867 protein-coding genes, 11 tRNA genes, 22 pseudogenes and 2 riboswitches (2 of these 902 only partly in view) are annotated in these 919,555 nt (G+C 66.4%); of the genes and pseudogenes, 491 read left to right on the forward strand and 409 right to left on the reverse strand.

Going from position 1 to position 919,555, the window contains the following annotated elements:
• Positions 1-23,606, reverse strand: partial view of a non-ribosomal peptide synthetase gene (locus tag G6N55_RS19215; RefSeq protein ID WP_085224946.1) — the 5' portion only. 7,552 nt of this gene lie to the left of the window's left edge; only the first 23,606 of its 31,158 coding nucleotides appear in the window; it begins with the start codon at positions 23,604-23,606; its stop codon lies beyond the left edge, outside the window.
• Positions 23,607-24,111: 505 nt separating this feature from the next.
• On the reverse strand, positions 24,112-24,885 hold the full coding sequence (locus G6N55_RS19220) for an Rv3717 family N-acetylmuramoyl-L-alanine amidase (RefSeq protein ID WP_197747365.1): 774 nt from the start codon (positions 24,883-24,885) through the stop codon (positions 24,112-24,114).
• Between the two features lie 98 nt (positions 24,886-24,983).
• Between G6N55_RS19220 and G6N55_RS19225 the strand changes: the two genes are divergently transcribed.
• Together G6N55_RS19225 and recR are read left to right on the forward strand one after the other, a co-directional pair.
• Positions 24,984-25,334, forward strand: coding sequence for a YbaB/EbfC family nucleoid-associated protein (locus G6N55_RS19225; RefSeq protein ID WP_085224950.1), 351 nt, complete (start codon positions 24,984-24,986; stop codon positions 25,332-25,334).
• Positions 25,335-25,347: 13 nt separating this feature from the next.
• Positions 25,348-25,959, forward strand: coding sequence for a recombination mediator RecR (gene recR, locus G6N55_RS19230; RefSeq protein WP_085224952.1), 612 nt, complete (start codon positions 25,348-25,350; stop codon positions 25,957-25,959).
• A gap of 6 nt (positions 25,960-25,965) precedes the next feature.
• Here recR and G6N55_RS19235 read toward each other — a convergent pair whose 3' ends face one another.
• From G6N55_RS19235 to G6N55_RS19250, 4 genes are all read right to left on the reverse strand, one after another.
• Positions 25,966-26,640, reverse strand: coding sequence for a C39 family peptidase (locus G6N55_RS19235; protein WP_232078788.1), 675 nt, complete (start codon positions 26,638-26,640; stop codon positions 25,966-25,968).
• A 129-nt stretch (positions 26,641-26,769) separates the two neighbouring features.
• Positions 26,770-27,207: a hypothetical protein gene (locus G6N55_RS19240; RefSeq protein ID WP_085224954.1), complete on the reverse strand. Its 438-nt coding sequence runs from the start codon at positions 27,205-27,207 to the stop codon at positions 26,770-26,772.
• 2 nt (positions 27,208-27,209) lie between these two features.
• A complete protein-coding gene (locus tag G6N55_RS19245) occupies positions 27,210-27,917 on the reverse strand; it encodes a type 1 glutamine amidotransferase (RefSeq protein ID WP_085224956.1) in 708 nt (235 codons plus the stop codon).
• Positions 27,910-29,139 carry a Mur ligase family protein gene (locus G6N55_RS19250; RefSeq protein ID WP_085224958.1) on the reverse strand — a complete coding sequence of 410 codons (1,230 nt, stop codon included), beginning with the start codon at positions 29,137-29,139 and terminating at the stop codon, positions 27,910-27,912. Before G6N55_RS19250 ends, G6N55_RS19245 begins: the two co-directional genes overlap by 8 nt.
• A 113-nt stretch (positions 29,140-29,252) precedes the next feature.
• On the opposite strand from G6N55_RS19250, the gene G6N55_RS19255 reads away from it, so the two are divergent.
• On the forward strand, positions 29,253-30,254 hold the full coding sequence (locus G6N55_RS19255) for a DEDDh family exonuclease (RefSeq protein WP_085225027.1): 1,002 nt from the start codon (positions 29,253-29,255) through the stop codon (positions 30,252-30,254).
• 1 nt (position 30,255) lies between these two features.
• Here G6N55_RS19255 and leuA read toward each other — a convergent pair whose 3' ends face one another.
• Both leuA and G6N55_RS19265 read right to left on the reverse strand, forming a co-directional pair.
• A complete protein-coding gene (gene leuA / locus G6N55_RS19260) occupies positions 30,256-32,115 on the reverse strand; it encodes a 2-isopropylmalate synthase (protein ID WP_232078789.1) in 1,860 nt (619 codons plus the stop codon).
• Between the two features lie 152 nt (positions 32,116-32,267).
• The gene (locus G6N55_RS19265; protein ID WP_232078790.1) at positions 32,268-33,719 is read right to left on the reverse strand and encodes an HNH endonuclease signature motif containing protein; all 1,452 of its coding nucleotides are present in this window, start codon (positions 33,717-33,719) and stop codon (positions 32,268-32,270) included.
• Between the two features lie 243 nt (positions 33,720-33,962).
• On the opposite strand from G6N55_RS19265, the gene G6N55_RS19270 reads away from it, so the two are divergent.
• From G6N55_RS19270 to G6N55_RS19280, 3 genes are read left to right on the forward strand one after another with little or no spacing between them, the layout of a single operon-like run.
• A complete protein-coding gene (locus tag G6N55_RS19270; RefSeq protein ID WP_085224964.1) occupies positions 33,963-35,228 on the forward strand; it encodes an aspartate kinase in 1,266 nt (421 codons plus the stop codon).
• Positions 35,229-36,263 carry an aspartate-semialdehyde dehydrogenase gene (locus G6N55_RS19275; protein WP_085224966.1) on the forward strand — a complete coding sequence of 345 codons (1,035 nt, stop codon included), beginning with the start codon at positions 35,229-35,231 and terminating at the stop codon, positions 36,261-36,263.
• A gap of 28 nt (positions 36,264-36,291) precedes the next feature.
• Positions 36,292-37,401: a DUF4185 domain-containing protein gene (locus G6N55_RS19280; protein WP_232079080.1), complete on the forward strand. Its 1,110-nt coding sequence runs from the start codon at positions 36,292-36,294 to the stop codon at positions 37,399-37,401.
• A 4-nt stretch (positions 37,402-37,405) separates the two neighbouring features.
• Here the strand turns inward: G6N55_RS19280 and G6N55_RS30185 are convergent, their stop codons facing one another.
• Positions 37,406-38,674: a PPE family protein gene (locus G6N55_RS30185; RefSeq protein ID WP_085224970.1), complete on the reverse strand. Its 1,269-nt coding sequence runs from the start codon at positions 38,672-38,674 to the stop codon at positions 37,406-37,408.
• Between the two features lie 368 nt (positions 38,675-39,042).
• Here G6N55_RS30185 and G6N55_RS29905 point away from each other — a divergent pair.
• The 12 genes and pseudogenes from G6N55_RS29905 to G6N55_RS19340 form a co-directional block, all read left to right on the forward strand.
• Positions 39,043-39,604 (forward strand): annotated as a pseudogene (locus tag G6N55_RS29905) (PPE family protein); the annotation flags it as partial.
• A gap of 165 nt (positions 39,605-39,769) precedes the next feature.
• On the forward strand, positions 39,770-39,883 hold the full coding sequence (locus tag G6N55_RS30475; protein WP_232079081.1) for an SHOCT domain-containing protein: 114 nt from the start codon (positions 39,770-39,772) through the stop codon (positions 39,881-39,883).
• 120 nt (positions 39,884-40,003) lie between these two features.
• Positions 40,004-40,378 (forward strand): hypothetical protein, encoded by a 375-nt coding sequence (locus tag G6N55_RS19295; protein ID WP_085224972.1) that lies wholly within the window; start codon positions 40,004-40,006, stop codon positions 40,376-40,378.
• Between the two features lie 212 nt (positions 40,379-40,590).
• Positions 40,591-40,980: a hypothetical protein gene (locus tag G6N55_RS19300; protein ID WP_085224973.1), complete on the forward strand. Its 390-nt coding sequence runs from the start codon at positions 40,591-40,593 to the stop codon at positions 40,978-40,980.
• A gap of 117 nt (positions 40,981-41,097) precedes the next feature.
• Positions 41,098-42,537, forward strand: a complete 1,440-nt coding sequence (locus G6N55_RS19305) for a catalase (RefSeq protein WP_085224975.1) — start codon at positions 41,098-41,100, stop codon at positions 42,535-42,537.
• 101 nt (positions 42,538-42,638) lie between these two features.
• Entirely contained in the window at positions 42,639-43,286 is a 648-nt protein-coding gene (locus G6N55_RS19310; RefSeq protein ID WP_085225029.1) for a sensor domain-containing protein, read from the forward strand.
• 159 nt (positions 43,287-43,445) lie between these two features.
• Complete coding sequence (gene egtA / locus G6N55_RS19315) at positions 43,446-44,744, forward strand: ergothioneine biosynthesis glutamate--cysteine ligase EgtA (RefSeq protein WP_085224977.1); 1,299 nt, start codon at positions 43,446-43,448, stop codon at positions 44,742-44,744.
• A gap of 68 nt (positions 44,745-44,812) precedes the next feature.
• Positions 44,813-46,105, forward strand: a complete 1,293-nt coding sequence (gene egtB, locus G6N55_RS19320; protein WP_372517621.1) for an ergothioneine biosynthesis protein EgtB — start codon at positions 44,813-44,815, stop codon at positions 46,103-46,105.
• Complete coding sequence (egtC, locus tag G6N55_RS19325; RefSeq protein WP_085224979.1) at positions 46,105-46,803, forward strand: ergothioneine biosynthesis protein EgtC; 699 nt, start codon at positions 46,105-46,107, stop codon at positions 46,801-46,803. Before egtB ends, egtC begins: the two co-directional genes overlap by 1 nt.
• The gene (gene egtD, locus G6N55_RS19330; RefSeq protein ID WP_085224981.1) at positions 46,803-47,768 is read left to right on the forward strand and encodes an L-histidine N(alpha)-methyltransferase; all 966 of its coding nucleotides are present in this window, start codon (positions 46,803-46,805) and stop codon (positions 47,766-47,768) included. The genes egtC and egtD overlap by 1 nt, the downstream gene beginning before the upstream one ends.
• Positions 47,765-48,910, forward strand: a complete 1,146-nt coding sequence (egtE, locus tag G6N55_RS19335) for an ergothioneine biosynthesis PLP-dependent enzyme EgtE (RefSeq protein WP_085224983.1) — start codon at positions 47,765-47,767, stop codon at positions 48,908-48,910. Before egtD ends, egtE begins: the two co-directional genes overlap by 4 nt.
• Positions 48,911-48,915: 5 nt before the next feature.
• A complete protein-coding gene (locus tag G6N55_RS19340) occupies positions 48,916-49,488 on the forward strand; it encodes a VOC family protein (RefSeq protein WP_085224985.1) in 573 nt (190 codons plus the stop codon).
• A 1-nt stretch (position 49,489) separates the two neighbouring features.
• Here the strand turns inward: G6N55_RS19340 and G6N55_RS19345 are convergent, their stop codons facing one another.
• Together G6N55_RS19345 and G6N55_RS19350 are read right to left on the reverse strand one after the other, a co-directional pair.
• Entirely contained in the window at positions 49,490-50,170 is a 681-nt protein-coding gene (locus tag G6N55_RS19345) for a class I SAM-dependent methyltransferase (RefSeq protein WP_085224987.1), read from the reverse strand.
• A 19-nt stretch (positions 50,171-50,189) separates the two neighbouring features.
• A complete protein-coding gene (locus G6N55_RS19350) occupies positions 50,190-51,665 on the reverse strand; it encodes a glutamate--cysteine ligase (RefSeq protein WP_085224988.1) in 1,476 nt (491 codons plus the stop codon).
• 134 nt (positions 51,666-51,799) lie between these two features.
• Between G6N55_RS19350 and glpK the strand changes: the two genes are divergently transcribed.
• On the forward strand, positions 51,800-53,356 hold the full coding sequence (gene glpK, locus G6N55_RS19355; RefSeq protein WP_085224990.1) for a glycerol kinase GlpK: 1,557 nt from the start codon (positions 51,800-51,802) through the stop codon (positions 53,354-53,356).
• A 48-nt stretch (positions 53,357-53,404) separates the two neighbouring features.
• Here the strand turns inward: glpK and G6N55_RS19360 are convergent, their stop codons facing one another.
• Positions 53,405-54,115, reverse strand: coding sequence for a PadR family transcriptional regulator (locus G6N55_RS19360; protein ID WP_085224992.1), 711 nt, complete (start codon positions 54,113-54,115; stop codon positions 53,405-53,407).
• A gap of 198 nt (positions 54,116-54,313) precedes the next feature.
• Between G6N55_RS19360 and G6N55_RS19365 the strand changes: the two genes are divergently transcribed.
• Positions 54,314-54,703: a hypothetical protein gene (locus G6N55_RS19365; protein ID WP_085224994.1), complete on the forward strand. Its 390-nt coding sequence runs from the start codon at positions 54,314-54,316 to the stop codon at positions 54,701-54,703.
• Between the two features lie 6 nt (positions 54,704-54,709).
• On the opposite strand, the gene G6N55_RS19370 is transcribed toward G6N55_RS19365, so the two are convergent.
• Positions 54,710-55,636: an RDD family protein gene (locus tag G6N55_RS19370; RefSeq protein WP_085224995.1), complete on the reverse strand. Its 927-nt coding sequence runs from the start codon at positions 55,634-55,636 to the stop codon at positions 54,710-54,712.
• Positions 55,637-55,713: 77 nt separating this feature from the next.
• Between G6N55_RS19370 and G6N55_RS19375 the strand changes: the two genes are divergently transcribed.
• Entirely contained in the window at positions 55,714-56,706 is a 993-nt protein-coding gene (locus tag G6N55_RS19375) for a stage II sporulation protein M (protein ID WP_085224997.1), read from the forward strand.
• 8 nt (positions 56,707-56,714) lie between these two features.
• Here the strand turns inward: G6N55_RS19375 and G6N55_RS19380 are convergent, their stop codons facing one another.
• The 5 genes and pseudogenes from G6N55_RS19380 to G6N55_RS19400 all read right to left on the reverse strand — a co-directional run bounded on the left by G6N55_RS19380 (position 56,715) and on the right by G6N55_RS19400 (position 62,112).
• Positions 56,715-58,037, reverse strand: coding sequence for a DUF58 domain-containing protein (locus tag G6N55_RS19380; RefSeq protein ID WP_085224999.1), 1,323 nt, complete (start codon positions 58,035-58,037; stop codon positions 56,715-56,717).
• Entirely contained in the window at positions 58,037-59,032 is a 996-nt protein-coding gene (locus tag G6N55_RS19385) for an AAA family ATPase (protein ID WP_085225001.1), read from the reverse strand. Before G6N55_RS19385 ends, G6N55_RS19380 begins: the two co-directional genes overlap by 1 nt.
• Positions 59,029-60,168 carry a DUF4350 domain-containing protein gene (locus G6N55_RS19390; protein WP_085225035.1) on the reverse strand — a complete coding sequence of 380 codons (1,140 nt, stop codon included), beginning with the start codon at positions 60,166-60,168 and terminating at the stop codon, positions 59,029-59,031. Before G6N55_RS19390 ends, G6N55_RS19385 begins: the two co-directional genes overlap by 4 nt.
• Positions 60,168-60,821, reverse strand: a complete 654-nt coding sequence (locus G6N55_RS19395; RefSeq protein ID WP_085225033.1) for a DUF4129 domain-containing protein — start codon at positions 60,819-60,821, stop codon at positions 60,168-60,170. Before G6N55_RS19395 ends, G6N55_RS19390 begins: the two co-directional genes overlap by 1 nt.
• Positions 60,822-60,823: 2 nt before the next feature.
• A pseudogene (locus G6N55_RS19400) lies at positions 60,824-62,112 on the reverse strand (DUF7847 domain-containing protein).
• 141 nt (positions 62,113-62,253) lie between these two features.
• On the opposite strand from G6N55_RS19400, the gene G6N55_RS19405 reads away from it, so the two are divergent.
• The 5 genes and pseudogenes from G6N55_RS19405 to G6N55_RS19425 all read left to right on the forward strand — a co-directional run bounded on the left by G6N55_RS19405 (position 62,254) and on the right by G6N55_RS19425 (position 65,265).
• Positions 62,254-62,718, forward strand: a complete 465-nt coding sequence (locus G6N55_RS19405; RefSeq protein ID WP_085223097.1) for a GatB/YqeY domain-containing protein — start codon at positions 62,254-62,256, stop codon at positions 62,716-62,718.
• Between the two features lie 50 nt (positions 62,719-62,768).
• Positions 62,769-63,755 carry an LLM class F420-dependent oxidoreductase gene (locus G6N55_RS19410; protein ID WP_085223217.1) on the forward strand — a complete coding sequence of 329 codons (987 nt, stop codon included), beginning with the start codon at positions 62,769-62,771 and terminating at the stop codon, positions 63,753-63,755.
• A gap of 33 nt (positions 63,756-63,788) precedes the next feature.
• Positions 63,789-64,270: pseudogene (locus tag G6N55_RS19415) on the forward strand (type 1 glutamine amidotransferase domain-containing protein).
• A 96-nt stretch (positions 64,271-64,366) separates the two neighbouring features.
• Positions 64,367-65,059, forward strand: coding sequence for a HemK2/MTQ2 family protein methyltransferase (locus G6N55_RS19420; RefSeq protein WP_085223099.1), 693 nt, complete (start codon positions 64,367-64,369; stop codon positions 65,057-65,059).
• Complete coding sequence (locus tag G6N55_RS19425; RefSeq protein WP_085223101.1) at positions 65,056-65,265, forward strand: CDGSH iron-sulfur domain-containing protein; 210 nt, start codon at positions 65,056-65,058, stop codon at positions 65,263-65,265. The genes G6N55_RS19420 and G6N55_RS19425 overlap by 4 nt, the downstream gene beginning before the upstream one ends.
• On the opposite strand, the gene G6N55_RS19430 is transcribed toward G6N55_RS19425, so the two are convergent.
• Genes G6N55_RS19430 through G6N55_RS19455 form a run of 6 tightly spaced genes read right to left on the reverse strand, consistent with a single transcriptional unit; the run spans position 65,258 to position 70,883 of the window.
• A complete protein-coding gene (locus G6N55_RS19430; protein WP_085223219.1) occupies positions 65,258-66,280 on the reverse strand; it encodes an iron-containing redox enzyme family protein in 1,023 nt (340 codons plus the stop codon). The two genes, G6N55_RS19425 and G6N55_RS19430, sit on opposite strands and share 8 nt — an antisense overlap.
• Positions 66,281-66,333: 53 nt before the next feature.
• On the reverse strand, positions 66,334-68,571 hold the full coding sequence (locus G6N55_RS19435) for a SpoIIE family protein phosphatase (RefSeq protein WP_085223103.1): 2,238 nt from the start codon (positions 68,569-68,571) through the stop codon (positions 66,334-66,336).
• Positions 68,568-69,194 (reverse strand): SpoIIE family protein phosphatase, encoded by a 627-nt coding sequence (locus G6N55_RS19440; protein WP_085223105.1) that lies wholly within the window; start codon positions 69,192-69,194, stop codon positions 68,568-68,570. The genes G6N55_RS19435 and G6N55_RS19440 overlap by 4 nt, the downstream gene beginning before the upstream one ends.
• Positions 69,187-69,597, reverse strand: a complete 411-nt coding sequence (locus G6N55_RS19445; RefSeq protein ID WP_085223107.1) for an anti-sigma regulatory factor — start codon at positions 69,595-69,597, stop codon at positions 69,187-69,189. Before G6N55_RS19445 ends, G6N55_RS19440 begins: the two co-directional genes overlap by 8 nt.
• Complete coding sequence (locus G6N55_RS19450) at positions 69,587-69,976, reverse strand: STAS domain-containing protein (protein ID WP_085223109.1); 390 nt, start codon at positions 69,974-69,976, stop codon at positions 69,587-69,589. Before G6N55_RS19450 ends, G6N55_RS19445 begins: the two co-directional genes overlap by 11 nt.
• 22 nt (positions 69,977-69,998) lie before the next feature.
• Positions 69,999-70,883 carry an STAS domain-containing protein gene (locus G6N55_RS19455; RefSeq protein WP_085223111.1) on the reverse strand — a complete coding sequence of 295 codons (885 nt, stop codon included), beginning with the start codon at positions 70,881-70,883 and terminating at the stop codon, positions 69,999-70,001.
• 159 nt (positions 70,884-71,042) lie between these two features.
• Here G6N55_RS19455 and G6N55_RS19460 point away from each other — a divergent pair, with 159 nt between their 5' ends.
• From G6N55_RS19460 to G6N55_RS19480, 5 genes and pseudogenes are all read left to right on the forward strand, one after another.
• Positions 71,043-71,411 carry an STAS domain-containing protein gene (locus G6N55_RS19460; protein ID WP_139826909.1) on the forward strand — a complete coding sequence of 123 codons (369 nt, stop codon included), beginning with the start codon at positions 71,043-71,045 and terminating at the stop codon, positions 71,409-71,411.
• 127 nt (positions 71,412-71,538) lie between these two features.
• A pseudogene (locus G6N55_RS19465) lies at positions 71,539-71,688 on the forward strand (DUF6328 family protein); the annotation flags it as partial.
• A gap of 89 nt (positions 71,689-71,777) precedes the next feature.
• Positions 71,778-72,071, forward strand: a complete 294-nt coding sequence (locus G6N55_RS19470; protein WP_085223117.1) for a hypothetical protein — start codon at positions 71,778-71,780, stop codon at positions 72,069-72,071.
• 155 nt (positions 72,072-72,226) lie between these two features.
• Positions 72,227-72,520, forward strand: coding sequence for a DUF4193 domain-containing protein (locus G6N55_RS19475; protein ID WP_085223119.1), 294 nt, complete (start codon positions 72,227-72,229; stop codon positions 72,518-72,520).
• Between the two features lie 24 nt (positions 72,521-72,544).
• Positions 72,545-72,925: a thiol-disulfide oxidoreductase DCC family protein gene (locus G6N55_RS19480; protein WP_085223121.1), complete on the forward strand. Its 381-nt coding sequence runs from the start codon at positions 72,545-72,547 to the stop codon at positions 72,923-72,925.
• Between the two features lie 72 nt (positions 72,926-72,997).
• On the opposite strand, the gene G6N55_RS19485 is transcribed toward G6N55_RS19480, so the two are convergent.
• Complete coding sequence (locus tag G6N55_RS19485; protein ID WP_085223122.1) at positions 72,998-73,564, reverse strand: hypothetical protein; 567 nt, start codon at positions 73,562-73,564, stop codon at positions 72,998-73,000.
• A 550-nt stretch (positions 73,565-74,114) separates the two neighbouring features.
• Here G6N55_RS19485 and G6N55_RS19490 point away from each other — a divergent pair.
• Genes G6N55_RS19490 through G6N55_RS19500 form a run of 3 tightly spaced genes read left to right on the forward strand, consistent with a single transcriptional unit; the run spans position 74,115 to position 76,852 of the window.
• On the forward strand, positions 74,115-75,311 hold the full coding sequence (locus G6N55_RS19490; RefSeq protein ID WP_085223124.1) for a PPE family protein: 1,197 nt from the start codon (positions 74,115-74,117) through the stop codon (positions 75,309-75,311).
• A gap of 16 nt (positions 75,312-75,327) precedes the next feature.
• Positions 75,328-76,530 carry a PPE family protein gene (locus G6N55_RS19495; protein ID WP_085223126.1) on the forward strand — a complete coding sequence of 401 codons (1,203 nt, stop codon included), beginning with the start codon at positions 75,328-75,330 and terminating at the stop codon, positions 76,528-76,530.
• Between the two features lie 7 nt (positions 76,531-76,537).
• The gene (locus G6N55_RS19500; RefSeq protein ID WP_085223128.1) at positions 76,538-76,852 is read left to right on the forward strand and encodes a DUF732 domain-containing protein; all 315 of its coding nucleotides are present in this window, start codon (positions 76,538-76,540) and stop codon (positions 76,850-76,852) included.
• A 6-nt stretch (positions 76,853-76,858) separates the two neighbouring features.
• Here G6N55_RS19500 and G6N55_RS19505 read toward each other — a convergent pair whose 3' ends face one another.
• Positions 76,859-77,692, reverse strand: coding sequence for a COG4705 family protein (locus G6N55_RS19505; RefSeq protein WP_085223130.1), 834 nt, complete (start codon positions 77,690-77,692; stop codon positions 76,859-76,861).
• A gap of 281 nt (positions 77,693-77,973) precedes the next feature.
• On the opposite strand from G6N55_RS19505, the gene G6N55_RS19510 reads away from it, so the two are divergent.
• On the forward strand, positions 77,974-78,678 hold the full coding sequence (locus G6N55_RS19510; protein ID WP_085223132.1) for a response regulator transcription factor: 705 nt from the start codon (positions 77,974-77,976) through the stop codon (positions 78,676-78,678).
• On the opposite strand, the gene G6N55_RS19515 is transcribed toward G6N55_RS19510, so the two are convergent.
• The 6 genes from G6N55_RS19515 to ponA2 form a co-directional block, all read right to left on the reverse strand.
• Positions 78,624-80,042 carry a sensor histidine kinase gene (locus G6N55_RS19515; RefSeq protein WP_085223221.1) on the reverse strand — a complete coding sequence of 473 codons (1,419 nt, stop codon included), beginning with the start codon at positions 80,040-80,042 and terminating at the stop codon, positions 78,624-78,626. The genes G6N55_RS19510 and G6N55_RS19515 overlap by 55 nt on opposite strands.
• Before the next feature lie 14 nt (positions 80,043-80,056).
• Positions 80,057-81,322 (reverse strand): COG4705 family protein, encoded by a 1,266-nt coding sequence (locus G6N55_RS19520; RefSeq protein WP_085223133.1) that lies wholly within the window; start codon positions 81,320-81,322, stop codon positions 80,057-80,059.
• 60 nt (positions 81,323-81,382) lie between these two features.
• A tRNA-Pro gene (locus G6N55_RS19525) sits at positions 81,383-81,459 on the reverse strand.
• A gap of 60 nt (positions 81,460-81,519) precedes the next feature.
• Positions 81,520-82,626 (reverse strand): L-cysteine desulfhydrase Cds1, encoded by a 1,107-nt coding sequence (cds1, locus tag G6N55_RS19530; RefSeq protein ID WP_085223135.1) that lies wholly within the window; start codon positions 82,624-82,626, stop codon positions 81,520-81,522.
• Positions 82,623-83,582 carry a metallophosphoesterase gene (locus G6N55_RS19535; RefSeq protein WP_085223137.1) on the reverse strand — a complete coding sequence of 320 codons (960 nt, stop codon included), beginning with the start codon at positions 83,580-83,582 and terminating at the stop codon, positions 82,623-82,625. The genes cds1 and G6N55_RS19535 overlap by 4 nt, the downstream gene beginning before the upstream one ends.
• Positions 83,583-83,638: 56 nt before the next feature.
• Positions 83,639-86,065 (reverse strand): transglycosylase/D,D-transpeptidase PonA2, encoded by a 2,427-nt coding sequence (gene ponA2 / locus G6N55_RS19540; RefSeq protein WP_085223139.1) that lies wholly within the window; start codon positions 86,063-86,065, stop codon positions 83,639-83,641.
• A gap of 361 nt (positions 86,066-86,426) precedes the next feature.
• Between ponA2 and G6N55_RS19545 the strand changes: the two genes are divergently transcribed.
• The gene (locus G6N55_RS19545; RefSeq protein WP_025736346.1) at positions 86,427-86,777 is read left to right on the forward strand and encodes a WhiB family transcriptional regulator; all 351 of its coding nucleotides are present in this window, start codon (positions 86,427-86,429) and stop codon (positions 86,775-86,777) included.
• Positions 86,778-87,061: 284 nt separating this feature from the next.
• Here the strand turns inward: G6N55_RS19545 and G6N55_RS19550 are convergent, their stop codons facing one another.
• Entirely contained in the window at positions 87,062-88,213 is a 1,152-nt protein-coding gene (locus G6N55_RS19550) for an ArsA family ATPase (RefSeq protein ID WP_085223141.1), read from the reverse strand.
• Positions 88,210-89,232 carry an ArsA-related P-loop ATPase gene (locus tag G6N55_RS19555; RefSeq protein WP_085223143.1) on the reverse strand — a complete coding sequence of 341 codons (1,023 nt, stop codon included), beginning with the start codon at positions 89,230-89,232 and terminating at the stop codon, positions 88,210-88,212. The genes G6N55_RS19550 and G6N55_RS19555 overlap by 4 nt, the downstream gene beginning before the upstream one ends.
• 109 nt (positions 89,233-89,341) lie before the next feature.
• On the opposite strand from G6N55_RS19555, the gene G6N55_RS19560 reads away from it, so the two are divergent.
• From G6N55_RS19560 to G6N55_RS19570, 3 genes are read left to right on the forward strand one after another with little or no spacing between them, the layout of a single operon-like run.
• On the forward strand, positions 89,342-89,503 hold the full coding sequence (locus G6N55_RS19560; protein ID WP_090607515.1) for a DUF4177 domain-containing protein: 162 nt from the start codon (positions 89,342-89,344) through the stop codon (positions 89,501-89,503).
• Positions 89,504-89,518: 15 nt separating this feature from the next.
• Positions 89,519-89,974 (forward strand): RidA family protein, encoded by a 456-nt coding sequence (locus G6N55_RS19565; RefSeq protein WP_085223144.1) that lies wholly within the window; start codon positions 89,519-89,521, stop codon positions 89,972-89,974.
• A gap of 5 nt (positions 89,975-89,979) precedes the next feature.
• Positions 89,980-90,774 (forward strand): MBL fold metallo-hydrolase, encoded by a 795-nt coding sequence (locus G6N55_RS19570; RefSeq protein WP_085223146.1) that lies wholly within the window; start codon positions 89,980-89,982, stop codon positions 90,772-90,774.
• A gap of 137 nt (positions 90,775-90,911) precedes the next feature.
• Here the strand turns inward: G6N55_RS19570 and crp are convergent, their stop codons facing one another.
• Positions 90,912-91,586 (reverse strand): cAMP-activated global transcriptional regulator CRP, encoded by a 675-nt coding sequence (crp, locus tag G6N55_RS19575; RefSeq protein WP_036465140.1) that lies wholly within the window; start codon positions 91,584-91,586, stop codon positions 90,912-90,914.
• An 85-nt stretch (positions 91,587-91,671) separates the two neighbouring features.
• Positions 91,672-92,058, reverse strand: a complete 387-nt coding sequence (locus tag G6N55_RS19580) for a hypothetical protein (protein WP_085223148.1) — start codon at positions 92,056-92,058, stop codon at positions 91,672-91,674.
• A gap of 173 nt (positions 92,059-92,231) precedes the next feature.
• Here G6N55_RS19580 and nth point away from each other — a divergent pair, with 173 nt between their 5' ends.
• Genes nth through marP form a run of 4 tightly spaced genes read left to right on the forward strand, consistent with a single transcriptional unit; the run spans position 92,232 to position 95,599 of the window.
• A complete protein-coding gene (gene nth, locus G6N55_RS19585; protein WP_085223150.1) occupies positions 92,232-92,912 on the forward strand; it encodes an endonuclease III in 681 nt (226 codons plus the stop codon).
• A 13-nt stretch (positions 92,913-92,925) separates the two neighbouring features.
• Positions 92,926-93,561, forward strand: coding sequence for a TlpA family protein disulfide reductase (locus tag G6N55_RS19590; RefSeq protein WP_085223152.1), 636 nt, complete (start codon positions 92,926-92,928; stop codon positions 93,559-93,561).
• The gene (locus tag G6N55_RS19595; protein WP_085223153.1) at positions 93,558-94,400 is read left to right on the forward strand and encodes an NUDIX hydrolase; all 843 of its coding nucleotides are present in this window, start codon (positions 93,558-93,560) and stop codon (positions 94,398-94,400) included. The genes G6N55_RS19590 and G6N55_RS19595 overlap by 4 nt, the downstream gene beginning before the upstream one ends.
• Before the next feature lie 5 nt (positions 94,401-94,405).
• On the forward strand, positions 94,406-95,599 hold the full coding sequence (gene marP, locus G6N55_RS19600; protein ID WP_139826920.1) for an acid resistance serine protease MarP: 1,194 nt from the start codon (positions 94,406-94,408) through the stop codon (positions 95,597-95,599).
• Here the strand turns inward: marP and G6N55_RS19605 are convergent, their stop codons facing one another.
• Positions 95,600-96,550: an alpha/beta fold hydrolase gene (locus G6N55_RS19605; RefSeq protein ID WP_085223157.1), complete on the reverse strand. Its 951-nt coding sequence runs from the start codon at positions 96,548-96,550 to the stop codon at positions 95,600-95,602.
• The gene (locus G6N55_RS19610; protein ID WP_085223159.1) at positions 96,551-97,087 is read right to left on the reverse strand and encodes a phage holin family protein; all 537 of its coding nucleotides are present in this window, start codon (positions 97,085-97,087) and stop codon (positions 96,551-96,553) included. It lies immediately after the preceding gene.
• 227 nt (positions 97,088-97,314) lie between these two features.
• Between G6N55_RS19610 and G6N55_RS19615 the strand changes: the two genes are divergently transcribed.
• Positions 97,315-98,013, forward strand: coding sequence for a S1 family peptidase (locus G6N55_RS19615; RefSeq protein ID WP_085223160.1), 699 nt, complete (start codon positions 97,315-97,317; stop codon positions 98,011-98,013).
• 9 nt (positions 98,014-98,022) lie between these two features.
• On the opposite strand, the gene acs is transcribed toward G6N55_RS19615, so the two are convergent.
• Positions 98,023-99,972 carry an acetate--CoA ligase gene (gene acs / locus G6N55_RS19620; RefSeq protein ID WP_085223162.1) on the reverse strand — a complete coding sequence of 650 codons (1,950 nt, stop codon included), beginning with the start codon at positions 99,970-99,972 and terminating at the stop codon, positions 98,023-98,025.
• Positions 99,973-100,181: 209 nt separating this feature from the next.
• Between acs and G6N55_RS19625 the strand changes: the two genes are divergently transcribed.
• From G6N55_RS19625 to G6N55_RS19650, 6 genes are all read left to right on the forward strand, one after another.
• Complete coding sequence (locus tag G6N55_RS19625; protein ID WP_085223164.1) at positions 100,182-100,646, forward strand: DUF4232 domain-containing protein; 465 nt, start codon at positions 100,182-100,184, stop codon at positions 100,644-100,646.
• A 190-nt stretch (positions 100,647-100,836) separates the two neighbouring features.
• Positions 100,837-102,459: a peptide ABC transporter substrate-binding protein gene (locus G6N55_RS19630; RefSeq protein WP_139826911.1), complete on the forward strand. Its 1,623-nt coding sequence runs from the start codon at positions 100,837-100,839 to the stop codon at positions 102,457-102,459.
• Positions 102,460-102,462: 3 nt separating this feature from the next.
• Complete coding sequence (locus G6N55_RS19635) at positions 102,463-103,389, forward strand: ABC transporter permease (protein WP_085223166.1); 927 nt, start codon at positions 102,463-102,465, stop codon at positions 103,387-103,389.
• The gene (locus G6N55_RS19640) at positions 103,382-104,245 is read left to right on the forward strand and encodes an ABC transporter permease (protein WP_085223168.1); all 864 of its coding nucleotides are present in this window, start codon (positions 103,382-103,384) and stop codon (positions 104,243-104,245) included. Before G6N55_RS19635 ends, G6N55_RS19640 begins: the two co-directional genes overlap by 8 nt.
• Positions 104,242-105,879, forward strand: a complete 1,638-nt coding sequence (locus tag G6N55_RS19645) for a dipeptide ABC transporter ATP-binding protein (protein WP_085223170.1) — start codon at positions 104,242-104,244, stop codon at positions 105,877-105,879. Before G6N55_RS19640 ends, G6N55_RS19645 begins: the two co-directional genes overlap by 4 nt.
• A gap of 11 nt (positions 105,880-105,890) precedes the next feature.
• Entirely contained in the window at positions 105,891-106,652 is a 762-nt protein-coding gene (locus G6N55_RS19650; RefSeq protein ID WP_085223172.1) for an oxidoreductase, read from the forward strand.
• 431 nt (positions 106,653-107,083) lie between these two features.
• Here G6N55_RS19650 and G6N55_RS19655 read toward each other — a convergent pair whose 3' ends face one another.
• Complete coding sequence (locus G6N55_RS19655) at positions 107,084-107,941, reverse strand: HAD-IB family hydrolase (protein ID WP_085223225.1); 858 nt, start codon at positions 107,939-107,941, stop codon at positions 107,084-107,086.
• A gap of 492 nt (positions 107,942-108,433) precedes the next feature.
• Between G6N55_RS19655 and ssd the strand changes: the two genes are divergently transcribed.
• From ssd to G6N55_RS19690, 7 genes and pseudogenes are all read left to right on the forward strand, one after another.
• The gene (gene ssd, locus G6N55_RS19660; protein ID WP_085223226.1) at positions 108,434-109,483 is read left to right on the forward strand and encodes a septum site-determining protein Ssd; all 1,050 of its coding nucleotides are present in this window, start codon (positions 108,434-108,436) and stop codon (positions 109,481-109,483) included.
• Positions 109,480-110,643, forward strand: coding sequence for a TadA family conjugal transfer-associated ATPase (locus tag G6N55_RS19665; RefSeq protein ID WP_085223173.1), 1,164 nt, complete (start codon positions 109,480-109,482; stop codon positions 110,641-110,643). The genes ssd and G6N55_RS19665 overlap by 4 nt, the downstream gene beginning before the upstream one ends.
• The gene (locus G6N55_RS19670) at positions 110,640-111,440 is read left to right on the forward strand and encodes a type II secretion system F family protein (protein WP_085223175.1); all 801 of its coding nucleotides are present in this window, start codon (positions 110,640-110,642) and stop codon (positions 111,438-111,440) included. Before G6N55_RS19665 ends, G6N55_RS19670 begins: the two co-directional genes overlap by 4 nt.
• Positions 111,437-112,027: a type II secretion system F family protein gene (locus tag G6N55_RS19675; protein ID WP_085223176.1), complete on the forward strand. Its 591-nt coding sequence runs from the start codon at positions 111,437-111,439 to the stop codon at positions 112,025-112,027. Before G6N55_RS19670 ends, G6N55_RS19675 begins: the two co-directional genes overlap by 4 nt.
• Before the next feature lie 45 nt (positions 112,028-112,072).
• Positions 112,073-112,264, forward strand: a complete 192-nt coding sequence (locus G6N55_RS19680; protein ID WP_139826912.1) for a DUF4244 domain-containing protein — start codon at positions 112,073-112,075, stop codon at positions 112,262-112,264.
• A 23-nt stretch (positions 112,265-112,287) separates the two neighbouring features.
• Positions 112,288-112,649, forward strand: a pseudogene (locus G6N55_RS19685) (TadE family type IV pilus minor pilin); the annotation flags it as partial.
• Positions 112,607-112,918 carry an Rv3654c family TadE-like protein gene (locus G6N55_RS19690; RefSeq protein ID WP_232078793.1) on the forward strand — a complete coding sequence of 104 codons (312 nt, stop codon included), beginning with the start codon at positions 112,607-112,609 and terminating at the stop codon, positions 112,916-112,918. The pseudogene G6N55_RS19685 and the gene G6N55_RS19690, both read left to right, overlap by 43 nt.
• Here G6N55_RS19690 and G6N55_RS19695 read toward each other — a convergent pair whose 3' ends face one another.
• Together G6N55_RS19695 and G6N55_RS19700 are read right to left on the reverse strand one after the other, a co-directional pair.
• The gene (locus G6N55_RS19695; protein ID WP_085223178.1) at positions 112,919-113,956 is read right to left on the reverse strand and encodes a PAS domain-containing protein; all 1,038 of its coding nucleotides are present in this window, start codon (positions 113,954-113,956) and stop codon (positions 112,919-112,921) included.
• 311 nt (positions 113,957-114,267) lie between these two features.
• Positions 114,268-116,571: a DEAD/DEAH box helicase gene (locus G6N55_RS19700; protein WP_085223179.1), complete on the reverse strand. Its 2,304-nt coding sequence runs from the start codon at positions 116,569-116,571 to the stop codon at positions 114,268-114,270.
• Between the two features lie 248 nt (positions 116,572-116,819).
• On the opposite strand from G6N55_RS19700, the gene cspA reads away from it, so the two are divergent.
• From cspA to topA, 3 genes are all read left to right on the forward strand, one after another.
• Positions 116,820-117,023 (forward strand): cold shock protein CspA, encoded by a 204-nt coding sequence (cspA, locus tag G6N55_RS19705; protein WP_007166602.1) that lies wholly within the window; start codon positions 116,820-116,822, stop codon positions 117,021-117,023.
• A gap of 180 nt (positions 117,024-117,203) precedes the next feature.
• Positions 117,204-117,794 carry a hypothetical protein gene (locus tag G6N55_RS19710; RefSeq protein WP_085223232.1) on the forward strand — a complete coding sequence of 197 codons (591 nt, stop codon included), beginning with the start codon at positions 117,204-117,206 and terminating at the stop codon, positions 117,792-117,794.
• Positions 117,795-118,066: 272 nt separating this feature from the next.
• Positions 118,067-120,868 (forward strand): type I DNA topoisomerase, encoded by a 2,802-nt coding sequence (gene topA / locus G6N55_RS19715; protein ID WP_085223181.1) that lies wholly within the window; start codon positions 118,067-118,069, stop codon positions 120,866-120,868.
• 10 nt (positions 120,869-120,878) lie between these two features.
• Here topA and G6N55_RS19720 read toward each other — a convergent pair whose 3' ends face one another.
• Positions 120,879-122,561 carry an adenylate/guanylate cyclase domain-containing protein gene (locus G6N55_RS19720; RefSeq protein ID WP_139826922.1) on the reverse strand — a complete coding sequence of 561 codons (1,683 nt, stop codon included), beginning with the start codon at positions 122,559-122,561 and terminating at the stop codon, positions 120,879-120,881.
• A gap of 89 nt (positions 122,562-122,650) precedes the next feature.
• Here G6N55_RS19720 and G6N55_RS19725 point away from each other — a divergent pair, with 89 nt between their 5' ends.
• From G6N55_RS19725 to G6N55_RS19745, 5 genes are all read left to right on the forward strand, one after another.
• Positions 122,651-123,868 (forward strand): DNA polymerase III subunit delta', encoded by a 1,218-nt coding sequence (locus G6N55_RS19725; RefSeq protein ID WP_085223234.1) that lies wholly within the window; start codon positions 122,651-122,653, stop codon positions 123,866-123,868.
• A gap of 59 nt (positions 123,869-123,927) precedes the next feature.
• A tRNA-Thr gene (locus tag G6N55_RS19730) sits at positions 123,928-124,003 on the forward strand.
• Positions 124,004-124,075: 72 nt separating this feature from the next.
• Entirely contained in the window at positions 124,076-124,873 is a 798-nt protein-coding gene (locus tag G6N55_RS19735) for a glycosyltransferase family 2 protein (protein ID WP_085223184.1), read from the forward strand.
• 144 nt (positions 124,874-125,017) lie between these two features.
• Entirely contained in the window at positions 125,018-125,290 is a 273-nt protein-coding gene (locus G6N55_RS19740) for a hypothetical protein (protein ID WP_085223185.1), read from the forward strand.
• A gap of 57 nt (positions 125,291-125,347) precedes the next feature.
• Entirely contained in the window at positions 125,348-125,767 is a 420-nt protein-coding gene (locus G6N55_RS19745; RefSeq protein WP_139826915.1) for a DUF3060 domain-containing protein, read from the forward strand.
• Positions 125,768-125,810: 43 nt separating this feature from the next.
• On the opposite strand, the gene G6N55_RS19750 is transcribed toward G6N55_RS19745, so the two are convergent.
• Positions 125,811-127,601: a hypothetical protein gene (locus G6N55_RS19750; RefSeq protein ID WP_085223188.1), complete on the reverse strand. Its 1,791-nt coding sequence runs from the start codon at positions 127,599-127,601 to the stop codon at positions 125,811-125,813.
• A gap of 32 nt (positions 127,602-127,633) precedes the next feature.
• Here G6N55_RS19750 and G6N55_RS19755 point away from each other — a divergent pair, with 32 nt between their 5' ends.
• Positions 127,634-128,578, forward strand: coding sequence for a GDP-mannose 4,6-dehydratase (locus G6N55_RS19755; protein WP_085223190.1), 945 nt, complete (start codon positions 127,634-127,636; stop codon positions 128,576-128,578).
• Here G6N55_RS19755 and G6N55_RS19760 read toward each other — a convergent pair.
• Genes G6N55_RS19760 through G6N55_RS19770 form a run of 3 tightly spaced genes read right to left on the reverse strand, consistent with a single transcriptional unit; the run spans position 128,575 to position 130,931 of the window.
• Complete coding sequence (locus G6N55_RS19760) at positions 128,575-128,916, reverse strand: DUF2304 domain-containing protein (protein WP_085223191.1); 342 nt, start codon at positions 128,914-128,916, stop codon at positions 128,575-128,577. The two genes, G6N55_RS19755 and G6N55_RS19760, sit on opposite strands and share 4 nt — an antisense overlap.
• Before the next feature lie 13 nt (positions 128,917-128,929).
• Positions 128,930-129,625: a glycosyltransferase family 2 protein gene (locus G6N55_RS19765; protein WP_085223193.1), complete on the reverse strand. Its 696-nt coding sequence runs from the start codon at positions 129,623-129,625 to the stop codon at positions 128,930-128,932.
• Positions 129,626-129,644: 19 nt separating this feature from the next.
• Positions 129,645-130,931, reverse strand: coding sequence for a hypothetical protein (locus G6N55_RS19770; RefSeq protein ID WP_085223195.1), 1,287 nt, complete (start codon positions 130,929-130,931; stop codon positions 129,645-129,647).
• A gap of 104 nt (positions 130,932-131,035) precedes the next feature.
• Between G6N55_RS19770 and G6N55_RS19775 the strand changes: the two genes are divergently transcribed.
• Positions 131,036-132,115: a DUF475 domain-containing protein gene (locus tag G6N55_RS19775; protein ID WP_085223196.1), complete on the forward strand. Its 1,080-nt coding sequence runs from the start codon at positions 131,036-131,038 to the stop codon at positions 132,113-132,115.
• Between the two features lie 125 nt (positions 132,116-132,240).
• Here G6N55_RS19775 and G6N55_RS19780 read toward each other — a convergent pair whose 3' ends face one another.
• Complete coding sequence (locus G6N55_RS19780) at positions 132,241-132,933, reverse strand: hypothetical protein (protein ID WP_085223198.1); 693 nt, start codon at positions 132,931-132,933, stop codon at positions 132,241-132,243.
• A gap of 58 nt (positions 132,934-132,991) precedes the next feature.
• The gene (locus tag G6N55_RS19785) at positions 132,992-133,480 is read right to left on the reverse strand and encodes an inorganic diphosphatase (RefSeq protein WP_085223199.1); all 489 of its coding nucleotides are present in this window, start codon (positions 133,478-133,480) and stop codon (positions 132,992-132,994) included.
• Between the two features lie 123 nt (positions 133,481-133,603).
• On the opposite strand from G6N55_RS19785, the gene dacB reads away from it, so the two are divergent.
• From dacB to hpt, 4 genes are read left to right on the forward strand one after another with little or no spacing between them, the layout of a single operon-like run.
• Positions 133,604-134,989 (forward strand): D-alanyl-D-alanine carboxypeptidase/D-alanyl-D-alanine endopeptidase, encoded by a 1,386-nt coding sequence (gene dacB, locus G6N55_RS19790; protein WP_139826916.1) that lies wholly within the window; start codon positions 133,604-133,606, stop codon positions 134,987-134,989.
• Positions 134,986-136,032 (forward strand): zinc-dependent metalloprotease, encoded by a 1,047-nt coding sequence (locus G6N55_RS19795; protein WP_085223236.1) that lies wholly within the window; start codon positions 134,986-134,988, stop codon positions 136,030-136,032. The genes dacB and G6N55_RS19795 overlap by 4 nt, the downstream gene beginning before the upstream one ends.
• A complete protein-coding gene (tilS, locus tag G6N55_RS19800) occupies positions 136,011-136,970 on the forward strand; it encodes a tRNA lysidine(34) synthetase TilS (RefSeq protein WP_085223201.1) in 960 nt (319 codons plus the stop codon). The genes G6N55_RS19795 and tilS overlap by 22 nt, the downstream gene beginning before the upstream one ends.
• A gap of 11 nt (positions 136,971-136,981) precedes the next feature.
• A complete protein-coding gene (gene hpt, locus G6N55_RS19805) occupies positions 136,982-137,635 on the forward strand; it encodes a hypoxanthine phosphoribosyltransferase (protein ID WP_139826917.1) in 654 nt (217 codons plus the stop codon).
• Between the two features lie 28 nt (positions 137,636-137,663).
• On the opposite strand, the gene G6N55_RS19810 is transcribed toward hpt, so the two are convergent.
• The 4 genes from G6N55_RS19810 to G6N55_RS19825 all read right to left on the reverse strand — a co-directional run bounded on the left by G6N55_RS19810 (position 137,664) and on the right by G6N55_RS19825 (position 140,854).
• A complete protein-coding gene (locus G6N55_RS19810) occupies positions 137,664-138,401 on the reverse strand; it encodes an SIMPL domain-containing protein (RefSeq protein WP_085223204.1) in 738 nt (245 codons plus the stop codon).
• 11 nt (positions 138,402-138,412) lie between these two features.
• The gene (locus G6N55_RS19815) at positions 138,413-138,682 is read right to left on the reverse strand and encodes a hypothetical protein (RefSeq protein ID WP_085223206.1); all 270 of its coding nucleotides are present in this window, start codon (positions 138,680-138,682) and stop codon (positions 138,413-138,415) included.
• A complete protein-coding gene (locus G6N55_RS19820; RefSeq protein WP_232078795.1) occupies positions 138,679-139,926 on the reverse strand; it encodes a cytochrome P450 family protein in 1,248 nt (415 codons plus the stop codon). The genes G6N55_RS19815 and G6N55_RS19820 overlap by 4 nt, the downstream gene beginning before the upstream one ends.
• Positions 139,927-139,996: 70 nt before the next feature.
• Positions 139,997-140,854, reverse strand: a complete 858-nt coding sequence (locus tag G6N55_RS19825) for a helix-turn-helix transcriptional regulator (protein WP_085223210.1) — start codon at positions 140,852-140,854, stop codon at positions 139,997-139,999.
• A gap of 432 nt (positions 140,855-141,286) precedes the next feature.
• Between G6N55_RS19825 and G6N55_RS19830 the strand changes: the two genes are divergently transcribed.
• Both G6N55_RS19830 and G6N55_RS19835 read left to right on the forward strand, forming a co-directional pair.
• Complete coding sequence (locus G6N55_RS19830) at positions 141,287-141,586, forward strand: PE family protein (RefSeq protein WP_085223212.1); 300 nt, start codon at positions 141,287-141,289, stop codon at positions 141,584-141,586.
• Positions 141,587-141,598: 12 nt separating this feature from the next.
• Positions 141,599-142,834: a PPE family protein gene (locus G6N55_RS19835; RefSeq protein WP_085223215.1), complete on the forward strand. Its 1,236-nt coding sequence runs from the start codon at positions 141,599-141,601 to the stop codon at positions 142,832-142,834.
• Between the two features lie 19 nt (positions 142,835-142,853).
• Here the strand turns inward: G6N55_RS19835 and G6N55_RS19840 are convergent.
• From G6N55_RS19840 to G6N55_RS19855, 4 genes and pseudogenes are all read right to left on the reverse strand, one after another.
• A pseudogene (locus tag G6N55_RS19840) lies at positions 142,854-144,403 on the reverse strand (HNH endonuclease signature motif containing protein).
• Positions 144,404-144,980: 577 nt separating this feature from the next.
• On the reverse strand, positions 144,981-145,994 hold the full coding sequence (locus G6N55_RS19845; RefSeq protein ID WP_085223240.1) for a zinc-binding dehydrogenase: 1,014 nt from the start codon (positions 145,992-145,994) through the stop codon (positions 144,981-144,983).
• On the reverse strand, positions 145,994-147,181 hold the full coding sequence (locus G6N55_RS19850; protein ID WP_085223242.1) for an LLM class flavin-dependent oxidoreductase: 1,188 nt from the start codon (positions 147,179-147,181) through the stop codon (positions 145,994-145,996). The genes G6N55_RS19845 and G6N55_RS19850 overlap by 1 nt, the downstream gene beginning before the upstream one ends.
• Complete coding sequence (locus tag G6N55_RS19855; RefSeq protein WP_139826924.1) at positions 147,178-148,146, reverse strand: alpha/beta fold hydrolase; 969 nt, start codon at positions 148,144-148,146, stop codon at positions 147,178-147,180. Before G6N55_RS19855 ends, G6N55_RS19850 begins: the two co-directional genes overlap by 4 nt.
• A gap of 91 nt (positions 148,147-148,237) precedes the next feature.
• Between G6N55_RS19855 and G6N55_RS19860 the strand changes: the two genes are divergently transcribed.
• From G6N55_RS19860 to G6N55_RS19950, 19 genes are all read left to right on the forward strand, one after another.
• Positions 148,238-148,657, forward strand: coding sequence for a VOC family protein (locus G6N55_RS19860; protein WP_085223244.1), 420 nt, complete (start codon positions 148,238-148,240; stop codon positions 148,655-148,657).
• A gap of 240 nt (positions 148,658-148,897) precedes the next feature.
• The gene (gene ftsH / locus G6N55_RS19865) at positions 148,898-151,276 is read left to right on the forward strand and encodes an ATP-dependent zinc metalloprotease FtsH (protein WP_085223248.1); all 2,379 of its coding nucleotides are present in this window, start codon (positions 148,898-148,900) and stop codon (positions 151,274-151,276) included.
• 15 nt (positions 151,277-151,291) lie between these two features.
• The gene (gene folE, locus G6N55_RS19870; RefSeq protein ID WP_085223249.1) at positions 151,292-151,900 is read left to right on the forward strand and encodes a GTP cyclohydrolase I FolE; all 609 of its coding nucleotides are present in this window, start codon (positions 151,292-151,294) and stop codon (positions 151,898-151,900) included.
• The gene (gene folP, locus G6N55_RS19875) at positions 151,897-152,739 is read left to right on the forward strand and encodes a dihydropteroate synthase (RefSeq protein ID WP_085223251.1); all 843 of its coding nucleotides are present in this window, start codon (positions 151,897-151,899) and stop codon (positions 152,737-152,739) included. The genes folE and folP overlap by 4 nt, the downstream gene beginning before the upstream one ends.
• The gene (folB, locus tag G6N55_RS19880; protein ID WP_085223253.1) at positions 152,732-153,130 is read left to right on the forward strand and encodes a dihydroneopterin aldolase; all 399 of its coding nucleotides are present in this window, start codon (positions 152,732-152,734) and stop codon (positions 153,128-153,130) included. The genes folP and folB overlap by 8 nt, the downstream gene beginning before the upstream one ends.
• Positions 153,130-153,657, forward strand: a complete 528-nt coding sequence (gene folK, locus G6N55_RS19885) for a 2-amino-4-hydroxy-6-hydroxymethyldihydropteridine diphosphokinase (protein ID WP_085223255.1) — start codon at positions 153,130-153,132, stop codon at positions 153,655-153,657. The genes folB and folK overlap by 1 nt, the downstream gene beginning before the upstream one ends.
• On the forward strand, positions 153,657-154,142 hold the full coding sequence (locus G6N55_RS19890) for a DUF3180 domain-containing protein (protein WP_085223256.1): 486 nt from the start codon (positions 153,657-153,659) through the stop codon (positions 154,140-154,142). The genes folK and G6N55_RS19890 overlap by 1 nt, the downstream gene beginning before the upstream one ends.
• Before the next feature lie 145 nt (positions 154,143-154,287).
• On the forward strand, positions 154,288-155,622 hold the full coding sequence (locus G6N55_RS19895; RefSeq protein WP_085223258.1) for a DUF6779 domain-containing protein: 1,335 nt from the start codon (positions 154,288-154,290) through the stop codon (positions 155,620-155,622).
• A 116-nt stretch (positions 155,623-155,738) separates the two neighbouring features.
• Positions 155,739-156,650, forward strand: coding sequence for a Rossmann-like and DUF2520 domain-containing protein (locus G6N55_RS19900; protein WP_085223259.1), 912 nt, complete (start codon positions 155,739-155,741; stop codon positions 156,648-156,650).
• On the forward strand, positions 156,647-157,573 hold the full coding sequence (panC, locus tag G6N55_RS19905) for a pantoate--beta-alanine ligase (protein ID WP_085223261.1): 927 nt from the start codon (positions 156,647-156,649) through the stop codon (positions 157,571-157,573). The genes G6N55_RS19900 and panC overlap by 4 nt, the downstream gene beginning before the upstream one ends.
• Positions 157,573-157,992 carry an aspartate 1-decarboxylase gene (panD, locus tag G6N55_RS19910; RefSeq protein ID WP_085223263.1) on the forward strand — a complete coding sequence of 140 codons (420 nt, stop codon included), beginning with the start codon at positions 157,573-157,575 and terminating at the stop codon, positions 157,990-157,992. The genes panC and panD overlap by 1 nt, the downstream gene beginning before the upstream one ends.
• A gap of 2 nt (positions 157,993-157,994) precedes the next feature.
• Entirely contained in the window at positions 157,995-158,810 is an 816-nt protein-coding gene (locus tag G6N55_RS19915) for a type III pantothenate kinase (RefSeq protein WP_085223265.1), read from the forward strand.
• A gap of 183 nt (positions 158,811-158,993) precedes the next feature.
• Positions 158,994-160,493, forward strand: coding sequence for a lysine--tRNA ligase (gene lysS / locus G6N55_RS19920; protein WP_085223267.1), 1,500 nt, complete (start codon positions 158,994-158,996; stop codon positions 160,491-160,493).
• Between the two features lie 118 nt (positions 160,494-160,611).
• Positions 160,612-160,950 (forward strand): histone-like nucleoid-structuring protein Lsr2, encoded by a 339-nt coding sequence (lsr2, locus tag G6N55_RS19925; RefSeq protein WP_085223269.1) that lies wholly within the window; start codon positions 160,612-160,614, stop codon positions 160,948-160,950.
• A 293-nt stretch (positions 160,951-161,243) separates the two neighbouring features.
• Positions 161,244-163,778: an ATP-dependent protease ATP-binding subunit ClpC gene (gene clpC1, locus G6N55_RS19930; protein WP_085223271.1), complete on the forward strand. Its 2,535-nt coding sequence runs from the start codon at positions 161,244-161,246 to the stop codon at positions 163,776-163,778.
• 78 nt (positions 163,779-163,856) lie between these two features.
• Positions 163,857-164,234: a YbjQ family protein gene (locus G6N55_RS19935; protein WP_085223273.1), complete on the forward strand. Its 378-nt coding sequence runs from the start codon at positions 163,857-163,859 to the stop codon at positions 164,232-164,234.
• Position 164,235: 1 nt separating this feature from the next.
• A riboswitch (cobalamin riboswitch) is annotated at positions 164,236-164,430 on the forward strand.
• On the forward strand, positions 164,392-164,601 hold the full coding sequence (locus tag G6N55_RS19940; RefSeq protein ID WP_085223275.1) for a CbtB domain-containing protein: 210 nt from the start codon (positions 164,392-164,394) through the stop codon (positions 164,599-164,601). Its footprint overlaps the riboswitch before it by 39 nt.
• A gap of 6 nt (positions 164,602-164,607) precedes the next feature.
• Positions 164,608-165,411 carry a CbtA family protein gene (locus tag G6N55_RS19945; RefSeq protein ID WP_085223277.1) on the forward strand — a complete coding sequence of 268 codons (804 nt, stop codon included), beginning with the start codon at positions 164,608-164,610 and terminating at the stop codon, positions 165,409-165,411.
• Entirely contained in the window at positions 165,408-165,959 is a 552-nt protein-coding gene (locus G6N55_RS19950; protein WP_085223279.1) for a histidine phosphatase family protein, read from the forward strand. Before G6N55_RS19945 ends, G6N55_RS19950 begins: the two co-directional genes overlap by 4 nt.
• Here G6N55_RS19950 and G6N55_RS19955 read toward each other — a convergent pair whose 3' ends face one another.
• Entirely contained in the window at positions 165,960-167,315 is a 1,356-nt protein-coding gene (locus tag G6N55_RS19955) for a class A beta-lactamase-related serine hydrolase (RefSeq protein WP_232079082.1), read from the reverse strand.
• Positions 167,308-167,628: a mycobilin-forming heme oxygenase MhuD gene (mhuD, locus tag G6N55_RS19960; RefSeq protein ID WP_085223283.1), complete on the reverse strand. Its 321-nt coding sequence runs from the start codon at positions 167,626-167,628 to the stop codon at positions 167,308-167,310. The genes G6N55_RS19955 and mhuD overlap by 8 nt, the downstream gene beginning before the upstream one ends.
• Positions 167,629-167,693: 65 nt before the next feature.
• Here mhuD and G6N55_RS19965 point away from each other — a divergent pair, with 65 nt between their 5' ends.
• Positions 167,694-168,449, forward strand: coding sequence for an alpha/beta fold hydrolase (locus G6N55_RS19965; RefSeq protein ID WP_085223285.1), 756 nt, complete (start codon positions 167,694-167,696; stop codon positions 168,447-168,449).
• Here the strand turns inward: G6N55_RS19965 and G6N55_RS19970 are convergent.
• Positions 168,432-169,343 (reverse strand): HhH-GPD family protein, encoded by a 912-nt coding sequence (locus G6N55_RS19970; protein ID WP_085223287.1) that lies wholly within the window; start codon positions 169,341-169,343, stop codon positions 168,432-168,434. The two genes, G6N55_RS19965 and G6N55_RS19970, sit on opposite strands and share 18 nt — an antisense overlap.
• Here G6N55_RS19970 and G6N55_RS19975 point away from each other — a divergent pair.
• Together G6N55_RS19975 and G6N55_RS19980 are read left to right on the forward strand one after the other, a co-directional pair.
• The gene (locus G6N55_RS19975) at positions 169,342-169,959 is read left to right on the forward strand and encodes a carbonic anhydrase (RefSeq protein ID WP_085223289.1); all 618 of its coding nucleotides are present in this window, start codon (positions 169,342-169,344) and stop codon (positions 169,957-169,959) included. The two genes, G6N55_RS19970 and G6N55_RS19975, sit on opposite strands and share 2 nt — an antisense overlap.
• A gap of 113 nt (positions 169,960-170,072) precedes the next feature.
• Entirely contained in the window at positions 170,073-170,876 is an 804-nt protein-coding gene (locus tag G6N55_RS19980) for a hypothetical protein (RefSeq protein ID WP_139826925.1), read from the forward strand.
• 8 nt (positions 170,877-170,884) lie between these two features.
• Here the strand turns inward: G6N55_RS19980 and disA are convergent, their stop codons facing one another.
• Genes disA through G6N55_RS19995 form a run of 3 tightly spaced genes read right to left on the reverse strand, consistent with a single transcriptional unit; the run spans position 170,885 to position 173,999 of the window.
• Positions 170,885-171,958 (reverse strand): DNA integrity scanning diadenylate cyclase DisA, encoded by a 1,074-nt coding sequence (gene disA / locus G6N55_RS19985; protein ID WP_085223293.1) that lies wholly within the window; start codon positions 171,956-171,958, stop codon positions 170,885-170,887.
• 14 nt (positions 171,959-171,972) lie between these two features.
• Positions 171,973-173,394, reverse strand: coding sequence for a DNA repair protein RadA (radA, locus tag G6N55_RS19990; RefSeq protein ID WP_085223295.1), 1,422 nt, complete (start codon positions 173,392-173,394; stop codon positions 171,973-171,975).
• 50 nt (positions 173,395-173,444) lie between these two features.
• Positions 173,445-173,999 carry a hypothetical protein gene (locus tag G6N55_RS19995; protein WP_085223297.1) on the reverse strand — a complete coding sequence of 185 codons (555 nt, stop codon included), beginning with the start codon at positions 173,997-173,999 and terminating at the stop codon, positions 173,445-173,447.
• Between the two features lie 302 nt (positions 174,000-174,301).
• Between G6N55_RS19995 and carD the strand changes: the two genes are divergently transcribed.
• The 6 genes from carD to G6N55_RS20025 are packed head-to-tail and all read left to right on the forward strand — an operon-like array spanning position 174,302 to position 179,342.
• Positions 174,302-174,790, forward strand: coding sequence for an RNA polymerase-binding transcription factor CarD (gene carD / locus G6N55_RS20000; RefSeq protein ID WP_007166539.1), 489 nt, complete (start codon positions 174,302-174,304; stop codon positions 174,788-174,790).
• 15 nt (positions 174,791-174,805) lie between these two features.
• Positions 174,806-175,477 (forward strand): 2-C-methyl-D-erythritol 4-phosphate cytidylyltransferase, encoded by a 672-nt coding sequence (gene ispD, locus G6N55_RS20005; RefSeq protein ID WP_085223299.1) that lies wholly within the window; start codon positions 174,806-174,808, stop codon positions 175,475-175,477.
• A 14-nt stretch (positions 175,478-175,491) separates the two neighbouring features.
• Positions 175,492-175,962: a 2-C-methyl-D-erythritol 2,4-cyclodiphosphate synthase gene (gene ispF, locus G6N55_RS20010; protein ID WP_169718505.1), complete on the forward strand. Its 471-nt coding sequence runs from the start codon at positions 175,492-175,494 to the stop codon at positions 175,960-175,962.
• Between the two features lie 51 nt (positions 175,963-176,013).
• Complete coding sequence (gene cysS / locus G6N55_RS20015) at positions 176,014-177,423, forward strand: cysteine--tRNA ligase (RefSeq protein WP_085223303.1); 1,410 nt, start codon at positions 176,014-176,016, stop codon at positions 177,421-177,423.
• Complete coding sequence (gene rlmB / locus G6N55_RS20020) at positions 177,424-178,356, forward strand: 23S rRNA (guanosine(2251)-2'-O)-methyltransferase RlmB (protein ID WP_085223305.1); 933 nt, start codon at positions 177,424-177,426, stop codon at positions 178,354-178,356.
• A 35-nt stretch (positions 178,357-178,391) separates the two neighbouring features.
• Positions 178,392-179,342, forward strand: coding sequence for a glycerophosphodiester phosphodiesterase (locus tag G6N55_RS20025; RefSeq protein WP_085223917.1), 951 nt, complete (start codon positions 178,392-178,394; stop codon positions 179,340-179,342).
• Here the strand turns inward: G6N55_RS20025 and G6N55_RS20030 are convergent.
• On the reverse strand, positions 179,339-180,724 hold the full coding sequence (locus tag G6N55_RS20030) for an FAD-dependent oxidoreductase (protein WP_139826926.1): 1,386 nt from the start codon (positions 180,722-180,724) through the stop codon (positions 179,339-179,341). The genes G6N55_RS20025 and G6N55_RS20030 overlap by 4 nt on opposite strands.
• A 170-nt stretch (positions 180,725-180,894) precedes the next feature.
• Here G6N55_RS20030 and G6N55_RS20035 point away from each other — a divergent pair, with 170 nt between their 5' ends.
• Complete coding sequence (locus G6N55_RS20035; RefSeq protein WP_232078797.1) at positions 180,895-183,519, forward strand: LuxR C-terminal-related transcriptional regulator; 2,625 nt, start codon at positions 180,895-180,897, stop codon at positions 183,517-183,519.
• Positions 183,520-183,610: 91 nt separating this feature from the next.
• On the opposite strand, the gene G6N55_RS20040 is transcribed toward G6N55_RS20035, so the two are convergent.
• The 7 genes from G6N55_RS20040 to G6N55_RS20070 are packed head-to-tail and all read right to left on the reverse strand — an operon-like array spanning position 183,611 to position 189,354.
• A complete protein-coding gene (locus G6N55_RS20040) occupies positions 183,611-184,855 on the reverse strand; it encodes an SLC13 family permease (protein ID WP_085223307.1) in 1,245 nt (414 codons plus the stop codon).
• A gap of 3 nt (positions 184,856-184,858) precedes the next feature.
• Entirely contained in the window at positions 184,859-185,779 is a 921-nt protein-coding gene (locus G6N55_RS20045) for an MBL fold metallo-hydrolase (RefSeq protein ID WP_085223309.1), read from the reverse strand.
• Positions 185,779-186,537 carry a LamB/YcsF family protein gene (locus G6N55_RS20050; protein ID WP_085223311.1) on the reverse strand — a complete coding sequence of 253 codons (759 nt, stop codon included), beginning with the start codon at positions 186,535-186,537 and terminating at the stop codon, positions 185,779-185,781. The genes G6N55_RS20045 and G6N55_RS20050 overlap by 1 nt, the downstream gene beginning before the upstream one ends.
• Before the next feature lie 9 nt (positions 186,538-186,546).
• On the reverse strand, positions 186,547-186,735 hold the full coding sequence (locus G6N55_RS20055; RefSeq protein WP_308206490.1) for a sensor domain-containing protein: 189 nt from the start codon (positions 186,733-186,735) through the stop codon (positions 186,547-186,549).
• Between the two features lie 6 nt (positions 186,736-186,741).
• Positions 186,742-187,602: a metal ABC transporter permease gene (locus G6N55_RS20060; RefSeq protein ID WP_085223315.1), complete on the reverse strand. Its 861-nt coding sequence runs from the start codon at positions 187,600-187,602 to the stop codon at positions 186,742-186,744.
• Positions 187,599-188,426, reverse strand: a complete 828-nt coding sequence (locus G6N55_RS20065; RefSeq protein WP_085223317.1) for a metal ABC transporter ATP-binding protein — start codon at positions 188,424-188,426, stop codon at positions 187,599-187,601. Before G6N55_RS20065 ends, G6N55_RS20060 begins: the two co-directional genes overlap by 4 nt.
• Positions 188,413-189,354, reverse strand: coding sequence for a metal ABC transporter solute-binding protein, Zn/Mn family (locus G6N55_RS20070; RefSeq protein ID WP_085223319.1), 942 nt, complete (start codon positions 189,352-189,354; stop codon positions 188,413-188,415). Before G6N55_RS20070 ends, G6N55_RS20065 begins: the two co-directional genes overlap by 14 nt.
• 149 nt (positions 189,355-189,503) lie before the next feature.
• On the opposite strand from G6N55_RS20070, the gene G6N55_RS20075 reads away from it, so the two are divergent.
• Positions 189,504-190,583 (forward strand): LacI family DNA-binding transcriptional regulator, encoded by a 1,080-nt coding sequence (locus G6N55_RS20075; protein ID WP_085223921.1) that lies wholly within the window; start codon positions 189,504-189,506, stop codon positions 190,581-190,583.
• Positions 190,584-190,590: 7 nt separating this feature from the next.
• Here the strand turns inward: G6N55_RS20075 and kstR are convergent, their stop codons facing one another.
• Positions 190,591-191,190 (reverse strand): cholesterol catabolism transcriptional regulator KstR, encoded by a 600-nt coding sequence (gene kstR / locus G6N55_RS20080; protein ID WP_163667428.1) that lies wholly within the window; start codon positions 191,188-191,190, stop codon positions 190,591-190,593.
• Between the two features lie 272 nt (positions 191,191-191,462).
• Between kstR and G6N55_RS20085 the strand changes: the two genes are divergently transcribed.
• Positions 191,463-193,607 (forward strand): acyl-CoA dehydrogenase, encoded by a 2,145-nt coding sequence (locus G6N55_RS20085; RefSeq protein WP_085223323.1) that lies wholly within the window; start codon positions 191,463-191,465, stop codon positions 193,605-193,607.
• A 168-nt stretch (positions 193,608-193,775) separates the two neighbouring features.
• Entirely contained in the window at positions 193,776-194,102 is a 327-nt protein-coding gene (locus G6N55_RS20090) for a hypothetical protein (RefSeq protein ID WP_085223325.1), read from the forward strand.
• Between the two features lie 61 nt (positions 194,103-194,163).
• Here the strand turns inward: G6N55_RS20090 and G6N55_RS20095 are convergent, their stop codons facing one another.
• Positions 194,164-194,697, reverse strand: a complete 534-nt coding sequence (locus G6N55_RS20095) for a hypothetical protein (RefSeq protein WP_085223327.1) — start codon at positions 194,695-194,697, stop codon at positions 194,164-194,166.
• Positions 194,698-194,743: 46 nt separating this feature from the next.
• A complete protein-coding gene (locus G6N55_RS20100) occupies positions 194,744-195,826 on the reverse strand; it encodes a ferredoxin--NADP reductase (RefSeq protein ID WP_085223329.1) in 1,083 nt (360 codons plus the stop codon).
• 155 nt (positions 195,827-195,981) lie between these two features.
• Between G6N55_RS20100 and hsaA the strand changes: the two genes are divergently transcribed.
• From hsaA to hsaB, 4 genes are read left to right on the forward strand one after another with little or no spacing between them, the layout of a single operon-like run.
• On the forward strand, positions 195,982-197,166 hold the full coding sequence (gene hsaA, locus G6N55_RS20105; RefSeq protein WP_085223331.1) for a 3-hydroxy-9,10-secoandrosta-1,3,5(10)-triene-9,17-dione monooxygenase oxygenase subunit: 1,185 nt from the start codon (positions 195,982-195,984) through the stop codon (positions 197,164-197,166).
• A gap of 3 nt (positions 197,167-197,169) precedes the next feature.
• Entirely contained in the window at positions 197,170-198,054 is an 885-nt protein-coding gene (gene hsaD / locus G6N55_RS20110; protein WP_085223333.1) for a 4,5:9,10-diseco-3-hydroxy-5,9,17-trioxoandrosta-1(10),2-diene-4-oate hydrolase, read from the forward strand.
• On the forward strand, positions 198,051-198,953 hold the full coding sequence (gene hsaC / locus G6N55_RS20115) for an iron-dependent extradiol dioxygenase HsaC (RefSeq protein WP_085223335.1): 903 nt from the start codon (positions 198,051-198,053) through the stop codon (positions 198,951-198,953). Before hsaD ends, hsaC begins: the two co-directional genes overlap by 4 nt.
• Positions 198,954-198,966: 13 nt before the next feature.
• Positions 198,967-199,533 (forward strand): 3-hydroxy-9,10-secoandrosta-1,3,5(10)-triene-9,17-dione monooxygenase reductase subunit, encoded by a 567-nt coding sequence (hsaB, locus tag G6N55_RS20120; protein WP_085223337.1) that lies wholly within the window; start codon positions 198,967-198,969, stop codon positions 199,531-199,533.
• 297 nt (positions 199,534-199,830) lie between these two features.
• Here hsaB and G6N55_RS20125 read toward each other — a convergent pair whose 3' ends face one another.
• From G6N55_RS20125 to G6N55_RS20135, 3 genes are all read right to left on the reverse strand, one after another.
• Positions 199,831-200,274: a YybH family protein gene (locus G6N55_RS20125; RefSeq protein WP_085223339.1), complete on the reverse strand. Its 444-nt coding sequence runs from the start codon at positions 200,272-200,274 to the stop codon at positions 199,831-199,833.
• A complete protein-coding gene (locus G6N55_RS20130; protein WP_085223341.1) occupies positions 200,274-203,480 on the reverse strand; it encodes a Kelch repeat-containing protein in 3,207 nt (1,068 codons plus the stop codon). Before G6N55_RS20130 ends, G6N55_RS20125 begins: the two co-directional genes overlap by 1 nt.
• 175 nt (positions 203,481-203,655) lie before the next feature.
• Positions 203,656-206,784, reverse strand: coding sequence for a serine/threonine-protein kinase (locus G6N55_RS20135; RefSeq protein WP_232078799.1), 3,129 nt, complete (start codon positions 206,782-206,784; stop codon positions 203,656-203,658).
• Between the two features lie 164 nt (positions 206,785-206,948).
• Here G6N55_RS20135 and G6N55_RS20140 point away from each other — a divergent pair, with 164 nt between their 5' ends.
• On the forward strand, positions 206,949-207,779 hold the full coding sequence (locus G6N55_RS20140) for an arylamine N-acetyltransferase family protein (RefSeq protein ID WP_085223343.1): 831 nt from the start codon (positions 206,949-206,951) through the stop codon (positions 207,777-207,779).
• A 260-nt stretch (positions 207,780-208,039) separates the two neighbouring features.
• The gene (locus G6N55_RS20145; RefSeq protein ID WP_232078800.1) at positions 208,040-209,863 is read left to right on the forward strand and encodes a fatty acyl-AMP ligase; all 1,824 of its coding nucleotides are present in this window, start codon (positions 208,040-208,042) and stop codon (positions 209,861-209,863) included.
• Here G6N55_RS20145 and G6N55_RS20150 read toward each other — a convergent pair.
• From G6N55_RS20150 to fadD3, 5 genes are read right to left on the reverse strand one after another with little or no spacing between them, the layout of a single operon-like run.
• Positions 209,853-210,974 (reverse strand): pyridoxal phosphate-dependent aminotransferase, encoded by a 1,122-nt coding sequence (locus G6N55_RS20150; RefSeq protein ID WP_085223925.1) that lies wholly within the window; start codon positions 210,972-210,974, stop codon positions 209,853-209,855. The two genes, G6N55_RS20145 and G6N55_RS20150, sit on opposite strands and share 11 nt — an antisense overlap.
• 44 nt (positions 210,975-211,018) lie before the next feature.
• Complete coding sequence (ipdE2, locus tag G6N55_RS20155) at positions 211,019-211,969, reverse strand: acyl-CoA dehydrogenase IpdE2 (protein WP_085223347.1); 951 nt, start codon at positions 211,967-211,969, stop codon at positions 211,019-211,021.
• Positions 211,966-212,916 carry an acyl-CoA dehydrogenase family protein gene (locus G6N55_RS20160; protein WP_085223349.1) on the reverse strand — a complete coding sequence of 317 codons (951 nt, stop codon included), beginning with the start codon at positions 212,914-212,916 and terminating at the stop codon, positions 211,966-211,968. Before G6N55_RS20160 ends, ipdE2 begins: the two co-directional genes overlap by 4 nt.
• Positions 212,913-214,058, reverse strand: a complete 1,146-nt coding sequence (locus G6N55_RS20165; protein ID WP_085223351.1) for an acyl-CoA dehydrogenase family protein — start codon at positions 214,056-214,058, stop codon at positions 212,913-212,915. The genes G6N55_RS20160 and G6N55_RS20165 overlap by 4 nt, the downstream gene beginning before the upstream one ends.
• Position 214,059: 1 nt before the next feature.
• On the reverse strand, positions 214,060-215,592 hold the full coding sequence (fadD3, locus tag G6N55_RS20170) for a 3-((3aS,4S,7aS)-7a-methyl-1,5-dioxo-octahydro-1H-inden-4-yl)propanoate--CoA ligase FadD3 (protein ID WP_085223353.1): 1,533 nt from the start codon (positions 215,590-215,592) through the stop codon (positions 214,060-214,062).
• Positions 215,593-215,766: 174 nt separating this feature from the next.
• On the opposite strand from fadD3, the gene ipdE1 reads away from it, so the two are divergent.
• The 4 genes from ipdE1 to fadA6 are packed head-to-tail and all read left to right on the forward strand — an operon-like array spanning position 215,767 to position 219,507.
• The gene (ipdE1, locus tag G6N55_RS20175) at positions 215,767-216,915 is read left to right on the forward strand and encodes an acyl-CoA dehydrogenase IpdE1 (protein WP_085223355.1); all 1,149 of its coding nucleotides are present in this window, start codon (positions 215,767-215,769) and stop codon (positions 216,913-216,915) included.
• The gene (gene ipdF, locus G6N55_RS20180; RefSeq protein ID WP_085223357.1) at positions 216,912-217,700 is read left to right on the forward strand and encodes a (5R,7aS)-5-hydroxy-7a-methyl-1-oxo-2,3,5,6,7,7a-hexahydro-1H-indene-carboxyl-CoA reductase; all 789 of its coding nucleotides are present in this window, start codon (positions 216,912-216,914) and stop codon (positions 217,698-217,700) included. Before ipdE1 ends, ipdF begins: the two co-directional genes overlap by 4 nt.
• 42 nt (positions 217,701-217,742) lie before the next feature.
• Complete coding sequence (gene kstR2, locus G6N55_RS20185) at positions 217,743-218,345, forward strand: TetR family transcriptional regulator KstR2 (RefSeq protein WP_085223359.1); 603 nt, start codon at positions 217,743-217,745, stop codon at positions 218,343-218,345.
• Between the two features lies 1 nt (position 218,346).
• On the forward strand, positions 218,347-219,507 hold the full coding sequence (fadA6, locus tag G6N55_RS20190; RefSeq protein ID WP_085223361.1) for a steroid 3-ketoacyl-CoA thiolase FadA6: 1,161 nt from the start codon (positions 218,347-218,349) through the stop codon (positions 219,505-219,507).
• A 142-nt stretch (positions 219,508-219,649) separates the two neighbouring features.
• Here fadA6 and ipdC read toward each other — a convergent pair whose 3' ends face one another.
• From ipdC to echA20, 4 genes are all read right to left on the reverse strand, one after another.
• A complete protein-coding gene (gene ipdC / locus G6N55_RS20195; RefSeq protein WP_085223363.1) occupies positions 219,650-220,720 on the reverse strand; it encodes a (3aS,4S,5R,7aS)-5-hydroxy-7a-methyl-1-oxo-octahydro-1H-indene-4-carboxyl-CoA dehydrogenase in 1,071 nt (356 codons plus the stop codon).
• A gap of 106 nt (positions 220,721-220,826) precedes the next feature.
• Complete coding sequence (ipdB, locus tag G6N55_RS20200) at positions 220,827-221,570, reverse strand: cholesterol ring-cleaving hydrolase subunit IpdB (RefSeq protein WP_085223364.1); 744 nt, start codon at positions 221,568-221,570, stop codon at positions 220,827-220,829.
• Positions 221,567-222,451, reverse strand: a complete 885-nt coding sequence (ipdA, locus tag G6N55_RS20205; protein ID WP_085223366.1) for a cholesterol ring-cleaving hydrolase subunit IpdA — start codon at positions 222,449-222,451, stop codon at positions 221,567-221,569. The genes ipdB and ipdA overlap by 4 nt, the downstream gene beginning before the upstream one ends.
• Positions 222,448-223,206, reverse strand: coding sequence for a (7aS)-7a-methyl-1,5-dioxo-2,3,5,6,7,7a-hexahydro-1H-indene-carboxyl-CoA hydrolase (gene echA20, locus G6N55_RS20210; protein ID WP_085223368.1), 759 nt, complete (start codon positions 223,204-223,206; stop codon positions 222,448-222,450). Before echA20 ends, ipdA begins: the two co-directional genes overlap by 4 nt.
• Before the next feature lie 65 nt (positions 223,207-223,271).
• On the opposite strand from echA20, the gene G6N55_RS20215 reads away from it, so the two are divergent.
• Both G6N55_RS20215 and G6N55_RS20220 read left to right on the forward strand, forming a co-directional pair.
• Complete coding sequence (locus G6N55_RS20215) at positions 223,272-224,069, forward strand: SDR family oxidoreductase (protein ID WP_139826928.1); 798 nt, start codon at positions 223,272-223,274, stop codon at positions 224,067-224,069.
• A gap of 14 nt (positions 224,070-224,083) precedes the next feature.
• Positions 224,084-224,989, forward strand: coding sequence for an SDR family oxidoreductase (locus tag G6N55_RS20220; RefSeq protein WP_085223370.1), 906 nt, complete (start codon positions 224,084-224,086; stop codon positions 224,987-224,989).
• Between the two features lie 98 nt (positions 224,990-225,087).
• On the opposite strand, the gene G6N55_RS20225 is transcribed toward G6N55_RS20220, so the two are convergent.
• From G6N55_RS20225 to G6N55_RS20235, 3 genes are read right to left on the reverse strand one after another with little or no spacing between them, the layout of a single operon-like run.
• Positions 225,088-225,534, reverse strand: coding sequence for a nitroreductase family deazaflavin-dependent oxidoreductase (locus G6N55_RS20225; RefSeq protein ID WP_085223372.1), 447 nt, complete (start codon positions 225,532-225,534; stop codon positions 225,088-225,090).
• A 6-nt stretch (positions 225,535-225,540) separates the two neighbouring features.
• The gene (locus G6N55_RS20230) at positions 225,541-225,927 is read right to left on the reverse strand and encodes a hypothetical protein (RefSeq protein ID WP_036471762.1); all 387 of its coding nucleotides are present in this window, start codon (positions 225,925-225,927) and stop codon (positions 225,541-225,543) included.
• A gap of 4 nt (positions 225,928-225,931) precedes the next feature.
• Positions 225,932-227,095 (reverse strand): steroid 3-ketoacyl-CoA thiolase, encoded by a 1,164-nt coding sequence (locus G6N55_RS20235; protein ID WP_085223373.1) that lies wholly within the window; start codon positions 227,093-227,095, stop codon positions 225,932-225,934.
• A gap of 121 nt (positions 227,096-227,216) precedes the next feature.
• On the opposite strand from G6N55_RS20235, the gene G6N55_RS20240 reads away from it, so the two are divergent.
• The 7 genes from G6N55_RS20240 to G6N55_RS20270 all read left to right on the forward strand — a co-directional run bounded on the left by G6N55_RS20240 (position 227,217) and on the right by G6N55_RS20270 (position 234,124).
• A complete protein-coding gene (locus G6N55_RS20240; RefSeq protein WP_085223375.1) occupies positions 227,217-228,467 on the forward strand; it encodes a cytochrome P450 in 1,251 nt (416 codons plus the stop codon).
• On the forward strand, positions 228,467-229,489 hold the full coding sequence (locus tag G6N55_RS20245; RefSeq protein WP_085223377.1) for an acyl-CoA dehydrogenase family protein: 1,023 nt from the start codon (positions 228,467-228,469) through the stop codon (positions 229,487-229,489). The genes G6N55_RS20240 and G6N55_RS20245 overlap by 1 nt, the downstream gene beginning before the upstream one ends.
• The gene (fadE29, locus tag G6N55_RS20250; RefSeq protein WP_085223379.1) at positions 229,480-230,643 is read left to right on the forward strand and encodes an acyl-CoA dehydrogenase FadE29; all 1,164 of its coding nucleotides are present in this window, start codon (positions 229,480-229,482) and stop codon (positions 230,641-230,643) included. The genes G6N55_RS20245 and fadE29 overlap by 10 nt, the downstream gene beginning before the upstream one ends.
• Complete coding sequence (locus G6N55_RS20255; protein WP_085223381.1) at positions 230,640-231,590, forward strand: bifunctional MaoC family dehydratase N-terminal/OB-fold nucleic acid binding domain-containing protein; 951 nt, start codon at positions 230,640-230,642, stop codon at positions 231,588-231,590. Before fadE29 ends, G6N55_RS20255 begins: the two co-directional genes overlap by 4 nt.
• Complete coding sequence (locus G6N55_RS20260) at positions 231,587-231,988, forward strand: MaoC family dehydratase (RefSeq protein WP_085223383.1); 402 nt, start codon at positions 231,587-231,589, stop codon at positions 231,986-231,988. The genes G6N55_RS20255 and G6N55_RS20260 overlap by 4 nt, the downstream gene beginning before the upstream one ends.
• Positions 231,988-233,157, forward strand: a complete 1,170-nt coding sequence (locus G6N55_RS20265) for a lipid-transfer protein (protein ID WP_085223385.1) — start codon at positions 231,988-231,990, stop codon at positions 233,155-233,157. The genes G6N55_RS20260 and G6N55_RS20265 overlap by 1 nt, the downstream gene beginning before the upstream one ends.
• A 121-nt stretch (positions 233,158-233,278) precedes the next feature.
• Complete coding sequence (locus tag G6N55_RS20270; protein WP_085223929.1) at positions 233,279-234,124, forward strand: endonuclease domain-containing protein; 846 nt, start codon at positions 233,279-233,281, stop codon at positions 234,122-234,124.
• A 61-nt stretch (positions 234,125-234,185) separates the two neighbouring features.
• On the opposite strand, the gene G6N55_RS20275 is transcribed toward G6N55_RS20270, so the two are convergent.
• The gene (locus G6N55_RS20275; RefSeq protein WP_085223387.1) at positions 234,186-235,046 is read right to left on the reverse strand and encodes a MaoC family dehydratase; all 861 of its coding nucleotides are present in this window, start codon (positions 235,044-235,046) and stop codon (positions 234,186-234,188) included.
• 1 nt (position 235,047) lies between these two features.
• Positions 235,048-236,730: a 3-oxosteroid 1-dehydrogenase gene (gene kstD, locus G6N55_RS20280; protein ID WP_085223931.1), complete on the reverse strand. Its 1,683-nt coding sequence runs from the start codon at positions 236,728-236,730 to the stop codon at positions 235,048-235,050.
• 72 nt (positions 236,731-236,802) lie between these two features.
• Here kstD and G6N55_RS20285 point away from each other — a divergent pair, with 72 nt between their 5' ends.
• The 7 genes from G6N55_RS20285 (at position 236,803) to G6N55_RS20315 (ending at position 243,123) form a co-directional block, all read left to right on the forward strand.
• Positions 236,803-237,588: a 2-keto-4-pentenoate hydratase gene (locus G6N55_RS20285; protein ID WP_085223389.1), complete on the forward strand. Its 786-nt coding sequence runs from the start codon at positions 236,803-236,805 to the stop codon at positions 237,586-237,588.
• 51 nt (positions 237,589-237,639) lie between these two features.
• A complete protein-coding gene (locus tag G6N55_RS20290) occupies positions 237,640-238,554 on the forward strand; it encodes an acetaldehyde dehydrogenase (acetylating) (RefSeq protein ID WP_085223391.1) in 915 nt (304 codons plus the stop codon).
• Positions 238,551-239,603: a 4-hydroxy-2-oxovalerate aldolase gene (gene dmpG / locus G6N55_RS20295; protein WP_085223393.1), complete on the forward strand. Its 1,053-nt coding sequence runs from the start codon at positions 238,551-238,553 to the stop codon at positions 239,601-239,603. The genes G6N55_RS20290 and dmpG overlap by 4 nt, the downstream gene beginning before the upstream one ends.
• A 77-nt stretch (positions 239,604-239,680) precedes the next feature.
• The gene (locus tag G6N55_RS20300) at positions 239,681-239,977 is read left to right on the forward strand and encodes a hypothetical protein (protein ID WP_085223395.1); all 297 of its coding nucleotides are present in this window, start codon (positions 239,681-239,683) and stop codon (positions 239,975-239,977) included.
• An 88-nt stretch (positions 239,978-240,065) separates the two neighbouring features.
• Positions 240,066-241,193, forward strand: a complete 1,128-nt coding sequence (locus G6N55_RS20305) for a hypothetical protein (RefSeq protein WP_085223397.1) — start codon at positions 240,066-240,068, stop codon at positions 241,191-241,193.
• Between the two features lie 2 nt (positions 241,194-241,195).
• Positions 241,196-241,978, forward strand: coding sequence for an SDR family oxidoreductase (locus tag G6N55_RS20310; RefSeq protein ID WP_085223399.1), 783 nt, complete (start codon positions 241,196-241,198; stop codon positions 241,976-241,978).
• A complete protein-coding gene (locus G6N55_RS20315) occupies positions 241,978-243,123 on the forward strand; it encodes a sulfotransferase family protein (protein WP_085223401.1) in 1,146 nt (381 codons plus the stop codon). Before G6N55_RS20310 ends, G6N55_RS20315 begins: the two co-directional genes overlap by 1 nt.
• Before the next feature lie 6 nt (positions 243,124-243,129).
• Here the strand turns inward: G6N55_RS20315 and G6N55_RS20320 are convergent, their stop codons facing one another.
• Together G6N55_RS20320 and G6N55_RS20325 are read right to left on the reverse strand one after the other, a co-directional pair.
• Positions 243,130-243,576, reverse strand: coding sequence for a hypothetical protein (locus G6N55_RS20320; protein WP_085223403.1), 447 nt, complete (start codon positions 243,574-243,576; stop codon positions 243,130-243,132).
• A 4-nt stretch (positions 243,577-243,580) separates the two neighbouring features.
• Positions 243,581-244,753: a Rieske 2Fe-2S domain-containing protein gene (locus tag G6N55_RS20325; protein ID WP_085223405.1), complete on the reverse strand. Its 1,173-nt coding sequence runs from the start codon at positions 244,751-244,753 to the stop codon at positions 243,581-243,583.
• A 116-nt stretch (positions 244,754-244,869) separates the two neighbouring features.
• Between G6N55_RS20325 and G6N55_RS20330 the strand changes: the two genes are divergently transcribed.
• Positions 244,870-245,394 carry a gamma carbonic anhydrase family protein gene (locus G6N55_RS20330; protein WP_085223407.1) on the forward strand — a complete coding sequence of 175 codons (525 nt, stop codon included), beginning with the start codon at positions 244,870-244,872 and terminating at the stop codon, positions 245,392-245,394.
• 10 nt (positions 245,395-245,404) lie between these two features.
• Here the strand turns inward: G6N55_RS20330 and G6N55_RS20335 are convergent, their stop codons facing one another.
• From G6N55_RS20335 to G6N55_RS20360, 6 genes are all read right to left on the reverse strand, one after another.
• Entirely contained in the window at positions 245,405-246,385 is a 981-nt protein-coding gene (locus G6N55_RS20335; protein WP_139826929.1) for an NHL repeat-containing protein, read from the reverse strand.
• A gap of 58 nt (positions 246,386-246,443) precedes the next feature.
• Complete coding sequence (locus tag G6N55_RS20340; RefSeq protein ID WP_085223409.1) at positions 246,444-247,412, reverse strand: NHL repeat-containing protein; 969 nt, start codon at positions 247,410-247,412, stop codon at positions 246,444-246,446.
• 113 nt (positions 247,413-247,525) lie between these two features.
• On the reverse strand, positions 247,526-247,933 hold the full coding sequence (locus tag G6N55_RS20345) for a nuclear transport factor 2 family protein (RefSeq protein WP_085223411.1): 408 nt from the start codon (positions 247,931-247,933) through the stop codon (positions 247,526-247,528).
• Positions 247,930-249,123, reverse strand: a complete 1,194-nt coding sequence (locus G6N55_RS20350; protein ID WP_085223413.1) for a thiolase domain-containing protein — start codon at positions 249,121-249,123, stop codon at positions 247,930-247,932. Before G6N55_RS20350 ends, G6N55_RS20345 begins: the two co-directional genes overlap by 4 nt.
• Positions 249,123-250,187, reverse strand: coding sequence for a thiolase domain-containing protein (locus G6N55_RS20355; protein WP_085223415.1), 1,065 nt, complete (start codon positions 250,185-250,187; stop codon positions 249,123-249,125). Before G6N55_RS20355 ends, G6N55_RS20350 begins: the two co-directional genes overlap by 1 nt.
• Positions 250,188-250,202: 15 nt before the next feature.
• Positions 250,203-251,201 carry a Zn-ribbon domain-containing OB-fold protein gene (locus G6N55_RS20360; RefSeq protein WP_085223416.1) on the reverse strand — a complete coding sequence of 333 codons (999 nt, stop codon included), beginning with the start codon at positions 251,199-251,201 and terminating at the stop codon, positions 250,203-250,205.
• A gap of 71 nt (positions 251,202-251,272) precedes the next feature.
• Between G6N55_RS20360 and G6N55_RS20365 the strand changes: the two genes are divergently transcribed.
• From G6N55_RS20365 to G6N55_RS20375, 3 genes are read left to right on the forward strand one after another with little or no spacing between them, the layout of a single operon-like run.
• On the forward strand, positions 251,273-252,304 hold the full coding sequence (locus G6N55_RS20365) for an LLM class F420-dependent oxidoreductase (RefSeq protein WP_085223418.1): 1,032 nt from the start codon (positions 251,273-251,275) through the stop codon (positions 252,302-252,304).
• A 44-nt stretch (positions 252,305-252,348) separates the two neighbouring features.
• Complete coding sequence (locus G6N55_RS20370; protein ID WP_139826930.1) at positions 252,349-253,065, forward strand: acetoacetate decarboxylase family protein; 717 nt, start codon at positions 252,349-252,351, stop codon at positions 253,063-253,065.
• Positions 253,062-254,255, forward strand: a complete 1,194-nt coding sequence (locus G6N55_RS20375) for a cytochrome P450 (RefSeq protein WP_085223420.1) — start codon at positions 253,062-253,064, stop codon at positions 254,253-254,255. Before G6N55_RS20370 ends, G6N55_RS20375 begins: the two co-directional genes overlap by 4 nt.
• Before the next feature lie 69 nt (positions 254,256-254,324).
• Here G6N55_RS20375 and G6N55_RS20380 read toward each other — a convergent pair whose 3' ends face one another.
• Both G6N55_RS20380 and G6N55_RS20385 read right to left on the reverse strand, forming a co-directional pair.
• On the reverse strand, positions 254,325-255,188 hold the full coding sequence (locus tag G6N55_RS20380) for a hypothetical protein (RefSeq protein WP_085223422.1): 864 nt from the start codon (positions 255,186-255,188) through the stop codon (positions 254,325-254,327).
• Positions 255,189-255,347: 159 nt separating this feature from the next.
• Positions 255,348-256,190, reverse strand: a complete 843-nt coding sequence (locus G6N55_RS20385; RefSeq protein WP_139826931.1) for a crotonase/enoyl-CoA hydratase family protein — start codon at positions 256,188-256,190, stop codon at positions 255,348-255,350.
• 34 nt (positions 256,191-256,224) lie between these two features.
• Here G6N55_RS20385 and G6N55_RS20390 point away from each other — a divergent pair, with 34 nt between their 5' ends.
• Genes G6N55_RS20390 through G6N55_RS20405 form a run of 4 tightly spaced genes read left to right on the forward strand, consistent with a single transcriptional unit; the run spans position 256,225 to position 261,055 of the window.
• Positions 256,225-257,880, forward strand: coding sequence for an acyl-CoA synthetase (locus G6N55_RS20390; RefSeq protein WP_085223939.1), 1,656 nt, complete (start codon positions 256,225-256,227; stop codon positions 257,878-257,880).
• 4 nt (positions 257,881-257,884) lie between these two features.
• Positions 257,885-258,658 (forward strand): fructosamine kinase family protein, encoded by a 774-nt coding sequence (locus G6N55_RS20395; RefSeq protein ID WP_085223424.1) that lies wholly within the window; start codon positions 257,885-257,887, stop codon positions 258,656-258,658.
• Between the two features lie 25 nt (positions 258,659-258,683).
• Positions 258,684-259,508, forward strand: a complete 825-nt coding sequence (locus G6N55_RS20400) for an amidohydrolase family protein (RefSeq protein WP_085223941.1) — start codon at positions 258,684-258,686, stop codon at positions 259,506-259,508.
• Positions 259,505-261,055: an acetolactate synthase large subunit gene (locus tag G6N55_RS20405; RefSeq protein WP_085223426.1), complete on the forward strand. Its 1,551-nt coding sequence runs from the start codon at positions 259,505-259,507 to the stop codon at positions 261,053-261,055. The genes G6N55_RS20400 and G6N55_RS20405 overlap by 4 nt, the downstream gene beginning before the upstream one ends.
• Positions 261,056-261,090: 35 nt before the next feature.
• Here G6N55_RS20405 and G6N55_RS20410 read toward each other — a convergent pair whose 3' ends face one another.
• From G6N55_RS20410 to G6N55_RS20425, 4 genes are read right to left on the reverse strand one after another with little or no spacing between them, the layout of a single operon-like run.
• On the reverse strand, positions 261,091-261,804 hold the full coding sequence (locus tag G6N55_RS20410) for a serine hydrolase (RefSeq protein WP_085223428.1): 714 nt from the start codon (positions 261,802-261,804) through the stop codon (positions 261,091-261,093).
• Positions 261,805-261,808: 4 nt separating this feature from the next.
• Complete coding sequence (gene fadD17, locus G6N55_RS20415; RefSeq protein WP_085223430.1) at positions 261,809-263,317, reverse strand: long-chain-fatty-acid--CoA ligase FadD17; 1,509 nt, start codon at positions 263,315-263,317, stop codon at positions 261,809-261,811.
• Between the two features lie 4 nt (positions 263,318-263,321).
• On the reverse strand, positions 263,322-264,419 hold the full coding sequence (locus G6N55_RS20420; RefSeq protein ID WP_085223432.1) for an acyl-CoA dehydrogenase family protein: 1,098 nt from the start codon (positions 264,417-264,419) through the stop codon (positions 263,322-263,324).
• Between the two features lie 28 nt (positions 264,420-264,447).
• On the reverse strand, positions 264,448-265,626 hold the full coding sequence (locus tag G6N55_RS20425) for an acyl-CoA dehydrogenase (RefSeq protein WP_085223434.1): 1,179 nt from the start codon (positions 265,624-265,626) through the stop codon (positions 264,448-264,450).
• A 191-nt stretch (positions 265,627-265,817) separates the two neighbouring features.
• On the opposite strand from G6N55_RS20425, the gene G6N55_RS20430 reads away from it, so the two are divergent.
• From G6N55_RS20430 to G6N55_RS20485, 12 genes are all read left to right on the forward strand, one after another.
• Positions 265,818-266,009: a ferredoxin gene (locus tag G6N55_RS20430; protein WP_085223436.1), complete on the forward strand. Its 192-nt coding sequence runs from the start codon at positions 265,818-265,820 to the stop codon at positions 266,007-266,009.
• Between the two features lie 34 nt (positions 266,010-266,043).
• On the forward strand, positions 266,044-266,958 hold the full coding sequence (locus G6N55_RS20435; protein WP_085223438.1) for a 3-oxoacyl-ACP reductase: 915 nt from the start codon (positions 266,044-266,046) through the stop codon (positions 266,956-266,958).
• A 235-nt stretch (positions 266,959-267,193) separates the two neighbouring features.
• Complete coding sequence (locus G6N55_RS20440; protein ID WP_085223944.1) at positions 267,194-267,958, forward strand: MlaE family ABC transporter permease; 765 nt, start codon at positions 267,194-267,196, stop codon at positions 267,956-267,958.
• A 7-nt stretch (positions 267,959-267,965) separates the two neighbouring features.
• On the forward strand, positions 267,966-268,808 hold the full coding sequence (locus G6N55_RS20445) for an MlaE family ABC transporter permease (RefSeq protein ID WP_085223440.1): 843 nt from the start codon (positions 267,966-267,968) through the stop codon (positions 268,806-268,808).
• 19 nt (positions 268,809-268,827) lie between these two features.
• Positions 268,828-270,030, forward strand: a complete 1,203-nt coding sequence (locus G6N55_RS20450; RefSeq protein WP_085223441.1) for an MCE family protein — start codon at positions 268,828-268,830, stop codon at positions 270,028-270,030.
• Complete coding sequence (locus G6N55_RS20455) at positions 270,030-271,082, forward strand: MCE family protein (RefSeq protein WP_085223443.1); 1,053 nt, start codon at positions 270,030-270,032, stop codon at positions 271,080-271,082. Before G6N55_RS20450 ends, G6N55_RS20455 begins: the two co-directional genes overlap by 1 nt.
• Positions 271,072-272,136: a virulence factor Mce family protein gene (locus tag G6N55_RS20460; protein ID WP_085223445.1), complete on the forward strand. Its 1,065-nt coding sequence runs from the start codon at positions 271,072-271,074 to the stop codon at positions 272,134-272,136. The genes G6N55_RS20455 and G6N55_RS20460 overlap by 11 nt, the downstream gene beginning before the upstream one ends.
• Positions 272,133-273,557 carry a virulence factor Mce family protein gene (locus G6N55_RS20465; protein WP_085223447.1) on the forward strand — a complete coding sequence of 475 codons (1,425 nt, stop codon included), beginning with the start codon at positions 272,133-272,135 and terminating at the stop codon, positions 273,555-273,557. Before G6N55_RS20460 ends, G6N55_RS20465 begins: the two co-directional genes overlap by 4 nt.
• On the forward strand, positions 273,554-274,708 hold the full coding sequence (locus G6N55_RS20470) for a virulence factor Mce family protein (RefSeq protein ID WP_085223449.1): 1,155 nt from the start codon (positions 273,554-273,556) through the stop codon (positions 274,706-274,708). Before G6N55_RS20465 ends, G6N55_RS20470 begins: the two co-directional genes overlap by 4 nt.
• 9 nt (positions 274,709-274,717) lie before the next feature.
• Positions 274,718-276,394 (forward strand): virulence factor Mce family protein, encoded by a 1,677-nt coding sequence (locus tag G6N55_RS20475; RefSeq protein WP_085223451.1) that lies wholly within the window; start codon positions 274,718-274,720, stop codon positions 276,392-276,394.
• Complete coding sequence (locus tag G6N55_RS20480; protein ID WP_085223454.1) at positions 276,394-277,104, forward strand: mammalian cell entry protein; 711 nt, start codon at positions 276,394-276,396, stop codon at positions 277,102-277,104. The genes G6N55_RS20475 and G6N55_RS20480 overlap by 1 nt, the downstream gene beginning before the upstream one ends.
• Positions 277,104-277,589 carry a mammalian cell entry protein gene (locus tag G6N55_RS20485; protein WP_085223456.1) on the forward strand — a complete coding sequence of 162 codons (486 nt, stop codon included), beginning with the start codon at positions 277,104-277,106 and terminating at the stop codon, positions 277,587-277,589. The genes G6N55_RS20480 and G6N55_RS20485 overlap by 1 nt, the downstream gene beginning before the upstream one ends.
• 3 nt (positions 277,590-277,592) lie before the next feature.
• Here the strand turns inward: G6N55_RS20485 and G6N55_RS20490 are convergent, their stop codons facing one another.
• The 3 genes from G6N55_RS20490 to G6N55_RS20500 form a co-directional block, all read right to left on the reverse strand.
• Positions 277,593-278,165 carry a hypothetical protein gene (locus G6N55_RS20490; protein WP_276072710.1) on the reverse strand — a complete coding sequence of 191 codons (573 nt, stop codon included), beginning with the start codon at positions 278,163-278,165 and terminating at the stop codon, positions 277,593-277,595.
• Between the two features lie 87 nt (positions 278,166-278,252).
• Positions 278,253-279,734 carry an alpha,alpha-trehalose-phosphate synthase (UDP-forming) gene (locus tag G6N55_RS20495; RefSeq protein WP_085223460.1) on the reverse strand — a complete coding sequence of 494 codons (1,482 nt, stop codon included), beginning with the start codon at positions 279,732-279,734 and terminating at the stop codon, positions 278,253-278,255.
• Positions 279,735-279,899, reverse strand: coding sequence for a hypothetical protein (locus G6N55_RS20500; RefSeq protein WP_090607062.1), 165 nt, complete (start codon positions 279,897-279,899; stop codon positions 279,735-279,737). It abuts the gene before it with no gap.
• 581 nt (positions 279,900-280,480) lie between these two features.
• Here G6N55_RS20500 and G6N55_RS30190 point away from each other — a divergent pair.
• The 4 genes from G6N55_RS30190 (at position 280,481) to G6N55_RS20520 (ending at position 284,245) form a co-directional block, all read left to right on the forward strand.
• On the forward strand, positions 280,481-281,434 hold the full coding sequence (locus G6N55_RS30190) for a DivIVA domain-containing protein (protein WP_085223462.1): 954 nt from the start codon (positions 280,481-280,483) through the stop codon (positions 281,432-281,434).
• A gap of 109 nt (positions 281,435-281,543) precedes the next feature.
• Positions 281,544-282,482 (forward strand): enoyl-CoA hydratase, encoded by a 939-nt coding sequence (locus G6N55_RS20510; protein WP_085223464.1) that lies wholly within the window; start codon positions 281,544-281,546, stop codon positions 282,480-282,482.
• A 129-nt stretch (positions 282,483-282,611) separates the two neighbouring features.
• The gene (locus G6N55_RS20515) at positions 282,612-283,457 is read left to right on the forward strand and encodes an SDR family oxidoreductase (protein WP_085223466.1); all 846 of its coding nucleotides are present in this window, start codon (positions 282,612-282,614) and stop codon (positions 283,455-283,457) included.
• Complete coding sequence (locus G6N55_RS20520) at positions 283,454-284,245, forward strand: SDR family NAD(P)-dependent oxidoreductase (protein WP_085223468.1); 792 nt, start codon at positions 283,454-283,456, stop codon at positions 284,243-284,245. The genes G6N55_RS20515 and G6N55_RS20520 overlap by 4 nt, the downstream gene beginning before the upstream one ends.
• A gap of 6 nt (positions 284,246-284,251) precedes the next feature.
• Here G6N55_RS20520 and G6N55_RS20525 read toward each other — a convergent pair whose 3' ends face one another.
• Positions 284,252-285,826, reverse strand: coding sequence for an LCP family protein (locus tag G6N55_RS20525; RefSeq protein ID WP_085223470.1), 1,575 nt, complete (start codon positions 285,824-285,826; stop codon positions 284,252-284,254).
• 266 nt (positions 285,827-286,092) lie between these two features.
• Between G6N55_RS20525 and G6N55_RS20530 the strand changes: the two genes are divergently transcribed.
• Positions 286,093-286,731, forward strand: coding sequence for a hypothetical protein (locus G6N55_RS20530; RefSeq protein ID WP_085223472.1), 639 nt, complete (start codon positions 286,093-286,095; stop codon positions 286,729-286,731).
• Between the two features lie 24 nt (positions 286,732-286,755).
• Here the strand turns inward: G6N55_RS20530 and G6N55_RS20535 are convergent, their stop codons facing one another.
• The gene (locus G6N55_RS20535) at positions 286,756-286,962 is read right to left on the reverse strand and encodes a hypothetical protein (RefSeq protein WP_276072712.1); all 207 of its coding nucleotides are present in this window, start codon (positions 286,960-286,962) and stop codon (positions 286,756-286,758) included.
• Between the two features lie 121 nt (positions 286,963-287,083).
• On the opposite strand from G6N55_RS20535, the gene G6N55_RS20540 reads away from it, so the two are divergent.
• Together G6N55_RS20540 and G6N55_RS20545 are read left to right on the forward strand one after the other, a co-directional pair.
• Positions 287,084-288,235 carry a TDT family transporter gene (locus G6N55_RS20540; protein ID WP_085223475.1) on the forward strand — a complete coding sequence of 384 codons (1,152 nt, stop codon included), beginning with the start codon at positions 287,084-287,086 and terminating at the stop codon, positions 288,233-288,235.
• Between the two features lie 35 nt (positions 288,236-288,270).
• Positions 288,271-288,894, forward strand: a complete 624-nt coding sequence (locus G6N55_RS20545; protein ID WP_232078801.1) for a TetR/AcrR family transcriptional regulator — start codon at positions 288,271-288,273, stop codon at positions 288,892-288,894.
• Here the strand turns inward: G6N55_RS20545 and G6N55_RS20550 are convergent.
• The 3 genes and pseudogenes from G6N55_RS20550 to G6N55_RS29925 form a co-directional block, all read right to left on the reverse strand.
• Positions 288,881-289,864, reverse strand: a complete 984-nt coding sequence (locus G6N55_RS20550; RefSeq protein WP_085223477.1) for a zinc-dependent alcohol dehydrogenase — start codon at positions 289,862-289,864, stop codon at positions 288,881-288,883. The genes G6N55_RS20545 and G6N55_RS20550 overlap by 14 nt on opposite strands.
• Positions 289,865-289,937: 73 nt before the next feature.
• Positions 289,938-290,090 (reverse strand): hypothetical protein, encoded by a 153-nt coding sequence (locus tag G6N55_RS29920; protein ID WP_232079117.1) that lies wholly within the window; start codon positions 290,088-290,090, stop codon positions 289,938-289,940.
• Between the two features lie 12 nt (positions 290,091-290,102).
• Positions 290,103-290,255: pseudogene (locus G6N55_RS29925) on the reverse strand (sulfotransferase family protein); the annotation flags it as partial.
• Between the two features lie 494 nt (positions 290,256-290,749).
• On the opposite strand from G6N55_RS29925, the gene G6N55_RS20560 reads away from it, so the two are divergent.
• Together G6N55_RS20560 and G6N55_RS20565 are read left to right on the forward strand one after the other, a co-directional pair.
• Complete coding sequence (locus G6N55_RS20560; RefSeq protein WP_085223479.1) at positions 290,750-291,982, forward strand: alkyl sulfatase dimerization domain-containing protein; 1,233 nt, start codon at positions 290,750-290,752, stop codon at positions 291,980-291,982.
• A complete protein-coding gene (locus G6N55_RS20565; protein WP_085223481.1) occupies positions 291,972-292,427 on the forward strand; it encodes a VOC family protein in 456 nt (151 codons plus the stop codon). The genes G6N55_RS20560 and G6N55_RS20565 overlap by 11 nt, the downstream gene beginning before the upstream one ends.
• Here G6N55_RS20565 and G6N55_RS20570 read toward each other — a convergent pair.
• Positions 292,424-293,914, reverse strand: coding sequence for a flavin monoamine oxidase family protein (locus G6N55_RS20570; RefSeq protein ID WP_085223483.1), 1,491 nt, complete (start codon positions 293,912-293,914; stop codon positions 292,424-292,426). The genes G6N55_RS20565 and G6N55_RS20570 overlap by 4 nt on opposite strands.
• 243 nt (positions 293,915-294,157) lie before the next feature.
• Between G6N55_RS20570 and G6N55_RS20575 the strand changes: the two genes are divergently transcribed.
• The 7 genes from G6N55_RS20575 to G6N55_RS20605 all read left to right on the forward strand — a co-directional run bounded on the left by G6N55_RS20575 (position 294,158) and on the right by G6N55_RS20605 (position 300,588).
• Positions 294,158-295,033: an alpha/beta fold hydrolase gene (locus tag G6N55_RS20575; RefSeq protein ID WP_179968088.1), complete on the forward strand. Its 876-nt coding sequence runs from the start codon at positions 294,158-294,160 to the stop codon at positions 295,031-295,033.
• A 122-nt stretch (positions 295,034-295,155) separates the two neighbouring features.
• Positions 295,156-295,707, forward strand: a complete 552-nt coding sequence (locus G6N55_RS20580) for a nuclear transport factor 2 family protein (RefSeq protein ID WP_085223948.1) — start codon at positions 295,156-295,158, stop codon at positions 295,705-295,707.
• 115 nt (positions 295,708-295,822) lie between these two features.
• Entirely contained in the window at positions 295,823-296,425 is a 603-nt protein-coding gene (locus G6N55_RS20585; RefSeq protein ID WP_085223487.1) for a S1 family peptidase, read from the forward strand.
• Positions 296,426-296,592: 167 nt separating this feature from the next.
• Entirely contained in the window at positions 296,593-297,057 is a 465-nt protein-coding gene (locus G6N55_RS20590; RefSeq protein WP_085223489.1) for a lipoprotein LpqH, read from the forward strand.
• A gap of 52 nt (positions 297,058-297,109) precedes the next feature.
• Positions 297,110-298,033 carry an MAP_0585 family protein gene (locus G6N55_RS29495; protein WP_179968068.1) on the forward strand — a complete coding sequence of 308 codons (924 nt, stop codon included), beginning with the start codon at positions 297,110-297,112 and terminating at the stop codon, positions 298,031-298,033.
• A 22-nt stretch (positions 298,034-298,055) separates the two neighbouring features.
• Positions 298,056-298,826, forward strand: coding sequence for an enoyl-CoA hydratase (locus tag G6N55_RS20600; protein WP_085223491.1), 771 nt, complete (start codon positions 298,056-298,058; stop codon positions 298,824-298,826).
• A gap of 127 nt (positions 298,827-298,953) precedes the next feature.
• Positions 298,954-300,588 carry a diflavin oxidoreductase gene (locus G6N55_RS20605; protein ID WP_085223952.1) on the forward strand — a complete coding sequence of 545 codons (1,635 nt, stop codon included), beginning with the start codon at positions 298,954-298,956 and terminating at the stop codon, positions 300,586-300,588.
• Positions 300,589-300,630: 42 nt separating this feature from the next.
• Here the strand turns inward: G6N55_RS20605 and G6N55_RS20610 are convergent, their stop codons facing one another.
• Complete coding sequence (locus G6N55_RS20610; RefSeq protein ID WP_085223493.1) at positions 300,631-300,945, reverse strand: hypothetical protein; 315 nt, start codon at positions 300,943-300,945, stop codon at positions 300,631-300,633.
• A gap of 330 nt (positions 300,946-301,275) precedes the next feature.
• Between G6N55_RS20610 and G6N55_RS20615 the strand changes: the two genes are divergently transcribed.
• Positions 301,276-302,046 (forward strand): DUF732 domain-containing protein, encoded by a 771-nt coding sequence (locus tag G6N55_RS20615; RefSeq protein WP_085223495.1) that lies wholly within the window; start codon positions 301,276-301,278, stop codon positions 302,044-302,046.
• Positions 302,047-302,266: 220 nt separating this feature from the next.
• Here G6N55_RS20615 and G6N55_RS20620 read toward each other — a convergent pair.
• Together G6N55_RS20620 and G6N55_RS20625 are read right to left on the reverse strand one after the other, a co-directional pair.
• Positions 302,267-302,338, reverse strand: a tRNA-Thr gene (locus tag G6N55_RS20620).
• A gap of 28 nt (positions 302,339-302,366) precedes the next feature.
• The gene (locus tag G6N55_RS20625; protein WP_085223497.1) at positions 302,367-303,092 is read right to left on the reverse strand and encodes a hypothetical protein; all 726 of its coding nucleotides are present in this window, start codon (positions 303,090-303,092) and stop codon (positions 302,367-302,369) included.
• A gap of 158 nt (positions 303,093-303,250) precedes the next feature.
• On the opposite strand from G6N55_RS20625, the gene G6N55_RS20630 reads away from it, so the two are divergent.
• On the forward strand, positions 303,251-303,970 hold the full coding sequence (locus tag G6N55_RS20630; protein ID WP_085223499.1) for a response regulator transcription factor: 720 nt from the start codon (positions 303,251-303,253) through the stop codon (positions 303,968-303,970).
• A 35-nt stretch (positions 303,971-304,005) separates the two neighbouring features.
• Positions 304,006-305,457 carry a sensor histidine kinase gene (locus G6N55_RS20635; protein ID WP_179968089.1) on the forward strand — a complete coding sequence of 484 codons (1,452 nt, stop codon included), beginning with the start codon at positions 304,006-304,008 and terminating at the stop codon, positions 305,455-305,457.
• On the opposite strand, the gene G6N55_RS20640 is transcribed toward G6N55_RS20635, so the two are convergent.
• The 10 genes from G6N55_RS20640 to G6N55_RS20685 all read right to left on the reverse strand — a co-directional run bounded on the left by G6N55_RS20640 (position 305,454) and on the right by G6N55_RS20685 (position 314,481).
• On the reverse strand, positions 305,454-305,858 hold the full coding sequence (locus G6N55_RS20640) for an HIT family protein (protein ID WP_085223954.1): 405 nt from the start codon (positions 305,856-305,858) through the stop codon (positions 305,454-305,456). The two genes, G6N55_RS20635 and G6N55_RS20640, sit on opposite strands and share 4 nt — an antisense overlap.
• A gap of 32 nt (positions 305,859-305,890) precedes the next feature.
• Entirely contained in the window at positions 305,891-306,307 is a 417-nt protein-coding gene (locus G6N55_RS20645; RefSeq protein ID WP_085223501.1) for a ketosteroid isomerase family protein, read from the reverse strand.
• A 17-nt stretch (positions 306,308-306,324) separates the two neighbouring features.
• Entirely contained in the window at positions 306,325-308,379 is a 2,055-nt protein-coding gene (locus G6N55_RS20650) for an FAD-dependent oxidoreductase (protein WP_085223503.1), read from the reverse strand.
• A gap of 15 nt (positions 308,380-308,394) precedes the next feature.
• Positions 308,395-309,522: an NDMA-dependent alcohol dehydrogenase gene (locus G6N55_RS20655; protein ID WP_085223505.1), complete on the reverse strand. Its 1,128-nt coding sequence runs from the start codon at positions 309,520-309,522 to the stop codon at positions 308,395-308,397.
• Positions 309,523-309,674: 152 nt separating this feature from the next.
• Entirely contained in the window at positions 309,675-310,217 is a 543-nt protein-coding gene (locus tag G6N55_RS20660) for a nuclear transport factor 2-like protein (RefSeq protein WP_085223507.1), read from the reverse strand.
• Positions 310,218-310,222: 5 nt separating this feature from the next.
• The gene (locus tag G6N55_RS20665) at positions 310,223-310,438 is read right to left on the reverse strand and encodes a ferredoxin (protein WP_085223508.1); all 216 of its coding nucleotides are present in this window, start codon (positions 310,436-310,438) and stop codon (positions 310,223-310,225) included.
• Positions 310,439-310,451: 13 nt separating this feature from the next.
• Entirely contained in the window at positions 310,452-311,804 is a 1,353-nt protein-coding gene (locus G6N55_RS20670; protein ID WP_085223510.1) for a cytochrome P450, read from the reverse strand.
• The gene (locus tag G6N55_RS20675) at positions 311,801-312,625 is read right to left on the reverse strand and encodes an SDR family oxidoreductase (RefSeq protein ID WP_085223512.1); all 825 of its coding nucleotides are present in this window, start codon (positions 312,623-312,625) and stop codon (positions 311,801-311,803) included. The genes G6N55_RS20670 and G6N55_RS20675 overlap by 4 nt, the downstream gene beginning before the upstream one ends.
• Positions 312,625-313,845: a cytochrome P450 gene (locus G6N55_RS20680; protein ID WP_085223514.1), complete on the reverse strand. Its 1,221-nt coding sequence runs from the start codon at positions 313,843-313,845 to the stop codon at positions 312,625-312,627. The genes G6N55_RS20675 and G6N55_RS20680 overlap by 1 nt, the downstream gene beginning before the upstream one ends.
• Positions 313,846-314,481 (reverse strand): TetR/AcrR family transcriptional regulator, encoded by a 636-nt coding sequence (locus tag G6N55_RS20685; protein ID WP_085223516.1) that lies wholly within the window; start codon positions 314,479-314,481, stop codon positions 313,846-313,848.
• 224 nt (positions 314,482-314,705) lie between these two features.
• On the opposite strand from G6N55_RS20685, the gene G6N55_RS20690 reads away from it, so the two are divergent.
• From G6N55_RS20690 to G6N55_RS20705, 4 genes are read left to right on the forward strand one after another with little or no spacing between them, the layout of a single operon-like run.
• Positions 314,706-316,172: an aldehyde dehydrogenase gene (locus G6N55_RS20690; RefSeq protein ID WP_085223518.1), complete on the forward strand. Its 1,467-nt coding sequence runs from the start codon at positions 314,706-314,708 to the stop codon at positions 316,170-316,172.
• Between the two features lie 19 nt (positions 316,173-316,191).
• On the forward strand, positions 316,192-316,941 hold the full coding sequence (locus G6N55_RS20695; RefSeq protein WP_085223520.1) for an SDR family oxidoreductase: 750 nt from the start codon (positions 316,192-316,194) through the stop codon (positions 316,939-316,941).
• Positions 316,938-317,792, forward strand: coding sequence for an NAD(P)-dependent oxidoreductase (locus G6N55_RS20700; RefSeq protein WP_085223522.1), 855 nt, complete (start codon positions 316,938-316,940; stop codon positions 317,790-317,792). The genes G6N55_RS20695 and G6N55_RS20700 overlap by 4 nt, the downstream gene beginning before the upstream one ends.
• Positions 317,792-318,229 carry a carboxymuconolactone decarboxylase family protein gene (locus G6N55_RS20705; RefSeq protein ID WP_085223523.1) on the forward strand — a complete coding sequence of 146 codons (438 nt, stop codon included), beginning with the start codon at positions 317,792-317,794 and terminating at the stop codon, positions 318,227-318,229. Before G6N55_RS20700 ends, G6N55_RS20705 begins: the two co-directional genes overlap by 1 nt.
• Positions 318,230-318,237: 8 nt before the next feature.
• Here the strand turns inward: G6N55_RS20705 and G6N55_RS20710 are convergent, their stop codons facing one another.
• The gene (locus G6N55_RS20710) at positions 318,238-319,323 is read right to left on the reverse strand and encodes an aldo/keto reductase (RefSeq protein ID WP_085223525.1); all 1,086 of its coding nucleotides are present in this window, start codon (positions 319,321-319,323) and stop codon (positions 318,238-318,240) included.
• A gap of 82 nt (positions 319,324-319,405) precedes the next feature.
• Here G6N55_RS20710 and G6N55_RS20715 point away from each other — a divergent pair, with 82 nt between their 5' ends.
• Both G6N55_RS20715 and purD read left to right on the forward strand, forming a co-directional pair.
• A complete protein-coding gene (locus G6N55_RS20715) occupies positions 319,406-319,813 on the forward strand; it encodes a MarR family winged helix-turn-helix transcriptional regulator (RefSeq protein WP_085223527.1) in 408 nt (135 codons plus the stop codon).
• 25 nt (positions 319,814-319,838) lie between these two features.
• Complete coding sequence (gene purD, locus G6N55_RS20720; protein ID WP_085223529.1) at positions 319,839-321,107, forward strand: phosphoribosylamine--glycine ligase; 1,269 nt, start codon at positions 319,839-319,841, stop codon at positions 321,105-321,107.
• Here purD and G6N55_RS20725 read toward each other — a convergent pair.
• Together G6N55_RS20725 and G6N55_RS20730 are read right to left on the reverse strand one after the other, a co-directional pair.
• The gene (locus tag G6N55_RS20725; protein ID WP_085223530.1) at positions 321,104-322,687 is read right to left on the reverse strand and encodes a gamma-glutamyltransferase family protein; all 1,584 of its coding nucleotides are present in this window, start codon (positions 322,685-322,687) and stop codon (positions 321,104-321,106) included. The genes purD and G6N55_RS20725 overlap by 4 nt on opposite strands.
• Positions 322,688-322,759: 72 nt before the next feature.
• On the reverse strand, positions 322,760-323,677 hold the full coding sequence (locus G6N55_RS20730; RefSeq protein WP_085223532.1) for an alpha/beta hydrolase-fold protein: 918 nt from the start codon (positions 323,675-323,677) through the stop codon (positions 322,760-322,762).
• A 61-nt stretch (positions 323,678-323,738) separates the two neighbouring features.
• On the opposite strand from G6N55_RS20730, the gene G6N55_RS20735 reads away from it, so the two are divergent.
• The gene (locus G6N55_RS20735; protein WP_036471656.1) at positions 323,739-324,356 is read left to right on the forward strand and encodes a TetR/AcrR family transcriptional regulator; all 618 of its coding nucleotides are present in this window, start codon (positions 323,739-323,741) and stop codon (positions 324,354-324,356) included.
• 3 nt (positions 324,357-324,359) lie between these two features.
• Here the strand turns inward: G6N55_RS20735 and G6N55_RS20740 are convergent, their stop codons facing one another.
• Entirely contained in the window at positions 324,360-325,106 is a 747-nt protein-coding gene (locus G6N55_RS20740; RefSeq protein ID WP_085223534.1) for a DUF429 domain-containing protein, read from the reverse strand.
• An 85-nt stretch (positions 325,107-325,191) separates the two neighbouring features.
• On the opposite strand from G6N55_RS20740, the gene purB reads away from it, so the two are divergent.
• Positions 325,192-326,610 carry an adenylosuccinate lyase gene (gene purB, locus G6N55_RS20745; protein ID WP_085223536.1) on the forward strand — a complete coding sequence of 473 codons (1,419 nt, stop codon included), beginning with the start codon at positions 325,192-325,194 and terminating at the stop codon, positions 326,608-326,610.
• A complete protein-coding gene (locus G6N55_RS20750; protein ID WP_085223538.1) occupies positions 326,607-327,851 on the forward strand; it encodes a cytochrome P450 in 1,245 nt (414 codons plus the stop codon). Before purB ends, G6N55_RS20750 begins: the two co-directional genes overlap by 4 nt.
• Positions 327,852-327,859: 8 nt before the next feature.
• On the opposite strand, the gene G6N55_RS20755 is transcribed toward G6N55_RS20750, so the two are convergent.
• Positions 327,860-328,480: a hypothetical protein gene (locus G6N55_RS20755; protein ID WP_085223539.1), complete on the reverse strand. Its 621-nt coding sequence runs from the start codon at positions 328,478-328,480 to the stop codon at positions 327,860-327,862.
• 57 nt (positions 328,481-328,537) lie between these two features.
• Between G6N55_RS20755 and G6N55_RS20760 the strand changes: the two genes are divergently transcribed.
• Both G6N55_RS20760 and G6N55_RS20765 read left to right on the forward strand, forming a co-directional pair.
• The gene (locus G6N55_RS20760; protein WP_085223541.1) at positions 328,538-329,431 is read left to right on the forward strand and encodes a phosphoribosylaminoimidazolesuccinocarboxamide synthase; all 894 of its coding nucleotides are present in this window, start codon (positions 328,538-328,540) and stop codon (positions 329,429-329,431) included.
• A complete protein-coding gene (locus G6N55_RS20765; RefSeq protein ID WP_085223543.1) occupies positions 329,428-331,578 on the forward strand; it encodes a S9 family peptidase in 2,151 nt (716 codons plus the stop codon). The genes G6N55_RS20760 and G6N55_RS20765 overlap by 4 nt, the downstream gene beginning before the upstream one ends.
• Here G6N55_RS20765 and G6N55_RS20770 read toward each other — a convergent pair.
• Entirely contained in the window at positions 331,507-331,953 is a 447-nt protein-coding gene (locus G6N55_RS20770) for a DoxX family protein (protein ID WP_085223545.1), read from the reverse strand. The two genes, G6N55_RS20765 and G6N55_RS20770, sit on opposite strands and share 72 nt — an antisense overlap.
• Before the next feature lie 93 nt (positions 331,954-332,046).
• Between G6N55_RS20770 and G6N55_RS20775 the strand changes: the two genes are divergently transcribed.
• Positions 332,047-332,610 carry a TetR/AcrR family transcriptional regulator gene (locus G6N55_RS20775; protein WP_085223960.1) on the forward strand — a complete coding sequence of 188 codons (564 nt, stop codon included), beginning with the start codon at positions 332,047-332,049 and terminating at the stop codon, positions 332,608-332,610.
• 6 nt (positions 332,611-332,616) lie between these two features.
• On the opposite strand, the gene G6N55_RS20780 is transcribed toward G6N55_RS20775, so the two are convergent.
• Together G6N55_RS20780 and G6N55_RS20785 are read right to left on the reverse strand one after the other, a co-directional pair.
• Positions 332,617-334,257, reverse strand: a complete 1,641-nt coding sequence (locus G6N55_RS20780; RefSeq protein ID WP_085223958.1) for a DHA2 family efflux MFS transporter permease subunit — start codon at positions 334,255-334,257, stop codon at positions 332,617-332,619.
• A 224-nt stretch (positions 334,258-334,481) separates the two neighbouring features.
• The gene (locus tag G6N55_RS20785) at positions 334,482-336,101 is read right to left on the reverse strand and encodes a DHA2 family efflux MFS transporter permease subunit (protein WP_232078803.1); all 1,620 of its coding nucleotides are present in this window, start codon (positions 336,099-336,101) and stop codon (positions 334,482-334,484) included.
• 234 nt (positions 336,102-336,335) lie between these two features.
• Here G6N55_RS20785 and G6N55_RS20790 point away from each other — a divergent pair, with 234 nt between their 5' ends.
• Both G6N55_RS20790 and G6N55_RS20795 read left to right on the forward strand, forming a co-directional pair.
• Positions 336,336-337,040, forward strand: coding sequence for a DUF2334 domain-containing protein (locus tag G6N55_RS20790; protein ID WP_085223549.1), 705 nt, complete (start codon positions 336,336-336,338; stop codon positions 337,038-337,040).
• A gap of 49 nt (positions 337,041-337,089) precedes the next feature.
• Positions 337,090-338,757 (forward strand): FAD-binding dehydrogenase, encoded by a 1,668-nt coding sequence (locus G6N55_RS20795; protein ID WP_085223551.1) that lies wholly within the window; start codon positions 337,090-337,092, stop codon positions 338,755-338,757.
• 112 nt (positions 338,758-338,869) lie between these two features.
• Here G6N55_RS20795 and G6N55_RS20800 read toward each other — a convergent pair whose 3' ends face one another.
• A complete protein-coding gene (locus G6N55_RS20800) occupies positions 338,870-339,508 on the reverse strand; it encodes an MBL fold metallo-hydrolase (protein WP_085223553.1) in 639 nt (212 codons plus the stop codon).
• A 32-nt stretch (positions 339,509-339,540) separates the two neighbouring features.
• On the opposite strand from G6N55_RS20800, the gene G6N55_RS20805 reads away from it, so the two are divergent.
• From G6N55_RS20805 to purQ, 3 genes are all read left to right on the forward strand, one after another.
• Complete coding sequence (locus G6N55_RS20805) at positions 339,541-340,218, forward strand: ATPase (protein ID WP_085223555.1); 678 nt, start codon at positions 339,541-339,543, stop codon at positions 340,216-340,218.
• A 64-nt stretch (positions 340,219-340,282) separates the two neighbouring features.
• The gene (purS, locus tag G6N55_RS20810; RefSeq protein ID WP_085223557.1) at positions 340,283-340,522 is read left to right on the forward strand and encodes a phosphoribosylformylglycinamidine synthase subunit PurS; all 240 of its coding nucleotides are present in this window, start codon (positions 340,283-340,285) and stop codon (positions 340,520-340,522) included.
• On the forward strand, positions 340,519-341,193 hold the full coding sequence (gene purQ / locus G6N55_RS20815; RefSeq protein WP_085223559.1) for a phosphoribosylformylglycinamidine synthase subunit PurQ: 675 nt from the start codon (positions 340,519-340,521) through the stop codon (positions 341,191-341,193). Before purS ends, purQ begins: the two co-directional genes overlap by 4 nt.
• Here the strand turns inward: purQ and G6N55_RS20820 are convergent.
• On the reverse strand, positions 341,164-342,585 hold the full coding sequence (locus G6N55_RS20820; RefSeq protein ID WP_085223560.1) for a WS/DGAT/MGAT family O-acyltransferase: 1,422 nt from the start codon (positions 342,583-342,585) through the stop codon (positions 341,164-341,166). The genes purQ and G6N55_RS20820 overlap by 30 nt on opposite strands.
• A 196-nt stretch (positions 342,586-342,781) precedes the next feature.
• Here G6N55_RS20820 and G6N55_RS20825 point away from each other — a divergent pair, with 196 nt between their 5' ends.
• Positions 342,782-343,621 carry a mycofactocin-coupled SDR family oxidoreductase gene (locus G6N55_RS20825; protein WP_232078804.1) on the forward strand — a complete coding sequence of 280 codons (840 nt, stop codon included), beginning with the start codon at positions 342,782-342,784 and terminating at the stop codon, positions 343,619-343,621.
• Here G6N55_RS20825 and G6N55_RS20830 read toward each other — a convergent pair whose 3' ends face one another.
• Positions 343,622-344,428, reverse strand: a complete 807-nt coding sequence (locus tag G6N55_RS20830) for a lysophospholipid acyltransferase family protein (protein WP_085223564.1) — start codon at positions 344,426-344,428, stop codon at positions 343,622-343,624.
• A gap of 136 nt (positions 344,429-344,564) precedes the next feature.
• Between G6N55_RS20830 and G6N55_RS20835 the strand changes: the two are divergent.
• Positions 344,565-345,287 (forward strand): annotated as a pseudogene (locus tag G6N55_RS20835) (NAD-dependent epimerase/dehydratase family protein).
• A 26-nt stretch (positions 345,288-345,313) separates the two neighbouring features.
• Here the strand turns inward: G6N55_RS20835 and G6N55_RS20840 are convergent.
• The 3 genes and pseudogenes from G6N55_RS20840 to G6N55_RS20850 form a co-directional block, all read right to left on the reverse strand.
• A complete protein-coding gene (locus G6N55_RS20840; protein WP_085223566.1) occupies positions 345,314-345,778 on the reverse strand; it encodes a hypothetical protein in 465 nt (154 codons plus the stop codon).
• Positions 345,779-345,927: 149 nt separating this feature from the next.
• Positions 345,928-346,164, reverse strand: a pseudogene (locus G6N55_RS29935) (cytochrome P450); the annotation flags it as partial.
• 39 nt (positions 346,165-346,203) lie between these two features.
• Positions 346,204-347,232 (reverse strand): TIGR03560 family F420-dependent LLM class oxidoreductase, encoded by a 1,029-nt coding sequence (locus G6N55_RS20850; protein ID WP_085223568.1) that lies wholly within the window; start codon positions 347,230-347,232, stop codon positions 346,204-346,206.
• Between the two features lie 235 nt (positions 347,233-347,467).
• Here G6N55_RS20850 and G6N55_RS20855 point away from each other — a divergent pair, with 235 nt between their 5' ends.
• Positions 347,468-347,728: a hypothetical protein gene (locus G6N55_RS20855; RefSeq protein ID WP_163667435.1), complete on the forward strand. Its 261-nt coding sequence runs from the start codon at positions 347,468-347,470 to the stop codon at positions 347,726-347,728.
• A 9-nt stretch (positions 347,729-347,737) separates the two neighbouring features.
• Complete coding sequence (locus tag G6N55_RS20860) at positions 347,738-348,136, forward strand: VOC family protein (protein ID WP_085223572.1); 399 nt, start codon at positions 347,738-347,740, stop codon at positions 348,134-348,136.
• On the opposite strand, the gene G6N55_RS20865 is transcribed toward G6N55_RS20860, so the two are convergent.
• From G6N55_RS20865 to G6N55_RS20915, 11 genes and pseudogenes are all read right to left on the reverse strand, one after another.
• Positions 348,130-348,597, reverse strand: a complete 468-nt coding sequence (locus tag G6N55_RS20865) for a cupin domain-containing protein (RefSeq protein ID WP_085223574.1) — start codon at positions 348,595-348,597, stop codon at positions 348,130-348,132. The genes G6N55_RS20860 and G6N55_RS20865 overlap by 7 nt on opposite strands.
• A 41-nt stretch (positions 348,598-348,638) precedes the next feature.
• The gene (locus G6N55_RS20870) at positions 348,639-349,784 is read right to left on the reverse strand and encodes a hypothetical protein (RefSeq protein ID WP_139826934.1); all 1,146 of its coding nucleotides are present in this window, start codon (positions 349,782-349,784) and stop codon (positions 348,639-348,641) included.
• A gap of 62 nt (positions 349,785-349,846) precedes the next feature.
• A pseudogene (locus G6N55_RS20875) lies at positions 349,847-351,067 on the reverse strand (FAD-dependent oxidoreductase).
• Positions 351,068-351,107: 40 nt separating this feature from the next.
• Positions 351,108-351,797: a haloacid dehalogenase type II gene (locus G6N55_RS20880; protein ID WP_085223577.1), complete on the reverse strand. Its 690-nt coding sequence runs from the start codon at positions 351,795-351,797 to the stop codon at positions 351,108-351,110.
• Positions 351,798-351,799: 2 nt separating this feature from the next.
• The gene (locus G6N55_RS20885; RefSeq protein WP_232078806.1) at positions 351,800-352,312 is read right to left on the reverse strand and encodes a TMEM175 family protein; all 513 of its coding nucleotides are present in this window, start codon (positions 352,310-352,312) and stop codon (positions 351,800-351,802) included.
• Complete coding sequence (locus G6N55_RS20890) at positions 352,278-352,706, reverse strand: VOC family protein (RefSeq protein WP_232078807.1); 429 nt, start codon at positions 352,704-352,706, stop codon at positions 352,278-352,280. The genes G6N55_RS20885 and G6N55_RS20890 overlap by 35 nt, the downstream gene beginning before the upstream one ends.
• Before the next feature lie 12 nt (positions 352,707-352,718).
• Complete coding sequence (locus G6N55_RS20895) at positions 352,719-353,600, reverse strand: DUF427 domain-containing protein (RefSeq protein ID WP_085223581.1); 882 nt, start codon at positions 353,598-353,600, stop codon at positions 352,719-352,721.
• A gap of 58 nt (positions 353,601-353,658) precedes the next feature.
• Complete coding sequence (locus tag G6N55_RS20900; RefSeq protein WP_179968090.1) at positions 353,659-354,702, reverse strand: zinc-binding dehydrogenase; 1,044 nt, start codon at positions 354,700-354,702, stop codon at positions 353,659-353,661.
• 141 nt (positions 354,703-354,843) lie between these two features.
• Complete coding sequence (locus G6N55_RS20905) at positions 354,844-355,500, reverse strand: TetR/AcrR family transcriptional regulator (protein ID WP_179968091.1); 657 nt, start codon at positions 355,498-355,500, stop codon at positions 354,844-354,846.
• Positions 355,497-356,198: a TetR/AcrR family transcriptional regulator gene (locus G6N55_RS20910; protein WP_085223583.1), complete on the reverse strand. Its 702-nt coding sequence runs from the start codon at positions 356,196-356,198 to the stop codon at positions 355,497-355,499. Before G6N55_RS20910 ends, G6N55_RS20905 begins: the two co-directional genes overlap by 4 nt.
• A gap of 78 nt (positions 356,199-356,276) precedes the next feature.
• On the reverse strand, positions 356,277-357,146 hold the full coding sequence (locus G6N55_RS20915; RefSeq protein ID WP_085223585.1) for an alpha/beta fold hydrolase: 870 nt from the start codon (positions 357,144-357,146) through the stop codon (positions 356,277-356,279).
• Positions 357,147-357,309: 163 nt separating this feature from the next.
• Here G6N55_RS20915 and G6N55_RS20920 point away from each other — a divergent pair, with 163 nt between their 5' ends.
• Positions 357,310-358,026, forward strand: coding sequence for an SDR family oxidoreductase (locus G6N55_RS20920; protein WP_085223587.1), 717 nt, complete (start codon positions 357,310-357,312; stop codon positions 358,024-358,026).
• Positions 358,027-358,055: 29 nt separating this feature from the next.
• Positions 358,056-359,756: an MOSC and FAD-binding oxidoreductase domain-containing protein gene (locus G6N55_RS20925; protein ID WP_085223589.1), complete on the forward strand. Its 1,701-nt coding sequence runs from the start codon at positions 358,056-358,058 to the stop codon at positions 359,754-359,756.
• A gap of 32 nt (positions 359,757-359,788) precedes the next feature.
• On the opposite strand, the gene G6N55_RS20930 is transcribed toward G6N55_RS20925, so the two are convergent.
• Positions 359,789-360,589: a family 1 encapsulin nanocompartment shell protein gene (locus G6N55_RS20930; RefSeq protein ID WP_085223591.1), complete on the reverse strand. Its 801-nt coding sequence runs from the start codon at positions 360,587-360,589 to the stop codon at positions 359,789-359,791.
• Positions 360,586-361,605 carry a Dyp-type peroxidase gene (locus tag G6N55_RS20935; RefSeq protein ID WP_085223593.1) on the reverse strand — a complete coding sequence of 340 codons (1,020 nt, stop codon included), beginning with the start codon at positions 361,603-361,605 and terminating at the stop codon, positions 360,586-360,588. The genes G6N55_RS20930 and G6N55_RS20935 overlap by 4 nt, the downstream gene beginning before the upstream one ends.
• Positions 361,606-361,657: 52 nt before the next feature.
• Here G6N55_RS20935 and G6N55_RS20940 point away from each other — a divergent pair, with 52 nt between their 5' ends.
• Both G6N55_RS20940 and G6N55_RS20945 read left to right on the forward strand, forming a co-directional pair.
• Positions 361,658-362,926, forward strand: coding sequence for a M18 family aminopeptidase (locus G6N55_RS20940; protein WP_085223966.1), 1,269 nt, complete (start codon positions 361,658-361,660; stop codon positions 362,924-362,926).
• A gap of 11 nt (positions 362,927-362,937) precedes the next feature.
• A complete protein-coding gene (locus tag G6N55_RS20945; RefSeq protein ID WP_085223595.1) occupies positions 362,938-363,285 on the forward strand; it encodes a VOC family protein in 348 nt (115 codons plus the stop codon).
• On the opposite strand, the gene G6N55_RS20950 is transcribed toward G6N55_RS20945, so the two are convergent.
• A complete protein-coding gene (locus G6N55_RS20950) occupies positions 363,279-363,863 on the reverse strand; it encodes a TetR/AcrR family transcriptional regulator (RefSeq protein ID WP_085223968.1) in 585 nt (194 codons plus the stop codon). The genes G6N55_RS20945 and G6N55_RS20950 overlap by 7 nt on opposite strands.
• An 84-nt stretch (positions 363,864-363,947) precedes the next feature.
• On the opposite strand from G6N55_RS20950, the gene G6N55_RS20955 reads away from it, so the two are divergent.
• On the forward strand, positions 363,948-365,018 hold the full coding sequence (locus tag G6N55_RS20955; RefSeq protein ID WP_085223597.1) for a phosphotransferase: 1,071 nt from the start codon (positions 363,948-363,950) through the stop codon (positions 365,016-365,018).
• 2 nt (positions 365,019-365,020) lie between these two features.
• Here the strand turns inward: G6N55_RS20955 and G6N55_RS20960 are convergent, their stop codons facing one another.
• Complete coding sequence (locus tag G6N55_RS20960) at positions 365,021-365,419, reverse strand: nuclear transport factor 2 family protein (protein WP_085223599.1); 399 nt, start codon at positions 365,417-365,419, stop codon at positions 365,021-365,023.
• Between the two features lie 127 nt (positions 365,420-365,546).
• Between G6N55_RS20960 and G6N55_RS20965 the strand changes: the two genes are divergently transcribed.
• Both G6N55_RS20965 and purL read left to right on the forward strand, forming a co-directional pair.
• A complete protein-coding gene (locus G6N55_RS20965; protein WP_085223601.1) occupies positions 365,547-366,335 on the forward strand; it encodes a helix-turn-helix domain-containing protein in 789 nt (262 codons plus the stop codon).
• A gap of 50 nt (positions 366,336-366,385) precedes the next feature.
• Positions 366,386-368,662, forward strand: coding sequence for a phosphoribosylformylglycinamidine synthase subunit PurL (purL, locus tag G6N55_RS20970; protein ID WP_163667785.1), 2,277 nt, complete (start codon positions 366,386-366,388; stop codon positions 368,660-368,662).
• Positions 368,663-368,692: 30 nt separating this feature from the next.
• On the opposite strand, the gene G6N55_RS20975 is transcribed toward purL, so the two are convergent.
• Together G6N55_RS20975 and G6N55_RS20980 are read right to left on the reverse strand one after the other, a co-directional pair.
• Positions 368,693-369,940 (reverse strand): HAD family hydrolase, encoded by a 1,248-nt coding sequence (locus tag G6N55_RS20975; protein ID WP_232078809.1) that lies wholly within the window; start codon positions 369,938-369,940, stop codon positions 368,693-368,695.
• 47 nt (positions 369,941-369,987) lie between these two features.
• Complete coding sequence (locus tag G6N55_RS20980; RefSeq protein WP_085223607.1) at positions 369,988-371,193, reverse strand: MCE family protein; 1,206 nt, start codon at positions 371,191-371,193, stop codon at positions 369,988-369,990.
• A 19-nt stretch (positions 371,194-371,212) separates the two neighbouring features.
• On the opposite strand from G6N55_RS20980, the gene G6N55_RS20985 reads away from it, so the two are divergent.
• From G6N55_RS20985 to purM, 3 genes are all read left to right on the forward strand, one after another.
• Positions 371,213-371,602 (forward strand): sterol carrier family protein, encoded by a 390-nt coding sequence (locus G6N55_RS20985; protein WP_085223609.1) that lies wholly within the window; start codon positions 371,213-371,215, stop codon positions 371,600-371,602.
• Between the two features lie 133 nt (positions 371,603-371,735).
• Positions 371,736-373,262: an amidophosphoribosyltransferase gene (purF, locus tag G6N55_RS20990; RefSeq protein ID WP_085223611.1), complete on the forward strand. Its 1,527-nt coding sequence runs from the start codon at positions 371,736-371,738 to the stop codon at positions 373,260-373,262.
• A gap of 71 nt (positions 373,263-373,333) precedes the next feature.
• Positions 373,334-374,428, forward strand: coding sequence for a phosphoribosylformylglycinamidine cyclo-ligase (purM, locus tag G6N55_RS20995; protein WP_085223613.1), 1,095 nt, complete (start codon positions 373,334-373,336; stop codon positions 374,426-374,428).
• A 63-nt stretch (positions 374,429-374,491) separates the two neighbouring features.
• Here purM and G6N55_RS21000 read toward each other — a convergent pair whose 3' ends face one another.
• Entirely contained in the window at positions 374,492-374,671 is a 180-nt protein-coding gene (locus G6N55_RS21000; protein WP_085223615.1) for a DUF3073 domain-containing protein, read from the reverse strand.
• 146 nt (positions 374,672-374,817) lie between these two features.
• Complete coding sequence (gene ygfZ, locus G6N55_RS21005; RefSeq protein WP_085223617.1) at positions 374,818-375,912, reverse strand: CAF17-like 4Fe-4S cluster assembly/insertion protein YgfZ; 1,095 nt, start codon at positions 375,910-375,912, stop codon at positions 374,818-374,820.
• 138 nt (positions 375,913-376,050) lie between these two features.
• On the opposite strand from ygfZ, the gene G6N55_RS21010 reads away from it, so the two are divergent.
• Positions 376,051-376,923 carry an aminodeoxychorismate lyase gene (locus tag G6N55_RS21010; protein ID WP_139826949.1) on the forward strand — a complete coding sequence of 291 codons (873 nt, stop codon included), beginning with the start codon at positions 376,051-376,053 and terminating at the stop codon, positions 376,921-376,923.
• A gap of 243 nt (positions 376,924-377,166) precedes the next feature.
• Here the strand turns inward: G6N55_RS21010 and G6N55_RS21015 are convergent, their stop codons facing one another.
• From G6N55_RS21015 to lmeA, 9 genes are all read right to left on the reverse strand, one after another.
• A complete protein-coding gene (locus G6N55_RS21015) occupies positions 377,167-378,675 on the reverse strand; it encodes a sensor domain-containing protein (protein ID WP_085223621.1) in 1,509 nt (502 codons plus the stop codon).
• A gap of 151 nt (positions 378,676-378,826) precedes the next feature.
• A complete protein-coding gene (locus G6N55_RS21020) occupies positions 378,827-381,172 on the reverse strand; it encodes a RyR domain-containing protein (protein ID WP_232078810.1) in 2,346 nt (781 codons plus the stop codon).
• A gap of 153 nt (positions 381,173-381,325) precedes the next feature.
• A complete protein-coding gene (locus G6N55_RS21025; protein ID WP_085223625.1) occupies positions 381,326-381,991 on the reverse strand; it encodes a nitrobindin family protein in 666 nt (221 codons plus the stop codon).
• A gap of 163 nt (positions 381,992-382,154) precedes the next feature.
• Positions 382,155-382,457, reverse strand: a complete 303-nt coding sequence (locus tag G6N55_RS21030; RefSeq protein WP_036471607.1) for a DUF1416 domain-containing protein — start codon at positions 382,455-382,457, stop codon at positions 382,155-382,157.
• Between the two features lies 1 nt (position 382,458).
• Positions 382,459-383,292 carry a sulfurtransferase gene (locus tag G6N55_RS21035; protein ID WP_085223627.1) on the reverse strand — a complete coding sequence of 278 codons (834 nt, stop codon included), beginning with the start codon at positions 383,290-383,292 and terminating at the stop codon, positions 382,459-382,461.
• A 38-nt stretch (positions 383,293-383,330) separates the two neighbouring features.
• Entirely contained in the window at positions 383,331-383,801 is a 471-nt protein-coding gene (locus tag G6N55_RS21040; RefSeq protein WP_085223629.1) for a DUF4395 domain-containing protein, read from the reverse strand.
• A gap of 93 nt (positions 383,802-383,894) precedes the next feature.
• Complete coding sequence (locus G6N55_RS30380) at positions 383,895-384,014, reverse strand: Ms5788A family Cys-rich leader peptide (protein WP_370494849.1); 120 nt, start codon at positions 384,012-384,014, stop codon at positions 383,895-383,897.
• A 5-nt stretch (positions 384,015-384,019) separates the two neighbouring features.
• Complete coding sequence (locus G6N55_RS21045; protein ID WP_085223631.1) at positions 384,020-384,442, reverse strand: thioredoxin family protein; 423 nt, start codon at positions 384,440-384,442, stop codon at positions 384,020-384,022.
• Positions 384,439-385,251, reverse strand: coding sequence for a mannan chain length control protein LmeA (lmeA, locus tag G6N55_RS21050; protein WP_085223633.1), 813 nt, complete (start codon positions 385,249-385,251; stop codon positions 384,439-384,441). Before lmeA ends, G6N55_RS21045 begins: the two co-directional genes overlap by 4 nt.
• Positions 385,252-385,438: 187 nt before the next feature.
• On the opposite strand from lmeA, the gene G6N55_RS21055 reads away from it, so the two are divergent.
• The 6 genes from G6N55_RS21055 (at position 385,439) to pstB (ending at position 391,194) form a co-directional block, all read left to right on the forward strand.
• A complete protein-coding gene (locus G6N55_RS21055; protein WP_139826936.1) occupies positions 385,439-386,209 on the forward strand; it encodes a winged helix-turn-helix transcriptional regulator in 771 nt (256 codons plus the stop codon).
• Positions 386,206-387,153: a mycothiol synthase gene (gene mshD / locus G6N55_RS21060; protein ID WP_085223635.1), complete on the forward strand. Its 948-nt coding sequence runs from the start codon at positions 386,206-386,208 to the stop codon at positions 387,151-387,153. The genes G6N55_RS21055 and mshD overlap by 4 nt, the downstream gene beginning before the upstream one ends.
• A gap of 141 nt (positions 387,154-387,294) precedes the next feature.
• Positions 387,295-388,419 (forward strand): phosphate ABC transporter substrate-binding protein PstS, encoded by a 1,125-nt coding sequence (pstS, locus tag G6N55_RS21065; RefSeq protein ID WP_372517592.1) that lies wholly within the window; start codon positions 387,295-387,297, stop codon positions 388,417-388,419.
• A gap of 48 nt (positions 388,420-388,467) precedes the next feature.
• Complete coding sequence (pstC, locus tag G6N55_RS21070; RefSeq protein WP_085223637.1) at positions 388,468-389,493, forward strand: phosphate ABC transporter permease subunit PstC; 1,026 nt, start codon at positions 388,468-388,470, stop codon at positions 389,491-389,493.
• Positions 389,490-390,404 (forward strand): phosphate ABC transporter permease PstA, encoded by a 915-nt coding sequence (gene pstA / locus G6N55_RS21075; RefSeq protein ID WP_085223639.1) that lies wholly within the window; start codon positions 389,490-389,492, stop codon positions 390,402-390,404. The genes pstC (G6N55_RS21070) and pstA (G6N55_RS21075) overlap by 4 nt, the downstream gene beginning before the upstream one ends.
• 13 nt (positions 390,405-390,417) lie before the next feature.
• The gene (pstB, locus tag G6N55_RS21080) at positions 390,418-391,194 is read left to right on the forward strand and encodes a phosphate ABC transporter ATP-binding protein PstB (RefSeq protein ID WP_085223641.1); all 777 of its coding nucleotides are present in this window, start codon (positions 390,418-390,420) and stop codon (positions 391,192-391,194) included.
• 5 nt (positions 391,195-391,199) lie between these two features.
• Here pstB and phoU read toward each other — a convergent pair whose 3' ends face one another.
• The 5 genes from phoU to G6N55_RS21105 all read right to left on the reverse strand — a co-directional run bounded on the left by phoU (position 391,200) and on the right by G6N55_RS21105 (position 397,200).
• Complete coding sequence (phoU, locus tag G6N55_RS21085) at positions 391,200-391,868, reverse strand: phosphate signaling complex protein PhoU (RefSeq protein WP_085223643.1); 669 nt, start codon at positions 391,866-391,868, stop codon at positions 391,200-391,202.
• A gap of 57 nt (positions 391,869-391,925) precedes the next feature.
• Entirely contained in the window at positions 391,926-394,073 is a 2,148-nt protein-coding gene (locus tag G6N55_RS21090) for an LCP family protein (RefSeq protein WP_085223645.1), read from the reverse strand.
• Positions 394,074-394,298: 225 nt separating this feature from the next.
• Entirely contained in the window at positions 394,299-395,432 is a 1,134-nt protein-coding gene (dusB, locus tag G6N55_RS21095) for a tRNA dihydrouridine synthase DusB (RefSeq protein WP_085223647.1), read from the reverse strand.
• A 7-nt stretch (positions 395,433-395,439) separates the two neighbouring features.
• Positions 395,440-396,462: an acyl-ACP desaturase gene (locus tag G6N55_RS21100; RefSeq protein ID WP_085223649.1), complete on the reverse strand. Its 1,023-nt coding sequence runs from the start codon at positions 396,460-396,462 to the stop codon at positions 395,440-395,442.
• A 126-nt stretch (positions 396,463-396,588) separates the two neighbouring features.
• The gene (locus G6N55_RS21105) at positions 396,589-397,200 is read right to left on the reverse strand and encodes a TetR/AcrR family transcriptional regulator (RefSeq protein WP_139826937.1); all 612 of its coding nucleotides are present in this window, start codon (positions 397,198-397,200) and stop codon (positions 396,589-396,591) included.
• Between the two features lie 68 nt (positions 397,201-397,268).
• On the opposite strand from G6N55_RS21105, the gene G6N55_RS21110 reads away from it, so the two are divergent.
• From G6N55_RS21110 to G6N55_RS21115, 3 genes and pseudogenes are all read left to right on the forward strand, one after another.
• Positions 397,269-398,333 (forward strand): oxygenase MpaB family protein, encoded by a 1,065-nt coding sequence (locus G6N55_RS21110; RefSeq protein ID WP_085223651.1) that lies wholly within the window; start codon positions 397,269-397,271, stop codon positions 398,331-398,333.
• A 114-nt stretch (positions 398,334-398,447) separates the two neighbouring features.
• Positions 398,448-398,528, forward strand: a pseudogene (locus G6N55_RS30385) (hypothetical protein); the annotation flags it as partial.
• Positions 398,529-398,714 (forward strand): annotated as a pseudogene (locus G6N55_RS21115) (SAM-dependent methyltransferase); the annotation flags it as partial. It lies immediately after the preceding pseudogene.
• A 3-nt stretch (positions 398,715-398,717) separates the two neighbouring features.
• Here G6N55_RS21115 and G6N55_RS21120 read toward each other — a convergent pair.
• Entirely contained in the window at positions 398,718-399,512 is a 795-nt protein-coding gene (locus tag G6N55_RS21120) for a TIGR04255 family protein (protein WP_264001797.1), read from the reverse strand.
• Between the two features lie 117 nt (positions 399,513-399,629).
• A tRNA-Lys gene (locus G6N55_RS21125) sits at positions 399,630-399,705 on the reverse strand.
• Between the two features lie 112 nt (positions 399,706-399,817).
• Between G6N55_RS21125 and G6N55_RS21130 the strand changes: the two genes are divergently transcribed.
• From G6N55_RS21130 to G6N55_RS21145, 4 genes are all read left to right on the forward strand, one after another.
• Positions 399,818-399,890 (forward strand) — tRNA-Glu (locus tag G6N55_RS21130).
• 47 nt (positions 399,891-399,937) lie between these two features.
• Positions 399,938-400,011 (forward strand) — tRNA-Asp (locus G6N55_RS21135).
• Positions 400,012-400,047: 36 nt separating this feature from the next.
• Positions 400,048-400,121, forward strand: a tRNA-Phe gene (locus G6N55_RS21140).
• 358 nt (positions 400,122-400,479) lie between these two features.
• Entirely contained in the window at positions 400,480-401,181 is a 702-nt protein-coding gene (locus tag G6N55_RS21145) for a C1 family peptidase (RefSeq protein ID WP_139826939.1), read from the forward strand.
• 4 nt (positions 401,182-401,185) lie between these two features.
• On the opposite strand, the gene G6N55_RS21150 is transcribed toward G6N55_RS21145, so the two are convergent.
• The 5 genes from G6N55_RS21150 to G6N55_RS21170 form a co-directional block, all read right to left on the reverse strand.
• On the reverse strand, positions 401,186-401,641 hold the full coding sequence (locus G6N55_RS21150) for a PPOX class F420-dependent oxidoreductase (RefSeq protein WP_085223657.1): 456 nt from the start codon (positions 401,639-401,641) through the stop codon (positions 401,186-401,188).
• Between the two features lie 53 nt (positions 401,642-401,694).
• Positions 401,695-402,192, reverse strand: coding sequence for a hypothetical protein (locus G6N55_RS21155; RefSeq protein ID WP_085223659.1), 498 nt, complete (start codon positions 402,190-402,192; stop codon positions 401,695-401,697).
• A gap of 128 nt (positions 402,193-402,320) precedes the next feature.
• Positions 402,321-402,749: a tautomerase family protein gene (locus tag G6N55_RS21160; protein ID WP_085223661.1), complete on the reverse strand. Its 429-nt coding sequence runs from the start codon at positions 402,747-402,749 to the stop codon at positions 402,321-402,323.
• 17 nt (positions 402,750-402,766) lie between these two features.
• Positions 402,767-403,906: an LLM class flavin-dependent oxidoreductase gene (locus G6N55_RS21165; RefSeq protein WP_085223663.1), complete on the reverse strand. Its 1,140-nt coding sequence runs from the start codon at positions 403,904-403,906 to the stop codon at positions 402,767-402,769.
• Positions 403,907-403,984: 78 nt separating this feature from the next.
• The gene (locus G6N55_RS21170) at positions 403,985-404,137 is read right to left on the reverse strand and encodes a hypothetical protein (RefSeq protein WP_163667439.1); all 153 of its coding nucleotides are present in this window, start codon (positions 404,135-404,137) and stop codon (positions 403,985-403,987) included.
• 95 nt (positions 404,138-404,232) lie between these two features.
• Here G6N55_RS21170 and G6N55_RS21175 point away from each other — a divergent pair, with 95 nt between their 5' ends.
• The gene (locus G6N55_RS21175; protein ID WP_085223665.1) at positions 404,233-404,922 is read left to right on the forward strand and encodes a M15 family metallopeptidase; all 690 of its coding nucleotides are present in this window, start codon (positions 404,233-404,235) and stop codon (positions 404,920-404,922) included.
• A gap of 60 nt (positions 404,923-404,982) precedes the next feature.
• Positions 404,983-405,789: a class I SAM-dependent methyltransferase gene (locus tag G6N55_RS21180; protein ID WP_085223667.1), complete on the forward strand. Its 807-nt coding sequence runs from the start codon at positions 404,983-404,985 to the stop codon at positions 405,787-405,789.
• 4 nt (positions 405,790-405,793) lie between these two features.
• Here the strand turns inward: G6N55_RS21180 and G6N55_RS21185 are convergent, their stop codons facing one another.
• Positions 405,794-406,630 (reverse strand): SDR family oxidoreductase, encoded by an 837-nt coding sequence (locus tag G6N55_RS21185; RefSeq protein WP_085223669.1) that lies wholly within the window; start codon positions 406,628-406,630, stop codon positions 405,794-405,796.
• 91 nt (positions 406,631-406,721) lie between these two features.
• Between G6N55_RS21185 and G6N55_RS21190 the strand changes: the two genes are divergently transcribed.
• The 4 genes from G6N55_RS21190 to G6N55_RS21205 are packed head-to-tail and all read left to right on the forward strand — an operon-like array spanning position 406,722 to position 410,718.
• Entirely contained in the window at positions 406,722-408,299 is a 1,578-nt protein-coding gene (locus G6N55_RS21190; protein ID WP_085223671.1) for a methylmalonyl-CoA mutase family protein, read from the forward strand.
• Positions 408,300-408,740 (forward strand): cobalamin-dependent protein, encoded by a 441-nt coding sequence (locus G6N55_RS21195; protein WP_085223673.1) that lies wholly within the window; start codon positions 408,300-408,302, stop codon positions 408,738-408,740. It begins immediately after the preceding gene.
• Complete coding sequence (locus tag G6N55_RS21200) at positions 408,725-409,681, forward strand: LLM class F420-dependent oxidoreductase (protein ID WP_085223674.1); 957 nt, start codon at positions 408,725-408,727, stop codon at positions 409,679-409,681. The genes G6N55_RS21195 and G6N55_RS21200 overlap by 16 nt, the downstream gene beginning before the upstream one ends.
• Positions 409,678-410,718: a CaiB/BaiF CoA transferase family protein gene (locus tag G6N55_RS21205; protein WP_085223676.1), complete on the forward strand. Its 1,041-nt coding sequence runs from the start codon at positions 409,678-409,680 to the stop codon at positions 410,716-410,718. Before G6N55_RS21200 ends, G6N55_RS21205 begins: the two co-directional genes overlap by 4 nt.
• A gap of 66 nt (positions 410,719-410,784) precedes the next feature.
• Here the strand turns inward: G6N55_RS21205 and G6N55_RS21210 are convergent, their stop codons facing one another.
• From G6N55_RS21210 to G6N55_RS21220, 3 genes are read right to left on the reverse strand one after another with little or no spacing between them, the layout of a single operon-like run.
• Complete coding sequence (locus tag G6N55_RS21210) at positions 410,785-412,047, reverse strand: amidohydrolase family protein (RefSeq protein ID WP_085223678.1); 1,263 nt, start codon at positions 412,045-412,047, stop codon at positions 410,785-410,787.
• 40 nt (positions 412,048-412,087) lie between these two features.
• Positions 412,088-412,402 (reverse strand): DUF4286 family protein, encoded by a 315-nt coding sequence (locus G6N55_RS21215; RefSeq protein ID WP_085223976.1) that lies wholly within the window; start codon positions 412,400-412,402, stop codon positions 412,088-412,090.
• 20 nt (positions 412,403-412,422) lie between these two features.
• Positions 412,423-412,725 (reverse strand): 2Fe-2S iron-sulfur cluster-binding protein, encoded by a 303-nt coding sequence (locus G6N55_RS21220; RefSeq protein WP_232078811.1) that lies wholly within the window; start codon positions 412,723-412,725, stop codon positions 412,423-412,425.
• Between the two features lie 164 nt (positions 412,726-412,889).
• Here G6N55_RS21220 and G6N55_RS21225 point away from each other — a divergent pair, with 164 nt between their 5' ends.
• From G6N55_RS21225 to G6N55_RS21240, 4 genes are read left to right on the forward strand one after another with little or no spacing between them, the layout of a single operon-like run.
• A complete protein-coding gene (locus tag G6N55_RS21225) occupies positions 412,890-414,293 on the forward strand; it encodes a class I adenylate-forming enzyme family protein (protein ID WP_085223682.1) in 1,404 nt (467 codons plus the stop codon).
• A complete protein-coding gene (locus G6N55_RS21230) occupies positions 414,271-415,176 on the forward strand; it encodes an acyl-CoA dehydrogenase family protein (protein ID WP_085223684.1) in 906 nt (301 codons plus the stop codon). The genes G6N55_RS21225 and G6N55_RS21230 overlap by 23 nt, the downstream gene beginning before the upstream one ends.
• Positions 415,163-416,260, forward strand: coding sequence for an acyl-CoA dehydrogenase family protein (locus G6N55_RS21235; RefSeq protein WP_085223686.1), 1,098 nt, complete (start codon positions 415,163-415,165; stop codon positions 416,258-416,260). The genes G6N55_RS21230 and G6N55_RS21235 overlap by 14 nt, the downstream gene beginning before the upstream one ends.
• Before the next feature lies 1 nt (position 416,261).
• A complete protein-coding gene (locus tag G6N55_RS21240; RefSeq protein WP_085223688.1) occupies positions 416,262-417,029 on the forward strand; it encodes an enoyl-CoA hydratase/isomerase family protein in 768 nt (255 codons plus the stop codon).
• Positions 417,030-417,065: 36 nt separating this feature from the next.
• Here G6N55_RS21240 and mbp1 read toward each other — a convergent pair whose 3' ends face one another.
• Both mbp1 and G6N55_RS21250 read right to left on the reverse strand, forming a co-directional pair.
• Positions 417,066-417,308, reverse strand: coding sequence for a microaggregate-binding protein 1 (gene mbp1 / locus G6N55_RS21245; protein ID WP_085223690.1), 243 nt, complete (start codon positions 417,306-417,308; stop codon positions 417,066-417,068).
• 141 nt (positions 417,309-417,449) lie between these two features.
• A complete protein-coding gene (locus tag G6N55_RS21250; RefSeq protein ID WP_085223692.1) occupies positions 417,450-418,319 on the reverse strand; it encodes a proline iminopeptidase-family hydrolase in 870 nt (289 codons plus the stop codon).
• 239 nt (positions 418,320-418,558) lie between these two features.
• Here G6N55_RS21250 and meaB point away from each other — a divergent pair, with 239 nt between their 5' ends.
• Together meaB and G6N55_RS21260 are read left to right on the forward strand one after the other, a co-directional pair.
• Complete coding sequence (gene meaB / locus G6N55_RS21255; RefSeq protein WP_085223978.1) at positions 418,559-419,446, forward strand: methylmalonyl Co-A mutase-associated GTPase MeaB; 888 nt, start codon at positions 418,559-418,561, stop codon at positions 419,444-419,446.
• Positions 419,447-419,574: 128 nt separating this feature from the next.
• On the forward strand, positions 419,575-420,474 hold the full coding sequence (locus tag G6N55_RS21260; RefSeq protein ID WP_085223694.1) for a thiamine pyrophosphate-dependent enzyme: 900 nt from the start codon (positions 419,575-419,577) through the stop codon (positions 420,472-420,474).
• On the opposite strand, the gene G6N55_RS21265 is transcribed toward G6N55_RS21260, so the two are convergent.
• A complete protein-coding gene (locus tag G6N55_RS21265; protein ID WP_085223696.1) occupies positions 420,467-421,120 on the reverse strand; it encodes a response regulator in 654 nt (217 codons plus the stop codon). The two genes, G6N55_RS21260 and G6N55_RS21265, sit on opposite strands and share 8 nt — an antisense overlap.
• Positions 421,121-421,233: 113 nt before the next feature.
• Between G6N55_RS21265 and G6N55_RS21270 the strand changes: the two genes are divergently transcribed.
• Positions 421,234-422,451 carry a sensor histidine kinase gene (locus G6N55_RS21270; protein WP_139826940.1) on the forward strand — a complete coding sequence of 406 codons (1,218 nt, stop codon included), beginning with the start codon at positions 421,234-421,236 and terminating at the stop codon, positions 422,449-422,451.
• Positions 422,452-422,558: 107 nt separating this feature from the next.
• Here the strand turns inward: G6N55_RS21270 and G6N55_RS21275 are convergent, their stop codons facing one another.
• Positions 422,559-424,172 (reverse strand): FAD-dependent oxidoreductase, encoded by a 1,614-nt coding sequence (locus G6N55_RS21275; RefSeq protein ID WP_085223698.1) that lies wholly within the window; start codon positions 424,170-424,172, stop codon positions 422,559-422,561.
• A gap of 14 nt (positions 424,173-424,186) precedes the next feature.
• Complete coding sequence (locus G6N55_RS21280; protein WP_036471559.1) at positions 424,187-424,864, reverse strand: IclR family transcriptional regulator; 678 nt, start codon at positions 424,862-424,864, stop codon at positions 424,187-424,189.
• A gap of 127 nt (positions 424,865-424,991) precedes the next feature.
• On the opposite strand from G6N55_RS21280, the gene G6N55_RS21285 reads away from it, so the two are divergent.
• Genes G6N55_RS21285 through G6N55_RS21320 form a run of 8 tightly spaced genes read left to right on the forward strand, consistent with a single transcriptional unit; the run spans position 424,992 to position 434,110 of the window.
• The gene (locus tag G6N55_RS21285; RefSeq protein WP_036471557.1) at positions 424,992-425,855 is read left to right on the forward strand and encodes an alpha/beta fold hydrolase; all 864 of its coding nucleotides are present in this window, start codon (positions 424,992-424,994) and stop codon (positions 425,853-425,855) included.
• Positions 425,855-427,561, forward strand: a complete 1,707-nt coding sequence (locus tag G6N55_RS21290) for a bifunctional 3-(3-hydroxy-phenyl)propionate/3-hydroxycinnamic acid hydroxylase (protein WP_085223700.1) — start codon at positions 425,855-425,857, stop codon at positions 427,559-427,561. The genes G6N55_RS21285 and G6N55_RS21290 overlap by 1 nt, the downstream gene beginning before the upstream one ends.
• Positions 427,509-428,426, forward strand: a complete 918-nt coding sequence (locus tag G6N55_RS21295) for a 3-carboxyethylcatechol 2,3-dioxygenase (protein WP_232078812.1) — start codon at positions 427,509-427,511, stop codon at positions 428,424-428,426. The genes G6N55_RS21290 and G6N55_RS21295 overlap by 53 nt, the downstream gene beginning before the upstream one ends.
• Positions 428,423-430,129, forward strand: a complete 1,707-nt coding sequence (locus tag G6N55_RS21300) for an FAD-binding protein (protein WP_085223705.1) — start codon at positions 428,423-428,425, stop codon at positions 430,127-430,129. Before G6N55_RS21295 ends, G6N55_RS21300 begins: the two co-directional genes overlap by 4 nt.
• 18 nt (positions 430,130-430,147) lie before the next feature.
• Positions 430,148-431,452 (forward strand): LLM class flavin-dependent oxidoreductase, encoded by a 1,305-nt coding sequence (locus tag G6N55_RS21305; protein ID WP_085223707.1) that lies wholly within the window; start codon positions 430,148-430,150, stop codon positions 431,450-431,452.
• Between the two features lie 30 nt (positions 431,453-431,482).
• Positions 431,483-432,313, forward strand: a complete 831-nt coding sequence (locus G6N55_RS21310; RefSeq protein ID WP_085223709.1) for a coniferyl-alcohol dehydrogenase — start codon at positions 431,483-431,485, stop codon at positions 432,311-432,313.
• A complete protein-coding gene (locus G6N55_RS21315; RefSeq protein WP_085223711.1) occupies positions 432,297-433,289 on the forward strand; it encodes a cyclase family protein in 993 nt (330 codons plus the stop codon). The genes G6N55_RS21310 and G6N55_RS21315 overlap by 17 nt, the downstream gene beginning before the upstream one ends.
• A complete protein-coding gene (locus tag G6N55_RS21320; protein ID WP_085223713.1) occupies positions 433,289-434,110 on the forward strand; it encodes an alpha/beta fold hydrolase in 822 nt (273 codons plus the stop codon). Before G6N55_RS21315 ends, G6N55_RS21320 begins: the two co-directional genes overlap by 1 nt.
• Here the strand turns inward: G6N55_RS21320 and G6N55_RS21325 are convergent.
• The 5 genes from G6N55_RS21325 to G6N55_RS21345 all read right to left on the reverse strand — a co-directional run bounded on the left by G6N55_RS21325 (position 434,107) and on the right by G6N55_RS21345 (position 441,193).
• Entirely contained in the window at positions 434,107-435,741 is a 1,635-nt protein-coding gene (locus tag G6N55_RS21325; protein ID WP_085223715.1) for a multicopper oxidase family protein, read from the reverse strand. The genes G6N55_RS21320 and G6N55_RS21325 overlap by 4 nt on opposite strands.
• A gap of 110 nt (positions 435,742-435,851) precedes the next feature.
• On the reverse strand, positions 435,852-436,574 hold the full coding sequence (locus G6N55_RS21330; RefSeq protein ID WP_036471544.1) for an SDR family NAD(P)-dependent oxidoreductase: 723 nt from the start codon (positions 436,572-436,574) through the stop codon (positions 435,852-435,854).
• Between the two features lie 22 nt (positions 436,575-436,596).
• Positions 436,597-437,361, reverse strand: a complete 765-nt coding sequence (locus G6N55_RS21335) for an SDR family oxidoreductase (protein WP_036473080.1) — start codon at positions 437,359-437,361, stop codon at positions 436,597-436,599.
• Between the two features lie 96 nt (positions 437,362-437,457).
• Positions 437,458-440,220 (reverse strand): helix-turn-helix transcriptional regulator, encoded by a 2,763-nt coding sequence (locus G6N55_RS21340; RefSeq protein WP_139826951.1) that lies wholly within the window; start codon positions 440,218-440,220, stop codon positions 437,458-437,460.
• Positions 440,221-440,317: 97 nt separating this feature from the next.
• Complete coding sequence (locus G6N55_RS21345; protein ID WP_036471543.1) at positions 440,318-441,193, reverse strand: hypothetical protein; 876 nt, start codon at positions 441,191-441,193, stop codon at positions 440,318-440,320.
• Between the two features lie 138 nt (positions 441,194-441,331).
• On the opposite strand from G6N55_RS21345, the gene G6N55_RS21350 reads away from it, so the two are divergent.
• From G6N55_RS21350 to G6N55_RS21390, 9 genes are all read left to right on the forward strand, one after another.
• Positions 441,332-442,141, forward strand: coding sequence for an SDR family NAD(P)-dependent oxidoreductase (locus G6N55_RS21350; protein WP_085223719.1), 810 nt, complete (start codon positions 441,332-441,334; stop codon positions 442,139-442,141).
• 95 nt (positions 442,142-442,236) lie between these two features.
• Positions 442,237-442,902 carry a TetR/AcrR family transcriptional regulator gene (locus G6N55_RS21355; RefSeq protein WP_085223720.1) on the forward strand — a complete coding sequence of 222 codons (666 nt, stop codon included), beginning with the start codon at positions 442,237-442,239 and terminating at the stop codon, positions 442,900-442,902.
• 11 nt (positions 442,903-442,913) lie between these two features.
• Positions 442,914-443,108, forward strand: coding sequence for a ferredoxin (locus G6N55_RS21360; RefSeq protein WP_085223982.1), 195 nt, complete (start codon positions 442,914-442,916; stop codon positions 443,106-443,108).
• Between the two features lies 1 nt (position 443,109).
• A complete protein-coding gene (locus G6N55_RS21365) occupies positions 443,110-444,363 on the forward strand; it encodes a cytochrome P450 (protein WP_085223722.1) in 1,254 nt (417 codons plus the stop codon).
• Between the two features lie 176 nt (positions 444,364-444,539).
• Positions 444,540-445,601 carry an amidohydrolase family protein gene (locus tag G6N55_RS21370; protein WP_179968189.1) on the forward strand — a complete coding sequence of 354 codons (1,062 nt, stop codon included), beginning with the start codon at positions 444,540-444,542 and terminating at the stop codon, positions 445,599-445,601.
• The gene (locus G6N55_RS21375; RefSeq protein ID WP_085223725.1) at positions 445,601-446,845 is read left to right on the forward strand and encodes a M24 family metallopeptidase; all 1,245 of its coding nucleotides are present in this window, start codon (positions 445,601-445,603) and stop codon (positions 446,843-446,845) included. Before G6N55_RS21370 ends, G6N55_RS21375 begins: the two co-directional genes overlap by 1 nt.
• Positions 446,835-447,962, forward strand: a complete 1,128-nt coding sequence (locus G6N55_RS21380; protein ID WP_085223726.1) for a M24 family metallopeptidase — start codon at positions 446,835-446,837, stop codon at positions 447,960-447,962. The genes G6N55_RS21375 and G6N55_RS21380 overlap by 11 nt, the downstream gene beginning before the upstream one ends.
• 2 nt (positions 447,963-447,964) lie before the next feature.
• Positions 447,965-448,951, forward strand: a complete 987-nt coding sequence (locus G6N55_RS21385) for an enoyl-CoA hydratase/isomerase family protein (RefSeq protein ID WP_085223728.1) — start codon at positions 447,965-447,967, stop codon at positions 448,949-448,951.
• The gene (locus G6N55_RS21390; protein WP_139826941.1) at positions 448,948-451,365 is read left to right on the forward strand and encodes a CaiB/BaiF CoA transferase family protein; all 2,418 of its coding nucleotides are present in this window, start codon (positions 448,948-448,950) and stop codon (positions 451,363-451,365) included. Before G6N55_RS21385 ends, G6N55_RS21390 begins: the two co-directional genes overlap by 4 nt.
• Here the strand turns inward: G6N55_RS21390 and G6N55_RS21395 are convergent.
• Complete coding sequence (locus G6N55_RS21395) at positions 451,362-452,201, reverse strand: SDR family NAD(P)-dependent oxidoreductase (protein WP_085223731.1); 840 nt, start codon at positions 452,199-452,201, stop codon at positions 451,362-451,364. The genes G6N55_RS21390 and G6N55_RS21395 overlap by 4 nt on opposite strands.
• 106 nt (positions 452,202-452,307) lie before the next feature.
• On the opposite strand from G6N55_RS21395, the gene G6N55_RS21400 reads away from it, so the two are divergent.
• A complete protein-coding gene (locus G6N55_RS21400; RefSeq protein ID WP_085223732.1) occupies positions 452,308-452,799 on the forward strand; it encodes a MarR family winged helix-turn-helix transcriptional regulator in 492 nt (163 codons plus the stop codon).
• A 21-nt stretch (positions 452,800-452,820) separates the two neighbouring features.
• Entirely contained in the window at positions 452,821-453,237 is a 417-nt protein-coding gene (locus tag G6N55_RS21405; RefSeq protein ID WP_085223734.1) for a DUF5313 domain-containing protein, read from the forward strand.
• A gap of 3 nt (positions 453,238-453,240) precedes the next feature.
• Here the strand turns inward: G6N55_RS21405 and G6N55_RS21410 are convergent, their stop codons facing one another.
• Together G6N55_RS21410 and G6N55_RS21415 are read right to left on the reverse strand one after the other, a co-directional pair.
• Entirely contained in the window at positions 453,241-454,080 is an 840-nt protein-coding gene (locus tag G6N55_RS21410) for a mycofactocin-coupled SDR family oxidoreductase (protein ID WP_085223736.1), read from the reverse strand.
• Positions 454,081-454,249: 169 nt separating this feature from the next.
• A complete protein-coding gene (locus G6N55_RS21415; RefSeq protein WP_085223738.1) occupies positions 454,250-454,900 on the reverse strand; it encodes a TetR/AcrR family transcriptional regulator in 651 nt (216 codons plus the stop codon).
• Between the two features lie 240 nt (positions 454,901-455,140).
• On the opposite strand from G6N55_RS21415, the gene G6N55_RS21420 reads away from it, so the two are divergent.
• Positions 455,141-456,316 (forward strand): acyl-CoA dehydrogenase family protein, encoded by a 1,176-nt coding sequence (locus G6N55_RS21420; protein ID WP_085223740.1) that lies wholly within the window; start codon positions 455,141-455,143, stop codon positions 456,314-456,316.
• On the opposite strand, the gene G6N55_RS21425 is transcribed toward G6N55_RS21420, so the two are convergent.
• From G6N55_RS21425 to G6N55_RS21460, 8 genes are all read right to left on the reverse strand, one after another.
• Positions 456,313-456,627: a DUF4190 domain-containing protein gene (locus G6N55_RS21425; RefSeq protein WP_085223742.1), complete on the reverse strand. Its 315-nt coding sequence runs from the start codon at positions 456,625-456,627 to the stop codon at positions 456,313-456,315. The two genes, G6N55_RS21420 and G6N55_RS21425, sit on opposite strands and share 4 nt — an antisense overlap.
• Before the next feature lie 46 nt (positions 456,628-456,673).
• A complete protein-coding gene (locus tag G6N55_RS21430) occupies positions 456,674-457,444 on the reverse strand; it encodes an acyl-CoA dehydrogenase family protein (RefSeq protein WP_085223984.1) in 771 nt (256 codons plus the stop codon).
• Between the two features lie 62 nt (positions 457,445-457,506).
• Positions 457,507-458,613: an acyl-CoA dehydrogenase family protein gene (locus G6N55_RS21435; RefSeq protein ID WP_085223744.1), complete on the reverse strand. Its 1,107-nt coding sequence runs from the start codon at positions 458,611-458,613 to the stop codon at positions 457,507-457,509.
• The gene (locus G6N55_RS21440; protein ID WP_085223746.1) at positions 458,610-459,032 is read right to left on the reverse strand and encodes a nuclear transport factor 2 family protein; all 423 of its coding nucleotides are present in this window, start codon (positions 459,030-459,032) and stop codon (positions 458,610-458,612) included. The genes G6N55_RS21435 and G6N55_RS21440 overlap by 4 nt, the downstream gene beginning before the upstream one ends.
• A complete protein-coding gene (locus G6N55_RS21445) occupies positions 459,016-460,242 on the reverse strand; it encodes a metal-dependent hydrolase family protein (RefSeq protein WP_085223748.1) in 1,227 nt (408 codons plus the stop codon). Before G6N55_RS21445 ends, G6N55_RS21440 begins: the two co-directional genes overlap by 17 nt.
• A 3-nt stretch (positions 460,243-460,245) precedes the next feature.
• Positions 460,246-460,569 (reverse strand): hypothetical protein, encoded by a 324-nt coding sequence (locus G6N55_RS21450; protein WP_085223750.1) that lies wholly within the window; start codon positions 460,567-460,569, stop codon positions 460,246-460,248.
• Positions 460,553-461,830 (reverse strand): aromatic ring-hydroxylating oxygenase subunit alpha, encoded by a 1,278-nt coding sequence (locus G6N55_RS21455; RefSeq protein ID WP_085223752.1) that lies wholly within the window; start codon positions 461,828-461,830, stop codon positions 460,553-460,555. Before G6N55_RS21455 ends, G6N55_RS21450 begins: the two co-directional genes overlap by 17 nt.
• A 21-nt stretch (positions 461,831-461,851) precedes the next feature.
• Positions 461,852-462,361 (reverse strand): carboxymuconolactone decarboxylase family protein, encoded by a 510-nt coding sequence (locus G6N55_RS21460; protein ID WP_085223754.1) that lies wholly within the window; start codon positions 462,359-462,361, stop codon positions 461,852-461,854.
• Positions 462,362-462,779: 418 nt separating this feature from the next.
• Between G6N55_RS21460 and G6N55_RS21465 the strand changes: the two genes are divergently transcribed.
• The 9 genes from G6N55_RS21465 to G6N55_RS21505 all read left to right on the forward strand — a co-directional run bounded on the left by G6N55_RS21465 (position 462,780) and on the right by G6N55_RS21505 (position 470,507).
• Positions 462,780-464,078, forward strand: a complete 1,299-nt coding sequence (locus G6N55_RS21465) for an amidohydrolase family protein (protein WP_085223755.1) — start codon at positions 462,780-462,782, stop codon at positions 464,076-464,078.
• 98 nt (positions 464,079-464,176) lie between these two features.
• A complete protein-coding gene (locus G6N55_RS21470; protein ID WP_085223986.1) occupies positions 464,177-465,343 on the forward strand; it encodes an acyl-CoA dehydrogenase family protein in 1,167 nt (388 codons plus the stop codon).
• Entirely contained in the window at positions 465,340-466,152 is an 813-nt protein-coding gene (locus tag G6N55_RS21475) for an enoyl-CoA hydratase/isomerase family protein (protein ID WP_085223988.1), read from the forward strand. Before G6N55_RS21470 ends, G6N55_RS21475 begins: the two co-directional genes overlap by 4 nt.
• 4 nt (positions 466,153-466,156) lie before the next feature.
• The gene (locus tag G6N55_RS21480; RefSeq protein ID WP_085223757.1) at positions 466,157-467,305 is read left to right on the forward strand and encodes a thiolase family protein; all 1,149 of its coding nucleotides are present in this window, start codon (positions 466,157-466,159) and stop codon (positions 467,303-467,305) included.
• A gap of 114 nt (positions 467,306-467,419) precedes the next feature.
• Entirely contained in the window at positions 467,420-468,049 is a 630-nt protein-coding gene (locus G6N55_RS21485) for a TetR/AcrR family transcriptional regulator (RefSeq protein ID WP_085223759.1), read from the forward strand.
• Positions 468,046-468,561, forward strand: coding sequence for a hypothetical protein (locus G6N55_RS21490; RefSeq protein ID WP_085223761.1), 516 nt, complete (start codon positions 468,046-468,048; stop codon positions 468,559-468,561). The genes G6N55_RS21485 and G6N55_RS21490 overlap by 4 nt, the downstream gene beginning before the upstream one ends.
• Positions 468,562-468,724: 163 nt before the next feature.
• Positions 468,725-470,008, forward strand: a complete 1,284-nt coding sequence (locus G6N55_RS21495) for a cytochrome P450 (RefSeq protein WP_085223763.1) — start codon at positions 468,725-468,727, stop codon at positions 470,006-470,008.
• Complete coding sequence (locus G6N55_RS21500; protein ID WP_085223765.1) at positions 470,005-470,193, forward strand: ferredoxin; 189 nt, start codon at positions 470,005-470,007, stop codon at positions 470,191-470,193. Before G6N55_RS21495 ends, G6N55_RS21500 begins: the two co-directional genes overlap by 4 nt.
• 29 nt (positions 470,194-470,222) lie before the next feature.
• Positions 470,223-470,507 carry a DUF1330 domain-containing protein gene (locus tag G6N55_RS21505; protein ID WP_085223767.1) on the forward strand — a complete coding sequence of 95 codons (285 nt, stop codon included), beginning with the start codon at positions 470,223-470,225 and terminating at the stop codon, positions 470,505-470,507.
• 3 nt (positions 470,508-470,510) lie between these two features.
• Here the strand turns inward: G6N55_RS21505 and G6N55_RS21510 are convergent, their stop codons facing one another.
• From G6N55_RS21510 to G6N55_RS21540, 7 genes are all read right to left on the reverse strand, one after another.
• Positions 470,511-470,711, reverse strand: a complete 201-nt coding sequence (locus G6N55_RS21510; protein ID WP_085223769.1) for a ferredoxin — start codon at positions 470,709-470,711, stop codon at positions 470,511-470,513.
• 12 nt (positions 470,712-470,723) lie between these two features.
• Positions 470,724-471,929 carry a cytochrome P450 gene (locus G6N55_RS21515; protein WP_085223771.1) on the reverse strand — a complete coding sequence of 402 codons (1,206 nt, stop codon included), beginning with the start codon at positions 471,927-471,929 and terminating at the stop codon, positions 470,724-470,726.
• Positions 471,930-472,049: 120 nt separating this feature from the next.
• On the reverse strand, positions 472,050-472,850 hold the full coding sequence (locus G6N55_RS21520; protein ID WP_085223773.1) for an NAD(P)-dependent oxidoreductase: 801 nt from the start codon (positions 472,848-472,850) through the stop codon (positions 472,050-472,052).
• Positions 472,847-473,662, reverse strand: a complete 816-nt coding sequence (locus tag G6N55_RS21525; protein WP_085223775.1) for an NAD(P)-dependent oxidoreductase — start codon at positions 473,660-473,662, stop codon at positions 472,847-472,849. Before G6N55_RS21525 ends, G6N55_RS21520 begins: the two co-directional genes overlap by 4 nt.
• The gene (locus G6N55_RS21530) at positions 473,659-474,492 is read right to left on the reverse strand and encodes an alpha/beta hydrolase (protein ID WP_085223990.1); all 834 of its coding nucleotides are present in this window, start codon (positions 474,490-474,492) and stop codon (positions 473,659-473,661) included. The genes G6N55_RS21525 and G6N55_RS21530 overlap by 4 nt, the downstream gene beginning before the upstream one ends.
• A 50-nt stretch (positions 474,493-474,542) precedes the next feature.
• On the reverse strand, positions 474,543-476,198 hold the full coding sequence (locus G6N55_RS21535; RefSeq protein WP_085223777.1) for a thiolase C-terminal domain-containing protein: 1,656 nt from the start codon (positions 476,196-476,198) through the stop codon (positions 474,543-474,545).
• A gap of 128 nt (positions 476,199-476,326) precedes the next feature.
• Positions 476,327-476,653, reverse strand: coding sequence for a hypothetical protein (locus tag G6N55_RS21540; RefSeq protein WP_085223779.1), 327 nt, complete (start codon positions 476,651-476,653; stop codon positions 476,327-476,329).
• A gap of 149 nt (positions 476,654-476,802) precedes the next feature.
• On the opposite strand from G6N55_RS21540, the gene G6N55_RS21545 reads away from it, so the two are divergent.
• The 3 genes from G6N55_RS21545 to G6N55_RS21555 are packed head-to-tail and all read left to right on the forward strand — an operon-like array spanning position 476,803 to position 479,443.
• The gene (locus G6N55_RS21545) at positions 476,803-477,726 is read left to right on the forward strand and encodes an NAD-dependent epimerase/dehydratase family protein (protein WP_085223992.1); all 924 of its coding nucleotides are present in this window, start codon (positions 476,803-476,805) and stop codon (positions 477,724-477,726) included.
• A gap of 4 nt (positions 477,727-477,730) precedes the next feature.
• Positions 477,731-478,474, forward strand: a complete 744-nt coding sequence (locus G6N55_RS21550) for a hypothetical protein (protein ID WP_085223781.1) — start codon at positions 477,731-477,733, stop codon at positions 478,472-478,474.
• A gap of 12 nt (positions 478,475-478,486) precedes the next feature.
• A complete protein-coding gene (locus G6N55_RS21555; RefSeq protein ID WP_085223783.1) occupies positions 478,487-479,443 on the forward strand; it encodes an LLM class F420-dependent oxidoreductase in 957 nt (318 codons plus the stop codon).
• On the opposite strand, the pseudogene G6N55_RS21560 reads toward G6N55_RS21555, so the two are convergent.
• Positions 479,444-480,244: pseudogene (locus G6N55_RS21560) on the reverse strand (acyl-CoA dehydrogenase family protein).
• Positions 480,245-480,418: 174 nt separating this feature from the next.
• Here G6N55_RS21560 and G6N55_RS21565 point away from each other — a divergent pair.
• The 3 genes from G6N55_RS21565 (at position 480,419) to G6N55_RS29940 (ending at position 485,042) form a co-directional block, all read left to right on the forward strand.
• Positions 480,419-481,291 (forward strand): alpha/beta fold hydrolase, encoded by an 873-nt coding sequence (locus G6N55_RS21565; protein ID WP_179968093.1) that lies wholly within the window; start codon positions 480,419-480,421, stop codon positions 481,289-481,291.
• A 113-nt stretch (positions 481,292-481,404) separates the two neighbouring features.
• Complete coding sequence (locus G6N55_RS21570) at positions 481,405-482,016, forward strand: MerR family transcriptional regulator (protein ID WP_085223785.1); 612 nt, start codon at positions 481,405-481,407, stop codon at positions 482,014-482,016.
• A complete protein-coding gene (locus G6N55_RS29940; protein ID WP_232078813.1) occupies positions 482,016-485,042 on the forward strand; it encodes a DUF4349 domain-containing protein in 3,027 nt (1,008 codons plus the stop codon). Before G6N55_RS21570 ends, G6N55_RS29940 begins: the two co-directional genes overlap by 1 nt.
• Before the next feature lie 23 nt (positions 485,043-485,065).
• Here G6N55_RS29940 and G6N55_RS21580 read toward each other — a convergent pair whose 3' ends face one another.
• Positions 485,066-485,362, reverse strand: coding sequence for a ferredoxin (locus G6N55_RS21580; protein WP_085223787.1), 297 nt, complete (start codon positions 485,360-485,362; stop codon positions 485,066-485,068).
• Positions 485,359-486,656: pseudogene (locus G6N55_RS21585) on the reverse strand (NADH-ubiquinone oxidoreductase-F iron-sulfur binding region domain-containing protein). The gene G6N55_RS21580 and the pseudogene G6N55_RS21585 overlap by 4 nt, the downstream one beginning before the upstream one ends.
• Positions 486,657-486,692: 36 nt before the next feature.
• On the opposite strand from G6N55_RS21585, the gene G6N55_RS21590 reads away from it, so the two are divergent.
• Positions 486,693-487,166, forward strand: a complete 474-nt coding sequence (locus tag G6N55_RS21590) for a hypothetical protein (protein WP_085223791.1) — start codon at positions 486,693-486,695, stop codon at positions 487,164-487,166.
• A gap of 5 nt (positions 487,167-487,171) precedes the next feature.
• On the opposite strand, the gene G6N55_RS21595 is transcribed toward G6N55_RS21590, so the two are convergent.
• The 7 genes from G6N55_RS21595 to G6N55_RS21625 form a co-directional block, all read right to left on the reverse strand.
• A complete protein-coding gene (locus G6N55_RS21595; protein WP_085223793.1) occupies positions 487,172-488,038 on the reverse strand; it encodes an alpha/beta fold hydrolase in 867 nt (288 codons plus the stop codon).
• A 15-nt stretch (positions 488,039-488,053) separates the two neighbouring features.
• Complete coding sequence (locus G6N55_RS21600) at positions 488,054-488,452, reverse strand: Rieske (2Fe-2S) protein (RefSeq protein WP_085223795.1); 399 nt, start codon at positions 488,450-488,452, stop codon at positions 488,054-488,056.
• 1 nt (position 488,453) lies between these two features.
• Positions 488,454-489,599, reverse strand: coding sequence for an amidohydrolase family protein (locus G6N55_RS21605; protein WP_085223797.1), 1,146 nt, complete (start codon positions 489,597-489,599; stop codon positions 488,454-488,456).
• A gap of 29 nt (positions 489,600-489,628) precedes the next feature.
• Positions 489,629-490,720: an amidohydrolase family protein gene (locus tag G6N55_RS21610; protein ID WP_085223996.1), complete on the reverse strand. Its 1,092-nt coding sequence runs from the start codon at positions 490,718-490,720 to the stop codon at positions 489,629-489,631.
• Positions 490,721-491,001: 281 nt separating this feature from the next.
• The gene (locus tag G6N55_RS21615) at positions 491,002-491,913 is read right to left on the reverse strand and encodes an NAD(P)-dependent oxidoreductase (protein ID WP_197747408.1); all 912 of its coding nucleotides are present in this window, start codon (positions 491,911-491,913) and stop codon (positions 491,002-491,004) included.
• 2 nt (positions 491,914-491,915) lie between these two features.
• The gene (locus G6N55_RS21620; RefSeq protein WP_085223801.1) at positions 491,916-492,296 is read right to left on the reverse strand and encodes a carboxymuconolactone decarboxylase family protein; all 381 of its coding nucleotides are present in this window, start codon (positions 492,294-492,296) and stop codon (positions 491,916-491,918) included.
• 22 nt (positions 492,297-492,318) lie between these two features.
• A complete protein-coding gene (locus G6N55_RS21625; RefSeq protein ID WP_085223803.1) occupies positions 492,319-493,743 on the reverse strand; it encodes an aldehyde dehydrogenase family protein in 1,425 nt (474 codons plus the stop codon).
• Between the two features lie 48 nt (positions 493,744-493,791).
• On the opposite strand from G6N55_RS21625, the gene G6N55_RS21630 reads away from it, so the two are divergent.
• The 7 genes from G6N55_RS21630 (at position 493,792) to G6N55_RS21660 (ending at position 501,027) form a co-directional block, all read left to right on the forward strand.
• Positions 493,792-494,436, forward strand: a complete 645-nt coding sequence (locus G6N55_RS21630) for a TetR/AcrR family transcriptional regulator (protein ID WP_085223805.1) — start codon at positions 493,792-493,794, stop codon at positions 494,434-494,436.
• Positions 494,437-494,443: 7 nt separating this feature from the next.
• Positions 494,444-495,211 (forward strand): alpha/beta fold hydrolase, encoded by a 768-nt coding sequence (locus G6N55_RS21635; RefSeq protein ID WP_085223807.1) that lies wholly within the window; start codon positions 494,444-494,446, stop codon positions 495,209-495,211.
• A gap of 39 nt (positions 495,212-495,250) precedes the next feature.
• On the forward strand, positions 495,251-496,591 hold the full coding sequence (locus G6N55_RS21640; RefSeq protein ID WP_085223809.1) for a hypothetical protein: 1,341 nt from the start codon (positions 495,251-495,253) through the stop codon (positions 496,589-496,591).
• Positions 496,588-497,973 carry an acyl-CoA reductase gene (locus G6N55_RS21645; RefSeq protein ID WP_085223811.1) on the forward strand — a complete coding sequence of 462 codons (1,386 nt, stop codon included), beginning with the start codon at positions 496,588-496,590 and terminating at the stop codon, positions 497,971-497,973. The genes G6N55_RS21640 and G6N55_RS21645 overlap by 4 nt, the downstream gene beginning before the upstream one ends.
• A gap of 60 nt (positions 497,974-498,033) precedes the next feature.
• Positions 498,034-498,702, forward strand: a complete 669-nt coding sequence (locus tag G6N55_RS21650; RefSeq protein WP_085223998.1) for a nitroreductase family protein — start codon at positions 498,034-498,036, stop codon at positions 498,700-498,702.
• Positions 498,703-498,872: 170 nt separating this feature from the next.
• Complete coding sequence (locus tag G6N55_RS21655) at positions 498,873-499,871, forward strand: acyl-CoA dehydrogenase family protein (protein WP_085224000.1); 999 nt, start codon at positions 498,873-498,875, stop codon at positions 499,869-499,871.
• A complete protein-coding gene (locus G6N55_RS21660; protein ID WP_085223813.1) occupies positions 499,855-501,027 on the forward strand; it encodes an acyl-CoA dehydrogenase family protein in 1,173 nt (390 codons plus the stop codon). The genes G6N55_RS21655 and G6N55_RS21660 overlap by 17 nt, the downstream gene beginning before the upstream one ends.
• Positions 501,028-501,082: 55 nt before the next feature.
• Here G6N55_RS21660 and G6N55_RS21665 read toward each other — a convergent pair whose 3' ends face one another.
• The 6 genes from G6N55_RS21665 to G6N55_RS21690 all read right to left on the reverse strand — a co-directional run bounded on the left by G6N55_RS21665 (position 501,083) and on the right by G6N55_RS21690 (position 505,537).
• On the reverse strand, positions 501,083-501,655 hold the full coding sequence (locus G6N55_RS21665; protein WP_085223815.1) for a hypothetical protein: 573 nt from the start codon (positions 501,653-501,655) through the stop codon (positions 501,083-501,085).
• Positions 501,652-502,581 (reverse strand): hypothetical protein, encoded by a 930-nt coding sequence (locus G6N55_RS21670; RefSeq protein WP_085223817.1) that lies wholly within the window; start codon positions 502,579-502,581, stop codon positions 501,652-501,654. The genes G6N55_RS21665 and G6N55_RS21670 overlap by 4 nt, the downstream gene beginning before the upstream one ends.
• Before the next feature lie 55 nt (positions 502,582-502,636).
• Positions 502,637-502,993: a hypothetical protein gene (locus tag G6N55_RS21675; protein ID WP_085223819.1), complete on the reverse strand. Its 357-nt coding sequence runs from the start codon at positions 502,991-502,993 to the stop codon at positions 502,637-502,639.
• Between the two features lie 208 nt (positions 502,994-503,201).
• Positions 503,202-504,566 (reverse strand): cytochrome P450, encoded by a 1,365-nt coding sequence (locus G6N55_RS21680; protein WP_085223821.1) that lies wholly within the window; start codon positions 504,564-504,566, stop codon positions 503,202-503,204.
• Positions 504,567-504,580: 14 nt separating this feature from the next.
• Positions 504,581-504,781 (reverse strand): ferredoxin, encoded by a 201-nt coding sequence (locus G6N55_RS21685; RefSeq protein WP_077079253.1) that lies wholly within the window; start codon positions 504,779-504,781, stop codon positions 504,581-504,583.
• Positions 504,782-504,835: 54 nt separating this feature from the next.
• On the reverse strand, positions 504,836-505,537 hold the full coding sequence (locus tag G6N55_RS21690; RefSeq protein WP_085223823.1) for an SDR family NAD(P)-dependent oxidoreductase: 702 nt from the start codon (positions 505,535-505,537) through the stop codon (positions 504,836-504,838).
• A gap of 278 nt (positions 505,538-505,815) precedes the next feature.
• Between G6N55_RS21690 and G6N55_RS29945 the strand changes: the two are divergent.
• The 11 genes and pseudogenes from G6N55_RS29945 to G6N55_RS21745 all read left to right on the forward strand — a co-directional run.
• Positions 505,816-506,031 (forward strand): annotated as a pseudogene (locus tag G6N55_RS29945) (aldehyde dehydrogenase family protein); the annotation flags it as partial.
• An 80-nt stretch (positions 506,032-506,111) separates the two neighbouring features.
• On the forward strand, positions 506,112-507,317 hold the full coding sequence (locus G6N55_RS21700; RefSeq protein WP_085223827.1) for a CaiB/BaiF CoA transferase family protein: 1,206 nt from the start codon (positions 506,112-506,114) through the stop codon (positions 507,315-507,317).
• 192 nt (positions 507,318-507,509) lie between these two features.
• Positions 507,510-507,671 (forward strand): hypothetical protein, encoded by a 162-nt coding sequence (locus tag G6N55_RS21705; protein ID WP_163667442.1) that lies wholly within the window; start codon positions 507,510-507,512, stop codon positions 507,669-507,671.
• Positions 507,661-508,479, forward strand: a complete 819-nt coding sequence (locus G6N55_RS21710; protein WP_085223831.1) for an MlaE family ABC transporter permease — start codon at positions 507,661-507,663, stop codon at positions 508,477-508,479. Before G6N55_RS21705 ends, G6N55_RS21710 begins: the two co-directional genes overlap by 11 nt.
• A 9-nt stretch (positions 508,480-508,488) precedes the next feature.
• Positions 508,489-509,334 carry an ABC transporter permease gene (locus G6N55_RS21715; RefSeq protein WP_085223833.1) on the forward strand — a complete coding sequence of 282 codons (846 nt, stop codon included), beginning with the start codon at positions 508,489-508,491 and terminating at the stop codon, positions 509,332-509,334.
• A gap of 11 nt (positions 509,335-509,345) precedes the next feature.
• Positions 509,346-510,623: an MCE family protein gene (locus G6N55_RS21720; protein ID WP_179968095.1), complete on the forward strand. Its 1,278-nt coding sequence runs from the start codon at positions 509,346-509,348 to the stop codon at positions 510,621-510,623.
• Entirely contained in the window at positions 510,620-511,642 is a 1,023-nt protein-coding gene (locus G6N55_RS21725) for an MCE family protein (RefSeq protein ID WP_085223835.1), read from the forward strand. The genes G6N55_RS21720 and G6N55_RS21725 overlap by 4 nt, the downstream gene beginning before the upstream one ends.
• Positions 511,642-512,760 carry an MCE family protein gene (locus G6N55_RS21730; RefSeq protein WP_085223837.1) on the forward strand — a complete coding sequence of 373 codons (1,119 nt, stop codon included), beginning with the start codon at positions 511,642-511,644 and terminating at the stop codon, positions 512,758-512,760. The genes G6N55_RS21725 and G6N55_RS21730 overlap by 1 nt, the downstream gene beginning before the upstream one ends.
• Complete coding sequence (locus G6N55_RS21735; protein ID WP_139826942.1) at positions 512,757-514,175, forward strand: MCE family protein; 1,419 nt, start codon at positions 512,757-512,759, stop codon at positions 514,173-514,175. The genes G6N55_RS21730 and G6N55_RS21735 overlap by 4 nt, the downstream gene beginning before the upstream one ends.
• Positions 514,172-515,443 carry an MCE family protein gene (locus G6N55_RS21740; protein WP_085223839.1) on the forward strand — a complete coding sequence of 424 codons (1,272 nt, stop codon included), beginning with the start codon at positions 514,172-514,174 and terminating at the stop codon, positions 515,441-515,443. Before G6N55_RS21735 ends, G6N55_RS21740 begins: the two co-directional genes overlap by 4 nt.
• Complete coding sequence (locus G6N55_RS21745) at positions 515,444-517,177, forward strand: MCE family protein (RefSeq protein WP_085223841.1); 1,734 nt, start codon at positions 515,444-515,446, stop codon at positions 517,175-517,177.
• 83 nt (positions 517,178-517,260) lie between these two features.
• On the opposite strand, the gene G6N55_RS21750 is transcribed toward G6N55_RS21745, so the two are convergent.
• The 3 genes from G6N55_RS21750 to G6N55_RS21760 form a co-directional block, all read right to left on the reverse strand.
• The gene (locus G6N55_RS21750) at positions 517,261-517,782 is read right to left on the reverse strand and encodes an Rv2253/PknI dimerization domain-containing protein (RefSeq protein ID WP_085224006.1); all 522 of its coding nucleotides are present in this window, start codon (positions 517,780-517,782) and stop codon (positions 517,261-517,263) included.
• 123 nt (positions 517,783-517,905) lie between these two features.
• A complete protein-coding gene (locus G6N55_RS21755) occupies positions 517,906-518,520 on the reverse strand; it encodes a hypothetical protein (RefSeq protein WP_085223843.1) in 615 nt (204 codons plus the stop codon).
• On the reverse strand, positions 518,517-519,302 hold the full coding sequence (locus tag G6N55_RS21760; protein ID WP_085223844.1) for a hypothetical protein: 786 nt from the start codon (positions 519,300-519,302) through the stop codon (positions 518,517-518,519). Before G6N55_RS21760 ends, G6N55_RS21755 begins: the two co-directional genes overlap by 4 nt.
• A gap of 214 nt (positions 519,303-519,516) precedes the next feature.
• Between G6N55_RS21760 and G6N55_RS21765 the strand changes: the two genes are divergently transcribed.
• Complete coding sequence (locus tag G6N55_RS21765; protein ID WP_085223846.1) at positions 519,517-519,906, forward strand: hypothetical protein; 390 nt, start codon at positions 519,517-519,519, stop codon at positions 519,904-519,906.
• Between the two features lie 3 nt (positions 519,907-519,909).
• Here G6N55_RS21765 and G6N55_RS21770 read toward each other — a convergent pair whose 3' ends face one another.
• Entirely contained in the window at positions 519,910-520,512 is a 603-nt protein-coding gene (locus tag G6N55_RS21770; protein WP_085223848.1) for a TetR/AcrR family transcriptional regulator, read from the reverse strand.
• A gap of 105 nt (positions 520,513-520,617) precedes the next feature.
• Between G6N55_RS21770 and G6N55_RS21775 the strand changes: the two genes are divergently transcribed.
• The 4 genes from G6N55_RS21775 to G6N55_RS21790 all read left to right on the forward strand — a co-directional run bounded on the left by G6N55_RS21775 (position 520,618) and on the right by G6N55_RS21790 (position 523,096).
• On the forward strand, positions 520,618-521,403 hold the full coding sequence (locus G6N55_RS21775) for a hypothetical protein (RefSeq protein WP_085223850.1): 786 nt from the start codon (positions 520,618-520,620) through the stop codon (positions 521,401-521,403).
• Positions 521,400-522,215, forward strand: a complete 816-nt coding sequence (locus G6N55_RS21780) for a hypothetical protein (protein WP_085223852.1) — start codon at positions 521,400-521,402, stop codon at positions 522,213-522,215. Before G6N55_RS21775 ends, G6N55_RS21780 begins: the two co-directional genes overlap by 4 nt.
• 65 nt (positions 522,216-522,280) lie before the next feature.
• Positions 522,281-522,811: a cytochrome c oxidase subunit 3 gene (locus G6N55_RS21785; protein ID WP_085224008.1), complete on the forward strand. Its 531-nt coding sequence runs from the start codon at positions 522,281-522,283 to the stop codon at positions 522,809-522,811.
• A gap of 3 nt (positions 522,812-522,814) precedes the next feature.
• Positions 522,815-523,096 (forward strand): cytochrome C oxidase subunit IV family protein, encoded by a 282-nt coding sequence (locus G6N55_RS21790; protein ID WP_085223854.1) that lies wholly within the window; start codon positions 522,815-522,817, stop codon positions 523,094-523,096.
• Between the two features lie 18 nt (positions 523,097-523,114).
• Here G6N55_RS21790 and G6N55_RS21795 read toward each other — a convergent pair whose 3' ends face one another.
• Positions 523,115-524,410, reverse strand: coding sequence for a cytochrome P450 (locus G6N55_RS21795; protein ID WP_085223856.1), 1,296 nt, complete (start codon positions 524,408-524,410; stop codon positions 523,115-523,117).
• 188 nt (positions 524,411-524,598) lie between these two features.
• Between G6N55_RS21795 and G6N55_RS21800 the strand changes: the two genes are divergently transcribed.
• Positions 524,599-525,300, forward strand: coding sequence for a TetR/AcrR family transcriptional regulator (locus G6N55_RS21800; protein ID WP_085223858.1), 702 nt, complete (start codon positions 524,599-524,601; stop codon positions 525,298-525,300).
• Here G6N55_RS21800 and G6N55_RS21805 read toward each other — a convergent pair.
• The gene (locus G6N55_RS21805) at positions 525,216-525,662 is read right to left on the reverse strand and encodes a hypothetical protein (protein WP_372517593.1); all 447 of its coding nucleotides are present in this window, start codon (positions 525,660-525,662) and stop codon (positions 525,216-525,218) included. The two genes, G6N55_RS21800 and G6N55_RS21805, sit on opposite strands and share 85 nt — an antisense overlap.
• Positions 525,659-526,405: an enoyl-CoA hydratase/isomerase family protein gene (locus G6N55_RS21810; protein ID WP_085223860.1), complete on the reverse strand. Its 747-nt coding sequence runs from the start codon at positions 526,403-526,405 to the stop codon at positions 525,659-525,661. The genes G6N55_RS21805 and G6N55_RS21810 overlap by 4 nt, the downstream gene beginning before the upstream one ends.
• A 109-nt stretch (positions 526,406-526,514) precedes the next feature.
• Between G6N55_RS21810 and G6N55_RS21815 the strand changes: the two genes are divergently transcribed.
• The 4 genes from G6N55_RS21815 (at position 526,515) to G6N55_RS21830 (ending at position 530,350) form a co-directional block, all read left to right on the forward strand.
• A complete protein-coding gene (locus tag G6N55_RS21815) occupies positions 526,515-526,937 on the forward strand; it encodes a lipoprotein LpqH (RefSeq protein WP_085223862.1) in 423 nt (140 codons plus the stop codon).
• Positions 526,938-527,025: 88 nt separating this feature from the next.
• Positions 527,026-528,216 (forward strand): amidohydrolase family protein, encoded by a 1,191-nt coding sequence (locus G6N55_RS21820; RefSeq protein ID WP_085223864.1) that lies wholly within the window; start codon positions 527,026-527,028, stop codon positions 528,214-528,216.
• A 32-nt stretch (positions 528,217-528,248) separates the two neighbouring features.
• Positions 528,249-529,730: a fatty acid--CoA ligase family protein gene (locus G6N55_RS21825; protein WP_085224012.1), complete on the forward strand. Its 1,482-nt coding sequence runs from the start codon at positions 528,249-528,251 to the stop codon at positions 529,728-529,730.
• Positions 529,727-530,350: a fatty-acid--CoA ligase gene (locus G6N55_RS21830; RefSeq protein ID WP_085223866.1), complete on the forward strand. Its 624-nt coding sequence runs from the start codon at positions 529,727-529,729 to the stop codon at positions 530,348-530,350. The genes G6N55_RS21825 and G6N55_RS21830 overlap by 4 nt, the downstream gene beginning before the upstream one ends.
• 48 nt (positions 530,351-530,398) lie before the next feature.
• On the opposite strand, the gene G6N55_RS21835 is transcribed toward G6N55_RS21830, so the two are convergent.
• Positions 530,399-532,114 (reverse strand): alpha-keto acid decarboxylase family protein, encoded by a 1,716-nt coding sequence (locus G6N55_RS21835; protein WP_085223868.1) that lies wholly within the window; start codon positions 532,112-532,114, stop codon positions 530,399-530,401.
• A gap of 65 nt (positions 532,115-532,179) precedes the next feature.
• On the opposite strand from G6N55_RS21835, the gene G6N55_RS21840 reads away from it, so the two are divergent.
• From G6N55_RS21840 to G6N55_RS21855, 4 genes are read left to right on the forward strand one after another with little or no spacing between them, the layout of a single operon-like run.
• Positions 532,180-532,623: an SRPBCC family protein gene (locus G6N55_RS21840; RefSeq protein ID WP_085223870.1), complete on the forward strand. Its 444-nt coding sequence runs from the start codon at positions 532,180-532,182 to the stop codon at positions 532,621-532,623.
• Positions 532,624-532,628: 5 nt separating this feature from the next.
• A complete protein-coding gene (locus tag G6N55_RS21845) occupies positions 532,629-533,708 on the forward strand; it encodes a CaiB/BaiF CoA transferase family protein (protein WP_085223872.1) in 1,080 nt (359 codons plus the stop codon).
• Between the two features lie 58 nt (positions 533,709-533,766).
• Positions 533,767-534,219 (forward strand): SRPBCC family protein, encoded by a 453-nt coding sequence (locus G6N55_RS21850; RefSeq protein ID WP_085223874.1) that lies wholly within the window; start codon positions 533,767-533,769, stop codon positions 534,217-534,219.
• Positions 534,220-534,248: 29 nt separating this feature from the next.
• The gene (locus G6N55_RS21855; RefSeq protein WP_085223876.1) at positions 534,249-534,701 is read left to right on the forward strand and encodes an SRPBCC family protein; all 453 of its coding nucleotides are present in this window, start codon (positions 534,249-534,251) and stop codon (positions 534,699-534,701) included.
• Here the strand turns inward: G6N55_RS21855 and G6N55_RS21860 are convergent.
• On the reverse strand, positions 534,688-535,860 hold the full coding sequence (locus G6N55_RS21860; protein WP_085223877.1) for a pyridoxal phosphate-dependent aminotransferase: 1,173 nt from the start codon (positions 535,858-535,860) through the stop codon (positions 534,688-534,690). The genes G6N55_RS21855 and G6N55_RS21860 overlap by 14 nt on opposite strands.
• Before the next feature lie 236 nt (positions 535,861-536,096).
• Between G6N55_RS21860 and G6N55_RS21865 the strand changes: the two genes are divergently transcribed.
• The 3 genes from G6N55_RS21865 to G6N55_RS21875 all read left to right on the forward strand — a co-directional run bounded on the left by G6N55_RS21865 (position 536,097) and on the right by G6N55_RS21875 (position 540,178).
• Positions 536,097-537,308 carry an acetyl-CoA C-acetyltransferase gene (locus G6N55_RS21865; RefSeq protein ID WP_085223879.1) on the forward strand — a complete coding sequence of 404 codons (1,212 nt, stop codon included), beginning with the start codon at positions 536,097-536,099 and terminating at the stop codon, positions 537,306-537,308.
• Between the two features lie 9 nt (positions 537,309-537,317).
• Positions 537,318-539,462 (forward strand): 3-hydroxyacyl-CoA dehydrogenase NAD-binding domain-containing protein, encoded by a 2,145-nt coding sequence (locus G6N55_RS21870; RefSeq protein ID WP_085223881.1) that lies wholly within the window; start codon positions 537,318-537,320, stop codon positions 539,460-539,462.
• Between the two features lie 80 nt (positions 539,463-539,542).
• On the forward strand, positions 539,543-540,178 hold the full coding sequence (locus tag G6N55_RS21875) for a DUF3159 domain-containing protein (protein WP_085224014.1): 636 nt from the start codon (positions 539,543-539,545) through the stop codon (positions 540,176-540,178).
• Positions 540,179-540,303: 125 nt separating this feature from the next.
• On the opposite strand, the gene G6N55_RS21880 is transcribed toward G6N55_RS21875, so the two are convergent.
• On the reverse strand, positions 540,304-541,161 hold the full coding sequence (locus G6N55_RS21880) for an LLM class F420-dependent oxidoreductase (RefSeq protein ID WP_085223883.1): 858 nt from the start codon (positions 541,159-541,161) through the stop codon (positions 540,304-540,306).
• A gap of 53 nt (positions 541,162-541,214) precedes the next feature.
• The gene (locus G6N55_RS21885) at positions 541,215-542,417 is read right to left on the reverse strand and encodes an FAD-dependent monooxygenase (protein WP_085223885.1); all 1,203 of its coding nucleotides are present in this window, start codon (positions 542,415-542,417) and stop codon (positions 541,215-541,217) included.
• Positions 542,418-542,487: 70 nt separating this feature from the next.
• Between G6N55_RS21885 and G6N55_RS21890 the strand changes: the two genes are divergently transcribed.
• Positions 542,488-543,024 (forward strand): TetR/AcrR family transcriptional regulator, encoded by a 537-nt coding sequence (locus G6N55_RS21890; protein ID WP_085223887.1) that lies wholly within the window; start codon positions 542,488-542,490, stop codon positions 543,022-543,024.
• A gap of 7 nt (positions 543,025-543,031) precedes the next feature.
• Here G6N55_RS21890 and G6N55_RS21895 read toward each other — a convergent pair whose 3' ends face one another.
• Positions 543,032-543,262, reverse strand: coding sequence for a hypothetical protein (locus tag G6N55_RS21895; protein ID WP_085223889.1), 231 nt, complete (start codon positions 543,260-543,262; stop codon positions 543,032-543,034).
• 120 nt (positions 543,263-543,382) lie between these two features.
• Between G6N55_RS21895 and G6N55_RS21900 the strand changes: the two genes are divergently transcribed.
• Entirely contained in the window at positions 543,383-544,366 is a 984-nt protein-coding gene (locus tag G6N55_RS21900) for an LLM class F420-dependent oxidoreductase (RefSeq protein ID WP_085223891.1), read from the forward strand.
• On the opposite strand, the gene G6N55_RS21905 is transcribed toward G6N55_RS21900, so the two are convergent.
• Genes G6N55_RS21905 through G6N55_RS21920 form a run of 4 tightly spaced genes read right to left on the reverse strand, consistent with a single transcriptional unit; the run spans position 544,363 to position 547,237 of the window.
• The gene (locus G6N55_RS21905; protein WP_085223893.1) at positions 544,363-544,656 is read right to left on the reverse strand and encodes a putative quinol monooxygenase; all 294 of its coding nucleotides are present in this window, start codon (positions 544,654-544,656) and stop codon (positions 544,363-544,365) included. The genes G6N55_RS21900 and G6N55_RS21905 overlap by 4 nt on opposite strands.
• An 18-nt stretch (positions 544,657-544,674) precedes the next feature.
• The gene (locus tag G6N55_RS21910) at positions 544,675-545,691 is read right to left on the reverse strand and encodes an ABC transporter substrate-binding protein (RefSeq protein ID WP_085223895.1); all 1,017 of its coding nucleotides are present in this window, start codon (positions 545,689-545,691) and stop codon (positions 544,675-544,677) included.
• Positions 545,688-546,425 carry an ABC transporter ATP-binding protein gene (locus G6N55_RS21915; RefSeq protein ID WP_085223897.1) on the reverse strand — a complete coding sequence of 246 codons (738 nt, stop codon included), beginning with the start codon at positions 546,423-546,425 and terminating at the stop codon, positions 545,688-545,690. Before G6N55_RS21915 ends, G6N55_RS21910 begins: the two co-directional genes overlap by 4 nt.
• Positions 546,422-547,237 (reverse strand): ABC transporter permease, encoded by an 816-nt coding sequence (locus G6N55_RS21920; protein ID WP_085223898.1) that lies wholly within the window; start codon positions 547,235-547,237, stop codon positions 546,422-546,424. Before G6N55_RS21920 ends, G6N55_RS21915 begins: the two co-directional genes overlap by 4 nt.
• A 225-nt stretch (positions 547,238-547,462) precedes the next feature.
• Between G6N55_RS21920 and G6N55_RS21925 the strand changes: the two genes are divergently transcribed.
• Positions 547,463-547,876: a Zn-ribbon domain-containing OB-fold protein gene (locus G6N55_RS21925; protein ID WP_085223900.1), complete on the forward strand. Its 414-nt coding sequence runs from the start codon at positions 547,463-547,465 to the stop codon at positions 547,874-547,876.
• 15 nt (positions 547,877-547,891) lie between these two features.
• Positions 547,892-549,037 carry a thiolase family protein gene (locus tag G6N55_RS21930; RefSeq protein WP_085223902.1) on the forward strand — a complete coding sequence of 382 codons (1,146 nt, stop codon included), beginning with the start codon at positions 547,892-547,894 and terminating at the stop codon, positions 549,035-549,037.
• A gap of 43 nt (positions 549,038-549,080) precedes the next feature.
• On the opposite strand, the gene G6N55_RS21935 is transcribed toward G6N55_RS21930, so the two are convergent.
• From G6N55_RS21935 to G6N55_RS21945, 3 genes are all read right to left on the reverse strand, one after another.
• Positions 549,081-550,265, reverse strand: a complete 1,185-nt coding sequence (locus tag G6N55_RS21935; protein WP_085223904.1) for an FAD-binding domain — start codon at positions 550,263-550,265, stop codon at positions 549,081-549,083.
• A 219-nt stretch (positions 550,266-550,484) separates the two neighbouring features.
• A complete protein-coding gene (locus G6N55_RS21940; protein WP_085223906.1) occupies positions 550,485-552,134 on the reverse strand; it encodes a DNA repair helicase XPB in 1,650 nt (549 codons plus the stop codon).
• 7 nt (positions 552,135-552,141) lie between these two features.
• On the reverse strand, positions 552,142-554,394 hold the full coding sequence (locus tag G6N55_RS21945) for a helicase-associated domain-containing protein (RefSeq protein ID WP_085223908.1): 2,253 nt from the start codon (positions 554,392-554,394) through the stop codon (positions 552,142-552,144).
• A gap of 137 nt (positions 554,395-554,531) precedes the next feature.
• Between G6N55_RS21945 and G6N55_RS21950 the strand changes: the two genes are divergently transcribed.
• Genes G6N55_RS21950 through G6N55_RS21965 form a run of 4 tightly spaced genes read left to right on the forward strand, consistent with a single transcriptional unit; the run spans position 554,532 to position 556,176 of the window.
• Positions 554,532-554,732 carry a hypothetical protein gene (locus tag G6N55_RS21950; protein ID WP_096291359.1) on the forward strand — a complete coding sequence of 67 codons (201 nt, stop codon included), beginning with the start codon at positions 554,532-554,534 and terminating at the stop codon, positions 554,730-554,732.
• 12 nt (positions 554,733-554,744) lie between these two features.
• Positions 554,745-555,272: a cyclic pyranopterin monophosphate synthase MoaC gene (gene moaC, locus G6N55_RS21955; RefSeq protein WP_264001811.1), complete on the forward strand. Its 528-nt coding sequence runs from the start codon at positions 554,745-554,747 to the stop codon at positions 555,270-555,272.
• On the forward strand, positions 555,272-555,754 hold the full coding sequence (locus G6N55_RS21960) for a MogA/MoaB family molybdenum cofactor biosynthesis protein (RefSeq protein WP_085223911.1): 483 nt from the start codon (positions 555,272-555,274) through the stop codon (positions 555,752-555,754). The genes moaC and G6N55_RS21960 overlap by 1 nt, the downstream gene beginning before the upstream one ends.
• Positions 555,751-556,176: a molybdenum cofactor biosynthesis protein MoaE gene (locus G6N55_RS21965; protein ID WP_085223913.1), complete on the forward strand. Its 426-nt coding sequence runs from the start codon at positions 555,751-555,753 to the stop codon at positions 556,174-556,176. The genes G6N55_RS21960 and G6N55_RS21965 overlap by 4 nt, the downstream gene beginning before the upstream one ends.
• A gap of 30 nt (positions 556,177-556,206) precedes the next feature.
• Here G6N55_RS21965 and G6N55_RS21970 read toward each other — a convergent pair whose 3' ends face one another.
• The 4 genes from G6N55_RS21970 to G6N55_RS21985 form a co-directional block, all read right to left on the reverse strand.
• The gene (locus G6N55_RS21970) at positions 556,207-556,998 is read right to left on the reverse strand and encodes a transglycosylase family protein (protein ID WP_163667449.1); all 792 of its coding nucleotides are present in this window, start codon (positions 556,996-556,998) and stop codon (positions 556,207-556,209) included.
• Between the two features lie 11 nt (positions 556,999-557,009).
• A riboswitch (cyclic di-AMP (ydaO/yuaA leader) is annotated at positions 557,010-557,229 on the reverse strand.
• A gap of 208 nt (positions 557,230-557,437) precedes the next feature.
• Complete coding sequence (locus G6N55_RS21975) at positions 557,438-557,716, reverse strand: MoaD/ThiS family protein (RefSeq protein ID WP_085221885.1); 279 nt, start codon at positions 557,714-557,716, stop codon at positions 557,438-557,440.
• On the reverse strand, positions 557,709-558,791 hold the full coding sequence (gene moaA, locus G6N55_RS21980) for a GTP 3',8-cyclase MoaA (RefSeq protein ID WP_085221886.1): 1,083 nt from the start codon (positions 558,789-558,791) through the stop codon (positions 557,709-557,711). The genes G6N55_RS21975 and moaA overlap by 8 nt, the downstream gene beginning before the upstream one ends.
• Complete coding sequence (locus G6N55_RS21985) at positions 558,788-559,192, reverse strand: YccF domain-containing protein (protein WP_085221887.1); 405 nt, start codon at positions 559,190-559,192, stop codon at positions 558,788-558,790. Before G6N55_RS21985 ends, moaA begins: the two co-directional genes overlap by 4 nt.
• Positions 559,193-559,357: 165 nt before the next feature.
• Here G6N55_RS21985 and G6N55_RS21990 point away from each other — a divergent pair, with 165 nt between their 5' ends.
• From G6N55_RS21990 to G6N55_RS22000, 3 genes are all read left to right on the forward strand, one after another.
• Positions 559,358-559,768: a cold-shock protein gene (locus G6N55_RS21990; RefSeq protein ID WP_085221888.1), complete on the forward strand. Its 411-nt coding sequence runs from the start codon at positions 559,358-559,360 to the stop codon at positions 559,766-559,768.
• A 75-nt stretch (positions 559,769-559,843) separates the two neighbouring features.
• Positions 559,844-561,799, forward strand: coding sequence for an acyl-CoA dehydrogenase family protein (locus G6N55_RS21995; RefSeq protein ID WP_085221889.1), 1,956 nt, complete (start codon positions 559,844-559,846; stop codon positions 561,797-561,799).
• A gap of 13 nt (positions 561,800-561,812) precedes the next feature.
• Positions 561,813-562,811 (forward strand): glutathione S-transferase family protein, encoded by a 999-nt coding sequence (locus G6N55_RS22000; RefSeq protein WP_085221890.1) that lies wholly within the window; start codon positions 561,813-561,815, stop codon positions 562,809-562,811.
• Between the two features lie 86 nt (positions 562,812-562,897).
• Here G6N55_RS22000 and G6N55_RS22005 read toward each other — a convergent pair.
• The 3 genes and pseudogenes from G6N55_RS22005 to G6N55_RS22015 form a co-directional block, all read right to left on the reverse strand.
• Positions 562,898-563,743, reverse strand: a pseudogene (locus G6N55_RS22005) (endonuclease domain-containing protein); the annotation flags it as partial.
• A gap of 102 nt (positions 563,744-563,845) precedes the next feature.
• Positions 563,846-564,334 (reverse strand): DUF2771 domain-containing protein, encoded by a 489-nt coding sequence (locus G6N55_RS22010; protein WP_085221891.1) that lies wholly within the window; start codon positions 564,332-564,334, stop codon positions 563,846-563,848.
• Entirely contained in the window at positions 564,331-565,986 is a 1,656-nt protein-coding gene (locus tag G6N55_RS22015) for an MFS transporter (RefSeq protein ID WP_139826814.1), read from the reverse strand. The genes G6N55_RS22010 and G6N55_RS22015 overlap by 4 nt, the downstream gene beginning before the upstream one ends.
• A gap of 117 nt (positions 565,987-566,103) precedes the next feature.
• Between G6N55_RS22015 and G6N55_RS22020 the strand changes: the two are divergent.
• Positions 566,104-566,880 (forward strand): annotated as a pseudogene (locus G6N55_RS22020) (DUF3027 domain-containing protein); the annotation flags it as partial.
• Between the two features lie 278 nt (positions 566,881-567,158).
• On the opposite strand, the gene G6N55_RS22025 reads toward G6N55_RS22020, so the two are convergent.
• Both G6N55_RS22025 and G6N55_RS22030 read right to left on the reverse strand, forming a co-directional pair.
• Complete coding sequence (locus G6N55_RS22025; RefSeq protein ID WP_085221894.1) at positions 567,159-567,614, reverse strand: SRPBCC family protein; 456 nt, start codon at positions 567,612-567,614, stop codon at positions 567,159-567,161.
• Positions 567,615-567,633: 19 nt separating this feature from the next.
• Complete coding sequence (locus G6N55_RS22030) at positions 567,634-567,909, reverse strand: DUF2530 domain-containing protein (protein ID WP_085221895.1); 276 nt, start codon at positions 567,907-567,909, stop codon at positions 567,634-567,636.
• A gap of 122 nt (positions 567,910-568,031) precedes the next feature.
• Here G6N55_RS22030 and G6N55_RS22035 point away from each other — a divergent pair, with 122 nt between their 5' ends.
• Genes G6N55_RS22035 through G6N55_RS22045 form a run of 3 tightly spaced genes read left to right on the forward strand, consistent with a single transcriptional unit; the run spans position 568,032 to position 569,568 of the window.
• A complete protein-coding gene (locus tag G6N55_RS22035) occupies positions 568,032-568,463 on the forward strand; it encodes an Rv0880 family HTH-type transcriptional regulator (protein ID WP_085221896.1) in 432 nt (143 codons plus the stop codon).
• Positions 568,460-569,284, forward strand: coding sequence for a TrmH family RNA methyltransferase (locus tag G6N55_RS22040; RefSeq protein WP_085221897.1), 825 nt, complete (start codon positions 568,460-568,462; stop codon positions 569,282-569,284). The genes G6N55_RS22035 and G6N55_RS22040 overlap by 4 nt, the downstream gene beginning before the upstream one ends.
• Entirely contained in the window at positions 569,281-569,568 is a 288-nt protein-coding gene (locus tag G6N55_RS22045; RefSeq protein WP_085221898.1) for a DUF2537 domain-containing protein, read from the forward strand. The genes G6N55_RS22040 and G6N55_RS22045 overlap by 4 nt, the downstream gene beginning before the upstream one ends.
• Here G6N55_RS22045 and sepH read toward each other — a convergent pair whose 3' ends face one another.
• Together sepH and serC are read right to left on the reverse strand one after the other, a co-directional pair.
• A complete protein-coding gene (gene sepH, locus G6N55_RS22050) occupies positions 569,569-570,354 on the reverse strand; it encodes a septation protein SepH (protein ID WP_085221899.1) in 786 nt (261 codons plus the stop codon).
• Positions 570,355-570,477: 123 nt separating this feature from the next.
• Positions 570,478-571,596, reverse strand: coding sequence for a phosphoserine transaminase (gene serC, locus G6N55_RS22055; protein WP_085221900.1), 1,119 nt, complete (start codon positions 571,594-571,596; stop codon positions 570,478-570,480).
• 234 nt (positions 571,597-571,830) lie between these two features.
• On the opposite strand from serC, the gene G6N55_RS22060 reads away from it, so the two are divergent.
• Both G6N55_RS22060 and G6N55_RS22065 read left to right on the forward strand, forming a co-directional pair.
• Positions 571,831-572,856, forward strand: a complete 1,026-nt coding sequence (locus G6N55_RS22060) for an AurF N-oxygenase family protein (protein ID WP_085221901.1) — start codon at positions 571,831-571,833, stop codon at positions 572,854-572,856.
• Between the two features lie 17 nt (positions 572,857-572,873).
• On the forward strand, positions 572,874-574,556 hold the full coding sequence (locus G6N55_RS22065; RefSeq protein ID WP_085221902.1) for an FAD-dependent oxidoreductase: 1,683 nt from the start codon (positions 572,874-572,876) through the stop codon (positions 574,554-574,556).
• Here the strand turns inward: G6N55_RS22065 and G6N55_RS22070 are convergent, their stop codons facing one another.
• Complete coding sequence (locus tag G6N55_RS22070; RefSeq protein ID WP_085221903.1) at positions 574,557-575,012, reverse strand: VOC family protein; 456 nt, start codon at positions 575,010-575,012, stop codon at positions 574,557-574,559. It lies immediately after the preceding gene.
• Positions 575,013-575,139: 127 nt separating this feature from the next.
• A complete protein-coding gene (locus G6N55_RS22075) occupies positions 575,140-576,261 on the reverse strand; it encodes a citrate synthase 2 (protein WP_085221904.1) in 1,122 nt (373 codons plus the stop codon).
• A gap of 131 nt (positions 576,262-576,392) precedes the next feature.
• Here G6N55_RS22075 and pdxH point away from each other — a divergent pair, with 131 nt between their 5' ends.
• Both pdxH and G6N55_RS22085 read left to right on the forward strand, forming a co-directional pair.
• Complete coding sequence (gene pdxH, locus G6N55_RS22080) at positions 576,393-577,019, forward strand: pyridoxamine 5'-phosphate oxidase (RefSeq protein WP_085221934.1); 627 nt, start codon at positions 576,393-576,395, stop codon at positions 577,017-577,019.
• A gap of 182 nt (positions 577,020-577,201) precedes the next feature.
• Positions 577,202-578,494 (forward strand): citrate synthase, encoded by a 1,293-nt coding sequence (locus G6N55_RS22085; RefSeq protein WP_085221905.1) that lies wholly within the window; start codon positions 577,202-577,204, stop codon positions 578,492-578,494.
• 9 nt (positions 578,495-578,503) lie between these two features.
• Here the strand turns inward: G6N55_RS22085 and G6N55_RS22090 are convergent, their stop codons facing one another.
• Both G6N55_RS22090 and G6N55_RS22095 read right to left on the reverse strand, forming a co-directional pair.
• Complete coding sequence (locus G6N55_RS22090) at positions 578,504-580,066, reverse strand: phytoene desaturase family protein (protein WP_085221906.1); 1,563 nt, start codon at positions 580,064-580,066, stop codon at positions 578,504-578,506.
• A gap of 2 nt (positions 580,067-580,068) precedes the next feature.
• Complete coding sequence (locus tag G6N55_RS22095) at positions 580,069-580,326, reverse strand: DUF2630 family protein (RefSeq protein WP_085221907.1); 258 nt, start codon at positions 580,324-580,326, stop codon at positions 580,069-580,071.
• A gap of 108 nt (positions 580,327-580,434) precedes the next feature.
• Between G6N55_RS22095 and arfA the strand changes: the two genes are divergently transcribed.
• From arfA to arfC, 3 genes and pseudogenes are all read left to right on the forward strand, one after another.
• On the forward strand, positions 580,435-581,412 hold the full coding sequence (arfA, locus tag G6N55_RS22100) for a channel-forming protein ArfA/OmpATb (RefSeq protein ID WP_232078816.1): 978 nt from the start codon (positions 580,435-580,437) through the stop codon (positions 581,410-581,412).
• 12 nt (positions 581,413-581,424) lie between these two features.
• Positions 581,425-581,508: pseudogene (arfB, locus tag G6N55_RS30250) on the forward strand (channel accessory protein ArfB); the annotation flags it as partial.
• 11 nt (positions 581,509-581,519) lie between these two features.
• Positions 581,520-581,981 (forward strand): channel accessory protein ArfC, sunset domain variant, encoded by a 462-nt coding sequence (gene arfC / locus G6N55_RS22105; protein ID WP_085221908.1) that lies wholly within the window; start codon positions 581,520-581,522, stop codon positions 581,979-581,981.
• A gap of 16 nt (positions 581,982-581,997) precedes the next feature.
• On the opposite strand, the gene G6N55_RS22110 is transcribed toward arfC, so the two are convergent.
• On the reverse strand, positions 581,998-583,338 hold the full coding sequence (locus G6N55_RS22110; RefSeq protein ID WP_085221909.1) for a sensor histidine kinase: 1,341 nt from the start codon (positions 583,336-583,338) through the stop codon (positions 581,998-582,000).
• 23 nt (positions 583,339-583,361) lie between these two features.
• The gene (gene prrA, locus G6N55_RS22115; RefSeq protein ID WP_139826817.1) at positions 583,362-584,072 is read right to left on the reverse strand and encodes a two-component system response regulator PrrA; all 711 of its coding nucleotides are present in this window, start codon (positions 584,070-584,072) and stop codon (positions 583,362-583,364) included.
• Between the two features lie 306 nt (positions 584,073-584,378).
• On the opposite strand from prrA, the pseudogene G6N55_RS22120 reads away from it, so the two are divergent.
• A pseudogene (locus G6N55_RS22120) lies at positions 584,379-585,557 on the forward strand (ATP-binding cassette domain-containing protein); the annotation flags it as partial.
• On the opposite strand, the gene G6N55_RS22125 reads toward G6N55_RS22120, so the two are convergent.
• Entirely contained in the window at positions 585,533-587,005 is a 1,473-nt protein-coding gene (locus G6N55_RS22125) for an acetyl-coenzyme A carboxylase carboxyl transferase subunits beta/alpha (RefSeq protein WP_085221911.1), read from the reverse strand. The pseudogene G6N55_RS22120 and the gene G6N55_RS22125 sit on opposite strands and share 25 nt — an antisense overlap.
• Positions 587,006-587,032: 27 nt before the next feature.
• Between G6N55_RS22125 and G6N55_RS22130 the strand changes: the two genes are divergently transcribed.
• Positions 587,033-587,764: an enoyl-CoA hydratase gene (locus G6N55_RS22130; protein ID WP_085221912.1), complete on the forward strand. Its 732-nt coding sequence runs from the start codon at positions 587,033-587,035 to the stop codon at positions 587,762-587,764.
• Positions 587,765-587,768: 4 nt separating this feature from the next.
• A complete protein-coding gene (locus tag G6N55_RS22135; RefSeq protein WP_085221913.1) occupies positions 587,769-588,887 on the forward strand; it encodes an MBL fold metallo-hydrolase in 1,119 nt (372 codons plus the stop codon).
• Here G6N55_RS22135 and mug read toward each other — a convergent pair.
• On the reverse strand, positions 588,865-589,401 hold the full coding sequence (mug, locus tag G6N55_RS22140; protein ID WP_085221914.1) for a G/U mismatch-specific DNA glycosylase: 537 nt from the start codon (positions 589,399-589,401) through the stop codon (positions 588,865-588,867). The genes G6N55_RS22135 and mug overlap by 23 nt on opposite strands.
• Before the next feature lie 42 nt (positions 589,402-589,443).
• Here mug and G6N55_RS22145 point away from each other — a divergent pair, with 42 nt between their 5' ends.
• From G6N55_RS22145 to G6N55_RS22170, 6 genes are all read left to right on the forward strand, one after another.
• Positions 589,444-591,024: a serine hydrolase gene (locus tag G6N55_RS22145; RefSeq protein WP_085221915.1), complete on the forward strand. Its 1,581-nt coding sequence runs from the start codon at positions 589,444-589,446 to the stop codon at positions 591,022-591,024.
• Entirely contained in the window at positions 591,021-593,414 is a 2,394-nt protein-coding gene (locus tag G6N55_RS22150; RefSeq protein ID WP_085221916.1) for a cation-translocating P-type ATPase, read from the forward strand. The genes G6N55_RS22145 and G6N55_RS22150 overlap by 4 nt, the downstream gene beginning before the upstream one ends.
• A 182-nt stretch (positions 593,415-593,596) precedes the next feature.
• Positions 593,597-593,785 (forward strand): antitoxin, encoded by a 189-nt coding sequence (locus G6N55_RS22155; protein ID WP_085221917.1) that lies wholly within the window; start codon positions 593,597-593,599, stop codon positions 593,783-593,785.
• 4 nt (positions 593,786-593,789) lie between these two features.
• Complete coding sequence (locus tag G6N55_RS22160; RefSeq protein WP_085221918.1) at positions 593,790-594,263, forward strand: type II toxin-antitoxin system Rv0910 family toxin; 474 nt, start codon at positions 593,790-593,792, stop codon at positions 594,261-594,263.
• A gap of 155 nt (positions 594,264-594,418) precedes the next feature.
• Complete coding sequence (locus G6N55_RS22165) at positions 594,419-595,216, forward strand: VOC family protein (RefSeq protein ID WP_085221919.1); 798 nt, start codon at positions 594,419-594,421, stop codon at positions 595,214-595,216.
• Between the two features lie 76 nt (positions 595,217-595,292).
• Positions 595,293-595,727, forward strand: coding sequence for a hypothetical protein (locus tag G6N55_RS22170; protein WP_085221920.1), 435 nt, complete (start codon positions 595,293-595,295; stop codon positions 595,725-595,727).
• A 4-nt stretch (positions 595,728-595,731) separates the two neighbouring features.
• Here the strand turns inward: G6N55_RS22170 and G6N55_RS22175 are convergent, their stop codons facing one another.
• The 4 genes from G6N55_RS22175 to G6N55_RS22190 all read right to left on the reverse strand — a co-directional run bounded on the left by G6N55_RS22175 (position 595,732) and on the right by G6N55_RS22190 (position 600,637).
• A complete protein-coding gene (locus G6N55_RS22175; protein ID WP_139826815.1) occupies positions 595,732-596,217 on the reverse strand; it encodes a VOC family protein in 486 nt (161 codons plus the stop codon).
• 37 nt (positions 596,218-596,254) lie between these two features.
• Positions 596,255-597,769 (reverse strand): carotenoid oxygenase family protein, encoded by a 1,515-nt coding sequence (locus G6N55_RS22180; RefSeq protein WP_085221922.1) that lies wholly within the window; start codon positions 597,767-597,769, stop codon positions 596,255-596,257.
• A gap of 1 nt (position 597,770) precedes the next feature.
• Positions 597,771-598,997: an acetyl-CoA acetyltransferase gene (locus tag G6N55_RS22185; protein ID WP_085221923.1), complete on the reverse strand. Its 1,227-nt coding sequence runs from the start codon at positions 598,995-598,997 to the stop codon at positions 597,771-597,773.
• A gap of 227 nt (positions 598,998-599,224) precedes the next feature.
• Positions 599,225-600,637: an MFS transporter gene (locus G6N55_RS22190; RefSeq protein WP_232079092.1), complete on the reverse strand. Its 1,413-nt coding sequence runs from the start codon at positions 600,635-600,637 to the stop codon at positions 599,225-599,227.
• 755 nt (positions 600,638-601,392) lie between these two features.
• Here G6N55_RS22190 and G6N55_RS22195 point away from each other — a divergent pair.
• Positions 601,393-602,907, forward strand: coding sequence for a DUF4185 domain-containing protein (locus G6N55_RS22195; RefSeq protein ID WP_085221924.1), 1,515 nt, complete (start codon positions 601,393-601,395; stop codon positions 602,905-602,907).
• A 19-nt stretch (positions 602,908-602,926) separates the two neighbouring features.
• Here the strand turns inward: G6N55_RS22195 and G6N55_RS22200 are convergent, their stop codons facing one another.
• The gene (locus G6N55_RS22200) at positions 602,927-603,625 is read right to left on the reverse strand and encodes a potassium channel family protein (RefSeq protein ID WP_085221938.1); all 699 of its coding nucleotides are present in this window, start codon (positions 603,623-603,625) and stop codon (positions 602,927-602,929) included.
• A gap of 184 nt (positions 603,626-603,809) precedes the next feature.
• Here G6N55_RS22200 and G6N55_RS22205 point away from each other — a divergent pair, with 184 nt between their 5' ends.
• A complete protein-coding gene (locus G6N55_RS22205) occupies positions 603,810-605,306 on the forward strand; it encodes a potassium/proton antiporter (protein WP_085221925.1) in 1,497 nt (498 codons plus the stop codon).
• A gap of 8 nt (positions 605,307-605,314) precedes the next feature.
• Here the strand turns inward: G6N55_RS22205 and G6N55_RS22210 are convergent, their stop codons facing one another.
• Together G6N55_RS22210 and G6N55_RS22215 are read right to left on the reverse strand one after the other, a co-directional pair.
• On the reverse strand, positions 605,315-605,983 hold the full coding sequence (locus G6N55_RS22210) for a response regulator (protein ID WP_085221926.1): 669 nt from the start codon (positions 605,981-605,983) through the stop codon (positions 605,315-605,317).
• Positions 605,980-607,203, reverse strand: a complete 1,224-nt coding sequence (locus tag G6N55_RS22215) for a sensor histidine kinase (protein ID WP_085221939.1) — start codon at positions 607,201-607,203, stop codon at positions 605,980-605,982. The genes G6N55_RS22210 and G6N55_RS22215 overlap by 4 nt, the downstream gene beginning before the upstream one ends.
• 598 nt (positions 607,204-607,801) lie before the next feature.
• Between G6N55_RS22215 and G6N55_RS22220 the strand changes: the two genes are divergently transcribed.
• The 3 genes from G6N55_RS22220 (at position 607,802) to G6N55_RS22230 (ending at position 609,906) form a co-directional block, all read left to right on the forward strand.
• Positions 607,802-608,173: a hypothetical protein gene (locus tag G6N55_RS22220; RefSeq protein ID WP_085221927.1), complete on the forward strand. Its 372-nt coding sequence runs from the start codon at positions 607,802-607,804 to the stop codon at positions 608,171-608,173.
• Positions 608,174-608,552: 379 nt separating this feature from the next.
• A complete protein-coding gene (locus G6N55_RS22225; protein WP_232078817.1) occupies positions 608,553-609,329 on the forward strand; it encodes a GGDEF domain-containing protein in 777 nt (258 codons plus the stop codon).
• A 193-nt stretch (positions 609,330-609,522) separates the two neighbouring features.
• Positions 609,523-609,906: a group I truncated hemoglobin gene (locus tag G6N55_RS22230; RefSeq protein WP_085221929.1), complete on the forward strand. Its 384-nt coding sequence runs from the start codon at positions 609,523-609,525 to the stop codon at positions 609,904-609,906.
• Between the two features lie 5 nt (positions 609,907-609,911).
• Here G6N55_RS22230 and G6N55_RS22235 read toward each other — a convergent pair whose 3' ends face one another.
• Both G6N55_RS22235 and G6N55_RS22240 read right to left on the reverse strand, forming a co-directional pair.
• The gene (locus G6N55_RS22235; RefSeq protein WP_085221930.1) at positions 609,912-610,958 is read right to left on the reverse strand and encodes an AraC family transcriptional regulator; all 1,047 of its coding nucleotides are present in this window, start codon (positions 610,956-610,958) and stop codon (positions 609,912-609,914) included.
• A gap of 186 nt (positions 610,959-611,144) precedes the next feature.
• The gene (locus tag G6N55_RS22240; RefSeq protein WP_085221931.1) at positions 611,145-611,540 is read right to left on the reverse strand and encodes a MarR family winged helix-turn-helix transcriptional regulator; all 396 of its coding nucleotides are present in this window, start codon (positions 611,538-611,540) and stop codon (positions 611,145-611,147) included.
• Between the two features lie 93 nt (positions 611,541-611,633).
• Between G6N55_RS22240 and G6N55_RS22245 the strand changes: the two genes are divergently transcribed.
• The 5 genes and pseudogenes from G6N55_RS22245 to G6N55_RS29955 all read left to right on the forward strand — a co-directional run.
• Positions 611,634-612,272, forward strand: coding sequence for a TIGR03086 family metal-binding protein (locus G6N55_RS22245; protein WP_085221932.1), 639 nt, complete (start codon positions 611,634-611,636; stop codon positions 612,270-612,272).
• A 258-nt stretch (positions 612,273-612,530) separates the two neighbouring features.
• Positions 612,531-613,559 carry a fused (3R)-hydroxyacyl-ACP dehydratase subunits HadA/HadB gene (locus G6N55_RS22250; protein WP_085221933.1) on the forward strand — a complete coding sequence of 343 codons (1,029 nt, stop codon included), beginning with the start codon at positions 612,531-612,533 and terminating at the stop codon, positions 613,557-613,559.
• 133 nt (positions 613,560-613,692) lie between these two features.
• Positions 613,693-614,235, forward strand: a complete 543-nt coding sequence (locus G6N55_RS22255) for a helix-turn-helix domain-containing protein (protein ID WP_197747366.1) — start codon at positions 613,693-613,695, stop codon at positions 614,233-614,235.
• A 45-nt stretch (positions 614,236-614,280) separates the two neighbouring features.
• Positions 614,281-614,937: pseudogene (locus G6N55_RS29950) on the forward strand (DDE-type integrase/transposase/recombinase); the annotation flags it as partial.
• Positions 614,937-615,089: pseudogene (locus G6N55_RS29955) on the forward strand (hypothetical protein); the annotation flags it as partial. The pseudogenes G6N55_RS29950 and G6N55_RS29955, both read left to right, overlap by 1 nt.
• Positions 615,090-615,140: 51 nt before the next feature.
• Here G6N55_RS29955 and G6N55_RS29960 read toward each other — a convergent pair.
• The 4 genes from G6N55_RS29960 to G6N55_RS22275 all read right to left on the reverse strand — a co-directional run bounded on the left by G6N55_RS29960 (position 615,141) and on the right by G6N55_RS22275 (position 617,556).
• The gene (locus tag G6N55_RS29960) at positions 615,141-615,341 is read right to left on the reverse strand and encodes a hypothetical protein (protein ID WP_232078818.1); all 201 of its coding nucleotides are present in this window, start codon (positions 615,339-615,341) and stop codon (positions 615,141-615,143) included.
• 171 nt (positions 615,342-615,512) lie between these two features.
• Positions 615,513-615,585: transfer RNA gene (locus G6N55_RS22265), tRNA-Arg, on the reverse strand.
• A gap of 56 nt (positions 615,586-615,641) precedes the next feature.
• On the reverse strand, positions 615,642-616,466 hold the full coding sequence (locus G6N55_RS22270) for an LLM class F420-dependent oxidoreductase (RefSeq protein ID WP_085219885.1): 825 nt from the start codon (positions 616,464-616,466) through the stop codon (positions 615,642-615,644).
• Between the two features lie 25 nt (positions 616,467-616,491).
• Positions 616,492-617,556 (reverse strand): poly-gamma-glutamate hydrolase family protein, encoded by a 1,065-nt coding sequence (locus G6N55_RS22275; protein ID WP_085219884.1) that lies wholly within the window; start codon positions 617,554-617,556, stop codon positions 616,492-616,494.
• Between the two features lie 125 nt (positions 617,557-617,681).
• Here G6N55_RS22275 and G6N55_RS22280 point away from each other — a divergent pair, with 125 nt between their 5' ends.
• Positions 617,682-618,062 carry a hypothetical protein gene (locus G6N55_RS22280; RefSeq protein ID WP_085219883.1) on the forward strand — a complete coding sequence of 127 codons (381 nt, stop codon included), beginning with the start codon at positions 617,682-617,684 and terminating at the stop codon, positions 618,060-618,062.
• 7 nt (positions 618,063-618,069) lie between these two features.
• Here G6N55_RS22280 and G6N55_RS22285 read toward each other — a convergent pair whose 3' ends face one another.
• The 6 genes from G6N55_RS22285 to G6N55_RS22310 form a co-directional block, all read right to left on the reverse strand.
• Positions 618,070-618,390, reverse strand: coding sequence for a DUF732 domain-containing protein (locus G6N55_RS22285; RefSeq protein WP_085219882.1), 321 nt, complete (start codon positions 618,388-618,390; stop codon positions 618,070-618,072).
• Positions 618,391-618,868: 478 nt separating this feature from the next.
• Complete coding sequence (locus G6N55_RS22290; protein WP_163667455.1) at positions 618,869-619,213, reverse strand: MmpS family transport accessory protein; 345 nt, start codon at positions 619,211-619,213, stop codon at positions 618,869-618,871.
• 60 nt (positions 619,214-619,273) lie between these two features.
• Entirely contained in the window at positions 619,274-620,503 is a 1,230-nt protein-coding gene (locus G6N55_RS22295; RefSeq protein ID WP_085219879.1) for an Nramp family divalent metal transporter, read from the reverse strand.
• An 87-nt stretch (positions 620,504-620,590) separates the two neighbouring features.
• Positions 620,591-621,304, reverse strand: a complete 714-nt coding sequence (locus tag G6N55_RS22300) for an SDR family oxidoreductase (RefSeq protein WP_085219878.1) — start codon at positions 621,302-621,304, stop codon at positions 620,591-620,593.
• Positions 621,305-621,382: 78 nt separating this feature from the next.
• A complete protein-coding gene (locus G6N55_RS22305) occupies positions 621,383-622,459 on the reverse strand; it encodes an NAD(P)H-dependent amine dehydrogenase family protein (protein ID WP_085219877.1) in 1,077 nt (358 codons plus the stop codon).
• Between the two features lie 26 nt (positions 622,460-622,485).
• Positions 622,486-623,277: an SDR family oxidoreductase gene (locus G6N55_RS22310; RefSeq protein WP_085219876.1), complete on the reverse strand. Its 792-nt coding sequence runs from the start codon at positions 623,275-623,277 to the stop codon at positions 622,486-622,488.
• 239 nt (positions 623,278-623,516) lie between these two features.
• Here G6N55_RS22310 and pstS (G6N55_RS22315) point away from each other — a divergent pair, with 239 nt between their 5' ends.
• From pstS (G6N55_RS22315) to pstA (G6N55_RS22330), 4 genes are all read left to right on the forward strand, one after another.
• A complete protein-coding gene (gene pstS, locus G6N55_RS22315) occupies positions 623,517-624,629 on the forward strand; it encodes a phosphate ABC transporter substrate-binding protein PstS (RefSeq protein ID WP_085219875.1) in 1,113 nt (370 codons plus the stop codon).
• Positions 624,630-624,815: 186 nt separating this feature from the next.
• Positions 624,816-625,931 carry a phosphate ABC transporter substrate-binding protein PstS gene (pstS, locus tag G6N55_RS22320; protein ID WP_085219874.1) on the forward strand — a complete coding sequence of 372 codons (1,116 nt, stop codon included), beginning with the start codon at positions 624,816-624,818 and terminating at the stop codon, positions 625,929-625,931.
• A gap of 36 nt (positions 625,932-625,967) precedes the next feature.
• A complete protein-coding gene (pstC, locus tag G6N55_RS22325) occupies positions 625,968-626,954 on the forward strand; it encodes a phosphate ABC transporter permease subunit PstC (protein ID WP_085219909.1) in 987 nt (328 codons plus the stop codon).
• Complete coding sequence (gene pstA, locus G6N55_RS22330) at positions 626,951-627,874, forward strand: phosphate ABC transporter permease PstA (protein WP_085219873.1); 924 nt, start codon at positions 626,951-626,953, stop codon at positions 627,872-627,874. Before pstC (G6N55_RS22325) ends, pstA (G6N55_RS22330) begins: the two co-directional genes overlap by 4 nt.
• Before the next feature lie 13 nt (positions 627,875-627,887).
• Here the strand turns inward: pstA (G6N55_RS22330) and ku are convergent, their stop codons facing one another.
• The 5 genes from ku to G6N55_RS22355 form a co-directional block, all read right to left on the reverse strand.
• A complete protein-coding gene (gene ku / locus G6N55_RS22335) occupies positions 627,888-628,763 on the reverse strand; it encodes a non-homologous end joining protein Ku (RefSeq protein WP_085219872.1) in 876 nt (291 codons plus the stop codon).
• 154 nt (positions 628,764-628,917) lie between these two features.
• Positions 628,918-629,994, reverse strand: coding sequence for a GGDEF domain-containing protein (locus G6N55_RS22340; protein ID WP_085219871.1), 1,077 nt, complete (start codon positions 629,992-629,994; stop codon positions 628,918-628,920).
• A 110-nt stretch (positions 629,995-630,104) separates the two neighbouring features.
• Entirely contained in the window at positions 630,105-631,010 is a 906-nt protein-coding gene (locus G6N55_RS22345) for a carbohydrate kinase family protein (protein WP_085219870.1), read from the reverse strand.
• Between the two features lie 120 nt (positions 631,011-631,130).
• Complete coding sequence (locus G6N55_RS22350) at positions 631,131-632,339, reverse strand: acyl-CoA dehydrogenase family protein (RefSeq protein WP_163667458.1); 1,209 nt, start codon at positions 632,337-632,339, stop codon at positions 631,131-631,133.
• Positions 632,336-633,499, reverse strand: coding sequence for an acyl-CoA dehydrogenase family protein (locus tag G6N55_RS22355; protein ID WP_085219868.1), 1,164 nt, complete (start codon positions 633,497-633,499; stop codon positions 632,336-632,338). Before G6N55_RS22355 ends, G6N55_RS22350 begins: the two co-directional genes overlap by 4 nt.
• Before the next feature lie 238 nt (positions 633,500-633,737).
• Between G6N55_RS22355 and G6N55_RS22360 the strand changes: the two genes are divergently transcribed.
• Genes G6N55_RS22360 through G6N55_RS22395 form a run of 8 tightly spaced genes read left to right on the forward strand, consistent with a single transcriptional unit; the run spans position 633,738 to position 642,932 of the window.
• Entirely contained in the window at positions 633,738-634,502 is a 765-nt protein-coding gene (locus G6N55_RS22360) for an MlaE family ABC transporter permease (RefSeq protein ID WP_139826645.1), read from the forward strand.
• Positions 634,499-635,353 carry an ABC transporter permease gene (locus G6N55_RS22365; RefSeq protein WP_085219867.1) on the forward strand — a complete coding sequence of 285 codons (855 nt, stop codon included), beginning with the start codon at positions 634,499-634,501 and terminating at the stop codon, positions 635,351-635,353. The genes G6N55_RS22360 and G6N55_RS22365 overlap by 4 nt, the downstream gene beginning before the upstream one ends.
• Positions 635,354-635,356: 3 nt before the next feature.
• Positions 635,357-636,706: an MCE family protein gene (locus G6N55_RS22370; RefSeq protein ID WP_372517594.1), complete on the forward strand. Its 1,350-nt coding sequence runs from the start codon at positions 635,357-635,359 to the stop codon at positions 636,704-636,706.
• Complete coding sequence (locus G6N55_RS22375) at positions 636,703-637,731, forward strand: MCE family protein (RefSeq protein WP_085219865.1); 1,029 nt, start codon at positions 636,703-636,705, stop codon at positions 637,729-637,731. The genes G6N55_RS22370 and G6N55_RS22375 overlap by 4 nt, the downstream gene beginning before the upstream one ends.
• Positions 637,728-639,032 (forward strand): MCE family protein, encoded by a 1,305-nt coding sequence (locus G6N55_RS22380; protein WP_085219907.1) that lies wholly within the window; start codon positions 637,728-637,730, stop codon positions 639,030-639,032. Before G6N55_RS22375 ends, G6N55_RS22380 begins: the two co-directional genes overlap by 4 nt.
• A complete protein-coding gene (locus G6N55_RS22385; RefSeq protein ID WP_085219864.1) occupies positions 639,029-640,336 on the forward strand; it encodes a virulence factor Mce family protein in 1,308 nt (435 codons plus the stop codon). The genes G6N55_RS22380 and G6N55_RS22385 overlap by 4 nt, the downstream gene beginning before the upstream one ends.
• Positions 640,333-641,472, forward strand: coding sequence for an MCE family protein (locus G6N55_RS22390; protein WP_085219863.1), 1,140 nt, complete (start codon positions 640,333-640,335; stop codon positions 641,470-641,472). The genes G6N55_RS22385 and G6N55_RS22390 overlap by 4 nt, the downstream gene beginning before the upstream one ends.
• A complete protein-coding gene (locus tag G6N55_RS22395) occupies positions 641,472-642,932 on the forward strand; it encodes an MCE family protein (protein ID WP_085219862.1) in 1,461 nt (486 codons plus the stop codon). The genes G6N55_RS22390 and G6N55_RS22395 overlap by 1 nt, the downstream gene beginning before the upstream one ends.
• 29 nt (positions 642,933-642,961) lie before the next feature.
• Here G6N55_RS22395 and G6N55_RS22400 read toward each other — a convergent pair whose 3' ends face one another.
• Positions 642,962-644,098, reverse strand: coding sequence for an acyl-CoA dehydrogenase family protein (locus G6N55_RS22400; RefSeq protein WP_085219861.1), 1,137 nt, complete (start codon positions 644,096-644,098; stop codon positions 642,962-642,964).
• Between the two features lie 70 nt (positions 644,099-644,168).
• Here G6N55_RS22400 and G6N55_RS22405 point away from each other — a divergent pair, with 70 nt between their 5' ends.
• Positions 644,169-645,086 carry an enoyl-CoA hydratase-related protein gene (locus G6N55_RS22405; protein WP_085219860.1) on the forward strand — a complete coding sequence of 306 codons (918 nt, stop codon included), beginning with the start codon at positions 644,169-644,171 and terminating at the stop codon, positions 645,084-645,086.
• 10 nt (positions 645,087-645,096) lie between these two features.
• Here G6N55_RS22405 and G6N55_RS22410 read toward each other — a convergent pair whose 3' ends face one another.
• A complete protein-coding gene (locus G6N55_RS22410; RefSeq protein WP_085219859.1) occupies positions 645,097-647,835 on the reverse strand; it encodes a helix-turn-helix transcriptional regulator in 2,739 nt (912 codons plus the stop codon).
• A 90-nt stretch (positions 647,836-647,925) separates the two neighbouring features.
• Between G6N55_RS22410 and G6N55_RS22415 the strand changes: the two genes are divergently transcribed.
• Positions 647,926-648,864 (forward strand): alpha/beta hydrolase, encoded by a 939-nt coding sequence (locus G6N55_RS22415; RefSeq protein WP_085219858.1) that lies wholly within the window; start codon positions 647,926-647,928, stop codon positions 648,862-648,864.
• On the opposite strand, the gene G6N55_RS22420 is transcribed toward G6N55_RS22415, so the two are convergent.
• Complete coding sequence (locus tag G6N55_RS22420) at positions 648,829-649,809, reverse strand: NAD(P)H-dependent flavin oxidoreductase (RefSeq protein ID WP_085219857.1); 981 nt, start codon at positions 649,807-649,809, stop codon at positions 648,829-648,831. The genes G6N55_RS22415 and G6N55_RS22420 overlap by 36 nt on opposite strands.
• Positions 649,810-649,921: 112 nt before the next feature.
• Here G6N55_RS22420 and G6N55_RS22425 point away from each other — a divergent pair, with 112 nt between their 5' ends.
• Both G6N55_RS22425 and G6N55_RS22430 read left to right on the forward strand, forming a co-directional pair.
• Positions 649,922-650,683: an SDR family oxidoreductase gene (locus G6N55_RS22425; RefSeq protein ID WP_085219856.1), complete on the forward strand. Its 762-nt coding sequence runs from the start codon at positions 649,922-649,924 to the stop codon at positions 650,681-650,683.
• Positions 650,683-651,861, forward strand: a complete 1,179-nt coding sequence (locus G6N55_RS22430) for a thiolase family protein (protein ID WP_085219906.1) — start codon at positions 650,683-650,685, stop codon at positions 651,859-651,861. Before G6N55_RS22425 ends, G6N55_RS22430 begins: the two co-directional genes overlap by 1 nt.
• A gap of 11 nt (positions 651,862-651,872) precedes the next feature.
• On the opposite strand, the gene G6N55_RS22435 is transcribed toward G6N55_RS22430, so the two are convergent.
• Complete coding sequence (locus G6N55_RS22435; protein ID WP_085219855.1) at positions 651,873-653,168, reverse strand: TetR/AcrR family transcriptional regulator; 1,296 nt, start codon at positions 653,166-653,168, stop codon at positions 651,873-651,875.
• 412 nt (positions 653,169-653,580) lie between these two features.
• Here G6N55_RS22435 and G6N55_RS22440 point away from each other — a divergent pair, with 412 nt between their 5' ends.
• Genes G6N55_RS22440 through G6N55_RS22470 form a run of 7 tightly spaced genes read left to right on the forward strand, consistent with a single transcriptional unit; the run spans position 653,581 to position 660,914 of the window.
• Positions 653,581-654,726, forward strand: a complete 1,146-nt coding sequence (locus tag G6N55_RS22440) for an FAS1-like dehydratase domain-containing protein (protein WP_197747367.1) — start codon at positions 653,581-653,583, stop codon at positions 654,724-654,726.
• Complete coding sequence (locus tag G6N55_RS22445) at positions 654,723-656,351, forward strand: class I adenylate-forming enzyme family protein (RefSeq protein ID WP_085219854.1); 1,629 nt, start codon at positions 654,723-654,725, stop codon at positions 656,349-656,351. The genes G6N55_RS22440 and G6N55_RS22445 overlap by 4 nt, the downstream gene beginning before the upstream one ends.
• Positions 656,338-657,279, forward strand: coding sequence for an SDR family NAD(P)-dependent oxidoreductase (locus G6N55_RS22450; protein ID WP_085219853.1), 942 nt, complete (start codon positions 656,338-656,340; stop codon positions 657,277-657,279). Before G6N55_RS22445 ends, G6N55_RS22450 begins: the two co-directional genes overlap by 14 nt.
• A gap of 11 nt (positions 657,280-657,290) precedes the next feature.
• On the forward strand, positions 657,291-658,166 hold the full coding sequence (locus G6N55_RS22455) for a MaoC/PaaZ C-terminal domain-containing protein (RefSeq protein WP_085219904.1): 876 nt from the start codon (positions 657,291-657,293) through the stop codon (positions 658,164-658,166).
• A complete protein-coding gene (locus G6N55_RS22460; protein WP_085219852.1) occupies positions 658,163-658,567 on the forward strand; it encodes a Zn-ribbon domain-containing OB-fold protein in 405 nt (134 codons plus the stop codon). The genes G6N55_RS22455 and G6N55_RS22460 overlap by 4 nt, the downstream gene beginning before the upstream one ends.
• Positions 658,564-659,766 (forward strand): thiolase family protein, encoded by a 1,203-nt coding sequence (locus tag G6N55_RS22465; protein WP_085219851.1) that lies wholly within the window; start codon positions 658,564-658,566, stop codon positions 659,764-659,766. Before G6N55_RS22460 ends, G6N55_RS22465 begins: the two co-directional genes overlap by 4 nt.
• 2 nt (positions 659,767-659,768) lie before the next feature.
• Positions 659,769-660,914, forward strand: a complete 1,146-nt coding sequence (locus G6N55_RS22470; RefSeq protein ID WP_085219850.1) for an acyl-CoA dehydrogenase family protein — start codon at positions 659,769-659,771, stop codon at positions 660,912-660,914.
• Between the two features lie 11 nt (positions 660,915-660,925).
• On the opposite strand, the gene G6N55_RS22475 is transcribed toward G6N55_RS22470, so the two are convergent.
• Both G6N55_RS22475 and G6N55_RS22480 read right to left on the reverse strand, forming a co-directional pair.
• On the reverse strand, positions 660,926-662,182 hold the full coding sequence (locus G6N55_RS22475; protein WP_085219849.1) for a bifunctional 3,4-dihydroxy-2-butanone-4-phosphate synthase/GTP cyclohydrolase II: 1,257 nt from the start codon (positions 662,180-662,182) through the stop codon (positions 660,926-660,928).
• Positions 662,183-662,201: 19 nt separating this feature from the next.
• Positions 662,202-663,758 (reverse strand): class I adenylate-forming enzyme family protein, encoded by a 1,557-nt coding sequence (locus tag G6N55_RS22480; protein WP_085219848.1) that lies wholly within the window; start codon positions 663,756-663,758, stop codon positions 662,202-662,204.
• A gap of 227 nt (positions 663,759-663,985) precedes the next feature.
• Between G6N55_RS22480 and G6N55_RS22485 the strand changes: the two genes are divergently transcribed.
• From G6N55_RS22485 to G6N55_RS22510, 6 genes are all read left to right on the forward strand, one after another.
• Positions 663,986-665,101: an LLM class flavin-dependent oxidoreductase gene (locus G6N55_RS22485; RefSeq protein ID WP_163667461.1), complete on the forward strand. Its 1,116-nt coding sequence runs from the start codon at positions 663,986-663,988 to the stop codon at positions 665,099-665,101.
• Positions 665,102-665,499: 398 nt separating this feature from the next.
• The gene (locus G6N55_RS22490) at positions 665,500-665,832 is read left to right on the forward strand and encodes a mammalian cell entry protein (protein WP_232078819.1); all 333 of its coding nucleotides are present in this window, start codon (positions 665,500-665,502) and stop codon (positions 665,830-665,832) included.
• Positions 665,829-666,479, forward strand: coding sequence for a hypothetical protein (locus G6N55_RS22495; RefSeq protein ID WP_232078820.1), 651 nt, complete (start codon positions 665,829-665,831; stop codon positions 666,477-666,479). Before G6N55_RS22490 ends, G6N55_RS22495 begins: the two co-directional genes overlap by 4 nt.
• A 65-nt stretch (positions 666,480-666,544) precedes the next feature.
• The gene (locus G6N55_RS22500) at positions 666,545-667,162 is read left to right on the forward strand and encodes a CAP domain-containing protein (RefSeq protein WP_139826644.1); all 618 of its coding nucleotides are present in this window, start codon (positions 666,545-666,547) and stop codon (positions 667,160-667,162) included.
• Positions 667,163-667,335: 173 nt separating this feature from the next.
• Complete coding sequence (locus G6N55_RS22505; protein ID WP_085219845.1) at positions 667,336-669,615, forward strand: ATP-dependent DNA ligase; 2,280 nt, start codon at positions 667,336-667,338, stop codon at positions 669,613-669,615.
• Positions 669,612-671,543, forward strand: a complete 1,932-nt coding sequence (locus G6N55_RS22510; protein WP_085219844.1) for a fumarylacetoacetate hydrolase family protein — start codon at positions 669,612-669,614, stop codon at positions 671,541-671,543. Before G6N55_RS22505 ends, G6N55_RS22510 begins: the two co-directional genes overlap by 4 nt.
• A gap of 7 nt (positions 671,544-671,550) precedes the next feature.
• Here G6N55_RS22510 and G6N55_RS22515 read toward each other — a convergent pair whose 3' ends face one another.
• Complete coding sequence (locus G6N55_RS22515) at positions 671,551-672,462, reverse strand: SAM-dependent methyltransferase (RefSeq protein WP_085219843.1); 912 nt, start codon at positions 672,460-672,462, stop codon at positions 671,551-671,553.
• A 70-nt stretch (positions 672,463-672,532) separates the two neighbouring features.
• On the opposite strand from G6N55_RS22515, the gene G6N55_RS22520 reads away from it, so the two are divergent.
• Complete coding sequence (locus G6N55_RS22520) at positions 672,533-673,342, forward strand: enoyl-CoA hydratase/isomerase family protein (protein ID WP_085219842.1); 810 nt, start codon at positions 672,533-672,535, stop codon at positions 673,340-673,342.
• A 75-nt stretch (positions 673,343-673,417) separates the two neighbouring features.
• Here G6N55_RS22520 and G6N55_RS22525 read toward each other — a convergent pair whose 3' ends face one another.
• The 4 genes from G6N55_RS22525 to G6N55_RS22540 form a co-directional block, all read right to left on the reverse strand.
• Positions 673,418-674,284, reverse strand: coding sequence for an LLM class flavin-dependent oxidoreductase (locus G6N55_RS22525; RefSeq protein ID WP_085219841.1), 867 nt, complete (start codon positions 674,282-674,284; stop codon positions 673,418-673,420).
• Positions 674,285-674,381: 97 nt separating this feature from the next.
• Entirely contained in the window at positions 674,382-675,146 is a 765-nt protein-coding gene (locus G6N55_RS22530) for an STAS domain-containing protein (RefSeq protein WP_085219840.1), read from the reverse strand.
• A 267-nt stretch (positions 675,147-675,413) separates the two neighbouring features.
• Positions 675,414-676,637: a DUF4873 domain-containing protein gene (locus tag G6N55_RS22535; protein ID WP_085219839.1), complete on the reverse strand. Its 1,224-nt coding sequence runs from the start codon at positions 676,635-676,637 to the stop codon at positions 675,414-675,416.
• Complete coding sequence (locus tag G6N55_RS22540) at positions 676,634-677,539, reverse strand: AurF N-oxygenase family protein (protein ID WP_085219838.1); 906 nt, start codon at positions 677,537-677,539, stop codon at positions 676,634-676,636. The genes G6N55_RS22535 and G6N55_RS22540 overlap by 4 nt, the downstream gene beginning before the upstream one ends.
• A gap of 126 nt (positions 677,540-677,665) precedes the next feature.
• Here G6N55_RS22540 and cobF point away from each other — a divergent pair, with 126 nt between their 5' ends.
• The 4 genes and pseudogenes from cobF (at position 677,666) to G6N55_RS22555 (ending at position 680,169) form a co-directional block, all read left to right on the forward strand.
• Positions 677,666-678,415, forward strand: coding sequence for a precorrin-6A synthase (deacetylating) (cobF, locus tag G6N55_RS22545; protein ID WP_085219837.1), 750 nt, complete (start codon positions 677,666-677,668; stop codon positions 678,413-678,415).
• 21 nt (positions 678,416-678,436) lie between these two features.
• Positions 678,437-678,673 (forward strand): annotated as a pseudogene (locus G6N55_RS29965) (DNA-formamidopyrimidine glycosylase family protein); the annotation flags it as partial.
• Between the two features lie 156 nt (positions 678,674-678,829).
• Positions 678,830-679,300 (forward strand): zinc finger domain-containing protein, encoded by a 471-nt coding sequence (locus G6N55_RS29970; RefSeq protein WP_232079094.1) that lies wholly within the window; start codon positions 678,830-678,832, stop codon positions 679,298-679,300.
• Between the two features lie 119 nt (positions 679,301-679,419).
• Positions 679,420-680,169 (forward strand): SDR family oxidoreductase, encoded by a 750-nt coding sequence (locus G6N55_RS22555; protein ID WP_085219835.1) that lies wholly within the window; start codon positions 679,420-679,422, stop codon positions 680,167-680,169.
• Between the two features lie 73 nt (positions 680,170-680,242).
• On the opposite strand, the gene G6N55_RS22560 is transcribed toward G6N55_RS22555, so the two are convergent.
• Positions 680,243-681,562: an oxygenase MpaB family protein gene (locus tag G6N55_RS22560; protein ID WP_085219834.1), complete on the reverse strand. Its 1,320-nt coding sequence runs from the start codon at positions 681,560-681,562 to the stop codon at positions 680,243-680,245.
• A 92-nt stretch (positions 681,563-681,654) separates the two neighbouring features.
• On the opposite strand from G6N55_RS22560, the gene G6N55_RS22565 reads away from it, so the two are divergent.
• On the forward strand, positions 681,655-682,230 hold the full coding sequence (locus G6N55_RS22565) for a TetR/AcrR family transcriptional regulator (RefSeq protein ID WP_169718471.1): 576 nt from the start codon (positions 681,655-681,657) through the stop codon (positions 682,228-682,230).
• Here G6N55_RS22565 and pgi read toward each other — a convergent pair.
• Positions 682,227-683,891 (reverse strand): glucose-6-phosphate isomerase, encoded by a 1,665-nt coding sequence (gene pgi, locus G6N55_RS22570; RefSeq protein WP_085219832.1) that lies wholly within the window; start codon positions 683,889-683,891, stop codon positions 682,227-682,229. The genes G6N55_RS22565 and pgi overlap by 4 nt on opposite strands.
• A 109-nt stretch (positions 683,892-684,000) precedes the next feature.
• On the reverse strand, positions 684,001-684,324 hold the full coding sequence (locus G6N55_RS22575) for a chorismate mutase (protein WP_264002041.1): 324 nt from the start codon (positions 684,322-684,324) through the stop codon (positions 684,001-684,003).
• A gap of 298 nt (positions 684,325-684,622) precedes the next feature.
• On the opposite strand from G6N55_RS22575, the gene pcrA reads away from it, so the two are divergent.
• Complete coding sequence (gene pcrA / locus G6N55_RS22580) at positions 684,623-686,959, forward strand: DNA helicase PcrA (RefSeq protein WP_085219830.1); 2,337 nt, start codon at positions 684,623-684,625, stop codon at positions 686,957-686,959.
• A gap of 121 nt (positions 686,960-687,080) precedes the next feature.
• Here the strand turns inward: pcrA and G6N55_RS22585 are convergent, their stop codons facing one another.
• Positions 687,081-687,644 (reverse strand): hypothetical protein, encoded by a 564-nt coding sequence (locus tag G6N55_RS22585; protein WP_372517595.1) that lies wholly within the window; start codon positions 687,642-687,644, stop codon positions 687,081-687,083.
• 1 nt (position 687,645) lies between these two features.
• Positions 687,646-688,695, reverse strand: a complete 1,050-nt coding sequence (locus tag G6N55_RS22590) for a M23 family metallopeptidase (RefSeq protein ID WP_139826652.1) — start codon at positions 688,693-688,695, stop codon at positions 687,646-687,648.
• A 296-nt stretch (positions 688,696-688,991) separates the two neighbouring features.
• Here G6N55_RS22590 and sucC point away from each other — a divergent pair, with 296 nt between their 5' ends.
• The 3 genes from sucC (at position 688,992) to G6N55_RS22605 (ending at position 692,709) form a co-directional block, all read left to right on the forward strand.
• The gene (sucC, locus tag G6N55_RS22595) at positions 688,992-690,155 is read left to right on the forward strand and encodes an ADP-forming succinate--CoA ligase subunit beta (RefSeq protein ID WP_085219828.1); all 1,164 of its coding nucleotides are present in this window, start codon (positions 688,992-688,994) and stop codon (positions 690,153-690,155) included.
• A gap of 12 nt (positions 690,156-690,167) precedes the next feature.
• Positions 690,168-691,070, forward strand: coding sequence for a succinate--CoA ligase subunit alpha (gene sucD, locus G6N55_RS22600; RefSeq protein WP_085219827.1), 903 nt, complete (start codon positions 690,168-690,170; stop codon positions 691,068-691,070).
• Between the two features lie 115 nt (positions 691,071-691,185).
• Positions 691,186-692,709 (forward strand): acetyl-CoA acetyltransferase, encoded by a 1,524-nt coding sequence (locus G6N55_RS22605; protein ID WP_085219826.1) that lies wholly within the window; start codon positions 691,186-691,188, stop codon positions 692,707-692,709.
• 106 nt (positions 692,710-692,815) lie between these two features.
• On the opposite strand, the gene G6N55_RS22610 is transcribed toward G6N55_RS22605, so the two are convergent.
• Positions 692,816-693,664: an LLM class F420-dependent oxidoreductase gene (locus tag G6N55_RS22610; RefSeq protein WP_085219825.1), complete on the reverse strand. Its 849-nt coding sequence runs from the start codon at positions 693,662-693,664 to the stop codon at positions 692,816-692,818.
• A 283-nt stretch (positions 693,665-693,947) separates the two neighbouring features.
• On the opposite strand from G6N55_RS22610, the gene G6N55_RS22615 reads away from it, so the two are divergent.
• From G6N55_RS22615 to G6N55_RS22640, 6 genes are all read left to right on the forward strand, one after another.
• On the forward strand, positions 693,948-694,802 hold the full coding sequence (locus G6N55_RS22615; RefSeq protein WP_085219824.1) for a DUF5336 domain-containing protein: 855 nt from the start codon (positions 693,948-693,950) through the stop codon (positions 694,800-694,802).
• A 48-nt stretch (positions 694,803-694,850) separates the two neighbouring features.
• The gene (locus G6N55_RS22620) at positions 694,851-696,242 is read left to right on the forward strand and encodes a cell division protein PerM (RefSeq protein ID WP_085219823.1); all 1,392 of its coding nucleotides are present in this window, start codon (positions 694,851-694,853) and stop codon (positions 696,240-696,242) included.
• A gap of 50 nt (positions 696,243-696,292) precedes the next feature.
• Positions 696,293-696,922: a phosphoribosylglycinamide formyltransferase gene (gene purN, locus G6N55_RS22625; RefSeq protein WP_085219822.1), complete on the forward strand. Its 630-nt coding sequence runs from the start codon at positions 696,293-696,295 to the stop codon at positions 696,920-696,922.
• A gap of 7 nt (positions 696,923-696,929) precedes the next feature.
• Complete coding sequence (gene purH, locus G6N55_RS22630) at positions 696,930-698,501, forward strand: bifunctional phosphoribosylaminoimidazolecarboxamide formyltransferase/IMP cyclohydrolase (RefSeq protein WP_085219821.1); 1,572 nt, start codon at positions 696,930-696,932, stop codon at positions 698,499-698,501.
• Between the two features lie 86 nt (positions 698,502-698,587).
• Positions 698,588-699,973: a sigma 54-interacting transcriptional regulator gene (locus tag G6N55_RS22635; protein ID WP_085219820.1), complete on the forward strand. Its 1,386-nt coding sequence runs from the start codon at positions 698,588-698,590 to the stop codon at positions 699,971-699,973.
• On the forward strand, positions 699,966-701,960 hold the full coding sequence (locus G6N55_RS22640; protein ID WP_085219819.1) for a vWA domain-containing protein: 1,995 nt from the start codon (positions 699,966-699,968) through the stop codon (positions 701,958-701,960). Before G6N55_RS22635 ends, G6N55_RS22640 begins: the two co-directional genes overlap by 8 nt.
• On the opposite strand, the gene G6N55_RS22645 is transcribed toward G6N55_RS22640, so the two are convergent.
• The 9 genes from G6N55_RS22645 to G6N55_RS22685 all read right to left on the reverse strand — a co-directional run bounded on the left by G6N55_RS22645 (position 701,957) and on the right by G6N55_RS22685 (position 714,228).
• Positions 701,957-703,306, reverse strand: coding sequence for a WS/DGAT/MGAT family O-acyltransferase (locus G6N55_RS22645; RefSeq protein ID WP_085219818.1), 1,350 nt, complete (start codon positions 703,304-703,306; stop codon positions 701,957-701,959). The two genes, G6N55_RS22640 and G6N55_RS22645, sit on opposite strands and share 4 nt — an antisense overlap.
• 3 nt (positions 703,307-703,309) lie before the next feature.
• Complete coding sequence (locus tag G6N55_RS22650) at positions 703,310-704,791, reverse strand: condensation domain-containing protein (protein WP_085219900.1); 1,482 nt, start codon at positions 704,789-704,791, stop codon at positions 703,310-703,312.
• Between the two features lie 365 nt (positions 704,792-705,156).
• Positions 705,157-705,756 carry a DUF1707 SHOCT-like domain-containing protein gene (locus G6N55_RS22655; protein ID WP_085219817.1) on the reverse strand — a complete coding sequence of 200 codons (600 nt, stop codon included), beginning with the start codon at positions 705,754-705,756 and terminating at the stop codon, positions 705,157-705,159.
• Between the two features lie 74 nt (positions 705,757-705,830).
• Positions 705,831-706,628 carry an enoyl-CoA hydratase family protein gene (locus G6N55_RS22660; protein ID WP_085219816.1) on the reverse strand — a complete coding sequence of 266 codons (798 nt, stop codon included), beginning with the start codon at positions 706,626-706,628 and terminating at the stop codon, positions 705,831-705,833.
• A complete protein-coding gene (locus G6N55_RS22665; RefSeq protein WP_085219815.1) occupies positions 706,628-707,794 on the reverse strand; it encodes an acyl-CoA dehydrogenase family protein in 1,167 nt (388 codons plus the stop codon). Before G6N55_RS22665 ends, G6N55_RS22660 begins: the two co-directional genes overlap by 1 nt.
• Positions 707,791-709,773 carry an acetyl/propionyl/methylcrotonyl-CoA carboxylase subunit alpha gene (locus G6N55_RS22670; RefSeq protein WP_085219814.1) on the reverse strand — a complete coding sequence of 661 codons (1,983 nt, stop codon included), beginning with the start codon at positions 709,771-709,773 and terminating at the stop codon, positions 707,791-707,793. Before G6N55_RS22670 ends, G6N55_RS22665 begins: the two co-directional genes overlap by 4 nt.
• Positions 709,774-709,778: 5 nt before the next feature.
• Positions 709,779-711,311, reverse strand: coding sequence for an acyl-CoA carboxylase subunit beta (locus G6N55_RS22675; protein ID WP_179968195.1), 1,533 nt, complete (start codon positions 711,309-711,311; stop codon positions 709,779-709,781).
• A gap of 59 nt (positions 711,312-711,370) precedes the next feature.
• Positions 711,371-712,519, reverse strand: a complete 1,149-nt coding sequence (locus tag G6N55_RS22680; RefSeq protein WP_085219812.1) for an acyl-CoA dehydrogenase family protein — start codon at positions 712,517-712,519, stop codon at positions 711,371-711,373.
• A complete protein-coding gene (locus tag G6N55_RS22685) occupies positions 712,516-714,228 on the reverse strand; it encodes an acyclic terpene utilization AtuA family protein (protein ID WP_085219811.1) in 1,713 nt (570 codons plus the stop codon). Before G6N55_RS22685 ends, G6N55_RS22680 begins: the two co-directional genes overlap by 4 nt.
• Positions 714,229-714,477: 249 nt before the next feature.
• Between G6N55_RS22685 and rpmF the strand changes: the two genes are divergently transcribed.
• From rpmF to G6N55_RS22710, 5 genes are all read left to right on the forward strand, one after another.
• Positions 714,478-714,651 carry a 50S ribosomal protein L32 gene (rpmF, locus tag G6N55_RS22690; RefSeq protein WP_036471323.1) on the forward strand — a complete coding sequence of 58 codons (174 nt, stop codon included), beginning with the start codon at positions 714,478-714,480 and terminating at the stop codon, positions 714,649-714,651.
• 63 nt (positions 714,652-714,714) lie between these two features.
• Complete coding sequence (gene mprA / locus G6N55_RS22695; protein WP_085219899.1) at positions 714,715-715,398, forward strand: two-component system response regulator MprA; 684 nt, start codon at positions 714,715-714,717, stop codon at positions 715,396-715,398.
• Positions 715,398-716,957 (forward strand): HAMP domain-containing sensor histidine kinase, encoded by a 1,560-nt coding sequence (locus tag G6N55_RS22700; RefSeq protein ID WP_085219810.1) that lies wholly within the window; start codon positions 715,398-715,400, stop codon positions 716,955-716,957. The genes mprA and G6N55_RS22700 overlap by 1 nt, the downstream gene beginning before the upstream one ends.
• A gap of 75 nt (positions 716,958-717,032) precedes the next feature.
• On the forward strand, positions 717,033-718,577 hold the full coding sequence (locus G6N55_RS22705) for a S1C family serine protease (protein ID WP_085219809.1): 1,545 nt from the start codon (positions 717,033-717,035) through the stop codon (positions 718,575-718,577).
• Positions 718,577-719,125, forward strand: a complete 549-nt coding sequence (locus G6N55_RS22710) for a MogA/MoaB family molybdenum cofactor biosynthesis protein (protein WP_085219808.1) — start codon at positions 718,577-718,579, stop codon at positions 719,123-719,125. Before G6N55_RS22705 ends, G6N55_RS22710 begins: the two co-directional genes overlap by 1 nt.
• A gap of 42 nt (positions 719,126-719,167) precedes the next feature.
• Here G6N55_RS22710 and mscL read toward each other — a convergent pair whose 3' ends face one another.
• From mscL to G6N55_RS22730, 4 genes are all read right to left on the reverse strand, one after another.
• Positions 719,168-719,629, reverse strand: a complete 462-nt coding sequence (gene mscL / locus G6N55_RS22715; protein WP_085219807.1) for a large-conductance mechanosensitive channel protein MscL — start codon at positions 719,627-719,629, stop codon at positions 719,168-719,170.
• Positions 719,630-719,694: 65 nt separating this feature from the next.
• Positions 719,695-720,363: an SAF domain-containing protein gene (locus tag G6N55_RS22720; RefSeq protein WP_085219806.1), complete on the reverse strand. Its 669-nt coding sequence runs from the start codon at positions 720,361-720,363 to the stop codon at positions 719,695-719,697.
• Between the two features lie 66 nt (positions 720,364-720,429).
• Positions 720,430-720,777 (reverse strand): FmdB family zinc ribbon protein, encoded by a 348-nt coding sequence (locus G6N55_RS22725; RefSeq protein ID WP_085219805.1) that lies wholly within the window; start codon positions 720,775-720,777, stop codon positions 720,430-720,432.
• Positions 720,778-720,850: 73 nt separating this feature from the next.
• Positions 720,851-721,456: a 5-formyltetrahydrofolate cyclo-ligase gene (locus tag G6N55_RS22730; protein WP_085219804.1), complete on the reverse strand. Its 606-nt coding sequence runs from the start codon at positions 721,454-721,456 to the stop codon at positions 720,851-720,853.
• 78 nt (positions 721,457-721,534) lie between these two features.
• Here G6N55_RS22730 and G6N55_RS22735 point away from each other — a divergent pair, with 78 nt between their 5' ends.
• The 5 genes from G6N55_RS22735 to G6N55_RS22755 all read left to right on the forward strand — a co-directional run bounded on the left by G6N55_RS22735 (position 721,535) and on the right by G6N55_RS22755 (position 725,887).
• A complete protein-coding gene (locus G6N55_RS22735; protein WP_085219803.1) occupies positions 721,535-722,449 on the forward strand; it encodes a UTP--glucose-1-phosphate uridylyltransferase in 915 nt (304 codons plus the stop codon).
• 104 nt (positions 722,450-722,553) lie between these two features.
• Positions 722,554-723,843, forward strand: a complete 1,290-nt coding sequence (gene glp, locus G6N55_RS22740; protein WP_085219802.1) for a molybdotransferase-like divisome protein Glp — start codon at positions 722,554-722,556, stop codon at positions 723,841-723,843.
• A gap of 17 nt (positions 723,844-723,860) precedes the next feature.
• On the forward strand, positions 723,861-724,514 hold the full coding sequence (locus tag G6N55_RS22745) for a GNAT family N-acetyltransferase (RefSeq protein WP_085219801.1): 654 nt from the start codon (positions 723,861-723,863) through the stop codon (positions 724,512-724,514).
• A gap of 246 nt (positions 724,515-724,760) precedes the next feature.
• On the forward strand, positions 724,761-725,765 hold the full coding sequence (sepX, locus tag G6N55_RS22750; RefSeq protein WP_085219898.1) for a divisome protein SepX/GlpR: 1,005 nt from the start codon (positions 724,761-724,763) through the stop codon (positions 725,763-725,765).
• 49 nt (positions 725,766-725,814) lie between these two features.
• Positions 725,815-725,887 (forward strand) — tRNA-Ala (locus G6N55_RS22755).
• A 33-nt stretch (positions 725,888-725,920) separates the two neighbouring features.
• Here the strand turns inward: G6N55_RS22755 and G6N55_RS22760 are convergent.
• The 6 genes from G6N55_RS22760 to G6N55_RS22785 form a co-directional block, all read right to left on the reverse strand.
• Positions 725,921-726,946 (reverse strand): NAD(P)H-dependent amine dehydrogenase family protein, encoded by a 1,026-nt coding sequence (locus G6N55_RS22760; RefSeq protein ID WP_085219897.1) that lies wholly within the window; start codon positions 726,944-726,946, stop codon positions 725,921-725,923.
• 136 nt (positions 726,947-727,082) lie between these two features.
• A complete protein-coding gene (locus G6N55_RS22765) occupies positions 727,083-728,315 on the reverse strand; it encodes a cytochrome P450 (RefSeq protein WP_085219800.1) in 1,233 nt (410 codons plus the stop codon).
• A gap of 125 nt (positions 728,316-728,440) precedes the next feature.
• Positions 728,441-730,066 carry a benzoate-CoA ligase family protein gene (locus G6N55_RS22770; RefSeq protein ID WP_085219799.1) on the reverse strand — a complete coding sequence of 542 codons (1,626 nt, stop codon included), beginning with the start codon at positions 730,064-730,066 and terminating at the stop codon, positions 728,441-728,443.
• Entirely contained in the window at positions 730,050-731,471 is a 1,422-nt protein-coding gene (gene boxB / locus G6N55_RS22775) for a benzoyl-CoA 2,3-epoxidase subunit BoxB (protein WP_085219798.1), read from the reverse strand. The genes G6N55_RS22770 and boxB overlap by 17 nt, the downstream gene beginning before the upstream one ends.
• A 4-nt stretch (positions 731,472-731,475) precedes the next feature.
• The gene (boxC, locus tag G6N55_RS22780; protein ID WP_085219797.1) at positions 731,476-733,200 is read right to left on the reverse strand and encodes a 2,3-epoxybenzoyl-CoA dihydrolase; all 1,725 of its coding nucleotides are present in this window, start codon (positions 733,198-733,200) and stop codon (positions 731,476-731,478) included.
• Positions 733,201-733,292: 92 nt separating this feature from the next.
• Positions 733,293-734,117, reverse strand: a complete 825-nt coding sequence (locus G6N55_RS22785) for a PaaX family transcriptional regulator (protein ID WP_197747368.1) — start codon at positions 734,115-734,117, stop codon at positions 733,293-733,295.
• Between the two features lie 165 nt (positions 734,118-734,282).
• Between G6N55_RS22785 and G6N55_RS22790 the strand changes: the two genes are divergently transcribed.
• Positions 734,283-734,483: a hypothetical protein gene (locus tag G6N55_RS22790; RefSeq protein ID WP_085219896.1), complete on the forward strand. Its 201-nt coding sequence runs from the start codon at positions 734,283-734,285 to the stop codon at positions 734,481-734,483.
• A gap of 10 nt (positions 734,484-734,493) precedes the next feature.
• On the opposite strand, the gene G6N55_RS22795 is transcribed toward G6N55_RS22790, so the two are convergent.
• Positions 734,494-736,026: a molybdopterin-dependent oxidoreductase gene (locus tag G6N55_RS22795; RefSeq protein ID WP_085219795.1), complete on the reverse strand. Its 1,533-nt coding sequence runs from the start codon at positions 736,024-736,026 to the stop codon at positions 734,494-734,496.
• A gap of 128 nt (positions 736,027-736,154) precedes the next feature.
• Between G6N55_RS22795 and G6N55_RS22800 the strand changes: the two genes are divergently transcribed.
• Positions 736,155-737,963, forward strand: coding sequence for a molybdopterin-dependent oxidoreductase (locus G6N55_RS22800; RefSeq protein WP_085219794.1), 1,809 nt, complete (start codon positions 736,155-736,157; stop codon positions 737,961-737,963).
• A 7-nt stretch (positions 737,964-737,970) separates the two neighbouring features.
• Here the strand turns inward: G6N55_RS22800 and G6N55_RS22805 are convergent, their stop codons facing one another.
• The 8 genes from G6N55_RS22805 to G6N55_RS22840 form a co-directional block, all read right to left on the reverse strand.
• Complete coding sequence (locus G6N55_RS22805; protein WP_085219793.1) at positions 737,971-739,209, reverse strand: thiolase family protein; 1,239 nt, start codon at positions 739,207-739,209, stop codon at positions 737,971-737,973.
• A gap of 21 nt (positions 739,210-739,230) precedes the next feature.
• Positions 739,231-739,851 carry an alpha-ketoglutarate-dependent dioxygenase AlkB gene (locus G6N55_RS22810; RefSeq protein ID WP_085219792.1) on the reverse strand — a complete coding sequence of 207 codons (621 nt, stop codon included), beginning with the start codon at positions 739,849-739,851 and terminating at the stop codon, positions 739,231-739,233.
• 101 nt (positions 739,852-739,952) lie between these two features.
• Positions 739,953-740,597, reverse strand: coding sequence for a TetR/AcrR family transcriptional regulator (locus tag G6N55_RS22815; protein ID WP_163667464.1), 645 nt, complete (start codon positions 740,595-740,597; stop codon positions 739,953-739,955).
• Entirely contained in the window at positions 740,581-741,687 is a 1,107-nt protein-coding gene (locus tag G6N55_RS22820; protein ID WP_085219790.1) for a TIGR03857 family LLM class F420-dependent oxidoreductase, read from the reverse strand. The genes G6N55_RS22815 and G6N55_RS22820 overlap by 17 nt, the downstream gene beginning before the upstream one ends.
• A gap of 87 nt (positions 741,688-741,774) precedes the next feature.
• The gene (locus G6N55_RS22825; RefSeq protein ID WP_085219789.1) at positions 741,775-742,812 is read right to left on the reverse strand and encodes a cation diffusion facilitator family transporter; all 1,038 of its coding nucleotides are present in this window, start codon (positions 742,810-742,812) and stop codon (positions 741,775-741,777) included.
• Entirely contained in the window at positions 742,809-743,207 is a 399-nt protein-coding gene (locus G6N55_RS22830; protein WP_085219788.1) for an ArsR/SmtB family transcription factor, read from the reverse strand. The genes G6N55_RS22825 and G6N55_RS22830 overlap by 4 nt, the downstream gene beginning before the upstream one ends.
• Before the next feature lie 130 nt (positions 743,208-743,337).
• Positions 743,338-744,183, reverse strand: coding sequence for a mycofactocin-coupled SDR family oxidoreductase (locus tag G6N55_RS22835; RefSeq protein WP_085219787.1), 846 nt, complete (start codon positions 744,181-744,183; stop codon positions 743,338-743,340).
• On the reverse strand, positions 744,180-746,120 hold the full coding sequence (locus G6N55_RS22840) for a heavy metal translocating P-type ATPase (protein ID WP_085219786.1): 1,941 nt from the start codon (positions 746,118-746,120) through the stop codon (positions 744,180-744,182). The genes G6N55_RS22835 and G6N55_RS22840 overlap by 4 nt, the downstream gene beginning before the upstream one ends.
• A 94-nt stretch (positions 746,121-746,214) precedes the next feature.
• Here G6N55_RS22840 and G6N55_RS22845 point away from each other — a divergent pair, with 94 nt between their 5' ends.
• Positions 746,215-746,568: an ArsR/SmtB family transcription factor gene (locus G6N55_RS22845; protein WP_085219785.1), complete on the forward strand. Its 354-nt coding sequence runs from the start codon at positions 746,215-746,217 to the stop codon at positions 746,566-746,568.
• A 4-nt stretch (positions 746,569-746,572) separates the two neighbouring features.
• Here G6N55_RS22845 and G6N55_RS22850 read toward each other — a convergent pair whose 3' ends face one another.
• Positions 746,573-746,737, reverse strand: a complete 165-nt coding sequence (locus G6N55_RS22850; protein ID WP_372517596.1) for a hypothetical protein — start codon at positions 746,735-746,737, stop codon at positions 746,573-746,575.
• 199 nt (positions 746,738-746,936) lie between these two features.
• On the opposite strand from G6N55_RS22850, the gene G6N55_RS22855 reads away from it, so the two are divergent.
• Together G6N55_RS22855 and G6N55_RS22860 are read left to right on the forward strand one after the other, a co-directional pair.
• Positions 746,937-747,278 (forward strand): metal-sensitive transcriptional regulator, encoded by a 342-nt coding sequence (locus G6N55_RS22855; RefSeq protein WP_085219784.1) that lies wholly within the window; start codon positions 746,937-746,939, stop codon positions 747,276-747,278.
• A gap of 121 nt (positions 747,279-747,399) precedes the next feature.
• Positions 747,400-747,651 (forward strand): hypothetical protein, encoded by a 252-nt coding sequence (locus G6N55_RS22860; protein ID WP_085219783.1) that lies wholly within the window; start codon positions 747,400-747,402, stop codon positions 747,649-747,651.
• Here G6N55_RS22860 and G6N55_RS22865 read toward each other — a convergent pair.
• Positions 747,648-748,406, reverse strand: a complete 759-nt coding sequence (locus G6N55_RS22865) for a class I SAM-dependent methyltransferase (protein ID WP_085219782.1) — start codon at positions 748,404-748,406, stop codon at positions 747,648-747,650. The two genes, G6N55_RS22860 and G6N55_RS22865, sit on opposite strands and share 4 nt — an antisense overlap.
• Before the next feature lie 118 nt (positions 748,407-748,524).
• Here G6N55_RS22865 and G6N55_RS22870 point away from each other — a divergent pair, with 118 nt between their 5' ends.
• From G6N55_RS22870 to G6N55_RS22905, 8 genes are all read left to right on the forward strand, one after another.
• Positions 748,525-749,520: a permease gene (locus tag G6N55_RS22870; protein WP_085219781.1), complete on the forward strand. Its 996-nt coding sequence runs from the start codon at positions 748,525-748,527 to the stop codon at positions 749,518-749,520.
• Entirely contained in the window at positions 749,517-750,224 is a 708-nt protein-coding gene (locus G6N55_RS22875; protein ID WP_085219780.1) for a TIGR03943 family putative permease subunit, read from the forward strand. Before G6N55_RS22870 ends, G6N55_RS22875 begins: the two co-directional genes overlap by 4 nt.
• An 83-nt stretch (positions 750,225-750,307) precedes the next feature.
• Entirely contained in the window at positions 750,308-751,324 is a 1,017-nt protein-coding gene (locus G6N55_RS22880; protein ID WP_085219779.1) for a GHMP family kinase ATP-binding protein, read from the forward strand.
• The gene (locus tag G6N55_RS22885; protein ID WP_179968096.1) at positions 751,312-751,929 is read left to right on the forward strand and encodes a D-sedoheptulose-7-phosphate isomerase; all 618 of its coding nucleotides are present in this window, start codon (positions 751,312-751,314) and stop codon (positions 751,927-751,929) included. Before G6N55_RS22880 ends, G6N55_RS22885 begins: the two co-directional genes overlap by 13 nt.
• Before the next feature lie 2 nt (positions 751,930-751,931).
• Positions 751,932-752,456, forward strand: a complete 525-nt coding sequence (locus G6N55_RS22890; RefSeq protein ID WP_085219777.1) for a D-glycero-alpha-D-manno-heptose-1,7-bisphosphate 7-phosphatase — start codon at positions 751,932-751,934, stop codon at positions 752,454-752,456.
• A gap of 127 nt (positions 752,457-752,583) precedes the next feature.
• Positions 752,584-753,564, forward strand: a complete 981-nt coding sequence (locus tag G6N55_RS22895; protein ID WP_139826650.1) for a GNAT family N-acetyltransferase — start codon at positions 752,584-752,586, stop codon at positions 753,562-753,564.
• Positions 753,565-753,590: 26 nt separating this feature from the next.
• Positions 753,591-754,259: a DUF5642 family protein gene (locus tag G6N55_RS22900; protein ID WP_085219775.1), complete on the forward strand. Its 669-nt coding sequence runs from the start codon at positions 753,591-753,593 to the stop codon at positions 754,257-754,259.
• 28 nt (positions 754,260-754,287) lie between these two features.
• Positions 754,288-754,947: a DUF5642 family protein gene (locus G6N55_RS22905; RefSeq protein ID WP_085219774.1), complete on the forward strand. Its 660-nt coding sequence runs from the start codon at positions 754,288-754,290 to the stop codon at positions 754,945-754,947.
• Here the strand turns inward: G6N55_RS22905 and G6N55_RS22910 are convergent.
• Positions 754,944-755,552 (reverse strand): alpha-ketoglutarate-dependent dioxygenase AlkB, encoded by a 609-nt coding sequence (locus G6N55_RS22910; protein WP_179968097.1) that lies wholly within the window; start codon positions 755,550-755,552, stop codon positions 754,944-754,946. The two genes, G6N55_RS22905 and G6N55_RS22910, sit on opposite strands and share 4 nt — an antisense overlap.
• Positions 755,553-755,660: 108 nt before the next feature.
• On the opposite strand from G6N55_RS22910, the gene arcA reads away from it, so the two are divergent.
• Positions 755,661-756,872 carry an arginine deiminase gene (gene arcA / locus G6N55_RS22915; protein ID WP_085219772.1) on the forward strand — a complete coding sequence of 404 codons (1,212 nt, stop codon included), beginning with the start codon at positions 755,661-755,663 and terminating at the stop codon, positions 756,870-756,872.
• Between the two features lie 199 nt (positions 756,873-757,071).
• Here arcA and G6N55_RS22920 read toward each other — a convergent pair whose 3' ends face one another.
• A complete protein-coding gene (locus G6N55_RS22920; protein ID WP_085219771.1) occupies positions 757,072-758,628 on the reverse strand; it encodes a dolichyl-phosphate-mannose--protein mannosyltransferase in 1,557 nt (518 codons plus the stop codon).
• A 25-nt stretch (positions 758,629-758,653) separates the two neighbouring features.
• On the opposite strand from G6N55_RS22920, the gene rsmI reads away from it, so the two are divergent.
• On the forward strand, positions 758,654-759,493 hold the full coding sequence (rsmI, locus tag G6N55_RS22925; protein WP_085219895.1) for a 16S rRNA (cytidine(1402)-2'-O)-methyltransferase: 840 nt from the start codon (positions 758,654-758,656) through the stop codon (positions 759,491-759,493).
• Here the strand turns inward: rsmI and G6N55_RS22930 are convergent.
• From G6N55_RS22930 to G6N55_RS22945, 4 genes are all read right to left on the reverse strand, one after another.
• The gene (locus G6N55_RS22930; RefSeq protein ID WP_085219770.1) at positions 759,490-760,737 is read right to left on the reverse strand and encodes an aminodeoxychorismate synthase component I; all 1,248 of its coding nucleotides are present in this window, start codon (positions 760,735-760,737) and stop codon (positions 759,490-759,492) included. The genes rsmI and G6N55_RS22930 overlap by 4 nt on opposite strands.
• A gap of 50 nt (positions 760,738-760,787) precedes the next feature.
• Positions 760,788-761,681, reverse strand: a complete 894-nt coding sequence (locus G6N55_RS22935; RefSeq protein ID WP_085219769.1) for an RNA polymerase sigma-70 factor — start codon at positions 761,679-761,681, stop codon at positions 760,788-760,790.
• On the reverse strand, positions 761,678-762,856 hold the full coding sequence (locus G6N55_RS22940; RefSeq protein WP_085219894.1) for an NAD(P)/FAD-dependent oxidoreductase: 1,179 nt from the start codon (positions 762,854-762,856) through the stop codon (positions 761,678-761,680). The genes G6N55_RS22935 and G6N55_RS22940 overlap by 4 nt, the downstream gene beginning before the upstream one ends.
• Positions 762,857-762,982: 126 nt before the next feature.
• Positions 762,983-763,777: an FkbM family methyltransferase gene (locus tag G6N55_RS22945; protein WP_085219768.1), complete on the reverse strand. Its 795-nt coding sequence runs from the start codon at positions 763,775-763,777 to the stop codon at positions 762,983-762,985.
• Between the two features lie 267 nt (positions 763,778-764,044).
• On the opposite strand from G6N55_RS22945, the gene G6N55_RS22950 reads away from it, so the two are divergent.
• The 8 genes from G6N55_RS22950 to G6N55_RS22985 all read left to right on the forward strand — a co-directional run bounded on the left by G6N55_RS22950 (position 764,045) and on the right by G6N55_RS22985 (position 776,138).
• Complete coding sequence (locus G6N55_RS22950; RefSeq protein WP_085219767.1) at positions 764,045-765,601, forward strand: hypothetical protein; 1,557 nt, start codon at positions 764,045-764,047, stop codon at positions 765,599-765,601.
• Between the two features lie 132 nt (positions 765,602-765,733).
• A complete protein-coding gene (locus G6N55_RS22955; protein WP_085219766.1) occupies positions 765,734-767,596 on the forward strand; it encodes a putative bifunctional diguanylate cyclase/phosphodiesterase in 1,863 nt (620 codons plus the stop codon).
• A 33-nt stretch (positions 767,597-767,629) separates the two neighbouring features.
• Positions 767,630-769,279 carry a hypothetical protein gene (locus tag G6N55_RS22960; RefSeq protein WP_085219765.1) on the forward strand — a complete coding sequence of 550 codons (1,650 nt, stop codon included), beginning with the start codon at positions 767,630-767,632 and terminating at the stop codon, positions 769,277-769,279.
• 170 nt (positions 769,280-769,449) lie between these two features.
• Positions 769,450-770,898 carry a chain-length determining protein gene (locus tag G6N55_RS22965; RefSeq protein ID WP_085219764.1) on the forward strand — a complete coding sequence of 483 codons (1,449 nt, stop codon included), beginning with the start codon at positions 769,450-769,452 and terminating at the stop codon, positions 770,896-770,898.
• Positions 770,895-772,364, forward strand: a complete 1,470-nt coding sequence (locus tag G6N55_RS22970) for an O-antigen ligase family protein (protein WP_085219763.1) — start codon at positions 770,895-770,897, stop codon at positions 772,362-772,364. Before G6N55_RS22965 ends, G6N55_RS22970 begins: the two co-directional genes overlap by 4 nt.
• Positions 772,365-772,487: 123 nt before the next feature.
• On the forward strand, positions 772,488-773,501 hold the full coding sequence (locus G6N55_RS22975) for a glycosyltransferase family 4 protein (RefSeq protein WP_085219762.1): 1,014 nt from the start codon (positions 772,488-772,490) through the stop codon (positions 773,499-773,501).
• Between the two features lie 16 nt (positions 773,502-773,517).
• A complete protein-coding gene (locus tag G6N55_RS22980; RefSeq protein ID WP_085219893.1) occupies positions 773,518-774,444 on the forward strand; it encodes an aldo/keto reductase in 927 nt (308 codons plus the stop codon).
• Positions 774,441-776,138 (forward strand): FAD-dependent oxidoreductase, encoded by a 1,698-nt coding sequence (locus G6N55_RS22985; RefSeq protein WP_085219761.1) that lies wholly within the window; start codon positions 774,441-774,443, stop codon positions 776,136-776,138. Before G6N55_RS22980 ends, G6N55_RS22985 begins: the two co-directional genes overlap by 4 nt.
• Positions 776,139-776,163: 25 nt before the next feature.
• On the opposite strand, the gene G6N55_RS22990 is transcribed toward G6N55_RS22985, so the two are convergent.
• Entirely contained in the window at positions 776,164-777,039 is an 876-nt protein-coding gene (locus G6N55_RS22990) for a hypothetical protein (RefSeq protein ID WP_085219760.1), read from the reverse strand.
• Positions 777,036-778,151, reverse strand: a complete 1,116-nt coding sequence (locus tag G6N55_RS22995; protein ID WP_085219759.1) for a Gfo/Idh/MocA family protein — start codon at positions 778,149-778,151, stop codon at positions 777,036-777,038. The genes G6N55_RS22990 and G6N55_RS22995 overlap by 4 nt, the downstream gene beginning before the upstream one ends.
• Positions 778,152-778,402: 251 nt before the next feature.
• On the opposite strand from G6N55_RS22995, the gene G6N55_RS23000 reads away from it, so the two are divergent.
• On the forward strand, positions 778,403-778,858 hold the full coding sequence (locus G6N55_RS23000) for a glycosyltransferase family protein (RefSeq protein WP_085219758.1): 456 nt from the start codon (positions 778,403-778,405) through the stop codon (positions 778,856-778,858).
• Positions 778,855-779,394 carry a glycosyltransferase gene (locus tag G6N55_RS23005; RefSeq protein WP_085219757.1) on the forward strand — a complete coding sequence of 180 codons (540 nt, stop codon included), beginning with the start codon at positions 778,855-778,857 and terminating at the stop codon, positions 779,392-779,394. The genes G6N55_RS23000 and G6N55_RS23005 overlap by 4 nt, the downstream gene beginning before the upstream one ends.
• Before the next feature lie 6 nt (positions 779,395-779,400).
• Here the strand turns inward: G6N55_RS23005 and G6N55_RS23010 are convergent, their stop codons facing one another.
• From G6N55_RS23010 to G6N55_RS23035, 6 genes are all read right to left on the reverse strand, one after another.
• Positions 779,401-780,444, reverse strand: a complete 1,044-nt coding sequence (locus G6N55_RS23010) for a glycosyltransferase family 4 protein (protein WP_085219892.1) — start codon at positions 780,442-780,444, stop codon at positions 779,401-779,403.
• An 11-nt stretch (positions 780,445-780,455) separates the two neighbouring features.
• Positions 780,456-782,396, reverse strand: a complete 1,941-nt coding sequence (locus G6N55_RS23015; RefSeq protein ID WP_085219756.1) for a glycosyltransferase — start codon at positions 782,394-782,396, stop codon at positions 780,456-780,458.
• Positions 782,393-783,856: a flippase gene (locus G6N55_RS23020; RefSeq protein WP_085219755.1), complete on the reverse strand. Its 1,464-nt coding sequence runs from the start codon at positions 783,854-783,856 to the stop codon at positions 782,393-782,395. Before G6N55_RS23020 ends, G6N55_RS23015 begins: the two co-directional genes overlap by 4 nt.
• 6 nt (positions 783,857-783,862) lie before the next feature.
• A complete protein-coding gene (locus G6N55_RS23025) occupies positions 783,863-785,371 on the reverse strand; it encodes a sugar transferase (protein WP_085219754.1) in 1,509 nt (502 codons plus the stop codon).
• A 149-nt stretch (positions 785,372-785,520) separates the two neighbouring features.
• Positions 785,521-786,084 carry a dTDP-4-dehydrorhamnose 3,5-epimerase family protein gene (locus G6N55_RS23030; RefSeq protein ID WP_085219753.1) on the reverse strand — a complete coding sequence of 188 codons (564 nt, stop codon included), beginning with the start codon at positions 786,082-786,084 and terminating at the stop codon, positions 785,521-785,523.
• Between the two features lie 44 nt (positions 786,085-786,128).
• Positions 786,129-787,286, reverse strand: coding sequence for a PPE family protein (locus G6N55_RS23035; RefSeq protein ID WP_085219752.1), 1,158 nt, complete (start codon positions 787,284-787,286; stop codon positions 786,129-786,131).
• Between the two features lie 461 nt (positions 787,287-787,747).
• Here G6N55_RS23035 and G6N55_RS23040 point away from each other — a divergent pair, with 461 nt between their 5' ends.
• From G6N55_RS23040 to G6N55_RS23050, 3 genes are all read left to right on the forward strand, one after another.
• Entirely contained in the window at positions 787,748-788,425 is a 678-nt protein-coding gene (locus G6N55_RS23040; protein ID WP_085219751.1) for a TetR/AcrR family transcriptional regulator, read from the forward strand.
• 119 nt (positions 788,426-788,544) lie between these two features.
• Positions 788,545-789,252 carry a TetR/AcrR family transcriptional regulator gene (locus tag G6N55_RS23045; RefSeq protein ID WP_085219750.1) on the forward strand — a complete coding sequence of 236 codons (708 nt, stop codon included), beginning with the start codon at positions 788,545-788,547 and terminating at the stop codon, positions 789,250-789,252.
• A gap of 74 nt (positions 789,253-789,326) precedes the next feature.
• Positions 789,327-791,306, forward strand: coding sequence for a hypothetical protein (locus G6N55_RS23050; protein ID WP_085219749.1), 1,980 nt, complete (start codon positions 789,327-789,329; stop codon positions 791,304-791,306).
• Between the two features lie 20 nt (positions 791,307-791,326).
• On the opposite strand, the gene G6N55_RS23055 is transcribed toward G6N55_RS23050, so the two are convergent.
• Together G6N55_RS23055 and metG are read right to left on the reverse strand one after the other, a co-directional pair.
• On the reverse strand, positions 791,327-791,692 hold the full coding sequence (locus G6N55_RS23055) for a PAS domain S-box protein (RefSeq protein WP_085219891.1): 366 nt from the start codon (positions 791,690-791,692) through the stop codon (positions 791,327-791,329).
• A 136-nt stretch (positions 791,693-791,828) separates the two neighbouring features.
• Positions 791,829-793,385, reverse strand: a complete 1,557-nt coding sequence (metG, locus tag G6N55_RS23060) for a methionine--tRNA ligase (RefSeq protein WP_085219748.1) — start codon at positions 793,383-793,385, stop codon at positions 791,829-791,831.
• 18 nt (positions 793,386-793,403) lie between these two features.
• Here metG and G6N55_RS23065 point away from each other — a divergent pair, with 18 nt between their 5' ends.
• The 5 genes from G6N55_RS23065 (at position 793,404) to G6N55_RS23085 (ending at position 799,451) form a co-directional block, all read left to right on the forward strand.
• Positions 793,404-794,264, forward strand: a complete 861-nt coding sequence (locus G6N55_RS23065) for a TatD family hydrolase (protein WP_085219747.1) — start codon at positions 793,404-793,406, stop codon at positions 794,262-794,264.
• 143 nt (positions 794,265-794,407) lie between these two features.
• A complete protein-coding gene (locus tag G6N55_RS23070) occupies positions 794,408-795,535 on the forward strand; it encodes a resuscitation-promoting factor (protein WP_197747369.1) in 1,128 nt (375 codons plus the stop codon).
• A complete protein-coding gene (rsmA, locus tag G6N55_RS23075) occupies positions 795,499-796,431 on the forward strand; it encodes a 16S rRNA (adenine(1518)-N(6)/adenine(1519)-N(6))-dimethyltransferase RsmA (protein ID WP_085219745.1) in 933 nt (310 codons plus the stop codon). Before G6N55_RS23070 ends, rsmA begins: the two co-directional genes overlap by 37 nt.
• 89 nt (positions 796,432-796,520) lie before the next feature.
• Positions 796,521-797,474 (forward strand): 4-(cytidine 5'-diphospho)-2-C-methyl-D-erythritol kinase, encoded by a 954-nt coding sequence (locus G6N55_RS23080; protein ID WP_085219744.1) that lies wholly within the window; start codon positions 796,521-796,523, stop codon positions 797,472-797,474.
• 339 nt (positions 797,475-797,813) lie between these two features.
• Positions 797,814-799,451 (forward strand): fatty acyl-AMP ligase, encoded by a 1,638-nt coding sequence (locus G6N55_RS23085; RefSeq protein ID WP_085219743.1) that lies wholly within the window; start codon positions 797,814-797,816, stop codon positions 799,449-799,451.
• 75 nt (positions 799,452-799,526) lie between these two features.
• On the opposite strand, the gene pth is transcribed toward G6N55_RS23085, so the two are convergent.
• From pth to G6N55_RS23105, 4 genes are all read right to left on the reverse strand, one after another.
• Positions 799,527-800,102: an aminoacyl-tRNA hydrolase gene (gene pth, locus G6N55_RS23090; RefSeq protein ID WP_085219742.1), complete on the reverse strand. Its 576-nt coding sequence runs from the start codon at positions 800,100-800,102 to the stop codon at positions 799,527-799,529.
• Between the two features lie 12 nt (positions 800,103-800,114).
• Positions 800,115-800,774: a 50S ribosomal protein L25/general stress protein Ctc gene (locus tag G6N55_RS23095; RefSeq protein WP_085219741.1), complete on the reverse strand. Its 660-nt coding sequence runs from the start codon at positions 800,772-800,774 to the stop codon at positions 800,115-800,117.
• A gap of 142 nt (positions 800,775-800,916) precedes the next feature.
• Complete coding sequence (locus tag G6N55_RS23100) at positions 800,917-801,786, reverse strand: oxidoreductase (protein WP_085219739.1); 870 nt, start codon at positions 801,784-801,786, stop codon at positions 800,917-800,919.
• 14 nt (positions 801,787-801,800) lie between these two features.
• The gene (locus G6N55_RS23105) at positions 801,801-803,033 is read right to left on the reverse strand and encodes a cytochrome P450 (protein ID WP_085219737.1); all 1,233 of its coding nucleotides are present in this window, start codon (positions 803,031-803,033) and stop codon (positions 801,801-801,803) included.
• Between the two features lie 199 nt (positions 803,034-803,232).
• On the opposite strand from G6N55_RS23105, the gene G6N55_RS23110 reads away from it, so the two are divergent.
• Entirely contained in the window at positions 803,233-806,481 is a 3,249-nt protein-coding gene (locus G6N55_RS23110) for a LuxR C-terminal-related transcriptional regulator (RefSeq protein WP_456299227.1), read from the forward strand.
• 1 nt (position 806,482) lies between these two features.
• Here the strand turns inward: G6N55_RS23110 and G6N55_RS23115 are convergent, their stop codons facing one another.
• From G6N55_RS23115 to G6N55_RS23135, 5 genes are all read right to left on the reverse strand, one after another.
• Positions 806,483-807,133, reverse strand: coding sequence for an LpqN/LpqT family lipoprotein (locus G6N55_RS23115; protein ID WP_085219735.1), 651 nt, complete (start codon positions 807,131-807,133; stop codon positions 806,483-806,485).
• Complete coding sequence (gene arsC, locus G6N55_RS23120; protein ID WP_085219733.1) at positions 807,130-807,474, reverse strand: arsenate reductase (glutaredoxin); 345 nt, start codon at positions 807,472-807,474, stop codon at positions 807,130-807,132. Before arsC ends, G6N55_RS23115 begins: the two co-directional genes overlap by 4 nt.
• Positions 807,475-808,455: a ribose-phosphate diphosphokinase gene (locus G6N55_RS23125; protein ID WP_085219731.1), complete on the reverse strand. Its 981-nt coding sequence runs from the start codon at positions 808,453-808,455 to the stop codon at positions 807,475-807,477.
• 102 nt (positions 808,456-808,557) lie between these two features.
• Complete coding sequence (gene glmU / locus G6N55_RS23130; protein ID WP_085219729.1) at positions 808,558-810,033, reverse strand: bifunctional UDP-N-acetylglucosamine diphosphorylase/glucosamine-1-phosphate N-acetyltransferase GlmU; 1,476 nt, start codon at positions 810,031-810,033, stop codon at positions 808,558-808,560.
• Between the two features lie 132 nt (positions 810,034-810,165).
• Positions 810,166-810,237: transfer RNA gene (locus tag G6N55_RS23135), tRNA-Gln, on the reverse strand.
• A 246-nt stretch (positions 810,238-810,483) separates the two neighbouring features.
• Here G6N55_RS23135 and G6N55_RS23140 point away from each other — a divergent pair.
• A complete protein-coding gene (locus tag G6N55_RS23140) occupies positions 810,484-811,077 on the forward strand; it encodes a TetR/AcrR family transcriptional regulator (RefSeq protein WP_139826646.1) in 594 nt (197 codons plus the stop codon).
• A gap of 97 nt (positions 811,078-811,174) precedes the next feature.
• Here G6N55_RS23140 and lysA read toward each other — a convergent pair whose 3' ends face one another.
• A complete protein-coding gene (lysA, locus tag G6N55_RS23145) occupies positions 811,175-812,515 on the reverse strand; it encodes a diaminopimelate decarboxylase (protein WP_085219725.1) in 1,341 nt (446 codons plus the stop codon).
• 107 nt (positions 812,516-812,622) lie between these two features.
• Between lysA and mfd the strand changes: the two genes are divergently transcribed.
• From mfd to G6N55_RS23180, 7 genes are all read left to right on the forward strand, one after another.
• A complete protein-coding gene (mfd, locus tag G6N55_RS23150) occupies positions 812,623-816,282 on the forward strand; it encodes a transcription-repair coupling factor (protein WP_085219723.1) in 3,660 nt (1,219 codons plus the stop codon).
• Positions 816,283-816,331: 49 nt separating this feature from the next.
• Positions 816,332-817,477: a nucleoside triphosphate pyrophosphohydrolase gene (locus G6N55_RS23155; RefSeq protein WP_085219888.1), complete on the forward strand. Its 1,146-nt coding sequence runs from the start codon at positions 816,332-816,334 to the stop codon at positions 817,475-817,477.
• Positions 817,478-817,747: 270 nt separating this feature from the next.
• A complete protein-coding gene (locus G6N55_RS23160) occupies positions 817,748-818,479 on the forward strand; it encodes a lytic transglycosylase domain-containing protein (protein ID WP_085219887.1) in 732 nt (243 codons plus the stop codon).
• An 88-nt stretch (positions 818,480-818,567) separates the two neighbouring features.
• The gene (gene eno, locus G6N55_RS23165) at positions 818,568-819,857 is read left to right on the forward strand and encodes a phosphopyruvate hydratase (RefSeq protein ID WP_085219721.1); all 1,290 of its coding nucleotides are present in this window, start codon (positions 818,568-818,570) and stop codon (positions 819,855-819,857) included.
• A 31-nt stretch (positions 819,858-819,888) separates the two neighbouring features.
• The gene (locus G6N55_RS23170) at positions 819,889-820,578 is read left to right on the forward strand and encodes an FtsB family cell division protein (protein ID WP_085219719.1); all 690 of its coding nucleotides are present in this window, start codon (positions 819,889-819,891) and stop codon (positions 820,576-820,578) included.
• On the forward strand, positions 820,571-821,062 hold the full coding sequence (locus tag G6N55_RS23175) for a DUF501 domain-containing protein (protein ID WP_085219717.1): 492 nt from the start codon (positions 820,571-820,573) through the stop codon (positions 821,060-821,062). The genes G6N55_RS23170 and G6N55_RS23175 overlap by 8 nt, the downstream gene beginning before the upstream one ends.
• Positions 821,053-821,997, forward strand: a complete 945-nt coding sequence (locus G6N55_RS23180; protein WP_085219715.1) for a Ppx/GppA phosphatase family protein — start codon at positions 821,053-821,055, stop codon at positions 821,995-821,997. Before G6N55_RS23175 ends, G6N55_RS23180 begins: the two co-directional genes overlap by 10 nt.
• A gap of 130 nt (positions 821,998-822,127) precedes the next feature.
• Here the strand turns inward: G6N55_RS23180 and G6N55_RS23185 are convergent, their stop codons facing one another.
• The 12 genes from G6N55_RS23185 to G6N55_RS23240 all read right to left on the reverse strand — a co-directional run bounded on the left by G6N55_RS23185 (position 822,128) and on the right by G6N55_RS23240 (position 836,249).
• Positions 822,128-822,808, reverse strand: coding sequence for a response regulator (locus tag G6N55_RS23185; protein WP_085219713.1), 681 nt, complete (start codon positions 822,806-822,808; stop codon positions 822,128-822,130).
• A gap of 49 nt (positions 822,809-822,857) precedes the next feature.
• Positions 822,858-825,428, reverse strand: coding sequence for a sensor histidine kinase (locus G6N55_RS23190; protein WP_085219711.1), 2,571 nt, complete (start codon positions 825,426-825,428; stop codon positions 822,858-822,860).
• A gap of 12 nt (positions 825,429-825,440) precedes the next feature.
• Positions 825,441-826,367 (reverse strand): potassium-transporting ATPase subunit C, encoded by a 927-nt coding sequence (locus G6N55_RS23195; RefSeq protein ID WP_085219709.1) that lies wholly within the window; start codon positions 826,365-826,367, stop codon positions 825,441-825,443.
• A gap of 1 nt (position 826,368) precedes the next feature.
• Complete coding sequence (gene kdpB, locus G6N55_RS23200; protein WP_085219707.1) at positions 826,369-828,513, reverse strand: potassium-transporting ATPase subunit KdpB; 2,145 nt, start codon at positions 828,511-828,513, stop codon at positions 826,369-826,371.
• A 2-nt stretch (positions 828,514-828,515) separates the two neighbouring features.
• Positions 828,516-830,186: a potassium-transporting ATPase subunit KdpA gene (kdpA, locus tag G6N55_RS23205; RefSeq protein ID WP_085219706.1), complete on the reverse strand. Its 1,671-nt coding sequence runs from the start codon at positions 830,184-830,186 to the stop codon at positions 828,516-828,518.
• Entirely contained in the window at positions 830,186-830,275 is a 90-nt protein-coding gene (locus G6N55_RS29975) for a potassium-transporting ATPase subunit F (protein ID WP_139826642.1), read from the reverse strand. The genes kdpA and G6N55_RS29975 overlap by 1 nt, the downstream gene beginning before the upstream one ends.
• Before the next feature lie 294 nt (positions 830,276-830,569).
• Entirely contained in the window at positions 830,570-832,078 is a 1,509-nt protein-coding gene (locus G6N55_RS23215) for a sensor histidine kinase (protein WP_085219704.1), read from the reverse strand.
• The gene (locus tag G6N55_RS23220; protein WP_085219701.1) at positions 832,075-832,851 is read right to left on the reverse strand and encodes a response regulator transcription factor; all 777 of its coding nucleotides are present in this window, start codon (positions 832,849-832,851) and stop codon (positions 832,075-832,077) included. Before G6N55_RS23220 ends, G6N55_RS23215 begins: the two co-directional genes overlap by 4 nt.
• Before the next feature lie 452 nt (positions 832,852-833,303).
• Positions 833,304-833,588, reverse strand: coding sequence for a WXG100 family type VII secretion target (locus G6N55_RS23225; RefSeq protein ID WP_066824871.1), 285 nt, complete (start codon positions 833,586-833,588; stop codon positions 833,304-833,306).
• Between the two features lie 48 nt (positions 833,589-833,636).
• Positions 833,637-833,933: a WXG100 family type VII secretion target gene (locus tag G6N55_RS23230; protein ID WP_163667469.1), complete on the reverse strand. Its 297-nt coding sequence runs from the start codon at positions 833,931-833,933 to the stop codon at positions 833,637-833,639.
• Positions 833,934-834,088: 155 nt separating this feature from the next.
• A complete protein-coding gene (locus G6N55_RS23235) occupies positions 834,089-835,255 on the reverse strand; it encodes a PPE family protein (RefSeq protein ID WP_232078822.1) in 1,167 nt (388 codons plus the stop codon).
• 61 nt (positions 835,256-835,316) lie between these two features.
• Positions 835,317-836,249 carry a PE/PPE C-terminal domain-containing protein gene (locus G6N55_RS23240; protein WP_085221202.1) on the reverse strand — a complete coding sequence of 311 codons (933 nt, stop codon included), beginning with the start codon at positions 836,247-836,249 and terminating at the stop codon, positions 835,317-835,319.
• Between the two features lie 359 nt (positions 836,250-836,608).
• Between G6N55_RS23240 and G6N55_RS23245 the strand changes: the two genes are divergently transcribed.
• Positions 836,609-836,685 (forward strand) — tRNA-Leu (locus G6N55_RS23245).
• Positions 836,686-836,780: 95 nt separating this feature from the next.
• Here the strand turns inward: G6N55_RS23245 and G6N55_RS23250 are convergent.
• Complete coding sequence (locus G6N55_RS23250; protein WP_163667474.1) at positions 836,781-837,110, reverse strand: DUF732 domain-containing protein; 330 nt, start codon at positions 837,108-837,110, stop codon at positions 836,781-836,783.
• 143 nt (positions 837,111-837,253) lie between these two features.
• The gene (locus G6N55_RS23255; RefSeq protein WP_085221200.1) at positions 837,254-838,459 is read right to left on the reverse strand and encodes a class I SAM-dependent methyltransferase; all 1,206 of its coding nucleotides are present in this window, start codon (positions 838,457-838,459) and stop codon (positions 837,254-837,256) included.
• A 106-nt stretch (positions 838,460-838,565) separates the two neighbouring features.
• Here G6N55_RS23255 and G6N55_RS23260 point away from each other — a divergent pair, with 106 nt between their 5' ends.
• The 10 genes from G6N55_RS23260 (at position 838,566) to G6N55_RS23305 (ending at position 848,567) form a co-directional block, all read left to right on the forward strand.
• Entirely contained in the window at positions 838,566-839,360 is a 795-nt protein-coding gene (locus G6N55_RS23260; RefSeq protein ID WP_085221199.1) for a hypothetical protein, read from the forward strand.
• A 61-nt stretch (positions 839,361-839,421) separates the two neighbouring features.
• Positions 839,422-841,005, forward strand: coding sequence for an esterase-like activity of phytase family protein (locus G6N55_RS23265; protein ID WP_085221198.1), 1,584 nt, complete (start codon positions 839,422-839,424; stop codon positions 841,003-841,005).
• Positions 841,006-841,115: 110 nt separating this feature from the next.
• On the forward strand, positions 841,116-841,871 hold the full coding sequence (locus G6N55_RS23270; protein WP_085221197.1) for a dienelactone hydrolase family protein: 756 nt from the start codon (positions 841,116-841,118) through the stop codon (positions 841,869-841,871).
• A gap of 12 nt (positions 841,872-841,883) precedes the next feature.
• Positions 841,884-842,156, forward strand: a complete 273-nt coding sequence (locus tag G6N55_RS23275) for a DUF6295 family protein (protein ID WP_085221280.1) — start codon at positions 841,884-841,886, stop codon at positions 842,154-842,156.
• A gap of 7 nt (positions 842,157-842,163) precedes the next feature.
• The gene (locus tag G6N55_RS23280) at positions 842,164-842,934 is read left to right on the forward strand and encodes a DUF427 domain-containing protein (RefSeq protein ID WP_085221196.1); all 771 of its coding nucleotides are present in this window, start codon (positions 842,164-842,166) and stop codon (positions 842,932-842,934) included.
• 366 nt (positions 842,935-843,300) lie between these two features.
• A complete protein-coding gene (locus tag G6N55_RS23285; RefSeq protein WP_085221195.1) occupies positions 843,301-844,464 on the forward strand; it encodes a YncE family protein in 1,164 nt (387 codons plus the stop codon).
• A 132-nt stretch (positions 844,465-844,596) separates the two neighbouring features.
• Positions 844,597-846,228 (forward strand): fatty acid--CoA ligase, encoded by a 1,632-nt coding sequence (locus G6N55_RS23290; RefSeq protein ID WP_085221194.1) that lies wholly within the window; start codon positions 844,597-844,599, stop codon positions 846,226-846,228.
• Between the two features lie 75 nt (positions 846,229-846,303).
• Positions 846,304-846,777 (forward strand): SRPBCC family protein, encoded by a 474-nt coding sequence (locus G6N55_RS23295; RefSeq protein WP_085221193.1) that lies wholly within the window; start codon positions 846,304-846,306, stop codon positions 846,775-846,777.
• 31 nt (positions 846,778-846,808) lie between these two features.
• Positions 846,809-847,699 (forward strand): class II glutamine amidotransferase, encoded by an 891-nt coding sequence (locus G6N55_RS23300; RefSeq protein WP_085221192.1) that lies wholly within the window; start codon positions 846,809-846,811, stop codon positions 847,697-847,699.
• Position 847,700: 1 nt separating this feature from the next.
• Entirely contained in the window at positions 847,701-848,567 is an 867-nt protein-coding gene (locus G6N55_RS23305; protein WP_085221191.1) for a patatin-like phospholipase family protein, read from the forward strand.
• Positions 848,568-848,605: 38 nt separating this feature from the next.
• Here the strand turns inward: G6N55_RS23305 and G6N55_RS23310 are convergent, their stop codons facing one another.
• Together G6N55_RS23310 and lpqV are read right to left on the reverse strand one after the other, a co-directional pair.
• Positions 848,606-849,634, reverse strand: a complete 1,029-nt coding sequence (locus G6N55_RS23310) for a patatin-like phospholipase family protein (protein ID WP_085221190.1) — start codon at positions 849,632-849,634, stop codon at positions 848,606-848,608.
• A gap of 92 nt (positions 849,635-849,726) precedes the next feature.
• Complete coding sequence (gene lpqV / locus G6N55_RS23315; protein WP_372517597.1) at positions 849,727-850,182, reverse strand: lipoprotein LpqV; 456 nt, start codon at positions 850,180-850,182, stop codon at positions 849,727-849,729.
• A 113-nt stretch (positions 850,183-850,295) separates the two neighbouring features.
• Here lpqV and G6N55_RS23320 point away from each other — a divergent pair, with 113 nt between their 5' ends.
• Together G6N55_RS23320 and G6N55_RS23325 are read left to right on the forward strand one after the other, a co-directional pair.
• On the forward strand, positions 850,296-850,892 hold the full coding sequence (locus G6N55_RS23320; protein WP_085221189.1) for a cysteine dioxygenase: 597 nt from the start codon (positions 850,296-850,298) through the stop codon (positions 850,890-850,892).
• Complete coding sequence (locus G6N55_RS23325; RefSeq protein WP_085221188.1) at positions 850,892-851,332, forward strand: rhodanese-like domain-containing protein; 441 nt, start codon at positions 850,892-850,894, stop codon at positions 851,330-851,332. The genes G6N55_RS23320 and G6N55_RS23325 overlap by 1 nt, the downstream gene beginning before the upstream one ends.
• Here G6N55_RS23325 and G6N55_RS23330 read toward each other — a convergent pair whose 3' ends face one another.
• The 3 genes from G6N55_RS23330 to G6N55_RS23340 are packed head-to-tail and all read right to left on the reverse strand — an operon-like array spanning position 851,333 to position 854,991.
• Complete coding sequence (locus G6N55_RS23330; RefSeq protein WP_085221187.1) at positions 851,333-853,123, reverse strand: alpha/beta hydrolase; 1,791 nt, start codon at positions 853,121-853,123, stop codon at positions 851,333-851,335.
• Between the two features lie 10 nt (positions 853,124-853,133).
• Positions 853,134-853,928, reverse strand: a complete 795-nt coding sequence (locus tag G6N55_RS23335; RefSeq protein WP_085221186.1) for an enoyl-CoA hydratase — start codon at positions 853,926-853,928, stop codon at positions 853,134-853,136.
• A 13-nt stretch (positions 853,929-853,941) separates the two neighbouring features.
• On the reverse strand, positions 853,942-854,991 hold the full coding sequence (locus tag G6N55_RS23340; RefSeq protein ID WP_085221278.1) for an enoyl-CoA hydratase/isomerase family protein: 1,050 nt from the start codon (positions 854,989-854,991) through the stop codon (positions 853,942-853,944).
• 259 nt (positions 854,992-855,250) lie between these two features.
• Here G6N55_RS23340 and G6N55_RS23345 point away from each other — a divergent pair, with 259 nt between their 5' ends.
• The gene (locus G6N55_RS23345) at positions 855,251-856,090 is read left to right on the forward strand and encodes a Bax inhibitor-1/YccA family protein (protein WP_085221277.1); all 840 of its coding nucleotides are present in this window, start codon (positions 855,251-855,253) and stop codon (positions 856,088-856,090) included.
• 240 nt (positions 856,091-856,330) lie between these two features.
• Here G6N55_RS23345 and G6N55_RS23350 read toward each other — a convergent pair whose 3' ends face one another.
• Together G6N55_RS23350 and G6N55_RS23355 are read right to left on the reverse strand one after the other, a co-directional pair.
• Complete coding sequence (locus G6N55_RS23350) at positions 856,331-857,548, reverse strand: acetyl-CoA C-acetyltransferase (protein ID WP_085221185.1); 1,218 nt, start codon at positions 857,546-857,548, stop codon at positions 856,331-856,333.
• Positions 857,549-857,638: 90 nt separating this feature from the next.
• The gene (locus G6N55_RS23355) at positions 857,639-858,598 is read right to left on the reverse strand and encodes an SGNH/GDSL hydrolase family protein (protein WP_085221184.1); all 960 of its coding nucleotides are present in this window, start codon (positions 858,596-858,598) and stop codon (positions 857,639-857,641) included.
• A gap of 230 nt (positions 858,599-858,828) precedes the next feature.
• Between G6N55_RS23355 and G6N55_RS23360 the strand changes: the two genes are divergently transcribed.
• From G6N55_RS23360 to G6N55_RS23375, 4 genes are all read left to right on the forward strand, one after another.
• Positions 858,829-859,896 (forward strand): alpha/beta hydrolase, encoded by a 1,068-nt coding sequence (locus G6N55_RS23360; protein ID WP_085221183.1) that lies wholly within the window; start codon positions 858,829-858,831, stop codon positions 859,894-859,896.
• Between the two features lie 86 nt (positions 859,897-859,982).
• On the forward strand, positions 859,983-861,389 hold the full coding sequence (locus tag G6N55_RS23365) for a cystathionine beta-synthase (RefSeq protein ID WP_085221182.1): 1,407 nt from the start codon (positions 859,983-859,985) through the stop codon (positions 861,387-861,389).
• 96 nt (positions 861,390-861,485) lie between these two features.
• Positions 861,486-862,163, forward strand: coding sequence for an RDD family protein (locus tag G6N55_RS23370; protein WP_085221181.1), 678 nt, complete (start codon positions 861,486-861,488; stop codon positions 862,161-862,163).
• A 70-nt stretch (positions 862,164-862,233) separates the two neighbouring features.
• Positions 862,234-863,400 (forward strand): cystathionine gamma-synthase, encoded by a 1,167-nt coding sequence (locus tag G6N55_RS23375; RefSeq protein WP_085221180.1) that lies wholly within the window; start codon positions 862,234-862,236, stop codon positions 863,398-863,400.
• Here the strand turns inward: G6N55_RS23375 and greA are convergent.
• Positions 863,397-863,891 carry a transcription elongation factor GreA gene (gene greA / locus G6N55_RS23380; protein WP_085221276.1) on the reverse strand — a complete coding sequence of 165 codons (495 nt, stop codon included), beginning with the start codon at positions 863,889-863,891 and terminating at the stop codon, positions 863,397-863,399. The two genes, G6N55_RS23375 and greA, sit on opposite strands and share 4 nt — an antisense overlap.
• 214 nt (positions 863,892-864,105) lie before the next feature.
• Positions 864,106-864,540 carry a DUF4307 domain-containing protein gene (locus G6N55_RS23385; RefSeq protein WP_085221179.1) on the reverse strand — a complete coding sequence of 145 codons (435 nt, stop codon included), beginning with the start codon at positions 864,538-864,540 and terminating at the stop codon, positions 864,106-864,108.
• Between the two features lie 124 nt (positions 864,541-864,664).
• Between G6N55_RS23385 and mca the strand changes: the two genes are divergently transcribed.
• From mca to G6N55_RS23400, 3 genes are read left to right on the forward strand one after another with little or no spacing between them, the layout of a single operon-like run.
• Positions 864,665-865,537: a mycothiol conjugate amidase Mca gene (mca, locus tag G6N55_RS23390; RefSeq protein ID WP_085221178.1), complete on the forward strand. Its 873-nt coding sequence runs from the start codon at positions 864,665-864,667 to the stop codon at positions 865,535-865,537.
• Positions 865,534-865,836 (forward strand): hypothetical protein, encoded by a 303-nt coding sequence (locus G6N55_RS23395; protein WP_085221177.1) that lies wholly within the window; start codon positions 865,534-865,536, stop codon positions 865,834-865,836. Before mca ends, G6N55_RS23395 begins: the two co-directional genes overlap by 4 nt.
• Positions 865,823-867,838 carry a thioredoxin domain-containing protein gene (locus G6N55_RS23400; protein WP_085221176.1) on the forward strand — a complete coding sequence of 672 codons (2,016 nt, stop codon included), beginning with the start codon at positions 865,823-865,825 and terminating at the stop codon, positions 867,836-867,838. The genes G6N55_RS23395 and G6N55_RS23400 overlap by 14 nt, the downstream gene beginning before the upstream one ends.
• A 7-nt stretch (positions 867,839-867,845) precedes the next feature.
• On the opposite strand, the gene trhA is transcribed toward G6N55_RS23400, so the two are convergent.
• The gene (trhA, locus tag G6N55_RS23405; RefSeq protein WP_085221175.1) at positions 867,846-868,583 is read right to left on the reverse strand and encodes a PAQR family membrane homeostasis protein TrhA; all 738 of its coding nucleotides are present in this window, start codon (positions 868,581-868,583) and stop codon (positions 867,846-867,848) included.
• Positions 868,584-868,738: 155 nt separating this feature from the next.
• Between trhA and G6N55_RS23410 the strand changes: the two genes are divergently transcribed.
• The 5 genes from G6N55_RS23410 (at position 868,739) to G6N55_RS23430 (ending at position 873,867) form a co-directional block, all read left to right on the forward strand.
• A complete protein-coding gene (locus G6N55_RS23410; protein WP_085221275.1) occupies positions 868,739-869,527 on the forward strand; it encodes a (2Z,6E)-farnesyl diphosphate synthase in 789 nt (262 codons plus the stop codon).
• A 39-nt stretch (positions 869,528-869,566) separates the two neighbouring features.
• Positions 869,567-870,937 carry a hypothetical protein gene (locus tag G6N55_RS23415; RefSeq protein WP_085221174.1) on the forward strand — a complete coding sequence of 457 codons (1,371 nt, stop codon included), beginning with the start codon at positions 869,567-869,569 and terminating at the stop codon, positions 870,935-870,937.
• 165 nt (positions 870,938-871,102) lie between these two features.
• Positions 871,103-872,191: a methyltransferase gene (locus G6N55_RS23420; protein WP_085221173.1), complete on the forward strand. Its 1,089-nt coding sequence runs from the start codon at positions 871,103-871,105 to the stop codon at positions 872,189-872,191.
• 39 nt (positions 872,192-872,230) lie between these two features.
• The gene (locus G6N55_RS23425; protein WP_085221172.1) at positions 872,231-873,319 is read left to right on the forward strand and encodes a methyltransferase; all 1,089 of its coding nucleotides are present in this window, start codon (positions 872,231-872,233) and stop codon (positions 873,317-873,319) included.
• 155 nt (positions 873,320-873,474) lie between these two features.
• A complete protein-coding gene (locus G6N55_RS23430; protein WP_085221171.1) occupies positions 873,475-873,867 on the forward strand; it encodes a hypothetical protein in 393 nt (130 codons plus the stop codon).
• A gap of 91 nt (positions 873,868-873,958) precedes the next feature.
• Here the strand turns inward: G6N55_RS23430 and coaA are convergent, their stop codons facing one another.
• Positions 873,959-874,897: a type I pantothenate kinase gene (gene coaA / locus G6N55_RS23435; RefSeq protein WP_085221170.1), complete on the reverse strand. Its 939-nt coding sequence runs from the start codon at positions 874,895-874,897 to the stop codon at positions 873,959-873,961.
• 115 nt (positions 874,898-875,012) lie between these two features.
• Here coaA and glyA point away from each other — a divergent pair, with 115 nt between their 5' ends.
• The 5 genes from glyA (at position 875,013) to G6N55_RS23460 (ending at position 881,249) form a co-directional block, all read left to right on the forward strand.
• Positions 875,013-876,293 carry a serine hydroxymethyltransferase gene (gene glyA / locus G6N55_RS23440; RefSeq protein WP_085221169.1) on the forward strand — a complete coding sequence of 427 codons (1,281 nt, stop codon included), beginning with the start codon at positions 875,013-875,015 and terminating at the stop codon, positions 876,291-876,293.
• Positions 876,294-876,362: 69 nt separating this feature from the next.
• A complete protein-coding gene (locus G6N55_RS23445) occupies positions 876,363-877,190 on the forward strand; it encodes an acyl-ACP desaturase (RefSeq protein WP_085221168.1) in 828 nt (275 codons plus the stop codon).
• 240 nt (positions 877,191-877,430) lie between these two features.
• The gene (locus G6N55_RS23450) at positions 877,431-878,732 is read left to right on the forward strand and encodes a PhoH family protein (RefSeq protein ID WP_085221167.1); all 1,302 of its coding nucleotides are present in this window, start codon (positions 877,431-877,433) and stop codon (positions 878,730-878,732) included.
• A 96-nt stretch (positions 878,733-878,828) separates the two neighbouring features.
• Positions 878,829-879,704 carry a polysaccharide deacetylase family protein gene (locus G6N55_RS23455; RefSeq protein WP_085221166.1) on the forward strand — a complete coding sequence of 292 codons (876 nt, stop codon included), beginning with the start codon at positions 878,829-878,831 and terminating at the stop codon, positions 879,702-879,704.
• An 81-nt stretch (positions 879,705-879,785) separates the two neighbouring features.
• Positions 879,786-881,249, forward strand: a complete 1,464-nt coding sequence (locus tag G6N55_RS23460) for an adenylate/guanylate cyclase domain-containing protein (RefSeq protein ID WP_085221165.1) — start codon at positions 879,786-879,788, stop codon at positions 881,247-881,249.
• A gap of 5 nt (positions 881,250-881,254) precedes the next feature.
• Here the strand turns inward: G6N55_RS23460 and G6N55_RS23465 are convergent, their stop codons facing one another.
• From G6N55_RS23465 to glpX, 3 genes are read right to left on the reverse strand one after another with little or no spacing between them, the layout of a single operon-like run.
• The gene (locus G6N55_RS23465) at positions 881,255-882,274 is read right to left on the reverse strand and encodes a hypothetical protein (RefSeq protein ID WP_085221164.1); all 1,020 of its coding nucleotides are present in this window, start codon (positions 882,272-882,274) and stop codon (positions 881,255-881,257) included.
• 17 nt (positions 882,275-882,291) lie between these two features.
• Positions 882,292-883,695, reverse strand: coding sequence for a class II fumarate hydratase (locus G6N55_RS23470; protein WP_085221163.1), 1,404 nt, complete (start codon positions 883,693-883,695; stop codon positions 882,292-882,294).
• Positions 883,696-883,731: 36 nt separating this feature from the next.
• Entirely contained in the window at positions 883,732-884,817 is a 1,086-nt protein-coding gene (gene glpX / locus G6N55_RS23475; protein WP_139826728.1) for a class II fructose-bisphosphatase, read from the reverse strand.
• Positions 884,818-884,897: 80 nt separating this feature from the next.
• On the opposite strand from glpX, the gene G6N55_RS23480 reads away from it, so the two are divergent.
• Both G6N55_RS23480 and G6N55_RS23485 read left to right on the forward strand, forming a co-directional pair.
• Positions 884,898-885,569 carry a DUF4245 domain-containing protein gene (locus G6N55_RS23480; RefSeq protein ID WP_085221162.1) on the forward strand — a complete coding sequence of 224 codons (672 nt, stop codon included), beginning with the start codon at positions 884,898-884,900 and terminating at the stop codon, positions 885,567-885,569.
• Between the two features lie 11 nt (positions 885,570-885,580).
• On the forward strand, positions 885,581-886,378 hold the full coding sequence (locus G6N55_RS23485) for a dienelactone hydrolase family protein (protein ID WP_085221161.1): 798 nt from the start codon (positions 885,581-885,583) through the stop codon (positions 886,376-886,378).
• Here the strand turns inward: G6N55_RS23485 and G6N55_RS23490 are convergent.
• The 5 genes from G6N55_RS23490 to G6N55_RS23510 form a co-directional block, all read right to left on the reverse strand.
• Positions 886,359-887,507 carry an AI-2E family transporter gene (locus G6N55_RS23490; protein ID WP_085221160.1) on the reverse strand — a complete coding sequence of 383 codons (1,149 nt, stop codon included), beginning with the start codon at positions 887,505-887,507 and terminating at the stop codon, positions 886,359-886,361. The two genes, G6N55_RS23485 and G6N55_RS23490, sit on opposite strands and share 20 nt — an antisense overlap.
• 47 nt (positions 887,508-887,554) lie before the next feature.
• Complete coding sequence (locus G6N55_RS23495) at positions 887,555-888,679, reverse strand: 3-beta-hydroxysteroid dehydrogenase (protein WP_085221159.1); 1,125 nt, start codon at positions 888,677-888,679, stop codon at positions 887,555-887,557.
• 61 nt (positions 888,680-888,740) lie between these two features.
• On the reverse strand, positions 888,741-888,989 hold the full coding sequence (locus G6N55_RS23500; RefSeq protein ID WP_085221158.1) for an exodeoxyribonuclease VII small subunit: 249 nt from the start codon (positions 888,987-888,989) through the stop codon (positions 888,741-888,743).
• Positions 888,979-890,238, reverse strand: coding sequence for an exodeoxyribonuclease VII large subunit (gene xseA, locus G6N55_RS23505; RefSeq protein ID WP_085221157.1), 1,260 nt, complete (start codon positions 890,236-890,238; stop codon positions 888,979-888,981). The genes G6N55_RS23500 and xseA overlap by 11 nt, the downstream gene beginning before the upstream one ends.
• Positions 890,235-890,813, reverse strand: coding sequence for a lipid droplet-associated protein (locus G6N55_RS23510; protein WP_085221156.1), 579 nt, complete (start codon positions 890,811-890,813; stop codon positions 890,235-890,237). The genes xseA and G6N55_RS23510 overlap by 4 nt, the downstream gene beginning before the upstream one ends.
• Positions 890,814-890,902: 89 nt before the next feature.
• On the opposite strand from G6N55_RS23510, the gene G6N55_RS23515 reads away from it, so the two are divergent.
• Complete coding sequence (locus tag G6N55_RS23515; protein WP_085221155.1) at positions 890,903-891,901, forward strand: 4-hydroxy-3-methylbut-2-enyl diphosphate reductase; 999 nt, start codon at positions 890,903-890,905, stop codon at positions 891,899-891,901.
• 28 nt (positions 891,902-891,929) lie between these two features.
• Here G6N55_RS23515 and G6N55_RS23520 read toward each other — a convergent pair whose 3' ends face one another.
• Complete coding sequence (locus tag G6N55_RS23520) at positions 891,930-893,144, reverse strand: DUF6542 domain-containing protein (RefSeq protein ID WP_085221154.1); 1,215 nt, start codon at positions 893,142-893,144, stop codon at positions 891,930-891,932.
• Between the two features lie 134 nt (positions 893,145-893,278).
• Here G6N55_RS23520 and ychF point away from each other — a divergent pair, with 134 nt between their 5' ends.
• Both ychF and G6N55_RS23530 read left to right on the forward strand, forming a co-directional pair.
• On the forward strand, positions 893,279-894,352 hold the full coding sequence (ychF, locus tag G6N55_RS23525; protein ID WP_085221153.1) for a redox-regulated ATPase YchF: 1,074 nt from the start codon (positions 893,279-893,281) through the stop codon (positions 894,350-894,352).
• An 87-nt stretch (positions 894,353-894,439) separates the two neighbouring features.
• A complete protein-coding gene (locus tag G6N55_RS23530; protein WP_085221152.1) occupies positions 894,440-894,838 on the forward strand; it encodes a VOC family protein in 399 nt (132 codons plus the stop codon).
• A gap of 15 nt (positions 894,839-894,853) precedes the next feature.
• Here G6N55_RS23530 and G6N55_RS23535 read toward each other — a convergent pair whose 3' ends face one another.
• Positions 894,854-895,354, reverse strand: a complete 501-nt coding sequence (locus G6N55_RS23535; RefSeq protein WP_085221151.1) for a nitroreductase/quinone reductase family protein — start codon at positions 895,352-895,354, stop codon at positions 894,854-894,856.
• A 174-nt stretch (positions 895,355-895,528) separates the two neighbouring features.
• On the opposite strand from G6N55_RS23535, the gene G6N55_RS23540 reads away from it, so the two are divergent.
• The 6 genes from G6N55_RS23540 (at position 895,529) to G6N55_RS23560 (ending at position 898,747) form a co-directional block, all read left to right on the forward strand.
• The gene (locus G6N55_RS23540; RefSeq protein WP_085221150.1) at positions 895,529-895,903 is read left to right on the forward strand and encodes a nuclear transport factor 2 family protein; all 375 of its coding nucleotides are present in this window, start codon (positions 895,529-895,531) and stop codon (positions 895,901-895,903) included.
• A gap of 32 nt (positions 895,904-895,935) precedes the next feature.
• The gene (locus G6N55_RS23545) at positions 895,936-896,298 is read left to right on the forward strand and encodes a hypothetical protein (protein WP_179968099.1); all 363 of its coding nucleotides are present in this window, start codon (positions 895,936-895,938) and stop codon (positions 896,296-896,298) included.
• 324 nt (positions 896,299-896,622) lie between these two features.
• Positions 896,623-896,754, forward strand: a complete 132-nt coding sequence (locus G6N55_RS30195; RefSeq protein ID WP_264001866.1) for a hypothetical protein — start codon at positions 896,623-896,625, stop codon at positions 896,752-896,754.
• A gap of 21 nt (positions 896,755-896,775) precedes the next feature.
• Positions 896,776-897,285 carry a nitroreductase/quinone reductase family protein gene (locus G6N55_RS23550; RefSeq protein ID WP_085221149.1) on the forward strand — a complete coding sequence of 170 codons (510 nt, stop codon included), beginning with the start codon at positions 896,776-896,778 and terminating at the stop codon, positions 897,283-897,285.
• A gap of 98 nt (positions 897,286-897,383) precedes the next feature.
• Positions 897,384-898,052, forward strand: a complete 669-nt coding sequence (locus G6N55_RS23555) for a peptidoglycan endopeptidase (RefSeq protein WP_372517598.1) — start codon at positions 897,384-897,386, stop codon at positions 898,050-898,052.
• 371 nt (positions 898,053-898,423) lie between these two features.
• Positions 898,424-898,747: a putative quinol monooxygenase gene (locus G6N55_RS23560; RefSeq protein WP_085221147.1), complete on the forward strand. Its 324-nt coding sequence runs from the start codon at positions 898,424-898,426 to the stop codon at positions 898,745-898,747.
• Here the strand turns inward: G6N55_RS23560 and G6N55_RS23565 are convergent.
• From G6N55_RS23565 to G6N55_RS23575, 3 genes are read right to left on the reverse strand one after another with little or no spacing between them, the layout of a single operon-like run.
• Positions 898,744-899,424: a guanylate cyclase gene (locus G6N55_RS23565; RefSeq protein ID WP_085221146.1), complete on the reverse strand. Its 681-nt coding sequence runs from the start codon at positions 899,422-899,424 to the stop codon at positions 898,744-898,746. The two genes, G6N55_RS23560 and G6N55_RS23565, sit on opposite strands and share 4 nt — an antisense overlap.
• Positions 899,425-899,429: 5 nt before the next feature.
• Positions 899,430-899,801: a carboxymuconolactone decarboxylase family protein gene (locus tag G6N55_RS23570; RefSeq protein ID WP_085221272.1), complete on the reverse strand. Its 372-nt coding sequence runs from the start codon at positions 899,799-899,801 to the stop codon at positions 899,430-899,432.
• 14 nt (positions 899,802-899,815) lie between these two features.
• Entirely contained in the window at positions 899,816-900,607 is a 792-nt protein-coding gene (locus G6N55_RS23575) for an SDR family oxidoreductase (protein ID WP_085221145.1), read from the reverse strand.
• 21 nt (positions 900,608-900,628) lie between these two features.
• On the opposite strand from G6N55_RS23575, the gene G6N55_RS29430 reads away from it, so the two are divergent.
• A complete protein-coding gene (locus tag G6N55_RS29430; protein ID WP_169718482.1) occupies positions 900,629-900,787 on the forward strand; it encodes a hypothetical protein in 159 nt (52 codons plus the stop codon).
• Positions 900,788-900,902: 115 nt separating this feature from the next.
• Here G6N55_RS29430 and G6N55_RS23580 read toward each other — a convergent pair whose 3' ends face one another.
• A complete protein-coding gene (locus G6N55_RS23580) occupies positions 900,903-901,724 on the reverse strand; it encodes an adenylate/guanylate cyclase domain-containing protein (RefSeq protein ID WP_085221144.1) in 822 nt (273 codons plus the stop codon).
• Between the two features lie 124 nt (positions 901,725-901,848).
• Between G6N55_RS23580 and G6N55_RS23585 the strand changes: the two genes are divergently transcribed.
• Both G6N55_RS23585 and gnd read left to right on the forward strand, forming a co-directional pair.
• Positions 901,849-903,258: a glucose-6-phosphate dehydrogenase gene (locus G6N55_RS23585; protein ID WP_085221143.1), complete on the forward strand. Its 1,410-nt coding sequence runs from the start codon at positions 901,849-901,851 to the stop codon at positions 903,256-903,258.
• An 11-nt stretch (positions 903,259-903,269) separates the two neighbouring features.
• Positions 903,270-904,298 carry a phosphogluconate dehydrogenase (NAD(+)-dependent, decarboxylating) gene (gene gnd, locus G6N55_RS23590; protein WP_085221142.1) on the forward strand — a complete coding sequence of 343 codons (1,029 nt, stop codon included), beginning with the start codon at positions 903,270-903,272 and terminating at the stop codon, positions 904,296-904,298.
• Between the two features lies 1 nt (position 904,299).
• On the opposite strand, the gene G6N55_RS23595 is transcribed toward gnd, so the two are convergent.
• Positions 904,300-905,169, reverse strand: coding sequence for an alpha/beta fold hydrolase (locus G6N55_RS23595; protein ID WP_085221141.1), 870 nt, complete (start codon positions 905,167-905,169; stop codon positions 904,300-904,302).
• Between the two features lie 83 nt (positions 905,170-905,252).
• On the opposite strand from G6N55_RS23595, the gene G6N55_RS23600 reads away from it, so the two are divergent.
• The 4 genes from G6N55_RS23600 (at position 905,253) to G6N55_RS23615 (ending at position 908,628) form a co-directional block, all read left to right on the forward strand.
• Complete coding sequence (locus G6N55_RS23600) at positions 905,253-905,741, forward strand: VOC family protein (protein ID WP_169718481.1); 489 nt, start codon at positions 905,253-905,255, stop codon at positions 905,739-905,741.
• 91 nt (positions 905,742-905,832) lie between these two features.
• The gene (locus G6N55_RS23605) at positions 905,833-906,735 is read left to right on the forward strand and encodes an alpha/beta fold hydrolase (protein ID WP_085221139.1); all 903 of its coding nucleotides are present in this window, start codon (positions 905,833-905,835) and stop codon (positions 906,733-906,735) included.
• Positions 906,736-906,739: 4 nt separating this feature from the next.
• Positions 906,740-907,981, forward strand: a complete 1,242-nt coding sequence (locus G6N55_RS23610; protein WP_085221138.1) for a WS/DGAT/MGAT family O-acyltransferase — start codon at positions 906,740-906,742, stop codon at positions 907,979-907,981.
• 134 nt (positions 907,982-908,115) lie between these two features.
• Positions 908,116-908,628, forward strand: coding sequence for a DoxX family protein (locus G6N55_RS23615; RefSeq protein ID WP_085221137.1), 513 nt, complete (start codon positions 908,116-908,118; stop codon positions 908,626-908,628).
• Here G6N55_RS23615 and G6N55_RS23620 read toward each other — a convergent pair.
• The 3 genes from G6N55_RS23620 to G6N55_RS23630 form a co-directional block, all read right to left on the reverse strand.
• Positions 908,625-909,665, reverse strand: a complete 1,041-nt coding sequence (locus G6N55_RS23620) for a GGDEF domain-containing protein (RefSeq protein WP_085221136.1) — start codon at positions 909,663-909,665, stop codon at positions 908,625-908,627. The two genes, G6N55_RS23615 and G6N55_RS23620, sit on opposite strands and share 4 nt — an antisense overlap.
• Positions 909,666-909,771: 106 nt before the next feature.
• Complete coding sequence (locus G6N55_RS23625) at positions 909,772-911,136, reverse strand: flavin monoamine oxidase family protein (protein ID WP_085221135.1); 1,365 nt, start codon at positions 911,134-911,136, stop codon at positions 909,772-909,774.
• Positions 911,137-911,251: 115 nt separating this feature from the next.
• Positions 911,252-912,676 carry a short-chain fatty acyl-CoA regulator family protein gene (locus G6N55_RS23630; RefSeq protein WP_085221271.1) on the reverse strand — a complete coding sequence of 475 codons (1,425 nt, stop codon included), beginning with the start codon at positions 912,674-912,676 and terminating at the stop codon, positions 911,252-911,254.
• 131 nt (positions 912,677-912,807) lie between these two features.
• On the opposite strand from G6N55_RS23630, the gene prpD reads away from it, so the two are divergent.
• Genes prpD through G6N55_RS23645 form a run of 3 tightly spaced genes read left to right on the forward strand, consistent with a single transcriptional unit; the run spans position 912,808 to position 916,345 of the window.
• The gene (gene prpD, locus G6N55_RS23635; RefSeq protein ID WP_163667480.1) at positions 912,808-914,313 is read left to right on the forward strand and encodes a 2-methylcitrate dehydratase PrpD; all 1,506 of its coding nucleotides are present in this window, start codon (positions 912,808-912,810) and stop codon (positions 914,311-914,313) included.
• Positions 914,310-915,230: a methylisocitrate lyase gene (prpB, locus tag G6N55_RS23640; RefSeq protein WP_085221133.1), complete on the forward strand. Its 921-nt coding sequence runs from the start codon at positions 914,310-914,312 to the stop codon at positions 915,228-915,230. Before prpD ends, prpB begins: the two co-directional genes overlap by 4 nt.
• Positions 915,227-916,345: a bifunctional 2-methylcitrate synthase/citrate synthase gene (locus G6N55_RS23645; RefSeq protein ID WP_085221132.1), complete on the forward strand. Its 1,119-nt coding sequence runs from the start codon at positions 915,227-915,229 to the stop codon at positions 916,343-916,345. Before prpB ends, G6N55_RS23645 begins: the two co-directional genes overlap by 4 nt.
• 4 nt (positions 916,346-916,349) lie before the next feature.
• Here G6N55_RS23645 and G6N55_RS23650 read toward each other — a convergent pair whose 3' ends face one another.
• On the reverse strand, positions 916,350-916,571 hold the full coding sequence (locus G6N55_RS23650) for a hypothetical protein (RefSeq protein WP_085221270.1): 222 nt from the start codon (positions 916,569-916,571) through the stop codon (positions 916,350-916,352).
• A gap of 121 nt (positions 916,572-916,692) precedes the next feature.
• Between G6N55_RS23650 and G6N55_RS23655 the strand changes: the two genes are divergently transcribed.
• Positions 916,693-918,465, forward strand: coding sequence for a DUF3556 domain-containing protein (locus tag G6N55_RS23655; RefSeq protein ID WP_085221131.1), 1,773 nt, complete (start codon positions 916,693-916,695; stop codon positions 918,463-918,465).
• A gap of 54 nt (positions 918,466-918,519) precedes the next feature.
• Here G6N55_RS23655 and metE read toward each other — a convergent pair whose 3' ends face one another.
• Positions 918,520-919,555, reverse strand: the end of a protein-coding gene (metE, locus tag G6N55_RS23660; protein WP_085221130.1) for a 5-methyltetrahydropteroyltriglutamate--homocysteine S-methyltransferase. 1,235 nt of this gene lie beyond the right edge of the window; the window shows 1,036 of its 2,271 coding nt (coding positions 1,236-2,271); the start codon falls outside the window, past its right edge; the stop codon is at positions 918,520-918,522.

Below are 919,555 nucleotides of genomic sequence, written 5' to 3' on the forward strand. Positions count from 1 at the left end.
TGCAAGCCGGTCAGCCACATCAGCAGTTGCGCCCAGCCGGCCTGCAAGACGGTGTTGAGGGTGGTGTGATGTGCGCGAGCCAGCTCGCCCAGCGACGTGGTCATCTTTTCGCTGACGCGAGACGTTTGTACCCCTCGTCGCCCCAACCCGATTCGCGCCGGTGGGCCCACCAGGGTGGGAATCTCGAAGTCCGCGAACACTTCTCGCCAGGCCGCCCGCGCCGCATCGATGTCCCGTTCGGCCAGCCAGGTCACGAAGCGGCGGTAGGGCGGGGCTGCGGGGAGTCGGTGCCCGAAGTAGCTGGCGAAGATCTCCTGCGCCAGGATCGGCAGCGACCAGCCGTCGAGCACGATGTGGTGGTTGGTGAGCACCAGGCGATGACGGTCGTTCGCGGTGCGGATCAAGGCGACCCGGAATGCCGGTGGCTGCGTCAGATCGCAGACCGCGGCGCGTTCGGCGGCGGCCATCCGCTCGAGCGACTGCACATCATCGCCGAGCTCGAGGTATTGCCACGCCGGCACCGGATCGCCCGGGATGATCTGAATCGGTTCGTCGAACTGACGGCAGAATCGGGCGGCCAGGTTGGGGTGGCGGCCGACCAGGGTGTGCACGGCCTGGTGCAGCCGGTCGGGGTCCAGCGGGCCGGTGATGGTGATGCCCAGCTGCATCGCGTAGACATCGTCGGTGTTGCCCTGGATTGTGTTGGCGTGGAACAGCAGTCCCTGCTGCAGCGGAGTGAGCGGCAAGATATCGGCGGCGCGGTCCTGTTGGCACAGCTCGTCGATCTGCTGCTGGCTCAGCCGGGCCGGGACGATATCGGAAGGGGTCAGTCCGCCGCCGCCGCGCTGGACATGAGCGCAGATTCCCGCCAGCGCGTCGAACCAGAGCTCACTGAGCCGGCCGATCTGCGGTCCGTCGATCGTCGAAGGTGCCCAGGTCCAGGTGGCGTTCAGGCGTGGGCCGGTGTCGGTGTCGAGGGTGCTGGCATTGAGCTCGACGGTGTGTCCCAACGGCATTGGGATCGCCGAGGACGCCGCGGCCATCGAGAGACCGTCCCGGCTGATCTGCCACAAGTCGTCGGAGAGTTCGGCCGCGCCGCCGAGTCGTCCGAGATAGTTGAACCCGATCGCCGGGTCGGTCCCGGTCAGGTCCACCTCGGGGTTGAGGTAGCGCAGCAGACCGTAGGTGAGTCCGTCGGGCAGGGCGCGCAGTTGTTCCTTGGCCCTCTTGACCAGCGCACCCAGCGCCGACTCGCCGGCGAGCACCTGCGCCCAGGTCAGGTCGCCAACGTTCAGTGCCACCGGGTATTTCGTCGTGAACCAGCCCACGGTGCGCGACAGGTCCACATCGCCGGCCAGTTCTTCGTAGCGGCCGTGGCCTTCGACGTCGATGCAGATCGGCTCGCCGCCGGTGTCCAGAAATTCCGCCCAGGCCAACCCGAACGCGATCAACAGAATGTCCTGCACGCCGGCGCGGAACGCCGCGGGTACCTCGCCCAGCAGCATTCGGGTGGTCTCGGCGTCCAGCTGTACCGACATCTGACCGGCACTGGCGTAGGTGTCGAGCTCGGGGCGGGGCGCGGGCAGTGCGGCCGGAACCGCCTGCACGTGGGTCCAGGTCGCGGCATGCTCGACGACGTCGGCGGCGCGGGCGTGTTCGGCCAGCAGTGACGACCACCGGGAGAACGATGTTCCGCCCGCAGGCAGCGCGATTGGCTGCCCATTGTGCAGCTGACCCCAGGCGATGTTGATGTCCTCCAACAGGATTCGCCACGACACCGCATCGACGGCCAGGTGGTGGATGATCAGCATCAGCTGGCCGGTGCAGCTGGCCCACACCGCGCTCAGCATGGTTCCGGTGGCCGGGTTCAACTGCGCTCGTGCCTGCGCCAGGTCCGCTTCGGACAGTTCGTCCACGGAGTCCAGGCAGGCGCGGACATCCACCGAGCCGACCTCGGGCACCTGCAGCGAACCGTCGTCGTCGACGCGCAGCCGCAACATGGCGTGCCGATCCACCAACGCCTGCAGAACCACCACCACGGCGTCCTCGGTCACCGCGGCGGGTGCCTGCACCACCATTGCCTGGTTGAAATCCTCGACCGGACCATCGATGTCCAGCAGCCAGCGCATGATCGGGGTGGCCACCACGGGCCCGATTCCCGCGTCGGCCACCGCGCTTTCGTTTGCTACCCTGGCAACCTGGGCCAGCCGGGCCACGGTCTGCTCGACGAAAATGTCACGCGGCCGGCACAACACACCGGCCGCCCGGGCCCGGGCGACCACCTGCATCGACAAAATGCTGTCCCCGCCCAAGTCGAAGAAGGAGTCGTCGACTCCGACCCGCTCGACGCCGAGGACTTGTGCGTAGATCGTGGCCAGGATTTCCTCGGTCGCGGTCCCCGGGGCGCGGTACCGATCGCCATCGCGGTATTCCGGTGCCGGCAAGGCGCGGGTGTCGAGTTTGCCGTTCACCGTCAGGGGCAGCGCGTCGATCAGCACGACGGCCGACGGGACCATGTACGGCGGGAGCAGATCGGCCAGCGACGCGCGTACCGCGGCGGGCTCGGCGGTGCCGGTGATGTAGCCGACCAAGCGGGCAGTGCCGGGCCGATCCTCGCGGGTCACCACCACCGCCTGATCCACGCCGTCCAAACCGGCTAGGGCTGAACGTATTTCGCCGAGCTCGATACGGTACCCGCGAATCTTGACCTGCTCGTCGGCGCGCCCGATGTAGTCGAGTTGTCCATCGGCTCGCCAGCGCGCCAAGTCTCCGGTGCGATACATCCGCGATCCGGGTCCGCCGAACGGGCACGCGACGAATCGTGACGCGGTGAGCTCGCCTCGTCCGAGGTATCCGCACGCCACGCCGTCACCGGCGATGTACAGCTCGCCGACCACACCGATGGGCACGGGGCGCAACCACCCATCGAGGACGAACAGAGCTGCCGTCGATACCGGCGCACCGATCGGGACTACGGCGGTGCGCGGCGTCAATGGCGCGCTCATCGACGCGTACACGGTGGCCTCGCTGGGGCCGTAGGCGTTGATCACGACGCGGCCGTTCGCCCATTGCTCCACCACCTCGGCCGGGCAGGGCTCCCCGCCGAGCAGCAACGCCGTCGACTCCAACTGCTGCGGAGCCAATGCCACGACCGCGGAAGGGGTTTGGGTCAGCACGTTGACGTGCTCGCGCACCAGCAAGGCGTGGAAGTCTTCCGGTGAGGTCGTCACCGACTCGGGTACCACGACGAGTCGCCCACCACCGAGCACGGCGGCCCAGATCTCCCACACCGAGAAGTCGAACGCATACGAGTGGCACTGCGTCCACACCTGCGCGTCCGGCAACTCTCGGGGCGTCGACTCCGCCAGGTGCGCCAGGTTGCGGTGCGTGACCACCACCCCCTTGGGAGTGCCGGTGGTGCCCGAGGTGTACACGAGGTACGCGATCTCGTCGGCGGCAGGTACCGGTAGTGCGGTGACGGGCTGGACGTCCACGGCGGGGTCGTCGCAATCGATCACCGCAAGGTCGTACCCCTCCAGCCGTTGGTGCAGCTGCCGGGTGGTGATCGCGGCGGTCGGCGCGGCGTCGGTGAGCATGAAACCGACTCGTACGTCGGGCAGTGCGGGATCGATCGCCAGGTAAGCCGCGCCCGTCTTGAGCACGGCCAGCATCGCCACGATCGCCTCGGCCGATCGCTCCATCACGAGCGCCACACACTGTCCGGTCCGCACGCCGTTCGCAGCCAGCAAGTGCGCCAACCGGTTCGAGGCCTCGTCAAGGCCGCGGTACGTCAACGAGCGGCCCTCGAACGTGATGGCCAGCGCCTCGGGCGCCCGGGCGGCGCGCTCGGCGAACAGCGCCGGGACCGACTTCGCGGCCGCTGCGGGCCGGGTCAACACCGCCCGGTTGCCGATCTCGTCGAGGCGGGCCCGTTCGCCGGAATCCAACAGCCGGATCGAGGAGAACCGCCGGGTGGGGTCGTCGGTCAGCGCGTCGAGTACCCGCTCGAAGCGCTGGACCAGGGTGCGGATGCTGTCGGCGTCGAACACGTCGGTGCGGTATTCCACCGTCCCGGAGATCCCGGCGGGCTCGCCGGCGCGGGTCCAACGTTCGACGAGAGAAAACGCCAAATCCATTCGTGCGGTGCGGGTGTCGATCGGCAGCGGGGTGACTTGCACCTCGCCCAACGCCAGCGCCGAGGCGGGGTCGTCACCGTATAGGTTCTGCCAACCCAGCATCACCTGGATAAGCGGGTGATGGGTAAGGCTGCGGGTGGGGTTGAGGCGTTCGACGAGGACTTCGAAGGGCACGTCCTGGTGTTCGTAGGCGGCCAGGCTGCGCTGTCGGACCTGGGCCAGCAGCTCGGCGACAGTGGGATCGCCGTCGACCTCGACGCGCAGCACCAGGGTGTTGACGAAGAAGCCCACCAGCTCGTCGAGTGCCGCGTCGCGGCGCCCGGCGATCGGGAAGCCCACGGCCACATCGGAACTCGCGCTGACGGCCGAGAGCAGCACGGCCAGCGCGGCCTGGACCACCATGAAGCTGGTCGCGTTGTGCTCGCGGGCCAGCCCGCGCACCCGCTGCTGCAATTCGGCCGGCCACTCGATGTCCACGGTGGCGCCGTGCTGGTCGGCCACCGGCGGGTAGGGCCGATCGGTGGGCAGTGTCATGCGCTCGGGTATGCCGGCCAGGGCGTCTTCCCAGTAGACCAGCTGGGCGGCGATCGGGCTGCCGACGTCGTCGAGGCGACCGAACTGCTTGTGTTGCCACAGCGTGTAATCGGGGTATTGCACCGGCAATTGCGTCCAGCGCGGCGCTTCTCCTGCACACCGCGCGGCATAGGCCGCGCCCAGATCGCGTACCAGCGGAGCGACCGACGATCCGTCGGCGGCGATGTGATGCACCACGCCCACCAGGACATGTTCGTCCCTGGCGAGGCGGAAAAGCGTTGCCCGTAAGGGAATCTCGCTGGTCAAATCGAATGTGTAGCGCGTTGCGGCCTCGATCGCCGCGTCTTGCTTCGACGCGGCCCAGTGTCTGGAATCAACTACTTGCCAATCGAACTCGGCTTGCTGGGCGTCCACCACCACTTGTTGAGGGACGCCGTCCGGTGCCACAAACAGGGTTCGCAGGCTCTCGTGGCGGGCGACGACGTCGGCGATCGCGGCACCCAGCGCGGCGACATCAAGTCTTCCGGTCAGCCGCAGCGCGACCGCCATGTTGTAGACCGGCGACGGGCCCTGCAATTGATCGAGGAACCACAACCGGGATTGGGCAAAGGACAATGGCACCACGGCGGGTCGCTCGCCGGCTGTCAGCGGTTCCAGCCAGCCTCGGCCGGTGCCGATGCGTGGTGCCAACCGGGCGATCGTGGGAGCGTCGAACAGGGTGTGTACTTGCAGGCCAGCGTCGAGGCCGGAGTTGATCGTGGCGATCAGGCGCATCGCCAAGAGGGAGTCGCCGCCGAGGTCGAAGAAAGAGTCGTCGACGCCGACCTGCTCGACACCGAGGACTTGCGCGTAGATGCCGGCAAGAATCTCCTCGATCGCGGTGGCCGGGGCGCGGTAATCACCGCCGATGCCTTGGTATTCGGGTGCCGGGAGGGCGCGGATGTCGAGTTTGCCGTTGGGTGTCAACGGCAGTGCGTCGAGAGCGACCAATGCGGCCGGCACCATATAGGACGGCAGCCGCTCGACCAACGCGCTGCGCAGTGCGGCTGTGTCCGCGGATCCGGTGATGTAGCCGACGAGCCGTTTGGCGCCGGGCCGGTCCTCGCGGGTGATGACGACGGCTTGCTCGACGCCATCGAGGTTGGTGAGGGCCGTTTGGATTTCGCCGAGTTCGATGCGGTAGCCGCGGATCTTGACCTGCTCGTCGCCCCGGCCGAGGTAGTCGAGTTGGCCGTCGGCGCGCCAGCGCACCAGATCACCGGTGCGATACATCCTGGCGCCGGGCTCCCCGTACGGGCAGGCGACAAATCGGGACGCGGTCAGCGCGCCGCGGCCGAGATATCCGCACGCCACCCCGGCACCGGCGACATACAACTCGCCGACCACACCGGGCGATACCCGGCGCATCCAGCCGTCCAGCACGAACAGGGCCGCGGTCGAGACCGGCCCGCCGATGGGCGCCGCCCCCGTCCCCGCGGTGAGCGGCGCGCTCATCGAGGCGTATACGGTGGCTTCGGTGGGGCCGTAGGCGTTGATCACCACCCGGTTGGGAGCCCACTGATCGACCACCTCGCCAGTGCAAGCTTCCCCGCCCAGCAGCACCGCGACCGACTCCAAACCCTGCGTGGTCAATGCGGCTGCGGCCGAGGGTGTTTGGGTGAGCACATTGACGCTTTCACGCACCAGCAGGTCGTGGAAGTCCTGCGGCGAGCTGGTCACCGCCTCGGGTACCACGAGGAGTCGCCCGCCACCGAGCAGGGCGGCCCAGATTTCCCAGACCGAGAAGTCGAAGCCGTAGGAATGGCACTGCGTCCACACCTGTGTCGCGGGGAGCGCGGCGGGTGTCGATTCGGCCAGGTGGGCCAGGTTGCGATGAGTGACCGCAACACCTTTAGGGATACCGGTGGTGCCGGAGGTGTAGATCAGGTACGCGATTTCGTCCGGCGAAGGGGCCGGTTGCGGTGCGGCGGCGGGCTGGACATCGACGGCGGGGTCGTCGATGTCGATGATCCGTAGGTCGTGACCGCGCAGCCGTGGCCGCAGTTCCGCGGTGGTCAGCGCGGCGACCGGTGCGGCATCGGCGAGCATGAACGCGATGCGGGCGCCGGGATGGGCCGGGTCGATCGCCAGATACGCCGCACCCGTCTTGAGCACCGCCAGCATTGCGACGATCGCCTCGGCCGAACGCGAAAACAGCAGCGCCACGACCTGTCCCGGCCCGGCTCCCGCACTGGCCAGCAGCTGCGCCACCCGGTTGGCGGCCTGCTCGAGCTCGCGGTAGCTGATCGAGCGGCCGTCGCAGGTGATCGCGGTCGCGTCGGGGGTGCCCGCGGCTTGCGCGGCGAATAGCTCCGGGATTGACGCGGCTGCCCCGTTGTGTCGCGTCAGCACCTCCCGGTTGCCGATCGCGTCGAGGTGGGCGTGCTCGTCGTCGTCGAGCAGCCGGATCGAGGAGAGCCGTTGGGCGGCATCGACAGTCATGGCCATCAGCACCCGTCGTAGCCGCCCGATCAGTGTCTCAATGGTTTCCGCGGCGAAGATTTCGGTGTCGTATTCGACACGTAGGCCGAGTTCGTCGCCCGGCATCGCCTGCAGGGTCAGCGGATAGTGGTTGAACTCGCGGGCGGTCAACGCGGTGATGGCCAACCCCTCGGCGAGCACCGTGGACGTGACGATCGGGTAGTTCTCGTAGACGAACAGCGTGTCGAAGAGTTGGTCGTGGCCGGCGGCACGGTGAATCTCGGTGAGCGCCAGGTGCTGGTGTTCGAAGGTGTGGTTGTTGGATCGGTGCAACTGGTCGAGCAGGTCGGCTGTCGTGGTGGCCGCGGTGCTGGTGGCCCGCACCGGCACGGTGTTGATCAGCAGGCCCACCATCGAATCGGACCCGGCCAGCTCGGCGGGGCGCCCCGAGACGGCGGTGCCGAAGGCGACATCGTGCTGGCCGGTCAGCCACATCAGCACCTGCGCCCAGCCCGCCTGCAGCACCGTGTTCACGGTGGTGTGGTGCGCACGGGCCAGCTCGCCCAGGGCGCGGGTCGCCTGCTCCGACATTGCCGAGCCGGCGACGCCGCGGGGTCCGAGCCGGACGCGGCCCGGCGGGCCCACCAGAGTGGGCGCGTCGAAGCCGGCCAACGCCTCGCGCCAAGCCGCCGCCGCGGCGCCGACGTCGCGGTCGGCCAGCCAGGCGACGAACCTGCGATACGACGCGGCCGCGGCGAGTCGCTGCCCGTAGTAGCTGGCGAAGATCTCTTGCGCCAGGATCGGCAGCGACCAGCCATCCAGCACGATGTGGTGATTCGTCAGCACACACCGGTGCAGGTCGTCGGTGGTGCGGATCAACGCTACCCGGAAGGCCGGCGGTTCGGTGAGATCGCAGACCGCGGCGCGTTCGGCGGCACAGACCTGCTGAATTCGGTCCTCGGAGTCGAGGTCGTAATACCGCCATGGCACAGCGGAATTGGCGAGCATGATCTGGACCGGCTCGTCGAACTGCCGGCTGAAGCGGGCGGTCAGGTTGGGATGACGGCCGACCACCGTGCCCACGGCCGCGCGCAGCCGGTTCGGGTCCAGCGGGCCGCTGATGGTGAGGTCCAGCTGCATCGCATACAGGTCGTCGGCATTGCCGGTGGCGGTGCTGGCGTGGAAGAGCAGCCCCTGCTGCAGCGGCGTGAGCGGCAGGATGTCGGCCACGCGGTCGTCTCGGCTCAGCTCGTCGATCTGTTGCTGGTTCAGGTGGGCCGGGACGATGTCCGACGGTGTCAGCCCGCCTCCGCCGCGGCGCACGTGGGCGCAAATCCCGTTCAGGGCCTCGAACCACAAACCGCTCAGGCGGCTGACCTGTTCGCCATCGAGCACCGATGACGCCCACGTCCAGGTCGCGTGCAAGTGTGGGCCGCTGTCGGTGTCAATGGTGCCCGCGTTGAGTTCCACGGTGTGCCCCAACGGCATTGGGATTGCCGAGGCGGTGACTGCCACCGATACGCCGTCTTGGCTGGCCCGCCACAAATCGTCGGACAGCTCGACGGCCGCGGCGCCGAGTCGACCGAGGTAGTTGAAGCCGATCGCCGGGTCGGGTCCGGTCAAGTCCGCTTCGGGGTTGAGGTAGCGCAGCAGTCCGTAGGTCAATCCGTCGGGTAACGCGCGCAACTGTTCCTTGGCGTCCTTGACCGCCGCGCCCAACGCCGACTCACCGGCGAGCACCTGCGCCCAGCTCAGGTCGCCGATGCTCAGCGCCACCGGGTATTTCGTGGTGAACCAGCCCACCGTGCGCGACAGGTCCACGTTGGCGGCCAATTCGTCATCGCGGCCATGACCCTCGACATCGATACCGACGACCGAGTCGGTGTCCAAGAACTCCGTCCAGGCCAACCCGAACGCGATCAGCAGAATGTCTTGTACGCCGGCGTGAAACGCCGCGGGCACCTCGCCCAGCAGCATGCGGGTGGTCTCGGCGTCGAGCTCGGCCGACAATTGTCCCGCACTGGCGTAGGTATCCAGCTCGGGCTGGGGTGCGGGCAGTGCGCTCGGTACCGCGGCCGCTCGCCGCCAGGCATCGGCGTGCCGCAGCACCGCCGCCGAGCGGGCGTGCTCATCGAGCAGCGACGCCCAGCGGACGAATGAGGTCCCGGTCGCCGGCAGTGCTATCGGTTGGCCACTCTGATGCTGGGCCCACGCGATGTTCAGGTCCTCCAACAGGATTCGCCATGACACCCCGTCGACCGCCAGGTGGTGAACGATCAGTACCAACTGGGACGTCGAGGTAACCCACAGCGCGCGAACCATCGAGCCGGTGCCCGGGTTCAACCGCCGCCGCGCGTCGATCAGCACCTCGTCGGAGAATGCCGCGACGGATTGCAGACAGCTTCGTGCGTCAACCGACCCGGCCTCGGGCACCTGGGGCAACCCCGCATCGTCGACGTACAGTCGCAGCATTGCGTGTCGATCCAGCAAGGCCTGCAACATGATTGCCAGGTCGACCTCGGTCACGCCGGCGGGCGCCTGCACGACGACGGTTTGGTTGAACTGCTCGACCGGGCCGTCGACGTTCTGCAGCCAGCGCATGATCGGGGTGGCCGGCACCGGTCCGATACCTTCGTCGACGACGACTGTATCTGCGCCGACCACGCCGGCCACTCGGGCCAGCCGGGCCACGGTCTGCTCGACGAAAATGTCACGCGGACGGCACAACACACCGGCCGCCCGCGCCCGGGCAACTACTTGCATGGACAAGATGCTGTCGCCACCGAGGTCGAAGAAGGAGTCGTCGATGCCGACGTGTTCGAGACCAAGGACTTGGGCGTAGATGCCGGCCAGAATCTCTTCGATCGCGTCGGTGGGGGCGCGGTAGTGATCGGCGTCGTGGTAGTCGGGCGCCGGTAGCGCGCGAGTGTCGAGTTTTCCGTTGACGGTCAGCGGCAGCGCATCGAGGACGACGATCGCCGACGGGACCATGTAGGCCGGAAGCTGTTCGGCCAGCGCGGCGCTCAGCTGGGCCGGATCGGCGGCGCCGGTGACGTAGGCGATGAGCCGGGTGGTGGCGCGGTCGTCGCGGGTGATGACGACGGCTTGCTCGACGCCGCCGAGGCCGGCGAGGGCGGTCTGGATTTCGCCGAGTTCGATGCGGTAGCCGCGGATCTTGACCTGATCGTCGGCCCGGCCGAGGTAGTCGAGTTGACCGTCGGCGCGCCAGCGCACCAGGTCGCCGGTGCGATACATGCGCGCACCGGATTCGCCGTAGGGGCAGGCAATGAATCGCGACGCGGTCAACCCGGCCCGGCCGAGGTATCCGCACGCCACACCCGTGCCGGCGACGTACAACTCGCCGACCACCCCGGCCGGTACCGGGCGCAGCCAGGGATCCAGGACGAACAGGGCCGAGGTGGCCACGGGGGCGCCGATCGGCGCGGCGCCCGAACCCGCCGCGAGCGGGCTGCTCATCGAGGCGTACACGGTGGCCTCGGTGGGGCCGTAGGCGTTGATCATGGTCCGGCCGGGCGCCCACTGATCGACCACCTCGGCGGGGCAAGCTTCCCCGCCGAGCAGCAGCGACACGGACTCCAAACCGTCCGGTGGTAATGCCGCTGCAGCCGAGGGGGTTTGAGTGAGCACGTTGACGCGTTCGGCAACCAGCAAGGCGTGGAAGTCTTGCGGTGAGGTGGTCACCTCCTCGGGGACGATGACCAGACGTCCGCCGCCAAGCAGGGCCGCCCAGATCTCCCACACCGAGAAGTCGAAGCCGTAGGAGTGGCACTGCGTCCACACCTGCGTCACCGGTAGCTGGCCGGGAGTCGACACTGCCAGGTGGGCCAGGTTGCGGTGGCTGACCGCAACGCCTTTGGGGACGCCGGTGGTGCCCGAGGTGTAGATCAGGTAGGCGATGTCGTCGGGCGAGGGCGCCGGAGGCGGGCTCGCGGGTTGAAGATCGACGGCGGGGTCGCCGATATCGATCACCGCAAGGTCGTACTCGCCTAGCCGCGCCCGCAGTTCCGCGGTGGTGATCGCCGCGATCGGGGCGGCGTCGATGAGCATGAACCCAATCCGCGCGTCGGGATGGGCCGGGTCGATCGGCAGATACGCCGCTCCGGTCTTCAGCACCGCCAGCATCGCGACAATCGCGTCGGCCGAGCGTGAAAACAGCAGCGCCACCGACTGTCCCGGACCAGCACCCTGGCCGGCCAACAAGTGGGCCAGCCGGTTGGCGGATTCATCGAGTTGGCGATAGGTCAGCGAACGCGAACCGAAGGTGACGGCTACCGCGTCCGGTGTGCGCCGCGCGTGCTCGCCGAAGAACTCCGGCACCGACACCGCAACCGGCGCGGGCAGCGCCAACATCGCACGGTTGCCCAAGATGTCGAGCCTCGCGTGCTCGTCGGGGTCCAACAACTGAATCGACGAAAGCTGCTGCCTCGCATCGGATGTCATCGCCGTCAGCACCCGCTCCAGCCGACCGATCAGGGCCGAGATGCTGCTTTCGTCGAAAACGTCGGTGCGGTATTCCACCCTCCCCGAGATCCCTGCGGCCTCACCGGACGCGGTGAAGCATTCGGTCAGGGAGAAGGACAAATCCATTCGCGCGGTATGGGTGTCGATCGGCAGCGCGGTGGCCTGCACATCGCCCAGCGCCAATTCGGCGGGCTGCGAGTTTTGCCAGCCCAACATCACCTGGACCAACGGGTGATGGGCCAAGCTTCGCGTGGGGTTGAGGCGTTCGACGAGAAATTCGAAGGGCACATCTTGGTTTTCGTAGGCGGCCAGGCTGCGCTGGCGCACCTGGGTCAGCAGCTCGGCGACGGTGGGGTCGCCCGTCAAATCGACGCGCAGCACCAGGGTGTTGACGAAGAAGCCCACCAGCTCGTCCAGAGCGGGGTCGCGACGTCCGGCGATCGGGAAGCCAACGGCTACATCGGAACTGGAGCTGACCGCCGACAGCAGCACCGCGAGGGCAGCCTGGGCCACCATAAAGCTGGTCGCATTGTGCTCGCGGGCCACCTCGCGCACCCGTTGCTGCAACTCGGCCGGCCATTGCACCGCAACCGTGGCCCCGCGCTGATCGGCGACCGGCGGGTGAGGCCGATCGGTCGGGAGCGCGATGCGCTCGGGCATCCCGGCCAGGGCATCACGCCAGAACGCCAGCTGGGACGCGATCGGGCTGTCGGGATCGGCCAGATCGCCGAACTGCGTGTGCTGCCAGATGGCGTAATCGACGTACTGGACCGGCAATTCGGCCCAGCCTGGCGCTTGCCCTCGGCACCGGGCGGCATACGCTTCGCCCAGGTCACGCACCAGTGGGGCGATCGACCAGCCGTCGGCGGCGATATGGTGCACCACACCCACCAGCACGTGTTCGTCGTCGTCGCGCTGGAAAAGTGTGGCCCGAAGCGGGAGTTCCGCGGACAAATCGAACGGATGAGCCACGGTGGCATCGATGGCGTCGGAGAAAAGGGCAGCCGACCATCCGGTGGAATCAACGACGCGCCAGCCGAACTCGGCCCGGTCGGCACCCACCACCACCTGCCGGGGTATGCCGTCGGGTGCCGAGAACAGGGTGCGCAGACTTTCGTGGCGCACCACCACGTCGCGCAGCGCGGCGGCCAGTGCGTCGACCTCGAGACGGCCGGCTAGCCGCAACGCCACCGCCATGTTGTAGACCGGCGACGGCCCCTGCAACTGATCCAAGAACCACAACCGCGACTGGGCAAACGACAACGGCACCAGCTCGGGCCGCTCCCGCGCGACGAGCGGCTCGCGGCGGCTCGCCCCGGTACCGAGATGGATCGCCAGCCGGGCGACGGTCGGCGCGTCGAAGAGCGTGCCCACCTTCAGGTCTGCGTCGACAAGCGTGTTGATCGCGGCGACTACTCGCATCGCGGACAGCGAATCTCCGCCCAAGTCGAAGAAGGAGTCGTCCACTCCGACCCGTTCCAGATTCAGCACTTGGGCAAAGATCCCGGCCAGGATCTCCTCGACGACCGTGGCCGGTGCCCGGTAGTGATCGGCATCGCGGTTGTCCGGTGCCGGCAAGGCACGGGTGTCGAGTTTGCCGTTGACCGTCATCGGCAACGTGTCGAGCATCAATACCGCGGACGGCACCATGTACTGCGGAAGCAGCTCGGCGAGCTGGGCACGGAGCAGCGCCGGATCGGCGGTCCCGGTGACGTATCCGACGAGGCGTTTGGCGCCCGGGCGGTCCTCGCGGGCGATCACGGCGGCCTGTTCCACGCCTTCCAAACCGGCTAGGGCCGCGCGGATTTCGCCGAGTTCGATCCGGTAGCCGCGGATTTTCACCTGCTCATCGGCGCGCCCGACATACTGCAACTGCCCGTCGGGGCCCCACCGCACCAGGTCGCCGGTGCGGTACATCCGGGCGCCGGCCCCCGCGAACGGACACGCCATGAATCGTGACGCGGTCAACCCGGCCCGTCGCCAATACCCGCACCCCACACCGCGGCCGGCCAGATACAACTCGCCGACCACCCCGACCGGCACCGGGCGCAACCAACCGTCGAGCACGAAGAACGCTGCCCCCGCAGTGGGCGAACCAATCGGCACCACATCGGTTTTCGCGGTCAGGGGTGCACTCTTGGATAACCACATCGTCGTCTCGGTGGGACCGTAGACGTTGACCATCGTCCGGCCGGGCGCCCATCGATCCACCACCTCGGGCGGGCAGGGCTCGGCGCCGATCACCAACGCCGCCGATCCCAAACCGTCGATGGAAAGCGCGGCCACCGCGGACGGGGTTTGGGTGAGAACCGTGACGCGTTCGTTGACGAGTAGCTCGTGGAAGTCTTCGGGTGAGCGGGTCATCGGCTCGGGCACCACCACGAGCCGCCCACCGTGCAGCAGCGCGCCCCAAATCTCCCACACGGAGAAGTCGAACGCATACGAGTGGAACTGCGTCCACACTTGCCCCGCGGTGAGTTCGATCCCGGTTTCCAGCGAGTCGAAGAGTTGGGTGACGTTAGAGTGAGTAACCGCGACACCTTTGGGGACACCGGTGGTGCCCGAGGTGTAGATGATGTGGGCGACGTCTTCGGGTGCGGGCGCCGGTAGCGCGGTGGCGGGTTGGGTGTCGACCGCGGGATCGCGGATATCGATCGTCGTCAGGTCATACCCGTCGAGTCGCGCGCGTAGCTCGGTGGTGGTGAGGGCGGCGATCGGCGCCGCGTCGGTCAGCATGAATTCGATCCGTGCGTCGGGGTGCGCCGGGTCGATCGGCAGATAGGCCGCCCCGGACTTCAGCACCGCGAGAATGGCGACGATGGCCTCGGCCGAACGCGAAAAGAGCAGCGCGACAGATTGTCCCGGACCCGCTCCTCGGTTGGTCAACAGGTGTGCCACCCGGTTGGCCGCCTCGTCGAGCTCGCGGTAGGTCATCGAGCGGCCGTCGAACGTGATCGCCACCGCATCGGGGGTACGCGCGGCCTGCGTGGCGAACAATGCGGGTACCGATGCCCCGGTGACGGGCCGGGTCAGCACGGCTCGGTTCCCGATCTCGTCCAGGCGGGTGTGTTCGTCGACGTCGAGCAGGTCCATCAACGACAACCTGCGGGTGGGGTCGGTGGTGGTGGACAACAGCACTCGCTGGAACTGCCGGATCAGCGTGTGGACGCTATCGGCGGTGAAGATTTCGGTGTCGTATTCGATGCGCAGGCCGAGTTCGTCGCCGGGGATGGCCTGCAGGGTCAGCGGATAGTGGTTGTTCTCGCGCGCGGTGTACCCGGTGACCGCCAATCCGTCGACGCCGAACAAGGCGGGATCGACGGGGTAGTTCTCGTAGACGAACAGGGTGTCGAAGAGTTGGTCATGGCCGGCGGCGCGGTGAATATCGGGCAGGGCGAGGTGCTGGTGCTCCAGGGTCTGGTTGTTGGCGCGGTGCAGTTGGTCGAGCAAGTCGGTTGTCGAGGTGGCCGTGGTGATGGTGGCCCGTACCGGCACGGTGTTGATCAGTAGGCCCACCATCGAATCGGACCCGTGCAACTCGGCCGGGCGGCCCGAGACCGCGGTGCCGAAGGCGACGTCGCGTTGACCGGTCAGCCACATCAACAGCTGCGCCCAGCCGGCCTGCAGCACCGTGTTGACCGTGGTGTGACGCGCGCGGGCCAGCCCAATGATGGCCCGGGCCGTGTCGGCGGGTACTCGCGACGTCACCACGTCGCGGCGCCCGAGCCCGACCCGGCCGGGTGGGGCTACCAGGGTGGGCACCTCGAAGCCGGCGAACATTTCCTGCCAGGCCGCCTCGGCGCTGTCGCGGTCTTGTTCGGTCAGCCAGGAGACGAATCGGCGATACGGCGCGGGTGCGGGGAGGCGCTGGCCGTAGTAGGTGGTGAAGATCTCTTGCAACAAGATTGGCAGCGACCAGCCGTCCAGCACGATGTGGTGATTCGTCAGCACCAACCGGTGCGTGTCGTTGCCGGTGCGGGTCAGCGCGACCCGGAACGCGGGCGGGTTGCTCAGGTCGACGACCGCGGCGCGTTCGGCGACGCTCAGCCGTTCTATCTGCTCCTCGGCATCGACTCCGTCGGCGAGTTCGAGGTATTGCCAAGCCAATACGGGATCGGCCGGGATGACCTGGATGGGCTCGTCGAACTCCGGGCAGAAGCGGGCGGCCAGGTTCGGATGGCGTTCGACCACCGTGGCGACCGCCGCGCGCAGCCGGGCGGGCTCCAGCGGGCCGCTGATGCTGATGTCCAGCTGGACCGCGTACAGCTCGCCCAAATCGCTGTTGCCATGGGTGTTCGCGTGGAACAGCAATCCCTGCTGCAGCGGGGTGAGCGGCAAGATATCGGCGATGCGGTCGCGCCGGGACAGCTCGTCGATCTGCTGCTGGCTGAGCCGGGCGGGAGCGATGTCCGACGGCGTCAAACCGCCTCCGCCGTCACGGACATGCGCGCATATCCCGGCCAGGGCGGCAAACCACAGTTGGCTCAGCCGGCCGACCTGTTGGTCGTCGAGCACCGAGGTGGCCCAGGTCCAGGTCGCGTGCAGGTGGGGTCCGATGTCTGTGTCGATGGTGCCGGCGTTGAGTTCCACGCTGTGCCCCAACGGCATTGGGATCGCGGAGGCTACGGCGGCCACCGACACACCGTCCTCGCCGATCAGCCACAGATCGTCGGAGAACTCGACGGCGCCGGCACCCAGGCGGCCGAAGTAGTTGAACCCGATCGCCGGGTCGGCTCCGGCCAGATCCACGTCCGGATTGAGGTAGCGCAGCAGCCCGTAGGTCAGACCGTCGGGCAGGGCGCGCAGCTGCTCTTTGGCGTCCTTGATCACCGCGCCTAGCGCGGGCGCACCGGCGAGCACCTGCGCCCACGACAACACACCGGCGTTCAGGGCCACCGGATACTTGGTGGTGAACCAGCCCACGGTGCGTGACAAATCCATATCGCCGGCCAGCTCGTCTTGGCGCCCATGGCCTTCCACGTCGATGCCGACCGGCGCGCCGCCGGCACCCAGAAATTCCGCACCGGCCAACGCGAATGCGATCAGCAGAATGTCTTGCACGCCAGCGTGAAACGCCGCGGGTACCTCACCCAAGAGCATCCTGGTGGTCTCGACGTCCAGATCCACCGACAGCCGTCCCGCATTGGCGTAGTTATCCAGCTCGGGCCGGGGCGCGGGCAGGATGGCCGGGGTGGCGGCCACCTGCCGCCACACCTGCGCCTGCGCCACCACCTCGGGAGCACGCGCGTGCTGATCGAGCCACGTCGCCCACCGGGCGAACGACGTCCCCGGTGCCGGCAAGGTCACCTCTTGCTCGCCACAATGCTGGACCCAGGCAAGATTGATGTCTTCCAACAGGATTCGCCAGGACACCCCGTCGACGGCCAGATGATGAATGATCAACACCAGCTCACCGATCGGCGCCACCCACAACGCGCGCAGCATCGTTCCGGTGGCCGGATCCAACCGGGCCCGCGCCTGGAGCAGCACCTCCTCGGAGAGCTGTTCCACGACGTCCAGGCAGCCGTGCGCGTCCACGGAACCGGGCTCGCGCACCCACAACGACCAACCCCCGCCGAAGTCGTCGTCGACGCGCAGCCGCAGCATCGCGTGCCGGTCGAGTAACGCCTGCAGCACCACCACGACGTCGGCTTCGGTCACCGTGACGGGGGCCTGAATGGCCACCGTCTGGTTGAACTGCTCGACGCGACCCGCCACGCCCTCCAGCCAGCGGATGATCGGGGTGGCCGGCACCTCGCCCACACCCTCATCGACGACGCCGGCGTCATCCGTTGCGACACTGGCTACTCGGGCCAGCCGGGCCACGGTCTGCTCGACGAAAATGTCACGCGGGCGGCACACCACGCCGGCCGCCCGCGCCCGCGACACCACCTGCATAGACAGGATGCTGTCGCCACCGAGGTCGAAGAAGGACTCGTCGACCCCGACTCGCTTGAGGCCCAGCACTTGTGCGTAGATCCCGGCCAGGATCTCTTCGACGGTATCGGTGGGGGCGCGATAGTGATCGGCATCGTGGTACTCGGGCGCCGGCAGGGCGCGGGTGTCGAGTTTGCCGTTGATCGTCATCGGCAACGCGTCGATCGACACCACCGCCGACGGCACCATGTACGGCGGGAGGCCGTCGCTCAGCGCGGCGCGTGCGTGGTTGGGGTCGGCGGTTCCGGTGATATAGCCGACCAGGCGTTTGACGCCGGGCCGGTCCTCGCGGGCGATCACCGCGGCCTGTTCCACGCCTTCCAAACCGGCCAGGGCGGCGCGGATTTCGCCGAGTTCGATGCGATAACCGCGTATCTTGACCTGTTCATCCGCTCGGCCCAGGTAGTCGAGTTGCCCGTCTGGGCGCCATCGCACCAGGTCGCCGGTGCGGTACATCCGGGCGCCGGGGCCACCTCGCGGACACGCCATAAAGCGTGACGCGGTCAACCCGGCCCGGCGCCAGTATCCGCATCCCACCCCGCGGCCGGCCAGGTACAACTCGCCGACCACACCGACGGGCACCGGGCGCAACCACTCGTCGAGCACGAAGAACGCCGCCCCCGATACCGGCGAACCGATCGGTGGAACTCCCGAACCCGGTTGCAGTGGTGCGCTTTTCGCTGCCCACATCGTCGTCTCGGTCGGGCCGTAGACGTTGATCATCACCCGTCCGCCCGCCCACCGATCCACCAGCTCGGCCGGACATGGTTCGGCGCCGATCACCAGTGCCGTCGATTCCAGTCCCTGCGGGGAGAGCATCCCGACCGCCGACGGGGTCTGGGTGAGCACGGTGACCCGCTCGGCGGCCAGCAGGGCGTGGAAGTCTTCCGGTGAACCGGCCACGGCCTCGTGCACCACCACCAGCCGGCCGCCGTGCAGCAGCGCGCCCCAGATCTCCCACACCGAGAAGTCGAACGCATACGAGTGGCACTGCGTCCACACTTGCTCCGCTGACAGTTCCAGGCCCGCATCGAGCGAGTCGAAGAGCTGGATGACGTTGTGGTGATTGACTGCAACACCTTTGGGCATACCCGTGGTGCCCGAGGTGTAGATGATGTGGGCGATGTCGTCGGGCGACGGCCCGGGCGGCGAGGTCGCGGGCTGAGCGTCGATGCGCGGGTCGTCCACGTCGATGACTCGCAGGTCACATCCCCGCAGCCGCGGTCGCAGCTCCACGGTGGTGATCGCGGCGATCGGGGCGGCATCGGTCACCATGAAGTCGATCCGCGCCGACGGGTGCGCGGGATCGATCGGCAGATATGCCGCCCCGGATTTGAGTACCGCCAGGATTGCGATGATCGCCTCGGCGGATCGCGAAAACAGCAGCGCCACCGACTGCCCCGGGCCCGCGCCTTCGGAAACGAGTAGGTGTGCCAACCGGTTGGCGGCCGTGTCGACCTCGCGGTAGGTCATCGAGCGGCCCTCGAAGGTGATGGCCACCGCGTCGGGCGCGCGGGCCACCTGCGTGGCCCACAATGCCGGGACCGAGGTGCGGGCGGCCGGCCGGGCCAGCACGGCGCGGTTGCCGAATTCGTCCAGCCGGGTTTGCTCGTCGGAATCCAACAGCTGGATCGACGAGAGCCGTTGCGCCACGTCGGTGGTCATCGCGACCAGCACCCGCTCGAACCGCCCGACCAACGCCTCGATGCTGCCCGGGTCGAACACGTCGGTGCGGTACTCCACCGTCCCGGAGATTCCGGCCGGCTCACCCGCCTCGGTAAAGCGTTCGGTCAGGGAGAACGCCAAATCTGTTCGTGCGGTGTGGGTGTCGATCGGCAGCGGGGTGGCATGCACATCGCCCAACATCAATTCGGCCGGCTCCGCGTCCTGCCATCCCAACATCACCTGCACCAGCGGATGATGCGTCAGACTGCGGGTCGGGTTCAGCCGCTCGACGAGAACCTCGAAAGGCACGTCCTGGTGCTCGTAGGCGGCCAGGCTGCGTTGCCGGACCTGGGCCAGCAGCTCCGCGACGGTGGGATCGCCCGCCACGTCGACACGCAACACCAGGGTGTTGACGAAGAAGCCGACCAAATCGTCGAGCGCGGGGTCGCGGCGCCCGGCAATCGGGAAGCCCACGGCCACATCCGAACTCGCGCTGACCGTCGACAGCAGTGCTGCCAACGCGGCTTGGACCACCATGAAGCTGGTCGCGTTGTGCTCGCGGGCCACCTCGCGCACCCGCTGCTGCAACTCGGCCGGCCACCCGACGGCCACACTGGCTCCGCGCTGATCGGCCACCGGCGGGTAAGGCCGATCGGTGGGAAGCGGCAACACTTCGGGCATTCCGGCCAGCGCGTCTTCCCAATAGGCCAATTGGGAGGCGATCGAGCTGTCGGGATCGTCCAGATCGCCGAACTGCGTGTGCTGCCAGATGGCGTAATCGGCGTACTGGACCGGCAATTCGGCCCAGTCCGGCCCGCGCCCGAGACACCTGGCGGCATACGCCCGGCCGAGATCTGCCATCAGCGGGGCGATCGACCAGCCGTCGGCGGCAATGTGGTGCAGCACGCCCACCAGCAGATGGTCGTCCGCATTCAGACGGAAAAGCGTTGCCCGTAAAGGGATTTCGTTGGTCAGGTCGAAGGTGTAGTGCGCAGCCGTGTCGACGGCTTCGTCCAGGCGGTGCTGCGGCCAGCCCATGGAATCAATGACCTGCCAACCGAACTCGACGCGATCGCCAGCCATCACGAGTTGCCGCGGGGTGTCCCCGGCCGCGGGGAACACCGTGCGCAGGCTCTCATGGCGGGCGATCACATCGGCCATCGCTGCCGCCAGCGCGCCGGCATCGAGGCGGCCCGAAAGCCGCAACGCCACCGCGATGTTGTACACCGGGGACGGTCCCTGCAACTGGTCGAGGAACCACAACCGCGATTGGGCGAACGACAGCGGAATCACCACCGGCCGTTCCCCGGCCACCAACGGTTCCAGCCGCGCTTGCCCGGTGCCGATCAGCGGTGCCAGCTGTGCGATCGTCGGAGCCTCGAACAATGCCCGGACCGAAAGCCCGGCATCGAGGGCGGTGTTGACCGCGGCGATCACCCGCATTGCCGAGAGCGAGTCGCCGCCCAGATCGAAGAAGGACTCCTCGATTCCGATCCGGTCCACACCGAGAACCTGGGCGTAGATCCCGGCCAGAATTTCCTCGAGCGCGGTGACCGGCGCGAGAGAGTGCTCGACATCGCGGTAGTCCGGTGCCGGCAGCGCGCGGGTGTCGAGTTTGCCGTTGACCGTCAGTGGTAGCGCATCGATCGCCAGCACCGCGACCGGCACCATGTACGCGGGCAGCCGTTCGGCCAGCGCGCCGCGCAGCGCGGCCGGGTCGGCGGTCCCGGTGACGTAGCCCACCAGGCGCTTATCGCCGGGACGGTCTTCGCGCGCGATCACCGCGGCCTGCTCCACCCCGTCCAAACCCGCCAGGGCAGTGCGGATTTCGCCGAGCTCGATGCGGTAGCCGCGGATCTTGACCTGTTCGTCGGCGCGCCCGACATACGCCAGCTGTCCGTCGGCGCGCCAGCGCACCAGGTCCCCGGTGCGGTACATGCGCGCACCGGTCTCGCCGAAGGGGCAGGCCACGAACCGCGATGCCGTCAATGGGGCCCGGCGCACATATCCGTGTCCGACGTTGCGGCCGGACACGTACAGCTCGCCGACCACGCCTATCGGCACCGGGCGCAACCAGTCGTCGAGCACAAACAGCGCCGACGCCGATACCGGCATGCCGATCGGCACCGCGTTGCCCGCGGACAGGCGCGCGCTCATCGCCGCATAGATCGTGGTTTCGGTGGGGCCGTAGGCGTTGATCATCACGCGTCCGGGTGCCCACCGATCGACCACCTCGCCCGGACACACCTCGCCGCCGATCAGCAACGCCACCGATCCCAAGCCTTCGGGAGACAACGCCGCGACCGAGGAAGGGGTCTGCGTCAGCACGGTGACGTGCTCGTCGACCAGCAGCGCGTGGAAGTCTTCCGGGGAGCCGATCACCGACTCGGGGACCACTACCAGCCGGCCGCCGTGCAGCAGTGCACCCCAGATCTCCCACACCGAGAAGTCGAACGCGTAGGAGTGGCACTGGGTCCACACCCGTCCGGGCGGCAGGCCGGCGTTCAGCGAGTCGAGCTGCGCGGTGACGTTCTGGTGGGTGATGGCCACCCCCTTGGGCGCACCGGTGGTGCCGGAGGTGTAGATGATGTGGGCGACGTCATCCGGCGACGGCCCGGGCGGCGCGGTGGCGGGTTGGGCACCGACCGCCGGGTCGTGGATATCGATGACCGGCAGGCCGTAGCCGTCCAGCCGGTCGGCGAGCGTCTGGTCGGTCAGCGCGGCCGTCGGCGCCGCATCGGCGAGCATGAACTCGATTCGCGCCGCGGGGTGGGCCGGGTCGATCGGCAGGTAGGCGGCTCCGGTCTTCAGCACCGCCAAAATCGCGACGACGGCGTCGACCGAACGCGAAAAGAGCAGCGCCACACTCTGTCCTGGGCCCGCACCCCGGCCGGCGAGCAGGTGCGCCACCCGGTTGGCGGTCTCGTCGAGTTCGCGGTAGCTCAACGAGCGGCCTGCGCAGGTCACCGCCACCGCATCGGGCGTGCGCACGACATGCTCGACGAACAACGACGGAATCGACACCCCGGTCGCAGGCCGCGTCAACGTGGCCCGGTTGCCCAACCGATCCACGCTGACGTGTTCGTCCTCGTCCAGCAGATCCATCGAGGAAAGCTCGCGTTCGGGCGCTGCGGTCATTGCTGCCAGCACCCGCTGCAACCGCTGCGTCAGTTCCGAGACGTCGAAATTCGAATACGGTTGCCCGGCACCGGCAGTGGTGAGGAACTGTTCATCACCGGCACCGACGAAGAACAGCCCGAAGTGACCTATCGGTCCGAAACTGGTGTACGTCGCGGTCCCCGTAACACCGGCAAAGTTCAGCGTGAGTCTGGACGGGATGAAATTGACGACTACCCGATTCGCCCCCTGCCCGGCGCCGCGAAGGCCGCTTTCGTCCCCAAGGGTCTGCACCGGGAATCGCTGATGCCGCAAAGCATCTCGTGTTTGCTTGTCGACGTGCTTGCAGAAGTCGGCAACCGCCGACTCCGGCGACGTCTGCAGGACGAGGGGTACCACCCCGGCGACCATCCCGGGTAGCGTCTTCGACTCCGGATGCACCCGCCGGCTGACCGGGAAGTCGAGCACCACCTCCGAACCGCTGGTGCACCCCCGCACCAACAGTGCGCACGCCGCCGTGATGATCGAGGTCCGCCGGACACCCAGCGCCTTGGACAGCTGTTTGATGCGGCCGACGACGGACGGGTCCAATTGAACCGGCGCGGTCGGCTGATTCGGATCCCGCCGCGAGGTGGCTTGCGGCAATCGATAATCCGGTCCGCTTTCCGATGGCAGGTTCGCGTTCCAGTAGGACTGATCGTCGAGGTAATCCGTCGACGCCTCGTACTCCAGCTCGCTGCGAACGAGGTCCTGCAGCGAGCCGAAGAACGGGGTAGAGAGCGTGGTGCCGGAAACCATTGCGGTGTAGATGGCCGCAATTCGGCGGCCAACCAGCCCCATGCCCAATCCGTCGAGGATGATGTGGTGGCAGCAGGCAAACCAGTAGTATTCGTCGGGTTTCGTTCGGAACAAAGCGAATTTGAGTAGCCGGCCGGTGAGCGGCATCGGTGTCCGCTGGATCGACGACGCGATCTCACGAGCCTCGCCGACGGGATCGGGCGAACCGGTGAGATCGTGAAAGTCCAGCTCGAAATCCGGGTAGTCGATTGCCTTTTGGAAAACCTGACCATCCACCTCGAAGAACGCGGCGCGGCATGGTTCGGCCTCGTGCAGTGCTTTGCTGATGGCCTGCTTAAGCAAATCAGGTTCGACAGTGCCCTCGATCCTGACGAAGAGGCCGAGCTGCCAGTCGGTGCCGGAGCGTCCCGTTTCCTGCGCGAGCCAGATGTCCAGTTGCCGGCGCGTCAGTGGAAGGGCACGGGCGTCAAGTTCCATCCGATCGCCCCTACCCAAAAGGCTTACGCAATAAAGGCCTTATCCGGTTCCGGCTTCCGCATATTCCATGGCCGTATGTCGTTGCGAGAGCGTGCGACGCAAGTGAAAACCACCGCGCCGGACGCCTCGTGGTGAACCGCTTACCCCCAGGCAGCGACGTCCGCGAGAGCCCTCCCCGGGCGGTGCTGCTGGTCGTCGTTGACCTGGACGAAGTCGTCGCTGACGGTTTGTTGCTCACCGATTCTCCCCGCACGTCTAATCGACATGAGTGGAACAAACCCTAGTGGACCAAAAGGGGCTCCAACAGGGGTTTCGGCAAAGTTCTTGATGTTAGCCATGCGTTAGCCGACATTTTTCGCGCAGCCCGACCAGCTTTGCGAAACGGCCAGGGCCGCAATCGATCTCGTCTCCTGACAGCCCAAGCCAGGGGTCCCGCAGAACTGGTGCTCACGCTACCGGTTGTGCGGCATCGCCGCTACCCGAAATCCGGGTAGCGGCGGCGTTCTCAGCGCGCCTGGCCCTGGGTGGCCAGGAAGCCCGCCACGCCACGGACGAGTGCGTCGGCGTACTTCTGCCGGCCATCCGGGGATTCCATCAGCGCCGAATCGACGGGGTTCTTCATGTTGCCGCACTCGACCAGGATGGCGGGGTATTGCGCCAGGTTGAGGCCGGTCAGATCCGAACGTCCGTACAGTCCGCCCTGGCCGATGTACGTCGATGGCGGGATGCCGGCGGCCTGCATCTGGTCGCGCATGATCCGCGCGTACTGCACCGACGGCCCGGCCTGCACCTGGTTGAGGGGCGGGGCCGAGTAGTTGACGTGGAATCCGCGCCCGGACGGTGGTCCACCGTCGGCGTGGATGCTCAGGATCGCGTTGGGCCGCAACGAATTGGCCACGTTGGCGCGCTCGTCGATGCACGGTCCCAGTCCGGTGTCGTTGCCGCGGGACAGGGCGGTCCTGACACCCAGTGCTGTCAGTGCGGCGCGAACCCGCAGCGCGGTGTCCCAGGTGAAGGTGTGCTCCATATAGCCGCTGTTGGTCGCGGTTCCGCTGGTCTGGCAGTCCTTGGTGCCGCCCCGGCCGGTGGTGACCTGCCGGCCGATGGACGCGTCGTTGGCGCCGTTGTGGCCGGGGTCGATGAAAACCACCATGCCGGCGATGCTGGACGGGACCCCCCATGCGTTCTGGGCCGCGGTCGAGACGATCAGTGTCCCCGCGGCAACCAGCATGCTGGCCGCCATTCTGATTCCGACACGCCTGCTCACTCGTTGGTCCACGGCGCAAAGGTAACGTCGTGCGGTCTACGCTGGGTGTTTCGAATCGCCAGACACCCACAGGCGAAACCAACTCGAGACCAAGATGCGAGGGGATTGTCATGCAACCCGGAGGCGACATGTCCGCGCTGCTCGCTCAGGCGCAGCAGATGCAGCAGAAGCTCATGGAGGCTCAGCAACAGCTCGCGAACGCCGAGATCCGCGGTCAGGCCGGTGGTGGCTTGGTCGAGGCGGTCGTCAAAGGCAGCGGTGAGGTCATCGCGGTGAAGATCGATCCATCGGTCGTCGACCCTTCGGACATCGAGACGTTGCAGGACTTGATCGTCGGCGCCATGGTGGACGCCTCCAAACAGGTCACCAAAATGGCGCAGGAGCAGTTGGGGTCGCTGACCGCCGGGTTGACCGCGCCACCGGCGCCACCCGCGCCACCCACCCAAATAACGGGGCTCTGACCTACCTACCGACATGTTTGAGGGACCGGTCCAGGATCTGATCGACGAGCTCGGCAAGCTGCCGGGCATCGGGCCAAAGAGTGCGCAGCGCATCGCCTTTCACTTGTTGTCGGTCGAGCCGCCGGACATCGACCGACTCACCGCCGTGCTGTCGAAGGTCCGCGACGGCGTCCGCTTCTGCGCGGTGTGCGGCAACGTGTCCGACGACGAGCGTTGCCGGATCTGCGGGGATCCGCGCCGGGACGGCTCGCAGGTGTGTGTCGTCGAGGAACCCAAGGACGTCCAGGCCGTCGAGCGGACTCGCGAATTCCGGGGCCGCTACCACGTCCTGGGCGGCGCGCTGGATCCGCTGTCCGGTGTGGGCCCCGATCAGCTGCGGATCCGCGAGCTGCTCACCCGCATCGGCGAGCGGGTCGACGGTGTGGACATCACCGAGGTGATCATCGCGACCGACCCCAACACCGAGGGCGAGGCGACGGCCACCTACCTGGTCCGGGTGCTGCGTGACATTCCCGGCCTGACCGTCACGCGAATCGCGTCCGGGCTGCCGATGGGCGGCGACTTGGAGTTCGCCGACGAGCTGACCCTGGGCCGCGCGCTCACCGGCCGCCGGTCCATGGTCTGACCCGCGTTACTTGGTGACGACGGCGAAGTTCTCGCTGGCGGCCCACGCCTCTTCGAATGTCGCGATCCAAACCTGCTCGTCGCGGCCCGCACGGATACCGCTGTCGTTGAGGTGCACCACGCCGGCGTCGGTGTCGATACCGATGACGACGACGAAGTGGTTTTCCTTGGTGCGATCGCCGGGCTTGTTCCAGATGACGTTGTCGTTGAGTCCGATGATCACCTTGCGCCCGTGATCCAGGTCGAGCGCGAGCGCATCGGTGTCGGGGTGGACGGCGTCGGCGCGGATGCCGTAGTGCGCCAGTAGCGGGACCAGGTCTTTGTTGCTCGTCCGGCCGCCCGGGCGGTAGATCGGCCCGGGGTGGGCCGCGCTCGGGATGTTTCCCGCCGCCGCGTTGATCTCGTCCTCACCGGGCTCGTGGCCGCTGATCTGGCCGATCACATCGGCCACCGCCATCTCCCCGCAGTCGAGTTGTTGTTGCTGGTAGCGCCAGTAGGGTGCGGCGGCGGCCGGGTCGCCGTGCATGCCCGCGGCGATGCGTGGGGCGGGGACGTCCGGGGTGGCGTGGGCGTCGGCGATTCCGACGGCCCAGCCCGCGGCGGCCGCGGTCGACAACGCCGCGAGCGCGCCAACGCATGCCTTGGTGGTCAGCGTGGCCATCGTCGGTGGGGTGTGGGCCATGGGGGCTCCCTTCTCGAGCCGCCGCAATGCGCGTCGGTGTCGGGAAAAGAGTTGGGCACCGCCCTCAAAGAAATCTTGCTGCGCAGGTGGGACGCCCGCGTCAGCGAGCGGGTGTAGGGTGCGACGTCCTCATGCCTTGCTCAATTGGAATTGCCTGGTAAAGGTCTTGGGCGGCTCTCCGCTGCACGCGTCTGACGTCGTCGTCTGGCCTTCTCCGGCAAGCGATACGGCATCGAAGCTGTAGTTGACGGTCACGGGCGCCGATGCGCCGTTCGGACACGGTGCCTGGGCCGTCCCGCTGTGCGTCCATCGTCCATTGGCGAGGTGGAATTCCCAGCTGATGACGAACGTCCCGCCGTCTTGCGAGGTCGCCAGGGTGCAGTCCGATCCGCACGGGACGAAGAGCCAGGCGGTCGGTTTGTCGCTGTTCGCGTACTGCACGTTGTACCGGCCGTTCAGGACTTCCGGGGCGGCGTGCGCCGGTGTCGACGACGCGATGAACGCGGCCGCGGTGAGCAGCGCGGCCCCGGCCGGCCGCGGGCTGATCTTCGCTCTCTCGGCCCGCACGGTCAGCGCGCCCCCAGTCGTTCGCGGCGCAGCAGGTCGACCTCGGGCAGCTGCAGCGGCGCCAGCTCACCCACCACCTTGCTCAGCAACAGGTCGGCCAGCTCCGGGTTGCGGGCCAGGCACGGCCCATGCATGTAGGTCGCGACGACGCTGCCCTGGATCACGCCGTCAAAACCGTCACCGAGCCGGTTGCCCGCGCCCTTGACCACCGCGCCCAACGGCGCAGCGTCGGGGCCCAGCACGGTGCCGCCGCGGTGGTTTTCAAACCCGGTGAGCCGCTGGGTCAACCCCGCCAGCAGCGGCTTGCTCACCAGCTCGCCGATCGTGCGGGCATCCTGCGGGGAGGTCGTCACGTCCAGCATGCCCACGCCGTCGACCCGTTCCCCCGACGACGTCTCGTACCAGTGCCCGAGCACCTGGACGGCGGCGCAGATCGACAGCACGGGTGCGCCGCGCTCCGCCGCGCGTTGCAGGCCCGGATAGCGCAGCAGGTGCCGGGTGGCCAGCCGCTGCGCATAGTCCTCGGCGCCGCCCAGGGTGTACAGGTCCAAGGACTCCGGCACCGGGTCGTCCAGGGTGATCTCGACGATCTCGGCCGCGATACCCCGCAGCAGCAGTCGTTGCCGCAGCACGACCGCGTTGCCGCCGTCGCCGTAGGTGCCCATCACGTCGGGCAACACCAGCCCGATCCGCAACGTCGACTCAGCCATGCCGTGCCAATGCCCGGTGCAGCTGCAGGAAGGCGGTGTAGTTGGCGACGACCTCCACGCGCCCCGGCGGGCAGGAGGCGATGGCTGCCAGGGTGTCGTGCACCAGGGTGTGTTCGACGCCCGCGTATCCCAGGCGTACCGCCAGGTCGGTGCCGCGTTCACCGGCGGCCACCACCGCCGTCTCTTCGAAGTGTTCGAAGCGCACATCCCACAGCCACGACAGGTCCTCGCCGTCGGGCACCTGCCCGTTGACCGAGATGACCACCCCGGCCGCGTGCTTGTCGACCATCGACAGCGCTTCCTGCCAGCCGGCCGGGTTCTTTGCCAGCAGAATCCGCGCATCGCGCCCGCCGATGCGCACGGTCCGGTAGCGGCCCGCGACCTCGTCGACTCCCGAGACCGCCGCGACGGCCTGCGACGGATCGGCGCCGAGCGCGACGGCGGCCGCGACGGCCTGGGCGGCGTTGCCCCGATTCACCGCGCCGGGCAGCGCCAGCCGCATCGGCAGGGCCAGCCCCTCGGGCCCGTGCAACGTGTCGTCGTCGAACCACCACTGCGGGCTGGGCCGCTTGAAGTCGGCGCCGGTGCTGTACCAGTGGCCCTGGTCGCGGACGATCACCTCGCCGCTGCGTGGACAGCTGACCGAGTCGTTCGCCCACGCGCCGCCGGCGGCCACCCACACCACGTTCGGGCTGTCGTAGGCGGCCGAGGTCATCAGGACGTCGTCGCAGTTGGCGACGATGACGGCGTTGGGGTGGCGGGCCAGGCCGGCCCGCAGCGTGCGTTCGATCACGTTGATCTCGCCGACCCGGTCGAGCTGGTCGCGGGACAGGTTGAGCAGCACCAGGACGCTGGGCTGCACGGCATCGGATACGTGCGGCACGTGCATCTCGTCGACTTCCAGGGCGGCGAGCCCAGCCCCGCGGTCGGCGGCCAGCGCGGCCACCAGGCCGGCGTCCATGTTGGCGCCTTCGGCGTTGGTGGCGACCGGGCCCAGCGTGCCCAAAGCCGCCGCCGTCATTCGGGTGGTGGTGGACTTGCCGTTGGTGCCGGTGACGATGACCGTGCGCCGTCCCGCGCCGAGCTGGCCCAGGACCGAGCGGTCCAGCGTCATCGCGACCAGTCCGCCGATCATCGCCCCGGCGCCGCGTCCGGTTATCCGCGATGCCCACCGCGCGCTCGCTCCCGCGGCGAGGGCCAGACGTGCCCGAGTGGTGACCACCCGCGCAGTTTAAAGGCGGTGGCGAGGGTGGCGCTTTTGCCGTCTGGAGTTAACTGCCGACACGGCCGCGCAGCGACGCGGTGATGTCGGTCCGACGTGCGATTCTGTCGTTTATGAGCCCCATAACTCCGACGCCCTGGGGCCGGCCGGCGAGCGATCCGGACGCGGGTTGGGCCGTCATCGACGTCGAGACCTCGGGTTTCCGGCCCGGTCAGGCCCGGATCATCAGCCTTGCGGTGCTCGGCCTGGACGCCGAGGGCCGCGTCGAGCAATCCGTCGTCAGCCTGCTCAACCCCGGAGTGGACCCCGGCCCCACCCATGTGCACGGGCTGACCACCGCCATGCTCGAGGATCAGCCGCAGTTCGGCGACATCATCGGTGACGTGATCCAGGTGCTGCGCGGCCGCACCCTGGTCGCGCACAACGTCGCGTTCGACTACGCCTTCCTGGCCGCGGAGGCCGAGCTCACCCGCACCGAGCTTCCCGTCGACAGCGTCATGTGCACGGTCGAGCTGGCCCGGCGACTCGATCTCGGCGTCGAGAACCTGCGGTTGGAGACCCTCGCCGCGCACTGGGGCGTGACCCAGGAGCGCCCGCACGACGCCTTCGACGACGCGATGGTGTTGACCGGCGTTCTCGCGTCCGCGCTCGATCGCGCTCGCGAACACGACATCTGGCTGCCGGTGCGTCCGGTCACCCGGCGCCGCTGGCCCAACGGCCGGGTCACCCACGACGAGCTGCGCCCGCTGAAGGCGCTGGCCTCCCGGATGGCCTGCCCGTATCTCAACCCCGGGCCGTACGTCCGCGGCCGGCCGCTGGTCCAGGGCATGCGGGTGGCGCTGGCCGCCGAGGTGCGGCGCACCCACGAGGAGCTCGTCGAGCGGATCCTGCACGCTGGGCTGGCCTACACCGATGTCGTCGACCGCGAGACGTCACTGGTGGTCTGCAACGCCGACGCCCCCGAACAGGGCAAGGGCTACCAGGCCCAGCAGCTCGGCGTGCCGGTGGTGTCCGACGCGCAGTTCATGGACGGCGTGGGCACCGTGATCGGCGGCACCAGCATGGAGGAGTTCGTCGACGCGACGAACGCCGACGACCAGCTCGCGCTGTTCTGAGCTACCCGCGCGCGGCCCGGTTGACCGCCGACACCACCGCCCGCAACGACGCGGTGGTGATCGACGGGGCGATGCCCACACCCCACACCGTGCGGCCCCCCACCGAGGCCTCCACGTACGCCGCGGCCTGAGCCTCTTCACCGGAACTCATCGCGTGCTCGGAGTAATCCAGTACCGAGACGTCGAACCCCACGGTTCCCAGTGCGTCGACGAACGCGGCGAGCGGGCCGTTGCCGGCACCGGTGATCTCGGTCTCGACGCCGTTGATCTTGACGGTCGCAACGATGCGGGTCGTCCCGCTGTCTTCCTCGTCGGCATCGACGCGCTGTTTCATGCGTTCGAGCGGCAGGATCGGGGCGATGTACTCCTCAGAGAACGCGTCCCACATCTCCTTCGGCGACACCTCGCCGCCCTCGCCGTCGGCGATCTTCTGGATCACCTGGGAGAACTCGATCTGCAGCCGTCGCGGCAGGGCCAGGCCGTGGTCGGCCTTCATGATGTAGGCCACCCCGCCCTTGCCGGACTGGGAGTTGACCCGGATCACGGCCTCGTAGGTGCGCCCGACATCGCGCGGGTCAATGGGCAGGTACGGCACCTGCCAGAGCATGTCCTCGACATCGGTGTCCGCGGCGTCGGCGTCGGCCTTCATCTGGTCCAGGCCCTTGTTGATGGCGTCCTGGTGGCTGCCCGAGAACGCGGTGTAGACCAGGTCGCCGCCGTACGGGTGACGCTCATGCACCGGCAGCTGGTTGCAGTACTCCACCGTCCGGCGGATCTCGTCGATGTTGGAGAAGTCGATCTGCGGGTCCACGCCGCGGGAGAACAGGTTCAGCCCCAGCGTCACCAGGCACACGTTTCCGGTGCGCTCCCCGTTGCCGAACAGGCAGCCCTCGATCCGGTCGGCTCCGGCCTGATAGCCCAATTCGGCTGCGGCAACGGCGGTTCCACGGTCGTTGTGCGGATGCAGGCTCAGGATCACCGAATCTCGGTTGGCCAGGTTGCGGCTCATCCACTCGATCGAGTCGGCATAGACGTTGGGGGTTGCCATCTCGACGGTGGCGGGCAGATTGAAGATGATCGGGTTGTCCGGCGTCGGCGCGATGATCTCGCCGACGGCGTCGCACACCTGCTTGGCGTACTCCAATTCCGTTCCCGTGTAAGACTCCGGCGAATACTCGAAGCGCCATTGCGTGTCCGGGTATTTGGCCGCCTCTTCGACGCACTTGCGGGCGCCGTCGGTCGCGATGGCCTGCACCGCGGCCGGGTCGGCGCGAAATACCACGCGGCGCTGCAGGATTGACGTCGAGTTGTAGAAGTGCACGATCGCCCGGTGCACACCTTGGCACGCTTCGAAGGTGCGCTCGATCAGTTCCGGGCGGCATTGCGTCAGCACCTGAATGGTGACGTCGTCGGGAATGGCGCCGTCGGTGATGATTTCGCGTACGAAGTCGAAGTCGGTCTGGCTGGCCGACGGGAACCCGACCTCAATCTCCTTGTAGCCCATGCCAACCAGCAGGTCGAACATGCGGCGCTTGCGGGCCGGGCTCATCGGGTCGATCAGTGCCTGGTTGCCGTCGCGCAGGTCCACCGCACACCATAACGGGGCGGTGCTGGTGACGCGGTCCGGCCAGGTGCGGTCGCCGAGCCGGATGGGCTCGACTTCGTCGGCGAAGGGCCGGTATCGGTTGACCGGCATCGACGAGCCGCGCTGCGGATTCCACGCGGGCTGGTCGGGTCGGGGCGGGCCCGCGGGCTTTTGGACGGTGCGGGCCGAGATGTATGCGGCCGGGTTGGCGGGCTGAGAAAAGTTGGTCACGGTAATTGCTCCGGGGATGTCAGAAGGGAATTCAGACCGGCGCATCGCGAACACCCGCGACGGGAAGCCGGTCTGGTTCAGACCCCGTCGCGGCGGCCGAGAAGGAGCACCCGCTGCACGGTGTGAACTCTACCGCGATCAGCCTGTTGTCCAAAACGAGACCAGAACCGCAGGCTGCGGCGCCCGTTGACCGTTGATCAAAACGGCGGCGGTTCGTCCTCGGGCTCGGGTGGGGCGGGACCGGCGTAGCTCATACGCTCGGCCCGCCGGGTGGTGCGGGCGTGGTGATTCTGTCGGCGTTCGGTGGCGACTCGGGTGGCCCGGTCTTGGGCGCGGGTGCGCCGGCGTTTGGGCATCATCGCCGTGCGCTCGGCGCAGTAGTCGAGTGGGGGTTCTGCTTCGGCTGCTGGCAGGCCGCCGGTTGACCGGCACAGACTCGGAAACAGCAGCGCGCTGCCCGGGGTGGTGACGTGTGTGCGTCCGGAGGGTGAGGTCAGGATCAGGGTGCCGTCGGGTAGCTGTTGCTCGCGCCAGCCCCAGAACGTTTTCACCAAATGGTGAGTGCGGCAGTAGCACTTCAGGTTGGACGCATGCGTGGGCCCGCCGTCGGCGTAGGGGATGGTGTGGTCAAGGTCGCACTCGACGGCGGGCCGGTCGCAACCGGGCCAGCGGCAGGTCAAATCCCGGCAGCGGACAAAATCCGCCAGCGCCGTCGAGGGCAGATAACCCGGCTCGGGTGGGGCATCAGCAGGGTGCACCAGCGGCACTAGCTTGGCCGACTTGGCCAATTCGGCAACGAGCTCGGGTGTGATGAGCCCATCGGCGCCGACCTCGGATCCCGGTGCGCAGTCGTGGCCGTCGATGCTGGCGTGCTCGGCGATCACATGAATCACCACCGGCGTTGCCGCGGGACGCTTTCCGGCCGCGCAATCGGGGCGAGCGCAGCGACAGGCCAGCCGGTCGGCGCCGGCCGCCAGCGCTCCCAGGGCATCGGCGCGTCGCTGCTCACGGCTGCGCGGATCGTGCTCGCACACCGTGGCCGCCAGCGCGGTGAGTCGCTTCTCAAGGGCGTGGGCATCCGGCGTGAACAGGCTGCCGTGGATCTCCGAGGTGCCGTCTCCGACATCGCCGATCCAGATCTCCCGACCGGCATGGCGCTCCTTGCGCCGGCGCACCGCATCCACGTCGGCCCCGGCCACGATGCGATCGACCGCGGTGCCCAGCCGGCCGCGCGTCATCGAGGGCCAAAGCGGCACTTTGACGGCCAGCTGGGCGTCGACCGCGGCCATCACTTCGGGGTCGGTGATCAGGTCGGTGCGATACACGATCGTCTGGAACGTCGCGTAGCTGATGTCGCCGGCGATCAACGCGGCGCCGATGCGCGGCAACCGCATGCGCATGGCGCGCGAATAGTTCAGATAACTCGACGCCAGCGCCTGACTGATCTGCAAGGCCGCGGCGACCTCCGCGCAGATGGCGTCCCAGGTGTCACCGACCCACGTCTCGCGTTCCCCGCACTCGCGCAGCCGCAGCACGTCGAGTTCGCCGATCGCCGCCAGCCGGGCACCGGCCGCCCGGTTCTCCGCACGCGCAGCCGCGCAGACCCGATCAACGATGGAAGAGGCTGCATCGGCGGCGCGATCGAACATACGTTCGAGTATACCAGGGTTCTGCCGACCGCGTTGACTCATCTGAAATGCGCGCGAACGTCCAGCGGAAGGGGTTGACCTTGGCCGAACACGACAAGGCGGCCACCCAACGCCAGATCCAAGCCCTGACCACCCGGCCGCACACCATCACTCTTGAACGAGGCAACAGGCTGACGTGAAAATCACGATGCGCCGCCCCGTATTCTGTTGTGGACTTGTACCCGAGTTGGGGAAGAGAAAACAGTGGCGCTCGTCGTACAAAAGTACGGCGGATCCTCGGTGGCCGACGCCGACCGGATCCGTCGGGTCGCGGAACGCATCGTCGAGACCAAAAAGCAGGGCAATGACGTCGTCGTCGTGGTCTCGGCGATGGGTGACACCACCGATGACCTGCTGGATCTGGCCCAACAGGTGTGCCCCGTGCCGCCTGCCCGCGAACTGGACATGCTGCTGACGGCCGGTGAACGCATCTCCAACGCGCTGGTGGCCATGGCCGTCGAATCGCTGGGCGCCCGCGCCCGCTCGTTCACCGGCTCGCAGGCCGGCGTGATCACCACCGGTACGCACGGCAACGCGAAGATCATCGACGTCACGCCGACCCGGTTGCAGTCCGCGCTCGCCGAAGGCGACGTGGTGTTGGTCGCGGGCTTCCAGGGCGTCAGCCAGGACAGCCGCGATGTCACCACGCTGGGCCGCGGCGGCTCCGACACCACCGCCGTCGCGCTGGCCGCGGCGCTGGGCGCCGACGTCTGCGAGATCTACACCGACGTGGACGGCATCTTCAGCGCGGACCCGCGAATCGTGCCCAATGCCCGCAAGCTCGACGCCGTGACCTTCGAGGAAATGCTTGAAATGGCCGCGTGCGGCGCCAAGGTGCTAATGCTGCGCTGCGTGGAATACGCCCGTCGCTACAACCTTCCGGTGCACGTCCGGTCCTCTTATTCGGACAAGCTCGGCACCGTCGTTGTCGGATCGATCAAGGACATAGAAATGGAAAGCCCCCTTCTGACCGGAGTCGCGCACGACCGTAGCGAGGCAAAGGTGACCGTCGTCGGGATCCCGGACATCCCGGGGTATGCGGCCCGGGTCTTCCGCGCGGTCGCCGAGGCCGACGTGAACATCGACATGGTGTTGCAGAACGTGTCCAAGGTCGAGGACGGCAAGACCGACATCACGTTCACCTGCTCGCGTGACAGCGGGCCCACCGCGGTGGCCAAGCTGGACTCCCTCAAGGACGAGATCGGCTTCACCCAGCTGCTCTACGACGACCACATTGGCAAGGTGTCGCTGATCGGCGCGGGTATGCGCAGCCATCCCGGGGTTACCGCGACCTTCTGTGAAGCACTGGCCGAGGTGGGCGTCAACATCGAACTGATCTCCACCTCCGAGATCCGGATCTCGGTGCTGTGCCGCGACACCGAACTAGATAAGGCCGTCGTGGCGTTGCACGAGGCGTTCGGCCTCGGCGGCGAGGAAGAGGCCACGGTGTATGCGGGGACGGGTCGATAGATGGTTGCCATAGGCGTAGTGGGCGCCACCGGCCAGGTGGGCCAGGTGATGCGCAATTTGCTCGACGAGCGGGACTTCCCCGCGACGACGGTGCGATTCTTCGCGTCGGCCCGCTCGCAGGGCCGCAAGCTGCCCTTCCGCGGCCAGGAGATCGAGGTCGAGGACGCAGCGACGGCGGACCCGTCCGGTCTGGACATCGCGCTGTTCTCGGCCGGCAAGACGATGTCGCTGGTCCAGGCCCCGCGCTTCGCCGCGGCCGGGGTGACCGTAATCGACAACTCGTCGGCCTGGCGCAAGGACCCGGACGTGCCGCTGGTGGTGTCCGAGGTGAACTTCGTGCGTGACGCCGCCAACCGACCCAAGGGCATCATCGCCAACCCGAACTGCACCACGATGGCCGCGATGCCGGTGCTGATGCCGCTGCACCAGGAAGCTGGCTTGCAGCGCCTGGTGGTGTCGAGTTATCAGGCGGTGTCCGGCAGCGGGTTGGCCGGTGTCGAGGAGCTGGCGACGCAGGCGCGCGCGGTGATCGACGACGCCGAACAGTTGGTGCACGACGGGAGCGCGCTGGCGTTCCCCGCGCCCAAGACCTACGTCGCGCCCATCGCCTTCAACGTGCTGCCGCTGGCCGGATCGCTGGTGAACGACGGCTCCGGGGAGACCGACGAGGACCAGAAGCTGCGCCACGAGAGCCGCAAGATTCTCGGCATCCCCGATCTGCTGGTCAGCGGGACCTGCGTGCGGGTTCCGGTGTTCACCGGGCACTCGCTGTCGATCAATGCCGAATTCGCCCGGCCGCTTTCGCCGCAGCGGGCCCGCGAGCTGCTCGGTGCGGCCCCCGGTGTGAAGGTGGTCGACGTGCCGACCGCCTTGGCTGCCGCCGGGGTCGACGACTCGTTGGTCGGCCGGATTCGCCACGACCCGGGCGTGCCTGACGGGCGTGGCCTGGCGTTGTTCGTCTCGGGGGACAATCTTCGTAAAGGCGCGGCGCTCAACACTATTCAGATCGCTGAGCTGCTGGCCGCTGAATTGTGATCCGCGCGTGAGCGGCGCGCGGGCCCCGTTGTTCATCTTGCTTTGTCTGTTTGTGCCGCAATGCCTTTCGCCAGCCCGTGCCGATCCGCCGGCGCCCGTCCCGCAGCCGATTGTGCAGCCATTGGCGCCGGGTCAGGTGCTGCGGATCGGCCCAACGGCCGGAACCGGCACTCCCACAGGGGATTACGGCATCGGTGCCACCGACCTGTGTGAGTTTCTGGAATTCCCCACCGAACTGTTGCAAGTCTGCGGCGACAGCTTCGCCGGCCAAGGCGTGGGTTTCGGCGGTTGGTATTCGCCGGTCGCGCTGCATGTCGACACCGCGTCGGTGGACGATCCGGCCGGGGTGCGCTACACCGGCGTGACCGGGATCGGCAAGCCGCTGCTGGCCGATCCGACGCCCGCGGGGGATTCGCAGCTGCCCGCCGGCGTGGTGCAGATCAATCGGCGCGCCTACCTGATGGTGGCCACGACCAAGGACCTGAAGCCGCAGAGCACGCGGCTGGTGGCGGCCGAACCGGCGCGCGCGGGTTGGCAGACCGTGCCCGGGTCGAAGCGGGACGCCGCGTATCAGGGCGGCTCGCAGACGCAGATCAGCGGGTACTACGACCCGATCCCCGCCCCCGATTCGCCGACCGGCTGGGTGTACATCGTGGCCAACAGCTTCACCCGCAGCCAGCCGGTGGTGCTGTATCGTGTTGCGCCGCAAAATTTTACGGATCGTTCGCGGTGGCAGGGCTGGGCGGCCGGACCCGGGGGTGGCTGGAACAAGCCGCCGACGCCGTTGTGGCCCGACCAGGTCGGGGAGATGTGCGTGCGGCAGATCGACGGCAAGACCGTGCTGTCCTATTTCAATGCCAGCACCGGCAACATGGAGGTCCGGGTGGCCAACGACCCGACGTCGCTGGGCGCGGCGCCGGTGACGACCGTGGTGCAGCACGACGAATGGCCCGAGCCGGCGGAAAGCCTGCCGCCCCCGTATGACAACCGGCTCGCCCAACCGTACGGCGGCTACATCTCACCCGGTTCGACGCTCGACGAATTGCGAATCTTCGTGAGCCAGTGGGACACTCGCGCGCGGGTGTCCGCGCCGTACCGGGTGATTCAGTTCGCCGTCAACCCCTTCAAGCCGGACTAGCCGCTCAGCCCGCTTCCGCCAGGCCTGCGGCGAGGTCGGCACCGTCGATGCCCGGGCCCCATTCCATCAGCGCGCCGACGTCGAACTGGGGTTGGATGCCCGCGGTGCCGGCCAGGCCGGGCGACGCCGCCGTCGGTGCTGCCGCGGACGCCGCCACCAAACCTCCAGAGGGCGTTGCGATGGGCGTGACCGGGGTAACGATAGTAACGGTGCCGATCACATTGGTGATGGAGGCCTCGCCGGGGCCGACGGTACCGGTGACGGCGTTGGCAAGGGTGCTGACCCAACCAAACCCCACTGCCGGGTCGCCCGTGGCGGAGACCGAGCCGCTAGCGATACTGCCCTGGATGAATTCCCCGGCGGCCGGGGTGAGTTCGATCGGGTTGGCGCCAGCCGTGATGGTCTGGCCGGGTAGGTAGACGACGGAGCCCGCATACGCATTACCACTACTGAATTGGTCGAGAGTAAAGCTGCTGCCGGCATGGACGACGATGGACGAATAGGTCCCCACCATCGCGCCGGAAGACTGGGGTACTTCAATGCTTCCACTGTTGACCCAGGCCACTGAGCCGGGTCCGACGGTGACGTTGGTCCCGGCCGGCACCGTGACGGTGTCGCCCGGCGGGAGATTGGTCGAGGTGAGCTGCGCGGCGTTGTTCGTGGCGAGCTGGACCGCGGATTGGGTGCGGGCGCTGGTGGCGTCGGCGGCCGAGCGCGCGACGGCCGTGGCTTGGTCTGCTTGGCCGTCGGGGTTGGTGGTCTGTGGGGGTTCGTCGAAAGGTTCCAGGGCGCTTACGGTTTCGGTGGTGGCGGCGTAGCCGTACATGGCGGCGGCGTCTTGGACCCACATCTCCATGTACTGGGCTTCGGTGGCCGCGATCGCCGGGGTGTTCTGCCCGAAGAAGTTCGTAGCCACCAGCACCATCAACTGTGCCCGGTTGGCGGCGATGACCGGCGGGGGCACGGTCATCGCATACGCCGCCTCGTAGGCGGCCGCGGCCGAATAGGCTTGCGCGGCAGTCCGTGCGGCTTGGGCGGCGCTGGCCTGCAGCCAGGCCACCTGCCGGGTGCCCGCGGCAGCCATCCGCGCCGCCGACGGTCCCAACCACCGGCCGGTCAACCCCGCGATCTCCGCGGAGCAGCCGGCCGCGGCGGCCTCCAGTTGGGCGGCCACCGCGTCCCAGCTGGCCGCGGCCGCCAGCATGGGCCCCGACCCCGGCCCGGTGTACATCAATCCCGAGTTGACTTCCGGCGGCAGCAAGGCGAAGTCCATGTCCAACCCATTTCCTGAGTCAAGCGCGGCGATTTGCTCGGCGCATTTACTTTTGTGCCCAATAGGGTCTGGCATTGTCAAGTGGTCAGTGCAACATCGTTAGGCGGCTTGGTCGAGGAGGGTGGCTAGGCGTGGGGCCGTGGATTCCGCCAAAGTGTGCTGCGCAGGACCCTTCTGGATAGCCCCCAAGCGCGCCAAACAAGTGTTTCTTTGAGCCGCGGTCCAGTTACCGCACCCGACGCCGCCCGCGGCGCTGGCTGGAAAATTCTCGTGAGATCTGCGGGCTTCTATCTCCTATGCAGTAATACAGCGGTGGGGCCATGGTGGCCGCCAACGTGATTTGCCGTCCGCTAGGAGGTTGTGCAGCAATGGATTTCGTAACATTTCCACCGGAATTCAACTCCGGACGGTTGTACTCCGGCCCCGGGCCAAGCTCGCTGCTGGCTGCCGCGGCGGCCTGGCAGGGTCTGGCCGTTGAGTTGCACATGGCGGCAGCGGGCTACCGATCGGTGATCGCTGGGCTAATCTCCGGCCCCTGGCAGGGCCTCGCATCGGCATCGACGGCGGCTGCTCCCTACGTGGCGTGGATGAGCTCCACCGCCGCGCAGACCAAGGCGGCGGCCGCCGCGTATGAGGTGGCGTTCGCGGCGGTGGTGCCCCCGCCGGTGATCGCCGCCGACCGAAACCCACTATGCCGAGACGTGGGCTCAGGACGCCGCGGCGATGTACGGCTACGCCGCGCTGTCGGCATCCGCGACAACGCTGACCCCGTTCACTTCGTCCCCGGAGAGCACCCGCCCCGACGGGTCGAATGACCAAGCTGCCGCGCTCGCGCAGGCCACCGGCACATCGGCCGCGACCGATACCCAGACGGCGACGCTGGTGCTGCCGACCACCAGCCTGGGTGCCGTCCCGGAAGTCTTCGCCGGCGGTCCGGCAGGCGTGTTCGGCGAGATGACCCTGGCAAGCATGGCCGGCCAGGCGATCAACGGCACCGTGAGCCCGGCTCGCCGGGAACGCATCGGGGCGACCGCCCGCGCCCACCCCGCGCCCTCACCGACCGCGGGAGGCCATCTGACCGGTATCGCCGCGGAGATGCGTGAATTCGCCGAACTGCTAGGCAAACTAGGAGAGCTGCGCGACGCGGGCCTGCTGACCGACGAGGAGTTCAACGAGCAGAAGCAACGCCTTCTCGGCGGACTCTGCTGACCTGGGTGGCCTGCTCAGCAGGCGCGCTGTTTCACCAGGTGACCAGGGGTTTTGCGCTCACAGCTGCTACATAAGTAGCGCATAGCCATAACTTGTGTTTACCCCCGCATCATTTGTCTCATGAGTGAAACATCTGAAACCCCAACTGTGCGGTCCTCGACCGCGACTGCGCCGGCAGAGCCGGTGGCCTACCGGACCCCCAAGGTCTTCCAAGCGGCGGCCTATGTCGCCATCGCCGCCGGGACCGTGTTCATCATCGCGGTCATCTTCTTCACCGGCTTCATGCTCGGCAAGTCGACCGGGCACCACGGCCACCACGGCCACCACCACAAGCACCACGCGATGGTGCATCCCCACCGATTCGGTGGCCCGGGCGGACCGGGTGGTCCGGGTTGGCCCGGGGGGAACCAGCCGGGTGCGCCCGCGTCGGTGGCGCCCGCCGCGCCGGGGCCCGGCCAGGTTCCGTCGTCGGTCGCTCCGTCTCGCACGCCGTAGCCGACAGACCTCAACCGTTCAGATGCTCACGGAGTAATAGGAGGACTCCGGGGGGCCGTTAATTTCACACGCGATAGCCCGGCGCTCACCAGAGCGCCGGGCTACCAGTGGTTTCGGCGATGCCGGCGCCCGGATCGCGTTTGGATGAATTCACAGCAACTTTGTCGCCGGAATCTGTTGCGGCAGTTGCATCCGGGGGCAGTATTCAAGGCATGAGTGAAACACCTGAACCCGCAGCGCAGCCGACGCCCGTGGCGACGGCCCCACCACCGCCGCAGCTGGTGAAACCGCCCAAGGTCTACACGGCCGCCGCGTGGGTGGTGATCGTCGCCGGGATCGTCTTCATCCTGTCGGTGGTTTTCTTCTCCGGCGCGATGATCTTCGGATATCACTATCACCAATGCCACCGTCATCACGGCCAGATGTGGAAGCCCGGTGGTCCGGGCGGCCCTGGCGGCCCGGGACCGTGGCAGTACGGCGGTGGTCCCGGAATGATGCCGCCCTACCAGTACGGTTTGCCGCCGGGGTACGGTCCGGCCGCACCCGCTCCGGCGACCCCTGCCCCCGCTCCGGCGACCAGCGTCCCCGCTCCGCGTCCCTAGGGCCGAACGCCACCCGATTTGCCCAATGAAAGCGCTTGGCGCCGATTCGGGTTCACACTGGGTGGGTACCCGTCGCACTGCCTGCGGGTACGGCCCAGTCAGCGAGGAGATGGCGAGATGACGGAGCGCTTCACCACGACCGACGCCGGCATTCCCGCGCCCAGCGACGACCAGTCGCTGACGATCGGTCCCGATGGTCCGATTCTGCTGCAGGACCACTACCTGATCGAGCAGATGGCGCAGTTCAACCGGGAACGCATCCCGGAACGCCAACCGCACGCCAAGGGCGGCGGCGCGTTCGGTCATTTCGAGGTGACCAACGACGTCAGCAAGTTCACCAGGGCCGCGGTGTTCCAGCCGGGCACGAAAACCGAAATGCTGGCCAGGTTTTCGACCGTCGCGGGCGAACGCGGCAGCCCGGACACCTGGCGGGATCCACGCGGATTCGCGCTGAAGTTCTACACGACCGAGGGCAATTTCGACATGGTCGGCAACAACACGCCCGTGTTCTTCATGCGTGACCCGTTGAAGTTCCAGCACTTCATCCGGTCCCAAAAGCGGATGCAGGCAACCAATTTGCGCGACCACAACATGCAGTGGGACTTCTGGAGCCTGTCGCCGGAGTCCGCGCATCAGGTGACCTGGCTGATGGGTGATCGCGGCATCCCCAAGAACTGGCGCCAGATGAACGGCTACAGCAGCCACACCTACAGCTGGATCAACGCCGCCGACGAGATCTTCTGGGTGAAGTATCACTTCATCACCAATCAGGGCGTGGACTTCCTGACGCAAGAGGATGCCGACCAATTGGCGGGCGAGGACGGCGACTACCACCAGCGCGACCTCTACCATGCGATCGAGCGCGGCGATCACCCGAGCTGGACGCTCAAGATGCAGATCATGCCGTTCGAGGAGGCCAAGACCTACCGGTTCAACCCGTTCGACCTGACCAAGGTCTGGCCGCACGGCGACTATCCGTTGATCGATGTGGGCACGATGACGTTGGACCGCAATGTCACCGACTACCACACCGAGATCGAGCAGGCCGCCTTCGAGCCGAACAACACCGTGCCGGGCACCGGGCTGAGCCCGGACAAGATGTTGCTCGCGCGCGGCTTCTCCTACTCCGACGCGCACCGCGCCCGGCTGGGCACCAACTACCGCCAGATCCCGGTCAACACACCGAAGGTCGAGGTCAACAGCTACTCCAAGGACGGCGCGATGCGGATGACGAACGTGTCGGACCCGGTCTACGCGCCCAACTCCTACGGTGGCCCGCAGGCCGACCCGGCGCGGGCGGCCGAGGTGCGGTGGATGGCCGACGGCCAAATGGTCCGCGCCGCATACACATTGCGCCCCGACGACGACTGGGGCCAGGCGGGCACCATGGTCCGCGAGGTTCTCGACGATGCCGCGCGAGATCGATTGGCCCACAACATCATCGGGCACGTCTCCAAGGGCGTCACGGAGCCGGTGCTGTCCAGGGTGTTCGAGTACTGGCGCAACGTCGACCCGGATCTCGGCAAGAAGGTCGAGGAGGGCGTTCGGGGTCAATAGCTCGGCGCCGAACGTCGGGTTGTCGGGCGGATTTGGTCATGTTCGCCCCGACAACTCCACCTTCGCTGTCAGACGGCCACCTGGCATGATCAAGATTCATGATGCGGATCTCCGCTGTGGCGGTAAGCGTCGGACTGGGCTTGGGCGTGGCTGCAGGCGTCCCCGTCGCGGCCGCCCACCCATCCGAACCCGGGGTGGTCTCCTATGCGGTCCTCGGCAAGGGGTCGGTCGGCAACATCGTCGGCGGACCGATGGGGTGGGAGGCGGTATTCACCGCACCGGTGCAAAGTTTCTTCGTCGACCTGGCCGACTGCAACAACTGGGCGGACATCGGGCTACCCGATGTGTACAACGACCCGGACTTGGCGTCCTTCAATGCGGCCACGTCGCAGACGTCGGCCAACGATCAGACACATCTGGTCAAGCAGGCGGTCGGCGTCTTCGCGACGAACGACGCCGCGGACCGGGCCTACCACCGACTGGTGGATCGCACGGTGGGGTGCTCGGGTCAGACCACCGCGATGCACCTGGACAACGGGCAGACGCAGGTCTGGTCGTTTGCTGGGGCGCCGGCGACCGGGACCGACGCGAACTGGACCAAGCAGGAAGCGAGCACCGATCGCCGCTGCTTCGATCAAACCCGGCTGCGTGAAAACGTGTTGCTTCAGGCGAAGGTTTGCCAGTCTGGCAACGCGGGACCCGCGGTCAATGTGCTGGCCGGGGCGATGCAAAACGCGTTGGGGCAATAATTCGGTGAATTTGGGTATTTATAAAAGCCGTGCGGCGTGCAACTGCGGGAACGGGAATATGTCGGAGCGATCTGGAAGATGAAGGGACGGCGGCTATCGTTCGGATAGCTGCCCAAGAAGGCGCTCGGCGCGTGCGGTCGGGCCCGGAGGGATCGTGATATGACGCTCGCCGCTATCACCGCCGCGGCCTCCCAGCTCGATGCCGCCCGCCCGGTCGATTCCGTGTTGACCAGTTCCGAGGAAGCCGCCCAATACATCGCCGATGGTTGTTTGATCGACGGCCCACCGGGACGCGTCGGGCTGGAGATGGAGGCGCACTGCGTCGACCCGGCCGATCCCTGCCGGCGGCCGAGCTGGGACGAAATCACCGGGGTCATCGACCAGCTGCCGCCAATGCCCGGCCGCAGTGTCGTCACCGTCGAACCCGGTGGCGCGGTCGAACTCTCCGGCCGGCCCGAGGACGGCGGCGCCGCCGCCATCGAAGCCATGAGCAATGACCAGGGCGTGCTGCGCAAGGCCTTCGCCGGCGCCGGTCTGGGTTTGGTTTACCTGGGCGCCGACCCCCTGCGCGAGCCGAAGCGGGTGAACCCGGGCGCGCGCTACCGCGCGATGGAAGAGTTCTTCGCCGCCAGCGACTCCGCCGAGGCGGGTGCCGCGATGATGACGTCGACGGCCGCGGTCCAGGTCAACCTGGACGCCGGGCCGCAGGCCGGATGGGCGGACCGGGTCCGGCTCGCGCACGCGCTCGGCCCCACGATGATCGCGATCGCGGCCAACTCCCCGATGCTGGGCGGCGAATTCTCGGGCTGGGTGTCCACCCGGCAGTGGGTGTGGGGCCAGATGGACTCGGCGCGCTGCGGGCCCATCCTGGGTGCCAGCGGCGACGATCCCGGCACCGACTGGGCGCGCTACGCGCTCAAGGCGCCGGTGATGATGGTGCACAACCCGCAGGGCCCGGACCTTCAAGCGCTCACCCACTATGTGTCCTTCGCCGACTGGGCCGATGGCTCGGCGCAGCTCTGCGACCGCAGGCCCACCCTCGCGGATCTCGACTATCACCTGACCACGCTGTTCCCGCCGGTGCGCCCCAGACAATGGCTGGAAATCCGCTACCTGGACAGCGCGCCGGATGCCTACTGGCCCGCGATCGCATTCACCCTGGTTGCCCTGCTCGACGACCCGGTCGCGGCCGAGGCCGCGGCGGCGGCCGTCGAACCGGTGGCCACCGCCTGGGACAACGCCGCCCGGCTCGGCTTGAGCGACCGGCGTTTGCACGAGGCCGCCACTTCCTGTGTGGCGATCGCCGCCGCGAAGGCGCCGCCCGAGCTCACCGGCGCGATGGAGCGGCTGATCGGCAGCGTCGAACGGGGCCGATGTCCGGGCGATGACTTCTCCGACCAGGTAATCGACCAGGGCATCGCGGCCACGGTGTCGCAGTTGGCGCAAGGGGGCCTGTGACTTTCCCCGATGATTCCGACCCGCTGCGCCCGGCTGCGCCGCGCTTGCGATCGTCATGCAGGGAACGGATCGCCGACGATCTGGAGCGGGCGCGCACGCGCACGCTGCGGCTGGTCGATTTCGACGACGCCGAACTGCGTCGTCAGTACGACCCGTTGATGAGCCCGCTGGTGTGGGACCTCGCGCACATCGGTCAACAGGAGGAGCTGTGGCTGCTGCGCGGTGGTGACCCGAATCGCCCGGGGATGCTGGATCCGTCGGTCGAAGGCCTCTACGACGCGTTCGAACACTCCCGTGCCAGTCGCGTCGATCTGCCGCTGCTCTCCCCGGAGCAGGCCCGATCCTATTGCCGCACAGTGCGTTCCGCCGCACTGGATGCCCTTGACGCACTGCCCGACGACGCCGCCGGAGACCGTGGCGCCTTCGTCTATGCGATGGTGGTCAGCCACGAAAACCAGCACGACGAAACCATGCTGCAGGCGCTGAACCTGCGCACCGGCGCCGCGCTGCTGCGCGACCCCGCCAACCTGCCCGCGGGCCGGGCGGGCCTGGCCGGAACGTCGGTGCTGGTGCCCGGCGGGCCGTTCGTGCTCGGTGTCGACGCCACCGGCGAACCGTTCTCGCTGGACAACGAGCGCCCCGCCCACGTCGTCGACCTGCCGCCGTTCCGCATCGGCCGGGTCCCGGTCACCAACGGCGAATGGCAACAGTTCATCGGCGACGGCGGCTACCGCGAGCGGCGCTGGTGGTCCGATCGCGGCTGGGAGCACCGCTGCAGCGCGGGGCTTAGCGCGCCGCAATTCTGGGGCGCCGACGGGCGCACCCGCACCCGCTTCGGCTACATCGAAGACATTCCGGCCGACGAGCCGGTGCAGCATGTCACCTACTTCGAGGCGCAGGCGTACGCGGCCTGGGCCGGTGCGCGGCTGCCCACCGAAATGGAATGGGAAAAGGCCTGCGCCTGGGACCCCGTCACCGAGACCCGGCGCCGCTATCCGTGGGGAGCGCAGGAGCCGTCGGGTGAGTTCGCCAACCTGGGTGGCACCGCACTTCGGCCGGCCCCCGTCGGCGCGTACCCGGCCGGCGCGTCTGCCTACGGCGCCGAGCAGATGCTGGGCGATGTCTGGGAGTGGACCAGTTCGCCGCTGCGGCCGTGGCCCGGTTTCGTCCCGATGATCTACGACCGTTACTCGCAGCCGTTCTTCGACGGCGACTACCGAATCCTGCGCGGCGGGTCGTGGGCCGTCGAATCCGCCATCCTGCGGCCCAGCTTCCGCAACTGGGACCACCCGATCCGTCGTCAGATCTTCTCCGGTGTCCGGCTGGCGTGGGACGTTCCCGACGCGGGGGACTGCGCCTGATGTGCCGTCACCTCGGCTGGCTTGGCGCCGACGTCAGCGTCTCCTCGCTGATACTGGATCCGCCCTTCGGCCTTCGCGTGCAGTCCTATTCCCCGCGACGCCAGAAGCACGGCCTGTTGAACGCCGACGGTTGGGGCGTCGGCTTTTTCGACGACGGCGTCCCCCGGCGCTGGCGCAGCACCGCGCCGCTGTGGGGCGATACGTCGTTGGAATCGGTGGCGCCCGCGCTACGCAGCCGCTGCGTGGTGGCCGCGGTGCGCTCGGCGACCGTGGGCATGCCGCTCGACGTCAGCGCTACCGCGCCCTTCACCGACGGTCAGTGGCTGCTCTCGCATAACGGTGTCGTCGATCGGGGGGTGCTGCCCTTGACGTCGACGGCCGAATCCGTTTGCGATAGTGCGATGTTGGCGGCCACCATCTTCTCGCTGGGGCTCGAAGTCCTGGGTGAGACCATCGCGCAGATCGGGTCGCTTGACCCGAATGCTCGGCTTAATATTTTGGCCGCCAACGGTTCTCGCCTGCTGGCCACCGTTTGGGGCGACACCTTGTCCGTCCTGCGCCGCGACGACGGCGTGGTACTGGCCAGTGAGCCCTACGACGACGACTCCGAATGGGAGGGCGTTCCCGATCGCCACCTCGTCGAAGTGACCGCCAAAGGCGTAACCATGACTCCGCTGGACGAGCCGAAAGGATCTTGATGACACTGACGTTGTCGAACCATCTCGCCGCCGACTCGGCGTACCACGCATTGCGCCGCGATGCATTCGACGGTCTGCAGCGCACGCCGAAGAGCTTGCCGCCCAAATGGTTTTACGATTCAGTGGGTAGCGAGCTCTTCGACCAGATCACCCGGTTGCCGGAGTACTACCCGACACGGGCCGAGGCGGAGATCCTGCGCGCCCGGGCCACGGAAATCGCGGCGGCGAGTCAGGCCGACACCCTGGTCGAATTGGGCAGCGGCACCTCGGAGAAGACCCGTCTGCTGCTCGACGCGCTGCACGGTCGCGGATCGCTGCGCCGTTTCGTACCGTTCGACGTCGACGCGAGCATCCTGTCGACCGCGGCGGCCGCCATCCAAGAGGAATACGCCGGCGTCGAAATCAAGGCTGTCTGTGGCGATTTCGAGGAGCATCTCGGCGAGATCCCCGGCGGCGGCCGGCGCCTGTTCGTGTTCCTCGGTTCGACGATCGGCAACCTCACTCCGGGGCCTCGCGCCGAATTCCTCAAGTCCCTCGCCGACGTGATGCGGCCCGACGACACCCTGCTGCTGGGCACCGACCTGGTCAAGGACACCGGTCGGCTGCTGCGCGCCTACGATGACGCCGCCGGTGTGACGGCCCGGTTCAACCGCAATGTGCTCGCGGTGGTCAACCGGGAACTCGACGCCGATTTCGACGTCGACGCCTTCGAACATGTGGCTCGCTGGAACGCCGACGAGGAACGCATCGAAATGTGGCTGCGGACCGACCGGTCGCAGCGGGTCCGGGTTGGTGCCCTCGACCTGACCGTCGAGTTCGCCGCCGGCGAGGAAATGCTGACCGAGGTGTCGAGCAAGTTCCACCCGGGTGGGGTGAGCGCCGAACTGGCCGGCGCCGGACTGCGCCGCGTTCAGTGGTGGACCGACGCCGCAGGCGATTTCGGATTGTCGTTGGCGGTCAAGTGACCGATGGCGGGTCGCTGGCCGAGCGATGGCGGGAGGCCCGCCCACCCGTAGCGGGTTTGCATTTGGACAGTGCGGCCTGTTCGCGCCAGAGCTTCGCGGCCATCGACGCTGCCGCGCAGTATGCCCGCCACGAGGCCGAGGTCGGCGGGTATGTGGCGGCACTGGCCGCGGCGCCCACGCTCGATGCCGGCCGTGCGGCGTTCGCCGCGCTGACCGGGATGACCGATGCCGACGTGGTGTACACGACGGGATCGCTGCACGCGCTGGATCTGCTGCTCGGCAGCTGGCCCGCCGAGCGCCGGACACTGGCCTGCCTGCCGGGCGAATACGGCCCCAACCTCACCGTGATGGCCGCCCACGGATTCGACCGCCAGCTGCTGCCGGCCCTCGAGGACGGCCGGCTGGCGCTCGACGACGCGGCATTCGCCCTGCGGGCCGACCCGCCCGATTTCGTCCACCTGACCCCGGTTGCCAGCCATAGCGGTGTCGTGCAACCGATTTCGATGATCGCGAAGCTGTGCCGCGAGCTGGGTCTGCCCCTGGTAGTCGACGCCGCGCAAGCGCTGGGCCAGGTTGACTGCGCGGTCGGGGCCGACGTCATCTACTCCTCATCGCGCAAGTGGATCGCCGGCCCGCGCGGTGTCGGCTTCCTGGCGATTCGACCCCACCTGACCCAGCGGCTCCATCCCCGGCTGGCCGCACCGGAGTGGTCCGGGTCATTCTCGGTGGCCCAGCAGCTCGAATTCGGCGAAGCCAATATTGCTGCGCGAGTGGGATTTTCGGTGGCACTCGGCGAGTATCTGGCGTTCGGGCCCGAGGCGATGCGCGCGCGACTGGCCGAGCTCGGCAGCATCAGCCGGACGGCATTGGCCGATGTGCCGGGGTGGGCGGTGCTCGAAGAGGCCGAAGAGCCAAGCGCCATCACCACTTTGGCGCCGGTCGACGGTGCCGACCCGCAGGCGGTGCGGGAATGGCTGCTCGCCGAACGGCGGATCCTGACCACCTACGCCGGGGTGCAGCGCGCGCCGCTGGAGATGACCGCGCCGCGGCTGCGGATCTCGCCGCACGCCGACACCACCGCCGAGGACCTACAGACCTTTGCCGAAGCCCTGATCGCCGCCACCGCGGCGACCGCGGCGTAACCGGCATGGCCGCCCTGACCTGGCTCGGCGTACCCGGTGACGAACGTGCCTGGACCGCACTGGGATTCGTGGTGGAAGACCGCACCGTCCGCATCGGGCGGGTGAGCTGCGCACTGACCGGCGAGCACGGCTGGGGATTCGACGAGATCCACACGGAGCCCGATGTTCTCGGGGTACCGACCACCGTCCACCCGCCGGTCACCGCCGCCGTACACCCCTGCGGTGTCACACATGTCGACCACGTGGTCTACGTGGTGCGCGAATTGGACGCTGCCGTCGCCGCTCTCACCGCGGTGCTGGGCGCCCCGCCGCGCCGGCGCTTTCATCCGCGCGGTCCGGGCGGACCCGAGATGGCGTTCTACCGCGCCGGGGAAGGCTTCATCGAGGTGGTCGCCGCCGGCGCCGAGCCGGCGTTGATCGGGCTGGCGTTGTGGTCGCCCGACCTGGACTCGACCGTTGCATCGATCCGTGCCGCGGGCGGTCCGATCGGCGATCCCAAACCCGCCGTGCAGGGCGGGCGCATCGCGAGCGTCTGGCAGGGCCACCTGAACTGGGGCCTGGCCATCATGGGGCCGTAACTCAGCCGGCCTTGTGCGCCGTCAAAAGGTAAGCGGGCATCTTCATCCGGCCCTTTTCGTCGCGGCCGTGCTGCGGGAAATCGAACGGGGCGTCGGACATCTCCACGATGTTCGCGTGGATGTAGGCGGGCCGAATCTCGTCGATCTCCCAGTATTTGCTCACCGCGGCGCGCAATTCGTCCTCGTCCACCTCGTTGGGCTTTGGCTCCATCTCGGCGGGGAAAGCACCCTTGGCGAACACCAGCACGAAGTAGTTGGCGCCCGGCGCCGCCGCGCGATGCACCGAACGCAGATAGTCGTCGCGTCCCTCGACCGGCAGCGAATGAAACAGCGTGCTGTCGACCACGGTGGCGAACCGGCCGTCGTGGCCGGAGAACGTAGTGATGTCGGCCTCCTCGAAGGTAGCGGTAGTCAAGCCACGTTCCTGCGCCGCCTTGGTCGCCGCCGCGATGGCGGTGGGCGTGAGATCGGCGCCGTGCACCGTGTAGCCCTGCGCGGCCAGTGCCAGCGACAGTTCGGCGAACCCGCACCCGGCGTCCAGCACGTCGCTGCGGAATTTCCCGGCCGCTACCAATGCGGCCAATTCCGGCTGTGGCTCACCGATATTCCACGGCGGCGGCCCTTCGAACTCGCCCTCCCCGCGGTAGGCGCTGTCCCAGTCAATTACCTCATTGGGTGTCATGGTTCCAACGTACCCGCGGCTAGCAGGGCCAGGTGTGGACCGGCTCGTTGGCGTGCATATGGTCGCAATACCGGCGCAGCATTTCGGCCAGCGCCGCGCGCCGCGTCAGGCCGGAGTCCTGCAGCGCGTGCACCGTTGCCACCTGCCAGGTGGCGCCGTTGCGGCCGGCCTTGGCGCGGCCCTCGATGACGCCGAGGAAACGATCGCGCACGTCGGAGTCCATACCCCAGCGGCGCAATCCTTCATGGGCGATCGGCAGCAGTGTGTCGAGCACCAGCTTTGTCGCGGTCACCTCACCCAGCTCGGGCCAGTGCAGCACGGTGTCGATGCCGTGGCGGGCGGATTCGAGGAAATTATGATGCGCCGCAGCGAAACTCATCTTCGTCCACAGCGGATTCTCTTCGTCGGACAGCGTGCGCAGCGTGCCGTAGTAGAACGCGGAGTTGGCCAGCATGTCGATGACGGTAGGGCCGGCCGGCAACACCCGATTCTCCAGCCGCAGGTGCGGGCGCCCGTCGACGACGTCGTACACCGGCCGGTTCCAGCGGTACACCGTGCCGTTGTGCAGGCGCAGTTCGGGGAGCGCCGGGATGCGTCCGGCGGTCAGCTCGGCGACCGGATCCTCGTCGGACAACTCGTTCAGCAGCGACGGAAAGTAGCGGATGTTCTCTTTGAACAGATCCAGGATCGACGTGATCCAGCGTTCGCCGAACCACACCCGGGGCCGCACCCCTTGGGTTTTGAGCTCCTCGGGCCGGGTGTCGGTGGACTGCGAGAACACCTCGATGCGGGTCTCCGACCACAGCTGATGGCCGAAGAAGTAGGGCGAGTTGGCGCCCAGCGCCAGCTGCGGGCCGGCCATCACCTGCACCGCATTCCAGTTGGGGGCGAAGTCGGCCGGGGCTACCTGTAAATGCAATTGCATGCTGGTACAAGCGGATTCGGGCGCGATCGTCACCGACTCCCAGCTCAGCGGTTCGGGGCCGGAGATATTGATCGGGATGTCCTCGCCGCGCGCGTTGAAGATGGACTCGTTGAGCGCGGCATACCGGGACGATTCGCTCATCCAGCCGTCGCGTGACAGATGCTCGGGCATCAGCGTGGGCAGGATGCCGATCATCACGATCCGGGTGCCGTCCGAGCCGGCTTTGGCCTGCGCGTCGTTGAGGCTGTTTCGTACCTCTGCCTCCAGGTCCAGGCCGGTATGTCCGGACAACGCCCGGGGAGGCACGTTGAATTCGATGTTGTAGGCGCCTAATTCCTTCTGGTACGCCGGATCTGCGATGGCATCGAGCACGTGCCGGTTCGCCATGGCGGGCTGATAGTCGTCATCGACCAGATTGCATTCGATCTCCATGCCGGTCAGCGGCCGATCGGAGTCGAAGCGTGACTGGGCGAGCATCGTCTCGAAGACGTCGAGACATAGTTGCACTTTGCGCCGGTACTCCCGCCGGTGTGCACGGTCATACGTGGTGCGCTTGACCTCTTCGCCCACATCGCCGATGCAACAGGGTTGCCGCCGGTAACGCAAGGGCGACGCGACGGATTGCGGCGCCGGGTGCCCGCCCGGTCGCGGCGCAGCGGCTGGGTTAGCTGCAGATCTGGTGGGTCGGTGCACCATCATGGACGATGGCAGGAACGTGTCGCAGTTCACGACGAAGGAGACAGGTGGCCGAGTTCGTCGCAGCTATCGATCAGGGCACCACCAGCACCCGCTGCATGATTTTCGATCACGACGGCGCCGAGGTCGCACGTCACCAGCTTGAACACGAGCAGATCCTGCCCCAGGCCGGTTGGGTCGAACACAATCCGATCGAAATTTGGGAACGCACCTCCGCGGTGCTGCTGTCGGTATTGAATACTTCCAAATTCTCGACGAAAGACATTGCCGCGCTGGGAATTACAAACCAGCGCGAGACGACGCTGGTGTGGAATCGGCACACCGGCCGGCCGTATTACAACGCGATCGTCTGGCAGGACACCCGCACCGACCGGATCGCGTCGGCGCTGGACCGCGACGGACGTGGCGACGTGATCCGGCGCAAGGCCGGCCTGCCGCCGGCGACCTATTTTTCCGGCGGGAAACTGCAATGGATCCTGGAGAACGTCGACGGGGTACGCGCGGCCGCCGAAAACGGTGATGCCCTGTTCGGCACGCCGGACACCTGGGTGTTGTGGAACCTGACCGGCGGTCCGCGCGGCGGAGTGCACGTCACCGACGTGACCAATGCCAGCCGAACCATGCTGATGGATCTGGAAACGCTGGACTGGGATGACGAGCTGTTGTCGTTCTTTTCGATTCCGCGCGCGATGCTGCCGGCGATCGCGTCGTCGTCGCCGACGCAGCCCTACGGCGTCACCTCCAACGACGGACCCTTCGGCGACGAGGTGCCGATCACCGGAGTCCTGGGTGACCAGCACGCCGCGATGGTCGGACAGGTCTGCCTCAATGCGGGCGAGGCGAAAAACACCTACGGCACCGGCAATTTCCTGCTGCTCAATACCGGTGAGACCATCGTGCGGTCCGACAACGGTCTGCTGACCACCGTCTGTTATCAGTTCGGGGACGCCAAACCCGTCTACGCGCTGGAGGGCTCGATCGCGGTCACCGGTTCGGCGGTGCAGTGGCTGCGTGATCAGCTGGGCATCATCAGCGGTGCCGCGCAAAGCGAATGGCTGGCCCGCGAGGTTCCCGACAACGGCGGCGTGTATTTCGTCCCCGCGTTTTCCGGGTTGTTCGCCCCATACTGGCGGTCCGATGCGCGCGGCGCGATCGTCGGGCTGTCGCGATACAACACCAACGCGCATCTGGCCCGCGCGACGCTGGAGGCGATCTGCTACCAGAGCCGCGATGTGATGGATGCCATGGAAGCGGATTCCGGCGTGCGGCTTGAGGTGCTGAAGGTCGACGGGGGTATCACCCAAAACGAACTGTGCATGCAGATCCAGGCCGACGTGCTGGGCGTGGACGTGGTGCGGCCGGTGGTCGCCGAGACCACCGCGCTGGGTGCCGCCTACGCCGCCGGTCTGGCGGTGGGGTTCTGGGCCGATCCGTCCGACCTGCGGGCCAACTGGCAAGAAGACAAACGGTGGACGCCGAAATGGGACGCCGCCCTGCGCGCCGAGGGATATGCCGGGTGGCGTAAGGCGGTGCAGCGCACGCTGGATTGGGTCGACGTGTCATAGCGAAATGCCCGCCGGCGCAGGGCCGACGGGCATTTCTCGGTAGATCGGTCAGTCCTCGCCGAGGATGCCGTAGACCTCGCGGCGCGCATTGTTCAGAATCTCGATGATGCGCTGCTGCTGGTCGGCGCTGGCGGCGTGCGCGGATTGCGCGACCGCCCCGAACAGCTGGCCGATGGCCGACCGCAGGTTCATCTGACCGGGGTCGGCGCCTTCGGTGATCTCGTCCCACGGCGGGGTCTCGACCTTCTCGGCCGCCACGCGCCCTTCCTCGGTCAGTTCGAAAAGCTTCTTGCTGCCATCGGATTGGCTCGCGGTGATCAGCCCTTCGTCGGTGAGCAGCTGCAGCGTCGGGTAGACCGAACCGGGGCTCGGCTTCCACAGCCCGTTGCTGCGCTCGGCGATCTGCTGGATCATCTCGTAGCCGTGCATCGGCTGCTCGGCGAGCAGCGTAAGGATGGCCGCCCGCACGTCACCGCGGCGTCCGCGGCTTGCGTGGCCGCGACGGCGTCCGCCGCGCCGGCCGCCGGGGCCGAAACCGAAGCCCGGGCCGAAGCCGGGTCCAAAACCGGGCCCGAAGCCTGGGCCGAAACCGGGACCGAAGCCCTGTTCGCCGCCGTGCTCACGGAGCTGTTCGCGGAATTCGCGCCGTGCCTGGCGCCGGGCGTCGTGCATGGCCCGCCGTTGCGCGGGGCCGAAGCCGAATCCGAGACCCGGGTGACCGGCGAGCGGCCCCTCCGGGGGAGTGAATTGGTTGCTCATTGTTGTAGTCCTCATGTTTTCGGGGTTGCGCACCGTCCGTGCGCTTCGGTATATCACGATATATCGGAAGCGATCGCGATGCAACTATGAATATCGGCTGGCGGCGGTCAATTCCGCGTTCGCGCGGCCCTGAGCTGCGGGAACGGTAGGCGCCCAGGACTCGTTTGTCCCGGGCGGGCGACGGGTACGGACTCCGTGATGAACGCAAAGAACTCCAACATGACGTTCGACAGCGACACGCACGGCACCGGGTCGGCGCGGCGCGACCGCGGTCAGGATCGGCCCGCGCGGCCGTGGGTGAACTGGGGTTTGGCGCTGTCGACGGTGCCGGCCGCGGCGATCGTCATGCTCTTCGCGCTCGGCGCGGTGATGAGTACCGACGGGTGTACCGATCGCACGTGCTCCGATGGCGGCGGGGGCGCGATCGACTTCGGCGTCGCCTTTTACGGGGCGCCGCTGGTGGCGTTCGTCGTCATCCTCGTCACATTTTTCACGGCCAAGCGCCGCGGCGGCATCGCGGTGCCGTTGTTCGGCTGGGCGCTGCTTGTCGCCGACGTCGCCGCAATGGCCGCCAGCGTCGCGCGGTAGCCGGTCCTAGCCTGGCGGCGAGAAGCCGCCGGTTTGCTGTCCCTGCGGCGGTGTCGCCTCCGGGGCTGCCTGCCGCGGCCAGGCGACCGGTTGTTGCGGCGTGGCCACCGGCGGTGGGGCGGGCCACGCCGGCGGCGCGTAGTACTGCGGCGGTCCGGCCGCCCAGGGGCCGGGCGGTGGGCCCGGCGGCATGGCGGGGCGCAGCCGCGCCAGCTCGCGGCGGTGGCGTTCGGCCAGCACGGCGGCCAGTACCAGCTCGGGCGGGGCGCCGGGCGGGGGCGGCGGCGCGATCCTGGACACCACGTCACCGGTGATTCGGTATGCCATCTGCGCGCGCAGCTGGGGCTCGAGTTGGTGTGCCCGCGAAAGGAATTGGCGTGCGACCTCGGCCTGGCCGGCATCGAGGTTCGACAATTGCAGCGACGAAGCCCACCACGCCAGCGATGGCGGCATCATCGGCGGCGGCCCCAATCGCGGCCCGCGTTCACTGACGACGACGGTGCCCGCGAAGATGTCGCCGACGCGTTTGGCCTTTGCCGAGAAGATGCTGCAGATGACGGCCGGGCTGCCCGCGAGCATCCAGATCTCCACCACCGATGCCAACGCGCGAAAAAGGGCCTGCCGGAAGCGTTCTGGGCCGCCGTCGTCGGACACCACGCGCAGGCCCATGATGATCTTGCCGACCGACCGGCCCCGGGTGGCCGTCTCGAACGCCATCGGATAGCCGACCATCACCAGCACCGTGAAGATGATCAGGATGGCACCGCTGAGCGCTCCGTCGAATTGGGTCAGTGTGGCCGCCCACAGCATCAGCCCGACGATGTACAAGAGGAAGATCACCGTGATGTCGATCAGCGCGCTCAGGGCTCGCACCGGCAGCTGGGCGATTTGCACGTCCAGCACCACGGCGTCCCCGGTCACCACCTCCGACATAACAACGAACGGTACAGGTTCGCCGGGTGTGGCCGGCTGCGGTCGGTGACCCCGAAATAGCTATTAGACTGCCCAAGGTGGACGTCGACGCATTCGTGCTGACCCATCGCCCGACCTGGGACCGGCTTGACCAGTTGATCAAGAGGCGCAGGTCGCTGACGGGTGCCGAAGTCGACGAACTGGTCGAGCTGTACCAGCGGGTGTCCACCCATCTGTCGATGCTGCGGTCGGCGTCGTCGGATTCGCTGATGATCGGTCGGCTGTCGAGCCTGATCGCGCGGGCGCGCTCGGCCGTCACCGGTGCCCATGCGCCGCTGAGCAGCACCTTCATCAGGTTCTGGACGGTGTCCTTCCCGGTGACCGCCTACCGAGCCGGGCGGTGGTGGTTGGGCACCGCGGCGGCCTTCCTCGGTGTCGCGGTGATCATCGCGTTCTGGGTGGCCGGCAACCCCGACGTACAGGCCGCGATCGGAACACCCAGCGACATCGACCAATTGGTCAACCACGACATCGCCGACTACTACAGCGAACACCCCGCGCTGGCGTTCGCCCTGCAGGTCTGGGTGAACAACTCCTGGGTCTCTGCCCAGTGCATCGCGTTTTCGGTGCTGCTCGGATTGCCGATTCCGATCGTGCTGTTCGAAAACGCGGCCAACCTGGGTTTGATCGCGGGCCTGATGTTCCAGGCCGGCAAGGGCGACATCCTGCTGGGTTTGCTGCTTCCGCACGGTCTGCTCGAGCTGACCGCGGTGTTCCTGTCCGGGGCGGCGGGGATGCGGCTGGGCTGGTCGGTGATATCGCCCGGAGACCGGCCCCGCGGCCAGGCGCTCGCCGAACAGGGCCGCGCCGTCGTGTCGGTGGCGGTGGGACTCGTCGCCGTGCTGCTGGTGTCCGGGCTGATCGAAGCAATGGTGACGCCATCGCATTTGCCGACGTTTGTCCGCATCGGTATCGGGATCGCCGCCGAGGCGGCGTTCCTGGCGTACGTCATCTATTTCGGGCGTCGAGCGGTGAAGGCCGGGGAGACCGGCGACATCGACGATGCGCCCGACGTGATTCCCACCCGCTGACCCGGGATCTACAGCCGCCCAGTCGCTTTCATCGCCAGGTACCGGTCGGCCAGGGCGGGCGCCAGGTCGTCGGGTGGCGCGTCGACCACTTCGACCCCGCTATGACGCAGCCGCGTCGCGATCGCGCGGCGGTCGTTGCGGGACCGTTCGGCGGCGGCCGCGTCGTAGACGGCCGCCGCATCCGAACGCCCGGCGGCCATCTGGTCTACCCGCGGGTCGGAGACCGCGGCGACGATCAGATGGTGCTTGGACGACAGCTGCGGCAACACCGGCAGCAGGCCCTCGTCCAGGGCGGTGGCGTTGAGGTCGGTCAGCAGCACCACCAGGGATCGCCGCCGGATGCGCCGCTTGATGGCGGCAACCATTGCGCGCCAATCGGATTCGACAAGCGTCGGTTGCAGCGGGGCCATCGCCTCCACCAGCTGGGCGAGCAGCTCGGTGCGCGACGCGCCGAACACGCCGGCCCGGCTCACCCGGTCGTGGGCGAGGAAGTCGACATGATCGCCGGCCCGCGACGCGAGCGCGGCCAGCAGCAGTGCGGCGTCCATCGACCAGTCCAGCCGGGGCCAGCCCGCGGGGTCGGCCGCGGTCGGGTCGACTCCGACACGCCCCGCCGCCATGCGCCCGGTGTCGAGCACGATCACCACCCGACGATCGCGTTCGGGCCGCCAGGTGCGGACCATGACGTCGGCCCGACGCGCCGAAGCGCGCCAGTCGATGGAGCGTACGTCGTCGCCGACGACATACTCGCGCAGCGAGTCGAATTCGGTTCCCTGTCCACGGATCAGCGTCGGCAGCAGGCCGTCGATCTCGCGCAGTTTGGCCAGCCGCGACGGCAGGTGCTTGCGCGACAGGAAGGGTGGCAGCACCCGGACCTGACCGGGCACCGGCTGCGAACCCTGCCGCCCCGCCAGGCCCAGCGGCCCGATCGATCGGGCGGTGACCACCGCCGCGCGCTGGTCGCCGCGGCGGACCGGTCGCAGGTGCGTCTGGACGTGGTGATGTTGCCCGGCGCCGATTTTGACCGCGTGTATGCGCGGTTCGGCGCGCGCGCTCGGTGGCCAGGCATCGCGGATGTGGCCGCGGAAGCGGCGGGGGCCGTCGTTGTGGATCTCCAGATTCACGTCCACCGGTTGGCCAAGACGCGCCGAGCTGTCCGGCGAACGGACATAGCGCAGTTTGCGGGTGCTGGCCGCCAGCGCGATGTCGGCGACAACCACCGCCGCCAGCGCCGCCAGAAGCACCTCGAAAACCTTTGCCGGCCAAGGAGAGAGCGCGATCGGCACGATGCAGATCAGCGCCACCAGGCCGGTGCGCCCGGTCAGAATCACTAGCGCGGCACCGGAACCGACGCCAAGATGCCGTCGAGCACGCCGTCGGGCGTCGCGCCCTCGAGTTCGGCTTCGGGGCGAAGCATCACCCGGTGCCGCAGCGTGGGGCGGGCCATCGCCTTCACGTCGTCGGGAGTGACGTAGTTGCGCCCGGACAGCCACGCCCACGAGCGCGCGGTGCCCAGCAGCGCCGTGGCGCCGCGCGGTGACACGCCGAGTTGCAGGGCGGGCGACGAGCGGGTCGCTCCGACGATGTCGACGATGTAGCCCAGCACCTCGTCGGCGATCAGAACCTGTTGCACCGCTTCGCGACCGGCCGCCAGCTCGGCGGGCCCGGCGACCGGTTTGATCGCGGACAGGTCGCGGGGGTCGAAGCCGTGGGTGTGCCGGCCGAGGATGGCGATTTCGGAATCACGAGATGGCAGCGTCACATTCAGTTTGAGCAGGAAGCGGTCGAGTTGGGCTTCCGGCAACTGGTAGGTGCCCTCGTATTCGATGGGGTTCTGGGTGGCGGCGACGATGAATGGGTCTGGCAGCGGCCGGGATTCGCCGTCCACGCTGACCTGACGCTCCTCCATGGCCTCGAGCAGGGCGGCCTGTGTTTTGGGTGGAGTGCGGTTGATCTCGTCTGCCAGTAGGAGATTGGTGAATACCGGGCCAGGCCGGAACGCGAACGCTGCGGTGCGGGCGTCGTATACCAGTGATCCGGTGACGTCGCCGGGCATCAGGTCGGGGGTGAACTGCACGCGCTTGAACTCCAGTTGCAATGCCGCGGACAATGCCCGGACCAGCAGTGTCTTCGCCACTCCCGGAACACCTTCCAGCAGTACGTGCCCGCGACACAGCAGCGCGATCACCAGCCCGCTGATCACGCCTTCCTGTCCGACGACGGCCTTGGCGAGTTCGCCGCGTAACGCAAGCAGTGCGTCTCGGGCGGAGACCGCGAGCGGGGATCCGGTGGTGGCGGCTTGCGGGGTGGAAGGGGACTGTGTCACGAGTTGGTGACCTGCCTTTCGATTTCGTCGAGCGCACGGGCGAGTTGGAGCAAGTCGTTGTCGGTGCCCGGCGGTGGGCCGAACAGGTGGTAGGAAACAAATCCCGCGTCAATCCCGGTGCGTTGGGCGACGGTCATCACCACCGCCTGCGCCTGGGCGCCGGTGCCCAGGCCGAGCCGGGGTAGCAGCCGCTGCAGCGTCGCGGTGCGCAGGGCTGCCGCGGCGCGATCGCGCGCCCGGCGGGAGCGATACAACCGGCCGCGGCCCTCCACGGTCTCCGAGGCGCGCACCACGACGGGTAGGTCCTCGGCCACCAGCGGGCCGGGGCGGCGACCCTTCCACAGCGCAACCAGCAACACGACCACCCACAGTTGCCAGACGATCCAGTTCACGTTGTCCGGAATCAGGTCGAAAATTGATGTGGCAGACGTAGTTTCACCTTCGATGTGGTGTGGTGCGTACCAGATCAGGCGGGGGCGGTCGCCCGCGAGATTCATCGCCAGCGCGGCGTTGCCCGCCTGCGCCAGGGCTTGATTGGTCATGAAGTCGCTGCTGCCGACCGCCGTGATGGTTCGCCCGCCATCGCGGAAGCGGATCAGCACCCCGTCGTAACAGCGAGTGATCACCCGGGTGTCGTTGACGTCGAAGGTGTCGCTGGGACCGAATCGAACCGACCCGGCCCGAGTGGCCTCGCGCAGCGTGCAATTCGGCTCGCTGTCGAAGGCGCTGGCACCCGAGATGCGCACGCCGGGCAGCAGTGCCTCGCGGGTTCGCGCGGTCGGCTCGACCAGGAGCAAATCGCCGGGCGCCTTGGCCAGCCGCTCCAGCATGTCCTCGGACAGATACTGGCTCTGCGCCACCAGGATCAGCGTGTCGGGGCGTGCCGCCTGTTCGACGTCGGCCAGCTTATCGGCGACGACAACGTCGACACCGCCGTCGCGCAGCAGCGTCACCAACGCGTGGGCGCCGTCGGGTCCGGTGGACTCCGCGTCCATGCGGGCACCCGGTCGCGGCGCCGTCAGGTAGGCACCTATCCAGGCGACCAGCGCGAGCGCGATCAACGTGAGCGCGATTCCGCGCCACGATCGCCATCGGCCGGTGGTTGCGGCCGCGGGGGCCGGCGCCGTCGTGGCCATCACCGCACCTGTGCCCATGATTCGACCGGCGTGTAATGCCCGGCCGCGGGTGCGGTGGCCGGTGCCCGCATTCGCAAGTGGTCGTCGAGGTCGGCGATCATCTGGTAGGCGGACTGGGTCCCGGGCACCTCGCCGTACGTGACATCATTGAATGCCGTTGCCGCCTGGGATAATTCGTCCGTGAGATGCGGCAACACCTCGCCGGCGTCTCGCGCCAGCTCGTTGGCGGTGCGCCCCGGCGCCGGGTTCAGCACCCCGGTCTCTTCGAGCTGGCGGGCAATGGCGCGCAACCGATGGCGAATTGCCGCGGTCCAATTTCCTTCCGCCGCGTAGCGTTCCGCGGTCTCACGATGTTGAGCCGCGGTGAGCAGTGCGGTTTCGAACAACTGGTAGTCGCCGCGGCGCCTGGTGCGCATGGTGCGCCGAGCGATCTGGATGGCAACCACGACTGCGATGGCCAGCAGGGTGAGCAGCACCGCGGTGGTCAACCAGCCACCCGGTAGCGAGGAGGTCTTCTGCAGCAGCCGGTACAGCAGCTCGTTGATCCAATCGACGAGCTGCTGCATGGCCGACGCCTTGGTGTAGATCGGCTTGCTGAGCTCGTCGGCCGCGGCCTGATGTGCGGCATCGCGGTCGATGTCGATGGAAGGCACGCTCAGCCCGCCAACGGCCGGGTCAGCCACAGGTTGTCGGTCGACGCGGCGGCGTACGGTCCGCTTGCCGCACCCGATTGCAGGACCAGATCGAATGCCTCGGCGCGGATCCGGCGGTCGGTGTAGAGCAGCACGATGACACCGGCGTTGAACGGCGCGGTCAGGATCTGGCCGATCGCCGATCCGATGGACGTGATCACGGTGCCCAGCAGCAGGATTCCGGTGGACGGCATTCCGGCCAGCATCACCTGGCCGACGATGCTGAACGGTGCGCTGATCGCGCCGGATACCACCCCCGCCACGATGAAGGTCAGCACCCGGATGCCGAGCACTCGCCAGAAGCCATTGCGAAGCAGCGCAAAGGATCTGGTGATCGCATCGAAGACCGGCAACCGCTCCAGCACGATCAGCACGGGTGCGAACAGCACGACCATGTACAGGTACACCATCAACGCGATCAGGGCGAAGAAGAGCGGGATACCAATCAGCACCGCCGCGGCCCCGTTGCCGATCGCCGCAATCAGCGCGATGACCACCGCGGCGAGCCCGAACAGCACGGCCACCACGGCGGCTTCCAGCAGTGCCAGGCCGAGCAACGGGAGTAGCCGCCCCCGGATCTTGGCCCACGTTTCGCCGATCGTGATCGGCGAGCCGAAAACCGCTCGCCCGACGATAACGGTGAGCATTCCGGACAGCAGCATGCTGCCCAGCCAGGTGACCAGCGCGCCGACCCCGATCGAGCCGAACCACGCGCCGACCACGCCCCAGTTCATTGCTCCCGGTCGATCGCTGTTGAGACCGCCTAACGCGGCGATCGGTCCCACGGTGGCGACCAACGAAATGATCTGCATGACCACAACGACGATTGCCGTCAACCCCAGCGTGGCCTTCGGGTTGGCCCGGATGTAGCCGACCGCGCCGTTGAAGATGTCGCTGAGGCTCAACGGCCGCAGGGGGATGATTCCGGGCTTGATCGCGCCCGGGGCCAGCTGGGGCGAGCCGTACTGCGGTCCGTAACCGGGTGGCGGGCCATAACCAGGTGGCGGCCCGTAACCGGGCGGGGGGCCATAGCCGGGCGGGGGGCCGTAGCCGGGGGGTGGGCCGTAGCCAGGGGGTGGGCCATAGCCGGGCGGGGGCCGTAACCCGGTGGGGGTCCGTAGCCGGGCTGCGCCCCGTAGCCAGGTGGTGGACCGGCGTAGGCGGGCGGCATGCCATACGCCGGCGGAAAGCCGTCGGGTGTCGATCCTCCCGGTGGGGGGTCAACCGGATAGCCAGGCGGTAGCGCGCTCACCGGGTCCAGCAGCCGTCGTCGTTCTTCATGGGCTCCATCCTGTCGACGGTCGGGGCTTTTCTCAATCTTGCCCAGTCTCGCGTTGCGCCCCCGCTGGCCTGCACAGTCTCCGCGGCCGCCGGGCGCGTAGCGTCTCTGAGCATGGCGGAACTCAAAGCCCGGCTCCGGGCGGACCTCACCGGGGCAATGAAGACCCAGGATAAGTTGCGGACCGCGACCCTGCGCATGTTGCTGGCCGCTATCCAGACCGAGGAGGTTTCCGGCAAGGCGGCCAGGGAACTATCCGACGACGAAATCCTCAAGGTATTCGCCCGCGAATCACGCAAGCGCGGTGAGGCCGCCGAGATTTACACCCAAAACGGCCGCGGCGAGCTCGCCGCCAACGAGCACGCCGAGGCGCGGATCATCGACGAGTACCTGCCCACGCCGCTCAACGAGGCCGAGTTAGCCGACGTCGTCGACACCGCCATCGCCCAGGTTGCTGAGGCGATCGGCGAGCGCCCCAGCATGAAGCAGATGGGACAGGTCATGAAGGCGGCGACCGCGATCGCGGCCGGAAAGGCCGACGGCTCGCGGCTGTCGGCGGCGGTGAAGGATCGGCTGTAGCAGGTGGCGCCGTCCGTTTGTTCCGGGCCGGCCGGGGTACCCGCGTGACCATGACCAGGTTCGGCTACACCCTGATGACCGAGCAGAGCGGGCCCAAAGAACTTGTACGATACGCAGTTTCAGCCGAGGAGTGCGGGTTCGACTTCGAAGTCTGCAGCGACCATTTCTCCCCTTGGCTGACATCGCAGGGCCATGCGCCCAACGCCTGGGCGGTGCTGGGCGCGGTGGCGCACGCGACCGAGCGGGTGGGCCTGTACACCTATGTCACCTGCCCGACGATGCGCTACCACCCGGCGATCGTCGCCCAGCAGGCCGCCACCGTGCAGATTCTGGCCGACGGGCGATTCACGCTCGGGCTGGGTAGCGGTGAGAACCTCAACGAACATGTCGTCGGCAAGGGCTGGCCGACCATCGAGCAGCGCCACGACATGCTGCGCGAGGCCATCAAAATCATCCGCGAGCTGTTCGGCGGCCGGCTGGTCGACTGGCGTGGCGAGTACTTCCAGGTCAATTCGGCCCGCCTATGGGATGTGCCCGACGTCCCGGTCGGTCTCGGCGTGGCGATGAGCGGCGCCAAGAGCGTGGAGAAACTCAGCAAGCTCGCCGACCACCTGATCGCGGTCGAGCCCGACAAAGACCTGGTGGACGCCTGGCATGCGGCGCGTCAGGCCGCCAACGGCACCGAAGGCGGGCGGGTGATCGGGCAGGTGCCGGTGTGCTGGGACCCCGACCGCGACGCCGCGATCGAACGCGCGCACGACCAGTTCCGCTGGTGCTTCGGTGGGTGGGCGGTCAATGCCGACCTGCCGACGCCCGCCGGATTCGCCGGCGCCACCCGGTTCGTGCGCCCCGAGGACGTCGCCCGCGGCATCCCCTGCGGGCCCGACCTCGACGCCATCGTGGACGCCGTGCGGCCGTACTGGGAAGCCGGCTTCACCGATATCGCGCTGATCCAGATCGGCGGTCAAACACAAGATCTGTTCCTCAACGAAGCGGCAGAACCGTTGCTAGCGGCGCTGCGGGCGGCATCGCCCTAGCGCCCAGGGGCAACATCAGTCAAGGAGGGCATCATGTCAAATGAGCTGCAAGGCAAGACAATCGCCATTCTGGCAGCCGACGGTGCGGAAAAGGTAGAACTGGAGCGGCCGGGTGCGGCGATGAAACAAGCCGGCGCCCTGGTCGAAGTCCTGCGGTGTCGGATGCCTCGGTGGAGGAGTTCGACGGGCTGGTACTGCCGGGCGGCACGGTGAACCCCGACAAGCTGCGGATGGACGCGACCGCCGTCTCGTTCGTCCGCGACTTCGTGGAATCCGGAAAGCCGGTCGCGGCAATCTGTCACGGACCGTTGACGCTGGTCGAGGCCGGGATGGTGGCCGGGCGGACGCTCACTTCCTATCCGAGCATTCGCACCGACCTGCGCAATGCGGGCGCCCACGTCGTCGATGAGGAGGTCGTTGTCGACGGCAACTTGATCACCAGTCGCTCTCCACGAGACCTGCCGGCATTTTGCGCGACGCTTATAAAGCAATTCGCCCACGCCCCAACGGGCTAGGTCCTCGGCACCCGGAGGCGGCGTTTCAATGCATTGTTTGTGGGCATTAACTCAAAATGCCGTGATCGGCACGGTGATCACCCGAAAGGCCCACTGTTGACCAGCACGTACCCCGTCACCGCCGATGTTTCGGCCGTACCCGCGGTGTATCGGCCACAAGACGACTCGCGATTGCTTGTTCGCGCAATGCACGACAGCGGACTGATCCCCGGACGTCGAGTCCTGGATCTGTGCACCGGAAGTGGGTTCGTCGCGATAGCAGCTGCTGAAATGGGTTGTGCGAGCGTGACAGCGTTCGATATCTGCCCGCACGCAGTGCGCTGCACGCTGGGCAACGCGACCGTAGCGGGCGTGCAGATCGATGTCCGGCAAGGCTCGTGGATTGCCGCGCTGCGGAGTGCGCCGTTCGAGGTGGTGGTGGCCAACCCGCCTTACGTGCCGACTCCGCCGGAGGGCGAAAACAGCTTGCTTTCGGCAGGCTTGGGTCCATGGTGGGCTTGGAACGCTGGTCCCGACGGGCGCCTGGTGCTGGAACCGCTCTGCGCGTCGGCCGCAAACCTGCTGTGCGGCGGCGGATCTCTGCTGCTCGTTCAGTCGGGGCTGGCCGGAGTCCAGCAATCGCTGGACTCTTTGCGGTCGACCAGTCTGGAAGCTGAAGTGGTTGCTTCCGAAAGGATTCCATTCGGTCCCGTGCTCTCGGAACGGGCGGGCTGGCTGGAGCAAATCGGCCTGGTGCGGCGCGGCTGCCGGGAGGAGGAGCTGGTGGTGATCCGGGCGGACAAGCCATGACCGGGACGCGGGTGCGCGTGGTGCCAAAAGGCCCGATTTTGGTGCCGGGCCCGGTGCGCATCGAAGTCGACGACGGCGTTGTTGTGGAATCCGATCGGTTCATGGTGGCCATCTGCACCTGCGGGCGGAGCAGGGAATACCCGTTATGCGACACCAGCCACCGGCGCTGTCGGCACGTCGAAGGCGTTGGCCCAGAGCCTAATTGAGCGGTTGCCGCAACGACGATTCACCCTGCTTCCATGACGTCATCATCTTGTCCGCCAGGCGATCCTCGACCACCGTCAACGCGCGCATCCCGAAAATGACGTCGCTGTCCAGCGCAGGCTCGTGTGCGACGAGGTCGCCCACCACATCGAGGCGTACCACCTGTTCGTGCACGGCGTCGGCCTCGACATGTTCGCGGTAGAACGCGACGCACGCAGTCGGTGCGCCCATCCGTTCCAGGGCTTCGGCAATTCGTCGGGAGCCGGGCGACGACGTGATCTCCGTCGCGGCGAAATGCCCGATCGCCGCACCACGCAGCCGGCGATGCAAACCGAACAGCGACATCAAGTTCACCACGGCGAGCGCTTGGGCGGGGACGGCGTCGAGGTAGGCCAGATAGGTCTCGTCCAGATCGGCCGCCACCAATAGATCCGCGAAGAGTTGTTGATGGGCCCGATGACGCTGCCCGGCGCCGTACTCGTCGAATTCGATGGCCACGAATGCCGCCTTGGCGCCGCCCGTCAGCCGGGGAATCGCCCAGGCATGCGGGTCGCCCTCTTTCAGGTGATACATCGATCGATGCACGAAGTATTCGCGCATCTGCTCCCAGGTCCCGGTGTTGCGCAGGTGGTAGGACGGGCCGGTACCGTCCACGGGTTCGACGGAAATCGCTTCCATCTCCGCTGCCGAGGTGCGGTCGGGCTCGATGGGACCGACGTCGCGGCGCACACGGGCGAGAAAGGCACGCTCGAGTTCGGCGCGCAGGTGCAGCAGGTCGGGGTCCCACTCCCAGGACGGGTCGACGCCCGCAAAACCCTGGTAGTGCAGCTCATAACACATACACAAGGCCAGTTGCAGATCGAGGCCGTAGGGATCCGAATCGCGCACGGATGCGCCGATCCGCGCCAGGTGATGATCCACGGACGGAGGCCCCGCCAAAGCGCACGACACGGCCGTCGACAACGGTCCGTGTGCCGCCGGTAAGGCGGGTTCAACGCTGATCGACGCTCGGGACACGTCGCTGGAGATACCACGAACGGAGTCGCCGCAAACGGTGTACTCGATCACGGCTAGCGGCCGCCGGACCAGTGATCGTCGCTTGGGGGTGCCGCCGGTAGCCGGAAGGTGATGTTGACGATGGTTCCGGTTGGGCTGCTGTCGATCTCCATCGTGTTGCTGATAGCCCTCATCAGGATGAGGCCGCGGCCGCTGTTGCCCCGGTTGATCGCCGGGGGTTTCCAGGAGCCGCGGTCGGTGATGCGCGCGCGAACTTCGCCGTCGACGGTCTCGACCTCGAGCTGCGTTGTCCCGAGGCTGTGCCCGCGGTACGCGTGTTCGACGCAGTTGGTGCATCCTTCGTTGACGACCAGCACGATGTCGTCGACGAGTTCGTCCGGGACGTCAGCGGCTCTGAGCCAGTCGGCCAACCGATGCCGGATGCTGGCCAATTCGTCTGCGATGGCATGCGTTTCGATCCGCAGCGGTGCCTGCTGATGCCGGTAGATCACCATCGCCACGTCGTCGTCGTATCCCGTCGCCGGAGACAGTTCACGAAGCACCGCGTCCGCGACGTCGTCCAGCGGCAGGGTCCGGGTATTCACCAAAACCTCTGCGGCGCGGGTTATTCCGTCGTCGAGCGACTCGTGCTTGCGTTCCACCAGCCCGTCGGTGAACACCATCAGCGTCGAGCCGGACGGCAGCCGTCGTGAGATTTGCGGGCGAGGTTCGTCGCGCAAGACCGCCAGTGGCACCGAGCGGGCGTCGGTCAGCACCGTGATGCCATCGGGTCCGGCGAGCACCGCGGGCATGTGACCGGCGTTGCTGTACTCCAACACACCGGATTCGGTATCCAGAATCGCGAGAAAAACGGTGGTGCAGTAGGCATTCGGAATTAGCGACGCCGCCAGGTCGAGCTGCTCGAGCACCGCTGCCGGACCCGCGCCGTTGATCAACAGCGCGCGCGCCGAGCTGCGCAACTGGCCCATGATGGCCGCGGCCGGCAGACCCCGGCCCACGCAGTCGCCGACGACGATGCCGATGCGGTGATCCCCGATCGACAGCACGTCGTACCAGTCGCCGCCGATCTCCAACGGCGGGACGGCCGGCTCGTAGCGCATCGCGAACCCTTGCGGCGGCTCCACGGGCGGCAGCATCGCGCGCTGCAGCGTCAACGACGTCTCGCGGGCACTTTCGAATTGGCGCACGTGCTGCATGGCCAGACTGAGGTGACCGATCAGCACCGTGACCAGCAGCCGATCCTCCGCGCTGACCCAGCGCGGTGCGCCGAGCTCCAGCCACAAGGCGAGGTCTCCGGTGCCCGAGAGCACCGCGACCAATCCCTGTGCCTTGCCGGGTTTGTTCGGCCGCTCAATGGTTTTGGCCGTCAGCGGCAGCTGCTGGCGGGCGTCCTGAAAGGTGTCGCGCAACCAGGGATCCAGCCCGCGCCAGGTCGTCTCGGTCGGCTCGCCCGCCACCTGAAGGGTCGGCTCGCCGTCGCCGCCGGGCCAGGTCACGGCGATCACCCGCTGCACGCCGATCGCCGTCCGGCATTCGTCGAGGGTGATCGCCAGCAGCTCGGCGACACTTTTGGCTACCGCCACGGCGGTGGCCAGGCGCAGCACAGCGCTCTCCCGCGCGGCGAATGCCCGTTCCGCAGTGACGTCGCGAATCGTCCCGACGAAGGCCGCTTGGCCGGTATCGGTGTCTTTGACGGCGTTGATGCTCACCATCACCCACGCCAGATGCCCGTCTCGATGCCGGATCGGTGTCTCGTACTCGGTGCCGCCCTCGCTACGGACCCGGGATTGGTTTTCCCGCGCGGCCTTCTTGTCGACCAGCCACGGGTGCGGCCATCGGTAGGGCAAGCCCTCGGCCGGGTAGCCGAGAATGTCGATGAAGGCCTTGTTCATCTCGATGATCGAGCCCTCGTGATCGGCGACGAAGAAGCCTTCCTGCAACGAATTCACCAGGGCCGTACGGAATTTGTCGCGGTCGGCGAGTCCGTCGGCGCGGGCACGTTGCTCGGCGTAGCGCTTGGTGCCGTCGAGAAATCCGCGTGTCGCGACATCGAGCGGGGCAAGCGTTTGCAGCAGGAATTCCAGCGCGATCGGTGCGTCGATTCGGATGTCTCTGGACAGTTCGAGGATCAGCCGGACGTGGTTCTCGACGATGTCGAGCATGCTGATTTGTTCTTGCAGTGCCCGGCGTCCGAGCTCGTGGGCGACGTCGAGGATGTGATCGTCGCGCCCGTCCAGATAGGTTCGCAGCGCGGCCGCGTACTCGGCGTGGAATTCGTCGGCGTTGGTCATGTCAGGGCCCCCCGGTGACGTGCGGCGAGCACCATGGCGTCGTCGGTTTCTTTCGCGTGTTTAGCCAGAATGTGGTCGGCGATCGCCACGGCCGAAGCGGCGAAGTCGATATGTTCCAGGTGATCCTCGGTGATGCCGTCGCTGGACAGCACGATCATGTCGCCGACCCGCAGTGAAACCACCTGAGCGGGCCTGATTTCCGGGATGCGATAGCCGACGATGCCGGCGGCAAGGCGCGCGCTGGACCGGATGTGCACACCCGTCACATCCTTGGAGACGAGGTGGGCGCTGACATTTCCCACCCCGGTCCAGGTGAGCGTTTTGGCCGCGTAATCCACTCTCGCCAAGGTCATCGCGACTCCTCGCGTCCCACTCAACACACGATGACAGAGCTGGATCAAGACTTCGAGCCGCTCGCCGGAGGCCCGCTGGACCGCGTCGACGGCGCGCATCGCGGCGCTCGCGGCGGCGGGACCGTGACCGAGGCCGTCGATCACTCCGAACAAAGCGGCATCGTCGTCGACGGCGACGGCGATCTTTCGATCGCCACTGGTGTTCTCGCCGGGTAGCGGGCGCCCCGCGTTCGCCCACTCGATCGGTCCTAGTCGTCCGCTTTCACGCACGGCCGGGAACCCATTTCCACATTTCGATGACCGTTCCCTTGCCGAGTGCGGACTCCACGATCAGCCGGTCCATCAAACGGCGTGCCCCGGGCAGGCCCATGCCCAGCCCGCGACCGGTCGAGTACCCGTCCTCCATCGCCCGCTCGATATCGGCGATGCCCGGACCGTCGTCCTCGGCGCGCACCACCAGCGCCTGGCGGGCCTCGCGCTCTTCCACCATGACCCGTACCGCGCCGCGTCCCGCGTAGCTGGTGATGTTTCGTGCGATCTCGGAGATCGCCGTGGAGATCATCGTGACGTCGGTCAGCGAGAACCCCAGGTCTAGTGCGAGCTGATGGCCGGCCTTGCGGGCTTCGACGATGTCGTCGGGATTGTTGATGGCGACGACGATGTCACACGCCACCGTCGCGCCCGATCGTTGATTTGCCCAGCCCCCGTGATCGATTCAGCAGCGCGATGCCTTCTTCGAGGTCCAGGGCGGTGTTCATGTCGTCGAAGGTCAGTCCCAGTTGGACCATCGCGAACGCGACCTCGGGGGACAGGCCCACGATCACGGTGTCGGCGCCGCGCAGCCTGGTCATGTGCGCGATCGTGCGCAGTGAGCGTGCGGCAAAGGAATCCATCACGTCGATCGCGGTGACGTCGACGATGATGCCCTGCGCTCTGAACCGGCTGACCCGCTCCATCAGGTCGTACCGCAGTCGTTCGGTGTCGGAGTCGGACAGGGCGGCCTGGACCGTGGCTATGAGGATCGAGCCCTGCTTCAGGATTGGTACTGGCATACGGTGCCCGTGTCAGTTGCGCTCACCCCGGTTGCTCGCCGGTGCGTGTGACTTCGTAGCCGAGCAGGCGCTCGGCTTCTTCGATACCACCCTGCAGGTCACCGACGGCGTTCATCTTCGACAGATCCAGGCCGATCGTCACCAGCGTGAGGGCGATCTCCGAGGACAGGCCGGTGATGATCACGCTCGCACCCATCAGGCCGGACGCGTCGACGGTCTGCACCAGGTGGTTCGCCACGGTGGAGTCGATGGTCGGCACACCGGTGATGTCGATGACGACGACTTTCGCGCGGTTGGCGCGGATGGCTCTGAGCAACTGCTCGGTGACCTGACGGGCGCGCTGACTGTCCAGCACACCGATGATCGGCAGGATCAGCAGCTGCTCGCGCACCTGCAGCACCGGCGTGGACAGCTCGCGGATCGCCTCCTGCTGCTGGCGGATGATGCGCTCGCGTTCTTGCACGAACGACACGCCCACGGTGTTGGCGATGCGGTTGGCGGCCGGTTCGTACGCATCCAGCACCCGGTTCAGCATCTCGAACTCGGTTTGGTATTTCTCGAACAGTGAGCGCGCCAGCACGTCACGCAGCAGCAACACGATGCCGAGCACCTCGTCGGTTTCCACCCCTCGCGGGATGATGCGCTCGGACAGGTCGCGCGCGTAGGCCTGCAGCGCCTCGACGCTACCGGTCTCGAGCACCTCGACATAGTTGTCGTAGACGGCGGTCGCCTCGGAGAAGAGTTCCTCCGGCGTCATCGCGGTCAGCAGTTCGGCCTCGGTGATTCTTCGGGCCCACTCTTCGCGCAGGACGGTGCGATTCTGCCGCAGGTGCTGCACTAGCTGTGGAAGCAGACCTTCGCTGGAAACACTGGCAGTGGTGGTGCTGGTGCTGCTGGAATCTGACATCTGGCCTCCCGTGTGCCGCGTCGCGCTCCGCAGTGCGCAGGTTCTATGGGGAGACTAGCCTGATTGGACGCGGGGCAGGTGTTGAGGTCTTCTTCTTCTCGCAGTTCGCAACGCAGGTTAGGCTTGCACCACAATTGAGGCCCGGACGAAGGATCGCCATTGTCAGCTCCTGATTCGATTACCACGTTGGTTGCGGACCACGATGGGGTGTCCGTGGTCAGTGTCAGCGGTGAAATCGATTTGGTCACCGCTCCGGCCCTGGAGCAAGCCATCGGTGCGGTCGTAGCTGAAGGGCCGACGGCGCTGGTTATCGACCTGTCCGCGGTGGAGTTCCTCGGTTCGGTCGGGCTGAAGATCCTGGCGGCGACCTACGAGAAGCTCGGCAAGTCGGCGGAGTTCGGCGTGGTCGCGCGGGGTCCGGCGACCAGACGCCCGATCCACCTGACCGGTCTGGACAAGACGTTCCCGCTGTACCCGACGCTGGACGATGCGCTGACCGGCGTGCGCGACGGCAAACTCAACCGCTGACGTCACCTCATCAGCGATAAGTCGCGTCAGGCTGTCGGTGCCGGCGCGCGGGTGCCGCGCTTGAGCCGTGTTCGGTGCGATGATCGCGCACATGGATGTCGACCGCCCGGAAGACGACCCGCGATGGCTCGGATTGGCGCTGACCGGGGTGACTGTCATCGTCTTCGTCGCGGTCGCCGGTACCACCGCGGGATTGATCGCGGGAGCGTGTGCGCTCGCGCTCTTCACCTGCTTTTGGTGGTTGCTCCCGCTGTCGCTGCGCACCCACGGCGGGTAGTCGGCGGCCGTGTGCGTCAGACGTTGAACCAAGCGTACCCACTCAACGTGAATGGTGTTAATCCGCAACACGATTCGTGAGGAGTTGGGATGGCCTACCTCGTTGACCAGGCACGCACCGCGCGTGCTGGCGAAACCCCAAAAAACAACGTCGTCATCATCGGTTTGGTCGCGGTCGCGCTCGCGACGGTCGCCCTGAGTGCCGAACTGTATGAGTTGGTGTTGGGCGACGTACGCATCGGATTGGTGGCGGCGATTCTCGCTGTCGTCTCCAGCGTTGCGGGGCTGGGCTGGCTGAACTATGGCCAGCGGCGTGCCCGCGGGGCGCAACCGCAGGTCGTAGCCCCGGGCTGGAGAACCCCGCGCCCTCGGCCGGGTCGCTGATCGTGTTCGCTCGGCTGCGCGACGCGGAATTTTCGTTCGTGCAATTTTCTTATGTTTGACACGGTGTGGGGCGCAGCGGAACGGGGTACCGCCACTGCCACGGGCGAGTACATCGGACCTGCGTCATCCCGCCACCCTGCGAGGAAGGTAAGCCCATGAAGACCGCAAGCGATTACGATGCACGTCGCGTGACCGACGCCGAGAACCAGGAGCCGGCCGAACTTCGCCAGCTGGAGTCGGGGCCGTCCACGGCGGTCGTCGACGAGGACCCCAATGATGTGCACTTCTTCGAGCTGCCCGGCGCGGACTTGTCCGGCGAGGAATTGGCCGTGACGGTGATTCCGCAGCGCTCTGACGAGTTCACCTGCTCGAGTTGCTTCCTGGTTCAGCACCGCCACCGGATGCTGCTGTCCAGCTCGGGGCGTCCCATTTGCACCGATTGTGCGTAGTGCGTTGGGAAATACAATCGAAGGATGCACGGCGTTTTAGTTTTTGACGGCCGGTGCGGAGTGTGCACCCGGGCGGTCAACGCGTTGGTTCGGTGGGATCGCACGGGCATGCTGCGCATCGAACCGATGCAGACACCCGGGATGGCGGACCGGCTCGGCGTTACCGACGAACGAATGCTCGAATCCGCATGGTGGGTGGATTCTTCCGGCGCGATCTTGGCCGGGGCGCACGCGATGAACGCGGCCCTGTCCGCGGCGCTGGGCACGCGCGTTCCGCTGTGGATCTACCGGATCCCCGGCGTCGGCGCGGCGCAGAACGCCATCTACCACTGGGTTTCGGCGCACCGCTACCGTTTCCGCGGTGCGACGCCGCTGTGCGAGGCCGAACCGGAGCGTTGTGCGTAGTCGGCGTCCGGGTTGCCGTCGGCGTGAAATGCGTTCTGCACGTGAATTTTTCGACTCGACGCCGCGCGTGATCTAGCTCTGCGCCCATTCCCGCCCGCAGGCGCGGCACTGACGGGTGACGGTCGACCATTCCGGCTCGCCCTCGACGGGCTGGCGAACCAGATGGGTGGACTCGTCGCCGCAGCCGGGGCAGGTGCACCTTGCGAGGTACGGCTCGACGGGTTGCGCGTTCATCAGGTACAGGTTTTCCGCCCGCGCGAACGGCACGAGCGCCAGCTGTTCCGGGCGGGGGCCGGCTTGGGGAGTGTCGAACCACAAGAGGCCACAGACCACCATGGCCACCGCCCCGAAGATGGCCACGATGACCAGCGGGATGTTCCATGGCCAATTCGGCGGGATGGGCGTGAGCGCGAGAAACAGCATCACGGCGGAGACCAGGCAGCTGATGATTGTGCCGGGTTTGGCGAATCGGTAGCCGCCAACCTGCAGCGCCTCCCAGACGTCGAGCTCCTGTTGTCGTTGGGCGACCTCTAAAAGGGTTGGGTGGTAAGGGAATTCGTTGTTCGACCCGGGCCGGGGCATGTTGGTCCCGCGCAGACTCGTCTCGCGGCGCTCCCAGATAGGCCTGACCACCGCCATGCGCGCCTAGTTTAGTGCGGGGTGGCCACCTCGGCGAGGCGACGAGGCGACGATTGCTGACCCGGCCGGCGGCCACGTGTGAGCGAGCCGATCGTGGCTCACCAGGTGTTAGCCGGACCGCTGGACGCCGCGACCGGCGCGGAACGGGCAGAGCAAATGCCGGCAAAATTTCAGCACGGGCGATCCGAAACGCTTCGGCGAGAACTAATAGCTGATACAGGCCGTATTCCAATGATTCCTCAGCGATGACTCAGCGACGAATCTGTAGCGTCGGGCGCTGTGAGCAACACCGGGGAGTGCTGCTCATTGATGACGATTTTCGCTCGCCGCGGGACCGGATCGATTTGCGACGGTCCGCTCGGCGGCCGGCACGAAGACCCGTGTGAAGCACCCGCCGACGCGCCACGACATCTAGTACGGAGACTGCCAATGAAACCCGATATCCACTCCGACCATCGCGCCGCGGCCTTTCAAGGTGTTGCTACCAGTGCGCGGTCTTTCCCGGACCCGTCTGCCGCCACCGCAATCCGTTAGGCGCCGAGGGGGAACCATGCTGGATTTTGCGGCGTTACCGCCGGAAGTGAATTCGGCCAGAATCTATTCTGGACCAGGATCGGGGCCATTGCTGTCAGCTGCCGCCACGTGGTACGTGCTGGCCGCCGAAATGCGGTTAGCGGCAACAGCTTACAGTTCGGTGATCGGGGACCTGATCAGCGCAGGCTGGTATGGTCCGTCGTCGACCTCGATGTTCGCGGCGGCCGCGCCCTATATCGCGTGGCTCAACACCACTGCCGCGCAGGCCGAGCAGACCGGCATGCACGCCAACGCGGCCGCGAGCGCTTTCGAGGCTGCGTTCGCGATGACCGTCCCGCCGCCGGTCGTGGCGGCCAACCGCACGCTGCTGGCGAACCTGGTGGCTACCAACATCTTCGGGCAGAACACCCCGACGATCGCGGCCACCGAAGCCGACTACGCCGAAATGTGGGCCCAGGATGCCGGAGCGATGAATGGCTACGCCATGGCGTCGAACTCCGCGGTACAGCTGACGCCGTTCACCTCGCCGCGGGCGAACATCACCCCCGACGCGCTGGCGGGACAAAATGAGGCCGTCTCCCAAGCGGTCAGCACGGCAGCCGGGAATGCGCGGTCGTTGGTGTCGGCCAATGGCGTCGCAGCAGATGACGCGAATGCTCTCGCTGCGGCACCCCAAGGATCCTTGACTGATTACCTGACGGGTCTGTTGGACGGGTCGGACAACAGCGCGCTCGGAAGCTTTCTGGGAAGCACCTTTTTCAGCAACTCGGTCGTCACCGGTGGGCTTGGCGGCGGTCCGTTCAACCCCCAAACCATCCTGGCATCGGCTGTGGGTGTGGGTGCTATGGGATCGAGCGCCACCATAATGTCGGGTCTGGAGGAGTTCGGCTTCGGCGCGGAAGGCGCCGGGACTGCCGCGCTGGCATCCAACACCGTCTCGTTGGGCGGCTTGTCCGGCGCATCGGCCGGGGTGGCCAACGCGCATCTGGTGGGGTCGATTTCGGTGCCACAGAGCTGGGTCGGTGCGGCCAACATCACTGCAGCTCAAGCGGCGGCGCCGGTCACCGGGCTCAGTGACATCGGGTCATCCGCGGCGGGCGGGCCCGGCGGTGTCGCAGGGCCGCTGGGCGGTAGCGGCCGCAGGTTACGCCGCTCCATCCCCAGGTACGGGATTCGCCCCGTCGTCATCCCGCGTCCGCCGGCCGCCGGTTAATTTCAGGAGAAATGTCATGTTGAATTTTGGGGCGTTACCGCCGGAAGTCAACTCGGCGAAGATGTACGCCGGCCCCGGGGCGGGATCAATGCTGGCGGCCGCGGCCGCATGGAATGCCATGGCCGCTGAATTACGGTCCGCAGCAACCAGTTACGATGCAGTCATCAGCTCACTGGTTAGCCAGGGGTGGCTGGGCCCGGCTTCGGCGAAGATGGCGGCTGCGGTACAGCCATACCTCGAGTGGCTGGGGACTACCGCAGTGGCGGCCGAGCGGGCCGGCGCACAGGCCAACGCGGCCGCCGCCGCATATGAGGCGGCGTTTGCCGCGACGGTGCCCCCGGCGGTCGTCGCGGCCAACCGCACGTTGCAAGCAAACCTGTTGGCAAGCAACATCTTCGGCCAGAACACCGGGGCGATCGCGGCCACCGATGCTCAGTACGGCGAGATGTGGGCACAGGATGCCTCGGCGATGACCAGCTACACCAGCGCGTCGTGCGCAGCCAGTGAGCTGGCGCCGTTCAGCCAACCGCAGTGCGACACCACCGCGGGCGCGACGGCCCTGCAGGCCGAGGCGGTCGACAACGCCATGGCGGCCCCGGCTGCGACTCAGGCGACCAATATCTGGGATTGGCTTGGCCTTTCGCCCAATTCGAATACGTCCACCGAGGGTCTTGCCGGCATCATGAACTTTTTCAGCAACTCCAACCAGAACCTGATCGGGGCTTTCCTCAACAACGCCTCCGTCTCGGGCCTGTCTAACGCCTTCACCACCAACGGGATCCTGAACCCGACGTCGTTTGTCGATTCGATGGTGACGATCAACGGCCTGGGCGCAATAGGCGCAACCACGTCGGGGCTGGAGGATTTGGCCGCCGGCCTTGCCAGCGCGCCCGCGCTGGCGACGGCGGCGACGAACCTGCCCGGCGCGGCCGCGTCGGCGGCGTTAGGCGAGGCCAGCCTGGTGGGATCCCTATCGGTCCCGTCGAGTTGGGCCGGCGCCGGGGCGACCGTCAGCACAGTTGCCACGACGACTCGGATCGGGGCCGGGGCCTACCACGGCTTTGGCGCCGCCACCCCAATGGTGATGGAGGAGGTTGGGGCAGTGGGCATGCCCGGGGTGCCGCTGGCCGGCATTCCCGGTCCACACGAAGACGAATTCGCCGACCCTATCTACGGGTTCCGCCCCCGGGTCATCGGGCGCCCACCGGCCGCAGGTTAGGGGCCAGATGAAAGCGCTTCTGGCAAGCGTCGTCGCCATGGTCGGCCTGGCCGCACCCGCTCACGCCGATCCCACCGACGATGCGTTTCTGGCCGCGCTCAGCAACGCGGGCATCACCTATCAGAGCCCGGACCGCGCGATCAAGGCGGGCCAAAAGGTTTGCGACTTGGCTAACGCAGGGACCTCGCAGCTTGACATCGTCCGGGACATCAAAGATCTCAACCCGGCCTTCACCATGGCCAAAGCCGCTCGGTTCGCCCACGCTGCCGCTGGTGCTTACTGCCCCGAACTCCTCGACACCGGCGGCAGCAGGAACCGATAACGTCGGTCAGCCAGCACCGGGACCGGCATCGCGTGCTGCTCCCTCGGCCGCATCGGATTCCGACGACTCGGCGTCTTGCTCCGCGCCGGGATGCCGGCCCGGCCGCTGCGGCAGCACGATGATCAGGACGATGATCACGGCGGCGAGAGCCGCGGAAGCCAGCGGGCGGCTCAGGTTCAGTCCGCCGTGATCGACGGGCTTGTCGAGGAAATCCCCGACGGTCGCGCCGAGGGGCCGGGTCAGGATGAAGGCAATCCAGAACAAGGTGACGCGCGACATGTTGGTCCAGAAATACAGGCCTGCGACCACGAGCAACGCGACGCCGAACACCAGCGCACCGCCCTCGTACCCGAGCCCACCGTCGTCGGCGAGCCAATCGCCGAGCGCCGTGCCCAACGTCTGCGAAAAGGTGATGGTGGCCCAGTAGAACGCTTCGACTTTCGGCGTCGAGACGGTATTCACCGAGACAGTTCCCTCCGACCAGTGCCAGAGCCCGAGGGTGGCCAGCAGCAGGAACAGCAGCAGGAGCGAGCCGCCCGCGTAGCCGATCCCGAGCGAACGGTCGGCGAAGTCGGCCAACACGGTGCCGAAGGTCGTCGAGGCCACGATCGTGAGCCAGTACAGGACGGCATGGAAACGTTTGGCCCAAATCTGGGCGAAGACCAGTGCGATCAGCGTGCCGCCGAACAGGGCCACGCCCGCCAGATATCCCCAATCCAGCGTCATCGTGACGGTGTCGCCGCCCGTCTCGCCCAGCGTCGTCGCCAGCACCTTGATGACCCAAAAACCAAGGGTGACCGCCGGTACCTTGCTCAACGCGTGCTTCGTCATCTCGCTCATGGGTGATCACCTGTCGATGTGCGGACCGTGTCGCGCCGCCGGCGCCTGCCGGTGCGATCTTCATACTTGCCGAGCCGAGTTGAGAAGACGCTGAGACTCCGTATGGGGAAGCTGTGCACATGACGCTTAGACCGTCCTAAGCGCTTTCTCAGCGTGCTCGTGCCACCGTGGTGCGATCGGGCCCGACCGTCGTGACATCGGGGAGTCGGCCTTGACGCACAGGCGCAAGATGATTGCCAGGGGTCTACCGGACTCGCGCCGATCAAGAAGGAGTCGAGCGGGTGAAGGTGCTGGTCGTCGAGGACGAGCCGCGGCTTGCGGCGACGCTGACGATGGGCTTGCGCGCCGAGGGTTGCGTGGTGACGACTGCCGACAACGGTAACGACGGGTTGTGGGAGGCCACCGAGAACCGTTTCGACGCCATCATTTTGGACATCATGCTGCCCGGGATCAGCGGCTATGAGGTGGTGCGCCGCATGCGCGCGGCGCAGGTGTGGACACCGGTGCTGATGCTGTCGGCCAAAGACGGCGACTACGAGCAGGCGGACGCGTTCGACTTGGGCGCCGATGACTATCTGACCAAACCGTTTTCATTCATCGTGCTGGTGGCGCGGCTGCGGGCGCTGGTTCGCCGCGGCGCCCCGCACCGCCCGGTCGTGCTGACCGCGGGCACGTTGTCGTTGGATCCGACGCGGCGCATCGTGCGCCGCAACGACGACTTGATCGCGTTGACGCCGCGCGAGTACGGGCTGCTGCACTATCTGATGCGCAACAAGGGCACGGTGGTGAGTAAGACCGATATCTTGCACAACGTCTGGGATCCGCACTTCTCCGGCGACGACAACCTCGTCGAGGTCTACGTCTTCTATGTGCGGCGCAAGATCGATTTCCCGTTCGGCACCAACACAATTGCGACGGTGCGGGGGGTCGGCTACCGGCTGGAGGCCGGGGAGGACGCCGGCGTCGAGGCGACCAGCGGAAGCTGAACGACGACCGCCGTGCCGCCGCCGGGGCGGTCGTCGATGCGCACGCTACCGCCATGCGCCGCCACGATTTCGAACACGATGGCCAGTCCCAGGCCGGTGCCGCCGCCGCTGCGGGAGCGGTCGGTGTCCAGGCGCACGAACCGCTCGAACACTCGTAGCCGGTCGGCGGGCGCGATCCCGGGGCCGTCGTCGCCCACGGTCAGGCGGGCGTGACCGTCTTCGGGCCGCACCGTCACCTCCACCCGCGAGGTCGCATGCCGCGCCGCGTTGTCGAGAAGGTTACGCAGCACGCGCGCCAGCGCACTCGAGTCACCGACCAGCCGTGTCGGAACGAGTTCGGTATGCACGTCCAACGCCGTCTCGCGCCGCAGTCGGGTGGCCTCGGTGACGGCCAGATCGTCGATGTCGGTGTCCGTGCGGCGCAGTGCCAATCCACGTTCGTCGGCGCGGGCCAGCAGCAGCAGGTCTTCCACCAGCGCCTGCATCCGGTGCGCTTCCGGCAGCAACGTCTCGCCGGCGAGCCGATCGTCGAGCAGCTCGGGGTGGGCGACGCCGACCTCGAGTGCCGAGATCACCGTCGAAAGTGGGCTGCGCAGTTCATGGGAGGCGTCGGCGATGAACCGGCGCTGGACGGCTTGGCTGGACTCGAGGCGGGACAGCATCTGGTTCATCGTCGTTGCCAGCGTGAAGATCTCGTCGCGTTGCGACGGCACCGGCACCCGCTCGGCCAGATCGGAGGCGCTGATAGCGGCGACCCGGGAGCGAATCGCCTCCACCGAACGCAGTGACCGTCGCACCAGAACGTAGGTGGCTACGCTGGCCGCCGCGATCACCAACGGCGCGGCCGCGGCCAGGCCGATCGCCACCGTCGAGACGGTGGTCTCCACGTCCTCGGTGCCGGCCCCGACGAGTACGACGTAACGTCCCGTCGGCGTCTCGAGCGATTGCCCGGCCACCCGGACGTCGCGCATCCGCACCGCGGCGCCGGTGATTCCGACCCGCGGCGTACTGCCGACCGCGTTGAGCGCCAGCATCGGCGGCTCGGGTGTGGAACTCGACGTGGCCACCGGATGCCCGGCTCCGTCGAGAATTTGGACGGCGACGATGCGTTGGTCGGTGGCCAGCAGCGGCGGGTCGATGTCGGGGGTGGTCTCCGCTTGCAGTGTCTTGGCGATGTCGCGCAGCCGGCTCGCCGCCGCGTCGTCGGCGGCCGAAATCAGTGCGAAGTACAACACCAACAACAGGATCGCGCCGGCCATGCTGAGCGCCACCAGGATGACCGTCGCCGACACCAATGCCGAGCGCGCCGAGATGCTCCACGCCCGTGGGTGCAGCAGCATCGGCGTCCGGCTTGAAAGTGGCATCAGCACGGACGGTACTACTGCAGCGCGGTCAACAATGCGGTCAGCTGCTGCTTCTCGGTGGCCGGGTTGGGCACCGGGGCCCGCACAGCTGTCAGTACGCCGTCGATCTGCTTGTCGAGGGTGTGCCACGCGATTTGGTTCATCGGTTTCAGCTTCGACTCGTCGTCATCCCATGCGGTTTCCAGGTCCTTGATCCGGGCCTTGGCGCCGGGCTGATCGCCGGCGTGCACCTTGGAGAGCGTGTCCTGCGTGATGGTTCGGAAGGTGGCGACCTCGACAGGTGGGAAGGCCGACGCGGGTTGGCCGGCTTGCGCGGGCGCGGTGATCGTCGAAGTGGTGGCAGAGTCCAATTCTTCATCGGTTTCCGTGGCGCCCGAATGACCGTGCCCGCTCCAGAGCAGCAGTGCACCAGTAGCAACCGCCGCCGCCGTGTAGTAGCCCAGCATCAGCCGCTCGCGTACGGGTGTCGTGGTGACAGTCGTTGCGCGGGTTGGGTTTTCGTCGTCGATGAGGTCACCGCGGCTGACCATCAGATACCCGACCGTGGCGAGGATCGCGGCCAAAAAGATGGCGCTGGTGATCGCGGTTCCCCAGCCCAGACCGTGGTTGGCCGGGGAGGAGGCCAGCCAGTCGCCGAGGTTGGCGCCCAGCGGGCGGGTCAGGATGTAGGCGAGCCAGAAGGACAGCACCGGGTTGGCGCCGGCCCGCCAGCCGATCGCAATCGAGGCGATCAGGGCGGCCGGCAGCAGCACCGAGGTGCCCGGCCCCCAGCCGGTGAGCTGCAACGTCCAGTCGCCCGCGGCAGTACCCAGGGCGAACGTAACCAGCACCGCCAGCCAGTAGAACAACTCCCGGGGTGTCGTGACGATGCTGTGGATCGACAGGGTGTGCTCCCGCATGTACCAGACCCCGAAGACGACGGCCAATGTCGTCGCGAACACGGCCGTGCTGACCGCCAGCGGTACATGCAGCTTGTCGGTCAGCAGGTCGGTGTACAGCGTGCCCGTGATGCTCAGCACGACAACCGCCAGCCAGTAGACGATCGGCATATAGCGGTCCAGGACCAACTGGAAGCCGAGGACGACCCCGAGGGCGACGGTGAAGATCAGCGCGGTGACGTTAAGGCCAAGTCCCACAGTGGTACTGATCCAGTCAGCGAAGCTCTCGCCGACGGTCGTGCAGAGGATCTTGATGATCCAGAACCACACCGTGACCTCAGGAACCTTGCTGAGCATCACGCGGGGATTGCCGAGGGCTATGGAACGGATTGTCTTGCTCATGGCGCCCGAAGGTACAGATGAGTCGCTGAGTCAGCGCTTAGGAACTGCCAGCCACAAAACTGGTCGGGGTGGCGGGATTTGAACCCACGGCCTCTTCGTCCCGAACGAAGCGCGCTACCAAGCTGCGCCACACCCCGCTTGAAGCCTCGACAGCCTATCGCACCGGCCCGCCGACTGCCCAAACCGCTGGCTGGGGGCTAGGTCCAGCGGCAGTTGCGCTCGAATTCGGCCAGCGCGGCGGCCGGACCGGCCAGATCGAGCCCTTGGTCGGCGACCCACTCGTCGCTGAAATAGGTGTCGGCGTAGCGGTCGCCGCTGTCGGCGATCAGCGTGACCACCGAGCCGCTGCGTCCCGCCGCGACCATCTCGGCCAGCAGACCGAAGGCACCCCACAGATTGGTTCCCGTCGACGGCCCCACCCGCCGCCCCAGCACGGAACTGACGTGGCGGGCGGCGGCAACGGACGCGGCGTCGGGCACCGCGACCATGCGGTCGACCACGTCGGGCAGAAACGACGGTTCGACCCGCGGCCGCCCGATCCCCTCGATCCGCGACGACGTCGGCATCACGAGGTCGTAGCGCTGTTCGGCGTAGGCGGGGAAGAACGCGGAGTTCTCCGGGTCGACGACGCACAGCCGCGTGGCGTGGCGCCGGTAGCGGATGTAGCGGCCGATCGTCGCGCTGGTTCCGCCGGTGCCCGCGCCGACGACAATCCACTCCGGGATCGGGTGCTTCTCGTCGCGCAGCTGCGCGAAGATCGACTCGGCGATGTTGTTGTTGCCGCGCCAGTCGGTGGCCCGCTCGGCGTTGGTGAACTGGTCCATGTAGTGGCCGCCGGCCTCCCGGGCGACGCGCTGCGCCTCGGCGTACACCTCGCTGGAGTTTTGCACGAAATGGCAACGGCCGCCTTGTGATTCGATCAGCGCGATCTTCGACGGGCTGGTGCCCTCGGTCATCACGGCGACGAACGGAAGACCCAGCAGGGACGCGAAGTACGCCTCGGAGATCGCCGTCGAACCCGAAGACGCCTCGACGACCGTGGTGCCCTCGCCGATCCAGCCGTTGCACAGCGCATACAGAAACAGCGAGCGGGCCAGCCGGTGCTTGAGGCTGCCGGTGATGTGCGTCGACTCGTCCTTGAGGTACAGCGCGACGTCAACGTCGGTGGACCAGGCCGACGGCAGCGGGTAGCGCAACAGGTGCGTGTCGGCACTGCGACGGGCGTCCGCCTCGATCAGTCGGATCGCATTGTCCGTCCAGCTGCGGGACAGACTGCGGACCGCGAGCCGAGTCCGATCGCTCAACGCAGGGATGCCGCCGGCTGCGAGCGGCCCAAGTTGCTGCTGGAGTCCCGCCCGCCCATCGGGGCGGCGATCAACGTCAGCAGGGTCGCTTCAGGCCGGCAGCAGAACCGCACCGGCGCGAACGGGGAGGTGCCCAGTCCCGCGGAGACATGCAGCTGCATGTTCGCGCCCCAGCGCGACGGCCCCTTGGCGCGGGTGCGGTCCAGGCCGCAGTTGGTCACCATCGCGCCGTAGAACGGCAGGCACAGTTGCCCGCCGTGCGTGTGTCCGGCCATCACCAGCTGGTAGCCGTCGGCAGCGAAGCGATCCAGCACGCGCGGCTCGGGGGAGTGCACCAGTCCCAGCCGCAGATTCGCCGCCGGGCTGGCCGGGCCCGCGATCGTGTCGTAGCGGTCGCGGTCGATGTGCGGGTCGTCGACGCCGGTCGCGGCCAGGTGCAGGCCCGCGACCTCGAACTCGCGGCGCGTGTGGGTGAGGTCGAGCCAGCCACGCTCGGTGAACGCCGCCCGCAGATCCTGCCAGGGCAGCGGTTCTCCCGTGGCCCGGTGTGACGGGTTGGTCAGGTAGTTCAGCGGATTCTTCAGGCGCGGCGCGAAGTAGTCGTTGCTGCCGAAGACGAAGACACCCGGGCGCGACAGCAGATCCCCCAGGGCCTGGATGACCGCGGGCACCGCTTTCGGGTGCGCCAGGTTATCGCCGGTGTTGACGACCAGGTCGGGTTCCCAGCCGGACAGCTCACGCAGCCAGGCCTGCTTGCGGCGCTGGTTGGGCAACATGTGCAGATCGCTGATATGCAGCACGCGCAGCGGCGTGGAACCCGGCGACAGGACGGGCATCGTTATCTCGCGCAGGACGAAGGCGTTGCGCTCGACGACCGCGGCGTAACCGACGCCGGCGACTGTCGAACCGATCGCCACAGCGCCGGTGCGGATCAGAGCGGGCAAGACATCAGCCATGCGCGCAGTTTACTGCGGTGCGCTGAATCAGGAGCGGCTGTCGTGCCCGTGCGCGCCTACGGCGGCGGCTGTCCCGGCGGTGGTGGCGGTGCTAGCAGCGGAATGGTGATCGGCGGCAGGCCGGGGATTTCCACGACCTGCGAACCGATCGGCAGCGGCACGCCATCCGGCGGCATGGGCGGTGGCGGCGGGATACCGTTACTGACCTGAATGGTGACGACGGAGCCGGGAATCGTGTTGCCGGACGGCGACGTTCCCACGACCTCGCCCAACTTCGCGGTGCTGTTGACCGAGTTGGTCTGGTCGGCGACCTGGAAGCCGGCCTCCTTGAGGCGCGACCGCGCGGCGTCCACGTCCATGCCGGCGACGCTGGGCACCCGCGAGCCGGGCGAACCCTCGACATAGCGGGGATCCGTCGGCGGCAGCTTGATGTCGCCGAAGCTCAGGGCGATCGGTTTCATTGCGGTGAACCAAGTTCGGGCGGGCTCGTTACCGCCGTACAAGTCGCCGTCGCTGCAATGGCGCAGCGGAGACGAGCACAGGTCCGTCGGCGAGGTGGAGTCGTCGTAGATGTAGTTCGCCGCCGCGTAGCGGCTGGTGAAGCCGACGAACCCGGAGGAGCGGTGAGCCTCGGTGGTGCCGGTCTTACCGGACACCGGCAGGTCCCATCCCGCGGCGCCGGCCGAACCGGACGCGGTCCCGCCGCCCGTCGCGTCCTTGCTCATCGCGTTGGCCAGGGTGTTGGCCAACCCTTGGGGCACCACCTGGTCGCAGGTCTGGGTGGTCACGGCGACTTCATTGCCGTTCCGGTCGATCAGCTTGTCGATCGGGTTGGGCGGGCACCACACGCCGCCGGAGGCCAGCGTGGCCGCGACGTTGGACAGCTCCAGCGCGTTCACCTCGATCGGGCCGAGGGTGAACGACCCGATGTTCTGGCGCTTGACGAAGTCGGCCAGGCTCTCGTTGCTGTCGGGGTTGTAGTCGCGGGCGGTGCCGGGATCGGCGTAGGACCGCAGTCCGAGTTTGACCGCCATGTCCACCGTGCGCGTCACCCCGACCTGTGAGATCAGCTTGGCGAACGCGGTATTGGGCGAGGTGGCCAACGCCTCGGTCACGTTCATCGACCCGCGGTAGTTACCGGCGTTGACCACACACCAGGTGTCCTTGGGGCAGCCCTTGGCGCCACCGCTACCGAGGCCCTTGGACTGGAACCGCGGCGGCACCTCGAGAGTGGCGTTGATGCCCATCCCCATGTCCAGGGCGGCGGCGGTGGTGAAGATCTTGAACACCGAGCCCGCGCCGTCGCCGACGAGTGAGAACGGCTGCGGCCTCATGGTTTGGCCGGCGTCGACGTCGAGTCCGTAGGTGCGGTTGCTGGCCATCGCCATCACCTTGTGCGAGTCCTTGCCCGGCCGGATCACGCTCATCACGCTCGAGATGCCCGGCAGGGTCGGACTGGCGAACCTGTCGATGGCGGCCTTGACCGGGATCTGCACGTCCGGGTCCAGCGTGGTGCGGATCAGGTAACCGCCCCTGGCTACCTGTTCCTTACTGATGCCGGCGCGGGAGAGGTACTCCTGGACGTAGTCACAGAAGAAGGCGCGGTCGCCGGCCGCGATGCAGCCGCGCGGCAGTTCGTTGGGCTGCGGCAGGATCCCCAGCGGCGTCGCCTTGGCGGCCCGCAGCGCGTCGGTCTCCTGCGGCAGGTTGTCGATCATCGTGTCGAGGACCAGGTTCCGCCGGGCCAGCGCGCCGTCGGGGTTGGTGTAGGGGTTCAGCGTGCTGGTCGACTGCACCATGCCCGCCAGTAGTGCTGCCTGCTGCCAGTTCAGATCCGACGCGTTGATACCGAAGTAGGTCTGCGCCGCGTCCTGCACTCCGAAGGAGCCGTTACCGAAGGAGACGAGGTTCAGGTAGCGGGTCAGGATCTCCGGCTTGGTGAAGGTCTTGTCGAGCGTGAGCGCCATCCGGATCTCGCGCAGCTTGCGTGCCGGGGTGGTTTCGACGGCCGCACGTTTTTCGGCGTCGGTCTTCGCGGTCACCAAGAGTTGGTAGTTCTTGATGTATTGCTGCTCGATCGTCGAACCGCCTCGGGTGTCCACGTCGCCGGATGCGTAGCCCGCCAGGCCGGTCAGCGTGCCCTTCCAGTCGACCCCGTTGTGCTCGGCGAAGCGCTTGTCCTCGATCGAGACGATCGCCAGCTTCATCGTGTTGGCGATCTTGTCGGTGGGCACCTCGAACCGGCGCTGCTCGTAGAGCCACGCGATGGTGTTGCCCTTCGCGTCGACCATCGTCGAGACGGCCGGCACCTGTCCTTCGAGGAGCTGGGCCGAGCCGTTGGCGACCACTTCGGAGGCCCGATTGGACATCAGCCCCAACCCGCCGGCCATGGGGAACAGCAGCGCTGTGGCGACCACACCCGCCAGCAGACAGCAGCCAGCAAGCTTAAGAATCGTGAGAGCTGCCGGGGGGCGGTCAGACATGCGTACTACATTAACCGCCCGTTGTCGCGCGACGCGCCGTCGATCCGCACAGCGGACCCGGAAGGCGTGACCTGCGCCTTTGCTAGGGATCGGGATGGGATGTTTTCGCTCGCGTTACATATCAGCTACCCAAAAGGGGTACCCAATCCCATGATCCCGCCTACGCTCAACGACAAGACGGCACGCCCGTCCCAAAAAAAGCGTTATCAGACTGTTGCGCAATTGGCCCCTGACCACCTAACTTATACAGACGGTGAGATTCAGGTAACACCGATCAGCACAGTGTGGTGTAGATCGCAAGGATGATCTGCTACCCCAGGAGGGCGGTCGTTAATAGCGACCGGGAGGAAGGGAACAGCTCGTGTCAGGAACACGACCGGCGGCACGCCGTACCAACATTGCAGCGGCACAGGGGGTGCTTCGCAGTGTGGATGCTGAAGAACGAATTGCCTGGGTGTCCCAAGCGCTATGCCGGACCACTGACCCCGACGAACTCTTCGTTCGGGGCGCTGCCCAGCGTAAGGCGGCGGTGATTTGCCGCCACTGCCCGGTGATGCAGGAATGCGGAGCCGACGCGCTGGACAACAAGGTCGAGTTCGGCGTCTGGGGCGGCATGACCGAGCGCCAGCGTCGGGCACTGCTCAAGCAGCACCCCGAGGTTGTGTCGTGGTCCGACTTCTTCGACAAGCGCCGCAATCGGGGTGTCAGCTGACGCTTTGACAGCGGGTGCGCGGCCGTGTCGCGGCGCACTGTTAGCCCGGAACTTACTATTACAAAACTGTTACAGCGCCCATCGGATTAGGCGCACGTTCAATAGCAATTCGAACACGAACTCCCTTGTGCGAGATGGCAATTCGCCACATTAGCTGCGCATGTGTCTAATTGAGACAGACCGGCCCAAATTTTGGCGGCCGCTCAGCGGCGTGTTGAACAAGCGATATCGCCCCCTCTGAGCAGGGCACATAGCCCTCGGCGGGCGTTTCGTTTGGCGGGTGCTCAGCGATCCGCGGCGCGGCTGTCCCCGACCGCGGTGATCTGATCTGCCAGCGCACGCAAGGCTTCCAGGTCGGATACGTCGAACGGCAACGACGGCACGCCCACCACCGGCACGTGCGGGTTGGCCCCGGTGAATCGCGATAGCAGCCGGATCTCGCGCTTGGCGGTCTGGCCCCGGTCGGCGTGAATCTCGAGCACGGCCGTGGCCAGCGACGCCGCATCGGTGTCCGCTTCGGACTTCAGCGACTCGATGCCGTCGATTGCCCGTTCCACCGGCAGCGAGCACAACAGCGGATGAGTGCGGTTCAAGATGAGCCCGGCCAGCGGCATGCTCTCCTGCGACAGCCGGTCGACGAAGAAGGATGCCTCGCGCAGCGCGTCGGGTTCGGCCGCTGACACCACTACGAACTGGGTGCCGCGCCTTTTCAGCAGCGCGTACGTGCGGTCCGCCTTCTCGCGGAAGCCGCCGAAGGTGGCGTCCAGCGATTGCACGAAGGCCGCGGCGTCGCCCAGCATTTGCGATCCCAGCACCGTCGAGAGCGCTTTCATCGCCAAACCCATTGCGCCGGTGAGCAATTTGCCGATGCCTCGGCCTGGCGCGAGCAGCAGCCGCCACAGTCGGCTATCCATAAAGCTGCCCAGGCGCCTCGGCGCATCCAGGAAGTCCAGCGCGTTGCGTGACGGGGGAGTGTCGACCACCACCAGGTCCCAACGGTCCTCGCTCAGCAGCTGGCCGAGCTTCTCCATCGCCATGTACTCCTGCGTGCCGGCGAGGGAAGTGGCGACCGTCTGGTAGAACTGATTGTCCAAAATCGATTGCGCCCGAACGTCTCCGGAGTATTGGATCACCATTTCATCGAAAGTGCGGCGCATGTCCAACATCATCGCGTGCAGTTCGCCGGAGACCTCGGGCGCCAGTGGCACCCGCTGCGGCGTATTGCCGAGGTCGTTGACGCCAAGCGCCTGTGCCAGCCGCTTGGCCGGGTCGATCGTCAAAACGCATACGGTGCGGCCATATTCGGCCGCCCGCAATGCCATCGCCGCGGCGGTGGTCGTCTTGCCCACGCCGCCGGCGCCGCAGCACACCACGACGCGGTTAGCCCGGTCTTCCAGGATCGCGGCCATATCAAGGGCTTTCGGAGTAGTACTCATCGAACTCCCTGCTGTGCAAGCGATTCCGACAGCTCGTACAAGCTGCCGAGGTCGACGCCGTCGGAGATCGCCGGCAACTCCAGCCGCGGCACCTTCAGGGCGTCGAGCTGTTGCGCGGTCTCGGCGCGTGCCGTGATCCGGGTCGCGTGCTGAATGGTTTCGGTCAACAAGCCGGCAAAGTCGTTGTCGCTCAGCTCGATTCCAGCCGACTTCAAACCGGCGCGCACCGAGTCGGCGTCGACGTCGCCCTCCGCGGCCTTGGCCAGGTCGCGGGGCTCCAGGTATGTCGGAATGTTGCGGTTCACGATCACACTGCCGATCGGGAGGTCCATCTCGGCAAGCTCCTCGATGGCTTCCATCGTCTCCTGCACCGGCAGCGCTTCGAGCAGCGTGACCAGGTGGATAGCCGTCTGATCGGAGTGCAGCAGCTTGACCACGCCCTCGCTCTGCGAGTGCACCGGCCCGCCCTTGGCCAGATCGGACACCGCCTTGGTGACGTCCAGGAAGCGCGCGATGCGGCCGGTCGGTGGTGCGTCGACGACTATCGCGTCGTATACGGGCAACCGGTTCTTGTCCTTGCGGACCACCGTCTCCTTGATCTTGCCGGTGAGCAGCACGTCGCGCAGACCGGGTGCGATCGTCGTCGCGAACTCGACGGCGCCGATGCGGCGCATGGCCCGTCCCGCGATCCCGAGGTTGTAGAACATGTCGAGGTATTCCAGAAACGCGGCCTCGATGTCGATCGCCAGGGCGTTGACCTGACCGCCGCGCTCGGCCGTGGCGATCTTGACCTCTTGGTAGGGCAACGGCGGAACGTCGAAGAGTTGCGCAATCCCTTGGCGACCCTCCACTTCCACGAGCAGGACTTTGCGCCCGCCGGCCGCCAGGGTCAGCGCCAGCGCGGCCGCGATCGTCGATTTACCCGTCCCGCCTTTGCCGGTGACGAAATGCAAGCGGGCTTTCGACAGTCGTGTCGGCCAGCCGACGGCAGCGTTGCCGCTAGGAGTGGTTGCCACCATCGCATGCTAGCCCGCGCCTCGCGGGGCCCAAGCAAATCGGGTAGCTCCACCGGATCGCGGTCTACCGGGCTGACCCGTGTGGTTCACACCCGACCGATAAGCTCGCGTCATGAGCCAACCGACCCCGTGGGAATACGCCACGGTTCCGCTGCTGACGCACGCCACCAAACAAATCCTCGACCAGTGGGGCGCCGATGGCTGGGAGCTGGTGGCCGTGCTGCCCGGGCCCACCGGTGAGCAACACGTCGCCTATCTGAAGCGCCCTAAGTAAGAGGACTCACCGCAGATGAATGCTTCGGCCCGGCTTGAGCAGCTCGGTGTCGCGCTGCCGGACTTGGTTGCGCCGCTGGCCTCTTACGTTCCTGCGGTGCGGACCGGCAACCTGGTCTATACCTCGGGCCAGCTGCCGATAACGGACGGAAAGTTGGCGGGCACCGGCAAGGTCGGCGCCGAGGTGAGTCCCGACGAAGCCAAGGCGATGGCACGGCTCTGCGCGCTCAACGCGCTTGCGGCGGTGAACTCGCTGACGGGTATCGACGCGGTGACCCGGGTGGTCAAGGTCGTCGGGTTCGTCGCGTCGGCTCCCGGCTTCAACGGCCAGCCCGGCGTCGTCAACGGAGCCTCCGACCTGCTCGCCGAGGTGTTCGGCGACCAAGGTGCGCATGCGCGTTCGGCGGTGGGCGTAGCCGAGCTGCCGCTGGATGCGCCGGTCGAAGTCGAATTGATCGTGGAGGTCGGCTGACGGCCGTGACCGAGACCGCTGAGCCGCTGGCGCATCCCGCATACGGCAGTTTGCGGGCGGTCACCGACACTGCCTCGGTCCTGCTGGCCGACAACCCCGGCCTGCTGACGCTGGAGGGCACCAACACCTGGGTGTTGCGCGGCCCCCGCAGCGACGAGCTGGTCATCGTGGATCCGGGGCCCGACGACAACGAGCACATCGCCCGGATCGCGTCGCTGGGCCGCATCGCATTGGTCCTGATCAGTCACCGGCACGGCGACCACACCGACGGCATTGACAAGCTGGTCGAGCTCACCGGCGCGACCGTGCGCTCGGCGGGCAGCGGATTCCTGCGCGGCCTCGGCGGTGAGCTGGTCGACGGCGAGGTCATCGATGCCGCCGGACTTAAGATCAAGGTGATGGCGACGCCGGGGCACACCGCCGATTCGCTGTCGTTCCTGCTCGAGGACGCGGTGTTGACCGCCGACAGCGTGCTCGGCCGCGGCACCACCCTCATCGACAACGAAGACGGCAGCCTAGCCGATTACCTGGAGTCGCTACGGCGGCTGCGCGGTCTGGGCCGTCGCACGGTGTTGCCCGGGCACGGGCCGGACCTGGCCGACCTGGAATCCGTCACCACGGGCTACCTGACGCACCGCCACGAGCGACTGGAGCAGGTCCGCGCCGCGCTGTGGGACCTCGGCGGCGACGCCACCGCCCGTCAGATCGTCGAATACGTCTATGTCGACGTCGACGAGAAGCTGTGGGACGCGGCCGAATGGTCCGTGCAGGCGCAGCTGGACTACCTACAGCGAGAGTAAGACTCGGCGCTCAGCGAACCCTTTGCGCCGAGTCAGCAGTGATGGCGCCGAAACTGCGCACAGAGTGTGCACGCCAGCCAACCCGTCGCCCTGGACGCAGTCTCGATGAGTTGCGACGAGTCTCGGCGTCGGTGCGCTTACCTCGCTCGGCGGGCCAGTCTCTCGGAGTCCGAGATCAACACGCTCTTGCCCTCCAGCCGGATCCAGCCGCGGTGGGCGAAATCAGCGAGCGCCTTGTTGACCGTCTCCCGGGAAGCGCCCACCAGCTGGGCGATCTCCTCTTGGGTCAGGTCGTGGGTGACCCGCATCGCGCCCCCCTCCTGGGTGCCGAAACGCTGGGCGAGCTGCAGCAGCTGCTTGGCCACCCGGCCGGGGACGTCGGTGAAGATGAGGTCGGCCAGGTTGTTGTTGGTGCGACGCAGCCGTCGGGCGAGAACCCGGAGCAACTGTTCGGCGATTTCGGGTCGATCGGCGATCCACGCCCGCAACGCGTCGCGGTCCATCGATACCGCGCGCACCTCGGTGATCGTGGTGGCGCTCGACGTCCGGGGTCCCGGGTCGAAGATCGACAATTCGCCGAACATGTCCGACGGCCCCATGATCGTCAGCAGATTCTCCCGGCCATCAGGTGATCGGCGCCCGATCTTGACCTTCCCCGAGACGATGATGTACAGCCGATCGCCTGGTTCCCCTTCCGCGAAAACGGTGTGTCCACGCGGGAAGTCGACGGGTTGTAATTGCTTGGTCAGTGCGGTGACTGCGCCGGGTTCAACCCCTTGGAAGATTCCTGCCCTTGCCAGGATCTCGTCCACTTTGCCTCTTCAGCTTTCCAACGAAGTGATATGGATACCTACCTAGCCCGGATTACGAGTCTAGAGGTAGGTCAACGTGCCAACGCTACACACGATCGACGTGTCTGGTTGCCGCATATTGCGTATTTGCGCCTGAATGCGCGTGTATTCGCATCGGTAACGCACGCGCGGGGGGATCGGTGAAGGCGGTCGCGAGCAGCGATTCGGCGCGATGGCGACCGCTGGGCGGCGCAGACAGCGCAAGTTGCTGGGCCTGGCGACGATGCAGGTATTCCAGCGCCTCCGGCATCCCTTCCCGGGCCAGCGTGTGCATATCCATGGCCTGCGCCTGTTCGAGGAATTCGTCGACGTCGGTCGACGTAATCGACTCACGGGCAAGCTCGCTTTCGAGCCTTCCCAGGCCGAGCGCAGCGAGCATCAGCAGCCCCGGCACGCACGCCACCAGCAACCATGACACAAGGAGAGTAAACATGGCCAAGGTCTCAGTGAGATTACGAAATCAGTACTCTGTCGTAGGTGACAGTGGCAAGGCCGTCCGGGCGTTCGAAAACCACCGCGGCTACGCCTGATTCCAAGCCCGATTCCGCCGCTGCCCGGCGCTGGGCGTCCGAAACTCGAGTCGGTTTGGTGCGCCGCGCCCGCCGGATGAATCGCACACTGGCACAAGCGTTTCCGGACGCCCACTGCGAGCTGGATTTCAGATCGCCGCTGGAACTGACGGTGGCCACCATTCTTTCGGCGCAAAGTACCGACAAACGGGTCAACCTGACGACACCGGCTTTGTTCGCGCGATATAAGTCGGCACTGGATTATGCGAAAGCCGATCGCGACGAGCTGGAAAGCCTCATCCGCCCCACTGGTTTCTTCCGCAACAAGGCAAGCTCGCTGATCGGTCTGGGGCAGGCGCTGGTCGAGGGGTTCGACGGCGAGGTGCCGTCGACCATGGACGAGTTGGTGACGCTGCCCGGGGTGGGGCGCAAAACCGCCAACGTCGTCTTGGGCAACGCCTTCGACATCCCCGGGATCACCGTCGACACCCATTTCCAGCGGCTGGTGGCCAGATGGCACTGGACCGCCGAAAAAGACCCGGTCAAGATCGAGCACGCCGTCGGCGAACTGGTGGAACGCAAGGAATGGACCCTGCTGAGCCACCGCGTGATCTTCCACGGCCGCCGGGTGTGCCACGCGCGCAAACCGGCATGCGGGGTCTGCGTGCTGGCCAAGGACTGCCCGTCGTTCGGCCTCGGCCCCACTGAACCCGAGCTGGCCGCGCCCCTGGTGCAGGGCCCCGAAGCCGAACACCTGCTCTCCCTGGTCGGGCTGTAACACGGCCAAGACGTTGACCCCGAGAACTCGCTGGACCATCGCGATCTTGGCGGTGGTGGTGGCGCTCGTTGCGGCGCTCGTCGCGCAGCTGCGCGACGACTACCCGCCGAGCCCGACGAACGCGCCGACGCCCGATCGCGAGCACCGCGACGCCGATACGCCGGCCGCGCTGGCCGGGCCCCGGGCACGCGCAAACCTGCCGCCCTGCCCCGCATCGGCCAACGGTCCCGGCCCCGCGGCCCTGCGCGGTGTGGTGGTCGAATGCGCGGCCGATGGATCCACCGTCGACGTCGCCCGCGCGCTGGCCGGGCGCCGGGTGGTCATCAATTTGTGGGAGTACTGGTGCGCGCCGTGCGCGGCCGAACTGCCCGCGATGGCCGAGTATCAGCGACGGGTCGGGTCCGACGTCTTGGTGGTGACCGTGCACCAAGACGAGAACGAGACCGCCGCGCTGCTGCGGTTGGCGGAGCTGGGTGTTCGGCTCCCGACCTTGCAGGATGGGCGGCGGCTGATCGCGGCGGCGCTCAAGGTGGCAAATGTGGTGCCCGCGACCGTAGTGCTGCGACCGGACGGTAGCGTTGCGCAGACGCTGCTGCGCGATTTCGCGAGTGCCGACGAGATCGCGGCGGCAGTCGGTAACGACGGATGACCGAGTTCGGCGGTCCGAAACTCAGCTGGGCAGGTGGACCCGACAAGGAGGCGCCGGTGAGTGCTGGGGGTACCGCCCGCGCACAGGGGACGGTTCCCCTCACGCCCGACGTCTGCCCGTCCTGGTTGCGTCCGTTGGTCGACAACATCGGTGAGATCCCGGAGGCCTACCGGCGCCGGTTGCCGCCCGATGTGCTGGCGATGGTGACGGCGGCCAGGGCGGCATCCGAGCACGACGACCGCGAGGCCGCTGTGCTGGTTCTGTTTTCGGGCCCCGAGTCCGGACCGGCCGACGGCAGTGTGCCCGACGACGCCGATTTGTTGCTCACCGTGCGGGCATCGTCGCTGCGGCATCACGCTGGCCAGGCGGCCTTTCCCGGCGGCGCGTCCGACCCGGACGATCGCGGGCCGGTCGCCACCGCGTTGCGAGAGGCGAACGAAGAGACCGGGATCGACGTCACCCGGCTGCACCCCCTGATCACGATGGAAAAGGCGTTCATCGCGCCGTCGCAGTTCCACGTCGTCCCGGTGCTGGCCTACTCGCCAGACCCCGGACCGGTCGCCGTGGTCAACGAAGCCGAAACGGCGATCGTGTCGCGGGTTCCGGTGCGCGCGTTCATCAATCCGGACAATCGGCTGATGGTCTACCGCGGCGACCTCGGCAATCGTTGGGCCGGTCCGGCGTTTCTGCTGAACCAGATGCTGGTTTGGGGATTCACTGGCCAGGTGATTTCTGCCGTCCTCGACGTCGCCGGCTGGGCAAAGCCGTGGGACACCAACGACGTCCGTGAACTCGACGCCGCGATGGTGCAGGTCGGCAAGCGGGGCGGCGCGCTATGAACTCGATGTCGCCGTCGCAGTGGCTGGATATCGCTGTTCTCGCCGTCGCTTTCATCGCGGCCATCTCGGGCTGGCGGTCGGGCGCGGTGGGTTCGCTGTTCTCGTTCGTCGGCGTGCTGCTGGGCGCGATCGCCGGTGTGCTGCTGGCGCCGCACATCGTCAGCCACATCGCGGCGCCGCGCGCCAAGCTGTTCGGCGCGCTGTTCCTGATTCTCGCGCTGGTAGTCGTCGGCGAGGTCGCCGGTGTGGTGCTGGGCCGCGCGGTGCGCGGCGCGATCCACAGCCGCACCATCCGAACCGTCGATTCGGTGATCGGGGTGGGGGTGCAGCTCGTCGTGGTGCTCACCGCCGCGTGGCTGCTGGCGACACCGCTGACCCAGTCGAAAGATCAGCCCGAGCTGGCGGCCGCGGTCCGCGGTTCGCGGGTGCTGGCCGAGGTCAACAACATCGCGCCCCCGTGGTTGAAGACTGTCCCCAAACGCCTTTCGGCGCTGTTGAACACCTCGGGGCTGCCCGCGGTGTTGGAGCCGTTCAGCCGCACGCCGGTGATTCCGGTCGAATCTCCGGATCCCGCGCTGGCCACCAATCCGGTGGTGACGGCGGCCGCGCCCAGCGTCGTCAAGGTGCGCAGCCTGGCGCCGAGCTGCCAGAAAGTGTTGGAGGGCACCGGATTTGTGATCGCGCCGGATCGGGTGATGACCAACGCGCACGTGGTGGCCGGGTCCAGCAGTGTCCAGATCTACGCCAGCGGTAATCCGTTGGACGCCACCGTCGTTTCCTACGACCCGTCGGTCGACATTGCGATTCTCGCCATTCCGAACTTGCCGCCGCCGCCGCTGGCCTTCAGTGATACCGAGGCGAAAACCGGAACCAGCGTGGTGGTGCTGGGCTACCCCGGCGGCGGCAATTTCACTGCGACCCCGGCCCGGATTCGCGAGGCCATCAAACTCAGCGGCCCCGATATCTACCGGGACCCGCAGCCGGTCACCCGCGACGTCTACACCATCAGAGCCAATGTGGAGCAAGGCAATTCGGGCGGACCGTTGATCGACCTCAGCGGTCACGTGCTCGGCGTGGTGTTCGGTGCGGCCGTCGACGATCCCGATACCGGGTTCGTGTTGACCGCCGGCGAGGTGGCGGGCCAGATGGCCAAGATCGGTGACACCCAGCAGGTGGGCACCGGCACCTGCGTCAGCTGATCAGTGCACCTGTTCGAAGAACCTCGTCAGGTGTTTGTTGATTTCCTCGGGCATCTCCTCGTGGCTGTAATGCCCTGCGCCGGTGACGGATACATAGCGGCCCTGCGTCGCATAACGCTGGCTGTGGTCGACCGGGTCGGCCAGCACATAGGGATCGGCGTCGCCGCGCAGATGTAGCAGCGGCACCCCGAGCTGGCGCGACATCGATTTCATGAATCGGCGGCCTTCACCGCGCAGCTGGCTGCGCACCGCCCAGCGCTGGTATTCCAATGCGCAGTGCGCCGCCCCGGGAATCTGTATCGCGGTGCGAAGATAGCCGATCGTCTGTGAGAAGTCTTCGGAGGCAACCCATTTCGCGGAGCTGCGGTTCTTGACGAGACGCTCGATCTCGGCGCCGTTGTCGCGGGTCAGCAGGCGCTCGGGCCACACCGGCAGCTGATAGCGCAGCAGGGTCGGTAGTAGTGCGGAACTCTGATCGCGGCGCGTCAGCGCCGATCGGCGCAACGCGGCCGGGTGTGGCGAGCTGATCAGCGCGATGGCCCGTACCAGCCGGGAGTGCAGCAGCGCCGTGGTCCAGCAGCACAGCCCGCCGTCGGCGTGGCCGACCAGCGTCGCCGACGAATGCCCAAGCGCGCGAATGAGTCCGGCCGTATCGCCGGCCAGCGTCCAGCCGTCGTAGCCGCGTGGCGGCTTGTCGCTGCCGCCATAGCCGCGCAGGTCGACCGCGACGACTCGGGCACCGGTCAGCCCCCGCAGCTGATGACGCCAGGACCACCAGAACGAACCGAAACCGTGCAGCAGCATCACCAGCGGTCGTGCGGTCGCCGCCGCGGGAGCACCCGCGCCGGACGGTAGCGCCTCGACGACGTGAAATCGAATGCCGTTGGCGTGCACGTCCAAATGGCGCCACGGCCCGTCGATGCGGACTACCGACGGATCAGGTACTGCCATCTACCAACCTGAGGGGTCGCTGGGGTTGGCGTTCTCCGGCTTGGCGTGCTTACCGGGTGCCTCGGTGAGTTGCTTGGTCGCGGCCTTGTCGTGGCCAGGGGTGAGCGCGGTGCGCGTTTCCTTGACCGATTCGATGGTTTCTCGCGGTCCACGGATCCGGCGCACCTTCAAATAGCCCAGCAGTGCGAGCACGGCTCCGACCACGACCATGATCGCGAACACGATCAGGAAGGCCACCCAGCGCCACAGCCAGTTGTCGAGCAACTCGGCGAGGAAGAAGAAGAAAAAGAACGTGGAGTAGAAAAGAACCACCAGCGCGGCGATGAAGAAGACGCTGCCGGTGAGGCCCTTCTTGATGTCGCGGACGATTTCGGCGCGGGCCAGCTCGACCTCGGCCCGCACCAGGGTGGACGCCTGTGTCGTCGCGTCTTTGATCAGGTCACCGATCGACGGCTCGCCGTGGCTGGCGTGCGGGTCGGCCAACGGAATCGTGGTCAGCGTGCTCGGCACACCATTCTTGCGATCGACTTTGCTCACAGACGGTCCTCTCCGTTCAATTGCCCGGCTCGTCATCGAGCCGCTGCACGGCTCGCATCGTCACCGAGCCCGTTCGCGTCGTCGCGGTTTATGTTGCCATGTGCCGCGATGCCAGACGAGGCCAGCCGATGCCCCGGCCGCCGTCATTCGCACAGCAAGAGGGGCGCGGGGGTGATCATCTAGACTGGCGCAGCTGTTCTCCGACATCGGCTGATGGGAGTTACGCATTGCAGACGGCACATCGGTGCTTTGTGGCGGTGCTGGTGACCGTGCTCCTCGTTCAGCCGGGATTGCCCGCAAACGTCGCGGCGGCTGACGACCGGGTCCCGATGGGTGGCGGTGCGGGCATCGTCATCAACGGCGACACCATGTGCACCCTGACGACCATCGGCGGCGATGCCGCCGGTGAGCTGATCGGTTTCACCTCCGCGCACTGCGGGGGCCCGGGCGCGCAGGTCGCCGCCGAGGCCGCCGAAGGCAGGGGCGTGCTGGGAACGATGGTTGCCGGCAACGACGCTCTCGACTACGCCGTGATCAAATTCGATCCGGCCAAGGTGGCGCCGGTGGCCAACTATGGCGGCTTCATCATCAACGGCATCGGTCCGGAACCGGTGTTCGGTCAGATCGCCTGCAAGCAGGGCCGAACGACCGGCAACTCGTGCGGCGTCACCTGGGGGCCGGGCCAGGATCCGGGAACCATCGTGATGCAGGTCTGTGGCCGGCCGGGCGACTCGGGAGGCCCGGTGACCGTCGACAACCTGTTGGTCGGGATGATCCACGGCGCGTTCAGCGACAACCTGCCGACGTGCATCATCAAGTACATCCCGCTGCACACCCCGGCGGTGGTGATGTCGTTCAACGCGGTGCTGGCCGACATCAACGCCAAACACCGGCCCGGTGCGGGCTTCGTCCCGATACCGGCCTGAGTCCGCGCGCTACTTGGCCGCCCGGATCGCGTCGAAAACACCCGGGTCGAGCAATGTCGACGTATCGCCGAGGTCGCGGTTTTCGGCGATGTCACGCAGCAGCCGGCGCATGATCTTGCCGCTGCGGGTCTTCGGCAGCTCCGGCACCACGTGGACCTCTCGCGGCTTCGCGATCGGTGAGATCTCGCGGGCCACCTCGACGCGTAGCTCGTCGACGATCCCGTCGTGAATCTGGAAGTCGGCGCACAACACCACGAACGCGCAAATGGCCTGGCCGGTGGTTTCGTCGGTCATGCCGACCACGGCCGCCTCGGCCACCCCGACGTGCCCGACGAGTGCCGACTCGACCTCGGCGGTCGAGAGTCGATGCCCGGACACGTTCATCACGTCGTCGATGCGGCCCACCACCCAGATCGCGCCGTCGCGGTCGTAGTAGGCGCTGTCGCCGGCGAAGTACCAGCCCTGCTGGGCGAACCTGGACCAGTAGGTCTCGACGTAGCGGTCCTGGTCTCCCCAAATGCCGCGCAGCATGGACGGCCACGGTTGATCCAAGACCAGGTACCCGGTGACGTGTTCGCCCTTATGGACGGCCGGCACCAGCTCTTCGCCGTGGTCATCGACGATCTTCGCGGAGATACCCGGCAGCGGCCTCATCGCCGAACCCGGTTTGGCCGCAGCGACTCCGGGCAGCGGCGAGATCATCGCCGAACCCGTCTCGGTCTGCCACCAGGTGTCCACGATCGGGAGGCGCTCGGCACCGATCACCTTGCGGTACCAGCGCCAGGCCTCGGGGTTGATCGGCTCGCCGACCGATCCCAGCAGCCGCAGGCTGGACAGGTCGTGCGCGTCCGGGATCTCGCGGCCCCACTTCATAAACGTCCGGATCAGCGTGGGCGCGGTGTAATAGATTGTCACACCGTACTTTTCGATGATTTCGAAATGCCGGTGCTGGCTGGGTGAGTCGGGAGTGCCCTCGTAGAGCACCTCGGTGACGCCGTTGGACAGCGGCCCGTAGACACCGTAGGTGTGTCCGGTGACCCAGCCGATATCGGCGGTGCACCAGAACACGTCGCGTTCGGGCTTGATGTCGAAGATGTAGTAGTGCGTGTAGGAGGCCTGCGTCAGGTAGCCGCCGCTGGTGTGCACGATGCCCTTCGGCTTGCCGGTGGTGCCCGATGTGTACAGCAGGAACAGCGGATGCTCGGCGTCGAACGGCTGCGCGGTGTGTTCGGGCGACGCGGAATCCACCACGTCGTGCCACCACACGTCGCGGTCGTCGTTCCAGGACACGTCAATTCCGGTGCGCCGCACCACCAGAACCTTTTCGACGGGGCTATCGTGGTCGGCGACCGCCTCGTCGGCCGCGTCCTTGAGCGGCGCGGGCTTGCCGCGCCGGAACTGGCCGTCGCTGGTGATCACCACCTTGGCCTGGGCGTCGGCGATGCGGGCGCGCAGCGCGTTGGCGGTGAAGCCGGCGAACACCACGCTGTGCATGATGCCCAGGCGCGCGCAGGCGAGCATCGCGACGACGGCCTCGGGGATCAACGGCAGGTAGATCGCGACCCGGTCGCCGGCGACCAGACCGAGGTCGGTCAGTGCGTTGGCCGCCTTGCACACCTCCGTCTGCAGGTCGGCGTAGGTCAGGTCGCGGCTGTCGCCGACGGGCTCGCCCTCCCAGTGAATCGCCACCCGATCGCCCAGCCCCGCCTCGACGTGACGGTCCACGCAGTTGTAGGCGACGTTGAGCTTGCCGTCGGCAAACCAGTTGGCGTAAGGCGGCTGCCAGTCCAGCACCTCGGTGAACGGCGTCGCCCATGTCAGCCGGTTGGCCTGCTCGGCCCAGAACGCCAGCCGGTCTTTATCGGCTTCGCGGTACAGGTCCTCGCCGGCGTTGGCCTGCTCGGCGAACTGCGCCGGCGGCGGGTACGACGCCGGGCCTTCGGTGTATGTGGCGGTCACTGGCTTCGCTCCTATGTCGAGGGGGCGGGGTTCGAGCTCGTCAACCGTTTGTGAGCCTAGACCCGGCAGTTGAACCTGTGCGATTCAATCCGGGGTAATCCGGGTTGTCATATCGCATAATCAGCGTTGTGGCGGAATCTCGCGGGCAGCGTGCCCGTTGCCTACTTCGCAGCATTGTCGCGGCCACAACGAGTTACGCGGTGGCTGGTGTGCTGGCACCGCACGCGTCGGCGGTGCCGGTCGGCGATGAGGCGGAGCCATGCCGCTCCGAACAGGTCGCCGTGACGGCCTCCCCGACGCAGGGCGCCGTGGGCCATCGCTCGGTGACCCTGATGTTCAGCCTCGCCGGTGGGGCGGAGCCGTGCACGCTCACCGGCTACCCCGCGATCGAAACGGGCGGCGGCGGGCCCGACATTCATGCCAAGCCCACGCTGCGCGGTTACATGGGCGGCTTGCCCAGCGACGCCGACGTTCCGCCGACCGTCACCCTGGCACTGGCGGCGCAGGGACAGGCTATCGTCGAGGGCATGGCCGTGGACGGTATGGGCAACCCGTGCCCCAGCTACACTGCGCTGCGGGTCAACCCGCCCAATACGGTCATCGTGGTCACCGTGCCGGCCACCATCGACGCCTGCGAACTGCAGGTGCATCCCGTCACCGCCTTGCAGCAGTAGGGCCTAATAAGGGACGGCCCTCTGCAGGCAGTAGACGAGCGGGGGAGTGGGATAGCCGACTCCCTTGACGCCGTCAGGACAGCCCGACGTGTCCGTGCTGCCGTCAATGCGCTGGACGACTCGCATCACGGACTCATGGTCGTTGCAGCCTTCCGCGGCCGTCGCCCGCGCAGGCCCTAGGGTCGCTGTCATGCGTTGGATGCGGGGCAGGGCGGTTTTCGCGGCCGTCGTCGTGCTGTCGGCCGCGTCGCTGGCCGGCTGCGGTGGCGGCGCGCTGAGCCCCGAGCTGGTAGTGGTGAACGGCGGCGAACCGCCGAACCCGCTGATTCCGACCGGCACCAACGACAGCCTCGGCGGCCGGATCCTGGATCGGCTGTTCGCCGGCCTGGTGTCCTACGACGCCGACGGCAAACCGGCGCCGGAGGTGGCGCAGTCGATCGAGACCACCGACAACGTCAACTACCGGATCGTCCTCAAACCGGGCTGGAAGTTCACCGACGGCTCGGCGGTGACGGCGCATTCGTTCGTCGATGCATGGAACTACGGTGCCCTGAGCGCCAATGCCCAACTGCAGCAGGACTTTTTCAGCCCGATCGCGGGATTCGACGACGTAGCCGGTGCGCCGCGTGACGGCAAGCCGACCACGATGTCCGGGTTGCGGGTGGTCAACGATCTCGAGTTCACCGTGCGGCTCAAGGCGCCGACCGTCGATTTCAAACTGCGGCTGGGCCATAACGCGTTCTATCCCTTGCCGGACATGGCATTTCGCGACATGGCGGCGTTCGGGCGCAACCCGGTGGGCGACGGGCCTTATCGGTTGGCCGACAGTCCCGACGGGCCGGCCTGGGAGCACAACGTGAAGATCGACTTGAAACCCAATCCCGAGTACCACGGCAACCGCAAGCCGCACAACAAGGGCCTGAGATTCGAGTTCTACGGCAACCTGGATACCGCTTACGCCGACCTGTTGTCCGGCAATCTCGATGTCCTGGACACCATTCCGTCCAGCGCGTTGACGATCTACAAGCGCGACCTGGGCGGCAACGCCGCCAGCGGACCGGTCGCGGTCAGCCAATCGCTCGATACACCGTTGCGGCTACCGCATTTCGGCGGTGAGGAGGGCCGGCTGCGGCGGTTGGCCCTGTCGGCGGCCATCAACCGCCCGCAGATCTGTCAGCAGATCTTCAACGGCACCCGCAGCCCGGCCCGCGATTTCACCGCCCGCTCCCTACCGGGGTTCGACCCGAACATTCCGGGCAACGACGCCCTGGACTTCAATCCCGAACGGGCACGTCAACTCTGGGCGCAGGCCAACGCGATCTCGCCGTGGAGCGGGCGGTACGCCATCGCTTACAACGCCGACAGCGGCCACCAGGAGTGGGTGGATGCGGTGGCCAACAGCATCAAGAACGTGCTCGGCATCGATGCCGTCGGCGCGCCGCAGCCCACCTTCGCGGGGTTCCGTACCCAGATCACCAACCGCACCATCGACACCGCCTTCCGGGCCGGCTGGATCGGTGACTATCCGTCGATGATCGAGTTCCTCGCCCCGCTGTACGCCACCGGTGCGGGATCCAACGATGTCGGATACTCCAGCCGGGAGTTCGACGCGGGCCTGGCGGCCGCCGAGGCCGCGCCCAGCCTGCAGCAGGCCGACGTTCTGGTCAACGTCGCGCAGCGAATCCTGTTGCACGACATGCCCGCCGTGCCGCTCTGGTACTACATCGCCGTGGTCGGGTGGTCGCCACAGGTCAGCAGCGTCAAGGTGACGTGGAACGGGCTGCCCGACTACGAGAGCATCGTCAAGGCCTAAAACATGAGTTGGTACATCGCGCGCAGAATCGCCGTCATGGTGCCCGTCTTCCTGGGCGCCACCTTGCTGATCTACGGCATGGTCTTCCTGTTGCCCGGCGACCCGCTGGCCGCGATCGCCGGTGACCGGCCGCTGACTCCGGCGGTGGCAGCGCAGCTGCGTGCGCGCTACCACCTCGACGATCCGTTCCTGCTGCAGTACCTGCGCTACATCGGCGGCGTTCTGCACGGCGACCTGGGCCGTGCCTATTCCGGCTTGCCGGTCAGTGCCGTTCTGGCACACGCGTTTCCGGTCACGATCCGGCTGGCGCTGATCGCGTTGGTGGTGGAGGCGGTGCTGGGAATCGGGTTCGGCGTGATCTCCGGGCTGCGCCAGGGCGGGCTATTCGATGCGACCGTACTGATCACCGGACTGATCATCATCGCGATCCCGATCTTCGTGCTGGGCTTTCTGGCCCAATTCGTGTTCGGCGTCCGGCTGGGCATCGCGCCGGTCACCGTCGGTGAACGGGCGACGTTCGCGCGTCTGCTGCTGCCCGGAATAGTCTTGGGTTCAGTGTCATTCGCTTATATCGTGCGGCTGACCCGATCGGCGGTGGCCGCCAATGCGCACGCCGACTATGTCCGCACCGCCACGGCCAAGGGGTTGTCGCGGCCGCGGGTGGTGACCGTGCACATCCTGCGCAACTCGCTGATCCCGGTGGTGACGTTCCTGGGAGCGGACGTGGGTGCGCTGATGGGCGGAGCCATCGTGACCGAGGGCATATTCAATATTCACGGCGTCGGCGGGGTGCTGTATCAGGCCGTCACCCGGCAGGAGGCGCCGACCGTGGTGTCGATCGTGACCGTGCTGGTGCTGATCTACTTGATAACCAACCTGCTGGTCGATCTGCTCTACGCGGCCCTGGACCCGAGGATCCGATATGCCTGAGCACTCAGGGTTTTGGGGTGAGATCTGGCGCAAGTTGCACCGTCGCCCGAAGTTCGTCGTCGCCGCGGCGCTGATCCTGCTCATCCTTCTGGTGGCGCTGTTTCCGGTGCTGTTCACCGACGCCGACCCCAGCTACGCCGATCCCAGCCAAAGCCTGCTCGATCCGTCGGCCGCGCACTGGTTCGGCACGGATCTGCAGGGCCACGACATTTACGCGCGCACCATCTATGGGGCGCGGGCCTCGGTGACCGTCGGGTTGGGCGCGACGCTGCTGGTGTTCGTCGTCGGCGGGGCGGTGGGCGCGCTGGCCGGCTTCTATGGCGGCTGGATCGACGCGGTGGTTTCGCGCATCTCCGACGTGTTCTTCGGGCTGCCGCTGTTGCTGGCCGCGATCGTGCTCATGCAGGTCTTGCACCATCGCACGGTGTGGACGGTGATCGCCATCCTGGCGTTGTTCGGCTGGCCGCAGGTGGCCAGGATCGCCCGCGGTGCCGTGCTGGAGGTGCGGGCCAGCGACTATGTGCTCGCGGCTAAAGCATTGGGGTTGAGCAGGTTGCAAACCTTGCTGCGGCACGCGCTGCCCAACGCCGCGGGCCCGGTGATCGCGATGTCCACGATTGCGCTGGGCGCCTTCATCGTCACCGAGGCCACGCTGTCCTACCTCGGCGTCGGATTGCCGACGTCGGTGGTGTCGTGGGGCGGCGACATCAACCTGGCCCAGACGCGGCTGCGGGCCGGCTCGCCGATCCTGTTCTATCCCGCCGGCGCACTGGCGATGACGGTGCTGGCCTTCATGATGATGGGCGACGCCCTGCGCGACGCCCTGGATCCGGCCTCGCGGGCGGAGCGGGCATGAACACCACGGAATCGCCGCTGCTGAACGTCGAGGGCCTGGAGGTCAGGTTCGGCGACCACGCCCCCGCGGTGAGCGGAGTCGATCTGAGCGTCATGCGCGGCCAGACCGTCGCCGTGGTCGGCGAATCGGGATCGGGGAAATCCACCACGGCCGCCGCCGTCCTGGGGCTGCTGCCGCCAGGTGGGCGAATCACGGCCGGTCGCATCACTTTTGATGGTCAGGAAATCGCTTCGGCCGATCGCAGGGCCGACACCCGGCTGCTCCGGTCGATCAGGGGCCGACGCATCGGCTACGTACCGCAAGACCCGATGACCAACCTCAATCCCGTCTGGAAGGTCGGCTTCCAGATCTCAGAGGCGTTGCGGGCCAACACCGATGGCCGCCACGCGCGGCGACGGGCGGTACAGCTGCTCGCCCAGGCCGGCATGCCGGATCCGGAAAAGCAGGCGGGCAAGTACCCGCACCAGTTGTCCGGCGGCATGTGCCAGCGCGCGCTGATCGCGATCGGGCTGGCGGGCCATCCCCAGCTGCTGATCGCCGACGAGCCGACGTCCGCGCTGGACGTCACGGTGCAACGGCAAGTCCTCGACCATTTGCAGCGCCTCACCGACGAACTGGGCACCGCGCTGTTGCTGATCACCCACGATCTGGCGCTGGCGGCCGAACGGGCCGAGCAAGTGGTCGTCGTCCATCGCGGCGTGGTGGTGGAATCCGGTGCCGCGCAGTCGATCCTGCGGGACCCGCAACACGAGTACACCCGCCGGCTGGTGGTCGCGGCCCCATCGCTGACGGTTCGGCGCCCGGCACCCGCGCGGCCGCCGGCGGATACCCGATCCGACGACATCCTCGTCGCTTCGGAGCTGACCAAGGTCTACCGGGAATCGCACGGCGCACCGTGGCGCCGGACCCAGTTCTGCGCCGTCGACGCGGTGTCTTTCCGGCTGCGGCGGGCCAGCACCCTGGCCATCGTCGGCGAATCGGGCTCGGGCAAATCGACGGTGGCCCGCATGGCGCTGGGCCTACTCCAACCCACCTCGGGCACAGTCGTTTTCGACGGTACCGAGATCTCCGACGCGTTGGGCCGCGACGCGATGATGGCCTTTCGCCGGCGCGTACAGCCGGTCTTTCAGAACCCGTTCAGCAGCCTCGACCCCATGTACTCGGTGTTTCGCGCCATCGAGGAGCCGTTGCGGATCCACCACGTCGGCGACCGCCGTCAGCGCGCGAAAGCGGTGCGCGAACTCGCCGACCACGTGGCCCTGCCGTCGTCGGTGCTGGGCAGGTTGCCGCGCGAGCTCTCGGGCGGCCAGCGCCAACGCGTCGCGATCGCGCGGGCATTGGCACTGCGGCCCGAGGTGCTGGTGTGCGACGAGGCGGTCTCGGCGCTCGACGTGCTGGTGCAGGCGCAGATATTGGACCTGCTGGCCACGCTGCAGGCCGAACTGGGGCTGGCCTACCTGTTCATCAGCCACGACCTGGCGGTGATCCGGCAAATCGCCGACGACGTGCTGGTGATGCGTGCCGGGCGGATCGTCGAACGCGCGGGCACCGAAGAGCTGTTCACCAGGCCCGGCCACGAGTACACCCGCCAATTGCTGGAGGCCATTCCCGGGGCGTCCATGCCGCCCCGATAGGTTGGCAACCTGTGACGGCAGACCCGCTGGCCCCGCTGATGGAGCTCCCCGGCGTCGCCGAGGCCAGTGACCGGGCCCGCGACGCGTTGGGCCGTGCGCACCGGCATCGGGCCAATCTGCGCGGCTGGCCGGTGACCGGCGCCGAGGCCGCGTTGCGGGCGGCGCGCGCTTCCTCGGTGCTCGATGGCGGCCCGGTGCGGTTCGAGGACCTAGCCGACAGCTCGGGGGTGAGCGATCCGGTGTTCGGCGGAGCGCTGCGGGTGGCCCAGTCGCTGGAGGGCGGCGGGGGCGCGCTGGTCGGCGTGTGGCGGCGATCTCCGTTGCAGGCGTTGGCCCGGCTGCACATGCTGGCGGCGGCCGACCTGGTCGACGACGAACAATTGGGCCGCCCGCGATCTGATCCCGAGATCTCCCCGCGTCTCGAACTGCTCGGCGAGTTGGTGACCGGTCGCACGCAGGTGCCGGCGCCGGTGGTCGCTGCGGTCGCGCACGGAGAACTGTTGACGCTCATGCCATTTGGCAGTGCCGACGGGGTGGTCGCGCGGGCGGTGTCTCGCCTGGTGACGATCGCCAGCGGGCTGGATCCGCACGGGCTTGGGGTTCCCGAGGTGAGCTGGATGCGCAAACCCGGCGACTATCGTGCTGCCGCAAGCGGATTCGCGCAAGGCACACCGGGCGGCGTCGGGGCTTGGTTGGTGCTGTGTTGCCGGGCAATGCAGGCCGGCGCGCAGGAGGCATTGTCGATCGCAGAGTCGTTGCCGGGCAAGGGTTGAGCCGGGCGGAGCGAAAAGGGTTCGGACATGCAGAGCGGGCGGCGTTCCGAAATATTCGGTCCGCCGCCCGCTAGCACGGAACTCGGTTACCAAGCGTGCATCTTTGGGGTGCGTGGGTGGCCTCGGCGATCTTGCGACGCTTCAAGCTACAACCCCACCCAAAGGGCTGTTCATACTTTCTGCTTTTTCGCAATTACGCAGGCCCGCAACACCTCTGCCATTATCGCGGCTATGACTCCGCGTGGGTGCCGAGTACCGTGCTGGGCGCCCGGGTTTGGGAGAACGAACCTTCTCTTCCGGCTCGACCTAGGCCTTACCGGGCTTCCGTGGTTCCTTTGTACTACTGGAGCCTTAGCACAGCAAGGCCCAATTGTGTGAACGTTGCGAATTCACAGGAAGTTGCGGGCTCGCCGGGTTTGCTGGGGCCGCGGCTAGAACGCGAAGCGCCGCAGCAGCGAGTAGGTGACGGCGCCGGCGGCCAGCGCGGTGACACTCACCGCGGCCGTGGTGGCGATCGCGGCTCCCGACGGCGCCGGGATCCGGTCTCGCAGCGAGATCGGTCGCGAGAAGCTCAGCACCGGCCAACCGCGTTCGCTCGCTTCTTTGCGCAAACCGCGGTCGGGGTTGACCACGCTCGGATGCCCGACCGACTCGAGCATCGGCAGGTCGGTGATCGAGTCCGAGTAGGCGTAGCAGTGTTCCAGCGGATAGCCCTCGCGGGCGGCCAACTCGCGGATCGCTTGGACCTTGCCCTCGCCGAAGCAGTAGAAGGCGACGTCGCCGGTGTACTTGCCGTCCTCGACGACCATCCGTGTCGCCATCGCGTGTGTGGCACCCAGCGCGCGGGCGATCGGCGCGACGATTTCCTCGCCGGAGGCGGACACCACGACGACGTCGCGGCCGCACAATTTGTGCGCGGCGATCAGGTCCGCCGCCTCGGCGAACACCAGCGGGGTCACGATGTCATGCAGGGTTTCGTTGACGATCGACTTGACCTGAGCGACGTCCCAACCGGTGCACATGTTGGTCATGTGAGTACGCATTCGGTCCATCTGGTCATGATCGGCACCAGAGAGCAGAAAGATGAATTGGGCGTAGCTGGACTTGAGCACGGCGCGGCGATTGAGCAGTCCCTGGTTGAAGAACGGTTTGCTGAACGCCAGGGTGCTGGACTTGGCGATGATCGTCTTATCCAGGTCGAAGAAGGCCGCGGTACGGGCGTGGGGAGAGCCGGTTGCGGCTGTCTGCGCCGAGGTTTGCTGATGCGCGTCCGGGTCGGAGACGGTCACCGACACAGCATAGGTCGGTGGGCCGGCGTGTCCGGGGGTTGCCGGCAAAATCACGACTGAGCAGGGTGTAACGGACGAGGCCAACGATGTTTTTGCGCCCCAAACCGTTTCTCTGAACAAAACAGCTACTTGCGGCACCGCCCACTGTCGTGTGTATAGTAAGCATTACTCGGCCTGAGCCGAGGGTGTATCAGCCCGACCCCCCGGGGCTGATGCACGACGACCTCCGCCTCCTCCCCCCCTGGCGGGGGTCGTCCCTTTTCTGGGGTAATTTTCCCGGGATTCCGACCATCTGGCGCAGCCTCCGGCGCGTTGCGGGCACAGTGTTATCCCTCGGGTGGCTAAGCGGCCAACCCGGAACTTTGTGCACACTCTCGTATCTCTCCACAAATCCCGGTTTGGCACTGGTGTCCCATCCTGAGCTGCCCGCACGGTGGTGAGGTGACTATCGCGACCGGCACCGAAGCCAGGGGTTCCTCGGGCGTACTCGCGGTGCTGACCGACCCGATCTTGCGCGACGAGCTGGACCGGGTGGCGGCCGCGGTCGGTGTTCGCGTGGTGCACGCCGGTGGTTCGGCGGTGGGTCGCAAGACGTGGTCGGCGGCCGCGGCGGTGGTGCTCGATGCGGCGGGTGCGGACCGTTGTGGGCGCGCCGCCCTGCCGCGCCGCGCTCATGTCAGCGTGTTGACCACCGCCGAACCCGCGACGGCGACCTGGGTGGCCGCCATTGCGGTCGGCGCCCAGCACGTGCTGAGCCTGCCCGGGCAGGAACAAGAATTGATCCGCGAGCTCGCCGAATCCGCTGACTCGATCCGGGACGACGGGTTGCGCGGCGAGGCCGTCGCGGTGATCGGGGGTTGTGGCGGGGCCGGCGCGTCGCTGTTCGCGGCGGCGGTGGCGCGCGCCTCGACCGGTGCGCTGCTGGTGGACCTCGATCCCTGGGGCGGCGGCGTCGACTTGCTGCTCGGCGGTGAGGCCACACCGGGTTTGCGCTGGCCCGACGTGGCATTGCAGGGCGGCCGTCTCAACTGGGCGGCGGTGCGCGACGCGCTGCCGCGCCTGCACGGCGTCAGCCTGTTGTCTGGCACGCGGCGCGGCTACGAGCTGGACGCGGGTCCGGTGGGCGCGGTCATCGACGCGGGCCGCCGCGGGGGAGTCACGGTGGTCTGCGATCTGCCTCGCCGCCTGACCGACGCCACCCAGGCTGCGCTGGATGCCGCCGATCTAGTCGTTGTCGTCTGCCCGTGTGATGTGCGGTCCTGCGCTGCGACGGCGGCGATGACGCCGGTGCTGGCCGCCATCAATCCCAACCTCGGGCTGGTGGTCCGGGGTCCGTCGCCGGGTGGGTTACGCGCCGCGGAAGTCGCTGATATCGCCGGGCTGCCGCTGCTGGCGTCGATGAAAGCCCAGCCGCAACTGGCCGAGCAGCTCGAACACGGTGGCCTGCGCCTGGGACGGCGATCGGCGCTGGCGTCGGCGGCTCGCCGGGTGCTGGCCGTACTGCATCGCGCGGGATCGGGACCGAAAGCCAGGGCGGCGTGAGCGGATCGCTTATTGAACGGGTGCGCGAGCGGCTGGCGACGGAGTCGGCCCCGCTGCGGCCCAATGTGGTGGCCGCCGCGATCCGGGCCGAATCCGGCGGGATGCTCGGCGACACCGAGGTCCTGGCCAACCTTCGGGTGCTGCAGACCGAACTGACCGGCGCCGGGATCCTCGAGCCTTTGCTGTGCGCGGACGGCACCACCGATGTCCTGGTCACCGCGCCGGACGGGGTGTGGGTCGACGATGGAAACGGTCTGCGACGCAGCCACATCCGTTTTGCCGATGAGGCGGCGGTGCGGCGGCTCGCGCAGCGGCTGGCGTTGGCCGCCGGGCGTCGCCTCGATGACGCGCAGCCCTGGGTCGACGGCCAGCTGACCGGTATCGGCGCCGGCGGATTCGCGGTCCGGTTGCACGCGGTGTTGCCGCCCGTGGCCGCGGACGGTACGTGCTTGTCGTTACGGGTCTTGCGCCCGGCCACCCAGGACCTGGCGGCGCTGACCGCGGCGGGCGCGATCGACCCGGCAGGTGCCGCACTGGTTGCCGACATCATCGCGGCCCGGTTGGCCTTCCTGGTGTGCGGCGGCACCGGTGCGGGCAAGACAACGTTGCTGGCGGCCATGCTGGGCGCGGTATCGCCGAGCGAGCGGATCGTGTGCGTCGAGGATGCCGCCGAATTGGCGCCCCGGCATCCGCATCTGGTCAAGCTGGTCGCGAGGTGCGCCAATGTCGAAGGCGTGGGCGAGGTTCCGCTGCGCCAGCTGGTACGGCAGGCACTGCGAATGCGGCCCGACCGCATCGTGGTGGGCGAGGTCAGGGGCGCCGAAGTGGTCGACCTGCTCGCGGCGCTGAACACCGGGCACGACGGCGGGGCGGGCACGGTGCATGCGAACAATCCGGGTGAGGTCCCAGCCCGATTGGAGGCGTTGGGCGCGCTCGGCGGCTTGGACCGGGGCGCGTTGCACAGCCAGCTCGCCGCCGCGGTGCAGGTGCTGCTGCACGTCGCCCGGGACCGCGGCGGTCGGCGCCGGCTCGCGGAGATCGCGCTGCTGCGCCCTGTCGACGGGCGCGTCCGGGCGGTGACGGTGTGGCACGCCGAGCAGGGGATGACCGGCCAGGCCGGCGAACTGCACCGGTTGTTGCGAAGCCGGCTGCCCTCATGACCCACATTCCGATCGCTGTGTTGCTGATGTTGTTGGCGCTCTTGGTCTTTCCGTCGTCACCGCGGCGGCGACTGACCGCTTTCATGCCAGCACGGCGCCGTGTCGTTTCCGGCACGCGCGGCGTGGTCTGCCTCGCGGCGTGCGTTGCTGTCGCGGCCGGGGTGATGCTGCCGCTGACGACCATCCTGGCCGCCGCTGTGGTGGCCGCCACGGCGGGCTTACGCTACCGCCGGCGTCGTCATCTCCGGCGTGCGACCGAGGAGGGTCGGACGCTGGAAGCTGCGCTCGATGTTTTGGTCGGCGAGCTGCGCGTGGGCGCGCATCCGCTGCGGGCGTTTGGCGTGGCCGCCGACGAAACCGTTGGTGCGGTTGCGATATCGCTGCGCGGGGTCGCGGCGCGGGCGCGATTGGGCGCCGACGTCACGGTGGGTTTGCGCGCGGCGGCAGCCTCGTCGGCCCGGCCCTCGCATTGGCATCGACTGGCCGTGTGCTGGCAGCTGGCCGGCGATCACGGCCTTGCGATCGCGGCACTGATGCGCACCGCGCAACGCGATATCGTTGAATATCAACGATTCTCGTCGCGGGTTGATTCGAGCATGGCCGGGGCGCGTGCCACCGCCGCGATATTGGCGGGGCTGCCGGTGCTGGGAGTCCTACTGGGCCAACTGATCGGGGCCCGCCCGCTGAGTTTTCTGTTGAGTGGGCACCTGGGCGGCTGGCTGTTGGTGGTCGGGTCGGTGCTGACGTGCGGCGGGCTGCTGTGGTCGGACCGAATCATCGATAGAGCCGGGTCATGAGCATCGCGGCGGTATTGCTGGCCGCGGCATTGCTGATCGGGCCCGGCCCGTCGAGGGTGCGATCGCGTGCCGGCGCAACGCCTCTCGCGCAACGGCCGCGGCCCGGGTGGGCCGAAGCGTCGGCGCCCGGGGCGGACCCGGTGGCCGTCGCGTCGAGCCTCGACGTGCTGGCCGTGTGCCTGCAGGCCGGTATGGCGGTATCGACCGCGGCCGCCGCGACCGCGGGGTCGGCGCCGCCGAAGCTGGCGCGGGTATTGCGGCGGGCGGCCGATCTGCTGGCGCTGGGCGCCGATCCCGCTGTGGCGTGGTCGAACTCGCGCGAAAAGCTCGACGTGCAGACCGAAGCGCTGCTGCGGCTGGCGCGGCGTTCGGCCTCCTCGGGCGCGGCGCTGGCCGACGGCGTTACCGAACTGGCCGACCAGGCTCGGCACGACGCAGCGCACGCCGCCACGGCTGCCGCCGAGCGGGCGGGCGTGTTGATCGCCGGACCACTCGGGCTGTGTTTCCTACCGGCGTTCGTCTGCCTCGGCATTGTCCCGGTGGTGGCGGGGCTGGCCGGAGATGTCCTGCAGTCGGGCTTGCTGTGAAGGGCGAGCAAAGACCACAACAGAGGGGATGTATTGGTGATCAACATGTTTCGCGTAGTCATGGCACGGATGTCCGTCCTGGCCACCGACGAGTCGGGGATGTCCACCGTCGAATACGCCATCGGCACCATCGCCGCGGCCGCCTTCGGCGCGATTCTCTACACAGTTGTGACCGGCGATTCAATCGTGTCGGCGTTGACCAACATCATCGGTCGTGCCCTCAACACCAAGGTCTAGCCGGCTGCGCAGGTGCGAGCACGGTGGAGGCGGCCTTGGCGATCGCCGCGCTGGTGGTGGTGCTGGTGGGATGCCTGGCCGGTATCACGGCCGTGTCGATGCAGGTCCGCTGTGTCGATGCCGCTCGCGAGGCCGCTCGACTGGCCGCGCGCGGTGACGAGCGTTCGGCGGTCGCTGTGGCTCGCCACATCGCTCCGGGCGGATCGCGGGTCCGGGTGCACCGCGACGGCGACTTCGTCGTGGTCACGGTCATCGCACACTCAAAGTTATTGCCCACGTTGGATATTGGGGCCAAGGCGGTCTCTGCGGCGGAGCCGTCGGGATGACCACGGCGCGGCGACCGTGCTGGCGGCGGCGATGGTCGCCGTGCTGCTGTGCGTCACCGGCGCCGGCGTCTACCTCGGCTCCGTGGTGGTGGCACGTCATCGTGCGCAGGCGGCTGCCGATCTGGCCGCGCTGGCCGCCGCGGCGCGGCTACCTTCTGGAGCCGAGGCGGCGTGCGCCCGGGCGACTGCGGTGGCCCGCGGGATGCGGGTCGGCGATATCGGCTGCCGGGTGGACGATCTCGACGTCGTCGTCACGGTGCGGGTGGCGGTGCCGTTTGGCGGCATGGCCCAGGCTGCCGCGCGGGCCGGGCCGCTGGACGTGGCGTGATCAGCCGTTGTCGTCCGCGGCTTTTGGCAATCCGGCGCTGGCGAGCTCCTCGTCGCTTGGCAAGCGCAGCGACACCAGCCCGACGAAGGTGTCCGGTTCGAGTTCGACTCGGTTGGCCGTCACGTGCACCGGCACCCACTTGCCGTCGAAGCCACGCATCCGCAGCACGCGGTTGGTCGAGCCCTTGCCGAATTCCTCGGTCATGGCCGACATCTGGGGCACGTCCTCCGGATGGACCTTCGGCCTGTCCTTGTCGGAGCCGCGCCAGTCGTAGAAGGTGCAGGGCTCGTCGAGCCACTTCAACAAGGTCCAGTTGTTGAGGTCGACGAGCGCCCGGTGCACGCCGGCCTGCCGCAGCCCGTCGAGGATCCGCAGGGCCAGATCATCGGTCGAGACCAGCGGGCCCTTGAGTTCGGCACGCCAGTTCATCGCCCGCGCGACGAGGTTGTGCTTGCCGTCCGCTCCGGGCTCCAGCCCGCTGCGGCCGACGAAACCGATCCGGATGGGATTTCCCTGCCAATCGGTGAGATCCCAAGTACTGCAGATTGTTTGGCCCGGCTCCGCCTTCACGGCCATTGCGAGTATTTTGGTTTCGTTCGGATTGAGCTCGCGCGACGGGAGGTCTTCGGCAAACGCTCTGCCGAAGGTGACTTCGACTTCGGGATTCTTGCCGCTGATGGCCAGGGACTCCCGGGTGTCGGTGGCCACTCCAAGGGTCAGGTCCCACTTCAGCGGGCCCGCGGTGGGCCGCTCGGGCGGATCCATGTCGGCGGGGCCGGTCCACACGTGCACACCGTGGATAAAGCCGTCGGACATCACCACCGGTTCCGTGCGGATCACGCGGTCGTGCTTAGGAGTGATGCTGGTCAGGCTCTGGCCGGTGCGCATCGACTCGGCGATTGCGGTCCGGACCGCGGCGAGATGGGGACTGCGGCGGAGGAAGGTCGTGATGGGGACAAGGTTCTTGAGCTGCCGCCCCTGTGCAACCACGGCAGGCTCGTCCCCCAGTGTCTCCACGAGCAACCAGTCGTGGGCCATGCGGTCGAGTTTAGGGCGCTCGGAGGCAAGGGGGGATGCCCGGGCACGCCGTCATCGCTCCAGCAAATCCCGTCGCGACATCAGTTCGGCGATACCGCGAATCGACTTCGCGGCCGCAAAGCTACTGGTAAGTTTGCAAACCACAACACAGCCTTGATAGTTTTCTGCTCCGGCCGTTGGTCGCGCTTTGAGACATCACGCTGGCGTTTCTTTAGGCAAAGGAAACGCATTCGGCGGTTGTTATATGCGAATCCTTGGAGGTCGACCGTCGAGGGGTCGGTCGCCGTCCGCAGGGTTGCTCAGCGCGATCTTCACGGTAACTCCGCAAGCACCAGCCTGAGCACTTGCACAGCACCCGCCTTATCCAGCGGGTCATTGCCGTTGCCGCACTTGGGGGATTGCACGCAGGACGGACAACCCATCGGACATTCGCACGCCTCGATGGCCGCCGCGGTGGCACTCAGCCAGGTCCGTGCCTGCCGAAAACCGCGTTCGGCGAATCCCGCCCCGCCCGGATAGCCGTCGTAGACGAACACACTGGGCTCTCCCAGAGGACCGACCGCGGTGGACATTCCGCCGATGTCCCCTCGGTCGCAGCTGGCGACCAAAGGCAGCAGCCCGATCGCGGCGTGTTCGGCCGCGTGCAGCGAGCCGGGAATCCGCGTCGCGTCAATCCCATTGCGTGCCAATGCCTCCGGCGTGATAGTGTACATGACCGCGGTCGTGTCGAGGACGTGTTCGGGCATGTCTAGCTCGACGAAATCGATGACCTCCCCGGACAATCGCCGGCGTAGGTAGCCCACCACCTGATGAGTCACCCTGACCGGCACCACGCCCAGGGTCACCGGACCGAACGCCGATTGCTCGCCGCTGCCCGTGACCTTGATGTCGGTGATTTCGCGCGCGAAGGTCGCATAACCGGGATCCTCGGCGTGCACGAAGGCCATTGCGCCCTCGAGATCCAGCGAATCGACGACGTAGGTGTCGCCCTGATGAAGGTAAACCGCCCCCGGGTGCACCGAGGCGGGGGCCTGACCGAGCCCGGTGCTGCCCAGCAGTCGTCCGGTGTCGGTCTCCACGATGACGATTTGACCGCCCACCGAGCCCCGGATGTCCACCGCGCCATGTGGTTCTAGGCCGGGCGCGGGAAAGTACTTGCCGCCGCGGCGGCGCAGCAGCCCGTCGTCGACCAGCCCCTCGGCCACCTGCGCGGCACCCAATTCACGAACCTCTGCCTCGTCAAGCGGTAATTCTGTTGCGGCGCAGAGTAGTTGGGGCCCCAAAATGTATGGGTTGGACGGGTCGATCACCACCCGCTCGACCGGTTTGTCCAGCAGCGCCGCGGGATTGTGCACCAGATATGTGTCCAGCGGATCGTCGCGGGCGACCAGCACCACCAGCGCACCCTGCCCCCGGCGCCCCGAACGGCCGGCCTGCTGCCAGAACGAGGCCACCGTCCCGGGAAAACCGGCGAGCACCACCGCGTCGAGCCCCGCGATGTCGACACCCAGTTCCAGCGCATTGGTGGTGGCCAGGCCCCGCAATCGGCCCTCGGCCAGCGCGCGCTCCAGCGCGTTGCGGTCCTCGGCGAGATAACCGGCCCGATAGGACGCCACCGTCTGAGCCAGGTCCGGCGCGACGTCGTCCAGCCGTGCCCTGGCGCCGAGCGCGGTCAATTCGGCCGCCCGCCGGGAACGGACGAACGTCAGGGTCTGTGCTCCCTCGGCGATCAGGTCGGCCATCACCCGCGCCGCCTCGACGCCGGCCGAACGTCGCACCGGGGCGCCGTGCTCGCCGGTGACGTCGGTGCGCAGGGCGGGTTCCCACAACGCCACGGTGCGCTCACCTTGCGGTGAGCCGTCTTCGGTGACCTCTTCGACCGGCAGGCCGATGAGTTCGGCAGCCGTCGTGCCGGGCGAATCCGTGGTTGCGCTGGCGAAAATCACCGTCGGTGCTGCCGAGTAGCGCGCGCACAGTCGCAGCAGGCGGCGCAGCACCATCGCCACGTTGGAGCCGAAAACGCCCCGAAAGTAATGGCATTCGTCGACGATCACGAAGCGCAGCCCACGCAACAAAACTGCCCAGCGCGGATGGTTTCGCAAAATCGACAAATGGATCATGTCCGGGTTGGAGAACAGCCAGCGAGAGCGCTCCCGCGCGAAACGGCGCACTTCGGCGGGACTGTCGCCGTCATAGGCGGTGGGCGCCACGTCGGAAAGCCTCGGCACGGCGGCCGTCAGCGCATGCGCGGCGCGCAGCTGGTCGTGACCAAGGGCTTTCGTCGGCGACAGGTACAGCACCCGGGCCAACGGATCCGTCGCGAGCGCATTGAGCACCGGCAATTGATAGGCCAGCGATTTGCCCGACGCGGTGCCGGTGCTGAGCACGACATGGCGGCCGGCGTGCGCCAATTCGGCGGCCCGCGCCTGGTGTGACCACGGTGCGCTGATGCCCCGCTCGGCAAAGGCCGCAATGACGTCGGATTCGGCCCATTCCGGCCAAATATGGGGCCGGCCGCTGCGGGCCGGCAGCTCCGCGACGTGGCGCAGCGGATGCTCGTCCGGCGCGGTACCGGCGAGCGCGACGGCCAGCAGGTCGCTGCCGAAACTCGCCACGTCACACCCTCCAAGAATCAGTCGGGGCCGCAAGTCTGTCGCCGAGACCATGAACATGGTTGACTGTTTGCGGTCGTAGCTTCTGTGTTCGTGTCAAAACTTCGCAGGATCGACGTTGCGACCCGCGGTTCCTGCGAGGTTAACGGTCGGGTGAAGTTCCGACGACTCCGCGAGGTATGGCGGTGACAACGGGCCCGGGGCACCGAAAAGCGGTGCTCCGAACCTTGAAGAAAAGGAAAGATCGAGAAATGCCACAGGGAACTGTGAAGTGGTTCAACGCGGAGAAGGGGTTCGGTTTCATCGCCCCCGAGGACGGTTCCGCGGATGTTTTTGTCCACTACACGGAGATCCAGGGTTCGGGCTTCCGCACCCTCGAAGAAAATCAGAAGGTCGAGTTTGAAATCGGCCACAGCCCTAAGGGCCCCCAGGCCACCGGAGTCCGCTCCGTCTAAATCGAGCAGATTCTGACGAGGACCCCCCGTGCAACCCGCTTTGCGGGTGTCCGCCGGGGGGTTTTCATTATCTATTCACTCGTCCGCTACCTTGGGCCGGCAGCGGTCGACACGCCGCGTAGTGGCGCCGCGCCGAATGCCTCGAAGCGGTGACGGGCGGCCTGGCTTACTGTCGGTGTGGTGAGTCAGCTTTCCTTCTTCACAGCGGAGGCGGTGCCGCCCGCGGTCGCCGATCTGTGCGGAGTGCTGGCGGCCTCTGGCCAAATCGTGACGGTGGGCGCTACCGAGTCCCGTGGCGCCCGGCTCTCGGTTGTCGTGGATCAGCTCTGGCGCGCGTCGGCTCTGGCCGAGATGATCGCCGAGGCCGGCTTGGTCCCCGAGATCGGCCGCACCGACGAGGACACACCCCTGGTGCGCACCGCTGTCGACCCGTCGTTGACTGCGATCGCGGCCGAATGGACCCGCGGCGCGGTCAAGACGGTGCCACCGCGCTGGCTGCCCGGTCCGCGCGAGCTGCGGGCGTGGACCATCGCCGCCGGCACGCCCGAGGGCGATCACTATCAGCTGGGCCTGGATCCACACGCCCCCGACACCCATTCGCCGCTGGCGTCGGCGCTGATGCGGGTCGGGATCGCGCCCACCCTGATCGGCACCCGCGGCGGACGCCCGGCACTGCGGATCAGCGGCCGCCGGAGGCTATCGCGGCTGGTAGAGAATGTGGGGGAACACCCTGACGGCGACGAGGCATTGGTGCTGTGGCCCCGGATTTAGCCGCGCGACCCGGGAAATGCCGGCGGCCCGGATCCGGGATTCGCGGTTGCGGGTGACAGCACCCGGCACACAGGTTTGGCCCTCACTAGGACGTGCGCTTTCGGGGAGTCGGTTTGCGTCGGCCCGCCTTCGGGTGCGAAATTGTCAGGTGCCCGAGGGGAAGGAACGCCGACGTATCTGAATTTCAGCGGAATTTCGGACGTCTGCCTGTCATTCTTCCTGCAGGGCGGTCCCGAACCGGGGCCGGGAGAAGAGATGGAGCGTAAGCGCAGGTGGCTGACCCAACACTAGGCCGCGACAGCAGCGGCAATGGCAGCCGGAGGCGACTTGTCATCGTTGAGTCGCCGACTAAAGCGCGCAAACTCGCGAGCTATTTGGGCTCCAGCTACGTCGTCGAATCGTCGCGCGGACACATCCGCGACCTGCCGAGAGCCGCCGCGGACGTGCCCGCGAAGTTCAAGTCCGAGCCCTGGGCCCGGCTCGGGGTCAACGTCGACGCCGACTTCGAACCGCTCTACATCATCAGCCCGGAGAAAAAGAGCACGGTCACCGAGCTCAAGGGCCTCTTGAAGGACGTCGACGAGCTCTACCTGGCCACGGATGGTGACCGCGAGGGTGAGGCCATCGCCTGGCACCTGATGGAAACGCTGAAGCCGCGCATCCCGGTCAAGCGGATGGTATTCCACGAGATCACCGAGCCGGCCATCCTCGAGGCCGCGCAAAACCCCCGCGACCTCGACATCGACCTGGTCGACGCGCAGGAAACCCGGCGCATCCTGGACCGGCTGTACGGTTACGAGGTCAGTCCGGTGCTGTGGAAGAAGGTCGCGCCCCGGCTGTCGGCGGGCCGGGTGCAGTCCGTGGCCACCCGCATCATCGTGCAGCGCGAACGCGACCGCATGGCGTTCCGCAGCGCGTCGTACTGGGACATCATCGCCCAGCTGGACGCCAGCGTCTCCGACGCGAACGCGCAGCCACCCACGTTCACCGCACGCCTGACCTCCGTCGACGGATTGCGGGTCGCCAGCGGCCGCGATTTCGACTCGCTGGGCACGCTGCGCAAGGCCGACGAGGTCGTGGTGCTCAACGAGGCCCGGGCCACCGAGCTGGCCACCGGTCTGCGGGGTGCACAGCTGTCGGTGGCCTCGGTCGAGGAGAAGCCCTACACCCGGCGGCCCTACGCGCCGTTCATGACGTCCACGCTGCAGCAGGAGGCCGGCCGCAAGCTGCGCTTCTCGTCGGAGCGGACGATGAGCATCGCCCAGCGGCTCTACGAAAACGGCTACATCACCTATATGCGTACCGACTCGACGACGCTGTCGCAGTCGGCCATCAGCGCGGCGCGCTCGCAGGCCAGTCAGCTCTATGGCGACGAGTACGTGTCCCCGTCACCGCGTCAGTACACCCGCAAGGTCAAAAACGCCCAGGAGGCACACGAGGCGATCCGCCCGGCGGGCGAGACGTTCGCGACCCCGGACGCGGTGCGCCGCGAGCTCGACGGCGACGAGTTCCGCCTCTACGAGCTGATCTGGCAGCGCACGGTGGCCTCGCAGATGGCCGACGCTCGCGGGACCACGCTGAGTTTGCGGATCGCTGGTACCGCGGCGGGCTCGCAGGGCGATCAGCCGGTGGTGTTCTCGGCCAGCGGCCGTACCATCACGTTCGCCGGGTTCTTGAAGGCCTACGTGGAAACCGTGGACGAACTGGCGGGCGGTGAGGCCGACGACGCCGAGCGCCGGCTGCCCCACCTCACCGAGGGGCAGCGGTTGGCGGCCCTCGAGCTCACTCCCGACGGCCACGCCACCAGCCCCCCGGCGCGCTACACCGAGGCCTCACTGGTCAAGGCGCTCGAGGAGCTGGGCATCGGCCGCCCGTCGACCTACGCGTCGATCATCAAGACCATCCAGGACCGCGGCTACGTGCACAAGAAGGGCAGCGCGCTGGTGCCGTCGTGGGTGGCGTTCGCCGTCACCGGTCTGCTGGAACAGCATTTCGGCCGGCTCGTCGATTACGACTTCACGGCGGCGATGGAAGACGAGCTCGACGCGATCGCGTCCGGCAACGAGCAACGCACCAACTGGCTCAACAACTTCTACTTCGGCGGCGACCACGGTGTGCAGGACTCGGTGGCACGCGCCGGTGGGCTCAAGAAGCTCGTCGGCGTCAACCTCGAAGGCATCGACGCCCGAGAAGTCAACTCCATCAAGCTGTTCGACGACGCAGAGGGCCGCCCGGTCTACGTGCGGGTGGGCAAGAACGGACCTTACCTGGAGCGCACGATCACCGGCGACGACGGTGAGACAAAGCCGCAGCGGGCCAACCTCAAAGACGAACTGACCCCCGACGAGCTGACCATCGAGGTGGCTGAGGAGCTCTTCGCCACCCCGCAGGAGGGCCGCTCGCTGGGCGTGGACCCGCAGACGGGCCACGAAATCGTCGCCAAGGACGGCCGCTACGGCCCGTATGTGACCGAGGTGCTCCCCGAGTCGCCGCCCGACGACGGTGACGCGGCCCCGGCGAAGAAGGGTAAGAAGCCCACCGGCCCCAAGCCCCGCACCGGCTCGCTGCTGCGCACGATGGATTTGCAGACGGTCACGCTCGAGGACGCGCTGAAACTGCTGTCGCTGCCGCGGGTGGTCGGAGTCGATCCTGCCAACAACGAGGAGATCACCGCACAGAATGGCCGCTACGGCCCATATCTGAAGCGCGGCACGGATTCTCGCTCGCTGGCGACCGAAGAGCAGATGTTCACGATCACGCTCGACGAGGCGCTGAAGATCTATGCCGAGCCGAAACGCCGTGGCAGACAAGCTGCTTCGGCCCCGCCGTTGCGCGAGCTGGGCAATGACCCGGTCTCGGGTAAGCCAATGGTGGTGAAGGACGGCCGATTTGGGCCGTATGTGACCGACGGCGAGACCAACGCCAGCCTGCGCAAGGGTGACGACGTGCTGTCGATCACCGACGAGCGCGCGTCCGAGTTGCTGGCCGACCGGCGGGCCCGGGGTCCGGCCAAGCGGCCCGCGAAGAAGACCGCGCGCAAAGCCCCGGCGAAAAAGGCCGTCAAGCGCAGTTAGCGCCCGGGCATCACATAATTTTGCTGGCTACATCTTCGGTGGCAGCCTGCGGTGGCGAAACCGTCGGCGGGACAGCAAGATTCAACGGCCGGGCCAGCTGAGTGGGTGCAGCGCGACCGCGTAGCTCGACGACCTCGCCGACGTCCCAGCACAAGGCCTCGGCGTCCAGCGCGCCGCTGACCGCGATCGCCGACGCGAGCACGTGGCCCGGCTCCAGCTTGGCCAGCTCGGTCAGCCGCGCCGCCTCGTTGACCGGGTCGCCGATCACGGTGTACTCGAAGCGCGCCTGGGCGCCGATGTGGCCGGCGATGGCCCGGCCCGAGGACACCCCGATGCCGAAGTCGGCGCCGCCGATCACCGGCAGGAGTTCGTCGTGCAATTCGCGGGCCGCGGCCAGCGCACCCCCGGAGGCGTCCGGGTGCTCGATCGGCGCGCCGAAGATCGCCAGCGCGGCGTCGCCCTGGAACTTGTTGACGAAGCCGCCGTGGCGGCCGACGGTGTCGACGACCACCCGGAAGAACTCGTTGAGCAGGTGGACCACCTCGGCGGGCGGCCGGGTCGCGGCCAGCTGAGTGGAGCCGACCAGGTCGACGAACAGCACCGCGACGTCGCGCTCCTGCCCGCCCAGCTCGGTGCCGCGCTCTAGCGCCCGGCGCGCCACGTCCTCGCCGACGTAGCGGCCGAACAGGTCGCGCAGCCGCTGCCGCTCGGACAGGTCGCGGACCATGTCGTTGAAGCCGGCCTGCAGCAGGCCCAGCTCGCTGGCGTCGTAGATCTGCATGTGCGCGTTGTAGTTTCCGCGCTGCACCTCCGAGAGCGCCCAGCGCAGCTGGCGCAGCGGGTCGGCGATCGACATGGCCACCAGCAGGGTGCTGATCAGGCCGACGCCCAGCGCGGTCAGGGCCAGCAACAGGATCGGATTGAACAGGCTCTCCGGCTCGGCATGCAGCAGCGAAACCTTGTCGGCCACGACGGCCAGCACGATCGCCAGCAGCGGCACCGCGGTGGAAAGCATCCAGGTCAGGATCTGGCGCAGGATGACGCCCGGCGCCTTGACGTTCTCCGGCACCCCGCTGCGCAGGGCGGCCACGGCCACCGGCCGCAATACTCGTTCGGACTGCAGGTAGCCGATGATCGCGGTCGCCGCGGCGCCCAGCGCGGTCGCGACCGTGACGACGGGCGCGGCGAACCGGGCCACCGACCAGCTGGCGACGACGAACACCACGCCGCCGATGCACCAGTACACGACCGTGCTCAGGGTGCGGTAGTACGGCATGCGCAGGGCGCGGCTACGGGCCAGCTCGGTGGCGGCCGGATCGGCGTCGGCGAGCATGTTGTCGCGGCGCTGCCAGCGGAACACCGGCATCAGCAGCCGGAGGTTGACCACCACGCCGACGAGAAACAAGATCACCAGCGTGCTGGCGAAGATCGCCAGGTTGAGCGTCGGCAGATCCTGCAGTTGAATACGGTCCTGCGGAGGAAGGCCGTAGCGCAGGAATCCGAGCACGAACAGCGCGCCGATGATGTCGGCCTGCAGCATGCTCAGCGAGAACAGCGGCCACGGAGTGCGCACCACCCACCGGACGAACGCGCTGATTCGCCCGGGCAGAGCACCCGGTGTTGCCACCAACCCACCGTATCGGTCGGCAGGGACACTTCGGTAACCCTTAATTGCTTCGGCAAGTCGCCGGATCCTGGCGAAACGTCGGAAAAGATCACGGAATTGTCGCGATACGGTAGCCGTCGGGTAGACGTCGGTCCGTCTCACTAGTGTTGCCGGTGATGTCCGGAGTGTTTACGCGGCTGGTAGGCCAAGACGCCGTCGAGACCACGCTGCTCGCCGCCGCGAGGGCGGCCCGAAGTGATCCCGATCACAGCGATGGGGACCACGGGACTATGACACATGCGTGGCTGATCACCGGCCCGCCGGGTTCGGGACGATCGGTTGCCGCGCTGTGCTTCGCGGCCGCCCTGCAATGCACGTCCGCCGGTGCCGACGGCGGCCCCGGTTGCGGCCAGTGCCGCGCCTGCACGACGACGATCGCGGGCACCCACGGCGACGTCCGCCGGGTGATCCCCGAGGGCCTGTCCATCGGCGTGGACGAGATGCGCGCGATTGTGCAGACCGCGTCGCGGCGCCCCACCACCGGGAACTGGCAGATCGTAGTGGTCGAGGACGCCGATCGGTTGACCGAAGGTGCCGCGAACGCGCTGCTGAAGGTGGTCGAGGAACCCCCGCCGTCGACGGTGTTCCTGCTGTGCGCGCCGTCGGTGGATCCCGAGGACATCGCGGTCACGCTGCGGTCGAGATGCCGGCACGTCGCGTTGGTGACCCCGTCGACCGAGTCGATCGCGCAGGTGCTGGTCGACAGTGACGGGCTGAGTGCCGAGACGGCGAGCTGGGCGGCGTCGGTCAGCGGCGGACACGTGGGGCGGGCGCGCCGGCTGGCGACCGACCCGGAGGCCCGGGAGCGCCGCGAGCGCGCGCTGGGCCTGGTGCGCGACGCCGCGACCCCGGCGCGCGCCTACGCCGCCGCCGAGGAGTTGGTGGCCGCGGCCGAAACCGAGGCCGTCGTATTGACCGCTGACCGTGCGGAGGCCGAGATTGAGGAGCTGCGCACGGCGCTGGGGGCCGGCGGCACCGGTAAGGGCACCGCCGGGGCCATGCGCGGTGCCACGGGTGCGATCAAGGACCTCGAGCGGCGGCAGAAGTCCCGCGAGACCAGGGCGTCGCGCGATGCGCTGGACCGGGCGTTGATCGACCTGGCCACCTACTTCCGCGATGCGCTCGTAGTTTCCGCCCAGGCGGGCGGGGTGCGGGCCAACCACCCGGATATGGCCGAGCGGGTGGCGGCGCTGGCCGCGCACGCCGCGCCCGAGCGGCTGCTGCGCTGCATCGAGGCGGTGCTGGAGTGCCGCGAAGCGCTGGCGGTCAACGTCAAGCCCAAGTTCGCCGTCGACGCGATGGTGGCCGCCATTGGGCAGCAACTGCGGGACTGAACGCGTTTGGGCGCGTGCGCCCGGCTGCCGTAGACTCGTGCCGCCCAGCTTGAGGGTGCGCCGCCTTAGCTCAGTCGGTAGAGCGATTCACTCGTAATGAATAGGTCGGGGGTTCGATTCCCCCAGGCGGCTCCATCAATCACGGTGACTTGTGCTCGAATCCGTTTGCCAGGTCTGCCTACTTGAACTCCGGTATCCTCACCCGCGATGACGAGCGTCAGCGTGATTTGCCCGACCTATCAGCGCAGCGCGCAGCTGCGGCAGATGATCGGTTACTACCGGGCGCAGACATTCGACGGCGCGTTGCAATTGCTGATCCTCGACGACAGCCCGGAATCCGATGAATCCCTTGCCGGCGATGAATATCGAAGCGACGGAATTCATTACCTCCACCGGCCCGGCGACCGCATGTCGATCGGGGCGAAGCTCAATACGCTGATGGAACAGGCGTGCGGGGATGTGTTGATGCGCTTCGACGACGACGACTATTATTCGCCGGCCTATGTGGAGCGGATGCTGGCGCTGCTCGGCGACGACGATTACGTCACCTTGAGCGGTTGGTTCGCCCACAGCCCGATCCACGACAGGTTCTGCTATTGGGAATCGGATGTGTTGTGGCCCGTGCACTACGTCCTGTCACCGCATGATCCGTTCGTGCCGGTGTCGACGCACGGTGTGCTTCCAGAGTCGTCGCATATGCAGGCCACCGGTTACGGGTTCGCCTCCGCCTGGCGCCGGACGGTGGCCGACGCGGTGCGTTTCCCGGATCAAGACCACGGCGAGGACGCGCAATTTTTCGAAGAGGCCGTCAATGCCGGCTTCCGGGCGCGTTATCTGCCCGACACCGAGGGCTTGGCACTGCATATCGTCCATCGCAACAACATCTCTCGAGCGTTCCCGCAGTACGTGCTGCCGGACTTCATGCTCGGTCACTATTTTCCCGGCTACACCCCATCCGCCGGCGAAGGCGGATTTGCCGGAGTTTCATTCGCTGAATCCCATTGAGTGACGCCGGCGTCGGGCGGCGACATCGACTCACCGTGAGTTGAGTCACCATCACCCGCATTGGGGCAGCCTTTCCGCCGCGCCCGCGTTGAGAGACTTAGTCGCCGCACCAGGAGGTGGCGCCGGATTTCGAGCGAGGCCGAGATGCTGCACAACAACGAATCCCACTACCCGATCGGTGAGGCGGTGTGGGCCGTCGCGGGAATCCTCCTGCTATTCGCCTTCGGCGACGTTTTGGTCTTGCTGGCTCTCGCGCTTGTGATCGCGGGCATCGGCGCCGCCTGGTTGTCCTATCGCCAGGTGCAGCGTGACGAGCGGGGCGATGACGACCTGGCTCCCGTCACCCGGATTCACCCTGCGGCGGTGGCCCACCGCGACCTGAACGCGGCGCCATGGCAGGGGCCCAGCGCCGCATAGGTGTAGCGCGCAGTTAAAACCCCAGCGTTCTAAGTCCTCGTCACACACTGGTGCCAGGTGACAGGGTGGACCATGTTCCGCGTGCTGGTCATCGGCGTGATATTCGTCGGAATGGCTTCTGCGCCAGGCGATATCGCGTGGGCGAGTGGGCCCGCGGGGCGCTGGCAGGTACCCGAGGACCTATCGCCGGCCAAGATCGACGCCAGCTTCAAGTTCGTCACCTATGACTGTGGGACTCAATCGCCCATCCGGATCGTGGGTGAGGATTCGACCATCACCTTGAACGGGTCGTGCGGCGAGGTCGACGTCAGCGGCGCTGCCAACACCGTGAACCTGCAAACCGTTGCCGTCATCAACGCCACCGGGATGGGCAACCACATCACCTGGGAGAACGGTCCGGGCGGCACCGTCCCGCGAATCAGCAACCCGGGGCACAACAACGACATCCGGGGACCCGGCGGCTTCCAGGCCGGCTAACGCGGCGCCGAGTGTGACGCCACAGTCACGTTCGGTCCCCGACTCAGGCCGGCGCCAGAAAACCGATCGGCCCCGACGCGATGCACAGCGCCAGCGCGGTGGTGTCGGCCCGCACCATGATCGCGTCGCCCGCGCCCGGCAGCCGGGCGTATACCCGGTTGAGGCCGGGGTGCACCGGAACCTTGACGTAGGGCCCCTCCGGCAGCGAGACCGTCATCGAACCGTCGCTGTTGGCCAGGTAATTGAGTTCGACGGTCCAGTCGGCGGGCAGCAGCGGACCGTCGAGCACCATGCGCGCCGGCGAATCGGGCTGCGCGAAATAGCCACACTTGGGCATCGGTCCGGGTTTGATGGTCCTAATCCAGGTGACCCGCGCCGGGATCAGCCGACCCGCACTGTCGAACATCCGCAATTGCGTTGTCGCCGTGGCGAATTCCGGACGATCGCGCAGCAGGGCGAACATGTGGCTGGCCAGATTCTCCGGGTACACCACGCGTTGCAGGATCAGCGGATCGACCTCCTGATCCAGCAGCGGTGCGGTTGAATTCGCGTGGGCTGCAGCCAGACTGGCTTGTGCATTGCGCAGATATGTCTGGGTGGGGTTGTCGCGCCAACTGGTCAGGAACGTCGCCGTCGAATACAGGCTGCTGGCCACGAACAACACGGCCAAACCCGTTGCCGCAATGGCGCGTCGCGGTGACGCGTCCAGCCAGCGAGCCCCCAGCGACCGGTTCGGTGCGCACAGCCCGACGGCACCCAGCAGCGCCAGCACGACAACGAGATCCGGTAGATAGCGCAGGGTTTGGGCGAGCTCCAGCGCGGTCAACTTCGACGAGCGCATCAGATAGATCGGCACCTGACACGCCACGGCGTAACCGGCCGCCGTCAGCCACACCGGGCCGAGGCGTTGCTTGCGGATCAGCGACAGCGCCAGCACCGCGATCAGCACCAGCCAGCCCAGCGCCATCGCCAGCGGCGGGGGAGTGGCCCACGGGGAGGCCGGTGCCCAGCGGTCCCAATGCCAAGGCCCACCGGCCAGCCCCGGCACGATGCCGTGGGTGATGGACCGCGACAGCAGATCTCCGGTCATCGCGAGGTCGGAACTCCATCGCTGCTGATTGACCACCGCGAGGTAGAGCGCCACCCAGGCCACCGTCAGGATCAGCGCCGCGACCCACAGCCGCAAGGCCCCGCGCCAGGCGGTCAGCAGCGCGGAGCCCTCGCCGCGCACATGGCCGAGCAGCGCGGTCACGGCGAAGGCGACGAACGGAATCACCGCCGCCTTCTCGAAGAACAGCAACCCGCCCAGGTAGACCAGCACGCCGGTCAGCGCGTAGCGCTGGTTGCCGGTGCGCACCAGCAGCACCGCGTCGGCACACACCCAGGCCAGCGCCGCCAGCATCGGCAGCGAGTTCAGCGCCGCGGCCCACCACGCGAACCCCGGCACCCCCAGCGGGGTGAAGAGCGCGAACGTCAGCGGGATCAGCAGCACGCGACGCCAGCCGAGGATCACGTACAGGGCGCGCAGCAGCGCCAGCGAGGCCAGCAGCTGCAGCACCACCAGGCTGATCGCGGGCCCGGTCCAATCCAGCGGGGCCAGCCGGATCAGCACGCCGGCGATCAGGAAAGCCGCCGGCATCACGTGGCCGTCGTGGTCGTCGAACAGGTACGACGGCGACAGCAAGCCCTGCGTTCCGGCCTTCCCGATCAGAATCAGATCGTCCCAGTAGAAGTAGCCGCCGAAGGCCAGCACCGCCCGTATCGCCAGCGCAACCACGATCAGCGCGGCCGCCGCGAGGGCGACCTTCGGCATCCGGGTCACGGCGGCGGGCATGGTTATTTCTTACCGGTCGGTATGGTGGGCCGGTGCGCGCACTGGTTACGGGGGCAGCCGGGTTCATCGGGTCGACGCTGGTCGACCGCTTGCTAGCGGACGAACATTCGGTGGTGAGCCTGGACAATTTCGCGTCGGGCAAGGCCCGCAACCTCGAGCATCTCGCCGACAATCCCGACCACGTCTTCGTCGAGGCGGACATCGTGACCGCGGACCTCGAAGCGATTCTCGACGAGCACCGGCCCGAGGTGGTGTTTCACCTGGCCGCCCAGATCGACGTGCGGCACTCGGTGGCCGAACCGCAGTTCGACGCCTCGGTCAACGTGATCGGCACGGTGCGACTGGCCGAGGCCGCGCGTCGCGCCGGCGTCCGCAAAATCGTGCACACCTCGTCCGGGGGATCCATCTACGGCACCCCGGCGCAAATCCCGACGCCCGAGACCGAGCCCACCGATCCCTGGTCGCCGTACGCCGCCGGAAAGGTGGCGGGCGAGATCTACCTGAACACGTTTCGGCACCTGTACGGCGTGGACTGCTCGCACATCGCGCCGGCCAACGTCTACGGCCCGCGCCAGGACCCGCACGGTGAGGCGGGCGTGGTGGCGATCTTCGCCCAGGCGCTGCTGTCCGGTAAGCCCACCAAGGTTTTCGGGGACGGCGGCAAGACCCGCGACTACGTGTTCGTTGACGACGTCGTGGACGCCTTCGTCAAAGCCTCCGGCGAGGCCGGCAGTGCGCAGCGCTTCAACATCGGCACCGGAATAGAGACCTCCGACCGTCAACTGCACACGGCGGTGGCCAAAGCCGTTGGCGGACCGGACGATCCGGAATTTCACCCGGATCGCCTCGGCGACCTTCAGCGGTCCTGCCTCGATATCAGTTCAGCGGCAGCGGTTTTGGGCTGGCGACCGCGGGTGGAACTCGAAGAGGGCGTGCGCCGCACGGTCGAGTTCTTCCGGCACACCCAGACGGGCTAGCTCGGCTCCGGCGCCTGCGCGCCCTCCAGCGCGACGGCCCGGGCGAGGCGCGCGTAGCGCAACTCCAAGTCCTTGAACCGCATATAGGTGCTCAGCGTGGTGAAGCTGAACGCCATGATCAGCGCGTAGAGCATCAGGTCGGTGCCGCGGCGCACCCCGAACCAGTGCGCGACCACGGTCGTGTCGTCGGGCCGCAGCACGGCGTAGATACCGCCCAGCACAAAGAAGACGTAGCCGACCTTGACCCAGGCCTTCGACCGCGAGCTACGGCGCGACCACAGCAGATAGATCAACAGCGCGATGATCGATCCGATCAGCAGCACCTGGATCCAGTTCATCTTTCGGTCCTTCTCATCTCGGAATCCTTCCTCGCAGGAACCCGTCGAAAATGATGTTGACGCCGTTGAGCAAGGGCTGACCCTTCGACATCGAGTAGTCGGTGTACAGCACCTCAACCGGCTGTTCGACTACGCGCCAATGGTTTTCGGCGACCAGCATGATGAATTCGTTGGCGTGGCTCATCCCACTCATCGTGATGTCCAGCCCGTCGGCCACCGTCTTGTTGAACACCCGCAGCCCGTTGTTGGTGTCGGTCAGGCCGAGTCGGCGACCGCGTGGGCTCAACCGCGCGGCCGTCTGCAGCACGATCCGTTTCAATAGTGGCGGCCGGCTGCTCTCCAGCCCGCCGAACCGCGTTCCGATCACGATGTCGACGTCCTCGGCGACGAGCCGGTCGACCATCGCGGACACGTCTTTGACGCGATGCTGCCCGTCGGCGTCGAACGTCGCGAAGATCCGCGCGCCGGGCTGCTTGCGCGCGTACTCGACGCCGGTCTGAATGGCCGCACCCTGCCCCAGGTTGACCGGATGGCGTACCAGATGAGCCCCGGCCCGCCGGGCGATTTCGCCGGTGTCGTCGGCGCTGCCGTCGTCGACGCAGACGACGTGGTCGAAGACCGACCGGACATCGGCGACCACCTCACCGATGACGGTGGCTTCGTTGAAGGCGGGAATGACGATCCAGACGCCTTGGTAATCCGTTTCGATGTGAACAGGGTAGCCAGGATCAGCCGGTTAAGCGCCCGGCGCGCGCCAGCGCCACCAGGTGAACGCCGATTCCCACCAGCGGGCCGCACAGCAGCGCGACCACGGTGCGGGTCTCCAGCGGGAGCGGCAGCAGCAGCAACAGCCCCGACGCCGCGGTGGCCCCGACCCAGCCCAGCGCATACGCCCGATGCAGCGCGGCGGCCACGGCCGCGGCACCGGTGAGCGTCAGGATGGCGATCGACAACGCCGCGCCCGTCAGCCACGCCAACAGGGCGCTGCCGGCGTCGTACTGGGCACCGAAGGCGACCCGCAGCAGCCACGGGCCCACCAGGCCGGCCGCCAGCACCCCGATCGCGCCGATGCCGCCGATGATCGCCGCCGGGGCGAGCAGTGCCCGCAGCCGGTCGCGGCGTTCGTCCACGAAATGTGCGATCAGGTTGCCCTGCATGGCGGTCAACGGCACCAGCAGCGGCGCGCGGGTCAACGTCACGGCCAGGATGATCACACCGCCTTGTGCCCCAAGCTGATTCGAGGTCAGCTTGAGCAGCACCGGGAATCCCATCACCAGGATCGCGCTGGCGCCCGCAGCGGTGACCGAGTGCGCGGCGCCCCGCAAGAACGTTGCGGTGTTGCCGGGTGTCAGCAGCCGGGCCGCCGCGCGGGCCGTGGGCGAGGCGACCAGGATGGCCAGCCAGGCCACCGCGCCGGCCACCGTCGCCCACAGGAAGCCGGTCAAACCCCAGCCGAGCACGAACGTGGCCGCGGCGATCGTCACCCGCATCACCGCGTCGGTCACCATCAGCGCCCCGTACTGGGTCCACTGGTCGGTGCCGGCCAGCATGCCGAGCAGGGTGGCGTGCAGACAGAACCCGGCCAGGCCGACGGAGAGCAGCGCCACCGACAACCAGCGTTCCTCCACGAACACCCGCCCACTCCACAGTGGCGAGCTGCCCGCGATCACGACGGCCGCGGCGACACCGACCATCGCGGCGACGCGCAGCGGGTGGTTGCGGAATTCGGGGTCCGGCAGCACATCGACGTAGCGGGTGGCGCGGACCTCGCGAGTGGTTTCCTGCAGCAGGCCGAACGCGGCCCCGGTGACCAGGCCGAATGCGCCCCAAAACACCCCGAACACCGAGAATCCGCTCGGCGCCAGGTCACGAGCCGCCAGATAGATCACCGCGTAACCGCACACCGCGGTCAGTGCGGTCGCGGCGCCGACTCGAGCCACGCTGCCGCGCGCCACCGGTCCCTGGGACGCCCCGGCAGCCCCCAATGGGGACGCCGCACCGCCGACTTCGGTCATCGGGGCGGCGCTATCGGCATTTGAAAATAGTAAGTGCGCTGTCGTCTTGGCTGGCGGTGGCAACCGCCTTCGCTCTAGTGTGAGCGGCTGTCTAGGAAGGACCCATGGCCGCAGCTCGCATCTTCGGGATTTCGCTGTTAGTCACGTTGACGGCTCTCGCACTCGGATTTGCCCACGGCGGGCTCAATGCCCTGTTTCTTCTGATAGCCCTGGGCATCCTCGAGGTGTCGTTGTCCTTCGACAACGCGATCATCAATGCCGCCGTGCTGAAGCGGATGAGTCGGTTCTGGCGGCAGATGTTCCTGACGATCGGGATTCTGATCGCCGTGTTCGGCATGCGGCTGCTCTTCCCACTGCTCATTGTCTGGGCGAGCGCGGGCATCGACCCGGTTCAGGCGCTGCACCTGGCGCTCAACCCGCCGCCGCACGGCGCACTGGAATTCGCTGACGGCTCACCCAGCTACGAAAAGCTGGTGACTTCGGCCCATCCGCAGATCGCGGCGTTCGGCGGAATATTTCTGCTGATGCTGTTCCTGGATTTCATCGTCTACGACCGAGACATCAAGTGGCTCAAGTGGATTGAGGCCCCTTTCGCCCGGATTGGTCGTCTCGCCGAGGTCTCGGTGGTGGCCACCGCCGTGGTGCTGGTCCTGGTCGGCACGCAGTTGACCCACTCCGGCAAGGACTGCGCGACGGTGCTGACGGCCGGGCTGCTGGGCCTGGTGACCTATCTGGTCGTCAACGGATTGAGCCAGGCGTTCCGGCCGCCGGGTGTCGACGACGCCGAGGCCGCCGCGCCGGTCCTGGCGGTGGGCAAGGCCGGCCTGACGCTGTTCCTGTATCTCGAGGTGCTGGACGCGGCCTTCTCGTTCGACGGGGTCACCGGTGCCTTCGCGATCACCTCGGACCCCATCGTCATCGCCCTGGGTCTGGGGTTGATCGGCTCGATGTTCGTCCGGTCGATCACCATCTACCTGGTCCAGCAGCAGACGCTGGACCGCTACGTGTACCTGGAACACGGCGCGCACTGGGCGATCGGCGCGCTGGCGGTGATCATGCTGCTGTCCATCGAGCACCGCTACCAGATCCCCGAGGTCGCCACCGCCTCGGTCGGAGTGGTCTTCATCGGGGCGGCGTTCGGGTGGAGCGTGCTGCGCAACAAGCGCGAGGCGCAGACCACCTGAGGCGGCTATGCCTCGATTTGCCCGACTCCTCAGCGGGCCGTTGCACGGCCCGCATCGTCGCCGGGCTACGCCTCGATTTGCCCGACTCCTCAGCGGGCCGTTGCACGGCCCGCATCGTCGCCGGGCTACGCCTCGATTTGCCCGACGATGCGCCGTTCGATGTCGGCCCGCGCGCGAGCGGGCAGCACGATGAGGCCGTCGAGCTCCCTGCCGGCCCGCGCGTAGGCAATCTGGCGCTCCTCGCGGGTGGCTCCCTCGTCCTGCGCCAGGTCCAGCAGGTGCCGGGCCCGGGCCAGCCGCTGCTGATCATCTTGCGCGAAGTCGCTGCGGCGCCGGCGAATTGCCTCGGCCTCGGCGATCTCGAACGCGCTGATGTACTCGTGGACCGCATCGCGGTAGTCCAGGTACGCCGATCGATCGCCGGTGAAATCCTGGGGCCCTTCCGGGCGCAACAGGTCTGCGCGCCGCTTCGCCTTGTGGAAGGCGATGGTCAGCGGATCGCGCATATTCGTCATCAGCGGGAAATCCAGCAATTTGGCGACGTCAACCTCGTACTCCAGCCACTGCGCGTCGGTACGAGCATGTGCCGCAATGAGTTTCGTGAGATCCCGCCGCGAGCTTTCCTCGTCGTCGCGCACCCGGCCGGACGCTTGCGCCACGGCGATCTTGGTCTGCTGTTTGAGCCGGTAGCGTTCCATGCGTCGCTCGGCCCGACGCTCGTTGGCGGCGACCACCGCCCTGACGCCGGTGCCGACCGCACCCGCGAACGGGAAGATCAGCCACCAGAAGTTCGCGGCGAAATGGAGCACCGGGGTCACCCCGCCAGGATGCCACCGAGGATCGGCGCGTGGGGTTGACGCGATTACGCCGGCAGCGTTAGTGCCCTTCGGCCTTGAACCGCTCGATCGAGCGCTGCACCTCGGCCTCGGCTTCGGCGCGGCCGACCCAGTCCGCCGCCTTGACGTACTTGCCCGGTTCCAAAGCCTTGTACTGCGTGAAGAAGTGCTTGATGACGTCGAGCTCGTAGGCCGGCACGTCGCCGATGTCCTGGATGTGGTCCCAGCGGTGGTCGCCGGCCGGAACACACAACACCTTGGCGTCGCCGCCGGCCTCGTCGGTCATCTCGAACATGGCCACCGGCCGCGCCTCCACCAGCACGCCGGGGAACAGCGGCTGCGGCAACAGCACCAGTGCGTCCAGCGGGTCGCCGTCCTCGCCCAAGGTGTCCTCGATGAACCCGTAGTCGGTCGGGTAGACCATCGAGGTGTACAGGTAGCGATCGAGTTTCACCCGCCCCGTCTCGTGATCGACCTCGTACTTGTTTCGCTGGCCTTTCGGGATCTCAATGACCACGTCGAATTGCACTGTCTCGGCTCCTTTGAAGAGAGAAGTCTGGGTGGACCCGGGTAGATCGGTTCGTCGCGGATCACCCTAGTCGAGCGAGTTTCGGCAGATTCGGCAGAATAGGACCAAACAGTCAGGAGAGTGATGGGTCGTACTCGCTGGCGGAAATCCACCCAGGTGTTCATCGGATTGGCCGTGCTGGCGTTCGTCGCCGCCGTAGTGGCCGCGGCAACGTTTTTCACCTCGGGCGGACACGGCAGCAGCGGTGCGCACGTCGCGGTGCCGCCGCCACGGGCACCGATCGTGAAGCCGGGAATGGTGCCCGTCGCCGACACCGCCGAGACGCCCTCGGCCGCTGCGATGGCGGCCGTGCTGGCCCCGGTGGCCGCCGATCCCAATCTCGGCCGGCTGGGGGGCCGGATCACCGATGCCCTCACCGGCAAGGAGCTCTGGCAGGTGGCCGACGACGTGCCGTTGGTGCCGGCGTCGACCAACAAGGTGCTGACGGCGGCCGCGGCGTTGCTGACGCTGGATCGTCAGGCCCGCATCAGCACCCGCGTCGTGGCCGGCAGTCAGAACGCCCAGGGGCCGATCGTGCTGGTGGGTGCGGGTGATCCGACGCTGTCGGCGGCGCCGCCCGACGTGCCGACCTGGTACCGCGGTGCGCCACGCATCAGCGACCTGGTCGAGCAGATCCATCGCAGCGGCATGACGCCGACGACCGTGCAGGTGGACACCTCGGCGTTCAGCGGCCCAACGATGGCGCAGGGCTGGGATCCCACCGACATCGACAACGGCGACATCGCGCCGATCGAGTCGGTGATGATCGACTGCGGCCGCATCCAGCCCAGCACCGTCAACTCGCGGCGGTCGAAGACTCCGGCGCTGGACGCCGGGCGGGAGCTGGCCAAGGCTCTCGGTCTGGATCCGGCCGCGGTGACCATCGCCTCGGCGCCGTCCGGCGCCCGGCAGCTGGCGGTGGTGCAATCGGCACCGCTGGTCCAGCGGCTCGGCGAGATGATGGATCACTCCGACAACGTCCTGGCCGAATCCATCGCCCGTGAGGTGGCCGCGGCGATCAACCGGCCGCGCAGCTTCGCGGGCGCGGTCGACGCGGTGACCAACCGATTGAGCACCGCGCACGTCGACACCACCGGCGCCACGCTGGTGGATTCCAGCGGGCTCTCGGTCGACGACCGCTTGACGGCCAAGACCCTCGACGGCACCGTGCAGGCCGCCGCGGGGCCGGACCAGCCGTCGCTGCGGGCGCTGCTGGATCTGCTGCCGATCGCCGGCGGCAGCGGGACGCTGGCCGACCGCTTCCTCGACCAGGCGACCAATCAGGGACCGGCCGGCTGGTTGCGTGCCAAGACCGGCTCGCTGACCGCTATCAACTCACTGGTCGGCGTCGTCACCGACCGCACCGGGCGCGTGCTCACGTTCGCCTTCATCTCGAACGCCGCCGGCCCGAACGGACGCAACGCGATGGACGCCCTGGCCACGCGGCTGTGGACCTGCGGGTGCACATGAGCGCCCCGCCCGACCTGACCCTTGGCACCGCCGTCGACTGGCAGTTCGCGGCGACGGTCGGCGTTCGGCTGGCCCGGCCCGGACCGCCCGCCAGCGCGTACACCCGCCGTCAGGCGATCGACGAGCTCGCGAGTTCGGCGACCAAAGCCGAACCACTGGTGCGTGATGTGACGGGCCTCGCCACCAACGGCGAAGTGCCGGCCGCCCGCATCGTCGACCGTGGGGAGTGGGTCCGCGCCGCCGCGGACTCGATGCGGGTGATGACGAACGGAACCGAAAAGCCGCGCGGATTTCTCACCGGGCGGCTGACCGGTGCGCAGACCGGCGCCGTGCTGGCGTTTGTGGCGTCCGGGATCCTCGGCCAGTACGACCCGTTCTTCGCCGACAAAGAGGGCTGCCTGCTACTGGTGTACCCGAACGTCATCGCCGTCGAGCGCCAGCTGCGGGTCGATCCGGCCGATTTCCGGCTGTGGGTTTGTCTGCACGAGGTGACGCACCGGGTGCAGTTCACCGCCAACCGCTGGCTGCCCGACTACATGTCGGATTCGCTGGCGCTGTTGACCCGCGACGCGGGCGACGACATCGGCGAAGTGGCCGGCAGGCTGGCCGAGTACGTGCGCAACCGCGGCCTGGGCACGCCCGACGCTTCCGCGTCAGGCATCGTCGGGCTGGTGCGCGCCGTTCAGTCCGAGCCGCAGCGCCAGGCGCTCGATCGGCTGCTGGTGCTGGGCACCCTGCTCGAGGGCCACGCCGACCACGTGATGGATGCCGTCGGACCCAAGGCGGTGCCGTCGGTGGCCGCCATCCGCGGCAAATTCGACGACCGCCGTCATCGCAAGCCGCCGCCGCTGCAGCGCCTGATGCGTGCGCTGCTCGGCCTGGACGCCAAGCTCAGCCAGTACACCCGCGGCAAGGCGTTCGTCGACCACGTGGTGGGCCGGGTCGGGATGGAGCGGTTCAACACCGTCTGGTCCGGCCCCGAAACACTGCCGCTGCCCGCCGAGATCGAAGACCCCCAGCGATGGATCGACAGGATCCTGTAGGACAGCTGCGCGCGGCTGTCGAGGCGTTCGCGACGACCTATCTGGTCACCGGGGACCAGTGGGGTGTGGCGCTGTCGGGCGGCCCGGACTCGCTGGCGCTCACCGCGGTCGCGGCGCGGCTGCGGCCCACCACCGCGCTGATCGTCGACCACGGCCTGCAGCCCGAGTCGGCCGCCGTCGCCGAAACCGCGCGTACCCAGGCCATCGCGTTGGGATGTGTTGACGCCCAAGTCATTTGCGTGCAAGTGGGCAATGACGGCGGTCCCGAGGCCGCGGCGCGCGCGGCTCGCTACGCCGCGTTGAGTGCCTACCAGCCCGGCCCGGTGCTGCTTGCCCACACCCTCGACGATCAAGCCGAGACGGTGCTGCTCGGCCTGGGTCGAGGCTCTGGAGCGCGCTCGATCGCCGGTATGCGCCCCTACGATCCGCCGTGGTGCCGGCCATTGCTGGGGGTCCGGCGGGCCACCACGCATGCCGCCTGCCTCGAGCTGGGCCTGACCGCGTGGCAGGACCCGCACAACAGCGACCGTCGCTTCACCAGGGCCCGGCTGCGGCACGAGGTGCTGCCGCTGCTCGAGGACACCCTCGGCGGCGGGGTGGCTGAGGCGCTGGCCCGGACCGCGACGGCGCTGCGGGAGGACACCGAGTTCATCGACACCCTGGCGGCCCAGGCGCTGCCCGGTGTGCGGGCGGACCCCGGGCTGCAGGCTCAGGGGTTGGCCACGTTGCCCGACCCGGTGCGGCGCCGGGTGATCCGCGGCTGGCTGCTGGCCGGCGGGGCGACCGGCCTGACCGACAAGCAGATCCGCGGGGTGGACGCGCTGGTCACCGCCTGGCGCGGGCAGGGCGGGGTGGCGGTCGGCTCGGATCTGCGGGGCGAGCGGCTGATCGCGGGGCGGCGCGACGGCGTGCTCACCTTGCGGCGAGAGCCTGTGTAAAAGTCCGCAAAATGTCGCCGCCGTTGGTTGTTCGGCCGCTGGCATGGCACGCTGTGGGCGTGGCCCAGATCTCCTCGGCGATAACCCCCGAGCAGCCCGTGGACCTGTACCCGGGGGACATCAAGTCTGTGCTGCTCACGACCGAGCAGATCCAGGCCCGCATCGTCGAGCTTGGCGATCAGATCGCCAACGACTACCGGGAGCCCGTCACCGAGGCCGGACAGGATCTGCTGCTGATCACCGTGCTCAAGGGCGCCGTGATCTTTGTCACCGACCTGGCTCGCGCGATTGCGGTGCCGACGCAGTTCGAATTCATGGCCGTCAGCTCGTACGGGTCCTCGACCTCATCGTCAGGCGTGGTGCGCATCCTCAAGGACCTGGACCGCGATATCAACGGTCGCGACGTCCTGATCGTCGAAGATGTCGTCGACTCCGGCCTGACGCTGTCCTGGCTGCTGCGCAACCTGAAGACCCGCCATCCCCGCTCGCTGCGGGTGTGCACGCTGCTGCGCAAGCCCGACGCCGTGCGCACCAACGCCGAGATCGCCTATGTGGGCTTCGACATTCCCAACGACTTCGTCGTGGGCTACGGCCTGGACTACGACGAGCGCTACCGCGACCTGTCGTACATCGGCACCCTGGACCCCAGGGTCTACGAGCAGTAGCTAGCGAGTCGCCGCCATCGGCCGCGGACTAATCCAGCTCCCACGCCGCGGTGACCGAGAAGCTCACCGTCTGCTGACCCGGCTCCAGCGGTACCGCGGTCGCCATGGCCTTGGGTGGCACCGGTGGTGCCCCGGCCACCGGTGCGCTCCCGGTGGACTCCGAGATGGACAGCACCTTGCCCAGCCGCAGCCCGGACAGCTGGGCGTACTGGTCGGCGCGGTTCTTGGCGTCGTTGAAGGCCCGCGCCCGCGCATCCTTGAGCAGCTGCGAGTCGTCGGAGATGGAGTAGCTGACCGAACTGATCCGGGTGGCGTCGCCGCCGGTGCTGACGATCAGCGCGAGCATGCGCGATGCGGCATCGGTGGGGTGGATCTTGACCTGGATGGCGTTGGTGGCGCGGTAGCCGGTGATCGTGGTCTCGGGAGTGCCGTATTGCGGCTGCAGCGTCACCTGGGTGGTGCTGATGTCCTTGCGGTCGAGGCCGGCACCCACGAGCGCATTGATGACGGCTTGCTGGCGGTCATTGGTCTGGTTCATCGCCGAGGTGACGTCGGGTGCACTGAATTCGATGCCGACTTCGGCCGTCAACGTGTCCGGGACGCCTTGCACCTGGCCGGATCCCACCACGGTGACCTGACGAGGATTCGCTCCCGGTGGCGCCGCGTTGTGGGAATCACATGCCGACACCGTGGTGATGGCCAAGGCGGCCGTGGCCGCCGCAATCGACCGTCCGACGATACGGGAAGAGTGCTTTTCGATCGCCATGCCTGGCAACCCTAGCCGTTTGGCGGCTCACCGCTGCAGGGGTTGCTCGTGGCCTGGTCATCGCGGTCGCCGTCGTTCAACTCGTGAAATCGAAACAGCTTGTGCAAAAGAAGGTTTGAGATCAATGCCATGGCAACTAGCTGCACGATCACCAGGGCGAGAGGAAGATTCGTCGCGATCGTGGTCCATGTCAACGCGGGCGTGATGGCCGGGGCGACCAGCGCTCCCGCCACCATGCTCAGCAGTTGAATTGTGCCGTACTGGGTACTGTTTTCGTTCATGGGTACTCACGCAGACGGACGGGAAGTGCGGTCAGGCCGCGCATCAGGGTGCTATGTCGGTATTGCAGAATGATGTTGCTGTCCAATGCGATTCGTTCAAAACGGGCAAGAAGCCGGCCGATGGCGATCTCACCTTCGAGGCGGGCCAGCGGTGCGCCGAGACAGTGGTGAATGCCGTGCCCGAACGCCAGGTGCGGGTTGGGCGTCCGGGACACGTCCAGGCCGTCCGGATCGTCGAACTGGCGGCCGTCGTGATTGGCGCCGAGCAGGGCGACCAAGACGAGTTGACCCGCGGGTATCTCGAACTCACCGACCCGGATCGCCTCGGTGGTGAACCGCATGGTGGCCGTGTTGAGCGGACTCTCGAACCGCAGGAACTCTTCGACCGCCGACGGCATCAACAACGGGTCGGCACGTAACGCGGCGAGTTGAGATGGGTTGTGCAGCAACGCAAGAACCCCGTTGCCTATCAAGTTCACCGTCGTTTCGTAGCCGGCCACAATGAGCAGGTACGCCGTCGAGAGCAGCTCGTCGGAGGACAGTTTGTCGTCGACGTCGGACGCATGCACCAATGCGCTGAGCAGATCGTCGGCCGGCAGTGCGCGCTTGTGGGCGATCAGCGCGGTCAGCAGGTCGATCAGCGCATTCTCGGCGGCATTCAATATGGCGGGGTCGCTACTGGTGAGCAATGGTTCAACGTGGGTGCGAAAGCGGTCGCGATCGTCGGATGACACGCCGAGCAGCCGGCCGATGACCCCCAGCGGCAGCTGAACCGCGTATGAGGACATCAGATCCACCACGGCACCGCCGCTCGCGGCAACCGCTACGCGATCGAGCAACTCGTCGGCGATCCCGACGACGTCGCGTCGCATCTTTCGCACGCTGGCGGCGGTGAACTCTTTGGTGAGCAGTTTGCGCAGCCGGGTGTGGTCGGGCGGGTCCTGCAGCAGCATATGGCTGTTGAGCGGCGACCGGTACGGATCATGGTTGTCCGCTGGAAAAAACCCGGTGAGCCCCTGCCAGTTCTTGCTCAGCCGCGGGTCGGCCAACAGCGCGCGCGCCTCGTCGTAACGCGTGACCAGCCAGGCGTACGCCCCACCCCAGATCTCGACGCTATGCGCCGGGGCTTCGGTATTCAGCCGGCGATACAGGGCGTGCGGGTCCTGGATGAAGGCCCGGCCGAGCCGTGGTGGGTTTTCGGCGGGCGCCGATTCCGCGGCGATCTGGAATGCGTTCTGGCTCACCTCACGAATACTGCTGCAGCAAACGGGGGCTATCCAGGACGCGTGACTCCTGGTTGCCCGACTCCCAGCTTCAGCCGACCTCGAGGCGGCCCAGCGCGGCTTCCGAGGAGGAACCCGGGTCGGCCCAGTAGGCCACCAGCACATGTCCGGTTGCCGGCAGCACCATTTGCTGGAAGTTGAGATCCAGCGTTCCGACCCGCGGGTGGTTGATGCTCAGCCCACCGGCGGGTTTGTGCTTGACGTCGTGGCGCTCCCACAGCTGGCGGAACCGGGGGCTGTGCTCGATCAACTCGTCGACCAGTCGAATCAGCGCGGGGTCGGGGCGTTGACCGTATAACGCGCGAATCAAACGGACCGACCACGCGGTCAGCAACTTCCAATTGCGGTAGAAGTCTGGCGAATGCGGATCGAGAAACAGTTCCCGCATGGTGTTGGAGCCCGCCTGTAAGTGCGGCGAGAACGCCGCGGCAAGCCTGTTGGCGAGGACCACGGTCATCCCGGGATCTATCACGCACGCGACGGCCAGCGGCCATCCGTCGAGCAGGGCGCCGAGCGCGGGATGTAGCTCCTGCAGCGGTTCGATGCGGCCATCGGTGGACTGATGGCGCATGAGGTTTCGCATGTACGCGACCGCGTCGTCATCCAGCAGCAGGGCCCGGCCCAGGGAATTGAGCACCTGATCAGACGGATGCTCTTCGCGGCCCTGCTCGAGTCGCAGGTAGTAGTCGGTGCTGATGCCGGCGAGCATCGCTACTTCCTCGCGACGCAGTCCGGCGACTCTGCGGCGTGGACCGGCCGCCAAACCCACGTCGGCGGGCTGCACCAGACTTCGGCGGGCGCGCAGAAACTGCGCAAGGGCGGATTCCTCGGCCACGGTGGTCAACCCGCACAAGATTTGCGCGTCGGCATCGGCTTCGTCCCGTCGCATTTGCGGATTAGCTGCTTTTACCCAGCATAACCGGCAGTTAGCCGTCATCAACTCGGCGGCGCGGGCCTACGACGGGAGCTCGGTCGGGGTGGGCGATTCCCCGTTGAGGTCCTGCAGCCGACCGGCTTTCGTGCGCGAAGCATAACTCCCACTAGGGGCGTCATGAACAAACTCATATAAATCTCCAATCATATTTGTTTGCAGGCTTTTTCATGCGAAAAACAAAAGTCGCAGCAGCTACGACCAGAAATGTGAACAGTTTTCGACTCGGCAATGAATTGGCCAGCCCGGGGCTGTCATTTCTGGGCTCAGCGTGCCTAACGTGTCCAGTCGTCTGATTCGGGAGTCCGCGAGTGGGTACTGGAAGCCTCGGATACCGAGACCCACCGGGCACTGAAACCCGTTGCATCGAAGCCATTTTGAGGAGGAGTTATGTCTTTCGTAAGGGCACAGCCTGAAGTGCTGAATGCGGTTGCCGCCGAGCTGCGCAGCGTGAATGAGGCAGTGCGGGAGGGGAGTTCGGCTGTGGCAATGCCGACGACGGGAGTGGCTCCTGCCGCTTCCGATGTCGTGTCGATATTGACTGCGGCGCAATTTGTTTCGCACGCGCAGCTGTTTCAGGGGATCAGCGCCGAGGCGGCGGCAGTCCGAGAGCAGTTGGCGGCAACGCTCGGCGTCAGCGCCGGTTCGTATGCCGCCACCGAAATCGCCAACGCCACCACGGTCGGTTAGGCGGATACACCGATGCTGGATTTCGCGCAGTTGCCGCCGGAGATCAACTCCACACTGATGTATTCGGGCGCGGGCTCGGGGCCGCTGCTGGCCGCCGCGGCGGCCTGGGACGGGTTGGCCGCCGAGCTGTATGCCGCGGCGGCTGCCTATGGGGCGCTGATCGGAGGCCTCACCGATGGGCCCTGGGAGGGGCCGTCTGCCGCGATCATGCTCGCCGCGGCCATGCCGCAGGTGGCGTGGTTGCGGAGCACGGCCGGGCAGGCGGAACTGGCCGGTACGCAAGCCGCGGCGGCGGCGGGTGCTTTCGAGGCGGCCTTCACCGAAACGGTGCCGCCGCAGGTGGTCGCGGCGAACCGGGTGTTGCTGATGGAGTTGTTGGCGACGAACTTCCTCGGACAGAACACCGCGGCAATCGCGGCCACCGAGACGGAGTACGGCGAGATGTGGGCGCAAGACGCGGTCGCGATGTACGGCTATGCGGGTGCGTCTTCCGCGGCGGCGACGTTGCCGCCGCCCCAACCGGCAGCCCCGGCTGCCAACGCTGACGGGACCGCAGGCCAGGCTGCGGCGGTCGCGCAGGCGGCCGGAGCCAACGCGGGCACCAATGCGCAGACGCTCAACGCGGTGCCCCAAACCTTGTCGGCGCTGGCCGGCAATCCGCAGCAGAATGCCGGGTTCAACTTCGGTGGGATCGGCATGAACTCCGACGGGGATGGGATTCAGCTCAACGGGTTGCTGGGCGATATTTTCGAGGGTCTGACGGGTTCGCAGGTTCTGGATGGCAGCTCGCCATTTGACGCATTCATCAAATTGGTCTCGCCGACAAGGCTTTTCACCACCTCGTTCAGAGACGTTCAGCAGCTGGCGCAGGGCTTCGCACCTCAGGCAGCCAAGGCCGCCACCGAGGGCGCCGCCCACGCGGCCGAGGGTGCAGCGCGGGCCGCCGAGGCGGTGCCACATGCGCTTTCGGGTGCCCTCGGCAATGCCATGGGATCCGTGGGCAAAGCGGGATCCGTTGGCGGCTTGTCGGTTCCGTCGTCTTGGGGGGCTGTCACTCCGGTGTCGAACCCCAGCGCCGTGACGCTCAACGGCCTCGGTGCCGCCGCGGCGGCACAACCCGCGACCAATGCGGTGGGAGGGATGCCACTGATGGGCACCGGGGCGGGGCGCGCGGCCGCGGCCCACTTCGCGCCTCCCCGATACGGTTTCAAACCCATGGTCATCGCTCACCCCCCGGCGGGAGGGTGATGCGATGGCCGGCGCGTTCTCAGAAGGGCGGGTCGTGGGCGGGGGTGTTGGTGCTGGCGGGTCGGGGGCCCAGTCTGCGGGTAGTTCTTCGGGTTCGCGGGGTTCGTTGACCCAGGTGCAGAACGGGCTGGTGGCGGGTGTGCCCTTGAATGCGAACAGTGTGTCGCGCATGTGGTTTCGGAACTTACGCGCAGCGATTTCCTCTTTGCGGGCCTGTTGGCGGCGGTTATGTATGCGCGCCTGACTGATTCGGGCATGTCGTTGCGTGGCCCGGTCACGTCGCACCGCGGTGGGTGCGGCGCACGCCGGGCCGCGCGGCTGCGGGAAAAGATCCGCGCCCGCCGGGTGGGTGCGGTAGGTGCGCCCGGTGGGCGAGGTCCAGATGACGGTGCCGTCGGCCAGGTGAGCATCGCGCCATGCACCGAAGGTTTTGAGTCGGTGATGTTGGCGGCACAGGCATTTGAGATTCTCCGCCACTGTCAGCCCGCCCGCCGCCGGATCCTGGTGGTTGAACGCGACGGTGTGGTCGAGATCGCACACGACCGCCGGGCGGCTACATCCCGGGAAGCGACAGGTCAGATCCCGGCAACGAACGAAGCGTTCCAGCGCCGCGGAGGGTTGATAGCGCAGCGCCTCGGCCGCGCTGGTGACCGGATCAGCGACGAGAAGTGAGGCGGTAGAAGCCAGTTCGCGGACCTGTTCGGCGTCGATGACCCCGTACCCCTCGAGGTAGCCCGGCGCATCGCTATCGGCATAAACCGTCTGTTGGCCGGCGACCACGTTGATCACCACCCGCCCCCCACGCGACTCCGGTTCGCCGGCACCGGCGGTGGCGGGGCAGTCCGACTGTCCGCACCGGCATGCCAGGCCGCGTGCCTGGGTCAGCGCGGCCACGGCATCGGCGCGGCGCTGCTCGGTCGTGCGCGGGTCGGCGGCACACACCTGCCCGGCAAGCTGGGAGAGCCGGCGATCAAAGGCCGTCGCGGCCGCGGCCCCGACGGTGCCATCGATGTCGGCCATCCCGTTGTCCAGCGTGCTGATCGCGATGTAGCGATCATTCTCGGCGGACTCGCGTCGCTGCCGGGCGGCATCGGGATCAACGCCGCGCACCGCGGCATCGACGGCATTGACGATCCGTTGTCGCGACCAGCTGTGCCAGTTGCCGATGCGCGCGGCCAGTGATCGGTCGACCTCGGCCATCAACTCGTCATCGGTGATCAAGTCGGTACGGCGGATGATCAACCGGACGGTGCGCCAATCGGTACGGCCCGCGGCCGGTAGCGCCGCAACCTCAGGCAGCCGGGTATCGAGCGCCTCGGCATCCGACACCAGATAGCCGGCCGCCATCGGGGACAGGTTCATCGCGGCGGCCACCTCGGCCGCGGTCCGCTCGAACCCGTCGATCACCGCATAACCCCGCTGGTCCTCGGCGACCTGCCCGGCCGCGGCCACTCGATGCCGCAGCAACGCCGCCACCGCCGCCAGCCGTCGCGCCACCAGCGCCGACTCCCGCCGATGCGCAGACTCGATCCCCATCACCAGGTCGCTGGGGTTAACGCATTCGAACATAGGTGAGCGGTCCGACAATTCTCCAGCAAAACGAACTTGGCCGATATCCCCAGCCAAGGCAGTGACTGTGCAAATCTTCATCCATGGATTGAGACCCGCCAGGAAGGAGACGAGATCATGACAAAAACGCGAGCTATCGCTGCGGCCGCTGTGCTCGCCGGCTCAGCGGTCGGCGCAGCTGGCACGGCGTGGGCCGACCAAACGATGAGCGGCAGCTATAAAGCGGCTTGGAAGAGTTACTCACACACCTGGACAGTCACTTCGTGCGGTGACGGATGCGCGAATGTCGCTTGGGATACCGGGGGGAACAGCCGGGCGACGCTGTCCAACGGAACGTGGACCATCGATGATCCGGCCAGCCCCGGCGCAGTCCAATGCGCGGACGGTAGTTCGGGTGTCGCGGCTCCGCACTATTCATGGGATGCGGTTACGTTGCGCGGCGAAATGTGGAACAGCGTGCCCGCGGGTACCTGCGGGCTTTCGTCGAGCTCGGATACGAATTCTGATCCGTTCACCCTGACGAAGCTCAGTTGACCCTTTCGGGTGCGGCCCGCCCCCCTACGGCGTAACGAGTCGCCTACGGCGTAACGAGAATCTTGCAGTGCCGCTCGGGGTCGGCGAGGTCGTCGAAGGCCGTGCCGACCCCGTCCAGTCCCACCTCCGCCGTGATCATCGGGCTGACATCGATCTCGCCCTCGGCCAGCGAGCGCAGCGATTCGGCGAATTCCTCGGGAGTTTGCGCGAGCACGAATTGCACGTTGATCTCTTTGGCAATACCGAAGAACGGGTGCATGGCATCCGGTTGCATGCACACCCCGGCCACCACCAGCCGGGTCCCGTGCCGCGCCCGCCGAAAGATGTCGTCGATGATCCCGGGCACCCCGACCGCTTCGAACACCACCTTGGCCTTGACGGAGTCGAACGGTGAACCCTGCGCCGGATCCAGCACCTGATGCGCTCCCATCGCGGCGGCGAGCTCGCGCCGCTTCGGTGAAAAATCGGCAGCCACAATGCTTTCCACGCCGCGAACCCGCAGCGCCGCGATGATCGCGATGCCGATCGGGCCACAGCCGATCACCAGCGCCGTTTCGCCGCGCTCGATATTCGATTTGTTGACGGCATGCAGCCCCACCGACATGGGTTCGGTCAGGGCGGCATGCCGGGGATCCAGCCCGTTGGGAATGGGCATCAACATCAGGGCGGAAAGTAGCATCCGCTCGGCGTAGCCGCCGAGTGTGCTGTTGCTGTAGACGATCGGATCGAATCCCTTGGCGGACAGCAGGATCGGCAGTGAGGTCACCATGGTTCCGGCCGGGTGGGTTTCGGTATCGGGCCCGGCCTCGAGGATCTCGGCGCTGAATTCGTGACCCATGAAAATGTCGCGGCTCAGGTCGACCGCGAGGCCACCGGCCCCCGCGCCGGCCTGCTCGGTCATCGCCAGCACCTGTGACCCGTGCGCGGCGAAATGCAGGTCCGACCCACAGATTCCACACGACCGCACGGCGACCAGCACCTGACCGGGGCCGGGCACCGGCTCGGGCAGATCGTCCCGCAACACCATCCGGCCGTCGCGCAGCACCGAGGCGCGCATCAGTTCGTCGCGCCTTCGTGCTCGCCGACGTGCTCGGTGATGGCTTTGACGACGGCCTCGCCGGCGCGGCCGATCAATTGGTCGCGATGGTCTTTGGCCCAGTCGTGCGAGGCCCGCGATGCCGCGAGCTGTCCCTTGAAGTGTGGAATCACCTTGCGGGCCATCAGGTCATAGGAGTGGTAGGTCGCTTCGGGAGAGGCCCAGTCATGACCGAGCATCAGCAGTGTCCCGAAGCCGCCCGACCGATCCAGCAGGTCCTTGATGTGTGCAATCGCATCGTCGGGCGTGCCGATGCAGCAATTCCCTTTGGCCGCATAGTCTTCGACGAACTCGTAGGGCGTCTGCGTGCCCTCGACGGTGTTGGCCAGCGGGACGAATCCGGCCGCGCCGAAGTAGTTGGCGAAATCCTGCAGCCCATAGGTACAGTCGTTGATCGCCTGCTCGCGGCTGTCGGCGATGTGCATGATGGACAGCACCCGCCAGTCGGCCCGATTCGGCTCGTCCCGCCCGACTTTGGCGGCCTGCTCGCGCACCACGTCCCAGGTCGTCTCCAGCGCGGCGAAGCCGCCGGGCACCGACATCGACAGTGACAGCAGTGACGTGCCCAGCGCGCCCGCCAACCGCGGCCCGGACGGCGAAATCATTGCCGCCGTGGAGATTTCCGGATAGGGCCAGGTGTACGGCCGGATGTGCAGCTGCGCATCGCGCAACGTGAACCAGTCGGTGTGACGGTCGATGCGCTCGGTGGGCCCGGCGCGGAACAGCGCCAGGATCGCTTCGAGCGACTCCTGCATCATGTGCCGCTGATCGACCGGGTCGATGCCCATCATGTAGGCGTCCGACGGCAGCGCACCGGGGCCGGTGCCGAACATCACCCGGCCGCGGGTCAGGTGGTCGAGCAGCACCCATCGGTCGGCCACCATCAACGGATGGTGGTAGGGCAGCGAGACCACGCCGGTGCCCAGCCGGATGTGTTTGGTTCGTTCCGCCGCGGCCGCGATGAATACCTCCGGGCAGGCGATCAACTCATAGCCACCGGAGTGGTGTTCACCGAACCAGGCTTCGTCGAACCCCAGCCGATCCAGCGCGACGACGCGCTCCATGTCGTATTCCAGTGCGACCGTGGGGGATTGGCCGATCGGGTGAAATGGTGTGATGAAGACGCCGAAACGAAGCGGTGCGTTCACCGCAGCTCCAATCCGTTGAGAAATTCCAGCAATGCGGTGTTGACCTCGTCGGGCCGTTCTTGTTGCAGCCAGTGTCCGGCGCCCTCGAGCATCACCTGACGGTACGGCCCGGAGACGACCTCGCCGGCGCGGTCGGCGCGGGTGAAGGCGAGAACGGGATCGGCCGTGCCACCGATGAACAAGCACGGCACCGAGATCTTCGCGTCGGCGAGTTCGGGGGTGATCTCCCAGTTGCGGTCGAAATTGCGATACCAGTTCAGGCCGCCGGTGAATCCGGTGCGGGAGAATTCGGTGATGTAGTGGTCGAGCTCGTCCTGGCTTATCCAGTCCGGCAGCGCGTCGGGTTCGGGGAGGCGATCGATGAAACCTTCGGGGCCGGGTGCCGCCATCCGCATCCCCGCGGCCTGGTCACCGTCGGTTCGCAGACCGCCCAGCAAGCGGCGGATCGCGCGGGCGGGATCGCTGTTGAGTTCGGCGTCGGCGACGCCGGGCTCCTGGAAATACAGGATGTAGAAGAAGTTTTCACCAAATATGTTGCGCCAGGCCTGCGTCGGCGCGGTCTGCGATCGGGGCGTCGGCGGCACGCTGAGGGCGGCGACGGCCGCGACTCGGTCCGGATGCAGCAGCGGCGCGTGCCATACCACCGGGGCGCCCCAGTCGTGGCCGATCCAGACGGCTCGCTCGGCGCCGACGTCGTCGAGCAAGCCGACGATGTCGGCGGTCAGCTGACGGATGTTGTAGGCGTCGATCGCCTCGGGACGCGAGGATCCGCCGTACCCGCGCTGGTCGGGAGCCAGTACGTGATAGCCGGCCGCGGCGAGCACTGGAATTTGGTGGCGCCACGAGTAGGCCAATTCGGGAAAGCCGTGGGCCAAGACCACCACCGGCGCGCCGCGGTCGCCGGCTTCGACGACGCGCAGGCGCACCCCGTTGGTCTCTACTAACCGTTCGGTTGAGCTGGGCACCATCTCACCAAATCACAACACCTCTAGCCTGAGAAGGGTGTCTGGTAGATATCGCGCGGACACCAGAAGCGAAAGAAATGGAGGGTCAGGGATGAGGCGCCTAGACCATGTCGTGCTGTGGACGAAGGATCCTCGAGTCGCGATGGACTTCTACTCGCGAGTGGTGGGGCTTACTCCGCTTCGCTATGGCGAGTTTGAGGCGGGCGAAGCGCCGTTTCCGAGTGTGCGTGTATCTGAGGACTCGATTATCGACCTGATGCCCGTGACGCTGGCCGCCGGTGGCGCGGCATCGGCCACAGTGGCCGAAAACAGTGCCGGCCATCCCGTCAATCACGTGTGCTTTGCCCTCGAGAAGTCCGAGTACGAGGAACTGGATCAGCGTTTGCAGGCCGAAGGTATCGACACCAGCGTGCGGTTGCACAACAGCTACGGAGCCCAGGGATCAGCACCGCAAACGTATTACTTCTCCGATCCGGACGGCAATGTCCTCGAGGCCCGCTACTACGACTAGCGCGCGCGATCACGGCTGCGCGGTGTCATGCCAGTGTGGGTTCTCCCAACCCGAGGCGTCCCCGAACTCAATTTGCGGTGCTCTAGGTCCTATCGGGAACCGCCGCTCGTTGTCTGTGCAGGATGCTGGCGACCCGCTGCGCCCCGGCTCTGCCGGAGCTGGCGATCGCCAGTAGCGGTAGCCTGAACTTTTCCAGCTGCGTGTATCGGGGAAGGACCTGGCCGAAATGGCCGATGCTTGATGAACCGGAAAAACGTGATTCGCATAGTCACGGCGATCGCTGTAGTGGTGCTGCTCGGCTGGTCGTTCTTCTATTTCAGCGATGACACCCGCGGATACAAGCCCGTCGACACCTCGGTGGCGATGTCCCAGATCAGCGGCGACAACGTCAAGAGCGCGCAGATCGACGATCGTGAGCAGCAACTGCGGTTGACCCTGAAGAAGGGCAACAACGACACCGACAACTCCGACAAGGTCATCACCAAATACCCCAACGGCTATCAGGTCGACCTGTTCAACGCGCTGAACGCGAAGAACGCCAAGGTCGCCACCGTCGTCAACGAAGGCAGCATCCTGGGCGAGCTGCTGGTTTACGTGCTGCCCCTGCTGTTGCTGGTCGGGCTGTTCGTGATGTTCTCGCGCATGCAGGGCGGCGCCCGGATGGGCTTCGGCTTCGGCAAATCGCGCGCCAAGCAGCTCTCCAAGGACATGCCGAAGACCACGTTCGCCGACGTCGCCGGCGTCGACGAGGCGGTCGAGGAGCTCTACGAGATCAAGGACTTCCTGCAGAACCCGGCGCGGTATCAAGCGCTGGGCGCCAAGATCCCCAAGGGCGTGCTGCTCTATGGGCCGCCGGGAACCGGCAAGACGTTGCTGGCCCGCGCCGTGGCCGGTGAGGCCGGGGTGCCGTTCTTCACCATCTCGGGCTCCGATTTCGTCGAGATGTTCGTCGGTGTCGGTGCCTCCCGGGTGCGCGACCTTTTTGAGCAGGCAAAACAAAACAGCCCGTGCATCATTTTCGTCGACGAGATCGACGCGGTGGGCCGCCAGCGCGGCGCCGGCCTGGGTGGTGGCCACGACGAGCGCGAGCAGACGCTGAACCAGCTGCTGGTCGAGATGGACGGCTTCGGCGACCGCGCGGGCGTCATTCTCATCGCCGCGACCAACCGGCCCGACATTCTGGACCCGGCGCTGCTGCGCCCGGGGCGCTTCGACCGGCAGATCCCGGTGTCCAACCCCGACCTGGCGGGCCGGCGGGCGGTGCTGGCCGTGCACTCCAAGGGCAAGCCGATCGCCCCGGACGCCGACCTCGACGGCTTGGCCAAGCGCACCGTCGGCATGACCGGCGCCGACCTGGCCAACGTCATCAACGAGGCCGCGCTGCTGACCGCGCGGGAAAACGGCACCGTCATCACCGGGCCCGCCCTCGAAGAGGCGGTGGACCGCGTGATCGGCGGACCGCGCCGCAAGGGCCGGATCATCAGCGAGCACGAGAAGAAGATCACCGCCTATCACGAAGGCGGGCACACCCTGGCCGCCTGGGCGATGCCCGACATCGACCCCGTCTACAAGGTGACGATCCTGGCCCGCGGCCGCACCGGCGGGCATGCCGTCGCGGTGCCCGAGGAGGACAAGGGCCTGCGCACCCGCTCGGAGATGGTCGCGCAGCTGGTGTTCGCGATGGGTGGGCGGGCCGCTGAGGAACTGGTCTTTCGCGAGCCGACGACCGGCGCGGTGTCCGACATCGAGCAGGCCACCAAGACCGCACGCGCGATGGTCACCGAATTCGGCATGAGCTCGAAGCTGGGCGCCGTCAAATACGGCTCCGAGCACGGCGACCCGTTCCTGGGCCGGACGATGGGCAACCAGGCGGATTATTCCCACGAGGTCGCCCGCGACATCGACGACGAAATCCGCAAGCTCATCGAGGCCGCGCACACCGAGGCCTGGGAAATCCTGACCGAATACCGCGATGTGCTCGACACGTTGGCCGGCGAGCTGCTGGAGAAAGAAACCCTGCACCGGCCCGAGCTGGAGAAGATCTTCGCCGACGTCGAAAAGCGCCCCCGGCTCACGGTGTTCGACGATTTCGGCGGCCGCATCCCGTCGGACAAGCCGCCGATCAAGACGCCCGGCGAGCTGGCGATCGAGCGCGGCGAGCCGTGGCCGCAGCCGGTCCCCGAGCCGGCTTTCAAAGCCGCGATCGCGGCGGCCAGCCAGGCCGCCGAGGCCGCGCGCGCGGAGGCCGACAGAAGAGCCCACGGCCCCAACGGTTCTCACGGCGGTCAGGCGGCCGGCGATCGCGAGGGTTCGCCGAACCGTCCCACCCAGCCGGACTACGGCGCTCCGGCGGGCTGGTATGCGCCCGGATGGCCGCCGCCACCGCAGCAGCAACCCCAAGGGCACTGGTATCCGCCTCCGCCACAGCCGTATTGGCCCCAGCCGGCCCCGAGTTATCCGGGCCAGCCGAGTCGGGGCCCGGGGCAGGGCCAGGCTCAGCCGTCCTACCCGCCGTATCCGCCGTACCCCCCGCCTGCGCAGCCCAGTTCGGATCCGGGAAAATCGCCTGACCAACCGGATGAAGACGTAAGCCGGCCCAACCCGCCGGCCCGGGGCTGACGAACGGAGAATTCGATGGTGCTGCCGGATACCCGCACCGCGTCCAACGGCGCACGGGCGTTCGATCAGGCACGCGCGGAGGCGGCCGTTCGCGAGCTGCTGTACGCGATCGGCGAAGACCCGGAGCGAGAGGGTTTGCGGGACACTCCCGCCCGCGTCGCTCGCGCATACCGGGAAATATTCTCCGGCCTCTACACCGACCCCTCCGATGTGCTCAACACCATGTTCGACGAAGAGCACGACGAGTTGGTGATCGTCAAGGAAATTCCCTTGTACTCCACGTGTGAGCATCACCTGGTGTCGTTCCACGGCGTGGCCCACGTCGGCTACATCCCCGGTAAGGACGGCCGGGTGACCGGGTTGTCGAAAATCGCGCGGCTGGTTGACCTCTACGCCAAGCGGCCGCAGGTTCAAGAGCGGCTCACCAGTCAGATCGCCGACGCGCTGGTGAACCGGCTCGACCCCCGCGGGGTGATCGTCGTGGTCGAGGCCGAGCATTTGTGCATGGCGATGCGCGGTGTGCGTAAGCCCGGCGCGATCACCACGACCTCGGCGGTGCGCGGGCAATTCAAAACCGATGCTGCATCACGAGCCGAAGCGCTCGACCTCATTCTGCGTAAGTGAGTTCGCCGCCTGTGCAGGTTGTCGGGGTTGTGAACGTCACTGACGACTCATTCTCGGACGGTGGGCGCTACCTCAGTGTTGACAACGCCGTCGCGCACGGCCTGGCCCTGGCCGCCGATGGCGCGGCAATCGTCGACGTCGGCGGGGAGTCGACCCGGCCCGGTGCCACCCGGATCGACCCCCGGGTCGAGAGCTCCCGAGTCGTCCCCGTTGTCAAAGAACTTGCGGCGCAAGGTGTTACCGTCAGCATCGACACCATGCACGCGGACGTCGCGCGCGCGGCGCTGCAGAGCGGCGCGCGGATCGTCAACGACGTGTCCGGTGGACGGGCCGATCCCGCGATGGCGCCGCTGGTGGCCGAAGCCGGAGTGCGGTGGGTGTTGATGCATTGGCGGTCGGTGTCGTCCGACCGTCCGCACGAGGCCCCGCACTACCGCGACGTAGTGGCCGAGGTGCGTTCGGAATTGCTGGCCAGCGTCGACGACGCGGTGCATGCCGGTGTCGATCCGGCGAAGCTGGTCATCGACCCCGGGTTGGGATTCGCCAAGACGGGACAACACAATTGGGCGTTGCTGCATTCCTTGCCCGAGTTGGTGGCCACCGGGGTGCCGGTGCTCCTGGGTGCCTCGCGTAAACGGTTCCTCGGTACGCTGTTGGCCGGATCGGATGGGTCGCCGCGACCGCCCGACGGGCGCGAGACAGCGACCGCGGTGATTTCCGCGCTGGCCGCCCTCTACGGGGCCTGGGGCGTGCGAGTGCACGATGTGCGGGCCTCGGTCGACGCCCTCAAGGTCGTGGGCGCGTGGACCCAGACGGAGCGGACTGAAAACGATGGCTGATCGAATCGAGTTGCGCGGCTTGACAGTTCAAGGCCGACACGGAGTCTACGAATTCGAGCGGATCAATGGGCAGGAGTTCGTCGTCGACATCGTGGCGTGGATCGATCTGGTCGACGCCGCCGCCAGCGACGATTTGGCCGACACCCACGACTACGTTGCCCTGGCCGAGCGGGCCGCCGCCATCGTCGCGGGCCCCGCACGGAATCTGATCGAGACGGTGGGGGCCGAGATCGCCGATTTCGTGATGGACGACGAACGCGTGCATGCCGTCGAGGTCACGGTGCACAAGCCGCATGCCCCGATCGAGCAGCAGTTCGCCGACGTGGCGGTGGTGATCCGGCGGTCGCGGCGCGGCGGTCGCGGTTCGGTGATTCCCGCGGGCGGAGTGTGATGACGCGCGTCGTGCTGTCCATCGGCTCCAACATCGGGGACCGGCTGGCCCGGTTGCAGTCGGTCGTCGACGGGCTCGGTGACGCGCTGCTCGCGGTCTCACCCGTGTACGAGACGGCCCCGTGGGGCGGCCTGGAGCAGGGGCCGTTCCTCAATGCGGTGCTGATTGCCGACGACCCGGCCCTCGACGGGCAGGGCTGGCTGCGCCGGGCACAGGAGTTCGAGCAGGCCGCGGGCCGGATTCGTGGCGAGCGCTGGGGCCCGCGCACCCTGGACGTGGACCTGATCGCCTGTCACTCGGCTGACGGAGAAGTGCTCAGCCTCGAAAACAACCTGACCCTGCCGCACCCGCTGGCCCATCTGCGGGCCTTCGTCATGATCCCGTGGCTGGACATCGACCCGGATGCCCAGCTGACGGTGGCCGGGGGGCCGCGGCCCGTCGCCCGCCTGGTGACCGAGCTGGAGCCGGCCGACCGGGCAAGTGTGCGGCGGTCCGGTCTGATGCTCGAGCGGGAATCGAAGAGCTGATGGGGCCGACCCGGAAACGTGACCTCACGGCCGCGGTGGTGGGTGCCGCGTTTCTGGGATATCTGCTGATCAAGGTGCTGTTCCGGTGGTTTCCGCCGATCACGGTGTGGACCGGTATGTCGCTGCTCGCGGTCGCCATCGCCGAGGCGCTGTGGGCGCGCTACGTCCGGGCCAAGATCAATGACGGGGAAATCGGTGACGGACCTGGCTGGCTGCATCCGCTCGCGGTGGCCCGCAGCGTGATGGTCGCCAAGGCCTCGGCCTGGGTGGGCGCCCTGGTCCTGGGTTGGTGGATCGGGATCCTGGTGTTTTTCCTGCCGCGCCGATCCTGGCTGCGGGTCGCCGCGGAGGACACCACCGGAACGGTGGTGGCCGCCGTCAGCGCGCTGGCGCTGTTGGTCGCGGCGCTGTGGTTGCAGGCTTGTTGCAAGTCCCCGCCGGACCAGACCGATCACGCCGACGGAGCCGAGGGGGCGGAAAGCTAGCGCGCCCGGCGAGGTTGCGGACCACAACTGCGGGCCCGCCAGAACCACGGGCCGATTAACGGCGATCAATCGCCGAATTAACCCAGGTGAGAATCGCCGGAGGCGCGCGACACGCTCAGTGACGTCGCACAGGTATTGTCAGGCCATGACCGTTCTGTCCCGCGGCGCCCGGGTACGGCGCGGCGGCCGCAGGCCGGGGTGGGTGCTCTTGACGGCGTTGCTGGTCCTCGCAATAGGGGCCAGTTCCGCACTGGTTTTCACCAATCGCGTGGAACTTCTCAAGCTCGCTGTGATCCTGGCGCTGTGGGCCGCAGTCGCCGGTGCCTTCGTGTCGGTGCTGTATCGCCGGCAAAGCGACGCCGACCAGTCGCGGGTGCGCGACCTGAAATTGGTCTACGACTTGCAGCTGGATCGGGAGATTTCGGCGCGTCGTGAGTATGAACTGACCGTCGAATCCCAGTTGCGCCGCGAGCTGGCCTCCGAGATCCGCGCCCAGGCAGCCGACGATCTGGCCGCGCTGCGTGCGGAGGTGGTCGCGCTGCGGACCAGCCTGGAAATCTTGTTCGACACCGATCTCGAGCAGCGGCCCGCGCTGGAGACCCTGGAGACCGACACGCCGCACGCCCGCGCCTACAGCGACTGGGACCGCAACGGCGAAGGCTCCGGGGCCGACTGGGTGACCAGCGACCGCGTCACGTCGGTGCGCGAGGGTGCCTCGGTCAGCTCGTCCGAACCCCGCACCGACGAGTCCGCGATCATCGATGTGCCCGAAGAACCGCTGCTCCCGCCACGCCCGCGACGGTTCCAATACGAGGGCCAGCAGGAGGCCGCCTACCCGCCGCCCCAGCAGGTCCAATATCCCGAGGCCCCGCCATATGTGCCCCCGCCGATGCCGGCTCCGGCCGAGGCCGACCAGCGATTCGAGCCCCAGCACTGGCAGCCGGTGCCACCGCCGCGGCCGGACTGGCAGCCGGTCAACGCCGACGGGCTGTGGCTGCCCCCGGGCGCGCAAGGCAGCAGCTGGACCGGCGGCGATGCGCCTGCGGCCCAGGTTGCCCCGTCGTCGGGCGGGCGCCGGCGCCGGCACGCCGATCCCGAGGAGCAGTTCGACGGCCCGCCCGCGGAGAACGAACCGCCGCAACCCGGCGAATCCGGCCGGCGGGCGCGCTCGCGGCACTCCGCGGAGTACCGGGACTACAGCGTCCGCAACTTCATCTCGCCGAACGAGCCCGGCGCGCCGCCTGCCGCCGCGACCGCGCCGCCCCCCCACCCCGGGCAGGCACCGCAAGACGCGGAGCCACCGCCACCACGACTGTCTCCCGCCCCACACCTGGAGCCGGCTCCCCGCCACCTCGGTCCGGATGAGGGCTTGGACGGCGGCGAAGGCCCGCAAACCGGCGGTCAGTCGGTTGCCGACCTGCTGGCACGGCTGCAGGTGCAGCCGTCCGGCGGTGGCCGGCGTCGCCGCCGGGAAGGCTGAGCTGGGAGCTTCCTCACATTGGGACTGAGTCGCCGATCGATTACAGTCTTAGTGACCGTCCGGTACCCACGAGGTGGGACTGGAACGAACGAATCAACGATGCGAGGTCGTCTGCGATGGAGCAGTTCGACGGTTTGCGCCCGGCCAGGCTCAAGGTAGGGATCATTTCGGCTGGCCGGGTGGGTACCGCCCTGGGTGTCGCGCTGGAGCGCGCTGAGCACGTCGTGGTGGCGTGCAGCGCCATCTCTCATGCGTCGCGCCAGCGGGCCGCCCATCGGCTACCCGACACCACGGTGGCCTCGCCGCCCGACGTCGCCGCGGCCGCCGAGCTGCTGCTGTTGGCGGTCCCCGACAGCGAACTCACCGGCCTGGTCTCCGGGCTGGCCGCGACCTCGGCGGTGCGGCCCGGCACGATCGTCGTGCACACATCGGGCGCCAACGGCGTCGGCATTCTGGGGCCGCTGACGCAGCACGGCTGCATCCCGCTGGCGATTCACCCGGCGATGACGTTCACCGGCTCCGACGAGGACATCAGCCGGCTGCCGGACACCTGCTTCGGCATCACCGCGGCCGACGACGTCGGCCACGCGATCGGGCAGTCGCTGGTCCTGGAGATGGGCGGTGAGCCGTTCTGCGTGCGCGAGGACGACCGCGTCCTCTACCACGCCGCCCTGGCCCACGCGGGCAACCACATCGTCGCGGTGCTCGCCGACGCGCTCGACGCGTTACGGGCCGCGCTGCGGGGCAGCGAACTGCTCGGGCAACAGACCATCGACGAGCAGCCCGGCGGGCTTGCCGAGCGCATCATCGGGCCGCTGGCCCGGGCGGCGCTGGAGAACACACTGCAGCGCGGGCAGGCCGCGCTGACCGGTCCGGTTGCCCGCGGCGATGCCGCCGCGGTCGCCGCGCATCTGGACGCGCTGACGCGGGTCGACCCGGAACTGGCCCAGGCCTACCGGGTCAATGCGCTGCGGACCGCGCAGCGCGCGCATGCCCCGGACGATGTCGTCGAGGTGCTTGCGCGATGAACGCGAAGACGGCTCGCAAGTTCAACGCGGGCGAACTCAACGTGTATTCGGCGCCGCGTGAAGTCAGCGAGGTCACCCGGGCGCTGCGGCACACCGGCCGCCGGGTGATGTTGGTGCCGACGATGGGCGCGCTGCATCAGGGCCACCTCTCCCTGGTGCGTGCGGCCAAGCGGGTACCCGGCTCGGTGGTCGCGGTTTCGATCTTCGTGAATCCCTTGCAATTCGGCGCCGGAGAAGACCTCGACGCCTACCCGCGCACCCTCGACGACGACCTGGCGCTGCTGCGCGGTGAAGGTGTGGACATCGTGTTCGCCCCGACCGCCTCGGCGATGTATCCCGACGGCATGCGCACCACCGTGCAGCCCGGTCCACTGGCGGCCGAACTCGAAGGGGCCGCGCGCCCAACGCATTTCGGTGGAATGTTGACCGTCGTGTGCAAGCTGCTGCAGATAGTGCGGCCCGACCGCGTCTACTTCGGCGAAAAGGACTACCAGCAACTGGTGCTGGTCCGCCAGATGGCTGCCGACTTGAATCTCGAGGTGCAGGTGGTCGGTGTGCCGACGGTGCGGGAAGGCGACGGGCTGGCGATGTCGTCGCGCAACCGCTACCTGGATCCGGTCCAGCGCGAATTGGCGGCCACGCTGTCGGCGGCGCTGCTGGCCGGCGCACATGCGGCCGGGGCGGGCGAACGCGCCGCGCTGGCTGCGGCGCGCGCGGTGCTCGCGGCGGCGCCGGACATCGACGTCGACTACCTGGAGCTGCGCGACGCAAACCTCGGCCCACCGCAGGTCGGCCGGCCCGGCCGGCTGCTCATCGCCGCCCGGCTGGGCAGCACCAGACTGCTGGACAACATTGCCATCGACGTCGAAGCTACGCCGGCACCTGTCGGGCCGGACAATCATGAATCACCTTGGAGGAAATGATGTTTCGGACGATGCTCAAATCGAAGATCCACCGCGCCACCGTCATGCAGGCTGATTTGCACTACGTCGGCTCGGTGACGATCGACGCCGACCTGATGGATGCGGCCGACCTGCTGGAGGGCGAGCAGGTGACCATCGTGGACATCGATAACGGCGCCCGGCTGGTCACCTACGCGATCACCGGCGAACGTGGCACCGGTATCATCGGAATCAACGGTGCCGCAGCACATCTCGTGCACCCTGGCGACCTGGTGATCCTGATCGCCTACGGGACGATGGAGGACGCCGAGGCGCGCGCCTATCAGCCGCGCATCGTCTTCGTCGACGCCGACAACAAGCAGATCGACCTGGGCAGCGATCCGGCATTCGTGCCCGACGATGCGGCCGAGTTGCTGAACCCCCGGATGGGCGCGCGATAGCCGTGCTGCTGGCGATCGACGTCCGCAACACGCACACCGTCGTCGGGCTGCTGTCCGGCGCCAAAGACCAAGCAAAAGTGGTGCAGCAGTGGCGGATCCGCACCGAGTCCGAGGTCACCGCGGACGAACTGGCGCTGACCATCGACGGCCTGATCGGCGACGACTCCGAGCGACTGACCGGGGCCGCGGCGCTGTCCACCGTCCCGTCGGTGCTGCACGAGGTGCGGGTCATGCTCGACCAGTACTGGCCGTCGGTGCCGCACGTGCTGATCGAGCCCGGCGTGCGGACCGGGATCCCGCTGCTGGTCGACAATCCGAAGGAAGTCGGCGCCGACCGGATCGTCAACTGCCTGGCCGCCTTCAACAAATTCGGTAAGGCCTGCATCGTCGTCGACTTCGGATCGTCGATTTGCGTGGACGTGGTGTCGGCCAAGGGTGAGTTCCTCGGCGGCGCCATCGCGCCCGGGATACAGGTCTCCTCGGATGCCGCCGCGGCCCGCTCGGCCGCGCTGCGTCGAGTCGAGCTGTCCCGGCCCCGGTCGGTGGTCGGCAAGAACACCGTCGAATGCATGCAGGCGGGCGCGGTGTTCGGCTTCGCCGGATTGGTCGACGGCCTGGTGGGCCGCATCCGCGAGGACGTCGACGGCTTCTCCGGCGACGACGTGATGGTCGTTGCGACCGGCTACACCGCCCCGTTGCTGCTGTCCGAGCTGCACACCGTCGCCCATTACGACCAGCACCTGACGCTGCAGGGGCTGCGGCTGGTCTTCGAACGCAACCGCGACGCGCAGCGCGGCCGGCTCAAGACCGCGCGCTGACTTTCCTGCCGGCGCTTCTCGCCGGCCTTTCTTGCCGGCGTTGAGCGTGAATCCTCGGCGTCGAGTGTGAGACCACCGCGCCCGCCCACGGCGTGTCGCCGTCCCTGGCGCACACTCGAAGCCAGCAGCGCACACTCGACGCCTGCGGCGGACCCGCCGCGAAGTCCTTTAAGCTGGCACGTCGTGAGTGCCCCCGATCAAGACCTCCCCGAGCAGTTCCGGATTCGCCGGGACAAGCGTGCTCGGCTGTTGGACGAGGGGCATGACCCCTACCCGGTGGCCATTGAACGCACCCACACGCTGGCGCAGGTCCGCGACGCCCACCCCGACCTGGAGGTCGACACCGCGACCGACGACATCGTCGGGGTGGCGGGACGGGTCATATTCGCGCGCAATTCCGGCAAATTGTGTTTTGCCACGCTGCAAGACGGTGACGGCACCACGCTGCAGGTAATGATCAGCCTCGACAAGGTCGGCCAGGATTCGCTGGACGCGTGGAAAGCCGACGTCGACCTCGGCGACATCGTCTATGTGCACGGCAACGTGATCAGCTCACGACGCGGCGAATTGTCCGTCCTTGCCGGCTCCTGGCGCATCGCATCCAAATCGCTGCGGCCGCTGCCCGTCGCGCACAAGGAGATGAGCGAAGAATCACGGGTGCGGCAGCGTTATGTCGACCTGATCGTCCGCCCCCAAGCGCGCGAGGTGGCGAGGCAGCGAATCGCCGTTGTCCGCGCCATACGCAACGCGCTGGAACGGCGCGGGTTTCTCGAAGTCGAAACGCCAATCTTGCAGACGTTGGCCGGCGGCGCGGCGGCTCGGCCGTTCATCACACATTCCAATGCACTTGACATCGATCTCTACCTGAGGATCGCACCGGAACTGTTCCTCAAGCGATGCATCGTCGGTGGATTCGACAAGGTCTTCGAGCTAAATCGGGTGTTCAGAAACGAAGGTTCTGATTCGACACATTCTCCGGAATTCTCGATGTTGGAGACCTACCAGACCTACGGAACCTATGACGATTCGGCAGTCGTCACACGAGAGCTTATTCAAGAGGTGGCCGACGAGGCGATCGGTACCAGACAACTGTCGTTGCCAGATGGCAGTGTCTACGACATAGACGGAGAATGGGCGTCGATACAAATGTATCCGTCGTTGTCCGCTGCGCTCGGTGAAGAGATCACGCCGCAGACCACGGTCGAACGGCTGCGCGCCATCGCGGACACCCTCGGCGTCGAGATACCCGACGACCGCGGCTACGGGCATGGAAAGCTGGTCGAGGAACTGTGGGAGCACGCGGTGGGTAACACTTTGACCGCGCCCACGTTTGTCAAGGATTTCCCTGTCGAGACAACACCTTTGACACGCCAGCATCGCAGCATCCCGGGTGTGACCGAGAAGTGGGATCTCTATGTGCGCGGAGTTGAGCTGGCCACCGGGTACTCGGAATTAAACGATCCGGTCGTCCAGCGCGAACGATTTGCCGAACAAGCGCGCGCCGCGGCGGCCGGCGACGACGAGGCCATGCTGCTTGATGAAGACTTTCTCACCGCACTCGAGTATGGGATGCCGCCAACCACCGGAACGGGAATGGGTATCGACCGGTTGTTGATGACTTTGACCGGCCTGTCAATTAGAGAGACAGTTTTGTTCCCGATTGTTCGACCGCACTCCAGCTGAAAGCCGAACACTCCGCGTTGCTCAGATTGAGTATGCTGCGCACATATGGCAGATTAGTGACCGGGGAGTGGGTCCAAACTGCCCAGCAACTGCTCAGGAAGAACGCGAGGGTAAGCTAATGGCGAAAAAAGTCACCGTCACCTTGGTTGATGATTTCGACGGTGCAGGCGCCGCCGACGAAACCGTCGAATTCGGGCTTGACGGGGTGACCTATGAGATTGATCTTTCAACGAAGAATGCCGCAAAACTCCGCGGCGATCTGAAGCAGTGGGTGGCGGCCGGCCGCCGCGTCGGGGGCCGTCGTCGGGGGCGTTCCGGAACGGGGCGCGGCCGTGGGGCAATCGACCGCGAGCAGAGCGCAGCGATCCGCGAATGGGCCCGTCGTAACGGGCACAATGTGTCGACGCGCGGCCGTATCCCGGCAGACGTGATCGACGCATTCCACGCAGCCACCTAACAAAGTGTTACCGGCGCCCGGTCGCAAGGCCTGGGCGCCGGTTCTGTTTTCGCTGGCGGCGAAACGATCATCGGCGCTCGGGGGAAACGATTTGATCGTTTGTCTCGTTTCCTCAGCTATAGCTCCGTCTTCACGGGGGATTCCTCAGACGGAGCCGGCCAGGCCCGAACGGCAAGGCACCGCAAGGTTAGAACCCTGAGGGGCCGACCATTACAGTGGACAGCAGGTACGCACTGTCGGCTGCTGTGCCGACAACGATGACGTACCGATGTTGAGGGAGAGCAGGTAACCCGATGTTCGAAAGATTTACCGACCGTGCCCGCAGGGTGGTCGTCCTGGCCCAAGAAGAGGCCCGGATGCTCAACCACAACTACATCGGCACCGAGCACATCCTGCTGGGTCTGATTCACGAAGGTGAAGGCGTCGCGGCGAAGTCGCTGGAGTCGCTTGGGATCTCCCTCGAAGGCGTCCGCAGCCAGGTCGAGGAGATCATCGGCCAGGGCCAGCAGGCCCCGTCCGGGCATATCCCGTTCACCCCGCGTGCCAAGAAGGTTCTCGAGCTGAGCCTGCGCGAGGCGCTGCAGCTGGGCCACAACTACATCGGCACCGAACACATTTTGCTGGGCCTGATCCGTGAGGGTGAGGGTGTGGCCGCGCAGGTGCTGGTCAAGCTGGGCGCCGAGTTGACCCGGGTGCGCCAGCAGGTGATTCAGCTGCTGAGCGGCTACCAGGGCAAGGAGGCCGCGGAGGCCGGCACCGGTGGCCGCGGCGGCGAGTCGGGCAGCCCGTCCACGTCGTTGGTGCTCGACCAGTTCGGGCGCAACCTGACGGCCGCCGCGATGGAAGGCAAGCTGGACCCGGTCATCGGCCGCGAGAAGGAAATCGAGCGGGTGATGCAGGTGTTGAGCCGGCGCACCAAGAACAACCCGGTGCTGATCGGTGAGCCCGGCGTCGGCAAGACCGCCGTGGTCGAGGGTCTGGCGCAGGCCATCGTGCACGGCGAGGTGCCCGAGACGCTGAAGGACAAGCAGCTCTACACGCTGGACCTGGGATCGCTGGTGGCGGGCAGCCGCTACCGCGGTGACTTCGAGGAACGCCTGAAGAAGGTGCTCAAGGAGATCAACACCCGCGGCGACATCATCCTGTTCATCGACGAGCTGCACACCCTGGTGGGTGCCGGTGCCGCCGAGGGCGCGATCGACGCCGCCTCGATCCTGAAGCCGAAGCTGGCCCGCGGTGAGCTGCAGACCATCGGCGCCACCACGCTCGACGAGTACCGCAAGTACATCGAGAAGGACGCCGCCCTGGAGCGCCGCTTCCAGCCGGTGCAGGTGGGGGAGCCGACGGTGGAGCACACCATCGAGATCCTCAAGGGCCTGCGCGACCGTTACGAGGCACACCACCGGGTTTCGATCACCGATTCCGCGATGGTCGCCGCCGCCACCCTGGCCGACCGCTACATCAACGACCGGTTCTTGCCGGACAAGGCGATCGACCTGATCGACGAGGCGGGTGCCCGGATGCGCATCCGCCGGATGACCGCTCCGCCAGACCTGCGTGAGTTCGATGAGAAGATCGCCGACGCGCGCCGGGAGAAGGAATCGGCGATCGACGCCCAGGACTTCGAGAAGGCCGCCAGCCTTCGCGACCGGGAGAAGACTCTGGTCGCCCAGCGGACTGAGCGTGAAAAGCAGTGGCGCTCAGGCGATCTCGACGTGGTCGCCGAGGTCGACGACGAGCAGATCGCCGAAGTGCTGGGCAACTGGACCGGCATCCCGGTGTTCAAGCTCACCGAAGCGGAGACGACCCGGCTGCTGCGCATGGAGGACGAGCTGCACAAGCGGATCATCGGCCAGGTGGATGCGGTCAAGGCCGTGTCCAAGGCGATCCGCCGCACCCGCGCCGGGCTGAAAGACCCCAAGCGGCCGTCCGGCTCGTTCATCTTCGCCGGCCCGTCCGGTGTCGGTAAGACCGAGCTGTCCAAGGCGCTGGCCAACTTCTTGTTCGGCGACGACGACGCGCTCATCCAGATCGACATGGGCGAGTTCCACGACCGCTTCACCGCGTCGCGGCTGTTCGGTGCCCCGCCGGGATACGTCGGCTACGAAGAGGGCGGCCAGCTCACCGAGAAGGTGCGCCGCAAGCCGTTCTCCGTGGTGCTGTTCGACGAGATCGAGAAGGCACACCAGGAGATCTACAACAGCCTGTTGCAGGTCCTCGAGGATGGCCGGCTCACCGACGGGCAGGGCCGCACGGTCGACTTCAAGAACACCGTGCTGATCTTCACGTCCAACCTCGGTACGTCGGACATCAGCAAGCCGGTCGGCCTGGGCTTCACCCAGGGTGGCGGCGAGAACGACTACGAGCGGATGAAGCAGAAGGTCAACGACGAGCTGAAGAAGCACTTCCGCCCTGAGTTCCTCAACCGCATCGATGACATCATCGTCTTCCACCAGCTGACTCGCGACGAGATCATCCAGATGGTCGACCTGATGATCGGCCGGGTCGCCAACCAGCTCAAGGGCAAGGACATGGCCCTGGACCTGACCGACAAGGCCAAGTCGTTGCTGGCCAAGCGCGGTTTCGACCCGGTGCTGGGTGCTCGCCCGCTGCGGCGCACCATCCAGCGCGAGATCGAGGACCAGCTCTCGGAGAAGATCCTCTTCGACGAGGTCGGACCCGGCCAGGTCGTCACCGTCGACGTGGACAACTGGGACGGCGAGGGCACCGGCGAGGACGCGGTGTTCACGTTCACCGGAGCGCGCAAGCCGCCGGCCGAGTCGGAGCTGCAGAAAGCCGGAGCGCACGCCGCCCCCGAGAACCCGTAGCACTACAGCAAACGGGTGGTTAGTCTCTGACCGGACTAACCACCCGTTTTGCTGTGCTGAGGACTAAGGGGCTTACCTGTGCTGATCGTGACCACCAATGACCTTCCGGGCTGGGAGATTCGGCGTGTCTGCGGCGAAGTGTTCGGGCTGACCGTTCGATCGCGAAATGCGTTCTCCCAGATGGGCGCCGGCTTCAAGGCGATGTTCGGCGGGGAGCTACAGGGGATGACCAAAAATCTGGCCGAGAGCCGCAACGAGGCGATGGGCCGGCTGATCTCCGAGGCGCGCAACCGCGGCGGCAACGCGATCGTCGCGATGCGATTCGACACCACCGAAATCGGCGACGTCTGGACCGAGATCTGTGCCTACGGCACTGCCGTGGAGGCGGTCCCGGTCACGGACGGGGCGAAGTACACGGCCAGCCAGCTCGGCTACGGTGGCGGGCCTGCGCAGTGATTGTTGTTTGTTCGGCCGCCGCGTCAGATTAGACTGACGACTGTTAACGACGGGCAACGGAATCTGGTGAAATTCCAGAACGGTCGCGCCACTGTGAAAAGTCAGACCCGCAACCCGTCACCCAAGTGGGACGCGTCATTCCCAGAAGGAGTCAACAGTGTCCAGTACCGAGACGACCGGCAGTCGCTCGATTGATTTGTCGGCGGCAAGTGCCGCGCTCTGGTTGGCGGCAACCGCTTTCCTGGCGTTGATGGCGATTTACTTCGTCGGCGTCGATCAGGGTGCCGTGTCGGTGTTCGGCAGCGACACGCATGTGCACGAATTCGTGCACGATGCGCGCCACCTCCTCGGCTTCCCCTGCCACTGACCCGGCGTGGAAAAGCGTCTGATCGGACGCGGGCTGCTGGCGGGCGCAATCGGCGCCGTGCTGGCATTCGTATTCGCCCGTCTGTGTGCCGAACCGGTAATTGCCCGCGCGATCGAATTTGAGGACGGTCGCACCGACGCCGAGAATGCGCACGGTGTGCACGAGCACGGCGCCGAGCTGTTCACCCGCGGTGTGCAGGCCAACCCCGGACTCGGCTTTGGTGTGCTGATTTTCGGCATTGCGATGGGCGCACTGTTCGCCGTGGTGTTCTGCGTTGTCTATGCTCGCACGGCGGGCCGCACGGAAAGCCCTGCGCCACACCAGCTTTCGCTGCTTCTGGCGGCGGGGGCCTTCGTGGCGGTGTACCTGGTTCCGTTCCTGAAATATCCGCCGAATCCTCCCGCCGTCGGCCAGTCCGACACGATCGCCGCCCGCACCGGCTGGTATCTGCTGATGGTGCTGGTGTCGGTGCTGCTGGCGATCGCGGCGGTATGGCTGGCCGGCCGGCTGGCTGACCGATTCGGCGTATGGAACGGACGGCTGCTCGCGGCCGGGGCCTATTTGGTGGCCCTCGTGGTAGTGACGGAGTTGCTGCCGACGGTGGACGAGACGCCCGGACCGTTGCGCGACGCTTCGGGCGCGATCATCTACCCCGGCTTTCCCGCCGATGTCCTCTACGAATTCCGGGTGCTGTCGTTGGGTACGCAGCTGCTGCTCTGGGTGAGCATCGGCCTGGTCTTCGCGACGCTCGCCGGGCGGTTGCTGGGCGAGCGCGCCGAGCGCGGACGGGTATCGAGCATCGCGGTGTGACGGAGGTCGCCCGGCTGACCCTGGTGTCGCACGCGATGACCGATGCGATGGCAGGCGTGCGATTTCCGGCCGACGAGCCGCTGAACGACGCCGGCCGTCGACAGGCTGAAGCCGTTGCGGGCCTTGATGTCCCGGGCTCGCGCCACCTTGTAGGCCCCGAGCAGCGCGCCCGTCAAACCGCGCGGCTGCTGGGCCTGGATGCCACGATCGAGCCGCGGCTGGCCGACTTGGACTGCGGGCGCTGGCGTGGGCAGGCGCTTGCGGCCGTGCCCGCGGCCGACCTCGAGGTGTGGCTGACCGAGCCGGCCGCGGCGCCGCACGGCGGCGAGTCCATCGTCGAGCTCACCGAACGGGTGGCCGGATGGCTGGCGTCGTTGATCGAGGGGCCGTCGCGAACCGTTGCCGTGACGCACCCGGCGGTGATCCGGGCGGCGATCGTGGCCGCGCTCGACATCCCGCCGAAGTCGTTCTGGCGCATCGACATTGCACCGGGCGGCCGCACGACGATGCATTACCGCAACGGCTGCTGGACGCTGCGGCTGCCGTGATTACTGCGGCGCCACCAGTGCGAACGCCCGCTTGGCGACCTGCAGCATCCAGCCGGTCACCTTGGGTCCGTGATCGCGTGGCCAGTTCAGCTGAAAGCTGACCACCCACGGTTGCTGCGTCTTGTCGACGGCGTACCAGCTGAAGGTCAGATCGCCCGGCAAGCCACCGGCTTTCGCGCCGATGTACGGCCACACGTTTCGGTCCAACTGGATGCCCGACACCGCCGACAGGATCTGCTTGACGGGCGCGGCCTCGCCGACCGCGTCGGCCTGCAACGCCGCATGAACCCGGCAGATGTCCTCGGCGCTGCCGTACCACTCCGCCCCGAAAGCCGAGGCCGGGGTGTGGGCGCGTTGCGGATCAGGTTGGTAGGGAGCGGAATTCGCCTGCGCCAGCAACTGGGCGCGGACCTGCGGAGTCGCCTGCTGCCACTGGCTGCGCAGATCCGGTTCACCCCAGCCGATGGAGAACAGCTCGTACATCGTGGGGAAGGGCGTCATGCTGGCCGGATCGTGATGGCCGGCCGTGGCCAGCGCCTCTTCGATGGCGTGCGTGCCCATTCTTTCGATCAGCAGGTCGGTGGCCATGTTGTCGCTGTTGGCGATCATCTTGGTGGCCGCGTTCCGCACCGAAACATGGTCGCCGACAGCAAGTCCCAGGCCCGAAGAGCCCACCGCCTTGCTCTTGTCGGTGACCGTCAGCTGATCGTCCCAGGACACCATGTGGTTGCGCACCGCGCCCGCCAGGGCGTGCAACACGTATAACTTGAAAATCGATGCCAGCGGCAGGGATTCGACTGTATTGGTGCCCATCACGGGATCGCACTGGCCATCGTCGACCTTGGCGACCTGGTAGGAGTACCGCGCACCGGTCTTGCTCAGCGTCGCATCGATGTCGTGCCACGAGGTGATCGTCGGCGCCAGCGTATCGAGCTCGAATCGATCAACCCGGCCCATGTCGTCGGTGTGTATCCGGATGTCTTGTCGCGCGCCGTAGGACGAGGTGAGGTGCAGCGTGGCGACACTGGCGCTGATGTCCACGCCGTCGAGGGTGAAGGGGCGATCCCACCAGAGTTCTTCCATGGTCTTTTCGACCGAGTCCACCTCGTCGGGCGCGGCCAGTGTGCGAACTCCGATCGGGCCGATCGGCCAGTCGGAGTTGAGCATGTCCACGGTCTGCTGGGCCCGCAGCCCGGGAGGCGTCCGGGTGTCGATCGCCCGTCCCGGGTTGGCCGCATTCGCCTGCGGTGCCGGCGACGACGAGCAACCCGGTGCGAGGGTGGCCACCAGTGCGGCGACCGCGGTCACGGCCAGCACGCGTTGTCGCGCGGGGCCCAGCCTGTTCGGCCTATTCAGTCGGCTTGCTCCCCGCAACGTCCATGACGACCTCGAATTCCAGCAGCGACGCGCCGGTCGCCACCGGGTTGGCTCGCTGACCGGCATGAGCTTCGACGGCGGGCCCACTCGCCCACGCCTGGAACGCTTCATCGGACTCCCAGTGTGTCACGACGAAGTAGCGGTTCTCACCCTTCACCGGACGCAGCAGCTGAAAGCCCAGGAAGCCGGGCTGGTTGTCCACCGCGTGGGCACGGTGGGCGAACCGCTTTTCCAGCTCAGGGCCAGCGTCGGCGGGTACTTCAATAGCGTTGATCTTCACCACTGGCGGCATGTTCGCTAGGCTACCCCGCCCCCCTGCCCTGTTCTGCTGCTGGGCGGGGCACGCAAGATGGTGCTATGCCCACCGATCTGCTGACCTGCCAGGGCGGGCAAGGAGAGCCGCTGATATTGGTGCACGGGCTGATGGGCCGCGGCACCACCTGGTCGCGTCAGCTGCCGTGGCTGAGGAGGCTGGGCACCGTCTACACCTACGACGCGCCGTGGCACCGCGGCCGCGATGTCGCGGACCCACACCCGGTCAGCACCGAACGCTTCGTGGCCGATCTCACCGACGCGATAACCACATTGGGGACACCGGTCCGGCTGGTGGGGCATTCGATGGGGGCTCTGCACTCGTGGTGCCTGGCCGCCGTGCACCCCGAATTGGTGTCGGCGCTGGTGCTCGAGGACATGGCGCCGGACTTCCGCGGGCGCACCACCGGTCCGTGGGAGCCGTGGTTGCACGCTCTGCCGGTCGAATTCGCCACTGAGCAACAGGTTTTCAACGAATTCGGACCGGTCGCCGGGCAGTATTTCCTGGATGCCTTCGACCGCACCGACACCGGTTGGCGGCTACACGGTCACACCGCGCGGTGGATCGAGATCGCCGCGGAGTGGGGAACCCGGGACTACTGGGAGCAATGGCTGGCGGTAAGGGCGCCGGCGTTGTTGCTGGAAGCCGGCAACTCCGTCACCCCGCCGGGCCAGATGCGCGACATGGCCGATAAATGCTCGACCGCAACATATTTGGCAGTTCCCGAAGCCGGCCACCTGATACACGACGAGGCACCACAGGTCTACCGTCGAGCTGTCGAGCTATTCCTCGCCGGCTAGGCCGAACCGGCCGTCACGCGTCTGTGTCACCAGGCCGTCGGCAAGCAGCGAATACAACGCCCGGTCCCGCTGCGCGGTGTCGGTCAGCCACGCCACATCCAGCTCGGCCCGAGTGACTGGAGAATCGTTGGCACGCAAGACATCCAATAGCCGCCCGCGGACCTGGCGGTCCGTTCCGGCGTTGGTCTGAATGCGGCGGGCCGGCCCTTGGGCGGGGGGAAAGCCGGCCTGCCGCCATGCGCAACCCTCAAGCGGGCACAACCCGCAGCGGGGTGTGCGCGCAACGCACACCGTGGCACCCAATTCCATCAAAGCCACCGAAAACTCAGGGGCCGTATCGTCTTTCGGCAACAGTGCCGCGACGTCGGCAAGGTCGCGGGTGGTGGACGGCGGACCCGCGTCGGCGAGGCCGTGCACCGCGCGGGCCACCACCCGTCGCACATTGGTGTCCACCACCGGTACCCGCTTGCGGTAGGCGAAACACGCGACGGCCCGGGCGGTGTAGGTGCCGATACCCGGTAATTCCAACAGGGTTTCGACGTCGTCGGGCACGACGTCGCCGTGGTCGCGCGCAATCACGATCGCGCACTCGTGCAGACGCTTCGCGCGTCTGGGGTAGCCCAGCTTGCCCCACGCCCGCAGCACGTCGGCCGCGCTGGCCGCGGCGGTCGCCGACGGGGTGGGCCAGCGCCGCACCCATTCGGTCCAGATCGGCAGCACCCGGGCCACCGGAGTCTGCTGCAGCATGATCTCGCTGACCAGGATCTGCCACGCGTCCACACCCGGTTCCCGCCAGGGCAGATCGCGACGCGAGCGCGCGTACCAATCAAGAAGATTGGTATCTGATATGTGTGGCCTGCCAATCATCGGCGGCTGCGGCATGATGAGTGCCATGCCCAACTCCAATCCGGTATCCGCCTGGAAAGCACTCAAAGAGGGTAACGAGCGTTTCGTCGCCGGCCAGCCTGCGCACCCGAGCCAGAGTGTCGACCATCGGGCCAGTCTGGCCGCCGGCCAGAAGCCGACCGCGATCATCTTCGGCTGTTCGGACAGCCGAGTGGCCGCCGAGCTGATCTTCGATCAGGGCCTGGGTGACGTGTTCGTGGTTCGCACCGCGGGGCAGGCCATCGATACGGCGGTGCTGGGCTCGATCGAATACGCGGTCGTGGTCCTCGACGTCCCGTTGATCGTCGTCCTCGGCCATAACAACTGTGGTGCCGTCACGGCCGCGGTGGGCGCCATCGACGACGGTGCAATACCCTCCGGCTTCGTACGGGACCTGGTCGAACGGGTCTCGTCGTCGATCCTGCTGGGTAGGCGTGACGGCCTGACCCGCGTCGACGAGTTCGAGGACCGCCACGTACAAGAAACGTTGGCACAGCTGGTGTCGCGTTCTTCGGCTATCTCGGAGCGCGTGTCGGCGGGCACGCTGGGGCTGGCCGGGGTCACCTATCACCTGGCCGACGGCCGGGCGGCGTTGGTCGACCACATCGGCGACATCGGCGAATAAGGGGCGAGTAGGGCAGTTTCCCCGCGCTTCTAACACGGCCCTTCGCCAGCTAACATCGCGACACGCCGAGCCGGGTCGGACAAATCGGTGTGACCTGGACTTATGGTGTGAACGTGCTGGATCTGGAACCGCGTGGCCCGCTACCCACGGAGATCTATTGGCGGCGCAGGGGGCTGGCCCTGGGGATCGCGGTCGTCGTGATCGGCATCGTTGTCGCCGTTGTCATCGCCTTTATGGGCAACAGCGCGGGTGCCAAACCCGCCAACGTCAACAAGGCCGGACCGGGCCAAAGCGCGCCGGCAGCGCAGCCGCCGCAAGCGCCGCCCGTGCCGGGGCCGGAAGGCGTCACTCCGGTACCGGCGCCGCTGGGGCAAAACCCCGAGGCCCCGACTCCGACCGCGGCGGTGCAGCCGCCTCCGGTGCTCAAGGAGGGCGACGACTGCCCCGACTCGACGCTGGCAGTCAAGGGGCTGACCAACGCTCCCCAGTACTTCATCGGTGACCAGCCGAAATTCACGATGGTCGTCACCAACATCGGCCTGGTGGCCTGCAAGCGCGACGTCGGCGCCGCCGTGCTGGCCGCCTACGTCTACTCGCTGGACAACAAGCGGCTGTGGTCCAACCTGGACTGCGCGCCGTCCAACGAGACTCTGGTCAAGACCTTCACGCCGGGCGAGCAGGTGACGACGGCGGTGACGTGGACCGGGATGGGTTCCTCGCCGCACTGCCCGCTGCCCAGGCCGGCGATCGGGCCGGGCACCTACAACCTCGTTGTCCAGCTGGGCAATCTGCGCTCACTCGCGGTGCCGTTCATCTTGAACCAGCCGCCGCCCCCGCCGGGGCCGGTGCCGGGTCAGCCGGCGGTGCCGCAGCCCGAGGCCCCGCCCGGGGCTCCCGGTCCTTCGCCCGCGGGGTAGTTCGTCGCTTAGTTGAGCGGGTCGGCGATCGTCGACTCCGCCAGCTGCGAAAGCCCTTCCCGCACATGGCGGGCCCACATCGAGCCGATGCCGTCGACCGATTGGAGGTCGTTGGCGCTCGCGGCGAGCAGACCCTGCAGCGTCCCGAAGTTGCGGACCAACAGATCCACGTGGGCGAACTGTAGCCGGGGGATACCGGCCATCGCCCGGTAGCCGCGGGAGCTCAGCGCCGAGTCTTGCGCCTCTGCCGTCGTCGGATACCCGAAAACCTTTGCCAGCGAAGTGATTTCGAGTAGCTCGGTGTCCGACAACGCGTCCAGCTCGTCGAGGGTCGCGATCATCTGCACATCGGAGAGCGGCTCGGGGCTGGCGTGGTAGTCGCGCACGATCAATTCCCGATCGACGTCGTTGCCGCCCAGCAGTTCCTCGAGTTGCAGGCGCAGCTGGCGCCCGTCGGTGCCCAGCTCGACGACGTCGTAGTCGATCACCAGCCCGATTCGCCGGACCAGCTCGAGTCGCTGCACCACGGTCATCACGTCACGCAGCGTGACGAAGTCTTCGATCTCGGCCCGTGACAGCAGCCTGCTGACCTCGTCGAGGCGGGTCTTGTAGCGCTCCAGGGTCGCGATGGCCTGGTTGGCCCGCGACAGGATGGTCGCCGAATCGGCCAGCACGTGGCGCTCCCCGCCGACGTAGACGGTGACGATGTTCATCGAGTGGCTGACCGAGATCACCGGATGGCCCGTCTGGATCGCTGCTCGTTCCGCCGAGCGGTGCCGGGTGCCCGACTCGTCGGTGGGTATCGACGGGTCGGGCACCAACTGCACGTTGGCCCGCACGATGCGGCTGGCGTCGGTGGACAGCACGACGGCGCCGTCCATCTTGGCCAGTTCGCGCAGCCGTGTCGGGGCGTATCGGACATCCAGGGCGAAGCCGCCGTCGCAGATGGCCTCGACGTTCTCGTCGTTGCCGAGCACGATCAGCGCACCCGTACGGCCGCGCAGAATGCGCTCTAGGCCGTCCCGGAGCCCGGTGCCCGGTGCCAGGCGGGCGATGGTTTCACGCAGCGTCGGACGCGTCACAGCCTGTCATTCTGCTACGCCATTGCCTGCGGTGTAGCAATGTCCAGCCGTTCGAGCCGCACGGGCCCGCTGCTGCGGTGGTCGGCGATGTCGATCATGTGCTCGAGAGCCGCACCGATATTGGGTGCGACCAGTGGCCGCATGCCCCGCGGAACGCTGTTGCAGCCGGTCGGAATCAGGGCGATGGTGAATCCTTGCCGGGCGGCTTCGGCCAGGCGCCGGTCCATGCCGCTCACCCGGCGCAGGTCGCCCGCCAGCCCGACCTCGCCGATCATCACGGCGGTGGTGGGCAGCGGCAGATCGGCCTGGGCCGACGCCAGCGCGATCGCGACGGCGAGGTCCGAGGACGGATCGGTCAACCGCATGCCGCCCACGGTGGACAGGTAGATGTCGTTGGCGGCAAGCGGCAGCTTGGCGTGCTTTTCCAGCACGGCGGTGATCATCGCGGCGCGGGAGTGATCGATCCCGCTGACCGCGCGGCGCGGCGAGCCGGCGTTCGGCGTGGCCAGCAGCGCCTGCACTTCGCCGATCAGCGGCCGCTTGCCGTCCAGCGCGACCGTGATCGCGGTACCGGGCACCGGGGCGGGCCGCTGATCCAAAAACAGGTTGGACGGGTCGGCGACGCCTTCAATTCCGTTGTCGTGCAACATGAAACACCCGACTTCGTCGGCGCCGCCGAATCGGTTTTTGACGCCGCGGACCATCCGCAACGAACCGTTGCGGTCGCCCTCGAAATGCAGCACGACGTCGACAAGGTGTTCCAGTGAGCGTGGTCCGGCGATCGCGCCGTCCTTGGTGACGTGGCCGACCAGGATCAGGGCCACGCCGTTGGCCTTGGCCGCGGCGGTCAGCGCGGCCGTCACCGCGCGCACCTGCGTCACACCGCCGGCGACCCCGTCGGACTCGGTGGTGGACATGGTTTGCACCGAGTCGACGATCACCAGCGCGGGATTGACCGTCGCGATGTGTTCGAGCACCGTGTGCACGTCGGATTCGGCGGCCAGGTAGAGCTCGTCGGAGCCGCAGTCGATGCGGTCGGCCCGCAGCCGGATCTGGCCCGCGGATTCCTCGCCCGAGATGTACAGCGCGCGCCGCCCGGACTGCGCCCACAGGTGAGCGACCTTGAGTAGCAACGTCGACTTGCCGACCCCCGGGTCACCCGCCAGCAGCGTCACCGAGCCGGGCACCACGCCGCCGCCGAGCACGCGGTCGAGTTCGTCGATGCCGGTGGCGCGGTGCTGGCTGGCGTTGGGCTCTATCGAGCTGATCGGAACGGCGCGTGACGCCCCGCCTACCGAACGACGACCGCCCACCGTCCGGAGCACGGCCACCTCGTCGACGGTGCCCCAGGTGCCGCATTCTCCGCAGCGGCCAACCCATTTGGCGGTGACGTGCTGGCACTCCGAGCAACGGTATTGCGAGCGCGCATTTGCCACGCCATGACGGTATCCGGCGGGGCCGACAAGACCCGCTGTGACACGGCCGTTTAGCCCTCCGACGGCGCCATCCCGGCCGAAATCGGCACCTGCACGCTGGCTTGGCCGGCCTTCTCGAAGGTGAAGGTGAAGTTGTAGGCCAGGCCGTTGGAGATCGGCTTGGCCAAGTTGACGGATGCCTTGGCCGCACTGTTCGGGTTGAGCGGGCCCGGTGCCACCTTCTGGCCTTCCGGCGTACCGATGAACAGCATGCCGCTGGCGGGCAGGCGGGAGTCGCCGGTCACCGTCACGGTGCCGATGTCACTGGTGATGCCCAGCAACCGGTCCTCGACGTCCGGGGACTGGTTAACGGCCACCAACACCAGGTCGACGTTCTTGCCCGGGCGCAGATAGTCGCCGGTCTGCACGGCCTGGATGCGGATGTCGCGCAGCGCCACGTTGTTGAACGTGACCTTGTTGCCGTTGACGGCGGGCTCCTGGGTGGCCATCTGCGAGATCTGTCCGGCTCCACAACCGGTGAGCACGGCGGCGACCAGGGCGGCCAGGCCGGCGAGGACAACTCGGGCCCGAAGGCCGACCGCGAGGCTGGTCTTGAAGCGGTTCACTCGATGCCTCCTGGGATCGGTCTGGCTGTTCAGAGCAAGTCGCGGCACGCTGACGCGTGCAACTATGCACAGTAGTAGGAACGGCGTTTGAGCGGTAGCGCAGGTAGCAAGACCAGCACCGCAGCGTCGGCAGCAGGGGCACCGCCGTGGGCACAACCGGGCGTTGCTAGTGTGTTCCATTGCACGTCTTCGTCCGTCTGTCAACCCCTATTCAGCGCGCGATGTGCCCCTGACCTGCACTGTTGCTTCGCGTGTGTTGGACCGCCGTGTTAGACTGAAGTAACGAAAGGGGCTCGAATCTGATGATCTTCAAGGTCGGCGACACCGTTGTATATCCGCACCACGGTGCTGCGTTAGTCGAGGCGATCGAAACCCGCACCATCAAAGGGGAACAAAAAGAGTATCTCGTCTTGAAAGTTGCGCAGGGTGACCTGACCGTTCGAGTTCCCGCCGACAATGCCGAGTACGTCGGCGTCCGCGACGTTGTCGGACAGGAAGGCCTCGACAAGGTCTTCCAGGTGTTGCGCGCTCCCCACACGGAAGAGCCCACCAACTGGTCACGCCGCTACAAGGCCAATCTCGAAAAGCTTGCTTCCGGCGACGTCAACAAGGTTGCCGAAGTTGTTCGCGACCTGTGGCGTCGCGACCAGGAACGCGGCCTGTCCGCGGGCGAAAAGCGCATGCTGGCAAAGGCGCGGCAGATCCTGGTCGGTGAGTTGGCTCTCGCTGAGAGCACCGACGACGCCAAGGCGGAGACCATCCTCGACGAGGTTTTGGCCGCCGCTTCCTGAAGGACCTGAGCTCAGGTGGCCGGGGGCACAGTTGTCGCAGTGGTCCCGGCTGCGGGGTTGGGAGAGCGGCTGCGTGCCGGTATCCCGAAAGCATTCTGCGAACTCGATGGGCGCACTCTGCTGGAATGGGCCGTCGCGGGTCTGCTGAATTCGAGGGTCGTTGATCATGTCGTGGCGGCGGTACCCCCCGATCGCATCGATCAAGCCAAGCAAGTCCTAGACAGCCGGGCCACGGTGGTGGGCGGCGGCGCCGGCCGCACCGAATCGGTCAATCTGGCGTTGTCCGCGCTGCCCGGCGAACCCGATTTCGTGCTGGTTCACGATGCCGCCCGCGCGTTGACGCCGCCGGAGCTGATCGTCCGGGTGGTCGACGCGTTGCGCGACGGGCACGGCGCCGTGGTGCCCGCGTTACCGCTGCATGACACCATCAAGGCCGTGGATGCCAACGGCGTGGTGCTGGGCACGCCGGAACGGGCCGGGTTGCGGGCGGTGCAGACCCCGCAGGGGTTCGCCACCGACCTGTTGTTGCGTGCGTATCAGCGCGCGGCCGGGGCCGTCGTTACCGACGACGCGTCCCTGGTCGAGCACGTCGGCGGCCAGGTTCAGGTGGTCGACGGCGATCCGTTGGCCTTCAAGATCACCACCCAGCTGGATCTGCTGCTGGCCCAAGCGATTGTGCGCCGGTGACTGAGTCGTTTCCAATTCCAAGGGTCGGTCTGGGTACCGACGTACACCCGATCGAGCCCGGTCGGCCGTGCTGGTTGCTGGGTTTGCTGTTTCCCGACGTCGACGGCTGCGCCGGCCATTCCGACGGCGACGTGGCCGCGCACGCGTTGTGCGACGCGCTGCTCTCGGCGACCGGGCTGGGCGACATCGGCGCCGTGTTCGGAGTCGACGATCCGCGGTTCAAGGACGTCAGCGGCGCCGATATGCTGCGCCACGTCCTCGAGTTGATATCGCAGCATGGTTTTCGGGTCGGAAACGCTGCCGTGCAAGTGATCGGAAACCGGCCAAAGATCGGCCCCCGCCGCGCCGAGGCACAGCAGTTGCTGTCGGATCTGGTGGGCGCCCCGGTATCGGTCTCGGCGACCACCACCGACGGGCTCGGCCTGACCGGGCGGGGTGAGGGTTTGGCCGCGATCGCGACAGCCCTCGTTATCGCGCACGGATAGCCCCGCGAGCTGCGGTCGGCCGATCTGGAGTAGCAGGTAAGCTGGCACGTCGTGACCGATCGCCCCCCGATGCGGCTGCATGACACGGCGGCCGGCGCAGTGCGCGACTTCGTTCCGCTGCGCGAGGGGCATGTCTCCATCTACCTGTGTGGCGCCACCGTTCAGGGCCTGCCGCACATCGGGCACGTCCGCAGCGGCGTGGCGTTCGACATCCTGCGCCGCTGGCTGATGGCGCGCGGTTACGACGTCGCGTTCATCCGCAACGTGACCGATATCGAGGACAAGATCCTTGCCAAGGCCGCCGCGGCCTGCCGACCGTGGTGGGAGTGGGCGGCCACTTACGAGCGCGCGTTCACCGCGGCCTACGACGCACTGGACGTCTTGCCGCCGTCGGCGGAGCCACGCGCGACCGGGCACATCACCCAGATGGTCGAGTTAATGGACCGCCTGATCGAAACTGGTCACGCTTATGCCGCCGACGGGGACGTTTACTTCGATGTGCTCAGCTACCCCGAGTACGGCCAGCTGTCCGGGCACAAGATCGACGACGTCCACCAGGGCGAGGGTGCAGGGACCGGCAAGCGCGACCAGCGCGACTTCACGCTCTGGAAGGGCGAAAAGCCCGGTGAGCCGTCGTGGCCCTCGCCGTGGGGCCGCGGGCGTCCGGGCTGGCACCTGGAATGCTCGGCAATGGCACGCACATATCTGGGTCCGGAATTCGATATCCATTGCGGTGGAATGGATTTGGTATTTCCGCATCATGAGAACGAGATCGCCCAGAGCCGCGCGGCCGGCGACGGGTTCGCCCGGTACTGGCTGCACAACGGCTGGGTGACGTTGGGCGGCGAGAAGATGAGCAAGTCGCTGGGCAACGTGTTGTCCATCCCGGCGATGCTGCAGCGGGTGCGGCCGCCGGAACTGCGTTACTACCTGGGCAGCGCCCACTATCGCTCGATGCTCGAATTCTCCGATACCGCGCTGGAAGACGCGGTGAAAGCCTATGTGGGAGTTGAGGAATTCCTGCATCGCGTGCGGGTCAGGGTCGGCGGTGTGGTCCCGGGTGAGTGGACGCCGCGATTCGCCGACGCGCTCGACGACGACCTCGCCGTCCCGATCGCGCTGGCTGAGATCCACCACGCCCGCGCGGAGGGCAACCGGGCGCTCGACGCCGGCGATCATGAAGGCGCACTGCGGAACGCCAGCGCGATCCGCGCGATGATGGGCATCCTGGGCTGCGACCCGCTCGATGAACGCTGGGAATCGCGCGACGAGACGTCGGCGGCGCTCGCGGCCGTCGACGTGCTGGTCCAGTCCGAGCTGGAAAGCCGCAAGCGGGCGCGCGAGGAGCGCAATTGGGCTCTCGCAGACCAGATTCGGGACCGGCTCAAGCAGGCCGGCATCGAGGTCACCGACACCGCCGACGGGCCGCAGTGGGAACTGCTGGCCAGTGACGACAAGTAGATGGCCGGCAACTCGCGGCGCCAGGGAGCGATCCGCAAGTCCGGCAGCAAGAAAGCACCGACGGTAGGTTCGGGCGGCCAGCGGCGTCGTGGGCTGGAGGGCCGCGGTCCCACGCCGCCCGCGCATCTGCGCCCCAATCATCCCGCCGCCAAGCGTGCCGCCCAGACGCAGCCACGCCGGCCCGCCAAACGCACCGACGAAACCGAAACGGTGCTCGGTCGCAACCCGGTAGTGGAATGCCTGCGCGCCGGGGTCCCCGCCACCGCACTCTACGTCGCGCTCGGCACCGAGGCCGACGAGCGGGTAACCGAATCCGTCGCCCGGGCAGCCGATTTGGGCATCGCAATCCTGGAAGTGCCGCGGACCGACCTGGACAAGATGACCGCCAACCATCTGCACCAGGGCATCGCGCTGCAGGTGCCGCCGTACAACTACGCCCACCCAGACGATCTGCTCACGACCGCCCTGCAGTCGCCGCCGGCGTTGCTGGTCGCGTTGGACAACATCTCCGATCCTCGCAACCTCGGCGCGATCGTTCGCTCGGTCGCGGCGTTCGGTGGCCACGGCGTGCTGATACCGCAGCGTCGTTCGGCCTCGGTGACGGCGGTGGCCTGGCGCACCAGCGCGGGCGCGGCGGCGCGCATTCCGGTGGCACGTGCCACCAATCTTACCAGGACACTGAAGAATTGGGCCGACCGCCGGGTCCGGGTGATCGGCTTAGACGCCGGTGGCGACACCGTCGTCGACGACTTGGACGGCACCGACCCGATCGTGGTGGTCGTCGGATCCGAAGGCAAGGGGCTTTCCCGATTGGTGCGACAGAACTGCGAACAGGTGGTGTCGATCCCGATGGCCGGTCATGCCGAATCGCTGAATGCCTCGGTGGCCGCCGGGGTCGTGCTCGCCGAAATCGCGCGTCAGCGCAGGAGTTAACCGCCTTGCCCGACCGGCTCGCCCGCCTGGGCGCCATGCTGATCGCCGTCGCGTTGCTGATGCCGCTGCCGGTGTCCGGTGCGCAAGCGCCCGCCTTCGATCTTCAGGCCCATCGCGGTGGGCGCGGTGAAACCACCGAGGAATCGCTGCGCGCCTTCGCCAAATCGCTCGAACTCGGAGTCAGCACACTCGAACTCGACATCGTCATCACCGCGGACGGACAACCCCTGGTATGGCACGACCCGACGATCGACGCGCAGAAATGTGCCGACACGGGGCCGGCATTCGCGGGCGACCCGCAATACCCCTATGTCGGCAAGCTGGTGCACGAGCTCACCCTGGCGCAGATCCACACCCTGGATTGCGGGCGCTTACTAGACGAGTTTCCGCGCGCGGAAGTGCTGCGGGGCAACAAGATAGCGACCCTGCCGCAGGTCTTCGCACTCGCCGACTCGTATCAAGCCGCGGTGCGCTACAACATCGAGGCCAAGGTGGAGGCCGACCAGCCGGGCAGATCGGCCGAACCGCAACAGTTCGTGGACGTCATACTCGCGGCCGTTAGGTCGGCGGGCAAGGTCTCTTCCGTTGAGATTCAGAGCTTCGACTGGCGCACCCTGCCGATGGTGCACCAGGCCGAACCGTCGATTCCGTTGGTGGCCTTGTACAACGAGGAGACCTGGGTGCCGGGTTCGCCGTGGCTGGCCGGCATCAACGCCGCGGTCGTCGGCGACGCGATGGTCGGCGCTTTGATGACGGGGGCAAACATCGTCTCTCCCCGATACCAGCTCGTCGCCGGCAAGCCGTACGTCGACCACGCACATGCTTTGGGGCTCAAGGTTATTCCCTGGACCGTCAACGACACCGGCGCGATGCGCGACCAAATCGGCTACGGCGTCGACGGCATCATCACCGACTATCCCGCGCTGCTGCGCGGTGTGATGGCCGACCTCGGCATGCCGTTGCCGCCGGCCTGTCACCGCGGTTAGACGGCCACGCTGCGGACCAGTCCGGCTTCGTACTGCACGCTGGGGCGCGGGCGTCTGCGGTTGGCGAGGGCAGCCCGCCACAGCATGCCCGGGCGAAGCAGCCGAGCGGCGGGTTCGACGAGCGAGGTCACCCTGAAGAATTGATTGAGCGCGGCGGGGTCGTATTCGGCCGCGGTGAGCACCCGATCGACGTACGCGTTGAGCAGCCGGGTGAGCACCGGCGGGGTGCCCTCGATTTCGGGCAGGCAGAGGTCAGGATTGGCCGACAGTTCCCAGGCCGTGCGGATCGGGATTGCCGCGGCCTGGAAGAACCGCCGCGCCAAATTGACTGTGCCGCGGGATAAGCAGTCGCGCAGCGCCAACGCCTCGAGCGCGGCCACCGTCATGCCCTGGCCGTAGATCGGGTTGAAACTGCAGATCGCGTCGCCGATGACCAGCAGGCCCTGGGGGAATCGCCGCAACTTGTCGTAGCGGCGCCACCGGCTGGACGGCTGACGATGCCGCGTGGGCTCTCCGATGGGTTTGGCTGCCTTTACCGCGGCCAGCAGCTGGGGCGGGGCAATGTCCTCGACGAATTCGCACATCGACCTCAGGTCGGGGTGTGGCCCGTGACTGGCTATCCCGAACACGGTGAACACCCAGGTGTCGTTCTCCGTATGCAGAATCGCCAGCCCGCGCGGCCGGCCCGGCACCGGTCCGACGAGGAAACCGAGTTCGTGCAGCGCATCCGGTGCCATGCTCAGCAACTGGCTCACGTAGGTCAGCTCCACCATGACCTGGTCCTCGCGTGTGCGGTCGTAGCCCAGTGCGTCCAGCCAGGTCGGCGTGCGGGCGGCTCGTCCGGTCGCGTCGACCACCAAATCGGCCCGCAGCGTGAGTTCTTCGCCGCTGCGACGGCCGACGACCCGCGCCCCGGTGACGCGATGGTGGTCCGGTGTCGCGGTCAATTCCACGATGTCGTGCTCGTCGAGCAGCGTCACGTTACCGATGGTGCGCAGCCGCGCGCGGACGTGGTCCTCCAGGAAAGGCCGGGTGGCGAGGTAGGCGGTACATCCGGTGGCGCTGCCGCTGCGGGCCAGCAGATGCCCGCCCACGTTGTAGTGCAGCTGTGACAAGTCCCGGCCGTCCATGTAATGCGCGCCGTCGACGACGAGCTCGTCGAGGATGCCGGGGAAGAATTCCTCGATTACCTGCGCACCGCGCGGCAGCAGGGCGTGCAAGTGCCTGCCCTGGGGCACACCCCGGCGCGGGACGCCGGTGTCGGGCAGCGGGTCGCGTTCCACCACCGTCACCGCGTCGAAGAACTCGCTGAGCGACCGCGCGGCCAGCAGACCGGCCATGCTCGCTCCCAATACCACCGCGTGATTGCCGATCCCCGCCATAGCCCACCGCCTCTGCTGAGCGTTTGTCTGACGAAAGCAATGCTGGCGGCGGCCGACTCGCGGCGGCAGCGTAGTCGACTACGCCACCCGTACATGTCCACTACACATCGGCCCACCGAAACGTCGGCAAAGCGCCCCGCCCGATGCGTATGCATGGATATAGTCGCCGAGTGATCGGCGCTGAGCCGCTGACCGGGCGTGACAGTGAATTGGGAAGCATTCGCCGCGCCCTCAGTGCGGTGGGCAATCACTCGGGCGTGGTAATCGCCGGAGCCGCCGGCGTGGGCAAGACTTGGCTGGCCCACGAGGCGCTGCGGCGCGCCGCGGCGGCGGGGGAGCGGACGAAGTGGATCGTCGGCACCGATTCGGCGCACGCGCTACCGCTGGGCGCGTTCATCGGCTCGCTGGGCGAAGCGATGTCGAATCCGTTGACCGATGTCCAGCGGGTGATCAATTCGTTTGTCGCGCAACAGCGTCGGGGCCGGGTGGTGGTCGGGGTCGACGACGCGCACCTGCTGGACGGATTGTCTGCCCTCGTCGTCCATCAGCTGGCCCAGTCGGGTGGGGTCCGACTGGTGGTCACAATCCGCACCGGGAGCGACGAACCCGACGCGGTGACGGCGCTGTGGAAGGACGGCCCGCTGCAACGGCTCGATCTGGAACCGCTCTCGGCCGCGGCGACGCGTGAGGTCATCGAGAGCAAGCTGGACGGTCCGGTCGACGCGCGCAGTGCGGCCCGGTTCCAAAAGCTCACCGGTGGGAACGCCCTGTTCCTGCGGCAGCTGCTGGCCGATCAGGTGGCCGCGGGACGGATGCGTAAGACGGCCGGGGTATGGATGTGGGACGGCGATGTCGCGGTCTCGGCGAGCCTGTCCGACACGCTGGGTCGCCAAATGGGTCGCCTGAGCCCGGGGATGGCGATGGTGGTCGACACGCTGTCGCAATGTGAGCCGCTGGCCGTCGGCGTGCTGTGCGATCTGGTGGACCGCAGCGACCTGGCCGCCGCCGAGCGGCTGGGCCTGGTGAGCGTCGAACGCACCGCCGCCGGCCTGACGGCCCGGCTCGCGCACCCGCTCTTCGGCGAGCTGCGCCGCGCGAGCGCCGGCGAGCTGTATCTCTCGGAAATCCGGGGCAGGCTCGCGACGCGGTTGGGCAACGACGGCGACGCCGACATGCAAGCCACCGTTCGCCGAGCACTGCTGCGTCTCGAGTCGGATCTCGATCCCGATCCCGGGCTCTACCTGGAATCGGCGCGCCACGCCATGACGCTGCTCGATCTGGATCTGGCCGACCGGTTCGCCACTGCGGCCACGCAAGCCGGCGCGCCCGGGGCGGCCGGTTTGCGCGCCATGAACCTGGCGTTGCTCGGACGCGGCGAGGCGGCAGAGGCGGCGTTACGCGAGTTGGCGGACGGCGACGTGCCGGACAGCCACCACTGGGCGACGCTGCGAGCGGCCAACCTCATTTGGATGCTGAGCAATCCGCGGGATGCGGCCGCGATCCTCGACGGCCTCGCCTCGGCAGCCGAGAGTCCCGCGCAGCTGGCGGAGCGGCTGGCGGTGCAAGCGTGCGTGGACGCGGTGTCGGCGCGGTGTGAGCTTGCGGCCGAAAATGCCCGTGCCGCACTGGCTTTCCCCGAGTTGCCGGGATTTCACGCGATGATGGCCTCGGTCGCGTTGATCATGTCGATGGGAGCGCTGGGACAGGTCGACGAGCTGACCGATGTGGCTCACCATGCGCTGCATCGCGCGACGACATCTTTTCAGGCGTCTCCCATGCGGTTTTGGTTCGGCGCGGTGTACGGCCGCGCCTGCCGGCTGACCGGACGAATCGGCGAATTTGTACATGCGGCAAGGCAACTGGCCGACGGGGCCCGTGACATCCCCGGGCTGGCCTACGCGAATCTCGCCTCGCTGTCCGCCGGCGCCGAACTGGCCCGAGGCTCGGTCGCCGAGGCGGCTCGGCTGATACACGAAGCCGTTGCCGGGGTGCAAATACACGCCGTCACAACGGGTTTACGGCCCGCGAGCTATTTCGCGCTCACCGAGGCGCACGCCAAGCTCGGCCAAGCCGACGAAGCCAATGACGCTCTCGCCGCGGCACGATCGTGCGTTTCCCCGGATTATCTGTTCATGCAAACCGCCCTGTCCCTGGCCGAGGGCTGGGCGATGGCGGCAAACGGCCACTTGACCGAGGCCGTAGCGTGCGTACTGGACGCGGCCCGGCTGGCTCGCGAGCGCCGCCAGCCCACGCACGAACTGGCCTGCATCCAGGCCGCGGCGCAATGGGGCGATGCCTCGCAGGCGCCACGGGCGCGGGAGCTGGCCGACCTGTTGCCGCTGCCGCTGAGCGACGCCGTCGTGTCGCATGTGGCGGCGCTGCTGGCTTGCGACGGCGAGGGTCTGCTCGCGGCCTCGGCGGCCTACCGGGCGATCGGTGATCGGGTCGCGGCCGCCGACGCGGCGGCGCAGGCCTCCGTTGCGTTCGACGAATGCCAGCACCATCGCCGCGGCATGTATGCCGCGGCGCTGGCCCGGGAATTGGCCGATGAATGTGGCGGGTTGCACACGCCGGCGCTGCGGACTCCGACGGGGATCAAGCTCTCGGGTCGCCAGCGCGACGTCGTCGAACTCGTCGTGGCCGGTCTGTCCAACCGCGACATCGCCGAGCAGCTGGTGATGTCGGTGCGCACCGTCGAGGGCCACGTGTACCGGGCCTGCCAGCGGGTTGGGGCGCAGTCGCGCGAGGAGCTGGCGTCGATCATTCGATCGGGACCCTGCGCCGGACCGAGCTGACCCATCGCCGTTCACGGTCGTCGCTGCCGAGCCCGTCCCCGCCCACATTTATCTTCGGGCGAAGACGGCAGTGCATGTCTGATCGCGGCGTTTAGGTGATGCCCAGCAGCCGCGCGGACCCCCACAGCGCAACGACCGCCACCACCAGGGCCGGCGGCACCGTGCACACCCCCAAGCGGGTGTACTCGCCGACGCCGGCCTCGACGTTGTTCTGGCGAAGCACCCGCCGCCACAAAAGGTTTGACAGCGAACCGACATAGGTCAGGTTGGGCCCGATGTTGACCCCGATCAGCACCGCCAGGACCGCAACCGGCCCGGCGGGGGCGACCAGCGGCAACAGCACCAGCGTTGCGGGCAGATTGTTGACGATGTTGGCCAGCACGGCGGCCACCGTGGCGATGGCAAGCAACGCGGGCAGCCCCGACCCGTGCGGAAGCACCGCGGACATCACCCGGTCCATCCCGTTGCGCGTCACCGCTTGCACCACGACGCCCAGCGCCAGCACGAACACCAGAAACGAAACCTGGGCCGAGCGCAGGATTTCCACCACCGTCGTGTGGCGGCGGCGCAGGCTGCGCACCGCCAGCACCGACGCGCCGGCCAGCGCCACCCACGCGGGGGCCACCCCCAGCGGCTCGGAGAACGCGAACCCGGCCAGCGTCAGCGCCACGACCACCAACACGAATACCGGGGGCCGCGGCGCCGGGCCGAGTTGCTCCGGGTTGGGGGCGACGCGCAGATCGCGGGCGAAAAAGCCACGGAAGACCAGGTACAGCGTGGCGACCGTGGCCAGCCAGGGCAGCGCCATCATCAGGGTGAACTGGGTGAAGGAGACCTTCGCGACGTGGAATGCCAGCAGGTTGGTCAGGTTGGACACCGGGAGCAGCAGCGAGGCGCCGTTGGCGAGGTGTGCCGTCGCATAGGCATAGGGGCGCAAGGGAGTTCGTAGCCGGCGCACCGCGGCCAGCACCACCGGGGTCAGCAACACCACGGTCGCGTCCAGGCTCAGGACGGCGGTGATGGTGGCGGCGATGACGAACACGTGCCGCAGCAGACCGTGCGAGCCGCGGGGTGTGCGCGCGATCGCCGCGCCCGCCGCCTCGAACAACCCTTCCTCGTCGCACAGTTTGGCCAGCACCAGCACCGCGCCCAGAAACGCGACCACACCCGACAACCCGGCGACCTGCTGGGCCGCCTGGTGGACCGAGATCGCGCCGATCGCAATCACGATGAGCGCGGCCGGCACCGCGGCCAGCGCCTCTGGCCAGCCCCGCGGGCGCGCGACGGCGAACCCCAGGACCACGGCAAGCAGCAGCAGCGAGACGGTTAACGCCAAGGTCTAGACCATCCAAGGGTTTTCGCGCCGCCACACCGTCGGCATGTGCAGCGCGACACCGTCGCGCGCGGCCAGCTCGTCGAGCACCCGGATGGACACGTCCAGGTCGTCACCCGCATACGGCAAGGCCCGCAACGGCTTTGACAGCGGACGAAAGAAGTCGTCCCAGTGGATGAGGATCACCCGGCGCGCCCCCACCGCTTGCACGGTCTGCGCCCAGTAGTCGAGCAGGTAGGACCGCGGCCGCAGACCCAGCTGACCGACGGACAGGTAGACGGCATCGGCGCGCTGTCCGGCCAGCGCGCCCTCGACGAAGCCGGCGCTGCCCTGAATCAGCAGCCGCCGATCCGACGGCAGGTGATGGATCAGGGTCGACCACGACTCGCCGCAGCGATACGCCGACACCTTCACCGGCGGCACCAGTGGCGTGTCGATCACGCCGGGGAACCGGTCGGGCGGACAGTGGTGAGATTCAACCAGCGTTACGTCGAAGGCGCCCAACCGAATTGGTTCGCCCGGGACCGCGACGATCAGGCGGTCCTCCGGCAGGCCGTATCCGCGACCGACGTTGGCCGCCGACTCACCCCCGACCAGCTGCGCGCCGGTGCGGTCGGCGACCAGTGCGGAATCCATGACGTGGTCGACGTGGGTGTGCACCGGGATGACGGCTGCCAGCCGCGACACCTTGGCCCGGGCCAGGCAGCCGTCCACGCGCACCGCCGACGGCGACAGCTTGCCGGCGGCGACCTGCGCCAGGCTGGGCCGCGAGAAGTAGCCGTCGGTCATCAGTGCCGACGAGCCGTCGTCGATCAGCAGTGTCGCCACACCCATCCAGGTCGCCGAGAGCCCGTCGGCTTCCGCGGCCGGCATGTCGAAGCGATCCGAATAGTGGGCGATGTCGGGGCGACCGAGTTTCAGCCGCATCAGCAGAACGGCCTGACGTCGATGCCCGCGGCTTCGAGCTGATCGCGGACCGCGGTGGCGATCTGCACCGCTCCGGGTGAATCACCGTGCACGCAGATCGATTCCACGCTCACCGAAATCTGGGTGCCGTCGATGGCGGTGACCTGTCCGGACGACGCCATGGTCACCACGCGCTGCGCGATCGCTGCCGGATCATCCAGCACGGCGCCCGGTTCGCGACGGGAGACCAGCTGGCCGTCGGGCCGGTAGGCACGATCGGCGAATGCCTCTGCGACGGTGTGCAATCCGGCGCGCGCGGCCTCGTCGAAGAACGCCGACCCGGGCATGCCCAGCACCGGCAGCCCAGCATCCACCAGATACACCGCCGATGCGACCGCGGCGGCCTGGTCACGATTGGTCACGATCGTGTTGTACAGCGCGCCATGGGGTTTGACGTAAGACACCGTCGAGCCGGCCGCGTGCGCGATCGCCTGCAACGCACCGATCTGGTACACGATGTCGGCGACGAGATCCTCGACGGCGACGTCGATGAAGCGCCGGCCGAACCCGGCCAGGTCGCGATAGCTGACTTGAGCTCCGATGCGCACGCCACGCTCGGCGGCCAGCCGGCAGACCCGCAACAGGCTGGCGGGATCTCCCGCGTGGAAACCGCACGCGACGTTGGCGCTCGTGACGATTCCGAGCATGGCATCGTCGTCGCCCAGGCGCCACACGCCAAAGCCCTCACCCAGGTCGGCGTTCAGGTCGATAGCGGCCACCTGCCTAGCTTATTGCGGAATCTTGGCGACGATTTGGTCGAGGAGGTTGTTGGCCGCCGAATCGGTGTCCTTGTTGAGCAGGCAGACCCGGGCCTCGACGACAACGGAATCCTGCACGGCCATCGCGTGCGAGCAGCCCCACCGGGGGTCCTCCTCCTGGCGCATCGACAATTCCATGCGCGAGCCGCTGACCCGCAAGTCGTTTTAAGTGCTGGCCTCCCGCCGTCGTCCCGCCAGCCAGCAAAATAGATAGATCAGAAACGAGATCGTTGCGACGAAAACCGACACCGGGACGCCGGGCGCCAGCGACAGCACGATGCCGCCCACCGCGGCGACCTCGGCGAAGATCACCGAGGCGACGATGGCCGCCGCCGGCGAGGCGACCACCCGGGCGGCCGAGGCCGCCGGCGTGATCAGCAACGACATCACCAGCAGCGCACCGACGATCTGTACGGCCTGCGCGGCCACCACACCGACCAGCGCGGCGAACACAATGCCCAGCGCCCGCACCGGAACCCCGCGGGCCACCGCGACGTCGGGGTCGACGGTGGCGAACAGCAGCGGCCGATAGCACGTCGCCAGCACGCCGATGACCAGCAGGCAAACCAGCGCCAGCGTCGCCAGTCCGGTGTAGCCCACCCCGACGATCTGACCGGTGAGCAACGCGAAGCTCGTCGTCGTGCGTCCCGGGTAGAGGTAGATGAACAGCACCGCCAGGCCCAGCCCGAACGCCAGCACCACCCCGGTCACCGAATCGCGCTCCCGGGCCCGCTGGCCGAGCACGCCGAACAGTGCGGCCGCCACGGCGCTGCCGATCAGCGCGCCCAGGCCCACTTGGAACCCGACCAGTAACGCGAATGCCGCTCCGGTCAACGACAATTCGCTCGATCCGTGCACGGCGAACGACATCTGGCGCATCACGATGAACGGGCCGATCAGCCCGGCCACCAGTCCCAGCAGGGCCGCCGCCAGCAGTGCCTGCTGGACGAAGTCGTGGTTCAGCAGACGGGCGGTGATGTCGAACGAGAGCAGGTGATCCAGCACGTCGGAGAGCTGGTTGTTCATAAGGCGTATCCGCTGTCCTCGCCGATCACCACATAGCGGTCATTGACCTTCACCACCTGAATGTCGGCGCGGTACAACGTGGACAGCGTTTCGGTGTTCATTACCTGGTCTACGGTGCCGATCCGGAAGCGGCCGTCGACCAGGTACAGCACCCGGTCGACGTACGGCAGGATCGTGTTGATCTCGTGGGTCACCACCATGACCGTGGTGTTGGCCTCCCGGCGGCGGCGGTCGATCAGTGCGGCGACCAGCTTGGCGTTGGCCGGGTCCAGAGTCAGCAGCGGCTCGTCGCACAGCAGCAGCATCGGGTCGCTGGCCAGGGCCTGCGCGATGCGCATCCGCTGCAACTCCCCGCCCGACATCAGCCCGACGCGGACGTCGGCCAGCGGCTCGCCGTTGACCTGTGCCAGCGCCTGCTGCACGGCCAGCCGGCGGCGGCCGCGCTCGGCGGAGCGCAACGGCATGACGCCCCAGCGGTTCCCGTCGATACCCAGCCGGACCAGGTCGCGCCCGACCAGCATCACGTCCCGGTCGATCGGACGGTGTTGCGGCACATAGCCGATGTCGCCGCTGCCCGAGGTGACTTCCTTGCCGCCCACCAGTGCGGCGCCGGCGCTCAGCAGCAGTTGTCCGAGCAGCACCTTGAGCAGTGAGGTCTTGCCGGTGCCGTTCGGGCCGAGCACCGCGATGAACTCACCCGGCGACACCGACAGGTCGAGGTCGTCCCACAGGACACGATCGCCGAACGCCAGCCGGGCGCCGGTCAGCGACACCGCGGGTGGCTGCCGCTCGGTCGCCTCGACCGCTTGGTCAATTACGGGCATTGTCCCGGCTCGATCGCAGCGCGGTCTGCAGCGCCTCGACGGTGTTGCGCTGCCAGGTCAGGTAGTCGGCGCCGTCGGGCAGCGTCTCGGTCACCAGCGTGACGGGGACGCCCGCACGTCGTGCCGCATCCTGCAGGCCGCTGATCGCGGGCGTGGCCGTCTGCGGGTTGACGAGCACCGCCGCGACTTGGTGACGGTTGACCAGGTCGAGGACGAACGCCATGTCGGCCGGCGAGGGATCGGTGCCGTTTTCGTTGGCCGACATGAAACTCTCGGGAGTGCGATCCACCAATCCGGTGGCCTTCAGCAGGTAGAAGGCGACGGGTTCGGTCGCGACGACGGAGGTGTTGGGGAACGTGTTGCCGATGCCGCGTTCGGAACCGGCGATCACGTCGGCGTCGCGGCCGAATGCGGCGGCGTTGGCCCGGTAGTCGTTCGCGTTGTCCGCGTCGATGGCCGAGAGCCGTTCGGCGATGGCGTTAGCGACGGTCTTGGCGACACCGAGGTCGTAGAAGACGTGTTCGTTGGCGGGATTTCCGTTGTCCGCCTTGGGGGCGAACGAGTAGGCGTCCAGCGACTTGATGTTCGAGTGCCCGTTCAGCACCTGCGTGGCCCAGGGGTCGTAGCCGCCGCCGTTGTAGACCACCAATCCGGCGTCCAGGATCGCGGCGGCGTCCGAGGCACTGGCCTGATAGGTGTGTGGATCGATGGTCGCGCCGGACAGGATCCACTTGACGTTGATATGCCGTCCGGCGACAACCTGGGCGACGCTGCCCCACACATCGGTGGAGGCCACCACGCCCGCCCCGTGCTGGTGCGCGGAACCGGCGACCCCGCAGCCCGCGATGGCCGTCGCGCCGATCACGCACGCGACGGCCAGGGCCGGCAGGAAGCGGGATCGCCGACATTTCCCGACAAGTTGTCCCATTCATGTCCCATCAGCGTCGCCTGCGGGTGTGAAATTCCGGTGGCTGCCCGGGCCGCAGGCTCGTAATACTAATGAAAATCGTTTCCATTAGAAACTAGCAGATCGCGGCGACGTACGCGCGGGCAGGGATGGCGGTAGCGTCGGCGAACGTGAGTCCCACCCCGCGCCGGCGTGCGACTCTGGCGTCGTTGGCGGCCGAACTCAAGGTTTCGCGGACCACCATCTCGAACGCCTTCAACCGGCCGGATCAGCTCTCGCCCGATCTTCGCGAGCGGGTGCTCGCCACGGCCAAGCGGCTGGGCTACGCCGGCCCCGACCCGGTGGCGCGCTCGTTGCGAACCCGCAAGGCCGGTGCGGTCGGGCTGTTGATGGCCGAACCGCTGACCTATTTCTTCAGCGACCCGGCGGCGCGCGATTTCGTGACGGGTGTGGCGCAATCGTGCGAAGAGCAGGGGCAGGGCCTGCTGCTGGTCGCCGTCGGACCCAGCCGCAGCGCCCAGGACGGCGAGGCCGCGGTGCTAGCGGCCGGGGTGGACGGCTTCGTGGTGTATTCGGTCCGCGACGAGGATCCCTACCTGCAGGTGGTGCTGCAGCGGCGGGTGCCGGTGGTGGTGGTCGACCAGCCCAAGGGCCTGTCCGGGGTGTCGCGGGTCGGCATCGACGACCGGGCGGCGATGCGCGAAATCGCCGAATACATGCTGGGCCTGGGGCATCGCGAGATCGGGCTGCTGACGATGCGGCTGGGACGAGAGCGCCGCCAAGCCCTGGCGGACGCCGAGCGGCTGCGCTCGCAGACTTTCGACGTGCAGCGCGAGCGCATCGCCGGCGTGTGGGACGCCATGCGGGCCGCCGGCGTGGACCCCGACTCGCTGACCGTGGTGGAGAGCTATGAGCACCTGCCGACGTCGGGAGGCGAGGCGGCCAAGGTGGCCCTGGAGGCCAATCCGCGGATCACCGCATTGATGTGCACAGCGGACATTTTGGCGCTGTCGGCGATGGATTACCTTCGGGCACATGGCATTTACGTGCCTGGCCAGATGAGCGTCACCGGATTCGACGGGGTGCCCGAGGCGATCAGCCGCGGTTTGACGACGGTGTCGCAGCCCAGCCTGCGCAAAGGGCACCGGGCCGGGGAGCTACTGCTCAACCCGCCGCGGTCCGGCCTGCCGGTCGTCGAGCTGCTGGACACCGAGCTGATCCGGGGCCGCACCTCCGGTCCGCCGGTCTAGGCGCCTGCTAGGTCGATTCCTGGTCGCCGATCAGCAACCGCACGGCCAGGTCGAGTCGCTTGCTGACGTCGGTCGCCGAGGCGCGCCGGGTCAGCCAGGCCAACAGGTTCGACAGCCACACGTCGGAGATCACCCGGGCGATGTGGTACTGGTCCTCGGTCGGTTCGCCGTCACTCATTGCGCGGGCGAACATGCTGTCGATCAGCTTTTCCACCTGGTCGACCTCGCTGGCCGCCGACGCGTCGGCGAAGACGTAGGCGCGCGTCATCGCCTCGGTGAGCAGCGGGTTGCGCTGCATCGCGCGGTTGAGCTTGCCGACCATGAAATTCAGCCGCTGGAACGGCGTGCCGCCCGCCATCGCGGAGCGGTCGGTTTTCGCGTCGATGCGACCGAACTCCCGGCCCAGGGCCGATACCAGCAAGTGCACCTTCGAGGGGAAGTACCGGTACAGCGTCCCGACCGCCACGTCCGCCCGATCTGCCACCGCGCGCATCTGAACTGCCTCGTAGCCGCCCTTGGACGCGATTGCCATGGTGGCGTCCAGGATGCGCTTGCGACGCTCGCGTTGTGCCTCCGAGCCCAGCTCGGATTCGGCCAGTACTGCCACGTTCATGACCTCGCGTGGTTGCGAGTCAGAAACGTTGCCCGAGTTGGGGTTCGCTGATGACATCTGACGGGTTGCTCCTCTTTCGGGTGGTTCGTTCGCAAACGATAACCAAGTCTTTTGTGAATTTCCCACCTCCATCCCGCCGGGGCAGCGAGTTGTCCTGCTGTAATGGCGTTCGACTTGACGGTCGATCGCTGGCACTATTAGAACACGTTCTAGTGGGCTGTAGCGCCCCTAATGGTCACGTTCAATCAAGCACACGGAGGGCCCCGGTGGTAGCGACCGTCACTGACGAACAGTTCGCGGCGCGTGAGTTGGTCCGCGACTGGGCCCGCAATACGACGTCCGGCCCGGGTGGGACCGTCGCGATCCGCGAGGTCGAGCAGGGCAAAGCCGACGCCTGGCGGCCGGTGTTCGCCCGGCTGGCCGGCCTCGGCCTGTTCGGGGTCACCATCTCCGAGGATGACGGTGGGGCCGGCGGCAGCATCGAGGACCTGTGCGCGATGGTCGAGGAGGCGGCCAAGGCGCTGGTGCCCGGGCCGATCGCCCCCACCGCGCTGGCCACCCTGGTTGTCACCGAGCCCGAAGTGCTCGCCGCGCTCGCCTCGGGTGAGCGTTTCGCCGGTTTGGCGCTCGAGGGTGACGTGCAGTTCGACGGCCAGCGGGCATCGGGCACCGTCGACTTCGTGCTGGGCGGCGCCGACGGTGCGCTGTTGCTGCTGCCCGCCGGCGACAAGTGGGTCCTCGTCGACACCGGCAGCGACGGCGTGCAGGTCGAGCCGTTGCAGGCCGCCGACTTTTCCCGGCCGCTGGCGCGCGTGGTGCTGACGTCGGCCCCGGCGACCCCGATCGCCGAATCGCGGCAGCGGGTCGCCGACCTGGCCGCGACCCTGCTGGCCGCCGAAGCGGCCGGCATCACCCGCTGGTGCCTGGACACCGCCGTCGACTACGCCAAGGTTCGCGAGCAGTTCGGCAAGCCGATCGGAAGCTTCCAGGCCATCAAGCACCTGTGCGCCGAGATGCTGTGCCGCGCCGAGCAGGCCGAGGTGGCCGCCGCCGATGCGGCCCGGGCCGCATCGGGCGCCGTGGATTCCGAAGAGGCACAACAGTTCTCGATCGCCGCCGCGCTGGCCGCGGGTGTCGCCATCACCGCGGTGAAGGCCAACGTCAAGGACTGCATTCAGGTGCTCGGTGGCATCGGCTGCACCTGGGAACACGACGCGCACCTGTACCTGCGCCGGGCCCACGGCATCGGGCGATTCCTCGGGGGCGCCGAGCGCTGGTTGCGCCGCATCACCGAGCTGACGCAGGACGGGGTGCGCCGCCGCCTGTCCATCGACCTCACCGAGGTCGAGGGGCAGCGCGCCGAGCTCGCCGCGACCGTTGCCGACATCGCGGCGCTGCCTGCCGAGAAGCGGCAGGTCGCCCTGGCCGATTCCGGGCTGCAGGCGCCGCACTGGCCGAAGCCGTACGGGCGCGCCGCGTCGCCGGCCGAGCAACTGCTGATCGACCAGGAGCTGGCCAAGGCCGGCGTTGAGCGACCCGACCTGGTGATCGGCTGGTGGGCGGCGCCGACGATCCTCGAACACGGCACGCCGGAGCAGATCGAGCAGTTCGTGCCGGCCACCACACGCGGCGAATTCCTTTGGTGCCAGCTGTTTTCCGAGCCGGGAGCGGGCTCGGATCTCGCCTCGCTGCGCACCAAGGCGGTGCGCGGGGACGGCGGCTGGTTGCTGACCGGGCAGAAGGTGTGGACCTCGGCGGCGCACAAGGCGCGTTGGGGGGTGTGCCTGGCGCGCACCGATCCCGATGCCCCCAAGCACAAGGGCATCACCTACTTCCTGGTCGACATGAAATCGCCCGGCATCGACATCCGGCCGCTGCGCGAGATCACCGGCGACTCGCTGTTCAACGAGGTGTTCCTGGACAACGTCTTCGTGCCCGACGAGATGGTCGTCGGCGCGGTGAACGACGGCTGGCGGCTGGCCCGCACCACGCTGGCCAACGAGCGGATCGCGATGGCCAGCGGGACGGCGCTGGGCAACCCGATGGAAGAGCTGCTCAAGCTGCTGGCGGCCAGGGACCTCGACGTCGCCGAGCAGGACCGGCTGGGCCGGCTGATCATCTTGGCGCAGACGGGTGCGCTGCTGGACCAGCGCATCGCCCAGCTCGCGGTGGGCGGCCAGGACCCCGGCGCGCAATCCAGCGTGCGCAAGCTCATCGGTGTGCGCTACCGGCAGGCGCTGGCCGAATTCACGATGGACGTCGCCGAGGGCGGGGGACTCGTCGACCGCCGGGCGGACAACGATCGCGCGGTGTTCGACTTCCTCAACACGCGCTGCCTGACTATCGCCGGAGGCACCGAGCAGATCCTGCTGACCGTGGCGGCCGAGCGGCTGCTGGGCCTACCGCGCTGAGCCCTATGAGGTTCGTCCGCAGGACCCCTCCTACTTGCGACTCGAGTGTTAGAGGAATCTGCCAAGTCTGAAGAAGGCAAGCCTGCACGCGTGGTGTCTCGCAAAGCTGACGCGATAATTCTCACCTAGTCTTGCGATATCGATAAGCCTGCACAGAACAGGTTGCTAGTGGCTGAGATCCAGAGCTATCGGCGGCTCGCTGAGGAAGGCGGAAAACAGGTCAGGGAAACGGGATACCGGAAGGAATTGATCGCCGGGCGCACTATCGCTGAGTTCCTGTTGCCGCCGGCCCAGGACGTGCTTGACGATTGGTCGGTAGTGAATTTTCGCGAGCGATATACCGTCGACCGTGCACTTGTTGCATCGAGCGCCGATTCCTTTGTGGGACTGGCTAGTCCGTATCGAGAGCATCTAGGGCAGGCATTCGCGCGGTTCATGATGCGAGTCACTCTTCCCAAAAATCTGAACGAGTTCGAGCAGTATTCGCTCGGATAGGACGTTGTCTGCCTGGGTCGACAAAGTTAGCCGAACGTTGTGGAGGCTGGCCTACGGCGCGCTACGAGAACGTCGTCACCGCGCAGGTGCTCGGCGAGGTGATGTTGACCCCGCTGTAGACCACCTGGATGTGCGTGCAGGTGATGACGTTGACGTCGGTCTTGGGCTGGCCCGTGCCCCAATCAGTGGAGTCGATGCGCCCGGTGGTCTGGTACTTGTCCGGCGGCCCGTCGCCGAAGTAGACCGTGGTGATCTCGTCGGTGCCCATGGATTTCATGACCCGCTCATATTGCCCGTTGGCGTGCGCGTCAAGGTAGGCCATCCGGTTGTTCGACCGGATCTCGGTGGTCTGGCGCGCCCACAGCCCGGGCGGGAAGCCGATCACTCCGTCGGGCGTGCGGGTGTCGGCGCCCGCGACGAAGTCGCAGTGGCCGTCGGATTTGAAGCAGTTGAGGAACATGTGCGTTTCCAGCTGGTTGGGGCCGTCCAGCGGGAACAGCGTCGTGGCGGTGTTGCTCGCCGCCCCGGCCAATGGCGCGGGCAGGAACGTCAGCATTAGTCCGACGGCCGCCAAGCCCGTTACCGATCGCATCATCGGCGCTTCCTTCCATCGAACCCCCGAGCAGAACTCAACTCCGCGACTATTCGTCGTAAGTGACTTCTACCGAATCAGATTCCGGGTGAGATTGACAGGCCAGAATTAGCCCCTCGTCGAGATCCTGCTGCTCGAGCACGTCGTTGATCTCCATGCTGACTTTGCCGCTGCGCAGCGTGCAGGCGCATGCCCCGCAGTGACCTTCCCGGCAGGAGAACGGCGCATCGAGGCCTTTGGCGAGCAACACGTCGAGCAGTTTGGCGCTGCGCGGCCACGACACGGTGTGGGTTTCGCCGTCGAGCTCGACGACGGCGGTGGCCGGCGGCTGGTCGCCCTCCTTGGCGTCCTCGATCGTCACAGCGGCGAACGGATCGGAATCCAGCGACTTGAACACCTCGATATGCACCTGCGGCGCAGGCACTTTCAGCGTCTCCAGCGCCTGGCGAGCGGCGTCCATGAACGGGCCGGGCCCACAGATGAAGGCGTGCCGGTCGGTGAACGGCGCGGCCAGCTTCGCCAGCGCGGCCGCGCTCGGCAGCCCCTGCACCGATTCCAGCCAGTGCAGCACGGTGAGCCGGTCGGAATACTTGGCGGCCAGCTCGCGCAGCGCGTCGGCGAAGATCACCGAGCTTTCGTCGCGGTTGGCGTAGACCAGCGTCACCTGCCCGCTGCCTTCGGAGAGCGCCGACTTGCAGATCGACATGATCGGGGTGATGCCGCTCCCCGCGGCCAGCAGCAGGAAGTCCTGGTCGAGCGTCTTGGGGACGAAGTTGCCCGACGGGGCCAGCACGTGGATCCGCATGCCCTGCTTTGCGTTGTCGCAGAGCCAGTTGGACGCGTAGCCGTCGGCGGTTCGCTTGATCGTGACGGACAGGGCGTCGTCGGTGAACGGCGAGCTGCACAGCGAGTAGCAGCGTGCCACCGAACCGGTACGGTCGCTGGGCACCCGCAGCGTCAGGAACTGGCCCGGCGCGTAGCGCAGCCGCTCCGCCGGGATCTCGGGATCGCCCGACTCGTCGGGCACGGCGAACACCAGCGAGCGCGCGTCGTCGGTCTCCGCGACGACCTCGGCGATCTGCAGTTCCAGGACGTGGTCGCCGAGTGGCTCGTCCAGATCTGCTTCCGTCAAGACCCGCCCTCCCTTCCTGACAACTAGAACATGTTACAGAAAACCCGATTTATATCGCTACCAGGCGCAGGAATACCCTGCTCGACACAAATCAGAACATGTTCTAGTCTGCTGTGTAAGTCCACTGAGTAGTCCAGCCCAGGAGGCAAACCTAAGTGACGTCCATTCAACAGCGTGACGCGCAGTCGGTCTTAGCGGGGATCGACGATCTGCTCCCGAAGTTCCGGGAGCGCGCTCAGGCGACAGAGGACCTGCGCCGGCTGCCCGATGAGACCGTTGCCGAACTCGACGAGGTCGGCTTCTTCACCCTGCTGCAGCCCGAGCAATGGGGCGGTCTGCAATGCGACCCCTCGCTGTTCTATGAGGCGGTGCGGCGGATCGCCAGCGCGTGTGGTTCCACCGGCTGGGTGAGCTCGATCATCGGCGTGCACAACTGGCACCTGGCGCTGTTCGACCAGCTGGCCCAGGAGGAGGTCTGGGGCGAGGACCCCAAGACCCGGGTCTCGTCGTCGTATGCCCCGATGGGCGCGGGCGTGGTGACCGACGGCGGCTATCTGGTCAACGGATCGTGGAACTGGTCCTCGGGCTGCGATCACGCCACCTGGGCATTCCTCGGCGGACCCGTCATCAAGGACGGTCGCCCCGTCGACTTCGGCAGCTTCCTGATCCCGCGCAGCGAGTACCGCATCGACGACGTGTGGCATGTCGTCGGCCTGCGCGGCACGGGCAGCAACACCGTCGTGGTCAAGGACGTCTTCGTGCCGCGGCACCGGTTCCTGTCCTACAAGGCGATGAACGACGGCACCGCGGGCGGGTATGAGACCAACACCGCCGCCGTCTACAAAATGCCTTGGGGCACAATGCATCCCACCACCATCTCGGCTCCGATCGTCGGGATGGCCTACGGCGCGTACGACGCACACGTCGAGCACCAGGGCAAGCGGGTGCGCGCGGCGTTCGCCGGCGAGAAGGCCAAGGACGACCCGTTCGCCAAGGTTCGCATCGCCGAGGCGGCCAGCGACATCGACGCCGCATGGCGGCAGCTGAGCGGCAACGTCGCCGACGAGTACGCGCTGCTGTCGGCCGGCAAGGAGATCCCGTTCGACCTGCGCACCCGCGCCCGTCGCGACCAGGTGCGCGCCACCGGGCGTGCGATCGCTTCGATCGACCGGCTGTTCGAGGCCTCCGGTGCCACGGCGCTGGCCAATGACCAACCGGTGCAACGGTTCTGGCGGGACGCGCACGCAGGCCGGGTGCACGCGGCCAACGATCCCGAGCGGGCCTACCAGATCTTCGGGAACAACGAGTTCGGGTTGCCGCCCGGCGACACCATGGTCTAAGCCGTGACGGCTATCGAGGAGCTGACGTTCGAGTCCACCTCGCGCTTCGCGGAGGTGGACGTGGATGGGCCGCTGAAGCTGCACTACCACGAGGCCGGCTTGGCCTTTAAAGGCAACGGCCAGACCATCGTGCTGCTGCACGGCGGCGGTCCCGGTGCGGCGAGTTGGACGAACTTCTCGCGCAACATCCCGGTGCTGGCTGAGCAATTTCATGTGCTGGCGGTGGATCAGCCAGGCTACGGTCTGTCCGACAAGCGGGCCGAGCACGGGCAGTTCAACCATTACGCGGCGCGGGCGCTCAAAGGCCTCTTCGACCAGCTGGGCCTGGGACGTGTTCCGCTGGTGGGCAATTCGCTGGGCGGCGGCACCGCGGTCCGGTTCGCGCTCGACTATCCCGATCAGGCCGGGCGCCTGGTGCTGATGGGCCCCGGCGGGGTGAGCGTGAACCTGTTCGCGCCGGACCCGACCGAGGGCGTCAAACGGTTGGGCAAGTTCTCCGCAGAACCGACGCGGGAGAATCTCGAGGCGTTTCTGCGGGTGATGGTCTACGACCAGAAGTTGATCACCCCCGAATTGATCGAGCAGCGCTTCGAGTTGGCCAGCACGCCGGAATCGCTGACGGCGACGCGGGCGATGGGAATGTCGTTCGCCGGGGCCGATTTCGAGCTCGGCATGATGTGGCGCGAGGTGCACCGGCTGCGCCAGCCGGTGCTGCTGATCTGGGGTCGCGAGGACCGGGTCAACCCGCTCGACGGCGCACTGGTCGCGCTGAAGACCATCCCGCGTGCGCAGCTACACGTTTTCGGGCAGTGTGGGCACTGGGCACAGGTGGAGAAGTTCGACGAGTTCAACAAGCTCACCATCGATTTCCTGGGAGGCGCGCGATGAGCATTCGCTCTCTGGGCTATCTGCGCATTGAGGCCACCGACATCGCGGCCTGGCGCGAGTACGGGCTGAAAGTCCTCGGCATGATCGAGGGCAAGGGTGCGACGGAAGGTGCGCTGTATCTGCGGATGGATGATTTCCCCGCTCGGCTGGTGATCGTGCCCGGCGAGGCGGACCGGCTGATCGAGGCCGGCTGGGAATGCGCGAACGCCGCTGGCCTGCAAGAGATCCGGAATCGGCTCGACGTCGAGGGCACGCCCTACAAGGAGGCGACCGCCGCTGAACTCGCCGATCGCCGGGTGGACGAGATGATCCGGTTCTCCGACCCGTCGGGCAACTGCCTGGAGGTCTTCCACGGCGCCGCTCTGGAGCACCGCCGGGTGGTCAGCCCGTACGGGCACAAATTCGTCACCGAGGAACAGGGCCTGGGACACGTTGTCCTGACCACCCGTGACGACGAAGAGACCCTGCACTTCTACCGGGATGTGCTGGGCTTCAAGCTGCGTGACTCGATGCGGCTGCCACCGCAGGTGGTTGGCCGGCCCGCGGACGGTCCGCCGGCCTGGCTGCGGTTCCTGGGCTGCAACCCGCGTCACCACAGCCTCGCCTTCATGCCCGGCCAGACCCCCAGCGGCATCGTGCACCTGATGGTCGAGGTCGGAGAGGCCGACGACGTCGGACTCTGCCTGGACCGGGCGCTGCGTAAGAAGGTGCCCATGTCGGCGACGCTGGGCCGCCACGTCAACGACCTGATGCTGTCCTTCTACATGAAGACCCCCAGCGGATTCGATATCGAATTCGGTTGTGAGGGAAGACAAGTCGAGGACGACGATTGGATCGCCCGGGAGAGCACCGCGATCAGCTTGTGGGGCCACGACTTCAGCGTCGGCTTCAAGGGCTGATTCAGGGCCGACCATGACTGCCGCGCCGATTGACCCGCGCACGTTCCGCAGCGTGCTCGGTCAGTTCTGCACCGGGATCACGATCATCACCACCGTGCACGACGACGTTCCGATCGGGTTCGCCTGCCAGTCCTTCGCGGCACTGTCGCTGGACCCGCCGCTGGTGCTGTTCTGCCCGACGAAGGTGTCGCGGTCGTGGCAGGCCATCGAGGCCAGCGGCCGGTTCTGCGTCAACATGCTGACCGAGAGCCAAAAACACGTCTCGGCCCGATTCGGATCCAAAGAACCCGACAAGTTCGCCGGGATCGACTGGCACGCATCAGAACTCGGCTCGCCCATTATCGACGGCTCGCTGGCCCACATCGACTGCACGGTGGCATCCGTGCACGACGCCGGCGACCACTTCGTCGTGTTCGGTGCGGTGCAGTCGCTTTCGGAGGCGCCGAAGATCAAGCCGCGTCCGCTGCTGTTCTACCGCGGCGAGTACACCGGGATCGAACCGGACAAGACGACGCCGGCTCAATGGCGCGACGACCTGGAAGCGTTCCTGACCACGACGACGCAGGACACCTGGCTCTAGCGGTTCAGCCGCGCGTGCCGGGATGTTTGGCAGCGCGGCATTCGGGCAATGTCATTCGCCATGCACGCACCGGCACGGGTATTCCGTGAGCCCGGTGATGGGTTCCCGGTGGCCCGTTGAGGGGGCGGGCCACCGGGCCGATCCTTCACGGATCCCCATATTAGACATATATCAAACAAGCGCCGCAAGCGCCGCTCCCGACGCCGAAATAGCGCCCAACGTGCTCTGGTGGCGGGTTTTCGGCCGGAATCCCGCCACCAGAGCACGTTCGACGAGTGAGAGCGGCGGCATCCGGGCTTAGTGCTGGTAGGTGGTCTCGGTATTGGCGTCCTGGAACATCTCCGAGACGATCAGCCACGATCCATCCTGGTGGCGCTGCAGGGCGCGCAACGAGAAGTTGTCGCGATCCAGCGTGCCACCGTCGACCAGCCCCTGGCCCTTGACCTGTAGGTGCGCGGAGACCAGCACCACCTCGGGCGTCAGCACCCGGAAGCTGGTCTGCGGCGGGCCGGCGAGCTCGCCCCGATTGAAGTTCTCATCCCGGAACAGGCCGCGCAGGTACTCGACGATATCCTCGCGGCCCCGCTTGACCGTCCCGAACGCGTTGACCCAGTCGGCGTCGTCGGAGTAGACACCCAGCAGCGGCTCGGCGTCGCGCTTGTCGAACGCCTTGAGCAACGTCAGCAGTGTCTTGCCGATTGCTTCCTGGTCCGCCGGTGGGAGCTTGGAAAAGTCGGTCACTACATGAAGTCCAGTGCCTCGACGGTCGCGATCGGGCCCTCGTGCGTCGGGCGGTTCGCGCCGCCGATGACATAGACCGTGTTGCCCACCGTGGCCACCACCTCGGCGTGCCGCGGCGTCGGCATCGGCGGCAACGTAGTCCACTTCCCCTGGGCGATGTCGTACATCTCGACGACATTGAGCACCCGGGTCGGCTCTTCGCCACCGACCGCCAGAATCCGGCCGTCGATGTACGTCGCGCCATAGCTTCCCCGTGGCGTCGGCATGCCTGCCAACTTGGTCCATTGACCGGATTGCGGGTCGAACCGCTCCAGCGCCGCGGAGTTCTTATCCGAGGACAGGAACCGTCCGCCGATCGTGTACACGTAGGTGCCATCGGAGACCGCGGCGAGGTGTTCGCGGGGAGTGGGCATGTCGGCGGCATCCTTCCACGAGCTGCCGTCGAAGATCTCGGTCTGCGGGACGAGCTGCTTGGCGTTCTGCCCGCCGACCGCGACGAGTTTGTCACCGGCCACTGCGGCGGCCGGTGCCGCGCGAGCATGCGTCAGCGGCGGTAGCTCCACCCAGTTGCCGCCGCGCAGCGCGAAGACCTTGTTGGACCCCTGGGCGATGTTGTCGCTCGCGCCGCCGAGAATGACCACCTCGCCGCGGAAGGTCGTGGCCGCGGCATGGTGCAGCGGGATGGGCAGTGGCGGCCCGGTTTCCCAGGCACCGGTCTTCGGGTCGAAGCTCTCGACCGTCTGCAGCGCGACTCCGTTTTGCAGGCCGCCCATGATCCAGATCTTGCCGTTGAGCACCGCCCAGGCCATCATCAGCCGGGCGGTCGGCGCGTCCGGCAGGGAACGCCATTGCGCGGCCGGCTGAATCTTGCGGGCCGGCAGCTTGAGCACCTCCGCGGTCGACGTCGGGTCTTTATCGCCGACGGCGCTCGACCCGCCGATCGCGTAGACAGACTTCTCGACCGCCGCGACCGCCATGCCGTGCCGCGGGGTCGACATGTCGGGCAAACCGGACCACGTCTTGCTCATCAGATCGAACACCGAAACGCTCTCGAGGACCTGCCCGCCGGAAATGCCTCCGACGGCGACCAGCCGCCCGTCGGTGATGGCGACGCCAAGATCGCTGCGCGCCTGGGGAAGTGGGGGCAACGTCGTCCAGGTCTTGGCGACCGGGTCATACGCCTCGACGTTCACCTGGTCGGAGTCCCCGGTGGTACCGCCCACGGTGTAGACGAGCTTGCCGTCCGACGCCGCCGCCAGCTGCTGGCGCGGAGTCGGTATCGGAGCGCCGAGGCTCCAGGACGTGCCGTCGAAGACCTCGGTGGTGTTCAGCAGTGCGCCGTTGGTGTCGACACCGCCCGTGACGACGAGTCGGTCGCCTGCGACCGCGGCCGCCGCTCCCGCGCGGGGCTGCAGCAGGTGAGGCATTTCCACCCAGTGGCTGTTGACGACTCGCCAAACCTGATCGGTCGCAACGTTTTTACCACCTACCGACTTCCAGCCGCCCAGCACCACCGGGTTGCCCTGCCAGTTGACCGCCATCGCGTCCTGCACGGGGACGGGTAGATCGTCGCCGCCCTTCCAGCTGTCGATGACGGGGTCATAGCCCTCTTGCAGTGCCGTGACAGCGCCGTCGTTGCGAACCCCGCCGAAAACCCAGATGGTTCCGTCGACCTGCGTCGTCGCCGCCTCAACGCGGGACACTCGATCGTTGGTGATCGGCTTCCACACCACGGGTGCCTGCGTCGTCGGTTGACCCGCGACGGGCTTGGAGTTGTCCTTGTCGGGTGCCAGGCCGAAGTAGAGGCCGCCGACGACCAACAGCACGACGACGACAGCCCCGGCGGCGAGCGCAACGCGATTGCGCTTCTTGCCGGGCTCGGCGAACCACTCCCGCACCTTGACCAGGAGCGGCTTGCGCCAGGAAGGTGGCACCGAACCCGACGCCGCCGGTTGACCAGGACCGCTCGGCGGGCTCATTCCGGAGCCACCGCTCGCCGGTGCCGAAGAACCAACCTGCGCTCGGGTTTCCGCGTTGAATCCGCTGCGCAAAATGTCAGCCGCTGCGGCGAATTCGGTTGGATCGGGGGGGCCGGGCTGCAGAGGCGGTGAAGCGCCACCGATGACGTCGGTCACCTGCCGGGTGGGGCCCAGGTCCGCGGCCGGGGGTGCCGAGCTGGGAACCGGGTCCGCGGCCGCGGGTGCCGAGGGGGGAACGGTCGACGTCGTGCCGTCCGGTGCGGGCGCGACCGCGGTGCCCGCGATCGAAGTCTCCGCGGCGACATTCGGCTGCTTGGTCCCGGTGGTCCCGGTTTCGGTGATCGCCATCGAATCGGGTCGTAAACCGTTGAGCTTCTGGGCGGACTGCAGCTCGCGGCCGAATTCCGCGGCGGACACGGGCCGTTCCGCCGGATCGATTGCCATCGCATGCTCGATCGCCACGCAGACCGCGTCCGGGATTCCCTCCGGACGCATGTCCGGGATCCGTGTCGTGCTGATGCGCAGATATTGCGCGACGAGGTCCTCGTCGTTCTTGCGCTCGTGTGCGGCGCCGCCCGCGATCAGCGCGTAGATCGTGGCGCCCAGCGAGTAGATGTCGGAAGCGACCGTGGCCGGCTTACCGGTCATCACCTCGGGCGCGGTGTAGTCGATTGTGCCGGAGAAGAATCCGGTCGCCGTTTCGTAGCCACCCTCGATGTGGGCGATCCCGAAGTCACTCAGCAGCGGTTCTCCGTAATCGCTGACAAGCACGTTGGCGGGTTTGATGTCACGGTGCAAGGTACCGCTGCGGTGTGCGGTTTCCAGTGCACCGCATAGCTTTACGGCGATTCGCAATGCCTCGGGCCAGGCGGTCGGCCCTTCGCGACGCAATCGGACAGCCAGGGAATCCGAGGCCATGTACGGCATCACGATGTACGGCCGGCCGCTGTCGGTCACGCCGACCCGCAGGATGTTGACGATGTTCGGATGCCCCGAGAGCCCGCCCATCGCATAGCCTTCACGCAGAAAACGCTCCCGGCTCTCTTGATCGATATGCGACGGCAGTACCTTGATCGCGACGTTGCGCCCCAGCGCGGTCTCGTAGGCGCAATAGATCACTCCGGCGCCGCCCCTGGCGACCTGGCGGGCGTCCTCGAATCCAGCGTCGGACAATTCAGCGATGATGCCGCTGGGTGGCGGTGCGTCTGTGGGGGATCCCTCACCCATATTCGTGGCGCTCAACTTCCCCGCGATTGCCGAATTCGCGAGCTCAAGAGTATCGCTAAGTAGCTGCTCGGGGACATGATTCAGCCATGATCAATCGGCGTGAGCCCACCGGGACCGGGTGGGTGCCCGAGGTGAAGGCGCGAAATGACCAGCAAAGGCGTCCTGAACAGCCGCACTAGCTGAATTCGAGGGCCTCGACCGTCGCGACGGGACCCTCATGCGTGGGTCGGTTGGCGCCGCCGATGACGTAGACGGTGTTGCCGACCGTGGCCACCACCTCGGCATGACGCGGGGTCGGCATCGGCGGCAGCGTGGTCCACTTCCCGGCGGTGATGTCGTACATCTCGCCCACATTCAGCACCGTCGACGGCTCTTCGCCACCGAGCGCGACGATCCGGCCGTCGATGTAGGTGGCACCGAAGCTGCCGCGCGGCGTGGGCATGCCCACCAACTTGGCCCATGTTCCCGACCCGACGTCGAACCGTTCGACCGCCGCGGAGTTCTGGTCGCAGGAGAGCAACCTGCCGCCGAGCGCGTAGACATAGGTGCCATCCGACACCGCGGCCAGGTGTTCGCGCGGGGTCGGCAGGTCGGCGGCGTCCTTCCACGAAGTGCCGTCGAAGACCTCGGTTTGCGCGACGAGCTGCTTGTCGTTCTGCCCGCCGACAACCACCAGTTTGTCTCCGACGACCGCCGCGGCCGGCGCCGCCCGGGCGTGCCGCAGCGGCGGTAGTTCCACCCAGTTGCCGCTGCGCAGCGCGAAGACTTTGTTGGACCCGTTGACAATGTTGTCGGTTGTGCCGCCGAGTACGACGACCTCGCCGCGGTAGGCCGCCGCGGCCGCGTGGTGCAGTGGGATCGGCAGTGCCGGTCCTGGTTCCCAGCTGCCGATGCGCGGCTCGAAGCTCTCAACCGTTTGCAGTGCAACCCCGTTGCGCAAGCCCCCCAAGACCCAGACCTTGTTGTTGAGTACCGCCGACGCCATCATCAGCCGCGCGGTTGGCGCGTCCGGTAGCGAACGCCACGCCGATGCCGGCTGGGTCTTGCGGGCCGGCAGTTTGAGCGTCTCCGCCGAGGTGATGGCCTGCTGATCCCCGATCGTCGTCGACCCGCCGACCGTATAGACCGACCGCTCCACCGCGGCGACGGCCATGCCGTGTCGCGCGGTGGCCATATCCGGTAGGCCGGACCAGGTTCTGGTCGTCAGATCGAAGGTGGAGACGCTCTTGAGGACCTGGCCCGACGACACCCCGCCAAGGGCCACCAGACGTCCGTCCGCGACCGTCGCGCCGAGCTCGCTACGAGCTTTTGGTAACGCGGGCAACGCAGTCCACGCTTTCGCGGCGGGGTCATACGCCTCGGCCGTCGCCAGGTCGGCCCCGTTCGTTCCGCCAACCGCGTACACCAGCCGTCCATCCGAGGCCGCGGCCAGCAGCTGCCGAGGGGTCGGCAGTGGCGCGCCGAGCGTCCACGCGTTGCCGTCGAATACTTCGGTGGTATTGAGCAGGGCGCCGTTCGCGTCGACACCGCCGGTGACCACGATCCGATCGCCCACCACCGCTGCCGCGGCCGCGGCCCGGGGTTGCAGCAGGTGCGGCAACTCCACCCAGTGACCGTTCACCAACCGCCAAACCTGATCTGCTGCAACGCTTTTACTGTCCGCAGTCATCCAGCCGCCGAGTACCACCGGGCTTCCCTGCCAGGTGACCGCCATGGCGTGCGAAACCGCTACCGGCAGATCATCGCCGCGCTTCCACTCGTCGATGGCCGGGTCATAGCCCTCGTTTCGCGCGGTGACGGTGCCATCGCTTCGAATGCCGCCGAAAACCCAAACGGTGCTGTCGACTTGGGTCGTCGCCACCGCATAGCGCGCCACCCGCGCTTCCGAGATCGGCTTCCACTGGACCGCCGGCTGCGCGGGGTGAGCGGAGGTCTGCTGGGTACTCGCGGTGGTCGTGCCGTTGTCGCCGCCGGACGGCAGCGCGGCGTAGACGACGCCGCCGACCAGCAGGGCGACCACGGTAGCCGCGCCGGCGGCCAACCCGATCCGACCGCGTTTTTTCCCCGGCTCGGAGAACCACCCGGCCGCCCGCGCCCACAGCGGTGGTTTTCCGCCGGGCGGTCCGGCGGTGCCGGACGAGGTCTCCTCCGCGGCAGCGACACCGTCTGCCGGGTGTGAAATCTCCGGCTGGACTTCGGCATCGTAGACGGCGCGCAGTACGGGCGCCGCATCCGAAAACTCGCTCTGGATAACGGATTCCGACGCGCCGGTGAGCTCCTTCACGGATTCCCGCACCAGGGTGGCCGGAGCAGTCGACGTTGCCTGCGCGCCGTGGTCGCCGGATGCGGCGGTCGCCAGTTGGGAGATCTCCGCGGCCGCGGTCCGTATCGACTGACGACCGGAGTCGGTGATCGCCATCGAATCAGCGGGCAACCCGTTACTGCGCTGCGCGGCCTGGAACTCGCGGCCCAATTCCGCCGCGGACCCGGGCCGCTCCGCGGGGTCCACCGCCATCGCACTTTCGATTGCCGCGCACACGGCGTCCGGGATCCCGGTGGCACGTAAATCGGGGATCGGCGTGGTGCTGATGCGCAGGTACTGCGCGACGAGATCTTCACTCGTCATGCGTTCGTACGGGGCGGCTCCGGCGATCAGGGTGTAGATCGTGGCGCCGAGTGAATAAACGTCGGAGACCACCGTCGCCGGATTGCCGGCCAACGACTCCGGCGGTGTGTAGTCGATTGTGCCGGAGAAGAATCCGCTCGTCGTTTCATAACCGCCCTGGATATGTGCGATCCCGAAGTCGGCCAATTGTGGTTCGCCGTAATCGTTGACGAGCACGTTCGCGGGCTTGATGTCGCGGTGCAAGATGCCGTTCTTGTGCGCGGTTTCCAGTGCCCCACTCAGTTTCACGCCGATGCGCATGGCTTCCGGCCAGGGGATTCGACCCTCGCGGCGCAGCCGCACCGCCAGGGAATCCTCGGCGCAGTAAGGCATCACGATGTAGGGCCGGCCGGTCGACGTGATGCCGACCCGCAAGATGTTGAGGATGTTCGGATGCCCCGAGAGTCCGCCCATCGCGTAACCCTCACGCAGAAAACGTTCCCGGCTCTCGTCATCGAAATTCGCCGGCATCACCTTGATGGCGACCTTTCGGCCCAACGCGCTCTCGTGACAGCGGTAGACCACCCCGGCACCGCCCCTGCCGACCTGGCGAGCGTTGTCGAATCCGGCGGCGGCCAGCTCCTCGGTAATTCCCCCCACTGCCGATGCCGGGCCATCGGTGTTGGGTGCATCAGCCACGGCGGCCAACCTCCTGCGTGAGTGCGACTCGCGGGCTCAAGCGTAACTAAACGGCACCCTGCGCGCGCTGTCAGAGGAACGGTCTCGGCCGGGTATGAATTCGATCCAAACACCTTCTGTCGCCTTGGGTTTCCTGTTGGTTAACCCTCAGTCAGAATGGACCCATGACACTGGATCTGACTGCGTACTTCGACCGCATCAACTATCGCGGTGCCGTCGAACCGACCCTCGATGTGCTGCAGGCGCTGATGACGGCTCACACCCAGACCATCCCGTTCGAGAACCTCGATCCGGTGATGGGCGTGCCGGTCGATGACCTGGGTCCAGACGCTCTCACCGACAAGCTGGTGCACCGGCGCCGGGGTGGCTATTGCTACGAGCACAACGGGCTGCTGGGTTACGCGCTGGCCGAAATCGGCTTTCGGGTGCGACGGCTGGCCGGGCGGGTGATCTGGATGATGGCGCCCGACGCACCAGTACCGGCGCAGACCCACACCGTGCTGGCGGTGACGTTCCCCGGTTCGCAGGGGTGCTATCTCGTCGATGTCGGCTTCGGCGGCCAGACCCTGACGTCACCCATTCGCTTCGAGGTCGGCAACGTCCAGCAGACCACGCATGAGCCGTACCGGCTCGAGGACCGCGGCGACGGCCTGGTGCTGCAGGCGCAGCTGCGCGGCGAGTGGCAATCGCTCTACGAATTCACCACCCAGACCCGGCCGCAGATCGATCTGAAAATGGGTAGCTGGTACGTCTCGACCAACCCCGCCTCGCACTTCGTGACCGGCCTGATGGTTGCCCTGGTCAGCGACGACGCGAGGATCAACCTGTCCGGCCGCAACCTGGCCATCCACCGCGCGAGCGGGACCGAAAAGATCGTCCTCGATGATGCGGCCGCGGTGGTCGATGCCCTGAGCGAACGCTTCGGTATCAACATCGACGACGTCGGCGAGCGCGGCGGGCTCGAAGCGCGTATCGCCACGATTTGCACCAATTGAGCGGCGAGAATCGGCGCCGTGCCCCGGTTTGCAAGGAAACGTTTCCAAGCGGTGTCGACGCCGGAAAAGGGGGTGCGCAAAATGGTCGTTTGGCAAATGATGCCGTATCGTCCAGGCGGTGCTACCAGGAGGCGAGTAGTGACAAATGCGCCGATAGTGGCCCGATCGTGATCTCCGCCATAGCGAACCGGTGCGGCGAATAGCACATACGCCTATTAATCTGTCCTACCGTGAGTCGGGATCTTTGTTTGGAGGATGTTGTGCCCACCTTGGGCGATGCGGAGGCTTTCGCGTCCCATGAGGGCGCAATCGTCGTACCCGAGGGCCTGACGCTGACGTCGTATTTCGACAAGAACCGCGCCAACCATGGGGACAGTCCGGCATACCGCTTCCTCGACTACTCGCACGACCCCGATGGGCGGCCCGTGGTGCTCAGCTGGAACGAGCTGTGGACCCGCGTATGCTCCATCGGCGCGCGCCTGCAGCAGGTCACCAAGCCGGGGGATCGGGTGGCGATCCTCGCGCCGCAGGGCCTCGACTATGTAGCCGCGTTCTTCGGCAGTGTCTACGCGGGCAATATCGCGGTGCCGCTGTTCGCGCCCACGATGTCGGGGCATGCCGAGCGGCTGGCCGCGGTGCTGGAGGATGCCCGGCCCGCCGCGGTCTTGACCACGACCGCCGTTGCCGAGTCTGTTCGCACGTTCATCCGGACGCTGGCGCCCAACGAGCGGCCGCGGATGATCGCGGTGGACGCGCTGCCGGAGACGCTCGGTTCGATGTTCACCGGCGCGGACCTGCACACCGACGACATCGCCTACCTGCAGTACACCTCGGGCTCGACGCGGTCACCGGCCGGGGTGGAGATCACCCATCGGTCCGTCTACACCAACGCCATGCAGATGGTCATGACCGGTGGATTGGACGTGGACGTCAGAACCGTGAGCTGGTTACCCCTGTTTCACGACATGGGGCTGATGATGATCATGTTCACGGCGTTCTTCGGAGCGCACGTCACGATCATGGATCCGATGGCGTTTCTTCGGCGGCCTTACCGCTGGATCAAGCAACTGGGCATCGAGTCGACCTACGGCCGCACCTTCGCGGCGGCGCCGAACTTCGCCTTCGAACTGACGTCCGAGCGTGGCCTGCCGCCGGCTGGCGAGACGCTCGACCTCAGCAACGTCGTCTGCATCCTCAACGGGTCCGAGCCCGTCACGATGTCGGCGATCGTGAAGTTCACCAACGCGTTTGCTCCCTACGGTCTGCCCGCGAATGCGGTCAAGCCGTCCTACGGGATGGCCGAAGCGACGCTTTCGGTGGCCAGCATCTCCCAGGAGGCCTCGGCCAGCGTCGTCTACCTCGACCGTGAGCAGCTCGGCGCCGGCCGCGCGGTGATCGTGTCGCCCGAAGACCCCAACGCGGTCGCGCAGGTGTCGTGTGGGCAGCCGATCCCCGATCAGTGGGCGGTGATCGCCGACCCCGACGGCGCCGAGGTGTCCGACGGCACCGTGGGCGAAATCTGGTTACAAGGCGCCAACATCGGCCGCGGCTATTTCGGGCGCGAGGACGAAACACGACGCGTCTTCGGCAACAAGCTGCAGTCCCGGCTCCACCGCGGCAGCCACGCCGAGGGCGCCGCCGACAACGGCTGCTGGTTGGCGACCGGTGATCTCGGCGTCTACCTCGACGGCGAGTTGTATCTGACCGGCCGGATCAAGGACTTGGTCATCATCGACGGTCGCAACCACTATCCGTTCGACATCGAGACCACGGTCAGCGACTCTTCGCCCGCCATCCGCACCGGCTACGTCGCCGCCTTCTCCGTGCCCGCCGACATCCTCGGATCTACCGATGGAGGCTCCGGCGAGCAGCTGGTGATCGTGGCCGAGCGGGCCGCGGGCGCGGGCCGTACCGATCTGAGCTCGATCGCCGACATCGTGCGGGCGGCGATTTCGCGAAACCACCAGGTCCGCGTCGCCGATGTGCGGCTGGTGGCCGCGGGCACCATCCCGCGCACGACGAGCGGCAAACTCGCCCGCAGTGCCGCCCGGGCCGAGTACCTCGCGGGCAAGTTCAACCGCTGACCGAGAGCCACGGCCCCATTCGGTGCAGGGCTTCTTCGATGTCGCTCGTCGGTCCGGCGAACGACAGCCGGACGAACCTGTTGCCTCGGGTGGTGTCGAAGTCGATGCCCGGGGCGATCGCAACACCGGTGTCGGCCAACAGCTTTGAACAGAACGCGAGCGAATCGTCGGTGAAGTCTGAGACGTCGGCGTAGACGTAGAACGCCCCGTCGGTCGGCGCCAGCCGGTCGACGCCGATTCGGCGCAGCCCGTCCAGCAGCAGCGAGCGGTTGACCGTGTAGTGCTTCAGGTTGCCTTCGGCTTCCGCGATGGCCTCCGGGGTGAACGCGGCCACCGCGGCGATCTGTGGCAGTACGGGCGGGCAGATGGTGAAGTTGCCGGTCAGGCAGTCCACCGCGCGACGCAGCTCGGGCGGCACCAGCAACCAACCGAGCCGCCAGCCGGTCATCGCATAGTACTTGGAAAAGCTGTTGACCACCACGGCATTTCGCGACGTCTGCCAGGCGCTGCTGGTTTGCGGAGCGCCCTCGTAGACCAGCCCGTGGTAGACCTCGTCGCTGATCAGCCGTACGCCGGAGGCGTCACACCACGCCGCGATCGCAGCCAACTCTTCGGGAGGTATGACGGTGCCGGTCGGATTGGCCGGGCTGGCGACGATGACGCCGCGCACCGGCGGGTCGAGTTCGGCGAGCATCCGCGTGGTGGGCTGAAATCGGGTTTCGGGACCACACTCGATCTCCACCACCTCGCATCCCAACGCCGACAGGATGTTCCGGTAGCACGGGTAGCCGGGGCTGGCCAGCGCCACCCGATCCCCGATGTCGAAACACGCCAGAAAAGCCAGCAGAAACCCGCCCGAGGAACCCGTGGTGACTACCACCGCGTCGGATTCGACGGAGATACCGTGTAGCCGTTGGTAATTCGCCGCGATCGCCGCGCGCAGCTCGGGAATGCCCAAGGCCACGGTGTAACCCAGCTGATTGGCTTGCACAGCCGCCGCTGCGGCCGCCCGGATCGGTTCCGGAGCACCCACGCTGGGCTGCCCTGCCGACAGGTTGACCAGATCGCCGTGGCTGCGCTGGCGCTCCGCGGCCGCCAGCCAGACATCCATCACGTGGAATGGCGGGATGCCGGCGCGCAGCGCGACGGAGGCGTTCACGACGTTTCGAGCACCTCGGATTCCAGTTGGCGCAACACTTCTCGCGGCGAGCCAAGCAGCTGGGCGCTGCCGTGCGCGCGTTTGAAGTATAAGTGCATGTCGTGTTCCCAGGTGATCGCGATGCCCCCGTGCAGCTGGATGCCCTCGCTCGCCACGGTACACAGCGCCTCGCTGGCGGCCAGCCGAGCCGTCGCGGCGTTGGTGGGCGTGGGGTCGTTGCATGCGTCGTTCACCACGGCCTTGGCCGCGGCGATCGCGACATACAGATCGGCCATCCGATGTTTGAGCGCCTGGAAGCTACCGATCGGCCTGCCGAACTGCACACGGCTCTTGGTGTATTCGACCGTCAGTTCCAGGCATCGTTCGGCGGCCCCGATCTGCTCGGCTGCCAGCAGAATGGCAGCGGTGTCCGCCAGGCCGGGGTCGGGGCCCAACGCGACCGCCTCCTCGGGCCGGACTCGCGCCAGCCGCCGGGTGGGGTCCATCGGGGTCACGGACTGCGCCCCGAATCGGGTCCACCTGCTCAGTTCGCCGTCGGCCGCGGCGACGACGACGTCGGCGATGTCGCCGTTGACGACGTAGTCCGCGTCGAGCACCAGCGCCCCGATCGAGCTGCCCGCGGCCAGGGCCTCCAGCGTTTCGGCGTCCGGCTCGGACGCGGCCAGCAGTGCGAGCTCCGCCAATGTGGTGCCCAGCAGCGGGGAGGGCACCAGCGCACGGCCGAGTTCTTGCAGAACGGTTGCGGCATCGGCTAATTCACCGCCGGCTCCGCCCAGCTCCTCGGGGATCACCAGCGCTGCGGCGCCGACCTGTTCGCACAGCAGCTGCCACAGTGATTCGTCGTAGCCGCGCTCGGATTCGATCGCGGTGCGTACGGCCGCCGGGTTGGCGTGTTTGGTGACCAGCGCGGCGACGGTTTCGCGCAGCAGCTCGCGTTCTTCGGTCATAGTGCCTCCAACACTCGGCGCCGGTGCGCCTCCGGCGTGCCCCAGGCCGACCGCAGCGCCTGCACCCGCAGCAGCCATAGTGACAGGTCGTGTTCCTGGGTGAAGCCGATTGCGCCGTGGGTCTGCAATGCCGAGCGGGCGGCCAGCAGGCCGGCGTCGGACGCCGCGGCTTTGGCCGCGCTGACGTCGCGCTCGGCGTTGGTGTCGTCGGCAAGCGCCAGGGCTGCGCCGTACACCAGCGGGCGCGCCAGTTCGATCGCGATGTGCACGTCGGCCAGCTTGTGTTTGATCGCCTGATAGGAGCCGATCACCCGGCCGAACTGCGTGCGCTGCTTGGCGTATTCGACGGTATAGTTCAGCAGCGCCTCGGCGGCGCCGACCAGCTGGGCCGCGGTGGCCAGCGCGCCGAACTCATAGGCGCGCTTGACATCCGCTTGCCAGGTTGCACCGCTTGCCGTCACGTCGTACAAGCGCCGGCTCGGGTCGACGGACCGGTGGCACTCACCCGCGGCCGCCTCGCTGACGCCGTCGCCGGTGGCCAGCAACACCAGTCCGGCGGCTTCGGCGTCGACCGCGCGGGGCGTGTGCGGCGGCAGCGCGACGGTGGCGATCAGATCGCCGGAGGACAATTCGGCGCTGCGCTCGTCGGCGGCGAGCAGAATCGGTGCCACGGCAATGGATTCGGCGACGGGGCCGGGCACGCACCATCGCCCGAGGCGTTCGAGCGCGACCACCAGGTCGACCGGGTGGGCGTCGAGGCCGTCGTATTTCTCCGACACGGCCAATGCGGTGACGCCGAGGTTGGCCAGCTGCTCCCACACCAAGCGGGCGGGCGCGATGTCGCCGTCGGCCCACGCGCGTATCGCGCCCGGCAGGTCCGCCGCACCGAGCGCCGCGTCAATGCTGGCCGCGAAGTCGCGTTGCTGTTCGTCGAGCGCAAATTTCACTTCTTGCCTCCCGACTTTTCGCGCGGCAGACCCAGCAGCCGCTCGGAGATGATGTTGCGCTGAATCTCGTTGGTACCGGCATAGATTGGGCCACCCAGCGCGAACAGCAAGCCATCGGTCCACGGCCCGGCAAGCTCCCCGTCGGCGCCCCGGATGTCGAGCGCGGTCTGGTGGATCGCCACGTCCAGGTCGGACCAGAACACCTTGGTCACCGACGATTCGGCACCCAGCTCGCCGCCGGCGGCCAGCCGGGTCACCGTGCCGAACGTCTGCAGCCGGTAGGCCTGCGCCTTGATCCAGGCGTCGGCGACCCGATCGGCGAATTCGGTGGCCGACCCGTTGTCTTTCCACAGCTGCACCAGTCGCTCGGTGGCCGCGAGGAAGCGGGCCGGGCTGCGCAGCGACATCCCGCGCTCGTTGCTCGACGTGCTCATGGCGGCGCGCCAGCCGTCGTTGGGGTTGCCGATGACGTCCTCGTCGGGCACGAAGACGTCGTCGAGGAAGATCTCGCCGAAGCCGGTGTCCCCGCCCAACTGGACGATGGGCCGCACGGTGACGCCCTTGGCCTTCAGGTCGAACATCAAGTACGTCAACCCGTTGTGCCGTTCCGCTGCGGGGTCGGAGCGGAACAGCCCGAAGCCCATCTCGGCGAACGGAGCCCGCGAGCTCCAGATCTTCTGTCCGTTCAGCAGCCAGCCGCCGTCGGTCCTGGCCGCGGTGGACCGCAACGACGCCAGGTCGCTGCCGGACTCGGGCTCCGACCATGCCTGCGCCCAGATCTGTTCGCCGCTAGCCATTTTCGGCAAGATCCGGTCCAGCTGCTCGTCGGTGCCATGCGCGAACAGGGTCGGCGCCAGCATCGAGATGCCGTTGGCGCTGGCCCGGCCCGGGGCTCCGGCGCGGAAATACTCCTCTTCGTAGACCACCCAGTGCAGCAGCGAGGCGTCGCGGCCGCCGTACTTCTTCGGCCAGTTGATCACCGACAGGCCGGCGTCGAACAGCACCTTGTCCCAATGGCGGTGCTGGGCAAAGCCTTCCGCGTTGTCGTAGGATTCGGTCGGGATCGACTCGGCATTGGCCGAGAGGAATTCCCGCACCTCGTCCCGGAAGGCCAATGTCTCTTCATCTAGTTCCAGATCCAATTCAGGCCAACTCTCGCAGTTGTGGTTTGAGCACCTTGCCGCCCGCGTTGCGCGGCAACTCGTCGACGAACCGCACCGAGCGCGGTGCCTTGAAGTTCGCCAAATGGTCACGGGTGTAAGCGATTACCGACTCCTCGTCGAGGTTCGCGCCGGGGCGGGCCACCACGAACGCGCGGCCGACCTCGCCGAGGCGCTCGTCGGGAACCCCGATCACCGCGGCGTCGGCCACTCCGTCGAGCCGGGCGAGCACCTGTTCGATCTCGGCGGGGTAGACGTTGAATCCGCCGCAGATGTACATGTCCTTGAGCCGGTCGGTGATGCGCAGGTTGCCGTTGTTGTCGAGGACGCCGATGTCGCCGGTGTGCAGCCAGCCGTCGGTGTCGATCGCCGCGGCGGTGGCCGCCGCGTCGTCGAGGTAGCCCAGCATCACGTTCGGCCCGCGCAGCAGCACCTCGCCCGATTCGCCGGGAGCCGCCGCCCCGTCGATGCGCAATTCGAAGTCGGCGAACGGGCGCCCGCAGGTGGTCGCGACGGTCACCGCGTCGTCGTCGGCGCGGCAACTGGTGCCCATCCCGTTGGCCTCGGTGAGGCCGTAGGCGGTCAGCACGATGTCGATGTCGAGCTCGGATTGCATGCGCTCCACCAGCACAACCGGGACGGTTGCCGCACCGGTGACGGCGAACCGCAGCGAGCTCAGGTCGTAGTCGCCGCGCGCCGGGTGGTCGAGCAGGGTCTGGTAAATCGTTGGCGGCCCGGGCAATACGGTGATGCGATGCTGCTCGATCGCCTGTAGGGCGCGCAGCGGATCGAATGTCAGGTGCGGGATCAGGGTGGCGCCGGTCTGCAGGCAGGCCAGGATCCCGGCCTTGTAGCCGAAGTTGTGGAACATCGGGTTGATGCACAGGTAGCGGTCGTCGCTGGTCATCTTGCCGTTGGCGGCCCAGGACGCCGAGGCCGACAGCGATTGCCGGTGCGCGCACAGCACGCCCTTGCTGCGGCCGGTGGTGCCGGACGTGAACAGGACGTCGCTGACGTCGTCGGGTGCGACGCCCGACGCGCGGGCGATCACCGCGTCGGTGTCTGTGCCGCGTTCGATGAATTCGTCCCAGGTTCCGTCGTCCGCGTCGATCGGTATCCGGACGATGTGCCGCAGCGCGGGCAAGGCGGCGCGGTCCAGATCGGCGAGACGATCGTTGCCGAGGAATTGGCCCATTCCGAACAGCACCGGCGCCTCGGTGCGCGCCAGGATGTCGCTGGCCTCCGAAGCGGTGTAGCGGGTGTTCAGCGGCACCATCGCGGCGCCGGCATGGTGGATCGCCAGGCAGGCGACCACCCAATGCCAGGAGTTCGGCGACCAGATGGCCACCCGGTCCCCCGCCCTGACATCCAGCGCGATCAGCGCGGCGGCCGCGCGATGCACCTCGTCGCGCAACTGGGTGGCGGTGAACGACCGGTCGTCGGTGATCAGGGCGTCATGATCGGGAAACTGGTCCACGAAACGATCCAGCGCCGCGGGAATGGTGCGCGGAGTCATCTGCGACGCTCGCCGCCGCCGAAACTTAAACCATTGCGACCCTGCGCGGCGTGTCGTCGCAGACGTTTCAGTGTCGCGGCGTGGCGCATGGAGCCATTCCTCCTCCCCGGTTGCACGGCGGCCTTTGGCGACGCTCCTAACAAAGCAAGTGCTTGGTAGGTTAGCCTACAGGGCATGCAGGACGTCGAGGAGTTCCGGGCGGAGGTCCGCCAGTGGCTCGCCGACAATCTGGTCGGCGAATTCGCAGCGCTCAAGGGTCTCGGCGGTCCCGGGCGCGAACACGAGGCATTCGAAGAGCGCCGGGCATGGAATCAGCATCTCGCCGCGGCGGGACTGACCTGCCTGGGGTGGCCGGTCGAGCACGGCGGCCGGGGGCTGTCGACCGCGCACCGGGTGGCGTTCTACGAGGAGTACGCCAAGGCCGACGCACCGGACAAGGTCAACCACTTCGGCGAGGAACTGCTCGGCCCGACGCTGATCGCGTTCGGCACGCCCGAGCAGCAGCAGCGCTTCTTACCCCGCATCCTCGACGTCACCGAGCTGTGGTGTCAGGGCTATTCGGAACCGGGCGCCGGCAGCGACCTGGCCAACGTCGCAACCACCGCCGAACTCGATGGCGACGAGTGGGTGATCAACGGCCAGAAGGTGTGGACGTCGCTGGCGCACTGGGCGCAGTGGTGCTTTGTGGTTGCCCGCACCGAGAAGGGCTCCAAGCGACATTCCGGGCTGTCGTATCTGCTGGTGCCGCTGGAGCAGCCCGGGGTGGTGATCCGCCCGATCGTCCAGCTGACCGGCGACTCGGAATTCAACGAGGTCTTCTTCGACGACGCCCGCACCGAGGCTCACCTGGTAGTAGGCGAGCCGGGTGACGGCTGGCGCGTCGCGATGGGAACGCTGACCTTCGAGCGTGGTGTCTCGACATTGGGGCAGCAGATCCGTTACGCCCGTGAGCTTTCCAATCTGGTCGAGGTCGCACAGCGCAACGGCGCCGCCGACGACCCGTTCATCCGGGAACGGCTGACCCGGGCCTGGACCGGCCTGCGGGCCATGCGCAGCTACGCGCTGGCCACGATGGACGTCGAGCAGCCGGGTCAGGACAATGTGTCGAAGTTGTTGTGGGCCAACTGGCATCGCGATCTGGGCGAGCTGGCGATGGACATCGTCGGCAAGCCCGGCCTGACCCTGGCCGACGGAGAATTCGACGAGTGGCAGCGGCTGTTTCTGTTCACCCGCGCCGACACCATCTACGGCGGATCCAACGAGATCCAGCGCAATATCATCGCCGAGCGGGTGCTCGGCCTACCCCGGGAGGTCAAGGGATGAGTTTGGCCGAAGCGCCGAAAGAGATTGCCGGACACGGACTCCTGACCGGCAAGGTGGTTGTCGTGACCGCGGCCGCGGGCACCGGCATCGGCTCGGCGACCGCGCGCCGGGCCCTGGCCGAGGGTGCCGATGTGGTGATCTCCGACCACCACGAGCGACGGCTGGGAGAAACCGCCGAGGAGCTGTCCGCGCTGGGCCAGGGGCGCGTCGAGCACGTGGTGTGCGATGTGACGTCCACGGCTGCGGTCGACGCGCTGATCGACTCGGCCACCGCCCGGCTGGGGCGCATCGACGTGCTGGTCAACAACGCCGGGCTGGGCGGTCAGACGCCGGTGGTCGACATGACCGACGAGGAGTGGGACCGCGTCCTGAACGTGACGCTGACGTCGGTGCTGCGCGCCACCCGTGCGGCACTGCGGTACTTCCGCGACGCGCCGCATGGCGGGGTGATCGTCAACAACGCCAGCGTGCTGGGCTGGCGGGCGCAACATTCGCAGTCGCACTATGCGGCCGCCAAGGCCGGGGTGATGGCCCTGACTCGTTGCAGCGCAATCGAAGCCGCGGAATACGGGGTGCGGATCAACGCGGTCTCGCCGAGCATCGCGCGGCACAAGTTTCTGGAGAAGACGTCGTCGTCGGAGCTGCTGGACCGGCTGTCGGAAGGCGAGGCGTTCGGCCGGGCCGCCGAGCCGTGGGAAGTAGCGGCCACCATTGCCTTCTTGGCCAGCGATTACTCGAGCTACCTCACCGGCGAGGTCATCTCGGTGTCCAGCCAGCATCCGTGATCCCGGGTGGCCAAGCAAGCGCTTGGTTGATACTCTGATCGGATGGACCGAGTGCCCGGTCAGGCCAACAGCCGACGAGACGAGCTGCTAGAGCTCGCCGCGTCGATGTTCGCGGAGCGGGGCCTGCGCGCCACCACGGTGCGCGACATCGCCGACGGCGCCGGCATTCTGTCCGGCAGCCTGTATCACCATTTCTCCTCCAAAGAGGAGATGGTCGATGAGTTGCTGCGCGAGTTCCTCGACTGGCTGTTCGCCCGCTACCGCGAGATCGTCGACAGCGAAACCGACCCGCTGGAGCGGCTCAAGGGGCTGTTCATGGCCTCGTTCGAGGCGATCGAGCACCGGCACGCGCAGGTCGTCATCTACCAGGACGAGGCGCAACGGCTGCTGTCGCAGCCGCGCTTCGCCTACATCGAGGACATGAACCGCCAACAACGCAAGATGTGGGTCGAGTTGCTGCATCAGGGCGTCGACGAGGGCTGCTTCCGGCCCGATCTGGACGTCGATCTCGTCTACCGATTTATCCGTGACACCACCTGGGTGTCGGTGCGCTGGTATCGACCCGGCGGACCGCTCACCGCAGAGCAGGTGGGCCAGCAATATCTCGCCATCGTGCTTGGCGGGATCACCAAAGAAGGAGTCTGAAATGGCTGAGGCGTACGTCATCGATGCTGTGCGTACCGCGGTGGGCAAGCGCAATGGCGCACTGGCCGGGATCCATCCCGTCGACCTGGGCGCTCACGCGTGGCGCGGATTGCTCGACCGCGTGGATGTCGACCCCGCAGCCGTGGAAGATGTGATCGCCGGCTGCGTGGACGCGATCGGCGGGCAGGCGGGCAACATCGCCCGGCTTTCGTGGCTGGCGGCCGGCTACCCCGAAGAGGTCCCCGGTGTCACGGTGGACCGGCAGTGTGGTTCCAGCCAGCAGGCGGTTTCCTTTGGCGCGCAGGCGATCATGGCGGGCACGGCCGATCTGATCGTGGCCGGCGGCATGCAGAACATGAGCTGGATCCCGATCTCGTCGGCGATGACGGTCGGCGAGCAGTTCGGCTTCACCTCGCCGACCAACGAGTCCAAGCAATGGCTGCACCGCTACGGCGATCAAGAGATCTCCCAGTTCCGCGGCGCCGAGCTGATCGCCGAGAAGTGGAACATCTCGCGTGAAGAGATGGAGCAGTACTCGCTGACCAGCCACGAGCGTGCGTTCGCGGCGATTCGCGGCGGCCACTTCGACAACGAAATCATCACCCTGGAAACAGAATCCGGGCCGTTCCGGGTCGACGAGGGCCCACGCGAGTCGTCGCTGGAGAAGATGGCCGGCCTCAAGACCCTGGTCGAGGGCGGGCGGCTGACGGCCGCGATGGCCAGCCAGATCTCCGACGGTGCCAGTGCGGTGCTGCTGGCTTCCGAGCAGGCGGTCAAGGACCACAAGCTGACGCCCCGCGCCCGCATCCACCACATCAGCGCCCGCGCGGCCGACCCGGTGTTCATGCTTACCGGGCCCATTCCGGCGACCCGTTACGCGCTGGAGAAGACCGGGCTCTCGATCGGCGACATCGACACCGTCGAGATCAACGAGGCGTTCGCCCCGGTGGTGATGGCGTGGCTCAAGGAGGTCAAGGCCGACCCGGAGAAGGTCAACCCCAACGGCGGCGCGATCGCGCTCGGCCACCCACTGGGTGCCACCGGCGCAAAGCTGTTCACCACCATGCTCAACGAGCTCGAGCGCATCGGCGGCCGCTACGGGCTGCAGACGATGTGCGAGGGCGGCGGCACGGCCAACGTCACGATCATCGAGCGGCTCTAGCCCGTTGTGCCGCAGTGCGACACTCGCCATCGTGTTTGAGTGTTGCACTGCGGCTTTGAGTGTGGCCTCAGGGCGGGCTTTTTGCTGATTCCCCGCCGTGGCGCAACACTCCGCGCTTTGGCGGGCCTAGCCCTCAGCGGGCCTAGCCCTCGATTAGTCCGGACGCGGCCTGTAGGTGCTCGATCGCGTCCCGCACGACCGACTCGATCAGCTCGGCGCACGACGGCAGGTCCTCGAGAATGCCGGCAACCTGTCCAGAAGCCAGCACTCCGGCCTCGGTGTTGCCATCAACGAGCCCGGCTTTCAACAGCATTGGTGTATTGGCCGCCATCACCACCTGGGCTATGGTCATTTCCTTGCCGTGCCGCATCGCCAGGCCGTCGGAGATCATCGACTTCCACGTCATTCCCGACATGTGCTTGAACTTGGCGGCATTGCGCACGGCAGCGGTCAAACCCCTTATCGGCGTGCCATTTTCCAGCTTCTCGACCAGCCCGGTGCGCAGCACTCGGTGCGGCATACCGTCGACGCGTGTGGTGACCACGGTGCCGTCTAGCGCCGATTCCAGATAGCGGCGCTTCACCGCGTCGGGCACGGTGGAATCCGACGTCAGCAGAAACCTGGTGCCCATCGCGACCCCGGCCGCGCCGTAGGACAACGCCGCGGCCAGCCCGCGCCCGTCGAAGAAGCCACCCGCCGCGATCACCGGAATGCCGGTGCCCTTAACGGCGTCGAGCACCGACGGCAACAGCAGCGTGGTGGCGACGGGCCCGGTGTGCCCACCGCCCTCGCCGCCCTGCACGATCATCGCGTCGGCGCCCCAGCTCGCGACCTTGCGCGCGTGTTTGGCCGCGCCGATCGACGGGATGACCACCGCCCCAGCCTCTTTGAGGCGGGCGATCAGCTCCTGCTTGGGCGCCAGCGCGAACGACGCCACCTTCACGCCTTCGCGGATCATCAGCTCGACCCGATCGCCGGCATCCGCGGCGTCCGCGCGCATGTTCACGCCGAACGGCTTGTCGGTGGCGGCCTTGACCTTGCCGATGGCCGTGGCCAACTCGTCGAGTGTCATCGTGGCCGACGCCAAGATGCCGAGCCCGCCCGCGTTGGCGGTGGCCGCCACCAGCCGCGCTCCGGCCACCCAGCCCATCCCGGTTTGCACCACCGGGTGCTCGACGCCGACCAGCTCGGTCAGCGGCGTGCGCAGCTTCATAGCCACCGCCGACGATGCAGTGGGGGCACCCCCAGCCGCGCAGCGGCGAGGGGGACGGAGCGATGAGGTGGGGGTACCGCCCGCTCGCGGGGGAGAGGCGGAATAATCATGAGCGTATCTCTCGGTCGCGCAATGCTTTCGGATCGATCGTCTCGCGAATCAAACTCAGTTCGTCGTCGGTCGGCAGCCGGGTCTCCTCGGCGCCGTCCAGCCCGTGGATCTCAAACGACGTGTTCTCCCGCACCTCGTCGGCCGAAACCCCCGGGTGCAGCGACACGGCCCGCATGGTGCGGTCCGGCCCGCCGAAATCGAACACGCCGAGGTTCGACACCACGCGGTAGGTGTTGGCGAACCGAAACGCCGGATTGTCGGCATCCACGTTGTCCCAGCCGATTCCGCAGACGATGTCGACCTTCTCGCAGAACACCCGCTTGGAGTGGTTGCCGACCCAGTAACTGGTCGCATGGTTGATGGCGTTGCCGGGCGCGCCGCGGACTCCGAACATCTGCCGCTTGGGCTGCTGCAGCGGTCCGAACGCCGAGATGTTCTGATTGCCAAAGCGGTCAACCTGATTGGCGCCCATCACAACGTGGCGTCGGCCCCAGGCCAGCGTCTCGAAGACACGACCGAACGGCATCCATCCCTCGACGGCGCCCGAGGCGCCCAGCGCCGGCGTATCGGCCAGCAGCTGTGCCTCGCCGTCTGTCAGCAGGATGTCGGGGGAGAAGGTCAGCCGGGCCAGCCGAGCGCCGACCGAGGCCATATTCGTCATCGGGCTGACCATGATCTCGCCGGCGTCCCGGAACAGTTCGGCGCAGGCGACCGCGCACACTTCGGCTCGGGTGCTCACTTGGCTGCCTCCTCTGCGAAAGTGCGCACGGCTGATTGATATTCGGCCTCGCCGCCGGAAAGGTAGGTGGCGACGAACTGCTGCCAGCCCTCTTCGGTCGAAGCGGCCTCGGCGTAGTGTCGCTGGAATTTCTCGTCGCGGCCGTAATCGGGTGCGGCGGTGGTGAAGTGGGCGCCGTTCGGTGCTTCCACGACGCCGTCGACCATCATCCGGTTCACCAGCAGTGCCTGGGGCGGCACCGCCTTGATCAGCTCTTGGGTGGACACCACGCGTTCCACCGACAGGTAGCGCTTCTCGGCGGCCATCAAGAACAGGTCGTCGAAGTAGGGGTCGATGCCGGTGTAGGCCGCATTGCCTTGACTGTCACCGAGATTGAGGTGCGCGAACGCCGCGTCCAGGCGCAGCGCCGGCATCGCGATCAGCGTCTCGTGCCCGCCGCCGGGTGCGTCATACGGACTGGTCACCGTCTTGAGCTCGCCCTCCCAGAAGTCCAGCACCGAGCTGCCCAGCCCGGCGCGAATCGGCAGGAACGGCAAGCGTTGTGCGGCCGCCTGCAGGCCGCATCGCAGCATGCCCTCGTCCATCTCCCGGGCCTCGATCTCACCGGCGCTGCGCGCCTTGGCGAACCACGGGTCGTAGAAGGGCGGTGAGTCCAGCGAGACGAACCCGTAGTAGACGCGCTTGACCTTGCCCGCCGAGCAGAGCAGCCCGAGGTCGGGTCCGCCGTAGGTGACGACGGTCAGGTCCTTGATGTCGGTGCGGAGCATGGCGCGCACGAACGCCATCGGCTTGCGCCGTGACCCCCAGCCGCCGATGCCGATGGTCATGCCGCTGCGCAGCCCGGCGACGGCCTCGTCGAGCGTGGTTCTCTTGTCGCTCAAGACTTCTCACCCTTCGTCGTACCGGCAAACGCGTCGCGGTGCTCGTCAGACACCCCGGCGAGGTTGAGCTCGAACGTAAAGCCTTGTTCCATGCGGTAACTCGAGTTGACTCGCTGCACGTCGATCAGGTTCAGCGCCTCCTTGGCCGCGCGGATCACACGGGTGTCTTTGGCGGCGATATCGCGGGCGACCCGCAGGGCGGCCTCGTCGAGCTCGTCGCGCGGGACCACCTCGTGCACCGAACCGAAGTGGTGCAGGGTCGCGGCGTCCACGGTGGCCGCGGTGAAGAACAGCCGCCGCATCATGTGCTGGGGGACCAGTCGCGACAGGTGCGTGGCCGCGCCCAGTGCGCCGCGTTCCACCTCGGGCAGCCCGAAGGTGGCGTCGTCGGAGGCGACGATCACGTCGGCGTTGCCGACCAGGCCGATGCCGCCGCCCACGCAGAATCCGTTCACCGCCGCGATCACCGGCACCGCGCATTCGTAGACCGCCCGGAATGCGTGGAAGCACCCGCGGTTGGCGTCGATGAGGGCGGTGAAGCCCTCGGTGCGCTGCATCTCCTTGATGTCGACGCCCGCGTTGAATCCGCGGCCTTCGGCGCGCAGGATCACGGCGTGGGTCTCGGGGTTGGCCCCGGCGGCGGTGATCGCGTCGCCGAGCTCGAACCAGCCTTGCGACGGGATGGCATTGACGGGCGGGTAGTCAACGGTGACCGCGACTATGCCCGGTTCTGTGCTGGTGGATGTGATGGTCAATTGGCACTTCCTCGTGAAATTGAGGCCGACTACCTAAGCAAGCACTTGCTTGGTACGCTAGCACAGTGACTCGCGCCGAAGCAGGCCCCCTTTCTGCGGGAGCCATCAATTTGGGATTGGCCGGGCGGGTGGTTCTGGTGACGGGTGGCGTCCGCGGGGTGGGCGCCGGAATCAGTGCGGTATTCGCCGAGCAGGGCGCGACGGTGATCACCTGCGCGCGCCGTGCGGTCGACGGGCTGCCGTACGAATTTCACTCGTGCGACATCCGCGACGAGGAAGCGGTCCAGGCGTTGATCGACACGATCGTCGAGCGCCATGGTCGGCTCGACGTCGTCGTCAACAACGCCGGCGGGTCGCCCTACGTGCTGACCGCGCAGTCCAGCCCCAAGTTCAACCGCAAGATCATCGAGCTCAATCTCATTGGTGCGCTGCTCGTTTCGCAGTTCGCCAACGAGAAGATGCAGGCCCAGCCCGGCGGCGGGTCGATCGTCAACATCTGCAGCCTGAGCGGCCGGCGGCCCTCCCCGGGCACCGGCGCGTACGGGGCGGCGAAGGCTGGGCTGGAAAGTCTGACCCAGACGCTGGCGGTGGAATGGGGACCCAAGGTCCGGGTGAACGCGTGCGTGGTCGGCATGGTCGAGACCGAACAGGCCGACCTTTTCTACGGCGACGCCGAGTCGATCGCCGCGATCTCCAAGAATGTGCCACTGGGCCGGATGGCCAAGCCCGAAGATGTCGGTTGGGCCGCAGCATTTTTGGCGTCCGACGCGGCGTCCTACATCAGCGGTGCCTCGTTAGAGGTGCACGGCGGTGGCGAGCCGCCACATTATCTGGCCACAACGAACGCCAGCGCGATCAAGTAGAGGAGACAACAAATATGGGCGTGGTCGACGGCCGTGTCGTCATCGTCACCGGAGCGGGCGGCGGGATCGGTCGCGCGCATGCACTGGCCTTCGCGGCCGAGGGCGCGCGCGTGGTCGTCAACGACATCGGTGTGGGTCTCGATGGCTCTCCGGCGGGCGGCGGCAGCGCCGCGCAGGGCGTGGTGGATGAAATCACCGCTGCCGGTGGGGAAGCCGTGGCCAACGGATCCAATGTCGCCGATTGGGATCAAGCCGCCGCGCTGATCCAGACCGCGGTCGATACGTTCGGCGGTCTGGACGTGTTGGTGAACAATGCCGGCATCGTGCGCGACCGGATGATCGCGAACACCAGCGAAGAGGAGTTCGACGCCGTCACCGCCGTGCACCTCAAGGGCCACTTCGCCACGATTCGGCACGCCGCGTCGTACTGGCGCGGGTTGTCCAAAGAGGGCAAAACCGTTGACGCACGGATCATTAACACCAGTTCGGGCGCCGGCCTGCAGGGCAGCGTCGGGCAGGGCAACTACAGCGCGGCCAAGGCGGGCATCGCGGGATTGACGCTGGTCGCCGCCGCCGAGATGGGCCGCTACGGCGTCACGGTCAACGCGATCGCGCCGTCCGCGCGCACCCGGATGACCGAGACCGTCTTCGCCGAGATGATGGCCACCCAGGACCAGGCGTTCGATGCGATGGCTCCGGAAAACGTGTCGCCACTTGTTGTTTGGCTGGGCAGCGTCGAATCCCGGGACGTCACCGGGAAGATCTTCGAAGTCGAGGGCGGCAAGATCCGCATCGCCGAGGGCTGGGCGCATGGGCCGCAGATCGACAAGGGCGACCGCTGGGATCCCGCCGAGCTGGGGCCCGTCGTCGCCGACCTGCTGGCCAAGTCGCGGCCGCCCGTCCCCGTCTACGGGGCGTAGCGCCTAACTAGGGGTACCTCCACTAGCGCCGAACGTGCTCTGGTGGCTGGATTTTCGCCGACTTCCCACCACCAGTGCACGCTCGGCGAAAACGCGGCTTAAGGGTCGCAGATGACGACCGGGATCACCCGGTCGGTCCAGGATTGGTAGTCGTCGAAGTTCGGATACATCGCCACCAGCTTGGGCCAATACTTGTTTTTCTCCTCGGCGGTTGCGTCACGCGCCTGCAGCGCCAGCACCTCGTCCTTGATCTGCACGGTCACTTTGGGATTGGCCTTGAGGTTCAGGTACCACATCGGGTGCTTGTCGCGGCCGCCCTGGGAGGCGACCAGTATGACGCGGTCGCCGTCGCGCAGGTAGAGCAGCGGACTCACCCGCGGCTCACCGGTTTTGCGGCCCGTCGTCGTCAGCAGCGCGACCGGGCTCTTCTGGAACACGCCGCCGAGCTTTCCGTTGCTGCGCTTGTAGATCCACGCGTTGCCTTTCGACATCCACTTGATAAAGAAGCCGACCACCGGCGAATTGAGAGATTTTGGCTTTTCCATGTTTTCCTAGCGCTGAATGAAGGGGTGGAACCGAACCTTGATGTGGTGGATTTCGGCTTGCCCGCTTGGACTTTCGGCGGGGATGACGAACGTCTCGTCCACCCGTGCGCCCACCCGGCGGCCGCCGAACGCCGCCTTGGTCAGCACCTCGTAGCGGGCACGCACCTCGTCGCCGGTGATGGAAAAGTCCGGCGGCGTCGTCTCGGCGAGGAGCCGGTACTGCGGTCCGCGATTGAGGCTGCGCCGCAGGTGGTTTCCGGAGAAGCCGTTCTTGAACCCCTGCTCGATGCGGGTGCATCCGGGCGCGAACGGAACCGCATCGCCGGTATGGCTGACAAGCGCATCGATGTATGCCCGCGCCGCGGCGATGCGGTTCTGCTCGGAGACGATCAATGCGTTAGATGCGCTCGATGATGGTGCCGGTGGACAGCGCGCCGCCGGCGCACATCGTGATCAGCGCGGTGGTCTGATCGGTGCGCTCCAGTTCGTGCAGCGCGGTGGTGATCAGCCGGCTGCCGGTGCTGCCCACCGGGTGGCCCAACGCGATCGCCCCGCCGTTGACGTTGACCTTGTCCATGTCGGGGTTGTGCACCCGCGCCCAGGACAGCACGACCGACGCAAAGGCCTCGTTGATCTCGGTGATGTCGATGTCGCCCATCTTCATGCCGGCCTTCTCCAGCACCTTGGCGGTCGACTGCACGGGGCCGTCCAGGTGGTAGTACGGCTCGGCGCCGACCAGCGCTTGGCTGACGATGCGGGCCCGGGGCTTTAGGCCCAGCGCCTTGGCCTTGTCCTCGTCCATCCACAACACCGCGGCCGCACCGTCGGAGATCTGCGACGACGTACCCGCCGTGTGGATCCCGCCCTCGAGCACCGGCTTCAGCGAGGCCAGGCCCTCCAGCGTCGTCTCGCGCAGGCCCTGGTCCTTGGTCACGACGTGGCGGTCGCTGGTCGGCTGCTTGTTCTCGTCGAGCACGGGCGCCTCGATGCCGCTGATCTCGCGGTCGAACCGGCCCTCGGCCCACGCCTGCTGGGCCTTGCGCTGCGAGTCGAAGCCGAACTGGTCGATGTCCTCGCGCGTGATGCCGCGACGTTTGGCGATGCGCTCGGCGGCGGTGAACTGATCGGGCAGATCGATGTCCCACGACGCCGGCCGCAGGATCCCCCGATCGGGGCCGGCGTTGGCGCCCAGCCCGACGCGGCTCATCGCCTCGATGCCACACGCGATGCCGATGTCGATGGCACCGGCCGCGATCAGGCCCGCCACCAGACCGTTGGCCTGCTGGCTGCTGCCGCACTGGCAGTCGACAGTCGCCGCGCCGACGTGGTCGGGCAGGCCCGCGACGAGCCAGCTGACGCGGGTGATGTTGTTGGACTGCTCGCCGAACTGCGTGACGCAGCCGCCGATGATCTGCTCGACGTCGCCGGCGTCGATGCCGGCCTTCTCCACAAGAGCCTTCTGCGTGGCCCCCAACAACTCGGTGGCGTGCAGACCAGATAGCCAGCCGTTCCGCTTACCGATGGGGCTGCGAGTGGCTTCAACGATGACAGGGTTACCCATTCCGTCAGGCTAGAACACGTTTCATTAGTCTGACAAGCGAGGATGGTGACCTGCCTTTTATCTGCGCAGAGGTCGTGTTTTACTGGCACTAGAACACGTTGCAATTGAGGAGCGCACGCACATGGCACCCCCCAACATTCCCGCAGACTTCGATTTCCTTGACCCCGACGTCAACCTCGCCGGGCTGCCCGTCAAGGAGCTCGCCGAGCTACGCAAGGCCGAGCCGATCCACTGGGTCGACATCCCGGGCGGTTCGGGCGGCTTCGAGGACCACGGCTACTGGATCGTCACCAAGCACGCCGACGTCAAAGAGGTGTCGCGCCGCAGCGACGTCTTCTCGAGCTGGTTGAACGGCGCGATTCCGACCTGGCCGCCCGAGATGAAGCGCGAGCAGGTCGAACTGCAGCGCAGCGTGATGCTCAACATGGACGCCCCCCACCACACCCGGTTGCGCAAGATCATCTCCCGCGGGTTCACCCCACGGGCCATCGGTCGCCTGGAGGCCGAACTGGCCCAGCGCGCCGAGAACATCGCCAAGAGCGCCGCGGCGGAGGGTGGCGGCGACTTCGTCGAACAGGTCTCGTGCGAGCTGCCGCTGCAGGCCATCGCGGGCCTGCTCGGTGTCCCGCAGGAGGACCGCGACAAGCTGTTCCGCTGGTCCAACGAGATGACCGGTGGCACCGACCCCGAGTACGCCACCGTTGACCCCGCGCAGTCGTCGATGGAACTGATCGCCTACGCCATGGCCATGGCCGAGGAGCGCGGCAAAAACCCCACCGACGACATCGTCACCACGCTCATCCAGGCCGACATCGAGGGCGAAAAGCTCTCCGACGACGAGTTCGGGTTTTTCGTGGTGATGCTCGCGGTGGCCGGCAACGAGACCACCCGCAACTCGATCACCCACGGCATGATCGCATTCGCCAACAACCCCGATCAGTGGGAGCTGTTCAAAAAGGAACGGCCCGCCACCGCGGCCGACGAGATCATCCGGTGGGCCACCCCGGTGTCGGCGTTCCAGCGCACCGCCAACGAGGACGTCGAGTTGGGTGGCGTGCTGATCAAGAAGGGGCAGCGGGTGGTGATGTCCTACCGGTCGGCCAACTTCGACGAAGACGTCTTCGAGGACCCGCACTCGTTCAACATCTTGCGCGATCCGAATCCGCACGTCGGCTTTGGCGGCACCGGCGCGCACTACTGCATCGGCGCGAACTTGGCCCGCATGACGATCAACCTGATCTTCAACGCGGTTGCCGATCAGATGCCGGACATCACGTCGGTCGGCGAACCCGAGCGGCTACGGTCAGGGTGGCTCAACGGCATCAAGCACTGGCAGGTCGACTACACGGGAAAGAGTGCGGTGACGTCTTAATGGACTTCGATCTCACTGCGACGCAACAAGCCGTCGCGGATGTGGCTACGTCGGTACTCGAAAGGGATTTGGGCTGGGACGCTTTGGTCAGTGGGGGTGTGACGGCGCTTCCGGTGCCCGAGCGCCTCGGCGGCGACGGCGTCGGGCTGCCCGAGGTCGCCACGGTGCTGACCGAGGTGGGCCGCCACGGCGCCGTCACGCCGGCGCTGGCCACACTGGGCTTCGGTGTGCTGCCGCTGCTGGATCTGGCATCCGATGAACAGCAGGACCGGTTCCTGGCCGGCTTGACTAAAGGGGCCAAGGGTGGGGTGCTGACCGCGTCACTCAACGAGCCCGGCTCGGCGCTGCCCGACCGGCCCGCCATCACCTTCGCCGACGGGCGGTTGTCGGGCACCAAAGTCGCTGTGGCCTATGCCGAACAAGCAGATTGGATCATCGTGACGGCCGACAGCGCGGTCGTCGTGGTGTCGCCGAAGGCCGAGGGTGTGGAGTTGGTTCGCACCCCGACGTCGAATGGCTCCGAGGAGTACACGGTGACGTTCGCCGCGGTAGCGGTTCCCGACACCGACGTGCTGGCCGGCGCCACCGCGCGCCGCGTCAATGAGCTGGCGCTGGCGGCGATCGGCGCCTTCACCGACGGGCTGGTTGCCGGGGCGCTGCGGCTGACCGCGGACTACGTGGCCGGGCGCAAGCAGTTCGGCAAGCCACTGTCGACCTTCCAAACCGTCGCGGCGCAGCTGGCCGAGGTGTACATCGCTTCGCGCACCATCGATTTGGCGGCGAAGTCGGTGGTCTGGCGCCTGTCCGAGGGCCGGGACGCCGACGACGACTTGGACGTGCTCGGTTACTGGATCACGTCGCAGGCCCCGCCGGTGATGCAGATCTGCCATCACCTGCACGGCGGCATGGGCATGGACATCACCTACCCCATGCACCGGTACTACTCGACGATCAAAGACCTGGCCCGGCTGCTGGGCGGGTCGTCTCATCGTCTCGACCTGGTGGGAGCGCAATGTTCATAGACCTGACTCCCGAGCAGCGGGCGCTGCAAGCGGAGCTTCGCGAATACTTCTCGAATCTCATTTCGCCCGAAGAGGCGAAGGCGATGGAGTCCGACCGTCACAACGAGGCCTATCGTGCGGTGATCCGGCGCATGGGCCAAGATCGCAAGCTCGGCGTCGGATGGCCAAAGGAGTTCGGCGGCCACGGCTTTGGGCCGATCGAGCAGTCGATCTTCGTCAACGAGGCACACCGTGCCGACGTGCCACTGCCCGCGGTGACGCTGCAGACGGTCGGCCCAACCCTGCAGCAGTACGGCAGCGAGCTGCAGAAGAAGAAGTTCCTGCCCGCCATTCTGGCCGGCGAGGTGCACTTCGCGATCGGCTACACCGAGCCGGAGGCCGGCACCGACTTGGCGTCGCTGCGTACCACCGCCATACGGCAGGGTGACGAATACATCGTCAACGGCCAGAAGGTCTTCACCACCGGCGCGCACGACGCCGACTACATCTGGCTGGCCTGCCGAACCGACCCGGAAGCCGTTAAGCACAAAGGTATTTCGATCCTGATCGTCGACACCAAGGATCCCGGCTACTCCTGGACGCCGATCATCTTGTCCGACGGTGCCCACCACACCAACGCCACGTACTACAACGATGTGCGGGTGCCGGCCGACATGCTGGTCGGTGAGGAGAACGGCGGATGGCGGCTGATCACCACTCAGCTCAACAACGAGCGCGTGATGCTCGGCCCGGCGGGTCGCACCGCCGGCATCTACGACCGGTTGCACGCCTGGGCCTCCAAGCCCGGTGGCGACGGCGTCACGCCGATCGATCACTCCGACGTCAAGCGGGCGCTCGGTGAGATCTACTCGATGTGGCGGATCAACGAGCTGCTCAATTGGCAGGTTGCCGCGGCCGGTGAGGACATCAACGTGGCCGATGCCGCGTCGACGAAAGTCTTTGGCACCGAGAGCATTCAGTACATCGGGCGTCTCGCCGAGGAAATCGTCGGCAAATACGGCAACCCGGCCGAGTCGGACACCGCGGAGCTGCTCGAGTGGCTCGACTCGCAAACCAAGCGCAATCTGGTGATCACCTTCGGTGGAGGCGTGAACGAGGTGATGCGTGAAATGATCGCGGCATCCGGCCTTAAAGTGCCGAGGGTGCCTCGATGACCGATATCAAGGAAGCGGTTGCGGAGATCACCGCCACCGTCGTCGCGAAGCCGCGCGACGCCCGGGATCCGGTGAACCAGCCGATCATCAACAACTGGGTGGAAGCGCTCGGCGATCGCAACCCGATCTATGTGGACGAGGCCGCCGCCAAGGCCGCCGGTCATCCGGGAATTGTCGCGCCGCCGGCCATGATTCAGGTGTGGACGATGTTCGGTCTGGGTGGGGAACGCCCGACCGACGACCCGATGGGTCCGATCATGCAGCTGTTCGACGACGCCGGCTACATCGGGGTGGTCGCCACCAACTGCGAGCAGACCTATCATCGGTACCTGCGTCCGGGCGAGCAGGTCACCATCCATTCCGAGATGCGCGACGTCGTCGGACCCAAGCAGACCGGTCTCGGTGAGGGCTGGTTCATCAACCAGCACATCACCTGGCGGGTCGGCGACGAGGACGTCGCCGAGATGGCTTGGCGCATTCTGAAATTCAAGCCGCGCGAGGATGCTTCGGCGTCGTCGGTGCCGGACGACCTGGACGCCGACGCCATGATGCGTCCGGCGATGTCGCGTGACACCGCCTTCTTCTGGGAGGGTGTCAAGGCCCACGAGCTGCGCATCCAGCGGCGGCCCGACGGCAGCCTGCAGCACCCGCCGGTGCCGGCGGTCTGGCAGGACAAAGTCGAGCCCATCGACTACGTGGTGGCCAGCGGTCGTGGCACGGTGTACAGCTACGTCGTGCACCACGCCCCGAAGGTGCCCGGGCGCACGTTGCCCTTCGTGATCGCGCTGGTCGAACTCGAAGAGGGCGTTCGTCTGCTCGGCGAACTGCGCGGCGTCGACCATGCCGAAATCAAAATCGGAATGCCGGTTCGCGCAACCTATATCGACTTCCCGGCCGGTGAATCCGGCCCGGAGTGGAGCCTTTACGCCTGGGAGCCGGACGCATGAGCGCACCTGTCGTGGAAGTGGGCACTATCCTGCCCGAACTCCAGCTGGAGGGTTCGCCGACTTTCATCATCTCAACGGCCCTGGCTACCAGGGACTTTCAGGACGTGCACCATGACCGGGACCTGGCGCAGGCCAAGGGTTCCAAGGATATCTTCGTCAACATCCTCACTGATACCGGGCTGGTGCAGCGCTATGTCACCGACTGGGCGGGGCCTACGGCGTTGATCAAATCGATCGGGCTGCGGCTCGGCGTGCCGTGGTATGCCTACGACACCGTGACCTTCTCAGGTGAGGTGACCGCAATCGATGATGGGTTGATCACGTTGAAGGTATTCGGCCGCAACAGCCTTGGCGACCACGTCATCGCGAATGTGACGCTGACGATCGGGGGTGCCTGATGTTGTCGGGTAAGGCCGCGATCGTCGGCATCGGCGCCACCGACTTCTCCAAGGACTCCGGCCGCAGTGAGCTGCGGCTGGCGGCCGAGGCGGTTCTGGATGCGTTGGACGACGCGGGGCTGAGCCCTGCCGACGTCGACGGGCTGACCACTTTCACGATGGATACCAACAAGGAGATCGCCGTCGCACGGGCGGCCGGAATCGGTGAGCTGAAGTTCTTCGCCCAGACGCATTACGGCGGCGGTGCCGCGTGCGGAACGGTCCAGCATGCCGCGATGGCCGTCGCGACGGGTGTGGCCGATGTCGTGGTGGCGTACCGCGCATTCAACGAGCGGTCCGGCATGCGGTTCGGTCAGGTGCAGACCCGGCTGGTGGGAGACGCTGGCGTACAGGCTGATTCGACATCAGCTGACAACTCCTTCTCGTACCCCCACGGGCTGTCGACGCCGGCGGCACAGGTCGCGATGATCGCTCAGCGTTACATGCACTGGTCGGGCGCGACGAGCCGCGACTTCGGCGCCATCTCGGTGGCCGATCGCAAGCATGCCGCCAAGAATCCCAAGGCTTACTTCTACGAGAAGCCGATCACCATTGAGGATCACCAGAATTCGCGGTGGATCGCCGAGCCGCTGCGGCTGCTGGACTGCTGCCAGGAGACCGACGGGGCGGTCGCGATCGTGGTGACGTCGGCGGAGCGAGCGAAGGATCTCAAGCATCGGCCGGCGGTCATCGAGGCGGCCTCACAGGGCTCCAGCCCCGACCAGTACACAATGGTCAGCTACTACCGCCCCGAACTGGGCCTGCCCGAGATGGGTGTGGTGGGCCGGCAGCTGTGGTCGCAATCGGGGCTTTCGCCGGCCGACATTCAGACCGCGATCCTCTACGACCACTTCACACCGTTCACGCTGATTCAGTTGGAGGAGTTGGGTTTCTGTGGTCGTGGCGAGGCCAAGGACTTCATCGCCAACGGTGCGGTCGAGGTGGGCGGACGACTGCCCATCAACACGCACGGCGGCCAACTTGGCGAGGCCTACATCCACGGCATGAACGGCATCGCGGAAGGCGTGCGACAACTGCGGGGCACTTCGGTGAACCCGGTGCCCGACGTCGAGCACGTGCTCGTCACCGCCGGAACCGGTGTGCCTACCTCCGGCCTCATCCTCGGCTAGTTTCCGGTTCGGCTTGGGTGCCGAGCGCCCGGCTGGCCGGGTGCTCGGATGCTTGGGCCCGGCTCGCCGGGCACTCGGCGACTGAAGTGACGCCGGTTGTATGGCATGCGACGCTGCGTCGATGGGCGAGCCATTTCTCGGAAGGGAAGCCGTTGCGTGTGGCCTGCTGACCAAGAGTCAGCTGGAAACGCGTCACGTCCGCCTGTTTCCAGGCGTCTACATCGATCGCGACGCTGAGCTCACCGCCGTGGTGCGAGCCAAGGCCGGGTGGTTGTGGACCGGGCGCAGGGGAATTGTGGCGGGTTTCTCGGCGGCCGCGCTACATGGCAGCGAATGGGTCGACGACAGAAGAGCTGTGGAGCTTATCCACGACAACCACCATTGCGCCGCGGGCATACAGCTGCATAGAAACGTCGTCGAACCGGACGAAATCGAAGTGATCGGCGGCGTAGTGGTTACATCGCCGACGAGGACGGCGCTAGATCTCGGTTGCTGGTATCCGACAACGACTGCAGTGGCGGGCATCGACGCGTTGGCCCGCGCGACAGAAGTCAAAGTAGTTGACGTCGAGTCTCTGGCTCTCAGGCATGTGGGACGTCGAGGCATCGCACGAGCGCGCCCTGCGATCAGTTTGTTCGACCCCGGAGCGCAGTCGCCGAAGGAATCCTGGTTACGCGTTGTCCTGATCCAGGCGGGCTTGCCGAGACCGCAGACGCAGATTCCGGTGCGCAACGAATTCGGCAGTGCGATCGCGTATTTGGACATGGGCTGGGAGGACGTCAAGGTCGCTGTGGAATATGACGGCGATCACCACCGCAGCGACCGGCGGCAGTACACCTGGGACATACGACGACAAGAACAACTAGAGCGTCGTGGGTGGGTTCTCGTCCGGGTGGTCGCCGGCGATCGGCCCGGAGACATCGTTCGCAGGGTTCGCTCCGCACGTGCGAGCCGAGCCCCCGGCTAGCGGGGCGCTCGAACGCTTTGACCCGGCTAGGCGGGCGCTCGGCGCAAGAAGGCGACCCTGGCTAGGCCGGCACCAGTTCAACGCCGGACAGCACCACCGCGTTGTCGCGCGACGGCGCGACGACGGCGGCCACGAAGCGGCCGTCTTCCTTCCACACGTTGACCCGCAACGTCTCGCCTGGGAACGCGACACCGGAAAAGCGGGCACCGTAGGCGGCCACGGCCGTCGCGTCGCCGTCGAGCAGCGCGTCGGTGATGGCCTTGCAGGTCATGCCGTAGGTGCACAGGCCATGCAGAATCGGCTGGGAAAAGCCTGCAGCAGCGGCGAATTCGGGGTCGGAGTGCAGCGGATTACGGTCGCCGCACAACCGGTACAGCAGCGCCTGCTGCGGCAACAACGGCACATCGAGCTCCAGGTCGGGCGCCCGCTCCGGCGCTACGTCCGACGACGACGGCCCGCGCTCGCCACCGAATCCGCCTTCCCCGCGGGCGAAGATCGAGCGTCGCTGCGTCCACAACACGGTGCCGTCCGGCGCGGACGCCGTCGTCTCGCTCCAGATCACCGCAGCCTTGCCCTTGTCCCAGATATCGGTGAATCGGGTGACGGCCGTGGCGGATCCGGACGGCGGCAGCGGCCCGGGCACCTCGATCCGCTCGCTGGCGTGCAGCACCTTGCCCAGCTCGATGTCGATGCCCGGGAACTGCACCGTCGGCGGCTTGGTCATGTGGAACGACGCCGCGACATTGCCGAACGTCGGCAGCACCTGCGGGGTGTCGTCGATCAGGTAGCGCAGCTCGCGCGGATCCATCGGGTTGCCGCCCGCGCCCAGCCCAAGGTGGTAGAGCTGGATATCGCTGCTGGACCAAGAGAATTCAAGCGGCTCCAGCTCGACAGCCAGCGCGACGTCTACATCGATCGGCATATCAGTTCTCTCCTGCGATGTGCAGCGCGGCGAGATACCCGAAGGTCATCGCCGGCCCAATGGTGCCGCCCGGACCCGGGTAGGTGTGCCCCATCACCGGCGCGCTGACGTTGCCCGCGGCGTACAGGCCGTCGATGATGCTGCCGTCGTCGCGCAGCGCCCGGCCGTGGACGTCGGTGCGGATACCGCCCTTGGTCCCCAGGTCGCCGGGCACCATCTTGGCGGCGTAATACGGTGCGTGGGTGAGCTCGCCGAGGTTCGGGTTGGGCTTGTTGGTGGGGTCGCCGTAGTACCTGTCGTAGGCGCTCTCGCCGCGGCGGAAGTCCTCGTCGACGCCGGTGCGGGCGAAGCCGTTGAATCGTGCCACGGTCGCGGTGAACTCGGCGACGGGCAGACCGGCCTGCGCGGCCAGCTCCTCGAGCGTGTCGGCCTTGATGATGACGCCGGATTCCATCCACTTGGTCGGAATGCGTTGTCCCGGCTGCAGTCCGGCGAAGATGTAGCGGTCGCGGTACTGCTGGTCGAACACCAGCCATGCCGGAATGTTCTCGCCCGGCCCGGGTCCCTGGCCGAATTCTCCGCCATACATGTGATGGCAGGCCTCGACGTAGGGCATCGACTCGTTCATGAACCGCTTGCCGGACATGTTGACGATGATCGACCCCGGCGAATTGCGCTCCGACAGTGCGAACCACGGCGCGCCGACCAGCGGCACCGTCGGGCCCCACCAGGCGTCCTCCATGATATCCAGTGCGGCGCCCAGCTTTTCGCCGGCGATGATGCCGTCGCCGGTGTTGGCCTTGGCGCCGACGGTCCACTCGGTGGTGATCGGTGCGCGCTGGTACTTCACCCGCATCTGCTCGTTGTGCTCGAAGCCACCGCTGGCCAGGATCACTCCGCGCCTGGCCCGGATCAGCTGCGGCTCAGCGGATTCCGCCGCGCCGGTGTCCCGTACGTACACACCCCGAACCACGCCGTCCTCGACGTACAGGTCGGTCAGCGCGGTGTTCAGCTGGACCGGAACACCGGCCTGCTGCAACCCGATCCGCAACGGCGCGATCAACGCTCGCCCCATGCCGACCAGGTTTTTACCGGTGCTCTTCGCCCACATCGTGCGGGCGCCGACCTTCAAGCTGCGCAGCACTCCCCGCGGGTGCCGCTTCAGCATGTTCAGACGCACGTAGTCCTGCTGCATCACAACCACATTGAGCGGGACCTTGCCGTAAGCCGGCTCCAGCCCGTCCTCGTCGGGACCCAGCTTGCGCGCGTCGAACGGCTTGGGCTCGATCGAACGCCCCTCCGCGCGCCCGCCGGGCGCCTCGGGGTAGTAGTCCGAGTAACGCGGCACCCAGCACATCTTCAGGGGCGTGTTCTTCAGCACGAACGACAGCATCTCGGGACCGCGCTGCAGGTAGGTGTCGATGCGCTCCGGCTCGACCACGTTGCCGACGATTCCGTGCAGGTAGGTGCGGGCAGCCTCGGGGGTGTCCTTCACGCCGTCGCGCTTGAGGACCTCATTGTTCGGGATCCAGACGCCGCCCCCTGAGCGTGCGGTGGAGCCGCCGAAATGCGGGGCCTTCTCGATGACTAGTGTCGAAAGGCCTCGGTGCGCGGCGGCGAGGGCAGCCACCATGCCGGCTCCGCCGCTTCCGACCACGACGACGTCGTACTCCTGCGCTGTCATGTAGAACACGTTATAGAATTGCCCGGGCTGGCCGCTACTGGCCCGGTCAAACGAACGAGGGGACTTCGGTAAATGCTCAGTGTTGCGATCCGCGACGAGCTGGCAGCCGACCTGGCGCAAGCCGAACGAAGCCGCGAGCCGATCGCCCCGCTCACGTCCGCCCACCCCGACATCGACGTCGTCGACGCCTACGAGATCCAGCTGATCAACATCCGGCAGCGAGTCGCTGAGGGCGCGCGGGTGCTGGGCCACAAAGTCGGCCTGTCCAGCAAGGCGATGCAGCAGATGATGGGCGTCGACGAGCCGGACTATGGCCACCTGCTCGACGAGATGCAGGTGTTCGAGGACACCCCGGTCAAGGCGGGCAACTACCTGTACCCGCGGGTGGAGGTAGAGGTCGGTTTCATTCTCTCCGGCGACCTGCCGGGCGCCGGCTGCACCGAAGAGGACGTGCTGGCGGCCACCGAGGCGCTGGTGCCCTCGATCGAGCTGATCGACACCCGGATCACCGACTGGAAGATCGCGTTGTGCGACACCATCGCCGACAACGCCTCGTCGGCCGGTTTCGTGCTGGGTAAGGCCCGGGTCGCGCCGGCCGACATCGACGTCAAGACGATCGACGCGGTGCTGACGCGCAACGGCGAGGTGATCGCCGAGGGCCGCAGCGACGCCGTGTTGGGCAATCCGGTGACGGCGGTGGCCTGGCTGGCCCGCAAGGTCGAGAGCTTCGGGGTCAGGCTGCGCAAGGGTGACGTGGTGCTTCCCGGTTCGTGCACCAAGGCGATCGACGCCCGTCCCGGCGACGACTTCGTCGCCGATTTCGCGGGGCTGGGATCAGTCCATTTGTCGTTTGAATAGGCTCGGATTAGTTTTGAATCAGTTGATTTAACGCTTCGAAAAAGGAGCATCATGCCGTCGAAGGCAAGCGTCGCGATCGTCGGATCGGGAAACATCAGCACCGACCTGCTCTACAAACTGCTGCGCTCGGACTGGCTGGAACCGCGCTGGATGGTGGGCATCGACCCGGAGAGCGAAGGCCTGGCACGGGCCCGCAAGCTGGGCTTGGAGACCACCCACGAGGGCGTCGACTGGCTGCTGGCCCAGTCCGAGAAACCCGACCTGGTGTTCGAGGCCACCAGCGCCTACGTACACCGGGATGCGGCGCCGAAATACGAGGCCGCCGGCATCCGGGCCATCGACCTGACGCCGGCCGCGGTGGGTCCGGCGGTTATCCCGCCCGCGAACCTGCGCGCACACCTGGACGCCCCGAACGTCAACATGATCACCTGCGGGGGGCAGGCGACGATCCCGATCGTCTACGCCGTCAGCCGTGTCGTCGAGGTGCCGTATGCCGAGATTGTCGCCTCGGTGTCGTCCGTCTCGGCGGGGCCGGGCACCCGCGCCAATATCGACGAGTTCACCAAGACAACCAGCAAGGGTGTCCAGACCATCGGCGGTGCCGCGCGCGGCAAGGCGATCATCATCCTGAACCCGGCCGATCCACCGATGATCATGCGCGACACCATCTTCTGCGCCATTCCCGAAGACGCGGACCACGACGCGATCGCCAAGTCCATCCACGACGTGGTGGCCGAGGTGCAGACCTACGTGCCCGGTTACCGGTTGCTCAACGAGCCGCAGTTCGACGAGCCGTCGGTGGTCAATGGCGGCAACCACCTGGTCACGACGTTCGTCGAGGTCGAGGGTGCCGGCGATTACCTGCCGCCGTACGCCGGAAATCTCGACATCATGACCGCCGCCGCCACCAAGGTCGGCGAGGAGATCGCCAAGGAGACGCTAGCCGTCACAGGAGCGCAAGCATGACCACCGACATCTTCTTCAACCCGGTTTGGGACGTCCGCATTACGGACACGTCGCTGCGCGACGGCTCACACCACAAGCGCCATCAGTTCACCAAGGAAGAGGTCGCTGCGATCGTCTCGGCCCTCGACGCGGCCGGCGTGCCGGTGATCGAGGTGACGCACGGCGACGGACTGGGCGGCTCGTCGTTCAACTACGGCTTCTCCAAGACCCCCGAGCAGGAGCTGATCAAGCTCGCCGCCCAGACGGCCAAGGAAGCCAAGATCGCGTTCTTGATGCTGCCCGGCGTGGGCACCAAAGAGGACATCAAGGAGGCCCAGGACAACGGCGGGTCGATTTGCCGGATCGCCACGCATTGCACCGAGGCCGACGTCTCGATCCAGCATTTCGGACTGGCGCGCGAGCTGGGCCTCGAGACCGTCGGGTTCTTGATGATGGCGCACACCATTGCGCCGGAGAAGCTGGCCGCCCAAGCCCGCATCATGGCCGACGCCGGCTGCCAGTGCGTCTATGTGGTCGACTCCGCGGGCGCCCTGGTGCTCGATGGCGTGGCCGACCGGGTCTCGGCCCTGATCGCCGAGCTCGGCGACGACGCGCAGGTCGGTTTCCATGGGCACGAGAACCTCGGGCTCGGCGTGGCCAACTCGGTCGAGGCCGTGCGTGCGGGCGCCAAGCAGATCGACGGCAGCGTGCGCAGGTTCGGTGCCGGTGCGGGTAACGCGCCGGTCGAGGCGTTGATCGGCGTGTTCGACAAGATCGGGGTCAAGACGGGCATCGATTTCTTCGACATCGCCGACGCCGCCGAGGATGTGGTGCGTCCGGCCATGCCGGCCGAGTGCCTGCTGGACCGCAACGCGCTGATCATGGGCTACTCCGGGGTCTACTCGAGCTTCCTCAAGCATGCGGTTCGTCAGGGCGAGCGTTATGGCGTCCCGGCTCACGAGCTGTTGCACCGGGCCGGCCAGCGCAAACTGATCGGCGGCCAGGAAGACCAGCTGATCGACATCGCACTCGAGATCAAGCGCGAGCAAGAAGGCGCGGTAACGCGCTGACCCCGCTGGTGTAACGCACCGGCTTCGCTTTGCTGGGACACAGCCCGGACACAGCTGCCGTCGGTAACCTGGCCCGCATGAGCACATCCAACACACGCGGCCTTCGTCGCGGACTGTACGGCCTGCTCGCCGGGGGGCTACTCACCGCAACCGCCGCGACGGTGATCGCGCTACCGGTGGCGAACGCGGATCCCTGTAATCAGACCGTCGGTGAGTCCATCAACGCGTACCTGACGCGGCATCCCGACGTGAAGGCCACGCTGTCCGCCAAGTCTGCGGCGGAGGGCGGCGGCCCGAACGTGATGGACTACCTGAACCGGCATCCGGATGTCCGCCAGCACCTGATCGACCTGTCTCAGCAGTGCACCTCGTAGCGAGCGGGCCTCGTCGGCAAACCCCGGCGGCGACGCGCGGGAATGTTCGCCATTGACGAAAAAGTAGAACACGTTCTAGCGTCTAGGCGTGTTCTCTAATCCCCTCACCGATGCGATCGCCGAAGCCGAGAAATTGGTGGCCGCCGCACCGCATATCGAGACCGAAGCCGATCTGCTCGAAGGATTGCAGTATCTAGCCGGCTGCATATCGGGCTGTACGCACCTGGCCTTCGACTACGACCGCGACCATCCGTTCCTGCAATCGGGCACCGGGCCGTTCACCAAGATGGGGTTGGACAACCCCGACACCCTGTACTTCGGTACCCGGGTGCACGCCAACCACGATTACGTGGTCACCGGCGTGCGTGGTACCACCACCGACCTGAGCTTCCAGCTGCTCGGCGGCGAGTACACCGACGACAACGTGCCGGCCAGCCAGGCCGCGTTCGACGACCGTGAACTCGAGATCGGTCCCGACCGCCGTTTCGAGTGGCGGGTGCGCCCGACGAGCAACGGCCAGTTGGTGATGCGCGAGGTCTACGGCGACTGGTCGGCCCAGCGCGGCACGCTGGCGATTTCCCGGCTGGACACCGCCGGCACCGCGCCGCCGCCGCTGACCCGCGACCTCATCGAAAAGCGTTATGCGACAGCGGGAAAGCAGCTGGTGCAGCGGGTGAAGACCTGGCTGCAATTCCCGCAGTGGTTCTACCTGAATCTCCCGGTCAACACCATGGTGGCGCCGCGGCTGACCCCGGGTGGGTTGGCGACCCAGTACTCATCGGTGGGTCACTACGACCTCAATCCCGACCAGGCGCTGATCATCACCATTCCGGTCAGCGATGCGCCCTACCTCGGCTTCCAGCTCGGCAGCCTGTGGTACATCTCGCTGGACTACATCAACCACCAGACCTCGCTGAATAACACACAGGCGCAGGCGGATCCGGACGGCAAGGTCCGCATCGTCGTCGCGGATGGAAATCCGGGCGTGACGAACTGGGTCGAGACCCTGGCGCACCGACGCGGATACCTGCAGTTCCGCTGGCAGCGGGTGTCGCGCGAACTGACCGAAAGCGACGGGCCCACCGTCGAGCTGGTCGACCTCGATGCGGTGCCGAGCAAGCTGCCGTACTTCGACCACAACAAGATTTCCGAGGACGACTGGCGGGCACGAATTGCGCTGCGCCATCAACAAATTCAAGCAAGGATGCTGGGGTGACGATGTCAGGGATGCTCAAGAAAAAGGTAGTCGTCATCAGTGGCGTCGGACCAGGCCTCGGTACCACGCTGGCACACCGATGTGCACGCGACGGGGCCGACCTGGTGCTTGCGGCACGCACCGCCGAGCGGCTCGAAGAGGTCGCTCAGCAGCTCAAGGCCGCCGGCCACCAGGCGCTGGCGGTGTCTACCGACATCACCGACGACGATCAGGTGAACAACCTCGTCGAGCAGACGATGGCGACCTACGGCAAGGTCGACGTGCTGATCAACAACGCGTTCCGGGTGCCATCGCTGAAGCCGTTCTCGGGCACGACCTTTCAGCACATTCGTGACGCGATCGAACTCAGCGCGCTCGGTGCGCTGCGCCTGATCCAGGGCTTCACCCCGGCGCTGGCCGAGGCGAAGGGCTCGATCGTCAACGTGAACTCGATGGTGCTTCGGCACTCGCAGGCGAAGTACGGTGCCTACAAGATGGCGAAGTCCGCCTTGCTGTCGATGTCGCAGTCGCTGGCCACCGAGCTTGGAGAGCAGGGGATCCGCGTCAATTCCGTTGCACCCGGCTATATCTGGGGCGAGACGCTACAGGCCTACTTCAATCACCAGGCCGGCAAGTACGGCACCACCGCCGAGCAGATCTACCAGGCGACCGCGGCCGGTTCCGACCTCAAACGGCTGCCCACCGAGGACGAGGTGGCCGCGGCGATTCTGTTCATGGCCAGCGACCTGTCCAGCGGTATCACCGGCCAGACACTGGACGTCAACTGCGGGGAGTACCACACCTGATGGCGGATCGCACTGATGTCGGCACCGTCGACGAGCTGAAAGCGTCGGCCACCAAGCTCATCGGACTCGACGATTTCGGCGCCGACGACGACAACTACCTCGAGGCGCTCGAGGTGTTGCTGGACTCCTTCCGGCGCGACGCGAACCTGACCGTGTTCGGCAGCAAGATGAATCGGTTCTTCCTGCGCGGCGCGCTGGTAGCCAGGCTGTGCTCCGAGTCCGCGTGGAAGCGATATCCGGAGCACGCCGATGTCAAGATCGAACGGCCGATCTTCGTCACCGGCCTGGTGCGCACCGGCAGCACGGCACTGCACCGGCTGCTGGGCGCGGACCCCGCACACCAGGGTCTGCACCTGTGGCTGGCCGAGTTTCCGCAGCCGCGTCCACCCCGCGACACCTGGGACTCCAACCCGTTGTACCGCCAGCTCGATGAGCAGTTCACCAAGGCGCACAAGGAGAATCCCGACTACACCGGCCTGCATTTCATGGCCGCCTATGAGCTGGAGGAGTGCTGGCAGCTGCTGCGGCAGTCGGTGCATTCGGTGTCCTACGAGACCCTGGCGCACCTGCCCACCTACTCGAAGTGGCTGTCGCGTCAGGACTGGACGCCGTCGTATCGCAGGCACCGCAAGAACCTCCAGCTGATCGGCCTCAACGACGCCGACAAACGTTGGGTGCTGAAGAACCCCAGTCATCTGTTCGCGCTGGACGCACTGATGGAGACTTACCCCGATGCGCTGGTGATCCAGACCCATCGACCGGTCGAGACGATCATGGCTTCCATGTGCTCGCTTGCACAGCACACCTCGCAGGGGTGGTCGGACACCTTCTCGGGTGCGCAGCTCGGAGCGGATTCCATGGAGACCTGGTCACGTGGGCTGGAGCTGTTCAATACCGCGCGCGCCAAATACGATCCGGCCCAGTTCTGCGACGTCGACTACCAGGACTTGATCGCCGATCCGCTCGGCACGGTCGCCAGCGTGTACGCCCACTTCGGTCTGACGCTCACCGACGAGGCGCGAAAGGCCATGGAGGACAGCCACGCCGAGAGCCAGACAGGTGCCCGTGCGCCGAAGCACAAGTACTCGCTGGCCGATTACGGGCTCACCGCGGACGAGGTCAAGGAACGCTTCGCCGGGCTGTAGGCCGGCCTAGTCTTCGTCCGGACGTTCCAGGTAGCCCTCGGCGACCGCGTGTTCGATGCTGTCGCTGAGCCGGGGGCAAGACCTGGTTCGTGCGGGGTCACCGCCGGACTCCCGCACCTCGGCGAAGTGGGCACAGCGCTGCGATGCCTCGGCATTCCATTGCACCGCAGTATGTCCCGGGCCCAGTCGTCGCACGGTCACCGTGGCGTGGCAGAAGCGGCAGTCAACCGGTTGCAGACCCGACGTGAGGTAGCGCTCCCGGTCGGCCAGGCTGGCCTCGCGCACCGCGGCCGCTCGCGCCGGGTCGTTGGCGAAATCCCTTGACTTCGACCAAGATCGAGACCCGCCGTTGCGGGCGGGTTTGTCCTCGTGGTCGTGGCCGTCGCCATGCAGCAGCAGCATCGATCGGGCGAGCCGATCGACGTCGGGAACCGCCGGCTGGTCGTCAGGCATGTCGTCAGTGTTGTTCGACTGGAACTTCTTCGGCCGCGGCGGTTTCGGTATCCCGCGCCTTCAGGTTCTCTTCGACCTCGACGTTCCAGTGTTCAATTGCCCGGCTGGTGTCCACCTCGATCTCGAAGCGCTCCACCATTTCCGGCTCGACGTCGGCGGCATCGACATAGAACTGTTGATACCAGCGACGCAGCTGGTACACGGCGCCGTCTTCCTCGACCAGCAGCGGGTTGTCGATCCTGGTCTTGTGTTTCCAGATTTCGACGTCCTGCAGGAATCCCTTGCTGACACCTTCGGTGAAGACACGGGACAGCTTCTCGGTCATCTTCTCGTCCATGCCCGTGGGCTTTTCGACGATGACACCCCATTGCAGCATGAACGAGTTCTGGGTCACCGGGTAGTGGCAGTTGATCAGGATCGACTCGGCCTTGTAGCCGCCGTAGCTGTTGTGCAGCCAGTTGATCATGAACGACGGGCCGAAATAGGACGCCTCGGAATCCAGGTGCGCCTCACCGTATGAGGTGCCCAGGTCGTTGACGTCGGGCCGCCCCACATTGTGCAGGTACTGCGAGGCGATGTGACCCTCGAAGACGTTCTTGAAGTACGTCGGCAACCCGAAGTGGATGTAGAAGAAGTGCGCCATATCGGTGACGTTGTCGATGATGTCGCGGCAGTTGGAACCCTCGATGAGGATGCTGTTCCAGCGCCACTCGGTCCACTCGTCGCTGTGGGATTCCGGGATGTCCGGGATGCGGACGGCGGGGTCCGGCGGGTTGTTCTCGTGGTCGTGCCAGACGAACAGCAGCCCACCGCGCACGTCGGTCGTCCACGACCGGGTGCGCGCCGTCTTCGGCGTGCGCTTGGCGTACGGCACCAGCTTGCAGCGGCCGTCGCCGCCCCAGCGCCAGTCGTGGAACGGGCAGGCGACCTCGTCGCCCTTGATGGTGCCTTCGGACAGGTCGCCGCCCATGTGGCGGCAGTAACCGTCGAGCACCTTGATGTCGCCCTGCGAGTCCGCGAAGACCACCAGCTTGGTGCCGAACGCCTGGATCGAGTGCGGCTTACCGTCCTGGAAGTCCTTTGCGACGCCCAGGCAGTGCCAGCCACGGGCGTATCTGGTCGGCAACGCGCCGGGATCGATTTCCCGGATGCCGACCGCTTTGGTGTCGGTAGTCACCTGTCACCTCCAACTCGCTTTGCCCTCTAACTAGAACACGTTACAGTTTTTGGACGCCGACGCGCAACGACAGCGGGTCTAACCACGGGATATTCATACTGGGGTATATCTAGACGATGCCACTGTTTGCTTTCGAGGGCCGGGCGCCACGGATCGATCCGACAGCTTTCGTGGCGCCGACCGCGACGCTGATCGGCGACGTCACGGTCGAGGCCGGGGCGTCGGTCTGGTTCAACGCCGTGCTGCGCGGCGACTATGGGCCGATCGTCGTGCGGGAAGGCGCCAACGTGCAGGACGGGTCGGTGCTGCACGCGCCGCCGGGCATCCCCGTCGATATCGGACCGGGTGCGACGGTGGCCCACATGTGCGTCATCCACGGCGTACACGTCGGGTCGGAGGCACTGATCGCCAACCACGCCACCGTTCTGGACGGCGCGGTGATCGGTGCGCGCAGCCTGGTCGCAGCGCATTCCCTGGTGACCGCCGGCACGCAGATCCCGGCCGGGGTGCTCGTCGTCGGATCCCCGGCACAGATCAAGGGCCCGATCGCCGGGACCGGCGCGGAGATGTGGATCAACCTGAATCCGCAGGCCTACCGCGACCTGGCGCAGCGGCATCTCGCCGGGCTGGAGCCGATCTAGACCGTTCGGGTCAAGGCGTGAGTACGGTCGGCTGGTATCCGGCCGCCAACTTCAGCACCCGGTTGTGGAAATCGACCACGTACACGTCATCCTGGGGTCCCACCGCTATCCCGTAGGGCGCGAACAGATCGCCGAAAGGCAACAGGGACACCGTGTTTGAGCCCGCTGTCAGTCGCAGCACCCGGTTGTTGTTCAAGTCGGTGATGTAGACGCTGTTGCTGCGATCGACGGCCACACTGTTCGGAAAGTTCAGGCCGGTGAACGGGAGGATCTCGGGGTTGGTCGTGCCCGCGGCCAGCTTCTGCACCCGGTTGTTGCCGGCGTCGGCGACGTACACGCCGTCGGAGCTGTCCACGGCCAGATCGTAAGGCTGGTTGAGGTCGGCGAACGGAACCGGAATCTGAACGGTCGAGCCGACCGGCAGTTCGAGCACCTGGTTGTTCTTGAAGTCGGCGACGTAGACATCGCCGGCGCTGTCCGCCGTCACGCCGTGCGGCTCGGTCAGGCCGGTGAACGGGAGCTCGACCTGAGTCTTGGTGCCGGCGGGCAGTTCCAGCACTCGCTTGTTCTTCTGGTCGACGACATACAGGTTGCCCTTGGTGTCCGCGGCCAGACCCGCCGGTCGGTTCAGGCCGGTGAACGGCAACTCGATCGGGGTCGTGGAGCCGGCCGCCAGCTCCAGCACGCGATTGCCGCCCGAGTCGGCGACGTAGACGTTGCCCGCGCGATCCACCTCCACGCCTTCGGGATCCGCGAGGGTGAACGGCAGCACGACCGGGCCGGGAGCCGACGGTGCCGAACCTGACGGCGCGGTCTGGGTGGACGCCGCGGTGCGCGACGATGTTCGACCGAACGCGAAGTATCCGACGAGGCCGAGGGTCGCGATGACGACGACGGCTGCCGCGCCGGCGATCGCCAGGGTGGGACGGGATCGTGACGCCTTCGGCGGATTGGCCTTGGCAGGCGTTTCGAATTCCCAATCGTCGTCCATGGGCCGCCTCTCTCAACCACCACTGTGATCGCGACACCAGGACACTACCGCGCGGGACCTAATTCCCAACGGCGATCGGTTGGTATCCCGCAGGCAATTTGAGCACCCGGTTGTGGAAGTCGATCACGTAGACATCGCCTCGACCGCCCACCGCCAGCTCGAAGGGGGCGACCAGATTGGTAAACGGTAGCCTTGACACGGCATTCGAACCGGCCGCGAGCTTGAGCACCCGGTTGTTGTTCAGGTCGGTCACATACACGTTCTTGCCCTGGTCGATTGCCACGCTGTTGGGAAAGTTCAAGCCGGTGAACGGCAGTGCTTCCGGGGTGCTCGGCCCCGCGGCCAGTTTCATCACGCGGTTGTTGCCGGCGTCCGCCACATAGACCGTGTCGGCGTCGTCCACCGCAAGATCGTAGGGCTGCTTGAGATCGCCAAATGGCAACTCGGACTGGGTATTCGAGCCGGCGGACAGCTCCACCACCCGGTTGGCGTTGAGGTCGGCGACGAAGACGGTCCCGCGGCTGTCCACCGCGATCCCGTGCGGATCGTCGAGTCCGGTGATCGGCAGCTCGATCTGCGTGGTGGATCCGGCCGGCAGCTTCAGGACGCGTCGGTTGGTTTGGTCGACCACATAGAGGGCACTGCTGCCGTCCATCGCGATGCCGCCCGGCTCCTTAAGTCCGGTGAACGGGACCACAATCGGATGGTCCGAGCCGGACTTGAGCTCGAACACCTGGTTGGTCGCCGAGTCGGAGACGTACACATCGCCGGCACCGTCCACCTCCAGGCCGTCGGCGTCGGTGAGCTGAAACGGCAGTACGAGCGGGCCGGGCGGTGCGGCGCGGCTGGGCGACGGAGTCGGCTTGGACGCGGCGTGGGTGGCAGTCGTTCGCCCGAATACCAGGTAGACCCCGACAGAGACGACCGCGACGATGACCAAGGTGACCGCGGCCATGATCTTGGGAGACGCCCCGCGCCGTGCTGGCGTGGCCTTGCCGGGCGCTTCGACTTCCCAATCGTCATCCACGGGTCGACTCCCTCAACCCCCCACGGTCAACACGACACCAGGACAGTACCGCGCGACGGTGCCCCGGTACAGGAAGTTTCAGGTAAATTCCGCGAACCGGATTTGCCGACTACCTAGACCTTGCGGGTGTTCGCCGCCGCGCGGTCCATCTCCCAATACGCGCGCAGGGCAACTAGTTTGCCTTCGTCGTTGGCCTTGTAGGTGAACACGCCTTCGGCCGTTGTCTGGTAGTCGCCGGTCGTGATCAGGATGTGGCCGACGTTCGCTTCCTCGTTGCCGCACTGGTAGGTGTCGCGGAAGAAGAACTCGATCTTGGTGGTCGGGGCGATGGCCTGATCCCAGAATGCCGAGATCGCATCGCGACCGCGATGTCCCTTGCCTTCGGGGTCGAAGGCAGACGGCCCAATGGGATCCTCGACGATGGCGTCGTCGGTGAACACCGCGAGCCAGGCTTCCTTGTCCCGGGCCCCGACGGCCTCGCGCGAGCGACGGCCGGCCTCGTGGGCCGGATGTTCAGTCACGCGCTTACCTTTTCGGGCTTGTCGGCACCGACCACCCACATGGAGTAGTACTGCGAGCCACCACCGTAGGCGTGCCCCAGTGCTTTTCGAGCGCCGGGCACCTGGTGATCGCCGCCCTTGCCCATCACCTGGATGGCCGATTCGGCAAAGCGAATCAGGCCCGAGGCGCCGATCGGATTCGACGAGAGCACGCCGCCGGACGGGTTGACCGGTAGCTTACCGCCGATGGCGGTCTCGCCGGATTCGGTGAGCTTCCAGCCCTCGCCCTCGGGCGCAAAGCCGAGGCTTTCCAACCACATTGGCTCGAACCACGAGAACGGCACGTAGATCTCGGCGGCGTCGATCTCGTCGATCGGGCTCTTGATGCCGGCCGCCTCCCACAGTGCCGCGGCCGCGTCGCGGCTGGCCTGCGGGCTGACCTGGTCACGGCCGGAGAACTGCAGCGGCTCGGTGCGCAACGCGGTGGCATGGATCCACGCCACCGGTTGTCCTTGCGCCAGACGGGCTTCGGCGATCTCCTCGTTGCCGATCACGACGGCGGCGGCACCGTCGGAGGACGGGCAGGTCTCGTCGTAGCGGATCGGGTCCCACAGCATGGGGGACTCCATCACCTTGTCCACGGTGATGTCGGGCTGGTGCAGGTGCGCCAGCGGGTTGCGGGCTCCGTTGAGCCGGTCCTTGACCGCGACGATGGCGCCGATGTTCAACGGTGCGCCCGAGCGGCGGATGTAGGAGCGCACGTGCGGCGCGAAGTAGCCGCCGGCGCCGGCGCCGACCGGCTTGATGAAGGGGATGGGAATCGACAACGCCCACATGGCATTTGATTCCGACTGCTTCTCCCAGGCCATCGCCAGCACCCGCCGGTACTTGCCGGACTGCACCAGGCTGGCCGCCACGATTGCGGTGGAGCCGCCGACCGATCCGGCAGTGTGCACCCGGATGAGCGGCTTGCCGGTGGCGCCCATAGCGTCGGCCATGAACAGCTCCGGCATCATGACGCCCTCGAAGAAGTCCGGCGCCTTGCCGACCACGACCGCGTCGATGTCGTCGAAGGTGGAACCGGAGTCTTCCAGCGCGCGGTCGATCGCCTCGCGCACCAGGCCGTTCATCGAGACGTCTTTGCGCTTGGCTACGTACTTGGTCTGCCCGGTACCCAGTACCGCGGCGAGGTGCGCTCCTGCACCGGCCATCAGTTCTTCCCTTCCATGACCGCGATCAGGTTCTGCTGCAGCGCGGGCCCGCTGGTGGCGTGTGCCAGCACCCGATTCGCGGAACCATCCCAAATGTGTTGTGCGGCAAATCCGATGCGTTCGAGACCGGCAACGAACATGGGGTTGGCCGACAGCGCTCCGCCGGACGGATTGACTTTCGTCTTCCCCGGGACCCGGATGGCATCCGTGAGGATCAGGTGCTGGTGGGTGAACGGCGCGTGGATCTCGGCGACGTCGAGATTGGCGGTGTTGTCGCCGGTGGCAGCCTTGGCCGCTGCCCGGGTGGACGGGGAGGTGGTGAGGTCGCGGGCGCCGAGCACCGGGGTTTCGATGCGATGCTCGATTCCGGTTATCCAGGCCGGGTTTTCGCGTAACTCACGGGCGCGGTCGTCGGCGGCGAGCACGATCGCGGCCGCGCCGTCGGTAATCGGTGCGATGTCGTGGCGTCGCAGCGGGTCGGCGAAGAACGGGCGCTCCAGCAGGTCCTCGACGTTGACCGCCGACTCCACCTTGTCGACCCGGCGGGCGTTGGCGAACGAATCGAATGCGACGCGGGCCATCTGAATTTCGGTCCACTTTCCGGAGTCGAGCCCGATACGGGCCTGCAGTCCGGCCAGCGACACCGAGTCCGGCCACAGCGGCGCAACGGTGTAAGGGTCGGTCTGTCGAGACAGGATCTGGCGCAGGTTGCCGGCGGAGGACTTGCCGAAGCCGTACACCAGCGCGGTCTCCACCTCGCCGGTCAGGATCTTGATGTAGGCCTCGTAAAGGGCCCAGGCCGCGTCCATCTCGACGTGCGACTCGTTGATCGGCGGAACAGCGCCGATCGAGTCGATGGCCGAGATAAACGAAAAGGCTCGTCCGGCAAGGTAATCGGACGACCCGGAGCACCAGAAGCCGATGTCCGTGCGGGCGATGCCCAGCTCCTCGTAGAGCTGGGCGAAGCACGGAATCAACATCTCGACGCCGTTGGTGGTGCCGTCGGTGCGGCGTACATGCGGGGCGTGGGCAAAGCCGACGACCGCAACATTGCGTTCGCTCATGTGCAGGTGGGCCCTTTACAGGTGGTGCTTGTAGGTGTCGTACTCGGCGTCCGGTTCACCGGTGGGCCGGAAGTACTCGATGTTGTCGATGCCAAAACTCCACTCCTCGCGGGGCTTCCACACCGCTTCCACTCGCATGCCCATCCGCACCTCGTGTGCATCGATGTCGGCGACCAGATGCAGGAATGGAATGTCGGCGCCGTCCAGCAGCACATAGGCGGCCACGTAGGGCGGCTTGATGCGCTGACCCTGGAACGGGATGTTGATGATCGCGAACGTCGTCACGGTGCCCTTGTCCGGCAGCTCGACGAAGTCGGTGGTGGGCTGGCCGGTGGCCGGGTCCGCGCCGTGCGGCGGGAAGTAGACCTTGCCGTTCTTCCCGGTGCGCGCGCCCAGCAGCTTGCCTTCCGCGATGGCGCGCAGGTAGGCGCTTTCCTCGTGTGAGGCGGTGTGCTGAATGGTCAGCGAGACGGGCGTGACGATCATCGTGACCGGGTCTTTGTCGCTCGCTGAGTCCGCGGGTCCCTCGGGCTCGGCGTCCTCGCCGAGCGCGAAGTAGGCGATGTCGGTGATGGCGCCCACCGTCTCGTCGGCCCAGTGCACGTGCACCCGCGCGCCGGTCTTGATCTTGTCCGGTTCGCCCGCGTCGACCGCGTGCAGCAGCGGGGTGTCGGCGCCGTCGAGCTTGATCAGGGCCCAGGCGAACGGCCGGTCCAGCGGTTCGCCGCCCAGCGGTTCGGGCTGCCAGGTCCAGGACACCACGGTGCCGACGGACGAGACCGGTACCATCTCGCCAAGCGGTTCATAGGTAACCGGGTCGTATTCCGCCGGTGGCACATGCACCCGGCCATCCGATCCGCGCACCCCGAGGACATGGTGCTCACGCAGTGCGGTGAAGAACTTGCTGAGCGTGGTCCCCACTGAACGGGTGTAGTCGAAGGACAGAGTTAACGGCGCTGAGAGGGGCGGCTCGGAGTGATCGATCGTGGTCGGGCCGCTCGAAGTGGCTGTCACGCCTTCGAGTAGAACAGGTTCTAAGAACCGATTCAATATCGGGTCCGGTTCGGCCGGGAAAGGTGCGAGAAATGAAGCTGGGTTTGCAGCTGGGATATTGGGGCGCTCAGCCGCCGGAGAACCACGGCGAGCTCGTCGCCGAGGCGGAGGCCGCCGGATTCGACGCGGTGTTCACCGCCGAGGCGTGGGGTTCCGATGCCTACACGCCGCTGGCCTGGTGGGGCTCGTCGACGCGGCGGGTGCGGCTGGGCACATCGGTTGTGCAGCTCTCCGCGCGGACCCCGACCGCGTGCGCCATGGCCGCGCTCACCCTCGACCACCTGTCCGGTGGGCGGCACATTCTCGGGCTGGGGGTGTCCGGGCCGCAGGTCGTGGAGGGCTGGTACGGCCAGTCATTCCCGAAGCCGCTGGCCCGCACCCGTGAGTACATCGACATCATCCGGCAGGTGTGGGCGCGCAAAGAGCCGGTGACCAGCGACGGCCCCCACTACCCGCTGCCACGGACCGGCGAGGGCACGAGCGGGCTGGGTAAGCCGCTCAAGCCCATCACCCACCCGCTGCGCGCGGACATCCCGATCATGCTGGGCGCCGAGGGGCCGAAGAACGTCGCGCTGGCCGCCGAGGTCTGCGACGGCTGGCTGCCGATCTTCTACACCCCGCGGATGGCCGACACCTACAACGAGTGGCTGGAGGAGGGCTTCGCCCGGCCGGGCGCGCGCCGCAGCCGCAAGGACTTCGAGATCTGCGCGACGGCCAACATCGTCATCACCGAGGACCGCGGCGCCGCGTTCGCGGCCATGAAGCCCTACATCGCGCTCTACATGGGCGGCATGGGCGCCGAGGACACCAACTTCCACGCCGACGTCTATCGCCGGATGGGTTACTCCGAGGTGGTCGACGACGTCACCAAGCTGTTCCGCAGCAACCAGAAGGACAAGGCCGCCGAGATCATCCCCGACGAGGTCATCGACGACGCCGCGATCGTCGGCGACGCTGACTACGTCCGTAAGCAGATCAAGGCATGGGAGGCCGCCGGCGTCACGATGATGGTCGTCTCCGGCCGCTCTCCCGAGCAGGTCCGCGACCTCGCCGCGCTGATCTAGGCCCGGGCTTGCCCCGTCAATAGAACGGGTTCTAGATTGACCGGATGACTGTGTCGCAGCACACCATCGCGGGCACCGTCCTCACCATGCCGGTGAGGATCCGCCAGGCAAATCAGCACATGGCGATGTTCTCGGTGGACGCCGACGCCGCTCAGCATCTGATCGACTACAGCGGCCTGCGGGTCTGCCGCTACCTGCCCGGGCGCGCGATCGTGGTCCTGATGCTGATGCACTACATCGACGGCGACCTGGGCCAGTACTACGAATTCGGCACCAGCGTGATGGTCAACCCGCCCGGGTCGACCGCGAGCGGGCCGCGCGCCCTGGGCTCGGCCGGCGCCTTCATTCACCACCTGCCCGTCGACCAGCCGTTCACGCTCGAGGCGGGGACGAAGATCTGGGGCTATCCGAAAGTCATGGCGGACTTCACGATTCGCGAGGGCCGCCAGTTCGGCTTCGACTGCGTGATAGACGGGCAATTGGTGATCGGCATGGACTTCCGTCCCGGCCTGCCGATTCGGCTGACCCCACGCCAGCAGGCGCAGCGCAGCTACTCCCACCGCGACGGGATCACCCGCGAGACCGCCTTCGAGCACACCCTGGACGGTGTGCGGACGCGCCTTGGTGGCGTGAGCGTTCGGCTGGGCGAGCACCCCTATGCGAAAGAACTTGCGTCGCTTGGACTTCCGAAGCGCGCGATGTTATCCAGCTCTGCTGACCACGTTCAAATGACATTCGGTGACGCCCAGGAGATCTCATGACCATGATCAAACCCGACGTCGACTTGACCGACGGGGCTTTCTACGCCGGTGACTCCCGACCTGTCTACAAGTGGATGCGCGAGCACGAGCCGGTCTTCCGGGATCGCAACGGGCTGGCCGCGGCGGCGACGTATCAGTCCGTCATCGACGCCGAGCGCAACCCCGAGCTGTTCTCGAATGCCGGCGGCATCCGCCCCGACCAGCCGGGCGTCGAGATGATGATCGAGATGGACGATCCGCAACATCTGTTGCGCCGCAAGCTCGTCAACTATGGGTTCACCCGCAAGCGGGTGAAGAACCTCGAGGCCTCGATCACCTCGCTGTGCGACACGCTGATCGACGCGGTGTGCGAACGCGGCGAGTGTGATTTCGTCTGGGACCTGGCCGCGCCCCTGCCGATGGCGGTCATCGGCGACATGCTCGGTGTGCGTCCCGAGGAACGCGCGATGTTCCTCAAGTGGTCCGACGATCTGGTCAGTTCCTTGAGCAGCACCGCGGCCGAGGCGGATATCCAGGTCACGATGGAGGCGTTCGCCACCTACAGCCAATACATGATGGGCATGATCGAGGCCCGCAAGAAGGAAGCGACCGACGACCTGGTCAGCGTCCTGGTGCATGCGGAGGTCGAAGGGTCCAAATTGGAGGACCACCAGATCGTCACCGAGGTGCTGCTGCTGCTGATCGGCGGCGACGAGACCACGCGGCACACGCTGTCGGGCGGAACGCGGCAGCTGCTGCTGCACCCCGATCAGCACAAGCGTCTGGTGGGTGATTTGAGCCTGCTGCCCAACGCAATTGAAGAGATGCTGCGCTGGACCGCGCCGGTGAAGAACATGGCCCGCACGATCACCGCCGATACCGAGTTCCATGGGACCCAGTTGCACGAGGGCGAGAAGATGATCCTGCTGTTCGAGTCGGCGAACTTCGACGAGAAGGTCTTCGAGGAGCCGGAGAGCTTCAACATCGAGCGCTACCCGAACAACCACCTCGCGTTCGGCTTCGGCACCCACTTCTGTCTCGGCAACCAGCTTGCCCGTCTCGAGCTGTCGATCATGCAGACCCGCCTGTTGCAGCGCCTGCCGGACCTGCGGCTGGCCTCGGATGCCGCGCTGCCGTTGCGTCCGGCGAACTTCGTGTCCGGCCTGGAGAAGATGCCGGTCGCATTCACCCCGAGCGCGCCACTCGGCTAAGCCTTTGCGCCGTGCCCCACCTTTACGCCTTGCCCCACCTTTACGCCGAACGTGCTCTGGTGGCGGGATTTAGGCGATTTTCTCGCCCTGAGAGCACGTTCGGCGGGACCAGGCCGCTGAAAGCCGGAACAGAATGCCGCCCGGGAGGTCTTCGGCCGTGACGCGCACGATGACCCAGCCGAGTTCGGTCAAAGCCTCGTAGCGTGCGATATCCCGATTGAATTGTCTGCGGTCCGTCCGATGGTGATCCCCCTCGTACTCGACGCCGACTTTGATGTCTTCCCAACCCATGTCGAGCACAGCTACGAGCTCGCTGTACTGGCCGTAGACCGGGATCTGCGTCCGCGGCCGCGGATAACCCGCCTCGATGAGCAGTAGCCGCAACCATGTTTCGCGGGGTGAATCGGCTCCGCCGTCGACCAGTTTCAGTGCTCGCCTGGCACGTCTGACATTTCGGTGTCCTTTGTAGCGTTCGGCGATTAACTCCACGTCGGCGATATCTAGTCTGGTCGCCCGAACCAGTGCGTCGATGGCAACGACGGCATTGCTGACGGGATTGCGACACGCCAGGTCAAAGGCGGTCCGTGCCGGGGTAGTTGTCGACATTCCGTTGATCAGCTGCATCTCGTTGTCGGCGACGCGACCTATCCAGGTGCGGATTCCCGGTGGCGGCCGACGGTGTGGGTAAAGCAGCTGCGCAGGCGCTTGATGGCTGACCCACTTGGCGCCGTGCAGTGCAGATGCGGACTGCCCCGCGACAACGCCGCGCCGTCGTGACCACAGCCAGGCCGCGTGAGCCCGTGTGATAGGAGTGAGGTTCGCGCCGGCCGGCACGTAAACGTCGGGATAGACGGCGACGAATCGGCCACGTAACTCGTGGCGCGTCACGGCGCCCGATGCGCGCGCCTCGCTGCCGAGGAATGCTTCTGTCACGCGGCAAGTGTGCCGCCGAGCACCGACAGTCGCGTCGAACGTGCTCTCAGGGCGGAAAATTCGTCGAAAACCCTCCCTCAGAGCACGCTCGGCGAAAAGGGCGAGGCGAACGGGGCTCGGCGGAAAAGGGGGCTCGGCGAAAAGGGCGAGGCGAACGGCTTACTTGTTCTGGAAGTTGGGCTTGCGCTTCTCGGCGAAGGCTCGCGGGCCTTCCTTGGCGTCGTCGGACAAGAACACCTTGATGCCGATCTGGGTGTCGATCTTGAACGCGTCGTTCTCGTGCATGCCCTCGGTCTCGCGGATCGCCCGCAGAATCGCCTGCACGGCCAGCGGGCCGTTGTTCTCGATCAGCTCGGCGATCTCGAGCGCCTTGGTCAGCGCCTGCCCGTCGGGCACCAGGTGCCCGATCAGGCCCATCTCCTTGGCCTCGGCGGCGGTGATGTGCCGGCCGGTCAGCAGCAGGTCGCAGGCCACGGTGTAGGGGATCTGGCGCACCAGCCGGACGGCCGAACCGCCCATCGGGTAGAGGCTCCACTTGGCCTCGGAGATGCCGAACTTGGCGCTCTCGCCGGCGACGCGGATGTCGGTGCCCTGCAGAATCTCGGTGCCGCCGGCGATCGCCGGGCCCTCGACGGCCGCAATCAGCGGTTTGGTCAACCGCCGGCCTTTGAGCAGGGCGTCGATGCGTGACGGGTCGTAGCTGCCGTCCTTGAACGACTCGCCCGGCGGCTTTTTGGTTGCTGCCTTGAGGTCCATGCCGGCGCAGAAGTAGCCGCCGGCCCCGGTCAGGATGCAGCAGCGGATGTCGTCGTCGTTGTCGACGCGGTCCCAGGCCTGCACCATGATTTCCATCATTTCGGTGCTCAGCGCATTGCGGGCGTGCGGTCGGTTCAGGGTGACGATCAGGGTGTGACCGCGCTGCTCAACCAGCGCGTCGGGTCCCGTTGGTTCGTTTGCTGGTGCGTCGGCCACGGCTACCGCCCTTCCCTCGTCATCGAGCATGAACTTGTCAAGAAATGTAACACGTTCTAATTTGGTGGCCGTGGCCCTGAATATTGCCGATCTTGCCGAGCACGCCATCGACGCCGTGCCTGACCGTGTAGCCCTCATCTGCGGCGATCAACAGCTGACCTACGCCGAGCTGGAAGAGAAGGCCAACCGCCTCGCGCACTACCTGACCGAACAGGGCGTGAAGAAGGACGACAAGGTCGGCCTCTACTGCCGCAACCGCATCGAAATCGTCATCGCGATGCTCGGCATCATCAAGGCCGGCGCCATCCTGGTGAACGTCAACTACCGCTACGTCGAGGGCGAGCTTCGCTACCTGTTCGACAACTCCGACATGGTCGCGCTCGTCCACGAGCGTCAGTACTCCGACCGCGTCGCCAACGTGCTGCCCGAGACTCCGAACGTCAAGACGATCCTGGTCGTCGAGGACGGCAGCGACAACGATTTCCAGCGCTACGGCGGAGTCGAGTTCTACGCCGCGATCGCGGGAAGCTCACCCGAGCGCGACTTCGGCGAGCGCAGCGCCGACGACATCTACCTGCTCTACACCGGCGGCACGACGGGCTTCCCCAAGGGCGTGATGTGGCGCCACGAGGACATCTACCGCGTGCTGTTCGGTGGAACCGACTTCGCCACAGGCGAATTCATTGAGGACGAGTACGACCTGGCCAAGGCCGCCGCGGCCAACCCACCGATGGTGCGCCACCCGATTCCGCCGATGATCCACGGTGCGACCCAATCGGCCACCTGGATGTCGATCTTCTCGGGCCAAACCACCGTTCTGGCACCGGAATTCAACGCCGACGAAGTCTGGCGCACGATTCACGACCACAAGGTGAACCTGCTGTTCTTCACCGGCGACGCGATGGCACGGCCGCTGCTGGACGCGCTGCTGGCGCACCAGGACAAGGGCAACGAGTACGACCTGTCCTCGCTGTTCCTGCTCGCCTCCACCGCGGCGCTGTTCTCCCCGAGTATCAAGGAGAAGTTCCTCGAGCTGCTGCCCAACCGGGTCATCACCGACTCGATCGGCTCCTCGGAGACCGGCTTCGGCGGCACCAGCATCGTCGCCAAGGACGCCCCGCACAGCGGCGGCCCGCGCGTGACGATCGACCACCGCACCGTCGTCCTCGACGACGACGGCAACGAGGTCCAGCCGGGCTCCGGGGTCCGCGGCTTCATCGCCAAGAAGGGCAACATTCCCGTCGGCTACTACAAGGACGAGAAGAAGACCGCCGAGACGTTCAAGACCATCAACGGTGTCCGCTATGCCATCCCCGGCGACTACGCAACGGTCGAGGCGGACGGCACCGTCACGATGCTGGGTCGCGGCTCTGTCTCGATCAACAGCGGCGGCGAAAAGATCTACCCCGAGGAGGTCGAGGCCGCGCTCAAGGGGCACCCCGACGTCTTCGATGCGCTGGTGGTCGGTGTGCCCGATCCCCGCTACGGCCAGCACGTGGCCGCCGTCGTGCAAGCGCGGCCCGGGACGCGGCCGGCGTTGTCGGAGCTGGACAGCTTCGTGCGCTCCGAGATCGCGGGATACAAAGTGCCGCGCAGTCTTTGGCTCGTCGACGAGGTGAAGCGATCACCGGCCGGCAAGCCCGACTACCGCTGGGCCAAGGAGCAGACGGAGGCGCGTCCGGCCGACGACGTGCACGCCGCTCACGCGACGACTGCCTGACACCCTGACCGATTTCGTCAAACAGCACGCGGGCGCGCCCACCGGCTACTTCGCCTGGGAAGCAGCGGGGCTGCGATGGCTTTCGAGCGCCGAGGTCGACGGCGGGGTGCCCGGCGCGCCGATTGTTTCGGTTGACACAACGAGCCTGACCCTGCGACGACTCGAATCGGTGAGCCCGGATCCGGAGGCGGCGCGTGTGTTCGGCAGCCGACTGGCCGCCACGCATGACGCGGGCGCTCCGGCGTTCGGCGCGGGGCCCGACGGCTGGGACGGGCCGGGCTTCTTCGGGCCGTTGTCGCAACCCTTGCCGATGTCGCTGCGATCCCATCAACACTGGGGCGACTTCTACGCCGACGAGCGGTTGGCCCCGATGTTCGAGCTCGCGGCGGCGTGCCTGGATGCGTCCGCCCGGGCCGCGATCGTTGCCGTGCTGGCGCGTTGCCGGGCGGGCGATTTCGACGACGACGATCGGCCGGCCCGGCTGCACGGCGACTTGTGGGGCGGCAACGTGATGTGGACACCCGACGGTGTGGTGCTGATCGACCCGGCCGCGCACGGCGGGCATCGCGAGACCGACCTGGCGATGCTCGCGCTGTTCGGCTGCCCGCATTACGACGCCGTCGTCGCGGGCTACCAGCAGGTCCGCCCGCTGCATCCCGGTTGGCGCGATCGCATCGGGCTGCATCAACTCTTTCCGCTGCTGGCGCACGTCGTGCTGTTCGGAAGCGGGTACGCCGAGCGGACGCATGCTTGTGCCCGTGCCGCGCTGGCCCTCTGACGCGCGCGGCTACTGTGGAATGGCGATGACGATCGATGTGTGGATGCAGCACCCGACTGCGCGGTTCCTGCGCAGCGATTTCCTGGCCTCCCTGCGGCGCTGGACCGCCGGGTCGATACCGGATGCCGACATCCCGATCGAGGTCACCGTCGCCGCGATGGACGCGGCCGACGTAGGTTTCGGGCTGCTCAGTGCGTGGCACGGCCCCAATGGCCAGGATCTGGTCTCCAACGACGAGGTCGCGGAGTGGATTCGGTTGCATCCGAACCGGTTTGCCGGTCTTGCGACCGTCGACCTCGATCGCCCGATGGAGGCGGTCCGTGAGTTGCGGCGCCGGGTGGCCGAAGGATTCGTCGGCCTGCGGGTAGTGCCGTGGCTGTGGAACGCGCCGCCCACCGATCGCCGCTATTACCCGCTGTTCGCCGAGTGCGTCGAGGCCGGCGTTCCGTTCTGCACCCAGGTCGGCCACACCGGCCCGCTGCGACCCTCGGAGACCGGGCGCCCGATTCCCCACATCGACCAGGTTGCGCTGGACTTTCCCGAGCTGGTGATCGTGTGCGGACACGTCGGCTATCCATGGACCGAGGAGATGGTGGCCGTCGCGCGCAAGCATGAGAATGTCTACATCGATACGTCGGCGTACACGATCCGGCGGCTGCCCGACGAACTGATCCGGTTCATGAAAACCGGTACCGGACAACGCAAAGTCCTGTTCGGCACCAACTACCCGATGATCACTCACGCGCATGCTTTGGCCGGGCTCGACGAACTCGGTCTCGACGACGCGGCTCGCCACGACTTTCTCCACGGCAATGCCGAACGCGTATTCAGACTGGAGGCAAACAGGTGAACGGTGCGCAGGCTCTGATCAACACCCTGATCGACGGCGGCGTTGACGTGTGCTTCGCCAACCCCGGCACCTCGGAGATGCACTTCGTGGCCGCGTTGGACACCGTTCCCCAAATGCGCGGCGTGCTCGCTCTTTTCGAGGGCGTCGCCACGGGCGCGGCCGACGGATATGCGCGCATCGCCGATCGGCCGGCGGCAGTGTTGTTACACCTGGGCCCCGGATTGGGCAACGGCCTGGCCAACCTGCACAATGCGCGGCGCGCCCACGTGCCGATGGTGGTCGTCGTCGGCGATCACGCCACGTATCACAAAAAGTACGATGCCCCACTGGAATCCGACATCGGTGCGCTCGCGGGCAGTGTCTCGGGATGGGTGCGGCGCACGGGTGCCACGGCCGACGTCGCCCTCGACACCGCCGAGGCGGTCGCTACCAGCCGGGTCCGCTCGCAGATCTCCACCCTGATCTTGCCCGCCGACGTGTCGTGGTCGGACGGTGCCGAGCCCGCCGCTGTGACGCCGCCGCGGAGGGCCCAAGCCGACCCGCTGCTGGGGCCCGAGGTCGCCGAGGTGCTGCGGTCGGGAGAACCCGCGGTGATCATGGTGGGCGGCGACGCCACCCGTGGCCCGGGGCTGGCCGCGGCGGCGCGGATCGCGCGGGCGACCGGCGCGCGCTGGCTGTGCGAGACCTTCCCGACCCGCCTGGAACGCGGTGCCGGCGTTCCCGCCGTCGAGCGCCTGGCGTACTTCGCCGAGGCCGCCACCGCGCAACTGGACGGCGCCAAGCATCTGATCCTGGCCGGTGCGAAATCTCCGGTGTCCTTCTTCGCGTACCCGAACATGCCCAGCGACCTGGTGCCGGCGGGTTGCGAGGTGCACGTGCTCGCCGAGTACGTCGGTGCGGCCGACGCGCTGATCGCATTGGCCGACGAGATCGCACCCGGCACGGTTGCCCCGTTGGCCGCCGCGTCGCGCCCGCAGTTGCCGACCGGCGCGCTGACTTCCGCCTCGGCGGCCGACGTGATCGGAGCGCTGCTGCCGGAGCGGGCGATCGTCGTCGACGAGTCGAACACCTCGGGCCTGCTGCTGGCGCAGGCGACCGCCGGGGCGCCGGCCCATGACTGGCTGACGTTGACCGGCGGGGCGATCGGCTACGGCATCCCCGCCGCGGTGGGTGCGGCGGTGGCCGCCCCGGACCGCCCGGTGCTGTGCCTGGAATCCGACGGGTCCGCGATGTACACGATTTCGGGACTGTGGACCCAGGCGCGCGAGAGCCTCAACGTGACCACCGTGCTGTACGACAACAGCGCCTACGACATCTTGCGCATCGAGCTGCAACGCGTCGGCGCCGGGTCCGCTCCCGGACCGAAGGCGCTCGATCTGCTCGACTTATCGCGCCCCGCAATGGATTTCGTCAACATTTCCGAAGGTATGGGGGTACCTGCCCGGCGCGTGCACACCGCCGAAGAGCTCGCCGATGCGCTGCGCGAAGCCTTCGCCGAGCCCGGGCCGCATCTGATCGACGCGGTGGTGCCGTCGATCACGGGTTAGGCGGCTTTCAGGCCCGCTGTGGAATTCGATGTCCGTCAATAGCGGGCCAGCACGGGAAGCCGGCTGACGAGCCAATCCGTCACCGTATTGACGACCTCGACCCCGGTTTCAAAGCCGCCGTCGCGGACTTCGGCCGCCAATGCCACGCCCCATTCCCCCGAAGGCGTGGGCAGGATCCCGAACTGTCGCACCAGGTACTCGCCGTCGGTGCCCGGGCCCCAACCGCCCTTCGCCGCAGAGCCATTGGCGGCCAGGCCCCAGCGGTGATCGGGCGTGAGGTCGGTCATCAGCTCGATCACGTCCGCGGCGTCGGGGATCAGCGGCAACTCGGCGGCGAACCGAGCTTGCCGTTGCAGAGTCCACTGCGTCTGGCCGAATGCGGTGAAACCACGCCGAAGCCGCCGCGATTCGACCACCGTCGCGGTGTCTCCGCCCTCGGCGACGACGCCCTGTACCTTGCGTGCCGCGTCGACCGGGTCGCCCAGCAGCGACCACAACTGCTCGGATGCGCGATTGTCGGATTCGGTGATGGCCTTGATGGCCAGCTCTTTGGCGCTGAGCCAGTCGCTGCGCAACGCCGCGATCGCCAGGGGCACCTTGATCGTCGACCAGGCGACGCCCGACCACCACCTGCCCAGTGAATAGGTCCGGTCCGGGCGGGCGATCGCGACGCCAATGTTGGCCGGTACCACGTCGGAAAGCTGCTCAAAGCTGGCTTCCAGCGCCAACTCCAGGGGCCGCGACGTCATCGGGTTATCGGGGTATCGGCCATACCCGATCATGACAGTCGATACCTTCGGCCGCCAACTGGCGTTTGAGCACCTTGAATGTCACCGTCCGCGGGAGCTCCGCGCTGACCCTGATGTACGACGGCCATTGCCTGGGGCCCAGGTCGGGCTGCTCGGCCAGAAACACCCGAAATTTCTCGGCGTCGAACTCGCTGCCCTGCGTCATCACCAGCGCGGCCATCACCTGGTCGCCGACCACCGGATCGGGGATCGCGTACACGGCGACCTCGGCCGCATCGGGGTAGCGCAGCAGTACTCGTTCGATCGGCGCCGCGCCGAGATTTTCGCCGTCGACCCGCATCCAATCGCCAAGGCGCCCAGCGAAGTATGCGTACCCGGCCTCGTCGCGATAGGCGAGGTCGCCACTGTGGTAGACCCCGCCCGCCATTCGCTCGGCCTCGGCGGCCGCGTCGTTGTAGTAACCCTCGAAACGGCCTGGGCCGCTGGTGTTTACCAGCTCGCCGACGACGCCCACTTCGCAGGGCTTGCCGGTGTCGGGATCGACGATGTCCAGCCCTTCGGTCAGCGGTCCCAGGGCGCCCGGCGGCGTATCGGGGGTGCGGGCGATCGCGACTCCGCCTTCGGTCGAGCCGAATCCGTCCTGGACTGCGCAGCCGAATCGGCGGCCGAACCGTTCGATGTCGGCGGGCACCCCCTCGTTGCCGTACACCGCCCGCAACGGGTTGTCCGCGTCGTCGGGTTGCTCCGGCGTCGCCAGCACATAGGACAGCGGCTTACCCACGTAGTTGGCGTAGGTGGCGCCGTAGCGACGCACATCCGGCAAGAATCCAGACGCGGAGAACTTGCGCCGCAACGCCATTGATCCCTGACACGCCGCTGCTACCGCCCAGCCGACCAGCACCGCGTTGGAATGGAACAACGGCATCGACACGTAACAGACGTCGTCGCGGCCGAGGTTGAATCGCTGTGACATCGTAATTCCGGCGATCGCGACCTTGCCGTGGCTGCACTTCACCGCCTTCGGCTCGCCGCTGGTGCCCGACGTGAAGATCAGCATGAAGAGGTCTTCGGCCGACGCGGACTGGAAACTCAATTCGGCGTCGCGATGCGCGTCGACTTCGGCGGCCCACTGCGCCGAGTCGACGTTCAGGTGGCCGATATCATCCAGTGTCGCAGCCGATTTCGAATCCGCCAGCACCAGCTGGCAGTCGGCTCGGCTGATGTCGCGGGACAGCGCCTCGCCGCGGCGTACCGGGTTGAGGCCAACGGGCACAATCCCCGACATCCCGGCCGCCACCAACATCGCCGAGAAGAACGGCGTGTTTTCCAGCAGCACGCCGATATGAGGTGGCCGGTTCGGGTCCAGGCGTTCGCGCAGCGTCGCGGCTATCGCGGCCCCGTGCTGCAGGTGATCGCGCCAGCTGGTGAACGACTCCTCGAAGTAGACACCCCGGTCGTCGACCTCGGCCAGCGGCGCCAGCAGTTTGGTGACCGTGGGATCGGTCGGAATCACGAAGTCAGGCAGGGGTTTCCGCCAGCTCGCGACCGATCTTGCGCAGCTGGGCGGTCGCGCCGCCCAGCGCGAACTCGGCCTCCTTGGCCGCCAGGAAGTAGCGGTGCGCCGGGTGGTCGGTGTCGACGCCGACGCCGCCGTGCACGTGCACGATGGTGTGGGCGACCCGGTGTCCGGCGTCGGCGGCCCAGAACGCGGCGCTGGCCACATCGATCTCGGCCGGGATGTCTTCGGAGACCTTCCACGCCGCTTGGGTGAGCGTCAACCGCAGCCCCTTGACGTCGATGTAGCCGTCGGCCAGTCGCTGCGACACCGCTTGGAAGCTGCCGATCGGGCGGTCGAATTGCTCACGCTCGCGGGCATATTCGGCGGTCATCTGCAGCCCGCGATCGAGCACCCCGAGTTGATACGCGGTGCGTCCCAGGGTTCCGAGCGTGCCGAGCCACCCGGCGACTTCGCTTCCGCCGACCTTGCGCGCATCGCCGGTCGCGACGCCGTCCAGCGCCAGGTGCCCGACGCTGTTCTTGCCGGTGGTCGCCAGCGTGGTCACGCTGACGCCCGGGTCTTCGGCGCTTACCAGGAAAACAGCTGTGCCGGACTCGGTTTCGGCGGGAACCAGGAACGCGTCCGCGACGGGGCCGAAGAAGACCTGGGTGCGGGTCCCGGTCAGCTTGTAGCCGTCGCCGGCGCGGGTGGCCTGCACGGGACCCTCACCCATCTCGCCGTCCAGCGCGATCGTCAGTATCTTCTCGCCCTTGACGGCCGGCACTCCCCAGCTCTGCTGTAGTTCCTCGGAGCCGAACCGCGCCAGCACTCCGGCGCCCAACATCACCGATTCCAGGTAGGGCACGGCGGCCAGCTGGCGGCCCAGCGCGACCAGGATCGCGACCTGCTCGAGCACACCGAAACCGTCACCGCCCAGCGAGGACGCCGATGCACTGGTCAGGATGTCGGCGTCGACCAGCTTCTGCCACAGGCCGCGGTCGAATCGCTGCTCGAGCCCGTCGAGTTCGCGCTGGTGCTCCGGCGTGCACACCGAGTCCACGATCGTGTCGACCAGGCCGCCGAGGTCATTCGCCGCTTCGGTTGTCGTGAAATCCATGTTCGTCCTTCTCGATGCTCAGCGGTACTTAGCGGTTTCGAGGCAGGCCGAGGGCGACCATGCCGATGATGTCGCGCTGCACCTCGTTGGTGCCGCCGCCGAAGGTCAGGATCAGGCACGCCCGGTGCATCCGCTCGACCCGGCCACGCAGCAAAGCGCCCGGCGAATCCTGGCGCACCGTCGCCGCGGTACCCAGGACCTCCATCAGCAGCCGGTAGGCCTCGGTGGCCAGCTCGGTGCCGTACACCTTCGCCGCCGACGCATCCGCCGGCCCGAGGTCGTGGCCTTCCGCCGATGCGAGTTCCCAGTTGATCAGCTTGAGAACTTCGGCCTTGGCGTGCACCCGGGCCAGGTTCAACTGCACCCACTCGGAGTCGATCAGCCGGGCCCCGCCGTCGTCCTTGGTGTTCTGCGCCCATTCGCGAACCTCGCGCAGCGCCAGGAAGATCGGTTGCGGCGACACCAGGGCGACCCGCTCGTGGTTGAGCTGGTTGGTGACCAGCTTCCAGCCGCCGTTCTCCTCGCCGATCAGGTTCGTCACCGGAACCCGCACGTCGGAGTAATAGGTGGCGCTGGTGTCCACACCGGCCATGGTGTGCACGGGCGTCCAGGAGAAGCCCTCGGCCGTCGTCGGTACCGCGATCATCGAAATGCCGCGGTGCTTCTTGGCCTCGGGGTTGGTGCGCACCGCCAGCCAGACCCAGTCGGCGTAGGCGATCAGGCTGGTCCACATCTTCTGGCCGTTGATGACGTAGTCGTCGCCGTCGCGGACCGCCGTCGTGCGCAGGTTCGCCAGGTCGGTGCCGGCGCCGGGCTCGGAGTAGCCGATCGAGAAGTGCAGGTCTCCGGCGGCGATCTTGGGCAGGAAGAACTTCTTCTGCGCTTCGGTGCCGAACGCCATGATCGTCGGCGCCACGCTGTTGATCGTCAGGAACGGCACCGGCACGCCGGCGATCGCGGCCTCGTCGGTGAAGATCAGCGAGTCCATCGGGGAGCGGTCCTGGCCGCCGTATTCCTTGGGCCAGTTCAGGGTGAGCCACCCGTCCTTGCCCATCTGCGCGACGGTGTCGCGATACGCGTTGCCGGTGCCCACCTCGCCCTGCGTCGAGTGCAGCGCCTCGCGGCGTTCCGGCGTCATGAGCGCGGTGAAGTACGACCGCAGCTCGCGACGCAGCTCCTCCTGTTCAGGGGTGTAACTGATGCGCATTCCGGCCGTCCTTTTGGTTGAACGTGACAAGCGGCTATTCGACCAACGGCTACCCGTTCGCCTTCCCGGTTGTAACACGTTCTAGTCTGGGAATCCAGCGACCGTTTCCTCAGACGCACGTGAGCCCTATGGTGGAGCTACATTCTGTTGGGACCTAGGGCGAGATCCGGGCCAGCTTCAAGGAGGATGCCGTGCGGGTGATCGTGGATCGTGACCGGTGCGAAGGCAACGCGGTGTGCTTGGGAATCGCACCGGATATCTTCGACCTCGACGATGAGGACTACGCCGTCGTGAAGCTCGATCCGATTCCGTCCGACCAAGAAGATCTCGCCGAGCAGGCGATCGCCGAGTGCCCGCGCGCGGCGTTGCTGCGCGAAGACTAGCGGTGAGCGACCCGAAACTAGAGGTATTCATAAATTGACTAGCAGCACGAACGCGACCGATCTATCCGGAAAGGTCGCGGTGGTGACCGGTGCGGCCGCGGGGCTTGGGCGCGCCGAGGCGCTCGGCCTCGCCCGCCTGGGCGCCACCGTCGTCGTCAACGACATCGCCGCCGCGCTGGACGCCTCGGATGTGATCGACGAGATCAGCGCCGCGGGCGCCAAGGCCGTCGCGGTGACGGGTGACATCAGCCAGCGCTCCACGGCCGACGAGCTGGTGTCCTGCGCCGACGGGCTGGGCGGACTCGACATCGTGGTCAACAACGCCGGCATCACCCGCGACCGGATGCTGTTCAACATGTCCGACGAGGAATGGGATCAGGTCATCGCCGTGCATCTGCGCGGGCATTTCCTGCTCACCCGCAACGCCGCGACCTACTGGCGCAGCCGGGCCAAGGACGCCGGGGGCTCGATCTTCGGCCGGATCGTCAACACCGCCTCCGAGGCGGGACTGGTGGGTCCGGTGGGGCAGGCCAACTACGGCGCCGCCAAGGCGGGCATCATTTCGCTCACCCTGACGGCCGCGCGGGCGCTGGGTCGCTACGGGGTGTGTGCCAACGCGATCTGCCCACGTGCGCGCACCGCGATGACGGCGGACGTGTTCGGCAGTGCACCGGATATAGAGGAAGGCGGCGTCGACCCGCTGTCACCTGAACACGTGGTGAACTTGGTGCAGTTCCTGTCGTCTCCGGCGGCCGCGGAGGTTAACGGCCAGGTGTTCATCGTTTACGGACCTCAGGTGACATTGGTCTCAGCTCCGACGGTCGAGCACCGGTTCACCGCGGACGGCGCCGCCTGGGAGTCGGCTCAGCTGAGCAGCACATTGCGTGACTACTTTGCTGGTCGGGATCCGGAACGTAACTTTTCCGCGACCGCCTTAATGGAACAATAGCGGCGCAACGCGTTTTCTCCGGGCGGAATCAGCTAGTAGAACGTGTGTCAGATTAGCAATACCGTAAGGCCGCTGACCAGGACAAATTGACGATTTAGCCAGAGATAACCTGTTCATTGACATGGTGAACTTCTTCTGAGTTAATATGATCCGGCTCACACGGAGCCGGCTGCGATTAAACACAACGCAAAGGCGACGCATAGGCTTCGCCGTGAGCAGCGAAGGGGGCGCCGCGTTGATCGAACAGCTTGCGGTTCCGGCCCGCGCTGTCGGCGGGTTTTTCGAGATGATGATCGATACGGCCCGTGCCGCCTTCCGTCGACCGTTTCAAGGCCGCGAGTTCCTGGATCAGACGTGGATGATCGCGCGCGTGTCGCTGGTCCCGACGCTGTTGGTGTCGATCCCCTTCACCGTCCTGGTCGCCTTCACTCTCAATATTCTGCTCCGTGAAATCGGCGCGGCCGATTTGTCCGGCGCTGGAACGGCGTTCGGCACCATCACCCAGCTGGGCCCGGTGGTGACCGTGCTCGTCGTCGCCGGGGCGGGAGCCACCGCAATCTGTGCCGACCTGGGCGCCCGCACCATCCGTGAAGAAATCGACGCGATGCGGGTGCTCGGCATCGACCCGATCCACCGGCTCGTCGTTCCGCGCGTTCTGGCGTCGACCGTTGTCGCCCTGCTGCTGAACGGTTTGGTGTGCGCCATCGGTTTATCCGGTGGCTATGTTTTCTCTGTCTTCCTCCAGGGCGTCAACCCGGGCGCATTCATCAACGGGTTGACCGTGTTGACCGGACTGCGCGAATTGGTGCTCGCCGAAGTGAAGGCGCTGTTGTTCGGCGTGATGGCCGGCCTCGTCGGGTGCTACCGCGGCCTGACCGTCAAGGGTGGGCCGAAGGGCGTCGGCAACGCGGTCAACGAAACCGTCGTCTATGCGTTCATCTGTCTGTTCGTCATCAACGTGGTGATGACGGCCATCGGCGTGCGGTTCTCGACGAAGTGATCACTCGATGAGCTACGACTTCACTTTCCGGCTTCGTAACGTCGCTTCGCGGCTGCAGGGGCCGGTCGACGACTTCGGCGAGCAGGCGCTGTTCTACGGCCAAACCGTGCGCTACGTCCCCAACGCGCTCACCCGGTACCGCAAGGAGACGATCCGGCTCGTCGCGGAGATGACGCTGGGTGCGGGCGCGCTCGTGATGATCGGCGGCACGGTCGGCGTTGCGGCATTCCTGACGCTGGCCTCCGGTGGGGTCATCGCCGTGCAGGGTTACTCGTCGCTGGGCAACATCGGCATCGAGGCATTGACCGGCTTCCTGTCGGCGTTCCTGAACGTGCGTGTGGTTGCCCCGGTCATCGCCGGCATCGCGCTGGCGGCGACCATCGGCGCCGGTGCCACCGCCCAATTGGGTGCCATGCGTGTCTCCGAGGAAATCGACGCCGTCGAATGCATGGCGGTGCACTCGGTGTCCTATCTGGTGTCGACGCGGCTGATCGCCGGCCTGGTCGCGATCATCCCGCTGTATTCGCTGTCGGTGCTGGCCGCGTTCTTCGCTGCCCGCTTCACCACGGTCTTCATCAACGGGCAGTCGGCCGGTCTCTACGACCACTACTTCAATACGTTCCTCATCCCGTCGGACCTCCTTTGGTCGTTCCTGCAGGCCATCGTGATGTCCATCGCGGTGATGCTGGTCCATACCTACTACGGCTACAACGCCAGCGGTGGGCCGGTAGGCGTGGGCATCGCGGTCGGTCAGGCGGTGCGGACCTCGCTGATCGTCGTCGTCGTCATTACTTTGTTCATCTCGCTGGCCGTTTACGGCGCTTCCGGTAACTTCAACCTCTCGGGGTAAGGGGGACCGCTTAATTCATATGGCAGACACCGGATCGCGACGCACAACTGTTCGGCTGGCAGCGGCGCTGCTGGCCAGTTTGTTGGTGGCGTTTTCGGTGCTGACTTACCTCTCCTACACGGCGGCTTTCGCCTCCGTTGACACGGTCACCGTCGCGGCCCCACGGGCCGGGCTGGTGATGGACAAGGGTGCCAAGGTCAAGTACCGCGGTATCCAGATCGGCAAGGTCACCGACATCAACTACGGCGGCGACCAGGCACGCCTGACGCTGGCCATCAACAGCGACGACATGCATTACATCCCGTCCAACGCGGCGGTACATATCGCGGGCAACACGATTTTCGGCGCCAAGTCGGTGGAATTCATTCCGCCCCAGGCACCTTCGCCGACGTCGCTGCGCCCCAACGCGCACGTCGAGGCCTCCGCGGTGCAGCTGGAAGTCAACACGTTGTTTCAGTCGCTGATGGATCTGTTGCACAAGGTCGACCCGGTCGAGCTGAACGGAACGCTGAGCGCCTTCGCCGAAGGCCTGCGTGGTCATGGCGACGACCTGGGCGCGTTGCTCTCGGGGCTGAATACCCTGACGCAACAAACGAATCCGAAGCTGCCCCCGCTGCAGGAAGACTTCCGTAAGGCCGCGGTCGTCACCAACATCTATGCCGACGCCGCCCCGGACCTGAACACGATCTTCGACAACCTGCCGACTATCAACAAGACCGTCGTCGACCAGCAGAAAAACCTCAACGACACGCTGCTGGCCACGATCGGCCTGTCCAACAACGCCTATGAGACCTTGGCGCCGGCCGAGCAGGACCTCATCGACGCCATCAACCGGCTGCGGGCACCCCTCAAGGTGGCTTCCGACTACTCGCCCGAATTCGGTTGCCTCTTCGCCGGTATCGAGCGCGGCATCAAGGAGTTCGCTCCGTTGCTCGGTGTCCGCAAGGCCGGCCTGTTCACGTCGTCGAGCTTTGTGCTGGGCGCGCCGGCGTACACCTTCCCGGAATCACTGCCGATCGTCAACGCCTCCGGCGGCCCGAACTGCCGTGGCTTGCCGGACATTCCGACCAAGCAGACCGGCGGGTCGTTCTACCGGGCGCCGTTCCTGGTCACCGACAACGCCAACATCCCGTACGAGCCGTTCACCGAACTACAGGTCGACGCACCCTCGACGCTGCAGTTCCTGTTCCACGGCTCCTTCGCGGAACGGGACGACTTCTGATGGCGAGCTCGGAAATGCCGTCGCACCGGTCGATGGTGATCAAGGTCAGCATCTTCACGGTCGCGATGTTGCTGGTGGCCGCGGGCCTGGTGGTGGTCTTCGGCGACTTCCGGTTTGGCGACGAAAACACTTATCACGCAACGTTTATCGATGCATCTAAGTTGAAAGCTGGCCAAAAGGTCCGCATTTCGGGTGTGCCGGTCGGTTCGGTGAACGGCCTCAAACTCAACCCGGACAACACCATCGACGTGGCATTCGGAATCGACAGCCGCTACACGCTGTACTCATCGACACGCGCGGTGATCCGCTACGAAAACCTGGTTGGCGACCGGTTCCTCGAGATCACATCGGGCCCGGGGGAGTTGCGCAAGCTGGCACCGGGCGGGACGATCAACGCCCAACACACCCAGCCCGCACTGGATTTGGATGCGCTGCTGGGTGGACTCAAGCCGGTGCTCAAGGGGTTGGACGCCGACAAGGTCAACACGATCAGCGGCGCCGTCATCGAGTTGTTGCAGGGCCAGGGTGGAGCGTTGTCGAACGTGCTGGCCGACACCAGCGCTTTTTCGACGGCGCTGGGCCAGCGCGACCAGCTCATCGGTGACACGATCACCAACCTGAACACGGTGCTGGGCACCATCGATCAAAAGAGCGCACAATTCTCGGCCAGCGTGGACCAGCTGCAGCAATTGATCAGCGGGCTGGCCAAGAACAAGGACTCGATCGCGGGAGCCATTCCGCCGTTGGCGTCGACAACGACGGATCTCACTGAACTGCTGAAGAATTCGCGTCGGCCGCTGCAAGGCATCCTGGAAAACACCCGGCCGTTGGCCACCGAGATCGACAACCGCAAGGCCGAGGTGGACAACGACGTCGAGCAACTGGGCGAGGACTACCTGCGCCTGGCCGCACTCGGCGCCTACGGGTCGTTCTTCAACATCTACTTCTGCTCCGTGACCATCAAGATCAACGGCCCGGCCGGCAGCGACATCCTGCTGCCCCTCGGTGGTCAGGTGGATCCCAGCCAGGGGAGGTGCGCTTTTGTCAAGTAACCCAAAGCGCGAACGTGATCCGTTGCGCACCGGGATCTTCGGCGTGGTGCTGGTCGTCTGCGTCGTCCTGCTCGCGTTCGGCTACGCCAATTTGCCGTTCTACCCGCAGGGCCGGGTGTACGACGCGTACTTCAGCGACGCCGGCGGGATCTCGCCCGGCAACTCCGTTTACGTGTCGGGATTCAAGGTCGGCAAGGTGCAGGACGTCAGTCTGGCCGGCGACAGCGCGAAGGTGACGTTCTCGGTGGATCGGCACGTCGCGGTTGGTGACCAGTCGCTGGCCGCGATCCGCACCGACACCATCCTTGGTGAGCGCTCGATCGCGGTGACACCCGCCGGTCATGGCAAGGCAACCACTATTCCGCGGAGCCGCACGACCACGCCGTACACGCTGGCCGGCGCGCTGGAGGATTTGGGGCAGAACGCGAACAACCTGGACAAGCCGCAGTTCGAACAGGCGTTGAACGTGCTCACCGACACGCTGCGCGGCGCCACGCCGGAACTGCGCGGCGCGCTGGACGGGGTGACAACACTGTCGCGCACCCTGAATCGGCGTGACGAGGCGCTGCAAAGCCTGCTGGCCCATGCGAAGTCGGTGACCGGTGTGTTGTCGCAACGCGCCGATCAGGTCAACAAGTTGGTCAATGACGGTAACGAGCTGTTCGCCGCGCTCGACGAGCGCCGTGCCGCGCTGGGCCAATTGATCTCGGGCATCAGCGGTTTGTCGGCACAGCTCTCCGGCTTCGTCGCCGATAACCGCAAGGAATTCGGCCCGGCACTGAGCAAGCTCAACGATGTGCTGAGCAATCTGAACGAGCGCCGCGACTACATCACCGAGGCCCTGAAACGACTGCCCACCTATGCGACAGAGCTCGGCGAGGTGGTTGGTTCCGGACCGGGGTTCAACGTCAACGTGTACGGCGTGATTCCGGCACCGCTGCTCGCGGCGATGTTCGACTTCTTCTATCAGCCGGGCAAGCTGCCCGCCAGCCTCTCCGACTACCTGCGCGGGTTGATCCAGGAACGCTGGATTATCCGGCCGAAGTCGCCATGATCCAGCGAATCGCCGGCAGCCGCGGGCTGCGCTACACCACCATCATCGCGCTGGTCGCGGTGCTGGTGGGTGGCGTGTATGTGCTTTCTACGAAAGCAAATAACCGCACCATCGTCGGCTACTTCACGTCCGCGGTCGGGTTGTATCCCGGCGATCAGGTTCGCGTCCTCGGCGTCCCGATCGGCACGATCGACTCGATCGAACCACGGCCGTCCGACGTCAAGATCACCATGACGATCCCCAAGGACGTGAAGATCCCGAAGGACGCCAGGGCGGTCGTCATGTCACCGAACCTGGTGGCGGCGCGGTTCATTCAGCTCGCCCCGGCGTACACCGGCGGGGCGGTGCTGCCCGATGGCGGCAGCATTGACCTCAACCGCACCGCGGTCCCGGTGGAATGGGACGAGGTAAAGGAAGCGCTGACCCAACTGGCCGTCTCGCTGGGGCCGACGGGCGGGTCGGTGCAGGGGCCGTTGGGCGCGGCGATCAACCAGGCCGCGGACACGTTCGACGGCAAAGGCCAATCGTTCCACAGCGCGCTGCAAGAGCTTTCACAAGTTGCTGGGCGACTGGGGGATTCGCGCGGCGACATCTTCGGCACGGTGAAGAACCTGCAGGTTCTTGTCAACGCGTTGTCGGCGAGTAACGAGCAGATCGTGCAGTTCGCCGGCAGCGTCGCCTCGGTGTCGCAGGTCCTCGCCGACAGCTCGCGCCACCTGGACAACACCTTGGGCACGCTCAATCAGGCGCTGTCCGACGTCCGCGGTTTCCTGCACGAGAACAACTCGACGCTGATCGATACGGTCAACCAGCTCAACGACTTCAGCAAGACATTGAGCGACCAGAGCGAGAACATCGAACAGGTGCTGCACGTCGCGGGCCCCGGTATCGCCAACTTCTACAACATCTATGACCCGGCGCAAGGGACACTGAACGGTCTGCTGTCCATCCCCGAGTTCGCCAACCCGGTGCAGTTCATCTGCGGCGGTTCCTTCGAAACCGCCGGCGGGCCACGGGCACCCGACTACTACCGGCGCGCGGAGCTGTGTCGCGAGCGGCTGGGTCCGGTGCTGCGCCGGCTGGCGGTGAACTACCCGCCGGTCATGTTCCACCCGCTCAACACGATCACGGCGTACAAGGGCCAGATCATTTACGACACCCCGGAGACCAAAGCCAAGGCACAGACCCCGATCCCGGAGCTGACCTGGATACCGGCCCAGGGTGTCCCGCCGCCGGCCGTCCAGAACCCGGCCGATCTGCAGGCACTGCTGGTACCGACGGCACCGCAGGCCGGACCGCCGCCGGGGGCTAGCCCAGCGCCTGCCCCGGGACCCGCTCCCGGATCCGCGTTCGGCCCCCTTCCGGGTCCTGCGCAGGGACCTTCCGCGGGACTGCAAAACGGCCAGGGGGCCGGCGGATGAGACGAATCTTGTTGCGCAGCGGCGCATTAGCCTCGGGCACCGTGTTACTGGCCGGTTGCCAATTCGGTGGCCTGAATTCCCTGTCAATGCCGGGCACCGCCGGTCACGGCAGTGGCGCGTACTCGATCACAGTCGAAATGCCCGACGTCGCTACGTTGCCGCAGAACTCGCCGGTGATGGTCGACGATGTCACCGTCGGCAGTGTGGCCGGTATCGCTGCCGAGCAGCGTGCCGACGGATCCTTCTATGCTGCAGTCAAATTGGCGCTAGACAAGAATGTCGTGCTGCCGGCTAACGCGACCGCAACGGTCGCCCAGACGTCCTTGCTGGGTTCGCTGCACATCGACCTGGCCGCGCCGAAGGGCAAGCCGGCCACGGGCAGGCTCGTTGATGGTTCCAAGATCTCGGAGGCCAACACCGGCCGCTTCCCCACCACCGAAGAAGTGTTCTCGGCGCTCGGCGTCGTGGTCAACAAGGGCAATCTCGGTGCGCTGGAAGAGATCACCGACGAGACCTACCAGGCCGTGGCGGGCCGGCAGGACCAGTTCTCGGGCTTGATCCCCAGGCTGGCGGAATTGACGTCGGGACTCAACCGCCAGGTCGGCGACATCATCGATGCGATCGACGGCCTGAACCGCTTCTCCGCCAACCTGGCGCATGACAAGGACAATCTGAGCCGGGCGCTGGATACCCTGCCCGAAGCGCTCAAGGTGCTCAACAAGAACCGGGAACACATTGTCGAGGCGTTCTCCGCGCTGAAAAAGCTGGCGACGGTCACTTCGCATGTGCTGTCGAAGACGAAGGCGGACTTCGCCGAAGACCTCAAAGGGCTGTATTCGGTGGTGAAGGCGCTCAACGACAACCGGAAGAATTTCGTCACGTCGCTGCAGTTGTTGCTGACGTTCCCGTTCCCCAACTTCGGTATCAAGCAGGCGGTGCGCGGCGACTACCTCAACGTGTTCACGACCTTCGACCTCACCTTGCGCCGGCTCGGTGAAACGTTCTTCACCACGTCATATGCACTTGATCCGAACATGATGCACATGTCCGAGGTCCTCAACCCGCCCGACTTCTTGACCGGCGAAATGGCAAACCTGTCCGGACAGGCGGCCGACCCGTTCAAGATTCCGCCCGGCACGGCAGCGCAGTAGGGGCGGGAAATGATAGACAAACTCACCAGAATTCAGCTCTGGATATTCGCCGTGATCACCGCGATCACGCTGACCATCATGGCGATCTTCTACCTGCGGCTGCCCGCGACGTTCGGCATCGGAACCTACCTGACCAGTGCCGACTTCGTGGCGGGCGGTGGCCTGTACAAGAATGCCAACGTCACCTACCGAGGCGTCGCGGTCGGCCGGGTGGAGTCGGTGGGGTTGAATCCCAATGGAGTCACCGCCGAGATGCGGCTGAACAGCGGCACCTCCATTCCGTCCAACGTCACCGCCACCGTGAAGAGTGTGTCGGCCGTCGGCGAGCAATACATCGACCTGGTTCCGCCGAAGGATCCGGCATCGACCATGCTGCACAACGGATCTCGCATCGAGCGGGCCAACACCCGGATCGGTCAAGACGTCTCGGATCTGTTGAAGCGGGCCGAGACACTGGTCAACAGCCTTGGCGACACCAAGTTGCGCGAGCTGCTGCACGAGACGTTCCAGGCGGCCAACGGTTCGGGCCCGGAGCTGGCCAGGCTGTTTGAATCGGCCCGGTTGCTGGTGGACGAGGCCAACGCCAACTACCCGCAGGTCTCGCAGCTGATCGATCAGGCAGGCCCGTTCCTGCAATCCCAGATTCGGGCCGGCGCTGACATCAAGTCTCTCGCTGATGGATTGGCGCGGTTCACCTCCGAGGTGCAACACGCCGACCCCCAGCTTCGTTCGACGCTGGCGACTGCACCGGACGCCATCGACGAGGCCAACACCGCATTCAGTGGTATCCGCCCGAGTTTCCCGGCGCTGGCGGCCAGCCTGGCCAACCTGGGCCGGGTGGGCGTCATCTATCACAAGTCGATCGAGCAACTGCTGGTTGTCTTGCCCGCGCTGTTCGCCGCGATCACTACGGCAGCCGGCGGTACCCCTCAGGACGAAGGCGCCAAGCTGGACTTCAAGCTCGACCTCAACGACCCGCCGCCGTGCGCCGTCGGCTTCCTGCCGCCGCCGTTGATGCGAACGCCCGCAGACGAGACGGTGCGCGAGCTCCCCAGAGACATGTACTGCAAGGTCGCTCAGAACGATCCCAGTACCGTGCGCGGCGCACGCAACTATCCCTGCCAGGAGTTCCCCGGTAAACGGGCACCGACGATTCAGCTGTGCCGCGACCCGAAGGGCTACGTGCCGGTGGGGCGTAACCCGTGGCGCGGTCCGCCGGTCCCGTACAACACGCCCCAGACCAATGGGCTGAACACGTTGCCGCCCAACAAGTTCCCCTACATTCCGCCGGAAGCGGAACCGGATCCCGGTGTTCCGATCGTCGGACCACCCCCGCCCGGTGTGGTGCCGGGGCCGGGGCCGCTGCCCAACCACCAGCCCGCTTACGCCCCGCCGCCACCTAACGACAGCGGGCCACCGCCGGGCAACCCGTCGTGGATGCCGCCGGGCGTGCCGCCGGTGCCGCCGCAGATCCCGTATCCGAAGTGGCTGCCGCCACCGCCGGCGGGCGGTGCGCCGGCGCCGGGCCCGCCGCCGCAATCCAGTGGTCCCGCCTACACCACCTACGATGAAAGCACCGGCGCATTCCGGGACCCGGCAGGAGGCACTGGTATCTTCGCGGCCGGCGCGAATACGTCCAGCGCCGAGAATTGGGTGGACCTGATGCTTGATCCAAGGCCGATGTAGTGGCCTCTGCAGTCAATGGCGAACAATCCAGGGCACCGCGTGTCCGTCGCCGGGCATCGCGGGCCGCCGGCCCGCCGAAGAGTGAGTCGAGCGCGGTCGGCGAGATTGCGCTCGAGGCACCGGCAGAGCCCAAGAAGCAACCGGCCAAACGCGTCAAGACCCTCAAGTCGATCAAGCCGCCACCACGGCGCCGGCCGAATGGGCGCATGGTTGGCTGGATTTCGTTCGCCGCCGCGCTGGTAGCGATCGCCGCGCTGGCCGGCTGCCTGACCGCCTTGATCGTTTCCCAGCGGCACGCCGAGGCGGAGCAGGCTCGCAACCAGCTCTTCGTCGACACCGCGACTCAGACGGTGCAAAACATGTTCAGTTACAAGCAGGACAACATCGACGACAGCGTGAACCGGTTTTACAACGGCACCAGCGGACCGCTGCGCGGCATGCTCGGCGCCAACAACAACATCGAAAACCTCAAGGCCCTGTTCCGCTCCACCAACGCGACATCCGAGGCAGTGATCAACGGCGCGGCTCTGGAAGGCATTGACAAGGTTACGGATAACGCCTCGGTGCTGGTGTCGGTACGCGTTACGGTGGCCGACATCGATGGTGTCCACAAGCCGTCTCAGCCGTACCGGCTGCGGGTCATCGTGCACGAGGACGAGCAGGGACACATGACGGGTTACGACCTGAAATACCCCGACGGAGGCAACTGATGCGGCGGTGGCTGGTCGTCGTCGCGGGATACCTTGCGGTGGTAGCCGTTGTCGGGTTGTCCGCGGCGGCCGGCTGGTTCTACTGGGAGCGGGTCGAGATCCGCGGCGAGCAGACGGCACGGGCGGTGCTACCGCAGCTGGCCGCCAAAGAGGTACCCGCGGTTTTCGCCTACGACTACCAGACCGTCGAACGTAGCCTCGCCGACGCGTATCCGATGCTGACGCCCGACTATCGCCAGGAATTTCAGAAGAGCGCGAATGCGCAGATCATTCCCGAGGCGAAGAAGCGCGAGGTGGTCGTCCAGGCCAATGTCGTTGGCGTTGGCGTTATGTCGGCCAAGCGCGACTCGGCGTCGGTGATGGTGTACATGAACCGGACGGTGACCGACAAGTCGCGGCAGCCGCTTTACGACGGCAGCCGATTGCGGGTGGACTTCAAAAGGATCGGCAACAAATGGCTGATCAACTACATCACGCCGATCTAGGCGTCAGTAGCAGATCGCAATGTTGTTGCACTGCAAGGGATAACGCTGGACCGGACTGGGTGGCGGCCCGACCATCTGCAGCGAGAACGGCGCCTTTTTCATCGCCGGTTCCATCCCGCAGACGGCGCCGTGCATCGTGGTGTGGGTGCCGCTCATCGATTCGTCACTGAACGCGAAGGTCTCGGTGGATGGCGCGGTACCGCCGCCCGGACATGAGACCCCGTCCGCCTTCTGAACCTTCAAAGTCCACAGCATGCTGGACATCCGGGCCCGTCCACTGAAGTTCTGCAGCTTGTCGGCGGCCGAGATCTGTTCGGGCGTCGAGCTCACGATGTTCAGCGCACACTGCATCGCGAACACGATCGGGTCGGAATAGTCGTTCATGTTCCGGGTTCCCGACGGCTGATCGCACAGTGCCGAGATCGTCCAGGTTGCTCCGGAAACACCCGCCTCGTTGTAGGCGTAGGTGCCGTCGGCCGGTGGACCGAGTGCGCGCGCCGGGTTGTCCGACTCCATCGCGATTCCGATTGCGACAGCTGAGAAGACGCCGGCTCCTGCGGCCAGCGCGCGGCGCATGTTCACAGTGCCCTCCGTTGCGGTCTTCCCTTTACGCTGCCTCGAGTATCACAGCGTTTCGGCGCCAACACCATGGGTCGGCCGCCGCTATTTCGCGCCCGGCGGATGCGCCTCGGCGAGCGCATCGAGGAATGACCGCGCCCAACGGTCCACGTCATGAGCAAGCACTTGGCGCCGCAGCGCCCGCATCCGGCGACGACCCTCCTCGGCCGGTTGGTTGAGCGCGGCCCCGATCTTGTCCTTGACGCCCTCCAGGTCGTGCGGGTTGACCAGGTATGCCTGCCGTAATTCGGTTGCGGCGCCGGTGAACTCGGACAGCACCAGCGCGCCGCCCAGATCGCTGCGGCACGCGACGTACTCCTTGGCCACCAGATTCATGCCGTCGCGCAGCGGGGTGACCAGCATGACATCGCTGGCCACGAAGAACGCGATGAGTTCGTCGCGGGGAACCGAGCGATGGATGTAATGCACCACCGGGTGGCCGACTTCGGCGTATTCGCCGTTGATGTGGCCGACCTGGCGCTCGATATCGTTGCGCAGCAGCTGATAGCTCTCGACCCGTTCCCGGCTGGGGGTGGCCAGCTGGACGAACACCGTGTCGTCGCGTTTGATGCGTCCCTCGGCGAGCAGCTCCGAAAAGGCCTTCAAACGAACGTCGATGCCCTTGGTGTAGTCGAGCCGGTCGACGCCGAGCAGGATCTTGCGTGGGTTGCCCAGCTCGGCGCGGATCTCTTTGGCGTGGCGCCGGATGTCTCGGTGCTTGGCCACCCGGTCGAGCGCGCCGGAGTCGATCGAGATGGGAAAGGCGCCCACTCGCACGGTGCGGGATTCCAGTTGCACCTCGCCGAACCGCGAGCGCACGCCGACGGCTCCGCGGGAGGTGTTGGCGCCCACCAGTTGCCGGGAGAGGAACAGAAAATTCTGTGCGCCACCGACCAGATGGAATCCGACCAGGTCGGCGCCGAGCAAGCCTTCGATGATCTCGGTGCGCCACGGCATCTGCATGAACAGCTCGACGGGCGGGAACGGGATGTGCAGGAAGAAGCCGATGGTGAGGTCCGGTCGCAGCGTGCGCAGCATCTTGGGGACCAGCTGCAATTGGTAGTCCTGTACCCACACCGTCGCGCCCTCGGCGGCGGCGCGGGAGGTGGCTTCGGCGAAGCGTTGGTTGACCTCGACGTAGCGATCCCACCACTCGCGGTGGTAGATCGGCTTGACGATGACGTCGTGGTACAGCGGCCACAGCGTCGCGTTCGAGAACCCCTCGTAGTACTGGGCGACGTCATCGGCGCTCAGGCGTACCGGGTAGAGCTGCAGTTCGTCTTCGGCGACGGGCTCGTCGTCGACGTCGACTTCCTCGTCGACAACCCCGGGCCAGCCGACCCACGCCCCGCTGCGCTTGCGCAGCAGCGGCTCCAGGGCCGTCACCAACCCCCCGGGGCTGCGCTTCCAGATCGTGGCGCCGCCGGGAAGCCGTTCCAAATCGACCGGTAGCCGATTGGCGACCACCACAAAGTCGGAATTCCCGAAGTGTGCGGTCTTCGAGCTCCGGCCTCCCCGGGAAGCCATTTATGCGTCGAGTTTCGCCGGTCCAATACCGAGCATGGACAGGAAGACGCGGCACTCGTCAGCGTCGTTCGCGTATGCGGCGACGACCCGCCTGGCCTGGTTAGCGGTGCTGTCGGCCAGCGGCTCGACATCGCCAATTTCGCCAGGATCAGATTTCGTAGGCATGGCATAACTCTATGCGACGCCGAAATTCGCCCGCAGCCGGCGATGTCCGGCGCGCGTTCGGGTCGGCCGCAGGCCCGGCTTGCGGGCCCCACGCACCTGGCCGAAACCCGTGTGCAGTCATTCGTTCATGTAAAAAGCCGGAATTGTTAACAAATGCAGACTCTCCCCCGGGTGATGCGGTCGCCGGCATCGCGCTCGGCAGCCGGGCAAAGTGCTGGATTTAAATCTGAAGAACGCATTCAGTGGTGAATGCGCGGGACGTCCTGGCGAACGTTTGTGGTGGCCCCGGCGGCGGGGGCCCGGCGGGGTCCCGGCCCGTCCCAATTGACGCCCGGGTAACTCCCTCTGGGCGGGTCAACGCCACGGTGATCATGGTTGTGACGTGGAAAGACGCCGTCACGCCATGGTGGCGAGGGGTCGCTTCGCGGTAGCCTGCCGAGGGCCGCACCTGTCTGTCTACTGACTGATGTCCAGTTGTTCAAAGGCAAACCAGGATGTCATCGCGACAAAGGCATTATCCTAAGCCGCAGTGCGCCGTGTTTTGGCGTTGCGCGTACGTCTAGGACTTCGGGAGAAGAACAATGGCTCTCACGCCGGCCGATGTTCACAATGTCGCGTTCTCCAGGGCGCGCATTGGTAAACGTGGCTACAGCGAGCAAGAAGTCGACCTGTTCATCGACCTGGTTGAGCAAGAGCTGATTCGCCACATCGAAGAGGACGCCGAGCTCCGTCACCGCAACGCCGAGCTACGCAACCGGGATGGTGGGCTCAAGAAGCGGGAAGCCGAGCTCGCCCAGCGCGAAGCCGCCCTGCACGAGCACGAAAGCGAAATACGCAGACACGAAGTGGAAATTCGCAAGCACGAAGACCAGATTCGCCACCAGGAGGCCCAGCTCGCCCACCGCGGAACGCCGCTTCCGCAACAGGTCGCCCAGCTTCGCCATCGGGAAGCCCAGGTCGCCCAGCGCGAGGCCCAGTTCGCCCAGCACGAAGCCCAGCTCGCCCGGCGGGAGTCCGAGCTGCGCCGCCGGGAAGCCGAGCTCAACCAGTGGGAGTCCGAACTTCGCCAGCAGGAAGCCGAGCTCGAGCAGCACGAAGCCCAGCTGGCGGGGCGGGAATCGGAGATCGAACACCACGAAGCCGAACTGCACCACCTGTTGGAGCAGCCACATGCGGTGGCCTCCGGCGCGGAGGCCGCGACCGGCCAGATGGCGCGACAGCAATTGCGGGCGGTGCCGCCGCCGGTCGCGGTCAATGGGACAGCGCGCCTCGAGGAAACCCGGGCGGTCGCCGCGGTGCACGGACGCCATGACATGGAACGGATGGCGATCCGGGCGGTCACCGACACGCTCGGCAATACGCTGACCGAGACGGTGCACGAGCGGACCCGACGCAGCGAGGGCACCCCGGCCGTGGCCTCCGAGCAGTCCACCGAACTCGATCGATTGAAGGAAGAGAACGCGGAACTGGCCCGCTCGCTGGGCTTGCTCAAATCCGCCGCCGCCCTCCTCGCGGCCGCACTCGACCGGCCATAGCGCGGCCGGCCGCGGCTCGGCTGCCGGCGACCAACCCAACTCCGAGCTGCTTACACACTCGCCGTAATGTGTAAACAAGGCGTATTCAACGACGAACGAGGTGGGCCGAATGACAGTCTCCGAGCAAGCCGACGCCGCGGCGGCCAACAACGCCGGCGCTAACGAGCTGGTGGCCTACGAGACCCTCGACGAGGGTCGTATCGCGCGGATTTGGCTGAACCGGCCCGAGGCCCACAATGCGCAGAGCCGCGGGCTGCTGGTTCAGCTCGACGAGGCATTCGGCCGCGCAGAGGCCGACGACACCGTGCGCGTGGTGATCCTGGCGGCGCGCGGCAGGAACTTCTCCGCCGGCCACGACCTTGGCTCCGAGCAGGCACTGGCCGAGCGCGCACCCGGGCCGGGGCAGCACCCGACCTTCCGTTCGCACGGCGCGACCTACGAGCCGATCATGGAGAAGCTTTACCACCAGGAATGGCACTTCTTCTTCGAAAACACTTGCCGCTGGCGCGATCTGCGAAAGATCACGATCGCCCAGGTACAGGGCAACGCGATCTCGGCGGGCCTGATGCTGATCTGGGCATGCGATCTGATCGTCGCCGCCGACAACGCGAAGTTCAGCGACGTGGTCGCGGTCCGGCTCGGAATGCCAGGCGTCGAATACTACGCTCACCCTTGGGAATTCGGGCCACGTAAGGCCAAAGAGCTGCTTCTCACCGGTGATTCGATCGACGCTGACGAGGCACATCGGCTGGGTATGGTTTCCAAAGTCTTTCCCGTCGACGAATTAGAGGAAAAGACGCTGGAATTCGCGCGGCGCGTGGCTGAGCGGCCCACGATGGCGTCACTGTTGATCAAGGATTCGGTGAACGCCGCATCCGACGCGATGGGTTACACCGAGGCGCTGCGGCACGCATTCCACGTCCACCTGCTGGGGCACGCACACTGGGCGGCGTTCAACGAGAACAGGTGGCCGGTTGGCCAGCCGCCGCACGTCGAGGACTGGCGTGACGCGAAGCCGACGAAGGTCGCCCGCCGCGATACGCCGTAGCACTATCTGCGGAGCGACGGTCGATCGCGCACATCGGTGTCCCGCCTAACGAGACCCGGGGTAGCGATATTCGGGGCGGGTGCTGCATGCTTCTATAGCTAGAACCTGTTCCAGTTTGAAAGGGCCCTCGTGCAGCTATCTTTCGAAGACCGGACTTATTTGATCACCGGCGGCGGCAGTGGCATCGGTAAAGGCGTGGCCGCCGGGTTGGTCGCGGCCGGCGCCTCGGTCATGATCGTCGGCCGCAATGCCGATCGCTTGGCGGGCGCCGTCGAGGAGATCCAGCCCCTGGCCGCGAACGGCGGCGCGATCCGCTACGAGCCCACCGACGTCACCAACGAGGACGAGGTGTCGCGCGCGGTCGACGCCGTAACGGCGTGGCACGGCAAGCTCGATGGCGCGGTGCACTGCGCGGGCGGCTCGCTGACCGTCGGGCCGATCACCCACACCGACTCGGAGGCATGGCGAAACACCGTCGACCTCAACGTCAACGGCACCATGTACGTGCTCAAGCACGTCGGACGTGAATTGGTGCGCGGCGGCGGCGGATCGTTCATCGGGATCTCGTCGATCGCGGCCAGCAACACCCACCGGTGGTTCGGTCCCTACGGCGTCACCAAGTCGGCGATCGATCACATGATGATGTTGGCCGCCGATGAACTCGGGCCGTCGTGGGTGCGGGTCAACAGCATCCGTCCGGGTCTGATTCGCACCGATCTGGTGGACGCCGCGGTGATTCAGTCGCCGGAGATCAGTGGCGATTACGCGCTGTGCACGCCGCTGCCCCGAGCGGGGGAGGTGGAGGACGTCGCCAACCTGGCCATGTTCCTGCTGAGCGACGCGGCCGCCTGGATCACCGGACAGTGCATCAACGTCGACGGCGGTCACATCTTGCGCCGCGGCCCGGACTACTCCTCGATGATGGTGCAGATGTTCGGCGAGGACGCGCTGCGCGGAGTGGTCGCGAAATCATGAATCGCCTTGACGGACAGCGGATCCTGGTAACCGGCGCCGCCTCGGGGATCGGCCAGGCCACCGCGTTGCGGTTGCTGAGCGAGGGCGCCAACGTCGTGGCCGCCGACATCTCGGCCGACGGTCTGACCAACACCAAGGCCGGCGCCGACCAGGCCGGGACGGCCGATCGCCTGACCACCACGCCGATCGACGTCGGCAACGAGGATTCGGTGATCGACGGCGTGTGCTTGGCGGTCGAGAAGCTGGGTGGCCTGGATTCCGTGGTCAATGCGGCCGGCATCCTGCGCTCCTGGCACACCCACCAGACCACGCTCGACCAGTGGAATCAGATCATCAACGTCAACCTGACCGGCACCTTCCTGGTGGTCCGCGAAGCGCTGCCCTCGCTACTGGCGAATTCGCGCAGCGCGATCGTGAACTTCAGCTCCACCTCGGCGTCGTTCGCCCACCCGTATATGGCGGCCTACGCCGCGAGCAAGGGCGGAATCCAGGCCTTCACGCATTCCCTGGCGCTGGAATATGCGAAGGACGGTCTGCGCGCGGCGTGCGTCGCGCCGGGCAGCATCAAGTCCGGGATCACCGATGCCACCGGCGGATACATCCCGAAGGACGCGGATTGGTCGCTGTTTCCCCGGCTGATGCCGATCCTGCCGACCACGACGGAATCCAGCGGCGCGGGGATGGCCGGACCCGAAGCGGTCGCCGGCGTGATCGCCATGCTGGTGTCCGACGACGGGGCCTGGATCACCGGCACCGAGATCCGGATGGACGGCGGCACGCACGCCTGAGAGTGGTTAGTTGACGCAGGGCACGCCGCCACCGTCGATCGGTTTGCCCTGATCGGGTGTCGGGTAAGTGCTGGTCCCGTAGCCGTAATTCCAGCTGCTCTTGCTCGACGTCGTGGTGGTTGACGACGAAGACGTCGAGTAATCGTCCATGGATGCGTCGATCGTCGGCATCGAGAAGTTGGTGTCGACGGTCACCCGGATGTGCCCGGGCTGCAAAGTGGAATCGGGTTGTTTGGGTGTGTCCAGGCCGAGCAGGCCGGCGATGTTCTGGGCGTCGGACTCTGCGCCCGCGCCGTACTGGATGGTAGAGGAGTTCGGATCAAACCAGGTGCGGTCGCGCGCTTGCACCGAGGTGTAGCCGTACTTTTTCAGCGCGTGCGACACCTGGCTGGCCAGGCCGCTGATGCTGCCGACGTTGACCACGTCGACGGCGGTGGACGGATTGGGTTTGGCGGCCGTCGTCGGCGACGAGCTCGTCGAGGTGTCAGCGCCGATCGCCGACGCGACCTCGGCCTTGATGGCTGCCGGGTCGACGATGTTGACGTCCTGGCCGCCGATGTTGTCGTAGCGGACCACCGGCAGCGTCCGGAATTCGACCTGATTCGCGGCGGCGCTGCCGGCGATCTCACCCATGCGGCGGAACATGTTCTCGTCCCAACCCGACGACAGCACAACGTCTTTGCGTGCCACGGCCATCAGGCTCTTCATCTTGTCCAGGTCGGTGAAGGTGCCCGAATCCTGCAGCTCTCGCATGACGGACGAGATGAAGGCTTGCTGGCGGTGGGTACGGTCGAGGTCGCCGTTGTCCAGGCCATGACGTTGGCGGACGAAGGCCAGTGCCTCGGAGGCATCCAAGCGCTGCGGCCCGGCGGGGAAATCGGCGCCGGAGTAGGAGTCGGAGACGGCGTGGTTGAGGCAGACGTTCACCCCGCCCAGGCTTTGGGCCAGATCGTAGAAACCGGCCAGGTTGACCTCGGCGAAATAGTCGATCGGAACACCGGTCAGGCTGCGCACCGCGCGCAAGGTCGCTGCCCGGGCGGCTTCCCGGCCCTTCGTCTCCAGCTCTTTCTGGCTGCTCACACCCTGGTTGGCCAGCTTCTGGGCGACGTACTGCTTGGTGAGGCCGTACGCCTCTTTGATCTTGATGTGGTTGTACCCCGGTACGCCGTTGAACGGCACCCAGTCGTCGCGGGGGATCGAGAACGCGACCACTTTGTTGTCGGAGCTGACGTGCACGAGTATCAGCGTGTTCGTGTTGTAGCCGCCGTCATCGGAGTCGCCGGCGTGCAGCTGTTTCAGGATCGAATTGGGAAGGTCGTTCCCGTCCTGGTCCTTTCGCGAGTCCAGCCCGATCAGCAGGATGTTCATGTTGTCGCCGCTGGATCGCGGATCGTCGGGGCTCAGGGCTTGCGAGACGGTGATGCCGCCCAGCGCCCCGTGCGCGACGTAGTAGCCCGCGCCGGTCATCAACACCGCCGCGGTGGATACCAGCGTCATGAACGCCCGCGTCACGCCCCTGCGCAGAGGCGACGGTTGGCGAACCGCTCGATGGCGGCGATGGGCGCCGCCGGAGCGTGCCATCAGAAACCTTGACCCTTCATCCGCGCACCACTGCACGCCGCGTCAGCGGTTTGCGGTGATCGGGCGAAAAGCATGAGGTCAAGTATGCGGTAGCTTGCTGTGAAGCCTCCAATCAAGGCCGCCGCGAACGGCTTACTGTGGCCCTTCTCACGCCGGGGAATCGCCCGAATCGCGGCCCACAATCTTCCCGCTACCTGCATGTTTTGGCTAAAATGCCTCGGGTTTGGGGTCCGCGAGCGTCGCGGGCCGGTCTCAGGAGGAAAAGCATGGCCGACGAGATCGATGCCGACTCGTCACCGGACGTTGACACTGCCGGTCCGCAGCCTTCTGAGCACGGCTTACGGCGGGTTTGGCAGCAGATCCCACCGGGTTTACGCACGGTCATACCCCTGGTTTTGCTGGTGGCCGTCGTGATCGTCGGTTTCTACAACTGGGTGCGGCCTTCGCAAAACGATTGGTCGCGTCTGCCGGACCGACTTATTTGCCAGATGCAGTCGCTGACCAGACCGCCGCCCGCGTTCGTCGTGGACTCGGTCGGTGTCACCCACCCCCGGGCCAATGTGCTGCAGCTGGTGGTGCACTTCGCCCAACCGTTGCCGGCGGCGCCGGGCTACCAAGTGACCTACCGTCTCGTCAACAACGGCACCGCGTTCGCCGTGCTGACCCAGCGGCCGGGCAGCGACGACTTGGCGATCCGCGACACCCGACCCAACGGTGCCGATATCCGGACGGATGCCGGCACGCACGCCAGGCGGACGGCGCCCGACACCGTCGAGATGGCATTGAATCTACCGAATTTCGGTATCGAGAAGGAGTTCGTGAACCCGGCGCTCACGGTTTCATCTCAGCTCGACGCGCCGCCCGAAGAACGGGTGGCTTACGCGTTTCAGGTTTGCCACGGATAAACGAAAGCTGTTGTGGCACAACGGCTAGTGCACGGCTTCGCGGTCCTCGCCCGAATGGTAGAAGATCCGGATATTCGATCCGGTGACGATTTCCGCGAGATAGACGCCGAGCGGTTCAACCTCGTAGTAATAGTGAACGTAGCCATGCTTATCCAACGTCGTCGCACACGTGAGGCCCGGTGCGCCGCATCGCTGTTTGGTCGGAAGCGCCAGCACACCGATTGCCAGCATGATGATGATCGCGACCAAGACTGGGGCTTTGTTCACGGTGTGCCTCGTTTGCCCGGAGTACGTCACCGATGGAGTGTAAACGCACCATTGCGCAATCCCAGGGAAGTAGGGTCTGTCAGCTATGACGCGTGCAACCTCCGACAACCCTTCGCCGTCACATACGCGGGTCGAGGTGCTGGGCAATATCGGGCCCAATTGGTTTGCCTCGGTAATGGGAACGGGAATCGTTGCTATCGGCGGTGCGACGCTGCCGTTCCATATCGTGGGGCTGCGCGCGTTCGCGGAAGTCGTGTGGGTGATCGCCGCCGCGTTGCTTGCCCTGCTGATCGTCTTGGTCGGCGGTCACTGGTTGCTGCACCCGACGGTGGCGCGCGGGCATGCCCGCAATCCGCAGATGGCCCATTTCTACGGCGCCGCGCCGATGGCGCTGATGACGGTCGGCGGGGGAGCGATCGTGGTCGGCAGGGACTTGATCGGCGCCCGCATCGCCGTCGACCTGGACTGGGTGCTGTGGACCGCGGGAACCCTCGGCGGGCTGTTCACCGCTGTCAGCATTCCGTTTCTGATGTTCACCCAGCACGACGTCGAACCCGACGCGGCCTTCGGCGGCTGGTTGATGCCCGTGGTTCCGCCGATGGTGACCGCGGCGATGGGCGCGATGCTGTTGCCGCACATCGCCGCGGGGACCGGTCGTCAGACCATGCTCTATTTCTGTTACGCGATGTTCGGGCTGTCGTTGCTCGCCTCGTTGAACATCATCGCGATGATCTGGAGCCGGCTGGTGCTGTACGGCACCTCGGGCACCGCGCGGGTGCCGACGCTGTGGATTGTGTTGGGTCCGCTTGGCCAATCCATTACGGCCGCAGGTCTTCTCGGAACGGCCGCGTTGCACGGTTCCATCGATCACGACCTGGCCGAGAACCTGAATGCGTTCGCGATTCTGTATGGAGTTCCGGTGTGGGGCTTCGCGGTGTTGTGGATCGCGCTGGCCACCTCGCTCACCGTGCGTACGTTGCGGCGCGGGATGCCGTTCGCGCTGACGTGGTGGAGCCTGACGTTCCCGGTCGGCACCTTCGTGACCGGGACTTCGCAGCTTGCCGCGCACACACATCTGCCCGCCTTCAAGGTGGCCGCCGCCATCGCCTACGCCGGTCTGCTGTTCACCTGGTTGTTGGTGACCATCCGCACCACGCGGGGCAGCCTGCGCGGCAACCTGCTCAAGCTGCCGCCGAGTACCGCACCGATCAAGGCCCACAAGGAGCAGGTGTCCTGAGGAGAAAGCCGAATGCCGATCAGCGGCGGCGCGATTTGTGCGATGCCGCGATCGAGCTGTTGGCCGAAGACGGGGCACGTGGCCTGACTCACCTGCGGGTGGATCGCCGCGCGGGTGTGGCCGACGGGACGACGTCGTTTTACTACCAGACCAGATCGGCGTTGCTGCGTGGCGCGACCGATCGGGTGGTGCAACTCGACGTCGCCGATTTCACGGCGGCGATGAATGAGGCCAAGACCGCCACCGACAACAAGACCGAATCGCTGCTGTCCCGGTTGGCGGAGCAAGCCATGCGCACCGGGGTCGAGCCGGAACGCTCCCGGGCCCGCGCTCGATTCGAGCTCCTGATGGTGGCCGCCCGCGATCCCGAACTCGGCGCCGTGTTCGGCGACCTGATGGACCGATTCGTCGCGATCAGCGAAGAAGCCGTCGCCCAGTTGCAGCCCGCGGATCGACCGCCCGATCGGGAGTTGATCGAAAAGCAGGCCTTCGCCGTCGTCACATTCCTGGGTGGCTTTCTGTTCCGGTTGGCCAACGGCTTGGCGGGGTTGGACAGCGCCGAACAACTGGAGGGCTACCTGCACGGCGTGATCGCCGGGGTGGCAGCGGAGCACGCCCGAATTCCGGGCAAGGGCGGGCGACGCGCTACTCGGGCTTGACGAGAACCCGTCCGTGCGTGCGCGAACCGCGGACGAGATCGAATGCCTCGGTGATGCGGTCCAGCCCCAACGTGGGTCCCACCATGGGCGCCGGGTCAACGGCGCCGCTCGCGAATGCGCTGATGACCGTGCGGAATTCGTCGGGGGTGTAGGCCACCGAGTACCGGATAGTGAGCTCCTTGAGCAAGGCGGTGATCGGCTCGACGGGCATCGGTTCGGCGCACGCGCCGGAGATCACGATGCGCCCCTGCGGGCGCACGGCTGCCTGGCAGGCCCGCAGAAGTTCCGGACGCCCAACGCATTCCACCGCGGCGTCATAGCCGTTTGTGTCGGCATCGGCGACGGAGGCCACCACATCGGTCGCGTCCATGGCGCGCGCGGTTTCCCGTCGCTGCGCGTCGGGGTCGACGGCGGTGACGCGTCGCGCCCCCAGCGCTCGTGCCCACGCGATGGTCGTCAGACCGACGCCGCCGGCGCCGACGACGAGCACGTCCTCGCCGGGAGTCACGTTGGCATTGTGCACACCGTGCAGCCCCACCGCGAACGGCTCGACCAAAGCCGAATAACTGCAGTTTATTTCGCCGGGTAGCACGAACGCGTGTTTGGCGGGCACCGCGGCGAACTCGGCGAATCCGCCCCCATCGGGGCCCATTCCGATATAGCGCGTCGCGGGGCAGTGCGACACCGCGCCCGCCGCGCAGTACCGGCAGTCGCCACACGAGACAACCGGCAGCACAGCAACATTGGTGCCCTGTTGCCAACCGCCGGCGTCCGACCCGACGGCGACGATCTCACCGCCGAGCTCGTGACCCATGATTATCCCGGCCGGCATGAAGGGCTGCGCCTTGATGTCTGATCCGCAGATACCGCATGCCGCTACCCTGATCACCAATTCGCCGGGACCCGGTGTCGGGCAGGGTATTTCGATGATGTCGAAGCCATGATCTTCGGTGGTGACCGCTGCCCGCACCCTCAGACCTCCTCGAGTTCGATGTCGAAGGCCGACAAGTAGTCGGCGAAGACTGCTTCCAGGTCGGAGCGGGTCACGCCGGTTCCGTCCAGCGAGTATGGCGCAACCCCGAAGCGGTCTGCGGGTTTCGTTCCAGCCAGTCGAGCATCCGCCGTTCCGTCGGGGCCGTCAGGGCATCGCCGGCCCACTCGTACAGGGAGCGCATCACGCCGATCGGGTCACGCATCAGGGCGGCATAGTGTAGGTCGAAGAACCGGTCCTCGCCGAGGCGCTCGCGGGCCTGCAGTGGCCGCGCGATGTGTGCATCTAACTGGCGCAACACATTTGACACAACGTCCGACGTATCGACGGGACACCCGAGCACCGCGCGAGACAGGTAATTCAGGCGCAGGAATGAGGCGGTGGTGCAAGGTGCCGGGGGTCGACGGGGGCACCGAGTCCTCGGCCTCCCAGGTCAGCAGCGACCGGCGTTGTGGATCTTGGTCGAGCAGGTAACTCGCCAATGAGGTGCCGGTGCGGGGCAATCCCGGCACGACCAGCGGCCGCTCCACGCGCTCCTCGCTCACCTCGGGGTGTTGCCGCAGGTAATCGACGATGCGCAGGCGGTTCCACAGCGCGGCGACGAACTGGCCGTAGACGAAGTCGCGCCCACCCGCATTGACCCCGGGAGTGGACTCGACCCTGTCGACGAGCAGGCGCAACCCTTCACGCCAGGAGTCGTCGCCGAAGTCGTCGAGCCCGGCGCGTTCGCAGGCGCGGGTGACGAGTTGGTAGGCCGCCGCGGCCGAGTTGACGGGGAGCGTCGTCGCCATAGCGGGTAAGGCTATACGGCCGTAGAGAACAAATGTTAGGTTATCGCCGGAACGATTCCACAGGAGGTCCACGATGGCGCAATCGCTGGATGCGCTCGTCAAGCAGGGCGACGCCGAACAGGATGCGGTGGACCTCGGTGACGGGATCTTCATGTCCCGCAACATCGCCAACAGCTATCTGGTGACGACGGCCGACGGGGACGTGCTGATCAACACCGGCACCGATTTCGAGGCGAACACGATCAAGGCGCGGTTCGCCAGGGTCAGCGCTACCCCGCTGCGCGCCATCACCTTCACCCAGGGTCATCCCGACCACGTCGGCGGCTGGGACCTGTTCAACACGGCCGGGGTGGAGACGATCGCGCAGGCCAATCACCCGGACGTGCGCGAGTACTGGCGAGGTCTGCATCCGTTCTATGCGCGGCGCATCATGGCGCTCTGGGGCGCGTTCATGGATGTCGACGCGCTCGCGATGCAGCTTCCCCCGGACCCCGTCCTCACCACCTCCTTCATCGACAGCCACGCGTTCGAGCTCGGCGGACGGAAATTCGAGCTGTACTCGACCCCGGGCGGCGAGACCACCGACGCCCTCGTGGTGTGGATGCCCGAGCATCGCACCGTATTCATCGGCAACCTGATGGGACCGTTCTTCGGTCACGTCCCGAATCTGTACACCCTGCGGGGCGACAAGATTCGTAGCGCGATGAGCTTCCTCCACTCGCTGGACCGGGTCCTCGCGCTGGCCCCCGAGACTCTGATCAACGGACACGACGTCGTCCGTGGGGCCGACGAGATACGGCAGACCATGACCAGGGTGCGTGACGCCACGGCGTACCTGCGCGACGCGACGATCGACGGAATGAACGCGGGCCGCGACCTGTGGACGCTGATGCGCGAAATCACGCTTCCGCCCGAGCTGGCGCTGCCCCAGGTACACGGGAAGGTCCCCTGGATCGTGCGCGCGATCTGGGAGGAGCACGTCGGGTGGTTCCGCTACGAGTCCACCACCGAGCTCTACGCCACCCCACCGTCGGCGGTGTGGCAAGACATCGTCGAATTGGCCGGTGGCACCGGCCCACTCATTGACCGCGCGCACGGCCATCTCGAGCAGGGGCGGGCGCTGGAGGCGCTGCATCTCACCGATATCGTGCTGGCTCATTCACCCGAAGAGCCCGCGGCATTGCGGGTGAGACAGCGGGCGCTCGGGCGGGTGTTGGAGGACAGCGGCCGCGAGAACTTCAGCGAGGTGCAGTGGCTCGAACAAGCGATCAAGGCTGCCGCGACGGAGGATTCGAATGAAGCCTGAAAACCTCTACCACACCGGCATTGTCGTCGACGACCTCGACGCAACCCTGGACTGGCTCACCAAGATCGCAGGCTACCGGTGGACGGATGTCGTCGAGGTGGACCAGGTGGCCCAGACGCCCGACGGCGAGATCACCATTGCGATGCGGATGGTGTATTCGGGCAACACGCCGAGATTGGAGATCCTGCAGGCGGTTGCGGGCACGGTCTGGGTTCCGGCGGAGTCGGGTGTGCACCATGTCGGCTACTGGTCCGACGACGTCGAGGCGGATCTCGCGGCACTGGAAGCCAACGGCGCAAGCTTCGAGGTGAAGTCGTATAACCCGGACGGATCCGGGACGTTGCTGTGGGCCTACTGCAAGGCCGCTACCGGGCCCCGCATCGAGCTGGTCGGCCGCGCGATGGAACCGTTCATCGAATACTGGTGGAACACCGCCGGAACCTAGTCCGCGGCAAGGATTTCGGCGGCTGCCCGCTCGCCGGATTGGGCCGCGCCGCTGACGCAGTGATACGAGTACGTGGACGTATCGACACCCGCCCAGTGCACGCGTCCAACCGGCTCGCGTACCGCCGGGCCGAATCCGGACCCCGTCCAGACTCCAGGCCCCATGCAACCGGCGAAATCCCCGCGCGTCCATTCGTCCTTCGACCAGTTGAACTCGAAGTAAGAATCGGGCTCCGGGTTCTGCGGCAGGACCGCGGGGAACGTGATCCGTTCGCAGAGCTGCGCGCCATCCGCTCCGAAGCGATGCGACATTTCCTTCAGCACTTGCGCTTTGCGCTGCGCCCGGGTCAGGCGGTTGAAGTCGCGCGCCTTGTCGCCGGCGATGAAAACGCTCATCAGCCCGGGCTTGTCGCTGGTCTCGTCGAATGCGCTTTCCCGCGCATTGGGGCTGTAATCGCCGGCGTAGATGGAGATCGATTCACCGACCAGCCCGCGCTTGCGCCAGAACGCCTCGTCGTAAACGAGCCAGATCTTCCAGAACGAACCCGTGGGCACCCGGTGCTGCAATTGCGCGCGGTCCGGCGGCAATATCGGATTGAAACCGATGAAGTTCGTCATCGAGATATTCGTCGCGACGATGACGCGGCTAGCCCGTACGCTGACGTTCTCCGCGCTGACGGTGACTCCGCTTGTGTCCTGGGCGATCTGGCGGACCGGTGACCCCGTGTGGACGCTATCCTGACCCAACTTGGCGACGACCCGATCGGCTATCTGTCGCATTCCGCCGCGGACGCGATATTGCTGCGCTTGTCCCGGGGCCTGGCCGCTCAAGTTGAACAGCTTGCTGCGGTAGGTCTTGAGCACGAAAAGCCAATGCAGCAACGAACATGCACCGAGCTCGACACCCGTGTATCCGACGATCGCGGCGCCCAGGAGCGCTTTTGCGTCCTTGCTGATGATGTTCAGGTCGAACCACGACTGTACGGTCATCTGGTCGGCCTCGCGCGTGGTGCCGGGACCCAGACTGGCGGTGAACGGAAACTTGATGTCGTCCCACGGCGCCTCGGGATTGACGGCCTCCGACATCTTTTCCATGCTCAGGATGGCTTTGCCCAAATCCAATTTCGCGGGCATGGAAATCGGGGGCAATGCTTTGAGCGGGTTGGAATCGTGGGCGTCGTACTCGTGGACCTTGTTCGAGGAGTCCACGAATATCGTCTTGCCTTGGTCGTATTGCGCATAGACCTCGACGTCGAGTTCGTCCATCAGCCGCCGGACGTCGGGCTGCGCGTCGGCGTCGGCCACCCACTGCCCGCCGATCTCGAACAAGGTGCCGTCCGAGAGCTGTGCGCTCCAGGTCCGACCGCCGATACGAGGCGAGGCCTCAAGCACCGTCACGGAGTGGCCTGCTTGATGAAGGCGGTAGGCAGCGGTGAGCCCCGCGTATCCGGCGCCGACGACGCAGAAATCGGATTCAAGTGCAGACATCGCTGACCTCCTGGCCACTGAAGGCTCGACCGGAAAACTGTACGCCGACCAGTTGGTTAGCGGGTGAAGTTCGCGAGTGCTCCCGGCAAACGCTGACGTGGGCGTAAACGCGCCGATCCGACGCGTCGCGAATTTGCCGGAAGCCCCGTGGGAAGAGGCGTTGCGCGGCCGGTCAAGTGCTTTCGCGGCGAACACGATTCCCCAAGTGGCAACGAGTTAGCGAGGTCGTCTTACGATCTCTTGATGACGACGGCTCCTGAACAGTTCTCCACCTCGGGGAGGGGTGGCATTCGTATTGCCGCTGACCGCCAGGGCGATCCGCATTCGCGGGCCGTGGTGTTCCTGCACGGCGGCGGGCAGACCCGGCGCTCCTGGGGCCGCGCGGCTGCCGCGGTTGCCAAGCGTGGCTGGCAAGCCGTCACGATCGATTTGCGGGGTCACGGCGAGTCGGACTGGTCCAGCGAAGGCGACTATCGCGTCGTCAGCTTTGCCGCCGATGTCCAAGAGGTGCTGCGGGGCCTGCCGCCGAAGCCCGTGCTGGTGGGCGCCTCGCTGGGTGGGTTCACCTCGATGCTGCTGGCCGGGGAGATCTCGCCCGGCATCGCCAGTGCCGTCGTCCTCGTCGACATCGTGCCCAACATGGAGCAATCGGGGGCGAATCGCATCCACACCTTCATGGCCGACCGGGTGGAGTCCGGATTCGCGTCGCTGGAAGAAGTCGCCGACGCGATCGCCGAATACAACCCCCACCGGCCCCGGCCAACCGATCTCGAAGGCCTGACCACCAACCTGCGCCGTCGCGGGGACCGTTGGTATTGGCATTGGGATCCCCAATTCATCAGTGGCACTGCGGCTTTCCCGCCATTCGAGGTCACCGACGCCGATCGCATGCACACCGCCGTCGAGGCGATCCTGCACAGTGGTGTGCCCATGCTGCTGATTCGTGGCCAAGTGAGCGATCTGGTCAGCCAGGAGCGCGCTGACGAATTTCTCGCGCGGTTTCCCGAGGTCGAGTTCACCGACGTGCATGGCGCCGGGCACATGGTCGCCGGTGATCGCAACGACGTTTTCGCCGGTGCCGTCCTGGATTTCCTGTCCCGCCACGTCGACGCGGGATAACGTCGCCGCCGCTTGAGAAGTGCGGCCATTGCGGACGGCCCGTCGTGATCCCTAATATTTGTTCCGACCCGACACCGCCGCCGGCGCAACGAGATCGTCGGCACAACCGAATGGGATGGCCGATGACGACCGACTCCGAACTGCGTGACCGGGTGGCCCGCCTAGAAGCCCGGGCCGAGATCTTCGACTGCGTACAGCGCTACGCGAGGGGCATCGATCGACGCGATCGGGAGCTACTGCGCTCGGCCTATCACGACGACGCGGTCGACGACCACGTCGGATTCGTCGGCCCCGTCGAGGATTTCATCGATTGGGCGTTGGCTTACCACTCCACGCAGCCGCGGCATCAGCACTACCTGCTCAACCACACCGCGGAGGTCGACGGCGACGAGGCGCACGCCGAGACCTACTACCTGTTCGTCGGGACCGATCGCGAGCCGGCCAACCACATGACCATCTCCGGCGGCCGCTACCTGGATCGGATGGAGCGACGCGACGGACGCTGGGCGATCGTCGACCGAGTGTGCGTCGCCGAGTGGATCGCCGACTCGACGAACCTGATCAGCGACGAAGTCCTGGCGCTGCTCACCGGCATCAAGGGCGCGGCGCACGACCGCAGCGACCCGTCCTATGACCGCCCACTGTCGGCGACCCGGGCCGCCGCAAACTCGTAACGGCGGCCCCCCTCTGACCAGCGACGAGCCGCTTTCGGCTGGTAGCATCCTGGCCCGACAAGAGGAGAGCGGCGTGGGTAAAGCGCGGTTGCGGGGGTTGGTTCTGTTCGTTGCCATGCCGATGGCGGCGACGATGTTCGCGAATACGGCTGCGGCAGAGGCGCCGCCGACGCCGGGCGTACAGCTCGAAGATGAAAGCGGAAGGTGTACAGCGGGTTTCGCGGCCCAGGGCGATGACGGCGGCTACTACTTGCTGACCAGTGGGCACTGCGACGCACACGACGGTTCGATATGGACCTACGGCCCGAGCATCCCGCTCGGGCCGATCACCGCCAGTGAGAAAGAAGGCGACAAGCGCGACGCCGCCATCATCCGCCTCAACCCCGCTGTCGGTGTGCCATCCGGTGGCGTCGGCGGTCTGACGGTGCGAGATGTGTTGGGCAGCAACCAGCTTAAGGTGGGTACGCCCTTCTGCAAGCTGGGGGCGGTTACCGGGGAGACCTGCGGCACGATCACCAAGATCGAAGGCGACGTGGTCGAAGCCAGCGTGTTCAGTCTGGGCGGCGACAGTGGCAGTCCCGGTTACGTCGAGAACGACGACGGCAGCGTGAGTGCGGTCGGCATCTTGATGTCCTCACCGGAGGGTGACGACAACACCACCTACTTCACCCTCGTGCAGCCGCTGCTGGGTAAGTGGGGAATCCACATCCTGCCCTGACGGGTGCCAAGTCATCGGTCGTCGAGAATTACGGTTTCGCCGCGCTTGGTAGTGGGTACAAGCCGGTCCGGTGTCTTGCGTACGGACCCGCCCTGCCCGGTAGGGTCCGTAGGGGTTGACAGCGCGAACGTGAAGGTAGCGGCACCAGCAACACGAAGGAGTGGGCGGTGAAACGTGGGATCGTGATCGGCGCGGCCGGCGTGGCCATGGTGGTCGCAAGCTGTGTCGGCTGTTCGAGCAACAAGTCCAACACCGGGGCATCGAGTACCGCGGCGGCACCGGCCGGCCCACAGGTCATCGTGGACGGCCAGAAGCAGAACGTGACCGGAGGGGTCACGTGCACGCCGGCCGGCGACAACATCAACATCGGCATCGGCGATGCCTCCGCCGGCGTCGGCGCGGTGATCAGCAACGCCAACCCGCCGATCGTCCATGCGGTCGGGCTGGGCAACGTCAACGGCATCGCGTTCGGTTATTCCGATGCCGCGCCGAACCAGGCCAGCAATGCCGGGGCCGCGGTGGACGGCAAGACGTACGCGATCAAGGGCACCGCGACCGGGACCGACATGACGAACCCGGATCAGCCGCAGACGATAACCAAGCCTTTCGAGATGGACCTGACCTGCCCGTAGCGCGGGCCAACGATGACGTCGTCGGGGCCGAAACCCCAGAGGGGACGCAGCTATGTCTAAGAAGCGTGTCAGCGCGATAGCGCTCGCGGCGGGGCTCAGTATCTCGGCGTTGAACCCGGGATTCGCGAGCGCCTTCCCACTCGACCCGCCGCCGCCGTGCCCGGGCGGCAACTGCCACGGTGGCCCCGGCGGCGGACCGCACAGCCCGGAGGCGCCGGCAACCTCTGCCGCGCCGGCATCCACGGCCGCTCCGCAGACCACCGCCGCACCGCAGACGACGGCCGCCCCACAGACCACGGCCGCACCGCAGACCACCGAGCAGCCGAGTCCGCAAACCACCGCGCCCCAAACAACCGCGAGTGCGCCGACCACGACCGCGCCGGCCACGCAAACCACGACGCCGCCGGCGACCCAAACGACGACTCCGGCCGAACAGACCACGACTCCGCCGAGCGCCCTCACGACGACGCCGGCTGAACGAACCACCACGGCCCCGAGTGCGCAAACCACGACGCCGGCGGGCGGCCAAACCACCTCGCCGTCCGGACAGCGGCCCACTCGCACCGTGGTGGCGCCGAGCACTCAACCACCGCACGAGCCCTACCAGCCGCGTGGCACCTACCTGACGGCCACCGCCGAGATCGGCGGTCCGATGGACTCGTCCGTCGGGTTCAGCATTGTCGGCCACGGGGCACCGCCTCCGCCGCCGCCGCGGGGCTGGGGCTGGAATGACGGCCCGCCTCCGGGCCACCCGCCGCCACATTGGCAAGGCCCGCCGCCTCCGGGTGGCTGGGACGGGCCACCGCCTCCCGGGGGCTGGAACCGCCCGTGGGCCGGGCCGCCGCGTGACGTGGTGTACGCCCGCTCCAACTTCTCGCCGTTCGCCTACGACACCTTCACCGTCGTTCCGGTCTTCAACTGGCAGTTCGGCGGTTGGGGTTACTGGTTCTTCGGTGTGTGGATCCCGCTGTACTGACGACCACAGCGAAATCCCTTAGTTGCAAGGACGATTCGTCAAGCTGGGCCGCGATGGCGGCCTGGTCACCGTCGAGCTGATCAATTCCAAGACGCTCAACATCTTGGGTAGCGGGGCAATCGAGGAACTGACCCAAGCGTTCCGCGCGATCGGTCGCGACAACGACGTCCGGGTCGTGGTGTTGCGCGGAGCGGGTGAGAAGGCATTCATCGGTGGCGCCGACATCAACGAGATGGTGGACCTGGACCGGTCCACCGGCGAGGTTTTCATCCGCCGCCTCGCGGGCTTGTGTGAGGCGATTCGCGAATGCCCGGTGCCGGTCGTCGCCCGGCTCGCGGGTTGGTGTCTCGGCGGCGGCCTGGAGGTCGCGATCTCCTGTGACCTGCGGATCGCGGAGTCGGGGGCCAAATTCGGCATGCCGGAAGTGGCCGTCGGAATTCCATCGGTCATCCATTCGGCCCTCTTGCCCGCGCTGATCGGGGCCTCGCACGCCGGCTGGCTGTTGCTGACCGGCGAGACGATCGACGCCGAAACCGCGGCGGGCTGGGGACTTGTCCACGAGGTCGTCGCCCCCGAAGAACTCGACCGCCGCATCGCCGAACTCACCGCGAAACTTGCCGGATTCGGCACGTCCGCGGTCCGTCAACAAAAGCGCCTACTCAACAATTGGTTCGACATGACCGTTCACGGGGCGATCGAAGACAGCGTCGAGCAGTTCGGTCTGGCCTTCCTGACGGGGGAGCCGCAGCAGCACATGCGGGCGTTCCTCTCGCGTAAACGCGACAAGAGTTAGTCCGGCGTTCGCCGGCCGCGGTTGTGTGCCGCGGCCAGGGTCCTTGCAGCTCTCGTTTCAAAAAACTAAGGTAAGCCTAAGCTTATGGGGACGATGAGTCTCGCGCGCGATGACAACGGGAGCGATCATGACTTCTCAACCAGACTTCTCGCTGGTTGTCGGTTACGGCAGTGACATGGGTAATGCCGAGGATGCCGCCATGACGTTCGCCGAAGCCGTCGAAGAGTCCCTCAGCATCAGCGTCACCGCCATCGAACTCAACCAGGTCGAGCCTGCCGATCTGCAATCGGTGACGCACTTCGTCGTCGTGTGTTCGACGTGGGGCGAGGGCGAGTTCCCGGATAACGCCTCCCTGTTCTGGGAGGCGATCAGCGCCGAGGGGGCCGACCGGCTCGAGCATTTGAAATTCGCGGTGCTTGCCCTCGGCGATACCGGATACGAGCAGTTCTGCAACGCCGGGCGGCTTCTCGACGCGCAACTGGAAGCCCTGGGCGGCGTCCGTCTGATGGACCGCGTCGATGTCGACGGCGTCTATGTGGCCGAGGCCGAGGCGTGGACGAACGATCTCGTCAAGCTGCTGGTGGCCGGCCGCACCGATGCTGCCCCCGCGGTGGTCGTCAGCGCCCCGGAGGTGCTCCCGTCCGACAACGCCGAACAGGCACGCCGCGATCGCAGTCAACCGCTCTTCGATGCGCGCATCGTGGTCAACCGAGTGCTCACCACCACCGAGTCCGACAAGGAGGTCCGCCATTACGAGGTGGACCTCGCCGGTTCCGGGATCGCTTACCACGCAGGCGATTCCATCGCGGTGCATGCCAGCAACGATCCGATCCTCGTCGACGCCATCCTGAGCGAGCTCGGCGTGGGCGCCGACCACGCCGTCATCGGCTATGACGAGCGACTCGGCGCGTTGCTCACCGACCACCTCGAGATCCGGACGCCGTCGCGAGTGCTACAGACCTTGGTCGCCTCCCGAACTCCGGACGCGGCCGGCGCGCTGGGCCCCGAAGCCGTTGCCGGGCCGGGCTCTTGGTGGTACGGCAAGGACGTGCTCGACCTGATCAGGCTGGGCGAGCTGACCGTCGATGAAGTCGTCGACACCCTGCGCCCACTTCAGTCGCGCGACTATTCGATCGCGTCGAGCCCGCTGGTGCATCCCGACCAGGTGCACCTGACGGTGGCGTCGGTGCGCTACACGGTCGGGGATCGCCGGCATGGCGGCGTGGCTTCGACGTTCTTGGCGGACCGCGGTGACACAGTACGGGTTCACTTGCGGCCCAACCATTCCTTCCGCCTGCCCGCGGCCGATGTGCCCATCATCATGATCGGTCCGGGGACCGGCATTGCACCGTTTCGCGGCTTCCTGCAGGAACGGCAGGCCATCGGCGCGCCGGGCCGCTCGTGGCTGTTCTTCGGGGACCGAAGGCGCGGCTGCGATTACCTCTACGGCGACGAACTCGACGCCTTCGTCAAGTCCGGCGCGCTCACCCGGCTCGACTGCGCGTTCTCCCGCGACGGAGCGGCCGGAGACCCGAAACAGTATGTCCAGCACCGCATGTGGGAGAAATCAGCGGAGATCTTCAGCTGGCTACAGGACGGCGCATACGTGTACGTGTGCGGCGACGCCGAGCGAATGGCCAAGGACGTCGACGCGGCGCTGCGCGGCATTGTTGCCCGCGGCGGCGGAATGGACGACGCCGCCGCGCATGCGTATGTCAACGAGCTGATGAAGAACCATCGCTATCTGCGCGACGTTTACTGATCAGTCGCCGCCGACCGCCTGAATGCGTGCCCCCGAAGGTGATCAGCTCGCGTTGAGCGTCGGACAGTCCTGGTAGCGCGCCGCATCGATGAATGCATCGGCACGTTCGGCGGCCTCGTCGTCATCCACCCCGGTCAGGTCCGTGTTGTTGGCCTTTTCGGCCGTACTGACGATCTGCTGGCGTGTCCAGCCCTGCGCCAGAGCGACGCATATGGTCTTTTCCGTCTGATTTCTGTGGTTCGGCCAGTCGGGCAGGAAGTTAATCTGATCGGCGTGGGCGCTGGCGAGTGCGTCAGGCATTGCGGCCAGGCCAATTAGCGGAATCATTAGCGCCATTCCTGAGAGCAATTTCTTCATGGCCGCCGACCGTACGCGTGTTAACCGAGAGTTTGCTGTGTTGTCACTGAGTGGCCACCTGCTTTGTTTCCTTGAAAAGCGTCGGCACGGGAAAATGACAGCGTTCGCCGTTTACTATGGTGAATGTCGCTGCCCGCGAAGGCCGTTCGGCGAAATAGAAATCCAGTTGTTGAGTTCGCGGAGTCGGGCAAATTTTCGTGTGGACCCAACCGGGGTCGTAGTGCTGGATCGCTGTGACGATCATCGCGCGGCCGGCCGAAACGCAACCGTGGTGTACGACGCAATCCGCCGGTGTTGACCGGGACTTGTGACGCTCGCAAACTGGATGATGTGCGCGACCGCGAGACGATCGAATCAGAATTGCGGCGGATCGCTGCGCAGGGCCGTCAGCCGTCGTCGCGAGAGGCCGACGAGCTGCTCGACGAGCTCTTGGCGCACAGCTCGGGGGGCCCTCACACCGTCCCGGTGACGCCGGGCGAAAACGAGCTGTTTGTCCCCGACACGTGGTTGCACGACACCACCACCCGCACGAAGCCGCGCCCGCGCACTGGTGTGCTGCGCCGCTTCGGCCTCGTCGCGGCGTTGCCGCTGTCGCTGATCGCGATCGTTGCCGCGGTGGTGGTGATGTTGGCTGTCCGCCACCAGGATTCTTCGGCGCAGTCGGCGCAGGAGCAACCGACGGAAGCCTCGCCGCCACCCAAGCCATTGGCACCGCACGCACCCGTTCCGCGGGCCAACATTGCTGACGCGGCGCTCGTCGATGCGTTGAAGCACGAAGGTGTGCCGGTTCCGAGCCAGGAATACGTGACGACCCAAGGGCACGCGGTCTGCGACTTCCTGGCGCAGCCACGCACTTTCGCGGATGCGGTCGGATTCGTCCAGCGATCGTCGATATGGGACGCCACTCAAAGCGCCGACGTCACCGCGGGCGCCATCGTCGCGTACTGCCCGCAGTCGCGACCTTCCATGGCCGACCAGATGCAGCCGGCCTATCAGAACACGCTGTCTGATCTGCAGGCCATCGAAGGGAAACTGCAAGGCATCCAAGACGATCTGCACGGTATCCAGGGAGGTCTGGACGGCCTGCCGGGCCATCCGTAAACCGGGGGACGGGCCCGACTATCGCGATCTGCATCCCACCATCGATACCGGCATCGCGAAAATGCCCAATCTGTCCGATCGCCGCACACACTCGCCGAACATCGCTGTGTCAAGGTAAACAGGGCCCCAGCAGGATAAAGAAATTTCGCCTCGGCTAGAGCCAAGCCCCACTGCTCGGCAAATAGGCCCTCTACCAGCACCGACGGGGACCGAAAGTCGGAGCCCCCTGTCAGGATTGAACTGACGACCGCTCGCTTACAAGGCGAGTGCTCTACCACTGAGCTAAGGAGGCCGGGTAAATCGGCTGCAAGCTTAGCCGTTCAGGAGTCGCCCTCGATGATGCGTTGCGAGGGCACCGGACGTGACGACACTGGGCGACGGGGTCGCCGGCCGGGCAGCGGGATCCGCTCGGCGATGTTGCTCAGCGGGTTGACGACCATGGTCAGCGCATTGACGGCGTCCTGCAGCGTGGCGATGGCCGGCTCGAGCGCTTCCATCCCCGGCGTCAACCGGGCGAGAGTGTCGGCGACGTCGGCAAGCTGCTCCAGCGGACCATGTTTGGCGGTCAGCTTGTCGATCAGGCCGCCCTCGGACAGCAGCCGGTCGGCCAGCCCGTCCTCGGACAGCACCCGTTCGATCAAGCCGTCCTCCGAGAGCAGCTGATCGGCGAGCCCGCCCCGCTGCAGCGCCCGGTGCAGGCCACCGCCCTCCGCGGTCAGGCGATCGACGAGGCCGTCCTCCGACATCAACAGGTCGACCACCCCGCCCGGTCGCAGCAGCCGGTCCAGCGGCCCGTCGGGCGCCATCGCGCGTCCCAGCGGCGCGTCCTCGTCCATCAGTCGCGCCAGCCGATTAGCGCGGGTGATCGCGTCGTCGAGTCCGAGCATGGATGTCATGGCGTTTGTCCCGCGAGTTCCACCTTCGCCGAGCCCTCGCTTCGCCACTCCGACGGCCGCGCTGGCGAGGGTCAAGCTCGCTTCAGCAGCCGCCAGGCCGACCCGTGCGGGCGCGGTCGCGGCGGAGACGATGCTCTTGGCGAGATCCATGGTCCGAGTCTAGGCACGACGCGCGCCTAAAAACCGGGTACCGGTCCAAGCCGATGCGATGATTTCTGGCAGACTGCTGGCAGAAGCTTGGTACCGAGCTCACAGGAATCGCACAATCATTGCGTAGGCAACGTTCAAGCAAGGACGGAACGGACCAGATGACAGCGGCAACCCAAGGCGACACCAAACCGGAAGCGCGCGTCCTCGTCGTTGACGACGAGGTCAACATCGTCGAACTGCTTTCGGTGAGTCTCAAGTTCCAGGGCTTCGAGGTTTCCACCGCGACCAATGGAGCCCAAGCGCTGGACCGCGCGCGGGAAAAGCGGCCCGACGCGGTGATTCTCGACGTGATGATGCCCGGGATGGACGGCTTCGGCGTGCTGCGTCGGCTGCGGGCCGACGGCATCGATGCCCCGGCGTTGTTCCTGACGGCGCGCGACTCCCTGCAGGACAAGATCGCGGGTCTGACCCTGGGCGGCGACGACTATGTGACCAAGCCGTTCAGTTTGGAAGAGGTCGTGGCCCGGCTGCGGGTCATCTTGCGGCGCGCGGGCAAGGGAAGTGCCGAAAGGCATAACGCCCGACTGACTTTCGCCGATATCGAGCTCGACGAAGAAACCCACGAAGTGTGGAAGGCCGGCGAACCGGTGTCGTTGTCACCGACCGAATTCACGCTGCTGCGCTACTTCGTGATCAATGCGGGCACCGTGCTGAGCAAGCCGAAAATCCTTGACCACGTTTGGCGTTACGATTTCGGCGGCGACGTCAATGTGGTCGAGTCCTATGTGTCGTATCTGCGTCGCAAGATCGATACCGGCGAGAAGCGGCTGCTGCATACCCTGCGCGGGGTGGGCTATGTTCTTCGGGAGCCGCGCTGAGCGCGCGCTCGGCCATTCGGCGAAAGTAGCGATTGGTGGCGAAAAAGACGAAAACGGCCACACACGTTCGGCGTGGATTGCCGCTACGGGTGGGTCTGGTCGCGGCAACCCTGGTTTTGGTGGCGTGCGGTCTGGCGGCCTCGGGCGTCATGGTCACGTCGATCCTGCGGCACAGCCTGGTCAGCCGGATCGACCAGACGCTGCTCGAGGCGTCGCGTGGCTGGGCGCTGGCGCCGCGACGGCAGTTGACGGCGTCCTCCTATGAAGGCCCGGACCCGGGCCGGCCCCCGTCGAAGTACTACGTGCGCGGCGTGGGCATCGATGGCAAACCGTTCACGGCCATCAATGACCGCAACGCCGAACCGGCCCTGCCGCCCGACTCCGACGTCGGCCCCAATCCGACCACTTTGCCCTCGGTCAATGGCTCGGACATCCAATGGCGCGCGGTGTCGGTGCACGGGCCGCACGGCCTGACCACCGTCGCGATCGATCTGTCCGACGTCCAGCACACGGTGCGGTCTCTGGTCTGGTTGCAGTTCGGCATCGGGGTGGCGGTGCTGGTGGTGGTCGGCATCGCCGGCTTCGCGGTGGTGCACCGCAGCCTGCGGCCCCTGGTCGAGGTCGAACGAACCGCCGCCGCGATCGCCGCGGGGCAACTGGATCGTCGTGTGCCAGAACGTGATCCCCGCACCGAAGTAGGCCGACTTTCGTTGGCGCTCAACGGAATGCTCACGCAGATTCAGCAAGCGGTGGCTTCCTCGGAGGCCTCGGCCGAGACGGCCCGCGGCTCGGAGGACCGGATGCGACGGTTCATCACCGACGCCAGTCACGAACTGCGCACTCCGCTCACCACCATTCGCGGATTCGCTGAGCTGTATCGGCAGGGCGCGGCGCGCGACGTGGCGATGTTGTTGTCGCGCATCGAAAGCGAAGCCAGCCGGATGGGCTTGCTGGTCGACGACTTGCTGCTGCTGGCACGCCTGGACGTGCAGCGACCGCTGGAACACCATCGCGTCGACCTGCTGGCGCTGGCCAGTGACGCCGTGCACGACGGGCGGGCGATCGACCCCAAGCGCACCATCAGCATGCAAGTCCTCGACGGCCCCGGCACGCCCGAGGTGCTCGGCGACGAGCCCCGGATCCGCCAGGTGCTGAGCAACCTCGTCGCGAATGCCCTACAGCACACCCCGACGGGTGCCGACGTCATTGTTCGGGTCGGCACCCACGGCGACGACGCGGTGATCGAAGTGGCCGATCGGGGACCCGGCATGAGTCAGCAGGATGCGTCGCGGGTATTCGAGCGGTTCTATCGCACCGACTCGTCCCGGGCCCGGGCCAGCGGCGGTACCGGCCTGGGGCTGTCCATCGTCGACTCACTGGTGCAAGCACACGGTGGCAGGGTCACGGTGCATACCGCGCCGGGCGAGGGGTGTTGCTTCCGCGTCACCCTGCCGCGCGTCAGCGACGTACCCGCCCACGTGGGCTAGGCCAGTTGCTCCAGGGCGGCCTTGATCCTGGCTTGCGCCTGATCGAGAGATTCCGCCGACGGGTTGCGGTCGACGTTGGCGAAGCCGAAGTCGCTGAGGCTGCGGGTGGGGAATACGTGCACGTGTAGATGCGGCACTTCCAGCCCGGCGATGATCAGCCCGGCACGTTCGGCCCGGAACGCTTTGCACACGGCCTTACCGATCAGCTGGCTCACCGACATCACGCGAGCGAACGCGCCCTCCTCGACGGCCTGCCACTGATCGATCTCGGCGCGCGGCACCACCAGCGTGTGCCCCTGTGTCATCGGCTCAATCGTCAGGAATGCGACGACGTCGTCGTCCTCATACACGAATCGGCCGGGTAGTTCACGGTTGATGATCTTGGTGAAGATCGACGCCATGGCCCCCAGCATAGGTGGGCCGATTCGCCGGGTTACTCCTGGCCGAACTCCATCACGTCGAGGTTCCAGTAGCCGCGCATGTTGGTGATCAGCCCGGCCTCGTTGACCTTGTAGGTGAACACGCCGCGCACCTTGCTGGTCATGCCGCCCTCAAACTTGCTCTGCAGCACCAGAATATGAGCGATCTCGTCGGGGGAGCTGGACGGGAACGTCTCCTCGCACGTGATGGTCAGCTGGTTTTGGGCGATGTTGTTGTCGAAGAACTCGCCGACGGCCGCCTTGCCGCGCACACCGGTGCCGTCGGGGTTGGTGACCGATTTGCCGATCGGGTCCTCGATGACGACATCGTCGGTCATCAGCGCGAGCCAGCCGTCCCGGTCTTTGCCTTGGGCGCAGCGCCACGACGACTGCGACGCGGTCAGTGCCGGGGATTGGGTGGTTTGGGTCATCGTTATCTCTCCTGTCGTTAGATAGCGCACGCGGCGCGCGCGCCCTCTTCGGTTGCCTTACGAATAAGCCCCAGGCCGCTGCAATCGCCGGCGGCATGAACGTCGGTGCCGGGCAGGGCGGCTCGCACGCTGTCGAACAGTGCGGTGTCGGGTTCGACCGATCCGGCGATCACTACGCTGTCGGCGGGCAGTTCCCGAGGGGTGCCACCGGCGGGCATGAACGCCACGCCCCCGGTCGTGATGCGGTCGACGGCCGCGCGGACGTGCACGGTGACGCCGAGGCGGTCGAGTCGATCCATGTGTTCAGTTTTGCGTTTGTTGCCCACCTCCGGGGCGATGTCCTTGCCCGGCTCGAGGATCGACACCAGCCGGCCCCGGCCCGCCAGAAACTCGGCCAGTTCCAGCGCGACGAGGTCACCGCCGATGATGACGACTCGCCGGCCGACGGGCATCCAGGCGCGAGTGGCAAGGCGAACGGCGGCCGGGCGCACCAGCCGCTGTCGCCAGCCGGCCAGCACCGACGCGCCAAGGCGTTGCCAGGCCGGGTCGGTGGATTCGGCGTGGCCGCCGAGCAATTCACGCAAACCAGGGCCGGTGCGCACGTGCGGCAGCTCGGCACCCGGAATCGCCGGCACCGCGACGTGGCCTCCGGTGGCCACCACCACGGCGTCGGGCGCATACGCGACGACGTCAGCGGCCGAAACAGCATGGTCCAGATGCACTTTGGTGGAGCTGAGCCTGATCTCGTCGCGCAGATAGCGCAGGAACGGCTGGTTCTCGGGATGCAACACGGATGCCCAGCGCAACGCGCCGCCGAGTTCGCCGGCCCGTTCGAACAGCGTGACGCGGTGGCCGCGTTCCGCGGCCACCCGGGCGGCCTCCAAACCCGCGGGCCCGCCGCCGATCACCACGACGCGCTTGGCGCGACCGGTGCGGGGTGCGGCCAGCTCGCGCTCCTTGCCGGTGCGGGGGTTGACGGCGCAGTCGACCGAAAAGCGCTGTTCCATTGCGTCGATACAGTTTTCGCAGGAGATGCATTTGCGGACGCGATGTGATTGGCCGGTTTGCAGTTTGCGCGGCAGCTCGGGGTCGGCCAATAGCGGGCGCCCCATCGCGACGAAGTCCGCGCGCCCGTCGGCGAGGATCCGTTCGGCCCGGGCGGGGTCGTGGATACGGCCGACGGCGATCACCGGCACGCCGACCACCTGCTTGACGGCCGCGGCGGAGCCGACGTTGAGTTCGTCGCCGTCGTCGGCGGCGTTGACCATGCCGGTGACGAGCCGATCGATCACGCCGCCGCTGACGTGGAAGGCGTTCACGCCGGCGGCTACGAGTTCCGGTGCCATGCGGGCGGTTTCGTAGATCGGCCGCCCTCCGGCGACTCGCTCGTAGCCGGAGATGCGCAGTGTGATCGGCAGCGCGTCGCCGACCTCGGACCGAATGGCCGCCAACACCTCCAGCACCACCCGCAGCCGGCCGTGCGGACTATCGCCCCGGTAATCGTCGGTGCGCCTATTACGTTGTGGGGCAAGGAAAGAGCCCAGGAGCATGTAGCCGTGTGCGGCGTGCAGCTCGATGCCGTCGTAGCCCGCCTCGGCGGCGCGGCGCACCGCCGCCTTGAACAGGTCGAAGATCGCGCAGAGTTGTGACTTGGTGATCTCGCTGGACGGACGGCCGGTGAGATACGACGGGATCACCGAGGGGCCCAGCGACTCGACGCCGAAGATCTCCGGCCCCAGGCCGTCCGGACCGGCGTGCACGATCTGCGGCTGGATCTTGGCGCCGTGCGCGTGCACGACCTCCACCAGAGCCCGATGGGCGTCGACCGCCTCGTCGGTGCCCAGATGCAGACCACCCGGAGTCTCCGGGTGGTGATGGTCAATCCCGGTGGCGCCCAGCGTGATCAGCCCGACCCCGCCACGTGCACGAGCGGCGAAGTAGTCGCGGGTGCGCGCCGACGGCAGCCCGTCGCGGGTGCCGTACATCGTCTCCATCGGAGACATGACGACCCGGTTGCGCACCGTCATGGCGCCGATTCGCCCCGGCGCCAAGAGGTGCGGAAAGCTGGTCACCCAGGACCGGTCGGGTTACCGGTCGGCGTCGGTGTACCGGATGACGCCGCGAATGTTCTTGCCGTCCAGCATGTCCTGGTAGCCCTCGTTGATCTGCTCGAGGCGGTACTGGGTGGTGACCATGTCGTCCAGGTTCAGCTTGCCGGCCTTGTACATCGACAGCAGCTGCGGGATGTCGTACTGCGGGTTGCCGCCGCCGAAGATGGTGCCCTGCAGGTTCTTCTGCATCAGGGTCAGCATCGCCAGGTTCAGGTTCACGTTGGTGTCGAGCAGGCTGCCGATGGCGGTCAGCACGCAGGTGCCACCCTTCTGGGTGATGTTGAGGTAGTTGTCGATGTCGGCGCCGTGCAGCTCACCGACGGTGACCACCACCTTGTGGGCCATCAGGCCGTAGGTGACCTCGGCCATGCCCATCAGCGCGGCGTTGATGTCGGGGTAGACGTGGGTGGCGCCGAACTTCAGCGCCTGGTCGCGCTTCCACTCCACCGGGTCGATCGCGAAGATGAAGCGCGCGCCCGCGTTGACCGCGCCCTGCAGCGCGGCCATGCCGACACCGCCGACGCCGACGATCGCGACGTCCTGGCCCGGCCGGATGTCGGCGGTGCGGACCGCCGAGCCGTAGCCGGTGGTGACACCGCAACCGACCAGGGCGGCCACCTCGAACGGCACCGACGGGTCGATCTTCACCACCGAGGCGCGGTGCACGACCATGTAGGGCGAGAACGTGCCCAGCAGCGTCATGGGGAAGACGTTCTGGCCACGCGCCTGGATGCGAAACGTGCCGTCGGAGACCGCGGTACCGCCGAGCAGGCCGGCGCCCAGGTCACACAGGTTGCGCATGCCGGCCTGGCAGGTCGGACACTGTCCACAGGACGGGATGAAGGACAGCACCACGTGGTCGCCCGGGGCGATGTCTTCCACGCCGGGGCCCACCTCGGTGACGATGCCCGCGCCCTCGTGCCCGCCGAGCACCGGGAAGCCCGCCATCGGGATGCCACCGGTAACTAGATGGTGATCCGAATGGCACATCCCGGCCGCTTCCATCTGGATCTTGACCTCGTGCGCTTGCGGGTCGCCGATCTCGATGTCCTCGATGCTCCACGGCTGGTTGAATTCCCAGATCAGCGCGCCTTTTGTCTTCATGAAGGTCCTCCACTAACGTGCCCTGACCCGATTGCCGGTGAAAGGGGCCGGCCGGGGCCGGATGGCAATTTAGAACGTGTTCTCATTCGCAGCCTATTATGACGTGCATCACCGGGCTGTAAACAGCGGGGGACCACCAACCGGTCGGGAGATCACCAAATGGGAACCGGCGCCTGGCCGAGCGGATAGTAGCCGGGCAGCTTCTCACCGGCGATGCTGCGTTCGATGCGCTTCTGCATACCGGCGGACAGATCGCCCGACTCGATGAGCTTGCCGAACATGTACGCGACGTGACCGAAGTCGAAGAAGTCACGTTGCCACTCGATGAGCCCATCGCCGTTGAGGCGGAACCAGCTGCCACCGATGCCGTAGATCTCGTCCTGGGTGCCGTCGGTCTTGTTGACGATCTGCTTCCAGAAGCCGACGATTTCGCCCTGCTTCTCGTCGATGAGCACCTTCTGGTACTCGTAGACCCAGTTCTCCAGGCCCTCCATCTCCAGGCCGAGTGCGACCTCGCGGATCTCGTCGACGCCCACGCACATCACGTCTTCCTTGGGGCCGATATTCCAGCCATACGTCGCGTCTTTGGTGTAGAAGTCGGCCAGCGGCTTCCAGTCGCCGGCCTTCTCGCAGTCCTTGTTGGCCTGCAACCAGCGGTCTACCCATGCCTCGAGATCTGCGCGTGAGTGTGACATCGTTGTCAATCTTCTTTCTCTTTGATGAATAAGGCTTGCGTGGGGCACATATCGACCGCGCGCTGAACTTCATCGCGGGCGTCTTCGGGCGGCTCGGGGTCGACGATCTCGACCTTGCCCCGCTTGGGCACCCGGAAGTAGTCGGGCGCCTCCAGTTCGCACATGGCGTGGCCCTGACACAAATCCAGATCGACTTCGATTCTGAATCCCTCTGAGCCCATAGGACTTAACTCCTTACGCGCTTCGCTTGCGATAGCGGGCCTTGGCCGGCCGGGCGAGCTGCACGACCATTTTGGAGTGGTCGTTGTGGTAACTGTCTGCCGGCTGTGCCATCTCAAACTCGTACTCGCGCAACAGAACCGAGAAGATCGCTTTGATCTGCATCTGGGCGAACGCGGCGCCGACGCAACGGTGCCGCCCCGCGCCGAACGGAATCCAGGTCCACCGGTTGACGATGTCGGCCTGCTCGGGCTTGTTGTAGCGGTCCGGGTTGAAGGCGTCCGGGTCGGGAAAGTCCTCGGGGATCCGGTTCGAGATCGCCGGGGACGCGGCGACGAAGTCACCCTCGTGAATAGGAAAGCCCTGCACTTCGAATTCGCCCTTGGCGACCCGCATCAGGATGATCAGCGGGGGGTGCAGGCGCAGGGTCTCCTTGACCACGTTGTCCAGCTTCGGGATCGACCGCAGCGCATGGAAACTCACCTCCTGACCGTCGGCGTACAGCTCGTCGAGCTCGGTCAGCACCTCCGCATACGCCTCGGGATGGCGGATCAGCTCGATCAAGGTCCACGCCGAGGTCCCCGAGCTGGTGTGGTGCCCGGCGAACATCAGCGAGATGAACATGCCGGTGACCTCGTCGGCCGAGAAGCGCGGGTTGCCCTCTTCGTCTTTGATCGACACCAGGACGTCGAGCATGTCACGGTCGCTCTTGTCCTTCGGCGGGCTGGCGAGCCGCTGATTCATGATCTCCTGCACCAGCGCAACGAGTTTCACACGCGCCTCATCGCGCAGCTTGAAACTCTCGATCGGCAGGTACGGGTCGACGTAGCACAGCGGATCGGTGCCGCGCTCCAGCTGGTGGTAGTACTCCGCGAACCGGTGGTCGAGCTGGTTGCGGAACTTCTCGCCGATCAGGCACGCCGTCGAGGTGTAGATGGTCAGCTCGGCGAAAAAGTCGAGCAAGTCGATCTCGCCCTGGGGTCCCCAGTCGGCGATCATCCCCTTGACCTGCCGCTCGATGGTGGCGGCGTGGCCCTTCATCTGCTCGCCGCGCAGCGCCGAGTTGTGCAACATCTCCTTGCGCCGCTCGGGGCTCGCGTCGAACACGACGCCCTTGCCGAAGATCGGCGTCATGAACGGGTAGGCCTCGGCCTGGTCGAGATCTTCGTCGGCGGACCGGAAGAAGAACTCGTTGGCTTCGGCGCCGGACAGGAAGATGACGTGTTTGTCGACCAGCTGGAACCAGCCGACGTCGCCGCATTCGTCGCGGATGCGCTGCATCAAACCGATTGGGTCGGTGCGGAATTCCTCGAGGTGGCCGTGCTTTTCTTCACCGCCGGAAACCCGGGGCACGATAGCGGTTGTCATGACGGCATCCCCTCTTCGCCGAGTGCGAGCTTCTGGCGGTCTTTGTTGTCGGCCAACGGCGCTTCGGGCTGAAGCTCCATGCTGGCGATGAATCCACCGCGCGGCGTCTCGGCGACGAACGTGATGGCTCGCCCGAGGTCTGACGCGCGCAGGAAGTAGTCGTGGCGGGCCTGGCCCCACTTGGCCCAGTCCTCGAGCGCCGGGCCGATCTTGTCGGCCGGCAGGCTCCAGCCCATCGCCGTCTTGGTGGGGCCGGGGTGCACGATCGAGGCCCGCACGCCGGTGCCCTCCAGCTCCATCTGGAAGTTGCTGACCATCGCGACGAGCGCGGCCTTGGCCGCGCCGTAGGCGCCCATGTGCGGCCGCTGGCGCAGTGCGACATCGGAACCCACAAAAATCAGGTCGCCGCGCTGACGCTCGAGCATGCCCGGCAGTACCGCGGCGGCCAGCCGGTTGGCGCCGACCAGGTGGATCTGCAGCTGCGACTCGAACTCGTCGGTGGTGATCTCGGCGAGCTTGCCGAAGTAGGTGTCGCCCGCACCGGCCACCAGCACCTCGATCTCGCCGAGTGCGTCGACCGACTGTGCGACAAAGGATTTCACCGAGTTCGGGTCGGTGACATCCAGGTGGAATCCGACCGCCTCGCCGCCGTCGGCGTTGATCTTGCCGACGATGTCGTCGAGCTTTTCGACCCGGCGGGCACCCAGGGCCACCGGGAAGCCGTGCGCCGCGAGTTCGATCGCGGTGGCCTCTCCGATACCGGAGGAGGCGCCGGCCACGATCGCCGGCCGACGTTCGGGTAGGGGGGCAAAGCGAGGCATCAGCGGATCTCCACGGTGATGGGTAGGTGAGCGAATCCGCGGACATTGCTGGAGTGGACGCGGACGGCGTTGGCCTCGTCGACTTGATACCCGCGGATTCGCTTGAACAACTCGGTGAGCGCTACGCGGGCTTCCATCCGGGCCAGGTGGGCTCCCAGGCAGAAGTGCGCCCCGCTACCGAAACTCATGAGCTTGGAACCGATTTCACGCCCGATGACGTAGTCGTCCGGGGTGTCGAACACCCGCTCGTCGCGATGGGCGGAACCGGGAAGCAGCAGCAGTACGTCCCCGTCGGGGATCGTGGTGTCATAGAGGGTGAGCTCGCCGGCCACGGTGCGGGCGAGGATCTGGCTCGACGTGTCGTAGCGCAGCGTCTCCTCGACCCACGGCGTCACCAGTTCGGTGTCGTCATAGACAGGTGCTAGCTGGTCAGGGTTCTTGTATCCCCAAAAAGCTGCGTTGGCAAGTAATTTGGTGGTCGTCTCATTCCCGGCGATCACCATCAGAAACATGAAGCCCAGCACTTCGTCGTCGCTGAGGCGGTCGCCGTCGATCTCGGCTTCCAGCAGTGCCGTCGTCAGATCGTCGGCGGGCTCGGTGCGCCGTTCGGCGACCATCTGCTGGTAGTAGACGATCAGGTTGATGGACGCCTCGACGGCCTCGGGCGGCACGTCGGTGACGCCCTCGTCGCGGTGCATCACGCCGTCGGCCCAGGCCCGCACCCGAACGCGGTCCGCCTCGGGTACGCCCATGAGTTCGGAGATCACGTCCATCGGCAGCTTGCCGGCGAACTCGTCGACATAGTCGACGGGTGCGCCCGCCGACGCTTTTTCGAGCATCGTGTCGAGGTGCTTGACCGCGATCTCGGTGACCCGCGGTTCGAGCTCACGGATGCGGCGCGGCGTGAAACCCTTCGACACCAGCGTGCGCAGTCGCAGGTGGGCGGGGTCGTCCATCGCGAGGAAGCTCATCGTCTTGCTGGCGTGCGGGCCACGTGAGGCCGGGTCCAACGAGACGCCGTACTTGTTGGAAAGCGTTGTGCTGTTGCGGAATCCCTGCAGCACGTCCTGATGCCGGGACAGCGCCCAGAAGTTCAGTTCCTCATTGCGATACAGCGGAGCCTCGTCGCGCAGCCGCTTGTAGTACGGATACGGATCCTCGTGGAAGTCGTAGTTGTACGGATCGAGGACCAATTCGTGGTCTCCAACGTGGACGGTCATTTACGTTCTTGTCTCCTGGCTCGTCTGCCCGGTGCCGGCCAGCAGGAGGCTGACGACATACGTGAGCCGGTCGGCGATTTCGTGGTAGGTGAATTGGCCGCTGGCGGCTTGAACCAGCGCGCCGAAGAACGTCATCTCGAGCGCGGACACCGTGCCGGCGTCGGCGCCGGGCCCGATCGCCGTCGCGATGCGGCGGTGAATCTCCGCGCCGATCCGGTCGCGCGCGGCACCCACCGCGGGATCGGCGCCCCCGCCCAGCAGCGCCGTCGTGCAGGCGGCGCCGACCTCGGGCTCGTCGGCGACCACCAGCGCCAGATGGCGCAGCACCTTGTCCACCCGCGTCAGCATCGGCTCGTTGACGTCGGTGAAGAACGGGACCTGCCGCACCAGGTCCAGATACACCTCGGCGATCAAATGGTTCTTCGACGAGAAGTAGGTGTACGCGGTGGCCGGGGCGACTTTGGCCCGGGCCGCGACGGCGCGCACCGTCAGGTCGGCATACGACTTCTCGCGCAGGGTCTCGATGCCGGCGGCAAGCACCTTGCGGAAGGTCTCCTCTTGGCGGCGATTGCGCGGCGCCTGACCGGTTGGTTGCCCGGTCTGGGCTGCGACCGTAACCAGGGCATCGCTGGACACATGTCCAAGCTATCGGACGAAGGGGATACGAAGCAAGCCCGTCAGCTGAATATGCTAATTAATGAGCAGTTATGTGAGAGTATGCCGCCGGTTTCGAGATCGGCTCTTGCACCGCTGATAGCCCGAAGGCTATGGTGCCATGGGGCATTATCGGACAACTGTCCATTCGAATGGGCGGATTGATTTCGCCCCGTGGATTTGCCACGCACAGACGGGAGCGAGAGATGGCCTTGTTGGCCGACGGCGTGAGTGAACTCTTCATCGACGGCAAGATGTCGCCCGGCGGTGCCGGTACCTTCCCGACCATCAACCCGGCGACGGAAGAAGTGCTGGGAGTTGCGGCCGACGCCGACGCGGAAGACATGAGCCGCGCGATCGATGCCGCGCGCCGTGCCTTCGACGAGACCGACTGGTCGCGCAACACCGAACTGCGGGTGCGGTGTGTACGCCAGCTGCGCGAGGCGATGCGGCAACACCTCGAGGAACTGCGGGACATGACCATCGCCGAAGTCGGCGCGCCGCGGATGCTCACCGGGATCGCGCAGCTTGAAGTCCCGGTCAACGACTTGGCGTTCGCGGCGGATACCGCCGAATCGTACGAATACACACAGGATCTCGGTGAGGCCAAGCCGATGGGCATCCCCACCCGGCGCACCATCGCCCGCGAGGCCGTCGGTGTCGTCGGTGCCATCACGCCGTGGAACTTTCCGCACCAGATCAACCTGGCCAAAATCGGGCCGGCCCTGGCCGCCGGCAACACCGTCGTCCTGAAGCCCGCCCCCGACACCCCGTGGTGTGCCGCCGTGCTCGGCGAACTGATCGCCGAGCACACCGACTTTCCGCCGGGCGTGATCAACATCGTCACCTCGAGCGACCACAGTGTCGGCGCGATGTTGTCCAAAGACCCTCGGGTGGATATGGTTTCGTTCACCGGGTCGACTGCCACCGGCCGCGCCGTGATGGCCGACGGCGCCGCGACCATCAAGAAGGTCTTCCTCGAGCTGGGCGGCAAGTCGGCGTTCATCGTCCTCGACGACGCCGACTTGGCCGGCGCGGTGGGCGTCGCGGGCTTCTCGGTGTGCATGCACGCCGGACAGGGCTGCGCGATCACCACGCGGCTGGTGGTGCCGCGGGCCAAGTATGACGAGGCCGTCTCCATCGCCGCCGCGACGATGGGCGGCATCAAGGCCGGTGACCCGACCGACCCCGGAACCATTTGCGGTCCAGTCATTTCCGCGCGCCAGCGCGATCGGATCCAGGGCTACCTCGACTCGGCGATCGCCGAGGGCGGGACGTTCGCCACCGGCGGCGGCCGGCCGGCGGATCGTCAAGTCGGCTTCTTCATCGAGCCCACCGTGATCGCGGGGCTGGGCAACGACGCCCGCGTCGCGCAGGAGGAGATCTTCGGCCCGGTCCTGACCGTGATCCCGCACGACGGCGACGACGACGCGATTCGCATCGCCAACGACTCGGTATACGGCTTGTCCGGCACGGTGTTCGGCGCCGACCCGGAGCGGGCGGCGCGGGCCGCCGCGCGGGTGCGCGCCGGCACGATCAATGTCAATGGCGGCGTGTGGTATTCGGCCGACGCGCCGTTCGGCGGGTACAAGCAATCCGGCAACGGCCGCGAGATGGGTCTGGCCGGGTTCGAGGAGTACTTGGAGACCAAGACCATCGCGACAGCGGTTTAACCAAGGGAGCCAGAAGAGCATGAGGTTTGAGAACAAGGTCGCGATCGTCACCGGATCGGGTGGCGGTATCGGGCAGGCCTATGTGGAGGCGCTGGCCCGGGAGGGTGCGGCGGTGGTCGTCGCCGATATCAATCTGCAGGGCGCCGAGAAAGTGGCCGACGCGATCTTGGGCGAGGGCGGTACCGCGCTGGCTCTGCCCGTCGACGTGTCGGATCCGGCGTCGGCCAAGGAGATGGCCGACCGCACGCTGGCCGAGTTCGGTGGCATCGATTACCTGGTGAACAACGCCGCCATCTTCGGCGGCATGAAGCTGGACTTCTTGATCACCGTCGACCCCGAGTACTACAAGAAGTTCATGAGCGTGAATCTCGATGGCGCGCTGTGGTGTACCCGCGCGGTGTACAAGAAGATGGCCAAGCGGGGCGGCGGAGCGATCATCAACCAGTCGTCCACCGCCGCCTGGCTGTACTCGAACTTCTACGGGTTGGCCAAGGTCGGGATCAACGGCCTCACCCAGCAGCTGGCCACCGAACTCGGGGGCCAGAACATCCGGATCAACGCGATCGCGCCGGGTCCCATCGATACCGAGGCCAACCGGTCCACGACCCCGCAGGAGATGGTTGCCGATATCGTCAAGGGAATTCCGTTGTCGCGCATGGGACAGCCCGAGGATCTCGTCGGCATGTGCCTGTTTCTGCTGTCCGACGAGGCGTCCTGGATCACCGGGCAGATCTTCAACGTCGACGGCGGACAGATCTTCCGGTCATGAGCGATCTCAAGCTGGGGTACATCGGGCTGGGCAACATGGGCGCGCCGATGGCCACCAAGATGACCGAATGGCCGGGTGGAGTAACGGTTTACGATATCCGCGCCGAGGCGATGACGCCTCTGGTGGACGAGGGTGCCGCCCGCGCCGACAGCGTGGCCGACATCGCCGCCGCCGACATCATCCACATCACCGTGCTCAACGACGCCCAGGTGCGTGAGGTCGTCGGCGAATTGGCCGCGACTGCGAAGCCCGGCACCGTCATTGCGATCCACTCGACGATCAGCGACACCACCGCCGTCGAGCTGGCGGCCGAACTGAAACCGCAAGGCATCCATGTTGTCGATGCGCCGGTCAGTGGTGGGGCCGCTGCGGCGGCCAAGGGCGAGCTCGCCACGATGGTGGGCGCCGAGCGTGAGGTCTACGAGCGGATCAAGCCGGCATTCAAGCACTGGGCCTCGATGGTCATTCATGCCGGCGAGCCGGGTGCGGGCACCCGAATGAAGCTGGCGCGCAACATGTTGACGTTCACCTCGTATGCCGCGGCGTGTGAGGCCATGAAACTCGCCGCGGCGGCAGGCCTGGATCTGCAGGCGCTGGGTCGGGTGGTGCGCCACACCGACGCGCTTACCAGCGGGCCCGGTGCGATCATGGTGCGTGAGGACATGAAAGACCTTGAGCCGGGCAACTTCCTGTACGAACCCTTCCTGCATACCCGCGGGCTTGGCGAGAAGGACCTGAGCCTGGCGCTCGCCCTGGGCGAGGCGGTATCGGTGGACCTGCCCCTTGCCCAACTGGCCTACGAACGCCTAGCCGCCGGCCTTGGGGTACCGCACACAGAGAAAGAGTCGTAATGGACGAGCTGCGCCGCAAGGGCCTCGAAAAGATGAACGAGGTCTACGGCTGGGAGATGCCGAACATCGAGGGTGACGCCTACTTCGACCTGACGGTGGATCACCTGTTCGGCGACATCTGGAACCGGCCGGGGTTGTCGATGCGCGACAAACGCATCATGACGCTGACGGCGGTGACCGCCGTCGGAAGCCGCGACCTGGCCGAGATCCAGATCAACGCCGCACTGCTCAACGGCGAACTCACCGAGGACGAACTCAAGGAGATGGCCGTCTTCCTGACCCACTATCTCGGCTTCCCACTGGGCTCGGCGCTCAATGGGGCGGTCGGGGCCGTGGTGGCAAAGCGCAAGAAGGCCGCGGCCAAGGGCGCCGGAGAAGACAAGAAGGCCAACGTCGAAGCCGCGATCAAGATGAACTCGGGTAAGGCCGACAACTAGGGGCCGACTCAGTAAGGCTGGCCGCCTTCGGGCATCACATATTCCGAGGGTGGCGCAGTTACACCATTGATCGTTGTGCCGCCATTGATCATGCCGGGAGCCATGTCCAGCATGTTCTGCGGGAAGCCAAGACTCGGTTTGGTCAGCTTGTCGAGCCGGGCCAGTTCCTCGACGGCCAGGTTCACGTCGACGGCGCGAAGGTTGTCGTCGAGCTGCGTGAGCCTGCGTGCCCCAACGATGATCGACGAGACGGCGGGTTGGGCGCGCAGCCATGCCAGCGCCACCGCGGCAACGTTCGTCTCGTGCGTCTTGGCGATGATCTCGAGTTCGTCGATGAGGGCGTAGGTCTTCTCGGTGAGCGAGCTCTCCACGAGTGGGCCGCGACCGGCATCGTGCTGACCGGCATTTTGGCGGGTGTACTTGCCGCTGAGCACGCCGTTTTTCAGCGGCGACCACGGCGTGATGCCGAGGCCGAATTCGCTGGCCATCGGAACCAGCTCCCGCTCGACGGTGCGTTCGAGCAGCGAGTACTCGATCTGCAGGCCGATGAAGGTCGACCAGCCGCGGAAACGGGCGATCAGGTTGGCCTCGACGATCTTCCAGGCCGGGGTGTCCGAAACGCCGATGTAGCGAACCTTGCCGGCCGCCACCAGGTCGTCGAGTGCGGCCATCGTCTCCTCGATCGGGGTGTTCTTGTCCCACATGTGCAGCCAGTACAGGTCGATGTAGTCGGTTTGCAGGCGGCGCAGCGAGTTTTCGCAGGCGCTGATCAGCGATTTGCGGCCCGCGCCACCACCATTGGGATCGCCGGGGTACAGGTTGCCGCTGAACTTGGTCGCGATCACCAGGCGATCGCGCCGCGCGGCGTGGCGCCCGATGTGGTCGCCGAGGATCTTCTCGGAGTGGCTGCGGGTGTAGAAGTTGGCGGTGTCGATGAAGTTGCCGCCGAGTTCGGTGTAGCGATCGATGATCTGCTGAGATTCCTCCACGCTGGTGCCCCAGCCGAGGTCCTCCCCGAACGTCATCGCGCCCAGGCACAGGGGGCTGACGCGCAAGCCGGACCGTCCGAGTGTCACGTATTGATCCAGAGGCATGATGGCGACTTCCTGGTAGATTGTTCGGATATGAGGTTGTTCATTACTAAACTAGTTCACGGCTGAACGATCTGGCAAGTCAATGTCTGCAGTTGACGGGGCCAAGATCTGGTCGCTGAACTATCGGGTGCTGCTCTCGGTCATATCGTGCGCCGAGGCCGACATCTGCGCGCTCGGGCTCGAGTCCAAGGAGCTGTTCCTGCTCGCCGAGATCAACGAGCATCCCTATCCGGCAGAGTTGGCCGCGGCGTTGAGCATGCCGAAGGCGACGGTGACGCTTTATCTGAAGCGGCTCGAGGCCGCCGGGTTCGTGCGCCGGGAGATCGACCCGTCCGATTTGCGGCGGCATCGCCTGCTGCTGACCGCCCCCGGGCGCCAAGCCGCTGCGAAAGGCCTGGCGCTGCTGTCCGCCGAGTTCAACAAGCGTCTTGGACGTCTCACCGCGGCGCAGCAAACGGAGCTGAAAAACCTGCTCGAGAAAATTCTGTAACGCGGTGCCGCTAGTCTGACCTGTCGTGCGCGTTCTGGTGATCGGCTCCGGTGCCCGTGAACATGCCCTGCTGCTGGCTCTGAGTAGAGATCCGCAGGTCACGGGGCTAGCGATTGCTCCCGGCAATGCCGGCACCGCCCGGCTGGCCGAGCAACACGACGTCGACATCACCTCCGGCGCGGACGTCGTCGCGCTGGCCCGCGAGGTCCGGGCCGACCTGGTTGTCATCGGCCCCGAAGTCCCCTTGGTGCTCGGCGTGGCCGACGCGGTGCGCGCCGCCGGAATCGCCTGCTTCGGGCCTGGCAAGGACGCGGCCCGCATCGAGGGATCGAAGGCATTCGCCAAGGAGGTCATGGCGGCCGCCGGGGTGCGGACCGCTTCCAGCGAAATCGTGGACAATCCGGCGCATTTGGATGCGGCCCTGGATCGCTTCGGGCCGCCCGCCGGCGACCCGGCCTGGGTGGTCAAGGACGACTCCTTGGCCGCGGGCAAGGGCGTGGTGGTGACAGCGGATCGCGACGCCGCCCGCGCCCATGGCGCCGGCCTGCTCGAGGCCGGTCACCCCGTGCTGCTGGAGTCCTTCCTCGACGGCCCAGAGGTTTCGCTGTTCTGCGTGGTCGACGGCGAGACGGTGGTGCCGCTGCTGCCGGCACAGGATTTCAAACGAGTGGGTGACGGCGACGCCGGCCCGAACACCGGTGGCATGGGCGCCTATGCGCCGTTGCCGTGGCTGCCCGGCGACGTGTACCGCGAAATCGTCAGCGGCATCGTCGAACCCGTTGCGGCCGAGATGGTTCGGCGCGGCTGCCCGTTCTCTGGACTGCTCTATGTCGGGCTTGCGATTACCGCGAAGGGACCCGCGGTGGTCGAATTCAATTGCCGTTTCGGCGATCCGGAGACCCAGGCGGTGCTGGCACTGCTGGATTCACCGCTCGGGCAACTGCTCTACGCGGCCGGGACCGGCGCGCTGGCCGGCTTCGGCGAGTTGAGCTGGCGCGATGGCGCCGCCGTGACCGTGGTGCTGGCCGCCGAAAACTATCCCGGACGTCCTCGGGTCGGCGATGTCATCGGTGGATCCGAAGCAGACGGGGTGCTGCATGCGGGAACGGCGCGGCGCGACGACGGTGCCATCGTCTCATCGGGTGGGCGGGTGCTGTCGGTGGTGGGCACCGGCGCCGACCTGACCGGTGCGCGTGCCGAAGCGTATCGGATTCTCGACTCAATTCGGTTGCCGGGCAGCCACTTCCGCAGCGACATCGGCCTGTTGGCGCAAGAAGGCAAAATCAATGTCTAGAAAGCCACGGCCTGACCGTCGCGGCGCGGGTCACTCGCCGCGAGATACCCGTCGTCGAGGCGCCAAATCGCTTGGCAGCTGCCGAATGCGTTGTAGTCGTCCACCGCGAGCAGGTCGTGCCCGCGCCGGCGCAATTCGTCGAGCGTCGACGGCGCGAAACCCGGCTCGCAGCTGACCTGCATGCCCTGTACCCAGCGAAACCGCGGGCCGTCGCAGGCCGCTTGCGGATTCTGGCCGTAGTCGGCGATGCGGACCAATACCTGCACGTGGCCCTGGGGTTGCATCGGACCGCCCATCACCCCGAAGCTCATCACGGGCGCGCCGTCCTTGGTCACGAAGCCCGGGATGATCGTCTGGTAGGGCCGTTTGTTGGGCCCGACCTGATTCGGATGTCCTTGATTAGCAACGAAACCCGCTCCGCGGTTTTGCAGTGAGATGCCGGTGCCCGGAACCACGACGCCGGACCCGAACCCGGTGTAGTTCGACTGGATCATCGACACCATCACGCCCGCGGCATCGGCCGCGGTGAGATAGACGGTGCCCCCGGGCGGGGTACCCGCTGTTGCGGGTTTGGCCCGATTGTGGTCGATCAGCGCGGCCCGCCGCTTCAGGTACCCCGCATCCAGCAGCTCCTCGGGGCGCACCGCCATGTGGTCGATGTCGGAGACGTAGGCCTGCGCGTCCGCGAACGCCAGCTTGAGCGCCTCGATCTGCAGATGCACGCTGCCGGCGGAATCGACGGACAGCGAGGACATGTCGAAATTCGCGAGGATCCCGAGCGCGATCAGAGCCACGATGCCCTGGCCGTTGGGTGGTAATTCGTGGACGGTGTAGCCGCGGTAGGTTCCGCTGATCGTGTTCACCCAATCGGCGCGGTGCGCGGCGAGGTCGCCGGCCCGCAGTGCGCCGCCGTTCGCCGTTGCGTGCGCTTCGAGTTGGGCCGCCAGTTCGCCGCGGTAGAACGCCTCGCCGTTGGTCGCGGCGATCTTTTCCAGGGTGGCCGCATGCGCGGGAAGCCGAAAGCGCTCACCGGGTTTCGGTGCCCGACCGTCGGGCAGAAAAGCCTCGGCGAAGCCCGGCTGCGATTCGAACAGCGGCACCTGTGCCGCCCATTGCTGCGCGATCGTCGGTGAAACCGGAAAGCCGTTGCGGCCGTAGGAGATCGCCGGCTCGAAGAGGCGCTCGAACGGAAGCTTGCCGAACTTGGCGTGCAACTCGACCCAGGCCGACACCGCTCCGGGCACCGTCACCGAATTCCAGCCCAGCCCGGGAACATCGTTGCCGCCGAAGTACTCCGGCGTCCAGGCCGCCGGCGAACGACCCGATGCGTTCAGTCCGTGTAACTGCTTGCCGTCCCAGACGATCGCGAAGGCATCCGAGCCGATGCCGTTGGACACCGGCTCCACCACCGTGAGCGCGATGGCGGTCGCGACGGCCGCGTCGGCGGCACTGCCGCCCTCGGCGAGCATCCGAAGGCCCGCTTGCGCGGCGAGCGGTTGCGAAGTGCAGACGACGTTTGATCCCAGAACGGGCTTTCGTGGCCAGGCGTACGGGAAGTTCCAGTCGAACGGTGCGCTCACCCACGCGAGCGTAGCGCTGCGGCTAATCTCGACGTGATTTTTCGGCGTGGCGTTACGCTCGGGGCGGAAAACTTACGCCGTCAGCAGCGGTGCCATCCAGGTCAGTTCGGCCGGCAGCTGCGAGCTCCAGAACGCGGGGTTGTGACCGCCGGGCGAGAAACCACCCGCGGGCGGGTTGGGTAGCGAAGCGATGAATTGCTTGGTCGCGTCGTAGAACGGATCGCTGTCGCCGCAGTCGATCCGGATCGGAATGGACGCCAGCGCCGGCATTCCGAACACCGAATTCGCCGCGAAGTCGTCGGGGCCGTCGAAGGCCCCGGGTGCGGCCGCCCCGGAAGACATCCACAACGCCGGGCTCACCGCACAGATCGCCGCGGTGCGCGCCGGTCCCAGCCGGCCGCCGAGCAGTAATGCGCCGTAGCCGCCCATCGACCAGCCCAGGAATGCCACCCGCGAGGTGTCCAGCCGCTGGCTGTCCAGCATCGGAATCAGCTCGTTCAGCACCATCGCGCCGGCGTCCTCGCCCGAAGAGCGCTTGTGCCAATAGCCGCCGCCGCCGTCGACGGCGACGACCGCGAATGGCGGCAACCCCGCGTCGACGGCCTGGGCCAGACCCTGTTCGACACCACCGGCCATCACGCCGGCCGCGTCATTGCCCTTGCCGTGCAGCGCGATCACCGGGCGCAGCGCCTTGGTCTGCCCCGGCGGCCGGGCGATCGCCCAGTTGGTCGATATCCCGCCACGTGCCGCCGAGACGAAGGAACCGGTCGTCATCGTCGGTGCAGGGTCTTCCGGGGGAGCGGGCGCCAGCGGCGTGGTGGGCGGCGGCGCCAACGGAGCCTGAGTGCCGGCCCTCGACACCGGAATGCTGCGAGATGGTCTGGCGTGTAACAGGTTGTCGAGCGCAAACACACCGGTCGCACCTATTGCCGCGCTGGCACCAAGACCGAGCACGGCGCGGCGGCTCAAGTCGGGCATGCGGGCCATCATGCCATGGCCGTTTAGCGGAAATGGCAATGCAGTACCACTTTGACTGGCACGATGGCTACTCGTGACTGCAGCGGTTACTCCGAAAGGAGAACGTCGACGGTATGCGCTAGTGAGCGCTGCCGCCGAGCTGCTTGCCGAAGGCGGGTTCGAAGCGGTGCGCCACCGGGCCGTCGCGCAGCGGGCCGGTCTGCCGTTGGCGTCGACTACCTATTACTTCTCGTCTCTTGACGACTTGATCGCCCGCGCGGTCGAACACATCGCGATGATCGAGGTGGCGCAGCTGCGAGCCCGGGTCAACGCGCTGTCCCGGCGGCGCCGCGGCCCCGAGACCACCGCCGAGGTACTGGTCGACCTGCTGGTCGGGGACCTCTCGGATCAGACCCTCGTCGAGCAGCTGATATCGCGATACGAGCGCAACATCGCCTGCACCCGACTGACCGCGTTGCGCGAAACGATGCGCCGCAGCCTGCGCCAGCGTGCCGACGCCGTGGCCGAGGCGATCGAGCGATCCGGCCGCGCCGTGCGTATCGAGCTGATCTGCACCTTGATCTGCGCGGTCGACGGTTCGGTGGTGTCCGCGCTGGTCGAGGGCCGCGACCCCCGCACCGCGGCGATGGGAACGGTGATCGACATCATCGACGTGCTGGCACCCATCGACGAGCGACCGGTACGGATCTGACCGTCACTGCCTGGTCAGGTCGTCGGGCAGCGACGGCGTCACGATGTACCCGTTGGCCGGATCCCCGTAAATCGTGATGAGATCCGGGCACCGGTGGGAGTAGAGCGCCACATAGGCGCAGACCACCGCATCGACCGGGTCTTCGGCGCGACGCAGTTCGCTCTTGCGCTGCGCCGTCGTCACCTGTGTGCGCAGAGTGACCCAGTCGGGGTGATCGGCGACGCGCACCGGAACGTCGGTGTCGGCAAGCCGCTCGACGCCCTCCATCAGCGCCACCAGCTCCGATTTGAGGTGCTCGAGGGTGCGGCCGGGTTTGGCCTTGTACTTCAGGGTCCGCTCCAGCCGGAACAACGCGACGGTCGCCGCGTGCGGGTAGACCTCGATCGCGCGCCTCCCGGTGGCCGAGCGCGGATCCAGGTCGAGGCCCAGCACTTCGGCCAACCGCGCGCCGCGCGGACCGTTGGCGAACTCGGGTTTGCCGGTGTTGGCCGGATGTGCGCCGGCTTCGAACCTGCGAAAGTCGCGGTTGAGCGCGGTCTCGGCCGGGCGTTGGCCAGTGGGGTTGTTCACCACCAGCGGTGCGTCGAACCCGACCACGCACTCCCGGCGCACGTAAGGGCGCAACATTGCCAGGATTTCGTCGTCGTCGCGGACCGCGCCGGCGCTCACCAGGCAACCGTCGGAGTCGACGACGGCGACACCGGTCGGGTTGCGGATGCCCCACGCGAGGTCGACGCCGGCGTAGTACACCGGGACAGGGTATGACGCGGAGTTTTGTCAGCGTGACGATGCAGCGGTGTCTGTGGGAAAGGCCCCGACCGTAAGCTGTGTGCTTGTGAGCATTCCGAATGTGCTGGCCGCCCGGTATGCCAGCGCCGAAATGGTCGGGATCTGGTCGCCGGAGGCCAAGGTCGTCGCCGAGCGGCGGCTGTGGCTGGCCGTGTTGCGGGCGCAGACCGAACTCGGAGTTCCGGTACCCGCGGAAGCGGTCGCCGATTACGAGCGAGTACTCGAGGACGTCGACCCGGCCTCGATCGCGGCGCGTGAGCGGGTGCTGCGGCATGACGTCAAGGCCCGCATCGAGGAATTCAACGCCCTGGCCGGTCACGAGCACGTGCACAAGGGGATGACCAGTCGCGACCTGACCGAGAACGTCGAGCAGCTGCAGATCCGGCGATCGCTGGAACTGGTGTTCTCCCACGGGGTGGCGGTCGTCGCGCGGCTTGCCGAAAGGGCCGTGACGTATCGCGATCTGGTGATGGCCGGGCGCAGCCACAACGTTGCCGCACAAGCCACCACGCTGGGCAAGCGGTTCGCGTCCGCGGCCCAAGAGACGCTGATCGCGTTGACCAGGCTGCGCGAGCTGATCGACCGCTACCCGCTGCGCGGCATCAAGGGCCCGATGGGCACCGCGCAGGACATGCTCGACCTGCTGGACGGCGACGCGGTCAATCTGGCCGAACTCGAGCGGCGTGTCGCTGAATTCCTGGGCTTTGCAACAGTTTTGACCAGTGTCGGGCAGGTCTATCCGCGCTCGCTGGACCACGACGTGCTCTCGGCGCTGGTGCAGCTGGGTGCCGGGCCGTCGTCGATGGCCCACACCATCCGGCTGATGGCGGGGCACGAACTCGTGACGGAAGGGTTCGCGGAGGGACAGGTCGGCTCCTCGGCGATGCCGCACAAGATGAACACCCGCAGCTGCGAACGGGTCAACGGGCTGCAGGTGGTGTTGCGCGGTTACGCCTCGATGGCCGCCGAGCTGGCCGGCGCTCAGTGGAACGAGGGCGACGTGTTCTGCTCGGTGGTACGCCGAGTTGCATTGCCGGACAGCTTCTTTGCGATCGACGGCCAGATCGAGACGTTTTTGACCGTGCTCGACGAGTTCGGTGCCTACCCGGCTGTGATCGAGCGCGAGCTGGATCGCTACCTGCCGTTCCTGGCCACCACGAAGGTGTTGATCGCGGCCGTGCGGGCCGGCATGGGTCGCGAGGCCGCGCACCACGTGATCCGCGAACACGCGGTGGCAACGGCGTTGGCGATGCGGGAGCGCGGCGCCGAGCCCGATCTGCTGGACCGGTTGGCGGCCGACGAGCGACTGCCGCTGGACCGCGCGGCGCTGGATGCCGCGCTGGCCGACAAGAAGGCGTTCACAGGCGCCGCGGGCGATCAGGTCGATGAGGTTGCCGCGCAGGTCGATTCGTTGGTGGGCCGCTACCCGGATGCGGCCAAGTACGCTCCGGGTGCAATCCTGTGACCCTCGCCGGCGCCCTCTCGGGGATCGACTTCACCGATCTGGACAACTTCGCCAACGGTTTTCCGCACGAGTTGTTCGCCGTGCATCGCCGCGAGGCGCCGGTCTACTGGCACGAGCCGACCGACAACACGCCGGACGGCGAGGGCTTCTGGTCCGTTGCAACCTACGCGGAAAGCCTTGCGGTGCTGAAGGACCCGGTGACATACTCGTCGGTGACCGGCGGTGCCCGGCCCTTCGGTGGGACCCTGTTGCAGGACCTGTCCATCGCGGGTCAGGTGCTCAACATGATGGACGACCCGCGGCACTCGCAGATTCGGCGGCTGGTCAGCTCCGGGTTGACGCCGCGGATGATCTCCTCCGTCGAAGACGATCTGCGGGACCGGGCCCGGCGGCTGCTGGATGACGTGGTGCCCGGCGAACCGTTCGACTTCCTCGTCGACATCGCCGCCGAACTGCCGATGCAGATGATCTGCATCCTGCTGGGAGTGCCTGAATCCGAACGGCATTGGCTATTCGAGGCCATCGAGCCACAATTCGACTTTGGCGGCTCGCGCAAGGCCGCGCTATCGCAGCTGTCCGCCGAAGAGGCCGGGTCGCGGATGTACAACTACGGCCAGGAGCTGATCGCGTCGAAACGCGCCAATCCGACCGACGACATGTTGTCGGTGGTGGCCAATGCGACGGTCGACGAGGTGGACGGACCGGTCCCGTCCGATCTCGAGGTGTATCTGTTCTTCAGCCTGCTGTTCAGCGCCGGCGCGGAGACGACTCGCAACGCGGTTGCGGGCGGGTTGCTGTCGCTGGCCGAGAATCCGGAGCAATTGCGCTCGCTGCGTGCTGATTTCGGCCTGCTGCCGACGGCGGTCGAGGAGATGGTGCGGTGGACGTCGCCGTCGCCGTCCAAGCGGCGCACCGCCACCCGCGACGTCGTCCTCGGCGGACGGTCGATCGAGGCCGGACAGAAGGTGCAGATCTGGGAGGGCTCGGCCAACCGCGATGCCGGCGTCTTCGACCGCGCGGACGAGTTCGACATCGGACGAAAGCCCAATCCGCACTTGGGCTTCGGCCAGGGTGTGCATTACTGCCTGGGTGCCAATCTGGCGCGCCTGGAGCTGCGCGTGCTGTACGAGGAGCTGCTGTCGCGCTTCGGCGCCGTGCGGGTGGTGCGGCCCGTCGAATGGACGCGAAGCAACCGCCACACCGGCATCCGGCATTTGGTCGTCGAACTCCACGACGCGTAGCGGGGGAGTCAGCGCGCGCGAAGCGTGATCCCCGCCGAGCGCAGTTCGAGGGCCGCCAGCGCGTGGATCGTGAAGGGATCCTCGCGTCGCCAGCCACCGACCGGATCGGCGCTGACGGCGGCCAGTTTTGCCGGCGAACGATTCGTCAGTGCCCGCAGCGCCAGCAGCTGTTCGCCGGCCGGAGTGGCGGCCAGGGCGGTCACGGTCAATTTGCGCCGGAAGAACCGCAGCCGCAGGTAAAGCCACGGTATGGTGGCGATCAGGATCGGGGGAGCGACGACTGCCAGTGCCAGCAGCACCGCGAGCCAGCCGGCCGTGGTGTCCAGCTCGTGCAGGGCGCCCGCGATCTCGACGGCGGCGTCGCCGGCCGAGGTGAGCGGCTTGCTGACCGTATCGCCGACGACCGGAATGTGTTGTGCGCCATGACCTGCCGAGGCCAAGCTCCCCGCGATGCTGTGGGTGCCGTTCTCGACCTGCCGGCCGGCGTCGGCGATTGTCACGATGGCGTCGTAGACGGCGGTGCCGACGAGCAACCAGATCGCCGTCCACACGACGATGACGGCGTCGCTGAACAGCTGGGCCAGCAATCGGCCGGGCGTGGTGGCGTAGGGCAAGAAGCGCGATCTCATAACCTCGATCCCAGCACAGCTACCGGCTCCGGGTGGGCTTCCCGATAGGCTGACGCGATGCGCCCCGCACTGTCGGACTACGAGCATCTGGCCAGCGGCAAGGTCCGCGAGCTGTACCGCGTCGACGAAGGCCACCTGTTGCTGGTCGCCAGCGACCGCATCTCGGCGTACGACTTCGTCCTGGACAGCACGATCCCGGACAAGGGCCGCATCCTCACCGCGATGAGCGTGTTCTTCTTCGGCCTGGTCGAGGCTCCCAATCACCTGGCCGGACCGCCGGACGACCCACGCATCCCCGACGAGGTGCTGGGCCGCGCGCTGGTCGTGCGTCAGCTGGAGATGATGCCGGTGGAGTGTGTGGCGCGCGGCTACCTGACCGGCTCGGGACTGCTGGACTATCAGGCGACCGGCCAGGTCTGCGGCATCACGCTGCCGCCCGGGCTGGTCGAGGCCAGCAAGTTCGCCCAGCCGCTGTTCACCCCGGCGACCAAGGCCGCGCTGGGCGATCACGACGAGAACATCGCCTTTAACCGGGTGATCGAGATGGTGGGTGCGGTACGCGCCAACCAGCTGCGCGACCGCACGTTGCAGATCTACGTGCAGGCCGCCGATCACGCCCTGACACGGGGAATCATCATTGCCGACACCAAGTTCGAATTCGGCACCGACCGCGACGGCAACCTGCTGCTGGCCGACGAGATCTTCACCCCGGACTCCTCGCGGTACTGGCCCGCCGAGGACTATCGCGTCGGGGTGGTCCAGACCAGTTTCGACAAGCAGTTCGTCCGCAACTGGCTCACCAGCCCCGAATCCGGCTGGGACCGCCACGGCACCCAACCCCCACCTCCGTTGCCGGCAGACATCATCGACGCTACCCGTGCCCGTTATATCAATGCCTACGAACGGATTTCCGGTTTGAGCTTCGGTGACTGGATCGGCCCCGCCGCATGACGGAGTCTGTCACCCCACCTGTCGCGAAGCGGGTGGAGACCACACGCGAGCACCACGGCGATGTGTTCGTCGATCCGTACGAGTGGCTGCGCGAAAAGTCGAACCCCGAAGTCATCGACTACCTCGAGGCGGAGAACTCCTACGTCGACCAGGCTCTTGCCCACTTGGAACCGTTGCGGCAAAAGATCTTCGACGAGATCAAGGCGCGTACCAAGGAAACAGACTTGTCGGTGCCGACCAGGCAAGGCGACTGGTGGTATTACTCACGCACCTTCGAGGGCAAGCAGTATCGCGTCCAGTGTCGTTGTCCGGTCCCAGATCCCGATGACTGGGCTCCGCCTGTTCTGGACGAGAACACCGAGATACCGGGCGAGCAGGTGCTGCTCGATTCGAACGAAGAAGCCGAGGGGCACGACTTCTTTTCCCTCGGCGCCGCCCTGGTCAGCCTGGATGCGAATCTGCTCGCGTACTCCGTCGATATCATCGGCGACGAACGGTATACGCTGCGGTTCAAGGACTTACGCACCGGCGAAAAGTACCCCGACGAAATAGCCGATATCGCAGGCGGGGTGACGTGGGCGGCCGACAACCGGACCGTGTACTACCTGACCCTGGACGACGCTCACCGCCCGGACAAGGTATGGCGGTATCGACTGGGCTCGTCAGAGCCGTCGGAATTGGTGTATCACGAAGCCGACGAACGGTTTTGGGTTGGTGCGGGCCTGAGCCGAAGCGAGGCCTACGTCTTCATCGCCTCGGGATCGTCGATCACCTCCGAGATCCGCTACGCCGACGCCGCCGACCCGCAGGCCGAGTTCACCGTCGTGCTGCCACGCCGCGAGGGTGTCGAGTACTCGGTGGAGCACGCGGTGGTCGGCGGACAGGATCGCTTTCTGATCCTGCACAACGACCAAGCGGTGAACTTCATGCTCGCCGAGGCCCCGGTCAGCGATCCCACCCAGCAACGCACCCTGATCGAGCATCGCGACGATGTTCGCCTGGAAGCCGCGGACGCCTTTGCCGGTCACCTGGTGATCAGTTACCGGCGCGCGGCGTTGCCACGAATCCAGTTGTGGCCCATCGGTTCCGACGGTGAGTACGGTGATCCCGAGGAGATCGCGTTCGATTCGGAGCTGATGTCGTCGGGCCTGGGCGCCAATCCGAACTGGGTTTCGCCCAAGCTGCGGATCAGGGCGGGATCGTTCGTGACGCCGTTGCGGGTCTACGACGTCGACCTGGGCACCGGCGAGCGCACCCTGTTGCGTGAGCAGCCCGTGCTCGGCGACTACCGCCCCAGCGACTACGTCGAGCGACGCGACTGGGCGCTCGCGGCCGACGGCACCCGTATCCCGGTGTCGATCGTGCATCGTGCCGGCCTCGAATTCCCGGCACCCACGCTCATCTACGGCTACGGCGCCTACGAAATATGCACGGATCCAACCTTTTCCATCGCGCGGTTGTCGCTGCTGGACCGCGGCATGGTGTTCGTCATCGCTCACGTGCGCGGCGGGGGAGAGATGGGCCGGCTGTGGTACGAGCACGGAAAGCTGCTGGAGAAGAAGAACACCTTTACCGACTTCATTGCGGCGGCACAGCATTTGGTGGACGCGGGAGTGACGCGTCCGCACGAGCTGGTGGCGTTGGGTGGCAGTGCGGGCGGGCTGCTGATGGGTGCGGTGGCCAACCTGGCGCCCGAGCTGTTCGCCGGGATCCTGGCTCAGGTCCCGTTCGTCGACCCGCTGACCACGATCCTCGATCCCTCGCTCCCGCTGACCGTCACCGAATGGGACGAGTGGGGAAATCCCTTGAACGACAGTGAAGTCTACGCGTACATGAAGTCGTATTCGCCCTATGAGAACGTCGAGACCAAGAAGTATCCAGCGATCCTGGCGATGACGTCGCTGAACGACACCCGGGTGTACTACGTGGAGCCGGCCAAGTGGGTAGCCGCGTTGCGGCATGCCAACACCGACGGAAGCCCGGTGCTGCTCAAGACGCAGATGGCCGCGGGCCATGGTGGCGTCAGTGGTCGCTACCGGGGCTGGCGGGAAACCGCGTTCCAGTACGCGTGGCTGCTAGCCGCTGCCGACGGCGACCGCTACGGCAGCGGCGAGGAAAACGATCTCGGTGGCGGTGCGCAGGGGTAGCCGGGTCGTCATCGACGTGGGCGGATTGGGCATCCGGGACGCGTAGACGTTGGCCGGGAACATGGCCAGCAGCAACAGCAACAGGCACCCGGCCGCCGCCATCCGGGTGGCGGGAAGCAGCAGCCCCGCCGCGCCCACGAGTTCCAGCACGCCGGTGACGGTGACCAGCAATCCGGGTGCGGGCAGCCGCGGCGGCACGATCGCGATCAGGTCGCGACGCATCGGCGGCGCGAAGTGTGCGATTCCGGTCAGGACGAACATGGCGGCCAGGCCGACCGCGATCGCCGCGGTCCAGCCGGCGACATAACCAACGCCGAGCAAGCCGGCGACTCGGGCGACGATGCTGCCCAACAGCAGTGCGATCAGCGGAGCCATCTCAGTTCCAATCTAGACAATGACAAGATCCGTTTTGGCTAAGGTAGGTCCATATCTAGTCAGTGTCAAGATGTCGCCGGTATGCTGGCCGCCATGGACCGTCCGAATTACCACCATGGTGACCTGCGCGCGGCGATCCTGAGCGAGGCCGCGCTTCTGGTGGCCGAACGCGGCGCGGACGGGCTGTCGTTGCGCGAGCTGGCCCGCAGCGCGGGCGTCTCACATGCCGCGCCGGCCCACCACTTTGTTGATCGCCGCGGATTGTTCACCGCACTGGCCGCGCAGGGGTTTCGGCTGCTGGCCGAGGCGCTCACCAACGCGCGGGGACACTTCGCCGATGCCGCCCTGGCCTACGTGCGGTTTGCCATCGAACATCCCGGCCACTATCAGGTGATGTTCAACAAGTCACTGCTGGACGTCGCGGACGCCGAACTGGCCGCCGCGGAGGCCGCCGCCGGTGCCGAGCTCTCGCGTGGCGTGGCGACGTTGCGTGATGCCCATGCGCAGTCCGACCCCGCGGGCGCGCAGTTGGCGGCATGGTCACTGGTGCACGGGTTTTCGACGCTGTGGCTCAATGACGCGGTCAATGCCCAGGTCAAGGAGACCGATCCAATGCAGACCGTGCTGCGGATCGCGACGATGCTGTTCGAGGGATAAGCCGGATCAGTTGGCCGGCGCTTCGGCGGGCTCGGGCTCTTCCTCTGGTTCCGGCCGTCTCGTCGGCAGGAATGCCGCCGGGACGATCGTTACTACCAGCATGGCGATGGCCACCACAAACACCGCCGTGTACGCGTGCGAGAGGGCGATCGACACGTTGTTCGCGAACTCGGGGCCCAGGGTGTCCCACGCGGAAGCCGAGGCCTCGACCGGCGTGTTCTGCCCGCTGGCTTGCTGCTGCGTTGAGACCATCTTGTTCGCGGTGATCAGGGCGTCGCTGTGGTTGAACAGCTGAGTCAGCATCACGCCCAGGATCGCGGCCCCAATCGAGCCACTCATCTGCTGGTTGACGGTCACCAGCGTGGTCCCGCGCGCGACCTGGTGCGGGGCCAGCGACTGCAGCACCGCCGCCGACAGCGGCGTCGTGGTGCAGCCGATACCCAGGCCCATGACCGCAAGCCCGATCAGCAGTGTCGGGGTATACGGGGTCTGCGTGGCGACGCCAAAGGTGAAGATGCCCAGGCCGATCGCCATCACCGGGAGGCCGATCAACACGATCTTGCCCGGTCCGTGTTTGTCCATGAATACCCCGGCGAGCGGCATCGTCAACAGGGCGCCGAGGCCGACCGGCACCAAATGCATTCCGGATTGCATCGGGGTTTGGTGCATCGCCAACTGGAAGTAACTCGGGACCAGCAGCCCGATCCCGATGAACGGAGCCCCGAAGACCAGTAGGGCGAGATTCGCGTGTGTGACCACCCGGTTCTGGAAAAGCCTCAGGTCAATGAGCGGGTGGTCGGTGCGAAAGGAGTGGAAGACGAATGCTGCGATCAACACCAGACCGGTGATCGTCGGTGCCCAGACGCGGTAGTCGGTTACCGTGTCGGCCGCCGGGATGAACGACACCCCGGAGAGGAAAAGCGTGACGCCGGGCGGTAGCAGCAGCACGCTGACGACGTCGAGTGCTTCCGACGGGGCCGGGCGATCTTTGGGAAACGTGATCGCCGCCAGGACGATTGCGACCAGCCCGATCGGCAGGTTGATCAGGAAGATCCACTGCCAGCCGTAGGAGCCGACCAGCCAGCCGCCCAGGATCGGCCCGCCGATCGGGCCGAGCAGGATCGGAATCCCGCCGATCGCCATCAGGCGACCCACCCGATGCGGGCCTGCCTCGTGCGTCAGGATCACGAAGCTCAGCGGCATCAGCATGCCGCCTCCGATACCTTGAATTACTCGAAATATAATGAGCGCCAATATATTTGGCGATATCGCGCACAGCAGCGAGCCCAGCATGAACACCAAGACCGAACCCATGAAGAGCCGTTTGGTGCCGAACCTGTCGGCGGCCCACCCGGTCACCGGGATCACGGTGGCAAAGGCCAGCATGTAAGCGGCCACCGTCCAGGAGACGACCGCCTGGCTGGTGTTGAACTCTTTGACGAAGGTGCCTTGTGCGACCGCGACGACGGTGGTGTCCAGAATCGCCATCACGGCGGCCAGCCCGCACACGAAGACGACGCGGAACAGTTTGGCATCGAGTTTGTCGGGATAGTCACGTGCGCCCGCAGCTGCGTGCCCGCTCGAAGCCATGGGCACCGCGAGGTTGGGAGCTGCAGAGCGCGCTCGTTCCACGGCGTCGCTGAGCATGCGACCGAGCATATCGAGACGGTTGCGTGATTTTGTCGCTTTGGCCGTATTCGGGTTCAGTAAGCGGAGGCAAACGGACTGCTATGAGCGCGCCGTCTGTATAGCCGTCATCTTCTAGACGCCTGCGGCCGTGAATTCAATGCGCGGGCAAATCAATGCTCAAGATCATTTCCGCGCCACCGCGCCGCAGATGATAACGGTGCAGTTCAGAGTGGTAATCGAGATTATTCGATTGCTGTTTGGACGGCCGGCTTTTTCGGCAGAAATGACGCCGGGATGATGGTAAATGCCACCAATACCAACGCGACTACGAATACAGATGTATAGGCGTGCGAAAGATCGTGCAGCAGATTTGCAGAAAAGTTCGGGGCAAGTGACTGGTGTGGTATTTGGGACGGATCCACCGGAACGCCGCTGATTGCGGCCTGCTGCTGTAGCGCAGCAAGTTTGTTCGCGGCGGTGATGTCGTCGCTGCGGTTGAACTGGTTGGTCAGGATCATCGCCATCAGCGCGGTTCCCATCGAGCCGCCCACCTGATGGCTGACGCTCATCAGCGTGGTGCCGCGGGCGATCTGATGCGGCGCCAACGCCTGTACCGATGCCACCGAGAGCGGCATCATCGTGCACCCCATTCCCAGGCCCATGATCGTCAGCGCGATCAACAGCGTGGGCGCATACCCGGCGTGCCTGGCCACACCGTAAGCGAACGTGCCCAAGCCGGCGATGATCATCGCGATACCGACCAGCACGTATTTGCCGGGTCCATGTCGATCCACGAGGGGACCGGCTAATCGCATGGTGAGCATGGCACCGAGTCCCTGCGGGATCAGGTGCACTCCCGCTTGCATCGGCGTCTGGTGCAGCACCTGCTGGAAATAACTCGGGAGCAGCAGGCCGGCGCCGAAGAACGCGCCGGCGAACAGCAGCATCGTCACATTGGCCCGGGTGAGAACCGGGTTCTGGAACAGATGCAGATCGATGAGTGGGTGATCCGCGCGGCGCAACGCGTGCACGACGAACGCGGCGATCAAGGCCAGGCCGATGGCCGCGGGTATCAGGACGCGACGATCGGCAACCGTCCCGCAGCGCGGGATCGACGACACCGAGAACAAAAACGTCGCCAGTCCGGGTGAAAGCAGCAGTCCGCCAATGACGTCGAACGTTTCCGACCGAGCGGGGTGATCTCGCGGGAACACGATCCACGCCAGGACGAACGTGGCCAGACCGATCGGCAGGTTGATCAGGAAGATCCACTTCCAACTGGAGGTGTCGATCAGCCAGCCGCCCAGGATCGGGCCGGCGATCGGGGCGAGCAACATGGGAATGCTCAGGATCGACATCAACCGGCCGAGGCGCCCGGGGCCCGCCTCGCGCGTCATGATCATGAATCCCAACGGCATCAGCATGCCGCCGCTGACGCCCTGCACTATCCGAAATATGATGAGCTGCAATATCGTTGACGCCACCGCGCACAGCAGTGAGCCCAGCACGAACGCCACCACCGAGCCCATGAAGAGCCGTTTGGTGCCGAACCGGTCGGCCGCCCAGCCGGTCAGTGGGATGACGGTCGCCAATCCGAGCGTGTAGCCGGTCATCGTCCACGCGACGACGGCCTGGCTCGATTCGAATTCAGCGATGAAGGTGCGTTGCGCGACGGTGACGACGGTGACGTCGAGGATCGCCATGATGGTGGCCAACAGACAAACGCCGGAAATCCGCAGCAGCGGGGGGTCCAGTTTGTCCGGATAAACGCGTTCCTCGGCGCCCTGCAGCCCGGCGGGGGCAAGGGGCAGCGCGGCGTCGCCCGCTGCGGAACGGGCCTTTTCCATGGCGTTGCTTAGCATATCGAACCGTTTTCCGATCCCGCCGCTGGTTCGCGTTTGCTCAATGGCGCGCCGGTATGGCCGTCGCCCCGCAGCGGGCCGGATGCGCGTGAAGGCGATCGGACGAAAAGGCCCAACTCTGTTGCGCGAAAGCCGTATCGGAGCAGAAAGTGACATCTGGCATACGCGTCGATATACGCCTGCAGTCTGCGTGTCCTTCACCATCCCGAAACCTGCGCTCGTCAAACTGCGGTTGTGTCTGGAAAACTGATCGTCTCGGTCTCAGGGATTGGCGAGCGCACCCTGGACGACGTCGAGGCGTTCTGTGCGCAAATGGATTCCCGCAGGGTGCCCGTTTCCTTGCTGGTCGCTCCGCGCCTGTCCGGCGACTACCGGCTTGACCACGACCCGCGCACCGTCGACTGGCTGACCGCCCGCCGCACCGGCGGTGACGCCATCGTGCTGCACGGCTACGACGATGCCGCCACCAAGAAGCGGCGTGGCGAGTTCGCCATCCTGCGGGCACACGAGGCCAACCTGCGGCTGATGGCCGCCGACCGGGTGCTCGAGCACCTCGGACTACGCACCCGGCTCTTTGCCGCACCGGGCTGGACAGTCTCACCGGGCGTCGTTAAGGCGTTGCCGGGCAATGGATTCCGGCTGCTGGCTGACTTGCACGGTATTACCGACCTGGTCCGTCACACCACCGTGCGCACCCGCGTGCTCGGCATCGGCGAGGGATTCCTCACCGAACCGTGGTGGTGCCGCATGGTGGTGCTGTCCTCCGAGCGCATCGCGCGTCGCGGCGGGATCGTGCGGGTGGCCGTCGCCGCCCGTCAGTTGCGCAAGCCGGGCCCGCTGCAGGCGATGCTGGACGCCGTCGATCTCGCTTCGATGCACGGGTGCGAGCCGACGGTGTACCGCTGGCGGCCCGACAAAGCGATCTCCGACGCGGCCTGAATAAGCCGTCTGATTAATCGCTTGGCTTGGGGCACTACCCTGGTCCGACATGAGCGATTCTTCGGCGGCCGGCTTCGCCGCTGACGCGATTGTTGTCGGGGCGGGACTATCAGGTCTGGTGGCCGCTTGCGAGCTGGTGGACCGCGGCTTGCGGGTGCTGATCCTCGACCAGGAGAACAGCGCCAACCTCGGTGGTCAGGCCTTCTGGTCGTTCGGCGGCCTGTTCTTCGTCGACAGCCCCGAGCAGCGCCGGCTGGGCATCCGGGACAGTCACGAGCTCGCGCTGCAGGACTGGTTGGGCACAGCGGCTTTCGATCGCGAAGAAGACTACTGGCCACGGCAATGGGCGCACGCCTACGTGGATTTCGCGGCCGGGGAGAAGCGCAGCTGGCTGCGCGAGCGCGGTCTGAAAATCTTTCCGCTGGTGGGCTGGGCCGAGCGCGGTGGGTACAACGCGCAGGGACACGGCAACTCGGTTCCCCGGTTCCACATCACCTGGGGCACCGGGCCCGCGCTGGTCGACATCTTCGCCCGTCAGCTGCGGGATCGTTCGGCGGTCCGCTTCGCGCACCGGCACCAGGTCGACGAATTGATCGTCGAGGGCGACGCGGTGACCGGCGTTCGGGGCACGGTACTGGAACCGTCGACCGACGCGCGCGGCCTGCCGTCATCGCGAAAAGCGGTGGGGCAATTTGAATTTCGTGCATCTGCGGTGCTCGTCACCAGCGGTGGGATCGGTGGCAACCACGATCTGGTGCGCAAGAACTGGCCGAAGCGGATGGGCCGCGTGCCCGAGCAGATGCTGAGCGGGGTGCCGGCGCATGTGGACGGCAGGATGATCGACATTTCCCGGCGGGCCGGTGCCCGCGTGATCAACCCCGACCGGATGTGGCACTACACCGAGGGCATCACCAACTACGACCCGATTTGGCCGCTGCACGGGATCCGGATCATCCCCGGCCCCTCGTCGCTGTGGCTGGACGCGGCGGGTAACCGGTTGCCGGTTCCGCTGTATCCCGGGTTCGACACACTGGGCACGCTGGAATACATCACCAAATCCGGGTATGACTACACCTGGTTTATCTTGAACGCCAAGATCATTGAGAAGGAATTCGCTCTGTCTGGGCAGGAGCAGAACCCGGATCTGACCGGGCAGAGCGTGCGCCAATTGGTCCGTAACCGGGCCAGCTCCGGGCCGCCCGGGCCGGTCCAGGCGTTCATCGATCGGGGTGTCGACTTCGTCAGCGCAGATTCGTTGGGCGAGTTGGTAACCGCGATGAACAAGCTGCCCAATGTGGCGCCGTTGGACTACGCGACGGTGCAGGCCGAGGTGACGGCCCGCGATCGCGAGGTCGTCAATAAGTTCACCAAAGACGGTCAGATCACCGCGATCCGCGCTGCCCGCGGATATCTGGGCGACCGGCTGGGCCGGGTGGTGGCGCCGCACCGGTTGACCGATCCGAAGGCCGGCCCGATGATCGCGGTCAAGCTCCACATCGTGACGCGAAAGACGTTGGGCGGCATCGAGACCGACTTGGGCGGGCGAGTTCTCACCGACGGCGGCATCCCGCTGACCGGACTGTATGCGGCCGGCGAGGTGGCCGGATTCGGGGGTGGCGGCGTGCACGGTTACCGCGCCCTGGAGGGCACGTTCCTGGGCGGCTGCATCTTCAGCGGGCGAGCCGCCGGCCGCGGCGCCGCCGACGACATCAGCTGACGGCTGACAAGCCGAGCAGTCCCCCGCAAGCGGGAGGTACCCCCAGCGGAATTGCGCGATTTCGGCTCAAACCGCACGACTCTGCGTCTGCTCGCGCAGGGGAAGCCGACCGCTAGAAGGTGACTGAGCTTTCTTCGGGCAGCACCTGAAAGTCGGTGTCGGTCATCTCGGTGAACCGGCCGTAGTAGATACCCCTGGCATCGGGGGCGACGATGCCCTGGTGGATGGGCACCGCGCGCGTCGGGGACACCGCCCGCAGGTAATCGATGGCCTCGGAGATCTTCATCCACGGGGCGGCCGCCGGAGCGGCCAACACGTCTACCGGCTCGTCGGGCACGAACAACGCGTCACCGGGATGCATCAACCGGGCGCGGTGGTCGCCGTCGCCCACCAGATACGAAAGGTTCTCTATCACAGGGATTTCCGGGTGAATAACCGCGTGCTTGCCGCCGAGCGCCCGAATCGTCAGTTCACCGACCGTCAGCTCGTCGCCGGCGTGCACCGCCTGGAAGGGCGCGTCGAGCTGCGCCGCGGTTTGCGAATCGGTGTAGAGCGCCGCATTGGGGTTGGCCTCGATCAGCGCCGGCAGCCGCGCCGGGTCGACATGATCCGGGTGCTGGTGGGTGATCAGGATCGCGTCCAGTCCGGTGATTCCCTCGAACCCATGCGCGAAGGTCCCGGGATCAAAGAGCACGCTAGTGTGGTCGAACTCGGCAAGTAGGCAGGAATGCCCGAAATGCGTCAGTTGCATGTTTACGATTGTGCCCTGACGGGGGTGGTCGTGTGCGGGTAGTTTTCGCGACGATACTGGTCGCGGGTGGCTTGGTGGCCGCCCTCATCTTGGTGATCCCAGTGTCCGCCGAACCGGAGACCTGCCCGCCCGTTTGCGACCAGATCCCGGCCACCGCGTGGATGCAGCAGCGCTCCGTGCCGATGAATTCGACCTACAACTGGCCCGCGCTGGCGGGTCTGGCCGCGCAAACGACCGGGGCCGGGGTGGGGCCGCGGTTCCGGTTCGAGGAGCTGTGCGCCGCGCGGCCGCCGGCGCAGGACCCACGCGCCTGGGCGGTCGCGGCCCGCGCGACAGTGGCCCACCCGCCCGACCAATGGCAGCTGAAGGCTCAGATCGTGCACTGGCGCGGCGACACGGCCCACGGCGGAGCGATCGCCTCGTCGGTGTTCGGCAACGCCGTCGCGGTGCTGCGGGCCTGTCAGATGGGGGCGCCATTGCAGTCGCCGTCGATCACCACCGACGAACCGAACCGGATGGCCGCGGTCATCAGCGGCCCGGTGATCATGCACACCTACCTGGTCGCACACGCCGCGAGCAGCACGATCAGCGAGCTGACGCTGTGGTCCACGTCGCCGCCGGACGTGCCTTGGCCCTCGCTTGCCGACAATCAGGTGCTGGACTCGATGACGGCGCCGCTGTGCGACGCCTATATCGCCTCGTGCCCGTGAGCCGCGCCCAGCAACGGCCGCCGGTAGAGTTGGCGCCGACAGCGACTCGTCAGGAGGAACGCCGGTGGCGCGGGTGATCGTTCATGTGATGCCCAAAGCGGAGATTCTCGACCCGCAGGGTCAGGCGATTGTCGGCGCGCTCGGCCGACTCGGACATCCCGGGATCTCAGATGTCCGTCAGGGCAAAAGGTTTGAGCTCGAAGTCGACGATACCGTCGACGATTCCGCGCTCGCCGAGATTGCCGAATCACTATTGGCCAACACCGTGATCGAGGACTGGACGATCAGCCGGGAAGTGCTGTGACGGCACGGATCGGCGTCATCACCTTTCCCGGGACGCTGGACGACGTGGACGCCGCCCGCGCGGTGCGCCGCGTCGGTGCGGAGGCGGTCAGCCTGTGGCACGGCGATGCCGACCTCAAGGCGGTCGACGCGGTCGTGGTACCCGGCGGGTTCTCCTACGGCGACTATCTGCGGTGCGGTGCGATCGCCCGCTTCGCCCCGGTGATGTCCGAAGTGGTCCACGCGGCGGGCCGCGGCATGCCGGTGTTGGGGATTTGCAACGGTTTTCAGGTGCTGTGCGAGACCAGGCTGCTGCCCGGGGTGCTGACCCGCAACGCCGGTCTGCATTTCATCTGCCGCGACGTGTGGCTTCGGGTGGCATCGAACTCGACGGCGTGGACGTCGCGCTTCGAGCCCGACGCCGACCTGCTGGTGCCGCTGAAATCGGGCGAGGGTCGCTACGTGGCGCCGGAGAACGTGCTCGACGAACTCGAGGGTGAGGGCCGCGTGGTGTTTCGCTACCACGACAACATCAACGGCTCGATGCGTGGCATCGCCGGCATCAGCTCGGCCAACGGCCGCGTCGTCGGGCTGATGCCACACCCAGAACATGCCATCGAAGCGTTGACGGGCCCGTCCGACGACGGGCTGGGTCTGTTTTATTCAGCACTCGACGCCGTGCTCGCCGCCTGAGGCTGGCTGCGCGGGAATACGTGCGGCACTGCGTAATTCGGCGAAGGACTTGATCATCGCGTCGGTCGCCTCGTGCGGGTCTTTGAACGTCTGGTCGTCGGTGAGCACCGCGATCCCGAGCCCGTCGACGTAGCTCCACACGGTGATATTGACCGGTGCGCCCGGCGAGAGCACGCCGGTGGAGTAGATCTCGGTGACGGCGGCGCCGCCGAAATGCCCACGCTCACGGGGCCCCACCACGCTGGAGACCGCCACGTTCATCAGCTTGTTGGGCACGTCGCGGCGGCCGAGCCACCCGAACGCGGCCGGGGCGAACGCCGTCGGCAGGTAGGCCATCAGCCGCCCGTAGAGCTCCGGGCCCATGATCTCGTGGTCTTCCTTGGCGATCCGGGTCGCCAGCGAGACGAGCCGCGCCCGTTCGCCGGGGTCGGCGACGTGGACCGGCAGCGAAATCATCAGACCGCTGATTTCGTTTCCGCAGATGCGGTCCGACTTGTCGGTGGCGGTGGGCACCGAAGCGATGATCGGTTGTTGGGCTTGGCCGTCGTAGTTCAACAGCAGCGTGCGCAACCCGCCGGTGGCGATGGCCAGCACCATGTCGTTGACGGTGATGCCCAACGCCTTGGCAGTCGCCTTGACCTCGGCCAGGGGCAGCGTCGCGCTGGAAAACCGCCGCTGCGGGGACACCACGTGGTTCAGGAAGGTCGATGGTGCGGCGAAGGCGTTGGCCAGATCCGGGTGATCCCCACGCTCTTTGGACCGGCGTCGTACCCGGCTCAAACCCAGCGCGGCGTCTTTGATCAGCCCGGGCAGCTCGGCGATTTGCCGGACATGGTCCCTAGCGGCCGCGCGCAGCAGTTCGCCCTTCGTCGCGGTGCTGCCCGCCTCGTCGTTGTCGCGCTCGTCGGCCACCGCACCCTTGAGGTCCATCGCGCGTGCGAGCAGGTTGACCGAGGCAACGCCGTCGGCCAGTGCGTGGTGCACCTTGCCGATCAACGCGAATCGACCGTCGGCAAGCCCCTCGGCGAAATGAAACTCCCATAGCGGGCGGCTGCGATCCAGCGGGGTGGACGCCACCCTTCCGATGACCTCGTCCAGTTCGCACCGGCCGCCCGGGGCGGGCACCTGCACACGTCGCAGGTGGTAATCCAGGTCGACCTCGCAGTTCTCCTGCCACATCGGGTGATGGAGTTGCCCGGGAATGTCGACGAGCTGGTAGCGCAACGGTCCCAGCAGGTGCAGCCGGCGGCGCACGTGCAGCCGGAAGGCCTCGAAGTCGAACTCGCCGTCGAAGTCGGACGGGTCGAGGATCGCAACTTTCAGGGTGTGCGTGTGCAGGTTCGGCGTCTCGCTGTAGAGCAGCATGGCGTCCGTACCGTTGAGTCTTTTCACACGCCACCTCGCCGTGTTGCCGCGACCCGAAAGCGACTATGCCGTAGTGCTTCCGGGTTTGCTATGGGCCGTCGCCTGCCGATTCCTGTCGGTGGGAGACGGCGCCTCTGTTGTGCGAGGAGACACGTCATTGTCGGGACCCGGCCGCAGGCGGACCATCGGGCTGGAGGTTCTCGGCGATGTGGGGGGGAAGGCAGTGATCCAAGGAGGTACCAGTCTTGAGGGCCGAGTCGCGCTCGTGACCGGCGCTGCTCGCGGGCAGGGACGTGCGCACGCCATCCGGCTTGCCGACGAGGGCGCCGACATTGTCGCGGTCGACGTGTGCGCCCCCATTTCCGACACCATCCGGTACCCGGCCGCTACCTCCGACGAGTTGGTGGAAACGGCACGGGCAGTGGAGGATTCGGGACGCAAAGCGCTGTTTCGGGAAATCGATATCCGCAATCTGGCGGATCTGCAGCAGTTGGTGGCCGCCGCCGTCGATCAGTTCGGCAGGCTTGATGTCGTCGTCGCCAATGCGGGGGTGTTGAGTTTCGGCCGGTTGTGGGAGATGTCCGAAGAACACTGGGACACGGTCATCGACGTCAATCTGAGTGGCACGTGGCGCACCCTGCGTGCCACGGTGCCGGCGATGATCAACCTCGGTAACGGTGGATCGATCATCGTCGTCAGCTCGACTACCGGGCTGAAGGCCACACCTGGCAACGGCCACTATTCAGCCTCCAAACATGGTTTGGTCGGGCTCACGAACGCCTTGGCGGTGGAATTGGGTGAGTACGGCATCCGGGTCAATTCCGTCCACCCGTACGCGGTGAGCACGCCGATGGGAAGCTCGGTGGACATGCTGACGTTTCTCAGCGAGCACCCTGCTTACCTGCATAGCCTGTCCCCCATGCCGTTTCGCGCGATTGGCGCTCCCGAAGAATTCATGACGCCCGAGGACATCGCAGATGTCGTCGCCTGGCTTGCCGGAGACGGCTCCGCGAACATGTCGGGCAGCCAGGTCGTGGTGGATCGCGGGCATCTGAAGCATTAGCTAGCCCAGGATGGGGAACCGGCGCTGGGCGGCCAGCCGCTTGAGTGCGGCCTCCATCACCGAACGCACGTGCGCGTCGACCTCGTCGATGTCGGGGTCCTTGCCGAACTGGGCAATGATGTCGATCGGCTCCAGCACCTCGGTGACGATCTTGGACGGCAGCGGCAGGTTCGGCGGGAAGATGACGCTGAGCCCGAATGGGAAGCCGAAACTGATCGGCAGAATGTCCATGCGGGCCTTGGTGAGTCCCAGCTTGCGGGCCAGCCAGTTGCCGCGGGTCAGGAACAGCTGGGTCTCTTGGGCGCCGATCGAGACGGTGGGCACGATCGGCACTCCGGCTTCGATGGCGGTCCGCACGTAGCCGGTGCGTCCGTTGAAGTCGATGGTGTTCGCGCTCGACGTGGGTCGGTAGGAGTCGTAGTCACCGCCCGGGAAGACCAGCACGACTGCGCCCGAATGCAGTGCGGTGGCGGCGTTTTCGCGACTGGCTTCGATTACCCCGGCCCGACGCAGCCAGCCGTCCAGCGGTCCCAGGAATACGCCGTAGTGCGCCAGGGTGTACACCGGCCGGTCGTAGCCGAATTTGTCGTAGAAGGCCGACGAGAAGATCAGCACGTCGGGCGTGGAGATGCCGCCGGAGTGGTTGGACACCACCAGCGCCCCACCCGCTGGCGGAACGTTGTCCAGGTTTCGCACCTCGGACCGAAACCAGCGATTGATCACCGGGCCGACCGTGTTCTTCACCTGTTCGGTGAACGCCGGATCCCATTTGGCGGTTTCGTGCTTCTCGACCTGAGCGTCGCTCATCGCGATTCCCCCGCGGTTGTGTTGGTTGCCAGCGCGAGGCCGTTCCCCCAGGGCGCACCGCGTGTGACATAGGGTACTCTCTGTTTGGGAGAATGTCATATCCGTTTGCTGTGGGCTACCACGCATCGGGGGGGAAATAACCGAAATTGTTCTGGTCACTGGTGGTTTCGGGTTGGTCGGCTCGCAGACCGTGCGCCAGTTGGTTGCCGATGGCCACCGTGTCGTCGCGACCGATCTCGGCACATCCGCCCAGTGCAAGGCGGCCCGGTCGTTGCCCGACGGGGCCACGGCGCGTTGGGCGGATCTGACCGACCCGGCCGAGGTGGTGAGCGTCGATCTGGGCGCCATGCCGCTGAGCCTGGACGCGCCGTTCCTGGAAAGCGCCTTGCCGACCGACGGGCGCATCCACACCGTCGACGTCCGCGATGTCGCGTTGCGTTCTCGGCCGCGACGACCGCGGACGTGATCGGCGAGACCCTGCTGATCGGGGGCGACGAGTCGCATCTGTTGCGGCGGTCGGACGTCGGCAAAACGCTGGCGGCGACCAGGGGTCTGGTCAACATTCTGCCCGCGGGCCGTCCGGGTGACCCCGACGGCGACGACGACTGGTACGTGGCGGACTGGATGGATACCGCCCGCGCACAACAGGCCTTGCGCTTCCAGCGCCATCCCTGGCCGGACATGCTGGCGGAGATGCGCGGCGGCAGGCTGGCAACGCTATCCGATGCGGCTGGTCTCCCCGATCGCGCGCCAATTCCTCAAACGCCGTGGCGCCTATCGGAAATCACCGTCGGGCTATGCGGACCCATGGGGCGCGATCCGCGCCGAGTTCGGCGAACCGCGCCCCGACACCGTCTGACGCGCGAGGATCCCGTGAGGCGCGGCTCAGCCGGCGTCCAGCACCAACGGCTCGGCGGGGCACTCGGCAACCGAGTCCAGATCGGCGAAGAACTCGATCGCGGCCGCGATGCTGTGGTCGATGTAGGTGGCAAAGTCGTCGAAGGCGACGGGCTCGCGGATCTTTCGCGAGCTGCGCGCGACGACACCGACCCGCTGCGGGTCGGAGGATCCGCGGACGGTGACCAGGACGTCGCGGCTGCGGCTGTTCCACGAGTCGGCCAGCTCCGCCAGTTCGGCACCGTCGGCTGCCGGGAAGAAGCAGCCGGGGGTGACTTGAATCGTGAATTCGTCGCGGTGCCAACGGGAGATCCCGAGGTGGACATGGAGCCGCCGCGGGCGGGTGTTGGCGACGTAGAAGAATTCACCGTCGTGCTGGCCGCGGAAGTAGCGGCTGCCGCGGGTGCACAGGTAGCGTTCGATCAGGTCTGCGGACAACGCGTAAGTCGTCATGAATACATGGTGCGGCCTGCGGCTTTACGGATCCTTTGAGTCGGGCGATGTGTCGGCAAAGAATCTGTTGAGAATTTGCTGAGTTTGTAACGATACAGTCACGTTAAGTCACTGTACCGCAACGGAATACGGCTAAATAGGTTGCGAGATCAGGGTAATACGCGCACCGGAACGTTCGACCAGCCGGCGACGTTGCGCGTGCTCACTCGTTTGCAGTCGTCCCAGAGGACTTCGTAACGGGGCATCAGGTCCAGCAGTTTGTTCAGCGCGATGGCGCTTTCCAGGCGGGCCAGCGCCGCCCCCAGGCGGCTGTGTACGCCGTACCCGAAGCCGAGGTTCTGCGCCTCGCTGCGATCGCGGTCGATATCGAATTTGTCGGCGTCGGTGCCCGGTCAAGGCCCTGAGGCGGGCGCGTTTGGAAGGCGTTATGCCGCGGCGCGTTTGAGCGACGGAATAACGTCGGAACCAATGACGTGGAGATATTCGGATTCGGCGACGTGCGGAATCGTGAAGAGGAAATGATCGATGCCGCAGTCCTGGTATTCCCGGATGCGTTCCACGCACTTTTCGGGGGGCCCGATGATCAGCCCGGCCTCCGGAATGGACACGAATTCCGCCCGGACTCGCGCCTCCTCCTCGCTGGAATGGGTGGGTGCGAGCAGGGCCGTCACCGACAATCGCAGGGCCTCCGGATCGCGCCCGGCGGATTCACACGCCCGGGCAAGAAATGCTCGACGCTCGCTCACTTGCCGCGGCGCCCACCACCGTACGTTGAGGCCCTGAGCGGATCTGGCGGCGATGCGGTGCACTCGGTCGCCCTCTCCGCCGATCCACAACGGTGGATGCGGCTGCTGGACAGGCGGCGGATCGCAGATGGCGCCGTCCAACGTATAGAACTCGCCGGCATAGGTCGGGTTCGGTTCCGTCCACACCGCTCTGATCACCTGGAGGGACTCGTCCAGCGCGGACACGCGGTCGCGCACCGGCGGAAACGGGATCCCATACGCCTGGAACTCGCGCTGAAACCACCCGGCGCCCAAACCCAAGTCGAGGCGCCCCTCGGAAATGACGTCCAGCGTGGCGGCCATCTTCGCCAGCACCGACGGATGACGGTAGGAATTGCACAGCACGCTCGTGCCCAGGCGCAGCCGGGTGGTGTCGCGGGCCAGCGCGCTCAGCGCCGTCCAGCACTCCAGCAGCGGCATCGACCTGGCGCGCGCGCCCGCGCTCGCCTCGCCGGTGTCGGCCGCTATGCCCGCGTCCTTGACGTAGTCATCGGGGCTCACGGTGAGGAAGTGGTCGCACAACCACACCGAATCAAATCCGTATTCCTCCGCGGTCCGGGCGACCGCGGCCATATCGGGATATCGGCTCACCGCCAGACCCTCGACCGTCAACGCCAATATGAGCCCCACGTGGGGGTCGCTGGGTGCGGGGGCAGTGTTCACGTGGATCTCGCCTTCTCGATTTTGACGCCGCCCGGACCAGGTCGATCCGCACAGTCAGTAAATCAGTGCCAATGCACGCTCGGGTCGTCGTCTGGCGGCAGCGACGCCGGTCCGTGTGCCAGCGGCCCCGCACGCGAACGCGAACCCTGTTGTCGGCCTTGATGTTGCGAACGTAGGTGGGAAAAGCCGGCCCGGCGGCGCTTGCGGTCCTGGGTGGGGCTGTTTTGTCATCATGAATACCGTGCGCTCGATTAGGGATCTGCCTGAGCACATCCACTGGTGGGGGTGCTGCGCGAAGCCCTGGGCGTCGGCGCCACAATGGAACGGCTCCTGCGGGCAGATCACTTCCCGCGATGGGCACGACATCGTTGTCGACCAAGCATTCGGGTTGGTCTGGTATCGCATGATCTTCGCGCACCAGACGTTCGACGAGTGCGCTGCCGACGAGGTCGCGGCCGCGTTCGAGACACAACTTGTGTCGCTACTCGACGCACCAAGCTAGGAGGAGAAGATGGGGTTCGCCGTGCAGCGATTCGACCATATTGTGGTCAATTGCAACGATATTGAGGCCACCGCGGCGTGGTACGAGCGTGTCCTCGGCATGAAGCGCGAGACGTTCGGACCGTCCAACCGAACGGCGCTGTGCTTCGGGAATCAGAAGATCAACCTGCGGCCCGTCGGCGCGCTCGCCGACGATCCCGAGTGGGTCACCGGGATCGCCGAAGCGGCGGGCTCTGAAGACCTGTGCTTCATCACCGAATCCAGTCCTGACGAGGTGTGTGCCCACCTGCAGGCGTGCGGCGTCGAGATCACCGCGGGGCCGGTGACCAAGACCGGCGCGCTGGGGCCGATGACCTCGCACTACTGTCGCGACGTCGACGGCAATCTCGTCGAAATCGCGGTCTACTGACCGCTTTCGAGCGGATGCAGCGCGGGCAGGTTGACCACGATGGCCTCCTGGCTGCTGCGCGCGATCACGACCTCCGCGATGGTGTTCGGGTCGGGGTTCTCTTCCCGGTGCGGCAGAAACGGCGGGATGAACACGTAGTCGCCGGGTGCGGCCGTGATGCGCACCTCGTCGACGCCGTCGTGAAAGACGAACTCCGGGTTGCCGCTTCGCACATAGATCGCGGTCTCCGACTCACCGTGGTGATGGTTGGACGAGACGGTCGCGGGTAATGCGTGCGTCTCACCCATCCACAGCTTTTCGGCGCCGACCGACTTGCCGCTCAGTGCGGCAAATCGCCGCAATCCTTCCGATTGCGCGGTATCGGAACTGATGTCCGACGCCTTGACGTGGTGCACCCGGCCCCGCGACACCTGCTGCTTGGTGTCCTCGAAGTCTGGGTGAAATCCATCTGTGGTTGCCATGGCCCCGATTGTCCCGGTTTTCGGCTCGGCGTGCCGCCAGGTCAGTTATGTAAGAGCATCGCCGCGTATTTGCGCAGGTCGTCGTCCGGTACCTCGGTGAAGCCCCCGTAGTCCTGGTAGAGCTCGATGCTGGTCGCGCCCATCTCGACGCCGTAGCCGATGACGGCACCCAGATCCGGCGGCGCGGCCCCGCCCGTCTGAAACTCCACCTCGGCGCCGCTGCGTTTCATCGCCGTGTAGATCGTCTGCAGGTCCTTGTTGACCTTCGTCGGCACATCGAGATCGTGGTTGTCGAACACGCAACGGTCACCCGCGCGCTTTCGGCAGTCCGCCATCCACGCCAGCGTGAAATCGACATCGTGCACCGGCTTGCCGCTGTCGGTGGCCTTGAACGGATTGAGCGGCGTCTCGAAACGCGTCGTCTTCCAGGGCGCGTAATCGTCGACGATCCTGTTGAGGCAGGCCTTGTAGTTCGCGTCGGTCATTCCGGCCTTCCGCAGTGGATCCACCGCGGCTGGGCGGGTGTCGATGGAGAACGGCTCCGCGGTGAACATCATGCACGAGGTCACCGCGACCTCGTGGACCAGCGGATCGCCGTCGTACTTGGCGGCGAGGAGTTCCTGCAGATGTGCCCAGCGCAGGTGATACCTGTCGTCCCAGACGTGACCCAGGGTGCGGTTCTTCTGAACTCCCCGGAAATTGGTGTGCACCACGGGGACCTTGCCGCCGCTGTCCTCCATCACCCAGTCGGGCGCCCAGAATCCGCCCCACACCCGGATCTTCACGGCCAGCGGCGCATTCGGGTTGTCCTGGTTGTACTTTCGCACGTTGGCCAGACCCTGGTCGATCTCGTTGTTGTCGGCGAGGCCGGACGTAGCGGTCGGCTCGAGCGAGCGCCACGACGCCAGGATGACGATGCCCTGCAGCAGGCCGCTCTTTTGCCGCACGGTCTCGAGCGAGTTGTCGGGCTCGCCCAGCGCGGGCGCGAACCTATAAGCGCCCATCGAGATCAGGCCGCGCAACGGTTCTTTGACCGTATCGGCGGCTAACCGCACCGAATTCCACTGGGAGAGCGGGTGATCGGATGGCCAGACGATCAGGATGAGCGCGCACAGAGCCACGACCGAGCGCGCCCACATGCACCCGGCGCAGGCCCGTTCAAGCGGGAGGGGAGTGCGGCCCCGCACGCGTCGAAGAGTAGCCGAGTCGCCGGCTGCTACGCCTCACGTGTTCTGCCGTGTCGCCGAAATCAGGATGAAATCCGTCCGAGGTCGCCGTGTGTGCTCGTTTTCGATTGAACGGGTGAGTCTCGGTAAGCCTCAAGAAGTTTCAGCCAAAGCTCGCTGATGGTCGGGAAGCACGGGACGGCATGCCACAACCGCTCGATCCGAACCTGGCCGGCGACGGCGATGGTAGCGGCGTGCAGCAGTTCGGTGGCGCCCGGTCCGACCAGGGTCAGTCCCAGAAGACAACGCTGGTTGCGCCCTTGGTACTTGCCCTGGTGAGTCAACAGAGCACGGTGATTCACATCTCCGGCCGCATACAGCCACCCGTCCTCGACGGCTTTCACCCGGCACGTGTCGTCGACGTCGAGCCAGCCCCCGGGGTCAGTCCCACCGTGTCCAGGCCGATGTCGTCAGTGAGTGGTGCGCGGCCCGTTGCGAAAAGTATTTCGTCGGTCTGGAATTCGCCGCCGTCGTCCAGTTGGACGGTCACCGGCCCGTTCGGGTCCGGTCGGCGAAGCGCCTGCGCCGAGACGCCCATGCGCACGTCGATTCCCGCGTCGCTGAGCCCGCGGCCGATGAGTTCGCCCACAAAGGGCTCCACCCGCGGCAGCAACCCGGAACCCCGGGCCAGCAGAGTCACCGCCGAACCCAGGCCCTGCCAGGCGGTGGCCATTTCGACGCCGACACCGCCGGCGCCCACGACTGCAAGCCGGCCCGGAACATAGCTGCTATCGGTCGCCTGGCGGTTGGTCCATGGCCGGGCTTCGACCAGACCGGGCACATCCGGCAGCGCGGGCCGGCTCCCGGTGCAGATGACAACCGCATGCCGGGCGCGCAACACCACCTCCTCGCCGGTTGGCGTGGCGACCACGACGCGCCGGGGGCCATCCAACCTGCCGTGCCCGCGTACCAGCGTCGCGCCGGTTCCGGCCACCCAGTCGGCTTGACCGGCGTCGTCCCAGTCGGTCACGTAGCGGTTGCGGCGGCCGAACACGCCTTGCGGGGTCGATCGACCCACTGACCGCCTCACGCGCGCCGTCCACGCGGCGGGCATCGGCCAGGGCAAGTACTGGGCGCAGCAGTGCCTTGCTGGGCACACAGGCCCAATACGAGCACTCGCCCCCGACCAACTCCCGCTCGACCACTGCGACGCGCAGACCCGCCGCCCGGGCGCGCTCCGCGGCATTCTGTCCCACCGAGGCTGCGCCGAGCACCACCACGTCGAAGTCGTTGTTGTATGCCATGGGTCTTGTGCGAATCCTCTCGTGAATTGGCTCGGTGCGCTCAGCTGGGCCCGGCGCCCAGTCGTTCGGCGAGTTGGCGCAGATCGCTCACCACGAGGGTCGGTTGCGGCAGGCCTTCAACCGGCAGAGGTGGATTACCCGGCCGGGTGATGAGAGCGCTACTGAAGCCGACGTTTTGCGCGCCGAGGGTGTCCCACACGTGGGCGGCCACCATCATGCAATCGCCAGGCTGTACGCCGAGCATCTGGCATGCATATCGGTAGACCGATGGTGACGGCTTGAAGGCGCGGCATGCTTCCACACTCAACTGTTGCTCGAAAAAGCCCGCGAGCCCCGCGTGCTCCAGCGGTGTCATCGCTAGGGGGCGGTGTGGTGAGTTCGTGAGCGTGGCCAGCCGAAACCCATTGTCGCGCAGTGTGGTAAGCCCTTCTTCGACATCCGGGTGGGCCGGCATCGTACGCATATGCGACTCCAGGCGATGCAGGTCGCCGTCGGTGATGTCGAGCCCATGGATATCGGCCAGCATGCGTAGGACGCCCTGTCCGAGCGCGAAGAAGTCCACATAGTGGTCGGCCAGAGTGGCCGTCATCGAATACAGGACCAGCTGGCCGAACCATTCTCGGAGCACCCGCTCATCGCCGAACAGCTCGCCGAAAAGTGGTGCGATGGACTCGATGTCGATCAGTGTCTCGTTGACGTCGAAAACAAGGACAGACGGCGTCGCGGCCATGGTCAGTGCTCAGCTTTCTGGGGATCCGGAATGTCGGGCCGTAGATATCCGACCAGGCACAAGCAAATCAACACCATCGCGATGACCGGCCATCTGACCGCGATCACCGCGGCTGCCGCGAAGACAAAGATCGTGATGAATGATCTCATCCGCAACAGCCCGCGGAGACGGTGCGAAACATCTTCGTGGGCAGAGCGATCGACGACTTCTGTACAGAGCGCGATATAGGTGATGTTGACCAGGACGAATATGGACGCATACAAGACCACCGGCGCGTCAGCCAGCCTGCTGTCGGCGATCCATTCGGTGGTGAAAGGAATCAGCGAAACCGAAAAGAGATGCGCGAAATTCGACCACACCAACCGAGGCGTCGCGGTTTCGGCGTAGCCGAACAAGTGATGATGGTTGACCCAGACGATCGCGATGAACAGATAGCTGACCACATAGCTCAGCCCGGTGGGCCACAGCGGTAGCAGAGCGCTAAAGGTATGAGCGCTGGGCGGTCTGAGCTCCAAAACCAAGATCGTGATGAGCACCGCGAATACCGCGTCTGAAAACGCCTGCAATCGCTCCGCACTGACTTTTCGCCCAGCCACCACAACCTCCCGCCCCACCTGGTTGGCGTACCGTGTCGCCGGTGTCTTTGTGGCGAATCTCGCTGACGGCAACACCCCGATCGGCAAGTTCCTGACGGATCTCCGTGATATCCGTGACCACCAAATACAGGCCCCGCAGTGAACCAGGAGGCGCATCGGTCAAGCCCGCGCCGAACTGGATGGACGCGCCGGATCCCTGAGGCGTCAGCTGGATAACCCGGAAATCGGGTGCGGGCGCGTAGTCGACGTCGAGGTCGAAGCCGACCTGGTCGCGGTAGAACTGCAGCGACCGATCCGGATCCGAAACCGGCACAATGACAACCTCTCATCGCGTGCTCCCCGGCGGAGTTCTTCCGAGCACCTCATCGGTGTCCAGCCCGCGGTCCACGCCGTGCGGAACGACGGTCTGGCCGGGCTCGAGGTGCAACTGCCTGCCATCCAGGTAGACATCGATCTTGTCGGGCTCAAACGACACCAGGTTGCTGACCCGCCCAACTTCCGTCCAGGCGTCGACGTATGACCACGCCGCGCGTTTGCGGTCGCCGACGTCATAATAGGAGGCGATCCCCTTGTATGGGCAAAAGGTTTGTCCTTCAACGATTTTGAGTGCTGATTCGTCGATATCCTCGCGGGGCACGTACCAGCGTGCGGCAAACCCGGACTCGTACAGCGCCAATGGGTGCTGCGTTTCCGCTATCACCCGGCCACCGTCGCGGACGACGAGATGTCGTGACGTAGAACGAATGTCGATGCGATGGTAGGCGTCGGCGGCATGCCCGACTATGCGCTCGTCCTCTTCGTAGAAGGCGTCCATCGCGCGCCAGGCGAACGCCAGTCGTCCGTCGAGCACCTCCGCATGCTGCGGCAGCGCGGTGTGCTGCCATGCGCCGTGGTTGGCCTGTCGTTCTCCAACGGCGACGGTGAACCACTGGGTGTCGCCCAGGTCCTGGTGCGGCGTCACCCGGTCCTCGGCGGTCAGAACCCCCTCTTCGATGTCCCCTGTTGGAAAATACGCCACCGGATAGCGTCCCGGCTCGTGCAGCAACACCACGTCTTCGCTGTCCGCGATCCACCGGTCGGCGAAGCGCACCCGCATCCGGCGGCGCAACGGTTCGGCGAACAGCAGCCGCGCCGGCAGCGTCTGCTCGGTGAGGAAGTGGCCGACCGACCCGGTCGCCAGCGGACCTTGTTGCCATGCCAAACCCATCGCTATGCCCCCTCCTGCGTCGAAAACGATTGACAGGCCGTGCTTTTACCGGCGGACGTCAGTCCACCACCACGACGATCTTGCCGCCTGCTTCTCCGGATTCCGCCACTCGGTGAGCCTCGCGAATCTCGTCGAACGAGAAGACACGCGCGGGCTTGGCGTCGAGCTTGCCGTCGGCCACCTCCTGTGCGATGTCGCTCAGCGGTATGTCGGACACCTCGAAGCCCGGGTTCCCGAAGACCGGACTGGCGAAGAAGCTAAAGTTCACGCCGCTGGGCATACGCGCCAACGGGTTGAAATCCCCGATGGGGGCAAGGCCGCCCAGCCAGCCCGCGAGGCAGGCCGTGCCGTCACGGCGCAGCATGTCCAGGGAGTCGAGGATGGTGCTGTTGCCGACGAGGTCGAGCACCGCGTCGATCCGCTTGGCTTCGGCGATGTGCGCCGCAAGGTCTGGCCGTTCCACCTCGACACGAGCGGCGCCGAGCTGCGCTAGCAAAGGAAAACGCTTCTCGCTGCGCGCGGTGGCGATGACGTTGGCTCCCGTGATGACCGCCATCTTCAGCGCGGCCTGGCCCAACGCCGACGTCGCACCGCGGATCACCAGCGTCTGTCCCGCGGTCAGCTTGAGATTGCGGAACAGGCAAGTCCACGACGTCGCATACGATTCCGGCAACGCCGCCAGTTGGGACCACGGTAGATCGGATTCCATGAGGGCGACGTTGGCCGCGCGTACCCGCGTGTATTCCGCGTAGCTGCCGTTGATCGTTCGGCCCAGACCGCCCATCAGGGCGGCGACCTTGGCGCCGACCGGGAACTCGCCGCCCGGGCACGAGTCGACGATGCCGACGCATTCGATGCCGCTGACCTCCGCGGCTTCGGCCCACTCGCCGCGGCGCATGTGTATCTCGGCGTGGTTGATGCCGAAGCCCTTGACCTCGATGACCACTTCCCCGGCTTTGGGCAGCGGCTTGGGGATCTCGGTGTGCACCAGCCGGTCGAGGCCCCCGAACCCCGTCAGGATGATCGCCCGCATCGTGTCGCCGCCGGGTTGCTCGCGTACCACGGCCGGGGCGGTTGGCAGTGCGCTGACGCTACTAGTCATGGCGATGACCTGCCTCTTTCCCAATCGTCAGCCAGACTTTGAATATCGACGCACCCGATAATATTGGGCCGTTCGACCCATTATTATGGGCTGATCAGCCCAAAATTGTCCAGCCTGAGCGACACGCTGATCGATCCGCGCTCACGATTTGCGCTTGCGCGATGCGGCCTTTCGCCGCTGCGCATCGACCGCGAAGGAGCGCACGTAGTCGACCGCGGCATTGACGGCGACTTGCAGGGGTGCGGCTTCACCGGTGGCGTGCGTGATCATCGCACCGCCCTGATGCGCGATGACCAGCGAGACGGCCAGGTGGCGGGGGTCGGCGTCGGCGCGCAGGTCGCCGCGCCGGCGCATCGCCTCGAGGCCGGTCTGGAACAGCTCGATCCATTGGTCGTAACCGCGCGCAAGGTCGTCGCGCACTTCGTCGTCGGCCTCGATCAGTTCACCGGCCAGCGAGCCGTAGACGCATCCGCCCAGCCGGTACACGGTGTCGATGTCGGCGATGCAGGCGTCGGCCCAGGCTTGTAGCGCCTCCATGCTGTCGAGGGTGCCGAGTCGCGGTTGGGTGTGAAACTCGATGACGTCGTCACGGCGTGCGGCGATGACCTCTCGGGTCAGATCGCGCTTGTCGCGGAAGTAGTGCGAGATCTGCGATCCGCCCACCCCGGCGGTGCTGCGCACCTCGTCGATGCTGGTGTTGGCCACGCCGCGCTCGAACATCAGCCGGGCCGCGACTTCGATGATGCGGGCCCGCGTCGCCTGCCCTTTGCGGGTGAACCGCGGCTTATCGTCAGTCACGTTGTCGCCCTGGGCTTCACGCGCCGTCCGCGAGGACGTCGTGCGGGCCTCGGCGTGCGTTCGTCGGGATCGGTGGCAAACATCCGCAGGTAGTTGACCGCGAACCGGGTGCCATCGGCGTGCGGCCACTGCGCCCGATAGGTGAAAGTCAGCGTGGCACCGCCCTGGTGGGCGCTGATGATCGCGAGCGCCAATTGTCGTGGATCGGCGCTCGCGACCAGGACTCGCTTGTCCTTCATCCGCTGGATCGCGGGCTCGAGCAACTCCACCCAGTGCCAGTAGCCCGCAGCCAATGTGGCGCGAGTCGCTTCGTCGGACTTGGCCAGCTGCGCGGTCAGCGCGTGGTACGTCGGTATGCCACCAGAGGTTCCGATGCGCCGGAGATAGCGCAGGTTCAGATCGATCCAACGCTCGAAGTCGTCGAACGTGTCCAGGTCGCCAAGTGTGGGCTGGCGGTGGAAGTCAAGTACCACGCCGACCTGTCGCCTGATCACGGCGCGGATCAGGGTGCCCTTGTCCGCGAAATAGTGGGCGAGCTGAGAGCCGCTGACCGAGGCGGCCTTGCGCACGTTCTCCATGTTGGAGGCCGACAGACCTTCGGTCACGATCAGCTGGGCGGCGGACTGCACGATCCTGTCGCGGGTGGCACGCCCCTTGGCGGTCAACCGTTGTTCGTCCTGAACATCGGGATGGGCCATCGCGTCAGGCTAACCCGCGAGCGGCGCCGATTATGGGATATGCAGCCCATTGCGGTCCGCGCCGCGCGCGGGCCCCGGTCAGGCGGGCACGCGTTCCTCGAGGAAGGTGCGGATCAGCCCGGCGACATCGTCGAGTGCGGACTCCAGCAGGAAATGCCCACCGTCGAGCAGATGAATCTGAGCGTCGGGAAGGTCGTCGGCGAAGGCCTCGGCGCCGGCGGGTCCGAAGATCTCGTCGCCGCGGCCCCACACCGCGAGCAGTGGCACCCGGTTGGCACGAAAGTACTCGTGCACGGCCGGGTACATCGGAGCGTTGGTGGCGTAGTCGTGGAACAGCTTCAGTTGCACCAGGTCATTGCCGGGCCGCGACAGCAACGTGTAGTCGTGATGCCAGCACTCGGGATCGACCAGCGTCTCGTCGACCACCCCGGTGACGTATTGCCACCGGGTGGCGTCCAGGGTGAGGAATTGACGCAGCGGAGCCTCGGTCTCGGCGTTCGGGTCAGACTGGTAGGCCCACACGGCTTTCCAGAAGCTCTCCACGAAGCCGGCGTCGTAGGCGTTGCCGTTCTGGCTGACGATTGCCGTGATGGCGGACGGGTCGCGCAGCGCCAGCCGCCAACCGATCGGCGCGCCGTAGTCCTGCACGTACATCGCGTACCGATCGACCCCAAGGCCGCCGAGCAGGCCGGCGGTCAGGTCGGTCAGCGCATCGAAGGTGTAGTCGAACTCGGTGACGGCCGGGGCGTCGGAGAGGCCAAAGCCCAGGTGGTCGGGCGCGATCACGTGGTAACGGTCGGCGAGCGCGGGAATCAGATGCCGGAACATGTGGGAGCTGGTCGGAAATCCGTGCAGGAGAATCAACGCCGGCTTGCTTGCGTCTCCGGCCTCCCGATAGAACAGCCGATGGCCGTCGACGGTCGCGTAACGATGATGAACAGCCGGCATGGAATTCCTCCTGCGCCACATGGCCTGGAGCCGCATTTTTGGGATGTGTATCCCAGTATGCCTCAAATTCATCGACTCGCAATAGTCCCGGCGGAGTTGACCGCTCTGTCGCCCCGGAATATTCTGGGTCGGCTATCCCAATCTGGCCGCGTGAGGAGCATCCGTGGGTAACACGTTGCGGGACAAGACCGTCGTGGTGGTCGGCCGCGGCAGCGGCATCGCGCGTGCCGTGGCGCTGCTGGCACACGACGAGGGCGCGCGCGTCATCGTGGCCGGACGCGATCAGGGCAAACTCGCCACCGCATACCGCGACAGTGACATCAGCGCCGAGGTCGTCGATCTCACCGACGACGCGTCGATCGCGGCGCTTGCCGATCGGGTGGGCGCCGTGGATCACGTGGTGTCGACGGCTTCCGCGAGAGCGCGGGGTGAGCTGGCGTCGCTGGAACGCCGCAACCTTGCGCTGTCGTTTGACACCAAAGTCATCGGGCCCACGATGCTGGCCAAATATTTTGCACCGCAGATCAACCCGGGTGGGTCGTTCGTATTGTTCTCGGGCGTTCACGCCTTCAAGCTGAACGTCGGGTACCTCGGGGTGGGCATCACCAATGGGGCAGTCGATTTCCTGGCCCGCTGGCTGGCCGTCGAGCTCGCACCGACGCGGGTCAACGCGATTTCGCCGGGAGTCATCGATACGGGGGCATGGGACGCCCTCGGCGACGAGGGGAAGCGCGAGTACTTCGCGCGCATCGCGGCGGGCAACCCGGTGGGACGAATCGGCACCACGGAGGACGTCGCCAACGCGGTTCTCTTCGCCATGAGCAACACCTTCATGACCGGAATGACGCTGAAAGTCGACGGCGGCGAGCCTCTGATTTAGGCTCTCTCGCAAAGCCAAAGGAGACGGCAGTGGGCAGGCTTGTGTCGGTGAATGTGGGCATGCCCAAGAATGTGCAGTGGCGGGACAAGACGGTCTATACCGGGATATGGAAGAGTCCGGTCGGCGGGCCGGTCATGGTGCGACGCCTCAACATCGACGGCGACGGCCAGGGCGATCTGGGTGGCCACGGTGGCGAACAACGCGCCGTCATGGTCTACCAGGCCGAGTCGTACGACTTCTGGATGCACTACCTGAATCGCGGCGATCTGGTACCGGGCCACTTCGGCGAAAATTTCACCGTCACCGGGCTATCCGACCAGGATGTGTGCATCGGCGATCGCTACCGAATCGGCGACGCCGAGTTCGAGGTCACCCAGCCGCGCGTCACCTGCTTCCGGGTCGGGATGCGTCTCGACGAACCGGAGATGCCCAATCTTCTTGTCGCCCAGCACCGTCCAGGATTCTACTTGCGCGTCATCACCGAGGGCCAGGTCCAAGCCGGTGACGACATCGTGCTGACCCGTCGCGGCCGACACGAGCTCAGTGTCGCCGAGGTCGACGCGCTGTTGTATCTGCCGAACCGCAACCCCGAAACGCTGCGTAAGGTCGTCGACGTTCCGGCGCTGAGCCCAGGGTGGCAGCAATCGTTCAACGACATGCTCGCCTCGGGCGAGGAGACGGCGCCGGCCATCGGGGTTGAACCGGGGTGGAACGGATTTCGGCCGTTGCGGGTGACCGCACTACGCCGGGAGAGTCCGTCGGTGCTGTCGATCCGTCTCGAGGCCGACGACGGTGCCGCATTGCCGCCGCCGCTGCCGGGGCAATACCTGACCGTCCGACTTCCCGGGGCCGGCGATCCGGCGCCGTTGCGCAGCTATTCGCTCTCCGGTGATCCCGCCGCGGGCGATTACCGCATCAGCGTGAAACGCGAAGAATGCGGCGTGGCCAGTCGATGGTTGCATGCGCACATCGAACCGGGATCGGTCATCGAAGCCGCCGCCCCGCGCGGCGATTTCTACCTCGCCGACGACGACCGGCCGGTGGTGCTGATGTCGGCGGGAATCGGCATCACTCCCGTGCTGGCGATGCTGCATGCCCTGGCGGCGGCGCGCAGTACCCGCGGCATCTGGTGGCTGCATACCAGCCGCAATCGCGAGACCCAGCCCTTTGCAGAGGAAGTCACGACCCTGGTCGAGTCGTTGCCGCATGCGCGGCAGCAGGTGTGCTACACGCAGGTGCAGGGGCGTCTGGACCAACAGGCCATCGCGGCGCTCGGACTGCCGGCCGATGCGGCGGCGTATCTGTGCGGCCCAACCCAATTCATGGCCGACATGCGCGACGTCCTGACCGCCGCCGGACTCGACGGCACGCGCATCCACAGTGAATTGTTCGGTGCGCTGCCGGCGATCAATCCCGGCATCGTCGACGGCGCCCCGCGGGTGCCGCCGCATGCGCCGGACGGGCCGCCGGGGACCGGGCCGTCAATTACCTTCGCCCGCAGCGGACTTAGTGTGAATTGGTCCTCGGACTACGGCAGTATCCTGGACTTCGCGGAGGCCTGCGATGTGCCGACGCGCTACTCGTGCCGAAGCGGCGTCTGCCACTTGTGCGAGACGGGCGTCGTCGCCGGTACCACCAAGTATGTCCAGGCCCCGCTGGACCCGCCCGGACCGGGGACCGTGCTCATCTGCTCGGCGGCTCCGGACAGCGACCTGGTGCTCGATCTGTGATCGCACGAAAGATGGTGCGGTAAGCCGACTTCCTAAGAGCCCAGTGCTACCGACGCTTCGGCGGTGTAGCACAGGAACGTCAGGGTCTCCTGCAGATACAACTGCACGGTGTCGGCGTCGTGGCTGCTGTAGCCGATGGAGACGTCGGTGCCCAGCTGCAGATCGAAGTCACCGCCCCGGGTGGTCAGCACGAAGGCACCGTCGATGGCGGGCGCCCAGATGATGTCGCCGTTCACCAGGCGGTTGATGTGCTCGAGGATCGGATACCCGTGTTCGGTGGTTTCGCTCACCTTGGTGTAAGTATCTGCACACAGCAGAACCGAATACGGGCCGTCGACGCCGGCCAGCCGCAGCTCGGACAGCGCCTGCGAGATGACGTCGGGGATCGCGCGAGGGTCGTCGGGCAACATCAGCGCGGGGTTCGAGCTGCAGTGGCGGATGCCGTCGATCGACGCGGCGGGGTAGCCCTCGAAAATGGCGCGGTCCTCGACGAAGGCCAGCTTCTTGGCCGCGGCCTTGACCGGATCCCAGTCGGCGTCCTGCGCGCCGCGCTCGACGTCGTCGATCTCGTCACGCGACAGGCTGAACGGAACCCGCAGGCGGACAAGCGGTTTGCTGGCCCGCAGCTGCGCGACCACACCGTCGGTGGGAGCCTGCACGTCGACCAGCCGTCCCGTGCTGACCGCCGCGGTGATCGGACCGCCGGGCTCGCTCACGTCGACCACCCGGCGTCCCGCGATGTGCCGTTTGAACGTCCGCGACGCCTCCAATTCGATCTCGGCCCAGGCGGCGTCGGTGATCGGCGCTAGATCGCGGTACAGGTTGTTCTTCATTGAGCGGTTCCTTTCAGGCTGCCGATCGATAGCGTGCCGTCATCAGTGGGGGACGTTTCCGGCCGCCCTGTCTGAAGCGGTGCGGGAAGGGGCGGTGGATCGTCGAGGAAGTCGATGGTGGGGGAGAAGAACAGCGCACCGGTCAGCGCGGTCGAGAAGTCCAGCACGCGATCGGTGTTGCCCGGCGGATCGCCGAGAAACATGTTACGCAGCATGCGTTCGGTGACCGCGGGCGTGCGGGAGTAACCGATGAAATAGGTGCCGTACTCGCCCTTGCCGACTTCACCGAACGGCATGTTGGCGCGCACGATCTTCAATTCGTTGCCGTCGTCATCTTCGATGACGTTGAGCGCGATGTGGGCGTTGGACGGCTTGACGTCGTCGTCCATCTCGATGTCTTCGAGCTTGGTGCGGCCGAACACCATTTCCTGTTCCGTGACCGACAGCGAATCCCACGCCGACATGTCGTGCACGTACTTCTGCACGTGCACGTAGCACCCGCCGGTGAAGTCGGGATCCTCGTCGCCGATCGCGGTGGCGTTGAGAGCGATTGGGCCGTCTGGATTTTCGGTGCCGTCGACAAAGCCGAGCAGATCGCGGTTGTCGAAGAACCGGAAGCCGTGCACTTCGTCGACGACACTGACCGCGCCGGCCATCGCCTTGAGGATGCGGCCCGCCAGCTCGAAACAGACGTCCATCGTCTCGGCCCGAATATGGAACAGCAGGTCGCCGGGGGTGGCCGGCGCGCTATGCCGCGGTCCGCTCAGCTCGACGAAGGGATGCAGTTCGGCGGGGCGTGGTCCGCCGAACAACCGATCCCACGCGTCCGACCCGATCGACGTGATCACCGACAGGTGCTTGCTCGGGTCGCGAAAGCCGATGGCGCGCACCAGGCCCGAGATGTCGGGCAGCGCGCCGTTCACGGTTGCCTCGCCGCCGTCGTCGATCGTGACGACCAAAAAGATCGCGGCAGGTGTCAGCGGCGTGAGGATGGGTTGGGGCTGAACCGGAGGCACCCTGCTGACCCTAGCGTCAACTGCGTGGTGGCGGACAGCCATGATGTTGGACATGTCGGCCAGCGCCGCAGGCCTCTGCGAATTCATCGACGCCTCCCCGTCCCCGTTCCATGTCTGCGCCACGGTGGCGGGGCGGCTCCGGGCCGCCGGCTACACCGAACTGCGCGAAGCCGAGCCCTGGCCCGGGGAACCGGGACGCTTCTTCACCGTCCGCGCCGGGTCACTGGTCGCCTGGAACACGACCGGCCCCGACGGCCCGTTCCGGATCGTCGGCGGGCACACCGACAGCCCTAACCTGCGGGTCAAGCAGCATCCGGACCGCGTGGTGGCGGGCTGGCAGGTGGTGGCGCTGGAGCCCTACGGCGGGGCGTGGCTCAACTCCTGGCTCGACCGCGATTTGGGCATCAGCGGGCGGCTGTCGGTGCGGGACGGCTCCGGGCTGGACCATCGGCTGGTCCGGATCGACGATCCGATCCTGCGGGTGCCGCAGCTGGCCATTCACCTCGCCGAGGACCGCAAGTCGGTGACGCTGGACCCGCAGCGGCACGTCAACGCGGTCTGGGGCTCGAATGCACAAGGCGACCCTGCGCGTGCATTCGTGGACTACGTGGCCGGCCGCGCCGGGGTGGCGCCGGCCGACGTGCTGGCCGCCGACCTGATGACGCACGACCTGACCCCGTCGACGGTGCTCGGCGCCGACGGCAGTCTGCTCAGCGCGCCCCGGCTGGACAACCAGGCCAGTTGCTATGCGGGGCTGGAGGCATTGCTTGCGGCCGAACCGCGCGCCAAGGTGCCGGTGTTGGTGCTGTTCGACCACGAGGAGGTCGGCTCGTCGTCGGACCACGGGGCGCAGTCCAACCTGCTGAGCACCGTCCTGGAGCGCATCGTGCTGGCGGCCGGCGGCAACCGGGAAGACTTCCTGCGGCGGCTGCCGGCATCGCTACTGGCCTCGGCCGACATGGCGCACGCCACCCATCCGAACTACCCGGAGCGCCACGAGCCCGGCCACCTGATCGCGATCAACGCCGGGCCGGTACTCAAGGTGCACCCCAATTTGCGGTACGCCACCGACGGGCGTACGGCGGCGGCGTTCGCGCTGGCGTGCGAGCAGGCCGGGGTGGGACTGCAGCGCTACGAGCATCGCGCCGACCTGCCCTGCGGTTCCACAATCGGGCCGATGGCCTCGGCGCAAACCGGCATCCCCACCGTCGACGTCGGCGCCGCCCAGCTCGCGATGCACTCCGCGCGCGAAATGATGGGTGCGCACGATGTGGCCGCCTATTCCGCTGCGCTGCAAGCGTTTTTGTCGCCCGAGGCATAGGGTTTGGCGGTATGGCGCTCCACGTGGAAATGGTCACGATCGATTGCAGCGATCCGGCGACGTTGGCCGGGTGGTGGGCGCGGCAATTCGGTGGCACGACGCATGATCTGCTCGCCGACGAATTCACGGTGGTGACCTTGCCCGACGGGCTACAGCTCGGATTCCAGAAGGTGCCGGATCCCACTCCCGGGAAAAACCGCGTGCACCTGGATTTCGGTGCCCAGGACGTGGACGAAGAAGTGTCGCGGCTGACGGCCGCGGGAGCCACCGAAGTGGGTAGGCACAGCTTCGGGGACGATTTTCGCTGGGTGGTACTGGCCGATCCCGAGGGCAATGTGTTCTGCGTGACCCGTCAGTAACTCGCTACCCCGTCGAGCAGCGCGTCGACGAGCCCGTCGAATCCGGGGCCGGCGCTGCCGCTGGTGAGCGCGTGGAACAGCAGGGCGCCGACCAACGCGTGCGCGACGGCGTCGACGTCCGCCCCGGCCCGCAGCTCGCCGTCGTCGACGGCCCGGCGGAGTCTGGTCGTCAACCCGGCCAGCTGCGGGGCGCTCAACTGCCGATAGAGATCCTCGCCGTCACCCGCGCGCGCGGCGGCCGCCGCCACCAGAGCCCGCACCAACGCGGCGTTGGGCGGCTCGGCCAGAAAATCGGCGTGTTCGTTCAGCCAGCTGCGCAGGTCCGCGCGGATGTCGCCGGTCTGGGCGACCGGGAACGACCCCGATCGTCCGTAGGCCTCCAGCACCGCTTCGGCGACCAACGGGGCCTTCGACGACCACCGCCGGTACAGGGTTTTCTTCCCCACCCCCGCGCGGGCGGCGACGCTTTCCATCGACAATTCGGCGTAACTGCCCGCCGTCAGCAGCTCGCGGGTGGCGTCCAGAATCGCGTGATCCAGCCGGGCGTCACGCGGTCGGCCGATCCGTTCGTCGGGCACTGGCGGTTGACTGCCGGGTTGGGTTACCTTCATCGTGCACAGTTTAGGAAACGATACGTGTCGTTTCTAGGAAAGGACTCGCCGGTGAGTGCTCCCTCGTTGTCGGTGCCGAAGACCTGGGACGAGATGACGCCGGAGTGGATGTCGGCGGCGCTGGCCGCGGACTTTCCCGGCGCCGAAGTCGATACGGTCACCGTGGAGCTGCGCGATGACGGCACCAACCGACGCGCCCGGTTGGGCGTGACCTATCGGGCCGGCCAGGGTCCCGCGACGGTCTTCGTCAAGGCCGCCGATCCCGCGCACAAGGCGTTGATCCGGTTGACCAGCGGGATGTTCCACGAGCCTCGGCTCTTCACCTGCGGGGTGGAGTTGCCGCTCGAACATCCCGCCGTCCACACCGCGCTGATCGACGAGCCCGACTACGACTTCGTCCTGGTGATGGAGGATCTCCGGGCCCGCGGGGCCGATCCGCGCGACGGCACCCGGCCTTACACCGTCGAGCAGGCCGCCACCGGCGTGCGTGGTCTGGCTCGGATGCACGGCCGTTTTTGGGGGGAACGCGTGCTGCGCGAGCCGGCCCTGGGTTGGCTGGAACCCTTCCTGACCTGGGAAGGCATGCAGGCGGCGCCGCTGCCCGTCGCCCTCGAACGCCTCGGTGCCGATGCGCCCACCGAGGTGACGTCGCTGAGCATCGACCAACTGATCGAATCGATCTGGAAGCCCTACATCAGGACGCTGACCACCTCGCCGCAGACCCTGCTGCACGGCGATCCGCACATCGGGAACACCTACCTGCTGCCCAGCGGCGAGGTCGGGTTCCTCGACTGGCAGGTGGCCCGCCGGGGCAACTGGTCGCTGGATCTCGGCTATTTCCTGCAGGGCGCGCTGACCGTCGAAGATCGCCGCCGCAGCGAACGTGATCTGCTTGCCGAGTACCGGGACTCGCTGGGGCTACCGGCCGACGAGGTGCCCAGCGCCGAGGAGATCTGGCAGCGCTACCGGGCTTCGGTCGCACACGGACTGACCCTGTGGCTGGTGACGGCCAGCGCCGGCGAGTGGCAACGGACGGACGTCTCTGTCGCTCTGGCGCAACGATATTCGTTCGCCTACGCCGACCTCGACGCGGCGGCGGCACTGGCCGAGATCGCGGGCTGAGTTCAGCCCCGCTCCAGGATGGGTGGGTCGTAGCGGATGACGTTCTCCACGACCATCCCGTCGCGCGTGCGGACCCGGTCCAGGCCCCGGATCTGGAACGGGCCGTCCGGCCCGGTGCCCCGCCCGATGTAGTGCACGAACACCAGCTGCTCATCGGCGGCGGCACCGGATACCGTCGCGCTGTCGACGACCTCGAGCTGCAAATCCGGTGCGGCATCCAGTATTTCGGCCAGCTTCGCCGTGTACGCGTCGATCCCGCGAACCGGCTCCGGGTCGCCCGGCCAGTAGCCGACGATGTCGTCGGCCAGGATGTCCAGCCCGCGCGACAGGTCGGGAGCCGCCCAGAACGCCGCGAACAGTTCGGCGCTGAACTTCGGTCCAGCAGAAGCGATGTCGGTCATGATTCCCTCCAGGGGCAGACGCTCGGATTGAGCGCGTTCGTCAGCAAGCGTGTCCCGGCGCGCTGCGGCAGCACAATTACCTCCAAGGTCATCGCCGTGACTACGCAAACGTGGTTACCGTGAGTGGGTGAGCCACGCGCCGGTCGGTGTCCTGTTGCGCGAATGGCGCACGCGCCGACGGGTCAGCCAGCTCGACCTGTCGCTGAGTGTCGGTGTGTCGGCACGGCATCTGAGCTTCATCGAGACCGGGCGCTCGCGACCGAGTCCGGAGATGGTGCTCACCCTGGCCGAGGGCCTCGACATTCCGTTGCGGGAGCGCAATGCGCTGCTGCTCGCCGCCGGGTTTGCCCCGCGCTACCAGGCGCGTCCGCTCGACGACGCGGCCCTGTCCCCGGCCCGGGACGCGGTGCAGCGCCTGCTCGACGCGCACGACCCTTACCCCGGCGTGGTCATCGACCGGTGCTGGAACATCGTGGGGGCCAACGCCGCCGCGTCCGCGCTCACCGCCGGCCTGTCCGAGGAACTGCTCGGCCCGCCGACCAACATCTACCGGCTGTGCCTGAATCCCGACGGCCTGGCGGCGCGGACCCTGAACTTCGGAGAATGGGCGGGCTACCTGCTGCACCAGTTGCAGCGCACGATCGCACTGACCGGCGACCCGGCACTGCGGGCCCTGGGCGAAGAGGTGCGCTCCTACCCCGGTGTCGCGACGGCCGCGAAACCCTGGGGCACCCCGTCAGACGGCGCGTCGTTGCTGGTTCCGTTCGTGCTCGATGCCGGCGGCGGCCGGCGGCTGTCGATGTTCACCACCCTGACGACGTTCGGCACTCCGCTCGACGTCACACTCGCCGAATTGGCCGTCGAATTGTTCTATCCGGCCGACGCCGAAAGCGCCCGCCTGCTGCGCGGCGAGTAGCTCTTTAGACTGGGTGCGTGACTGTCTCCGGAGCGGGCGCCCGCACTCATGTGGCCGACACCGTCGAACACGCAGCCGCCACCCCCGACCAGCCGCAGCCCTTCGGCGAATTGGGCCTTAAAGACGACGAGTACCAGCGGATTCGCGAGATTTTGGGCCGCCGGCCCACCGACACCGAGCTGGCGATGTACTCGGTGATGTGGAGCGAGCACTGCTCCTACAAGTCGTCCAAGGTCCATCTGCGGTACTTCGGCGAGACCACGACCGACGAGATGCGCGCGGGCATGCTGGCCGGCATCGGGGAGAACGCGGGCGTGGTCGACATCGGCGACGGGTGGGCCGTCACGTTCAAGGTCGAGTCGCACAACCACCCGTCCTACGTCGAGCCCTACCAGGGCGCGGCGACCGGTGTCGGCGGCATCGTGCGCGACATCATGGCCATGGGCGCGCGGCCCGTCGCGGTGATGGACCAGCTGCGGTTCGGCGCCGCCGACGCGCCCGACACCCGCCGCGTGCTCGACGGCGTGGTCCGCGGTATCGGCGGCTACGGCAACTCGCTGGGCCTGCCCAACATCGGCGGCGAGACCGTGTTCGACGCGTCGTATGCGGGCAACCCGTTGGTGAACGCGCTGTGCGTGGGGGTGTTGCGCAGGCAGGACCTGCACCTGGCGTTCGCGTCGGGAACCGGTAACAAGATCATCCTGTTCGGTGCGCGCACCGGTCTCGACGGCATCGGTGGCGTGTCCGTGCTGGCGTCGGAGACCTTCGGCGGCGACGAGGGCGGCGGGCCCGGCCGCAAGAAGCTGCCCTCGGTTCAGGTCGGTGACCCGTTCACCGAGAAGGTGCTGATCGAGTGCTGCCTGGAGTTGTACGCGGCGGGCCTTGTGATCGGCATCCAGGACCTTGGTGGTGCCGGATTGTCTTGTGCGACTTCCGAACTCGCATCGGCCGGCGACGGTGGCATGCGCGTCGAGCTGGAGAGCGTTCCGTTGCGGGCGGCCAACATGACCCCCGCCGAGATCCTCTCCAGCGAGTCGCAGGAGCGGATGTGCGCGGTGGTCGCCCCGGAGAACGTCGAGGCCTTCCTGGCGGTGTGCCGCAAGTGGGAGGTGCTGGCGACGGTGATCGGTGAGGTCACCGATGGGGACCGGCTGCGCATCACCTGGCACGGCGAGACCGTTGTCGACGTGCCGCCGCGCACCGTGGCGCATCAGGGGCCGGTGTACGAGCGACCGGTCGCGCGCCCGGAATCGCAGGATGCCTTGAACGCCGACCGGTCGAGCAATCTGCCCCGGCCGGTCACCGGTGACGAGTTGCGCGCGACTTTGCTTGCGCTGCTGGGCAGTCCGCACCTGTGCAGCCGGGCGTTCATCACCGAGCAGTACGACCGCTATGTGCGTGGCAACACGGTGCTGGCCGAGCACGCCGACGGCGGGGTGCTGCGCATCGACGAGTCCACCGGCCGCGGCATCGCGCTGTCGACCGACGCCTCGGGCCGCTACACCAAGCTGGATCCCTACACCGGAGCCCAGCTCGCGCTGGCCGAGGCCTACCGCAACGTCGCGGCCACCGGGGCCGTCCCGGTCGCGGTGACCAACTGCCTCAACTTCGGCTCGCCCGAAGACCCCGGGGTGATGTGGCAGTTCTCCCAAGCGGTCCGAGGACTCGCCGATGGCTGTGTCGCCCTGGGGATTCCGGTGACCGGCGGCAACGTGAGCTTCTACAACCAGACCGGAACGGCCGCGATCCTGCCCACTCCGGTGGTGGGCGTGTTGGGTGTGATCGATGACGTCGACCGGCGCATCCCGACCGCCCTGGGCACCGACCCGGGAGAATCCCTGCTGCTGCTGGGCGACACCCGCGACGAGTTCGACGGGTCCATCTGGGCGCAGGTGACCGGCGATCATCTCGGCGGGTTGCCGCCCGCGGTGGACCTGCAGCGCGAGAAGCTGCTGGCCGAGGTGCTCAGCGCGGCATCACGCGACGGGTTGGTGACCGCGGCCCACGACCTGTCCGAGGGCGGCCTCGCCCAAGCCATCGTGGAATCGGCGCTGGCGGGTGAAACAGGTTGCCGCATAGTGCTTCCCGAAGGCAGCGATCCGTTCGTGACGCTGTTCTCCGAGTCGTCGGGCCGGGTGCTGGTCGCGGTGCCGCGCACCGAGGAGAGCCGGTTTCGATCCATGTGCGAGGCGCGCGGACTTCCCGCTGTGCGTATCGGCGTCGTCGACCAGGACTCGGACGCGGTGGAATTTCAAGGCCTGTTCACGGTGCCGCTGGCCGAGTTGCGCGCGACGTCCGAAGCGGTGCTGCCGCGATTCTTTGGCTGAGCGCCCCGGTTGGCGTGCGCGGCAACCGATTTACCCGGTGTGCACCCGGTCCTGTTGGTCGGGGACGACGCTGCCGTCGGGACGGAGCAGCGGTGCCCGGCCGCCGTCAGGCGCGTCGAAACCCTGTGTCGCGCAGGGGTAGGGCGGGCTCACGCCCACGGGGCCGATGAACATCGGGTTGACCAGCCATCGTCCGTCCAGATCGGCGTAGGCCCGGCACATCAACTCGATCTGGTTGCGATTGATCACCAGGTGCAGCGCGGTGGCGTCGGTGACGAAGGTGACGTCTCCATCGGAGTCGCCGGACCCGAGGACCTGGCGCCGCTGCTCGGGTAGCTGGTCGAAGGCGCCCGCCCCCTGGACGCCGAAGACTTGCTCGTTGATCCGACAGCGCTTGCCCTCGTTATACGGAACCGACGGTTCCCCACCGCACAGCGCCAACCGCGTAGTCAGGACGTCGCCGTCGTGTTCGGTGCGGGTGCCCATCGCATGGTCGGCGGAGATTCCGAGATCGGCGGCCCAGACTCGCACCACCGGCTCGGGCGAGGCGGAGATGATTCGGACGTCAAATCCGTTGGCCTGCAGCGTGGCAACGAGATCTCGCATCTGAGCGTAGTAGCGCACCCACCCGGTTTGGCGGGTGCTGCCCACCGGTTGTTCGGTGCCCTCGGGCGCGTCCAGGCTTTCCCGCCGGGCCGCTTCGGCGAAGCCGGTGATATCGGTCTCGGTCCAGCCGGCCAGCAGTTGCGAGCCCCAGGCGGCGGCGGGGTTGATGCGTCGATGGTTGTAACCGGTGAATGCCGGTGCGCCCGTGCGGGTCTGGCGATCGCCGGCTATCGAGACCAGTTCGTCGGCACACCCGGGGTTGGCTCCCGTCGGCAGCGGCTGGCCCGGGGGCGCCAGCGCGCCACAGGCAGCGGCCAATTCCGCGGCCGCCGCCGTGGTGAGGTATTGGCTTGTCGTGCTCCAATTTCCGCCGGCGGGCTGACGCAGCTTCGAGTTGCGCACCATCCACCAGAAGGTCGCGGAGCCGATGTCGTTCTTCACCATGGTGCCGTCCCAGTCGAAGAGCGCCACCGGCGCGTCGTTCGTCTCGGGCTCCAGCTTGCCGCAGCTGCCCAGCTTGGCGATCATCGCGTTGAGCCGGTCCCGGTTGTCGCCAAACCAGCCGGGATCGGCGGCCAGGGTGCGGCAGCCGTTGTCGCTGGCGTCGCCTTCGCGATGGTCGCCCGAATCGCCGCAGCCCGACAGTGACGCCACGGTGATTGCCAACGCCATGAGTCGACGAGCGACGGCCGCGCTCCGGTAAGAAGTCATCGTCTCTTTCAGGGGTTGATGGTGTTGTCGCCCAGCTGGCGGCCCCACACGTATTCCACGGCGAGTGGTGAACCGACCTCAAAGTGGTTGTACGGGGCTACGCTCGCGCCGGTGTCCATGACGAGATAGGGGGCCGGCCACAGTTCGCGGGTGATCGATTTCCAGCAGCCTGGCCGCCCGCCGGGGCCACCCCTGGCGTTGGTCCGCGGCAGGTTCTCGGGGTAGGTGTACGGATTCGGCGCTCCCGCGATCGAGCCCGAGGAGTGCGCCCCCAGCGCATAGCCGTTGTCGCCGAGCGCGACGTGCAGCTTGGGCGCGACTTCGTTGAAATTGCGGATGGTGCAAAAGATTTCGGGGCTGTATTCGTCCAGCAGCTGGGCGGTGGGAACGAGATCGGTGGCCCCTCGCGAAAAGTACGGCCCACTGCGCCCGAACACGTCGGCGCCGCTGTTGCCCAATCCCGCCGCCGCGAGCAACGCCGCATCCAGATCGCCCTGCTGCCGGTTGAGCGTCCGCGCGGTCGTCACCGCGTGCTCGAGCGCATCCCACAGGTCCGGGGTGGCATCGGCGTACGTGTCGCCCAGCGCCGCCAGCTGCGCAATATCGAAGCGGAGCCGCGGCAGCTGCGGATTCACGTCGTCGAGGATCGCGTTGCCGTTGAGCAGTGAGGCGCCGAATTTCTCCCCCAGCCCGGCCAGCGCCTGCGCCGTCGCGGACAACGTCAGGTTCACCTTCACCGGATCGATCTTCTCGGTGATCGATGTCAGTGTCTCGAACAACGTGTTGAACTCGGTCGTCACCGTCGTCGCATCGATTACCATCGACGGTGTAATCGATTGTGGTGCAGGGTTTTTCGGTGAACTCAAGGCGACGTATTTGTTGCCGAACACCGTGCTCGCCTTCACTTCGGCCGCCACATTGGCCGGAATCATGTTGACGTACCTCGGAGTCACGTCCAGCACCACTTCGGCGGCCGGCTGGCCGGCCCGGGTGATCTCGGAAATGCCGGCCACCCGGCCGATCTCGACACCGTTGTAGGTGACCTTGGAACCGGGATCCATCACCAGACCCGCGCGGGCGACCACCATCGTCAACTTCGTTTTCGGTGTGAAGTCTCCGCGGAACTGCGCGTACAAGACAAACCCAACGAGCCCCATGACCACGATCGTCACGAGGCCGACGGTTTTATACGGTGGCCCGCGGCGCGGATCCATGATTCTGAGACCCTAAGGTATGGCCGCCCGCGATAGTGCCGATCCGGCCAAGACACGTCAGGTCCTAATGACCGTGGCGGACTGGCTGCGCGACGAAACGCGTCCGGCGCCGGATCGCGCCACACTGGCGACGGCGGTTCGGCTCACCGCACGCACGCTGGCCGCGCTGGCACCCGGCGCCAGCGTCGAGGTCCGGGTCCCGCCGTTCGTCGCGGTGCAGTGCCTGGCCGGGCCGAAACACACCCGCGGCACGCCACCCAATGTGGTGGAAGCCGACCCGCGGACATGGTTGCTCCTGGCCACCGGAATCGTGACGCTCGCCGACGCGAAGGCCGCCGGATCGCTGACGTTATCGGGGGCTCGAGCGGGTGAAATTGACCACTGGTTGCCCCTGTTCGATATGGGATGAATATAACTCTGAACTGCAGGTTTAGGGTGACACGCCGAGAACATTTGGGTTCAACACGCCCAACAGATTCGCCCCGTGGGCTTACGTGCCCGTAAACTTCGTGACGTCACCACTCTCTAGGGAGCCGCCCACCGTGACCGTCCAGGAATCCGAGCAGGACCTGAACTCGCCCCGCGAAGAGTGCGGTGTATTCGGGGTTTGGGCCCCAGGCGAGGAAGTCGCCAAACTCACCTACTACGGCCTTTACGCGCTGCAGCATCGCGGCCAGGAAGCCGCCGGTATCGCCGTCGCCGATGGATCTCAGGTACTGGTCTTCAAAGACCTCGGGCTGGTCAGCCAGGTGTTCGACGAGCAAACGCTGGCGGCCATGCAGGGCCACGTCGCGATCGGGCACTGCCGGTACTCCACCACGGGCGACACCACCTGGGAAAACGCCCAGCCGGTGTTCCGCAACACCGCGGCCGGCACCGGGGTTGCCTTGGGACACAACGGGAATCTGGTCAACACCGCTGAACTTGCCACCCGCGCTCGCGACGCGGGTTTGATCTCGAAGCGCTACCCGGCCCCGGCGACGACGGACTCCGACATCCTGGGCGCGCTGCTGGCCCACGGCGCGGCCGACTCCACCCTGGAGCAGGCGGCGCTCGACCTGCTGCCGACCGTGCGCGGCGCCTTCTGCCTGACCTTCATGGACGAGAACACGCTGTATGCCTGCCGCGATCCCCACGGGGTCCGGCCGCTTTCGCTCGGACGCCTGGATCGCGGTTGGGTGGTGGCCTCCGAAACGGCGGCGCTCGACATCGTCGGTGCCTCGTTCGTCCGCGACATCGAGCCGGGTGAATTGCTGGCGATCGACGCGGACGGGGTGCGGTCCACCCGCTTCGCCAACCCGACTCCCAAGGGTTGCGTCTTCGAATATGTCTACCTGGCCCGGCCGGACAGCACGATCGGCGGCCGGTCGGTGCACGGTGCCCGGTTGGAGATCGGCCGCCGGCTGGCCCGCGAGCGGCCGGTGGACGCCGACCTGGTGATTGGTGTGCCGGAATCGGGCACACCCGCGGCGGTGGGATACGCGCAGGAGGCCGGCATTCCGTACGGGCAGGGCCTGATGAAGAACGCCTACGTCGGGCGGACCTTCATCCAGCCGTCCCAGACGATCCGGCAGCTGGGCATCCGGCTGAAGCTCAACCCGCTCAAAGAGGTGATCCGCGGCAAGCGGCTCATCGTCGTTGACGACTCGATCGTGCGCGGCAACACCCAGCGTGCGTTGTTGCGCATGCTGCGCGAGGCCGGCGCCGTCGAGGTACACGTGCGGATTGCCTCGCCGCCGGTGAAGTGGCCGTGCTTCTACGGCATCGACTTCCCGTCTCCGGCCGAATTGATCGCCAACGCCGTCGAAGACGAGGAAGAGATGCTCGAGGCGGTGCGGCATGCCATCGGCGCCGACACCCTGGGCTACATCTCGCTGCGCGGCATGATCGCGGCGACCGAACAGCCGGCCTCCCGGCTATGTACCGCCTGCTTCGACGGCAAGTATCCGATCGAGCTGCCCAGCGAGACCGCGCTGGGCAAGAACGTCATCGAGCACATGCTCTCCACTGCGGCGCGCGGCGCGGAGCTCGGTGATCTTGCGGCCGACGAGGTTCCCGTCAACCACTGACGGAATTCACACCAGATCCTTCAAAGACGTTTGATTCCGGCGAGAAGCGCCTACCGGTAGCCTTTATCGCGATGACGGATCCCGCAAAAAGCCCCGGCGAAGAACCGGGCAGCCAGGGCATTACTTACGCGTCGGCCGGGGTGGATATTGAAGCCGGTGACCGCGCGGTCGATCTGTTCAAGCCGCTGGCGGCAAAAGCCACCAGACCCGAGGTGCTCGGCGGGCTGGGCGGATTCGCCGGCTTGTTCGCGCTGCGTGGCGACTACCGCGAGCCGGTGCTGGCGGCCTCCAGCGACGGCGTCGGCACCAAGCTGGCGGTAGCGCAGGCGATGGACAAGCACGACACCGTCGGCCTCGACCTGGTGGCGATGGTGGTCGACGACCTCGTCGTGTGCGGCGCCGAACCACTGTTCCTGCAGGACTACATCGCCGTCGGCCGCACCGTGCCCGAACGGGTGGCAGCGATCGTCGGCGGCATCGCCGAGGGATGCATGCGGGCCGGTTGTGCGCTGTTGGGCGGCGAGACGGCCGAGCACCCCGGTTTGATGGAACCGGACCACTACGACATCTCCGCGACGGGGATCGGCGTGGTCGAGGCCGACGACATCCTGGGGCCCGACCGGGTCAAACCCGGCGACGTCATCATCGCCATGGGGTCCTCGGGCCTGCATTCCAACGGATACTCACTGGCACGCAGCGTTCTGCTCGAGATCGACCGGATGGACCTGGCCGGCTACGTGGAGGAATTCGGCCGCACGCTGGGCGAAGAGTTGCTGGAGCCCACCCGGATCTACGCCAAGGACTGCCTGGCGCTGGCCGCCGAAACCCATGTCCGCACGTTCTGCCACGTCACCGGTGGTGGACTGGCGGGCAACCTGCAGCGCGTCATCCCGCACGGGTTGACCGCCGAGGTCGACCGGGGCACCTGGACGCCCGCGCCGGTGTTCGCGATGATCGCCCAGCGCGGCCGGGTCAGCCGCGGGGAGATGGAGAAGACCTTCAATATGGGCGTCGGCATGATCGCCGTCGTCGCACCCGAAGACACCGACCGTGCCCTGGCGATTTTGACCGCACGCCATCTGGACTGCTGGGTGTTGGGGACGATCTGCAAGGGCGGCAAAGACGGCCCGCGCGCCAAACTGGTGGGGCAGCACCCGAGGTTTTAAGGGCCTGCGCCTAACTGGGACCAACACTGTGCCGATGCACGCGGCATCGGCACGGAGCAAGTTCTAGCGACGCCAGTCGTCTTCGCGATCCCAAGATTCGTCGGCGCCATCCAGCTCGCCGGATGGGTCCGACTCGGACCCCGCCAGCTCGCGCTGAAGCCGATCGAAGTCGGTCTGCGGGGAGCTGTATTTAAGTTCTCGAGCAACCTTGGTCTGCTTTGCCTTAGCCCGGCCGCGGCCCATGGGGGAACCCCCTCGCGCAATAACGGAGCGGCCTAACAAGTAGGCGGCTCCGATCTCTGGTGTCGTTATTGTCCTGCCGACAGCTTACCGTGCCTCGCGGATGAGCGTCGGTGCCCCCTGCTCGCCGTGTTGGACTTCACCGGACATTATCTCGCACCGCCTCGCAACCGCTCTACGGCCAGCCGTCCTGCGCCGATCTGCTCGCTGGGCGGCAGCGAATCGGCGTCGATGACGGCCGCGACCGAGGCCTCCGGGCCGGTCGTGAGTTCGGTGTCGGCGGGCAGCCCACGCTTGAGCAGGGCGAGCGCGATCGGCCCCAGATCCACGTGGTCGACGACCGTGCCCAGCCGTCCCAGCGCACGCCCGCCCGCGAGCACCGCATCGCCGGTCGACGGCCGGTCCACCGAGCCGTCGAGGTGCAACAGCACCAGCATCCGCGGCGGTTTGCCCAGGTTATGGACCCGGGCGACGGTTTCTTGCCCGCGGTAGCAGCCCTTGTCCAGGTGGACGGCCCCGGTGCCGGGACCGCCGATCCAGCGCACCTCATGCGGAATCGTGCGTTCGTCGGTGTCGACGCCGAGGCGCGGGCGCACCGCCGCGACCCGGTGGGCCTCGTAGGCCCACACCCCGGCCGGTCGCACGCCGGCCTGCGCGAAGCGGCCTTGCCACTCGGCCGAATCGGCGCGCGGCACCAGCAGGTCGAGCTCGATCTGGCCGGCGGAGGCGGCGGGCATCCGCCGCACGAAGCCGCCTCCGGCTAGTGGAATTGCGACCAGCTCGTCGGGCAGGGCGTCGAGGCCAAGCACGTCGAGAACCGCCCGGTCGGCCAGCCGGGGGCCGATCAGCGACAACACCGCCAGGTCGGCGGCCGCCGGCGTGACGTCCGACCAGAACACCATCTTCGTCAGGTAGCCCAGCAACGGCTCGCCGCGCCAGGGTTCGGTGTCGAGGTAGGTGACGCTGCCGAGTTCGGTCTGCAGCCAGTGGTCCTCGACCCGGCCCTGTCCGTCCAGGCTGAGATTCTGGGTGCTGGCCCCGTCGGGAAGCTCGCTGACGTGCTGGGTCGAGATGTTGTGCAGCCAGCTCTGCCGGTCCGCGCCGGTCAGCGTCAGAACCGCGCGGTGCGAGCGGTCCACCAGCACCGCGTCGGTCTCGGCCGCGCGCTGCTCGCCGAGCGGATCGCCGAAGTGCCAGACCGCGCCGGCGTCGGGTCCGGAATCGGGTGCGGGGACTGCAGTCATGTGCGCCGCTCCTCCTCATCGTTTCGCCCTGCATCGTCGACGGCGCGGGTCACACGTCAACTCTACGGACCGGCGTCCGCCCGGCTGCGCTTGTCGCCGCGGCGGCTAGGCTCTGTCGGCATGGCAGCCCAGACGGGTGTGATCGTCACCCTCGACGGCGAAATACATCCGCCCGGCACCCCGCTCCTGCACGCCGACGACCTCGCGGCCGTCCGCGGTGACGGTGCCTTCGAGACCCTGCTGGTCCGCGACGGCGGGGCCTGTCTGGTCGGGCCCCATTTGCAGCGCCTGACCCAGTCGGCCAAATTCCTGGATCTGCCCGAGCCGGACCTGCCGAATTGGCGGCGCGCGATCGACATCGCCACCCGGGAGTGGGTGGCCGGCTCGTCGGGCGAGGGCGCGTTGCGGTTGATCTACAGCCGGGGTCGCGAGAGCGGTTCGGAGCCCACCGCGTACGTGATGGTCACCGCCGTCCCGGAACGGGTGGAGGTCGTTCGCCGCAATGGGGTAGCGGCGATCACGCTGGACCGGGGACTACCCGCGATCGGTGCCGGCGAGATGCCGTGGTTGTTGGCCGGCGCGAAAACCCTGTCGTACGCGGTGAATATGGCCGCGTTGCGGCACGCCTCCCGACACGGGGCCGGCGACGTGATTTTCGTCAGCTCGGACGGCTACATCCTGGAAGGGCCGCGTTCGACGGTCGTGATCGTCACGGATTCCCATGCGGGCCCGGACAGTAACCTCTGCCTGCTGACGCCGCCGCCCTGGTATCCGATCTTGCGCGGCACCACGCAGCAGGCGCTGTTCGAGGTGGCGCGCAGCAAGGGCTACGACTGCGATTATCGCGCGCTGCGTATCGCGGATTTGCATGCCGCCCAAGGGATCTGGCTGGTATCCAGCATGACCCTGGCCGCGCGCGTGCATACCCTGGATGGTCGTTCGTTGGGTCGCTCACCGATGACCGAGGACTTCGCCCAACTGGTAGACGCGGCGATCGTCAGCGATCGCTGAGCGCTGAATTGTGTTGTCGGCTCGCGCAGCGGCGGGTACGGTCGGCCGTACACAGGAAGGGAGGTGGTCCGCGAAATTGATAGCTTCATGGACATGTGAGGTGGCTACGCGCTAGCTGCATTGGCTTCCGAAGAGCTAGCGATCTACGCGCGCTGGCGAATTCCCCGTAGCCACCCGGCCCCCGAGCTTCCCGGTCTGTCCAACCAGGAACACGGCTCGGGGGCCGTTCCATGTCTTGGGCTGCTATTGATTGGATTTCGCGGCGATCTGCTCGGCGATCTTGCCCGCCTGGCCGGGTGCGGCATTCGGGCCGCACACCGTCACGTCGATGACCCTGGCGCCGTCGGCGTGCAGCACGTGGTGGCAGATTTTGCCGTTGTCTCCCCGGGTGCGCTGCTGGGCGATCTTCGGGACGGTGCCGGTCACGTCCGCGAAGGCCCAGTCAAAGCTGTTGCCGTTGAGCGTCTCGGTCACCGTCTTACCGGCACACGACTTCCACTTGTCCGCGGACTCCTGAACGAAAGCGCTGGCCTTGTCGGGCGACGAGAATTCCGCGACCGTCTCGATGATCCGGTTCGGCGGGTCCTGCCCGGCGGTGTGCACGATGAGTCCGCCCACCGCACCGACGCCGGCGCCCTCATACGCCGCCGCCACGGCGGGTTCGTAGGTTCCCGCGCACGCCGGGTCGGTCAGGGTCCACTTGGGGTTTCGCAGCTGGCTGATCTTTTCGCCGGCCACCACGGTCGGGTCACCCACGATGGCGCCGACTTCGGGTGCACCGACCAAATAGGATTCCAGCTTGCTCGCGTTCGCCGACGGACCCGAATTCGGCGCCGTCGGAGCCGAATTCGAGTTCGACGCCCGGGGAGCCGGCTTGGTCTTGCCGCTCTGCGTGGTCATCACCACCACGATCGCGATCGCGGCGATGACCGCGACTGCGGCACCGCCGATGATGAGCAGCCGCTTGTTCGATCCGCCGGTTGTCGTACCGCCGCTCGCCGCGGCCGGGGCGGTGGCCGCGGTCGCGGCGCTCGCTGCCGGCGCGGGGGCCGACGCGGCGGCCGGGGCCTTCGCGGCGCCGCCCGGCGAACCGTCCTTGGCCTCGATTTCGGCCAGCACATTGTCGATTTCGCTGCGGGTGCGGTATGTGACGTCGTGCCGCAGGCGCAACATGCGCAGCAGTTGCGCGATGTCGCCGCGGGCGCTGGGGTCATCGCCGTCCTCGTCGAGCCCGGACCGCAGCTCGACCAACAGCTGGAGCTGCTGCTGCGGGCTGAGCTCCTTTTCGGCCATCTGGTTGCCCAGCCGGGTGATGTATCCGAACGGCACCGGAGGCTCTTCGGGCAGCGGGTCGGGCAACGGCACGGGCTTGCTGCGCAGCGCGTGCACGGCGGTGACCAACTGGATGCCGGCATCGACCGTCGGCTCCCGGTAGTCGATGATCTGCAATGCGGCAAGGGGATTCACGCGCATGCTGTCGACTTCACCGATGCGCACGGGCAGGATCGGGCGGCCCAGGGCCTGGGCGTAGCGCAGCTCGGCCTGACTCGGCTTGGATTGCAGCCAGTTGCTGGACAGCGCGACGATGAACACCTCGCAGTCGCGGATCTGCTCGAGAATTTTGGCCCACCACGAGTCGCCGCCGCCGAGCTCCTGGTCGAACCACACCTGGTTCTGACCGCGCCGCAGCGCGGTGGTCAGCGCGTCGACCGTCGACCGATCTTGGCTCGAGTAGCTGATGAACAAAGCCATCGCAGTCTCCTAGGGTGAAGCGAAGCGAACGAACTGGGGCGAACGCCTGCCTGCGCGACCCATACGCACATGCGCCGATACCGTATCAGTGTTGGGCCGCTTCAGGATGCGCAAATTTTGCGCGTATTTCCGCGTCGACAATGCCGACCGGTTACCCGTGTCCGCCGTCCTGGGCATGGGCCTCTTCGGGCGGCCGGTATTCGACGTAGCGGCGCGCGAACTCGTCGCCGGGAACCGGCCACTGCTCACCGCCGGATCCCCGCACCACCCAGTCGCCCTCGGCGGCGTTCGTCGGCCCCTCCAGGGTATTGATGGTCTCGCCCGGATAGGCCGGGCGAGCTTGTACCCGCCCCTTGCGTTGCCAGCGCCCATCGCCCGCGGGCTCGTAGGTGTCCCGGAAGATGTCGTCGCGCACCGACCAGACCTTTCCGTCCTCGGAGATCGCCCAGTCGCCGGCATCGGCGCGCATCGTGTGTCCCGAGTCCGACACCCATGTCCATGGCGTGCTGCGTTGTTCGGCGGTCACCGTCCCCACCCGGGTGAAGGACTGCCACAGCGGACGCGACCGGAAGCCCAGCTGGCGCAGGCTCCACAGCGTGCCCGCCAGACTGCGCACCGCCGCGTTGAGCAGATCCGGGTCGCTTTCGACCACCGACCAGTCGACGAGCTTGTTGTGGATCTTGCGCGAGTCGTCGCGCACAGAGCCGTATTTCCAGCCGTTGCGCCGGTAGTAGCGGCACCAGTCCTCGTGCTCTGCCTGGGCCATCTGCAGCGCGGAGTCGTGGTCGAAGCCCATCAGCGCAAGCTGTTCCAGCGGCGCCAACTCTCCCATCTCGCTGCCCGACAGCTGCTGTGGCGGGCTGCCCCAGGTGTTCCAGGTGTGGCCCGCGATCTGCTCGACCATCCACAACGCGTTGCGGACCTGGCGCCGGTTGGAGCCCCGGTAGAACTCGTCGAGCTCGGTCCACGGCACCGATGCGGGCCCCCGCGTCCAAGTTGGGTCGATCGTGGCGACGTAGCGCTCGTGGATCAGCCGCGCCGCGCGCTCCCACGCGTCCTGAACCTGACCCTCCTGGGTGTCGAGCACCAGCGAGTAGGACTGCAGTCGGCCGACGACCTGGATGGAGTCGTCGGTGAGGCTGGTGTTGAGGTCCGAGGCGTAGATCGGCATGTCGGGGAAGCGGGCGGCCAGCCTCGCCGCCGTTGTTCCGGCATGTGCATCGACGAAGATGACCGCGGCGGTGGCGGGGTCGACGTCGCCGATCAGCTTCAGCATGGTCGGTATCGTCGGGGCCTCGGCGACCGCGTCGATCGTCGGCCCCTCGGAGGCGAATCCGGCTTGCTGACGGTGGAACTCGTGGTCGCGCAAGTACTCCTCGGCGTCTCGTTCGACCAGGGTCAGCGCGGGCAGCTCGACCGCGCCGGGCGGAGTGTAGAAGTCGCGTTCCAGCGCGCGTTGGGTCAGGTCCGCACACAGTGCCAGCGTCAATTGTGAAGTGCCACAGACGAACACATGTTTGGTCCGCCCGGTCGCCATGATGCTGTTGAGCAGCCGGCCCGCGGTCACCTCGTATTTGCCGACTACGTCGGCCGCCCATCGGGTGTCGGATCCGCCGAACTGCTGGGCGCGCCACGCCTGGGCCAGCCAGGGATCGTCCATCCGCACGATGAGCGGTAGCCGCCGTTTGTGCGCGATTTCGGCGAGCCGGCGACTGATCAGGTCCAGCCACATCAGGTTGAGCGCCGGGTCGGGTGCCATCAGGTAGAGCCGAGAAAGGCGGCGCCACAGCCGAAGTGACACCCAGGTCGATGGGGTGTTGAAGTCCACCAGCACCACCCGGGCGCCCTGCCGGCGGGCCCGCTGCACGCGATCGTCGCTGGCGCCGGTGAGGACGACCAGGGTGCTGCGCCGGTCCAAGGTGCGCGACACGGCGCTCAGCATCGACTGGGTGTCGCCGTCGATACCGACGACGGCCGTGACGGATTCGGCCCAGTTGGCCCGCATCCGGTCCACCTGGGACCGGAAGACCCCGACCACGGCACCGCCCAATCCGGTGAAGATCGCCGACAGCGCGGCGATCCGGGCCAGTTCCAGGCCCACCGGTGTCGGGTTCGGGCAGGTCTTTCCGCCGACGGAGAAGTCGCCGGTGCCGCCCTTGACCAGGCTGGCCGTCGCCATCAGAGGAGTGAAGAACGCCGGATGGTTGGCGTCGTGACATCCCCAATAGGAGGTCAGCCCGAGAATCGCCGTCATCGGGACCAGGGCTGCGATCAGGGTGAACGAAATACCCACCACCCGGTGGCTGCTGCCCGAGCGGAAGTTCAGCACGGACGCCCAGATGAGCACGGAGACAACGACCAACAGCGTCGGCATCGATCCCGGCCGGCCGAACCAACTCAGCCAGGGTGGGTACGAGTCGTCGATGGAGGGACGCAGATCCAGCACGGCCAGGTAGCCGATCAACAGCACACCGACCGCGGTTACGGCCCAACGCAATATGGGCGAGGGTGTCCTCGGGGGACGCATCCGCCGATCTCCCTTCGCGCGGCGGCACGGACGTCGAACAGTACACGCAAAAGATCGGCCGAAGGCAATGGTTTGGTGCGAGCGCCCAAACACCTACGCGGGCAACAGCACCGGTCAGTACCGCTAGCCGACGAATCGTGACAGCCGCGCCGACAGGTGCGGGACCAGTCCGCCGTCGGCGTCCACCCGCTCCTCGACGTAGGCGAGATCGCCGCCCTCGACGATGCCGTAGAGGCGCTTGGCACCGCCCACCAGAACGCCCGACCGGCTACGCGCCAGGGCATCGGTCACCAGCTCCCACGACGACTGGTTGCGCGGGCGCCCGTAGAAGAGTTCGACGTAGCCGGACGAGTGCGCGAGCAACAGCTCAATGGCCTGGGATTCGCTCGGGTCGTCGGGATCGAGGACAAAACGCCAGAAGCCGGTCTCGCGCAGCCCGGGCTCCTGGTAGTTGCCGTCGGTGTCGAGCCGCCAGGATCTGGCTTCCCAGTTCAGATAATCGCCGCCGTCGTGGGAGACGACGATCTGCTGGCCGAATCGGTAGTCGCCGTCGGGCCCGCGACCCTCGCCCTCGCCGCGCCACACGCCGACCAGCGGCAGCAAGGCCAGCAGCGCGTCGTTGAGGTTGGCGCCTTCGCGCAGGTTCGCGGTGTCGGCCGGGACCGGCAGGTCGTCGAAGGCGGGGATGTTGCGGGCCGCGGTCACCTTGGCGCGCTCGGCGGCGGCAGCAACTGCGCGGTCGCCAGAAGCCGCAGAGCCGGCCGGCCCCTCAGGTTCCTCGTAAGTCACGACTCGTCGGTGATGAGCCGGTAGAGGGTGTACAACGCAAACCAGGAAATGACCACGACTGCCGCGACCAGCATGATCTCGAAGAAGAGCACCACGCTAGCGAGTCTATTCGTCTCGCGCCGTCAACCGCGCCTCCGGGGGATCCCGGCCACGGCATCAGCGGTCAGGCGATCTTGACGTCCACTTCGTGGATACCGGCGCCCGACGGCGCGACGACGGCGTCACCGTTGCCGGCCTTGGACAGGGCACGCAGCGTCCACGCGCCCGGTGCAGCGAAGAACCGGAAGTCACCGGTGGCCGACGCGACGACCTCCGCCGTGAACTCGTCGGACGAGTCCAGCAAGCGGACGAACGCGCCACCGACGGCCTGGCCGTCGCGGTCCACGACGCGGCCGGTGATCACGGTTTCCTTCTCCAGGTCGACGCTGGCCGGCAACGTCTGTCCTTGCCTAGGTGCAGAGCACATATCAGCTTCCCAACTCGATCGGGGCGCCCACCAGGGAGCCGTATTCCGTCCAACTGCCGTCGTAGTTCTTGACGTTCTTGTGCCCGAGTAATTCCTGCAGAACGAACCAGGTGTGCGACGAACGCTCCCCGATTCGGCAGTACGCAATCGTTTCCTTCGTGCCGTCCAGACCGGCGTCGGCGTACAGCTTGGCCAACTCCTCGTCCGACTTGAAGGTGCCGTCCTCATTTGCGGTCCGGCTCCAGGGCACGTTGATCGCTCCCGGAATGTGTCCGGGTCGCTGGCTCTGCTCCTGCGGCAGGTGCGCAGGCGCCAGGATCTTGCCGGAGAACTCGTCGGGGGAGCGCACGTCGACGAGGTTCTTGACGTTGATGGCCGCGATCACCTCGTCCCGGAACGCCCGGATCGTGTTGTCCGGTGGCGCCGCGGTGTACGAGGTGGCCGGCCTGCTGACGGTGTCGGCGGTCAGCGGGCGCCCGTCGAGCTCCCACTTCTTGCGGCCGCCGTCGAGCAGCTTGACGTTGTCGTGGCCGTAGAGCTTGAAGTACCAGTAGGCGTAGGCGGCGAACCAGTTGTTGTTGCCGCCGTAGAGGATCACGGTGTCGTCGTTGGAGATGCCGCGGTCGGACAGCAGTTTGGAGAACTGCTGGGCGTCGACGAAATCGCGCTTGACCTGGTCCTGCAGGTCGGTGCGCCAGTCGAGCCTGACCGCGCCGGCGATGTGGCCTCCGTCGTACGCACTGGTGTCCTCGTCGACCTCGACGAACACGACGTTCGCGGTGTCGAGATTTTTTTCAGCCCACTCGGCGGAGACCAGGACGTCGGAGCGTGCCATGGTTGGGGATCCTTTCGATTACTTGCGATGAACTGCGGTTACGCCGGACCGGCGGTCGGTCGTAAGCGAACCACGAGCGGATAAAGCTGGCAGCCTAGGCAGATGCCGAAGGCCGCATTCAGGAACGCCGCCACCAGAGCGAACGCCGTCGCGACGACGCCCACCAGGGGCGCGCCGACGGCGAATCCGGCAGTACCGACGATCGCGAAGATCAGCCCGACCAGTTGGGCGAATTTCAGGGAAGCCACCGGCTCGCGCTCTTTGACCGGGCCCAGCCGGGGGGCCACCAGGGTGGCGAACAGCCGGCCGTAGGGGTGCCGGCGCGGGCCGCCGAGAGCACCGATCGCGAAAACCACGGCCTGCAGCCCCAGGATGATCGCGGCCGCCAGTGGGCTCGGCGCCGAGACGATCAGCGTCGCGACCAGCACCGCAGTGGTGACCCACGCGGCGAACCGGGGTCCACGAACGTCGACACGGTCCAGCTGGGCGGTGGGATTACTGCTTGACACGAAGGACTCCTAATTGCCTGTTGCACGGAAAAGTGGAGACATGCCACGGTGGGTTCCGGGCTGTCCGAGTGCTGCGCGGGCGGGCGCGGCTACTCAGCAGCTACAGCAACAGCGACAACAACAACCCGCGATGCGGCACAGATCGACTGCGCGACGCCTGGTGAGCATGGGCTCCATGCGGGATGACACGTCGGTCAGCTTACCCAATGACATCGCGATCAAGCCAACAGCGGTTCGAGCGCGGAGCGCAGATCGGCGGCCTTGGGGACGCCCGATGCCCGGTAACGCTGGCGTCCGTCGACGTCGAAAATCAAGGTCGTCGGCAACGACAGCACCGAAAAGCGGCGTGCGGCTGCGGGGTTGGCGTCGATGTCGACCTCAACATGTGCCACATCGCCCATGTTGTCGCACACCTGATCGACGACCCGGCGCACCCGATCGCAGGGTCCGCACCACGGTGCGCTGAAATGCACCACGGTCGGCCCGGTGCTGGACAGACCCAGGTCCGCGGTGTCGGCGCCGGCGCCTTGGGCGGGCTCGGAGTCAACTTGTTTGATGCTTCCGGAGCGCCGGGTCATCAACCAGCCGACGACTGCCGCCAGCGCTAAAGCCGCAACGATCGCGACGACCACGGTTGTCATAGTTGGTTAAACCCTTCGAGGGTCACGGTTACTCCCGTGGTGATGCCTTCGATGATCACGTCCGAGCCGCGTGCCCCCACGGTGCGCGGCGCCACGCCGAACGGAAGCCGCTGATTGGGCATTCTGGCCGTGAAGACGCGCAGCACGGCGTCGCGCTTGTCGTCCGGAACCGTTTGGTTGGCGGTGTCGGGTCCGGTGAGGACGCCGGTCGGGGTGAACACGAGTGTCGCCGGGTCATCGGGCGCAATCGAAAGATCCACCGAGACGCTCACCCGGTGGTCGAAGTTGGCCGATTTCGGGGTGCCGCTGAACACCAGCCCGCGGTTCCCGGAGATGCCCGATTCGGTGGTGCCCCCGGTGGCGTCGTTGGTCTCGGCGGGTGGCGCCTCCACCATCAGGTCGTCCATGCCGAGGTATCGGCCCAAGTGCGTCGAGTCGAGGATGATGCGGCTCTCCAGCTTGCCCACCGGCAGCTTCGCATCGGGTCTGATCAGCCACGACGCGTAGGTCAGGTCGATCGAGTGCATGGTGGCTTCGAGGGTGGCCTTGCCCGTCGGTGCGTGATCGATGCCGTTTGCCTTGATTTCCAGCTCGTTGTAATGGCGGCGCAGTGCCTCCGGGACAAAGGGAAAGGCCAGGATGGCCACGAACGGATCCGACCCCAGATTTGCCGCCTGGCGCACGCTGCGGGAGAGGTGGTATTCGGCGTAGATGCTGGCCCCGTAGTCCACACCGACGGCGCCGACGGCGATCACCGCCACGGCCGACACCGTGGCGATCACACTGATCAGCACCCTGCGCATCCGCATATTGTGGCGCAGTTCGGCGTGGCGCGCGGCAGGGGATTCGGGTCCGGATAACCTCGTGGCGGGGCTCACAGTAGCTACCAAGGACACGCACAAAGGCCAGGTAGCACGTTATCGTTAGGTGGCCTGGCCACTAACGCGACGTGGCTTTGTGAATTTGGGAGATGCCTTTCCCACGAGCTGAAGGGGCTTGTTGGAGCTACTACTACTCACCTCTGAGCTGCACCCGGACCCGGTCCTGCCGTCGCTGTCGTTGCTTCCCCACACCGTGCGGACAGCGCCGCCCGAGCCCTCCTCACTCCTGGAGGCGGGGACCGCGGACGCGGTGCTGGTTGACGCGCGCACCGATCTGTCGGCCGCGCGCGGGCTTTGCCGTCTGTTGAGCACCGCGGGCCGGTCGGTCCCGGTGGTGGCGGTCGTCGCCGAGGGTGGACTGGTAGCGGTCAGCGCTGACTGGGGGCTGGACGAGATCCTGCTGCCCGGCACCGGGCCCGCGGAGGTCGACGCGCGGATTCGGCTGGTGGTGGGCCGCCGCGGTGGGCTGGCCGACCAGGAAAGCGCGGGCAAGGTCAGCCTCGGCGAGCTGGTGATCGACGAAGGCACCTACACCGCGCGGCTGCGCGGCCGCCCGCTCGATTTGACCTACAAAGAGTTCGAGCTGCTGAAGTACCTGGCTCAACATGCGGGCCGGGTGTTCACCCGCGCCCAGCTGCTGCACGAAGTGTGGGGATACGACTTCTTCGGTGGCACCCGGACCGTCGATGTGCACGTGCGCCGGTTGCGGGCCAAACTCGGTCCCGAGTACGAGGCGCTGATCGGCACGGTCCGCAACGTGGGCTACAAGGCCGTTCGCCCGGCGCGCGGCCGCGCACCGATCCCGCAGCCCGACGACGCCGAAAGCGACGAGACCGACTCCGAGAGTCTGCAAGACCCGCTAGCCGACCCGCTCCGCAGTCAGTGACATGGTCGGACCGGGGGCCTGACTGGCGCTCCGCGCTGACCGCCGAAGAGCAGCAAGGTGTGCGTGAATTGGTCGCGGCGGCAACAGAATTCGATGAGGTAGCACCCGTCGGCGAGCAGGTTCTTCGGGAACTCGGGCACGACCGCACGGATCACCTGCTGGTCACCACCGGCACGGACAACACGATCGACGGCTACCTCAATCTCACCGCGCCCCGCGACGGCGGCGACGGGATGGCCGAACTCGTGGTCCATCCGCGGGCCCGCCGGCGTGGAATCGGCACGGCGATGGCACGCGCGGCGATCGTCAAAACCGCTGGAAACAACCGCTTTTGGGCGCACGGAACGCTGGAGTCGGCCGCCGCGACGGCGTCCACGCTGGGCCTGGTCGCGGTGCGCGAGCTCGTCCAGATGCGACTCGTACTCCACCAGACCCCCGACCCGGTTGCCCCGACTCAGGGTGTGCGGGTCCGCACCTACGCGGGCACCGACGACGACGCCGAGCTGCTGCGGGTCAACAACGCCGCCTTCGCCGCACACCCCGAACAGGGTGGCTGGACCGCGGCCGACCTGGCCGAGCGGCGCAGCGAGCCGTGGTTTGACCCGGCGGGTTTGTTCTTGGCGTTCGGCGATACCGAAAGTGACTCGGCCCGGCTGCTGGGCTTCCACTGGACCAAGGTGCACCTCGATCAACCGCGCCTGGGCGAGGTGTACGTCCTCGGCGTCGACCCGTTGGCGCAGGGCCGCGGGCTGGGGCAGATGTTGACGGCCGTCGGCATCGAGTCGCTGGCTCGACGCCTCCAGCAGCCCGAAGATCCGGGTGACGTCACCGTGTTGCTCTACGTCGAATCGGACAATGTCGCCGCGGTCCGGACCTATCAGCGCCAGGGCTTCACCACCTACAGCATCGACACCGCGTACGCGCCGGCACCAACGGCCGGTTGAGGAGAAAGCGCAGGCAGAAGCGGCGTGCCAGCTGACAATTCACCGCACGTTCACCACTTAGGCACTCTTGTGAACGGGGCGTCAGCGCATAGTTTCGAGCGGCGGCCGCATGCGTCGAAACTGCGTCAGAAAGCGAGATCGGTGAGGTTCGACAACGTGGGCAAGTCGCTGGCGGCGGCGGTGTTCGCGATCACGATGACCGGTGCGGGACTGACGGCCTGCGGCAGCGATGACAACCACCACGGCCCGGCCTCGGGAGCGTCGTCGGGACCCGCCGGGACGCCGGCCTGTGGCGGGAAAAACGAACTGACGGCGGAAGGGTCGACCGCCCAACAGAATGCGATGGCGGTGTTGGGCCACGTCTGGGGTCAGTACTGCCCGCGCAAGTCGGTGTCGTACAGCCCGACGGGGTCGGGAGCGGGCCGCGAGCAATTCATCGCCGGCCATGTCGACTTCGCCGGGTCGGACTCGCCGCTGATCGCCGACCAGATCCTGCCGGCCACCAAGCGCTGCAACGGGAACTCCGCCTGGGACTTGCCATTGGTGTTCGGCCCGGTGGCCCTCGTCTTCAACCTGCCCGAGATCAAGACATTGACGCTCAACAGCGATGCGCTGGCGCGGATTCTGACCGGACGGATCGCGGTCTGGAACGACCCGATCCTGACGGCGCTGAATCCCGGCATCGCGATGCCCGACACCAGGATCACGCCGATTTACCGGGTGGACTCGTCGGGTACCACCGACAGCGTGCAGAAGTTTCTGACGGCATCCGCGCCGGAGAGCTGGTCCAAGGGAGTCGGCACCGAATTTCAGGGCGGCGTCGGCGAGGGAGCGACGAAATCGTCCGGTGTCATCCAGGCGGTGCGGGCCACCCACGGCGGCATCGGCTATGTCGAAAAGGGCTTCGCCGACCAGGCGGGCCTTCCTTACGCACAACTCGCCACGGCCAGCGGCGTGGTCGCGCTGACCACCGAGACGGCCAGCAACGCCATCAATACGGCAACCTTCTTGTCGAGCGGCAACGACCTGGTACTGAACCTGAATCCGATGTACGGCGCCCAGCAGGCGGGTGCCTATCCGTTGGTGCTGGCCACCTACGAGATCGTCTGCTCGAAGGGCTACGATACGGAGACCGCGAGGGCGATCAAGTCCTTCCTGACCGTGGCGGCGGAGACCGGTCAGGCCAACCTTTCATCGGCCGGCTACATCCCGTTGACCGATAAGGTCAAGGAACGACTGGTCACCGCGATCAATGCGATGCAGTAGCCCTCGGGTCCAAGGAGCGACACCAAAACCGGCAGTGACGGATTCACAATGACTACGCCAGATCCAGCCCAGGCGGGTTCGGGTGCGGTCGCGTCCTTTCCGGAGGCGCCAGTCGTACCCATCCGCCCATGGAAGGACGTCCAATCCCGCTTCGGCGACCGGATCTTTCGCAAGTTCGCGGAGGCTTCGGCGGTCCTGATCGCCGTCGTTGTGACGGCGATCGGCGGGTTCCTACTGGTGCGCGCGATACCGGCGTTCAAGCGCAACCAAGAGGACTTCTTCACCTACCGCGGCAACTGGATCACCACCAACACCTCGGCGATGCACTTCGGCATCCTCGATCTGCTACAGGTGACGGTGTTCATCTCGGTGTTCGCGCTGATCCTGGCCATGCCGGTCGCACTGGGTGTCGCCATCTTCCTCACCCAGTACGCACCGCGGCGGCTTGCCGGGCCGCTGGCCTACATGGTTGATCTGCTGGCTGCGGTGCCCTCGATCATCTACGGCGTGTGGGGTCTTTATGTGCTGGCTCCGCAACTGAGCCCGGTCGCGGCCTGGCTGAATAAATCGCTGGGCTGGTGCTTCCTGTTCGCCGATGGCACCGCGTCGGCGTCCGGCGGCGGCACCATCTTCACCGGCGGGATCGTGCTGGCGGTGATGATCCTGCCGCTGATCACCGCGGTCACCCGCGAGGTGTTCGTGCAGACGCCGCACGAGCAGATTGAGGCCGCGTTGGCGCTCGGTGCCACCCGCTGGGAGGTGGTCGCGACGACGGTGTTGCCGTTCGGGAGGTCCGGGTACATCAGCGGCGCGATGCTGGGTCTTGGTCGCGCCCTGGGGGAGACGGTCGCGCTGCTGATCATCCTGCGCGGCACGCAAAAGGCGTTCGGCTGGTCGCTATTCGATGGTGGTTCGACCTTTGCAACCAAGATCGCCGCCACGGCATGGGAATTCAATGACCGGTACAAGGCCGGCGCCTATATCGCAGCGGGACTGGTGCTTTTCGTGCTGACCTTTGTGATCGATGCCGTGGCGCGTGGCGCCCTTGCCGGGACCAGGAAGCGGGGCCGATGACCTCGATCTTCGACCGGCCCCTCAAGGCGCGCACGCTATCCCGACTCAGTCGGCGCCGCCGTGCCTCGAACATCGTTGCGACGGTGTTGGTTTCGCTGTCGATGCTGATTGCGCTGGCGCCGCTGCTGTGGGTGCTGTGCGCGGTGATCGTCAAGGGCTTCAAGGCGGTCGCGTCCGCGTCGTGGTGGACACATTCGCAAGCGGGTACCACGCCGTTTCTGGCCGGGGGTGGCGCCTATCACGCGATCGTCGGCACCCTGCTACAGGGATTGGTGTCCGCCGCGATTTCGGTCCCGATCGGTGTGATGCTCGCCATCTATTTGGTCGAGTACGGGGGTGGGACCAGACTCGGCAGGCTCGCGACATTCATGGTCGACATCCTGTCCGGTGTGCCATCAATTATTGCCGCATTGTTCATCTACGCGTCGTGTGTGGCCACGCTCGGCCTTGGCCGTTCGGGGTTCGCGGTGTCGTTGTCGCTGGTCCTGTTGATGCTGCCGGTGATTGAGCGGTCGACGGAGGAGATGCTGCGGATCGTTCCGGTTGATCTCCGCGAGGCCAGCTATGCGTTGGGCGTGCAGAAGTGGAAAACCATTGTCAGGGTGGTGATTCCGACCGGATTGTCGGGCATCGTCACCGGTATCATGCTGGCGCTGGCCAGAGTGATGGGCGAAACGGCTCCGCTGCTGATCCTGGTCGGCTATTCGCAGGCGATGAACTTCGACATCTTCAAGGGGTTCATGGGGACGCTGCCTGGCATGATGTTCAACGAGACAGCGTCAGGCGCCGGCGTGAACCCTATTCCCACGGATCGACTCTGGGGAGCGGGGCTGACGCTGATCGTGATGATCGCCGTGATCAACGTCGGTGCAAGGGTGGTCTCGATGATGTTTGCGCCCAAGAAGTCCTAGGGAGGAGTGCTGGGTGGCAAAGCGTTTGGACTTGAAAGACGTCAACATCTACTACGGATCGTTTCAGGCGGTCACCGAGGTGACGCTGTCGATTCTGCCGCGCAGCGTGACGGCTTTCATCGGCGCGTCCGGCTGCGGCAAGACAACCGTGCTGCGGACCTTGAACCGGATGCACGAGGTCATCCCCGGTGCTCGCGTCGAGGGCACCGTGTTGCTCGACGACGAGAACATCTATGGCCCGGGTATCGACCCGGTGGGTGTTCGCCGGGCCATCGGCATGGTGTTCCAGCGGCCAAACCCGTTCCCCGCCATGTCTATTCGAGACAACGTGGTGGCGGGCCTGAAGCTGCAAGGGGTGCGTAATCGCAAGTTGCTGGACGAGATCGCCGAACACTCGCTGCGTGGCGCCAACCTGTGGGATGAGGTCAAGAACCGGCTGAACAGGCCCGGTGGAGGTCTATCCGGCGGACAGCAGCAGCGCTTGTGCATCGCCCGTGCGATCGCCGTGCAACCCGATGTGCTGCTGATGGACGAGCCGTGCTCCTCGCTGGACCCGATCTCGACGATGGCGATCGAGGAATTGATCAGCGAGTTGAAGCAGGACTACACGATCGTCATCGTCACGCACAACATGCAGCAGGCCGCGCGCGTCAGCGATCACACGGCGTTCTTCAACCTGGAAGCCGCGGGAAAGCCCGGCCGGCTCATCGAGATCGACGACACCGAAAAGATCTTCTCCAATCCCTCGCAGAAGGCCACCGAGGACTACATTTCCGGTCGCTTCGGCTAAGGCATTTACGGCGTCGTGGTCGCCGTCTCGTCCTCGGGCAACTTGCCGGTCGCCTGGAAGATGACGCGCCTGGCCACCTCGACCGCGTGGTCGGCGAAGCGTTCGTAGAAACGGCCCAGCAGCGTCACGTCGACGGCCGCCGCGACGCCGTGCTTCCACTCGCGGTCCATCAGCACCGAGAACAAGTGCCGGTGCAGGTCGTCCATCGCGTCGTCTTCTTCGCGGATCCGGGCGGCCTTGTCCGGGTCGCGGGACAGCACTACCTCTTGCGCGCTGTTACCCAATTCGACTGCGACTCTGCCCATTTCAGCGAAATAGCCGTTGACCTCTTCTGGCAGCGCGTGCTGCGGATGGCGGCGGCGGGCAATCTTGGCGACGTGCAGCGCCAGCGCGCCCATCCGGTCGATGTCGGCCACCATCTGGATGGCGCTCACGATGGACCGGAGGTCACCGGCCACCGGCGCCTGCAGCGCCAGTAGCACGAAGGCGCTCTCCTCGGCGCGAGCGCTCAGATCCGCGATCTCTTCGTGGCCAGAAATCACCTGTTCGGCGAGGACGAGGTCGGCCTGCAGGAGTGCCTGGGTTGCCTTCTCCATGGCTACCCCTGCCAACCCGCACATCTCGCCCAGGCGCTCGGACAAATCCGAGAGTTGCTCATGGTAGGCGGTCCGCATGTCGCCAAGCCTACTGACTCGGCGTCGGAATCGGCGATCTACTGAAGCGAAATACGGTTATTCACAGGTGGTATCGGCGGCGTTTGTCACCGTGAGGTCGTCCGGCAGTTTGGTGGGGGTACTGCCCGGGCTGCGGTCGATCTGGACGGACAGCGACGAGCCGCTGGGCGCCGGAGCGCCAACCGACTTGAAATCGGGGCCGAGCACCACCTGAACCACCTGCCCGTAGCCGGAGACCCGGGCGACCTTCGAATTGGCGAACGCCGACGCGACCGTCGCCGCCGCTTGCTCGTTGCCGGGAGAGAACAACACCGTCGTGGCGTTCACCGAACTCGGATAGTCGTCGGGTGACATGACGTTGAACCCGTTGTGCTTGAGCTGGCTGGTGGCGGTGGCGGCCAGCCCGCTCTGTGCCGTCGCATTGGAGACCCGCACGGTGACCTCGTCGGGCGAGGTCGTCGTCACCTGTTCGCGCCGTGCCTCGGGTGCGGCGCTCGGCGGTGGTGCTGGTTTCTTGGTGGTGGGTGCGGTCGTCGGCCCCGACGTCGGCGTGGTCCCCAGGTTCTGCGCGTTCTGGTCGTTTTCCTCGGGCAGCGGATCGTCGTTGATGATCGCGTTGAAGAGCGCCTTCATGTCGGCCGTCCGCGGCGGCTCGTCGCCGTTCTGGTCGGTGACACCGGTGGGCACCGTGACGAACGTGAAGTGCCCGGCGGCCATCTTCTGCAGCGACTGGCCCAGCTGAACAAGGTCTTTGGTCTGGACGTTGTCCACGCGGCTGTTGCTGATGAACATGTTGACGACGTTGTTGAGCTTGTTGAGGTCGGTCAGCGTGTCCTCGGAGATCAGCGAACGCAGCAGCGACGACAAGAACAATTGCTGGCGCTTGATGCGGCCGTAGTCGCCGTTGAACTCCGTCGTAACCTGGCGGGCCCGCACGTAGTTCAGCGCTGTTGGGCCATCGATGACCTGGCGGCCCGAATGCTCGAGGACGGTGCCGAGTTCGTAGTCGTGCAGCGGTGTCTTGCTGCACACCTCGACACCGCCGAGCGCCTCGACCATCTTGGCGAATCCGGCGAAGTCGACGGCGATGAACCGGTTGATGCTCAAACCGGACAGCTTCTGGATTTCCTTCACCAGACATTTCGGGCCGCCGAAGGCGAACGCCGAGTTCAGTTTGGTCTCGGTGTAGACCATCTTAGAACCCCACGTCTTGGTCTTCTCGTCGTAGAGGGGTCCGTACTTTCCGGTATCGGGGTTCCAGGCTTCGCATTGCATGGGCGTGATCGCCAGATCGCGCGGGAACGAGACCGCCACCACGCGTTTGCGGTTCGCCGGAATGTTGACCAGCATCACGGTGTCCGACCGGGCGCCGCCGGCGTCCTCGGTGTCGCCGGCGCCCATGTCGGCGTTCTCGCCGGAGCGCGAGTCCATGCCTACGATCAGGAAGTCTTCATCGCCGTACTGCGCGCTGGGGTCGACGATGTCGCCGGAGTCCGGGTCGAGCGCGTTGACGACGTTGAGCCGGTGGTTTTTCGACGCGCTCCACTGCCACGCGCCACCGGTCAGGACCAGCGTCACCCCGGCACACAGCGCGGCCATCGAACGAACGGCCAGCAGGATCGGCCTACGCCGGGACGTGCGTTTCGGCGGCGAGTCCGCGGATTTCGGCCGGCGGGTGCGCTTCGGCTTGACCGGGCGCGACTCGGTCGGTTGCTCGACCGTCAGCTCGAGCTCGGGCTCGTCGCCGTTCGGGTAGTTCGTGAGCCCGAGATCGGGGACCTCGGAGACCACGTCAAGCGAGTAGGCCGGGGTATCGATGACCTGGGTGTCCTGCAGGTCGGCGAACATCTCCGGATCGGGTTCGGAGGGCTCGTCGTCGAGGGCCGCGCGGCGGTGACGGGTGCCGGTGCTGCTGGCGCCGACTTTGGCGATCAGATCGGCGACGCTGAGCGCGCCGGAGGCGTGGCTCCCGGCCCGCTCCGTGCCGCGGGCCGGCCGCTCGACAGGTTCGACGGGCCCGGCCCAGGCATCCTCGGGTGTCGGGGCGGGAGGCTCAATCTGCCATCGGTGCACGCGGTCATCGCCGGGCGGTTCGGAGAATCGCTCCCACGGCGCGGCGCTGAGTGCGGCGGGCGAGGTCGTGGTGGCCGGATGGCGGTCGCGCTGGCCACGGCGAAGAGTGGCGTCTACCTCCCCGTCACCCATGTTCCATCCGCCTCCGAAGCTTCGATGCCGCCGTCAGTGATGTCCGTGCGCCACTTCAACGCAACGCCGCGCTAACCGCGCTGCCACTTCGCTACCCGGTTGGGTCGCGCCGTAATCCATAGCCCCTGTGCAGCGGGTTAAACCAGCCGCCACCCAAGCGCAATCCAGCAAGTTCCACATGGTACTGACTTATCGCCGCCGACGCGATTTCGAGCGGGGTTCGGCTCAGCCGCCGGAGTGCATTACGTCGGCTCCGGCCGGAACCGTGCAGTCATCGGGGTCGTTGAGCCAACCTTCGGGCAGACAGACCCGGGCCGGTGAACCCTGCCGGCCTCGCGGCCCGGTCGCCGCCTCCGGGAACTCGACGGTCCCGTCCAGCCGCTCCAGCAGGGCGTCGAGTTCGTCGAGCGTCTTGACCAGGGCCAGCTCGCGCCGCAAATCGGATCCGGCCGGGAAGCCGTGCAGATACCAGGCGACGTGTTTGCGGATGTCGCGCATGCCCTTGTCCTCGCCGAAATGCGCGGTGAGCAGCTCGCCGTGCCGGCGCACGATGTCGGTGACCTCGCCGAGCGTCGGCGGGGTAGGGGCGGGGCCGCCGGTGAACGCGGCCGACAGTTCGGCGAACAGCCAGGGCCGGCCCAGGCAGCCGCGGCCGATGACGACGCCGTCGCAGCCGGTGCTGGCCATCATGGTCAGCGCGTCGCTGGCGTCGTAGATGTCGCCGTTGCCGAGCACGGGGATCGTTTTCACGTGCTGCTTGAGCAGGGCGATCTGCTCCCAGTCGGCGGTGCCGGAGTAGCGCTGGGCGGCGGTGCGGGCGTGCAACGCGATCGCGGCCGCGCCTTCGGCTTCGGCGATGCGGCCGGCGTCCAGGTGCGTGTGGTGCTCGTCGTCGATGCCGATGCGGAATTTCACCGTCACCGGGATGTCGGTGCCTTCGGTCGCGCGCACCGCCGCGGCCACGATCTGGCCGAACAGCCTGCGCTTGAACGGCAGCGCCGCTCCACCGCCGCGCTTGGTGACCTTGGGCACCGGGCAGCCGAAGTTCATGTCGATGTGGTCGGCCAGGCCCTCGTCGGCGATCATCCTGGCCGCCGCGTAGGTGGTGGCCGGGTCGACGGTGTAGAGCTGCAGCGAGCGCGGCGATTCGTCCGGTGCGAACGTCGTCATGTGCATCGTGACCGGATGCCGCTCGACGAGGGCGCGCGCGGTCACCATCTCGCAGACGTAGAGCCCGCTGACCGTGCCGACCTTCGACCGCTCGAGTTCACGGCACAGCGTCCGGAACGCAACGTTGGTCACGCCCGCCATAGGGGCCAGCACCACCGGGCTGGCGAGCGTGATGGGGCCGATGCGCAAGGCCGGGCTACCGGCGGCTCATCACGAGCTTGCCCGCGGTTTGGTGCAGCTCGTTCGCGGTGATCTTTTTGCCCGTACGCTCTTCTCGTTCGAGCTGGCGCCGCTTGGACACCTCGAACTTGTCGCAGGCCATCTCGAGTTCCTCGATCAGCAGCGCGAGGTCGTCGCGCAGCGCGGCGGCCTCGCCGGTGATGTCTTCACGTTCGAAGAAGCGCCACTTCTTCAGCACCGGCAAGACGACCTCGTCGAGGTGGATGCGCGGGTCGTAGACGCCACCGACGGCGATGTACACGGCCTTGCGGCGGAACTCGGGTACCTGGAAACCGGGCATCTGGAAGTTGCGCAGGATCTTGTGCAGCGACCTCGTCGCCTGGTTGGGCGCGATCTCGAACCCGGCCTCGCTGACGTCGCGGTAGAAGATCATGTGCAGGTTCTCGTCGGCCGAGATCTTGCCCAGCAGCTGGTCAGCGATCGCCTCGTTGCAGGCCCGACCGGTATTGCGGTGCGAAATCCGGGTGGCCAGCTCCTGGAACGTGACGTAGATGACCGAATCGAACAGGCTCTCGGCGAACAGGTCATCGCGAACCTGGTGGTTCTGGCCCGGGCTGAAGCCCCGGTTGACCACCTCGATGCGCAGCTTCTCCAGCTCGACCGGGTCGACCGCGCGGGTCACCACCAGGTAGTCGCGCAGCGCGATGCCGTGCCGGTTCTCTTCGGCGGTCCAGCGGTTGACCCACGTGCCCCAGGGGCCGTCCAGGCCGAAGTTCATCGCGATCTCGCGGTGGTAGGAGGGCAGATTGTCTTCCGTCATCAGGTTCTGCACCATCGCCACCTGCGCGAGGTCGGAGAGCTGGCTCTGCTCGGGGTGCCAGTCCTGCCCACCGAGCGCGTAGAAGTTCTTGCCGTCCGACCACGGGATGTAGTCGTGCGGGTTCCAAGGCTTGTGCATGCTCAGGTGCCGGTTGAGGTACTTCTCAACGACCGGCTCGAGTTCGTGCAGCAGCTGCAGCTGGGTCAGCTCGCCTGACATCGCACCCCCAGTTATCTGTGCCTAATGGTTGCAGTCAATATATCTGTGTCGGCCAGTAGCATCAAGTTCCGCCCTGGGCGCGCCAAGTCACAACTTGGCGAATTTGTGCAGGTACGGCAAAGGCCGTTACTCGGATACCCCGTCGAGCGGCGGTACATACGGGGCTGCCGTGTTGAAAAGCATGTTCACGCAGTAATCGATGAACTGCTTGCGGGTGGCGCCGAGCTGCCTGTTCAGGTAAGCGGTGAACAGGCTGGTCAGACCGCCGACCAGGCTGGTGGCGATCATCTTCTGCAGCACGGGATCGCCGATGTTGGACAGCTTTTTCTGCAGCAGGTCGATGAAGCTGGGCATCCACTCGGCGCCGGACTGGGTCAGGATCGGCTCGACGGCCGGCGCCAGGAGCAGCACCCGCCCGCGCACCGGGTCGTCGACCATCAGCTCGACGAACTGCTCGACCGCTTCCCGCGGGGTGTCCGCCGAGGTGAGGGTCGTCATGGCCCGCGCGCACACATCGTCGTACACCGCCCGCACGAATTCGTCGCGGTCGGAAAAGCTCTCGTAGAAATACCGTTCGGTGAGCGCGGCCTTGCGGCAAACGGCCCGGACGGTCAGCGCGGGCCCGCGCTCGCTGCCCAGCAATTGCACGCCGGCGGCGATGAGATTGTCGCGTCGGAGGGCGTGGCGACTCTCCAGGGGGACCCCTGACCAACGGCCCCGTCGTTGACCGGACTGCACATCGCTCCTAAGCTTTGAAATGACAACGCACGTAGTCAAAATTTCGGCTAGCTACAGGAAACCCAACAGTGACCAAACATACGTCCGCAGCCTGCCCCCTGACCAGCGCCGAAGCTGGTAGCGACGCGACCACTTTCGGCGAGTTGGCAATTTCTGATCATGCTACCGATGGGGTCGCCGGCGGGTGTCCCGCCTCTCCGTTGGGGTATCAGGCACCGCCGATGCCGCTCGGTCCGGATTCGCTGACGTGGCGCTACTTCGGGGATTGGCGTGGCATGTTGCAGGGGCCCTGGGCGGGTTCCATGCAGAACATGCATCCGCAGCTGGGCGCGGCGGTGATGGACCACTCGACGTTCTTCCGGGAGCGCTGGCCGCGGCTGCTGCGGTCGTTGTATCCGATCGGTGGGGTTGTTTTCGACGGGGACCGGGCTCCGGTCACCGGCGCCGAGGTGCGCGACTATCACGTCGAAATCAAGGGTGTTGACGAGCAGGGCCGCCGCTACCACGCGCTGAATCCCGATGTCTTCTACTGGGCGCACGCCACCTTCTTCGTCGGGACTATCCATGTGGCAGAACGGTTTTGCGGCGGGCTGACCGAGGCGCAGAAGCGCCAGCTGTTCGACGAACACATCGACTGGTACCGGATGTACGGCATGAGCATGCGGCCAGTGCCGGCGTCCTGGGAGGAATTCCAAGTTTATTGGGATCACATGTGCCGCAACGTGTTAGAGAACAACGAGGCGGCGCGTGCGGTGCTGGATCTGACCGAGCTGCCCAAACCGCCGTTTGCCCGAAAGGCTCCGGACTGGCTGTGGGCGGCACAACGCAAACTGCTGGCCCCGTTCTTCGTCTGGTTCACCGTCGGCCTCTACGATCCGCCGGTACGCCGGCTGATGGGTTACCAGTGGTCGCGCCGCGACGAATGGCTGCATCGGCGCCTCGGAGACCTGGTACGCCTCGTATTCGCCTGTGTGCCAGCGCGATTCCGCAAACATCCGCGGGCCAGGGCCGGTTTGGATCGTGCGTCTGGACGGATTCCCGCCGACGCGCCACTCGTGCACACGCCGGCGCGTAACCTGCCGCCGATGGACGAGCGCGAGAACCCAATGCATTACTGCCCCAAGGTTTCCTAGCTCGCAATCTCGGCGCGGTCGATCGCCTGGGGTAGTCCCGACAGGCCCGGGTGCCGGGGCTGTGGTAATAACTAGCTAGTCTATGTTTGTTTGTGATTGGGACTAGGGAGCAATATGGCGCGCGCCGATAGTGATCGCTGGGATCTCGCGACGAGCGTCGGGGCGACGGCAACGATGGTTGCCGCTCAGCGGGCTTTCAACGATCTCGTGTACCACGGCCAACGCAGCCACCTCATCGACCACATCAAGGCCCGCGGCTGGAGCGTTTCGTCGCACACCGTCAAGGAGCTGAACGCGGCCAACGGATTTCAGTATCCCGACGACGAGGTCGCGCAGGCCTTCGCGGATGTGACCTACAGCAGCGCGGTGCTCACCCGATAGGGCTCAGCCGAGCAGGTCGTCCCGCAGGCGGCTGGTGAGCATCTCCTGAAACAGCGCATGAGCCGGCTCGTAAAGGTTGTGAAAGGTCGCACGGACGGCGTCCCGGTTGTATTCGGGGATCGAGGCGGCCGGGGTCCAGAAGCTGTCGATGTCCAGCTGGAAAAACGGTCCGGGCTGGGCCGGCAGGGTCCGGCGCAGGTAGTAGTTCGGGTCGAGGGCCTGGCCCATGCCCGGCCCGTAGCGCACGATCATCGATTTGCCCGGCTGCTGCTCGCGGTAGACGGCGGCGCCCTGCCATTCGGTCAGGGTCAGCCCGCCGGGAGCGATGCGTTGCGGCCCGAGGAGGGGCTCGGCGATCCACTCGGCCCAGTCGATGCGACCGTCGGAGCCCAGCGGGACGCGGATCTCCAGCAGGTAGCGCAGACCGATGCGTTCCACCCCGACGATCGACGACACCTGTGCGCAAGCCTCCACGACGCGCATCGCGACGTCCGACAACGCCTCGAAGGTGGAGTAGGCGGTGGTTTCGATGACGATCGCCTGCGCCTTGATCGAGGCGGCCAGCGTGCCGTCGCGGTTGACGTAGCGGACGAATTGCTCAGCCGCCGGTGCCGGACTTCCCCCCGGGCCCATCGCCCACGCCACGTCCTGAGCCTGACGTTCGATGGGCAGGTCGTCGGCGAGGAGGCTCTTGAGCTCTCGGCTCGACGATTCGGTGAGGGAATCCGTTGCGGGGTGACGGATTTCCATCGTTACCAGGGCTGCGGGCGCGTTTTGCCAGGCCGGATCGACACTCACGTGGCGAAGCATAACCAAGTCGCGCGGCGGTCAAACGGGGGCCGTGCTGCGGGAATCGCCCGGTTGTTAGCTGCCCCACAACGGGGGTGGGTTCAGCGACAAACTCCGGCCGGGTCTTGGTGCCCCCACTAGGACTCGAACCTAGGACCTGCGGATTAAAAGTCCGTAGCTCTACCAACTGAGCTATAGGGGCGGGCGAACGTTCAGGATACTTGGGCGCCAAAAGCGGCTCGAACGGCGCTCGTTTGAGGATTGGGCCTGCGGTGACCTAAGCTGGTGCGGCTCCCAACGGTAGTTGGACTTTGGCCCCCATCGTCTAGTGGCCTAGGACGCCGCCCTTTCACGGCGGTAGCACGGGTTCGAATCCCGTTGGGGGTACCCGCAACGGCGGTAACGTCGGAGCGAGCAGTACAGCAGGAAAGCAAGGCCCTGTGGCGCAGTTGGTTAGCGCGCCGCCCTGTCACGGCGGAGGTCGCGGGTTCGAGTCCCGTCAGGGTCGCCCATAGAAGGCGAGGCACGTTATCGGTGCCTTCCGGGCCAGGTAGCTCAGTTGGTACGAGCGTCCGCCTGAAAAGCGGAAGGTCGGCGGTTCGATCCCGCCCCTGGCCACCCAGAATGTTGTAATCGCGGTCCTCCAACGTCAGGCGCGCATGGTTGGACGCAATTAGGTTATGAGGCGTCGTTGGCAACTCCGCCGCTTGACCTAGGAGAACCCGTGGATCCACGGATCAGCAGGCGTTCGCTGCTGAGCTTGTCGGTGGCGGGCGCCCTGGCGGCGGCATTGCCCTCGTGCAGCAGCGGGCACGATCAAGCCGCAAATCAAAGCCAAAATCAGAGCGAAGAGCCGGCCGACCTCTCGTTCTATGGGTACGACCCCGACACCGCGGAGCCCGGGGAAACCGAACGACCCAGGCACTCGGGCGAAGTGCCGCGGGCCGCGTCGGTCCCGGAAGAGTGGTTACCCCCGGTGGGGCGGCAGACCATGCCGAATTGCTTCGTGTGGGCCTCTGTATACGGCCTCGCGACGTTCTACGCGGCCCGCAAAAGCCGTATCCCACCAACCAGTCCCGACCGGCTGGCTGGACCCGATTACGCCTACATTCGGTACGAAATCGCGCACGAAACCCCCGAAAACACCTGTCACGGCGGCCAAATCACCAAATGCCTGGATTGGCTTCGATCTAACGGCGGCACGCCGTCCTTGGCTGCCGCGCCCAACCGCAAGCCGGGATCCAAGGCGACGTGCGGAGTGGAGTGGTCGCAGTATGGCTCGCAGCCGATCCCGCCGGATCCCGGCTTTCGCATCCCCGAGTACAAGTTGACACATATCACCGGGGCGGACGGTTTGAACAACCTTCGTACCATCATCGCATCCGGGATGCCAATCGCTTTCGGCACCTCGCTCTACACCGACTTTCCTCGCTATCGTGGCCAGCCGTCGCCCTACGTCGGGAATGGGAAGCTGAGCCGCGACAAAAACGGCAAGAAATCCGGCCACGTGATGCTAATCGTCGGCTACGACGACGCATACACGAAGTCGACCGGCGCGGTCCGGATCCAGAACAGCTGGGGAAGACGCTGGGGCGAAAAGGGATTCGTCTGGATGGCGTACGACACGCTGGAAAAATTAGCCCAGGGACAAGGCGTCTACGTACCCGAGTCGGCTTGAGGGCCTACTTCGGCGGGAAGCCGCCGGTGGCCACCGGGCCCCAGCGGCGTGGCGTGACGCGAATCAAACACTTGCCTTGATCGACCATGGCGCGGCGGTACTCGTCCCAGTCCGGGTGCTCACCGGCGATCACCCGGAAGTAGTCGACGAGCAGTTCCACCGCCTCGGGTAGGTCGATTACTTCCGCGTCCCCATCGACTTGCACGTAGGGCCCGTTGAAATCATCGGAGAGAACGACCACGCTCGCCGACGGGGTGCGGCGGATGTTCGCACTCTTGGCGCGCTGCGGATAGGTCGCAATCACGATGCGGCCCTGCTCGTCGACGCCACCGCTAACCGGTGAGCTGTGCAGCGACCCGTCCGACCGGAACGTCGTCAGCAGCATCTTGTGCCTGGGCCGGATGAACTCGAGAAGTTCGGGAAGACTGACCGCGTCCGCGGTCGCCACTTTGGGAGCCATGAAGTCCAGGGTAGCGACCGTGGATCCGATCGCTTAGATGCGTTGTAGCGCAACTAGATCGGGGTGATGATTTCCGACGTGTAGAAGTCGATCGGTGTCTGCGAGTGCGGCGATGGGCGGTCGACGAAAACCCAGACTCCGGTGGAATTCGCGGCGATCGGGCCGTCCAGCGTCACCGTGCCCGCGCCGCTGCCGTCGGTGTCGATTCCGCCGGCGGTGACGCCGGCATCTCCGGCTCCGCACCCTGCCGAAGTTCTGGGCGACTGAATCAGCCTGACGTTGTAGTGCGCTGCCGGTTCGGCGGCGATCAATTGCACCTGCGCGACGACCTTGTTGGATGTCGCCCTGCTGATGACGGCCTGGCCGCTGCCCTTACCCATTGTCGGCACATTCACCGCCCAGGTGAAGTCGCACGCCCGGAATTTCGGCGTCAACGGCACCAGCGAGCCACTAGAACTTGCATCCGCGGCCGCGACGCCCGTCGCACCGCAAAACGCGGCCGTTCCGAGAATATTGGCGCCAATGAACAACAGCGCGGGGATTTTTCGCATTTGTTTCCTAGCGATAGATTTCGCTGAAACGTACCAAAGTAGTGAACGAAGATGGCTATAAAAGAGCCGACAGTTAGACAAATCACACGGCACGGTATTGTGCTATCCAGCTCACACAACCGCCAGTACTACTCGGCGACAAGGCCTTTCACTTGCTGGTAGTAAATGATGTTGCCGCCGCCGCCCCAATTTCCTTCGGGGATTTCGTGAATTAGCGTCCACACCTGAAACGCTCGCGGGCCTAGCGGCTCGATACCGGCCGCGGCACAAACCGCCGCGTGCACGTCGGCAGCGAGCTGTTCTTTACGAGCCTTGTCGAGTGCGCCCGCGAACACCGTCAGGTCCACCCGGAAACGGGGTTCGCCCGGACCGCGACCACCGACCGAGAGCTCGGCCGGCGCTATCGCGTGCAGATACACCAAGGTGTTATCGCGCAGAAATGGGGTGTCGGGCACGCGTTCGGCGCGCAGCAGCGCGGTGACCAATTCGTCGGTGAGCCGGCTCAACGCCGCATCGTCTATGGAGCCCCGCACAAATATCAGGTCGATCATCGGCATTGCATTCGCCTCCTTGCCTACAGCTTTCGCAGACCGCGCACGACCTTGACGTAGGGCGTGGTCGCGGACGCGCTTTTGCGCAAACTCGGTTGAATCGCACCGGCATTGCCCACGACGAGGTAGCGCAGGCCATGGTCGCGGAACTCCGCGATTTGTTCGATGACCTCATCGGGTGTCCCCACCGCAAATAGTTCCTGGACGAGGGATCGTGGCACCTTCGCCGCGTAAGACAGGGCCGTCTCTTCGTCGATCAATTGCGGAATCAGATCCTGGACTCCGGTGAAGTCCGCGCCGAGCGGATGCTGCGCGCCGTGGCGTTCCCAGTCTTTGGCGGGGGAGTTGAGGGTGAACACCTTGGCGATATCGGAATCGACGACCTCGTCGATTTCGTCGCGGGACCGTCCGGTCACAATGAACCGGATCAGCGCGGGGGTAATGGCCTGCGGATCGCGGCCCGCATTCGACGCCGCGGTACGCACGATCTCGAGCTGCTCGCCGTATTCGCCCGCCCGCGTCGTTCCGGGGAACCAGCCATCGGCGTATTTGCCGGTAGCGCGCATCATGCGCGGCCCGTGGGCGGCGATCCAGATCTCCGGCCACTTACCCCGGTACGGCGGAAGCGCGAACGTCGCGTTGTGGAGCGGGAAGAACTCCGAGTCGCGGGTGACTAACTCGCCGTTGGAATTCCACAGCGCGCGGATGGTGGCCACGGCTTCCTCGAAGCGTCCCACCGGCTTCGACCAGTCAACCCCATAGGGCGCATTGCTTTCCCGCTCGCCGGTTCCGATGCCCAGTACCGCGCGACCCTTGGTCAACAGGTGCAGCGAGGCCACGGCCTGCGCCGTGACGGCGGGATTGCGGCGGCCGGTGTCGGTGACCGCCACGCCCAGCCGCATCCGGGCCTTGTTGCGCCCGGCGAGGTAGCCAAGCATCGTCCACGGCTCCAGATGCGCGTCCATCTTCGGGATGATGCGGGCGGCGCCCACGTGCTTGGTGTTCCACATCGACGGCGGCAGAACCGAATTCAGATGGTCGGCGACCCAGAACGAGTCGGCTCCGCACGCCAGTCCGGTCATGTAGTCGGCGTGGATCAACGGCTTGGGGCCGAAGCGCGAATTGATCGTGTTGTGCATGACACCCACGCCGAACTTCGCCATCGCCAGTGCTCCTTTGGGCCGCCGGCCATAGACTAGCCGATCGGCTACCCTGGACCATAAGTGATCGGCCGCGGTTCATCAATGGGGGTTCAACAGCCGAGGCTTCAGCAGCGCCTGGCCAACCGCGTTGCGGAGCCACTCTTCGGCTTTGGCGCGGCTCCATCCGTTGTCGTCGACGAGGGTGAAAAGGCCGGCCGGGCGGAGCGCGTCGACGCCGATTTCGCGCCGCACGCCTGCGTGCCGCAAAGGAGCGGATCGACCCCGAGGGCGTATTTTCCGCCGTCGGCCTACCGGGTTAATCGACGAACACCCGCCACAATGGCGGGATGCGTTGTGTGCGCCTGGTTCTCTCGCTGGTACTGGTCGCGGTGTCGCAAGCGGCAACCGCGCAGGCCGGCCCGGACGTGCCGCCCGTCAGCGAGGCGGCGCACGCGGCCGGTTTCGTCGACGTTCGCACCGTCGTCCCCGACGCGATCATCGACCTGCGCTACGCCACGACGAACAACTTCACCGGCACGCAGTTGTATCCCTCCGACGCCCGTTGCCTGGTGCACCAATCCATGTCTGGCGGCCTCGCCACCGCCGCGTCGGCGCTGCGTCCCCGGGGGCACCTGCTGGTGTTCTGGGATTGTTATCGGCCGCACGATGTTCAGGTCAGGATGTACAACGTGGTCCCCAACCCGGCCTGGGTGGCGCGGCCGGGCCCGTATGCGAACAGCCACGAGTCGGGGCGTTCGGTGGACGTGACCTTCACCGGTGTGGAACCGCAGTGTCCGCCCGAACGTCATGCGGGCGGTCTGTGCCTGGCTGACATGGGCACCGACTTCGACGATTTCACCCCGCGCGCAACGGCATTCGCGACTCAGGGGGTCAGCGCGACTGCTCAGGCGAATCGTGCCACCTTGCGCGATGCGATGAAGTACGGCGGGCTGTCCCCGTACTCCGGTGAATGGTGGCACTTCGACGGTCCCGGGGCCGGCGTCAACCGCCCGATTCTCAATGTCCCCGTAAACTAGCGTCTCATATAATGAGACGCTAGTTTCATATTGTGGCCAATGGCCGGTAAGCTTTGCGTCATGAAGGACCAGGCCAGCTATACGCACGGACATCACGAATCGGTGCTGCGCAGTCACCAGCGGCGCACCGCGGCGGACTCCGCGGGCTACCTGCTGCCGTACCTGAGGCCGGGGCTGTCGCTGCTCGACGTGGGCTGCGGCCCCGGGACGATCACCGCGGACTTCGCGGAGATCGTGGCGCCCGGATCGGTCACTGCCGTCGATCAATTCGCCGATGTCCTCGACGTGGCCCGCGCCGAGGCTCAGCAGCGCAACCTGTCCAATGTCTCGTTCGCCACCGCCGACGTGGATCGGCTCGACGTTGCCGACGGCACGTTCGACGTCGTGCACGCACACCAGGTGTTGCAGCACGTCGGGGATCCGGTGCGGGCGCTGCGCGAGATGCGCAGGGTCTGTGCGCCCGGCGGCATCGTGGCGGCTCGCGATGCCGACTACGCGGGGTTCGTCTGGTTCCCACGCCTTGCGGCACTGGACTTTTGGCGCGACATCTACCAACAGGCCGCGCGTGCCAACGGCGGCGAGCCGGACGCCGGTCGGCAGCTGCTGTCGTGGGCGCTAGAAGCCGGCTTTGACGACGTGACACCGACCGGAAGCCTCTGGTGCTATGCCTCGGCCGAGACCCGGGAATGGTGGGGCAAAATGTGGGCCGACCGAATTCTGCACTCCGGCATAGCCCGCGATATTCTGCGGTTCGGTCTGGCCACCACCGCGCAGCTCGAGGAGATCTCGCAGGCATGGCGGGAGTGGGCCGCGGCGAAAGACGGTTGGCTCGCGATCCCGCACGGCGAAATCATTTGCCGCGCCTAGGTATTCAGTCCAGGAATAGGTCGGGAATGGGATGGGATCCGCCCCCGTAGCGGGACAGGTCCGCGACCCCGGCCGATTGCAGAACCTCGGAATCGATGTAGCAGTTGCCGGTGGCGTCGCGCGCGGGCCGGGAGATGATTTCGACGGCGGCATCGGCCATGATCTCCGGGCTGCGCGACGACTGGGCCAGCTTCTCGCCGTCGGCCATGTTCGTCACGGCAGCGGTGGCGATATATGTTTCGGGCCAAAGGCAATTCACGCCGATCCCGGCTTTGCCGTCTTGGAAGGCGAATTCCGCGGCCCAGCCCAGCGACAGCAGCGTCATGCCGTACTTGGACAGCGTGTAGGCCGGGTGGGCGCCCAGCCAGCGCGGGTTCAGGTTGATCGGTGGCGAGATGGTGAGCACGTGCGGGTTGGCCGATTTTTCCAGATGCGGCACGCAGGCCTTGGTGAGCAGGAAGGTTCCGCGCAGGTTGATCTCCTGCATCAGGTCGTATTTCTTGGCCGAGAGCACGGCGGTCGGGTCCGTCGCGATGGCACTGGCGTTGTTCACGCAGACGTCGATGCCGCCGAACCGCTGCACCGCGGCGTCGATCACGCGCTGCACGTCCTCTTCGCGGCGCACATCGCCGACGACCGCGAGCGCCTTGCCGCCGGCCGCTTCGACCTCGGCGGCCGCGGTGTGCACCGTTCCGGGCAGCCGGGGGTGCGGGGTGTCGGTCTTGGCCAGCAGCACCACGTTGGCGCCGTGGCGGGCGGCGCCGATTCCGATCGCGAGTCCGATGCCCCGGCTGCCGCCGGAGATCACGACGGTGCGGTCGGCGAGCTTGTTCTCAGCCATTGGAGTCTCCTTTTGCCAGGTCTTCCACACGTTTGACCAGGTCAACGCGTGGTATTGGCATTCTCTTTTTTTGCAAGTACGTTATTCATCGATGGATAATACGGCCCACACTCCCTCCGGCATCCCGCTGCAGCCCGTATACGGGCCGGCGGATAGGCGCGCGGAGCCTCCGGCGCCCGGAGAGTTCCCCTTCACGCGGGGCAACTTCGCGTCCGGCTATCGCGGCAAGCTGTGGACTTTCCGGCAGTATTCCGGCTTCGGCACCGCCGAGGAGTCCAACCGCCGCTACCGGTACCTGCTCGATCAGGGTGGAACCGGGCTGTCGGTGGCGCTCGACCTGCCCACCCAATGCGGATACGACTCCGACGACCCCGAGTTCGGCGAGGAAGTCGGCCGCGTCGGCGTCGCGGTGGATACCCTGGCCGACTTCGAGATCCTGTTCGACGGCATTCCGCTGGACAAGCTCAGCACGAGCATGACGATCAACGGGACCGCGGCGATCCTGCTCGCCTTCTATGTCGCGGCCGCCGAGAAGAAGGGGATTCCGAGGGCCAAGCTCACCGGGACCATCCAGAACGACATCCTCAAGGAGTACGCCTCGCGCGGAACCTGGATCTGGCCGCCGGAACCGTCACTGCGGTTGATCGCCGACACCATCGAGTTCTGCGCGGCCGAGGTTCCGAGGTTCAACGCCATTTCGGTGGCCGGTGCGCATTTCCGCGACGCCGGCGCCAACGCGGTGCAGGAGATGGCGTTCACCTTGGCCGACGGGGTCACCTATTGCGACACCGTGGTGGAGCGCGGCCGCATGACGATCGACCAATTCGCACCGCAGATCTCGTTCTTCTTCTATACCCACGGAGACTTCTTCGAGGAGATCGCCAAATACCGTGCGGGGCGTCGGCGTTGGGCGACGATCGTGCAGGAGCGCTACGGGGCGACGACGGCCAAGGCGGCGATGTTCCGCTTCGGCTGCGTCTGCGGGGGCGCATCGCTGTACGCGCCGCAGGCGCACAACAACATCGTCCGGGTGGCCTACGAGGCGATGGCCGCGGTCCTGGGTGGCGTGCAGTCGATGTTCACCGCGGCCTGGGACGAGCCCTTCGCACTGCCCACCGAGGAAACCACGACGCTGGCGCTGCGCACCCAGCAGATCCTGGCGCACGAAACCGGTGTGGGCAGCGTCGCCGATCCGCTGGGCGGCTCGTATTTCGTGGAGGCGCTGACCGATGCCACCGAGGCCCGCATCATCGAGATCATGTCCGACCTCGAGCGGCACGGCGGCATGGTCCATGCCATCGAGGACGGTTACCTGCAGGGCCTGATCGCCGACGAAGCCTTCAAGATGCATCAGGACGTCGAGGCCGGTACTCGCCCGGTGGTCGGGGTCAACCGGTTCGTGACGGAGGAGCCCGAACACGACGTCGTCACCTACGAGCTCGACGCCGAAGGACGTGATCTGCAGCTCAAGCGGCTGTCCAAGGTGAAGGCCGAAAGAGATTCGGCCGCAGTAGAATCCACCCTTGCGGCCCTGTCGCGTGCCGCGGAGGGGGATGACAACCTGATGCACAAGTTGATCGACTGCGCCAACGCCTACTGCACGGTCGGGGAAATGGTCTCCGCGCTCAAGGCAGTATGGGGCGAGTTCCAGCAACCGGTGGTGTTCTAAATGGCGGTGCGAGTTCTGGTCGCGAAACCCGGCCTCGACGGGCACGATCGGGGTGCCAAGATCGTCGCCCGCACCTTGCGTGACGCCGGATTCGAGGTTATCTACACCGGCATCCGTCAGCGAATCGAAGACATCGCATCGATCGCGGTGCAGGAAGACGTCGCCGTCGTGGGCCTGAGCATCCTTTCCGGGGCGCATCTGGCGCTCACCGCCCGGACCGTCGAGGCGTTGCGCGCCGCCGACGCCGCGGACATCGCCGTCGTCGTCGGGGGAACCATTCCGCATGCCGACGTCCCCAAACTCGTCGCGGCCGGTGCCGCCGCGGTGTTTCCCACCGGCACCCCGCTCGACACATTGGTGCGCGAAATCCGCGCGCTGACCGGCACTGCGGAAATTGAACCGAAGCAACCCGCCACGGAGGAACCATGCGCGTCGGAGTGATGATCGGCGCCGAGCGTGGCGACATGGCCCGCAAGGTGGACAAGCTGGCCTCCGACATCGAATGGGCCGAATCCGCGGGGCTGGACACCGCGTGGATGCCGCAGGTGCCCAACGACTTCGACTGCCTCACCATGGTGTCGCTGATGGCCGCGCACAGCACGCGCATCGAGCTGGGTACCGCGGTGGTGCCGTTGCAGGCTCAGCATCCGATTGCCCTTGCCCGCCAAGCGCTCTCGACGCATGCGGTCGCCGGTGGCCGGTTGGCGCTGGGTGTCGGACCGTCGCACCACTGGATCGTGCGGGACATGCTCGGCCTGCCGTATGAGAAGCCGGCCGCCTACACCCGCGACTACCTACAGGTGCTCAACGCCGCCATCGCCGGTCCGGGATCGGTCGACGTCGAGAACGACTCGTTCACGGTGCACAACCCGATGGCGATCGGGGCCGATACCCCGATGCCGGTCCTGGTCGCCGCGCTGGGGCCGGTGATGCTGCAGATCGCCGGTGAACTCGCCGACGGCACCGTGTTGTGGATGGCCGACGAGCGCGCGATCGCTGATCACATTGCGCCGAAGATCACCAAGGCCGCCGCGGACGCCGGTCGTCCCGCGCCACGGATCATCGCGGGCATCCCCGTATGCCTCTGTACCCCTGCACAAGTCGACGAGGCTAAGGAGCGGGCCAACCGCATCCTGGGTGAGGCCGAGGTGTCGCCCAACTATCAGCGCCTGCTCGACCGCGGCGATGCCCGCGATGTCGGCGATCTGTGTGCGGCGGGCGACGAGGAGCAAATTCTGCGGCGATTCCGCGCTTTCGCCGACGCCGGTGTGACCGACTTGTCGGTGCGGCTGTTGCCGATCGGCGCCAACCGCGATGAGCTGGTCGCTTCCAAGCGCCGCACCCGCGAAGTGATCGCCTCGCTCGCAGCGGAATTGCGTTGACTGGCAGCAATTCCGGGCCGCTGGCCGGGATACGAATCCTGGAAGTCGGCACCATGCTGGCGGGTCCGTACGCCACCATGCTGCTCGCCGATCTCGGTGCCGAGGTCATCAAGATCGAACCACGCGGCGGCGAAATCTCGCGCAGCGTCGGCGCCACCTACTTCGCCAGCATCAACCGCAACAAGTCCAGCATCACGCTGGACCTGAATTCCGATGCGGGACAGCAACGGTTGGGTGAACTGGTCGCCGACTCACACGCCTTGCTGGTGAACCTGAAACCGTCGGCCATTCGGCGGCTCGGCCTCACCTATGACGAGCTGCGACGGCACAACGAGCGGATCGTCTGCGTCGCGATCACCGGGTTCGGGCTGTACGGCGGCGACGATCCGGCCTTCGATTACGTGGTGCAAGCCGGCGTCGGCACCGCGGCGTTGACCGGCGATCCGGACGGCCCGCCGACGCTGCCCGGTTACTCCTCGGCCGACAACTCCACCGGAATGACCGCGGCACTAGGGCTTTTGGCCAAGATCATCTCCGGAACCGGTGGGCAGGTCGATGTGTCGCTGCGCGACGTGATGCTGTCGCAGCTGAACTATCACGCGTCGGCCTACCTCAACAGCGGAGTCGAGCCGCAGCGCCGGCCGTATGGGGCGCACTCGTATTACGTTCCGGCCCAGCTATTTCCGACTGCCGACGGGTATCTGGCGCTGTTCATCACCCACGACGGCTTCTGGAAGTCGTTTGCCGCTGAGGCGGGCATCGGGGGCTTTGAGACGATGGCCGAGCGAGTCGCTCGCCGCGACGAAGTGCTGTCGGTCGTCACCGCGATGCTGGCCACCGACACCGCCGCTGGATGGGAAGGACGACTCCGCCCGCTGGGTGTTCCGGCGGCGGCCGTCAGGACCCTGCCCGAAGCGCTCGCGGCGACGCCGGAAGTCGTTGTCACGGCGGGGGATTTCCGCCTCGTCGGCAGTCCGATCCACATTTCGGGGTATCAGCCCGACTACCGCCCACCCCCGGAGCTTCCGGAAGCCTGATCTCGCCGAGCGTCGAGTTGTCGGGCCCAAACGAGCGAAATCACCCTAACAAGTCGACGTTCGGCATCAAAAGACGGCGGCTTGCTTTTCCTCGTAGAGTCGCGCCCACTCGGCGCGCGGCCGGATGGACACGTCCACGTCAGTCGCCTTGGCGCGCAGCGCTTTAACGGTCGCCTGATCGCGGGCGGTGCGGGCGAACGGGTCCCAGCTGAAGAACCGGCAGGCGTTGCCCCAGGTGATCTTGTTGATGTCGGAGTCGTCGGCGCCGGCGGCATTCAGCTCGGCCAGCACCTGCTCGGGCGCATCGGGCCAGAAGCAGTCCGAGTGCGGGTAGTCGCACTCCCAGGCGATGATGTCGATGCCGATCTCGTGCCGCAGCTTCAACGACGTCTTGTCGGTGACGTAGCAGGCCAGCGAATGCTCACGGAACACGTCGCTGGGCAGTTGAGAGCCGAAGTCGCGGCGCAGCCACTTCTGGTTGGTGTAGTGGCGGTCGCTGCGGTCCAGGTAGAACGGAATCCAGCCGATGCCACCCTCGGAGAACGCGAACTTCAGGTCGGGATAGTTGCGCATCGCGGGGCCCCACAACAGATCCTGCGCGCACATCGCCGAGACCTGCGTGGCCAGAATGATCATGTTGTCGATCGGCGCGTTGGGGGCCATGCTGATCGCCCCGAATCCGGTGCCGATGTGCAGACACATCACCACGTTCTCTTCGGACAGCGTGCGGAACACCGGGCCCCAGTAGTCGTCGTCGTGGTAGCTCGGAAGGCCTTCCAGATGCGGCAATTCCGGCATCGTCACCGCCCGGCAGCCCTTGGCCGCGACCCGGCGGATCTCGGCGCACATGGCCTCCGGATTCCAGGTCGGCAGAATCGCGATCGGGATGAACCGGTCCGGGTACGAGCCGGCCCACTCGTCGATGTGCCAGTCGTTGTAGGCCGCCACCATCACCAGCGTCGCCTCCTCGCGGTGCATGTTGAGGTGCCGCGCGGAGAAGCCGGTGAACGTCGGGAAGCACATCGACGCGAGGATGCCGTTGCGGTTCATGTCCCGAACGCGCTCGTGGACGTCGTAGACGCCCGGGCGCATTTCGGCGAAACCGGCCGGATCGCGGCCCCATTCCTCGGCCGGCCATGACACCACGGCGTTCAGTCCGCTCACGCCCTGCGGCCTGCCCTGGTACATCCACTGGTCGACGCCGTTGTCGTCGACCACGACGATCGGGGCCTCGGGCTTGTACTTGGCCGGCACGTGGCGCAGGAACATGTCCGGCGGCTCGACCACGTGGTCGTCAATGCTCACCAGGATCAGGTCGTCGACATCCATCAGGGTTTCCTCTCCCGTGCGGCGGCGCAGCCGACTGCGGCTAGCCGTCGCGTTCGGTCGTCGTCTCCAGCAGTCGTGGGATCGGCGCGGGATCCAGCAGCAGTGCGTCGGACATCGTCAGCTTGCCGGCATTGGCGATCATGTTGTCCAGCACGGCCTGCAGATCGTCACCCTCGATCTCGTAGATGGCGACATAGGGGCCCTCGCCGTTGACCGGACGCAGCCGTCGCGCCGAGACGATTCCGTCCAGAGCCACTAGTTCGGGCAGATGGACTTCGTCGTACCAGGTGTTGTACTCCTGCTCGCGTTCGGGCGAACTTGGTCGACTCTCCACGAGCATGATGCCCTTGGCCATCGTCGCCACCTCTTTCGTGACTATTCGTAGCGCACCGTGACGGAATCCGTGTCGGGTACACCCTGGCACGTCAAAATGTAGCCGTCTTCCACTTCGTCGTCGTCGAGAGCGTCATTAATCCGCATGGTCGCGTGACCGTCCTCCAGAAGCGCCATGCAGGTGCCGCAGTTGCCGGCCTCGCAGTTGAACGGCGGATCCAGGCCGGCCCGTCGTGCGCTTTCCAGCAGCGTCTCGCCGGGAACGAGCGGCACCGTCGCCTTCTTGCGTTCCAGGTAGATCGTCACCGTGCCGGGCTCGGCACCGTTTGTCGTGGGATCTGCCACCCTTGGAGTCTCCTCGGTCGTCGCGGCGAGCGCCGCACGCTGGAACGGCCGCCCCCACCCGTACTTGCGTTCTTCAGTATAGAGAATACTATTCTCACTAACCGATAGCATCTTCTCTACTGCGCCGATGTCGGGTCAGCCTGGCCTGCGGGGAAGGACAGGACGTGACCGAGCCGGCCGCGCTCGTGTTTGAGGAACGGCATTTCAGCCTGCCCCAGCTCGACACGATGGCCAACGGTCTGGCCGCGGCGCTGGGCAAGAACGGTGTCGCCGCGGGCCAGCGCGTTGCCGTCATGTCGTCGAACCGGCCGGAGTTCGTCGCCGTCCTGCTGGGGATCTGGCGGCTCGATGCGACTGCGGTGCTGATCAGTCCCGCATGGAAGCGCGACGAGGTCGACCACGCGCTGGCGTTGACCGACCCGGGGCATGCCGTCGGGGACCATCCGGTGCTGGCCGGGCTGATGCCGATGCTGCACCTCGATGAACCCGTCGCCCCCGCCGAGCCGATACCGATGTCGGCACCGCCGCGCGCCGATGCGGTGCTGGTGTTCAGTTCGGGCACCACGGGTCTACCGAAGGCGGTCCGGCACACCCACGCCGCGTTGACCGACGCGGCGCGGCACTGGCGCGACGCGTTGCAACTCACCCGGCAGGACCGAATCCAGGTAGCCACCCCGCCCTCGCACATCCTGGGTCTGCTCAACATCATCACCGCGCTGCGGACCGGTGCCTGGCTGCGACTGCACCGTCGCTTCGATATCGACCGGATGCTCGACCACATCGAAAAAGACCGCATCACCATCGAAATGGCGGTCGCGCCCATCGCCCTGGCCATCGCCGCGCATCCGACACTCGAGTCATACGATTTGTCGTCACTGCGCTACATCATGTGGGGCGCAACGCCGGTCAGCGCCAGCGTCGCCGAGACCGTCACGCGGCGCACCGGCGTCGGATGGCTTCCCGCCTACGGCACCACGGAACTGCCTGTCATCGCCTGCAATCCGCTCGACGGTGCCCGGCTAGACACCGTCGGGCGCCCGGTACCGGGAGTCGAGCTACGGGTCGTCTCCCTCGAGACCGGTCAGCCGGTCGGCCCGGGCGAGGTCGGTGAGATCCAGGCGCGGTCCAGCTCGCTGATGGCGGGCTACCTGCCGGCCGACGCGACGGCCGAGGCGATGTGCGACGGCTGGTATCGCACCGGGGACGTCGGCTGGCTCGACGCCGATCGTTGGCTGCGCATCACCGACCGCCTCAAAGAGATGATCAAGGTGCGCGGCTTTCAGGTCGCACCGGCCGAAATCGAGACGGTGTTGCACGGGCATCCCGCCGTCAAAGACTGTGCGGTGTTTGGAATTCCGGACGGGATCAACGGGGAAGCCGTCGTTGCCGCGGTCGCCACGCACGCGCCGGTCGACGCTGCCGCCCTCACCGCCCGGGTGGATGAGAAGCTGGCGTCCTACAAGCATCTGAGCCGGGTCGTGTTCGTGCCTGATATCCCCCGCCTGCCTTCGGGCAAGGTGCTGCGCCGAGTGCTGAAGGAGCGCTATGGATGTACGTCTGACAGCTGAACAGCAACAGTTGCGTGATGCCGCCGCGAAGCTGGCCGATGATCTCGGGCCGGCCACCGTGGCGGACCTCGCCGACGACAGCCGAATTGCCAGGCTGGACAAGCAGATTGCGGCGACGGGCTGGAGATCGCTGCGCTCCGACGGAGCCTCCGGCGTCGAGGTCGCCATTGTCGCTGAGGAATTCGGGCGCCGGTTGGTCGACACACCGTTCCTGGGTCCGGTGCTGGCCGACGACCTCGCACATCGCGTCGGTGCCGACGCCGCCGACGCGACGGTGGCCTTCGACGATCGCGCGATCGACGCGCGCGGCGCCCGTCGCGCCTTGTCGCTCGGCGGCAACACGGTGCTGGCTGCGGACCTCGGCGCCGTGCGCGCCGGCGCCGACTTGACCAGAGCCGAAGCCGAATTGGCGGACTCCCCCGAGACACTGGGCGAGCTGGCCGACGACGCGGTGGCCCGCTGGTATGCGCTCGCGTTGGTCACCACTTCGGCGGACCTGGTCGGAATCGCCCGGGGCGCGCAGGCCGTCGCGTGCGACTACGCGAAAATCCGCGAGCAGTACGGCAAGCAGATCGGCTCGTATCAGGCCGTCGCCCACCTGCTGGCCGAAAGCCTTGCCCTGATTGAAGGTTCGGTCAGCGTGCTGCGGCACGCCGCCTGGGGTGTCGACGAACTCGAGCCGGCGCAGGCCATCCGGGCCGCCCAGATCGCGAAGGTCTACTGCGCGCGTGCCACCAGAACGGTCTGCGAGACCGCGGTTCAGGTGCACGGCGGCATCGGCAATACCTGGGAATGCATCGCGCACGTCTACCTGCGCCGCGCCCTGACCTCGACAGAGCTGTGGCCCGTCACGTTGAAGGAGATCGATCTTGGACTTTCGTGACTCACCCGAAGAGGCGGCCTTCCGCGATCGACTGCGCACCTGGCTTTCGGCGCACGCCAAGGAATACTCCGGCTCCGGCGACGAGTACTGGGAGCGCATGGCCGACTGGCATCGCGCCCTGTACGAGAACGGCTTTTTCGGCCTGTCCTGGCCACGCGATTGGGGCGGGCAGGACCTGGCGCCGGTGTACGACGTCATCGTCGACGAGGAGCTGGTGCGCGCCGGTGCCCCGCCGCGCCCGAGTGTTGGCTACCTGGTGTACGGCATCGGCGAACACGCCAGCGATGAGGTCCGGAAACGCTTCCTGCCCGGCATCATCAACGGCACCGAGCGCTGGTGCCAAGGCTTTAGCGAACCGGGCGCCGGCTCGGACCTGGCATCGCTGACCACGACCGCCACCCGGGTCGGCGACAACTACGTCATCCACGGTCACAAGATCTGGACGAGCTACTCCGACGTGGCCGACTGGTGTCTGCTGCTGGCCCGTACCGATCCCGAGGCGAAGCGACACCGGGGACTGTCTGCGTTCGTGATCGCGATGAAACAGCCTGGTGTGCAACAACGTCCGCTGCAGATGATGAACGGGGTCACCAACGAATTCGGTCAGGTGTTCTTCGACGGCGCCACGGTGCCGGCCGACCGGATGGTCGGTGCCCCCGGTGACGGCTGGGCGGTCGCGATGACCGTCGTCGGGCACGAGCGCGAACCGTCCACCCTCGGTTACGCCGCCCGATACGGCAAGCTCGTCCGACAACTGTTGGCGCACTGGATTGATCGCGAAAGCCCGGTTCCTGAGGAGCTCGCCTGGGCGGCGGTTCAGTCGGACATGCTGACGCATCACGTGCGGCGGCGGTTGTCCGAACAGCTGGATGGGGTGTCGCACGGGTCGGAAGGCTCGCTGGACAAGTTACTGATGACCTGGGTCGAGCAATCCGTTGGGCATGCCGCACTGGCGGTCGCCGGGACCCGCGATCCGGATCTGCTCAGTGCCTACCTGTACAGCCGCGCGCAGAGTGTCATGGGCGGGACATCGCAGATACAGAAAAATATCATCGCTTCACGCATCTTGGGATTGGGAGTCTGACGTGTACGACATGCCTGCTGAAATCGACGTCCGCGCCGACGGTGCGCTGCGGATCATCACGCTGAACCGGCCGGATTCGCTGAACTCGGTCAACGATGATCTGCACTCCGGGCTCGCGCGGATATGGCAGCGGTTGACTGATGACCCAGGCGCTCGCGCGGCGGTGATTACCGGCGCGGGCCGGGCATTTTCGGCCGGTGGCGATTTCGGTTATCTCGAGGAACTGTCCAACGACGCCGACCTGCGGGCCAAAACCATCCGCGACGGACGCGAGATCGTATTGGGCATGGCACGATGCCGAATTCCTTTGGTGGCGGCGGTAAATGGGCCCGCCGTCGGGCTGGGCTGCAGCCTGGTGGCGCTGAGCGACATCGTCTACATCGCCGAAGACGCCTACCTCGCCGACCCGCACGTGCAGGTGGGTTTGGTCGCCGCCGACGGTGGGCCGCTGACCTGGCCGCTGCATATCAGCCTGTTGCTGGCCAAGGAGTACGCGCTGACCGGCACTCGCATCAAAGCGCAGCGCGCCGTCGAACTCGGGCTGGCCAACCATGTGGCGGACGACCCGGTCGCGGAGGCAATCGCTTGTGCCAAAAAGATTTTGGAGTTGCCGCAGCAAGCCGTTGAGAGCACCAAACGGGTGCTCAACATTCACCTGGAGCGGGCGGTGCTGGCCAGCCTGGACTATGCCCTGGCGGCCGAAAGTCAGTCGTTCGTGACCGAGGACTTCCGGGCCAACGTCGCCAAGTTCAACGCCGCCAAGAACTGAGCCGCACCTCGCGGCTCAGTCCGTTGGCGGGCGTGACTAGCTCTTAGCCGCGGCCTTCTCGCGGGCTTCGGCCGTCTTCTCGGCACCGCGCGCTGCCTCGGCCTGGGCCTCCTTCTTGGCCACGTCGCGCTGCGCTTTGGCCTTGTCCTGCTGGGCGCGACCTTCCTTGCGGAGACTTTCGTTGTCGATCAGGATGCCGACGATCTCCTTGGTCTTTCCGATGGCATCCTCGATGATGCCCTTGATGCCTTCCACGATTCCATTGTCGCGGTCACTCATGATGGAGCCCCCTTGGTGAGACGTTGATGGTCTAATGCCCGTACCCGAAGAGGTCGGCCCAGCAACGTTTTAATCGGCGCGTCTGGTGTGGTGTCGGTCACCCCGTCCGCTCACCAGCGGCGATGGTCTTCGGGCCCGGGCTCAGAGGTCGTGATGCCGCAAGAAGTCCCGCATCACCTCATCGAACCGGTCCGGTTCTTCGATGAACGGCATGTGCGAACTCGACTCGAACAACTCGAACCGCGAGTCCTTGATCCGTTGGTGCATTGCCCACATATGCTCGTGGTCGCATTCGTCGTACCTGCCCGCGACGACGAGGGTCGGCAGGGTGATCTCGGTCAACCGGTCGAATACGTCCCAGTTGCTGACGTTCCCGACGATGCGAAAGTCGCTGGGGCCGAACATCGTTTCGAAGACTTCGGCTCCCATCCGGATGAACGCTTCCTGAAGCTCCGGCGGCCACGGGTGAACGCGGCACAGATACGTCTCGTTCCAGGTGCGGATTGCGTCCTGGTATTCGGGCGAGTGTGTGGTGCCGGCGGCTTCGTGGCGGTCGATGGCGGATTGGGTGTCCGGGTCCAAGTCGCGCTTGAGCCGGGTGACCATGTCCGAAAACGCCGGGATGGACGCGATGCTGTTCGAGATCGTCAGGCTGACCGCGGTCGACGGGACGTCGAGCAGGTACTGCTGTGCCAGCATTCCGCCCCACGAGTTGCCGAACATGTGGAAGCGTTCCAGGCCGAGCGCACCGATGACGGCGTCCACTTCGGCGACCGAGCGTTGAATCGTCCAAAGTTGGGTGTCCGACGGGCATTCGGAGTTTCCGCAGCCGAGCTGATCCCAGAAGATGACCTCGCGTTCATCCGCCAGGCGTTGCAGCGAAAGCAGATAGTTGTGCGGTACGCCGGGCCCGCCGTGAATGACCAGCAGCGGAAGACCCGGCCCACCGCCGACGCGTTTGAACCAAACCTTTCCGCCCGGGACCGCGATGGTCCCCTCTGAGTGAGTCATGGCTGCGCGCCGCCTCCCTACGTCCGAAAGAGCAGTGTCCGCGGATCGCACGAAATCGTAGTCCGCGTGCCGATCGCCCACGAGGTACATCCTTGCAACTAAGACTCTCATTCTGAGAGAATGTTGTTCTCATGAATCTGCGGCCCGCTCTCATATCCCGCGCTGCGCCGTCTGAACTGGAGAAGAGCCGTGCCTGAAGCTGTGATCGTGTCCGCCCCGCGCGTCTCCATAATGTGTTCATGACCATCGCCGACCTAATCGCCGGAGCGCGCAACGGATCTCAGCGCGCGGCGGGTCGGCTGCTCAGCCTCGTCGAGGGCGACCAGCGCGACGAGGTGCTGGCCGGCATCGGCCCGGCAAGCGCGCTCTCGGTGCGCGTCGTCGGTATCACCGGGCCGCCCGGCGCGGGTAAGTCGACCACGGTCGCGGCCCTCGTCGGCGCCTATCGCGAGCGTGGCTGCCGGGTGGCCGTGCTGGCCGTGGACCCCTCATCGCCGTTCAGCGGCGGCGCGATACTGGGAGATCGCATCCGAATGGCCGCGCATATCAACGACTCTGACGTGCTGATTCGCTCGGTGGCAAGCCGCGGACACCTCGGCGGTCTGGCCGCCGCGGTCCCGGCGGCCATTCGCCTGCTGGGCGCGATCGGTTACGACACGGTGCTGCTGGAAACCGTGGGGGTGGGGCAGTCGGAGATCGAGATTGCCGCCGTGGCCGACCCCACCATCGTCATTCTCAACCCGGGGGCGGGAGACGCCGTGCAGGCCGCGAAGGCCGGCGTGCTGGAAGTCGCCGACATCGTGGCGGTCAACAAGGCCGACCGCGAAGGTGCCGAACAGACGGTGCGCGACCTGCGGGCCGAGACCAAGGCTCCCATCGTCAGCCTGATCGCCGCCCGGGGTGAGGGGGTCGACGACCTGCTCGCCGCCATCGACGATCATCACCGCACCGACAGCCGGGAGCGTCGGGTGGCGCGCGCCCGCGCCCAAATCCTGTCGCTGGCTCAAAGCCAGTTGCGGTCCCAGCCGGATCTCGAAGGGCTCGCCCAGTCGGTGGTCGACGGCCGGGACGACCCCTACTCGGCCGCCGCGCGACTGCTGTTGCGCGCAGGTCAGGACCAGGACTGATCTTCGCTTGTCCCCCGATCGGGGGACAAGGCGTTCATCTGGATTCTGGCCCGATCGGCGGAGGTTTGCCCAGCTAAACCGGCCTAACTTAACTCTGGTATCCACGACGAGTTAAGGAGACCCCGAAGATGACTCGCACACCCGAAATGTCAGCGGCACGGTTACGCGACCAGCTGGAGCTGTACCGCCAAATGTGGGTCTTGCGCCTGCTCGACATGGCGGTGGAGGAGTTGCGCATCGACGGTCGTCTCAACCAGCCGGTGCAGACCGCATGCGGCCAGGAGGCCGTCGCCATCGGCACCGCCGCGGCACTTCGTCCGGGCGACCTCATGACCACCGGCATCATCCATCTGCAGCACGCCCAGCAGATCGGTTGCTCGCTGCCGCTGGGTCCGGCCATCGCCGCACTGATCGGCCCCGACTTCGGCCCGGACAGCGACGAGGCCGCTCCGTTCGTGGCGTCGATTCGTGGATTGTCCGCCTCCTCAAGCGCTTTGCAGCAGTCACCGCTGCTGGCCGTGGGCCACGCCTACGGCAAGCAGCTGATCGACGACGGCAGAGTCACGGTGTGCGCCATGCAAACTCGCGATGTGAAGTCCGCGGACTTCGCCGAGGCCGCGCAGATCGCCATGTCCTGGCAGCTTCCGGTGGTGTTCGTCGTCGAGAACGCACGTCAGGCCACCGACACGGCCGACTACCACGGCATGCCGGTGCTTGCCGTCGACGGCAACGACGTTGAGGCGGTTCGTAACTCGGTTGCCGAAGCCGTGCAACGCGCAAGCGCGGGCGAAGGTCCCGTTCTGGTTCAGGCAGTGACCCGACGCGCGATTGGTGTCTCCTCGGTCGACCCCCTGGTCTTCGAAAGGCAGCGTCTGATCAGCGGCGGCATCAGTGCCGGCCACCTCTACGAGGTGGAGCGCCGGGCGCGCCACCTGGTCGCCGAGGCCGAGGCCCACGCGAGGGCGATGTTGGCCGAAGAGCAGCCGGCGCCGATTCGGGAGCCGGAAAGCTGGCCGGCAGCTAGTTGAGCAGACCTTGCCGCATTGCCTCGGCGACAGCGGCCGCACGATCGCTGACCCCGAGCTTCTCGTATAGCCGTTGCACGTGCGTTTTGACCGTGGACGGTGCCACGAACAGCTCGCCCGCGATCGCGGGGATGCTTTGACCGCGAGCAATCCGATTGAGTACCTCGCGCTCCCGGGCGGACAGGACCGGAGCCGACGGTTCGGCTCGCTGCCGAATCTGCGCGGCAAGGCCTCCGGCCAGCGAGGGTGCGACCACGTCGTTTCCGTTCGCGCAATCGAGTACGGCTTTGACGATCTCGGTGCGCGTCGAGTCCTTGAGCAGAAAACCGGCGGCACCCTGTTGCAGCGCCTGATACACGATCGCCGCCTCGTCGTGGGCCGACAGCAGCAACACGCGGGTGGGCAATTCGTTGCTGCGCACCGCCGCGGCCACCTGCGCGCCATCCATGCCGGGCATCCGGAAGTCGAGCAACGCGACGTCGGGCCGGTGCTCCTTGATCAGTTCCAGCGCTTGCGTGCCGTCGTCCGCCTCGCCGACGACGTTCACCTCACCGCTGAGCGCAAGTGCGCGCACAACGCCTTCACGGAAGAGCGGGTGATCGTCGCCGACAACGACGCGGACCTTCTCGGGCGTTGCTCCGCCAGTCATGGCGGACAGCTTAGCCGGTTAGGGCAAAGGTGAAGTGGGAAGTTCGGGGCTTGCTGCTTGGTATTTCCTCTAGTTGCTTCGGGGGAACCGACATCCATGGTTACGGTGATCGGGTGACGGAGATCGGCGACGCAGAACTGCAGCGAGCACGCAGGGTTCATCAGCTGCGTTCGTACCGAATCGCGTCGGTGATACGGATCGGCGTGGTGGCGCTGATGGTCGCCGCCATGATCATCGGTACTCCTCGTCATGAATGGCGCCAGCAAAGCGTATTGATCATCCTGTACGTGGTAATCGCGCTCTGTGCTCTGGCGCGCGCGTTTTCTCCGTTTCAATGGCTCCAGCGGGGGCGGTTGATCGGGATCGGCCGCCTCGAGCCATTCGGATTCACTGTCATTGACGTCGTGACGGTGACGGTCTTTCAGGTGTTGTCTACCGACGGCATAGATCCACTGCTGATCATGATGGTGCTCCCCATCTTCATCGGCCTCGATGTCTCGTCGCGGCGGGCGGCAGTGGTGCTGGCCTGCTCGATGGTGGGGTTTCTCGTTGCGGTGCTTGAAGATCCATCGATGCGAGACGAATTCGGACTCTCCGAGTGCCTGTTTCGGTTCGCGCTTTACGCCGTTCTCTGCGGCACGGCCTACCTGGCGGTACGCACGGAGGAGCGGCACACGCGCGCTATCGCGGGGCTGAGCGCGCTGCGGGAAGAATTGCTCGCCCAGACGATGACCGCCTCCGACGTGCTGCAGCGCCGCATTTCGGAATCTATTCACGACGGACCGCTGCAAGATGTTCTGGCGGTGCGCCAGGAGGTCGTCGAGATCAGGGCCGCGCACCCCGGTGACGACCGTGTCGAGCGCGCGCTCGCCGGTCTTCAGACCGCCTCGCAGAGCTTGCGGCAGGCCACTTTTGAATTGCATCCGGCGGTGCTCGAGCAGGCCGGCCTGGGAGCCGCGGTGCAGGAGTTGGCCTCCTACACCCAGCGACGTTCGGGCATCGAGGTCAGCACCGATATCGATTACCCGATCCGCGATGAGATCGACCGGATCATCTTCGGCGTGGTCCGCGAACTGCTGTCCAATGTTGTGCACCACTCGAACGCTCAGCACGCATCGGTCACGCTCGGGATCACCGACCGCAGATGTGTGTTGAACGTGACCGATGATGGGGTCGGATTCGACGGTGAGACCATGGCGCGCCGTCTGGGGGAGGGCCACATCGGATTGGAATCGCATCGGACGCGGGTGGATGCGGCCGGCGGCATCTTCCTCTTCCTCGATGCCCCGGTGGGCACTCACATCTGCGTGGAAATGCCGCTGAAGTCGTGACCCGCGCGGGTGCCGTTCCGATAGCAACCGCGCGCGAGACTTAAACCATTGCGGCCCCGCACGGCGTGTCGCCGCCAAGGTTTAAGTGTCGCGGTGACAGGCCACGGCTACCGCAGGTCGACGGACTTCCCGGTGGCCGCGGCGTAGCCCGCGCGGTAACCGAAAACCATTGCCGGACCGATGGTTCCGCCGGCGCCGCCGTAGGCCCGTCCGGTCGCACCGGCCATCGCATTGCCCGCGGCGAACAGGCCCGGGATGGGCTCCCCGCTGACGTGCAGCACCCGACCGTCGTGGTCGGTGCGCGGCCCGCCCTTGGTGCCCATCGCACCGATGCACACCGGCACCGCGTAATACGGCGCGGTGTCGATCGGGCCGAGCGTCTTTCCGGCGGCCGTGGTGGCGCTGTCGTCGCCCCAATAGCCGTCGTACGCACTGGAACCGCGGCCGAAGTCGGGATCGGCATCCGCGGCGACGTGACGGTTCCACTGCTCGATCGTGCGGATCAGACCCTCGGCGTCGATACCGGTCTTGGCGCCCAGTTCATTGAGGTCCGCGGATTCGCAGAACCAGTCGGGTACCGGCTCGCCAGGAGCGATACCCAGAAATCCATAGCGCTGCAAGTGAACTGAATCGAACACCATCCAGCCGCGATCGTTGACGTACCCGCCCCGGGGGTCCAGGTAGTGGAACGCCCCGGCCATCGAGTTGTAATCGCATGCCTCGTTGACGAATCGGTGCCCGGCCTGGTTGACGATGATGCTTCTCGGCCGCGTCCGCTCCAGTCGCACGCTGCGGCTGCGCTGCTTGCCCTCGATGGTGTCGCCGGGGATCTGCACGATCGGGACCCACCACGCCTCGCCCATGTTGGCCAGATCCGCGCCGTGGGCCATTGCCATCCGCAGCCCGTCGCCGGTGTTGTTCGGCGGCGAGACCGCACCGTGCATCGGGCCGCGCAGGAAGGCTTGTACCAGACTCGGATCCCATTCGAAGCCACCGACACCCAGGACCACCCCTCGGCGCGCGCGCACGTTGATGCGCTTGCCGGCCAGGGCAATTCGAACACCGGTGATTTCGCCGTCCTCGGCAATGAGTTCCTCGGCGCGGGCGTTGGTCCGCGGTGTTACCCCGGCGTCGAGTAATCCCTTGAGCAGCCCCGCGATCAGCGCGGTGCCGGCGACACACAGATCGCTGCCCTCCTCGACCGTGACGTGCAGGCGCGCCCGGGTTTCGGCATCGATACCGACGTTGGACCAGTCGGCGGGAAACGACGTGATCCGATTGCCCCACTCGCCGATCTGGTTCAGGTCGAAGGGGCCCGCACTCAGCGACCGGCCCCCCTTCGGCTGCCCGCCCGGCAGCTCCGGGCGGTAATCGGGGAAACCGGCGGCGATTTCGAAGCGCAGGGCGCTGTGGCCCTCGACGAATTCCAACATCCTCGGGCCGGTCCGCACGAACGTCTCGACCAGCGCGTCGTCCATCGTGCCGAAGGACTGTGCGCGCAGGTAGCGCAGCGCGTCGGTTTCCGTCAATTCGCCTTCGGGAGAACGGTTATGGGCGGGGATCCACACGACGCCACCCGAGACCGCGGTGGTCCCGCCGACGGTCGGGGCCTTCTCGAACACCGCGACGGAGGCGCCGGCGGCCACCGCCGACAGTGCGGCGGTCAGCCCGGCCCCGCCGGTGCCGAGCACGACGACATCGACTTCGGAGTCCCAAGACATCAACTGCAATCCCTTCAGCTCAGCAGCTCGGACAACTGCTTGGCGGCTTTGACGACCGCCTCCCGGCCGCGCATCACGACGTCTTCCCGGTGGGAGATGAGGTTGATGCAAGTCGGGGGGGACGGTGCCGGGCGGTCGACGGCCACGGCCAGGCCGTAGGTGTTCGGTTCGATCTCGCCGTAGGTCGTCACCCAGCCACGCTCGCGCGCTCGGGACACCAGATCCCGTTCGCCCGGGCGCGGGGGCAGGCTTGCGAGCAAGGCGATTCCGGCGGCCCCGCGATCGAGCGGATACCGGCTGCCCTCGTGGAAGGACAGTTGGTAGGCGACGTGGCTCGGCACGATCACCGCGACCGCCACCTGCTGATCGCCCTCGGCGACGAGCAACGACACCGTGGTGCCCAGCTCGTCGGCCAGGGCACGCAGCGTCGGCAGGCTCAGCTGGCGCACATTGCGGTCGAACGAGGCGCCGAGCACCGCGAGGCCGGCGGCCGGCCGGTAGCGCCCGTCTTCTCCCTTGGCCACCAACCGAAATTGGGCCAGTGTCGACAGCAGGCGGTAGGCGATGGTCCGGTGCACCCCGATCTGGTCGGCGAGCTGCTGGACGGTCAGTCCGGCCGGGGAATCCGCCACCAATTGCAGCGCGGTGATCCCCCTGGCCAGCGTCTGCGAGCCGGTACCCGAACCCGTCACAGCCTTGACATACCTCCACGCGAGAGCGAAGCTCTATTATATAACGCACGCTAGTGTGCGATATTCGCACACATGGTAAGTCTAAAACGAGAACCAGATTTCCACCAGTAGTAGGCAGAGAGGAACCGTGGCCGAGTTCGAGAGCATCTGGAGTGACCTGCAGGGGGTCGCGTTTGAGCAGGGCTATCTCAACGCCGGCGGAGTCCGGACCCGCTACTTGCGCGCCGGCGATCCCGGCAAGCCGGTGTTGATGCTGCTGCACGGATCCGGCGGCCACGCCGAGGCTTACGTGCGCAATCTGGGTGCGCACGCCGAACATTTCTGGACCTGGTCGATCGACATGCTGGGGCACGGGTACACCGACAAGCCGGGCCACCCGCTGGAGGTCAGCCATTACGTCGAGCACCTGATGGCCGTGTTGCGCACCATCGGTGTGAACCGCGCCTGCATCAGCGGCGAATCGCTCGGCGGCTGGGTGGCCGCCCGCACCGCGGTCGACCATCCGGATGTGGTTGAGCGACTTGTCCTCAACACCGCCGGCGGCTCCCAGGCCGATCCGGTGGTGATGAAACGGATCATCACGCTGTCCATGGCGGCCGCGGAGAATCCGACCTGGGAGACGGTGCAAGCCCGCATCAAATGGCTGATGGCCGACAAGTCCAAGGATTACGACGACCTGGTCGCCAGCCGCCAACGGGTGTACCGGCAACCGGGATTCGTCTCGGCCATGAGCGACATCATGGCGTTGCAGGACCCCGAGATTCGCGCGCGCAACATTCTCGGCCCGGCCGAATACGGGTCGATCGTCGCGCCGACACTGGTGCTGTGGACCAGTGACGACCCCACCGCCGACGTCACCGAGGGACGGCGGATGGCATCGATGATCCCGGGCGCGCGCTTCGAGGTGATGCCCGGTTGTGGTCACTGGCCGCAGTACGAGGACGCCAAGACCTTCAACCAGTTGCATCTCGACTTCCTGCTGGGACGCTGATGGCAACAGATGGGCACCAGAAACCAGATGTCGACGTCGTCATCGTCGGCGCGGGTCCGGTCGGCTTGACGCTGGCCAATATCCTTGGCGCCCAAGGTGTCCGCACGCTGCTGGTCGACGAGCGGGACACGCTCATCGACTACCCCCGCGGAGTCGGCCTGGACGACGAGTCGTTGCGCACCTTCCAGTCGATCGGGCTGGTCGATCGCGTCCTGCCGCACACGGTGCCGAACCAGATCCTGCGTTTCTTCGACGGCAAGCGCCGGGTGCTCGCCGAAATGGCGCCGCCCGACGCGCGTTTCGGTTGGCCGAAGCGCAACGGATTCGTCCAGCCGCTCGTCGACGCCGAACTGCTGGCCGGCCTGGACAGATTCGACTGTGTCGAGGTGCGCTGGAGCCGGCCGATGACGGCCTGCGCGGAAACCGCCGACGGGGTCACGGTCGAACTCGGCGGCGACGGCGAGAGCTCGACGGTGCGCGCCCGCTACGTCGTGGGCTGCGACGGCGGTCGCAGTATGACCCGCCGGGTGATGGGGGTGTCGTTCGACGGGACGACGTCGTCGACGCGGTGGCTGGTGGTCGACATCGCCAACGACCCGCTGGGTCACCCCAACAGTGAGGTGGGTGCCGACCCCGAACGTCCGTATGCGTCGATTTCGATCGCGCACGGAATTCGCCGCTTCGAGTTCATGATTCACGCCGACGAGACCGACGAGCAGGCCGAGGACCCGGCGTTCCTGCAGCAGATGCTGGCCCGCATGGTGCCGCAACCCGACCGGGTCGACGTGATCCGGCGCCGCGTGTACACCCACCATTCGCGAATCGCCGGGGCGTTCCGCAGCGGCCGGCTGTTGCTGGCCGGCGACGCCGCGCACCTGATGCCGGTGTGGCAGGGGCAGGGCTACAACAGCGGAATCCGGGACGCGGCGAACCTGGGCTGGAAACTGGCCGCGGTGGTCAACGGCCTGGCCGACGACAAATTGCTGGACACCTACGACATGGAACGACGCAAGCACGCGCGAGCCATGATCGACCTGTCCACGATGGTGGGCCGGGTCATCTCGCCGACCAACCGTCGCGTCGCCACCGCGCGCGACCTGCTGGTGCGGTCGGCGTCAATCGTGCCCACGCTCAAGCGTTATGTGCTCGAGATGCGCTTCAAGCCGATGCCGCGCTACGAGCATGGGGCCGTTGTGCATTCGGCGTCGCACCGCGGTGAATCGCCGGCCGGCACGCTGTTCATCCAGCCCCGGGTCGACACCCGGACTCGGCAAGACGTCCTGCTGGACGACGTGTTGGGCCCGTGGTTCGCGGTGCTGTGCTGGAACAACAACCCGCGCATGATTCTCGGAGACGAGGCGTTTGCGAAGTGGAAGGCATTGGGCGCCCGCTTTGTTGCGCTGCGGCCGCAGACTCAGCTGCACTGGACCGGGCACGACGACCCGGATGTCGTCGTCGTGGGCGATCGCACCGGAGGCCTCAAGGCCTGGTTCGACGTGCACCCCGAATCGGTGGTGTTCCTGCGTCCCGATCGGTGCATCGCGGGTGCCTGCATCGCCCAGCTCTCTCCCGAACTCAGCGCGTCGCTGCTCGATGCCCTCACGCTCATCCCGAAAGGGGGTGATGTCGACAGTGGCAATGGCTCTGTGCTGTATGTCCCACAGCCCGCTCCTGAATCTTCCGGGGCCGTCGCGGGACCTGCTTGAGGACGTCGAAGGCGCCATCGCGCAGGCTGCCGAATTCGTCCGCGATTACGATCCCGAGCTTGTCGTCATCTTTTCGCCGGACCACTACAACGGTTTCTTCTACAAGACGATGCCGTCGTTCTGTATCGGCTTGAACGCCACCGGGGTTGGCGATTACGGAACGCATGCCGGTCCGCTCGACGTCCCGACCGAGCTGGCCTCGCAGTGCGCCGAGGCCGTTCTCGACGCGGGCGTCGACGTGGCGGTATCGGCCAGCATGGACGTCGATCACGGCACCGTCCAGCCGCTGGAGAAGCTGTTCGGGGACGCGTTGTCGCGTTCGGTCATACCGATTTTCGTCAATGCGGTCGCGGTGCCGCTGGGACCGCTGCACCGGTGCCGCGCACTGGGCGCTGCCGTCGGCAACTATCTGGCCACCGTGGACAAGCGAGTCTTGGTGATCGGGTCCGGTGGACTCTCGCACAGTCCGCCGGTGCCGACGCTGGCGACCGCGCCCGAAGCGGTCCGGGAGCGCATCGTGCAGGGCCGGCCGATGACACCAGAGCAACGGCAAGCCAGGCAGGCCGCCGTCATCGAGGCGGCCAAGGCCTTCGCCGGCGGCGAGAGTGATCTGCAACCGCTGAATCCGGCGTGGGACCACCGCTTCCTGGAGATCATCGACGCCGGCCGGCTCGACGAGTTCAACCTCTGGTCGAACGCGTTCGTGCTTTACGAGGGTGGCAGCTCCGCGCACGAAGTCCGCACCTGGATAGCGGCTTTCGCCGCACTGGAGACCGCGGGCCGCTACGAGACGGCGCTGCGCTACTACAAGCCGGCCGAAGAGCTGATCGCCGGGTTCGCGATCAGGACGGCGATGCCGGCATGACGGATACGAACGGCTTCGATCACGTCGTCGACGTATTGATCGTCGGCTCCGGCGGTGGCGGCATGGCCGCCGCTCTGACCGCGCATGCCTGCGGCCTCGATGCGCTGGTGGTCGAAAAAGCTTCCTATTTCGGCGGTTCCACCGCGTTGTCCGGCGGCGGCATCTGGGTTCCCGGTGCGCCCGCACAACGGCGCGAGGGCTACTCCCCGGATCCCGAAGGCGTGGTCGAATACCTACTCAGGATCACCGAGGGCCTGGTCAGCGAGGCGCGCATCCGCCAGTACGTCGAGTCGGCGCCGAAAATGCTGGAGTTCCTCGAAGGGCTCTCCAGCTGGTTCGAATTCGTCTGGAAGCCCGGCTATGCCGACTACTACCCGGAGTTGCCCGGCGGCTCCGAACTCGGTAGCACCATCAACGTGCCGGCCATCGATCTGCGGAAGCTGGGTGCCGACGAGCAGCTGATGCTCAAGCCGCTGGCGCTTGCTCCCCGGGGAATCTGGCTGGGCCCCAAAGACCTTCGCACCTTCTACCGAATCAGGCAGTCGTGGGCCGGCAAGGGCGTGCTGCTCAAGCTGGTCTGGCGGATGTTCAAGGCGCGAGCCTTCAACGAGCGGATGGCCGCGATCGGCCAGTCGCTGGTGGCCCGGCTGCGGCTGGCCATGCGGGAGAACGGTATTCCGCTGTGGCTGGACGCGCCGATGATCGAGTTGCTCACCGACGCCGACGGATCGGTGAGCGGAGCGGTGCTCGAACGGGACGGCGCCAAGCAACGCATCGGTGCCCGCCGGGGCGTCATCCTGGCTTCCGGGGGCTTCGATCACGACCTCGCCTGGCGCAAGGAGCAGCTGCCCGTTGTAGACCAGGACTGGAGCTTCGGCAACCCCGTCGCGATGGGCGACGGCATCCGCGCCGGTGAAAAGGTGGGCGCGGCGACCGATCTGCTGGACGAGGCCTGGTGGTTCCCGGCCATCCAATGGCCGGACGGCCGAATGCAATTCATGCTCAACGAACGGATGATGCCGTCGCAGTTCATCGTCAACGGCGAGGGCAAGCGGTTCATCAACGAAGCGGCGCCGTACATGGACTTCGGCCACGCCATGATCGACGGCCAGAAATCCGGGGTACCCCACATCCCGTGCTGGTTGATCACCGACCATCGCTCGTGGAAGCGCTACGTCGTCGGCGGCCACCTGCCGCTACCGAAGATCCCCGGCGCTCCGGTACCCACCGGGCGCAAGATCCCGAAGGCCTGGCTGGAGTCCGGCGTCGTCAAGGCGGCGACCAGCTGGGACGAGATGGCGACCAAAATCGGTGTCCCGGCAGCCGAACTTCGCGCCACCGCAGCGCGTTTCAACGAACTCGCGTGCAGGGGTCACGACGACGATTTCAACCGAGGGGACAGCGTCTACGACAACTACTACGGCGATCCGACCCTGCCCAACCCCAATCTGTATCCGTTGGGCGACCCGCCCTACTACGCGTTCCGCATCGTGCTCGGCGACCTCGGGACCTCGGGTGGTCTGCTGACCGACGAATACGCCCGAGTGCTGCGGCCCGACGGCACCATCGTGTCCGGGCTGTACGCGGTGGGTAACACCTCCGCGCCGGTGATGGGCCGCAGCTATGCGGGCGCCGGGGCGACCATCGGCCCCGCCATGACCTTCGGCTTCGTCGCCGCGAAACACCTTGCCAGCCAGGCCTAGTCTCTTAAGGAGGTAACAATGAAAATTTCACTGTTCTACGAGTTCGCTCTACCCCGTCCGTGGGCGCCCGATGACGAACACATCATGATGCAGGACTGCCTGGACGAGGTGGAGGCCGCCGACAAGGCGGGGTTCTCGACCGTCTGGCTGACCGAGCACCACTTCCTCGAGGAGTACTGTCACTCCACCGCGCCGGAGATCTTCCTGGCCGCGGCGAGCCAGCGGACCAAGAACATCCGGCTCGGGTTCGGCATCATGCACATGCCGCCCGTGGTGAATCACCCCGCGCGGGTGGCCGAACGCATTGCCACCCTGGACCTGTTGTCCAACGGGCGCGTCGAGTTCGGCACCGGCGAATCCTCCTCCGTCGGTGAGCTGGGCGGATTCAACATCGATCCCGCCGACAAGCGCGCGCAGTGGGAAGAGGCGCTCGAGGTCTCGATCCGCTGCATGATCGAGGAACCGTTCTCCGGGTTCCAGGGCGAGCACGTCCAGATGCCGGCGCGCAACGTGGTGCCCAAGCCACTGCAGAAGCCACATCCCCCCGTCTGGGTCGCGTGCACCCGGCCGGCCAGCGTGCAGATGGCCGCCCAAAAGGCCATCGGGGCTTTGAGTTTCGCCTACACCGGACCCGGGCCGCTGACCGAGCGGGTCAACGGCTACTACAAGGAGTTCGAGGAGAACGGCGTGCCGGTCACGCCGCGGATCAACCCGAACATCCTGGCCATCGGCGGTGACCTGTCGATGATGGTCGCCAAGACCGACGAGCAGGCCTTGGAGCGACTCGGGCAGGGCGGCGGATTCTTCTCGTTCGGCATCATGCACTACTACATGACCGGCGTGCACACTCCCGGCCGGACCGGGGTTTGGAACCGCTACCTCGAAGAGGTCGAAAAGGATCCGACGCTGGCCTACGGGCCCGGCCGCGGCGCGATCGGGTCGCCGGCCACCGTACGCGAGTTCCTGCGCGGCTACGAAGAAAGCGGCGTCGACGAGATCATCCTGCTGCTCAATCCGCGCAGCCACGAGGGCACCATGGAGTCCATCGAGCTGATGGGCAAAGAGGTGCTGCCCGAGTTCATCGAGCGCGACAAGAAGGCGGTGGCCGAGAAGGCCAAACGGCTAGAACCGGTCATCGAGAAGGTCGAGGCGCGCCGGCCCAAGTCGACCGCACCGACATTCGACGAGAACTACTCCTTCGGCGGCCTGCCCACCGGCCGGGGCGGTAAGTTCACCGCCAGCGAGATCCCCGAGGCCATGGCGGAGATCAACGAGGGCCGTGTCCAAGCGGCACAGCGCGCAAAGGAGGAGCGCGGCAAGTGAATTCGGAAGGCCTTTGGTCTTAGGAAAAGCGTGGGAGCAATCGACGGGTTGTGGCGATACGACGGCCGCCGTGCGGTGGTCACCGGATGTGCGTCGGGCATCGGCGAACATGTGGTGCGCCAGCTCACCGAGCTCAGGGCGCAGGTCGTCGGGCTGGACAAACGCCGACCGCCGTTCGAGGTCAACGAGTTTCATGAGGTCGACCTCGCCGACCCCGCGTCCATCGATGCCGCGGTAGCGTCCATCAGCGGACCGGTCGATGTGCTCTTCAACGTCGCCGGCGTCTCCTCCGGGATCGGTAACCCGTCGCTGGTTGCCACGATCAACTTCCTGGGCCTGCGGCAGGTCACCGAGGCGCTGGTCCCCAAGATGGCGGCGGGGTCCTCGATCGTGAGCGTGTCCTCGCTCGCGGCGGCCGCCTATCGGGAACATGCGGCCGCGGTGGCGCCACTGCTGAACACCGCGACGATGCAACAGGGCATCGACTGGTGCCGCGCGAATCCCGATGTGTTGGGCAACGGCTACCAACTGTCCAAGGAAGCGATCATCTTCTACACCATGCGCAGCGCTACGCCGCTGGGCGCCAAGGGTATTCGGATCAACTGCACCGGGCCCGGGGTCACCGAGACGCCGATCCTGGATCAGTTGCGGACGGCGTACGGGCAGGGCTTTCTCGACGACATCCCCAAGCCGCTGGGCCGGGTTTCCGACCCCGCCGAGCAGGCCGCGGTGCTGCTCTTCTTGAATAGTGGTGCAGCCAGCTACATCACGGGACAGATCATCTGGGTCGACGGCGGAAACGTGGGCGCGACGATTGCTCGTGAACTCGAGGAAGGAGCCCCCCGTGGCCGACTTGACTGATTTTCGGCGGGTCGCGCGTGACGTCTCCAACTGGGGGCGGTGGGGGAACAGCGACGAACTCGGCACTCTGAACTTCATCACCGCCGACAAGGTGGCCGAGGCCGCCAGTCTGGCCAAGCACGGCAAGGTCTTTCCGCTGGGCGTTGATTTCGGTGCGTCGGGGCCGCAGGGCGCGTTCGAATATCGGCACAATCCCGTCCACGTCATGACCATCGATGGGGGGGACGCGAAGACGCTGGCCCAGTACGGGCCCGGCTGGGCGAGCAACCCGATAGCCAAACAGCTCAGCAGTTACATGAACGACGACAATCCGTTCCGCTTCAACGACGACTTGATCATCATGCCGTTGCAAGCGGCAAGCCAGTGGGATGCACTGTCGCACGTCTACTACGACGACCAGCTCTACAACGGCTTTCCGGCGAATTCGGTGACCAGCATGGGCGCCGTCCATTGCGGCATCGACAAGGTCGACGGCAAGGGCATCACGTCGCGCGGCGTGCTGCTGGACCTGGTTCGCCACCGCGGCGCGAAAGTCTTTCTCGAGCAGGGGAATCCGATCTCGCCGGAAGAACTGGACGATGTCGCGCGCGCGCAGGGCGTGACAATCGGCCGAGGCGACATCGTGCTGATCCGGACCGGCTGGTGGACCAGGTTCGCGCAGACCGGCAACAAGACCGAAGCCTTTTCCGGGCTGGACTGGAGCTGCGCTTCGTGGCTGCACGACCATGAGGTCGCCGCGGTCGCGGCCGACAACCTCCAGGTCGAGGACCTGGTGTCGGGAGTGGAGGGCGTATTCCTGCCCCTGCATCTGCTCTGCTTGCGCGATATGGGCATGATGTTCGGCGAATACTGGGACCTCACCGCACTGGCCGAGGACTGCGCCGCCGATGGTGTCTACGAATTCCAGCTCGTCGCCCCGCCGCTGAGAGTTGTTGGCGCCGTGGGCTCTCCCGTCAACCCGATCGCGATCAAGTGATGGGCTTTGAGCGCAAGACCATGCTGGTCGACGGCCTGACCACGGGCTATCTCGAGGCCGGCGACGGCGATCCGGTGGTGCTGCTGCACGGCGGTGAATTCGGAGCCAGCGCCGAACTCGGTTGGGAACGCAACATTTCCGCGCTTGCCGCGGGTGGCTACCGGGTGCTGGCGCCGGACATGCTGGGGTACGGCAAATCGGCGAAGGTGATCGACTTCGTCGACGGCCGGGGGATGCGGATACGGCATGTGGCCCGCTTTTGCGAGGTACTCGGTATCGACTCGGCGCATTTCGCCGGCAACTCCATGGGTGCCATCAACCTGCTCAACGACACCACGTCACAGGCACCACTATTGCCGATCCGTAGCTTGGCGATCATCTGCGGGGGCGGAGAGATCCAGCAGAACAAGCACTTTGAGGCACTACAGGAGTACGACGCGAGCCTGCCGGCCATGCGCCGCATCGTCGAAGCCCTGTTCTGTGACCCCGGCTATCCGGCCGACGAGGAATACGTGGGCCGCCGTTACGAGTCGAGCACCGCGCCCGGGGCGTGGGAGGCGGTGGCCGCGGCCCGCTTCCGCCGGCCCGGCGCGTCGCGGCCCCCGACCCCGCCGGCCACCCGGGCCTACGAACGCATCCGGGTGCCGACGCTGGTCGTCGAAGGAGGAGAGGACAAACTCCTGCCGCCGGGCTGGGCGGCCGAGATCGCCAAGCAAATCGACGGTGCCCGGTCGGTGGTGGTCGCCGGCGCGGGCCACTGCCCGCAGATCGAGCAGCCGTCGGCGGTCAACGACTTGCTGCTGGAATTTCTGGCTTCTTAGAAGACGTATTCCAACCGGGTCATCATCCCGGCGACCTGGTGGTAGGTGTTGTGGCAATGCATCTGCCACACCCCGGGGTTGTCGGCCACCAGGACGGCCAGGATCTTCTGTTTGGGCAGCACCATCACGGTGTCCTTGCGGGCACCGAGCGAGCCGTCGGCGTTGATCAGCTGGAATGTGTGCCCGTGCAGGTGGATTGGGTGATACATCATGGTGGTGTTGTCGAAGGTGAGGGTGGGTCGCTGTCCCTGCGCAACGTGTAGCGGGTTGGTCTTGCTGTAGGGCTCGCCGTTGATCGTCCAGTCGTATTGGACCATGTTGCCACCCAGGACAACCGCAAGGTTGAGTCCCGGTTCGGGCCGACTCAACATGGCCGACGTTGCGGCGGCGAACATCTCGACGGTGCCCACGCGCCTGGTGAGTTCGGCCGGCTGGAATTGCGGATCGGGCGGGCTGCCCTTTCCGGTGGACAGCAGGGCACGCGCCAGCGCCCCTTTGCCCTCGGCCATGGCGACCAACGGGAAGACTCCGTCGGCGGCGGTCACGATGACGTCGTACCGTTCGGCCATCCCGATCAGCAGGGCGTCGACCTGGCGGGGCACGACGGCGTAACCGTCAGTGTGGGTGACCGTCATGGGATGGCCGGCTAGCGCGACGCGGAAGGTGGTGTCGGAGCCGGTGTTGATGAAACGGATCCGGATCCGCTGGCCCGGCTTCGCATTGAAGGTGGTGGGAGCCGCGGGAATTCGGCCGTTGATCAAGTAGTACGGATAGGCGATGTCTCCGGCGTCGCCGCCCAGCAGGTCGCTGTTTCCGACGCGCCCTGTCGGCGGCGCGGCCGCAGAGGTCGTCGGGCTGGTCGAGCTCGTCGGGCTCGCCGAAGTGGTCTCGCCGGTCGAAGTGGTGGGCGTCGTCGACGTGGTCGGGGTCGTCGGGGGTGTCGAGGTTGCGGCGGGCATGTTGGACATGCTCGGCTTGTTCGGATTGGTCAATTCCTCGTAGAGCTGTTGTGGGCTCTTCCCCACACCGTCGGTCCAGTCGTCAAGGACCACAACCCATTCGGCGTCGTAGTTGCCCTCGGTGGGGTCGTCGATGATGACCGGCAGGTACAGGCCGGTGTCTTCGTCGAGGCCGGTGTGGGGATGGGCCCAGTAGGTGCCGGAGTTCGGCGCCGAGAACTGGTAGGTGAACTCCTGGCCGGCTTCGATGTTCGGAGTGGCCGGCTCCGCGCCATCCATGTTGTTGCGCAACGCGATGCCGTGCCAATGCACCGACGTCATATGGTCGAGCTTGTTCGTGACCTTGACCACGAGCTCGTCGCCGACCCTGGCCCGGATCAGCGGTCCCGGAATCGTGTCACCGAAGGCCAGCGTCTTCACGACCGGTCCGCCCAGATCGATCTGCGCCAGTTGCGGCGTCAAACTGACGTTTACCGTGCGACCGCTGTGGGGCCGCGCCGCTTCCGCGGCAGCGATCGCGGCCGCCATCTTGTCGGCACTGCTCAGTTCCTGGGGCTTGGAGTTGCCGCAGGCTGCCAGCGTCAGCCCGCCCGCGATGCCGGCCGCCATGAAGCCGCGCCGGGTAAGCCGCGCCCCTTCGATCCCAACCCCACTGGTGGGTAGCATCGGCATTGATCGCTCCTTGTCGTCGGTCGATACGTACCCGGCGAGTTATACCGTGCTAGGGAGTTAGCCAGAACGCAACCACTGACCGAGAATTGACAAAGAATTGTCGGCCCGTGTCAGACCGCCGCGCCACCTCCGTCGACATGCAGGGTCGAGCCGGTGATGAAGCTGGCTCGAGGGGAGCTGAGGAATAGCACGGCCTCGGCGATCTCGGACGCGAACGCGGTACGGCCGAGTGGCAACGATCGCCCGAGCTCTTCGTTGACCTCGCCCCATGCGGCGGCGACTCCGAGCGTGCGGGTGGGACCGGGTGCCACGCTGTTCACCCGCACCCCGGCCGCCCCGAACTCGGCGGCCCAGGTGCGGGTGAGCGATTCCAGCGCGGCCTTGGAGGCGCTGTAGCCCGACGCGCCGGGGATTCCCTTGAACGCGGCCATGGTGGTGACGTTGACGATGCTGCCGCGACCGCGCTGCAACATTTGCGGGATCAGGCCGGCAACCAGGAAATAGGCGCCCCGGACATTGGTGTTGAACGTCGTCTCGAACACCGTGATGTCCTGATCGACGGTCAACGAGGACGGGAAGCTCCCGGCATTGTTGACGATGATGTCGACTTCGCCGCACTGCCGCACAAGCGAATTCACCGACTCGGCGTCTGCCATGTCGGTCTGGACGAACCGCGCATTCTGACCTATGGCGTCGACCGCTTCATCGCCCTTGACCCGGTCGCGCCCGGCGATGATGACCCTGGCACCTTCGCTTGCCAGCAGTCGCGCGGATTCCAGTCCGATGCCCGCCGTCCCACCGGTGATCACCGCGGTCTGGTCCAACAGCTCCATCAGGCTCAGCTCCCCTGGACGCTTACTTGGCGTTGCTGGGCACCTGGGAGGCCAGCCAGTCGCCGAACCTGGTGGGGTACAGGGTCACTTCTTCGCCCTCGACGGGAACGATCATGCGGTCGTCGAGCACGGCGCCGTAGTACTGGGCACCGGTGTCGGTGATCACCTGGCGGGAATCGCCGGTTGCGGCGAAACGGGTCCGGATGAAGTCGTCCATGCCCCGCTTCTCCGGGCCGGCGATATTGATCAGCCCGGCCGGGTCACCAATCGCCGCGCGGGTGACGGCCGTAGCCACATCGGCCGCCGCGATGGGTTGGAACGCCCCATGCGGTGCCCGAACCGTGTCACCATCGGCCATCGAATCGGCAATGCCCGCAACGAATTCGAAGAACTGAGTGGCGCGCACGATCGTGTGCGGAGCTCCCGATTCCGCGATGAGCTTCTCCTGAGCGATCTTGGCGCGCATGTAGCCACTGGCGGCCGCGCGGTCCGCTCCCACGATCGACAGGGCGACGTGGTGCTGCACGCCGGCGGCGCGCTCGGCATCGAGCAGGTTCCGGGTCGAGGTGGTGAAGAATTCCAGCACCTCGTCGTCGCCCCAGGAAGGCGCGTTGGTCACGTCCACCACCGTGTGGACACCCGCGACAGCCGCTGCGAGGCCTTCGCCGGTGATGGTGTTGACCCCCGACCTGGGCGAGGCCGCGACGGCCTCGTGCCCGAGCTCGGTGAGCTGCGCGACAACCTGCGATCCGATGAGTCCACTGCCGCCGACGACCAGAACCTTCATGATCATGCCTTTCGAGTTTCCCGAAACAACTGGTCTGTCCAGCATGGCCCTGATGCGGGTGCGTCGGAACCCTGGAAAGTCCGTAGTCGTATCGGCTCAGGGGAGAAGGTCGCAACCCCGGAGTTGTCTGCGTGAGCTGATCCCGAGCTTGGCGAACACCTTCCTGAGGTGCCATTCGACGGTGTGAGTGCTGATGAACAACTGCGCTGCGATCTCGGGGTTGGTCAGGCCGTCACCGGCCAACCGCGCGATCTGCGCCTCTTGGGGCGTCAACTCATGACCCGGCGCCGCCGAGCGCTTGCTCACCTTCTGGCCGGTGACCAAGAGCTCACGACGAGCGCGCGCGGCGAAGGCCTGCGCACCCATCCGCCCGAACATCTCGTAGGCGGTCTGCAGTTGCGCGCGGGCATCGATGCGGCGGTTACACCGGCGCAGCCACTCCCCGTAGACCAGATGAGCCCGCGCGAGTTGCACGGCAATACGGGTCCGCTGCAATCTGTCGATCGCCTCTTGGTAATGCGCTTCGGCGCTCTGGTCGTCGGCCAGCAGTGCCCGTGACCACGCTAAAACTCCTGCAGCCCAATCTGTTTCGGTGACCAGGGCACGCTCTTCGAGCTGGCGCAGCGCCGCCCGCCCGGCGTCGGGTGCGCCGCCTCTGGCGGCGGCTTCGACGAGTTCGATCAGGCAGAAGCCGAACACGCCGAGATCCTCATGTTCGCAACATCGCCGGGCCGCGGCCAACGCTTCGTTGTAGCGGCCCAGGCCGTTGTAGAGCAAGGCTTTGGTGTAGTTGGCCAGACCGACGATGCGCCCTTCGCCTCTGGACACGGCGCCTTCCGTCGCGGCATCGATGAATTTCAGTGCGTCCGCTTCGGCGCCACGCCAGGCGGCGAGCAGCAGCGTTTGGTACTTCAACGGGGCATAGCCGGTGGCGGCGGCGATCGCGCCGGCCTCCTCGACCAGTGCCGTGGCCGACGCGAGTTCACCGGCCTGCACATGCACGCCGGCACGGTAGACCAGGGCATGCGGCAGCACCGCCAGGGCGCCGGCGTCGCGGGCCAATCGCACCGCGTCGGTAGCCAGGTGATGCCAGAGGTCGTCGTCCCATACCTCGTGGGCCGCCGATTCCTGCACGAGCGGGAAGGCCAACCAGAACCACCGCATCACGTCGTCGTCGCCGCGCGCGGCCGCCGCGCGGACCAGGTGCAGCGCTTCGCGCAGCGCCGGCACGCTCGCGGCGTGGCCCGCGGTGACCCAGATGGCGATGCCGTCCAGCAACAGATCGACCGGGCGGGTGGGTTGCGGTCCCGTCGGCGCCGCGCGGGCAGCCCGCGCCGTTGTCTGGATGCCGCCGTTCGGGCACAGCCGGCCGCCGAAAAGCGCTGCTCCCAACGCTTCCAGGTAGGTCTCGCGGGCCACCGCGTCGTCCAGTGTTTCCAGCCCGCGTGCGGCATCGAGCAGGCCGGCGGCGGCGTCGGAGACGGTGGGTGCGTCCGAGGCGCCCGTGCGGCTGCGAGCGAAGGTGATCTGGGCGCGCAACCGCACGGCGCGGGCCCGCTGCAGCTGATCCAGCGACGCCGACTCGGCGATGGCGAGCAGCTCGTCGGCGGCGTCGAACGCGGCGACGTCGCGTTTGGCCTGCGCGGCGGCCAGCGCACGGGTGCCGCGGCGCGCCGGGTCGGCGGTCAACTGCGTCGCCCGCTCCAGGAATGCCGCCGCGGCGGCCACGCCCCCTCTGGCCTGCGCGCGGTCGGCCGAGCGTTCGAGTGCGGCGGCGACCTCCTCGTCGGGACCGGGCGCGGCGATCGCCAGGTGCCAAGCGCGCCGGTCCGGGTCGGTGCCGGAATCGGTGGCCTCGGCCAGCGCCCGATGCACCCGGCGTCGTTCCATCAGATCCGCTGAGCGGTATGCCGCCGACCGCACCAGTGGGTGGCGAAATCGCACCCGTGTCCCGACGTCGATCAGACCCACCGCCTCGGCTCGCGCCACCGCGTCCGGCGGCAGCCCCAACCGGTTGGCCGCGCGGGTAAGCAATGCGGCGTCGCCGACCGGCTCTGCCGCGGCGGTGAGCAACAGCTGCTGGGTCTGATCCGGCAGCGACCTGATGCGGCGCAGAAATGTCTGTTCGATCTGCCCGGCCAGCGGTCGCACGTCGGGCCGTTCGAAGCCGCCCGCCAGTTCCGCGGCCGTCAAACCCCGGGGGAGTTCGAGCAGGGCCAGCGGGTTCCCCCGCGTCTCCGCGACGATGCGGTCGCGCACCTGGTCGTCCAGCCGGCCCAGAATGACCGAATCCAACAGTGCGCGCGCGTCGCCCGGATTGAGCCCGCGGACCGTCAGCTCCGGCAGCCCGTCGAACTCGTCCTCGAACCCGTCGCGCATCGCGAAAATCAGCGCGACGGGTTCGGCGATCAGGCGGCGCGCGACGAAGGCCAACGTCTGCGCCGAGATGCGGTCGACCCACTGGGTGTCGTCGACGAGCAAGATCAACGGCTGGCTCTCGGCGACCGCGGCGATCAGGTTCAGAACTGCCAACCCGACCAGGAATCGATCCGGTGCCGGTCCGTGCCTGCGGCCGAAGGCGATGTCCAGTGCCTCCCGTTGCGGCTCGGGTAAGCCATCGATGCGGTCGAGAAAGGGGGCGCAAAGTTGTTGCAAGCCAGCGAATGCGAGCTCCATCTCCGACTCGACACCCGCCACGCGCGCGGCGCGGAAGCCCGCTGCGCGCTCGGCCGCGAAATCAAGCAGCGCGGTCTTGCCGATGCCGGCTTCGCCGCGCAGCACCAGCACCTGGCTTCGGCCCGAGCGGGCCGTGGACGTCAACTGTTCGAGGGCGCTGCATTCACCGCGCCGCCCGCGCAGGGACAGCGCCCGATGAGTAGTCACGCACACCGCCGCATCAGTAAGGATTCACGTCCGACCTTACTGGGGCGCTTCTCAATACAACGTTCGCGGTCGGCTAGGCGGAGCGTCGCCCGGGGCCCTCGTCGGTGCTGGCGACCGAATAGCAGGCCGCGGTGGAGATTATCGTCGGCACCAGCAGCGACAGCGCCAAGACGAACATCACGAACGCGCCGTTGGGGGTGGTCAGCCAACCAATCGGAAAGCGCGCCAGGCTGACAGCGAGCCAGGACGCGGCGACGGCGAGAAACAGCGTGCCCACCGTGGCGACCTTGATCGACCGCAGCGCCAACTGCGTCGGCTCGGCGGTGTTGGCCAGCGAGCGGTTGAGATTTTTCGTGCGGATGTAGACGACCACGAAGTCGAGCACGATGACCAGCGCGCTGAACGTCACGATCGCCCCCGTCTGCCACAGCGGGGGAGTATGGCCGAGCACGAAATGCAGGTAGTCGATGTTCGTCTCGCTCATGATCAAGGTCGTCGCCATCGCGGCCCCGAAGGTCAGCCACCCGCCGAGATCGGCCAGGAAGCAATAGGCGCGGATGTCGGCGGGATCGTCCTTGGGCACCTTGTTCACCACGTGGCTGGCCAGCATCCAGCCCAGCCCGGCGAACAGTCCGGTGGTGCCCGCCGCCAGCATGCCGGTCGCCAGATTGCCCTGGGTCCAGGCGATCGCGCAGATGCCCTGGCGGTCACCGCTGTCGGGCGGATGCGTGCCGCTGATGAGGCTGAACAGAAAGCTGTCCAGCATCAGGATCAGCACCGCCGACGCGAACAGCGCCAGGGTGTGCACGCCTTCGCGGCTGCTGCGGTCGAACAGCAAAGCGATTGCGGTGATCAGGAATCCGCCGAGCACACCGGCGAGCTGTGAGGTCGACGGCGCCGACGCGATCATGCTCCATTGATCGGATGTGCAGAAGGTATCGGGATTCATCCACGCCGCCCGCTCATGCGTCAAACCTTAGCCAGCGCAGGCGCCGGCGACGTCAAAAGTTTGCTGCTTGCCCGGAGGGGGCCCTGCCCTTAAATCAACTGCTTGACTTAAAGTGTCGCGCGCCGATTAACTCTCCGTGTGGTTAACGAATTGGACGGCAAGGTCGCCATCGTCACCGGCGGAGCGTCGGGTATCGGCCGCGGCATCGTGGAACGGTTTTTGGCCGAGGGTGCCCGGGTCGTGATCGCCGACATCGAGACCGAGACGGGCGAGCAGCTGGCCGCCACGCTGGGCGCCGACGCGCTGTTTCACCAGACCGACGTCTCCGATCCCGAACAGGTGGGGGCACTGGTCGCGACCACCGTCGAGAAATTCGGTGGCCTGCACGTCATGGTCAACAACGCCGCGGTTTCCAGCCCGTTGCGCCGATTGCTCGACGATGACCTGGCGGATTTCCACCGGATCATGGGGGTCAACGTGCTGGGCGTGATGGCCGGAACCCGGGATGCCGCCCGGCAGATGGCCGAAAGCGGCGGCGGTTCGATCATCAACCTCACCTCCATCGGCGGGATCCAGGCCGGCGGCGGGGTGATGATCTACCGGGCGTCGAAAGCCGCCGTCATCCAATTCACCAAATCCGCGGCAATCGAGTTGGCGCGCTATGAGATTCGGGTCAACGCCATCGCCCCGGGGAGCATCCCCACCCCGATCCTGGGCAAGTCGGCGGCCGGGATGGACCCGGAGCAGCTGGCGCAATTCGAGGCGCGGATTCGTCAGGGGATGCGCGACGACCGGCCGCTCAAGCGCGAGGGTACAACCGACGACGTTGCCCAGGCGGCGCTGTACTTCGCGGGCGACCGCTCGCTCTATGTCACCGGAACCGTGCTGCCGGTCGACGGGGGAACTTCGGCCGGCAAGGTCATCCCGCCCAAGAAGCGCGAGGGATGACCACCCGGCTCGAGCGTGACCGCAGGGCCACGCTGGAGGCCGCGCATTTAAATCAAGCGCTTGACTTAAACAAGGCCACGAGGTTGACTAAGCCAATGACCGCGGCAGGCCGGGCCGTTCGCACCGAACGAGCCAGCTCCACCCAGGAGGCGATCCTGGTGGCCGCCGAGCGGCTGTATGCCGAGCACGGCATGTTCGCGGTGTCGAACAGGCAGGTCAGCGAGGCCGCGGGGCAGGGCAACAACGCCGCGGTGGGCTACCACTTCGGCACCAAGGCCGACCTGGTGCGCGCCATCGAGGAGAAGCACCGCGGACCCGTCGAGGAACTGCGCGAGCGGATGGTCGCCGACCTCCTGGCGTCCGGCGGCTCGGGCGAATTGCGCGGCTGGGTGGCGTGCCTGGTGCGCCCCCTCACCGACCACCTCGAGGACCTCGGCAACCCGACCTGGTACGCGCGCTTCGCGGCGCAGGCCATGACCGATCCGGCCTACTACAACATCATCGTCAAAGGCGCGCTCAGCTCACCGTCGCTCGTCGAAGTGGTCGACGGCTTCAACCGCTGCCTGCCCAACCTGCCGGCCGATGTGCACTTCGAACGCAACATCATGGCCCGAAACCTCTTGATGCACACCTGCGCCGACCGCGAACGTGCGCTCGCGGCGGGCGCTGCGATGGCCCAGCCCTCCTGGCGCGCAGCCGCATTCGGCCTCATCGACGCGATCGTGGGCCTGTGGCTGGCGCCGGTCACTCCGTACGAATGAAGAGCACGCTTATGAAAGTGACTGTCGACCAGAACATTTGCGCATCCTCGGGCAACTGCGTGATGAATGCACCCGAGGTGTTCGACCAGCGAGACGAAGACGGTGTCGTCGTCCTGCTCAACGAGCACCCGACCGCCGAGCAGACCGACGGGGCCCGCCAGGCGGCCGCGGCGTGCCCGGCCCAGGCAATCCACATCGAGGACTGACATGTCAGACGCACTGACGACCACCGGGATTTCTGGGGCGGAGCCGCCCCCCGAGATCCCGGACTACCCGATGGCCCGCAACCAGGGCTGCCCGTTCGCCCCGCCACCGGACGTCATGGCCCTGGCCGAAGAGCGGCCGCTGTCGCGGGTCCGAATCTGGGACGGCAGCACCCCGTGGCTCATCACGGGTTACGAGCAAGTGCGCGAACTGTTCGCCGATTCCCGGGTCAGCGTCGATGACCGGGTGCCCGGCTTCCCGCACTGGAACGAAGGCATGCTGTCGACCGTGCACAAGCGACCCCGGTCGGTGTTCACCGCCGACGGCGACGAGCACACCCGCTATCGGCGGATGCTGTCGAAGCCGTTCACGTTCCGGCGTGTGGAAGGCCTGCGGCCGACGATCCAGCAGATCACCGACGACCACATCGACACCATGCTGGCCGGCCCGCAGCCCGCGGATATCGTTGCCGCCATTGCGCTTCCGGTGCCATCCCTGGTGATCAGCCAGATGCTCGGCGTGCCCTACGAGGATGCCGAGATGTTCCAGGAGCACGCCTCGATGGGGCTGGCCCGCTATGCCACCGGCGCCGACACCGCCAAAGGCGCGATGAGCCTGCACAAGTACCTGGCTCAGCTGGTCGAAACGAAGATGGAGAACCCCGCCGAGGACGCGATCTCCGATCTCGCCGAACGCGTCAAGGCCGGTGAGCTCAGCGTCAAAGAAGCCGCGCAGCTGGGCACCGGATTGCTGATCGCCGGGCACGAGACGACCGCGAACATGATCGGACTCGGAGTGCTTGCGCTGCTTGAGAATCCCGATCAGCTGGCCGTGATCCGCGATGCCGAAGACCCGAAGGTCCTCGCCAGCGCGGTGGAGGAGCTGCTGCGCTACCTGAGCATCATCCAGAACGGCCAGCGACGCGTCGCCGTCGACGACATCCACATCGCCGGAGAGACCATCCGCGCCGGCGAAGGCATCATCATCGATCTGGCTCCCGCGAACTGGGACGCCGACGCCTTCCCCGAACCCGACCGGCTGTACGTGCACCGCGCCGGGGCCGACCGCAACGTCGCCTTCGGCTACGGCCGCCATCAGTGTGTCGGTCAGCAACTCGCACGGGCCGAACTGCAGATCGTGTTCCAGACGCTGTTCCGCCGCATCCCGACGATGAAACTGGCCGTGCCGTTCGACGAGGTCCCGTTCAAACACGACCGGCTCGCCTACGGCGTCTACGAACTCCCGGTTACCTGGTAAACGAAATTCATTGAGCAGCAGCCCGAGATGATCACTCTTGCAATGCAGATCCGAATGGAGGGTCCATAATGTCAACGCCGACAACCACTTCGCTCTACCCACCCGGAGGGTTCGGGGCCCCCAAGGATCGCCGCGGTCATGCGGAGGGCGCCGACGTCGGCCTGCCCGACGGGACCGTGGTCTTCTCGGCCGACAACCACATCTCCCTGGCCGACGACATCTTCTACGAGCGCTTCCCGGACGACCTCAAGGACAAGGCGCCGCGGATCTGGTACGAGGACGGCGCCTACCAAGTCGGCCGCAAGGGACAGTCGTTCCTGCCGGGCGACTTCAGCGCCGTGCTGATGCAGTACGACGACCTGCCCGGCGCCGCGAGCACCAACATCGAGGCCCGCATCCAGGAGCTGCGCGAGGACGGTGTGGAAAAAGAACTCGCCTTCCCCAACGCCATCCTGGCGCTGTTCCACTACCCGGACAAGGAGCTTCGCGAGCGGGCGTTCCGGATCTACAACGAGTACATCGCCGATCTGCAGGAGCGTTCCAACGGCCACTTCTACGGCGCGGGTCTGATCAACTGGTGGGAACCGGAAGGTGCCAAACGAACGCTGGCCGAGCTGAAGTCATTGGGGCTCAAGACCTTTCTGCTGCCGCTGAACCCGGGCAAGGATGACGACGGCAACATCATCGACTACGGCAGCACCTCGATGAAGCCGGTGTGGGACGAGATCGAAGCCGCCGGCCTCCCGATCACCCACCACATCGGTGAGACGCCGCCGAAAACGCCGTGCCAGTTCAACAGCGTGGTGGTCGGCATGATGATCAACATCGACGGCTTCCGCGAGCAGTTCGCCAAGTACCTCTTCACCGGGATTCTCGACGACCACCCCTCGCTGCGAATCGGCTGGTTCGAAGGCGGAATCGCGTGGGTGCCTTGGGCTTTACAAGACGCCGAGCACCTGGTCGGCTCCTACCAGCACATGTTCAACCGGCCACTCGAACACGACGTGCGCTACTACTGGGACACCCACATGAGCGCCTCGTTCATGGTCGACCCGCTGGGCCTGCAGCTGATCGACCAGATCGGGGTGGACAAGGTGATGTGGTCCAGCGACTATCCGCACAACGAAAGCACCTACGGCTACTCGGAAAAGTCGCTGAAGGCCGTCGTCGACGCCGTCGGACCGGCGAACGCGAAGAAGATCGTCAGCGACAACATCACGAAGTTCTTGGGTCTGTAGTGACCACGTTCGCGCAACTGGACACCAGCACCGGCAGCGGACTGGTGATTCCCGAAACACCCGACCTCGGCCGGCTGCGTCGCGAGACCGGGGCCCGGCTGCGCTCGGCCATGGCCGAGCGTGGCGTCGACGCGATGATCCTGCTGGGCAACAACGCCGTGGTCTACGCCACCGGTGCCAGCTGGCCACTCGGGGACGCCGGCCTGTCCTACGTCGAGCGGCCGGTGGCGGTGGTGGTCGCCGCCGACGAGTGGCCGCACCTGTTCCTGCCGTTCCGCGAGGGAGCCTCGCACGAGACCGGCCTGCCCGCCGATCACCTGCACGGGCCGGTCTACCTCGAATTCGAGGAGGGCGTAGCCAATTTTGCGCGCACGATCGCCGGGTTGATTCCCCCCGGAGCGGTGATCGCTGTCGACGAGTGCACCGGCGCGATGTCTCGTGCCGCGAACCTGTTGTTCCGGGGCGGCGCCCCGGTCGACGCGTCGGCCATCGTGAGCGCGGCCAAGGCGGTGAAGACCCCGGACGAATTGTCGTGCATGCGCACCGCGATCCGGATCACCGACGAGGCCATGGTCGAAGTTCAGAAGCGGCTGGCTCCCGGAATCCGCCAGATCGATTTGTCGGCAAGCTTTTTGCGCCGTGCCTTCGAGCTTGGGGCCACGGCCAGCATGCTCGAACCGATCTGGCAGGTGATGCCGCCGAGCAAGGCCGAAGGCGTGTGGACCACGCACGGCGATCTGGCACTGCCACTGCTGAGCACCGAGCGCGAGCTGGTCGAGGGTGACGTGCTGTGGACCGACGTCAGCATCACCTACCAGGGTTACTGCTCCGATTTCGGGCGCACCTGGCTGGTGGGCCGGGATCCGTCGCCGCGCCAGCAGGCGCAGTTCGACAAATGGTTCGAGATCATGAGCGCGGTGCTGGGTGTCGCCAAGGCCGGCGCTACCGCCGGGGATCTGGGGCGCGCCGCGATCAAGGCCAATGGTGGTACCAAGCCCTGGCTGCCGCATTTCTACCTGGGGCACGGCATCGGCGTCAACGCCGCCGAAATGCCAATGATCGGAACGGATCTCGGCCAGGACTTCGACGATAACTTTGTCCTCAAGGCGGGGATGGTGCTGGTGCTGGAGCCCGTGGTGTGGGAAGACGGCACCGGCGGCTATCGCAGCGAAGAGGTGCTGGTGATTACCGAGGAAGGCTGGATTCGCTTGACCAACTACCCCTATGACCCTTATGGCAACTGAAGTCCTGCCCGACGAGCGCACGCTGCGCTCGGGGCGCCGCCAGCGGGCGCTGCAGCAGATGGCGGCACACGATCTCGATGTCCTGGTCCTCGGGCGGCAAGCCAACGTCCGTTACGTAACCGGAGCGCCGCAACTGTGGGTCGCGGGAACCCGGCCGTTCGGCCCGAGCTGCGTGCTCGTCCGCGAGACCGGCGCGGTGCACCTGCTGAGCACGTGGGACGAGGGTATCCCCGACGACATCCCGCACGAGAACCTCTACGGCATCTCGTGGAATCCGATGAACACGATGTCGGCACTGCAGCGCATCCCGGGCGCGGCAACCGCCCGGCGCGTCGGAACCGACGCGCTCTCACCGGTTTTCGCTCAGCTCCTGCCGACCGCCTTCCCCGACGCCCAGCTGGTCGACGGGGAGCTGGCGATGCGGGCCGCCCGCCGGATCAAGACGGCCGAGGAGATCGCCGCGCTGCGGGAGTCCATCAAGGTCGCTGAATCTTCCTTGGCTGCAGCGGTCTCGGAATTGCGGCCGGGGGTGAGCGAACAAGCACTGGCCGGCGCGCTGTTGGAGTCCGCGGCTGCGGGCGGGGTGAGCACTCCGTCGAATCAGGATGTCGCATGGGTGACTTCGCGCAAGCACCCGTGGCGCCGGGCCGACGGTGACGGTCGTGTCCAGGACGGCGATCTGGTGGCATTCTCCGCCGGCGTTCTGGCGGGCGGCTATGTCGGCGAGGTCGGACGGACCTGGCCGGCCGACAGAAGGCATGCGCCCAACGGCGCCGCGGCTCTGTACGGACGCTGGGAGGGCCTGTGGGGCAGGCTGATCGCGGCCTGCCGGCCCGGCGCGGGAGCGGGCGAACTGCTGGCTGCCTACCAGGCGGCCGGGGAACCAGAGCCGCCGATGCCGGTGGTCCGCGGCCTGGGCATGGGGTTCGACCCGCCCGTCGTCTCCAAGCACTTGCCCTCGACCGCGGCCGACGAACGGCTGGAGGCGGGGATGGTGCTGGCTGTGACGGGCTACGTGTGGGAAGAAGGAGTCGGCGCGGTATTCGGGCGCGAAGCGGTCTTGATCACCGCCGACGGCCCCGAGGTGCTCACCGCGAGCCCGTCCTGGCAGCCGTAGCCATGCCTGAGCGCTCGGAGCCGGCCGCCGAAGAAATCATTCGGTACGACAAAGACGTCAAGACGCGGATCGCGACGATCACATTCGACCGGCCGGACTATCTCAACGCGCCGACGATCGCCGCGCGGCTGCGCTACGCGGAGTTGTTGCACCAGGCCGGCATTGACGACGACGTCAAGGTGCTGGTGATTCGCGGCGCCGGCGAGGATCTCGGCTCGGGCGCGGATCTGACCGAGGTGATGCGGGTGCGCGATGCGGCAGACCCTGGCCCGCGGCTCGCCGAATACCGGATCAGCCCCGACGACGTCAGGTATCCGCCACCGGGTTCGTTTCGCAACGGCGGGACCCTCGGGCAGTGGTATGCCAACCCGAACTCCGGCATTCGTGGCCTGCAGGACTTCAAGAAGATCAGCATCCTCGAGGCGAAGGGCTACTGCTACGGCTGGCACTTCTATCAGGCGGCCGATGCCGACTTGGTCATCTCCAGCGACGACGCACTGTTTGGGCATCCGTCGTTCCGGTATTACGGCTGGGGACCGCGTATGTGGTGGTGGGCGCAGACGATGGGCATCCGCAAGTTCCAGGAAATGGTCTTCACCGGAAGGGCTTTCACCGCGGCTGAGATGTACGACTGCAACTTCCTCAACAGCGTGGTGCCCCGGGATGAGCTCGAGGCAGAAGTTGAGAAGTACGCGCTGGCGTGCGCCCGCAATCGCCCCACCGATACGGTCTTCATGCAGAAGGTCTTCTTCGAAATCATGAAGCAGTTCCAGGGCGAGTATCTGGGCAGCATGCTCAGCGGGGTCTTCGAATCGATGGGTGGCAGTGTGCGCCCGGACGGCGGCGACGAGCTGATGCTCGATAGCGCCATGAAGCAGGGCCTGGGTGACGCGGTCAAGGACAACGACAGCAAGTTCCCCGCCGATTGGGCGCTTAGCAAGAGGGCCCGCAAGAAAGCGCGTGACACCAAAACGAAGCGAAAGAAATAGTGGCGCCCGTCGAACCCCCACTGGCCGGGTATACGGTAATCGATCTGTCCACCGGCATCGCGGGCGCCTACTGCAGCAAGCTGCTGGCCGACGGCGGCGCCGATGTGATCAAAGTCGAAGCACCAGAAGGTGATCCGCTGCGCGCATGGTCGGCCTCCGGTGCTGCCATCCCGGCCGACGCCGATGGTGCCTTATTCACCTTCCTGGCCGGCGCGAAACACAGCGTGGTCGCCGACCCAGGCGAGGACGCAGAACTGGTGAACCGGCTGCTGGCGTCGGCGGACGCGGTGGTCTGGTCGGCGGGTTCGAAAGTCGCTGAGCACCCGGACTTTACGGCCCATGCCATCCACCGTCGCCACCCGCATCTCACTGTCACGGCGATTACGCCGTTCGGACTGGAAGGCCCCTGGCGAGACCGCGCCGCGACGGAGTTCACGCTGCAGGCGTGGTCGGGCGGAATCGTCGGGCTCGGGCGCGGCGAGCAGGAGCGGGCGCCCGTCTTCGTCGGCGGGCAGGTCGGCGAGTACTTGGCCGGAGCCTATGCCAGCGCGGCCACGCTGACGTCGCGCTACCGCCGGATCGGCGGCGGGCCAGGCGAACTGCTGGATCTGTCGATGCTGGAAACTCAGATCCTGTGCCTGACCTATTACCCGGTCACCTACTTCGAATTGCTCGGCCGACCGTGGCGCGATGCCCGACGGCCCACCATTCCGGGAGTGGCCCAGGCGAAGGACGGCCTGGTTGATCTCGGCTGTGGCACGGCGCAGCAGTGGTTCGACCTGTGCGCAATGGTGGGGCATCCGGAGTGGATCGACGAGGAGTCGCCGCTGTCGATCACCGAGCTCGCCAATGTCTACGCCGACGAGATCTTCGCCTGGATGGCCGCCACCGGAGTCGACGAAATCCGGGAACTGGCAACCGCATTCCGCATCCCCAACGCGCCCGTCGCCAACGGCGCGAACGTCACGTCGTTCGACCAGTTCGTCGAGCGCGGCGCGTTCGTGCGCAATCCGCGCGACGGCTTCCGGCAGCCGAGTCACCCCTATCGGATGAGCCCCGCACAACTGCGTCCGCCGCAGCCGGCACCGCGGCTGGGGGAGCACACCGAGCATTACCGCACCGCGCATCTGCCGCCACGGCCCGAACCGTCCGGTGCGGTTAAACCATTGCCATTCAACGGCCTTCGGGTGTTGGACATGACAACGTTCTGGGCGGGTCCCTGCGGCACCCACTTCCTGGCCATGCTCGGCGCCGAGGTCATCCACGTCGAATCGACCCGCCGCCCGGACGGCACCCGGCTGATCGCCGGCATACCGACCACCGAGGATCAGTGGTGGGAGAAGTCCCCGATCTTCGAGGCCCTGAACACCAACAAGAAGGGCCTCACGCTGGACCTGCAGAGCGCGCGCGGGCGCGAGTTGTTGCGTGAACTCATCGCAACGTGCGATGTGGTGGTGGAAAACTTCACACCCCGGGTTCTCGACCAAATCGGCCTGGATTTCGCTGCCATTCAATCGATTCGGCCCGACGTGGTGATGGTGCGGATGCCCGGCTTCGGGCTCGACGGTCCGTGGCGTGACAACCCGGCGTTCGCCTACGTTATCGAAGCCGCGTCCGGCGTCAGTTGGCTCACCGGCTACCCGGACCGCACGCCGTATGACCCCTATTCGATCGGTGACCCCAACGCCGGTGTGCATGCGCTCAACGCGATACTGCTGGCGCTGGAACATCGCCGCCGCACCGGCGAGGGGGTGTTCGTCGAAGCGGCGATGGTCGACGCGGCGTTGAGCATCTCCGCCGAGCAGGTCATCGAGTACTCGGCCTACGGGGCACTGCTCGAGCGCGAGGGCAACCGGGGACCGACGGCGGCACCCCAGAACCTCTACCGCAGCAACGATATCGACGAATTCGGCCGGCTCGACAGCTGGGTGGCCATCGCCGTGGCGACCGACGAGCAGTGGGAAACGCTTTGCCAGGCAATCGGATCACCCTCCTGGGCAACCGATCCCGCACTATCCAGCGAAGCCGGCCGGCGTGCGCACCAGGATTCCATCGACAAGCACCTGACTGCCTGGTGTGAGACCCGCACCCGCGACGACATCATCGCAACCCTCTGGGATGCCGGCGTCCCGGTGGCCAAGGTGCTGCAACCACATCGGCAGACCGAGCTGGAGCAACTGACGTTTCGCGGTTTCTTCGAGGAAGTCGAGCATCCGGTGAACGAGCGGGCGCGGCTCAGCACCGTGCCAATGAGGTTCTCCAGCGGGCCAAAGCTGTTTCACGCCAACCCCGCACCCACACTCGGGCAGCACAACCATGAGCTGCTGACCGAGTTGGGCCTGACCCCCGCGGAGATCGCGGATCTGGAAGCCGGCGGGGTCATCGGCGTCGCACCCGCGATGCGATCGGGCTAGTGCTTCCACCCTTGCGCGGCCTGGTCGTCGAAGGTGCGGTCGATGCGTTCGAACCTGCGCTGGATCGAGGCACGGGCCGCCTCGTGCGGCAGGATGTACAACCGGTTCGCCAGAATCGCATCTGCGGTCAGCCGCGCCACCTCGTCGACCGTCACGCCTTGATCCTGCGTCGGCGGCAGCGGCCCGAACCCCTCCGTCAGATCGGGCGTTGAGGCAAGGCCGTAGTCGGCGCCGCGGATGCGTTCGGAGTTGGAGACCAGCTTGGTTTCGATGACCATCGGGCACAGCACCGAAACGCCGATGCCGTTGTCCTTGACCTCGCGGGCCAGCGTTTCGGCCAAGCCGACAACGCCATATTTGGCAACGCCGTACGCCCCGAGGCCGGCGTTGGGTACCAGCCCCGCGAACGAGGCGGTGAACGCGATGTGTCCGCCCTTGCCCTGCTCGATCAGCTTGGGCACGAAGGCCTCGACGGCGTGGATCGAGCCCCATAAATCGATGTCGATCACCCATCGCCAGTCCTCGTGCGTCATCGTCACGAGCGGGCCCGCGACCACGATTCCGGCGTTGCTGAAAACGACGTCGACCTGACCGAGCAGCCGGAATGCCTCATCGGCGAGGTGAACCATCTCCTCGACGTGCCGGACGTCGCACTCCACGCCGTGCGCCTCGACGCCCTCGCTCTTCAGCCGTGCCACGGCGTGTTCCAGCGCGGCCTTGTCGACGTCGGCCAGCACGATGCGGGCGCCGCGGCGGGCGAACTCGGTCGCGGTGGCCGAGCCGATTCCGCTTGCCCCGCCGGTGATGACTGCCCCGCGTCCCTCGAATCCGTCCATGGAATCCGAGCGTATTCCTCCGGTTCCGAAGGACCGATTCGCGGTCCCATCGAGTGTGAGAGGACTCATATAGATAGGGCACTAACTATTCGAATACTATCGAAAGATGGCCAGCCTGACCGCACGCGAGATCGATCCGCTCGCCCTCGAGCACCAGGTGTGTTTCGCGCTGGCGACCACCAACCGTGCGGTGCTGGCGGTGTATCGGCCGCTGTTGGAGCCGCTGGGCCTGACTCATCCGCAGTATCTGGTGATGCTGGCGCTGTGGGATCACCACAAGACTTCCGCGGCGAACGAGACTCCGTTGTCGGTCAAGCAGATTGCCGCCGCCTTGCAGCTCGACTCCGCCACCCTGTCGCCGATGCTCAAACGGTTGGAGGGCTTGGGCCTGATCAGCCGCGCCAAGAATGCCGCAGACGAACGGGCCACCGATGTCACGTTGACCGAACGCGGAATCGCGTTGCGCGAGCGCGCACTCGAGATTCCGCCCGCCGTTGTCGCGCGGCTGGGCGTCGAACTGGCCGAACTCGAGAACCTGCATCAGGTCCTGACCCGAATCAACGCCGCCGCCGTGGCGGCGGGCGCACTAAAATCCTGACGTCCACCCTGAGGAGCCACCATGACCGCCGCGAAACCCAATCTCTGGCAGCGCATCGGCTATGCCTACGGTCGGCGTCTGCCCGACTCGATGCGCAGCTGGGTCGCGAACGACCTGGCCGGCCCGGGCGCCATCCGCCGCCATATGATCAGGTGGGCGATCCCGCCCTTGTTCGTGCTCGCCCCGTTCTGGCTACTGCCCGCCTCGCTCTACGTGCACACGGAGATGACCGTGCCGCTCTACGCCTGGGCGTTGGTCATTAACTTTGCGCTGAACAAGGTTTGGCGTCGGCACCGATTGGCAGTCCACGGTCTGGACCCGAACCTGGTCGACGTGATCAATCGCCAGAAAAATGCCCGGATGCACGAGGACTACGCCCGCCGGTACGGGCCGCGACCCGAAGAGGCGGAGTGGCAGAACAACAGCAGCCCGTTCTAGCCGCTACTTCAGGCAGCTGCCGCCGTCAACGGGCAGTGTCACGCCGGTGATGTAGCGCGCCTCGTCGGACGCCAGAAAAAGCACCGCGTTGGCGATGTCCTCGGGCTCGACCCAGCCGATCGGCAGGGTATGCATCAGCTGGCCGACGACCTTCATGTCCTCGGGGCCCGGATTCTCCAGATCGGGACGGAACAGCTTCATCGTGCCCTCGTTCATGAACAGCGGGGTGTTGACGTTGGTCGGGTGCACGGAGTTGACGCGGATGTTCTGGGCGCCGAGCTCGACGGCGAAGGTGCGCATCAAGCCCACCACACCGTGCTTGGCGGCAACGTAGTGGCCGGTATGCGGGTAGGCCTTCAGCCCGCCGACCGAGCTGGTCAGGATGATCGACCCGCCGTTGCCACCCGAAATAATGTGCGGCACACCGGCTTTCACGGTCTTCCAGACGCCGCCGAGGTTGATGTCGATCATGGCGGTCCAGTCGGTTTCGCTGGTCTTGTCCAGCGTCTGACCGCCATTGCCGATGCCCGCGTTGGCGACGATGATGTCGAGCTTGCCGAGCTGCTCGACGCCGGTGTCCACAGCGGCCTTGAGCGCGTCGTAGTCACGCACGTCGACCTCGGCGGTGTAGATCCGACGGTTTTGTGCTTTCACCAGGTCCGCGGTCTCGGCCAGGTCCTCCGGCGTGGAGGCGGCGATCAGATCCACGGTGTCGATCTTCTTGCAGATGTCGACCGCGATGATGTCGGCGCCCTCCTGGGCCAACCGCACCGCATGTGCGCGACCCTGGCCACGCGCCGCCCCGGTGACGAAAGCGACTTTGCCTTCAACACGTCCAGTCATCACTACCTCAATCTGTTGATCGAACCGGCACCCGGCAACGAGTGTCAACGACGAATCCGTTTTGGCTATCTGCAGTTCTAGATATTAGAGAATCTGATTCTCACCGGGCAAATCACGTGCGCTATTTGCTCAGGTCAGGATGGCGGGCGGACGGGGGAGGGGGCGAGTGCTAGCCGACGAATCCGGCCGAGCAGAAGTCCCACACCTCATCAGCGGTGATCGGATGAATCGTCGCGTCGTCGTTGCCCCCGCTGGACTGCGCGATGAACATGACCGTCTGCATCGTCATGGCAGCAATGCGGCGGGGATTGAGCCCGTCACGCAACTTGCCTGCGTCGCAGGCCGCTTCCATGAGCTCGGTCAGCAATGCCAGCAGCGGCGCATGGGCGATCTTGACCTCGGCCGGGTGTGTGACCAGCAACCGTGGGGCAAAGTCGGTGAACAGCGGGCGCTTGGCCGTGGGGTCCGGTCGCGAGGCCTCGTACAACAGCTCGATGGCAACCTGCAGCCGTTCGAGCGGATCGGAATGGCTTTCGGTGGCGGCCCGGATCTGATCGGCCGAGCGGCTCAGCGCATCCTCGAACAACGCGAGCAGTAGCTCGTGCTTACCGTCAAACTGCAGGTAGAAGCTCCGCAGCGACTGGCGGGAGCGGTCGACGACCTCCTGGACGGTAAAGTCCGTGCTGCCCTTTTCGATGATGATGGCCTGGGCCGCGTCGAGGAAGCGCTGGACGCGCTGCGCCGCACGCAGTTTGGCGGTCTTGATTGATCGCTCGACGGCGCGCTGTTTCCAGGCCGGCTCTTCGCTTGGATTGGTCACGGAAGGCTCGGACGATTGCCGCGAGGGGAGAACATGGTTGGACTCTACCGGAGAACGCCGTGACATCGCTGCGCTCGACCCCCTCACGGAGCATGTGTCGGAGATTGTAACTTTCTTGCCACGAGAATACTATTCTCGTACACGTGTGTATAGGAGCGGAATCGCAAGAGTGAACCGCACCGTCGGTGGAAACCCGGATCTACCGACGATCTACGCGCTAGCGAATCTCAGGGGAGTGCTGTGCAGCTGACGTTCGACACCGACGTCGAGGAGTTCCGTGCGGAATTCGCGGCCTTCCTCGACGCGAATCCTCTCGACGCGGCGGAGACGGGCGAACGGCCGCAATCGAGTTCGGACATTCCGGACTGGGCCCGCCGCTGGCAGCGGCTGCTGTTCGACAACGGCTGGTTGCTGCCCGGGAACCCGCCGGAGTTCGGCGGGCGTAACGCCACCCTGCTGCAGCAGTACGTGTACCTGGAGGAGTTGTCGCGGCGGCGGATCTATCAAAGTTTCAATCCGCAGGGTGTGGGCATCATCGCGGCATCGTTGCTGTCGTTCGGAACGCCGGAGCAAAAGCAGCGATGGGCGGTGCCGATCCTGCGCGCGGAGATGACCGCGTCGCTGGGGATGAGCGAGCCTGGTGCGGGCTCCGATCTCGCCTCGCTGAAGACGCGCGCCGTGCTCGACGGCGACCACTTCGTCGTCAACGGCCAGAAGGTGTGGACATCGGGTGCCCATCACGCCGACGTTCTGCTGACGTTCGTGCGCACCGATCCCGATGCGCCGAAACACAAGGGCATCAGCGCTTTACTGATTCCGACCGACACCCCCGGCGTGGTCCGCCGTCCGTTCGCCTCGGTGGGAGACATCGAAGACGTCGACTTCAACGAGGTCTTCTTCACCGACGCGCGAGTGCCGGCCGAGAACCTGGTGGGGGAGCTCAACGCGGGCTGGCGAGTCGCGACGGGTTCTCTCGGCCACGAACGCGCGATGCTGTGGCTGGATTACGCCGACATGCTGCACGCGCTGACCGTCGAGTCCACTCCTTCGGGCGCGGTGCAGCGCGATCGCTACGCCACCCTGGTGATGGATTTCTTCGCGATGCGGCTGCTGGGGTCGGCGACCTTGGCCAAGGCCGCGCGCGGTGAAGAGGATGTGCCGGCCCAGTCGGTGCTCAAGCTGCTCGGTTCGGAAGCGATGCAGCGCGCATGCGAGGACGCGCTGCACGCCAAGGGGGGCGAGGGATTGGTGTTGCGTGGGGTTACCGCGCCATTCGCCCCGCTGAACCTGGACAGCCACTACGGCAGCTGGTTCGACCGGTACGCCCGCACCTTCGCCGCGACCATCGCCGGCGGCACGTCCGAGGTTCAGCGCAACATCATCGGCGAACGAGTCCTCGGCCTGCCCCGCGGTTAGCAGTTGTTGGTGGCGGGATTGTCCAGGCACCGCTGCAAACGGTCCGGATCCTGGGAGTCCAGCCAGGAGTAGTAGCCGATGGCAATGAGCCCGGCCATGATCGCCACCACTCCCAACACCATGCCCGCCATCGCGGCCCGGGGATTCGTCGCCTCACCGCGACTGGCTCGCCGCCGGGCGATGTCACCCGTGATCAGCGCCGCGATACCCAGGGGCACCCCGATCAGCAGCCAGCAGGTGGCCAGCGCGACACCGCCCAGGATCACCGCGGCGACGCCGGCCTGATTTCGATGTTCTACGGGGTAGCGCATGTACGCCAATACTAGGCAGTATGGCTGCGTGCGCGACCCGCAGGCGCTACAGCTGCACCAGTCGTGGTGCAGATCCTTTGGCCCGCAACGCGATTCCGGCCTGTAAGGTCAGTTCGCGGGCGCTGCCGAGCAGGCTGTCGAGGATCAGCGAGCGTTTGATGTGGCAGTGCAGCTGGTGTTCGGCGGTGAATCCGATACCACCGAGCACCTGCTGGCAGTGGCATGCCGCGGTCAGCGCCGCCTGACCTGCCGCGGCCTTGGCCAGCAGGCTGGCCAGGTCGTCCGCGTCGTCGGTTGCCGTGGTGGCGGCCTGCAGGGTCGCCTCGGCGCCCTCGATCGCAACCAGCGTCTCGGCCAGTCGGTGCCGGATCGCCTGAAACGAGCTGATGTGGCGGCCGAACTGGACACGATCCAGGGCGTGCTGGCGCGCAAGTGCGAGCATCGCGCGACTGGAGCCGACCAGCCACCAGCCCAGCGCCCGCCGCCCCGCGGCGAGCCCGGCTTGCGCTGCCGAATCACCCTCTGCGACAGGATGTATGGGTAACACGTCGTCGATCGCCGAACTTGGAATGTCTTCGCGCTTCCACACCACCCAGGCGTCTCCCGCGAACGGAAGCGGGGTGACACCGCCCGGTTCCTTTCCGGCCGCGCGCAGCACCACGTCGTTGAGCACCGGCGCATGCGCACCGGTCTCGCCGAGCAGTCGAAATACCAGAGGTATTGCGAAATCCGGGATTTCGTCGAGCATGTCGTGCCAGCCGAGGTCGGTCAACGCCGCATCGAGCTTAGGCCCGGAGGCCAGGGAAGGATCGGTCATTGCGGTGCGTACCGACTCGGTCAGCAGCTGCAGTTCCTCGGAGTCTGAGGTCAGGTCCACGATCACTCCTTCCCGAGGTCGAGCAGCCGGCGGGCGATGATGTTGCGCTGAATCTCGGCGGTGCCGCCGTAAATGGTCGACGCGCGCGAGTACAGGTACTCCGAGCGCCACGGCGTCTCGTCGAGCTCCAGGGTGCCGGGCAGCAGGTTGCGCACGGTGTCGTAAAGCTGTTGTTCGGCGGAGGCCAGCAGTACCTTGTCGATGGACGTGTCGGGACCCAGGCGTGCGCCGTCGCCTAGCCGGTGCTGGGTGGCGCGGGAGCGGCAACGCAGCGTGTGCAGCGCGAGATATGATGCGCCCAGCTCATATTCGTCGTGGCCGCCGTGTTTGCTGCCGCCGGACACTTCGGCGATGAGCGCGTCGAATCGGGAGTAGAGATAGGCGATGCGCTGCCAGAAACAGCTGGAGCGCTCGTAGGGCAGCAGGTCCATCGCCAGGCGCCACCCGTCGCCCGGCTGGCCGAGCATCCGGCTGGCCGGGATCGCCACGTCGTCGTAGTAGACCTCGCAGAACTCGTCGACGCCGTGCATCGTGCGCAGCGGACGCACGGTGATGCCGGGGGTGTCCAGGTCGACGAAGAACGCGGTGATGCCGTCATGGCCGGGCCCGGTGCGGGTGAGCAGGATGCAGCGGGTGGAGAACTGCGCGAAGCTGGTCCAGACCTTCTGTCCGTTGACGATCCAGTTGTCGCCGTCCTGGACCGCCCGGGTCGTCAGCGATGCCAGGTCGCTGCCGGAGCCCGGCTCGGAAAAGCCTTGGCACCATTGCTCTTCACCGCGCAGCAGCCGCGGCACCATTTCGGCGGCGAGTTCCGTGGGGGCATAGTCGATCATCGTGGGTGCGAGCACCTCGAGCATCGAATACGGGCCGGGCTCGGCAAGGCGGCGGCCCACCACCTCTTCGCCGACGATCGCGCGCAGCACCGCGGGGCCGCCCAATCCGCCGACCTCGACAGGCCAGCCGTAGCGCATCCAATCGGCGTCGAAGAGCGCCCGGCTGACCCGACGGAACTGCACCATATGGCCCTGCAGCGAGTGGTCGGGCCCCGGCGTTAAGTCGTTCTCGTCGAGCCACTTACGCAGACCCGACCGGAACTCCTCGACATTCACGGCGTGGGGCGGCCGATGGCGTGCGGGCGCCCGGAGTCGTGCACGCCGCTGCGCCGAATGAACGTCATGGCGCGGGTTTTCAGCCGCCACCCGTCCGCGGTCCGCGAGTAGGTGTCGCGGTAGTAGCCGATGCGCATGTCGTGCGTGGAGCCATCGATGAAGCACAACGGTTGCGTACCGCTCGCCGAGTCGCCGTCGAGGTTTTCCACCAAGGCGGTTCCGGTGAGGAACAAGCCCTTTGGAGCCGCGGCCACCAGCTCGGGAAACCTGTCCAGCTGGTAGGTGGAACCGAAGGCGCTGTAGGTCCCGTCGGGCGTGAACACGCCGATCAGACCTTCGATGTCTTCTTGAGTGATGGTGACCGCGTAGCGAGCGAGCAGCTGCTGAATCTCGACCAGATCCTCAGTTCTGGTTGACATAGACCTTGCCGCCTTTCATGACAAACCTGACGTTGCGGGTAACCGTGATGTCTTCCAACGGGTTTCCCGGTACCGCGATGATATCTGCCAGGTGACCCGGCGCCAGCCGGCCCCGGTCGGTCGAGTTGATCAGCTCGGCCGCGACGACCGTGGCCGCCCGCAGCACCGCGAGCGGCGGCATGCCCCAGTCGACCAGGGTGACCAGCTCATCGGCGTTGCGGCCGTGCGGGATCGCCGGCGCATCCGTGCCGACCGCGATCTTCACCCCGGCTTCGTAGGCGGCCTTGATCGACGTCTTTGCCTTGGGAAACATCTCGGCGGCCTTGTCCTGCAACTCTTTCGGAGCGCGGGACACGTCCATCGCCTCGGCGAGCCTGCGGGTGGTCACCAGGAACCGGTCGTTGTCGACCAGCATCTGGATGGCCTCGTCGTCCATCAGGAAGCCGTGTTCGATGCAGTCGATACCGCACGCGACCGCGTGTTTGACCGCTTCCGCTCCATGCGTGTGCGCCGCGACGCGCAGCCCGCGCCGGTGCGCCTCGTCGACGATCGCGCGCAGTTCTTCATCTGAATAGTGTTGTGCGCCAGCCTCACCGGTCAACGACATGACGCCGCCGGAGACACACACCTTGATCAACTGGGCGCCATGTTTGATCTGGTAGCGCACGGCCTTGCGTATTTCGTCGACTCCGTTGGCGATGCCCTCTTCGACGGTGAGCTCGAGTGCGCCCGGCATGAATGCGGCGAACATCGTCGGGTCCAGGTGCCCGCCGGTCGGCGTGATGGCGTGCCCGGCCGGCACCACCCGCGGCCCCTCGATCCAGCCCGCGTCGATCGCCTTGCCCAGCGCGACGTCGAGCAGGTAGCCGCCGGTCTTCACGAACAGGCCCAGGTTGCGCACGGTGGTGAAGCCGGCGCGCAGCGTGCGCCGGGCATTACCGACCGCGCGCAACACTCGCGTCGGGGGGTCGTCCTGCACCTGGGACAGCCCGGGCGTCTCGCCGCGCCCGCCCATCAGCAGGTTGACCTCCATGTCCATCAGGCCCGGCAACAGGATCTGATCGCCGAGATCGACGACAGTGTCTTCTGGGCCCGTCGGGCCCGAACTCCCGACGCCGACGATCCGGTCGTCCTCGATCGTGACGATGCCCGGCCGAACGATCTCGCCGGCGTCGACGTCGAGCAGTCCGGCGGCCTTGAGCGTCAGCACCGCTCAGATCACCGGTTCCCGGAGCACTTCAACCCACGCGGCGCCGCTGTCGGGGACGCGCGGTTGTTTCCATGCCTCGATCGGGAAGGACACCATGACCAACGATTGCATCATGTGCATCAATGTCTTCGCGTCGTCGGGCAGGTCGTCCAGCGGGAACTGGTCGCAGTACGCGATGACGTCGTTCAGTTTGGGGAACGCAACGTCGTAGAACGCCTGCATCTGGGGCATCGTCGAGGCCAGTCGCTTGGCGTAGCGCTCGGGCTCGGTGGCCAGATCCCACTCCAAAAACGGCTCTAGGGCGGCGAATTCAGACGGTAGCGACATTGCGCTGGTGCTCCTTGACGAAGTTGGCGGTCGTGTGGTGCAGATGGCGGATCAGGACTTCCTGGTCGCACAGCAGGAACTCCTTGACGGCCCGGGTGCCGATCATGGTCTGCGTCGCTTCCAGGGTGTTGGCGTCCTGCAGCGCGTACTCCTTGAACGTCACGGCGGCCAACTCCTGAGCCAGGCGTTCCCGGGCGTTCTTCGGCGGCACGAAGTACAGCGACGACTCGAAGATGTGCTTGTCCACCGCGGTCGGCCAGTAGTGGTAGGTCAGGTACCAGCCCGGCTCCCAGATCAGCAGCATGAAGTTCGGGTAGAACAGCCACGAGTCGATGCCCCACTGCGGCACCCGCTTGACGTTGACGCCTGGCGGCAGTTCCAGGTTCTGGATGATCTCCGGCTTGTCCCACGGTCCGAACAGCCCGCTGCGCAGCACCTGGTCCAGGGGCTTGACCATGGACATGTCCGCGGGCGGCGCCTGTCCACCCCAGGTCGACTGAAGGTTGTGCGGCCCCGAGAGCTCGTAGTGCAGCGCCTCGTAGCCGTACTTCTGGATCTTGGCGGCTTCTTCCTTGGTGTACTGCCCCTGGTGCAGGATCGGCGCGTGGTAGAACTCGACGAACGCGTCGATGAACAGCTTCCAGTTGCTGCCGACCTCGGCCCGGTAGGAGTAGGTCTCGGTCATCTCGCCGAAGGGGTAGCCCTCGATGCTCTTGGCCAGCGGCCCGAGGTAGTCGATGAGCGGCGCCGCGTTGTCGTCGAAGTTGATGAAAATGAAGCCTTCCCACACCTCACAACGAACGGCTGCCAGGCCGTAGTTGCCCTTGTCCAGGTTGAAGAACTCGTCTTCCTGCTGGACGAAGGTCAGGTCGCCGTCGAGGCTGTAGCGCCAGGCGTGGTACTTGCAGGTGAACTGTCGGCAGGTGCCTGAGGTCTCCTCGTTGGGAAAGTCGTTCCACACCAACTTGTTTCCGCGGTGGCGGCAGACGTTGTGGTAGGCCTTGACGGTCCCGTCCTTGGTCTTGGTGATGATCACCGACGTGCCCTTGCCGGCCGACGGCAGTTCCCGGGTGAAGTAGCTGCCGGTCTTGGGGAGTCGCTCGACCCGGCCGACGTTGAGCCAGGTCTTCTTGAAGACGGCCTCGCGTTCGGCCTCGAAGAACGCCGGGTCGATCGAGTCGGTGTAGTCGACCGGCGCGGTGCCCAGGTCGGGGTAGTTTTCTGTCCAGCTGCCGGCGGCCGGCTTGGGGAAGTGAGCCACGGTTCTACCTCTCTGATCCGTCTAGTCGTGCTCGAGCTGTATGCCGAAAGTGTTGAAAGCCATGGCCAGCAGGGCGTAACAGCCGACCGTGAAAACGAAATCCATGCGTTGCTGGTCATTGAGGCGCTCGCCGAGTGCCGCCCACGTTTCGTCGGACAGCTGCGATTTCTCGTCCAGCTCGTCGACGGCGGTCAGCACTGTGCGGTCGAACTCGTCGGACGCCTCGCCCCGGCGGACGGCGGCGATCTGCTCGTCGGTGATGCCTTCGTCCTTGGCCATGCTGACGTGGTGAGACCACTCGTAGGCGCACTCGCGACGGTGCGCGACTCGCAGGATGGCCAGTTCGCGGATGCGGGTGGGCAGCGTGGATGTCATCAACAGATGGACGTTGAACCGGAGAAACGCCTTGGCCAGTGCCGGGTGGTGCGCCAGGGTGGACAGCGCGTTGTTGGTGTCCGCGCCACGCATCGCCGAGAGCGCCTGCTGGGTAGCCTCGTCCCACTGATCCGCGGGCAGCGGCGGCAAGCGCATCGACGGCTTCCTCTCGGTGAAAGAGAATCATATTCTCATTTGCAACTAACAGACTTGCACGATTCGCTCGGTTGGTCAATGCCAGCGGGTAGTGACCCGCAGCTGGCCGACTCGCTCGCCGCTTCGAGCCGGGTAATCGCCGGCTCGGGCGACATTGTCCGGCCGATCCCGAACAAATTTTTGGTTTTTTCTCCAGTTCCAACCCAGATGCTGGCCTTTCCGTGATCGCCTAGTCGCACGTGAGGGGGCGATCCACGCCGATATGGCGTATACCGGAACAGTGTCCGCATTTGCCCGGCCGGCCCGGTGGATGTTGATTCTCACTTGGCGAGAAGCTAGTTTTCAAAGGTAACGGGGCGAGCCGGCAGCCAATGTCCCCGAAGCAGACTGCACGTGGATCCGATGGAGAGGCAAGCTCATGAACAAAGAAGACATGATGCTGATCAGCGTCGACGACCACACCGTCGAGCCACCCGACATGTTCAAGAACAACCTGCCGAAGAAGTACCAGGACGACGCACCGCGGCTGGTGCACAACTCCGATGGCTCGGACATGTGGAAGTTCCGCGACACCGTCATCCCGAACGTGGCCCTCAACGCGGTCGCCGGCCGGCCGAAGGAGGAATACGGCATCGAGCCGACCGGGCTCGACGAGATCCGGCCGGGTTGTTACAACGTCGATGAGCGGGTCAAGGACATGAACGCCGGGGGCATTCTGGCGTCCATCTGCTTCCCGTCCTTCCCCGGATTCGCGGGCCGCCTGTTCGCGACCGAGGACCACGACTTCTCGATCGCACTGGTGCAGGCCTACAACGACTGGCACATCGACGAGTGGTGTGGCGCGTACCCGGCGCGGTTCATCCCGATGGCAATCCCGGTGATCTGGGATGCCGAGGCGTGCGCCGCGGAGGTGCGGCGGGTGTCCAAGAAGGGCGTGCACGCGCTGACTTTCACCGAGAACCCGGCCGCGATGGGCTACCCCAGCTTCCACGACGAGTACTGGAACCCGCTGTGGAAGGCCCTGGTCGACACCGACACCGTGATGAACGTGCACATCGGGTCGTCGGGCCGGCTGGCGATCACCGCCCCGGACGCGCCGATGGACGTGATGATCACGCTGCAGCCGATGAACATCGTGCAGGCCGCCGCCGACCTGTTGTGGTCGCGGCCGATCAAGGAGTACCCCGACCTCAAGGTCGCGCTCTCCGAGGGCGGTACCGGCTGGATTCCCTACTTCCTGGAGCGCGCGGACCGGACCTACGAGATGCACTCCGCCTGGACGCACCAGGACTTCAAGGGCAAGCTGCCCAGCGAGGTCTTCCGCGACCACTTCCTGACCTGCTTCATCAGTGACAAGGTCGGCGTGGCGCTGCGCAACATGATCGGCATCGACAACATCTGCTGGGAAGCCGACTACCCGCACAGCGACTCGATGTGGCCGGGCGCGCCCGAGGAGCTGTGGGATGTGTTGTCCCTCAACGACGTTCCCGACGACGAGATCAACAAGATGACCTACGAGAACGCCATGCGCTGGTACTCGTTCGACCCGTTCACCCACATCACCCGCGAGCAGGCCACGGTGGGCGCACTGCGCAAGGCGGCCGAGGGACACGACGTGTCCATCAAGGCCGCGGGCCACGAGAAGGACAGCAGGGGTGGTTCGTCGTTCGCCGACTTCGCGGCCAACGCGAAAGCCCTTACCGGCAACAAGGACTAACCGGCCGGTGTCGCTGAGCAGACGCAAAAGCGCGTGAAAATGCCAATTTTCGGCGCTTTTGCGTCTGCTCGCGCAAACAGGAGGTGCCCGTGGGCGGAATGAATTTCGAGCTGACCGACGACCAGGAGCTGATTCGCAAGTCGGTCGCGGAACTCGCGCGCAAGTTCGACGACCAGTACTGGATGGAAAAAGACCAGGCGCACGAGTTCCCGACCGACTTCTACCAGGCGATCGCCGACGGCGGCTGGCTGGGCATGACGATCCCGACCGAGTACGGCGGCCATGGCCTGGGAATCACCGAGGCCACCCTGCTGCTCGAAGAGGTCGCCAAATCCGGCGGCGCGATGAACGCGGCCAGCGCGATCCACCTCTCGATCTTCGGCATGCAGCCCGTCGTGGTGCACGGCTCCGACGAACTCAAGGCACGCACGTTGCCCACGGTCGCCAATGGCGACGTGCATGTCTGCTTCGGGGTCACCGAACCCGGTGCCGGGCTTGACACTTCGCGCATCACCACGTTCGCCAAGCGCAACGGCGACAAGTACATCGTCAACGGTCGCAAGGTGTGGATCTCCAAGGCGATGGAGTCCGACAAGATCCTGCTGCTCACCCGGACCAAGAGCTACGACGAGGTCACCAAGAAAACCGACGGGATGACGCTGTTCCTCACCGACCTCGATCGCAGCCGTGTCGACATCCGCCCGATCCGCAAGATGGGCCGCAACGCCGTCAGCTCCAACGAGTTGTTCATCGACAATCTCGAGGTGCCGGTCGAGGACCGAGTTGGCGAGGAGGGCAAGGGATTTCAGTACATCCTCGATGGCCTGAATCCCGAGCGGATGCTGATCGCGGCCGAGGCGCTCGGCATTGGCCGGGTGGCGCTCGAAAAAGCGGTGAAGTACGGCAACGAGCGTGAGGTCTTCGGCCGGCCGATCGGCATGAACCAGGGCCTGCAGTTCCCGCTCGCGGATTCGCTGGCCCGTCTCGACGCCGCCGAGCTGATGTTGCGCAAAGCCACCTGGCTCTACGACAACGGCAAACCCTGTGGGCGCGAAGCGAATACCGCAAAGTACCTGTGTGCCGATGCGGGTTTCACCGCCGCGGACCGGGCGTTGCAGACCCACGGTGGTATGGGTTACGCGGAGGAGTACCACATCGCGCGCTACTTCCGCGAGGCGCGATTGATGAAGATCGCACCGGTCAGCCAGGAGATGATCCTGAACTTCCTGGGATCCAATGTCCTGAAACTGCCGAGGAGTTACTGACGTCCACCGAAGAGCCCGTCCTGCTGTCCGAAGACCGCGACGGGGTGCGCACGCTGACGCTCAACCGTCCGCGCCGCAAGAACGCCATCAGCCCCGAGTTGTGGATCGCGTTGCGCGACGCACTGCACGCCGCCGGCCGTGACCGCGGCGTGCGCGCGCTGGTGATCACCGGAGCCGGCGGGGCGTTTTGCTCCGGCGCCGACATCGGGATCCCGGACGACGTCCACCCGAAATACAAGCTGGCGCGCCTGACCGACGTGGCCTTGGCGTTGCACGAGCTGCCGATACCGACGGTCGCCAAGGTGGCGGGCGTCGCGGTCGGAGCCGGCTGGAACCTGGCGCTGGGCTGTGATCTGGTGGTGGCGACGCCGGAATCGACGTTCTCCCAGATCTTTTCCAAGCGGGGACTGTCGATCGACCTGGGCGGCTCCTGGCTGTTGCCGAAACTCGTTGGCCTGCAACAGGCTAAGCGGTTGGCGCTGTTGGCGGAGACCATCGACGCCGCGCAAGCGCTGGCGCTGAACCTGGTTACCTGGGTGGTGCCCGCCGACCAGGTCGACGCCTTCGTCGACGAGCTTGCCGGCCGACTGGCGGCTGGGCCGCCGTTCGCGCTCGCGCAGACCAAGGCGCTGCTGAACGAGGGCGCCGACAGCACCCTGCGCGACGCGCTGGCCAACGAGGCGCGCGCGCAGATCGGCAATTTTGCGACAGTGGATGCGGCCGCGGCGTACGCCGCCTTCAGCGAGCGACGGGAACCGACGTTTACTGGTGGGTGGGCGCTATCGAAATCTGAGCAGGAATCGGAGTAGAGACATGCGAGAGACAGTCATCGTCGAGGCCGTGCGCACACCGGTCGGAAAGCGCAATGGCGGGCTGTCGGGCATGCACGCCGCGGACCTGTCCGCCATCGTCCTCAACGAGGTGATGGACCGAGCGGGAGTCAGCCCGGACATCGTCGACGACGTGATCTGGGGATGCGTGTCTCAGGTCGGCGACCAATCCAGCAACATCGGGCGCTACGCGGTGCTGGCCGCCGGCTGGCCCGAGAGCATCCCCGGGACGACGGTCAACCGGGCCTGTGGGTCCAGCCAGCAGGCCCTCGACTTCGCCGTGCAGGCGGTGATGTCGGGCCAGCAGGACGTCGTCGTCGCCGGGGGCGTCGAGGTGATGAGCCGGGTTCCGCTGGGTTCGGCCAGGGCGACCGGCATGCCCTACGGGCCGAAAGTCCTGGCCCGCTACGACGACTTCTCCTTCAACCAGGGTCTGTCGGCGGAGATGATCGCCAAGAAATGGGGCTTCTCCCGTACCCAGCTCGACGAATTCTCCGTCCAGTCTCACGAACGGGCCGCCGCGGCCCAGGACGCCAAAGCCTTCATCGAGCAGATCGTCCCGGTGTTCCTCGAGGACGGATCGATCGTCAACGCCGACGAGGGCGTGCGGCGGGGGAGCACCGTGGAGAAGCTGGGCACGCTCACGCCCGCGTTCGCCGAGGACGGGGTCATCCACGCGGGCAATTCCTCGCAGATTTCGGACGGTGCGGCCGCGCTGCTGGTGATGACGTCGGAGATGGCGCTGAATCTTGGGTTGACGCCCATCGTGCGCTACCGGGCCGGCGCCGTCACCGGCGCGGATCCGATACTCATGCTGACCGGCCCCATTCCGGCCACCGAAAAGGTGCTGAAGAAGGCCGGCGTCTCGCTGGCGGAGGTGGGCGCATTCGAGGTCAACGAGGCCTTTGCGCCGGTCCCGCTGGCATGGATTGCCGAGACCGGCGCCGACCCGAGTCGGGTCAATCCGCTGGGCGGTGCCATCGCGCTGGGGCACCCGCTGGGCGCGTCGGGAGCGGTGCTGATGACGCGGTTGGCGCACCATATGCGGGACAGGGGCATTCGCTACGGGCTGCAGACCATGTGTGAAGGCGGCGGCACGGCCAACGCCACCCTGGTCGAGCTGGTCGCCTAACCCTGACCGAAGAACTTTTTAAGAGTCCGTCCGAGACCCTTGTCACAGCGGCCAAACCTACCTACTGTGTGTTCACTAGGTTGGTTCAGCCCGCCGATCGGCCAAAGGAGTCCGGTGCCCGACGCACGCCCTTACGACACGCTTCTCGCCAAAGGTGAGGACCGCAAGGAGCGGATCCTCGCGGTCGCGCAGCGCCTCCTCACCCGTAACGGCTGGCGCAACACCACCCTGGCCCAGATCGCCGGCGAGGCCGGCGTCACCCCCGCGGGGCTACTGCATCACTTCGCGTCCAAGGAGCAGCTGCTGCACGCGGTCCTGGACGCCCGCGATCTAGACGACGATTCGCACGCCGACCGGGCCGGCGACTTGTTGGCCCAGATCTCCGCGGTGGCCGACCGATTCAGCCGTGCGCCCGAATCGGTCGGTGCGTTCACGGTGCTGCTGGTCGAAAACATCCTTCCCGACGCCCCGCTGCACGACCGCATGCTCGACCGGCACCGGCAAGCCGTCGACATCGTCGCCGAGCTGATTCGCAATGGTCAGGCCGACGGCCGGTACCGCGCAGACATAGATCCCACCATCAAGGCAGTGGAGATACTCGCCTTCGTCCACGGAATGGAAACCACATGGTTGCTCGATCCATCGATCCCTCTGACCGAGGTGTTCAAGCAGTACGCCGAGACGCTGGCGCGCGACTTCGCGCCCTCGGAAAAGGCACTGAGCAAGCCACTGAGCGCGACATGAGGTACCGCCTCGATGTCGTCGCCTCCAGCGTGGTCGACGTGGTGCGGTTCGCCGGGGGATGGCTGTTCGACCGGTCGATGGCCGGATGGGATGTCACCGTCCTGCTCACCGACCTGGCCGACCACCCGGATGTGCGGCCACTGCAGATCATCGGGGCCCGCACCCTCGACCTCGAGTGCGCTCTGGAATCGGTCGACGACCGTCCCCGCCCGCAGGCCCTGGCCGCCGCGGCGGACCTGGTCGGGTGCGATTCTCGAGTTCGGCAAGGCGTCTTGCAGGCTCTCGATCACGGCGTCACCGAGGTCACGCTGTGGGGGGACACCTGGCCCGCCGAGCTGGATGGCAGCGTCGGCCGGGTGCAACACCGGCTGAGCATGGCCGCCCAGATGTTCAAGGGCAAGGCGCTGGCCGCGGCGGCCATGCCCGAGCACGCGATCGGTCACACCGAGGGCTTCCGCAGCGGGCTGCTGGCCTGCCCATCGGTGGCTGCCGATCTGGTCCCTGCCAGCTGATTCCCGGCGGCCGATCGGTCCCGAACCCCGGGCTCTTCGGCAGTTCACTACCCAGTCCCAGTCCCATCGCGGCACCCGTCGTTGACGACGATCACACCGTGTGGAAATCTAATACTCATCTCTGAGAGGCTCATTCTCACTGCTGAGATTCGAACGGAGCAAGATGGCGAACGACTTCTCCAAGCTGGATTTCTTCCGCGGCAAAGAGCTCATCGCGGACCCGTACCCCTACTACGAGTCGCTGCGGGAGCAGTGCCCGGTGGCCCGGGAAAACCACCACGGGGTCACGATGGTGACCGGCTGGGAAGAAGCCTGCGCCGTGCTGAACGACGCCGAGACCTGGTCCTCCTGCATCTCGGTGACCGGCCCGTTCCCCGGCTTCCCGGTGAGCCTCGAGGGCCTGGAAAGCAGCGACATCACCGACCTGATCGAAGAGCATCGCGACGAGTTGCCGTTCAGCGACCAGTTGCCCACGCTCGACCCGCCGACTCACACCAACCACCGCTCCCTGCTGATGCGGCTGATCACCCCCAAGCGCCTCAAGGAGAACGAGGACGCCATGTGGGCGCTGGCCGACCAGGCGCTCGACGACTTCCTGGCGCCCGGGCACGGCGAATGGATCAAGGGCTTCGCCGGCCCGTTCACCTTGTTGGTCATCGCCGATCTGCTGGGCGTGCCGATGGAAGATCGCGACAAGTTCGTCAAGGGCATCGCCGAGCACGCGGGTGGCGGCATCGGGGGCACCGGCAAGGAGTCGCTGTCGCACAGTCCGCTGGAATTCCTGTACGGCCTTTTCTCCGACTATGTCTGCGACCGCCGCCGCGAGCCCCGCGACGACGTGCTGACCGGCCTGGCCACCGCCACCTTCCCGGACGGTTCGACGCCGGAGGTCGCAGACGTCGCGCGTGTTGCCGCCAACGTCTTCTCCGCGGGCCAGGAGACCACGGTGCGGCTGCTCGGTGCCGCGCTGCAGACGCTCGGGGAGCGCCCCGACATCCAGGCGCAGCTGCGCAAGGACCGCAGCCTGCTGCCCAATTTCATCGAGGAGTCGCTGCGTCACGAGAGCCCGGTCAAGGGCGACTTCCGGATGAACCGGCGCCCCGTCAATGTCGGCGGCGTCGACCTGCCGACCGGCACCACCGTGATGATCGTGCAGGCGGCCGCCAACCGCGACCCGCGCCGGTTCGAAGACCCCACCACCTTCGATCCGGCCCGCAAGAACGCCCGCCAGCACATCTCGTTCGGGCGCGGCATCCACAGCTGCCCCGGCGCGCCGCTGGCCCGGGCCGAAACCCGCGTGGCGATCGAGCGGTTGCTGGATCGCACGACGGACATCAGGATCAATGAGGACGTGCACGGGCCGGCGAATGATCGCCGCTACCAATATGTTCCGACCTACATTCTGCGTGGCCTCACCGAATTGCACCTGGAGTTCACGCTGGCATGAAGGTTTGGGTAGACGACCAACGCTGTCGCGGTCACGGGATGTGCCTGACGCTTTGCCCGGACGTGTTCAGCCTCACCGACGACGGATACGCCGAAGCGATAGATTCCGATGTCCCAACGGAATTGGAAGCGGCCACCCAGGAGGCCATCGAGTGCTGTCCCGAGCAGGCCATCAGCGAGAAGTAACGAAATGCACCGGCAAATAAGGAGACTCAATGCCGAAGGGATACGTCATCCTCACCGAGGCCATCAAGGACCCGGAGGGCATGAAGGCCTACGCCCAAGCCGCCGGAGGCACGATGAGCGGCGCCACCGTTCTCGCGGTGGACACCGCGCCCAAAGTCGTTGAGGGCGACTGGCACGGCGACCAGACCATCGTGCTGGAGTTCGAGTCCGTCGACGCGGCCCGCGCGTGGTACGAATCCGAGGGCTACCAGAAGGCGGCGAAACTGCGCCAGGCGGCCGCCGACTGCAATGCGGTCATCCTCTCCGGATTCTGACCGCTACTCTCCGACGATCGCGATTGCCTGCCGAGGGCATTGACGGACGGCTTCGCGGACGTCCGCCTCGTTCTCCGGGGTGACCTCTTCTTGGTGGACGGTGAGCATGTCGTCGTCACCGAGCTCGAAGATTTCCGGATTGATGCCCATGCAGACGCCGTTGCTCTCGCAGAGTCCCCAATCGACTTCGATTTTCCTCGTCATCGTGGCCTCCTTTTATCGAAGGACTTTGACGGGCACGCTCTTCCAGCCCGCGACGTTTTGCATGTTCACCCGTTTGCACCCGGACCAGTCCACCTCGTAGCGCGGCATGAATTCGACCAGCCGCTCCAGCGCGATCCGGCTTTCCAGCCGGGCCAGCGCCGCGCCCAGGCAGCTGTGAATTCCATACCCGAGGCCGAGATGCTGCGCCTCGGTCTGGTCGCGCTCGATGTCGAATGTGTCGGCGTCCGTGAAGGCCTCCGGATCGCGGTTGGCCGCGGCGCCGCACAGGAACACCGGCTTGAACGGCGGAATCACGCCACCGCTGACGTGCGCCTCCTTGAGCGTGTAGCGGACGTTGTACTGCACCGGACCCTCATAGCGCAGCAGCTCCTCCACCGCGCCGGGGATCTTCTCGGGGTCGTCCTGCAGCTTCTGCCACTGGTCGGGGTGGCGGGCGAAGATGACCGCCGCGTTGCCGATCAGCTTCGTCACGGTCTCGGCGCCCGCCCCGCCCAAAAGGGTCGCGAAGCCGGTGATTTCGATGTCGTCGAGCTTGCGGGACTGTCCGTCCTCGCCGGGGATCTCGGCCGCGATCAGCCTGCTGATCATGTCGTCCTGCGGGTCCGCGCGCCGCTCCTGGATCAGGCCGAAGTAGTACATCGCGGTGTCGATGTTGGCCTGCATGCCCTCTTCGCTGACCTCGATCTGCCCGGGCTCGTGATGCAGGCTGGTGTCGATCCAGTGCCGCACCTGCTGCCGGTATTCCTCTGGCACCCCGGCCATCCGGGTGATGACCTCCACCGGAAACGGCCCGGAGAAGTCCTGCACGACGTCGAATCGCTCCGGATCGCAAGCGCCCAGGTACTTGTCGATCACCTCGATGATCGTCTCGCGCTGCGACTGAATGGCCCGTGGCGTGAACGCCTTGTTGAGCAGGCTGCGCATGTGGCGGTGCTCCGGCGGGTCCATGAAGATGATCGACTTCTGCTCGGGGGAGATGCCTCTGCGCACCATCGCCAGGTCGCAGCCGCGTGCCGAGGAATACGTCTCGAAGTCTTTGAACGCCGCCGCGACGTCCTCGTGACGGGTCAGCGCGTAGAAGTCTTCCTTCTCGTCGTAATACAACGGCGCGTCCTCGCGCATCCGCCGATATATGTCGAACGGGTTGTTGTAGTAGTCCTCGGAGTACGGGTCGAAGATGAGCTTCGGCTTTGTCACTGACATGCTCCTCAGCGGCGAAGGTTGTGGCGGGCTGGAACCGTTACGATCGAATGCCTGACTGTAACGCTAACGGTAGCGCTTTCGTCGCGAACCCGGAAGAACCGAAGTGCCGTCATGTCAGACCTTTCCGCCGACATCGAGGGCTTCGAGGATGTCATCGAGGGCGCCGAGGTCGCTGCCGAGGTCTTCGGCGATGCTGCGCACGACTGCCACGTCTTTTTCGACGAATTCCCCGGCGACCTCGATGAACCCCGCGACGGAGCCGCGGGCTGCGACGATGTCCAGCACCCGGCTGGTGGCGCTGCCGTGCGTCAGCGCGTCCAGCACGGTCGATTCCGGGATGCCCAGGCGCTCGCCCAGCCGAATTGACTCCGCGAGCAGCCCGATGTGCCCGGCGAACAGCGCATTGTTGACCAGTTTCACCCGCTGGCCGGCGCCGCGGGGGCCGACGTGCAGCACCGGATCGCCATAGCAGGCCACTACCGGTCGCAGGCGCGCCACGGCGTCATCCGTGCCGCCGACGAACAGCGTGAGTCTTCCCGCCGCGATGTCGTGCGGGCCACCGCTGACCGGCGCATCGACGACTTCGACATGGTCGGCTCGCGCGGCGATGGCCTCGATCGTTTTCGGGCTGGTCGTGGTGTGCACCACCAGCGTCGAGCCCGGCGGCATCGCGGACAGCAGCGCGCCGTCCAGGCAGACCTGGCCTACTTGCTCGTCGGTGAATACGCACAGCACCACCGCATCGGCCTGCGCGGCGGCGTCGGTCACCTCGTTCACCACGGTTGCGCCCAGCTGCTCGAGGTCGTGCCGCTTATCCGCGTCGCGGACCAACACCCGGACGTCGTGGCCGGCCGCGGCCAGACGTGCGACCATCGGGCGGCCCATCCGCCCGGCGCCGACGAACCCGATCTTCAACGCGGGTGATCCATCATGGTCAGCGCGGCGTCGGCCGCATCGAGGACGGCGCCCGCGCGAGCCGCGGCCGCCTCGGCGAGATCGACGATCAGCCGGACGTCCTTCTGCAGCAGGGTGCCCGCCAGGCCGGCCAGCCGGTCCAGAGTGCCTTCGCCGCCAATAATATTGAGCGCGAAGCTGTTTCCGCTACCCCGCGAGACGACTTCGACGAGCCGCTCCGCGGTGACGCCGAGGGACTGCCCCAGCGAAAGGGCGGCGGCCGCGGTGCCCAGGTTGGCGGTGAACAGCAAGTTGTTCAGCAGCTTGGTGGTTTGGCCGGTGCCCAGCTCGCCGAGGTGGACGACCGGATCGCCATAGGTTTCGAAGACCGGACGGCAGCGCTCGACGGTGCCGGTGTCGCCGCCGATCATCACCATCAGACGGCCCTCGGCGGCGGCCGGACCGCCGCCGCTAACCGGCGCATCGATCACCGAAACACCTTTATTACCAACCCTTTTGGCCAGCGCCTTGCAGGTGTTGGGATGCACCGTGCTGTGCACCGCGATCACGCTGTCGGACTTGAGGCCGGCGATCAGCCCGTGCTCGCCGGTGGCGATCTCCTCGATATCGGCCTCGCCGACCACGCAGAGGCAGACCAGATCGCTGGCCGCGGCGAGTTCGGCCGGTGACGCGGCGATTTCCGCGGAGGTGTCGGCGAACGGCTCAACCGATGCGGGCCGGCGTGCCCACAGCGTGGTTCCGAAGCCGCCCTCGATGATCCGCCGGGCCATGGGGCCGCCCTGACTGCCCAACCCGATGAATCCGACTTTCATCCGGCAGCCTCCTCGTCGGCCGCACGCGCGGCCACACATTCGTCGGCGAACCCGAGAACCACCGCGTGATAGTCCGGGGCCGTGTGGCCGAGGCTGATGTTGTGGCCCGCGTCGGGTTGCCGGTGCACCGTGAAGCGCGGAGCGGAGGAAAACATCGCGGTGATTTCCTGGACTGCCGAATCGTCAGCCTGCCAGACCTTTTCGTGCTTGGCGATGCTGAAGTGCACCGGCACGCGCACGTCGGGGGCCAGCGCCGGGAACGTTTGACGGGCCCAGTCCGACACCATCTGGTCCTCGTAGGCCGGCGCCGACGGTGACACCGTCGCGCCGCGCAGTACCTCGGGCGGATACAGCTCCTCCGGGCTCCACAACAGGTCGCGCATGCCCGACGGACGGCGTTCGCGGGTCGCCGTTTTGAGTATTTCCCTGGCCGCGGGGTGATAGTGCCGGCCGGTGCCGGCCAATTCGATGCCGAGCAGATCGGCGCCGCGCTCGTCGGCGGCCATCCGCATCGTCAGCTCACAGCCACCCGAATGACCCATCACGAACAGGCCTGCGCCGCTTGGTCGTTCGCCGATGATGCGCTCGACCGCACCGTAGGCCAGGTTGACGCGTTGGTCGCCGGAGACCATCGCCTCGGGGTAGGGCGCCGAGCTGCCGTAGCCCGGCCGGTCAAGTGCCACCACGGTGAATCCCGCTGCAGCGCCGGTGCGTAACAACGAATACGACGGGTGGCCCGGGCAGTCGAAATAGACGGCGGTGGTGCCACCGCCGTGAATGGCCACGATCACGGCCTTGGGGTCGGGGGCTTCGCAGACCACAGCCGACATCGGCACCCCATCGACGATCACCAGCCGGGGACGCGGAGTCGGCGCGGTACTCACGTGTCGGCCCGCAGCAGCAGTACGCCGCTGGGCGTGAGGCCGCCGCTGCTGACCACGCCTACCCGTGCGCCGGCGACTTGGCGGTCGCCCGCCTCGCCACGCAATTGGGTGATGGCCTCATGCAGCAGGCCCATGCCGTGGGTGCGGCCGTGCGACAGTTGGCCGCCGTGAGTGTTGAGTGGCAGCTGACCGTCGCGGGCGATGTTCTTGCCGCCGTCCAGAAACTCCTTGGCCTCACCGATTCCGCAGAATCCCAGCGCCTCGATCCAAGACAGGCAATTGAAGGAAAACCCGTCGTACAGCTCGGCTACGTCGACGTCCGCGGGCCGTAACGAGGTGCGCGTCCATACGTGCGCGGACTGGCCCAGCACCTGCGGCTCATGCGTCAGCGTGCTCTGGTCCCAGTCGAGCCGCTCGACGATCTGCGTCCCGACGGCTTCCACCAGCACCGGCGGCTTGGCCAGGTCGCGGGCGGCGTCGACGGCGGAGACGATGACGGCTATCGCGCCGTCGCAGGGCACATCGCAGTCGTACAGGCCGAACGGGGTGGTGATGGGCCGCGCGTTGAGGTAGTCGTCCATCGTCATCGGGGTTCGGTAGATGGCCGTCGGGTTGAGTTCGGCGTTGGCGCGCTGGTTCAACGCGATCCAGCCCAGCGTTTCCTTGGTGGTGCCGTACCGGTGGAAGTGGCGCTGCGCGTTCATCGCCAGCGTGTGCGCCGCCGAGGTGGCGCCGAATGGCATCTGCCAGCCCGACATCCGGCCCATCGACGGGGCGATCTTGCCCTGCTTCATCAGCTCGCCGTGGGTGGCTTCCCACAGCGTCCGGAAGCAGAGCACATGGCGCGCCAGCCCGCAGGCGACCGCGAGCATCGCCGCGATCACCGAGCCGCCGGGGCCGAACGTCTCCATCGCGCCGTTGTGCCAGGTCGGCCGAATGCCCAGCGCGGCCTCGAGCGCGGTCACCCCGCCCTCCCCCATGCCCGCGACGTTGATCGGGCCCGGGTAGGTGGACAGGCCGTCGATGTCGGCGAAGGTGAGGCCGGCGTCAGCAATTGCCGCCTCACACGCGTCGATGGTGAGCGACAGCGGCGGCACCATCAACCGCCGCCCGACTTGCGACATGCCGATCCCGGTGAGAGCGGCCTTGTCCTCGAATTTCTCCCGGGTGAGCATTGGCTGGACGTGCTCGGCGAAGCGTTCCGGTGCGATCTCGTCGGTAGGCAGGGGAGCGGGCTCGGCGTCCGGGACGGGCCGAAACAGCGGGAACCAGACGTCTTCGACCTGCTCGAAGGCGACCTGGACCTGTTGGCCGAGTTCCAGTGCTTCGGGGTCGCACTCCACGATGTTGGTGGTCAACCGCACGCGGGGGTCCTCGGCGATCGCCACCTGCGCGATCACGTAGGGCGCCGTCAGCCCGGGCAGGCTGAACCGCTCGTTGATCGTGAACCCGGCGAGCGTCGCCTTGCCGGAGACCGCGCGCACCCCGACATCGAGTGATCGGCAATAGCGGCATACCGGCGCCGGCGGATGGATCAGGGATTCGCAGGCCCTACATTCCTGCAACCGTAGCTTTCCGTCGGCGCCCGAGGCCCAGAAGAACTCATTCTCCTGCGTGACCAGGGGCAATGGGCGGCCCGGTGCTGCTGACACGTCACCTCCGGGAGTCGCACGGCCGGCCCGGTAGGGCCATTATGCAAATTGGAGAATTACGTTATCACCCAAGCCAGGCACTATCCAGAAGCTGGTGCCGCAGGGCAGGTGAGGTGGGGCGCTCGCCGTCAGTACGGCACCCAGACGCCGTTGAAATAGGCACCCCACTGGTGAAAGCCGACACTCCACATCGGGGCGTTCGGTGACCACGCGGGCCGCAGGGGAGGTGGCGGCACATCCTGGCCGGCAAACCCCGGCGCGTAGGCCGGCGGGGCCACGTACCACGCCGGCGGCGCCGTCGGCGTTTTGCACTCGCCGGTCGCCTCATTCCACGACATATTGGTGGACAGACACTGCGCCCCAGGCGCCGCGATCGCCACAGCGGGCGTCGCGATCGCCATCGGCATGAAGACGAGCCCGATGACGGCACTCAATCGACCAACAAACCACCTCATGGTGGGCCTCCCGTTTGGTCATCCGACCTTGCTTCGTGCCATTTTATTCGTAGACGCCACCCGTGCCATTTCCGATCGGCCGGGCGTTTATGCTCCCAAAGAACATATCAAGTACTTCACATTGTCTCTCGTCGTGATCGGAGGCCTTGGTGCTCGACGCGGAGAAGATCCTGATCACCGGGGCGACTGGCAAGATCGCGTTCCCCATCGCGCGTACTTTGGCCGCGGCGGGAAACGAGGTGTGGGGTGCCGCTCGGCTGCAGGACCCCGCGGACCGGGAAAGGCTCGCCGAAGCCGGCATCAAACCCGTCGCGCTTGACATCGGCACCGGCGACTTCTCCGGTCTCCCCGACGATTTCACCTACGTCTTCCATGCGGCCGTGGACCCCGGTGCGGGCGACTGGAATCGCTGCGTCGAAACCAACGCGCAGATGTCGGGTGAATTGCTGCACCACTGCCGCGCCGCCGAGGGTTTCGTCTTCTGTTCCACCGGTTCGATTTACGCCTACCAGGGACGACGGCCGCTGACCGAATCCGATCCGCCGGGGGTGCCGCTGCGGGCGAACTACAGCATGTCCAAGGTTGCGGCCGAGGCAGTGTGCACGTGGATCGCTAAGCGCTATAGGATCCCACTCACCATCATCCGGATCTGTTCGACGTATGGGCCCCAGGGCGGTGCGCCGGCCGATCGTCTCGATGCGATGCTGGCGGGCAAGCCAATTCGGTTGCATCCCGACAAGCCGAACAACTACAACCCCATCTACGAGGACGACTATGTGGAACTCGGCATCCGCGCCATGCAAGTCGCCGCGGTGCCGCCGGTCGTAGTGAATTGGGCCGGCAGCGAGACGGTCAGCGTCGAGGACTACTGCACGTTCATGGGTGAGCTGGTCGGTGTCGAGCCGATCTTCGAGTACACGGCCGAGGCACACACGCCGCTATGGCCGGATGTCACCCGCATGCACGACGTTCTCGGCCGCACGAAGGTGCCCTGGCGTGACGGCTTCCGGCGCATGATCACGGCACGACATCCCGAAATCTCGCTGCCCCAGCATGATTCGACAGGAATCTGACGGTATGGCGCTTCCGGGCACGCCATCCGACGAGGTAGCCGAGATCCTCGCCGCCGGGCGCGGAGAGATCACCACGCTGTTCGTTTCCATGGCGACTCGCCATCCCGACGGAACCGACGCCGACTACCTGCGCTGGCACACGCTTGACCACCGCCCGGAGCAACACCGGCTCGCCGCGGTTCGCGCATCACTGCGGTTGGTGTCCACCCCGGCCTGCCGCGGTGCGCGTGCGGTCAGCGGCGGGCCGCTGGACGCCGTCGACCACGTGATGACGTACTTCTTCACGAATGCAGCCGGGCTGCACAGCTTCAACGAACTGTCCACGGCGCTAGGCAATGCCGGTCGCAAGCTCTCACTGCTGCCGCCGGTGGAGCGCGGTGTCTACGAGGTCCGGGATCGAGCGGCGGCGCCCCGGAACAAGGTCGGCTCAGATGTGCTTCCCTGGCTGCCGGTGCGAGGAGCCTACGTGATCGTCGAGCGGGGATCGGCAGCGGTGGACCCGCTGGTAAACGTAGACGGTGTCGCCGGCGTCTGGTCCGCACTGTCGCTTGAGGTCGACGCCAAACTGGCGAGTGCTCAAGGGAATCAGTCGATCACGTATTGCTTTCTCGATGACGACCCGGTCGCCACCGCGCAACGGCTGCGGCCGGTGCTCACGGCCCGGTGGGCAGCGTCCGACATCGAACCCCTCTTTGCCGCACCGTTTTTCACGGTGGTGCCGTACGAATGGGACCGGTATGTCCCGTAGACAGTGGGCCGCATGCGCATCGGCTTGATGGTGGGCTCCGACAAGGAGCGCGCGCGTGCCGACCGGTTGGGCGGGCTGATCGCCGACGCCGTCGCGGCCGAAAACGCCGGCTTCACCGCGTTTTGGATACCCCAGGTCCCTGGCTACCTCGACGCGATGACCGCGGCGACGCTGATCGGGCAGGCAACCGACCGCATCGAAATCGGAACGGCGGTCGTGCCGATTCAGACCCGCCATCCGCTGATCATGGCGCAGCAGGCCCTGACGACCCAGATCGCCTGCGGTGGGCGGTTCACGCTCGGCATCGGGCCCTCGCATCATTGGATCGTGCACGGCCAACTCGGGCTGGATTACGAGCGCCCGGCGCGCTTGGTCGGCGATTACCTGGACGTGCTCGCGGCGTCGTTCGCCGGGCCGGGGACGGTCGACGTCGACAATGACAGCTATCGGGTCCACTCGCCGGTGGACGTGACGGATAGCTACGACGTTCCAATTCTGTTGTCCGCGTTGGGCCCGACGATGCTGCGGCTTGCGGGGGAGCGAGCCGGCGGCACCGTGCTCTGGATGGCGGACGAGCGGGCGATCCGCGACCACGTCGTCCCACGCATCAGCGAGGCGGCCGCGCGTGGCGGGCGGCGCGCACCACGGATCGTCGCAGGAGTTCCCGTCGCACTGTGCGCCAACGACGAGGCAGACGACGCCCGCGCCTACGCCAGCGACGTGCTCGGGCACGCCGACTTCTCGCCGAACTACGTCCGACTGCTGGAACACGGTGACGCCCAGGACGTCGGCGACACGATGGCCGCGGGCGACGAGTCGGCGATCCTGGCCCGGCTGCGCCGCTATCGCGACGCGGGCGCTACCGAGCTGGCAGCGCGAATTGTGCCGTTGGGCAAGGATGCAACGCAACGGACCGAATCCCGACGCCGGACCCACGAGTTTCTGTCGTCGCTGTGTCCGGCGTTGTGATCAGCGCGACGGCAGACCGAGCACTCGCTGCGCGATGATGTTGCGCTGAATCTCCGACGTGCCGCCGGCGATGGTGCCCGCGTAGCTGCTGATGTAGCGGGTGAACCAGCTGGCGGTAAAGACGTTGGGGGCGTGGGGGTTATACGGAGCGGTCAGTGCCGTGTCGCGCAATCCGTCGATTCCCGACCCGTCCAGCGCGTGGCGGAGCGCGTTCTGTTCGGCCTCCGAACCGAAAACCTTGAGCACGGACAGGCCCGCCACGTCGACGTCTCCGCGGGCGGCGCGCCCCAGCGCCCGCGAGCCGAGCAGCCGCAGTGCGTAATAGTCCATCGCGATGGTGGCGTAGTGATCCTCGATCAGTTCCGCCTTCGTCGAGAGGCCGGCCAGGTCGGAGCCCGCTCCCGGCTCGCTCATTCCCAGCGACGCGGTCATGTCGGCGCGCAGAATCGGTATCGCCCAACGCCGCTTCTGCTCGTCGGTGCCGAAGGACAGCAGCGACGCCGCGATGATGCCGACGCCTTGCGGGTTGAAGCAGTGATAGATCCGGCGCCGCGACAGCTACTCGCGGTGCACAAATTGCTGCAGGATATTCGCGTTGCGGCCGCCGAATTCGGGTGGATTGCCGGGGAGCAGCCAGCCGTGGTCGAACTGGAGCCGTTGCCAGCGGCGTGACCATTCGGGCAGATGCGATGTCGACGAGGGGCGTTCGGCGGCCTGCGCCTGCGTCGGCAGATGTTCGTCGAGAAAGTCGACGAACTCCACCCGGAAGGCTTCCACCTGGGCGTCGAAAGTGAGTTGCATGAACGCGACGGCCGATCTGGTAGGACCGTTATTCGGATCAGCGAAATTACGCTATCACTCGCCAGGACCCGCGATCCAGACCGCGTGACGTAGCGGGCCGCGGCATTCATAATCTTTTGGTCCGGTTCGAACCGCGGATTTCGGTGTGCGGTCATCAGCCGCAAAGGTGGACGAATGTCCGAGTACGTCGCCGATGAACAATACCGGGTGGTTCGGCTGCGGGACGGGCGGCGGATGAGCTACGCCGAATACGGCGACCCGAACGGCTTTCCGGTACTCAACGCGCACGGCGGACTGGCCTGCCGGGTGGACGTTTCCGCCGGCGCGCCAATCGCCAACGAGTGTGGCGTTCGCCTTATTTCCCCCGACCGACCGGGCGTCGGCCGGTCGGACCCGCATCCGGGCCGGACCATCCTTGACTGGGCGCGCGACGTCGCCGAGCTGCTTGACGGACTCGATGTTGCTCGATTCGCCGTGATGGGCTGGTCTCTCGGTGGGCAGTACGCCGCGGCGGTGAGTTACGCACTGCCGCAGCGGGTGATACGCGCCGCCATCATCGCCGGTGCGCTTCCGCTGACCGAACCGGGTGCAATCGATCATCTGCCGACTATCGATCGCACCTATATCCGATTGTCTTGCCGCGCACCGTGGGCGGCGCGGCTGTGCTTTCGCACCACGGGGCTCGGGGCCGCATGCGCCCCGCGACTGTACGGCCGGCTTGCCGCGCGCGAACTCGGGCCTGCCGATGCCGCGGTGCTGAGGGCCGACGGTTTCTCGAGTTTTGCTCGCATGTCGCGCGAGGCGCTGCGACAACCACAAGGCGTCGTCGAGGAGTACCGTGCCATGGTGCGCCCGTGGGGCTTCGCGCCCGAGGATATCCAAGTGCCGGTGGATATTTGGGCCGGGGCGGACGACCAATTCGTGGATCCGTCCTGGACCGCTGAACTCGCCCGTCGCATACCGCACGCAACGCTGCACCTGCGCGCCGGCGGACACTTCCTCGCCCACCTCTATTACCGGGACATCTTCACGTCGCTACGCGGCTGATGAGCCGCTCAGCGCGTGAAGCCCCATTCGGCGTCGGGCACTGGGTAGCCGTCGACGGCCGCCCTACGACCTACACGTTGACAGTGTCACAATAACAGTGTCAGTATCGAAGGATGACCGAAGGGGCGTCCTGGACGCTGGACGAGCTGGTGCGACGGGTCTCCGCCGGGCTGGCCGATCCCGCGTACCCGGGGGCGCCCAACGGGCGAGTCCGGGAGCTGCCCGACCGGCGGGTTGTGCGGTGGTACACGACGACCGGACTTGTCGACCGACCAGCCATGCGCGGGCGCACGGCCGTCTATGGCCCGCGGCACCTGCTGCAGATCGTCGCCCTCAAACGCCGCCAGGCCGAGGGCCGCTCGCTCGCGGAGATCCAGGCCGAGTTGGCCGGGGCGACAGACGAAACGTTGCGCCGCGTCGCCGCCGTTCCCGACGAACTGATCGTCACGGAGCCGGCGCCGGCGGCCCCGGCCCGCCGGGCCCGGAGCCGGTTCTGGGCCGACCCGCCTGCTGCGGCGGAACCGGCGACGTCGGGCAATGGCGCTGACACTGTCACCAGGCTGGCCGGCGTGAGCCTGCCCGGTGGGGCGTTTCTGATGCTGCCCGCCGATCGCGTCGGCCGGCCCGACGCCGACGACATCCAGGCGATCCACGCGGCCGCGCGGCCATTACTCGAACTGCTGGCCGACCGCGGCCTGCTGCCCCCCGATGAACGGAGCTCATGATGACGGTCCGCATCACGACGATGACCGACGCCGAAGCGGCTCGCTCGGCCGCCGCGGACGACGAGGCCGGGCTCGGTGCGCTATGCACCGAGCGGGGCAATCTGCCGCTCGACTGCATCGACGTGCGCGCGGAGATCACCGGGCTCACGAGCCGGGTAGAGCTGACCCAGGATTTCGTCAACTCCTATGACGTACCGCTGGAAGCCAGCTACGTGTTCCCGCTCCCGGATCGGGGCGCGGTCACGCGGATGCGGATGTCCGCCGACGGGCGGGTTGTTGAGGCCGAGCTACGAGAGCGTGAGGCCGCTCGCGAGGCCTACGACCAGGCCATCGCGTCGGGCCGACGAGCGTCCATCGCCGAGGAGGAGCGGCCCGACGTTTTCACCATGCGGGTCGGCAACATCTTGCCCGGTGAACGGGTCAGTGTCGCGCTCACACTGGTCTGCCCGCTGTCCTACGAGGACGGCGAGGCGACGTTCCGCTTCCCGCTCGTGGTTGCGCCGCGGTACATCCCGGGTGAACCCCTCGCGGCTGTCGCGGTCGGCGACGGCTACGCCGACGACACCGCTGCGGTCCCGGATGCATCACGCATCACCCCGCCCGTGCTGCTCCCCGGTTTCCCCCACCCGGTACCACTGGCCATCGAGGTCGGCATCGACCCGTGCGGCCTCGCGCTCTCCGAGGTGCGGTCGAGCCTGCACGCGGTGTCTACCGACGACGACCGGATACGAGTGCGGCCCGGCGAGCGGGCCGATCGGGATTTCGTCCTGCGGCTGCGCTACGGCGCCGACGATCTCACCAACTCGCTCGTTCTGGTACCCGACGCGGATGGCGACGAGGGAACATATCAACTCACCGTGTTGCCGCCGGCGTCCAGCGCACCGGCACGCCCCCGGGACCTGGTGCTGGTGCTGGACCGCTCCGGCAGCATGGCCGGGTGGAAGATGGTGGCCGCCCGCCGCGCCGCGGCGCGCATCGTCGACACGCTTACCACCGGTGACCGATTCGCCGTACTCACATTCGACGACCAGATCGACCACCCCGCGGGTCTTCCCGACGGGTTGGCCGACGCCAGCGACCGACACCGGTACCGCGCCGTCGAACACCTCGCCCGTGTCGACGCGCGGGGCGGCACCGAGATGGTCGAGCCGTTGCGGCAGGCGCTCGCCTTCTTGCGCGAGACCCCGGGGAGCGACGCGCGCGATGCCGTCGTCATCCTCGTCACCGACGGCCAGGTCGGCAATGAGGACCAGCTATTGCGAGAGCTGTCCAGCGATCTGCGCCGGGTACGGATCCACGCGGTGGGCATCGACCAGGCCGTCAATGCCGGATTCCTGGGTCGCCTGGCCGGTGCCGGCGGAGGGCGCTGCGAGCTGGTGGAAAGCGAGGACCGCCTCGACGAGGCAATGGATGCCATTCACCGCCGCATCGGCGCGCCGTGCGCGTACTCGTTGGCGCTGAGCACCGATGGACTGACCGTGATCGAGGACACCGCGAGCCCGGCCCGGCTGCCCGACCTGTTCCCGGGGGTGCCTCTCGTGGCGGCCGGGCGGTATCGGGGAGGTGCGACCGGCGCGGTCACCCTGCGCGGCACGACCGGCGACGACGGGGACTGGTCGACGACCGTCGCCGGAGAGCGCCGCGAGGCCCCGGCGGTTACCGCCCAGTGGGCGAGGGCGCACTTACGTGACCTGGAGGACCGGTACGCGTCGGCGGACACGGAGGCCCTGGAACGGCGGATCATCGACACGTCATTGCGGTTCGGTGTGTTGTGCCGGTTCACGGCCTACGTCGCCGTCGACCACCGAGTTGTCGCCGAGGGCGGCGTGCGGCACCGCGTGATGCAACCCGTCGAGATTCCGGCCGGGTGGGATCGGTGCCCGACCCGTGACGGTGTCGACGCACTCTTTGCGGCCGCACCCCAAGGCATGACTCTTGCGGGCCGGGATTTCTCGGCCAAGCCGATGGCATCGGCTCCGGTACCCGCGGCAAGTGCACTGCCGGGTCAGCCCGCACCGCCCGTCAAGACGCCATCGAGTCCGACACCGTCGACCGGCGGGGGTGCCGAGGGCAAAGCGTCGCAATCGCGAACAGTCAAGCTGCGCAATGTGATTACGGTCGCGTTGGTGGGTTTGTTGCTCATCGGCGTCGGCTGGACCTGGTCGCTGAACCGGGTCGATCTGTCCACCACGGCGCGCGATGAAGGAGTCGTGGGTGGCAAGCCGGTGCAAACGGAGGATGCATTCCGCCCCGCTCCCGCGACGAAGGGCGGCGTTGGCGAGAACACGGTCGCGGCACCAGAGGCACCGCCACCGCCGGGAACCCCCGCGGACGGTACCTACAAACGAGACATCATCACGACGGGGTCGGTGCAGATGGTCGTCTCCGAGCCGACCCAGGTCGCCGACCGTCTCATCTCCGCGGTCACCGATGCCGGCGGCCGAGTGGATTCTCGATCGGAGCGATCCGGATCGTCGTCGCCGGCGGTTGATCTGGTGCTGCGCATTCCTGCGGACAAACTCGACGGCGTCCTGGCCGACGCCAAGAAACTCGGGACGGTCGAGTCGATGTCGATCGGCCACAACGACGTTACGTCGCAGCGGGTCGACCTCGATGCCCGCATCGAGGCGCTACAGACCTCGGTCAACCGACTGCTGGACCTGATGCGCCGGGCGGGCAGCGTCGCTGACTTGCTCGCGGCGGAGTCGGCGCTGACCCAACGACAAGCGGATCTGGACTCGCTCAGGGCGCAGCGTGCCTCACTGGGCGACCAGATTTCCTACGCGACAATCAATGTCAATCTCTCGGCGCAACCGACCGTGGCCCGCCAGGGTTTCCTCGGGGCGCTCGAACACGGGTGGCAGTCGTTGACCTCCACTGCCTATGGCGTGGTGCTGGCGGTCGGATTCCTGCTCCCGTGGACGCCGGGGCTGGCAATACTCGTCCTGATTGTCGCATTAGTGTTGCGCCGCCGGCCTTTTCGGCGGGGACAACGCCCTGGTAAGAGTCCGGAACCCGGCGCGTAACGCGCCGGCGTTCGCGGGCAGCCTCAGCGCGTGAAGCCCCATTCGGCTTCGTTCTCTTCGGTTTTGAGATGCTCGGCCGGATCGTCCGCGTCGGTGAGCGGCGGCTCGGGGGCGCGGAACCGGCGCTCACCGATCTCGGTGATGGCGTGCACCGGGCAGTCCAACAGTGCCCGCATGACCGCGTCATGATCTCCTTCGGCGACGGTGCCGTCCCCGATCAGCGCCGCGTATCCCCAGTCGTCCAGCGAGAAGTATCCCGGCGCGTGCTTGGCGCAGACGCCGAAGCCGTCACAAATGGTGCGGTCCAGACGGATTTTCATGCGTGCCTCACAGCTTCTGCCTCATACGGTCGGTCGGCGCGGAACGCGCCACCGGCGCAGTCCGGGCAGGTGCCGTCGAGATGTGCGGTGACTTCGGCCGGGAATTGATCGAGCAGGCTGGCGGCGATATTGGTGGCGGCATCCAGTGTCGCGCAGGCCCCGCGCCCGCGCAGCAGCACCGACCAACGGCGCAACCTGTCGACGTCCTCTTTCGTCGCGGCGCCGTCGCGCAGCGCCCCGGCCGCCGCCGCCATCGCCGCCGTCCCGTTGAAGCACGACCCGCACTGCCCGGCATTTTCGCGGTCGAAGTAGGCCAGCACCCCGCCGCGACCGCGATGGGGCAATCGTCGGTGATCACCGAGACCGCACCGCAGCCCAGACCGCTGCCGAGGCGCCGCATTGTCTCGTGGTCCAGCGAGGTCTCCAGCACGGTGCGGTTGAGCAGGCCGGCAAAGTACCCGCCCATCAGCGCCCCACGTACCTTTTCTGGTGAAATTCCATGCAGGGCAAGCAATTCGGTGAATGCCAAACCGTGGGGGAGTTCGTAGAGGACCGGCGGCCTGCCGCCACCGGTGATGGTGGCCAAAAACGTGCCCGGCGACAACGACGTGCCCTGCGACCGGAACTCGGCCGAGCCGTGGCCCTGCAGGTAGGGCAGATTGGCCAGCGTCTCGACGTTGCTCACCAGCGTGGGCCGATCGTCGACACCGGCTTCGAACGGGCGGGGCGGCTTATCGGTCGGCTTGGCCGGGCCACCGTTGATCATCCGAACCGCGGCGGTCTCCTCGCCGGCTACGTACCCCGGCGCCACCGTGATTACCTGCACAGAGATGCCTTGGATTTCGGAATCGAGCTCGCCGAGGGCGGTTTCGACGCTGTGCGCTGATTCCGGGTCGGACACATACACGTATGCGCGGTCGGCGGCCACGACTGCCGCGGCCAACCGCAGTCCGTCCAAGACCAGGTGGGGGCGGTTGCGCAGCAGCCAGCGGTCCTTGAGCGAAGCCGGTTCTCCCTCTTCGCCATTCGCGATGACGACGGGGCCGCCAGTGATCAGGCGCCCGTTGTCGCGCACCGTCCGCAACTTCACCGCAAGCGGGAAGGCCGCACCGCCCCGGCCGACGAGTCCGCTGGCTTCGACCTCGCTCAGCAATGCCTCGGCATCGGCGAGCGGCAGATAGCCGCCCAGCCGTCGATAGGCCGCGAGGTCCTCGGGACCTTGTTCAATGAGCAGCCGCGGTGTGCACCCGGCAAGGGTGGCGGTGGTGATGGGGGTGGACTGGGTGGTGTTCAAAACTGGCCTGCCATCGTCTTAGTTAGGCTTGCGCACATGCGAACTGCCGTAGTGCGTGTCAACGTCGACCCGGAAAGCGTTCTTACGCCGGCGCAACTACGCGATGGCATGGCAGCGCTCCTGCAGCTCGCGGCCGAGGCCGGCGCCGGCGTGGTCGAGAACGACCTCGCGTCCATGCCGATCAGCCGTCGCGAAGTGGAGGTGCTCGTCGCGGCCGAAGACGGCGACACGGCCAAAGAAACCGCGATCGGTTTGTGCACCATGGTATTCAGCGTTACCCCGGTCCCGGGCGTGATTACTTTTGTCAGCCGCGGAACCGACGACGACGCGCAGGGCGTGCTCTCCGCGTTCGGCCTGACCGGTGACATTGTGCGCAGCCCCGGCGAGGACGGCTTCGACATCGTCTATGTGACGCTGCGGGAGGCGGACCTCGAACGAATTCCGGAAAGCAGAGTCCACACGGCGCTGGAAGCGTCGCTCAACTGCGAGGTCCACATTCGCACCGTGTAGCGCCATTACGAGCCCAGGAATTCGAGAATCGCCGGTGCCGCCTGCACCCAGGTGTCGAACATGTTGAAGTGATTCACCCGTCCCGCCGCGCGGTCTTCGGACGCGCGCTCCCAGGCGTCCTCCGGCCACGGCGGGTCGATGAGCTTCGATCCCTTGATCAGGCAGCTTACTTCCAGCGACGTCCGCTTGGGGTGATCCATGTCGTTCTCGCCGCCACGAATGATCAACGTGGGAACCTTTATCCGGTCGAACATCTCGTCCTCGACACCGGGAATCGTCTGCCCCGGCTTGGAGACGAACGCGTTGAGCCAGCGCAACATGAGCTTGAGGAAGTCGTCCTTGTCGAAGTCGAGGAAACGTTGCTTGTTGGCCGGGTTCTCCGCGATCCGGTCGCGCCATTCCTGCACCTGCACCACGCCGTCCATCCCCGTGCCGCGCACCGCGAGGATGCTGGGAATGATGTAAAAGGAACCCAGCACGAAGGTGCCGTAGGTGCCGCCGACGATGTTCCACACCACCAGCTTGGTGACCATCTCGGGGTAGAGCATCGTGGTCAGCATGGAATCCCTTGCGCCGCCGGATCCTCCGGCGAGGATGCAGCGCTCGAAGCCCAGCCCCGTCACCAGCTTGTGCAGGGTCTCGGCGCGCATGTGTGATTCGCTTTGCCCATAGAACTGCACATCGGAGGCCCCGCAATTGGGCCGGTCCCACAGCAGCACCCGGTAGCCGCCCGCGGCGAGCGCCTCCGCGAGCGGGCGCAAACCTTCGATCTCCTTACTGAACCGCCCTCCGGGCGTCAGGGCAATGAGATCGCCTGAGTCACCGAGGATTTCGTAGACGACATTTCCCCCGTTGATCTCGATTGAAGGCACGCGATTCTCCTGTAGTTAGGCTTGGACCAGAACGTCATTGCCGACGACTCGCACCGGATAGGTGCGGATACTCCATTCCGGCTTGACCGCGGTTGTGCCGGTCGCCAGCTCGAAACCCCATTGGTGCCAAGGGCAGTAGATGAACTCCAGGTCCCGCACCATCACCGCGTCGCCGGGCACGGACTCGTCGACGATGGTCCGTCCGCGCGGGCGCCCCGAGCACAGCGGACCGCCCTCGTGCGGGCAGTAATTCGCGATGGCGTAGAAGGTGCCGTTGACGTTGTAGACACCGACACCGTGCCGTCCGATCGGTACCAGCTTGTGCTTGCCCGGCGGAATCTCGTCCACGGTTGCGACGACGTGCTCGCGGCCCTGGGCGAGACGAGGCTCGGGCCGTTTCGTTTCTTCTGACAATTCAGAGCACCCTGGTCTGACCCTCGAGCACCGGGACGGTCTCGGGCAGGTGATAGGTGGCAATGCCGTTCTTGTACATCACCGCGTCGCGGGCGTGCTTGGGCAGGTGCTTGACCAACCAGCGCGGGTCGTCGAACGTCCAGTGCGGGTAGTCCGAGGAGAACAGCAGGATCTTCTCGCACTCCATCCATTCCAGCGCCCGGGTCAGCTCGGTCTTGTCTTCCGGGTAGTCCAGCGGCTGGGTGGTGAACTTGATGTGGTCCTTGACGTACTCCGAGGGCCTGCGCTTGATGTCCACCCACGACTTGCGTGCTTCGTAGATCGCGTCCATCCGCCACATCAGCGGCAGGATCCAGGTGAACGCGTGCTCGACGAAGACGATCCGCAGCGTCGGGAACCGGTCGAAGACGCCGTCGAAGATCAGGCTCATCACCTGGTTCGCGGCCAGCAGCGAGTAGGTCACCATGAAGTCGTGGTTGTAGCTGGGGAATCCGACCGGCGGGATCGGTAGCTCGTCGAATTGGCTGCGCGACAGGTGGCAGCTCACCGTGATGTCGTGCTTGGTGGCGGCGGCCCAGATCGGGTCGTATTTCGGGTGGCCCCAGGACGGCCGCGGCTCGGCCTTGATCAGAATCTGCGCCATGAACGGGTGCCCGGCCCATTTCTCGATTTCGCGCGCGGACTCTTCGGGCTCCTCGATGGCGGCGCAAATCGAACCGCGCCACCGCTCGTGCCAGTTGTTGTGACTGTCCAGCCAGTGATTGGCCTGCCAGTCGTTCAGCGCGGCCGACATCGCGTGCTGCGCTTCGGGCAGCCGCGCCGGGTAGGCGGCCGGCTCCAGGATCGCGATGTCGGAGCCCGCCTCCATGATCAGCTGACGAAACGCCATATTCGGGTCGCTGCACGGGAATTCGCCGTTGGCCGGGAAGGTGTCCACGCGCATCGCGTAGGAGTGCGCGTAGTCGGGGGCGTCATAGTAGATCTGCTCACCCACGGCGCGGGTGAGGAAGTACTTGCTGCGCCAGGGCTCGGGGATGTACGGGACCAGCTCGCCCCGCTTGGGCGCCGGGTGGACATCCGAATCGACGCAACGGACGGCTATGCGCTCGGTAGCGGGAACCCGCTCCTGCGAATGGGTCAACGTCATCTGGGTCTCCTCAGTCTGCCGTGTTGGTTCTACTGTGCGCCTACCCCGGCGGGGATGTCTATGCCGTAGAGCTGCGCCGCGTTTCGCCAGCAGAGCTTGTTTCGCTGCTCGGCGGACAGCGCGCTGGGCAGCTTCTTGACATCGCCGCATTGCCAGTGTGGGTAACTCGAGCCGAACATCGTCATGTCGTCCTTGCCGGTGAACCCGAACCATTGGCTCGCGAACTCGGTGTCACCGGGACCGTCGAGGCTGCCCTGTACGAAAAAGACGTGGCCGGGCAGGTAGTCGCTGGGAATCCGCGGCGCCCACGGCGTCTGCTCGAGGTGCGGCCGGCCGAACGTGTCCATCCGCCAGATGAACGGCGTGATGAAGTCCGCGGCGCCGTCGCCCCAGACGAATTTGAGGCCGTCGAAGCGCTCGAACACGCCCTCGGCGATCATGTTCATCAGGTGGTACAGGTAATTCAGCGCCATGAAGCTGACGTACTGCTCATAGGTGCGGGTGTTCCCGGACGGTGTCGGCGGGAACGCGATGCCCGAGCCGACCTCGATGTGCGCGGCAACGGGAAGCCCGGCGTCTACCGCGGCTTCCCACAGCGGCCAGAACTGCGGCTTGCCGTAGACCTCGCGCGATTGCAGCGGAACGCCGATCTGCACCACGCGCGGATGATCGCGCCATTTCTCGATCTCGCGCAGTGCGCCGGGGATGTCGTCGGGGTTTACCCGGATGGTGCCGCGGAACCGCTCGCCGTACTGGCTGGACTCCAGCCAGTCCGACACCATCATCTCGTTGTGCGCGGCGTGCAGCGCGCTGCCCAGATGCCGGTCGGGCATGATGCCACGCGCCATCGGGTGCAGGATCGCGACGTCGACTCCCCGCTTTGAAAACAGCTCGTTGCCAACGAATTCCGGATCCGAACCGGGGTACTGGCCGTCCGGGCCCTCGGCGTTGGGCGCGTACTCACCGCCGGGCGCGCCGTACCAGTCCATCTCGTAGTCCGGGAACCCGCGGCTCTTGAACGGCTCACGCAGCGTCTGACGCAGCGCTTTGTTGGACGGGAAGAAAATATGCACGCTCGCATCGATGAGCGGTGTGCTTGTTCCGTCAGCGTGCTCGATCACGACAGCCACCCTTGGGTTCCGGTAGCCAAAGTGAGCCAAACCCGATCATAAGATAGATAATCTAACATTCTCATAGGCTGTCGATCAATGGAATTTCGGTAAGCGTCTCGGTTAACGATATGACCTGGTAGTCATTGGTATTGCCCTCATCAGAGCAATCGTCGTTCTTCAATCAGGATAATACCATTCTCGGCGCTCGTCGGAAGGTGGCTTCCGTGCCGTCGAGATTGCCTTGCCGCGGCCGGGCTCGCTAGGCGGTCATTACAGAGTGGGCGAACGTGTCACGCCGTCCGGCCGTCGTCGACGCCACCGACGGTGACGCCGGCCGCCTTTTCGAACGGTTTGATGACGGTCGTGAAATCGGAGTCGGCGCCCTGGTCGAGCGCGGCCGCCTCCCAGAGCCGGCCGATGGTCTCGGCGATGTCGACCGGCACGCCGAGCGCCTTGGCTTCGTCGAGATAGAGCCGCACGTCCTTGACCATCAGGCCGGTGGCAAAGCCGTAGTCGAAGGTGCGGGGTAGCACCGCGCGCGGGAACTTGTCCCGACTGGCGCTCGTCGCGCCCGAGCCCGCATTGAGCACTTCGATCATCACGGCCGGGTCGAGACCGGCCTTGACGCCCATCACGACGACCTCTGACGTCGCGACCAACACGTTGGCCGCCAGGATGTTGTTGGCCAGCTTCATCGTCTGCGCCGAACCGGGTTTCGCTCCGATGTAGTACGGCCGGCCGATCGACTCGAGTACCGGCTGTATGACGTCGAACTCGCCGCGCGGACCGGAGACCATCAGCGCGAGCAGCCCTTTTTCCGCGCCGCCGACGCCGCCACTGACCGGGCTGTCGAGGGCGGCGATTCCTCGTTGGGCCAGCAGGTCATGGATGCGCACGGAGGTCCGGCTGCCCACGGTCGACAGGTCGACGTAACGCTTGACCCGGGAGCCCTCGATCACACCCGCGGCTCCCGTGGCGACCTCGAGCGACACCGCGGGTGACGGGAGGCTGGCCAGCACCGTCTCGGCGCGGTCCGCGACCTCTTTCGCCGATGACGCGGCCCGGGCCCCGAGCGAGACGATGCGGTCGAGTGTCGCGCCGCTCGTGTCGAAGGCGATGACGTCGTGGCCGTCGCCGATCAGGCGCCGTGCCATGGGAAAACCCATGTTTCCCAACCCGATAAACCCGATTTCGGACACGATTGTCAGGCCTCGTCCAGTTCGGCGAACACCTCGCGGGCGATGCGGAAACTGTCCACAGCGGCCGGGACGCCCGCGTAGACGGCGACCTGCAAGAATATCTCGCAAATCTCTTCTCGGGTAACGCCGTTGGTCAGCGCGCCCTTGATGTGCGTTCGTAATTCGTTCGGCCGGTTCAGGATTGGGATCATCGCCAGGTTCAGCATGCTACGCGTCTTGCGGGGCAAGCCGTCTCGGCCCCACACCGCGCCCCAGCAGTATTCGGTGACGAGATCTTGTAGGGGCGTGGTGAACTCGTCGGCATCGGCGAGCGCCCGGTTGACGTACGCCTCGCCCAGCACCGCGGAGCGGATTTCGAGTCCCCGTTGATATGTTTCGCGATCCAATGTCTTCTCCTTAACGACTGAGTTACAGACGTACGACTACGGTCTTGGTGGCGGTGAACATGTCGAGGGCTTCGTAACCCTTCTCGCGGCCGTACCCGGATTTCTTGAAACCTCCGAACGGCAACTCGACCCCGCCGCCGGCGCCGTAGGTGTTGACGTATATCTGGCCCGCCCGGATCTCGGCCGCGAGCCGATGTGCGCGGGAGAGGTCGTTGGTCCACACCGCACCAAGCAACCCATAGTCCGTCCCATTGGCCAAGGCGATCGCCTCGTCCTCGCTGACGAACCTGTTCACGGTGAGCACCGGGCCGAAGATCTCCTCTTGGGCGATGGTCTCCGCGGGATCGACATCTGTGATGATCGTGGGGGCGAAGTACGCCCCGTCCGCCAGCTTCGGATCGTGCGGTGGCTCACCGCCGCACAGGATTTCGCCCTTGACGTTGCCGGCAACCATCGATTCCACCCGCTGCTGCTGCTTGCGGGAGACCAGCGGCCCGAGATCAGGATCCTCGAGTCCCGGCCCGATCGTCGCCAATTGCAGCCGCTGGCAAACCATTTCGACCAATGTGTCGTGAATGGAATCGTGCACCAGCAGCCGCGAACCGGCCGAGCAGGTTTGACCGGCGTTCTGCAGGATCGCCTTCGCGATCGACTCCGCCGCGCGTTCCAAATCCGCGTCGGGGAAGACGATCTGCGGGGATTTCCCACCCAGCTCCAAAATCGTCGGCGCGACCCGGTCGGCTGCGGCGTGGGCGATCAACGAACCGATCTGGGTCGATCCGACAAAACCCACATGGTCGACGCCCGGATGTGCCGCCAGGGCGGCCCCGGCCTCGGCGCCGATCCCGCTCACCACGTTGAACACCCCGGCCGGCAGGCCGGCTTCAATCGCGAGTCGGGCCAATTCGACTGCGGTGCGCGGTGTTTCATCGGCGGGTTTGGCCACCGAGCAATTGCCCACGGCGATCGCGGGCGCCACGGCGCGAGACAGCAGCTGCATCGGGTAGTTCCAGGCGACGATGTGCCCGGTGACACCGAGTGGCTCACGCCGGGTGTAGACGTGCAGATCAGTTGACAGCGGGATGGTTTGGCCATAGTACGAGTCGATCGCATGGCCGTAGAAGCGGAAGTAGCGTGCGGCCACGACGGTATCGGCGCGCGCCTGGGCCAGAGGTTTTCCGGTGTCCTCGCTTTCGATCCGGGCCAACCGCTCCTGGTTGTCGCCGATCAGATCCGCGATCCGCGTCAGGAGTGTCGCCCGCGCCTCCGGCGTGGTGTTGCGCCAGCTTTTCGATGCCGCCGCGGCGGCCCGGACCGCACGATCCACTTCTTCGCCACCGCCGCGTGCCACCGGCCCGAGGGAGCGTCCCGTCGCGGGGTCGATGTTGTCGTAGACGTCTTTCGAGGGCACTGATTCGCCGTCGATGAATGACTCGGTGATCGTCACGGTAACCCCTTGGCTCGATTGGTCGTCCCAACGGTTATCTACACGTTAATGTATATTTCCGTGGTCACGACAACCCGGCGTGGACGCCCGACGCAGGCCGAAGCCAAGAAGCTGCAACAAAAGCTGCGCAACGCGGCCGTGGCGACCTTCGTCAAGCTCGGATATGACGGCGCCAGCATGGAAGCGATCGCCAAGGCGGCGGGCATCACCCGGCGGACGCTCTATGCGCGCTACCCCGACAAGCGGGCGGTTTTCCTCGATGTCATTCCCTGGGCGCTCACCCGCAGGACGGAAGGTGAGGCCACCGAGGAATTCGACGACGGCGACCTGCGTGCGGCCCTGGTCGCGGTGGGCCGCGCCGGCCTCGCACGGGCGATCGATCCCGACATCGTGCGCCTGAAGCGGATCGCGATGAACGAGTCGGCACGGTTTCCCGAGTTCGCGGTCAGCGCCCACTCCATGACCTGGTCGGCCCGCCACCGACAGGTGATGGAGCTGCTTCGTCGCCACCAAGACGCCGGAGCCATCGAGGTGGATGATCTCGAGTTGGCCGCAGGCCACTTCATCGCGGCGGTTGAACATCTGCCCGCGCGGCTCGCGGACAGCGGCATCTACCGCAGTCCAGAGGAAGAGGAGCGCCATTTGCAGCACGCCGTCGACCTTTTCCTGCGCGGCATCCTGCGTCGCGGCTGAACTCGCGATGGCTTGGCCTGGGCTGGTACTGGTGCACGGGGGAGCGCATGCCGCCGATTGCTGGGAACTCACGGTCGCCGAATTATCCCGTCAGGCACCGGAATTGCGGGTCCTGGCGGTCGATCTGCCCGGCCGCGGTAGCAGGCCGGCGGATCTGACATCCGTCACCGTCGCCGATTGGGTGAACTCCGCTGTCGCCGATATCGATGCCGCCGGTCTCGATGACGTTGTGGTCGTTGGGCATTCGATGGGCGGGCTGACAGTGCCGGGAATCGTGGCGAAGCTCGGCGCCACCCGGGTGCGGGAGATGATCCTGCTGACCGCGTTCGTGCCGCCGCGGGGCTCGTCGGTGGTGGATACGCTGGGCGGGCCCCTGGCCCCATTGGCGCGTTCAGCGCGCCGAATCCATACGCCGCTCCCAATCCTGCGGGCCGCAGCACCTTTCGCGTTCTGCAATGGCATGACGCGTCAACAGCGCGCGCTCACCCGGTCGAGATTGTGCATGGAATCGCCGAACGTCATTTTCGAACGGGCCGACCGCAGCGACCTACCCACCGAGGTGCCGCGGACGTGGATCATGACGCTGGCCGATCGAGCGTTGTCGCAGCGCCAGCAGCTCGGCGCGATCGAGGCCCTCGGTGGAGTCGACACGATGATCTGCGTCGATGCCTGCCATGACGTGATGTTCTCTCGCCCACGCTGGTTGGCCGGCACCCTGGCCGACCGGTGCCGAGAGTATCGGTCTCGACCGCCCGACGTCGTTAATATACAGTAGCGTGTACTTAATGACGGTGCGGTCAGAGAGGAGTCACCGATGACATCTGCGACCGAACGGCTGGTCCAGCTGGTCGGAGCCAGGGATTGCTTCGACATCGCGCCCGCCGAACTGCTGCCGGTGCAGCTGGAAGCGGCCAACGAGCGGCTGCAAAGCCAAACGGAGTGCAATCCGTTGTTGGCCAACCGCGCCGGCGCGGTCAAAGAGATCAAGCGGCCCGCCGATCTGGTGCCACTGCTGTTCGCGCACACCACCTACAAGACGTATGCGGAAGGCTGGCTCAGCGAGGGGCAGTGGGACCGGATGGGCAAGTGGCTGGCCACCGTGTCCACCCGCGCGGTGGACGGCCTCGACACCGCCGGCGTGCAGACGCTCGATGACTGGATCAAGCAGCTGGAGACGGTCGGTCACTACCTCTCCTGCTCCAGCGGCACGACCGGCAAACCCGCCATGCTGTCCTGTACCGAGGGAGACGTCGAGCTGTCCGCGCGGATCAACATCGAGGCGCTGCTGTGGGCCACGGGCTTGACCCGCGGCGAAGACCGCAAATTCCTCGGCCTGGGGCCACAATTCGCCGCTCCGCGCGAGGACGCGATTCGCCAGGCGATGGTCGACTGCTTCTCGTCGCGATACCCGCCGTACCAATTCGGCGACGGTGAACCGATCACGGTCGGGTCGATGGTGGACATCATCACCCTGCGGCGCAAGCTCGCCGACGGCACCGCACGCCCCAGCGAGATCGCGGAGTTCGAACGCATTGCCACGCAGCGGGCCAACGATATGGGCAACTCGGCGAAGAAGGCGGTCGATGCCGTGATCGAGGCCCGCGAGCTTCCGTTGCTGGGCGCCGGCATGTTCGCCACGCTTTATCAGATCGCCGAAGGCATCAACGCCAAGGGGCATGGCGGCGGCGACTTCAATCCCGACAATGCGCTGATGGTCGCCGGCGGCCTCAAAGGCGCTGCGCTACCGGAGAATTACCGCGAATACGTGCTGGAGACGTTCAACGTCGCCGAAGGGCGACTCTTCCACGCGTACAGCATGCGCGAGATCAATGCGGTGTTCCCGTTGTGCTGTGTGCAGCGGTATCACATCTCGCCCTGGGTGATCCTGTTGCCGCTGGATACCGCCGGCGAGCAGCTGCTGGATACCTTCGACGGTGAGATCGAGTCTCGGGCAGCCTTTTTCGATGCATCGATCGAAGGCCGCTGGGGTGGAGTGATCAGCGGTGACCGCGTCAGTGTCAGTTACGCGAAGTGCCGGTGCGGGCATCAGGGTCCGACGATAGGCCGTGAGATCACCCGGTACGCCGACCTGCCGGGCGGTGACAAGATCACCTGCGCCGGCAGCATCGACGCCTATGTGCGGGGTGTCGCATGACCACGCTGTCGGCACCGCATTTCGTGCAGGGAGTGTTGGTCGAAGGGGACGCAATTCGCCACCGGTCACGCGACTTGGGTGCTGATTTCACCACTCCCGCAATTGATCTCGATGCGCTTGTGTTGCCGCGCTCGCGGTTGCCGCCGCTGCTCGACGTGACGCTGGCCGAGATCGTCGACTACCTGGTCGAGACGGGCGAACGCCTGCGGCTGGATCGCAACCCGCACCTGCAGGAATGCCTGGAGCTGATCGCGGCCACGAATCCGTTACCCCGGCGGGTGGTGGAGAACTTGTACCGCCAGGCGCCGTATTTTCTGACCAGGCCGCTGCTCGAGAGTATCGTCGATGCGAACTTCGCGAACCGCGCGGCGCTCGACGGCTGGGTCGAGCGCGTCGACGGCCACGGCAACAAGGGGGCGGTGCGTGCGTTTCCGCCGCGCATGGTCCACATGCTGGCGGGCAATGCCCCGTCGGGATGTGTGTCGTCGATCGCGCAAGGCGCGTTGGTCAAGGCGGTCAACCTGTTCAAGATGCCCTCGAGTGACCCGTTCACGACGGTGGCGGTGTTGCGCACGATGGCCGAGGTCGATCCGAGGCACCCAGTGGTGCAGTCGATGTCGGCGGTGTACTGGCAAGGCGGGGACGCGGTTATCGAACGTACCCTGTACCGCCCCCAGTACTTCGACAAGATCGTCGCCTGGGGAGGCGGCGACGCGATCAACAACGTGATCCAATACCTCGGACCGGGGATTCAGCTGATCTCGTTCGACCCGAAATCGTCGATCTCGATGATCGGCCGCGAAGTTTTCGGCTCGCCGGACCGCGTCGCCGAGGTCGCTGATCGGCTGGCCGCCGACACCACGGTGTTCAACCAGGAGGCGTGCCTGGCCAGTCGCTACGCCTTCGTGGAAGGCCAACGGCCCCAAGTGGAATCGTTCTGCGCAGCACTGGCGCAGCGGCTGAACGTCGACCGTGACTTCGGCTCGGCCGAGGGCCCGGCACTGCCGGCGGAAGTGCGCGAGGAGATTCAGGTGGCCGAGGCGATGGGCGATCTCAAAGTGTGGGGCGGCTTCGACGGGCGCGGCTTGGTGATCCTGTCGGAGCGGCCGGTGGAGTTTCAGCCCAGCCACAAGACGTCCAACGTCGTGCTGGTGGACTCCCTCGACGACGCCGTCCGCTACGTCAACGTCGCCACCCAGACCATCGGGGTATATCCCGACGAGCGCAAGACCCAGCTGCGCGATCGGCTGGCGAGCCAAGGGGCACAACGGTTGTGCCGCTTGGGAACCGCAAACGCCCATGTGCTGGGAAGCCCGCACGACGCGATGTACCCACTGCAGCGATTCGTGCACTGGATGGGTGACGACGACATCACCCTGTGATCTGTGATGCCCGCTGCACGCTAGGTTGCATCAGAAGGCCCGTGCCGAAAAGGAGTGACCATGACGGGAGCGAGCAGCGACGTCTGGGAAGTGATGTCGACGGCGCGGACGATCCGGCGCTTCACCGACGAGCCGGTCGACGACTTCACCCTGGCGCAGTGCCTGGAAGCGGCGAGGTGGGCCCCGTCGGGCGCCAACGCGCAGGGCTGGCGTTTCGTCGTGTTGCGCTCACCCGAGCAGCGGGCCGTCGTGGCCGAGGCCGCGGCCCACGCCCTGGAAGTGATCGAGCCGGTCTATGGCATGACCCGCCCCGCCGACGACGACAACAGCCGCCGCGCTCGTACCTACCGCGCGACTTACGAATTGCATGACCGGGCCGGTGAATTCACCTCGGTCTTGTTCGCGCAACAGCATTACCCGACGGCATCCGAACTGTTGCTCGGCGGATCGATCTTTCCCGCGATGCAGAACTTCCTGCTCGCCGCGCGCGCTCAGGGCCTCGGGGCCTGCATGACCAGCTGGGCCTCCTACGGCGGCGAGCAGTTGCTGCGGCAAGCCATCGGGGTGCCCGACGGCTGGTTGGTCGCCGGCCACATCGTGGTCGGCTGGCCCGAGGGCAAGCACGGCCCCCTTCGTCGCCGCCCGCTCGCTGAGTTCGTCAATCTCGACCGCTGGGACGAGTCTGCCACCGGCCTTTTTGCAGCTCCGACCGGTCGGCCGGTGAACTAAGGCACCGGGCCACCGAGCACGCTCCCGGCTGGCCGGGCGCTCGGACCTTTGAGCCCGGCCAGCCGGGCGCTCAGCACCTATCGATACGTCATACGCGGAATGCGAGATTATTACTTCCGGAAGGGAGAATGGTATTCTCGCGAGGGCGGTGACGACAGGAGGCGGCCCCGATGCTGTTGGAGTTCGATGCTGATCAGCGACTGTGGCAGGACACGGTGCGTGACGCCGTCGCAAAGCAATGTCCGCCCTCGCTGGTGCGGAGCGTGGCCGAGGATGGCGTAGACCCGAGCCCACTGTGGAAGTCGTATGTCGACCAGGGCTGGACCGAGCTGAACGAATCGGATAGCGCTGTGGAGCTGGCCATCGTGCTCGAAGAGCTAGGCCGCGCAACCGATCCCACGCCGTTCCTGGCGACGATGAGCCAGTTCGCTCCGCTTGCCGGGGACCGATTCGACCCACACCAGTCCGGTACCGCGGTGTACAGCGGTGTTACGGCGCACCGCGACGCAGACGGGTGGGTGCTGGACGGAACGGCACGCCACGTCCTGGACGGCGATCGCGCCGACCGGCTGGCGGTCGTGACCGACGCGGGCGTGTTCCTCGTCGAGTCCGGTCAGGTCTCCGCCCGCCGCGCGTCGGTGTTCGACCCGGTTTTGCACGTCGCGGACCTGTCGTTCGCCAGGGTCCGGGTGCCCGACACCGAACGACTGACCGTCGACGCGGAACGCGCTCGCCATCTCGCGTTGACCGGCATGGCCATCACGATGGTCGGCGCCTGCCAGCGCATCCTCGACCTGGTGCTCGAGCACGTGAAAAGCCGTCAGCAGTTCGGTGTCGCCATCGGCTCCTTCCAGGCCGTGCAGCATAAGGCCGCCGACATGCACGTCGCCGTCGAACGCGCCAGGGCGCTGGCCTATTTCGCGGCGCTGACGATCGCCGCCGACGATCCCCGCCGCCGGCTGGCGGCCGCGATGGCCAAGGCGTCGGCGGGGGAGTGCCAGTCGCTGGTGTTCCGGCACGGCCTACAGCTGCACGGCGCAATGGGCTTCACGTGGGAGAACGACCTGCAGTTCGCGCTGAAACGGGCCAAAGCCGGCGAGCTGATGCTCGGTGGTGCCGCCGAGCACCGGGCGCGGATCGCGGAGGAATACCGTGCAGCTGACTTTTGATTCCGACGTCGAGGAATTCCGGGCGGAGTTCTCGGCCTTCCTCGACGAAAACCTGCCTCCCGCAAGCGAAACGCTCGAGCGTCCCCGCTCGGTGTCGCACATGCCGCAGTGGGCACGCGACTGGCAGCGACTGCTGTTCGACAACGGCTGGCTGCTGCCCGGCCAGCCGCCGGAATTCGGCGGACGCAATGCGACGGTCCTTCAGCAGTTCGTCTACATGCAGGAACTCAGTCGCCGCCGGATCTATCACAGCTTCAACCCGCAGGGCGTGAATATCGTTGGTGCCTCACTGTTGTCGTTCGGCAACGACGAGCAGAAGCGGCGTTGGGCGGTGCCGATCCTGCGCGCCGAGCTCACCGCGTCGCTCGGCATGAGCGAACCCAGCGCGGGTTCCGATCTGGCGTCGCTGCGTACTCGCGCCGTGCTGGACGGCGATCACTTTGTGATCAACGGCCAGAAGGTGTGGACCTCGGGCGCCCACGATGCCGACGTTTTGTTGACGTTCGTCCGGACGAATCCAGATGTGCCGAAGCACAAGGGAATCAGCGTGCTGATCGTCCCCACCGATACCCCGGGTCTGGTGCGCCGGCCGTTCCCGTCGATCGTCGCGGCCGACGATCTGGATTTCAATGAGGTCTTTTTCACCGACGTGCGGGTGCCGGTGGAGAACCTGGTCGGGGAGGTCGACCAGGGCTGGAAGGTGGCCAACGGGTCGCTCGGACACGAGCGCACGATGATGTGGCTGGGCTTCGCGGATCGAATCGACAATATGATCGACGACTTCCACCCCGGCACCGAGGTTGAGCGCGACCAGTACGCCAGCACGATCATGGACCGACAGGCGCTGCGCCTGCTTGGGTCGGCGGCCTTGGCCCGCGCCTCGCGTGGCGAAGACGACGTGGCCGCGATCTCGGTGCTCAAACTGCTCGGGTCCGAGGCCGAGTTGCGGGGGATGGAGCTCGCGTTCACGTCCGCGGGATCCGACGGGCTCGTTCACCCGGGCCAGACCGGGCCGTATGCGCACATGAACCTCGACCACTACTTCGCCAGCTGGTTCGAGCGTTATGCGCGAAGCTTTTCCGGCACCATCGCCGGCGGCACCTCCGAGATCCAGCGCAACATCATCGCCCAGCGCGTGCTTGGCCTTCCGCGCTGAGCTAACTGGCGAACGATGCCGAGTTGCTTTTTATCGCAACGGCATTCAACGTCGTCTAGACCGGGTCGAATTTGGTGATCAGCCAGTTACCGTTGACTCGGCTCAAACTCACCAGCACACTGCTGGACGACATCGCGGGGTCGGGATTGTCCTTGCTCGTGGTGCTCTGGTCGACCAGCACCAGCACGACGGCCGAATCCGGATGCAATTCCTGAACCGCGGCCCCCAACACCCGGGCGTTGGTCTTCAGTGACTTCTGTTTGGCTGCCGGAGCGACGATCTGTTCGGTGAACTGGTTGTAGTACGACAAGAAGTCCCCGGACAGGTGAGACTTGGCGGCAGCGAAGTCCTTGTCGAGTGTGTCGGGCGAGTAGGACAGCAACGCGACCGTTCCGTCGGACGCCGAACTGACAACTGCGCTCGCGACGCTTGCGTCGGTTTGTTTATCGGGCCGGTACTGCTTGAAGTACAGCCACGTCGCCGCGCCACCGGATAGCAGCAGCAGCAAAATCAGAACGACGGGAAGGATTTTCACCTTCCGCCGCGCGCGTTGCTCGCTACGTCCACTCGGTTCGGTTTGCTCGGGAGTGTCGCCGTCGACGTCGGCGCTCTCGTTGTCCTTGCTCATGGAATGAACTCCAGTTTGGACACCTTGTATTGCCCACCGTCCTCTGTGACGGTCACCCGGAGCCGCCATCTGCGGGGTTCGTCTTTGGCGCCCGCGGCGTTGGTGATCCGCGATGTCGCCGCGACGAGCACCAATGCGGAATTCCCGTCGATGGATTGCACGGCCGCTGCCGTCACGGTTCCTTCGGTGACCACTTTGGACTGCTCAACGACTGTCGTGAAATCTTTTGCGCGCTGCTGGAAATCGTCCCTGAACTGGCCGGTCGAGCTATCGATCACCCGCTGGACGTCCTGCTTGGCGCGGTTGAAGTCCAAGGAGGTTATGTTGACGACACCCTGTCTGGCGCCCGCAGTGAACTTCGCGATGCGTTCCTTGCGCTCGGTGATTTCATGACGCTGCCACATCATGTATCCGCTGGCCCCGACGAATGCGCAGATGAGGATGACGGCGGCCACTTTCCACAGCAAGGACAGCGACGGCAGCCGCAGGCGTCGCCGTGAGCCGGCCGACTCAGATTCCGATTCGGCGTCTTCGGGCGTCGCGTCGGAGTCGTCTTCGGGCGTCGCGTCGGAGTCTTCTTCTTCGGTCTCGGCTTCGTCGGCGTCGGTGACGTCCTCGTCAGTTCCGTCGTCGGTGTCGGTGTCGGTGTCGTCCTCGTCGGTCGTCGCCTCGACGGTTTCGGTTGCGTCCTCGTCGGCGTCCGAGACTTCTTCGGCAGTTTCAGCGGTGTCGGCAGTTTCCGCCTCGGCGTCTGTTTCAGCTTGGGCCTGCACTTCGCGCCGGAGCCGGGCGGCACGGGCGCGGGCACGCGCCGCGGCAGCCAGTGCCTCGGCTTCGGCGGCTTCCGCCTCGGCTTCCGCGATCAAAGCCAAGGTGTCGGCTTTCGATGTGGCCGAATTTTGTGGCGGGTCCTTCGCGTCAGCCATCCCGCTTACCCCCGGTCGCCCTCATAAGCGACTGATTCCGGTCCGTCTCACGCGGCTACCATCGCACGAGCGTGAACGGGTAGGTGTTGGTGCCCCCCGGTGCGCCGCCGCAGCCCGTGTTGAACGTCGAGACGACCTCACCCGCCAGCGTCACCGCATCCCACGAATAAACGTCGTGCGAGGGAAAGAACTGGACGGTGCAGCGCACGCCGTCGGGTACATCCACGGTCATGGTGTAGCGGCCGTTGGACAGGTGCGCGTCCGATTTCCAGGGGGCGGCTTGCCCGTTGGGTTGCGGAACCCCTTGCACGGTCACACATCCCGGCGCTTTAGGAGTGCAAGTGCCGAGAGCCCAGACCCAGAGGTGGCCGGGATCCCGGTTGGTGTCCACCCGGTAGTTACCGATACTCATGTCTGCGTGGGCGGTCGGTGTGACAGTCAGTGCGGCCGTGGCGAGCGCAAGGCTTACTGCGAAAGTCTTCACCGGTGGTTCTCCCGTCTCTGCACACGCGCTCGTCTCAAATATAAGGCGCGGTCACGCTGAAAAGGCCTACTCCCAAAAATCGTGGCAGTCAACGTCCGGCTTTCAGGTATGGCTGGGAAAACGCGCCGCGAGCCACCTAGTCGATGACCGCGGCTTCCTTGCGTTCGGTGATCGGCAAGGCGAGTTGTTGCTCGTCGCAGATGCGCTGCAGCTTGTCCAGCGTTTCGTCGAGGCCGGCGCCGACCGTCGGGCCGGGGGTAAAGGTGGCCGGCAGCTTGCGCATGCCCTGGATGACGCCGATGCACTCGTAGTGCACGGTGCCCGCGGGGTCGCACTGATAGTCCGGCATCCGGTCCAGAACCGCGGTGAGCATGGACTTGAACACGGTGCGCGCCACGTTGGATCCGACGCATCGGTGCACGCCGATCCCAAAGCTGAAGTGCCGGTTGCCTTTACGATCGAGCACGACCTTGTCCGGGTCGGCGAACACCGCGGGGTCCCGATTAGCCATGGCCCACGAAATCCACAGCCGCTCACCCTCTTTGAACGTGTTTCCATTGAGCTCGACATCGTCGGAGAATGTCCTGCCGTCGCCTGCCGCGGGGGTGAAGTAGCGCAGGAATTCCTCGGTTGCAGGATCGAGGAGGGTGTCGCGGTTCTTGGAGAGCAGCTCGCGCTCCTCGGGGTTCTCCGAGAGCCATTCCAGCGAGTGGGCGGTCAACGCCGTCGTGGTGTCGAAGCCGCCGCCGATGACCAGCCCGAGATTGCCGAGGATTTCAAGATCCGGGGCGGGTTCGCCGTCGATCCGCATCTGCAGGAGTCCGTTGACGATGCCGGGGCGTGGATTCTCGCGGATCTCGAGCATGTTGTTGACCATGTCGAGGCCCATCTCCCGGTGCATCGCGGTGACCCGCTCGATGTCGGGTGAGTGCTCCGGGGTGTAGACCGCCGCGTGCACCGGTTCGCTGTACAGATTCCACTTCTTCAGCGGAATGCCCAGCATTGCCAGGGTCAGCACCGCGGGCACGACGTTGGCCAGGTCGTCGACGAAGTCGATGCTGCCCGTTTCGATCTTCTCGTCGAGGCAGGCGCGGGTGACGTCGTGAATGAACGGCTCCCAGCGCTTGACAGCCGCCGGCGACAGGTAGGGGTTGAGCACGTTGCGGTAGGTGCGGTGCTCGGGGTCGTCCATCTCGAGGATGCCGCCGCGCACCATGCTGACGCGTCTGGCCTTAGGGATGGAAATCCCGCCGTAGCCTCGGCGTTCGTTGTTGATGTCGTGGTCGTTGGAGACCGCGGGGCAGCGCGCGAGCTCGAAGACCTCGTTGCTTCCGGCCGCGACCCAATGCCCGCCGTAGGTCTCGGTCCACGCCATCGGGCACTTGGCGTGCATCTCCTCGGTGATCTGCTTGAACTGGGAGCGGTACTCCGCGGTGTTGCGGTCGAAGTGGTACCGCGGCTTCTCCTGGTCGCCGTCGCTCACGACATCGTCGACACTCAAGGTGCTGTCTCCCTTTAGGTTTCGTCCGTGATCATGATCGCCTGCTCCGGGCACGAGTGCGCGGCCTCGCGAACCTGGTCTTCCTGGTCGGCCGGCACCACCTCGTTGACCGCCGACGAACTGCCGTCAATATCGCTGAGCTGGAACGAATCCGGCGCAATCATCGCGCACAGGGTGTGGCCCTGGCAGCGTTCTGAATCAACCCAGACCTTCACGATGTCTCCTCCTGTGGGCTGTCGTGTGGTTGGCGCTGCGGACGCCGACGTCGCTCAGGTGTTTCGACCGCCGTTGACGCCCAATATCTGACCGGTGATGTAGCCGGCTTCCTCGGATATCAGGAATGCGCATGCGGCCGCGATGTCTTCGGGCTTGCCGATCCGGCGCACCGGGGTCCGGGCGATGGTCTCATCGATGTCGCCGAGGTAGCCGCGTTGCTCGGCGCTGCGCAGCATCGGGGTGTCGATGAAACCCGGCGGCACCGCATTGACCGTGATCCCACTCGGCCCGTATTCGAGGGCCAGCGACTTGGTGAGTCCGTTGACCGCCGACTTGGCCGCCACATAGTGCGACATATAAGGAGCGCCGGAATGGGTGCTCGACGAAGAGATGTTGACGATCCGTCCCCACCCGGCCTCGACCATGTCGGGCAGCACCGCCTGAGTCATATGGAACACCCCGTGCAGGTTGACGTTGATCACCCGTTGCCAGTCCTCGAACGTGAGGTTGGCGAACTTCTTGAACCCGTCCAGGCCCGCGGCGTTGACCAGAACGGCCACCGGTCCCAATTGCGCGCGGATCGCCGACAGCGCGGCGTCCACCTGGGACCGATCCGTCACGTCGGCGGTGAACGCCAACTCGGCGTCCGACGGACTCAGATCGATGGTCGCGACATCGAGACCATCGGCGCGCAGCCGATGGGCGACCGCCAGACCGATACCGGATCCGCCGCCGGTGACCACCGCGGTCTTCACGCCAAGGCCCCGGGGCCAAATGCGGGCGTCTCAGTCACAAAGAATCTCCTTCGCAATTATGAGAACATTACTCTCACGCGGAAGTGACGTGCAACATAGCGGCGAAACGCCCTGCAGCCTGGGCTGAGGCCAGCCACACGCTAGCGTGTAGCCTCTACTGGCGCTGTTCAGCCCCCTTGTCCCATTCCTATGACTTTCTTGAATTCTCGAGACTCGAATGTAAGATTCGCCGGGGATGAGAATGAAATTTTCGTGACCGTCACCACACTAGGAGCCGAATGTCAGCGCAGGTCACACTGTCGGAGGCCGCGGAAACGCCAGGCTCGAGGGTCGACCGCAGACTGCTGATCGATGGCCGGCTCGTCACGACTGACAGGGCATTCCCCTCGATCAACCCCGCCACCGGAGAGGTCATCGGACACGCTCCGGACGCCGGCGTCGAGGAGGCCGAAGCGGTGATCGCCGCCGCGCGACGGGGCTTCAAGCAGTCCGGCGTCGGTCGTGAGATGGGCGTCGCCGGACTCGAAGAGTTCTCGGAGCGCACCTTCGCCGTTCCAGTGATGGGAGGCAACAAGTGAGACCGTTAGAGGGCGTTCGCGTGCTGGAAGTCGCCATGTACGGGTTCGTCCCGTCGGCAGGTGCCGTGCTGGCCGAATGGGGCGCGGACGTAGTCAAGGTCGAGCACGCGGTGACGGGCGACCCCCAGCGTGGGCTTCGGCAGACCGGCATGTTGCGCGTCGAAGGCGATCCGAATCCCAACATCGAGCACGCCAACCGCGGTAAGCGCAGCGTCGGACTCGACATGTCGGTTCCCGAGGGCAAGGAAGTGCTTTACGAATTGGCCCGCCGCTCGGACGTTTTCTTGACGAGCTTCCTGCCCGGTGCCCGGCAGAAGTTCGGCATCGACGTCGACGACATTCGCGCGGTCAACCCGAAGATCGTCTACGCGCGCGGCAGCGCGCTCGGGCCACGCGGTGAAGAGTCGACCAAAGGCGGCTACGACATGACCGCTTTCTGGTGCCGGGCCGGAACGGCCGCCACCATCACCCCGATGGGGATGCCCGGAATGATCGCGCCGCCGGGACCCGCCTACGGCGACACCATTTCCGGGACCAATCTGGCGGGCGGCATCGCGGCGGCGTTGCTCAAGCGTGAGCGCACCGGGGAGCCATCCGTCGTCGACGTGTCTTTGCTGGGCAGCGGGCTGTGGTCGATGGGCCACACCGTCGCGTTGACCAAGCACTTGAACCAGCGGCTGGAAGCACCGCCGCCGGGTGTGCACGGGGCACCGAACAACCCGTTGGTGGGGCTGTATACGACATCTGACGGCCGGTACATCTCCTTCGTGATGATGCAGCCGACGAAGTTCTGGGCCGATGTGTGCCGGCACGTCGAGATGCCGGAACTGGCGGATGACCCGCGCTTTGCGACTGTCGAGAAAATTGCTGAGAACACACCCGAAGCCGTCGAGATCTTGACCAAGGCCATCGCAACCCGCACGCTTGCCGAGTGGAGCGAGCGCTTTGCTACGTTGGCCGGCCCCTGGGCGCCGGTGCAGGACACGCTGCAGGCGACCGACGATTCGCAGATCAGAGCCAACGAATATCTCGTGCGCGCAGGCGAACTCGAGCTGGTCGCCAACCCCGTTCAATTCGATGTCACCGCACCGCAAACCGGACCGGCACCGGGATTTGCCGAACAAACCGACGAGATCCTGCAGGAATTGGGATTCGACTGGGACCGCATTATCGAACTCAAGACAGCCGGCGCAGTCACTTAAAGCCGTTACTCAGAAGCGGAGCAGCCCTCAATTGTCCAAGCCGAATATCACGTCTGTTCAGACCCGCCCGCCCGAACCGGGCGCGGCGGCCAAAACTCGTTCGATAACGGTTGCGCGATTTCTGCTTCGCTCGGACGTGGCATGAGTCACAATGACCCGACGCTTCTCACGCGTCAGAACGGAGGACCGGCGTTGAGCATGGTCGCCGCCGCTGCGCCGGAGGTCGATTCCGGAATGTGGCTGCTCGGTGAGCATTTCGCCAACAACGTTGTGTCGAATCTACCGCAGCAGATGTGCAAGAACAAGACTGTCAGTCTCGTTGGGCGGGAAGGGGCTGACGCCGATGGCAACTAAGGGCGTAGACCACTGGTCGGCGGGATTGCCGCAGCTGAAACTGAAGTGGGACATCTCGGGGCCCATGCAAGCGGTCGGAGCTTTGTTCGCAATGTCAGCGGACGCGGTCAAGTTCGTGTTCGTCCGGCCATTCCAGTGGCGGGAGTTCTTGGACCAGTCCTGGTTTGTCGCGCGGGTGGCGCTGGCTCCCACCTTGCTGGTAGCGATCCCGTTTACGGTCCTCGTCAGCTTCACGCTCAACATCCTGTTGCGCGAACTGGGCGCGGCGGACCTGTCCGGTGCGGGTGCCGCGTTCGGTGCAGTCACCCAGCTCGGCCCGTTGGTAACGGTTTTGATCGTGGCCGGCGCCGGTGCCACGGCAATGTGTGCTGACTTGGGGTCGCGAACAATTCGCGAAGAAATCGACGCGATGGAAGTGCTGGGCATCAACCCGGTGCAACGATTGGTCACACCGCGCATGCTGGCTTCCGGGTTGGTGGCCTTTTTGCTCAACAGCCTTGTCGTCATCATCGGCGTCCTTGGCGGCTACGTCTTTTCGGTGTTTGTCCAAGACGTCAACCCCGGCGCGTTCGCCGCGGGTATCACGTTGCTCACCGGGGTGCCCGAGGTGGTCATTTCCTGCGTCAAGGCGGCCCTATTCGGCCTCATCGCCGGCCTGGTCGCCTGCTACCGGGGCCTGTCGATCACCGGCGGCGGCGCTAAGGCCGTCGGCAACGCCGTGAACGAAACCGTGGTCTATGCCTTCATGTCGCTGTTCGTCGTCAACGTGGTCGTCACCGCGATCGGCATCAAGATGACGGCGAAGTAGGGGCTGCCAATGGCACTGAGGGCGGTATATCCGCGATTGAGCCGTCAATTCGAGAAGCCGGTCGCCTCGTTGGGCCGGATCGGCGACCACACCCTGTTTTACGGTAGAGCGCTCGCCGGGATGCCCTTCGCGGCTACTCATCACCGGCGCGAAGTCATTCGCCTGATTGCCGAGATCAGCATGGGTGCAGGCACTTTGGCGATGATCGGCGGAACCGTTGTGATCGTCGGCTTCCTGACGCTGGCAGCGGGCGGCACGCTGGCGATTCAGGGGTACACCTCGCTGGGCAATATCGGCATCGAGGCGCTGACGGGCTTTCTGGCCGCGTTTATCAATGTGCGTATCGCGGCACCGGTGGTCGCCGGGATTGGTCTGGCGGCCACGTTCGGCGCCGGGGTGACCGCTCAGCTGGGCGCCATGCGAATCAACGAAGAAGTCGATGCGTTGGAAAGCATGGCCATTCGGCCGGTTGCCTATTTGGTGAGCACCAGGATCCTGGCGGGAATGCTGGCTATTACGCCGCTCTACAGCGTCGCCGTAATCCTGTCGTTCCTGGCCAGTCAGTTCACCACGACGTTCTTGCTCGGACAGTCGCAGGGTTTGTACCAGCACTATTTCAACACGTTCCTGAATCCGATCGACTTGTTGTGGTCGTTCCTGCAGGCCATCCTGATGGCGCTCACCATCCTGCTGATCCACACGTACTACGGCTATTTCGCTTCCGGAGGACCGGCCGGTGTCGGCAATGCGACCGGTAACGCGGTGCGGACGTCGCTCATCGTCGTGGTGTCGGTAACGCTGTTGGTTTCGCTGGCTATTTACGGTTCAAACGGCAACTTCAACCTGTCCGGGTAAGGAGGGTAGACGTGACAGACAGATTCGGGCCAAGCCCCATCGGCCGGTCTGAAACCGCCAGTGACGCACGTCCCGTCGCCGCGTCACCCGGCCGCCATTTCGGTGCCCAGTCGTATGCGCGCCCGCTGGCGGGCCTGGCCACCTTGGTCGTCGTCGCCGTCATCTTCGCCGTTGCCGTGGGTCTGTTTCGGGGCTCCTTCACCGAATCCGTGCCGGTGACCGTGATTTCGCAACGGGCCGGCCTGGTGATGAACCCGGACGCCAAGGTCAAGATGCGCGGCGTCCAGGTGGGCAAGGTCTCCTCGATCGATCCGCTGCCCAACGGCCAAGCGGCCATTCACCTGGCGATGGACCCATCCCAGTTGCACTTCATTCCCAGCAATGTGCTGGTCGACATCGCGTCGTCGACGGTGTTCGGCGCGAAGTCCATCCTGTTGGTCGAACCCGACCAACCCTCGGCGCAGCGGCTACACGGTGGCCAGACGCTGCAGGGCCAGCACGTCATGGTCGAAATCAACACGGTGTTCCAGCAATTGGTGTCGGTGCTGGCTCAGATCGACCCGCCGAAGCTCAACGAGTCACTGGGTGCGCTGGCGCAGGCGTTCAGTGGGCGGGGTGCCAGGCTCGGCCAATCCCTGAGCGACCTGGATTCGTTTCTGGCCAGGCTGGAGCCGAGCCTTCCCGCGTTCCGCCATGACCTCGCGGTCTTGCCGGTGGTGGCCAACGCCTACGCCGATGCGGCACCGAACCTGGTGAAGACCGCCTCCAATGCGACCCGGATCAGCAAGACGATTGTCGAGGAGCAGAACAACCTGGATGCATTGCTGATCAGCGCGATCGGCTTGGCCGACATCGGCAATGACGTCTTGTCGGCCAACCGCCAACCGCTGACGGACGTAATGCATCTGCTGGTGCCGACCACCGATCTGCTCAACGAGTACGGCCCGGCGCTCACCTGCAGCTTCGGCGGTCTCATTCAGATTGGGCACGGTGCCCCGCTGTCGGAGCCGAGCATCAACATCTCGGCGAGCCTCACGTTGGGCGCCGAACGTTATCGGTACCCGACGAACCTGCCCAAGGTTGCGGCGACGGGCGGCCCGCAGTGCGTGGGTCTGCCCAAGCTGCCCTTCAACACCAACCCGCCGCAATTGATTACCGATACCGGCGCCAACGCCGGTGGGTACGGAAACCAGCAGACGTTGCTGAACTCCGACCTCCTCAAACAACTGCTGTACGGGCCGATCGCCGGTCCCCCACGCAACCCCGCGCAGATCGGACAACCGGGATGAGAATGCGCGCAACGCTAATCAAGTTCGGGGTCTTCGCGGCCGTGATGGCGATGCTTACCGCCTTCCTGTTCTTCATCTTCGGCCAGTACCGGACGGGTTCGACGACCGGGTATTCGGCGGTGTTCACCGACGTTTCGCGGCTCAAGCCGGGGCAGTCGGTACGGGTCGCCGGGATCCGGGTGGGCACGGTCGACAGTGTTTCGCTGCAGCCGGACAAAAAAGTTGTGGTGAAATTCGACGCCGACCGCAATGTCGTTCTCACCGAGGGCACCAGGGCCGCCGTGCGCTACCTCAACCTGGTGGGCGATCGCTACCTCGAACTCGTCGATGGTCCGGGCTCGCCCAAGCAGCTGCCGCCCGGCGGTCAGATACCCGTCAACCGCACCGCGCCCGCGCTTGACCTCGATCTGCTGCTCGGCGGACTGAAACCCGTTACGCAGGGCCTGAATGCGCGCGACGTCAACGCGCTGACGTCGGGCTTACTACAGGTGTTCCAAGGCCAAGGTGGGACTCTCGAGTCGCTGTTCTCCAAGACCACCTCGTTTTCAAATGCCTTGGCCGACAATGATCAAACCGTGCAGCAACTGATCGACAACCTCAACACGGTGGTCGGCACGGTCTCCAAGGACGGCACCCAGTTCTCGGCCGCGATCGATCGGCTGCAGAAACTTGTCAGCGGGCTATCGGATGACCGCGACACCATCGGGCCCGCCATTGACGCCCTGGACCGCGGAACGGCCTCGCTGGCGGATCTGCTCTCCCAGGCCCGCCCGCCGCTGTCCGGCACCATCGCTCAGCTGAACCGGCTGGCGCCGATTCTCGATAACGACAAGGACCGCCTCGACGCCGCAATCGGCAAGGCGCCCAAGAACTACCGCAAGCTGGTCCGTCTCGGCGTAGCCGGCGCCACCATCCCCTACTACCTCTGCCAGTTAGAGCTGCGCGGCACGGATCTTCAGGGTAAGACGGTGCACGCCAATGTCTTTAGGTCAGATGCGGGAAGGTGCACAGAACCCTGATGCTTAAGTATCGCGGAGGCGGCCGGGTAAAGGCCGGATTCATCGGCGTCGTCCTGGCGGTGCTGGTCATCCTGGTGGGCCTGTCGCCCGACCGGTTCATTGCCTGGGCGACGATGGTCAGGTACCAGGCACTGTTCACCGAAGCCGGCGGCATTGCGGTGGGCAACCCCGTAATCGTGTCGGGGGTGAAGGTCGGAACGGTGTCGGACGTGTCGCTGCGCCACGGCGATGCACTGGTGACGTTCACGACGAAGGGCAACGTCCTGCTCGGGTCGGAGACCACCGCGCACATCCGCACCGGCTCGCTGCTGGGCGAGCGGACGCTGACGTTGGAGTCCACCGGCGGCGGCACGATGCACCCGAACGCTCTCATTCCCGTCTCGCGCACGTCCTCGCCCTATTCGTTGACGGAAGCGGTCAGCGACTTGACATCGGACACCGCGGGCACCAACACCACGGCGCTGAATCAGTCGTTGGACACGCTGTCGGCGACGCTCGACCAGCTCGCGCCCCAAATGGGGCCGGCCTTCGACGCGCTCAGCCGGTTGTCCCGCACCCTCAACAGTCGCAACAAGAACCTGGGCGAGCTCTTCAAGAGCGCCTCCGACGTCACGGGCGTTCTTTCCGAACGCAGCCAGCAGGTCAACAAGCTCATCCTCAACTCCGACTCGCTGCTCCAGGTCCTGGTGGCGCGGCGGCAAGAGATCGTGGACTTGCTGGCCAACACGTCGGTGGTGGCAAAACAGCTGACGGCATTGGTGCACGACAACGAAGCCACCCTGGCACCGACACTGGAGAGACTGAATAGGGTGCTCGGGGTCCTGGAGAAGAACCGCGACAACATCGCCAAGGCGCTGCCGGGTCTCGCCAAATTCGAGATCACGGTCGGTGAGGGCATCGCCAGCATGTACGCCTACTCGGCGTTCGTCCCGAACTTCCTTGCCCCGCAGATCTTCCAGCCGTTCTTCGACTACCTCTGGGGATTCCGCACCTTCGACACTTCTCGCGGTCCCGGCTTCCCGTCGCCGGTACCTCGGTCGCTGGTTCCCTTCCCGTACAACGCTATTCCAATGTGCCCTGGCTGCACGTTGGGCGGCAGGATCGGAGGATCGCAGTGATCCCGCGCAAAAGGCTGGCGGTCGTCGCGGCAGTTGCCCTGGTCGCGCTCATCCTTGCCGGCGTGGCCGTGGTCCTTCGCAATACCGTCTTTGGCCCGCGGACGATTACGGCGTATTTCACCACCGCCACGGCGATCTACCCCCATGACGAGGTGCGGGTGTCGGGCGTCAAAGTCGGAAACATCAAATCCATTGAGCCACAGGGCACACAGGCCAAGATGACCCTCGAGGTCGACCGCGACGTGCCCATTCCGGCCGACGCGAAGGCGATTGTCGTCGCCCCGAACCTGGTGGCCTCCCGCTACGTACAGCTCTCACCGGCCTATCGCGATAGTGGGCCCGTGATGCGCGATGGGGCAGTGATACCGGTCGAACGAACCGCGGTGCCGGTCGAGTGGGATGAGGTCAAAACCCAGTTGATGCGGCTGGCAACCGATTTGGGCCCCAAGAGCGGAGTGTCGGGCACATCCGTGGGTCGTTTCATCGACAGCGCCGCCAACGCTCTCGACGGCGGTAACGGCGACAAACTGCGGCAAACACTGGCTCAGTTGTCGGGGGTGGGCCGGATCCTCGCCAACGGTAGCGGCAACATCGTCGACATCATCAAGAACCTGCAGACCTTCGTCGGCGCGCTGCGGGACAGCAATGTCCAGATCGTGCAGTTCAACGAGCGCCTGGCCACTCTCACCAGCGTGGTCAACGACAGCAAATCCGATCTCGATGCGGCGCTGACAGATCTGTCGACGGCCGTCGGTGAGGTGCAGCGATTCATCGCCGGCACGCGCAACCAGACCAGCGAGCAGATTGCCAGGTTGGCCGACGTCACCCAGAACCTGGTCGATCACCACATGTCCCTGGAAAACATTTTGCACGGCGCGCCGACCGCACTCGGCAACTTCTTCAACGACTACAACGCCGACACCGGAACCATCGTGGGGGGCTTCGGGCTGATGAACTTCGCGAATCCCACTTGGGGCGGCCAGCTTCTGCTGTCGGCTCCGGGCTGCGACCAGATCGGCGCCATCGAGAACGTGACCGCGGTCGAATCCGGCAAGCTGTGCGCCCTGTTTCTCGGCCCCGGATTGCGACTGCTCAACTTCAACAACTCGCCGCTTCCGATCAACTTCATTCTGCAGAAGTCCATCGACCCGTCCAAGATCCTCTACACCGAACCGCGTTTGGCACCCGGCGGTGAGGGCCCGAAACCCGGACCACCCGAGATCCCGCCCGCGGTATCGGCCTATACCGGCCTGCCCGGTGATCCGGTCGGACCGCCGGGGGCGGTGCCACCGGAGCGGATACCGGGTGCGGCGATGCCGTTGCCGCCTCCGCCGTCGACGCCGATGCCACCACCACCGCCACCGGCGGCGAGTGTGTCGGACATGCTGCTGCCAGCCGAAGGGCCACAGCAGTGATCGCCCGGGTCGCGGCTCGGCGGGTGTTGACCGTCGGATGCTGTGTGGTGTTCACGGCGACGGGATGCGCGTTTCACGGCCTGAATTCGTTGCCGTTGCCCGGTGCGGTGGGGCGTGGGCCGGGGGCCAACATCTATCACGTCGAACTGCCGAATGTTGGCACGATGGAGTCGAATTCGCCGGTGATGATCGACGATGTCGTGGTCGGCAGTGTCGGGGAGATGCGGGTGCAGGGCTGGCACGCCGACGTCGAGATCTCGGTCAAGCGTGATGTGGTCGTGCCGGCCAATGTGGTGGCCAGTGTGGGTCAGACCAGCCTGCTGGGGTCGATGCACGTGGAGCTCAACACCCCACTCGGTCAGGGCGGCCGCGGACGACTGCAGCCCGGGGCCACCATCCCGCTGAGCCGGGCCACGGCGTATCCGTCGACCGAGCAGACGTTGTCGTCGCTGGGCGCGGTGGTCAACGGCGGAGGACTGGGGCAGATCGGCGAGGTCGTCCACAACTTCTCCACCGCGCTGTCGGGGCATGAGGGTGCGGTGCGTGATCTGATCACGCGCCTGGACACGTTCGTGGGGACGCTGGATCAGCAGCGGGACAACCTCGTTGACTCCATTAAGGCGCTGAACCGGTTGTCGGGCACGTTCGCCGATCAGCGCGACGTGCTGACCGAGGCGTTGCGCAAGATCCCGCCGGCGCTCGATGTGTTGATCAAGGAGCGGCCGCGGCTGACCGCCGCGCTGGATCACTTGCGCGTGTTCAGCAATACCGCGAACCGGTTGGTCAACGACGCTCAGGATGATCTGGTCAAGAACCTGAAGAATTTGGAGCCGGCCATCAAGGCACTCGCCGATGTGGGACCGGAGTTCGGCATGGCGATCGCGGCAGGGTTCGTGTTCCCGTTCACCCAGAACTTCGTCGACCGCGCGGTCCGGGGCGACTACTTCAACCTGCATGTCGACCTCGACCTCTCAATTCCCCGGCTCAAGAAGGGATTGCTGTTGGGGACCCACTGGGGGCAGCTGGATATGCCGGTGGTACCGGAGCCCGGGGACCCGTATCGCATGAACTACACACTCGATCCGTTGCACGACCCGGTGCGGCCGCCATGGATCGATCCCAATGCGCTGCCGCTGCCCCCGCCGCCAGCCGGGGTCCCGTTGCCCGGGCCTCCAGGGGGTTATTACGGCCCCGCGCCCGGGCCGCCGCGGGCTCCTCAGCCTGACGCGGGTCTGGGTCAAACGGCACCGACGGGAGGTGGCGGATAGATGCTGACGCGCTTCGTTCGGCTGCAGTTGTGGATTTTCACGATCGTCGGGACCCTTGGCGTGATCGCGATGGTGATCTTCTACATCCAAGCGCCGACCCTGCTGGGCATCGGCCGGATGACGGTGACGCTGGAGCTGCCGGCTACCGGCGGCCTGTATCAGTTTTCCAACGTGACCTACCGCGGGGTTCAGATGGGCAAGGTCACCTCGGTGGGTTTGACTCCGACCGGCGCGAAAGCGACGCTGTCCCTTAACACTTCACCCAAGGTCCCCGCGGACCTGACGGCGGCGGTGCTCAGTGTTTCCGCGGTTGGTGAACAGTATGTGGACCTACGGCCCAAAACCGATTCGGCGCCCTATCTGCACGACGGCTCGGTAATCGCCGCACGCGACACGACGATTCCGCAGGCGGTCGGCCCGATGCTCGAGCAGCTCAATGCCTTGGTCGGCAGCATCCCGAAGTCCAAACTCGGCCAATTGCTCGACGAAACCTTCCGCGGCTTCAACGGTTCCGGTTACGACCTGGGGTCATTGATCGATTCCTCGGAGACACTGTCTCGCGATGCCAACGGGGTTGTCGATCGCACCAAAGCCCTCACCGAAGACACTGGGCCGCTGTTGGATACGCAAGCAAGCACCACCGATTCGATCAGGACGTGGGCACGTAGCTTCGCCGGGATTTCGGATGTGTTGGTGGACAACGATTCCCACTTCCGTACCATCCTGCGAAACGGTCCCGACGCTGCGAACGAGGCGTCCCGGCTTCTCGAACAAGTCAAGCCGACGTTGCCGGTGTTGCTTGCCAATCTGACCACCATCGGGCAGATCGGCGTCACCTACCACCCCTCGATCGAGCAGCTGCTGGTGTTGCTGCCGTCGGCGGTTGCCATCGAGCAGGCCGCTCAGGGCGAAAACCATCCCGACGGTAAGGCCATGGGCGACTTCGCACTTACGATCGACGACCCGCCCATCTGCACGGTCGGCTTCATGCCACCCAACACGTGGCGATCCCCGGACGACCTCAGCGACATCGACACACCGGACGGGTTGTATTGCAAACTCCCGCAGGATTCACCGCTGGCGGTTCGCGGTGCCCGCAACTATCCCTGCATGGGCCATCCGGGTAAGCGCGCGCCCACCGTCGAAATCTGCAACAGCGACAAGCCGTTCATGCCGCTGGCGATGCGCCAGCACACTTTGGGTCCCTACCCACTGGATCCGAATCTGCTCGCTCAGGGCGTCCCGCCCGACGACCGGATCACCGGCGATAGCAGAATTTTCGCCCCGATAGGGGGAACGCCGCTGCCTCCGGGAGCGGTGCCGCGCGGCACACCAGCGGGGCCGCGTGGAGAAAATCCGCCAGCGGGTACGCCTGGAGCGGCGGTGCCACCGGTGCCGTCGTCGGGACCGGTGCTGGCGCCCATATCGCCGATGTCGGCTGAACTTCCGCCGATAGCACCACTCGACCTTCCTGCGGCCGGGGAACTTCCCGCACCAGCGCCGCCACCGCCCGCCGCCCCCGCACCACCGGATCAGGTGGTCGACGGTGGACAGCCCCAGGCTGCGCCAAGCTCGTTCGGAGCCAACGGATCTAAGCCCAAGCCGTCGGTCGTGGTGGCAAAGTACGATCCGCGCACCGGTCGTTACATCGGCCCGGACGGGAAGTTGTACGAGCAGTCGGATCTCGCGACCTCGAAAGCGCCCAAGACGTGGAAGGACATGCTTCCCACCTGAACCCGCCCGGAGACCGTGCCCGGCACGAAATGGGGGTACCGCCCCCTGCGGGGAGGTGGGGCAGTGAAGCTACGACCGCGCGGTCAGCTCAGCTGGTCCAGGCGCAACGGCATCGCGATATCAAGCCACTGGTTTTGTCCGCAGGCACCGCTCGGGCCGACCGTCTTGTCCTTGCCGGACAAGGTATGCGACCCGACTTGATATCCACCGTTCTCGTTCACCGGGAAGAAAGAGAAGGTCTGCTGGCCGGAGAACGCGGTACCGTCTTCGCACCGCTCCCAATTCGGCACCTCGCGTTTCAGCTTCCACACCTGCCCGTCATTCATATACAGGGGCGCGCTCCAGCCCTGGTCACTCGAGACCGTGCCGTGGCATTCCTGGAATGTGACACACGTTGAGCTGATGGTCCATACTTGGTAGACCGTTGGCTCGCCGAAGTATTGGTCATTTCTCTGGGCCCAATCGCCGATGGACGTGGCGCGAAAAGTCCCATTGAGGGCCACTTCTTCCTTGGTTACTGCCTGGGCTGTGGAGGCAGTGCCCAAACCGCCGAATGCAGTGGCAGCCAGCAGCGTTGCGGTGGTGAGTGTTTTAGCTGAACGCATCAGGGACTCCTCGAAGCGCATAATCCGACAGTGCCTTTGGCAGCTTTCCGCCATCGGTTGCGGCGTTCTCGAACGATGACGTTACACCGTTTCGGCCCGTCAGGTAACGGGTTGGAACTGCACTCATGCGACCGGTTCGAATTTCGCGATCAGCCAGGAATCGTTGACCTTTGTCAGGGTGATCAGGACCGCGCTTTGCATCTTCGAGGGATCTTTCTTTTGCATGCTTGCCGTGGTCTGGTCGACGAAAGCCAGCACGACGGCCGAATCGGGATGCAAATCCGAAACCGCGGCCCGAATCACCTTGGCGGACGTCGTCAGGTGCCCCTCTTTCGCCGTCGGCCCGACGATATCGTCGGTGAATTTACTGTAGTAGGCCAAAAACTCGCCGGTGAGATGCGATTTCGCCGCGGCGAAATCGCGATCCAAATGGTCGTAGGAATAGGTCAGCACCGCCACGGCGCCTTCTGATGCCGACTGGACGACGCGGTGTGCTGTCGCGTCGTCGACCCGCTGACCCGGCCGGTACAGAACGAAATACACGCCGGCGGCGACTCCCACGGTGGCAACGACCAACGTCGTCCCGACGATCGAACCCCACTTTGCCGCACACCGGCGGGCCCAGCGCCGGATCGCCGCAGGCCGTCGTAAGTTTGCCGATCCTTCGGCGGGCGGAATTTCCGTGCTGTCACTTGCGGTTTCGGTGCTGTCCAGCGACGAGCCACGCTCACCCGTCATGAGAGGTAATCGATCTTCGACATCTTGAGCTGACCGCCGTCGCGGTGCAGCGTGACGCTCAGCCGAAACAACGCCGGTGGCGGTTTCTCGTTATCCGGCCCAATGGCATCGGTTTTCGCCGCCACCAGCACGACTCCCGAATTGTCGCTCAACGACTCGACGGCAACGGCTTCCACATTGACCTTGCTGCCGATCTTCGAGTCCTGGGCCTTCTTGACCATGAGGACTGAAATCGCTGCCAGCTGGCCGTTGAGGTCGCCCGTCGTGGCATCGATCATGCGCTGGACGTCCTCCTTGGCATGATTGGGATCGATCGACATCAGCTTCGTAATCCCTTGCCGGGCGGCCTCTTTGAACTCCACGGAGAGCTGGCGATTGTGCACGGTCGTGCGGTGCTGCCACAGCATGTAACCGCTCGCGCCGAGAGAAGCAGAGGCGAGCACGATGCCGACGCCAACAGCTATTGCTTTGCGCGTCGGGCGGCGCCGCCACCACGGACGCCCGGACCGTTTCCGGGTGGGCTTCGCCGGGCGCTGCTGGGCATCTCGGGACGCGGCGTCGTCCGCGTCCCCGGTTTCTGCCGCCTCACGTAGCCGCGCGAGGCGTGCTCGAGCCGCCTCAGCTCGCGCTTCAGCCTCAACGAGTTCGTCGTCTGTGCCGGTTTCCGACGCGGGCGCTACGGCACCTGAGTCGACCCCTGAGCGCGACTGTGGTTCGCCGGGATTGGTGGCGTCCGTTGAATCACCACAATCGTCGGCGTCGAGCCCGTCCGGATGGTGCACGGAGAGGCAGCTTATCACTTGGGCCTGAGCTCAAACCTTTCATCGGGCAGCTGCCTTCATAGCTCTTACATGCGGAAATACTCACTCGTCGGGAAACGGGACGTTGTAGCTTTCGGGGCGGTCCGGCGCGGACAGCCGTTGTTGCTCAGGCGATCTTCTCCAACCAGGAGAATTTTCTTTTCGGGTGTGGCAAAGTAATCGGGTGCGATTAATCGTGGCCCTATTTGCCGCGTTGCTCGGCGCCGGTGTCCTGGCGGCGCCGCCGTCGTCGGCCGGCCCCACCGTCTGCGACTATCCCGACTGCACGCCCGGCATCATGGGGCATCAGGTCCTCGGAGCGCCGTGTGACAACACCACCTATTACGCCTTCGGTGTCACGGATGGTTATGTCTCCTTCGGCTCGCAGCCGGGACGGCTGATGTTCTGCGGTTCGCCGAGGAGATATCAGCCGCGATGGTTCCGATCACCGCCAATGGCGGGAGTCAAGGACGAAGGCGCCAACTGCCAGAATTACCAGAACTACGTTGCGCAGTCGCCCGATGGCCTTTTCCTGATCTGTTTTGCCCATGACGGCATTTTGAGCTGGATCCGCGGCGACACGTAAGCGTCAGCCGGCGGATTCTCGACGCAGACCGAGCAGGCGCCGGATCATGTCGGTGAGCCGCTCCAGCAATGTGTCGTCGTCGATGTCGGCAACCAGTGGGTGCATGACGGCGGTGCTGATCGCTCCCGAGAACATGGCCGCCTCGATCCGCCCGTCCAGGCCGGCATCGCTCAGCAGCACTTCATACAGCCGGTCCATAAAGCGTTGAAACGGCTTGTGTTCGGCCAGTAAACGGACCACAACGGGGTCGAACTGCAGGGTGCGCACCAGCCGGCGGTCGCGGACAGCCATTTCGACGACGCTCTCGAGCAGCGCATCCCGGGCCTGCGGTCCGTTGCCGTGTGCCTCGGCTGCCTCCAGGGACGGAATCAGCCGCCCCAGCTCACGCTCGGTCACCGCGATCACGATCTGGTCTTTTGTCCGGAATTGGTGGTACACAGCGGCTTTCGTGATACCGACGCTGTCGGCGATCATCTGTAGCGACGTACCGCTGACGCCGTGCTGTGCGAACAGATCGAGCGCGGCATCGAGTACCCGTGTTCGGGCAGGGCTGTAGTGAACAACTCTCAGCTCTTCGTCGCTGACCGGCTGCTCCGCTGTTCCCACGCACTGAGCCTAGACGAACGGCTATTGACCCGAGGCTAGCCGACCGGCTAGCTTCGGTGTCGAGCCGAATGTAGCCATGTGATTTCGTGTTGAAGGGAGTCACCGATGTCCGACATCGGCGGGGGCGATGCAACGGGTCAGGGATCCGCGCGAGCCGCGCTGCGGCGTATCGACGGCGAGGTCATTCTGTTGTGGACGCTGCCCGTGGCGGTGATTCTCTGGATCGCCGGCTTCTTCCTGTTTCCGGGCTTCAATCCGCCGATGTCACCGACGATGCCGGCGGATCAGGTGGCCGCGTTCTATCGCGATCCGGCCCACATCCCACAGATCCGGTACAGCATGATCGTGTTCAACTGGTTCGGCGTGTGCCTGGTCCCGATCCTGACCCTGATCGTGCTGCAGATCCGCAGAATGGCACACCGGACGCCGATCTTCTCCTACGCGATGCTGGGCTGTCTGGCCGGCGGTCCGACGTTGTTTCTCGTCGCCAACGTCTGCTGGCTGCTGGCCGCCTTCCGCCCCGAGCGCAGTCCAGAGCTGACTCAGCTGCTCAATGACTTCGCCTGGATGACCTTCACCATCCTGGTGCCATTCCTGATCGGACAAAGCGTAATCCTCGCTCTGGCAATATATTTCGATGACCAGCCACGCCCCGTGTTCCCCCGCTGGGTCGCGCACTTCAACCTTCTCGTTGCCGTCGCGTTGGTGCCCGCGGCCTTTGTCGGAGTGTCATTGACCGGCCCATTCGCGTGGGACGGCTTCCTGTCCTTCTGGGTGAAAAACGTTGCGATCGCCGTCTGGATCGTCGTGATGGGCGTGGTCTTGGGGCAGGCCGTATATCGCGAGCGCGCCGAGAACCGCGGGCGCCCAGATGAACTGGTCAACGCATGAGCGCGGTGATCACACCACCGACCACTGGGGCCACGCCCCCCTCCGGCCCGCTGCCGCAGCGGATCGCCTGGCACCTGCTGCGCGGTCCCAAGCGCGAGTTGTGGCTGGCGTGGGGGATACTCATCGTCTTCTACAACGTCTTCTTCCCGGTGTTCTTCATCGTCGCCCAAGTCCAGCCCCCGCCGGAGCCCACCTGGGATCTCGCGACTCAGGTCCACTGGTTCTCCGAACGCCACCTCGGCATCCCGTTGGGCTTCGGCGTCATTTTCGCCATCAGCGGCATGATCGCCGTGAACAATGCCCTGATCGCCTATTCGATGCGACGCATGTCGGTAAGCCCCGCATTCGGTTACTCGTACCTGATCATCTACTCGCTCAGTGCGGTTCCCGGCATGATCCTGCTCAATATCGCGTTGATCGTCGGGACGCTGCGACCGGAGCGCAACCCCGAAGCGATCGGCTGGCTCTACGACTTCGCCTTCCTGTCTTTCGACGGAACCATGGGAGTCTTCTTGATCGGCTCGCTGATCTGGATGGTCGCGATTCTGCTCGACAAGAATCGGGTGTTTCCCAAGTGGTTCGGCTATCTGAACCTCTGCAACGCGCTGACCGAGGTCGTCGTGGCGCCCTGCTGGATCTTCCGGCGTGGTGTGTTGGCATGGGACGGCGAGATCGCCTGGTGGCTGGACATGGTCGTGTTCGGCATCTACCAAGTCACCTTCATCGTGATGCTGTTCCAGATGATCCGGCGCGAAGACTTCGGTACCGGACCGCTGCCGCAAGTCGCGCGGAAAAAGGCTGCCGCGCTGTGACCGACCTCAAGACCGAACTCCCCGACAAAGACAAACGCACCAGGTTCGTGCCGGGCCAGCCGGACATGTGGGCCTTCGTATTGTTCGAAACCCTGGTCTTCACCGCATATTTCGGCTTCTACCTGTTCTCCCGCGCTCGCAACGCCGAGCTTTTCCTGCACTCCCAGGCGCACCTTGACCTGCGGATCGGAGTGTTCAACACCCTCGTCTTGCTGCTGAGCTCATGGTCGGTGGCGCGGTGTGTTCAGTCGTCGCGCGCCGGTGAGTACCGGGCGGCGCTGCGAGACGTGTTCATCACGGCCGCGTTCGCCGCGGTGTTCCTCTTCTTCAAGGTGTTCGAGTGGGCCCGGCTGGTCGGCGCCGGAAATGGGTTGGACAGCAACGACTTCTTTACCTATTACTTCTTTCTGACCGGAATTCACTTCGTTCATCTGGTGATCGGCTTCGTCGCCCTCGGCGTCATCGTTTACCAACTCCGAAGTGCGCCAGCAAGATCACGGGAATCCCAGGTAATCGTCGAAACGTGCGCCACCTACTGGCACACCGTGGACTTCCTGTGGGTGCTCATCTTCGCGCTGTTGTACGTGGTGAGGTGAGGCGTGAAATTCAACAAACGGCTGCTGGTGGTGTGGGTGATCCTGGCGTTGCTCACGCTCGGTTACCTGTGGCTGGACCACTCGGTCGACGGGTCGCTGAAATCCAGTGCGGTGGTGACGTCGAGCGTCATCGTCATCGCACTCATCAAGGTGCGCATCATCTTTCGCGAGTTCATGGAGGTGCGAAACGCACCCGTGCTGCTCTGCCGACTGACCGACGCCTGGGTGGTGGTGATGGCCGTCGCGATGCTCAGCTGCTACTTCGTCGGGATGCAGCTCGGGTAGTGCGCACGAAGCGGTGGTTCAGCCCACCGGCGCGACAGCATCCGCCGTCGTGAACGACAGGTGCAGTTCGCTCAAGCCGCGCAAGATATAGGTCGGCTCGTAGGTGTAGCGACGGTCGGCGGCCGGCCCGTGATGGGCTTCGTTGATCTCGATGTGCGGCATCCGGTCCAGGATGCGTTCGATCGAGACCCGTCCCTCCACCCGCGCGAGCGGTCCGCCCGGGCACGAGTGCACACCGCGGGCGAACGCCATGTGCTCGCGAACGTTCTTGCGGTGCAAGTCGAACTCGTGCGGGTTGTCGAATCGGCGGGGGTCTCGATTGGCCGCACCCGGGAGCACCATCACCACGGTGCCCGCGGGTATGTCGACGCCACCGATGTTGGTGTCCCGGACGGCCAGTCGGGAGTCGCTCTTGACCGGGCTGTCCATGCGCAGCGATTCCTCGATGAAGCCGGGAATCAGGCTGCGGTCGTCACGAAGTGCCTGCTGGATATCGGGCCGGTCGCCGAGCACCTGCAGCGCAGCGCTGAGCAGCTTGGCCGTGGTCTCCTGGCCTGCGGCGAAAAGGAAGGTGGCCGAGCGGGAGATTTCGATGACCTCGGGTGTGGATCCGTCGGGGTATTTCGCCGTCGCCAGCGATGTCAGCACATCCTCGCCGGGATTGCCGCGGCGCTCCTCGATGTAGGAACAGAATTTGTCGTCGAGCCACTCCAGCGGATTGATGCCGACCGACTCGTGATCAAGTGCCCCCACTCGGGCGCCGGGGCGGTCGGCACCCAAAACGGTGCGGAACTCCTTGTGATCCTCCTCGGGAACGCCGAGCAGGTCGGCGATGACCAGCGTGGCAAACGGCTTGGAATATTCGGCGATGAACTCGCACTCACCGGTGGCGAGGAACTCGTCGAGTTGGCGGTCGGCCAACCGCCACATGAATTCCTCGTTGTGCTTCAGCCGGCTGGGGGTCAGCAGCTTGCTCAGCACCGAGCGGGCCTTGGTGTGGTCCGGCGGGTCCATCGTGACCATGTGCTCGTTCATCGGGAAGTAGCTGCGGTGCTCGTCGATCAGGGCGCGAATGTCACTGCCCTCGGGCGTGAACGGCAGCGGCGGGAACGGTCCGCCCAGCGCGACGATGTTGGAGAAGGTTTCCGGGTCCTTGTAGATCTCGGTGGCCTCCGCGTAGCCGGTGATTGCGATGACCCCGTAGTGCGGCAGGCGCAGCACCGGGTTCTGGCTGCGCAGGTAGTCGAAGTACGGGTGCGGATCGGGGACCAGAGACTGGTCGGTGAAGAAGTCGATCGACTCGTAGTCGGTCATCGGATTGCGTCTCCCTGGGCTGACTTAAACGATGGGCTTCGGCGGCATGCGGTACCGGCCCCCCGATTTCGGAAATCTGCTGAGCACCTGCTTAGCACGGCGGTAATGTCGTGGTCAAGGTCACAACGCCGTGCCACGCTACGATTCCCGTGGTCGGCAGGTGAGCGCGGAAAGGACGGAGCAGCGGCATGACATCGGCCCGCAGGATCGGGGCGCCGGACGCCAAGAACCGCGGCCTGCTGCTCGATGCGGCCGAACAGTTGATGATCGAGGAGGGCTACGCCGCCGTCACGTCGCGCCGTCTGGCGAACAAGGCGGGGCTGAAGCCTCAGCTGGTGCACTACTACTTCCGCACCATGGAGGAGTTGTTCCTCGAGGTCTTCCGTCGCCGCGGCGAAGAAGCGCTCGAGGTGCACGCTCAGTTGATGCAGTCGCCGCAGCCGCTATGGGCGGTATGGAGGTTCGGCACCGACCCCGCATTCACCCGGATTTCCATGGAATTCATGGCGCTGGCCAATCACCGCAAAGACATGCGAGCCGAAATCGCTTATTACGCGGAACGTTTCCGCGAAGAACAACGCCAAGCGGTGACGGCTGCGCTGGAGCGCTACGGCGTGGCACGCGAAGAGATGCCGCCGGTGGTGGTTGCCGTTCTCATGTCCAGCCTGTCGCGATTTCTCGTGCTCGAGCAGGCGGTCGGTATTTCGGCCGGTCATGCCGAAACCGTGGCATTAGTCGAGAGTCACCTGCGTCGCCTGGAAGGCGAGCCACAGCCCTTTGCGGGGGTGCCGGAGACCTGGGTGGTTCACCAGTTGCGCAGCGAGCAAAGCACGCCCTTGGGGCCATCCTTGGACACGACGACGGCTCCGTCCACCGCCAGATCGCAGTGAAGCCCCGGTGTGCCGGGCTCCGTGCCCGTGCTCGCCACCACCATCGCGTAAGCGTCGGGGTTCGACATGTCCAGATCGAAGCTCCACGGCTTGCCCGGGCCGAGATCGACGTCGACGTGCGGTGTGAACGCGTACGGGTTGTGGCTGTAATCGGAGAATCTTGCCGGCTGCTGGTCCAGGTAATAGATGTCGGTGTAGATCGGATGCTGTGCGGTGACGGTGTACTTGACGTGATGCATGACCACCGGGTCGGGGTCGGCATGGGCCAGCGGAGTGCTCACGACTAAACCGACGCCCACCAACAGCTCTGCCACGGTCAGCGCGGATCCGATGCCCATTAGTCTCTTTACGCTGGTACTCATGTCCCTCCTCCGGCGGCCTTGCGCGGCTTGGTGTTTCGGTTCATTACCCGCTCTGCGGCCTGCCAGTGCGCGTCGGCAACCCACAGTCGTGCAAAGGATGCTATCGCCTCCTCAGCCGAAACACCGCTGATTACGCGTTTTATCTCGGCGGCCGGCTGGTGGGCGAGCGAGGTGGCAATCGAACGCCAGCCCTCTTCGAACGAGGCGCGCGGTAACACCACGTCCACCAACCCCATCCGCTCGGCCTCGGCGGCGTCGACGGCTTTTCCGCTGCCCGCCAGTAGAAGTGCTCTGCCCTTTCCGACCAGCGCGGCCAGTCTCTCCGCGCCGCCCCAGGCCGGCATGATCTCCAGCGTCGCCTGATTGAACGCAATCTTGATGTCGCTTGCCGCAACCCGGATGTCGGCGGCAACGGCCACTTCGGCGCCACCGCCGAAGGCGTGGCCGTTGAGTGCGGCGATCACCGGTGCGGGAAAGTTCGCCAGCTGGTCGCAGATGGCCCGCATCCGCCTTGCCATCGCGGTTGCTTCCTCCAGGGTCCGCAGCGCACTGAGCTCCTTGAGGTCACCGCCGGACACGAAAGCCTTGTCGCCGGCGCCCCTGATCACCAGGGCCTGGGCGCCCGCTGCCGCATCGAGCGCCTTCTCCAACTGGTCCATGGTGTCGAGCGCGATCGCGTTGCGCGCGTGGGGGCGGTCGATGGTGAGTACCGCCAACCCGTTGTCGAGCTCCAAATCCAGCATCCGTCTTTGCTCCTCGAAGAGCCGTCGATATTGGCATTCTCGTGCGGCGAGAATAGCATCATCGCTGCAGGCTGAATGGGTTTGTTCATCAACGATATGAGGTGGCCCAGTGCAGAATCGATTCGTCGCGGCGACCGCTGCGGTGCTCGCTGTGGTCGGCCTCGGGGCCTGCACGTCGCGACCGGCATCCCAACTGTCCAGCTCGGCGTCGGTGACCGTCAACGGTGACGACGCGAGTTTCCACATCGTCAAATGCAGTCAACGTGAGTGGACTCGGACGATCGATATCGGCGGCGAGTTCGCCGGAGCCAGTTTGATCATCGACGAAGGCGCGCAACCGGCGTCGGCCGAGGCGGTCCGCATTCGAAATCTGGGTGGGTTCACCGGGATGTACGCCCGCGGCGACGGCAGCCCCGCCGAGATGAGCATGAGCGGGGACAAATTCACCATCACCGGCACCGCCAACGGATTCAAGACCGACAAGCCCAACGAAGCCGCGTCGGCCAAGTTCAAGATCATCGCTACCTGCTGACCGCGAGTGGCGCTCACCACTGGGGGGGCACGTTGCGGCGACGACCCTCGAGAGAATAGTATTCTCACAAATTGCGAAGGAGGATCTCATGGGCCAACTGTCTCACCGGGTCGACGTCCCGTTCCCCATCTTTGATGCCGACAATCACCTCTACGAGCCGCCGGAGGCGCTGACCAAGTTCCTGCCCAAGGAGTACAAGGACTATGTCCAGTACGTGCAGATCAACGGGCGGACCAAGATCGCGATCCGCGGCCAGATCAGCAACTACATTCCCAACCCGACCTTCGAGGTCGTAGCCCGGCCGGGCGCCTGGGAGGAGTACTTCAAGTACGGCAACCCAGAGGGCAAGACCAAGCGCGAGTTGTTCGGCGAGCCGATGCGCGCGATCCCGGCGTTCTTCGAACCGGGCCCGCGCCTCGAGACGATGAACGAGCTGGGCCTGGACAAGACGCTGATGTTCCCGACGCTGGCGAGCCTCCTCGAGGAGCGGCTGCGCGACGACCCGCTCGCCATCCACGTTCTGGTCCACGCGCTGAACGAGTGGCTGGATGAGGTCTGGGGCTTCAACTATCAGAACCGGATCTTCACCACCCCGGTCATCACGCTGCCGATCGTCGAGAAGGCGATCGAGGAGCTGGAGTGGGCGGTCAAGCGCGGTGCCCGTGCCATCCTGGTCCGCCCGGCTCCGGTCCCCGGCTTCCGTGGCCCGCGGTCGTTCGCGGTGCCCGAGTTCGACCCGTTCTGGGAGCGGGTCGTCGAGCACGACGTGCTGGTCGGCATGCACTCCAGCGACAGCGGCTACTCCCGGTACACCTCCGAATGGGACGGTGCCGACCAGGAGATGCTGCCGTTCCAGACCAACGCGATGGGCATCCTCAACGAGTGGCGGCCGATCCAGGACTCGGTGGGGTCGTGGGTGATTCACGGTGCGCTCTACCGCCACCCGAAGCTGAAGGTCGCGATCGTCGAGGCCGGTTCCAAGTGGATGACCCCGCTGCTGGACGGCCTGGCCGAGGTCTTCCGGAAGGCCCCCGAGGCGTTCCCGAGCGATCCCGTCGAGATGGTCAAGAACCGCATCCACGTCAGCCCGTTCTTCGAGGACGGCATCGACGATCTGGTCAACCTCGTCGGTGTGGATCAGGTGCTATACGGTTCGGACTGGCCGCATCCGGAAGGGCTGGCGGAGCCGACGTATTACATCGAGGCGCTGTCGCACCTGACCGCCGAAGACCAGGCGAAGATCATGGGCGGAAACCTGGCCAGACTCGTCACGGTGTGACGGAGCGGCCAACCTGGCAGACCATCCCCGAGATGGTCCTCAGCGCGGCGGACCGGTTCGGCGACGCGGAAGCGATCGTCGACGGTCCGCTACGCTTCACATTCGGCGATGTTGTCGAGCGAATCCGTTGTGCTGCAGGTGCATTCGCGGAGTTCGGTATTGACAAGGGTGACCGAGTCGCCATCTGGGCACCCAACTGCGTGGAGTGGATCATCGCGGCGTTCGGGCTGCTCACCGCCGGCGGCGTGCTGGTGCCGGTCAACACACGATTCAAGACGGAGGAAGCGGGCGACATCATCGCCCGTAGCGGGGCGAAAGCCGTCCTGGCGCAGCAGGGATTTCTGGGCCAGGACTACACCGCACCCGCGGGCACGCCGGTGATCGATCTGAAGTCCGACTTCCTGTCCAGCGGTTCACCATTCGAGCGGGCCGTCAGCGGCAGCGACATCTCGGACATCATCTTCACTTCGGGCACGACCGGGCGCCCGAAGGGCGCGATGATGAATCATCGCCAAACGCTGCGGATGTATGAGGAGTGGGCGACGCTCGCGGATCTGCGCGAGGGCGACCGCTACCTGCAGATCAACCCGTACTTCCACACGTTCGGCCTGAAGGCGGGACTCGTCACGTCCTTCCTGCGCGGCGCGACGATGCTGCCGGTCGCCGTATTCGATGTCGACACCGTGGTGGATCTCATTGCGCGCGAACGCATTACGATGCTGCCCGGCCCGCCGACGTTGTACCACTCGTTGCTGACGGTGGCGGACAAGGCCAAGCTGTCGACGCTGCGGGCGGGTGTCACCGGTGCCGCCGACATCCCCGTCGAGCTCGTTCGTCGTATCCACGACGAACTGCCGTTCCAGACGCTGATGACCGGTTACGGCCTGACCGAGGCCGGCAATGTCACGCTGTCGCTGCCCGGCGATTCCTTCGAGGACGTCGCCACCACCGCCGGCGTGGCCTGCGAGGGGGTCGAGGTGCGCATCGCCGACGACGGCGAGGTACTGGTCCGCGGCTACGGCGTCATGCAGGGCTACCTGGACGACCCCGCCGCCACGGCGCAGGCAATCGATGACGACGGTTGGCTGCACACCGGAGACCTGGGGCAATTCACCGACGGGTCCGATGGTGGTGACCCTCCCCCGCAAGCGGGAGGTGCCCCCACGCGCCCGGCTTCGCTGGGCTCGCGATCACCGCGGAGCCGCCTGCGCATCGTCGGCCGCAAGAAGGACATGTTCATCGTCGGCGGCTTCAACGCCTATCCCGCCGAGATCGAGGGCTTCCTGCTGAGCCACCCGGCAGTCGCTCAGGCGGCGGTGATCGGCATCCCCGACGAGCGACTCGGGCAGGTGGGCAAGGCGTTCGTTGTGCGCAACGGTGTGGTGGGCGCCGACGAATTGATCGACTGGTGCCGTGACCGCATGGCCGGATTCAAGGTGCCGCGCGCGGTAGAGTTCCTGGATTCACTTCCGCTCAACGCGACGGGGAAGGTGATGAAGGACCAACTTCGATGACCGACGGCGATATTCATTCGATGGTGATCGCGTCGGACTACCGCTTGCCCGACCCGACCCGGGTGAAGCCCTTCCTCGAGCACAACAAGGAAGCTCTCTCCGATATCGGAGCGCACCACGTGCTGGTCTACACGTCGACACACGACTACGGCCGCGTACTGGTGATGATCGGTGTGCACAGTCGTGAGCCGATCGTGGAATTGCTGCGGTCCCGGGTGTTCTTCGACTGGTTCGACGAGGCGGGTGTCGAGGACATCCCCGCGGTGTTCGCCGGCGAGATCATCGACAGGTTCATCCCGGCGCCCCCGTCGACTCCGGCGGTGCCCGGGGTCGTCGTGGCCGCCATCGCATCCGTCGACGATGTGCCGGCCCTGATCGCGGGCGTCGGCTCGGCGATGGACCGGTTTACCGCGGCCGGTATCCGAAAAACTTGGGTATTCCAGGCTTTCGATGACACCCACGAGGTGTTGATCCTGCAGGAATTCCCGGACGAAGAGAGCGCGCGAGAGTGGATCGAGCATCCCGACGCCGCCGCCCAGTGGATGTCGGGCGCGGGAGTCGGCCCGTACCCGCCGCTGTTCGTCGGCCGGTTCACCGACATCATGCGTATCGAGAGATAAGCGAGTCGACCGCTACTCAAGTCGCCGAAGCGCGAGCCGGGATCCGAGTCAGCGACGCCTACTGCCATCCGGTGACAAGGGTTGCACGAGTTCGACCAGTAGCGGCGGTATCTCCATGCGGGGCAAGACCACCTCGACGAGCACCATGCGATCCTGATGCTCCGCGGCAGCGGTCAGCGCGTCGTCGAGTTCGCCATAGGTTTGCGCGTGGTAGGCGAGGTGATCGACCACGCCCAGCGCGTTGGGAATGTCGGTCCAACTCCAGCTGGCGATGTCGTTGTAGGGCGCGGTTTCTCCGTGGATCGCCCGTTCGACGGTGTAGCCGTCGTTGTTGACCACCACGATCACCGGGGAGAGTCCTTCGCGAAAGAAAGTGCCGAGCTCCTGCACGGTCAGTTGCGCGGCGCCGTCGCCGATCAGCAGCACCGACCTTCGGTCCGGGTGCGCGACCGCCGCCCCGAGTGCCGCGGGCAACGTGTAACCGATTGAGCCCCAAAGGGGTTGGCCGATGAAAGTGACGCCCTTGGGCAGCCGGTGGTCGGCCATCCCGTAGAAGGACGTTCCCTGATCGGCGAGCACCACGTTTCCGGGTGTGAGCGCGTCGCACAGCCGGTTCCAGACCATTTCCTGGGTCAGGGGCTGATCGCGTGCGGGCGCCGGGGCCCCGGTGTCGGGTTGCCGGCCCGCTGCCGGCGCGACCGGTGGTGAACTGATCCCGCGTGCGGCCAGGATCTCGGCCAGCGCCCCGAGTGCGGCGCCCATTTCCATTGGCGCGAACACCTGGCCGGCCACGGTGCTCTGATATTGCCCGACGTCGATGGTCCGGGCCGAGTCGATGTGCTGGCTGAAGAAGCCGCTGACCATGTCGGTGAACACCACGCCGGCGGTGACCAAGACGGGCGCGTCTTCGATCGCGGCACGCACCTGCGGCGCGCTGGCCGCGCCCGCGTAGATCCCCAGGAAGTTGGGTGAGCTCTCGTCGCGCAGGCTCTTTCCCCACATCAGCGTGGCGTAGGGCACCACGTCGGCGGTCAGCAATGCCTCAAGCTCTTTGACCGCTTGCAGGCGATGCACCAGCAGGTCGGCCAGCACGGTCAACCGGTTGTCACCGATCAGTTCGCGGGCCGCGCCGATGAACATGGCCAGCGCGCGAGGGCTGGTACCGCCGGTGTAGCGGGGCAGCGGCGTTTCGGGGGGTTCGGTGGGGAAGCGTGCCACATCGGTGGACAGCAGTATGTAGCCCGGCCGCTTTTGCTCACGCACCTCCGACAGCACCCGGTCGATCTCCCGGCATGCCGTCGCCGGCATGAGATTGGCTTGCGCACAGGTGATTTCGCGGCTGATACGCAAAAAGTGCTCGAAGTCGCCGTCGCCGAGCGAATGGTGTAGCGCCCGTCTGGTTCCTTGGGCGTCCTTGGAGGGGCCGCCGACGATATGCACGACCGGCACGTGCTCGGCGTAACTGCCGGCGATCGCATTGGTCGCCGAGAGCTCGCCCACCCCGAATGTCGTTACAACTGCCGCCATTCCGCGCAGCCGTCCATAGCCATCGGCGGCGTAGCCGGCGTTCAACTCGTTGGCGTTGCCCACCCACCGAATTCTCGGATGCGCGACGATGTGGTCGAGGAATTCCAGGTTGTAGTCGCCGGGGACGCCGAAGATCTCGGAGACGCCAAGCTCGGCGAGACGGTCCAACAGGTAGTCACCGATGGTGTACGCGGAATCCGCGGGGCCGGCCCCCGCGTCGGGCGTGGTAGCTGTCACGAAGTCGACGGTACGCTCGGTCGAAAGCGCTCCCGGCCGGACGCTGTTTCGCTATCGTGCGGGCCATGGCGATCAAGGAAACCCGCGAAGTTATTATCGAAGCCAGCCCCGAAGAGATCATCGATGTGATCGCCGATCTGGAGTCGGCTCCCGAATGGTCACCGCCCCATCAGAGCGTTGAGATTCTCGAGCGGGACGCCGACGGGCGCCCCAGCAAGGTCAAGATGAAAGTCAAAGCCGCGGGCATCACCGACGAGCAGGTCATCGCTTACACCTGGGGTGACAACGAGGTGAGCTGGACGCTGGTGAGCTCCGGTCAGCAGCGCTCACAGGATGCGTCCTACACGTTGATACCCGACGGCGCCGCCACCAAGGTCAAGTTCCAGCTCAGCGTCGATCCGGTGGTGCCACTGCCAGGTTTCGTATTGAAGCGCGCCATCAAGGGCACGGTGGACACCGGGACGGAGGGCCTGCGCAAGCGGGTGCTGCAGGTGAAGAGGGGTAAGTAGCCACCGTGACCGGTGCAGGGCCGTTGGCCGGGGTCAAAGTCATCGAACTCGGCGGCATCGGTCCCGGGCCGCACGCGGGCATGGTGCTCGCCGACCTCGGTGCCGATGTGGTGCGGGTGCGCCGCCCCGGCGGGCTGACGATGCCGGCCGAGGACCGTGACCTGTTGCACCGGGGCAAGCGGATCGTCGACCTGGACGTCAAGACGCGGCCGGGCGCACTGCTGCAGCTCGCCGCCAAGGCCGACGTGCTGCTGGACTGCTTCCGGCCGGGGACCTGCGAGCGCCTCGGCATCGGGCCCGCCGACTGCGCGGCGATCAACCCGCGGCTGATCTACGCGCGGATCACCGGCTGGGGGCAGGACGGACCGCTGGCCTCGACCGCGGGGCACGACATCAATTACCTCTCACGGACCGGCGCGTTGTCGGCGCTGGGCTATGCCGACCGGCCGCCGATGCCGCCGCTGAACCTGGTCGCCGATTTCGGCGGCGGTTCGATGCTGGTGCTACTCGGTATCGCCGTCGCGCTGTACGAGCGGGAACGGTCGGGCCTCGGGCAGGTGGTCGACGCGGCGATGGTCGACGGGGTCAGCGTGCTCGCCCAAATGATGTGGACCATGAAGGCAATTGGCAGCCTGCGCGATAAGCGGGAATCGTTTCTGCTCGACGGCGGCGCCCCCTTCTACCGGTGCTACGAGACCTCCGACGGCGGGTACATGGCCGTCGGCGCGATCGAGCCGCAGTTCTTCGCGGCGTTGCTCGACGGGCTCGGTCTGGCGCCCGACGAGGTGGGAGGCCAGCTCGAAATCTGTTCGTATCAACAGATGTACGAGGTCTTCGCGCAGCGGTTCGCCAGCCGGACGCGCGACGAGTGGACCCAGGTCTTCGCCGGCACGGACGCCTGCGTCACCCCGGTGCTCACGTGGAGCGAGGCCGCCATCGATGATCATTTGAACGCCCGGTCGACGGTCATCACCGCCCACGGCGTCGAGCAGGCCGCGCCCGCTCCGCGCTTCTCCCGAACACCGGCCGGGCCCGTCGGGCCGCCGCCGGCCGCCACCACGCCGATCGACGAAATCAACTGGTAGCGAATTAATTACCCGGAACACGTTCCGCGCCTGGTACGGGGTTGCTAGGTTGGGTTCAGTGGCTGTAAAGGCATCACGTGAATTTGTGGTTGATGCGCCGCTCGACGTGGTCATGGGGGCGCTCGAGGATGTCAACGTGCTGGAATCCTGGTCGCCGCTGCATAAACGGATCGAAGTGCTCGACCGCTATCCCGACGGCCGAGCGCACCACGTGAAGACCACGATCCGAATTTTCGGCCTCGTCGACAAAGAGGTTCTGGAATATCACTGGGGCCCGGACTGGGTGGTGTACGACGCCAAAGGAACCTTCCAACAGCACGGCCAGCACGTCGAGTACAACCTGAAACCCGAAGGTGTCGACAAGACCCGGGTGCGCTTCGATATCACCGTCGAACCGGCCGGACCTATTCCAGCCTTCGTCGTGCGGCGCGCAATGCGAAATGTTCTCGACGCGTCGGTGAAGGGGCTGCAGGACCTCGTCATGCGTGGCGGTTCGGATAAGGCACCGTAATCCTCGGACCATTGCTAATTTGGTAGGCAGTGGCCATACGCGCATCGTCGGAAATCGTCATTGAGGCGCCCCCGGGAGTGATCATGGAGGCGCTGGCCGACATGGATGCCGTGCCCTCGTGGTCCCCGTTGCACAAGCGGGTCGAAGTCATCGACAGATACTCCGACGGCCGGCCGCACCACGTGAGAATGACGATCAGGGTCAGCGGCATCGCCGATACCGAAATGGTCGAATATCACTGGGGCCCAGATTGGATGGTATGGGATGCGCAGAAGACCTCCCAGCAACACGCTCAGCATGGCGAATACAACCTGGAGCGTGAGGGCGACGACAAGACCCGGGTGCGATTCAGCCTCACGATCGAACTGAGGGTGCCGCTGCCGGGGTTCTGGGTGCGCTCGGCCGGCAACAAGATCCTCAGCGCCGCGCTGGAGGGCCTGCGAAAGCGCGTGATGGGCGACGAAGACGCTACGCAGGCTTGAGCGCGGACAGCCTCCTGATCGCCTCGTCGAGAGTGTCGTCACGCTTGCAGAAGGTGAAGCGCACCAAGTGATTCCACAGATCGGCATGCGGCGCCGCCGGGTCACAGAAGGCCGACATCGGAATAGCGGCCACGCCAACCTTTTCCGGTAACGCCGCGCAGAACGTCGTGCTGTCGTCGAACCCGAGTGGGCGTGGGTCGGCGCAGAGGAAATAACTGCCGTTGCTGTCGTGTACCGCGAAGCCGATGTCGGCGAGGCCCGCGGCCAGCCGGTCGCGCCGGGCCTGCAGCGAGCGCCGCAGTTCGTCCACCCAGGCATCCTCGGTGTCCAGCGCCAGAGCCACCGCGGGCTGGAACGGCGCCCCGCCGACGTAACTCAGATACTGCTTGGCGGCACGCAGCCCGGCGATGAGTTCTGCTGGGCCACAAGCCCACCCGATCTTCCAGCCGGTGCAGTTGAACATCTTGGCCGCGCTGGAGATCGTGATGGTGCGCTGCGCCATGCCGTCGAAACCGGCCAGCGGCAGGTGGCGATGCTCGTCGAACACCAGGTGCTCGTACACCTCATCCGTGATGACCAAAAGATCGGCCGCCACCGCGATCTCGGCGATGGCCTCCAGTTCGGTCACGCTCAGCACGGCTCCGGTGGGGTTGTGCGGCGAGTTGATGATCAGCGCTCGCGTCGCCGGTGTCACCGCCCGCCGCAGCACGTCGATGTCCAGCGCGAAGCCGCGGCCGTCGGCCACCAGCGGCACGGCGACGCGGTGCGCACCGGCCATCGCGACCACCGGTGAGTAGGAGTCGTAGAACGGCTCGATCAGCAGCACCTCCGAGCCGGGCTCGACCAGGCCGATGACCGCCGACGCAATGGCCTCGGTGGCGCCGACCGTCACCAGCACCTCGCTGTCGGGGTCGTACTCGATGCCGAAATGACGTTTGCGCTGTGCCGCGATCGCGTGGCGCAGCGGCGCAATGCCGATCCCCGGCGGGTACTGGTTGGCGCCGTCGGCGATCGCGTCTTGCGCGGCCTTCAGCAGCGCCGGGGGACCGTCCTCGTCGGGAAAGCCCTGACCCAGATTCACCGCGCCGATGCGCGCGGCCAGGGCCGACATTTCGGCGAACACCGTGGTTGCGTAGGGCCGCAATCGCGACACCGTCATGGTCGTCGAGCTTAGGCGGGCCGCGTCGCCGCTACCGTCGCGAGTGTGCGGCCAGGGTTTGAGTGTGCAGTCACGGTGGGCCGAGCCGGTGTGTCGCCGCCCTGGGCGCACACTCAACGCCGGCGGCGCAGAGTGCTGACCAGCAGCGGCTTGCCCAACCAACAGGTTGGCCGGGAGCCCCTGTTAAGGTGCACGTAGACGGACCCGAAACCCCCATTTGTGAACAGGAAGTCGACATGTCCGAAGAAGCCTTCATCTATGAGGCCATCCGCACACCACGCGGCAAGCAACGCAACGGATCGCTGAACGAGGTCAAACCTCTGAGCCTGGTCGTCGGCCTGATCGAGGAGCTGCGCCGCCGGTTCCCCGACCTGGACGAGAACCTGATCAGCGATGTCGTCCTGGGTTGTGTGTCCCCGGTCGGTGACCAGGGCGCCGACATCGCCCGTACCGCGGTGCTGGCGGCCGGCCTGCCCGACACCGTCGGCGGCGTCCAGCTGAACCGGTTCTGCGCCTCGGGCCTCGAGGCCGTCAACACCGCCGCGCAGAAGGTGCGCTCCGGCTGGGATGACCTGGTCTTGGCCGGTGGCGTGGAGTCGATGAGCCGGGTGCCCATGGGCTCCGACGGCGGCGCCATGTTCACCGACGTCCCGTTCACGTATGACAACTACATCGCGCCGCAGGGCATCGGCGCTGATCTGATCGCCACCATTGAGGGCTTCAGCCGCGACGACGTCGACGCCTATGCGCTGCGAAGCCAAGAGCGCGCCGCCGCGGCCTGGTCGGGCGGATATTTCGCCAAGTCCGTGATACCGGTCCGGGACCAGAACGGGCTGGTCATCCTCGACCACGACGAGCACATGCGGCCCGACACCACCGCCGAAGGCCTGGGCAAGCTCAAGACCGCGTTCGACGGCATCGGCGAGATGGGCGGCTTCGACGATGTCGCGCTGCAGAAGTACCACTGGGTCGAGAAGATCAACCACGTCCACACCGGCGGCAACAGTTCGGGCATCGTCGACGGCGCCGCGCTGGTGCTTGTCGGCTCCGAGGCTGCCGGCAAGTCGCAGGGCCTGACCCCGCGGGCGCGCGTCGTTGCTACCGCAACCAGCGGGGCTGACGCGACGATCATGCTGACCGGCCCCGCCCCGGCCACCCGCAAGGCGCTCGACCGCGCGGGTCTGACGGTCGAGGACATCGATCTGTTCGAGCTCAACGAGGCATTCGCGTCGGTGGTGCTGAAATTCCAGAAGGAATTCAACATCCCCGACGAGATTCTCAACGTCAACGGTGGAGCCATCGCGATGGGCCACCCACTGGGCGCCACCGGCGCCATGATCGTGGGCACCATGGTCGACGAACTGGAGCGCCGCAACGCGCGCCGCGCGCTCGTCACACTGTGCATCGGCGGCGGCATGGGCGTCGCGACCATCATCGAGCGAGTCTGAGGAAAGAGCATGCCAGAGAACACCATTCAGTGGGACAAGGACGCCGACGGCATCGTCACCCTGACGCTTGACGACCCCACCGGGTCAGCCAACGTGATGAACGAGCACTACGCCGATTCCATGCACAAGGCCGTCGAACGCCTTGTCGCCGAAAAAGATTCGATCACCGGTGTGGTGATCACCAGCGCGAAGAAGACCTTCTTCGCCGGCGGTGACCTGAAGAGCATGATCAACCTCGGGCCCGAGGACGCCGGCGAGGCATTCGACACGGTCGAGGCGGTCAAGCGCGACCTGCGGGCACTGGAGACCCTCGGCAAGCCGGTCGTGGCCGCTATCAACGGCGCCGCACTCGGCGGCGGCCTGGAGATCGCGCTCGCGTGTCATCACCGGATCGCGGCCGACGTCAAGGGAAGTCAGCTCGGATTGCCCGAAGTGACGCTGGGGCTGTTGCCCGGTGGTGGTGGGGTGACCCGCACCGTGCGGATGTTCGGCATCCAGAACGCGTTCATGAACATTCTGTCGCAGGGCACCCGGTTCAAGCCGGCGCAAGCCAAGGAGAACGGACTCGTCGACGAGTTGCTCGGCTCGGTCGAGGAGTTGGTGCCCGCTGCCAAGGCATGGATCAAGGCCAACCCCGATGCCCACACCCAGCCGTGGGATGTCAAGGGATACAAGATGCCTGGCGGGACACCGTCCAGCCCGGCGCTGGCCGCCATCCTGCCGTCGTTCCCGGCCCTGTTGCGCAAGCAGCTGAAGGGTGCGCCGATGCCGGCGCCGCGGGCCATCCTGGCCGCCGCCATCGAAGGCGCCCAGGTGGACTTCGACACGGCCAGCCGCATCGAGAGCCGCTACTTTGCGGAGCTCGTCACCGGTCAGGTCGCCAAGAACATGATCCAGGCGTTCTTCTTCGACCTGCAGTACATCAACTCCGGGGGCTCCCGTCCCGACGGCATCGAGCCGGTCAAGATCAACAAGATCGGTGTGCTGGGCGCGGGCATGATGGGCGCCGGCATCGCGTACGTCTCGGCCAAGGCCGGCTACGACGTGGTGCTCAAGGACGTCAGCCTCGAGGCCGCCGAAAAGGGCAAGAACTACTCGGAAAAGCTTGAGGCCAAAGCACTTCAGCGGGGCAAGACCACCGAGGAGAAGAGCAAGGCCCTGCTGGCCCGCATCACGCCGTCCGCCGACCCCGCCGACTTCAAGGGCGTCGACTTCGTGATCGAGGCCGTCTTCGAGAACCAGGACCTCAAGCACAAGGTGTTCCAGGAGATCGAGGACGTCGTCGAACCCAACGCGCTGCTGGGGTCGAACACCTCGACGCTGCCGATCACCGGTCTGGCGACCGGCGTGAAGCGGCAAGAGGACTTCATCGGGATCCACTTCTTCTCACCGGTCGACAAGATGCCGCTGGTCGAAATCATCAAGGGCGAGAAGACTTCTGACGAAGCGCTGGCCCGGGTGTTCGACTACACACTGGCGATCGGCAAGACCCCGATCGTCGTCAACGACAGCCGTGGCTTCTTCACCAGCCGTGTGATCGGCACGTTCGTGAACGAGGCGCTCGCGATGCTGGGCGAGGGCGTGGAGCCCGCCAGCATCGAGCACGCCGGTTCGCAGGCCGGTTACCCGGCGCCGCCGCTGCAGCTGTCCGACGAGCTCAATCTGGAGCTGATGCACAAGATCGCCGTCGCCAGCCGCAAGGGCGTCGAGGACGCGGGCGGCAAGTACGAGCCGCACCCCGCCGAGGCGGTCGTCGAGAAGATGATCGAACTCGGCCGGCCCAGCCGGCTCAAGGGCGCGGGCTTCTATGAGTACGAGGACGGCAAGCGCACCCGCCTGTGGCCGGGCCTGCGCGAGACGTTCAAGTCCGGCTCGTCGCAGCCGCCGCTGCAGGACATGATCGACCGGATGTTGTTCGCCGAGGCACTGGAAACCCAGAAGTGCCTTGACGAGAACGTGCTGACGTCGACCGCCGACGCCAACATCGGATCGATCATGGGAATCGGCTTCCCGCCGTACACCGGTGGAAGCGCGCAGTTCATCGTCGGCTACTCCGGTGCGGGCGGTACGGGCAAGGAAGCCTTCGTGGCCCGGGCGCGTGAGCTGGCGGCTAAGTACGGCGACCGCTTCCTGCCGCCGGAGTCTTTGACCTAGGCGAGATTTGCTGCTTTAGCGCGTGATCTCAGCTACCCTCCGGTTGGGGGTTTGGCACCACCCGACCGGAGAGTATGCAGATGCCCAACGTCGCCGACGGGAATGAACCAGCGCCGGCTCGCCAGCCCGGTGTGCTGGAGCGGATCGGTCAGAGCCCGATCGCGGGTTTTGCCCCGTGGATCATTTACGGCGTAGTCGCCAGCGGTAAGAGCACCTGGCTCTACGGTGCGCTCGCGGCCGCCATCGCCGCGATCATCTTGGCGGGTCCGTCGATCGTTCGCGGCAGCCACAAGGTTCTCGACCTGGTGACGATCGCGTTCTTCGTGGGACTGGCGATCGCCGGCGTCGTGACGGGGGCCAAGAACGACGACTGGATGGACACCTGGTCGGCCACGCTCTCGAGCGGGATTCTTGCGGCAGTCGCGTTGGGCTCGTTGGCTTTTGTGCCCTTCACCGAGCAATACGCCCGCGAGTCCACCCCGCGCGAGGTCTGGGATCACCCCGCATTCAAACGCACCAACCGGGTGCTGACGTTGGTCTGGGGTTTGACCTTCGCGGCCAACTCGGTGCTGGCGTTCATTTCGGTGAAGTTCCCGGATACCGGCGACTGGACCGCGTGGGTCATCCCCACCGCGCTACTGGTCACCGCGTTCAAAATCACCGCGAGCTACCCGGAACGGGTGCGGGCACAGCAGGCGGCGGGCGGCGAGACCTAGCGGGCGTCAGCGCCGTGGGCCGTCGCCGCACCCCTGCGCCCCTGCGCCGAGACTTAAACCATGGCGATGCCGTACGGCGTGTCTTCGCAATGGTTTAAGTGTCGCGGATTGAACCTCAAACAGCGCTACAACGCGGCGGCGATCCGGCGCCACTCCTCGCGGGGGAAGGCCTGCGGGTCGGGCAGCAGCACCTGGACGCACACGTGATCGGCGCCGGCGGCACGGTGCTCGGCAACCCTGCGCAGGATGGCGGCCTCATCGCCCCACGCGATGATCGCGTCGACGAGCCGGTCGCTCACCTGTGTGACATCCTCTTCGGAGAACCCGCTGCGCAGCAGGTTATTGGCGTAGTTGGGCAACGCCAAATAAGAACGCAGCCAATCCTTTCCGATGCGCCGTGCCTCCTCGGCATCCGCAGTGAGGATCACGCTCTGCTCGGGCAGCAGCAACGGACCCTCGCCCAAAGTCGCACGCGCAGAAGCGGTGTGCTCTGGCGTGACCAGGTAAGGGTGTGCCCCACGGGCCCGTGTCGCCGACAACGTCAGCATCTTCGGACCGAGCGCGGCCAGCACCCGGTTGTCGGCGGGAACCGGCTGTGGCGCGGCGTCCAGTCCGTCCAGGAACGCGGCCGTCGCGGCCAGCGGTTTGCGGTATCGTCCCGGCTCGCCGTCATCGATCAGCGGTGCATGGCTCACGCCGATCCCCAGCAGGAAGCGCTCCCCGTGCTCGGCGGTCAGGGCGGCGTAGCTTGCGGCGACGTCGCCCGGCGCATGCATCCACAGGTTCAGGATCCCGGTGGCGATGACCGTGCGACTGGTGGCACTCAGCAGGCGGCCGACCGCGTCGAACACCTGCCCGCCGACGTCCGGGATCCACAGCGCCGTAAAGCCAAGCTCATCCAATTCAGCTGCAGCATCGGCGGATTCGGCTGGATCGCCGTAACGAAGTTGGCTGCTCCACACCCCAACACCGGCAAGCTCCATCGCAGATCGTTTCCTTTCGTGGCGGGCGATTCTGGTCGCTGCCGCCATTGGCGTCAAACGACGGCGTACTCCTTATACTGCATCGAGTCGTACAGACGGGCACCGTTGGTGTTCATCTTGGCGATGGCCCTGCTGAGTCCGGCGGGCAGCACCGAGATCAGCTGTGCGGCGCGGGTCAGCCCCCACACTCCGGCCCGCGAGCCCGGGACGATGGTTTTGGCGGCCGTGCGGGCAAAAGCGCGACTACGACGGACGGCGTCGGCCATCGCCCTTTCGTAGGATGCAAACGCGCGCGGGTAATCGCCTTTGGCTTCTGCCAATTCGCCCGCCAGCACGTAGGCACCTATCACCGCGAGGCTGGTGCTGCCGCCGACCGCCGGCCCGGGGCAGTACCCCGCGTCGCCCACCAATGCGACCCGTCCACGAGACCACGTGTCCAACTCCAGCTGGATGATCGAGTCGAAGTAGAAGGTCGGTGCGCGGTCGAGCTCTGCAACCCAACTGTCCACCGCCGGATTCATCCCGGCGAATCTTGTCCGCAGTAAATCCTTCTGCGCCAGGACATCTCGGTAGTGGAATTGCAGTTCCTCCTTGCTGCGGAACATGAACAACGCACGCGCATCATCCAGGGGTTGCGCGGTGTAGATCCCCGCCATCCGGCCGACGCTCATGTGTACGACCATTTTTCCGTTGCGGGCAAGCGATTTCGGCACCGATTCCACCGCCAGGTAGCCCCCGAGGAACCGGGTGCGCCCGGAGTCCTCGCCGAAGACCAGGCGGCGCACGTTGGAGTGCAGACCGTCGGCGCCGATGACGACATCGAATGTGCGTGGCGCGTTGCGCTCGAACGTGACGTCACCGTCGGGAGAGATGGACGTGATCGAGTCGCCGAACAGATACTCGACGTCGTCGCAGCCGGCGCGGTAGTACGCCTCGCTGAGATCGTCGCGCATGATCTCGACGTGCCGGTCGGATGACGCGCCGAAGACCTTGGTGAGATCGACGTGCGCTGGTCGCTCGACGCCCTGGCGATAGATGGTCAGCTCGTCCGTCCCCGTCGCGAGCGCCTCGATCTGCGGCAGCACGCCCATCTTTGCCGAGATTTCCATGGCCGGACGGAAGAGGTCGACGGCGTGGCCGCCGGTCTTGCGCAATTGGGGTGCGCGCTCGACGATCGTGACATCGAATCCGTGGCGGTTAAGCCAGTACGCCAATACGGGGCCCGAGATGCTCGCCCCCGAGATGAGAATCCGCATGCCGACCTCCTTGGACTTAGGTGACCCTAACATAGCACTTACCTATCGGTAAGTCAGCTAAAATTTTCGGGTGACGAGACCGCGCTCAGATACCCGCCGGCGCATCCAAGAGGTCGCCCGGGAGTTGTTCCTTCAGCAGGGCGTGCAGCGGACCAGCCTGCAGGACATCGCGGACCGGCTGGGGATCACCAAACCGGCGTTGTACTACCACTTCACCTCGCGCGAAGAACTGGTGCGCAGCATCGTGATGCCGTTGATCGAAGACGGCGAGCGGTTCGTCGCCGAGCAGGAAGGCCGACGCAACGTCGATGCCCGCGAATTGCTGGAGGGCTACTTCGATTTCCACTACCGGCACCGTCAGTACATCGTGCTGGTGCTCACCGAGTTGACGATGCTGGCCGACCTCGGCCTGATCGACAAGGTGCTGGCCTGGCGGGATCGGTTGGGCAAGTTGGTGTTTGGACGCAGACCCACGCTCGCGCAGTCCACCCGCGCGGTGGTGGCATTCGGCGGCCTGCAGGACTGCTGCCTGCAGTTTCCCGACACGCCGTATGAGGCGTTGCGTGCCACCTCGGTCGAAGCCGCGCTGGCCGCGCTGGGCGTGTGACGCTGGTTTAGGTTCCTGCCCCGCTCGCGGTGCTCTGGTCCTGGGCATTCTGCTGGAAGATGTCGCCGGAGGTCTGGCCGTTGTCGTTCACGAAGTTTTCATCGCCGTTGTCGACGTTGACGATGCGAGGGCCGGCCGCGATGGCCGCGGGCTCACCTGGTTGTCCGGCGCTGAACAGTGCGAGTGCCGCGACGGTTGCCGCCCCGGCCAATGTCACCTGCATGATCTTGTTTGCCATGCATTCATTTACCGCCTTGTCGCCAGGTGCAGGCTGGGTCGCTCATATCGATCTGCTGTGAGCGAACGACGTTTCCCAAGCCATTCCGGCTGGCCTCGTCGACAGCTAGAGTCGCTAACCATGCGCTTTGGTCTTTTCATTCCGCAGGGCTGGCGGATGGATCTGGTCGACATCGAACCCGAAAAGCACTGGGCGGTGATGCGCGATCTGGCCACCTACGCCGACAACGGCGCGTGGGACTCGCTGTGGGTCTATGACCACTTCCACACCGTGCCGATGCCGACGGGTGAGGCCACGCACGAGGCCTGGTCGCTGATGGCGGCCTACGCGGCGACCACGTCGCGGATCAAGCTCGGCCAAATGTGCACGGCGATGAGCTACCGCAATCCCGTCTACCTCGCCAAGGTCGCGGCGACCACGGACATCATCTCCGGCGGGCGCATCCAGATGGGCATCGGTGGCGGCTGGTACGAACATGAGTGGCGCGCCTACGGTTACGGATTCCCGTCGGCGGGGGTGCGGTTGGGCCGGCTGGACGAAGGTGTGCAGATCATGCGGGACGCCTGGCGCGACGGCAAGGTCAGCCTGGACGGCAAGCATTACCAGGTCGACGGTGCGATCGTCGAGCCGAAGCCGTTGCAGGACAACGGTATTCCGCTGTGGATCGCCGGCGGGGGTGAGAAGGTGACGCTGCGCATCGCGGCGCAGTACGCGCAGTACACCAATTTCACGCCGGAGCTCGAGGCCTTCAAGCACAAGTCGCAGGTGCTTGCCGAGCACTGCCGCAAGCTGGGCACCGACTTCGACGCCATCGTGCGCTCGGCCAACTTCAGCGCGATCGTCGGCACCTCCGACGCCGACGTCAACGACCGCAAGCAGCGGATCCGCGACCGGGTATCCCGCTACGTTCCCGAGGCGGTGGCCGACGCCATGCTCTCCGGCGGCTCGGAAGGTGCAACGGGCACAACGGAACAAGTCATCGAGCGGATCGCGAAGGTCCGCGACCTCGGTTGCGAATATGCGATCTGCTACTTCCCGGAAGCCGCCTACGACCGCTCCGGCATCGAATTGTTCGAACGGGAAGTGATTCCCGCCCTGAGCTAGACGTCGGTAAGCGTGAACCTCGTCTTGACCGGCGGCGCGGCCAGCAGCGGAGGCAGCTGCGTCACTTTGCCTTCGCCGGCGCGAAACGCGCGGTAGGCCTCGTCGGCGTCGATCGACTCCCACTCCTCGTAGATGATCCAGTGGGCTTCGTCGTCCGCGTCGGCCCAGACGTCGGTGTGCAGATTTCCCTCGAATGCCCGGGTGGTCTCCAGCGTCCGGCCCATCAGTTCACGCCCGGCGCCGACCTCTTCGGGCTTGAACCTCAGTTCCAGTAGCACGATGACCGTCATCGTCGTCTCCTCGTATTGTCACTGTGTGCCGCTCGCCGCGAGCACACCGTTGAACCTACGGTCGACCCACTTGACGAATTGCGGCGCCTCCGGAATCTGGTCGGCGGCCGCGAACAAATCGGCGAGACGTTGTTCGGCGGCGACCACCTTGTCGTCGAGGGGGACGGGCAGTCGCAGCAGGTGGCTCTGGGCGAGCTCGGCGATCTTGATGTCCAGGCCCACCGCCTTGGCGTACTTCTTCGCCCACTCCGACGGATTCTCGCGCGCCCATTGCGCCGCTCGCCGCAGGCGGACCAACAGATCCCCCAGCGCGGCGTTTCGCTTCGGATCCGTCAGCGCCCGCACGGAGGCGCTGCCGAACTGGTAGCCGTTTTCGGCCGTCCCGATATTGCGCACCTTCAGCGTCAGCGTGGCTTGCGACGTGTACGGCTCCCAGATGACCCAGGCGTCGCCCTGCCCGTTCGCGAATGCCGACAGCGCGTCGGCGGGCTGCAGGAAGACCAACCTCACGTCTTTGGGCTTCAGTCCCGTATCGGCCAGGTGTTCAAGCACATTGGCGTGTGCCGCGCTGCCCTTGGCCACCAGGATCGCTTTGCCCTTCAGGTCGGGGACCGAGGCGATCGGCGAATTGGTGCGCACCAGGATCTGCTCGCCGCTCTCGGCGCCGTCCCACACCGAGACCACCCGGGTTTTCGAATTGGCCGCGGCACCGAAGACCGGCGGGGTGTTGCCGGTGAGGGCGAAATCGATCTTGCCCGCCGTCAATGCCTCGATCTGAGGGGGCCCGGACGTGAACGTCGAGAACGCGATCTTGTACGGCAGATTGGTGAGTGCACCGGCGGCGCGCAACAGCGCTTCGGTGCCGCCCTTTTGGTCGCCGACCTGCAGGGTCACCCCGGAAAGCTCGGATACCGGAACGGGCGCCGGCACCGCGATCAATTGCGGCCCCGGCGACCGGGACACGCAGCCGGGTGTGCCGGCCACCAGTGCCAGCACCAGTGCGGCGCGAACGGCGATGCGGCGCTTGGTCGTCAAAGCCGAACGCCGAGCTTGTCGAGCAGGTCCGCGCGGTACTGGTCGTGCGCCGCGGTGCGCTCCGACGGGCTGGGGCGGGGGACTTCGATCTCGATGGAGTGGGCGACCCGGCCGTCTTCGAGGACCAACACCCGGTCGGCCAGTTCGATGGCCTCGTCGACGTCGTGCGTGACGAGCAGCACGCCGAACCCGTGATGGCGCCACAGCTCAAGCAGCAACGCGCGCATGGAAAGCCGGGTGAGCGCGTCCAGCGCCCCGAACGGCTCGTCGAGCAGCAGCAGCTGCGGCTCGGCCACCAGTGCCCGCGCCAGCGAAACTCGTTGTGCCTGACCGCCGGACAAGGTCAGCGGCCACGCCGAGGCATGGTCTACCAGCCCGATCTCGCCCAGGGCTCGCTCGGACCGGTCCCGGGCCGCGCCGGGTGAGAGGCCGGCGCGATTGAGGCCGTAGCGCACATTGGTCAACACGTCGCGCCACGGGAACAGGCGCGGCTCCTGGAAGGCCACCGCCGGTGCGCCGACGACCTCGCGATCACCGGTGTGGTCGGGGGAAAGCCCTGCCAGCACTCGTAATACGGTCGACTTGCCGCAGCCGCTGCGGCCCACCAACGCGACAATCTCGCGGGTGCGGATCTCGAGGGAGATGCCATCGAGGACCTTGCGGTTCCCATACCACTTGTCGATGTTGTTGAGCCTGCCGACGACCGCCGTCTGGCGCTCGGATGTCACTGTCATGTGCGATACCTCAGGGCTCGATGTTCCAGCGCTCGGACGATGGCATCGGTCCCGATGCCGAGCAGGGCGTAGATGACCAAGCAGAAGATGATGATGTCGATGCGCAAGAAGTCGCGGGCATTGTTGATCAAGAACCCAATGCCCTTGTCCGCGTTGATCTGTTCGGCGACGATCAGCGTCAGCCACGCGATTGCCAACGACTGCCGCAGCCCGACCAGCACCTGCGGCGCCGCGCTCGGCAAGATGATGGTGCGCAGTCGCTGCCAGAGCGAAAAGCCAAGCACATCAGCGGTTTCCAGCAGTTTCGGGTCGACCTGCTTGATCGCGGACACGGTATTGAGGTACAGCGGGAAACTGACGCCGAGCGCGACCAGCAGGACCTTCGGCAGCTCGCCGATGCCGAACCACAGGATGAACAGCGGAATCAAGCCCAGGTGCGGGAGTGCGCGCACCATCTGCAGGGGCGGGTCGACGGTCGCCTCGAACCAGCGCGACAACCCGACAATCACGCCCAGGGCAACGCCGATCACGCCACCGAGGAGCAGGCCTTCGGCCACACGCAGCCCGGACACCTCCAGGGCCTCGACGAGCTTCCCGTTGCGGATCAGCTGCAGGCCGGCGTCGAAGATCAGCTGCGGGGCCGGCAATACATCCTGAGGGATCAGGCCGGTGACGCTGAAAAGCTGCCACAAGCCCAACAGCACCAGCGGTGACGAGGTCCGGATGACGGCCCAGCGGCGCTGCTTGCGGGGCCTGGCGACCGCGGCTGGCGGCGCGGATCCGATGGTCGTCCGGGTGGGTGTGCTGACCATTGTTGGCAAAACCTCTGGGGGAGTAGGCAGGCGCGAACGGGTTACCGGCGGCATTGCCCTGTGTAAAACGGTAGGTGGGCTTGGCCAGGCCAGGAAGGATTTGGCTCCCGGTGACGGGAATGGGCAGACGGCGCTGGTGCGGTGAATGAGAATGCCGTTTCCACTTTTCGGAAAGCTGTTATACGGTTCAGTGAGCACTGTTCCCCGACCACGGAGGACCCCGCGATGCAGAAGGCACTCGCCCCCGAGATCTCGACCTGGCCCGACGAGAGCCCGCAACTGATCGGCAGTCGGTGCGGTGACTGCGGCGCCACCACCTTCCCGGTGCAACAGCGGTGCCCGCGGTGCAGCGGCGGAGCGATGAGCGACGTGCTGTTGCCGCGCAGCGGAACGCTGGTGGCCTGGACCACCCAGGGCTTCCCGCCCGGGGCCCCCTACGCCGGTCCTACCGGTAAAGACTTCGTGCCGTTCGGCGTGGGCCTGGTCCAGCTCGGTGATGTGATCCGCGTGGAGGGCCGGCTGACCGAGAACGACCCGGCCAAACTCCAGTTCGGCCAGGAGGTCGAGCTCACCATGGTGCCGTTCACCACCGACGCGGACGGCAACGAGATCATCACCTTCGCTTTCCAGCCGGTCTAGATAGAGGAGCCTGAGATGACGAACGACGTTGCCATCATCGGCGTGGGCCTGCACCCCTTCGGCAGGTTCGACAAGACCGCGATGCAGATGGGCGCCGAGGCCATCCAATCCGCCCTGACCGACGCCGGAGTCCAGTGGAAGGACATCCAGTTCGGCTTCGGCGGCAGTCACGAGGTGTCCAACCCGGACGCGGTGACCCGGCTGGTCGGGCTGACCGGCATCACCTTCACCAACGTCTTCAACGCCTGTGCCACCGCGGCCAGTGCCATTCAGCAGACCGCCGACACCATCCGGCTGGGCAAGTACGACATCGGCATCGCCATCGGCTTGGACAAGCACCCGCGCGGGGCGTTCACCGACGACCCGGCAAAGCTGGCGCTGCCGCAGTGGTACGCGCAGAACGGGCAGTTCGTCACCACCAAGTTCTTCGGGATGAAGGCCAACAAGTACCTGCACGACCACAACATCTCCCAGGAGACCCTGGCGCGGGTGGCCAACAAGAACTTCCGCAATGGCGCTCTGAATCCGAATGCCTTCCGGCGCAAGGAGATCTCCGTCGAGGAGATCCTCAACTCGACCGTGCTCAACTACCCGTTGACGCAGTACATGTTCTGCGCGCCCGACGAGGGCGCCGCGGCCGTCATCATGTGTCGCGCCGACATCGCGCACAAGTACACCGACAAGCCCGTGTACGTTCGCGCCTGCGAGATCCGCACCCGCACCTTCGGCGCGTACGAGGTGCATGCCACCTTCGCCCCGCTGGATGAGGACGTCTCGCCGACGGTGTACGCGTCCAAGGCGGCCTACGAAGCGGCGGGCATCGGGCCCGAGGACGTCGACGTCGCCCAGCTGCAGGACACCGACGCCGGCAACGAGGTCATCCACATGGCCGAGACGGGACTGTGCGCCGACGGTGAGCAGGAGAAGCTGCTGGCCGACGGCGCGACCGAGATCCACGGCTCTATGCCGGTGAACACCGACGGCGGGTTGATCGCCAACGGTGAGCCGATCGGCGCGTCGGGGCTGCGGCAGATGCACGAGCTGGTGCGTCAGCTGCGCGGCGAGGCGGGCGACCGTCAGGTGCCCGGCAACCCGCGGGTCGGTCTGGCGCAGGTGTACGGCGCTCCGGGCACCGCGTCGGCGACGATCCTGTCGCTCTAAACACAGGTCCCGCAACCCTTTTAGGGCTAATTCTGCGGCCTGGCTATGCAGCGTATTCGGGAAACGTGATGTCGTCGCGGAATTCGCTGCGGACGACCCACTGGGCCAGCCGCGGGATGTTCAGCAGTCTGGATGCCTGATTGCGGGTCCACAGGCCCAACGCCGTCTTGGGTGCGAACATCGAGGCGAACCCGCGCGCCGACCGCTGTCTGGCCTCGACGATCGGGCGCAGCTGCTGTTCATAGCGACGAAACGCATCCTGGTGATCGGGCCCGGCGCGATTGAGTTCGCCGGCCAATACGTAGGCCTGCACCATCGCCAGGCCCGCCCCCTCGCCCGCCAACAGAGAGACCGCAGCCGCGGCATCGCCGATCAGCGCTACCCGTCCGTCCGACCAACGGTCCATGACGATTTGGCTCGCTCGGTCGAAGTACACATCGGGGGCGCCATCGAGTCTGCGTAGGATCTCCGGGCATTCCCAGCCCGCGTCTCCGAAAACCTGGTGCAGGACCGTCTTGACCTGCGACACATCCCGTGGATCTGCCTCGCCCATCCGGTCAGCGGTGAAAACGAAGAGAAACAAGGTCTTTTCGTCATCCATGGCGAATCGTGCGATCATGCGCCCGGGCATCGTGTAGGCGAGATAGACGAGTTCGTCACGCGGCTGATAGCCCTCGGTTTCGAATGCCGCGACCCGGTAGCCGAGATCGGTTAAAAATTCAGATTCCGGGCCAAACGCCAAGTCCCGCACCGGCGAATGGATGCCCCCTGCGCCGATGAGCAGGTCGAATTGTCGTGATCCGCCGCGCTCGAGGGTGATCCGAACGCCCGAGTCATGTTGCGTGATAGCCGAAATGCTTTCACCGAAGAGAGTTTCGGTACGGTGCTCGATGGAGCGATAGATGATGGCCGCCAGATCGCCACGGGGAATGGTAACGAACCGGCCGTTGAGGTTCCCCCGGAACACCTCAGCCGAAAATCCCCCCACTCTTCGCGAATTGCGGTCCACGAGTCGCACTTCTTGTACCGCGTACCCCGTGGCGTGCAATTCGGCGGAGAGTCCCATGCGTTCGGCAACGGCATAACCTCCACCCCAGAAGTCCACGACATAGCCGCCGGTGCGGAGTCGTGGCGCCTTTTCGATCAGGGTTGGCTCGTGACCATATTGCGACAGCCAGTACGCGAGCGTTGGGCCGGCGATGCCAGCTCCGACGATGGCGACCTTCATGTTCCACCTCAGCGACCGACGGAGAGATGAGACTACTATAGCACTATCAAATAGTTGCACTAGGCAATATAGATGCCGATGACGAACGAGGGGCCGGTGTCGCCGCCGTCGCATGGCTCACGTCACTAGCGGAATGCGCTGACGTCTCCGCCCGCGAGATGGCCAAGGCCTACATCGGTGGAGTCGGCGCGGCTGCGGTAAGCCTCGGCGGCCTTGCTGTTAGATCGCCGGGCCCAAAAGGTCATCCGCGTCGCGGATGACGTAGCCGTAGCCCTGCTCGGCCAGGAACCGCTGCCGGTGTGCGGCGTATTCGGCGTCCAGGCTGTCGCGGGCGACCACGGAATAGAAGATGGCCCCGCCGCCGTCGGCCTTGGGCCGCAGCAGCCGGCCCAGCCGTTGCGCCTCCTCCTGGCGTGAGCCGAACGTGCCCGAAACCTGTACCGCCACTGAGGCTTCCGGCAAGTCGATGGAGAAGTTGGCGACCTTGGACACCACCAGCGTCGAAATCTCGCCGGTGCGGAAGGCGTCGAACAACGCCTCGCGTTCCTTGGTCTTGGTGGAGCCCTGAATCACCGGGGCATTCAGCTCGGCACCGAGCTCGTCGAGCTGATCGAGATAGGCGCCGATCACCAGGGTCTGCTCGCCGGGATGCTTGGCCAGAATCGACTTGACCACAGCGATTTTGGTGTGCACCGTCGAGCACAGCTTGTAGCGCTCTTCGGGTTCGGAGGTGGCGTAGATCATTCGCTCGTTGTCGGTCATCGTGACCCGGACCTCGACACACTCTGCCGGGGCGATCCAGCCCTGCGCCTCGATGTCCTTCCACGGGGCGTCATATCGCTTCGGGCCGATCAAGGAGAACACGTCACCCTCGCGGCCGTCTTCGCGGATCAGCGTGGCGGTCAGGCCGAGCCGCCGCTTGGACTGCAGGTCGGCGGTCATCCGGAACACGGGTGCGGGCAACAGGTGCACCTCGTCGTAGACGATCAGTCCCCAGTCCCGGCTGTCGAAGAGCTCCAGATGGCGGTACTCGCCCTTACTGCGGCGGGTGATCATCTGGTAGGTCGAGATGGTGACGGGGCGAATTTCCTTGCGCTCGCCCGAGTATTCGCCGATTTCCTCCTCGGTCAGCGAGGTGCGCGCGATGAGCTCGCGTTTCCATTGTCGGGCGGCGACGATGTTGGTGACCAGGATCAGCGTCGTCGCACTGGCTTTCGCCATCGCGGCCGCGCCGACCAGTGTCTTGCCGGCCCCGCACGGAAGCACCACCACCCCGGAGCCGCCGGCCCAGAACGAGTCCGTGGCAAGCCGCTGGTAATCACGAAGCTCCCAACCTTCTTGGTCCAGGCTGATCGGATGTGCTTCTCCATCCACATATCCGGCGAGATCCTCTGCGGGCCAACCGATCTTGAGCAGCATCTGCTTGACCCGGCCGCGCTCGCTGCCGTGCACGATGACGGTGTCGTCGTCGATCCGGGCGCCCAGCATCGGCGCGATCTTCTTGTTGCGCAGCACCTCCTCGAGCACCGCGCGATCCAGGCTCACCAGGGTCAGGCCATGCACCGGGCTCTTGACCAGTTGCAGCCGGCCGTACCGGGCCATGGTGTCGACGATGTCGACCAGCAACGGCTGCGGCACCGCGTAGCGCGAGAAACTGACCAGCGCGTCGACGACCTGCTCGGCGTCATGGCCCGCGGCGCGGGCGTTCCACAGCGCCAGGGGCGTGACGCGATAGGTGTGCACGTGTTCGGGTGCGCGTTCGAGCTCGGCGAACGGCGCGATGGCGGCGCGCGCCGCGTCGGCCAGCTCGTGGTCCACTTCCAGCAGCACGGTCTTGTCGGACTGCACGATCAACGGTCCGTCGGTCATATCGCCATTATCCGTTGTCCGCCGACACGACCGACGTGATGCGGTGGATTGCGAAGTCGCGCAGCCGTCCCAACGCCGAATCAAACGCCACCAACTGCCCGCCTCGCACGGCGACCGGCGACACCATCCGTTGGCTGGCCACGCCCGCGGCATCGAGGTAGCCGATCACCAGCGTGTCCTGATTCTTCGCCGCGTCGGCCAGCAGCGACATCGCGATCGCCGGGTCGACGCGGCTACTGCCGAACGGTGCGGTGGTCACCTTGCGCAGTACCGACACCACCGCGTTGAGCGTCTCGGGGTGTGGCCGCGGCGACGGGCAGTAGGGCCGGCGCTGCTGGGGCGTGGGCACCCGCGACCGACGCGGGCGGACGTCGACGATGGCGCCGGTGGAATCCTCGGCGGCCGGGGCGAAACCCGCGGCCCGCAGTGCGGCGAGCATCTCGGCGATCGGTGCCGGGGACACCGCGACTGTCGGGGCCAGGGCCCGTAGCTGCAGGTCCTCGCCCGCCGCGACGGCCTGGGCCAGCAGCGCCGGGTCTTCGCAGCGCACGAACGACGCGGCCATGCCGATGCGTAGTTGGCCGTGGCGGCGCGCAACGTCGTCGATGAGGTACGTGAGTCCTTGCGGCACAGGCGTTTTAGAGTGGTCAGCGAAAAATGTGTGCATCCAGTCGCGGGTCTTGCCGACGTCGAGCGCGTGCCGGATCGACTGCTCGCTGATGCGGTACACCATCGCCGCTCCGGCGGATTCGACTTTGGCCACCGTCGCCAGTTCGTCGGCTAGATCGCGTTGCAGCGGCCCGGGCACCACGACGGTCAGGTCGGCCTGCATCAGGAAGTGGTCGATGGGTTTGGGCAGTGCCCGCGCCATGGCGTCGACCGTGGCGGAGAAGTCGACGGTTTCGGTCAGCAGTGCGCGCCCGGGTGTGCTGATCGCGCCGCGGCCCACCAAGCCCAGCGCGTGGCTCTCGGCCAGCAGATCGGCCATCGGCCCGGGCTGCAGGCGCCGGGTCCAGCGTGGGCGCCGCCAGATCAGCGCCGCCGACGCCGTCGTCGCATCGACGCCGGCGCCCTCGGGCAGGTCGGCGAGCATACCCAGCAGCAACCGCCGGTCCATCGGGGCCGCCGTCGAGTACAACGAATCCGACAGGGCCGCATAGGGTTTGCCGTCAGGGCCGCGGCCACCGATCAGCGCCGGGCGGCCCGGAAGGTCGAGCCAGGCGCTGGCCAGCAGGTGCCAACGCTCGGCCGCGGGCATCGCGGTGAAGCGGTCGGCGGCCACCGTCGGTGCCCAATACGGGCCGTCGGCGTCCTCCGGTTCCGGATCGGGCGTGCCGTTGGCGATCAGCCCGGCCGCGGCCGCTACCTCGAGCACCAGGCCCAGCCGAACCTCGTCGATGCCGGTTGCTTTGGCCAACCGCTTGACTTCGCGAACTCCCAGACCGCCGCTGCGCAATTCGGAAACCGGTGTGGTGCCAAGGTTTTCCAGGAGTACGTCGAATTCGCGCAGCAGGTCGATGACGGCTCCGGCCGCCGCGGCGTCGACGTCGCTGGATGTGGTGTTCGACACCACCGGATCGGGTTCGGTCAGCTGCATCGGGCCGGGCTGCTCGCCGCGCAGCACCTGCGAGACGTGGCGGGGCAAGATCACCGTCTCGGCGTCGACCCTTCGCAGCAGGCCCATCGCCAACAGCTGCGGCACCGGCCGATCCGCAGGCGCGCCGGGGGCGGCGTCGCGGGTGCGCCCCATCGGAGATCCTTCGAGCAGCTTGTCGAGCACTTCCCGCTGCGCTGGGGTGAGCCCGTCGATCAGCTCCGAAATTTGTGCGCCGGTGCGTGACGAGTCCTCGAGCGTCACCTGTCCGGGATGCCAGGGCAGCGCCATGCCGGCGTCGGCGGCGAGCCGCGTCGCGGCGTCGCCCCAGACCAGCGCGCGCTGCCGCAGATCGTCCAGCGCGTCGATCACATCGGCCTCCGGAGCCCGGTCGCCGATGAGCGCCAGCAGCTTCGCCGTCGGCACCGGCGCGGTGTCCGCATGCAGCACTAGCAGTGCGTCGAGCACCGCCAGCCGCAGGAAGTCGAGCTCGTCGGTGGCAGCCTTGACCGACTGGCGGGCCCCGGCGCGCGCGGCCAGGGCCGCGATATTGCCGGGTGGCGGCTGGGCAAGGTCCGGCCGTAGTTCCAGCAGTTGGATCAGCCGCTCGTCGGGCAAGTCGGCCAGCCAGGACCCCAGCGGGATATCCGGGGTGTTGTCGGTCATTGCTGACCAGCGTAAAGCAGCTTGCGGATCCTCCGGCGGCGGCGAGTGCGCACCAGCCCCGCCGGCGGTTGTGGGGAAGAACTCCTCCGTGGCGACTAGCGTCACGCGCGCGTGCGCGACCTGTCAGAATGGACGACGTGGCTGACATTGCTGAGGGCAAGGCGGGCAAAACAAGGTACGTCGACAACGGCTGGCCGACGACGGACCCCGACGACCATGCGGTAAGCGAACTGGTGACCGATCGCACCGGTGCGCTGTCGCCGTTCGGCGACCTGGTGTTCCCGGTGGAATCCGACCACCTGCCCTACGTCCACCCGGTCACGGTCATCAACCGGTAGGTATTGCCACCGATGGCCGGGGCACCCGGGCCGTCCAGACCCGCGCAGGTCCGGCAGTCGAAGGAATCCCAACCCGACGCGTTGTCGCACCTCGACGAGCGAGGTGCGGCACACATGGTCGATGTCACCGAAAAGGGAGTCACCAAACGCACCGCCGTTGCCGCGGGCGCCCTACGAACCTCGGCACACGTCGTCGCGCTGATCTCCAGCGGCGGGCTGCCCAAGGGCGACGCGTTGGCCACTGCCCGGGTGGCGGGCATTCTGGCGGCCAAGCGCACCAGCGATCTGATCCCGCTCTGCCACCAGCTCGCGCTCACCGGAGTGGACGTCGATTTCACCGTTGGCGAGTCGGATATCGAGATCGTCGCGACGGTGCGCAGCACCGACCGTACGGGTGTGGAAATGGAGGCGCTGACCGCCGTCAGCGTGGCCGCGCTTACGCTTTACGACATGATCAAGGCGGTTGACCCGGCGGCCCGTATCGATGACGTCCGTGTGCTCCGCAAGGAGGGTGGCAAGACCGGAAGTTGGGTCCGCTGATGAGCGCCCGCTCGGCACGCATCATCGTCGCCTCGACCCGGGCATCGGACGGTGTTTATACCGACAAGTGCGGTCCAATCATCGCTGAATGGCTTGAGCAGCACGGGTTTTTGGCTGCGGAACCGGAAGTGGTCGCCGACGGGGGCCCGGTCGGCGAGGCACTGCGCGGCGCGCTCGACGACGATGTCGACGTCATCCTCACCACGGGTGGCACCGGTATCTCGCCGACCGACAGCACGCCGGACCAGACGGTCGCGGTGGTCGACTACATGATTCCCGGCCTGGCCGACGCCATTCGGCACTCCGGGCTGCCCAAGGTTCCGACTTCGGTGCTGTCGCGCGGGGTGTGCGGGGTGGCCGGCCGAACCTTGATCGTCAACCTGCCGGGTTCACCCGGTGGCGTACGTGACGGGCTGGGAGTGCTTGCCGACGTGCTCGACCACGCTCTCGATCAGATCGCGGGCAAAGACCACGAGCGATGACGGTCGTCCTGCGCGCGGCGATCACCGGGCAGCCGATCTCGCTGGCCGAGCATGAAGAACTGGTAGGCCACCAGTCGGCCGGAGCCATCGTCGGGTTCGTCGGGATGATTCGCGATCACGATGGCGGCCGCCCGGTGCTGCGGCTGGAGTACTCCGCGCATCCGTCGGCCGCGCAGGTGATGGCCGACGTGGTGGCCGAGGTCACCGAGGCCTCCACGGGTGTGCGCGCGGTCGCGGCCAGCCACCGGATCGGGGCGCTGAAGATCGGCGAAGCGGCACTGGTGGCCGCGGTCGCGGCCGATCACCGACAGGAGGCGTTCGCCACCTGCTCCCGTCTGGTCGACACCATCAAGGCGCGGCTACCCGTCTGGAAGCACCAATTTTTCGACGACGGAACCGATGAATGGGTGGGTTCGGCCTAGCGCGTTGGATTCAGCGCCGGCCCGCCCGCGTCAGTTGACGGGGGCAGGCTGCGCCAGCGAGTCCAGGGCGTCGTTTCCGTTGACGTCTTCGCCGCGGATCGCTTCCCACAGTTTCTGCGTGTAGCCGACCTTGGTGGCCTGCTGCACGGCTTCCGCCGGAGGCGGAGCATCGGCGGGCGGCGCCGGGGGCAGAGCGTCGGCGGGCGGCGGAGCGTCGGCCGGAGGCATGGCGTCCGCCGGGGGCGGCGTCAGGTCCGCGGGCGGGGCGGGCGGCACATCCGCGGGGGGAGGTGCCGGTTGGTCGAAGGACGCCAGCTGCACGGGCGCGGGCGGGTCTGCGGGCGGGGGAGGAGCGTCCGGCGGGGGCGCGTCGGCCGGCGGCGGGGCCAGTGGTCCCGTGTCGCCGTTGAGTCCTGGAATGTCCAAGCCCGCGGGCGTCGGAAGGACCTCGCGCGGGGTGGGACCCGACAGCGGGCCACCGCACACCGGCCAGGCGCCACGGCCCTGCGTCGCCAGCACGCGCTCAGCGACGGCGATCTGCTGTTCCCGGGTGGCCAGTTCGGCCGACGGCGCGTACTCGCCGCCGCCGTGCGAGGCCCAGGTGCTGGCGTTGAACTGGACGCCGCCGTGGTAGCCGTTGCCGGTGTTGATACCCCAGTTGCCACCGGACTCGCAACGGGCTACCTGATCCCATTCGCTGTCGGTGGCCGCGGCCGCTTGACCAGCCAGGGCGATGCTGCCGCCACCAAGTACCGCCCCGGTAAAGGCGATCTTGGCGACGCTGATGTTGGATGTCGTGGGCTTGCGGTGACGTCCACTCATACGCGCCGGAAACTTCCTCTCGTGACGCGCCTGCGAGGTCAGCTGTCGGGTTCGGGTTCAAGAGGCCACCCGGCCTGCGTCGTCTCGAGTCATCTCGCAAGAGCCGACGCCGGCTTCACCCCAAGGAGTCGGACGCGACTCCGGGTCGATCACGGTGGACCGGTGGGTCCCCCGTCTCCATCCCTGAACGGTGTCCCCTGCCCACTGGATGGAGCTCGGCGCGATGGGCGAGGGAGGAACGCCAAACCGTGTACTTGGCGAGCCTCCGGAGACGGTAACCGGTTCTGTTGGGCCCGTCACTTTCTACGAAACGCGGCGTTTCCCGCACGGACATCTTTGAAAGCCGCAGGAGCACCTGCGGTTTGCGCAGGTCACTACAACCCGATATCGGGCCGTGGCCGGGCCGTTATCATTCCGTTACGTGAGCTATCTCACAAAATCAGCCGCCGGCGAAGGGCGGTAACACGTCAATCGTATTACCCGAGCGCAACGCTTTGGTTTCGTCGCGGACCGCGATGCCGTCGCAGAGATAAGAGCAGCGGTCCAACACGGTTGCAAGGCGGGTACCCGGAACGGCGAGTCTTTCAACCAACTCGGCCACCGTGGTGCCCTGGCGCAGCACCACCGTTTCGGAATCGGCTCCCGCCGCCGCACGCGCCGCGGCGAAGTAGCGGATCGTCACCTGGATGTCGTCGGTGTCGACAGGAAGCTCAGCCACCGATCGCGCTCATCGGGCGATCGGGCTGGATGAAGTTCGGGTCGTTGATCCCGTGGCCGGCGGGTTTGGCCCACATCGCGGTGCGCCAGGCCGCCTCGATCGCGTCGTCGCTCGCAGCGCCGCGCAGCAGGCTTCGCAGGTCGGTCTCGTCGGCGGAGAACAGGCAACTGCGGATCTGGCCGTCGGCCGTCAGTCGGGTGCGGTCGCACGTCCCGCAGAAGGCGTGCGACACCGAGGCGATGACGCCGAACTTTCCGGCCGGGGTATCAGGGCCGGTGTCGACCAGCCAAAGCTCGGCGGGCGCCGAACCGCGCGGCGTCGGATCCGGGCGCAACCGGAAGTGCGGCCGCAGCGCCTCCAGCACGTCGTCGGCCGTCAGCGCGGCATCCCGGCGCCACTGGTGCCCGGCATCCAGCGGCATCTGCTCGATGATGCGCAACTGGTAGCCGTGTTCGAGGCAGAACCTCAGCAGCTCAACCACATCCTCGCGCCCGGTGGCGGGATCGAGCACCGCGTTTACTTTGACCGGAGCCAGCCCGGCGGCCTTGGCGGCGGCGAGGCCGGCCACCACGTCGGCGAGCCGGTCGCGGCGGGTGATCGCCGCGAAACGATCCCGGTCCACGCTGTCCAGCGAGATGTTGACCCGGTCCAGCCCGGCCGCGACCAGCCCGGCCGCCCTTCGCGCCAGCCCGACTGCGTTGGTGGTCAGCGAGATCTCCGGGCGGGGCCGCAATCCGGCGGTCGCCGCGACCACCTCTTCGAGGTGGCGGGACAACAGCGGCTCACCGCCGGTGAACCGCACGCTGGTGACGCCGAGCCGGGTCACGGCGATGTGCATCAGCCTGGCCAGCTCCTCGGGCCGCAGCAACTGCTCGCCGGGCAGCCAGTCCAGGCCCTCGGCCGGCATGCAGTAACTGCACCGCAGGTTGCAGCGATCGGTCAGCGAGACGCGTAGGTCGGTCGCGGCCCTGCCGTAGGTGTCGAGCAGCGGCCCGTCCGTTGGCATTCCCGCGACGAGGGCTGCGCCGCTCGTCAGGCTCGGCACCACCGGCACACCCAGTGCGGTCAGCGTCATGCGCGCACCCGCGCAACTTGGGCCGCCGACCCGACCGGGACGATCTCCTTGCCGAGCGGCATCAGCGACACCGGAATCAGTTTGAGGTTGGCCAGCGCCAGCGGGATGCCGATGATCGTCACCGCCATGGCCGCCGCACTCACCAAATGACCGATCGCCAGGCGGATGCCGAACAGCAGCACCCAGAGGACATTTCCGATCAGGGCGCCGGCCCCGGCGGTCGGCTTGTCGACGATCGTCCGGCCGAATGGCCACAGCGTGTAGGAGGCGATGCGCAGCGCCGCGAACCCGAACGGAATCGTAATGATGAGCAAGAAGCTGATGAGCGCCGCAACGAAGTATCCGACGGCCATCCAGAGGCCGCCGAATACGAGCCAGATGATGTTCAGAATCAGGCGCATATCTCCTCCAGCAGTACTGCCAGCGTAGCGAGTAACAGGGAAACGGGGGTGCTGGCTGGGCAACCACCCGAGTAGGATCTGAATCCGCATCGCGTCCTGCACAGGCGGGGCGCTTCTTATGTTGTCCATTCCTAGTTATCTCCTTCAGACAAGCAGGTGAGACCAGTGCCGACCGGCAAGGTTAAGTGGTACGACGCCGAAAAAGGGTTCGGCTTCCTATCGCAGGAAGACGGCGAGGACGTGTACGTCCGCTCGTCGGCGTTGCCCGAGGGCGTTGAGGGGCTGAAGACAGGGCAGAAGGTGGAGTTCGGGTTGGCTTCTGGCCGGCGCGGACCGCAGGCGTTGAGTCTCAAGCTGATCGACCCGCCGCCCACCCTTGCCAAGACCCGGCGCGAGGCACCCGCTGTCGACCACAAGCACAGCCCCGACGAGCTGCACGGCATGGTCGAGGACATGATCACGCTGCTCGAGGGCACCGTGCAGCCCGAGCTGCGCAAGGGGCGCTACCCCGACCGCAAGGTGGCTCGTCGCGTTTCCGAAGTGGTCAAGGCCGTGGCCCGGGAGCTCGACGCCTAACGCTTGCCCGTGCGAGTACCCCGTCCGAGTTTGGGTACTCACTTCTCGCGACAGTCGTGTAGCGAGGAGGCTGCCATGGCACAGCAAGCGCAGGTCACCGAGGAGCAAGCGAGGGCTCTCGCCGAAGAGTCCCGCGAAAGCGGTTGGGATAAGCCGTCCTTCGCCAAGGAGTTGTTTCTCGGCCATTTCCCGTTGGAACTGATACACCCGTTCCCCAAACCGTCCGACGCCGACGAGGCGCGCACTCGGGAGTTTCTCGGCAGGTTGCGGGAATTCCTGAACACCGTCGACGGCAGTGTCATCGAGCGCGATGCACAGATCCCCGACGAGTACGTCAAAGGCTTGGCCGAATTGGGCTGTTTCGGCATGAAGATTCCGTCCGAATACGGCGGGCTGAACATGTCGCAGGTCGCCTACAACCGGGCATTGATGATGATTTCTTCGGTTCACCCCAGCCTGGGCGCGCTGTTGTCGGCGCATCAATCGATCGGGGTACCCGAGCCGCTGAAGCTTGCCGGTACCGACGAGCAGAAGCGGAAGTTCTTGCCGCGGTGCGCCGCTGGCGCGATATCGGCCTTCCTGCTCACCGAGCCGGACGTGGGTTCGGACCCCGCGCGGCTGGCCTGCACGGCGACGCCGATCGACGACGGGCGGGCCTACGAACTCGAGGGCGTGAAGCTGTGGACCACCAACGGCGTGGTCGCCGAACTGCTCGTGGTGATGGCCCGGGTGCCCAAGAGCGACGGGCACCGCGGCGGTATCAGCGCCTTCGTGGTCGAAGCGGATTCGCCCGGGATCACCGTGGAGCGGCGCAACAAGTTCATGGGATTGCGCGGCATCGAGAACGGTGTGACCCGGTTGCATGCGGTCCGGGTGCCCAGCGAGAACCTGGTCGGTCGGGAAGGCGACGGCCTGAAGATCGCGCTGACCACGCTCAACGCCGGACGATTGTCGATTCCCGCGAACGCGACGGGATCGTCGAAGTGGGCGCTCAAGATCGCCCGCGAATGGTCCGGCGAGCGGGTGCAATGGGGTAAGCCGTTGGCCAAACATGAAGCGGTGGCCCAGAAGATCTCGTTCATCGCCGCCACCAACTATGCGCTGGATGCCGTGCTCGAACTGTCCGCCCAGATGGCCGACGAAGGACGCAACGACATCCGCATCGAGGCGGCGCTGGCCAAGTTGTGGTCCAGCGAAATGGCTTGCGTCATAGCCGATGAGCTCGTCCAGATCCGCGGCGGCCGTGGCTATGAAACCGCGGAGTCGCTGGCGGCGAGGGGCGAACGCGCGGTGCCCGCCGAGCAGGCGGTGCGCGATCTGCGCATCAATCGCATCTTCGAAGGGTCCAGCGAGATCATGCGGCTGCTGATCGCCCGCGAAGCCGTCGACGCCCACCTGAGTGCCGCCGGTGACCTCGCGAAACCTGACACGGGGTTGCGGGAGAAGGCCGCCGCAGCGGTCGGGGCCAGCGGCTTCTACGCAAAGTGGTTGCCACAGCTGGCTTTTGGTGAAGGGCAACGGCCCAGGGCCTACAGAGAGTTCGGTTCGCTGGCGTCGCACCTGCGGTTCATCGAACGCTCCACCCGCAAACTGGCCCGCAACACCTTCTATGGGATGGCGCGCTGGCAGGCCAAGCTCGAGCAAAAGCAGGCGTTCCTGGGGCGCATCGTCGACATCGGCGCCGAGCTGTTTGCGATGTCGGCGGCGTGCGTGCGCGCCGAAGGGCAGCGTGCCGCGGATCCGCAACTGGGACAACAGGCTTACGAGCTGGCCGAAACGTTCTGCCAGCAAGCGACCCTGCGGGTCGAGGCGCTGTTCGACGCGCTGTGGGCCAACACCGACAGCAGCGATGTGCGGCTGACCCACGACGTGCTGCAGGGCCGGTACAGCTGGCTCGAGGACGGGATCGTCGATCAGTCCGACGGCACCGGGCCGTGGATCGCGCACTGGGAAGCGGGCGAGTCGACCGAGACCAACCTGGCTCGACGGTTCCTGACGGTGTCTGCGTCGACGGGCTCAAACGTCAAGTAGCAGAATTATCGGCATGGCCACCTACGTTGCCGGTGCAGGGGAATTCACCCGCGACACCAACTACATCACCACCCGGATCACCGCCGACGGACTCGACGGCTACCCCGTCGAGCCGGGGCGGTATCGACTCGTCGTCGCTCGCGCCTGCCCGTGGGCCAACCGCGCCATTATCGTCCGGCGCTTGCTGGGCCTGGAAGACGTTCTCTCCATTGGGTTTTGCGGGCCCACGCACGACCAGCGCAGCTGGACGTTCGACCTCGACCCCGGCGGTGTCGACCCGGTCCTGAAGATCCCGCGCCTACAAGACGCCTACTTCAAGCGCTTCGCCGACTACCCCAAAGGGATCACCGTCCCCGCGATCGTCGACGTCCCGACCGGCGCGGTCGTCACCAACGATTTCGCGCAGATGACGCTGGACTTGTCCACCGAGTGGACCGCCTACCACCGCGACGGTGCGCCCGAGCTGTACCCCGAGCGGCTGCGCGCCGAGATCGACGAGGTCGGCAAGAAGATCTACACCGAGATCAACAACGGGGTGTACCGGTGCGGTTTCGCCGGCTCGCAGGACGCCTACGACGCCGCCTATGACCGGCTGTTCACCGCACTGGACTGGGTGAGCGACCGGTTGGCCAACCAGCGATACCTGGTGGGCGACACCATCACCGAGGCCGACGTGCGACTGTTCACCACGCTGGTGCGCTTCGACCCGGTTTACCACGGGCACTTCAAATGCAATCGGAGCAAACTATCCGAGATGCCGGTGTTGTGGGCTTATGCGCGTGACCTGTTCCAGACGCCGGGCTTCGGAGACACCGTCGACTTCGTCCAGATCAAACAGCATTACTACATCGTGCACGCCGATATCAATCCGACCCGCATCGTCCCCAAGGGGCCGGATCTGACCAGCTGGCTGACCGCACACGGCCGGGAGGCATTGGGCGGCAGTCCTTTCGGCGATGGGACGCCACCCGGGCCGCCGGCCGACGGCGAGCGAGTGCCGCGCCTTCCTTGATACCGAACGTCGAGTTGTTGGGTGGAATCGCCCAGTTTTAGCCCAACAACTCCACGTTCGATCTATCGGAGTGGGCAACCCGAGGCGAGCAGGGCGGTACGGGCGCGAGCCACGACGACGTGAGGCCGGTACCGCAGCATGTCGGCGCTCACCCGGATGATCGTCCAGCTCCGGTCCTGAAGTTCGGCCAGTCGATCGATATCCCGGGTCCGCTGCACGGGATCGGTCCAATGTTGGGTGCCGTCGAACTCCACGCCCACTTTCCATTCCTCCCAACCCATATCTATGCGCGCGAGCACCGCGCCCCACTCGTTGAGCACGTCGATCTGGGTGTGCGGCCGCGGCAACCCACCGCCGAGCAGGACCAGGCGAGTCTTCGTCTCTTAGGGTGATTCGGCGCCTCCGTCGCACACCGGCAACGCCTGCCGCAACTGCACCAACTCGCGCGAGCCACGATGCCGATCGGCTACCAGTTCTACGTCGGCCGATTTCAACTCGGTCGAGTACATCAGCGCATCCAGACGAATTACCGCTGCGGTCAGACCTTTTCGTCGCCCCAGGTCGAACGCCGTGCGGGCCGGCGTGGTCAGACTGATCCCGTCACGCACGCACGTTTCATCCTCGTCAAGCGAGTCGCTATGCAGGATGATGCCGCGTGCTACGTCCCGACTCGGCCGGTTCAACTCGGCCGGTAGCCGATCGTCGATCCATGCGGTGCGATGTAGCGCCGCCGCCGACAAGCCCGCCACTGTTGCGGACCGCCCCGACCAAAGCCAGGCTGCGATCGCCCGAGTCACGGGTGTCGGCTTGGTCCCTCGTGGAATGTCCACATTGCGGTGAATCGGCTCGAAATCCGTCCGCAATCGATGCGGCGTGACGATTCCAGCGGCCAGCGCTTCGGTTCCTCTGAACGGCCATTCGAGGGGCTTCATGCCGACACAGTGCCCCGCCGCACCGACACCCTCGGTCGAACGTCGACTTATTGTCGCGAAACGACCTCAAACCGCACAACAACTCGACGTTCGGCGGAATGGTCAGTGCGTGAGCCGCACTGACCATTCCGCGTGTGGAGCATCGCGCAGTTCGCCCGACGGGTCGACCACCAACGTCAGTAGCTGCACAACGATTCCGGTCAGCCGCCCGCGTTGCGGGTCCATCGACGGGATCGTGACCGCGAGCCGGGTGCCGGGACGGAACATGGTGGTCGCGGTGTTGGCCGGGTCCTCGTACACCTGCAGCAGTCGCCACGGTGCCCGCGAAATCGCCTCGGGGACCGAGAGTTGCACCGGATAGTTGCCGGTGACCCGCAGCTCCCCCTGAGCCCCGGGTTGCTGGCATTCATTGAGGTTGAGCACATTGCAATACAGGTACGGCCCCACCCGGACCGAGTGCCCGTGCGAAAACGCGCTGATCTCCGGTCGCTGCGAGCCGGAGTCGCGTACCAGCCACCACGTGCCGACGCCGGCGCCGAGCGCCAGCAGCATGACCACGACCGCAAGCGCAGCGGCCACACCACGTTTCACTTACGCACCGCCGCGCTCATGCCGCTGTCGCGGGGCATGCCTTCCTGCTCGACCATCACCGGCCGGTTACCTCCGAGCCCCGGGATCAACGAGTTGCCGCGGAAGCTCACGATGGTCTGCGCCAGGCCCAGGATCAATATCGCACTGATGGCCGTGAAGCCTACCCACAGCTCGGTGTAGACCATCACACCCACCGCGCCGCCCAGCACCCAGGCCAGCTGCAGCGTCGACTCCGAGCGTCCGAATCCCGACGCCCGGGATTCTTCGGGCAGGTCGTCTTGCAGCGATGCGTCCAGCGAGGCCTTGCCGATGGCGGCGGCGGCGGAGGTGATCAGGGTAGCGATCGCGGCCGCCATCAGGGTGCCGGCCATCGCGGCGGCCAAGGCGACCGCGCAGACTGCCACGGTGCAGCGCACCACCAGCACGGCGGGCCTGCCCAGTTTCAGCCGCGCGCTGGTGAAGTTACCGGCGAAGTTGCCGATCCCGGCCGCGGCACCGATGATGCCCAGCATCGCGAGCTGGGCCCAGCCGTCGGCTTGGTGCGATTTCGCGACGAACGCGGGATACAGAAACAGGAACCCGACCATCACCTTGATCGTGCAATTACCCCACAGCGAGGTAATGATGTTGCGGCCCAACGGCTGTCGTAGTGCCCCGCTGACTTCCTTGTGCCAGCTGCGGCGCGGCGGTTCGCTGTCGTGGCGATAGCTCAGCGTGGCGGGCACCTCGCCGGCGGTCACCTCAACCCAGCGCGGAATCCGCATCGACAGCATCGCTCCGGCGATCGTCACCGCGACCACCACGAACAACGATCCGGGCAGTTGTAAGAGCTGCGTGCCGGCGTACTCGACGCCGCCCGCGATCGCACCGCCGACGATCGTGCCGCCGAGCAGACCGAACATGGTCAGCCGGGCGTTGACCCGCACCAGGTCGATGGTCGGCGGCATCACCCGCGGTGTCACCGCGCTGCGCAGCACACTGAACGACTTCGAGAACACCATCATCGCCAGCGCGCACGGATACAGCACCCACGACGGGAAACTGCCGCTGGCGCCGTCGTAGTTCATGATCAGCACCACCGCCAACGCGGTGCGCAGCGCGAACGACAGGGCCAGCGCAACGCGGCGGCCGTGCTGCAAACGGTCCAGCGCCGGGCCGATGAGCGGTGCGATCACCGCGAAGGGTGCGATCGTGATCAACAGGTACAGCGCAACTTTGGACTTACTCTCCCCGCTGGCCGCGGCAAAGAACAAGGTGTTCGCCAGCGCCACGGCCATCGCCGAGTCGACCGCCGAGTTCGCGACCACCGGCCACGTCAGCGCCGTGAGGCCGGATTTGTCGGCGCCATCGGCGGTGGCGGCCCGCTGGACCATCCAGTACATCCGGGAGCCCATCTCGCGGCTGCGCATGGCGGCCGCGCGGGTGACCGTGATCCGTTCACGTTCACCGGGGGAGGGGCGGCGGGGCGGCGGGTCGTCGCGGTTGGGCTGTTTTTGTTGCCGGCCCAGGGGTGGCAGATAGCGGTTGGCGCTGGGCGGCGGTGGCGGGCGGCGCGTGCGTCGATGGTCCGCGTCGTCGGTCGGGTAATTGGCCATGCCCGGGTGCTGATTCGTCGATCCACTGCGGGTCCGGCGGCCCGAGTTGGGGGCCACGCGGCCCGGATCATCACGCCGCCGTCCAGACACAAAACAATTCTCTCTTATACCGAGGGGCAACCGGGCGTGGCTCGCCAACCTAGTATTGGAGACGCGATGCATGGAGAAGAAAGCGTGACCGGACCCACCGAGGACTCCGCCGTGGCAACCGTGGCCGACTGGCCCGAAGGGTTGGCGGCGGTGCTTTGCGGTGCGGTCGACCAGGCCAGGGCGGCTATCGAGGAGTTCAGCGGACCCGACGCGGTCGGGGATTACCTGGGCGTCAGTTATGAGGACCCGACCGCCGCCACCCACCGATTCTTGGCTCACCTGCCCGGTTACCGCGGGTGGCAGTGGGCTGCCGTGGTAGCTGCCTACCCGGGTGCCGACCAGGCCACGATCAGCGAGGTTGTGCTGATCCCGGGGCCGACATCGCTGCTCGCGCCCGACTGGGTGCCCTGGGACCAGCGGGTGCGAAAAGGGGACTTGAGCCCCGGCGATCTGCTGCCACCGGCTGCGAACGACGAGCGACTGGTTCCCGGTTTCACCTCCAGCGGCGACCCGCAGGTCGACGAGACCGCCGCCGAAGTCGGGCTGGGCCGGCGTTGGGTGATGGGCCTGTGGGGTCGCGCCGACGCAGCCGAGCGCTGGCACACCGGGGATTACGGTCCCGACTCGGCGATGGCACGGTCCACCAAGCGGGTGTGCCGCGACTGCGGCTTCTTCCTGCCGCTGGCGGGATCGCTGGGCGCGATGTTCGGGGTATGCGGCAACGAACTGTCCGCCGACGGACACGTCGTCGACAAGCAGTACGGCTGCGGCGCCCATTCCGACACACCGGCGCCCGCGGGCAGCGGGTCGCCCGCGTACGAGCCCTACGACGACGGCGTCCTCGACGTCATGGATCCGCCGGAGCCCCCGGCGGATCCGCCCGAAACGTCGGCAGATACGACGGAGCCCGCGGCGGATCCGCCCGAAACGCCGGCGGAGGCGTCCGGGCCGGCCGAAGAGTCGCCCGCGGCGTCGGCGGATTCACCGGAGGAACCCGCCGCGTTCCCCGAGGTCGTGGCCGAGACGGCCGAAGCGTCCGCGGCGCCGGAGGCTTCCGAAACATCCGAGGCCCCGGCGCAGTCGGCAGCGTCACCCGAAGCTGCTTCGGACGCACCGGAATCCGCGACGGACTCGCCCGACTAGCCTTTCTCCGCCGCGGCCTTGATCCTGGCCAGCGAGTCCTTCATCCCCGCGACCGATTCGCGCTCGAAGTTCGCCGTCCCACCGAACAGCGCGTTCACCGACAGGCGCGAATACGCGCTGACGCCGTTTTCGGCGTGCCTGCTCTCGACTACTCGGGTGCCTTCGCCGTGGGGCTCGAGCTCATAGGTCCAGACCGTCCGGTTCGTGTCGACCCGGAACGCCAGCTTCTTGTCGGGAATGACCTCGATGACCGTGGCCGTGGTCGGCCAGAGCATGTGGAAGCGCCGGTTGAGGTTCAGCGTGCGGGTGCCGGGACGCAGCGGTCCGAACGGCTTCATCCAGCGACACCGCGGACTCCATTCGGGCAGGCGGCGGAAGTCGGAAATCAACGCCCAGACTTTCGCGGCCGGCGCGTCGATGTCGATCTGCGCCTGCAGTAGCATGGCAACCATCGCTTCCCCTCGGCTGCAACTAGTTGGAGTCGAGGAAGGTTTCCATGCCAGTCTGCGCGCCGCGCTCGCCCCGGCGAGCACCGGCGAGCTGCAGCAAGAAGATCGACGTACCCACCACACCCGTGCCCAGCCCTGCCAGCGCGACCGGACGCCAACTCTCTAGGGCGGGAACAAGAAATGCGACGGCCACGGCGATCAACCAGCCCACGGCGCCAATCGTGATGAACGGCCACGCCTGCAGCAGCGCGGGTGGCAGCGGAGGCGGCTCGGGACTCGGGCCAGGTTCGGCGCTCATCGCGACCAATCTAACCCGCGGTCCGTTCAGCTGGCTGCGTCGGCCGTCCAGGCGAATGCGTCGTGCGCCACCCTTCGACGTTTCTAGGCCCGAATTCTCGCGTTCCGATGTAACCTCGCGCCATGCCTGACAGCGATGCGCGGCTGGCGGCCGACCTGTCGTTGGCGGTCATGCGGCTGGCGCGCCAACTGCGGTTTCGGAATCCGTCCGCTCCGGTGTCGCTCTCTCAGCTGTCGGCATTGACGACCCTGGCCAACGAAGGCGCGATGACGCCCGGCGCCTTGGCGATTCGCGAACGTGTCCGGCCCCCGTCGATGACCCGGGTGATCGCGTCGCTCGCCGACGAGGGCTTCGTGGACCGCACCCCACACCCCGTCGACGGCCGGCAGGTGCTGGTGTCGGTCTCCGAGTCCGGAGCCGAATTGGTCAAAGCGGCCCGGCGCGCCCGTCAGGAGTGGCTCGCCGAGCAGCTCGCGACGCTGGACACCGATAAGCGCGCCACCCTTCGCGAGGCGGCTGACCTGATGTTGGCGCTGGTCGACGAAAGCCCGTGAGCCCGCGCCTGGATGTCCAGGACGTCGATGATCCCGACGACCCGCGGCTCGACGATTTCCGTGACTTGAACAGCATCGACCGGCGCCCCGATCTGCCCACCGGTAAAGGCCTGGTGATCGCCGAAGGCGTGCTGGTGGTGCAGCGCATGCTGGCGTCCCGGTTCACGCCGCACGCCCTGCTCGGCACCGAGCGCCGGCTCGAAGAGCTCACAGACGACCTGATAGGCGCCGGCGCACCGTTCTATCGGACATCCGCCGAGGTCATGGCGCAGGTGGTCGGCTTCCACCTCAACCGCGGGGTGTTGGCCGCCGCGCGACGGGTTCCCGAGCCGACCGTTGCCCAGCTGGTCGAGGGCGCGCACACGATCGCCGTGCTGGAAGGTGTCAACGACCACGAGAACCTGGGCTCCATCTTCCGCAACGCGGCGGGGCTGGGCGTGGACGCGGTGGTGTTCGGCAGCGGCTGCGCCGATCCGCTCTACCGTCGCGCCGTTCGGGTCTCGATGGGACATGCGCTGCTGGTGCCGTATGCCCGGTCCGCGAACTGGCCCGCCGATCTCGGGATGCTGAAGGGAAACGGATTCCGCCTGCTGGCGATGACGCCGGACGGCGAGGCGTGCGCGCTGGCCGAGGCGATGGCGGCCGCGCGTGACGACCGGGTCGCGGTGCTGGTTGGCGCCGAAGGCCCCGGTCTGACCCCGGCGACGCTGAGGTTGAGCGACGTGCGGGTACGCATCCCGATGTCACGCGGCACGGACTCGCTCAACGTCGCGACCGCCGCGGCGTTGGCGTTCTACGAGCGGGTTAGGCTCGGCGCGTGAACGACAAACTCGGCCAGACCACCCAATCTGTGCCCTGGGCAACGGGTTTGACGGTCGCGGGGTTTGTCGCCGCGGTAACCGGCGCCGCGGTTGTGGTGCTCAGTCTCGGTCTGGTCCGGGTGCATCCACTGTTGGCGGTCGGGCTCAATGTGGTCGCGGCGGGAGGACTGGCACCGACGATGTGGGGGTGGCGGCGCACCCCGGTGCTGCGCTGGTTCGTGCTGGGCGCGGGAGTGGGCGTGACGATCGCGTGGGTGGCGCTGCTCGCGATAACCCTGTCGTAGCTAGCGCTGTCCGCCCGAGCGCACTCCGAGCAACACGTCCTCCCAGGCCGGAATGACGGGCTTGCCGCGGCGGCTGTGTACGGGCTGCTCCGGCCGTGGGGCCGCGGCCGGCTCCACGGACTCGGTGACGGCCACCGGCTCCGCTGCGGGCGCCTCGAAAGCGACATGGGCCACCCGGGCAAGCGGCCGCAGCGGACGCTCGAAGTCCGGGTCGATCAGCTCGCTGGCCCCGTCGTCGATCGCGGTGACGGTTCCACCGTGCGCGCCCGGGATGAAGCAAAAATGCGCCAGGTTGTCGGAGCGGCCAACCTTCCAGGCCAGCTGCACGGTCCAGCGGTTGTCCTCGTTGCGCCAGGCATCCCAGCTGAGTCCGCTGTGGTCCAGGCCGCGGGTGACCATCGCCGCGCAGACCGTCTCCAGCAGGGTCATCACCGCCGGCCCATCGGCGAGCATGGGGTGCGCGGCGGTTGCCAGCTCGGCGGCGCGGTAGCGCTCCAGCAACACCGGGTGGGCGAAGCGGCGGACCCGCGACAGGTCTGAGCCCGACGCCGCTGCCACCTGCTCGACGGAGGCCCCGGCCCGGATCTTGGCCTGAATCTCCTTGGGGCTCAGCATGTTGGTGACTTCGATGTCGAGGTGCGGTTGATCGGGCGGCGCCGCTTGCTTGCGCACCAGGTCTTGCAGTCGATCGTCGGCCGCCAGCTTGTATTGCTCAGCAGGGTCGTCACCCTCGCAGATGATGTATTTGCTGTCGGCGTCGAGCCCAACCACTTTGAGTTCCCGCATGGCTTCTCCTCGCGAGCTTTGTGCAGGTCAGCGACGACCCGTCACTGTGCCGCACTCTAGTCCAGCTAACGCCCACAACCTGTGCTGACACGCTGGGCGGTTTGCGCGCCGGTGGCCGGCGGGTTAAAGCCGTTCGACAACCCAGTCGACGCATTGCGTCAATGCGCTGACGTCATCGGGGTCGACCGCGGGGAACATCGCGATGCGCAACTGGTTGCGGCCGAGCTTGCGGTACGGCTCGGTGTCGACGATCCCATTAGCCCGCAAAATCTTGGCGACCGCCGCCGCGTCGACGTCGTCGACGAAATCGATCGTGCCCACCACCTGGGAGCGCAGCGCCGGGTCGGCGACGAACGGCGTGGTGTACGGCCGCTCCTGCGCCCAGGAGTACAACCGCTGCGACGAATCCGCCGTGCGCTTGACCGCCCAGTCCAGTCCGCCGTTGCCCAGCATCCAATCGAGCTGCTCGGCCATCAGCGCCAGCGTGCCGATCGCCGGGGTGTTGTACGTCTGGTCCTTGAGGCTGTTCTCGATCGCGATCGGCAGCGAGAGGAAGTCGGGAACCCAGCGGCCGGACGCGGCGATGGCCTCGACCCGGGCCAGCGCGGCGGGGCTCATGATCGCCAGCCACAATCCGCCGTCGCTGGCGAAGTTTTTCTGCGGCGAGAAGTAATAGGCATCGGTGTCGGCGATGTCGACCGGGAGCCCGCCGGCCCCGGACGTCGCGTCGATCGCGACGAGCGCGTCACCCGAGCCGGCCGGGCGCTTGATCGGCACGGCAACCCCGGTTGAGGTCTCGTTGTGCGCCCACGCGATCACGTCGACCGACGGGTCGGTCTGCGGCTCGGGTGCGCTGCCGGCGTCGGCCTTGACGATGATCGGATCCCCGACGAACGGGTTGTTGGCGACCGCCGAGGCGAACTTCGAGCTGAACTCGCCGTAGGTCAGGTGCAGCGAGCGCTTGTCGATCAGCCCGAACGCGGCCGAGTCCCAGAATGCGGTGGCGCCACCGTTGCCCAAAATGACCTCGTACCCGTCGGGCACCGAGAAAAGCTCCGACACCCCTTTGCGCACCCGGCCCACCAAATTTTTGACCGGCGCCTGCCGGTGCGAGGTGCCGAACAGCGCGGCCGCGGTGGTGGTCAGGGCCTGCAATTGTTCGGGTCGGACCTTGGAGGGGCCGCAGCCGAAGCGGCCGTCACGGGGTTTGAGGTCAGCGGGAATCTGGAGCTGGTCAGCCATGCTCCTCAGGGTAGTGAGCCGACCCGCGACGGTGCCGGGCCGGGCCGTTTGTTCGGGCGCAGCGATGGCTACTCAGCAGGTGACAACGGCCGTTTGATGTGATCTAGACCACATAATACCGGTGACCACTGGTCAGACAACAGTGTTCCCGATTGCTCTGGTCAATTCCCGGTACCTGCGGTACCGTTTAGACATCTGACGTCCAAATGTAAACCTCGTTGGGGAGGCTTGGATATGGCTAGGACGCGAATGGTCCGGCGCTGGCGCAAGAAGATGGAAGTGCGCGACGACGCCGATTACGTGAAGATGCTCGCCACACTGTCTGAGGGGTCTGTGCGGCGCAACTTCAACCCGTACACCGACATCGATTGGGAGTCACCGGAGTTCGCCGTCACCGAGAACGACCCTCGGTGGATTCTCCCGGCGACCGACCCGCTGGGTCGCCACCCCTGGTATCAGGCCCAGCCCGAAGAGCGCCAGATCCAGATCGGCATGTGGCGGCAGGCGAACGTGGCCAAGGTGGGCCTGCACTTCGAGTCGATCCTGATCCGCGGCCTGATGAACTACACGTTCTGGGTACCGAACGGATCCCCCGAGTATCGGTACTGCTTGCACGAATCGGTTGAAGAGTGCAACCACACCATGATGTTCCAGGAGATGGTCAACCGCATCGGCGCCGACGTCCCGGGCATGCCGCGGGTGCTGAAGTGGCTCTCGCCGGCGGTTCCGCTGGCGGCCGGGCCGTTGCCGGTCGCGTTCTTCATCGGGGTACTGGCCGGTGAGGAGCCCATCGACCACACGCAGAAAAACGTTCTGCGCGAAGGCAAATCGCTGCACCCGATCATGGAACGGGTGATGGCGATCCACGTGGCCGAGGAAGCGCGGCACATCTCGTTCGCGCACGAATTCCTGCGCAAGCGTTTGCCGGAATTGACCAAGAGGCAACGGTTCTGGACCGCGTTGTACCTGCCGCTGACCATGAAGCTGCTGTGCCGGGCAATTGTGGTGCCGCCCAAGTCCTTCTGGCGCGAGTTCGAGATCCCGCGTGAAGTCAAGAAGGAACTGTTCTTCCGGTCGCCGGAGTCGCGCAAGTGGCTGTCCGACATGTTTGGCGATGTGCGGATGCTGGCCTACGACACCGGCTTGATGGAAAACCGCTCCGCGCGGCTGATGTGGCGGATCTGCAAGATCAACGGCAAGCCGTCTCGCTACCGCAGCGAGCCGCAGCGCCAGCACCTGTCCGCTGTCCCGGCCGCGTAACTGCCGCGAGTTCCTTTATGCCGCACGTTATTACCCAGTCGTGCTGTAACGACGGGTCCTGTGTCTTCGCCTGTCCGGTGAATTGCATTCACCCGTCACCCGATGAGCCGGGGTTCGCGACGACCGAGATGCTCTACATCGATCCGGCCGCGTGCGTGGATTGCGGTGCATGTGTGAGCGCCTGCCCGGTGGGCGCGATCGCGCCCGATAACCGGCTGGAAAACAAGCAGCTGCCGTTCGTCGAGATCAACGCCGCGTTCTACCCGGAGCGACCGGCCGACGTGAAGCTGCCGCCGACGTCGAAGCTGGCGCCGGTGATCCCGGCCGCCGAGGTGCATGCCCGCCGTTGGCCGCTGACCGTCGCCATCGTCGGGTCGGGGCCGGCGGCGATGTATGCCGCCGACGAGCTGCTCACCCAGCACGGCGTGCGGGTCAACGTCTTCGAAAAGCTGCCCACACCTTACGGTTTGGTGCGCGCCGGGGTGGCCCCCGATCACCAGAACACCAAGAAGGTCACCCAGCTCTTCGACCGGGTCTCGCGGCATCGCCACTTCCGCTTCTATCTGAACGTCGAGGTCGGCAAGCACCTGAGTCACGCCGAGTTGCTGGCGCATCACCACGCCGTGCTGTACGCGGTGGGTGCGCCCGACGACCGCCGGCTCGACATCGACGGCATGGGCCTACCGGGCACCGGCACCGCCACCGAGCACGTCGCGTGGATCAACGGTCATCCCGACTTCTACGATCTGCCAGTCGATCTCAGCCACGAGCGGGTGGTGATCATCGGCAACGGCAACGTCGCCCTGGACGTCGCTCGCGTGCTCACGGCGGACCCGGAAGGCCTGGCCCGAACCGACATCTCCGACCGCGCACTCGCGGCGCTACGGAACTCCGCGGTTCGCGAGGTCGTCATCGCCGCGCGGCGCAGCCCCGCAGACTCGGCGTTCACCCTGCCCGAATTGATCGGCCTCACCGGCGCTTCCGACGTCGTGCTCGAACCCGGCGTCCGCGATCTGGTGGCGCGCGATCTCGCGACCGCCTCGGACACGTTGACCCGCAACAAGCTCAAGATCCTGAGCGAGCTCGGCGACGCGTCGGTGCCGGGACCTCGCCCGCGCATCCGGCTCGCCTATCAGCTCACGCCCGCCCGCGTGCTGGGTGAGCAGCGCGCCACCGGGGTGGAATTCTCGATCACCGGCACCGAAGACATGCACCGGATTGATGCGGGTCTGGTGCTGACGTCGATTGGCTACCGCGGCAAGCCGATTCGCGATCTCCCGTTCGACGAGTCGACGTCGGTCGTTCCAAACGACGGCGGCCGCGTCGTCGAACCCGGCTCCGGCCGGCCGGTAACCGGGGCCTACGTCGCGGGGTGGATCAAGCGCGGCCCGACGGGATTCATCGGCACCAACAAGTCCTGCTCGTTCCAGACGGTCCAGGCCTTGGTCGCCGATTACAACGCCGGCACGCTGACCGACCCGGTGACCAAGCCGGACGGATTGGACCAGTTCGTGCATGCCCGCCAACCCCACGTCGTCGACTCCGCGGGATGGGCCGCCATCGATGCCGCCGAGATCGCCCGGGGCATCGACGACGGCCGACCGCGCAACAAGTTCGCCGACGTCGCCGACATGCTCGCGGCCGCGGCGACCGCGCCACCGGCGCCGAAGCGCCGGCTGCTGGCGCGGCTGCTCGGTTAGCTACCGGCTAGCGCCGGACATCGCCGCTTGGATCTCCTCCGGGCTGACCTCGCGCACCGGCTGGCCCAGCGACCAGCGGTGGCCGAACGGGTCGGCGACCACGCCGTAGCGGTCACCCCAGAATTGATCCTGCAACGGCGCCACCACCGTCGCGCCCGCGTCCACCGCCCGTTGGTACTTCGTGTCGACGTCGGTGACCGTGAGGTGGATGGTCACCGGAGTGCCGCCCAGTGACTTGGGCGTCATCGATTTGCCCCCACAGGTCTCCGGGAAGTCATCGTTGAGCATGACGTTAAAGCCGTTGATCCGGACCGCGGCGTTGACCAGCCTGCCGTCCGGGCCTGGCACGCGGCCCAGCTCCTCGGCGCCGAAAGCCTTGACGTAGAAGTCGATTGCCGCCGCGGCGTTGTCCACGACGAGGTGTGGGATGACTGCGGGTTCGATGTTGATGGCCATTGGGGTCTCCTTGCTGTCGGGTCGCGCGCCAGCCCCGGCTGGGGATTGGCTCACGGTTATTGACTGCGCGCGCGACGCAAAGTCATCGCGGCGAGACCCATTCAAACGCCGGGCACCGACAAGTGGGTTAAGCGTGGCTGAGCACCCGGTCCCAGCCTTCGACGGATTCCGGGCTGCGCGGGGCCGGCCCCACGTAGATGGCCGAGGGGCGCACCAGCTTGCCGAGCCGCTTCTGCTCGAGAATGTGCGCACACCACCCCGCGGTGCGCCCGCAGGTGAACATCGCCGGCATCATGTTGGCCGGTACCTCGGCAAAGTCCAGGATCACCGCGGCCCAGAACTCGACGTTGGTCTCGATGGCCCGGTCCGGGCGGCGTTCCCGCAGCTCGGCCAGGGCGGCCTGCTCGAGCGCGACCGCGACCTCGTGGCGCGGCGCGCCCAGCCGCTCGGCGGTCGCGCGCAGTACTCGGGCCCGCGGGTCTTCCGCGCGGTAGACCCGGTGCCCGAAGCCCATCAGCTTGTCGCCGCTGTCCAGGATTTTCTTGACCAGGCCGCGCGCGTCGCCGGTGCGCTCGACCTCTTCGATCATCGGCAGCACGCGGGCCGGCGCGCCGCCGTGCAGCGGCCCACTCATCGCACCGATCGCACCGGACAGCGATGCGGCCACGTCGGCACCGGTGGACGCGATCACCCGCGCGGTGAAGGTCGACGCGTTCATGCCGTGCTCGGCGGCCGACACCCAGTAGGCGTCGATGGCCTCGACGTGCCTGGGGTCGGGTTCACCTTGCCAGCGGGTCATGAAACGTGCTGTGACCGTTTGGCATTCGTCGATAACCCGTTGCGGAATAGCCGGCTGGTAGATGCCGCGCGCGGATTGGGCCACGTAGGACAGCGCCATCACCGATGCCCGGGCCAGTTGGTCGCGGGCGGTGGCCTCGTCGGTGTCGAGCAGCGGCTTGTACCCCCAGATCGGGGCCAGCATCGCCAGCCCCGCCTGCACGTCGACCCGCACGTCGCCGGTGTGGATCGGCAGCGGGAACGGCTCGGCGGGCGGCAAACCGTGGCCGAACCTACCGTCGACCAGCAGAGCCCAGACATCGCCGAACGTCACCTGCTGATTCACCAGGTCTTGGATGTCGACGCCGCGGTAACGCAGCGCGCCGCCGTCCTTATCCGGCTCGGCGATCTCGGTGGTGAAGGCGACGACGCCTTCGAGACCGGGGACAAAATTTTCCGGGACCACAGACATAGGAAAATTCTTGCACCTCGGAGTTTTGCCGACGCTACCGGCCGGTCGCTACCGGCGGTAGCTACCGGCCGGTAGCTACCGCCGGTAGCGTTGGCCCGGTGGCCGGACCAGATGACGATCACCTGCAGCGGATGCGCGTGGAGTACGGGTCAGCGGAGCGCGACGCCAGCTCCGATCTCGACGCTTCCTGGCTCGACGATGGGTGGCTTGCGTTACTGCGGAGGTGGATTGAAGATGCCGAACGTTTCGGGGTCTCCGAGCCCAACGCGATGGTGCTGGCGACCGTCGCCGATGGCAAGCCGATGAGCCGTTCGGTGCTGTGCAAGAGCGTCGACGAGACCGGGATCACCTTCTTCACCAACTACGACTCGGCCAAAGGCGTCGAGCTGGCCGAGACGCCGTACGCGTCGGCGACCTTTCCCTGGTACCTGCTGGGGCGGCAGGTCCACGTTCGGGGCGCGGTGACCAAGGTCGACCCGCAGGCCAGCGAGGACTACTGGTCCAAGCGGCCGCGCGGCTCCCAGCTGGGCGCCTGGGCGTCACACCAGTCGCAGCCGATCGCGTCCCGTGCGGCGCTGCTCGATCAGCTGGCCGAAGTCACTGACCGCTTCGCCGATTTCGAGACCATCCCGGTACCGCCGAACTGGGGCGGCTACCTGATCGCGCCCGAGGTGGTGGAGTTCTGGCAAGGCCGGGAAAACCGGCTGCATAACCGCATTCGGGTCGTCGGCGGCCGCGTCGAACGGCTACAGCCCTGATCACACCCGGCGGGTGGTTGTGAGGCCAAACACCGCACGATAAGGCGGGGTTCATCTCAAAGAAAGCCGCGAGGTCAACAGAGCAGACCCCGGGCAGGCGCGTCGTCGCGATAACGACTACCTTCAGCTGTACGCACCTAGCCAAGGCGCAGCCATACCAGCCAGAGCGCAAAGGGGTTCTCGTGGCCGACACCGACGACACCGCAACTCTGAAGTACCCAGGCGGTGAGATCGACCTGCAGATCGTCAAAGCCACCGAAGGCGCCGACGGTATTGCGCTGGGCCCGCTGTTGTCCAAGACCGGCTACACGACGTTCGACAACGGCTTCGTCAACACGTCCGCGTGCAAGAGCTCGATCACCTACATCGATGGCGACGCCGGCATCCTGCGCTACCGGGGAATCCCGATTGATCAGCTCGCGGAGAAGTCGACCTTCATCGAGGTCTCCTACTTGCTGATCTACGGCGAGCTGCCGACCGCCGACCAGCTGGCCGACTTCACCAAGCGGATTCAGCTGCACACGATGCTGCACGAGGACCTGAAGCGGTTCTTCGACGGCTTCCCCCGTAACGCGCACCCGATGCCGGTGCTGTCCAGTGCCGTCAACGCGCTGTCGGCGTACTACCCCGATTCGCTCGACCCGATGGACAACGCGGACGTCGAGCTTTCGACGATCCGGTTGCTGGCCAAGCTGCCGACCATCGCCGCCTACGCCTACAAGAAGTCCGTCGGCCAGCCGTTCCTCTACCCGGACAACTCGTTGTCGCTGGTGGAGAACTTCCTGCGCATGACGTTCGGGCTGCCCGCCGAGCCATATCACGCCGACCCCGAGGTAGTACGGGCGCTGGACATGCTGCTTATCCTGCACGCCGACCACGAACAGAACTGTTCGACTTCGACGGTCCGGCTGGTGGGGTCGTCGCAGGCCAACCTGTTCACCTCGATCTCCGGTGGCATCAACGCGCTGTGGGGGCCGCTGCACGGTGGCGCCAACCAGGCCGTGCTCGAGATGCTCGAGGAGATCCGCCAGAGCGGCGACGACGTCAGCGAGTTCGTCCGCAAGGTGAAGAACCGTGAAGAGGGTGTCAAGCTGATGGGCTTCGGCCACCGGGTCTACAAGAACTACGACCCGCGTGCCCGGATCGTCAAGGAGCAGGCCGACAAGATCCTGGCCAAGCTCGGCGGCGACCCGCTGCTGGACATCGCCAAGCAGCTCGAAGAGGCCGCGCTGACCGACGACTACTTCATCGAGCGCAAGCTGTACCCGAACGTCGACTTCTACACCGGGCTGATCTACCGGGCACTCGGGTTCCCGGTCCGGATGTTCACCGTGCTGTTCGCGCTGGGCCGGCTGCCCGGCTGGATCGCGCACTGGCGCGAGATGCACGACGAGGGCGACAGCAAGATCGGCCGCCCACGCCAGATCTACACCGGCTACACCGAACGCGACTACGTCGGCATCGACGGACGGTAGCGGGCGGCTCTAGGCAAGCGAGGCCAGCACCGCCATCGCGGCGTTGTGGCCGCCGATGCCCGACACGGCGCCGCCGCGGCGAGCACCCGAGCCGCACAACATGATTCGTTCGTGGACGGTCGCCACGCCCCACTGGCGGGCCGGGCTGTCGAGCTCCTCGTCGTCGTCCGCGAACGGCCAGGACAGCGCGCCGTGAAAGATGTTGCCCGCCGTCATCGCCAGGGCGTGTTGCAGGTCCAGGGTGGTTGTCGTCTCGACGCAGGGCCGGCCCTGCGCGTCACGCATCAGCACATCCGAAATCGGTTCGGCCAGCACCGAATTCAGTGAGGCCAGCACGGACTCGGTCAGCTGGTCGCGGGCGACGGGGGAGTCGCCTTCGAGCAGCGAGTGGGGTGTGTGCAAGCCGAACACCGTCATCGTCTGAACACCCGACTCGCGCAGCTCGGCCGACAGGATGCTGGGGTCGGTCAGCGAATGGCAGTACGCCTCGCACGGCAGCGGATCCGGTAGCGCGCCGCCGGCGGCGCGAGCGTAGGCAGTCTCCAGCTGGCTGCACGTCTCGTTGACGTGAAACGTGCCGGCGAACGCCTGCTCGGGTGTGACGCTCTGGTCGCGTAACCGGGGCAGCCGCCGCAGCACCATGTTCAGCTTCACCTGCGCTCCCGGTGCCGCCGGCGCCGGCGGCTCGCCGAGCAGCTCGGCCAACACCGTCGGGGTGACGCCGGCCAGAATGAACCGGCCCTGAATCGGGTGCTCCTCGCCGTCCTTGCGGTAGCGCACCTCGCCGTCCGGCTCCACGCCGTAAACCTCTGCACCGGTGATGATTTCGGCTCCGTGACGCACAGCGGCGGCGGCCAGCGCCGCGGTCACCGCGCCCATCCCGCCGATCGGGACGTCCCAGTCCCCGCCGAGCACGTGATACAGGAAGCAGATGTTCTGGTGCAGCGATGCATCGTCGAGCCGAGCGAACGTGCCGATCAGCGCGTCGGTGGCGATCACGCCGCGGACCAGGTCGTCGCGCACGGCCCCGGCGATCGCGTGCCCGATCGGCTCGTCGACGATCGCGCGCCACGCCCCGGCGGCCTCCCGACCGCCGCCGTCGGTGACGTGGCGGCGCGCCTGCTCGCGGGTGCGAAGCTGTTCGGTCAGCGTCGGCCAGAGCCGGTCGGTCACCAGGCGGCAGCGGCGGTAGAACTCGGCGAATCCGCGCTCGTCGCCGGCGGCGCCGATCGCCCGGAACGAATCCGGCGACCCGACCAGCAGCCCGCTGCGCCCGCCTGTCGCGGGGTGGGGTGTGTATGACGAATATTGCCGCCGGGCCAACCGCACGTCGGCGCCCAGGTCCGCGACGATGCGCGGTGGCAGCAAGCTGACCAGATACGAGTACCGCGACAGCCGGACGTCGACGCCGTCGAAGGCCCGCGCCGACACCGCGGCCCCACCGATGTGCCCGAGTCGCTCCAGCAGCCGCACCCGAAGCCCGGCCCGGGCCAGGTAGCCCGCTGCCACCAGGCCGTTGTGGCCCCCACCCACGACGACTACGTCACAATCCGGCGCGCCACCGAGGGACATGTCTAGCCCAGGTAGCCCTCGACCTGGTCGCCGGGGCGCACCGCGGCCTCGCGTGGATCACCACCGGTTTCGCGCAGCGCGCGCCGCTGACGCAGCAGGTCCCAGCACTGGTCGAGTTCGACCTCGACCCGGCGGAGCCGTTCGTGTTCCTGGGACTCGCTGATGTCGCGGTGCTGCAGCTGTGCCCGCAGATTTTTCTCCTCGGCGACAAGGTTGCGGATGTGCGCCAGGGTTTCGCTGTCGGTCGGTCTACTGCCCATCGCTCCAGTGTGCCCGACGCGACCGGTGACAACGGGCGCAGTCGGTAGGCTGCATATCGCTTGCAGGACGGACGGGGGTCCCGGCACAGGCAGCGAGGAGGGGCAGTCGTGAGTCTACGGGCGCGTTTCGGCCATGCGGCTGATTCGCGGCGGGCCCCGATCTCCTACCTGCGTTCGCTGGGCGTGGGCTGGCTGATCGGGTTGGTGGTCATTCCATTGCTGATAGCCGCAATCGGCTACGGCGCACTCGAGCGGTCCCGGGCTGCCCGCGGGCCGGCCGGTGCGACGCCGCCGGCCGTGTCGTCGAGCAAGCCCGGCAAGCCGCCGTTGTCGCTGGCGCCGCTCTCAATTGTCCGCAATGGCAATGACGTAACGCTGACCGGTGAGTTTCCCGACGATTCCGCGAAAGCCGGGCTGACCCGGGTGCTGAAAAGCGCGCTGCCGGCCGGTGTCGACATCGTCGACCAAATCGGCATCAACCCGAATATCGACGCGCTCGATTTCTCCAACGCCGGACCGATTTTCAAGGACAGCGCGTCGATTGCCAACTTCAATCTCACGGTCAACGGGGACACGATCACCCTGACCGGAACGGCCGCGTCGCAAGATCAGAAGAACACGATCGGCTCCGACGCCGCGCACACCTGGTCGAATCTTACTGTCGTCGACCAGCTCGTGGTGGATGGCTCGGTGCCGCCGTCGCCACCGCCCGCACCCGCGGTCCAGTGTGGCGATCTGCAGTCGGCCATCAATGCCGTGACGGGCGGGCCGATTACGTTCGGCAACGACGGATTCAGCCTGACCCCGGCCGACGACCAGATTTTGGCCCAGGTCGCGGACAAGCTGAAGGCTTGCCCGATCGCGCACACGACGATCAACGGCTACACCGACAATTCGGGCACCGAGGAGGTCAACATCCCGCTGAGCGACAACCGCGCCCAAACGGTGGCGAATTTCCTTGTCGCCCATGGTGTTGCGGGTGATCATTTGACGGTCCGGGGTCTGGGTTCGATAAACCCGGTCGCCGGCAACGACACCGCCGACGGTCGCGCGAAGAACCGCCGCGTCGAAATCGTGGTTGGCTGAGGAATATTCGGTATGGCTTTCGTAGTGCAGTGGTTGTGGTACCTGCTGGCTTTCGTGGCGGGATCGGCAGTTGCCTGGGTGATCGCCGCGCTGACGAGGGTGCGCCGATGAATCACGTGCACTGGTGGCTGTTCGGCTTGTCGTTCGCGATGGGGTTGGTGTTGACCCTCGCGTTCCTGACCCGATCTGTCAAATATGAAGTGCCCCTTGATGTATCGGCCGATCACCCGGTGATACCCGACCCTCCCACGACGAGGATTGTGACCGAGGTGCCGACGACGAGGGTTGCGACCGACCCCCCGACGGCGAAGATTCCCGCGAATATCGAGTCGCGGACGACGAAGATCCCGGTGCCACCGCCCGCTCCCTACGGGCCCGGCTCCGTGCGGGCCGGCCCCGACGGCCGTGGCCCGGCGGGATGGTTGGTCAAGGCACGCATCGATACCCGGCTCTACTACATCCCCGACAATCCGGGTTACGACCCGACCGTAGCCCAGGTGTGGTTCTCCGACGAGCAATCCGCCTTACGCGCCGGCTTCACGCCGTGGCACCCAAACGCCCGGAAATGACCACGGGCGTCGGGTATTAACTCGGGGCGGGCAGCCGCAGCAGCAGTCGCGCACCGCCCAGCGGACTGTCCTGCAGCGAAGCCGTCCCGCCGTGTAAATGGGCCTGCTGGGCCACCAGGGCCAGCCCCAGCCCCGATCCCGAGTGCGAGGCCGTCGACCCGCGGGAGAACCGCTCGAACACCATGTGGCGCTCGCCTTCGGGCACACCACTGCCGTTGTCGTCGACGGCGATGTCCACCCCGGCGCGCGAGCTGACCGCCGACAGCTGAACCCGGGTGGCGCCGCCGTGTTTGACGGCGTTGGCGATCGCGTTGTCGACCGCCAGGCGCAGACCCGCCGGCATTCCGACGATGATGCAGGTGGGCGACGGCACCAGCGAGACATCGAGGTCGGGATAGACGCGCGACGCGTCATGGGCGGCGCGGTCCAGAAGTTCGGTGATGTCGACCGGCACGTGATCGTCAGAGGTGGACAGTTCGCCCTGGGCCAACCGCTCCAGCGCGCTGAGCGTCGCCTCGATTCGGGATTGCGTGCGGATGACGTCGCTGATCACCTCGTTGCGCTGGTCAGCGGGCAGATCGAGGGTGGACAGCACCTCGAGGTTGGTGCGCATCGCGGTCAGGGGAGTGCGCAATTCGTGGGAGGACACGGCAGCGAAATCGCGTGCCGACGAGAGCGCTTCCTTGGTGCGGTTCTGCTCGTTCCAGATGCGTTGCAGCATGCCGCGCATCGCCTCGGCGATCTCTACGGCCTCGGTGGCGCCGTGCACCTCGACTCGCGGCGCCTCGTCGCCCGCATCGATCAATCGGGTTTGCTGCGCAAGCTGTTTGAACGGGCGCACCGCGAAAGAGGCCAGCAGCCAGGCGAATACCGTCGAGGCGAAGATCGCGAACCCACAGATGAGCAGCACCCTGCGGTGCAGATTATTGGTCTCGGCGAGGGTGGCGTCATAGGTCGCGCCGACGGCCAGCGAGGTCGGCTCCGGCCCCGGGATCTCCACCGTGCGCACCCGATAACGCACACCGTTGATGTAGGTGTCGGTGTAGTCGACGTCGGAGCGGGGCAGCGTGACATCGGAATTCGACTTCACCCGGCTGCCGCGCCGGATCGTCATGATCGCGTCGCGGTCGTTGGGTGAGCGCGGAATCTCGTCCAGGCCGCGCGGCAGGAACGGGATCGCGAAACCGGCGGCCTCGTCGAGCCGGCGGTCCAGCCGCTCCTTGCGGTCGTTGGTGATCCCGACCCAGACGACCGCACCGACGATCAGCACCGGAATCGCGGCACCGATGGCTGTCGCGAGCACCACCCGGGTCCGCAGCGAGGGCGTACGGGCCAAGATTCGCGACAGGAACTTCATGGCTGTTCGCGCCGACCGCGTCGTTACTGCATCCGCAGAACGAACCCAACGCCACGGACGGTGTGCAGCAACCTCGGACCGCCGTTTGCCTCCAGCTTGCGGCGCAGGTACCCGATGAAGACGTCGACGACGTTGGTGTCGGCGGCGAAGTCATAACCCCACACCAGCTCCAACAGCTGGGCGCGGGACAGCACGGCGGTCTTGTGCTCGGCCAGCACCGCCAGCAGGTCGAACTCGCGCTTGGTCAGGTCGACGTCGACGCCGTTGACGCGCGCCCGGCGGCCGGGAATGTCGACCTCCAGCGGGCCCACCGTGATGGTCTCCGACGAGGTCGACGCGACGGACCCGCGGCGGCGCAGCAGCGCCTTGACCCGCGCGACCAGTTCGGCCAGCACGAACGGCTTGACGAGGTAGTCGTCGGCACCCGCTTCCAGGCCCGCCACCCGGTCGTCGACCGAGCTGCGGGCGGAGAGCACGCAGACCGGGACGTCGTTGTCCATCGCGCGCAGGGCGGTGACGACGCTGACGCCGTCCAGCACGGGCATGTTGATGTCCAGCACTATCGCGTCGGGGCGGGTCTCGGTGGCGCTGCGCAGGGCCTCGGCCCCGTCGACGGCGGTGGAAACTTCGAAGCCGGAGAGGCGCAGTCCGCGCTCCAGCGAGGCAAGCACATCGGAGTCGTCGTCGACGACCAAGACGCGAGGTGAGCTGACGCCAGAGTCCATGCCGCCCATTTTGCCGGATTGTTGGATCAGACGGGTCATCGGGGAGTGGCCCGGTGGCTAAATGGTTACGTTTTCGAGTCTCAGCCGCGACTGGCGAACGATAAAGACCATGCGATGATCGAATCCAGGTGGCAGGCCAAGACATTGAGTGTCTTGGTCAGCGTTGACGTTGCGGGCCTTCGATTTCGGTGCCACCGGCCGTAACGGAACTCCAGAGACGGAATCGTTGTGACTGAGGCCATGGGTCCGCCGGACGCGCCTGCCCGCTCGACGTCCGCGATCGCCGCTGCGCCCAAACGCCCGGGCCAGGCATCCGACCAGAAGCGGCGGGCACGGCACCGCACCGGCTGGATCGCCGTCGTAGCGTCCTCCAGTTTCGTTGCTGCGGTGGATATTCCGATCATCACTAGGGCCGTGATCGACGGGCCGGTGCGCCATCACAACCCGGGCGGGTTATGGGCGTTGGGCATCGCCGCCACGACTTTCGGCCTGGCTGCCTTGATCACGGCGACGCTGTCGCTGGTCTGGCCGGTCGCCTCGATGGACTTCCTGTTCTCGATGACCCGGGAGTCGAAAACGGCGGTGGACCGAATCGCCGAAATCTTGGATGTCCCCTGCGATATCACCGACGGGCCCAACCCCGAGCCCGTCCGGGCCGGTCGCCTCGAGCTGGACGATGTGGGCTTTCGGGTGCCCGACCCGGTAGCGGGCGACGAGTGGTTGCTTCGCCATGTCACGCTGGTCGTCGAAGCCGGCGAGACGCTGGCCCTCGTCGGCGCCCTGGATGCGGGGAAATCCCTTCTGACAGCACTGCTTTCCCGCATCTATGACGCCTCGGAGGGTCGGATACTGCTGGACGGCCGGGACATCCGCGATATGTCGCTGCCGGCGCTGCGCGGCGCGGTATGCACGGCGTTCGAGGACCCGACGGTGTTTTCGATGTCGGTGGCCGAGAACCTACGAATCGGCCGGCCGGACGCCACCGACGCGGAATTGTCCGCGGCGCTCGACATCGCGGCGGCGCGGTTCGTCCACGATCTGCCGTCAGGGATCGATACCCGCATCGGCGAACGGGGAATGCGGCTTTCCGGCGGACAGCGTCAGCGGTTATGCCTGGCCCGGGCGATCGTCGCGACGCCGAAGCTGCTGGTGATCGACGACGCCCTGTCCGGACTCGACTCGCATACCGAGGCCGAGATCACCGCGGCGCTGCGGGTGGCACTCAAGGGCGTCACCGGAATCATCGTCGCGCGCCGCCTCTCCACTGTGCTGCTCGCGGACCGGGTGGCCTTCATGGAACCGGGCGAGGCCGGCCCAACCATCACCCACGTCGGCAGGCATGCGGAGCTTTTCGCCCGGGTGCCGCGCTATCGCCGGCTATTGACTGCTAAGCACGGGCTTGAAAACGACGTCATCGACTGCACTACAAGATATTTCGCGATGAAGATGACGGGGCAGGGCCCTGTGCCTCATGGCAAGCCGATGCCGCGATAGCGGCGCAGCCGTTCGGCAATACGCTCGTCGCCGGGGATGCCGCGCAGCGCGTGCACCTCGGCGGCAATGGCGGCGGACAGTCGCTGCGAGAACTCGATCGGCTCGTCGGCAGCGTCGGGATGCTCCGGCACGATAGCGTCGACGATCCTGGACCGCAGCAGATCGGACGACCGAATACCTTGGGCCGCAGCAAGTTCGGGGGCGTGTGCGGTATCGCGGAAGACGATCGCGCTGGCGCCCTCGGGCGGCAGCGGCGCCAGCCAGCCGTGCAGCGCGGCCAGCACCCGGTCGGCGGGCACCATCGCCAGCGCCGGCCCGCCGCTGCCCTGGCCGAGCAGCACCGACACCGTCGGGGTGTCCAGCGTCACCAGCTCGGCTACGCATTGGGCGATCTGACCGGCCAGCCCGCCCTGCTCGGCTTCGGCCGATAGCGCGGGGCCGGCGGTGTCGATCACCAGCACCAGCGGCAGCCGCAGCTCGGCGGCCAGCGCCATGCCACGGCGGGCTTCCCGCAGCGACGCGGGCCCGACGAGCCCGCCGGTGAGGCGTTGCTGGCCGAGGACCACCGCGGGCTGGCCGGCGAATCGGGCCAGCGCCAACAGGGTGGTGGCCGCCTCCCCGCTGCCGGTACCGGACAGCAACACCCGGTCGGTGGCGCCGTGGCGCAGCAGATGGCCGACAGCCGGCCGGTCCGGTCGTCGCGACGCGATCACCGAATCCCACGCCGGCACATCGGGTATCGATTCGGTGGGCGCCGCGGCGGGTAGCGGTTCGGGAGGGTCGGCGAGCACGGTCAGCGCGCGATCCACCGTCCGGCGCAGCTCGTCGATCGCGACCACACCGTCGATCACGCCATGCCGCTGCAGGTTCTCCGCGGTCTGGATGCCCGGCGGGAACGGTTCGCCGTAGAGCTGTTCGTACACTCGCGGCCCGAGGAACCCGATCAGCGCGCCCGGCTCGGCGACGGTGATGTGCCCCAGCGAGCCCCACGACGCGAAAACCCCGCCGGTGGTCGGGTTGCGCAGGTAGACGAGGTAGGGCAGATGCGCCCGCTTGTGGAGTCTGACCGCCGCGGCGATCTTCACCATCTGCAGGAACGCGACCGTGCCCTCTTGCATGCGGGTGCCGCCGGAGCTCGGTGAGGCCAGCAGCGGGAGCCGCTCGGCCGTGGCACGCTGCACGGCGGCCGTGATCCGTTCCGCCGCCGCGACCCCGATCGACCCGCCGAGGAAGCTGAACTCGCAGACCACGACCGCCACCCGGCGCCCGTGTATTCGCCCCTCACCGGTGAGCACCGCTTCGTCGAGGCCGGTGGCGGTCCGGGCGGCGGCGAGCTCGGCCGCGTAGGCCTCGCTGATCGGTATCTGAAGCGGCTCGCTGTCCCAGCTCACGAAGGAGCCTTCGTCCAGCACTGCATCCTGCAGTTGTTCGGTCGTGATGCGACTCACGGGGCCAGGCTATATAGGCTGACGCCCATGATCGGTATCACGCAGGTAGAAGCCGTAATGACCATCGAATTGCAGCGCCCTGAGCGACGCAACGCGCTCAACTCGCAACTCGTCGACGAGCTACGGGAGGCCGTGCTGAAGGCCGGCGACGGGTCCATCCGCGCGATCGTGCTCACCGGCCAGGGCACGGCGTTCTGCGCCGGTGCGGACCTGTCCGGCGACGCGTTTGCCGCCGACTACCCGGACCGGCTCATCGAGCTGCACAAGGCCCTGGATGCGGCACCCATCCCGGTGATCGGCGCGATCAACGGTCCGGCCATCGGTGCGGGCCTGCAGTTGGCCATGCAGTGCGATCTGCGGGTCGTCGAGCCGGACGCGTTCTTCCAATTCCCGACGTCGAAATACGGCCTTGCCCTGGATAACTGGAGCATCCGGCGACTATCGTCGCTGGTCGGACACGGCCGGGCGCGGGCGATGCTGCTGACGGCGGAGAAATTGACCGCCGAGACGGCGCTGCAGACGGGCATGGCCAACCGGATCGGGACACTGGAAGACGCCCGGGCCTGGGCCGCCGAGATCACCGGGCTGGCGCCGCTGGCGATCCAGCACGCCAAGCGGGTACTCAACGACGACGGTTCGATCGAAGAGGCCTGGCCGGTGCACAAGGAACTGTTCGACAAGGCCTGGGGCAGCCAGGACGTCATCGAGGCGCAAGTGGCCCGCATCGAGAAGCGGCAGCCGAGGTTCCAGGGGGCCTGACGACATGGTGCCCGCAGCGTTTCGCCTGGCCGCCGGCACGGTCACGCTCGCCGCGGGCGGGTGGGTGTTGCGCGCGCTGCGTGGGGCACCGGCCGCGCTGGGCGCCGATCCGTCGTCGATCCGCGACGTGACGCAGCACTCACCCAATTTCTCCGACGGCGTCTTCGTCAACCTCGACCCCGCCTCGAATGCCAACCTGGACCGCGAGCAGCTCGCGCTGATCGCGTGGGAGTTGGTGGGTGGACGCGGCCGCAGCCGCCCGACCGCGCCGATCCCGCTGGGCGCGCCGGGGATGTTCGACGCCGATCCCGGCCGACTGGCCGTCAGCTGGCTGGGCCACTCCACCGCCCTGCTGGAGATCGACGGCTACCGGGTGCTCACCGACCCGGTGTGGAGCCACCGTTGCTCGCCGTCGGACGTGATCGGACCGGAGCGTCTACATCCGCCCCCGGTGGCGCTCGAAGCGCTGCCCGCCGTCGACGCCGTGGTGATCAGCCATGACCACTACGACCACCTCGACATGGACACCGTTGTCGCGTTGGCCCGCGCTCAGCGGGCGCCGTTCTTCGTCCCGCTGGGTGTGGGCGCGCACCTGCGTGCGTGGGGCATCCCCGGGCATCGCATCGTCGAACTCGACTGGAATGAAAGCGCTCACGTCGACGAACTGACCCTGATTTGCCTGCCGGCACGGCACTTTTCGGGTCGCTTCCTGGACCGCAACACCACGCTGTGGGCGTCATGGGGAATCGTCGGTCACCGCCACCGCGCCTATTTCGGCGGCGATACCGGGTACACGAAGAGCTTCGAGCAGATCGGCGCCGAGCACGGACCGTTCGACCTGACCCTGTTGCCGATCGGCGCCTACAACCCGGGGTGGCCCGACGTTCACATGAATCCCGAAGAGGCGGTGCGGGCCCACCTCGATCTCACCGCGGGCGGCTCCGGGCTGATGGTGCCGATCCATTGGGGCACTTTCCGGCTGGCACCGCACCCCTGGGCCGAGCCGGTCGAGCGGATGCTCGCCGCCGCGGAAGCCGGCGAAGCCGCGGTGGCGGTTCCCACGCCCGGTCAACGTCTTGACCCGTCCCGGCCGCTGAGATTCAATCCATGGTGGCAGTTGTAGATCCGGGTTGCGTTAGCGCACAACGTAGTTCGGAGTAGGCGCCGACGAGATCGTCCAGTGTGAACCCTCTGTTGAGGCCGCTTGGGTTGGGCAGCACCCATGCCGCGGTATCGGCGAACCCGGGCGCATACGGGCCCCAGTCGATTTTCGGGATGCCGGTCATCGCCGTCAGGGCACGTTTGCCGAGGAACGCGATCGCTCGCGGCGCGTAGCGCCGGATCTTCGCTTCGAACTCGGGTCGGGCGCGCCGGAACTCCTCGGTCGATACGTCGCTGGCCCGTCGAGTCGGCCGGCCGACCACCGCGGTGATGCCACAGCCGTAGTCGAGCAAGCGGCGTTCGTCCTCCGGCCGCAATCGTCTATCGGTGAATCCGGCCAGATGCAGTACGGACCAAAAACGGTTGCTGCGATTCGAGAAGTTATGCCCGTCGACCGCAGCGGTCGTTGCCGGGTTCATGCCGCAGAAGACGATGTCGAGACCCGGGGCAAGGATGTCCGATTCATAATGCATCATGGGTGATACTCCCATCGGGCGAGCACGCTAAAGTCTGCGGGCATGACGAGCCGCGCGGCCTTCGCCGCTGTCGTGATGTTGCTGGCGTTGGTCGGATGTGGCTCCGGCCATCCCATATCGAGCCCGCTCTCCGCGTTGTCTGACGCGCCTCCCAACGAGGTGTCGGGTCTGGACATTCCCGCCGGCCGCATCGACGCCGCCATCTCGAAGGTCGACGGCCTGGTCGACGACCTGATGCGCAGCACCGGCGTCCCCGGCGTGTCGGTGGCCGTCGTCCGCGGCGGAAAAACGGTGTACGCCAAAGGTTTCGGCGTGAAGAATGCGACCAAGGGCACCGGCCAGGACAACAAGGTCGACGCGGACACGGTCTTTCAGCTGGCATCGGTGTCGAAATCGTTGGGCGCCACCGTGGTGGCACATGAGGTAGCCACCAACGTCGTCACCTGGGACGCGCCGGTGGTGTCCAAGCTGCCGTGGTTTGCGCTGTCGGATCCCTACGTCACCGGCCATGTGACCGTTGCCGACCTGTACTCGCATCGCTCTGGGCTGCCTGATCACGCCGGCGACAAACTCGAGGATCTCGGCTACGACCGCCGGCAAGTGCTGGAACGGCTGAGGTACTTGCCGCTGGCTCCTTTTCGAAGTAGCTACGCCTACACCAACTTTGGCTTGACCGCGGCCGCCGAGGCGGTGGCGGCCGCCGCGGGTAAATCCTGGGAGGATCTGTCCGACGAGGTGCTCTACCGTCCGCTGGGTATGACGTCGACGAGTTCGAAATACGCCGATTATCTGGCCAGGCCCAACCGCGCGGTGCTGCATGTCAAGGTCGGCGACAAGTGGGAGCCGCGCTTCCAGCGTGACCCCGACGCGCAGACGCCCGCGGGTGGGGTGAGTTCGTCGATCAACGACATGGCGCGCTGGCTGACGATGGTGATGGCCAACGGAACCTACAACGGCCAGCAGATCACTTCGCCCGAAGCCCTGCTGCCCGCGATCACCCCGCAGGTCATGTCTAGTCCGGCATCGTCGCCGAAAGCCCGGGCCGGCTACTACGGCCACGGATTCAACGCCTCGGTGACCTCGTCGGGGCGCACGCAGTACAGCCACTCCGGCGGTTTCGCGTCGGGCGCGGCAACCAACTTCGTCGTGATGCCCTCGGAGGATGTGGGCATCATCGCGCTGACCAATGGTGCGCCGTATGGCATTCCGGAAGCACTGACCGCGCAATTCATGGATCTGGTGCAGTACGGACAAATTCGCGAGGATTGGCCGGCACTGTACAACCACGCGGTCGGCTGGATGAACAACGCGGAGGGCTCGCTGGTCGGCAAGCAACCTCCCGCCAACCCCGCGCCGGCCCGTCCGCTCACCGACTACCTCGGCGTCTACGCGAACGACTACTGGGGTCCGGCCGTCGTGACCGAAAGCAACGGGCAACCGCAACTCGCACTGGGCCCGAAGAATCAGACGTTCGGGCTCACGCACTGGGACGGTGACACCTTCACCTTCTCGATAACAGACGAAAACGCGCCGCCCGGAACGATTTCCAAGGCAACTTTCAGCGGGAACACGCTGAATCTCGAGTACTACGACACCGACAAGCTGGGAACGTTCACCCGATGAGCCTCGCCGCCACCTCAGGCCTGACCGACGCCGAGGTGGCGCAGCGGGTGGCCGAGGGCAACAGCAACGCGGTTCCGGTGCGTGCCGCCCGCAGCACCGCGGACATCGTTCGCGCCAACGTTTTCACCCGGATCAACGCGATCCTGGGCGTGCTGCTGGCGATCGTGCTCGCGACCGGATCGGCCATCAACGGGTTGTTCGGCCTGCTGATCATCGCCAACAGCGTCATCGGGATCGTCCAGGAGGTCCGGGCCAAGCAGACGCTCGACGCCCTCGCGATCGTCGGGCAGGCAAAGCCGTTGGTGCGCAGGCAATCCGGGACCGCAACGCTGCTGCCCAGCGAGGTGGTGCTCGACGACATCATCGAACTCGGGCCCGGGGATCAGATCGTCGTCGACGGCGAGGTGCTCGAGGAAGACAACCTGGAGGTCGACGAATCGCTGCTGACCGGTGAGGCGGACCCGATCGCCAAGGACGCCGGGGACACGGTCATGTCGGGGAGTTTCGTCGTCGCCGGCATTGGTGCCTACCGTGCCACCAAGGTTGGCCCGGCGGCCTATGCGGCCCGCCTCGCCGAGGAGGCCAGCAAGTTCACGCTGGTGAAATCCGAACTGCGCAACGGCATTAACCGGATCCTGCAGTTCATCACCTACCTGTTGGTGCCGTCCGGCCTGCTGACGATCTACACGCAGTTGTTCACCACGCATGCGGGCTGGCGACAGGCGGTGCTGCGGACGGTCGGTGCGCTGGTGCCGATGGTGCCCGAGGGTTTGGTGCTGATGACCTCGATCGCGTTCGCGGTCGGCGTCATCAGGCTCGGCCAGCGCCGTTGCCTGGTGCAGGAATTGCCCGCCATCGAGGGTTTGGCCCGCGTCGACGTGGTGTGCGCCGACAAGACGGGCACCCTGACCGAAAGCGGCATGCGGGTCTGCGATGTCGTTGAGCTCACCGGCCACCAGGCCGTACCCGATGCGCTGGCCGCGCTGGCCGCGGCCGACCCGCGTCCCAACGCCAGCATGCAGGCGATCGCCGAAACCTTTGACCGGCCTCCCGGCTGGATCGTCACGGCCACCGCACCTTTCAAGTCCGCGACCAAATGGAGCGGCGTGTCCTACGCCGACCACGGCAACTGGGTGATCGGAGCGCCCGACGTGCTGCTCGATCCGGCATCGACGGCCGCCGCACAGGCCGAACAGATCGGTGCGCAGGGGTTGCGGGTGCTGTTGCTCGGCGCCGCCGATGTCGCCGTGGATCGCCCGGACGCGCCGGGACGGGTCGTCCCGATCGCGCTGGTGGTGCTGGAGCAGAGGGTGCGCCCGGACGCGTGCGAAACCGTGGAGTACTTTGCCGCCCAGGATGTTTCGGTGAAGGTGATCTCGGGCGACAACGCGGTGTCGGTGGGCGCGGTGGCGGCAAAACTCGGGTTGCCTGGCGAGGCGATGGATGCGCGCCAATTGCCAACGGAGGCCGGTGAATTGGCCGACATGCTGGACACCTACACGAGCTTCGGCCGGGTGCGGCCCGATCAGAAGCGGGCCATTGTGCATGCGCTGCAAGCGCACGGGCACACCGTGGCGATGACCGGCGACGGCGTCAACGACGTGCTCGCCCTCAAGGACGCCGACATCGGGGTGGCGATGGGTGCCGGTAGCCCCGCGTCGCGGGCGGTAGCGCAGATCGTGTTGCTGGACAACAGGTTTGCGACACTTCCTTACGTCGTCGGTGAAGGCCGGCGGGTGATTGGCAACATCGAGAGGGTCGCCAACCTGTTTTTGACCAAGACGGTGTACTCGGTAATGCTGGCGCTGTTCGTGGGTATCGAATGCCTGTTGTCCAAGCCGCTGCGGGCGGATCCGCTGCTGTACCCGTTTCAGCCGATCCACGTCACCATCGCCGCGTGGTTCACGATCGGCATTCCGTCGTTCATCCTATCGCTGGCGCCCAACAACGAGCGCGCCTATCCCGGCTTCGTGCGACGGGTGCTGACGTCGGCGCTGCCGTCCGGATTGATCGTCGGCACCGCGACCTTCGTCTCCTACCTGGTGGCCTACCGGGGCCGTCATGCCACCTTCACCGAACAAGACCAGGCGTCGACCGCCGCGCTGATCACCCTGTTGGTGACCGCGCTCTGGGTGCTGGCCGTGGTGGCGCGTCCCTACCAGTGGTGGCGGGTCGCGCTGGTCGCTTCGTGCGGCCTGGCGTATGTCGCGATCTTCAGTATCCCGCTGGCGCAGCAGAAGTTTCTGCTCGATCCGTCGAATCTGGCTCTGACGTCCACGGCGCTGGGGATCGGCGTGCTGGGCGCCGCGGCGATCGAGGCGACGTGGTGGATCCGGGCCAGGATGCTCGGCATCGAGCCGCGATTGTGGCGGGCACCCGACGACGCTTAATCGCCCAGTGTGGCCTCAGCCGCACAGTAGGGCGCGAGCGTGCGGCCAGCCGCAGGTTCGGCGCTCCAGACCGGCTGGGCCGACCAGGGCGATTGGGATCGCCCGGATTCCGGCCAGTAGGGTTCTACCAGCAAAGAAAGGATCCCCGGCGGCCCCGGGGATCCGCGGGGAAGGGACAGCACATGGGATTCCTGGACAAGGCGAAGGACCTGTTGGCGCAGAACGCCGACAAGGTCGAGACCGCGATCGACAAGGCCGGCGAGTTCGTCGACGACAAGACGCAGGGCAAGTACTCCGACACCATCCACAAGGTGCAGGAAGAGGCCAAGAAGGCGATCGACGCCCAGGGCCCCGGCGACCAGCAGAACTGAACGCATGGCGAAGCTTTCCGGATCCATCGACGTACCCCTGCCGCCGGCCCAGGCCTGGACGCATGCCTCCGATCTGTCCCGCTTCAAGGACTGGCTGAGCATCCACCGGGTGTGGCGCAGCAAGCTGCCCGACGACCTGCAAAAGGGCACGGTCATCGAATCCATCGTCGAGGTCAAGGGCATGCTCAACCGGATCAAGTGGACGATCGTGCACTACAAGCCGCCGGAGGCCATGACGCTCAACGGCGATGGCGTCGGCGGCGTCAAGGTCAAGCTGATTGCGAAGGTCAAACCGAAGGATGACGGATCGGTCGTCAGCTTCGACGTGCGCCTCGGTGGTCCCGCGCTGTTCGGCCCGATCGGCGTGATCGTGGCCGCCGCACTGAGAAGCGACATCAACGAATCCCTGGAAAGATTCGTCACCGTGTTCACCGGTCCCGATCCCGGTCGCAACGGGCATGGTGGCGCCGGCCGCTGACCGTCTGGCGGACCTGCTTCGCACCACCGTCGGTGTCGAACTGCCGGTCCGGCCGCGCGCCTGGGACGGCAGCGAGACCGATGAGTTTTTCCCTCGGCGCCGGTCGATGTGTGTGAGCCCCGCGCACGGGGCAAGGACACCGACAGGAGAACACCGTGCCCATCCGTGACGGCGCCCCGCTGGGCGCACCCTGCTGGATCGATTTGACGACCTCGGAGCTCGACCGCGCCCGGAACTTCTACGGCACGGCCTTCGGCTGGACGTTCGAGTCCGCCGGACCCGAGTACGGCGGTTACCTCAACGTCGCCAAGGACGGCCACCGCGTCGCCGGCATGATGGCCAACCGCCCCGAGACGGGGTCGCCAGACGTGTGGACGACCTACTTCCACACCGTCGATATCAACGCGACGGCCGCCGCCGCGACCGCCGCCGGCGGCGCGGTATGCGTGGAGCCGATGGAAATACCCGCCAAGGGGTACATGGGCCTCGCCACCGATCCGTCCGGCGCGTTTTTCGGCTTGTGGCAGCCGCTGGAGCATCGCGGTTTCGAGGTGATCGGCGGGGCCGGCGCACCGGTCTGGCATCAATTGACCAGCCGCGATTACCGTGCGGCGCTGGACTTCTATCGCGAGGTTTTCGGCTGGCGGACCGAGGTCGTCGGTGACAGCGACGAATTCCGTTACACCACAGCATGGTTCGGTGATCAGCAAGCCCCCGCAAGCGGGTGGTACCCCCAGCTCGGCGTGATGGACGGCGCGGCCATACTGCCCGAGGGCGTGCCGTCGCAGTGGACCATCTTCTTCGGCGCCGAGGATGTCGACAAAACACTCCAGGTGATCGCCGAGAACGGCGGAGCCGTGCTGCGGGGAGCCGAGGACACGCCGTACGGACGGCTGGCCGCGGCCACCGACCCCACCGGCGTCACGTTCAACCTGTCCTCGCTGCGGGCGTGACGTAGCGGGGTCGCATCGGCGCACGCTGCGCGTGGCGCGCGGGCGGCCGGTCCGGCGCCCTATTAAGGTCGCACCCATGACCCGCCGCCTGCGCCCCGGATGGCTGGTGGCGCTGTTTGCCCTGGTCGTTTCGGCCAGTGCCTGGTTGCCGTGGCTGACGACGTCGGTCGGTGGCGGCGGTTGGGCCAGCGCGATCGGGGGTAGACACGGCAGCCTGCAGCTTCCGCCGGGATTCGGCGCGGGCCAGCTGATTGTGCTGCTGTCCTCGGCGTTGCTGGTGGCCGGGGCGATGGTGGGTCGGGGCCTGTCCGTGCGGATCGCATCGATTGCGGCGCTGGTGATTTCGCTGCTGCTCGTGGCGCTCGTGGCGTGGTACTACAAACTCAACGTCAATCCACCGGTGTCCGCGGAATACGGACTGTATGTCGGCGGGGGCGCCGCGGTCGGCGCGGTCGTCTGTTCGGTGGTGTCGTTGATCGCCGCGCTCGTCGCCGGTCGCGCCGCCCGGTAAGGCCTCAGCCCGTCGGGAAGTCGTGTTTGCCCGAGGTGGAGCTCTCGCTGGGCTCGTTGACTCCGAACACAAAGGGCGCGAACACAACCTCGCGTCCGTCGGGGTCGCGATAGGTCACCGCACCGGTTGCCGTCCAGTACGGGTGCTGCTGCACCGTTTCGGCTCCTGCTTCCTGCAGGCGCGCGATCGCGGCCCGCTGCGACTGCTCGTCCGGGAAGTACAGGCACAGCTGCTCGTGGTCATCGACCGCGACGTCGCCGTCGGGTGCCTCCACAATCTCCATCGTCAGGTTCCAGCTGGGCAAGCCGAAGATAGCGCCGTTGCTGCCATAGCTGGCCTCGAACGTCTCGAACAGCGGCAGCCCCACCAGCTCACGGTAAAACCGCACGGTCTCTTCGAAGTTCGACGACCGGCGAGCAAAGCGGATGGCGCCGATCGAGGCCAGCCGGATGGGCCAGTGTGTGGTCCTGCGGGACTTTTCGGAGTTCATTGCCATCTTATGGTGACGGGTCGGCGAGTCGCGGGGTTCACAGGCCCACGGCGGCGGCCGCCGACTCGGCGGTCGCCCAGCGCCGCAACTGCGCACCGGGCGCCCACGTGGAATGTGTGCCGCTCGAAATGCGTTCCGGGAGTTGTAGTTTGCACACCGGTCCGTCGGTGACCCGGGCGGCGTCGAACACCACGCAATAGGAGGCGTCGGTGTTCATGTCGGTGGTCAGGGTGACCAGGTAGCCGTCGTCTTCACCGGCGGCGCCCACGCGGGGCGCCATCGCGGTCTCACTGCCGTAGACGCCGTCGCCGAACGAGAAACCCTGCTGGCCCCCGGTCCGCAGATCGTGTTTGACCAGCCCGTCGAACAGGAACCAGCCCGGCTTCCCGGTGGCGGCGTAGGTGTAGCGGTAGTCGGCACCCGCGTAGTCGGGGTTGATCGTTCCGAACTCGGTGATCGAGTCCGACAACTGCTCCTCTGTCACCGCACCGGTGACCAGGTTGAAGCGCCACCGGTGCAGCCGCGCTTGCAGGCGGTCCAGCGCGAGGAAGCGAAACAGCTTCTCCCACTTCGCTCCTCCGGTGTCGAGTGGCTGGGGATCGCCTTCGAAGAAGCCGTCCAGTACGATCTCGTCGCCGTCCTCGTAGGCGTTGGTGAAATGCAGCACGAACGTGGGGGCCGCCTCGAACCACCTGATGTCAGCGGTCGAACCGCGGCGCGGGATCACCGCGAAGCGCGACGGAATGTCGGGGTAGAAGCGCGGCAGGTGCACATCGTGTTCGAGCAGCCGCGGATCCCAGAACAACGGGAAATCGTTGAGGATGGCGTAGTTTTCGGTGAACGCCATGTCGTGGGGGAGACGCGGGCCGGGCAACGGGATGTCGACGTAGTGCGCAAGCTCGTTGTCGGCATCGACGACGCCGTAGCGCATGTACGGATCCTGCTTGCTGTAGTTGAAGAACAGCAGTTCGCCGGTTCTGTTGTCCACCTTCGGATGCGCGGACACCCCCCAGTCGAGGGGGAAGCGCCCGTTCCAGCTTTCCTTGCCGAGGGTGTTGGCCGAATACGGGTCGATCCGGTACAGATCACCGCACTGGTAGAAGCTGGTCAGCGCGATTCCGCGGTGCACGATGACGTCGGTGCTCGACGCGTCCTTCATCTTCGTTCGCGCGCCCCAGCCCTGCTCGCGCCGGGCCAGTTGCACCGGTTCGGCCAGACCCGGCCACAGCGGCTCGCCGGCGTCGTTCTCGGCCAGAAAGCCGTCGGTGCGGATAAAGCGGTTGCGGTAGAAGGCTTTTCCATCGCGGAAGCCGACGACGTGCACCATGCCGTCACCGTCGAACGGGTGATAGGTCTTTAACGCAGGATGCAGCGGGTTCTCGGTGTTGCGCAAGTAGATGCCATCGAGGTCGTCGGGGATCTTCCCCTCCACCGGGGCCAGGTCGTTGGCGTCCCACTCGGTGGTCTGTGGTCGCCACGGGCCGGTCCGGTAGGGGTGGTCGTCGTCTTCGGGCAGGGTCGACAGGAACTTGCCGACGATCTCAACGTCCATGTCATGCGCCTATGGTCGTGCCCACGACGAAGCTGACCGTGGTGGCGGTGCTGCCGCCGAAGTTCAGCGTGCCGAAGGTCTTTGCGTCCTCGACTTGATAGTCACCCGCCCCGCCGCTCACCTGTTTGGCCGCGTCGAGCAGCATCCGCACGCCGGAGGCCCCGACCGGGTGACCGCCGCCGATCAGCCCGCCGCTGGGGTTGATCGGGAGCCGCCCGCCGATCTCGATCTCCCCGTTTTCGATGGCCTTCCACGATTCGCCCGGTCCGGTCAGCCCGATGTGGTCGATGGCCAGGTACTCGCTGGGCGTGAAGCAGTCGTGCACCTCGAACCCGTCGACGTCGTCGAGGGCCACCTGCGCGCGGCGCAACGCGTCGAGCACCGCCGACCGCACGTGGGGGAGCACGTACTCGTCGTCGGCGGCCCGGTCGAGTTTCTGCTGCAGGCCCAGCCCGACGGTGCGATGGCCCCAGCCCTCGATGCGCCCGATCGGGCGCGCGTCGGGATGGTCGCGCAGATAGGCGTCGTTGGCCAGGACCAAACCCGCACCGCCGTCGGTCATTTGGCTGCAGTCGTACCGGCGCAGCCGGCCTTCGGTGATCGGGTTGGTCGCGTCGTCAGCGGTAATCGGATCCGGGACGCTCCAGCCGCGGGTCTGGGCGTTGGGGTTGCGCCGCGCGTTGGCGAAGTTGAGCGCCGCGATGGCCCGCAAGTGGGTGTCGTCCAAGCCGTAGCGCCGGTCGTACTCGTCGGCAACCTGCGCGAACATCGACGGCCAGAGGTACTTTGCGTCGGCTCCCTCGTGTCCGGTCCATGCGGCGGCACCGAGATACACCGCGGCGATGTCACCGGGCACGGGTTTTTCCAGCTCGAGCCCGATCACGAGTGCGGTGTCGTAGGCGCCGGAGCGCAAATCGGCGATCGCCGACAACGCCGCCACACTGCCGGATGCGCAGGCGGCCTCGTGCCGGGACGCCGGGGTGTCCCAGAGCCCGTCGCACACCGTCGCCGGCATGGCGCCGAGGTGACCTTGGCTGGCGAACATCTCGCCGAAGGCATTCGCGACGTGGACCACTCCGATGTCCGCCGCGTCCACCTTCGCCGCGGCGAGGGTGGCGTCGACCACCTCGCCGGTCAAGGCCGCGAAGTCGCGGTCTTCCTTCGTCAGGTTGCGAGCGAAATCGCTCTGGTAACCGCCGAGAATCCACACGTTTGCCGAGCCGTCCATACCAGCGCACGGTACTCCTGGATGGCCCCGAAAACGGCGGTCCCGTCGGCTCTCGGGCTGAACCGACGGGACCTAGATGGGCGCGTAGGCCGGCCGACGCGCCCACCCGGTTGGGGCATTACCATCCCCGGGCCCGGGCAAACATGGCAAAAGGGCCGCGCGAGATTCGCAGAGACCGCTCTGACCTGTGTGAACGAGGATCTTCCCTGCTCAGCAGCCGATGGGGGCTAGACGGTGCCCCCGACAAGCTCGGTCGGTTCGGGTCCATCGGGAGGCCGGGCGGACCGATCCGGCCCCGCGCCCTGGAAGTCGGCGAGATCGACGTCGGCCAGGTCGATGCCCTTCGTCTCGCGGGCGGCCAGGGCAGCAACGGCGCTCACCGCGGCGGCGCCCGCCAGGTACCAGGCGATGGGTACCGCCGATTTGTAGGTCTCGAGCAATCGGACGGCAATGATCGGCGCGAGCGACCCGGCCGCGATCGAGGTGACCTGGTATCCGAGCGACACGCCTGAATACCGCATCCGGGTCGGAAACATCTCGGCCATGGCGGACGGCTGCACCGCGTACATCACTCCGTGAAACACCAGACCGATGACGACCGCGGACATGATGATCGTGTTGCGGCCGCTGTTCATCATCGGAAAGGCGAAGAAGCCCCAGGTGCTGGTCGCGATGGCACCGGCGAAATAGACTGGGCGCCTGCCGAATCGGTCGCTGAGATGCCCGAAAAAGGGAATGACCGCGAAATGCGCGGCGTGCGCGACCAATAGCCACCACAAGATGGCCTTGGTGTTCGCGTGCACATGCACCTTGAGGTACGTGATCGAGAACGTCACTACCAGGTAGTACATGATGTTTTCGCCCACCCGTAGTCCCATGGCCGTGAAAACGCCACGCGGGTAACGCTTGATCACCTCCAGCACCCCGGCCCGAGTCGATTTGGCGAGCTCGGCCTGTCGCTGCGCTTCGAGGAAGATCGGGGCGTCGGTGACCTTGGTGCGGATGTAGTAGCCGATCAGGACGACGACCGCGGACAACCAGAAGGCCACGCGCCAGCCCCAGCTGAGGAACTCCGCGTCCGACAGGGTCGAGGTGAGAACCAGCAGCACGGCCGTGGCCAGCATGTTTCCGCCCGGCACACCGGCCTGCGGCCAACTCGCCCAGAAGCCGCGGCTCGCGTTCGGGCTGTGCTCGGCGACGAGCAGAACCGCGCCGCCCCATTCACCGCCGACGGCGAAGCCCTGGACGAACCGCAGCAGCACCAGCAGCGCCGGGGCCCAGTAGCCGATCTGGGCGAACGTCGGCAGACAACCCATCAGGAAGGTCGAGACGCCGACTAGCAGCAGGCTCAGCTGTAGCAACTTCTTGCGTCCGTGCCGATCCCCGAGCTGCCCGAAGACGATTCCGCCCAGCGGTCGTGCGGCGAAGCCGACGGCGTAGGTCACGAAGGCGGCGAAAATGGCGTCGAGGTCGTTGCCGCCCTTGGCAAAGAAGACCTTGCCGAACACCAGGGTGGCCGCGGTGCCGTAGAGGAAGAATTCGTACCATTCGACGACGGTGCCGGCCATCGAGGCGGCGACCACTCGGTTGAGGTATGCGCGTCCGGCTCCAAATTGTTTGGGCCGCAACCCATTACCGATACTCACCGCTCGCCCTCCTTGGCGGACCGCGCACCCACTCGGGAGTCCGGACCGCGTTCGTGCGGATCGCGGGGATGACGGGTGTGCTGCGGATGGGAGCGTACCCGGTCCGACCTGGCAACGCGGGTTGTCCACGGTATTTGCGCCCGCGCCGCAGGATTCCTGGTGTCCCAGCGGGTTTCGGTGCGGCGAGTTACCGCCGCGGCGGTAAAGCCGGGGGCCGGAGGGAGGCAGCGGGACCTGGGCGCCGATGACGGCACCGAAGGCGCGGACGGCGGCAGTGGGGGCCCCGACGACGGCAGCGGAGCCGGCTCCGTCGTGGTTGTCGTCGTTGTGGTGGTCGTCGAGTCGGCGGAGGTGGTGGGTGTCGCGGTCCGATGCCCGCCGAGCCGTGGCCGAAAATCCGTAGCGCCGCGGCGACCGTGCCGCAAGTCGGCTCACAAGAATCCGCTATACGGACGGACATGGACCGATGTCAACACCGGGAGCAGCGCGAACAACGGGACAAGGCGCATTCCACGCACTGTTCACGAGTGCTTCGAAGTGCGTTGGCGCGGCGGCTGCCCCGGAAGACGCGAACGGGCGTCGTGCAGTGCTTCTAGCAAATCCAGCTGGAAATAGCTTGAAACCAGGATTTCGACCCGGTCACGGATGTGTACCTATTAGCTGATCACTGGTCACATTAGCCCCTTAAATCACTATCGTCACATGAGCCAACTGCGTACGTCAATGTGGCGTCTCGCTCCTGGAAAGGTATGACTTTGTCGGGGATTCTTCGGACTACGTCGCTAGCGCTGGTGCCGGTGGCCGCTATCGCATACATCGTTGCGGCAGGCCCGGCGCCGTCAGCAAACGCCACGCCATGCGGTGCGCCCGAGGCCAACATCGAACCACCTGTCGCGCAGCCGGCGATGCCGGCGCCTCAGCCGGTCGTCCAACCGCCGACCGGGCGCCGGCCCTCGCACGCGAATGACTCGGCGCCGCTGCCCAAGTTGGGTCCGCTGATCGCCTCGTTGATCAAACCGCCCACCGGCGCCGGCCAGCGGTACTCGGCTCCGATGGTTCCGCAGGCGGGAGTCGTGCCGCCGCCGGCGCCGAACCCGCCCGTACCGGGGCTGCCGCAGTCCCCGAATGCCACGCCGTTGCGGCCCAACGCGGCCCCCCCGGCCCCACCGGCCGCAGCACCGCAGCCGGCGCCCGACGCCGCCGCGCCGCCCGCCCAGATCGCCGGAGCGCCGACGTCACTGGTCGACTGGGTGACCGGACCGAACGGCCCGAACAAAACCCTGCAACGCTTCGGCATTTCCGGAACGGACCTCGGAATCATCTGGGACAACGGCGATCCCACCAACCGCCAGGCGCTGATGGCCTTCGGTGACACCTTCGGCTATTGCAAGGTCCGCGGCCAGCAATGGCGGTACAACGTGCTGTTCCGCAGCAACGACCATGATCTGTCGCAGGGCATCCACATCGCAGACGGCGTGCCCAACAACAATTACTCGGGCTCCCCGGTGTGGACCAACGGCCTGTCCAAGCAGGTCGTCAACACCATCCACAAGGCGAGCCACGAAACGGGAATCATTCCGACGTCGGCCATGTCGCTCGGCCGCACGCAATACATGAGCTACATGTCGATTCGGCAATGGGGCCGCGACGGCGAATGGTCGACGAACTATTCGGCCATCGCGAGGTCCAACGACAACGGGCAGAACTGGGGGATCTTCCCGGGCTCCATCCGGACGTCCGCACCCGACACCGTGCCGGGCGCCGGGTTCACCCCGGGCAACGAGAACTTCCAAATGGGTGCGTTCATGAAGGGTCAGGACGGCTACATCTACAACTTCGGCACCCCCTCGGGACGCGGCGGTGCGGCGTACCTGTCGCGGGTTCCCCCGAGTCAGCTGCCCGACCTGTCCAAGTACCAATACTGGAACGGCGACAACGGTGGACATTGGGTCCCGGCCAATCCGGCTGCGGCGACACCGCTTTGGCCCGGCCCGGTCGGCGAGATGTCGGCCCAGTACAACAGCTACCTGAAGCAGTACCTGGTGCTGTACACCAACGGCGGCAGCAACGACGTGGTGGCGCGGACCGCGCCGACACCGCAGGGGCCGTGGAGCGGTGAGCAACCGCTGGTGACGTCGTTCCAGATGCCCGGTGGCATCTATGCGCCGATGATCCACCCCTGGTCGTCGGGTCGGGACCTGTACTTCAACCTGTCGCTGTGGTCTGCCTACGACGTGATGTTGATGCACACTGTGCTGCCGTAGTCGCAGCGCCGCGGTTGCGTCAGGTGTCTTTTCGCCAGGCCTTTCGGATTGCCCCCCAAAGGGGGGTGTCCTTGTCGGCCTTGCTGAGCAGGTCCAGCGAGTCATTGCTGACGAACAACATCTCGTCGCCGGCTTCGAGCACGTCGTTGGGCTGGGGAACCAGCACGGTGTCACCACGAACCAGGGTGACCAACACGTGATCCCCTGGCAATTCCAATTCGGACACTTGCTGTCCCACGAGTGGATTACCTTCGGGCAGAGTCAGTTTCGTCAGGGCTGCCCGCCCTTGGTGCAGCGCCATCAATCGCACCAGGTGGCCGACGTCGATGGCGCCCTCGATTCCCGCGACCATGGCGTCGGGCGTCGAGACCGCCACGTCGATACCCCAACTCTGGGTGAAGAGCCAGTCGTTGCGGACGTCGTTGATCCTTGCCACCACCCGGGGCACTCCGAACTCGACCTTGGCCAGCAGACCCACGACCAGATTGGACTTGTCGTCTCCGGTTGCTGCGATCACGACATCGCACGTCTGCAGGCCCGCCTCTTGTAATGCTGTCAGCTCGCAGGCGTCGGCAAGCAGCCAATCCGCGTCGGGAACCGTGGTCGGTTCGAAGTTGCTCCGTTCGCGTTCGATCAACAAAATCTTGTGGCCGTTGTCCAGCAACTCGCCCGCGACCGAACGGCCGACTTTTCCCGCGCCGGCAATCCCGATTCGCAATTTTCGCGTGGCCACTCAGCCATCTTTGCTCATCGTGGGCGCCCGCGTCCGGCCACTTTCCGGCCGCACCGAGCGCTGCGGGCCCGGGTACTGATTTACTAACAGGACACCAAGGTGGCGCTCCCCTGATGGGTGAGTGCCCGTCCGGCACCCGCTGCCGGGATCCTGTCGGAACGGGAATGCAATGAGCCTGCAGCAGCTGTATTTGGCGTTGCTGATCGGCGGCCTCGTGCTGCTGGCCAGCATCGTCGGTACTCGAGTGGCAAGCCGGATCGGGTTTCCCAGCCTGTTGTTCTTCCTGCTGGTTGGTGTCGTGCTCGGTGAGGACGCACTCGGTCTGCAGTTCGACGACGTGGAATTGTCCAGGAACGTCGGCACCGCCGCGCTGGCCGTAATCCTCATCGAAGGTGGGTTGACCACCCGGTTCGCCGACATCCACAATGTGCTGGCGCCCGCAGCCGCGTTGGCCACCGTCGGCGTGGTCATCAGCACGCTGATTACCGCCGTCTGGGCCCACCTGCTGCTGGGCATCGACTGGCAGCTCGCCCTGTTGCTCGGTGCCATCGTTTCGTCGACCGACGCCGCCGCGGTGTTCTCGGTTCTGCGGGTGCTTCCATTGCCTCGGCGAGTCGCCGGACTGCTCGAGGCCGAGTCCGGCTTCAACGACGCGCCCGGCGTGATTCTGGTGCTGATGTTCAGCGTGACTCCCTTTGTGGTGGAACCGGCGGGCGCGGTCATCGACCTTGTCGGTGAACTATTGGGCGGTGTCGCGGCCGGGGTGGCCATCGGATACCTCGGTGCCGTCGCGCTACGACGCATCGCGTTGCCGGCCTCCGGGCTGTACCCGATCGCGACCTTCGGTTTGGGGCTCGTCGCCTTCGCCGCCGCCGGTGAGGCCCACGCCAGCGGGTTCATCGCCGCGTACCTGTCCGCTGTGGTGCTGGCCAACTCGGGGCTGCCACACAGGTCAGCGACCCGGTCTTTTGCCGAAGGAGTTGGCTGGCTGGCACAGATCGGACTATTCGTGCTGCTCGGCCTGCTGGTGAACCCCAGTGACCTGGCAGGCGACCTGGTCGCGGCCGTCGTCGTCGGACTCGTCTTGCTGCTCGTCGCCCGGCCGCTATCAGTCGTCTGCTCGCTCGTGTGGTTCCGAGTTCCTTGGCGCGAGCAGATCTTCCTCTCGTGGGCAGGTCTGCGGGGCGCGGTCCCCATCGTGTTGGCGACCTTTCCGGTCGTCTCCGGCGTTGCCGGCAGCTATCGCCTACTGAACATCGTGTTCGTGCTCGTCGTGGTATTCACCCTGGTGCAGGGTCCCAGCCTGCGCCCGGTGGCTAACTGGCTGCGCCTGATCTCGCGCGAATCCACCCGGGAAATCCAAGTCGAGGCGGCGCCACTGGACATGCTCGACGCGGAACTGCTGACCATGACCGTCCAGGCATCGTCGCGGCTGCACAATGTCACGATCGTCGAGCTCCGGCTGCCCGACCCCGCCGTGATCACGCTGATCATTCGTGACGGGCATACCTTCGTTCCCGTTCCCGACACGCGTATCGAGACCGGCGACGAATTGCTGATCGTCACAACCAGCAAAACGCGGGCCGCCGCCGAGTCCAGGCTTCGCGCCGTAAGCCGGCGGGGCAAACTCGCATATTGGTTCGACGAGTACGGCGAAGTCGAATGAGGCAGGCGTCAGGACGGCGCGATGATGCGGTGTTCGTAGGCGAAGACGATCGCGGCGGCGCGGTCTCGCAATCCGAGCTTGGTGAAGATGCGGCCGATGTGCGTCTTAACCGTGAGACCCGAGATGAATAACTCGTCGGCGATCTCGGCGTTGGTGTGTCCCTTGGCGATCAGGGTGAGCACATCCTTCTCGCGCGGAGTGAGCTCGTCGATCGAGACGGCGGGTATCGGCGACGGTGCAGGGCCGGTGCGATAAGCGGCCAATACCCGTGCGGTGACCGCGGGATCGAGGTAACTGTTGCCGCTGCCGACGGCCCGGACCGCCCGGATGAGTTCCTCGGCCGGCGAATCCTTGAGCACGAAACCCGCTGCGCCGGCGCGCAATACACCGGATAACAGTTCGTCGTCGTTGAACGTTGTCAACGCGAGCACCGGCGGACCGCCGGACTCTGTCAGACGCCGGGTCGCCTCGATCCCGTCAACGCGTTTCATCCGCAGATCCATGACCACGACATCGGGGTGATGGCGCGCCACGGCGTCGGGAACCTCGTCGCCGTCCGAACATTCGCCGACCACGACGATGCCGTGCCGGGCGCGCAGGATCAACGACAGGCCCGACCTGACCAACTCCTGATCGTCGACGATCAGGGCGGTCACGGCGGGTTCGGTCCCGGTCACGATGCCTGTATTCGGCTCGGCCAGTCGGATTCGTGCGCACCCGAGGGGACGCTGGCATGCACCGACCATCCATCCCGGCTGGGACCGAAATTGATTGTGCCGCCTAGTAGTTCGATGCGCTGCATCATCCCGTGCAACCCGCGCCCGGGGGTGACGGTGCGCTCTCCGGCCGCGGCAGGGAGCTCGTTGACGACGTTGAGTGTCGCCGCGGTGCGCGACACGGTGAGGGTGATCCTCGCGGCCGCGTCGGGCGCATGCTTGGCCACGTTGGCCAGTGACTCCTGAGCGATCCGGTACAGCGCCAATCCCGCGGCCGCGGAGACGTCATCGATGGATCCGCTGACTCCGAAACTGACGTTCAGCCCCGCGCGGCTGAAATCCTCGACCAGAGAAGGGATATCGGTGATCGCGGGTTCCGGGGTGAGCCCGGTGGCTTCGGCATCGAGTAATCCGACGGTGCGTCGGATGTCGGCCATCGCTTGTCGCCCCAGGTGTTCGGCGCGTTGCAGGGCGCGAACGGTTTCCTCGTCGACGCCGTCGTGCTCGAGTGCGTGGCGTGCCCCGGTCAGGTGCAGCAAGGTGACGCTGAGCGAATGTGCGATGACGTCGTGCACTTCCCGCGCGATGCGCCGGCGTTCGTCGGCCGCGGCGTGCCGGGCCAACTGGTCCTGCATCTGGCCCTGCTTGGTGAGCAGGTCTTGCTGAGTGCGCATGAGATAACCGACGAGCCAGCCGATTGCGACGAAGGCCAGATACAGCGCCGGGGTGTTCAGGCGGTGCATCGCCGCCGCGTATACCAGCAGGGCGGCCGCGGAAGCGGCGGCCAGCGCGCCGCCCCGCGCCGAGGTGAGGGCGCTGACCATGCCGACGGTCAGGGTCAGCATCAGCGGAGCGAAATCGCCGGTAATCGCCGTGGGAGTGGCGAACAGCAGGATCGCGGTCCCTGCCATGAACGCCGCCCACAGCGTGGGTCCCTCGTGCCTGTTCAAGATGCCGCTGAGATCGAAAGTGAAGAACACGATCTCGGGGCTGAACGCGATCACCATCGCGATCACCACGATCGGCCACTCGGAGGCGGGACGCTGTAGGGCCGCGATGCTGCCCACCACGAGCATCATCGCGTCGAAACCCGCCACGACGGTCATGCTGAAGCCGGAGGGCAGCAACTGCTCTTTGCGTCGGGCCCAGGCTTGCACGCGGAGCTTCAGCGCGTCCGGCATGGCCTGATCGTAGAGGGCGCGGGCGTCGGTCACATCATCCCGGGGCAGGCTTGGAATGTCCTACCCCGGTAGTACATTCCAGCTCGTCACAGTCTGTGCATCTCGCGAGACATCGCCGCATCCTCGATGAAGGCCTCACGCTGCGGGTGGTGATAGCGCCGATTGGGTTCACGGCGCGGCGCTCGGGTCCGAAAGGCACTGCGGACCGCTTCGACGCTACCCGCCACCAAGTCCGCGAGTAGACGGCCAATACTGTTGCGCGGCAAAGGAAATGATCCGACGCCGACCTGTGCTGAATTTGCGGGGAGGACAACCCCGGCGAACCAACCGGTAACCAACGCGCGTTCGGCGGGTGCCGAACTCCGCCACACTGCGCCGACGTCAGCCATCGGATCGCGCTTCGTGTTTCGTCATGAATCGACGCTACGAATTTTCGCTGTCGGCACGCATCGTGCTCAGGGTCGATCTTGATCTGCGACCGTGGTAGGAGCCCGCCGCTCACCGTCTGCTACTGCCGTATCACCAGATCCGAAAGTTCCGGGTCTGGCAAAGGGAGGGCAGTTGGGACAAGGGCGCTGGTCGAGGGGAGGCGAATTGGATGCAGACCCAAAAGCGCTCCGACCGGATCGTCGCCGCCACCAGGATTCAGCCGCCGACCTACTTCGGCAGGCTCGTCGCCCGCGACCGCCTGATTGATCTGCTGCGCGCCAACCGCAGCAAGCGCCTGGCCCTGATCCACGCGCCGGCCGGATTCGGCAAGACCACCCTCGCGATGCAATGGCAGCGCGAACTGCGCGCCGAAGGCGTTCCGACGGCATGGATCAGTCTCGACCGCGACGACAACGACGTCTTCTCCTTCCTGGGGAGTCCAGCGGTCATGAATTCAACGCTAACGCCGAACACCGTGTTTGACCGCGTCACCACCCGATTTCCCCCGACTGGCTACCCCAACGGGTGGCAGCTATGTTAGACGTTCGTAGAATAGCGGCGTTATTTGTCACGGCCTGCGGGCCCCGAATGGGCAGTCGATGGTGAAACAATCCGATCATTACGATCTGCTCAGTGCCTATCTGAAGAACCGCGGTCTGCAAAGCGTTTGGCAGAGATCAAATTTCATTGTTATCGCCGCGCAGTCGGCGCTGCCGACGATCATGTTGTGGAGTCCGACCGGACCCACCCAGCCGGTTTTGCGGGCGGCATCGGTCGCGATCTCGGTACTGGGGCTTCTCGGCGCGACGCTATGGTTGATCCATTGGCCCACTCGCCGAGAATCGATCCTGTTCGCGTTTTCGGCAATGGCGGCTATTAGCGTCGGGTCCTTGTGCTTATCGAACCCCTATACGGGTCTGATGGGATGCACGGTTTTCGCCATTCTCGGCGGCTTCATCGCGTACTTTCACTCGGTTCGTCTGGTGGTCACCAACTTCGTCGTGGCCGCGATTTGCGCGTCGATCCTGGTGCACCGCTTCATTGCCGACACCGGCGACGTCGCCCTGATCAGCGCCGGGCTGGTCACCGTCGCGGTACTCAATGTCGGTGTGCCCTTTGGCATCCTGTCGCTGATGCACACGCTGCGCAACGACCTGCGAAGTACTGATCGCGATTCACTCACCGGCCTGCATAACCGGCGCTCGTTCTACAACGCGGTGTCTGAGCTGATGACGCTGCACGGCCGGCCCGCGGGCACCTATCTGGTGACCGCGGTGATCGACCTGGACAACTTCAAGCAGATCAACGACACCCACGGGCACGCCGTCGGTGACCAGGCGTTGGTCGCCGTGGGTGCGGCCCTCGAGCAGAACTGTCGGCCCGCGGCGGTGATCGCGCGTGTCGGCGGTGAGGAATTCGTTGTCGTCGACACCGCCTCCACGCCGCAGCACGCGACCATGACCGAACGGCTCCGCCAGGCAATCGCCGACATCCCGTTCCCGATCACCGCCAGCATCGGGACTGCCGCCATTGCGCTCGATGAGCTTCCGGCGATAGCCGACATGGAAGTCATCGACGATTTGATCGGCAACGCCGACGCCGCGATGTACGAGGCCAAACGCGCCGGGGGCGATCGGGTCTGGCACTGTCCGGAGTTGATGTCGCGCGCCGAACGTCAGGCCGTGTCCGGCTCGTAGTTGCTTCGCCGAAAGGCCTTGAGCCGGGCGATTTTCCCTGCGCTCGACCGGTCCGCGCCGGCGTCAGGTGAGCGGCCTGCCGGGAAGGATAAGCACGCCGATATACACGCCGAAGAAGACTGTTAGGTAGCGGCTTTCACGTCGAAGTGTTTGTGTCGTGGCGAGTTTTCGGAAGGGCCAAGATCATAGGCGGATGGATCAGAGCATCTACACCCAAATCGGCGGATATGAGGCCATCGAGAGCGTGGTCGACGACTTCTACGATCGCGTGCTCGCCGACGATCAACTTCGCGCCTTCTTCACCGGAACGAATATGAACCGCCTGAAAGGAAAGCAGGCGGAGTTTTTCGCGGCCGCACTGGGCGGACCCGAGCCCTATGCCGGCGCCCCGATGAAGCAAGTACATCAAGGGCGCGGAATCGCCATGCATCATTTCGACTTAGTTGTGCAGCACTTGGTCAATGCACTGAATTCGGCCGGGGTTCCGCCGCGAACGATGGGGAAAATCATCTCCGCCATTGCGCCACTGGCCCCTGAAATCGCATCGGGCGGCACCACCGCGGCATCGCTGAGCTGAGCAGGTCAGCTCGCGGCGGGGCAATCTTTCGGGTGATGCGGCATCAGGCGCATATGGTGTTCGCAATTCTGTTGCGGCACAACGTGCATCCGCGCCTCGCTCGGGGTCAGTCCGAAGTGTTGCTTGAACACGGTGTTAAAGGTGCTCCGGGAACGAAAACCGCTGGCGATGGCGATGCTGTCGATCGAGGTGTTCGACGGCGACTGGCGAAGCAGGTCGGCGGCGCGGGTCAGTCGGGTGGTGCGGATCAGGTCGGCGGTCGTGGTGCCGGCGCGCTGCAGGGCCAGCTGAATTTGCCGGACCGACCAGCCCAGCGAGTGCGCGACACCGGTCGGCGTGAGGGCGGGATTGCTCGCGTACCGCGCGACGTGTTCGCGCACCGCCTGCTCGACCGCACCGAGCGTGTCGGGAGCTCCGCCGCGACCGGTCATGCAGGTGAACAACAGGTCGTTGATGGTGGCGCAAGAACGGGAGAACTCGTAGTCGTCGAGGGTTTCGTACTGCGTGCTCACGGTCGAGATCATCGAGCTGACGACCGAGCCAAGCCCGCGCCGGAAGTCCATCACGACCGGACCTTCCGGCAAGTTGAGCGGTCGGCGGGCGTCGGCGACATCGAACGTCCAGCCCCGGGCCCAGGAGCCGTGGCGGATCTGAAGCGCGCGGGATTTGCTCAGGAGCAGAGCCTGACCCGGTTGTAGCTGTACCTGGCGGTGGTCTTGCTCAAAGTCGAGAACTCCGCTGCGGATGATGAAGAGCATGCTCCCGAGGTCTCCGTCGGCGCGCACGTCAGCGTCCGTTTTCGCATAGTGCAAGCCCTCTGACCAGAAATCGACCACGCGGTGGTCTCCGTTGTGCTGAACGATGCTGCCGGCCCGGAATTTCGCGGTATCGGGAAAGAGGAAGTGCAGCGAACCGTGATTTGCACAAACATGGTCGACCCAGTAGCCGGCCGGATCGTCCATTGCGTTGCGGGTATCACTGCGCTCGGCGACGTAGTTGGTCACCAGATGTGGGCGCCGCGCCCTGGCACTGAATTGATTCCCTGTGTTCATCGGAGCTCGAAATCGCCTCTTCCCGAACTTGCGTCCGCCTAAATGACCGTCACGTATGCCCGTCTGGTAGGCGGGGGCTACTGGACAGGCGCGCTGCGGCGCATTGTGTGCGCAAATCACCCATCGTTGGATGGTTCTACCTAATAGCGAGCGCTTTGTGGTCCGCAGATATTTCCGATCCCCGCATCATCCCCATTCGCGAGGGGTCAGCCGCTCGAGGGTGTGCAGGAAGATTTGCCGCTCCTCGGCACTGAGTTCGCCGAGCCAGTGCTCTTCGCCGCGCTGGATCTCGCGCTGCACTGCGTCTTTAACGCGTCGGCCCGCTGCGGTGATGGCGAGCAACCGCACTCTGCGATCGTCCGGGTCGGGTCGGCGTTCGATGTAGCCGTCGTCCTGGAGATCATCGAGGGTGCGGATGATCCGGGTCTTGTCGGCGCCGATGGCCGCGGCCAGCGCGGCCTGGGTACGCATCGAGGATCTGTCCAGCGCCAGCAGGACGACGTAGCCCCACATCGTCACGCCGTGCGCTTCGAGGACCGGCTCCTCCGCCGCGACCAACTCGCGCAGCAGCGGCGCGAGCATCGCGGCCAGATCAGGGCGCCGTTCCGGCGGCTTGGGAGCCACCGCGCCATGATAGGCATTGCATTACCATATGCGTATGCTTATCGTAAGCGAATGCTTACTAATTCATCTGACATCCGGCCGCTGCATCACATCGCGGTGCTGCACTCGATCGACATCGTCAAGACCGTAGCCCGGCACGACTTCGGTAGGCCGACGCCCTGCGGAGGCTGGACGCTGCTGGACCTGCTCGCGCACATGACCGTCCAACATCGCGGATTCGCCGCCGCGGCACGAGGCGCCGGCGCGGACCTCGCGAACTGGAATGTGGATGCCGTCGTCGACGCAGTACGGGCCGATCATGCGCGCGCGTACGCCGATGCCGCGCTCGACGTGATCGATGCCTTCGCCGCCGACGGCACGCCCGAGGCGGTCTTCGAGTTACCTGAATTCGGCGCGGGTGCAACGGTTCCCGGCGCGATGGCGATGGGGTTTCATTTCGTGGACTACGTCGTCCACGGCTGGGACGTCGCCGCGTCGCGGGGCCAGCCCTACGAGCTACCCGCCGACGTCGTTGCCGCTGCGCTGCCCCTGGTGCTCGCCGTCCCCGACGGGGAATTCCGCAGCGGTCAGGGTGCGCCGTTCGGTCCCGCAATCGCGCCGACGGACGGCGACGACTTCGACCGCATCCTGCGCCATCTCGGCCGTCGGCCGGACTGGGCGCAGCGATATTCGACAGCCGCCCGCCGATGATCCGGCCGACGCGATCCGCAGGTAGGTGATGAGTATCCTTGCGCCAGATGGGATTTAGTCACCGCCCAGCGCGGCACGATGCGTAACGCGGAGTGCTGCGGTGAATGTGGTTGCTTCCCAATGCATCTGCGGACTGGTGGGCCGGAACTCGAGCGAGACAAACCGGCGAAGAGCCTCGGTGTGTATCGCCACTATGCCAACACGTTACTGTGCTTTGGTTGGCCTCATCGGACAACCGAATTGAACAGGTGGGGAAACATGACCGCAGCAGCAGACTCGTCGACACTCGAATCGCGGGTCGGCCACTACTACCGGATCGACGACACCTACCAGGTCGGCCGGGAGAAGCTGCGCGAGTTCGCCCGGGCCGTGCAGGACTATCACCCCGCGCACTGGAAGGTCGCCGCCGCCGCGGAGCTGGGATATACGGACCTGGTGGCGCCGCTCACGTTCACGTCGGCGCCGGCCATGGCAGCCAATCGGCACCTGTTCGAATCGGTGGTGATCGGCTACGAGATGTACCTGCAGACCGAAGAGGTCTTCGAGCAGCATCGACCGATCGTGGCCGGCGACGAACTGCACATCGACGTCGAACTGTCGTCGGTGCGCCGGTTCGCCGGCAGAGACTTGATCACCGTGACCAACACCTTCACCGACACGGCCGGTGAGCGCGTGCACACGCTGCACACCACCGTCGTTGGTGTCACCTCCGAGGATGTCGATCCGGCGATCAGGGGGACCGCGCAGCAGGTGATGATGCACGACGTCAATCTCGCCGGGATCGACTACTCCGATGCGGGCTACCAGAAGACGGTGCGGCCCGCGGGCGAGGTGCGGATCGGCAACGACACGACCCGCACCCCTGGGACGCCGTCCTTCGATGACGTGCAGGTCGGCGACGAGTTACCGGTGCACCACGCCCGGCTGTCCCGCGGCGACCTGGTGAACTACGCCGGGGTGGCCTGCGATGCCAACCCACTGCATTGGGACGAGAACCTGGCCAAAATGGCGGGACAGCCCGACGTGATCGCCCACGGAATGCTCACGATGGGCCTGGGTGCCGCCTACGGCTCCACCTGGACCGGTGATCCCGGTGCGGTTACCCGCTACGCGGTCCGGCTGTCCCAGCCCGTGATCGTCTCGGCCGCCGAGGGCGCAGACATCGAATACAGCGGCCGGATCAAGTCGCTGGACCCGGCGACCCGCGCCGGTGTCGTCATCGTCGGCGCGAAGTCGGCTGGCCGCAAGATCTTCGGCCTGGCGACGTTGAACGTCCGGTTCCGCTGATCAGGCAACGGCCATAGGTGTGCCCCCCGCAGTGTGCCCCTGTGAGACCCGGCAGTGTGCTCCCGGCACGGTGCCCCTCTAAAACTGACGGACATTGTTGACAGTTCGGGTCTCCGATCAGTAGGAGACCTGCATGAGCGATCCGCTGCTGCCACGTGAGGTCCGTCGCCGGTTGGCGATCATCCAGCATGCCGAGGAAGTGACCGGCAACGTCGCGATGACGTGCCGCTACTACGGGATCAGTCGCACGGTGTATTACCGGTGGCTGCGGCGTTACCAGGAACAGGGCGTCGACGGGTTGCGGGACCTGTCCCGGCGACCGCGCCATAGCCCCAACGCCACCCATGTCGACGTCGTCGGCAAGATCCTTTATCTGCGCCAGAACTACCATTTCGGGCCGGCAAAGATCGCGATGTACCTCAAGCGCTACCACGACGTCGAGGTATCTCCGTCCGGGGTATGGCGCATCCTCAAACGCCTGGATCTCAACCGCCTGCCGGCCTCACAGCGGTACAAACGGCTCGACAAGCGCTGGCAACGCTACGAAAAGCAGCTGCCCGGTCACCAGGTGCAAATCGACGTCAAATTCGTCGAGCCACTCAAGACCGCGACCCGGCCCGGCGTCGGCCGGCGCAGTGTGCCCCCGGCAGTGTGGTGTTTCAGGACATGCGAATAGGGTGTCTCAAGACATCGGAATAGGTATGTCGGCCAGTTTCAGCGGGTGTCGAAGGCTCGTCTGGTCATCACCGCCGTCCTCGTCGAGGGCCGTTCGCAGTCGCAGGTCGCCCGCGATTACGGGGTTTCCCAAGGGTGGATATCGCGGCTGCTCAAGCGCTACACGCTCGAAGGCGAGGCCGCATTCGAGCCACGATCGCGACGGCCCCATAGCAGCCCGACACGGCTCGCGCAGACCACGATCGAGCTGATCATCGACATCCGACGCACCCTGGTCGGCAAAGGGCTCGACGCCGGGCCGCACACCATCGCCTGGCACCTGGAACACCACCACCGGCTACGGGTTTCGGTGGCCTCCATCAGCCGCCACCTCGCCGCGGCGGGACTCGTCCAACCCAGCCCACACAAGCGGCCCAAAGCGTCCTACATCCGCTTTGCCGCCGAACAACCCAACGAACGCTGGCAAGCCGACTTCACCCACTGGTCTTTGGCCAATAACACCCACACCGAAATCCTGTGCTTCATCGACGACCACTCCCGCTACGCACTATCGGTCACCGCCCACCGCCGCGTCACCGGCCCCATCGTCGTCGACGAATTCAAGAAAACCTATGCACGCCATGGCATTCCACACTCCACCCTGACCGACAACGGCATGGTCTTCACCACCCGATTCGCCGGCGGCAAAGGCGGACGCAACCAATACGAAGCCGAACTGCACCGCCTGGGCGTGCGCCAAATCAACTCCACCCCAACCACCCCACCACCTGCGGCAAAGTCGAACGATTCCACCAAACCCTCAAACGCTGGCTCACCGGCCAACCCCGCCCCACCACCCTGACCCAACTACAAACCCAACTCGACGCCTTCATCGACGAATACAACCACCGCCGCCCCCACCGCGCCCTACCCCACCGCGCCACCCCAGCCACCATCTACACCAGCCGGCCCAAAGCCGACCCAGCAACCCGCATCGACACCCACAACCGAGTACGCACCGACCGCGTCGACCAAGCCGGATCTGTCACCCTGCGCGTCAACGGACGCCTGCACCACATCGGCGTCGGCCGCATCCACTACCGAACCCGCGTCCTGATCCTGGTCCAAGACCTCAACATCAAAATCATCAACGCCGCCACCGGAGAACTACTCCGCGACTTCACCCTCGACCCCACCAGCGACTACCAACCCACCGGCGCCCCCAAAGGCCCCACACGGAAAAAGGCCCGAACCTAACGCAGGTTCAGACCTATTCCGATGTCTTGCGACACCACAGTGTGCCCCCGGCAGGATTCGAACCTGCGACACCGGCTTTAGGAGAGCCGTGCTCTATCCCCTGAGCTACGAGGGCGGACGGGCTGAGCTTACCGTGACGGCAGGCTCAGGCCCGTTGGCCCGCGACCGTGGTCAGCGCAGCTCCGCGATCACCTTCGAGAAGTTGGCGATGTTGTTGTCCTGCACGGTGACAGAGGACACGCCGTACTTCTCCCGGTAGGCGAGCAACGTGTCGGCGATCTCGCGGGGCGAGCCGCTGAGCACCGAGGGCTGGGACAGGATCTCCTCGTCGGTCAGGTCCGGCGCGTAGCTGCGGGTCAGCTTCAGGTCGGGCTCGGTCTCGCCGTCGCGCGGCATCGCGGTGATCGCCAGGTTCAGTTCGAGTGAGTCGAACCGGTCGCCGGCGGCCTTGCGCACGAAGTCGACGCGTTCGGCGAACGGGTCCTCGACGTCGCGCACCTTGGAACCGGTCAACCCGATGATGTCGGCGTTGCGGGCCGCGATGCTCAGCACGCGGTCACCGTTGCCCGCGATGATCAGCGGCGTCGACGGGTGGTGCTCCTTCAGATACTTCGTCATGTGCTCGAGGTAGTCGACCCGCGCACCGGCGCTGGGGTAGGGGATCTCCGCGGCCTCGAACTCTTCGCGGACGTAGCCGGTACCGAGTCCGATCTCGAGGCGGCCGTTGCTGAGCAGGTCCAAGCCTTGCATGTCCCGGCTGAGCAGGGCCGGCTTGTAGAACGCGGAGTTGAGCACGTACATGCTCAGCCGCAGCGTGGTGGTGACCATCGCGACCGCGGTCAGGGTCGGAAAGGGTGCTGCGGCACCCAAATGGTCAGGCACACAAAGAATGTCGAAGCCGGAGTCTTCAGCGCGCTTGGCCTTGTCGAGGAGTGCCTCGCGCGACTTGAAGAACCGCATACTCATGCCAAATCGAAAATCCTTGGCCACCAACAACCTCCGTTAAATGAGTTAGGAACAATTACCAGGAGCGAGCCGCGGCCGCCAAGCCCCGAACCAGGGCGGAGGTGACCGGCGATAGGCCATCAGGCCCCGGCAGCGGGCTGCGCGGGCTGAGACCCCTGACGCGAACGGACAATTCGAGTTGTGTTCCGCCTTCGCGTACCCGGTTTACCGGGTTGTCAGGATGTAACCCCCGTAGCTCGAGCGGAATATCGTCGAGGTCGGTGACGACCTGATAGCCGCTCAGCTGAATGTTTCTGGCGAGGTGCGCGGCCAGGGTGCGATTGCGGCCCCCGGCCAGCAGTTGCGTACTGCGCCCGATGCGCCCGTATCCGTGCAACGAGACCGCGACGTCGACATGGTCGAGAAACTCGGCAAGCCTGGGTGATTCGGCGGGGTCGAACCGCGCCGAGGGCAGGTGATGCGGGTAGCGGGCGGGATGGCGCAACAGGTATACCGATGCGCCGGCGGCCTGCGCGGCGCGCTCGGCGATGACGTCCGTCATCTCTTCCAGGCCGCCGCCGTGGATGGCCAGGAAGCCGAACCGGGACCGCAGCCGGCTGGCCTCGATTACGCCCGGCGCGCTCAGCAGCTCCGAAAGTGATTGTGGCCCAGGCTCGGACGCCGATCTCGCGGAAGCGGGGCGTGGCCAGCGCGAGGGATCCCAGCGTCGCAAGTAGTCGATCCAGCGTTGCGGAAGTCCGTGGTGGACGGCGCCGTCGATGATCTTCGGCAGGTAGCCGGGGCGGGGCGGTCCCGGGGTCACCCGGTGGTCGATGTAAACCCAAGCCGGCGCGGGGCCGTCGTCGGTGTGCACGGTCAACTCGTCGCGCCGGTAGCGCACCGGAACACCCTCGGCGCTGTCCAGGGTGGCCAGGTCGTCGTCGGAGAGTTGCCAGAGCACGCCGTGCACCTGGTTGCCGGCGACAGGTTCGACGGTCGCCACGCCGCGCTCATTGATCAGCCAATCGTGATCGGACAGCACCGCCGGCCGCGGATCGGTGGCCTCGGGACAGCGCCGTGCCATCTGTCTGACGCACAGGTTGGAGCCATATGCGAAGTAGAGATGCCGGCGCGCCTGCATTCAGCGGCTCACCGTCAGACCAATCGGCACCAGGTGAGCCTATGTGCTTCGTATAGCTATGTAAAACATGTCCGAATGACGGCCCCTGCGCCCCGTCCGACTTCGCCTGCCGGGAAGATACTTGCGTGCGGGGAAAGCTCACTACGGTTGCCGGGGTCGCGGTCACGCTCGCGGGGTGCGGCGGGCCGAGCCAACCGGCCGCGACCGTTACGACCACCGTGGCGCCGGTGACTCAAACGGTGACGGTGACCGTGGCACCGCCACCACCGCCGGGTCCGAAAACGACGATGACCGCCAACGGGACTTTCTTGGTCAACACGGACGTCGCGCCCGGCACCTATCGCACCGCCGGTGGCGAGTCCTGCTATTGGGCACGGCTGCGGAGCCTGGACACGGGCGACGCGATCGACAACAACGTCGGCGACGGTCAGCAGGTGGTCCGAATATTGCCGACGGACACGGCATTCGTCACGCGCGGTTGCGGAATCTGGACGAAGATCGGCTGATCGCGCCCTACGGGCAGTACGTCGATACCGCGAGGTTCACCATGGACGTGACGTCGCCGAAGTTGATCCCGCGCGGGCCCAAGGTGTTGTGGACGTCGTCCGCAATCTGTTGTGACGACCAGCCGTTCCACCGATCGGCACAGATGTGGTGTGCCATAAAGAGGATGTCGCCGTCCTCATTCGGCGGCCAGGTGAATCCGAGGGCACGCATCTGGGCCAGGAACGAGGCGTCGACGGCGTCCGCCGCCGCAACCGAAGCGGTGGACACCAGGGCGGCGCCAACGATCAGCGGTGCGGAAAGTCTGCCCAGCCAGCGAGGTGAAGGCATTTGATGCTGTTCCTTCTTTCTCCGCGTCCGCGGTCGCGTAAGTGTGCGAGCCCAAAGCGGCGCAAATATGAAGAATAGAGAAATCTTGGACAACGCACATGGAACAGCTAAACAAGTGAAGGTTCGGTTGTCAGTACGCCTTTAGGGCTTGGGCGTTGGGGTTGCCGCACCCCCATACAAGCAGTCACGAAGTTCCTGAGTGCCTGGGGCGAAGTCGAATCCGCAGTTGCATTCGCGAGCGTCCTTGGGCGAGAGGCCATTGCAATAGTCGGTGCCGGCCGAGGCCGATGGTGCGGTCCACATAACACCAGCCGCCAGCGTTGCCGCTGCGCCGACCGTGGCCATCAATACTCTCGTCTTCATGCTCGGATTCCTTTTCTCTGGATACATTCCAGAGAAGCTTCTCATTGGAATCGACTTGGTGCAGCGCTACTTCCGTTCAGCGGGCGTGTGACATCTCCTGCTGTCCTGCCTCGCGTTAGCTCATGGAATAACACTGGACCAAGGTCACGCCGTCGGTGTCGAGCTTGCCGGTCTGCGTGTCCTTAACGGTTCCGTTGACGCTGAGTTGGCAAGACGCGGGCTTGCCTTTGGTGCTTGCGGTCACCGAAAGCATCTGAGAGGCGTTCTTGACCGTGAATGTGAAGGACCACGGAGCGGTCGGATTGGTCAGAATCACCTGCTGGCCCGTGGTTGGGTCGTCGTACACCACCCTTAGGAGCGGGTCGTCCGAAGTCACGGTGTATGCGACGGTATCGCCAACAGCGGCCCCGGCACCGGGTGAGGTCAACAGCGAAGCCCCCACCGACAGCGTGGCGGCCACAGCAAAGTGTGCTCTCATCGGCTGATCGTAGCCTCAGGCGCTAGCCAACAAGCGCCATTTTTAGTTTCCTTTCAAAGTCAGATAGATCAGCACCACGTTCAGCACGCTCACCAGCAGCGCGACCGCCCAGCCGAGAGCCGTCGTGATCGGGTGGTTGGTGTCGCTGCCCATCAGCTTGCGGTTGCTGGTGAGCCGGACCAGCGGCAGTACCGCAAATGGAATTCCGAACGACAGCACGACTTGTGAGATCACCAGTGAGCGGGTCGGGTCGAGACCGAATGCCAGCAGCACGACGGCCGGGCACAACGTGACCAGGCGGCGCACGATCATCGGTATCGATCGATGCAGCAGGCCCTGCATGATCATGGCGCCGGCGTAGGCGCCCACCGACGACGACGCGAGACCGGACGCGAGCAGCCCGATCGCGAAAAGCACTGCGATCGTCGGGCCCAACGTGTTGTGGATCGCGGTGTAGGCGCCGTCGATGGACGCGATGTCGGCATGGCCCTGCAGGTTGATCGCGGCGACCAGCAGCATCGCCGCGTTCACGGTCCCGGCGACGGCCATCGCCAGCACCACGTCGACGCGAGTGACCCGCAGCAGCCAGCGTCGCTCCGGCCCGGGCTCGGGATGCCCATGCCGATCCAGCACCAGACCCGAGTGCATGTACACCGCGTGCGGCATCACGGTGGCGCCCAGGATGGCGGCGGCCAGCAGCACGCTTTCGGCACCGTGGAATCGCGGCACCAATCCGCCGAGCACCGAGTCGGACGGGGGCGTGGCGACGAAGAAACTGGCCGCGAAGCCGACCGCGATGATCAGCAGCAAGCCCGTGATGACGCGCTCGAAAATGATCTGGCCGCGACGGTCCTTGATAGTGAGCAGCAGCAACGAGATCACGCCGGTGATGACGCCGCCGAGCGGCAACGGCAGGCCGAACAGAATCTGCAGGGCGATCGCCCCACCGATGACCTCGGCGACATCGGTTGCAATCGCGACGATTTCAGCCTGCGCCCAGAAGGTCAGCCGCAGCGGGCGGCTCATCTCCTTGCCGATCGCCGAAGGCAACGAGCGCCCGGTCACCAGCCCGAGTTTGGCCGAAAGGTACTGCACCAGGCCGGCCATCACATTGGCGGCGACGATCACCCACAGCAGCAGGTAGCCGAACTGCGTGCCGGAGCTGACGTTGGCGGCGACGTTCCCCGGATCGACATAGGCAATCGCGGCGACGAATGCCGGCCCCAGCAGATACCAGCTTGTCTTGAACGAGGCCCTGGTGTCCTGCGCCAACTGACCGACCTTCGTTGTGTACGTGGTACCGAATAAAAAAGTGAGGGTAGCCGATAAACGCCGACCGCCGAAGCGCGGCCTGCCGGACTAGGTGGCGCCGATGCTCCCGCCGCCGTCGACCCGGACGATCTGGCCGGTGATGTAGCCGGCGTCCTCGTGCAGCAGCATGCAGATGACGTGGGCGATTTCGGTGGGGGTGCCGACGCGCTGCAACGGGATGTCCTTGAGAACACGGGCTTCGCGCGCCGACCCGACGGGGCTGCGCTCCCGGTACATCTCGGTCTCTATAGGTCCTGGGGCCACCGCATTCACGGTGATGCCCGACGGCGCGAGTTCGCGGGCCCAGATGCGGGTCGCGGTCTCCAGAGCGCCCTTCGCGGCGGCATACGGAGTGCGCTCGTCGACGCCGGTCGTCGTCAGGCTGCTGACGTTGACGATGCGGCCCCAGCCCGCCTCGACCATGCCGGGCAGCACGGCCTGGACCACCTGCACCGCGGTGCGCACATTCATGTCGTAGGTCAGGGCCAAGTCGTCCAGGTCGATCGACCCGATGTGGCCGAACCGGGCCAGGCCGACGTTGTTGACCACGGCGTCGACCGGGCCCTCGGCGACGATCGCGTCGAGGGCGGCCGCGGTCGCGGCCCGGTCGCCCAGGTCCACCTGGACGAACTGGCCCGGGAAGTCCGGTGGTGCGCTGCGGGCCAGCCCGATCGGCTGGTAGCCGTCGGCGGCCAGGCGGTCCACGACCGCGCGACCGATTCCCTTTGACGCCCCGGTGACCAGCACTCGCCGCTTCGACATCGCCTGCCCCTTTCGCGCCCGCGGATGCGACCGATTAGGGCAACGCCGAAACGCCTGGGTTTAATGCCGTGCGTTCGATCACCCGGGCAGGTAGAGCCCCTTGCCGGTGACCAGCGGCAGGTCGAGGGTCGTCACGATTCCCGGTGCGGCGGCCACCACCGCGGGGATCGCGTTGACCACCCGCATCGCGGTGGCCACCAGCCCCGCGTGGTTGTGGTCGCCGTTGGGGCTGCTCAGGCAGACGTCCATCGCGTAGGACGGTTCGCCGGTGATCTCGATGCGGTACGAACCGCCCTCCTGGGCGGGTTGCGGCCACTCGGGGCACAGGTCTTCGCGCAACCGGGTGACGTGTTCCAGGACGACGACGGGCTTGCCGTTGACCATGCCGAACACCTCGAAGCGCAGCGCCGCTGCGGTGCCCTTGGCGATGTGACCCGATGCGATCTCGAAGTCCTCGGGCGCCGGGATCCGGACGTATTCCTGAGTGACGGAGTCGAGCGTGATCCCCAGACCCGCCGCTATCTGCCGGATCACCGATCCCCACGCCAGGCTGAGCACACCGGGCTGCAGCAGCATCGGGAGCTCGTCCATCGGCTTGCCGAAGCCCATGACGTCGAACATGACCGCGGCGCTGTCGTAGGTCGCGTAGTCGACGATCTCCATGCACCGAATCTGCTGGATGCTCTGACAGGTGCCGGCCAGCGCCAGGGGAAGGAGGTCGTTGGCGAAGCCCGGGTCGATACCGTTGACGTAGAGACTCGAATTTCCTTCGCGGGCAGCATCTTCCAGCGGCTTGATGAGCTCCTCGGGGATCACTTCCCACGGGTACTGCAAAAAGACCGGGCCGCTGCCGACGATGTTGATCCCGGCTGCCAGGACGCGCCGGTAGTCCTCGAGTGCCTCGGGCAGCCGGTTGTCGGCCAGTGCGTTGTACACCGCGCACTGTGGTCCGGTGGCAAGGACAGCGTCGAGGTCGGTGCTGGCCAGCACGCCGGTCGAATCCGCAAGTCCGGCAAGCGCTGCGGCGTCCTTGCCGGCTTTGGAATCCGATGACACCCAGACGCCGGTGAGCTCGAATTCCGGGTTGGTGATAAGCGCCCTCAGCGCGTGGATACCGACGTTGCCGGTGCCCAGTTGGACGACGGGGATGGGCATGACTGGCTCCTTGGGGGGTCGGGCGATCACAGGTCCGGGACGGGGATGTCGAGGTTGGGGTAGGTGAGGCCGCCGTCGACCTCCAGCGTCTTACCGGTCAGGAATTCGCCTGCCGGTGACGCCAAATAGACTGCCGCAGCGGCGATGTCGACCGGGTCGCCGAGTCGTCGCATTGGCGTCACCTTCTCCATCGGCTCGCGCAATTCGTCGTTGGAGGCCACCACGTCGAGTGCGGAGGTCAGGATCGAGCCGGGTGCGATCGCGTTGACCCGGATGCGCGGGCACAGGTCCAGTGCGGACGAGCGCGTGTAGTGAGCCAGCGCGGCTTTGGCGGTGGCGTAGGCGGCGAAGCCGCGCCCGGCCAGTCGGCCCATCGTCGAGGTGATGTTGATGATGCTGCCGCCGCCGGAGTGCTCGAGCATCAGCGGCACCGCCGCGATGGTGAGTGCGTGGGCGGTGGCGACGTTGAAGGTGAATGCGTCCTTGAGGTCTTTCGTCGAGGTGGTGAGCAACGTGTTGGGCATGGTCCCGCCGACGTTGTTGACGACGATGTCTAGTTTCCCGAAGGCTTCGACAGCCTGCTCGGCCAGCTTCGCGGTGGCCTCGGGATGGGCCAGGTCGGCAGCGACGATGTGGGCTTTGCGACCCGCGGCGCGGACCTCTTCGGCGACGGCCTCTAGTTGGGATTCCGTGCGCGAGGCGATGAGGACGTCGGCGCCGGCTTCGGCGAACGCCACCGCTATGGCCGCCCCGAGACCACGGCCGCCACCAGTGATGACGGCGACTTTATCGTCGAGACGGAACCTGTCAAGGATCATTACGGCCTCTCTTCGTTGAGTTGTCGGCCGAAACGGAAGCAAGACTGACCGTCTCGGATCGCGGCATTTCTGGAACAGGTTCTAGTTTGGCATACGGTAGTGGCGACGTGGTGTCCGCATCCCGCATCGCGGTCACGGCTGCCGAATCGCGACGGCGATTGCAACCGCTCGTGATGGCCTGCGACGATGGCTGGCGAATTCGCCCAACATCGTCTCGTTCGTACCGTCGAAGGATTGAATTGAGAATCATCCGACTTGGTGCCGTCCGCTGCGTCCTGGCTACTGTCGCACTGGTGTTGTCGGCGTGTGGCCATGACAACACCGCAACTGGTGAGAAGACGACCACGCCCGCGGCGCCGGTGCGGGTGGTCTGCGGCGGCAAACCGAAGCTCAAGGGCAGTGGATCCACCGCCCAAGCGAACGCGATGACGCGGTTCGTCAAGGCGTACGAGCAGGCGTGCCCGGGTCATACGGTGAATTACCTACCCAATGGTTCGGGTTCGGGAATCAGCGAATTCACCGGCGATCAAAGTGATTTCGCCGGTTCGGACTCGACTTTGGCGCCCGGCGAGTACGCCGCCGCGCAGCGCCGCTGCGGCTCGCCGGCGTGGCAACTGCCGGTGGTGATCGGCCCGATCGCGATCACCTACAACGTCGACGGCCTGACTTCGCTGACCCTCGACGGTCAGACCGCGGCGAGGATCTTCAACGGCGGCATCACCAGGTGGAATGACCTCGCGATCCAGGAGCTCAACCCGGGTGTCAGCCTGCCGGCCGAGCCGATTCAGGTCGTATTCCGCGGCGATGAGTCGGGGACAACGGATAATTTTCAGAAGTATCTCGACGCCACTTCCAAGGGTGCGTGGGGTAGAGGCGCCGGCAAGAAGTTCAACGGTGGTGTCGGTGAGGGCGCCAAGGGTAACGACGGGACCAGCGCGGCCGTGAAGGCCAACGACGGGTCCATCTCTTATAACGAGTGGTCGTTTGCGCAAGCGCAACACCTGGGCACGGCCAAGATCGTCACGTCGGCGGGTCCGGACCCGGTAGCAATCAGCGCCGACTCGGTGGGCAAGACGATCTCCGGCGCCCCGATCGTCGGGCAGGGCAACGACTTGGCGCTCGACACGGCTTCGTTCTATCGCCCGAATCAGCCTGGCGCGTACCCGATCGTGTTGGCGACGTACGAGGTTGTCTGTTCGAAGTATCCCGATCCCGAGGTCGGTGCGGCCGTTAAGGCGTTCTTGCAGAGCACCATCGGTGCTGGCCAGAATGGCTTGGCCGACAACGGATATGTCCGTGTCCCGGATACGTTCATATTCCGGTTGTCAGTTGCCGTCAACGCGATCGCGTGATTGTAAGGCCTTGGCATCCCACGATTGTGAGGGGGTGGCATCGTCACGCCGAAAGACGATGGGGGGGACAAATTTTGCCGAACGTTAACCTGTTCTTACTGTAGCTTCACGGTCGCGAGGATGACGGTTGGTTTTGTAAGCTGCGGCTAGGGCTGCGGCATTCAATCGTAAAGGTGAGGAACTGAATTGAAACTCAACCGGTTTGGCGGCTTGGTCGGGGTGTTGGCTGCTGGAACATTGGTTATCTCGGGATGTGGCAGCGACAACAATGCGACCGGAGGCAGCACGACGACCGGCGCACCGTCGGGCAAGGTGACCTGCGGTGGCACCAAGACGCTGAAGGCAAGCGGTTCGACAGCGCAGGCGAACGCGATGACGCGTTTCGTCAAGGCGTTCGAGCAGGCCTGCCCGGGTCAGACGTTGAACTACACGCCCAACGGCTCGGGCGCAGGCATTCACGAATTCACCGGTGGGCAAACCGATTTCGGCGGATCGGACTCGCCGCTGAGCCACGACGAGTACGCGGCCGCCCAAACGCGCTGCGGTGGCGCGCCGGCGTGGAACTTGCCTACGGTGTTCGGTCCGATCGCGGTCACCTTCAACATCAACGGGGTGACCTCGCTGAACCTCGATGGTCCGAGCCTCGCGAAGATCTTCAACGGCGGTATCACCACGTGGAACGATCCCGCGATCCAGGCCATCAACCCCGGCGCGACTTTGCCGGGCGAGCCGATCCACGTCGTGTTCCGCAGCGACGAGTCCGGGACGACGGACAACTTCCAGAAGTATCTCGATGCCGCTTCCAATGGCGGGTGGGGCAAGGGCGCCGGCAAGAAGTTCAACGGCGGTGTCGGTGAGGGCGCCAAGGGCAATGACGGCACCAGCGCCGCCGTCAAGAGCACGGAGGGGTCCATCACCTACAACGAATGGTCGTTCGCGCAGGCACAACACCTGAACATGGCCAAGATCGTCACGTCGGCGGGTCCGGACCCGGTAGCGATCAGCACCGATTCGGTGGGTAAGACGATCTCCGGGGCCTCGATCGTCGGCCAGGGCAACGACCTGGTCCTCGACACGATTTCGTTCTACCGGCCGAAACAGGCCGGCGCGTACCCGATCGTGTTGGCGACATACGAGGTCGTCTGCTCCAAGTATCCGGACTCGCAGGTCGGCGCGGCCGTGAAGGCATTCCTGCAGAGCACCATCGGCCCCGGCCAGAATGGCTTGGGGGACAACGGTTACATCCCCATTCCGGACGCCTTCGGATCGAGGTTGTCGGCTGCGGTCAACGCTATTTCGTGATCTGAGGTCGTCGTGTCCGAAGGACCGCGCGTGAGTCTGTCCGGGCCAAAGCCTGGACCGGATGGGACAAAGCCTGTGCTGAAGGCGATCAACCCGCGCGCGGTGCGGCGGGGCGACCGAATATTCTCCTCGGTCGCCACCGCCGCCGGATCCACGATCGTGATCGCGATCGTGTTGATCGCGGTATTTCTGCTGATTCGTGCTACCCCGTCGCTGCGGGCGAACCACGTCAACTTCTTCACCAGCAACGAATTCGACACCACCGACGCCGAGAAGCTGGCCTTCGGCATCCATGACTTGTTGATGGTGACGTTGCTGAGTTCGATCAGTGCGCTGGCGTTGGCGGTGCCGGTCTCGATGGGGATCGCGGTTTTCCTCACGCAGTATGCCCCGGCCCGGCTGGCTCGGCCGTTCGCAGCGATGGTCGATCTACTGGCCGCGGTGCCGTCGATCATCTTCGGGTTGTGGGGAATCTCCGTGCTGGCGCCCAAACTCGAGCCGTTGGCCGAGTTTCTGAACCGCAACCTCGGATGGATATTTCTGTTCAAGCAGGGCAACGTGTCCTTGGCCGGCGGCGGCACCATCTTCACCGCCGGGATCGTGCTTTCGGTGATGATCCTGCCGATCATCACTTCGGTTGCGCGAGAAGCGTTCCGTCAAACCCCGCGTATCCAGATGGAAGCGGCCCAAGCGCTCGGCGCGACCCGGTGGGAGGTCGTGCGAATGACCGTGCTGCCCTACGGCCGTAGCGGTGTGGTCGCCGCGTCGATGCTGGGATTGGGCCGCGCACTGGGCGAAACCGTTGCGGTGCTGATCATCTTGCGTGCGGCGGCCCGCCCGGGTAGCTGGTCGCTGTTCGACGGCGGTTACACGTTCGCCTCAAAAATCGCCTCGGCGGCATCCGAATTCAGCGAGCCGTTGCCGACTGGGGCCTATATCTCGGCGGGGTTCGCATTGTTTGTGATCACGTTCGTGGTCAACGCGGCCGCCCGCGCGATCGCCGGCGGGAAGGTCAACGCATGAGCGTCGAGGTACTGCGAGAGCCGCTCAAAGTCACGGCATTGCAACCGCTCAGTTGGCGGCGCAGGATCACCAACCACATCGCGACGGCCCTTTTCCTCGCGTCGTTCGCCGTCGCGCTGGTACCGCTGGCCTGGTTGCTGTGGGTGGTGATCGAGCGGGGTGGCTATGCGGTCACCCAGAGGAGCTGGTGGACGCATTCGCTGCGCGGCGTGCTGCCCGAGGAGTTCGCCGGCGGGGTCTACCACGCGCTGTACGGCACGCTGATGCAAGCCGGCGTGGCTTCCCTGCTTGCCGTGCCGCTGGGCTTGATGACGGCCGTATTCCTGGTGGAATACGGCTCGGGGCGGCTGGCGCGGGTGACCACGTTCATGGTCGACGTGCTCGCCGGGGTTCCCTCGATCGTGGCGGCGCTGTTCATTTTCAGTCTGTGGATCGCCACGTTGGGGTTCCAGCAAAGCGCGTTCGCGGTGGCCCTGGCGCTGGTTCTGTTGATGCTGCCGGTCGTGGTGAGGTCCACCGAGGAGATGCTGCGGCTGGTGCCCGACGAACTGCGCGAGGCCAGTTACGCGTTGGGTGTCCCCAAGTGGAAAACGATTGTGCGAATTGTCTTTCCGATCGCGATGCCGGGGATCGTATCGGGCGTGCTGCTGTCCCTTGCGCGCGTCATCGGCGAAACCGCACCGGTACTGGTCCTGGTCGGGTACAGCCGGTCGATCAATCTCGATATCCTCCACGGCAACATGGCCTCGCTGCCGCTACTGATCTACACCGAACTCACCAACCCGGAGCATGCGGGATTCCTGCGGGTCTGGGGCGCCGCGCTGACCTTGATAATCATCGTGGCCGCCATCAATCTCATGGCCGCGGCCTTCCGCTTCTTGAGCAGCCGACCGCGTGGAGAACGCTTCACCCGGGCGTAGTCCATGCCGATGGTCAGGATCGTGATGCCGCTTTCGCGGGAGATTTCTTGGCGGGGGCCTTCTTTGCGGCCGTCTTCTTCGCCGGTGCCTTGCCGGCGCCGGAGCGCGCCTTCACGCTGGCCTCCAGCTTGGCGAGCAGATCGGAGACGTCTTCGGTCTCGTCCAGTTCTTTGGGCTTCTCCTCGGCGGTAAATGCCTCTCCGCCTTCGAGTTTCGCGTCGACGAGCTCCTGCAATTGCTCCTGGTAGGTGTCGCGATAGCGGTCCGGGTTGAAGTCTTCGGCCATCGACTCCACCACCTGCCCGGCCATCTTCAACTCCGCGGGCTTGATCTCGACCTTCTTGTCCAGCACCGGAAAGTCGGGGTCGCGGATCTCGTCTGGCCACAACAAGGTGTGCACCACCATCACGTTACGCTTGCCAAAGTCCTTCACCCGCAACGCCGCAAGCCGGGTCTTGTTGCGCAACGTGAAATGAACGATGGCCATCCGGTCGGTCTCGGCGAGCGTCTTGGCCAGCAGGACATACGATTTGGACGACTTCGAGTCCGGCTCCAGGAAATAGCTGCGATCGAACATCATCGGGTCGATGTCGCCGGCCGGGACGAACTCCAGCACTTCGATTTCTCGGCTGCGTTCTTCGGGCAGGGTGGAGATGTCGTCGTCGGTAATCACCACCATCTGCCCGTCGTCGGATTCGTAGGCGCGGGCGATGTCCCGGTATTCGACAACCTCGCCATCCAGCTCGCACACCCGCTGGTAGCGGATGCGGCCGTTGTCCTTGGCATGCACCTGATGGAACTTGATGTCGTGGTCTTCGGTGGCGCTGTACACCTTGACCGGCACGTTGACGAGCCCGAACGAGATCGAACCCTTCCAGATGGAGCGCATGTTGTCAGTATGCCCATACGATCGCCGGCGAAACAGCCTGACAGGCCCGTGAGCTGGGGTTCGGCGGATTTTGGGTGCACCGCCGAGCGCCGGATTGCCCGGCACCGTGGCCGTGGTTTGGCCGCCGGGAATAGCGAAACTCGTTGACGGTCAATCAGACCAGCGGGGGTGCGTCTCCGGAATAGTGGCGAACTTGATTGCCGCCGGCCCGTTTGGCTTCATACATGGCGGCGTCCGAGGTCCTGATCAGCTCATCGACGAGTTCCATGCCCGCGGTCGTCGGGCCGGTATCGAGCAAGGCGCTTGAGGTGCCGATGCTCGCGGTGATCTCAAAGGGCAGCGCGGCTATCGCCGCACACATTCGTTCGGCCATCCGCGCGGGGTCGGGCGTGGTCTTGACATCGGCGACGACGAATTCCTCTCCGCCCGCCCGGCCGATCACGGCGGTGGCACGACTGCTCTGCTGAAGCGCGGCGGCGACGGCGACCAACGCCCGATCGCCGGCAGCGTGGCCGTGCGTGTCGTTCAGCCGCTTGAATTCGTCGAGATCGATGACCACGACCACCAGATAGCAGCCCGGTGTGTTGCGATGAACCCTGATCAGTTCGTATGCCGAGTTGTTGAAGGAGCGCCGGTTGTGCAGGCCGGTCAGCGGATCACGACCGGAGCTCTGCAGATCGGTTCGCAGCGTATGCACCAACGACTGCATGCCCAAGGGCACCCCGATGTTGAGTCCTACCACCACGATCAGGGAACCGGCGGTCAGCGCCACGTCGCCCGTGTGCGCGATGACTCGATACGACAGGACCACCACGCACGTCGCGGCCACGGCGAGGTTGGCGAAAACGTAGGCCACGGTGTGGAAGTAGGCGATGTAACCGCCCAGGATCGCGAAAGTCGTGCACGCCATCAGTCCCACGTAGGGATTCGACAGTGTCAGCAGCGCCGCCGCGATCCCCGCCATTGCGATGAGCAACCAACTGCTCGACTGACGTCGGGTCGGCCAGCGCTTCAACCGCAGGCTCGCGCCGGTGATTCCGCATGCCGATGCCGCGATGGTCACCGCCCGGGTCACATGATCCGCGGGCCCGGCCGGACTCCAGAGCATGATCAGCGGGATAGCCGCGAATGACGCGATGAAGACGGCCGATATCCTGCGCCACGGCGTCAGAAGGCCGTGACCGTCCAGGTAGGCGCTGATCCAGTCGAACTGGTCTGGCTGCTTTGCCACGGAACTCGCCCATACCTCCTGCTTCGGTGGCGCCGTTGAGCGCCGTCGAACCAGGGTACGCCCGCATCCGAACCACCTCGGCCACCGAGGCGCGGGTGAAACTGCCGGGGCTAGAAGGCGATTGAGCGCAGCGCGGCGCGATCGGGCAGATCGGCGCCGGCGCGTCCGACGGTCAGCGCCGACACCAGCCCCGCCGACTCCAATGCCGCGGTCAGTTCGTCGAGCTGGATCCTGGCCAGCGCGGCCCGCCGGTCGCCGCCCAACAGGTCCATTTCCCAGAGTGCGTCGAGCAGGCCGACCATGAACGCGTCGCCGGCGCCGATGGTGTCGACCACCCGGACCTGTTTGGGGGCCACCTGTGTCTCGCCCGCTGCGCAGAATGCCCGCGAACCGTGTTCGCCCATCGTGACGGCCACGATCGCGGGTCCCAGCGCCAACCAGGCTCGCGCCGTCCGCTCCGGCTCGTGGTCGGGATCGATCCAGCGCAGATCCTCATCGCTGACCTTGACGATGTCGCTGCGATCGATGAGGTGCTCGATGCGTTGCCGCGCCAGATCCCGGTTCGCGATCAGCGACGGACGCACGTTGGGGTCCAGGGTGATCGTCGCCGACAGCCGGTAGGCGTCGAGCAACGCCGCGACGGCCAAGCACCCCGGCTCGCGCACGGTCGCGATGGACCCGGTATGCACCAGCAACGGCGGCGCCACCTCGGGTGTGCCGGAGAGCTGCCAGTCCAGATCGAAGGCGTAGGAGGCGGACCCGTCATCCGCGATCGTCGCGACCGCGGTCGGCGTCCGAGCACCCGTCGTGCTACCCGGAACAAGCCGTACGCCAGACGCTTTGACGTAATCCGCGATCCGACGGCCGTGCGGGTCGTCGGCTATGTGAGTCAGAAAGTCGACGTCGCGGCCCAGCCGGCCGAGCCCGACGGCGACGTTGAGCGGACTGCCGCCGACATGTTCGTCGTGCCCGACGATATCGATCAGCGCCTCGCCGACCACCAACGCGCGGTTCATCGCACCAACCGTAACGGCGAATTGCGGCGCAACCGTCGCGACGCTGCCACGTTCGATGGGTCGACGCGGCGTTGACCGGGCGACGCCGCTTCGAGCGGGAGTGGCCCGCTGTTCTTGCCGTTACCGCGGTAAGCCCAGCAGGCGCTCACCGATGACATTGCGCTGGATTTCGTCGGTGCCGCCTCCGATCCTCAGGCCTGGAGCGAGCGTCGCGGCGCGCCCCCAAGCGTATGTGCCCCATTCTCCGGTGTCAGCCAGCATGCTCATTCCCAGGATGTGTTTGGCGGCTTCGATGCAGTTTCGCAGCAGCCGATTGCGCAGTAGCTTCAAGACCGACATCTCAGGACCGAGTAACTCGCCTCTTCGCTCGGCCGCGGCTAGGTTTGCGGCGGTGTGCTCAACCGCGGCGCCGAGGACGTAGCAGTCAACGACGGCATCCAAGACGCCGGCAGCCAATTGCCCGGTCGCGGCGGCCCGCCAGGCGAGATCGATAAGACGTTGTACTACAATCCAGTTCGGGTCTTCCGAGCTGTATCCGACCGCCTTGCGCTCACCGCCGAGCGTGGCCATGGCGACCTTCCAGCCATCGTTGACGTCACCCACTCGTCGGCTGTCAGGAATTTGGAGAGCGTCGAGAAACACCTCGTTGAAGTGAGCGCCACCACTCATTTCCCGGAGTGGTTGGACGTTGACGGCTGGGTCATGCATGTCGACGACGAACATCGTGAGGCGGCGATGCTGGACGGCATCGTCGCCGGTGCGGGCCAGCAGCAGGCCGATGTCGCTGTAGTGGCCGCCCGACGTCCAGACTTTTTGGCCGGTCACCACCCATCCGGATCCGTTCCGTACCGCCCGGGTAGACACCGCCGACAGGTCCGAACCCGCGCCCGGCTCCGAGAACAGCTGACACGCGATGATGTCGCCGCGCAGCATCATCGGCACCAGCTCTAACTTGAGCTGTTCGGATGCGCCGGCCAGCAACCCCGGGAGAACGATGTGCAGCGTCACGAAGACGGTGTTGAGCTTGGGCAGCCGGTACTGCAGACACATTTCGTCGAAGATGTCTTGACAGCGCTGATCGAGTTCGGCGCCCCCAAATGCACTGGGGCCCGTGATCCAGGCGAGGCCCTCGTCAAAGAGGTCTCGCTGCCATCGCTTTGCTTGCGCGAGTTGTTCTTCTTCCTCGGCGCGCTCTGGGCTGTCGAAGACCGGAATGGTGTCAGGGTCCTCGGAGTTCTCGCCAGCCGGGTTGTCGCGACGCTGCGCGTGTGCGTCAAGGAACCTGCGGCACTTCGCGGCAAAGGCGTCATGGTTGATGGCCTGGGTCACTGGCGGAACTTGTGGTCGGGGAAAAGCTGGGTCGCCAGAGCATTCTTCAATACCGGTGGCGATCCGCCCGCCACCAATGCCGCCATCGCGTCGCGGTGCAGTCGTTGCGCGGCATGGTCGAGCGTTGTTCCGTCGCCGCCACACAAAACCATGGCATGGTGGGTCACCTTCGGCAGCATCGTGCAGCCAGACAGCTTGGCGAACGTCGATTCTCGGGCGTTCGGAAAACGACCGTCGATCGACGTGGAAGCTGCGCGGTAGGTCAGCAGGCGGTGCGCATCGATTGCCATTCGCATTTCGACCAACGTGTGGTAGGTCGCCTGGAATTCGATGATTGGTTTGCCGAATGCCTGCCGGCCGGATGTGTAGCTGACCGCGACGTCGAATGCTGCCTCGGCGAGCGCCAGGCTCAACGTCGCGTTGTGGATGCGTTCCATATTGAACGCCATCATCAAGTCGGCGAAATGGCCCGGCCCGCGTACGACGTTCTCGCGCGGTATGACGCAATTGTCGAAGTGGACCTCACCATGGGGGAGTCCACGCGTGCCGGAGAACTGCGCTCCCCTTTCCAATCGCATTCCCGCGGTGCCCTTTTCGACGATCACCGCCCCGATGCCACGATGCCCGGGTTCGTCGCCGAACCGCACGAACGTCGCGTAGAGCTCGTTGGCCGGCGATCCGGTGATGAATCTCTTGGACCCGTTGATCACGTAGTTGTCGCCGTCGGGTGTCGCGGTAGTCGACAAAGCGGTCAAGTCCGAGCCGTGCTCTGGTTCGGTGAGCGCGATGGCGCATGCTTTTCGGCCGCTGATAATATCGGGCAAGAACTTCTCGCGGGTCGCTTCGTCTTCGGCGCACAGCACGATCGTCGGTCCAGGACCAGTCGATCCGAATGTCGGTTCCGCGACGATCCACGATTGCGACGTGTTGATGAGTGCCTCGACGGCCACCACGTAGTCGACCACCGTGAGTTCGACACCGCCGTATTTTGCCGGCATCGTCAGCCCGCAGAGGCCGGCCGCTGCCATCGCTTCGGCGACCGCACCGTAGGGAGCCGCATCGACCCGGTCCCACTCGTCGACATGTGAACGCCACGGCCTGGCCGCCTCGACACCGCGCACCCGCAACTCTTGTTGTTTCTGTGAAAGCTCGAAGTCCATCTCAACCCCTTGCTATTTTGGCTATCACTGTACAATATAGGACCAGCTTGGGAATGCGGTTAGAAGCGGGAGGGCGCGGCATGAGGACGGCACACGCCGGAAGCGGCGGCTGCTCGGCTTTCATCAACGGGAGTACCCGGGCAGAGAAAGCGACACCAGTCGGCACGTCGAGATCCGTTATGCCACAGCGAACTAAGCGGGTCTGTCGAGCCATACTCCGGCTCAGCCGCCGTGGGCCATGCGGGTGGACACTTCCATGAAGCCGGTTGTCGAGGTCGGCCGCTTCTTCGCGATGGCGCTCGATACCGCGGTGCTCACGTTCCGACGTCCTTTTGCGTGGCGAGAACTGCTGGAGCAGTCCTGGTTTGTGGCGCGCGTATCGCTCGTTCCGACACTGATGCTGTCGATTCCTTTCACGGTGCTGACCGTCTTCACCCTGAATATCTTGTTGGTGGAGTTCGGAGCCGCCGACTATTCGGGCACCGGCACGGCATTGGGCGCGGTGACTCAGATCGGTCCGCTGGTCACCGTGCTTGTGGTCGCGGGCGCCGGGGCGACGTCGATGTGTGCCGACCTGGGAGCGAGGACAATCCGGGAGGAACTCGACGCGCTGCGGGTGCTCGGCATCAATCCGGTTCAAGCGCTGATCGTTCCACGCGTGCTGGGGGCGACCGCTGTCGCGTTCCTCTTGTCGGCGCTGGTCACCATCGTGGGGCTGGTCGGCGGCTTTGTGTTCTCTGTCTTCATCCAGCACGTGACACCGGGATCGTTTGTCGCCGGTCTCACGCTGCTCGTGGGTGCACCGGAGGTGATCATCTGCCTGATCAAGGCCGCCCTTTTTGGCCTGGCCGCCAGTCTGATCGCCTGCTACAAGGGTATTTCCGTTGTGCGCGGTCCTGCCGGGGTGGGCAATGCCGTCAATGAGACCGTTGTGTTCACGTTTGTCGCGTTATTCGTCATCAACGTGATCGCGACCGCGGTTGGAGTGAAGGCGACGACATGACGGTCGCGGTGCAAGCGGTGTTCCCCCGTACGAACCGTGTCGTCGTGCACGGCGTCGGCAGTTGGAATCGCCTTGGGGTGCAGATGCAGTTCCATGCGCAGACGTTGCGGGGCATCGTTGACGCAGCCACCCGCTACAAGTTCGAGCTGCTGCGCCTGATCGCACAGATGAGCCTCGGAGGGTCAGGGGCCTTGGCGGTTATCGGCGGCACCGTGGTGATCGTCGGATTTTTGACCCTCTCGGCCGGGGCCCTGATCGCGGTACAGGGATACAACTCGCTTTCCGGAATGGGAGTGGAGGCGTTAACAGGTTTTATATCAGCATATTTCAACGTGCGCTTGATCGCGCCGCTCGTTGCGGGGATCGGGTTGGCGGCCACGATCGGTGCCGGCGCGACCGCACAGATCGGCGCTATGCGGATCAACGAGGAGATCGATGCGCTCGAGGCCATGGGCATTCGCTCCATCGCCTACCTGGCGTCCACCCGGGTGATTGCGGGTGTATTGGTCGTGATCCCGCTGTACTGTATCGCGGTCTTGATGTCGTTCCTCGCCGCTCGATTCGGAACGACGGCCATCTACGGACAGTCAACGGGTGTGTATGACCATTACTTCAATACGTTCTTGAGCCCGACCGACCTCATCTGGTCGTTCTTTCAGGCCATCACGATGGCGACGGTCATCATGCTGGTCCACACCTACTACGGCTTCGCCGCATCGGGGGGTCCTGCCGGCGTTGGCGAGGCGGTCGGGCGGGCCGTTCGGAGTTCGCTGGTGGCGGCGGTGTTCGTCACGCTGTTCGTCTCACTTGCGATCTACGGTCAATCCGGCAACTTCAATCTGTCCGGTTAGCACGTGGAAAGCTTTCTACCGGGTCGTAATCGACGCCTGCACCCAGGGTTGTGGACATTGGTCATGTTTGTCCTGATCGCCGCGCTGGTGCTGGTGACATCGGCGTTCTACGTCGGCAGCTTCAACTCCTACGTCCCGGTTACGCTGGTCGCCGATCGCGCAGGCCTGGTCATGGAGTCCGGCGGCAAGGTCAAACTGCGCGGAGTCCAGGTCGGGCGCGTTAGCCAGATCAATAGCGGCACCGATCGAGTGAGCCTGCAGCTGGAGATCTTTCCCGACCAGGTGAAGTACATACCCGCGAATGTGCTGGCACGCATCCGGGCGACGACGGCCTTCGGCGCGAAATACGTGGATCTGGTTTACCCGGAACATCCCCTTCCGCAACGGATCTCGGCGGGCCAGGTCCTGAAGAGCGAGAACGTCAGCACCGAAGTCAATACCATTTTCCAGAATCTCGTCAATCTGCTGCACAAGATCGACACCTCCAAATTGAACGCGATCCTGAGTGCGATCGCCGAAGGTGTGCGGGGGAAAGGCCAGACGATCGGCGAGGCGACCACCGCGGCCAACCAGGTGTTGATCGCCCTGAATGAACGCGAGAAGACCGTAGGAGCGGATTGGTTAGCGCTCAAGGGATTCGCCGACACCTATGCGGCGGCGGCACCGGATATCATCGCCACCCTCGATGCGGCGAGCACCACCAGCAAGACGATCAGCACCAACGCCGCAGCTCTGGATGCCCTCATGCTCAGTGTCATCGGGTTTTCCAACAGCGGAATCGATTTACTCGCACCTAACCTGGGCAACCTGGTGAATGCGGCCAACACCCTCCTGCCGATCACCGACCTGTTGTTCAAGTACAACCCGGAATACGCCTGTACGATCTTGGGCGCCCAATTCTTTCACGACCACGGCTCCGGTGCCCTCGGCGGAAATGGACGGTCCGTCCAGCTCGACACCGCATTGCTGTTCGGTGATGACCTGTACCGCTATCCGGACAACTTGCCGGTGGTCGCCGCAAAGGGAGGCCCCGGCGGCAAGCCGGGCTGCGGTTCGCTGCCCATCGTCGACAACAACTGGCCGCAGCGGTATCTCGTCACCAACACCGGTTGGGGGACGGGTCTTGACCTGCGCCCGAATCCGGGGATTGGGCATCCCTGGTGGATCAACTACCTCCCCGTTACCCGAGCCGTCCCCCAACTGCCCACGCTTCACGGGGTGGATGCGCCGGCGCCTGGTCCGGTAGTCCCACCCGGTAGCCCGCCCTACGGTGCGCCCTGGCACGCGCCCGACGGAACACCGCTATTTCCTAACGTGCCGATACCCACACCGACTCCGCAAGGAACCCCATGAAACGCTCCTTACCGACGACGGTGTGGCGGCTGGGCGCTTTCGTCGCAGTCTGCGTCTTGGGGATATTCGGATTGTTCGCCGTCTTCGGACAATTGCGTTTCGACTCCTTGACCGACTACAAGGCCGTGTTCAACAACGTGTCCGGGCTGGAGAAAGGGAACTTCGTCAGAATCGCCGGTGTAGAGGTGGGCAAGATCCGCGATATCGCGATCGTGGGCAACTCCACGCTAATGGTGACGTTCGGAGTCGAACCGGACGTCGTCCTGACGCAGGGCACCCGGGCAGTCATCCGGTACGACAACCTGATTCGCGGCAGATTCATGTCGCTGGAGGAGGGCGCCGGCGCGACACGCCCGCTTCCGGCCGGCGCTACCATCCCGATCGCCAACACCGCACCCGCGTTGGACCTGGACGCACTCATCGGCGGATTCCGTCCATTGTTCCGGGCGCTTGACCCCGCGCAGGTGAACGCATTGTCGGCACAGCTAGTCAGCGCTTTCCAGGACCAAGGTGCGACGATCAGTTCGTTTCTCGCCCAAACGGCAGTACTGACAAATACTTTGGCCGACCGAGACCGGCTGATCGGTGAGGTCATCACCAACCTCAACACCTTGCTGGGAGCGATCGGCGATCAAAGTGACCAGTTCGCCAAGGCAATCGACTCTCTGACCCAACTCGTGCACGGTCTAGCCGAACACAAGGATGATGTGACAAACGGCATCGCCTACACCGACGCGGCGTCGCGTTCCATCGCTGCCCTCCTCAGCGCCGGTCGGCCCGGATTGCACGCGGTCGTCACGGGCACCGACCGTGCCGCCGGCATCGTGATGGCCGACCATGACTATCTGGACAACTTGCTCAACGGATTGCCCGACGCCTACCGGGCGCTGTCTCGGCAAGGCATGTACGGCGACTACTTCAGCTTTTATCTGTGCGACATCGTCCTGAAAGTGAACGGCAAAGGTGGTCAACCGGTTTACATCAGGGTGGCGGGGCAGAGCACCGGAAGGTGCGCGCCGAAATGAAATATTTCGAAGAGCGCAATCCGATCACGATCGGACTCGTCGGCGCAGGCCTGGTCGTCCTCGCGGTCATTGGCGCCTTGCAATACGACAAACTGCCCTTCGTCAATTCCGACCGGGTCTATAGCGCTTACTTCGCGGATGCCGGCGGTCTAGCTGCCGGTGATGCCGTGCAGTATTCGGGGCTGCGGGTGGGGCAGGTCTCCAGCGTCAACCTCGAGGGCCCCCACGTAATGGTCAAGTTCGCTGTCCACAAGAACGTGCGGCTTGGCGACCGCACGGAGGCGGCGATCAAGGCCCGCGCGCTTCTCGGTGACAAGATACTGGAGCTGACGTCGCGCGGCGATGGCGCACTTACCGCGGCGATTCCGATCGAGCGGACCACCTCGCCGTATCAGCTGCCCGATGCCCTGGGCGATCTTTCGGCCACCATCGACACTTTGGACACGCAGGAACTGTCCAAATCGCTTGCCACACTGGCTGAAACGTTCAAGGCGACGCCGCCGGATCTACGCCAGGCCGTCGATGGTGCAGCCCGATTCGCGCAATCTCTCAACTCGCGTGATGCAGAGCTGCGCAACCTGCTGCACAACGCCAACAAGGTGACCTCCGTGCTTGCGCAGCGCAGCGACGCGGTCGTTCGGATGGTGGCGGACGCCAACGCGCTACTGCTGCAGCTGAGAAGTCAAAGCGCCGCACTGGATCACATCTCGGGGAGCATATCCGCGTTGAGCCGGCAACTCAGGGGTTTCATCGCCGACAACCGACACGACTTCAAACCGGCGCTGGACAAACTCAACGGGGTGCTGACCATTTTGGACCACCGCAAGGAGCGCGTCCAGCAGGCGATCAAGTACCTCAATTCCTACGCCATGTCCCTCGGAGAGTCGGTGGCATCCGGACCATTCTTCAAAGCATATGTCTCCAATCTTCTTCCGGGACAGTTCGTTCAGCCATTCATCGACGCGGCGTTCTCAGACCTTGGCCTGGACCCCAACACGCTGCTGCCGTCGCAGCGAGCCGATCCCCAGACCGGTCAGCCTGGCACGCCTCCCCTTCCGCTCCCATACCCGCGCACTGGGCAAGGCGGCGAACCGAGACTGACCCTTCCCGATGCGATTACCGGCAGCCCCGGTGATCCGAGGTACCCGTACCGCGAACCCCCCGCCGCTCCACCGCCGGGCGGGCCGCCGCCGGGGCCGCCGGCCCTCGCGCCATCCAGTCAGCGATCCACCCCGGATCCGACACCGAGTCCCGTTTACGTTCCGGCGCCAAACGAGCCCACAAGGGGGAACGGCCAATGATGAGAGGTCGACGTTCACTCATCCTCTTGGCGGCCCTTCTCGGGATCGTCCTGGTCGCCGGGATCGCCTTGTTCAACGGCCCGCTGGACAGCAAGAAACGAGTCCATGTGGTCGCGTATTTCGCGAACAGCAACGGGATTTTCGTCGGTGATCGGGTACGCATCCTCGGGGTTGCAGTCGGCGAGATCGAGGCCATCGAGCCGCAGCCGCAGCGGGCGAAGATCACCTTCTGGTACGACAGCAAGTACCCGGTGCCGGCCTCGGCCAACGCGGCGATTCTGGCGCCTTCACTGGTCACCGCCCGCGCGATCCAGCTGACGCCGGCCTACAGCTCCGGTCCGCGGATGAAGGACGGATCGGTCATTCCGCAAGACCGCACCGCGGTGCCCATCGAGTGGGACGACCTCCGTGACCAACTCGCCAAGCTCACCGCCACCCTGCAACCGACCCAGCCGGGCGGTGTGAGCACGCTGGGTGCGTACATCGACACGGCGGCCGACAACCTGCGCGGCCAAGGCGGCGATCTGCGCGACACCATCATCAAGCTGTCGCAGACGTTTTCGGCGCTCGGTGAGCACAGTGGCGACATCTTCGCGACAATACGCAACCTCGCGGTCCTGGTGTCGGCGCTTCATGACAGCACCGATGGGATGCGGATGCTCAACGAGAATCTCGCCGCCGCCACTGGCCTGCTCGCTGACGACCCTGACGAAATCGCCACCGCTGTATCGGATCTGAATGCCGCGGTCGGCGATGTCCAGAGTTTCTTGTCGGAGAACAACGAAGCACTTTCCACGACGTCACAGCAGCTGGCTTCGGTGACGACAGCGGTCAGGGACAGCCTGGACGACATCAAGCAGACGCTTCATGTTGCTCCGACCGCTTTCTCGAACTTCTTGAATATCTACCAACCGGCACAGGGGTCGTTGTCCGGCGCGATCGCGTTGAACAACTTCTCCAACCCGATCAGCTTCTTGTGCGGGGCGATCCAGGCCGCATCGCGACTGGGGGCCGAACAGTCCGCAAAGCTCTGCGTCCAGTACTTGGCACCCATCATCAAGAACCGGCAGGTCAACTTCCTCCCGATCGGACTCAACCCGTTTGTCGGTGCCTCCGCGCGGCCCAACGAGCTGACCTACAGCGAGGATTGGATGAGACCCGACCACATCCCAGCGCCCCCACCAGCGGGCGAGAGCAATCCCGGGGGTAGCGCCGCGGCGGCGCCGGTACCGGTCGAGGCGACGGCCACCAACCCGCAAAACGGTCTGCAGGGGATCATGATGCCGCCGGGGGTGGGCGGATGAGAACACCATGGCACGGCGCCGTGGCCGGACGTATCGTGCTGGCTTTGGCCATCGCCGCGATTCCCGGATGCCAGTGGCGAGGACTGAATTCGATGTCGCTGCCCGGAACCCAGGGCGGGGGAGCCGGCGCGTACACGATTCAGGCGCAGCTACCGGATGTCGGTACGATTCAACAGAATTCACGTGTCCGGGTTGGCGATGTCAACGTCGGTACCGTGACAAAAATCCAACGCCAGGGCTGGCACGCGTTGCTTACCATGCGCATCAACGGCAATGTCAAATTGCCGGCCAACGCGACCGCGACGATCGGACAGACCAGCCTGCTGGGTTCGCTGCACGTCGAACTCGCCCCGCCGAGCCGCGTCGCTCCCCGGGGAAACCTGCACAACGGATCGCTGATTCCGTTGTCCTCGGGAGCTTCCTATCCGAGCACGGAACAAACGCTTTCGGCCGTCTCGCTGCTGCTCAACGGAGGTGGTGTAGGCCAGATACAAGAGATAACCAAGGCTTTCAGCACCGCATTCAACGGGCGCGAGAAAGATCTGCGGAGCCTCCTCGAACAGCTGAACCGCTATGTCAGTTACGTCGACGCACAAACCGCCGACATCATCGCCGCGACCGAGAGTCTCAATAGGCTCGCCGGCAAGTTCGCCAGTCAGCGGCCGATAGTGGAGACGGCACTCAAGACCATCCCCAATACGCTGGCGGTACTGCGGGATCAGCGTCATCACCTCACCGAGGCTTTCGAAAAGCTGAGCCAGTACAGCGCATTGGCGGCCAGCGCAGTCAGCCAAACTCGGGAATCCCTGGTCAAAGAGTTCAACGACATCGGGCCGATACTCGACCAGCTGGCGAGCACCGGCCCGGCGCTGACCCGCTCCCTCGGCGTGCTGGCAACCTATCCCTGGCCCCGGGAGACCATCGAGACGTGGCAGCGGGGCGACTATGCCAACGACACCATCATCGTCGACCTGACGCTGAGCCGCATCGACGCCGCACTGCTGACGGGCACCCGCTTCGAGGGCAAGCTGACCGAAGTGGAGATGCGGTGGGGCCGCACGATCGGCCAATTGCCGAGCCCCTATACCATCGCTAATCCCCTTATTATTCCGTACAACTGGAATCAGGGGCCCTGATGAGGCTCGCCAGACGGACGGCCATTCAACTCATCGTCTTCGCCTTGATCGCCACGATCGCCGCGGTCGTGATGATCGTGGGCTATATGCGGCTGCCCACCATGCTGTTCGGCACCGGGCACTACAAGGTGACCCTGCAACTGCCGACCTCCGGAGGCCTGTACGCAAGCGGCAACGTCACCTACCGCGGAACCGAAGTGGGGCGAGTCGAATCGGTACGGCTCACCAACGAGGGCGTCGCCGCCGTATTGTCGTTGAGGTCGGACATCAGGATCCCCGCCGACCTGCACGCGGAGATCCACAGTCAGTCCGCAATCGGCGAACAGTATGTCGCGTTGCTGCCGGACAAGGGCGGCGCACCCTACCTCAAAGAGGGAGATGTCATACCGGTCGGCAAGACCTCCGTCCCGCCGCCGGTCGACTCGCTGCTGGACTCGCTGAACAACGGTCTGGATGCGATCCCGGGTGACAACCTGAAGACAGTTGTCGACGAAGCCTACGTCGCCGTTGGGGGCCTCGGGCCAGAGATCTCGCGAATTATCAACGGCTCCACCACTCTTGCCCTCGACGCTCGGAAAGACCTGGGTCCCCTGACGACATTGATCGACCGGTCCAAGCCCGTATTGGACTCGCAAACCGAGAGTGCGGATGCGGTACGTTCCTGGGCCGCAAACCTGGCTACGATCACCGATCAACTCCGGCGCCAAGATCACGCGGTGGGTGGATTGATTCAAACCGGTCCTGCCGGCATCGAGAAGGCACGTGAGCTGATTGACAAGCTTCGCCCGACGTTGCCCATCTTGCTGGCCAATCTGGTCAGCGTCAATCAGGTAGCGGTGACCTATCAGGCCAGCATCGAGCAACTGTTGGTGCTGCTTCCCATCGGCATTGGCGATCTGCAAGGCGCCGGGGTCGCCAATCGGAACACCAAACAGGACTACAACGGCATCAACCTCGACTTCAATCTCAACATCAACCTGCCGCCCCCCTGTACGACCGGCTTTCTGCCGGCTACCCAGATACGGCCGCCCAACTTCACGGACGCGCCGGAACGGCCGCCGGGCGACCTCTACTGCAGAATTCCTCAGGACTCCATGTTCGCCGTTCGCGGCGCGCGAAATCTCCCCTGCATCACGCGTCCTGGGAAGCGCGCGCCCACCGTCAAGATGTGCGAAAGCGACGAAAACTATGTGCCGCTGAACGAGGGCTTGTACTGGAAGGGCGACCCGAATGCCACGCTGTCCGGGCAACCGGTACCGCAGCTGGAGCCGGGAACGCCAGGGCCGCAGGGTGTTACGCCACGTGATGGGCCGCTGCCCCCGATGGCTGCGGCACAGTACGATCCGGCCACGGGGTCATACGTCGGGCCCGACGGCAAGACCTACACCGAAACCGACTTGGGCGCCGGCGGTGCTCCGCGCCGCTGGCAGGACATGTTGTTACCGGCTGCCGGACCCTGATCGGGTCACGATGGCGCGACGATCGTCGACTATCTACTCGGCTGAGGCTCCGCCAGGCCTAACGAGATAGCCAGGAACCGGCGGTGATGCGCGTCGTCACCGAGCAGGACGGAATTGGCCTGCGCCCGTTTGTAGTAGAGGTGGGCGTGGTGCTCCCAGGTGAAACCGATACCACCGTGGACCTGGATGTTCTCGGCGGCGCAGCGCAAGAACGCGTGATGGCAGAATGCTGCGGCGATGCTCGCCGAGGTTGCGGCGTCGTCCGCGGCGCCCGCAGCTGACGAAACCGCGTGTTCCAGTGTCGAGCGCGCGGTTTCGTAGTCGACGTGCATGTCCGCACACTTGTGCTTGATCGCTTGAAAGGATCCGATCGGCCGGCCGAATTGGGTGCGGGTCCTCGCGTAGTCGACCGCACGCGTGAGCACGCATTCGGTTCCGCCGACCGATTCCGCGGCAAGGTATATGTATGCCAGCGGCAGCGCCCGATCGAGGACATCGATGGCTGCGTTACTCGCGCCCACTTGACGTGCCGGGGTTTCGGTCATGTCAATGCGGGCCACTCGCCGAGTCTGATCGATAGTCGTCAACGCGGTGCGGGACATCCCGGGCGCGCCCGCTTCGACTTCGAACAAACCGACTCCGGTGGAGTGGCGCGCTGCCAGCAGTATCACGTCGGCGGTGGTGCCGTCGACCACGAAAGTCTTAGTCCCCGAAAGGCGCCACTGGCCGCCGTCGTGCTCTGTTGCGGCCGTCCGAACCGTCGTCGGATCCCACCGCCACGACGGTTCAACCAACCCGACCGCGGCGCGACGCCGGCCGGTAGCCAAATCGGGAAGCAACCTGTCAGAGGCGGCAGCATCGTCGCTCTGCAGGACAACGGTTTGGGCCAGAGCGACACTGGAAAAAAACGGCAACGGTGCCAGTGCGCGGCCGAGCTCGCGCATCACGATCGCGACCTCGGCCGGGCCGCAGTTCGCTCCTCCGTAGCGCGCCGGCACCGCCAGGCCGCATAGCCCGAGTTCGGCGAATTCCCGCCAAACGCCTTCGTCGAAGCCGGCTGGTGTTTCCATGGCGGCGCGGACGACGGGCTCGTCGGCTCGTCGTGCCAGGAATTTCCGCGTGAGCTCACGTAAGGATCGTTGGTCCGCGGTCAGCTCGGCGACCATGGTGTGTCCTCCCTCCGCCGCCGCGAGTGATTTATTCTATATTGCACTATACCAATCAAAGGAGACGTTGATGGACCAGCGATCGAGTGATGGCGGAGCCCCTGCACAGGACGAGCACTCGGACAAGTCCTTCGGTGACCCACCGCCGGCGGCTGATGTCGGACGGGTTGACCTCAAGGTGCACAACCGTATTGCCACGGTGTGGCTCAACAACCCACGTGCGCTTAATGCGTTTACCGCCGACATGGTCGACCAGCTCCTCGATGTACTGGATGCCGTCGATTCCGACGACGCGATCCGGGCAGTCGTGGTCACGGGGCACGGTCGCGGCTTTTGCGCCGGAGCCGACCTCGGGACGGGTGCGGACACCTTTGCGCGAGAAATGGACGAATCGGCCGACGGCTGGCCACTACCTGATCGGGCCGGCACCATTGCGTTGCGCATGCTCCGATTCCGAAAGCCGTTGATAGCGGCCATTAACGGCCCCGCGGTCGGTTTCGGCGCAAGCCTCACCCTGCCGATGGATGTCCGCCTGGCCTGCGTGAAGGCCCGCGTCGGATTTGCCTTCGTCCGTCGAGGCATCTCCCCGGACGGAGCGTCGTCCTGGTTTCTCCCCCGGATCGTCGGCATCAGCCGGGCGGCGGAATGGATGTTCACCGGCCGCCTCTACTCGGCCGACGAGCTGCTCGACGCGAGCTTCGTGCGCGGCGTACATCCTTGCCTTGAACTGTTGCCTTCCGCGTACGCGATAGCCAATGAGTTCGTCGAACACTCGGCCCCGGTGTCGGTCGCGTTGACGCGTCAGTTGTTGTGGCGCATGTACGGTGCCGCCGAACCTGCCCGAGCACACCTACTCGAGTCGAGAGCTCTCGCCAAACTCGGGGCATCGGTTGACGCGCGCGAAGGTGTGCAAGCCTTCTTGGAGCGCAGACCCGCATCGTTTGTCATGTCGCCGTCGCGCGATCTGCCCGACGTGCTCGACAACTAGCCCGAACCGTTCACAGGGAGTGTTCGGCGAGCGCTGTCGCAAGTTCGGAACGCCCCCCGATGCATAACTTTTCGTAGGCCCGTTGGAGCTGCCCCTCGACCGTCCGCGTCGACAGGAACAACTTCTCGGCGATGCGCTTGTTCGACAGCCCCGCGGCCGCCAGGCGCGCCGCGTCAGCCTCGGCGACGGTCAATGTCACGCGTAACTGTGCGGTCTGCAGCGAGGGAGTCATTGCGCCCGGGCAGTCCTGACGCAATCTCGCGGCCAATCGACGCAAGATGGCCACTTGCTGAGTCGAGGCGTTCTTCTTGCGTGCCACGACAACAGCTTCGGCGGCGGCCTCGGCCGCGAGCAAGTGTGCGCCCATATCGGCGAACTCCTGCGCAACCGTATGGAGCCTTTGCCAATCCTTGGTCTCCAGGGCGCTAATGTTGGCCAGCCGGGCGGGGGCTAGCTGCCCCTGAACATGTTCGGCGATGTCCGCGGCGCGCGAGTACAGCCGCGTGGTGTGTCCGAGCCGGGCTAGCGTGTGCAGGCAGTCCAGGGCGCCGACGCGGTCACCGATGCGTTCGCCGAGCTCGGCCGCACGCTCCAGATTGTCCCGGGCGGACGATAACTCGCCATTGGCGATGCACGTCCAGGCTCTCGCGCGCAGCACCTCGACAGCGTAGTAGCTTCTCGCCAAGCGCAGCTTGTCCAGCTCGGCCAGAGCTGCACCGGCCGAATGGCCGTCTCCGCCGATGGCATGCGCGATCACCAAGTCGATCAGGCTTTGTTCCTGCAATGTCGGTCGGCCAAGGTCGCGGAACAGCAGCGCCGCCTCGCGGGCGTACCGCACGGATTCCTCGACATTTCCCCGCTCACCCACGGACTTGGCCAATTGCCACGCGAAATAAGCTTGTGCCTCAATCGATCCCGCAGAGACGGCCTCGGCGTAATGGTGGCGGGCCGTGGTAAGCGCACTGTCGAACTGGCCGGAGTACATCTGCGCGTCGCCGCGGAAAAAGATGTGTAGCCATGGGTAGTTGTCGAGCGGGGCGGCCAACCGTGCTTGCGCCGCGTGGCCGACGTCGGCGGCGTTCATCGCCTCGTCGAACCGGCCGAGGCGTGCGCACCCAGCCGACGTGATCAAGCACGCCCACACCAACGCGGGGCCCTCCGATGTCTTGAGCAAGGGCGCGGCGACTCGCGCGGCGGCGTCGGGGCCGGTGGCCGCGAGGATCAGCCCGGCGCGACGTGCGGTGATCTGATCGCGCAACGCCGGCTCGTGCGTTGCCGCCTCTGCGGACTCAGCGATTCGGATGCCATGTTCGATACGCCCACTGAACATCGCACACTCGAGGCGCGCCAACGCTATTCGCGTGCGCTGGTCATCGTTGGCGGCCGCGTTGGCGAGGCCCGCCAGTGCAACATCGGCGTCACCCGCGCGGCCCTGGAGATACGCCAATTGACCACATAGCAGCTCGGCCTCAAACCCCGCGCCATCTTCGGAGGCTGCTCGTGCCAACCGCGCGGCCACCCCAAAGTCGTACGTCCACCGCGCTTGATACGCGGCCCTCAACATGAGCTCGGGCCGCCGCAGGCCGCCTTCCAGACACCATGTCGCCGTGCGTATCAGGCCGTCGGTTCCGATATCGCCGACGTCTTCGGCGATATCGGCGAGCTCTCTGGCGAGGCGGCTGCGGCGCACCGCGGTCAGTTCGTGAAGGAGCGCATCGGTGTAAACCGGATGGGCCATTCTGATCATCAGCCGGCGACCCTCGTGGCGACTGGCGACCAACCCGCGGGCCTCTAAGCGTTCGGCCAACGCGGCGCCGCCGGCGACGAAGGCTCTCAGGTGTTGCAGTTCCAGTGGCTCGCCGTAGGCCAAGACGTCGAGAATATTGCGCTCGTCCGGGGTTAGTTCGGCGAGGCGCGCGTCGACCAGCTCGATCAGGCGAGCCGACAGTGGAGCGCGGCCGGTCAGCCGCCAGACGTTCTCGTCGAGCACCAGAGTCGCGGATCGCAGCGCGCCGCGGACCAGTTCGCGCAGATAGAAGATGTTGCCGCCGCTGCGCACCGCGAACTGTTGAACCGTCGAGCTTTCCACGATGCCGCCGAAAACCGCCCGCAGGATGGCTTCGACTTCGTCGGCGTCGAGCACTCCCACGTCGACTCGGGTGACATAGCCGTCTTTGTAGAGCGACAGGATGGGATCGGGAACCGCATCGCCGGTGCGCATCGTCGCCAGCAACAGGCATGCGTTGGCCGCAACGGCGTGATGAATCAACGTCGCCGACACGCTGTCGAGAAGTTGGATGTCGTCGACAAGCAGAACCATGGGGAGTTCGCCGCCCATGGCGGTTATCCGTCGCACTGCGCTGCGCATCCACTCTGCCCGTATCGATACCGGCATCGGCAACGGTTCGTCGTCGGCGAAAAGCATGCCGGCCAGGGCGCCGAACGGGATCTCTGCCGCGGCGCGGGTCGCGGTGACATGCACCGTGGGAAAGCCCTGCTGCTCAGCCCGGTCGAGCAACTCGGTGGCCAGGCGCGTCTTGCCGACGCCGGCCGGACCGGCCAACAGGACGGGCGCTCGTTGGTCGAACAGTAACTGTCGCAGCTGTTCGAAGACCTGCACCCGCCCGACAAACGGCCACTGCTGGTCAACGTCGCGCTGGACGTAACGCGTCAAGTGCACCTCTCTTCGCGTCGCGGGCTCCGTGCCGGCCACCGGCATTATTGTAGTGAGCACCATCACAATAATCATGCAATCGACGGACCGTAGAAATTACGCATGCTCGGCTCGGACCGGATCGCCAACCTCGAAAGTGAGGTTCGCGAATGAAGGAGCTGATCTGTGGTGACAAACGAAAAGCGGCGTGCGCTGGAACTGTGGCAGGAGATGGCCGCGGCAATGGCGCCGACCGACCCCGAGCAGCCGCCAAGCCCCGAGCAGCTGCGACGCGCCTACGACCAATGGGCCCAGACCCACTTCCCGGCGCCGGCTGACCTGCTCCTCGAGCCGGTGAATGCGGGTGGCGTGCCGGCCCTGTGGGCGAGGATCGACGGCGCCGAAAGCACGCGCACAATCCTCTACTTCCACGGCGGCGGGTACATGATCGCATCGGCAGCCGGCTACGCCAGCACCGCGGCCGACCTCGCCCGCTCCGCCGATGCCAACGTGTTGCTCGTCGACTACCGTTTGGCACCCGAGAACCCGTTTCCCGCAGCGGTCGAAGACGCGGTGACGGCGTACATGTGGTCGATCGCGCGACACGACCCCTCCACCGTGGTCGTGGCGGGCGATTCGGCTGGTGGCGGACTTGTCGCGGCATTGCTGATCGCCCTCCGCGATCGCGGGCTGCCCCTTCCCGCGGCCGGCGTATGCATCTCGGCATGGCTGGACATGACGTTGTCGTCCGAGTCGATCTCGGCAAAGGCCGCCGTGGACCCCATCATGTCCGAGCCGATGTTGCAGGGGATGGCCGCCGCGTACCTGCAAGGCGCGCAGGCTGACTTGCCGTCGGCGTCACCACTGCACGGCGATCTGGCCGGCCTGCCCCCACTGCTCGTCATGACCGGAACCTGGGACTCGCTGACCGATGACTCGACCCGGTTCGCCGCAAAGGCCCGGCAAGCCGGTGTCGACGTGACGTTGGCAGTCTTCGAGGAGATGTATCACTGCTGGCACATCATGACACCCGTGCTCGCGGAAAGCCGTTCTGCCATCGCCGAAATCGGCCAGTTCTGCCAGGTGCATTCAGGACCACTTTCCCGTCCGGTCGAGTCCCGGTGACGGCGGCCCGGCGTCGGCACCCAGTGCGGCCCGGTACTCGCGCTCGAGCTTGGACACCAAACCGCGAACGCTCGTCACCGCATGAACAGCACTGACCGAGTGCCCGGCACTGCGCAGATCCACCCACCGCCGCGACGGGTTTCCCGGGCCATAAAGCTCTGTTGATTGTGCCGGCGACACCAGTTCGTCCAGCCTGGCTGGGTCCAGACCGGCGGCCCTGATGGAGGGCGCCAGCATGTTCGTCGGCAACCCGGTGAATGCCTTGGTGAGCACGATGTCGTCCAGTGAGCACTCGACCAGCATCTGCTTGTAGTCGGGCGAGGCCATCGATTCTCCGGTGGCGATGAACGGAGTGCCGATGTAGCCGAGGTCGCAACCGAGGACGAGCGCTGCCCGCAGTGCGTAACCGTCGCAAACGCCGCCCGCGAGAATCAAAGGGCCATCGAAGAATTGGCGTATCGCCCTGGGGAAAGTCAATGCGTTGACATGACCGGTTTGCCCGCCCGCGCCGCCGCAGAGCAGAATCAGCCCGTCCGCCCCGGCGGCAACTGCTTGTCGGGCGTGCTGAACTGTCGCGACGTCCGCAAGCACGAGAGCTCCCGCGGTATGCAGCGCGGCGACCACGGGCGCGGGGGAGCCGACGCTCGTGATCACGATCGGCACCCGATGGCGGATCAGTGTCTCAACGTCGTGCTCCAGTCGCGGCGAACGCATGATCACGTTCGCCGCGCACGGCGCACTGGCAACTGCGGCTGTGCGATCCGCGATGAAGAACAGCCAATCGTCAAGCTGGTCAACCGATTCGGCATTAGCGGTCGGGAACGCGCCGATCACGCCGGCCGCGCAGGCCGCGGCCACCAAATCGGGACCCGACACCGTAAGCATCGGGGCCGCGATCGCGGGGATCCGTAGCCGTAAAGCGATGTTTTCGGGCAGTCCTGGCATGCGAGTAACCCTCTGAGAGCGATGGCGTGAGTTGCAGTATTTAAGCTATCACTATATATATTTAGTGCGGCGCTGGCCGCGTGATTCCGATCGAAAGCCGAGGTAATTCGCGATGGTTCGGACCGCCACCAGGGTGGCTGTTGTGTCGGGGGGTGGGCAGGGTATCGGCGCGGCAGTCGTCAGAAGGCTTGCCGCCGAGGGATATTCCGTCGGCGTGCTCGACCTCGATGAAGAGCAGGCAGCGGAGGTGGTGGCGGACGTCCAACGGGACGGCGGTACGGCCGTTGCCATGGCCGTCGATGTAGCCGACGAGGCGGCGGTAAACACCGCAATCGTCCGCCTGGTCGAGTTGGTCGGCGCACCGACGGTTGTGGTCAACAACGCGGGCATTACCCGCGATGCGTTGCTGCACAAGATGAGTGCGAGTGACTGGGATGACGTCATCCGCGTGCACCTTCGGGGGGCCTTCCTGTTGACAAGGGCGGTCCGAGAGCACATGGTGCAGGCCAAGTGGGGCAGAGTGGTCAACATCTCGAGCGCATCCGCGCTGGGCAACAACGGCCAGTCGAACTATTCGTCGGCCAAGGCCGGCCTGCAGGGCTTCACCAAGACACTGGCGATCGAACTTGGGCGATTCGGGATTACCGCCAACGCAGTCGCGCCGGGATTCATCGCTACGCGGATGACCGAGGAGACGGCCCGGCGGCTGGGGTTGTCCTTCGACGCGTTCATGGCCCAGGCGGCCGAGAAGATTCCGGTGCGCCGGGTCGGCATCCCGGAAGATATCGCCCACACGGTGTCGTTCTTGGTCAGCGAAGAGGCGGGATTCGTTTCCGGACAAGTGATTTACGTTGCCGGCGGACCTCGATGCTGATGGGGGAGGCAGACCACGGCGACATCGTCATCGTCGACGCCGTCCGCTCGCCATTCGGCAAGCGCGGCGGCGCGCTGGCGGCGGTTCATTCCGTTGACCTCCTCGGCCAGGTGATCCTGGGGCTACTGACGCGCAATGGGCTGGATGGCCATGAGGTCGATCACGTTGTTGGAAGCTGCGTCAGCCAGGCCGGAATGCAGGCATCCAACATCACCCGGTGGGCGTGGTTGAGTGCAGGGCTGCCGGTGCACGTCGGTGCGTGCACCGTCGATGCCCAGTGCGGGTCGTCGCAGCACGCAGTCGCGCTCGGCAAGGCGCTCGTGGCGTCCGGTCAGGCACGGGTTGTGGTGTGCTGCGGAGTGGAGTCCATGTCCGGAGTGCCGATGGGCTCTCCGGTGCCCGCTGACGGATCGCTGGGGAGACCCGTTACGGCGGCCTACACCAGCAGATTCGAATACACGACCCAGTTCGAGAGCGCGGACCGGATAGCGGCGAAGTGGGGCGTGACGCGTGCTGACTGCGACGCGTTCGCCGTGCGGTCTCAAGCGCGGGCGGCCGTCGCGCAAACCAACAATGCGTTCGGCACGCAGATTGTCGGCATCGACGTCCCGGCCCGCGACGCTGACGCCGCCGCTCGGATGGTGGTGCGGGACGAATGTCCCAGGGAAACGACACTAGAGGGCCTGGCCAAGCTGCAGCCCGTCAACCCCGGGGGAATACACACCGCCGGATCCTCGTCGCAGATGTCCGACGGCGCATCGGCGTTGCTGCTCATGAGCAGGCGGACAGCGGCCAAGTTTGGCCTGCGGCCGTTGGCGACCATCGTCGATGAATGCCTGGTCGGCAGCGATCCGGTGCTCAAGCTGACCGGCCCCATCGATGCGACGGCGCGGCTGCTGGGGCGGGACCACTTGACGATCGACGATTTCAGCGTCATCGAGATCAACGAAGCCTTCGCCTCGGTAGTCCTTGCCTGGCTTCGAGAATTCGGCCCCGACGAGGAACGAGTCAATCCCAACGGGGGCGCGATAGCGCTCGGTCACCCGCTCGGTGCCACCGGGGCCGGTCTGATCGCCAAGGCGACGCACGAATTGGTGCGCCGCAACGGCGCGTACGCGCTTGTCACGATCTGCTGCGGCGGCGGGATGGCCACCGCAGCCGTACTGCGCCGCGGGTGAAAATCGAGCGGCTAGGACCGGACGGCGCCCGCTTTTCGGGCGGCCTTACCGCCCGCCGGCCGCTTGATGCCGGTGGCGATCATGTGTGTCAATTGGCGGGCAACCTCAAACGTGTCAATCGGTATGCCGGTGAGTTGATGGCGGATAACGATCCCCAGCTGAATGCCGAAGATCGCCCGCCACATCACCTCCGTGTTGACATCTTCGGAAGCCCAGGCCGAGACGGGCTTCGATACCAGCGGTTGGCGTAGCGCCGGTTCGACAATCTGGCGGTAGAACCGCTTGCCCCGCTCCATCTGAGAAAACACCGCGAGCACGAAAAGGGGGGCGAGCTCGTTGAGAATCGAGATGCCCTTCTCATTGATCGCCAACAGGGTCTCCACCGCGTCTTCGCCGCTATCCGCGATCTGGCCCAGCTCACGCGCCCACGATGTCACCAACGCCGCGGCCGGATCCTCGATTGCTCGTTGGTAGAGCTCTTCTTTGCTGTCGAACAACCGGAACATGAACGCCTCGGTGATACCGGCCGCGTCGGCGATCTCCTTCGTGCGGGCCATGGCCAACCCCCGCTCGAGGAACACTTCTCGAGCGGCCAGGGCAACCTGAGCTTTGCGCTCGGCGGCAGACAGCCGGGCGCCGGGCTCAACGATCGGTGCACCGGATCGCGTCGACGACGTGGCGGCCTGCGGTGACCGCCGGCGCTTCTGAAGGGTCAAGCGCCGCTGATTCCGCATTGGAATGCCCTCACCGAACATGACGGTCAGCGTGCGGGCCACCACTTCGACAGGCAACGGTTGCTTGGCGAAGATTGTGTCGAGCGACAACCCGAAGTGCAATCCGAGGACACCCTCGACGAGGACATCGAGTTCCAGTGAATCAACCTCGAACCCGGTGACGTCGGTGATGACGCCGCCGATCGCTTGGGTGAACTTGGGTAGCACAACGTCGGAGAAGTAGGTGCGACCCGTTTCAGGGACCGAGAACAATGCGGCCGCCAGCAGCGGCGCCATCTCCACCATGCTCGTATACAGCACCGCGTGGAAACGTTCAAAAAGCTTCAGTCGTGACTCGCCGGCCTGTGTCATTTCGGTGACCGCGGAGGCCAGTTGATCCACCAGATCGTCGAGCGGGTCGGTCACCGCGGCTTGATAGATCTCGTTCTTGTTGGCGAACCGGACATACACCAAATTCTCCGTTATGCCCGACCGTTCGGCGATATCGCGGACGCGAGTGCCGGCGAAGCCGTAGTCGAGGAAGACCGATCGTGCTGCGGCGATGATCTGCGCACGACGGTCCTCGGGAGTCATGCGGCGGCGCCTTCGCGAAGCCTTAGCCGCCACTGCGCTCTCCTAATCCCACCAGCGTCCGTCCGACGAAACCTTGCATGCGTATCACGATGATATGACGACTCCGCCCCGACATGGTGAGGGTGCGCGTGTGGCCGCCGGCAATTTGCGCGGCACCATCACGTCCGTGACCCGTGCTGGACGTGAAAATTACTGCGGCACTGCTAATCCGGACGCGTCCTGGACGGGGTCTGGCGCTAGGTGAGTGCTCGGCGCGAGCGCAGACCCTCGGTCGATCGCGCCTCGCAATGTGTACCGACCCACAATTCTTGCCTCGCTTTCGGTGGTGTGGTACCAGTTATTATAGCTAGTACTAAACAAATAGTTTCCGCATGCGCGCTAGCTGCCCGATACAAGAGGAGGACTGTCCGCGGTGAGTCACGGCACAGACGTCGAGTTCGAGAGCCAGCGGTTCTCTTTGATCACCGAACGCGCGTTGGATGGGCTGCGGGCGATGATCGGTGTGAAAATCTCCGACACCGTCGAGCCTTGGTGTTACGAGGTCACCCGGGACAACATTCGCCACTACGCACACGGCATCGGCGACGACAACCCGCTGTGGTGCGATCCTGTCTACGCCGAAAGCTCCTCCCACCAGACGCTTCTGGCGCCGCCGTCATTCTTGTTCGCGCTCAACCGGATCTATTCCGGGTACGTCGGCGGGTTGCCCGGGGTGCATGCCATGTGGTCGGGCGCCGCCACCAAGTGGCACCGGCACCTACGGCGCGGCGACCAGGTCGGGACCGAGGCGTATCTCAAGGACCTCGTGGAGCATCAGACCGAATTCGCGGGCCGGGCCATTCAGCAGATCTACCACGTCGACTTTTATGTCGATGGCCAACTCGTCGCGGAGGGGGACTCCTGGTGCTTCCGCACCGAACGTGACACCGCGCGCGAACGGGGAAAATACCAAGCGGCACGTGAAGCCGAGCCGCGATATGGCTACGACGACATTGCGGCGGTGGCGCAGGCCTACCGAGAGGAGCAGCCACGCGGCGCCGTCCCGTTGTACGTCGATGAAGTGGCGGTCGGCGACACCTTGCCGGTGATGACCAAGGGGCCGATGACGGTGACCGGCTTCATCGCCTACGCGCAGGGCTGGGGTGGTCTTTACATACGAGCTAACCGGTTGGCCCACAAGCAATTACAGCGCCACCCAAACCTCGGCATCCCCGACCGGTTCGGCATCCCGGACGCACCCGAGCGGGTGCACTGGGACGACGAACTTGCGCGTCGGGTGGGCACGCCGCGCGCCTATGACTACGGGCCGGAGCGGGCGTCGTGGCTGACCCACCACATCACCGACTGGATGGGAGACGACGGGTTCCTCGTCGAACACGAATCGCAGATTCGCCGGCACAATCCCACCGGTGACATCGTCAAGATCACGGGAACTGTGACCGCTGTCGACCCCGATGCCGGCCTGGTGACCATCGAGCAGACGGCGCGTCAGCAGGAGGGCGAGCTTTCCGCGAAGGGGTCCGCGGTGGTTCGCTTGCCGGTTCGCAGTACGCAATGACTCAGGCCGCTCGCCAGGGGTATCGGTGGGGCACCGAGGTAACCCAGACCGAGCAGGGGCGGCACTACACCCACCGACCGCGGTGCGTCGCCGACCTGCTGCGGGATTTCGCGCGCTGGGGAGATCGGGCGGTCCTGGTCGCCGGGGATCGCCGGATCACTTTCGCCGATCATCTCGCCGACATCGACGAGGTCGCCGCGGAGCTGCGTCGCCGCGGTCTGCGACCTGGGCAGCGGATCGCCTTGCTGGCCCGCAATTCCGCGGAATGGGTCACTGCGTTCTGGGCCATCGCCAAGATCGGAGGCGTCGTCGCGTTCGCCAACGCCTGGTGGAGTGACGAGGAAGTCGGTGAGGCGTTGCGCCGGATCCAGCCGGCGCTCGTTGTCGTCGACGACGAGTGGTGCGGCCGCACTGCGGTCCGGTGCTGGCCGCAGCTCACGGTCTCGGGGCTAAGGGAACTCGTCGACGGCGAGCCCACCGTCGTCGACGTGCCCGCGCACCTGCCCGACGAGACCGACCCGGCGGCCATCTTCTTCACCTCCGGCACCCAGGGTGCACCCAAGGGGGTCATCCTCAGCCAACGCGCTGTAGTGGCGAACATTCAGAACGTACTTGTGCGGACGCGTCGGCTGCCCGACCGGCTGCCCGACGATCATCAGGGCACCGTGAGCCTGATGTGTCTACCCCTGTTTCACGTCGGCGGGTTTCAGACCCTGGTGTCGGCTCAGTTGTCCGGGGGCCGGCTCCTGTTCTTGGAGGGGCGTTTTGACGCGGAGGAGGTGTTGCGCCTGATCGAGCGCGAGCGGATCACCTTCTTCGGCGGGGTGCCCACCATGATCTCGCGAGTGCTCGACAGCCCACGCCTGCAGCACTACGACACCTCCAGCCTCGTGTCCATCGCCATGGGCGGCTCGCTCGTGGTGCCGGAGCTCGCCGAAAAGATCGCTCGTGCAATGCCTTCGGCGCGCCGCAACATCGCCAGCATCTACGGGCAAACGGAGTCCGGCGGTGCGCTCACGGCGGCGGGAGGTACTGACCTGCTCGACCGGCCGGGATGTGTCGGAAAACCCTTGCCCACAACGGAGATAATGATCACGAACCCTGACATTGACGGAGTGGGTGAGGTTCTGGCCAAAGCGCCGACGTTGATGTCGGGATTCCTGAACGAAGGCGAGGCCACCAATCCGATCGACGACCAGGGCTGGTTGCATACCGGCGACCTGGGTCGCCTGGACGCAGAAGGCTACCTGTACATCGTCGGACGCTCGCGCGACATCATCATTCGCGGGGGAGAGAACATCGCTCCCGGACATGTCGAGGACCGCCTCCTGCAACACCCAAGCGTGCGCGACGTCGCCGTCGTCGCGCTGCCGCATCCGACGCTGGGTGAAGAAGTGGGTGCCGCCGTCGTCGTCAGAGCCGGCGACGAGGTTGATGCCAGCGATCTTCGGGCCTTTGCCGCAACCACTCTCGCCCACTTCGAAGTTCCGTCTCGATGGTGGCTCGGTACCGAGCCGCTACCGCTGGGCAGCACTGGAAAAGTCGTAAAACGTGAACTGGTCGAACGATGGGTCGACACTCCAATCACCATCGGAAGAAAGGAAACTCGCGATGACGCATCTTGACGGCCGAGTGGCCATAGTTACCGGCGCAGGCCGGGGTATCGGTCGGGGTGAGGCGTTGGCCCTAGCGGCCCAAGGGGCGAAGGTCGTCGTCAACGACCTCGGCAGCGCCTGGGACGGGCAGGGGGCAGACCAACGACCGGCGGCGGCGCTGGCTCAAGAAATCGTGGAGGCCGGCGGGGAGGCGGTGGCCAACTTCGACGACGTCACCGACCCCGACGGTGCCGAGAACATGGTTAGCCAGGCACTCGATGCCTTTGGGCGACTGGACATCCTGGTCAACAACGCGGGAATCCTGCGCGACGGAATGGTCTTCAGCATCGACCCGAAAGACTGGTCGGAAGTGATCAACATGCACCTGATGGGCCATTTCCTGCCCACTCGCGCCGCATCCCGACACTGGCGCGCCGAGAGCAAGGCCGGCAGGACCAGCCATCGGGCGGTCATCAACACCACCAGCGAATCCGGTCTGTTCGGCAACGCGGGACAGTCGAATTACGACGCCGCCAAGATGGGCATCGTCGCGTTTACCGTCGCGGTGGCGCGTGAGACCGCCAAGTACGGCACCACCGTGAACGCCATCGCGCCTAGAGCCCGTACTCGGTTGACTACCACGACATTCGAGAACTCGGCTCGCGCGGGGGAATTCCAAACGGCGGAGCAGCCATTCGACGCGATGGATCCGGACAACATCGCACCGTTTGTGGCATTCTTGGCCACCGACATGGCGGCCGACATCACCGCGCAGACCTTCATCGTGTGCGGCGGGGCCGTCGCGCACGTCAAGCTGCCTCAGGTCAGCGACATCGTCTTCAAGCAGGGCAAGTGGACCGTCGACGAATTGGCGCAGCGGCGCGACGAGCTCTTCAAGAACCTCGGGGCGGATGTATATGAGGGTCCCCGCGGCTACGCCCGGCTCCCGAGACAGTGAGCCGGATCCTCATGCCGCTGAATCACGAAGCCGTAGGAATCACGACCGATCCCGTCCGAGTCGATTGGACGACAAAGGACACCATCCTCTACGCGCTGGGCGCCGGATGCGGGGTCGACGCCCTGCAATTCACTACCGAGAATTCCAAAGGCATCACGTTGCAGACGTTGCCATCGATGCCCGTCGTGCTCGCGCGCACCCCAATCCTCACCATGATTGGTGACATCGATTGGACCAAGCTCGTTCACGCCGCACAGCATGTTTCGTTGCATCAGCCGCTGCCGCCGAAAGGATCCGCGAACAACGTGGCAACGGTGACCGGCATCTACGACAAAGGCAAGGCTGCCATTGTCGTCACGGAAACGGTCGGACGAGATGCCGGCAGCGGCGAGAAGCTGTGGACCTCCACGATGCATCTCTATATTCGGGGGGCCGGCGGCTGGGGCGGCGAGAAAGGTCCGTCGCTGAGATCCGAACCACCGCAGCGCCAACCAGACGCATCGGTCACGGTGGCGACCGCCGAAAACCAGGCGCTCATCTATCGCCTGTCCGGCGATCGGAATCCGCTGCATTCCGACCCCTCGTTCGCGCGTGCGGCGGGCTTTGATCGGCCGATACTGCACGGGCTCTGCACATTTGGCGTCTCGACCCGTGCCATCGTCGAGACCATGGCCGAAGGTGACGCCGCGAACGTGGTTTCGATCGCCGGCTCGTTCGCGGCGCCGGTCTTCCCCGGTGATCCGTTAACCGTGGACATGTGGCGCACGGATGAGGACAGCCTGACGTTTCGTACGCGCGTCAAGGACACAGAGGTCATCACCGGCGGAACATGCCAGTTTGCATCGGGCGAACTCCGCCCGCGAACCAGCCGAAAGGAGCCAGGATGACCCAGATACCCCTCGTCGACTACCTCGTACTCGACAGCACGCCCCACCTCCGCGCACACTGCTGCACCACATGTGAGGCGCTGTATTTCGATCGCCGCAACGCGTGCGCATCGTGCGGAGAAACCGGCTTTGCCTGGCGGGGCTTGTCGAATACCGGGCGCGTGCGCGCGTACACGATCGTCCATCGTGCCTCCGCGTCGATACCAACGCCCTACGTATCCGCGATCGTCGACCTCGACGGTGGCGGCATCGTCAAGGCCAATCTGGTCGACGTGCCCGCCGACCCAGCCAGCATCGAGGCCGTTCGCGACGTCGAACTTACGACGTTCGTGATCGACTCCGACGACGACGGGAACGAAGCGGTCGGTTTCGGCTTCAAGCAGATCGGAGAGAGGCAATGAGTTCTGCAGATGTGTGGATCGTCGGAGCGGCCATGACAAGGATTGGCCGCTACTCCGACAAAGACGTCATCGATCTGGCCAGTGAAGCCGCGTTGAGTGCCCTGACGGACGCGTCGATCGCCATGTCGCAGGTGCGGATTCTGGCTTGCGGCAATGCCTATGAGTCGAATTCGGGCGTCGCCCAGCGACTGCAGAAGCAAATCGGCCAGACCGGCATTCCCGCCTACAACGTCTTCAACGCGTGCGCCACCGGCGCTTCCGCCGTGCGACTTGCCTTGATGGCCATCAAATCCGGCGAATGCGACGTCGCCCTGGCCGTCGGGGCTGAGCAGATGGGCAAGATGGGTTTGCTCGGAAGTAAATCCAAACGCGGTGATCGGAAATCGTTCGTGCCGAAGGGTCGATACGCGGGCGTGCTACCGACCGAAGGGTTGCTGGGCACCCAGTTGATGCCGGGCGTTTTCGCCCAAGCGGGACTGGAATACGCCCTACAGCACGGAGTGACCCGCGAACAATTTGCGATGGTCGCAGTCAAGAACCACCGCAACTCCGTCCGCAATCCCTATGCCCAGTACCGCAAAGCGTTCTCGCTGGAGGAGATACTGCAGGCGGACGAAATCGCATACCCCAACACGCTGCCGATGTGCTGTCCCACCGGCGACGGCGCCGCCGCGGTGATCCTGGTCTCCGACCAAAGGTTGGCCACGCTCGATCCCGACGTGCGGCGACGAGCGGTCAAGGTCTCGGCTTCGGTGCTCACCACCGACCCCTGGACGGAATCCGCACAGGTGCAGCCGGATATCAACACGCTCACCCGCAACGCCGCGGCACTGGCCTACGAGGTAGCCGGGATCGGCCCCGAGGACCTGAGCCTGGTCGAGCTTCACGACTGCTTCGCCACCGCCGAATTGCTGCACTACGACAACCTGGGCCTGTGCGCGCCCGGCGCCGCGGGAGAATTCATCTCCTCGGGTGCCGCCGAGGCCGACGGCCGGACTCCGGTGAACGTATCGGGTGGTCTGTTATCCAAGGGACACCCCATCGGCGCGACGGGCGTGGCCGGACTCTACGAGATCACGGCCCACCTGCGCGGTGAAGCCGGCGAGCGGCAGGTTCCGCAGGCGAAGGTGGGGCTGGCGCATGTCATCGGACTGGGGTCGGCCTGCGGGATTCACATCCTCGAGAAACGCGCCGCATAGCCGTGAAGCGAACGCTTTTCACGAGCGATCACGAGGACTTTCGTGCGATGATCCGCACGTTCCTCCAACGCGAGGTGGTACCGAACTTCCCCGAGTGGCTTGATGCCAAGCTGGTGCCGCGCGACTTCTTCCGCAGGCTGGGCGAGCTCGGTGTCCTCGGCATGAACATCCCCGTCGAATACGGAGGCTCGGGCGCGGCGGGCTACCTATTCAGCGTCGTGCTCCATGAGGAAACCGCGCGTGCTCTGGTTCAGCTTGGGCCGCTGCGCTGTCACCTCGACGTTGTGATGCCGTACTTCCTGGCCTACTGCAACGACGAACAACGCCAGCGGTGGCTACCACGATGTGCGACAGGCGACATGCTGACCGCCATTGCCATGACCGAACCCAACACCGGGTCCGACCTTGGTGGTATCAAGACGGTCGCCGTGCGCGACGGCGACGAGTACATCGTCACCGGCGCAAAGACATTCATCACTGGTGGCATCCAAGCCGATGCGGTGATCGTGGTTGTTAGGACATCGAACACCGATGACCGCCGCGGCGGATTGTCGTTGCTCGTCGTCGAAGACGGCATGGCGGGCTTCACAAAGGGGAGAAACCTCAGCAAACTCGGGCTGCCGGTTCAAGATACCGCCGAGCTGACGTTCGATCACGTTCGGGTTCCGGTCACCAACCTGCTGGGCGATGAAGGCGAGGCCTTCCGCTATCTTGCGCACAACCTCGCCGGCGAGCGACTCGGCGTCGCGCTCAACGCGATCTCATCGGCGCAAGCGGCGCTTGACGTCACCGTCGACTACGTCAAGCAACGACAGGTATTCGGCAAGCAGCTGAGCACATTTCAGAACACAAAGTTCGAGCTCGCCACGGTGGCCACGGAGATCGCTGCGGGCCAAGCGATGTTCGATGCGGCTGCGGTCGCCCATGAACAAAAGCAACTGGATGCGGTCGACGCCGCCCAGGTCAAGCTCTTTTGCTCGGAGCTGCAGGGCCGCACGCTCGACCGTTGCCTGCAACTGTTCGGCGGGTACGGCTACATGTTGGACTACCCGATCGCGCGCCTCTACGCCGACGCGCGTGTCACCAGAATCTACGGTGGCACAAGCGAAGTCATGAAGACCATCATCAGCAAATCTCTCGACTTGTAGTGCGATTGTCGCTACGAAGCCGCGCTATCGCGTTCGGCGGTGTCTGATGTGACACTCAGGTCGATGTCGATGCGGTGGCCGAGACGCTCCCGCTTGGTCTTCAGGTAGTTGACGTTGTGGGCCGTGAGCCGCGGCAGCAACGGTACGCGTTCGGCGATCTCGATTCCGTACCGGGACAACGCGTCGCATTTGGCGGGGCTGTTTGTCATCAGCCGTACGCTGCGGACCCCGAGGTCACGAAGTATTGCGACGCCAACGCAGTAGTCGCGGCCGTCAACCGGCAGCCCGAGTTCGATATTCGCATCCACGGTGTCACGGCCGAGATCCTGCAGAGCGTAGGCAGCCAGCTTATGACCAATGCCGATGCCCCGCCCTTCGTGGCCGCGCAGGTAGACGACTGCGCCGCGTCCCCGATGGGCGATGTGGGCAAGCGAGTCATCGAGCTGCTGGCCGCAGTCACAGCGCTGCGATCCGAGCACGTCGCCGGTGAGGCATTCGCTATGCAGCCGTACGAGTACCGGTTCGTCGCCACCCAGGTCGCCCATGATCAAGGCCACGTGTTCGACCCCGTCCGGGCCCGACGTCCACGCGCGGCATTCAAAGGTGCCGTGACGTGTTGGTATCAACGCCGAATGCGTTGCAGTAATCCGTGTTTCGGTGCGCCGCCGGTAGTCGATCAGATCCGCGATGGAGATGTGGCGTAGCCCGCAGGATCTCGCGAGTCTGCGCAAGTCGGCGCGCCGGGCCATGGATCGCTTGTCCGGGGTCACCACTTCGCATAGCACCCCGCCGATCGCTCGGCCCGCGAGACGCGTCAGATCCACGGCCGCTTCGGTATGGCCGGCGCGCGCGAGCACTCCACCTTGGCGCGCGCGCAGGGGAAAGACATGGCCGGGGCGAGTGAAATCGTGTGCGCGGGTGCTCGGATCGACCAGACAGCGCAGCGTTACGGCTCGGTCGCGCGCCGAGATTCCGGTCGTCACATCGGTGCCGGCATCGACCGATACCGTAAACGCGGTGCGTTTGGGATCGGTGTTCGCCGGGACCATGTCGGCCAGATCCAACTGGTCGCAGCGCTGCGGATCCATTCCGACACAGATGAGGCCCGATGTGTGGCGCAGGAAGAAGGCGATCTTGTCGGCGGTGGCGGCATCGGCCGCCATCACGAGATCACCTTCATTCTCCCGATCCTCATCGTCGGTGACGATCACGATGTCACCGCGGGAGACCGCGTCAATCGCGTCGGCGACGGAATGTGACTCTGACATGGGTGCTCCAATTCGCGGGTCAGACAATGGATCGCGCCCTGTTCGCCCAATAAGGGGCGCGAAGTTCGCGTTTGAGGACTTTTCCGACTGGGCTTCGGGGGAGCCCGGTGACGAACTCAATGGTCTTGGGTGCCTTGACCGAGCCCACCAGGCGCTTGCAGTGGTCGATCAGCGTGGTTTCGCTGAGGACGGCGCCGGGGCGCAGCTCGATGCAAGCGTGCACGGTTTCGCCCCACTGCTCGCTGGGAACCCCGATGACCGCACAGTCCGCGACCTCCGGGCGTTCGAGGATGGCCTGTTCCACTTCGAAGGGGAAGACGTTGAAGCCGCCCGAGATAATGACATCTCGGAGGCGGTCGGTGATGAAGACGTAGCCGTCTTCGTCACGATGGCCGATGTCGCCGGTGTGATGCCAACCGTGGCGTTGCACCTCCGCGGTGGCTTCCGGATCGTCCAGATAGCAAAGCATCGTGGTCGGCCCGCGCAACACAATCTCGCCGGTCTCTCCCGGTGGGAGGATGATGCCGTCGTCGTCCATCGCCTCCAGCTGTGTGCTGATGAAGGTGGGCCTACCACATGACAAGAGGCGCTTGGTATCACGTGACAGGACCGCGGTCGCGACCTTCGTCGGCGACATCCACGTCAATGGAAATCCTGCCTCCGTCTGTCCGTAGGCTTGCGCCACCACCGGCCCCAGCGCGTGGACCGCATCCGTGATCCGCTCTGGGGCTATCGGGGCGCCGGCCGAGATCACGTACCGCAGGGAGGACAGATCCGCATGTCGCAGCTCCGGGTGGGATAGCAGCCGGTATATCAATGTCGGCGGCAGGAAGACCGTGGTGACCCGGTGCTCCTGGATACGCCGAATCACCTCTCCCACATCGGGAGGGGCCAAGCAGATGGTGGTGCCACCGAACTGCATCTGCGCCAATGCAATCATTCCGCCGGCATGGGTGATCGGCGCGACTGCCAGATTGACCGGTGGTTCGTCGAAGTGCCAGCAGGTCGCCCAGGCCAGGGTCGACATCAGCAGGAAGTCATGCGACGCCTGGGTGATCTTCGGGTGGCCGCTGGTGCCGCCGGTTACTCCCTGACAGCCAAGAGCGTCGCCCGGAATGGCCAAATCCAAAGCGGCATCTGAGTGATGCTGCGACCACTGAGCCGCCCACGGATGATCGGTGTCGGCTGAATCGATGCACAACAGCCGAGTCACATTGGGTAATTCAGCCGCGATCGCGGGCACTTTGTCCGCCACCGACGAGTGATAGAACAGAATCCGACAACCGCCTCGCCGGAGCAGATCGGTCGTGACGGCAAGGGGTGCACTGGAATTGACGTTGCACCAGGCTCCTCCCGCCCGCATTGCGCCGAGCATCGTGACCAGCGTTCTCGAGTCGTTCGGGCTGATCACGGCGAAGGGCATGCCCACCTTGCAGCCATCGGCGACGAGTGCTCGGGCCAGCTTGTTGACCGCGGTACGAGCTTCGGAAAACGAGATGTCGCCTCCGGAACCCCCGAAACCGCAGCGGTTCGGCCAGCATCGTGCTGCCGCATCCAGGTGGTCGGTCACATGCATTTGCCAAGCGCCAATCTGGCGGCCGGGGCGGCCACCGCGTAATGAGTGCTCACGTCTAACACTCAACGCCAGACCGGCTCGGAGCCGAAGCGTATTGACTACGCTCCGCCGGCCCCGTCCGGGGTGCGGGGTAGGCAGCGTAGCCGCTACGCATGTCACCACGATCGGGTCGTGGTGCTCTTTGTGTTGGTGTCGTGCATTACCGAGACAAAGGAGAGCAGCCACAAATGAAGTACGGGATGTTGTGGGAGATGCAACTAGGACCGCGGCCCTGGTCGGAAGGGGCCGAGTTCCACCACTATTGGGACGCCATCGAGCAGGCCAAACTGGCCGAGCGGGTCGGCTTCGACTACCTCTGGCACGTCGAACATCACTTTCTGACCGAGTATTCGCACGGCTCATCCCCCGAAGTCTGGCTTTCAGCGGTGGCGCAGCACACCGAACGTATCCGGATCGGACACGGGGTCGTGCTGTTGCCGCCGAATTTCAACCCGACGTTCCATGTCGCGGAGCGAGTCGCCGCCCTGGATATCTTGTCGAAGGGGCGAGTCGAATTCGGAACCGGCCGCGCCGCCACCGCAAGCGAACTCGAGGCCTACGGGATCGAACCCGGCGATGCCCGTGGAATGTGGCTAGAGGCTCTGCAGGAGATTCCGAAGATGTGGCGGGATGAGCCGTATCCGGGCATCGACGGCACCTACCTGAAGTTGCCTTCGCGTGAGGTGTGGCCCAAGCCGGTGCAGCGCCCGGGTCCTCCGATGTGGATGGCGGCGAGTAGCCCCGAAAGCTTTGAGATAGCCGGCCGCAACGGCTTGGGTGTGCTGGCGTTCATCATCGGACACGCCGAGAAGCTCACGCCGCTGATCGAGGTATACCGCGATGCCATCAAACAGTGCCCGAAGCCGCCTGAGGAAATCAACAATCAGATGGCGGCGTACGTGCTCACCCACTGCGCCGAGTCTCGTGATGAAGCGCGTGCGGTTGGCGGTCCCGCGATCGAGTGGTACAGCGCGAATGTATTCCAGCTGTTCTCAACGGTTTCGGGTAAACCCGGCTACGAGATCTACGCGAAGATGCTGCCCGAAGACGCCGCCGACATCGAGCGGCTCGTGGCAAAGTACGGCAACGTCATCGATGCGCTGATCGACCTGGGTGTCATCAGCGTGGGAAGCCCTGACGAGTGCCTCAACACGATCAATTCGTTCGCCGCTCTGGATATCGATCAGATCATCACCAGTCACGCAATCGGTGGGATTCCCCATGACAAGGTGATGCGGTCGATCGAGCTGTTCGGTTCGGAGGTCATACCCCGGGTCGCCTCCTCGTGTTCCGTATCGGCCTAGCGGCTTTGCGTTTCGTGAGTACCGATCGCTCCCGGAGCCGCCGTCGAGGCGGCGGTTCGGCGAGCGTCGCCACGACCGCATGGCGCAGGGGCGTGATCAGCGCGGCCACATCGGATCTGCCCAAGGGGAATTGACACATGCTTGTATCCAAGCTGATCGAAGGGCGGCGCCGCACTGACGTTGCGGGGCGAATTGAAACGGCGGCCTCTCAGCGGAAGAGTCCTCCTGGACTTGCGCGGCGGCGGTTGCGGTCACCCGTCGCGGTGTCCGTGGTATTCGCCCTGGCGGCCTTTGCCGCGCTGAGCACATTGGGCGGTTGGATGTGGTCGAGGTCCCACAGTGTGCACGAGGCTTCCCAGCAACGTGCGCGCTTTCTCCAGATCGCTCGACAGGAGGCCTTGAATCTAACCACCATCGACTGGCAGCACGCCGAACCCGACGTGCAGCGGATTCTCGACGCGGCGACGGGCCGCTTCCGCAACGACTTCGCCGATCGGGCACAACCGTTCGTCGACGCCGTCAAGCAGGCGAAGTCCAAGTCCGTGGGAACCATCGGTTCGGCCGGCATCGAAACCGCGACCCTCGACGAGGCGCGGGTGTTGGTCGCCGTTGCGGTCACGACCACGACCGACGGCCAGCCGAGCGGTGACCCACATGCGTGGCGAATGCGGCTCTCCGTCCAGCGGGTGGGTGGGGACGTGAAGGTCTCGAATGTGGAGTTCGTATCGTGACCACGCCGAACCTCGCAGCCGCCGAAGAAGCCGACATCGATTCGCCCAGCTCGGAAACCGATGACGAACCAACGGGCGATGCGGCTACCGAAGAAGACGCGTCCGCTGCGGACACACCCGTCGGCGACGGCACCACAGATCCAGCGGCCTCGGCTGGGCGTGGAGGACGGTGGGTCCGGCTGCTGGTGTTCCTGGTGCTTCCCGCGCTGACGATGCTGGCCGGCGCCGGGGCGGCGTGGCTGAAATACGACGAGGCGACGGCCCGAGCCACCGACGACACCCGCGCCGCGTCGGTGGGCATCGCGGGCGACGCGACCGTCGCGATGCTTACTTACACGGCGGACACCGCCGAGTCCAAGCTCACCGCGGCCGCAAACCTGCTCACCGGGCCGTTCCGGCAATCGTACGAAAATTTCGTGAAAACAGTTGTCATTCCTGGCGCTAAACAAAAGCAGATATCGGCCACGGCGACAGTTGCCGCCGCGGCATCGGTGTCCGCAACCGAAACCTCGGCGGTCGTCCTGGTCTTCGTCGACCAGGTGATCGTCGCGGGTAAGGACGCGCCAACCAACACGGCTTCGGCCGTTGAGGTGACGTTGACCAAAGTTGGTGGCAAGTGGCTTGTTTCGGGATTCGAACCCAGATGACCTGGACTGCCGGAGCTCCCGTGCTCGTGAAATCCTGTGCCGTGCGGGGCTTCACAGCGGTTGCGATGGCTGCGGGCGCGCTGCTCGCCGCGCCGGCCGCACACGGCGACAACAAGCGACTCAACGACGGTGTGGTGGCGAACGTCTACACCGTGCAGCACCAAGCCGGCTGCACCAACGACGTCACTATCAACCCGCAACTGCAACTGGCCGCTGAATGGCATACCCGCGACGTCCTCAACAACCCTGCTCTCGACGGTGGTGTCGGATCGGACGGGTCGTCTCCGCAGGACCGTGCGAACGCGGCCGGGTACCGCGGGCAGGTGGCAGAGACGGTGGCGATCAATCCGGCGATGTCGATCACCGGGGGCGAGGTGATCAATCGCTGGTATCACAACCCCGCCGATCTCGCGATCATGTCCAATTGCGCCTACACACAGATAGGAGTGTGGTCGGAAAACAGCATCAACCGCACGGTCGTGGTGGCTGTCTACGGTCAGCCGCAGGCGCCCACCCGTGCGTCCCGCGGCGACACGCCACGGGCACTCGGGGACCGATCCGACAACGTTCCGCTCGATCCCGCTCCGGACTATGAGGCCACCGACGAAGTCGAGTACGGCCTCGACTGGTTTGCGTGGATACTGCGCGGGCGGTACCCACCTCCCCCCTACCCGCCCAGCTGAGGTCGTCAGCGCTGCGGCCGTCCGCGGCGCGGCGCTGGACCCCGAAGGCGCACGAGCGACTCCGGCTCGGACGGCGGAAGAATTCGCCGGTTCGGACCTCGTCGGGCGTGTCTTGCAGCTGGATGGGGCCACAGGTGCGCGGTGGCCGGTGCCCGACGAAGTACGTTGGCAGCATGGGTCCCGCCGCTTCCAGGGCGCAGGCGCAGGTGAAGCTCACCAACGCCGACAAGGTGCTGTACCCGGCCACCGGAACCACCAAGCACGACGTCTTCGACTATTACACCGGCATCGCGGAGGTGATGGTTCCGCACATCGCCGGGCGCGCGGCCACCCGCAAGCGTTGGCCCAACGGGGTTGAACAGGCCTCGTTTTTCGAAAAGCAACTGGCGTCCTCGGCGCCGGATTGGTTGCCCCGCGCCAGCATCTCCCACCGGTCCGGGACGACGACGTATCCGATCATCGACAGCGCCGACGGCCTGGCCTGGATCGCGCAGCAGGCGGCGCTGGAGGTACACGTGCCGCAGTGGCGGTTCGTCGCGCAGTGGACACGCAGCAACGCCGAAGAACTCAAGCCCGGGCCGGCCACCCGATTGGTGTTCGACCTCGATCCGGGCGGGGGAGTCACGATGGCGCAGCTGGCCGAGGTGGCCCGTGCGGTACGGGATCTGATCGCCGATATCGGGCTGACCACCTTCCCGCTCACCAGTGGCAGCAAGGGGCTGCACCTGTACTCGCCTCTGGACGAGCCGGTGAGTAGTCATGGCGCCACCGTTTTGGCGAAACGCATTGCACAGCAGCTGGAAACGTCGATGCCCACGTTGGTCACCGCGACGATGACCAAGAGCCTGCGGGCCGGCAAGGTGTTCCTGGACTGGAGCCAGAACAGCGGGTCGAAGACCACGATCGCGCCGTACTCGCTGCGTGGCCGCGACCACCCGACCGTCGCGGCGCCCCGCAGCTGGGAGGAACTCGACGACCCGGCGCTGGGCCAGCTGCGCTACGACGAGGTGCTGGCCCGCGTCGCCCGCGACGGCGATCTGCTGGCGCCGCTGGACGCTGGCGCGCCCGTCGCCGACCGGCTGACCAAGTACCGCAGCATGCGCGACGCGGCGAAGACGCCCGAACCCGTTCCCGAGGCAAAACCCACTGCAGGGCAAGGCAATACGTTCGTCATCCAGGAGCACCATGCCCGCCGGTTGCACTACGACTTCCGGCTGGAACGAGACGGTGTACTGGTTTCGTGGGCGGTGCCGAAGAACCTGCCCGAGACGACGTCGGTGAACCATCTCGCGGTGCACACCGAAGACCATCCGCTCGAATACGGCACGTTCGAGGGCGACATTCCCAAAGGGGAATACGGCGCGGGCAAGGTGGTCATCTGGGATTCCGGAACCTACGACGCCGAGAAGTTCCGCGATGACGAGGTGATCGTGAATCTGCACGGCAGCCGAATTTCCGGTCGCTACGCCCTGATCCAAACCAACGGTGACCAGTGGCTGGCGCACCGGATGAAAGACCAGAAGGTCTTCGAGTTCGACGAGGTTACCCCGATGCTGGCCACCCATGGCTCGGTGGCCGCCTTGAAGGCGAGTCAGTGGGCGTTCGAAGGGAAGTGGGACGGCTACCGGCTGTTGGTCGAGGCGGATCGTGGCAGTGTGCGGGCGCGGTCCCGAAGCGGCCGTGACGTCACCAAGGAGTATCCGCAATTACAGTCGCTCGCTGAAGATCTCGCCGACCACCATGTGGTACTCGACGGGGAGATCGTGGCGCTGGACAAATCCGGGGTGCCCAGCTTCAACGAGATGCAGAACCGCAACCGCGCCACCCGCATCGAGTTCTGGGCGTTCGACCTGGTCTACCTGGACGGTCGCTCGCTGCTGCGGGCGAAGTATTCCGACCGCCGCAAACTCCTGGAAACCCTGGGCAGCGCGAGCCGTCTGATCGTTCCCGAGCTGGTGCCCGGCGACGACGGCGCGCAGGCCCTCGAGCATTCCCGCGAGCACGGCTGGGAGGGCGTGGTCGCCAAGAAGCGCGACTCCACCTATCAGCCGGGCCGTCGCTCGGCGTCCTGGATCAAGGACAAGCATTGGCGCACACAGGAAGTCGTGATCGGCGGCTGGAAAGCCGGCGAGGGCGGCCGCACCAGTGGCATCGGCTCGCTGATGGTCGGCATTCCCGGTAGCGGCGGGCTGCACTTCGCCGGTCGAGTGGGCACCGGCTTCACCGAACGCGACCTGGCCAACTTGAAGAAGACGCTGGCGCCGCTGCATACCGACGAATCGCCCTTCGACGCGCCGCTACCCACCCGCGATGCCAAGGGTGTGACGTTCGTCGAGCCGATTCTGGTCGGCGAGGTGCGTTACAGCGAGTGGACCCCGGATAGTCGCTTGCGCCAACCGAGTTGGCGTGGACTACGGCCGGACAAGTTGCCAAGTGAGGTGGTGCGCGAATGAAATGGGTGACCTTTCGTGGGGTGGACGGCGAACGGACCGGGGTGCTCTCTGGTGACGTGATCCACCCGATGCCGCCCGGGGTGACGCTGCTCGACCTGATCGGGCGCGGCGCCGAGGGCCTGCGCGAAGCCGGCGAGGAAGCGCGACGATCGGCGTCGCTGCCCCTGGGCGACGTGACGCTGATGGCGCCGATCCCGCGGCCGCCGTCGATCCGGGATTCCCTGTGCTTCTTGGACCACATGCGCAACTGTCAGGCCGCCTTGGGTGCCGGACGGATACTCAGTGATACCTGGTATCGCATCCCGGCGTTCTACTTCGCCTGTCCGGCAACCGTTCTGGGACCTTACGACGATGCGCCCATGGCGCCCGGAAGCGCGTGGCAGGATTTCGAATTGGAGATCGCCGCGGTGATCGGGACACGCGGTAAAGACCTGACCGTCGAGGAGGCCGAACGGGCCATCATCGGCTACACGATCTTCAACGACTGGTCGGCACGAGACCTGCAGCAACTGGAAGGTCAACTGGCGATCGGGCAGGGCAAGGGCAAAGACAGCGGAGTCACCCTGGGGCCAGCCCTGGTGACGCCCGATGAGCTCGAGCCCTATCGCCATGACGGCAAGCTCGACCTGCAGGTGACCGCACTGGTCAACGATCACGTGATCGGGTCGGGCTCGACGGCCCAAATGGATTGGAGCTTCGGCGAAGTCATCTCCTACGTCTCGCGCGGTGTGCAGCTCACGCCCGGCGACGTCATCGGCTCCGGCACGGTGCCCACCTGCACGCTCGTCGAGCACCTCAACCCGACGGCACTCGCGTCGTTTCCCGGATGGCTGCGCGACGGTGACGTCGTCACGCTGCGGGTGCAGGGATTGGGGGAGACCCGCCAGACCGTGCGGGCGAGCGGCCCGCCCCACCGGCTGGCTCCCCGGCCCAACCCCGAAGCCGCACCCGCACCGCGCCGGGTCAACCTCGCGCCCGCGCGGGTGCCCTACACCCGCGGGCTACACGAGGTCGGTGATCGGGTGTGGGCGTGGACGTTGCCGGACGGCGGCTATGGCTGGAGCAACGCCGGGCTGATCAGCGGCGACGGCGCCTCACTGCTGGTCGACACCCTGTTCGACCTGGCGCTGACCCGCGAAATGCTCACCGCGATGCGGCCGCTCACCGAGGGCGCGCCGATCACCGACGCGTTGATCACCCACTCCAACGGCGACCACACCCACGGCAACCAACTGCTCGACGCGTCGGTGCGCATCATCGCCGCCCAGGGGACGGCCGACGAGATCGAGCACGGCATGGCACCCGAAATGCTGGCCATGGTGCAGACCGCCAATCTCGGCCCGATCGCCACACCGTATACGCGAGACCGGTTCGGGCCCTTCGACTTCAGTGGTATCCGGGTACGCAACGCCGATCAGACGTTCGACCGAGACCTGACCATCGAGGTCGGTGGCCGGCGGATCGAGCTGCTGAACCTCGGCCCCGCGCACACCGCCGCGGACTCGGTGGTGCACGTGCCCGACGCGGGGGTGCTCTTCGGCGGCGACCTGCTGTTCATCGGGTGCACCCCGATCGTGTGGGCGGGACCGATCGCCAACTGGGTCGCCGCCTGCGATGCGATGATCGCGCTGGACGCGTCGACGGTGGTGCCCGGGCACGGCCCGATTACCGACACGGACGGGATCCGTGCGGTGCGTGGCTATCTCGTGCACGTTGCCGAGCAAGCCAAGGCCGCCCATGACAAGGGATTGTCGTGGGCCGAGGCCGCGGACTCCATCGACCTCGGCGAATACGCCACTTGGCTGGACGCCGAGCGGGTGGTGGTCAACGTCTATCAGCGCTATCGCGAACTCGACCCGGACACACCGCAATTGGAGACGATGGCGCTGCTGGTGATGCAGGCCGAGTGGTTGGCCAAACGCGGCTGAGCCTGCGCTACTTCAGCTCGGCGGTTACAAGGCCGACGTTGTTTGCGGGACCCTGCTGATCGGCCGTCCGCAGCTCCGGCAGCCCCGCAGCGGTCAAGAGGTCGTGCAGCCGGTACCGGATCACGTGCCATCCGCGGTCCCGCAGATGTGCGGCGACATCGGTGTGCTCCCCGGGGTAGATCAGCTCGGCGTAATCCAGTTCGAATCCGTGTCGCGCCAGGGCGTCCGTGATCTTCTGCGCCTGTTCCTGTGAGTCGTCCGAAGATCCGATGACGGATCCATGGTCGGCGGCCAGGTGGCTGCCCTTGGCGCTCAGCGCAATAACGTTGTTCAGCAGCCGAACCTCGGCCTGCGGCGGCAGGAATCCGATGAGTACTCCCTCGGCGAGCCACGCGGTGGGCTGGGCGTCGTCGAAACCCGCGGCTCGCAGCGCGGCCGGCCAATCCGAGCGAAGGTCGATGCCGACCGTGCGGTGTTCGGTGGTGGGCTTCGCCCCGATCTTCGACAGCGTGGTGGTCTTGAACTCGATCACCTCAGGCTGGTCGATTTCGTACACCGTCGTCCCGGCCGGCCAGGAGAGCCGGTAGGAGCGGCTGTCCAGTCCGGCGGCGACGATGACCACCTGCCGGATACCCGCATCGGTGACTTGGGCGAAGAAGTCGTCGAAAAACCGGGCGCGGGCGCCAAACATGTCGGTCATCCGGGGGATGCCCAATGCGCCATCGTCACCTTCGAATTCGCCGGTTGCCACGCGGTTGAACAGGTCGATACCGACGGCGCGCACCAGCGGCTCGGCGAACGGATCGCTGACGACCGGCTGCGGACGTTTGGTCGCGGCGGCGCGTGCGGCGGCGACCAGGGTGGCGGTGGCACCCACGCTGTTGGCCAGGTCCCACGTGTCATCTTCGGCTCGTGCCATGGATTCTCCTTGCGGGTCGAATAGGTGGTATGCCTCGTCGGTAAATAACGACGTCGCATACGGTTTCGATATGCCTGCAGTGGAATTGGAATCTCTCGAGGACAACATCGCCTGTATAACCCTGAATCGCCCCGAGCGTCTCAACGCGATCGACGGGTCGTTGATCGACGGTGTGGATGCCGCCCTGGACGTGGTCAGCAGTGGTCAGTACCGGGTCGCGATCATCACCGGCGCCGGGCGCGGATTCTGTGCCGGGGCCGATCTGAGCGGCACCGGCCAGGCCTGGACGCAGCCGGCCGGTCCGGACACCCCGCCGTTCAAGGTCAACTACGACGCTCAGGTCCGGCTGGCCAACCTCTACACCCGGATCTACGAACTGGACATCCCGGTGATCGCGGCGGTCAACGGCGTCGCGGTCGGCGGTGGCCTGGCATTCACATTGGTCAGCGATATCCGGGTGGCATCCCAACGGGCCCGGTTCGGTTCGGTGTTCATCAAGGCCGGCTTCTCGTCGATGGACATGGGCACCAGCTACCTGCTGCCGAAAATCGTCGGCGCCGGCGTAGCGCGCGAGCTCATGCTGACCGGCCGCATCATCGATGCCGACGAGGCCTACCGGATCAAGTTGGTGCACGAGGTGGTCGCGCCGGACGAGCTGATGCCGGCCGCTTTACGCAAGGCGCGTGAGATCGCCGAGAACAACGCTTACGGCGTGTGGCAGACCAAGATTGGCCTCAACGCCGCACTCGATGCGCCCAGTCTGCGGCATGCCATCGAGATCGAGAACCGCACTCAGATCCTCAGCGGCTTCACCAACAACCCGGTCGAGGCGGCCAAGGCGCACATGGAGAAGCGGGCCCCCAGGTGGGATCCGCTGTGAGGCGTCGGCTGATGGCGTCGGCCCGCCGCGCCCGGCTGACGCCGCGCCCGGCTGACGCCGCGCTTGCGACCGCCGCTAGATCTTCGCGATGACGTTCTCGGCGAACATCTCGAGGTTGCGGATCTTGGTGTCCAGCGCCTCGGTGTCCTTGCCCATGATGTAGGGGATCCGGAAGCCGACGATGACATCGGTGACGCCCTTGTCCTCCAGGCGCTTGATGCCGTCCGGGGTATAGGCGTCGACCGAGATGACGTGGATCTCGAAGGGGCCGGTCTTGCCGGCTTCCTCGCGATACTTTTTGAGTTTGTCGATGAGCCCGTCGAGTTCCGCCGGGTCGCCGCCGCCGTGCATCCAGCCGTCCAGTCGGGCGGCCCGCTTCAGCGCCGCGTCGGCGTGGCCGCCGATCAGAATCGGGATCGGCTTGGTCGGGGCCGGCGTCATCTTCGTCTTGGGAATGTCGTAGAACTCGCCGTGGAATTCGAAGTAGTCGCCGCTGGTGAGTCCCTGGATGATCTCGATGCATTCGTCCATCCGCTTGCCTCGCCGGGCGAACGGCACACCCAGCAGCTCGTAGTCCTCCGGCCACGGGCTGGTGCCGACACCGAAGCCGATGCGGTTGTTGGTCAGCGCGGCCAGCGATCCGATCTGCTTGGCCACCAGCGCCGGCGGTCGGATCGGCAGCTTGAGGACGAAGAAGTTGAAGTGCAGCTTCGTCGTCACCGCGCCCAACGCCGCTGTCAGCACGAAGGTTTCGATGAACTCCTTGCCGTCCAGGAATTCCCGATTGCCGTCCGGCGTGTACGGATACTTCGAGTCGGATTCGAAGGGGTAGGCGATGCTGTCGGCGATCGTCATCGCGTGATACCCGGCCGCCTCCGCGGCTTGGGCCAGCGGGATGTAGTACCGATGATCGGTCATCGCCTCTGCGTAGGTGAACCGCACGTCATCCGCCTTCCATGTGGGGGCCGTCACACGACACTAGAACGTGTTCTAGTTTGACTTGCGAGCGGGTCCCGCACAACGGGATGACAGGACTCGGCTACAGCTGGTTTTCGGGGCCGATAACGGCCCAAACCGTCTTGCCCGAGGCGGTCGGTGTGCTGCCCCATGCCCGGGACAGTGCGTCGACAATTGCCAGCCCGGACACGTCGATGCCCTTGTCTGGCGACGGCAGCCGCACGGCGGCCGAGGTGCTCTCGTCGGACACCGCGATGGTCGCCGTTTCGCCGTCGGTCTCGATCCGCATCTTCGGGACGCTGCCGGTGTGCTCGAGCACGTTCTCCACGAACACGTTGACGACCACCAGCGCAACCGGGATGAGTCCGGATTGCTTCCACTCGGTTAGCCACTCGCGGACCAGCCTGCGTGATTCGCGCAGGCTGGTCAGGGTCGCCGGCAGTTCGGCATCGGCGCGCTGCAGGGTCTGGCGGGTGAGCTTGCCGAGCGCCTTGATGGCCCCTTTTTCGGTCGAGTAGACCGGCATAAAGCGGGTGACCTCGCTGCGGGTGATCGCCTCGCGACTCGCGCGATTCGAGCTGACCAGCACAATCGGGACCTTCGTCTGGGTGCCGAGCTGCAGGTGGGCACTGATGAAGGCCGACCATGCCGACTCCGCGGGCACCTTGAGCTCGCTGATGTTGACGATGACGGCCGTGGGCGCGTCCAGGGTTGCCTTGGAGATGCTCTCGCGCAGCGCCCCGGAGTTGCTGGCGTCAAGCACACCGCCGACGGTCAGGACGGCGATCGAGTCGTCCGTCCGCGTCGCAACGGCCAGCGAGCTCGGCGACTCAGCTACCGCACTCACGCTAGGACTCCTTTCCGTCTAGGACATTATCCCTGCTTATCGCGCTCCGCGATGCAGCGGTTTGGGGGCGCGTGTCCTAATTGCGGTTAGGGCACACGAATCCTAGCGCGGTCGGAAAGCAACCCAACGTATCGATCAGGCGTTCCATCTCCTGCTCCTCGAATTCCCATCCGGCAAACCAAATAAGGAACCGCCCCCCCGGCGGCAGAGACTTCTCACGTTAGTTCAGTGGCACCGATGCCACCAGATCAGAGAATTCGGAGCGGTTCAGGATTCGCTCATCGCATAGGGGGGAGCGCCCACGCCGGCGATCGCGTGGGTGCCCCACGGCGTCTGTTCGACGATGCGGGCGGGCGCGCTGTGTTCGCCCACGGCCAGCGTCGCCGTTCGCATCTGCTTGAGCGCGTCGTCCGGGAGGGGCTGGGCCGGGGCGCTAAAAAGCGTTCCCTGCCAGTGGTAAAGGCCGTCGATCGGATCGAGGCGCCCGGCCAGCCGCACGCGCACCGGGTAGGAGGCGCCGCCGATGGTCAGCGTCGCGTCGCCGTCATAGATCTCGTCGTCGCAGGGAGCTGCGGAGGACAGGTCGAACGCGTGGGAGATCCGGGCCACCAAAAACGCCGGAGCGGCTTGGAAATGGGCGCGCTCGTTGAAGACCTGCTGGCTGCTGCGCAGTACCTCGATTCGGGTGCTGCCGCTGCGCTTCATCAGTCCGAGGCATTCGACGACATAGCGAGTTTGCGCGACGACGTCGGGCCCGGTGATCGAGAAGTAGTTGGGGAAACCGTGAATCGCGATGCCCAAGAAGGGCTCGGTGCCGTTGACCCAGGCGTGTTTGGCCGACAACCCGGCGGTACCGATCAGCTCGGGAGCCTGATCGGGAATCGTGTAGCCGGTGCCGAAGATGATCGCGTCGGCTCGGTGGTCGACGCCGTCGCTGGTGCGAATGCCCGACGCGGTGATGGCGGCGATCGGTGATGCCACGAGTGTGGGCCGAGAAACCGTGCGGCCCAACGCTGCTCGGGTGTGGCGGCGCAGCCAGCGCTTGACACGAGCTGGGGGCAAAGGTAATTCGGCGACGATCCGGCGCGGTGTGTGTGCGAAAACGGTGACCGAGGCCGCCGCCGCGGCGAGCTGTGGCAGGTAGTGGCCGGCGGCGGAGTCGGTGCCGATGACCGCGACGTGCTTGCCGGCCGGATCGAAATCGGCGTCCCACTGCGCGGCGTGAAAAGACTCACCGCGAAAGTCGTTGCGCCCGGCCAGCTCCGGTGTCCATCCGGCCAGCATCCGTCGACCGGCCTCGACGACCGCCCGGGCATGCAACGTCTCGCCCGCGGCGCTGTGCAACTCCCAGATATGGGTGTCGTCGTCGAACCGCGCGCTGATGACGGGCGATTGATCGAGAACAACGATGTCGGTGATGCCCGTCGCAGGTAGTGCGGTTGCGACCCCCTTGGCTCCCGCGCCGATGACGACGACCTGCGTCGGGCTCACAGAAAGTTGGTGCGCTTCCAGCCGCGCCGCGCGATCGGGCCCAGCAGGCCTATCTCGGTCAAAAAGGCTGCGAGTGGGGCGAATCCGGACATTTGGACCTCGTGGCGATGCGGGCTGCTGCGCGCCATCGCCCGCGCCCGTTTGGGGTCCAGTCCGGTCCGCGCATAAGGGATCGGATTGCTGAACAGGAAACGGAAGAAGTACCCGCCGAGTCCGTTGATGTTGGCCATGAACCATCTGTTGAACCGCGGCATTGTCTGCGCCCGCTTGCGGGCGCCGTCGCGCGCGAACTGAATATGGCGTGCCTCTTCGGTGACGTGAATTCGCATGAGCCGCTGAATGATTGGTTGCAATTCCGGATCGTCCATCATCTGCCGCTGCAGCGAATCGAAAATCTCCTCGCCGATCAGGGCGGCCACCCACAGCATCGAGCCGTATTGGAACACGAGCGGCAGGGAATTGATGATCATCCGGTGCAACCGCCGCGGCTGTACCGGCTTGGCGCCGAGGCGCTCGATGGCTTTGCCGAACATCACCATGTGCCGGGTTTCGTCGCCCAGCTCGGTGAGCTTGTAATGCGTGGACCGGCTCGTCGGGTCCTCGTGCAGGATGGTGCGCAGCAGCGACTGGTTGAGCATGTTCTCGAACCAGATGCCGGCCGACAACGTGTTGACCAATTCCTGGCGGGAGAGCTCGATCTGTTGCTCACGGGTCATCTCGTCCCACATCGGCGTGCCGTACAGCGAGACCAGCCGGGGCGGCAGATAGAACTTGTCCGGGTCCAGCGGGGCATCCCAGTCGATGTCGACGATCGGCTCGTAGGACTTCTTGACAGAGCCCTTGAGCAACCGCTCCGAAAACTCTTCACGACTCGGCCCGCCCGGCCTCACCGCAGTTGTCATCGCCGGCGTCCCTCCATTGGGTTGCATCAGACGGTACCCATGGTACCGGGTACTTGGGGCCCCGACTAGGTGTTCGAGGTTGCGATTCGGCAATCTGACGGGGAAGGCGGCATGAGGAGGTAGCGGGTGAGTCGGCACATCCACGTGATCGGCATCGGCGCCGGGGACCCCGGCTACGTGACCATGCAGGCGATCGAGGCCCTCAACGGCACCCAGGTGTTCTTCGCGATGGACAAGGGCGAGGCCAAAAGCGACCTCGTGGCGCTGCGGCGGGAGATCTGCACGCGGTTCATCCGCGAACCGGGCTATCGCTTCGTGGAGCTGCCCGATCCGAAGCGCGCGAGTGACGGCGATTACCGGGAAGCGGTGTCCGACTGGCACGCGGCGCGCACCCGGATCTGGGCGCGGGCCATCGCCACCGAGCTGGGCCCCGACGGCGTCGGGGCCTTCCTGGCCTGGGGCGATCCGTCCCTGTACGACAGCACGCTGCGGATTCTCGACGCGATCAAAACGGAGGTGGCCGAGGTCGACTTCACGTTCGACGTCATCCCCGGCATCACCGCCGTCCAGGCGCTGACGGCCCGGCACCGCATCCCGCTCAATGACGTCGGCGAACCCGTGCTGATCACCACCGGCCGCCAGCTGCGCACGCACGGGTTGTCCGGCTCGGCGGTGGTGATGCTCGACGCCGACTGCTCGTTTACCGCCTGCCCCGCCGACACCCGGATCTGGTGGGGCGCCTACCTGGGCACCGAAGACGAACTGTTGGTGGCGGGCACGGTCGGCGAGGTGGGGGCGCGCATCGCGGCGCTGCGTGCGCAGGCCCGCGACCGGCACGGCTGGATCATGGATACCTATTTATTGCGGGCGCCGTGAGCCGATCGGCAAACTGAACAGATGCCCGAACTGCCCGAGATCGAAGCGCTGGTCGACCACCTGCGGCGCCATGCCGTGGGGTCGACGATCGGTCGCGTCGACGTCGGGGCGCTGTCGGTCCTCAAGACCTTCGATCCGCCGATCAGCGCGCTGCACGGCCTGACCGTCACCGGCGCCAACCGGTGGGGTAAGTACCTGGGGCTGCAGGCCGGGAATCTGCTGCTGATCGCGCACCTGTCGCGGGCGGGCTGGTTGCGCTGGTCGGACAAGCTGGCGGCGGCACCGCTTCGGCCCGGCAAGGGGCCCATCGCGCTGCGTGTGCACCTGGGTGTTCCGGGCAGCGCGCCGGGGTTCGACCTCACCGAGGCCGGTACCCAGAAGCGGCTGGCGGTGTGGCTGGTCGACGACCCGGAGCTGGTGCCGGGGATCGCCGCGCTGGGGCCCGACGCCCTGGATCTGAGCGCCGACGACCTGGGCGGGGTGCTGGCCGGCAACACCGGCCGGATCAAGACCGTCATCACCGACCAGAAGGTGATCGCCGGGATCGGCAACGCCTACAGCGACGAAATCCTGCATGTCGCCAAGATCTCCCCGTTCGCCACGGCCGGCAAGCTGACCCGCGAACAGCTCGCCACCTTGCACGACGCGATGATCTCGGTGCTGACCGACGCGGTGAACCGTTCGGTCGGCCAGGGCGCCGCGATGCTCAAAGGGGAGAAGCGTTCCGGGCTGCGGGTGCATGCGCGGACCGGGCTGCCCTGTCCGGTGTGCGGGGACACGGTGCGCGAAGTTTCGTTCGCGGACAAGTCTTTTCAGTACTGCCCGACGTGCCAGACCGGCGGCAAGGTGCTGGCCGATCGGCGCATGTCACGGCTGCTCAAATAATCCTGCGGCCGAACGTCGACTTGTCGTGGTGAATCAAGCCAAAAACGCCCAGCAACTCGACGTTCGCGGATATCCCGGCCGATCTGCCGGGACTTGACGCCTGTCGATATGCTGCCCGGGTGACTCGCCAGAAGATCCTCATCACCGGCGCCAGCTCCGGCCTGGGCGCCGGCATGGCGCGTACCTTCGCCGCCAAGGGTCGCGACCTGGCGCTGTGCGCCCGTCGCACCGACCGGCTCGATGAGCTGAAAGCCGAACTCTCGCAGCAGTATCCCGCGATCAAGATCGCGGTCGCCGCCCTCGACGTCAACGATCACGAGCAGGTGCCGAAGGTCTTCGCCGAACTCCGCGACGAAATCGACGGCCTCGACCGCGTCATCGTCAACGCCGGCATCGGCAAGGGCGCCAAGCTGGGTTCCGGCAAGCTCTGGGCCAACAAGGCGACCATCGAGACCAACCTGGTGGCCGCGCTGGTGCAGATCGAATCCGCGCTCGAGATATTCACCAAGTCCGGCTCGGGGCACCTGGTGCTGATCTCGTCGGTGCTCGGCAACACCGGTGTCCCGGGTGTCAAGGCCGCTTACTGTGCCAGCAAGGCGGGACTGAAGTCGCTGGGCGAGTCGCTGCGCGCCGAATACGCCAGGGGGCCGATCAAGGTTTCGACGATCGAGCCGGGATACATCGAATCGGAGATGACCGCCAAGTCGGCGAGCACAATGCTGATGGTGGACAACGAAACTGGCGTCCGGGCGCTGGTCGACGCCATCGAACGCGAGCCCGGCCGGGCGGTGGTGCCGCGGTGGCCGTGGGCGCCGCTGGTGCAGCTGATGCGGGTGCTGCCGCCGCCGCTGACCAAGCCGTTCGCCTAGCTGCCGAGCAGACGCAAAAGCACCCGCACGCACGGCGTGTCGGGGTGCTTTTGCGTCTGCTCGCGCAACAAAGTCAGTGCGGGACCGGCTCGTAATGTGCTGCGTCGGAAGTGAATTCGGGCTTGCCGTAGGTCGCTAGCCGGAGCTTGAGCAGCCCGATCACATACGCGTCGGTGATGTCCCGAAGGACGGGAATGCGACTGGCGTGGCTCACCGCGGTGAAACGTCCGATGATGAACGGCGTGGTCAGCGCTACCCGCAGCAGGTCCGTCGGGTCGAGTGAAACGCCCATTGCCTCGGCGATGTTGCGATCGCCATTGCAGAAGGTGCGCACGAAAGTGAGTTTGCTGAAACTCTTTTCGACCGCCTCGGCGCAACGGTCGAACCAAGAGGTGCCGGGGCGCAGATAGGCCGCCATCGTGCCGCGGACGAGCTCTTGGCAGATCCCGTCGAATCCGTGCCGCAGCAATGCCGAGCGCGCGTGCATGATGTGGACGATGTCGGCGGGTTCGGACGGCAGGAGTTCTTCCGGCAGGCCGAGCAGAAAACAGCGGTACCGGGCGAACTCGATGGCGGCACGTTCTTCGTCGGTGAACTTTGTCCGCCCCTGCTGGCGGACCTTCTGGGCCAACAGGTACTGGCCGATCATCCCGGCCGGCATCTGGTCGACCTGCGGCACCGGCATGCCGTAGATCGCGACGTCCCACTTGTCGGACTTCTTCAACGCGTTGTAGCGCACCATCGAATGCATCAGCCGGACCATCGCGGCGGCCTCGAATCCGGGGCCGTGACGGTCCAGCGCGCCGGGCAGGGTGGTGACGGCGAAGAAGCTGGCCGTCTCGTTGACCCGCCGGGCGGCCCGCTTGCCCGACAGCGCTCCGGTCAGGGCCATCGGCAGCGCGGCATAGGTGTTGGTGAATGTCGCGACGAAGGCGCCGCGCGTGATGAACGGGGCCAGCAGCGCGGCGGGGATGCGTTCTTGGCGCGCGCCTTCGCGCACCAGGTCGAAGTCGATCCACTCCGGGGCCGCCTCCATCGCGGCGATGAACGAGACCAGCTCGGGCGGGGCGTCGGGCACCGCCTCGAGTCCGTGCCGGCACGCCGTCTTGAGCATGTCGATCAGGTGCGTGACGCTGTGCGTATTCATCAGTGCCGCATAGGGATCGGCGACGACGTCGCCGAGCAGGGTCGCCGTGCTCATCAACTCCACGACGCGATCGTCTTCCAGGATCGGTGCCCGGTCGGCGACCCACGGGGGCAGGGCGGTGTCGACGTCGGGCTCGGTGGCCAGGCGGTCAGGCCGCATGTCGAAGTCGAAATTTCCGTAGAGGTCGGGCTGCAAATCGCGTTGGCTACGGACTCGCTGCGCAAGTTCGGGGTAGTACGTGACCATCACAACCTCCGGCTAACTAACACTTAGTGAGTAATACTCACAAGGCGTTAGTTATGCTGTCAAGCGTGGGTGTGGTCAATCCGAAGCGGCGCATGACCGCCGAGGGGCGCGGTGAGCAGATCCTCGACGTCACGCACGCGATCGTCGACGCCGAAGGCTTTCATGCGGCGACGCCGAATCGCATCGCTGCCGAGGCCGGCATCCACCGGTCGCTGATCTATCAGATGTTCGGCGACCTCGCCGGGCTGTTCGTCGAACTGATCGACCGCGAGACGGCGCGGGCCGGTGCCCAGTTCGCCGAGGCGATCTCCGGATTGGATGCCGTCCCCGAGGACCAGTCGCTGGTGCTCGCGTTCGACGGAGTGCTGGCCGCCGTCGACGCCCACCCGGCCACCTGGCGCTTGTTCATGTTCCCGCCGCAGGGCGCGCCGCCCGAGTTGTACGCGCGGCTGGCTCAGTCCGAGGCCGTCGTGCTCGAGTTCTTCGTCCGCGAACTGCTGCGTACCAACCCGCACGTGCACGACCCGGAATACACCGCCCGGATCCTGCACGCCGCCGGTCGTGAACTGCTGCGGCTACACCTGTCGGACCCGCAGACCGCGACCGTGGAACGGCTGCGCACCTTTGTGCGCCGGCTCGGGTCCGACGTGATGAGCCCGAGCGTCTAGCTGACCCGTCCTCGTTCGGTCCGGTAGCGGCGGACCAGGGCATCGGTCGAGCTGTCCGACTGCGGCGCCGGCGAGGTGTCGCTGGTGAGCACCGAAAGCAGCGCCTTGGCCTGAGTCTTGCCCAGCTCGACGCCCCACTGATCGAACGAGTCGATTCCCCACACCACGCCCTCGGTGAACACCTGATGCTCGTAGAGCGCGATCAGCTGTCCCACCACCGACGGCGTAAGCCGTTCAGCCAGAATCGAAGTCGACGGCCGGTTGCCCGGCATCACCTTGTGCGGCACCACCTCGGCGGGAGTCCCCTCGGCGGCGATTTCCTCCGCCGTCTTGCCGAACGCCAGCACCTGAGTCTGCGCGAAGAAGTTGCTCATCAACAGGTCGTGCATGCTGCCGGTGCCGTCGGCGGTGGGCAGGTCGTCGGTGGGCTGGCTGAAGCCGAGGAAGTCGGCGGGCACGATGCGGGTGCCCTGGTGCAACAGTTGGTAGAAGGCGTGCTGGCCGTTGGTTCCCGGTTCGCCCCAAAAGATTTCGCCGGTGTCGGTGGTGACCGGCGTGCCATCGGCGCGGGTGGACTTGCCGTTGGATTCCATCGTCAGCTGCTGCAGGTACGCCGCGAAGCGGGCCAGGTCGTTGGAATAGGGCAGCACCGCGCGCGCCTGCGCGTCGAAGAAGTTGGAGTACCACAACCCGATCAGGCCGAGCAGCGCCGGCGCGTTGGACTCCAGCGGGGCGGTCTTGAAGTGCTCGTCGACAATGTGGAATCCGGACAGGAAGTCGGCGAAGGCCTCGCGGCCGATCACGGCCATCACCGACAGCCCGATCGCCGAGTCGACCGAGTAGCGGCCGCCGACCCAGTCCCAGAAGCCGAACATGTTGTCGGTGTTGATGCCGAACTCGTCGACCAGGCGCTTGTTGGTCGAGACCGCCACGAAGTGTTTGGACACCGCGGCGTCGCCGAGCGCGTCGGTGAGCCAGCGGCGCGCGGCGGTGGCGTTGGTCAGCGTTTCCAGCGTCGAGAACGTCTTCGAGGCGACGATGAAAAGCGTTGTGGCGGGTTCCAAGTCGGCCAGGGTGGCGACCAGGTCGGCCGGGTCGACGTTGGACACGAAGCGCGCCGAGATCCCGGCGTCGGCGTAGTGGCGCAGCGCCTGGTAGACCATCACCGGCCCCAGGTCCGAACCGCCGATGCCGATGTTGACGACCGTCTTGATCCGTTCCCCGGTGGCCCCGGTCCATTCGCCGGTGCGCAATCGATCGGTGAAATCGCCCATCGCATCCAGCACGCTGTGGACGTCCTCGACGATGTTTTGGCCGTCCACCACCAGCTCGGCATCCCGGGGCAGCCGCAGCGCGGTGTGCAGCACCGCGCGATCCTCCGAGGTGTTGATGTGCACGCCGGAGAACATTTGATCGCGGCGCTCTTCGAGATTGGCCGCCCGCGCCAGGTCGATCAGCAAGCTCAAGGTCTCGCGGGTGACGCGGTGCTTGCTGTAGTCGATGTACAGGTCGCCGACCGTGACCGTCAGCTCGCGACCGCGATCGGGGTCGTCGTCGAAGAACTGGCGCAGGTGGGTTTCGCCGATTTGCTCGTGATGCCTACGCAGGGCGTCCCACGCCGGAGTGGCGGTGATGTCGGGGATGGTGAGCACGGAGGTCATGGTTCGACCCTAGTGCCGACTCACGGGCGACAGCCACCGCTGGCGGGCAGCGCGATCCCCCGCAGTAATACAGAAATTGACGGTAAAGAATCCTCGGTATTGAGGATTGTCAGTGGCCGAGCCGGCCCCTGCCCAAGCGCAGCAGCAGCATCGCGAGGTCCTTACCCTCCGGACCGAGCTCGCTGTAACGCTGGATGACTTTCATTTCGCGGCTATGAACCAGTCGAGTACCGCCGGAGGCCATCCGGGCCCGCCCGATCTCGCGAGAAACTTCGGCACGCCGCTGGACGGCAGCCAGTATCTCGGCATCGAGCCGGTCGATCTCGAGGCGCAACTCTTCAATGTTCGCCAACTGTTCAATGTCGATCATCTCGACGCTCATCCCTACACCCCCGTGTTGTTTTGATGTTGTTCTTTTGGTCTTGTTCGCTATTGGGCTGGAAAACGTTTCTCGCTCTGGAAAAAGTTCGAGCCCTGAATCCGGGAGGCGGACCACAGGGCTCTAGCAATCACAGCTAGACCATGGGCACCGCTGGCCGGTACCCACAGTAAAATCGGCGACGCCACTCGAGGATCGAGAGGCGGCGATGGAGCTGCGTATTGCCCATGTAACGAGTGTGCCACACGCTCGGACCCCCGGGAGCAAAACGACAAGTTCAGCAACTCGACCTTGCTTGGGTGCCGTGGCCTGGGCGTTTGTCGTCGGAGGGTAGCGGTAAATTTAGGCAGACATGACTGCGCACGCAACTGATGACAAACTCGCGGCCGAGGTAGATCAGCTGCTCGACGGCCTCAATCCGCACCAGCGTCAAGCGGTGGTACACGAGGGCTCGCCCCTCCTGATCGTGGCCGGCGCGGGCTCCGGGAAGACCGCGGTGCTGACGCGACGCGTGGCGTATCTCATAGCCGCGCGCGGCGTTGGGGTCGGGCAGATACTGGCCATCACCTTCACCAACAAAGCCGCCGCTGAGATGCGTGAACGGGTGGTGAGGCTGGTCGGCAACCGCGCCCGTGCGATGTGGGTGTCCACCTTCCACTCGACCTGCGTGCGCATCCTGCGCAATCAGGCCTCCTTGATAAAAGGCCTCAATTCCAACTTCTCTATCTACGACGCCGACGACTCGCGCCGCTTGCTGCAGATGATCGGGCGCGACATGGGCCTGGACATCAAGCGGTACTCGCCGCGGCTGCTGTCCGTCGCGATCTCGAACCTGAAGAACGAGCTGATCGATCCGGATCAGGCTGTGTCCAACCTCACGGACGAATCCGATGACTTGGCTCACACCGTGGCCTCTGTATATGGCGAATACCAACGGCGGCTGCGGGCGGCCAACGCGCTGGACTTCGACGACCTGATCGGCGAGACGGTCGCGGTGCTGCAGACCTTCCCGCAGATCGCCCAGTACTACCGGCGCCGGTTCCGCCACGTCCTGGTCGACGAATACCAGGACACCAACCACGCTCAGTACGTACTGGTGCGGGAATTGGTAGGACGCGACGACGGAAATTCGTCCGACGATGACGTACCGCCCGCGGAGTTATGTGTAGTCGGCGATGCCGATCAGTCGATCTACGCGTTCCGGGGCGCCACCATTCGCAATATCGAGGAGTTTGAACGCGACTACCCCGATGCGGCCACCATTCTGCTGGAGCAGAATTACCGTTCGACGCAGAACATTCTTTCGGCGGCCAATTCGGTGATCGCGCGCAACTCTGGACGCCGGGAGAAGCGGCTGTGGACCGACGCAGGTGACGGAGAGTTGATCGTCGGCTATGTCGCCGACAATGAGCACGACGAGGCCCGGTTCGTCGCCCAAGAAATTGACGCGCTCGCCGAGCAGGACGAAATTACCTATAACGATGTAGCCGTCTTCTATCGCACCAACAATTCGTCGCGGTCGTTGGAAGAGGTGTTCATCCGCGCCGGCATCCCCTACAAGGTCGTCGGGGGAGTGCGATTCTACGAGCGCAAGGAAATCCGCGACATCGTCGCCTATTTGCGGGTGCTGGACAACCCCGGCGACGCGGTCAGCATGCGGCGCATCCTCAACACGCCGCGCCGGGGCATCGGAGACCGCGCCGAGGCATGTGTGGCCGTGTACGCCGAGAACACCGGCGCCAGCTTCGCCGACGCGTTGGTCGCCGCCGCCGAAGGCAAAGTTCCGATGCTCAATTCCCGTGCGGAGAAGGCAATTTCGGGATTCGTCGAGCTGCTCGACGAGTTGCGGGGCCACCTCGACGACGACCTCGGCGAGCTGGTCGAGGCGGTGCTCGAACACACCGGATATCGTCGGGAGCTGGAGTCCTCGACGGACCCCCAGGAGCTGGCCCGGTTGGACAACCTCAACGAACTCGTCAGCGTCGCACACGAATTCAGCATCGATGCGGCCAACGCCGCCGCGCTCGACGAATCCGCGGAGGCCCCCGAGGACGAAGACGTGCCCGAAACCGGTGCGCTAGCTTCGTTTTTGGAGCGGGTATCCCTGGTCGCCGATACCGACGAGATTCCCGAGCACGCGGCCGGCGTGGTGACGCTGATGACGTTGCACACGGCCAAGGGCCTGGAGTTCCCGGTGGTGTTCGTCACCGGCTGGGAGGACGGGATGTTCCCGCACATGCGGGCGCTCGATGATCCGCGCGAACTCTCCGAGGAACGCCGGCTGGCCTACGTGGGCATCACCCGCGCCCGGCAACGTCTGTATCTGAGCCGGGCTATCGTCCGGTCCTCCTGGGGGCAGCCGATGCTCAACCCGGAATCGCGTTTCCTGCAAGAGATTCCGCAAGAGCTGATGGACTGGCGGCGCACTGCGCCGGCCCCGTCATATAGCGCGCCGGTCAGCGGTGCCGGACGGTTCGGGACGCCGCGTGCCGCGCCGGCGCGCTCCGGGGCAACCAAACGTCCGCTACTGGTGCTGGAGCCCGGCGATCGGGTTACTCACGACAAGTACGGGCTGGGCCGCGTCGAGGAAGTCTCCGGCGTCGGCGAATCGGCGATGTCGCTGATCGACTTCGGCAGCTCCGGGCGGGTCAAGCTGATGCACAACCACGCTCCGGTCAGCAAGCTCTAAGCCGCGTACGTCGAGTGTGCGTTCGCGGCTTTGAGTGTGCTTCCTGGGCGCACCCGGCCGGCGTGTCTTCGCCCTTAGCGCACACCGAAATCAGCGGGAGCACGTTCGGCGAAAAAGGGCCCTAAGACTCCTGCAGCCAGCGTTTGGTCCGCGGGTGCATCGCCAGCACCGCGCTGGCGATCGGCAGCAGCGGAAAGGCGTGCACGATCCACGCGACGCGGGCGCCGGCGATGAAAACGCCGCCGTAGGTCAGCACCGCGACCACCGCGCCCGTCGTGATCAGGTAGCGGCCCAGGGCGCGACGCTGCAGCAGCATGATCACACCCGCGATGGTGGTGGTCGCGAAGGCCAGGGCGAGAAAAGCGATCGCGATGCAGAACAGGCGATCGGTTCGCCACCAGCCGGCGATCAAATCGGTGGCCACCACCGACGTGGCCCAGCCGCTGACGATGCTGACCGCGGCGGCCGCGATCACCGTCCGGGCAGTGGGGTCATCGACCGGGCGGTCCGGCAGGCTGCGCGCTGCCGCGCGAGTGGCTCCCTGGCCGGGTGGGGCCTGCCGGGGCAGGTGCGTCGTCGGGGTTTCCGGGATCGTGGGCATCGGCCCGCTCGGGGCACGCCGAATGATCCGTGTTCGAGATTCGGGGGGCGGCTCGGTTGGTTCGGGGTCGTTCGGCGCGGTCACCTCAACCAGCGTAATTGCCGACGAAAATTCCTCGCTTGGCCAGCCACGGGACCGGGTCGATTCGTTCGCTGCCGCCTTGCAGCACCTCGAAGTGCAGATGCGGGCCGGTGGAATTGCCCCGGTTGCCCATCGTGGCGATCTGGTCACCGGCCATCACGCGCTGGCCGACACTGACCAGCGTGGTGTTGATGTGGCCGTACAGCGTGACGGTGCCGTCGGCGTGCAGCAGCTTGACCCACATTCCGTAGCCGGCGGTCGGGCCGGCGTCGATCACGAGGCCGTCGGACACCGCCACGATCGGCGTTCCGATCGAGTTGGCGAGGTCGATGCCGGCATGCAGCACGCCCCAGCGATACCCGAAGTTCGACGTGAAGATCCCGTGGGTGGGCACCACGTACAGCGGCTGCTGCAGTCGCGCTTCGCGCTGGGCGCGGTCGTTGGCGAAGGCCACGCCCTTGGCGAGTTCTTGGTTGTGCAAGGCGTTGGCCGCGGGCTGGACCGCGATCACCTGGGCGCCGCGGGTGGCGTTGCCGCTTGACCCGCCGGTCAGTGCCGACGCGTTGGCGGTCAGCACGGTTTCGGCCTGGGTGGTTTCGGCTTGGCTGGTCGCGGTGTGCGCTGCCGCGGCGGCCGCGCCGGCGGCCATCGACGCGATCAGCACCCGACCCTTGGCCGCGCTGGTCGGTTGCTTGCGGTGCTGCCCGCCGCGGCGGGCCACACCGGCCATGTCGACGTCGTCCGAGCCGGGGTCGACGCCAAGCTTGAGGGCGAGCTGAGCCAGCGCTTCGTTGGGGGCCACGGGGGTGGGGGCCGCCAGCTGCAGCGGGGTCAGATCGTCGATCTCATCCAGATCGTCGAGCTCGGGCGCGAGCAGTACCTGTGCTTCGTAGTCGAACGTGGAGTCGTTACTGAGGTCCAGATCGTCGAGCTCACCGGAGTCCGCGAAGTCCAGGTCGTCGAAGTCGAAGCCGTCCAACGGCAGGATTTCGGTGACTTCGTTGTGGTGAGGTTGCGCCCACTGGTCGCGATGATGGCGGCCGGCTCCTGACAACGCAGGAGTACGCGCGAGACGGTGCTGGGACAAGCTGAATGTCCTCGTATCGTGACCATAACGTTATCTGGACTTTAGGACGTTATCCGTTTACGGATCCGACTGGCAACCTCGGGGCCGGATTGTGAACTGGATCACGTTTGGCGTCTGCTGGCGTGTCGTGACCTGTGCCACATGGGTGGATGCGGCGGTAGCGGCCATTTGGAGTGTGGATACAGTTCCACCGTGCGAGTTGCCGATTCCGGCACCGCCGAGCTGTAGGCCTTGCAAATAACTCGAGCGAAGACAGTGAGTTCATGGACCTTTTCGAGTATCAAGCGAAAGAACTGTTCGTTAAGCACAACGTACCTACTACGCCCGGTCGTGTAACCGACACCGCCGAGGGTGCGAAGGAAATCGCAACCGAGGTCGGCGCCCCGGTGATGGTCAAGGCGCAGGTCAAGGTCGGCGGCCGAGGGAAAGCGGGCGGCGTGAAATTCGCCGCGACACCCGACGACGCCTTCGAGCACGCGAAGAACATCCTCGGCCTGGACATCAAGGGCCACGTCGTGAAGAAGTTGCTGGTCGCCGAGGCCAGCGACATCGCCGAGGAGTACTACATCTCGTTCCTGCTCGACCGCGCCAATCGCACCTACCTGGCGATGTGCTCGGTCGAGGGCGGCATGGAGATCGAAGAAGTGGCCGCCACCAAGCCCGAGCGGCTGGCCAAGGTCCCGGTGGACGCCGTGACCGGTGTCGACCTGGCGACCGCCCGATCCATCGCCGAGCAGGGCCACCTGCCGGCCGAGGTTCTCGACGCGGCCGCGAACACCATCTCCAAGCTGTGGGAGCTGTTCGTCGCCGAGGACGCCACGCTGGTTGAGGTCAACCCGCTGGTGCGCACTCCGGACGACCAGATTCTCGCGCTGGACGGCAAGGTCACCCTGGACGCCAACGCCGACTTCCGCCAGCCCGGCCACGCCGAGTTCGAGGACCGCGACGCGACCGACCCGCTGGAGCTCAAGGCCAAGGAGCACGACCTCAACTACGTCAAGCTCGATGGCGCCGTCGGCATCATCGGCAACGGCGCGGGTCTGGTGATGTCGACCCTCGACGTCGTCGCCTACGCCGGCGAGAAGCACGGCGGGGTCAAGCCGGCCAACTTCCTCGACATCGGCGGTGGCGCCTCGGCCGAGGTGATGGCCGCGGGCCTCGACGTCATCCTGAACGACAAGCAGGTCAAGAGCGTGTTCGTGAACGTGTTCGGCGGCATCACCTCGTGTGACGCCGTCGCCAACGGCATCGTCACCGCGCTGAAGATGCTCGGCGACGAGGCCAACAAGCCGCTCGTGGTCCGGCTCGACGGCAACAACGTCGACGAGGGCCGACAGATCCTGGCCGACGCCAACCACCCACTGGTGATCCAGGCCGAGACCATGGATGCCGGTGCCGACAAAGCCGCCGAGCTGGCGAACAAGTAAGGGAGTCAAGAAATGTCTATCTTCCTGAACAAGGACTCCAAGGTCATCGTCCAGGGCATCACCGGCGGTGAGGGCACCAAGCACACCGCCCTGATGCTCAAGGCCGGCACCCAGGTGGTCGGCGGCGTCAACGCCCGTAAGGCCGGCACCACCGTGTCGCACGTCGACGCGAAAGGCAAGGACGTCGAACTCCCGGTGTTCGGCAGCGTCGCCGAGGCGATCAAGGAGACGGGCGCCAACGTGTCGGTCGTCTTCGTGCCGCCGAAGTTCGCCAAGGACGCGATCATCGAAGCCATCGACGCCGAGATCCCGCTGCTGGTGGTCATCACCGAGGGAATTCCGGTGCAGGACAGCGCATATGCGTGGGCCTACAACGTCGACAAGGGCCAGAAGACGCGGATCATCGGCCCGAACTGTCCCGGCATCATCACCCCGGGCGAGGCGCTGGCCGGCATCACGCCCGCCAACATCAGCGGCCCCGGCCCCGTCGGGCTGGTGTCCAAGTCGGGCACGCTGACCTACCAGATGATGTACGAGCTGCGCGATTTCGGCTTCTCGACCTCGATCGGTATCGGCGGCGACCCGGTCATCGGCACCACCCACATCGACGCCATCGAGGCCTTCGAGAAGGACCCCGAGACCAAGGTCATCGTGATGATCGGTGAGATCGGCGGTGACGCCGAGGAGCGCGCGGCCGACTACATCAAGGCCAACGTGTCCAAGCCGGTCGTCGGCTACGTCGCGGGATTCACTGCGCCCGAAGGCAAGACGATGGGCCACGCGGGCGCGATCGTGTCCGGCTCGTCGGGCACCGCGGCCGCCAAGAAGGAGGCCCTGGAGGCCGCCGGGGTGAAAGTGGGCAAGACGCCGTCGGAGACCGCGGCGCTGGCCCGGGAGATCCTGCAGAGCCTCTAGTTCGTTACCGAGACTGCGGTCAGTCGCGCTGTCACTTAGGCGACTTGGCCGCAGTTTCGTTTCGGCCCCTGCCATCGGTTAGCCTGACGAACTAACAGTTGCCAGGAGGTTTGTCATGCCGGTGGATCCGCGCACCCCGGTGCTCGTCGGCGCCGGCCAGTTCACCGAGCGCATCGACGACCCCGACTATCGGGGCATGTCGGCAGTCGACCTCGCGACCGAGGCCACGCGGGCCGCCCTGGCCGACACCGGCGCCAAAGGCGTTGCGAAGGCCGTCGACACGGTCTTCGGGCTACGGCAGTTCGAGATCTCCGGACCGATGCCGGCGAAGCTCGGCAAGTCGAACAACTACCCGCGTTCGGTGATGGACCGTCTCGGCGGCGACCCCGCACGGGTGGTACTCGAACCGGTCGGTGGGCAGGGTCCGCAGAAGCTGGTCACCGAGGCCGGCAACGCGATCGCGGCGGGCGGCGCCGACGTCGTGCTGATCATGGGCTCGGAGCCGGGGTCGACGGCGCGCTACTTCGCCAACCGCGACGATAAGCCCGACTTCACCGAACACGTCGAGGGTCAGCTGGAGGATCGCGGCCACCAGATCTTCAGCTACATCGACGATTACACGATTCAGCACGGTCTGACCGCTGCGCCGGTGCAATACGGGCTGCTCGAGAACGCCCGCCGCGCCCGTCTCGGTCACAGTGTGGCCGGCTATCGGCGCGAGATGGCCGAGCTGTTCGCCCCGATGTCGAAAGTGGCCGCCAAGAACCCGTTTTCGTCATCGCCGCTGGAGCGGACGGTCGACGAGATCATCACCGTCACCGACGACAACCGGATGATCTGTGACCCGTACCCGCGGCTACTCGTCGCCCGGGATCAGGTCAATCAGGGCGCCGCGGCGGTGCTGATGTCGGTGCAGGCCGCGACCCGCCTCGGGGTCGCCGAGGACAACTGGGTTTATCTGCACGGCCACTCGGACATGGTCGAGCAGGCGATGCTGGATCGCGTCGACCTCGGCGCCAGTCCGGCTGCGGTCCACGCGGCCCGAGAAGCATTGCGGGTAGCCGGAATTGGCGTCGACGACATCGCCACCTTCGATCTGTACAGCTGCTTTCCGTTTCCGGTGTTCGTGATCTGCGAGGCCCTGGGCATCGACGGGGACGACCCGCGCGGGCTGACGCTGACCGGCGGGTTGCCGTACTTCGGCGGTCCCGGGAACAGCTACTCGCTGCACGGTATCGCCGAGACGGTCCGGCAAATGCGGGACAGGCCAGGGCAATTCGGGTTCGTCGGCGCCAACGGCGGCATCATGAGCAAGTACTCGGTCGGCATCTACTCGACCACACCGGTGGACTGGCGTACCGACAACTGCGCAGCGCTCAAGAAGGAGATCGACGCGCTGCCGAAGGTCGACGTCACGAAGACGCCCGAGGGCGCGGCGCGGATCGAGACGTACTCGGTGCGCTACGACTGGCCGATCCGCACCGGCATCATCGTCGGCAGGCTCGCGGCGGACAACACCCGATTCATGGCGACCACCGACGACGACGACCTCGTCGCGTTGATGAGCGACGGCGATCCGCTCGGGGCCGAGATCTCGGTGTGGACGACCGACAACGGCAACCGGGCTTCGCTAAGCTGACGCTTCGCGACACTTAAACCACGCACAAGACACGCCGCAAAAGGTCGCAGTGGTTTAAGTCTCGGAGTACGCGCGGGCCGGCGAAGTGCGGCGCGGGCGTGCCCGCTCAGACCATCGACGAGAGCTTGCCCGCCAACCGCTCCACGTAGGCGGCGACCTCTTCTTCGGGCTTGTCCGGCAGGCCGAACAGCACCTCGGTCACCCCGAGTTCGGACCAGTGCGCCAGCTTCTCGGGCACCGGCTTGAAGTCCAGGGCCACGATCTGCGGGGCGCCGTCGCGCCCGGCGGCCGCCCAGGTGTCCTGCAACAGCTTCACCGGCTCGTCGATGTCGAGGTCGCGGGGCGTGGTGATCCAGCCGTCGGCGCTGCGGGCGATCCACTTGAAGTTCTTCTCGTTGCCCGCGGCGCCCACCAGCACCGGGATGTTCGGCTGTACCGGCTTGGGCCAGGCCCAGCTGGGGCCGAACTTGACGAACTCGCCGTCGTATTCGGCTTCCTCCTGTGTCCACAGCGCCCGCATCGCCTCGAGGTACTCGCGCAGGCAGGTGCGGCGGCGTCCGGCCGGCACGCCGTGGTCAGCCAGTTCGTCGGTGTTCCAACCGAATCCGACGCCCAGGCTGACCCGGCCACCGGACAGGTGGTCGAGGGTGGCGATACTTTTCGCCAGCGTGATCGGGTCATGCTCAACGGGCAGCGCCACCGCGGTGGACAGCCGCACCCGCGACGTCATCGCGCAGGCGGCGCCCAGGCTTACCCACGGGTCCAGCGTGCGCATGTAGCGGTCGTCCGGCAGCGACTCGTCACCCGTGGTCGGGTGCGCCGCCTCCCGCTTGACCGGGATATGCGTGTGTTCCGGCACGTAGAACGTCTTAAAGCCGTGGTCGTCGGCGAGTTTGGCGGCGGCTGCCGGAGAGATGCCCCGGTCACTGGTGAAAAGCACTAGCCCGTAATCCATGCACAGAATTAGAACGTGTTCTACCTGCGCCGGGCAACCCGCCCCCCGCGGAGCGGCTCGAAGCCGGGGTGTGGCGACTATCCGCCCTGGTCGCGCGCGGGGGCCGGTCGCTCCGGCGCGGCCGCCCGAACGTGCGCTAGCGTGGTTGATCGATCGCGCGTAACGCATGCGCGGGCACGTCTGGGTGTTTGAGTACGGCGGGCCCTGGAAGCACAGCGTCGCACCGCAGCAGCGGCGTGGCGCCTGTCGAGGTCTTGAAGGCACTGAAGCAACAGGAGGAGTCATGACCTACTCGCCCGGGAGTCCCGGCTATCCGCAAGCGCAGCCCGGCGGCTCCTACCCCGGCGCCACGCCGTCGTTCGCCAAGACCGACGACGGCGAGAGCAAACTGCCGCTGTACGTCAACATTGCTGTCGTCGCGCTCGGCCTGGCCGTGTATCTGCTGAACTTCGGGCCGACCTTCGTGCTCAGCGCCGACCTCGGTCCCGCCTCCGGCGGCCGCGCCGGTGACGCCGGCACCGCGGTGCTCGTCGCCGTGCTGGCCACGCTGCTGGCCGGGCTGAGCTTGCTGCCCAAGGCCAAGAACTACGCGGGCGTGGTAGCGGCGGTCGCCGTCCTGGGCGCGCTGCTGGCGATCGCGGAGGTCATCAACACCCCGGCCGGTTTCGCCGTCGGCTGGGCCATGTGGCCGTTGGTCGCGGCCAGCGTGCTGCAGGCCGTCGCCGCCGTCGTGGAGCTGCTGCTGGACGCGGGCGTCATCACGGCGCCGCCGCCGCGGCCCAAGTACGACCCCTACGCGCAGCAGTACGGCCAATACGGGCAGTACGGGCAGTACGGAGGCCAGCAGCACGGCGGCTACTACGGTCAGCAGGGCCCGCAGCAGCACAACCCGCAGTCCGGGTACGGATCGCAGTACGGTGGCTACCCCTCGAGCCAGGCCCCGACCCAGAGCGCGATCCCGACCGGCGGCTTCGGCGCCCAGTCCCCGCAGTCCGGCTCGCAGCCGGCGGCGCAGCAGCAGGGTCCGACGACGCCGCCCACCGGTTTCCCGAGCTTCAGCCCGCCCCCGTCGGTCGGCGGTACGGGTGCCTCCGAACAGCCCGGCGACCAGTCGGGCTCTGGACCGGCCCCGTCTTAACCGCGGGCTCTCGCGCCTCGACGGGCACGTGCTCCAAGAGTGACACGGGTGGAGGACAACCGGGCAGCGGGTGCTCGCCAGGCGCGTGACCTCGTCCGGGTCGCGTTCGGCCCAGCGGTGCTGGCGCTGGTCATCATCGCCGCGGTCACGCTGCTTGAGCTGCTGATCGCCAACAGCGACATGACCGGCGCGCTCGGGGCGATCGCCAGCATCTGGCTCGGCGTGCACCGGGTACCGATTGCGATCGGCGGCCGCGAGTTGGGCGTATTGCCGCTGCTGCCAATCCTATTCATGGTGTGGGCGACCGCGCGCACCACGGCGCGGGCGACCACCCGATATTCGTCTTGGCTGGTGATCCGCTGGGTCGTCGCCTCGGCGCTGGGTGGGCCCCTGCTGATCGCGGCGATCGCGCTGGCCGTCATCCACGACGCCTCGACGGTGCTCACCGAGCTGCAGACACCCAGCGCCCTGCGCGCATTCGCCAGCGTCGCGATGGTGCACGCCATCGGTGCGGCGATCGGGGTCGGGTCCCGGGTCGGCCGACGGGCGATGATGGCGGCGTCCCTGCCCTTCTGGCTGGGCGATTCGCTGCGTGCCGCGGCCGCCGGCGTGCTGGCGCTGGTCGGACTCTCCGGCTTCGTGACGGCCGGATCGCTGGTGGTGCACTGGGCGACGATGCAGGAGCTCTACGGGATCACCGATTCCATCTTCGGCGAGTTCAGCCTCACCGTGCTGTCGATGCTCTACGCGCCCAACGTCATCGTCGGCACCTCGGCGGTCGCGGTGGGGTCCAGTGCGCATATCGGTTTTGCGACGTTCAGTTCGTTCACCGTGTTCGGCGGTGATATTCCGGCGCTGCCGGTGCTGGCCACGGCGCCGACGCCACCGCTGGGGCCGGCGTGGGTGGCACTGCTCATCGTCGGGGCGTCGTCGGGTGTGGCGGTCGGACAGCAATGCGCCCGGCGTCCGCTTCCGCTGCTTGCGGCGCTGGCCAAGCTGCTGGTCGCCGCGGTGGTCGGGGCGCTGGTGATGTCGCTGCTGGCCTTCGGCAGCAGTGGCCGGCTGGGCAACTTCGGCGAGGTCGGGGTGGATCAGGGTGCCCTGTGGGTCGGCACGTTCTGCTGGTTCGCGGTCATCGGCTGGGTGACGGTGGTGATGACCGGCGGGATCAGGCCCACTAAATTCAGAAGGCCGCGGCAGGCCAAACCGAAGCGCGCGCCCGCGCCGCGGGCCGAAGAACCGAAGGACTTCGCGGACGTCTTGGCCGAGCCCGATCCGGTGGGCGAAGGCGCCCCGCCGCTCGACGACGAGGAAGCGTTCATGTTCGCCGACCCGACGCCCGCCGAACCCATGCCGGGCGAGCCCGCGTTCGACGAGCCGATGCCCGATGAGCCCGCGCCGGATGAATCGACGCCCGGCGAACGCGGTTCCGAGGACTAGCACGGCCGGTCGTATCGTCACCCGGGCGTCGTCGTTAGTAGGCTCGCGATGTGGTCGAACCGCTGCGCGTGCCCCCGAGTGCGCCGGCGCGATTGGTCGTGCTGGCGTCGGGCACCGGATCGCTGCTGAATTCCCTGCTGGCCGCCGCCGTCGACGACTATCCGGCCCGGGTGGTCGCGGTCGGCGTGGATCGCGACTGCCGGGCCACCGAGGTCGCCGCCGCCGCGTCCGTGCCGACCTTCACCGTCCGGCTCGGCGACCACCCCGATCGCGACGCCTGGGACGCCGCCATCACCGAGGCCACCGCCGCGCACTCGCCCGATCTCATCGTCTCCGCTGGCTTCATGAAAATCCTTGGACCGCAATTCCTTTCGCGATTCTGCGGACGCACGCTGAACACCCACCCGGCGCTACTGCCGGCGTTCGCGGGAGCACATGCGGTCCCCGAAGCGCTGGCTTACGGTGTGCGGGTCACGGGCTGTACGGTGCACCTGGTGGATGCCGGCATGGACACCGGGCCGATATTGGCGCAGGAGCCCATCGCGGTCCTCGACGGCGACACCGAAGAGACATTGCACGAACGCATCAAAGTCATCGAACGGCGACTGTTGGTGGACGTGGTGGCCGCGATCGCTACCCGCGGCGTGACCTGGAGCGGACGAAAGGCGACCCTGGGATGAGCACAGCATGAGCACCGACGAGTCAAGAAAAGCGATTCGCCGCGCGTTGATCAGCGTCTACGACAAGACCGGCCTGATCGAACTCGCCCAGGGCCTGAGTGCGGCCGGCGTCGAGATCGTCTCGACCGGGTCGACCGCGAAAACCATTGCTGACAAAGGGATTCCGGTAACGCCCGTGGAGGAGCTGACCGGCTTCCCCGAGGTGCTCGACGGCCGGGTCAAGACGCTGCACCCGCGCGTGCATGCCGGGCTGCTCGCCGATCTGCGCAAGCCCGAGCACGCCGCGGCGCTCGAGGAGCTCGGGATCGCGGCCTTCGAGCTGGTGGTCGTCAACCTGTATCCGTTCAGCCAGACCGTCGACTCCGGCGCCGGCCTCGACGAATGCGTCGAGCAGATCGACATCGGCGGGCCGTCGATGGTCCGGGCGGCCGCGAAAAACCATCCGAGCGTGGCGGTGGTCGTCGACCCGCTCGGCTACGACGGGGTGCTCGCCGCGACCCGCAACGGCGGATTCACGCTCGCCGAGCGCAAGAAGCTGGCGTCGTTGGCCTTTCAGCACACCGCCGAGTACGACATCGCCGTGGCGAGCTGGATGGAGTGCACCCTGGCGCCCGAGCACCCCGAGACCGCGTTTCCGCAGTGGTTCGGCCACAGCTGGCGCCGCTCGGCGATGCTGCGCTACGGCGAGAACCCGCACCAGCAGGCCGCGCTCTACGTCGACTCGGCAGCTTGGCCGGGCCTGGCGCAGGCCGAGCAGCTGCACGGAAAAGAGATGTCCTACAACAACTTCACCGACGCGGATGCGGCCTGGCGGGCGGCGTTCGACCACGAAGAAATCTGTGTGGCAATCATCAAGCACGCCAACCCGTGTGGGATCGCGATCTCGTCGCTTTCGGTCGCCGACGCGCATCGCAAGGCTCACGAGTGTGATCCGCTCAGCGCCTTTGGAGGCGTCATCGCCACGAATACCGAAGTCAGCCTTGAGATGGCGGAGTACGTCAGCACCATCTTCACCGAGGTGATCGTCGCCCCGGCCTACGCGCCGGACGCCCTCGATGTGCTGACGCGCAAGAAGAACATCCGGGTGCTGGTTGCTTCCGAGCCACTGGCCGGTGGCTCCGAGCTGAAGCCGGTCAGCGGGGGATTGCTGATGCAGCAGCGCGATCAGCTCGACGCGCACGGTGACAACCCGGCCAACTGGACGCTGGCTTGCGGATCGCCGGCGGACCCGGCGACGTTGAGTGACCTGGTTTTCGCGTGGCGTACCTGCCGTGCGGTCAAGTCGAACGCGATCGTGATCGCCTCCGGCGGTGCCACTATCGGCGTCGGCATGGGTCAGGTCAACCGGGTCGACGCGGCCCGGCTGGCCGTCGAACGCGGCGGCGACCGCGTCGGTGGCGCGGTGGCGGCCAGCGATGCGTTCTTCCCGTTTCCGGACGGGTTGGAGACGCTGGCGCGCGCGGGGGTCAAGGCGATCGTGCACCCCGGAGGCTCGGTGCGCGACGACGAAGTGACCGCTGCGGCCGCCGCGGCCGGCGTCACCTTATACCTGACCGGCGCGCGCCACTTCGCTCATTAGGGCGCACTGAAATCAGTGCGCGGGCACACTCGAGGGCGCTAAAGCCGGTGCGCATGACGCACATATGGGGCGCGACGTAACTTGGAGTGGTGACATCACCGAGCAATCTGCCCCGAACCGTCGGCGAACTGCGTGCGTCCGGCCATCGTGAACGGGGCGTCAAGCAGGAAATCCGCGAGAATCTGCTGACGGCGCTGGCCGAGGGTGACGACATCTGGCCGGGCATCCTGGGATTCGAGGACACCGTATTGCCCCAGCTGGAGCGGGCGCTGATCGCGGGGCACGACTTCGTTCTGCTCGGCGAACGCGGCCAGGGCAAGACCCGGCTGCTGCGGGCGCTGGTTGGGTTGCTTGACGAATGGACGCCCGTCATCGAGGGCGCGGAGCTCGGCGAGCACCCCTACACACCGATCACTCCGGAGTCGATCCGGCGGGCCGCCACTCTCGGCGACGACCTGCCGGTGGCGTGGCGGCACCGCAGCGAGCGTTACACCGAGAAGCTGGCCACCCCCGACACCAGCGTGGCCGACCTGGTCGGTGACATCGACCCGATCAAGGTGGCCGAGGGCCGCAGCCTCGGGGACCCGGAGACCATTGCCTACGGCCTGATCCCGCGGGCGCACCGCGGCGTGGTGGCGGTCAACGAACTGCCCGACCTCGCCGAGCGGATTCAGGTGTCGATGCTCAACGTGATGGAAGAGCGCGACATCCAGGTCCGCGGTTACACGCTGCGCCTGCCGCTGGACGTGTTGGTGGTCGCCAGCGCCAACCCCGAGGACTACACCAACCGCGGTCGCATCATCACCCCGCTCAAGGACCGGTTCGGCGCCGAGATCCGCACCCACTACCCGCTGGAGCTGGATGCGGAGGTCGGCGTCATCGTGCAGGAAGCACACCTGAGTGCACAGGTGCCCGATTACCTGACGCAGGTGATCGCGCGGTTCGCCCGCTATCTGCGTGAGTCGAACTCGGTCGACCAGCGATCCGGGGTCTCGGCGCGGTTCGCGATCGCGGCGGCCGAAACCGTCGCGGCCTCCGCACGGCACCGGGGCGCGATCCTCGGCGAGAGCGACCCGGTGGCCCGAGTTGTGGACCTGGGCACGGTGATCGACGTGCTGCGCGGCAAGCTGGAATTCGAATCCGGTGAGGAAGGCCGCGAGCAGGCGGTGCTCGAGCACTTGCTGCGCCGCGCCACCGCCGACACCGCGTCCCGGGCGCTCGGCGGCATCGACGTCGCCCCGTTGGTCGCCGCTGTGGAAGCCGGTTCGGCGGTGACCACGGGTGAGCGGATCTCGGCCAAGGATGTGCTGGCCGCGGTTCCGGGCCTGCCCGTCGTGGAGGAGATCGCCGACCGGCTGCACGCGGAATCCGAGGGCGAACGCGCCGCGGCGCTGGAGCTGGCACTGGAAGCGCTGTATCTGGCCAAGCGTATCGACAAAGTGTCCGGGGAGGGCCAAACCGTCTATGGCTAAGCCTTTTTCGCAAGGGCACTCCTCACGTTACTCGGCGTACACCGGCGGGCCGGACCCGCTGGCCCCGCCGGTGGATCTGCGTGAGGCGCTCGAGCAGATCGGGCAGGACGTCATGGGCGGGACCTCCCCGCGCCGGGCGCTGTCCGAGCTGCTGCGCCGCGGCACCAAGAACATGCCCGGCGCCGACCGGCTGGCGGCAGAAGCCAACCGGCGTCGACGGGACCTGTTGCGCCGCAACAACTTAGATGGAACCCTGCAAGACATTAAAAAGCTGCTGGACGAGGCGGTGCTGGCCGAGCGTAAGGAGCTGGCCCGTGCCCTCGACGACGACGCCCGCTTCGGCGAACTGCAGCTCGACGCGTTGCCGTCCTCGCCGGCCAAAGCGGTCCAGGAACTGTCCGAGTACAACTGGCGCAGTGATGAGGCCCGCGAAAAGTACGACCAGATCAAGGATCTGCTTGGCCGCGAGATGCTCGACCAGCGTTTCGCCGGCATGAAGGAGGCGCTTCAGGGCGCCACCGACGAGGATCGTCAGCGCGTCAACGACATGCTGGACGACCTCAACGATCTGCTGGACAAGCACAACCGCGGCGAAGACACGCAGCAGGACTTCGAAGAGTTCATGAACAAGCACGGCGAATTCTTTCCGGAGAACCCGCGCAACATCGACGAGCTGATGGACTCGCTGGCCCAGCGGGCGGCCGCCGCGCAGCGCTTCCGCAATAGCCTGAGCCCCGATCAGCGCGCCGAACTGGACGCCTTGGCACAGCAGGCATTTGGCTCCCCGTCGCTGATGAATGCGTTGAACCGCCTGGATGCGAACCTGCAGGCCGCGCGGCCCGGCGAAGACTGGATGGGATCCGAGCAGTTCTCCGGCGATAATCCGTTGGGCATGGGTGAAGGCGCTCAGGCGTTGTCCGACATCGCCGAGCTCGAGCAGCTGGCCGACCAGCTTTCGCAAAGCTATCCGGGCGCCACGATGGACGACGTCGATCTCGACGCGCTGGCGCGCCAGCTCGGCGACCAGGCCGCCGTCGACGCGCGTACCCTGTCCGAGCTGGAACGGGCCCTGGTCAATCAGGGCTTCCTGGATCGCGGTTCCGACGGCCAGTGGCGGCTGTCGCCCAAGGCGATGCGCCGACTCGGCGAGACGGCACTACGCGATGTGGCACAACAGCTTTCGAGCCGCCGTGGCGACCGTGAGCTGCGCCGGGCCGGGGCAGCGGGCGAGCTGACGGGCGCGACCCGGCCGTGGCAGTTCGGTGACACCGAACCGTGGAACATCCCGCGCACGTTGACCAACGCGGTGCTGCGGCAGGCGGGAACGGCGACGCTCGACGGCCCGGACGCGCGGTTGAAGATCGCCGTCGACGACGTCGAGGTGTCCGAGACCGAGACGCGCACGCAGGCCGCGGTGGCGCTGCTTGTCGATACCTCGTTTTCGATGGTGATGGAGAATCGCTGGCTGCCGATGAAGCAGACGGCGCTCGCGCTCAATCACCTGGTCTGCACCCGGTTCCGCGCGGATGCCTTGCAGATCATCGCCTTTGGCCGTTACGCGCGGACCGTGACCGCCGCCGAGCTCACCGGCCTGGAGGGGGTCTACGAGCAGGGCACCAACCTGCATCACGCGCTGGCGCTGGCGGGCCGTCATCTGCGCCGACACCCCAACGCGCAACCCGTCGTGTTGGTGGTGACCGACGGTGAGCCGACCGCACACCTCGAGGACGTCGACGGCGACGGGTCGTCGGTGTTCTTCGACTATCCGCCCCACCCGCGGACCATCGCCCACACCGTGCGCGGGTTCGACGACATGGCGCGCCTCGGTGCGCAGATCACCATCTTCCGGTTGGGCAGTGACCCCGGCCTGGCGCGATTCATCGACCAGGTCGCGCGACGGGTCGAGGGACGCGTCGTTGTCCCCGATCTCGACGGCCTTGGTGCCGCGGTGGTCGGCGACTATCTACGGTCTCGGCGCCGTCGCTAGCGGGCAGCCGGACTGGGGGCGCGCCAGCCCGCCTTGGCGGTCAGCGAAAACTCGCTCAAAGCGCTCGAAATATGCTGTTCCAGATCGGCGTTCGAGTTGTCACGGCCCAGCTCGTAGGCGAGGAACGACACGAAGACCCGACCGTTCACTCGCCCCGACAACAACGCCAGCGCCCCGTTGGTGCGGTACATCGTCGCGTTGGTGACGCCCGGGTACACCGACTTCATCGCGAAGTGGTCGGCGTCCGTGCCGTCCGGCCGGTTGGCCGCCGGGTTGATCGCACCGAGGTTGGACGACACCACCGTGGTCGCACTGCCGGTGACCACGCTGATCAGCCGACGGAAGACCGGCTTGGGTATCAGCGGAATCAGCGGCAGCAATGCCCACCGCTCGTCGGGCGCATCCTGACTTCGGACCAGCGCTTGCTTGATCGCGGCGCGGATCTGGCCCAGGCCGGTTGTCGCGGTTGCGGGTTTGACCGTGACGTCGACGTTGATCACCGCGTTGGCCCGGGCGTCGCCCGGCTCGCGCTCGTTGAGCGGCATCCCCACGTTGACCGAGCCGTCCGCCGCGACCCGTCCCACCCGCTGGGCGAGGTACGTCGCCAGCCCCGCGAGCAGCGCGTTACTGGTTCCGCCGAGCGCCTGTGCGCGGGCGTCCCACTCGTCGGCGTCGAAGAAGAGCATCGCCATGGGCAACGTGATGCTCTGGTTCGGTTCGCTGGGGGGCGCGGGCCGCCGCTTGGATGCCGGGGCGGCGCCGTTGCTTCGCCGGGCCATGCGTGCCGCCGCGACGACGGCGCGACCCAGGTCCGCTGCGTCGCGGGCGGTTTGGCGTGCGTCCTCGCGCAGCGCCTGCCACCGTCGCCGCGATGCCGCGGCCGGCCAGGTGATCGCATCGTCGCGCCCGCAAGCCGCATTGGCCAACGCCTCGCACAGCCCCACGCCGTCGGTAAGACAATGTGTGACAACGAAACTCACCACCGCGCCGCCGTCGGTCAGCGGCAGCATGCCAAGGTGCCACCCGGGTCCGTGTTCGGCGTCCGGCCGGAAGCCGGCCTGCGTCTGAAGCCACGAGTCGATCTCGTCGCGCGGCCGGGGCGTGGCGGCGATCTCGAGGCTGGGCCGGTCGCTCGGCGATACCCACCGGTGGCGGCCGAACGGCAGCGGAGATCGTTCGATCCGGCGCGATAGCCGGCCCCGGCTCAGATGGCGGTGGAAACGTCGCAGACCGTCAACGTCGATGGCCCGGTCGTACACCCAGATGCATTGCAACACACTGGTCGTCGCTGTCGATCGCTCTCCGAGAAAGAGTGTCTGGTCGGCCAAATCCAGCACGTTGCTCATCTACTAAGCCGCCTCGCCGTCGTCTTCCGTTGGGGAAAGGGCATAGAGACCATCCGAATTCACCTCGGCGGCAAAGAGGCTCGACTGCTCCAGCGCCTTGCCCGCGATGCGCGCGAAGACCCGGATTAGAGTCTCGATGTATTGGTGCACCGACTCGCTCGCTACCTCGTTGTCCGGGAAGGAGATGGTGACCGTGGTGCGCTCGGCGTGCCGGTTTATCCACACGTTGACCCCGCCGTGGGACAGGCTGTCGCCGTAGGTACCGAAGTTCGTCTCGGCCCACACCCCGGCCAGCGGAATCTTGCGAAAGTCCAGGAAGGACAGCATCATCGGCAGCTGCGAGGGCAGCTTGATGCCCAGTTCATCCGGTGTCGCGAGCTCCAGGACCCGCTCGACCGGCACGTGAGCAAGATCCTTGGCTGCATCGAACGACTTCTGGGCGGCCCGCGCAGCCTCGGGGAAGGACCCGCCGGCCGTCGGCACGATGACCGGAACCATGCTCGCGAACCAGCCCACCGTCATCGTGTCGATGCCCTGGGTCCGAGTGTCCCTTGCGGTGAACCCGCGATGAACCTCGTTGCCGGTCAATATGTATTCGGCCAATGCGGTGCACGCCAGGACGCCACCGAGGAACCGGGCACCGGCCGCGAGGCAGGCAGCATCGAACGCCTCCGTGCCGGCGGCATCCAACAACTCGACGGTCACCAAGTCGCCGGCGCTGCTGGCCCAGGTGTCGCCCAGCGGCAGTGGGAAGCTGGGCCAGTCGCCGTCGGCGTCGCGCGCGAACTCGATCCAGTCCCTGATCTCGGGCGATGACAGGGTCAGGTCCGCAACCCGCTCGCGCTGCCGGGCGGAGTAGTCCCGGTAGCTCCTGAGCTGGACAGGCGTGCCGGGCGCTCGCGGATCCGCGCCCTGTGCCAGTTCTTGATACGTCAGATGGATGTCGAAAAAGATGACGCCGGCCGACAAGCCGTCGATGTGCAGGTGATCGACACTGGCATAGAAGGTGAAGTAGTCGGCGTGCTGGACGATACCGAAACTGAAGCAACCCCATTCGAGCGTTTGGCGGGTCGTCGTCAAGACATGGGTACGAACTTGATCGGGGGTCATATGTCCCCACGACACGGGCGCCAAATCGATGGCTTCCGGGTCCTCGATGGTGCGGCGTACGATCGCGCCGTTCTCGAATTCGAACCAGTTGTGGTAGGTGTCGTGCCGGCGGACATGGGTATTGACCGCCGTGGTCATTGCCGGAATGTCGCACGTGCCCGCGATGTCCCACGCCACGATCATCAGCCGTGGCAGCTGCCTGTTCATCGCCCTGCCATGGAAGGCGGCCCAGAGGTGTTGGGCCTGCTGATAACTCGGAGCAAGATCGCTTCGGCGCGCGGTGCGGGCCGCCTCGTGTGCCGTCGGCACGGCGGTCCACATGGTGAGCGGACCGTGTGGCGGTTGCCATTCGCTGATGTTGCCCAGTGCCACCATTTCCAGCCCTTCCTTCGCGTGCTGCCGGCATTCCATGGGCGGCACGGAACAGCGGAAAGTGCGGTTGCGCATAGTCTTTCGCGCAGCCTTAATGCACCCTTCGCGCTGGATTCTTGCGACGCACTCCCGATACATTGGGGCCCAACCCTGTGGCGTCGCTTGCACCCCCTGAGCCGCTTGTCTGGACGCTAGTCGACCGATGCGGCAATTTCGGGGTTTTGCGAAGATACGCAATTCCAGGCATTTTCGCCGCGGTGCCAGTAACCTCTTGGCTTCAATCCAGCGGGCCCGGGTCTGTGCCGCAATAGCTGTCCGCGGACCGATCACCCTCGTCTTGGCTGACCGGCGGGCGTGTGTCGGTGTATTTAGTGGGGCCGGCGTGCTTTGCGTTTGATGCCCACACCGCCCCACAGCGAGAAGCCGTGGATATTCACTCGGGGTGCGCCGGGTGTGCCTTGGCCGACGATGTTGCGGTCGAAGCCGCCCATCACCCCGCGGCCGCGGATCTCGACATTGACTTCGGGCGGCAGCAGGATGTTCTGCGCACCCATAATCGACACCACGTGGATATCGACTTCGGTCGACGTGAAGTCGGCGTAGCGCAGATCCACCACCCCGCTGCCCCACAGCGTGAACGTGGTCAGCTTCTTGGGCACGTTCCAGCGCCCGCGCCGCTCGAATCCGCTCAACAAGGCAAGCAGCAGCGTCGACGGCGCCGGATTCGTTTTGCCGCCGCGGCGTGGGCTCAGCGGTGCGCCCGGCAAATCCGCCCGCAGCCGATCCAGTTCTTCGTAGGTCGTCGCCGCATATGCCCTGGTCAAACGGTCTTCGTAGTCTTTGAGCTGCAGGCGGCCCTGCTCGGCCGCATACGCCAACAATTGTGCAATTTGTATGCGATCGGTATCGGCCGCTCGCGAGATATCCCCGCGGGCGTCCTTTGCATCATTCGGCGCCGAATCGCTCATCATCCACGAGCGTACGACGTACAAGTCTTGCTGCAAGAGGGTTGGCTAAATCGCAACCATCCTCCTATGCACGCCTAATTGCGGCCGGCATCACCGGTGGCGGTGGGCGAGGCCCAACTGGGTGGACGTTTCTGCAGGAATGCCAGCATGCCTTCGCGTGCTTCGTCGGAGACGAACAGCCGGGCGGATTCCTCGGTAAGCCGCTCGGCGTCGCGATCGAACCCTTCGAGCACGGCGGCGCTCGTCAGTGCCTTTGATGCCGCCAGGCCCTGGGGCGACCCGCGACCTACATCGGCGACCAGTCCGGCCACCGCGGCGTCGACGTCGTCGGTTGCGATCGTGACCAACCCGATCTCGGCAGCCACCGCGGCATCGAACGTTTCGCCGGTGAGGTAGTAGCGGGCGGCCGCGCGCGGCGACAGTTTCGGCAGCAGCGCCAGCGAGATGATCGACGGGGCGACGCCGATGCGCGCCTCGGTCAGCGCGAAGGTGCTGCGCGGCCCGGCCACCGCGATGTCGCAGGCGCCGACCAACCCGAATCCGCCCGCGCGAACATGACCGTCGACGGCGGCGATGACCGGCAGCGGCGAGGAGACGATGGCGCGCAGCAGTGCGGTCATCTCCTTGGCCCGCGCCGCGGCCATGTCGAAGGGGTTGCCGCCACTGGCCTCGCTGAGGTCCGCGCCGGCGCAGAACGTGCCGCCGGTGTGCCCGAGCACCACTACCCGCACCGCCGGATCCGCCGCCGCGTCGCGCAGGCCCTGGTGCAATTGGCTGACCAGAGTGGTCGACAGCGCGTTGCGGTTGTGCGGCGAGTTCAGCGTCAGGCGGGCGAACGATCCCGTGACGGCGTATTCGACAAGGGTGTCCATCAGTAGCTTCGAGGCAGGCCCAGGGATGTCTGCGCGACGAAGTTCAGCACCATCTCGCGGCTGACCGGGGCGATGCGGCCCAACCGGGCCGAGGTGAGCATCGCCGCGACGCCGTACTCCTTGGTCAGCCCGTTGCCGCCCATCGACTGCACGGCCTGGTCCACCGAGCGGGTAGCCGCTTCGGCCGCAGCGTATTTCGCCATGTTCGCGGCCTCGGCCGCGCCCGCGTCGTTGCCGCTGTCGTAGAGGGTGGCGGCCTTCTGCATCATCAGCTTGGCGAGCTCGACCTCAATGTGGCACTGCGCCAACGGATGCGACAGGCCCTGGTGCGAGCCGATCGGCGCTCCCCACACCTGACGGGTCTTGACGTAGTCGGCGGCCTTCTGCAGCGCGAACCGGCCCATGCCCACCGAGCTGGCCGCACCCATGATCCGCTCGGGGTTCAGGCCCGCGAAAAGCTGTGCGATAGCGGCGTCTTCGGCACCGACGAGCGCATCGGCGGGCAGCCGGACGTCGTCCAGGAAGACCTGGAACTGGCGCTCGGGGCTGATCAGCTCCATCTCGATGGGGGTGTAGCTGAAGCCGGGGGCGTCGGTGGGCACCACGAACAGCGCCGGGCGCAGCTTGCCGGTCTTGGCCTCCTCGCTGCGGGCCACCACCAGCACCGCTTGGGCCTGGTCGATGCCGGAGATATAAACCTTCTGGCCCTTGAGGATCCAGTCGCTGCCGTCGCGGCGTGCGGTGGTGGTGATCTTGTGCGAGTTGGATCCGGCGTCGGGCTCGGTGATCGCGAACGCCATCGTCAGCGTGCCGTCGGCGATGGAGGGGATCCAGCGCTTCTTCTGCTCCTCGGTGCCGAACTTGCTGATGATGGTGCCGTTGATCGCCGGCGAGACCACCATCAGCAGCAGTGCGCTGCCGGCGGCGGCCATTTCCTCCATGACCAGCGACAGCTCGTACATCCCGGCGCCGCCGCCGCCGTATTCCTCCGGCAGGTTCACGCCGAGGAAACCGAGCTTGCCTGCCTCGGACCACAATTCATCGGTGTGCTCGTGCGCGCGCGCCTTTTTCAGGTAGTACTCGCTGCCGTAGTTGGACGCCCACGCGGCCACCGACTTGCGCAGCGCCTGACGCTCCTCGCTTTCGATGAAACTGGTATCGGTCATGCCGGGTTCCCTTCTGCTTCTGGCGCTTCCACGCGCGCTAACACTGCGCCGACCTCGACTTGCTGGCCGGTGTTGACGTTGAGTTCGGCGAGCACCCCATCGTTGGGTGCACTGATGGTGTGTTCCATCTTCATGGCCTCCAGCCAGATCAGCGGCTGACCGGTCGTGACGTGCTCACCCACCTGCGCGCCGAGCCGGATGACGTTGCCGGGCATGGGTGCCAGCAGCGACCCCTTCGCGACGGACGAACCCGGCTCGGGCAACCGGGGGACGGCGTCCAAATGAACCGGCCCGAGCGCCGAGTCGACATAGACGTCGCGGCCGTAGCGGGCGACCGCGAAGCGACACGCCACGCCGTTGGCGTCGGCCAGCACCACCTCGTCGGGTGCCGACGAGACCAGCTGCACCGGTTCTTCGCCGGCAAGCACCAAACCTGTTCTGGTGAAGCGATATTCGACCCGCTGCTCGTTATCCTCGTCGTCGGTGTACGTCTTGACTTGGTAGCCCGAGGTCAGGTTGCGCCAGCCGCTGGGGAGCGAGCCGAACACGGCGGCGGACGCGCGATTGTGCGCGGCCTCGGCAAGGGCCGCGGCGATCGCCGACAAACGCACGACGCCGTCATCGCCCAGCGGCGCCGACAGCTGCGCCAGGCCGTGGGTGTCGAAAAACGCGGTGTCGGTCGCACCGTCGAGAAACGCCGGATGCCGTAGCACGTTCACCAACAGATCGCGGTTGGTGCGCAGCCCGTGCAGCCGGGTCCGGGCCAACGCGTCGGCCAGCACCAGCGCGGCACGACGTCGGGTCGGCGCGTACGAGATGACCTTGGCCAGCATCGGGTCGTAGTGAATCGACACGACCGATCCGTCGACAATGCCGGAGTCCAGCCGGATTCCGGTGCGCTGCCCCAGCGAGGCGAACTGTGCCCGCGTACCCGGCACGTCGAAGGTGTGCACCGGCCCGGCCTGCGGTTGCCAGCCACGCGCGGGATCTTCGGCATACAGCCGGGCCTCGATCGAATGCCCCTGGGCGACGGGAGGCTCGACATCGAGGCGCTCCCCGGCGGCCACCGCGAGCTGCAGTTCGACGAGGTCGAGCCCGGTGGTCTCTTCGGTCACCGGGTGTTCGACCTGCAGCCGGGTGTTCATCTCCAGGAAGAAGAACTCACCGTCGTCGTCGGCGAGGAACTCCACCGTCCCGGCGCCGGCGTAGCCGATCGCGGTGGCGGCCAGCCGGGCGGCGTCGAAGAGCTTGGTCCGCATGCCCGGAATGCGTTGCACCAACGGCGAAGGAGCCTCTTCGATGATCTTCTGGTGGCGGCGCTGAATCGAGCATTCCCGTTCCCCGACGGCCCATACCGTGCCGTGGGTGTCGGCCATCACCTGGACCTCGATGTGGTGGCCGGTGGGCAGATAGCGCTCGCAGAACACGGTCGGATCGCCGAAGGCGGACTGCGCCTCGCGCTGAGCAGCGGCGACTTCGCCTGCCAAAGCGGATAACTCGCGAACCACCCGCATCCCGCGACCACCGCCACCCGCCGAGGCCTTGACCAGCACCGGCAGTTGGGCCCGCGTGACCGTTTCGGGGTCGAGCTCGTCGAGCACGGGCACCCCGGCCGACGCCATCAGCTTCTTGGACTCGATCTTGGAACCCATCGCCCGTACCGCGTCCACCGGCGGGCCGATCCAGGTCAGGCCCGCGTCCTGGACGGCGGCCGCGAATTCGGCGTTCTCCGAGAGGAATCCATAGCCGGGGTGTACGGCGTCGGCGCCCGCGGCCCGCGCGGCGGCGATGACGGCCTCGGCATTCAAGTAGTCATTGGTCTTGGCCAGCCGCACCCGGGCGTCGGCCTCGGCGACGTGCGGGGCCGCGGCGTCGGGGTCGGTGTAGATCGCGACGGTGCCCAGGCCGAGGCGGCGGCAGGTGGCGAAGACCCGGCGGGCGATCTCGCCGCGGTTGGCAACCAGCACTCGAGTAACCATGGGGCTCACATCCGGAAGACGCCGAAGTTCGACGTCCCCTTGATCGGGCCATTCGCGATGGCGGACAGACACATTCCCAGTACCGTGCGGGTATCGCGGGGATCGATCACCCCGTCGTCGTAGAGCATCCCGGACAGGACCATCGGCAGCGACTCCGCCTCGATCTGGCCCTCGACGGCGGCGCGCATCGCGGCGTCGGCGTCCTCGTCGACCTGCTGACCGCGGGCCTCGGCGGCCGCGCGGGCCACGATCGACAGCACGCCGGCCAGCTGGACACCGCCCATCACAGCGGATTTGGCGCTGGGCCAGGCGAACAGGAATCGGGGATCGTAGGCGCGTCCGCACATCCCGTAGTGGCCCGCGCCGTACGACGCGCCGATCAGCAGCGAGATGTGCGGGACGGTCGAGTTGGATACGGCGTTGATCATCATCGACCCGTGTTTGATCATGCCGCCTTCCTCGTAGTCCTTGCCGACCATGTATCCGGTGGTATTGTGCAAGAACAACAGTGGCGTGTCGTAGCGGTTGGCCAACTGGATGAATTGGGTGGCCTTCTGCGATTCCTCGCTGAACAGCACACCGCGGTGGTTGGCCAGAATGCCGATCGGGTAGCCGCACAGCGTCGCCCAGCCGGTCACCAGCGACGAGCCGTACATCGGCTTGAACTCGTCGAATTCGGAGCCGTCGACGATGCGTGCGATCACGTCGCGCGGGTCGAAGGGGATGCGCAGATCCGACGAGACGATGCCGATCAGTTCCTCGGCGTCGAACAGCGGCTCGGTCACCGGCCGCGGCGCCGGCCCGAGCTTGCGCCAGTTCAGCCGGTCCACCACGCGGCGCCCGATGCGGATCGCGTCGAGCTCGTCGACCGCGAAGTAGTCGGCCAGACCCGAAGTGCGGGCGTGCATTTCGGCGCCGCCGAGCGACTCGTCGTCGGATTCCTCGCCGGTGGCCATCTTCACCAGCGGGGGACCGGCCAAAAACACCTTGGAGCGTTCCTTGATCATCACAACGTGATCGGACATACCGGGGATGTAGGCACCGCCGGCCGTGGAGTTCCCGAAGACCAGCGCGATGGTCGGAATGCCGGCCGCCGACAGCCGGGTCAGGTCGCGGAACATCTGCCCGCCCGGGATGAAGATCTCCTTCTGGGTGGGCAGGTCCGCACCACCGGACTCCACCAGCGAGATCACCGGTAGCCGGTTCTGTAGCGCAATCTGGTTGGCCCGCAAGATCTTCTTCAGCGTCCAGGGGTTGCTGGTGCCGCCCTTGACGGTCGGGTCGTTGGCGACGATCAGGCACTCCACATCCTCGACGGCGCCGATGCCGACCACCACGCTGGCGCCCAGGGTGAAGGAACTGCCGTAGGCGGCCAGCGGGCTCAGCTCGAGGAACGGCGAATCCGGGTCGACCAGCAGCTCGATGCGCTCGCGTGCGGTGAGCTTGCCGCGGGCGTGGTGGCGCTCGGTGTATTTCGCGCCGCCGCCGGCCAGCGCCTTGCCGTGCTCGGCGTCGATCTCGGCGAGCTTGGCGATCATGGTCTCGGCCGCGTCGGCGTAGGTATCGGCCTTCGGGTCGAGGGTGGACTGCAATACCGTCACGATTGATACCCCAGGAGTTTGGCGGACAGCGCGGTCAGAATTTCGGTGGTACCTCCGCCGATACCGAGGATGCGCATGTCCCGGTATTGGCGTTCGACTTCGGATTCGGCCATGTAGCCCATGCCGCCGAAAAGCTGAACGGCTTGATTGGCCACCCATTCGCCGGCCTCGACGGCGGTGTTCTTGGCGAAGCACACCTGCGGGATCAGATCCGTTTCACCGGCGAGCTGGCGTTCCACCACGTTGCGCGAGTAGACCCGGGCGACGTCGATGCGCCGGGCCATCTCGGCCAGGGTGTTCTGCACCGACTGGCGGGAGATCAGGGGGCGGCCGAACGTCTCGCGGTCACGGCACCAAGCCGCGGTGATGTCCAGGCACCGCTGCGCACTCGAATACGCCTGTGCGGCAAGGCCGATCCGCTCGGAAACGAACGCCTGCGCGATCTGAGCGAACCCGCTGTTCTCGGCGCCGACCAGGTTGGCCACCGGGACCCTTGTGTCGACGTAGGAAAGTTCGGCGGTGTCCGAGGAGCGCCAGCCCATCTTGTCCAGCTTGCGGCTCACCTCGAAGCCGGGTGTGCCCTTTTCCACCACGAGCAGCGAAACCCCCGCTGCGCCAGGGCCTCCGGTGCGCACCGCGGTGACGACATAGTCGGCGCGGACCCCGGAGGTGATGTAGGTCTTGGCGCCGTTGACCAGATAGTGGTCGCCATCGCGCACGGCGCTGGTGCGCAAGTGCCCGACATCCGAACCGCCGCCGGGCTCGGTGATGGCCAGCGATCCGATCTTCTCGCCGGCCAGCGTCGGCCGGACGAACTCCTCGATCAGCCGCTGATCGCCGGAGGCGATCATGTGCGGCACCGCGATGCCACAGGTGAACAGCGACGCGAAAACGCCGCCCGGTCCACCGGCCTGGTGAAACTCCTCGCAGATGAGCACCGCGTCGGCGCCGTCGCCGCCACCGCCGCCGACCGCTTCGGGCAGTCCCGCGCCCAGCAGCCCGGCCGCCCCCGCGCGCCGATGCAACTCGCGCGGCAGATCGCCGGTTCGTTCCCACTCGTCGACGTGCGGCAGGATCTCGCGTTCGGTGAACGCGCGCACCGTCTTTCGCAGTTGCTCGCGTTCCGGGGTGGTCCAAATACTCATAGCAGGCTTTCCGGGATGTCGACGTGGCGGCTGCGCAGCCATTCGCCCAGCCCCTTGGCCTGGGGATCGAACCGCGCCTGGTAGGCGACGCCCTGGCCGAGGATGCCCTCGATCACGAAGTTCACCGCGCGCAGGTTGGGCAACACGTGCCGGGTGACATCGCAGTCCGCGGCCTCGGGCAGTAGTTCCTTGAGCAGCTCGACGGTCAATGTGTTGGCCAGCCAGCGCCATTGGTCCTCGGTACGCACCCAGACGCCGACGTTGGCCGAGCCGCCCTTGTCGCCGCTGCGGGCGCCCGCGATGCGGCCCAGCGGTGCGCGCCGGGTCGGGCCGTCGGGCAACGGTTCCGGCAACGCCGGTTCAGCAGCGGGCGATAACTCCAAAGTGTCGGTGGAGCAGGGGATATCGATGCGGGTGCCGTCGCTGTGCACCGCGACGTGCGGCACGGTGGCGGCATCGACGTAGCCCGCGCTGAAGACGCCGTAAACCTGACCGTCGCCGGGCGGGGCGGTGATGTGGAAGCCCGGGTAGCTGGCGAGCGCCAATTCGACCGCCGCAGAGGAGAACTGGCGTCCGACATTGGCGGGGTCGGGGTCGCGGACCACGCAGTGCAGTAGCGCGCTGGCGGCTTCCTCGGTGTCGGCGTCGGGGTGATCGGTGCGGGCCAGCGACCACTGCAGCTCCGCGGGTTTGACGGTGAGCTCGGCCTCGAGTTGGCGGCGCACCAATTCGGCCTTGGCCTCGATGTCCAGCCCGGTCAGTACGAACGTCATCGCATTGCGGAATCCGCCGATGCTGTTCAGCGACACCTTCAGCGTGGGCGGCGGCGGCTCACCGACCACACCGCTGATGCGCACCCGGTCGGCGCCGTCGGACGAGAGCTCGACGGTGTCCATCCGCGCCGTGACGTCCGGGTTGGCGTAGCGGGCGCCGGTGATCTCGTAGAGCAGTTGCGCGGTGACGGTGTCGATACTGACCAGCCCGCCGGTGCCGGGGTGCTTGGTGATCACCGATGACCCGTCGGCGTTGACCTCGGCCAGCGGGAAGCCGGCGTAGGACAGGTCGGGGACTTCGGTGAAGAACGCGTAGTTGCCGCCGGTGGCCTGCACGCCGCATTCGATGACGTGTCCGGCGACCACGGCGCCGGCGAGCTCGTTGTAGTCGGTGCGGCCCCAGCCGAAGTGGGCGGCCGCCGCCCCGACGATCACTGAGGCGTCGGTGACCCGGCCGGTGACGACGATGTCGGCGCCGTCGGCCAGGCAGTCGACGATGCCCCACGCGCCCAGGTAGGCGTTGGCGGTCAGCGGCGTGCCCAGCCCGAGTTCGGCCGCGCGGGGTTGTAGGTCGTCGCCCTCGACGTGGGCGACCCGGGCGGCGATGCCGAGGCGTTCGGTCAGGGCGCGGATCGCGTCGGCCAGCCCGGCGGGGTTGAGGCCGCCGGCGTTGGCGACGATGCGTACCCCGCGGTCGCGGGCTTCGCCGAGGCAGTCCTCGAGCTGGGTCAGGAAGGTCTTGGCGTAGCCGCGCTCGGGGTGTTTCATCCGGTCGCGGCCCAGGATCAGCATGGTGAGCTCGGCCAGGTAATCGCCGGTGAGGTAGTCGACGTCGCCGCCGGTCAGCATCTCGCGCATCGCCGCGAGCCGGTCGCCGTAGAACCCCGAGCAGTTCGCGATCCGGACAGCACCGGACCGGCCGGAACCAGAGGCCATTGGCGTCCTCCATTCAGGAATTGCCGGTGCTCAACCAACCAACCACCCGGTAGGTTAGCGGGTACCGCCGGTGTCACGTCAAGGATGCCCGTCTGGGCGCCGGTGTCATAGCCGCGCAGGCCGCACGGCCCGTTTTGGCCACCAAGCAGGTCACCGACTATTCTTGGGAGCAATCGTCGCCGTCGGCCGTAGAGGCCCATGCCGTGCGACGCACGACCCGAAACCCCACACGAGGAGTAAGGCCCGACCATGGCCACACCCAAGCGCAGGATGTCGCGCTCGAACACCCGTAGCCGCCGCTCGCAGTGGAAGGCCGAAAAGACCGAGCTCGTCGGTGTGACCGTGGCCGGCCAGAAGCACAAGGTGCCGCGTCGACTGCTCAAGGCGGCTCGCCTTGGCCTGATCGATCTAGACCGACGCTAATCTCGGCAAATACCCGGCGCGCCTCTCAGGCCGCTCTCAGGCCCTAGGACGAAACTAGTGGCCGTGCGCATTCTTGTCGTCGATGACGATCGCGCGGTCCGCGAATCGCTGCGCAGATCGCTTTCCTTCAACGGCTACTCCGTCGAGTTGGCCAATGACGGTGTTGAGGCTCTCGAAGCGATCGCCAGCGAGCGTCCCGACGCGGTCGTGCTCGACGTGATGATGCCGCGCCTCGACGGTCTCGAGGTCTGCCGCCAACTGCGCAGCACCGGCGACGACCTGCCGATCCTGGTGCTGACCGCCCGCGATTCGGTGTCCGAACGGGTCGCCGGCCTGGATGCCGGCGCGGACGACTACCTGCCCAAGCCGTTCGCCCTCGAGGAGCTGCTGGCCCGGATGCGGGCACTGCTGCGCCGCACCAAGCCCGAGGACGCCGAGTCGGTCGCCATGACGTTCTCCGATCTGGCCCTGGACCCGGTGACCCGTGAGGTCACCCGTGGGCATCGCCGGATCAGCCTGACCCGGACCGAATTCGCGCTGCTGGAGATGCTGATCGCCAATCCGCGCCGGGTGCTCACCCGAAGCCGCATTCTCGAGGAGGTGTGGGGATTCGACTTCCCCACCTCGGGCAATGCGCTGGAGGTCTACGTCGGGTACCTGCGCCGCAAAACCGAAGCCGACGGTGAGCCGCGCCTGATCCACACGGTGCGCGGCGTCGGCTACGTCCTCCGGGAGACGCCGCCCTGATGATCCGGTTCCACCGACGTCGGCGCGCACCACTGCGAGCCCCGAGTTCGTTGTCGCTGCGGTGGCGGGTGATGTTGCTGGCGATGTCGATGGTGGCGATGGTTGTCGTGTTGATGGCGTTCGCCGTCTATGCGGTGATCGCGGCCGCGCTCTACAGCGACATCGACAACCAGCTGGACAGCCGAGCCCAGCTGCTGATTGCCAGCGGTTCGCTGGCCGCCGACCCGGCCAAGGCCATCGAGGGCACCGCGTATTCGGACGTCAACGCGATGCTGGTGAACCCGGGCCACTCGATTTACACCGCCCAGCAGCCGGGCCAGACCCTGCCGGTCGATGCGCCGGAGAAGGCGGTCATTCGCGGCGACTTGTTCATGTCCCGGCGCACCGCTGCCGACCAGCGGATCCTGGCGATCCACCTGCCCAACGGCAGTTCGCTGCTGATCTCCAAGAGCCTGCGGCCCACCGAGGCGGTGATGACCAAACTGCGCTGGGTGCTGCTGATCGTCGGCGGCATCGGGGTCGCGGTCGCCGCGGTGGCCGGCGGCATGGTCACCCGGGCGGGACTGCGGCCGGTCGCCCGGCTGACCGAAGCAGCCGAGCGGGTGGCTCGCACCGACGACCTGCGGCCGATCCCGGTGTTCGGAAGCGACGAATTGGCAAGGCTCACTGAGGCATTCAACTTGATGCTGCGAGCACTCGCCGAGTCCCGGGAGCGCCAAGCGCGGCTGGTCACCGACGCCGGACACGAACTGCGCACCCCGCTGACGTCGCTGCGGACCAACGTCGAACTCTTGATGGCGTCCATGGAACCGGGCGCGCCGCGGCTGCCCGAGCAGGAGATGGTCGACCTGCGTTCGGATGTGCTGGCGCAGATCGAGGAATTGTCCACTCTGGTAGGCGATTTGGTGGACCTCACCCGGGACGACGCCGGCCAGGTGGTGCACGAGCCCGTCGACATGTCCGAGGTGATCGACCGCAGCCTGGAACGAGTCAGGCGGCGGCGCAACGACATTCACTTCGACGTCGACGTGATTGGCTGGCAGGTCTACGGCGACAACGCCGGGCTGTCGCGGGCGGCGCTCAACCTGATGGACAACGCCGCCAAATGGAGTCCGCCGGGTGCCCACGTCGGTGTGCGGATGCGCCAGCTCGACCCGTCGCACGCCGAGCTGATCGTCTCCGACTTCGGCCCGGGGATCCCGCCCCACGAGCGACGCCTGGTGTTCGAGCGGTTCTACCGGTCGACGACGGCGCGGGCCTTGCCCGGTTCGGGGCTGGGGTTGGCCATCGTCAAGCAGGTGGTGCTCAACCACGGTGGACTGCTGCGCGTCGAAGACACCGTTTCGGGAGGACATCCTCCGGGAACATCGATTTACGTGCTGCTGCCCGGCCGGCCACTGCCGGTTTCGACGTATCCGACGGCCGGGACCGAGACGGGGGCCGACGCCACCGGCCAGGCAACGACGGACCCCGCCGTTCCGGTGGGTGCCGATCCGGCGAACTCTCGGGAAGCGGCGAACGTTATCTCAGTGGACTCTCAGTCCGCACGCGCAAGGTAGATGCAGATAGTGTTGACAATCGAGCCAAGTCGAGCTCGATAGCACCCCCATTTAGAGGAAGAGCGACTTAGCGACATGACGAATGACCCGAGGTATTCGCCACCGCCGCAGCAGCCGGGATACCGCAGCGCGCCTAACCAGCCCGCGGCTCCCGCGTATGCCCCAGGGCCTCAGCAACCGTACAACCAGCCTTACGACTGGCGGTACCAACAAGGGCAGCCGTCACAGCCGTCACAGACCTCGCCATACCGTCGGCCCTACGAGCCGTTCGGCGACACCGGGGCGGGTGCGATCCCCGGCGGCACCGGCCCGGGCCGGATCCCCGGCGGTACTGGCCCGGGTCCGATCCCGGGCGGAACTGGCGCGGGCCCGATTCCCGGCGGGACCGGAACCCATCGGATCCCCGGCATGCTGCCCCCGATGGGGCCCCCGCGGCCGGAGAAGCGATCCCGCGCGGGCCTGCTGGTAGCGGGCGCGCTGGCGATCGCGGTGGTGTCGGCCGGTATTGGCGGTGCCGCGGCAACGGTCGTCGAACTCGGTACACACTCCACGACCGCCAGCGGCGGCAGCGGACCCTCGGGGGCCACACCCGGTGTCCCGGCGGCCAATATGCCGCCCGGCACCGTCGAACAGGTCGCCGCAAAGGTGGTGCCCAGCGTCGTGATGCTGGAGACCGACCTCGGTCGCGCGTCCGAAGAGGGCTCCGGGGTGATCCTGTCGTCCGACGGGCTGATTCTGACCAACAACCACGTCATCGCCGCGGCCGCCTCCCCTCCGAAGGGACCGGGCGGGCCGGCCTCGCCGACACCCGGCAGCCCGCCGCCCGGCAGCCCGCCGCCCGCGCCGGGCGGTCCGGCACCGAAGACGACGGTGACCTTCTCCGACGGCCGCACCGCGCCCTTCACGGTGGTGGGTGCCGATCCGACCAGTGACATCGCCGTCATCCGCGTGCAAGGCGTGTCCGGACTGACCCCCATCGCGATGGGCTCCTCGTCGGATGTCCGGGTCGGCCAGCCGGTGATGGCGATTGGTTCCCCGCTGGGGTTGTCCGGCACGGTGACCACCGGGATCATCAGCGCCCTGAACCGGCCGGTGTCGACGACAGGTGAGTCCGGTAACCAGAACACGGTGCTGGACGCGATTCAGACCGATGCCGCGATCAACCCGGGTAACTCCGGCGGCGCGCTGGTCAACCTGCAGGGACAGCTCGTCGGCATCAACTCCGCGATCGCCACCCTGGGTTCGGATTCGCCTGACGCGCAAAGCGGTTCGATCGGGCTCGGCTTCGCGATCCCGGTCGACCAGGCCAAGCGCATCGCCGACGAGTTGATCAGCACGGGCAAGGCGACGCATGCGTCGCTGGGCGTGCAGGTCACCAGTGACAAGAGCACACCGGGCGCCAAGGTCGTCGACGTCGTGGCCGGCGGTGCCGCCTCGAACGCGGGAGTGCCAAAGAACGTGGTCGTCACCAAGGTCGACGACCGTCCGATCAGCAGCGCCGACGCGCTGGTCGCCGCGGTGCGGTCCAAGGCGCCGGGCGACAAGGTATCGCTGACCTTCCAGGATCCCGGCGGTGGCAGCCGGACTGTGCAGGTCACCCTGGGCAAGGCGGATCAGTGATGAGAGTCGATGAGCCGATGTCCGAGCTCGGATATACGGTTGCACCCATGGAAACGGGTGCGGAATTGGTAGTCGGCCGGGCTCTGGTAGTGGTGGTCGACGATCGCACCGCCCACGGGGACGAAGAAGATCACAGCGGGCCGCTGGTCACCGAGCTGCTGACCGAGGCGGGATTCGTCGTCGACGGTGTGGTGGCGGTGGCGGCCGACGAGGTCGAGATCCGCAACGCGTTGAACACGGCGGTGATCGGCGGGGTGGATCTGGTGGTTTCGGTCGGCGGGACCGGAGTGACCCCGCGCGATGTCACCCCCGAGGCCACCGTCGAGATTCTGGACCGGGAAATCCTCGGCATCGCCGAGGCGGTCCGCGCGTCCGGGCTGTCCGCGGGAATCATCGATGCCGGGTTGTCACGGGGTCTGGCCGGTGTGTCCGGAAGCACGTTGGTGGTCAACCTCGCCGGTTCCCGTTACGCGGTGCGCGACGGGATGGCGACGCTGAACCCGCTCGCCGCGCAGATCATCGGGCAGTTATCGAGCCTCGAGATCTGAAGTCGCTCGGCCACGTTCGCGCCCCGCGTTAGCCGCGGGAACTCAGTGCGACTCGACGTCCGCGCGCGGCCCGAAGTCGGGCGGCGGCGTGGTGTCCGTCCCGCCGTGTCTGCCGGACGAGGAGTCGCCGTTGGTCTGCGCGAGCAGGTCGCGGATCTCGGTCAGCAAGACGATCTGGGCGTCGTCGGCCTGCTCTACTTCGCCGCGCTTGCGGAAAGTGTTGTAGGGCAGCACGACCAGGAAGTACACCACCGCGGCGACCAGGAAGAAGTTGATCCCGGCGGACAGCAGGACGTTCAGGTCGATGGTCTGGCCGCCACCGATGCTGATCTTCAGAATGCCGACGTCCGACTTCTGGTTGACGCCGATCCGGTTGATCAGCGGCGTGATGATGCTGTCGGTGAATTTGGTGACCAGCGCGGTGAACGCGGTACCGATGACCACCGCGATCGATAGGTCGACGATGTTGCCCCGCGCGAGAAACTCCTTGAACCCCTTGAGCATTCCGACGTCCTTTCTGGGCTGGACACAGTTTGCCGCGGGTGCTGTGGCGAGCGGCAGTCAGGTACTCAGTGCAGGGTGAGGGTCACTGCCTGGCCTAACACCGAGCCTGCCACCGTGTTCGCCACGCGAGCCGGCAGCGCAACTAACACTACGCGGTCGTCGTCGGCGGCCCGGACTTTCTGCTTGGGCGATACGAGCACGACGACGGCATCGGTGGCCACCACCTTGCTGATCGCCTGGGTGCCGGGCTGCGATTCGGTGGGCGGCGCGGCCAGCACGTCGACGACGTCGCCGGCGCGAACCAGATCGATCAGCGCGCCGTCCGTCAGATGCAGCGGCACGATGCGCGCCCCCGGGCCCGCGGTCAACTCGGCCAGCCTGCTGCCGAGCAAGCGGACATCGGTGAGCACCTCGCCCCGGCGCGCCGGACCGGCCAGCATCGAACCGACCACGGCGCCCGGGTCCGCTTGCGAGCCATCGGGAAGTGTTGTCGCCAAACGCTTTTCGACTCGAACGTCGTCGGGCGTCAACGCTGCACCGGGAGTCAGGTCACGCGTGGCCACCACTACGTCGACGCGGTCGCCGTCCGGATTCGAGTGCACCGCCGCGACGCCGGCCAACACGACGAGTCCACCCGCGACCACTCGGCGGGCCAGTACGGTTCGGGTCCAATCGGGGCGCAGCGACGCCGATATCCGCTGTAGCAGTGCCGGATTCAGCGATGGTTCTCCCACGCCGCAACGGTAGGCGTAACGCGCCGCCGAAACTTCCCGTCCGAGACGGGTGCTGTGGATAACCGGCTAGCTGGAAGCGGCCGCGGTCGTTGAGGCCGAACTCGTCGACTTCTCACTGGACGTCGACTTCTCGCTCGAGCCGGACTTCTCGCCGGACCCGGAGCTCTCGCTGGAGCCGTTGGTCGAGGAGCCGTTGCTCGCGGAGCCGTTGGTCGAACTCGACGTTTTCTTGCCGGACTCGCGGCTGTCGGTGCGGTAGAAGCCGCTGCCCTTGAACACGACGCCCACGGAGTTGAACAGTTTGCGGAGCCGACCCGAGCACTTCTCGCAGGTGGTCAGCGTGTCATCGGTGAAGGCCTGCACAACGTCGAACCGGTTGTCGCACTCGGTGCAAGCGTAGCTGTAGGTCGGCACTCCAAAACCTCCGTTAGATAAGCTTGTTAGCACTCTACAGTGCCTGAGTGCTAAAACAGCCATGAAATCCGTCTCATTCCCGGGCCCGATCGGCCGCGCGCAGCGTCACAACCCCGCGTTCCGGGGTGATCACATGGGTCATCGGCACGTCGTGCGGATCGGCCGGTAACTCGTCGACGAACTCCTCGTCGCGCACCACCGCGACCAGGCGTGCCTGCGGGTTTCTGGCGGCCAGCGAGCGGTCGTAGTAGCCCCGGCCCCGCCCCAGCCGCGCGCCCCGACGGTCGACGGCCAGGGCGGGCACCACCACCATTTCGGCCTCGGCCAGCGCCGACTCGGATAGCCACGGCTCGGGCGGCTCGAGCAGGCCCCAGCGGCCGCGGACGAGTTCGCCCGGCCGGTACTCGGCCCAGCGCAGCGGCATCGGGGCGCCGTCGGCGGTGGTGCGCGCAACGGGCAACAGCACCCGCCGCGAGTGCCGCAGCAACATGTCCAGCATCGCGACCGAGCCCGGCTCGGTGCCCACCGGAACGTAGGCGCAGACGGTGCTGCCGCTGCTCACCGCGAGCGCCAGCTGTTCGGTGAGCTTTCGCGCCTCACCGGCGCGAACGTCGTCGGCAACCAGACTTCGCGCGGCCAGCAGTTGCTCGCGCAACGCGGCCTTGGTCGAAGTCGTCATGCATCAACGATGACAGCACGGTTAATCGGCCTGCCACGCAGCGGCGGCAACCCCCCTGAGCGCTATGGTGTGTGAACGATGTCACGGCCAGATGAAGTCCCGATCCCGCACACGGCGATCGTCCCCGCAGCCGGTCTGGGCACCCGTTTCCTGCCGGCCACCAAGACGGTGCCGAAAGAGTTGCTGCCCGTCGTCGACACGCCCGGTATCGAGCTGGTGGCAGAGGAAGCGGCTGCGGCCGGTGCCGCGCGGCTGGTCATCATCACCTCCGAGGGCAAGGACGGCGTCGTCGCCCACTTCGTCGAGGACCTGGTGCTGGAGGGCACGCTCGAGGCCCGCGGCAAGAAGGCGATGCTGGCCAAAGTGCGTCGCGCCCCGGCCCTGATCAAGGTCGAGTCGGTGGTGCAGCTCGAGCCGCTCGGGCTGGGACACGCCATCGGCTGCGTGGAGCCCGTGCTGGCGCCCGACGAGGACGCCGTCATGGTGCTGCTGCCCGACGACTTGGTGCTACCCGGCGGTGTGCTGGAGACGATGTCCAAGGTGCGCGCCCAGTACGGCGGCTCGGTGTTGTGCGCCATCGAGGTCACGCCCGAGGAGATCAGTGCCTACGGTGTTTTCGACGTCGAGGCCATCCCCGGCGCCGGCAATTCCGACGTGCTCAAGGTCAAAGGCATGGTGGAAAAGCCCAAGGCCAAGGACGCCCCGTCGCTGTATGCGGCGGCCGGCCGGTACGTGCTCGACCGCGCCATCTTCGATGCCCTGCGCCGCATCGACCACGGGGCCGGCGGCGAACTCCAGCTCACCGATGCGATCGAGCTGCTGATCAAAGAGGGCCACCCCGTTCATGTCGTCGTGCATCGCGGATCTCGACACGACTTGGGAAATCCCGGCGGCTACCTCAAGGCTGCGGTTGACTTTGCATTGGATCGTGACGACTACGGCCCGGAGTTGCGGCGGTGGTTGGTGGCGCGATTGGGCCTGAACGAGCAGTAGTCGGCCGCCACGCCGGGCCCGGTTAATGACCGGGCGATCGGGCTCGGTCCTTCACAGGGCCCGATACGGCGCCCGTCAGGGGTGACGGCAGAGAGGCGCGGCGAGTGCGTTCGGTTGAGGAGCAGCAGGCCCGGATAACGGCGGCCGCGGTAGCCCCGCGCCCGATACGTGTCGCGATCGCCGAGGCACAAGGGTTGTTGTGCGCCGAAGAAGTAGTGACCGAGCGGCCGCTGCCCGGCTTCGATCAGGCCGCGATCGACGGCTATGCCGTGCGCAGCGTCGACGTGCTGGGCATCGGCGAAGTGGGTGCCGACCTTTCCCTCGACGAAACCGGCGAGCCGATGGCCGACGTGGACAGTCCCGGCGGGCTGGTACTGCCGGTGATGGGGACCGTCGAGGCCGGTGCGCGCACGCCGAGCCGGTTGCAGCCGCGGCAGGCCGTGCGGGTGCAGACCGGGGCGCCGCTGCCCACGCTGGCCGATGCCGTGCTGCCGTTGCGCTGGACCGACGGCGGCACGTCGAAGGTGCGGATTCTGCGCGGGGCGCCATCGGGTGCCTACGTGCGCCGCGCCGGCGACGACGTCCAGCCCGGCGATGTCGCGGTGCGCGCCGGGACGATCATCGGCGCGGCTCAGGTGGGCCTGCTCGCGGCGGTCGGCCGGGAGCGGGTGCTGGTGCATCCGCGTCCCCGGGTGTCGGTCATGGCGGTGGGCGGCGAGCTGGTCGACATCTCGCGGACTCCGAGCAACGGTCAGGTCTACGACGTCAATTCCTACGCGTTGGCGGCCGCGGCCCGGGATGCCGGCGCGGAGGTCAATCGGGTCGGCATCGTGCCCAACAACCCGCAGGAGCTCGGCGAAATCGTCCAGGGCCAGATCAATCGCGCCGAGGTCGTGGTGATCGCCGGCGGGGTGGGCGGCGCGGCCGCCGAGGCGGTGCGGGTGGTGCTGTCCGAGCTCGGCGAGATGGAGGTCGTGCGGGTCGCCATGCACCCCGGCTCGGTGCAGGGCTTCGGTCAGTTGGGCCGCGACGGCGTGCCGGTATTCCTGCTGCCGGCCAATCCGGTCAGCGCGTTGGTGGTCTTCGAGGTGATGGTTCGCCCGCTGATCCGGCTGTCGTTGGGCAAGCGCCAGCCGATGCGCCGGGTGGTGCAGGCCCGGACGTTGTCGCCGATCACGTCGGTGGCCGGACGCAAGGGCTACCTGCGCGGGCAGCTGATGCGCGACCAGGACAGCGGTGAGTATTTGGTGCAGGCGCTGGGCGGAGCCCCGGGTTCGTCGCATTTGCTCGCGACGTTGGCTGAGGCAAACTGTCTAGTTGTGGTTCCCAGTGGGGCCGAGCAGATTCGCACCGGTGAGATCGTCGACGTCGCGTTCCTGGCCCAGCGCGGCTGACTCAACTGCGCACGCTCGTGAACCTCTTGCGCTCTGACGCCCGTCATCCCGGGTGGCCCTCGTCCGTCGGGCCGCTACGAGTCGCAGCCGGCGTCGTGCGGCTGCGGGCGGTGCGGATGCGCGACGGCGCCCAATGGAGCCGCCACCGGTTGGCCGATCGGGCGCATCTCGAGCCGTGGGAGCCCACGTCCGATGGCGATTGGGCGCTGCGGCACACCGTCGCGGCCTGGCCGGCCTTGTGTTCTGGCCTGCGCGCCGAGGCGCGCAATGGCCGCATGCTGCCGTACGTGATCGAGCTCGACGGGCAGTTCTGCGGGCAGCTGACCATCGGCAACGTCACCCACGGCGCCTTGCGGTCGGCGTGGATCGGCTACTGGGTGCCGAGCTCGGCGACCGGCGGCGGGGTGGCCACCGGCGCGCTGGCACTGGGCCTGGACCACTGCTTCGGGCCCGTCATGTTGCATCGGGTGGAGGCCACCGTGCGCCCGGAGAACGTCGCGAGTCGGGCCGTGCTGGCCAAGGTCGGCTTCCGCGAAGAGGGCCTGCTGCGGCGCTACCTCGAGGTCGACCGGGCCTGGCGCGATCATCTCCTGATGGCCATCACGGCCGAGGAGGTCTACGGGTCGGTCGCATCGACGCTGGTCCGCGCCGGACACGCGCGCTGGGCCTAACGGTCTTTGGGGTTGCTGCCGGGGCGGTAGTGCCTGCCGCGATGGCTTGCGAGACGACGATTTCGACGCGTTCCCGACCCGCCGCTGTAGAGAAATCGCAATAAAACTGTGGCTAGCGTGACATATGTGGCGTGTGATGCTTGATTGAGGCAAATTACAGGTGTGTAATTGCGCTGGTCACAGGTCCCGGCCACGCAGGTCAACGATCGGCCTCGCGGGGGATCCGACCAGAAGGAGCAGTTCATCATGCCAAGCATCCCGCAGTCGTTGTTGTGGATCTCGCTCGTGGTGCTCTGGCTGTTCGTGCTGGTACCGATGCTGGTCAGCAAGCGCGACGCCGTGCGACGGACCAGCGACGTGGCGCTGGCCACCCGGGTGCTCAACGGTGGTGCGGGTTCCCGCCTGCTTCGGCGCAACGGTCCGGCGGCGGGTCACCGCAGCGATCCGGACTGGCAGCCCGAAGACGCGGGCGACGACGAGCTCGCCGAGACCGACGATGAGCACGACGCCGAGACCGAGGAGCTGAGCCCCGCCGGTGCGGTCGTGATGCGGATGCCGGCCGCCGAGCCGGCCGAGCCCGACTACCTGGACGTCGACGTCATCGAAGACTCGGGCGCCCTGCCGGCCGGAGTCAGCGCCGCGGCCGTCGAACCCGAACTCGCCCCGGTGGCCGAAGACGAGCACGACGACGAGGCCGAGCACGATCACCTCGACGACGAGTACGAATACGTCGAGGACTCGTCCGGTTTAGAGCCCGAGGCAGACGACGAGGACCCGGGCGTCCGCGAGCGCGTGGTCCCGGCGAGCGCGCAGCGCCGGCGCCGTTTCGACACCAAGACCGCGGCCGCCGTCACCGCGCGCAAGTACGCCTTCCGCAGGAAGGTGCTGATGGTGATGGCGGTCGTGCTGGTCGGCTCCGCGACGGCCGCGTTCGAGATCACCCGGACCGCCTGGTGGGTGTGCGGAGTGGCCACCGCGATCACCCTGCTCTACCTGGGCTATCTGCGCCGGCAGACCAAGATCGAGGAGAAAATCCGTCGCCGCCGCACACAGCGGATGACCCGCGCCCGCTTCGGGGTCGAGAACACCCGCGACCGTGACTACGACGTGGTCCCGTCGCGGCTGCGTCGCCCCGGTGCGGTGGTGCTGGAGATCGACGACGAGGACCCGATCTTCGAGCACCTGGACTACGCGATGCCGCAGCAGAACTTCGGCTGGCCCCGGGACCTGCCGCGCGCCGTGGGCCAGTAGGCCTGTTGGCTCTGGCACTTTCCCAGAACTGGTAGCCTGCTAGCGGTCAGGGGCTATAGCGCAGTTGGTAGCGCGTCTCGTTCGCATCGAGAAGGTCAGGGGTTCGATTCCCCTTAGCTCCACAACGTTTGAACTGGTCAGAGGGCTTTCTTTGATCACGCCCCGGTGTTGCCGAACCCGACGTGGCCGCGGATCAGTGGCAGAGTCGCCGCGGTGGCGAAACCCGCGGGGGCCTCGCAGATCGCCCGCACGGCGTTGAGCACCTGCATGCCGGTGGCCACGCTTGCCGAGCGGACGTGTTCTTCCATGCTCGCCGCGCGGGTGAAGCTGGCCAGGCAGAAGAAATGTGTCCGCATCGACGGGTCGCCCTCGATCGTCAGCGTCCAACCGTCCTGGGGTTTGGGCCAATGGCCCGGGTACTCGCCGCCCACGGTCCACAGCGTCTCGATCTCGACGAGCACCTCGCCGTCGCGCCGCCCCGACCACTTCCATCGTTGCCCCGCAGTGGTTCCCGCGAGCAACAGATGGTCGAAGATCTGGTGATCCTCTCGGGCGGGCACCGCCTCCACGGTCGAGGTGACCTCATCGATGCCGGCATTCAGCGCGTCCGCGAGAAGCCACACCTGTTCGGTGAAGATCCCGCTGTTGAAGGCCAGGAACTCACTGGCCTCGGTGCTGATCTCCTCGACGGGTCGCCCAAAGCGCATGTTGTCGAACGTGATCGACGTGCTTTCGTAGACCGACCAGTCGGCCCGCTCCTGCAGCGTGATCTTGTCGATGGTGCGGGACATGCCCGACAGGGCCAGCGGCAGGGCGCCGGAGAGGTTCCCGGGGTTCAACCCGTTGCCATGGATCGTGGTTCCGCCGGCCCGGCAGGCCTCGAGCACCCGGTCGCGGTCGGCCGGTGCGATGCGGCGCGGATGGAACAGAAACGCCGTCGTCGCAACGTTTTTCCCGCTGGCGAGCAGCGTGCACACCTCGTCGAGGTTGGTGTTGCGCGGGGTGTAGAGCACGCAATCCGCATCCAGCCCAACGATCTTGTCGACATCGGTCGTCGCGGCGACACCGATCGGGTCGCGGCCCACCAGCGTGCCGACGTCGACTCCGTTCTTCGAGTCGGAATACACTCGGGCGCCGACGATCTCGATATCGGGCCGGTGATCGATGATGGTGGTGACCATCTCGGCACCCACCGTGCCGGTGCCCCAAGGGATGACGCGGAGCCGCGTTAGATCACTGAATGTCGTCACTGCTTCCTCCTGACACCGGCGGCTGAGGCGGCCTTCATTGTGACCGACCGATGGCCGCGACCCGCAACTAGGTGTCGAAGGCGATAGGGAGAGTCGAGGGCCCGCTCAGCCCGACAAACGGCTTCCACGGCGACGGCCCATTTTTGCGAGGATTCGCGATTCGACGAGTGACGGTTCGCAGCGCCTCGGCGATTTCCAGCCGGGCCAGGTTCGCACCGACGCAATAGTGCACGCCCGCACCGAAGTTGAGCACCGGCGGCAATCCCTCGCGGGTGATGTCGAACCGATCGGGATCGTCGTAGATCGCCGGATCACGGTTGGCCGCAGCGGTATTCGAGAAAATCATGGTGCCCTCCGGAAAGAGGACACCGGCGAGTTCGACGTCCTGGGCCGCGACACGTACCAAGGAATTGGCGATCGGGGAGTGGCGCATGGTCTCGTCGACGGCGGTCATCGCCAGCTCGGGTCTGTCTCGCAAGAGCTCCCACTGGTCGGGGTGATCGCAGAGGACGCCGATGGACGCGGCAACCTGGTTGCGCGTGGTGTCGGTGCCCGCGAGCAACAGGGCGGCCGCGAGCATCCGCAGCTCGTCGTGATTGAGCCGGTCCCCGTCGTGCTCGGCCCGGATGAGGTCGGAGAGCAGGTCGTCGGTCAGGGTGTGGCGGCGCCGGGCGATCATGTCGTCGACGTAATCGTCGAGTTCACCCCAGGCGCGCATCACGTCGGGTACGTCAGCGGCGGTGAAGGTGAAGTTGAATGCCTTGAAGATGTCGTCCGCCCACAGTGAAAACTGTTGCCAGTCCTCGCGGGGCGCCCCGAGCAACGCACAGATGACGGGCACGGGGTACGGCCGCGCGATGTCGCTGACAACGTCGCAATGACCCCGGCGGCTGATCGGTTCGGCGATTTCGTCGATGACCTCGACGATGGTGGCGTGCAGTCGCTCGACCGCGCGCGGGGTGAACGCCTTGGCCACGACGCCGCGGACCCGCTGGTGTTTGGCGCCCTCCATGCCCAGCAACGAGTTGACGACTTTGTCCCAGAGGGGACCGGAGGTGATGCCTTGGACGGCGAGAATATACCCGGGCGGGATCTGGAATCGATTGTCTCGCAACATAGTGCGTACCAGATCGTAGGACAGCACTTCGGGTCCGTATGGTCCCAGTGCGATCGGTGCCAACCGCTGCGCTGCCTGGAATTTCGGGTACAACTGCGCGGGTGTGGCAGTCGCGACGTCGTACTCGATGGTCGGCAAGCCCGCGTCGAACACACTCGGGCTAGCGGTGTTGACGGGCGCCATCGCCCCTCCCTATCAGGTTCGAGAATGCTCTAACCGACAGTCGACTGCCACTTCGTCTGACTTTAAACCCGGCGGGAGGCTCAGTCAAGCAGCTGTCAAACCTGTTGATTCCCAGCGCAACTCATTCATGTCTGCGCGGTAGGCGGTCGCGTGAGTACGTCGGCGACCTGCTCGCGAAGCAGATCGCGCCGCAGTTTGGCGGTAGCGGTCTTGGGCAGCTCGGCCATCATGACGAAGGCGCGAGGTCGTTTGAACGCGGCCAGCCCCTCGCGGCACCAGGCGACAAGGGAGTCGGCGTCGGCCCGATGGCCGGGCCGCGGCACGACGCAGGCGATCGGCTTTTCCAGACCGGACGCGTCGGCGGCAGCCACGACGGCCGCCTCGATGACGTCGGGATGCTGCAGCAACCGTTCCTCAACCTCTGCCGGCGACACCCAGATGCCGCCGGCCTTGAGCATGTCGCTGGAGCGGCCGAGCCAGCTGTACGTGCCGTCGGCGTTGCGCACGACGGCGTCGCCGGTGCGCAGCCAACCGTCCTCAAACACCTGCCGGGTGGCGTCGGCCCGGTTCCAGTAACCCGAGGCGATCGACCCGCCCTTGACATGCAGCATCCCGCGCGCGCCCGCGGCGTCGATGACGGCACCGGACTCGTCCCGCAGCTGCACCTCGTAGCCGGGCACCGGAACACCCGCCGATCCCGGTCGCGCCCGGCCCGGCTGGTTGGACAGGAAGATGTGCAGCGCCTCCGTCGACCCGATGCCGTCCAGCACCTCGACTCCGAACCGGTCACGAAACCTCTCGAACAGCACGGGAGGTAGCGCTTCTCCCGCCGAAATGCCCTGTCGGACAGACTCAAACGTACCATCGGGCAAATCGCTGGCCAGCAGCGACGAGTAGAACGTGGGAACGCCGAAAAACAGTGTCGGGCGCTCGGCTCGGATGCGTTGCGCGATGACGGCCGGGGTCGGACGTGCTCGCTCCAAAACCGTTGTGGCACCGACCGCGAGTGGGAAGAAGCAGGAATTGCCGAGGCCGTAGGCGAAGAACAGCTTTGCGACCGACAGGCACCGGTCGTCGGGCAAGATGCCCAGCAGTCCGGCGCCGTAGCTTTCGGCAACACTGCGGATGCTGCCGTGCCGGTGGATGGCGGCCTTGGGCGTGCCGGTCGTGCCCGATGTGTAGAGCCACAGTGCGGGCGTCTCCTCATACGTGTCGGCGGCCGCGGCGACTGGATCGGCCGATGCGAGACATTCCCAGCGGTGCACGGCCGCGCCGGGGAGGCTATCGATTTCTTGCTGGCCGTCGAAGACCACGTCGGCGACATCGGGGGCCACCGCGGTCGCAGCGGCAACTTGAACAGCGAACTCCGTTGATGCACAGACCAATCGAGTACGCGAATCGGCGACCAACTTGCCCAACTCCGGTCCGGACAGCATGGTGGAAACCGGGACGGCGACCGCGCCCAGATACATCGCCGCCAGGATCCCCGACAGCAGTTCGACATCGTCGGCCATGCACAGGATGACACGGTCCTCGCGCCGCACGCCCAGATTCCGCAGCCCGCCGGCGACTCGACGCACCTCCTCGGCCAGGTCCTGGTAGCTCAGCGTGCGCGTCGAACTGACGACGGCGGTGCACTCCCCTCGCCCGACACGCAGGTGCCGATCGACGAGATAACCCGCAGCATTGAACAACGGCCGGTCGAGGGCGGTAGCCGCGCCCGCGGCCGAATGCTCAGGAAAGGTAGACATATTCGAAATCGAACGGCTTGTCGTTGATGCCCTGGGTCGGTGGCGCGACCCAGCCGGCGATCTTGCCCGGCTCATACACGGGCCGCATCAGCGAGCGCACGAAGGACAGGTCGTCGTTGGTGGGTAACCAGTTTGCCTTCGCGTCCTCCCACGAGGCAACGTCCACAATGCTGCCCGCCGGAGTGATGTGGTGTTCGGCGTAGGCGCCGACGGCGCGGTTGAAACCGACGTGGGGGAGCATGAATCGATAGTCGATGCCGTTGTCGGCGAGGATCCTGTTCCACCGCTTGACACCGCTGTGACAGTCGCTGGTGTACTCGCTGCGCAGGTCCAGATTCAAGGCCAGCAGCGCCGGTAGCTCGTCGGTGTCCCAGGTTCCCTCGGGCGTGGGCCTGCCGAGCTCGGCGTGGGCGTCGACGAGCAGATGATCGTCGCTTCGTCGCTCCTCTTGCCAGCGGCCTTTCAGCCCCACGGTGAAGTAATTGGCGGCGTTGGTGGAGGTTTCGCTGCCGAACAGGTCCAGCGAGACGCTGTAGTGGAAGTTGATGTACTTCTGCAGGATCTCGAGGGGAATGCCGCCGAATCCTCCGATGTCGGCGGTATCGTGCTCGCGCATCAGCTCGGCGCTGCGAGCGACCACTCGGTCCACGCCCGTCGTGCCGACGAACATGTGGTGCGCCTCTTCCTTCAGCATGAATTCACATGTGCGGGAAAGCGGATCGAACGCGCTCTCCTTCAACGTGCCGAGCTGATATTTGCCGTCGCGGTCGGTGAAGTAGGTGAACATGTAGAACGCGAGCCAGTCGGCGGTCGATTCGTTGAACGCCCCCAGGATGCGCGGTGAGTCGGGGCTGCCGGAATTGCGGCACAGCAACGCCTCGGCTTCCTCGCGGCCCTCCCTGCCGAAGTAGGCGTGCAGAAGGTACACCATGGCCCAGAGGTGCCGGCCCTCTTCGACGTTGACCTGGAACAGGTTTCGCAGGTCATACAACGACGGTGCGGTCAGGCCGAGGAGGCGCTGCTGCTCTACCGAGGCCGGCTCGGTGTCGCCCTGCACCACGATCAGCCGCTGTAGGTCGGCGCGGTGTTCGCCGGGTACCTGCTGCCAAACGGGCTCACCTTTGTGCTCCCCGAACGCGATACGACGATCGGGCTTGGGTTCGGCAAGAAATATGCCCCACCGGTAGTCCGGGAGATTGACGTGGTCGAAATGGGCCCAGCCGTCGCGACCGACCGCCACGGCGGTTCGCAGGTACACACCGTGGGTTTGCACCGCCGGACCCATCTCGCCCCACCAATTGAGGAATTTGGGCTGCCATCCCTCCAGGGCGCGTTGCAGCCGGCGGTCCGAGGACAGGTCGACGTTGTTCGGGATCTTGTCTTCGTAGTTGATCGATGTGGTCACGACGTCATACCCGCTTCGGGTCGAAGTTGGCCGATTTGCCGGTGCCGTATCGGCGTAACGCTCCTTCGGGCCCGGAAGCGTTGGGCCGCAGGAAGATCCAGTTTTGCCAGGCCGATAGCCGGCCGAAGATCTTGGTCTCGACCGTTTCGGGACCGACGAAGCGGTGATTGGCCTCCATGCCGGTGCAGGCATCCGGTGACAGCGCCGCGCGCCCCTCCACGACGAGCCGGATTTCGTCCTGCCAGTCGATGTCGTCGGGGGCGGCGGTGACCAGCCCCAGTTCCGCGGCGCGGGGGGCCGTCAGTTCGGCATCAATTACAGTGTCTCGCAGCAGGGTTAGGTGATCGCTGTGGCCGTAGAAGCGCGATTCCAGGCGACTCAATCCGTTGCCCATCGGAAAGACCCCGAAGTTGGCGGCCGTCAGCCGCAGGCTCGCGCGCGCTTGGCTTTCTTCGTTGTCCAGCGGCGGGCCGTCGAGGATGTACTGACGGTCGCATGCCAGGGCCAGCTCGGTCAGCATCCCGGTGCAGGCGCTGCCCGGTTCGATCAGGGCGATGAGGCTACGGCTGGTCACATCCAGCCGCTTGAGCACGCGCTTGTAGTACTGCACGATTTCGTTGGCAAGCCAATGACTTTCGGCATTGTGCAGTAGCAGGCGTTCGTAGCCGTCGACGGTGGCCATGTCACCGCCGGTCTGCAGTAGCCAGATGCCGATGTTCGTTTCGTTGGTCCGCAGCCGCAGGATGAGATCGTCGAGCTGGCGGGTCAGCGCCAGCGGCCAGAACGCGGCGCCCTGCGCGGCGGCTTCGTCGAAGTCGGCGGGCGCGGGCTCTGTCGGGGCATGCAGCGTGATGGTGGCTGTCGAACTTGTCCGATCAATGGTGGCGGTGACGTAGTCGTAGACGATGCTGTCGGAACGGATCTCGCGGTTCAGCCCGACGAGTTCGATGCCCCGGGCATGTGACGGGCGGGCCGAGCGCGCGGCGAGTTCGGTGGCGCGGCGGCGCACCGCATCGTCGAATTGGCGCGGCAGCACCAGCTCGTCGACCAGTCCCCACTGCGCGGCCGTCTTGCCGCGCACGCCGTTGGAACGGGTGGCGAACACGTCGGCCAGATCCTTGCGCACCCGGCGCTTGTCGACGACGCGGATTAGTCCTCCCGTGCCGGGCAGCACACCCAACAGCGGCACTTCCGGTAGCGATACCGCCGAGGAGTTGTCGTCCACCAGCAGGATGTGGTCGCAGGCGAGGGCGAGTTCGTAGCCACCGCCCGCGCAAGAACCGTTGACCGCGGCCAGATATGTCTGCCCCGAGTTCTCGGTGGCATCCTCGATGCCGTTGCGCGTCTCGTTGGTGAACTTGCAGAAGTTCACCTTCCATTCGTGGGTCGAGGCGGCGAGCATCTGAATGTTGGCACCCGCACAGAAGACCTTCTCTTTGCCGCTGGTCAGGATGACCGTTTTGACCTCTGGGTGCTCGAATCGCAGTCGCTGCGTTGCGTCGTAGAGCTCGATGTCGACACCGAGGTCATACGAGTTGAGCTTCAGCTCGTAGCCGGGTACCAACCCGGCGTCCTCGGACACGTCCAGCACCAGCCAGGCCAGGTCGCCGTCGAGTCGCAGGTTCCAATGCCGGTACCGACCGGGGTGGGTGTCGAACGAGACTACGGGCGCGGTGGCGTCAGCCGCGCAGACGCGGGGGTGGTGTCCGACATCGATGCCGACCGCCATCGGTCCTCCTAGTGGTGGGAGCCGCATGCCGCTTCAATATATGACACTAGTTATGCGTATCGCAAAGGTTTTGTAGAAGAAGAACGACGGACCTATTCGGCTTCGTCGGCGAATTCGCGCCACCGGCGCTGGGCGCGTTCGTGCCAATGCTGGTGCTGATCCTGAAAGAGCCGGGCGGCAGGTGTCCCGCTCCAGTGCGACGGCAGCAATACGGGCGGTAGCTGGGGATCGAGGAACGGGAATCGGCGCCACTCGTGGACGAGCCGAATCTGGGCGACGAACACGTCGTCGGGCGTCGTCGGTTTCAGTCCGCTGAACTCGGTGATGAATTCCTGGTAGCAGCAGTCGATTTCGGCCAGGTCCCACGCCGAATTGACCATATCTCGTTCGCTGCCGAGCGCACCGTACTCGGCGACAAAGGACAGCGCCTTGCTCGACAGGTCCAGGTTGTCGAGGATGTCCTTGGCTTCCGCGGCGACGGCCGTCCTCGGTGAGATCCATACGCCCGGCGACGGAGAGCCGAATCCGGCCCAGCTCAGTTGTGCGCGCAGCTTGTGGCGCAGGACGCGCATCGATTCGGGTATCGAGACCAGCACCACAAACCAGTGGCCATCCCAGGACGGCTCGTCGGATCCGAAGGTGTAGATGCGGTGGGCACCCTCCACGAGGAGCCGCCGCCCGGCATCGGTGAGCAACCAGCGCGTCCGGCGGCCGACCCGCTCCGACGAGAGCCATCCCTGGGCTGCGGTGCGCGCCAGCGCCTGACGTGCGGAACCCTCTTCAATACCCAACGCGGTCAGTGCCTGCACCAGGGTGGCGGTCCAGACGTGTTGTCCGGTCGGCAGCACGAACTCACCGAGGATCGTCATCAGCAGCGAGCGGGTGCTCGGATCGCCGACTTGATGCCGCCGACTCACAGAGGGGATCACCGCGGGGGGCTTATCGGCTCCGCCACCGCGCCGGGACACTCCCGCCACGTCGTCCTCCCTAGGGCCAAGCATGCGAACTTCAAGCTTCTCATTGTCGTGGCGACAACGGCCGACGCCGTGGTCCTGCGGCTCCGGCGAGCCTACGATCGCTTTATGAGTAGGGCTTTCGTCGTCACATTCGCGGTCGGATTGCTCGTCGCAGTCTTCGGTCTGATCTGGGCGCTGCAGGGATTCGGAGTGCTTGGGGGTAGCCCGATGAGCAACACCACCACCTGGTCCATCATCGGCCCGATCACGGTGGTGATCGGCATCGCGGTCGCGGTATTCAGCTGGCGGAAAATCACGTCGAAATAGTTTGTCAGGTCTACGCCACGGTGAAGTCCACCGTGTGCCATCCGGTGGCGCCGTCGGGGACGCTGCCCACCCGATCTGCGGTTTGGGTAGCTCCGGTGTCGTCGGTGGCGCGCACCGTGATGGTGTGGTTCCCGGGCGTTTTAGCCTGCCAACCGAAGCTCCACAATCGCCACGTCGCCCCGGAATAGCTCGCTCCCATTTCGGCGGGCTGCCACCCGCCGTCGTCGATGCGAACCTCCACGGTCCGCACCCCACGATTCTGTGCCCACGCGACACCGCCGAATACGACTGGCCCGTCCGGTAATTTCTGACCGTCTCTCGGCACGTCGATGCGCGACTCGGTCTTGATGGGCGCCCGCGCGGCCCAGCCGAACCGCGTCCAGTACGCCTTTGCTTGGTCGAAACGGGTCAGCTCCAGGTCAACGACCCATTTGGTCGCGGACACATAGCCGTAGAGACCCGGTACCACCAGCCGGGCCGGGTAGCCATGCTCGATCGGCAGCGGCTGACCGTTGAGACCCACCGCGAGAAGCGCCTCGCGGCCATCGGTGAGGGCCTCCACGGGCGTGCCCGCGGTGAATCCGTCGATCGACGTGGAGAGCACCATGTCGGCGTCCGCGTGCACACCGGCCGCCGCGAGCAGGTCGGCCATCCGGTAGCCCGTCCAAACGCCCGTCGAGATCAGTTTTCCTCCAACGGGATTCGAAACGCAGGTCAACGTTGTCACCATCTCGACGACGTCGAAGTGGGCGAGGTCGTCGAAGCTGTAGGTGGCTTCGCGGTTCACCTTGCCGTGGATGCGCAGCCGCCAGTCGCCGTGGCTGAGTTGAGGAATGCTCAGCGCGGTATCCACCCGGTAGAAGTCCGCGCTCGGGGTGATAAAGCTGGGTAGTGCAACGTTTTTCGGCTGCACATCGGCGGGTATCGGGGGAGCCGGCGTGCGCGGGCGGGGGAGCGCGAAGGTGTTGCGGTCGCCGGCCACCGAATGCGCCAACCGCGTCACGACCGCACCGACCACGCCGCTCACCACGCCGAATCCGAGCAACCCGAACACGATCAGCGTGCGCCTGCGCGCGTCCGGCTCGTCGTCGGCGCCGTCGGCTGGTTCTGCCGGCCAGAACCGGCGGGTCAGCAAACGCAGGACCGCGACGCCGCAGGCAGCTCCCGCAACGGTGGGGATCGTGTCGACCAACGTTGTATGCCCCCGCGATAGCACCGCGATGCATCCGAGGACACCCGCCGCGGCGATCACGGCGCTGCCGAATGGGCGTCGCCGAGTTTCGAGGCTCCCGGCGATCGCGGCGATCGTAGCGATCACCACGAGCACCACGATAGCCAGGAAGACTTTGTCCAGGGAGCCCAGGGTCTGGATCGCCCACTCCTTGACGGTGCCTGGAGTCAGGTCGACGATCACCGACCCGATCGCGGCACGCGCATTGGCCCGCGCGCCGAACGGAATGTCCACCAGCTCGGCTACTCCGAGCGAGACGGCCGCGGCGGAGACCCCGGCGATCATCCGCTCATTCGACGGGGCGACGGCCATCGAGTCACCCTACTGCGGCGCGAGCGCGTTCAGCTGCGTAAATCCCGGTCGAGACGTAACTTGTCGGGTGGGGGGTGGAGACGGTCTGATCGAAATGGTCTCAGCGCGAGAAGTGGAGGGGACACGGCATGACCGACAATCCGCAGGCTGATCGAGGCCCGGCTCCCCCCGCTCGCCTGGAGTCATTGCTTGACCAACGTGGGCGTCCGCCGGTGCTGAAACGTTCCGTCGACCTCGAAGACTGGGCCGGCGGGATAGCGCAGGAATCGGCGCGGGTCCCCGCCGTTCGGGTCGGCCGTCGCTGGCTCAGCACGCTGTGGCTGATACCGATCGGGGTGGCCGGCCTCCTGGTCGCCGTCGCGCTGGCGCAGCAGCTTCGTCAGTACGGCTGGATGCAAAGCTTCCTCGAGACCTATCCGGGAACGTCGACGACCTATGCGGCGCCCGTCACCTCCGGATTTCCGGCATGGCTGCGTTGGCAGCACCTGTTCAACATCATCTTCATGATGTTCATCATCCGGGCGGGGCTGCAGATTCTCGCCGATCATCCGCGGCTGTATCTCAATTCGGGCTGCCGCCCCGGAACCGAATGGTTCAGAATGCGCGACCCGGTGCCGTCGGACCGCATGGATCAAGAGGACGCGGCGCGTGTGTGGACGGCGAAAGATGATGCGGTTGCCCTTCCGAAATGGCTGGGCATTCCCGGCATACGCCACACGATCGGGCTGGCGCGGTGGTGGCACTTCAGCTTCGATCTCCTATGGCTGGTCAATGGCATCGTCTTTTACGTACTACTGTTCTCGACTGGCCAATGGCGGCGAATCGTCCCGCGATCATGGGATGTCTTGCCCAATGCTCTGTCCACGGCGGTTCAGTACGCATCCCTTGATTTCCCGGCCAATGTCGGTTTTACGAACTACAACGGGATGCAGATCATCGCCTACTTCACCACCGTCTTCGTCGCTGCCCCACTGGCTTTCGTCACCGGCCTGCTGCAGGCGCCCGCGATTGCCGCCCGGTTCGGCTTCGGCCGGGGTGTTCTGAATCGGCAGGTCGCGCGGACCGCCCATTTCGCGGTTCTGGTGTGGATGGTGTTTTTCATCTTCGTCCACACGGTGATGGTGTTCACCACCGGACTGGTGGGGAACCTGAACCACATCGTCTTGGGCACCGACACCAAATCGTATTGGCCCCTGCTGATTTACGTCGTGGCGATGGTCGTCATCATCGCCCTGTGGTTGAGTGCCACTCCCGTCACGCTCCGCTATCCCGGGGTGGTCCAGGTGGTCGGTCGCTGGACGGTCGGATGGTTGAAGGACGCGATGGAACTACTTCATCCCAACGCCTCCTATTCGGAAAAAGACATCTCCCCGTACCTCTGGCCCAACGGCACGCTACCGACCTCCGATGATTACCGTCGTTTGCAAGCGGACAATTGGAAGAACTATTCGCTCCGTATCGAGGGGCTCGTGGAGAACTCGGTTTCGCTGTCCTACAACGATCTTCGCGCGCTACCCAAGCATGAAAAGATCACCCAGCATTACTGCATCCAAGGGTGGTCCGGTGTTGCCAAATGGGGCGGCGTTCGCATGTCCGACATCCTCGATATTGTGCACCCGCTGCCGACGGCGCGTTGGGTGGTGTTCTACTCCTTCGCGGAAGGGGCCGGCGGGGCACTAGAAGGTCGGTATTACGACTGCCACAAGATCGGCCACATGCGTGAACCGACGTGTCTGCTTGCCTACGAAATGAACGGCCAGCCGCTCAACGAGGCCCACGGTGCGCCGCTGCGGCTGCGAAATGAGCGCGAGATCGGCTTCAAGCAGGTCAAGTGGATCGAGGCGATCGAGTTCGTGGATAGCTTCGACCACCTCGGGTTCGGGCAAGGCGGATACAACGAAGACCACGAGTTTTACGGGTATCGAATGCCGATCTGACGGTTCGCTATGCGGCGCTGGGGTTTTCCAGCACGACGGCCACACCTTGGCCCGACCCGATGCACACTCCGATGACGCCGTAGCGGGCGCCGCGCTCCTGCAGTTCGGTCGCCAGGGTGAGCACATAGCGAGTTCCGGTGGCGCCGAACGGATGTCCTATCGCGACGGCGCCGCCGTTGGGTGTCAGCTTGTCGTCCGGAATCACGAAACCGCCTAGCTGGTTGGGCAATTCGCGCAAGACGCCGAGCGCCTGAGCGCTGAATGCCTCATGGACTTCCCAGATGTCGATCTGCTCGGGCGTCAGACCTGCCCGGCGGATCGCCATCGGAATGGCCCACGCCGGGGCGAGTCCCATGATGAGCGGGTCGATCCCGTATACCGCGCTGGACACCACCCGGGCCAGTGGTGCTACCCCGAGTTCGGCGGCTCTCTCACCGGAGGCGACGACGACCGCGCTCGCACCGTCGGTCAGTGGAGTGGAGTTGGCCGCCGTCATCTGGGTGGTGCCGGGTTGGACGGGCAGGGCGGCGAGTGTTTCGGCCGTGGTGTCGTCGCGGATGAATTCGTCGTGCTCGGACAGCCGCGCGGGGGTCTTCTTCGTCGCGGGGATCGGCACGCTCATGATCTCCTTGGCGAACCGGCCGCGGTCGCGTGCGGCCTTGGCGTGCTGTTGGGACCGCAGCGCGAAAGCGTCGATCTCCTCGCGGCTCAGCGAGTACCGGTCGGCGACGTTTTGCGCGGTCTCGATCATGCTGATGTAGGCGTTGCGGGCAAGCAGGGCCGGGTTGGGCGGACCGCCGGCGCCCGACCACATGGTGTCGAGCATGAGCACCGGGCCGCGCGGACTAAACGGTGCGTCGCCTTTCATCAGCGCCCACCCCGACCGCGACATCGATTCGACGCCGCCGGCGATCCCGACGCCCAAGTCGCCGGCCTTGATGGCATGGCTGACGCTGACCAGCGCGCTGAGCGACGATCCGCAGTACCGATTGAGGGTTGCCCCGGCGACGCTGTCGGGGAATCCCACCGCCAGCGCTGCCCAGCGGGCGATGTCGCCCATTCCCTCGTGCGCGGGATTCACGCAGCCGGCGACGATGTCCTCTACGGCGTGCAAAGGCACACCGACCCGCTCGCAGGCGCCTTTCATGGTCATGCCGAGCAACTCGTCGGTGCGGATACCGGATAGCGTGCCGCCATAGCGGGTGAACGGGGTGCGCACTCCACCTAGGACGTATGCCTCAGTCATCGTTGACCTTTCAGATAATCGTCAGGACTGGCTGACGCTGGACAAGTTTAGGCTCATCCGCCCACCGGCCGGGGCTTTCTGCTTGGGCACACAATGCTGCCAGTCACGCTGGCAACGACCCTGCATGAGGATCAGGTCTCCGCCCGCCGGCGTGAACACCGTGCTGGGGCCGCCGCCGCTGGGGCGGACCAGGAATCGACGAGGCGCGCCAAGGCTCAGCACAGGAACGATCGCCGTCGGCGCCTTGTGCGCCGGACGGTCGGCGTGCCAGCCGGTGCCGTCGTGGTGGTCTCGGTACCAGTTCATCCAGATCCGGTCGTACGGCACGCCGAGTCGCTCGCCGAGCGTGGCGGCCAGCTCTGCCAGCAGCGCGGGCGCGGCGGTCAGGTCGACGTATTCGCCGGTCAGCCGGGGTTCGTCGACCATCCGTTCGTACATCCAGCGCCGACGTTGTTCCCACACGTCCAGGGTGGCCGGCTCGTCGAGCAGCCGCCGGTGTCCAACAAGGAAACCCGGCACGTGGGTGATCCATGAGTGCTCGTCGAGCCGGTGTTCGGTGGCAGCGTCAAACGCGTCGATATCGATTGCGGGAGGCAGGTTTTCGTCGTCACCGAACAGCGTCGGCTGGTAGGCGTGCGTCATCGGCGCCTCCTTGTATCGCAGCGAACTCCGTAGACAACGGCGAAAGCCGACGAAATAGTCCGACCTACCCGGGACTTAATTGCCGAAGATGGCCGCGGTAGTCAGCGCCCCAGGATCCTGCGCAGACCGGCAAGGTATTGGTGCTCGGTTACGTCGGCGCCCATCCGACCCGAAACCTTTGTCAGATAGGGGAACTCGGACTTATCGAGCAGATGGATCCACGTGGAGCGCGGCCGATCGGCCCCGGCCTCGGTCTCGACAATCGCGAACAACGCGAATCCCAGGGTGTAGGTCGCAAGAGTGCGCTGCAGCACGAAGGCCTCGTCGGCACAGAAACCGGCCTTGTCGAGACAATGCAGCACCTGCTCGATGATCTTGGCCTGCGCATGACCGAATACCGGTAGCTCGGCGATCGCCTGGGTGACGTTGCGGTGATCGAGGAACCTGCGGTAGATGGCGAGGAAAACCTTCTCCAGCGCGGTGTCCCAGGCCCGCCGCATGTCCAGTGCCGGCAGATTCTCCAGGAGCAGGTCCGGAAGCATGGCCAGGATCGCGTCCTTGGACTCGGCATAGCCGTAGATGGTCATGGGCCCGACTCCGAGTTCGCGGGCGAGCCGCGCAATCGTCAGCGCCGCAGCACCTTCGGTGTCGACGAGTTCGAAGGCCGCTCGGGCGACGCGTTCGCTGGTGAGCAGCGACGGCCTGCCGGGCCGGCGCTGCCCGCCGGTCTCAGCTGGCTCGGTCACGCCACGCAGCCACCAACCCGGCGTTCTGCGCCGGCGTCGACCCATAGGTCACGATCTCGTCGGCCCCGGCGTCGATGAACCGCTGCAGATTGGTCACGCATTCGGCGACCGTGCCGATCGCGCTGCAGTCCCAGATGTATTCGTCGGGAATCAAGCCGGCGACATCCATCATCTGGTGGCGCTGAAACTCGCGATCCGCGACCTGCTTGATGCCCTCGAAGAGCTTGTGGTTACGGATCTTGTCGAGCAGGCCCAGATCCCAGCCGTTGGCGTTGCAAAGCTGCTCGCCGTAACCGGGATACTGCAGATACGTCACCATCCGCCCGCTCGAGATCGCGCGTGCCTCGAAGTCGTCGAGGTCGGGGGCGGTGACGACCAGTGCGGCGATTCGGATGTCGGCGGGGTCCCGGCCCACGCGTTCGCAGGCATCCACGATGCGTTGCTTGGCGGCAGCCACTGCCGTCGGGTTCATCATCGGGATCAGGATAACGCCGTCGGACTTGGCCGCCGCGAACTCGGCGCCCTTCGGCCCGCAGAAGCCGCCGAACCAAATCGGGGGCGGCGCACCGTGATACGTCTCGGCGAACGACAGATCCTCAAAGGTGCCGACGGGCCCGTCGTACTGGACATGCTTGCCGTCCCAGAGGTTTCGCAGGATATCGACATAGTCGTGCATCTGGCGAAACGTCGCCATCTTGATGCCGGTGCCCTTGAAGTAACCGTTGTCGCCGCGTCCCAGCCCCATGTTGAAGCGCTCGCCGTAGCACGCCTGCATCGTCGCCCCAAATGCCGCGGCGGTCCACGGATGCCGGGTGGTCGGGTCGATGACGCCCGTTCCGACTTCCAACCGCGAGGTCCGCGCCGCGATACCGGACAGGATCACGTCGGCCCACTTGATGTCGATGCGCTCGGACAGCCAGACCCGTCGGAAGCCCAACCGCTCCGCATCGACGCCGTCCTGGATGCCTTGCGCCGGAGTCCGTGAGACGGTGTCGAACTTCGAATCCTCTTGCTGCGACGTGACAGCGCCGGCGATGACGAACGCGCTCATGTCCTCGGCGACGGGGGGCAGGGCGGTGTCGAGGCTCATAGTCTTTCTCTTCTCACGTCCGAACGGAGTTTTCCGTATGCTATACCGAAACGTGCATTTTCGTATAGCGCACGAATAAGTTGCCGCTCAGTGGTGATGGCTGTGTGACGCGGTGCTATCGCGATGTTCCTGGGCCGCGTTGGTTCCGCCGGCCGGATAGGCGTGAATCATCGCGGTGGTCAGTTTGGGCACGGCATGAATGAGATCGTGTTCGGATTCGTGTGCAATCTGATGTGCCGCAGACAAACTCAGAGCGGGGTCGATGTCGAGTTCGGCGTCGGCGTGCAGCCGGTGCCCGATCCAGCGCATCCGCATGCTGCGCACCGAACGCACACCCGGTCGGGCGGCGAGCGCGGCCTCGGCAGCATCGATGAACGACGGATCGACACCGTCCATCAGCCGGCGGAACACATCTCGCACCGCGGTGCGCAGCACGGCCAGGATCGCCACCGTAATCACCAGGCCGACGATCGGATCGGCAAGCGGGAAGCCCAAAGCCACGCCGCCCGCGCCGATCAGCACCGCCAGCGAGGTAAAGCCGTCGGTGCGCGCGTGCAACCCGTCGGCGACCAGCGCGGCCGAACCGATGCGGCGTCCGACCCGAATGCGATACAGCGCCACCCATTCGTTTCCGATGAACCCGACGACTCCGGCCAACGCGACCCAGCCGACGTGCTCGATGGGCCGCGGATTGATCAGCCGCTCAACGGCCTCATACCCGGCGATGATCGCCGACAGCGTGATCATCGCGACCACGAACAGTCCGGCCAAGTCTTCAGCCCGGCCGAAGCCGTAGGTGTAGCGGCGGGTTGCGGCCTTGGTGCTCAACGAAAACGCGATCCACAGCGGCACGGCGGTCATTGCGTCGGAGAAGTTGTGGATGGTGTCGGCGGCCAGCGCGATGGAGCCGGAGAGGACCACGACGACGATCTGCGCGCCGGCGGTCGCGCCCAGGACCAGCAGGCTGATCTTGACCGCGCGGATCCCGTCGGCGCTGGATTCCAGCTCGCTGTCAAAGCTGTCCGCAGCGTCGTGGGAATGCGGCGCGAAGATCTCCCGGATCGCGCCCCGCAATCCCTTCGGGTGATCGTGGCCGTGATCGTGGGAGTGGTCGTGATCGTTCATCGCGCGTTGGCCTTTCGGGGCCGGGGACCGGTTGAGATGCCCCGCACGTTCGGGTCACCGCGGTGGTGGGACGGCACACCGGGACCGGCGTGCTCGGCATTGAACACCGCATCGATGACCAACTGGCGGACGTGTTCGTTCTCCAGGCTGTAGAAGATCGTGGTGCCGGAGCGGCGGGTGCGTACCAGCCGCGCCATGCGCAGTTTCGCCAGGTGCTGGGACACCGACGGCGCGGGCTTATCCACCTTTTCGGCGAGGTCGTTGACCGACGACTCGCCCTCTGTCAGCGCCCACAACACCCGAATACGGGTGTGGTCGGCCAACATTCGGAAGACCTCGACGATCAGGCCTACCTGATCCTCGGCGAGGGGTGCTGCAGCAGTATCTGCATTCATACGTAGATAGTAGCTTAAAGACCCGCGCGGCGCCTTCTCGAGCGACCATTGGGCGACTTTCGGATGGGATATCGCATCCGCGAACCGGCTATTGGTTCGCGGACGTTACTTGTGTGACGGGCGCGGTTCGTTAGAACTTCGCGACGGCTCCCGCATCGATCGGCAACGCTGCCCCGGTGATGTACTGCGCCTCGTCGGAAGCGAGGAACAGCACGGCGTTGCTGACGGCGCGTGCCTCGATCACCGGCACCGGAAGCATATGGAAGTGGCCGAGCACGGCGGCGGTGTCGTCCATGGTGGGGTGGGGCAGGTCCGGTCGCAGCGTGCGGTGGAACTGCTCGTTGTCGATCATCGGCGTCCGTATGTTGCCCGGGTGGATCGAGTTGACGCGAATCAACTGCGGTGCAAGCTCATTCGCGAGTGAGTTCATCAAGCCGACAACGCCGTGCTTCGCCGAGGCGTAGTGCGCCATGTACCCGCCACCACGCAGACCCAACATGGAACTCACCAGGATGATGGATCCGCCACGGCCGTCGGACATGTGTGGCACCGCCACCTTGATGGTGTGAAAGACCCCGGTGAGGTTGATATCGAGCATCGTCTTCCAGGCAGCCTCTTCGATCAGCGCGGCGGGCGCGGGGCTGCCGCTGATGCCGGCATTGGCGATCACCACATCGGGCCGGCCCAACTCGTCGACTCCCCGCTGTAACGCTTCGCGAAGACTTGCGAGATCCCTGACATCGGCCTTGGCGGTCACGATGCGCCTTCCCGACTTATCGACCAGCGCCGCGGTTTCGTCGAGGTCGGCCTCAGTCGCCCCCGGATAGATGACACCTTCGACATCGCCGCACAGGTCGACGGCGATGATGTCGGCGCCTTCCTCGGCCAAGCGGACGGCGTGTTCTCGGCCCTGCCCGCGCGCAGCACCCGTGATGAATGCGACCTTGCCGGCCACCCTGCCAACGGCGTTTGTCATGGTGGACACGATATCGCTGACCGCCAGGCCCGCCCGCTCAGGAGTCGCAATCCGTTGAGCGCGACGATGATTGTCGAACCTTCGTGGCCGGCCACGCCGAGGGGCAGCGGCAGGTGGCCGAGTAAGTCCCACACGACGAGGCCGGTGATGAATGTCGCCGCGATGGCCAAATTGGCGATGACGACGCGGCGCGCACGACGGGCCAGCGCAATGACTGCGGGAATCGTGGCGAGTTCGTCGCGGACGGCGACGGCGTCGGCGGTTTCCAGGGTGAGATCGGATCCATTGCGGCCCATGGCGATCGACGAGTGCGCCGCGGCCATGGCGGGTGCGTCATTGATGCCGTCGCCGACAAACAACACCCGATGGCCGTCGGCCTCGAGCTGACGTACGGCGGCGACCTTGTCGTCGGGCAGCAGGTCGGCGCGAACATCGGTGATCCCGACCTGCGCGGCCAGATGCTCCGCTGCCGGCCGGGTATCGCCGGTGAGCAGGGTCGGCGGGCTGGACGTGATCGCGGTGACGGCGCGGACCACCGCGTCGGTTCCTTCGCGCACAGTGTCGTCCAGTCCGAGAACACCCACCGGCGCTGCGTCGACGGTGACGAGCACGGCCGTCGTGCCCCGGCGTTCGAGGTTGCTCGCCGCGACCGGATTGCTGTGAAATGCGCGCGGGCTCAGCACTTCGATCGTCCGTTCCGCGACGCGCGCGCGCACGCCGCGACCGGGCAGGGCCTGGAATTCGGTGGCTTCGGCAACGGCGAGGCCCCGTGCGTGGGCGGCGGCCGCGACCGCGCGCCCAAGTGGATGCTCGCTGAATTGCTCTGCGCCGGCAGCTATTCGCAGCACGTCGTCGTCCGAGTAGCGATCGTCGATCACCGTGATGCTGGTCAGTTGCGGTGTCCCGGTCGTCAGGGTGCCGGTCTTGTCGATGGTGACCGCGGTGGTATCCGCAAGGTGCTCCATCGCGACCGCCGACTTGACCAGGACACCGTGGCGTCCGGCGTTGGCGATCGCCGAGAGCAGCGGCGGCATGGTGGCCAACACCACCGCGCACGGCGACGCCACGATCATGAACGTCATCGCCCGAAGCAGCGTCGACTGTAGTTGCGCCCCGAGCAGCAGGGGCACCGCGAACAGGGCGAGGGTCGCCGCGACAACGCCCACGGAATAGCGCTGCTCGACCTTTTCGATGAACAGTTGCGTCTTGGCTTTGGTCGCCGATGCCTCCGCGACCAGGGCAACGATGCGGGCAACGACGGTGTCGGACGGGTCCTTGGTGACGCGAATGCGTAGTGCCCCAGCACCATTGAGGGTTCCGGCGAATACCTCGTCATCGCCTGCCTTGGCGACCGGAATCGGCTCCCCGGTCACCGACGATTGGTCGACATCTGACGCACCATCGACGACGACACCGTCGGCGCAGAAGCGTTCACCGGGGCGCACGATGACACGGTCACCGACGCGAAGGTCGGCCGCGTTGACCGATTCTTCGACCCCGTCGGCATCGATGCGGACCGCGCGATCGGGTGCGAGGTCAAGCAACCCCGTGACCGAATCCTCGGTGCGCTTGGTCGCCGCGTCTTCCAATGCGCCCGACGTGGCGAAAATGACGATCAGCAGCGCCCCGTCAAAGATCTGGCCGATGCTCACGGCGCCAACGGCGGCGACCACCATCAGCAGATCAACGTCGAGCGTGCGAGAACGCAACGCCTGCAAGCCTTCCCAGGCGGGCGACCAGCCGCCGATGAGGTAGCACGCCAGGTAGAAAACCCACCAACTCCACGAAGGAGCGTCGAGTAGCTGGGCCGCGAGTCCGGCCACAAACAGGACCACGGCGACGGTCGCCAACCGGACCGATGCGACCGACCACAGACCCGAGACGCTCGACCGCCGTACCGATGGCGCGTGCGTCGGCTGCACGGTGGTGCAAGTCATCGAAGCCCCTCCCGCGTCAACACAGCCATCTATGTATACATGTAAAGCTCTACATATGTCATATCAGTTTGTAGGTGCGTGCTTCAATTGAGAGATGGGACACGGAGTCGGCGGCAGGGTGAGGCCACCGGCGACGCTCGACTCGGTGTCCGCGGTCAAGATCGCCGAGACGCTGCAAGCCTTGGCGTCACCCAATCGGCTGATGATCCTGACCAGGCTGCGCCAATCCCCGTGCTCGGTCGGCGAGCTGTCGACGGCCGTCGGCATGGAACAGCCGGCGGTGTCTCACCAGTTGCGGCTGCTTCGAGCCCTCGGACTGGTCGCTGGTGACCGCAACGGCCGCAACATCGTCTACCGCCTCTATGACAATCACGTCGCTCAATTGCTCGACGAGGCCGTCTACCACATCGAGCACTTGCGTCTCGGCGCGACCGATACGACGGCGTAGCGACTTAGTGGGCGCCCATCATCGGCGGCCCCATCATTCCCCGCATCATCGGCGGCATTCCGTCGCGGACGAACCCGCTGATTTCCAGGGCGTGCGCCCGAATGGCTTGGGTGAGCACAGGATCGTCGGCGGTTTCTTCGGCCACGACACCGTTTGCGGTGAAGGTCAATTGGCGACGGTAGCCGTTCGCGTGTCTGAACAGCGTGGGGAGACTGCCGCTCATACACATGACTTCGGCGCTCTGGTCGAACCTCCTGGTGTGGTGGACAGATCAATTGCGAGCCATGCTACCCCTCCCGGGGAGGGGTGGGGTAGGCTGATTGTTGACGAGTTCAACCGCGCTGTTGGGCGCCCGGAAGGAGGCGACGATGACTCAGGAGCTGACGGCCAAAAAGCGTTCGGCGCTCAATCGGCTCAAGACCGTTCGAGGTCATCTCGACGCGATAATCCGGATGCTCGAAACCGACGCGTACTGCGTGGACGTCATGAAGCAGATTTCCGCGACGCAGTCGGCGCTGGAGCGCACGAACAGGGTCATGTTGCACAACCACTTGGAAACCTGCTTCTCCGAGGCGGTGCTGGACGGACGGGGAGCAGGAGCCATCGACGAGCTCGTCGATGCTCTCAAGTTCAGTCCCGCATTGACCGGACCGGATGCTTGCTTGAACGGCACGGCCGCCGACGAGGCGATGCGCGCCCGTACACCGTGAGCCGTCGTCGATGCCTCACCAGCCTGGGTGTTCGACCTGGTCGGAGAAATTTAGCTGAACATTTGATAAGACCGTGTTTCGGGATGGGATTAGATACGGTATCGGCTCTAATGTGGTGGAGATGAGTATCGAGTACTACCTGCAGAAGGTCCCGGTCGAATCCGTCGAGCCGGGCTTCTCGCTGGCCATCGGCGAAGACGGCGACTACCGGCTGTTCCAGGTCGAATGCACGCAGAGGTCGCATCGGGCCGGCTTGCCCATCACGTTCAGGCTCACCTCCGAGCCCGTCAACGGTGGCGATCCCTGGGTCCTGGAGTGCGAAGAGGGCACGCCGGTCGTCCGCATTCTCGGCGTCGGCAAGGCGGCGTCCTAGGCCTCCTGGGCCGTTGCCGCCGGCTTAGCCGCGACGACGAACTGCACCGCGCGCTGCGTCTGCTGTTCGATGTCGACGAGCCCGGCCGACGAGAACAGGTCGATGAAGGCGTGCCGGCCGAACACCGTGAGCCCGATGCTGCGCGCGGCCACGGTCATCAGATGCCGCACCGCGGCCGCTTCGGGGGCATAGCTGGTCAGGATCGCGATCCGACCGCCGGGCCGCAGCACGCGCACCATCTCGCCGGCCACCCGGAACGGCTCGGGCATCAGGTACAGCGCACCGAAACAGCAAACGGCGTCAAAGGTTTCGTCGTCGAACGGCAACATGCGGGCATCGCCGCGGACATAGCAGGTTTGCGGCCCACTGTTGTCGGCGACAGCCCGCGTCAGCATCGATTCGGAGATATCGAATCCGACCGCCAGGCCGGCGTCCGGCAATACGGCGGCCAGGGGAGCGGTGAAATTGCCTGGGCCACAAGCGACATCGAGCAACCTGTGTGCGTCCGGTAGATGCAGCGCCGACGCCGCGCGGCGCTGTTCGGCCCGGTGCGTCAGCCCGCTGGCCGCGTAGAAGGCGGTCGGGCGCCACAATCGCTCGTAGACGGTCGCGACGAACGGGCTGTTCATGGCGCGCTGCGCAACGGTTGGAACCGGCGCGCCGGTCGATTCGCCCAACACGTCGAGAAAACCGCGTCGCAGCTCGGCGGTCCGGCTCATGAGGCCGCGGGTCAATTCGACCGGATCCTGGCTCATTGTGTTCCGACGCTAGTGGACCGCGCCGCCGCGCGGGGGCCCGGGTGCGTGCGCCGGGCTCGTCACAGTGATAATCATTTTCATCAATGGTCATGGGATTTCAGGCCGGGTGCGATAGATGAGGGCCGAGCGCCGACCGCGTTTCGGGTCAATGGAAGTCCTGGTCTTCGGTTTGGTGGGGTTCGCGATCGCGGGGACGTGGCTGCGCGCCGTCGTCGCGAACAGCGACGCATTGGCCACCGCGGGCACGGTGTTCTGCGGCGTCTTCGTCCAGGCCCTGCCCTTCCTGGGCTTGGGTGTGGTGGTCAGCGGATTGATCGCGGTGTTCGTGCCGCCCGAGCGGCTGGTGCGCTGGCTGCCGCGCCGGCCCGCGGCCGCTGTGCTGGCTGCCGGTGTCGCCGGGGCCGCGCTGCCCGGATGTGAGTGCGGCTCGGTGCCGGTGGCGCGCCGGCTCTTCGGCGACGGCGGGGCCGCAGGAGCGGCGGCGTTGACGTTCATGCTCGCCGCGCCCGCCATCAACCCCGTCGTGGTGGTCGCGACGGCCGTCGCCTTCCCGGGTCAGCCGAAGATGGTCATCGCCAGGGTCGCCGCGTCGCTGCTGACCGCGGTGGTGATGGGCTGGGCGTGGTCGCGGTGGGGCCGTACCGAGTGGATCACCCGCCGGCTCCCGCCGCACGAGTCGCACGGTTCGGGGGCGCAGTCGAAGTGGCTGCTGTTCTGCGAAGTGGCCCGGCACGACTTTCTGCAGGCCGCGGCCTACCTCGTGGTGGGAGCCGCCGCCGCGGCGGCCCTGCATGTTCTGGTGCCGCCGTGGATCTTCGAAAACGTCGGCGCGCATTTGGTTCTCGGCGTCGTCGTGATGGCCGTGCTGGCCGTCACCCTGGCGGTGTGCTCGGAAGCCGACGCGTTCGTGGCGTCGAGCCTGACGATGGTTCCGCTGGTGCCGCGGCTGGTGTTCCTGGTGGTCGGGCCCGCCGTCGACGTCAAGCTGCTGGCCATGCAATCCGGCATGTTCGGGCGCGCGTTCGCCACCCGTTTTGCCCCCGCGACTTTGGTGGTGGCCACCGCGGTGGCCACCGGAGTCGGCGTGCTGCTGCTGGGCGGTTCGCGATGAGGCGCGAAACCGAGAACACGATCCTGCTGCTGGTCGGCCTGAGCATCGCGCTGATCCTGGCCACCGGCGTGTTCACCCGCTACGTCAAGCCCTCGCTGCTGCCGTGGCTGGTGCTCACCGCCGCGTTGCTGATCGGGCTCGCGCTGGTGTCCATCGCCGGCGACGTGCGTCGCGGCGGCCGTGATCCCGAAGACGGGCATGCCCACCGCGGCGGCGTGGTGTGGCTGCTCGCCGTGCCCATCGTGGTGCTGTGCTTTGTGACGCCCCCCGCGTTGCGGCCCCAAGCCGCGACCGGGTCGGTGACCAACGTCTCCAATAATGTTCTGCGCGTGGCATTTCCGCCGCTACCGCCGGGACGGGCGCCGGAGCTCTCGCTGGCGGAGGCGGTGGTGCGGTCAGCCAACGACAGCACGGGGTCGCTGGACAACCGGCTGATCACGGTCACCGGCTTCGCCCTTCACGAACCCGGCGGCGTCGACCTCGCCCGCATCGTCATCATCTGTTGTGCGGCCGACGCCCAACTGGCCCGCATCCATCTGCGCGATCACGACGGCGCCAGCACCTTCGGATTCCCGGACAACACCTGGCTGCGGGTGGAAGGCGTGGTGACACCGGCCGAGCGCCAACCGCACACGCCGCCGATCCCGACCCTGCGGGCCGTCTCGGTCACGCCCGTCCCCGCGCCGGCCAACCCCTACGCGTAGGCCCAAAGAACGACAAACCCGCTGGTTAGCCTGTTAGGCTCGCGTCGGCCCAGCGCAGCGAATCACGTCGGAAGAGACTCTGGATGACGCGCCCACGAATCCGCGCCCGTGCGCCGCTGCGGATTTCGTTCGCCGGCGGCGGCACCGACGTCCCACCCTTCCCCGCGCTCGAAGGCGGCTGTGTGCTGTCGGCGACCATCGACCGCTACGCCTATGGATCGCTGACTCCGCGTACCGATCGCAAGGTCACCATCGAGTCGGTGGACTTCAAGACCACTCACGAAATGACGCTCGACAGCGAGATCCTCTACGACGGCAGTCTCGACCTGATCAAAGCGGCGGTGCGGCGGTTCGGCCGCGACGGTACGGACGGTTACGACCTGGTGCTGCGTTCGAGCGCGCCGCCCGGATCCGGACTCGGCTCGTCGTCGACGATGATGGTCGCGCTCACCGGCCTGCTCGCCGAGCACTACCGGGCGCCGATGGGCGAGTACGAGACCGCGCAGCTGGCCTGTGCGATCGAACGCGACGACCTCGGCATCGCCGGCGGTATGCAGGACATGTACGCGGCGACATTCGGCGGATTCAATTTCATCGAGTTCAGCGACCGGGTGATCGTCAACCCGCTGCGCATCCGCGACGAGACCGCCTTCGAGCTCGAGCTCAGCCTGCTGCTCTGCTACACGGGCATCACGCGGGACTCCGCACGAGTGATCGAAGACCAAACACGCCGCGCGACCACGGGTGCCGACGACACCCTCGCCGGACTGCGAGCCCAGAAGGAACTGGCGGTGGCCATGAAGGCCGCGCTCCTGACGGGCAAGCTGAACGACTTCGGCGCCCTGCTGGGCGAGGCGTGGACCCAGAAGAAGCGGATGTCGCCCTACATCACCAACGCACGCATCGACGAGCTGTACGAGCTCGCGTTGCGGAGCGGCGCGCTCGGCGGCAAGATCACCGGCGCCGGCGGTGGTGGCTACATCCTGTTGTTCTGCGACTTCACCAAGAAGCACCGCCTCATCGAGGCTCTCGAGGGTGCGGGTGCCGCCATCACCGAATTCGCTTTCGAGAGCAAGGGATTGACCACATGGCAGGCATGAGCACGTCGGATGTCGTTGCACCCAGTGTGGAGACGGTCCAGGCAAGGCTGGCGGACACGATCGCCGTCAAGCAGCAGATGCAATCCGGGGAATTCGCGGCGCAGACCGTCGAGGTGGCGCGGGTCATCATCGACGCGCTGCGCGCCGACCGAAAGGTGATCTTCTTCGGCAACGGCGGCTCCGCCCAAGATGCGGGACACCTGGCCGCCGAGCTGATGGGCCGCTTCGCCTTCGACCGTCCCGGGCTGGCCGCGATCAGCCTGCCGGACGCGACGGCGGCGATCACGGCGATCGGCAACGACTACTCCTACGACGAGGTATTCGCCCGCCAGGTGCTGGCCGCCGGCCGGGCCGGAGACGTGGTGGTCGGGCTGACCACGTCGGGCAACTCACCCAATGTGGTGCGCGCGCTCGAGGCGGCCGGTCAGGCCGGGATGAAGACCGTGACGCTCACCGGCGCCCGCGGCGGCAAGGTTGCCGACGTGGCCGAGATCTGCATCAGGGTGCCCAGCGCGGACACCGGCCGGATTCAGGAAGCGTGCCTGCACCTGGGCCACACCATTTGCGAAATGGTCGAAGCCGCCCTGTTCCCGCGACCGTCCTGACGATGGGTTGGGCGAACGTCCGCACCGTCTTTCTGGACCGCGACGGGACCATCAATGTCAAGGCCGCCGAGGGCGAATACATCCGATCGCCCGCGGAATTGGTGCTGCTGCCCGGCGCGGCCGAGGCGATCGCCGCGCTGAATGCGGCCGGCCTGCGCACGGTCCTGGTGACCAACCAGCGCTGGCTGTCCGAACCGTCCGCCGACCCAGCGCATTTCGATGCCATCCAGGACCGGCTGCGAGAACTGCTCGCCGAGCGGGGCGCCCGCCTCGATGCGGCCTATCACTGCCCGCACGCGGCGAACAGCTGTGACTGTCGTAAACCGTTGGCCGGCATGTTGATTCGCGCGGCTGCGGAGTACGGCTTCGATCTGGCCGAGTCGGTGATGGTCGGCGACAGCGACGCCGACGTCGCGGCGGGCCGAGCGGCCGGCGCCACGACCGTGCTGCTGCGCGCCGGTGACGGAGGTGATGCCGACGTTGTCGTCGACGACCTCGCCGCCGCCGTACGGCTCATCCTCGCCTGAACCGCGCAACGATCGACCGGACCACCAGCGCGAGCGCAAAAGGTACGCATAAGTTGTTGCTGCATACACCGCCGACGCCATAACCTGAGCCAATCGGACCGCAAGATGGGCCGCCGTGGCCGAATTGATGGGTGCGCGGTCGGAAGAACTCGCCGCGATGGACATCTTCGAGGGATGCGCCATCGAAGACTTGGAGCCGTTGGCGGCCAGCCTGCAGCCGCTGCGCGCCGCGGCCGGACAGGTCCTGATGCAGCAGGGCGAGCAGGCCGTGTCGTTCCTGCTCATCTCCTCGGGCACCGCCGAGATCAGACACGTCGGTGTCGACGGCGCGGTGTCGATCGGCGAGACGGCCGCCGGTGCGATCATCGGAGAGATCGCCCTGCTGCGCGACAGCCCCCGGATCGCGACCGTCACCACCCTCGAGCCGTTGACCGGCTGGATCGGCGACAACGACGCATTCACCCGGCTGGTGCACATCCCGGGCATCATGCCCCGGCTACTGCGGATGGTGCGCCAACGGCTGGCCGCGTTCATCACGCCCATCCCGATCCGGATGCGCGACGGCACCCATCTGCTGCTGCGCCCGGTGCTGCCCGGTGACGACGTGCGGACCGTGCACGGTCACATCCAGTTCTCCAGCGAGACGCTGTACCGGCGGTTCATGACGGCTCGGCTGCCGTCTCCGGCCTTGATGCACTACCTGTCCGAGGTCGACTACGTCGACCACTTCGTCTGGGTGGTGACCGACGGCGACGACCCGGTGGCCGACGCGCGCTTTGTTCGCGACGAACACGACCCGACGGTCGCCGAGATCGCGTTCACCGTCGCCGACGCCTACCAGGGCCGGGGGATCGGGAGCTTCCTGATCGGCGCGCTGTCGATCGCCGCCAAGGTCGACGGAGTCGAAAGGTTTTCCGCACGAATGCTTTCCGACAACCTGCCGATGCGCACGATCATGGACCGCTACGGCGCGATCTGGCAGCGCGAAGACATCGGGGTCATCACCACCGTGATCGAGGTGCCGCACCGCCGCGACCTGGGCATCAAACGTGAGTTGGCCGACGAGATCAAACGCGTCGCCCGTCGGGTGATCGAGGCGCTCGGCTGATCCGGTATCTCGTGATATCAACGGGAATGCGGCCGTTCTGGTTTGGCGCGGTGCTCATGGTGTTGCTGGTCGCATGCTCACACGTGCCCGCACGCCGGCCGCCGGCCACGCCGTCACCGTCGGCGCATGGCACCGCCGTCAACCCCGCCAACATCAAGCGGGTGGTTCGCGACCTGCCACCCCACTACGAGGCCACCCCCAACATCCCGAGCGCGGTCTCGCCACGGGTGATCTGGGGTCTTGACCCCGACGCGACATCCAAGCCCGCGTCGTGTGCCGCACTCGCCGACCCCGGCAAGGGACGCGACCAATCGGCGCAGGGCCTGTCCGCGTCGGGTCCGGGCGGCATCATCAATGTGGCGGTGGTGGCTTTGCCAGACGTTGACCTGGACCAGGACGTCGTCGACGCCTGCGGCCAGTGGGCCATGACCGCCGCGCACACCACCGCCAGCGTCCGGCTCACCGACCCTCCGCACATCGACGATGCACAAACCGTCGGCATGGTCGTCGACATCAAATCCGCCGTCGAGGCGGGGACCGAAATCGATTCGCGGGCATACACATTCATCGCGTATCTGGGCGGCTTCTACGCGTTCACCACGGTGACCACCGATCCGGGCTCGGCGCTGCCGGCACTGCCGCCGCAATTCGCCGCCGATCTGCTGGTCAAAACGGTGTCCACGTTGCGCAGCTGAGGGTCGGGCTTTGGGTAGATTAGCCACGGTGTCCAAGCTGGTATGCGCGATCGCGGCCGTCTGTGTGCTCGCCGGTTGTTCGTCGAATGCCACGACCGCCGCGACAAATGCCGACATCGCCAAGGTCGTCGGGGTGAAGTCGAACTTTGGGCCCGAGTTCAAGGTCACCGACATTTCGGAACGTGCGATCGATCCCAAGCTGCTGTCCGCCCGCAAGCTGCCCGAGGGGTTGAAGTTCGACCCCGCCAACTGCGCGAAGTTGGCGTCGGGGCCCGAGATGCCGCCGGACGTGCAGGGCAACATGGCCGCGGTGTCCGCCGAGGGTAACGGCGACCGGTACGTCGTCATCGCGGTGGAGACGTCCAAACCGCTGCCCGTCAACGACCCGGGCAAGGACTGCACCAAGGTCGCGTTCGCCGGGACCGGGGTACGCGGCGGCCTCGAGGTCATCGACGCCCCGAGCATCGACGGGGCGCACACGTTCGGCGTGCATCGGGTGCTGCAGGCGCTGGTCGCAGGAGGTCCTCGCACCGGCGAGCTGTACGACTACTCCGCGCAGTTCGGCGACTACCAGGTGATCGTGATTGCCAACCCGCTCGTCGTCCCGGACCAGCCGGTCGCCAAGGTGGACACGCAGCGGGCTCGCGACCTGCTCGTCAAGGCGGTGGCCGCGATCCGCGCGTCCTAGCGCACGTCGCGCGGGCGGAACTGGATGCTGACGCGCGGGCCCTTGCGAATCGCCGTCTTCGGCACCGCGTGCTCCCAGGTGCGCTGGCAGGATCCGCCCATCACCAGCAGGTCGCCATGCGCCTGGGGCAGCCGCAGCGACGGCCCGCCGCCGCGCCGGCGCATCGCGAACGTCCGCGTGGCGCCGAGACTGATGATCGCCACCATGGTGTCCTCGGTGCTGCTGCGGCCGATCGTGTCGCCGTGCCACGCGACGCTGTCGGCGCCGTCGCGGTAACAGCACAACCCGATCGTGGTGAAGGGCTCGCCGAGCTCGCCCGCGTAGATGTCGTTGAGCCGCCGCCGCAGCCGCGCCAGCAACGGGTGGGGCGGCTCCTCGACGGTCAGGTCGTGAAAACTCACCAGCCGCGGCACGTCGACCACGCGGTCGTACATCTGGCGGCGCTCGGCCCGCCACGGGACCGTCGACAAGAGCTCGTCGAGCAGGTCTTGCGCACCGCGGGGATCGTCGCTGAGCCAACCGGCGCGGATCTCGATGAAGGCGCCGTCGCCGAGTTGTCGTCGCTGGGTGTGCTCGAAAAGCGAGCCCTGTACCGCGGTTCCCACGCGGCACAGTTTATCGCACATCCGTTCGATTGATCCGGACTCGCCGGGCCACCAGGGTGGCCCCGGGTATGACGCGACGGTCCCGTTTCGCGCGGCTACGGTTTAGTTGTGGGTGTGATCGAGCTGGGCACCAATTCCGAGGTGGGCGCGCTGCGGGTGGCGATCCTGCACCGTCCCGGCGCCGAGTTGCGGCGGCTCAACCCGCGCAACAACGATCAGCTGCTGTTCGACGGGCTGCCGTGGGTCGACCGCGCGCAGGACGAGCACGACCAGTTCACCGAGCTGTTGCGTTCCCGCGGCGTGGAGGTGCTGCTGCTGTCCGACCTGCTGACCGAGGCACTCAACCACAGCGGAGCTGCCCGGATGCAGGGGGTTGCGGCCGCCGTCGACGCGCGACGGCTCGGAGTGCCACTGGCGCAAGAGCTTTCGGCCTATCTTCGTGGCCTTGACCCGGCCAAGCTGGCGCACGTGCTGATGGCCGGCATGACGTTCAACGAGCTGCCCGCCGACACCCGGACCGACGTGTCGCTGGTGCTTCGCATGCACCACGGCGGAGACTTCGTGATCGACCCGCTGCCGAACCTGGTGTTCACCCGTGACTCGTCGATCTGGATCGGGCAGCGGGTGGTGATCCCGTCGCTGGCGCTGCGGGCCCGGGTGCGCGAGACGTCGCTGACCGACCTGATCTATGCCCACCACCCGCGGTTCACCGGGGTGCGCAAGGCCTACGAATCCAGATCCGCCCCCGTCGAAGGCGGGGACGTGCTGTTGCTCGCCCCCGGCGTGGTCGCGGTCGGAGTCGGGGAGCGGACCACGCCGGCCGGGGCGGAAGCGTTGGCGCGCAGCCTCTTTGACGACGAGCTCGCGGACACCGTGTTGGCCGTTCCGATCGCGCAACAGCGCGCGCAGATGCACCTGGACACGGTGTGCACGATGGTCGACACCGACACGGTGGTCATGTACGCGAACATCGTTGACAACCTTTCGGCGTTCACGATCCAGCGCGGGGCCGACGGGGTGAGTATCAGCGATGAGGCCCCGTTCTTGGAGGCGGCGGCCAAGGCGATGGGTATCGACAAGCTGCGCGTCATCGACACCGGCTTGGATCCTGTTGTGGCCGAACGCGAACAGTGGGACGACGGCAACAACACGTTGGCGTTGGCCCCCGGCATCGTCGTCGCCTACGAGCGCAACGTGCAGACCAACACCCGGCTACAGGACGCGGGCATCGAGGTCTTGACGATCGCCGGTTCCGAACTGGGCACCGGACGCGGCGGTCCGCGATGCATGTCCTGCCCGGTTGCGCGCGACGCGCTGTGAGGGTTTGCCGAGCTGCTGATCAGCAGCCGATCGGGCCGCCGCCCGCGGGGCAGTTGACTGTCGAGATAGGTAGACAGCTCACCGAGGTCGTCGAGACGGCGACTGCGAGCAGCAACGCAACCAAAACCCGTTTCCCCCTGGCCATGAACCAAAACCGTACGCGCGGTTCCGATCTCGCGAGGCAATTTCGACGCAAACGTCAGCGCCAGCTGGGCAGCCAGATCTCCATGTCCCAGGTCTGCTGCGAGATAGGCAGACCGGTCAGCACCGGGAACAGCCAGGCGAAGTTGGTCACCACCAAGGCGACATAAAAGCTCACGATCATGAGTCCCAGCGTTCGGCGCTCCGGGCTTTGGCCCGGGCGATACAAAATGTCGCCGCAGATCAACGCGATGCCCATCACCAGGAACGGCGCCATCGTCGCGGCGTAGAAGAAGTACATCTGCCGGTCGATGTCGGCGAACCACGGCAGCCACCCGGCGCAGTAGCCGACGAGCACGACGGCGTAACGCCAATCCCGCCGGACGAACGCTCTCCAGCACGCGTACAGCAGCACCGGCACCGCCAGCCACCACATCGCGGGCGTACCGACCAGCATCTCTGCCTTCACGCACGACTGCGCCCCGCAGCCGCTGACGTTCTGCTGATCGATCGCGTACAGCACCGGCCGCAGCGACATCGGCCAGCTCCACGGCTTGGATTCCCACGGGTGGTAGTTGCCGGCCGAATTGGTCAGGCCCGCATGGAATTGCAGCGCTTTCGCGCTGTAGTGCCACAGCGAGCGCAGCGCGTCGGGCACCGGGAAGTCACTCTGCGGGCCGATCGTCTGGCCCACCTCGTGGCGGTCGATCGCGGTCTCGGACGCGAACCACGGCGCGTAGCTGGCCAGATAGATCGCGATCGGGATCAACCCCAGCGCGTACCCGGTGGGGACCAGGTCGCGGCGCAGCGTGCCCAGCCAGGGCCGGTTCACCTGGTACTGCCGCCTCGCGGCCACGTCGAACGCCAGCGACATCGCCCCGAAGAACACCACGAAATAGAGGCCGGACCACTTTGTCCCGCAAGCCAATCCGAGCATGACGCCGGCCAGGAACCGCCACCAGCGCACACCCAGCCGCGGACCCCATTCGGTCGCGGCGTTGCGGCCTTCGAGCAGCGCGACGTGCATTCGCCGGCGCACCTCGTCGCGGTCGACGATCAGCGCGCCGAATGCCGCGACGACGAAGAAGACGAGGATGCCGTCGAGCAGCGCGGTGCGGGCGGCCACGAAGCTGACGCCGTCGCAGATGCACAGCACCCCGGCGATCGCGCCCACCAGCGTCGAGCGGCTGATCCGGCGCACGATCCGCATCACCAGCAGCACCATCACGACGCCGAGCAGCGCGCCGGTGAACCGCCAACCCACCCCGTTGTAGCCGAAGATCGCCTCGCCGATCGCGATCAGCTGCTTGCCGACCGGCGGGTGGACCACCAGGCCGAACCCGGGGTTGTCCTCCACGCCGTGGTTGTGCAGCGCCTGCCACGCCTGCGGCGCGTAATGCTTCTCGTCGAAGATGGGGGTGCCGGCGTCGGTCGGCGAGCCCAGGTTGACGAATCGGGTGATCGCCGCGAGCAGCGTGATGATGCCGGTGACCACCCAGCCGCGGATGGTGTCGATCGGTCCGAAGTCCGCGACCGGAATCAACGGTCCCGGGCTGACCACGGGCACGACGCGCTCTTCCGCGGTGACGGAGGCTTCGCTGGGCGGGGCGGACATCGGTGTCGATCGTAGGCTGTCCGTCATGTCTCACGGTCGCCTATTGCTCGGTGCGACCCCGCTGGGCCAGCCGTCGGATGCCTCCCCGCGGCTGATCAAGGCGCTGGGCGAGGCCGATGTGGTGGCGGCCGAGGACACCCGGCGGGTGCGAACGCTCGCCAAAGCGCTCGACGTCCGCATCAGCGGCCGGGTGGTCAGCATGTTCGACCAGGTGGAGGCCACCCGCGTGCCGGCGCTGGTCGACGAGATCAAGGCCGGTGCGACGGTGCTGGTGGTCAGCGACGCCGGAATGCCGCTGATCAGCGACCCGGGCTACCGGATGGTTGCGGCGTGCGTCGACGCCGGCGTCGCGGTGACGTGCTTGCCCGGGCCGTCCGCGGTGACGACCGCGCTGGCGGTGTCCGGTCTGCCGTCGGAGAAGTTCTGCTTCGAGGGCTTCGCGCCGCGCAAGAGCGGGGCGCGCAAGACCTGGCTGGCCTCGCTGGCCGGCGAGCGGCGCACCTGCGTGTTCTTCGAGTCGCCGCGCCGGCTGGCGGCGTGTCTGCTCGATGCCGTCGAACAGCTCGGTGGCGACCGCCAAGCGGCGATCTGCCGTGAGCTGACCAAGGTGCACGAGGAAGTGGTGCGCGGAACGCTGCAGGAGCTGGCGGCCTGGGCGGCCGACGGCGTGCTCGGCGAGATCACGGTCGTGCTGGCCGGCGCGAGCCCGCCCGCCGATGTGGCATCGCTGGTGGCCCGCGTGCAGGAGCTGGTCGCCGGCGGGGTTCGCGTCAAGGACGCCTGCAACGAGGTGGCCGCGGCGCATCCGGGTGTGCGCTCGCGTCAGCTCTACGACGAGGTGCTGGCCGCGCGTCGCGAGGACTAACCGGCCGCGGCCGCGGTGCACGGCACCCCGACGACGGGGGCGGCCTTGTGCAGGCATTCCTCCCATTCGGCGTCGGGGTTCGAATCGGCGGTGATCCCGCCGCCGACGCCCAGCACCGCGGTGCCGGCGGCGTCGAACTCCACGGTGCGGATCGCGACGTTGAGCTCGCAGCCAGCGATCGGCGACGCCAAACCGACTGTGCCGCAATATATCCCGCGACGATGTGATTCCCACTGCGAAATCAATTGGCGGGCACGGTGTTTGGGGGTGCCGGTGACCGAGGCCGGCGGGAAGGCGGCGTCCAGCAGCGTCGAGGTGGGCAGCTCGACGGGCACCTGCGCCGCCACCGTCGACACCAGATGCCACACCCCGGGCGCGCGCCGCACCACCAGCAGCTCGGGCACCTTGACGGTCCCGGTGACCGCCACCCGGCCCAGGTCGTTGCGCACCAGGTCGACGATCATGATGTTCTCGGCCACCTCTTTCGGCGAGGCGCGCAGCGCCGACGGCCAGGCGTCCAGGGGCAGGGTGCCCTTGATCGGGCTCGACATCACGGCCGCGCCGTGGCGGCGCAGGAACAGCTCGGGCGACAGCGACGCGACCGCACCCCAACGGCCCTCGACATAGGCCGCGCGGGCCGGCGAGGTGCGCGCGATGCCGTCGATGAAGAAGTCCAGCGAGGACCCGGCGACCGTCCCGGTGAACCGGGTGCACACGCACGCCTGGTAGACCTCGCCGGCGCGAATCGCCTCCAGGCAGGCCAGCACGGCGCCGCGGTGCGCCTCCCGGTCGGCCACGCCCCAATTGATCCGGCACTCGCGCGCCGGTCCCGGCGTCGCGGCCAGGGCGGCGGTTAGCCACTCCGGCATCGCCGCCCCGGACAGGCTCTCGTACCACCACTGTCCGTCCCGGTCGCGGCGCAGCACGCAGTCGGTCCAGCCGCCGGCGGCCTCGGGGATGCGATGCGGCCGTCCGTCGGCGCCGGCGTCCGGATAGGACAGGTAGCCCACCCAGCCGCCGCCCAGCGCGGGGGACCGGTCGGTGTGCGAGCCCTGGGGGACGGCGAACGCATCCGCGGTATCCACCGGACGCACTGCCAGGCTCGGCGCGATGATCGCCAGCGCACCGAACCATTCGCCGGTCAGCGCGGCGGGCGGGGGCAACCCGAGCCGGCGGGTGGCATCACCGATCGCGCGCAGCACACCGGGTGCCTCGCCGAGGTTGCCGAGCCGGTCGATTCGCACTGCCCTAGCTTGACAGAAGGGTGACTATTCGCACCCCAGACCTCCGGCGCTCAGCCCCGGCTGATATCGCGGGCGGTCCCCAGGGCGACCAGTTTGTCCGGGTTTCGCATCACGTAGAAGTTGGTGATCTTGTCGCCGTCGATCTCCAGCGTGATGACCCCCTCGAGCTGGTCGCCGAGGTAGAGCAGCACCGCCGGGGCGTTGTTGCAATTCACCATTTCCGCGCGCAGCACGGCCGCGGCCTTGCGCATCAGCCCGGCCACGGCCCTGGCCACCTTGTCGGCGCCGACCACCGGCCGCCGGGCCGCGGACACCTTGCCCCCGCTGTCGGCCATCCAGGTCGCATCCGGGGCCAGCATCGCCATCAGCCCTTCCACGTCGCCGCTGGCCGCGGTGGCCAGGAACTGCGCGGTGATCTCGGCGTTGCGCGCCGGGTCCGTGTCGAAGCGCTTGCGGCGTGCCTGGACGTGTTCGCGGGCCCGGTGCGCGACCTGGCGGACGGTCGGCGCCGGTTTACCCACCGCGTCGGCGATCTCGGCGTAGTCGAAACCGAACACCTCGCGCAGCACGAACACCGCCCGCTCGTCGGGGCTCAGCGTCTCCAGCAGCACCAGCATGGCCATCGAAACCGATTCGGCCAGAACGACATCGGTTGACGGGTCGTGGTCGTCGAGCAGCAGCGGCTCGGGCAGCCACGGCCCGACGTACTCCTCGCGGCGACGGGCGCCGGCCCGCAGCGCGTTGAGCGCCTGACGGGTCACCAGCCGGGCCAGGTACGACTTGGTGTCGTGCACCGCCGACAGGTCGACGTCCGCCCACCGCAGATAGCTGTCCTGCAATACGTCGTCGGCCTCGGTGGCCGAGCCCAGGATTTCGTAGGCGATGGTGAACAGCAACGGGCGCAGCAGCGTGAACCGTTCCGCGTGCTCGCCGGTCGCGATCATTTGATCGCGACCTGCTCGTCGGCGGCCGGTTGAGCGGGCCGGTTACCGCCCTTGAGCCAGAAGTACGAGCCCGGCTTGGCGGCCTCGCGCCGAATGGCCCACAGCGTGCCCCGACAGATTCTCTCCTTGATCGCGGCGGTGGTGCGGCCGCCCAGCGCCAGGTTCACCGGGGTGTCGTCGGTGCGGGCGAACTGCAGCGTGCCGCGGCTGCGGCCGATGCTGATGCATTGGCCGACGAACGCCTGCTTGAGCGCCGCAGGGGTCTGCCCGGCGATGCGGGCGAGCACGGTTTCGGCGGCCTGGGCGCCCAGCGGCTCGGCGGCCTGGCAACTCATCCGCAACGGCTGGCCGGACGGGGCGGCGGCGTCACCCGCGGCGACGATGCGGTCGTCGTCGACGCTGGTCAGCGTCTCGTCGGTGAGCAGCCTGCCCAACTCGTCGGTGCGCAGCCCGCTGCGGGTGGCCAGGTCCGGCACGGTGAAACCGGCGGTCCACACGGTTGCCGCGCTGGGCAGCACCGCGCCGTCGCTGAGCACCACGCTGTCCCAGCGGACCTCGCTGACGGCGACCGTTTCGGCGATGGTGACCTCGAGCCGGCGCAGTTGCTTGGCCACCGAACGGCGGCCCCGTTTGCTCAGCGACGTCCCGAGGGTGCCACCGCACACCAGCGTCACCGGACGACCCTGCTCGGCCAGCTCGGACGCCGTTTCGATACCCGTCAACCCGCCACCGACCACGGTGACTGGTGCGTTCAGCGGCAGGTCGGCGAGTGCATAACGCAGCCGCTGCGCACTTTCCAGATCGCAGATCGAGTGGGCGAATTCGGCGGCGCCGGGCACCGCGTCCTGGGCGGGCACCACGCCCGTACTGCCGACCGCGTAGATCAGGTAGTCGTAGGCCAGCGCGGTGCCGGAGGTCAGCAGCAGCCGCCGGTCGGCGGTGTCGATCCGCTCGACGGCGTCGACGACGAGCTGGATGCCCTCACCGAGCAGCGTGCCGTAGTCGGCGGTCGCGGCGCCGGTGTCGGCGACCAGCTGGTGCAAGCGGATTCGTTCGACGAAGACCGGACGGGGATTCACCAGGGTGACCTCGAGGTCCGGCCGCTGCCGCAGGCGATTGGCCGCCAAAGTGCCGGCGTATCCACCGCCGATGACGACCACACGAGTGTTGCTCATTGCTGTCTCCTTATTCTCTTCGGGACGTGTGCCCTTGAGACACCGCAGCGCGGCCAGGCGTGACAATTCGGTCGGGATTGTGAGCTGTATCACCGACGCTCACAGCTCGGCGGCCCGAACCTGCGCCTAAGAGTCCTCGGGAAAGAAGGTGAAGTTGTTGACGTAGGTGCCGCGGGCCGCCCAGCCGTTCTCGCGGCTGCCGACGTTTGCCGGGTTCTGATGACGTGCCGGGTCGAACTCTGCTATCGGCCGCCGAGCGTCATCGAGGTCGAAGTAACCCGCGTAGCCGAGCCCGGTCAACAGCCTGGTGATCGCGGCTACGGCGTCGGGGTGATGGCGTTCCTCGGCTTCCACGACAACCGTTGGCCGGTTGCGGGTGAGGGTGTCGGTGGCGCCGCGCAGTACTGCCAGTTCGTGGCCTTCCACGTCGATCTTGATCAGGCCCACGTCGTCCAGGTGCAGATCATCGAGCCGTTTGACTGGCACGTCGATGCTTTGAATCTCGCCGCCGTCCACGTCGCCGAGGCTGTTGTCGGTGTCGATCGTGCTGCGACCGGGCTCGGACTCGACCACCCGCATGGGCAGCACGCCGGGTTTGTCCGATAGCGCCACCGCTTCCACCCGGACCTCCGCGCCTACCGCGTCGAACATCGACGCCAGGGCGCGGGCCTGGGCAGGCCGCGGCTCGAATGCGATGACCGCCCGCGACCCCGCCAACATCGCGACCGTGAACTCGCCGACGTCGGCACCGATATCCAGGGAGACCCGGTTGGGATCGCACAACGACGCCGCCAGCTGCACGTCCGGGCGAGATTGGCCCAGACGTTGCATGGCGCGATACTTCCGCCGCCAGAACAGTTGTGGGGCGATGGCCTTTGCCGCCGGCACGAGCCAACGTTTGGCCGAGCGTGCGACGGGCATTTCTTGAGTCTCCAGTGCGGTCTTCTGGCGACCGCAGGCTCGACGGGACCGGGCCGCCGCGGGTGGCCAGCAATTTGTCAGGCGTCAGCCTAGTCGAAGCAGCGTAGGCCAATGTTTACGCGTGGCAACGCCTGCTCACCAGCACCACGGCAACTCGGCCAGGCCGTGACTACCAGGCCCACGATTGTGAGCCGTATCGCTGAATCTGGGTCGCTGCGGCGGAGCCGCCGCTCACACCGGGGCGCGCATCCCTCTAGCATCGCAACGATGGTCCGGACACTGAGGCGAGGCGCGGCGGCGGTTGGCGCCTGCGCGGCGCTCGTGTTGAGCGCCTGCGGCGGTCACGTCACCCCCGGGCCGTTGTCGGCCATGGTCAGTCCGGCCATCCCGCCCGGCGTCGCCGACATCCCCAACCCGCTGCGCGGGCAGTACGAAGACTTGATGAATCCGCTTTTCCCGCAAGGCAATCCCGCGCAGCAGCGCTACCCGGCGTGGCCCGCGTCGTATGACGCCAGCATGAGTATCTCGTGGCGGCAGTTGCAGCCCACCGATCCGGCCACGCTGCCCCCCGATGCGCCCGACGATCGCAAGTTCGACTTCAGCGCGATCGACGACGCGCTGAACAAGCTGGCCAGCCGTAGCATGCGGCTTGCCCTGCGCGTTTACTCCTACAGCTCCGACCCGAACGGCACGGGCATCGCCGTCCCCGAATGGGCGCGGCCGGTGACCACCAGCTTCCCGCCGCCGCCGAACAGTCCCGGCGTGCCGCAGGCGGTGCCGAACTGGGACGACCCGCGCTACCTCGACGAGTTCGGCCAGCTGCTCGCGGCGCTGGGCCGCCGCTATGACGGGGACGAGCGGCTCAGCGTCTTCGAGTTCGCCGGATACACCCAATTTCGGGACCAGGGCATCAGCGCCGCGTCGATCCGGCAGCTGGTCGCGGCCAACGTCAACGCCTTCGGTCACACCCAATTGGTGGTGGCGCCGCAGAACCCGGAGATCGTGCGCGAACTGTTCTCCGACGACGTCACCAAGAAGCTGTCGGCTCCGGTGGGTGTCCGCTCGGATTGCCTGGGCGTCCAGTCGCCGTTGCCCGGTTGGGCCGAGTCCGGTGACTCCCGGTACGTCCGCAACAACGATGCGATCGTCAACGCGATCAAGCAGCGGCTGCGCTCGGCTCCGGTGATCACCGAATGGTGCTCCCTGCCCGGTGGGGCCGACTCCAAGGGCTACTACGAAAAGGGCCTGCACGACGTCGTCAAGTACCACGTGTCGATGACGGCGAGCGCGAACTTCCCGGACCGGGATTCGACATCGGCGATGGACCCGAAGCTGTACGCGTTGTGGGCGCAGGCCAATGCGGCTGCCGGATACCGGTATTCGGTGGATGCGAAGCCGGGATCGCAATCGATTCAGGGCAAAGTGGCGGCCATCTCGGTGGAGTGGACGAACTACGGCGCGGCCGCTACCACCGAGCAGTGGGCGCCCAACTACAAGCTGGTGGATTACACCGGTGCGGTGGTACGCACGCTGCCGGCCACGGTCAACCTCAAGACATTGGTGCACGACGATTCCAGCCCGTCGCGCGACGAGGCGGTCCCCGCGTCGGCTACCGAGACCGTGCACGTCGACCTGTCCGGGCTGGTGCCGGGGCACTACACGCTGCGCGCCTCGGTGGATTGGCAACAGCACAAGCCGGGTGCGTCGCACGTGGTGAACTACGGCCCGATGGCACTGGCCCGCGACGGGCGTGACGGCTCCGGCCTGTACCCGATTGCAACCCTTGACATCCCGCGCGACAACACGAACTCAACCAACGGTTGACACGCCACCGACGGCGTTCGTTCGACCGGAGAAAACGTGCCGTGCATGATACGGTTCTCTGACTAATATGATCCGTGACCTGCTCAAATCTGGTCGCTCGACCGGGACATGCGCCCCACAACGGAGGTCTGGATGCCGCGCAGCCTGGACCTGGTCGTAACCTCCGTCGCCAACCAGCTGGTGGACGCGACCGCGGCCACCGCGGCTGAGGTGAGCCAAAAGGTCCTCGCTCAGCTCGTCGAGCAGTTCGATTTGGATACCGCCTTTTTGCGCCACCGCGACGAGTCTTCCCGGGCCTCGGTGCTGGTCGCGGAGTGGCCACCGCGAACCGAGGTCACGGATGCGGATCCGCTGGCCGCTATCGAAGCCGCCACCGTCGATCCGCTGCTTGACCCGGGCGAGCAGGGCGGCAAGCCGGTCCTGATATCGCCCCGTCAGCGCGGTTCGTGGTGGCGTGTGCTGACGGGGCCCAAGCAACCGGTGACGCCTTCGGTGGTGGCCGCACCGCTGGTCTCGGGCGAAGTGACGACCGGCGTGCTCGGCTTCGTCAGGTTCGGCATCCGGAAGTGGAAGCAAACCGAGGTCAACACGCTCGAAGCGATCGCCGCACTGTTCGCGCAGCTACAAGCACGTCTTGCGGCCGAGGAGAAGCTTCGCTACCTGGCCGAGCACGACGATCTGACCGGCTTGTACAACCGGCGGGCGCTGGTCGCCCACCTGTCCGAGCGGCTCGCCGCCGGCAAGCCGGGACCCGTCGCGGTGCTGTATCTCGACCTCGACCGGTTGAAGCCGATCAACGACTATCTGGGCCATACCGCGGGCGACTGGTTCATCAGGGTCTTCGCGCAACGCATTCAGGCCTGCGCCGGCGGTCAGGCGATGATCGCCCGGCTGGGTGGCGACGAGTTCGTCGTCGTACCCGACCAGTCGATGTCGCCGGAGACCGCGGAGTCGTTCGCCCGTCGCTTGTCGAAAATGCTCTGCGAGCGCCTGGCCATCGGCGGTCACATGATCAGCCGCACCGTCAGCATCGGGCTGGCGGTCGGCATGCCGGAGCGCGACAACTGCACCGCACTGTTGCGCCGCGCCGACGAGGCGGTGCTCACCGCCAAGCGGGCCGGCGGCAACCAGATCGCGGTGTTCACCGATGACATGTCGCTGAAAAGCGCCTTCCGCAACGACATTGAGCTGCATCTGCAGGGCGATATCGGCAGCGAGGCGCTGCTGCTGCATTATCTTCCCGAGGTCGACCTGTGGACCGGCGCGGTGGTCGCCGCCGAGGCGCTGGTCCGCTGGCGGCACCCGATCTGGGGACTGCTGCTGCCGGACGCGTTCATCGGCGTGGCCGAATCGACCAACCTGGCCGGCGAGCTGGGCCGCTGGGTGATGCGCACCGCCTGCGCCGAGTTCAGCCGGTGGCGTGCCAACGGAGTGGGGCAGGGCGCGATCCTGCGTGTCAATGTGTCACCGGTGCAACTGATCACCCGCGGCTTCGTGCGCAGTGTCGCCGAGACGATCGAAGAGTTCGGCATCGACGCCGCATCGTTGTGCCTGGAGATCACCGAGCGCGCCGTCGTGCACGACATCGAGACCACCCGCAATACTCTCGAGGAGCTCAAAGAGGTCGGGGTGCAGCTGGCCGTCGACGACTTCGGCACCGGCTATGCGGTGCTGTCACATCTGAAGTCGCTGCCGGTCGACATGCTGAAGATCGACGCCGGATTCGTCCGGGACCTGGGTAACAATGCCGGCGACCTGGCCATCGTTCGCGCCATCATCGGGCTCGCCGAGGCGTTCGGTCTGCAAGTCGTCGCCGAGGGAGTCGAGACACCCGCTGCCGCACTGACTTTGATGCAACACGGCTGCCACCGCGCGCAAGGATTCTTGCTGTCGAGGCCCGTCCCGGGCGACGCGATGGAGGCATTATTTTCGGCGCGCTGGATGCCGATGCCGTTCCTGGCCGATCGTGAGGCCTTGTCGCAGGGCGTAATCTAGCATCGCAACGTGATCCGAAGAGCGAGCAAATGCATGGCGGCCGTTGTGGCGTGCGCGGCGCTGGTCTTGAGCGGATGCAGCAAGTCGAGTGGCCATGAACCGCTGAGCGCGGTTGTCAGTCCGGCGATCCCGTTGAACGTGCAGGAGGTGCCGAACCCGCTGCGCGGCCAGTACGAAGATCTCCTGATGCCGCTGTTCCCACAGGGCAACCCCGCCCAGCACCGGTACCCTGCGTGGCCGGCGTCCTACGACGCCAGTTTGCGTGTCACCTGGCGCCAGCTGCAGCCGGTCGATCCGGCCCGGCTGCCCCCCGACGCCCCCGACGACCGCAAGTTCGACTTCAGCGTTATCGACGACGCGCTCGCGAAACTCGCCGGCCAAAACATGCGGCTCACCCTTCGCGTGGTCGCCTACAACTCGTGTTGCAACTCTTGGTATCCGAACAACACCAACATCGCGATTCCCGACTTCATGTGGCCGCTGGCCGCCAATTATACTGGGCCACAACGCTATTGGTGGACGACCGGAGTGACGCATGTCGTTCCGAATTGGAACGACCCTCAGTACCTGGACGCGTTCGGCCAGCTGCTCGCCGCGCTGGGTCGTCGTTACGACGGCGACGAGCGGCTGAGCGTGTTCGAGTTCTCCGGTTACGGAGACTTCAGCGAGAACCACATCTCCTACCAACGTGACACGCTGGGTGCGCCGGGCCCGGCTCCTGACGAAAGCGTGGCAAAGCTGGGCTATTACAGCCAGTTTCGTGACCAGACCATCACCGCCGCATCCATTCGGCAGCTCGTTGCCGCGCATGTAAGCGCGTTCCCCCATACCCAATTGGTGACGACGGCGCTGAACCCGGAGATCGTGCGGGAGCTGCTCGCCGACGACGTCACGAAGAAATTGTCCGCGCCGGTAGGTATCCGTGCGGACTGCCTTGGCGTCCAGGCGCCCCTGCCTGCCTGGGCCGAACGAGAAGGTTCGCAGTATTTGAAGGTGAAGGACCCGGTCGTCGGCCAACTGAAAGACCGGATGGCCTCGGCACTGGTGATTACCGAATGGTGCCAGTTGCCCGACGGAACCGATCCGAAGTCCTATTACGAAAAGGGCCTGCGCGACGTCGTCAAGTACCACGTGTCGATGACGTCGAGCTTCAACTTCCCGGCCGTGGATTCGAGTAGTCCGATGGACCCGGCGTTATACCTGCTGTGGGCGAGGGCCAATGTCGTCGCGGGTTATCGGTATTCGGTCCAAGCGCACGGGGGATCGCAAACGTTCCACGACGGGGAAGCGACGATCGGTGTCACCTGGACCAACTACGGCTCCGCCGCCGCCGGCGAAAAATGGGTTCCCGGCTACCGGCTGGTGGACTTCACGGGCGCGGTGATCCGGGAAATGCCCGCGACCGTCAACCTGAAGTCCCTGGTCCGCGGGGACAACTCCGGCGACGAACCCGCCCCGGCGTCGGCCGACGAAACCGTGACCGTGGATATCGGGAGCCTGCCGCCCGGGAATTACACCCTGCAGGCGGGTGCCACCTGGCAACAGCACAAACCCAATGCATCCCACGTCGTGAACTACCCGCCGATGCGGTTGGCCCGCGATGGGCGGGACGGAACCGGGTGGTATCCCGTCGCGACGGTCGACATACCGCGCGAGGTGCTCACTTCCACCCCTCGGCAGTGAATCGCGCGTAGGGTGCGTCGGCGAACCCACGCGAATCCGCCCCTGCCAGGGCGGACGGTCGGATCCGATTTGACGATGCTGCATAATGAGCGTTGGGTTTGCGCAGCGGGTGTTTCGGAGACCGAATGGATGCTCTAGGCCAGTCGCGCTGTTAGAAGGGTATTGGTTCGATGGATTTCCGTACTTTTGTCCGGATTATGACGGCGCACTGGAAGCTCGCCCTGACTGCGCTGCTGATGTGTACCCTCGGTGCCGCGTTCGTCACGGCGGTGCAGAACAAGCACTATCAGTCGTCGGCCACCGTCCTCATCTCGTTTACCGGCGCTACCGACCTCAACGAGGTGTACAGCGGCACGGTGGCCGCACAAGAACGGCTGTCGTCGTATGCGCAGATCGCCGGTGGACGCACTGTGGCAGAGCGCGCGGTCACTCAGCTGCAACTCCCCATCAGCGCCGACGAGGTGCTCAGTCAAACCCAGGTGAAATACACCGCGAAATCGCTGCTGTTCACGATCAGCGTCAAAGATACCGATCCGGGCCGCGCCGCCGCGCTGGCCGGCGCGATGGCGGATCAGTTCAGTGCGCTCGTACCAACGCTGGCCGGCAACCCGCGGCCGGCCGACACGACCGCGACGCCGCCCGACGCTCCCGGAGCCCCGGGAACCCCCGGAGCGCCAGGACCGCTGGGACCGCTGGGACCGACGGGCAAGCCGTTCCCGATCGCCCACGCGAAGGTGGTGGAGCCGCCCCGGATATCGCGCATTCCGGTCTCGCCCGTGCCGATGCGCAACATGGCGATCGGCGTTGTCGCCGGTGTGCTGCTGGCCATCGCGGTGGCGCTGACCCGCGAGGCCAGCGACCGCACCGTGCGCACCCGCGAGAAGCTGGAAGAGCTCTCGGGCCTGCCGACGTTGGGTGAGCTGCCCGGAAAGCGCGGCACCGCACCGAAATTCGGCACCGACATCGCATTCGACGACGCGGTCCGCGGCCTGCGTACCCGGCTGAGCCGGGCCATGGGACCCGATGCCCGCCGGGTGTTGGTTGCGGCGCCGTTCGGCGGGGAGGGAACCACGACGACGGTGCTGAACCTGTCGCGGGCATTCACCGAACTCGGCCAAGACGTGCTGCTCGTCGAGGGCGACACCCGGCGGCCCGTGGTCGCGGGTCTGCTCAGTGTCGAATCGGGGGAGGGGTTGGCGCATGCGCTGGCCGACCCCGGCATCGCCGTGCAAGCGGTGCGCCAGACCCCGATCTCGAGGCTGTTCCTTCTCGCGGCCCGGTCCGGTCGGCGCGGCGAGGGCGTGCCCGTCAGCGCGTTCACGCCGGACGTGATCGACAGCGTGCTGGCGAACCTGTCGTCGCGGTTCGGCCAGACGGTGGTCGACGGGCCGCCGGTGCTCGCCACCGCCGATTCCGGTCTGCTGGCCGGCGCGGTTCAGGCCACGGTGCTGGTCGTGCGCGCCAATCGGACCACCGTCGACGAACTCACCGACGCGCTGGCCGCGTTGCGCGCCGCCGGCGCGCGCGTCGTCGGAACCGTGCTGACCGGTGCCAAGCCGTCGGTGCACAGCCGGGCCGCCGCGCGCGCATACCGTGGAAAGCTCAGCGGGTCGGCGTGATTTTCTACCTGCGGAATCGCGATCGCCTGGTAGTGGCTGCGGCTCTGCTGGGTCTGTTCGTGATGGGGTGCTTCCTGTTCGGCGTGCTCTCGGTTCGCCGGACCACCGAGGGAGTGGTGCTCACCGCCGTATTGTTCTGCGTGGTCGTCTACTGGGTGAAACCCGAGGGGATGGTCGCGGTCACGCTGTTCGGGTCGTTCGCGGCACTGCCCGAAGGATTGCACGTAGGCAAAGTTCTTGGCCCCGTGACGATCTTTGCCTATCAAGTGGCCGCGGTGCTCGCGATCTGCTACCTGCTCCCGGTCGTGCGACTGCGGTTCCGAGATTTCCGATTGCCCGGACTCCTCGTGCTCGTGGTGCTGGCTTCCACCGTCACCGGGCTCGCGACGGGACAACTCCCCCTAGTGGTGATGCGCGAATCCCAAACCATGCTCGAAATGGTGGTTGGGTTCATCCTGGCGTTGTGCGTCGTCTACGGCGGTTACCTCGCATTTTCGATGCGCGTGATGATGGTGGTCCTGTGGTTTTCGGCGGCCATGGCAGTGGTGAGTTCGTTGCACGCGGTCCGGCTGGCCGGGCGTGCGGAAAGCCTGGAAGATACGACGGGCGCGGGCCAGGCCCTGCGCATCATCGTGTCCACCCAAACGCCGGCCACCGCCGTGCTGAGCGGGCTGGTCGCTGCGGCGGTCGTCGGCCGGGTCAAACCTGCGGTCTATTTCGCGTTGGGCCCCCCGGCGTTGCTCATTTCGCTGCTCTCCTTCTCCCGCAACACACTTATCGCCATGGCAGTAGCCGGCGGCATCGCCCTCCTCGGCACTTTGAGCTGGGCGGCCCTGCGCCGGACGGCCGCCGCTCTCGCCGTCGCCGTGGCCGCCATCGCGGCGGCGGTGCCGGGGTCGCTGTTTTTGCTGCAACGTTCCAAGTCCGGGGCATGGCTCGCCGATCAGTTCGCGGCGTTCAATCAGCGGGTGCTGGGCGGCGTTACGGAAAGTGCGCTCGCCGTGGACGATTCGGCGCTGGAACGACTGCGGGAAATCAATCTGCTCAAGGAGACCATTGCCGCGGCCCCGGTGTTCGGCCATGGCCTGGGCTACCCCTATCAACCGCCGACCGGGAACGACGAGTTCCATTTGACGCTCTACCCCGCCTATTCCCACAACTTCTACCTGTGGTGGTTGGCCAAGGCCGGGGCGGTGGGCATGGCGGTGTTCGCGTTGTTCGCGCTCACGCCGGTGATCCTGGCGCTGCGTTGTGCGTCGGCGCCGGCGAAAATCAGTGCGGCGGTCAGCGCCGGCCTCCTGGCGATATCCGCCGTGTGGCCGTTGCCGGAGATGCCGATGGACGCCCTGGGACTGGGTCTGGCCCTGGGTACCGCGATGGGGTACGCCGGCTTGCGGCGCAGGGCCCAGGATGACCGTCAGGTCGGCGTCGAGCAGGCGCCGGCCCTGACCGCGACGCCCAGCTGATTGCGCGAGCGTCACCCGGTTGGCTCTCGGCCTGGTTTATCTTGACCGTATGGCCGGTTTGCTGAGGGACTTCCGTGCGCACACCCGTCGGCCTCGGGTCTGCGCGGCCGCACTTGGCGGAAAATGATCGCAGTCATTCATGTGGGGCCCGACATGTACAGCATCGGCGGGACGCAGTCGGTGATCCGAGTCCTCTGCGACAACAAGATTGGCGCGGACGACATCCGTGTTCTGTCGACGTGGAGCGGCCGGAACCACCTGCGGAACCTGCTTCTGATGGCACGCGCGGCGGTTGCGCTGACCACCGTGCGCCGCACGACCATCGTGCATTTCCACATCTCCAATGGGGGAGCCTGGTTGCGCGAAGGACCGATGATCCGCCTGGCCAGCGCTCGGGGCTTGAGGATTGTCGTCACCCTCCACGGCCCCGACTTTCCCGAGTTCGCCAGATCACGTCCCCGCTTCGTGGCGGCCACGTTGAAGCATGCGGACCATGTGATCCTCCTATCGGAGGAGGCACGCAGCGCTGTGGCAGAGGTGGCGCCGGCGGTGTCAACCTCCGTCGTGGCCAACCCGATCGTGATTGATCGAGACGCGCCCCGCGCCAGCTCGACGCCACCGGTGGTGCTTTTTGCTGGCACCATCGGGCGCCGCAAAGGCGTCGACCGGCTTGTCGCGGCCTGGCGGCTGCTTCTCGCCGAGGGCATTGAGGGGCAATGCCGGATAGTCGGACCCGTCGACGACTACGCTCCGCCGCCAACCGAGCGCCTTTCCGTTGAGGCTCCGATCCCCCCGGATGGTGTCCGTGATCTGCTCCGGGCGGTTCGAGTGGTTGCACTCCCGTCATCCGCCGAAGGAATGCCGATGATCCTCACCGAGTCCCTTGCCGGCGCGCGGCCGTTCGTGGCGACCCCAGTGGGCGGCACAGCGCAGATTGCGTCCGACCCCGGCATGCTCGTACCCGTTGGTGATGTGCCCGCATTGGCGGCCGCCATCGGCCGCTACCTGCGCGATCCCGAATTGGCCGAACGTGATGGACTCCGAGGTCAGGCTCACGTTGCGGCGACCCGCAGCCCCGAAGTCATCGGACCGGAGCTCCGCCGGATTTACGAGGGATGTCGCATTGAAACGAGTTGAACTTCAGGGACCGCAGCTGACGGTGAGTGCGGTCGGCTTCGGATGCGGCAGCCTGATGCAGTCGCCGTTCCGCAAGGAGCGGATGGCCGTACTCGCCAGCGCGGTTGACAGCGGGATCACCCACTTCGACACCGCGCGGATGTACGGCTTGGGGATGGCCGAGGCGGAATTGGGGAGGTTCTTGCGCACGGTGGATCGTGACGCTGTGACCATCGCTACCAAGTTCGGCATCGATGTCGGCGGCGCGGCTCGGCGTCTCAGCCGATTTCAGGCTCCGGCGCGGGCGCTACTGCGAAAGGCTCCGGCGCTCCGGCGTGCCGTCAAGCGGCAGCAGGACCCGTCGACGACCGCCCGGCTCTACGATCACGCCATCGCGGCGCGCAGCCTTGACCAGAGTCTCGGGGCACTCGGCGTCGACCACGTTGACATCTTGTTCGTTCATGCCCCGCGCCCCGGGGACACGGTGGCCAGCGACCAACTCCGCGAATTTTTCGAGCGTGCCCGCCAGCAGGGCAAGATTCGCGCGTGGGGCGTGTCCCAAGAGGAGGGGCTCGAAGTAGATTTCGCGCGCGCGTTCGCGCCCGAGGAAGTCAGCCAACTCCGCAGTGACGTGCTCGATCCTTCGCCGCGGCCTGCCGACCTGGCGTTCGGCGTACTGAACGCGCCGCACGCGAGGCTGTCCGGGGCGCTGTCAGCGGACGCGCGATTGGCGAGACGTTGGCGCGACACGCTCCAGATTGACCCGCTGGCGCCAGGCGTGCTCGCGAAGTTGATCCTCGGGTGTTCGCTCTCCGCTACGGGTTGCCGCGCGATCCTGTACAGCACCACCAAACCGCAGCGGGTCGCCGATGCGGCCAGCGCGGTCTGCGCACCACTGGACCCGGAGATCTTGACGCGATTCCTCGCTCTGGTCAAGGAGTTTCGGGTGGGTGCTTCCGCGTGATTCGTGGCCCGGGGGAGTTCGGCGATGGCACGACGATCCAGACCGATGTGGTGATCGTCGGGGCGGGTCCGATCGGCATCGCGACGGCGCTGGAACTCGCGAGATCGGGCGTCGAGGTCGCGCTGATCGAAAGCGGTCGCGAGCATTGGCAGCGCGCGGCGCAGGATTTGGCGACTTTCGATTCGCGGCAGGACGACTACTTCCATTCGCGTAGTGAGCTCACGGTCCGTCGGCAAGTGGGAGGAACGACCGCCCTCTGGGGTGGGCGTTGTGTCAAGTTCGACCCCGTCGATTTCGAGGACCGGCCGATCACCGCCCAGGCGCCCTGGCCGATCGGGTACCGGGATGTCGAGCCGTACCTGCAGAGGGCCTGCGATTGGGCGGCGTGCGGTCAGGCGGCATTCAATGCGCGCGACATCCCCGAGCTTGCGCATCGGGACATGATCGCGGGGCTTCCCGACGGTGTGGTGCGCACGACCGATCTCGAGCGCTGGGCGTTGCCAACGCGTTTCGGCCGCGAATACCGGACCGCGTTGCGCGACACCCCCGGTATTACTGTGTGGACCGGCCTCACGTGCACCGAAATCGTGACGAGCGAAGCCGGCGATTCCGTCGACCACCTCGTGGTCAAGACACTCGACGGCCGCCAGGGGACATTCGTGGCGGTGGACTACGTCATCGCGACCGGTGGTTTGGAGGCAACCCGTCTGCTGCTGGTGTCCGACGGCCATCATCCCGGTGGGCTGGGAAATGCGGGCGGGCACCTCGGACGGTGGTACATGGGTCACGTCGAGGCCCGGGTCGCGTGCGTGCATTTAACGACGGACGAGGTCATCTATTCACATGAGCGGGACAACGACGGGGTGTACGTTCGCCGACGCTTTACCATCGATCCCGAACGACAGCGCGAATCCGGGATGCCGAATTCCGCTGTCTGGCTGGTGAATCCGCCGATCAGCGATCCCGATCATCGAAGTGGGATTCTGTCGGGCGTCTACCTCACCCTGATATCTCCGGTCGGCCGGTTCCTGCTCGCGGAGGCGATTCGGGAGGCGCACACCAAGACCGACGCCACGCCACAGATTCGCGCGCACCTGCGCAATATCGTGCGAGACCTGTTCCCATCGATTTGGTTTGCGGTCGCGTTTTGCTACGCCCGGTTCGTCCGCAGGGGCCGGAAGGCGCCGGGCTTTTTCGTGAAGAGCGCCGACAATCGATATCCTCTGCACTACCACGGCGAGCAGGTTGCCCACTGGGAGAGTCGAGTTGAGCTCACCGACGAACGAGACGCCGTCGGCATGCGCCGGATTCGCACCCGCATGCACTTCTCCGACGCCGACTACCAGAGCGTGCGCAAGGCCATCGTCTTGATCGACGAGCACCTTCGCCGCCACGGTGTCGGATACGTGGAGTGGCTCACCGACGACGTCGAGGGCGCCGTACGCGCCTACATGGCGCAACGGGCCGGTTTCCACCAGTCCGGAACCACTCGGATGTCGAAAACCCCGGAGGGCGGCGTCGTAGACGCACAGCTGCAGGTCCACGGCGTGCGCGGACTCTACGTAGCGGCCACGTCCGTCCTGCCGACATCCAGCCAGGCCAACCCGACCCTGCTCGGGATCGCGCTGGGTGTCCGGCTTGCGGAGCGCCTCGCAGCCGCTCGAAAGGGTTGCGGGCCTTCGGATTCAGGATGACAACACGCGCGCACGGGCCGGGGAATCACGTCGGCGCCCGCCAGAGTTCGTCGATCAGGGACTTCGTCTCCCGGATGTTCGTGCGGCTGGACGCGCCAAAGACGATCGAGTGGATCTGCGGCTGTCTGCAGACGTAGTCGATCGCCTCGCGTGGCCGGATCGCACCTGAGGCGAAGACCGACATCGCGATCACCCGGCACCGGCGTTCGCGGATTGTCTTCTCGTAAAGCTCTATGCCGCCGCACATCCGGAAGCCGATCTTGTTGAAATTAGTGCAGATGATCGGGTTCTCGATCCCTTGCCTGTCCAGCACGTCGAGGAGGCGCGGCAGGTTCATCGTGATGAAGCCCGGCTCGGCGTTGTACTTCAGCCTGACGTGGTCGGCGAACAGTCGGAAGGTCTCGTCCATTCCGAGTCCGAGGAGCAGGTCCGTCACGACGTTCTGAAGGAAGATGACGGGCGTCGAAAGTCCGGCGAACATCTTCATCTCGGCATCGACCAGCAGCTGCATCAACGGCTCCACGTCCTTGCTGGCGAGAGCAACGCCGCCCTTGAACATCGACCTCACGGCCCCGCTGTCCGGCAAAAACTTCCGGAGCGCCTCTATCATCCCGTACTCGGTCACCGCATTCGCATACTTGTGCGCATACGGCATGCATGGGTAAAAGACGTAATCCGGGTATTCAATCTCGTTGGCGCGGAAATGATCACAGATTTCGCCAACACGATCATGGGTCGTGCAGACGAACGTGCGGATGCCTTCCCGATAAGCGTCGTCGAGCGTCGCGAGCACAGCCGGGAGGTGCTGGAAGCGAATCGCCTGCGCGCGCGCCTTTTCCTCGGACATATGGTTGACGCCGAAAAATTGATTGTCTCCGAACAGCACACGGTCCATGGTCACGATGCCTCCGCGGTTGCGAGTCTGCGGATACGAGCCAGGAACTCGCGGCGGCGGGTGCCGCGTGGGGCCTTGCGCTGCGGGGGCGGCGCGGAACCCGTGCCGAGTGCGGCGCCGGTGATCATGTCGACCACGCGATCGACGTCGAGCGCCGAACGAAATGTGTTCTCGCCGTCTAGCCTGTTCTTCGCGACGCTCTCGGCGAAATAGTCGATCTGCGCCGAATACTCCTCGCCGCGAAGGTAATACCAGACCTCGTCGGTGAGGTCGGTGGTGTACCGGACCGTCCACCCGGGTGCGAATTCGGGGAGCGCGGCGTGTGCCTCGCGCAGATAGATCTGGCACTCCTGCCGATCGGCGATCACGCGGCCGTTTGTCCCCCATACCGAGACCTTGGTCGACATCTTGCGGAAGCTCTCGTCGCTCCAGTTCACGCACAGCTGGCCGCTTGCGCCGCCTGCGTAGCGCATCGTGCAGTAGACCTCGTCGTCGACGTCGCGGGAGAAAACGCTATGACGGACGACTCCGTCGACCGAATCGGGAACGCCGGCAATGAAATTCATCAAGTCAATGGCGTGGCACGCGTAGTCGTAAAGGGCGCCACCGCCTTCGGCCTTCACCCCGCGCCACGTGCTGCCTTTTTCGCGCAGGACGACCGGGCCGTATGCCTCCGTGCGCACGTGGTGTGCGCGCCCGAGCGCGCCCGACGCGACGATCCGTGCCGCCTCTTGGAACGCGCCGACAAACCGATAGTGGTAGCCGACCTGAGTGACGAGTTGACTGCTTTCCGCCAAGGCCACCAAGCGCTCGCCATCCCGCACATCGAGGACGAACGGCTTCTCGCAGAACACATGCGCCCCGGACCGCAGTGCCTTCTCGACGATCGGCGCGTGCAGCCTCGACGGGACGGCAACGACCACCGCTTCGGGCTTCGACTCCGCCAGCATCCGATCGAAATCGTCGTAGCACGAGAGGCCGGTGTACTTGCCGAGGACATTGCGCACATAGCCGGCCGAATCGCAGATGCCAACCACGTCGAGGTCTGGGTGCGGACGAAGTATCGCAAGGTGCGACAACCCCATCTTCCCCAGGCCGACTATGGCCGTTCGGATCATCGTCTGCGCCTCTCAGTCATGTTTTGAGTCCCGCATTGCCGATGCACCCGGCTCCGCCGTCGAGCCACGCGATGATTGCTGCTTTGGCGAGCTCAAGCCAACAACGAGGACGCTAGCATCCGGTCGGTCGCCGCCCCCGGCGATCTCGTCGATCGCTTTGGCCGCGACGGGCGTTAATCTTCTCGTCTAGCAGCTCGACGCCGACTTGATGCGGCAGAGCTTGGTCGCGAGCGCCGGAGGTGACGGTAGACATGGGCCGCCTGCTCCTCATCGCGTCGTCCGGCGGGCACATCTACGAGATGTTCTGTCTGCGGGAGTTCTGGCAAGACAAGGACCGGTACTGGGTCAGTTTCGGGACAGCCGATGCTCGCTATCTGCTGCGCGACGAGCATGAGGTGTACTGGGCGGCACATCCCACCGTCCGCAATGTGCCCAACCTGCTTCGCAATCTGGTGTTGGCGCTGCGTCTTCTGACCCGCCACCGGCCCGCGATGATCTTGACCACCGGTTCCGGCGTGGCCGCGCCCTTCCTGTGGCTGGCGTGGTTTCTGCGGATCCCGACCGTCTTCGTCGAATCCATCACCCGCATCACCGGGTTGTCGCTCACCGCGCGGATGGTGAAACCTTTCGCCTCCCGATTCCTGGTGCAGTGGCCCGAATTGGTCGACCAGATTCCCCGCACCGAATATCACGGGAGGGTCGTGTGATCTTCGTGATCATGGGGATGGAGGTGCATCCGTTCGACCGGCTGGCGCGCGCGGTCGACGAGCTGGCGCGCACCGGCGCGGTCGAGGACGATTTTTTCGTGCAGCTCGGCACCTGTAAGTACGAGCCGCGCCACGCCCGGTTCGAGCGCTTCCTCTCCTTCGGAGACCTCTGCGAGCAAATTCGGCGAGCCTGCGTGGCCGTCACGCATGCCGGCGCCGGATCGGCGCTGTCGTGCATCGAGCAGGGCAAGCACCCGGTGCTGGTGCCCCGGCGCTCGTCGCTGGGCGAGCACGTCGACGAGCACCAGCTGCCGTTCGCCGAGAAGCTGGAGGCGGGCGGGCTCGCGACCGTGGCCCGGGAGATGGAGGAGCTGCCCGCGGCCATCGCCGCGGCGCGGTCGATGTCGGCGCCGGCCGAGGCGCTCGGCCGGGCTCGCGAGCTCACCGGGTGGCTAGAGACGTACTGGCAAGGGCTTGGCGGTGGGCGGAGCAACGGTCGGCGCGGCCTTCGTGCACTCGGCCCCCGCCGTCGCTGACGTAACTCAGCGCCGAGGGGCCAACACCTCGGCGATGACGTCCAGGAAGCGCTCCGCGACGATGTCGACTGCGCACCGCTGCTCGTAGTAACGCGCCGCTTCCGCTCCGAGCCGCGCGGCGACGGCGGGGTCGGCCAGCAGGTCGAAGGCGGCGGCGAGCCCGGCAACGTCGTCGACATCGATGGGGGTGCAGCCCGGCGGCTGGTATTCGGGCAGCGCTCCGGCCGTCGACACGATCGGCATGACGCCCAGCTGCATGGAGAGCACCTGCACCCCGCTCTGGGAGGCACGCCGGTAGTGGGAGACCGAACCCTTTGCGGCGGCCAGGGTGGGGATGACATCGGCATAGCGGAAGCTGCCGGTACGCCAGCGCACGTGTTTGGGCAGAGCGGCGGCGTCCAGTGACCCGTTGCCGATCAGGACCAGGTTGTCGCCGCGCCAGCCGCCCCCGACGACGTGGCGCTGCCACGCGGCGAGCACCACGTCGACGTTCTTGTACGGGTTGAGCCGGCCGAACAGGACGAAGTCGCGGCGCGCTTCGGGCCCGACGAACGGGGGGATCCGGGGCAGGTCGACATCGCTGGCGAGCGGCACCACGTGCACGGGCGTGCCGGCGACGTCGCGGTTGTTCGCGACCGCGGTGGCGACAAAATTGCTGTAGGTGATGGTGGCCGCGGAGCGGGCGCCCCAGCGATCGAAAACCGCTGTCTCGTAGGCCGGCCGCTGCTCGTCGGGGTCGTGCGGCCGGTCGTCGTGCACCACCTGGATGCGTGGTACCCGCCCGGCCAGCGCGATCCAGCGCGGATCGCGAACCAGCTCGGCGATGACGACGTCGGGCCGGAAGGCCCGGATTTGCCGCCAGGCCTTCAGGGTTGGCAGCCAGGTCGCGGCGGTCTTGAACCGCGGATCGAGCACCAGTTCGTAGTCACGGGCGGCGTCCGATTCCGGGTGCTGGTCCGAGGTCACCAGCAACACCTCGGCGCCATGGCGAATCAGCGCTTCGGACTGCACGCGTACCGCCGGGCGTGTCCAAGGCGAAAGCCAAAGCACCCGAGTCGAATTCACAGTACCGTCCCGATCGCGTCGATATAGGCGTCGGTCATGGCCTCCACCGTGTAGCGCTTGCGCATGCGCTCGAGGCCGAGCCGCCCCACCGTCGGTAATGCGCCGGGGTCCGCCAGGATTTGGCCCAGGTGTTCTCGCCATCCCGACACCGACACGGGCTCGACGACGAACCCCGCTCTACCGAAATTCAGCATTTCCGGGACGGCGCAGATCGCCGACGCCGCAACGGGTATCCCGCGTGCCATCGCTTCCAGAATCACCAGCGGGAACGCCTCCGAGCGGCTCGGCACGCACAGCAGATCGGCGTCGCTTAGGGCGGGCCCGGGGCCCGCAGACCATCCGCGCCAGTGCACCCGATCGCGCAGCTCGGGGGGCGTACGCGCCTGCAGTCGTTCCCGATCGGGGCCGTCACCGAAAATCGACAGCCGCCAAGGCATATCGGCGAGTCCGCTCAGCGCCTCGACGAGCACGTGCGGGTTCTTGTGCTCGAGGATGCGCGAGAGCATCACCAAGTGCACGGGTTCATCATCGGCCCGGATCCGCCTGCTCGGTTCGCCCGGAGCGACCACGCCGTTGGGTGCGATGAACCGCCGTCCCGACAGCCGATGCTGTGCGATCAGCATGTCCCAATGCCGTTGCGCCAGAACGATAATACCGTCCGCCCGGCGGATCGCCGCGGTCAGCGGCCGTGAGTAGATAGGCCGGTCATCCTCGGGAGGAACGTGCGGCGCGACCAACCAGCGCCGGTCGGGTGAGGCCGCGCGCCACAACGTGGCGAATCCCGTCTCGGTGTTCGTGTCGCCGGAGATCAGCACTGCCGGACCCTTGGGAATATCGACGGCGGGCGCCCACCAAGGCTGGCGCACCACCCGAACGGTCGGCGGAATCTCGGAGATCAACGGGCCGAACCGCTGCACGCAGACGATCGTGACCGAGTAGCCGCGGCGATCCAATTCCGCTGCCAGCAAAGCCTTTTGCCGCTCAGCCCCGCCGTAGACCAGCCGGTTGGTGGTGATCACGATCGACGGCAGTTCGGTGCGACGGTCGACGGGCACCTCACGCCTGGACCGCTGCACGCGCTGCAGCAGTGTGGTTCCGGCCAGATACAGGTCCGCCTGGTGCACGCTCTTGTGGTGTTCGAGCAGCAGCGCCGTGTTGGTGCGCAGCAAGTCCAGATCGCGGCGGCGCTCGACGCCCTTGCGGGGCATCGGGTTACCGCGATCGACGCCGAGTTCGTCGGCCAGCAGCAGCGCCCAGCCCGCCGCACGGGTCCGGGCCTGCCAGTCGGCCGTCTCGCCGTACCTGAAGAATTCCTCGTCGAAGCCGCCGACGGTGTTCCAGGCCGCGCGGTCGATCGCCAGGCAAGTACCGTCCAAATCGCCTTCAAGACTTTGTGATTCGGGAGGCTGGTGGGCGTAGCGGGCGGAGATCGGCGTGCCCCGCCTCGAGTGGGAGTAGCCCGCGTCCGCCGCCAGCGCCCGGGCCAGGGTGGGGCGGCGGGTCACGGTGTCCCACGGCTGCAGGCCGGCCGCCGTGCTGTCCTGCGCCATCGGCGAGACCGCTGCGACGTTCGGCCGAGCGAGCAGCTCTCGGGTGCGCTTCAACGGCCCCAGCAGGCGGGCATCGGCGCGCAACAACAGTAGATCGGCTTCCGGCGGCGCGTGCTCGACCAGCATGTTGAACGCCGCTGCGAAGCCAACATTCGCCGATCCCGACACCCAGTGCACCGACGGGTACCGTGCGGCCAAGTCCTCGCGGTCGGTGGCCCAGACATAGACGGGCAGCTCCGGCAGGTGCTCGGTGACGCTGGCCAGGCACCGCTCGAGCGGCTCGGCGTCGTGCGCCACGATCAGCACCGCAAGCGTCCGTGTCGCCGGCAGCGCCGCTGTGCCGTCAACCGGGCGCTTCAGATATGCCCGGTCCACATCGTGGGTCATGCCGCCGACTGCTTCCCACGCAACGACGCCAATGCCGAGAAGGTGATCGGGCCGAACACCGCGCTGGTGGCCAGGTAGGCGGTCGCGGCGGCCAGCAGGACCAGGACCACCTGGTGACCCGAAAGCAGCAGTGTCACCAGGACGCTCGCGCCCGTCGGGATGAAGAGCCGCAGCACGAACATCACCGGCGTACGGTAACCGCAGTGCCGGTGCAGCCACCAGGTGGAGACCGCCATGTTGAACAGCTCCGTGCACACCAGCGCGACGCCGGGTCCAACGGCGCCGAACCGCCCGGCGAGTGCGAGGTTCAGCGCGACGTTGAGGGCAAGGGTGGCGACGGTCAGCCAGAACAGCACCCGCTGATGGTGGGAGGCGACCAACCCCTGCCCGAGCGTGCCGCCGACGAACCGAAGGGCTGCCGCGATGAACAACAACGCCAGCGTCGGCGTCCCGCGGGCGACGAAGGCCTGGTCGCCGAAGAACGCGATCAACGGCCCGGCCAGCAGGGTGCCGACGACCGCGATCGGGACCGCCGCGAAGTACATCAGCTCGACGCCGCGGCGCAGGAAGCCGGCGAACGCCGCGACGTCTCGCGCATACAGCTCGGTGCCCGTCGACAGCGTCGACTTGAGGAAGATAAGCGACACCACGATGGTGTTGAACGCGATGGTCAGGGCCAGCCCGTAGACGCCCACCTCGGAGTGGGTGCTCAGCAAGGACAGGATCACACCGTCGGCTCTGGTGTAGAGGATCCCGACCACCATGAATCCGATCAGCGGCAGGGTCTCGCGCAGCAGATCGACGGCCTCGCCGCGTGCGAAGACCGGGCGCACCGAGATGTGCCGCGTCGCGGCGATGCCCTGGATCAGCAATTGCACCGCGGGCGGGATGAGTTGGGCTACCGCGAACCAGACGACGTTCGCGTGCTGCGACACCAGGTAGGCGACCATGGCCAACGTGCCGGTCCGGGCCGTGACGTCGGAGATGGCCACCGCCGAAAAGCGAACGGTGGCAAGGAACACCGGCTCGAAGCGTGTCGTGATGGTCTGCAGCAGCAGCCCGCCGGACAGCACCACCAGCATCACGCGCACGTCGCGGTCGTGATAGACGAGCAACCCCGATCCGGCCGCCAGCAGCGCCAGCGGAACGCAATAGACCAGGGCCATACCGCTGTTGACCCGCACGAGGCGTTCGAGATCGCCGCGGCCGGAGGTCACCCGGCGCACGATCACAGTGGCGAAACCGAGATCGGCAAAGCTGGTCCACATCCCCACGAACGCGACCGCCATGGTGAGCAGGCCGTAGCGGCTGGGACCCAGATAGCGGGCGGTCATCGCCACCGACACCACCGAGGCAACCATCCCCAGCGCGCGACAGATCAGCTGGATGGAGAACGCGTGAGCCATCCGCCGGAGCGGCACTGACGGGACGACCGCACCGGGTGCCGTCGGCTCAGTCATGACTCCCTAGTATGCGCCGTGGCTGGTGAGAACGGCCTTCACGGTCTTGGCGATGATCATCAGGTCACCCGCCATCGACCAGTTGTCGACATAGGACAGATCCAACCGGACCGACTGCTCCCAGGACAGATCCGAGCGGCCGCTCACTTGCCACAGCCCGCTGACACCCGGTTTCACCAGCAGTCGGCGCGCGACGTCGCCGTCGTAGTTCTCGACCTCCCGGCGCAGCGGCGGCCGCGGCCCGACGACGCTCATGTCGCCCTTGATCACGTTGATGAACTGGGGCAGCTCGTCGATGCTGAAGCGGCGCAGAAGTCTGCCGACCGGCGTGACCCGGGGGTCGTTGCGGATCTTGAACAACATGCCGCCGGTGCTTTCGTTGTGCGCCAGCAGGTGCTCGATTTGCTTGTCGGCGCCGTCGGTCATGGTGCGGAACTTCAGCATCGTGAACGGGTTTCCGTCGATGCCGATGCGCTCGGACGGGTAGAAGACGGGCCCCCTGCTGGTCAGCTTGACGGCGATCGCCGCGACTATCAGCACCGGCGCGGTCGCGATCAGGGCGGCCAGCGCGAAGCAGAAGTCGAAGGCCTGCTTCTGAAAGCGCTGTGTCCCTTCATATTGCGGCTTCTCGACGTGCAGCAGGGGCAGGCCGGCGGTGAGCTGCAGGGTCAGTCGCGCTTCGGCGACGTCCATCACGCCGGGGGAGACCACCAGGTCGACGTCCTTGGTCTCCAACTGCCACATCAGCTCTCGGATCCCGCGGACACCGAAGTGCTCGGTCCGGGTGACCGCCACGGTGTCCGCACCGCACCGGTCGATCGCGGCCACGGCGTGGCTTTCGTCGCCCAGGATCGGGACCTCGCGGCCATCGACCACCAGGGTGTTGCCGCGCGACGGGCCGTATCCGGGAATGCAGACCCCGACCACGACGCAGCCCGCCCGGGGATTGCGGGCCAGTTCGTGCGCGAGGTGCGTGACCGCCTGCCGGTCGCCGACCGCCAGCACCTTGGTCTGGCACTGGCCGCGCGCCCGCAGGCTGCCGAGGTGTTGGCGCCACAGGCTGCGGCTGGCCAGCAAGCCGAGTGTGCCTGCGGGAAGCGCGATCGCCAGGTAACCACGGGCCAGGTCGACCTTGGCGAGCAGGGTGACCATGGCGATGATGCCGAAGGTCCAGAAGGACGCGCTGCCGATCCGCCGGTACTCGTCGATGCCCGCCCCGATGATGCGCGGAGACCGTGTCTGGAATACCGCCAGCGACGACAGCCACAGCGCCGCGAACAGGATCGAGAACATCGTCATCACCGGGCCCGAGTAGGCCGAGGTGCGGGCCGGGGATTCCCCGAACCGGACGAGTTGGGCGAGCATGACCGATCCCGACACGATCAGCGTGTCGCTGACCCGCAGCCGTCCCGCGTACAGGTTCTGCCAGCGCCGCACGACGGTGGCGCTGGGTACCGCCACCGACTGGGCGGCCAATGCCGAACCAGGAAGTCGACCACCCGGCAACGAGATCATCCCTGCTGGCTTTCGCTTATACGGTGGCTGGTTGGGGCGGAACGCCGTCGCGGACGGCGCCGGAGCCATTGGCATGATCATCGCGCGGCTTCCTTAGTTCGCACATGACGGGTAGGTCACCTGAAGAGCCGGCGCAATGGCGGCACCCCTCAGCATGATGCTGCGCTCACAACCGGCGCGGGCCGGGGCGCATACGCGGGCCAGCTCGCGTCCTCCTCGGAGATGACGGTGACTGGCAGCGGCCATTCGATTCCGAATTCCGCGTCGTTCCAACGCAATCCCTGTTCGTCGGCCACCTCGCGGTGGCTGCTGATCTGGTAGTTGACTTCGGTGTTGGCGGTCAGGGTCTGAAAGCCGTACGCGACGTAGGGCGGTAAGAACAGCGCCCGGTGATTGTCGGCGTTCAGCTCGACCATCATGTGATCGCCGAAAGTCTGTGCCTCGGGCCGAATGTCGACCACGGCGGTGGCAATGGCACCGCGGGTGCAGCGCACCAGCCTGGATTCGGCGTGCGGGGGCAATTGAAAGTGCAGACCCCGCACGGTGCCCCGGGTGTAGTTGAAGAGCACGTCGGTCTGGACGACCTTGAAAGTCAGGCCGTAGCGATTGAATTCGTCGGCGCAGAACGAACGTGACGAGAAGCCGCGGTGGTCCCGTTGCGGTTCGAGGTCGACGATCGTCACGCCGGCAACCTTCGTTGGCGTGTACTTCACGTAGCGCTCCTTCCGTATGGGGCGTTCATAGGAGGGCTTCTTACTTATCCGGCGGCGAACGGGCGGGCCATCGCGGTGGGGATGAGCCCGTAGCGAGGCACCGGGGGTGTGCGCGGTGCGGTGCCACGCGCCATCGGCAGTCCGCCCAGCATGTTCGGCATCGAGCTGCCGTTGAGGGCGATGTTGGGCAGCGCCGCGGCTGCCATCGGGGTCGGCGGGATCACGCTGGTCCAGGCCGTGGGCACCGACATCGGGCCCAGGTGGGCCGCCGTGCCGAGGCTGCCGATTACGCCCGATCCGATGTTCGGCAACGAGGAGGCCGCACTTGCCGCACCCGACGCGGCTCCTTGCGCGGCGGCGGCGGCGCTTTCGGCCGCGGTGCGCGCCATACCCTGCGCGGTCTGGGCCATCGACAGCACGGAGGACATTCCGTACAGCGGGGTGGCGCCCGCGTTGAGGTAGTTGGGCAGCCAGTTGGGCACCTGGGACGCGAGGTTGGTCAGCGTGTCCGAAACGGCGGTGCTGGTACCCGTCGAAACGGTGCCGGTGGCGGGCGTGGTGAGCGACTGCATCGTGGAGGGCACCTGGGCGACCAGGTTCGCCAGGTCTGCGTGCTGCAATCCGGTGGCGGCCGTGGCCTGGCCGACCGCATTACTCTGGGCGACCAACCCGGCGTCATCGGTGACCTTGGGCGGAAGGTTGAACTGGCTGACGTCGCAGACGGCCACCGAGTTTCCGGCGTATTGGTACATCGCGGCGGCGTCCTGCGCCCACATCTCGCCGTATTCGGCTTCGTTGGCCGCGATCGCTGCCGAGTTCTGGCCGAAGAAGTTGGTGGACATCAGCGTCGCGAGCTGAACCCGGTTGGCCGTCACCACCGGTGGCGGAACGGTCATCGCGAAGGCGGCTTCATAGATCTCGACGGCGAGAGCGGCATGGCTAGCGGCCTCTTCGGCCCGCGCGGCCGCACCCGACATCCACGCCACATAGGGGCCGAAGGCGGACGCCATGGTCAGCGACGTGGGACCCAGCCACCGTCCGGTGGTCAATCCCGAGATCAGCGAGCGGTAAGAACTTGCGGCCGAGTGCAGCTCGGTGGCCAGGTTGGTCCAGGCGACCGCGGCCATGGTCATCGAGGCCGGCCCGGGGCCGGCGTACATCCGTGCGGAGTTGATCTCCGGGGGCAAAGCGCCAAAGTCCATCGTGAATCCCTCGTGTCAGCGGGCCGCGCGGGCCGCTACGGCCGGGGCGACCAGCTCAGTGGTGACGACCAACATGTGCTTCCCATCCCCGAGAGGTTCCTGCCAACAAACTGACGAGTTGATAATAACCTAGAAAACATACTAATGGTCAAGGAAGTGGGGAGTGATGCTGACTACAAGTATCGAGCCTGGTATGAACGCGACCGTTAATTCGGGGCCCGTGCTGCTAACCTCGTAGTCAGTTCAAATGTCGTCCCGGGAATCGCGGTGCGTGTTTGCGCAAACCGCTCAAGAGCCGAGGTGTGTGCCCTGCTCGAGGAAGGCATCATCGACGTGAAGGCGATCAACCCAGGTCAGGGCCCCGCTTGCCCAGTGGGGTCCGGTGTTGGCGCCGGGTTGCTCCCGCCGACCAGCGTTGATCGGCTATCTACCGATGCCGGAGAGTCGAGTTGTCCGTTTCGATGACGAGCCACTCAACCGACGGGCGGGCCGATGCGACCCGCCGACACATCCTGCGCGCCGCATCGCACCAGTTCGCACGGCGGGCCTACCACGAGGTGGGCCTCGACGACATCCTCGCCGAGGCGGAACTGACCAAGGGCGCGATGTACTTCCACTTCCGGTCGAAGCACGCCCTGGCGGTCGCGATCATCGACACGCAGACCGAAGCCGGCACCGTGGCCGTCCAGGACCTGGTCACGCGGGGACTTTCCGGCCTGGAGACCCTGATCGACTTCTCGTACCTGATCGCCATCCAGGACATCAAGACCGATCGCGTCAGGGCGGGACTGAACCTGATCGAGTCGGTCGGGCGTTCGGAAGGCCTGCAGGAGAGGCTGCTGGAGCAGTGGGTCAAGGCGCTGGCCGACGTCGTTGCGCAGGCGATCGCCGAGGGTGACGTCGACGAACGGTGTGAACCGCTGGACGTCGGACGCATGATGGTGTCCCTGCACATGGGGCTGCGCAAGACCAGCAATCTGGACGATCCGGAACGGTTCCTGCTGGACCTCGAGAAGTGCTGGGGCCTGCTGCTGGCCGGGATCCTGCAACCCGACCGGGGCGACTACTTCCGGCAATTCCTGAGGCGACGTGCCGCGCTGGCGATCAACAGCAGTTCAACCCCCGCCGATTCCTCGTAACCAGGCCTGACGTCCCGGCCGGACTTGCGACTGCTGTTAATCTTGATTCTGTTGCAGCGCAATGTGAGACGAGATCACCCAATCTGCGCACCCGATGAAACTCCGGAGGAACAGGGGTAATGGCGCGCCAGGTTCGGTCCGAGGTCACCAGGCGAAAGATCCTCAACGCCGCCATCGACGTGTTCGGCGAGGTCGGGTATCCGGCCGCGGGCTGGGGCACCATCATCGAGCGCACCGGGATGACCAAAGGCGCCCTCTACCACCACTTCGACTCGAAAGAGTCCCTGGCGTCGGCCATCATCGAGGAGGGCGCCGAGACGCTGCTCAACGCGTTCCGCAACGTGTGCGGGAAGGCGTCGCCGGGGCTGGAAAACCTGCTGCACGGCACGTTCACCACCGTCGGGATGCTGGGCTCGGACGAGACCGCCCGCGCCGCCGAGCAGCTGACCTGCACATTGCGCGGTTTCAACGAAGCGGCGGGACGCTTCTGCGCGGCGATGGTCGAGCAGCTGGCCGGCGAGGCCCGGCGGGCGATCGCGGAGGGTGACCTGCGGCAGGATCTCAATCCCGAATGGGTCAGCGAGGCGATCTTCGGCGCCATGTTCGGGACGCGGGTGCTGGCCGATGCGATAGCCGGACTCGGTACGGATACCGGCGCCACCGGTGACCTCGAGCGCTTGGCCCGGGTGTGGGAACTGCTGCTCCCCGGCATCGTCTCGGAAGCGTCGCTGCCGTACTTCCGCCAGTTCCTTTCGCGCGAGGCCATGCGTCATTCCCGGCCTGTGGCGACGCGCCCCGATACCGCCGCCGTCTCGGAAATCGGGTGAACCCGGGCAAATGCCCGGCGCGGACGACGGTCCGCCACGTCAAGTGCGTGCCGTTTCGACAACGTACCGAAAGAATGCATACTGTTCCGGTGGTGTACCGGAAGTATGTAGCCAGACTTGCAGCTCTGGCCGGTGTGATTGGTTTCCTGGTCTTGAGCGCCCCACCGTCGGGCGCCGCACCCTCGGATGCGGGTACGACGACGGAATCGCTGACGCTGTCGCTTGCCGACCTCGGGTCGGCCCCCAGCCTGGAGTTCTGGGGCCTGACCAGCACGCAGGTACTGACCGTGCCGGTGCTGCGCGGCCTGACGCCGAGCGCACTGAACGCCACCGTCGAACTGCCGATCAATCTGCGCGCGGGGACGCTGACCGTGAGCCAGGACCAGCGCACCCTCGCGAGGCTGAACCTGCCGGGTGCGGACCAGGCGCCGCTCGTCATCCCGCTGGCGGGTGCGGAAGTGGTCGACAACTGGCTCACGTTGACGTTGCGCACCTACCTGGTGCCGCTGGATGGATATTGCTTGTACCAGGACAGCCCGCTGCGCCTGTCCAGCCCGACGATCACCTACACCGGCGTCGAGCAGCTGCCCACGACGGTGGCGCACTTCTTGCCGCCGGTGTTGAAGAAGCTGAGCATCTACCTGCCGCAATCGCCGTCGACGTCCGAGTCCGACACCGCGATTCAACTGGCCGCCTCGGCCGCCTCGCGCTATGGCCGGCAGAACCCCGAGATCGTCGTCGTCCCGTTGCCCGAGGGACAGGTGGCGCCGCCGGCACCGCCGCAATCCCTGGAACGCCAGATCGTCGTCAAAGAGGGATCTGACAACGGGCTGGCCCTGCAAGGCTCCGGGGCCGCGACCTGGCTGCTGATGTCCGGACCGCTCGGGGAAGCCGACGAATCCGACACCGCCGTGCTGTTCAACGACCTCTCCCAGCTGGCGGTTTCGTCCAAGGCCGTGGTCGATCAACTGAAGCCCAATCCGCAACTGCCCGGCGACAATACGACGATCCGCGACCTCGGGCAGCCCGTCGCCAATTCGACCCAGCTGCAACCTCGGGTGTCCATCGGATTGGACCAGACCCGGTTCGGCAGATCCATCCGCGGCGTGCGCGTGCATCTGCAGGGCTCCTACACCCCGACCCCGTCCAACATCGGCGGTCAGGTGACCGTCAACGTCGGCCCGGAAGTCATCGATCACTTCCCGACCGACGGTCACGGCACCATCGACCGCTGGGTGGACGTGCCCGATCGGTTGCTGCAGCGATACACCAACCTTGATGTGGTGCTCGATGTGGCGGGCAATGTCGGACACTGCGGAGACTTCTACACCGCCGGGCCCGGCAACCAGCTGCTGACGCTGAACATCAACGGCGACACCACAATTGAGAGCAAGCCCGCGGCTCCGCCGGTGCCCGACGGCTTCCAGTCGCTGCCGCAAGCGCTGATGCCCCGGATCCAGGTGGGCATCGAGGCGCACTCGCTGCCGGACACCATCCGCGCCGTCAACCTGGCGGTGGGACTGCAGCGCATCAGCTCGATACCGATCTACACCCACGTGACGAGCGTGCAGCAGGCCATCGATTCGTCGAATCCCGCGATCCTGATTTCGGCCGACGGGTGGAACCACTCCAATGTGGTGCTGCCGGTGTCGGCGGGGCCCAGCGGGCCGATCACCGTCAACGCCTACACGGCCGACGGCAAGCCGACGACGCTCTCGCTGGATCCAACGATGAAATTCGGTTCTCTCCAAACGGTTTTCAACCGTGGCCGGTCACTGCTGGTCGCGACGTCCAACGGCACTTCTGCTCAGGTCGACGAGCTGATCAGGTGGGTTGGCAGCGACAGCAAGCACTGGCAGCGGCTCAAGGGTGTCGCGGTGGTGGCCGTGGCCGGACAAGAGCCGGTGACCATCGAACACTCACCGACGGCCGGTCTGGTCGCCGCCGCGCCCGAGGAACACTCGGACCTGGGGTGGCTCTGGTGGGTGGGCGGCGCCTGGCTCGCGGTGACCGTCATCGGTGCCGGAGTGGTCGTGCTGCGGGCCAGGCGCTGATCACCGGGCTTAACGGGACGCTAGCGCTCGTCGTCCCACAACTGCTCGGTCAAATCCTGGAAGGTCGCCAGGGCGAATCGGTCGTCGGCCCGCATACCCACCGACTTGCTCATCAGCGCGCGCACGACCGAGCCGTCTTTGTGGGCCAATTCGACGACCATGTTCGCCAGGGCATGAACGAGCGACAGTAGCGAGGATTCCGAGTCGGGTGCTTGGTGGAAAACTGCTTCGAAGCGAAGCGCCAACACCTCTTCCGGCTCGTAGCCCACCATTTCCGCAAATGCGGTGTTGGTGAACAAGATCGCGCCGTCGTCGCCGACCGCCAGCACCGGGACCGGAATTCGTTCCAAAACCACCAAGGCGGGCAACTGCTTCAGGGTAGTCATCGGCGATTGATTGTTCTGGTGCCGATTCTGTCGTCGCTCCACAGGCCGATTATGGTCTATGCCAGAGGTCATGTTGCACATATTTCCCAACGCGTGCGCTGTCGGCGGTTTACTGCCATTTCTTTTTCGCCTCCGCTTACTCGTCTTCGGAAGCCGGCTGATACCGGGGGAACACGCCGGTGGGCGCCGGCAATACCGTGCCAGGGATTAGCCGCGCGGCGATCGCGACAAACGTCCGCTGGTCGTCGGACTGCCCGAGCAGGTCCAGCAGCTTGCCGGCCGACTCCGGCATGACCGGCGCAACCAGCAGTGCCGCGATGCGGACCGCCTCGCAGGTGGTGTACAGGACGGTGCGGAAGCGCACCTGATCCGCCTCGGAGTCGCTCTTGCGCAACACCCACGGCTGCTGGGCCGAAAAGTACTTGTTTGCCTCGCCCAGCATCAGCCAGATCGCTTCCAGCGCCAGGTGCATCGCCTGGTCGTCGAAGTGGGCCCGCACCCGCTCCAGCAACGAGTCGGCGCGATCGAGCAGCTCGGTGTCGGCGGCGGTGAATTCGCCGGGTTCGGGCATCACCCCGTCGAGGTTCTTGGCGATCATCGACAGTGACCGTTGGGCCAGGTTCCCCAGCTCGTTGGCCAGATCGGTGTTGATCCGGTTGATGATGGCTTCCTCGCTGTAGCTGCCGTCCTGACCGAACGGCACCTCACGCAGCAGGAAGTAGCGCAGCTGGTCCACGCCGAACGCGTCGGCCAGCGCCACCGGGTCGATGGTGTTGCCCACCGACTTGCTCATCTTCTCGCCGCGGTTGTGCAGAAACCCGTGCGCGAAAACCCTTCGCGGGAGCTCGATTCCGGCCGACATCAGAAACGCCGGCCAGTAGACCGCGTGAAATCTGATGATGTCCTTGCCGATCATGTGCAGATCGGCGGGCCAGTAGCGGCGGAACAACTCCGAGTCGGTGTCGGGGAATCCGGCGCCGGTGAGGTAGTTGGTCAGCGCGTCGACCCAGACGTACATGACGTGGTCGGGGTGGTCGGGCACCTGCACGCCCCAGTCGAACGTGGTGCGCGAGATCGAGAAATCGGTCAGCCCACCGGAGACGAAGCTGACGACCTCGTTGCGGCGCACCTCGGGACCGATGAAGTCGGGGTTGGCTTCGTAGTGGGCCAGCAGCTTGTCGGTGTACGCCGAGAGCCGGAAGAAGAACGTCTGCTCCTTCTCGCTCCAGGTCACCGGGGCGCCCGTCTCCGTAGCGATGCGGGTGCCGTCGACCACCTCGGTCTCCGAGTCGCTGAAGTACCGTTCGTCGCGCACCGAGTACCACCCCGAATAGGTGGCCAGATAGATGTCTCCGGCGGCCTGCATGCGCCGCCAGATCTCCTTGGACGCCTCGTGGTGGTCGGCGTCGGTGGTGCGGATGAAGCGGTCGAACGAGATGTTCAACGCTTCCTGCATGCGTTGGAACACATCGGAATTGCGCCGGGCCAGCTCGGCGGTCGGCACGCCCGCGGCGGCCGCGGTCTCGGCGACCTTCTGGCCGTGCTCGTCGGTGCCGGTCAAGAAGCGCACGTCGAAACCGTCGAGCCGCTTGAAGCGGGCGATCGCGTCGGTCGCGATGTATTCGTAGGCGTGACCCACGTGCGGCGCACCGTTTGGATACGCGATCGCAGTCGTGACGTAATAGGGCCTCATCGAGATTCACCCTATTGTGTGCGCGTGAGCTCCAGCCGACCTGGTAAACGAGAAGCACCGCCCGCGCCGGAGCCGTTGGCGCCGCTGATCGATGCGCACACTCACCTCGACGCCTGCGGTGCCGATGACGCCGACGGTGTGGTGGCCATCGTCGAACGTGCCGCGGCGGTCGGAGTGAGCGCCGTCGTGACGATCGCCGACGATCTGGACTCGGCGCGCTGGGCGGTCCGGGCGGCCGGCTGGGATCCACGGGTATACGCCGCGGTGGCGTTGCACCCGACGCGCGCCAACGCGCTCGACGACGACGCTCGCGCCGAGATCGAGCGGCTGGTGGCCGACCCGCGCGTGGTGGCCGTCGGCGAGACGGGCATGGACCTGTACTGGCCCGGCCGGCTGGGCGGTTGCGCCGCGCCCGATGTGCAGCGAGAGGCCTTCGCCTGGCACATCGACCTGGCCAAGCGGTGCGGCAAACCGCTGATGATTCACAACCGGGACGCCGACGCCGCGGTGCTCGAAGTGCTGGACGCCGAGGGTGCGCCCGACACCGTGATCTTTCACTGCTTTTCCTCGGACGCCGCCATGGCCCGCCGCTGTGTCGACGCCGGGTGGTTCATCAGCCTGTCCGGCACGGTGAGCTTCCGTAATGCGCACGCGCTGCGCGAAGCCGTGCCATTGATTCCGGCCGAACTGCTGCTGGTGGAAACGGACGCGCCCTTTTTGACACCGCATCCTTATCGTGGCGCACCCAATGAGCCGTATTGCCTTCCTTATACTGTTCGAGCGATCGCGGAAGTGGTCGATCGTCCAGCCGACGAGCTGGCGCAAGTCACGACCGGCAACGCCCGGCGGGTCTACGGACTCGCCGAATCGGACGGGTGATCTGCACAACACATTCGTGCCGGAGTTGCTCCAGGTTGACCGGTTCGTTACCGTCTTGTGATCGAATCGTTGGTTTGTTGCACTGTTGTCTAATGCTGCCGGGTAGGTCGTTAAGTGGTTGCTGAGGTCGGGGTAGACGCGCGTTGACTGTATTGACAAGGCTTCATCAGACCCCGTCGCCGATGCTGCGCCTGATAGTCGGCGGACTCCTTCTGGTACTCGCATTCGCCGGTGGCTTCGCGGTCTCGGTATCCAAGACGGTGACGTTGACCGTCGACGGCATCGCGATGCGGGTGACGACGATGAAGTCGAAAGTCATCGACATCGTCGAAGAGAACGGCTACGTCGTAGGTCAGCGCGACGATCTGTATCCCGCCGCCGATGTCCAGATTCACAATGCCGACAAGATCACGCTGAGGCGAAGCCGCCCGTTGCAGATCTCGCTCGACGGCCGCGACACCAAGCAGGTGTGGACGACGGCATCCACCGTCGACGAGGCGCTGGCCCAACTAGCGATGACCGACACCGCCCCCGCCGCCGCCTCGCGCGCCAGCCGGGTTCCGCTGGCCGGCATGGCCCTCCCGGTTGTCAGCGCCAAGACCGTCCAGATCAACGACGGCGGCACGATCCGCATGGTGCACCTGCCGGCGCCGAACGTCGCGGGATTGCTCAATGCCGCCGGCGTGCCGCTGCAGGACAGTGACCAGGTGGCGCCCGCCGCGACGGCGCCGATCGTCGACGGCATGCAGATTCAGGTGACGCGCAACCGCATCGAGAAGGTCACCGAGCGAATCCCGTTGCCGCCCAACGCGCGCAAGGTCGAAGACCCCGACATGAACATGAGCCGCCAGGTGGTCGAAGATCCGGGTAGCCCGGGCACGCAGGACGTCACGTATGCGGTGGTCACGGTCAACGGCGTGGAGACCGGTCGGCTGCCGATCGCGAACATCGTGATCGCGCCCGCCCGCGACTCCGTGGTGCGGGTGGGTACCAAACCCGGTACCGAGGTGCCCCCGGTGACCGACGGATCCATCTGGGATGCGATCGCGGGCTGCGAGGCCGGTGGAAACTGGGCGATCAACACCGGCAACGGCTATTACGGCGGCGTGCAGTTCGACCAAAGCACCTGGGAGCGCAACGGCGGGTTGCGATTTGCCCCGCGTGCCGACCTCGCCAGCCGCGACGAGCAGATCACCGTCGCCGAGGTGACCAGGGAGCGTCAGGGTTGGGGCGCGTGGCCGGTGTGCAGCGGAAGAGCCGGTGCACGCTGACGATCCAGCTGCTCGGACGCACCGATATCAGGCGGCTGGCCAAAGAACTTGAGTTTCGGCCACGAAAATCGTTGGGCCAGAATTTTGTCCACGACGCCAACACGGTCCGGCGGATCGTTTCGACTTCCGGAATCGGTCGCGCCGACCACGTCCTGGAGGTAGGCCCGGGTCTCGGCTCGCTCACGCTGGCGCTGCTCGACCGCGGCGCCACGGTCACCGCCATCGAAATCGACCCGGTGCTTGCCGAGCGGCTGCCGCAGACCGTCGGCGAGCACTCGCACAGCGAGATCCAACGGCTGACCGTGCTCAACCGCGACGTGCTGAACCTGCGGCGCGACGAGCTGGCCGTTGAACATGGTCAAGCGCCGAACGCCGTCGTCGCGAACCTGCCCTACAACGTCGCGGTCCCGGCGCTGCTGCATCTGCTGGCCGAATTTCCGTCCATTGCGACCATGACCGTGATGGTGCAGGCGGAGGTCGCCGAGCGGCTGGCCGCCGAGCCGGGCGGCAAGGAATACGGCGTGCCCAGCGTCAAGGTGCGTTTCTTCGGCCGGGTTCGCCGGTGCGGCATGGTTTCGCCGAACGTCTTCTGGCCGGTGCCCCGCGTCTACTCCGGGCTGGTCCGCATCGACCGGTACGACACCGCGCCGTGGCCCACCGACGACGCCTTCCGGCGCCAGGTCTTCGAATTGGTCGATATCGCCTTCGCCCAACGGCGCAAGACGTCGCGCAACGCGTTCTCAGAGTGGGCGGGCTCGGGCAACGAGTCGGCAAATCGATTGCTGGCGGCCAGCATTGATCCCTCCCGCCGCGGCGAGACGTTGTCCATCGACGACTTCGTGCGGCTGCTGCGTCGCTCCGGGGACCCGGCGCAACCGCAGGCCTCCGGCGGCTGACTGCGGCGTTTGTAAGGCGCGGTTGCGTGTGGTTGGGTGCCCGCAGCGATAGTCTGCTGCGGTGGCGGAGGTTGGCTGGGTGATTGCGGATGGCTGACGGCAACACCGCTGCGCAGTGGGTGCCCACCGGGTCGGTCACCGTTCGCACGCCCGGAAAGGTCAACCTGTACCTCGCGGTCGGCGATTGCCGCGAGGACGGCTATCACGAGCTGACGACGGTGTTTCAGGCCGTCTCGCTGCTCGACGAGCTGACGGTGCGCAACGCCGACGTCTTGTCGCTCGAGCTCGTCGGCGAGGGGGCCGACAAGCTGCCCACCGACGAACGCAACCTGGCCTGGCAGGCCGCCGAGCTGATGGCAGAGCACGTCGGCCGCGCGCCCGACGTCTCGATCATGATCGACAAATCCATCCCGGTGGCCGGCGGCATGGCCGGTGGCAGCGCGGATGCCGCGGCGGTGCTGGTCGCGATCAACTCGCTATGGGAACTCAACGTCCCGCGCCGCGATCTGCGCATGCTGGCCGCGCGGCTGGGCAGCGACGTGCCGTTCGCCCTGCACGGCGGCACGGCGCTGGGCACCGGCCGGGGCGAGGAGCTGGCCACCGTGCTGTCCCGCAATACCTTCCACTGGGTGCTGGCCTTCGCCTACGGCGAGCTGCTCACGCGCAAGGTGTTCGGCGAACTCGACCGGCTCCGGGAAGCCGCGGACACGCCGCGGCTCGGCGAGCCCGGGCCGGTGCTGGCAGCGTTGGCCACCGGCGATCCCGAGCAGCTGGCGCCGTTGCTAGGCAACGAATTGCAGGACGCGGCGGTGAGCCTGAGTCCGGCGCTGCGGCGTACGCTGCGCGCCGGCGAGGAGGCGGGTGCGTTGGCCGGGATCGTCTCCGGTTCCGGCCCGACGTGCGCGTTTCTCTGCACGTCAGCGGCCTCGGCGGTCGATGTCGGTACGCGGCTGTCGGGGGCCGGTGTGTGCCGCACGGTGCGGGTCGCCAGCGGTCCGGTGCCGGGCGCCCGCGTGGTCCCGACGCCGATGACCGACGACTGAACATGCTGTGAAATCCGACTCAAATTGCCGAAATGGTGGGTTGTTACTTAAGAGGAGTTTAAGATAACTCGCGGTGACGACTATCGATCAGCTCGAGCATTCGGTCCGGCCGTCCGCCGGGAGTCGCGGTGGACGGCCGATTGGTCGATGCCGGCCGGGCTCGGCGGGTCGGGGTCGTCGTGCCGATCGGGCAACCGGATACGGCGTTGCTGACCAGTCGCTATTTCGAGATCTAACCGCTTCCCAACTGTGCTCGCGTGCCTGCTGCAAAGTGTTGCCTGACGAGCGGAACATGAAAATCCGGGTCTTGGGGATAGCGCCGGAACCGAGGAGGTTTGCGTGAGCAGGTTTACCGAGAAGATGATCCACAATGCCCACGTCTCGAAGAAGGGCATGGTCACCGGTGAACCCCACGCACCTGTTCGGCACACCTGGGGCGAGGTCCACGAGCGCGCGCGCTGCATCGCGGGCGGCCTGGCCGCCGCCGGCATCGGGCTCGGCGACGCCGTCGGGGTGCTCGCCGGCTTCCCGGTAGAGATCGCCCCCACTGCTCAAGGGTTATGGCTGCGCGGGGCCAGCCTGACCATGCTCCACCAGCCCACCCCACGCACGGACCTGGCCGTGTGGGCCGAGGACACCATGAACGTCATCGGCATGATCGAGGCCAAGGTCGTCATCGTCTCCGAGCCCTTCCTGGTCGCCATCCCGGTGCTGGAAGAGAAGGGCATCAAAGTCCTCACCGTCGCCGACCTGCTCGCGTCGGAACCGATCGACCCCATCGAGGTCGGCGAGGACGATCTGGCGCTGATGCAGCTGACGTCCGGCTCGACCGGCTCGCCGAAGGCCGTCCAGATCACCCACCGCAACATCTATTCCAACGCCGAGGCGATGTTCATCGGCGCGCAGTACGACATCGACAACGACGTGATGGTCAGCTGGCTGCCCTGCTTCCACGACATGGGCATGGTCGGCTTCCTCACCATCCCGATGTACTTCGGCGCGGAGCTGGTCAAGGTCACGCCGATGGACTTCCTGCGCGACGCGCTGCTGTGGGCCAAGCTGATCGACAAGTACAAGGGCACCATGACCGCGGCGCCTAACTTCGCCTATGCGCTGCTGGCCAAGCGGCTGCGCCGCAACGCCAAGCCGGGTGACTTCGACTTGTCCACCCTGCGCTTCGCGCTGTCCGGCGCCGAGCCCGTCGAGCCCGCCGACGTCGAGGACCTGCTGGACGCGGGTAAGCCGTTCGGCCTGAAGTCGTCGGCGATCCTGCCGGCCTACGGCATGGCCGAGACGACGCTGGCCGTGTCGTTCTCGGAGTGCAACGCCGGTCTCGTCGTCGACGAGGTGGACGCCGACTTGCTGGCCGCGCTGCGCCGGGCCGTGCCCGCCACCAAGGGCAACACCCGCCGCCTGGCCACGCTCGGCCCGCTGCTGAAGGACCTCGAGGCCCGCATCATCGACGAGCAGGGCAACGTGATGGCCCCGCGTGGTGTCGGCGTCATCGAGCTGCGCGGTGAGTCGCTGACCCCGGGCTACCTGACCATGGGCGGTTTCATCTCCGCGCAGGACGAGCACGGCTGGTATGACACCGGCGACCTCGGCTACATCGACGAGAACGGCCACATCGTGGTCTGCGGCCGCGTCAAGGACGTCATCATCATGGCCGGCCGCAACATCTACCCGACCGACATCGAGCGGGCCGCCTGCCGCGTCGACGGTGTCCGCCCCGGCTGCGCCGTGGCGGTCCGCCTGGACGCCGGACACTCCCGCGAGACGTTCGCGGTCGCGGTCGAGTCCAACGCCTTCCAGGACCCGGCCGAGGTGCGCCGGATGGAGCACGAGGTCGCCCGCGAGGTGCTCAAAGAGGTCGACATGCGGCCCCGCAACGTCGTGGTGCTGGGTCCTGGGACCATCCCGAAGACGCCGTCGGGCAAGCTGCGCCGGTCCAACTCCGTCACCCTGGTCACCAGGTAGCGCTTCGGCGCCGAGTGTGCGCTGAGGGCGGCGACACGCCGATCAGCGCCACCCTGGACGCCCACTGAATCCGGACTACCAGGCGTGCACGCGGTTCTGCGCGGGCTCTAGCCCCAGTTCGATCAGCAGCTCGGTGGCGTCGGCCGCCTGCTCGCAGATCGCGGGGACCTCCGGCCGCTCGCCGGCGGTGAATGTCTCCAGCACGAACGCCGCCGGGTCTTTGCGTCCGGGCGGACGCCCGATCCCGATGCGGACCCGCTGAAAATCCTTGGTGCCCAGCGCCGAGGCCACCGAACGCAGCCCGTTGTGGCCGCCCTCGCCGCCGCCGATCTTGAGCCGGATGCGACCGAAGTCGAGGTCGAGTTCGTCGTGGATGACGACAATGTCGGCCGGCGCCACGGAGTAGAACTTAGCCAGCGGACCGACCTGGCGGCCGGACTCGTTCATGTAGCAGCGCGGCTTGGCCACCAGCACCGAATGTCCCGCGAGCCGGCCGCTGACGACTTCGGCGCCGGAGCGCTTGTGCACCTTGAACTTTGAGCCCAGCCGTGCGGCGAGCAGGTCGGCAACCATGAACCCGAGGTTGTGCCGGGTTCGGGCGTAGTTGTCTCCGGGATTGCCCAGGCCGACCACCAAAAGCGGTTCGGCCACGTCGACGGCCGCCTACTCGGACTCTTCTTCGGAGGCCTCGGCTTCGCCGGCCTCCTCTTCGGCGGCTTCGGCGGCCTCGCCGGTCTCGCCCGCGCCCTCTTCCTCGAGGTCTTGGGCGGTCGGCGCGTTCACCACGTTCACCACCAGCGTCTCCGGGTCGGAGATCAGGTTGACGCCCGACGGCAGCGCGATCTGTCCGGCGGTGAACTGGGTGCCCGGTTCGGCGTCCTCGACCGACACCGTCAACTGCTCGGGAATCGACAGCGCCTCGGCCTCGATCTCGATGGTGTTGGTCTCCTGGGTGACCAGTGTGTCCGGTCCGGCCTCACCCTCGACGACGACCGTGACCTCGACGACGACCTTCTCGCCGCGACGCACGACCAGCAGGTCGGCGTGCTGAATGTTGCGGCGGATCGGGTGGATGTCGAGCGCCTTGGTCAGGGCCAGCTGTTCCTTGCCGGCGATGTCCAGGGTCAGCACCGCGTTGGTACCGGAGTGGCGCAGCACGGCGGCGAAGTCGTGTCCGGGCAATTCCAGGTGCTGGGGGTCGGCGCCGTGGCCGTAGAGGACAGCGGGAATCTTGCCCTCGCGGCGGGCCCGCCGGGACGCGCCCTTGCCCGTCTCGGTTCGCACCGTGACCGTGAGTTGGTTGACTGCGGACTTCTTAGCCATCGTGTCGCTCCTGTGTGCTCTGTACCTGAGTTCTCAAGGCACGGCCAGGGTCGCGACATATGTCGGTCTCCGTCGATAACGGTGCTGGCTAGACGCCTGCCACCCTCGCCGTGACGCCCGGCCAGGGTAGCGCATCGGCGCCTCAGAGCGGAAATTTGGTGCCGGTGAGCTGCTCGGACACGTCCCAGAGCGCGGTCGCGGTGGTCGGATCCTGTGCCTGCCGGCTGCGGCTGACGGGTTGGGTCCGGCCAATCCAGCCGAATTTGGGACCGATGAACGTGTCACCGGGCAGGTCCTGCGACGCGGCATACAGCGTTTGCTGCGCGCCGAAATCGGCGCTGGTGCTCACCACCCGGGTGGCGGCCACCATCAGCGCGTCGCCCAGCTTGCGCCCGGTGGCGCCCTGCAGATTGGTGTGCGAGTAGCCGGGATGGGCCGCCACGGCGCGCAGCGACGAACCGGCCAGCTTGAGCCGTCGCTGCAGCTCGCTGGTGAACAGCAGGTTGGCCAGCTTCGACTGGCTGTAGGCCAGCCAGGCCGAATACCGCCGGTTCTTCCAATTGAGGTCTTCGAAGTCGATCCGGCCGGGCCAGTGCGCCATCGACGACAGCGTCACCACCCGGTCGGTGAGCTTGGGAAGCAACAGGTTGGTCAGCGCGAAATGACCGAAGTGGTTGGTGCCCATCTGGCTCTCGAAGCCGTCGGCGGTCAGCGCGAACGGGGCGGCCATGATGCCGGCATTGTTGATCAGCAGGTCGGCCTTGTCGATCCCGTCGGCGAATCGCCGCACCGACGCCAGGTCCTGCAGATCCAGCCGGCGCACCTCGACGTCACCGGTCATGGAAGCGGCGGCGGCCTCGCCCTTGCTCGGGGTGCGCACGGCCAGGATGACGTTGGCGCCGACCCGGGCCAGCTCGCGGGCCGTGATCGCACCCAGCCCACTGTTGGCGCCGGTGACGATCACGGTGCGCCCGGCGAATGACGGTAGATCAGCAGCGGTCCAGTCGGTCATGCCCTCAGTGTCTACTAGTGCCCGGGGTCGAACTCCACGGGCAGGGTGGTGGGACCGGTGATCCCGGCCATGCCTTTCCACGGGCTCGGACCCGTCTGGCGGGCATTGGGCATGCGCTGCGTGATGATGCGCAGCCCCTCAGTGAGTTCCAGCCGCGCCAGATGAGCGCCCAGGCAATAGTGCACGCCGCCGCCGAAGTTCATGATCGGCGCCGCGCCTGCACGGGTGATGTCGAGCCGGCCGGGGTCCTCATAGACGCACGCGTCGCGGTTGGCCGCGGCGGTGTTGGCCGCCACCAGGGTGCCGGCCGGGATGCGAACCCCGGCCAAGTCGACGTCTTCGGCGGCTCGCCGGATGGTGCCGAAAATAATTGGGCAATAACGCATTAGCTCGTCAACCGCGCCGGGTACCAGTTCCGGATGCCGGGCGAGCAGCGCCCATTGGTCGGGGTGGGCGCAAAGCACCCCCACGGCCGCCGCCAGCTGGTTGCGGGTGGTGTCGGTGCCGGCGCCGAGCAGGGTGCCGCAGAGCATGACCAGTTCGTCGTGGGTGAGCCGGTCGCCGTCGTCTTCGGCGCGGATCAAATCGGAAATCAGATCGTCGGTCAAAGACGTTCGGCGTTGGGCGATCAGGTCTTCGAGGTAGGCGTCGAGTTCGTCCCACGCCGCGAGGATCGCGGGCGTGTCCTCGGCGATGTTCCATTCGAAGATTTTCTTGATCCCGTCGACCCAGGCGGAGAACAACTGCCAATCCTTGGCCGGCGCGCCCAGCAGCGCGCAGATGACCGGAGTCGGGTAGCCGCGGGCGATATCGGACACCACGTCGCAATGGCCGACCGTGGTGAGTGGTTCGACTAGCCCGCTGATGATTTCGGCGGCGACGGTTCGCAGTCGCTCGGCGGCGCGCGGCGCGAAAGCCTTCGACACCAGCCGGCGCAGGCGATGATGCACGGCGCCGTCGAGGCCCAGGATGTTGGCGGTCGCCCGGTCCCACAGCGGACCCGAGGTCACCCCCTGCGCGTCGAGTCCCAGGCCGTGGGCGGTGACGAACCGGTTGTCGCGCAGTACCGTGCGGACCGCTTCGTAGCTTAAGACCTCGGGTCCGTAGCGGCCGATCACGATGGGGGCCTGGCTTCGGGCGGCGGCCAGGATACGGTGTGCCTCCTGCGGATCGGTGAGGTGGTCGTAGGCAATTGCGGGCAATCCCGCGTCGAAAACGCTCGGGCAGTCGCTGATCAAAGTGGTCATGGCAGTCGACTATCCGGTGGCGCGCGAGCAAGACCATCCGCCGCAGCGCGTAGATGTGCGTGCCGCCGGTCGTAAATCCGCGCGGGCCGTACCGCGCATCTACGCGTTCTTGCCGATGTTTTGCCTCGGCGAGACGGCGATGCTGACTACCATGAGCCAAAATGCGGACCTACCGTCGCTAACCTGGAGCGATTTGGGCGTGAGCGAGTTGCTGCCGACCGGCACGGTGACGTTGCTGCTGGCCGACGTCGAGGGTTCGACGCGGCTGTGGGAAACCCAACCCGAGCAGATGACTGCGGCGCTCGCACAGTTGAACCGCACCGTGGACAAGACGGTGGCGGCCTTCGGCGGGGTGCGCCCGGTCGAGCAGGGTGAGGGTGACAGTTTCGTGGCGGCATTCGCGCGAGCATCGGATGCGGTGGCGTGTGCGTTGGTGTTGCAGCGGGAACCGCTGAGTCCGATTCGGCTGCGCATCGGGTTGCACACCGGTGAGGTCCAGCTGCGCGACGACGCCAACTACGCCGGGCCGACCATCAACCGCACCGCGCGACTACGCGATCTGGGCCATGGCGGGCAGACGGTGTTGTCCGGGGTCACCGAATCGCTGGTGGTGGATCGGCTGCCCGACGGCGCGTGGTTGGCCGATCTGGGTAGTTACCCATTGCGTGATCTCCCGCGCCCGGAACGGGTGGTGCAGCTGTGTCATCCGGACCTGCGCAATGAATTTCCCCCGCTTCGTGTCCGCACAGTCGTTGCATCGCACAATCTTCCGGCGCAGTTGACGAGTTTCGTTGGGCGCCAAGCAGAAATGGGGGAGTTGCGGCAACTGGTGGCGGCCAACCGACTGGTGACATTGACCGGCGCTGGGGGTGCGGGAAAGACCCGACTCGCCGTGGAAGTGGCTTCGCTGCTCAGTAGAGAGTTCGCCGATGGGATCTGGTACATGGACCTGGCTCCGATCACCATCGAGGCTGTCGTTCCCGAGACCGTGGCGCGCCGGCTGGGTCTGCCCGATCAGCCGGGCCGTTCCACCATGGAATTGCTGTTGAGGTTCTTCAGCGAGAAGAAAATGCTGTTGCTGCTCGACAATTGTGAGCACCTGCTCGAGGTCTGCGGAACGATGACCATCGAATTACTGGCAGCCAGCCCGCAATTGACGATTCTGACCACCAGTCGTGAGCCACTCGGGGTGCCCGGTGAGCTGAGCTGGCGGGTGCCGTCATTGTCACTTTCCGACGGAGCGATCGAACTGTTCACCGACCGCGCCCGTCGTGCGCGCCCCGAATTCATGGTGAGAGAAGACAACCAAGCGCTGGTGACCGAAATCTGCAAGCGCCTTGATGGCATGCCGTTAGCTATCGAGCTTGCCGCGGCACGGGTTCGGGCGCTGTCGCTATCGCAGATCGTTGGCAGTCTGCATGACCGGTTCCGCTTGCTGACCGGGGGTGCGCGAACCGCGGTACGTCGTCAGCAGACGTTGCGAGCGTCGGTGGACTGGTCGCATGCGTTGTTGACCGAGCCTGAGCAGGTGTTGTTCCGGCGGCTGGCCGCGTTCGCCGGTGGATTCGATCTGGACGCCGCCCAAGCTGTCGGTGTCGACAGCGACGTCGAAAGCTACCAGCTGCTAGACCAATTGAGCTTGCTGGTCGACAAATCCCTGGTGGTCACCGACGATACCGGCGACGGCATGAGATACCGCTTGTTGGAAACGGTTCGCCAGTACGCGCAAGAAAAGCTCGGCGAATCCGGTGAGGCGGAGCAGGTGCGAACTCGCCACCGCGACTACTACACGGCCAAGGCCGTCGATTTAGAGTCACAGAGGCTGGCCGGGGTTGAGACACTATTGCATTGGGCGCAAACGGAAATTGAAAATCTGCGCGCCGCCTACAGTTGGAGCCGAGAAAAGTCTGACGACGAAACAGCATTGCGACTGATCCTGTCGCTGCAGCCATTGTGGTTGCGGGCCGGCCGTGTCGGAGAAGCTCTAGCGGGTCTCGATGCTGTGTTAACCGACCAGGGAAACTCGCTCGTGGCACCGGCTGTGCGCACGGCCGCGGTGATCCAGCGACAGTTCTTGGCCGCCTGGGTCGGTTTTCCGACGGAGCTGGATACGGCGCAGGACGCGCTGGCCGTCGCCCGTCAGCTCGACGACTCGGCGCTGATCACCCGTGCCCTGATCGTGTGCGGGATGTCTGCCGTCTACGACGCTGAGGTGGTCCAGACCTACCTCGCCGAAGCGATCGAACTGGTCCGCGCGGCCGGTGACCGGTGGACCCTGTGCCAAATCTTGAGCCATCAGGCGACGGCGGGCGCGATGGCCGGCGAACCGACCGCAACGCGCGCGGCCGCCGAGGAGGGACGCGACCTCGCCGATGCAATCGGTGATCCGTTCTACTCACGAAACTGCAGGACCTGGCTGGTCATCGCGCTGCTGATGGAGGGGCATCTCGCCGAAGCGGCCGACGTTGCGCGTTCTCTCGCTGAGGAGGCCGAGGAGGCCGGGGATCAACTGATGAAGCTTTACGGCCGCCTGGTGTATGGCGTGGTGCTGGCCCGCCAAGGGCAGGGGCCCGCCGCGCACGCAGCGGCGCAATCCGCGCGGATAGCCGCAGAGGTGTTGGGCGGGGTGGCGGAAGACACGGTGTACGCGGTCCTCGGTGACGCCGCTTTGGCAGCTGGCGATGGTGCCGCGGCAATACAGTTTTGCGAGACGGCGTGGAAGTACACCAATCCACTGCGCGAGGTGTTCATCAGATCCACCAACGCAATCGCCCATGCGGCCTTGGCTAGCGGCGATGTGGCGAAGGCGCGCCGCTGGGCCGATGAGAACGTCGCAATGACACCGGGCTGGCAACGATTGCCGGCGCTGGTCATTCGGGCCTACATTGCGGAGGCTCAAGGCGAGCGCGGCCAGGCGGAGCGTGACGTCCACGAGGCGCTCACTATCGCCGACCGCACCCAGGCGTATCTGCATGTGGATGACGCACTGGAATGCCTTGCCCGCCTGGCCGTCGACGACGGCAATCACCAGCATGCCGCGCGTCTGATGGGTGCTGCGGAGCCCATGCGACAGCGTATGACACACGCGCGCTTCCCGATGTATCAAGCTGACTATGACACCGCGCTAGATACCGTACGGGAGGCGTTGGGCCAGAAGGACTTTGACGCGGTCTGGGCAGAAGGTGCCGCGCTGACGACGGAGGAAGCGATCGCCTACGCACAACGCGGTCGCGGTGCCCGCGGGCGACCGGCCAGTGGGTGGGGATCGTTGACTCCGGTGGAACAGGACGTGGTCCGGCTGGTCGTCGAGGGGCTGGGCAACAAGGACATCGGCGCGCGGCTGTTCATCTCGCCGCGCACCGTGCAGACCCATCTCACGCACGTCTACGCCAAGCTGGGATTAACGTCTCGCGTGCAGCTTGTGCAGGAAGCCGGCCGTCACGCCTGAATCACTTTGTGGTGACGACGAATCCGTGGATGATCGTGTCGATGTCGGTCGACTGCGCGGCGGCCTGGTCGGCCAGGCCCGTGATGGTCAGCTGGACGAAGTAGCGCTGCTTGGCCGGCGGCGACCCGGTCGGCAGCACGATTCGGTTCCACGTGTGCAGCCGGGTGCCATTGTCACTGTTGTAACTGCCCTGGATCATCGATGAGGGAAACCCGTTGTAGGGCGCCATCGAAGAGTCCAATTGCTTGAAGTTCTCGAACAGTTGGGCATCGTCGTTGCCGTGCTTGATGACGTCCGCCGGGTCGAAGTTCCCGTTCAGGGCGAACACCACCAGCCGCGCGGTCGGATACTTCTTGTCCTTGGCCAGGATCACCGTCTCGGGCGCGATATGCGGATCGGTGAATGGCGACCAGCCCGGTGGCGTCGGTATCGACACCTTCAAATCGGTCAGGGCGCTCGGCGCCACCTGCTTGCCGGTCACGCCGATGCTGTTCAGATACTGCGACAGGGGGACCGGCTTCTCGACTGTGGTGGTGGTCGTGGCGGTCGAACTCGTCGTCCAGACTGATTGGTAATCAGGAGCTTTCGGCCCGCAAGCAACCGCGAACACCGGCAGCGCGGCGAACGCGACAGCGGCCGCGAGCCGTCTCACAGAATCTCGTGGACCGCGTCGATCGGACGGGCCAGCCGGGTGCCCTTCGCGGTCACGACAAACGGGCGCTCGATCAGGATGGGATGCTCGGCCATCGCGTCGAGTAGTTGATCATCCGTCGCATCGGCGAGATTGAGTTCGGCATATAGCGATTCACGCTTACGCACTGCGGTGCGCACATCGATGCCCGCGTCGCGGATCATCTTCACCAGCTCGGCGCGTGACGGCGGAGTCTTGAGGTACTGGATCACGGTTGGCTCTAAACCGTTGTCCCGCAACAAATCCAAGGTCTTGCGGGAGGTACTGCATTTGGGGTTGTGATAGATGACAACTTCAGCCATCTAAGCGTCTCCGTCGAATAGCCCTGTGACAGAACCATTTTCGAAGACAGCGCGAATCGTGCTGGCCAGCAGCGGCGCGATCGACAGCACCGTCAGCTGAGGGAAGCGCTTCTCCTCGCCCAGCGGCAGCGTGTTGGTGACGATGACCTCACGGGCGCCGCAGGAGGCCAGCCGCTCGGCGGCCGGGTCCGACAGCACACCATGGGTGGCCGCGACGATCACGTCGGTCGCTCCGTCTTCCACCAACAGCTTCACCGCGCCGGCGATGGTGCCACCGGTGTCGATCATGTCGTCGATCAGCACGCAGGTGCGGCCTTCGACTTCGCCGACGACGCGGTTGGAGACCACCTGGTTAGGCACCCGCGGGTCCCGGGTCTTGTGGATGAAGGCCAGCGGGACGCCGCCCAGCGAGTCGGCCCACTTCTCGGCGATGCGCACCCGGCCGGAGTCGGGGGAGACCACGACCATGTTGCCGTCGGGGTAGTTGTCCTTGATGTAGGTGGTCAGCAGCGTCTGGCCGCGCATGTGGTCGACCGGCCCGTCGAAGAAACCCTGGATCTGGTCGGTGTGCAGGTCGACGGTCACGATTCGGTCGGCGCCCGCGGTCTTGAGCAGGTCGGCGACCAGCCGGGCCGAGATCGGCTCGCGGCCGCGATGCTTCTTGTCCTGGCGGGCGTAGGGATAGAACGGCATCACCGCGGTGATCCGCTTGGCGCTGCCGCGCTTGAGCGCGTCGATCATGATCAGCGCTTCCATCAGCCAGTTGTTGACCGGATCCGGACAGGATTGCAGGACGAAGGCGTCGCACCCGCGCACGGATTCGTTGAAGCGCACGAAGATCTCGCCGTTGGCGAACTCGCGCGCCGTCTGCGCGGTGACGTGGACGTCGAGTTCCTTGGCGACCTGCTCCGCGAGCTCGGGGTGCGCCCGGCCGGAGAACAGCATCAGATTTTTGCGATTATCGGTCCAGTCGTGGCTCACCGTGCTGCCCCCGCCGTATCGGGATCGAAATTGGAAATGCCATCGTACGTAGCGAATCGTACGGAACGATTGCCGGGTTGCCGGACATCAAATTCATGGTGTCTATTCGGATTCGGACGGCCCGGTGGCGGTCGCGGATTGCTGGGCCGCCTTATCCGCGGCTTCCGCGGCGGCACTGCCTGGACGTTTCCGTTGCACCCAGTTCTCGATGTTGCGTTGCGGGCCCGCCGAAACTGCCAGCGCTCCCGGCGGCACGTCCTCACGCAACACCGTGCCCGCCCCGGTGTAGGCGCCGTCGCCGACGGTCACCGGCGCGACGAACATCGTGTCCGAGCCGGTGCGGACGTGCGAGCCGACCGTCGTGCGCCGCTTGGTCGTGCCGTCGTAGTTGACGAACACGCTGGACGCCCCGATGTTGCTGTGCTCGCCGATGTCGGCGTCGCCGACGTAGGTCAGGTGCGGCACCTTGGTGCCGGTCCCGATGTTGGCGTTCTTGACCTCGACGAAGGCTCCGAGCTTGCCGTCGGCGCCCAGCACCGTGCCGGGCCGCAGGAAGGTGAACGGGCCGACGGTGGCGCCGCTGCCGATCGCCGCCGAGTCCCCGTGCGTCCGGATCACCGATGCGCCGTCGCCGACGGTGACGTCGGTCAGCGTGGTGTCCGGGCCGACGACACAGCCGCCCCCGATCTGGGTGCGGCCGAGCAGCTGGGTCCCGGGATGCACGACGGTGTCGCGGCCGATCGTCACGTCGACGTCGATCCAGGTGGTGGCCGGATCGATCACGGTCACCCCCGCCGTCTGGTGGGCGGCGACGATGCGGCGGTTGAGTTCGGCGCCGATCGCGGCGAGCTGGACGCGGTTGTTCACGCCGGCCACCAGCGCGCTGTCGTCGACGTGCCGGGCGTGCACGGGCCGGCCGTCGCCGCGCAGGATGGCGATGACGTCGGTCAGGTACAGCTCTTGCTGGGCGTTGTTGGAGCTGAGCCGGCCCAGCGCCGACCGCAGCGCGGCGACGTCGAAGGCGTAGACGCCGGCGTTGACCTCGCCGATCTTGCGCTGGGACGCGCTCGCGTCGGCTTCCTCGACGATCGCCATCACTTCGTCGTCCTGGGTGCGCAGGATGCGGCCATAGCCGAACGGGTCGGGCAGCGTGGTGGTCAGCACGGTCGCCGCGGCCGACATCGTGTTGTGGGTGGCGATCAGATCGGCCAGCGTGTCGGAATCCAGCAGCGGGGTATCGCCGGAGGTGATCACGACGACGCCGGCGTAGTCCTCCGGCAGCGCGGACAGGCCGCAGAGGGCGGCGTGGCCGGTGCCGCGCGGACGATCCTGCAGCGCGACGTCGATAGGACGGCCGAGGGCGTCGGCGAGCTCGGCGACGATCGGCGCGATGCGCTGGTGTTCATGGCCTAGCACCACGATCAGATGCTGCGGCGCCACCTTGGCGATCGCGTGCAGCGAATGCGACAACATGCTGCGGCCGGCCAGCGTGTGCAGCACCTTCGGGGTGTCCGAGCGCATCCGGGTGCCGGGCCCGGCCGCTAACACCACGACCGCAGTGTCACCGCGAAACGACATCGATTCTCCTCGTGCTGTGTCCCACGCGAGGCGGACCGCCGCAGCGCCGCCACGTCGTCAAGACTGTCATTTCACCTGCACCGGTGGCAAAAATCTCACACGCCGTGCCCTTGGTAAGACATGCACCCGAAGCTCCGTCGCCAGGACTCGAACCTGAACTATCTGAACCAAAATCAGAGGTGCTGCCGATTACACCACGACGGACTGCAGATCACGGCCGGTGGCGGCTAACGCCAACCGCGCCACCAAGACTTTAGTCTGACGACGATGCGGACCGCTCGCGGACCGTGGGGCACCACCCGCTGGCGGGGGAGAGTCGGACGATTCGACGCAGCCGGTGCGCGGGCCGTTGGCGGGGCCCAGGGAAAGTCGGGCAATTTCACCAGGGCAAACGGATACCCTGATGACGTGGCCGCCCCGGATAAAGAAGTACGCGCCCCCCGCGCGCGGATGACCGGCACCGAGCGCCGACACCAACTCATCGGCATCGCGCGCTCGCTGTTCGCCGAACGCGGATACGAGGGCACCTCGATCGAGGAGATCGCGCAACGCGCCAACGTGTCCAAACCGGTCGTCTACGAACACTTCGGCGGCAAGGAGGGCCTGTACGCCGTCGTCGTCGACCGTGAGATGTCGGCGCTGCTGGACGGCATCACCTCGTCGCTGACCAACAACCGGTCCCGGGTGCGGGTCGAGCGAGTCGCCCTGGCGTTGCTCACCTACGTCGAGGAACGCACCGACGGTTTCCGGATCATGATCCGCGACTCGCCCGCCTCGATCAGCGCCGGCACCTATTCCAGCCTGCTCAACGACGCCGTCAGCCAGGTCAGTTCGATCCTGGCCGGCGACTTCGCCCGCCGCGGCCTGGATCCGGACTTGGCGCCGCTGTACGCCCAGGCGTTGGTGGGCTCGGTGTCGATGACCGCGCAGTGGTGGCTCGACACCCGCGAGCCCAAGAAGGAAGTCGTGGCCGCGCACCTGGTCAACCTGATGTGGAACGGCCTGACTCATCTGGAATCCGACCCCCGGCTGCAGGACGAGTAAGCCTCTGGCTTCGAGGACGCCGCGAGCGTAACGCCAGGGCGGTATTTGGCCCGATTTTTCGCCGTGGCGTTACGCTCGGCGATCAATCAGGCCACATTCAACCGCAGTCGCGTGACATCAGGTCGGCGACCGTCTCGCGGCGAACCAGTTGGCGGACCCGGCCGTCCTTGATGGCCACCAGCGGCGGCCGGCACACCATGTTGTAGTTCGACGCCATGCTGTGGTGATACGAGCCGGTGCACGCCACGGCCAGCAGGTCGCCGGGATGCAGGTCCACCGGCAGTTCGATATCGCGGGCGATCTCGTCGCCCGCCTCACAGTGCCGGCCGGCGACCGTGACCCGCTGCTTGGGGCCCACCGAGTGACGGTTGGCCAGCGTGACCGTGTACTGCGCGCCGTACAACGACACCCGCGGGTTGTCGCTCATGCCGCCGTCGACCGCGACGAAGGTGCGACCACCCGGCTGTGTCTTGACGGAGCAGACGCGATACAGCGTCACGCCGGCCCGGCCGCTGATGGCGCGACCGGGTTCCACGACCAGGGTCGGCCGCGGGAAATGCTCGGCGGCGCAGGCCTCGTCCAGCGCGTCTTCGATGACGACGGTCAGGTCGTCGATGTCGAGTTCGCGATCGCCCGGGACATAGGGGATCGCGTGGCCGCCGCCGATGTTCAGCTCGGTGAGGATGACGCCGTGCCGGGCGCGGATGTCGGCCATCGCGGCGATCATCCGGTGAATGGCCTCGCCGTACAGCGCGGCGTCGGTGACCTGCGAGCCGATGTGGCAGTGCAGCCCGACCAGGTCGAGGATCGGGTGCGCCAGCACCCGCTTCACCGCGTCGGCGGCATGATCCTGCGCAAGGGTGAACCCGAATTTCTGGTCGCTGATGCCGGTGGTCACCGCGCGGTGACCGTGGATGTCGATGTCCGGGGTGACCCGGATGAGCACCGGCTGGCTCTTGCGGGCGCAGCCCGCCAGGTAGGCGATCTCGATGTTGGAGTCCAGCACGACGCGACCGACCCCGGCATTGACCGCGTCCTGCAGCTCGTCGGGCGATTTCGCGTTGCCGTGCATGATGATCCGGGCCGGGTCCACACCGCCGGCCAGCGCCACGGCCAGCTCACCGGCCGAGCAGACGTCGACGCCCAGGCCTTCCTCGCGGGCCCAGCGTGCCACTGCCGTTGTCAGCAGCGACTTTCCGGCGTAGACGATCTCGACGCCGCGCAGCACCTTGCGGTAGCGGCGGGCCCGGTACCGGAAGTCGGTTTCGTCGATGACGTAGGTGGGCGTGTGGAACTCGTCGGCGATATCCGACAGCGGGACGTCGCCGATGCAGAGCCGGCCTTCCTCGTCGGAATGTGTAGTGACAGGCCAGATCGCGGGATCCAGCCGTCGGGGGGCCGCCCGACCAATGGAGGGCAGCATGTCAAGCAATGTCATGACTTCAAAGTGCGCCCGGCCAGGGCACGACGGCGTGATCCTTACGATCCTTTGACGGCCCCGGGGGCAATATTGACGTTGTTCGGCGCACCTAGAATGGGTGCATCATGACCGCACCGGGGCCTGCTCGCCCAGAAACCCCGATCGCGGGGCTCGTTGATTTGGCGCTGACGGCGCCCACCTTCTCCCAGCTCGCCGAGAACGCCGCTGCTCGGCCCGCCGAAATGAACCTGGTCGGCCCGGCCAGCGCCCGCTTGTTCGTGGCCAGCGCGCTGGCACAGCAGGGTTCCCTGCTGGTGGTCACCGCCACCGGGCGCGAGGCCGACGACCTCGCCGCCGAGCTGCGCGGAGTTTTCGGCAGTGCGGTGGCCGTCTTCCCGTCCTGGGAGACGCTGCCGCACGAGCGGCTCTCGCCCGGCGTCGACACCGTGGGCGCCCGCCTGATGGTGCTGCGCCGGCTGGCCCACCCCGACGACACTCGGCTGGGCCCGCCGCTGCGGGTACTGGTGACCGCGGCGCGCTCGCTGCTGCAGCCGATGGCCCCGCGCTTGGGCCATCAGGAGCCGGTCACCCTGCGCGTCGGCGAGGAGATCGGCTTCGAGGACGTGATTGCCCGGCTGGTCGCGCTGGCCTACACCCGGGTCGACATGGTCGGCAGGCGCGGCGAATTCGCGGTGCGCGGCGGCATTCTCGACGTCTTCGCGCCCACCGCCGAACACCCGGTGCGCATCGAGTTCTGGGGCGACGAGGTCAGCGAGATGCGGATGTTCTCGGTCGCCGATCAGCGCTCCATCCCGGAGATCGAGATCGAGACGCTCGTCGCGGTCGCCTGCCGCGAGCTGCTGCTGACCGACGACGTGCGGGCGCGGGCCGCCGAGTTGGTGGCGCAACACCCGCCGGGTGAGAACGCGATCACCGGCAGCGCCACCGACATGCTGGCCAAGCTGGCCGAAGGCATTCCGGTCGACGGCATGGAGGCGCTGCTTCCCGTCCTGAAGCCCGACGACCACGCGCTGCTGGTCGAACAGCTGGCCGAGGGGACGCCGGTGTTGTTGTGCGACCCGGAAAAGGTGCGGACCAGGGCCGCCGATCTGATCAAGACCGGCCGTGAATTCCTGGAGGCGTCCTGGTCGGTGGCCGCGATGGGGACCGACGCTCCCGTCGATGTCGAGCAGTTGGGCGGGTCGGGCTTCGCGGAGCTCGACGATGTGCAGGCCGCCGCGGACCGGACCGGGCATCCGTGGTGGACGTTGAGCCAGCTGTCCGACGAGGCGGCGGTGGAGCTCGACGTCCGGGCGGCGCCGTCGGCGCGCGGACATCAGCACGACATCGAGGGCATCTTCGCGATGCTGCGCGCCCACGTCTTGACCGGCGGATACGGCGTGATCGTCGCGCCGGGCGCCGGCACCGCCCACCGTGTCGTGGAGCGGCTGGCCGAATCCGATACTCCCGCAGCGATGCTGGAATGCGGCGCGGCGCCCAAGCCCGGCGTGGTCGGGGTGCTCAAGGGTCCGCTGCACGGCGGCGTGGTGATCCCCGGCGCCAACCTGGTCGTCATCACCGAGGCCGATCTGACCGGCAGCCGGGCCACTGCCGTCGACGGCAAGCGCCTGGCGGCCAAGCGGCGCAACACCGTCGACCCACTGGCGCTGACCGCGGGCGACCTGGTGGTCCACGACCAGCACGGCATCGGGCGGTTCGTGGAGATGGTTGAGCGCACCGTCGGCGGCGCCCGGCGCGAGTACCTGGTACTGGAATACGCCTCGAGCAAGCGGGGACAGGCGGCCGACAAGCTGTATGTCCCGATGGACTCGCTGGATCAGCTCTCCAGATATGTCGGCGGGCAGGCGCCGGCGCTGAGCAAACTCGGCGGCAGCGACTGGACCAACACCAAGACCAAGGCGCGGCGCGCGGTGCGCGAGATCGCCGGCGAGCTGGTGTCGCTGTACGCCAAGCGGCAGGCCAGCGCCGGGCACGCGTTCGCGCCGGACACCCCCTGGCAGGCCGAAATGGAGGACGCGTTCGGTTTCACCGAGACCGTCGACCAGCTGACCGCGATCACCGAGGTCAAGTCCGATATGGAAAAGCCGATCCCGATGGACCGGGTGATCTGCGGCGACGTCGGCTACGGCAAGACCGAGATCGCGGTACGGGCGGCGTTCAAGGCCGTGCAGGACGGCAAACAGGTCGCGGTGCTGGTGCCCACCACGCTGCTGGCCGACCAGCATCTGCAGACCTTCACCGACCGGATGGCCGGCTTCCCGGTGACGGTCAAGGGGCTGTCCCGATTCACCGACCCGAGCGAGTCCCGCACCGTGATCGACGGCATGGCCGACGGGTCGGTCGACATCGTGATCGGCACCCACCGCCTCCTGCAGACCGGCGTGCGCTGGAAGGACCTGGGCCTGGTCGTGGTCGACGAGGAGCAGCGGTTCGGCGTCGAGCACAAGGAGCACATCAAGTCGCTGCGCACCCACGTCGACGTGCTGACCATGAGCGCCACCCCGATCCCGCGCACCCTGGAGATGAGCCTGGCCGGGATCCGCGAGATGTCGACGATCCTGACACCGCCCGAGGAGCGCTACCCGGTGCTGACGTATGTCGGACCGCAAGAGGAAAAACAGATCGCCGCCGCGCTGCGCCGCGAGCTGTTGCGCGACGGGCAGGCCTTCTACGTGCACAACCGGGTCAGCTCCATCGACGCCACCGCGGCCCGGGTGCGCGAGCTGGTGCCCGAGGCGCGGGTCGTCGTCGCCCACGGGCAGATGCCCGAGGACCTACTGGAACGCACCGTCGAGGGATTCTGGAACCGCGAGCACGACATCCTGGTGTGCACCACGATCGTGGAGACCGGCCTGGACATCTCCAACGCGAACACGCTGATCGTCGAACGTGCCGACACCTTCGGGCTGTCCCAGCTGCACCAGCTGCGCGGGCGGGTCGGCCGCAGCCGCGAGCGCGGCTACGCCTACTTCCTGTACCCGCCGCAGGTGCCGCTGACCGAGACGGCCTACGACCGGTTGGCGACCATCGCGCAGAACAACGAGCTGGGCGCCGGTATGGCGGTCGCGCTCAAGGACCTCGAGATCCGCGGCGCCGGCAACGTGCTGGGAGTCGAGCAGTCCGGGCACGTCGCCGGGGTGGGCTTCGACCTCTATGTGCGGTTGGTGGGTGAGGCGGTCGAAGCGTACCGGGCCGCCGCCGACGGCCAAACGGTCTTCAGCCCCCAAGAGCCCAAGGATGTGCGCATCGACCTCCCCGTGGACGCGCACCTGCCGCCGGACTACATCGCCAGTGATCGCCTGCGGCTGGAGGGCTATCGGCGCCTGGCGGCCGCGCCCGACGATGCGGCCGTCGACGCCGTTGTCGAGGAGCTCACCGACCGCTACGGGGCGCTGCCCGAACCGGCCCTGCGGCTGGTCGCCGTGGCACGGTTGCGGCTGCTGTGCCGCGCCTCCGGCATCACCGAAGTGTCGGCCCCATCTGCGGCGACGGTGCGGCTGTCACCGATCACGCTGCTAGATTCTGCGCAGGTGCGGCTCAAGCGGATGTATCCGGCCGCTAACTACCGCGCCACCACGTCCACGGTGCAGGTTCCGATTCCGCGAGCCGGCGGCGTGGGCGCGCCGCGGCTTCGCGATGTCGAGTTGGTGCAGATGGTGGCCAACTTGGTGACGGCCCTGCAAGGGAAACCGCAGCAAGAAATTGGTATAACGAGTTCGTCACCGCCGCGCGACGGCGATGCGGGCCGCAAATCGGCCGGCTGAGCAGTCGGCCAACGGATCCGGCGATGACCAGGGAGGAGCGACAAGCGCGATGATCGTCGTCTTGTTCGACCCCCGCCGTCCGTCGCTGGTGCCCCTCCAGGCGATCGAGCACCTCACCGGCGAGGTCCAATACACCGAGGAGATGCCCGTCGCGGTGCCCTGGTCGCTGTCGTCGGCGCGTCCGGTGGACACCGGGGACGACGCGCCGGTGTTGCTGTCGTCGGACCCCGACCACCCCGCCGTGACCGCGCGGTTGGCCGCCGGAGCCCGGTTGATCTCGGCGCCGGACACGCCGCGCGGTGAACGACTGGTCGATGCCGTGGCGATGATGGACAAACTGCGCACCGCCGGGCCGTGGGAAAGCGAGCAAACCCACGACTCGCTGCGCCGGTTCCTGCTCGAGGAGACCTACGAGCTGCTGGACGCGGTCCGCAGCGGCAATGCCGAGCAGCTGTGCGAAGAACTCGGCGACGTGTTGCTGCAGGTGCTCTTCCACGCCCGCATCGCCGAGGAGGCGCGCCAGTTCCCGTTCGACATCGACGACGTCGCCGCCACGCTGATGCGCAAGCTGGGCAACAGGGTGCCGGGAGTGCTTGCGGGCCAATCGATTTCACTCGAAGAACAGCTGGCCCAATGGGAAGAGCGTAAGGCCGCCGAAAAGCCCCGCAATTCGGTGATGGATGACGTCCATACCGGTCAGCCGGCCTTGGCGCTGGCGCAGAAGGTGCTTGGGCGCGCGCACGCGGCCGGGCTGCCCGCCGACCTGATACCCGCCGAGATCACCTCGATCACGGTGTTCAGCGACGTCGACGCGGAAAGTTTCCTGCGCACAGCGGTTTTGGAGTTTGTTGACACGGTTCGTGCGGTGGAACGCTCGATCGCCGCCACCCGCCGCGGGGACAGCGTGCCCGAGGAGTTCGACGTGGCTCCGCTGGGTGAGGTCACCGAGCAGGAGTGGCGCGAGCACTGGCCATCCGACGCGGCGCCCGACATCGAGGCCGAGGAATCCGACGGTGCCGACGACGCGGTCGCCGAGGACGCCGCCGAGGACGAGGAATCCGACGGTGCCGACGACGCGGTCGCCGAGGACGCCGACGAGGACGGCGACGGGTCCGAAGACGACGAGGACGGCGAGTCCGGCAAGGAGTCCAAGAAGTCCGGCAAAGGCTCCAAGCGGAGCCGAGACCGAGGCTGATGCCGATTTAGATCGCGCTCGCGGATTTGTCGATCAGCGATCGCCGCGATGTTTGCCGTTTTGCGTGGTCACGACGGGTAATGTGGCTTGTGAGTTGGTGAATCCGGGTGCTCGGCATTGTTCTCGCTTTGCTAGCCACGGCGGGTGGCAGCTAAGTGAGAAAGCAGCCGAAACCGGAGTATCCCGGCTCGACGTAACCGGCCACGGCGAAAGGTCATGGGACGATAATCAGTGGGTGACGTTGGTGTAGGGGAAGTTAAGGGGAACGTGGTGTCGCCGAGGCGTTGGTTGCGGGCGGCCGCCGTGATCGGCGCGACCGCGATGCTCCTGGCCTCCAGCTGTACCTGGCAACTGAGCCTCTTCATCCCCGCCGGCGTGCCCCCGCCGTTCGGCGATCCGGTGCCGGCGGTGAACACCCACGCCAGCGGCCGTCCCGCGGACCAGTTGCGGCCGTGGGCGCTGCCCCGCGCCGCGGCCCTGGAGATCCCGGTCATCGCATTGGAGGCCTACGCGTACGCCGCCCGGGTCGCCGAGGTGGAAAACCCGAAGTGCCATATCGCGTGGACCACGCTGGCGGGCATCGGGCAGGTCGAGAGCCACCACGGCACCTATCGCGGCGCGACACTGTCGCCGAATGGGGATGTGAGTCCACCCATCCGGGGTGTGCAGCTGGACGGCAGCGGCGGCAACCTGCGCATTGTCGACGCCGCGCAAGACACCACCGACAGCCAGCCCGCGATCGCGCGTGCGATGGGCCCGATGCAGTTCATCCCCGAGACGTGGCGGTTGTACGGGGTCGACGCGCACAACGACGGCCGGCTGAGCCCGGACAACATCGACGACGCCGCCCTGGCGGCGGCGGGTTACTTGTGCTGGCGTGGAAAGGATCTCGCGACGGCGCGGGGCTGGGTCACCGCGCTGCGGGCCTACAACAACTCCGGCGTCTACGCGCGCGCGGTGCGCGACTGGGCGACCGCTTATGCGGCGGGTCACCCGCTGTAGCAGGATGAATCGCTGAGCCAGGCTTTACGCTAAAGGCCGGCCCGGGACAAGCATCCGCTACTAAATACGTTGAGGCAAGGAGATCCTAGTGCCGATTATCGAGCAGGTCGGGGCCCGCGAGATCCTCGATTCCCGAGGTAACCCGACCGTCGAGGTCGAGATAGCCCTGATCGACGGAACCTTCGCCCGCGCGGCGGTGCCGTCCGGCGCGTCGACCGGAGAGCACGAGGCCGTCGAGCTGCGCGACGGTGGCGAGCGCTACGGCGGCAAGGGCGTGGACAAGGCGGTGCAGGCCGTACTCGACGAGATCGGCCCGGCCGTGATCGGACTCAACGCCGACGATCAGCGCCTCGTCGACCAGGCGCTGGTGGATCTCGACGGCACGCCCGACAAGTCGCGGCTCGGCGCCAACGCGATCCTGGGTGTGTCGCTGGCCGTCGCCAAGGCGGCCGCCGATTCGGCCGAGCTGCCGCTGTTCCGCTATCTCGGCGGGCCGAACGCACACATCCTGCCGGTGCCGATGATGAACATCCTCAACGGTGGCGCCCACGCCGACACCGGGGTCGACGTCCAGGAGTTCATGGTCGCGCCGATCGGCGCGCCGAGCTTCAAGGAGGCGCTGCGCTGGGGTGCCGAGGTGTACCACTCGCTGAAGTCGGTGCTCAAGAAGCAGGGCCTGAGCACCGGGCTGGGCGACGAGGGCGGTTTCGCGCCCGACGTGGCGGGTACCAAGGCGGCGCTGGACCTGATCTTGACGGCGATCGAAGCGACGGGCTTCAAGGCGGGGACCGACGTGGCCCTGGCGCTCGACGTAGCAGCGACCGAATTCTTCACCGAGGGAACGGGTTACAGCTTCGAAAAGGAGACCCGCAGCGCCGAGCAGATGTCGCAGTTCTACGCGGGCCTGCTCGACTCCTACCCGCTGGTGTCGCTTGAGGACCCGCTGTCCGAGGACGACTGGGACGGCTGGGTGTCGTTGACGACGGCCATCGGCGACCGGGTGCAGATCGTCGGCGACGACCTGTTCGTCACCAACCCGGAGCGGCTGGAAGAGGGCATCGAACGCGGCGCCGCCAACGCGCTGCTGGTCAAGGTGAACCAGATCGGCACGCTGACCGAGACGCTCGATGCGGTCGCGCTGGCTCACCACAGCGGCTACCGGACGATGATGAGTCACCGCAGCGGCGAGACCGAGGACACCACGATCGCCGACCTGGCGGTCGCCGTCGGCAGCGGGCAGATCAAGACCGGTGCGCCCGCCCGCAGCGAGCGGGTCGCCAAGTACAACCAGTTGCTGCGCATCGAGGAAGCCCTCGGCGACGCGGCCCGCTACGCCGGCGATCTGGCCTTCCCGCGTTACGCGCTGGATGTGAAATAGCGTGACAGTCAACGGGAAACGCTAGGTCTCGATGCCCGACGCGAAACGGCCAGATCCGAAGCGGCGCTCCCCGGCTTCGCGCCCGGGGAAGGCCGGCGATTCGGTTCGGCGGGGTCGGTCCGCCAAACCGTCGTCCAAGCCGTCGTCGCGCACCTCGAAACTCGCGCAGAACGCCGCGGCGGCCCGGACGACGGCCGAGCACATCGTCGAACCCATCAAGCGGCAGATCGCCGAGTCCGTCGAGCAGCGGTCCGAGCAGCGGATGGGCTTCACCGCCCGGCGCGCGGCGGTGCTGGCCGCGGTGGTCTGCGTGTTGACGCTGACGATCGCGGGCCCGGTGCGCACGTATTTCGCGCAGCGCACCGAGATGTCTCAACTGACGGCCAGTGAGGCGGCGCTGCGCCGGCAGATCGCCGACCTCGAGCAGAAGAAGGTCAAGCTCGCCGACCCGGCCTATATCGCGGCGCAGGCCCGCGAACGGCTGGGGTTCGTGATGCCCGGGGACACGCCGTTCCAAGTCCAGCTTCCGGCGGGCGCGGCGGCGTCCCCGCAGCCGGGCGCCGAGACGGCGAAACCCGCGAGCAACGCGCCGTGGTACTCCTCGCTGTGGCACACCATCGCAGACGCCCCGCACCTGCCGCCGGCCAACGCCACGGCGCCGGCCGAACCCGGGCAGCCCGCGCCGCCGGAATCACCGAAGCCCACGACTCCCGGTGGTTGATCGTGCCGACCTGGAAGCGGTGGCACGCCAGCTCGGTCGCGAGCCCCGCGGTGTGCTTCAGATCGCCTACCGATGTCCCAACGGCGAGCCCGGCGTGGTGAAGACCGCGCCGAAACTTCCTGACGGAACACCGTTTCCGACGTTGTACTACCTGACGCATCCGCTTTTGACTGCGGCCGCCAGCCGGCTGGAGACGACGGGACTGATGCGGGATATGACCGAGCGGTTGGGGACGGATGCCGAATTGGCCGCCGCGTATCGGCGGGCGCACGAGGCGTATCTGGCCGAGCGCGACGCGATCGAACCGCTCGGGACCACGTTCTCGGGCGGCGGCATGCCGGACCGGGTCAAATGCCTGCACGTGCTGATCGCGCATTCGCTGGCCAAGGGGCCCGGGGTCAATCCCTTCGGTGACGAGGCGGTAGCGATGCTGGCCGCCGAGCCGGCGATGGCGGGGGTGCTGGACGGTGAGCTGTGGCGCTGAGAGCGGCCGGAGTCGACTGTGGCACCAACTCGATTCGATTGCTGATCGCCGACGTCTCCGGCGGGCAGCTGCACGACGTGCATCGCGAGACGCGGATCGTGCGGTTGGGCCAGGGCGTGGACGCCACGGGTCAGTTCGCGCCGGAGGCGATCGAGCGGGCCAGGGTCGCGTTGGTCGACTACGCGGAGTTGATGAGAGTCCATCGCGTCGAGCGGGTCCGGATGGTGGCCACCTCGGCCGCGCGCGATGTCAGCAACCGCGACGACTTCTTCGCGATGACGGCCGAGGTGCTGGGCGGCGTGTCAGCCGGTGCGGTGGCCGAGGTGATCACCGGGGCCGAGGAAGCCGAGCTGTCGTTTCGCGGCGCGGTGGGCGAATTAGCAAGCACCCGTCGACCTTTCGTCGTCGTAGACCTGGGCGGCGGCTCAACCGAGATCGTGCTGGGCGCCGACCAGGTGACGGCGAGTTACTCGGCCGACATCGGCTGCGTCCGCTTGACCGAGCGCTGCTTGCACTCCGACCCGCCGACCCGTGCGGAAGTGGATGCGGCGCGCGAGTTCGTGCGTGAACGGCTCGAGCCCGCGCTGCGGGTCGTACCCGTCGAGGAAGCTCGCACCTGGATCGGGCTGGCCGGCACGATGACCACACTGTCGGCGTTGGCTCACAATATGAGCACGTATGATGCTGCGGCCATTCACCTTTCGAGAGTCCCCGGCGACGACCTGCTGTCGGTCTGCGAGCGGTTGATCGGCATGACGCGCGCCCAGCGCGCGGCGCTGCCCCCGATGCACGAGGGCCGGGCCGACGTGATCGGCGGCGGCGCGATCGTGGTGGAAGAACTGGCGCGTGAGCTGCGTGCCCGGGCGGGCATCGACGAACTGACCGTCAGCGAGCACGACATTCTCGACGGCATCGTGCTGTCGATCGCGCACTAGCGCGCCGCAACGTTTTCGATTGTGCTCCCGCGGTTTTCGGTGTGCACTGGCGGCGGCGTCACCCGGCGTGTCGCCGCCCTGGGCGCACACTCGAAACCCTGGGCGCACACTCAACGCCCTGGGTGCACACTCAGCCCTCGAAGCGGTAGCCCATGCCCGATTCGGTCAGCAGGTGTTTGGGATGCGACGGGTCGTCTTCGAGTTTGCGCCGCAGCTGAGCCAGATATACACGCAGGTAATGCGTTTCGGTGGCATACGCCGGGCCCCACACCTCTTTGAGCAATTCCTCGCGGCCGACCAGCTTGCCGCGATTGCGCACCAGCACCTCGAGCATGCCCCACTCGGTCGGGGTGAGGTGCACCTCGGCACCGCTCTTGGTGACCTTTTTGGCGGCCAGATCGACGGTGAATGCCTCGGTTTCGACCACCGGCTCGTCCATCTCGGAAGCCGCGGCATTGCGGCGCACCGCGGCGCGCAGCCGAGCCAGAAACTCGTCCATCCCAAACGGTTTCGTGACGTAGTCGTCGGCCCCGGCGTCTAGCGCCTCGACCTTGTCCGACGAATCGGTGCGCGCGGACAGCACGATCACCGGCGACGTCAGCCACCCGCGCAGACCGGCGAGCACCTCGATGCCCGAGATGTCGGGCAGGCCGAGGTCGAGGATCACCACGTCGGGTTTGTGTTCGGCCGCGGCGCGCAGGGCGCCGGCACCGGTTGCCGCGGTGACGACCTCGTAGCCGCGCACCGACAGGTTGATACGCAGCGCACGCAGGATGTGCGGCTCGTCGTCGATCACCAAGACCTTGGTCATTGGCGCCGCTCCTCCTCATCGCTGCGCTCTGCATCGTCGTCGGCGCGAGTCATGAGACACCAATCGGTTGCGGTGGTGCCGCCAAGTCTACGACGACGGTGAGTCCACCCCCGGGAGTGTCGCCCGCCGCGATGTTGCCGCCCATGGCTTCGACGAAACCGCGCGCCACCGACATCCCCAGTCCCACACCGGTGGTGTTGTCGTGATCGCCCAGTCGCTGAAAGGGTTCGAACAGCTGCTCCTCGCCACCGTGCGGGATTCCCGGGCCTTCGTCGATGACGTTGATCAGGACCCGATCGCCGACCCGCCCCGCGTTGACCCTCACCACGCAGTTGGGCGCGTATCGCAGCGCGTTGTCGATCAGATTGGCAAGAACCCGTTCCAGCAGCCCGGCGTCGGCCATCGCCACGGCGTCACCCACGTCGACCTTGACGCGGTCGATCGCCGACCGGTAGAAGCCGGTGGCGCCCTTGCCAATACTGACCAGTGCGCGTTGCACCGTCTCTTCCAGATACACCTGGCGCAGATCCGGGCGGACCACGCCGGCGGCCAGCCGCGACGAATCCAGCAGATTGCCCACCAATGCGGTGAGCTGGTCGATCGACTCCTCAATGGTGGCCAGCAATTCCGCGGTGTCCTCGGGGGAGAACGCGACGTCTTCGGCACGCAAACTGGACGCCGCGACCTTGGCCGCCGCCAGTGGCGTCCGCAGGTCATGGCTGACCGCCGAGAGCAGCGAGCGGCGCAGCTCGTCGGCCCGCACGATGGCCTCGGTGCGGCTGGCCTCCTCGGCCAGCTCGCGCTGCCGGACAAGACCCGCCGCCTGCTTGGCCACCGCGGTCAACACCCGGCGATCGCGGGCCGAGAGCTTGCGGCCCGCCATCAGCATCCAGAACTCGTCGTCACCGACCTCGATCGCAGTGTCGGCGGAATCGACGGTCACACAAGGATCTTTGCCCACGCAGGCGACGATGTAGCCCTTCTTGCCGCTGGCCCGCTCTTCGTCGCCGGGCTCGCGCAACATGCTGACCGCGCGCTGTGAGTACGTCTCACGCACCCGCTCGAGCAGCGTGTCGAGGTCGGCGCCGCGCAGCACCGATCCGGCGAACAGCGTCAGCAACTCGGCCTCTTGGGAGGCCAGCCGGGCTTCCCGGGCCCGCTTGGCGGCGAAGTCGACGAGCACCGCGACCGCGACCGCGATCAGCAGCAGCACCAATTCGGTGATGGCGTTGTTGGGTTCGGCGATCGTGAAGCTGTGCCGCGGCGCGATCAGGTAGTAGTTCAGCAGCAGTCCGGACAGCACCGCCGAAAGAGCGGCCGGCGCAACGCCTCCCAGCAGGCCCACCAGCAGCACGCCGACGAAGAACAGCGCACTTTCCCCGCCGGTGTCCAGATACGGGTCGAGCGTCGTCACGTTGACCGCGCAGATGGCGGGCGGGACGATGGCGGCGGCCAGCCAGGACGCGATGCGTCGGTCGCGCGGCGCCAGCGACGCCATCCGAAAGCCGCGTTTGGACTCCTCGTGCGTGACGATGTGCACGTCGATCTTGCCCGATTGCTGGACAACGGTGGTGCCGATGCCCTCATCGAATATTCGTGCCCACCGCGATCGGCGCGAGCTGCCGATCGCCAACTGGGTGGCGTTCATCTCGCGAGCGAAATCCAGTAAGGCGCCGGGTACGTCGTCGCCGACGACGGTGTGCACCGAGGCGTCCAGGCTGCTCGCCAGGTCGCGGATCTTGGCCATCCGGGTCTCGGACAGGCCGGCCAACCCGTCGCCGCGAACCACGTGCACGACCATCAGCTCGGCGCTGGATTTCGACGCGATCCGGGATGCTCGGCGTACCAACGTTTCCGACTCGGGTCCACCCGTGATCGCCACCACGACGCGCTCGCGCGCCTCCCACATGTCGGTGATCTTGTTCTCGGCGCGGTACTTGGCCAGCGCGGTATCGACCTGGTCGGCCAGCCACAGCAGCGCCAATTCCCTTAGCGCGGTGAGGTTTCCGCGACGGAAGTAGTTCGACAGCGCGGCGTCGATCTTTTCCGAAGCGTAGACATTGCCATGGGAAAGCCTGCGCTGCAGCGCCTCCGGCGTGATATCGATGAGCTCGACCTGGGCGGCTTCTCGCACAATCGAATCCGGGATCGTCTCCTTCTGCTCGATCCCGGTGATCTGCGCGACGACATCGTTGAGGCTTTCCAGATGCTGGATGTTGACCGTGGAGATCACGGTGATACCGGCCGCGAGCAACTCCTCGACGTCTTGACAGCGCTTCTGGTTTTTGCTTCCGGGTGTATTGGTGTGGGCTAGTTCGTCGACCAGAACCACTTGCGGATGCCGCGCCAGCACCGCCGGCACGTCGAGTTCGGGAAAGCTGCCAGCGCGGTATTCGATGAAACGCGGCGGGATGATTTCGATGCCTTCCAGCATCTGCGCCGTCTTGGCCCGGCCATGGGTCTCCACCACGGCGGCCACCAGATCGGTGCCACGCTCCAAGCGCCGGTGTGCTTCGCCGAGCATCGCGTACGTCTTACCGACACCCGGAGCCGCACCGAGGTAGATGCGTAGCTCCCCGCGCTTGGGATGGTGGTCCGCGACGGTCACGTCAACCATCATCCCCCCGAATCGCTAGGTCGTGACCGGGAACCGGTGGTCGAGTTCCAGATTCAGTTGCAGCACATTGACCGTCGGCTCGCCGAAGAATCCCAGGGCGCGTCCGTCGCGGAACTGGGCGAGGACCGCGCGGATCTGGTCCGGGCTGACGTGACGGGCCTTGGCCACCCGGGCGACCTGAATATCGGCGTAGGCCGGTGAGATGTGCGGATCCAGGCCACTGCCGCTGGCGGTGACCGCGTCGGCGGGCACCTGCGGGTTGCTCGGAGCCGCACCGCGAATGGGCACGGTCTGTCCGGTCGAGTAGTCGTCACCGAACTTCGCGCACTCCACCCGGACACCTTCGTAGAGGTCCAGGAAGGGCTGTTTGGTCGTCGCGCACGGCTCGTTGACGCTGACCACCCGGGTCGGGTGGACGACGTAGCCGCGCGAATCGCGGGGGCCGATCACCGACAGCACCGCTCCGACCCCGCCGCCGGTGCAGTACGGGCGCGACCCGTCGACACCTTCGAGTTGCCCGACGGCGGCGCTGCGCGTGCACACCTGTGTCAGCAGGCTCGGCTTGAACCCGGCGTCGGATGCGCTGGCGCCGGAGGCCAGCTTGGCCGGATCACCCGGTGTGTCGACAGTGCTCTCGGGGCCAAGGTTGCTGCCGCCGCTGGCCGTCGGGTCATAACCGTTGCTGCCCGCGGCCGAGGGACGGCTTTGGAAGTACTTCTGCAGCGGGTTGCCCGATGAGTCGGTGAACGACTGGCCGATCAGCTCGCTGCCGATCGGTTTGCCGCCGGCGGTAAGGATCGAGCCCTCCGCCTTGTCGTGCAGGCCCGGGATGAGCGCAACCAGCCAAATCAGCAGCGGGTAGCCAAAACCCAGGATCACGGTGAAGACGAGCAGCGCGCGCAGCGCGGCCCAGTGTTGACGAAGCGTGTTGGCGATGTTCATCTCAGGCCATCCCAGGAAGCAGTTGAACCAGCAAGTCGATGAGCTTGATCCCGACGAACGGGGCGACGATGCCGCCCAATCCGTAGATGTAGAGGTTGCGGCTGAGCAGTTTCGACGCGCGGCTGGGCGTGTACCGAACACCGCGCAGCGCCAACGGAATCAGGGCGACGATGACGACCGCGTTGAAGATGACCGCCGACAGGATCGCCGATTGCGGGCTGTGCAGCCGCATGATGTTGATCAGATCCAGGCCGGGGAAGATCGCCACGAACATCGCCGGGATGATCGCGAAATATTTGGCGATGTCGTTGGCGATCGAGAACGTGGTCAACGCGCCGCGGGTGATCAGCAATTGCTTACCGATCTCGACGATCTCGATCAGCTTGGTGGGATCGGAGTCCAAATCCACCATGTTGCCGGCCTCTTTGGCCGCCGACGTGCCAGTGTTCATGGCCACCCCGACGTCGGCCTGAGCCAACGCCGGTGCGTCGTTGGTGCCGTCACCGGTCATCGCCACAAGGCGTCCGCCCTGCTGCTCCCTCTTGATCAGCATCATCTTGTCTTCGGGTGTGGCCTCGGCGAGGAAGTCGTCCACCCCGGCCTCGTCGGCGATTGCCTTGGCGGTCAACGGATTATCGCCGGTGATCATGACCGTGCGGATGCCCATCAGGCGCATTGCGTCGAACCGTTCCCGCATGCCCTGCTTCACCACGTCCTTGAGGTGAATGACGCCGAGCACTTCGGCTTTCCCGTCGTCGACCTGTCCGACCACCAGCGGGGTTCCGCCGGCCGCGGAGATGCCGTCGACGATCTCGCCGAGTTCGGTCGGAACGGTGCCGCCGTGCCCGCGGATCCACTCGGAGACCGAGCTGGCCGCCCCCTTGCGCAGCTGCCGTCCGTCGACGTCAACGCCCGACATCCGGGTCGTTGCGGTGAATTCCACCCAGGTGGCATGGGTCAGCTCGCCGGGTGTCCGGGCGCGCAGCCCGTACGCCTCCTTGGCGTACACCACGATGGACCGCCCCTCCGGCGTCTCGTCGGCGAGGCTGGACAGCTGCGCGGCGTCGGCCAGTTCCGCGTGGGTCACCCCGGTCACCGGAATGAATTCCGAGGCTTGACGATTGCCGAGCGTGATCGTTCCGGTCTTGTCCAGCAGCAGGGTGTTGACATCGCCGGCGGCCTCGACGGCGCGGCCGGACATGGCCAGCACATTGCGTTGCACCAGCCGGTCCATACCCGCGATACCGATCGCCGACAGCAGCGCGCCGATGGTGGTCGGGATCAGACACACCAGCAGCGCCACCAGGACGATGCCGCTGATGCCGTCGGAGCTGAGCGCCGAAGTATCGGGCACACCAGGGTTATTCACCTTCGAGTAGATCGCGAGCGGCTGCAGCGTGGCGACAGCGAACACGAAGATGATGGTCAGCGCCGCCAGCAGGATGTTCAGTGCGATCTCGTTGGGCGTCTTCTGCCGGTTGGCACCCTCGACGAGCGCGATCATCCGGTCCACGAAGCTCTCGCCCGGCTTCTGGGTGATCTTGACGACGATGCGGTCCGACAGCACGGTGGTGCCGCCGGTCACCGCGGAGCGGTCACCGCCGGACTCCCGGATCACCGGTGCCGACTCGCCGGTGATGGCCGATTCGTCAACCGAGGCAATGCCTTCCACAACATCGCCGTCCCCGGGAATGACCTGACCCGCGGTGACGACCACGAAGTCGCCCTGCTGCAGCAGGGGCGCCGCGATCTCTTCGGGCGTGCCTGCTGCGCCCGGCTTCCAATCCTTGAGCCGGTGTGCGATGGTGTCGGCCTTCGTCTTGCGCAGGCTATCCGCCTGCGCCTTGCCTCGGCCTTCGGCGACGGCCTCCGCCAGGTTCGCGAAAAGCACTGTGAGCCATAGCCAGAATACGGTGAGCCAGCTGAACCAGGTGCTGTCGCCGAACGCGAGCACCGTCGACCAGACGGCCCCGATCTCGACGATGAACATCACCGGGTTGCGCCACAGGGTGCGCGGATCGAGTTTGCGCAGCGCGTCCGGCAGCGACTTCAGCAGCAGGGCCGGGTCGAGCAGGCCGCCCTGGAGCTTGTCGCCCGCCGTGGGGGCGGAACGTCGACGGGTGTGGGAATCCAAGGTAGTAGTCACTCTTAGTGAATCCCTTCAGCGAGCGGCCCGAGCGCCAGCGCGGGCAGGAAGGTGAGGGCAACCAGAATGACCGTCACACCCACGACAAGTCCGACGAATTGCGGCTTGTGCGTGGGCAGCGTGCCGCTCGACTCAGGTGTCATGCCCTGACGTGCCAGCGAACCGGCAAGTGCGAGAACGAGAACCATCGGCAGGAATCGTCCGAAGACCATCGCCAGCCCCAGCGCGGTGTTCCACCAAACGGTGTTGGCCGAGAGGCCGGCGAAGGCCGAACCGTTGTTGTTGGCCGCCGAGGTGAACGCGTACAGCACCTCGGACAGGCCGTGCGGCCCGGTATTGGCCATGCCCGCACGCTCACCGGGCAGTGCCATCGCGATGGCCGTGCCCAGCAACACGAGCAGCGGGGTAATCAGGAAATAGCCTGAGGCCAGCTTCATTTCGCGCGGGTTGATCTTCTTGCCCAGGTATTCCGGTGTCCGGCCGACCATCAGGCCGGCGACGAACACCGTGATGACCGCGAGGATCAGGATGCCGTACAGGCCCGAGCCGGTACCACCGGGCGCGACCTCACCGAGCTGCATGTTGAACATCGTCATCATGCCGCCCAGGCTGGTGTAGGAGTCGTGGGTGGAATCGACTGCGCCGGTTGAGGTCAGCGTCGTCGCATCGGCAAAGACCGCGGAATCCGCGACACCGAAGCGCTGTTCGACGCCTTCGTAGGCGGCGCCCGCCGCGGAGGGGACAGTGCCATGGTGCTGCAGCTGGAACAGCATCATGAAGCTGACGCTGAGCATGGCCAGGATGCTGACGACCGCGACGATCGCGTAGCCCTGCTTTTTGCTGTTCACCATGCGGCCGAAGGTGCGCGGCAGCGAGAACCCGATGACCAGGATCAGGAAGATCTCGACCCAGTTGGTCCATGCGGTCGCGTTCTCGAACGGGTGCGCCGAGTTGGCGTTGTAGAAGCCACCACCGTTGGTGCCCAACAACTTTATTACTTCCTGACTCGCGACCGGACCGCCGGGGAGGGTCTGCGGGGCGCCGGCCAGCGTGGTGACGACCTGGTCGTTGAGGTGGAAGTTCTGCACGACGCCACCGGCGAGCAAGACGAGCGCGCCGAGGATCGAGATCGGCAACAGGATGCGCAGCGTGCCGCGGGTCAGGTCCACCCAGAAGTTGCCCAATTCGTTGGTGCGATGCCGGGCGAACCCGCGGACCAGCGCGACCGCGACGGCCATGCCGACCGCGGCGGAGACGAAGTTCTGGACCGCCAGGCCGGCCATCTGGACCAGGTGGCCCATCGTCGACTCGCCAGAGTAGGCCTGCCAGTTGGTGTTTGTGACGAAGCTGATCGCGGTGTTCCACGCCAGCGCCGGTGTCATCTTCGTGCCCGGATCGTGCAGATGCAGCGGCAGCTTGTCCTGCACCAGCTGCAAGATGAACAGGAACACGACGCTGACCGCCGAAAAGGCCAGCACGCTACGGGCATACGTCTTCCACGTCTGCTCCGAGTCGGGGTTGGCGCCGATCAAACGGTAGATGAATTTCTCAGTGCGCGAATGCTTTTGGGCACTGTAGACCCGATACATGTAGTCGCCCAGCGGCACGTGAACAACCGCCAGCGCGACGATCAGCAGGGCGAGGAACACCACACCCGCCGCGGTGCCGCTCACTAGAACCGCTCCGGGTACATCAGGGCGGCGCCCAGCAACAGGGCTATCAGGATGGACAGGACCAGGCCCACCGCGTTGGCGGTGCTCACGATCCCAGCCTCAGCGTCAAGCCGATCGTGGCGAACACCGCCACAGTCAGCAACAGGTAAATGACCACAGACATTTTTGTCTCTCGTTCGATGACCGATTGATGCCTGATCGTGCTCGGGCAACAGTAACCTGACCTCGGGTGAGGAGGACAGGTTCGAGGCTAGGCTCGATCGCGGTCGGCGGCGTTCGCCCTTAACGCTTTCTTTACGTCTTGACCGCCACTTTTGCGGTCTTCCTGACCTTTGCCGGCCTCGCCTGTGGCGCGCGTCTCACCAACCCCCGCGGGCGGTGCGCTAGCCGGTGCTCGGACCGTGGATCATCGGCAGCCGCACCCGGAAGACCGTTCGGCCGTTGGCGGATTCGGCACCAACCGAGCCGTGATGGGCCTTGACGATCGAACTGACGATGGCCAGGCCCAGCCCGATGCCTTGCCCGTCGGACCGCGACGTGTTCGCGCGGACGAATCGCTCGAACAGCCGGGGGAGCAGATCCGCGTCGATGCCGGGCCCGTCATCGGCAACGGTGAGTTCGGCATACGGTGCGCTGGGATCGCTGCGGTGGCAAGTGATTGCGGTGGTTACCGTGACGCCGAGCGGCGTGTGCAGCCGGGCATTGCTGTGCAGGTTGCTGACCAGTTGATGCAGCCGGGCATGATCCCCGCGGACCCAGACCGGTCCCTCGGGCAGCTCTTTGAGCCAGCGGTGCGTCGGCGCGGCGACCGCGGCGTCGTTAACCGCGTTGATGACCAGCTCGGCCAGGTCGACGTCTTCGTTCTGCAGGTCCTCGCCCTCGCCCAGGCGCGAGAGCAGCAACAGCTCCTCGACGAGCAAGGCCATCCGGCGTGCTTCGGACTCGATGCGTGCCAGCGCGTACTCGGTGGTCGGCGGTAGTGCCGAACTGTCCTGGCGGGTCAGCTCGGCGTAGCCCTGAATCGCCGCCAGCGGCGTTCTCAGCTCGTGGCTGGCGTCGGTGAGGAACTGCCGCATGCGCATGTCGGAATCGACGCGGTGCGCCAGCGCGCTATCCACGTTGTCCAGCAATCGATTCAGCGTGTGTCCGACGATCCCGACCTCGTTGTCCGGATCGGTGTCTTCCTGCCGGACCCGGACGCTGATCCGGTGGTCGTCGCCGGTGAGCGGCATTGCGGCGACTTCGGCGGCCGTCGCCGCGACCCGGCGCAGCGGGCGAAGCGTGTAGCCGACCACCCAGACGGTGAGTCCCGCGGTGATCACCAGGGCGGCCGCGATCAGCAGGCTGGTGGTGATGTATTTGCGGGTCATGATCTGGTCGGCCAGCTTCACCGACATCCCGACGATCAGCAGGTCGGATCCTTCGCGGCGGCTATCGACGCGGTAGGCGCCCAGGCTGCCGAGTCGTACCGTACGGGGCGGTGCGTCGACCCAGGACAGCGATTCGATCGCGTGAATGACGTCGGGCGGGGCGGGTTTTGGTTGGTCCTCGGAGAACACCGCCGAGCCGATCACGGTGCCGTTGTGCACGGCGGCGATCAGGTTGCCCGGTGTCTGCCCGGTGAATTCCAGCATCGCCTGGTCTACCGGAGGCGGGCGGCGGTGCGCCGAGGTGTGCTCGCCGTTCTGGTACCGGGTGTACGAGTTGCTCAACGCGTCGAGGGATTCGGCGACATCGGCGTCGCTGATCGCGGTGACATAGCCGCGCAGGCTCAGTACCGAGACCACGCCGACGGACACCAATACCACTGTGACAACGCCTAATACGCCGATCAGTAATTGGCGGCGCAGCGACCGGGGCAACCAGAAAGGAGTGTTGCGCTGGCCCGTCATTCCAGCGGCCGCAGCATGTATCCAACACCCCGGACGGTGTGGATCATCGGCTCGCGGCCCGAGTCGATCTTCTTTCGCAGATACGAGATGTAGAGGTCGACGATGCTGGTGCGTCCGGCGAAGTCGTAGTTCCACACCCGGTCGAGGATTTCGGTGCGGCTCAGCGCGCGGCGCGGATTGCGCATCAGGAAACGCAGCAATTCGAACTCGGTCGACGACAGCGATATCGGCGCGCCGTCACGGGTGACTTCCCGGCTGGCGGTGTCGAGTCGAAGGTCGCCGACCTTGAGCGCTTCGGCGGCCGGCGGGGACAGCTGGCTGGACCTGCGCAGCAACCCGCGAAGTCGTGCGACCAGTTCCTCGAGGCTGAACGGCTTGGTCATGTAGTCGTCGGCGCCCGCGGTGAGGCCGGTGACCCGGTCCATGACCGAATCGCGCGCGGTAAGAAACAGCGTGGGGGTGTAGGCGTCTGACTCGCGGATCCGCTGCAGAATGCGCAGGCCATCCATGTCGGGAAGCATGATGTCGAGAACCAGCACGTCCGGTGTGACGCGGTCGAATTTAGCCAGCGCTTCACGCCCATTGTGGGCGATCTCCACCACCCAGCCCTCGTAGTGCAGGGCCATTTTGACCAGGTTGGTCAGCGCCGGCTCGTCGTCCACCAGCAAAACCCGGATCGGTGATCCGTCGGCACGGTAGATCCTCGGCAGCTGTCCCAGGATGGCTTGACGTGGGCGCTGGCTACCCGCGTATCCGGAAGTTACGGCGGTCATGTCCTTGAATTCTCGCAAAGCACATAAGCGCTTGTCACGGAGTTCATAGACTTCTCAAATCTTACGAACCCTCGGATTCGATGCTGCGCCGGCGCGGCCGCATACGATGTTGTGCTCCAACGAGTTTCGTTGAGCCGTCCCGGCATGTCCGCAGCGACTTCCACTTCTTGGCCATACAACGCCGAATTGCGAAGGGCTATAGCTATTTTGAATACTGCGCCGGCCCCTCAAATCTGGTCGTCGAGCGGGGCCAGTTCCCGCCCCGTGGCGAATCCTTGGCCGCGCGATGTGCGTGCGTTCATCGCCCCGCGACGTTCAGCAGGATCTTGCCGCCACGGAGGAGCAAAAGCACTCGAGGCGCTCGCAGCCCCATAACCCCAGGGCCCCCGGTGCCGCACATGCACCGGGGCCGCACACCAATTGGTGTGCGGCCCCGGTTGAAACGAGAGGTGTCAGGCCCAGCTGGACCCGACGGCGCTGTCGGTGCTGGCCATGTTGTTGCCGGCCGACTGCACTTTCTGCCCGTGCTGGTTGGCCTGCTCGTAGATCACCTGGAAGTTACGACCCAACTGGGTGATGAACTCCTGGCACGCCACCGAACCGGCGCCACCCCAGAAGTCACCGGCAGCCAGCACATCGCGAACGATGGCCTGGTGCTCGGCCTCCAACGAAGCGGCCTGCGCGCGAATCAACGCACCGTGCGCGTCCACATCCCCGAACTGGTAATTGATCGACATTGTCTACGTCCTCCTGAGTTAAAAGTATTGGGAAGCTGCGAGTTTCGGCTAGCTGCCGAGGATCTGCTGCGAGTGCTGCTCTTGCGTCTCGTAGTTGTTGGCGTCACGGATGAGCCCGTCACGCACACCGTGGAGCATGTTGACAATGTTGTTGAACGCCTGGTTCATCTGACCCATCGTGTCGTACGACGTGGCCTGCGCCTGACCACTCCAGCCCGCACCGGCGATGTTCATCGACGACGCCCACATCTTGCGAGCCTCATCCGACACCGTCTGCGCGTGCATCTCAAAACGGCCCGCCATCGCACGCATCGCGTGCGGGTCGGTCATAAAACGTGTTGCCATGTTGCCTTTCTCCTTTTTTTCGGGTGATGCCTTCAATAGATGGAAGAGCTGGTGAGTTGGTCTGGGCGCGGTGGTAGCCACGCAGCGGATAGATTACGGCCTAGCGGTTAACTGCCGGCCTCGAAAGCGTGACATGTGACCCCTATTTTGGCCTGTCACACCACAACCTGTTTGGGCATGACGATCGGCTTGAAGCCGTACCGCGGACCCGACCCGAAGGCCCCGGCACCCTTGGCTCCGGCCACCATTCCGGGCATGCCGGGCGCACCCATGACCGAGGCTTCCTCGGTCGCGGCGGTCCAGCCCGAGCCTTCGAGCGGAGCGGTCGCCGCCTCCAGCTGTGTCGCCGGGGCAGCGTTGGCCGCCCAGCTGGCCGGCACCGAGAGACGGCTGACGGTGGACGCGTTGCCGAGGCTCGCCGTCGCTGCGCTGCCCAGGCCGCCCGCACCCGCCATCGGCGACACCGAGCTGACCACGGAGCCTTCGATGATGCCGCCGGCACCGGCCGGCACCACGTCGCTGACCGCGGCGGCCGGCACCGCGGCGCCGGCCAGGGTGTGGCCCAGCGATACCGCGGTCGGGATGGCTGTCATGACGAACCATGCCGAGGTGTTGACCGCGCCGTTGATGGCGTTGAACACCGACGGGGTGCCAAGGAAGCCGTCGATCGATTGCAGCAGGTTGTTGCTGCTGAACGGGATTTGTAGCGCGTCGGTCAACGAGCTCAAATCGAATGCGGACAACGCCTGGGGCGCGAAGTCCGCCGCCTGGACCGCGTCATTGGCACCGAGGGCGGCCGGGTCAGTGGTCGTGGCCAGCGGTGTCACCGGCTGCAACATCCCCGCCGCCATATCCGAGGCGGCCTGGTAGGCGGTCATGGCAGTGGCGTCCTGCACCCACATCTCGTTGTACTCGACCTCCAACTCCATGAGCTGCGGGAGGCTGAACGGGACGGCCGCGAGCGCAGCAGCGAACTCTGCGCGGTTGGTGAAGACCAGCGCCGGGCTCACCACCCCGGCGTACGCCGCCTCGAAAGCGGCGGCCGACGATGATGCCGCGGCGCTCGCCTGCTCGAGCGCGGCCGCCGTGTCGGTCAGGTACGTCACGATCGGCTGTGCCGCGGCCGCGGCCGCGGACGACCCACCACCGGTCCACGCGTCGGTCGTCAGCGTCGTGATGATCGATTCCCACGACGTTGCCGTGGTGCTCACCTCGGCGGCCAGGTTGGCGTACGCGGTTGCGGCGGCCATCAGCGGCGCCGAGCCCGGGCCGGTCCACACGAGTGTCGAGGTGATCTCCGGAGGCAGTGCTGCAAAGTCCATAACCATTTTGTGTCCCGCTCCTCTTATGGGTCGAATGTGTGAATTAGGTCGGTGCCGCGGTCTAGACGGCCGTCAGTTTCGGCATGACGATCGGCTTGACGCCGTAGCGCGGCGCACCGAAGCCGCTGGACGCGCGTCCCGCGCCCGTGACCATGCCGGGCATGCCGGCCATCGGTGTGCCGGTGCCGGCTTGCGGTGCCGCGCCGGTCCAGCCCACGGTGTGCAGCGGGGTGGCGGTGGTGCCCACCACGGGAGTGACCTGACTGCCGACCCAGCTCGGCGGGACCGACATGTTGCCGACCAGGGTGCCCTGGCCGATGCCGACCACCGGCATCGCCCCAGCCATGCCCCCCATGCCGACCGGCATGGGCGTAGTCGAGGCGGCGAGGTCCGCGGCGCCCGCGGCGGCGGCGGCGTCACCGATCGTGTCACTACCGGCGGGAAGCAGACCACCACCGGCCATACCGAGGAGGGCGGAGGCCGCGGAAGCATAGTTGCCACCACCGATGTTCAGGATGTTGGCACTGTTACCGGACAGGCCGAACATCCCGCCCAGCATTGTCGGGTTGGTGAAGTTGCCGGTGCCACCGAGCAGGTATTGGAGCCAGTCCAGCGCGGTGCTGCCGGGGCCGGGAGCCTGGACCTGCGAAATCGGATCCGACAGCAGGCTGAATTGCGAGGGGTCGGCACTCTGCAGCGCTGCCGATGCCGCATTGTTGGCCTCGGTGTCGCTGTAGCTGGTGGAGCTGCTGCCCAGGTTGGTCGTATACGTCTCCAGCTGCGTCTGAGCGTCGGTCGCGGTCGTCTGGTAGGTGGTGCCGAACGCCGAGAAAATCGCCGCCTGCTGAAGCGACACCGCATCGGCGGCGGCCGGAGCGACAACCGTGGTCGCGGCCGCGGCGCCCGCGTTTTGCGCCGCCAAGTTGGCGTTGATCGCTTCCAGCTGCCCCTGCGCGGCAAGCAACTCTTCAGTCACTGTTGTCAGGAATGACATCCATTGCTCCTCTAGTGTTCGAACCATGTCGACCCAAAAAACTGGGTCAACCCTGTGTGGTGGCGTACGAGCCCCTGTGTACTGGCGTAAGGCTAATTTCCCCACTGACCAACTTCCCGACCGAAAGGGCGTGGGTGACGGGCGTTTACGGCGTCTTAACGCTGACGCCAGCAGTTTTAACAGGGTCTTGCTGGCCGACATGGCGGTGTCATTTGTTACGCAGAGTCGGGTAGCTGAAAGTCCCGCGGGGTGCGCATCGTACGCGAAGTACGGCCGGCGCGCACGTAGGGAATTCGGCCTAATTTGGGCGGGACGCGGTTTCCCTGAGTTGGGTCTCGCGCGCTAGATTCGCCGCCGGGGCCCCCATAGCCCAATTGGCAGAGGCAGCGGACTTAAAATCCGCCCAGTGTCGGTTCGAGTCCGACTGGGGGCACCACAAAAGGGGTGCCCGTCACGGGCAGCCACCCGTTGGTAAATGACATCGGCGGGCGACCGGCGGCGAAGCGCCCATGCCCAATCACGAGGTCAGCTCTACATTTTGCTGCGGTTCTGCGGGCAATACGCCGCGACCGCCGCGCCCACGATGCTGCCGGCGCCCATGTTGCTCACCCCGAGCGCCTTTTTCACGTCGTCGACGGTTTGGGCCATCGTGTCCCCGGCGTCGAAGTCCTGGCACACCGCGTGGCCGGCGTTGATCATCATCTGGTCCTGCCCGTTGGGCCAGCTCAGCCCGCGTTGCTGCAGCGTGCGCAGGAACGTGTCATCCGCCCCGTCGGCATTCGCGATCGGGGCGAGGGCGAGGGCAACAAGACCGGTCACCACGGCAGCGATCGGGCTTGCCAACCATGCCGTGTTCTTCATTTCGTCTACTCCTTGGTGAATCAGGCAGGACCAAGAGCCTAACTTCGTCTTGACGATATGTCTTGGCAACGGGTTTATCGGTATCCCCCCGATGCCTGGCTTACGCCGGCTCTGTCGCATGAGATATGTTCCAGCACAAGTGATTATGGTTCGTGCTCGCTCGCGCCGATCGCCATCGCCAGGAAGTCCAGACGCCATAGCTCCCGAAAAAGCCTGCGCGCGAGGTCCTCGCCGCCACCGCCCTGGGCGGCGCCGGCGGCGATCTCGCGAATGCTGCGGCGGCCGTCGACGAGTTGCGCGAAGGGCAGCTCGGCCGGGCCGACCCGCACCCGGTAGCCGGGTCCCAGCAGGTCGGCCCCGGACAGCAGGCACGCGGTGCGCGACACCGGAACGTAGTCCAGGGCCTGGTCGGTGCTGAAATCGATCGTGTACTGCTCTTTCGGACGGTCCGGGCGACAGGCCATGAAGAAATGTGTCGCGTTCGACGGTTGCAGTCGTTCCATCACCGACCACAGCTCGGTGTCGGGCAATTTCGCCAGGTGACTTTCGAATTTGCTTGCCGGAGTGAAGATTTCGTGTGGATAGTACGGCGCCTTGTGGAACCATCCCTGAAATGTCAGCCCGGCCGAGGCGACCAGATCAAGACATTCGTCGACGGTGTAGTTGCGCGTGCGACCGTGCAGGAAGGTGTCGACCAGCGCGCCGTCGGTCCGCAGGTCGCGGGCGACCGTCAGGTAACCGCGGACGGGATGATCGGGGGGCAGCGCCGCGATGATGTCCTTGACCGCCTGGACCGACGCGTCGTCCTGGGACAGCCCCAGGTCGCGAAAGACCGACTCGAGCAGTTCGACGCCGGCCCGGCCGTACTTGGCGTAGAGCATCACCCCCAACGCGCCGTCGCGTCGCAGCCGGCCCGCCAGCGCCGTCATTCCGGTCAGCGGGTCGGCCAGGTGATGCAGCACGCCGGTGGACACGATCAGGTCGAAGTCGCGGCCCAGCGCCGACACCTCTTCGATCGGGAGCTGGTGCAGTTCCAGGTTGTCCAGGCCGTGCTTGTCCTTTAAATACTGCTGATGGTCCAGGGCCGATTGGCTGACGTCGATCGCCATGACCTTGGCGCCGCGGTTGGTGAAGGCGAACACCGCCGCCTGGTTGGCGCCGCACCCGGCGATCAGAATGTCGAGGTCGGGCCGGTAGCCGCGATCAGGCCACAACACCCGGTGGGCATAGAACGGGTCGAACCACTCCCAGTTGTTCTTCGAGTAGGTCTCGAGGTCGTCAATGGGGGGCGGGTACTGCCACCGATCGTATTGCCGGGAGACCACGTCGTTGCGCGGATCGTCGTTCACTACAGACGCAATGTAATGGGTTTGCCCGGCCGGCGCACGATGCCGAACCGCCCCATGCGGTGGCGCTCGCCGGTGTAGGAGACGGCAACTCATACACTGGCCCACCGTGGGCATGCTCTTTGGATTTGCGCCGTGGCTTATTTACTGGGTGCTGGTCGGCAACGTCCCCTTCAAGACCGCGGTGGTGGTCGCGCTGGTGATCGCCATCGGCGCGTTTGCGGTCGGGCGCGCCCTGGGTAAGTCGGGCGGCACCCTGGAGATCGGGGCGGTAGCCACGTTCGCGGTGCTGACGGCGCTGACGTTCACACTCAGCGAGACGTTCATGCACCGATGGATACAGCCGCTCAGCAGCGGCGGGATCTTCCTGGTGGCCCTGATCGGGCAGCTGGTCGGCAAGTCGTTCGTGCGCGAGTTCGCCGCGGCCGAGCAGCCTCCTGACGTGGTCAAGACCGAGCTGTTCGACCGGATCACCGATGTCTTGTCCTGGATCTGGATCGCCGCGTTCGCCGGCATGACGGTGTCGTCCGCGATTCCGCCGGTGCTCGAGGAGTTCGGGGGACAGGCGGCCACCATCCTCGACACGAAGACCCCGCTCCTATTCATCTGCTACTGGGTCATCCCGTACTCGTTGCTGGGGCTGGCGGCGCTGGCGTCACGGTATGTCCCCGAGCGGATGCTGGTCGGCATCGACGACCTCGTGCGGGAAACCTCGTTCGTCGCGTACGACGAGGCGACGATCGATGAGCTGTATTTCCTTGCCCAGGAGCACGCGAATCGTGAGGTCGGCCCGGGCAAGGAGGCGTACAACGTGAAGGTCGGGGGGATGGGAACTCCGCTGACCGGCGACGAGTCGCGCAAGTCGTGGCCGTCGTCCTACAAGGTGCGCGACAAGAAGGGCTAGCGCGCCGCCTGCTCGCGTGACATTCATCAGCGTGACAACTTCCACTTGTTAGGTCGATCGCATGGCATCCAAGAGGATCTGGTCCGTCGCTGCCGTCGCCGTGCTCGTCGCCGTGGCGGGCTGCTCGTCGGGCCATTCGGGGTCAGGCGCCAAGCCGGATTTCCGTACGCCCGCCGGCAAGGCGCTGACCATCACCCCGGATCAGATGCTGGCCGCGACCGAGGGTGACACGCCGGTGGCATACGCCAAGCCCGAGCACGGCACCATCGCGTACGGCGCCAACGGCACGATGATCTACACCCCGGACGCCGGGTTCACCGGCACCGACCAGCTCCACCTGACCAGCACCCCCAGCGTCAAGCTCTACGCCGAGAACCTGCCACCGCTCGCCACCATCGGCGGCGTCGCGATCCAGGCCAATGCGCATGGTTCGGCGATCGCCCCGGTCCCCGGCAGCTCGAATGAGATTTACGGCCTGACCGACCGCGGCCCCAACGTCGCGGGGCGCACGCCGAACGAAATCGTCTTTCCGATACCGGATTTCCACCCGCAGATCGCCAAGCTGAAGCTCGCCGACGGGGTGGCGTCGGTGGAGCGGATCATCACGCTGGCGGGCAAGGACGGTGCGCCCCTGGTCGGGCTGTCCCACCCGCAGGCCAACTTCGGCGAGTCGGCGGTCGACATCAACGGCGCGCCGCTGCCGCCGTCGGATCACGGTCTGGACGGCGAAGGCTTGGTCGCCTTGTCCGACGGCACGTTCTGGGTTTCCGACGAGTACGGCCCGTTCATCGTCCATTTCGACGCCAATGGCCAAGAGCTGGAACGTCTTTCGCCATTCGACGCAACGTTGCCCAAGGAGCTGTCGCTGCGCAGCCCGAACCACGGGCTGGAGGGCCTGACGCTGACGCCGGACGGCACGACGCTGGTGGGCATCATGCAGTCGGGGTTGCAGACTCCGGGGCTGACCGGCCCGGCGGCGTCGGTCCCGATGACCCGCATCGTGACGATCAAACTCGCCAACCACAGCGACGTGCACGAGTACCTCTACCCGTTGGCCAACCCACAGCAGACCAAGGTCGCGGTCTCCGAAATCACCGCGGTCAGCAACACCACCTTCCTGGTCGACGAGCTGGACGGCGAGCCGCAGCCCAACGGCAACAAGAAGATCTACCTGGCCGACATCTCCGGCGCCACCGATGTCGGTCCCCGGGCGACGGTGTCCGGCACGAGCTATCAAGCCGACCGCGGCGGCCTGCTGGTCAACGGTGTTCCGATCGAAACCTTCGTCGGGATCAGCGGGGTCGAGGCGGCAACCGACAAGCTCGGCGCCGCCGGGATCACGGTGGCCGGCAAGAAGCTCAAGCTCGATCTCACCGACCTGCTGCGTGCGTTGTCAGCCACCGGCAACTTCTTCGGCCACGCCAAGATCGAAGGCGTCATCACCCCGGACGGCGGAAAGACGTTATTCATTGCCAACGACAGTGATTTCGGCCTGGACGGGCTGGCTTCCACCACACCGCCGTTTGCGCTCAAGCCCAAGACGGCGCCCAACGGCTCCCAGGACAGTGGCGAGATTCTGACCGTCGACATGAGCAAGCTGCCTCCCACGATGGAAGCCGAGACGATCCCGATCAAGGTCGGCTGAGCCCCGCTCCGAAGTTCGGATACGTTGGTTTTCGGCGGGCGCACCCCACCAGCACCCGGACAAGCCGTGCGCGCTCCCCACTCGATCGCGGCCCGGCAAGGAGCATCTCGATGAACTCAGTCAGCCCGGATGCCATTCGCGCGGAGACGATCACCATCACCGGCCACGGTGGCGATGAGATCGAGGCCTACCGCGCGATGCCGCTCGCCGAAGGATCGCGCGGCGGCATCGTCTGGATCCATCACATGCCCGGGTACGACCGGGAAACCAAGGAGTTCGTTCGCCGGCTTGCCGTCGGCGGCTACCACACCGTGGCGCCGAATCTGTATTCCCGGGAGGCACCGGGTGCCGCTCCCGACGACGCTGCCGCGACGGTGCGTGCGGCGGGCGGAGTGCCGGACGAGCGCCTGGTCGGCGATGTCGCGGGCGCGATCGAGCACCTACGGTCGCTGCCCGGTGCGAACGGGAAGTTCGGCGTCATCGGGCACTGCTCGGGTGGGCGGCACGCCTACCTGGCGGCATGTTCGCTGCAGTTGGACGCCGTGGTGGACTGCTACGGCGGCCGCGTCGTCGAGGATGCCCGGGAGGGTATGCCCAAGGCCATGAAGCCGATCCTGCACCTGGCGCCGAACCTGAGCTGTCCGCTGCTGGGCCTGTTCGGTGCCGACGACGTGTTTCCGACGCCCGCCGCGGTGGCCACGCTGGACGCCGAGCTGACCAGGCTGGACAAGCCGCACGAATTCCATTCGTATGACGGCGCGGGCCACGCCTTCTTCTCCGTCGACCGGCCCGCGTACCGCCCCGAGGCCGCCGTGGACGGCTGGCGCCGCATCGACGAATTCTTCGCCACCCACCTGAAAGGCTAGGTGCAGCAAGCCATGTGCACACATCTGACCGAGCACGTCGAGATCGACGGCAGCGGCAAGGGCGCGCAGGGGTGGTTCGGCGCCCAGCGTGCGACCGTCTACGTCGACCACGCCGTGCACGCGCCCTACACCCACACGGTGAACATCGACGTGATCAATCCGGAGCTCGGCCCGTCGGCGCGGGTCGCGCTGGAACTCACCGAGGAAAGCGCGCTGGCGTTAGCCGACGCCATCCGCAAAGCGATTGCGAGTGCGCCGGCCGGCCTTGCGTCCAAGGACCAGTAGGTGACCCATGACGACCGAACCTGACTACCCGCAGACGGCCGCCGCCCGGGGACGCATCGAGCCAGTCCCGCGGCGAGTCCGGGGTTTCCTGGGCGACGAGCTGGTCTTCGATACGACCGCTGCTCGCTACGTGTGGGAAATCCCTTACTACCCGGCCTATTACGTGCCGCTGGCCGACGTGCGCCAGGAGTTCCTGCGCGACGAGGACCATGCGCAAAAGGTGCAGTTCGGGCCCTCGCGGCTGCACTCGCTGGTCGGCGCCGGCCAGACGCACCCGTCGGCCGCGCGGGTGTTCGACGCCGGGGCCGACAGCCCCGTCGCGGGCACGGTGCGCTTCGAATGGGATGCGTTGCGCTGGTTCGAGGAAGACGAGCCCATCTATGTGCACCCGCGTAACCCGTACTCCCGCGTCGACGCGCTGCGCTCGCACCGGCACATCCGGGTCGAGCTGGACGGCGTCGTGCTGGCCGACACCGGATCGCCGGTGCTGCTCTTCGAAACCGGTTTGCCGACAAGGTATTACATCGACCCAACCGACGTTTCTTTCGCGCATCTGGAGCCCAGCCCGACCCAGACGCAATGCCCGTACAAAGGGGTGACGTCCGGCTACTGGTCGGTGCGGATCGGCGATACCGTGCACCCGGACCTCGCGTGGACGTATCACTTTCCACTGCCGGCGGTCAGCCAGATCGCGGGCCTGGTGGCGTTCTACAACGAGAAGCTCGACATCGCCGTCGACGGTGTCAGCCTCGCCCGGCCGAAGACCCAGTTCAGCTAATTGAGCCGCGACATACCGAGGCCGGCAAATGTGACATTTCCCTCTTTTTGTCGGTGAACCTAATAAATTCTTATCCCACTATTCGCTCGACGTTCCCGGTCGAGGTAGCTAGCTACCATATAGCTGCACTTGAGAGTTAGGCTTCTTGTTCGCTGAGGGATGACCGTGTATATACTCGGGGATCACCACCTGAGCGGATCCTGAGGCCGCTTGGTGATTTAGCTGACAGCGCCGATTTGAATGGTTTTCGGCCGAAATCCGGTCGGTAAAATTTGTGCAGACCAGCGCATTTTTCCGGGCGCTGAAATGCGGTTTTCCTGCAGCCGCCAGTGTCGCATCGCGAGGTGCAGCGGCCGGCGCACGTGGATGACCGACATCGATAGCGAAGGCGGTACGAACGTGAGCGAAACGAACGGCCGGGAGATCGTCCAGATGGACGCAACACCGATAGCCCCGGTGGCCGTCGAGATCGCCGTCGACAACGGCCCGATCAGCGGCATCGCGATCAGTCCCGACGGCGGCCGACTACTGGCGACCCACTGCGGAGCCGACAGCGTCTCGGTCATCGACACCGACACCTTCCGGGTCGTCGACATGATCAACGGCGTCGACGAGCCGTTCGCCGTCGTGACGGGCGGCGGCCGGGCATACGTCAGCACGGTGTCGACGGCCTACGACTCGGTCCAGGTCATCGACATCGCCACGAACGAGGTGGTCGCGTCGCACCCGCTGGCGCTGAGCGTGAGCGATCTGGCGGTCGATTCCGCCGGGCGTCAGGTGTATGCCAGCCGCAACGCCGCCGGTGTCGCCGACGTCGCGGTGTTGGACACCGCGACCGGAAAGGTGCACGCGATCAAGGTCGCGGACGCGGTGCCGGGGACCGCCACGGAATGCGTGCGCGTGCGCCCCGACGGATCGCGGGTGTACGTGGGTGTCAACGGGCCCGCCGGCGGCCGGCTTGTGGTGCTCGGGACGACAGCGCAGGCCGACGAGGCCGCGGGCTCCTGGCGGAAGAAGCGCGCCCCCGTCCAGCAGACCGCGTCGCGGGTGATCGCCACCGTGGAGATCGGTCTGCCCATCCGGGACGTCGCGCTGAGCCCCGACGGTGCGATCGCCTACGTGGCGAGTTGCGCCCCCGAGGTGGGGGTCGTGGTCGACGTGATCGACACCCGGACCAACAAGATCACCAACACGCGCAAGGTCGGCGAGATGGGCGGAATACTCACCGGGATGACGCTGTCCGCCGACGGTGATCGCATCTACCTGGTCAGCGACGACAACGTCACCGTGCTGTGCACGCTCACCCACGACGTCATCGCGACGCTCGGGGCGGGTTTGCAGCCGTCGTGCGTGGTGGAAAGCCCGGATGGCACGCGCCTTTACATCGCCGGTTACTCCGGCGCGGTGAGCGTCACGCCGATCGCGTCGGCGACCCCGCTGGCCATCGAGAGCGCCGTCGCCGACAGCGCGCTGTCCACGACCGGTTGGCTGGTGCCCGACCTCGTTCTGCACGAGCCCGTACTCGCCTGAACTTCGGCCGGTCCGGCCGTGGTACAACACGCTTTGTCAGGGGAGTCTCGTTCCCATGATGTAGCGCGGCGATACCATTCGCCCGACCGACCAAGAGGCGGTGCCGCGCCGAGACGGTAAGGCGGGAGATCGATGGACAGCACCATGCAGGACTTTCCGCTGACAATCACCGCGATCATGCGGCACGGCTGCGGTATCCATGGGGCCCGAACCGTCACGACCGCGACGGGTGACGGCTATCGCCACACCACCTACCGTGAATTGGGTCAGCAGGCCGCCCAACTGGCAAACGCGTTGCGCGGCCTGGGCGTGACCGGGGATCAGCGCGTCGCGACGTTCATGTGGAACAACGCCGAGCACCTCACGGCGTACCTCGCCGCCCCGTCAATGGGCGCCGTGCTGCATACCCTGAACATCCGGCTCTTCCCCGAGCAGGTCGCCTTCGTCGCCAACGAAGCCGAAGACCAGGTCGTGCTGGTGGACATGTCACTGGCCGCAGTGTTCGCTCCGATACTGCCCGAGCTGGAAACGGTGCACACCGTGATCGCGGTCGGCGACGGCGACACGGCCGCCCTGCAGGAGTCGGGTAAGACGGTGCTGCGCTACGCGGAGTTACTCGCGGGCGAGTCGACCGAATTCGACTGGCCGCACATCGACGAGAAATCCGCAGCCGCGATGTGTTACACCAGCGGCACCACCGGCAACCCGAAAGGTGTTGTCTACAGCCATCGTTCGAGCTTCCTGCACACGATGGCAACGTGCAGCACCAACGGGATCGGGGTGGGGGCCTGCGACCGGGTACTGCCCGTCGTGCCGATGTTTCACGCCAACGCGTGGGGACTGCCGTATGCGGCCTTGATGGGAGGCGCCGACCTGGTGCTTCCCGATCGCCATCTTGACGCCCGGTCGGTGATCGACATGGTCGAGAAGCTGCGGCCCACCCTGGCCGGGGCGGTGCCGACCATCTGGAACGACGTGATGCACTGCCTGGAAAAAGACCCCGATCACGACATCTCGTCGCTGCGCCTGGTGGCCTGCGGCGGCTCGGCCGTCCCGGTCTCGATGATGCGCACCTTCGAAGACAAGTACGACGTGCAGATCCGGCAACTGTGGGGCATGACCGAAACGTCGCCGCTGGCGACTATGGCCTGGCCACCGCCGGGCACCCCGGACGACCGGCACTGGGCATACCGCGCGACCGTGGGCCAGCCGATCTGCGGTGTGGAGATGCGCATCGTCGACGACGACGGCGCGGTGCTGCCCAGCGACGGCCAGGCCGTCGGTGAGGTGGAAGTCCGTGGCCCGTGGATCACCGGTTCCTACTACCGCGGGCGGGACGACTCCAAATTCGATTCCGGCTGGTTGCGTACCGGCGATGTCGGCCGCATCGACGAGGAGGGTTTCGTCACCCTCACCGACCGGGCCAAGGATGTGATCAAGTCCGGCGGGGAGTGGATCTCCTCGGTCGAGCTGGAGAACTGCCTGATCGGTCACCCGGACGTGCTCGAGGCCGCCGTCGTCGGCGTTCCCGACGAACGCTGGCAGGAGCGCCCGCTTGCCGTCGTCGTCCTCAACGAAGGCGCGTCGGTGAGCGCCAGCGAGTTACGAAAGTTCCTCTCGGACAAAGTCGTTCGCTGGTGGCTGCCCGAGTGGTGGACCTTTGCCGACGAGATCCCGCGCACCAGCGTCGGCAAGTACGACAAGAAGACCATCCGATCCCGGCACGCGGACAACGAATACGAGGTCACCGAGGTGCGCGACTGAATCCCCGCATGGTGTAGAACCAGTGCATGAGCCGGCGGCTCGTCATCTGCTCGCGCAGTGAAAGGGATTAATTCCATGGCATATTCGCGTGTCTTCTCCGAATCGCTGGTCATGCCGGTTCCGGTCGAGCAGGCCTTTCACCGCACGCTGCCGGTGCCGCTGACCGAGGTGTTCAGCCGCCGCCACGGGCTGTTCCCGCCGATCAAGGAAGTGCGTGACCAGACCGGCGCCTGGGATGCCGCTGGTCAGACCCGCACCGTGGTGATGGCCGGCGGTGGCAGCACGCGCGAAGAGCTCACCAGCGTCGACCCGCCGCGGTCGTTCGGCTACCGGCTCGGCGACGTCACCGGCCCGATGGCGTTGCTGGTCGACCACGTGCTGGGCGAGTGGACCTTCACCCCGGCCGACGGCGGCACCGAGGTCACCTGGCGCTGGGACATTCATCCGCGCTCCGCGCTGACGGCTTTGGTGCTCCCGGTGTTCGGCCGGATGTGGAAGGGCTACGCGCGCCAGGCATTGCGCGACCTGTCGGGGATACTGACGCGCTGAGGGCGCAACCGCATTCGGTACCGTCGAGCGCATGTGTCGACTCTTTGGCCTGCACGCCGGGACGGACGCCTGCACCGCGACCTTCTGGCTGCTGGACGCTCCGGACAGTCTGTCCGAGCAGAGCCGGCGCAACCCCGACGGCACCGGCCTGGGTGTCTTCGAAGCCAACGGCGAACCGCGGGTGTACAAGGAGCCGATCGCGGCGTGGCAGGACGCCGACTTTGCCACCGAGGCACACCGCAAGACCGGCACGACGTTCATCGCCCATGTGCGCTACGCGACGACCGGATCGCTCGACATCCGCAACACCCACCCGTTCCTGCAGGATGGCCGGATCTTCGCGCACAACGGCGTGCTCGAGGGACTGGAGATTCTCGACGAGCGGCTGCGTGAGGTCGGCGCCGACGACCTGGTCTTGGGTCAAACCGATTCGGAGCGGGTGTTCGCGTTGATCACCGCCTCGATCCGCCTGGCCGGTGGCGACGTCTCCGCCGGCATCACCGACGCGATGACCTGGCTGGCGGCGAACGTGCCGATCTACGCGGTCAACGTGCTGCTGTGCACCGCCACCGACATGTGGGCGATGCGCTACCCGGCAACTCACCAGCTCTGCCTGCTGGACCGGCGCGACGAGTCCGCCGAAACGCCGGACCCGGCGTTTGACTTGCGTACCAAGCGAATTCACGCGCAGTCCGACCTGCTGTGCACGCGGCCGTCGGTGGTGATGGCCACCGAACCGATGGACGATGACCCGCGCTGGCGGCTGCTGCACCCCGGCGAGCTGCTGCACGTCGACAGCTCACTGCAGATCAACCGGACGATGATCCTGCCCGACCCTCCCAAGCACCTGCTGCGCCGAGAGGATCTCAGCGTGCCGGTCGAAGACGCGCAGCACGCGCTGCCTAACACCCGGAAGTTGTGACATGACCAGACGCGCGCTCGTGCTGGCCGGCGGCGGAATAGCCGGAATTGCTTGGGAAACAGGTGTTCTGCAGGGCATTGCCGACGAATCGCCGGACGCGGCGCGGCTGCTGCTGGATTCGGATGTGCTGGTCGGGACGTCGGCGGGGTCGGCGGTCACCGCCCAGATCGGCAGTGGCGCCACGCTGGAGGCGTTGTTCGACCGGCAAGTTGCCGACACGTCGAGCGAAATCGATTCCGGCGTCGATTTCGAGACCATCGCCGAGCTGTTCCTGGCCGCTCTCGGGGAGCCGTACGACGACTCGCTGGGCAGGACGCGTCAGCAGATGCAGCGGATCGGGGCCGTCGCGCTGGATACCAAGACCGTCCCGGAACCCGTGCGCCGCCGGGTGATTGCGCAACGCCTGCCGTCGCACGACTGGCCGCAGCGCGCGTTACGCATCACCGCGATCGACACGGCCACCGGCGAATTGGTGGTCTTCGACTCCGACTCGGGTGTGGACCTGGTCGATGCGGTGGCGGCCAGTTGCGCGGTGCCGGGGGCGTGGCCGCCGGTGACGATCGCGGGCCGGCGGTATATGGACGGTGGGGTGGCCAGCTCGGTGAACCTCGACGTCGCCCGCGACTGCGACGCGGCCGTGGTGTTGGTGCCCGCGGCGGCCGACGCTCCATCGCCGTTCGGCGGCGGGCCGGCCGCCGAGATCGCGGCGTTCGGCGGCACCGCATTCGGGGTGTTCGCCGACGCCGCCTCGTTGAAAGCGTTCGGCCCCAACCTGTTAGACCCCCGCTGTCGCGTCAGCTCGGCCGAAGCGGGGCGGGACCAGGGCCGTCGCGAAGCGCGGGCCATCGCCCGGTTCTTGGGTGCCTGATCGCGAATTAATAACCGCTGCAACGGTTCTCGTTTTAGTCAGGCCTCGATCGCGGGTTCCTCGGAAGCACGTTCGAGCGAATCCAGCGCCTGGTCGGCAAGCTGCCGGCCGACGTCGATCACCTCGGCTGCCCGGTGGAAATCCAGGCTCCGGCACGTCGAGCGTGGAACCTCGATCAACAGGTCCGGTGGGTAGGCCGACAGCGTGTGCCGGGTCAGCGCCGACTGGGCGATGTCGAAGGCCCGGTACATGACCTCGAAGCTGCCCAGTTTCGGAACTCCGGGCGCCTCCACGAGTTCGTCGCCGTCATCCTCGCCCGATTCCTCCGAGTCGGTGTCCGACGCGAAGCGGTTCAGCACGGCCCGCGCGGTGGGCCGGTCGAGCAGCGAGCGCACGGCCGATGTGTCGAGGAACGCAGTGGTGCTGCGCACCATGCGGTTCAGCAGCTCGACGGTCGCCCCGGGCTCGGGTTCTCGTTTCGCGATCACCTCGGTGCCGCTGACGCCCACGGCGATCGTCAGGTCGGCGTTGACCGCGGCGAGCGGGGCCATCGGCAACGGATCGAGGATGCCGCCGTCGGCCAGCAGGCGTCCGCCGACTTCGTGGGGAGGTATCACCCCCGGAATCGCGATCGATGCCCGGATCGCCTCGTCGAGCGGACCGTCCTGAAACCACACCGACTTGCCGGCCAGCAGGTCGGTTGCCACCGCGGTGTAGGGGATCGGCAGTTCCTCGATCGTGACCGGGCCGAGGATGTCGCGCACCGCCTCGAGGATTTTCTCGGCCCGCATCACCCCCGCCGCGCTGATCGACGGGTCCAGCAGCCGCAGGATGGTGCGCTGCGTCAACGACTTCGCCCAGTCGGCGAACTCGTCGAGTCGCCCGGCGGCCTGCAGACCGCCGATCATCGCGCCCATTGAGGAGCCGGTGATCCCGACGATCTCGAAGCCGCGCTCATGCAGCGCCTCGATCACCCCGATATGGGCGTAGCCCCGGGCGCCACCGCTGCCCAGCGCCACGGCGACCCGGGGACGTGATGCTCGACGCGCGACGGCTTCGCCAGACACCCCTACATTTTGCGTGCCGCAACGGACCCTGGTCGGGTCGGGGCGGCACTTTTTTCATCCGTGATCGCAATTGCGCAGGAGTTCGAAGGACGCTAGTCGCATTCGTCGTTGGCGGCCGCCCGCGCTGCGGTGATCACCGCCGCCTGCCGCGCCGGGGTCAGGTCCGCCCAACGGGTGTTCCAGCTGCCCGCGGTGGCCGTCGCCGAGGTCTGGACCATCGCCAAATAGGGCTCGAACTGGGATTCCCCGGTCTTCGGCCGAGCCGCCATCCACACTTTTGCGGCATGACAGGCCTGGTAGTACTCCTCTTCGGTCGATTCCGCGGGGACATCGACCTTGGTGGTCACCCCGGCGGGGGACAGGCCGATCGCCCCCGGCGATGCCGACGCCGGACCCGGCGGGGCGGGCGACGGCGACGCGGACGACGACGTGACCTTGCCCGCGGGGGCACCGCCCGACGAGCAGCCCGCGACGGAAAGCGGAGCGATCAAACCAGCCGCCACAACGAGGGCACCCCATAGCAGGGGGCGATGACTGCACCAGCGCACAGCCCTCAATTTATGCAACACTGGCGCCCGTGATGGAGCGCATCGGATTTTGGGACTGTTGTCGGCCCTGACGCCGCCCTTGCCCAATCCGAATCTCTTGTGGAGCTCTGCCCATGTCTGTACCTGTCGCCAGTTCCGTTGCGTTGCGTTCGTCGACCATCGTGTCTCCCTCCGCGGGGCCGACGCGGCTGCGGGTTCCCGACCTGCTGCACGCCACCGACCAAGCCGCCGACGACGTGCTCAGCGGCCGTTGCGACCACCTGCTGCCCGCCGGCGGCGTGCCGGATTCGCGGCGCTGGTTCACCCGCATCCACGGCGACGACGAACTCGACGTATGGCTGATCAGCTGGGTTCCCGGTCACGCCACCGAATTGCACGACCACGGTGGGTCATTGGGTGCGCTGACCGTGGTATCCGGATCGCTCAACGAATTCCGTTGGGACGGAAGGAACTTGCGCCGCCGCCGCCTCGATGCCGGTGATCAGGCCGGTTTCCCGCTGGGTTGGGTGCACGACGTGGTGTGGGCGCCCCGGCCGGTCGCGCGCCCGGTCCCGGGCGCCGTCACCCCGATCAAGCCACCGGTTGCGCCGACGCTGAGCGTGCACGCGTACTCGCCGCCGCTGAGCGCGATGTCGTACTACGAGGTCACCGAGAACAGCAGATTGCGCCGCCAGCGCACCGAACTGACCGACCAACCAGAGGGGACGTAGTGAGCCGTATCGACGTGGTCTTGAGATCCGCCCGACGCCGTCTTCGCCGGCTCTGCGCCGCCGAGGTGCCCGATGCACTGCGGCGCGGGGCGGTGCTCGTCGATATCCGGCCGCAGGCGCAGCGATTCCGCGAGGGCGAAGTGCCGGGCGCGCTGGTGATCGAACGCAATGTCCTGGAATGGCGTTGCGACCCGACCAGCGACGCCCGCCTGCCCGAAGCCGTCGGCGACGACGTCGAGTGGGTGATCCTGTGTTCGGAGGGCTACACGTCCAGCCTGGCGGCGGCCGCGCTGCTCGACATCGGGCTGCACCGGGCCACTGACGTCGTCGGCGGCTATCACGCGCTGGCCGGCGCCGGGGTGCTGGCCGAATTGGGCGGCGAGTCGATTGACGCGGCGGCGCTGGCCAATACCGGCGCCAGCGTCCGCCGCTGGCTCTAGCTAGTCGTTGGCGTGCAACAACGGTCGCAGCCGTTCGGTTTTCTCCGGCGTCCACCCGGGCGGTGACAACACCGCGGCCCAGCCGTTGGCGACGTCGGCGACGTAGCGGTGGCCATGTCCGTCGGGCACATCCACGGCAACCGCCATATCCGCCGACACTTGCAGGAACGTCACCACCGGGATCCAATTCGTCTGCGGCAGCACGTCATAGCCCCGCCTCTCGCGCAGCCAATCCGGTTCGCTGAACAGCAGATCCGGTGTCCACCAGGCGATCGGGTCGGAGGCGTGCTGCAAATACACCACCCGCGGTGTACCCCACGGATCCTTGGGGCGATCCAGATTGTTTGGGCGAGCGACGAATCGGACGTTGTGGCCGTCGTTGTAGATGGGCAGCCACTCCGGCGAACCGGCGTCTCGGGTGGCGGTCAGGTCCGTCCAGATGGTGTTGTTGAACGTCGGCCCGCTGAACAGGGCGCCGTCGGTGCGGGCCACGACATTGTTGAGGCTCATGAACGGCGCCTCACCGCCGAACGATCCCAGGCTCTCGCCGAACACCACGAGCTTCGGGCGATGCCCCTCGGGCAGTTGCCGGATCAGTTTGTCGACGGCCTCGAACAGTGCCTGGCCGGCGTGCCGGGCGTTCTCCTTGTCCACCAGAAACGACAGCCAGCTCGGCAAGAACGAGTACTGCATGCTGACGATCGCGGAGTTGCCGTTGTACATGTATTCCAGCGCCGACGCTTCGGCTTCGTTGATCCAACCCGTCCCGGTAGTCGTTGCGACCGCGACGATTTCGCGCTGTAGACCGCCCTCGCGTTGCAGTTCGCGCGCCGCTAGGTCGGCGGTGGCGGTGATGTTGTCGGCGGACTTCAGGCCGGCATAGGCGCGGATCGGTTCGGTGGCCGGGGCTCCGTTGAAACGGGTCAGCTGGTCGACCGACGGGCCGCCGCTGACGAAGATACGGCCCTGGTGGCCCAGCGATTCCCACGACACCAGGGACTGCGGGCCACCGGATCGCAGCGGGCTTTTCGGCTGTGCGATCTCGGGGCTCATCTCGTTGTTCGCCGAGGCGAACGTGTTGTTCAGTGTGCGCATCGTGAATTTGATGACCACGCCGTTGAGCAGGGTGATCGTCAGGACCACCAGCGCCACCACCACGATGGTGGCCGAGACACGAAACGGCGCGATCCGATCGAGTTGTCCCACAAGGAAACTGACCAGCATGCGGATGGCCTGCCCGATTTCGACGACCGTGAACAGCACGATGAACGACAGCACTGCGGCCAGTGGGTAGTCGTACCACTGCAGATGTGGGACACCCATCAGGTCCCGCACGTCGTCTTGCCACACGTGAAACCAGATCGCCATCAGCACCTGGCCGACGACGGCGACCGGGATCAGCACCTTCCACGCCCAGCGCGGCGGTGGCGGGGAGGACTCCTTGGAGCGCATGTACCGGACCAGCCAGACCGAGAAGACGCCCAGCCCGTAGCCGATGGCGCCGGAGAACCCGCTGACCAGCGCCTGGAACAGCGGGCCGCGCGGCAGCAGCGACGGCGTCAACGAGAACCAGATGAAGATCAGGCCGACCGTGGTGCCGGTGAACGTGTAGTGGCGGACCCAGAACGGCTTGGTGGCGATCTCCACCAGACCGGCGGAGTCAAGGTCTTCCGGCTCCGCGTCGGTTTTGGTGGCAACGCCTCCGGGCGGGGCGTCGGGCGAGCCCGCGAGTTTGTCTGCGCCGACGGCTGATTCGTCGCCGGTGCCGGTCGCAGAACCAGGCTCGCTCACGTCGGGGATCTTACCGATGCGTGAAGTTGGGAGCCCGCTTTTCGACGAATGCCGCCATCCCTTCGGATTGATCCTCCGTTGCGAAAGTCGAATGGAACAGCCTGCGTTCGTAGAGAAGTCCCTCGGCCAGGGTGGATTCGAAGGCCCGGTTGACGGCTTCCTTGGCCATCCGGGACGCCGAGAGCGACATCTGCGAAATCGTGGTGGCGACGGCCTTGGCCTCGCTGAGCAGATCGTCGGCCGGTACCACCCGCGACACCAGGCCGCTGCGTTCGGCTTCCTCGGCGCCGATGGTGCGACCGGTCAGGATCAGGTCCATCGCCTTGGCCTTGCCGATAGCGCGGGTCAGGCGCTGCGAACCGCCCATGCCCGGCAGTACACCGAGTTTGATCTCGGGCTGGCCGAACTTCGCGGTGTCGGCGGCGATCAGCAGATCGCACATCATCGCGAGCTCGCAGCCGCCGCCGAGCGCGTATCCGGCCACCGCGGCGATCGTCGGGGTACGCACGGCGGACAGCTTGCCCCAGGTGGCGAAGAAATCGGAGCCGTACGCGTCGGCGAAGCTGAGCCCGGCCATCTCCTTGATGTCCGCGCCCGCTGCGAAGGCCTTGCCGCCTGCGCCGGTGATGATGATCGCACCGATGCCCGGATCGTTGTCGAATTCTGTTGCCGCACTCGTGACTTCGTTCATCACCTGGCTGTTGAGCGCGTTGAGCGCCTGCGGCCGGTTCAGCGTGATGATTCCGACTCGCTCGTCGCGCTCGATCAGGATGGTTTCGTAGTTTTTTGGGGTGTTCTCGCTCATCCAAATCGCCTTTCTAGAAACTCAAGTCGTCGTCGACCGGCGCGAAATACGCGTCGATGTCGGCCGCGGAAACCGCGGCGAAGTCCGGCGGCGACCACTTCGGGTTGCGATCCTTGTCGATGATCTGTGCTCGAATGCCTTCCACCAGGTCGTGAGAGCGCGCCGATGCCGACGACACTCGATAGTCTTGGACCAGAACCTCTTCCAGTGTGTCCATCTTGGCGGCTCGCCGGATCGCCTCCAGCGTCACCGACACCGCGATGGGGGACCGGGTGGCGATCAGCTCGGCGGCCTTTCGTGCCGGCTCGGCGTGATGCTTGCGCAGCGCCGCGATGATGTCCTGCGCGGTGTCGCCGGCAAAGCACTCGTCAATCCAAGACTGTTGTGCGACAAGGTCACTGGGCGGTGGCTCGACGGCGTGGGCAGCCAGTGCGCTCTCGATGCCGTCGTCGACGATCGCTTGGCTGAATGCCTCGAGTTTGTCGTGCGGCATGTAGTGGTCGGCCAATCCCAGTGCGATGGCGTCGGATCCGGAAAGCGTCGCGCCGCTCAGCGCGGCGTAGAGCCCCAGGCCGCCCGGCGCCCGGGACAGGATGAACGCCCCGCCGACGTCGGGGATGAATCCGATGCCGACCTCCGGCATTGCCACCTTCGAGGTTTCGGTGACCACGCGCACGTTGCCGTGCGCGCTGACGCCGACGCCGCCGCCCATCACGATGCCGTCCATCAACGCCACGTACGGCTTGGCGAACCGGCCGATCTGGCCGTTGAGCAGATACTCGTCGTGCCAGAACTTCCGCACCTCGACGCCGTCCTTGCGGGCGCTGTGATAGACCGCGACCACGTCGCCGCCGGCGCACAACCCGCGCTCGCCGGCCCCCGACAGCACCACCGCGCGCACCGCGTCGTCGCTTTCCCAGCGCGTCAGCAACGGGCCCAGCACGTCGACCATCGTCTGATTCAGCGAGTTGATTGCTTTGGGGCGGTTGAGCGTGATCAGGCCGACGCCATTGTCGACACGGGCCAAAATCTCGTCGGATTCCTCAGTCGCGCCTTCGGTCACGCCCACCCTCTCGTCCGTTTTCGGGGCCGCAATCTGTGCCCTGAGTGTCGCCCTGATGACTTCTGGGCCTTGACCAGCAATCTAGATCGTGACAACCGAAGCGCTGCCCGCGGGTAAGGATTATGTTTGAGCCGACGACAGGCACCTGGCGCGGAGATACCCTGAACACACCAGTTCCGTTGGGAACTTGGGAAGGCGACTGATCGTTGAGCAAGTGTTCGCACGGCTCGAAGCCACAGTCCTAGGAGAGGATCCGACGGTGCGGGAGACCAGCAACCCGGTATTTCGTTCGCTGCCCAAGCAGAGCGGCGGATATGCGCAATTCGGCACTGGCGCGGCCCAGATGCAGCAGGGGTACTACCAAGCCGACCCCTACACGGCTCCATACCAGGAGGCCAGGGCCACCCGGCCGGTGACCATCGACGACGTCGTCACCAAGACGGGCATCACGCTGGGCGTGCTGACCGTCGCGGCGATCGTCTCGTACTTCATGGTGTCGGCCAACCTCGCCCTGGCGATGCCGCTGACCCTGGTCGGGGCGCTCGGCGGTTTCGTGCTGGTGATGATCGCGACCTTCGGCCGCAAGCAGGACAACCCGGGCATCGTGCTCAGCTACGCCGTCCTCGAGGGCCTGTTCCTCGGCGCGGTCTCGTTCGTCTTCGCCAACTTCCAGGTGTCGAACGTCAACGCCGGCGCGCTGATCGGCGAGGCGGTCCTGGGCACCTTCGGGGTGTTCTTCGGCATGCTCGTCGTCTACAAGACCGGCGCTATCCGGGTGACCCCCAAGTTCACCCGTTGGGTGGTCGGCGCGATGTTCGGTGCGCTGGCCCTGATGATCGGCAACCTCGTCATCGGGTTCTTCAACCATGGAACGGGTCTGGGTCTGCGCAGCGGTGGACCGTTGGCGATCCTGTTCTCGCTGGTCGTGATCGGCATTGCCGCGTTCAGCTTCCTGATCGACTTCGATGCGGCCGACCAGATGATCCGCGCGGGAGCTCCCGAGAAGGCGGCGTGGGGTATCGCGCTCGGCCTGACCGTGACGCTGGTCTGGCTGTACCTCGAGATCCTGCGTCTGCTCAGTTATCTGCAGAACGATTAGCTTCATCCACGGAGAAAGTCGGCGCGCCCACGGGCGTGCCGGCTTTTCCGTTGCCTGCCGCGTCGGCTTTTCGTTGCGCTAGAGCGGTCCCGGCCGCATCGAGTGTGCGATCACGGCTTTGAGTGTGCAGCTACGGCGGCTTCACCCGGCGTGTCGCCGCCCTGGGCGCACACTCAAAGCCGCGAGCGCACACTCAAAGCCGCGAGCGCGCACTCGACGAGCTAGCTGAGCCGCAACGTGCTAGCTGAGCCGCTCGATCACCATCGCCATGCCCTGGCCGCCGCCGACGCACATGGTCTCCAGACCGAACGTCTTGTCGTGGGTCTGCAGGTTGTTGATCAGCGTCGTGGCGATCCGGGCGCCGGTCATGCCGAACGGGTGGCCCAGCGCGATCGCACCACCGGAGACGTTCAGCTTGTCCTCGTCCATGCCCAGCTCGCGGGCCGAGCCCAGCACCTGGACCGCGAAGGCCTCGTTGATCTCGTAGAGGTCGATGTCGTTGATCGACATGCCGGCCCGGGCCAGCGCCTTCTTGGACGCCTCGATCGGGCCCAGCCCCATGATCTCGGGGGATAGGCCGCTTACACCGGTGGACACGATGCGGGCCAGCGGCGTCAGGCCCAGCTCCTTGGCCTTGGTGTCGCTCATGATGACCAGCGCCGCCGCGCCGTCGTTGAGCGGACAGGCGTTGCCCGCGGTCACCGTGCCGTTGGGCCGAAAGACCGGCTTGAGCTCGCTGATCTTCTCGTACGTGGTGCCGGGCCGCGGCCCGTCGTCGGTGCTCACCGTGGTGCCGTCGGGCAGTTTGACCGGCGTGATCTCACGCTCGAAGAACCCGCTCTTGATCGCTTCCTCGGCGCGGTTCTGGCTGCGCACTCCCCAGTGATCCTGGTCTTCGCGGCTGACGCCGGTCAGCAGCGCGACGTTCTCCGCGGTCTGCCCCATCGCGATGTAGACGTCGGGAAGGTTCTCGTCGGCGCGGGGGTCGTGCCACTCGTCGGCGCCACCGGCCGCGGCCGCGGAGCGCTCCTGCGCCTCGTTGAACAGCTCATTCTTGGTGTCCGGCCACGAGTCGGCGCTGCCCTTGGCGAAGCGGGACACGGTCTCCACACCCGCCGAGATGAACACGTCGCCCTCGCCCGCCTTGATCGCGTGGAACGCCATCCGGCTGGTCTGCAGCGATGACGAGCAATACCGGTTGACGGTGGTGCCGGGCAGGAAGTCGTAGCCCAGTTCGACGGCGACGACGCGCGCCAGGTTGAATCCGGACTCACCGCCGGGCTGGCCGCAGCCCAGCATCAGGTCGTCGATCTGATGCGGGTTGAGCGCGGGGACCTTGTCGAGCGCGGCGCGCACCATCTGGGCGGCCAGGTCGTCGGGCCGCATGCTGACCAGCGAGCCCTTCATGGCCCGTCCGATCGGCGAGCGGGCGGCGGAGACGATGACGGCTTCGGGCATGACAGTTCCCTCCAAGATGCGGGCTCGTGTGAAAAACGGGTGGCACACCCACCCCGACGGGCTAACGCAAATCTAGTCCGTGCCGATTGGTCAGTTCGACGACGGGGCGGCCTCGCTGGGCGCCGGACGCCGCCACAGCCGCGACATGGCACTGAGCGGCGTGTGACCCCCGCTGACCATGGGCGTCTCGGCGCGGGCGGCCAGGTTCAGCACCGGGCCCTCGATCTGTTGGCCCAGCGCATCGCAGAGCGCCACCAGCAGCTGCGCGGCGGCCAGGGCGTACGCGGTCGGCGAGGGGTGGAAGCCGTCGGCCGAGAACATCAGCTCGGGAGTGGCCCGGAATTGGGGGGCCAGCAGGTTCGCCAACGGCACCGGCACCCCGCCCGCGGATCGCACCGCGGCGGCCTGGGCGCGGGCCAGCTGCCTGGTCCGCGCGTGTGCCAGCGATCGCAGCGGCTGGGGGATCGCGGAGATCACCCCCAGATCCGGGCAGGTGCCGATGATCACCACGGCGCCACGCGAACGCAACTTGCGCACCGTACGGCCAAGCCGTCGCGCGGACTGGCTGATCCCGTTGAGGGCGGTCACGTCGTTGGCGCCGATCATCATCACGGCCGCATCCGGCGGCGACCCGGCCACGAACATCGCGTCGACCTGCCCGCTGACGCCCTTCGAGGTGGCGCCGACAATGGCCTTGGTGCTCAACCGAATACGTTTGCCGGTCTGCTCGGCCAGGCCGCGCGCGATCAGCACGCCCGGCACCTCTTCGGCGCTTGTGCAGCCGTACCCGGTGGCGGTCGAGTCGCCGAAGATCATCAGGTGCAGGTCCGCGGTCATGCCGCGCTGCCAGCGTTCCACCGGCCCGCCGCCCGGGCTGTACACGCCGTCGGCGCGGGGCGGGATGTCCCAGGCCCTGGGGATCACGGTGCGCGCGTGCGTGGCCTGGCCGACCAGCAGATTACGCGCGCCCAGATAGGCAGTACCTGTCGAGGCGACTGCGCCCGCCGTGGCCAGGGCGATTGTCGAAAGACGCGGCACCCTCACGGTCACGGGATCATTTTAGATCGACTGTCGTGTTTGCGCGGACCCCCGACAAACAAAGCGGTCACGTTGTGAATCAGATGTGGTATCAAATCAGACTCTTCAAACGTTGCTTTAAGAAATGCCTGTAAAGCTAAGTTTAACGGGTTGGCTGAACGACTCGGCGCACGAATTGAACTAGGCGCTTGGCTTACTCGTCACATGCTGTATCGCACTACAAAGGCGTAGGAGTGTCGAGCATGACCGCACCTGGCAAGGTTTCCGGTGCACCCCGGAATGCCGCCCACCTTCGTGACCTGCTGAAGTCACGCAGGGCCGAGGCGCGCAAGTTCGCGATCAGCGACGGCGCCCCTGTCGAGGTTCTCGAATCCGGTCCCAGCGTCCAGGGGCGAGTAGCCACACTGGCTTCGCGCGTGACGATCCGGCCGATTTTGACGGCCGGCAGCTACGCGCCCACCCTGCCCTGGCCCTGGGGTCTGATCGACCTCGCGGCCAAGGCGCTGCTGCCCGCGTCGGCGACCGTGCGGCAGACTGTGAAGTTGCCGAATGCGTCGGCACAATTGGTCCGCGCCCCCGGAGTGTTGCCCGCGGATGGCACCCGGCGGGTGGTGGTCTACTTCCACGGCGGTGCATTCCTTACCTGCGGAGCAAACTCTCACGGCCGGGTGGTCGAAGACATCTCGAAGTTTGCTGACTCACCGGTCTTGGTGGTCAATTACCGGCTCTTGCCCAAGCATTCGATCGGCATGGCGGTGCAAGACTGTCACGACGCCTACCGATGGTTGCGGCGGCGCGGCTATGAACCGGACCAGATTGTTCTCGCCGGCGATTCGGCGGGCGGGTATCTCGCGCTGACCCTCGCGCAACGGCTGCAGTCCGAAGGTGAGGAGCCGGCGGCGCTGGTCGCGATCTCGCCACTGCTACAGCTAGCAAAGGAATACAAGCAAACACATCCTAATATCAAGACCGATGCGATGTTCTCGGCGAAGGCATTCGACGCGCTCGTCGAATTGGTTGCTAGCGCGGCCGAGAAGAACAACGTCGACGGCAAGGCCGAGGAGATTTACGAACCCCTGGAGCACATCAAGCCCGGCCTTCCGCGCACGCTGATCCACGTGTCGGGATCCGAGGTGCTGCTGCACGACGCGCGGTTAGCGGCGAGCAGGCTCGCGGCCGTCGGTGTGCCGGCCGAGGTTCGTGTCTGGCCCGGCCAGGTCCACGACTTCCAGCTTGCGGCGCCGCTGGTGCCCGAGGCGGTCCGTTCGCTGCGCCAAATCGGGGAGTACATCCGCGAAGCCACCGGTTAGCCGTTCGGTTGTGCGCGGCCGGCCCGGATCCCGATCGCACCGAGAGCGGGTGTGCGCGGCCGGAAATCGCCTGAGACGATGAACGCATGCGAATCGCGCAGCACATCAGTGACATCATCGGCGGCACACCACTGGTTCGCCTGAACTCCGTCATCCCGGTCGGTGCTGGCACGGTCGCGGCAAAGGTCGAATACCTCAACCCCGGCGGCAGCTCCAAGGACCGCATCGCGGTGAAGATGATCGACGCCGCCGAGTCCGCCGGGCTGCTCAAGCCGGGCGGCACCATTGTCGAACCCACCTCGGGCAACACCGGTGTCGGTCTGGCGCTGGTCGCCCAGCACCGCGGCTACAAGTGCGTGTTCGTCTGCCCGGACAAGGTCAGCGAGGACAAGCGCAACGTGCTGATCGCGTACGGCGCCGAGGTGGTGGTGTGCCCGACGGCGGTGCCGCCGGAACACCCGGACAGCTACTACAGCGTCTCGGACCGGCTGGTCCGGGAAATCGACGGCGCCTGGAAGCCCGACCAATACGCCAACCCGCAAGGCCCGGCCAGCCACTACGAGACCACCGGCCCAGAGGTGTGGGCCGATACCGACGGCAAGGTCACCCACTTCGTCGCCGGCATCGGCACCGGCGGGACGATCACCGGCGCGGGCCGTTACCTCAAGGAGGTGTCGGGCGGCGCGGTGCGCATCATCGGCGCGGACCCCGAAGGGTCGGTGTATTCGGGCGGCACCGGCCGGCCCTATCTCGTCGAAGGCGTCGGCGAGGATTTCTGGCCCGCGGCCTATGACCCCACGGTGCCCGACCAGATCATCGCGGTGTCCGACTCCGATTCGTTCGACATGACCAGGCGGCTGGCCCGCGAGGAGGCGATGCTGGTCGGCGGCTCGTGCGGGATGGCCGTGGTGGCCGCGGCGAAGGTGGCCGAGGAAGCCGGGCCCGACGCGCTGGTCGTCGTGTTGCTTCCCGACGGGGGCCGCGGCTACATGTCGAAGATCTTCAACGACGCGTGGATGTCGTCGTACGGCTTCCTGCGGACCCGCCTCGACGGCTCGACGGAACAGCCCACCGTCGGCGACGTGCTGCGCGGAAAGTCCGGCGCGCTGCCCGATTTGGTCCACACCCACCCGACCGAGACGGTGCGCGACGCCATCGGCATCCTGCGCGAGTACGGGGTGTCCCAGATGCCCGTGGTCGGCGCCGAGCCGCCCGTGATGGCCGGTGAGGTCGCCGGCAGTGTCTCCGAGCGCGAACTGCTCTCGGCCGTCTTCGAGGGTCGCGCCAAATTGGCCGACGCGGTCTCCCAGCACATGAGCCCGCCGTTGCCGATCATCGGCGCCGGCGAGCTGGTCGGAGCCGCCGGAAAGGCGCTGCGTGACTGGGATGCGCTGATGGTCGTCGAGGAAGGCAAACCCGTCGGAGTCATCACCCGATACGACCTGTTGGGTTTTCTGTCGGACGGACCTCGGGTGCAGACAGGGCGGCGATAGCGACACCGTCGGCCCAGGCCCGGAGCCTCCGCGACAGGCGGCTTCTCAGGTACTGTAATGCGGCTAGTTGAGCTAACCGCAGTGGAAGGGTGCACCATGACCGATCAGCCGCCGCCCTCCTCGCCGCCTGAACCGTCCGGTGGCTTTGAACCGGCTCCCGGCGGGTATGAACCCGCTCCTTCCGCGCCCGGCGCCTCGTACCCGCCCCCGCCCCCGCCGCCCGGTGGCGGTTACCCGCCACCGCCGCCGTCGGCCGGTGGATACACCCCGCCGCCGCCCGGGCCCGCCGTCCGGGCGCTGCCGACGGACTCCTACACGCCGTGGATCACCCGGGTGCTGGCGCTGCTCATCGACTACCTGCCTTACGCGATCGTGCAGGGCATCGGCACCGGGATCATGTATGCCACCCAGCAGTCGTCCTGCGTCACCGACATCACGCAGTACGACGTCAGCCAGTACTGCGTGAGCCAGCCCTCGATGATCGGCCAGCTGGCGCAATGGATGGCGACGCTGGCGGGTCTGGCTTACTGGCTCTGGAACCGGGGCTACCGCCAGGGCACCACCGGATCGAGCCTGGGCAAGACGGTGATGAAGATCAAGGTGGTCAGCGAGACCACCGGGCAGCCGATCGGCTTCGGTTTGTCCGTAGTGCGCGACCTCGCACACTTCGTCGACGCGGTCATCTGCTTCATCGGTTTCCTGTTTCCGCTCTGGGACGCCAAACGACAGACGCTCGCCGACAAGATCATGACGACGGTGGTCCTGCCGGTCTGACGGCCCGGGTGCGTCTGACGGCCCGGGTGCGTCTGACGTGATCGCGCGCTGCTCACTAGGCTGAACGGCGATGAGCGAAAACCGTAGCGGACACGACGGAATCAACGGGCTGGCCACCAAGGCCATCCATGCCGGCTACCACCCGGATCCGGCAACCGGGGCGGTCAACGCTCCGATCTACGCCAGCAGCACGTTCGCCCAAGACGGCGTCGGAGGTCTGCGCGGCGGGTTCGAATACGCGCGCACCGGCAACCCGACCCGCGCCGCGCTGGAGGCCTCGCTGGCCGCCGTCGAGGGCGGCGCGTTCGGGCGAGCGTTCAGCTCCGGCATGGCGGCGACCGACTGTGCGCTGCGCGCCATGCTGCGGCCCGGCGACCATCTGGTGATCCCAAACGACGCTTACGGCGGCACATTCCGCTTGATCGACAAGGTCTTCACCCAGTGGGGCGTCGGGTACACGCCGGCCGCCCTCTCGGACCTCGACGCCGTCGCGGCCGCGATCACCCCGCGGACCCGGCTGATCTGGGTGGAAACACCGACCAATCCGCTGCTGTCCATCACCGACATCGCGGCAATTGCCGAGCTGGGCAAGCAGTATTCAGCAAAAGTGTTGGTGGACAACACCTTTGCTTCGCCAGCGCTGCAGCAGGCCTTGCCGCTGGGCGCCGACGTCGTGTTGCACTCGACGACCAAGTACATCGGCGGCCACTCCGACGTGGTGGGCGGCGCCTTGGTCACCAACGACAAAGTGCTCGACGACGCCTTCGCCTTTCTGCAGAACGGGGCGGGCGCGGTGCCGGGCCCGTTCGACGCCTACCTGACGATGCGCGGCCTGAAGACGTTGGTGCTGCGGATGCAGCGGCACAGCGAAAATGCTTTGGCCGTAGCAGAATTCCTCGCCGAGCATCCGTCGGTGAGCACGGTGCTGTATCCGGGTCTGTCCACGCATCCCGGCCATGAGGTCGCCGCGCGCCAGATGTCCGGCTTCGGCGGCATGGTGTCGGTGCGCATGCGCGGGGGCTGGGCCGCCGCCGAGAAGCTTTGTGCCGCTACCAAAGTGTTCATCCTGGCCGAATCGCTGGGTGGGGTCGAGTCGTTGATCGAGCACCCCAGCGCCATGACGCACGCGTCAACGGCCGGTTCGCAATTGGAAGTACCCGACGACCTGGTCCGCCTGTCGGTGGGCATCGAGGACGTCAGCGACCTGCTGGCCGACCTCGAACAAGCCCTGGGCTAGTCGTGATACGGCTCCGCGCTCACCAGCGTCACCTCGACGGTGTTGCCGTTGGGCACGGTGTAGGTGCGGGTCTCGCCGACCTTGGCGTCGATCAGTGCCTCGCCCAACGGTGACTTGGGCGAGTACACCTCGAGCTTGCCGTCCTTGACGCCTTCCTGGCGGGTGGCGATCAGGAACGTCTCGGTGTCGGACTTGTCGCCGTCGTAGTACACCTTGACCACCGAACCGGGCAGCGCGATACCGGACTGCTTGGGAGCCTCGCCGACCTTGGCGTTGTTCAGCAGGTCCTGCAGCTGGCGGATGCGCGCCTCCTGCTGGCCCTGCTCCTCACGAGCGGCGTGGTATCCGCCGTTCTCCCGAAGGTCGCCCTCCTCGCGGCGGTCGTTGATTTCCGCGGCGATGACGGGACGATTCGCGATCAGCTGATCGAGCTCAGCCTTCAGCCGGTCATGTGATTCCTGGGTCAGCCAGGTCACCTGAGTGTCCGTCATCTCGTCGTGCTCCTCGTCGTTATCTTTCCGCGTCACCGCGTAGCTCTCTGAACTGCGCTGAAGGGATTGTCTGGGTCCCGCCCCTGCTGCGCTGCCGTTGTGCTAACGGCCGCTAATGCAGCAATACACGGTCCCAGCAGGAACCGTGCATTCACCCATGTTACCACTGTGGAAACAGCCGATGACGTCATTCGAGCTTCGCCTTTGTGACCGGTCAGGCTGCGCGTAGGTAGCCGGGCACGTCGGTGCCGCATCCGTAAATGTCTGCCATCGCCGGCGGCGCCGACGACTTCACCGTGGTCGTGACCTGCACCGTTGCCTGCGTCGATGGCCCCACCAATACCTCGCGCCGGCCCGTCTCGCTGCCGTCCTTGGCGCGGACCCGCACGATGCAGTCCACCGGCCGCGACGGATCAGATCGCGTCACGCTGATCGTGACTGTCGCCGTCTCGTTGTCGACCACCTGATAGCCGGCCAGCGACCCCGAGACGGCACTGGTGCCCAGCCGTTGATAGCCGAGGATCGCGACGCCGATGCCGGCCGCGAGGACCAGCACACCCAGCGCGATGGCCACCCGGCGTCGCGAGACCCGGGACAGGCGCGAGTGCCCGTAGCGGGCCTCGGGGCGCGGAATGGAAGTCGGGGTCATGGCTGTTTCATGTGTGGGCTTATTCGCCGCCGGCACCCGGCCGACAGCATGCGACATGGGGAAACTGGAATTATAGGGTCCTTATAGGCTTCGAGGGGAGACCGGCGGACCGACAAGGGGACACGTGAGCGAACTGCGGTTGATGGCGGTGCACGCCCACCCCGACGACGAATCCAGCAAGGGTGCGGCCACACTCGCCCGTTATGCCGACGAGGGTCACCGCGTGCTGGTCGTGACGTTGACAGGGGGCGAGCGCGGCGACATCCTCAACCCGGCGATGGACCTGCCCGACGTGAAGCAGCACATCGCCGAGATTCGCCGTGACGAGATGGCCAAGGCGGCCGAGATTCTCGGCGTCGAGCACACCTGGCTCGGCTTCGTCGATTCCGGCCTGCCCAAGGGTGATCCGCCGCCGCCGCTGCCCGACGGCTGCTTCGCGCTGGTGCCGTTGCACGAGTCCGTCGAGGCGCTGGTGCGCGTGGTCCGCGAGTTCCGCCCGCACGTGATCACCACGTACGACGAGAACGGCGGCTATCCGCATCCGGATCACATTGCCTGCCATCGGGTTTCGGTCGGTGCCTACGAGGCGGCCGGCGACTACGCCCGCTTCCCGGACGCCGGCGAACCCTGGACGGTATCCAAGCTCTACTACAACCACGGTTTCCTGCGGGCGCGGATGCAGCTGCTGCACGACGAAGCCATCAAGCACGGTCACGAACCCCCGTTCCAAAAGTGGCTCGAGCATTGGAAACCCGAGCACGATCCGTTCGAGTCGCGGGTGACCACGCGTGTCGAGTGCTCGGAATATTTCAGCCAGCGCGACGACGCACTGCGGGCACACGCCACCCAGATCGACCCGAACGCCGACTTCTTCGCCGCTCCGCTCGCCTGGCAGCAGCGGCTATGGCCGACCGAGGAGTACGAGCTGGCCCGCTCGAACGTCCCCGTCCGGCTGCCCGAGGACGACCTGTTCGCCGGAATCGAGAACCACGCGTGAGCCGCCTTTTGCTCACGGTGATCGCTGATGGGACTCCGCACAACACGGGGCCCGATTTCGGCAAGGCCAGCCCGCTCGGGCTGCTGGTCGTCGTGCTGCTGTTGATCGCCACCTTGTTTCTGCTGCGCTCGATGAACAAGCAACTGAAGAAGGTGCCCGAGTCGTTCGACCCCAAGCACCCCGAGCCCGATCAGGCCGCCGACGAGGGCACCGATACGGTCGGCCCACCCCATGACGAGGCCCCCGGGCCGGAGAACGGATCGACCCGGCCCCCAGGACCCGGCGATGAGCCCGGCTGAATCGGCCGGCGCCAATACCCTCGGGCTGGCCACCAGCCCCTATTTGCGTCAGCACGCCGACAATCCGGTGCACTGGCAGCAGTGGACGCCGCAGGCGATGGAAGACGCGGCGGACCGCGATGTGCCGATCCTGCTCTCGATCGGCTACGCCGCCTGTCACTGGTGTCATGTGATGGCCCACGAATCGTTCGAGGACGACGAGGTGGCCGCCGCGATGAACGCGGACTTCGTCTGCGTCAAGGTCGATCGCGAGGAACGCCCGGACATCGACGCGGTCTACATGAACGCCACCGTCGCGCTCACCGGGCACGGCGGCTGGCCGATGACGTGTTTCCTCACCCCGGACGGGCGGCCCTTCTTCTGCGGTACCTACTACCCGAAAGAAGGCTTTCTGCAACTTCTTTCGGCCGTCACCGAAACCTGGCGGGAACGCCGCGGCGAGGTCGAGGAGGCGTCGGACCACATCGCCGGCGAGCTGCGCAAGATGTCGTCCGGGCTGCCCGACGGCGGGCCGGACATCGACCCGGCGCTGTGTGACCACGCCGTCGCCGCGGTGCTGGCCGACCAGGACACCGTGCACGGCGGGTTCGGCGGCGCGCCCAAATTCCCGCCGTCCGCAGTGCTCGAAGCGCTGCTGCGCAACTACGAGCGCACCGGATCGCCGTCGGCGCTCGTGGCCGTCGAGCGCACCGGCAACGCGATGGCCCGCGGCGGGATCTACGACCAACTCGCCGGCGGCTTCGCGCGCTACAGCGTCGACAACGCCTGGGTGGTACCGCATTTCGAGAAAATGCTCTACGACAACGCGCTGTTGCTGCGCGCCTACGCGCACTGGGCCCGGCGTACCGCAGATCCGTTGGCCCGCCGGGTCACCGCGCAGACCGCACGATTCTTGCTCGACGAGCTGGGTGACGGCGCCATGTTCACGTCGTCGCTGGATGCCGACGCCGACGGCCGCGAGGGCTCGACGTATGTCTGGACGCCGCAGCAGTTGACCGAGGTGCTCGGTCCCGACGACGGCCCTTGGGCCGCGCGGGTTTTCGCGGTCACCGAGTCCGGGACCTTCGAACACGGGACGTCGGTGCTGCAGTTGCCCAGCGATCCCGACGACGCGCAACGCTTCGAACGGGTGCGGACCGCGCTGTTGGCCGCCCGGCGCACCCGGACCCAGCCGGGACGCGACGACAAGGTCGTCACATCGTGGAACGGGCTGGCGATCACCGCGCTGGCCGAGGCCAGTGTGGCCTTGGAAGATCCCGAGCTGACCCGCGCGGCGCGGCGCTGCGCGACGGCGCTGCTGGACACCCATGTCATCGGCGGTCGGCTGCGCCGGGCCAGCCTCGGCGGGGTGGTCGGCGAGAGTGCCGCCATCCTGGAGGACTACGCGATGCTGGCCACCGGGCTGCTGGTGCTCTACCAGCTGACCGTCGAGGACGTCTGGCTGACGGCGGCGGGTGAGCTGCTCGACACCGCCCTTGCGCATTTCGCCGATCCGCAGCGACCCGGCCGCTGGTATGACACCGCCGACGACGCCGAGCATCTGATGCTCCGGCCGGCCGACCCGCTGGACGGGGCCACCCCGTCGGGCGCGTCGACGATCGCCGAGGCGCTGCTGACCGCGGCGCATCTGGTCGGCAGTGCCACAGCGCCGCGCTACCTGAAAGCGGCGACCGAGGCGCTGACCGCGCATTCGGTATTGCTGGCCAAGGCACCGCGGTCGGCCGGGCACTGGATTGCCGTGGCCGAAGCCGCGATCCGCGGCCCGCTGCAGATCGCGGTCGCCTGCCACTCCCCGCGCTCACCGCTGCTGACCGACGCCCGCCGGTTCGCGCCCGGCGGGGCGATCGTGATGGGCGGCAAGATGGACTCGTCGGCACTGCTGGTCGGCCGGGATCGGGTGCGCGGCGACGACGCCGCCTACGTGTGCCGCGGCCGGCTCTGCGATCTGCCGGTGACCCGGTCGGCCGACCTGGCCGCCGCCTTGGGTGTGCCCGCGGGCTAGCGCCGCATCAGAACACCACGAACCACATCGCGATGTAGTGGCAGATCGCCGCTATCGCGGTGCAGGCGTGGAAGAACTCGTGATAGCCGAACGTCGACGGCCACGGGTCGGGCCAGCGCAGCGCGTAGAGAATGCCGCCGATGCTGTACAGCGCGCCACCGACGAACAGCAGCACCATCGCGGTCACACCCGAGTTGTGCAGGATCTCGCCGGTGTACCAGACCGCCACCCAACCCAGCAGGATGTAGAGCGGCACGCCGACCCAGCGTGGCGCCGACGGCCACAGCATCTTGAGCAGGATCCCGGCCGCCGCGCCGCCCCAGACGATGCACAACACCACGCGCCCGTCGTGCGGCGACAAGGCCAGCAAGGCGAACGGGGTGTAGCTGCCGGCGATGAACACGAAGATCATCGAGTGGTCGGCCCGCTTCATCCACTTCTTGGCGGTCTCGGACTTCCAGTGCACGCGGTGGTAGGTGGCACTGACGGTGAACATGATGATGGTGGCGAAGGTATAAAGCAGGGTTGCCAGTCCGGCCCGGGTGGAGCCCACCGCCCATGACACCGCGACCAGCGAGGCGCCCGCGAAAACCGCGGTGCCGGCCGAATAGACGTGGATCCAGCCGCGGAACCGCGGCTTGGTCAGTACCCGGGCGACGCCGTCGACGAGTTGGTGCGCGGCATTGGCCGCGACTCCCGGCGATTCGGCGTCCGGGTCGGTGGCGGTGGTGGTCGGCCCGCTCATGTCACCTGCTGTCTGTTCGGATGGCGGTCTCATTGCCCGTGCCTGACACGAATAAACACTAGCTCGCACCGGCCGGACGACCGCGCTTTCAGCGGTCGTGACATCCTCGGAAATCCCTCCGGAATTGGTTGCCGCTCACAGTAGTGTGGATCCTCGTGGAGATTATCCCGCCGCGGCTCAAAGACCCGCTCTATCGCGTCTACGAGCTGCGGCTGAGGCAGGGCCTGGCCGCCTCGAAATCCCAGCTCCCGCGGCATATCGCCGTGCTGTGCGACGGTAACCGGCGGTGGGCCCGCGACGCGGGATACGACGACGTCAGCTACGGCTACCGGATGGGCGCGGCCAAGATCGCCGAAATGCTGCGCTGGTGTCAGGAAGCCGGCGTCGAAATGACCACCGTCTACCTGCTGTCCACCGAAAACCTGCAACGCGATCCCGACGAGCTGGCCGGGCTGATCGAGGTCATCACCGACGTCGTCGAGGAGATCTGCGCACCGGCTAATCGGTGGAGCGTGCGCACGGTCGGGGACCTGGAACTGCTCGGCGACGAGCCCGCCCGCCGGTTACGGGGTGCGGTCGAGTCCACGCCCAGCGTCGCGCCGTTTCACGTCAACGTGGCCGTCGGCTACGGCGGCCGCCAAGAGATCGTCGGCGCGGTGCGGGCGCTGTTGAGCAAGGAACTCGCCAACGGCGCCACCGGCGAGGATCTCGTCGACGCGGTGACGGTCGACGCCATCTCCGAGAACCTCTACACCTCCGGGCAGCCCGACCCCGACCTGGTCATCCGCACCTCGGGCGAGCAACGGCTGTCGGGGTTTCTGCTCTGGCAGAGTGCCTACTCGGAGATGTGGTTCTGCGAAACGCACTGGCCCGCGTTCCGCCGTGTCGACTTCCTGCGCGCGCTGCGCGACTACAGCCGGCGCGATCGGCGCCTCGGCAAGTAGGTCTTAAGCGGCAGGTCACGCGCGTGCCACACTGGATGCATGGCTGCGCTGTCGGCGGTGGTGTTCACGCTGAGCGCCTGGCTGGGCCTGTATCTGGCGGCCCGTGATCCGCGCAAACCCGTGCTGGTGCTGGCGGCGATCGGACTGGGTGGCTTCGCGCTGGTAGTCGGGCTGGATGCGGTTCGGACCGCCAGTCCCGCCTACGCCCAGCTGTTGAGCCGAGTCGAGATCTACCTGACGACCATCCCCGGCGTCGCGTGGTTCGCGGTGCTCGTCGAGCTGTCCCGGCCCACCGACGGCTGGCGGGCCCGCACGCGCGAGCTGCTGCTCATTGCCGCCGTTGCCGCGCTGACCCTGTTCGGGGCGATGCTGGCCGGCAGCGTCGAGGGGCCGCTGCGGCCGGGTCACTGGCTGATGTTCGCGGTGATCTCGGTGTCGACCCTCGGCGCGATGGCCGTCGCGCTGCGCCGTCCGCGGCGGCCCCGGCCGGCCAAGGGCCTGGCCATTATCGCCACCCTGTTCTTCGCGCTGGGTAATGCGATCCTGATCATTCCGCTGGGCCTGGTGCCCAGCTGGCTTGCGCTGGCGTCGACGAGCTGCGACGTCCTGGCGCTCGGGATCGCCGTCGCCCTGTGGGACGCGTTCGACGAAGGCCAGGCGCTGCGCGCCGACATGCGCCGCTCGTTCACCGGTTCGGTCGCGGTGGCGGTGCTGTTCGGTGGCCAGGCGCTGATCGGACTGGCGGTGACCCGCGACGACCCCGCCGCGCAGGCCGCGCTGACCGTGCTGCTGTTCACCAGCCTGGCGATCGCGATCACCGTGCAGGTGCTGGCGGATCCACTGGCCGGGGTACTCGACCGGGTGGCTTTCTCGAAATCGCCTGCGCTGCGGGCAGATCGGGCCGTGCTTCGGCACACCGGGGCGGCGCTGCCGCTGCGTCAAGAGCATCCGCTCGCAGACGTCGACGACGTCACCTTCGTCAGGCTCACCCGCCGCGCCCTGGGCCACTACGGCGACCTGAGCAAGCTGGTTGCCAGCCCGCTGACGGCGTTGCCGGTGATCGACGAGCGGCTAACCGCCCGCGGCGCGCCCGACCATCCGGTCGAGCGCGCCAACGAACTCAAGGCCGTACTCGCGGACGGCATTTCACGTTTGAAGCCGCGAGACGGCGGCGATTTCGGAACCACCGAAGAGTGGCGGTACTACAACTCGTTGTACTTTCCTTACGTCGTCGGGGTGCGCGCCTACGCGCAGAACGCCACCGCCTCGGGCCTGGATCCGACCGCGCGCCAGGCCTGGCAGTGGTTTGTGACGGAGGTCCCACAGCGCTCGTTGCATAACTGGCAGAACGCCGCGGCCCGGCTGATCGCGGCGGACCTACGTGGGCGTGTCGCGGTCCCCAGCGATTAGTCCCGATTTCGCGCTTTCTGCAGTATCTGTACAGCCTCGCGCACAATTCGGCTGACAACGCCGGTTGTAATGGCGATGCCACCCATCTTCGGGTGAACTGGCAACGAATACGGGATGTGCGGCCGACCGGTCTGCACTGTCATTCCGAGTCTGCTAGGGGGACTTATGCTTTCGCCGACCCTTCCACCCGCTCGATTCGCGCGGGCCATCGAGTTCGTCCGGCACCAGGTCGGTCAGCTACACCAGCGGATGGCACCGCCGCCGGCCGCGATGATGGAAATGATCACGAATGCCTGGGCCGCACAGGCGATTACCGCGGCCGCCGACCTTGGCATCGCCGACGTGCTCGCCAAGGGGCCGTTGTCGGTTGACGAGGTGGCCGAGGCGGTCGACGCGGATGCCGATACCATCGGTCGTCTGCTGAGGGCCTTGAGCTCGCGAGGGATTTTCCGGCTCCGCCGCGACGGGCGCTACGACCTCACCCCGATTGCGGAAACACTGCGCAGCGATAGCGATGTCTCACTGCGCGCGTTCGCCCGATTCGTGGGTTCACCCCAGGACCGGGAGCACTGGAGCCACTTCACGGACTCGATCCGCACCGGCCGGCCCGTCATCCCCGAACTGCGCGGCAAGCCTTGCTTCGAGTATCTGGCCGAGGTGCCGGAGCTCGACGAAGTTTTCAATCAGGCCATGACCGATCTCTCCGAGCTCGAAATCCCGCCCGTCGTTGCGGGGTACGACTTCAGCCGCTTCGGGACGATCGTCGACATCGCCGGCGGACGCGGCCGGCTGCTGGCCGCGATATTGAACGCCACGCCGAAAGCCCGGGGGATCCTGTTCGATCAGCCGCACGTGGTTGCTGGTGCCTCGTCATTGCTCGAGGAACACGGCGTGGCGGATCGGGTCAAGCTGGTTGAAGGTTCCTTCTTCGAGTCGGTGGCCGACGGTGGCGACGCCTACCTTCTCAAGCACATCATCCATGACTGGCCGGACGACGAGGCCGTGCAGATTCTCAGTAACATCCGCAAAGCCGCCGGGGTCGGAAAGCAGGTGCTGATACTGGAATTCGTCATTCCGCGGCACGAGCGTGAATTCCCGGGCCACTGGATGGATCTGGAAATGCATGTCGCGGCCGGTGCTCGCGAGCGCACCGCCGGCCAATACGGCCGGCTGCTGAGCCGCGCGGGCTTTCGGCTGACCCGAGTGGTCGAAACAGCCTCACCCCTGAGCATCGTCGAAGCGGTCGCCGTCTAAGTCTTGGCCGGATCTATCACCAATTACTTAGGAGTACTTATGTTTTCGCTCAAAGTTCCAGAAACTCAGGTTGCCCGGGTCGTCGAAACGGCCCGGCACCACGTCGGTCGGCTGCGCCAACACATGGTTCCGCCGTCGGCCGCGATGTGGGAAATGATCACGAATGCTTGGGTGGCGCAGGCGATTAGCGCTGCAGCGGAGCTCGGCATTGCCGATGCGCTGGCGAAGGGTCCGTTGTCGGCAGACGAGCTGGCCGAGGCTGTCGACGCCGATGCCGACAGCGTCAGCCGTCTGCTGCGGGCTTTGATCGGCTCTGGCGTTTTCCGTCAAACCCGCGACGGGCGCTACGCCCTCAACCCGCTCGCGGACACCCTGTGCTCAGATAACGATGTCTCGCTGCGAGGCGTCGCGCGGTTTATCGGTGCACCCCAGCATCGGGAACACTGGAGCAACCTCGCGACCGCGATCCGCACCGATCGGGCCGTCGTTTCGGAGATGCGCGGCAAGCCGATCTTCGAGTACCTGGCCGAGGAAAAGGATTACGACGAGATTTTCAACGAGGCGATGACGAGCGCTTCCGAGTTCGCGATCGCGCCCGTCGTCGCGGGCTACGACTTCAGCCGCTTCTCGACGATCGTCGACGTCGCCGGTGGGCACGGCCGGCTGCTGGCCGCGATATTGAACGCCACGCCGAAAGCCCGGGGGATCCTGTTCGATCAGCCGCACGTTGTCTGCGACGCACCAGCCCTGCTCGAACAGCATCGCGTGGCCGACCGGGTCCAGGTGGCCGAGGGGTCATTCTTCGACACCATCACGGAGGGTGGCGACGCGTACGTCCTCAAACACATCGTCCACGACTGGCCCGACGAGCAGGCGCTGCAAATCCTGCGCAACGTGCGCAAGGCCGCCGACGTCGGTAAGCATGTGTTGCTCGTCGAACAAGTCCTTCCCGAGCACGATCGCGATTTTCCGGGCAACTGGCTCGACCTGGAAGTGCTGATCGAATTCGACGGCCGCGAGCGCACCGCCAAGGGGTATGCCGAACTGTTGAGCCGCGCCGGATTCCGGATGACCCGGGTGGTGGAGACCGCGTCGCCGTACAGCGTCGTCGAGGCGATTGCCATGTAATCCGCATTCGCGGCCCAACACGGGAATACCTGGACGCAATCCCTGGTCATTTCTTCCGTGGCAGGAGTTGGCAGTGCCACGGGTCGATTTGGCAGTGCCGCGTCGGCACGCTCAAACCAGTTCGACACATACCGCCATCGCGAGGAGTTATCAAAATGTCCGCTGTTACCGGCCTACCGACCAAGCACCTGTACGACGCGACCGACTCGTTATTGCGTTTCGCCATGCGTGCAGATGCCACGTTGACGGGACTGTGTGGTCTCGCCATCGCATTTTTTGCAGACCTGAATTCCAACCTGGAATACGCCCTGGGCACGCTTTTCGTGCTGTACGGCCTGGTGGTGTACAGCCTGACCGCGTTGCCGGACCTGCGCAGCGTCGGCGCCGGTGTCGTCGGCGCCAACATCGTGGTCACGGTGGGCGCCCTGGTGGCCGTCGAAGCGGTGCCGATGACCGCGACCGGAGTGGCCGCGACGCTGGCGACGGGCGTCTACGCCGCGTCGTTCGCCTGGCTGCAATACCTGGGAGTGCGTCGATTGCCCGCGTAGCACTCCATCCCGCCGACGCGGGGCGTTCTCCGCGGCCACGGAGAATCGCCCCGCTTCGGTCTTTTTGCCGGGGGATTGTGGGCGAAATGCGTCAGAGCTTGCGCAGCCGCAACCGGTTGATGGAGTGGTCGGCGTCCTTGCGCAGCACCAGGGTCGCCCGGGGCCGGGTGGGCAGAATGTTCTCGACCAGATTGGGCCGGTTGATCGACCGCCAGATTTCGCGCGCGGCGGCGACCGCCTTGGTGTCGTTGAGGGCCGAGTAGTGGTGGAAGTGCGACGCCGGGTCGGCGAAGGCCGTGCTGCGCATCGCCAGGAACCGCGAGACGTACCACTGCTCGATGTCTTCGATCCGGGCATCCACGTACAGCGAGAAGTCGAACAGGTCCGACACCATCAGGGTCGGACCGGTTTGCAAGACGTTGAGGCCCTCCAGGATCAGGATGTCCGGATGGCGGACCACATGTTTAGCCCCGGAGATGATGTCGTAGCGCAGGTGTGAGTACACCGGCGCACATGCGTAGTCCGAACCCGATTTGACCGAGGTGACGAACCGCATCAGCGCCCGGCGGTTGTAGCTCTCCGGAAAGCCTTTGCGGTGCATCAGGTTTCGCCGGTCCAGCTCGGCATTCGGGTAGAGGAAGCCGTCGGTGGTCACCAGGTCGACCCGCGGGTGGTGGTCCCAGCGCGCCAGCAATGCCTGCAGCACACGGGCTGTGGTCGACTTTCCGACCGCGACGCTGCCGGCCACGCCGATGACGAACGGCACCGGCCGGTCGGGGGCCTGCTGGGGCTCACCGAGGAATTCCGCAGTGGCAGCGAACAATCGCTGCCGTGCCGCGACCTGAAGGTGGATGAGCCGGGCCAGCGGCAGATAGACCTCTTCGACCTCGAGAATGTCGATCTGCTCGCCGAGACCACGCAGACCGACAAGCTCCTCTTCAGTGAGGGCCAGCGGCGTCGACATGCGCAACGCGCGCCACTGCTTTCGGTCGAACTCCACATATGGGCTCGGCTCGCTCAGCCGGGGCATAGTGCCAGTGTGGCAGGGACGATCGCATGCCAGACGGCTGGGCTGGCTAAAACCACCGCTCGATAGACTGGGGGCCGTGACTGCCGCACCTGATGCCCGCGTAACCGCGTCCGTGATGTCTGCCCCCCTCGCCGAAGTCGACCCGGATATCGCCGCGCTGCTCGGCAAGGAGCTCGGCCGCCAACGCGACACCCTCGAGATGATCGCGTCGGAGAACTTCGTGCCGCGCTCGGTACTGCAAGCCCAGGGCAGCGTGCTCACCAACAAGTACGCCGAGGGGCTGCCCGGCCGGCGCTACTACGGCGGCTGCGAGCACGTCGACGTCGTGGAGAACATCGCCCGCGACCGCGCCAAGGCTCTGTTCGGCGCCGATTTCGCCAACGTGCAACCGCACTCCGGCGCCCAGGCCAACGCCGCCGTGCTGCATGCCCTGATGTCACCGGGGGAGCGGCTGCTGGGTCTGGACCTGGCCAACGGTGGGCATCTGACCCACGGCATGAAGCTCAACTTCTCCGGCAAGCTCTACGAGAACGGCTTCTACGGCGTCGACCCGACGACCCATCTCGTCGACATGGACGCGGTGCGCGCGCAGGCGCTCGAATTCCGCCCGAAGGTGATCATCGCCGGCTGGTCGGCCTACCCGCGGATTCTCGACTTCGCGGCATTCCGGTCGATCGCCGACGAAATCGACGCCAAGCTCTGGGTCGACATGGCCCACTTCGCGGGCCTGGTCGCGGTCGGATTGCACCCGTCTCCGGTGCCGCACGCCGACGTCGTGTCGACCACCATTCACAAGACGCTCGGCGGTGGCCGCTCCGGAATGATCCTGGGTAAGCAGGAGTACGCCAAGTCCATCAACTCGGCGGTGTTCCCCGGCCAGCAGGGCGGCCCGCTGATGCACGTGATCGCGGGCAAGGCCGTGGCGCTGAAGATCGCCGGCACCCCCGAATTCGCCGAGCGTCAGCAGCGCACGCTGTCCGGCGCCCGGATCCTCGCCGACCGGCTGTTGGCCGCCGACGTCGCCAAGGCCGGCGTCTCGGTGGTCAGTGGCGGCACCGACGTCCACCTGGTGCTGGTCGACCTGCGTAACTCCCCGCTCGACGGGCAGGCCGCCGAGGACCTGCTGCACGAGGTCGGCATCACGGTCAACCGCAATGCTGTGCCCAACGACCCGCGGCCGCCGATGGTCACGTCGGGTCTGCGGATCGGGACGCCGGCGCTGGCCACCCGCGGTTTCGGCGACGCCGAGTTCACCGAGGTCGCCGACGTCATCGCCACGGCGCTGGCGGCCGGCACCTCCGCCGACATCTCGGGGCTGCGCGACCGGGTGACCCGGCTGGCCCGGGAGTTCCCGCTGTACGACGGGCTCGAGGACTGGGCGCTCGTCGGCCACTAGGTCACGGAATGGCCGCGACACCGGCGGTTGATTTCATAACACCTGTGTACGCGGGTTACAGTTACTTTTATGGCAACGAAACCTGTCGCTAATGCGCTAACCATGGAACTCGAGCCGGTCGTCGAGGCGGAAATGGACCGCCACCTCAACACCGACGACATCTGGTTCGCCCACGACTACGTGCCATTCGACCGCGGTGAGAACTTCGCCTTCCTCGGTGGCCGTGACTGGGACCCGTCCAGCATGACGCTGCCGCGGGCCTTCACGGATGCCTGCGAGATCCTGCTGCTACTCAAGGACGACCTGGCCGCTCATCACCGTGAGCTCGTCGAGCACTTCATTCTCGAGGACTGGTGGGGCCGCTGGCTGGGCCGCTGGACCGCCGAGGAGCACCTGCACGCGATTGCGCTGCGCGAATACCTGGTGGTGACCCGCGAGGTCGATCCCACCGCCAACGAAGAGGCCCGCGTCGAGTACCTGATGCAGGGCTACCGCGCCGACACGTACACGCAGGTCGAAACCCTGGTGTACATGGCGTTGACCGAGCGCACCCATGCCGTGTTCTGCCGGCACCTTGCCGCCCAGCTCGAGGAGCCGATTCTGGCCGGGCTGATCGACCGGATCGCCCGCGACGAGGAACGCCACGAGCTGTTCTTCTCCAATCTCGTCGCGCACTGCCTGACGTACACCCGCGAGGAGACGATCGCCGCGATCGCCAAGCGTGCGGCCGAACTGCAGGTCGTGGGTGCCGACATCCGCGCGTACCAGGACAAGGTGCAAAACGTCGCCGCCGCCGGAATTTTCGGACCCGCTGACCTGCGTCAGGCGATCGCCGACCGGATCACCGAATGGGGCGTCGCCGACGAGCCCCAACTGCGGCAGTTCGTCAACGGCTGAGCGGACTCACCCGGCTCGCCGTCTTCGCCGCTCACGTCACACCCCGGCGTCGGCGCGCCTGCGCTGCTGCAAAGCGGCGACGAGAGTAGCGTCATTCTCGATGGTCAGCGTCTTGCTCAGCTGCCAGGGCGGCACCTCCCGTCACCACAACGGAAGGACCGGCCCCGGTCCTGGTGTCGCAGTTCCCGCCGACATGCCTGCGCGGGTCCGCGCGGGCTCATCCCGCTCGAGGAGCGCTACGTGACCGAAATCCGGACCTACGTGATCGACACTTCCGTGCTGCTGTCCGACCCGTGGGCATGTAGTCGGTTCGCCGAACACGAGGTGGTGGTCCCGCTGGTGGTGATCAGCGAACTGGAGGCTAAACGCCACCATCACGAGCTGGGATGGTTCGCCCGACAATCGCTGCGCCTGTTCGACGATCTGCGCCTCGAGCATGGGCGGCTGGATCAGCCCATTCCCGTTGGGACACAGGGCGGTACGTTGCATGTCGAGCTCAACCACACCGACCCGACGGTGCTGCCGAGCGGCTTCCGCAACGACAGCAACGACTCCCGGATCCTGAGCTGTGCGGCCAACCTCGCCGCCGAGGGCAAGCGAGTCACGTTGGTCAGCAAGGACATTCCGCTGCGCGTCAAGGCCGCCGCGGTCGGCTTGGCCGCCGACGAGTACCACGCGCAGGACGTGGTGGCCTCCGGTTGGTCGGGCATGCGCGAGATCGAGACCGCTTCCGAGGACATCGACGCGCTCTTCGCCGACGGCGAGATCGACCTGGCCGAAGCCCGAGACCTGCCGTGCCACACCGGAATTCGGCTGCTCGGCGGTAGCTCTCATGCGCTGGGCCGGGTCAACCCGGACAAACGCGTCCAGCTGGTGCGCGGTGACCGCGAGGTGTTCGGGCTGCGCGGCCGCTCCGCCGAGCAGCGCGTGGCGCTCGACCTGCTGCTCGACGAGTCGGTGGGCATCGTGTCGATGGGCGGCAAGGCCGGCACCGGCAAGTCGGCGCTGGCCCTGTGCGCGGGTCTCGAGGCGGTGCTGGAACGGCGGACCCAGCGCAAGGTGGTGGTGTTCCGCCCGCTGTACGCCGTCGGCGGCCAGGAGCTGGGCTACCTGCCCGGCAGCGAGAGCGAAAAGATGGGCCCCTGGGCGCAGGCGGTCTTCGACACGCTGGAAGGTCTGGCCAGCCCGGCCGTGCTGGAGGAAGTGCTGTCGCGCGGCATGCTCGAGGTGCTGCCGTTGACCCACATCCGCGGGCGTTCGCTGCACGACTCGTTCGTGATCGTCGACGAAGCGCAGTCGCTGGAGCGCAACGTCCTGCTGACCGTGCTGTCCCGGCTGGGCACCGGATCACGGGTGGTGCTCACCCACGACATCGCCCAGCGCGACAACCTGCGGGTCGGCCGGCATGACGGCGTCGCCGCGGTGATCGAGAAGCTCAAGGGGCACCCGCTCTTCGCGCACATCACGCTGCTGCGCAGCGAGCGGTCGCCGATCGCCGCGCTGGTCACCGAGATGCTCGAGGAAATCGCCGGCCCGCACTGACAGTCGCCCTGCTCCTTGCGTTGAGTGCGTGCTGATGGCGCCCGGTGCGCACACTGGACGCCCGGGTCGCACGCTCGCGGTGGGTAGGCTTTTACAGTGCGCAAACGACCCGACAACCAGGCCTGGCGCTATTGGCGGACCGTGTTCGGTGTCGTGGCCGCCGGTGCGGTGCTGGTGATCGGTGGCCTCACCGGCCACGTCACGCGCGCCGACAACCTGAGCTGCTCGGTGGTCAAATGTGTCGCGCTGACGTTCGACGACGGACCGAGCCCGTTCGACGAGCGGCTGCTGCAAATCCTCAAGGACAACGACGCCAAGGCCACCTTCTTCCTGATCGGCAACAAGGTGGCTGCCAACCCGGCCGGTGCCAGGCGCATCGCCGACGCCGGCATGGAGATCGGCAGTCACACCTGGGAACACCCCAACATGACGACGATTCCTCCCGAAGACGTCGCCGGGCAGTTCACCAAGGCCAACGACGCGATCAACGCCGCGACCGGGCGGACCCCAACGCTGTATCGCCCCGCCGGCGGGCTGTCCACCCCCGACGTGCGCCAGACCGCTGCCCGTTACGGGTTGGCCGAAATCCTTTGGGATGTCATCCCATTCGATTGGGCGAACGACTCGAACACCGCCGCGACGCGATACATGCTGATGACCTACATCAAGCCCGGCTCGGTGGTGTTGTTCCACGACACCTACTCGAGCACCGTTGACCTGGTGTACCAGTTCATTCCGGTGCTCAAGGCCAACGGCTACCGCCTGGTGACGGTCAGCGAACTGCTGGGGTCGCGGGCGCCGGGCAGCAGCTACGGCAGCCGGGAAAACGGGCCGCCCGCCAACGAACTTCACGACATCCCGCCCGCCGACATCCCGACGCTGCCCAACACGCCCTCGCCCAAGCCGATGCCGAACTTCCCGATCACCGACATCCCGGGCCAGAACTCGGGTGGGCCAAATAACGGTGCATGAGCGCCGCGCGGCTACCTTTATAGGGTGACCGAGGCAGGCGCGGCGACATCCGGGCCGCCGCAGCGCAAGTCGGCTCGCAGGTTGGCCATCGAATACGCGATCGACCTCGCGCTGTCCTACATCATCGCCGTGATCGACGTCGCCGCGATTCTGATTCCGCTCCGGGGGCACACGTCGGCCGCCACCAGCGTCGTCTTCGCAGAAAAAGACACGGCCATAGTCGTCGTGCTGGTGTTGCTGGGAATCATCGGCGTCGCGGTGTCCGGTGTGTTCAGCCTTGTTCCGACGCTGCGCTGGTATGCCGCCGGCGAAGAACCCACCACGGCGCAGCGGGAAACCGCGATGAAACTCGCCGGCCGCCAGACGGCGATCCTGCTGGTGGCCTGGGGCCTGGCCGGCAGCATCTTTGTATTGCTCAATCTCGACGGCGGGGCCGCGCTGCTGTTGCCGATGGTGCTCGGTGTGCTGCTGGGTGGACCGGCCGCCGCGGGCACGGGAATGCTGCTCGCCCAACGCACCCTGCGCCCGATCATGGGTGAGGCGACCCGGGGGCTCGAACCTCGGCTGGCGGTGCCCGGGGTGTTCGCGCGTCTGGTCATGCTCTGGTTTCTGGTCAGCGCGCTTCCGATCGGCGTCGTGGCCACCCTGGTGGTGCTGCGCTCGTACGGCTTGCTGATCCAGAAGTCCGCCTCGTTGGACGTGCCCATACTGGTGGTGTCGCTGGCCGCGTTGCTGCTCGGGCTGCCCACCATGATCCTGACGTCGCGATCGATTTCGGACCCGATCGGCGAAGTCGTCGATGCGATGGCCCAGGTACAACGCGGCAACATCGACACCACCGTCGGCTCCTACGAGCGATCCCAAATCGGGCGGCTGCAAACGGGATTCAACCGCATGGTGGCCGGGCTGGCCGAGCGGGACCGGCTGCGCGACCTGTTCGGGCGCCACGTCGGGGCCGACGTCGCGCAGCGGGCCATCGAAGAGGGCGCCTCGCTGTCGGGGGATGTGGTCGAGGCGGCGGTCTTGTTCATCGATCTGGTGGGTTCGACTCAGCTCGCGGAAAGCCGTCCACCCCAAGAGGTTGCCGACGTGCTCAATGATTTCTTCCGCATCGTCGTCGACGCCGTCGACGAACACAACGGCCTGATCAACAAATTCGCCGGCGATGCCGCGCTGGCCATCTTCGGGGTGCCGCTGCGGACGGGCGAGCCGTCATCGGCGGCGCTGGCCACGGCGCGCACGCTGGGGACCCAACTGCGTCGGCTCCCGGTGGATTTTGGTATCGGAGTGTCGGCGGGCCGCGTCTTCGCCGGCAACATCGGTGCCGAAAACCGTTATGAATACACGGTAATCGGCGATGCGGTCAACGAGGCCGCGCGCCTGGCGGATCTTGCCAAGACCTCGGATCGGCGGATCCTATGCTCGGCGGCGGCGATCGAACGGGCCGACGAGGCCGAACGGGGTCACTGGGCCCAGTGCTATTCCACGGTGCTGCGCGGCCGCTCCGAGGCCACGCACGTCTCGGCGCCCGCGGGCCCGGACTGACCGCGCTACTTCGAGACCTTCAGCGATCCGATCACCTGATTGAGCAGCCCGGCCGAGGCCGCGTCGCCGATGGGTGTCGCACCCAGGAAGATCGTGACCGGCTTGGTGTCGACCGCGATGATGACCACGGCGTCACCCTTCACATTGCGGGCGGGGTCCGCGATCGTGACGTCGGCGTCCACCCGGGCGGCCTTGATTCCCTCCACCGTGATCGACGACTTCTTGATCGGGCCCAGCGTCGGTGAGGCGTTCGAATAGCCGGGGCCTTCGGCCACGCAATTCATCAACTTCGCCGCCTGCGCGCTGACGTCCATGCTGGGGACGAAGTTGGTGACCGCGACCTCGGCCTGCATCACCCATTGACTGGCGCCCGGAACCTCCTGCGCAAGCCCCACGGCGCCAATGAGATTCGGAGTCTGGTCGTCGGAGAACGGCATCCATCCGGGTGCCGCGGTGGCCGGAAACGACAACTTGCCCGCCTTGATCGGCGCGCCGCCCACGGGCTTGTCGCCGCCAGACACATTGGGCGTGCAATCGGTTGCGGTCTGTCCGGAACCACCCGGCTGCGACGTCGGCGCGGCCGTCGTCGTCGACGGATTGGCCTTGGGGGACTTGGGTTCGTTGTTCAGGCTGACGACCAGGATCACGACCAGAGCGATGACGCCCAGCACCGCGATGCCGGCGACGATCAGCCAGGGCATGTTCGACCGCGGCCCGTTCGGCGGCGGTCCCCCGGGATAGGAGCCGGGCGGCCAACCGGGGGCATACTGCGGCCCGGTCTGACCGTACGGCTGACCCGGATAGCCGGGTGCCGAGGGATCCATTCCTTGTGGATTGGTGAACGGACCGGTCGGTGGGTACGGATACGCGCCGCTCTGCGGCCCCGAGTAGGGGCCGCCCTGCGGATAAGGGGGCGGGCCGCCTTGCGGCGGACCACCTTGCGGTGGGCCCCAATAAGGGCCCTGGCCATACGGATTCGCTCCGTACGGGTCCTGCCCGTAGGGACCGCCCGGAGGAACCGTCATTGCAGAACCACCCCCACCTAATTCGCTGGTTTGACCTTAGCCATCGCCAGCACGTCGAGCCGGCGGTCGAGTTCCTCGATCGATAACTTGTCGCCGATCAGGCCGCGGTCGATCACGGTCTGACGGATCGTCTTCTTCTCCTTGAGCGCCTGTTTGGCCACGGCAGCGGCTTCCTCGTAGCCGATGGCCGAGTTCAAGGGTGTCACGATCGACGGCGACGACTCGGCCAACTCGCGCAGATGTTCTTCGTTGGCCTTCAAGCCGACGATGCAGCGTTCGGCGAACAGCTTGGACACGTTTGTCAGCAGCTTGAACGACTCCAGGACGTTGCGGGCCATCATCGGGATGTACACGTTGAGTTCGAACGCGCCCGACAAGCCGCCGACGGCGACGGCGGCGTCGTTGCCGATCACCTGCGCGGCGACCTGCGTAACCGCCTCCGGCAGAACCGGATTGACCTTGCCCGGCATGATCGAGCTACCCGGCTGCAGGTCCGGCAGCGCGATCTCGGCCAAGCCGGTCAGCGGCCCGGAACCCATCCAGCGGATGTCGTTGGCGATCTTGGTCAACGACACGGCGATGGTGCGCAGCGCCCCGGACGCCTCCACCAGGCCGTCACGCGCGGCCTGAGCCTCGAAAGAGTTTGCCGCCGTGCGCAATTCGGACAGTCCCGTCGAAGCGACCAGCGCCTCGACCACCCTGGGGCCGAAGCCGTCGGGAGCGTTGAGCCCGGTGCCCACCGCGGTTCCGCCGATGGCCAGCTCGCCCAGCCGCGGCAGCGTGGCACGTACCCGCTCGATCCCGGCCTCGATCTGGCGGGCGTAGCCGCTGAATTCCTGGCCGAGTGTCACCGGGACGGCGTCCATCAGGTGAGTGCGGCCCGACTTGACCACGGTGTGCCACTCGCTGGCCTTGGTCGCCAGCGCGTCGTGCAGTACCTCGAGCGCCGGGATCAGATGGCGGACTGCGGCTTCGGTGGCCGCGATGTGGGTGGCGGTCGGGAAGGTGTCGTTGGACGACTGCGACATGTTGACGTCGTCGTTGGGGTGCACCGTGACGCCGTTGGCGGCCGCGATGGACGCGATCACCTCGTTGGTGTTCATGTTGGAGCTGGTGCCCGAGCCGGTCTGGAAGACGTCGATCGGGAACTGGTCATCGTGCTTGCCGTCGGCGATCTCGGCCGCGGCCGCGATGATCGCGTCGGCCTTCTCCGGCGCCAGCAGCCCGAGGTCGGCGTTCACCTGTGCGCAGGCGCCCTTCAGCAGGCCCAGCGCGCGAATCTGGGTGCGCTCGAGGCCCCGGCCCGAGATCGGAAAGTTCTCCACAGCACGCTGGGTTTGCGCTCGCCACAACGCTTTTGCGGGTACACGTACCTCGCCCATGGTGTCGTGCTCGATGCGATATTCGCCGCTTTCGGCCATGAATCAGTTCCTCTTCGTTGGGGTGTGCTATCGCGGTTACGGCAGGGGGTAGGCAGCGGTGCTGTCGCCGGTGAAGTCGATTGCCGAGTACTCGTTGAGCTTCGAAAGCCGGTGGTAGGCCTCGATCATGCGGATGGTGCCCGACTTGGACCGCATCACGATCGACTGGGTGGTGCAGCCGCCGGGGGAGTACCGGACGCCCTTGAGCAGATCGCCGTCGGTGACCCCGGTGGCGCAGAAGAAGACGTTGTCACCGGACACCAGATCTTCGGTGGTCAGGATCTGGTCCAGGTCGTAGCCGGCGTCGAGCGCCTTGCGGCGTTCGGCGTCGTCGCGCGGCGCCAGTTGCGCCTGGATGGCCCCGCCCATGCAGCGGATCGCCGCGGCGGCGATGATCCCCTCCGGGGTGCCGCCGATGCCGGCCAGCATGTCGGTGCCCGATTGGGGCCGGCAGGCCGAGATCGCGCCGGCGACGTCGCCGTCGGTGATCAGCCGGATGCGGGCACCGGTGGCGCGGGTGTCCTCGATGAGCTGGCTGTGCCTCGGCCGATCCAGGATGCACACGGTCATGTCTCGCACCGACAGGTCTTTCACCTTGGCGACCGCGCGGATGTTGTCGGCGATCGGCGCGGTGATGTCGAGCACGTGCGCGGCCTCGGGCCCGACGGCGATCTTGTTCATGTAGAACACCGCCGACGGGTCGAACATCGCGCCGCGATCGGCCACCGCCAGCACGGAGATGGCGTTGGGCATGCCCTTGCTCATCAGCGTGGTGCCATCCACCGGGTCGACGGCGAAGTCGCAGTCCGGGCCGTCGCCGTTGCCGACCTCCTCGCCGTTGTAGAGCATCGGCGCCTCGTCTTTTTCGCCCTCGCCGATGACGACGACCCCGCGCATGGAGACCGAATTGACCAGTTCACGTATCGCGTCGACTGCCGCGCCGTCGCCGCCTTCCTTGTCGCCACGGCCCACCCAGCGGCCGGCGGCCATCGCGCCGGCCTCGGTGACCCGGACCAGCTCCAGAGCTAGGTTGCGGTCTGGAGCCTCGCGGCGCGAGCCGACCTGGGGGTCGGAGCCTGCAGTCGCGGTCGAAGACGAACCGGATCCGGCCGATGCTGTCATGGTTGCTGATTCTCCCAGAAGCTGATCGGTCTGCTGGATCTGGGCTGTGGCTGTTGACGGCGGGCTGGGATACTCGTGGGGTGACCGAGGAGCAGCCCGACGCCGACCAGGCCGGTGAACCGGTACCGGCGGCCAGGCCGGCCAAACCGCGGTTGCTGCAGGACGGCCGCGACATGTTCTGGTCGCTGGCGCCGCTGGTTATCGGATGCATCCTGCTGGCCGGGATGGTCGGGATGTGTTCCTTTCGGCCGACCGGGGCGAACAAGGGCACGATTCCGTCGTACGACGCGGCGACGGCCCTGCGCGCGGACGCCCAGACGCTGGGGTTTCCCATCCGGCTGCCGCAGCTGCCGGCGGGCTGGCAGCCCAACTCCGGCGGCCGCAGCGGCATCGAGAATGGGCGGACGTCGAATGGTCAGCGGCTCGGCGCGGCCACCTCGACGGTGGGATACATCGGCCCGACGGGCATGTACCTGAGCCTCACGCAGAGCAACGCCGACGAGGACAAGCTGGTCGGCTCGATCCATCCGTCGGCGTACCCGACCGGAACGGTCGACGTCGCGGGGACGAACTGGGTCATCTATCGCGGTTCCGGTGACAGTGGTGCCGATGCCGAGCCGGTCTGGACCACCAGGCTGACCAGCCCGGGCGGAGCCGCCCAGATCGCGATCACGGGTGCCGGAACCACCGATCAGTTCCGTACGCTGGCAACGGCGACGCAGTCGCAGGCGCCGCTGCCGACCAGCCGATAGGAGCGACTCGCGTGACAGCACCCGAAGCCGACTTGTCCGGATGGGTGGCGGCACCGTTCACCGGTGGCGGCTACACCCACGACGTCTATCGCAAGGGCACCGGCCCCGGGGTGGTGGTGATTCCCGAGATACCCGGCGCCCATCCCGGGGTGCTCGGCCTGGGTAATCACCTGGTGGACAACGGATTCACGGTTGCCATCCCGTCGCTGTTCGGGGTGGCCGGCAAGGCGAAGACGGTCGGATACACGACGGGCGTCATCGCGCGGGCTTGTGTGGCAAAGGAATTCGCCGCGTTCGCGACGAACAAGCAGCGGCCGGTGTCGTTGTTCCTGCGTGCGCTGGCCCGTGACCTCAAGGCATCGACGGGGGCCAAGGGCGTCGGCGTGATCGGCCAGTGCTTCACCGGCGGCTTCGCGCTGGCCGCGGCGGTCGACGACAGTGTGCTGGCGCCGGTGCTCAGCCAGCCGTCGGTACCGTTGCCGCTCGGTCTGACTCGGCGCAGCGACACCGGGCTCAGTGAGTCCGAGCTGGCCACGATCGCCGAGCGTGCCGCGAACGAAGGCCTGTGCGCCATGGGCTTGCGATTCAGCGAGGACTGGATGTCGCCGCGCGACCGATTCACCGCGCTCAAGGAACGCCTGGGCGACGCGTTCGAGGTGATCGAGATCGACTCGCGGCCGGGCAACGAACACGGCTTCACCAAGATGGCGCACTCGGTGCTCACCGACGAGGTCCGTGAACTCGACGGTCAGCCTGCTTACGAGGCCCGCAAGCGAGTCGTCGAATTCCTCACTGAGCGGCTGACTTAACGTCGGCGGCCGCCTTCCGGCGGGGCAGCCAGCCGCGGCGCGCGGGTGCGTCTTCGTCGGGGTTCACCAGCTCGACGCCCTGGTAGACCGCCAGGTAGACGTCGAGGGTCGTGACGATCAGGATCATCAGCACCGGCCCGATCACGATGCCCCACGGGCCGAACATTGCGATACCGGCGAACACCGACAGCAGCATCAGCGCCGAATTCAGCCGGGCGTCCCGTGGCACCAGGAACGGGCGGAGGAAGTTGTCGATGTTGGTGACCACCAGCAGGTGCCACAGGATGACGAACGCACCGCCGAAGATGTTGCCGTAGAAGATCATTCCGATGCCGAACGGAATTGTCACGATGCCGCCGCCCAGCGGGATGATCGACAGCGCCGTGAGCAGAATCGCGAAAATGAAGAAGCCGTGGTGGAATCCGGCGATGTAGATCGACCCCGCACCCGCGACACCTTGGCACAACGCGATGACGAACTGGCCGAACACGGTGCCGCGCACCATCGCGCCGGTCTTCTTCAGGTACAGATCCGTGACTTCCTCGCCCAGCGGGTTGAGCTGACCGATCAGCGTGCGCAACTTCTCCCGGTGTACCAGCAGCGCGAGAAACACATAGAGAAAAATGATCCCGTAAGTGATGGCACCGAAGACGCTTCCCGCCGCGCCCTGCAAGGTTTGCAACAGCCACTGACCGACATTCTGTGCGCCGGTGACCATCGCCTTTCGCAGCATTTCCGCATTAATCGTGATGTGCAGGAAGGGAACTCGGGCCACTAGGTCGTTGACGATGTGCAGGACTTTGTCGCCGAGCCCGCTCAGGTCGGTGTTCTTGACCCATCCGGAAATGCTGTCGACCATGCGCGAGATCTGGACGACGGCCAAGGCGATGAACAGGCCGACCGGCACAATGACCATCGCCAGCGCCGACAACAGGGTAAAGGTTGCCGACAGGCCGGTGCCCAGCCGCTTGTTGAACCAATTGAACAGGGGCGTGAACAAATACGCACCGACCGCGGCCACCACGATCAGCACAAAATAGTCGCGCAGGAAATACGCGCCGAACGCCAGCGCGATGAGCGTGAAAACCGCGAGGGCGCGTTTCTGAGTGAGCGTGAATTCAGTGTTCATAACGCCCTCCGCGTCGCCGTTGAGCTGAACCTTAGCCCCAGGCGGCGCTATTGGGCAGAGTGCGGTTTGCGCTTGGCGGCGGCCTTGGCCGTCTCGGCCTGCCTCTTCATCTGGCCGAACATGTCCACGTAGTAGGACAGGCACTCGGTTAACGCCTTCTCGGTGGTGAACAGCGGCTGGTAACCGAGGTCGCGGGAGGCCTTGGCGACCGAGAAGAAGTTGTCCAGGTACAGCCGCTCGACCGCCAGCGGCTCCAGCAGCGGCGCGGGAATTCCGAACCGGAAGTGCATCCGCTGCCAGCCGGTCATGGCCGCCCGCACGACGGGCCCGTTGACCCGGATCCGCGGCCAGGGCTGCCCGCAGGCCTCCACCACCGGCCGCGCGAACTCGAACATGTTGATCGGCTCGTCGTCGTTGATGAAGTACGCCTGACCCGGCGCGGTGCCGCCGGGCACCAGATGCTGGGCGGCCAGGATGAAGCCGTGAATCAGGTTGTGCACGTAGGAGTTATCCAGCCGGGCCGACTTGCGGCCGATCAGAACCTTGACGTGGCCGGCGATCACGCTCTCGAACAGCTTCCGGAACATCGTCTGGTCGCCGCGGCCCCAGATGCCGCTGGGCCGGATCGCACACGTCAGCATCCCGTCAACGCCGTTCTGGGACAACACGTATCGCTCGGCGACCACCTTGGTCTCGGTGTAGAGGTCGTTGAATCTAGTGGTGTAGGGCAGCGTTTCGTCGCCGCCGGCGATGGTCTGGCCGCCCATCACCACGCTGTTGGATGACGTGTAGACGAATCGCTGCAGGCCGGCCGCGCGCCCGGCCTCCGCCAGATTCTCGGTGCCGCCGACGTTGATCGCAAAGCTGCGCTGACGGTATTCGTCGGTCACCGACGCCCCACCCAGCAGCTCGATGATCGCCGCGGTGTGAAAGACGGTGTCGATGCCGGCCACCGCCTGCGCGCAGACGTCCTTGTCGGTGATGTCGCCCTGCAGCACCTCCAGCTGTGAGTGCGGGGCGAGCGGCGACGGCGCGCGGTCGAAGGAACGCACCGAATATCCGCGGTCGAGCAAGGTGGTCACCAGGTTGGCGCCGACGAATCCGGAGCCCCCGGTGACCAGGACGCGGCCCAGTTCGGTTGTCAGTGCTGCATCACCCATGCCGGACAGCATAACTGAAACACGTTCCAGTTTTGCAAAAATCACCGAATTCGTTTTGCATAGATGGTTCGATTTAAGCCTCGTCGCCTTGCCCGGCTGCCAGTGCATCCTCTACTCGCTTGCGGGCGCCAGCTAAGTGTTCTTCACATCGTTTTGCCAGCTGTTCGCCTCTTTCCCACAGCTTCAGCGATGCGTCGAGGTCCAGCCCGCCTTGCTCCAACAGGCGCACGACCTCGATCAGCTCGTCGCGACAGGCTTCGTAACCGAGTTGACTAATGGGCGTAGCCGAGTCGGCCCCATCGCCGTCGTTGTCAGTGACCATCGGTCAGCCCCTCACTCAACGCCGCTACGGCACCGTCGGAAACCCGCACCCGCAGCCGGGTGCCGGCCGGTGCGTCGTCGACCGAGCGCAGCACCCGCGGCGCGTCGGAGGATCCGGTGGCCGGAACCGCCTGCACCACCGCGTACCCCCGTGCCAAGGTCGCCGCCGGGCCCAGCGTAGCCAGCCGTGCGGACAGGTGGCCGACGCGCTCGGATTCGGCGGCGACCAGCCGGGTGATGTCACGGCGCACCGCCGAGCGGGCGCGGTGGATCTCCTCGGCGCGCGCAGTCAGTGCCGTCAGCGGCTCGGCCAGCACCGGGCGGCTGCGCAACTGGGTCAGCGCGCGCTGTTCGCGAGTCACCCAATTGCGCAGTGCCTGAGCACTGCGCCGGCGCATGTCCTGTATTCCTCGCTGCTCGGCGGCGGTGTCCGGGACCACCCTCTTGGCCGCATCGGTCGGGGTGGCCGCGCGCAGGTCCGCGACCAGATCACACAGCGGGTTGTCGGGTTCGTGGCCGACCGCGCTGATCACCGGGGTGCGGCAGGCCGCGATCGCGCGGCACAGCGTCTCGTCGGAGAACGGCAGCAGGTCCTCGACGCTGCCGCCGCCGCGGGCCAGCACGATGACGTCGACGTCCTGGTCGCGGTCGAGTTCGCGTAACGCCTCGACGATCTGGGCGACCGCGTTGGGTCCCTGGACGGCGGTGTTGCGCACCGCGAACCGGACCGCAGGCCAGCGGGTGCCGGCCACCGTCGTCACGTCGCGCTCGGCGGCACTCGCCCTGCCGGTGATCAGCCCAATCATGTTTGGCAGGAAGGGGATTGGCCGTTTGAGCCTCGGGTCGAAGAGGCCTTCGGCATCGAGCAGCCGGCGCAGCCGGTCGATGCGGGCCAGCAGTTCGCCGACGCCGACGGCGCGAATCTCACTGAGCCGCAACGAGAATGTGCCGCGCCCGGTGTAGAACGAGGGCTTGCCGCAGACCACCACCTGCGTGCCCTCGACCAACTTCACCGGCGCGTTCAGTACCAGGTCGCGCGGGCACGTCACGGTCAGTGACATGTCGGCGGCCGGGTCGCGCAGCACCATGAACACGGTCTTGGAATCGGCCCGAACGTTGACCTGGGCCAATTGTCCTTCCACCCAGACGGTTCCGAGCTTGTCGATCCAGCCCGCCACCCGGATCGCGACGGCGCGAACCGGGAACGGGTTCTCGGCCGAGTTCGCTTCCGAATTTGCCGCTCGGGTCACTTCGCGGTCGCGCGGGTGATCCTGTTGGCCAGCAACGTCTGAAACGGTGCCCGGGCCTTCGTGGCCTGCTCGTAGGCCAGCAGATCCTCCAGCTCGTCGACGCTGAGCGACTGCACCCGGGCCCGCAGCTGGGCCAGCGTCAGCGCCGGGTAGTCGAGCTCGGCTGCCACCGACGGCTCCGGAACCGATTTCTTGGACGTTGGCTTGCTCGGGGCGCCGGCGTCTATCGCGGCCTCGGCCACCGAGTACAACGCGAAGCGCCCCTCGGCCCGGCGATCGCCCCCGGCGCCGTCCGGCAACTCGGCGAAACCGCCGTCGATGGCGACTTCGGAGTCCTCGTCGAACGTCGCCCATTCCGGCTTTTCATCCCTGGGCGGAAAGATCGATTCCAGGGTGGAGTCGCCCTTGTTCACCAGCTCTGCCAGATTCTGCTGAAATCGCATCACGATGTGCGCCGCCTGACTGACCACCGTCATCGGGTACATCAGGATCGTCTTCGGCAGTCTGATGGTCTCCTCGACGGCGACCGTCGCCGCGCCGACCAGTAGCCGAACTCCATACGGTGCAGAAGCCATGGGTCCAAGATTGCCCTAAGCAACGGCTAACTCCAAGCCCGGCACCGCGAGCTGGCAGGCCCGTGTCGGCAGAACGTACGCTGGAGCCCATGGCGCCGACCGTCGACATGGGAATTCCCGGCGCATCCAGCTCGGTAGCCAACGATCCGGCCCGCAAGCGGGTGCTGCTGGCCGAGCCGCGTGGCTACTGCGCGGGTGTGGACCGGGCCGTCGAGACGGTCGAGCGCGCCCTGCAGAAGCACGGCGCCCCGGTGTACGTCCGGCATGAGATCGTGCACAACCGGCACGTCGTCGACACCCTGCAAAAGGCCGGCGCGGTTTTCGTCGAGGAGACCGATCAGGTCCCCGAGGGCGCCATCGTGGTGTTCTCCGCGCACGGCGTCGCGCCGACGGTGCACGCTGCCGCCGCCGAACGCAACCTGCACACCATCGACGCCACCTGCCCGCTGGTCACCAAGGTGCACAACGAGGCGCGGCGCTTCGCCCGCAACGACTTCGACATCCTGCTGATCGGCCACGAGGGCCACGAGGAGGTCGTCGGCACCGCCGGGGAGGCGCCCGACCACGTGCAGCTGGTCGATGGGGTCGCCTCGGTCGACAACGTGACGATTCGTGACGAGAACAAGGTGGTGTGGCTCTCGCAGACCACGCTGTCCGTCGACGAGACCATGGAGATCGTCGAGCGGCTGCGGCAGCGGTTCCCCAAGCTGCAGGATCCGCCCAGCGACGACATTTGCTATGCGACCCAGAACCGGCAGGTCGCGGTCAAGGCGATGGCACCGGAGTGCGAGCTGGTGATCGTCGTCGGGTCCCGCAATTCGTCGAACTCGGTGCGGCTGGTGGAAGTGGCGCTGGGTGGCGGGGCCACGGCCGCCTACCTCGTCGACTGGGCCGACGACATCGACCCGGCCTGGCTCGACGGCGTCACGACGGTGGGCGTCACCTCCGGAGCATCGGTCCCCGAGGTGCTGGTGCGTGGCGTGCTCGAGCGTCTCGCCGAATGCGGCTTCGACATCGTGCAACCGGTGTCGACGGCCCAGGAGACGCTGGTGTTCGCGCTGCCCCGCGAGATCCGGTCGCTGCTTTAGGCGCGCCGGGAGTCGGGTCGCCTACGACCTAGGCGTCGTACTCCCAGGAGTCGGCCGGGGGATGTTCCTGAGAACGACCGTTCGTCCGCGGCCGGTTGCGGCGATCCCCGCGCGGCTCACCCCGGCGCTCGTCTGCCGGGCCCGATCCGCGGTAACGGACCTGCGAGATCGGGTGGTGCGTCGGGTTGGCGCCGGTCCTGCCGTTGGGTGCGGCCTGACGCCGCCGCTGTTCCGGCGCGGGCTGGTAGGACTCGTAGGGCTCATAGGACGGGTAGCGGCCGAACGGCTCCGACGAGACGGGCGGTCCGTAGCGGTCGTAGTCCTCGTAGCGGCCGCCGCGAGCAGCCGGGCGTTCGTAGGGGTTGCGCCGGCGCGGGTCGCGACGGCCTTCCCGCTGCGACTGTCCGCGCCCGTCGGGATCGCCATCCGGTCGCGGACGCCGCCGCGAGGGCCGGCGTGCTGGGTCGGCGGGGTCGTAGTCGCGCGGCGGGGTCTGGCGCCGCCGGCGCGGCCGCTCGGCCGTCGGGTCGTACTCCTCCTCCGGCGAGGGGCGCGCGTGCCGGGACCGGCTTCGGGTCGAACCCGTGGCGGGCCGGCCGCTGCGCGCCGTTCGGCTGCTTTGGGCCGAGCCTCTCGAGTGGCTGCGCGGCGAATCGGTGGCCTCTTCTTCGTCGGCCTCGTCGTCGGAGGACGCGACGCCCAGCAGCGAGTTCAGTTTCGAGCTGATTGCGCGGAAGAAGGGCGATTTCTCCGCAACCGTGGCGCTGGGGGTCGCGGCGTCGTCAGCCGCGCCGGCAGTGGCCGGCCGCTGCGACATGCCCAAGTACCACCGGATCAGGCCGATCAGCAGGACGCCGCCGGCGGCGCCCAGCATCAGCGGGAAACGTTCGATGAGCGGATAGCCGCAGTTGATCAGCAGGTCCTTGACGCTGCCGATCTTGCCGCCGTGGAACAGCCAGTAGGCGCCGGGCACCGCGCAGAACAGGATCAGTGGCGGCTGGATGACGGCGGTGAACAGGCCTTCCTGGCGTACCGCCAGCACGGCCACCACGCAGCCCGCTATATAGAGGCCGGCGAAGATACCGGTCAGCTCCTTGTGGCCGGCTCCGGAGTCGATGCCATACCCGATGGCAGTCGCGGTCACGGCGATGAGCAAGGCTATCCACGACGGCACACCCGGGATGCCGGGGTAGATCGAGCGATGGGCAGCTTCTGCTGCCGAGGTTCCCCGCTGCGCTGACACATGTAGACCGTACCGGCAATGGGCGAAAACGCCCGTAAATACCTTGTTAGGGATGCCGGGCGTGCCACGGGCTTGCCCAGGAAAGGAGCCGCTGGCGACCTGGCCGTGGCGCGGAGCCCTAAACTTGGTTCCCCGTGAGCCTGAGCCTGGGAATCGTGGGCCTGCCGAACGTGGGCAAGTCGACCCTGTTTAACGCCCTGACCCGCAACAACGTGGTCGCGGCCAACTATCCGTTCGCGACGATCGAACCGAACGAGGGCGTCGTCGCGCTGCCCGATCCGCGACTCGACAAGCTGGCCGAGATGTTCGATTCCGAGAAGATCGTGCCGGCGCCTGTGACATTCGTCGACATCGCCGGGATCGTGAAGGGCGCCTCCGAGGGTGCCGGGCTGGGCAACAAGTTTCTGGCCAACATCCGCGAGTGTGACGCGATCTGTCAGGTGGTGCGGGTGTTCGCCGACGACGACGTCGTGCACGTCGACGGCAAGGTCGATCCGGGTTCCGACATCGAGGTGATCGAGACCGAGCTGATCCTCGCCGACATGCAGACCCTGGAGAAGGCCGTCCCGCGGCTGGAGAAGGAAGCCCGCAACAACAAGGAGCGCAAGCCCGTGCACGAGGCGGCCGTCGCCGCCGAGGCCGTGCTGAACTCGGGCAAGACCCTCTTCGCCGCCGGGGTCGATGCGTCGCTGCTGCGCGAGCTGAACCTGATGACCACCAAGCCGTTTCTGTATGTGTTCAACGCCGACGAGGCCGTGCTCACCGACGATGCCCGCAAGGCCGAGCTGCGCGCGATGGTCGCACCCGCCGACGCGGTGTTCCTCGACGCGAAGATCGAATCCGAACTGGTCGAACTCGACGACGAGTCGGCCGCCGAGCTGCTGGAGTCCATCGGGCAGACCGAGCGCGGCCTGGATGCGTTGGCGCGGGCCGGTTTTCACACCCTGAAGCTGCAGACCTATCTGACGGCGGGCCCAAAAGAGTCGCGCGCGTGGGTGATTCATCAGGGCGATACCGCGCCCAAGGCCGCTGGGGTGATCCACACCGATTTCGAGAAGGGCTTCATCAAAGCCGAAATCGTGTCCTACGACGACTTGATCGACGCCGGGTCGATCGCGGCGGCCAAGGCGGCCGGCAAGGTCCGGATGGAAGGCAAGGACTACGTGATGGCCGACGGCGACGTCGTCGAATTCCGGTTCAACGTCTAGACCCGAGCGCTGACGGCGCGATTTTCGTCCATAGGGACAACGCTCGACGCGCAATAGTTGTCATAGGGCGTGGCTAGGGTCCTGGTCATGAAGTTCATTTCGACTCGCCTCATCACGGCAGATGTCAATCGGCTCGTTGCCTTCTACGAGACGGTCACCGAAACGGCCGCGGTCTGGGGGAACGAACTGTTCGCCGAGATCCCGACCGCACTCGGAACGCTGGCCATCGGAAGCGACAAGACCGTGCCGTTGTTCGGAGCCGGTTCTGCCGAGGCGGCAGCCAACCGCAGCGCGATCCTGGAATTCATCGTCGAGGATGTGGACGCCGAATATGAGCGGCTCAGGGGGAGCGTCGGCGAGATCGTCACCGCGCCAACGACAATGCCGTGGGGTAATCGTGCGCTGCTGTTTCGCGACCCGGATGGAAACCTGGTCAATCTGTTCACTCCGGTGACGGACGAGGCGCGCGCGAAGTTCGGGCTGTGAGGATCCGACCGACGGTTATTGCGACTGGTCCGCAGAGAAGATTTCGATCGGCCGCGCGAGCGCGAACATCACCAACGGGATTTGACGGCCGGTCGACCGCTGATAGGTGAGGTACGGGGGATACAGGTGGGTCATATACGTCCACACCTGGTGGCGTTCCTCGCCTTCGGGTTTCCGCCACGTCGCCTCGAATGCTTGGGTCGCGATCTGCACACCGATTGTCTTGCTCGCCAAGATATTCAAGTACCACTCCGGATGCGTGTCGGCACCGCCCTTGGATGCGACGACCACGATCTCGCCGCCGAAGTTGCCGTAGATCAGCGGCCTGATATAGACCTTCCCCGACTTGCGACCCACACATTTGATCAAGCAGTGCGTGGTCAGCGCGCGGCCCCCGACCGCGCTCACGTCCATGATGTGGCCCCGCGTGCCACCGGAGGCCAGATAGGTCTCGAGGTGGTCGTTGACCCAGTTGCCTCGCGCTGCTCGGATCGCTGCGGCTTCGGCGTCGCCCATCGGTGACTCCTGAACGTAGACGGGGCGAAGGTGATTGGACCGAACCTGCGTCGCTGACTTCGCCGGGCGCAATCATGTAACCATGCGCCGCCAAGTTCGGCGGCGACGTGGTGGAGTTTCACTTCGACAGCTAGCGGCGCACACTGGTGCATCCACCGGAAAGCGAGAGTCGCGATGCATGACGACGACGTGCGGGATGCGCTGCGGCGCCACTGGGCGGCCTCCGACACCAACGACTTCGACGCCGAGCACGAGATCTACCGAGATGATGCGGTACTCGAATATCCGCAATCGGGCGAGCGTATCCGTGGTCGACAGAACATCCAGGCGTCGCGCGCCGCGCAGCCGAACTCGAAGCGATTCACCGTGCGACGGCTACTGGGTGGCGGCGATCTCTGGATCAGCGAACTCGTCCTCACCTACGACGGGCAACCGTTCTACGTCGTGAGCGTCATGGAATTCGAAGACGGGGAAGTGGTCCGCGAGACCCAGTACTTCGGTGAAGCGTTCGAGCCGGGACCATCGCGCGCTCAGTTCGTCGAGCACTAGCGGTGACGGCTCCGGCCGACCATTGTTAGGAGATGGTGACGGCAAAGCACACGAAGGCGTGGGTTCGGCTGTTGGCGGGGGGCGGGCTGGCCTTGTCGGTGTTGGGCCTGGCCGACGGTGTCGCGCCGGCTACCCCGGCTCCCGCGCCCACCAACCACTGGTGCCCCGGTCAGCAATGGGATCCGGCCTGGGGGACCAACTATCACTGGGACTGGAATCAGTGCCACGACTGGCAAGGTCCCGCGCCGGCGGGCTGGGGTCCCTGGGGGCCTCCGCCGCCGTGGGCGCCGCCGGCCCCGCCGCCACCGGCATGGGCGCCGCAAGCTCACCTGATGTGGAACCCGACCACCGGCGTGTGGGGATTCTTCAATAACGGAATATGGACGCCGGTCTAGCCGAACGCCGGCACGAAGGGAAATCGGACATGGGTGGTGTCCCCAGCCGTAAGGCACGCCTCGCCCACGCGGCGCAGCATGCCGACTTGTGGAACGCGGGCAAGAAGGACGAGTGGGTGGCATCGTGGCGGACCATTTGCCCGGGCGAGGTTCGCATGTTCGACCCGGTCGGTACGGCGGAGAAGCACGGCTTCGAGGCCGCGACGTCGGATGCGTTCGACATGTTCCAGTCGATCCTCAAGATCAAGATGATCACCGTGCAGGTGAACGGCAACGAGATGGCGTGGGTGCGAGAACCACTTCGGTACCGAACCCAACGTCCAAATGGCTTACAGCATCGAGACATTCGCCTGGGACGACGATGGCAACCTGCTGATCAAGACGTACTACCCGCTGCCGGAATCGGTCGACGCCGGCAGCGATCCCTACGCGCATCTGCTCGGGAACCAGCCGTAAACCAGACGGTAGGGTCGCCGCATGCCGCTGCACTACGTCGACCCGACCAAGGAGTACGGCCGCTGGTATCGGGCGCTGGAGCGCTTCGGCCGCTCGCGGGCCGGTGGCTTCATGGCGCGCCGTCTCTTCTGGCACATCGATCCGTGGCTGTACCGCGCGACGGGTGGGCGCTACCCGGCCATCCTGGGCGGGCTGTCGTCGGCCCCGTTGATCAGTACGGGCGCTAAATCGGGTCAACCGCGCGAGCATCAACTCGCCTACTTCCACGATGGGCCCGACGCGATCGTGGTCGCCTCCTATCTGGGGCAGCCAAAGAATCCGCAGTGGTACCACAACCTGAAGGCGCATCCCGCATGCCGATTCGGCGACGAGGACTTCGTCGCGGTGGAGGTCACCGATCCCGACGACTACGAGCGCCTCTACGCCCTGGCCGAGCATGTCTGCGTCAACTATGGCGATTACCGCGCCAAGGCCGCTGCCCTCGGGCGACGGATTCCGGTCTTCCGCCTCCAGCCCGCGCCAACCCGATAACGCCTGGCCAAGCCGGCTCAGCAGTTCCGTTTCTGGAAATATGCGTTGTCGTGACTTATTTGCTGTAAGTGCGGCCCACGCCATTAATTAATTGACACGTGACGCGCACCACAAATTTTGGCTTGCTAACTATCTTGTTGCTAGTGTCCCTCGGCATGATTGTTCTTGCATCGTTGATGTCGCTGATCAATCAGGTATCCGGGACGCCCTATATTGTGGGTGGAGATTCTCCCGCCGGTACCGATTGTTCGGGGCTGGTCTCGTGGGTTGTCAATGCGGCAACCGACAGGCCGGTTTACGGAAACCGATTTAATACTGGAAATGAAGAATCCGCGCTATTGGCGCGGGGCTTTCAATATGGCACGGCTCCCAATGCGTTGGTTGTCGGCTGGAACGGTGGCCACACGGCAGTGACCCTGCCGGACGGCACCCCGGTGTCCAGCGGCGAGCGTGGTGGGGTGCACATCGGTGGTGCGGGTGCTTACCAGCGCGGATTCACGCACCACATGTTCCTCCCGATGCCTGTGGACGGTGACGGCGCCCCAATGGGGCTGCCGGGTCTACCGCCTCCGCCGGACGCACCGCCTCCGCCGCCGGACGCACCGCCGGTGTTGGTTGGTGCCGTCGCGCCCGACATGCCGGCTCCGCCGGCCCCGGAATTGCCGCCTCCGCCGGCCCCGGAGTTGCCGCCTCCGCCGGCCCCGGAGTTGCCGCCTCCGCCGGCCCCGGAATTGCCGCCTCCCGGCAATCCTGGAATTCCAAGTTGATAAAGAATCGGATTGCGCAAGCGTTATCTTATTTCGCGGAAAGAACCGCGACGCGGATCACCCTGATCGCATTACGCTCTTGGCATCAGTGAAGTAGTCGATAAAACCACATCGATGTGGGCTGCGTCACATTTGTCTGACTGCCGCGCAAATCCGATTGGCGTCGAAGCAATGCAAAGTCCGCCTAGAAGTCCATTAAGACATCTAGGCGGACTTTGCTGTTACTTGACACAGCGGCCACACAGACCCGAAATGCCACTCCCGCCACAGCGTGCACCCTGGCGGCTCCGGCCGCGCGTATATCCTGGCGCTGCCCGTCCAGGATGGGCAGGCAAGCGCATAGGGAGCTGCGAGCACGAGCGGGGACCGCAATGATCTTCATCGTCGTCAAGTTCGAAACCAAGCCCGATTGGAGCGACCGCTGGCCGGACCTGGTTGCCTCGTTCACCGCGGCCACCCGCGCCGAAGCGGGCAACCTGTGGTTCGAGTGGTCGCGCAGCCTGGAGAACCCGGCGGAGTACGTCTTGGTCGAGGCGTTTCGCGACGGTGACGCCGGCGGCGTCCACGTCAACAGCGATCACTTCAAGCAGGCGATGCAGGAACTGCCGCAGGCGCTGAAGTCCACGCCCAAGATCATCAGTCAGACGATCGACGCGACCGGCTGGTCGGAAATGGGGGAGATGTCGGTCAACTAGCCGACAGCGACTTCGATTTCGTTGCCGAGCTGATATCCGGGCGCCAGCGGAAGCGTGTCGCCACTCCAGAACGAGCCCGGGTCAAAGTAATTCGAATACTTCTCGGTGCTGAGCACTCCCATTTCCTCGTACGTGATTGCCACCGTCTCGGCGCAGTACGCCGTTTCCAGGCCCATGCGTTGGCGTTCCTTGCGCCGCTGCGTCGACTCTCGAACCTTTTTGTCTACGAAGGGGATTCCCCTGGTCCAGTCGTAAACGGTCGGGAGCCGGCCACGAAACCATCGTCCGGTCAGGCGTGCGGTGGTCGGAAACGCGGTGCCGTCCATCCGCGCGATCACCCGCAGCAGTTTGTCCTCCTGCTCACGGGTGGGATGCGGCGTCAGCTGGCGCAGCCAGCACCGCTGGTGGTAGCGCTCGTTCCACTGCAGGACCGCATGGTGTAGATCGTTGAGCTGCACGCCACGATGGTTGGTGCCGGTCCACAGGCCCACCAGCTTGTCGCCGAGTTCGGCGTGCCAGATCAGCGGCGGCAGGTCGTCGATGGCCACGGTCATACCGACGTGGTTCACCGGACTGTTCGTCAAGGTCTGTATCGCGCGGTCGGGTCCCGAACCGCCGCGGAAAAGCCAAAGATCGCCCGTCCGAGTCTCGTTCAGCGCCTGGTCAAGGGTGAGCATGGGTTTTATGACCTCGCCAGCACTTCACGCGCGACAGCGCGCGCACTGGCGGCCGCCGGATAGCCCGCGTAGCCGGTCATGTGGTAGATGACCTCGCTGATTTCGTCGATGGTCAGCCCGTTGCGCACCGCGATGGGGAAATGGGCCTTCAGTTCCTCGGTGGCCCGCAGCGCGATCAGCGCGCCCAGGGTTACCAGGCTGCGCGAGCGGCGGTCCAATCCGGTCCGCGTCCACAGCGATCCGAAGACATGATCGAGGCCCAGCTCGAGCAGTTCGCCGGCAACGCCGTCGTCACGCAGGGCGGTGGCGTTGTCGGGGACCAGGCCGGGCAGCATCTCCCGCAACACTTCCAGTCCCTGAGCGCGCGCATCGGTCATCGAGTCATCACCTTTCATAGGGGTTTACGGGAGATCTGGTAGTCGATGTAGCCGTCCCAGTCCTCGATGCGACGGCGCAACTCCTCGACCACTCGGGGATGAGTGGGCACGAAGAATCGGTTGTGCAGGATCGCATCGGCGACCAGATCGCCCACGGTTGCCGGGTCCAGCAGGTCGAACTGCTCGCCGGGAATGCGCAGCGGCGCACCCTCGCCGAAGGTGGGCACATCGGCCGCGATATTCGTCAGCACCGGTCCTGGGCACAGCAATGTGACGCCAATATTCTTGGGCCGCAAATAGATTGCCAGCCCCTCGCTGATCTGCACGATGGCGGCTTTGGTTGCCGCATAAGGCATTCGGTCATAGGAGTAGGTGAAGAGTCCGGCGAACGAGGCGGTGTTGACCAGATGTCCGCTGCCCTGTTCGAGCAGCAGTGGCAGAAACACCGCGTTGCTGCGGACCACCGACATCAGGTTGATGTCGAGGATGCGTTGCCACTCCGTGACGGGAATGTCTTGTGGCAGGCCGTTGGTCAGAACACCGACATTGTTGACCACTATGTCGACCCGGGCGAACCGCCGCAGCGTCGCGTCCCGAATACCTTCGAATGCTTCGGGATCCGACACGTCGGCGCGACGCGGTAAGACCCGCGATCCCAGTTCATCGGCGAGGGCCTGGATACCTTCGTCGTCACGATCGACCGCCACGATGTGGGCGCCCCGATCGGCCAGGGTGTAGGCGATGGCGCGGCCGATACCGCTGGCCGCTCCGGTGATGACGGCGACCTTGTCGCGAAGGGTGTCCATGGCGGTAATAGCGTGTCAAGTATGCGCAGCATTTGGAAGTGGATCGGCCTGGCCGGCGTCGCCGGTGTCGTCGCCGGGGGTGCGCTGGTCGTGCGCGATCAACGCAAACGTCGCGCCTACACCCCCGACGAGATCCGCTCGAGGCTCCATCAGCGGCTGGCGGAATCCGACGCCCGGTGACCGCCTGCCGCCGTCGACGCCGCGACACTTAAACAGTTGCGACGACACGCCGCCGCGGGCCGCAATGGATTAAGTTTCGCGGGTCAACCATTCGTTCGCCGGCTCGCACCGCCGACTAGTTCGGTTCGAACTCCACCGCGAACAGGCGATAGGTACCCGAAAAGCCCTTCAGCTCGACGTCGCGGCCCTCGTCGAAACAGATGTCGTCACAATCGGTGAGCGCGTCTCGCACCGGTTTGCTCACCAAGATCTCGCCGCCGACGGCTTGGGCCGCGACCCGCGCCGCCATCGCGACGTTGCGCCCGAACAGGTCGTCGCCGCGGCGTACCGAGCGGCCCATGTGAATGCCGATCCGCACCCGAATCTCCTCGTGCCGCTTGCGTTTTGCGTCGCGGCGCAGTTCGTACTGCAGGTCGATGCCACAGCGCACCGCCTGTTCGGCCCGGGCGAAGGCGATCATGAAGCCGTCGCCCTGGCTCTTGACGACGTGGCCGGACCGGCGCTTCACCAGCTCGGAGACCAGCTTGTCGTGCGAGCTGATCAGCCGGACCCAGGCGCGGTCGCCGATCCGCTCGTTGAGCGCGGTGGACTCTTCGATGTCGGAGAACAGGATCACCACCCGGCCGTCGGGCGTCACCCGGGCCAGGTCGGGCCGTTCGACCTCGGCCCAGTCGGCGAGGTCTTCGATGCTGCTGCGCACCGCGGCGCCGAAGCCCTCCTTGAGCATCACGTTGGCGGTGTTCCACACCGTTTTGACGGCCCCGCGGCCTCCGGATATCAGCCGATTGCGCGCGTCCGCACGTTGCCTTAACTCCTCGGCCTCCTCGCGGCTACGAACAAGCAACCTCCAGATCACACCGAGTGCGCAGGCTTCGACCACGGCGACGCCGGTCAGGACGTAGACCGCGATATGCAGTGCATCACCCACGTCACGCATCCTTGCAAAGCACGCGATGGCTTCCGGTTGTCGGCCCTATCAGCAGTGTCTAGGGTTGAGTGCGATCACCCCCGGGTAGTGCATCTCAAGTGAACCGATCCGGTGACTTTTGGGAGGTTCGATCTTGGCCGACGACGGTGGCGATTCGTCGAACCTGCTGGTGATCTTCGGAATTACCGGCGATCTGGCCCGCAAGATGACGTTTCGGGCGTTGTATCGGCTCGAGCGCCGCAACTTGCTGGACTGCCCGATCCTGGGTGTGGCGAGCGACGACATGAGTGTCGAGGAGTTGATCGAGCGGGCCCGCGGAGCGATCAACGACGCCGGGGAGAAGATCGACGACGAGGTGTTCGATCGGCTGGCGAATCGGTTGGACTACGTTCACGGCGACGTCACCGACCGCGATCTCTACCACCGGCTCGCCGAGATTATCGGTTCGGACTACCGCCCGCTGTACTACCTCGAGATGCCGCCCGCGTTGTTCGCGCCGATCGTCGAGGGTCTGGCGCGCGAGGGCCTGGTGGAACGCGCACGGGTCGCGGTGGAAAAGCCGTTCGGCCATGACTTGGAGTCCGCGCGCGACCTGAACAACCGGTTGCATGCCGTGCTGGAGGAAGACCAGATCCTGCGGGTGGACCACTTCCTGGGCAAGCAGCCCGTGGTGGAACTCGAATGCCTCCGATTCGCCAACCAGGCCCTGGCCGCGCTGTGGGACCGCCAGAGCGTGTCGGAGATCCAGATCACGATGGCCGAGAATTTCGGCGTCGACGACCGCGGCCGGTTCTACGACAAGGTCGGCACCCTGCGCGACGTGGTGCAGAACCATCTGCTGCAGGTGCTCGCGATGGTGGCGATGGAACCACCGGTCGGCGGCAGCGCCGACGACCTCAACGACAAGAAGTCCGAGGTGTTCCGCGCGATGCCGCCGCTGGATCCCGAGCACTGCGTGCGGGGCCAGTACCGCGGCTACACCGACGTGCCCGGGGTGGCAAAGGAGTCGCAGACCGAAACCTTCATCGCGCTGCGTACCGAGATCGACAATTGGCGCTGGTCTGGCGTGCCGATCTTTTTGCGGTCCGGAAAGGCGCTGCCGGAGAAGGTCACCGAGGTTCGGCTGTTTCTGCGCCGCGTTCCGCAGTTGGGGTTCCTGCCGCACCGCAAGGCGGCCGAGCCGAACCAGATCGTTTTGCGCATCGACCCCGAGCCGGGCCTGCGGCTGCAGTTGTCGGCCCAGGTCGACGGTGAGTGGCACGACGTCCATCTGGACTCGTTGTTCGCCACCGACCTGGGCGAAGCCGAGGGGCCGTACGAGCTGCTGTTGCACGCCGCGTTGACCGGCGACCGACAGTTGTTCGCGCGGGAAGACAGCATCGAACAGACCTGGCGGATCGTCCAGCCGCTGCTCGACAAGCCGAGCGAAATCCACCCCTACGAGCCCGGGTCCTGGGGGCCCCGGGCCGCGCAGTCGCTAGTCCGCGGTCACCACCATTGGCGGGACCCGTGGTTCCCTCCAAAAACGCAGTCCGGACAGTAAGGAGACCAGAAATGCAGCTGGGAATGATCGGCCTGGGCCGAATGGGGGCCAACATCGCGCGCCGGGTGGCCGACAACGGGCACGAAACCGTTGTGTACGACCATAATTCGGATGCCGTCAAGGCGATGGCCGGTGAGCCGAACACCACCGGCGTGTACTCGCTGGAGGAGCTCAAGGAGAAAATGACCGCGCCGCGCGTCGTCTGGGTGATGGTCCCCGCGGGCATCATCACCCAATCGGTGATCGAGGAGCTGGCCAACACGCTCGAGTCCGGCGATATCGTGATCGACGGTGGCAACTCCTACTACCGTGATGACCTCAAACACTCAAAGCTGCTGGCCGAGAAGGGGATTCATCTGATCGACTGCGGTACCAGTGGCGGGGTGTGGGGCCGTGAGCGCGGCTACTGTCTGATGATCGGCGGCGACGACTACGCCTTCGAGCACGCCGAGCCGCTCTTCAAGACCATCGCGCCGGGCGTCGACGCCGCGCCGCGTACCCCGGGCCGCGACGGCGAGGTCGAGCAAGCCGAAAAGGGTTATCTGCATTGCGGTCCGTCCGGGGCGGGGCACTTCGTGAAGATGGTGCACAACGGCATCGAGTACGGGATGATGGCCTCCCTCGCGGAGGGGCTGAACATCCTGCGCAATGCCGACATCGGCAAGCGCGTCGAGGCGGGCGACGCCGAAACCGCTCCGCTGTCCAATCCCGAGTGCTACCAGTACAACTTCGACATCGAGGACATCGCCGAGCTGTGGCGCCGCGGCAGCGTCGTCGGCTCTTGGCTGCTGGACCTGACCGCGATCGCGCTGCACGAATCGCCCACCCTGTCCGAATTTTCCGGGCGCGTCTCCGACTCGGGGGAGGGCCGCTGGACCGCCATCGCGGCGATCGACGAGGGCGTGCCCGCGCCGGTGCTCACCACCGCGCTGCAGTCCCGGTTCGCCTCACGCAGCCTCGACGACTTCGCCAACAAGGCGCTGTCGGCGATGCGCAAGCAGTTCGGCGGGCACGCGGAGAAACCGGGCGTCGGGGGCTGACCTAACGCGTCAGCCGTTTGACGAACTCCACCACCACGTCACTGAAGGCGTCGTTGTCGTCGCCGGCGGCGGTGTGCCCGGCGTCGGACAGTTCGACGAACTCCGCACGCGGAACAGTCGCCAGGAAGTGCTTGACGCCTTCGGGGCTGACCACGTCGGAGAGCTTGCCGCGGATCAACAGCACCGGAATCTTCAGATCCGCCGCGGCCTGCTCGAAGTGCTCGGTGCGCAGCTCCGGATCGTCACCGGGTGCGGTCATGAACGCCGGATCCCAGTGCCAGTACCAGCGTCCGTCGCGCAGCCGCAGGTTCTTGCGCAGCCCTTCGGGACTGCGCGGCTTTTCCCGGTACGGCAGGTAGGCCGAGACGGCGTCGGCCGCCTCTTCCAGCGAGCCGAAGCCGTGCAGGTTGGTCAGCATGAAGTCCCGGATGCGGGCACTGCCGGTCTTCTCGTACCGCGGTACCACGTCGACCAGCACCAATCCGGTCACCTTCTGCGGGCCGGCGGCGTCGGCGACCAGGATGCCGGTCAGCCCACCCATGCTGGCCCCGATCAGCACCACCGGGTGACCGATGGCGTCAAGGATGTGCAGGACGTCGGCCGTCAGGGTTTCGATCGCGTAGTCCGCGCCCGGCGCCCGGTCGCTGTCGCCGTGCCCGCGGCTGTCCAGCGCCACGACGTGGAAGCCCTCGTCGGCCAGGACCTGGCCGGTGTTCTTCCAGGAGAATCGGTTTTGGCCGCCGCCGTGCAACATCAGGATCGACGGTCGGCCCGCGATCGCGGCGTCGCGGTTCCACTCGTCGGCGACCAGGCCGATACCGCCGACACCAGCGAATTTGACCGTCTGGGGGCTGCTGCTCACGGTGCTCATCGAACTGACGTTACATAGTCGCTCGATGAGTTCTCGCGGTCGCCGGGGTCTAACCGAAAAACCCACCAGATTAGGAGATGCCCGTGCCATCGATCACGCCGACGCTGTGGTTCGACCACAACCTGGAGGAGGCGGTGACGTTCTATGCGTCGGTGTTCCCGAACTCGCGGATCGAGGACCTCAACCGTGCCACCGACGCCGGACCCGGCGAGCCCGGCTCGGTGTTGTCGGGCACCTTTGTGCTGGACGGCAACCGGTTCATCGGGATCAACGGCGGTCCGCATTTCACCTTCAGCGAGGCGGTCTCCTTCACGATCGACTGCAAGGACCAGGACGAGGTCGACTACTACTGGGACCGGTTGACCGACGGCGGCGACGAAGCGCCGTGCGGCTGGTGCAAGGACCGGTTCGGGCTGAGTTGGCAGGTCATCCCGCAGCGGCTCTACGAGCTGGTGAGCCATCCCGATCCGGCCTGCGCGACGGCCGCGACCCAGGTGATGTATGGCATGCGCAAGATCATCCTTGCCGACCTCGAGTGCGCGGCGGCGCAAGCATCTGGTGAAAACCCTTGATGCAGTAGGGGTTCGGAGTTCCGATCGCTCCGGTGTTAGGTTGGTCCGTGCGGACGCGCCGAACAGGAGTGAAGATGGTGGACTACTCGAGATGACCGAGCCGCGGTGGATCGATGTGCCGGGTCCTCCCGCGGACCTCAAGGCGCTGACCTGGGGTTCGGCCGACGCCCCGATCGCCTTGTGTCTGCACGGCTTCCCGGACACCGCGTACGGCTGGCGCAAGACGGCCCCGCTGCTTGCCGCCGCCGGCTGGCGGGTCGTCGCGCCCTTCATGCGGGGGTATGCGCCCTCGTCTATCCCGGACGACGGCAGCTATCACGTCGGCGCGATCATGGACGACGCGCTGCGGGTGCGGGAGGCCGCCGGGGGCACCGACCGCGACGTGGTGATCGGACACGACTGGGGCGCACTGGCGGCCACCGGCCTGGCCGCGATGCCCAACAGCCCGTTCACCAAGGCCGTGATCATGTCGGTGCCGGTCTCGGCGGCATTTCGCGGGCAGGTGAGCGAGCGGGCCCGGCTGGCCCGCCAAATACCGCGTCAGCTGTTGCGCAGCTGGTACATGTTCTACTTCCAATTGCCTTTCCTGCCTGAGCGTTCCGCATCCTGGGTGCTGCCGCGGTTGTGGCGGCGGTGGTCTCCGGGTTATCGCGGTGCCGAGGAGGACCTGCGCCACGTCGACGCCGCGATCGGAACACCGGAAAGCTGGCGCGCGGCGCTGGGGACCTACCGGGCCACGCTTCGCAACACCAAGCCGCCGCAGCGGTATGCCGAACTGAACCAGCTGTGGACCGAGGCACCCATCCTGCCGACGTTGTATCTGCACGGCCGCGACGACGGTTGCATGACGCCGGCTTTCGCGCACTGGACCGAAAAGGTGCTGCCCGCCGGCAGCGATGTCGCGATCGTCGATCATGCCGGGCATTTCCTGCAGCTCGAACAGCCCGAGAAAATAGCCGAACGGGTGCTTGCGTTCATCGGCTCACCCGGCTGACGCGATGGCCGCGCGCCGAATGGCGGCCGTCGATGCGCAGTTCTACTGGATGTCGGCCAAAGTCCCCAATGACGACTTCATGGTCTACGCATTCGACGGTGAACCCGCCGATCTCGGCCGCGCCATCGCCGAGGTTCGTCGCCGGGCCCGCGCGTGTCCCGATCTGTGCATGCGGGTCCACGAGGGGTCGCCGCTGAGGTACCCGCAGTGGGTACCGACGGCGGTGGCTTCCGAACAGGTGGTCTGCCACGACCTGGCCGGCGGCAGCTGGCCTGACTGTCTGCTGGCGGTGGCCGGTCTCGGCGACCACCAACTCGATATGCGCGAGATGGCCTGGCGGCTGCACGTGTTCACACCGGTGCACGGCATTCCCGGCCTCGACGGCCCGGGAACCGTTGCGGTCATGCAGGTCCCGCATGCGCTGGCCGACGGCGTCCGCGCCTCGGCGCTGGCGGCCTGGCTCTTCGGCCGGGCCGATCCGGTGCCGGAGGTGCTACCGATACGTCCCGGCTTTCTGCCCTGGCGCGCCGTCGATGCGGCCCGAACCCATCGCCGACTGGTTCGCGATACCCGGGCCGGGCTGGTGGCGCCCGGAATCGGGTACCGGCCGCCGCTGCCGACCAACGCCCGACCCGATGGCGTCCGCGCGTTGCGCACGCTGGTGCGCCGTCGTGCACAACTGACCGGTCCCACTGTCACCGTCTCGGTGCTGGCCGCGGTTTCCGCCGCGCTGTCGGGCGTATTCGGCGACACGGCCGATTCGTTGGGCGCCGAAGTGCCGATGGCCAAATCCGGTGTGCGACGGGCGCATAACCACTTCGGCAACGTCGTCGTCGGCCTGTACCCGAGCCTGGATCGAGACGCCCGGGCGCAGCGGATTGCGGCCGATCTGGCCGATGGACGGCGCCGCTTCGAACATCCGGCCATGCGTTCCACCGATCGGGCCTTCGCCACCATGCCCGCGCCGTTACTGCGTTGGGGCGTCTCGCTGTTCAACCCCGACGCCCGGCCCACGCAGGTGCTCGGCAATACCGTGGTGTCCAGCAATAATCGCGGTCCCGCCGATCTGCATTTCGGGGAATTGCCAGTGGCCCTGGCGACCGGATGCCCGGCCCTGGGGCCCACTATTGGTCTGTCACACGGTCTGCACGGCATCGGCGATGTGATCACGCTCAGTGTTCATGTCGCCGAATCCGCCGTCTCCGACGTCGACGCCTACCTGGAATTGCTGGACGCCGCGCTGTAAGTCATTGCGCGTCGCCGGATCTGCCCGCTGCGCCGCAGTTGACGTGCTCACGCCCGCGAAATCGTGTCCGAATTTTTCGACAGTCACTCACCGCTGCTGTAATCCGGTTCACCCGATGATCTAGGTTTGCACGTATGACTCCCTATGACGTCGGATTGCTGATCCTGCGGCTGGTGCTGGGCATGACATTGGCCGCGCATGGCTACAACAAGTTCTTCGGCGGCGGCCGCATACCGGGCACCGCGCGCTGGTTCGAGAGCATCGGTATGAAGCCGGGCAGATTCCACGCCACGGTGGCCGCGACCACCGAAATCGCTGCCGGGCTGGGGCTGGCGGTCGGTTTGCTCACGCCGATCCCGGCCGCGGGCTTCGTGTCGCTGATGTTGGTCGCGGCCTGGACCGTGCATCGCCACAACGGCTTCTTCATCGTCAAGGAGGGCTGGGAGTACAACCTGGTCCTGGCGATCAGCGCGATCGCCGTGGCCACCCTGGGTCCCGGCCGGATCAGCCTGGACTGGGCGATTTTCGGGATCAACGACCCGCTGATCGGATGGAACGGGCTGCTGATCTCGGTGGTGCTCGGATTGGCCGGCGCGATCGGCCAGCTGCTGATCTTCTACCGTCCGCCGGCCCAGGAAGCAGGCTAGTTCGGCGACAGCGGGTCGACGCGCCGCCGAGCCCGGTGCTTGGCGTCGTACAGCGCGGCGTCGGCGATCGCGTACAGCGAGGCGATGTCGGCGCTCGCGCCGCGCGCAGATGCGGCGCCGATGCTGGTATCCGGAGTGTGCAGCCGAACCTCGGCGACAAACCGCTCCGCGTTGCCCGGTGTCAGGCTCGCGTGGTCGGTGATACACAAGGCGAACTCGTCGCCGCCGAGCCTGGCCAGAACGGTGTTGGCGGGCGCCAGTTTTCGCCAGCAATCCGCGCGGCTGATCAGATGTTGGTCGCCGGCAAGATGACCCTGGGTGTCGTTGATCGTCTTGAAGTTGTCGATGTCGAGCACGATGACGGTGACGGTCACCGCTGCCGAACGGGCTCGCGCCAGTAGGTCGGCGGTGGCGATTTCCCAGCCCGCCCGGTTGAGCAGACGCGTCAGTGGATCGGTGCATGCCGCGTTGACCAGCGCGCGCGTCAGCAGCCCGAACGACTCGGCGGCCCCGACGATCGCGATCGCGAAGATGAAGTAGTCGATCGACAGCTTCGGGGTCGGCGCAACCGCCAGGGCGAGCAGGCACGCCCCGGCGAGCACGGCCACCAAGATCACCCCGCGTCGCGGCGGGTAGAAGGCGCGCAGGTACATCGACAGGAACAACGGCGCGATCAGGCAGACGAACTCGGCGATGATCGCGATGTGGAAGGCCATCACGATCGGGGTGGCCGCGATCGCGACGGCGGTCGCCGGTGCCGGCCGGTCGGGGCGGAAGGCCAGCCAGACCAGCGCCGCCACGCCGAGGCCGATCGCGATGATGCCGCCCGTCGGGTTCGCGTACGTCAGGTCCTTGCGGATCGGAAAGATGCTGAATACGACGCCGTACATGTAAAGAAAGGTGGTGGCGCACAAATAGATTCGGAGCAGCCGGATCTGCTCCTTGGCGTAGAAACCGCTTCCGGCGTTAGCGCGCAGCCGTAGGCGGTAACGCCGCGCGGCTCGACGATCGAATGGGCTCGCGAAGCTAACACCCATCCCGTCAACTCTCCTGGTCAAGCCCCCGTGATGGAAATATTGGGGTAATTCTGGCACTGCCCTTTGGGGCGTGCGCGGCCGGGACGACCAGGCCGCGGTATTGCGCCTACCCGACCGCGGCGGTTTCGGCGGCCGTCACTTCGGACGCCGCGCGCTCCCCGGAACGAATTGCTCCGTCGATCCACCCGCACATGATGGCCGAGCTTTCGGTGCCGGCCCAGTGGATGCGACCGCAGGGTTGGCGCAGTGTGTAGCCGTATTCGGTCAACACGCCGGGGGCTGCGTGGCCAATCATGCCGCCACCGGAATAGCGCTCCATGCTCCAGTTCTGCAGGTGGAATTCGCGGTGTGCTTTGGACTTGTCGCCGAACCGGTCGACGAGCTCGCCGATCAGGATCTCCTTCTGCTCGGCCTCGTCGAGGGCGGTGAGCTTTCGTGCCGCGGGCCCCTCGGTGATGATGCACATGATGCCCGGGTCCGCGGTGTCGGTGCAGGCGTCGATGGTCAGCGTCGCCGGGGAGTCTGGCGCGGCGGACTGACCGGACAGTCCATCGGCGCGCCAGAACGGCTCGTCGTAGAAGATCGAGGTCTTGATCACCGCGCCGCTCGGGATGCGTTGGTGCAGAAATGCCCGGTCCACCGGGAGCCCGGGCTCGTAGAGGATCGAGGTGGCGATCGCCAGTGGGATCGCGACGATCACTCGGCGCGCACGCACCGTAAGATCGGCCGCGCTGACCGTCACGCCGTCGGCATCCTGCGCGATCTGCCGGACCGGCTGCGAAAGGTGTAGCGCGTCACCGAGTTCGGCCACCATCGGCCGGTGCAGCGCGCCCATTCCACCGACCGGGCGGGCATCTTGGGATCCGCCCTTGCCCGAAATCGCGAAGGTGAGCCCGCCGGCGGACGCCGTCTGCAGCAGCCCCCACAGCAGCGACGTCTCGGAGGCTGCCGAGGTGTAGAGGCCGGCGAAGGCCATGTCGAGCATCGCGGCGGCCTGCTTGGACGCGGTGTTCGAGTGGATCCATTCGCCAATGGTGATGCGATCCCACTCCTGGGCCTTTTTGGCTTCCCACGGCGCGTCGCGCGGAATCTCCTTGCACATCTTCTCGATGGATGCCAGTCCGAGCCCCAGGTTGGCGACCGCCCACGGGCTCACGGTCCACGGGATGGTGCCGCCGTAGCGGTGTTTTTTGCCCCCGACGATCATCATCGCGTCGCCGTCATTGTGCTGCTTGTATTCCGGCACACCGAATTCGCTCATCAACGCGTAGATGCGGTCCTGCCCCGGCCCGATCCACGCACCGCCGCGATCGACCCAGGTTCCGTTGTCGTGGGTGACCGTGAAGGTGCGCCCGCCGACCCGGTCGCGGGCTTCCAGCAAGGCCACCGATTGACCCGCCTGCTTCAATCGCAACGCGGCCGTCAAACCCGCGAAACCCGCCCCGACCACGCAATAATCGACATCCGCCACGACGGGCTCCTCGGTTGCAGTTGACTGCTGAGCAGCAAACTACACCGATCGCGAGACGACAGTAGTCCGTTCGCGTGGAATTCATGTACGGGGTCAAGCTTGACGCTGACGCAAATTAAATGCGTTGTCCGGTCGACGAATACGGCAGGCTGCTGCCGGCGTTTTCGTCGACCACCACCCGGCCGCCCAGATACGGAAATGCGCGTTGAGTACAGGCGGTCCGGCTGCAGATCTTGCAGCCCGCCCCGATCGGAACCGCGGTGGTCGGGTCGTCGAGGACGACGCCGGTCGAATAGACGAGTTTGTCGGCATAGGCCAGATCGCAGCCCAATCCGATGGCAAAGCTCTTGTGCTGCCCCAGATATCCGCGGCCTTCGGGGGCGGTGGTCTTGGCCACCCAGAAATACGATCGCCCGTCGGGCATCTGCGCCACCTGCCGGACGATTCGCCCCGGTTGGGCGAACGCATCGTGCACCACCCACAGCGGGCAGCTGCCACCCACCCGGCTGAAATGAAATGCGGTGGCCGACTGGCGCTTTGAGATGTTACCAGCCTTGTCGGTGCGGACGAAGATAAACGGTACGCCGCGTTTCTTCGGGCGCTGCAGGGTGGAAAGCCGGTGGCAGACCGTCTCGAAGCCGACCTCGAAGCGGCGACCCAGCAGGTCGATGTCGTAGCGCAATTCCTCTGCAGCTTGGTGGAATTCGCCGTAGGGGAGCAGAAATGCCCCGGCGAAGTAGTTGGCCAGGCCGATGCGGGCGACGCCGCGGGATTCGGTGCTGAGCTGGTGGTCGGTGGCCACGATGGCCGAGATCAGGTCGGACTGGCTGAGCAGGGCGAGTTGTGTCGCGATCTGGAAAGCGCGTTGACCGGGCATCAGCCAGCGGGCGACCTTGAGCACCCTGGTGTCGGCGTCGTAGCGGCGCTTGCTGGTTTCGGGCAGGTCGTCGTCGATCACCACGGTGATGCCGAGCCGGTCGCGCATCAGCTCGGTCAGTTGAATGTCCAATCCACCTGGGCGCATTCCGCTTTCGGCAAACAGCCGTTCGGCGGCGACGTCGAGTTCGCCGATGTAGTTGTTGCGGTCGTAGAAGAAATCGCGCACTTCCTCGAACGGCATCGGGCGTTCGAGCGGCAACGAGGTCTCCGCGGTCGCGCGGGATCGGTATCCCTCCAGCTCGTCGGTGGCATCGCGGAGCCGGCGGTGCACGGTGACCAGACCGCGGCCGATCTCGGGCATGCGGGCAACAAACTCTTCGACCTGGGTGCGGGTGATCCCGTGTTCGGCACCGGTCTCGGTGAACAGATCCGACAGGTCGGCGACCAGCCGTGCGTCGGTGTCGGAGGAGAAGTACTGCGGCGGCAGATCGAAGCGCTCGGTGAGCGCGATGAGCACGGCCACGGTGATCGGGCGCTGGTCGTTCTCCAGCTGGTTGACGTAGCTGGTGGACAGCTCCAGGGCTTGGGCCAGCGCCGCCTGGGTGAGCCCGCGCTCTTGGCGCAACCGCCGCAGCCGGGCGCCGGAGAACGTCTTGGACAAGGACCGGGCCACCGCTGAGATATTACTCCCTGACGTATTCGCAAAGTTTGCAAAATGCGTCGCACGAGGCCACAAAAATACACATTTACAGGGCCTTTCCAACTCGGCCGAGCTTGCATAGTGTGCGGATTATGTTGACGCATGAGATTCGGGCGCGGCGCAGCGCTGACGACTTTCCCCGCAGCGAGCAGCTGGCCGCCAAGATCGCGGCAGTCGCCACCGATCCGGTCGCCGTCGATCCGGAGACCGCGGAGATGGTGCGCAACCGCATCATCGACAACGCAGCCGTCAGCGCCGCCTCGGTGATCCGGCGACCCGTCACGGTGGCGCGCGAGCAGGCGCTGGCGCATCCGGTGAAGCGGGGCGCTCGGGTCTTCGGCGTGCAGGGCAACTTTTCGACGGAGTGGGCGGCCTGGGCCAATGGTGTCGCGGTGCGCGAGCTTGATTTTCACGACACGTTCCTGGCCGCGGAGTACTCCCACCCCGGCGACAACATCCCACCGCTCGTCGCCGTCGCCCAGCAGCTCGATGTGCGTGGCGCCGACCTGATCCGCGGTCTGGCCACCGCGTACGAGATCCAGATCGATCTGGTCAAGGGAATCTGCCTGCACGAGCACAAGATCGACCATGTCGCGCATTTGGGTCCGTCGGTGGCCGCGGGCATCGGGACGATGCTTCGGCTGGACGCCGAGACGATCTACCAGGCAGTCGGGCAAGCGCTGCACCTGACCACGGCCACCCGCCAGTCCCGCAAGGGCCTGATCTCCAGCTGGAAGGCGTTTGCGCCCGCGTTCGCCGGGAAGATCGCCATCGAGGCGGTCGACCGCGCGATGCGCGGCGAGGGATCGCCGGCGCCGATCTGGGAGGGCGAGGACGGCGTCATCGCCTGGCTGCTCGGCGGAACCGAGCGCACCTACCGGGTACCGCTGCCGGAGCCCGGCGAACCCAAGCGCGCGATTCTGGACAGCTACACCAAGGAGCACTCCGCGGAGTACCAGAGCCAGGCGCCGATCGACCTGGCCCGCCGGCTGCGTGAGCGGATCGGCGACCTCGATCAGGTCGCGACGATCGTGCTGCACACCAGCCATCACACCCACGTCGTGATCGGCACCGGCTCCGGCGATCCCCAGAAGTTCGACCCGGACGCCTCGCGCGAGACGCTGGATCACTCGCTGCCCTACATCTTCGCGGTCGCGTTGCAGGACGGCAGCTGGCACCACGAGCGCTCCTACGCTCCCGAGCGGGCGCATCGGGCCGACACCGTCGAACTGTGGCAGAAGATCTCCACCGTCGAGGATCCGGAATGGACTCGTCGCTACCACTCGAACGACGCGGCCGAGAAGGCTTTTGGGGCCCGCGCGGAGGTGACCCTGAAGAGCGGCGAGGTGATCTCCGACGAATTGGCGGTGGCCGACGCCCATCCGCTGGGCGCGCGTCCGTTCGCGCGTGAGCAGTACGTCGGCAAGTTCACGACGCTCGCCGACGACATCGTGGAACCCGCTGAGCAGCAACGGTTCTTGTCGGCCGTCGACTCGCTCGCCGATCTGAAGGGTGGTGCCCTGGGGGCGCTGAACCTGGTGGTCGATCCGCGGGTGCTGGACAAGGCGCCGGTGATTCCGTCGGGGATCTTCCGATGAGTGGGCCGGTGATCGGTTCCTCGTCCAGCGCCGCCGACAAGCGCGCCGCATTGCGCGCAGGACTGAATTCCGGCCGACTGCAACGGCTTCCGGGTGCCTTCTCGCCGCTGGTGGCCAAGACGGTCGCTGAGGCCGGCTTCGAGGGGGTATATGTGTCCGGTGCCGCTCTGGCGGCCGATCTCGGATTGCCGGACATCGGTTTGACGACGCTGACGGAGGTGGCGGGCCGGGGCGCACAGATCGCCGCTGCCATCAACCTGCCCACGCTGATCGACGCGGACACCGGATTCGGCGCGCCGCTGAACGCCGCGCGCACGGTGACGGTGCTCGAGGACGCCGGATTGGCCGGATGCCACCTCGAAGATCAGGTCAGCCCGAAGCGCTGCGGTCATCTGGACGGCAAGGCCGTCGTCCCGGCCGCCGACATGGTAAAGCGTTTGCGCGCAGCGGTATCCGCGCGGCGCGATCCCGACTTCGTGATCTGTGCACGCACCGACGCCGCGGGAATCGAGGGTCTGCCCGCCGCGATCGACCGCGCTCGGGCCTACGCCGACGCCGGCGCCGACATGATCTTCACCGAAGCGTTGACCGAAGTGTCGGAGTTCGAAGCGTTCCGCGCCGCCGTCGACGTCCCCTTGCTGGCCAACATGACCGAGTTCGGCAAGTCGCCGCTGCTGAGCACGCGTCAACTGGCCGACGTCGGCTACAACGTCGTCATCTACCCGGTCACCACGTTGCGGCTGGCGATGTTCGCGGTCGAGGCGGGCCTGCGCGAAATCGAGTCGTCGGGAACGCAATTCGATCTACTCGATCGGATGCAACACCGCGGCCGGCTCTACTCGCTGCTGCGCTACGAGGACTACAACGAATTCGACACCAACACTTACAATTTCACGCTCGAAGGGAAGCAGCCATGACCGCGCCAACCGCTGACATCAAGAAGGGCCTCGCCGGTGTGGTGGTGGATACCACCGCCATCTCGAAGGTGGTGCCGGAGACCAATTCGCTGACCTACCGCGGATATCCGGTCCAGGATCTGGCCGCCCACTGCAGCTTCGAGCAAGTGGCGTTTCTGCTCTGGCGCGGCGAACTGCCCACCGACGCCGAGCTGGCGTTGTTCAGTCAGCGCGAACGCGCCAGTCGGCGGATCGACCGGTCGATGCTGTCGCTGTTGACCAAGCTCCCCGACAACTGCCATCCGATGGACGTGGTGCGCACCGCGATCAGCTTCTTGGGCGCCGAGGATCCCGACGAGGACGACGACTCGGCCAACCGGGCCAAGTCGCTGCGCATGCTCGCGGTGTTGCCGACCATCGTCGCGGTGGACATGCGGCGACGCCGCGGGCTGGAGCCGATCCCGCCGCACAGCGGGCTGGGATACACCGAGAACTTTCTGCAGATGTGCTTCGGCGAGGTGCCCGAACCCCAGGTGGTGAAGGCATTCGAGCAATCGATGATCCTTTACGCCGAACACGGTTTCAACGCCTCCACGTTCGCCGCGCGGGTGGTGACGTCGACGCAGTCGGACATCTACAGCGCGGTCACCGGAGCCATCGGTGCGCTCAAGGGCGCGCTGCACGGCGGCGCGAACGAGGCGGTCATGCACGACATGATCGAGATCGGCGACCCGGGCAATGCGCGAGAATGGTTGCGCGGCAAGCTCGCCCGCAAAGAGAAGATCATGGGCTTCGGGCACCGGGTCTACAAGAACGGCGACTCCCGGGTGCCGACGATGAAGGAGGCGCTGCGCCGGGTCGCCGCGACACGCGACGGGCAGCGCTGGCTGGATATGTACAACATCCTGGAAGCCGAGATGTTCGACGCCACCGCGATCAAGCCCAATCTCGACTTCCCGACCGGCCCGGCGTACTACCTGATGGGATTCGACATCGCCTGCTTCACGCCGATCTTCGTGATGAGCAGGATCACCGGGTGGACCGCCCACATCATGGAGCAGGCCGCGTCGAACTCCTTGATCCGGCCGTTGAGTGCTTACTCGGGCCGCGCGCAGCGGGCTTTGGCTCTCAGATAGCCGCCTAGTCCGACGGTCCGCCGTACTGCCAGACCAGGCTGTGGTTGCCGGTCATGGTCGGGTTGCACCACATCGTCCGGCCGTTGGCGTCTTGGGTGGTGGCGTGCAGCACCGTGCACGAATCACCCGGGGCGGGCGCCTGGCCGTACGCCGTCCCGGCGCCGAATGCGATGGCCGTTGAACTCGCCAACGCCGTGGCCGATATCAGGACCCGAAGTCCGCTCATGATGGCCATCTCCTAAGCAGGTGCCAAGACCTCACGCTAACCGGCAACGAACCTGCGGGCAAAGGATGTCATCCGCGATCCGCAACGCGCTTCGCTAGAACGGGTCCTAGGGTGTGGAACCATGGGATTTCTCCAACCCGAACTGCCGCAGGTCGACATCGACGAGTGGAGCAAGCTGTCCCGCAGCGAAAAGATCCGGCCGATGGCCCGGCATTGGGCCGAAGTGGGCTTTGGAACGCCGGTCGTTCTGCACCTGTTCTACGTCGGCAAGATTCTGCTTTACATCCTGTTCGCTTGGCTGTTGGCGGTGCCGACCACGCGCGGGCTGGCGTTCACCAACGTGGTGTCGTGGTACTCCGAGCCGATCGTGTTCGAGAAGGTCGTGCTGTACACGATGCTCTTCGAGGTGATCGGGCTGGGCTGCGGCTTCGGGCCGCTGAACAACCGGTTCAACCCGCCGCTGGGCTCGATCCTGTACTGGCTGCGGCCCGACACCATCCGGCTGCCCCCGTGGCCCAAACGCGTCCCGGGGACCAAGGGGACGGCCCGCACGCTGGTGGACAACGCGCTGTACGGGCTGCTGTTGCTGGTGATCTTCCTGACCCTGTTCGCCGACGGCACCGGCCCGGTGCCGGAGCTGGGCACCCAGGTCGGGCTGATTCGCCCGTGGCGGATCGTGCTGATCCTGGTGCTGCTCGGCGTGCTGGGATTGCGCGACAAGGTGATCTTTCTGGCCGCCCGCGGTGAGGTCTACGCGACGCTGACGGTGACGTTCCTGTTCGGCGGTGTCGACATGATCATCGCCGCCAAGCTCGTGTTCCTGGTGATCTGGATGGGCGCCGCGACTTCCAAGCTGAACAAGCACTTTCCGTTCGTGATGTCGACGATGATGTCCAACAACCCGGTGTTTCGGCCGCGGTTCATCAAGCGGGCCTTCTTCGAGAAGTTCCCCGACGATCTGCGGCCCGGACGGTTGTCGCGGGTCTTCGCCCACTTCAGCACCTTCGTCGAAATGTGTGTGCCCATCGCGCTATTCGTCTCGCACGGCGGCTGGTGGACCGCGGTGCCCGCGGCCATCATGGTGATCTTCCACTTCGGCATCCTGTCGGCCATCCCGATGGGAGTGCCGCTGGAGTGGAACGTGTTCATGATCTTCGGCGTGTTCGCGCTGTTCGTCGGCCATGCCCACACCGGCCTGACCGATCTGAAAGACCCTGTCCCGGTTGGGCTTTTCATCGCATTCATCGCCTCAATTGTGATCTTGGGCAACCTGTTTCCGCGCAAGATCTCGTTCCTGCCCGGCATGCGCTATTACGCCGGCAACTGGGACACCACGCTGTGGTGCATCAAGGCTTCGGCGGACAAGAAGATCAACCACAACATCGTCTCGATCGCCAGCATGCCCGCGGCCCAGCTGGAGAAGGTGTACGGCAAGGAGCGCGCGCAGATCCCGATGTATCTCGGATATGCGTTCCGCGCCATGAACACTCACGGCCGGGCGTTGTTCACGCTGGCGCATCGCGCGATGGCCGATGGCAACGAAGACGACTACGTCATCACCGACGGTGAGCGGATCTGCAGCACCGCCGTCGGATGGAATTTCGGCGACGGCCACATGCACAACGAGCAGCTGATCGCCGCGATGCAGCAGCGCTGCGGCTTCCAGCCCGGTGAGGTGCGCGTCGTGCTGCTCGACGCCCAGCCGATCCATAAGCAGACCCAGTCCTACCGGCTGGTGGACGCCGCGACGGGTGAATTCGAGCGCGGCATCGTCAGAGTCGCGGATATGGTCACCCGGCAGCCGTGGGACGACGAGGTGCCGGTCCAGGTGCTGTCGGATGCTGAGGACGAGGGTTTGGTCGAGGAAGAAACGGACGAAGGTTCGCCAACCTAACGCCACTGCGAAATTTCGCTGTGAAAGTCGCAGTGGCGTTAGGTTCGGCGCAAATCAGACCCCCGCGCGGACTTCCTGAGCGGCGGCGACCATGTTGCGCAGCGACGCGTTCACCTCGTCGGTGTTGCGGGTCTTGAGCCCGCAGTCGGGGTTGACCCACAGTCGCTCGGCCGGAACGGCCCGCAGCGCGGCCCGCAGCGACTCGGCCATCTCGCCCGTGCTCGGCACCCGCGGCGAGTGGATGTCGTAGACGCCCGGGCCCACGCTGTTGGCGAAGCCGACCGAGTTCAGGTCGTCCAGCACCTCCATGTGCGAGCGTGCCGCCTCGATGGACGTGACGTCGGCGTCCAGGTCGGCGATCGCGCCGATCACCTCACCGAACTCCGAGTAGCACAGGTGGGTGTGGATCTGCGTCGAGTCGGCGACGCCGGAGGTGGCCAGCCGGAAAGACCCGACCGCCCAACGCAGGTAGTCGTCCTGGTCGGCCCGACGCAGCGGCAGCAGCTCGCGCAGCGCCGGCTCGTCGACCTGGATGACGGCGATGCCGGCGGCTTGCAGATCCACCGTCTCGTCGCGAATCGCCAGCGCCACCTGGTTGGCGGTGTCGGCCAGCGGCTGGTCGTCGCGGACGAACGACCACGCCAGGATCGTCACCGGGCCGGTCAGCATGCCCTTGACCGGCTTGTCGGTCAGGGACTGCGCGTATTTGGCCCACTCCACCGTCATCGGCTGCCGGCGGATCACGTCGCCGTAGAGGACCGGCGGACGCACGCAGCGACTGCCGTAGGACTGCACCCAGCCGTTCCTGGTGGCGAAGAACCCGTCCAGTTGCTCGGCGAAGTACTGCACCATGTCGTTGCGCTCCGGCTCACCGTGCACCAGCACGTCGAGGCCGAGTTGTTCCTGCAGCTTGATGACGTCGGAGATCTCTTGCTTCATCCGCCGGTCGTATTCGGCCTCGTCGATCTCACCGGCGACCAGCGCGGCGCGCGCCTTGCGGATCTCGACGGTCTGCGGGAACGACCCGATCGTGGTGGTCGGCAACGGCGGCAGGTGCAGCCGCGCCTCCTGGCTGGTCCGCCGTTGTGCG

The sequence above is a fragment of the Mycobacterium florentinum genome (assembly GCF_010730355.1).
In the GTDB taxonomy this organism is placed as follows: Bacteria; Actinomycetota; Actinomycetes; order Mycobacteriales; family Mycobacteriaceae; genus Mycobacterium; species Mycobacterium florentinum.

Bases quoted from the DNA above. Each gene is read 5' to 3' on its own strand.
- G6N55_RS19225 (WP_085224950.1), top strand. From the start codon at position 24,984: ATGCAACCCGGAGGCGACATGTCCGCGCTGCTCGCTCAGGCGCAGCAG.
- recR (WP_085224952.1), top strand. From the start codon at position 25,348: ATGTTTGAGGGACCGGTCCAGGATCTGATCGACGAGCTCGGCAAGCTG.
- G6N55_RS19235 (WP_232078788.1), bottom strand. From the start codon at position 26,640: ATGGCCCACACCCCACCGACGATGGCCACGCTGACCACCAAGGCATGC.
- G6N55_RS19245 (WP_085224956.1), bottom strand. From the start codon at position 27,917: ATGGCTGAGTCGACGTTGCGGATCGGGCTGGTGTTGCCCGACGTGATG.
- G6N55_RS19255 (WP_085225027.1), top strand. From the start codon at position 29,253: ATGAGCCCCATAACTCCGACGCCCTGGGGCCGGCCGGCGAGCGATCCG.
- leuA (WP_232078789.1), bottom strand. From the start codon at position 32,115: ATGCGCCGGTCTGAATTCCCTTCTGACATCCCCGGAGCAATTACCGTG.
- G6N55_RS19265 (WP_232078790.1), bottom strand. From the start codon at position 33,719: ATGTTCGATCGCGCCGCCGATGCAGCCTCTTCCATCGTTGATCGGGTC.
- G6N55_RS19275 (WP_085224966.1), top strand. From the start codon at position 35,229: ATGGTTGCCATAGGCGTAGTGGGCGCCACCGGCCAGGTGGGCCAGGTG.
- G6N55_RS30185 (WP_085224970.1), bottom strand. From the start codon at position 38,674: ATGGACTTCGCCTTGCTGCCGCCGGAAGTCAACTCGGGATTGATGTAC.
- G6N55_RS30475 (WP_232079081.1), top strand. From the start codon at position 39,770: ATGCGTGAATTCGCCGAACTGCTAGGCAAACTAGGAGAGCTGCGCGAC.
- G6N55_RS19295 (WP_085224972.1), top strand. From the start codon at position 40,004: ATGAGTGAAACATCTGAAACCCCAACTGTGCGGTCCTCGACCGCGACT.
- G6N55_RS19300 (WP_085224973.1), top strand. From the start codon at position 40,591: ATGAGTGAAACACCTGAACCCGCAGCGCAGCCGACGCCCGTGGCGACG.
- G6N55_RS19305 (WP_085224975.1), top strand. From the start codon at position 41,098: ATGACGGAGCGCTTCACCACGACCGACGCCGGCATTCCCGCGCCCAGC.
- G6N55_RS19310 (WP_085225029.1), top strand. From the start codon at position 42,639: ATGCGGATCTCCGCTGTGGCGGTAAGCGTCGGACTGGGCTTGGGCGTG.
- egtA (WP_085224977.1), top strand. From the start codon at position 43,446: ATGACGCTCGCCGCTATCACCGCCGCGGCCTCCCAGCTCGATGCCGCC.
- egtC (WP_085224979.1), top strand. From the start codon at position 46,105: ATGTGCCGTCACCTCGGCTGGCTTGGCGCCGACGTCAGCGTCTCCTCG.
- egtD (WP_085224981.1), top strand. From the start codon at position 46,803: ATGACACTGACGTTGTCGAACCATCTCGCCGCCGACTCGGCGTACCAC.
- G6N55_RS19340 (WP_085224985.1), top strand. From the start codon at position 48,916: ATGGCCGCCCTGACCTGGCTCGGCGTACCCGGTGACGAACGTGCCTGG.
- G6N55_RS19345 (WP_085224987.1), bottom strand. From the start codon at position 50,170: ATGACACCCAATGAGGTAATTGACTGGGACAGCGCCTACCGCGGGGAG.
- glpK (WP_085224990.1), top strand. From the start codon at position 51,800: ATGGCAGGAACGTGTCGCAGTTCACGACGAAGGAGACAGGTGGCCGAG.
- G6N55_RS19360 (WP_085224992.1), bottom strand. From the start codon at position 54,115: ATGAGCAACCAATTCACTCCCCCGGAGGGGCCGCTCGCCGGTCACCCG.
- G6N55_RS19365 (WP_085224994.1), top strand. From the start codon at position 54,314: ATGAACGCAAAGAACTCCAACATGACGTTCGACAGCGACACGCACGGC.
- G6N55_RS19370 (WP_085224995.1), bottom strand. From the start codon at position 55,636: ATGTCGGAGGTGGTGACCGGGGACGCCGTGGTGCTGGACGTGCAAATC.
- G6N55_RS19390 (WP_085225035.1), bottom strand. From the start codon at position 60,168: ATGGCCACGACGGCGCCGGCCCCCGCGGCCGCAACCACCGGCCGATGG.
- G6N55_RS19405 (WP_085223097.1), top strand. From the start codon at position 62,254: ATGGCGGAACTCAAAGCCCGGCTCCGGGCGGACCTCACCGGGGCAATG.
- G6N55_RS19410 (WP_085223217.1), top strand. From the start codon at position 62,769: ATGACCAGGTTCGGCTACACCCTGATGACCGAGCAGAGCGGGCCCAAA.
- G6N55_RS19425 (WP_085223101.1), top strand. From the start codon at position 65,056: ATGACCGGGACGCGGGTGCGCGTGGTGCCAAAAGGCCCGATTTTGGTG.
- G6N55_RS19435 (WP_085223103.1), bottom strand. From the start codon at position 68,571: ATGACCAACGCCGACGAATTCCACGCCGAGTACGCGGCCGCGCTGCGA.
- G6N55_RS19450 (WP_085223109.1), bottom strand. From the start codon at position 69,976: ATGCCAGTACCAATCCTGAAGCAGGGCTCGATCCTCATAGCCACGGTC.
- G6N55_RS19455 (WP_085223111.1), bottom strand. From the start codon at position 70,883: ATGTCAGATTCCAGCAGCACCAGCACCACCACTGCCAGTGTTTCCAGC.
- G6N55_RS19470 (WP_085223117.1), top strand. From the start codon at position 71,778: ATGGCCTACCTCGTTGACCAGGCACGCACCGCGCGTGCTGGCGAAACC.
- G6N55_RS19475 (WP_085223119.1), top strand. From the start codon at position 72,227: ATGAAGACCGCAAGCGATTACGATGCACGTCGCGTGACCGACGCCGAG.
- G6N55_RS19480 (WP_085223121.1), top strand. From the start codon at position 72,545: ATGCACGGCGTTTTAGTTTTTGACGGCCGGTGCGGAGTGTGCACCCGG.
- G6N55_RS19485 (WP_085223122.1), bottom strand. From the start codon at position 73,564: ATGGCGGTGGTCAGGCCTATCTGGGAGCGCCGCGAGACGAGTCTGCGC.
- G6N55_RS19490 (WP_085223124.1), top strand. From the start codon at position 74,115: ATGCTGGATTTTGCGGCGTTACCGCCGGAAGTGAATTCGGCCAGAATC.
- G6N55_RS19495 (WP_085223126.1), top strand. From the start codon at position 75,328: ATGTTGAATTTTGGGGCGTTACCGCCGGAAGTCAACTCGGCGAAGATG.
- G6N55_RS19500 (WP_085223128.1), top strand. From the start codon at position 76,538: ATGAAAGCGCTTCTGGCAAGCGTCGTCGCCATGGTCGGCCTGGCCGCA.
- G6N55_RS19505 (WP_085223130.1), bottom strand. From the start codon at position 77,692: ATGAGCGAGATGACGAAGCACGCGTTGAGCAAGGTACCGGCGGTCACC.
- G6N55_RS19515 (WP_085223221.1), bottom strand. From the start codon at position 80,042: ATGCCACTTTCAAGCCGGACGCCGATGCTGCTGCACCCACGGGCGTGG.
- G6N55_RS19520 (WP_085223133.1), bottom strand. From the start codon at position 81,322: ATGAGCAAGACAATCCGTTCCATAGCCCTCGGCAATCCCCGCGTGATG.
- G6N55_RS19535 (WP_085223137.1), bottom strand. From the start codon at position 83,582: ATGGCTGATGTCTTGCCCGCTCTGATCCGCACCGGCGCTGTGGCGATC.
- ponA2 (WP_085223139.1), bottom strand. From the start codon at position 86,065: ATGTCTGACCGCCCCCCGGCAGCTCTCACGATTCTTAAGCTTGCTGGC.
- G6N55_RS19550 (WP_085223141.1), bottom strand. From the start codon at position 88,213: ATGAGTACTACTCCGAAAGCCCTTGATATGGCCGCGATCCTGGAAGAC.
- G6N55_RS19555 (WP_085223143.1), bottom strand. From the start codon at position 89,232: ATGGTGGCAACCACTCCTAGCGGCAACGCTGCCGTCGGCTGGCCGACA.
- G6N55_RS19560 (WP_090607515.1), top strand. From the start codon at position 89,342: ATGAGCCAACCGACCCCGTGGGAATACGCCACGGTTCCGCTGCTGACG.
- G6N55_RS19565 (WP_085223144.1), top strand. From the start codon at position 89,519: ATGAATGCTTCGGCCCGGCTTGAGCAGCTCGGTGTCGCGCTGCCGGAC.
- G6N55_RS19580 (WP_085223148.1), bottom strand. From the start codon at position 92,058: ATGTTTACTCTCCTTGTGTCATGGTTGCTGGTGGCGTGCGTGCCGGGG.
- nth (WP_085223150.1), top strand. From the start codon at position 92,232: ATGAATCGCACACTGGCACAAGCGTTTCCGGACGCCCACTGCGAGCTG.
- G6N55_RS19595 (WP_085223153.1), top strand. From the start codon at position 93,558: ATGACCGAGTTCGGCGGTCCGAAACTCAGCTGGGCAGGTGGACCCGAC.
- marP (WP_139826920.1), top strand. From the start codon at position 94,406: ATGTCGCCGTCGCAGTGGCTGGATATCGCTGTTCTCGCCGTCGCTTTC.
- G6N55_RS19605 (WP_085223157.1), bottom strand. From the start codon at position 96,550: ATGGCAGTACCTGATCCGTCGGTAGTCCGCATCGACGGGCCGTGGCGC.
- G6N55_RS19630 (WP_139826911.1), top strand. From the start codon at position 100,837: ATGCGTTGGATGCGGGGCAGGGCGGTTTTCGCGGCCGTCGTCGTGCTG.
- G6N55_RS19635 (WP_085223166.1), top strand. From the start codon at position 102,463: ATGAGTTGGTACATCGCGCGCAGAATCGCCGTCATGGTGCCCGTCTTC.
- G6N55_RS19640 (WP_085223168.1), top strand. From the start codon at position 103,382: ATGCCTGAGCACTCAGGGTTTTGGGGTGAGATCTGGCGCAAGTTGCAC.
- G6N55_RS19645 (WP_085223170.1), top strand. From the start codon at position 104,242: ATGAACACCACGGAATCGCCGCTGCTGAACGTCGAGGGCCTGGAGGTC.
- G6N55_RS19670 (WP_085223175.1), top strand. From the start codon at position 110,640: ATGACCCACATTCCGATCGCTGTGTTGCTGATGTTGTTGGCGCTCTTG.
- G6N55_RS19675 (WP_085223176.1), top strand. From the start codon at position 111,437: ATGAGCATCGCGGCGGTATTGCTGGCCGCGGCATTGCTGATCGGGCCC.
- G6N55_RS19680 (WP_139826912.1), top strand. From the start codon at position 112,073: ATGTTTCGCGTAGTCATGGCACGGATGTCCGTCCTGGCCACCGACGAG.
- G6N55_RS19695 (WP_085223178.1), bottom strand. From the start codon at position 113,956: ATGGCCCACGACTGGTTGCTCGTGGAGACACTGGGGGACGAGCCTGCC.
- cspA (WP_007166602.1), top strand. From the start codon at position 116,820: ATGCCACAGGGAACTGTGAAGTGGTTCAACGCGGAGAAGGGGTTCGGT.
- G6N55_RS19725 (WP_085223234.1), top strand. From the start codon at position 122,651: ATGTCCGGAGTGTTTACGCGGCTGGTAGGCCAAGACGCCGTCGAGACC.
- G6N55_RS19735 (WP_085223184.1), top strand. From the start codon at position 124,076: ATGACGAGCGTCAGCGTGATTTGCCCGACCTATCAGCGCAGCGCGCAG.
- G6N55_RS19740 (WP_085223185.1), top strand. From the start codon at position 125,018: ATGCTGCACAACAACGAATCCCACTACCCGATCGGTGAGGCGGTGTGG.
- G6N55_RS19750 (WP_085223188.1), bottom strand. From the start codon at position 127,601: ATGCCCGCCGCCGTGACCCGGATGCCGAAGGTCGCCCTCGCGGCGGCC.
- G6N55_RS19760 (WP_085223191.1), bottom strand. From the start codon at position 128,916: ATGAACTGGATCCAGGTGCTGCTGATCGGATCGATCATCGCGCTGTTG.
- G6N55_RS19770 (WP_085223195.1), bottom strand. From the start codon at position 130,931: ATGACCGAAGTCGGCGGTGCGGCGTCCCCATTGGGGGCTGCCGGGGCG.
- G6N55_RS19775 (WP_085223196.1), top strand. From the start codon at position 131,036: ATGGCCGCAGCTCGCATCTTCGGGATTTCGCTGTTAGTCACGTTGACG.
- dacB (WP_139826916.1), top strand. From the start codon at position 133,604: ATGGGTCGTACTCGCTGGCGGAAATCCACCCAGGTGTTCATCGGATTG.
- G6N55_RS19795 (WP_085223236.1), top strand. From the start codon at position 134,986: ATGAGCGCCCCGCCCGACCTGACCCTTGGCACCGCCGTCGACTGGCAG.
- tilS (WP_085223201.1), top strand. From the start codon at position 136,011: ATGGATCGACAGGATCCTGTAGGACAGCTGCGCGCGGCTGTCGAGGCG.
- hpt (WP_139826917.1), top strand. From the start codon at position 136,982: ATGTCGCCGCCGTTGGTTGTTCGGCCGCTGGCATGGCACGCTGTGGGC.
- G6N55_RS19810 (WP_085223204.1), bottom strand. From the start codon at position 138,401: ATGGCGATCGAAAAGCACTCTTCCCGTATCGTCGGACGGTCGATTGCG.
- G6N55_RS19815 (WP_085223206.1), bottom strand. From the start codon at position 138,682: ATGAACGAAAACAGTACCCAGTACGGCACAATTCAACTGCTGAGCATG.
- G6N55_RS19825 (WP_085223210.1), bottom strand. From the start codon at position 140,854: ATGCGACGGGACGAAGCCGATGCCGACGCGCAAATCTTGTGCGGGTTG.
- G6N55_RS19830 (WP_085223212.1), top strand. From the start codon at position 141,287: ATGTCTTTCGTAAGGGCACAGCCTGAAGTGCTGAATGCGGTTGCCGCC.
- G6N55_RS19835 (WP_085223215.1), top strand. From the start codon at position 141,599: ATGCTGGATTTCGCGCAGTTGCCGCCGGAGATCAACTCCACACTGATG.
- G6N55_RS19845 (WP_085223240.1), bottom strand. From the start codon at position 145,994: ATGCGCGCCTCGGTGCTGCGCGACGGCCGGATGGTGTTGCGGGACGAT.
- G6N55_RS19860 (WP_085223244.1), top strand. From the start codon at position 148,238: ATGAGGCGCCTAGACCATGTCGTGCTGTGGACGAAGGATCCTCGAGTC.
- ftsH (WP_085223248.1), top strand. From the start codon at position 148,898: ATGAACCGGAAAAACGTGATTCGCATAGTCACGGCGATCGCTGTAGTG.
- folE (WP_085223249.1), top strand. From the start codon at position 151,292: ATGGTGCTGCCGGATACCCGCACCGCGTCCAACGGCGCACGGGCGTTC.
- folB (WP_085223253.1), top strand. From the start codon at position 152,732: ATGGCTGATCGAATCGAGTTGCGCGGCTTGACAGTTCAAGGCCGACAC.
- folK (WP_085223255.1), top strand. From the start codon at position 153,130: ATGACGCGCGTCGTGCTGTCCATCGGCTCCAACATCGGGGACCGGCTG.
- G6N55_RS19890 (WP_085223256.1), top strand. From the start codon at position 153,657: ATGGGGCCGACCCGGAAACGTGACCTCACGGCCGCGGTGGTGGGTGCC.
- G6N55_RS19895 (WP_085223258.1), top strand. From the start codon at position 154,288: ATGACCGTTCTGTCCCGCGGCGCCCGGGTACGGCGCGGCGGCCGCAGG.
- G6N55_RS19900 (WP_085223259.1), top strand. From the start codon at position 155,739: ATGGAGCAGTTCGACGGTTTGCGCCCGGCCAGGCTCAAGGTAGGGATC.
- panC (WP_085223261.1), top strand. From the start codon at position 156,647: ATGAACGCGAAGACGGCTCGCAAGTTCAACGCGGGCGAACTCAACGTG.
- panD (WP_085223263.1), top strand. From the start codon at position 157,573: ATGTTTCGGACGATGCTCAAATCGAAGATCCACCGCGCCACCGTCATG.
- lsr2 (WP_085223269.1), top strand. From the start codon at position 160,612: ATGGCGAAAAAAGTCACCGTCACCTTGGTTGATGATTTCGACGGTGCA.
- clpC1 (WP_085223271.1), top strand. From the start codon at position 161,244: ATGTTCGAAAGATTTACCGACCGTGCCCGCAGGGTGGTCGTCCTGGCC.
- mhuD (WP_085223283.1), bottom strand. From the start codon at position 167,628: ATGCCGCCAGTGGTGAAGATCAACGCTATTGAAGTACCCGCCGACGCT.
- G6N55_RS19965 (WP_085223285.1), top strand. From the start codon at position 167,694: ATGCCCACCGATCTGCTGACCTGCCAGGGCGGGCAAGGAGAGCCGCTG.
- G6N55_RS19975 (WP_085223289.1), top strand. From the start codon at position 169,342: ATGCCCAACTCCAATCCGGTATCCGCCTGGAAAGCACTCAAAGAGGGT.
- G6N55_RS19970 (WP_085223287.1), bottom strand. From the start codon at position 169,343: ATGGCACTCATCATGCCGCAGCCGCCGATGATTGGCAGGCCACACATA.
- carD (WP_007166539.1), top strand. From the start codon at position 174,302: ATGATCTTCAAGGTCGGCGACACCGTTGTATATCCGCACCACGGTGCT.
- rlmB (WP_085223305.1), top strand. From the start codon at position 177,424: ATGGCCGGCAACTCGCGGCGCCAGGGAGCGATCCGCAAGTCCGGCAGC.
- G6N55_RS20025 (WP_085223917.1), top strand. From the start codon at position 178,392: ATGCTGATCGCCGTCGCGTTGCTGATGCCGCTGCCGGTGTCCGGTGCG.
- G6N55_RS20030 (WP_139826926.1), bottom strand. From the start codon at position 180,724: ATGGCGGGGATCGGCAATCACGCGGTGGTATTGGGAGCGAGCATGGCC.
- G6N55_RS20045 (WP_085223309.1), bottom strand. From the start codon at position 185,779: ATGCGGCTGAAACTCGGTCGCCCCGACATCGCCCACTATTCGGATCGC.
- G6N55_RS20060 (WP_085223315.1), bottom strand. From the start codon at position 187,602: ATGAACAACCAGCTCTCCGACGTGCTGGATCACCTGCTCTCGTTCGAC.
- G6N55_RS20065 (WP_085223317.1), bottom strand. From the start codon at position 188,426: ATGCCCGTAATTGACCAAGCGGTCGAGGCGACCGAGCGGCAGCCACCC.
- G6N55_RS20070 (WP_085223319.1), bottom strand. From the start codon at position 189,354: ATGGGACAACTTGTCGGGAAATGTCGGCGATCCCGCTTCCTGCCGGCC.
- G6N55_RS20095 (WP_085223327.1), bottom strand. From the start codon at position 194,697: ATGATGCGATCGGTAACGGGCTTGGCGGCCGTCGGACTAATGCTGACG.
- hsaC (WP_085223335.1), top strand. From the start codon at position 198,051: ATGAGCATTCGCTCTCTGGGCTATCTGCGCATTGAGGCCACCGACATC.
- hsaB (WP_085223337.1), top strand. From the start codon at position 198,967: ATGACTGCCGCGCCGATTGACCCGCGCACGTTCCGCAGCGTGCTCGGT.
- G6N55_RS20130 (WP_085223341.1), bottom strand. From the start codon at position 203,480: ATGGGTGAGGGATCCCCCACAGACGCACCGCCACCCAGCGGCATCATC.
- G6N55_RS20140 (WP_085223343.1), top strand. From the start codon at position 206,949: ATGACACTGGATCTGACTGCGTACTTCGACCGCATCAACTATCGCGGT.
- G6N55_RS20150 (WP_085223925.1), bottom strand. From the start codon at position 210,974: ATGGATGTCTGGCTGGCGGCCGCGGAGCGCCAGCGCAGCCACGGCGAT.
- ipdE2 (WP_085223347.1), bottom strand. From the start codon at position 211,969: ATGACCGAAGAACGCGAGCTGCTGCGCGAAACCGTCGCCGCGCTGGTC.
- fadD3 (WP_085223353.1), bottom strand. From the start codon at position 215,592: ATGACTCCGCGCACCATTCCCGCGGCGCTGGATCGTTTCGTGGACCAG.
- ipdE1 (WP_085223355.1), top strand. From the start codon at position 215,767: ATGCAGGACGTCGAGGAGTTCCGGGCGGAGGTCCGCCAGTGGCTCGCC.
- ipdF (WP_085223357.1), top strand. From the start codon at position 216,912: ATGAGTTTGGCCGAAGCGCCGAAAGAGATTGCCGGACACGGACTCCTG.
- kstR2 (WP_085223359.1), top strand. From the start codon at position 217,743: ATGGACCGAGTGCCCGGTCAGGCCAACAGCCGACGAGACGAGCTGCTA.
- fadA6 (WP_085223361.1), top strand. From the start codon at position 218,347: ATGGCTGAGGCGTACGTCATCGATGCTGTGCGTACCGCGGTGGGCAAG.
- ipdC (WP_085223363.1), bottom strand. From the start codon at position 220,720: ATGAAGCTGCGCACGCCGCTGACCGAGCTGGTCGGCGTCGAGCACCCG.
- G6N55_RS20220 (WP_085223370.1), top strand. From the start codon at position 224,084: ATGGGCGTGGTCGACGGCCGTGTCGTCATCGTCACCGGAGCGGGCGGC.
- G6N55_RS20225 (WP_085223372.1), bottom strand. From the start codon at position 225,534: ATGGAAAAGCCAAAATCTCTCAATTCGCCGGTGGTCGGCTTCTTTATC.
- G6N55_RS20235 (WP_085223373.1), bottom strand. From the start codon at position 227,095: ATGGGTAACCCTGTCATCGTTGAAGCCACTCGCAGCCCCATCGGTAAG.
- G6N55_RS20240 (WP_085223375.1), top strand. From the start codon at position 227,217: ATGGCACCCCCCAACATTCCCGCAGACTTCGATTTCCTTGACCCCGAC.
- G6N55_RS20245 (WP_085223377.1), top strand. From the start codon at position 228,467: ATGGACTTCGATCTCACTGCGACGCAACAAGCCGTCGCGGATGTGGCT.
- fadE29 (WP_085223379.1), top strand. From the start codon at position 229,480: ATGTTCATAGACCTGACTCCCGAGCAGCGGGCGCTGCAAGCGGAGCTT.
- G6N55_RS20255 (WP_085223381.1), top strand. From the start codon at position 230,640: ATGACCGATATCAAGGAAGCGGTTGCGGAGATCACCGCCACCGTCGTC.
- G6N55_RS20260 (WP_085223383.1), top strand. From the start codon at position 231,587: ATGAGCGCACCTGTCGTGGAAGTGGGCACTATCCTGCCCGAACTCCAG.
- G6N55_RS20265 (WP_085223385.1), top strand. From the start codon at position 231,988: ATGTTGTCGGGTAAGGCCGCGATCGTCGGCATCGGCGCCACCGACTTC.
- G6N55_RS20270 (WP_085223929.1), top strand. From the start codon at position 233,279: ATGGGCGAGCCATTTCTCGGAAGGGAAGCCGTTGCGTGTGGCCTGCTG.
- G6N55_RS20275 (WP_085223387.1), bottom strand. From the start codon at position 235,046: ATGCCGATCGATGTAGACGTCGCGCTGGCTGTCGAGCTGGAGCCGCTT.
- kstD (WP_085223931.1), bottom strand. From the start codon at position 236,730: ATGACAGCGCAGGAGTACGACGTCGTCGTGGTCGGAAGCGGCGGAGCC.
- G6N55_RS20285 (WP_085223389.1), top strand. From the start codon at position 236,803: ATGCTCAGTGTTGCGATCCGCGACGAGCTGGCAGCCGACCTGGCGCAA.
- G6N55_RS20290 (WP_085223391.1), top strand. From the start codon at position 237,640: ATGCCGTCGAAGGCAAGCGTCGCGATCGTCGGATCGGGAAACATCAGC.
- dmpG (WP_085223393.1), top strand. From the start codon at position 238,551: ATGACCACCGACATCTTCTTCAACCCGGTTTGGGACGTCCGCATTACG.
- G6N55_RS20300 (WP_085223395.1), top strand. From the start codon at position 239,681: ATGAGCACATCCAACACACGCGGCCTTCGTCGCGGACTGTACGGCCTG.
- G6N55_RS20310 (WP_085223399.1), top strand. From the start codon at position 241,196: ATGTCAGGGATGCTCAAGAAAAAGGTAGTCGTCATCAGTGGCGTCGGA.
- G6N55_RS20315 (WP_085223401.1), top strand. From the start codon at position 241,978: ATGGCGGATCGCACTGATGTCGGCACCGTCGACGAGCTGAAAGCGTCG.
- G6N55_RS20320 (WP_085223403.1), bottom strand. From the start codon at position 243,576: ATGCCTGACGACCAGCCGGCGGTTCCCGACGTCGATCGGCTCGCCCGA.
- G6N55_RS20330 (WP_085223407.1), top strand. From the start codon at position 244,870: ATGCCACTGTTTGCTTTCGAGGGCCGGGCGCCACGGATCGATCCGACA.
- G6N55_RS20335 (WP_139826929.1), bottom strand. From the start codon at position 246,385: ATGGACGACGATTGGGAATTCGAAACGCCTGCCAAGGCCAATCCGCCG.
- G6N55_RS20350 (WP_085223413.1), bottom strand. From the start codon at position 249,123: ATGGCCGGTGCAGGAGCGCACCTCGCCGCGGTACTGGGTACCGGGCAG.
- G6N55_RS20355 (WP_085223415.1), bottom strand. From the start codon at position 250,187: ATGAGCGAACGCAATGTTGCGGTCGTCGGCTTTGCCCACGCCCCGCAT.
- G6N55_RS20365 (WP_085223418.1), top strand. From the start codon at position 251,273: ATGAAGCTGGGTTTGCAGCTGGGATATTGGGGCGCTCAGCCGCCGGAG.
- G6N55_RS20370 (WP_139826930.1), top strand. From the start codon at position 252,349: ATGACTGTGTCGCAGCACACCATCGCGGGCACCGTCCTCACCATGCCG.
- G6N55_RS20375 (WP_085223420.1), top strand. From the start codon at position 253,062: ATGACCATGATCAAACCCGACGTCGACTTGACCGACGGGGCTTTCTAC.
- G6N55_RS20385 (WP_139826931.1), bottom strand. From the start codon at position 256,190: ATGCTCGATGACGAGGGAAGGGCGGTAGCCGTGGCCGACGCACCAGCA.
- G6N55_RS20400 (WP_085223941.1), top strand. From the start codon at position 258,684: ATGACGATCGATGTGTGGATGCAGCACCCGACTGCGCGGTTCCTGCGC.
- G6N55_RS20410 (WP_085223428.1), bottom strand. From the start codon at position 261,804: ATGACGTCGCGGCCCCTGGAGTTGGCGCTGGAAGCCAGCTTTGAGCAG.
- G6N55_RS20420 (WP_085223432.1), bottom strand. From the start codon at position 264,419: ATGGATTTCACGACAACCGAAGCGGCGAATGACCTCGGCGGCCTGGTC.
- G6N55_RS20425 (WP_085223434.1), bottom strand. From the start codon at position 265,626: ATGCGCATCAGTTACACCCCTGAACAGGAGGAGCTGCGTCGCGAGCTG.
- G6N55_RS20445 (WP_085223440.1), top strand. From the start codon at position 267,966: ATGAGCTACGACTTCACTTTCCGGCTTCGTAACGTCGCTTCGCGGCTG.
- G6N55_RS20450 (WP_085223441.1), top strand. From the start codon at position 268,828: ATGGCAGACACCGGATCGCGACGCACAACTGTTCGGCTGGCAGCGGCG.
- G6N55_RS20455 (WP_085223443.1), top strand. From the start codon at position 270,030: ATGGCGAGCTCGGAAATGCCGTCGCACCGGTCGATGGTGATCAAGGTC.
- G6N55_RS20465 (WP_085223447.1), top strand. From the start codon at position 272,133: ATGATCCAGCGAATCGCCGGCAGCCGCGGGCTGCGCTACACCACCATC.
- G6N55_RS20470 (WP_085223449.1), top strand. From the start codon at position 273,554: ATGAGACGAATCTTGTTGCGCAGCGGCGCATTAGCCTCGGGCACCGTG.
- G6N55_RS20475 (WP_085223451.1), top strand. From the start codon at position 274,718: ATGATAGACAAACTCACCAGAATTCAGCTCTGGATATTCGCCGTGATC.
- G6N55_RS20485 (WP_085223456.1), top strand. From the start codon at position 277,104: ATGCGGCGGTGGCTGGTCGTCGTCGCGGGATACCTTGCGGTGGTAGCC.
- G6N55_RS20490 (WP_276072710.1), bottom strand. From the start codon at position 278,165: ATGCGCCGCGCGCTGGCCGCAGGAGCCGGCGTCTTCTCAGCTGTCGCA.
- G6N55_RS20495 (WP_085223460.1), bottom strand. From the start codon at position 279,734: ATGGCTTCCCGGGGAGGCCGGAGCTCGAAGACCGCACACTTCGGGAAT.
- G6N55_RS20500 (WP_090607062.1), bottom strand. From the start codon at position 279,899: ATGCCTACGAAATCTGATCCTGGCGAAATTGGCGATGTCGAGCCGCTG.
- G6N55_RS30190 (WP_085223462.1), top strand. From the start codon at position 280,481: ATGGCTCTCACGCCGGCCGATGTTCACAATGTCGCGTTCTCCAGGGCG.
- G6N55_RS20510 (WP_085223464.1), top strand. From the start codon at position 281,544: ATGACAGTCTCCGAGCAAGCCGACGCCGCGGCGGCCAACAACGCCGGC.
- G6N55_RS20520 (WP_085223468.1), top strand. From the start codon at position 283,454: ATGAATCGCCTTGACGGACAGCGGATCCTGGTAACCGGCGCCGCCTCG.
- G6N55_RS20525 (WP_085223470.1), bottom strand. From the start codon at position 285,826: ATGGCACGCTCCGGCGGCGCCCATCGCCGCCATCGAGCGGTTCGCCAA.
- G6N55_RS20530 (WP_085223472.1), top strand. From the start codon at position 286,093: ATGGCCGACGAGATCGATGCCGACTCGTCACCGGACGTTGACACTGCC.
- G6N55_RS20535 (WP_276072712.1), bottom strand. From the start codon at position 286,962: ATGCTGGCAATCGGTGTGCTGGCGCTTCCGACCAAACAGCGATGCGGC.
- G6N55_RS20540 (WP_085223475.1), top strand. From the start codon at position 287,084: ATGACGCGTGCAACCTCCGACAACCCTTCGCCGTCACATACGCGGGTC.
- G6N55_RS29920 (WP_232079117.1), bottom strand. From the start codon at position 290,090: ATGCGTGACCCGATCGGCGTGATGCGCTCCCTGTACGAGTGGGCCGGC.
- G6N55_RS20560 (WP_085223479.1), top strand. From the start codon at position 290,750: ATGGCGCAATCGCTGGATGCGCTCGTCAAGCAGGGCGACGCCGAACAG.
- G6N55_RS20565 (WP_085223481.1), top strand. From the start codon at position 291,972: ATGAAGCCTGAAAACCTCTACCACACCGGCATTGTCGTCGACGACCTC.
- G6N55_RS20570 (WP_085223483.1), bottom strand. From the start codon at position 293,914: ATGTCTGCACTTGAATCCGATTTCTGCGTCGTCGGCGCCGGATACGCG.
- G6N55_RS20575 (WP_179968088.1), top strand. From the start codon at position 294,158: ATGACGACGGCTCCTGAACAGTTCTCCACCTCGGGGAGGGGTGGCATT.
- G6N55_RS20580 (WP_085223948.1), top strand. From the start codon at position 295,156: ATGACGACCGACTCCGAACTGCGTGACCGGGTGGCCCGCCTAGAAGCC.
- G6N55_RS20585 (WP_085223487.1), top strand. From the start codon at position 295,823: ATGCCGATGGCGGCGACGATGTTCGCGAATACGGCTGCGGCAGAGGCG.
- G6N55_RS29495 (WP_179968068.1), top strand. From the start codon at position 297,110: ATGTCTAAGAAGCGTGTCAGCGCGATAGCGCTCGCGGCGGGGCTCAGT.
- G6N55_RS20605 (WP_085223952.1), top strand. From the start codon at position 298,954: ATGACTTCTCAACCAGACTTCTCGCTGGTTGTCGGTTACGGCAGTGAC.
- G6N55_RS20610 (WP_085223493.1), bottom strand. From the start codon at position 300,945: ATGAAGAAATTGCTCTCAGGAATGGCGCTAATGATTCCGCTAATTGGC.
- G6N55_RS20625 (WP_085223497.1), bottom strand. From the start codon at position 303,092: ATGGATCTCGCCAAGAGCATCGTCTCCGCCGCGACCGCGCCCGCACGG.
- G6N55_RS20630 (WP_085223499.1), top strand. From the start codon at position 303,251: ATGACAGCGGCAACCCAAGGCGACACCAAACCGGAAGCGCGCGTCCTC.
- G6N55_RS20640 (WP_085223954.1), bottom strand. From the start codon at position 305,858: ATGGCGTCGATCTTCACCAAGATCATCAACCGTGAACTACCCGGCCGA.
- G6N55_RS20645 (WP_085223501.1), bottom strand. From the start codon at position 306,307: ATGACCCAAACCACCCAATCCCCGGCACTGACCGCGTCGCAGTCGTCG.
- G6N55_RS20655 (WP_085223505.1), bottom strand. From the start codon at position 309,522: ATGAAGACAAAAGGCGCGCTGATCTGGGAATTCAACCAGCCGTGGAGC.
- G6N55_RS20660 (WP_085223507.1), bottom strand. From the start codon at position 310,217: ATGTCACACTCACGCGCAGATCTCGAGGCATGGGTAGACCGCTGGTTG.
- G6N55_RS20665 (WP_085223508.1), bottom strand. From the start codon at position 310,438: ATGGGCTCAGAGGGATTCAGAATCGAAGTCGATCTGGATTTGTGTCAG.
- G6N55_RS20670 (WP_085223510.1), bottom strand. From the start codon at position 311,804: ATGACAACCGCTATCGTGCCCCGGGTTTCCGGCGGTGAAGAAAAGCAC.
- G6N55_RS20675 (WP_085223512.1), bottom strand. From the start codon at position 312,625: ATGCCTCGCTTTGCCCCCCTACCCGAACGTCGGCCGGCGATCGTGGCC.
- G6N55_RS20680 (WP_085223514.1), bottom strand. From the start codon at position 313,845: ATGACCGTCCACGTTGGAGACCACGAATTGGTCCTCGATCCGTACAAC.
- G6N55_RS20690 (WP_085223518.1), top strand. From the start codon at position 314,706: ATGGCCTTGTTGGCCGACGGCGTGAGTGAACTCTTCATCGACGGCAAG.
- G6N55_RS20695 (WP_085223520.1), top strand. From the start codon at position 316,192: ATGAGGTTTGAGAACAAGGTCGCGATCGTCACCGGATCGGGTGGCGGT.
- G6N55_RS20700 (WP_085223522.1), top strand. From the start codon at position 316,938: ATGAGCGATCTCAAGCTGGGGTACATCGGGCTGGGCAACATGGGCGCG.
- G6N55_RS20705 (WP_085223523.1), top strand. From the start codon at position 317,792: ATGGACGAGCTGCGCCGCAAGGGCCTCGAAAAGATGAACGAGGTCTAC.
- G6N55_RS20710 (WP_085223525.1), bottom strand. From the start codon at position 319,323: ATGCCTCTGGATCAATACGTGACACTCGGACGGTCCGGCTTGCGCGTC.
- G6N55_RS20715 (WP_085223527.1), top strand. From the start codon at position 319,406: ATGTCTGCAGTTGACGGGGCCAAGATCTGGTCGCTGAACTATCGGGTG.
- G6N55_RS20730 (WP_085223532.1), bottom strand. From the start codon at position 323,677: ATGATGGCCCGCATGCCCGACTTGAGCCGCCGCGCCGTGCTCGGTCTT.
- G6N55_RS20755 (WP_085223539.1), bottom strand. From the start codon at position 328,480: ATGAGATCGCGCTTCTTGCCCTACGCCACCACGCCCGGCCGATTGCTG.
- G6N55_RS20760 (WP_085223541.1), top strand. From the start codon at position 328,538: ATGCGCCCCGCACTGTCGGACTACGAGCATCTGGCCAGCGGCAAGGTC.
- G6N55_RS20765 (WP_085223543.1), top strand. From the start codon at position 329,428: ATGACGGAGTCTGTCACCCCACCTGTCGCGAAGCGGGTGGAGACCACA.
- G6N55_RS20770 (WP_085223545.1), bottom strand. From the start codon at position 331,953: ATGGCTCCGCTGATCGCACTGCTGTTGGGCAGCATCGTCGCCCGAGTC.
- G6N55_RS20775 (WP_085223960.1), top strand. From the start codon at position 332,047: ATGGACCGTCCGAATTACCACCATGGTGACCTGCGCGCGGCGATCCTG.
- G6N55_RS20780 (WP_085223958.1), bottom strand. From the start codon at position 334,257: ATGCTCAGCGACGCCGTGGAACGAGCGCGCTCTGCAGCTCCCAACCTC.
- G6N55_RS20785 (WP_232078803.1), bottom strand. From the start codon at position 336,101: ATGCTAAGCAACGCCATGGAAAAGGCCCGTTCCGCAGCGGGCGACGCC.
- G6N55_RS20795 (WP_085223551.1), top strand. From the start codon at position 337,090: ATGAGCGATTCTTCGGCGGCCGGCTTCGCCGCTGACGCGATTGTTGTC.
- G6N55_RS20800 (WP_085223553.1), bottom strand. From the start codon at position 339,508: ATGCAACTGACGCATTTCGGGCATTCCTGCCTACTTGCCGAGTTCGAC.
- G6N55_RS20830 (WP_085223564.1), bottom strand. From the start codon at position 344,428: ATGAGCGACGCTCAGGTCGAGAAGCACGAAACCGCCAAATGGGATCCG.
- G6N55_RS20840 (WP_085223566.1), bottom strand. From the start codon at position 345,778: ATGACGACTTACGCGTTGTCCGCAGACCTGATCGAACGCTACCTGTGC.
- G6N55_RS20860 (WP_085223572.1), top strand. From the start codon at position 347,738: ATGGGGTTCGCCGTGCAGCGATTCGACCATATTGTGGTCAATTGCAAC.
- G6N55_RS20865 (WP_085223574.1), bottom strand. From the start codon at position 348,597: ATGGCAACCACAGATGGATTTCACCCAGACTTCGAGGACACCAAGCAG.
- G6N55_RS20880 (WP_085223577.1), bottom strand. From the start codon at position 351,797: ATGGCCGCGACGCCGTCTGTCCTTGTTTTCGACGTCAACGAGACACTG.
- G6N55_RS20895 (WP_085223581.1), bottom strand. From the start codon at position 353,600: ATGGGTTTGGCATGGCAACAAGGTCCGCTGGCGACCGGGTCGGTCGGC.
- G6N55_RS20900 (WP_179968090.1), bottom strand. From the start codon at position 354,702: ATGACTAGTAGCGTCAGCGCACTGCCAACCGCCCCGGCCGTGGTACGC.
- G6N55_RS20910 (WP_085223583.1), bottom strand. From the start codon at position 356,198: ATGGCCCATCCCGATGTTCAGGACGAACAACGGTTGACCGCCAAGGGG.
- G6N55_RS20915 (WP_085223585.1), bottom strand. From the start codon at position 357,146: ATGCCGGCTGTTCATCATCGTTACGCGACCGTCGACGGCCATCGGCTG.
- G6N55_RS20930 (WP_085223591.1), bottom strand. From the start codon at position 360,589: ATGAAGAACAACCTGTACCGCGATCTAGCGCCGATCACCGACGCCGCC.
- G6N55_RS20940 (WP_085223966.1), top strand. From the start codon at position 361,658: ATGTCGGCCAGCGCCGCAGGCCTCTGCGAATTCATCGACGCCTCCCCG.
- G6N55_RS20945 (WP_085223595.1), top strand. From the start codon at position 362,938: ATGGCGCTCCACGTGGAAATGGTCACGATCGATTGCAGCGATCCGGCG.
- G6N55_RS20960 (WP_085223599.1), bottom strand. From the start codon at position 365,419: ATGACCGACATCGCTTCTGCTGGACCGAAGTTCAGCGCCGAACTGTTC.
- G6N55_RS20975 (WP_232078809.1), bottom strand. From the start codon at position 369,940: ATGGCGTTGGCAATCACCGTGGCGTCACTGTCGGGCTGCGGCGATTCG.
- G6N55_RS20980 (WP_085223607.1), bottom strand. From the start codon at position 371,193: ATGGATCCGCGCCGCGGGCCACCGTATAAAACCGTCGGCCTCGTGACG.
- G6N55_RS20985 (WP_085223609.1), top strand. From the start codon at position 371,213: ATGGCCGCCCGCGATAGTGCCGATCCGGCCAAGACACGTCAGGTCCTA.
- purM (WP_085223613.1), top strand. From the start codon at position 373,334: ATGACGGATCCCGCAAAAAGCCCCGGCGAAGAACCGGGCAGCCAGGGC.
- G6N55_RS21000 (WP_085223615.1), bottom strand. From the start codon at position 374,671: ATGGGCCGCGGCCGGGCTAAGGCAAAGCAGACCAAGGTTGCTCGAGAA.
- ygfZ (WP_085223617.1), bottom strand. From the start codon at position 375,912: ATGACTGCAGTCCCCGCACCCGATTCCGGACCCGACGCCGGCGCGGTC.
- G6N55_RS21015 (WP_085223621.1), bottom strand. From the start codon at position 378,675: ATGGCTTTGTTCATCAGCTACTCGAGCCAAGATCGGTCGACGGTCGAC.
- G6N55_RS21030 (WP_036471607.1), bottom strand. From the start codon at position 382,457: ATGTGCTCTGCACCTAGGCAAGGACAGACGTTGCCGGCCAGCGTCGAC.
- G6N55_RS21035 (WP_085223627.1), bottom strand. From the start codon at position 383,292: ATGGCACGCTCCGACGTCCTGGTCTCCGCCGAGTGGGCTGAAAAAAAT.
- G6N55_RS30380 (WP_370494849.1), bottom strand. From the start codon at position 384,014: ATGTCATTGGGTAAGCTGACCGACGTGTCATCCCGCATGGAGCCCATG.
- G6N55_RS21045 (WP_085223631.1), bottom strand. From the start codon at position 384,442: ATGACAACCGTGGTCGTCGCGATCGTTGCGGCTTTAGCGCTGGCGGCA.
- lmeA (WP_085223633.1), bottom strand. From the start codon at position 385,251: ATGCGGATGCGCAGGGTGCTGATCAGTGTGATCGCCACGGTGTCGGCC.
- pstC (WP_085223637.1), top strand. From the start codon at position 388,468: ATGACTACGCCAGATCCAGCCCAGGCGGGTTCGGGTGCGGTCGCGTCC.
- pstA (WP_085223639.1), top strand. From the start codon at position 389,490: ATGACCTCGATCTTCGACCGGCCCCTCAAGGCGCGCACGCTATCCCGA.
- phoU (WP_085223643.1), bottom strand. From the start codon at position 391,868: ATGCGGACCGCCTACCATGAGCAACTCTCGGATTTGTCCGAGCGCCTG.
- G6N55_RS21090 (WP_085223645.1), bottom strand. From the start codon at position 394,073: ATGGGTGACGGGGAGGTAGACGCCACTCTTCGCCGTGGCCAGCGCGAC.
- G6N55_RS21100 (WP_085223649.1), bottom strand. From the start codon at position 396,462: ATGTCAGGCGAGCTGACCCAGCTGCAGCTGCTGCACGAACTCGAGCCG.
- G6N55_RS21150 (WP_085223657.1), bottom strand. From the start codon at position 401,641: ATGGCTCCCAAAGTGGCGACCGCGGACGCGGTCAGTCTTCCCGAACTT.
- G6N55_RS21155 (WP_085223659.1), bottom strand. From the start codon at position 402,192: ATGCGAAAAATCCCCGCGCTGTTGTTCATTGGCGCCAATATTCTCGGA.
- G6N55_RS21160 (WP_085223661.1), bottom strand. From the start codon at position 402,749: ATGCCGATGATCGACCTGATATTTGTGCGGGGCTCCATAGACGATGCG.
- G6N55_RS21165 (WP_085223663.1), bottom strand. From the start codon at position 403,906: ATGGCGAAGTTCGGCGTGGGTGTCATGCACAACACGATCAATTCGCGC.
- G6N55_RS21175 (WP_085223665.1), top strand. From the start codon at position 404,233: ATGCGTTGTGTGCGCCTGGTTCTCTCGCTGGTACTGGTCGCGGTGTCG.
- G6N55_RS21180 (WP_085223667.1), top strand. From the start codon at position 404,983: ATGAAGGACCAGGCCAGCTATACGCACGGACATCACGAATCGGTGCTG.
- G6N55_RS21185 (WP_085223669.1), bottom strand. From the start codon at position 406,630: ATGGCTGAGAACAAGCTCGCCGACCGCACCGTCGTGATCTCCGGCGGC.
- G6N55_RS21190 (WP_085223671.1), top strand. From the start codon at position 406,722: ATGGATAATACGGCCCACACTCCCTCCGGCATCCCGCTGCAGCCCGTA.
- G6N55_RS21195 (WP_085223673.1), top strand. From the start codon at position 408,300: ATGGCGGTGCGAGTTCTGGTCGCGAAACCCGGCCTCGACGGGCACGAT.
- G6N55_RS21200 (WP_085223674.1), top strand. From the start codon at position 408,725: ATGCGCGTCGGAGTGATGATCGGCGCCGAGCGTGGCGACATGGCCCGC.
- G6N55_RS21210 (WP_085223678.1), bottom strand. From the start codon at position 412,047: ATGGATGTCGACGACCTGATCCTGGTGAGCATTGACGACCACGTGGTC.
- G6N55_RS21215 (WP_085223976.1), bottom strand. From the start codon at position 412,402: ATGGCCAAGGGCATCATGCTCGTGGAGAGTCGACCAAGTTCGCCCGAA.
- G6N55_RS21230 (WP_085223684.1), top strand. From the start codon at position 414,271: ATGGATGTACGTCTGACAGCTGAACAGCAACAGTTGCGTGATGCCGCC.
- mbp1 (WP_085223690.1), bottom strand. From the start codon at position 417,308: ATGAGTGACCGCGACAATGGAATCGTGGAAGGCATCAAGGGCATCATC.
- G6N55_RS21250 (WP_085223692.1), bottom strand. From the start codon at position 418,319: ATGACTCACTCAGAGGGGACCATCGCGGTCCCGGGCGGAAAGGTTTGG.
- meaB (WP_085223978.1), top strand. From the start codon at position 418,559: ATGACCATCGCCGACCTAATCGCCGGAGCGCGCAACGGATCTCAGCGC.
- G6N55_RS21260 (WP_085223694.1), top strand. From the start codon at position 419,575: ATGACTCGCACACCCGAAATGTCAGCGGCACGGTTACGCGACCAGCTG.
- G6N55_RS21265 (WP_085223696.1), bottom strand. From the start codon at position 421,120: ATGACTGGCGGAGCAACGCCCGAGAAGGTCCGCGTCGTTGTCGGCGAC.
- G6N55_RS21275 (WP_085223698.1), bottom strand. From the start codon at position 424,172: ATGTCTTGGGACTCCGAAGTCGATGTCGTCGTGCTCGGCACCGGCGGG.
- G6N55_RS21290 (WP_085223700.1), top strand. From the start codon at position 425,855: ATGGCAACAGATGGGCACCAGAAACCAGATGTCGACGTCGTCATCGTC.
- G6N55_RS21295 (WP_232078812.1), top strand. From the start codon at position 427,509: ATGTCCCACAGCCCGCTCCTGAATCTTCCGGGGCCGTCGCGGGACCTG.
- G6N55_RS21300 (WP_085223705.1), top strand. From the start codon at position 428,423: ATGACGGATACGAACGGCTTCGATCACGTCGTCGACGTATTGATCGTC.
- G6N55_RS21305 (WP_085223707.1), top strand. From the start codon at position 430,148: ATGAAAATTTCACTGTTCTACGAGTTCGCTCTACCCCGTCCGTGGGCG.
- G6N55_RS21320 (WP_085223713.1), top strand. From the start codon at position 433,289: ATGGGCTTTGAGCGCAAGACCATGCTGGTCGACGGCCTGACCACGGGC.
- G6N55_RS21325 (WP_085223715.1), bottom strand. From the start codon at position 435,741: ATGCCGATGCTACCCACCAGTGGGGTTGGGATCGAAGGGGCGCGGCTT.
- G6N55_RS21330 (WP_036471544.1), bottom strand. From the start codon at position 436,574: ATGGAGCTGTTGGACCAGACCGCGGTGATCACCGGTGGGACGGCGGGC.
- G6N55_RS21335 (WP_036473080.1), bottom strand. From the start codon at position 437,361: ATGAAGGTTCTGGTCGTCGGCGGCAGTGGACTCATCGGATCGCAGGTT.
- G6N55_RS21345 (WP_036471543.1), bottom strand. From the start codon at position 441,193: ATGAATCCCGATACCTTCTGCACATCCGATCAATGGAGCATGATCGCG.
- G6N55_RS21355 (WP_085223720.1), top strand. From the start codon at position 442,237: ATGACCGCGGCAGGCCGGGCCGTTCGCACCGAACGAGCCAGCTCCACC.
- G6N55_RS21360 (WP_085223982.1), top strand. From the start codon at position 442,914: ATGAAAGTGACTGTCGACCAGAACATTTGCGCATCCTCGGGCAACTGC.
- G6N55_RS21365 (WP_085223722.1), top strand. From the start codon at position 443,110: ATGTCAGACGCACTGACGACCACCGGGATTTCTGGGGCGGAGCCGCCC.
- G6N55_RS21380 (WP_085223726.1), top strand. From the start codon at position 446,835: ATGGCAACTGAAGTCCTGCCCGACGAGCGCACGCTGCGCTCGGGGCGC.
- G6N55_RS21385 (WP_085223728.1), top strand. From the start codon at position 447,965: ATGCCTGAGCGCTCGGAGCCGGCCGCCGAAGAAATCATTCGGTACGAC.
- G6N55_RS21395 (WP_085223731.1), bottom strand. From the start codon at position 452,201: ATGGACGGATTCGAGGGACGCGGGGCAGTCATCACCGGCGGGGCAAGC.
- G6N55_RS21400 (WP_085223732.1), top strand. From the start codon at position 452,308: ATGGCCAGCCTGACCGCACGCGAGATCGATCCGCTCGCCCTCGAGCAC.
- G6N55_RS21405 (WP_085223734.1), top strand. From the start codon at position 452,821: ATGACCGCCGCGAAACCCAATCTCTGGCAGCGCATCGGCTATGCCTAC.
- G6N55_RS21410 (WP_085223736.1), bottom strand. From the start codon at position 454,080: ATGACTGGACGTGTTGAAGGCAAAGTCGCTTTCGTCACCGGGGCGGCG.
- G6N55_RS21425 (WP_085223742.1), bottom strand. From the start codon at position 456,627: ATGCGCTACCCCGTAGAACATCGAAATCAGGCCGGCGTCGCCGCGGTG.
- G6N55_RS21430 (WP_085223984.1), bottom strand. From the start codon at position 457,444: ATGACCGATCCTTCCCTGGCCTCCGGGCCTAAGCTCGATGCGGCGTTG.
- G6N55_RS21440 (WP_085223746.1), bottom strand. From the start codon at position 459,032: ATGTCAACCAGAACTGAGGATCTGGTCGAGATTCAGCAGCTGCTCGCT.
- G6N55_RS21450 (WP_085223750.1), bottom strand. From the start codon at position 460,569: ATGTCGCTACCGTCTGAATTCGCCGCCCTAGAGCCGTTTTTGGAGTGG.
- G6N55_RS21460 (WP_085223754.1), bottom strand. From the start codon at position 462,361: ATGCGCTTGCCGCCGCTGCCCGCGGATCAGTGGGACGAGGCTACCCAG.
- G6N55_RS21465 (WP_085223755.1), top strand. From the start codon at position 462,780: ATGAACAAAGAAGACATGATGCTGATCAGCGTCGACGACCACACCGTC.
- G6N55_RS21470 (WP_085223986.1), top strand. From the start codon at position 464,177: ATGAATTTCGAGCTGACCGACGACCAGGAGCTGATTCGCAAGTCGGTC.
- G6N55_RS21480 (WP_085223757.1), top strand. From the start codon at position 466,157: ATGCGAGAGACAGTCATCGTCGAGGCCGTGCGCACACCGGTCGGAAAG.
- G6N55_RS21490 (WP_085223761.1), top strand. From the start codon at position 468,046: ATGAGGTACCGCCTCGATGTCGTCGCCTCCAGCGTGGTCGACGTGGTG.
- G6N55_RS21495 (WP_085223763.1), top strand. From the start codon at position 468,725: ATGGCGAACGACTTCTCCAAGCTGGATTTCTTCCGCGGCAAAGAGCTC.
- G6N55_RS21500 (WP_085223765.1), top strand. From the start codon at position 470,005: ATGAAGGTTTGGGTAGACGACCAACGCTGTCGCGGTCACGGGATGTGC.
- G6N55_RS21505 (WP_085223767.1), top strand. From the start codon at position 470,223: ATGCCGAAGGGATACGTCATCCTCACCGAGGCCATCAAGGACCCGGAG.
- G6N55_RS21510 (WP_085223769.1), bottom strand. From the start codon at position 470,711: ATGACGAGGAAAATCGAAGTCGATTGGGGACTCTGCGAGAGCAACGGC.
- G6N55_RS21525 (WP_085223775.1), bottom strand. From the start codon at position 473,662: ATGAAAGTCGGATTCATCGGGTTGGGCAGTCAGGGCGGCCCCATGGCC.
- G6N55_RS21530 (WP_085223990.1), bottom strand. From the start codon at position 474,492: ATGTCGGCTGTGGTCTGCGAAGCCCCCGACCCCAAGGCCGTGATCGTG.
- G6N55_RS21540 (WP_085223779.1), bottom strand. From the start codon at position 476,653: ATGAGGTGGTTTGTTGGTCGATTGAGTGCCGTCATCGGGCTCGTCTTC.
- G6N55_RS21550 (WP_085223781.1), top strand. From the start codon at position 477,731: ATGGCGCTTCCGGGCACGCCATCCGACGAGGTAGCCGAGATCCTCGCC.
- G6N55_RS21555 (WP_085223783.1), top strand. From the start codon at position 478,487: ATGCGCATCGGCTTGATGGTGGGCTCCGACAAGGAGCGCGCGCGTGCC.
- G6N55_RS21565 (WP_179968093.1), top strand. From the start codon at position 480,419: ATGTCCGAGTACGTCGCCGATGAACAATACCGGGTGGTTCGGCTGCGG.
- G6N55_RS21570 (WP_085223785.1), top strand. From the start codon at position 481,405: ATGACCGAAGGGGCGTCCTGGACGCTGGACGAGCTGGTGCGACGGGTC.
- G6N55_RS29940 (WP_232078813.1), top strand. From the start codon at position 482,016: ATGACGGTCCGCATCACGACGATGACCGACGCCGAAGCGGCTCGCTCG.
- G6N55_RS21580 (WP_085223787.1), bottom strand. From the start codon at position 485,362: ATGAAAATCCGTCTGGACCGCACCATTTGTGACGGCTTCGGCGTCTGC.
- G6N55_RS21590 (WP_085223791.1), top strand. From the start codon at position 486,693: ATGCGAACTGCCGTAGTGCGTGTCAACGTCGACCCGGAAAGCGTTCTT.
- G6N55_RS21605 (WP_085223797.1), bottom strand. From the start codon at position 489,599: ATGACGTTGACCCATTCGCAGGAGCGGGTTCCCGCTACCGAGCGCATA.
- G6N55_RS21630 (WP_085223805.1), top strand. From the start codon at position 493,792: ATGTATATTTCCGTGGTCACGACAACCCGGCGTGGACGCCCGACGCAG.
- G6N55_RS21635 (WP_085223807.1), top strand. From the start codon at position 494,444: ATGGCTTGGCCTGGGCTGGTACTGGTGCACGGGGGAGCGCATGCCGCC.
- G6N55_RS21640 (WP_085223809.1), top strand. From the start codon at position 495,251: ATGACATCTGCGACCGAACGGCTGGTCCAGCTGGTCGGAGCCAGGGAT.
- G6N55_RS21645 (WP_085223811.1), top strand. From the start codon at position 496,588: ATGACCACGCTGTCGGCACCGCATTTCGTGCAGGGAGTGTTGGTCGAA.
- G6N55_RS21650 (WP_085223998.1), top strand. From the start codon at position 498,034: ATGACGGGAGCGAGCAGCGACGTCTGGGAAGTGATGTCGACGGCGCGG.
- G6N55_RS21655 (WP_085224000.1), top strand. From the start codon at position 498,873: ATGCTGTTGGAGTTCGATGCTGATCAGCGACTGTGGCAGGACACGGTG.
- G6N55_RS21665 (WP_085223815.1), bottom strand. From the start codon at position 501,655: ATGAGCAAGGACAACGAGAGCGCCGACGTCGACGGCGACACTCCCGAG.
- G6N55_RS21670 (WP_085223817.1), bottom strand. From the start codon at position 502,581: ATGGCTGACGCGAAGGACCCGCCACAAAATTCGGCCACATCGAAAGCC.
- G6N55_RS21675 (WP_085223819.1), bottom strand. From the start codon at position 502,993: ATGAGTATCGGTAACTACCGGGTGGACACCAACCGGGATCCCGGCCAC.
- G6N55_RS21710 (WP_085223831.1), top strand. From the start codon at position 507,661: ATGGCAACTAAGGGCGTAGACCACTGGTCGGCGGGATTGCCGCAGCTG.
- G6N55_RS21715 (WP_085223833.1), top strand. From the start codon at position 508,489: ATGGCACTGAGGGCGGTATATCCGCGATTGAGCCGTCAATTCGAGAAG.
- G6N55_RS21725 (WP_085223835.1), top strand. From the start codon at position 510,620: ATGAGAATGCGCGCAACGCTAATCAAGTTCGGGGTCTTCGCGGCCGTG.
- G6N55_RS21730 (WP_085223837.1), top strand. From the start codon at position 511,642: ATGCTTAAGTATCGCGGAGGCGGCCGGGTAAAGGCCGGATTCATCGGC.
- G6N55_RS21745 (WP_085223841.1), top strand. From the start codon at position 515,444: ATGCTGACGCGCTTCGTTCGGCTGCAGTTGTGGATTTTCACGATCGTC.
- G6N55_RS21750 (WP_085224006.1), bottom strand. From the start codon at position 517,782: ATGCGTTCAGCTAAAACACTCACCACCGCAACGCTGCTGGCTGCCACT.
- G6N55_RS21755 (WP_085223843.1), bottom strand. From the start codon at position 518,520: ATGACGGGTGAGCGTGGCTCGTCGCTGGACAGCACCGAAACCGCAAGT.
- G6N55_RS21775 (WP_085223850.1), top strand. From the start codon at position 520,618: ATGTCCGACATCGGCGGGGGCGATGCAACGGGTCAGGGATCCGCGCGA.
- G6N55_RS21780 (WP_085223852.1), top strand. From the start codon at position 521,400: ATGAGCGCGGTGATCACACCACCGACCACTGGGGCCACGCCCCCCTCC.
- G6N55_RS21785 (WP_085224008.1), top strand. From the start codon at position 522,281: ATGTGGGCCTTCGTATTGTTCGAAACCCTGGTCTTCACCGCATATTTC.
- G6N55_RS21795 (WP_085223856.1), bottom strand. From the start codon at position 524,410: ATGACCGACTACGAGTCGATCGACTTCTTCACCGACCAGTCTCTGGTC.
- G6N55_RS21800 (WP_085223858.1), top strand. From the start codon at position 524,599: ATGACATCGGCCCGCAGGATCGGGGCGCCGGACGCCAAGAACCGCGGC.
- G6N55_RS21805 (WP_372517593.1), bottom strand. From the start codon at position 525,662: ATGAGTACCAGCGTAAAGAGACTAATGGGCATCGGATCCGCGCTGACC.
- G6N55_RS21810 (WP_085223860.1), bottom strand. From the start codon at position 526,405: ATGCTGGATTTGGAGCTCGACAACGGGTTGGCGGTACTCACCATCGAC.
- G6N55_RS21820 (WP_085223864.1), top strand. From the start codon at position 527,026: ATGGGCCAACTGTCTCACCGGGTCGACGTCCCGTTCCCCATCTTTGAT.
- G6N55_RS21825 (WP_085224012.1), top strand. From the start codon at position 528,249: ATGGTCCTCAGCGCGGCGGACCGGTTCGGCGACGCGGAAGCGATCGTC.
- G6N55_RS21830 (WP_085223866.1), top strand. From the start codon at position 529,727: ATGACCGACGGCGATATTCATTCGATGGTGATCGCGTCGGACTACCGC.
- G6N55_RS21840 (WP_085223870.1), top strand. From the start codon at position 532,180: ATGGCGATCAAGGAAACCCGCGAAGTTATTATCGAAGCCAGCCCCGAA.
- G6N55_RS21860 (WP_085223877.1), bottom strand. From the start codon at position 535,860: ATGACGGTGTCGCGATTGCGGCCCTACGCAACCACGGTGTTCGCCGAA.
- G6N55_RS21865 (WP_085223879.1), top strand. From the start codon at position 536,097: ATGTCCGAAGAAGCCTTCATCTATGAGGCCATCCGCACACCACGCGGC.
- G6N55_RS21870 (WP_085223881.1), top strand. From the start codon at position 537,318: ATGCCAGAGAACACCATTCAGTGGGACAAGGACGCCGACGGCATCGTC.
- G6N55_RS21875 (WP_085224014.1), top strand. From the start codon at position 539,543: ATGCCCAACGTCGCCGACGGGAATGAACCAGCGCCGGCTCGCCAGCCC.
- G6N55_RS21880 (WP_085223883.1), bottom strand. From the start codon at position 541,161: ATGGAGCTTGCCGGTGTTGGGGTGTGGAGCAGCCAACTTCGTTACGGC.
- G6N55_RS21885 (WP_085223885.1), bottom strand. From the start codon at position 542,417: ATGCGGATTCTCATCTCGGGGGCGAGCATCTCGGGCCCCGTATTGGCG.
- G6N55_RS21895 (WP_085223889.1), bottom strand. From the start codon at position 543,262: ATGGCAAACAAGATCATGCAGGTGACATTGGCCGGGGCGGCAACCGTC.
- G6N55_RS21900 (WP_085223891.1), top strand. From the start codon at position 543,383: ATGCGCTTTGGTCTTTTCATTCCGCAGGGCTGGCGGATGGATCTGGTC.
- G6N55_RS21905 (WP_085223893.1), bottom strand. From the start codon at position 544,656: ATGACGGTCATCGTGCTACTGGAACTGAGGTTCAAGCCCGAAGAGGTC.
- G6N55_RS21915 (WP_085223897.1), bottom strand. From the start codon at position 546,425: ATGACAGTGACATCCGAGCGCCAGACGGCGGTCGTCGGCAGGCTCAAC.
- G6N55_RS21920 (WP_085223898.1), bottom strand. From the start codon at position 547,237: ATGGTCAGCACACCCACCCGGACGACCATCGGATCCGCGCCGCCAGCC.
- G6N55_RS21925 (WP_085223900.1), top strand. From the start codon at position 547,463: ATGCAGAAGGCACTCGCCCCCGAGATCTCGACCTGGCCCGACGAGAGC.
- G6N55_RS21930 (WP_085223902.1), top strand. From the start codon at position 547,892: ATGACGAACGACGTTGCCATCATCGGCGTGGGCCTGCACCCCTTCGGC.
- G6N55_RS21935 (WP_085223904.1), bottom strand. From the start codon at position 550,265: ATGAAGGTCGCCATCGTCGGAGCTGGCATCGCCGGCCCAACGCTCGCG.
- G6N55_RS21940 (WP_085223906.1), bottom strand. From the start codon at position 552,134: ATGACCGACGGACCGTTGATCGTGCAGTCCGACAAGACCGTGCTGCTG.
- G6N55_RS21945 (WP_085223908.1), bottom strand. From the start codon at position 554,394: ATGACCGACAACACCCCGGATATCCCGCTGGGGTCCTGGCTGGCCGAC.
- moaC (WP_264001811.1), top strand. From the start codon at position 554,745: ATGGCCGGGGCACCCGGGCCGTCCAGACCCGCGCAGGTCCGGCAGTCG.
- G6N55_RS21960 (WP_085223911.1), top strand. From the start codon at position 555,272: ATGAGCGCCCGCTCGGCACGCATCATCGTCGCCTCGACCCGGGCATCG.
- G6N55_RS21965 (WP_085223913.1), top strand. From the start codon at position 555,751: ATGACGGTCGTCCTGCGCGCGGCGATCACCGGGCAGCCGATCTCGCTG.
- G6N55_RS21970 (WP_163667449.1), bottom strand. From the start codon at position 556,998: ATGAGTGGACGTCACCGCAAGCCCACGACATCCAACATCAGCGTCGCC.
- moaA (WP_085221886.1), bottom strand. From the start codon at position 558,791: ATGACGCTGACCGCACTGGGTGTGCCGGTGGTGCCGAGCCTGACGAGC.
- G6N55_RS21985 (WP_085221887.1), bottom strand. From the start codon at position 559,192: ATGCGCCTGATTCTGAACATCATCTGGCTCGTATTCGGCGGCCTCTGG.
- G6N55_RS21995 (WP_085221889.1), top strand. From the start codon at position 559,844: ATGGCACAGCAAGCGCAGGTCACCGAGGAGCAAGCGAGGGCTCTCGCC.
- G6N55_RS22000 (WP_085221890.1), top strand. From the start codon at position 561,813: ATGGCCACCTACGTTGCCGGTGCAGGGGAATTCACCCGCGACACCAAC.
- G6N55_RS22025 (WP_085221894.1), bottom strand. From the start codon at position 567,614: ATGGTTGCCATGCTACTGCAGGCGCAGATCGACATCGACGCGCCGGCC.
- G6N55_RS22030 (WP_085221895.1), bottom strand. From the start codon at position 567,909: ATGAGCGCCGAACCTGGCCCGAGTCCCGAGCCGCCTCCGCTGCCACCC.
- G6N55_RS22035 (WP_085221896.1), top strand. From the start codon at position 568,032: ATGCCTGACAGCGATGCGCGGCTGGCGGCCGACCTGTCGTTGGCGGTC.
- sepH (WP_085221899.1), bottom strand. From the start codon at position 570,354: ATGCGGGAACTCAAAGTGGTTGGGCTCGACGCCGACAGCAAATACATC.
- serC (WP_085221900.1), bottom strand. From the start codon at position 571,596: ATGGCTGACCAGCTCCAGATTCCCGCTGACCTCAAACCCCGTGACGGC.
- G6N55_RS22060 (WP_085221901.1), top strand. From the start codon at position 571,831: ATGGCTAGGACGCGAATGGTCCGGCGCTGGCGCAAGAAGATGGAAGTG.
- G6N55_RS22065 (WP_085221902.1), top strand. From the start codon at position 572,874: ATGCCGCACGTTATTACCCAGTCGTGCTGTAACGACGGGTCCTGTGTC.
- G6N55_RS22070 (WP_085221903.1), bottom strand. From the start codon at position 575,012: ATGGCCATCAACATCGAACCCGCAGTCATCCCACACCTCGTCGTGGAC.
- G6N55_RS22075 (WP_085221904.1), bottom strand. From the start codon at position 576,261: ATGTCTGTGGTCCCGGAAAATTTTGTCCCCGGTCTCGAAGGCGTCGTC.
- pdxH (WP_085221934.1), top strand. From the start codon at position 576,393: ATGCGCGTGGAGTACGGGTCAGCGGAGCGCGACGCCAGCTCCGATCTC.
- G6N55_RS22090 (WP_085221906.1), bottom strand. From the start codon at position 580,066: ATGTCCCTCGGTGGCGCGCCGGATTGTGACGTAGTCGTCGTGGGTGGG.
- G6N55_RS22095 (WP_085221907.1), bottom strand. From the start codon at position 580,326: ATGGGCAGTAGACCGACCGACAGCGAAACCCTGGCGCACATCCGCAAC.
- arfC (WP_085221908.1), top strand. From the start codon at position 581,520: ATGAATCACGTGCACTGGTGGCTGTTCGGCTTGTCGTTCGCGATGGGG.
- G6N55_RS22110 (WP_085221909.1), bottom strand. From the start codon at position 583,338: ATGAAGTTCCTGTCGCGAATCTTGGCCCGTACGCCCTCGCTGCGGACC.
- prrA (WP_139826817.1), bottom strand. From the start codon at position 584,072: ATGGGCGGCATGGACTCTGGCGTCAGCTCACCTCGCGTCTTGGTCGTC.
- G6N55_RS22130 (WP_085221912.1), top strand. From the start codon at position 587,033: ATGATCGGTATCACGCAGGTAGAAGCCGTAATGACCATCGAATTGCAG.
- G6N55_RS22135 (WP_085221913.1), top strand. From the start codon at position 587,769: ATGGTGCCCGCAGCGTTTCGCCTGGCCGCCGGCACGGTCACGCTCGCC.
- mug (WP_085221914.1), bottom strand. From the start codon at position 589,401: ATGATGCATTATGAATCGGACATCCTTGCCCCGGGTCTCGACATCGTC.
- G6N55_RS22145 (WP_085221915.1), top strand. From the start codon at position 589,444: ATGACGAGCCGCGCGGCCTTCGCCGCTGTCGTGATGTTGCTGGCGTTG.
- G6N55_RS22150 (WP_085221916.1), top strand. From the start codon at position 591,021: ATGAGCCTCGCCGCCACCTCAGGCCTGACCGACGCCGAGGTGGCGCAG.
- G6N55_RS22155 (WP_085221917.1), top strand. From the start codon at position 593,597: ATGGGATTCCTGGACAAGGCGAAGGACCTGTTGGCGCAGAACGCCGAC.
- G6N55_RS22160 (WP_085221918.1), top strand. From the start codon at position 593,790: ATGGCGAAGCTTTCCGGATCCATCGACGTACCCCTGCCGCCGGCCCAG.
- G6N55_RS22170 (WP_085221920.1), top strand. From the start codon at position 595,293: ATGACCCGCCGCCTGCGCCCCGGATGGCTGGTGGCGCTGTTTGCCCTG.
- G6N55_RS22175 (WP_139826815.1), bottom strand. From the start codon at position 596,217: ATGAACTCCGAAAAGTCCCGCAGGACCACACACTGGCCCATCCGGCTG.
- G6N55_RS22180 (WP_085221922.1), bottom strand. From the start codon at position 597,769: ATGGACGTTGAGATCGTCGGCAAGTTCCTGTCGACCCTGCCCGAAGAC.
- G6N55_RS22185 (WP_085221923.1), bottom strand. From the start codon at position 598,997: ATGGACGGCTCGGCAAACGTGTGGATTCTCGGCGGTTACCAGAGCGAT.
- G6N55_RS22195 (WP_085221924.1), top strand. From the start codon at position 601,393: ATGACTTTGTCGGGGATTCTTCGGACTACGTCGCTAGCGCTGGTGCCG.
- G6N55_RS22205 (WP_085221925.1), top strand. From the start codon at position 603,810: ATGAGCCTGCAGCAGCTGTATTTGGCGTTGCTGATCGGCGGCCTCGTG.
- G6N55_RS22215 (WP_085221939.1), bottom strand. From the start codon at position 607,203: ATGCCGGACGCGCTGAAGCTCCGCGTGCAAGCCTGGGCCCGACGCAAA.
- G6N55_RS22220 (WP_085221927.1), top strand. From the start codon at position 607,802: ATGCAGACCCAAAAGCGCTCCGACCGGATCGTCGCCGCCACCAGGATT.
- G6N55_RS22225 (WP_232078817.1), top strand. From the start codon at position 608,553: ATGGGATGCACGGTTTTCGCCATTCTCGGCGGCTTCATCGCGTACTTT.
- G6N55_RS22230 (WP_085221929.1), top strand. From the start codon at position 609,523: ATGGATCAGAGCATCTACACCCAAATCGGCGGATATGAGGCCATCGAG.
- G6N55_RS22235 (WP_085221930.1), bottom strand. From the start codon at position 610,958: ATGAACACAGGGAATCAATTCAGTGCCAGGGCGCGGCGCCCACATCTG.
- G6N55_RS22240 (WP_085221931.1), bottom strand. From the start codon at position 611,540: ATGCTCGCGCCGCTGCTGCGCGAGTTGGTCGCGGCGGAGGAGCCGGTC.
- G6N55_RS22245 (WP_085221932.1), top strand. From the start codon at position 611,634: ATGCTTACTAATTCATCTGACATCCGGCCGCTGCATCACATCGCGGTG.
- G6N55_RS22250 (WP_085221933.1), top strand. From the start codon at position 612,531: ATGACCGCAGCAGCAGACTCGTCGACACTCGAATCGCGGGTCGGCCAC.
- G6N55_RS22255 (WP_197747366.1), top strand. From the start codon at position 613,693: ATGAGCGATCCGCTGCTGCCACGTGAGGTCCGTCGCCGGTTGGCGATC.
- G6N55_RS22275 (WP_085219884.1), bottom strand. From the start codon at position 617,556: ATGCAGGCGCGCCGGCATCTCTACTTCGCATATGGCTCCAACCTGTGC.
- G6N55_RS22285 (WP_085219882.1), bottom strand. From the start codon at position 618,390: ATGCCTTCACCTCGCTGGCTGGGCAGACTTTCCGCACCGCTGATCGTT.
- G6N55_RS22300 (WP_085219878.1), bottom strand. From the start codon at position 621,304: ATGTCGAAGCGGCGAGTGCTGGTCACCGGGGCGTCAAAGGGAATCGGT.
- G6N55_RS22305 (WP_085219877.1), bottom strand. From the start codon at position 622,459: ATGCCCATCCCCGTCGTCCAACTGGGCACCGGCAACGTCGGTATCCAC.
- G6N55_RS22310 (WP_085219876.1), bottom strand. From the start codon at position 623,277: ATGATCCTTGACAGGTTCCGTCTCGACGATAAAGTCGCCGTCATCACT.
- pstA (WP_085219873.1), top strand. From the start codon at position 626,951: ATGAGCGTCGAGGTACTGCGAGAGCCGCTCAAAGTCACGGCATTGCAA.
- ku (WP_085219872.1), bottom strand. From the start codon at position 628,763: ATGCGCTCCATCTGGAAGGGTTCGATCTCGTTCGGGCTCGTCAACGTG.
- G6N55_RS22345 (WP_085219870.1), bottom strand. From the start codon at position 631,010: ATGAACCGCGCGTTGGTGGTCGGCGAGGCGCTGATCGATATCGTCGGG.
- G6N55_RS22355 (WP_085219868.1), bottom strand. From the start codon at position 633,499: ATGGACTTCGAGCTTTCACAGAAACAACAAGAGTTGCGGGTGCGCGGT.
- G6N55_RS22360 (WP_139826645.1), top strand. From the start codon at position 633,738: ATGCGGGTGGACACTTCCATGAAGCCGGTTGTCGAGGTCGGCCGCTTC.
- G6N55_RS22365 (WP_085219867.1), top strand. From the start codon at position 634,499: ATGACGGTCGCGGTGCAAGCGGTGTTCCCCCGTACGAACCGTGTCGTC.
- G6N55_RS22375 (WP_085219865.1), top strand. From the start codon at position 636,703: ATGAAACGCTCCTTACCGACGACGGTGTGGCGGCTGGGCGCTTTCGTC.
- G6N55_RS22380 (WP_085219907.1), top strand. From the start codon at position 637,728: ATGAAATATTTCGAAGAGCGCAATCCGATCACGATCGGACTCGTCGGC.
- G6N55_RS22385 (WP_085219864.1), top strand. From the start codon at position 639,029: ATGATGAGAGGTCGACGTTCACTCATCCTCTTGGCGGCCCTTCTCGGG.
- G6N55_RS22390 (WP_085219863.1), top strand. From the start codon at position 640,333: ATGAGAACACCATGGCACGGCGCCGTGGCCGGACGTATCGTGCTGGCT.
- G6N55_RS22395 (WP_085219862.1), top strand. From the start codon at position 641,472: ATGAGGCTCGCCAGACGGACGGCCATTCAACTCATCGTCTTCGCCTTG.
- G6N55_RS22400 (WP_085219861.1), bottom strand. From the start codon at position 644,098: ATGGTCGCCGAGCTGACCGCGGACCAACGATCCTTACGTGAGCTCACG.
- G6N55_RS22405 (WP_085219860.1), top strand. From the start codon at position 644,169: ATGGACCAGCGATCGAGTGATGGCGGAGCCCCTGCACAGGACGAGCAC.
- G6N55_RS22410 (WP_085219859.1), bottom strand. From the start codon at position 647,835: ATGATTATTGTGATGGTGCTCACTACAATAATGCCGGTGGCCGGCACG.
- G6N55_RS22420 (WP_085219857.1), bottom strand. From the start codon at position 649,809: ATGCCAGGACTGCCCGAAAACATCGCTTTACGGCTACGGATCCCCGCG.
- G6N55_RS22425 (WP_085219856.1), top strand. From the start codon at position 649,922: ATGGTTCGGACCGCCACCAGGGTGGCTGTTGTGTCGGGGGGTGGGCAG.
- G6N55_RS22430 (WP_085219906.1), top strand. From the start codon at position 650,683: ATGGGGGAGGCAGACCACGGCGACATCGTCATCGTCGACGCCGTCCGC.
- G6N55_RS22435 (WP_085219855.1), bottom strand. From the start codon at position 653,168: ATGACTCCCGAGGACCGTCGTGCGCAGATCATCGCCGCAGCACGATCG.
- G6N55_RS22445 (WP_085219854.1), top strand. From the start codon at position 654,723: ATGACTCAGGCCGCTCGCCAGGGGTATCGGTGGGGCACCGAGGTAACC.
- G6N55_RS22450 (WP_085219853.1), top strand. From the start codon at position 656,338: ATGACGCATCTTGACGGCCGAGTGGCCATAGTTACCGGCGCAGGCCGG.
- G6N55_RS22455 (WP_085219904.1), top strand. From the start codon at position 657,291: ATGCCGCTGAATCACGAAGCCGTAGGAATCACGACCGATCCCGTCCGA.
- G6N55_RS22460 (WP_085219852.1), top strand. From the start codon at position 658,163: ATGACCCAGATACCCCTCGTCGACTACCTCGTACTCGACAGCACGCCC.
- G6N55_RS22465 (WP_085219851.1), top strand. From the start codon at position 658,564: ATGAGTTCTGCAGATGTGTGGATCGTCGGAGCGGCCATGACAAGGATT.
- G6N55_RS22475 (WP_085219849.1), bottom strand. From the start codon at position 662,182: ATGTCAGAGTCACATTCCGTCGCCGACGCGATTGACGCGGTCTCCCGC.
- G6N55_RS22480 (WP_085219848.1), bottom strand. From the start codon at position 663,758: ATGCATGTGACCGACCACCTGGATGCGGCAGCACGATGCTGGCCGAAC.
- G6N55_RS22485 (WP_163667461.1), top strand. From the start codon at position 663,986: ATGAAGTACGGGATGTTGTGGGAGATGCAACTAGGACCGCGGCCCTGG.
- G6N55_RS22500 (WP_139826644.1), top strand. From the start codon at position 666,545: ATGGCTGCGGGCGCGCTGCTCGCCGCGCCGGCCGCACACGGCGACAAC.
- G6N55_RS22505 (WP_085219845.1), top strand. From the start codon at position 667,336: ATGGGTCCCGCCGCTTCCAGGGCGCAGGCGCAGGTGAAGCTCACCAAC.
- G6N55_RS22510 (WP_085219844.1), top strand. From the start codon at position 669,612: ATGAAATGGGTGACCTTTCGTGGGGTGGACGGCGAACGGACCGGGGTG.
- G6N55_RS22515 (WP_085219843.1), bottom strand. From the start codon at position 672,462: ATGGCACGAGCCGAAGATGACACGTGGGACCTGGCCAACAGCGTGGGT.
- G6N55_RS22520 (WP_085219842.1), top strand. From the start codon at position 672,533: ATGCCTGCAGTGGAATTGGAATCTCTCGAGGACAACATCGCCTGTATA.
- G6N55_RS22540 (WP_085219838.1), bottom strand. From the start codon at position 677,539: ATGACAACTGCGGTGAGGCCGGGCGGGCCGAGTCGTGAAGAGTTTTCG.
- G6N55_RS22560 (WP_085219834.1), bottom strand. From the start codon at position 681,562: ATGGTCACGTACTACCCCGAACTTGCGCAGCGAGTCCGTAGCCAACGC.
- G6N55_RS22565 (WP_169718471.1), top strand. From the start codon at position 681,655: ATGACCGCCGAGGGGCGCGGTGAGCAGATCCTCGACGTCACGCACGCG.
- pgi (WP_085219832.1), bottom strand. From the start codon at position 683,891: ATGACCTCCGTGCTCACCATCCCCGACATCACCGCCACTCCGGCGTGG.
- pcrA (WP_085219830.1), top strand. From the start codon at position 684,623: ATGACTGCGCACGCAACTGATGACAAACTCGCGGCCGAGGTAGATCAG.
- sucC (WP_085219828.1), top strand. From the start codon at position 688,992: ATGGACCTTTTCGAGTATCAAGCGAAAGAACTGTTCGTTAAGCACAAC.
- sucD (WP_085219827.1), top strand. From the start codon at position 690,168: ATGTCTATCTTCCTGAACAAGGACTCCAAGGTCATCGTCCAGGGCATC.
- G6N55_RS22605 (WP_085219826.1), top strand. From the start codon at position 691,186: ATGCCGGTGGATCCGCGCACCCCGGTGCTCGTCGGCGCCGGCCAGTTC.
- G6N55_RS22610 (WP_085219825.1), bottom strand. From the start codon at position 693,664: ATGGATTACGGGCTAGTGCTTTTCACCAGTGACCGGGGCATCTCTCCG.
- G6N55_RS22615 (WP_085219824.1), top strand. From the start codon at position 693,948: ATGACCTACTCGCCCGGGAGTCCCGGCTATCCGCAAGCGCAGCCCGGC.
- purH (WP_085219821.1), top strand. From the start codon at position 696,930: ATGAGCACCGACGAGTCAAGAAAAGCGATTCGCCGCGCGTTGATCAGC.
- G6N55_RS22640 (WP_085219819.1), top strand. From the start codon at position 699,966: ATGGCTAAGCCTTTTTCGCAAGGGCACTCCTCACGTTACTCGGCGTAC.
- G6N55_RS22645 (WP_085219818.1), bottom strand. From the start codon at position 703,306: ATGAGCAACGTGCTGGATTTGGCCGACCAGACACTCTTTCTCGGAGAG.
- G6N55_RS22650 (WP_085219900.1), bottom strand. From the start codon at position 704,791: ATGGTGGCACTGGGCAACATCAGCGAATGGCAACCGCCACACGGTCCG.
- G6N55_RS22655 (WP_085219817.1), bottom strand. From the start codon at position 705,756: ATGAGCGATTCGGCGCCGAATGATGCAAAGGACGCCCGCGGGGATATC.
- G6N55_RS22660 (WP_085219816.1), bottom strand. From the start codon at position 706,628: ATGGACACCCTTGTCGAATACGCCGTCACGGGATCGTTCGCCCGCCTG.
- G6N55_RS22665 (WP_085219815.1), bottom strand. From the start codon at position 707,794: ATGACCGATACCAGTTTCATCGAAAGCGAGGAGCGTCAGGCGCTGCGC.
- G6N55_RS22670 (WP_085219814.1), bottom strand. From the start codon at position 709,773: ATGGTTACTCGAGTGCTGGTTGCCAACCGCGGCGAGATCGCCCGCCGG.
- G6N55_RS22675 (WP_179968195.1), bottom strand. From the start codon at position 711,311: ATGATCGCCAAGCTCGCCGAGATCGACGCCGAGCACGGCAAGGCGCTG.
- G6N55_RS22680 (WP_085219812.1), bottom strand. From the start codon at position 712,519: ATGAGTATTTGGACCACCCCGGAACGCGAGCAACTGCGAAAGACGGTG.
- G6N55_RS22685 (WP_085219811.1), bottom strand. From the start codon at position 714,228: ATGGCCTCTGGTTCCGGCCGGTCCGGTGCTGTCCGGATCGCGAACTGC.
- rpmF (WP_036471323.1), top strand. From the start codon at position 714,478: ATGGCCACACCCAAGCGCAGGATGTCGCGCTCGAACACCCGTAGCCGC.
- G6N55_RS22700 (WP_085219810.1), top strand. From the start codon at position 715,398: ATGATCCGGTTCCACCGACGTCGGCGCGCACCACTGCGAGCCCCGAGT.
- G6N55_RS22705 (WP_085219809.1), top strand. From the start codon at position 717,033: ATGACGAATGACCCGAGGTATTCGCCACCGCCGCAGCAGCCGGGATAC.
- G6N55_RS22710 (WP_085219808.1), top strand. From the start codon at position 718,577: ATGAGAGTCGATGAGCCGATGTCCGAGCTCGGATATACGGTTGCACCC.
- mscL (WP_085219807.1), bottom strand. From the start codon at position 719,629: ATGCTCAAGGGGTTCAAGGAGTTTCTCGCGCGGGGCAACATCGTCGAC.
- G6N55_RS22730 (WP_085219804.1), bottom strand. From the start codon at position 721,456: ATGACGACTTCGACCAAGGCCGCGTTGCGCGAGCAACTGCTGGCCGCG.
- G6N55_RS22735 (WP_085219803.1), top strand. From the start codon at position 721,535: ATGTCACGGCCAGATGAAGTCCCGATCCCGCACACGGCGATCGTCCCC.
- sepX (WP_085219898.1), top strand. From the start codon at position 724,761: ATGCCAAGCATCCCGCAGTCGTTGTTGTGGATCTCGCTCGTGGTGCTC.
- G6N55_RS22760 (WP_085219897.1), bottom strand. From the start codon at position 726,946: ATGGTCACCACCATCATCGATCACCGGCCCGATATCGAGATCGTCGGC.
- G6N55_RS22765 (WP_085219800.1), bottom strand. From the start codon at position 728,315: ATGGCGCCCGTCAACACCGCTAGCCCGAGTGTGTTCGACGCGGGCTTG.
- G6N55_RS22770 (WP_085219799.1), bottom strand. From the start codon at position 730,066: ATGTCTACCTTTCCTGAGCATTCGGCCGCGGGCGCGGCTACCGCCCTC.
- boxC (WP_085219797.1), bottom strand. From the start codon at position 733,200: ATGGCGGTCGGCATCGATGTCGGACACCACCCCCGCGTCTGCGCGGCT.
- G6N55_RS22790 (WP_085219896.1), top strand. From the start codon at position 734,283: ATGAGTAGGGCTTTCGTCGTCACATTCGCGGTCGGATTGCTCGTCGCA.
- G6N55_RS22795 (WP_085219795.1), bottom strand. From the start codon at position 736,026: ATGGCCGTCGCCCCGTCGAATGAGCGGATGATCGCCGGGGTCTCCGCC.
- G6N55_RS22800 (WP_085219794.1), top strand. From the start codon at position 736,155: ATGACCGACAATCCGCAGGCTGATCGAGGCCCGGCTCCCCCCGCTCGC.
- G6N55_RS22805 (WP_085219793.1), bottom strand. From the start codon at position 739,209: ATGACTGAGGCATACGTCCTAGGTGGAGTGCGCACCCCGTTCACCCGC.
- G6N55_RS22810 (WP_085219792.1), bottom strand. From the start codon at position 739,851: ATGACGCACGCCTACCAGCCGACGCTGTTCGGTGACGACGAAAACCTG.
- G6N55_RS22820 (WP_085219790.1), bottom strand. From the start codon at position 741,687: ATGAGCCTCGACACCGCCCTGCCCCCCGTCGCCGAGGACATGAGCGCG.
- G6N55_RS22825 (WP_085219789.1), bottom strand. From the start codon at position 742,812: ATGAACGATCACGACCACTCCCACGATCACGGCCACGATCACCCGAAG.
- G6N55_RS22830 (WP_085219788.1), bottom strand. From the start codon at position 743,207: ATGAATGCAGATACTGCTGCAGCACCCCTCGCCGAGGATCAGGTAGGC.
- G6N55_RS22835 (WP_085219787.1), bottom strand. From the start codon at position 744,183: ATGACAAACGCCGTTGGCAGGGTGGCCGGCAAGGTCGCATTCATCACG.
- G6N55_RS22840 (WP_085219786.1), bottom strand. From the start codon at position 746,120: ATGACTTGCACCACCGTGCAGCCGACGCACGCGCCATCGGTACGGCGG.
- G6N55_RS22845 (WP_085219785.1), top strand. From the start codon at position 746,215: ATGGGACACGGAGTCGGCGGCAGGGTGAGGCCACCGGCGACGCTCGAC.
- G6N55_RS22855 (WP_085219784.1), top strand. From the start codon at position 746,937: ATGACTCAGGAGCTGACGGCCAAAAAGCGTTCGGCGCTCAATCGGCTC.
- G6N55_RS22860 (WP_085219783.1), top strand. From the start codon at position 747,400: ATGAGTATCGAGTACTACCTGCAGAAGGTCCCGGTCGAATCCGTCGAG.
- G6N55_RS22865 (WP_085219782.1), bottom strand. From the start codon at position 748,406: ATGAGCCAGGATCCGGTCGAATTGACCCGCGGCCTCATGAGCCGGACC.
- G6N55_RS22870 (WP_085219781.1), top strand. From the start codon at position 748,525: ATGAGGGCCGAGCGCCGACCGCGTTTCGGGTCAATGGAAGTCCTGGTC.
- G6N55_RS22875 (WP_085219780.1), top strand. From the start codon at position 749,517: ATGAGGCGCGAAACCGAGAACACGATCCTGCTGCTGGTCGGCCTGAGC.
- G6N55_RS22880 (WP_085219779.1), top strand. From the start codon at position 750,308: ATGACGCGCCCACGAATCCGCGCCCGTGCGCCGCTGCGGATTTCGTTC.
- G6N55_RS22885 (WP_179968096.1), top strand. From the start codon at position 751,312: ATGGCAGGCATGAGCACGTCGGATGTCGTTGCACCCAGTGTGGAGACG.
- G6N55_RS22890 (WP_085219777.1), top strand. From the start codon at position 751,932: ATGGGTTGGGCGAACGTCCGCACCGTCTTTCTGGACCGCGACGGGACC.
- G6N55_RS22895 (WP_139826650.1), top strand. From the start codon at position 752,584: ATGGGTGCGCGGTCGGAAGAACTCGCCGCGATGGACATCTTCGAGGGA.
- G6N55_RS22900 (WP_085219775.1), top strand. From the start codon at position 753,591: ATGCGGCCGTTCTGGTTTGGCGCGGTGCTCATGGTGTTGCTGGTCGCA.
- G6N55_RS22920 (WP_085219771.1), bottom strand. From the start codon at position 758,628: ATGTCCGCCCCGCCCAGCGAAGCCTCCGTCACCGCGGAAGAGCGCGTC.
- rsmI (WP_085219895.1), top strand. From the start codon at position 758,654: ATGTCTCACGGTCGCCTATTGCTCGGTGCGACCCCGCTGGGCCAGCCG.
- G6N55_RS22935 (WP_085219769.1), bottom strand. From the start codon at position 761,681: ATGATCGCGACCGGCGAGCACGCGGAACGGTTCACGCTGCTGCGCCCG.
- G6N55_RS22940 (WP_085219894.1), bottom strand. From the start codon at position 762,856: ATGAGCAACACTCGTGTGGTCGTCATCGGCGGTGGATACGCCGGCACT.
- G6N55_RS22945 (WP_085219768.1), bottom strand. From the start codon at position 763,777: ATGCCCGTCGCACGCTCGGCCAAACGTTGGCTCGTGCCGGCGGCAAAG.
- G6N55_RS22950 (WP_085219767.1), top strand. From the start codon at position 764,045: ATGGTCCGGACACTGAGGCGAGGCGCGGCGGCGGTTGGCGCCTGCGCG.
- G6N55_RS22955 (WP_085219766.1), top strand. From the start codon at position 765,734: ATGCCGCGCAGCCTGGACCTGGTCGTAACCTCCGTCGCCAACCAGCTG.
- G6N55_RS22960 (WP_085219765.1), top strand. From the start codon at position 767,630: ATGGCGGCCGTTGTGGCGTGCGCGGCGCTGGTCTTGAGCGGATGCAGC.
- G6N55_RS22965 (WP_085219764.1), top strand. From the start codon at position 769,450: ATGGATTTCCGTACTTTTGTCCGGATTATGACGGCGCACTGGAAGCTC.
- G6N55_RS22975 (WP_085219762.1), top strand. From the start codon at position 772,488: ATGATCGCAGTCATTCATGTGGGGCCCGACATGTACAGCATCGGCGGG.
- G6N55_RS22995 (WP_085219759.1), bottom strand. From the start codon at position 778,151: ATGATCCGAACGGCCATAGTCGGCCTGGGGAAGATGGGGTTGTCGCAC.
- G6N55_RS23000 (WP_085219758.1), top strand. From the start codon at position 778,403: ATGGGCCGCCTGCTCCTCATCGCGTCGTCCGGCGGGCACATCTACGAG.
- G6N55_RS23015 (WP_085219756.1), bottom strand. From the start codon at position 782,396: ATGACCCACGATGTGGACCGGGCATATCTGAAGCGCCCGGTTGACGGC.
- G6N55_RS23020 (WP_085219755.1), bottom strand. From the start codon at position 783,856: ATGACTGAGCCGACGGCACCCGGTGCGGTCGTCCCGTCAGTGCCGCTC.
- G6N55_RS23025 (WP_085219754.1), bottom strand. From the start codon at position 785,371: ATGATCTCGTTGCCGGGTGGTCGACTTCCTGGTTCGGCATTGGCCGCC.
- G6N55_RS23035 (WP_085219752.1), bottom strand. From the start codon at position 787,286: ATGGACTTTGGCGCTTTGCCCCCGGAGATCAACTCCGCACGGATGTAC.
- G6N55_RS23040 (WP_085219751.1), top strand. From the start codon at position 787,748: ATGACGAGCCACTCAACCGACGGGCGGGCCGATGCGACCCGCCGACAC.
- G6N55_RS23045 (WP_085219750.1), top strand. From the start codon at position 788,545: ATGGCGCGCCAGGTTCGGTCCGAGGTCACCAGGCGAAAGATCCTCAAC.
- G6N55_RS23050 (WP_085219749.1), top strand. From the start codon at position 789,327: ATGCATACTGTTCCGGTGGTGTACCGGAAGTATGTAGCCAGACTTGCA.
- G6N55_RS23055 (WP_085219891.1), bottom strand. From the start codon at position 791,692: ATGACTACCCTGAAGCAGTTGCCCGCCTTGGTGGTTTTGGAACGAATT.
- metG (WP_085219748.1), bottom strand. From the start codon at position 793,385: ATGAGGCCCTATTACGTCACGACTGCGATCGCGTATCCAAACGGTGCG.
- G6N55_RS23080 (WP_085219744.1), top strand. From the start codon at position 796,521: ATGGCTGACGGCAACACCGCTGCGCAGTGGGTGCCCACCGGGTCGGTC.
- G6N55_RS23095 (WP_085219741.1), bottom strand. From the start codon at position 800,774: ATGGCTAAGAAGTCCGCAGTCAACCAACTCACGGTCACGGTGCGAACC.
- G6N55_RS23100 (WP_085219739.1), bottom strand. From the start codon at position 801,786: ATGACCGACTGGACCGCTGCTGATCTACCGTCATTCGCCGGGCGCACC.
- G6N55_RS23105 (WP_085219737.1), bottom strand. From the start codon at position 803,033: ATGACCACTTTGATCAGCGACTGCCCGAGCGTTTTCGACGCGGGATTG.
- arsC (WP_085219733.1), bottom strand. From the start codon at position 807,474: ATGGCTGAAGTTGTCATCTATCACAACCCCAAATGCAGTACCTCCCGC.
- glmU (WP_085219729.1), bottom strand. From the start codon at position 810,033: ATGTCGTTTCGCGGTGACACTGCGGTCGTGGTGTTAGCGGCCGGGCCC.
- G6N55_RS23140 (WP_139826646.1), top strand. From the start codon at position 810,484: ATGACCGGCACCGAGCGCCGACACCAACTCATCGGCATCGCGCGCTCG.
- lysA (WP_085219725.1), bottom strand. From the start codon at position 812,515: ATGACATTGCTTGACATGCTGCCCTCCATTGGTCGGGCGGCCCCCCGA.
- mfd (WP_085219723.1), top strand. From the start codon at position 812,623: ATGACCGCACCGGGGCCTGCTCGCCCAGAAACCCCGATCGCGGGGCTC.
- G6N55_RS23155 (WP_085219888.1), top strand. From the start codon at position 816,332: ATGATCGTCGTCTTGTTCGACCCCCGCCGTCCGTCGCTGGTGCCCCTC.
- G6N55_RS23170 (WP_085219719.1), top strand. From the start codon at position 819,889: ATGCCCGACGCGAAACGGCCAGATCCGAAGCGGCGCTCCCCGGCTTCG.
- G6N55_RS23185 (WP_085219713.1), bottom strand. From the start codon at position 822,808: ATGACCAAGGTCTTGGTGATCGACGACGAGCCGCACATCCTGCGTGCG.
- G6N55_RS23190 (WP_085219711.1), bottom strand. From the start codon at position 825,428: ATGATGGTTGACGTGACCGTCGCGGACCACCATCCCAAGCGCGGGGAG.
- G6N55_RS23195 (WP_085219709.1), bottom strand. From the start codon at position 826,367: ATGAACATCGCCAACACGCTTCGTCAACACTGGGCCGCGCTGCGCGCG.
- G6N55_RS23215 (WP_085219704.1), bottom strand. From the start codon at position 832,078: ATGACGGGCCAGCGCAACACTCCTTTCTGGTTGCCCCGGTCGCTGCGC.
- G6N55_RS23220 (WP_085219701.1), bottom strand. From the start codon at position 832,851: ATGACCGCCGTAACTTCCGGATACGCGGGTAGCCAGCGCCCACGTCAA.
- G6N55_RS23225 (WP_066824871.1), bottom strand. From the start codon at position 833,588: ATGTCGATCAATTACCAGTTCGGGGATGTGGACGCGCACGGTGCGTTG.
- G6N55_RS23230 (WP_163667469.1), bottom strand. From the start codon at position 833,933: ATGGCAACACGTTTTATGACCGACCCGCACGCGATGCGTGCGATGGCG.
- G6N55_RS23235 (WP_232078822.1), bottom strand. From the start codon at position 835,255: ATGGACTTTGCAGCACTGCCTCCGGAGATCACCTCGACACTCGTGTGG.
- G6N55_RS23240 (WP_085221202.1), bottom strand. From the start codon at position 836,249: ATGTCATTCCTGACAACAGTGACTGAAGAGTTGCTTGCCGCGCAGGGG.
- G6N55_RS23250 (WP_163667474.1), bottom strand. From the start codon at position 837,110: ATGAAGAACACGGCATGGTTGGCAAGCCCGATCGCTGCCGTGGTGACC.
- G6N55_RS23265 (WP_085221198.1), top strand. From the start codon at position 839,422: ATGGCATCCAAGAGGATCTGGTCCGTCGCTGCCGTCGCCGTGCTCGTC.
- G6N55_RS23270 (WP_085221197.1), top strand. From the start codon at position 841,116: ATGAACTCAGTCAGCCCGGATGCCATTCGCGCGGAGACGATCACCATC.
- G6N55_RS23275 (WP_085221280.1), top strand. From the start codon at position 841,884: ATGTGCACACATCTGACCGAGCACGTCGAGATCGACGGCAGCGGCAAG.
- G6N55_RS23280 (WP_085221196.1), top strand. From the start codon at position 842,164: ATGACGACCGAACCTGACTACCCGCAGACGGCCGCCGCCCGGGGACGC.
- G6N55_RS23285 (WP_085221195.1), top strand. From the start codon at position 843,301: ATGACCGACATCGATAGCGAAGGCGGTACGAACGTGAGCGAAACGAAC.
- G6N55_RS23290 (WP_085221194.1), top strand. From the start codon at position 844,597: ATGGACAGCACCATGCAGGACTTTCCGCTGACAATCACCGCGATCATG.
- G6N55_RS23295 (WP_085221193.1), top strand. From the start codon at position 846,304: ATGGCATATTCGCGTGTCTTCTCCGAATCGCTGGTCATGCCGGTTCCG.
- G6N55_RS23300 (WP_085221192.1), top strand. From the start codon at position 846,809: ATGTGTCGACTCTTTGGCCTGCACGCCGGGACGGACGCCTGCACCGCG.
- G6N55_RS23305 (WP_085221191.1), top strand. From the start codon at position 847,701: ATGACCAGACGCGCGCTCGTGCTGGCCGGCGGCGGAATAGCCGGAATT.
- G6N55_RS23320 (WP_085221189.1), top strand. From the start codon at position 850,296: ATGTCTGTACCTGTCGCCAGTTCCGTTGCGTTGCGTTCGTCGACCATC.
- G6N55_RS23335 (WP_085221186.1), bottom strand. From the start codon at position 853,928: ATGAGCGAGAACACCCCAAAAAACTACGAAACCATCCTGATCGAGCGC.
- G6N55_RS23350 (WP_085221185.1), bottom strand. From the start codon at position 857,548: ATGCCCGAAGCCGTCATCGTCTCCGCCGCCCGCTCGCCGATCGGACGG.
- G6N55_RS23360 (WP_085221183.1), top strand. From the start codon at position 858,829: ATGACCGCACCTGGCAAGGTTTCCGGTGCACCCCGGAATGCCGCCCAC.
- G6N55_RS23365 (WP_085221182.1), top strand. From the start codon at position 859,983: ATGCGAATCGCGCAGCACATCAGTGACATCATCGGCGGCACACCACTG.
- G6N55_RS23370 (WP_085221181.1), top strand. From the start codon at position 861,486: ATGACCGATCAGCCGCCGCCCTCCTCGCCGCCTGAACCGTCCGGTGGC.
- G6N55_RS23375 (WP_085221180.1), top strand. From the start codon at position 862,234: ATGAGCGAAAACCGTAGCGGACACGACGGAATCAACGGGCTGGCCACC.
- greA (WP_085221276.1), bottom strand. From the start codon at position 863,891: ATGACGGACACTCAGGTGACCTGGCTGACCCAGGAATCACATGACCGG.
- G6N55_RS23385 (WP_085221179.1), bottom strand. From the start codon at position 864,540: ATGACCCCGACTTCCATTCCGCGCCCCGAGGCCCGCTACGGGCACTCG.
- G6N55_RS23400 (WP_085221176.1), top strand. From the start codon at position 865,823: ATGAGCCCGGCTGAATCGGCCGGCGCCAATACCCTCGGGCTGGCCACC.
- trhA (WP_085221175.1), bottom strand. From the start codon at position 868,583: ATGAGCGGGCCGACCACCACCGCCACCGACCCGGACGCCGAATCGCCG.
- G6N55_RS23415 (WP_085221174.1), top strand. From the start codon at position 869,567: ATGGCTGCGCTGTCGGCGGTGGTGTTCACGCTGAGCGCCTGGCTGGGC.
- G6N55_RS23420 (WP_085221173.1), top strand. From the start codon at position 871,103: ATGCTTTCGCCGACCCTTCCACCCGCTCGATTCGCGCGGGCCATCGAG.
- G6N55_RS23425 (WP_085221172.1), top strand. From the start codon at position 872,231: ATGTTTTCGCTCAAAGTTCCAGAAACTCAGGTTGCCCGGGTCGTCGAA.
- G6N55_RS23430 (WP_085221171.1), top strand. From the start codon at position 873,475: ATGTCCGCTGTTACCGGCCTACCGACCAAGCACCTGTACGACGCGACC.
- coaA (WP_085221170.1), bottom strand. From the start codon at position 874,897: ATGCCCCGGCTGAGCGAGCCGAGCCCATATGTGGAGTTCGACCGAAAG.
- glyA (WP_085221169.1), top strand. From the start codon at position 875,013: ATGTCTGCCCCCCTCGCCGAAGTCGACCCGGATATCGCCGCGCTGCTC.
- G6N55_RS23445 (WP_085221168.1), top strand. From the start codon at position 876,363: ATGGCAACGAAACCTGTCGCTAATGCGCTAACCATGGAACTCGAGCCG.
- G6N55_RS23465 (WP_085221164.1), bottom strand. From the start codon at position 882,274: ATGACGGTTCCTCCGGGCGGTCCCTACGGGCAGGACCCGTACGGAGCG.
- G6N55_RS23470 (WP_085221163.1), bottom strand. From the start codon at position 883,695: ATGGCCGAAAGCGGCGAATATCGCATCGAGCACGACACCATGGGCGAG.
- glpX (WP_139826728.1), bottom strand. From the start codon at position 884,817: ATGACAGCATCGGCCGGATCCGGTTCGTCTTCGACCGCGACTGCAGGC.
- G6N55_RS23490 (WP_085221160.1), bottom strand. From the start codon at position 887,507: ATGAACACTGAATTCACGCTCACTCAGAAACGCGCCCTCGCGGTTTTC.
- G6N55_RS23495 (WP_085221159.1), bottom strand. From the start codon at position 888,679: ATGCTGTCCGGCATGGGTGATGCAGCACTGACAACCGAACTGGGCCGC.
- G6N55_RS23500 (WP_085221158.1), bottom strand. From the start codon at position 888,989: ATGGTCACTGACAACGACGGCGATGGGGCCGACTCGGCTACGCCCATT.
- G6N55_RS23510 (WP_085221156.1), bottom strand. From the start codon at position 890,813: ATGGCTTCTGCACCGTATGGAGTTCGGCTACTGGTCGGCGCGGCGACG.
- G6N55_RS23515 (WP_085221155.1), top strand. From the start codon at position 890,903: ATGGCGCCGACCGTCGACATGGGAATTCCCGGCGCATCCAGCTCGGTA.
- G6N55_RS23530 (WP_085221152.1), top strand. From the start codon at position 894,440: ATGAAGTTCATTTCGACTCGCCTCATCACGGCAGATGTCAATCGGCTC.
- G6N55_RS23535 (WP_085221151.1), bottom strand. From the start codon at position 895,354: ATGGGCGACGCCGAAGCCGCAGCGATCCGAGCAGCGCGAGGCAACTGG.
- G6N55_RS23540 (WP_085221150.1), top strand. From the start codon at position 895,529: ATGCATGACGACGACGTGCGGGATGCGCTGCGGCGCCACTGGGCGGCC.
- G6N55_RS23545 (WP_179968099.1), top strand. From the start codon at position 895,936: ATGGTGACGGCAAAGCACACGAAGGCGTGGGTTCGGCTGTTGGCGGGG.
- G6N55_RS30195 (WP_264001866.1), top strand. From the start codon at position 896,623: ATGGCTTACAGCATCGAGACATTCGCCTGGGACGACGATGGCAACCTG.
- G6N55_RS23550 (WP_085221149.1), top strand. From the start codon at position 896,776: ATGCCGCTGCACTACGTCGACCCGACCAAGGAGTACGGCCGCTGGTAT.
- G6N55_RS23560 (WP_085221147.1), top strand. From the start codon at position 898,424: ATGATCTTCATCGTCGTCAAGTTCGAAACCAAGCCCGATTGGAGCGAC.
- G6N55_RS23565 (WP_085221146.1), bottom strand. From the start codon at position 899,424: ATGCTCACCCTTGACCAGGCGCTGAACGAGACTCGGACGGGCGATCTT.
- G6N55_RS23570 (WP_085221272.1), bottom strand. From the start codon at position 899,801: ATGACCGATGCGCGCGCTCAGGGACTGGAAGTGTTGCGGGAGATGCTG.
- G6N55_RS23575 (WP_085221145.1), bottom strand. From the start codon at position 900,607: ATGGACACCCTTCGCGACAAGGTCGCCGTCATCACCGGAGCGGCCAGC.
- G6N55_RS29430 (WP_169718482.1), top strand. From the start codon at position 900,629: ATGCGCAGCATTTGGAAGTGGATCGGCCTGGCCGGCGTCGCCGGTGTC.
- G6N55_RS23580 (WP_085221144.1), bottom strand. From the start codon at position 901,724: ATGCGTGACGTGGGTGATGCACTGCATATCGCGGTCTACGTCCTGACC.
- gnd (WP_085221142.1), top strand. From the start codon at position 903,270: ATGCAGCTGGGAATGATCGGCCTGGGCCGAATGGGGGCCAACATCGCG.
- G6N55_RS23595 (WP_085221141.1), bottom strand. From the start codon at position 905,169: ATGAGCACCGTGAGCAGCAGCCCCCAGACGGTCAAATTCGCTGGTGTC.
- G6N55_RS23605 (WP_085221139.1), top strand. From the start codon at position 905,833: ATGACCGAGCCGCGGTGGATCGATGTGCCGGGTCCTCCCGCGGACCTC.
- G6N55_RS23610 (WP_085221138.1), top strand. From the start codon at position 906,740: ATGGCCGCGCGCCGAATGGCGGCCGTCGATGCGCAGTTCTACTGGATG.
- G6N55_RS23615 (WP_085221137.1), top strand. From the start codon at position 908,116: ATGACTCCCTATGACGTCGGATTGCTGATCCTGCGGCTGGTGCTGGGC.
- G6N55_RS23620 (WP_085221136.1), bottom strand. From the start codon at position 909,665: ATGGGTGTTAGCTTCGCGAGCCCATTCGATCGTCGAGCCGCGCGGCGT.
- prpD (WP_163667480.1), top strand. From the start codon at position 912,808: ATGTTGACGCATGAGATTCGGGCGCGGCGCAGCGCTGACGACTTTCCC.
- prpB (WP_085221133.1), top strand. From the start codon at position 914,310: ATGAGTGGGCCGGTGATCGGTTCCTCGTCCAGCGCCGCCGACAAGCGC.
- G6N55_RS23645 (WP_085221132.1), top strand. From the start codon at position 915,227: ATGACCGCGCCAACCGCTGACATCAAGAAGGGCCTCGCCGGTGTGGTG.
- G6N55_RS23650 (WP_085221270.1), bottom strand. From the start codon at position 916,571: ATGAGCGGACTTCGGGTCCTGATATCGGCCACGGCGTTGGCGAGTTCA.
- G6N55_RS23655 (WP_085221131.1), top strand. From the start codon at position 916,693: ATGGGATTTCTCCAACCCGAACTGCCGCAGGTCGACATCGACGAGTGG.